Source organism: Streptomyces spectabilis (genome assembly GCF_008704795.1).
GTDB lineage: Bacteria > Actinomycetota > Actinomycetes > Streptomycetales > Streptomycetaceae > Streptomyces > Streptomyces spectabilis.
This window is the reverse complement of sequence record NZ_CP023690.1, coordinates 2,846,306-3,765,796: the sequence shown is the minus strand read 5'-3', so window position 1 is coordinate 3,765,796 and position 919,491 is coordinate 2,846,306. Positions and strand designations below refer to the sequence as shown.

The following is a 919,491-nucleotide window of genomic DNA, read 5'->3' as shown; positions in this document are numbered from 1 at the left end:
CCGGGCCAGCTCCGCCCGGGCACCGGCCAGCTCCTCGTCGGTCACGAGCAGCGCGGCGCCCCGGCTCTCGCGCAGCGCGACCACGCCCCGGTAGCCGCCCACCGGGCAGTCGATGGCGTACGCGGCGGTCTCCCCGACGGGGACGTGCGCGGCGGGCACCCCGTCGCGCACGGCGGCCGCCAGCGGCCCACCGGCGGCGGGCTCGCAGGCGTACAGGCGCGGCACCCGCTCCCCGTACCCGAGCCGCACCAGCTCGGCGAACCCCTTCCAGACGCCGAACAGCATCTCCCCGTACCCCGTCGGCACGAACACCGCGCGCGGGAGGGCGCCGAGTTCGTCGTGGATCTCGTAGGCGATCGTCTTGTAGCCCTCGGGCCCGAACCCGTGCCCGGTGTGCGCGGCGGACGTGAGGTTGCTGACGGGGTGGTAGCCGGTCCGCTCGACGAGGTCGCGCAGCATCGGCCACCGGTCCTCGGCGGGCACGTGCAGCACGGTGGCGCCGTACGCGCGCAGGAACGCGTCGACGGCGGGCGGCGCGTCCGGCGAGGTCAGGACCGTGCACGGAAGGCCGGCCCGGGCGGCGTACGCGGCGGCCGACGCGCCGTGGTTGCCGGAGGAGGCGACGACGACGCCGGGCGCGCCGACGCCGACGGCCGCGCTCACCGTGATCCGGTTGAGCCGGTCCTTGTGGCTCCACGTCGGGTTGCGGGACTCGTCCTTGACCCACACCCCGTCCTCAAGGGGGAGCAGCGGGGTGCCGCCCTCGGCGAGCGAGGGGGCGCGCAGCGGCGGCAGGAGCGGCGCCCAGCGCTCGTGCCCGCGCGGCCGCGCGGCGGCGGCCCCGGGTGCGAAGAAGCCGTCGGGGACCTGGTCGTAGGCGTAGTCGACCTCCACCGGGTACGCGACGTCGTCGGTGCTCGTGACCGGACAGCCCTCCGTCAGCGGCGGCCAGAGCGGGAAGCGGACGGACGGGTCGCCCAGCGAACGCTGGCCGGTGGCAAGGGATGTCATGGGTCAGCAGCGTAGGCGCCCCTGACATCCGGCGCGGGGGCGGGCGCGGGCGCGTACCGCGGCGGACGTACGCGGGCCGCGGGCCGTACTCCCCGGGGAGGCCGCGGGGTTCCGACCGGCGGCTGCATCGGTTGTCGGTGACCGCCCGTACCGTTGACGCATGGATCTACGACTGCCCCGGGCCGGAGCCTGGAAGGCGGCGCTGCGCGCGCCGCGGCGGATGTTCGCCGCCGCGGCCGCCGTCGTGGTGCTCGCGGGCGCGGGTACGTGGACGGCGCTCGCGTCGGACGAGGCACCCGCCGTGCGCCGCACGGACCGGACGCTCGCCATGGGCCGGAGCCAGGGGCAGGAGGTGCGCGTCGACACCTCGTACTTCACCGCGGGCGACCCCGGCACCAAGCGCCCCGCGGTGCTCGTCGGGCACGGCTTCGGCGGCAGCAAGGACGACGTGCGCGAGCAGGCCGAGCGCCTGGCCCGCGACGGGTACGCGGTCCTGACGTGGTCCGCGCGCGGCTTCGGCAAGTCCACGGGCCGCATCGGGCTCAACGACCCCAAGGGCGAGGTCGCCGACGTGTCGCGGCTCGTCGACTGGCTGGCGAAGCGGCCCGAGGTCCGCCTCGACAAGGCAGGCGACCCGCGCGTGGGCGTCACGGGCGCCTCGTACGGGGGAGCGGTCTCGCTGCTCGCGGCCGGGCACGACGACCGGGTCGACGCCATCGCCCCGCTGATGACGTACTGGAACCTGGCGGACGCGCTGTTCCCCAAGGACGTCTTCAAGAAGCAGTGGGCCGGGATGTTCCTGACCGCGGGCGGCGGCTGCGACACGTTCGAGCCGCGCCTGTGCGCGATGTACGAGCGCGTGGCGGTGGCCGGGAAGCCCGACGCGCGGGCGCGCGCGCTGCTCGCCGAGCGCAGCCCGGCCGCCGTCGGCGACCGGATCGAGGTGCCCGCCCTGATCGTGCAGGGCCAGCAGGACTCGCTGTTCCCGCTCGACCAGGCCGACGCGGCGGCCAAGGCGATCCGCGCCAACCACGCGCCCGTGGCGGTCGACTGGGTCGCGGGCGGCCACGACGGCGGCGACCGCGAGACCGACCGGGTCACCGGCCGTGTCACCCGGTGGTTCGACCGCTACCTCAAGGACGACAAGGGCGCCGACACGGGCCCCGCCTTCCGCGTCACCCGCACCGGAGGCATCGACTCCACGGACGGCGCGGCGACGCTGCGCGGCGCGAGCGGCGACCGCTACCCGGGGCTCGCCGGCGCCCCGCGCGAGATCCCGCTCACCGGGCGCCCGCAGACCTTCGACAACCCCGCGGGCGCCGCGCCGCCCGCCGTGTCGGGACTGCCGGGCCTCGGCGCCGCGGGCGGCGGCAGCGGCGGCCTCAGCCGCCTCTCCTCGCTCGGCATCGGCGTCTCCCTCGACTTCCCCGGGCAGCACGCCGCGTTCGAGTCGAAGCCGCTCACCGAGGACCTGAGGATCACCGGCGCCCCCTCCGTGCGGGTGCGCGTGAAGTCCGACAGCGCGGACACGGTGCTCTTCGGGAAGGTCTACGACGTGGGGCCCGGCGGCGATCAGCAGGTGCTGCCCGCACAGCTCGTCGCCCCGGCACGGATCGGCGGCGCCGTCGACGGCAGGACCCTCGACCTGAGACTGCCCGCCGTCGACCACGAGCTGAAGAAGGGCCACCGGCTGCGCCTGGTGTTCGCCGCCACCGACCTCGGCTACGCCTCGCCCGTGGAACCGGCCGCGTACACGGTGGCGTTGAAGAGCGGCCTGAAGGTGCCGACGGCCCCCGGCGTGGACACGGCTGCGGCCCCGCTGCCCGCCTGGGTGTGGTGGCTGCCGCTGACCGGCGCCGCCGTGGCGGCCGCCCTGCTCCTGATCGGCCGCAGGCGCGTCACGGCGCCCGCGCCCGACCCGGCCCTCGCCGACGTGCCGCTCCAGATCACCGGCCTGAGCAAGCGGTACGCGAAGTCCACCGACCGGTACGCGGTGCGCGACCTGTCGTTCCGCGTGGAGAAGGGCCAGGTCCTCGGCCTCCTCGGGCCGAACGGCGCGGGCAAGACCACCACCCTGCGCATGCTGATGGGCCTCATCCGCCCGGACGCGGGCGAGATCCGCGTCTTCGGGCAGGCCATCCGGCCCGGCGCGCCCGTCCTGTCCCGCGTCGGCGCGTTCGTCGAGGGCGCCGGATTCCTGCCCCACCTGTCGGGCCGGGAGAACCTGGAGCTGTACTGGCGCGCCACCGGCCGCCCCGCGGGGGACGCGCACCTGGACGAGGCCCTGGAGATCGCCGGGCTCGGCGACGCCCTCGCCCGCGCCGTGCGGACGTACTCCCAGGGCATGCGGCAGCGCCTCGCCATCGCCCAGGCCATGCTGGGCCTGCCGGACCTGCTGATCCTGGACGAGCCGACGAACGGCCTCGACCCGCCCCAGATCCGCGAGATGCGCGAGGTGATGATCCGGTACGCGGCGGGCGGCCGCACGGTCATCGTCTCCAGCCATCTGCTCGCCGAGGTCGAGCAGTCCTGCACGCACCTGGTCGTCATGGACCGCGGCCGCCTCGTGCAGGCGGGCCCGGTCGACGAGATCGTCGGCGCCGGGGACACGCTCCTCGTCGGCCTCGCGGCGGACGTCTCCGAGCCGCTGGTCGAGAAGGTGGCCTCGCTGCCGGGCGTGGCGTCGGCCGTCCGCACCGAGGGCGGGCTCCTGGTGCGGCTCGACGGCGGCCCGGCGGCCACGGGGGCGGCGCTGCTGCCCGAACTGGTCCGCCTGGAGGTCCCCGTGGAGTCGCTGGGCCCGCACCGGCGCCTGGAAGACGCGTTCTTGACCCTGATCGGAGGAGGTGCGGCGTGACGGCGCCACAGGACACGACGGCGGCCCCTGAAGGGCCGCGGAGCGCGGCGGCGACCGCGGGCCCCCGGGTCCCCGGACCGGTCGTCCCGGACCCGGTCGCGGCCACCGCGCCCGGCTACCGCCCGGGGCGCACGCTGCCGCTGCGCGTCGAGGCCGTCCGTCAGCTCAAGCGGCGGCGCACGCTCGTCATGGGCGGCATCCTCGCCCTGCTGCCCCTCGTGCTGCTGCTCGCCTTCGCGATCGCCGGTTCGCCGGACGGCCGCGACGACCGGGTGACGCTGATGGACACGGCCACGGCGTCGGGGGTGAACTTCGCGGCCACGTGCCTGTTCGTGTCGGCCGGGTTCCTGCTCGTCATCCCCGTCGCGCTGTTCTGCGGGGACACCGTGGCCTCCGAGGCGGGCTGGTCGAGCCTGCGCTATCTGCTCGCCGCGCCCGTGCCCCGGGCCCGGCTGCTGTGGTCCAAGCTGGCGGTGGGCCTCGGCCTGAGCGCCGCCGCGATCGTGCTGCTCCCGGTGGTCGCGCTCGCCGTCGGCACGATGGCGTACGGCTGGGGGCCGCTGGAGATCCCGACCGGCGGCGTGCTGGAGCCGGGCACCGCCGCGCGGCGCCTCGCCGTCGTCGTCGCGTACGTCTTCGCGTCCCAGCTGGTCACCGCGGGCCTCGCCTTCTGGCTCTCCACGAAGACGGACGCGCCCCTGGGCGCGGTCGGCGGCGCGGTCGGCCTGACGATCGCGGGGAACGTCCTGGACGCGGTGACCGCGCTCGGCGACTGGCGCGACTTCCTGCCCGCGCACTGGCAGTTCGCCTGGGCGGACGTCTTCCAGCCCACTCCGGAGTGGGCCGGCATGCTCCAGGGCACGGCCCTGTCGGTGACGTACGCGCTGGTGCTCTTCGCGCTGGCGTTCCGGGGGTTCGCGCGCAAGGACGTGGTGTCCTAGAGCCCGGCCGACGGGCGGGCCCTAGCCGCACAGCTCCCGCTCCGCCCGCACCGGATCGTTCGGGAAGCGGAAGGCCGTGCGCTCCAGGGCGCCCCCGACGTTGCGCAGGAAGCGACCCGCCGTGAGGGGCTCCCGGGTGGCCGCGCGGAGTTCGGCCAGCGGGCCGCAGGCGAGGGCGCGGCGGGCGGCGGCGACCCGCGCCGGGTCCATGCCGGGCGGCAGGTCGCCCGTGCCCCGGTCGGCGACGATCCACTCGTCCGGCAGCCGCTTGTCGTGGCCCACGCGCGCGTGGGCGATGCGCTCGGAGTGGGCGGCCAGCGGGTAGGCGAGCCCGATCGGGTCGAGGGCGGCGCCGTCGAGGGGGATGACGGTCCCGTTGAGCCCCAGGGTGGTGTAGGCGCCGGTCACGGCGGGCGTCGCGCCCTCGACGCGGGTGCGGGCCAGGAACAGCGTGGGCGCCCCGACGTCCGCGGCGTCCCGCACCTCGCGCGCGTACGCGGCGTTGCCCCGGAACCCGGCGAAGGTGTGCCGCAGTGGGTGCGCGGCCGCGTTCTGCCGCACGTACACGCCGCGCTCGTCCGCGACGCCGCGCGGCCCGACCAGACCCTCGTACGGGATGCGCAGCGACGCCGCGCAGACCAGCGCCCACGCCCCGACGCCGACCGTCGTGAGGGTCCACGCGCGCGTGGCGGGCACCACGAACACCGGCAGGACCAGCAGGAGGAGGCCCGGCAGGAACATCCGGGCGTGCATGAAGTCCCCGCCGACCTTGATGACGTACGCCCAGCACAGGACCCCCGCGACGACGGGCGCGAGCGCGGGCACCAACGGCACGGAACGCCCGTGCCGCAGCCCCCCGTACCAGCGGCCGCCGTGCCGCGCGGGCAGCACCGCGGCGAGCACGAACAGGGCGGGCAGCCACAGCAGATACGGCCCGGCGAAGTCCGCGAGATAGGCGGCCCCGCGCCCCCACAGGCTGGACGAGGCCTCCTTGGTGACGCCGGGCAGCGGCATGAGGTGCCCGTAGTAGCCCATGCGGAAGACCTCGTAGGCGACGGGCAGCGCGCCCGCGACGGCCGCCCCGGCGAGCGCGCCGCCGCGCGAGGGGCGCGCGCTCAGCCACTGCGCGCCGAGGAACACGGCGGACACCAGGGCGAGATCGGGCCGTACGAGGGGACCGAGCCCGAGGACGAACGCGGTGCCCAGCGCGCGCGGACGGATCACGAGCAACAGCCAGGCGCCCGCGATCCAGCAGGTGGCGAGCCCCGTCTCCAGGCCGGACGTGGCGAAGTCCCACACGGGCGGCAGCGCCAGCGGCACCAGGGCGCCGAGCGGCAGGAGGGGGCCGCCGGACGCCCCCGTGCGCAGCCGCGCCGCGCCCCACGCGGCGAGCGCGAACCCGGCCGCCGTGAGCAGCAGGCCCCCGTACACGGCGGCCGTCACCACGTCGACCCCCGGAAGGCCCGCGAGGACGAGCAGCCACTGCCACAGCGTCCCCGTCGAGGACTCGGCGCGCTCGCCCACGTTGAACACCGGCCCGTTCCCCGCGAGGACCTGCCGGACGGTCCGGACGTAGATGTGGCCGTCGTCGGACATCCAGCGCCGCTGGTACCCGGCCCAGACGACGGCGAGCGCGGGCAGCAGACACACGACGACCCGAAAGGGCCGCCGGGACCGGACAGGAGGGTGCACGAATGTCATGCACGGTACTTCGGCGCAGGTCAGCGAGGCCTTGAACGAGCCGCTGGAGGGATTGAGGCCGTCCGGCGGCCCCGCGCCCGTGGGGGACCGGCAGCCGCGCCCCTCACACCTTGGGGATGTCGAAGTACCGGGTGAGCCCCGCGGCGAGCGCCACGTCGCCCACGACCTTGAGCTTGCGGGTCATGAACAGCGTGACGGGGTTCGCGTTGCCGGACACCAGCTTGAGGAACTCCGCGTCGCCCATGACGAGCGTGACGCGCGGCTCCGCCTCCGAGCGCCCCGCGCGGACCGCGCACGCGCCCTCGGCGATGTCCGTCTCGTACACCGTGTCCTCGACGCCCTCGCTCCCCGTGACCTGCCACCGGATCAGCGCCTTCAGCGTGCCCGCGGCCTCCGGCCTGAACTGCCGTTCCATGCGGGCGAAGACCTCCCGCAGGACACGGCCGCGCAGCGGGGCGTCCGTGGCGATCGCGCTGATGTCCTTGCCGGAGAGGCCCTTCACGATGCGCGCGAACTCCTCGGGCGTGACACTGGAGAAGTCGAGTCCCGCGATCCCCTCGGCCTTGTCCGTCCCCATCGCAAGCTCCTTACTCCGAGGTCAACTTACTGGGAGGTAAGGTAGGTCCGGATCAAGGAGGCTGACAAGGGTGGGCGATACGCCACAGGCACGCAGACGGCGCGTTCCGCGCAAGGAGCGCGAGCAGCAGATGATCGACGTGGCGGTCCAGGTCTTCGCCAAGCGGGGCTATCACGCCGCGTCGGTCGACGAGATCGCCGAACTCGCCGGGATCTCCAAGCCGATGGTGTACCTCTACCTCGACTCCAAGGAAGGCCTGTTCCTCGCCTGTCTGCGGCGGGAGGCCGATCGCCTGGTGGCGGCGTTCCAGGGGGCGGCCCGCGAGGCCGCGGTGCGGGGCGCCGACGACGGCTCGGGCCGGGGTGCCCCCGAAGTCCGCCTGCACGCCGGGCTCCTGGCCTTCTTCGCCTTCGTCGCCGAGCGCCGCGACAGCTGGGTGGTGCTCCACCGCCAGGCGTCGGAGCTGAGCGAGACCATCGCGGCCGCCGTCGCCGAGGCGCGCCGCGCGGTGATGGCGCAGGTCGCGGAGCTGGTCCGGGCGGGGATCGAGGAGAGCGCGGCGGCCGCGCAACTCACGGAGAGGGACGCCGACTTCGTGGCCCACGCCCTGGTCGGCGCCGCCGACTCGCTCACCGACTGGATGGCCCGCAACCCGGGCCAGTCGCCGGAGGGCGTCGCCCTGCGCCTGATGAACATGGTCTGGGTCGGGATGGGCCGGGTCCTGGAGGGGGAGGTCTGGGTTCCGGCCCGCGGGTGACGCCCGCGATGGCTTCCCGTGGGTGACGCCCGCGATGCCTCCGGGGAGGCCTGCCCCCTCCCGGCGGCTCCCCGGACTTCTGCGCGACCCATTGAATTTCCCCTACGCACGGGTAAGTTGACCGAAAAGTAAGTACGCGCAGCCGCACCTCGCACCCACCGCACGCAGCCGCAGCCGCAGCCGCAGCCGCAGCCGCACCTCGCACAGCCGCACAGCCGCACCGCGCACGCACCCGCCATCCGCACCACGGACACGTACCGGGAGCCGTCATGGGCGTACGCAAGGACTTGAAGAAGGCGCGACGCCACACCGAGCTGGCCGACCGTGCCAAGGTCGAACTCGTCCGGGACGAACACGGCGTGGTGCGCGAGGCCCGCACGCCCGCCCTCGCCGCGGAGGCCACGCACGGCAGCGCCGCCGACATCCCCTTCACCAACGCCGCCGAGGCCCCCGACGCCGTGGTCCTCCGCCGCAAAGAGGCGGGCCACTGGCGGCCCGTCACGGCCGCGGCCTTCGCCCGCGAGGTCACCGCCGCCGCGAAGGGCCTCATCGCGGCCGGGCTCGAACCGGGCGGCAGGGTCGCCCTGATGTCCCGTACGCGCTACGAGTGGGCGGTCCTCGACTTCGCCGTCTGGGCGGCGGGCGGCCAGACGGTGCCCGTCTACGCGACGTCGTCGGCCGCGCAGATCGAGTGGATCGTCCGGGACTCCGGCGCGAGCCTGCTCTTCGCCGAGACCGCGGAGAACGCGACGACCGCGCGGGAGGCGGTCGCGGACCTCGGCGCGCCCCCGTCCGTCCGGACGATCGACGACGGCGCGGTCCTCGAACTCGCCGAGCGGGGGCAGGAGGTGAGCGACGAGGAGGTCGCCAAGCGGCGCGCGGCGCTCACCCCCGACACCATCGCGACCATCTGCTACACATCCGGCACCACGGGGCGCCCCAAGGGCTGCGTCCTCACCCACGGCAACCTGCACGCCGAGGCCGCCAACACCGTCGACCTGCTGTACCCCGTCTTCAAGGCGATCACCGGCCAGCGGGCCGCCACGCTGCTCTTCCTGCCCCTCGCCCACATCCTGGGCCGCAGCATCCAGATCGCCTGCATGCTCGCCCGCATCGAACTCGGTCACTGCCCGAGCATCAAGCCGGACGAGCTGAGGCCCGAACTGCGCGCGTTCCGGCCCACGTTCGTCGTCGGCGTGCCGTACCTCTTCGAGAAGATCCACGACACCGGGCGCGCGACCGCCGAACGGATCGGCCGTGGCGCCTCCTTCGACCGCGCGGAGCGGATCGGCGTGCGCTTCGCCGAGGCGTACCTGCACAAGTTCCTCGGCACCGGACGCGGCCCGTCCGCCGGGCTCTACCTCGCCTGGGGGCTGTACGACCTGCTCGTCTACCGGCGCATCCGCAAGGAGGTCGGCGGCCGCCTGCGCTACGCCATCAGCGGCGGCTCGCCGCTCGACAAGCAGCTCAACCTGTTCTTCTACGCCGCCGGGATCATCATCTACGAGGGCTACGGCCTCACCGAGACCACCGCCGCCGCCACGATCATCCCGCCGCTGCGGCCGCGCCCCGGCACCGTGGGCCTGCCGGTGCCCGGCACGGCGGTGCGCATCGCGGACGACGGCGAGGTGCTCATCAAGGGCGGCATCGTCTTCACCTCGTACTGGAACAACCGGGACGCCACCGACGCCGTCCTCACCGGCGACTGGCTGGCCACCGGCGACCTGGGGGCCCTCGACGAGGAGGGCTACCTCACCATCACCGGCCGCAAGAAGGACATCATCGTCACCAGCGGCGGCAAGAACGTCTCGCCCGCCGTCCTGGAGGACCGCCTGCGCAGCCGCCCCCTCGTCGGCCAGTGCATCGTCGTCGGCGACAATCGCTCGTACGTCGCCGCGCTCATCACCCTCGAACCGGAGGCCGTGGCGCACTGGCTGGCCGTCCGCAAGCGCCCCGCGGACACGCCGCCGGCCGAGCTGTGCCGCGACCCGAAGCTCCTCGCGGACCTCCAGAAGGCCGTGGACCACGCCAACGAGGCCGTGTCGCGCGCCGAGTCCATCCGCCGCTTCGTGGTCGTGGAGGGCGAGTTCAGCGAGGAGAACGGCCTGCTCACGCCGTCCCTGAAGATCAAGCGACGGGCGGTGGAGCAGGCGTACGCGCAGGAGATCGAGGCCCTCTACCGCGGCTGAGCCCCGACCGGACGGGCCCTAGTCGCAGGACTCCTCCAGGTACGTGCGCGCGACGGCGCTCGCGCGCGCGGACCAGGCGGCGATCACGGCGATCTCGTCCGGCGTGAAGTCGTCGAACAGCTCCATGAGGCGTGCGTAGTACGGCTCGTAGATCTCCCGCACCCGCTCGGCGGCGGCCGGTACGGCGACGACGCGCACCCGGCGCCGGTCGGCGGGGTCCGGCTGCCGGGTCACGAACCCACCGCGCTCCAGGCGGTTGAGGATGCCCGTCACCGCGCCCGTCGTCACGTGCGCGCGCGTGGCGAGTTCGCCCGCGGTCACCGCGCCGTCCCCGGCCTGCAGGACGTACGCGAAGCAGATCAGGTCCGTGACGGACAGGCCCAGGTTCCGCGCGAACTCCTGCTGTCCCACGACGCTCGTCGCGACGAGGTCGTCCACCGCGTCGACCACGTCCTGCGCGGACGCGCTGGGGCGGGGCTTGCCCTCCATTGATATCCCTTAGTACGTAAGATAAATTACTTACTCGCTAAGGCATCTTACGTCCGATGCCGGTGGCGCGGCCACGCCGTGCCCTCGGCGGGCACGGGGAGGGCACGACACGTGAGTACGCACGACGACGGCCACACCATCGCGGGCTGGACCGGCTGCGCGGTCGGGACGGTGGGGGCCCTGATCGCGGGAGTGGGCATCACCGGCTGGCGTCCCGGCATCTGGCTGGGGCTCGGCGTGATGGCCCTGGCGGTGCTGGTCACCTGGGTCCTGCACCTGGCGGGCTGGGGCAAGGCCCCGGGGCCGCGGCCGGCGTCCCGGCAGCCGATGAGGCTCCGCGACGGCGCGGCGCGCGAGGGGCACCCGGGCTGCGTCGGCTGCCGCCTGGCGGGCCGCCGCGGACCGGCGAAGGCGCCCGCCCGGCGGGAGGGCGAAGAGCAGGTGGCGCGCTCGGCCGCGTGACCGGGCGCCGACGGGCCCGGCGGCCGTCCCGGTGAGTACGCGTACTCATGTCCGGGCCGGTCCGCCGGGCCACAGTGGGCTCACCCGCCCGGACCGAGCCCCGAGGATCCACGATGTCGAACGCCTCCCGCCCGCGCCTGCGCCACCTGTTCGCGCTCGCCACGGACACCTGGCTCGCGCGTGCCTACCTCGCCGTGGTGGCGGTGGCGCTGGGGTTCTTCCTGGGTGCCTGGTACGTGGGCCCGGAACCCGGGCTCGCCGGGTTCTACCCGTTCCTCGCCACGGCGCCGCTCGGCGCCCTCGCCCTCCTGGTGTCGGTGCCCGCGGAGCACTCCTCGCTCACCTGGCTGAGCCCGACGCTCTTCGCCACCGGCACGGCCCTGGCGGGCCTGTGCAACGCCGCGCTCCTCGGGCGACTCGTGCGCGGGCGGGGGCCGCGTACGGCCTGAGGTGAGCGCGAGCGGCAGCAAAAAGGCCTTCCCGAAGGAAGGCCGGTGAGGTGCGCCCCCGGCAGGACTCGAACCTGCGGCCAAGTGCTTAGAAGGCACCTGCTCTATCCACTGAGCTACGGGGGCCGGGTGGTGGCCGGTGGCCTGGAGCCCGGTGTGGGGCCGGTCCGTGACCTTGCCGGGGACAAGGATAGGGCTCCCGGGTCCTTGTCCCTGGTGCTTCACCTCCGCACCGTGATGTGGAGGTTCGGTGAAGCGGTCCTGATAATCGCAGGCAGGTGCGAATCTCGCAGCGCTTTTGGCGCCTGGCGCCCCGGGTGTTGTGCACTCGTTATGCCTGTGTCCCACTCGTCCCTTCCGTCACGTGTGTCCGATCGGCGCGCAGGCATGCCCATATGCTTCAGAAAGCCATCAAAATTGGGCATTCTTCGCATGTGGTGACCTTGGACGTACGGCCTCAACTGCTTGACGCGCTTTCCACCCTGCGTGAGCGTGTCGCCGCCGCACGCTTTCCGCTCCCCCTGGCGGGGGCGCCACGCGCGCGTGCCAACCGGGACGAGCTTCTCGCCCAGCTCGACGACTATCTGGTGCCCCGGCTCAGGGCCCCCGAAGCGCCGTTGCTCGCCGTCGTCGGCGGGTCCACGGGGGCCGGGAAGTCGACGCTCGTGAACTCCCTGGTGGGGCGTCAGGTCAGCGAGGCGGGCGTGCTGCGGCCCACCACGCGCACACCGGTGCTCGTCTGCCATCCGGAGGACCACCACTGGTTCGCGGGGATGAGGGTGCTGCCGGACCTCACGCGCGTGTGGGTGCCCCTGCCGGAGGGCGACGAGGGCGCGGGCGACGGTGGCCGACTGCTGCGGGTGGAGACCGCCGACACGCTTCCCAGAGGACTCGCCCTCCTGGACGCGCCCGACATCGACTCCCTCGTCGCCGACAACCGCGTCCTGGCCGCCGAACTCGTCTGCGCCGCCGACGTGTGGGTCACCGTCACCACGGCCGCCCGCTACGCCGACGCCGTCCCCTGGCACCTGCTGCGCACCGCCAAGGAGCACGACGCCACCCTCGTCACCGTCCTCGACCGCGTGCCGCACCAGGTCGTCACCGAGGTGTCCCGGCAGTACGAGGCGCTGCTCACCAAGGCGGGCCTGGGCGACGTGCCCCGCTTCACCGTGCCCGAGCTGCCCGAGTCCGCGGGCGGCGGCGGGCTGCTGCCCTCGACCGCCGTGGCGCCGCTCCTCGCCTGGCTCGCCGACCGCGTCCAGGACGCCGCCGCCCGGGACGCGGCGATCGCGCGCACCGCCCATGGAGTGCTCGTTTCACTGAACTCCCGCATGCCCGAACTCGCCGGTGCCGTCGCCGCCCAGCACGCGGCCGCCCTGCGGCTCACCGCCGCCGTCGACGAGGCGTACGAGAGCGAGCACGCGCGCGTACGGGAACGGCTCCAGACCGGCGCCGTGCTCGCTGGAGACGCCCTGAAGCGCTGGCGGGCCTATCCGCTCGACTGCGGCCCGGGAGAGCTCCTGGACGCGGTCTCAGCCGGTCTGGAGACGCTCCTGGTGTGCGCCGTCACCGCCGCCGACGAGCGCGTGGACGAGGCCTGGCGCCGCGAACCCGCCGCCGGACTCCCCAGCCTCGCCCCCCGCCGCGACGACGGCGCGGAACACCGCGTCGGGATGGCCGTACGCCGCTGGCGGCGCGTCCTGGAGGAGTACGTGGAGGACGAGGTCCGCGCGCTCGACCGCATCGACAAGAGCGCCCCGCCCGACCCCGACGTGCTCACCGCGCTGCTCGCCACCGCCCTCCTGGGCGGACGCCGGGCGCGCTCCGCCGGGGAGACCCTCGCCGAACGCGTCGGCGCCCACGGCGCGCTGCGCCTGCGCGACCGCGGCGGCCAGCTGCTCACCGACTACCTGGACAACGTCCTCGGCGCGGAACGGGAGCGGCGCCTCGCCCCCCTCGACGCCCTCGGCGTCCACCCCGAACCCCAGGCCGAACTCATCGCCGCGCTGTCCGTACTGCAGAAGGAGAGGTGACCGCGGTGACCGCCGTCACGGATCACACCGACCAGGCCGACCGGCCCGACGACCCGGCCTCCCGCGCGCGGGAGGCCGACGGCATCTGGGACGACGGCCTCATCGCACGACGGGCCGCGAACGGGGCCCCTGGAGACGACGATTCGGCGGGCACGGGCGCTACGAAGACGGGGGATCGCGGCGCGACGGGGGACGAGGGGCCGTCCGCGTACGAGAAGCCTTCGTCGTACGAGCAGTCGTCCGGCTACGAGAAGCCCTCCGGTCATGGCAAGCCCTCCGGTTACGACAAGGCCTCCGGTTACGACAACGACGGGCCCTACGAGGCTGCCGCTGAGGCGACCGTCCTCTACGAAGGGCCGCTGCGCGCCCGCCTCGACGCGATGCGGGAGCTGATCGGGCTCTCCAGGACGCGGCTCGACAGCGCGACGCTCGCCGAGGCGGGGCGCGTCCTCGACGAGGCCGCGGCCCGGCGGCGGCTGTCCGACCGGCACACCGTCGTGGCCGTCGCCGGGGCCACCGGAAGCGGCAAGTCGACGCTGTTCAACGCGCTCGCGGGCGTGATGATCTCCGAGACCGGCGTCCGCAGGCCGACCACGGCCGCGCCCATCGGGTGCAGCTGGACGGACGGCGCGGCGGGCCTGTTCGACCGGCTCGGCATCCCGGGGCGGCTGCGCAGGAGGCCCCTCCAAGGGGCCGACGCCCAGGCCCTGGAAGGGCTCGTCCTCGTCGACCTGCCCGACCACGACTCGGCGGCCGAGGACCACCGGCGGCACGTGGACCGCATCCTGCGGCTCGTGGACGCCGTCATCTGGGTCGTCGACCCGGAGAAGTACGCCGACGCGGTCCTGCACGAGCGCTATCTGCGGCCCATGGCGGGCCACGCCGAGGTCATGTTCGTCGTGCTCAACCAGACGGACCGACTCCCCGGGGACGCCGCCGACCAGGTGCTCGACGATCTGCGCAGGCTGCTCGACGACGACGGCATCGCGCTCGGCGAGCACGGCGAACCGGGCGCCACGGTGCTCGCCCTGTCCGCGCTGACCGGCGACGGCGTCGGCGACCTGCGGGAGGCGCTCGGACAGTTCACGCGCGAGCGGCGTGCCGCCGCGCGCCGCGTGGAGGCGGACCTGGACGCGGCGGCCGCGCGCCTGCGCCCGGTGTACGCCGCCGACGCGGGTCCCGCCGTGGGGCGGGCGCGGATCGGGCTCAGCGAGGAGGCCCGCGACGAGTTCGCCGACCGGCTCGCGGAGGCGGTGGGCGCCGCGGCCGTGGGCCAGGCCGCCGAACGCGCCTGGCGCAGGCACGCCAACAAGGCGTGCGGCACGCCCTGGCTGCGGCTGTGGCGCTGGTACGAGGCGCGCCGCTCGCCCTTCGGCTCGATCGTCGCGCCCGCGACGCGTGCTCCCGTCGACGAGGAGGCCACGGCACGCGCGCGCGTGGAGCACGCCGTGCGCACGGTCGCCGACGAGGCCGCGACGGGCCTCCCCGCACCCTGGGGGCAGGCCGTCCGGGAGGCGGCGGCACGCGGCGCCGAGGGACTGCCGGAGGCCCTTGACGAGCTGGCCGTGCGGGCCGGGCTGCCGCAGGGGCGCCCGCCCAGGCCGGGCTGGTGGCCGGTCGCGGTGTTCGCGCAGGCGGTGATGACGATGCTCCAAGTCGTCGGCGGGCTCTGGCTGGTGGCACAGATCGTGGGGGTGGCGACGCCGAACCTGGGCGTGCCCGTGCTGCTGATGCTCCTCGGCGTCCTGGGCGGCCCCGGCGTGGAGTGGCTGAGCAGGATGGCGGCGCGGGGCCCCGCGCGCCGGTACGGCTTCGACGCGGAACGCCGGCTGCGGGAGGCGGCGTCGGGGTGCGGCCGGGCACGGGTGCTCGATCCGGTGGCGGCGGAGCTGCTGCGGTACCGGGAGGTGCGGGAGCAGTACGTGCGGGTGGCTCAGCGGGGGTGAGGAGGCCGCGGGGGCGCCGAGAGTGGCTGAAGGGGCGCGGAGGAGCGCCGCGCGGGCCTCGCGGGAAGCTCGCGGGAAGCGGAGGGCCCTCGGGGGAAGCGGAGGGCCTCCGTCGGGTGACGGAGTTGTCCACAACCGGCGGGTAGGGCACAGCGCTCAGCGGGCCGGGATCGATCGGCGCAGTCTGGATCTGCGGTCGTCGCGACCGCCACCGCCGCGGGAGAGACCCGTGCGCGGTGTGCGAGGGAGGGGCCCGACGATGAACGACACGACGATCACGGTGGTGGGACGAGTGGCGACGACGCCGGTGTTCCGGGAGCTGTCGACCGGCCCGGTGACACGCTTCCGGATCGCGGTGACACCACGTCACTTCGACCGCACGCGCAGCGAATGGGTGGACGGACACACCAATTTCTTCACGGTCTGGGCCCGCCGGGCCCTCGGTGTGAATGTGCAGAGCTCGCTGTCCGTCGGCGAACAGGTCATCGTGCAGGGCAGGTTGAAGGTCAAGGACGAGGAGCGCGGCGGCCAGCACTGGCTGTCGGTGGACATCGACGCGCACGCGATCGGCCACGACCTGACACGGGGCACCTCCGCCTTCCGCCGAGGCAGGCCCCCGGCCCAGGCGCCACTGGAGCGGGAACCGGCGTGGGAGTCACCGGTCGAAGGGCCCGGTGAAGAGGCCGACGCGGCGAGCGGCCCGGCAGCGGACGCGGCGACCGACGAGACGGCCGAAGCGGAAGCGACCCTCGCAGCCCCCATGGGCGCACGTCCGGAGCCGGCCGCGGTGGGCTGAAGCGCCACAGGCCCCGCCCAACGCCCGCCGATCCGCCGTGAAGTTGGTGGAACGGAACCATGGATTTATCGATAAGCCCAGCTCAACGGGGGCGTTGCCGATAACGATTCCGATTCGGATCGGTTGTCGGACGGTCGTACTGGGAACGGCGATGCGTCGCGTCCTTAGGATGCCGGGCGTGGCTCCGTGAGGCAGTTGATGCCCGAGTGGAGCGCTCGGCAGGTGACTCTGCTCGGTCGAGTCTGCTGGCGGGACCCGTCCCCCCATGTGAATCGGTCCTGCCCGGAGGGGAATTCTGTGTTTGCTGCGTTGTCCATACGGGGCCGGGGTGCCGTGCGCCTCGCCGCCGCGCTGGTCGCGTCCGGGCTCGTCTCGGCGGGTGCGACGGCCACCGCGTCGGCGGCCGTGGCGACGGACGCACCGCCGTACCGCGGTGGTGCCACCGCCACCCTGGACGGCCTGACGACCTACGGCCAGGCCGTCATCCGCGAGGACGGCGGCAGCCAGAGAGTCCCCGCGGGCCTCTTCGAGATGTCCGTGGACAACGGCGGCACCCTCCAGACGTACTGCGTCGACCTGCACAACCCCACGCAGAAGGACGCGCAGTACAAGGAGACCCCCTGGCGCGGCACGTCGCTGCACGCCAACCGCGACGCGGGCAAGATCCGCTGGATCCTCCAGCACTCCTACCCGCAGGTGAACGACCTCGCGGAGCTGGCCCGCAAGGCGGGAGCGGGCTCGCTCACCGAGGAGACGGCCGCCGCGGGCACCCAGGTGGCGATCTGGCGATACTCGGATAAGGCGGACAAGACTGACAAGGCGGACCGGGCCGCCAAGGCCGAGGTCGAGGCGGTGGACCCGCGGGCCGAGAAGCTCGCGGACTATCTGGAGCGCAGCGCCCGCAGGAGCCCGGAGCCGAAGGCGTCGCTGACCCTGGAGCCGCCCGCCGTCTCCGGGCGCGCGGGGGAGCGGCTCGGCCCGGTGACCGTGCGGACGGACGCGGACAGCGTGACCGTCACACCGCCCGCCGACTCCGCGAGCGGCGTGAAGGTCGTCGGCAAGAACGGCAAGCCGGTGACGTCGGCGTCCGACGGCGGCAAGCTGTACTTCGCCGTCCCCAAGGGCACGCCGGACGGCATGGCCTCGCTGGAGGTGCAGGCGTCGACGACCGTGCCGGTCGGGCGGGCCTTCACCTCCGAGACCAGGAGCCAGACGCAGATCCTCGCGGGCTCCAGCGAATCGACGGTGTCCGCGACGGCGACCGCGCACTGGGCGGCCAAGGGTCCGATACCGGCGCTGTCCGCGGAGAAGAACTGCGCCGAGCGCGGCGTGGACATCACGGCGGCCAACAAGGGCGACGCGCCGTTCACCTTCAGCCTGATGGGCGCCAAGCACACCATCAAGGCCGGTGAGACGCGCACGGTGACCATTCCGCTCCAGGAGGACCAGGCCTACGACTTCGCGATCACCGGGCCCGGTGGCTTCGAGAAGCGCTTCACGGGGGTGCTCGACTGCCGGACCGAGGCCGCCATGGTCGGCGTCGGCGGCAAGGCGCAGCCCGCGCCGCAGCCGAGCCCCGCGTCGGCGGGCGGCACGTCCGGCGGCGGCGACCTCGCGGCGACCGGCGGATCGAACGCCACGCCGCTGATAGCCGGGCTCGCGATCGCCCTGGTCGTGGTCGGCGGCGGCGCGGTGTTCCTGCTGCGCAAGAAGAAGGACCCGGCCGGGACCGGCGAGGCCGCCCCGACCGAGGAGTGAGCTCACCGTGACCACCCGGTCACGGTGCGAGCGACCGGCCCCGGGCCCGCCGCCCCCTTTCCGGCGGCCGGTGCCCACGGGCCGGGCGGGCCGCGCGGCTATCGGTTTTCTCCGAGGGCTAGCCGTACGGCAAGATGGGGTGTATCTGCCCACACACTGATTGCCGGACGGTTTCTCTTGGCTGAGTACATCTACACCATGCGCAAGGCGCGCAAGGCGCACGGCGACAAGGTGATCCTTGACGATGTCACCCTGAACTTCCTGCCTGGCGCGAAGATCGGTGTCGTGGGTCCGAACGGCGCCGGTAAGTCCACGGTGCTGAAGATCATGGCAGGTCTGGAGCAGCCGTCGAACGGCGACGCGTTCCTGTCGCCCGGCTTCACCGTCGGCATGCTCCTGCAGGAGCCGCCGCTCGACGAGTCCAAGACCGTCCTGGAGAACGTGCAGGACGGCGCCGCCGAGATCATGGGCAAGCTCAAGCGGTTCAACGAGGTCGCCGAGCTGATGGCGACCGACTACTCCGACGCGCTGATGGAGGAGATGGGCAAGCTCCAGGAGGACCTCGACCACGCCAACGCGTGGGACCTGGACACCCAGCTGGAGCAGGCCATGGACGCCCTGGGCTGCCCGCCCGGCGACTGGCCGGTCACCAACCTCTCCGGTGGTGAGCGCCGCCGCGTCGCGCTCTGCAAGCTCCTCCTGGAGGCGCCCGACCTGCTGCTCCTCGACGAGCCCACCAACCACCTGGACGCCGAGTCCGTGCAGTGGCTGGAGCAGCACCTCGCGAAGTACCCGGGCACCGTCGTCGCCGTCACCCACGACCGGTACTTCCTGGACAACGTGGCCGAGTGGATCCTGGAGCTCGACCGCGGCCGCGCCCACCCGTACGAGGGCAACTACTCGACGTACCTCGACAAGAAGGCCACCCGCCTCAAGGTCGAGGGCCAGAAGGACGCCAAGCGCGCCAAGCGCCTCAAGGAAGAGCTGGAGTGGGTCCGCTCCAACGCCAAGGGGCGGCAGGCCAAGTCCAAGGCGCGACTCTCCCGCTACGAGGAGATGGCCGCCGAGGCCGACAAGATGCGGAAGCTGGACTTCGAGGAGATCCAGATCCCGCCGGGCCCGCGCCTGGGCAGCATCGTCGTCGAGGTCAACAACCTCTCCAAGGCCTTCGACGAGAAGGTGCTCATCGACGACCTGAGCTTCACGCTGCCGCGCAACGGCATCGTGGGCGTCATCGGTCCGAACGGCGCCGGCAAGACCACGCTGTTCAAGATGATCCAGGGCCTGGAGACCCCGGACTCCGGCACCATCAAGGTCGGCGACACCGTCAAGATCTCCTACGTCGACCAGGGCCGGGCCAACATCGACCCGAAGAAGACGCTGTGGGCCGTCGTCTCCGACGAGCTGGACTACATCAACGTCGGCCAGGTCGAGATGCCCTCGCGCGCCTACGTGTCCGCGTTCGGCTTCAAGGGCCCGGACCAGCAGAAGCCCGCGGGCGTGCTCTCCGGCGGTGAGCGCAACCGCCTCAACCTGGCGCTGACCCTCAAGCAGGGCGGCAACCTGCTGCTCCTCGACGAGCCGACCAACGACCTGGACGTCGAGACCCTCTCGTCCCTGGAGAACGCGCTCCTGGAGTTCCCGGGCTGCGCCGTGGTCGTCTCCCACGACCGCTGGTTCCTGGACCGAGTCGCCACGCACATCCTGGCGTACGAGGGCGAGTCCAAGTGGTTCTGGTTCGAGGGCAACTTCGAGTCCTACGAGAAGAACAAGATCGAGCGCCTCGGCCCGGACGCGGCCCGTCCGCACCGTGCCACGTACAAGAAGCTCACCCGAGGCTGACATGGCCCGTCATCTGTACAGCTGCCCGTTGCGGTGGTCGGACATGGACGCCTTCGGGCACGTCAACAACGCGGTCTTCCTGCGGTACTTGGAAGAGGCGCGCATCGACTTCATGTTCCGGCTCTCGTCGGACGACGGTCCTTCGTTCTCCGGCGGGTCCGTGGTGGCGCGGCACGAGATCGACTATCTGCGGCCGCTGGTGCACCGGCACGAGCCGGTCACCGTCGAGTCGTGGGTGACGAAGATAGGCGCCGCCTCGCTGACGATCTCGTACGAGATCAAGGATCCGGAGACGGTGTACGTGCGGGCGACGACGGTCGTCGTGCCGTTCGACCTGCGCGCGCAGCGGCCCCGGCGGATCACCGCCGAGGAGCGCGCGGTCCTGGAGGAGTACCAGGACGACAGTGCCGGTAGTGCGGAGGCGCTCGTCGCATGACCGTGCGGCTGCACTTCGCGGACCCCGGGGAGGCGGCGGACCTGGCCGCCTTCCTGGCCCGCCTGATCCACTACGACAAGGCGGCCGCGGTGCGGTTGCAGGCGGCGGGGGACACGCTCGCGGTGTTCGGGCGGCCGCCGTCGTTCGAGGTCCTCGCGATCCGGACGGCGCGGCTCGCCAAACCGTACGAGGACGGGCTCGACACCTCGCTCGACGTGACGGTGTCCGCGGGCGAGTTCCTGGAGTCCGTGGGGGAGTCGTCGGAGTCGCTCGGGACGGCGGGCACGGCTGTCGTGCCCGCCGCCGTGACCGGGCCGCCGTGGGCCGGCGTGCTGCCGCCGCGGCGCGGCTGGGAGCGGGTTCCGGGCCTGCCCGGCGCATCCGATGTGCGGGCCCTGGTGCACGGGGCCGTCGCCGAATTCCGGGCCCGGGTGGAGGAGTTGGCGCCGGAGCGCAGGGTGCGGGCGGAGCTCGACCGGGTGGGCCGGGAGATCTGGTCCCGGGCCGTTCCGGGCACGGAGCTGCCCGTGCGGGCCGCGCACGCGGCGCAGTCGCTCGGGTTCCTGCGGGGGGACTCCCTCGACCTGCTGTCGGCGGGGGTCTGGCTGCGGCTCCGTACGCCGTACGGGTCCGTCGCGCTGCGGCGTGCCGGGGTCGGGGCGCTGGCCGTCAGCCCGGTGTGAGCCGCTGCCCGGCGGTGGGCGCGGCCGGGGTCAGCCCGGGGTGTTCACCATCGAAGCCGCCGCGTACGTCAGGTAGTTCCACAGCGTGTGCTCGTGTTCCTCGGAGAGGTCCAGGGAGTCGACCGCGTCGCGCATGTGCTTGAGCCAGGCGTCGTGGGCCGCGCGGTCGACGGTGAAGGGGGCGTGGCGCATGCGGAGCCGGGGATGGCCGCGGTTGTCGCTGTAGGTGCGGGGGCCGCCCCAGTACTGCATCAGGAACAGCACGAGGCGCTCCTCGGCCGGGCCCAGGTCCTCCTCCGGGTACATGGGCCGCAGGAGCGGGTCCTCGGCGACGCCCTCGTAGAACCGGCGCACCAGGCGCCTGAAGGTCTCCTCGCCGCCGACCTGTTCGTAGAAGGTCTGCTCCTGAAGCGTGCCGCGCGGGATCTCATTCACGTCTCCATGGTCTCAGACGCCGCGGCCGAGGACGGAAGGCTTAGGACCGCTCGCATCGGACGCCCGGGGGCAGCACAGTGGGGGTATGGGTGCGCAAGCTCCGCTCAGGGACGAACCCGACCCCGTCGTCGCCGCCGAGGCGCGGGCCGCTCTGGTGCGGGACATCGAGGCGGGCGGTGCCTTCGACGGCGATCCCGGCTGGCGGGAGGCGTTCGTCGCGGTGCCGCGGCACGTGTTCGTGCCCTACTACTACGTGAGCGTGGCCGGGGGCTACGAGCGGCTGTGGGGCGAGGACCCGGACCCGGTGCGGCGGGCCAGATGGCTGCGCGGGGCGTACGCGGACGCGCCGCTCGCCACCCGGGTGCGGGACGGGGACCTGCTCTCCTCCAGCAGCCAGCCCTCGCTCATGGCCAAGATGCTGGTGGAGCTCCAGGTGGACGAGGTCGACGAGGGCGGGCCGTGCGACGTCCTGGAGATCGGGGCGGGCACCGGCTACAACGCGGCGCTGCTCGCGCACCGGCTCGGCGACGGCCACGTCACGACCGTCGACCTGGACCCGGAGATCACCGAGTCCGCGCGGCGTCACCTCGCCGCGGCCGGGTACCGGCCCACCGTCGTCACCGGGGACGGGGCCGCGGGGTGCGCCCGCAGGGCGCCGTACGACCGGATCATCGCGACCTGCACGCTGAACTCGGTGCCGAGGCCCTGGCTGGGGCAGTGCCGCCCCGGAGCCCTTGTGCTCGCGCCCCTCGCGACGGGGCTCATCGCGCTGCGGGTGCGGGACGCCACGCACGCGCAGGGGCGGTTCCTGCACACCCCCGCGTACTTCGTGCCGCTGCGCGGCGGCAGCGGCCGACCGGCGCAGGAGCCGCAGCTCGGGGAACTGCCGCGCCGGGCGTTGCAGAGCGAGCTGTTCCGGTTCCTCCTGGAGCTGACGGCCGGGACCCTGGACCCGTACGAGGCGCTCGCGCTGTGGCAGCGGGAGCGGCGGCCGGTGCGGGAGCGGTTCGGGGTGACGGTCAGCGGGGAGTACGCGTGGGCGTGGCTTGACGACCCCGAAGGGCCGTACGCCTGGCCGCTGTGACGGCGGGCGTACGGCCCTTCGGGGTGCGCGGCGGGGTCAGTCGCGGCGGACGGTGATCGTGGTCCAGGCGCCCACGTGCACCTTGTCGCCGTCCTGGAGCGGGACGGGGACGAACGGCGGGATGGGCTCCTCGCCGCCGTTGACCGTGGTGCCGTTGGTCGAGTTCTGGTCGACGACCGCCCAGCCGCCGTCGGGCTGCTGGACCAGCATCGCGTGCTGGTGCGAGACGCCCGGGTCCTCCGGCGGCACCGACAGGTCGATGGCGGGGGTGTCGCCGGTGGAGTGGCGGCGGCGGCCGATCGTGACCTGGTTGCCGGTCAGCGGGTGGTGCTGCTCGGGGGAGTACGCGGGCAGGTTCAGGCCCGCGGCCTCGGGGCCGCTGCGCTGCATCATCGCCATGAAGTACTCGCGGTCGGGGCCGACGGTCGCGGTCCAGTTCGCCGGGCCCTGCGGCGGTGCCGGGGGCGGGAAGCCCTGTCCGGGCGCCTCGGCCGTGGGCGGCGAGATGACCCAGTCGTCCCCGCCGCCGGTCCCCTGTGGCGGGGGTCCCTGCGGGGCACCGGTCTCGCGCGGGAACGCGGGCGGCGCGGGGGGACCCTGCTGGAACCCCTGCGGCGCACCGCCGCCGGGACCGCCGGGCGGTGTCGTGGATGGGCCGCCGCCGAAGGGCGGGATCGGCTCGGCAGGACGGTTCACCTGCGAGGGCCGGGAGCCCTGGTAGTCGAAGGCGTCGTGGCCGGAGCCCGCGGGCGGGGGGAACTGGGAACCGGGGTTCGGGCCGCCGGGGCCACCCGGGCCGCTGCCCGGACCACCGGGACGACCAGGTGCGCCGGGACCGCCGGGGCCTTCACCGAAGCCGCCGGGACCGCCGGGCGCACCCGGGGCGCCGGGGCCGTCGGGGTTGCCGAAGGGACGGGGCCCGCCGGGACCGCCAGGTCCACCGGGACCGCCCGGGCCGTCGGGGCCGCCGAACGGGCGGGGTCCGCCGGGACCGCCGGGTCCACCGGGCGCACCGGGTCCACCGGGACCCTCACCGAAGGGACGGGCGCCACCGGGCGCACCGGGTCCGCCGGGCCCGCCAGGGCCCTCGGGACCACCGAACGGACCAGGACCGCCGGCCGGACCGGGACCACCCGGACCGCCAGGTCCACCGGGACCGCCGCCGGGCCTGCCAGGACCCTCCGGGCCGCCGAACGCACCGGGTCCACCAGGTCCACCGGGACCGCCAGGGCCGCCGCCAGGTCCACCGGGGCCGCCGAACGGTCCACGGCCGCCGGGCGCACCGGGCCCCCCGGGCTGGCCGAACGGGCCGGGACCACCCGGCGTACGCGCGGGACCACCGGGACCACCGGGGCCGCCAGGCCCACCGGGCCCGTCGAAGCCGGGCCGCGGCGGACCGCCGGGCCCACCGGGCCCCTGAGGGCCACCAGGCGTGGGCATGCCCGCGGACGTGGGCAGCGGCGGGTTCGGCGCAGCCGGGGTGTACGACGTCGCCGTGTTCGTCAGGAAGTTCCAGCGGCACTCCTCGCAGAACGGCGCGTTCGCCTCGCGGGGGGTGCGGCACTGGGGGCAGAGCTGGGGCTCGCGGTCCGGGACCGCGGCCAGGTGCGGGCGGCCGCCACCGGGCGCGGGCGGCGGGCCGGGCTGTCCGGACGCGGGCGGCGGGTAGCCGTACCCGGCGGCCGGGGGCGGCGGGGGAGGCGGCGGTACGGCACCGGCCATGCGGTGACCGCAGACCTCGCACCAGTCGTCGGAACCCGACTGGTGTCCGTTCGGGCAGGTCGGCATGTCGGCGCTTCCCCCTCTCCTTCTCCGGCCCGAGGGCCGTGTGCGGTGCTTGTCGGTACGGGCAGACGTAGCTGTACTGCGCCGTCGTATCACGACGCTCCGTGCCGTCGTATGACGAGGGACACGTCGCTCGCTCGTGCTACTGCTTCCTACTTCTTCACGCGCACGGTCTTCGTCGAGCGCGTCTCGAGCGTCATCTCGTCGGCCTCGGCGACGCGCGCCTTCAATCGAACAGTACCTGTCGTGGCGTCCACGACGTCCACCACCTTCGAAAGCAGTTTCGCGGTGTCCTCGTTGCCGGAGGCGCTGGCGAGCTGAACGGCCCGGCCCAGCTTGGCCGTTGCCCCGTCGAGGTCGCCCAGCTTGCGGGCGTCGAGGCCCTGCTGGATCACCTGGGCCAGCTCGGCCTGGCCGGTGTAGTGCGCGACCTGCGGATTGATGGAGGTGGAGGCCGACAGGTCGTCGGTCCACACCGCCCGCACCAGGCCCTGGGAGAGGGTCTGCGCGGTGCCGTCGGCCTGCGGCACCACCAGGGAGACCCGGGCGGCCAGCATCTCCTGGCCGAGCTCGGCGCCCGGGACGCGGACGCAGACGTGGTAGTCGCGGGACTCGTCGCCCCAGGAGCCGGTCGGGTAGTCGCCCGCGCGCGGTCCGGCCTCGGTGCGCCGGTCGGTCAACTCCTCGACGGTGGGCGCCACTTGCTTCACGAAGACGATCTCGACGCCCATCGGCGTCCACAGGCGCAGACTGACGTCGGCGACCTCCTTGCCCATGGCCGTCTCCATCATGCGCGTGAAGTCGTCGGCGAGCCCGGCGGGGTCGGCGACGATGTCGGCCGTGCCGAGCAGGGCGGAGGCGACGCCTGTGACCTCTTTCACCTCCCAGTCGGTGCCGACGCCGCGGGCGTCGCAGGTGAAGCGGCCCGCGCAGGCGTCGAGGGAGGCGCGCAGAGCGTCGGGCGACTCGTGTTCGTTGCGCCCGTCGGTGAGCAGGATGCCGTGCCGTATCGACACCTCGGCGGAGCCGAGCAGGCGGTCGGCGAGGCGCAGCCAGGTGCCGATGGCGGTGCCGCCGCCCGCGCTGAGCTTGCGCAGGGCCTCCTTGGCCTGGGCGCGGGTCTGCGGGCCGGCGACGGCGAGGCGGCCGCCGCCGGGGTAGACCTCCTTGGCGACGTGGGTGCCGCCGATGACGGCGAAGTGCACGCCGTCGCGCAGCGCGTCGACGGCGGCGGCCGTGGCGTCGCGGGCGCCGCGCATCTTCGTCGGCGGGTAGTCCATGGAGCCCGAGCAGTCGACCATGATGGCCACGGCGGCGTCCGGGCCCTCGCCCGCCCCGTACAGATGGGGCGCGCTGACGGCGGTGCCGATGGTGCCGCCGCCGGTGGAGGTCACCGTGGCGATCGCGTTGACCTCCCGGCCGCCCTCCGGGAGGTACTCGTTCTGATAGACGTCGACGCTGAACTGCGGAACGCTCGACTTGAAGAAATTGGCCATGGTTGCTGTTCCCCCCTGAGACGGTTCCCACGGCGGTCCCACGGTGTGGGCGCACGCATGAAGTGCGGGTGCACGGCGGCCCCTTGAGGCCCCTGCCGTACGAGGATCCCCGGCGCGGGCGACGGCGTCGCGCCCGGACCGCTAGGCCGATCCTGCCCCTCGCGACGCGGCGGGGAACGGCAGGACCGCCACTGTTACGTTGTCGTGGCCGCCGCCGTCGAGGGCGTGGCCGACGAGCACCTGGGCGCTGTGCAGCGGCCGTTCGGCGGCGTCCGCGGGCACGGCGGCGGCCATCTCCTCGGCCGCCTCCGCGTAGTTCCACAGGCCGTCGGTGCACACCACCACTACACCCGGGCGGTCCGGCTTGAAGGAAGCGGTGTGCGGCTCCAGTTCGTACGCGTCGGCGCCGAGCCAGCCGGTGATGGCGTGGGCGCGCTCGTCGGCGTACGCCTCGGCCTCGTTCATCAGGCCCGCGGCGACCATCTGGGCGGCCCAGGAGTCGTCCTCGGTGAGGCGGACGGCGGGGCCCGTGCGGTCGACGGGCACCCAGTAGACGCGGCTGTCGCCGACCCAGCCGACGACGAGCAGGCCGCCGGTGACGACGGCGCCGACGAGGGTGCAGGCGGGCGCGTTCTGGTGCGGGTGGTGCTCGCGGGCGGCGGCGGGCTCGGCGGCGAGGGCGTTGACGGCGTCGGCGGCGGCGACGATCGCGTCGTGCATGGCCTGCTGCGGGTGGATGCCGCGCGGCAGGGCCGCCCGCAGGGACGCGTCGGCGGCGCGGGACGCGGCGGCGGAGGCCTCGTCGGGGCGGGTCGCCGAGGAGACGCCGTCGCAGACGATCGCGACGACGGCGGGGGAGCCGTCGGGCAGGGCGGCCGTGGAGATGGCGAAGGAGTCCTCGTTGCGGTGGTGGCGCAGGCCGCGGTCGCTGACGGCGGCGACGGCGTCCAGCTCCCGCTCCATGTGGTCGCGCTCGCGCGGCTGGGCGTGCCCGCAGTTCTCGCAGTAGCCGTCCGGCGCGACGCTGCCCGTGCGGCAGGCGACGCAGATCTTGGCGTCCCCGGCCGGTGCGGGGTCGGCCGCGGGGGCCGCGGCGGCGGTGGCACGCGGATCGGGGGCGGGCAGCGGGTAGTCGTCGGGCTCGGCCGCCTCGTCGCGCTCCGCGTGCCCGTCCCGGGCGTCGGCGCTCTCCCGTACGCGTACGTCGTCCGCGTCCTGGGTCTCGCTCGCGGCGATGTCGCCCCGGGTGTCGCCCGCGGCCTCGGGGGCCGCGGGCCACGCGTCCGGCTCGGCCGGGGGCTCGGCGGCGGCGCGGGGCAAGCCGTTGATCACCAGCGTGGGGCGGTCGTCCGGTGACACCGGGGCCGCCGAGAGGTTGTAGCCGCACGCGCCGCAGTACAAGTCGCCCGAATCCAGGGGCCACTCGCAGCTGGGACACATCGACAGGGCCGCCGGTTGGTGCATGTCCGACATCCTCACACCCACGTCCGGGGGCGGAAACGGTTTGCCCGCTCCACCAGTTCGATCCTTTCCTCGCCACCCTGGGCGAGCCGGGCGAGCGTCCGGTACGCGCGCTCCAGGCCGAACCGGAGGCCGCGCTCGTCCAGATCACTGCCGAGCAGTACGGTCCGCGTGTGCCGGTCGCCGGAGGCCGTCGACGGGGCGGAAGCGTGACCAGAGTGTCTACCGGAGAGTACCCAGTCCAGCGCCGTGCCGAGCACCTCGGTCGACAGATGTTCCCTGCGCACCGCGTCGAGCCCGAAGCCCGCGAGGGCCTCCACCTGCCCGGCGGCGGCCCTCAGGTCGTCGAGGAACCCCTCGCCGGGGCCCTGTGCCGTGTCGAACGTCATACGTCGTCGCAGCCGCGCGCGCACCGCCGCGACCCGGGCGGCCGTGTAGTGGATCGACGACTCCGGTACGGACTCCAGGGTCCGTACGGCGCCCGCGCGGTCGCCGGTGGCCAGCTGTACGCGGGCCAGGCCGAAGGCGGCGCTGACGTAGCTCGGGTCGGTGGTCCACACGAGGCGGTAGTACTCGGCGGCGTTGTCCAGCTGGCCGAGGACCTCGGCGCACAGGCCGAGGGCGAGCTTGGGCGCGGGCTCGCCGGGGAAGGCGTCGTAGATCGCGTCGAAGGACAGCGCCGCGTTCTCGTGGTCGCCGGTGGCCAGGGAGGCGACGCCCCGGTACCAGACGACGCGCCAGTCGTCCGGGTGGTCCCGCTCCAGATCCTCCAGGGCGCCCGCGGCCAGGACGTGCTCGGCCAGGGTGAGGCGGACGCGCAGCTCGCGCAGGCGGAGCTCGGCCGAGCGGGCGGGCGCCGCCTGGAGGGCGGCGATCAGTTCGCCGCCGCCCGCGGAGTCGACCAGGCCCGCGAGGAAGCCGGCGTTCGGGTCGGCGGGGTCGACGCGCGGGACGGGCAGGGCCAGGGCCGCGGCGGGGGTGTCCAGGGGCTTCACGGGGACGGGGACGCCCGCCGGTGAGCCGTTCTCCTCGGCGGTGGCCCCGGCCGTACGGGCGCGGGGCACCGCGGGAACCGAGGACAGGGCGACGGTGCTGCGCGCCCCGAGGAGCGAGACCTCGCCCTCCACCTCGGCGAACAGTTCCGTGTCCGTGACCTTCAGTTCCGGGCCGAACAGCGTCGAGAGCGCGGGGCGCGGGCGGCCGCTCTGGAGGGCCACCACCTCGCGCAGGACGCCCGTCAGCTGTTCGGACATCTCCTGCGCCGAGGCGAAGCGGCGGGCCGGGTCGGGGTCGGTGGCCCGGACGAGCAGCCGGTAGAAGGACTCGTACCGCCGGAAGACCTCGATGTGGTCGGGGTCGGGCAGCGAGTCCACGAAGACGCTGGTGTAGCCCTGGAAGTCGAAGGTGAGGACCGCGAGCGTGCGCGCCACCGTGTACAGGTCGGACGCCACGGAGGGGCCGACCTCGGCGACCTCCGGCGCCTGGTAGCCCACCGTGCCGTAGATCGCCGACTCGTCGTCGTCCATGCGGCGGACCGCGCCCATGTCGATGAGCTTGAGCTGGTCCTCGGTCTGGATGGCGTTGTCGACCTTGAAGTCGCAGTACAGCAGGTTGCGGCTGTGCAGATGGCCGAGGGCCTCCAGGGCCTCGATGCCGTAGGCGCAGGCCTGCTCGACCGGCAGCGGATCGCGCTTGCCGCCCACCGTGCGGCGGCCGTTGGCGATCTCCTTGAGGGACTTGCCGCCCACGTACTCCATGACGATGTAGCCGTCCATGGAGCCCGTGCGCTGGTCCAGGTGCTCGACGAAGTTGTAGATCCGCACGATGTTGGCGTGCTCGATCTCGGCGAGGAAGCGGCGCTCGGCGATCGCGGCGGCCATGGCGTCCTGGTCGCCCGTGTCGAGCAGGCCCTTGAGGACCACCCAGCGGTCGGACACCGCACGGTCCACCGCCAGGTACACCCAGCCGAGGCCGCCGTGCGCGAGACACCCCACGACCTCGTACTGGCCGTGGACGACGTCGCCCGGGTTCAGCTTGGGCACGAAGGAGTACGGGTGGCCGCACTTGGTGCAGAAGCCCTCCGTGCGCCCCGCCCGGTCGCCGCGCGCGCGGCCCACCGGGGCGCCGCAGTCGGAGCGCGAGCAGAACCGCTTGCGCTCGGGCACCTCGGGGTTGCGCTGCACCGCGCCGCGCGGGTCGGGGCGCGGCACGCCCGGCACGGCGACCAGGCCCATGCCGAGCCGGGCGCGCGCCGACGAGCCGCTGGACGTGCCCGAGCTGCGCACGGAGACCGACCGCGACGACGTACGGCCCGACAGGGAGCGCGAGAGGCGGCCGGAGACCGAGCGGCGCGAGGACTGGGAGCGGGACGAGCGCGAACTGCCGCGCGTGGAGCGGGAACCGGCGGCGGACCGGTCCGAGCCGGCCGAGCCCCTGCCGCCCCCGGTGATGCCGGTCGCGGGCGAGCCCACCATGCCCTGCGGCGAGACGACCGGGGCGAGCCCGCAGGTGTCGCAGTACAGCTCGCCGCCGCCGACGTCCTCGTACGCGCCCGTGCAGCCGGGCCGCTGGCACGGTCGCGGCCCCGTGGTCTGCTCGCTCATGCGTCCCCCCTCCGGTCGGCGGGCCCGCCCGGTTGCGGGACCCGCGGTGCCAGGGCCTCGGCGGCGGCCTGCTGGAAGCGCAGCACCGCCTGCTCGGCGACGCGCAGGTCACAGGGCGCGCTCCAGAGCATCCGGCGCGCGGTGTCGTACCGCTCGATCAGGAGCGGGTCCTCGGCGAGGCCGTGCCGGGCGACCTTCGCCTTGTACGCGTCGAGGCGGCCGCGCAGCTCCGCGCGGACCGCGAGCGGCGCGGTGACGGCGGTCAGCGACTCGCGGGCGCGCAGGAGTTCGTCCTCGGCCTTCCGCTCCAGGGATTCGAGGAGCGGCGAGAGCCGGTGCCACTGGGCGTTGCGGCGGTAGTCGGCGGCCGTCGCGAGCTGCTCCTGGAGGGCCGTCGGCGGCCCGGAGACGGCGGGCACCTCGGACGCGGCGATCTTCGCGAGGACCTCGCCGCGCGCGGAGCGGGCCTCGGCGAGGGTGCGGTCCGCGCGCGAGAGCAGGTCGCGCAGCTTGCCGAGCCGGGCCTCGGCGTCCTGGCGCACGGTGAGCACGGCGTCGATCTCGCGGCGCACGTCCTCCAGGGCGCGGGCCGCGGTGTCGTAGCGGTCGGTGTGCGGGCGGCCGCCGCCGGGGGCCGAACTGCCCGGCGCGGGCTGCCAGAACGCCAGCGGGTCGGACACCACCTGCTCGCGCAGGAGGGTCAGCTCCCGCGTGATGGTCTCCAGGTCGTCGCCCGAGGGGTGTTCGCCGGGGCGTACGCCCACGGAGTGCGCGAGCTGGCGGGTGCGCTGGAGTTCGGCGGCGAGCAGGTCGATGCGGGCGGGCAGCGCCGACCAGACGGCGTCGGCGGCGACGACCGTGTCAAGGGAGTGCGCGTACAGGTCGTTCATGCGCGCGACCAGCTCTTCGAGGCTGAAGCGCTCGGTGAGCCTGGCCGGTCCGGTGATCGAGGGGGCGGCGCCGGAGGCGGGCGCGCCCGCGAGGGTGACGCTCTCGCCGCGGAGCAGCAGCGTCAGCTCCGTCAGGTCGTCGCGGTTCGGCCAGCGCCTGCGCTCGCGCACCTCGCGCGCGGTGCGCAGGGCGCCCGCGTACGCGTCGAAGTACGTCCACAGGAGCGTGATCTGGCGCTCGGCGCCGAGCCACCGCTCCTCGGTGGTGCCGGTGAGCCGGGCGCCTTCGAGCAGACGGCGGCCCGCGTGGTCCTGGAGGGCGAGGAGCGAGGTCTCGATCGCCTCGTGTTCGGCGTCGAGGCGGGCAAGGGCACGGTCCACCTCGTCCCGGTCCATGACGGGGCCGGGGGGTCCCGCGACGCTCATCGATCACCTCTCCGCTCTGCGTTGCTGGCGTTGCGAACTCGTCTGTGCCATCGGGTCGGTCGGCGGGTCAGTTCTTGTACTTGGGCTTCGGCGGGCGCGCCGAGCCGCCCAGGTCGTCGGCGAGCCACTCGTCGTACGACTTCTTCCAGCCGTCCCGGCGGTAGTCCTCCAGGACGTCGTTCACCCGCCGGACCAAATCGTCGGCGCCCTTCTTCATCGCCACGCCGTAGTACTCGGTGGTGAACGGCTCGCCCTTCAGCGTGACCGTCGGGTCCTGGGCGGCCTGGCCCGCGGCGAGCGCGCCGTCGGTGAGCACCGCGTCCACCTGGCCCAGCTGGAGCCGCACCAGGCAGTCGAGTTGGTTCGGCACCGTGGTCTTGATGTCGGCACCGAAGCTCCGCTCCTTGAGGGCGGCCTCCGCCGTGGAGCCCGCCGCCGAGCACACGCGCTTGCCCTTGAGGGTGTCGTTGTAGCCCGTGATGGTGGACTTCCTGGGGGCGAGCACCTGCTGACCGGTCTCGAAGTAGGCCGTGGAGAAGTCGACTTGCTCGACGCGGGCGCAGTTGATGGTCATGGTGCGGACCACCATGTCGACCTGGCCGCTCTGGATGGCGGGGATGCGCTGGTTGGTCGGGATCGCCCGGAACACCACCGCGTCGCGGTCGCCGAGCAGGCGTTCGGCGATCTCGTGGGCGAGGTCGATGTCGAACCCCTCCAGCTCGCCCTTCTCCTTGTTCGGGTCGCGGTAGCCCCAGCGGTAGCTGTTCTGGTCGACGCCCACGATCAGCTTCCTGACCTTGCGCTTCTTGATCGCGTCGAGCACCGGGCCGTCCTTGGGCGACGGCCTCAGGCTGCGCTCGGGCTCCTTGCACTCCTCGTCGGCGCGCGCGGGCGCGGCCTGCGTGAGCCGGTCGGCCGCCCGCGAACCCGCGTGCGCCGCCGCGCTGTTGCCCCGGTCGCCGCCGCCGTCGCTGAGCCGGGGCAGGACCAGGACGAGGGCGGTCGCCAGAAGACAGGCGAGCGCCATCGTGGCCACGCCTCCCCAGCCGCGCAGGCGTGCCACGCCCCCGCCGTCCCACCGGGCCCCGTCACGTCGCGTACGCATCGTCCGCGTGCCTCCCTTCACCGCGTCACCCCTGCCCCGTTCACCGGTACTCCGACAGCCTGCGGCCGATGCCGAGCACCGCGCCCGCGGCGCCGAGGACCGCGAGCACGGCGGCGCCGACGGGCAGGCCCGCCATGGCGCCCTTGCCGTCCTCCGCGGCCCGCTGGAACTCGCGCTGCTCGTGCGCGAGCGCCGTGTCGAGCGCGGCGTCCACATTGTCGAACGACTCGCCCGTCGACCCGGCCTCGCCCTCGGCGCTCTCGGAGCCGATGACCTTGTCGAGCGCGGCCTCGTACTGGCCCGCGTCGTCGCTGGCGCGGGCCGACTTGTGCCGGGCCTTCCACTCGGTCACGTTGTCCGCCGCCGTCGCGACCGGGCGCTGCCCCGCGCCGTCGTCGGCGAGCCGGGCCGCCTGCGCGAGCAGGCCCGAGTCGCCCGCGAGTCGCCGCATCTGCTGCTGGTAGGCGGTGTCGAACGTGTCTTTGCCCTCCGCGGTCGTCTCCGCTCCGCGGCTGACCAGGGTCAGGTTCTCATTGCCCCGGGCCTTCAGGGAGCTGATCCGGGCGTCGTTGAGGACGGTCAGGGACCGTACGCCGTCGTCGTACGACGTGCTGAGGCCGGAGCGGGCCACGGTGTGGCCGACGACGAGCCACAGCAGGACGACGGCGGCGGCCGTGCTGGCGGCGAGCAGGCCCGCGTTGAACACCCGGTTCGTCCGCCGGTAGTTGCGGCGCTGGGTCCACACGAGCGCGGCCAGGGCGAGGGCGCCGAGGGACAGGGCGGCCCACGGGTAGGGCTCGGCGTCGGCGTAGTCGTCGTCCAGGCGCTGGTTCTCGGCCTTGTAGAGCTTCTCAGCGGCGGGGAGCATGCGGGTCTGCATGATGTCGTTCGCGTACCGCAGATACGCGCCGCCCAGGGGCAGGCCCTGGCGGTTGTTGGCGCGGGCCCGCTCGATCAGGGACGTGTACTGGGGCAGCAGCTTGTTGAGCGCGCCGATCGCGGCGGCCGGCGAGCCGTCGCCGCCGGAGCCCGCGTTCGCCGCGGCCGTCGCCAGCTTCTCGCTCGCGCGCTCGATGTCCCGCTGGTAGCGCTCCCTTATGTTCGCGGGCTCCTGGCCGCCGCCCAGGAAGCCGGTCGACGCCGCCGTGTTGGCGTCCGCGAGGGAGCGGTAGATCGCGGCGGCGTCCGCGCTCAGCGGCTGGCTGCGGTGCAGCACGCGGTCCGCGGCGTCCGCGCGCGATGTCGTCTCCCAGGTGGTGACCGCGCCGAACGCCAGGACCAGGGCGGCCAGGAGCGCGCCGATGACGCGGAGCCTGCCCGGCTCGGTGGTGGCCGCCCTGCGCAGGCGCTTGACGCCCTCCGCCCATGCGGGTTCCCGTGCGGGTGCCTTGGGCGGCGGCTCGGGCGGTGCCTTCGGCCGTGCCCTCGGCGGTGCCGCGGGCGGTGCCTCGGGTGCTGCTGGCGGGTGTGTCACCTGGGCCTCGACCTCCCCCTTGGTCATTGGGCGTGGCACCGACCGCGAATTCCTGGCCCCTGGGCCTTGGGCGGGAAGTGGTGCTCGGGCGCAAGTATCTCTGGCGGGGCGGGGATCCGCACGGGGCTTGCCTCGATCTTGTACGGATTGCGGTGGGCCGCACCTTGGAACACGCGCTCGACCCCACCCCGGTTCCCGCCCGGCCCCGGGTCCCTCCGGCCCGCCCTCTCCCACCCACCCGCCCGTACCTGCCCCGGCATCCCGGCCCGGCCCCGACCTGGCGGCTGCCGCCCCGTCGCCCGTCTTTCCCGCCGCTACCGCGGCGGGTTCTCCCACCCACCCACCCGTGACACCCCAGCGACCACCCCCGGCCCCGACCTAGCGGCTTGCACGCCGTCGTTCGACTGAGCCCCGCCCGCCCCCCCCAGGAGGGGGCGGGCGGGTGGGAAAGGGGGGCGGGAGACGCAAGGCACGGTGGGCGGGCGGCGGGCGGCGGTGCTCGGCCGAGACCATCCAGCCCGTCCGGCGTTTGAGGACGAGCGCGTCAGCGCGACAGATCGAGCCCGTCCGGCGATTGAGGACAAGCGCGTTAGCGCGGGGTTTGAGCGGTGGCGTCAGGCGGTGTAGTGGTGGCGGAGGCGGGCGTAGGACGTGGGTGGGGCGGAGGTCGTGTCCAGGGCGAGGAGGGCGGCGCCCAGGACGGGCCGTGCGGTGACCACGCGGGGCACGGCCTTGGGCGCGCGCTCGGCGAGGCGGACCCGGACGCCGTCGTCGAGGCGGCGGTGACGCGCGGCGAGCACACTGCCGCCCAGGAGCACCGGGGCCTCCTCCTCCAGGAGGTCGAGGCGCGCGAGCGCGACCGTCGCCATGGCGACGATTTCGTCCGCCATCCGATCCACAAGCGCTCCGGCGACCGCGTCGCCCGCGGCGGCCGCCGCGAAGAGGACGGGCGTCAGCTCGTGCTGGCGCGCCGCCTCGATGTGTTCCAGGTGCAGCGCCTCGATGAGCGCGTACATGGAGTCCAGCCCGAAGTGCGCGGGCAGGTCCCGCATCAGCGCGGTGGGCCCGCCGCGCCCGTCCTCGGCGCGGGCCGCGTGCCACAGCGCCTCCTGGGCGAGCCCCCCGCCCCCGCCCCAGTCCCCGGAGATCTTGCCGATGGCGGGGAAGCGGGCGGTGCGCCCGTCGGGCAGCATGCCCACGCAGTTGACGCCCGCGCCGCACACCACGGCGACGCCGCGCGGCTCCGCGTCCTCGACGAGGCCCGCCCGCAGCACCGCGAAGGTGTCGTTGCGCACGTCGACGCTCGTGCCCCAGGCGCGGCGGCGCAGGGCGGCCGCCAACTCCCGCTCCTCGACCGGGAGGTCCGCGTTCGCGAGGCAGGCCGAGACATGGCCGACGGACGTCAGGCCCGCTTCGTCCAGGGCCCGGCCCACCGCGTCCGCGAGGACGTCCACGGCCGGCTCGACGCCGACCTGCGGGGGCCGGAATCCGCCGCCGCGGGCCGTGCCGACGACGCTGCCGTCGGCCGCGACCACCGCGACGTCGGTCTTGCTGTTGCCCGCGTCGATGGCGAGCACGGGACTCAGGCCCACGCGAGGTGCTCCCGGTTGTGCGCGACGAGCTTGTCGGTGAGCTGCTCCGCGTACGCGTACTGGCCGATCAGCGGGTGCGCGAGGAGGGCCTTGAAGACGCGGTCGCGGCCGCCGTGCAGGGCCGCGTGCAGCGCCAGGTCCTCGTACGCCGTGACGTTCGCGATCAGGCCGGAGAAGAGCGGGTCGAGGGAGGGTACGGCGAGCGGTGTGGCGCCCTCCTTGCCGACGGACGCCTGGACCTCGATGACCGCGTCGTCGGGGAGGAAGGGGAGCGTGCCGTTGTTGTAGGTGTTGACCACCTGGTACGGGCTGCCCCCGCCGCCCAGGAGGGACGCCGCGAGGTCCACGGCCGCCTCGGAGTAGAAGGCGCCGCCGCGCTTGGCGAGCAGCTCCGGCTTCTCGTCGAGCGCCGGGTCGCCGTACATCGTCAGCAACTGCCGTTCCATTTCCGCCACTTCGGCCGCCCGCGAGGGCTTCGTGGCCAGCTCTCGTACGACCTCGTCGTGCTGGTAGTAGTAGCGCAGGTAGTAGGAGGGGACGACGCCGAGGCGGTCCACCAGGGTCTGCGGCATGCGCAGGTCGGCCGCGATGGCCTCGCCGTGCTCGGCGAGCAGCCCCGGCAGGACGTTCTCGCCCTCGGGGCCGCCGAGCCGGGCGCCCAGCTCCCAGGTCAGGTGGTTCAGGCCCACGTGGTCCAGGTGCACACGGGCCGGGTCCACGCCCAGGTGCGCGGCGAACTTCCGCTGGAAGCCGATCGCCACGTTGCACAGGCCGACGGCCTTGTGCCCGGCCTGGAGCAGCGCGCGGGTGACGATGCCGACGGGGTTGGTGAAGTCGATGATCCAGGCGTCGGGGTTGGTGCGGCGCACGCGCTCGGCGATGTCGAGGACGACGGGGACGGTGCGGAGGGCCTTGGCGAGGCCGCCCGCTCCCGTCGTCTCCTGGCCGACGCAGCCGCACTCCAGGGGCCACGTCTCGTCCTGCTGGCGGGCCGCCTGGCCGCCGACGCGCAGCTGGAGGAGCACGGCGTCGGCGTCGGCCACGCCCGCGTCCACGTCGGACGTGGTGACGATGCGGCCCGGGTGGCCCTGCTTGGCGAAGATGCGCCGGGCGAGGCCGCCGACGAGTTCGAGGCGCTCCGCCGCGGGGTCGACGAGGACCAGCTCCTCGATCGGCAGGGTGTCCCTCAACCGCGCGAATCCGTCGATGAGTTCGGGTGTGTAGGTCGAGCCTCCGCCGACCACTGCGAGCTTCATTGCTGAATCAGCCCTTTACTCCGGTGAGGGTGACGCCTTCCACGAAGGCCTTTTGCGCGAAGAAGAAGATGACGATGACCGGAGCCATGACAAGGAGGGTCGCCGCCATGGTCATGTTCCAGTTCACCATGTGGGCGCTCTTGAACGACTCCAGGCCGTAGGACAGGGTCCACGAGCCCGGGTCCTGCGCCGCGTAGATCTGCGGGCCGAAGTAGTCGTTCCAGCAGTAGAAGAACTGGAAGAGCGCGATCGCCGCGATGCCCGGCTTGGCCATCGGCACGATGATCGTGAGCAGCGTCCTGAACTCGCCGCAGCCGTCGACGCGCGCCGACTCGATGTACTCCTTGGGAATGGTGAGGAGGAACTGCCGGAGCAGGAAGATCGAGTACGCGTCGCCGAACGCCATCGGGATGATCAGCGGCCACAGCGTGCCGGACAGGTGGAACTGCTGCGCCCACACCAGGTACATCGGGATCACGATGACCTGCGGCGGCAGCATCATCGTGGAGATGACGAGCAGCATCGCGGTGCGGCGGCCGCGGAAGCGGAACTTGGCGAGCGCGTACGCCACGGGGATCGCCGAGCACACCGTGAAGAGCGTGCCGAGGCCCGCGTACATCAGGGAGTTGCGCCACCAGGTCAGGAAGCCGTCGGTCTCGAAGACCGCCTTGTAGTTCTCCCAGTGCCAGGAGGACGGCCACAGGTCGCCGCTCATCGCCTGGGAGTCGCTCATCACGGACGTCAGGAAGACGAACACGAAGGGGAGGATGAACAGGAGCGCCACGGCGATCGCCACGCTGTGCACGGCTATCCAGTGCAGGGCACGCTTGCGGCGGGCGCGGGCGGCGGCAGGGCCGCGCCGGCGCGCGGAGGGGTCCGTCGAGGCGGGCGCGGGCGCGCTGAGTGTCGTGGAAGTCATGGTGGGATCAGTCCTCCGCCGAGAGCAGGCCCGAGCGCTTGCGCATGAGCAGCAGGGTCGCGGCCATGGCGATGGCGAAGAGCACGAGCGAGAGCACGCACGCGGCGCCGGTGTTGAAGTTCTGGAAGCCCATCGAGTAGACGAGCTGCGGGACCGTGAGCGTCGAGTGGTCGGGATAGCCGGGCTGGATCACAGAGCCTGGGCCGATGTTGACGCCGGAGGCGATCTTCCCGGCGACCAGGGCCTGCGTGTAGTACTGCATGGTCTGCACGATCCCGGTGACCACGGCGAACATCACGATCGGTGTGATCGAGGGCCAGGTGACGTACCGGAACTTCGCCCAGGAGCCCGCGCCGTCGAGGTCCGCCGCCTCGTACTGCTCCTTGGGCACGTCGAGCAGCGCCGCCATGAAGATCACCATGAGGTCGCCGATGCCCCACAGGGACAGCATCACGAGGGACGGTTTGGCCCAGTTCGGATCGTTGAACCAGGTGGGCGCGTCGATGCCGACCTTGGCGAGGATCTCGTTGACCGGGCCCGTGCCGGGGTTGAGCAGGAAGACGAAGGCGACGGTGGCCGCGACCGGCGGGGCGAGGTAGGGGATGTAGAAGGCGGTGCGGAAGAACCCGACGCCGCTCTTGATCTTCGTCACGAGCAGGCCGAGCGACAGCCCGAAGAGCACGCGCAGGGCCACCATCACCACGACCAGCCACAGCGTGTTCCACAGGGCCGGGCCGAACAGCGGCATCTGCTCGAACACGTACCGCCAGTTCTTCAGGCCCACGAACGTGGGCTCCTTGATCTGGTTGTAGTGCATGAACGAGAAGTAGACGGTGGCGATCAGCGGGTACGCGAAGAAGACGCTGAAGCCGATCAGCCAGGGGGAGAGGAAGCCGAGCACGCGCAGTCTGCGGCGCGTCGGGGGCGAGAGTGTGGCCATGGCGGTGCCCTCCTCAGTTCTCTGCCTGGAGGTTGTCGGCGTCGATCTGGTCGTCGAGTTTCTTCAGGCCCTTGCGCAGGTCCTTCGCGTGGCCCGCCTCGACGGAGTACGCGTAGTCGGCGAACGAGACGACGTAGGAGTTGCCGTTGGTGGTCGGCGGCAGGGCCTGGCTGTGCTTGTTCTCCAGGATCTTGAAGAAGGTGCGGAACCTGGGGTCGGCGTCCAGCTTCGGGGACTTGAGGGCCGCGAAGGTGGAGGGCACGTTGTGGATGGCGTTGGCGAAGTCCACGACCTGGTCGGTGTCGGCCGTCAGGAACCTGACCAGCTCCCAGGCCGCGTTCTGGTGCTTGCTGCTGTGCGCGATGCCCGCGACGGTGCCGGTGATGAAGCCGCGGCCGTAGGTGTCGGCCTGGTCGTCGGGGACCGGGAGGGGCGCCACGCCCCAGTCGAACTTCGCCTTGGCGTCCTTGAGCATCAGACCGCGCCACTCGCCGTCCAGGAGCATGGCGAGCTTCTGGGTGAGGAAGGCGTTCTGGCTGGACATCTCGTCGCCGAAGGTCAAGCGGAACTTCTCCAGGTCGGTGAAGCCGCCCTGCGCGTCGGTCAGGTCGCTCGTGGCCTTGAAGTAGTCGTAGGAGGCGGGTTCCTTCGCGAGCCGGGACTTGCCGTCGGCGTCGAAGTACTTCGGGCCCCACTGTGCGAAGAGGCGGTCCGGGCTGCCCTGGTAGAGGCGGAAGCTGGGCATGTAGCCGACCCGCTCGTACGAGTCCTCGCCGCTGCGCACGGTCAGCTTCTTCGCCGCGGCCTTCAGCTCCGACATGGTGTGCGGCGGGCGCGCGATGCCCGCCTCCGCGAAGGCGTCCTTGTTGTAGTACATGCCGAACGCGTCCGCGAGGAGCGGAAGGGCGCACTGGGTGCCCTGGTAGCTCGTGTAGTCGAGCAGGGTCTTGGGGAACGTCTTCTTCTTGTCGAGCCCGGTCTTCTTCATGAACGGGTCGAGGTCGACCCACATGCCGGAGTCGCAGTACTGGCCGACGTTGTTGGTGGTGAAGGAGACCACCACGTCGGGGGCCTCGCCGCCGCCCGCCCTGAGGGCCTGGTTGATGGTGGCGTCGGTGACGTTGCCGGTCGCCTTCACATCGATGTTCGGGTGCAGCTTCTCGAACCGCTCGATGCTCTCGTTGATCGCCTTGACTTCGCCGGGCGCCGACCAGCCGTGCCAGAACTTCAGCGTCACGGGCTTGGTCGGATCGTCGTCGTCGCTGCCGGTGCTCGGGTTGGCACAGCCGGCCAAGAGCAGTCCGGCCGCGGCGAGCGCGGCGGGCACGCTGCTGCGTATTCGCCATCGCGGCATGGCGGACTTCCTTTGCGGGAGGGGAGGCGGGGAAAGGGGCGGTCCGGCCCGGGGCGGGGCCGGGGTCGGGGGGTCAGGCCGTGTCGAAGAGCGTGTCGCGGGCCTGGGTGAGGGCGGTGCGCAGGGCGCCGGTGAGGATCGGGTCGCCGTCGAGCTCGCTGATGCGCAGGAGCGGGCGCGGCAGGGCGAGGCCCGTCAGCTCCTCCTTGACGCGCAGGCGCAGCTCCTCGCCGCCGGTCTGCGGGACCTGGCCGGAAAGCACGACGAGTTCGGGGTCGACCACCGCCACGACCGCGGCGAGGCCGGTGGCGATGTGGCGGGCGAGCTCGTCGCGCACGGCGGTGTCGGCGAGCGCGTCGGTGAGCGACGCGGCGCCCGCGCGCTTGCGGATCGCGTAGGCGGAGACGAGGCTCTCGAAGCCGCCCCGGTACGACTCGGGCGTCGGCTCGGGGCCGCGCAGCAGCGGGGCGCCGGGGACCGGCATGTAGCCGATCTCGCCCGCGCCGCCGGTCGCGCCGCGAAGCAGCGTGCCGCCGAGCACGATCGCGGCGCCCACGCCCTCGTCGAGCCAGGCGAGCACGAAGTCGTCGTGGTCCTGCGCGGCGCCTTCGTACTGCTCGGCGATGGCGGCGAGGTTCACGTCGTTCTCGATGGTGACCGGGGTGCCGAGCACCTCGGCCAGCTCGGCGCGCAGGGTGCGCGAGTGCCAGCCGGGCAGGTGCGGGGCGTAGCGGAGCTGGCCGGTGTGCGGGTCGATGGCGCCGGGCGTGCCGATGACGGTGGCGCGCAGGTCGTCGTGGCCGAGCCCGGCCTGGGCGAGCGCGCCGTCCACGGCCTCGACGACGAGCTGGGCGGTGCGGTGGCGCACGTCCTCGGCGATGGCGTCGGCCTCGATGCGGAAGCGGCCCACCTCGCGCCCGGTGACGTCGGCGACCAGGGCGGTGAGCCCGGTGGGGTCGGCGGACAGGGCGGCGACGCCGCCGACGGCGGGGTCGATCTCGTACAGGACGGCGTTCGGCCCCGGCCGTCCGCTCTGGCGGCCCGTGGTGCGGACCAGGCCCGCGCTCTCCAGGCGGCTGAGCAGCTGCGAGGTGGTGGGCTTGGACAGGCCGGTGAGCTCGCCGATGCGGGTGCGGGTGAGCGGTCCGTGGGCGGCGAGCAGGTCGAGCGCGGCGCGGTCGTTCATGGCGCGGAGCACGCGGGGCGTGCCCGGAACGCCGGGCGACCCGTTGGACGGGGTGGTTCCGGCCATCGCTGACGACACCTGCCCTTCGGCGATCCGCCTTCCCACGGCACTGTTAGGAAGGCTTCCTATTGGTTGCGAGGAACGTAAGCCGCCGTGAAGAGCCCGTCAAGAGTGGGCGGCGCCGGGGCTATCAAGTCGTTATGTGCGGGTGATCCACAGGGGCGCAGACGCGGCCCCGAGACGCCGAAGGGGGCGCCCGGAAGGTTCCGGGCGCCCCCACGGGCAGGTCAGAAAGGTGTCCGAAAACAGCCCGAGGGCTACTTCGACAGGTTCGGCGGCGGTATCGGCGACGCCGTCATCGACTGCGGGGACGTCGTCGACGCGTACGCGGACGGCGCCGCCATGCCCGCCGTCGGGTCCGCGGCGGGCCCCTCGTCCAGCGGCAGCGGCAGACCGCCCACGATGCGGATGCCCTCCGCGTCGAAGGCCCGCTTGATGCGCCAGCGCAGCTCGCGCTCCACGCCGAGCGACTTGCCCGGCATCGTCTTCGCCGAGACCCGCACCACCATCTGGTCGAGCAGCACGCTGTCCAGGCCGAGCACCTCGACCGGGCCCCACAGCTGCTCGTTCCAGGGCTCGTCCTTGCCGATGCGCTCGCCGACCTCGCCGAGCACCCGCTTGACCTTGTCCAGGTCCTCGTCCGGGCGCACGGTCACGTCGACCCCGGCCGTGGACCAGCCCTGGGAGAGGTTGCCGATGCGCTTGACCTCGCCGTTGCGCACGTACCAGATCTCACCGGCGTCGCCGCGCAGCTTGGTGACGCGCAGGCCCACCTCGACGACCTCGCCGGAGGCCACCCCGGCGTCGATGGAGTCACCCACGCCGTACTGGTCCTCCAGGATCATGAAGACGCCGGAGAGGAAGTCGGTGACCAGGTTGCGCGCGCCGAAGCCGATCGCGACACCCGCCACACCGGCCGAGGCGAGCAACGGCGCGAGGTTGATCTCGAAGGTGCTCAGGACCATCAGCGCGGCCGTGCCCAGGATCAGGAACGACGCCACCGAGCGCAGCACGGACCCGATGGCCTGCGACCGCTGCCGCCGCCGCTCCACATTGACCAGGAGCCCGCCGAGCGCGGTGCCGTCCACGGCCTGCGCCGTGCGGTTCATCCGGTCTATGAACTTGGTGATGGTGCGCCGCACGATCACTCTGAGGACCATCGCGATCACGACGATCAGCAGGATGCGGAGCCCGATGGCGAGCCACGTCGACCAGTTCTCCTCGACCCAGCTCGCGGCGTTCTGAGCGCTCTCGTGCGCGTCGTCGAGCGTCACGGGTTTCGGTGACTTCGTCGGGTCCGGGTCCGTCCCGGCGGCCGAGAGCACGGACAGGAACACGGCGGGTACCTCCAGGCATAGCGGTCTGCCCAGGAGATGCGCCGGGCAGACCCACCACACTAACGGGGCATTGTGTGGGGATCGTTGTCATGTTCGAAGGCCATCGGGTGATCACCCGGTGACCAGCGCCTGGTCACCCCTGGGGAAACGTGTCATCCGTGCTTTCGGCGGGGTGTGGTTGAAAACACGTCAAGGCCGTTACCGGGACATGGTGGCGCTACGACCAGGCATGAGGGGAAACTGGTCCACAGATCGTCCCGGCGCGAGCCACGCGCCGCCGGCGTACAAGGAGGCCTCCGTGCCGCATGTCCTGGTCCTCAACGCGTCGTACGAGCCCCTTGGCGTCGTACCGCTCCGCCGCGCGCTCGTCCTCGTCCTGGAGAACAAGGCACTCTGCCTCGAGGAGTCCGGCGCCTTCATGCACAGCGCGACCCGCACCATCCCCGCACCCAGCGTGGTCCGGCTGAAGCGGTTCGTGCGGGTCCCCTACCGGGGGCCCGTTCCTCTGACGCGACGTGCGCTGTTCGCCCGCGACGGCGGCCGGTGCGTGTACTGCGGTGGCGTCGCAACCAGCGTCGACCACGTCATTCCGCGCAGCCGCGGCGGCCAGCACGTCTGGGACAACGTGGTGGCGTCCTGCCGCCGCTGCAACCACGTGAAGGCCGACCGGCACCTGCCGGAGCTCGGCTGGCGCCTGCGCCACAAGCCCGCCCCGCCGACGGGGCTCGCCTGGCGCATCATCGGCACCGGGCATAGGGATCCGCGCTGGCTGCCGTACCTGCAGCCGTTCGGCGCGGACGACGCGATGGCCCGGATCGACGGCATCTCCGCCTAGGAGAGCGATCGGTCCGGGCCTTCGTCGTCGCCGCGCCCACAGGGCGTCACGGGTGTGGACCGGGGCCCCGGCCCCGGTCCGCCACTTCCCGACCGGCCCCCGCCCCGGCCACGGCGTAGGCCTCCACGGACCACAGCGAGTAGCCGAAGCGCGTCGCCCGCCGGTCGCCCTGCACCCGGACGAAGCGGGTGTCCGGCGCGTCCATGCGCACCGACTCGCGCCCGCCGCGCCCGTCCCGCACGGTCGCGGCCGTCCGCCAGGTCCTGCCGTCGGCCGACGTCTGGATCCGGTACGCGGCCGCGTACGCCTCCTGCCAGCGCAGCACCACCTGGCCGAGCCGCGCGGGGGCGGCCAGCTCCAGCTGCCACCAGGCGCCGTCCTCGGCCGGTGAGGACCAGCGGGTGGCGGCGTCGCCGTCGAGGGCGGCCGCGGCCGGGAAGGCCGCCGTCTCGTCGCCCGACGACGACGCCCGCCCGTGGCGCGCCAGGTCGGGGCCGCCGGTGCGGGGATAGGCCCGCACCGCCACCGTCCGCGTCTCGCCCGCGAAGGACACCGGGATCTCGTACGTCCCCGCGCGCGTGCCCGCGGGGACGCTCACGTCGAGCGGCACCGCCACCTCCGTGCCGCGCGGCAGCGCCGCCGTCTCCGGGACGCGCACCCGCACGGCCCCGGGCGCCCGCGCTTCCAGCCGCCCGTACACGGTGCCGGGGCGGCGCGGGAGCAGCCTCGCCGTCACCCGCGCGGGGGCGCCGCCGATCTCCGCGTCCGCCTCGGCGCGGGCCAGCGTCAGACGGGCCGCGGGCCCGTCGGCGAACCAGGGCGCCAGGTGCTGGACCGTTCCGCCGGACGCGACGACCCGTACGCCGTCCACGGGCGGCTCCCGCTCCGGGCGGACCTCGGTGAACCCGGACGCGGACAGGTCGGCGACGCGGCGCCAGCCCGCGCCCGGCACGTGCGCCTCCACCGTGCCCCGGGTGCCGGGGTCCGTCAGGGCCGTCACGGCGGCCAGCGGCCTGGCCCGCCGCCAGCGGGCGTCAGGGCCGTCGGCCGCGTGCTCGCCGTCGAGCCCCGCCCACCGCCCGTACGCCCGCTCGGCGCGGTCCAGGAACGGGTCGAGGACGCCCTCGCCGACCGTCACGCGGGCGGCCCGCAGCGCGCCGCGAAGGCCGCGCAGCGAGCGGGCCGCGCGCCAGGCGGTGGCACCGTCGCCGCGGGCGGCCGCGCCCAGCATGGCGACGGCCGCCTCGCCCGCCTCGCCGTAGCGCGCCAACTGCTCGGCCCAGGGCGCCACTTCGCGGGCCACGTCCGTCCCGGCGAGGTGGTCGGGCGCCGTGCGCAGCACGCCGAAGGCGGACCGCAGCTCATGGGCCGCTGCCTCGGCGCGGGCCGGCTCCGGCGCCGCGCGGGCCGCCCAGAAGGCCCGCAGCAGGGGCCGCAGATAGGCCGACTCCTCGGCGCCGAGGACCGACGAGGCGTCGTTGCCCGCGAGGGCCCGCAGGGCGCCGCGCGCCCGCGCGTCGCCGCCCGCCAGGTCGTCGATCGCCGCGAGCCAGGACTCGTGGGGCCGGTAACCGCGCGGGTTCCAGGCGTAGTCGGCGGCCGTGAACAGCGGGATGCGGGACGCGGCGGGCTGTTCCATGGCGTTGCCGAGCAGGCCCGCCGAGCCCTGGGCGACGGCGGGCTCGCGGCCCGTGTAGGGGCCGAGGAAGATGCGGTCCCGCGCGAAGTCGTTCACCGGGTAGTTGTCCATCGTGACGAGCGGGTGCGCGCCGAACGCCTCGCGCGCGCCCGCCAGTTCGCGGCCCGTGATGGTGCGCGGCACGACGCCCACACCCGTCCACGCCACCTCCACGCCGCCGTCGAGGCGCCGCGCGAGGGCATCGCGGTACGCGGTCGAGCCGTCCTGGAAGTACTCGGTCGGCATCAGGGACAGCGGCCGCGCCCCCGGGTGCCGGTCGGCGAGGTGCCGGGAGAGGGCGTTGGCGACCCGCGCCTGGGCCCGTGCCGCCGCCCGGGGGCCCGAGCCGAAGGTCTCCGCGTCCTGCTCGCAGTGCCACTCGCTGTAGCTCACGTCCTGGAACTGGAGCTGGAAGGCGCGGAAGCCGAGCGCCCACATGGCGTCCACCTTGCGGGCGAGGTCCCGCACGTCCTGCCCCGACGACAGGCACATGCCCTGGCCGGGGGCGACCGCCCAGGCGAGCGTCACGTGGTTGCGGGCGGCCCGCTCGGCGAGCGCGCGGAACTCGGCGCGCTGCGCCGCCGGGTACGGCTCGCGCCAGCGGGCCTGGCGGTACAGGTCGTCGCCCGGCGCGTACAGATACCGGTTCTGCTTCGTACGGCCCATGAAGTCCAGCTGGTCCAGGCGCTGCCGGCGGGTCCACGGCGTGCCGTAGAAGCCCTCCGTCAGGCCCCGCACCGGGGTCGCGGGCCAGTCGCGGACGACGACGCCGGGGACGAGACGGGTCCGGGGGTCCGTCAGCTGCCGCAGCGTCTGCGCCGCGTGGAAGAGGCCGTCCGCGCCGACGCCGTCGAGGGCCACCGTGTCCCGGCCCGCGACCTCGCCCACCGCGAGGCGGTAGCCGCCCGGCGGCAGGTCGGCGCGCGGCGGGGCGCCGAGCGCCCGCAGCGCCTGGTCCGCGCCGGTGCCTCCGGCGCGGATCACCAGGTGGGTGCCGGGCGGGGGCGGGCTGCCGTCGGGCACCTCGGTGACCTCCCGCGCGCCCGCGTCCCGCAGGAGGCCGCGCAGGGCCTCCAGGGCGTGCGGGTCGGTGTGCCCGGCCTCCCCCGTGACCAGCACGACCGCGTCGCCGACGGTGACCGGGGCGGTGGCCGTGCGCTCCAGGTGGTGGGGGCGGGGCCACACCCGCGGGGGCTCGGGGGTGGTCCGCTCGGTGTCCGTACGCGGGCCGCCCGGGGGCGGCGGGGTGGCCAGGGCGGGTTCCGTGAGGGCGGTGGTGGTGCCCAGGGTGCTCGCGATGACGGCTGCGGCGATGGCGGCCGCGCCCTTTCTGCCCCGCAGTTGCACGGCCCCCTCCTCGTCACTGTGGCCACACGAACGGTCACGCAGAGCACTGAGCCCATCACTGGGGCGGGGCGGGTGTCAACGCCGGACCCGATCCCTCGCGGTGCGCCCCGGGCCCGCCCCTTCCCGACCTGGGGGCTCCGCCCCCAGGCCCCCGCTCCTCAAGCGCCGGAGGGGCTATTTGTAGCCCGTCCGGCGTTTGAGGACGAGGCGCGGAGCGCCGATCAACGGGGGGTACGGGGGGCGGAGCCCCCCGGGGCGGGAAGCGGCGGGTCTGGGGCGCCCCCGCGAGGGCTGGTGTGACCAGTGTCACGTTCGCGGGTCGTTTGCGTCTGCGGTCCGCCGCAGTGGGTATGCCCCCGGGAACCGAAGCCCGCGAAATCCCTCGCGCATCCGCGCCCACCCGCGAAACAAGGAGCGTTCTGTGCCCCCTTCGGCGAATCTTCTCCCGTCCGGCCTCCCCCTTGAGGTCTCGCACCCGGACTCCGGCCTCGACGGCTCCTGCTCCTGCGGCTGCCTGGAACCGCCCCTGACCAGCGAGCCGCCGCTCGCCGACGCCGCGCCGCTGACCAGTGAGCCGCCGCTCACCGACGCCGCGCCCCTCACCAGCGAGCCGACCTCCACGGGCACGGCCGCGGGCCTGGACCCGGCCGGGATCTAGGGCGCCGGGTGACCCTGGCCCGGCTCGCCGCCCTGCACGGCGTGGCCACCTCCTACTCCCCGTCCCCGGGCCGCACGGTCCAGGCGTCCGACGCGGCGGTCGTCGCCGCGCTCGCCGCGCTCGACGTCGACGCGCGTACGCCGGACGCGGTGGACGCCGCCCTCGCGGAGCGCGAACGGGCCCTGCGGGAAAGGCTGTTGCCCCCGACCGTGGTCCTCTGGCGCGCGCCGGAGGAGTTACCGGAGGAGATACCGGATCAGGAGTTGCCGAAGGGGGCGGCCGCCCCGGAGTTCCTCCGCGCGCTGCCCGACCGCACCCGCCTCCACCTCCGCACCGAACAGGGCGACACCCTCGCCTGGGACGCCCCGTCGCCGCCCCCGCCCCTTCCGTTGGGCGCCCACCGGCTGCGCGCCACCACCCCGGACGGGGCCGTCGCCGAAGCCCATCTCCTCGTCGCCCCGAGCCGCGCGCCCGAGCCGCGCGCGCGGGCGTACGGATTCCTCGTCCAGCTCTACTCGCTGCTGAGCCGCCGCTCCTGGGGCATGGGGGACCTGGGGGACCTGGCCGAGCTCGCGGCGTGGGCGGGGCGCTCGGTGGGCGCGGGATTCATCCAGGTGAACCCGTTGCACGCGGCCGTGCCCGCGCCGCCCGGCGGCAGCAGCGACCCCTCGCCGTACCGGCCGTCGTCGCGCCGCTTCCCCGACCCCGTACACGTACGGGTGGAGGACGTCCCGGAGTTCGCGCGCCTGCGCGGCGCGGCCCGGCAGCGGGCGGGCGCGCTGCTCGAACGCGCCGACGGGCTGCGGCGATCGGTGCTGCGGGACGGGCGCCTCATCGACCGCGACGCCGTGTGGGCGGCCAAGGCCGAGGCCCTCGAACTGGCCGCGCGGGTCCCGCTCGGGCCCGGCCGCTGCGCCACGTACAGCGACTTCCTCGCCGAGCGCGGCGAGGCCCTGGAGGCGCACGCCACCTGGTGCGCGCTCGCCGAGCGGCACGGACCCGACTGGCACGCCTGGCCCGCGCCCCTGCGCGACCCGGCGAGCCGCGAAACCGCCCGCGCCCGCGGCGAGTTGATGGACCGCGTCGACTTCCACGAGCGCCTCGCCTGGTACGTCGACGAGCAACTGGCCGCGGCGCAGCGGGCCGCGCGCGACGCGGGCATGGGCATCGGGCTCGTCCACGACCTGGCGGTGGGCGTGCATCCGGACGGCGCCGACGCCTGGGCGCAGCAGCGCCACTTCGCGGCGGGCATGTCGGCGGGCGCGCCCCCGGACGCCTTCAACGCGCACGGCCAGGACTGGAATCTGCCCCCGTGGCGGCCCGACCGGCTCGCCGAGTCCGGGTACGCGCCGTTCCGCGAACTCCTGCGCGCGACGCTGCGGCACGCGGGCGCGGTGCGCATCGACCACGTGATGGGCCTGTTCCGCCTGTGGTGGGTGCCCGCGGGCCGCCCGCCCACGGAGGGCACGTACGTGCGGTACGACGCCGAGGCGATGCTCGCCGCGCTCGTCCTGGAGGCGCACCGCGCGGACGCGCTGGTCATCGGCGAGGACCTCGGCACCGTCGAGCCGGGCGTGCGCGACGCGCTGCGCGAGCGGGGCGTGCTCGGGACGTCGGTGCTCTGGTTCGAGCGGGACTGGGCGGGGGCCGAGGGCGAGGGGACGGGCAAGGTGCTGCCGCCCGGGGAGTGGCGTGCGGACTGCCTCGCCACCGCCACCACCCACGACCTGCCGTCCACGGCCGCCCGCGTCACCGGCGAGCACGTCGCGCTCCGCCACGAACTCGGTCTGCTGACCCGTCCGCCCGCCGCCGAGCGCGCCGAGGCCGCCGCGGAGGTGCGTGAGTGGCTGGCGCTCGCCTCCCGGCTCGGCCTGCTGCGCGGCGGCGCCGGGCACGAGGAGGACGAGGTGCGCGCGGTGCACCGGCTGCTGCTCGCGACCCCGGCCCGGCTCGTCGGGGTCTGGCTGCCGGACACGGTCGGCGACCGCCGCCCGCAGAACCTGCCGGGCACCCTGGACGCGTACCCGAACTGGCGCCTGCCCATCGCGGGCGCCGACGGCCGCCCGGTGTCCCTGGAGGACCTGACGGCGTCGCCGCGGCTGCACGCGCTGCTCGACGTCTTCCGGGAGTTCCGCACCGGGCCGTCCCGCCGGGCCTGCGGGGGTCCGGGCGCCGTCCCCTGATGGCACCCCGGGCGCGCGGCCCGCGGAGCCGTTCGCTAGTTTGGCATCGTGGACAAGAAGAACGCCCTGCGCGCCGGTGCCGTTGCCACCGGTACGACGCTGATGATGCTGCTCATGTCGTCCCCCGCGCTCGCGCTCACCCGCGACGACGGCGACGACCCGGCTCCGAAGCTGAGCGTCGCCGAGACGCTCGGTCTGTATGTCGTGGCGCCGATCGTCCTCTTCCTGGTGATCGCGGGTCTGGTCATGGTGGGTGACAAGTCCCGCAAGCAGCAGAAGCAGGGCTGACCCGCCCCCTTCACCGACGCCGAGGGCGCCCCTCGGCGACGTACACGAAGAGCCGTCTCTTGTGTGTACGCCGCCGAGGGGCGCCCTCGCGCGTGTTCAGGCGGGTGCGGCGCCCGCGAGCAGCTTCCTGAGCAGACCGGCGAGCTGAGCCGTCTCCTTCTCGTCGAGCCCCGAGGCGCCGAGCGCCGCGCGCTGTGCCTCCAGGCCGGCCACGACGGCCCGGTCGACGAGCTCGCGCCCCGCATCGGTCAGCGTGACCTGGAGCCCGCGCCGGTCGTTCGGATCCGGTGAGCGGCGCAGCAGGCCCGCCCGCTCCAGCTTGTCCAGGCGCCCCGTCATGCCGCCGGTGGTCAGCATCAGCGTGGCGGAGAGCTGCCGGGGCGAGAGCGTGTACGGCTCGCCGTGCCGGCGCAGTGTGGCGATGACGTCGAACTCGCCCCGGGTGGTGCCGACTTCGCGGTAGGCCTTCTCCACGCGGTCGCCCACCGCGTGCGCCACGCGGTAGACGCGGCCGTAGATCTCCATGGGTGTCGTCTCCAGTTCGGGCCTGACCGAGGCCCACTGCTCGATGATCGCGTCGACGGCGTCGGGGTGCGGTGTGTCCGGGGAGTGCATGGGGGAAGTATCGGCCCCCGCTTTGGATGCTTGCAAGTAAGCAGATTCGGCCTAAGTGAATTTCCGCTAAGTGGGTTGACGTTAAGTAGCTTGCGGCTAAGCTAATCACCATCAAGCTTCCACTCCGGCCTGTCGGGCCGCCGAGAGAGGTGTGCCATGAACCGCGCCGCCACCATCCTGCTCACCGCCTACGCCCCCGTCACCTGGGGTTCCACCTACGCCGTGACCACGGAGTTCCTGCCGGCGGACCGGCCCCTGTTCACGGCCATGATGCGGGCGCTGCCCGCGGGGCTCCTGCTGTTGCTCCTGGCCAGACGGCTGCCGAAGGGGGTGTGGTGGGGCAAGGCCGCGGTCCTCGGCGCGCTGAACATCGGGGCCTTCTTCCCCCTGCTGTTCCTGTCCGCCTACCGCCTGCCCGGGGGCATGGCCGCCGTGGTCGGCTCCGTCGGGCCGCTGTTCGTCGCCGGGCTCTCGGCCCTCGTCCTGAGCGAACGCCCGACCACCCGCACCCTGCTCACCGGGATCGCGGCCGCGCTCGGCGTCAGCCTCGTCGTCCTCAAGGCCACCGGGAGCCTGGACGCGATCGGCGTGCTCGCGGCCGTGGCGTCCACGGCGTCGATGTCCACCGGCACCGTGCTCACCAAGCGCTGGGGGCGCCCCGACGGCGTGGGTCCGCTGGCCCTGACCAGCTGGCAGCTCACCATGGGCGGTCTGCTCATCGCGCCCGTCGCCTTCCTCGTCGAGGGTGCCCCGCCCGCGCTCGACGGCCGGAACGTCGCGGGCTACGTCTATCTGTCCATCGCCGGTACGGCCGTCGCCTACTGGCTGTGGTTCCGCGGCTTCGGCCGCCTCAGCGCCACCCAGGTCAGCCTGCTCGGACCGCTCTCGCCGCTGACCGCGGCGGTCATCGGCTGGGCTGCGCTCGGCCAGTCGCTGACGGCGGTGCAGGTGGCGGGCATGGCGATCGCCTTCGGCGCCACGCTGTTCGGCCAGCTCAAGCCGCGGGAGAAGGCGGAGCGGGCGGGGACGCGGCCGGTGGCCGGGGCGCCCGCAGCCACCGGATCGTTCAGCTCGGCTTCAAAGAACGGTCGGAAAGATTCGATGGACCTGAGCGGTGCGGCGGTGCGACGGTAGCCGGGCAAGCGAACGCGCCCACCGCCCCGGACCCCGGGGAGAGAGCAGAGGGATACCCGTGACGACCGCCCTGGACCGGACCGTCGAGTCGAGCGCGAAGGGCGCGGGGAGCGTGCGGGAAGCGGCGGCGGCCGCCCGGGTCACCCGGGCGGCCGCCGCCGGTGGTCCGTTCGTCGGGCTCGGCCTCGCGCTGCTCGCCACCGTCGTCTGGTCGGGCAGCTTCGTCACCTCCCGCGCCCTCGCCGACAGCGTGCCGCCCGTCCAGCACGCCTTCTGGCGCTGGCTGATCGCCATCGCGGCGGTCGCGCCCTTCGCGCTCCGCGCGACCTGGCGTCAGCGGGCGGTCCTGCGCCGCCACTTCGGCCACCTCCTCGCCGCCTCCTTCCTCGGCGTCACCCTCTACAACACCCTGGTGAACCAGGCGGGCGTGACCACCACCGCGGGCAACATGGGCATGATCATGGCCGCGTCGCCGGTCCTGATGGCCGGTTACGAACGCCTCGGCGGGGCCCGGCTCGGCGCCCGCCGCACCACCGGCATGCTGATCGCCTGCGCCGGGGTGCTGCTCCTGGTCAGCAAGGGCTCCCTCGCCCTCGACCTCGCCCCCGGCGACCTCTGGGTGATCGGCGGCGCGTTCGCCTTTGGCTCCTACAGCGCGCTGCTGCGGCGCAGGCCCCCGGAGCTCGGCGGACTTCCCTTCCTCTTCGCCACGTTCGTGCTCGGCGCGCTGATGCTGCTGCCCGCGTACGCCGTCAGCCTCACGGTCCAGGGCGGCTTCTCGCCTACGGCCGGTACGGTGACGCCGCTGCTCTACGTGGGCGTCGTCTCCTCGGCCGTCGCCTTCTTCGCCTGGAACAAGGCCATCGCCCTGATCGGCGCGGCCCGCGCCGGAGTCGTCTACTACCTCCAGCCCGTGTGCGTGGCGCTGCTGTCCTTCGCCCTGCTCGGCGAGGGCATGAGCGGGCCGCGGGCAGCGTGCATGGGCCTGATCCTCGGCGGAGTCGTGCTCGGCTCGACAGCGGTCCGCGGCCGGTCGCTCAGCTCCTGAATCGGTCGGCGGTACGTTGGCGGCATGAGTGAGTGGGACATCAAGAAGCTGCGGATCCTGCGCGCGCTGCGGGACCACGGCACGGTGACGGCGGCCGCCGGGGCGCTCAGCATGACGCCCTCCGCCGTGTCCCAGCAGCTCTCCAACCTCGCCAGGCAGCTGGATGTCACCCTGCTCGAAGCGCGGGGGCGGCGGGTGCGGCTCACCGACGCGGCGCACCTCGTGCTGCGGCACGCGGAGGCGGTCTTCGCCCAACTGGAGCGGGCCGACGCGGAGTTGGCCGCCCATGTGCGGGGCGACGCGGGGGAGGTGCGGGTCGGGGCGTTCTCCACGGCGGTGCCCGCGCTCGTGGTGCCCGCCGTACGGGCCCTGCGGGAGGCCAGGCCCGGGGTGTCCGTGCGGGTGCGGGAGGCCGAGGCGGCGCAGGCGTACGAGCTGCTCGCCGCGGGGGACGTGGACCTGGCCCTGTCGCTCGCCGCGCAGGCTCCGGCGCGGCGCGACCCCCGCTTCACGGGGGTCACCCTCTGCGCCGATCCGCTGGACGTCGCCCTGCCCGAAGGGCATCCGCTCGCCCGCAAGCGGGGGCTCGGGCTCGCCGACCTCGCCGACGAACCGTGGATCTTCGGGGGGTCGGGGCCCTGGTCGGACATCACGCGGGCCGCGTGCGAGGCGGCGGGGTTCGTGCCGGAGCAGGCGCACAGTGCCGCGGGGTGGACGGCGATCCTGGCGATGGTGGAGGCGGGGATGGGGGTGGCGTTGGTGCCGCGGATGGCTGGGGCCGCCGGGCGTGGGGGTGTGGTGACGCGGGGGCTCGGGGCGGAGCGGCCGCACCGCCATGTCATCGCGGCGACCCGGCGCGGCGCGGGCCCCGCCGTGGCCCACGTCCTGACCGCCCTCCGCGCGGCGGCCCCGGTCTGAGCCCCGGCCCCGGATGCCCCACTCGCCCTGCGGGACGATTGCCCACAGGGGGGCGGTCCCGCCCACCCGCCCCCACCGAAGCAGGAGCAGGTGGGCAGGATCGGGTCAGGCCTTGTCGGCGGCTTGTGCCCGCAGGGCCCGGTCCACGCCCGCGCGGGACTCCGTGATCAGCCGGCGCAGGGCAGGCGTCGGCTCCGCGGAGGCGAGCCACGCGTCGGTGGCGTCGAGGGTCGCCGCGGACACCTGGACCGACGGGTAGAGGCCCACCGCGACCTGCTGCGCCATCTCGTGCGACCGGGACTCCCACACCGCCTTGACGGCACCGAAGTACTTCTCCGCGTACGGCGCGAGCAGCTCCCGCTGCTCGGTCTGCACGAAGCCGGAGATCACCGCCTCCTGCACGGCGTTGGGCAGCGCGTCGGACTCCACCACGGACGCCCAGGCGGCCGCCTTGGCCTCGGGGGTCGGCCGCGCGGCCCGCGCGGCGGCGGCGTGCCGCTCGCCCGCCGCCGTCCGGTCGCGCTCGGCCTCGGCCGCGATGCCCGCCTCGTCGAGGCGGCCCATGGCCGCGAGCCGCCCCACGAACGACCACCGCAGCTCGGTGTCCACGGCCAGGCCCTCGATGGTCTCGGAGCCGTCGAGCAGCCCTTCGAGCAGCGCGAGGTCGGACTCCGTGCGGGCGGTCGCCGCGAACGCCCGCGCCCAGGCGAGCTGGTGGTCGCCGCCGGGCTCGGCCGCGCGCAGGTGCTCAAGGGCCGCCCCGGTCCACCGCGCGAGCAGCGCGTCGCGCCCGGCCGGGTCCGCGTACAGGTCGAGGGCGAGCTTCACCTGCCGGTGCAGGGACTGCACCACGCCGATGTCGGACTCCTTGGCGATGCCGGAGAGCACGAGCGCCAGGTAGTCGCGCGTCGGCAGCTCCGCGTCGCGCGTCATGTCCCAGGCGGACGCCCAGCACAGGGCGCGCGGCAGCGAGGCCTCGAAGTCGCCGAGGTGCTCGGTGACGAAGGCGAGGGACTCGGTGTCGAGGCGGACCTTCGCATACGACAGGTCGTCGTCGTTGAGCAGGACGACCGCCGGGCGGGCCCGGCCGACCAGGGCCTCCACGGCCGTCAGCTCGCCGTCGACGTCCAGCTCCACGCGGTCGGTGCGCACCAGCTTGCCGGAGTCGTCGTCCAGGTCGTACAGGCCGATGGCGATGCGGTGCGGCCGCAGCGTCGGCTCGCCGGTGGCTCCGGCGGGCAGCGCGGGAGCCTCCTGCTTGACGGCGAAGGAGGTGATGACGCCCGCGGAGTCCACGTCCACGACCGGGCGCAGCACGTTGATGCCGGCGGTCTGGAGCCACTTCCGCGACCAGGTCTGCAGATCGCGGCCGCTGGTCTCCTCCAGGGCGCCGAGCAGGTCGCTGAGGCGGGTGTTGCCGAACGCGTGGCGCTTGAAGTACGCCTGCACGCCCTGGAAGAACTCGTCCATGCCGACGTAGGCCACGAGCTGCTTGAGGACCGAGGCGCCCTTGGCGTAGGTGATGCCGTCGAAGTTGACGAGCACGTCGTCGAGGTCGCGGATGTCCGCCATGATCGGGTGCGTGGACGGCAGCTGGTCCTGCCGGTACGCCCAGGTCTTCATGGAGTTCGCGAACGTCGTCCACGAGTGCGGCCAGCGCGAGTCCGGCGCGTACGCCTGGCAGGCGATGGAGGTGTACGTGGCGAACGACTCGTTCAGCCACAGGTCGTTCCACCACTCCATGGTCACGAGGTCGCCGAACCACATGTGGGCCAGCTCGTGCAGGATGGTCTCGGCGCGCACCTCGTACGCGGCGTCCGTCACCTTGGAGCGGAAGACGTACTGGTCGCGGATCGTCACCGCGCCCGCGTTCTCCATCGCGCCCGCGTTGAACTCCGGCACGAAGAGCTGGTCGTACTTCTTGAAGGGGTACGCGTAGTCGAACTTCTCCTGGAACCAGTCGAAGCCCTGCCGCGTCACCTCGAAGATCGCGTCGGCGTCGAGGAACTCGGCGAGCGAGGGCCGGCAGTAGATGCCGAGCGGCACGCTCTGCCCGTCCTTCTCGTACGAGGAGTGCACCGCGTGGTACGGGCCGACGATCAGGGCCGTGATGTACGTGGAGATGCGCGGGGTCGGCTCGAAGGACCAGACGTCGTCCTTCGGCTCGGGCGTCGGCGAGTTGGAGATCACCGTCCAGCCGCTGGGAGCCGTCACGGTGAACCGGAAGGTGGCCTTCAGGTCCGGCTGCTCGAAGGAGGCGAACACGCGGCGCGCGTCCGGCACCTCGAACTGCGTGTACAGATACGCCTGCTGGTCCACCGGGTCGACGAAGCGGTGCAGGCCCTCGCCGGTGTTCGTGTACTCGCAGTCGGCGACGACGCGCAGCTCGTTGCGCCCCTCGCGCAGGTGCCGCAGGGCGATGCGCGAGTCGCGGAAGACCGCGCCGACCTCCAGGGCGTGGCCGTTGAGGACCACCTCGTGGACGGCCGGGGCGATCAGGTCGATGAACGTCTCGGCGTTCGCCTCGGCGCTGTCGAAGCGCACGGTGGTCACCGACCGGTAGGTGCCGCCCTCCTGCGCTCCGGAGAGGTCGAGATCGATCTCGTACGAGTCAACGGTGAGCAGCTTCGCCCGCTGCTGCGCCTCTTCGCGGGTCAGATTGGTGCCGGGCACGCGGTCATCTCCTCAGTGCGACATGCGAAGTTTCTGTGATGTTTCCGGCCATCCTTCCATGCGGCGCCGCGGGGTGCCCCGGCCCATTGTCCTCGGCCCGCCCTGCGGTTAGCATCCGCGCGTCGGCTCAGGCCCCGCAGGCCTCAGCGGGCCCGAGCGGTGGCGGACACGGGCGGAAGCGGGTGTATATGGCACGGGGAGCACGGGGCCGGTTACGCGGGACGTCACTGCGCGCGGTCCTGGCCCCGGCGGCGGCCCTGGCCCTGCTGCTCGCCACGGCGGGCTGCGGCGACTCCGGCGGCGGCGACGGCGGCGGCGCGGCGGACGGCAAGGGCCTGGAGAAGGCCACGATCACCGTCGGCACGATGCCCGTGGCGGACACCGCTCCGCTCCAGCTCGCGATCGCCAAGGGCTTCTTCAAGGCGGAGGGGCTCACGGTCCGCACGACGACGCTCCAAGGCGGCGCCGAGTCGGTCGGCAGGCTGCGCGCGGGCGCCCTCGACATCTCCTTCGGCAACTACGTCTCGTACTTCCTCGCGCACGCCAACAAGGCCCTGGACGTGCGGATCGTCGCCGACGCCTTCGCCCTGGCGCCCAAGACGCACGCGGTGCTGGTGCGCAAGGATTCGCCGGTCAAGAGCCTGAAGGACCTCGAAGGCAAGAAGATCGGCGTCAACACGAAGCGGAACATCAGCTCCTTGCTCGTCCGGAAGGCGGCCGAGGCCGAGGGCGTCGCGTTCGACGAGGACGCCGACTTCGCCGAGGTCGACATGCCGAACATGGAGACCGCCCTGAAGTCGGGCAGCGTCGACGCCGTGCAGGCCGCGGAGCCGTTCGTCAGCGCGATCGAGGAGTCCGGCACCGGTCGCGTCGTCGCCGACCTCGGCAGGCCGCCGACCGCGGGCTTCCCGATCGCGGGGTACGCGACCACGGCGCGGTTCGCCGAGAGGAACAAGAAGACCGTCGAGGCCTTCCAGCGGGCCATGGCCCGCGCCCAGAAGCAGGCCGCCGACCGCTCGACGGTCGTCCGCACGCTCCCCGACTACACCAGGATCACTCCGGACCAGGCCGCCCAGCTCCACCTCGGCGGCTATCCGGTGGCCCTGGACCCGGCGCGGCTGCGCCGGGTGGTGGACCTGATGCGCGAGTTCGGCTATCTGCGGCGGACGCTCGACGTCGAACCGCTGCTCGTGCGCACGGGGCCCTGAGGGCGCCGCGGTGAAGAGGGCGGCGCGCACGGGTCCGGGGTCAGGCCCCGGCGCGCTCGTCACCCGGCGGTGGGGGCGGGCCCTGCTCGGCGCGCTCGGGACCGGCGCGGTCGTGCTCGTCCTCGAACTCCTCGCCCGGACGGGCGTCTTCGACGACGAGGCGCTGCCGCCCGCCACCTCCGTGCTCGCCCGCGCCGCCGAGATGGCCGTCGACGACGGCTTCCTCGGCCACCTCGGCACCACCGTCTCCGCCTGGCTGGGCGGGCTGGGGCTCGCCGTCGCCCTCGCCGTGCCCGCCGGGCTGCTCCTCGGCTCGCTGCCCCGCCTCGACGCCGCGAGCCTCGCCGTCGTCGAGCTGGCCAGGCCCGTGCCGTCCGTCGCGCTCATCCCGCTGGCCATCCTCGTGTTCGCCGAACCGGTGCGGGTCGAGCGGTCCCTCGTCTGCTACGCCGCGCTGTGGCCCATCCTCCTCAACACCCTGTACGGCCTTCGGGACGTCGACCCCGTCGCCAAGGAGACCCTGCGCTCCTTCGGCTTCGGGCCGCTGTCCGTCCTCTGGAGGGTGTCCCTGCCGAGCGCGGGGCCCTTCGTGCTCACCGGGGTGCGGATCGCCGCGTCCGTGGGGCTGATCGTGGCGATCAGCGCGGAGCTGCGGGCCGGGGGCGACGCGGGGCTCGGGGTGTATCTGCTCCAGACGCAGTCCGGGGGCGGGCGGCCGGACCTGATGCTGGCGGGGGCGGTGTGGGCGGGGGCCCTCGGGGCGGCGGTGAACGGGGTACTCGTGGCTGTTGGGCGGGAGGTCTTTCCCCAAACCCGCCCCTACCCGAGAGCCGGGGGCTCCGGATATCGCGCTGCGCGCTCGTCCTCAAACGCCGGACGGGCTGAATAGTGGCCGGCCGGCGTGTTCGACGAGCGGTGCGTTTCCTTCTGCTGCGGGGCTGGCTGCTCGGCCTCCTCCTCGTGGCCTGGGAAGTGGCCGCCCGGCGGGCACAGGACATCTACTTCCCGCCGCCCAGCCGGATCGTGCGTGTCATGGCGAGCGACCCGGGCCTCGGTGAGCTGGGGCGGAGCCTTGAGCTGCTGGTGCTGGGGTGGGGCATCGCCGGGGCCGTGGGGATCGCCGCGGGGGTGGGGATCGGGCTCTCGCGGGTGGCGCACCACCTGCTCGATCCCGTGCTGCAGTTCGGCCGGGCCGTGCCGCCGCCCACGCTCATCCCGTTCTTCATGGTCGTCTTCGGACTCGGCACGTCCATGCAGCTGGCGACCGTCGTGTCCGGCGTCGTGTGGCCGGTGCTCCTCAACACCGTCGACGGCGTGCGGTCCGTCGAGCCGGTGCAGCTGGACTCGGCCCGCGTCTTCGGCCTCGGCCGGGCCGCGCGGCTGCGGTACGTGGTGCTGCCCGCCGCCGCGCCGAAGGTCTTCGCGGGCCTGCGCGTCGCGCTCGGCTTCGCGCTGATCCTCGTGGTCATCGCCGAGCTGATGGGGTCGGGCGACGGGGTCGGCGCCCGGCTCAACGCGGCCGAGCGGGAGTTCCGCCCCGACCGGATGTGGGCGGTGATCCTCCAGCTCGGCGCCGTCGGCTGCGTACTCAACGGGCTCTTCCTCACGGTCGAGCGGAGAGCACTCGCCTGGCACCGGGGCGCCAGGCGCGGGAACACCTAGGGCGTGGGGGCGCCCGCCGCTCCCCGTGCAACCGGTTCACCCGGCGCGGAGGGAACGACCGAAGCGCGTGAGCACTCAATTCACATAGACCACACGGCAGTTGGCTTCACGGGCACAGGGGGACAGGGGATGCTGGACATCACGGGGCTCAGCCATCGCTACGACGACGGTCATCAGGCGGTCGACGGCGTCGAACTCTTCGTGGACCGGGGCGAACTGGTGAGCATCGTCGGCCCCTCGGGGTGCGGCAAGTCCACGCTGCTGCGGTGCGTGGCGGGGCTCCAGCGGCCGAGCGCGGGCCGGATCACGGTCGGGGGCCGGGCCGTCGAGGGCGCCGTACCGGACGACCTGGCGGTCGTCTTCCAGGACTACACGCGCTCGCTCTTCCCCTGGCTGACCGTCCGCGACAACGTGGCCCTCCCGCTGCGCCGCCGCGGCCTCGACCGCGCGGGCCGCCGCGCCCGCGCCCGGGACGCGCTCGCCCAGGTCGGCCTCGCGGACACGGCGGCCAAGTACCCCTGGCAGCTCTCCGGCGGCATGCAGCAGCGCGTCGCCATCGCCCGCGCCCTGGCGTACCGGCCCGCGCTGCTGCTCATGGACGAGCCGTTCGGCTCGGTGGACGCGCAGACCCGGGAGGACCTGGAGGACCTGCTCCTGGCCGTACGGAGCGGGAGCGCGGCGGACGGCGGCGCGGCGGCGCCGGACCGCATGACCATCCTCCTGGTCACCCACGACATCGACGAGAGCGTGTACGTCGGCGACCGCGTCGTCGTCCTCACCGGCGCCCCGGGCCGCGTCCACAGCGAGCTGCGCGTCGAACTGCCCGCGCCGCGCGAGCAGATCGGCACCCGCGGCCTGCCCGAGTTCGTGAAGCTGCGGGCCGAGGTCGGACGGGCGGTGCGACGGCCATGACCGTGGACGTACTGATCGCGGGCGCGGGCATCGGCGGCCTCACCACCGCGCTGAGCCTGCACGCGGCGGGCATCGGCGTACGCGTCGTCGAACCGGTCGACGTGCTGCGGCCCGTCGGCGTCGGCATCAACCTCCTCCCGCACGCCGTGCGGGAGCTGACCGAGCTGGGCCTCGGCGACATGCTCGCCGCGACCGGCGTGCAGACGGCCGAGATGGTCCACTACGACCGGCACGGCAACCGCATCTGGGGCGAGCCGCGCGGGCTCGCGCTCGGCTACCACTGGCCGCAGTACTCCATCCACCGGGGCGCCCTCCAGATGCTGCTGCTCGACGCGGTGCGGCAGCGGCTCGGCGACCGGGCCGTGGTCACCGGCACGGCGTTCGTCCGCTTCATGGAGGACGGCAACGCGCTGCGGGTCGTGCTCCGCGACGTGGCGCGCGGGCGCGAGCACGCCGTGCGGGTGCGGGCCCTCGTCGGCGCCGACGGCCTCTACTCGACGGTCCGCTCCCGCCTCCACCCCGGCGAGGGCCCGCCGCGCTGGAACGGCGTCCGCATGTGGCGCGGCGTCACGGAGTGGCACCCGGTCCTCGGCGGCCGCACGGTCGCCGTCGCGGGCAGCAACGCCCAGGCGAAGCTGGTGGTCTACCCCATCGCGCGGGAGGCGGAGCTGCGCGGCCGCGCCCTGCTCAACTGGGTGGCGGAGGTCCGCTTCCCGCCGGAGCCGGGCGGCGGACCGGGCTCCGCCGACTGGAACCGGGGCGGCCGCCTCTCCGACGTCCTGCCGCACTACGCGGGCTGGCGCATCGGCGACCTCGACGTCCCCGCCCTCTTCGCCGCGACCCGCCGCATCCTGGAGTACCCCATGGTCGACCGGGAGCCGCTGCCCTGGTGGGGCAAGGGGCCCGTCACCCTCCTCGGCGACGCCGCGCACCCCATGTACCCCGTCGGCTCCAACGGCGGCTCCCAGGCCATCCTGGACGCCCGCGTCCTGGCCCGCTGTCTGGCCCTGACGGACCCCGACCGGGCCGCCGGACTGCGGGCGTACGAGGAGATCCGCCGCGAGGCCACCGCCGCCCTGGTCCTCGCCAACCGCGAGATGCCCGCCGACCGCTTCCTGGCCGCGGTCGCCGAGCGCGCCCCGGACGGCTTCGAGCGGGTGCAGGACGTGCTGACCCCGGCGGAGCTCGGCGAACTGGAGGCCGCGTACCGCTGGACGACGGGCACGGACGTGGCGGAGCTCAACGGGAGGGGGTCCTGGGGCCTCGGCTAGAGCCCATCCGGCGGGGCGGCGCGGCCCTTGAGGTCGCGGAGGAGGTGCGCCAACGCGGCCCGGCCCGTGGTGAGTTCGACGGCGGGGTCGTCGCTCTCCCGGAGCCGGATCGCGCCGGGGGCGGCGGCCACCTCCACGCAGGCGTCGCCGTCACTGCCGTCGGAGAAGCTGGACTTCTGCCAGTGCGTCGTCCCGGTCATGCCGATGCCTCACAGTTCCTTCGCCACGCGGTGGATGAACTCCCGCGACGGCACCGGGGCGAGCGACGCCGTCTCCACCATCCGGAGCAGGGTCCGCAGCCGCCGCAACTGGACGTCGGCGTCGATCTGCCGCTTGTTGACCGGCGCGTCGCGGATCCCGGTGTCGAGCCGGGGCACCGGCCCTCCGCAGTACATCATCGAGGCCCCGGCACCGGCGAAGCCGTCCTGGTCGACGGGGATCACCCGGACGCTGACGCCGGGCAGCTCGGACAGGTCGAGCAGTTGCAGGAGCTGGGCGCGGGCGACCCGGCGATCGGCCACCCGCACGCGCAGGGCGAACTCGTGCACCACGGCCCCGTACGGCGTGGGCGCCGCGCCCTCGATGGCCGCCCGCCGCCGCATCCGGTGCTCCACCCGCGGTTCCAGGGCGCTCACCGGCAGTTCGGGGTTCATGTACGCGAAGACCGCGCGGGCGTAGTCCGGGGTCTGGAACAGGCCCGGCACGTGGGTGATGACGACCTCGCGCAGGAACGTGGCGTGGTGCTCCAGCTCGGCGAGGTCCCCGAACGCCCGCGGCAGTACGCTCTGGTACTCCTCCCACCAGCCCTGGGTCCGGTCCGTGGCCATGGCCACCAGGGCCTCGACCAGGCCGCTGTCCGCGCAGCCGTAGTTGGCCGCGAGCCGGCGGACCCGCTCCTCGCTCACGCCCGCGACCCCGGCCTCGATCTGGCTCATCTGGACGGAGCTGGCCCCCAGCAGGGCCGCCGCCTCGGTCGCCTTGAGCCCGGCCGCGTCCCGCATCCTGCGCAGCTCGACCCCCAGGCGCACCTGCCGCGCGCTGGGGTTCCGCCTCGTCGCCATGGCCGGCTCCTTGGTCCAACTCGCCCTGCGGGCTTCCTCGTTCGGGTGTCAGATTACGTGTACGGCTTGCAAGGTCATAATTTTCAGGCCTACCGTCAGTGATGAGTCGCTCACGCTGCGAGATGGCGGGAGTTCCGGAGGCGAATCGTCCCCTCACGCCACGACGGGGTGATCCGTAGCCGCCCGGCATCCGTTGCGCGATGCAACTCCTCAGACTCTAAAGGGAGTTCATGTATGTCAGAGGACGGCAGCAAACCTGAACCCTTTCCCGGGGTCGAGCCCTGGGAGTACACCCTCCAGATCCCGCGCGAACTCTGCGCGGTCACTGTGTGTCGCCATACGCTCCGTGCGATCCTCTCCGTGCACGGCCTCGGCGGCGTCGTCGACGTGGCGGAACTCCTGGCGACCGAACTGGTCTCCAACGCCGTGCGCCACACCAAGGGCCCCGTCTCCTTCCGCCTCCTGTGGGCCGACGGAGTCCTGCGCATCGGCGCCTGGGACGCCGACCCGACGCCCCCCGCCCCGACCTCCCGCCCGGCCCCCCTCGACCAGGAGGACGGCCGGGGCCTCGACCTGATCCGCTGCTGCTCCGACACCTGGGGCTGGCACCCGCTGCCGAAGGAGGGCGACTCCGGCAAGTACGTGTGGTGCGAACTCGGCGCCGCCGCCTAGCGCGCACCCCGGCCCGCCGTCGCCACCACCCCCAGGGCCAGGGCCGCGAGGCCGCCGCCCAGCCACAGGACGTCCGTCGCGCCCAGGCCGTCGGCGACGCGGCCGCCGAGCAGGGCGCCCAGCGCGATCGCCACGTTGAAGATCCCGGCGAAGAGCGCGGACGCGGCCTCGCGGGCCTGGGGGGCGGCGGCCATGACCCAGTTCTGGGAGGAGACGGAGACGCCGCCGTAGGCGAGGCCCCAGGCGACAAGGAGGGCGACCGTCACCGGCAGGGACGAGCCCGCGGGGACCAGGAGCAGCACCACGGCCGCGAGGGCCGCGGAGATCAGCAGCAGGGCGCGGCGCGGATCGCGGGCCGCGAAGGTGCCGCCCAGGAAGTTCCCCGCGATCCCCGCGACGCCGTAGCTCAGGAGCAGGCCGCTGACCAGGCCCGCGCCCACGTCCGGCACCCGCTCAAGGACCGGACGGACGTAGGTGTACGCGGCGAAGTGGCCGACGACCAGGAGCGCCACCGCGATCAGGCCGACGCGAAGGCGCGGCAGGCGCAACAGGGCGGGGAAGGCGCCGAGGCGCACCGGCTCGCTCGGCGGCAGGGCCGGGAGCACCACGGCCAGCAGCGCGGCCACGCCGAGGCCGAGCGCGGCCACCGCGCCGAACGCCCAGCGCCAGCTGGCGAGCTCCCCGAGGAAGGTGCCGGCGGGCACGCCGAGGACCGACGCCACGGCTATGCCGCTGAAGATCACGGCGGTGGCCCGGCCCACGGACTCGGCCCGCACCAGGCGCACCGCGAGCGAGGCCGCGACGGCCCACACGCCGCCGATGCACAGGCCGACCACGATCCGCGCGGCGAGCAGGACCGCGAAGGACGGCGCCAGGGCCGAAAGCAGGTTCGCCGCGCCGAGCAGGAGCATCAGGCCGCACAGGACGGCCCGGCGGTCCGCGCCGCGCACCGCGACCGGAAGCAGCAGCGCGGCAAGCGCCGCGACGACACCGGGCAGGGTGACGGTCAGGCCCGCCGTGCCGTCGGAGACGCCGAGGCCCGAGGCGAGCGAGGTGAGCAGGCCGACGGGCAGCATCTCCGTCGTCACGACGGAGAAGGTGGCGGCCGCGACGGCGACGACGGACAGCGGAAGGGCTCGCTGCCGCGCGTCCACGTGGGGGGTCTGGGCCGGGGTTTCAGTGGGGGTTTCCACGGGCGTTTCCATGGGCACCAGCCAACGCCCGGCCGGTGACCGGGAACAACGCCGAAGATCTCATCCTTGAATGAGCGGGACTAATCGATCCCGGATCGATCGGGCGTGGGCGGGAGCTGGCGGCAGTGGGCGGAGTGGAGATACGGGAGCTGGAGTGCTTCCTCGTGCTGGCCGACGAGCTGCACTTCGGACGGGCGGGGGCTCGGCTGTATGTCTCACAGGGCCGGGTCAGCCAGCTGCTCGCCGCGCTGGAGCAGCGGATCGGCGCCCGGCTCGTGGAGCGTACTAGCCGCCGGGTGCGGCTGACCCCGCTCGGCGAGCGATTCCGGGCGGAACTGAGTCCCGCCTACGCGGAGTTGGCCGCGGTCGTCGACCGGGCGAAGGAGGCCGCGCGCGGGGTCGAGGGCCGCCTTCGCATCGGCTTCCAGGGCACGGCGGACGCCCGGCTCATGGAGGCCATCACCACCTTCCGGAAGCGGCATCCGGCCTGCGTCACGGAGATCGCGGAGGTGCCCTTCGCGGACCCGTTCGGAGCGGTGCGCCAGGGCGAGGTGGACGCGGCGATCGTGCTCCTGCCGGTGGCCGAGCCGGACCTCGTCCTCGGCCCGCTCTTCTCCCGGCAGCAGCAGACGGTCGCCGTGTCGGTACGGCACCCCTTCGCGGGGCGCGAGCGGCTCGCCGCCGCCGAGCTGGGCGGCATGCCCCTCATCGCGGCCGGTCCGCCCGCCCCCGCCTACTGGCGCGAGGCCCACGCGCCCTCGGCCCTGCCCGCCCCCGCCGTCCGGACCCTCCAGGAGGGCCTCACCCTCGTCGCCGCCGACCAGGGCGCGATGCTGCTGTGCCGGCCCACGGCCGCGTACCACGGCCGTGAGGACGTCGTCTTCGTACCGGTGGACGGGGTGCCCGACTCGGTGCTCGGCATGGTCTGGCACCGGGACGGCGAGACGGAGCGGGTGCGGGCGTTCGCCAGGGCGGTGGCCGCGGCCACCGTCCCGGCGGCCGCGGCGTGACCCCTCCGGTCGGCTACGCGCCCTCGGGGCGGTGCACCACGAACTGCAGGCAGCCGTGCTCCACGGCACGGACGTGCACCTGGGTGACCTCGGGGTCGGCGAACGCCTCCTCGAAGGCCGCGTCGAAGCCCGCGGTCGTGTCCTCGGGGATCTCCAGGAGGCGGCCGCCGACGATGCGGCCGCGGGCGTCGTAGCGGCGCAGCGTCCGCAGCGCCCCGGCGCGCGCGAACGGGTAGAGGTCGGCTTCCACCGGGCCCGCGCACGGGTCCGCGTGGATGAACACGGGGCCCTGCTCGTCGTACGCGCCCGGCTGGGCGCCGGTCCGTGCCGCCCAGCGGCGGAGCGGGGCGTACGCGACCAGGGCGACGCGGTCGCCCGCGGGGATCGGGCGCAGGCAGCAGCGCAGCGGGGAGCCGCCCTCCTCGTCCACGTACGGGACGCAGGGGCGGCCCGCGTCGTCCCGCTCGCGCAGCTGCGCCAGCGCCTTCGGCTCGATGGGGCGCGGTGTGTACTGGGTGCTCATGCCCCCCACCCTCGCCCCCTCGCCCCACCCCACGCTGGCACCTTTCGGACACCGACCTCAGCGCCGAGCCCGTCCGGCGATTGAGGACAAGCGCGCCAGCGCGGGGGTGGTGACGGTCAGGACTCCTGGGCCACGAGCTCGGCGATCTGTACGGCGTTGAGCGCAGCGCCCTTGCGGAGGTTGTCGTCGGAGATGAAGAACGCGAGCCCGTTCTCGACGGTCTCGTCGCGGCGGACGCGGCCGACGAAGGACTCGTCGCGCCCCGCCGCACCCAGCGGCGTGGGAACGTCGGTCACGACGACCCCCTCCGCGCCGGAGAGGATCTCGATGGCGCGCTCGGGGCTGATCGGCCGCTCGAAGCGGGCGTTGACCTGGAGGGAGTGGCCGGTGAAGACGGGCACGCGGACGCAGGTGCCGGAGACCTTGAGGCCGGGGATCTCCAGGATCTTGCGGGACTCGTGGCGGAGCTTCTGCTCCTCGTCGGTCTCGTTCAGACCGTCGTCGACGATGGAGCCCGCCATCGGCAGGACGTTGTACGCGATGGGGGCGACGTACTTGTCGGGCGCGGGGAAGTCCACGGCCGAGCCGTCGTGGGCGAGCTTCGGGGCGTCGGCGCCGACCTTCTCGATCTGCCCGTACAGCTCCTCGACGCCCGCGACCCCGGAGCCGGAGACCGCCTGGTAGGTGGCGACGACCAGCGAGGTGAGCCCGGCCTCCAGGTGCAGCGGCTTGAGGACGGGCATCGCGGCCATGGTGGTGCAGTTCGGGTTGGCGATGATGCCCTTGGGGCGGTCGGCGATCGCGTGCGGGTTCACCTCGGAGACGACGAGCGGCACCTCGGGGTGGCGGCGCCAGGCCGAGGAGTTGTCGATCACGACGGCGCCCTGCGAGGCGACCTTCTCGGCGAGGGCCTTGGAGGTGGTGCCTCCGGCCGAGAACAGCACGATGTCGAGGCCGGTGTAGTCGGCGGTCGAGGCGTCCTCGACGGTCACGCCGTCGACGACGGTCCCGGCAGAGCGGGCCGAGGCGAACAGGCGCAGCTCGTCGACCGGGAACTTCCGCTCGATCAGGATCTTGCGCATGACCGTGCCGACCTGACCGGTGGCTCCGACGATTCCGACCTTCACGGCTACTCCCTAAAAGTTCTGGCACGTGCCTCGGCTGGCTTTCAGCCTTCCCATCATGCGGGGGACACCGGGGCGCCTGTCCAATTCATTGAGGTCTCAATCGTGCGGTGGGGCGGCGCTGACCAGCAGGTGAGACGCCGCCCCCGGCCCCGCCGGGCGCTCAGCCCCGGTGCTCGATGCCCCAGCGGCCGCTCGTCCTGATCTGCAAATAGCCCCCGGGGAGCAGCTGGAGGCCCGCCGCGGTGCTGATCCGCCGCACCGGCGCGAGGCGCTCGTCGAGCTCCCAGACCACCAGGAGGTCGATCAGACCCCGGCCCTCGTGCGTGAGCATCATCTCGGTCTCGGACTCGGTGTGACGTACGACTCCATAGCCCTGCCCGTCGACGCGCCCGCCCTTGCCGAGGGCGGGCGCGCTCGCGGCCGGGGCCGGTTCGATCCGCCACGCCGTGTGGTCGCCCGCGCTGACCAGGACGTACGCGTGGCCCGCGGGGGAGACCCACAGCGGCCCGGTGACGGGCCTGCGGCGCCCCGAGGTGTCGGCGGAGATCACCGTGCGACCGTGCGCCTGGACGGTACGGGTGCTCAGGGGGTCGTCGTCGGAGCCGGTGCGGGCGAGGCCGAGTAGCGCGGGCGGCCCGTCGTAGCGGAACACCGCGCTGCCCGTGCCCTCGGCGGGTCCTGTCAGTGGCGGCGTCTGTTCGACGGGCAGCAGCCGCAGGTTCCAGTCGCCCGTGCCCTCCAGCTTGAGGCGCAGCTGTGCGGCACCGTCGCGGAAGATCAGGGTCCGGCCGTGCTCGCCGTTGTTCTGCCCGCTGAGGAACTGCTCCTCGTCGTCGTACTCGTCGAGCAGTTTCGCCTCGTAGCCGAGGAACGAGTCCTCGCCCGTGATCGCGTAGTCGAGCAGCGCCGGGCGGCCGGGGGTCGGGTTGACCAGCGTGACCGTGGCCCGGCCGCGCCCGCTGTACACGCCGCTCGCCCGCGCGGCCACCTGGTCGACGACCGGGAGCGGGCGCGCGCTGAGCTGCCAGGGCCCTTCGGCCTCCAGGGCGAGCAGCAGCGGGCCGTCGGTGAGCGGCACGGTCTGGCGCAGCCGGTCGGTGTCGTTGACGAGCAGGTCGTAGTCGTCGAGGTCGCGCAGCCTGGTGGCGTCGTAGCTCTTCAGACCGATGTAGCCGCCGCCGTCCTCGTCGCCCGCGAAGTCCACGTCGAGGTCGGCGGCCGTGCCGTGGTGCGCGAGCACGTCGGGGCCGTAGCCCTGGAGCGCGCCGGGGCCGAGCGGGCGCGCCGCCGACAGCGGCAGGACCCGTACGCCCCACTCGCCGTCGGCCTCCACGCGCAGGCGCAGCGGGCGGCCCTGCGGGACCTTGGCGAGCACGCGGCCCCGGAAGTCGTCCAGGGTGCTGTTGAAGAGGTACTCGTCCTCCTTGTTGCGGCGGTCGAGCGTGGTCAGGCCGAAGTAGCCGTCGCCGCGCTGCCACGCCTCGACGAGGACCGCGGCGCCGGGCGGCAGCGGCGCGTCGACGCTGACGACGCCGTTGCCGCGGCCCTGCTGGGCGAAGGGGTGGAACTCGGGGCCCAGGGCCGGGGGCGCGGCGGGCGCGGGTCCGGGCACGGCGGGGCTGTACTGCGGCTGCGGAGCCGGTATCGCAGCCGGAGCGGGAGCCGGAGCCGGGGCCGGGGCCGGGGCCGGCTGGTCCACCGCGATGCCGAAGTCCGTCGCGAGGCCCGCGAGTCCTGACGCGTAGCCCTGCCCGACCGCCCGGAACTTCCAGGCCCCGTCGCGCCGGTAGAACTCGCCGAGCACGAACGCCGTCTCGGTGCTCGCGTCGGTGACGGCGTAGTGCGCGACGACGCCACCGTCACCGGTCATGGCCTGGACGTACAGGCCGGGCACCGCGCCGAACGTGCCGCCGTCGCAGGACCCGGCCACCAGGACCCGCTGGACGTCCGGCTCGATCCGCGACAGGTCGATCTCCAGCCACTCGGCGAGCTGCCCGCCGCCCTCGGCCGTGCCCGCGTGCCGCACCGCGCCCGAGGGGTGCGCGGGCTGGTTGTAGAAGACGAGGTCGGCGTCGCCCCGGACCGTGCCGCGCGCGTCGAGGAGCAGCGCGGAGGCGTCGACGACGGGCGCCCCGGGCACCTGGAGGCGGCAGACCGCGACCCGCAACGGGGCCACCGGGACAGGGGTGTTGGCCCCCTTGGAGATGTGCGTCATGGGGCTCATCGTGTCAGTGGGGATGGTGTGAAGTCGATGAGGAGAAGTGGTGGAGGAGGTTCCGGATGCATCACCCCTGCCAGGCCGTGGACCTGCGGCGACGTGGTCGGCCCCGACAACTCACGCGATGGCCGAGGACGGTCGAACGATTCGGCCCGCTTCCGCGTCGTAGGGGAAACGGAGGAGGGGGAGGGGCATTGCTGCGCGGAAAACCGCGCCGTCAGGCGCGCGACGCGGCCGACCGCCCGGCACAGGGGGCGGATCCGCTCGATCCGGCCCAGGAGGACCGGGTGCGGGCCGTCCTGTCGCTCGGCGGGGTGCCGTACGGCGAACTCCAGGACGGGGTGCAGCAGGTCAGGCTGCGGCTCCTGGAGCGGGCGGCGAAGGGGGACGGGGCCCCGCGCGACGTGTCGGCCTGGGCGGCGGTCGTCGCCTCGAACTGGGCCATGGACTGGCACCGGGCCCGGCGCCGCCAGGAGCGGCTCGGTGAACGGCTCGCCGCGCTGCGCCCGGAGCGGCCCGAGGAGGACGGCGCCGAGTCGCGCGTCCTGTCGCTGGCCGTGGCGCAGGGCCTGGACGAACTGCCGGACGGCCAGCGGCAGGTCGTGGTCCTGCGCTTCTACGCGGACCTGCCGGTGCGGGACATCGCCGCCGAACTCGGCATCCCGGAGGGCACGGTCAAGAGCAGGCTGCACACGGCCGTACGGATGCTGCGCACGCGGCTGCACGAGGAAGAGGTGGTGTGACCGTGGCGCACGGCGAGTACGACGAGCACGAGGGCCGCGACGAGCGCGCCGCGCGGGACGGGGCTCCCGGGGCGCGGCACGACGGCGCCGACGCCCTGATGCTCGCGGTCACGGACGGGCCCGTGCCCGACGCGGCCCGCGCCGACGAGGAGTTCATGGCCGAGCACGCGGCGGCGGTCGCGGACGTGGCGGCGCTGCGGAAGCAGCTGCGGGCCATGGGGGACACCCTGGCGCGCGGCCCGGAGGCGGAGCCGCCGACGGCCCGCCCGGTGCGGGCCCCGGGCCCGGCCGGCCCCGGGTGGCGGCGCGCGCTGCTCGCCCTGGCCGCCACGGCCGCGGCGGGCCTGCTCGGCGGTGTGGTGTGGCTGGGCGCGCGGGCCGACCTCGGCTCCGGGGGCGACGGGGACGCGAAGTCCGCCGACGCGGGCTCGCGGCCCGGAGAGCTGGAGTCGGGCGGCGACACGGCCCAGCGGGACGAGGGCGGCAAACAGTCGGGCGTGGGGTACGTGGCCTGCGCCCGCCTCATCGTCGAGGGCACGGTGCGCAGCGTGGAGACCCTGCCGGGCGGCATCGAGGACCGGATCACCCTCGACGTCGCCCGCGCCTACAAGCCCGTGAAGGCACCGGACGAGGTGACGTTCGTGATGGACGTGAACGTGGACCCGCCCCTGCGGGCGGGCGACCGCGCCCTGATCGGCATTCCCGAGGGCGAGGCCTCGCCGGACATCTGGTCGACGGGCAAGGGCGTCGCCGAGGAGCGCGGGTGGATCGTGGCCGCACTTCCGAAGGCCCGCGCCCTGGAGTCGCGCGGACTGGAGTGCTGAGTTCCGGTGACAGTTGGGTGAAGGCGGTGTTGCGCCCTGCGATAAACCCTTTGAACTGCGCTTTTTCCGGGCTAACTTCCTTCCACCGCGATCACTGATGATCACCCGCGATCACCAAGGATCGTCACTGATCACCGAACCCCCCATGGAAGGACCCCCGTGCGCGCACCCCGCAGCCGGGCGACGGCCGCTCTCGTCTCCGCGGCCGTCGCCGTCCCCGTCCTCTTCGCCGCCGCACCCCAGGCCGGCGCGCAGGGCGACCACAAGCCGCACCCGACCACGCAGGAGCGGCAGGCGAAGAAGCTCGCCAAGAAGCTCGTCGAGAAGTCCTCCGGCAAGAGCGCCTACCGCCACCTGGAGAAGTTCCAGGAGATAGCGGACAAGAACGGCGGCAACCGGGCCGCGGGCACCAAGGGCCACAAGGCGTCCACCACGTACGTGCACGACCGCCTGAAGAAGGCCGGTTACAAGGTCTCGTACCAGGACTTCACGTTCTACGAGTCGAAGACGCTGCGCGAGGGCGCGGCCGTCCTGTCGCCCGAGGCGCGCAAGCTCAACGCCGTGGCCTTCGACTTCAGCAAGGCGACGCCCGAGGGCGGCATCCAGGCGCCGCTCGCGGCCGCCCGCGTCGACGACACCCCCGGCTGCGAGGCCGACGACTACACGTCCAACACCTTCACCGGCAAGATCGCCCTGGTGAAGCGCGGCGCCTGCACCTTCGCCGAGAAGGAGGCCGCCGCGGCCAAGGCGGGCGCCATCGGCCTCATCCTCTACAACCACTCCGGTGACAAGCCCGTCCACGGCAACCTGGAGACCCCGGACAACGCGCACATCCCGGCCGCGGGCATCACCCTGGCCGAGGGCGAGGCGCTCGCCAAGCAGATCGCCCAGGGCGAGGTGAAGGTCTCCCTGGACGTCGCCACCAAGGCCGTCCCGCACAAGACCCGCAACGTCATCGCGGAGACCCGCGGCGGCCGCGCCGACCGCGTCGTCGGGCTCGGCGCCCACCTGGACTCCGTGGCCGAGGGCCCCGGCATCAACGACAACGGCTCCGGCTCTGCCGGTCTGATCGAGGTCGCCGAGAAGCTCGCCAAGGCCACCAACGGCGGCAAGAAGCTCAACAACAAGGTCCGCTTCTCCTGGTGGTCGGCCGAGGAGCTCGGCCTGCTCGGCTCCGACCACTACGTGAAGACGCTGACGGCCAAGCAGAAGAAGAACATCAAGCTGTATCTGAACTTCGACATGATCGGCTCGCCGAACGCGGCCGAACTCGTCTACGACGGCGACAACTCCGACAACGTCGGCTCCGGACCCGGCCCGAAGGGCTCCGCCCAGATCGAGAAGCTCATCAACGGCTTCCTCGACAAGAAGAAGGTCCCGCACTGGGGCACCGACTTCGACGGCCGCTCCGACTACGGCCCCTTCATCGCCGAGGGCATCCCCGCGGGCGGCACCTTCACCGGCGCCGAGGGCCTCAAGACCGCGGAGCAGGCGGCGAAGGCGGGCGGCAAGGCCGGTCAGCCGTACGACCCGAACTACCACGGCAAGGGCGACAACCTGAAGAACATCGACCGCAAGATCTTCGACGTGAACGTCGACGTCATCGCGAACGCGGTCGGCGTCTACGCGCAGGACCTCGGCTCGCTCAAGCGCTGACCCGGCGCGGCACTTCCGCACCCACGGGACACGAGAACGGGGCGGGCACCTGGACCAGGTGCCCGCCCCTTTCGGCTGTCGTCCCGGTTACCCGGTGACCTTCGCGACGGTCACGGTGCCGGTGCCCGCGACGGTGCCGCGCGCGTTCAGGAGGTTCACCTCGCCGAAGAGCACCCGGCCGGAGGCGGCGGGCGCGCCCGCGACCAGCTCCGCGGCGACGGTGGCGGTCTCGCCGTTGGCGAGCTTCACCGGCTTGGCCTCGTCGACCTTGACCTGGCCGAGCGACGCGGAGAAGAACACGTCACGGTAGTCGTACGCGGTCTGGCCGGACGGGATGGAGTAGCCCGCGACCTCGATCGTGTACGTGCCGGCGGCGGGCTTGGCGATGCTCACCGATTCGTCCGAGTCGCCGTCCGCCGACTGACCCACGACCCGGCCGTCCTTGAGGACCGCGAGGTCGAGGTCGGCGCGGGCGTCCGAGGTACCGCCGATCGCGGCGTCCAGACGCTCGGCGCCCTCGGGCACGACGACCGTCGTGGTCTGCTTCTGGCCCTGCTTGACGGTGGGCCGCGCGGTGACGGCCGAGCCGAGCGAGCCGCCCTTCAGCTTGCCGTCCACCGCGGCGTAGTCGTTCGTCGCCTTCCAGGTGACCGGAGTGGCCGCGCCGACCTTGGCCTCGTCCACCTGCTGCGGCGCCGGGGCGAAGGACACGCCGAGCGCGGACACGTTCAGCGTGTACGGGTTGTCGAGCACCGGCGACGTGCGGCGCGACTCGACCTCGATCTCCCAGACGCCCGGCGTCGGGTCCTTGTACGACCGCAGGTCGGGACGGCAGGTGTTGTCCGGGTTCGGGAAGTTCGGGTAGCAGACGAGCGAGGACGTCTCCTCCGCCGGCAGGCCGTAGGGGTGCACGGAGATGAAGCGCGTCTGGCTCTTGTCCGCGAGCCCGCCGAGGGCGACCTCGAGGGTCTTCGCGCCCTTGGGCACCGTCACGAAGTACGACTTGGTGCCGTTGCGCTGCACCGATCCCTTGGCCGTGTACGTGAACTTCGGCTTGGCCAGCTCCTTGGAGACCACCACGGTCGTCATGATCTGGTGGTCGATGCCGCGGGTGCGCTTGTCGTTCACGGTAAGGCGGGCGCTGGAGACGCCCGCCGTCTTCGGCTTCGCCTCGACCTTGACCGTGACCGGCTTGTCGCGGGTCAGCAGGACCTCGGACGGGCCGACGAGCCGGAACGTGCCCTCGTGGTTGTTCGCGAACTTCAGCTCGTGCCGCACGGGCCCGCGCGGACCGGTCGTCCGGGTGACGGTGACCTTGTAGGTCTTCTTCTCGCCCGCCTTCAGGCCGCCCTCACGGTCGTACAGTCCGGTGCCGGGCTTCTTCAGCTCCTGCTCGAGGGCCGTGTCGACGGGGGCCTTCACCGTGTACTCGTGCGCCTTGGCACCGCCCTTGATGGCGTCCCAGGCACCCATGACGTCCATCCGGCCGGTGCCCTGCGCATAGGCCTGGACGCCGGGGATGCGGTCGGCGGTCGAGGTGAGCGCGGTGCGCAGCTTCGCCGGGGTGAGGTCGATCCGCTGCTGCTTGGCGGCGCTGAGCAGCAGGGCGGCGGAGCCCGCCGCCTGCGGCGACGACATCGACGTGCCGTTCAGCATGGAGTAGCCGGCCGGGAGCTTGTAGCCCGCCTCGGCGACCGGGCCGCCGGGCAGCCAGGTCTGCGTGGTGTTGATGGCCGAGCCCGGCGCGGTGATCAGCGGCTGGAAGCCGCCGTCCTCGCGCGGCCCGCGCGAGGAGAAGTTGAACATCGCGTACTTCTTCGCGACCTCGGAGCCGTAGTTGGCGGCCCAGGTCTCCTTGGAGATGGCCGCGCCCACGGAGATGACGTGGTCGGCGAGGCCCGGGTCGCCGATGGTGTTGGCACCGGGGCCCTCGTTGCCCGCCGAGATCACCAGCTGCACGCCGTACGTGTCGATGAGCCGCTTGTACAGCTCGGCACGGGCGTTGTTGCCGTCGTTGAGCGCGGGCAGACCGCCGATGGACATGTTGACGATGTCGACACCGCGCTTGGTGACGAGGTCGATCATGCCCTCGGTCAGTGCCACGTTGGTGCAGCCGCCGGACCAGGTGCAGGCGCGCGAGGAGACGATCTTCGCACCCGGCGCCGCGCCGTTCATCTTGCCGCCGAACAGCTTGTTGGCGGCCGTGATGCCCGCGACGTGCGTGCCGTGCTCGGACTCGATGAGGCCGATGTTCACGAAGTCGGCCTTCTTGCCGACCCAGTCGCCGCCGTACGGGTCCGTCGGGACGTCCTTGCGGATCTCCACGACGAACGGCACGCGCTCGGCGACGTCGGTGGCCGGGTCGTCCTTGCCGAAGTAGGCGACCTGGTGCTTGTCCCCGTAGGGCTTCATCGCCTTGTCGTCGGTGAAGTCCTTGTTGTCGTTCAGGTCGACGCGGACGGTACCGGCGGCGGGGTCGTACAGCACGCCCCAGGTGTCGGTCGTGTCGCCGTCCCGGTTGAGGTCGCCCTTGGCGTCGCCGCCGGTGGTGGCGGCCTCGCGGAACCGGCTGATCTGGAAGGACCCCGAAGGCGCCTTCCACGTGTCCCCGTCCCACGTGAAGGCCGGACCGCTGACCGGGTTCGTCATCCGCCGCCAGGTGCCGTCGCCGTCCACGATCGGGTCGGTGGCCGTCACCCAGTCGGTGATCTTGCGCTCGCCGGTGGTGGTCTTCTGCAGCGCCGGGTGCCCGAGGTCGACGCCCGAGTCGATGACACCGATCGTGATCCCGCGGCCGTCGGCCTTCGGGTGCTTCTTCACGAAGTCCACGGCACCGGTCTCGAAGGACGGGTTGTACGGGTTCTTCGCGGGCGTGTCCTTGCCGGGCGCGGCGGCGGCGCCCGGCGCGGGCCCGGCGCCCTTCGCGCTCTGCGGCTTCGGGTCGTCCAGCTCGATCTCGTGCCGCAGGTCGATGCCGTGCACGGTGCTGAGCTTGCTCGCCGCCTTGATCGCGGCGTCGGCCTTCGCGGTCGGCACGGCGGCGCGGACGTAGCCGAGCTTGTCGTACGTGCGGCCCACCGAGCCGCCCTCGACGGCGTCGAGCTGCTTCGCGACCTGCTCGGTCGAGCCCGGCTCGGTCGCGACCATCATGGTGACGGTCTTGTCGCCGTCGGCCTTCGCGTCCGCGAGCAGCTCCGCGTCGGCGGCGCCGAGCTTGGCGGCGGCGGACTTGGGCGCCGGAGCGGGGGTTTCGTCGGCGAAGGCCAGGGGGAGCGGGGCCGCCGCGGTCAGGGCGGCGGCCACGGCTATCGCGGTGGCGAGGCGGGCGGTGCGTCTCGCGCCCGGTCTGTCCTCGGTGGACTTCTGTGCTTCGCGGGTCATCTACATCCCTGTACGTGAATTCGAAGTGGTCAATTTCGAAGTGGCCAAAGCGGTCCGGAAATCGGGGCCGGATGACCGCTCAGCTTTACGTAAGGGGTGCCTCCTTGGGGAGACCTGCCTGCCGCGCTCTTGCCCCGTGGCGTACTCCCGCCATACGCCACACGGAACAACCCACCCCATACCGTGACTTGCCCGCCCACCCGCGCTACCGCGCTTGTCCTCAATCGCCGGACGGGCTCGATGACCTCGGCCGATCGCCATCGCCGACGACGTGCAAGCCGCCAGGTCGGGGCGGGGCCGGTCGCCGGGGTGATACGGGTGGGTGGGTGGGAGAAAACGGACGACGGCGGGTCAGCCGCCAGGTCGGGGCGCGGCCGGGTCGCCGGGGTGGTACGGGTGGGCGGGTGGGAGGAAACCCGCCGCGGTAGCGGTGGGGAGGGCGGTTCAGGACCCAGGGGTCAGGTGAGGTGGCCGTTGGGCGGCCGCCCCCGCCACAGACCGAGCCCCACGTCGACCAGGCTCACCCGGTCGAGCCCCGGGACGGAGTCCAGCGCGTGCCACGCCGCCAGGTCCGTCGACCCCGACGTCTCGTGGCGCAGATCCCCCCCCACCACCCGCCCCTCGTACACGATCCGCAGCCCGTGGAAGTCGGCGACGGCCCCGAGCCGCCGCGGATACCGCCGCCGCAGCGAGTCGACGCCGAGCAGCGCGACGGGCTCGACGGCGTACCCCGTCTCCTCGTCGACCTCGCGGATCACCGTGTCGTAGGGGTCCTCGCCGTGGTCCATGCCGCCTCCGGGCAGCGTCCAGCGCTTGCTGCCGTCCCCCGCGACCCAGCGGGCGAGCAGCACCGATCCGTCCCGCACGCATACGGCGTAGGCCGCCACCCGGAGCTCCTTGTGCATTCGCTGACGTTAGACCGCGTACACCGGCAAGGCACGGTCCGTTACCCAACTGCCGATCACGGGTTGGCGGGGGAGTACTCGGGCGCGGACCAGGTCCACGGGCTGGCCCCGGAGGTCTCGACGGCCTCGGTGAGGGCGAAGTGGACGGTGCGGGCGCCGCCCGGCCCGTACGCGGTGGTGGCGGTGCCGGTGAGCTGGAGCGCGGTGCCGGTGGTCCAGTCGAGGAAGAGCAGCCCGGCACCGGGGTCCGCGGCGAGGTTGCCGAGGGTGAGGAACATGGCGTTGCCCGCGTAGTCGGGCCAGCTCAGCTCGGTGGGGGACAGGACCCGCACGAAGCCGGGGTTGCCGCCCCGGTGGCTGGCGTCGGCCCCGCCGTCGCGCACGGTGGCGATGAAGAAGGTGTCGGCGGCGGCGACGAACCGCCGCTGCGCCGCGGTCAGTTCGGCGCTGACGCGCGGCTCCGCCGCTGGCCCGCCCGCGCGCCGCCCCGCGAGCAGTTGCCGCTTCTGCAGGTATTTGGGGCAGTTGGAGAACACCCGGTCAGCCTCGATCGCGAGGCCGCGCGGCGTCGGCCGGGCCCGGCCGCCCAGCCGCATCCGGCGCCGGGTGCGCGGGTCGAGCGCGATCGTGCCGACGGGCGTGCCGGGGCGGCCGAGCGCGTCGGCGAGCGGATCGCCCGCCCCGGCCCCGCCCGCCACGGACATCTGGTGCGCCCCCGTGGCCCGGACGAAGCCGGGGTCGCCGGTGAGCGGCGACGCCCACACCCGCCCGCTGGCCGGGTCCCGCGCGCCGATGACCAGCATCGGCTGGAGCTCCAGGAACGCGGCGGCGACGGGGCGGATTCCCGGTCCGATGGACCGGCCGACGTGGTCGGCGAGCGCGCGCACGCCCACGCGGTCCTGCACGGCGCGCGAGCCTTGGTGGTAGGGGTCGTGCCCGGTCACGGCGGCGCCCCCCTCTAGAAGAAGCCGCAGGTCGGCGCCGCGCCCGCCGGGGCCGCGCCGTCCCCGGCGCCGGACCGGGTGCAGATCTCCAGGCGGGTGCCGTCCGGGTCGTGGAAGAAGATCCCGCCGGACGCGGCGCCCTCGCCGTGCGGCACGACGCCGTCGTAGGCGAACTCCACGCCGTACGCCCGCAGGTCGCGCTCGTACTCCCGGACGGCGTCGACGGAGTCCACCTCGAACGACAGGTGGTGCAGGCCCGCGCGCCCCGAGTCGTACGCGCCGCTCGCCTGCTGCCACAGCGTGAGCGCGAGGGTGCCGGCGCGGCCGAGGAAGGCGTAGCGGCGGCCCTCGTGGGCCCCCTCGCCAGTGACCTCGAAGCCGATGACGTCCCGGTAGAAGGCGAGCGAGCGGTCCAGATCGGTGACGTTCAGACCGATGTGCCCGGTGGGCGGTGCGCTGATCGCGGTCATGACTCTCCCCTTTGGTGCTGCTGTCCGGCGGCGCGGGTGGACCGGCGGTCGCCCCGTGCCGGATCGGCTAACCGTTGAAAGTTAGATTAGTGGTTAGTGATCGTGAGCGTCAACCGCTCACGTAACCTTGACCGGTTAGCTCTGAAGGGAGACCCCCATGCCCGCCGCCCACGACCCCCGCCCGCTCACCGGCGAGCCGCTCTCCCTGGACCTGCTCAACACCCGCTGGATGCACGACGGCGCTCGCCAGGACCTGCTCGACGACCCCGAGGGGCTCGCCGTCTGGCTCGCCGCGAACGGCCTCGACGAGCGCTTCACCGCCGACGCGCCCACGCTCCGGAACGTCCTCGCCGCCCGCGACGCGCTCGCCGGACTCGTCGACCTGCCGGGCAAGCCGGGCGGCGAGGCCACCGCGGTCGCCCGCCTCGACGCGGTGCTCACGCACGGCCGGATCCGGGCCCGGCTCACCCCCGAAGGGCCCGCGGAGGAGCCGGAGTTCGCCGAACCGGCCTGGGGGCCCGCCTGGCTCGCCGCGCGCGACTACCTGGACCTGCTGTCCGCCGCGCCCGACCGGATCCGCGGCTGCGCCCACGAGGCGTGCGTCCTGCACTTCTTCGACACCTCGCGCAACGGGACGCGGCGCTGGTGCAGCATGGCCGTCTGCGGCAACCGCGCCAAGGCCTCACGCCACTACGCCCGCACCCGCCCCTGACGGGGCCCCGCTACCCCGGGACATGAACACGGCGTGACCGCCGCGCCTCCACCCGAAGAGATGCGCGTGCACACGCAGGGTGCCTCCCAGATCCACTTACGGTGATCGGCGTCACCCGTTGTGGCGACGTTAACGCGCAGGCCACCCCCGCTGCCAACGATCCAGTACGAGCGGGGAGCACACCGGACGGACACGGTCCGGACCTCCCCGCGACCACTGCCGACGCGTTCGCACTCGGGGAGACGCGCCATGTCGCGCATACGCTCTGTCGCCACCGCCGTCACGACCGCCGCCGTCAACCGCCGCGCGTTCCTCGCCGCGACGGGCGCGGTGTCCCTCTCCGCGGGCGTCGGCTACGCCCTCGGCCCCGGAGCGGGCCACGGGGAGGCGGCCGCCGCCCACCGCGGCCCGGTCGCGGTGTCCCGCCGCGCCCCCGCCGCCCCGCTCGCCCCCTACCGCGCGGGCACGACGCTCGGCACGGTGGCGGCACCGCGCGGCACCTCCGGCTTCCGGCGCCTCGGCGACGGCCCGGCCTGGCCGCGCGTGGTGCGCGCGGACCTGGCCGCGCCCCACCGGGGCCGGGAGGCGCGCCGCACCGCGCTCGCCGCCTTCGTACAGTTCACGGATCTGCACCTGGTCGACGTACAGCACCCGCTGCGGTACGAGTACCTGCGCGCCCAGACGGCGAGCGCCTGGCGGCCGCAGGAGGCCCTGTCCGTGGCGGGCGCGGTCTCGCTCGTCGAGCGGGTCAACGCGCTGCGCGGCGCGCCCGCCACCGGCGCGCCCCTGCACTTCGTGATGACGACCGGCGACAACACGGACAACAACTCCCGCACCGAACTCGACTGGTTCCTCAAGGTGATGAGCGGCGGCCGCGTCACGCCCAACTCCGGGGACCCGCGCCACTACGAAGGCGTGCAGAACAGCGGTCTTGAGCTGTACTGGCACCCCGACGCCGCGCTGCGCGACGCCGACAAGCGCCTCGGCTTCCCGCGGCTGCACGGCTTCCTGGACGCCGCGATCCGGCAGGTCAACAGCCCCGGCCTGAACCTCCCCTGGTACTCCACCGTCGGCAACCACGACGCCCTGCCCGGCGGCTGCTACGCCCCCGGCGACTCGTACTTCGCCGACCTCGCCGTCGGCGGCCGGAAGCTGATGTCCCTGGACGAGGCGCGTGGCGCCGCCCTGTGGAAGGCCGTCAAGAAGGGCCGCGACCCCAAGGGCGCCCACTTCAAGGAGCTGCTGCGGGCCGAGGCGCGCCGCATGCGCCCGGTCACCCCGGACGAGGCCCGCGCCCCCTTCACGCCCACCGAGTACGTCCAGGCCCACCTCGACCCGGCCCACGCGGGCCGCGGCCCCGTCGGCCACGGCTACACCCAGGAGAACCTGGCGAACCGCACGCAGTACTACGCCTTCCGCATCACCGACGACGTCCTCGGCATCAGCCTGGACACCACCGACCCGGGCGGCCACTACGAGGGCTCGCTCGGCACCGCCCAACTGCGCTGGCTGGAGCGGATCCTGAAGGCCGTCGAGCGCGGCGGCGACGCGTCGTACGCCATCGTCTTCAGCCACCACACCAGCCGCAGCATGCGCAATCTGACCACCGACCCGCACCACCCCCGCGAGCAGCGGCACGGCGGCGACGAGGTGCTCGCGCTGCTGCGCCGCCACCGCTCCGTGCTCGCCTGGGTGAACGGCCACAGCCACAAGAACGCCATCACCCCGCACGGCTCGCTCTGGGAGGTGTCCACCGCGTCGCACGTCGACTTCCCGCAGCTCGCGCGCGTGCTGGAGTTGGTCGACAACCACGACGGCACGCTGTCCCTCTTCACCACCCTGATCGAGTCGGCGGCCCCGCACCGCACCGACTTCGCCGATCTCTCCCAGACGGGCCTCGCGGCGCTCTACCGCGAGCTGGCCCTCAACGCCCCGGGCGCCAAACCGGCGCTCGGCGGCGCGCCGGGCGACCGCAACACGGAACTCGTCCTGCGCAAGCGCTGACCCGCCCCGGCCGCCCCGACCGTGACTTCCCGGCCGGGGCGGAGTTCTGCCCTGCGTAACGGCTCCGGAGCGCACGCGCCCACCGGACCGGGCAGACGCACCGAGGAAGGGACAGCGACACATGGCAGTGCCCACACGGCTCACGCCGGTCCGGACGGGGTTCGTGGGAGCGGTCGTCGCGGCCGCGGCGGTGGCGGGGGCCCTGACCGGCCCCGCCGCGGCCGCGCCCCGCACGGACCGGGACCACCACCGGACCCGGGCCGCCATCGAGGCCGCCGTGCGCGCCGGCGTCCCCGGCGTGACCGCCCACGCACACGACCGACGCGGCCCCTGGAGCGCCGCCGCGGGCGTCGGCGACCTGCGCGCGGGGACCCCGCGCGGCGAGCACGACCGCTTCCGCGCGGCCAGTATCACCAAGACGTTCGTGGCGACCGTGGTGCTCCAACTGGAGGCGGAGGGAAGGCTCGACCTCGACGACAAGGTGGGCACCTGGCTGCCCGGCGTGATCGAGGGCAACGGCCACGACGGCGACGAGATCAGCGTCCGCCAGCTCCTCAACCACACCAGCGGCATCTACGACTACAGCGCGGACCCCGACTTCGACCGGCGCCTCGCGACCCCCGAGTTCTACGCCCACCGCTACCGCACCTGGGAGCCCGACGAGCTGGTCGCGATCGCGATGCGCCACGAGCCGGACGCCGCCCCCGGCCGGGACTGGAACTACTCCAACACCAACTACGTCGTCGCCGGAATGATCGTCGAGAAGGTGACGGGCAGGCCGTACGGGGACGAGATCCGCGACCGGATCATCAACCCCCTGCGCCTGCGCGCCACCTCCGTGCCCGGCACCACGCCCACCCTGCCCCGGCCCGCCTCGCGCGCGTACTCCAAACTCTCCGGCTCCAAGCTCTCCGGCGACGCCACGGGCAAGACGTACGACGTGACCGAGCTGAACCCGACCATGGCGGGCGCCGCGGGCGAGATGATCTCCGACGCGGCCGATCTGAACCGCTTCTACGCCGCCCTGCTGCGCGGTGCCCTGCTGCCCGCCCAGCAGCTCGCCGCGATGAAGAAGACGGTCCTCGCCAAGGGCGAGGAGGGCGCGGGCGGCCGCTACGGCCTCGGCCTGCTCCGGCTCGAACTGCCCTGCGGCACCGTCGTCTGGGGCCACGGCGGCGGCATCCACGGCTCCCTCTCCCTGGCCCTGACCACGGCCGACGGCCGCCACGCGCTCGCGCTCAACTACAACGGCGACTGGTCGCGCGGCCAGGACAGGATCCTGAACGCCGAGTTCTGCGGCGCCTGACCGGGGCCCCGCGCACAGGTGCGGGGGCGGAGCCCCGCCGTCCGGAGCTCCGCCCCCGCACTGCCCACCGGGCGCGTGCGGTGCAGCCCGCTATCTGGGCAGGACCACGACGTACGCCGCCGGGTCCCGGTCGGGGGCGGCCATCAGCGCCGTCCGGACGACCGCCGCCTGCTGGTCGGCCGCGTCCCGCAGCTTCTTCGGGGTGATGTGGACGACGGTGATGCCGAGCCGCTCCAAGTGCTCGCGCTTGCGGACGTATTCGGACCACTGCTCGTCGTCCTCGTACTGGTGGCGATCTGTGCGGCCCTGCCGCGGGTGCGGCCTCAGACCGTGCCGGGGGGCCCGGGTGTCCAGCTCCACGGCCACGGCCTGCTCGGGCCAGTACGCGTCGACGCCGCCCAGGTGAGGACCGCCCGGAAGGCGCAGGTCGACGTTCCACAGCGGGTCCGGGAGCCCGTGGTCACGGACCAGGGCGTGCAGCCGGTCCTCGGCGATCGCGCGCCCCTCGGCGAGCAGCGAATCCACGGCGTCCACCACGTGCGGACGGCCGAGCAGCCGCGCCCGGTTCAACTCCTTCACCAGGGCGGCCGGTTCGCAGTGCCCGCCGCGCACCGCCTCGGTGAGCAGCCGCCGCACCGCGCCCGCGTCGGCGAGCTGGGCGACGGCGTCGGCGAGCGCGCGCGGCACCGGCGCCACCGGCACGCCGGTGACCTGTAGCGGTGTGGGCAGGGTGTACGCCCGGACGAGACGGGCGCAGCCGGTGGAGCGCAGCCGCCGGGTGCGCGGGACCAGGACGTCGATCCGGTCCAGGGAGAGCAGCGGCGGCGCGGAGGAGAAGCGGTGCAGGGCGAGGGCCGCGAGCCCGGTGATCATCGCGTCGGCGTAGGCCGCGTGCGGCTCGCCGGGCCGCGGCTGCGCGGGGATCGCCCGGGACTCCTTGGCCGGTGGCCGCCCGGCGTAGAGCAGCACGCCGTGCAGCCGCTCCTCGCTGGTCGGCGGGCCCGGGTGGAGCAGATACACGCCGGGCAGGAACTGCTGCCAGGGGCCGCCGGGGCGGCAGTGCGCGTGGACCTCGGCGGCGCCGACGCCGTGCGTGCGCAGCTGCGCCGTGCTCATGACGCGGCGCTGGACGTCGGTGAGGTGACGCAGGGGGCGGGGGGAGAGCGGGGTGTTGTGGTTCATGCCGTCGCCATTCCCGGTACCGATCCACCCCCTAACCGCTGTTACAGTCCCGTCGACAAAACCGGACAACCCCGTCCTAAAGTACGGGAGTTCGAGGACCGAAAAGGTCCGGTTCGTGGGGCGGCGCGGGTGTCGCGGAGGGGGCGCGCGGTGGGGACGGGGTGCGTCCGCTTCCTCGGGTCACCCCCTTGTGGGCGGGAGACACCGTTGTCATACTCGGCGCGACACTTGGCATGAACGCGACGCAATCCGTCGGTGGTCCATGCCGGAAACCGGTAACTCCCCGGAGCCGCACCCGACTTGGGAGGCTCCATCCCCCCATGGAGGTACTGAGTGACACCCCCACGAGCAATCACGCGGCGCCTCGTCCTGACCGGCATCGGCGTCGCCGCTCTGATCGCGGGCACCCTCACCGCGGCGGCCACCAGCTCGGCGGCTTCGGACCCCACTCCGAAGGCCATCGGCGCCACCGCGGCGGGCAGGCTCGCCGACTCCCTGACCGACGGCTCCCGCGGCGGCACCGCGGGCGCCTACTACGACTCCGCGGCCAAGAAGCTCGTCGTCAACGTCCTCGACGAGGCCGCGGCCGACCGGGTCCGCGCCGCCGGCGCCGAACCGAGGGCGGTCACCCACTCCCAGGCCCAGCTGGACGCGGTCCTGCGGACCCTGGGCGAGCGCGCGGTCCCCGGCACGTCACGCGGCACGGACCCGGTCCTGAACAAGGTGGTCGTCACCGCCGACTCCACGGTCACGGGCGCTGCCCTCGACCGGCTCAAGCAGCGCGTGGCGGCCCAGGGCGGCAAGGCGGTCCTCAAGCGGACGGCGGGCACCTTCCAGCCGCTCATCCGCGGCGGCGACGCCATCTGGAGCTCCAGCGGCCGCTGTTCCCTTGGCTTCAACGTCGTCAAGAACGGCCAGCCCTACTTCCTCACCGCGGGCCACTGCGCCGCCCTCGCGGGCACCAGCTGGTCCGAGACCCAGGGCGGGCCCGTGATCGGCCAGGTCGAGGACTACGGCTTCCCCGGGCGCGACGACGCCATCGTGAAGTACACCGCGAACGTCGCCCACCCGAGCGAGGTCAACCTCTACAACGGCGGCTCCCAGCAGATCACCGGAGCCCGCCAAGCCGTGGTCGGCGAGCAGGTGCAGCGCAGCGGCTCCACCACGCGGCTGCACGGGGGCACCGTGCAGCGGCTCAACGTGTCCGTCACCTACCCCCAGGGCACGGTCAACGGTCTGATCCAGACCAACGTCTGCGCCGAGCCCGGTGACAGCGGCGGCGCGATGTTCGCGGGCAGCAGCGCGCTCGGGCTCACCTCCGGCGGCAGCGGCAACTGCTCCAGCGGCGGCCAGACCTTCTTCGCGCCGGTCGTGGACGCGCTGTCCCGCTACGGGGCACAGATCGGCTGACGCCTGGTCGCCCGTGCCGGGTGGCCCCCGGCGGGCCCGGGCAGCCCCGGGCCGGGGTCGGTCGTCGACTCCGGCCCGGGGCGCGGCCCTAGGCGGCGTCGCACTCCTGGGCGCGCAGGGCCCGGGACAGGTCGTCGCGGGACTCCAGGACGAGGCGGCGCAGGGCCGGCGGGGCCGACTCGTGGGCGGAGAGCCACGCGTCCGCGGCGGCCACCGTCCCGGCGCTGTCCTGGAGGTGCGGGAAGAGGCCCCGCACCACGTCCATGCCGATCTGGATGGAACGCTCCGCCCAGACCCGCTCGATGGCGGCGAAGTACTTCGGCGCGTACTCGGCGACGAGACCCCGCTGCGAGGGCTGGGCGAAGCCCGCGATCGTCGCCTCCACCAGGGCGTTGGACAGGGCGTCCGACTCCACCACGGAGGCCCAGGCCTGCGCCTTCACCGCCGCCGACGGGCGCGCGGCGAGGCAGCGGATCTGGTGGCGCTTGCCGGACGCGGTGTCGTCGCGGGACAGCTCGGCGGCGAGCGCCCGCTCGTCCGCCACGCCGTGCACCGCGAGCGGCAGCTGGAACGCCCAGCGCAGCTCCTGGTCCACCTCCAGGCCGTCGATCTTCGCCGTGCCGTCCAACAGGCCCTGGAGGAGCTGGAGGTCGGCCTCCGACGAGGCCACGGAGGCGAAGAACCGGGCCCACGTCAGCTGGTGCTGGCTGCCGGGCTCGGCGATCCGCAGCTCCCGCAGCGCGCCCTCGGCGAGCAGCCGCCCGCCCTCCTCGCGCCAGCCGGGCGCGGCGTAGTGCGTGTGGGCCGTACCCGCCCAGGCGTGCAGCATCTGGAGCACGCCGATGTCGGTCTCGCGCCCGGCGAACCGCAGCACGAGGCCGATGAAGTCCCGCGCGGGCATGAGCGCGTCCCGCGTGAGGTTCCACAGCGCCGACCAGCACAGGGCGCGGGCGAGGGGGTCGGTGAGGCCCCCGAGGTGCTCGCGCAGGGTGGCGAGGGAGGTCTCGTCGAAGCGGATCTTGCAGTACGTCAGGTCGTCGTCGTTGACCAGGACGAGCTCGGGCGCCTCGGCGCCGACCAGCTCCGCGACCGCGGTGCGCGGGCCCTCGACGTCCACCTCCGCGCGGGCGTACCGCACGAGGTCGCCCGCGTCCGAGCGGCGGTACAGTCCCACGGCCACCCGGTGCGGGCGCAGCGTCGGGTGGCTCTCGGCCGCCTCCTGGACGACGGCCAGCTCCGTGATCCGGCCCTCGGCGCTCAGGGTGACCTGCGGGGTGAGGGAGTTGACGCCCGCCGTCTCCAGCCAGGCCCGCGACCAGGCCGCCAGGTCGCGCCCGCTGGTCTCCTCGAGGACCGAGAGCAGGTCGCCGAGGCGGGTGTTGCCGTACGCGTGCCGCTTGAAGTAGCGCCGGGCGCCCTCCAGGAAGGCGTCGCGGCCCGCGTACGCCACGAGCTGCTTGAGGACCGACGCGCCCTTGGCGTACGTGATCCCGTCGAAGTTCAGCTTGGCGTCCTCCAGGTCGCGGATGTCTGCCGTGACCGGGTGCGTGGAGGGCAGCTGGTCGGCGCGGTACGCCCACGCCTTGCGGTTGTTGGCGAAGGTGATCCAGCCGTTGGTGAACCGGGTCGCCTCGACCATCGAGAAGGAGCCCATGAAGTCGGCGAAGGACTCCTTGAGCCACAGGTCGTCCCACCAGCGCATGGTGACCAGGTCGCCGAACCACATGTGCGCCATCTCGTGCAGGATGACGTTCGCCCGGCGCTCGTACGACGCCTGGGTCACCTTGCCGCGGAAGATGAACTCCTCGCGGAACGTCACACAGCCCGGGTTCTCCATCGCGCCCAGGTTGTACTCCGGCACGAAGGCCTGGTCGTACTTCCCGAAGGGGTAGGGGAAGTCGAAGTGGTCGTGGAAGAAGTCCAGGCCCTGCTTGGTGACCAGGAAGACGTCGTCCGCGTCGAAGTGCTTCGCCAGGCCCTTGCGGCACATCGCGCCGAGCGGGATCTCCAGCCGGGTGCCGTCCTCGAAGACGCGCTCGTAGGAGTCGGTCACGTAGTGGTAGGGCCCGGCGACGACGGCGGTGATGTACGTCGAGATGGGCTTGGTCTCGGCGAACTTCCAGACGCCGTCGGCCTGCTCGCCCGCCCCGTTGCTCCACACCGTCCAGCCCTCGGGGGCCTGTGCGGAGAAGCGGAAGGGGGCCTTCAGGTCGGGCTGCTCGAAGTTGGCGAAGACGCGGCGGGAGTCCGCGGGCTCGTACTGCGTGTAGAGGTAGACCTCGCCGTCCTCGGGGTCGACGAAGCGGTGCATGCCCTCGCCGGTGCGGCTGTAGGCGCACTGGGCGTCCACCACCAGCTCGTTCTCCTCGCGGAGGTCCTCCAGCGCGATGCGGCTGCCGTCGAAGACCTCGGAGGGGTCGAGGTCCTTGCCGTTCAGCGACAGGGCGGTGACGCTCGGGGCGATCAGGTCCGCGAAGCTCGCCGCGCCGGGCTCGGCGCAGCGGAAGCGGATCGTCGTGACGGAGCGGAAGGTGCGCGGCGTGGTGTCGCCTTCCTGGCTGTCGCCGACCGCCGACCGCAGGTCGAGGAAGACCTCGTACCCGTCGACGGACAACAGCGCGGCCCGCTCCTGGGCCTCGTCGCGGGACAGATTCTCACCGGGCACGGGCGGCACTCCCTCGTGGCTCGCATGACTCTCGTTCGAATGCCTCTGATCCTCGCACGTGCCCCGGTCGGCGGACATCCGGGAATGCCCTGCCACACCCCCGACGTTGCCCTGGCCAGGCTCCGAACGCATTCCCTAGGGAGAGACATGTCCGAGACCGCTGTGAAGACCCCCGTCGACTTCTGGTTCGACCCGCTCTGCCCCTGGGCCTGGATGACCTCACGCTGGGTCCTGGAGGTCGAGAAGGTCCGCGACATCGAGGTGAGCTGGCACGTGATGAGCCTTGCCGTGCTCAACGAGGACAAGCTCGACGAGCTGCCCGAGGAGTACCGCGAGATGCTGGCGACCAAGGCGTGGGGCCCGGTGCGCGTGGTCATCGCCGCCCAGCAGGAGCACGGTGCGCAGGTGCTCGGTGACCTCTACACCGCGCTCGGCACCCGCATCCACAACCGGGGCGAGGGCCCCACCAAGGAGGCCGTCGCCGGCGCCCTGAAGGAGGTCGGTCTGCCCGAGTCCCTCCTCGACCACTGGGACGAGACCCCTTACGAGGCCGAGCTGCGCGCCTCCCACAACGAGGGCATCGAGAAGGTGGGCCAGGAGGTCGGCACCCCGGTCATCGCCGTCCCCGGCGCCGACGGCGAGCAGATCGCCTTCTTCGGCCCGGTCGTCACCCCCGCTCCCAAGGGCGAGGCCGCGGCCAGGCTCTGGGACGGCACGCTCCTGGTGGCGAGCACCCCCGGCTTCTACGAGATCAAGCGCACGCGTACGCAGGGCCCCATTTTCGACTGACCCGTCTGCCGCAGGCCCGTCCGCGCCCGGTGGCCCGCGCTCATTCGACGTCCGGCGGTATCCGCAGCGGCTTCTTGCGGAAGCGCCGTTCGGTCATGAAGGTGCGCACGTTCCGGCAGCCGGGCCTGGCGCACATCCAGTAGTGGTCGACGAAGTCCTCGTCGATCTCAGCGCTGAGCCAGGCCTTCTGCGGCTCGGTCAGCGGACGGTGGGGTTCGGTGGTGCCGCACGTCCAGCAGGACATCGGCTGGGGTCGAGGCATACGGCTACTGTGAGCCGGAATCACAGGTACCGAAAGGCCCCCGCGAGTCACGTCCTCGCGGGGGCCTCTCGTCTATCCGCCTGCCGACGCGAAGGTTGAGAAGACGATCACGAGGCAGGACGTATCAGGGGGAATTGGCGTCAGGGAGCCAGCAGCAGGCTGTTTACGCGCTGCTTGGCGGCCTCGTAGCGCTTGGCCACGTCCTGCCAGTTGACGACCTGCCACATGGCCTCGATGAAGTCCACCTTCTGGTTCTTGTACTGCAGGTAGAAGGCGTGCTCCCAGGCGTCGAAGACCAGGATCGGCGTCGAGCCCTGGCCGACGTTGCCCTGGTGGTCGTAGATCTGCTCGACGATCAGGCGGTTGCTGAGCGGCTCGTAGGCGAGCACGCCCCAGCCCGAACCCTGCGTCGTCGCCGAGGCCTTCGTCAGCTGCGCCTTGAACTTGGCGAAGGAGCCGAAGGACTCGGTGATGGCGTCCGCGAGCTCGCCCACGCCGTCGGCGTGCGTGGGCTCACCGCCGCCGCCGTCCTTCGGGCCGTTCATGTTGTGCCAGTAGATGCTGTGCAGGATGTGCCCGGACAGGTGGAAGGCCAGGTTCTTCTCCAGGCCGTTGATCGCGCCCCACGACTCCTTGTCGCGTGCCTCCGCCAGCTGCTCCAGGGTGTCGTTCGCACCCTTCACGTACGCGGCGTGGTGCTTGTCGTGGTGCAGCTCGATGATCTGCGGGTTGATCACCGGCTCGAGCGCCGCGTAGTCGTACGGAAGTTCAGGGAGCGTGTAAATGGCCATCAGTGACCCCTCCGACCGTGCGCCGCGGGGGACCGTGCCGTATCGCCCGGTGCCGCGGTGCACCTCTTATTGCGACCTATGTGCAAGTGCAGGCTAGCAGCAGGTGGGGTCGGAAGTTGATCAGCCCTTGGCCCTAGGTCGCGAGCCCCGGCGCGCCCGGGAGGGAGGGAACGGCCGAGGGCCCGGTCCACGGGTGTGGACCGGGCCCTCGGCCGTCTGCGGGGCGTGTCGGGTCAGGCGCGCGACGCCGTCTCGCGGCCCTCCGCCATCTTCTGCCGTACGAATCCGACGGCCATCAGGAGCAGCGTCAGACCGCCCGTGTAGTAGAGCTGTGTGCGGGTCTCCTCCTCGCGGGCCATCAGGACGAACACCGTGGCCATCCCGGCGAGCGCCACGTACGTCAGCCAGGGGAAGAGCCACATCTTCACGACGAGCGTCTCGGGGGCCTCGCGCTCCAGCTTCTTGCGAAGCCGCAGCTGGGCGGCGGCGATGAAGAACCAGACGACGAGGATGATCGCGCCGATGGTGTTGAGCAGCCACTGGAAGATGTCGTCGGGCCGCCAGTAGCTGAGCAGCACGCACAGGAAGCCGAAGAGCGACGAGGTGAGGACCGCGATCCGCGGCACGCCGTTGGACAGCTGCCCCAGGACCTTGGGGCCCTGGCCGCGCTGCACGAGCGAGTTGGCCATGCGGGAGGCGCCGTAGATGTTGGCGTTCATCGCGGAGAGCAGCGCGACGAGGATGACGACGTTCATGATCTGGCCCGCGCCGTCGATGCCGAGGTGGTCGAGCGTGGCGACGTAGGGCCCCTTGGCGGCGACCTCCTCGGAGGTCCAGGGGAGCAGCGTCACGACGACGGCCATGGAGCCGATGTAGAAGATGGCGATCCGCCACATCGCGGTGCGCACGGCCTTGGCCACGCCCTGGACGGGGTGCTCGGACTCGGCCGCCGCGATGGTGACCGTCTCCAGGCCGCCGTACGCGAAGACGGAGGCGAGCAGGCCCACGATGAGGCCGTCCACGCCGTTGGGCATGAAGCCGCCGTGGCCGGTGAGGTTGGACGTGCCGGGCGCCTCGGTGTCGGGGAGCCAGCCGAGGATGGCGAGCAGGCCGATGCCGAGGAAGAGGACGATCGCGGTGATCTTCAGCGCGGCGAACCAGAACTCGAACTCGCCGAAGTTCTTCACGGCCGCGAGGTTCGTGGCGCAGAACATCAGCATGAACAGGGCGACCCAGGCCCACTCGGGCACGCCGGGCACCCAGCCGTGCACGATCTGCGCGGCGCCGATGCCTTCGAGGCCGACGGCCACGCACAGCAGGAACCAGAAGGACCAGCCCGCCGTGAACCCGGCCCAGGGGCCGAGGGCCCGCTCGGCGTGTACGGAGAAGGAGCCGGACGCGGGGTTGGCCGCCGCCATCTCGCCGAGCATGCGCATGACGAGCATGACCAGGGCGCCGGACAGCGAGTAGGCCAGGATGATCGAGGGCCCCGCGGCGGCGATGGCCTTCCCGGAGCCCACGAAGAGCCCGGCGCCGATGACGCCGCCGAGGGCGATCATCGACAGATGACGCTGCTTGAGGCCGTGCCCGAGCGGCGCGTCGGCCTGGGGTGGTGCGTCTTTCACGGACGTCTGAGACATGGGCGTCCCTGTTCGCTAGCGGGGAGACGGAGGGAAGGAACCACGCGGGAACCACAGGGGGGAAGTGGGCCCACAGTCTGAGCACTGGCACCGCTCACAGGGAACAGTTGACCGGTATACGGACACGACGCTCACACAAGGTGAAGACGTCTTCACGTTTTCGTCATAATCACGTGATCCGCCGGGGGTGTCGGGGCGGTTCCGTCCCACCGGCGTCATGCGCCGTTCGTAGAAGAGTTACGTATGGCGCGTACGTCGCGTGGCCCACTCCCGCAGGAGCGCCACCGCGATCACCACCGCCGTGGCACCCGCCGACCACAGGAGCTGCGGACGCGCGCCGTCGTCGCGCAGCATCAGCGCGATCACCACGCCCATCGCCGCGAGCGCCGCCCACGTCAGCCAGGGGAAGAACCACATCCGCAGGGTGAGCCGCTCCGGTGCCTCGCGCTCGATGCGGCGCCGAAGCCGCAGCTGCGAGACGGCGATGAGCGCCCAGACGAAGAGCAGGGCCGCGCCGACCGAGTTGAGCATGTAGAGGAAGACGGAGTCGGGCCACTTCAGATTGAGCAGCACCGAGACGAAGCCGAAGGCCACCGAGGCGAGGACCGCGCGCCGCGGCACCCCGCCCCGCGAAACGCGCAGCAGGCCCCGGGGCGCCTCGCCGCGCTCGGCGAGGGAGAAGACCATGCGCGAGGCGCCGTACAGATTGGCGTTCAGGGACGACAGGAGCGCCACGAACACCACGATGTTCATCAGGGTCCCGGCCGACGGGACGCCGATCGAGTCGAGCACCTTCACATACGGGCTGAACCCGGGCTGCTGCGCCGTCCACGGCAGCACCGTCACGATGACCAGCATCGAGCCGACGTAGAAGAAGAGGATGCGGTACACGGCGCTGCGCACCGCGCGGGCCACGGAGCGCACCGGGTCGTCGGACTCGGCGGCCGCGATCGTGACGATCTCCAGGCCGCCGAAGGCGAAGAGGACCACGACCACGCCGGAGATCACCCCGTCCCAGCCGAGCGGCAGGAAGCCACCCTCGCCGGTGAGGTGGGTGAGGCCGACCGGGTCGGTGTCCGGCAGCACCCCGAAGACCGCGAGGAGGCCGAGCACCAGGAACGCGACGATCGCGAAGACCTTCAGGGCGGCGAACCAGAACTCGAACTCGCCGAAGTTCTTCACCGCCGACAGGTTGGCGCCGGTGAAGAACACCATGAAGAGGAGCACCCACGCCCACTGCGGGACGCCCGGCGCCCACGCGTGCGCGATCCGCGCCGCGCCGGTCGCCTCCACGGCGAGCACGACGACGAGCAGGAACCAGTACATCCAGCCGACCGAGAACCCGGCCCAGCGGCCGAGGGCCCGCTCGGCGTGCACGGAGAACGCGCCCGACGCGGGCATCGCCGCCGACATCTCGCCGAGCATCCGCATCACGCACATCGCGAGCGCGCCCGCGATCAGATACGACAGGACGATGCCGGGCCCGGCGACCGCGATCCCGGCGCCCGAACCGACGAACAGGCCGGCCCCGATGACACCGCCGAGGCCCAGCATCGTCAGATGGCGCTGCTTGAGGCCGCCGCCGAGGGGCTCGGAGGGGGCGAAGGGGTCCGCGGGAGCCGTCGAGGGCACCCCCGAGTCGGGCCGCTGTTGATCGTGCATCGGGCTCAGCTGACTCTCAGGGTGCTCGGGGCGCTCAGGGTGCTCGGGACAGAGTTGGTGAGAATCTACAGTCTCTCCGGCGCGCACCGGCGAACGCAAAACCCGGCCCCGGCATTCCTGACCTCAGTGACCAGCATCACGCCCTGCCGGGTGTGGGCCGCTCCCTTTGTACGGAGCCCACCAAGCCGGAGCCGCTCCCTTTGTCATCCACGCCCCCTGATGGGGCGCCCGCCCCGGGGTTAGGGTCTCTTCGTCCCACGCATCACCCGCCCCCCGACGCCCCAGAACCGCGGAGTCCCGATGAGCACAGCCGCCGCCACCACCCGTCCGGGCCAGGTCCTGGCCGACCTGATCCCCGCCTCCCGCCTGCGCGACGCGACCCTCGTGATCGGCGGCGCCGCGCTCACCGGCCTGGCCGCCCAGATCTCCGTGCCCGTGCCGGGCTCGCCGGTGCCGGTGACGGGGCAGACCTTCGCCGCGCTCCTGGTCGGCACGGCGCTCGGCGCGCGCCGCGGCTTCCTGTCGCTCGCGCTGTACGCCCTGGTGGGCATGGCGGGCGTGCCGTGGTTCGCCGAGGCGAAGTCCGGCTACGGGATGCCCTCGTTCGGCTACGTCCTCGGCATGATGCTCGCCGCCGCCGCGGTGGGCTCCCTGGCCCGGCGCGGCGCCGACCGGAACGTGCTGCGCACCGCCGGGACGATGGTCCTCGGCTCCGCGATCATCTACGGCGTCGGCGTGCCGTACCTGGCCGCGTCCACCGGCATGTCCCTGACCGAGGCGGTCGCCGCGGGCCTCACCCCGTTCCTCATCGGTGACGCCCTCAAGGCCGCCCTCGCCATGGGCGCGCTGCCGCTGTCGTGGAAGCTGCTCGGCGACAGGGGCTGAGCCGGGCGGCTCAGCCGACGCCGTAGTTCCGCCTGAAGAGGTTCGCCGGGTCGTACGTGGCCTTCAGCCCGGCGAGCCTCTTCTGCGTGTCCGCGTCGTACACGCCGTCGGGGCGGTCGCCGCCCGCGAGCGCGAAGTTCACCGACCGGCCGACGGCGTGCGGCGCCAGCGGGGCGAACGCCCGCGCGTACAGCTCCCGCAGGGCCGCGCGGTCCGTGCCCTCAAGGGGGGACAGGAGCCGCACCGCCCAGGCCGCGGCGCGGTGCGGCACGGCGTTGTCGTGGCCGACGGGGCGGGCGAGCGCGCCGCCCAGGTGGTTGAGCTGGACGACGTGCATGTGGTCCGCGGCGGGCCCGGTGAGCGCGAGCAGCCGCTCGGCGCCCGCCAGGTCGAGCTCGGTCAGCATCAGGTTGTCGCCGTAGTAGGCGTGCGGGAAGTCCGGGTCGTTGTGGATCGTGTGGCTCTCCGCGTACGGCATCTCGCGCAGGCCGTCCGAGACGGTGGGCCCGAGCGCGCGCAGCGGCGCCACCAGGCGCTCGCCGTCCTCGGCCGGGCCGGTGTAGGCGATGCGGACGCTCACCAGATAGCGGCCCCGCAGATGCGGCGGGAGCTGCGGGACGTCCGGGTAGACCAGGGCGGCGACGGACGAGGTCAGCTCGTCGGGCACGGTCTCGGTCCAGGCGGCGTAGCCGCGCAGGAGCGCCGCCGGGTCGACCTCGCGGCCGTCGAAGGCGAGGGCGCCGCCGTACAGGCGCGCCACCGGCACCAGGCCGATCTCCAGGGCGGTCACCACGCCGAGGTTCGCGCCGCCGCCGAGCAGGCCCCAGAACAGCTCGGGCTCGCTCGCCGCGGTCACGTGCCGCAGCTCGCCGTCGGCCGTCACGACGTCCACCGAGCGCACGTGGTCGGCCGCGTAGCCGAACTCCCGCGCCAGGATGCCGACGCCGCCGCCGAGCGTGTACGACACGACGCCGACGCTCGGCGCCGAGCCGTTCAGCGGGGCCAGGCCGTGCTCCGCGGCGGCCGCCACGACGTGGGCCCAGCGCACCCCGGCTCCGACCCGGACCGTGCGGGCCGCCGCGTCGACCTCCACGGAGTCCATCCGGCGGGTGCTGATCAGGACGCCACCCCGGGCCGCGTCCGGCAGCCCGTGCCCGGTGGCCTGCACGCCGACGGGCAGGCCCGCCTCGGCCGCGTACCGCACGGCGGCCACGACGTCGTCGGCGTCCGACGCGGCGACGACGATGTCCGGCTCCTGGGTGAAACCCGTCTGGAATCCCGCGATCTCGTCCTCGTACCCCTCCTGTCCGGGGCGGAAGGTGAGTCGCTGTGCGAGGGGGTCGCTGAGTGCCACGGGGCTGCCTCCGTCGTGCCTGGTGTGCGGCGTTCGTGCTGACGAAGGTCACCCTGCCGCCAAAGCCTGACAGGTACCGACAAGTTTTCCGTGCCTTCGTCAACTCGCCGCCGCGCCGCGTACGACAGACGGCGTGACAGACGGCGGCGGGGTGCCGCCCGGGCCGAACCCGGGCGGCACCCCGCCGCCGTGAATCCCTCGGTACCGCTCGCTGTTACTCGGAGACCCGCTCCCGCGGTGCGACCTTCTCGCGCACCAGGGCGATGCCCAGGACCAGGGCGCCGACGAGCAGCGAGAGCACCATCTGCTTGCGCCCGGCGTCGTCGTACAGCATGTAGACGATCACGAACGAGATCATCCCGATGGTGACCCAGGTCAGATACGGGAACAGCCACATCTTCACGACGAGCTTCTCCGGCTGCTCGCGCAGGATGATGCCGCGCATCCTCAGCTGCGTGAAGCAGATGACGAGCCAGACGAACAGGGCGACGGCGCCGGAGGAGTTCAGCAGGAAGTCGAAGACGGTCTTCGGCCACTGGTAGTTGAACCACACGGCGGCGAAGCCGAAGACGACCGAGCCGAGGATCGCCGTGCGCGGCACGCCCGCCGAGGTGGTGCGGGCGAACGCCTTCGGGGCGTCGCCGCGCTCACCGAGCGAGAAGGCCATGCGGGAGGCGGTGTACAGGCCGGAGTTGAGGCAGGAGAGCACGGCCGTCAGGACGATCACGTTCATGACCTGACCGGCGTGCGGGATGCCGATCGAGTTCAGCGCGGCCACGTAGGAGCCGTCCTTGACGATCGACTTGTCGTTCCACGGCAGGAGCGTGATGACGACGAAGATCGAGCCGAGGTAGAAGACGCCGATGCGCCAGATGACGCTGTTCGTGGCCTTGGTGACGGCGCGCTGAGGGTCCTCCGACTCGCCGGCGGCGAGCGTGACGATCTCGGAGCCCATGAAGGAGAAGACCACCATCAGGACGCCGGTGAGGATCGCGCCCGCGCCGTTGGGCATGAAGCCGCCCGCGTCGGTGAGGTGCTTGAAGCCGTCGCCCGGGTTGTCCGAGCCGGGCAGGACGCCGAACACGGCGAGCATGCCGATGAGGACGAAGCCGCCGATCGCCACGACCTTGATGCCCGCGAACCAGAACTCGAACTCGCCGTAGGAGCCGACCGAGACCAGGTTGGTGGCGGTGAGCACCACCATCACGATGAGCGCCCAGCCCCACTGCGGAACCGCGGGCACCCACTCGTTGAGGATCACGGCACCGGCGGTCGCCTCGACGGCGAGCACCACGACCCAGAAGAACCAGTACAGCCAGCCGATGGTGAAGCCCGCCCAGCGCCCGAGGGCCTGGTCGGCGTAGGCCGAGAAGGAACCGGAGGACGGCCGCGCCGCGGCCATCTCGCCGAGCATCCGCATCACGAGCACGACCATGGTGCCCACGAGCGCGTACGACACCAGGATCGCGGGGCCCGCGGCCTTGATGCCGGAGGCGGACCCGACGAACAGACCCGCTCCGATCACGCCACCGATGGCGATCATGGACAGATGGCGGTTCTTGAGACCGGCCTTGAGGCCGTCACCGTCGCCGTTCCCGCTCCCCGGCTGGGATTTCACGGGCCCGCTGGGGGTGCTGTCTTCCTTCGCAAGGGACGGTTGCGAGGTCATAGGCAGATCCTTTGGTTCACGGGCAAGAGCTTCCGCATTAAAAGCGCATGGGCGTACGGGACGAAAGGCCCGTCTCCGGATCGTTGTATTCAGCGGAATGGAGAGTGAACGATCGGTCACTGACGATGACCGGACACCCGCATTGGCCTGCACCAATCGGCGGCCGAAGAGCCCTGGGCGGGCGCCGAGGACCGGCCCCGCGGCGGCGCACGGCGCCGCGCATGCCACACTCGGTCCCATGCGCGTGTACCTCGGCTCCGATCATGCCGGTTACGAACTCAAGAACCACCTCGTCGAATGGCTCAAGGCCCACGGCCACGAGCCCGTCGACTGCGGGCCCCACCTCTACGACGCCCAGGACGACTACCCGCCCTTCTGCCTCCGCGCCGCGGAGCGGACGGCCGCGGACCCCGAGTCCCTCGGCATCGTCATCGGCGGCTCCGGCAACGGGGAGCAGATCGCCGCGAACAAGGTGAAGGGCGTACGGGCGGCCCTGGCCTGGAGCGAGCAGACGGCGGCGCTCGGGCGCGAGCACAACGACGCGAACGTGATCTCCATCGGCGGGCGGATGCACACCGAGGAGGAGGCGACCAAGTTCGTCGAGATCTTCCTCGCCACGCCGTACTCCGGTGAGGAGCGGCACACCCGCCGCATCAAGATGCTGGCGCGCTACGAGACCTCGGGCGAGCTGCCCCCGATCCCGCCCCACCACCCGCAGGCCTGACCCGTCGCGGGGCGCCCCGGACCCACCCCCGACGTTCCGGGGCGGGTCCGGGGCGCCGCCCGTGAGGGCCCCCGACAGGAGGCGACACCGTGCCGGAAGGGCACACCATCCACCGGCTCGCGGCCGATCACCGGAGCCGGTTCCAGGGGCACCCCGTGCGGGCCACCAGCCCCCAGGGCAAGTTCTCCGACGGCGCCGCCCTCGTGACCGGCCAGCCCCTGGAGACCGCCGAAGCGCACGGCAAGCACCTCTTCCTCGGCTTCGCCGTGACCGGCTGGATCCACATCCACCTGGGCCTGTTCGGCAAGTACGCCTTCGGCGACGCCCCCGCCCCGCCCCCCACCGACACGGTCCGCCTCCGCCTGGCGAACGGCACCCACTACAGCGACCTCCGCGGCCCCACCACCTGCGCGCTGATCACCGACGGCGAGAAGCAGGAGATACACGCCCGCCTCGGCCCGGACCCGCTGCGCCCCCAGGACGGCGAGAACGACCCGGACCGGGCCTGGCGCCGCGTCTCCCGCAGCCGCACCACCATCGCCGCCCTCCTGCTCGACCAGAAGGTCATCGCGGGCGTCGGCAACGTCTACCGGGCCGAGGTCCTCTTCCGCCACGGCATCGACCCGTACACGCCCGGCAAGGACCTCACGCACCGCCAGTGGACGGCGATCTGGGCGGACCTGGTGGACCTGATGCGCGAGGGCGTGCGCAACAACCGCATCGACACCGTGCGGCCCGAGCACACCCCCGAGGCGATGGGCCGCCCGCCGCGCGTGGACGACCACGGCGGCGAGGTGTACGTGTACCGCAGAGCCCGGATGGCCTGCCACATCTGTGGCGGCGAGATCCGCACCGCCGATCTCGCCGCCCGCAACTTGTTCTGGTGCCCGAAGTGCCAGCGCGGGGGCGGCGCGCCGTCCTAGAACGGGTGGGGCAGCCAGGGCGCGGCCCCGGAGCCGAAGGCGAGGCTCGCCTCCGCCAGGGCGCCGGGACGCAGCTCCCGCACCCGGCCCGCCCAGGCCAGCTCCGCGAGGGACACGCCGCCCAGATACGCCGAGCCCAGCTCGCGCACGGACAGGGCGAGGTCGGCGGGCGCGTCGTCGTCGACGCGCTTGCAGGAGGCGCCCTTCGGGTCGCCCGTGAGCCGCCAGCGCCCCTCGTTCCACGGACAGAACGCGTCCGCGACGTCCAGGACCACGTCCACCGGCGTCCGGTACGCGCGCGCCTCCAGGGCCGCGCCGACCTCCACCAGACGCAGGTGCAGCGAGTCCCGCGTCACGAGGCCGCACCGCCGCACGTCCGACACGAGGTGCAGCAGCGGGTCGTCCACCGGGCGGTTGAGCGCCTCGATCCGCGAGGTCAGGTCGATGTCGCAGAGGAAGCGCCACAGCGCCGCGTACGCCGCCGGGTCCAGGGCCTCCACGGCGCGCACCAGGACCACGCCCTGCGGGCCCCGCGCGTCCCAGTCGGGCTTGACCGCGAAGTACGCGTACCCGATGACCTCACCGGCGCGCTCCGCGAGCACGCACTGCAACGGCGAGGCGCCGTCGCGGTCCCGCTCCGGGTCGAGGACCGGAAGGCGCTCCCAGCCCGGCTGCCGCGCCAACATGCCGGGACGGCCGGGCACCACGCGCGCGTACACCGCCTCACAGGCATCGGTGACCTCGGCCGGCACCGCGTACCGCAGCCGCACCTCGTCCGTGCCCTCGGGCACCGTGAGGCGCACCCGCGTCGTGTCGATCGACGCCCGGAGCGACCAGGTCGCCACGCCGTACCCGAAGCGGCCGTAGATCGCGGGCTCGGAGACCGTCAGGACCGCGAGGGCGTCCCCGCGCTCGCGCAGGTCGTCGAGTTGCCGACGCATCATCGAGGTCAGCAGGCCGCGGCGGCGGTGCGTGGCCGCCACGCTCACCATCGTGACGCCCGCCGTGTCCACCAGGGCCCCGCCCGGCACCGTCATGCGGAAGCTGAAGGCCCCGGCCGTGCCGACGCACTCCTCGCCGTCCCAGAGTCCGAGGGAGCGGTCGCACTCCGTCAGCGCGTCCCACAGCTCGCGCTCCTCCGGCGCCTCGTGGAGCCCGCCGAAGGCCCGCTCCAGCGTTCCGTACCAGCGGTCCCAATCGCTCTGGCCCAACTCCCGCAATTCTGCTGTCATATGCCATGCCTACCAGGGCTCCTGGGGCGCGGCGACTCGTTTTCCGCGTACCGGAACGCGCGTGTGGACGCTGGGAGCGGAGATACGGGCGAGGTGCCCCTGAAGGGGGACAAGAGGTACCTCCCGTGCGAAGCGCCTGGCCCGGTGGATAGGGTCCACGAGCAATGGCGGTACGACGAGACAGGCGCGAGCGGCGCACCCCGCGTGAGCGGCGCGCCGCAGCCGAGACGTTCCCGGCCCGGATGAAGAAGCGACTGCACCGGGCCCGCATAGGCCTGCGCAAATCCGGGGTGGACTACTTCCGGGGCGACGGCTCGGACTGGGTGGCGCTCGCCGCGCTGCTCCTGACCGTGCCGGTGATCACCGTCTGCACGATCGTCAACCCGGTGTGGTTCTCGCCCTCCGTCCTCGTCCTGCCGATCGTCGCGGGCGGGCTGCTGCTGAGGCCCTCCAGCCTCCTCGGTCTGTACGCCGCGTCCGCGGCCGCCCTCATCGTGGAGTCCGCCCGGCTCGGGCCCTACACCGAGGGCCCGGCGCGGGTGACTCCCGGCACCGTCCTGACCGTCGCCGCCTGCGGGTTCTTCGGCCTGCTCATCGCCCAGTTCCGCAGCCGGGTCGGCGTGCCGTGGCGCGGCGGCGGAACGATGCTCTTCGACCTGCGCGAGCGCATCCGCGTGCAGAGCAAGCTGCCGAAGCTGCCGCGCGGCTGGCACCGCGAGATGGCCCTGCGCCCCGCGGGCGGGCAGTCCTTCTCCGGCGACTTCGTCGTGGCCGCCCGCACCAACGGCGGCCGCACCCTGGAGGTCGTCCTCACGGACGTCTCAGGCAAGGGCATGGACGCCGGGTCCAGGGCCCTGCTCCTGTCCGGCGCCTTCGGCGGCCTGCTCGGCTCGCTGCCGCCGCACGCCTTCCTGCCCGCCGCCAACGGCTATCTGCTCCGCCAGGACTGGGACGAGGGCTTCGCCACGTCCATCCACCTCGTCCTCGACCTGGAGACCGGCGACTACGAGCTGCTCTCCGCGGGGCACCTGCCCGCGCTCCAGCTCAGCGCGGGGACGGGGCGCTGGGAGGAGAAGGCGGGGGAGGGCCCCCTCCTCGGCGTCTACGACGGCGCCCAGTTCGACCCCGTCAAGGGGTCCTTGCGCCCCGGCGACGTCCTGATGCTGTTCACCGACGGCATCGTCGAGACCGCCGACCGCGACATCGGCGAGGGCATCGACCGCCTCACCGGTGAGGCCGACCGGTACGTGGCCGGGGGCTTCCACGGGGCCGCGTGGCACCTCATCGAGGCCGTGGCCAAGGACGTCAACGACGACAGGGCGCTCCTGCTCCTCTGCCGCGACGCCTGACCTGGCCCCTGGGCCCCGAACCGCCCTCTCTCCCACCCGCCCACCCGTACCTGCCCCAGCGCCCCGGCCCGGCCCCGACCTAGCGGCTTGCACGTTGTCGTTCGGTGCTCGGCCGAGGTGATATTCAGCCCGTCCGGCGTTTGAGGACGAGGCGCGGAGCGCCGAAAAGGCTGGGGCAGGTGGGGGAAACCCCACCCTCTATTCGCCGGTGCACCTCATGGCCCGGCCCACCCCCGGATCCGTAGGTTCGATGCATCGAGCACGGACAGGACTACGGAAGGGCTGGGCAAGCCATGGGGCTGCGCAGGAAGAGGCAGCGGGGCGAGCGGAGCGCACCCCCCGCCCCCGAGCAGAGGGCACCGCACACCGCCCCGGCCGACTGGGCGGTGGAGCTGCGCGGCGTCCGCCGCCAGTACGGCCGCGGCACCCGCGCCGTACACGCCCTGCGCGGCGTGGACCTCGCCCTGCCCCGCGGCAGCTTCACCGCCGTGATGGGCCCCTCGGGCTCCGGCAAGTCCACGTTCCTGCAGTGCGCGGCGGGCCTGGACCGCCCCACCGGCGGCACGGTCCACCTCGGCGGCACCGAGATCACCGGCATGGGCGAGAACAAGCTGACGGCCCTGCGCCGCACCCGCCTGGGCTTCGTGTTCCAGGCCTTCAACCTGCTGCCCTCGCTCACCGTCGAGCAGAACGTCCTCCTGCCGATGCGCCTCGCGGGCCACCGCCCCGACCACCGCAAGGCCGCCGACGTGCTGGCCCGCGTGGGCCTCGGCGACAAGGGCAGGCGCCGCCCCGGCCAGCTCTCCGGCGGCCAGCAGCAGCGCGTCGCGATCGCCCGCGCCCTGGTGACCGAGCCGGACGTGGTGTTCGCCGACGAGCCGACGGGCGCCCTGGACACCACCACGGCCGCGGAGATCCTCGGCCTGCTGCGCTCTGCCGTCGACGGCATGGGCGCCACCGTGGTGATGGTCACCCACGACCCGGCCGCCGCCGCGTACGCGGACCGCACGCTGTTCCTGGCCGACGGCGCGATCGTCGACCGCCTGGAGGGCGCGTCGGCCGCGCTGATCACGGACCGGATGCGCGCGCTCACCGTGCCCGCCGCCGCGCCCACGTACGCGGGAGCGGCGGCGGCATGAGCTTCGTCCCGAACGGCCTGGCCCGCGCGGCCGTCCGTTTCAAACCCGCCGCGTTCGTGGGCACGTTCGTCGCGCTGATGATGGCGTCGCTGATCGTGTCCGCCTGCGGCATCCTCCTGGAGACGGGCCTGCGCGCCTCCGTGCCGCCCGCCCGTTACGCGGACGCGCCCGTCGTGGCCGCCGCCGACCAGCGGGTCCACTACGGCAGCGGCGACAGCGCCTCCACCGAGCCCGTCCCGGACCGCGCCCGCCTGGACGGCTCCCTCCTGGCGAAGGCCGCGGCGGTGCCCGGCGCGCGCACGGCCGTCGCGGACGTCACCTTCCCCGTCGCGCTCGCGGCGAAGGGCGGCGACAAGGCCCTGACCGCGCACGGCTGGGGCGCCACCGCCTTCACCGGCGAGAAGCTCACGGCGGGCCGCGCGCCCGCCGCGGGCGAGGCGGTCCTGGCGGGCACCGGGGCCCGCGTCGGCGACCGCGTGACGCTGACGACGGCGGACGGACCGCGCCACGTGCGCGTGTCCGGCACGGTCGGCGGCGCCGCCGGGCCCACCGTCTGGTTCAGCGACGCCGATGCGGTCCGCGCCTCCGGGCACCCGGGCCGCGTCGACGCGATCGCGGTCCTGCCCAAGGCCGGCGTCACCGACGCGGCGCTGGAGTCGCAGGTCGCCAAGGCCCTCGGGGACAAGGCGAAGGTGTACACGGGCGAGGACCGCGGCGGCGTCGAGGACCCCTCGCTCGTCGGCGCCGAGGAACTGCTCACCGGCCTCGGCGGCTCCTTCGGCGGCATCGCCGCGCTGGTCGCCGTCTTCACCGCGGCGGGCACCGTCGCGCTCTCCGTCGGCCAGCGGGCCCGGGAGTTCGCCCTCCTGCGCGCGATCGGCACGACCCCCCGGCAGGTGCGCCGCACCATCGCCACCGAGACCCTGCTCGTCGCTCCGCTCGCGGGCGTCGTCGGCTGCCTGCCCGGCATCGCCCTGGCGAGCTGGTGGTTCGGCCAGCTCAAGGACCGCGGCGCCGTCCCGGAGGCCGTCGACCTCGCCGTGTCCTGGATCCCGCTCCTCGTCGCGGCGGGCACGGCCGTGCTCACCGCCCTGTTCGCCGGGTACCTGGCCGCGCGCCGCCCCTCCCGCATCAAGCCGGGCCAGGCCCTCAGCGAGGCCTCGGTGGAGCGGTTGCGGCCCGGCTGGATCCGGACGCCGCTCGGCGTCGCCGCGACCGTCGGCGGCATCGTCCTCTCCCGGATCGCCGCCACCGCGACCGGCGACGACGCGGCGAACGCGGCCCTCGGCGTCGTCATGCTGTTCATGCTGGCCGTGGCGCTGCTCGGCCCGCTGGTGGCGCGCGGCTGCGCGGGCCTCTTCGGCCTGCCGCTGCGCGGCGCGGGCGCCTCCGCGTCCCTGGCGGCCGCCAACTCCCGTTCCAACGCCCGCAGGCTGGCCTCCGCCATCACCCCGATCGTGCTCGCCATGGCGTTCGCCTCCACGCTCGTCTTCATGCACACCAGCGAGGACAAGGTGGCGGCGGACCAGCAGCGGGACGGCATCACCGCCGACCACATCGTCACGTCCGACGCGGGCTTCGGCCCCGGCGCCGTGCGCGAGGCGGCCGAGGCCCCCGAAGTGACCTCGGCGGTCGGCCTGTTGAAGACGTCCGTCCTCATCCCCATGGGCTCCGGCGGCGACCGCTGGCTGCAGACCGCGTCCGCCCAGGGCGTCACGGGCTCCGCCGCGGACCTCGCCGAGGTGCAGGACCTGAACGTGAAGAGCGGCGAACTGACCCTCCGCGAGGGCGAGATCGGCCTGGACGCGAACCTCGCGACCTCCGCACACCTGAAGACCGGCGACCGCGTCGAGCTGCGCCTGCCCGACGGCACGAAGATCCGGCCGACGGTGGCGGCGACGTACGAGCGGGGCCTCGGCCTGTCCCAGGTCACGCTGCCCGCGGCCGAGGTGCGCCGGCACGTCACGGCCGCCCTCGACACGGAGATCTGGACGAAGGGCGGCACGACGGCCGCGCTGCGGTCCCTCGGCACGGTCGAGGACCGGGACGGCTACACCGCCGCCCAGTCCCTCGACCGGCAGGTCGGCGCCTGGGCCAACCGCGTCATGGCGGCCGTCCTCGGCGGCTTCGCGGCCGTCGCCGCCGTCAACACGCTGGTGATGACGGTCCTCGACCGCCGCCGCGAGCTCGGCATGCTGCGCCTGATCGGCTCGACCCGCGGCCAGATCATGCGGATGATCCGCTGGGAGGCGCTGCTCGTGACCGGCGCGGGCGTGATCATCGGCACGGCCATCGCGCTGGCCACGCTGGTGCCGATGATGAAGGGCCTCACCGGCGAGTCCCCGTACATCCCGCCGCTGCTGTACGCGTCCTTCGCGGGCTCGGCGGTCCTCCTGGGACTCCTGGCCACGGCCCTCCCGGCCCGGGCGGCGCTGCGGGCCTCGGCCTGACGGAAGGGGCACAGCCCCAGGCTCCGAGCAACTGGTGGCCTGGGGCTGTGCGCTCAGGGGGGCCTAGCGGGCGGACGACCCCGCCCGCTCGCGGGCGACCTCGGTCGCGTCCCGGCGGAACGCCCACTCCATCCGGGGCTCCATCGCGAAGCGGAACACCCGCCGCACCACCGGCGTGCACAGCGCCGTGACCACCGCCGCGGCCACCACGGAGACGAACACCTCACCCACCGGCCGGTGCAGCCACGGGTAGTCCTCGAACCAGCCCCAGAACCGGGAGCCCTTCGCGAGGAACCCGTGCAGCAGATACCCGTACAGGGTGCCGGCGCCGAGGACGGTGAACCACATCTTCCGCCGCGGCACCCACGCGAAGAAGCACGCGGTGAGCACCACGGAGCAGCCGAAGAGCGCCAGCGTCATGACGACGCCGACCCACCACGGCACGCCCAGCTCCTGGGCGCTCTCGCGCCGGTAGAACCACACCGACGTCATCCGCGGCGCCGCCCAGTAGGCGAGCAGGACCGCGCAGGCGAAGACGGGCACCGACAGGATCCGGACCTCGCGCCGCCGCACCAGCTGGAAGTGCTCGGGCTTCAGGAACAGGCCGAGGACGAAGAACGGCATGAACTGCAGGACCCGTTGGAGGTCCAGGTCGTCACCGATGTCGGGGGAGATGACGGCGAGCAGCGCCACGCACAGCGCGAGCGGCACCGGCCAGCGCACGACCTTCCACAGCGGGACCGTCAGGCGCCACACGAACAGGGCGATCAGGAACCAGGTCAGATACCAGGGGTCCAGCAGGCTGATCGGCTGCGTCGGGTCGTCGTCCGCCCACCGCTTGAAGAAGGTGTAGGCGATCTCGAAGACGACGTACGGCACGGCGACGCCGGTCACCAGGCGTGTGAGCCGGTCGGCCCGCATGTCGAAACTGCGGGAGAAATAGCCGGAGATCAGGATGAAGGCCGGCATGTGAAACGTGTACACGGTCATGTACAGCGCCTCGGCGGTACGGCTGTGGTCCGTCAGCGGCTCCCACGCGTGGGCCATCGCGACGAGCACGATCGCCAGGTACTTGGCGTTGTCGAAGAACGCGTCGCGCTGCTTGGCGGGGCCGGTGCCGGAGCGCTGGGCGGGAGCGGCGGGACGGGAAGAGCGGAGGGAGTGGAGAGCGTGGGGAGAAGCGTGTCCGGGGGAGTGCGGGGCGGTGCGGCCGGGAGCCGTGGCGGCCGTCTCCTGTACGGGGGGCAGCGGTGCCCGGTGCCGGCCGTGCGGCTGCACGGAGTTCGTCACAGGCCCTCCCACCCAGAGCTCGGGGGGACGATCCGGGACCGCACTGCGCTTACGGGGGTCATGGCAGCGTGGAACATCTGGCGCACCTTAGCGCCGCGCCGCTCTTCCCGTAAAACTCTCGGTTCATTCATCCGTGCAATGCCCCGCCAATACGCTCGCCGCGATGCGGACAACACCGGCCGGTACGGCTGACCACCGCTCGGCCGGGTTCCCGCAATTAGGCTTCGGGTACCCGGCGCGAAAGACCGAAAACTCACTGATCGCTGTCCGATACGTCACCACTCGTACCGCTTAAATCGTGCATAACGCCTGCGGGTGACTCTGGTGAAATGTCCGGTTGATCGGCCCGTGATGGGTTATGGGAACCCGCCGGATGTGCTTTCGGCCACCATTCGAATTCCTGGTGAACTACTGGTGCGGGCACCGCCGCGCACGGCCGCCGGGCGATGGCTGGCCATGGAAACGATCACGTCGAATTCGCCCTCCGGTGGAGCCGTCGAATTGCCGTACGGATGCGGGTGGCGCCCGTGCGGCACGTGCCCCGCGGCCCTCCGCGGCACGCGCGGGACGGGTGCGTCACTGGTCAACGCGTGGCCGACGATGTGTCACCGGCCGCATAGGGCGGTCCTGTTGGTGGCACGATGGTTCCTGGCGGGGGTGTGCGGGGCCGTACCCCCCGGGCGGGAGAGCGACCGACCTAGGGTGTGATGAGTGTGGCCATTTCGCTGTCAGTGGTACTGCTGTTGGCGATCGTCCTCGTCTTGATGATTCGTCAGGGGAACATCAAGGTATGGCCCGCCATCGTCGCGGCGACTTTCGGCTTCACCCTCGCCTCGACGGGAATGGCAGACGACATCCAGGAGCTACTCAACTCCTTGGCGGAGACCATCGGAGACATACAGTTCTGACGGCTGACGGCCGGCCACGGCGACGCTGGGGGGTCTGGGAGCGGTGGCGCTGCGGGAAACGGATCCCGAGGAGGTCGGCGGCTATCCGGTCGTGGACCGCCTCGGTTCGGGCGGGATGGGTGTCGTCTATCTCGCGCGCTCCGCGTCCGGGCGCCGCCTCGCGGTCAAGGTCGTGCACGCGCAGTACGCCGACGATCCGGAATTCCGCACCCGGTTCCGCCGCGAGGTCGAGGCCGCGCGGCAGGTCAGCGGCGCCTTCACGGCTCCCGTCGTGGACGCCGACGCGGACGCGCCGAGCCCGTGGATGGCCACCCTCTACATCCCCGGCGAGAACCTGGGCGAGCACGTGCGCCGCCACGGCCCGCTGCCCGCGGAGCGCCTCCTGGAACTCGCGGCGGGCCTCGCCGAGGCCCTGCGTGACATCCACCGCGTGGGTGTCGTCCACCGTGATCTGAAACCGGCCAACGTGATGCTGGCCGAAGACGGCCCCCGCGTCATCGACTTCGGCGTCTCCCGCGCCGCCGAGGCCCTCGCGGGCGACCCCCTCACCCAGACCGGCCGCGTCATGGGCACCCCGCCGTACATGTCCCCCGAGCAGCTCACCTCGCCCCGCGACGTGGGCCCCGCGTCCGACGTCTTCTCCCTCGGCTCGGTCCTGGTCCACGCGGCCACGGGGCGCGGCCCCTTCGACGACGTCTCCCCCTACGAGACCGCGACCCGCGTGGTCGAGGGCGACGCCAGACTCGACGACGTACCGGACGACCTGCGCGCCCTGGTCACCCTCTGCCTGGCCAAACACCCCAAGGAACGCCCCACCCCCGACGAACTCCTCGCCGTACTGCGGGGCGACCCCGTGCCGCCGCGGCTGTTCGCGGAGGCGCAGGACCCGCCCGCCGCCGCTCCGCGGCGAAGACGCCGGCTCGTGATCGCCGCGTCGGCGGTGGGCGCCCTGCTCGCCGGCCTCACCACCGGGCTCGTCCTGTGGCTGACGGGCGGCAGCCCGCCCAGCGATCTGCCCGACGGCTGGCGGGCCTGGCAGCACCAGGTCGTCAGCGAGGACGACACCCCGGGCGGCTCCTTCAGCGGCTGCGCCGCGGTGGCTGGCGGGCTCATCTGTGCGGGCGACGACGTCAAGGCCGTACGGCTCTCCCTCGCCACCGGCAAGAAGGAGTGGAGCCTGCCCGTCAACACCAGCGTGAGCCAGGTCTCGAATGCCGAAGGCGCGGTCATCGGCGCCTCGGGCCGTCGTGTCTTCGTCTACGCGAATAACCAGATCACCAGTGGCAAGGACGACAGCGACCCTGACAACAACTACGCCATCCAGGCCGTCGACGCCCGGATCGGCAAGGTCCTGTGGACCCACCCCACCGAGCGCGGCCCCAACGCGCAGCCGCCGGACCCCGATCCGGACGTCAGCGGGCACGCGGCGTACACGGACGACGGCATCCTCACCGTGGACGGCGCCGCGGGAACCTCGTACGCCCTGCTGAGGGAGTCCGACGGCGAGCCGCGCTGGAAGCGCCCCCTGCCGGAGCGCCCGGACGAGGACGCGACCTGTCAGGTGGCCATGGCCGCCGGTGATGGTTATCTGCTCTGCTACGCCGACAGCAAGCGCGGGGACGTCACCCGTGTCCACCGCGTCGCCCCGTCCGACGGCGGGCTGAGCTGGACCGTCACGCTCGACGGACAGCAGGAGCTCGTCGGCCGCAGTGCTGACCGCCTTGTCTTCGTCAGCTCCGACCTGGAGGAGAAGGGCACCGGGATCCTGACCGTCGACGTGGACACCCGTTCTCCGGACCCTCTGCCGCTGCCCCTGGAGCCGCCCGCGAGCGAGGTGACCCTCAGCCGGGGCACCCTCTACTTCACGCGCCAAGGCGGCGGCGTGCGCGCCGTCGACCCGCTGAGGAGTCGCCTGAAGTGGGAGAGCGACTCCGGAGTGGAGTTCCCCGGCCCGCCGCTCGTCTCGGAGGAGTACGTCTTCGTCGCCTCTCCCGGAGGCCGTCTCGCGGCCCTCGACCCCAGGACGGGGGACGTGCGGTGGACCCGCCCCGGCTCCGAGATCGCCGGTGGCGTCCTGGGCGTGGTCTCCGGCGTCCCGCCGACCCTCGTCGGCGACGCCCTCTACGTCCCCTACGGCATCCGCTCCGTCTACAGCGTCGACGTACGCGACCCCTGAGCCCCGCGCGGGCGCGGACGAGGGCATGAAAAAAAGCCTCCGGCCCGGCGCCCAGAAGCGAATCTGGGCGCCGGGCCGGAGGCCATGGAGCGGGCGACGGGAATCGAACCCGCGTAGCTAGTTTGGAAGACTAGGGCTCTACCATTGAGCTACGCCCGCACGGATCGCACAGCGACTCGCAGGTCAGCGAGCGCGGCACGGCATGCATCGTAGCGGGTCGCGGCGCCTCGCCGCACACCCCCCTCGCGCGCCCCCGATAAGCGGGCGCCGCACTGCCTGCGGGCATGTACCCTACGTGTCGCACCGACGGGGTGTGGCGCAGCTTGGTAGCGCGTCCGCTTTGGGAGCGGAAGGCCGTGGGTTCAAATCCCGCCACCCCGACCAGCAGGATCTCTCCAGCTCAGTGGCCGGTTCCCGGGCCGAAGATCCGGATGCGCACGCTCCGCGGGCTGTCTTCGGCCCGTCTTTCAAGATCGCATTGTGGGTCGGCTCCCGCGTGCCGTTACTATGCAAGCTGTGTGCCCGTGTGTCTCTCGACCGGGCAGAAACCCAAGCAGTCAGCCCACAAGGAGACCGAACCGTGAAGAGCGCCGTGGAGACCCTGAACCCGACCCGGGTTCGGCTCACTGTCGAGGTGCCCTTCGAGGAGCTCAAGGACAGCCTCGACGCGGCGTACAAGAAGATCAACCAGCAGGTCACGGTGAAGGGCTTCCGCAAGGGCAAGATCCCGGCCCGCGTCATCGACCAGCGGTTCGGCCGCGGTGCGGTGCTGGAGGAGGCCGTCAACGACGCCCTCCCGAAGTTCTACACCGAGGCGGTCAACGAGGCGGAGCTCAACGTCCTCGGCCAGCCCGAGGTCGACATCACCGAGCTGAAGGACAACGAGACCCTCAGCTTCACCGCTGAGGTCGACGTCCGCCCGACCATCGAGATCCCGGACTACTCCGGCATCGAGGTCGAGGTCGACGCCGTCGAGATCTCCGACGAGGACATCGACAAGGCCGTCGAGGAGCTGCGCGAGCGCTTCGCGTCCACCTCCCCGGTCGAGCGTGCCGCCGAGGACGGCGACGTCGTGACGGTCGACCTGGAGGCCAAGGTCGACGGCGAGGTCCTGGAGGACGGCATCGCCAAGGGCGTCTCGTACACCATCGGCTCCGGCGAGCTCCTCGAGGGCATCGACGACGCCGTGAAGGGCCTGGAGGCCGACGGCGAGGCCACCTTCACCTCCGAGCTCAAGGGCGGCTCCGCGGCGGGCAAGGAGGCCGAGGTCACCGTCAAGGTCACCCAGGTCGCCAAGCGCGAACTGCCGGAGCTCGACGACGACTTCGCGCAGCTGGCGTCGGAGTTCGACACCCTGGACGAGCTGAAGGCCGACAGCCGCAAGCGCCTGGAGACGGCCCGCCAGTTCGACCAGGCCACCCAGGCCCAGGAGCGCGTCCTGGACAAGCTCCTGGAGCTCGTCGAGGTGCCGGTCCCCGAGAAGCTGCTCGAGGACGAGGTCCGCACCCGCAAGCACAACCTGGAGCACCACCAGCTCGGCCAGATGGGCCTCGACCTCGCGAAGTACCTGGAGATCCAGGGCAAGACCGAGGAAGAGTTCGACGCCGAGACCAGCGAGCAGGCGGTCAAGGGCATCAAGACCCAGTTCATCCTCGACGAGCTGGTCAACAAGGAGAAGCTGAACGTGAACCAGGAGGAGCTCACCGAGCACCTCATGCGTCGCGCCCAGTCCTCCGGCATGAGCCCCGACCAGTTCGCCCAGGCCGTCGTCGAGGGCGGCCAGGTCCCGATGCTGGTCGGCGAGGTCGCCCGCGGCAAGGCGCTCGCGGTGGTCGTCGAGGCCGCCACGGTCAAGGACACGAACGGCGAGGTCGTGGACCTCGACGACGACGAGGACGAGACGGCTGCCGCCGAGGGCGAGCAGTCCGAGGCCGCCGCCTCCGACTCCGCCGAGGAGAAGACCGAGGCCTGAGCCGCCTCGCTTCGCTGAACGCATACCGGGCCCCAGGGACGTCAGTCCCTGGGGCCCGGTGTTTAGGGGCGCGGGGAACTGCGCGAGCAACCTACGACGGCCCGCGGAGGCCCTCCGCGCGGGATCGGGCGGACGCGGCTGCCGACCTCGCTTCGTCGGCCGCCGCGGGGCCGCTGTGGCTGGTCGCGCAGTTCCCCGCGCCCCTTGCGGGGCCCGCCCTACCTGCGCTCACAGCGAACAGTTGCCCTTGCGGGATTCCCCGAAGGGAGCCGCGCGTTAGGGTCCATGGATACGGGGGCAGTGGAGTCGTTGCCCTCAGAACGAAGATGCTGAGACGGCCGGTGCCGTCAGAGACGAGCAGGTGGATACGTGACGAATCTGATGCCTTACGCAGCCGGTGAGCCGTCCATCGGTGGTGGCCTCGGCGACCATGTCTACAACCGGCTCCTCGGCGAGCGCATCGTCTTCCTCGGCCAGCAGGTCGACGACGACATCGCGAACAAGATCACGGCGCAGATGCTCCTCCTCGCGGCCGACCCGTCGAAGGACATCTACCTCTACATCAACAGCCCCGGCGGCTCGGTGACGGCCGGCATGGCGATCTACGACACCATGCAGTACATCCCGAACGACGTGGTCACGATCGGCATGGGCATGGCCGCCTCCATGGGCCAGTTCCTGCTGACCGGCGGCACCGCGGGCAAGCGCTTCGCCCTGCCGCACACGGACATCCTGATGCACCAGGGTTCCGCGGGCATCGGCGGTACGGCCTCGGACGTCAAGATCCAGGCGGAGTACCTGTTGCGCACCAAGCAGCGGATGGCCGAGATCACCGCCCGCCACTCGGGCCAGACGGTCGAGGCGATCATCCGCGACGGTGACCGCGACCGCTGGTTCACCACCGAGGAGGCCAAGGAGTACGGCCTCATCGACGAGATCATCAGCGCCGCTTCCGGTGTTCCGGGCGGCGGCGGCACGGGGGCCTGAGAAGGCACCCAGGAGGCCCGGGAAGGCCTCCGACCGGGCGGCCCGCCCCACGGCCCGCCCCAGCCGACCAAGCCCACGCTCATCACCAGGACGGAACACCTCAGATGAACAGCTTCCCCGTCAGCGGCCAGCCCACGGGCCTGCACACCGGCCCCCAGGTGGACAACCGTTACGTGATCCCGCGCTTCGTCGAGCGCACCTCGCAGGGCGTGCGTGAGTACGACCCGTACGCGAAGCTCTTCGAGGAGCGCGTGATCTTCCTCGGCGTCCAGATCGACGACGCCTCGGCCAACGACGTCATGGCGCAGCTCCTGTGCCTGGAGTCGATGGACCCCGACCGGGACATCTCGGTCTACATCAACAGCCCGGGCGGCTCCTTCACCGCCCTGACGGCGATCTACGACACGATGCAGTTCGTGAAGCCGGACATCCAGACGGTCTGCATGGGCCAGGCGTCCTCCGCCGCGGCCGTGCTCCTCGCCGCCGGCACCCCCGGCAAGCGGATGGCCCTGCCGAACGCGCGCGTGCTGATCCACCAGCCGTCCGGCGGCACCGGCCGCGAGCAGCTCTCCGACCTGGAGATCGCGGCCAACGAAATCCTGCGCATGCGCACGCAGCTGGAGGAGATGCTGGCCAAGCACTCCACCACGCCGATCGAGAAGATCCGCGACGACATCGAGCGCGACAAGATCCTCACCGCCGATGACGCGCTGGCCTACGGCCTGATCGACCAGATCATCTCCACACGCAAGATGAACAACGCCGCGGTCGCCTGATACTCGTACGGGGAAACCGCAGCACCAACTGCCCGCTCCTTGGCGCGGTCGCGTCGGTCCGTGTCGATCTGCGACATTTCGTAGTTCTTCGCGGTTCCGCGTCACAGCGAACCGCGCCAAGGGGGGCCCGAACGGGGGGCCAGGCAAGGTACCGTCGGATACAAGGCACCAGGAGCCGCTGGACCAACGGCGTCTCCCAGGCGAAGGGGAAGCACACCGTGGCACGCATCGGTGACGGCGGCGATCTGCTCAAGTGCTCGTTCTGCGGAAAGAGTCAGAAGCAGGTCAAGAAGCTCATCGCAGGCCCGGGCGTGTACATCTGCGATGAGTGCATCGACCTCTGCAACGAGATCATCGAGGAAGAACTCGCCGAGACGAGCGAGGTCCGCTGGGAAGAGCTGCCCAAGCCCCGCGAGATCTACGAGTTCCTCGAGGGGTACGTAGTCGGCCAGGAGCCCGCCAAGAAGGCCCTCTCCGTAGCCGTCTACAACCACTACAAGCGCGTCCAGGCCGGGGAGAACGGCGGCGCGCAGGGCCGCGAGGACGCCATCGAGCTGGCGAAGTCCAACATCCTGCTGCTCGGCCCCACCGGCTCCGGCAAGACCCTGCTCGCCCAGACCCTGGCCCGCATGCTGAACGTCCCCTTCGCCATCGCGGACGCCACCGCGCTCACCGAGGCGGGATACGTGGGCGAGGACGTGGAGAACATCCTCCTCAAGCTCATCCAGGCCGCCGACTACGACGTCAAGAAGGCCGAGACGGGCATCATCTACATCGACGAGATCGACAAGGTCGCCCGGAAGAGCGAGAACCCGTCGATCACGCGTGACGTCTCGGGTGAAGGCGTCCAGCAGGCCCTGCTGAAGATCCTGGAGGGCACGACGGCCTCGGTCCCGCCGCAGGGCGGCCGCAAGCACCCGCACCAGGAGTTCATCCAGATCGACACGACGAACGTGCTGTTCATCGTGGGCGGTGCCTTCGCGGGCCTGGAGAAGATCATCGAGGCGCGGGCCGGCGCGAAGGGCATCGGCTTCGGCGCCACCATCCGCTCCAAGCGGGAGCTGGAGGAGAAGGACCAGTTCGAGGACATCATGCCGGAGGACCTGGTGAAGTTCGGGATGATCCCCGAGTTCATCGGCCGTCTGCCCGTCATCACCTCGGTCCACAACCTCGACCGCGAGGCCCTGCTCCAGATCCTCGTCGAGCCGCGCAACGCGCTGGTGAAGCAGTACCAGCGACTCTTCGAACTCGACGGTGTGGAGCTGGACTTCGAGCGCGAGGCCCTGGAGGCCATCGCGGACCAGGCGATCCTGCGCCAGACCGGCGCGCGCGGCCTGCGCGCCATCATGGAGGAGGTCCTCCAGTCGGTGATGTACGAGGTGCCGTCCCGCAAGGACGTCGCCCGCGTCGTCATCACGGCGGACGTCGTCCACTCGAACGTGAACCCGACCCTCGTGCCCCGCGAGGTCCGCGGCCCGGGCGCCGGAGAGCAGAAGTCGGCCTAGCCCGGCCCTGACGAACGCCCAGGGGCGCCCGACGAGTTGACCTCGCCGGGCGCCCCTTTCGCATGAGCCGCTCAGGCCTTGACGCGGACTTCCGTGCGGAACTTCGCCGTCTTCTCGGCGCCCTCTTCGAGGTCGGCGGACTTGCCGGCCATGACGTTGGCCATGTCCGCCGTGATGCCGACGCCGATGGTGCTCTTGTCACCCCAGATGCACGTCGCCATCGACATCTCCTTGGGGCCCTTGGCGCCGGTCGCCGCCGCGGCGCCGAAGCTGTACTTCATCTCCTGGCACTTCATCGTGGCGCCGTCGAGACCGGCGGGCTTGACCGTCTCGGGGCTGCCGACCAGGGTGACCTTGGCGCTCCCGTTGTCCTTCGCGGCCTTCTCCTCGACCGAGCCGAACATCTTGTCGACGACCGCCTCCGGGTCGTCGATCTCGCCGTAGAGGCCGTTGAACTGGAAGAGCTTCTGCCCCAGCGGGTTGTCGTCGCTGCCGAACTCGTACTGGGCCTCGACGTCCTTGGCGTTCTTGACGCCGTGCTCCTCGGCTTCCTTGGCCTTCTCGGGGGACATGCTGTCGTTCTTGGCGCTGCCCGGCTTCAGCTTGTACGTGCCGTCCAGGACCGTGTCCGGCGTGGTCAGCTTGTGCGGGCCGTCGTCCTTGACCGCGACCGAGCCGCCGCCCTTGCCGGAGCCGCCACCCTTGCTGTCACTGTCGCTGTCGTTGCCCGCGAAGACGAAGTAGCCGCCCACCGCGATCGCCGCCACCACGGCGACCGCGCCGATGATGGCGCCGGTCTTCTTGCCGCCTCCGCTCGGCGGCGGGGGCGGCGGGACCTGCCCGTAGGGGGCCTGCGGCGGCTGCCCGTAAGGCGCCTGGGGCTGGCCGTACGGGGCCTGCGGCTGGCCGTAGGGGGCCTGCTGGGGGTAGCCGGGCTGCTGCGGGGCCTGGGGCGGGTAGCCGTAGCCGGGCTGAGGGGCGGGGGGCTGCTGGCCGTAGCCGGGCTGCTGTGGGGGCTGCTGGCCGTGGGGGCCGGGCTGGCCGCCGCCGTAGGGGCCAGGCTGCTGGGGCTGCTGACCGCCGTACGGGCCGGGCTGCTGCGGCTGCTGGCCGCTGTACGGGCCCGGCTGGTTGTGGCTCATTACTGGGTTTCCCTTCCGGTGCTTAAGTGTTTCGAACATCCTGACGTACGGGCCGCGCACGTAGTGGTGGGGGAGAGGACTGATGCGTAGTTGTTGAGGGGCTGCGCCAGAGTCAGGATGTAGGCGGGCCGGAAGGACACTGCGCGAAGCCTTCCAGCAGTGATGCTGGACGGGCGGCAGGCCGTATGGATCAAGCCAGAAGCAGCGGAGGTCTTGAGTGACTTGCACCTGTCATGGTCAGATTTCTTTGTCTTTGGACTTTTTCTGTGATGGGAGGGGGAGCGTGAAGCGCTCAAAGAGGCGGACGTGTTTGGTTGCGGTAGGCGTGACTCTGGCAGCTGGCGTCATCCCGATGGTGACGGCTGGCTCGGCATCGGCAGCTTCTGGGGCAGGGTGTAGGGCGTACCTGGCCGCGAAGAACTACGATGTCGGGCCCAAGGCGAAGAAGGCATGCTCGTATCCGGCGATCGACCTGGGGCTAACCAAGATAGAAAGCCCGTCTTGCGTCAGAAGATTGGTCGCGATCCGCGTCAAGTATGACGATGCTAAGCAGGCCTGTCTGCGTGCGTAGCGGGCGAGGCGTCTGAGCGGATACGGTGGAGTGCTCTGCAAGGCACTTGCCTGCTCGGCCTGCTGGAGGATTCTGACCCTGGCAGGGTGTAGCACTTCGCCGTAGCTGCTGAGGCGGTGAGACAGCGAGCGCGGGGCGATCACTGGTCGCAGACTGAGCGCATCGGAGGCTCCGGCGGGAGCACATCGATGGGCCTGTAACTGCCGTGGCTCAGAGAACATCGTGTGGTGCGGCGTCTTGCCGAAGGTAGAGCGTTCAGAGCAGGAACCGAGGTCGATCGGCACAGAAGTATCCAGTTTCGGGCTGGCCCCGTGACACCCCTAAACTGGGCCCGTGACCGAGAACGCTCAGCAGCAGCCCCCAGCGACCACCCCCGAGCTCCCGACGCAGTACGCACCGGCCGAGGTAGAGGGGACGCTGTACGAGCGCTGGGTAGAGCGCGGTTACTTCGACGCGGACGCGAAGAGCGACAAGGAGCCCTTCACCGTCGTCATCCCGCCGCCGAACGTCACCGGCAGCCTGCACCTGGGCCACGCCTTCGAGCACACGCTCATCGACGCCCTCACCCGCCGCAAGCGCATGCAGGGCTACGAGGTCCTGTGGCAGCCCGGCATGGACCACGCGGGCATCGCCACGCAGAACGTGGTCGAGCGCGAGCTCGGCAAGGAGGGCAAGTCCCGCCACGACCTCGGCCGCGAGGCCTTCGTCGAGCGCGTCTGGCAGTGGAAGGGCGAGTCCGGCGGCCAGATCTCCGGCCAGATGCGCCGCCTCGGTGACGGCGTCGCCTGGTCCCGCGAGCGCTTCACCATGGACGAGGGCCTCTCCCAGGCCGTCCAGACGATCTTCAAGCGGCTCTACGACGACGAGCTGATCTACCGCGCCGAGCGCATCATCAACTGGTGCCCCCGCTGTCTGACCGCGATCTCCGACATCGAGGTCGAGTACCAGGACGACGACGGCGAGCTGGTGTCGATGACGTACGGAGAGGGCGACGAGACCATCGTCGTCGCCACCACCCGTGCCGAGACGATGCTCGGTGACACGGCCGTCGCCGTGCACCCCGAGGACGAGCGGTACAAGCACCTGGTCGGCAAGCTCATCAAGCTGCCCCTGACCGACCGCTCCATCCCGGTCGTCGCCGACGCGCACGTCGACCCGGAGTTCGGCACCGGCGCCGTCAAGGTGACCCCGGCGCACGACCCGAACGACTTCGAGATCGGCCAGCGCCACGACCTGCCGAACATCTCGGTCATGGACGAGCACGCGATCATCACGGTCCCCGGCCCCTTCCAGGGCCTGGACCGCCTGGAGGCCCGCTCCGCCATCGTCGCCGCGCTGCGCGCCGAGGGCCGCATCGTCGCCGAGAAGCGCCCCTACTCGCACTCGGTCGGCCACTGCTCGCGCTGCAAGACCACCATCGAGCCGCGCCTGTCCATGCAGTGGTGGGTCAAGGTCGGCCCGCTCGCCAAGGCCGCGGGCGACGCGGTCCGCGACGGCCAGGTGAGGATCCATCCGCAGGAGATGGAGAAGCGCTACTTCGACTGGGTCGACAACCTCCACGACTGGTGCATCTCGCGCCAGCTCTGGTGGGGCCACCGCATCCCGGTCTGGTACGGCCCGAACGGCGAGGTCGTCTGCGTCGGCCCCGACGAGGAGGCGCCCACCGGCGAGGGCTGGACGCAGGACACCGACGTCCTCGACACCTGGTTCTCCTCGGGCCTGTGGCCGTTCTCCACGCTCGGCTGGCCGGAGCGGACCGAGAGCCTCGCGAAGTTCTACCCGAACTCCGTCCTGGTCACCGGCTACGACATCCTCTTCTTCTGGGTCGCCCGGATGATGATGTTCGGTCTGTACGCGATGGACGGCACCCCGCCGTTCCACACCATCGCCCTGCACGGCATGGTCCGCGACCAGTTCGGCAAGAAGATGTCGAAGTCCTTCGGGAACGCCGTCAATCCCCTCGACTGGATGGACAAGTACGGCAGCGACGCCCTGCGCTTCACCCTCGCGCGCGGCGCCAACCCGGGTGTCGACGTGCCGATCGGCGAGGACTGGGTCCAGGGCTCCCGCAACTTCGCCAACAAGATCTGGAACGCGACCCGCTTCGCGCTGATGAACGGCGCCACGGTCGAGGGCCCGCTGCCGGACGCCGCCGAGATGTCGGCGACCGACCGCTGGATCCTCTCGCGCCTGAACACCGTGGTCGCCGAGGTCGACGCGTACTACGAGGACTACCAGTTCGCGAAGCTCTCCGACGCCCTCTTCCACTTCGCCTGGGACGAGGTCTTCGACTGGTACGTGGAGCTGTCCAAGACCACGTTCATGGCGGGCGGCCCGGCCGCCGAGGTCAGCAAGCGCGTCCTCGGCGAGGTCCTCGACGTCACGCTGCGCCTGCTGCACCCGGTCGTGCCGTTCGTGACGGAGACCCTGTGGACCACGCTGACCGGCGGCGAGTCCGTCGTGATCGCCGACTGGCCCAAGGACAGTGGCTTCCGGGACGCGGGCGCCGAGAAGGAGATCGCCTCCGTCCAGGACCTGGTCACCGAGGTCCGCCGGTTCCGCGCCGACCAGGGCCTTCAGCCCGGCCAGAAGGTGCCCGCACGGCTCACCCTGGACGGCACGCCGTTCGCGCCGCACGAGGCCGCCGTCCGTCAGCTCCTGCGCCTCCAGCCGGAGGGCGAGAGCTTCGCGGCGACGGCGACGCTGCCGGTCGCGGGCGCCACGGTCGCGCTCGACCTGTCCGGCACGATCGACGTGGCGGCGGAGCGCAAGCGCCTCGCCAAGGACTTGGCCGCCGCCGAGAAGGAGAAGGCCCAGGCCACCGCCAAGCTCGGCAACGAGGCGTTCCTCGCCAAGGCCCCGGACCAGGTGGTCGACAAGATCCGCGGCCGCCTCGCCAAGGCCGAGGAGGACATCACGCGCCTCCAGACCCAGCTGGACAACCTCCCGGCGGCGTAAGGCGGTTCGCCCGCGAGCACGCGAAGGCGCCCGGAACTCCCACGAGTTCCGGGCGCCTTCGCGTGCCCCAGGACCGGTCAGGCCTCCGTCGCCACCGGCCCCGTCCCCACGGCCTCCGCGTTGCGCCGCGTCTTCGCCCACCCGTTGCGCCCGCGCAGCAGCCGCAGGAAGCCGCGCGCCGCCACGATGAACACGTGGTACGCGTACACCCACAGCGCCAGTCCCCACAGCAGACCGGTCAGGCGGGAGCGGTCGGGAGCGTAGTCCCGGCGGTACAGCGGACCCCAGGCCACGAACGGCAGCACCGACAGGGCGGACAGGACCAGGATCAGCGGCCAGGCGCCGAGGAACGCGTCGCGCATCGAGCCGCCGATGACGACGCTGCCGAGCAGCAGCACGCTCAGGACGAGCGTGGCGACGTGCGCGAGGGGCTGCATGAACGTGTACAGGGTCTCCAGGACGCCGCGGCCCGAGTAGTGCCGCGAGGCGACGATGCGCGGCGCGTACCGCACGCACTGGAGGTTGCCCTGCGCCCAGCGGGTGCGCTGGGTGAGGAAGCGGCGCAGGCGCGGCAGGCCCTCCTGGGAGACGTAGGTGTCGGCGATGTGCGCGATCCGGTAACCGCCCAGGATCATGTGCAGGCCCAGCTCGTAGTCCTCCAGGAGCGCGTCGCGCTGCCAGGGGCGGCGCTCGGCGGCGGCGATGTGGTCGAGGGCGGTGAGCCGGGTGAACTGGCCGTTGCCGCCCAGGCCCACGGAGCCGGTGCGGCCGCGCAGGAGCTGCATGCCCGCGTTGGACACGGCGAACTCCATGTCCTGCATGCGCACCAGGAGCCGCGCCACGGCGTTGGCGAGGCGCCCGCGCTCGGGCAGCGGCGGCCGCTCCTCGTCGACGTTCCGCATCCGCACGCTGACCTGTACGCCGCCGACCTCGGGGTCGCCGAACCCGGCCGGGCCGCTGACCCGGGCGAGCGCGTCGGGGGCGAGCCGCCCGTCGGCGTCCACGACGCACACGACGGCCCGGGAGCGGTCGGTGCCCTCGGGCAGGAAGGCGTTCAGCGCCGCGTACGCGGAGTTGAGGGCCGCGCCCTTGCCGATGCGGGCGTCGGGGCGGCGCCGCGACACCAGGTGCACATGGGCGTCGTCCTCGGCGAGCGCGGTGACGACGTCGGCGGTCGCGTCGTCGCTGTCGTCGTCGACGACCCACACGTGCGCGGCCGGGAAGTCGGCCCGCAACTGGGCGACGGTCGTGCCGATGACGGTCTCCTCGTCCCGGCACGGCACGAAGAAGTGCCAGGTGAAGGGGGCGGAGTCGCCTTCAAGGGCCGCGGGGCGGCGCACGTAGGCGTGGCGGGCGCCGGCCCAGTACAGCAGGAAGCAGGCGAGCAGGAAGAACGGCAGGGCGTAGAGCAGGACGTGGGGGGTGAGCATGGGGTCCTCGTGCGGTGGGGGGCGGGGGAGGAGCGGGGTCAGGCGGCGGCGGACAGCTCGCGCTCGGCGCGGCCCGCGGCGAGCGCGCCGAGCAGGACGGCGATGCGCTGCGAGGCGAGGCCGTCGCCGAACGGGGACGGCAGCTCAGCGAGGTGCCGCAGACCGGCCTGGCCGTCCGCGAGGCGGCGGCGCACCGCGCGGCCGATCTCCCGGCCCGGCAGGACCAGCTCCGCGAACCCGGCGTCCATGGCCTCGGGCCGCTCCGTGGACCGGCGTACGACCACCAGGGGGCGGCCGAGGACGGTGGTCTCCTCCTGGATGCCGCCCGAGTCGGACACGATGACGGCGGCGTGCCGGGCGAGGGCGAGGAACTCGCCGTAGCCGAGGGGCGCCAGCTCGGTGAGCGGTTCGAGCAGGTGCGTGAGCCCGGCCGACTCGATCCGGGCGCGGGTGCGCGGGTGCACGGCGAACAGGACCGGCAGCTCCTCGGCGAGCGAGGCCAGCTCGCGCAGGATGGCGGCGAGCGCGGCGGGGTCGTCGGTGTTCTCCGGGCGGTGCGCGGTGGCGAGGACGTAGCGGTCGGCGCTCACGCCGTGCGCGGCGAGCAGCGCGGCACGCTCGTCGGCGGCGGGCAGGTGCTCCTGGACGGCCTCGACGACGGTGTTGCCGGTGACGGTGATCCGCCCCGCGGGGACCGACTCGGCGCGCAGCAGGTCGCGGTTGTCCTCCGTGGCCGCGCAGAGCACGTCCGCGAGCTGGTCGATGACGACGCGGTTGTGCTCCTCGGGCATGGCCCGGTCGTGGCTGCGCAGGCCCGCCTCGACGTGCACCAGCGGGATGCCGCGGGCGTTCGCGGCGAGCGCTCCGGCCAGGGCGGCGTTGGTGTCGCCCTGCACCACCACGGCGAGCGGCTGCTCCTCGGTGAACAGGGCGTCGAGCTGGGCCAGGGCCGCGGAGATCTGCACGGCGCGGGGCTTGCCGCCGATGCCGTCGAGGAGGGTGGGCTCGGGCAGGCCCAGCTCGGTGAGGAAGCGGCCGGAGAGCGCGGCGTCGTAGTGCTGGCCGGTGTGCACCAGGTGGGCCGCCGGGCCGAGGATGCGGACCAGGTGGGCGATCTTCACCAGTTCGGGGCGGGTGCCGATGACGATCGCGACCGAGCGGGGCGGGAGGGCGGGGGCGGGCAACGGGGCTCCTGGCGGGGTGTGTCGTGGCGGAACCAGGAGCTTGTGGGGCGTGGGTTGCGGGGGTGGCTCGCGTTCGGTTGCCCAACGGTTGCGGCGCCTGCGGCCGCACGTGTTCAGGGCCTTGGCCCCGGCCCACAGGTCCCGCCCCCTTGGGACTTAGGTCCCTCGCGCCCCGCTTTTCGGCGCTCCGCGCCTCGTCCTCAGACGCCGGACGGGCTGGATCTTCCAGCCTCCGCGAGGGCAGCGGACCTCAGCCCTCGCCCCGGTAGCGGTAGCCGAGGCCCCGTACGGACTCCAAGGGGTCGCCCCCCTCGCCCACCGCGAGCTTGCGCCGCAGCCGCAGCACCGCGAACTTCACCCGCTCACGGCCGCTCCCGCCGGGGTCGTCCCAGACGAGGTCGAGGAGCTGCTCGGTGGTGACGACCCGGCCCCGGTTGCGGACGAGGACCTCGAGGAGGCGGTACTCGATCGCGCTCAGGCGCGTCTCGTGGCCCTGCCACACCGCCGACCGCCGCTCGGGCACGAGCCGCAGGCCCGCCTCGACGTAGTCGCCCCGCCACTGCTCGGGGTTGGAGCGCCGCAGGAGCGCCTCCACGCGGGCGAGCAGCTCCACGTGGTCGAAGGGCTTGCAGAGGTAGTCGTCGGCGCCGGAGCGCAGGCCGCGGACCCGCTCGGCGGGGCTGGTGCGGCCGGACAGGATGAGGACGGGCAGGTCGGTGAGGTCGCGGGTGCGGTCGAGGACCTCCCAGCCGTCCAGGCCCGGCAGGACCAGGTCGAGCACCATGAGCGCGGGCCGCCGGGCGAAGAGCAGCTTGAGCGCGGACTGCCCGTCGTCCGCGGTGACGACGTCGTACCCGGCGCGGGTGAACAGGACCCGCAGGGCGAGCCCCAGGTCGGGGTCGTCCTCGACGAGCAGCAGGCGGGTCATGCCGGGCCGGTCCCGGGCGGGCCGCCGAGCGGCAGCCACACCTCCACGCCGGTGCCGTGCCCCTCGTCGCTGTGGACGGTGACGGTGCCGGAGTGCAGCCGCACGGCGTCGCGTACGACGCTCAGACCGAGGCCGGTGCCCGGGTAGGGGCCGCGGCGGGCGTTCGGGGCGCGGACGAACTCGGTGAAGACCTCTTCCTGGAACTCCTTGGGGATGCCGATGCCGCTGTCGGCGACGGTGATCCGCAAGCCGGGCGGCTGTTCGCCGTCGCCGGGCCCCTCGTCCGGCCGGGCGGTGACGGTGACGGTGCCGCCGGCGGGGGTGAACTTCACGGCGTTGTCGAGCAGTGCGGTCAGCGCCCGCTCCAGCTGGTCGGCGTCGGCGGTCAGTGGGGGCGGCTCGCCGCCGGGCAGGTCGAGCGCCACGAAGACGCCGTCGCGGGTGGCCCAGGGGGTGATGTCCCCCACCAGGCGGGTCAGCAGGCGGCCCGGGTCGAGGGGGGCGAAGGACGGCGGGGCGCCGCTCGCGGCCTCCGCGTACCGGTGCAGGAGCCCGTCGGCCATGTCCTGCATGCGCGTCGCGGCCCGCCGGATCGTGTCCAGGTACTCCCGCTGCACCTCGCTGAGGGCGCCGGTGGCGGGGTCGGTGAGCAGTTCGCAGAAGGTGAGCACGGTGGCCAGCGGGGTGCGCAGCTCGTGCGAGGTGCGGGCCGCGAACTCGGCGCGGTCGCGGGCCAGTTCGCCGAGCGTGTCGATGTGCCGGTGCAGGTCGGCCTCGTACCGGCGCTGCTCGGTGACGTCCTCGACGAGCCACAGGACGCCCAGGTGCCGCTCGCCCGCGTCGATGGGCTGGCGGCTGCGGCGCAGCGTGCGCCCGTCGCGCAGCCGCAGCTCGGCCTTGCGGACGAACTGGCCGCGCAGCGAGCGCAGCGCGGCGGCGTCGCGCTCCGGGAGCAGGCGCGCCACGGCGTCCGCGATGGGGTCGGCGGGCGCGCCGGTGGAGGTGTCGACGCCGTGCAGCCCGCAGACCTCCGAGAACTGCGGGTTGGCCGCCACGACCCGGCCGTCGTCCCCGACGAGCAGGGCGCCCAGTGGGATGGCCCGCAGCACGGCCGCGGAGAACGGGGCGTGCAGGCTCCGGGGCTCGGTCGGCATGCGGCGGGCCTAACCGGCGGGCTCGGCCACGAGCGGGCCGAGGGGTTCCGGCCCCGGGGCGAGGCCGAGCCGCTCCAGCTCGGCGTCCGCGAGCGCGTCCAGGGTGCGCGGGTCGGCGGTGCGCCAGCCCTCGGCGAGGCTGCCGGGGGTCGCGTCCGGCAGCGCGGCGGCGGTCGCGGCCACCTCGTCGAGGGGGCGCAGGAGCGCGCGCAGGGCGAGCAGCTCGCGCCCGTTGGCGAAGGCCGCGAGTTCGCGGGCGGCGGCGGCCTGCCGCACCCAGCGCACCCGGCGCGGCAGCCAGACGGCGAGGACGAGGCCGATGGGCAGCAGGAACAGGCTCGCGGCGGCCACGGCGAGCGTGGCGCGCAGCGTCACCGGGTCGACGGCGTCGACGAAGCCGACCACCGAGCGCAGCGCCGCGTCCACGTCGTCGCCGACGACGGGCAGACGGGTCGCGGGCGACCACGACGAGGCGACGCCGGAGTCGGGTCCCGGGTGGCTGAGCAGCACGGCGAGCCGGTAGGCGACCAGGGCGGCGGCGGTCCACAGCGCGGTCCACAGCAGGACGGCCGCGTCCCCGGCGAGCTGACGGGTCCTGCGACCCGGATTCTGGGCATACCACATGGTCCGATTGGACCGCCGGTCCGCGCGGGGGCGGGGCCGCCGCGCCGGGGAGTACACCCGTTGTCGTACGAGACGGCGCCCGGCCCCGGCCCGTCCGTGCGGCACGTCACGCCCCCGGAGGGGTGCGCGGGCCGAAAGTCTGATGTGTCGGGTCAAAAGCCTCGGCGATGATGGAGGGGATATGCACGACCGGCCCGCCGCTGTCACGGCGCTCAGCCAGGCGGTGGCCGCGGGCCGTCGCCTCGCTCGGCGTTGCACCCGCGAACCTCGTGCTCTGGATCTCCTCACGGCGCTCGCCTGTCTGGCCCTGATGGCCCTCGACGTGCCGGGCCTGGCCGCGGCCGACAACTCCCTTACCGGGGTCACGGCCGCGCTCGTCCTCACGGCGGGGGCGGCGACACTGCTGCTGAGACGGGCCGCGCCCTGGGTGCCGTACCTGGTGGCGCTCGTGCTGCTCGGCTGGCTGCACGAGCTGACGCTCGCGCAGTTCGCCCTGTACTCGCTGGCCCGCTACCGCGGCCGCCTCGCCGGGTCCCTCGGTGTCATCGGCTATGTCTCCTTCGCGTACGTGATGTTCAATCTGCCCGGCTGGCCGGTGCACAGGGGTGACACGCTCAGCGAGTTCCTCAGCCTGGTCGTGCCGATCGGCGCGCTCGCGGCGGGCGTCGGTGTCGCCGCGAACCGGCAGGACCTCGTCCGCGCGCTCCAGGCCCAGCGGGCCGAGACGGAGACGCTCCAGGCGGTGCAGCGGGAGCGGGCGCGCATCGCGCGCGACGTGCACGACTTCGTCGGCCGCGAGCTCACGCTGCTCAGCGTCCGCTCCCAGGTGCTGGCGCGGCGGGCGGCGGGCGGCCCGCACGCCGACGGCTTCGAGGAGCTGTCCGAGACCGCGCGCTCCGCGCACCGCATGCTGAACGAGATCATCGTCCAGCGCGACGTCGACGGCCGCCCCACGCCCGGCCTGGAGGCCCTGCCCGAACTGGCCCGGCGCAGCGCCCTCGCGGGCAGCCCCGTCGCCCTCCACGTCGACGCCGCCGCCCACCGCCTCTCGCCCCTGCGCCAGGCGGCGGTGCACCGCGTGGTCCAGGAGTGCCTCACGAACGCCGCGAAGCACGCGCCCGGGGAGGCCGTGGAGGTCCACGTCACCGCCCGGGAGGGCCGCCTGCGCGTCCGCGTGACCAACCCGCTGCCCGCAGGGGAGCCCGACGCCCCCGTGGCGCCCGTGTCCGCGGGGACGGGGACGGCGGGGATGGGGGAGCGGGTCTGGACCCTCGGCGGAACGTTCTTCGCGGGCCCGCGCGGGCAGCGGTACGAGGTCGAGGCCGACCTCCCCGCCGACGAACCGGTCTGACCTCGGTCACTGGCGCGGTTCAAGCACCGCGCTACCGCGCTTGTCCTCAAACGCCGGACGGGCTGAATACCCACGGCGCGCGCCGAAGACTTTCAGCCCGTCCGGCGTTTGAGGACGAGGCGCGCAGCGCCGATATCGCCGCACCCCAGCGGAGCTAAGCCGCTGACATCACGCGCTCAAGGCCGTCGAAGTCCTCCACGCACTTGCCGCAGCCCAGCGCCACGCTGTCCAGCGGATCGTCGGCCGCGAAGACGGGGATGCCGGTCGCGGAGGCGAGTCGCAGGTCGAGCCCGGGCAGGAGCGCACCGCCCCCGGTGAGGACGATGCCGTGCTCCATGATGTCGCCGGACAGCTCCGGCGGGCACTCCTCCAGGGTGGCCCGCACCGCCGCGATGATCGCCTCGACGGGCTCGTCGAGAGCGGTCCGCACCTCCCGCACGGTCAGCTCCACCGTCTTCGGCAGGCCGCCCACCTTCTCGCGGCCCCGCACGGTGAACGTGCGCTCCTCGAAGGAGTCCTCGCCGGGCACCGGCCCGGCCGAGCCGATCCCGACCTTGATGTCCTCGGCGGTGCGCTCGCCGATGAGGAGGGCGTGCTCCTTGCGCACGTAGTCGGTGATCGCGGTGTCGAGCCGGTCGCCGCCGACGCGCAGGGACTGGGCGGTCACGATGCCGCCCAGGGAGATCACCGCGACCTCGGTGGTGCCGCCGCCGATGTCGACGACCATGGAGCCGCGCGGCTCCGCCACGGGGAGCCCCGCGCCGATCGCCGCCGCCATCGGCTCCTCGACGAGGTGCACGGCCCGCGCCCCGGCCCGCTGCGCGGCGTGCACGATGGCGCGCCGCTCGACGGGCGTGACGCCGCTGGGGACGCACACCACCATGCGGGTGCGCGGCCGGCGCCCGGGGACGGCCTTGCGCACGAAGTGCCGGATCATCTCCTCGGCCGCCTCGAAGTCGCTGATCACGCCGTCCTTGAGGGGGCGGATGGCCGTGATGGTGCCGGGGGTGCGGCCGATGGTCTCCTTGGCCTCCGTGCCGACGGCGAGCGCGGCCCGCGCGCCTTCCTTGACGGCGACCACGGACGGTTCGTTGAGCACGATGCCCTGACCGCGGACGTACAGAAGCGTGTTGGCGGTGCCGAGGTCGATCCCTATGTCCATGATCGCCAAGTTTGCCGGGCCCGTTCGGGTGACGGAGGGGCCAAAGTCCTGAATCGGACAGGCCTAAAGTCCCGACCCGTGGCGGAGACGGCCCGCGCGGCCTCCGTGGGCAGCCGCCCCGGGCCGATCGGGCTGGGCGGAGCGGGGTCCGGGGCGGGCGGGGCCCCGCCCGCCCGGCCGCTGTCGGTGGGTCTCCGTAGACTGGCGTACGTGAGTGACCTCCCTCCGAACGACAGCCCGCGCGACGACGAGTCCGGCCCGGCCGGCTCGGCCGACCAGTTCGACGACATCGTCGCGGCCGAGACCGACCGTGACCCCGACCTCGCCGTGATCGAGGCGGGCAGCCGCACCCTGCGCACCCAGGCGGGCCCGCCCGAGGCCGACGTCCCGTCCCGCCCCGCCGACCCCGAGGTGGACAGGGCGCTGCGCGAGGTCGAGGGGGAGCTCGCGGCCCGCTGGCCCGAGACCAAGCTGGACCCGTCCCTGCGGCGCATCGCCGCGCTGATGGACGTCCTCGGCGAGCCCCAGCGCGCGTACCCCTCGATCCACATCACGGGGACGAACGGCAAGACGTCCACGGCCCGCATGATCGAGGCCCTCCTCGGCGCCTTCGAGCTGCGCACCGGCCGGTACACATCGCCGCACGTCCAGTCGATCACCGAGCGCATCAGCCTGGACGGCGCCCCCATCGCCCCCGAGCGCTTCATCGAGGCGTATCAGGACATCAAGCCGTACGTGGAGCTGGTCGACGCCAAGGAGGAGCACCGCCTCTCCTTCTTCGAGGTGCTCACGGGCATGGCGTACGCGGCCTTCGCGGACGCCCCGGTCGACGTCGCCGTCGTCGAGGTCGGCATGGGCGGCACCTGGGACGCCACGAACGTGATCGACGGCGCGGTCGCCGTCGTCACCCCCATCGACCTGGACCACACCGACCGGCTCGGCACCACGCCCGCCGAGATCGCCGTGGAGAAGTCCGGGATCGTCAAGCAGGACGCGACGGTCATCCTGGCCCAGCAGCCGGTGGAGGCCGCGCAGGTGCTCCTGAAGAAGGCCGTCGAGGTGGACGCCACGGTCGCGCGCGAGGGCCTGGAGTTCGGCCTGGTCGGCCGTCAGGTCGCCGTCGGCGGACAGCTCCTCTCGCTGCGCGGCCTCGGCGGGGAGTACGAGGAGGTGTTCCTGCCGCTGCACGGCGAGCACCAGGCGCACAACGCCGCGGTGGCGCTCGCCGCCGTCGAGGCGTTCTTCGGCGTCGGCGCCCAGCGCGTGGAGCCCCTGGACATCGAGACGGTCCGCAAGGCCTTCGCCACGGTGTCCTCCCCGGGCCGCCTTGAGGTGGTCCGCCGCTCGCCCACGGTCGTCCTGGACGCCGCGCACAACCCGGCGGGTGCGCGTGCCGCCGCCGCCTCCATCAGCGAGGTCTTCGACTTCAGCCGCCTGATCGGCGTCCTCGGCGTGAGCGACGGGAAGAACGCGCGCGGCATGCTGGAGGCCTTCGAGCCCCTCTTCGCAGAGGTCGTCGTCACGCAGAACTCCAGCGACCGCGCGCTCGGCGCCGACGAGCTCGCGGCCATCGCCGTCGAGATCTTCGGCGACGACCGCGTCCAGGTCGAGCCCCGTCTGGACGACGCCCTGGAGGCGGCGGTCACGCTCGCCGAGGAGGAGGGCGAGTTCGCGGGCGGCGGCGTCCTCGTCACCGGCTCCGTCATCACCGTGGGTGAGGCCCGACTGCTCCTGGGGAGGCGCTGACCGCTGTGCGTACGCTCTGTTCTTCGACCCTGATCGGTGAGTTCTTCGTCATCGGCTTCGCCGGTCTGGTCGCGATGAAGGACCCGGACCTGGAGTCCGGCACGGTCTGGACGGTGTGCGGCGTCGCGATGGCCCTGTGCGTCCTGCTGTGCGGCATGGTCACCCGGCCGGGTGGGGTCCAGCTCGGCTGGGCCCTCCAGGTCGCACTGATCGCGAGCGGCTTCGTCGTGCCGATCATGTTCTTCATGGGGGCGATGTTCGCCGCGCTGTGGTGGGCGTCCGTGCACTTCGGCCAGAAGATCGACGAGGCGAAGGCGAGGTTCGCCGCGCTGGCTGAGCAGGGGGAGGCCTCCGGGGGCTGAACCGGCCTTCGCCCCCCGGGGCCCGGTGCCCTGTGTCGCGCTGCGCGCTCGTCCTCAAACGCCGGACGGGCTTTCTTCGGCCTTCGGCCTCGTCCTCAATCGCCGGACGGGCTCCGTCATCGCGGTCGCTCTCTCACGAATCCGACCTGCCGGAGTGGCCCGATATCGCGCTCACCCGATGGCCACCCTCTGTAGTGCCCCCGGTATCGTGCGGAACCCATCCCATGTGATCGTAAAAACACCGCTTGGAGCCGCACACCATGAGCCAGCGCACGCTCGTTCTTCTCAAGCCCGACGCCGTCCGCCGCGGACTGATCGGGGAGATCATCGGCCGTATCGAGCGCAAGGCGGGCTGGGCCATCTCCGCGCTCGAGCTGCGCAACCTGGACCAGGACACCCTGGAGGCGCACTACGGCGAGCACAAGGGCAAGCCGTTCTACGAGCCGCTGGTCGTCTTCATGGCCTCAGGCCCGGTCGTCGCCCTGGTCGTCGAGGGTGAGCGCGTGATCGAGGGAATGCGCCAGCTCGCGGGCCCGACCGACCCGATCGCCGCCGCGCCCGGCTCCATCCGCGGTGACTTCGGCAGCATCGTCCGCGAGAACCTCGTGCACGCCTCCGACTCCGAGGAGTCCGCCGAGCGCGAGCTGAAGATCTTCTTTCCGGGTCTCGTCTGATACTCCGGGTTCTGACATGTAGTCAGTGCGATCGCTCCACCGACCAGGGACGGCCGAAGGAATTCGGCCGTCTTTTGGCATATGCGCCCCGATTGGGGGAACCCGTGCCTCGGATGGCACGTCTCCAAGAGCGGGGCGGCACATCATCTGCTGACAATGGCGGAGACCCTCGCGCCGTGTGCGTGCGGGCGAGACTACGATGGAAGCCTCCACGCCACACAGCACCCACCTCGCCTACCTAACAAGCCATCACACGCTCCACTAGGGAAGGCCAGACGCATCCTCATGGGGAACAACATGTCGTTCATCGGCCGTGACATGGCTGTCGACCTCGGGACCGCCAACACGCTGGTGTACGTCAGGGGTCGGGGGATCGTACTCAACGAGCCGTCCGTCGTCGCGATCAACACCAACACCGGCGGCATTCTCGCGGTCGGCGCAGAAGCGAAGAAGATGATCGGGCGCACGCCCGGCAACATCGTCGCGGTGCGCCCGCTGAAGGACGGCGTCATCGCCGACTTCGAGATCACCGAGCGGATGCTCCGCTACTTCATCCTGAAGATCCACAAGCGTCGATATCTGGCCCGCCCGCGCGTCGTCGTCTGTGTGCCCTCCGGCATCACCGGGGTCGAGCGCCGCGCCGTCATCGAGGCCTCGTCGCAGGCCGGTGCCCGCCAGGTGCACATCATCGAGGAGCCCATGGCCGCCGCCATCGGCTCCGGCCTGCCGGTCCACGAGGCCACCGGCAACATGGTCGTGGACATCGGCGGCGGCACCACCGAGGTCGCGGTGATCTCCCTCGGCGGAATCGTCACGGCACAGTCCATCCGCGTGGCGGGCGACGAGCTGGACAACGCGATCATCCAGCACATCAAGAAGGAGTACTCCCTCCTCCTCGGTGAGCGCACGGCCGAGCAGATCAAGATCACCATCGGTTCCGCGTACGACATGGACGCCGACGAGCACACCGAGATCCGCGGCCGCGACCTGGTCTCCGGCCTGCCCAAGACCGTGGTGATCTCCGCGGCCGAGGTCCGCAAGGCGATCGAGGAGCCCGTCAACGCCATCGTCGACGCGGTCAAGACCACGCTCGACAAGTGCCCGCCCGAGCTGTCCGGCGACGTCATGGACCGCGGCATCGTCCTGACCGGCGGCGGCGCGCTCCTGCGCGGCCTCGACGAGCGGCTGCGCCGCGAGACGGGCATGCCGATCCACATCGCCGAGGACCCGCTGGACAGCGTGGCGCTCGGCTCCGGCAAGTGCGTCGAGGAGTTCGAGGCGCTGCAGCAGGTGCTCGACGCCCAGCCGCGTCGCTGATCCATAAGGGAAGATGACACGCAGCGCCCGGTCACCGAGGTGGCCGGGCGGCCGCGTCCGCTGACCGGACGTCACGACCCGCACACGACCTGACGTGAAAAGGTCCGCCGTACGAGTGCCTGCCGCCTCGTGCGGCGGATCGTTGATATATAGGCAAGGCATAAGAATTCCGCGGACTTCGGGGCTCCGGGGACCCCGCGGGCTCACATTCCGCAGATTCCTACTTGAGGAAGGCACGGCCGCCGCACGTGAGGGACACACGAGAGAGCCGGCTGCTCCTGGTGCTGCTGATCGCCATCGCGTTCGCACTGATCACGGTGGACATCCGTGGTGGCGAGGATTCACCGGTCGACGGTGCCCGACAGGCCGCCGCCACGGTCTTCGGCCCCGTCGAGGACGGCATGGCGGGCGCCGTGGACCCGATCGGCAACGCCATCGGCGCGGTCCGCGACTCCGGTGACCGCCACGACCGCATCGCGCAACTGGAGCGGGAGAACGCCGCGCTCAAGGCCAGACTCGGCAGCGACGACCGCAACCGCAGCCGGGTCAAACAGCTCGACTCCCTGCTCAAGAAGGCGGGCGCGGGCCAGTACGGCATCAAGGGCGCGGAGGTCATCGGCATAGGAGCGGCCCAGGGCTTCTCCTGGACGGTCACCATCGACGCCGGCGCGAACGACGGCATCAAGCGCGACATGACGGTCCTCAACGGCGAAGGCCTGGTCGGCCGCGTCACCACCGTCGGCCCGTCCACCGCGACGGTCCTGCTCGCCAACGACCCCGACTTCACCGTCGGCACCCGCATGGAGAAGACCGACGAGCTCGGCTTCGCCTCCGGCCAGGGCGACCGCCCGCTGCGCGTCCAGATGCTCAACGGCAAGGCGAAGATCAAGAAGGGCGACCGGCTCGTGACCTTCGGCTCGCAGGCCGACCGGCCGTTCGTGCCCGGCGTCCCGGTCGGCGAGGTCGTCCGCGTCGACCCCTCCGGCGGCGACCTGACCCGCAACGTGTACGTACGGCCGTACGTGGGATTCACCAAGCTGGACGTCGTCGGCGTCGTCGTCGAGGCGCCCCGCAAGGACCCCCGTGACACCGTCCTGCCGCCCAAGCCCGCCAAACCCAGGCCCACCCCGACCGTGACGGTCACCGCGACGCCGTCCGGGCAGGCCCCCGCCGACGGCACCGAGCGATACGAGCAGTAGGAGCACTGACACCATGCGCTTCAACCGGATCCTGCTCTCCAGCGCCCTCGTCGTGGTCGCCCTCGTCGTCCAGGTCAGCGTGCTCGCCCGGCTCCAACTGCCGGGCGCGGTGCCCGACCTGGTGCTGCTCACCGTCCTCGGCCTCGCCTTCGTCTACGGCCATGTCGGCGGCGCCCTGATCGGCTTCGGCGCGGGCCTGCTCACCGACCTGGCCCCGCCCGCCGACCACGCCGCCGGGCGCTACGCCCTCGTGCTGTGCGTCATCGGCTACCTCGCGGGCCTCGCCAAGCCCGAGACCGGACGGCTGCGCTCCGCCAGCGGCCCGCTCTTCGTCGTGGTCGGCGCGGCCGTCGGCTCGACGCTCCTGTACGCGGGCGTGGGCGCCCTCGTCGGCGACGACGCGGCCCGCCACGTCGGCCTCGGCGGACTCCTCTTCACCGCCGCCCTGTACGACCTGCTGCTCGCACCGTTCACCATTCCGCTGATCATCGCGCTCGCCCGCCGCGCCGAGAACGACCCGCTGGGCGAGACCGCCTCGGGCGCCAAGGCCGCCGACGTCTCCTCGGGCTTCCTGTCCTCCGGCACCGGGCTGAGCATCGGCAACCAGCGCGGCGGCGGCCTGCGCACCAAGGCGGCCAAGGTCCGCGCCGCCCGCGCCGGACGCATCAAGGGGGTCAAGCGCCTGTGAGCGCACCGCAGTCGACGTACGGCGAGGCCGCGCACCCGTCGGCGTACGGAACCAGGGGAGGAGCCAACCAGTGACCAACATCCCGGAGACCGGGCGCACCCCGCGCGTCCAGATCCGCCTCGTCGTCATCCAGATCCTCGTCGTCTCGCTGCTCCTCACCCTCGGCGGCCGCCTCTGGTACCTCCAGGTCCGCAACGGCGACGAGTACGCCGAGGAGGCCTCCGGCAACCACGTCCAGCAGGTCGTCCAGCCCGCCGTGCGCGGCGAGATCCTCGACGCCCGCGGCGTGCCCATCGCCGACAACCAGACCCGCCTCGTGGTCTCCGCGTCCCGCACCGAGCTCATGAAGATGAAGGACGACGGCGCGGGCGTCCTCGCCAAGCTCGCCGACGTCCTCGGCATGAGCACCAAGGACGTCTCGGACAAGGTCCGTCTGTGCGACTCCAAGACCCCGCAGCCCTGCTGGAACGGCTCGCCGTACCAGCCCATCCCCATCACCGACGAGGCCACGCCCAAGCAGGCCCTGCAGATCCGTGAGCGCTCCGAGGACTTCCCCGGCATCACCGCCGAGCCCACCGCGGTCCGCCGCTACGCCGCCCCCGGCAAGTCCAACACCGCCCAGGTCCTCGGCTACCTCTCGCCCGTCACCGACGACGAGATCAACAAGGCCGAGGACACCGACTCGCCGTTCCTGCGCTCCGACCAGGTGGGCCGCTCCGGCCTCGAGCGCACGTACGACAAGCAGCTGCGCGGCAAGGCGGGCGTCACCCGCTACGAGGTCGACAACCTCGGCCGTGTCATAGGGAAGGCCAAGTCCGACAAGGCCGAGCCCGGCTCGAACGTCGTGACCAGCATCGACGCCCGCGTCCAGGCGGTGTCCGAGTACTGGCTGAACGACGCGATGAAGAAGGCCCGCGACGAGTTCGACAAGAACACCGGCGAGAACTACAAGGCCGACGCGGGCGCCGTCGTCGTCATGGAGAACAAGACCGGGCGCGTCGTCGCCATGGCCTCCAACCCGACGTACGACCCGAACGCCTGGGTCGGCGGCATCTCCGGCAAGGACTACGCCAAGCTCACCGGCAAGAAGTCCAACTACCCGCTCCTGAACCGCGCCATCCAGGGCCAGGCAGCCCCCGGCTCGATCTTCAAGGTCATCCCGACCACCGCGGCGGTCAACGCGGGCTACGAGTTCAACGGCCGCTACCCCTGCCCCAGCTCGTACTCGATCGGCGGCCAGGTCTTCAAGAACTTCGAGTCCCAGGGCCACGGCAGCATCTCGCTCGGCCAGGCCCTGGAGGTCTCCTGCGACACCGTCTACTACAAGCTGTCGCACGACGAGTGGCGCAAGGACGGCGGCAACAAGCCGGCGAAGGACCCCAAGGACTGGTTCTACAAGACCGCCCACCAGTTCGGCCTCGGCAAGGAGACCGGCGTCGACCTCCCCAACGAGGTCAGCGGCCGCGTCCCCGACCGCCAGTGGAAGAAGGACTACTGGAAGGCCAACAAGGACGCCTGGTGCAAGCAGGGCAAGAAGAGCGGTGACTACGCCGAGCGCATCGCCTACGAGAACTGCCTCGAAGGCATGAAGATGCGCGCCGGTGACTCCGTCAACTACTCCATCGGCCAGGGCGACACGCTCGTCACGCCCATCCAGATGGCCACGATCTACTCCGCCATCGCCAACGGCGGCACCCTCTACGACCCCACCGTCGGCAAGGCGATCATCAGCCCCGACGGCAAGCACGTCGAGGAGATCAAGCCCAAGGCGCACGGCAAGCTGCCCATGGACGCGGCCCTGCGCAAGGACATAGACGGTGCCCTCGCCGACGTCGCCACCAAGGGAACCGCCGCCTGGCGGTTCGGCGGCTGGCCGCAGGAAAAGATCCCGATGCACGCCAAGACCGGCACCGCCGAGGTCTACGGCAAGCAGACGACGTCGTGGTTCGCGACGTACACCAAGGACTACTCGATCGTGATGACGATCTCCCAGGGCGGTACGGGCTCCGGCGCCTCCGGGCCCGCCGTGCGCCAGATCTACAACGCGATCTACGGCCTGGACGACAGCGGCAACCAGGACCTGAAGAAGGCCCTGCTGCCCGAGCCGCAGAAGTCCCTGCCGAAGATCCAGCCCGACGGATCCATCGACGCCCCGAAGGTCAAGCCTTACAAGCCGGGCAAGCCCAAGCCGCCGCAGGAGCCGGGGGACCAGCAACAGCAGCAGGACCCGCAGCAACAGGACCAGGACCAGCAGGACCAGGACCAGGACCAGCAGGAACTCGCGGGCGCGCCCGCGGGCTGGAGGCGCGACTGATGGCCGGCACCAGCGGTTTCTCCGTCTCGGGCTACGGCCCCGAGCGCTCCACCATGGCCCGCCTGTTCGCCCGCGACTCGCTGCTGCGCCGCCTCGACTGGTGGATACTGCTCGCCGCCCTCGCGCTCTCCGTGATCGGCTCGGCGCTCGTCTACTCGGCGACCCGCAACCGCACCGAGCTGGTCGGCGACGACCCGTACGCCTTCGTGATCAAGCACGTCATCAACATCGGCATCGGCCTCGCGCTGATGGCGGGCACGATCTGGCTCGGCCACACCATGCTGCGCACCGCCGTGCCGATCCTCTACGGCATCTCGGTCTTCCTGATCCTGCTGGTCCTGACCCCGCTCGGCGCGACCGTCAACGGCGCCCACGCCTGGATCGTCATCGGCGGCCAGTCGCTCCAGCCCTCCGAGTTCTGCAAGATCACCATCATTCTGGGCATGGCGATGATGCTCGCGGCCCGCGTCGACGCGGGCGACCGCGAGCACCCCGACCACCGCACCGTCGTCCAGGCCCTCGGCCTCGCCGCCGTGCCGATCATGATCATCATGCTGATGCCGGACCTCGGCTCGGTCATGGTGATAGTGATGATCGTCCTCGGCGTCCTGCTCGCCTCCGGCGCCTCCAACCGCTGGGTCTTCGGACTGCTCGGCGCGGGCGCCCTCGGCGGCGTCGCCATATGGCAGCTCGGCGTCCTGGACGACTACCAGATCGCCCGCTTCGCCGCGTTCGCCAACCCCGCGCTCGACCCGGCGGGCGTCGGCTACAACACCAACCAGGCCCGCATCGCCATCGGCTCCGGCGGCCTCACCGGCACCGGGCTCACCAAGGGCTCTCAGACCACCGGCCAGTTCGTGCCCGAGCAGCAGACCGACTTCGTCTTCACCGTCGCCGGCGAGGAACTGGGCTTCATCGGAGCGGGCGCGATCCTGCTCCTCCTGGGCGTCGTCCTGTGGCGCGCCTGCCGCATCGCCCGCGAGACGACCGAGTTGTACGGCACGATCGTCGCCGCCGGAATCATCGCCTGGTTCGCCTTCCAGGCCTTCGAGAACATCGGCATGACCCTCGGCATCATGCCCGTGGCGGGCCTCCCGCTGCCCTTCGTCTCCTACGGCGGAACATCGATGTTCGCCGTCTGGGTGGCCGTCGGCCTCCTCCAGTCGATCAAGGTGCAGCGGCCGCTGTCGGCCTGATCCCGCAACCGGGGCGCCCAAGGACTGCCGGGCGCCCCGGATCGCGTCTAGATTCGGTTCATGGCGGACACGAAGCACGGGACTGCGACGCACCGCGAGATCGAGCGGAAGTACGACGCCGGGGCCGGTGGAGGCCTCCCCGACCTGAGCGGCGTCGCCGGAGTGGCCGACGTCATCGACAAGGGCGTCGCCGATCTCGACGCCGTCTACTACGACACCGCCGACCAACGCCTGGCCGAGGCCGCCATCACCCTGCGCCGCCGCACCGGAGGCTCCGACGCGGGCTGGCATCTGAAGCTCCCCGTCTCGCTCGCGGACGGCGTGCGCGACGAGGTCCACGCCCCCCTGTCGGACGACGTCCCCCGCCCCCTGGCGGGCCTGGTCCGCTCCCGCGTGCGCGACACTCCGCTGGCGCCGGTCGTACGCCTCCGCTCGGCCCGCGCGGTGCGCCACCTCGTGGACGAGTCGGGCACGCTCCTCGCCGAGGTGTCCCTGGACGAGGTCCGCGCCGAACGGCTCTCCGGCGGGGACCGCCGCACCACCGCGTGGAGCGAGATCGAGGTGGAGCTGGCGGACGGGGGTGATCCCCGGCTCCTGGACAGGGTGGAGAAGAAGCTGCGCAAGGCGGGGGTGCGGCGCTCGACGTCGGGCTCGAAGCTGGCGCGGGCGCTGGCGGAAACGGGCGACGCCGCCCCTGCGGGGCGGGACGGGTGGGCGCAGCCCCCGGTGCCCAGCACGGGTGACCCGGCCGGGGCTCACGTCATGGCGTACCTCCGCGAGCAGCGCGACGCCCTGATCGCCATGGACCCCGCCGTCCGCCAGGACCTCCCCGACTCCGTCCACCAGATGCGCGTGGCCACGCGCCGCCTGCGCAGCGCCTTCAAGACGTACCGGAAGATCCTCGACAGGGAGACCACGGACCCGCTCGGCGAGGAGCTGAGGTGGCTGGCCGGCGAGCTGGGCGTGGACCGCGACCGCGAGGTCCTCACCGAACGCCTCACGACGGCCCTCGCGGACGTCCCCCGCACGCTGCGCCTCGGCCCCGTCCGCGCCCGCCTGCGGATCTGGTCGATCGCGGGCCGCGCCGGATCGCGCCGCAAGACCGTCGCCGTCCTCGACTCGTCGCGCTATCTGGCCCTCCTCGACGCCGTCGACGCGCTGCTGGCCGACCCGCCGCTGCGCAAGGCCGCCGGGGCCCCCGCCGACGACGCCCTGCCCAAGGCGATGCTCAAGGACTTCGACCGGCTCGCGGCCCGCGTGGACCACGCCCTGGCCCTCGCCCCCGGCGAGGAGCGCGACACGGCGATGCACGAGGCCCGCAAGGCGGCCAAGCGCGCCCGGTACGCGGGCGAGGCCGCGAAGCCCGCCCTGGGCAAGCCCGCGAAGCGCTTCGCCAAGCGCATGAAGGCCGTGCAGAAGGTCCTCGGAGAGCACCAGGACAGCGTCGTCGCCCGTGAGGCCCTGCGGAACCTGGCGATCCAGGCGCACGCGGCCGGTGAGTCCGCGTACACCTGGGGCCTGCTGTACGGCCGCGAGGAGGCGGCCGCGGCGGCCCAGGAGCGGGAGCTGCCCGAGGTGTGGGACCGGGCGGCGGCATCGAAGGTGCGGGCGGCGCTCGGCGGCTGAGCGCGCGGCGGGGTGCTCCGATCGAGGTACGGGGCCGGGCCCCGGCCACGTTAGGCTTGAGGGTCACCCCTGTCAGCTCACGAAGGTCCAGCGATGCCTGTCGAGTCGGTTTTCCCGCAGCTCGAAGCCCTGCTCCCGCATGTGCAGAAGCCGATCCAGTACGTAGGCGGCGAACTCAACTCCACGGTCAAGGAGTGGGACGCCTGCGACGTCCGCTGGGCGCTCATGTACCCGGACGCGTACGAGGTCGGACTCCCCAACCAGGGCGTCATGATCCTCTACGAGGTCCTGAACGAGCGCGAGGGCGTCCTCGCCGAGCGCACGTACAGCGTGTGGCCGGACCTCGAGGAGCTGATGCGGGAGCACAAGGTCCCGCAGTTCACGGTGGACAGCCACCGCCCGGTGAAGGCCTTCGACGTCTTCGGCCTGAGCTTCTCCACAGAGCTGGGCTACACGAACATGCTGACGGCCCTGGACCTCGCCGGCATCCCGCTGGAGTCCAAGGACCGCACCGTCGACGACCCGATCGTGCTCGCGGGCGGCCACGCGGCCTTCAACCCCGAGCCGATCGCGGACTTCATCGACGCGGCGATCATCGGCGACGGCGAGCAGGCCGTGCTCGACATGACGGAGATCATCCGTCAGTGGAAGGCCGAGGGCCGTCCCGGCGGCCGCGAGGAGGTCCTCTTCCGCCTCGCCAGGACCGGCAGCGTCTACATCCCGGCGTTCTACGACGTCGAGTACCTCCCGGACGGCCGCATCGGCCGCGTCGTGCCGAACAGGTCCGGCGTGCCGTGGCGCGTGTCCAAGCACACCGTCATGGACCTCGACGAGTGGCCGTACCCGAAGCAGCCCCTCGTGCCGCTGGCCGAGACGGTGCACGAGCGCATGTCCGTGGAGATCTTCCGCGGCTGCACGCGCGGCTGCCGCTTCTGCCAGGCCGGCATGATCACGCGCCCGGTGCGCGAGCGCTCGATCACGGGCATCGGCGAGATGGTCGACAAGGGCCTCAAGGCCACGGGTTTCGAGGAAGTGGGCCTGCTCTCCCTCTCCTCCGCGGACCACTCCGAGATCGGCGACATCGCCAAGGGCCTCGCGGACCGCTACACCGAGGACAAGATCGGCCTGTCCCTGCCGTCCACCCGCGTGGACGCCTTCAACGTCGACCTGGCCAACGAGCTGACGCGCAACGGCCGCCGCTCCGGCCTCACGTTCGCCCCCGAGGGCGGCAGCGAGCGCATGCGCAAGGTCATCAACAAGATGGTGTCCGAGGAAGACCTCATCCGCACCGTCGCCACCGCGTACGGCAACGGCTGGCGCCAGGTGAAGCTGTACTTCATGTGCGGCCTGCCCACCGAGACCGACGACGACGTCCTCCAGATCGCCGACATGGCGATGAACGTCATCCAGAAGGGCCGCGAGGTCTCCGGCTCGAACGACATCCGCTGCACGGTGTCCATCGGCGGCTTCGTGCCGAAGCCCCACACCCCGTTCCAGTGGGCGCCGCAGCTCAGCGCCGAGCAGACGGACGAGCGGCTCGCCAAGCTCCGCGACAAGATCCGCGGCGACAAGAAGTACGGCCGCTCCATCGGCTTCCGCTACCACGACGGCAAGCCCGGCATCGTCGAAGGCCTCCTCTCCCGCGGCGACCGCCGCATCGGCGCCGTCATCCGCGCCGTCTACGAGGACGGCGGCCGCTTCGACGGCTGGCGCGAGCACTTCTCCTACGACCGCTGGATGCAGTGCGCCGACAAGACGCTGCCCGAGATGGGCGTCGACGTCGACTGGTACACCACCCGCGAGCGCACGTACGAGGAGGTCCTGCCTTGGGACCACCTGGACTCCGGCCTCGACAAGGACTGGCTCTGGGAGGACTGGCAGGACTCCCTCGACGAGACCGAGGTCGAGGACTGCCGCTGGACCCCGTGCTTCGACTGCGGGGTGTGCCCGCAGATGGACACGGCCATACAAATCGGCCCGACCGGCAAGAAGCTCTTGCCCTTGACGGTCAAGAAGACCCCTGTGACCAGCTGAAACGGCGGCTGAGGAGTGAGTGAGGCGCTGCGGCGGATCACAGAGGCTGTGGCGGAGGTCACAGAGGATGAGGTCGTCGCGGCGCTGAACGCGGCGGGCGCCTCCGGCAAGCGGGAAGCGCCGCCTGCCTTGGTGACCCCGAGAACGCCTCTGCCGCCGCCTGGAGGCTCGCCGGGCATCCGGTCGGAAGTGGAGTGGGTCTGAGGCCCGGGGTCGCCTTCAGGGCGCTCTGAGGCTTGAGATCCTGGATTGCGCGCCGCTGTCGGCCCTCGGCGGTTGCCATCACTCGTTCTGGTTTCGTGGTCAGTTCTGTGCCCCGTACCTCTTCCGAGGTGCGGGGCACAGTACGTCCCGCTGGTCGGCGGCCTGTTACTCACGTTCACTGACGGATCGCGATGGTCGGGATGCGGCGCTTCAGCACCTTCCGGCCGAAGCGCCTTGGCGTGTGGACTGCGACGCTCCGACCGGCCGACGGAAGAAGGTGGCAGACATGGGCCAAACGACGCTGCCTCCGCGCCGGGCCCGCACGGCCGCAGAGCACAAAGATCTCTCTCGGATCATCCTCTTCTACGCCCTGGCCTTGAGCGTGCTCCTGATCGCCATCGCAGCGCTGATCATGGGTATTGCCTGGTCGGATCTCGTTGATAACTCTCGTCGCATCTGACCATGCCGGGCCTCATAGAGGGAGTCTGCCTGGCCGTGCCCCTGTGCCCGGAGCTCTGATGGATTGCTGTGCACTAACTCTCCTGTGTTCAAGCCCGTTTGGTAACTGCTGCTCGCCAAGGTCTGGGCTGAACTCGTCGTTCATGGAGCCGTGGGCAGCTCCGGTGGTGGGAGTTCGGCCAACGGGGCGGTGCGGTGACGCGGCCTCACCTAAGCTGTCTGCCACGTGACAGCGGAGGGGACCGAAGGGGACTCGCAACGTGATGCAAATCCGTATGGATGGCCCAGGCGCTGACGAGGAGTTGCGCTCGCTTCGGTTGTGGCTTCTCGAAATTCCTGAGATTCGTCAGCATGCCAAGATTTCCTGGCTGACCGTGGATCCTCAGCCGGAAGAGATGAGTGCTGGTGCACTCGATGCACTTCAGCTAGTGACCGACAATCTCTGGCAGATGGCCACCTTTTCGCTAGCCTATGCGACATGGCGTAAGACGCGTGTCAGGTCACCTCGGGTAACTGTTGAATATAACGGAAAGATCGTCACTATCGAAGGGGATGATAGTGATGTAGTGGAGCGTGTCATTCGAACGCTCGCCGAGGAGTAGCAGGATCTGTGACTCTTCCTGACCCTCAGAAGTCGCGGGCGGTCCTAGTCGGCGTCAGTGAGTATGTGCATCTTCCTTCGCTGCCTTCAGTGAGGAACAATGTCGACTCCTTGTGGCGAATTCTTACAGGGGAAACCTCGTGGAAGCTGCCGCCTGAGCATTGCAGGGCGATCCATAATCCGAGGACTCCAGAGGATCTCGTAGATCCGATTCTCCGTTACGCAGAGGAAGCCACGGACACTCTGCTTGTGTATTATTCCGGGCATGGCCTAAAGGGGGTCAATAGGGGAGAGTTTCGCCTTAGTCGATCCACCTCTCGGGCCGGTGCTCCACATACTTCGACCGATTACAATGACATCCGTGAAACGCTCCTTGGGTCAGTAGCGAACCGTCGTATTGTAATTCTTGATTGCTGTTACGCTGCAAGCGCCCTTGGCGTCATGGCGGACCCCGCCCACTCTATAGCCGAGGATGCGCTGGTGGAGGGGACGTATCTTATTGCCGCTGCTGGGGAAGCGCTGTCGGCGATGGCAGAGGATGGCAGCGGTTTTACAGTATTCACTGGCGAGTTGCTGCGCTTGCTTCATGGGGGGATCCCAGATATCGGTCAAAAGTTCCTTGATCTGGACACCCTGTTTACCCACCTTCATCAATCTCTACGGGCAAAAGCTCGACCGCTACCTCATAGAAGAGTGCGCAACTCTCCTGGGCGCCTGGCGATTTCCTGGAATAAGCAGTGGGTCGGGTGGGGTGGAAATTCGCGCAACTCAGAGAAGCGGCCTCCAGGAGTCTTCGGTGGGGGTCGAGCTCTGCGGAATTCTCCTTCTACGGAGATAGATTTTCCGGCCGGGCCGTCGGTGGCAATGGCTGGTGGGCTCGACGCGCAGTCTGACGGGAAGGCGTCACCGGTGGCTCACGGCCAGTCAGGCGAGTGGCCGGTGTCTTCGCGTGCGGAGGTGTCAGTTTGGCAGCCAGGCGTCCCTCCGGAGCATCGCAGCGGGCAGTGGCCGACGGTTGTGGAGGCCGGGGCCAAGGTTGTGAACGCAGAGAAGGAGGCGCCTAAGGGGGAGGTCTCCCCGGTGACACCCGCGCAGTGCTCTGCTCCTGGGGCCACTCGTGCCGTATGGCCGGAGGTCAAGCGACCTCCTGAACCTTCGGAAATTGACGAAGAGCTGTGGCCGAAGATCCTGGAAGCGGTTAAGCATCGAAGGCGTTTTGCATGGATCCTGCTCAGTCAGAATGCCAGAATGAAACGCGTTGACGCTCAGACAGTCGAGCTCATATTTGCGGGTAAATCATCCAAGGAGAACTATAAGGCCTCAGGTGTCGATACTGTTCTCGAAAGTGTACTTCGAGAAGATTTTGGACTTTCTTGGAATGTCAAGGTTGTTGATGAGGGTGCTACACATGCCGTAGTTAGAATGCCGCACTTTCCTCATGTGAACCGGCCGGGAGCATGGCCCACAATAGGGAGCCTCGGCGACGGCACCGATGAGCGGTCGCCGACGCCCAGTTCATCGACTGACCGACGTGTGGGTGCGTGGCCCATAGTTGCAATGACTGGCGAGAGCGAGCACAGCGGGGGGAAATGGCCAGGTGAAAGGGAGTCGGGAGTTCATGGTGAGTTCTTGAATGACCCTGTCCTTCGGGATACCTGGCAGAGGGTCCTTGAGGGTGTCAAGGTGCGAAGGCGGTTTGCGTGGCTTGTGCTTAGCCAGAAGGCCAAAGTGGTTGGCTTTGATGGCCGGAATCTGAGACTGGTATTTTCAGATGAACAGAGTCGCGGCGTTTATCGATCCGCCGGATTGGATCAAGTTCTTGAAGAAGTCTTGCAGGAAATATTTGGGGATTCGTGGACTGTTGATGTAGTTGATGAGTGAGGGGTTCGATCCAGTGGTACACGCTACCGAGAAGTGGCGCTATTAGTGGCGATGGCGTCATCTAGAATGGGAGGTCCGCGATGGCCACGTTTCTCTTCATTGCTGAAAGTCGCTCGCTGAATTCTTGAGTTGCGCTTTCCCGAGGGTATCGAGATTTGAGTTCCTTGTTCAGTTCATTGGCGACTAAAAGCAGCGAAGGTAGCGACCTCCGGTTAGCTTCCAGAGCTGCGGCGCCCATGCCTACAGCCTCTTCGATTTCCCCTGAGCGGGCTGCGGTGACCCCGAGCGTGAGGCGGGCCTCTGCCGCGCGCATGGGTGAGATTTCGGTGCCGTCGGGGCCCGTGCTGATGCGGATGACCGAGCGGGCGTGGGTGGCGGCGCGTTCGTCGTCGCCGAGTAGGCGGTACGCGTCCATCTCGTAGAAGTCCCACTTGTCCGGGTCGATTATGAAGTGGTGCTCGGGGTGGTCCGGGCGGGGCAGGCGCTCCAGGCGGGCGCGGCCGGCGTCCAGGGAGTCGCGGACCAGGCGGGCGTCTCCCATGCGGGCTGCGGCGCGGGCCTTGTGGGCGTACAACTGGACGCCGACGGAGTGGGTTTGGTCGGAGGCGTGCCCGGCGTCGACCGCGGTGAGCATGTTGTCCCAGCGGCATTGGGTGAGGGCGAACCAGGCCTCGATCTCCCATGCCCATGCCTTGATCTCGCCGTGCCCAGCCTCCTCGCCGATGCGGAGGGCTGCTGCCTTGCTGAGGTTGGCGGCCTCGCGCTGGCCCCGGTCGTACTGGACGCAGGCGTTCAGGAGGAAGAGCCATCCGGCGTCGACGAGGAGCTCTCGGTGCTGCCGCAGAGTCATGCGGCTCTCAAGCTGCTTGGTGACGTACTGCAAGCCGTTGCGCGTGCGCTGGTGGAGGTAGTCGGCGTCCGCGTAGGGGTACGCGCGGGCCAACTGGTCGATACCTTGCTCGATCGATTCCAGGGCCGCGCTGTTGATGCTGGACATCTCCGTCCGGCGGAGCAGTTCGGCGATGTCCCAGAGGCCTGCGCCGCCCTGGGCCAGCAGAGTGCTCGGGTCGTCCGGCTGGGCGTTGCCCGGTGTTTCTTGTAGTTCCCATGGGCGGGGGGCGAGGCCTGCGAGGTGGCCCGGGATGCGGAGGCCGTCGACCACTTCGAGGATCTTGAAGTGCTGGGTGATCCGGGGGCGGACGCCCGTGCCGTTGGTCTCGGGGCGGGCCATCTTGCCGATGTGCTCGCGCTTGTAGCCGACGGCCTCGGCGATCTTGGCGTAGCTGATGTTGCCGTGGAGCTTGGCGAGCCGGAAGACCTCGCCGAAGTCGTGGTTGGCGATGGCTGCGCGTACGTCGGCGCGTTCCAGAACGTGCGGCGGCAGTGCTGCTGGTGTCGGAGCGACTCCGGCCATCTCACTTCCCCATCGTGATTGACCTGACGTTCTCGTGTGCCCGTTTCGCGAGTGTACCCACGAGGGGGGTCCCCAAGAGGAGGGAGCGACGGCCGGTACAGGTGATGCACGCTCACTGCACCCTGTCGGGAGCGTCCCGGCAGACGCGGCCGGGGACGGTGGACTGTGTCATGAATCCGAGGGGCGTCCGGAAGCGCGGGAACGCTGGTCAGGAGCGAGGTACACAGGGCCCGCAAGGCGCGACGGTGGCCGGGAGCCCTGGGCACTTCAGAGCACTGACGATCTTCGCTGAGTCTGCGGACGCCGTCCGTGCGGCGCGGGACATGGTGGGCGCCTCGCTTCAGGACTGGGGGTTGGGCTCGCTGCGTGACGACGTCCGCTTGGTCGTCTCGGAACTCGTCGGGAACGTCGTGCAGCACGCTGTGCCGGACGGTTGCCTGGCGCGTCCCGGTGCGAGTCGGCGCGTGGACGTGTCCGTCATGACGTGGCCCGGTCTGCTCTGCATTGGCGTGACCGATGAGGACTCCGCGCCGCCGGACCTTCCGGTGGGTGAGTGCGTTTCGCCTGCTCTGGCCGGTGAGTTTCCGGAGGCGTTGTTACCGGACCGGGGGCGCGGACTGTTGATCGTCCAGAGGCTTGCCGACTCGGTGTGGTGGTCGCCCGAGGAGCCGGGTGGCAAGACGGTCTGGTGCCGCTTCGATCTGGATCCCGTCGCCAGTGAACGGGCTCCGTAGAGACTTCCGGCTCGCCGCTGCTCGTACGGCCTCCTGGGTGCTGGGGAGGGGCGAGCGGTGAGTCGGACCGCAGTCGGTTGCCGACCCAGCTCCGGCTGCGAGGGGCGCGGCTCCTGGCCTCTACGGCGGGGGTCGCGCTTCACAACCTCATACCGAGACCGGGCCACCCCGTCTGCCGTGGAAAGCGAAGGGTGGCCCGGCTGGGGACTCAGCGGCCCCCGGTGCCCGATGGTACCGGGGTCGTTGTGCTGCATCTCGACCTTGGTGCAAGTGAGTTGACGATCCGTTACCTCGATCAAGGTGAAGGTGGGCGAAGTGGCTGGCTCGGGTGAGGACTGGCTGAGCGACGGCTTGGGCATCGTAGACGGGGACTTCGGCATGTGGGTTCCCGGTGTCGACTACCTGGCGGGCTGGCGCGAGGCGCGCGAGGTGGCCGACCGGTTGAACCGTGCGTTCCTCGGTGCGGGCTTCGAGCTGTCGGAGGTGCGCTGTGTCGCCTCGACCGATGAGGGCGGGCGGGGGCTCGTGCGGCTGGCGGGTTCCCCGAGTGCGGTGGCCCGGCTCGCCGGGCTCCTGGAGTCGGCCGTGAGCGGTGGTGACGTATGAAGCGCCGTCCCCGTGGGTGCCGCGCGTGGGCACGTCGGCGGGCTGGGGCTTTGGGCTGGAGCTGCTTTGGCGCGAGTGATCATGGCCCCTTACGCTCGCCCGCGGATCGGGCTGGCTCCTGGCCTGCCCGCACGTGCCCGATGTGGGGCCATGATCTTCGAGGCTCGCGCCAAAGTGGCTGCCTAAAGCCTCAGACCGCCGACCCCCGGCCGCGACGGGCCCGGCCCGCGGCTGCTGGTCGACGCGCTCTCTGCTGGTGCGGGTTGAGGTGTGGGGCGCTGGGCGTCCGGCCGGGACCGGCGGGCACGCCGCACGCCCGGCCGGGGCGCGCGGGCGCCCCGGCGCGCCGCAGGCGCGCCCTTGAGGAAGTGAAGGAAGTTTCGACAGGCGGCGGCTTCTACGACCTCCGACCGATGCCCAACACGGCGAGCATGCCAGTCAGTAGGCCACCAAGTGATCCCGCTGTGCTCGCGCTGTCCTGGTTTCCAATTACGACCAGCACCACGTATGCCCCCACAGCGATCGCGATCAGGAGCACGACTACCCACCAGGGGACAGGAGGGCCCGAGGAGGGCGTTCGACGGGTGGCGGGTGAGCCGGATGACGGAGTCGAGGGCATGTATGGGCCTCCTGGTCCTGCTGTGCAGCGTTGCACGCGACCTCTTGGGCAGCATCATCCGCCAGGTAGTCATAAATGACTAGCCCACAATGACTATTGACTTCTGAGGTGGTGGCGGTGCGTCAACTTGCTTTGCATACAGGGGGATTCGAGGATCGGCGGGAGGCGCTGCCCCTAGCTCCGGGCTCCTCGACCCGCGCTCGCCTGGGCGGTGATCTGGTAGGCGAGTTCGGCGCGGTCCGCGCCCACGCGGAGCTCTTCGAGCAGCAGGGGCTGGCCATCGGTGCTGTGGGTGATGCGGGCCAGGTGCAGCAGCGGTGTCGCGTCCGGGAGCTTCAGGGCCGTGCGCTCGTCGGGCAGGGGCATGCGGGCGCGGACGGTCTCGGACCAGGTCAGCTTGTGCCCGGCCTCGGCGAGCAGACCGTAGATCGCCAAGGGCTGCCGGTCCGGACTCTCGGCCAGGTGCGGGATGGCGTCGGCAGTCTCGAACGGGATCGAGGTGCGGTGCATGGCTCGGGTGCCGGTAGCCGGATCGGTGAGCAGTCGGTCGCAGCACAACAGGGCTTCCTCTTCACCGAGGTTGAGGGCCTGGCCGGTCTCCTTCGTGGTGTGCGACCGGTACACGCTCGGCGCCTCGGCCTCACCCCACTCGGTCCCGTCGGGCAGCGTGAAGCCGCCTCCGCGGGCCCGGGTAATGCGGCGCTCCAGGGTCACGGCGGGTTGGCTGTCGGAGCGGACGAAGCTGCCCTTGCCGTGCCGCACGTCGATCAGGCCTTCTGCCCGGAGGGCGGCGATGGCGTTACGGACGGTGGGGCGGGAGACCTGGTAGCGGGCCATGAGCTGGGCCTCAGACGGGAGCGGGCTGTCGGGGGTGAACTCGCCGGACAGGATCGCTTCGCGGATGGCGGCGGCGACCTGCTGGTAGAGCGCTCCGGGGCGTTGGATCTCCGTCATCTGGCCACCTTCGTCATCGGCTTCGTCATCGGCGTCTAGGCCTTCGGCTTCTCGGTCATCGTCACGTCGCACGCGCGACATCACTCGTCAGCATAAGTAGTTGCACCCCGGCCCGGAAGAGCTTCATGCTCGTCACTCGTAAGGACAAGTGACGTCAGGAAGAGTTCCTGGCGCGCTCCAGTGGCCAAGGAGGCCCAAGCAATGCAGTCCATTCCTGTGGACACGGCGCGGCTCGGCGTACTGCGGTGCGCCATCCCGCCCGAAGCGAAGATCAGCAACTCCGAGACCGGAGAGGTCAAGAAGGACCGGGACGGCAACACCGTCTACACCGTGGCCGTCCTGGTCCGCCAGGACGGACGGCGGATCTCGGTGATCGAAATCGCGGTCTCCGGTGAACCCAAAGGTCTGGAGGAAGGGCAGATCGTCAAGGTCACCGGGCTGACGGCGTTCGCCTGGGCGATGGGCGACCGCCACGGGGTGAGCTTCCGCGCGGACACCATCACGCCGATGCCCGGCACCACCGCACCCCAGACGGCCCGGGTGGAGAAGACGGGCGGTGGTGCCTGATGGACGCCGTGCTGCTCGCCCTCGCGTTAGCCGTGCTGGCCTGGCTGCTGGTGATCGGAGATCACCTGCGGCAGCGGTGCCCGCACTGGCACTGGTACGTCACCGGCTACCCCGTCGCCGCGTTGCGGGTGCTGTTCACCTGGCGCCGGGTCGCCATCCTCAACGACCTCGCCGTCTCCAAGCACCCGGCCCGCGGCCTGATCGGGGACCTGATCGTCAAGGGCGATCCGCTGCGGCCGACCGCTCCGCGCATCTCCCTGCCCCGCGCCCATCGCCTGGGCCTGCGGGTGGTGGTGCGCCTGCACGCGGGCCAGACCGCGGCCCCGTACCTGAAGGCGGCGGACGCCTTCGCCCACGCCTGGAAGATGCACGCGGTCCGGGTCACCTACCCCGAGCGGGGTGTGGTGGTGCTGGCGGCCACGGCCAGCGACCCCCTGGAGCGGCCCGGTCTGATCTCCGCCCCTACCGCGCATCTGGCCGCGCTCGTCGGGGTGCTGGAGAGCGGCGGGGCGTGGGTGATGGACCTACGCCTGGTTCCGCACTGGCTGATCGCCGGGGCGACCCGCTCGGGCAAGTCCACCCTCCTGGCCCGGCTGATCACCCAGCTCGCCCCGCAGGACATCGCGCTGGTCGGGATCGACTGCAAGGGCGGCATGGAACTGGGCCTGTTCGCCCGCCGCCTGTCCGCGCTGACGACATGCAGGCGCGAGGCCGTGGCCGTCCTCGGCGCCCTCGCCATCGAAATGCGCGATCGCATGGACGAGTGCCGGACGGCCGGAGTGCGCTCGGTCTGGGAACTGCCCGACAAACTCCGGCCGGTCCCCGTCGTCGTGATCGTCGACGAACTCGCGGAGCTCTACCTCTCCGACGGCACCCGCGAGAGCCGGGCCGAGACCGAGCAGTGCTCGACCCTGCTGCTGCGCCTGGCCCAGCTCGGCGCCGCCCTCGGCATGCACCTGGTCGTCGCCGGGCAGCGCGTCGGCTCCGACCTCGGCTCCGGCGTCACCGCCCTGCGCGCCCAGCTCGGCGGCCGCATCTGCCACCGCGTCCACGACCCCGGCACCGCCGAAATGGCCCTGGGCGACCTCAACAAGGACGCCGTAGCCGTCGCACAGTCCATCACCCCGGACGAGAAGGGCGTGGCCGTCTGCACCGGCCCGGACGGCGGCTGGAGCCGCGCCCGCTCCCACCTCACCACCACCGAGGAAGCCCGCACGACCGCCGACAGACACGCCGGACTGACCCCGCTCCTCCCGGCTCTGGATCACGCGCTGGACGCCCTCCGGGGAGGCACCCCGTGATCAACGAAGGCACTGCCCTCTCCCTCTCGCTGATCTTCGGCGTCATCACCGTCTTCCTCGTCCGCTCCCGGGACATGCGCGTGCACCACGCCATCTGCGCCGTCCTGCTCGGGGTCTACCTCGGCCAGACCCCCGTGGCGTTGAGCGTCCACGAACTCATCACCTGGCTCACCAACGGCTTCTCCCAGCACTGACCGCCACCCCCGAAAGGTGTCCCCCGTCATGCCCATGAGCCGCGTGAAGTGCCCCCACTGCAAGGGCGAAGGCACCCGCCCCACCTGGACCGGCCACCGCCACCGCTGCCGCATCTGCCGGGGCACCGGAACCATCCGCTGACCCAACCGCCACCCCTCACAAGGAGCGAAAGCCCATGGACGACACCGCGCCACCAACCCCCAACCGTGCCGCTGCGGCGGCCCACCCCGGAAGGTCACCACCATCACAGCCGCACTCACCCCGGCTGGCAGGCGCGCCGTCCTCGACCGCGCGGCGCGCCTGCGCCAGCTCCCCGAAGCAGACCGCGACGCCCTGCGCATCGCGCAAGACCCGAAGTTCGCCCGCTGGCTGGACCAGATCACCGCCACCGGCGGCTGCACCCACCCCATCCACCTCTCCGGCACGACCACCACCTACGAGACCGAGACCGGCGCGATCGTCCGCCACTACGACACCCGCGACGAGCCCGGCGAACGCCTCCTGGTCCGCTGCCGCAACCGACGCGCCACCGTCTGCGCCCCCTGCTCCCGCCTCCACGCAGGCGACACCTACCACCTCGTGCGCGCGGGCCTGATCGGCGGCAAGGACATCCCCACCGCGGTCCGGGACCGGCCCCGGCTCTTCGTCACCCTCACCGCCCCCTCCTTCGGCCCCGTCCACCGGGCCGCGGAACGCTGTCGACCCCGACGCGACGGCGACGCATGCGAGCACGGCCGCCCCCTCGGCTGCGCAGCCGTCCACACCCCGGAAGCCTCTCTCGTCGGCCAACCGCTCTGCCCCGACTGCTACGACTACACCGCCCACGTCCTCTGGCACGCCCACGCAGGCATGCTCTGGGACCGCTTCACGCGTGGCGTCCGGCGCAACCTCGCCACGGCGGCAGGCCTCCCACAGTCCCGCTTCCACGAGCACGCGCGCCTGTCCTTCGCCCGCATCGCTGAGTACCAGCAACGCGCCGCCGTCCACCTCCACACCGTCATCCGCCTCGACGGCCCCACCGGACCCGACGACGAACCCCCGCCCTGGGCCACCACAGACCTCCTCACCAACGCCGTACGCACGGCCGCGAGCCGCGTCCTCGTCCACACCCCCTACAGCCCCGCCATCGGCGAACTCGCCCTGCGCTGGGGCACCCAATTCGACGCCCGCCCACTCCACGCCGACGGCCAGGGACCCGACGACGACGCGGTGGCCGCGTACATCGCCAAGTACGTCACCAAGGGCGCCAGCGAGACCGGAGCTGGCATCGACCACACGCTCACCGCCTGGGACGACATCACCACGGCCCCGGTCACCGCTCACGTCCGCACCCTCATGCGCACCTGCTGGCGCCTCGGCAGCCTGCCCGAATACGAGCCCCTGCGGCTGCGCGCCTGGACCCACACCCTCGGCTACCGCGGCCACATCCTCACCAAATCCCGCGCCTACTCCACCACCTACGCCGCCCTACGCGCCGAACGCGCACAGCACCAGGGGGCCACCCGCGACGAGCCGCCCGGCACCACCACCGAAGCGCACTGGCGCTACCTCGACTCCGGCCACACACCCGGCGCCGCCCTCATCGCCGCCGGGATCGCGGACGGCCTTGCACGGACTCGCGAGTGCTACGCGGAGGAGAAGGTGGTTGAAGGACGGCGGTGCTGATGACCGCTGCACCCGAGCGGGCTTCTCCGGCAGCTGACTGGCTCTCCAGGCCGTGCTCTCCCGGAGGCGCGCACAAGCATGAGATCGAGAGCGAGATTGTGATCGTGGACGACGACGGAACAGAGGAGCCGTTCGACCCCTCGTCCTGGTTCGCTGGAAGCCGGTGAGGCCGCCCTCTAGCCGGGGTGGCCTCACTGCCCCTCATCTCACTGTCGAGTGTCAGAAGGCCTCCGCGAAGTCGTCCTCCTTGATGACCAGACGGTCTCGCACGTCCTTCGGGATCATCAGTTTCATGTGGACGTGAGGCGCGCGGACCCCCTTGACCTTGGTTCGTTTGATCTCGCACTTCACGCCGACTCGCAGCAGGTCCGCACTCATGGCCTCCATGCCGCCCTCCTCCCAGCGGGCGCGGAACGTCTTGCCGTCGTGTACGGCCTCCCACCGGTCCTTGGTGCTCTCGGGGTCGATGCTCTCCAACTGTCCGATGAGCTCGTCGAGCGTCCTCTCCGCACGTTCCCTCGTGAACCGGGTCTTCATGAAGCGTCCTTCTGGTTCAAGGCCGGACATGTAGTAGCTGACGGAGTCCTCCAGGCGCTTCTGTTCCTTGCGGGCCTCCGCGCCCTGGCGGTACTCGCGCGTCATCACCGGCTCGTTGCCCAGCACCTTCAGTACGTCTTCGACGAGCTGGCCGTAGACCTCGACCGGGTTCGGCGCCCCATGGCCCCCGCCCTTGCACTTGCCGCACCGCAGATACGCGTAGTCCCTGCCCTTGGTCCTGGTCTTCTGCACGGTCATGTTGGTGGTGCAGTCGTGGCAGACCAGGACGCCGAGGAACTTCGTCGCGCCGCCTAGGCGCCGGGCGGGCTGGTGCTTCCCCTGTCCGTCCAGCACCTTCTGGAGGCTGTAGAACTCGTCCTCGGTGAAGACGGGCGGCGCCACGCGGATGGGCTTGCCCTTGCTGTCCAGCACGATCTTCGAGCGACGTTTGTCTCCGCTCTTGTCCTCTTCTACGCGGTATCCCATGAGCGCCGGGTTCCTGAGCCGACGCAGCAGGGTCGACGGCGTGAGTCCCGGGCCGCAGAGTCCGGAGCGGATGAGGATCCTCACCATGCGGCGGGCGGATGCCGGGGTTGTTCTCATGGCGGCGCCGCGGCACCAGTGGAGTGCCTTGTACGCGTCCTCGTCGTGGACGAGGATCACTTTGTCGTTCTCGTCCCGCGCGGTCTTGTAGCCGTAGGCGGGTTTGCCCACCAGCCACTCGCTCTGCGTCTTGGTGTAGTCCCAGAGGCTGGCGACGCGCGTGCTGGTGTTGGTCGCTTCGATCTCGGCGATGCCGCCGATGATCGTGACCATGATCTTTCCGGCCGTGGTGGTCAGGTCGATGGAGTCATGCTTCGAGACGAGGTTCTTCCCGTACTTCAGGCACCAGTCGATCATGGTGCTCAGGTCCGACAGTCGACGGACGAAGCGGTCCAGCTTCCAGAAGAGGAGTACGTCGAACTCCGGCACCCGGTTGTTGAGCCAGTCGCCCAGCTCCTTGCGCTTCCACGGCGGGACCTTCGTCGCCGAGACATTGAGGTCACTGGCGACCCCCACCACGCGGAGGCCCCGCTCCCTGGCCAACAGGCGTAGATCCAGCTCCTGCCTGACGGGCGACGTCGTGTCCTCGGTGAGCACGGAGAGGCGGACCGAGATCAGCGCCCGTGGAGCGTCGTCCGGTAATAAGGCCTCGGCCTTCCGTAACCCTTCTAGGAGGGCGAGGTCGGCCTCCGACCACTCGGCCTCCACCGCGTACTGCTTCTGCTCGGTCGCCGCGCGCGACCTCCGCGTACGATTCCCCATGTCAAACGACCGTAGGGCGGGTTTTGAGGGCGTGTCCATATGCCCGCAGATGGACACGCAGATCCAGATCGGCCCGACGGGCAAGAAGCTGCTGCCGCTCACGGTCGTCAAGTAGTTCCAGCGGTATCGGTTCGGAAACGGGGGGAAACGAGGCGTCGGTGACGGCGTCTCAGTCGGCATGGATCTGGAAAAGCGGCTTCCTGCGGAGCCCGCGCCCGCGCCCGCGTACGTGAACGAGACCGCCCCCGCGCCCGCCCCGCGGGCCGAGGGGTGTCTCGTGGTGGCGCTGCGGCTGCCCGTGCGGATCGTGGTCCTGGTGCTCGTGGTGCCGGTGCGCATCGTGTGGGACGCCCTGGTGGTGTGCGGGCGGTTCGTGTTCGACCGGGCGCTGCGGCCCCTGGGGCGGGCGCTCGCCTGGCTCGGGCGGGGGATCGGCGCAGTCCTCGGCTTCGTCGGCAAGGCCCTCTTCGTCTGGCCCTGGGTGGCCCTGTGGCGGTTCGTGCTCAAGCCGGTCGGACTCGGGCTCCTCTGGCTGGGGCACGTGCTGCTCGTCGTACCCGCCGTGTGGGTGTACCGGTGGATCCTCACGCCGATCGGGCACGGGCTCGCGTGGCTGGGGCGGGTGCTCGTCGTCGTGCCCGCGCGCTGGCTGTACGCGCGCCTCCTGACGCCCCTCGGGCACGGCATCGCGTGGCTCGCGCGGGGCGTCTGGTGGGTGCTGCGGGGGATCGGCCTGGGGATCTGGTGGGTGCTCCGGGGCATCGGGATCGTCGTCGGCACACTCCTGCGGTGGATCTTCGTGGTGCCCGTCGTCGCCCTGTGGCGGTGGGTGCTCGCGCCGGTCGGCCGGGCCCTCGTCTTCGTCGGCAGGGAGATCGGGGACGCCCTCGGACACGCCTGGCGGATCGCCGGGCACATTTCGAGGGCGGTGTGGGGCTTCCTCGGCCGCCTGCTCAAGTTGATCTTCGTGGAGCCGGTGCGCTGGGTGTACCGGAGCCTGCTCACCCCGGTCGGGCACGCTGTGCGCGACACGCTGTGGCGACCGGTGAGCCGGGGCGCCCGGGCCGTGGGCCACGTCGCCCGGCAGGCGATCGGCTCCGTGCGCGAGAGCGTGCGGGAGGCCCGGGCGGACTTCCGCAGGATGCTGTTCGGCACGTCCCGCGAGAAGGTGCCCGTCACCGGAGGTGCCGGGGCCCGGCGGGAACCGGACACTGTCCGGGGACGTACCCTAGGTAGCGGTACGACCCCACTCACGAAGGACTAGGACACTGGGCAAGCGACAGCCCGAAGGCCCGCCGCCCGCGCCCGTGGCGCAGCGCATCCGTCTGCGTTACACCAAGCGCGGCCGCCTCCGGTTCACCAGCCACCGTGACTTCCAGCGCGCCTTCGAGCGGGCGCTGCGCCGCGCCGAGGTGCCCATGGCGTACTCGGCGGGCTTCACCCCGCACCCGAAGGTGTCGTACGCCAATGCCGCACCCACCGGCACGGGCAGCGAGGCCGAGTATCTGGAGATCGCGCTCACCGAGCCGCGCGACCCGCAGAAGCTGCGGGAGCTGCTCAATGAGTCGCTGCCCGCAGGGCTCGACATCACGGACGCCGTCGAGGCCCGTGTTTCCGGCCTCGCCGACCGGCTGACCGCCTCCGTGTGGGAGCTGCGTCTGGACGGCGTGGAGACCGCCGACGCCGAGCGGGCCGCCGCCGCCTTCAGTGCCGCCGAGACCGTCGAGGTCCAGCGGCGCACGAAGAACGGGATGCGCACGTTCGACGCCCGCGCCGCCGTCGTGAGCCTGGACGCCCTCGGCCCGGAGGCGCTCGCCTCCGTCGCTGATAGGCCGACCGACAAGCCCTGTGCGATACTGCGGCTGGTTGTGCGGCACGTGACACCTGCCGTCCGACCCGACGACGTCCTGTCCGGTCTCCGAGCTGTGGCCGACCTGGCGCCGCCGGTCCCCGCAGCGGTGACCAGGCTGGCGCAGGGGCTTTTCGATGACGAGACCGGCACGGTGACCGACCCGCTCGCGCCCGACCGCGAGGCAGTCACGGCCGCCCCGGCCGATCGGCACCCCGATTCAGGGGCCGCCGCAGCTGCCGCCGCGAAGGCGCCGGTGCCGGAAGGTCCCGCGTAGGGGCGCTCGTCGAGCACACCGCAGCGCCGCCCTTGTTACTCGGGAGCCACCTGGGTCGGGCAGCGCACTGACCAGAAGACTTTCGCCAGGCCGTACGCCAGGAGCGTACGGAACCGGCGAGACAAGACATAGACAGCTCCCGTGCGGCGCCCACGCCCTCGGATGGCGGCCCCCCGCGACAGGCGAGGGCCGCGGGTACGTCCGGTTTACGGCGCGGCGCCCGGGAGCGTGACGGGAGAACCGCCCGCATGCTTGAGCCGAACGACCCCACTGAGGGCTCGCAGAACAGCAGCACCCCCAGCGACACGCTGCCGCCGCGCCGTCGGCGCCGCGCCGCGTCGCGCCCCGCGGGACCGCCCGCGGGCACCGCCACGGACGCCGCGCCGGCCATACCGGCCGCCCCCGCCGCCGTGGACGTGGACACCGAGGAGACGGACGAGACGGCCGCCGAGGCCGTCGCCGCCGAGCAGCCCGAGGCCGCTGAGGCCGTTGAGGCGGCGCCTGCCGCGCGTACGCGTCGTCGTGCGACGCGGAAGGCGACGGCCCCGGCCGGTGCGCCCAAGGCTGCCGCTGAGGCCCCGCAGGAGGCCGCCGCGGAGCAGCCCGAGGCCGCCGCCGAGCAGCCTGAGACCGTTGAGGCGGCGCCTGCCGCGCGTACGCGTCGTCGTGCGACGCGGAAGGCGACGGCCCCGGCCGGTGCGCCCAAGGCCGCCGACGAGGTCCCGCAGGAGGCCGCCGCCGAGGCTGCCGAGCCGGTCGCGGCCGAGCCGCAGCCCGAGACCGAGTCCGCCGCGCCGCGTCGCAGCCGTCGCCGTGCCACCCGTGCCGTCGCCGCGCCCGCCGCCGAGCCGCAGGCCGAGGCCGCGCCGGTCGAGGAGCCCGTGGCCGCGGAGGAGCCCGTGGCCCCCGCCGAGGCCGTCGAGGCCGAGTCCGCCGCGCCGCGTCGCAGCCGTCGCCGTGCCACCCGTGCCGTCGCCGCCCCCGCCGCCGAGCCGCAGGCCGAGGAGACCGCCGACGTGCCGGACACCACCGCCGCCGAGGCCGCTCCGGCCGCCGAGGCCCCCGAGACCGAGGCGCCCCGGCGCGCCCGTCGCCGTGCCACTCGCGCGGCCGCCGCGCCCGCCGCCGAGGCGAAGGCCGTGGAGGCCCCCGAGGCCCCGCAGGCCGCCGACGAGGCCGCCCCGCGTGCCCGTACGCGCCGCCGTGCCACCCGCAAGGCCGCCGCCGGGTTCACCGCGCCGCCCGCGGAGTCGCGTGCGCAGGGTGACGACGAGGGCGGTCAGCGGCCCTCGCGCCCCTCCGTCGCCGTGTTCCAGGCGCCGGTGTTCACCGAGCCGATGTTCCAGACCCCGGAGCGCGCCGCTGCCGCTGCCGCCGCCGAGGCGGCCGAGGCCGAGAGCGCGCCCGCCGCGGAGGAGGAGACGGGCCCGCGCCGTCGCCGTCGTCGCCGCGCCGCCGACGAGCAGCCCGTCGAGGCCCCGCAGCCCGTGGAGTCCGCCGCTGCCGCCCCGGCCGTGGAGGCCCCCGAGGCCGAGGAGCCCCAGGACGCCGAGGCCGAGGCCGACGCCGCCGATGGCGAGGAGGCCGGCGAGCGCCAGGGCCGCCGTCGCCGCCGTGGTGGCCGCCGCCGTCGCCGCGGTGAGTCCGCCGACGGCGCCGACGGCGAGGACGAGGTCGAGACCGCCGTCGCCGCCGAGCAGGCGGAGCAGGACGCCGAGGACGCCGCCGAGCAGGCGGCGGAGGACGCCGAGGAGGCCGACGAGGCCGCCGACGCCGAGGGACCGGCCGGCTCCAGCAGCAGCCGTCGCCGTCGCCGTCGTCGCCGCCGTGCCGGTGACACCGGCGAGAGCGAGCCGGGCGAGGGCGACCCGGAGCGCACGGTCGTGAAGGTGCGCGAGCCGCGCAAGAAGAGCGACGACGCGCCGTCGGACGAGGTGCAGTCCATCAAGGGCTCGACCCGTCTGGAGGCGAAGAAGCAGCGCCGCCGCGAGGGTCGTGAGCAGGGCCGCCGCCGGGTGCCGATCATCACCGAGGCCGAGTTCCTGGCCCGCCGCGAGGCGGTCAACCGCGAGATGATCGTCCGCCAGAACGGCGACCGCACCCAGATCGGCGTCCTTGAGGACAACGTGCTCGTCGAGCACTACGTCAACAAGGAGCAGTCGACGTCGTACGTCGGCAACGTCTACCTGGGCAAGGTGCAGAACGTCCTGCCGTCGATGGAGGCCGCCTTCATCGACATCGGCAAGGGCCGCAACGCCGTCCTGTACGCGGGCGAGGTCAACTTCGAGGCGCTCGGCATGGCCAACGGCCCGCGCCGCATCGAGTCCGCCCTGAAGTCGGGCCAGTCGGTCCTGGTGCAGGTCACCAAGGACCCGATCGGCCACAAGGGCGCCCGTCTGACCAGCCAGGTCTCGCTGCCCGGCCGCTATCTGGTCTACGTGCCCGAGGGCTCGATGACCGGCATCAGCCGCAAGCTGCCCGACACCGAGCGGGCGCGTCTGAAGACCATCCTCAAGAAGATCGTCCCCGAGGACGCGGGCGTGATCGTGCGCACCGCCGCCGAGGGCGCGAGCGAGGACGAGCTGCGCCGCGACGTCGAGCGGCTCCAGGCGCAGTGGGAGGACATCCTCAAGAAGTCGAAGATGACCACCACCAGCTCGCCGAGCCTGTTGTACGGCGAGCCGGACATGACCGTCCGCGTGGTCCGCGACATCTTCAACGAGGACTTCTCCAAGGTCATCATCAGCGGTGACGACGCCTGGCAGACCATCCACGGCTACGTCTCGCACGTCGCGCCCGACCTGGCGGACCGGCTCCAGCGCTGGACGTCCGAGGTCGACGTCTTCGCGACGTACCGGATCGACGAGCAGCTCGCCAAGGCCCTCGACCGCAAGGTCTGGCTGCCGAGCGGTGGCTCGCTGGTGATCGACAAGACCGAAGCCATGGTCGTGATCGACGTCAACACCGGCAAGTTCACCGGTCAGGGCGGCAACCTCGAAGAGACCGTCACCAGGAACAACCTGGAGGCGGCCGAGGAGATCGTGCGCCAGCTGCGCCTGCGCGACCTGGGCGGCATCGTCGTCATCGACTTCATCGACATGGTCCTGGAGTCCAACCGCGACCTGGTCCTGCGGCGGATGCTGGAGTGCCTGGGCCGCGACCGTACGAAGCACCAGGTCGCCGAGGTGACCTCGCTCGGCCTCGTCCAGATGACCCGCAAGCGCGTGGGCCAGGGCCTCCTGGAGTCCTTCTCCGAGACCTGCGTCCACTGCAACGGCCGCGGTGTGATCGTGCACATGGACCAGGCGACGTCCGCCGGTGGCGGCGGCAAGCGCAAGAAGCGCGGCCGCGGCGGTGCCGAGCACACGCACGAGGCCCCGGCGGCCGTCGAGGCCGAGGACACCACCGCCGAGACGGCGGCCGAGGTCGAGGCGGAGACCGCCGCGCCGACGGCCCTGCCCGAGCCCGACTTCGCGCCGGACGAGGAGCTGTACAGCAGCGCCGCGGAGGCCGAGGCGGCCGCGGGTGCCCGGGGCCGTTCGCGGCGCCGTGCCACGCGCCGCGCGTCGGCTCCGGCGGGCGCGCCGCAGTCGGAGCAGGCCCCCGAGGCTCCCGCCGAGACGGTGCGGGCCGAGCAGCCCGAGCGGTCGCCCGAGGCCGAGCGGCCGGAGTCCGGACGGAAGGCCAAGAAGGCCAAGTCCGGCGCGTCGAAGGCCCGGTCCGCGAAGGCCGAGCCCGCGGCGACCGAGCCCGCGCGGGCCGAGGAGCCCGTGCAGGCGGAGCCCGTCGTCGAGGCCGCCCCGGTGGCCGAGGCCCCGGCGCCCGCCGCCGAGGACGACGCCGCGCCCAAGGGGCGTACGCGCCGCCGCGCGACCCGTAAGGCATCGGCCCCGGCCGGTTCGCCGAAGGCCGCGGTCGACGCCGAGGTGATCGTCACGGAGGCCGCCAAGCAGGAGCCGACGGCACCGGCCGAGCCGGAGCCGGTGGCCGCTGCCGCCGAGCCCGTCGTGGAGCCGGTCGCGGAGGCCGCCGCGCCCGTCGCCGAGGCCCCGGCCCGGCCGCGCCGCCGCGCCGTCCGCAAGGCGACCGCGCCGACCGCGTCGGAGGACGCGGCCGTGGTGGTCCTTCCCGCGGCCGACAAGCCGACGGCGAAGGCGGAGCAGGTCGAGACGACGGCGACGGCCGACAAGGCCGGCGAGCCGGAGCAGGCCCCCGTGGCCGACGCCGAGGCCGAGCCCGCCAAGAAGGCGGCCCGTAAGACGGCCAAGAAGGCCACCGCCAAGAAGGCCGCCACGAAGAAGACGGCGGCCAAGAAGACGACGGCGGCCAAGAAGACCGCGGCCAAGAAGACGACCGCGAAGAAGACGACGGCCAAGAAGGCGGCGAAGAAGACCACCGCCAAGAAGGCCGCGGCGGCCGAGCCGTCGTCGCCGTCCGCCGTCCCGGCCGACGCGAGCTGACCCGCGAGGGGACAGCGACCGCGGAGGTCAGGAGCTCAGGGCCCCCGTCCGGCGATTGTGCCGGGCGGGGGCTCCGGCGTTCCCGCGCTCCGCCGTCACCCATCCGTTGTCGATTTCGCCCTTTCGCCCCGCACTTGGTGGCGGAGCCGGATACCTGTAAGACTCACCCGGTCCGTTGAGCAAGGGGAGGGATGGACATGGCGGCAGCACGCCCACGAGGGATACGCCTGAGAGGCACGGGGCGCCACCGGGCGGTACGGCCCGCCAGGGGAGGGCGCCAGGCGGCCGTCCTCGCGACGGTCCTGTCGGCCGCGACACTGCCGGCCGCGGCCACCGCGACGGCCGCCCCCGGCACGACGCCCGCCTGGCCCGAGGGCCCGGTCTTCAACGACCCGCTGGGCACCGTCGACCAGCAGCACGCGATCCGCACCCGGCTCATCGAGCTGACCGACGCGGCCGTGGAGGGCTCGACCATCAAGGTCGCCGTCTACCACGTGTGGGAGGCGCCCATAGTCGAGGCGCTCGTCGGCGCCCACAAGCGCGGGGTCAACGTCCAGATCCTGCTCGACTCGACCAGCAAGACGGACCGCCCGGACAACACCGCGTACGCCACGCTCGTGAACGAGCTGGGTGCCAACCGGGCCAAGCCGTCCTTCGTCACGCTCTGCCCGCCGAACAAGTCGTGCCTCGGCGACCCGAAGTACGGCAAGTCGATCATGCACAACAAGTTCTGGCTGTTCTCCGAGGTCAAGGGGGCCCGGGACGTCGTCGTGCAGACCACGTCGAACTCGACCCCGTCGGCGCACACCAAGTTCTTCAACGACGCGCTGCTGCTGCCGGACAACCCGGCCATGTACGACGCGTTCTCCGAGTACTTCACCGACATGGTCGGCAGGAACTGGGAGGCCTGGGACTACCGCACGGTCAGCAGCGGGCGCTACAAGGCGTACTTCTTCCCGCGCGTCGGCACGGTGAACGAGACCGACACCATGTACTCGGTCCTGAACAACATCTCGTGCACCTACAAGGACGCGGGCGGCGTCAAGCGCAGCACCAAGGTCCGCGCCTCCATCTTCAAGATCACGCGCAAGCAGATCGCCGACAAGCTGGTCTCCCTGCAGAAGGCGGGCTGCGCCGTCGACCTGGTGTACGCCGAGACGGACAGCGCCAAGAGCCAGAACGGCAAGCCCGGCACCTGGGAGGGGCTGCACAAGGCCGGCGGCCCGGCGCTGCGCTGCTTCAACGACGACCGGGACCCGCTCAGGCCCGGCCAGAAGCTCATCACGCCGTTCATCATCCACAGCAAGTACGTGCTGATCGACGGCAAGTACGACGGCAAGATCAACAAGGTGGCCTTCACCGGCTCGCAGAACTACACCGCGCCCGCGCTGCGCGAGAACGACGAGCTGATCGTCAAGGTCGACGACGACTCCGTGCACGACACCTACCTCAAGCACTTCAACCGTGTGAAGAAGGTGGCGTGGCCGGGGACCAAGGACAAGACGGACCTGTGCAGGGGCGTGAAGCCGCTGCCGCCGGACGGTGAGAAGCCGACGCACTAGGGCGCGGGAGCCGGGGCCCGGTTTGACCCGTACGGGCGGGCCCCGTAATCTTGACCGTCGGCGTGTCCATACGTGCGCCCATCCTCGTAAACCTTCTTCCTCCCGGGAATTTCTCAGGAATGACCGGGAGAGGCCGATCGCGCTGTCGCGCCGGACGGCTGGACTGCGGGGATTCCGTTCCGAGCGAGAGAGAGATCCGCGTGTACGCCATCGTGCGCAGCGGTGGTCGCCAGCACAAGGTTGCTGTCGACGACATCGTTGAGGTTGACAAGATTTCCACCGCCAAGGTTGGCGACACGGTCGAGCTCTCGACCCTGCTCGTTGTCGACGGCGACGCTGTGACCAGCGACCCGTGGGTCCTGGCCGGCATCAAGGTCACCGCCGAGGTCGTGGACCACCACAAGGGCCAGAAGATCGACATTCTGCGCTACAAGAACAAGACCGGCTACCGCCGTCGTCAGGGTCACCGTCAGCAGTACACGGCGATCAAGATCACCGGTATCCCCACGGCTGCGAAGTAAGGGACTGAGACAAGATGGCACACAAGAAGGGCGCATCGTCCACCCGGAACGGTCGCGACTCCAATGCTCAGCGGCTCGGCGTGAAGCGCTTCGGCGGTCAGGTCGTCAACGCCGGTGAGATCCTGGTCCGCCAGCGCGGCACCCACTTCCACCCGGGCTCGGGCGTCGGCCGCGGCAAGGACGACACCCTGTTCGCCCTGGACGCCGGCGCGGTGGAGTTCGGTACCCACCGCGGCCGCAAGGTCGTGAACATCGTCCCGGTCGCCTGAACGGCACTCTGACCGGAACTTTCGCGAGGCGGACCTCACTTCCCTGTCGGGAAGCGGGTCCGCCTTTCGCGTGTTTTGAATAGACACAGCAAGCAGTAACAACCCCGTACGTTTCTGGAGGCACCGAACCATGACCACCTTCGTGGACCGCGTCGAGCTGCACGTCGCCGCGGGTAACGGAGGCCACGGCTGTGCCTCCGTCCACCGTGAGAAGTTCAAGCCGCTCGGCGGCCCGGACGGCGGCAACGGCGGCCGTGGCGGCGATGTGATCCTGGTCGTCGACCAGTCGGTCACCACGTTGCTCGACTACCACCACAGCCCGCACCGCAAGGCCACCAACGGCAAGCCCGGCGAGGGCGGCAACCGCTCCGGCAAGGACGGCCAGGACCTGGTCCTGCCGGTGCCGGACGGCACGGTCGTCCTGGACCGCGAGGGCAACGTCCTGGCGGACCTGGTCGGCCACGGCACCTCCTACGTCGCCGCCCAGGGCGGCCGCGGCGGCCTCGGCAACGCGGCGCTCGCCTCCGCCCGGCGCAAGGCGCCCGGCTTCGCGCTGCTCGGCGAGCCCGGCGACGCGGGCGACGTGGTCCTGGAGCTCAAGACCGTCGCCGACGTGGCGCTCGTGGGCTACCCGAGCGCGGGCAAGTCCTCGCTGATCTCGGTCCTGTCCGCCGCCAAGCCGAAGATCGCGGACTACCCGTTCACGACGCTCGTGCCGAACCTCGGCGTCGTCACCGCGGGCTCCACCGTCTACACCATCGCCGACGTGCCCGGCCTCATCCCCGGCGCCAGCCAGGGCAAGGGCCTCGGCCTGGAGTTCCTGCGCCACGTCGAGCGGTGCAGCGTGCTCGTGCACGTCCTGGACACCGCGACCCTGGAGTCGGACCGCGACCCGGTCTCCGACCTGGACGTGATCGAGGCCGAGCTGCGCCAGTACGGCGCGGGCCTGGAGAACCGGCCCCGGCTCGTCGTCCTCAACAAGGTCGACATCCCCGACGGCCAGGACCTCGCCGACATGGTCCGGCCCGACCTGGAGGAGCGCGGCTACCGCGTCTTCGAGGTCTCCGCGGTCGCCCACAAGGGCCTCAAGGAGCTGTCGTACGCGCTCGCCGAGTTCGTCGCCGAGGCGCGGGCCGCCAAGCCCCAGGAGGAGGCCACGCGCATCGTCATCCGGCCCAAGGCCGTCGACGACGCGGGCTTCACCGTGACGCGCGAGGACGACGAGGGGGCGCCCCTGTACCGCGTCCGCGGCGAGAAGCCGGAGCGCTGGGTCCGCCAGACCGACTTCAACAACGACGAGGCCGTCGGCTACCTCGCCGACCGGCTCAACCGCCTCGGCGTCGAGGACAAGCTGATGAAGGCGGGCGCCCGCGCGGGCGACGGCGTCGCCATCGGCCCCGAGGACGACGCCGTCGTCTTCGACTGGGAGCCGTCGATGTCGGCGGGCGCCGAGATGCTCGGCCGCCGCGGCGAGGACCACCGCTTCGAGGCCCCGCGCCCCGCGGCCCAGCGCCGCCGCGACCGCGACGCGGAGCGCGACGAGTCGGAGCGCGAGTTCGACGACTTCAACCCGTTCTAAGCCGTACCCGGCGCCTCCTGGCCGGGCGGTCAGGAGGCGCGGGGCAAGCGAAGGGGCCCGGAGCGATTCACTCGCTCCGGGCCCCTTCGTCGTACCGTCTGCGGCTACGCGGACTCCAGCTCCTCCGCGGCGGCTTCGGCGGCCTCGGCGGCAGCCTCCTCCGCGGCCTCCTCGCGCTGCGCGGGAATCTCCGCCGCGACCCGGGCGGCGGCGCGCACGCGCCGCGCCTCGGACTTGGCGCACAGCTCCACCGCGGCCGCGTTGAAGCGGACGAGGGAGGGCGGGTCGGAAGGACCGAGCAGGTGCTCCTTGAGCTCGGCCCGCGCCTCTGCGTGCACGTCGAGGCGAGGGTCGCGCACGGCGGCCAGGAGCGCGGGCACGCCCTCGGCCTCGGGTGACAGGATGGCCGCGGCCCGCACCGTCGGGAAGCCGGAGCGGAAGTCGGCCTCGCTGAGGCCGGTCGTGTTGGCCACCGCGTACGGCTTCTCGCTGCTCAGCCAGTCGGACACGACCGACGAGACGTCGCTGATGAGCACGTCGGCCTGGTTGAAGCAGGAGAAGATCGCCGGCCGCGACTCGGTGATGATCTGGTGCTCCCACTCCGGCAGGGCCGCCCAGTACGCGGTCTCCCAGGCGAGGGTCGCCTCGATGATCGCGGCGCGGACGTCGCCGTCCGGCTTGCCCTGGAGCATCATGCGCTCCTGTTCGTCCGCGCCCTTGCGGAACTTCTTCGCCGTGAGGAGGTTCAGCTCCTCGGTGCGGCGGACCAGCTCGGCGTCGGCCTCGGGGCCGGGCCGGGCGCCGGAGCGCTGGGCGTTGGCCTCGCGGATCATGGCCTTGATGCGCTCGTTGGCGGCGCCCGCGGCCGGGATCTGGGAGCCGGTCATCGGGTGCGGCTTGTAGATCAGGCGCACGCCGGGGTCGGCGAGCAGGTGCCGGACGATGTTCTCGCCCGCGAGGATGACCGAGGTGTTGCCGGGGTTGCCGTCCCAGCCCTCCCAGGTCGGCGCGTACAGGACGGTCGTGTGCGTCCCGGTGGGCGCGCCCGCGTACGGGCGGATCGGGGACAGCTGCGGACGGCCGACCTCGACGACGTCCTTGTCGTCCACGCCGATGTCGGCGAGCTGGTAGCGCTCGCGCGCGGCGGGACCCGCGACCCACACCTCGTCGTACGCCTTCGCGTACGGGTTGCAGGAGGACAGCTTGTCGCTCTCGCCGTGGTTGATGAAGGCGTGCTTGATCGACGGGATGCGCAGGACCTGCGAGGTCTTCGCGGCGTTCGCCGGGTGCAGGAGCATCTTCAGGGTCGACTGCTCCAGGGAGAACATCGTGGCGACCTTCGGGAAGCAGATGATCGGCACGTCCGTGGAGTCGATCTTCTGGACCATGAAGCGCTCGCGGAGCACGATCAGCGGGTTGCCGTCGAGCTGCGAGAGCGTGGAGAGCCACATGTTGGCCTGGTACGCGGACGTGGTGCCGCCGGAGAAGTACATGCCGACCGTCGGCTGGTACTCGGCCAGCCACTGGTCCAGCCACGCCATGACCGCCTCGGCGTTCTTGGCGCGCTTCTTGGGGAACAGCCAGGTCGCGAGGTAGGCGACGCTGCCGCCCAGGAGCATCAGGGAGATGCCGAGGCCGATGCCGCCCCAGTACGCGTCGGTGGTGGCCGCCGTGAGCAGCAGGCCCAGGGTCGTCGGCACCGAGAACAGGAGCAGGCGGCGTGCGTGCTGGCGGGCAAGGAGGCGCGGCGGCGCGGCGGTGAGGTGCAGCGCGGACGCGTCGATGTTCCGCGTGATCACCGGCAGCTGACGGCTGCGGCGGACCATGACGGCGGTGGCCGTGCAGGTGAAGTGCAGCGCGAAGAAGACGAGCAGCGCGATGGTCAGCGGCGACTGCTCGGCGAGCGGCTCGATGCCGTCGATGCGCAGCAGGCCGACCAGGATCAGCATGTCCCGCAGCAGCTGCCGGACGATGACGTCGAAGCGGACCTTGCCGAGCAGCGAGAGCAGCCCCGGCTGCTTGTACTGCAGGTAGATGTCGAGCGCGAGGTTCGCCGCGGAGGCGGCGATGAACACCGGGACGTACGGGATCAGCGCGGTGGCGAGCTGAGCCGCGAAGAGTGCGAACATCGTCAGCAGCGCGGTGAGCTGCACGATGCGGCGGTTGGCGAGTCCGGCGGAGGGCACGGGCTTGAGCTCCTGGCGGGGGGCGGTCGGACAGGGCGGGGGCGGTACTGGAGTCCGGACGTGCGGGCAGGGCCTGCTACAGACGAGGCTCGTCACTCATCCGGATAAGAGGAAGACCCCTGACCGTATGACGCCGGGTACCTCCGTAGCAATCTTCCGTGACGCTCATCACCGCATATAGGGGCAAAGGTCACAGGGTGCACGGGCCGGAATCCCTCTGTGTGGCCGCTTGCCGACCCCGCGCGGTCCACCGGCCGGGAATGCCGGGGCGCCGGGCCCCGGTCTTCGCGTAGATTCGCAGGGCCAGCAGCACCGGGATCATTTGGGGAAGCGCGTGACTAGGCAGGGCGTGGCAGAGGCTCACCGGGTCGTCGTCAAGGTGGGGTCCTCCTCGCTGACCACCGCTTCGGGGGGCCTCGACGCGGACCGCGTTGACGCGCTCGTCGACGTCTTGGCCAAGCACCGCAGCGGCGGGGAGCGCGAGATCGTGCTCGTGTCCTCCGGTGCCATCGCGGCCGGGCTCGCGCCGCTCGGCCTTCGCCGGCGGCCCAAGGACCTGGCCCGCCAGCAGGCCGCGGCCAGCGTCGGCCAGGGCCTGCTCGTGGCCCGCTACACGGCCTCCTTCGCGCGCTTCGGCATCCGCGTCGGGCAGATCCTGCTCACCACCGACGACACCAGTCGCCGCGCCCACCACCGCAACGCCTCGCGCACCCTCGACAAGCTCCTCGCCATGGGCGCCCTGCCGATCGTCAACGAGAACGACACGGTCGCGACCGACGAGATCCGCTTCGGCGACAACGACCGGCTCGCCGCCCTCGTCGCCCACCTCGTCCGCGCCGACCTGCTCGTGCTGCTCTCGGACGTCGACGGCCTGTACGACGGCGACCCCGCGGCCGAGGGCACGGCGCGCATCGGCGAGGTGCGCGGCCCCGCCGACATCGCGCACGTCAAGATCGGCAGCGCGGGCAAGGCGGGCGTCGGCACCGGCGGCATGGTCACCAAGGTCGAGGCCGCCCGGATCGCCGCGGCCGCGGGCATCCCCGTCGTCCTGACCTCCGCGAGCCACGCGTCCGACGCCCTCGCGGGCCGGGACACGGGCACGTACTTCCACGCCACCGGGCGGCGCTCGGCGGACCGCCTGCTGTGGCTCCAGCACGCCTCCGCGCCCCGGGGCGCCCTCTCGCTCGACGACGGGGCCGTCCGCGCGGTCGTGGAGGCCCGCAAGTCGCTCCTGCCCGCGGGCATCGCGGCCGTCGAGGGCGACTTCATCGCGGGCGACCCGGTGGAGCTGCGGGACCCCGCCGGGCATGCCGTCGCCCGCGGCCTGGTGAACTTCGACGCCAAGGAGCTGCCCCGGCTCCTCGGCCGCTCCACGCGCGAGCTGGCCCGCGAGCTCGGCCCCGCGTACGAGCGCGAAGTGATCCACCGGGACGACCTGGTGGTCCTGCACCCCTGAGACCCCACCGGCACCAGCGGAAAACAGGCCGAAAACAGGCGCGAACGCCTTCCCCGGACCGGCCCGCCCGAGGGGAAACTCCGGAAAATCGCCCCGAGGGACCGCTTGTCCTGCTCAACTTTGTGACAAGGCAGTTCCGCACGACCGTTGCGTAACGACCGTTGCGTATCCGCATGAGGACTGGTTGAAGGAGGCCGTCGTGAGACGAGTGCGCCCAGGGGCGGCGTCCCGCGGGTCGGCTGAGCGCGCCCTGACGAGCGTCGCCGCGGGGGCGACGTACGCCGAGGACGCGGGCGAGGGCCAAGGCCGGGAGCCGGCCGCGCGGCAGCCGGACGAGAGCCCCGGCGACACGGGCGGCGAGCGCGCCGAGGCGCCGCGCCTGTGGCACGTGACCCTCAGCGTCTCCGGTGCCAGGACCCCGCTCCAGGAGGTCAGGCGGGGCCTCGAACAGCTCGCCCACGACCACCCCTTTCTGCTGACCAGCCGGTACGCGCACGACCACGCGGAGATCCGCTACTGGGAAGAGGCCCGCGACCTGCACGACGCCGCGGCGGTCGCGCTGCGCCTGTGGGGCGAGCACCGGCAGACCGCACGGCTTCCCCCCTGGGAGATCGTCGGCCTCGAAGTGATCGACCGCGACACCTATCACCAGCGGATCGCGGAGGGGTACGGGCCGCTGCCCGCGACACCGGTCGGCGTCCACCCCTTCTAGGCGGGGTTACGCCCACTGGTCATTACCGGCCATGTCTCGCGGAGTGGGATACCGGCTGGACGGCCCGGGACGCGCGGTTACCCTGCCCCCATGACCGCGCCGCTCTCGCCGTACGACAACATGACCCCGGTCGCCCAGGCCGCCTACCGCGCCCGGGCCGCCGCCGCGCAGCTCGCGCCGCTGCCGCGGGCCGCGAAGGACGACGCGCTGCTCGCCATCGCCGACGCCCTCGAAGTGCGCACGGCGGAGATCGTCGAGGCCAACGCCGAGGACGTCGAGCGCGCCCGCGCGGCCGGGACCAGCGAGGCGATCGTCGACCGGCTCACGCTCACGCCCGAGCGCGTACGGGCCATCGCCGCCGACGTGCGGGACGTCGTCGCGCTGCCCGACCCCGTTGGCGAGGTCGTGCGCGGCTCCACGCTGCCCAACGGCATCGACCTGCGCCAGGTCCGCGTCCCCCTCGGCGTCGTCGGCATCATCTACGAGGCCCGCCCGAACGTCACCGTGGACGCCGCGACCCTCTGCCTGAAGTCCGGCAACGCGGTGCTGCTGCGCGGTTCGTCCTCCGCGTACGCCTCCAACACCGCGCTGGTGCGCGTGGTGCGCGACGCCGTCGGGGGCGCCGGGCTCCCCGCCGACGCCGTTCAGCTCGTGCCCGGCGAGAGCCGCGAATCCGTCCGCGAGCTGATGCGCGCCCGCGGCCTCGTCGACGTGCTGATCCCGCGCGGCGGCGCCTCGCTGATCAAGACCGTCGTCGAGGAGTCCACCGTCCCCGTCATCGAGACCGGCACCGGCAACTGCCACGTCTACGTGGACAAGGACGCCGACCTCGACACGGCCGTCGAGATCCTGATCAACTCCAAGGCCCAGCGCGTCAGCGTCTGCAACGCCGCCGAGACCCTCCTCGTGCACGCGGACATCGCCGACGCCTTCCTGCCGCGCGCCCTGGACGCCCTGGCCGACGCGGGCGTGACCGTGCACGCCGACGAGCGCGTCCAGGCCCACGCCCCCGGCTCGAAGGCCACCGTCGTACCGGCGACCGCGGAGGACTGGGAGACCGAGTACCTCTCGTACGACATCGCGGCCGCGGTCGTCGACTCCCTGGAGCAGGCCGTGGAGCACATCCGCCTGTGGACCTCCGGGCACACCGAGGCCATCGTCACCACCTCGCAGCAGGCCGCCCGCCGCTTCACCCAGCTCGTGGACTCCACGACGGTCGCCGTGAACGCCTCCACCCGGTTCACCGACGGCGGCCAGTTCGGCTTCGGCGCCGAGATCGGCATCTCCACGCAGAAGCTGCACGCGCGCGGTCCGATGGGCCTTCCGGAACTGACCTCGACGAAGTACATCGTGACCGGCGACGGACACGTGCGCTGAGGCGTCCCCGCGCCCGGCCGACGGGCGGGGGCGTTCGGGGTCACAACCCCTGAATTCCCTTTCCGTCTGCCCAAATCCACCCCCCAGGTCTACGCTGGACGCGTGCCGGAGGACGTGGGGGGCACGCCGCTTCCGGGCGGCGGGGAGCCCGACGACGACCGCGACCACGGGGGTGCGGACGACGAGTTCGCCTCCGTGGTCTTCGACGAGGAGTTCGTGCGGGCCGCGCGGATCCACGAACCCACCGCCGTGGAGCGCCTCCTGGCCGCCGCCCAGGCCCGCGCCGAGGCCGAGGCCCGCCGCGGCCGCGCCCGCCGCTCCGGCGCCGACGGGCGGGAAGCCGCGGACGACGACTTCGACGACCACGCCTACGACGGATACGGCCCGGACGACGGCGCCTTCGGCCCCGGCCGTGACGCCGACGAGTTCGACGAGTTCGACGACCTCGACGAAGCGGAGCTCCTGGAGGACGGCCGCGGGCGCTACGGCCGGCGCGGCGCCAGGGTCCGCTGGCACCGCCCCGTCGCCTGGATGCTCGCCCTCCTGATGGGCATAGGCATGGTGGCCTTCGCCTTCGCCGCGGTGTACCGGGGCGCGTCGTCGGGCCGCCAGGACCGCATACCCCCGCCCGCGACCACCGAGGTCGAGCAGACCAGGGGCGCGGGCGAGACCGGCGGCCCCTCCGCGTCGGCGGAGTTCGGCCAGCCCGCCGTACCGGCGGAGCCGCGCACGCCCTGACACCGTCCCGCGAACCCCCGCGCGAGCTCGGCGAACGCGTTGACGCGGCACGTGAAGAGTTGTCAGAACTTGTCGTGTACCAGGGCGTTTACCGCGCGTCCCGGAGACCTACCCTGAAGGTATGGGCGGGCCAGGAGAACCACCTGCGGGGACACCCGAGGGCGCTCCCGGAGGTGAGGACGAGTACCGATCCGTCGTCTTCGACGAGTCGTTCGTACGCGCTGCGCGATTACAGGAGTTCTCCGCGCGCGAGCGCATGGGCGACCACGCGCGCGCCGTCCGCCGCAGGCCGAACCCCCACCGACGGCTCTCCCGGCAAGTGGTGATCCTCGTCGTCCTCATCGCCGTCGCCTTCGGCACCGCCGTCTACATGGGCGTGCGCCACCCGTACGAGACCCCTGCCGGGCGCCGCCCCGAGCCGCTGCGCATGACCGTCATCCCGCTCGCCCCGCAGGGCCGCGTGCCCGGCACCGAGAAGATCGCCGACCTGTTCGCGAAGAGCCCGGCCGCGCAGTTCGGCGTCGGCGCCAGCGGCATCGCCCTGCCCGCCGCCCGCCGCACCGCGCACTTCTCCGAGGACCAGGTCGTCGCCGCGCTCGCCACCGCCAAGGATTACCTCGTCGAGTCCTCGCTCGACCCGGACGTGCTCAGCGGCCGTGCCGTGCGCTCCGCCCGGGTGCTGCTCGACCCCGCCCAACTCGACCAGTTCGACCGCAGTTTCAGGCACCCCGCCGCCGACGGGCGGCACGCGCCCACCGGCTGGCTGGTGCGGTTCGACCCGGCGCGGGCCGCGCTCGCCGACCCGGGCGTGCGCGTGCACGGCTCGCTGCGCGCCGGCGAGACCGACAAGGAGACCCTCGAAGTGGCCTCCGACCACACCTTCGTCTACGCGCTGCGGCCCGCGGGCGCCGGGAGCCACGCGCGCGCCTCGCTGTTCACCGTCCGCCGCGAGCTGCACTTCCGCTTCGACCGCGACGACCTGCGCATGCACCAGGCCGAGCTGCTCGTGTCGCACGTCCAGGCCGGGCCGCTCAGCTGCGCGGCCGACACCACGCACCGGCTGCGGCCGCTGCTCGCGGGCCAGAAGGCGGGTCCCGGCGGCCCCGCGGGCACCGACCCGTTCGCGACGGGGCAGACGACGGCGCTGTGCGGGTCCCTCGCGGGGGCGGCCGAGCCCAGGCTGTAGCCCCGGGGCTTCGGCGCGCGGCCGGGCCTACTTCCCGCCGGAGCCGTCGGAGGGCCCGCCGGAGGACCCGTTGCCGCTCCCGCTCCCGGTCCCGTCTCCGCCGCCTTCGCGGCCTTCGCCGGAGCGGTCGGATGAGCCGCCGCCCTGCCCGGTGAAGCGGCCGCGCAGCTTCCCGCCGAGGTCGCCCGCGCCGCCCGCGATGTCCGATACCAGCTTCATCAGCGGGTCCTTGCTGTTGCGCACGTTGTCCGCGTACGACGACGCCGACTGCCGGAAGGAGTCGCTGACGGAGGTGTCCTTGTCCTCCTGGCGGCGCGGGTAGTGGCCGTCCATGATGCGCTGGTAGTCGCGGGTCGCGGCCCACTTCTTCAGCTCGGCGGCGCGCACGGTGGTGAAGGGGTGGGAGCGCGGCAGCACGTTCAGGATCTTCAGGACGGAGTCGCGCAGGTCGCCTCCCGCCTCGTACTCCTCGGCCTGCTCCAGGAACGCGTCCACGTTCATCTCGTGCAGGTGGTTGCCGCCCGCGATCTTCATCAGGCCGCGCATGGACGCCTGGATGTCCTGGCCCACGAGCAGGCCCGCGCGGTCCGCGGACAGCTCCGACTTGCGGAACCACTCGCGCAGCGCGGTCACGATCGCCATGATCGCCACATTGCCGAGCGGGATCCACGCGACCTTCAGGGCGAGGTTCGTCAGGAACAGCAGGATCGTGCGGTACACGGAGTGGCCCGACAGGGCGTGGCCCACCTCGTGGCCGACGACCGCGCGCATCTCCTCCTCGTCGAGCAGCTCGACCAGGCCGGTGGTGACCACGATGATCGGCTCGTCGAGGCCGATGCACATCGCGTTCGGCTTCGGGTCCTGCGTGACGTACATCGGCGGGACCTTCTCCAGGTCCAGGATGTAACAGGCGTCCCGCAGCATGTCGTTGAGGTGCGCGAACTGGGCGTCGGACACGCGCACGGAGTCCGAGAGGAACAGCAGCCTCAGGCTGCGCTCCGGGAGCAGCCCGCTGAGCGCCTTGAAGACCGTGTCGAACCCGGTGAGCTTGCGCAGGGCCACCAGGGCCGAGCGGTCCGCCGGGTGCTCGTACGCCCGGGACGAGATGCCGGGGAAGCGCCTGCGCTGTCGGCTGGGCACGCTCTCCTGCCCGCTGTCCCCGTGGTCCGCGCCGTCGTGGTTGCCGTTGGTCATGCCGCATCCCCCATGTCGTGTCCGCCTGTCGTGTCCGCAGTCGTGCCCCCGAGACGCTCCCCAGCCTAGTACTCCAGCCGTAGATCGTGATCTTGCTGGTCGGGGCCGGCCGGGGAAAGCCTCAGCATCCTTACGGGGGGTAACCCCCGACACCACCCTGACGACAGCGCATCGGTACGTCAGGGGGGAAGCCGGATGGGCCGATCCCCCCTCCGCTGGTGGGATGGTCGCCGACCGCCGCATTCGGGGGCGACGCAGTCTCGGGCCACAGCTTGAGCGGTCCCTGAACGCGCGCAACCTGAACACAGAAGGGGTCGCCATGCATGGGTTAAGAAGGCGTCGGCGAGGCCTGCTCGTCCTGACCAGCCTGGCTACAGCCGTCCTCGTCGCATCGACCGCGCCCACGGCGGCGGCGAAGCCGCGGCCGGCCGATCCGCTCAAATGGCAGGTGGAGGCGATCCACCACACCGGGGCCGTCGGTGTGCACGCCGAGGTGGCGTCACCGGACGCACGCGACAGCGCGTACGCCGGGACGGCCGCGATGAACACAGGGAGGCCGATGCCGCGGGACGGCAGGTTCCGGATCGGCAGTGCCACCAAGACCTTAACCGCCACGGTCGTGCTGCAACTCGTCGGCGAGGGGCGAATGTCCCTGGAAGACACCGTCGAGCAGTGGCTGCCGGGAGTGGTCCGGGGCAACGGCAACGACGGCAGCCAAATCACCGTACGGCAGCTGCTGCAGCACACCAGCGGCATCCCTGACGTCAAGCCGGAGATTCCCGCGTTGAACAGCGCAAACGGCTATCGGGCCGAGCGGTATCGCACCTACACCGCCGAGGAGTTGGTGGAGCGGGCGATGCGGAACCGACCCGACTTCCCGCCGGGCCGTGGCTGGTCGTACTCCAACACCAACTACACCATCGCCGCCATGATCATCCATAAGGTCACCGGCCGTAGTTGGGCAACGGAGGTGCACGACCGGATCATCCGTCCACTGAGCCTGACGGACACGACGACGCCCGACACCTTCCCGTTCATCCTGGGTCCCAACGCCCGGGGCTACGCCGCGTTCGGCACCGACAGGAGCATCGACGTCACGACCCTCAATCCGAGTATGGCCGTCGGCTCCGGCTCGATCATCAGCACCGCACACGACCTGAACCGGTTCTATGCCGCGCTGCTCGGCGGCCGTCTGCTGGCTCCGGCGCAGCTCGACGAGATGACGACCACCATGCCCGCGCCCGAGCTGGGCGTGAGGTATGGACTCGGTCTTGCCGAGATTCCGTTGCCCTGTGGCGGCAGCTACTTCGGCCACCGGGGCGAACTCCTCGGCTATGTCACCTGGGGTGGCGCCACCCGAGACGGGACCCGGACCGCCGTGGTGTACGTCACCAGTGACGGCGGCCAGGACACCCAGCAGGCCATGACCACACTCATGGGTCGGGAACTGTGCCGGACCCGCTCCTAGTACTCCAGCCGTGGTACGCGCTCTTGCTGGTGGACAGACTGCGGGAAGGTCGCGGCCACCGCTGATCATCGGTGTGTGAAGACTGAAGATTATGCGGTGGCCGTGGGTCACGGCGTAGACCCTGCCCGCTGGCAGGAGGAGTTCGAGGTCCTGATGGGTCGGATAGCGGGCCGGTTCGCGCGGGTTGAGCCCCGGCGCCGGTTGAGGGCCTTCGTGCAGGGGCTGCTGTCGGAGCTGCCGCGCAAGAACTGCTGGTCGATCGCCGAGTGGGCCGGGGAGCCGAGTCCGGACGGCATGCAGCACCTGCTCGGCCGGGCCAGGTGGGATGCCGACCGCGTGCGTGATGACGTGCGCGAGTACGTGCTGGAGCATCTGCACGACGAGGATGCGGTGCTGGTGGTCGACGAGACCGGCGATGTGAAGAAGGGCACGCACACCGTCGCCGTCCAGCGCCAGTACACCGGCACCGCCGGCAGGATCGAAAACGCCCAGGTCGCCGTCTACCTCGTCTACGCGGGACTGCACGGGCACGCGGCGGTGGACCGTGAGCTGTACATCCCGCGCTCGTGGACGTGCGATCCGGACCGCTGCCGGGCCGCGGGCCTGGGCGAGGACACCGTCTTCGCGACCAAGCCGGAACTGGCCGCCCGCATGATCGGCCGGTTCCTCGACGCCGGGCACCGCGTGGGCTGGGTCGCAGGCGACGAAGTCTACGGCGGCAACCCCAAGCTGCGGTCCACCCTGGAAGAGCGCAAAGTCGGCTACGTGCTCGCCGTCGCCTGCTCAGCCGAAGTGACCACCGGTGCGGGAAAGTTCCGCGCGGACGCCCTGGCCGCGAAGGTCCCGAAGCGGGCCTGGCAGAAGCTGTCGGCAGGCGTCGGCGCCAAGGGGCACCGCTTCTACGACTGGGCCGTCATCGACCTGGCCGAGCCCCGGCCAGGCAGTCACCGGCTGCTGATCCGCCGCAACCGCACCACCGGTGAACACGCTTACTACCGCTGCTTCTCGCCGGCCCCGGTGCCCCTGGCCACACTCGTCCGCGTCGCCGGGTCACGATGGCGGGTGGAAGAGACCTTCCAGGCTGGGAAGGGCCTGGCCGGACTGGACGAGCACCAACTCCGCCGCTTCACCTCGTGGTCTCGCTGGGTCACCCTGGCCATGCTCGCCCATGCCTTCCTCGCCGTCGTGCGCGCCGACGAACACACCCGCCATCCCGCCCCGGACGGGCTGATCCCGCTCACCTGCAACGAGATCCAGCGACTGTTCACGATGCTCGTCGCCCACCATGTGCACGATGTGGCCCACCGGCTCAGCTGGTCAGCCTGGCGACGCCGTCATCAGGCCCGAGCCCGCGCCAGCCATTACCGAAGACAAGCCGCGAATCAGACATGAAGATCACGATCTACGGCTGGAGTACTAGGCGGAGATACCGTGGCGGGGCAGCGCACAGAAGGAGCCATACGCCATGGAGCACATCTCTCCCGCCGACGCCCTCACCCTGGCCGCCCATGCGGCCGACAAGCAGGGCCCGGGCAACCTGCTCCGCGTCGTGCTGATCGTGATGGTCATCGGCTGCGTCCTGGTGGGCTGGCTGCTGCTGCGGGGCTACCGGAAGGACTGAGCCCGTCGGGCGGGGCTCGGGGAGACCCCGGCAGGGCGGCGTGGTCGCGCGCGAGCGCCCCGCATACGATGTGCCCAAGTCTTTACCCCGATCCCACACCGGATAGGTCCTGCTGACGATGAGCCTCCACAGCACCGCCGCCCAGCTGGTCACTCTCGCCTCCGAAGGCGGCGAGCACACCGACGAGCACGCGAGCATCAGCCCCTACGTCACCGGCGGCGGCGCCCTCGTCGTGCTGCTCCTGCTCCTGTGGATCACCACGCGCTTCAACCGCGACCGCTGAGCCGCCGCGGCCCGGGGCCGTACGGCTGAAACCCGGGTCGCCCGGCGGGGCCGGTAGTGTCTGCACGCATGGGAGAGCAGGACATGTCGACCGGCCCGCAGGGCGGACCTGGCACAGGCCCGGCGAGCGCCGCCAAGCGCCGCCTGGGCGTCATGGGTGGAACGTTCGACCCGATCCACCACGGACACCTGGTGGCGGCCAGTGAGGTCGCCGCCCAGTTCCACCTCGACGAGGTCGTGTTCGTACCGACCGGGCAGCCGTGGCAGAAGAGCCACAAGCAGGTCTCGCCCGCCGAGGACCGCTATCTGATGACGGTCATCGCGACCGCCGAGAACCCGCAGTTCTCGGTCAGCCGCATCGACATCGACCGCGGCGGTCCCACCTACACCACGGACACCCTGCGCGATCTGCGCCGCCTCAACCCCGATACGGACCTGTTCTTCATCACGGGCGCCGACGCGCTCGGTCAGATCCTCACCTGGCGGGACACCGAAGAGCTGTTCTCGCTGGCTCACTTCATCGGCGTCACCCGCCCCGGCCACACCCTCGCCGACCCCGGCCTGCCCGAGGGCGGCGTCTCGCTGGTGGAGGTGCCCGCCCTCGCGATCTCCTCCACGGACTGCCGCTCACGGGTCGCCAAGGGGGAGCCCGTCTGGTACCTGGTGCCGGACGGCGTGGTGCGTTATATCGACAAGCGCGAGCTGTACCGCGGCGAGTGAGCCGAGAGGGGCACCGGTGAACGACCGACAGTACGACCCGTACGGCGGCGAGTACGAGGGTGACGCGGCGGCTCAGTACGAGGTCGTCGGGTACGACGAGTACGGGCGGCCGGTCTACCAACTGGTGCCCCGGCAGGCGGCTGCCCCTGCGTACGACACGTACGCCGCGCAGTCCTCCCAGGCCGAGGCCCCGTCGCAACAGACGTACGGGTACGACCCGTACGTCCAGGGGGCGGGGCAGCAGCCCGCCGCTTCCGCGTATCCGCAGGCGTACGACGCGTACGCCACCGGAACTTCGTACGACACCGGTGCCTCCCAGGGCGGCGGTGCCTCCCACGGAGGCGGCGCCGGTTACGGCACGGGGGAGCAGACCGGCTGGATTCCGCAGCAGCAGCAACAACAGCAACAGCCGCCGCAGGTGCCGCAGCAGGCCTATCCCGCCGGGCCGGAGGCGGCGCCGGACGAGCGCGCCGGTGCCGAGGCGCACGACACCGACGAGCCCCGCGAGTACCGCACCGAGCAGTTCTCCTTCATCGAGGAGCCCGACGAGGACTCCGAAGACGTCATCGACTGGCTGAAGTTCACCGAGAGCCGCACCGAGCGGCGCGAGGAGGCCAAGCGGCGCGGCCGCTCACGGGTCGTCGCGCTTGTCGTCGTGCTCGCGCTCGCCCTCGTCGGCGGCGTCGGCTATCTGTGGACCGCGGGCAAGCTGCCCGGCCAGTCGGACGACAAGTCCGGCGGCGCGGCCGCGGCGGGACCGCAGAAGCGCGACGTCGTCGTCGTGCACCTGCACAACACCAAGCGCGGCGGCACCTCCACCGTGCTCCTGGTGAACAACACCACCACCCAGCGCGGCTCCGCCGTCCTGCTGCCCAATTCCCTTGCCCTGACCAGCGACGACGGCACCACGACCACGCTCGGCAAGTCCGTCGACGACGACGGCTCGACCGGCACGCGCGAAGAGCTGGACACGCTGCTCGGCACGAAGGTCGAGGGCACCTGGCGCCTCGACACCCCCTACCTCAACAACCTCGTCGAACTCGTCGGCAACATCGACATCGACACGAACGTCGACGTGCCGGACCCCAAGGCCAAGCGCAAGGGCGAGGCGCCGCTGGTCAAGAAGGGCGAGCAGCAGACCCTGAGCGGGCCGATGGCCGTCGCCTACGCCACCTACCGCGCGCCCGGCGAGGGCGAGAACGCGCAGCTGACGCGGTTCGGCCAGGTCATGCAGGGCGTGCTGCGCAAGCTGTCGTCCGACCCGCAGGCCGCCACGGTCACCGTGCAGTCGCTCGCGCAGATCCTCGACCCGTCCCTGAAGGAGAAGGACCTCGGCAGCTTCCTCGCCAAGCTCGCCGACCGCGCCAAGGGCGGCGACTACGCGACCGCGCTCCTGCCGGTGCGGCAGGACGGCACGCTGACCGAGAAGGCCGGCGCCGGCGTGGTCAAGGACGTGCTCGGCGGCGTCGTGAAGAGCCCGGAGCAGGGCGCGGCGGTCCGCGTCGGCGTGAAGAACGCCACCGGCACCAAGACCGCGACCGAGAGCGCCCGCATCGCCCTCGTCAACGGCGGCTACACCTTCGTCGACGGCGGCACCGGCTCGGCGCCCGCCACGTCGTCCCAGGTCACCTACGGTGACGCGGAGAAGAAGCAGGAGGCGGCGGAGGTCGCCAAGACCCTGGGCCTGCCCGCGAGCGCCGTCCGCAAGGGCGACTCGGGTTCGAACGCGGAGGTGTCCGTGGTGCTGGGCCAGGACTACAAGAGCCGCTGAGGCCGTCCGGCTGTCTGGCTGCCTGGCCGCGCCGGTGTCGCCGGGGCCGCCGCGCCGGTGAGGCCGCCGGCAGGGCCTCCCGGGGAGCCGGCGGCGGCGTCCGTTCCGCCCGGCTCCCAGGGTGATCGAATAATCGTCTGGGGAGCCGTCCGCAGTCCGTGAGACCCTTGACGGGTATTGCCCGTCTGAAGGAAAGCTCTCTAGTGACCGCCACGGACCGCTCCACCGAGCTCATCACCGTCGCCGCCCAGGCGGCCGCCGACAAGCTCGCGCACGACATCATCGCGTACGACGTCAGCGACGTGCTGTCGATCACAGACGCCTTCCTGCTCGCATCGGCGCCCAACGACCGCCAGGTCAAGTCGATCGTCGACGAGATCGAGGAGCGCCTGAACAAGGAGCTCGGCGCCAAGCCGGTGCGCCGCGAGGGCGACCGCGACGCCCGCTGGATCCTCCTCGACTACGTCGACATCGTGGTGCACGTCCAGCACAGCGAGGAGCGCGTGTTCTACGCCCTCGAGCGCCTGTGGAAGGACTGCCCCGAGATCGAGCTGCCCGCCGACGCCAAGGCCACCCGCGGCAAGGCCGCGGAGCACGCCAAGCTCGAGCAGGCCGCGGAGGAGGCCGAGGAGATGCGTCACCTCGGTGGTGAGGTGCGGTGACCGCTCCGGGCTGCCGCATCATCCTGTGGCGGCACGGCCAGACGTCCTGGAACCTGGAGCGCCGCTTCCAGGGCACCACGGACATCGAGCTGACCGAGGCCGGCGCCGCCCAGGCCCGGCGCGCCGCCCGGCTTCTCGCCTCGCTGAAGCCGGACGCGATCATCGCCTCCGACCTCAAGCGGGCCGCCGCGACGGCCGCCGAGCTGGCCGCCGTCACGGGCCTCGACGTCACGCACGACGAGGGCCTGCGCGAGACGTACGCGGGGGAGTGGCAGGGCCTCACCCACGAGGAGATCATCGACCGCTTCGGCGAGCAGTACGCCGCGTGGAAGCGCGGCGAGCCGGTGCGGCGCGGCGGCGGCGAGCTGGAGACCGAGGTCGCCGACCGGGCCGCCCCCATCGTGCTGCGGCACGCCGAGAAGCTGCCGGAGAACGGCACGCTCGTCGTGGCCAGCCACGGCGGCACGATCCGTACGACCATCGGCCGCCTCCTAGGCCTGGAGTCGCACCACTGGGAAAGCCTGGGCGGGCTCTCCAACTGCTGCTGGTCCGTCCTCGGCCGGGGCGCCCGCGGCTGGCGCCTCCTCGAGCACAACGCGGGCACGCTGCCCGAGCCCGTGCTCGGCGACGACGACTAGCCCGCAGGTCACGCCCTTGTGGCGGGCCCGAGCACGGATTTCGCGTTTGGGCAGGTGGCAGGCTAAAGTTCTTCTTGTTCGCACCGCGGAGCGGGAAGAACGCAAGGGGCTATAGCTCAGTTGGTAGAGCGCTTGCATGGCATGCAAGAGGTCAGGAGTTCGATTCTCCTTAGCTCCACAGTCCCGGTCCCGTCCCCGTCAGGGGGCGGGACTTTTTGCTGTCTTCTCCGGCTCCCGGGATGTCGCCTCCTCCTGGTCGGCCTCCGCGCGTCGCAGCTCCCGGAGCCGGGCCACTCCCTGGCGGGTCTCCTCGTCGTCCGGGGTGTAGGCCACGATCCTGCACTCCGGCATGCCGTTGATCGACAGCGATACCGACGTCATCCGCAGCTCACCGACCGCCGTGTGGCGGAACGTCTTCACGCGCGGGCCCGGGGGTATGACGTTCCCGCTCGCCCACAGGTCCGCGAACTCCTGGCTGGCCAGGGAGAGCCCGCGGACGAACTCCTCCCAGGCGGGCTCGCCCACGTGTCGTCCGTACGCGCCGCGCAGCGTCGCCACCATCACCGGCAGCTCCGAGTCCCGGAAGACCAGCGGGCAGTCGCTCCTGGGCACCACGAACAGGGTCCACAGGACGTTCGGCACGCCTATGGCCTCTGTCTCCGGGACCAGGAACAGGTCCCGGTAGGCCGGGTTCGTGGCGAGGATGTCGTACCGCGTGTTGTAGACCACGGCCGGGTGCGGGTCCAGGGCGTCGATGAGGCCCTGGATCTCGGCGCCGACCGCCTCCGCGGCCGCCTCGTGCCGCACCGCGTACGGCACCTCGGCCAGGTGGTACAGGTGCTCGCGCTCCGCCCGGTCCAGGCGCAGGGTGCGGGCGACGGCGTCCAGGACCTGCGCGGAGGCGTTGATGGGGCGGCCCTGCTCCAGCCACGTGTACCAGGTCACGCCGACGCCGGAGAGCTGGGCGACCTCCTCGCGGCGAAGGCCGGGCGTGCGGCGGCGCGGGCCCGGCGGCATGCCCACGTCGGCCGGGGTGACCCGGGCCCTGCGGCCGCGCAGGAAGGCGGCGAGCTCGGGCCGCCGCCGCGCCGCCGCGGTCGGGCTCGCGGGGGCTTTCGGGGAGACGGGGGCGGGCGCGGGAGCGCCCGGGGCGTCCGCCGTGCGGGGCGTCCGACCGGTGGCCGACCCCCGTGCGGCACCGGTCGGACGCCCTGCACCGCGGACGCCGGGGGGCTCCGGTGCGGTGTTCTGCGGCGCGGTGTTCTCCTGTGTGGTGCTCTCCGGCTCGGTGGCCGGGGTCGTGGGGCCGGGCGCGCGGCTCGGGGGCACTCGGCGGGGCGCGGGCCCCGGATGCGCACTGCCCGGCGCCGTGCGCGGTCGTGCCCTGTGCTTCGTGTCCACCGGCTTCGTGTCTACCGGCGTTGTGTCTACCGTCATCGTGTCCACCGGCGTCGGGCCCACCGCCGCCACATCCATCGCTGTCGCGTCCATCGTCACGTCCCCCATCGCCACGTCCCCCATCGTCGACGCCCGGCCCGCCCCGTGCCAGGTGCTGTCAGTACCAGCATCCGCGGGCTCTCACTACCTGTACCGAGCCGTCGCCATGCTCATGCGCATGACGACCACCAGCCCATCGGTACCGAGCCCGGTCTCAACTCCCGCGTCCAGTAAAGCCCCCGGCACTGACAATCGCCCGGGACGCGTCCTCGCGGCCGTGCTCGCGGCCCAGTTCATGGCGCTGCTCGACGTGTTCATCGTCAACGTCGCGGCGCCCACGATCCGTACCGACCTGCATGCTTCCGGGGCCGGTCTTCAGCTCGTGATCGCGGGCTACACCATCACGTACGCCGTCCTGCTGATCACCGGCGCCCGGCTCGGCGAGCGGCTCGGGCACCGGCGCGTCTACCTCGCCGGGCTCGCCCTGTTCACCGTCGCGTCGCTGGCCTGCGGGCTGAGCCAGAGCACCGGGCAGCTGATCGCGTTCCGCCTCGCCCAGGGCGCGGGCTCCGCGCTCCTGATCCCGCAGGTCCTGAGCCTCATCCAGCGCACCTTCACCGGCGAGGCCCGGGTGCGTGCCCTCGGCGCGTACTCGGCGGTGCTCGCCACGGGGGCCGCGGCCGGGCAGGTGCTCGGCGGCGTCCTGGTCAGCGCCGACCTGTTCGGCGCCGGCTGGCGTCCGGTGTTCCTCGTGAACGTGCCCGTCGGGGTGGTCCTGCTGGCCCTCGCGGCCCGCGTCCTGCCGGCCGACAGCGCGCCACCGGCCGGGCGCGCCCGCGGCCTCGACCTGCCGGGCCTCGTCCTGCTCGGCGCCAGCGTCTCGCTCTTCACCGTGCCCCTGGTCCTCGGCGAGCAGAAGGGCTGGCCGCTGTGGACCTGGCTCTGTCTGGCCGCCTGCGCCGTGCTCTTCGCCCTGTTCTGCGGCTACGAGTCCCGCCTGGCAGGGCGTGGCGGTGCGCCGCTGATCTCGCCGCGCCTGCTGCGTGCCCCGGGCATGGGCGGCGCCGTCTTCCGGCTCGCCGCGATCATGGCGGTCAACGCGGGCTTCCTGTTCGTGCTCACGCTCCATATGCAGGGCGGGCTCGGCTACAGCGCGCTGCGCGCGGGGCTGACGTTCGCGCCGACCGCCGTGCTCTTCGGCGTCGTCGGCCTGACCTGGCGGAGGTGGCCTCGGAGCGTCCAACCGGCGCTTGTGCCCGGTGGGTTCGCGCTCACTGCGGTGGCGAGCCTCGCCGTGGGCCTGCTGCTGCGCGACGGCCGCGACGTCGGCGTCTGGCTGTACGTGGCGTTCGTCGCCGCGGGCATCGGGATGTCGCTCGGCTTCAGCCCGGTCCTCACGCGCGCGTTGGCGACGGTCAGGCCCGAGGACGCGGCGGACGCCAGCGGCCTCCTCGCGACCGTCACCCAGCTCGGCCAGGTGACGGGCGTCTCGGTCTTCGGCGCGCTTTTCCTCGGCCGGCTTGAGTCGCAGGGGACTCCAGGGGCGTACTCCTCGGCGGACGCGCTCCTGGTGTGCACCTACGCGCTCGCCGCGGTGGCCGCACTCGGGGCCGTGTCCGGACTGGTACGTATGCGTCGCTGACCGGCTCGCCGTGCTCGTGGCAGAATTCGGGGGGCCGGAAGGGGACTGCACCAGTTGCGCCGACGGTGACCCGACGTGAGGGAGAGCGCGATGCCAGCGAGCATCCTCGAGGAGGCCGGCCGCCTCCCCGAAGTGGCGAAGATACGGTCCGGCGACGCCACGCTCCTCAACTGCCCTTCCTGCGGTTCGTCCCACGTCGCCCAAGTCCTCGGTGACAACGGCGGAGTCAGTTACGTGTGCACGGCCTGCGGCCACAGCTGGAGCTGATCGATGGGTGCACACAGGCGGAAGTGCGACTGGTGCGGCAGCGGTACGCCGATCGTCCGCGACATGGAGCCGGTGAACCCGGACTACCAGTACTGGTGCGAGGAGTGCGCGCGGGCGCTGATCATAAAAGGCGATCCCATCGAGACGTACCGCGAACTCGAAGGGGAGCCGATCTACGGCCGCCTGCTCGACGAGCACTGCACCCTCAAACGCTTCTACTCCTTCGCCACCGCCTGAGCGCGGCCCCGGAGGCGCCTTCCGGGCACTCCGTACGTCCGCGGGGCGCACGCCGCGCGACGGCCGCCGCCACCGCGAGGAAGCCGAAGGCCGCCAGCGGATACACCGCCGACAGCGCCATCTGACCGGCGCTCTGGTCGAGTTCGGGCCGCCCCGGGCGATGCGGCACCCACCACAGGGCGTACGAACAGAACGCCACGACGAGCCCGCCCGCGGCCGCCCGGCGCGCCGGTCCGCCCCGGTGCGCGGCGCGCGTCCACAGGAGCAGCGCCATCGGCACGCACCACACCCAGTGGTGCGACCACGACACGGGGCTGACGAGCAGCGCCGTCGCGGCGCAGGCAGCGGCGCCCCAGGCCCGCTCGCCGCGCACCGCCGCGGCCACCGCGACCCCTAGGCCGCCCGCGCACACCAGCACGGCACCCGCCGTCCACCACGAGCCGGGATCCTCGGTGTGCAGCAACCGGGCGAGCACGCCGCGCAGCGACTGGTTCGCCGTCTGCTCCGGGTGCCCGGCCCGGCCCGCCTCGAAGACCACGCGGGTCCAGAAGCGCCGGGAGTCCTCCGGCAACACCACGGCGGCCGCCAGCGTCGCCGCCAGGAACGCCGCGGTGGCCACGCACGCGTGCCGTACGGCGGGCGTCCGCCCGCCCCGCCGTACCGCCTCCACGACGCCGACGAGCAGCAGGAACACCGCGAACAGCGCGGGCGTGAGCTTGATCGCCGCCGCCACCCCGATGCCCGCCCCCGCCCACCGGTGGCCCGGGCGCCGGGTCAGGTCCCACAGCACCAGGACCGCGAGGAGCAGATTGATCTGCCCGTAGCGCAGTGTCGTCCACACCGGCTCCGACCAGACGGCGATCGCCGACACCCACAAAGCGGTCTCTACGCGCGCGTGCCCTCGCCGTCCGCCCACGGGCGCGTGCCCCTGCCCGTCGATCAGCCGTAGACACAGGCGGACGAAGACGACCAGCAGGAGCAGGTTCCCGGCCGTCGCGAGCCCCCGTAGGTCCGCGACGTCCGGCACGGTCAGCGGCGTGAAGAGCAGCGCGGCGAACGGCGGGTACGTCATGGGCAGGTGCGCCTCGGTCGCGCGCAGTGCGTACAGGTCACCGCCCGCGCGCGCGGTCGCGCCCTCCGCGCGGTAGACCATCAGGTCGATCATCGAGACGTCGGCGCCGCGCTGAGCTGCCCAGAAGGCCACGAAGGAGCACAGGCAGACCCCGGCGGCGAGGGGGACGCGGCGGCGGGCGGCGACGGACACGAGCACGGTCACGACGCCGGACGGTAACGCCCTCGTCTGGCCGGGACGGAAACGATTTGGTGGTCCAGGGGGTCCACCGTGTAATGTTGGCGGAGCCGCCGGGGAAACCGGGCGGAACACAGCAAGGGGCTATAGCTCAGTTGGTAGAGCGCTTGCATGGCATGCAAGAGGTCAGGAGTTCAATTCTCCTTAGCTCCACAGTGAATTGAGAGCGGGCCACCCGGATCGGGTGGCCCGCTTCTCTGCGTCCTGCCGGTGCCCTACTGCCGTCCGCTGCCCAGGGCGCGGCGCCCGCGCCCGCGCGGCAGCAACGGCGGCGTCCGGGGCGCGGCGGGAGCCGCCGGGTCCTCCTCGACGCGCAGGGCGAGCGCGGGACAGCGCCGCACGGCGCGCTGGGCGCGCGCTTCCGCGTAGCGCGGCACCGGGGCCTCCGCGACCGCGGGGAAGCCGTCGGGGCCCAGCTGGATCAGCTCGGGGACGATGTCGGCGCACAGGCCGTGGCCCTGGCACAGCGTCCAGTCGACGGCGAGCTTGCGGCCGCTCGGCGCCTCGCCCTGCGGCGCGTCGTCCTGGAGGGGCAGCACGCCCTCGACCGGGCGCCCGCAGCCGTCCCCGAGGACGTGCGCCGCCAGGTCGTCCGTGAAGGCCGCGATCGTGGACTCCAGGAAGGCCGCCGAGCCGTCGGGGTGCTTGCAGGCGCCGCGCCGCTTCACCGCCCGCGTCACCTCGCGCAGCGCCTCCAGAGCGGTCGGCCCGCCGCCGTCCAGGACGTCCGCGAGACCGCGCGCGGCGGCGGGCAGGCCCAGATAGCAGGGGCCGCACTGGCCCGAGCTCTCGGCCGCCAGCCAGTGCGCCACGCGCAGGGACTCGCCGAGCGGGCAGGTGCCGGGGCCGATCGGCAGCACCGCGCCCGCGCCCAGGGCGCCCCCACAGGCCTCCAGGGCGGCACGGGAGACGACGGCGTCGTGCGCGGCGACCGCGTCCAGCCACTTGCCGTGGTAGCCGCCCGTGAGGACGCCCTGCGGCAGCGGGGGAGCGCCCGCGAGCTGCAGAACGTACCGCAGGGGGACACCTGTTGGGACCTCCACCACCATCGGACGCGTGACGGCCCCGGAGAGGGTCAGCAGGACGGTGCCGGGCTCGTCGCGCAGTCCGGTGCGGCGGTAGCGGTCCGCCCCGGTCCGGGCGGCGACGGCGAGCTGCGCGAACGTCTCCGCGTTCGACAGGAGGGTGGGCGCGCCGCCCACTCCGGAGTCGGCGGTGCGGACCTTGCGCCCCGGCGGCAGCGGCGGACCGCCCTCGGCGGAGCGTACGAGAGCGGAGGACTCGCCGGTCACCATGCGCACGGGGTTGCGCTGCACGCGCGCGCGAAGGCGCGATCCGCGCCGGTCGCCCAGACCCCGCTCGTCCAGCGCGGCGCGCATCGACGCCTCCGTGGAGTCGCGGGTCACCCCGACGACGAGGGTGCGCGCGCCGAGGGCCTCGGCCGCGAGCAGGGCGCCGTCCAGGATGAGATGCGGCGCGCGGTTGATCAGGACGGTGTCCTTGCGGCAGGCGGGCTCGTCCTCGCTCCCGTTGACGACGACCACGGGACGTATGCCGCGGCGGATCGCGGACTCGGCGACGGCCCGCAGCTTCTTGGCGAACGGGAAGCCCGCGCCACCGCGGCCGCGAAGGCCGATCGCCTCCGCGAGCCCGGCGAGCTGCTCGCCCGCGATGGGCCGCAGCGGGCCGTGCACCTTCAGGTGCATGGCGAGGTCGAGCCGCTCGACCAGATCGAACCCCGAGGTCAGTAGCGGGAGCCCGACGACGCGGACTTCGGGGACGTCGGGCAGGGACGCGTTCACTTGCTGCCTCCGGCGGGCGCGCTCCAGGGCTCACCGGTGCTGGGTGCCTGGAACGGGCCTAGTAGGGGTTGCTCGGCAGACCCGTCGCCTTCGCGCGCGGGCTCGCACGGCGGGTCGTACGGCGGGTCGTACGCGGGCGGGTGGTACGCGGGCTGAGGACCGGTGGCAGCACCGAACCGGCTGTCTCCGTAGTCGTGTTGTGTGTCTTGAGGGTCTACGGAGTCGTATCGGGGGTCTACGGAGTCGTACGGGAACGGGGGGCCGGGGGCCTCGGCGGGCGGTGGGGGTGACGGGGTGGGCCAGCGGGGCGCGACGGTGGGCAGGACCTCGGTCGTCGTGAGGTCCGGGGTGAGATCTGCTGGTGGGAGGCCCGGCTCGCCCTCTTCGGAGAGGGTGGCGAGGGCGCGGTAGGCGGCGGCGATGCCGGTGACGGAGGCTGGCTCCGGCGTGACGCCGCGGCGGCCGGGGGCCGTGCCGGGAAGCGGGTCGGTCCCGGTGTCCCGCACGGCCTCCCGGGAGCGGCGGCGCGGGCGGCCGGGCGCTCCCCGGCCGTCGGGTTCGAGGACGGCGAGGATCCGGGCGGCCACCTTGCGCTTGACCGGGCGCGGCGCCGTGCGCAGCGCCATGGCCCCGGCGACCGCGACGAGGCACAGGCAGTACAGGGCGACGACCCACGGCTTCGGCGGGCGGCCCGCGTACAGGCCGTGGATCAGGGCGGCGCACCAGGCGGGGTAGGCGAGCATGTGCAGCGCGCGCCACCGCGAGGCGACCTGGACCGGCGAGGCGAAGGCGCTGCGCAGCGCGCCGGTGACGCTGGTGGTGACCATCAGGAGGCCGGCGAGCGACCCCAGGCCGATCAAGCCGTCGCCGCCGGTCACACCGAGGCCGAAGGGGATGAGCGCGCCCACCGCGGACACGTGGTCGAGCGCGAGCTTGACGGTGCCGTGCAGCAGCAGGAAGCCGACGGAGGCGACCGCGGTGGCCCGGTGCACGGCCTGGGCGAGCAGGCGCTGGCGGGAGCGGAGGAAGAGCCGGTCCGAGGCCACCAGGCCCCAGGCGACGGACGAGGTCAGGGCGACCAGGGACAGGACGCCGGTGGTGTGGTCGAGGGCGGCGCGGAAGCCGTCGCCTCCCGCTAACACGAGCAGGGGTATCAGGAGCAGCGCGGCCGTGGTCAGCAGGCCGCGGGCCGCTCTGTCCGGCCCGCGGAACGAGGGGGAGCCGGTCGACGCGGGGCTCCGGGAGCGTTTGCGGTGGGGGTGCAGGGGGTTCAGAGAGTTCATGGGGGCACTCCGAAATGGTCCGGTCGCCGCATGCTAAGTCGCCCCATACCGACGGGTACGGGGTTTGAGTTATTGCGTTGTTATCAAAGCGCGACTCGATCTTGGTGTTGCCCCGATAGTGGGCGGTACGCGGAGTAATCCTTGGCCAATGGTGAGCCTCCGCTTCCTCGCGGCACCGCGGTCCGGTTCCTCGCGGCACCGCGGTCCGGATCGGGCCGGTGTGGGCCGAAGTGCGTCGCCCCGTCTCGGGGCGCTGCGGTACTCTGACGCCATGCGTGCCGTACGCCTTCTGCTTAGCGGGCCGCGCTGATCAGTCCCGACCGCCCAGTGAGCGCGGTCGGAATCGGCGCGGCGTCCCCTCCTGTGTGAGGGGCATTTTTATTTGGCCGCACGGCCGTTTCCGCAGGCAGAGACGATCGATGGAGCTTTGAGGACCATGAGCGAGACGAATTCCTCCGCCACCGCCGAAGGCGCCGGGGGCGCCCCTTCGGCGGCCGAGGCGGCCGCGCCGCACCGCTACACGGCCGCCCTGGCGGCCGAGATCGAGGCGCGCTGGCAGGACGTCTGGGACGCCGACGGCACGTACGAAGCGCCCAACCCGAGCGGTGACCTGGCCGGCGACCCGGAGCTGGCGGCCCGCCCCAAGAAGTTCATCATGGACATGTTCCCGTACCCCTCGGGCGCGGGTCTGCACGTGGGCCACCCCCTGGGGTACATCGCCACGGACGTCTTCGCGCGCTTCCAGCGCATGACGGGCCACAACGTCCTGCACTCCCTGGGCTTCGACGCCTTCGGCCTGCCCGCCGAGCAGTACGCGGTGCAGACGGGCACGCACCCGCGCGTGTCCACCGAGGCCAACATCGCCAACATGAAGGCGCAGCTGCGCCGCCTGGGCCTGGGTCACGACAAGCGCCGCTCGTTCGCGACGATCGAGCCGGAGTACTACAAGTGGACCCAGTGGATCTTCCTGCAGATCTTCAACTCCTGGTACGACGACGAGCTGCGCAAGGCCCGTCCGATCGCCGACCTGGTCGCCCAGTTCGAGACCGGTGAGCGTGCCGTACCGGACTCCACGCGCGCGTGGAGCGAACTGTCCGCCGCCGAGCGCGCCGACGTCCTGAGCGGCTTCCGCCTGGCCTACGCCTCCGAGGCCCCCGTCAACTGGTGCCCGGGCCTGGGTACGGTCCTGGCGAACGAGGAGGTCACCGCCGACGGCCGCTCCGAGCGCGGCAACTTCCCGGTCTTCAAGTCCAAGCTGCGCCAGTGGAACATGCGCATCACGGCTTACGCCGACCGTCTGCTGGAGGACCTGGACGCGCTGGACTGGCCCGAGGCCATCAAGCTGCAGCAGCGCAACTGGATCGGCCGCTCCGAAGGCGCCCGCGTCGACTTCCCCGTCGGCTCCGGCGACGCGGCGATCACCGTCTTCACCACGCGCCAGGACACCCTGTTCGGCGCCACGTACATGGTCCTGGCGCCCGAGCACGAGCTGGTCGACTCGCTGGTCCCGGCCGCCTGGCCGGAGGGCACCCACGAGGTGTGGACCGGCGGCCACGCGACGCCCGCCGAGGCCGTCGCCAAGTACCGCGCCATCGCCGCCGCCAAGTCCGACGTCGAGCGCCAGGCCGACGCCAAGGAGAAGACCGGCGTCTTCACGGGCGTGTACGCCACGAACCCGGTCAGCGGAGAGCCCGTCCCGGTCTTCATCGCCGACTACGTCCTGATGGGCTACGGCACCGGCGCCATCATGGCCGTCCCGGCGCACGACACCCGCGACTTCGCCTTCGCGCGCGCCTTCGAGCTGCCGATGCGCTGCGTCGTCGAGCCCTCCGACGACCGCGGCACGGACGCGTCCACGTGGGACGACGCGTTCGCCTCGTACGAGGCGAAGATCGTCAACTCGTCGGGCGAGAAGGTCTCCCTGGACGGCCTGTCCGTCGTCGAGGCCAAGGCCCGCGTCACCGAGTGGCTGGAGCGCGAGGGCATCGGCCGCGGCACCGTCAACTTCCGGCTGCGCGACTGGCTGTTCAGCCGCCAGCGCTACTGGGGCGAGCCCTTCCCGATCGTCTACGACGAGGACGGCGTCGCGCACCCGCTGCCCGAGTCGATGCTGCCGCTGCCGCTGCCGGAGGTCGACGACTACTCGCCGCGCACCTTCGACCCAGACGACGCCGACACCCGCCCGGAGACCCCGCTGTCCCGCAACGAGGACTGGGTCAACGTCACGCTGGACCTGGGCGAAGGACCCAAGAAGTACCGCCGCGAGACCAACACCATGCCCAACTGGGCGGGCTCCTGCTGGTACGAGCTGCGCTACCTGGACCCGCACAACGACCAGCAGCTGGTCGCCCCCGACATCGAGCGCTACTGGATGGGCCCGCGCGCGGGTCAGCCCACCGGCGGCGCCGACCTGTACGTCGGCGGCGCCGAGCACGCCGTGCTGCACCTGCTGTACGCGCGCTTCTGGTCGAAGGTCCTGTTCGACCTGGGCCACATCTCGTCGGCCGAGCCGTTCCACAAGCTGTTCAACCAGGGCATGATCCAGGCGTACGTCTACCGCGACAGCCGTGGCTTCCCGGTCCCGGCCACCGAGGTCGAGGAGCGCGACGGGCAGTACTTCTTCGAGGGCGAGCCGGTCAAGCGCGAGCTGGGCAAGATGGGCAAGTCCCTGAAGAACGCGGTCACCCCGGACGAGATCTGCGAGGAGTACGGCGCGGACACGCTGCGTCTGTACGAGATGGCGATGGGCCCGCTGGACGTGTCCCGCCCGTGGGACACGCGCGCGGTCGTCGGCCAGTACCGGTTGCTGCAGCGCCTGTGGCGCCTGATCGTCGACGAGGCCACCGGCGAGGCGACCGTCGTGGACGCGGAGCCCGGCGAGGACGCGCTGCGCGCGCTGCACAAGGCGATCGACGGCGTCCGCCAGGACCTGGAGGGCATGCGGTTCAACACCGCCATCGCCAAGATCACCGAGCTGAACAACCACCTGACCAAGACCGGCGGCGCGGTGCCGCGCTCCGTCGCCGAGCGCCTGGTGCTGCTGGTGGCGCCGCTGGCCCCGCACATCGCCGAGGAGCTGTGGCGCCGTCTGGGCCACACCGACTCGGTCGTCCACCAGGACTTCCCGGTCGCCGACCCCGCGTACGTCGTGGACGAGGCCGTGACCTGCGTCGTGCAGATCAAGGGCAAGGTCAAGGCGCGCCTGGAGGTCTCGCCCGCCATCTCCGACGAGGAGCTGGAGAAGGTCGCCCTGGCCGACGAGCGGGTCGTGGCCGCGCTGGACGGCGCGGGCATCCGCAAGGTCATCGTGCGGGCGCCGAAGCTGGTGAACATCGTTCCCGCCTGACGCCGACGGCAGTTGACCGGCCGGACCCCGAGCGGGGCCCGGCCGGTCAACTGTTCGCGGGGCGGGGTACGTTGCCCGACGCGGGGTGCGGCATCGGACTCGCCGTGGCGCCGCATCGGCCCCGCCGCGGCGCGGCATCGGCCCTCGCGCATCCGGGTAGTCCCCTACGGGCAGGATCGGGGTTCCGCTGGAACCCTCGACCGGCCCGCTGCGTTTACCGTGGAGAGGCGGACGGGCCCGTCCGCCTCCGCCCCTCACCGACCGTCCCGCCCGGCCGAAGGAGAAGCATCGTGGAAGCCGTGATCGCAGTGGTCGCGCTGCTCTTCGTGCTGTTCCTGGCGGTGGGGGCGTATGCGGTGGTCAAAGCCGTGGGCGCCGCCAAGCGCGGCGTGGACCGCACGCTCTCGCAGGCCCGCCGCACGGTCGAGGACACGACGCTGCGCGCGAAGACGTTCGCGCAGCCCGGCGCCGTCGGCGAGCTGGCCCAGCTCCGGCTCAAGCTGCGCACGTCGATGCGGGCCACCCAGGACGCGCTGCACGCGGGCGTCGCCGAGGACTCCTCGCTGCACGAGTCCCTCGCGCTCTTCGAGCGTCTGAGCGCCCACGGCCACGAGCTGGACGACGAGCTGAAGCGCCTGGAGAGCGAGCCGGACCGGATCACCCTGAGCCAGCGCCTGCCCGCCCTGAAGGAGCGCACGGAGCAGATCACGAAGGCCGCGGACTCGCTGCGCTGGGCGGCCCGCGACCGCGCCGACAAGTTCGCGGACGACGAGCTGGACCTGCTGAGGACGCAGATCGACATGGAGACGGGCGCGCTGCGGCACTGGACGACCGAGCCGTCCGACGTCCCCCAGCCCTCGGCGTCCCCCTCGCCTTCCTCTCCCTCCTCTTCCTCGTCCTCGCCGTACTCCGCGCCCGCTTCGTCGTGGCCCGACCCGACGCCGGCGGAGTCGTCACCCCGGCCCGGCACGACGGCCCCCGCGGAGACCTCAGACCGCTCAGCCCAGGAGCCGACGAGACCCGCGATCGCTCCGGCGAGCCCGCGGCCGACGTACTCCTGGGAGAAGCAGACCAAGCCGGAGAGCACCACCTGAGGCCGCGTGATCCGATGCCGATGCCGTCGTGAGGCGTCGGCCTGCCCGGCTGCGCGCGGCCCGTCATGGGGGCCGTCGCCCGGGTGACGGGGTCGGACTGCCGCGGCCGGGTTCCTGCGGGTAATCTCCAGCTCATGTCCCGCCATGTCGCGATCGTCACCGATTCAACGGCCTACCTGCCGCAGCGGACGATGGAGCGGCACGGCATCACCGCGGTGCCGCTGACCGTGGTGCTCGGCAATCAGGCGCTCGAAGAGGGCACCGAGATCTCGGCCCGCTCCCTCGCGCTCGCGCTGCAGAAGCGTCGCCCCGTGACCACGTCGCGGCCCAGCCCCGAAGTCTTCGCGCGGACCTACCGCGAGGTCGCCGAGGCGGGCGCCACGGGCATCGTCTCGCTGCACCTGTCGGCGGAGTTCTCGGGGACGTACGACGCGGCCCTCCTCGCGGCGCGCGAGGCACCGGTGCCGGTGCGCGTCGTCGACACCGGCATGGTCGCGATGGCCCTCGGCTTCTGCGCCCTCGCGGCCGCCGAGACAGCCGAGTCCGGCGGCTCCGTGGACGAGGCGGTGTCCGCCGCCGAGAAGCGGGCCGCGAGCACGTCCGCGTACTTCTACGTCGACACCCTCGACTACCTCCGCCGTGGCGGGCGGATCGGCGCGGCCCAGGCGCTCCTCGGCTCCGCGCTCGCCGTGAAGCCGCTGCTCGAACTGGACGACGGCCGCATCCAGCTCCTGGAGAAGGTGCGCACCGCGTCGAAGGCGATCGCCCGCCTTGAGGAGATCGCGGTCGAGCGGGCCGGTGCGCACGAGGTGGACATCGCGGTCCACCACCTGGCGGCGCCCGAGCGCGCCGAGGCCCTCGCGGAGCGGCTCAGGGAACGGGTGCCGTGCCTCGCGGAGCTGCACGTCAGCGAGGTGGGCGCGGTGATCGGGGCGCACACGGGGCCGGGGCTGTTGGGGGCTGTGGTTTCGCCTCGGTGAGACGAGGCTCGTGTGGGTGACGGAGTTATCCACAACTTCCGGGTAGTCCCCGGGAATTGACCAAGATCAACGTGCTTTCGGCGCGATGTCTAGCGTCGTCGGCATGGCACTTCGATCACCTTCACGGACAGCGGCAGACACGGCGAGCGATGAGCTGAGCCCGGCACCGCCGGTACGAGCGACGACGCATCGCCACGCCCGACGGCGCGCCCGGCGCAGGCGCGCTGCGGCGGAGGCGATGAGGCTGCGTGCGGAGACGCTCTTCGCGGGGGCCGGTGGACCGGACCCCGGTCGGGTGGGGCCTCGCCGGGCGGGGGTGGGTGGGGAGGAGTGGCGCGGTGCGCCATCGCCGCCGCCCTCGACCGAGCCGGAGCAGGTGGGCTCCTCGCCCGAGGGCGGGCGTGACCAGGAGGATGGGTACGACCGTCCCGCGCGGGCGAAGACCTCATGGCGGGCGCGCGCAGGGCTCGCCGTACGGGAGCGGCTTCCGGTCTGGATGCAGCTCAGATGCGGCCTGGAGCGGCGGAGCGTGCTCGCGCTCGGGGTGGTCCTCGTCGTCGCGGCGGGGTTCGCGGCCCAGCACTTCTGGAGCGGCCGGGCCCAGCCGGTCCCGGCGCCGGACGTGGTGGGTGAGGCGGCGGCGCCGGGCCGCGACGCGGGTCCTTCTCCGTCACCGGGAGCGCTGCCGGACGCGGGGCTGCCTCCGGGAGCCGAGGCGGCCGAGGGTTCCGGTGCCGGGGCGACGGGTGAGGCAGGCGCGGCGGGCGGCGGGCTCGTCGTGGACGTCAGCGGCAAGGTCCGCAGCCCCGGTGTTCTGCGCCTTCCGGCCGGCTCCCGGGTCGCCGACGCGCTGCGGGCCGCGGGCGGGGTGCGCCCCGGCACGAAGACCGATGGCCTCAACCGCGCCCGGCTGCTCGTGGACGGTGAGCAACTGCTGGTGGGCGGCGCCACGCCCCCGGCGCCCGGCGTGCCCGCGGGAGGCGCGGCGGCCGCACCGTCCGGTGTCCCCGGAGCGACCACGGGCCCCGTCGCGCTGAACTCCGCCACTCCTGAGCAACTGGACACCCTGCCGGGAGTTGGCCCGGTCCTCGCGCAGCACATCATCGACTACCGCACGGAGCACGGCGGCTTCCGCTCGGTGGACGAGCTTCACGAAGTCAATGGAATCGGCGATCGACGCTTCGCCGACCTGCGGAATCTCGTACGGCCATGAGGAGGCGGGGCGCAAGGCCGACGGGCGCGGGGACGAGGCCTTCGGGGGCGGGGAGCGTGGTCCCCGGCGCTGCCGGGGACCACCGCTCCGGCTCCGCGAACCCCCGTCAAGAAGGCCCGGCGGACCTGCGGCTCGTGCCGCCCGCCCTGGCGGCCTGGGCGAGCGCGGCCCTGGCGCTCGACGCTCCGCCCCGCCTGGTGGTGGGCGCGGTGGTGGTCTGTGTGGTGGTCGCCGGTGCCCTGCTGGTGACGTGGACGGCGTGCGGGCGCGCGCCGAGCGGGACGCGCGGCCGTCCGGGCCGTTGGCGCGACGGAGCCTGGGGGCGGGTCAGCGTGGCCGGCGTCCTGTTGTGCGCTGGAGCGGCGGCGGCCTCCGCGGGGCTGCACGGGGCGGACCTGCACCGTGGTCCGGTCCCCGGGCTCGCCGGGGAGTACGCCACGGTGACGGCGGAGCTGGAAGTGACGTCGGACCCGCGCCGCACCAGACCCCGGGTCACGGGCGACCGCCCGGTGCCACCGGCCGTGGTGCTGGACGCGGACGTCGTGCGGGTCATGGAGACGGACGGCACGACGACCGAGACGCGGACACCGGTGCTGGTCGTCGTGCGGCACGAGGAGAAGGAGGAGGGACACGACACCGGCGCGGGCGCGGGAGGTCCGCACGGCGCACAAGGCGCGGGGGGTGAGCGAGCGGAGGTGAGCGGGGCCGGGCAGCGCCGGGATTCCCCGTGGCTCGGACTGCTGCCGTCCACGCGGCTGCTGGTGCGGGCGGATCTCGCGCCGCCGCTGCCGGACAGCGGAGGGATCGCGGCGGTGCTGCGGGTGACGGGGGACCGGGTGCCGCGTGTCATCGGGAAGCCCTCGCGCGCGCAGCGGTTCGCGGGCGAGCTGCGCGGGGGGCTGCGCGAGGCGACGGACGGGCTGCCCGCCGATGCCCGGGCGCTGCTGCCGGGCCTTGTCATCGGGGACACCTCTCGGGTGCCGCCGGAGTTGGAGCAGGCGTTCCGGGCGACCGACCTCACGCACCTGCTGGCTGTGAGCGGGACCAATCTCACGATCGTCCTCGCGCTGCTCATCGGCCCGCCGGGGACGGCGCACCGGGCCGAGCGGCGCGGCCTTGCCCCGCGGTTGGGAATCCCGTTGCGGGCGACGGCACTGCTCGGGGGCGGGCTGACGCTCGGCTTCGTGCTGGTGTGTCGGCCGGAGCCGAGTGTCGTGCGGGCGGCGGCGTGCGGCCTGGTGGTGCTCCTCGCCATCGCCACGGGCAGACGCAGATCGCTGATCCCGGCCCTCGCCGCCGTGGTCCTCGTGCTCGTTCTCTACGACCCGTGGCTGTCGCGGAGCTATGGCTTCCTGCTCTCCGTGCTCGCCACGGGGGCGCTGCTGACGCTCGCGCCGAGGTGGAGCGCCGGGCTTCGACGGCGCGGGGTGCCGGGGCGGCTCGCCGAGGCGCTGGCGGCCGCCGCGGCGGCGCAGGCGGTGTGCGCGCCGGTGGTGGCCGTCCTCGCGGCGAGGGTGAGCTTGGTGGCGGTGCCGTGCAATCTGCTCGCGGAGTTCGCGGTGGCTCCCGCCACGGTGCTCGGGTTCGCCGCGCTGGCGGTGGCGCCGGTGGCGATGCCGGTGGCCAAGGTTCTGGCATGGGGCGCGAGTTGGCCGACCGGGTGGATCGCGGGCATCGCGCGGACGGGGGCGGCGCTGCCCGGGAACGGGGTGGACTGGCCGGGCAGTTGGCGCGGCGCGCTGCTGCTCGCCGCCGTCACGGTGGTGCTCGTGTTTGTCGGCAGGCGGCTCGTGCGGCACCCGTGGCTGTGCGCGGCGTGCGCGCTGCTGCTGCTCGTCGTGATCGTCCAGCCCCCGCCGCTCACCCGGGTCATCGCGGGCTGGCCGCCGCCGCGGTGGCGGCTGGTGATGTGCGATGTGGGGCAGGGAGACGCGACCGTCCTCGCGGCGGGGCCCGGTGCCGGGGTGGTTGTCGACGCGGGTCCCGACCCGATGCTCGTGGACCGCTGTCTGCGGTCGCTGGGCGTCACGCGGGTGCCTCTGGTGTTGCTCACGCACTTTCACGCGGACCATGTGGCGGGGCTGCCGGGGGTGTTGAGGGGGCGTTCGGTGGGGGCGATCCAGACGACGGGCCTCGGGGAGCCGCCGGGGCAGGCGGCGTTCGTGCGGGCGCAGGCCGCCGCGAGGGGAGTGCCGGTGACGCGGGCCGTGGCCGGGGAGCACCGCCGCACGGGGGAGCTCGACTGGCGGGTGCTCTGGCCCGCGTCGCACCCGGCGCCGGAGCCGGAGGGGCCGAACGGCGCCAGCGTCACGCTCCTGGTGCGCACGCGGGGCCTCACCCTGCTCCTGCTGGGCGACCTCGAACCGCCCGCGCAGCGAGCCCTGTTGCGCAGCCCGGAGGGGGCGGGGCTGCCCCGCGTGGACGTCCTGAAGGTCGCTCACCACGGCTCGGCGTACCAGGACCCGGAGCTCCTCCGGCGGGCCGGGCCGCGCCTGGCGCTGATCTCCTGCGGGGCGGACAACTCCTACGGACACCCCGCACCCCGTACGGTCGCCGCGCTGCGGGGGATGGGGGCGATGGTGTTGCGGACGGACGAGGACGGGGCGGTCGCGGTGATCGGAGGGCGGTCCGACGGCGGGGCCGATGGCGGGTCCCGTGAGACGGCCGGAGGGGCCGCCGGGGGCGCGGGCGGGGGAGGGGAGGCGGAACTGGGAGTGGTCACGCGCCGGCCCTGAGGCGGCGAGGGCCGGCCCCGGCGGCGGTGTGCCGGGAGAGGTTAATTCGGGTCAGCCGGACAGTCGGAGCAGTTCTTATGTTTCTGCAATGTTGCTGCTGAAGTGGGTGCGTTTGCATCGAATGCCGCAACGGTGATCGAATGCCTCTTCTAGGTGTTGTCAAGTCCCGCGGGGGTGTGTCGCAGTGTTCGGCCGTTGGCTGGGAAACCGTTCGAGCCGAGGAGGGCGGTCCGGCCCGCTGTCGGCGGTGACGGTCCCGCCCAGCGCGGGGGTGCTCAGCTGCCGGGTGCTCGACCCCGTGAACGAGCCGGTGCGGCACGCGGAGCTGTCCGTCACCGACACCATGGGGCGCAAGGTCGTCAGCGGTGGGACAGACCCGTTCGGGTCGTTCGTGACGACGGTCCCGGCGGGGGAGTACCGGCTCGCGGTGTCGGCGGAGGGATTCACTCCGTACCGGGCGAACGTGACGGTCGGCGAGGGCGCGCACGCCTCGATGGGCGATGTGACGCTCCAGGTGGCGCAGTTGCCGACACTGCCGGAGTCGGGGGACTGGGACATCGACCCGATGCACTCCACGATCGGGTTCACGGCGCGGCACATCGGGCTCGCGCGTATCCACGGCCGGTTCAACACGTTCGCGGGGGCGATCCGGCTCGCCGAGCGGATGGAGGACTCGGCGATGCACGTGGTGATCGACGCCGCGTCCATCGACACGGCCGTCAAGATGCGCGACGACCACCTGCGGTCCGGTGACTTCCTGGACGTGGAGCGGTTCCCGACGATGGAGTTCTACGGCGACCGGTTCGTGCACAAGGGCGGCAACCGCTGGGCGATCACCGGTGCGCTCTCGCTGCACGGCGTGACGCGGACGGTGACGCTCGACACCGAGTACCTGGGGGTCGGGCAGGGCATCCAGGGCGAGACCCGTGCGGCCTGCCGCGCGACGACCGAGCTGCACCGCGACGACTTCACGATCACCTGGCAGACCATGCTCGCCCGGGGCATCGCCGCGGTCGGCGCCAGCATCACCATCGAGCTGGACATCCAGATCGTGCCGAAGAGCGCCGCCGAGGCCGCCGCGGCATAGCGCTCAGGGGGCCTCGAGCCAGCCCTCGTACTCCGCGGCGAGTTCGTCGAGCGCCGTCGGGTCCAGGCGCCGCTCGGGGTCCTCGACGACGACCAGCCACTGGGCGTCCTCGGCGTCGTCCTCACCGGCGAGCGCGTCGCGTACGAGTTGGGGCTCCTCCGGGACCTCGAAGCGGTCGGGGAGTTCTTCGGCGACTTCTTCCGCCGCGTCGCGGTCGGGCAGCACCAGGACATGTCGTACGTCGGTCACCTGGCCATTCTCGCCCACGGCGGGCCGGGGTCCGGGCGCGGTTCCCGCGGGGCCTCCGGCTGTCGGTGGCGCGTGGGATGCTTGACCGCGATGGCCAGGAAGAACGCACAAGACAATCCGCTCGCCCCCGTCACGGTGGCCGTCGGGCAGGAGGACCTGCTGCTCGACCGTGCCGTGCAGGAGGTCGTCGCCGCGGCCCGCGCCGCGGACGCCGACACCGATGTGCGGGACCTCACCCCTGATCAGCTGGCGCCGGGCACGCTCGCGGAGCTGACCAGCCCGTCGCTGTTCGCCGAGCGCAAGGTCGTGGTCGTGCGCAGTGCGCAGGACCTGTCGGCGGACACGATCAAGGATGTGAAGGCGTACTTCGGCGCGCCTGTGGAGGAGATCACCCTCGTGCTCCTGCACGCGGGCGGCGCCAAGGGCAAGGGGCTGCTCGACGCGGCCCGCAAGGCCGGGGCGCGGGAGGTCGCCTGCCCCAAGATGACCAAGCCCGCGGACCGGCTCGCGTTCGTGCGGGGGGAGTTCCGCACGCTCGGGCGCGCGGCGACGCCGGAGGCCTGTCAGGCCCTGGTGGACGCGATCGGCAGTGATCTGCGCGAGCTGGCCTCCGCCGCGGCGCAGCTGGTCGCGGACGTCGAGGGGACCATCGACGAGGCGGTTGTCGGGCGGTACTACACCGGGCGGGCCGAGGCCTCCAGCTTCACCGTGGCCGACCGGGCCGTGGAGGGGCGGGCCGCCGAGGCGCTGGAGGCGCTGCGCTGGTCGCTCTCCACCGGGGTCGCGCCCGTGATGATCACGAGCGCGCTCGCGCAGGGGGTGCGGGCGATCGGAAAGCTGTCCTCCGCCCGGGGCGGGCGCCCCGCCGACCTGGCGCGGGAGCTGGGGATGCCGCCCTGGAAGATCGATCGGGTGCGGCAGCAGATGCGGGGGTGGTCTCCCGACGGGGTGGCCGTGGCGCTTGCCGCTGTCGCGGAGGCCGACGCGGGAGTGAAGGGTGGGGGGGACGATCCCGAGTACGCCCTGGAGAAGGCGGTCGTCGCCGTCGCCCGGGCCGCCCGAGCCCGCCGGACCTAGCCCACGCCCCGGCCCGCCGGGCCCTGGCCTGCCGGGCCCGCCTCACGCCCCGGCCCCCCGGGCCTGCCGGGCCTGCCGGGCCTGCCGGGCCTAGCCCATGCCCCGGCCGCGCTGGCCTGCACGCCCCGGCCGCCCGGCCTAGGACCACGCTCCGGCCACTCAGCCCGCAAGGCCGCTCCAATCCCGCCCCTTCCCGAAACCGGGGCTCCGCCCCAGACCCCCAGGCAGCAGGCGCCACTCCAGCCCCAGGGAGCACCAGCCCCCCAAACCCAGAAGACCCCGCCCCGCCCCGGGGAAGGGGCGAGGTGCGGGGTCTTCTGGTCACGCTGTGTGGTGAGCTCGCACCCGCGTGGCGAACGCAGGCCGCGTACGAGCTCGGAGTGCCGGTCGGGAGCGGATGAGAGAGGGCCCGCTCTGGGTCCCACCGGCGGTTACATCAGGATTCAGCCCTGGAGGGACGCGACCTTCGAAGCAAGCGCCGACTTCTTGTTGGCGGCCTGGTTCTTGTGGATGACGCCCTTGGAGACGGCCTTGTCCAGGTTGCGGTTGGCGTCGCGCAGCGCGACGGTGGCCTTCTCCACGTCGCCCGCGACGATGGCCTCACGGGTCTTGCGGATCGACGTCTTGAGCGCGGACTTGACCGACTTGTTGCGCAGGCGCGCCTTCTCGTTGGTCTTGTTGCGCTTGATCTGGGACTTGATGTTCGCCACGAAAGAGCCTTTTCAGGTTCAGGTACCGCTGATTTCTCTGACATGCGCCTCGTGCTGAGAGGGCTACGAGACACAGCTGCCCACGGTACCAGCCCCCCTCGGGGCAGCCCAAACCGATGGGTGCGGCCCACCCGTGGGACCATGGAGGCTACGTATCGATCCGACCCGAGGCATAAGGCGCCTCAAGAGACAGGACCCTGCGTGCCCGCGACCCCTAAGAATGTGCCCGAGCCGAGCCGTACCGACCCGGCTCTGATCCGCAATTTCTGCATCATCGCGCACATCGACCACGGCAAGTCCACGCTCGCCGACCGCATGCTCCAGCTGACCGGTGTGGTCGAGCAGCGCCAGATGCGCGCCCAGTACCTCGACCGCATGGACATCGAGCGTGAGCGCGGCATCACGATCAAGTCCCAGGCGGTGCGTCTGCCCTGGGCCCCCACCGAGGGCCCGGACCAGGGCAGGACCCACATCCTCAACATGATCGACACCCCGGGCCACGTGGACTTCACGTACGAGGTCTCGCGTTCGCTCGCCGCGTGCGAGGGGACGGTCCTGCTGGTCGACGCCGCCCAGGGCATCGAGGCGCAGACCCTCGCCAACCTGTATCTGGCGATGGAGAACGACCTCAAGATCGTCCCGGTGCTCAACAAGATCGACCTGCCGGCCGCCCAGCCGGAGAAGTTCTCCGAGGAGCTGGCGAACCTCATCGGCTGCGACCCGGAGGACGTCCTCAAGGTCTCCGCGAAGACCGGGCTCGGCGTCGAGGCGCTGCTCGACCGGGTCGTGGCCGAGGTCCCGGCGCCCGTCGGCGTCGCGGACGCGCCCGCCCGCGCGATGATCTTCGACTCGGTGTACGACTCGTACCGGGGCGTCGTGACGTACGTACGTGTCGTCGACGGCCAGCTCAACAAGCGTGAGCGGATCCGGATGATGTCGACGGGCGCGACGCACGAGCTCCTGGAGATCGGGACGAACTCGCCCGAGATGCTCGCCGCCGACGGGCTCGGCGTGGGTGAGGTGGGCTACCTCATCACGGGCGTGAAGGACGTGCGGCAGTCCAAGGTCGGTGACACGATCACCTCCCTGCACAAGGGCGCCACGGACGCCCTCGGCGGGTACAAGGACCCCAAGCCGATGGTCTTCTCGGGTCTGTATCCGCTGGACGGCTCCGACTACCCGGAGCTGCGCGACGCGCTCGACAAGCTCCAGCTCAACGACGCCGCCCTGGTGTACGAGCCGGAGACCTCCGCCGCGCTCGGCTTCGGCTTCCGCGTGGGCTTCCTCGGCCTGCTTCACCTGGACGTGATCCGCGAGCGCCTGGAGCGGGAGTTCGGGCTCGACCTGATCGCCACCGCGCCGAACGTGGTCTACCGCGTGATCATGGAGGACGGGGCCGAGCACACGGTCACCAATCCGAGTGAGTTCCCCGAGGGGAAGATCGACCAGGTCTTCGAGCCGGTCGTGCGGGCCACCATCCTCGCGCCGTCGGAGTTCATCGGCTCGATCATGGAGCTGTGCCAGAACCGGCGCGGCACGCTGCTCGGCATGGACTACCTGTCCGAGGACCGCGTCGAGATCCGGTACACGCTGCCGCTCGCGGAGATCGTCTTCGACTTCTTCGACCAGCTGAAGTCCAAGACGCGCGGATACGCCTCGCTGGACTACGAGCCCACGGGCGAGCAGTCCTCCAGCCTGGTCAAGGTCGACATCCTGCTGCACGGCGACAAGGTCGACGCGTTCTCGGCGATCACGCACAAGGACGCGGCGTACGCCTACGGCGTGCGGCTCGTCGCCAAGCTGCGCGAGCTCATCCCGCGCCAGGCCTTCGAGGTGCCCATCCAGGCGGCCATCGGCTCGCGGGTCATCGCCCGCGAGACCATCCGCGCCATCCGCAAGGACGTCCTCGCCAAGTGCTACGGCGGTGACATCTCGCGTAAGCGGAAGCTGCTCGAGAAGCAGAAGGAAGGCAAGAAGCGGATGAAGATGGTGGGCTCCGTGGAGGTCCCGCAGGAGGCCTTCATCGCGGTGCTCTCCAGCGACGAGGGCGCGAAGAAGAAGTAGTCGCCCGCCCGGCCACGGCCGGGTTCCCCGCTGTGCGAAAGCGCCCGTCCGACGCCCGGACGGGCGCTTTTCGTCTGCCGGTGAGTGCCGGACGGGGGCCGTACCGTCTGTCGGCGACTGTGAGGTTACCGCCCCGTTCTGTAGAAAGTGACAGGCAGCAGCCCCTTACGTGGCGGGCGTACGGCCTCTACCCTGATCACTGCTCGGAGGTTACTCGCAAGTTAAACAACGTGCCTGGAGTGGCATCGGAGCGCAGCAGCCACACGCAGCCAGCCAGTAGGACGCACCGTCGCGGGCCCGGAGGATGTCGTGAGCGACACACAGACCTTGATCGAGAACCGACCGCCCTCCGTGGCGCACCTCCTGCTGGAGCGGGTCGCGGCGACGCCGGAGGCCGAGGCCTACCGCTACCCGGTCCCCGCGGCCTCGGGCGAGGGCCCGGACGACTGGAAGGCGCTGAGCTGGGCCCAGGCCGCTGAGCGCGTCGACGCCATCGCGGCCGGTCTCATCGATCTGGGGCTGCTGCCCGAGGACCGGGTCGCGCTCGCCTCGGCCACCCGTATCGAGTGGATCCTCGCCGACCTCGGCATCATGTGCGCGGGCGCCGCCACGACGACGGTCTACCCGCAGACCAACGCCGAGGAGTCCGCGTTCATCCTCGCCGACTCCGGCAGCCGGGTCCTGATCGCCGACAACGTCGAGCAGCTGGTCAAGGCGCGCGAGCAGCGGGCGAACCTGCCCGACCTGAAGCACGTCGTCCTCTTCGACACGAAGGGCGTCGAGCCCGCCGCCGACGACCCCGAGGGCTGGGTGCTCAGCCTCGCGGACCTTGAGGCGCGGGGCGCCGCCCATCTGGAGAAGAACCCGGACGCGGTCAAGCAGCGCATCGACGCGATCCGGTCCGACCACCTCGCGACGATCATCTACACCTCGGGCACGACGGGCCGCCCCAAGGGCGTGCGCCTGCCGCACGACAACTGGTCGTACATGGCGAAGGCCATCGCCGCCGTCGGCCTGCTCTCGTCCGAGGACGTGCAGTACCTGTGGCTGCCGCTCGCGCACGTCTTCGGCAAGGTGCTCACCAGCGGGCAGATCGAACTCGGGCACGTCACCGCCGTCGACGGCCGCGTGGACAAGATCATCGAGAATCTGCCGGTGGTCCAGCCGACGTACATGGCGGCCGTGCCGCGCATCTTCGAGAAGGTCTACAACGGTGTCGTGGCCAAGGCACGGGCCGGCGGCAACGCCAAGTACAAGATCTTCCAGTGGTCGGCGGAGGTCGCCCGCGAGTACGCCAGGACCAGCCAGGACAACTTCCGCAGGACCGGGGTGGCCTCGGTGCCGTTCGGCCTCGGAGCCAAGCACAAGGTCGCCGACAAGCTCGTGTACGCGAAGCTGCGCGAGGCGTTCGGCGGGCGGCTGCGGGCCGCGGTGTCCGGTTCGGTGGCGCTCGCCCCCGAGATCGGCTACTTCTTCGCGGGCGCCGGGATCCACATCCTGGAGGGCTACGGGCTCACCGAGTCCTCCGCGGCCTCCTTCGTCAACCCCGGCGAGGCCTACCGCACCGGCACCGTCGGCAAGCCGCTGCCCGGCACCGAGGTACGCATCGCCGACGACGGTGAGATCCTGCTGCGCAGCCCCGGCATCATGGAGGGCTACCACGGGCTGCCCGAGAAGACCGCCGAGGTCCTGGAGGCCGACGGCTGGTTCCACACCGGCGACATCGGGGAGCTGTCCCCCGACGGCTATCTGCGGATCACCGACCGCAAGAAGGACCTGTTCAAGACCTCCGGCGGCAAGTACGTCGCGCCCACCGAGGTCGAGGGCCAGTTCAAGGGCGTGTGCCCGTACGTCTCCAACATCCTGGTGCTCGGCGCCGACCGGAACTTCTGCTCCGCCCTCATCGCCCTGGACGAGGCCGCCATCACGGGCTGGGCCGAGGAGAACGGCCTGGGCGGCAAGAGCTACGCCGAGGTCGTCGCGGCCCCCGCCACCGTCGCCCTCATCGAGGGGTACGTGAAGCAGCTCAACGAGGGCCTCCAGCGCTGGCAGACGATCAAGAAGTTCAAGCTGCTCCCGCGCGACCTCGACGTCGAGCACGGCGAGCTGACGCCGAGCCTGAAGCTCAAGCGCCCCGTGGTGGAGCGGGAGTACAAGGACCTGATCGAGGAGATGTACGCGGGCGCGCGCGAGGCCTGAGTCCCGGCCCGGGACGAGGTCCGGGCCCCCGGTCCCGCGCGGGGCCGGGGGCCGGGGCGGTCAGGCGCCGCGTCTGCGCCGCATCTCCCGCAGGATCTCCTCCATGCGCGTGATCTGGTGGCGCACGTCCTTCATGTCGTCGAACTCCCGGTCCGCGAGCTGTCGCTCGATCGCCGCGAGACGCAGCGACAGCTCGTCGAAGTGCTCCTGCTCGCGCGCCAGCACGTGCTCCAACTGCTGGCTCTTGCGGTGCAGATCCAGGAACACGGTGACCTTCGCGCGCAGCACCCACGGGTCGAAGGGCTTGGTGAGGTAGTCCGCCGCGCCCGTCGCGTAGCCGCGGAAGGCGTAGCCCGCGTCGTTGTCCGTGCCCGTCAGGAAGATGATCGGCACGTCCTTCGTCTGGTCGAGGCGCTTGATGTTGGACGCGGTCTCGAAGCCGTCCATGCCCGGCATCCGCACGTCGAGGAGGACCACGGCGAACCGCTGCCGCAGCAGTGCCTTCATCGCCTCCTCTCCCGAACGGGCGCGTACCAGCGGTTCGTTCAAGGACCCCAGGACGGCCTCCAGCGCCACGAGATTGTCCTCCATGTCGTCGACGAGGAGGATGCTCGCGTGGTCTCCGGTGGTGGCCTCAGTGCTCATGGTGACGGTGCCTCACTCGGTCGTCGGCGGAATCGCGTTCTCCGCTTGAGTGCCGCGCGGTTCCGCGTCGGCGGGTTCTGCGGGCGCCGCCTCGACGGCTTCCAGGGGCTCGGTCGCCTCCGGAGGCCCGACGGTCTCCACAGGCCTGACGGTCTCGGGGGACGTGGACGCCTTCGACTCCGACGGCTCGCCCTCGGGGTCCAGGAGGGCACAGACGACGGTGAGCAGCTGGTCCACGTCCACCGGCTTGGGGACGTAGTCGGTGGCGCCCTGCGAGATGGCCTTCTCGCGGTCACCGGGCATGGCCTTGGCGGTCAGGGCCACGATGGGCAGCCCCGTCCAGCGCGGTGAGCGGCGGATGGCGGCGATGGTCTCGTAGCCGTCCATCTCCGGCATCATGATGTCCATCAGGATCAGGTCGGTGTCGGGGTTGCGCTCCAGGGTCTCGATGCCCTCGCGGCCGTTCTCGGCGTAAAGGACCACCAGGCCGACGCGGCTGAGGACGTGCGTGAGCGCGAAGACGTTGCGGATGTCGTCGTCGACGATGAGCACCCGGCGGCCCGGCAGGACCCGGCCCGCGTGGCCCTCCTTCCACTCCTCCAGCTTGGTCGGCGCGGGCCAGTTGTCGTCCGCCTCCGGCACGGTGTGCGCCGACAGGACCATCTGCTCCCGGGGCTCGGGCGTCGGGACCGTGCGCGAGGACGCGTACGCCACCGCCGCCGCGCCGTGGCCGGGGTGCACCACGGGCACGTACAGGGTGAAGGTGGAGCCCTCGCCGGGGCGGGACTCGGCGGTGATGCGGCCGCCGAGCAGGCCCGCGATCTCGCGGCTGATGGACAGGCCGAGTCCGGTGCCGCCGTACTTGCGGTTGGTGGTGCCGTCGACCTGCTGGAACGCCTCGAAGATCACCGGGAGTTGCTCGGGCGGGATGCCGATGCCGGTGTCCCTCACGGTGAAGCTGATGAGGTCGCCGCGGTCGCTGAGCAGCGGGTCGGGGGAGACCTTGACGTGCTGCACGCTCAGCTCGACGCGGCCGTTCGCGGTGAACTTGACCGCGTTCGACAGCAGGTTGCGCAGGATCTGCTGGAGCCGCTGCTCGTCGGAGAACATCTCGCGCGGCACGTCGTGTCCGACCGTCACGTCGAAGGCGAGCCCGCGGTCGAGCGTGAGCGGGCGGAACGTGGCGTGCACATAGTCCAGGACCTTGATCAGCGGCAGCTTCTTCGGGCGCACGTCCATGCGGCCCGCCTCGATCTTCGAGAGGTCGAGGATGTCGTTGATCAGCTGGAGCAGGTCCGAGCCCGAGCGGTGGATGGTGCTGGCGAACTGCACCTCCTGGTCGGAGAGGTGGCCGTCGGGGTTGTCGGAGAGCAGCCGGGCGAGGATCAGCAGCGAGTTCAGCGGGGTGCGCAGCTCATGCGACATGTTCGCGAGGAACTCCGACTTGTACTGCGACGAGGTGGCGAGCAGCGCCGCCTTCTCCTCCAGCTCCGCGTTCGACCGGCGCAGCTCCGCCTGCTGGCGCTGGAGTTCGTCCGAGCGCTCCTGGAGCTGGGTCGCGAGCCGCTGCGACTCGCTGAGCAGGGACTCCGTACGGGAGTTGGCGATGATCGTGTTGATCGCGACGCCGATGGTGTTCACGAACTGGTCGAAGAACGCCAGGTGGACGTCGGAGAAGCGGGAGAACGTGGCCAGCTCGATCACGCCGAGCAGCTTGTCCTCGAAGAGGATCGGGATGATGACGACACTCGCGGGCGAGGCGTCACCGAGACCCGAATGGATCTTGATGTAGTCGGGCGGCACCTCGTCGAGGAGGATGCGCTTCTTCTCCAGGGCCGCCTGGCGCACCAGGCCGTGCGCGGGCATGCCGGCGGTGTCGACGAGGAAGCCCTGCTCCTCCTCCATGCCGGTGTCCTGCGCGGAGCCGTACCCGGCGATGAAGGCGAGGCCCTTCGCGGGTGACGTCTGCAGCGGGGCGGAGCCGTCGGCATCCGGGTTGGCCAGGAAGAACGCCCCGTACTGGGCGTTCACCAGCGGGGTCAGCTCGCGCAGGATCAGGTCGGCGACCTCCATGAGATCGCGGTGGCCCTGCATCAGGCCCGCGAGCCGGGCGAGGTTGGACTCCAGCCAGTCCTTGGCGCGGGTGGTCTCGCGGAGGTTGGACACCATCAGATTGATGTTGTCCTTGAGCTCGGCGACCTCGCCCCGGGTCTCGACGGTGATGGAGCGGGACATGTCGCCCTGCGCCACGGCGGACGCGACCTCGGCGATGGCGCGGACCTGCGTGGTCAGATTGAGCGCCAGCTCGTTCACGTTCGTGGTCAGGCGCTTCCAGGTGCCGTACACGCCCTCGACGCGGGCCTGGCCGCCGAGCTGACCCTCGGAGCCGACCTCGCGGGCGACGCGTGTCACCTCGGACGAGAAGGACGACAGGGTGTCCACCATCGTGTTGATGGTGGTCTTCAGCTCCAGGATCTCGCCGCGCGCGTCCACGTCGATCTTCTTCGACAGGTCGCCCTGGGCGACGGCGGTCGCGACCTGGGCGATGTTGCGCACCTGGCCCGTCAGGTTGTCCGCCATGTAGTTGACGTTGTCGGTGAGGTCCTTCCAGACCCCGGACACGCCGAGGACCTGGGCGCGGCCGCCGAGGCGGCCGTCGGTGCCGACCTCGCGGGCCACACGCGTCACCTCGTCGGCGAACGCGCGCAACTGCTCCACCATCGTGTTGACGGTGTCCTTGAGCTCCAGGATCTCGCCGCGCGCCGTCACCGTGATCATCTTGGACAGGTCGCCGTTGGCGACGGCGGTGGTGACCTGGGCGATGTTGCGGACCTGGGAGGTGAGGTTGGACGCCATGAAGTTGACGTTGTCGGTCAGTTCCTCCCAGACGCCGCTGACGCCGCGCACCTGGGCCTGACCGCCGAGGTTGCCCTCGGTGCCGACCTCGCGGGCGACGCGGGTGACCTCGTCGGCGAAGGCGGAGAGCTGGTCGACCATCGTGTTGATCGTCGACTTCAGCTCCAGGATCTCGCCCTTGGCCTCGACGGTGATCTTCTTCGACAGATCGCCCTGGGCGACGGCGGTCGACACGAGGGCGATGTTGCGCACCTGCGAAGTGAGGTTGTCCGCCATGAAGTTGACGTTGTCGGTGAGGTCCTTCCACACCCCCGACACGCCGCGTACGTGGGCGCGGCCGCCGAGGTTGCCCTCGGTGCCGACCTCGCGGGCGACGCGGGTGACCTCGTCGGCGAAGGCGGAGAGCTGGTCGACCATCGTGTTGACGGTGTCCTTGAGCTCCAGGATCTCGCCGCGGGCGTCCACGGTGATCTTCTGGCTCAGGTCGCCGTTGGCGACGGCGGTGGTGACCTGGGCGATGTTGCGGACCTGGGAGGTGAGGTTCGACGCCATGAAGTTGACGTTGTCGGTGAGGTCCTTCCACACCCCCGACACCCCGCGCGCCTGGGCGCGGCCGCCGAGCCTGCCCTCGGTGCCGACCTCCCGGGCGACGCGTGTCACCTCGGCGGCGAACGCGGACAGCTGCTCGACCATGGTGTTCACGGTGAGCTTCAGTTCGAGGAGCTCACCGGTGGCCTCCACCGTGACCGTGCGGGTCAGATCGCCCTGCGCCACGGCCGTGGTGACCAGGGCGATGTCGCGGACCTGCGCGGTCAGGCGCGAGGCCATCGTGTTCACGGCCTCGGTCACGTCGCGCCAGCTGCCGGACAGGCCCCTGACCTTGGCGCGGCCGCCGAGCCTGCCCTCGGTGCCGACCTCCCGGGCCACGCGCGTGACTTCCCCCGTGAAGAGGGACAGCTGGTCGACCATCGTGTTGACGGCGCGCCCGAGGCGGCGCAGATCGCCGCGCAGCTCCCGCGACCCGTCGTGCAGGTCGACGCGCTGGGTGAGGTCGCCGCCCGCGACGGCGTTCAGGACCCGGGTGGCGTTCGTGGCGGGTGCGACCAGGGAGTCCAGGAGGGAGTTCACCTCGATGATCCGCGTGGCCCAGCTGCCCTGGCCCGGGCTCGCGGTGAACCGCTCGTCGAGCCGTCCGTGGCGCACCATCTCCCTGCGGATCCGGATCAGCTCGCCGTCGAAGTGCGTGGAGCGGTCCACGAGTTCGTTGAAGACGGTGATCAGCTCGGCCGCCAGGCCCGTGCCGGTCAGCGGCGCCTTGGTGAAGTTCCCGTCCCGTGCGGCCCGCATGGCGGCGAGCAGGGCCCGCAGACCGGCGACCTCGTCCTCCGACAGAGCGGCCGGGGCGGCGACGGCGGACAGCGCCTCCACGCCCGGGGCGTCGGCGGGCGCGGGAAGCTTGGCGCGCGCGGTGGGGGAGCGGCGGGTGGCGGAAGCGGCCGACACTCGCCCGGGCTCCTTGCCCTGACGGGCAGCCTGACGGGCAGTTGGCGGTCGTGTGGGCGGAGCCGACGGCGGAGTACTGGCGGCGGGGCGGGGCGGCGTCTGGCCGGGCGATGCCATGGGAGCGTCCGAGGTGTCCGAGATGTCAGAGGTCCCCCGGGAGTCCGGGGTGTCCGAGCCGTCCCGGGCGACGGTGCGGAAAGGGAGCGGAAGGGGACCGGCTGCCTCCGAGGAGGCGCGGGTCGTGGTCCGGGCGGATATCGGTGTGTCTGCCGATGCCGAAATCTGACCGTGTCCGGGCGCGGGCGTAGCACTGTTCTCACTCATGATGGCCCACTTCGGTAACTCGGCGCTTATGGGCCCAGTCAGTCTGTCACTCTGTCCGTGTCGCCTGAGGCGTAACGTCCGAACTGCTCAGGAGCCGCACTGTGGGGGCCATTCCGATGCAACGGGAGACCGCTGTCCGCGCCTCCGTCGAGCCCGCCGCACGCCTTGGGCCATCGACGGTAGTGCGGACTTCCCTGCCCGGAAACCCGCTCGCGCCCTCCGCCGCGCGCCGGTTCGTCCGCGCGGCGCTCGCCGACTGGGTGGAGCTCGGGGTGCCCGCCGCCACGCGGGTCGGCGACCGGCTCGCGGACGACGCGGTGCTCGTGGTCAGCGAGTTGGTGACGAACGCCGTGGTGCACGCGGGCACGTCCGTCGAGATCCTGTGCCGCCTGGACGAGGCGGTGCCGGGCGACGGCTCCTTCGACGGTCTCGACGGCCTCGACGCCCTGGTCGTGGAGGTCTCCGACCACCACCCGGCGCGCGCCGTGCGCAGCGATCCGCACACCTCCCAGCCCGGCACGCCCGAGTACGGCCGCGGTCTGCAACTCGTCGCCTCCCTCGCCGAGTCCTGGGGCATCACCTACCGCTCCGGCACCAAGACGGTCTGGGCGCGCCTTCCCGTGGACGACGACCGGATGCTCGCCGACCTCACCGGCTTCCCCGACTTCGACGCGTACGCCGGGGACGCGGCGCTCCAGGGCGGGCTCCGCTCCGCCGAGATCCCCGCCCCCGCCCCCAAGCGCGTCGCGTACGACACGGAGTGGATCAACAGGGGCGCGCTCACCTTCCTCGCCGAGGCCTCCGACATGCTCGCGGGGCAGTTCGACGAGAGCCTGGTCGCGGCCCTCGCCGGGCAGCTCCTCGTGCCGCGGCTCGCGGACTGGTGCGCGGTGTGGCTGGACGACGAGGCCGACAGCGCCGGGCGCGCGGCCGGCGACGGCGCCCCCGGCACCCACCTCGCGCGCGTCTGGCACACCAGCGAACAACGGATAGAGGAGCTGCGCCGCGTCCTGGAGAAGGAGCCACCGAGCCTCGGCGAGTCGGCGGGCCCCGGCGCGGTACCGGTGTCCTGGCCCGGCGACGCCTTCGGCGACGACTCCACGGGGGCCGCCGTCGCCTACCGCCTGGTGGCGGGCGGCCGCCATCTCGGCGCCCTCGTCATCGGCCGGGCCGGCCTGCCGCGCTTCCCCGACGAGGTCACCGGCCTCGTCGAGGACTTCAGCCGCCGCGTCGCCCTCGCCATCAGCGCCGCCCGCCGCTACCAGCGCCAGGCCACCATCAGCCGGGTCCTCCAGCGCGGACTGCTGCCGAACGCCGTCGCGGAGATCCCCGGCGTGCAGAGCGGCCTCGTGTACGAGCCGTGCGAGCAGGGCGGTCCCGGCGGCGACTTCTACGACGTGTTCCCCGCGGGCGACGGCCGCTGGTGCTTCGCCCTCGGCGACGTCCAGGGCAAGGGCCCCGAGGCCGCCGTCGTCATCGGCCTCGCCCGCCCCTGGCTGCGGCTGCTTGCCCGCGAGGGCTACCAGGTCGCCGAGGTCCTCGACCGGCTGAACCAGCTCCTCCTCGACGATGCCACGGAGGCCGCGGACGCGGCGGCCGCCGTCATGGCCGTCGCGGGCGGCCAGGGCGTGCCGCCCGAGGGCGCCACCGCGCGCTTCCTGTCCCTCCTGTACGGCGAGCTCGTGCCGTACGACGGCGGGGTGCGCTGCACCGTGGCGTCCGCCGGGCACCCGCTGCCGCTGCTCCTGGGCGCCGACGGCCAGGTGCGGGCCGCCGCCGGGCCGCAGATGCTCCTCGGCGTGGTCGACGACGAGACGTACACGAGCCGGACTTTCGACCTGCTCCCCGGTGAGACGCTGCTGTGCGTCACGGACGGGGTCACCGAGCGCCGCACCGGCGGGCGCCTCTTCGACGACGGCGACGGGCTCGCCACGGCCCTCGCCGACTGCGCGGGCCTCGACGCGGGGCTCGTCGCGGAACGGATCCGCCGCCTCGTCCACGAGTTCTCCAGCCGGCCGCCGGACGACGACCTGGCGCTCCTGGTGCTCCAGGCCCGCTGAGCCCGCGGGGCGCGGAGCGGTAGGAGCGGTCGGAGCGGGCGGAGGAGCCGGGCGGCCCGGGCCCATAAACTGGGAGGTATGCCTTCCGCCCTGCCCGATGGAGAACCCGTGCCCCAGGACGGGGCCCTCCCCCCGTCCGCCCTGGGCGGAACGGCCCCACTCGGCTTCTACCTGCACGTTCCGTACTGCGCCACCCGCTGCGGCTACTGCGACTTCAACACCTACACCGCCCCCGAGCTGCGCGGCACCGGCGGTGTCCTCGCCTCCCGCGACAACTACGCCGAGACCCTCGTCGAAGAGGTCCGCCTGGCCCGCAAGGTCCTCGGGGACGACCCGCGCCCGGTCCGTACGGTCTTCGTCGGGGGCGGCACGCCCACGCTGCTGGCCGCCGACGACCTCGTACGGATGCTGAGCGCCGTCCGCGACGAGTTCGGCATCGCCGACGACGCGGAGATCACCACCGAGGCGAACCCCGAGTCGGTGGACCCGGCCTATCTGAGCACCCTGCGCGAGGGCGGCTTCAACCGCGTCTCCTTCGGCATGCAGAGCGCCAGGCAGCACGTCCTGAAGATCCTCGACCGCACGCACACCCCCGGGCGGCCCGAGGCCTGCGTCGCCGAGGCGCGCGCGGCGGGCTTCGAGCACGTGAACCTCGACCTGATCTACGGCACCCCCGGTGAGAGCGACGACGACTGGCGGGCGTCCCTCGACGCGGCCATCGGCGCCGGACCCGACCACGTGTCCGCGTACGCGCTGATCGTCGAGGAGGGCACCCAGCTCGCCCGCCGCATCCGGCGGGGCGAGGTCCCCATGACGGACGACGACGTGCACGCCGACCGCTATCTGATCGCCGAGGAGGCGCTGTCCGCCGCCGGGTTCCAGTGGTACGAGGTGTCCAACTGGGCGACATCGGACGCGGGCCGCTGTCTGCACAACGAGCTGTACTGGCGGGGCGCCGACTGGTGGGGCGCGGGGCCCGGCGCGCACAGCCACGTGGGGGGCGTGCGCTGGTGGAACGTGAAGCACCCGGGCGCGTACGCCGCCGCGCTCGCGGAGGGGCGGTCGCCCGGAGCGGGCCGTGAGCTCCTCGCGGACGAGGACCGGCGGGTGGAGCGCGTCCTCCTCGAACTGCGGCTTCGGGAGGGCTGCCCGCTGTCGCTCCTGAAGGAAGCGGGCCTGGCCGCCTCGCGCCGCGCCCTGACGGACGGCCTCCTGGCCCCGGGGCCCTACGAGGAGGGCCGGGCGGTGCTCACCCTGCGGGGCCGGTTGCTGGCCGACGCGGTGGTCCGGGACCTGGTCGACTGAGGCCGCCCCCGGGCTACGGGGCCGTCACGAAATCGATCAGTTCCTCCACGCGGCCCAGAAGCGTCGGCTCCAGGTCCTTGTAGCTGCGCACCGAGCCCAGGATCCGCTGCCACGCGGCCCCGGTGTTCTCCGGCCAGCCGAGGGCGCGGCACACCCCGGTCTTCCAGTCCTGGCCGCGCGGGACGCGGGGCCAGGACGCGATGCCCAGGGAGGAGGGCTTCACGGCCTCCCAGACGTCGATGTACGGGTGGCCGACCACCAGCGCGTGCGGGCTGGAGACCTCGGCCGCGATCCGGGACTCCTTCGAGCCGGGGACCAGGTGGTCCACGAGGACGCCGAGGCGCGCGTCGGGGCCGGGCGCGAACTCCGCGACGATCGCCTGGAGGTCGTCGACGCCCTCCAGGTACTCGACGACGACGCCCTCGATGCGCAGGTCGTCGCCCCACACCTTCTCGACGAGCTCCGCGTCGTGGCGCCCCTCCACATAGATGCGCCCGGCGCGCGCCACCCGTGCCCGCGCCCCCGGCACGGCGATCGAGCCGGACGCGGTGCGCGCGGGCCGCGCGGGCGCCGCCGCGGCCTTCGGGCGGACGAGCGTGACGACCTTGCCCTCCAGGAGGAAGCCGCGCGGCACCATCAGGAACACCCGGTGCTTGCCGAAGCGGTCCTCAAGGGTCACCGTCGGGCCCTCGGCGGTCTTCTCGCAGCGGATCACCGCACCGCAGAAGCCGGTCCGGACCTCCTCCACCACCAGGTCGACATCGGCGGGGACTTCGGGGACGGGGGCCGACCTCTTCCACGGCGGGGTGAGGTCCGGGTTGTAGCTGCGCATTCGACAGACGTTATGACATGGGGTGACGTCCCGTCACGGGGACGTGCCCGCACCGCGCACCGCCCCCCGAACCGCGCAGCTCACCGCAGTCCGAACCGCCCCACCAGCTCCTCCCGTTGCGCCCGTACGAACGCCGCGTCGACGACCGCCCCGTGCCCGGGCACGTACCGCGCGTCCGCGCCGCCCAGGGCGAGCAGCCGGTCGAGCGCGGCGGGCCACCGCCCGGGGACCGCGTCGGGACCCGCCTGAGGTGCGCCCGACTCCTCGACGAGGTCGCCGCAGAAGACGACCTCGGGCTCTCCGGGCGCGCTGCCGGGCACCAGGACGGCCAGGTCGTGGCCGGTGTGGCCGGGGCCGACGTTCGCGAGGAGGACCTGGACGCCGCCCAGGTCGAGGGTCCGCTCGCCGCTCACCAGATGGCGCGGGAGGACCAGCAGGTCGGTGGCCTCGGCGGCGGCGCGGGCGTCCAGGCCCTGGGTGACGGCGTCCGTGCGCAGGCCCTCGCGGTCCCGGTCGAGCACCGCGTCGACGCCGACCGTGCCGAACACCTCGACCCCGGCGAACGCCGCCGCGCCGAGCACGTGGTCGAAGTGCGGGTGCGTCAGCGCGAGATGGGTCACACGGCGGCCGCCGCCGAGCAGCCGCTGGGCCTCGGCGCGCAGGAGCGCGCCCTCCCGCAGGCTCGACCCGGCCTCGATCATCAGGGCGGCCTCGTCGCCGACGACGAGGCCGACCGTGCAGTCCCACACGGGGAGCCGCCGCCGTCCCACCCGTGCGGTGAGCCGCTCCCAGCCCGCCTCCCGCCAGTCCGGGGCCGGTGTCACGCGTACGTCCATACGGTGACGCTAGCGCCACCGTCCCCGGTCGGCAGCCGGTGGGCCGGGCCGTGGTACGGGGCGCCGCCGGGCCGGTGGCACGGGCCACACGTGGGCATGACTAAAGGGGTCGGCCCTTGCCGGGGCTGTACCCACCGGCCGTACACTGACTCGACGAAGGTTGGCACTCGCGCGTGGTGAGTGCCAGGGTGGGGCCGCCGCGGGGGGCTCAGGGCGAGGGACGACAGCTGGAGGTGTGCGCGATGCTCAGTGAACGCAGGCTTGAGGTGCTCCGCGCCATCGTCCACGACTACGTAGGCACCCAGGAGCCCGTCGGCTCCAAGGCGCTTACGGAGCGTCATCACTTGGGCGTCTCTCCGGCCACGGTCCGTAACGACATGGCGGCGCTGGAGGAGGAAGGGTTCATCGCCCAGCCCCACACCAGCGCGGGTCGCATCCCCACCGACAAGGGCTACCGGCTGTTCGTGGACAAGCTGGCGGGCGTCAAGCCGATGACCTCCCCCGAGCGCCGTGCGATCCAGCACTTCCTCGACGGCGCCGTCGACCTGGACGACGTCGTGGGCCGTACGGTGCGGCTGCTCGCGCAGCTGACCCGGCAGGTCGCCGTGGTGCAGTACCCGTCCCTGACGCGGTCGACGGTGCGCCACGTGGAACTGCTCTCGCTCGCTCCGGCCCGGGTCATGCTCGTCCTGATCACGGACACCGGGCGGGTCGAGCAGCGCCTGATCGACTGCCCGGTGCCGTTCGGTGAAACGTCACTCGCGGACCTGCGGGCCCGGCTCAACAGCCGGATCGCGGGGCGCCGGTTCACGGACGTGCCGCAGCTCGTCCAGGACCTGCCCGAGTCCTTCGACAAGGAGGACCAGGCCACGGTGGCGACGGTCCTGTCCACCCTCCTCGAAACCCTGGTCGAGGAGAACGAGGAGCGGATGATGATCGGCGGAACCGCCAATCTCACCCGCTTCGGACATGACTTCCCTCTCACGATCCGGCCGGTCCTCGAGGCCCTGGAGGAACAGGTCGTCCTCCTCAAGTTGCTTGGTGAGGCTACGGATTCGGGCATGACCGTGAAGATCGGTCATGAGAACGCCCACGAGGGACTCAGCTCCACGTCCGTGGTCTCCGTCGGCTACGGTTCGGGAGGCGAGGCAGTGGCCAAGCTAGGCGTGGTCGGACCGACCCGCATGGACTATCCGGGAACGATGGGAGCAGTACGCGCAGTGGCACGTTACGTCGGACAGATCCTGGCGGAGTCGTAAGTGGCCACGGACTACTACGCCGTACTCGGCGTGCGCCGCGACGCGTCCCAGGACGAGATCAAGAAGGCCTTCCGGCGGCTCGCACGCGAGCTGCACCCGGACGTCAATCCCGATCCCAAGACGCAAGAGCGCTTCAAAGAGATCAACGCCGCCTACGAGGTCCTCTCGGACCCGCAGAAGAAGCAGGTCTACGACCTCGGCGGCGACCCGCTCTCCCAGTCGGGCGGCGGGGGCGCGGGCGGTTTCGGAGCCGGTGGCTTCGGCAACTTCTCGGACATCATGGACGCGTTCTTCGGTACGGCGTCGCAGCGCGGGCCGCGCTCGCGCACCCGCCGCGGCCAGGACGCCATGATCCGCCTGGAGATCGACCTCGACGAGGCGGCCTTCGGCACGACGAAGGACATCCAGGTCGACACGGCCGTCGTCTGTACGACGTGCTCCGGCGAGGGCGCCGCTCCCGGCACCTCCGCGCAGACCTGTGACATGTGCCGCGGCCGCGGCGAGGTGTCCCAGGTCACCCGGTCCTTCCTCGGCCAGGTCATGACCTCGCGGCCCTGCCCCCAGTGCCAGGGCTTCGGCACCGTGGTGCCCACGCCGTGCCCCGAGTGCGCGGGCGACGGCCGGGTCCGCTCGCGGCGCACCCTCACGGTGAAGATCCCCGCCGGTGTCGACAACGGCACGCGGATCCAGCTCGCGGGGGAGGGCGAGGTCGGCCCGGGCGGTGGCCCGGCGGGCGACCTCTATGTGGAGATCCACGAGCTGCCCCACGCCGTCTTCCAGCGGCGCGGCGACGATCTGCACTGCACCGTCACCATTCCGATGACGGCGGCGTCGCTCGGCACGAAGGTTCCGCTGGAGACGCTTGACGGCGTCGAGGAGGTCGACATCCGGCCCGGCACGCAGTCGGGGCAGTCGATCCCGCTGCACGGGCGCGGCGTCACGCATCTGCGGGGCGGTGGCCGCGGCGATCTGATCGTGCACGTGGAGGTGCTCACCCCCACGAAGCTGGACGCCGAGCAGGAGCGGCTGCTGCGCGAGCTCGCCAAGCTGCGCGGCGAGGAGCGCCCCACGGGCCAGTTCCAGCCGGGCCAGCAGGGGCTGTTCTCCCGCCTGAAGGATGCCTTTAACGGGCGTTAGCGCTTGAACGGGTGGGCCCGGCGTCCCGGTTGCTCGGCACCTGGGGCTGTGCCCACCCGTTCCGCCCCCTGGGCGGACCAGCTGCCCACAGAAGGTACGAGGGGCCCCGGCACGAGGTAGCCCGCCAGACGTGGCACGATGCCGGTATGGTCTCCCCTCTCCTCGCTCTGTGTCGTCATCCGATCGTGCAGGCCCCGATGGCGGGCGGGGCCTCGGCTCCGCAGCTCGTGGCGGCCGTGTCCGAGGCCGGGGGGCTCGGCTCGCTCGCGGCCGGGTACAAGACCGCTGACGGCATGTACCAGGAGATAAAGCAGGTCAGAGGCCTGACCTCGCGCCCCTTCGGGGTGAACCTCTTCATGCCGCAGCCCGCCTGCGCGGACCCCGCGGCCGTCGAGGTGTACCGCAACCAGCTCGCTGGCGAGGCCACCTGGTACGAGACGGAGCTCGGCGACACCGACGCCAAGACCGACGACGGCTACGAGGCGAAGCTGGCGATCCTGCGCGACGACCCGGTGCCGCTGGTGTCGTTCACGTTCGGCTGCCCCACCCGACAGGAGCTCCAGGCCCTCGCGCGGGTCGGCACCACGACCGTCGTCACCGTCACCACGCCCGAGGAGGCCCTGGCCGCGCAGGCCGTGGGCGCCGACGCGGTGTGCGTACAGGGCATCGAGGCGGGCGGCCACCAGGGAACGCACCGGGACAACCCGGAGACGGACGGCGCCGGCATCGGCCTGCTGAGCCTGATCACGCAGGTCAGGGAGGCCGTACAGCTGCCCGTGATCGCCGCGGGCGGCCTGATGCGCGGCGCGCAGATCGCCGCGGTGCTCGCGGCGGGCGCCGACCTCGCACAGCTCGGCACCGCGTTCCTCGTCACCCCGGAGTCCGGCGCGCAGCCGCTGCACAAGCAGGCCATGACCGACCCGCGGTTCGTGCGCACCGAGCTGACCCGGGCGTTCTCGGGGCGCCCCGCGCGCGGGCTCGTCAACCGCTTCGTGCGCGAGCACGGCCCGTACGCGCCCGCCGCCTACCCGCAGATCCACTATCTGACGGCGGACCTGCGCAAGGCCGCGGCCAAGACCGGTGACCCGCAGGCCATGGCCCTGTGGGCGGGCCAGGGCCACCGGCTCGCGAGGCAGCTGCCCGCGGGAGAGCTCGTGGAGGTGCTCGTGGCCGAACTGGACGAGGCGAAGGCCGTGTTCGCCGGTCGTGACGCGGGCGGTGCGGCATGACCGCGCCGGTGTTCGTCGTCGACGACTTCGCGGGCGCCGCGCCAGGACGTACGTACGTACTCGAAGGCCCCGAGGGGCGGCACGCCGTGTCGGTGAAGCGGCTGCGCGCCGGTGAGGACGTGGTGCTCACCGACGGCGCCGGGCGCTGGGCGCAGGGCACCGTCGCCGCCGCCGAGGGCAAGGACCGCCTCCTGGTCGCGCTCGACGACGACGGCGTGCGCGAGGAGGACGCGGAGAGCCCGCGGATCACCGTCGTCCAGGCGCTGCCCAAGGGCGACCGCGGTGAACTCGCCGTGGAGACCATGACGGAGACCGGCGTGGACGCGATCGTGCCCTGGGCCGCCGCCCGCTGCATCACGCAGTGGAAGGGCGAGCGCGGCCTGAAGGCGCTCGGCAAGTGGCGGGCGACGGCGCGCGAGGCGGGCAAGCAGTCGCGGCGGGTCCGCTTCCCCGAGGTCGCGGAGCCGGCCACCGGCAAGCAGGTCGCCGAGCTGCTCGCGGAGGCCGACTTCGCGGGCGTGCTGCACGAGGAGGGCAGCGAGCCGCTGGCCACCGCCCCACTCCCGGCGTCCGGCAGCATCGTGCTCGTCGTCGGGCCCGAGGGCGGCGTGTCACCGGAGGAGCTCGCGGTGTTCGCCCGGGCGGGCGCCAAGCCGTACCGCCTGGGGCGCAGCGTGCTGCGCACGTCGACCGCGGGCACCGCGGCGGCGGCGCTGCTCCTGGGCCGCACGGGCCGCTGGTCCTGACTGGACAGATGGCCGCAACCGGTCTACCGCCGGGCCGCTCGCGGTGGCACGCTGCCATCCATGGGGGCTGTGAGGCGACTACCGCGACCTGTCCGACGCCGGCGGATCCCGGGCCCGGCGAGAGGGCGGCGGATCCTCGTGACCCTCGCGGCCGCGGGGGCCACCGGTCTCGCCCTGGTCGCCTGCGACCCCGTCGAGGGCGACATGAGCACGTCCGCCATCGCGCTCACCACGGACAAGATGGGCACGGCCGAGCTGGAGCGCCAGCACCTCGACGTGGCCTGGTTCAACTGCACGGCCTCGTTCGTGAAGAAGGACGGTGCCGACGAGCGCAAGGCCACCGACGAGCCGCGTGAGGCCGAGGTCGACTGCCAGGGCAAGTCGGAGGACGACAAGGACATCACCTTGAAGGGTCGCGTCAGCGACGTACGCAACGGCAAGTGCGTCCGTGGGAACCTGACCGCGCGGGTCGAGGGCAAGGAGTGGTTCCGCGTCGACGTGCTCGGCGACTGCGAAGGCGGCAACGGGAACGATGACGATCAGGGCGACGACGGCGACAAGGGCGACGGCGACAACGACGGGGGCCGTCACACCCCGCCCGTCGATCACGACCCCGAGCCGGACGAGCCAGGTCCCACCGCCACCGTCACCGTGACCGAGCGGCCGGACCCCACCTGCGACTGCTATCCGGGCAAGTGATCCAAAACGGTGTCCCGCGCGCCGTCGCCTGCTTAGGGTGACGGTGTGACACAGCCTGCCTACCTCCGGTTTCCGCATCCGCACGGCGAGTTGACCGCCTTCACCGCCGAGGACGACGTCTGGATCGCGCCCCTCGATGGCGGCCGCGCCTGGCGGGTCAGCGCCGACAACACGCCCGTGAGCCACCCGCGGATCTCTCCGGACGGCACCACCGTCGCCTGGACGTCGACGCGCGACGGAGCGCCCGAGGTCCACGTCGCGCCCGTCGACGGCGGCCCCTCCAAGCGCCTCACGTACTGGGGGAACACGAAGACGTCCGTGCGCGGCTGGACGCCCGACGGACGGGTCCTCGCGGTCGGCGCGCACGGCCAGGCCTCCTTCCGCCGCACCTGGGCGCACGCCGTGCCGCTCGACGGCGGGCCCGCGGAGAAGCTGCCGTACGGAGTCGTCGGCGACGCGGCGCACGGCCCCGACGGCGAAGTCCTGCTCCTGTCCGCGCCGATGGGGCGCGAGGCCGCCTGGTGGAAGCGGTACCGGGGCGGCACGGCGGGCAAGCTGTGGATCCGCACGCGGCGGCCCGACGACGCCTCCGGCGCCGCCAGCGGCTTCGTCCGCGTCCACGAGGACCTCGACGGCAACATCGAACACCCCCTGTGGGTGGGCGGCCGCATCGCCTTCCTCTCCGACCACGAGGGAGTCGGCGCGCTCTACTCGTCCCTGCCCGACGGCACCGACCTGCGTCGCCACACCCCGGTCGACGGCTTCTACGCCCGGCACGCCGCCACCGACGGCACCCGCGTCGCCTACGCGAGCGCCGGTGAACTCTGGCTCCTGGACGACCTGTCGGACGCCGCGCCGCGCCGTCTGGACATCCGCCTGGGCGGGCAGCGCGTCGACCTCCAGCCGCATCCGGTCAGCGCGGCCCGCTGGTTCGGGGCCGCCGCGCCCGACCACAGCGGCCGCGGCAGCGCGGTGTCGGTGCGCGGCGCCGTGCACTGGGTCACGCACCGCGAGGGGCCCGCCCGCGCGCTGGCCGCCGTGCCCGGCGTCCGGGCCCGGCTGCCGCGCACCTTCCGCGTGGACGGCGAGGAGCACGTGGTGTGGGTGACGGACGCGGAGGGCGACGACGCCCTGGAGTTCGCGCCCGCCACCGGCCTCGCCCCCGGCGCGACCCCGCGCCGCCTGGCCGCGGGACAGCTCGGCCGGGTGCTCGCGCTCGCCGTGGCGCCCGACGGCAGCCGCGCCGCGGTCGCCGCGCACGACGGCCGGGTCCTGCTCGTGGAGCGCGAGAGCGGCGAGGTCCGCGAGGTCGACCGCGCCGAGCACGGCGAGGCCACGGGCCTGGTCTTCTCGCCCGACTGCGCGTGGCTCGCCTGGTCCCACCCCGGGCCGCGCCCGCTGCGCCAGCTCAAGCTCGCCAACACCGCCGACCTGTCGGTGTCGGACGCCACCCAGCTGCGCTTCCGCGACTACAGCCCGGCGTTCACGCTCGACGGCAAGCACCTGGCGTTCCTGTCCGCGCGCGCCTTCGACCCGGTCTACGACGACCACGTCTTCGACCTCGCCTTCGTCGGCGGCTCCCGGCCGCACCTGCTCACCCTCGCGGCCACGACGCCCTCGCCGTTCGGGCCGCAGCGGCACGGCCGCGCCTTCGACTCGTCGGAGGGCCCGCACGCCGAGACCCCCGACAGCGAGGGCTCGCCGGTGACCCGGATAGACCTCGACGGGCTCGCGGACCGCGTCGTGCCCTTCCCCGTCGAGGCCGCCCGCTACAGCACGCTGCGCGCCGCCAAGGACGGCCTGCTGTGGCTGCGGCACCCGGTGCGCGGCGTGCTCGGCGCCTCCCGCGCCACCCCGGCCGACCCCGAGCCCTGCTCCGCCCTGGAGCGCTACGACCTCGCGCAGCACCGGGTCGAGGAACTGGCGGGCGACGCCGACCACTTCGCCGTGACCGGCGACGGCAAGCGGATCCTGCTGTGGGCCGACGGCAAGCTCAAGGTGGTGCCGAGCGACCGGCGGGCCTCCGGCGACGAGGACAGCGACACCAACCTCGCCGTCGACCTCGGCCGGGTCCGCCAGGACGTCGACCCGGCCGCGGAGTGGCGGCAGATGTACGCCGAGGCGGGCCGCCTCATGCGGGACAACTTCTGGCGGCCCGACATGGGCGGCGTCGACTGGGACGGCGTCCTGGAGCGCTACCGGCCCGTGCTCGACCGCGTGGCGACGCACGACGACCTCGTCGACCTGCTGTGGGAGGTCCAGGGCGAACTGGGCACCTCCCACGCCTACGTGGTGCCGCGCGGCGGCTACGGCAGCCGGCAGGGCCTCCTCGGCGCGGACCTCTCGCGCGGCGAGGACGGCCTGTGGCGGGTCGACCGCGTCCTGCCGTCGGAGACCTCCGACCCGGCCGCGCTCTCGCCGCTCGCCGCGCCGGGCGTCGCCGTGCGCGCGGGCGACGCGATCCTCGCCGTCGGCGGGCGGCCCGTCGACTCCCTCACCGGGCCGGGGCCGCTGCTTGTCGGCACCGCGGGCAAGCCCGTCGAGCTGACCGTGTCCCCGGCCGGGGGCGGCGACCCGCGGCACGCCGTCGTGGTCCCCGTGGACGACGAGGAGCCGCTGCGCTACCACGCCTGGGTCGCCGACCGCAGGGCCTACGTCCACGAGCTCTCCGGCGGCCGCCTCGGCTACCTCCACGTCCCCGACATGCAGGCCCCCGGCTGGGCGCAGATCCACCGCGACCTGCGCGTCGAGGTGGCCCGCGAGGGACTGGTCGTGGACGTCCGCGAGAACCGCGGCGGGCACACCTCGCAGCTCGTCGTGGAGAAGCTGGCCCGGCGCATCGTCGGCTGGGACCTGCCGCGCGGCTCCGGGCCGCTCAGCTACCCCGGGGACGCGCCGCGCGGGCCCGTCGTCGCCGTCGCCAACGAGTTCTCCGGCTCCGACGGGGACATCGTGAACGCCGCGATCAAGGCACTCGGCATCGGCCCCGTCGTGGGCACGCGCACCTGGGGCGGCGTCGTCGGCATCGACAGCCGCTACCACCTCGTCGACGGCACGCTCGTCACGCAGCCCAAGTACGCCTTCTGGCTGGAGGGCTACGAGTGGAGCGTGGAGAACTACGGCGTCGACCCGGACGTCGAGGTCGTGATGACCCCCGACGACCACGCCGCCGGACGCGATCCGCAGCTCGACGAGGCCGTCCGCGTCGCCCTGGCCGCGCTCGCCGAGAACCCGGCGCGGACGGCTCCGCGGCTGCCCTGACCGGCCCCGCAGGGGCCCGTACACACGGGCGGATAGCATGCCGACATACGCAATCATGATCAGGAGGCTGGACCATGGCGGGCGAACCACAGGACGACTGCTTGTTCTGCAAGATCGTGGCGAAGGAGGTGCCCGCGACGGTCGTGCGCGAGACGGAGACCACCCTCGCCTTCCGCGACATCAACCCCCAGGCGCCGACGCACGTCCTGGTGATTCCCAAGGTGCACCACCCGGACGCGGCCTCGCTCGCCGCGGCCGAGCCCGCGGCCGCGGCCGACGTGCTGCGCGAGGCGGGCGAGGTGGCCGCCCAGGAGCAGGCGGACAGCTACCGCATCGTCTTCAACACGGGCTCCGGCGCCGGGCAGACCGTCTTCCACGCGCACGCCCACGTCCTGGGCGGCCGCGGCCTCCAGTGGCCTCCCGGATAGCACCTCGTGTCCGTACGTGAACTGGTGGTGCTCGGCACCGCGAGCCAGGTCCCGACCCGGCACCGCAACCACAACGGGTACGTGCTGCTCTGGGACGGCGAGGGCATCCTGTTCGACCCCGGCGAGGGCACGCAGCGGCAGATGCTGCGTGCCTCCGTCGCGGCGCACGACCTCAACCGCATCTGCGTCACGCACTTCCACGGGGACCACTCCCTGGGCCTCGCGGGCGTCATCCAGCGCATCAACCTGGACCGCGTGCCGCACCCCGTCACCGCGCACTACCCGGCCTCCGGGGAGCACTTCTTCGACCGTCTGCGGTACGCGACCGCGTACCGCGAGACGGTGCGGATCGCCCAGGAGCCCGTCGCCGCCGACGGGCTCCTCGCCACCGCGCCGTCGTACCGCCTGGAAGCGGCGAAGCTCTCCCACCCCGTCGAGTCGTACGGCTACCGCGTCGTCGAGCCCGACGGGCGGCGCATGCTGCCGAGGCTGCTCGCCGAGCGCGGCGTCACCGGACCCGACGTGGGCGTCCTCCAGCGCGAGGGCAGCCTGCGCGGGATCACCCTCGACGAGGTGAGCGAGGTGCGCCGCGGACAGCGGTTCGCCTTCGTGATGGACACCCGTCTCTGCGACGGCGTGCACGCCCTGGCCGACGGCTGCGACATGCTCGTCATCGAGTCCACGTTCCTCGACGAGGACCGTCAACTGGCCTCAGACCACGGCCATCTGACGGCTGGTCAGGCCGCCGCCGTGGCCCGTGACGCGGGCGTCAGGCACCTCGTCCTCACCCACTTCAGCCAGCGGTACCCGGACCCGTCCGTCTTCGAACAGCAGGCGCGGGCCGCCGGTTTCGCGGGGGAGCTGACGGTGGCCCGGGACCTGATGCGGGTGCCGCTGCCGAAGCGCAGCCCCTGAACCACCACCGAGAGAAAAGCGCCACCATGCCCCTCCCCAAGGCCGAACTCCACCTGCACATCGAAGGCACCCTGGAGCCCGAGCTCGCCTTCGCCCTCGCCGAGCGCAACGGCGTCACCCTGCCGTACGCCGACACCGAGGCCCTCCGCAAGGCCTACCTCTTCGAGGACCTCCAGTCCTTCCTCGACCTCTACTACGGCCTCATGGCCGTGCTGCGCACGGAGGCCGACTTCGAGGAGCTGGCCGACGCGTACCTCGCCCGTGCCGCCGCCCAGGGCGTGCGCCACGCCGAGATCTTCTTCGACCCCCAGGCCCACGCCGCGCGCGGCGTGGAGATCGGCACCGTCGTCGAGGGCCTGGGCCGCGCCCTCGACCGCAGCCGCGAGCGCCACGGCATCACCACCCGGCTCATCATGTGCTTCCTGCGCGACGAGTCCGCCGAGTCGGCCATGGAGACCCTGGAGGCGGCCAAGCCCCACCTCCACCGCATCACGGGGGTCGGACTCGACTCGGCCGAGGTCGGCCACCCGCCGCGCAAGTTCGCCGCCGTGTACGAGGCCGCGGCCGCGCTCGGGCTCCGCCGGGTCGCCCACGCGGGCGAGGAGGGCCCCGCCGCGTACGTGACCGAGGCCCTGGACGTCCTCGGCGTCGAGCGCGTCGACCACGGCCTGCGCTGCGTCGAGGACCCGGACCTGGTCCGCCGCCTGGTCCGGGAGCGCGTTCCGCTGACCCTCTGCCCCCTCTCCAACGTCCGCCTGCGCGCCGTCGACGTCCTGAAGGACCACCCCCTGCCACAGATGATGGCCGCCGGCCTGCTGTGCACCGTCAACTCCGACGACCCCGCGTACTTCGGCGGCTACGTCGACGACACCTTCCACGCGGTCCGCGAGGCCCTCGGCCTCGGCGAGGACCAGCTCCGTGAGCTGGCCCGCAACTCCTTCGAGGCGGCGTTCCTCGACGGCTCCCCGGAGGAGGAGGCGCTGCGGGCGGCGTACTTGGCGGAGGTGGAGGCCTACCGCTTCGACTGAGACGCCCCGCCCGCTACGGTGGGTCACCCCTTGTGACCCAGTGGAGCGGAGAGGGTGTCGGGCGTGGGCGAGTACACGAGGATCGACGATCTGAGTGTGATCCGTGGGATGGGCGTGGGCCTCGGCCGGATCAAGGACGCCTTCGACGGTCTCGACAGGCTGAGAGGCCAGTACGAGGACGACTTCGGCGACAGTGGCCTGGCCGGTCAGTTCGGCGAGTTCGCGGGCAACTGGGAGCGCCACCGCGAGGAGCTGGCCGACGAGGTCGCACGGCTCGCCGCCATCGCCCGCGCCGCCGCGAAGACGTACGACGGCGTGGACGGTGAACTCGCCCGCGCGCTGCGTGCCGCACGCGCCCCGAAGAACCGCTGATGGGCGCGCGGCCCCGGGACTGGCAGCCCCTCGCGGACAGCGACCCCGTCCCCGGCGACCCGGACCGCATCGAGGAGCTGGGCCGCAAGCTCCGCCGTACGGCGGACGAGCTGGAGCGGCAGCTCCGCCACCTCAAGGCGGCCGCCGAAGTGACCTCCTGGGACAGCGACGCGGGTGCCGAGTTCCGCGGCAAGGCCAAGAAGTGCCGGGGCCGTCTGGAAGCCGCGCACCGGCGCTACCGTACGGCCGCCGATGCCATCGGGGACCGCGTCGTCGACCACGGCGTCGACTACGAGTCCAACGCCACCGCGCCCGCCGGTACGTACGTCACCGACCTCCACCGCGCCCAGAGGATCGCCGACATCGCCCGGCACGAGGCCCGGGACGCGGACGCGCGGGGCGGGGCCGCGCGGCGCGGCCTCTCCGGTGTCGTGGGCGAACGCCGGAAGGCGGAGCTGGAGAAGCAGGAGGAGGAAGCCGGGGACGCCCTGGCCGCGGCCCGCGCCAAGCTCCACGAGGCGCGGCGGATCCGCGACGCCGCGGCCAGGCGGGCCCGCGAGGCCCTCGAGGACGCCGTCTCCGACGACCCCCTCAAGGACGGCTTCCGGGACCGCTTCGCCGACTTCGTGGAACAGGTCGCGGGCGTCACCGAACTCATCGCCAAATGGGCCGGCATCGCCGCCCTCACGGTCGGCTGGATCCCCCTCATCGGCCAGGGCCTGTCCGGCCTCCTCGGCGCGATCTCCATGGTCGCCACCTTGGTCAACCTGGCCTGCACAGCCACCCAGGTGGCCATGGGCGACGCGGCGTGGACAGAACTGGCCTGGTCGGCGACAGGCTTGCTGGCCATGGGCGCAGGCAAGGCCTTTTCGAAGGTGGCCGGGCGGTATGTGGTGGGGACGTTGCGTCGGATGCGCTTGGCCAAGGGCGGCAAGCTGAGCCCTCGAGAGGCCAAGCGCAGTCGCCAGAAGTTCAACCGTGACTCGGGAAAGCCCGCGCGCCTGGAGAAGGGGGACGTCCCCCAGTCCATTCGAGAGCCCATCACCGAGCTGTTCAAGAGCTCTACCTGGAAGGGTGGATTCCAGGGTGGCTACCGCCAGGCGTGGCGTGAGCTGAAGGACCGTGGGGACGGCAATGTGGTGAAAGGCGTCGCCAGATCAGTCTCCCTGGCGGACGCCTCGGTAGCCTCCGACCTGAAGGAAGTGAAGCACTTGAGTAAGAGTCTGGACAGCAGCTACGCCGTCAACCAAGTGTCGCGCACCGCTACGGGACTGACCGTCGCCGGAAGCGGAGTTACCGCTGGTGGCCTCTTCATCGACGAGGTGCACTGATGCAGGAAGACGACGACTACATCGTTGATTTCGACTTCTGCGGCGACTGGTTTGGACTGACCCTGAGGGACGGCACACGCGAAGAGGCCGAGCGGCTGGCTGCCGAATATGTGGCCCAGTTCAATCCGCTGCACCTTCGAGTGAGCAAGGACGCGCTTCAACGTCAGCTCGTGCAGATCGCGCTGAACGCTTTCGAGTCCGGCCCTGTGGTGGTCGCGGTTGCCTATACCGAGGGCGGCACTCTGCTCGCGGACCTCGTGGTGTACGTCTACGGCGAGGACGGTGTGCGAAGGCCGTCACCGCAGGAATACCTGCCCAAGCTGGTCAAGTGGTCCTACGCCGAGGTCAAGGGAGAACCCTTGGTCGCCGAGGTCGAGTTGCCCGTGGGCCCGGCCGTCCGCGTCCAAGCGATGCTCGCGCAGAAACGGCGCTTCGGCTGGGGCAGCAAGCTCAGCGAATCCCTCCGCTACGCCGTCTGGCCGACGGGCCGGGAGGAGATCCTTCTCGTCGAGGTCGACTGGCAGCACTTCGAGCGTACGGACGAGATCGTCGGCCTGGTGGCGGAACTCGTCCCCACGATGCGTCTGGTACCGACGGCACCGGACGTGCAGTCATTGCGGGGTCATCACTGACATGCCCCTCAACATCAACTCGTCCACTCCGCCCGCCGAGTACACCATCCTCGTCCCGGAGGGATGGTTTCAGCTTCCGCTGGACCCCCCGGAAGAGCGTGACCGGGGGATTCTCGTGTTGGCCGAGCGGCAGTTTCGGGGGGTTGATCACGCGCCGTTGCTCAAGGAGCGGTTGATGCGGGATCTGCAGAAGCGGGCCAGGGCGGCGTACCGGGTGGGTGGGGTCGAGCTGTATTTGTCGGTGCTCACGGTGGGCGGGGTGCCGTTGGCTTCCTCGTTGTTGGTGAGCCTCGTGCCCGAGGGGTGGCCCGGCTGCCGGACGGCGTACGACCTGGCCCGGCGTCTCGCGGGCGGCGAGGTCGTGGAGCTGGAGGGCGCGGGCGAGGCCGTGCGGGAGGAGCGTGCCGAGGCGCCGGACCCGGAGCGGCTGATGGGCAGCACCCTCGCCACGACCACCGTGGTCTACAACGTGCCGGTACCGGCGAGCCAGGCCTGGCTGACACTCACCTTCTCCACGCCGATGGAGGCCCTCGCCCCGAAGATGGTCGAGTTGTTCGACACCGTGGCGGGGACCTTGCACTGGCAGTAGGGTGCGTTTTCATACGTGGACAGCGTTCACCCCGCCGGAGGCGCCATGCTCACCGTCACCGATGTGCGGCTCACCCCCGTGCTGGTCGCCGACCCCCCGCTCCTGAACACCCAGGGCCTGCACCAGCCGTACACACCGCGCCTGATCATCGAGGTGGAGACGGAGGACGGCACGGTCGGCGTGGGGGAGACGTACGGGGACGGCAAGTATCTGGAGCTGGCCGGGCCGCTGGCCGCGCGGCTGCGGGGGCGGGGGGTGGGGGACCTCAACGGGTTGTTCACACTCGCGGACGGCGTCGAGGTGGACGGGCGGCGCGTGGACGCGGCCCTGGACGTCGGCGGCCTGCGCGGCGCGCAGACCGCGGACAAGCTGCGCCTCTCCGTCGTGTCGGGGTTCGAGGTGGCGTGCCTGGACGCCCTGGGCAAGGCGCTCGGCCTGCCCGTGCACGCGCTGCTCGGCGGCAAGGTGCGGGACGCCGTGGAGTACAGCGGTTACTTGTTCTACAAGTACGCCGGGCATCCGGACGGCGTGGCCGCCGAGGAGGACGGCTGGGGGGCCGCGCTCGACCCGCGGGGCGTGGTCGCGCAGGCGCGGGCGCTCGCGCGGCGGTACGGGTTCCGGTCGTTCAAGCTGAAGGGGGGAGTGTTTCCGCCGGAGGAGGAGATCGCCGCGGTCAGGGCGCTCGCGGCCGCCTTCCCCGGGGCGCCGCTGCGGCTCGACCCCAACGGCGCCTGGTCCGTGGAGACTTCCGTCAAGGTCGCCGAGGAACTCGCGGACGTCCTGGAGTACCTGGAGGACCCGGCCCTCGGCACCCCCGCCATGGCCGAGGTCGCCGCGCGGACCCCGGTGCCGCTCGCCACCAACATGTGCGTGACCACGTTCGAGGAGATACCCGAGGCCTTCGGGAAGGAAGCCGTGCGCGTGGTGCTCTCCGATCACCACTACTGGGGCGGCCTTCGGCGGACGCGCGAACTGGCCGCCGTGTGCCGGACGTTCGGCGTGGACGTCTCCATGCACTCCAACACCCATCTGGGGATCAGCCTCGCCGCCATGACGCACGTCGCGGCCACCGTGCCGGGCCTTCGGCACGCGTGCGACACGCACTACCCGTGGCAGACGGAGGACGTGCTCACCGAACGCCTGCGCTTCGCGCACGGATGCGTCACGGTGAGTGACGCCCCGGGGCTCGGGGTCGAACTCGACCGCGACCGGCTCGACGCGCTGCACCGGCGGTGGCTGGACGAGGACTTCGCCGCCCTGCGGGAGAGGGACGACGCGGCGGCCATGCGCCGCGCTGAACCGGAGTGGGTGACTCCGGCCGTGCCGCGCTGGTAGCGGACGCGGCCTGTCGGACCCGTCGGTTACGTTGCCTCCATGGCCGTACCACCTGCCGCACCACACGGGACACCCGCGGCACCGGGAAGCACCGGCGCCGAGCCCGACAGCACCGCCGTCGACCCGCTCAAGTCGACGCGGCGCGCGGGCGATCCGCCCTGCGACGTGTATCTCACCGGCACCGTGTTCCTGGACATCGTCTTCACCGGTCTCGACACCGCGCCCGTGCGCGGGACGGAGTCCTGGGCCCGGGGCATGGGATCGAGCCCCGGCGGCGTCGCCAACATGGCGACCGCGCTCGCCCGGCTCGGCCTGCGCACCTCGCTCGCCGCCGCCTTCGGCGACGACCACTACGGGGAGTACTGCTGGGACGCCCTGGAGCAGGGCGAGGGCATCGACCTGTCCTCCTCGCGGACCGTGCCGCACTGGCACTCCCCGGTGACAGTCTCCATGGCGTACGAGGGCGAGCGGACGATGGTCAGCCACGGCCACGAGCCGCCGCCCGACGCCCACGCGCCGGACGGGGGCGCGCCCGCGTGCCCGCCCCGCGCGCGGGCCGCCGTCGCCTCGCTCACGCCCGGTACGCGCGCCCCCTGGATCGAGTCGGCGGCGCGCCGCGGGACGGCGATCTTCGCCGACGTGGGCTGGGACGACACCGGGCGGTGGGACCTGGGGCAGTTGCCCGACCTGCGGCACTGCGAGGCCTTCCTGCCGAACGCGCAGGAGGCGATGCGGTACACCGGCACCTCCTGCCCGCGCGCCGCGGCCCACGCCCTGACCGAGCACGTGCCGGTCGCCGTGGTCACCCTCGGCGCGGAGGGCGCGTACGCGGTGGACGGGCGCACCGGCGAGACCGCGTCCGTGCCCGCCATCGAGGTGGAGGCCCTCGATCCCACCGGCGCGGGCGACGTGTTCGTCGCGGGCTTCGTGACCGGCACCCTGGCGGACTGGCCGCTCGCCGACCGGCTCGCCTTCGCCGGTCTGACGGCCGCCCTGTCGGTGCAGGAGTTCGGGGGCTCACTCTCCGCGCCCGGCTGGGAGGAGATCGGCGCCTGGTGGCGGCGGGTGCGCCAGCTCGACCAGCAGGACCCCGTGGCCCTGGAGCGCTACGGCTTCCTGGAGGCGCTGCTCCCGGACACCGCGCGCCCCTGGCCGCTGCGGCGCGCCGTGCCCACCATCGGCTTCCGGCGCTCCGCGTGAGGAGGCCGGAGCCCATCCGCGGCGGAAAAGCCCTACGGGGTTGTCAGCGCCGAGTCGTACTCTTGGCAGTACGAAGGGCGCCCAGCGGGCGAGCCCCCGCGACGAGGAGGACGTGCAGGCCTTAAGCGCCGGCCCATGACTCAGACACCGACAGCTCAGACCCCTGCGCAGGCACAGGCCCGAGCCCACTTCACGGTCCCGGCCAAGCACCCGATGGTGACCGTCCTCGGCTCTGGAGACACGCTGCTGCGCGTGATCGAGAAGGCCTTCCCGGCGGCCGACATCCATGTCCGGGGCAATGAGATCAGCGCCGTGGGCGACGCGCGTGAAGTCGCCCTCGTGCAGCGCCTGTTCGACGAGATGATGCTGGTGCTCCGCACCGGACAGCCGATGACGGAGGACGCAGTGGAACGCTCGATCGCCATGCTCAGAGCAGGCGAGACCGGCGAAGGACCGGACGAGACCCCGGCCGAGGTGCTCACCCAGAACATCCTCTCGTCGCGCGGCCGCACCATCCGCCCCAAGACGCTCAACCAGAAGCGTTACGTGGACGCGATCGACAAGCACACGATCGTCTTCGGCATCGGCCCCGCGGGCACCGGCAAGACCTATCTGGCCATGGCCAAGGCCGTCCAGGCCCTCCAGTCCAAGCAGGTCAACCGCATCATCCTGACCCGCCCCGCGGTCGAGGCGGGCGAGCGCCTCGGCTTCCTGCCCGGCACGCTGTACGAGAAGATCGACCCCTATCTCCGCCCGCTGTACGACGCGCTGCACGACATGCTGGACCCGGACTCGATCCCCCGCCTGATGGCGGCCGGGACCATCGAGGTCGCCCCGCTGGCGTACATGCGCGGCCGGACGCTGAACGACGCGTTCATCATCCTGGACGAGGCGCAGAACACGAGCCCCGAGCAGATGAAGATGTTCCTCACCCGCCTCGGCTTCGAGTCCAAGATCGTGATCACGGGCGACGTCACCCAGGTCGACCTGCCGAACGGCACGAAGTCGGGCCTGCGCCAGGTCCAGGACATCCTGGAGGGCGTCGAGGACGTGCACTTCTCGCGGCTCACCTCGCACGATGTCGTCCGGCACAAGCTGGTCGGCCGTATCGTCGACGCGTACGAGAAGTACGACAGCGAGAACGGCACGGAGAACGGCTCCCGCAAGGGCCGGTCCAGAGGAAAGTAGAAGACACAGCGCCATGGCGATCGACGTCAACAACGAATCCGGCACCGAGGTCGACGAGCAGGCGATCCTCGACATCGCCCGCTACGCGCTCGCGCGGATGCGGATCCACCCGCTCTCCGAACTCTCGGTGATCGTCGTGGACGCCGACGCCATGGAGCAGCTGCACATCCAGTGGATGGACCTGCCGGGGCCCACGGACGTGATGTCCTTCCCGATGGACGAGCTGCGCCCGCCGATGAAGGATGACGAGGAGCCCCCGCAGGGGCTCCTCGGCGACATCGTGCTGTGCCCGGAGGTCGCCCTCAAGCAGGGCGAGGAGGCCCCCACGGCCCACTCCATGGACGAGGAGCTCCAGCTCCTGACGGTCCACGGCGTGCTGCACCTGCTCGGGTACGACCACGAGGAGCCCGACGAGAAGGCCGAGATGTTCGGTCTGCAGGCCGCCATCGTCGACGGCTGGCGGGCCGAGCGGGGCCTCACCGGGCCCTCCCCGGCGCCGACCGTCTCGTAGGCCCATGTCCATCCAGCTCATCGCGGGCGCCGTCGCCCTGATCGTGGTGGCCTGGCTCGCCGCCTGCGCCGAGGCGGGCATCGCCCGCGTCTCCAGCTTCCGCGCCGAGGAGGCCGTCCGCTCCGGGCGCCGCGGCAGCGCGAAGCTCGCCCAGGTCGCCGCCGACCCGACCCGCTATCTGAACGTGGCGCTTCTGGTCCGCGTCGCCTGCGAGATGGCGGCCGCGGCCCTGGTGACGTACGCCTGTCTGCGCGAGTTCGACGCGACCTGGGAGGCCCTGGCCGTCGCCATCGGCGTCATGGTCCTCGTCTCGTACGTGGCCGTCGGCGTGTCCCCGCGCACCATCGGCCGCCAGCACCCGCTGAACACGGCGACGGCCGCCGCGTACGTGCTGCTTCCGCTCGCCCGCGTCATGGGGCCCGTCCCGCCCCTGCTCATCCTCATCGGCAACGCGCTCACGCCGGGGAAGGGCTTCAGGCGCGGCCCGTTCGCCTCCGAGGCGGAGCTGCGGGCCATGGTCGACCTGGCCGAGAAGGAGTCCCTGATCGAGGACGAGGAGCGCCGCATGGTGCACTCCGTCTTCGAGCTGGGCGACACGCTCGTGCGCGAAGTCATGGTCCCGCGCACCGACTTGATCTCCATCGAGCGGTACAAGACCATCCGCCAGGCGCTCACGCTCGCCCTCCGCTCCGGCTTCTCGCGCATCCCGGTCACCGGCGAGAGCGAGGACGACGTGGTCGGCATCGTCTACCTCAAGGACCTGGCCCGCAAGACGCACATCAACCGCGACGCGGAGAACGACCTGGTGTCGACGGCCATGCGCCCCGCCACGTTCGTGCCCGACACGAAGAACGCGGGCGACCTGCTGCGCGAGATGCAGCAGGAGCGCAACCACGTCGCCGTCGTCATCGACGAGTACGGCGGCACCGCCGGGATCGTCACCATCGAGGACATCCTGGAGGAGATCGTCGGTGAGATCACCGACGAGTACGACCGGGAGCTGCCGCCCGTCGAGGACCTGGGCGGCGGCGCCTACCGCGTCACCGCCCGGCTCGACATCGGCGACCTCGGCGAGCTGTACGGCCTGGAGGCGTACGACGACGAGGACGTGGAGACCGTCGGCGGGCTGCTCGCCAAGCAGCTCGGGCGGGTGCCGATCGCCGGTGCCAAGGCCGTGGTGACGCTGCCGGACGAGCGGGCGCTGCGGCTCACCGCGGAGGCCGCCGCGGGGCGGCGCAACAAGATCGTGACCGTGCTGGTGGAGCCGGTCGCGCCGGGGGGCGCGGAATCCGGCTCCGGGGAGGGGACCGGGCGATGAATCCGCAGGAGCTACGGACGTTCTGCCTGTCGTTCGACGACGTGGTCGAGGACTTTCCGTTCGGCCCCGAGACATCGGTGTTCAAGGTGGCGGGCAAGCTGTTCGCGCTGAGTGCCCTCGACCGGGAGCCGCTGACGGTCAATCTGAAGTGCGACCCCGAGATCGCCCCGCAACTGCGGGCCCAGTACCCGGACATCGTGCCCGGCTGGCACATGAACAAGCGGCACTGGAACACGGTCACGGCCGACGCCGACCTCCCCGACCAGCTCGTGCGCGAGCTGATCGAGGATTCCTACGACCTGGTGGTGGCGGGCCTGCCCCGGGCGGAGCGCCTGCGGCTCGACCGCCCCTAGGGACAGGCCCTAGCGCCGCCGCCCGAGGCCCACCGCCACGAGCGCCGCCGTGAGGAGGACGACCGCCGCGTCCACGGCGAGTACCGTCCGGGTGCCCGTCAGGGTGTCGCCGCCCGTCGTCGCGAGGACGCCCAGTACGGGGATGCCGATGGTGAGGCCCACCTGCTGGGTGGAGGTGACCAGGCCCGTCGCCAGGCCCTGCTCCTCGTCCGGCACGCCCGAGGTGACCGTGACGCCGTAGCTGACGATCGCGCCGAGGTGGAACATGCTGGCCACCGACACGGCCACGGCCGCGAGCCACACCGACCACGCGCCCTCGCCGATCGCGAGGAGCGCCGCCACGAACAGGGCTTGGCCGAGCAGCGAGCCGACGAGCGTGCGGTGCGGCCCGAAGCGGCCGATGACCTTCGGCGCGCGCATGCCCGCGAAGACCGACACCACGCCCTGGACGCCGAAGACCAGGCCGGTCTCGAAGGCGGACAGGTCCAGGACGTCCTGGAAGTAGAGGGTCAGGACGAAGACGACCGTCGACATCATCGCGAAGGTGACGAGGCCGCCGAAGTTGCCCCACGCCACCGTGCGGCGGCGCAGCATCGGCAGGGAGACCAGCGGAGCGGCCGCGCGCGTCTCGACGTAGCCGAAGGCGGCGAGCAGGGCGACGCCCGCGGCCAGGGTGACGAGCACGTCGGTGTCGCCGAAGCCGCGCTCGGCGGCCGTGGACAGGGCGTAGATCAGGGCCAGCAGACCGCCGGTGACCGTGACCGCGCCGGGGAGGTCCAGGCGCGGGCGCTCCGGCGTGCGGGACTCCGGCAGCAGACCGGGCGCCAGCGGCAGCACGATCAGCGCGAAGAGGGTGAGCAGCCCCATCGTGGAGCGCCAGCCGAGGGTGTCGGTGAGGACGCCGCCGAGCACCATGCCGACGGTGAAGCCGAGGGACAGGAGCGTGCCGGAGATGCCGAGCGCCCGGTCGCGCTGCGGGCCCTCCGGGAACGTCGTGGTGAGCAGCGACATGCCGGTCGGCACGATCGCGGCCGCGCCCACGCCCTGCAGCGCGCGCCCGGCGAGGAACGACGCCGGGTCCCAGGCGAAGGTGGCCAGCAGCGAGGCCGCGCCGAACAGCGCGAGCCCGCCGAGGAACAGCCTGCGCCGCCCGAACAGGTCGCCGACGCGGCCGAAGAGCAGCAGGAAGCCGCCGGACGGCAGCGCGAAGGCGGTGACGGCCCACTGGAGCGCGGCGTGGCTCATGCCGAGGTCCTCGCCGAGCACGGGCAGCGCCACGTTCAGGACGGAGAAGTCGAGCGCCACCATGAACTGCGCGGCACACAGCACGAACAGGATGAGCGTGTCGCGGCGGGAGAGCTTCGGGGGCGCCGCGGCGGGACCTGGGGGAGCGGCGGGGGAGGACGGTGCGGCGGGGGAAGGAGCGGAGGTGTCGATCGCCATGGTCACGAGCTTGCGGCGGCCGGAATAGCCCTGGGGAGCGGGAACTTATGCTGGTGGTACGACCACCAGGCGGATCGGCGGGCGGATGACGGGGGGAACGGTGGCCAGTCAGGCCGGGGAGCGGACCGACGGGGCGAAGGCCCGTCGCCGAGTGGAGCTGCGGGACTTCCTGATGAGCAGGCGGGCCCGGGTGAGCCCGGCGGAGGCCGGGCTCCCGGAGGGCGGCCGGCGGCGCACGCCGGGCCTCAGGCGCGAGGAGGTCGCCGTCCTCGCGGGCGTCGGCGCGTCCTGGTACCAGTGGCTTGAGCAGGGCCGCGACATCTCCGTGTCGCCGCAGGTCCTGGACTCCGTGGCACGCGTCCTGAAGCTGTCGGGCACCGAGCGCCGCCATCTGTACGTGCTCGCGGGCCTCAATCCGCCCGCGCCGCAGGCGGAGCGGGACGCCGAGCACATGGACGAGGGCCTGCGGCGGCTCATCGACACCTGGATGCCGTACCCGGCGCACATCATGGACCGCTACTACAACTGCCTCGTCTACAACGACGCGGCCGCCATGGTCCTCGGCATGCGCCCCGAGACCACGCAGAACTGCATCCTCGACTTCTTCACGGACCCGATGTACCGCTCGCGCAGCGTCAGCTGGGCGCGGAACGCGGTGACGCTCGTCGCACAGTTCCGCGCCGCCTGCTCCGAGCACCCGGGCGACGAGGGCTTCCAGGACCTGCTCGCCCGGCTGCACGCCCTGGGCGAGGAGTTCACGGAGCTGTGGGAGCGGCAGGACATCCGGCCCGCGGGCCTGGTCCACAAGGAGATCGACCATCCGCTCGCGGGCATCCTGCACGTGGAGTCGACCGCCCTGAAGGTGCCCGCGCGGCCCGATCTGACGGTCGTCCTGCACACGCCGCTGCCGCTCGCGGACACGGCGGCGAAGCTGGAGTGGCTGGCCACGCCCGAGGCGCGGCGCGGGTCGATGTACCGGGTGGCCGGGTGAGCCGCGGGCCCGGCTCCTTATGCTCGTGCCATGACTGAGCGCACCGACCTCGGCCCCGAGGACCAGAAGATCGTCACCCTCGCGCGTTCGGCGCGGGCCCGCAACGGCGTGCCGGAGGGGGCGGCGGTACGGGACGAGACCGGGCGCACGTACGTCGCCGGGACGGTCTCCCTCGCGTCCCTGGAGCTGTCCGCGCTGCGTACGGCCGTGGCGATGGCCGTAGCGTCCGGGGCGGAGTCCCTGGAGGCGGCGGCCGTCGTCTCCGGGGCGGAGGCCCTCCCGGGCGCCGACCTGGCCGCCGTCCGGGACCTGGGCGGCCCCGGCACCCCGGTCTTCCTGGCGGCCCCGGACGGCACGCTCCACCACACCACCGAGGCCTGACCCCGACCGGCCTTCATCGGCGCTCCGCGCCTCGTCCTCAAACGCCGGACGGGCTGAATGGTGCCGGTGCGGACCGCATGTCGTCCGCGGACCGCGGACCTGTGCGGAGCCGCAGACGAGATCCAGCGCGCACCGGAGACTTTCAGCCCGTCCGGCGTTTGAGGACGAGCGCGTCAGCGCGGTGGAAGGGCGGGCGGGTGGGGGAGCGGCCGCGCCCGAGGCGACCGGGGCGGAAAAGATCAGGGAGAATGGGCGGCATGAGCGTGCGAACCCAGACACCCCAGCCGACCCAGCGGAGCGACCACCGTGCGGGTTTCGCCTGCTTCGTGGGCCGCCCCAACGCCGGCAAGTCCACCCTGACGAACGCTCTGGTCGGCAAGAAGGTGGCCATCACCTCGAACCGCCCGCAGACCACCCGGCACACCGTGCGCGGCATCGTGCACCGGCCCGACGCGCAGCTGATCCTGGTCGACACCCCCGGCCTGCACAAGCCGCGCACGCTGCTCGGCGAGCGGCTCAACGACGTGGTCCGCGCCACGTGGGCCGAGGTCGACGTGATCGGCTTCTGCCTGCCCGCGGACCAGAAGATCGGGCCCGGCGACCGGTTCATCGCCAAGGAGCTGGCGTCGATCAAGAAGGCGCCGAAGGTCGCCATCATCACCAAGACCGACCTGGTCGACAGCAAGGCGCTTGCCGAGCAGCTCATCGCGGTCGACCAGCTCGGCAAGGAGCTGGGCTTCCAGTGGCAGGAGATCGTGCCGGTCTCCGCCGTCGGCGAGAAGCAGGTGGAGCTGCTCGCCGATCTGCTGGTGCCGCTGCTTCCTGAGGGGCCCGCGCTCTACCCCGAGGGCGACCTCACGGACGAGCCCGAGCAGGTCATGGTGGCCGAGCTGATCCGCGAGGCGGCCCTGGAGGGCGTGCGGGACGAGCTGCCGCACTCCATCGCCGTGGTCGTCGAGGAGATGCTGCCCCGCGAGGGCCGCCCCGCCGACAAGCCCCTGCTCGACATCCACGCGAACGTGTTCATCGAGCGGTCCAGCCAGAAGGGCATCATCATCGGCCCCAAGGGCAAGCGGCTCAAGGACGTCGGCATCAAGTCCCGCAAGCAGATCGAGGCGCTGCTCGGCACGCCCGTCTTCCTCGACCTGCACGTGAAGGTGGCGAAGGACTGGCAGCGCGACCCCAAGCAGCTACGGCGCCTGGGCTTCTAGCCCGGCCAGGGCCGACCTGAGCCAGTGGTAGGACGCCTTCGGGGTGCGCCGCTGCGTGGCGTAGTCGACGTGGACGAGGCCGAACCGCTGGCGGTAGCCCTCCGCCCACTCGAAGTTGTCGAGCAGCGACCACACGAAGTAGCCCCGGACGTCGACCCCTGCGGTCCGCGCCCGGTGCAGGGCCCGCAGATGGCCGTCCAGGTACGCGATGCGGTCCTGGTCGTCCAGGCCGTCGTAGGAGCAGCCGTTCTCCGTGATGACGAGGGGCGGAAGGCGGTCGCCGTACCGCTCGCGGAGGGCCAGGAGCAGCTCGGTGAGGGCCTCGGGGACCACCGGCCAGCCGAAGTCGGTCAGCGGGTGCCCGGTGATCTCGCGGGGGGCGAAGGGCAGCTGCGGCGGCAGCGTCACGCCGGAGAACTCCGTGGCGTGCTCGGCGGGGGCACCCACCTTCGTGGGCTGGTAGAAGTTCACGCCGTACCAGTCCAGCGGCTCGGCGATCACCTTCAGGTCCGCCGCCGGGTCCGGCACGGCGGCGGCGAGCAGCTCCGCGACGCCTTCGGGGTAGCGGCCGAGGAGCAGCGGGTCGGAGAACAGGCGGTTGAGGAGGACGTCGTAGAAGTCGGCGGCCTCCCGGTCCGCGGGGGCGTCCGAGGCGGGCCAGGTGGGTCCGTGGGAGTTCGCGACGCCCACGTCCTGAGCGCCGGCCGCGCGCAGCGCCCGCACCGCGAGGCCGTGGCCGAGGAGCTGGTGGTGGGCCACCGGCAGGGCGTCGAAGAGCAGCCGCTTCCCGGGCGCGTGCTGGCCCAGGGCGTGGCCGAGCAGGGTGTGCTCGGCGGGCTCGTTCAGGGTGATCCACTTCGGTACGCGGTCGCCGATGCGGGCCGCGACGACGGCCACGTACTCGGCGAAGCGCTCGGCCGTCGCGCGCGTGAGCCAGCCGCCCGCCTCCTCCACGGCGAGCGGGGTGTCCCAGTGGAAGAGCGTCGGCACGGGGCGCACGTCCGCCGCGCACAGCTCGTCGACGAGCCGGTCGTAGAAGTCCAGGCCCCGCTCGCTGACGGCGCCCGTCCCCTCGGGCAGCACGCGCGGCCAGGACACCGAGAAGCGGTACGCGCCCACCCCCAGGTCACGGACGAGCGCCACGTCCTCGCGGTAGCGGCGCACGTGGTCGCAGGCCACGGCGGCGGTGGTGCCGTCCTTCACGTTCCCCGGCAGGGCCGTGAAGGCGTCCCACACCGACGGGCCGCGCTCGTCGGCGGCGCCCTCGATCTGGTGGGCCGACGTGGCCACGCCCCACAGGAAGTCGCGCGGGAACGGGGGCAGCGGGGCGCGGGGCCCCGGGGGGATGGTCGCCATGCGCGGGATCATCCGCACCGGCCGTGAGGGAAGTCAACGCCCGTGCGCGCACGGGGTGTTGCGGCGGACGTCCGCCGCCTACGAGCCCTCCTTCAGGACCCGGGTGATGAGCTGGCGCTGGTCGTCGGTCAGGCGCGGGTCCGCGCAGTACACGGTCCGCCCGTCGACGGTGATCTGGTAGCTGAAGCCGTCGGGCACGCCGATCGGTGGCTCGCCCCGGCCGTCGGCCACGGCCCGCTCGGCCAGGGCGTGCCACTCGTGGGCGTCGGGGCGCGCGGTGGTGTCCACCTCCGCGTGCCGCTCGATGCCGCCGAACCCTCCGGTGCGCTTCACCTGGATACGCATGGGTCCTGTCTACTCCAGGCTCCGGCGCCCCGCCAGGCGGCCCCGGCGGGCCCGACGGCTTCCGGCCGGATCAGGTCGCCGGTACCTTGACCTGCGCCCACGCGTCGAGGACCGCCTTGAGCTCCTCGCCGTCGCCGTACTTGGCGCGGGCGGCCGCGACCGTCAGCTTGGCGAAGTCCGTGAACGACGCGTCCTGGGCCAGCTCGCCGCCGGTCAGGACGGCGTACCAGATCTGCCCCGCCCGCTCCCAGGCGTGGCCGCCGAGGGTCTGGGCGAGCAGGTAGAAGGCGTGGTTCGGGATGCCGGAGTTGATGTGCACGCCGCCGTTGTCGCGGCCGGTGCGGACGTAGTCGTCCATGGTGGCGGGCTGCGGGTCCTTGCCGAGGACGTCGTCGTCGTACGCGGTGCCCGGGGCCTTCATGGAGCGCAGCGCGGTGCCGGTGACCCGCTCGGCGAGCAGGCCCGCGCCGATCAGCCAGTCGGCGTCGGCGGCGGTCTGGCCGAGCGTGTACTGCTTGATCAGCGAGCCGAAGACGTCCGCCATGGACTCGTTCAGGGCGCCGGGCTGGCCGAAGTAGGTGAGGTTGGCGGTGTACTGGACCACGCCGTGGGTCAGCTCGTGGCCGATCACGTCCACGGGGATGGTGAAGTCGAGGAAGATCTCCCTGTCCCCGTCGCCGAACACCATCTGCTCGCCGTTCCAGAAGGCGTTCCCGTAGTCCTCGCCGTAGTGGACGGTGGCGTTGAGCGGCAGCCCTCCGCCGTCGATCGAGTCGCGCGCGAAGTGCTTGAAGAACACCTCGAAGGTCGCGCCGAGGCCGTCGTACGCGCGGTTGACGGTGGCGTCCTTGCCGGCCTTGTCGCCCTCGCCGCGCACCTTGCGGCCGGGCAGGTCCGTGCGGTGCTTTGCGTCGTGGATGGTGCGGTGCGGCTTGCCCTCCTCGGCGCCCTTGGGCGCGGCGACGGACGGGGCGCCGATGACGGTGGTCAGACGGCGCTGGGTGCGCTCGAAGGCGTCCCGCTGGAGGGTGCGGCGGGCCGGTCCCGCGAGGGCGGGGTCCTGGTTCTGGGCGAGGGTGTCCAGGACGAACGGCGGCACGATGGTGCAGAAGACGGGCTCGAACCTCTCCGGGTTCCCCGTTGGGTTGGCGGTCATGCGTGGCAATGTGGCACTGGGTCATGCCGCTGTCACTAGCTGCCACCATGATTGGTGAAATACCGGGATACGGGGCCTGCGAGGCGGCCTGGACTGCTAACGGCCTCGCTTGGAGTGAATCTGCGGGCCGTCTGGGGCTGGTCGCGCAGTTCCCCGCGCCCCTTCGGGGCGCTTTAACGCCATGCCCCCTCGCCATCCGTCCGCCGGACGGGCTGGAATGTTCCTGGAACATCCGCGGAGCACCGACGCAGGTCCCGCATAGTGATACGGGACGCCGTATCGGCGGATGCTCGGTTAGGCTGCTGAGCATCATGCGTTACGGGCTGCTTCTCCTTAGCCGCCGCGGCGAGGGCCTGTAGTCGAGGCCGACCCCCTCCCCGCGGAGTTCGGTGCTGCGCAAGACCGTCGGCCGTCCTGAAGGACTCACCGAGGAGCCCGTACACCCCATGCCGAACTTTCAACGTCCCTCCGCCATGCCGATCCACAAGTACGGCCAGTACGAGCAGGTGGACCTGCCCGACCGCACCTGGCCGGACCAGCGCATCACCGTGGCGCCCCGGTGGCTGTCCACGGACCTGCGGGACGGCAACCAGGCGCTGATCGACCCGATGTCCCCGGCCCGCAAGCGGGCGATGTTCGACCTGCTGGTCAAGATGGGCTACAAGGAGATCGAGGTCGGGTTCCCCTCCTCCGGGCAGACCGACTTCGATTTCGTGCGGTCGATCATCGAGGACGAGGGCGCCATCCCCGACGACGTGACGATCTCGGTGCTCACCCAGGCCCGCGAGGAGCTGATCGAGCGCACCGTCGCGTCCCTGAAGGGCGCCAACCGCGCCACCGTCCACCTGTACAACGCGACCGCGCCGGTCTGGCGCGACGTCGTCTTCCGCGGCTCGCGCGACCAGGTCAAGCAGATCGCCGTCGACGGCACGCGCCTGGTCATGGAGTACGCCGAGAAGCTGCTGGGTCCGGAGACGGTCTTCGGGTACCAGTACAGCCCGGAGATCTTCACCGACACCGAGCTGGACTTCGCCCTGGAGGTCTGCGAGGGCGTCATGGACACCTGGCAGCCCGACGCCGACCGCGAGATCATCCTGAACCTGCCCGCCACCGTGGAGCGCTCGACGCCCTCCACGCACGCGGACCGTTTCGAGTGGATGAGCCGCCATCTGTCCCGGCGACAGTACGTATGCCTGTCCATCCACCCGCACAACGACCGCGGCACCGCCATCGCCGCCGCCGAGCTGGCCGTGATGGCGGGCGGCGACCGCGTCGAGGGCTGTCTGTTCGGCCAGGGCGAGCGCACCGGCAACGTGGACCTGGTCGCCCTGGGCATGAACCTGTTCAGCCAGGGCATCGACCCGCAGATCGACTTCTCGGACATCGACGAGATCCGCCGGGTGTACGAGTACTGCACGCAGATGGAGGTCCACCCCCGCCACCCGTACGCGGGCGACCTCGTCTACACCGCCTTCTCCGGCTCCCACCAGGACGCCATCAAGAAGGGCTTCGACTCCATGGAGTCCCGCGCGGCCGCCGCGGGCAAGACGGTCGACGACATCGAGTGGGCGGTTCCGTACCTGCCCATCGACCCCAAGGACGTCGGCCGCTCGTACGAGGCCGTGATCCGCGTCAACTCGCAGTCCGGCAAGGGCGGCATCGCGTACGTCCTGAAGAACGACCACAAGCTGGACCTGCCGCGCCGGATGCAGATCGAGTTCTCGAAGATCATCCAGGCGAAGACCGACGCCGAGGGCGGCGAGGTCTCGCCCGACGCGATCTGGAGCGTCTTCCAGGACGAGTACCTGCCCAACCCGGACAACCCCTGGGGCCGCATCCAGCTGCGCGCCAGCCAGACGACCATGGGCGACGACGGCGCCGACACGCTGACCGTCGGGGCGATCGTGGACGGCGAGTCCACGGTCCTCACCGGCACCGGCAACGGCCCGATCTCCGCGTTCTTCGCGGCCCTGCAGTCCGTGGGCATCGACGCCCGCCTGCTGGACTACCAGGAGCACACCATGAGCGCCGAGGCCTCCGCGCAGGCCGCCTCGTACATCGAGTGCGTCGTCGGCGACAAGGTCCTGTGGGGCGTCGGCATCGACGCGAATACGACACGTGCATCGCTGAAGGCTGTCGTGTCGGCCGTCAACCGCGCGGCCCGCTGAGCCTGTTCGACCCCCAGTTCGACCGGTGCTTTCGTGGCCCCGTCCGCCCTTGTGGCGGGCGGGGCCACGGCGCGCCGGGCGGCTGGTCACGGACCTGCTACCGGCCATCTCCCGTCCGGGGTACTGACGCGGCATCATCGATGTGGCTAACATCACGCCAACGCGGCAGGGCGGCCGCGGAGTCGTGGAGGTGCGTGGTGCTGCCAGACCGGGAACGAGACGGCCGGAACTCCCACGACTCCCGCGCCCCGGGCACCCCGCCGGACCGGGGCCGACCGGCGGGCCTGCACCGCGTGCGCCGCCTGATCGGCACCCGCACCGCCTGGACCACCGTCTGCGACGGCGAGTTCTTCTGCCCCGGCTGCGGCGGCGACCGCAACTACCAGCGGCGCAGCGGACGCCGCCGGTTCGTCCTCCTCGGCGTGCCGCTGCTCTCCCGCGGCCGGACCGGGCCCGTCGTCGAATGCGCCGCCTGCCAGGACCACTTCGGGCTCGACGCGCTCGACCACCCCACCACGATCCGGCTCGCCGCCATGCTCCGCGAGGCCGTGCACACCGTCGTCATCGCCGTGCTCACCACCGGCGGCGCCACCTCCCGCACCACGCTCGACGCGGCCGTCGCCACCCTGCGCGGCGCCGGGTTCGACGACTGCACCGAGGAGCGCGTCGTCGCCCTCGTCAACGCGCTCGCCGCCGACACCGGCCGCCCCGGCGCCCCCGACTGCGCGCCGGGGCTCGCCATCGAACTCCACGAGGCGCTCGGCCCCCTCGCCCCGCACCTGGCCCCCGCGGGCCGCGAGGCGCTGCTGCTCAAGGGGGCCCGCATCGCCCTCGCCGACGGTCCCTACACCCCCGCCGAGCGCGATGTGCTCGCCACGGCGGGCTGCGCGCTGACCATCGGCACCGACGACGTGGCCCGTCTGATGGCGGCCGCCCAGCGCACCCCGTCCTGACCGCCCGGCTCCCTGAGGGGAGGCCTCCCGTACTCCCCGCCGTTACTCCCCGGGGAGTAGTCACCGGCCCGTGCCACCCGTGGGCGTAACGCCCAACTCGCCCCCTCGTCCGACGTGTCGGCCCTCCGCCGACGGAACTCTGGAAGGCGTCAGAGACCGTCACGGGAGGGAGGCCCACCGATGGGGGCCGCGACAACCACCAAGCGCCGACGACCACGTGCGGTGCCCTGGGTGCTGCTCGGCATCTGGGTCGCCGTGCTCGCGCTCGCCTGGCCGTTCGCCGGGAAGCTCGGCGACGTCCAGAAGGACCGGGCCGTGGACTACCTGCCCGCGAGCGCCGACTCCACCCAGGTCGCGAAGATCCAGGAGCGGCTGCCCGGCGGCGAGACCACCGAGCTGGTGCTCGTCTACCACCGCGACGGCGGCCTCACCGCGGCCGACCGGAAGACAGCGTCGGCCCAAGTGCGGAGCCTGGACCGGCAGTTCGAGCTCGTCGCGACGCCCACGGGGGTGGCGTCGAAGGACGGGAGCACCCTGATGTACCCGGTCGCGAGCACCGCGCCGGGCATCGACGAGGAGAAGCGGGACGCCTTCGTCAACGACGTGCGGGACGTCGTCAAGGGCGAGGGCGGCCTGGACGCCGACGTCGGCGGGTCCGGCGCGCTCGCCACCGACGCGAGCGAGGTCTACCAGTCCCTCGACGGGCCCCTGCTCTACACCACCGTCGCCGTGGTGGCGGTCCTGCTGATCCTCATCTACCGCAGCCCGTTCCTGTGGCTCGTGCCGCTCGTCGTCGCGGGCGTCGCCAACTTCCTCTCCATGGGCGTCGCCTACGGCCTCAACCAGGCCTTCGGCACCTCCGTCAGCGGCCAGAGCTCCGGCATCATGACGATCCTCGTCTTCGGCGCGGGCACCGACTACGCCCTGCTCATCGTCGCCCGCTACCGCGAGGAACTCCGCCGCATCGAGCGGCCGGACGAGGCCATGGCCGCCGCCCTGCGCGGCTGCGGCCCCGCCGTGCTCGCCTCCTCCGGCACCGTCGCCGCGGGTCTGTTCTGCCTGCTCGCCGCCGACCTCAACTCCAGCCGCGGCATGGGCCCGTTGGGCGCGGTCGGCGTCCTCTCCGCACTGGTCGCCATGCTGACGCTCCTGCCGCCGCTGCTCGTCGTGCTCGGCCGCCGGGTGTTCTGGCCGATCGTGCCCGCCTTCGGCAGCGAGCCCAAGAAGCGGCGCTCGCTGTTCGCGTCCATGGGCTCGTCCGCCGGGCGCAGGCCGCTGGCCGTCCTCGGCGCCGGGGCCGTGCTGCTCGGCGCGCTCGCCCTCGGCGCGTTCAACCTGCCCGGCAACCTCAAGCAGGAGGACTCCTTCACCAGCAAGCCCGACTCCATCGCCGCGATGGAGACCCTCGCCACCGCCTATCCGGAACGCGGCACCCAGCCCATCAACGTCATCGTGCCGACGGCCGATGCCGATCGACTCCTCGACCGCGCCCGGTCCGTGCCCGGGGTCGACAGCGCCGAACGCGGCCGCACCGCCGAGAAGTGGACGGAGCTCTCGGTGGTCGCCAAGGCTCCGCCGCAGACCTCCGCCGAGACCGCGACCATCGAGGCCCTGCGCGACGAGCTCGACCCGCGAGGGGCGTACGTCGGCGGGCCGAGCGCCGAACAGCTCGACCTCAAGGACACCAACGCCCGCGACCGCCTGGTCGTCGTGCCGATCGTCCTCGCCGCCGTGCTCCTCGTCCTCGTCGCACTCCTGCGCAGCCTCGTCGCGCCGCTCCTGCTGCTCCTCGCGGTCGTCGCGGTGTGGGGCGCGTCCCTCGGCATCGGGGGCCTCGTCTTCGAACCGCTCTTCGGCTTCGAGGGCACCGACCCGGGACTCGGCCTGCTCTCCTTCGTCTTCCTCGTCGCCCTCGGCGTCGACTACGGCATCTTCCTCATGCACCGCATGCGCGAGGAGTGCCTGGAGGGGGCGGAGACCGGCGCCGCCGCGCTCACCGCGCTGCGCACCACGGGCGGCGTGATCGCCTCCGCGGGCCTCGTCCTCGCCGCGACCTTCGCGGTCCTGACCAACATGCCGATGGTGCAACTCGTCGAGCTGGGCTTCGTCATCGCCGTCGGCGTGCTCCTGGACACCTTCCTGGTCCGTACGTACCTGGTGACGTCCGCGAGCCTGGCCCTCGGGGACAAGGTGTGGTGGCCGGGACCGCTGTCACGGCGCCCCCGCACCCCCGCCCCGCCGGCGCGGGACGAGCCCGAACTGACCGCCGTCCGCTGAGCCGTACGCACCTCGCGGCGCCCCTCCCTGCCGGAGGGGCGCCGCCTTCCTGGATGATGGGGTCGCACCATGGACACCGCGACAGCCGACCCGTGTCCGCCGGAAGGGGGATCCGCCGACGTGCCGTACCTCCCCTCCGCCTCACGCCCGTGGTGGCCGTTCTCCGGCGCCGCGCCCGGGACGCGGCGCGCGCTGCGGGACGACGCGCTGTTCGCCCTGTTCCTCGCCGTGGGCGACGTGGTCCTCGGCTTCGTGGCGGCCGACGGCAGCCGCTCCCTGGACCTGCTCGGCTGGACGCTGCTCCTGGCCGCGCACGTACCGCTCGTCTGGCGCCGCCGCCACCCCATGCCCGTGCTGCTCGCGACGATCGCCCTCGTCGCGCCGTACCACGCGGTCGACTACCCGCACACCACCGCGATCCCCGTCGGCATGGTCGCCCTCTACACCGTGGCCGTGTCCGGACGCCCGCGCCGGGCCCTCGTCACCGGGCTCGTCGTCGTCGGCATCACCCTCGTGGTGAACGCGAGCATCGGCCCCAAACAGGTCGAGGAGATCCTGCGGATCTCGGGCTGGATCGTCGCCGTGCTGCTCTTCGGTACGTACGTACGCGTCCATCGGCAGTACATCGCCTCCGTCGTCGAGCGCGCCGAGCGGGCCGAGCGCACCCGCGAGGAGGAGGCGCGGCGCCGTGTCGCCGAGGAGCGGCTGCGGGTCGCCCGCGATCTGCACGACCTGCTCGCGCACAGCATCACGCTCGTCGGCGTGCAGACGTCGGTGGCCGCGCACGTGCTCGCCGCCGACCCTGAGCGGCTCGACCGGGCGGCCATCGCCGGTGCCCTCGACGACATCGCCGACACCTGCCGCGCCGCGCGCGGCGAACTCCGCGCGACCCTCGAAGTGCTGCGCTCCGGGCCCGAGTCGGGCGACGCGGCCGACGAGTACCGCGGCCCGCTGCCCGGCATCGACGGCATCGGCGACCTCGCGGGGGCGGCCCGTACCGCGGGCGCCGAGGTCGAGCTCGCCCTCGCGGAGGTGGCCGCGGTGCCGCCCGTGGTCGGGGCGGCGGCCTACCGCATCGTGCAGGAGGCCCTGACCAACGCCGTCCGGCACGGCGGCCCCGGCCTCGCCGTGCGCGTGGCGATGGGGGAGCGCGACGGCACCCTGCGCGTGTCCGTGACCGACGACGGCACCGGGGCGGCCGCACCCCCCGCCGCGCGGGCCGCGCCCGGGTTCGGCATCATCGGGATGCGGGAGCGGGCACGCAGCGTCGGCGGGACGCTGGAGGCCGGTCCGCGCGACGGACGGGGGTTCGAAGTGGTGGCGGAACTACCGCTGGTCACACGGGAGTCGACGGCTGCCGGGGAGGTGGCGGGGCGGTGACGCGGAGGATCCGCGTGCTCCTCGCCGACGACCAGGCCCTCGTGCGCGCCGCGTTCGCGATGCTCGTCGAGTCCGCGCCCGACATGGATGTCGTGGCCCAGGCGGGCACCGGCCGCGAGGCCGTCGAACTGGCCCGCGCCCGGCGCGCGGACCTCGTCGTCATGGACGTCCGCATGCCCGACCTCGACGGGATCGAGGCGACGCGCCTCATCGCCGCCGACGAGGACCTCGCCGGGGTGAAGGTCCTCATGCTCACCACGTACGACACCGACGAGCACGTCGTCGAGGCGCTGCGGGCCGGGGCGTCCGGCTTCCTCGTCAAGGACACCAAGCCGGCCGAGCTCCTGGACGCGATCCGCACGGTGGCGGCGGGCGAGTCCCTGCTGTCCCCGGGCCCGACGGGCCGCCTCATCGCCCGCGTCCTGCGCCAGCCGGAGACCCCCGGCGGCGCGGACCCCGCGCCCCGCTCGCTGGCCGCCCTCTCCGACCGCGAGCGCCAGGTCCTCACCCTGGTCGCCCGAGGCCTGAACAACACGGAGGTGGCGGAGACCCTGGGGCTCAGCCCCCTCACGGCCAAGACCCACGTCAGCCGCATCATGGGCAAGCTCACCGCCCGCGACCGCGCCCAACTGGTCATCACCGCCTACGAGGCGGGCCTCGTCACACCGGGCGGCTGAGGGCGCCTACAGCAGCCCCGCCGTCGCCAGGTGCTTGCCCACGCGCTCCACGTCCTCCGGGGAGAGGGGGATCTGGGGCACCGCCGTGGTGGGGTGGGCGATGACGCCGCGGAGGTGGAGGGCGGCCTTGAAGGCGCCGAGACTGGAGGAGCTGCGGCCCATGCGGGCCGGGGAGCCGGTCTCGGTCATGCCGAACAGGGCGCACAGGCGCTCCTGTTCGGCGCGGGCGCCGTCCCGGTCCCCGGCGCGGGCCGCGCGGTAGAGGCGGACGTAGCCGTCGGGGTCGACGTTGCCGAGGCCGGGGACCACGCCGTGCGCGCCCATCGCCAGGGCGGAGTCGACCGTCAGTTCCGAGCCGGTCAGGACGCTGAAGGCGGGCGGCGCGCCGAGGATCACGCGGCGCAGGCCGCCGTCGTCGCCGCTGGAGTCCTTGAGGCCGGCCAGGGTGCCGTCGGCTGCGAGGTCGAGGACGAGGTCGGCGTCCAGCTTGGTGTGCACCGAGACGGGCAGGTCGTACGCGAAGACGGGCAGGCCGCCGCGCTCGGCGACGAGCCGGTAGTGCCGGGCGATCTCGGCGGGGTGGGTGCGGGTGTAGAAGGGCGCGGTCACGACGACGCCGTCGGCACCCGCGTCGGCCGCGTCCCGCACGTGGTCCAGGACGCGCAGCGTCGTCATGTCGATGGCCCCGGCGAGGACGGGCAGCTGACCGCCCGCGTGGCGCACGACCGTGGACACGACGGTCCTGCGGTGGCCGTCCGGGAGGTACGCCGCCTCCGACGACGAGCCGAGGACGAACAGGGCGTCCACGCCCGCGCCGACCAGGTGGTCCACCAGGCGTTCGAGCGAGGCGACGTCCACCTCGTTGTCCGGCGTCAGAGGGGTGCAGACGGGCGGGACGACACCGGTCAACAGGGTGGGGAGTGCGGTCATGGAGCCTCCTTGGACGTGGCCGTGGCGGCGGCCGTCGCGGTGGATGCCGGCTGCGAGGCCTCGGTCGACTGGCTGACCAGGTCGCGCGTGGTCTCGCCCGCCGGCACGGGGTGGTGGCACCGGAAGCGGTGCGCCGACCCCTCCTCCGTAGTGTCCGGCATGGCGGCCGCGCACGCGTCGTCCGCCTTCCAGCAGCGTGTCCGGAAGGGGCACCCGCTGGGCGGCCGGGTGGCCGAGGGGACGGGGCCGACGAGCGGGATGGGGTCGATGGGGTCCAGGAGGCCGGGCGTGGCGGAGAACAGGGCGCGGGTGTAGGGGTGCCGGGCCTGGTCGAGGATGTCGGCGGCGGGCGCCTCCTCGACGATCCGCCCCAGATACATGGTGATCACCCGGTCGCTCATCCGGCGGACGGTCTGGATGTCGTGGGAGACGAACACCAGGGCCAGGCCGAGGCGTTCCTTCAGGTCGAGCAGGAGGTTGAGGATCTGGGCGCGGACGGAGACGTCCAGGGCGCTGGTGGGCTCGTCGGCCACGACGAGCTCGGGTTCGAGGGCCAACGCCCGGGCGATCGCGACGCGTTGGCGCTGGCCGCCCGAGAGCTGGCCCGGCAGGCCGTCCGCGAGCGCCGTCGGCAGGCCGACCAGGCTCATCAACTCCCTTACGCGCTCTTCCCGTTGGGCCGGTTTGCCGCGTCGGTGGACGTCGAGCGGGTCGCGCAGGATCTGGCGCACGGGCAGGCGCCGGTTCAGGGCCGTCGAGGGGTCCTGGAAGATCATGGCGGTGTCGCTGCCGATGGTGGTGCGGCGCTCCGGAGGCGTCATCCGCCACAGGTCCCGGCCGCGGTACTCGACGGTGCCCGCCGTGGGGCGCTGGATGCCGACGAGCACCTGGGCGAGGGTCGACTTGCCGCAGCCGGACTCGCCGACGACGCCGACGGTTTCGCCGGGGGCGATGGTCAGGTCGGCGCCGGTGAGCGCGTACACCTTGTCGCGGGAGAAGACTCCGCCGGTGCGGGCCTTGTGCACGACGTGCGCGTCGCGCAGCGCGACGAGTTCTGGCGGCGGCGCCTCAGCGGGCGTCATGGGCGATTCCTTCCCGTGTTCCGGGCGGCTGCGGGCCGTCTGTGGCTGGTCGCGCAGTTCCCCGCGCCCCTTCGGGGCGCTCCCGTGCCGCGGGCTCGTGGGGGGCCAGGGCCGGGTGGTGGCAGGCCGTCCTGTGGTCGGGCACGCCCAGGAGTTCCGGTGCCGTCGTGCGGCACAGTTCGTCCGCGAGCGGGCAGCGGTCGGCGAAGCGGCACCCGGCGGGGAAGTCGGCGGGCGAGGGGACCACGCCCTTGATCTGGGTGAGGCGTTCGGCGGCGGACTCCAGGGAGAGCACGGAGCCGAGCAGGCCGCGCGTGTAGTGGTGGGTGGGGTACTCCACCAGGTCCGCGGTGACGCCGGTCTCGACGATCTGGCCGCCGTACATCACCGCGACGCGGTCGGTCACGTCCGCGACCAGCGCCAGGTCGTGGGAGACCAGGATCAGCGCGAAGCCCAGCTCGGCGCGGAGCCGCAGGAGGAGCTGGATGACCTGCGCCTGCACGGTGACGTCCAGGGCGGTGGTGGGCTCGTCCGCGACGATCAGCTTCGGGTCGCGGGACAGGGCCATCGCGATGAGCACGCGCTGGCGCTGGCCGCCGGACAGCTCGTGCGGATAGCTGCGCAGCGTGCGGTCCGGGTCGAGGCCCACGAGGGCGAGCAGCTCGGCGGGGCTGCGGTGGCCGCCGCGCCGCACGACCTGCTTGAGCTGGGCGCGTACGGTCATCGCCGGGTTCAGGGATGACAGGGCGTCCTGGTAGATCATCGCCATGTCGTGGCCGAGGAGCCGGCGCCGGGCCCGCATGGGCAGACCGATCAGTTCCTGGCCGTCGAAGGTGACGTGGCCGCGGACGCGGGCGCCCTTGGGCATCAGGCCCATGACGGTCAGGGCGGTGAGGGACTTGCCGCAGCCGGACTCGCCGACGAGGCCGAGGACTTCGCCGGGCCGCACCTGGAAGCTGATGCCGTCGACGATGTCGACGCCCGCGTGCCGGGCCTCGAAGCCGATGGCCAGGTCCCGCACGTTCAGGACGGGCGGGCCCTCGGGCAGCGGCCGGGCGCGGGCGCGCAGGCGGGCGGCGGCGTCGCCGAGCCCCGGCAGTTCGAGGACCTCGCCGCTGCCGGGCTCGGGGGTCTCGACCCTGTCCTTGGCGCGGCCCTGGTCGACCTCGCGGCCCGAGGGCGCGGCCCAGGCGTCGGACACGCCTTCGGACAGGACGTTCAGGGACAGGACGGTCAGGAGCATCAGGAGGCCGGGGAAGACCGTCGCCCACCAGCCGCCGATGAGCACCATGTTCTTACCGTCGGCGATGACGCTGCCCCAGGACGGGTCGGGGGGCCGGACGCCCGCGCCGATGAAGGAGAGCGAGGCCTCGAAGACGACGGCCTCGGCGACCTGCACGGTGCAGAAGACGAGGACGGGCGCGGCGCAGTTGATGGCGACGTGCTTGATGAGGATGTGCGGGGTGCGGGCGCCGACGACGCGCTCGGCGGTGACGTAGTCCTCGCTGTACTGGTCCAGGACGTTGGCGCGTACGACACGGGCGATGGGCGGGGTGAACAGGAACGCGATCGCGCAGATGAGGACGGTGAGGCCGCCGCCGAACACGGCGACGAGGACGGCGGCGAGCGCGATGCCGGGGAACGCCATGACGACGTCGAGGACCCGCATGAGCGTTTCGTCCACGGCCTTGCGGGAGGTTGCCGCGACCGCCCCGATGACGGCGCCGACGGTGAGGGCGAGCACGGTCGCGCCGAGCCCGATGGCGAGCGACCAGCGGGCGCCGTACATGAGCCGGCTGAGGATGTCGCGGCCGAGGCTGTCCTGGCCCATCCAGTGGTCGGCGGAGGGGGCTCCGGTGCCGCCCACGAGGGACTCCTGTGCGAGCGGGTCGTGCGGGGCGAGCAGCGGCGCGAACAGGGCGACGAGGACGACGACGGCGAGGACGCCGACCGCGATCCGCGACAGGACGGGCAGCTTGCGCAGCGACTTCAGGCGAAGGCCCGGCCGGGCGAGCTTCTCGGTCAGCGCCTTGCGCGAGGCGAACAGCATCAGGAGGTTCCCCTCAGGCGCGGGTTGACCAGGAGGTAGAGGATGTCGATGACGAGGTTCACCACGACGAAGCCGACGGCGGTGGTGATGACGACGCCCTGCACGACGGCGGGGTCGCCGTTCTTCACGGCGTCGATCATCAGCTTGCCCATGCCGGGCAGGGAGAAGATCGTCTCGATGACGACGGCGCCGCCGAGCAGATAGCCGACGCGCAGTCCGAGCACGGTGAGCGGGTTGATGAGGGCGTTGCGCAGGACGTTGCGGCCGACGACCACGACGGGCGGCAGGCCGCTGCCGATGGCGGTGCGGACGTAGTCCTTGTCGAGCTCCTCGACGACGGCGGTGCGGATGATGCGGGTCATCTGCGCGGCCACCGGCAGGGACAGGGCGAGCGCGGGCAGCGTCATCGTCTTGAGCCAGCCGGTGAAGGAGTCGTTGGGGTTGATGTAGCCGCCGGTCGGGAACCAGCCCAGGTCCACGGCCAGGTACTGGATCATCAGCAGGGCCAGCCAGAAGCCGGGCGCGGCGACGCCGGTCAGGGAGACCACGCGGACGATCTGGTCGGGCAGCCGGTCGCGGTAGATCGCGGCGGTCACGCCGAGCAGCAGCGAGACGACGACGGCGATGCCGAGGCCGAGGAAGGTGAGCTGCATCGTCAGGGGCAGGGCCGTGGTGACCTGGTCGACGACCTCGGAGCGGGTCAGGACGCTGATGCCCATGTCGCCGTGGAGCAGATCGCCGACGAAGTCGACGTACCGCACCGGCAACGGGTCGAGCAGGCCGTTCTCCTCGCGGAACTGGTGCAGTTGCTCGGGGGTCGGGTTGGCGCCCTGGAAGAACGCCGACGCCGGGTCGACGTCCGAGAACCGCATGACGAGGAAGACGAACAGGACGATGCCGAGCAGCAGCGGGACGAGCAGGGCGATGCGGCGGAGCAGGATGCGCAGGATCGCGGTCACGTGGTACGGCTCCTCAGGTCGGCTCGCGGTTCGCGCCCGTCAGACCCACTGGGCCTGGAGGACGTTGATGCCCGGGTAGGGCTGCGGCCTTATGCCGCTGAGCCGCTTGGGGTTCCACGCCGTCATCAGCTCGTTGTGGACGACGGGGTAGAGCACGGCCTCCTCGGCGACGAGGTCGATGTAGTCCTGGACCATGGTCTTCTTGCGGGTGGCGTCGGACTCGCGCGTCGCCTTGTCCATGAGCCGGAACAGCTCCTTGGCGCGGGCGCTGCGCGCCCAGCGGGCGTAGCCCATCCAGATGTTCTCGGGGCCGTAGTTGTAGTGCATGATCAGGTCGGCCTCGATGCCGAACTGGTTGGGGTTCGAGGCGGCCGCGACGACCTGGTAGTCCTTCTTCTGGTCCAGCTTGGTGAAGACGGCCGTGGTCTCCTGCGGATCGAGCGTGGTCCTGACGCCGATGGCGTCCCAGGAGGCCTTGATGGTGGGCAGGCAGTCGGTGATCCAGCTGACGTTGACGGCCATGAGGTTGACCCGCAGGCCCGAGACCCCGGCCTCCTTCAGCAGCTCCTTGGCCTTCTTGGGGTCGTACCCGTACACGGTCCTGGCGGGGCGGTAGCTGGGGTTGCCCTCGTTGAGGAAGGACGTGGCGGCCTTGCCGTGCCCCTTCAGGGCGACGTCGATCATCTTCGCGCGGTCGATGGCGTAGTGCAGCGCCTGGCGGACGCGGACGTCGTCGAAGGGCTTGTGCTCGGTGTTGAACATCAGGAAGAGGTTGTTCATCCCGGCGCCGCCCTCGACGGTCATGCCGCCGCCCTTGAGCTGCTCGATGTTGGCGTACGGGATGTTGTCGGAGATCTGCGCGTCCGCGCTGCCGCCGGAGATCTTGGCGACGCGCGGGGCGGCCTCCACGATCGTCAGCCAGTTCATCTTCTTGAAGGCGGCCCTGCGGGGCCCGTTGTAGTCGTCGTACGCCTCGAACGTCGTGTTCGACTTCGGGTGGTGCGAGGCCTGCCGGTACGGGCCCGAGCCGATGGCCTTGCCCTTGGTGGCGTCCTCCCACGCGCCCGCCCGGGAGTACACGTGCTTCGGCATGATCTTGGCGAGGGTGAGCCGCGCGGCGCCGTCGGGGAAGGGGAACTTGAGCACGAGCTCCACGTTCCGCGCGTCGACCTTGCGCACCTCCTTGAGCCAGCCCGCGAAGAAGCCCTTGGCCAGGGTCTGCGTTTCGGGGTCCAGGATGCGGTCGAAGACGAACACCACGTCGTCGGCGGTGACCGGCTTCCCGTCGTGCCACTTGGCGCCCGCCCGCAGCTCGAACTTCCAGGTCGTCGCCTTCAGGTCGCTCGGCACGGCGGTGGCGAGCTGCGGGTACGGCTCGCGGCTGATCGGGTCGGTGCCGAGCAGCGCCTCGTAGATGTGTTCGTTACCCGCCATGGCGAACGCGGACGCCGTCTGCGTGGGGTCCCAACTGCCGTCGTTGCCGTATCCGATGACGGCGGTCAGGGTCCCGCCCCCGCCGCCGGTCTCGTTGGTGGACTCGGGCCCGCCGCACGCCACGAGCCCGCCGCCGAGGCCCGCGGCCGCGCCCACGGCGCCGGAGTACCTCAGGAAGGACCGCCGACCGGGTCCGTCGCCGTCACGTGTCACGGGGATGGGGTCGCTCACGAGTGCCTCCCTGAAGGAGTGAGGAGAGAGCTCCCCACGTACCGGTGCGGATCGGGTCGGGGGATGAGTGCGCGGATCGCGGTGCGGCCGCGGGTCCGGGCGGGCCCCGCGGGAGTACGCTGCGGCGGAAAGGTCCGACGTCCTACGTCGTGCTGGCGCAGCGACCATAGGAGCGGGCCAGGGCCTGGTCAAGGTGTCGGACGGGGGTGTTTCGGGACGTGGGCGAGGAGAGCGGGCGGCTCCGGTGGTGGCGCGGACCGCTGGGATCCGTGGGCTTCGGCGGGGACTACAACCCCGAGCAGTGGGGCCCGGACGTGCACGCCGAGGACGTCGAGCTGATGCGGGAGGCGCGGGTCGGCCTCGTCACGCTCGGGATCTTCGCATGGGCGCGCACCGAACCGACGCCCGGCGGCTACGACTTCACCTGGCTGGACGACCACATGGACCGGCTCGCCGCCGCGGGCGTGCGGGTCTGCCTGGCGACGATGACGGCGTCGCCGCCGCCGTGGCTGGCCCGGCTGCACCCCGAGACACTGCCCGTCCTGGAGGACGGCACCCGGCTCTACCCGGGCTCGCGCCAGCACTGGTGCCCGTCGAGTCCCGTCTTCCGGCGGTACGCGGTGCGCCTGGTGGAGCGGCTCGCCGGGCGGTACGCGGACCACCCCGCGCTCGCCCTGTGGCACATCGGCAACGAGTACGGCTGCCACGTCTCGCGGCACTGCCACTGCCCGGTGTCCGCGGCCGCGTTCCGCGACTGGCTGCGCGCCCGCTACGCGACCCTGGACGCCCTCAACGACGCCTGGTCCACCACTTTCTGGTCGCAGCACTACGCCGCCTGGGAGGAGATCCACACCCCGCGCACCGCGCCGTCCTTCCGCAATCCGGCCCAGCTCGCCGACTACTGGCGCTTCTCATCCGATGAATTGCTCGACTGCTATCTGGCGGAGAAGGCCGTGCTCGCCCGCCTCGCGCCCGGTGTGCCCGTCACCACCAACTTCGTGCCCGTGGCAAGGACCCTGGACCTCTTCCGCTGGGCGCCGCACCTCGACGTCGTCTCGTACGACTCCTATCCCGACCCGCACGACCCGGACGCCGCCCGGCGCGCGGCCTTCTCGTACGACGTGATGCGCGGCTTGAAGGGCGGGCGGCCCTGGCTGCTGCTCGAACAGGCGCCGTCGGCGGTCAACTGGCGGCCCCACAACGGCCGCAAGCCGCCCGGCCGGATGCGCCTGGACAGCTGGCAGGCGGTGGCGCACGGCGCGGACGCGGTCCTGTTCTTCCAGTGGCGCCAGTCGCGCGGCGGCGCGGAGAAGTTCCACTCGGCGATGGTGCCGCACGCGGGCCCCGACACCCGGATCTTCCGCGAGGCCGCCGAGCTGGGCGCCGAGCTCGCCGGGCGGCCCGAACTGCTCGGGGCGGTGCCGGAGCGGGCGGACGCGGCGCTCCTGCTCGACTGGCCCGCCTGGTGGGCGCTGGAGACGGGCGCCCACCCGAGCGAGGTGGACTATCTGGAGGGCGCGCTCGCGTACCACCGGCCCCTCTACGACGCCTCTGTAGCGTGCGACGTGGTGCCGCTCGACGGGGATCTGACGGCCTATCGGCTGCTCCTCGTGCCGCACCTGTACTCCGTGTCGCGGGAGGCGGCCGCACGTCTGGTGGCGTACGTGGAAGGCGGCGGCACCCTCGTGATGTCGTACTTCTCCGGGATCACCGACGAGCACGACCGGGTGTACCTGGGCGGCTATCCGGGGCCGTTCCGGGAGGTCCTCGGCCTGACGGTGGAGGAGTTCGCGCCGCGCGCGGACGGGGGCTGGGCGGAGGTGCTCCGCCTGGAGGGCGCCGAGGCCGTGCCGGGCCCGGGCGGCGCGGACGGAGCCGAGGGCCCCGCCGTGACCCGGCACGCCTACGGGCGGGGCACCGCCTGGTACGTGGCGTGCGACCCCGGCCCGAAGGCGCTGCGGGAACTGCTCGACCGGGTGCGCGCCGAGTGCGGGGTGCGCCCGGCCGTGGCGGGGCTCCCCGAGGGCGTGCAGGTGCGCACCCGGGTCACGGCGGCGGGGGAGCGGCTGCGGGTGCGCCTCGACTACCGCGACGGGGCGGTGGCCGTGGAGCGCGACGACGCGTAGGGCGACGACGCGTGGTGCTCCGCGTACATCTCCGCGAAGGACCGCGGCGCCGCGCCCGTGACGCGCTCGACGGTGTCGGTGACCCGGTCCTGCGCGCCACCGCTGATCCCGTCGTCGAGCGCGGCGAGCAGCCGGGCGAAGGCGGCGGGCATGCCGAGCCCGGTGAGGCGGGCCGCGAGCGCGTCCGGGGACACGGCCCGGTGGCGCACGGCGCGCCCGGTGACGCGGGTGACGACCGCCGCCACCTCGGCGTACGTCAGTGCCTCCGGTCCGGTGACGACGAGGTCGGGCCCCGGTGCGACCGGGTCCGTGAGGGCGCGGGCGGCCACGGCGGCGATGTCGTCGGCGTCGACGAAGCCGACACGCCCGTCGCCGGTGGCGGTGGTGAGCACGCCCTCGTCCCGGATGCCGGTGGCGTGCAGATGGTCCCCGGTGAAGTTCTGCATGAACCACGAGGGGCGGAGCACGGCCCACTGATCGAAGGGGCCGTCGTCGGCGAGGAGCTGGTGCACCCGGCCGACCCCGGGGCCGCCCGCCTCGATGGCCGACGAGCCGAGCAGGACCACGCGCGTCACGCCCGCCGCGCGGGCCCGCTCCAGGAAGGGCCCCATGACGGCGGCCGGTTCGGGCTCGGCGACGGGCGGGACCAGATAGACGCGGTCGGCGCCGCGCAGGGCCTCCGCGTGCGTGCCCGGGTCGTACCAGTCGAACCCGACGCGGCCGGGGCCCGCTCCGGCGCGCCGGCTCGCGGCGCGCACGGTGTGGCCGAGGCCGGAGAGCCGGGCGGCGACACGGCTGCCGGTGGTGCCGGTCGCCCCCGTGACCAGGACCGTCAGCGGCTCAGTCATGGACGGCCGCCGTCAGGGACGCGGGCAGGGCGAGCGGGTTCCAGTAGTCGCGATAGCGGACGATAAGGCCGTCCCCGACCGTGACGATCACGACGTAGGCCATCGCGAAGGGGCCGCCGGTCGCGAGCACGCGGCCCTCGGCGCGCATCTCCACCACGATCGTGCCCGGCTCGCCGGTCTCGTGGATCTCCACGTACGGGAACGCGTCGTACGCGATGTGGTCGCCGAGGCCGCGCAGATACGCGGCGAGGGCGGCGCGCCCGTCGAGCCGCCGGGGGTAGCCCTCGGGCGCGAAGGGGAACTCGGCGACGGCGTCCTCGGCGAAGAGGGCCGTCCAGCCCTCCATGTCGCCGTGGAGCAGGAGGTCGAGGCCGTGCCGGAAGAGGTCGGCGGGGCTGGGGGAAGAGGGTAGGGAAGTGGGCATGGGGGAGTACCGTCCCTTACGATTCGGACTGCTGGTCCGCTTCGACGATACGGACCGTCAGTCCGCTTTGTAAAGGTGAGCCCATGCCCGAGACGCCCGCGCGCAAGGCCCGTGCCGACGCGACCCGCAACCGCGAGGCGGTCCTCGCCGCGGCCGACGCCCTCTTCGCCCGCAGCGAGAGCCCGCGCGGCGTGTCCATGGACCAGGTCGCGGCGGCGGCCGGGGTCGGCAAGGGCACGCTGTTCCGGCGGTTCGGGGACCGGGACGGGCTGATCCGCGCCGTGTTCGAGGCGCGCAGCGGCGCGCTGCGCGAGGCGGTGGAGTCGGGGCCCGCGCCGCTCGGCCCCGGCACCCCCGCGCGCGAGCGCGTCCCCGCGCTCCTGGACGCGCTCCTCGGCTTCAAGCTCGACCACCGCCATCTCGCGCTCGCCCTGGAGGAGTCGGGCGGCGGTAGCCCCTACCGGGCCGAGCACTACGGCTGGTGGCACGGCGTCCTGCGGGACGCCCTCGCCGCGGCCGGGGGCGTGCCGGACGCGGAGTACGCGGCGCACGCGCTGCTCGCCGCGGTGCGGGCGGACCTGGTGGAGCATCTGGTCGCGGTGGAGGGCATGGCGCCGCGGGAGGTGCGGGACCGGCTCGCCGCGTACGTGGCGAGGGTTCTCGGCTGAGCGGCCGGGGAATTCGCTTCGGCGGAGTGTCGCCGATTTCGATTTCCCGGTGCCGCCCCTGTCTTGTCGACTGTCTTGTCGACCAGACAGCAGGCGCGTTCCGGATATCCGGACGACCTCAATCCCCTTTGTAGGAGGGCGAGTTGAGGGGCGTGGGGGAAAGAGAGTGGTCTCCTTGATGAACGCTCTCTGATCTTTTGCTCGCACGAGCGCGAGAGTTAAGGTCCGGCAAAGGATCCGGGCGCGGCGAGGGGATGGAGGTATCGCCGAATTCTCCGCCCGGTCGTGGTGCCGCAAGGGTGGCGCCCCCGTTTTTCACTACCGGTGACCAGCCGTCGCGCGCCCCTTCCCGGGGTCCCCTTCCTCGCGCCGGCTTCTCTCCTGCTTCACGCCCGGTCTGGGTCCGGGCTGCCCTCATGTTCGGCAACGATTCCGGAATTTTTAGCTCCGGAACTCTGAGCTAGGGAGTTTTTGTGACCCACACGCATGGTACGACCGCCGGCGGAGCGAAGGCCTCCGGCACCGATGTCGCCACGGCCTTCGAGGAACTGGCGACCGTGTCCCCGGACGCACGCGCCGTGGTCGGCGCCGACAGCACGTTCTTGACGTACGGACAGCTCGACGAGCGGGCCGACCGCCTGGCGCGCGTGCTGCGCGCGCGGGGCGTGGCCCCGGAGTCGGTGGTCGCTGTGGCCCTCGACCGCTCCATCGAGTACGTGGTGACGGTCCTCGCGGTGCTCAAGGCGGGCGGCGCCTATATGCCGCTCGACTCCGCCTACCCCGCGCAGCGGCTCGCGTTCATGCTGGCGGACGCCGCGCCCGTCGTCGTGGTGACCGACGCGGCCACCGCCGCGAAGCTGCCCGACAGCGATCACCCCCGCCTCCTCCTGGACGCCCCGGACACGGCTGCCGCGCTCGCCTCGGCCCCGTCCGGGCCCCCGCCGCGGGCCGGTGACAGGCCCGGCCAACTCGCCCACGTGATCTACACATCCGGCTCCACCGGCACCCCCAAGGGCGTGGCCCTCACCCACCAGGACATCCTGGCGCTCGGCGACGACCCACGCCTCTCGGGCACCGCGCACGCCGCCTTCCTCCTGCACGCCCCGTTGGCCTTCGACGGCTCGACCTTCGAGATGTGGCTGCCCCTGCTGCACGGCGGCAGCGTCGTGGTGGCCCCGCCCGGCGTCCTGGACGGGGACGGGATGGCGAGCCTCGTCGCCCGGCACGGCGTGACCGGTCTCTTCCTGTCCGCGGGCCTGTTCCGGGTGCTGGCCGACGAGCGGCCGGACGCCTTCACCGGGGTGCGCGAGATCTGGAGCGGAGGCGACGTCCTGACCCCGGAAACGGTGCGCCGCGTGCTGCGCGCCTGCCCCGGCCTCACGGTCCACAACGCCTACGGGCCCACCGAGACCACCTGCATGATCAGCAGTCACCCGGTCACCTCGGCCGACGAGGTGGCCGAGTCCGTCCCCATCGGCACACCGCTGACCGGGATGCGCGTCTACGTCCTGGACGCCGGGCTGCGCCCGGTGGCGCCGGGCGTCGCCGGTGAGCTGTACGTGTCCGGGGCGGGCCTGACCCGCGGCTATCTGGGCCGCCCCGGTCTGACCTCCGGGCGGTTCGTGGCCTGCCCCTTCGACGGGCACGGCGCGCGCATGTACCGCACGGGCGACATCGCGGCGTGGAACGAGGACGGCGACCTGGAGTTCCGGGAGCGCGCCGACGACCAGGTGAAGATCCGGGGCTTCCGCATCGAGCCCGGCGAGATCGAGGCCGCCCTGGAGTCCCACCGCCAAGTGGCCCACGCGGTGGTCGTCCCGCGCGAGCTGACCGGTGGCCGGGGCAGGCAACTGGTGGCGTACACCGTGCGCGCCACCGACGAGACGTTCACGGCCGGGCGGGGCGGCGGCACGGGGCACTTCACCCTCGACTCCGGGGACGGGCCCGGGGAGCTGCGGGCCCACCTCGCGCAGCGGCTGCCCGCGTACATGATCCCCGCCGCGTTCGTGGTGCTCGACGAGCTGCCGCTGACGGGCAGCGGCAAGGTGGACCGGGCGAGCCTGCCCGACCCCGAGTTCCACGGCGCGGACTACCAGGCCCCGCGCGACGCCCGCGAGGAGTGCGTCGCCGCGCTCTTCGCCGAGGTCCTCGGCACGGAACGGGTGGGCGTCCACGACGACTTCTTCGTCATCGGCGGCGACAGCATCCAGTCCATCCAGGTCGCGACGCGCGCCCGGGCCAGGGGCCTGGCCGTCAGCGCCCGCGACGTGTTCGAACACCGCACCGTCGCGGCCCTGGCTGAGGCCGTGACCACGGCGGGCACCGCGCCCGTGCTCGACGAACTCGACGGCGGCGGCGTCGGCTTCCTGCCGCACCTGCCCGTCACCCGGTGGGTACGGGGCTGGGGCCCGGGCTTCGGCCGGTTCTCCCAGGCCATGGTCCTCGAACTGCCGCAGGGCATCGACCGTGAGGGCCTCGCGGCGACGCTCGGCGCGGTCGTCGACCACCACGACCTGCTGCGCGCCCGCCTGGTCGAGGCGGGTGACGCGGCGGGCGCCGAAGGCCCCGGCCTGGTGGTCGCGCCCGCGGGCACGGTGGACGCGGACGCGCTGATCCGCCGGGTCGGCTACGCAGGGCCCTGGGACGACGGGGCACAGGGCGAGGCCGCCGAGGCCTGGCGGGAGCTGCTCCTGGCCGAACTGGACGCGGCGGCGGGGCGCTTGGACCCCGCGGGCGGAGTGATGGCGCAGTTCGTGTGGATCGACGCAGGCTCGGGGCGGGCCGGGCGTCTTCTCGCGGTACTGCACCACGTCGTCGTGGACGGCGTCTCGTGGCGGATCCTGATGCCGGACCTGGCCAGGGCCTGGCAGCGGCTGAGCCGGGGCGAGGCCCCCGACCTCGCCCCGGTGGGCACCTCGGTGCGCCGCTGGGCCCACGCCCTGGTGGCGGAGGCCCGGCGCCCGGAGCGGGCCGCCGAGCTTGAGCTGTGGCGCGGGATCGTGACCGGCCCCGACCCGGACCTCGGCGCGCGGCGCCTCGACCCGGCGGTGGACACGGTCGCCACCCAGTCCAAGGTCCGCGTCCGGCTCCCGGCCCACGTCACCGAGACCCTCCTGACGACGCTGCCCGCCGCCTTCCGCGGCGGTGTCAACGACGGCCTCCTGACCGGCCTCGCGATGGCGGTGGCCAAGTGGCGGGCGGCGCGCGGCGTCTCCGAGCCGTCCGCCCTGGTCCGCCTGGAGGGCCACGGCCGCGAGGAGGCGGCCGCTCCCGGCGCCGACCTGTCCCGGACCGTGGGCTGGTTCACCAGCTTCTTCCCGGTCCGCCTGGACGTGTCCGGGGCCGATCTGGAGGAGGCGTTCGCGGGCGGTCCGGCCGCGGGCGCCCTCGTCAAGGCGGTCAAGGAGCAGCTCCTCGCCCTGCCCGACAAGGGCATCGGCTACGGCCTGCTGCGCTGCCTCAACCCCGAGACGGCCGCCGTCCTGGAGCCGTACTCCGTGGGGCAGATCGGCTTCAACTACCTGGGCCGCTTCTCCGCGGACGCCGACATGCCCGCCGAGCTGCGCGGCCTCGGCTTCACCCAGGTCCCCGGCGTGGCCGAGCTGGCCGAGCTGGACGCGGGGCAGGACCCGGCGATGCCCGCCCCGGCCGAGCTGGACATCAACGCCCACGTGACCGACACCTGCGAGGGCCCGGTCCTCGCCGCCCTGTTCACCGCGCCGCGGGGCGTCCTGCCCGCGGCCGACGTACGGGAGCTCGCCGACCTGTGGTGCCGGGCCCTGGAAGGCCTGGCCCGGCATGCGGAGCGGCCGGGCGCGGGCGGCCCGACCCCCTCCGACGTGCCCCTGGTCACGGTCGGCCAGGCCGACATCGACGCCTGGCGGGAGCACTACCCGGGCCTGAGCGACGTCTGGCCGCTGTCGCCGCTCCAGCGGGGCCTGCTGTTCCACTCGACGATGGCGCGCGAGTCGGGGGCCGGCTTCGACGCCTACCTGTGCCAGTACGCGCTGCACCTGTCCGGTCCGGTGGACGCCGAGCGGCTGCGCGCCGCGGCGCAGGCGCTCCTCGACCGCCACCCCGCGCTGCACACCGCGTTCGTGCCGGGGCCCGGCGGCGACCTCGTCCAGCTCGTCGTGGACGGCGTCGAGCTGCCCTGGACGCGCCGGGACCTCGGCGGACTCGACGAGGCGGCGCAGCGGGAGGCCCTTGAGGAGTTCCTGGCGCACGACCTCACCGTGTTCTTCGACCCGGCCGCCCCGCCCATGCTGCGCATGGCCCTGCTCACGCTGGCCCCCGACCGTCACGAACTGGTCCTGACGGCCCATCACGCGCTGCTCGACGGCTGGTCCCTGCCGCTGCTCATGCAGGATCTGCTGCGCCTGTACGCCGCCGACGGGGACGGGGCCGCGCTGCCCCGGGCCCGCGGCTACCGCGACTACCTGGCCTGGCTGGTCCGGCAGGACGCGGCGGCGTCGGCCCGGGTGTGGGAGCGGGAGCTCGCCGGTGTCGAGGAGCCCACGCTGCTGTTCCCCGACGCGGAGCCCGATGCCGCCGGCACCGGCATCGGCCTGTCCGACGTTCCCCTGCCCGCGGCGCGGGCGCGGGAGCTGGCCCGCCGTGCCACCGAGCTGGGTGTCACCCTCAACACCCTGGTGCAGGGCGCCTGGGGCGTCCTCGTCGGGTGCCTGACGGGCCGCCAGGACGTGGTCTTCGCGGCCCCCGCGTCGGGGCGGCCACCGGCGCTCCCCGGGGTGGAGTCGATCGTCGGGCTCTTCCTCAACGCCCCGCCGGTACGCGTCCGGTATGCGCCCGGCGACACCGTGGCCCAGGTGCTCAGGAACCTCCAGCAGCGGCAGGCCGGGCTGCTCGACCACCATCACCACAGCCTTGCCGACATCCAGCGCGGCACCGGGCTCCCGACGCTGTTCGACACGGCCCTGGCCTTCGAGTCCTTCCCCATGGACCGTGCGGCCGTCGCCGGGGCGAGCGCGGCCGCCGGGTTCACCGTGACCGGTCTGCGCGCGTTCACCGCCAGCCACTATCCGGTGACGGTGGTCGTCTACCCCGACGGCCCGCACCTGCGCGTCACCGTGCACTACCAGCGCCACGTCCTCGACCAGGCCGCGGCCGACGAGCTGGCCGCCCGGTTCGCGTACGTGCTCGGCCGGTTCGCCGGGGACCCGCACGTGCGGGTGAGCGAGATCGGTGCGCTCGGTGCCACGGAACGGGCGCGTGTCCTGCGGGCGTTCAACGACACCGCCCGCGAGCGGCCCGACGAGACCGTCACGCAAGCGTTCGCCCGGCGCGTCGCCGCGACGCCCGACGCCACGGCGCTCACCGACGCCGACGGCACCACCCTGACGTACCGGCAGCTCGACGCCCGAGCCAATCGTCTCGCCCGGCTGCTGCGCGAGCGCGGCGTGGGCCAGGACACGGTCGTCGCCGTGTCCCTGCCCCGCTCCGCCGATTACGTGGTCTCCGTCCTCGCGGCCCTCAAGGCGGGCGGCGCTTATCTGCCGCTCGACCCGGGGTATCCCGCCGCGCGCCTGGAGTTCATGCTGCGCGACGCCGCGCCCGCCGCGCTGGTGACCGACGTGCGGACGGCGGCCGCGCTGCCCGCGGCCGACTGCCCCCGCCTGGTCCTGGGCGACCCCGGCACGGTGGCGGCGCTCGCGGCCGCCGGGGACGGGGCGCTGCCGCCGTCCTGGCACGGGCACCCGGACCGCCTCGCCTACGTCATCTACACCTCCGGTTCGACCGGTACGCCCAAGGGGGTCAGCGTCACGCACCGCGCCGTGACCACGCTCGCCGCGGACCGCTGCTACGAGGGCGACGCGCACGAGCGGGTCCTGATGCAGTCGGCGCAGGCCTTCGACGCCGCCACCTACGAACTGTGGGTGCCCCTGCTCAACGGCGGGGCCATCGTCGTCGCCCCGCCCGGACGTCTCGACGTCGCCACCCTCGCCGCGATCGTGGAGGAGCACCGGCCGACCGGGGCGCTGTTCGCGACGGGCCTGTTCCGGGTGGTGGCCGACGAGCAGCCCGAGGTCTTCGCGGGCTTCCGCGAGGTGTGGTCGGGCGGGGACGTGCTGCCCCCGGCCACGGCGGAGCGGGTCCTCGCCGCCTGCCCCGGCACCAAGGTCGTCAACCTCTACGGCCCCACCGAGACGACCGTGGGCGTCACCACCCACCGCATGGCGGGGCCCGAGGAGGTCGGCGCGGTGGTGCCCATCGGCCGTCCCATGGACAACACACGGCTCTACGTCCTCGACGGGGCGCTGCGGCCGGTGCCGCCCGGGACGCCCGGCGAGCTGTACGTCGCCGGGGACCACCTGGCCCGGGGCTACCACGGCCGGTACGCCCTGACCGCCGAGCGGTTCCCGGCCGATCCGTTCGGCGCGGCCGGTGAGCGCATGTACCGCACGGGTGACGTGGTCGTCTGGACGCCCGAGGGCCGCCTTGAGTTCCGGGCCCGCGCCGACGCCCAGGTCAAGATCCGCGGCTTCCGCATCGAGCCGGGCGAGGTGCAGGCCGTCCTGGAGCGGCACGAGGGGGTGTCCCAGGCGGTGGTCGTGCCCCGCGATGACGCGTCGGGGCAGGGCAAACGCCTCGTGGCGTACGTGGTCCCGGAGCGGCTCGGCGGCTCCGGCGCGGCCCCTTCGGTTCCGGGGCTGCGTGCCTTCGTGTCGGAGCGGCTGCCCGAGCACATGGTCCCGGCCGTCTTCATGCTCCTCGACGCGCTGCCGCTGACCAGCAACGGCAAGTTCGACGTGGGCGCGCTGCCCGCGCCCGAGGTCGGTGCGGCCGCCTATGTCCCGCCGTCCACCCCGCAGCAGCGGAAGTTGTGCGGGCTGATCGAGGAGGTGCTCTCCGTCGAGCGGGTCGGGATGAGCGACAACTTCTTCGAGCTGGGCGGCGACTCCCTGTTCGCGACGCAGCTCACCAGCAGGATCAGCAAGGAGATGGGGGTGCGGGTGCCCATCCGGGCCGTGTTCGAGTCCGGCGACATCGCCGGGCTCGCGCGCACGGTGGCCGCGGCGCCGGTGGACGCCGCGCCCAGGCTGCGCCGCTTCAGCGAGGCCGCGCCGTCGTGACCTGCGGCTCCGCTGGGGCTGGTCGCGCAGTTCCCCGCGCCCCTTTGGGGGTGCCCCCTAGCGGGCTACCTCGCGGATGAAGGCCCTCCAGGCGGCCGCGCCTATCACCAGGGCGCGGCCGCCCTGGACTTTGCTGTCCCGGACCGGCACCACCCCATCCACACCGGTGGCGACTTCGACGCAGTTCTCACCGCCGTCGCCGCTGCTGTAGCTGCTCTTGTGCCACTGGGCGGTGCTCAGGTCGGCCTCGCGCATCGTCTGTGGTCCTCCGCCGCCGTCCGGATCAGGGCCAGGGACGCCTCCGGCGACAACGCGGCGGCCCTGAGTAGATCGTAGGAGCCCTGTACACGCTTCACCACCGCTGGTTCGTCCAGCAGATTGCCCGAATGCACGCCTTCCGTATAGACAGTTGGCGGCGCGTCCTCGAAGTCCATCAGCTTCATCATCTTGCCCATCCTTGGATGGGCCCCAGCTACGAACGGGAGTACCTGTACCAACACCTTGTGCTCCCGCACCATCGCCGCGAGGCGGTCCAACTGCGCAGCCATGGTGGCCGCGCCGCCAACCGGCACCCGTAGGGCGGTCTCGTGCAGAATCGCCCAGTACACCGGGCGTGTAGCGTCCTTCAGGATCAGGGCCCGGTCCATGCGAGCCCTGATCTGCTCCTCGATGTACTCCTCTGCGGCGAACGGATTGCTTGCCACGTAGAGCGCTCGTGCGTACTCGGGGGTCTGGAGGAGGCCAGGAACCAGCGCTGGCTCGAACTCGCAGATCTTTGTGGCCAGCCGCTCCAGCTCCGCGACGTGGGCGAAGTACTCCTCGTACGGTTGATCCTGAATGAGCTTGCGCCACAGCCGGTCGAAAAAACCATCGGTTTGCAGGACGTCATCGATCCGCTGGGCCACATCCAACTGCGGCTTGCGAATGGCCTGTTCGAATTGGCCGATGTAGCCGCCGGACACAAAAACGCGGGCCCCCAAGTCCACTTGGGTGAGGCCCGCGTTCTCGCGCCGTCGCTTTAACTCCGTTCCGAAGAACTCCCAGGCCGCCTGGCGTGACCCATGGGCACCTTTGGCCATGGATAACTCCCCTCCTCTGCGCCGACGTTGTAGAGCACAGACTCCTGCCAACTCTAGACGCACTGCGTCACCGTGGAGACACGAAGCGTGAAATTCGACGGCTAAGGGGAGCCACGTGACGGCGAATGGCGCCGCCGGCGAGTCGCACTCGGCGGCATGTGTGGAAGAGGCGGAGGACACGGTGAAAGAATTGCGCGCTGCCCTGGAGAGGGCGGGAATTTCGTTGCCGTCGCTGCGGGTGGACCCGGCGACCTTCGCGCGGCTTCCGGCCGAGGGGGCGCACCCATGAGGCTCCCCATCGGGACGTACGCGGTGGACACCCGGTCCGGCAGGGTCGGCAGGGTGATGGGCCACGAGGGGCCGTACGTACAGCTGCGCCCGTACGGAGGCGGGCGGGAGTGGGACTGCGCCCCGGAGAAACTGCGGACGGCGACGTCGGCGGAGCGCCTGCGCGCGGCGACGGCGTACGCGAACGCACGCAGCCGGGGGGAGGTGCCTTGAGGCAGGGCCCCGCCGTCAGCCGGACCAGGTGATGTGGCAGACGTAGACACACTCGTGGCGGGGGACGGCGAGGAAGCTGATGAAGCCGCGCCCGGCGAGGAAGTCGAACTCGCGAAGGCCGCCTTCGCGGTCGACCGGCCTGCCGACCCGCACGCTGTCCGGGCCGAGGGCGGCGAGCTCGGTGGCCAGGCGTTCGACTTCGGCGACCACGCCGGGCGGCAGCCCTTCGGTGAGGTACTCCTCGCTCGGGTTCCAGTCCCAGGTCCGGTCGCTCACCGGAGTCCGGCCTCGGCTTCCGCGGCTTCCCAGATCTCGCGGATCTCCGTCACGGCGTTCATGGGGTCGCCTTCGCCGGTGCTGACGAAGCGCTCAAGCTCTCGCAGCCGGGCGGCGCGTTGCGGGTGCCGCTCGATTGCCACGAAGACGGCCCAGGAGTGGATGAACGAGCGCAGCGGGGCGAGGCTCTGGACCTGCTGCGCGTTCGTCGTCGCCTCGAAGAGGTGCTGGGTGAGCGCGGGAACCCGGCTGGGCGCGATCTTGGCCACGGCGGCGCGCAGCGCGTCGGGGGTCAGCTCGGGCATCGGGATCAGCGGGCCGTAGGGGCCGTCGGGCTGCGCGCTCATGAAGCCTCCGGTCTGCGGGACTGGTCCTCGTACGCTACCGGGTGGCAGGCGGAGGTACGCGGCGAAGCAGGGGGGGGCGACGGCCCCGGGCCGTCGGGGCCGTGGGGTGCGGGACAATGGGCCCATGAGCCTGTTCCGTGACGACGGTGTCGTGCTGCGCACCCAGAAGCTGGGTGAGGCGGACCGCATCATCACGCTGCTCACGCGCGGGCACGGACGCGTGCGGGCCGTGGCCCGGGGCGTGCGCAGGACGAAGTCGAAGTTCGGGGCGCGCCTGGAGCCGTTCTCGCACGTGGACGTGCAGTTCTTCGCGCGGGGCAGCGAGCTGATCGGGCGCGGCCTGCCGCTGTGCACACAGAGCGAGCTGATCGCTCCGTACGGTGGCGGCATCGTGGCCGACTACGCCCGGTACACCGCGGGCACGGCCATGCTGGAGACGGCGGAGCGGTTCACCGACCACGAGGGCGAGCCCGCGGTGCAGCAGTATCTGCTGCTGGTCGGCGGCTTGCGGACGCTCGCGCGCGGCGAGCACGAGCCGCACCTCGTCCTCGACGCCTTCCTGCTGCGCTCCCTCGCCGTGAACGGCTACGCGCCCAGCTTCACCGACTGTGCCAAATGCGGCATGCCGGGCCCCAACCGCTTCTTCTCGGTCGCCGCGGGCGGCTCGATTTGCGTGGACTGCCGGGTGCCGGGCAGCGTCGTACCGTCGGCGGAGACCCTCGCGCACCTCGCGGCGCTCCTGACGGGAGACTGGCGGACGGCGGACGCCTGCGAGGCCCGGCACGCGCGCGAGGGCAGCGGACTCGTATCGGCTTATCTGCACTGGCACTTGGAGCGCGGCCTGCGCTCGCTGCGGTACGTCGAGAAGTAGCAGGCGTAGCGGAGCGGCGCGCGGACCGCGCGGATCGCGAAGAACTGGGAGTAGGTCCTTATGGCACGACGCGGAATCCTCGGACGGTCCCGCCGTGAGTACACGTCGCCCGAGCCCCACCCCTCGGGCGCGCGGCCGCCGAAGATCCCCGGCGAGCTCGTCCCGCGGCACGTCGCCGTCGTCATGGACGGCAACGGCCGGTGGGCCAAGGAGCGCGGCCTGCCGCGCACCGAGGGGCACAAGGTCGGCGCCGAGCGCGTCCTGGACGTCCTCCAGGGCGCGATCGAGATGGGCGTCGGGAGCATCTCCCTGTACGCGTTCTCGACGGAGAACTGGAAGCGGTCGCCCGACGAGGTGCGCTTCCTCATGAACTTCAACCGGGACTTCATCCGCAAGAGCCGCGACCAGCTCGACGAACTCGGCGTGCGCGTGCGCTGGGTGGGCCGCATGCCCAAGCTGTGGAAGTCCGTGGCCAACGAGCTCCTGGTGGCCCAGGAGCAGACCAAGGACAACGACAGGCTGACGCTGTACTTCTGCATGAACTACGGCGGCCGCGCCGAGATCGCCGACGCCGCGAAGGCCCTCGCGGAGGACGTGCGCGCCGGGCGGCTCGACCCGTCCAAGGTCAGCGAGAAGACCCTCGCGAAGTACCTGTACTACCCGGACATGCCGGACGTGGACCTGTTCCTGCGCCCGAGCGGCGAGCAGCGCACCTCCAACTACCTGATCTGGCAGAGCGCGTACGCCGAGATGGTCTTCCAGGACGTCCTGTGGCCGGACTTCGACCGGCGCGACCTGTGGCGGGCGTGCCTGGAGTACGCCTCGCGCGACCGCCGCTTCGGCGGCGCGATCCCGAACGAGGACCAGCTCAAGAAGAGCTAGGCGCCCCACGGCAAAGGGCCCGCACCGTCAGCGACGGTGCGGGCCCTCCTGCGTACCGCTACTTCTTGGCGCACTCCGCACAGGTGCCGAAGATCTCGACCGTGTGCGCCACGTTCACATACCCGTGCTCCGCGGCGATGGCCTCCGCCCACTTCTCCACCGCCGGGCCCTCGACCTCCACGGCCTTGCCGCACATGCGGCACACCAGGTGGTGGTGGTGCTCGCCGGTCGAGCAGCGGCGGTAGACCGACTCGCCGTCGTTCGTCCGCAGGACGTCCACCTCGCCCGCGTCCGCGAGGGACTGGAGCGTGCGGTAGACCGTCGTCAGGCCGACCGAGTCGCCGCGGTGCTTGAGCATGTCGTGGAGCTCCTGCGCGCTGCGGAACTCGTCCACCTCGTCGAGAGCCGCTGCCACCGCGGCTCGTTGCCGTGTGGCCCGGCCTCGCACGGGGGGTCCCGCCGTCGTCACAGATGCCTCCTCAGCGCTCTTCCGCACAGCTGTCACAGGTCGTCTCTCGCCCCGCCATTGTGCCAGGTCGATACACGGCCGTGACCAGAGTGCTCTCGGACAGTGATCCGGCGCGGTCTGGACCACGCCTCTTCGATCACTGCCCCGCCGAGGGCCGCCTCAGACCTTGATCCCGTCCGCGGTGCCTCGCGCGCCCGGCACGTCCGCCGTGCACGCCGCGTCGCCCCTGGCCTGGGACCGCGCTCTCCGGCGGGCGAGCGGTGCGGCCAGGATCGTCAGGGCGATGAACACCCCGATCGTCAGGAGCACGATCGTCGCTCCGGGCGGCACGTCCTGGTAGTACGAGGTGACGGTGCCGCCGATGGTCACGGAGACGCCGATCGCCACCGCGATCGCGAACGTCGCCGCGAAGCTCCGGGTGAGCTGCTGCGCCGCCGCCACCGGGACCACCATCAGGGCCGACACGAGGAGCAGGCCCACCACGCGCATGGCCACGGTGACGGTGACCGCCGCGGTGACCGCGACGAGGAGGTTGAGCACCCGCACCGGCAGGCCCGTGACCCGCGCGAACTCCTCGTCCTGGCTCACCGCGAACAGCTGGCGGCGCAGGCCGACGGTGACGAGCACCACGAACGCGGCGAGCAGACAGATCGCCGTCACGTCGTCCTCGGAGACGGTGGAGAGCGAGCCGAACAGATACGAGCTGAGGTTCGCGTTCGAACCGCCCGGCGCGAGGTTGATGAACATCACGCCGCCCGCCATGCCGCCGTAGAACAGCATCGCGAGCGCGATGTCGCCGCGCGTGCGGCCGTACCAGCGGATCAGCTCCATGACCACGGCGCCGACGACGGCGACGGCCGTCGCCATCCACACCGGGGACGTGGACAGCAGGAAGCCGAGGCCGACGCCCGTCATCGCCACATGGCCGATTCCGTCGCCCATCAGGGCCTGGCGGCGCTGCACCAGATAGATGCCGACGGCCGGGGCGGTGATGCCGACGAGGACGGCCGCGAGCAGCGCCCGCTGCATGAACGCGTAGTTCAGGATTTCCATCGCCGGGTCCTCAGGTCAGCAGGCCGGTGCGGACGGGGGCCGCGTCGGCGTCGTGCGGATGTACGTGGTCGTGGCCGGGCAGCGCGTGCTGGCCCACGGCCTTCGGCGGCGGCCCGTCGTGCAGCACGCAGCCGTCGCGCAGCACCACCGCGCGGTCGATCAGCGGCTCCAAGGGGCCCAGCTCGTGCAGCACGAGCAGGACGGACGTGCCGCGCTCCACCTGGCGGCGCAGGGTGGCGGCCAGGACCTCCTGGCTCGCGAGGTCCACGCCCGCCATCGGCTCGTCCATGATCAGCAGATCGGGCTCGGACACCAGGGCGCGGGCGATGAGCACCCGCTGGTGCTGGCCGCCGGAGAGGGCGTTCACGGAGTCCTTCGCCCGGTCCGCCATGCCGACCTGCTCCAGGGCGTCCCGCACGGCGTCCCGGTCGGACCTGCGCAGCACGCCGAAGCGGGCGCGCGAGAGCCGGCCCGACGCCACCACCTCGGTGATCGTGGCGGGCACGCCGCCCGCGGCCGTGGTGCGCTGCGGTACGTAGCCCACGCGGGCCCAGTCGCGGAAGCGGCGGCGCGGCGTACCGAAGATCTCGATCTCGCCGCCCGTCACCGGCACCTGGCCGATGACCGTGCGCACCGCGGTGGACTTGCCCGAGCCGTTCGCGCCGAGCAGCGCGACGACCTCGCCGGCGCCGACCGTGAGGTCGATGCCGCGCAGGACCGGGCGCGCGCCGAGCTCGGCGGTCACCCGGCGCAGGGATATGACGGGCTCACCACTCCTGGCTTCGTCCATGTCGTGCCCCTTTCCGGAGGGCGTCCGCCCTCGGCCGGTGGTCACTTGGCGCCGAGCGCCGTGCGCAGGGACTTCAGGTTCGACCGCATCACCTGGACGTAGTCGTCACCCCGGGACTTCTCCGTGATGCCCTCGATCGGGTCGAGTACGTCCGTCTTCAGCTTCGCGTCGTCCGCGAGGGTCCTGGCGGTCTTGTCGCTCACGAGCGTCTCGTAGAACACCGTCGTCACGCCGTCGGCCTTCGCCATCTTCTGGAGCTCACGGACGCGGTTCGCGCTCGGCTCGCCCTCCGGGTCGAGCCCGGTGATGGCCTCCTCGGTGAGGCCGTAGCGCTCGGCGAGGTAGCCGAAGGCCGCGTGGGTGGTGATGAAGACCTTGGACTTGGTGTCCTTCAGGCCGTTCTCGAACTCCGTGTCGAGGCCCTTGAGCTTCTTCACCAGGGCCTCGGTGTTCTTCTCGTACGTGGCCCTGTGCTTAGGGTCGGCCTTCGCGAAAGCCTTGCCGACGCCCTCGGCGACCTCGGCGTACCTGACCGGATCCAGCCAGATATGGGGGTCCTTGCCGCCGTGGTCGTGCCCGTGGTCGTGGCCCTCGTGCCCGCCGTGCTCGTCCTCGGCGTGCTCGTCGTGCTCCTCGGCGTGGCCGCCCACCTCGGTGCCGTGCTTCTCCAGGCTCGTGAGGGACGCCGCGTCGATCTTCGTCTTGATGCCGGACTGGCTGATCGCCTCGTCCACGTTCGGCTGGAGGCCCTTGAGGTAGAGGGCCGCGTCGGACTCCTCCAGCTGGGCGCGCTGCTTGGCGCTGATCTCCAGGTCGTGCGGCTCCTGGCCGGGCTCGGTGAGGCCGGTGACCTCGACGTGCTTCCCGCCGATCCGCTCCGCGAGGTACTGCATGGGGTAGAACGACGCCACCACGTCGAGCTTGCCCTTGTTGTTCGTGGCCGCGGCGTCGTCGGAGGCGCACGCCGAGAGGGTGGCGAGGCCGAGGACCGCCGTGGCGGCGAGGGCGGTGCGGGGTATGAGGTGGCGTCGTACGTTCATGACAGTCATTTTCAACAATTATGGAAACGATTGTCAACAAACGGCCCCCTCCTGTGCCCGGCCTCACGCGGAGCGCCCCTGGTCCCGGCCCACCCACCCCCGCACCGGACGACGGCGGACGGCCGCCAGGTCGGGGCCCGGCCGGGGCACCGGGGTGGGAACGGGTGGGCGGGTGGGAGAGAACCCGCCGCGGCAGCGGCGGGCACGCGAAGGGCGGCGGGCGGCCGCTCGGGGAATGGGGCGAAGGCGGAGGAGATGGGGCGGGTGGGCGGGAGGGAACCGGCCGGGGGGCGAACCGATTTGATCCGGGGGGTGCGGGCGCCGGTAACCTGAGGCATTCGCTCCTGGAGCCGCCCCGGCAGGGGCACCGCTTCGTCGTCGTCGTAATGAAGAGAGCACCGTGGCCGCCGACAAGATCGACACCATCGTCAGCCTGAGCAAGCGCCGAGGCTTCGTCTTCCCCTGCAGCGAGATCTACGGCGGCCAGCGCGCCGCCTGGGACTACGGACCGCTGGGCGTCGAGCTGAAGGAGAACATCAAGCGCCAGTGGTGGCGCTACATGGTCACCTCGCGTGAAGACGTCGTCGGCATCGACTCGTCCGTGATCCTGGCCACCGAGGTCTGGCAGGCCTCCGGCCACGTCGCCACCTTCACGGACCCGCTGACCGAGTGCACCTCCTGTCACAAGCGCTACCGCGCCGACCACCTGGAGGAGGCGTACGAGGAGAAGAAGGGCCGCGCGCCCGAGAGCCTCGCGGACATCAACTGCCCGAACTGCGGTACCAAGGGCCAGTTCACCGAGCCCAAGCAGTTCTCCGGCCTCCTCTCCACGCACCTCGGCCCGACCCAGGACTCCGGCTCGGTCGCCTATCTGCGCCCCGAGACCGCGCAGGGCATCTTCACCAACTTCTCCCAGGTGCAGACGACGTCGCGGCGCAAGCCGCCGTTCGGCATCGCCCAGATGGGCAAGTCCTTCCGCAACGAGATCACGCCCGGCAACTTCATCTTCCGCACCCGCGAGTTCGAGCAGATGGAGATGGAGTTCTTCGTCAAGCCGGGCGAGGACGAGAAGTGGCAGGAGTACTGGATGGAGCAGCGCTGGAACTGGTACACCGGTCTCGGCCTGCGCGAGGAGAACATGCGGTGGTTCGAGCACCCGAAGGAGAAGCTCTCCCACTACTCCAAGCGCACCGCTGACATCGAGTACCGCTTCCAGTTCGGCGGCAGCGAGTGGGGCGAGCTGGAGGGCGTCGCCAACCGCACCGACTACGACCTGTCCGCGCACGCCAAGGCCTCCGGCCAGGACCTGTCGTACTTCGACCAGGAGGCCGGCGAGCGCTGGACTCCGTACGTCATCGAGCCCGCCGCCGGTGTCGGCCGCACCATGCTGGCCTTCCTGCTCGACTCGTACGTCGAGGACGAGGCGCCCAACGCCAAGGGCAAGCTGGAGAAGCGCACGGTCATGCGCTTCGACCCGCGCATCGCCCCGGTGAAGGCCGCGGTCCTGCCGCTGTCCCGCAACCCGGAGCTGTCGCCGAAGGCCAAGGGCCTCGCCGCCGCGCTCCGGCAGAACTGGAACATCGAGTTCGACGACGCGGGCGCCATCGGCCGCCGCTACCGCCGCCAGGACGAGATCGGCACGCCGTTCTGCGTCACCGTCGACTTCGACACCCTCGAGGACAACGCGGTGACCGTGCGCGAGCGCGACACCATGAAGCAGGAGCGCGTCTCCCTCGACCAGATCGAGGGCTACCTCGCCACGCGTCTCGTCGGCTGCTGACGCGACCGAGATCTGCCACCGAGCCCCCGGTTCCAGGAACGGAACCGGGGGCTCCGGTGCACACTGAGGGCCATGCAGCCGAGGGCCACGAGCAAGGTCAGCAGATGGGACCAGCACGGGCGCGCGTACGTCGTACGCCTCCTGCGGGCGGGGGTGCGGCGGCAGCTCGTCTGCGACACGTGCGGCTGGCGCGCGAGGGCGCGCTTCCTGCCCTGGCTCAAGGCCGCGGAACACCTGGAGCGCACCCACCAGGCGACGGTGAACCCGGCGGGCAGGCCCTAGCCTCCGGACCGGACCAGGTCCGCCGCCTTCTCGCCGATCACCAGGGCCGCCGCGTTCGTGTTCACGGACACGATCGAGGGCATCACCGACGCGTCCGCCACGCGCAGGCCGCTCAGGCCCCGCACCCGCAGCTCCGGATCGACCACCGCGTCCGATCCCGTGCCCATCGCGCAGCTGCCCGCCAGATGGAAGTACGGTCCCGTCGCCGCGGTCAGGAACGCGCGTGAGCGCGCCTGGCCCGGCAGCACCTCCCGGGCTCCCCAGTCGGCGAGGGGACCGGCCGCCGCGACCTCCCGCGCCACCTCGATGCCGTGCAGCATGCGCCGTACGTCGTCCTCGTCGGCCAGATAGCCCGGGTCGATCAGCGGGGGCGTGTCCGGGTCCGCGTCCGCGATCCGCACCGCGCCCCGGGCGCGCGGCACCGTGGCCACGCCCAGCGTGAAGCAGTTCTCGGGCGCCGCGAGCGTCGGCGGGTGATACGGGACGTGGACGCACAGGAGCTGCATGTCCGGGCCCGGCAGCGACGCCTCGCTGCGCCAGTGCAACGAGGCCTCCGAGAGGTTCGCCCTGCCCGCCGGGATCGGGCGGTCCGCCTCGAACACCACCCCGCACAGCGGATGGTCCTGAAGGCCGCGGCCCACGCCCGGCAGCTCGTGCCGGACGGGGACGCCCGCCGCGCGCAGCTCGTCGGCGGGGCCGATGCCCGAGAGCAGCAGCAGGCGGGGCGAGTCGACGGCTCCCGCGCACACGATCACCTCGGCGCGGGCGCGCGCGGTGACCCGGGCGCCCCCGCGGATGAACTCCACGCCCGTGCACCGCTCGCCTTCGCCGTCGCTCTCGAAGAGGAGGCGGCGCGCACGGGAGTCGGCGGACACCGTGAGGTTCGGCCGGGTGCCGTCGAGCGGCCGCAGATAGGCGTCGGCCGCGCTCTGCCGCACCCCGTCGGCGATCGTCAGGTCCGGCCAGCCGACGCCTTCCTGTGCCGCGCCGTTGAAGTCGTCGGTGCGCGCGTGGCCCGCCGCGACGGCGGCCTCGACGAAGGCCGCGGACAGCGGGTTGGCGTCCTCGGGCCGCGCGGGCGCGACCCGCAGCGGCCCGGCGTCCCCGCGGTACGCCCGGTCGCCGCCGGGCACCGACTCCATCCGCATGAAGTGGGGGAGCAGCTCTTCGAAGCCCCAGCCCGCGCAGCCCGCCGCCGCCCAGCGGTCGTAGTCCGCGCGGTGCCCGCGCAGGAACACCATGCCGTTGATGGCGCTCGACCCGCCGAGCGCCCGCCCCCTCGGGCACGGCAGCGAGATTCCGCCGACGCCCGGCTGCGGCACGGTCCGGTAGCCGTGGTCGGCCTCGCCGCCCATGAGCGACGGCCACGCGTACGGCGTCGCGAGATCCGCCTTGGTGCGCTCGGGGCCCGCTTCGAGGAGCAGCACGGTGCGGTCCCGCTCCTCGCTGAGCCGGGCCGCGACGACGCATCCGGCGGATCCCGCTCCCACGACGACGTAGTCGTACTCCGCCTCCGTCACCGTCTGCGTGTCCGTCGCCAACTCCCTTGCCCCTAAAGCCACTTGGCCCCTCCTGTCTGCCTGAGTGATGGGTGGGGCCAGGCAATCAGGAGGGGCGGGCGGGGCGCAGCGAAACGCCGAAACCGCCGGGAACTCAGGGCCGGAGGGCGGCGAGCGTCAGCTCGACCACCGCCGTGAAGGCCTCGTCGATGCCCGGCTTGAACCACTCGCGGGAGTAACAGGGGTCGTGGAACCGGCCGGTGGCGTCGAAGACCGCGCGCGCCGTGAGCTCCGGGTCCGCGACGGGGGCGACCAACTCGCCCCGCGCGACGCCCTCTTCGACGATCAGGCGCAGATGCCCGACGAGGTCGGCGATGTGCTCCTCCACCACGTCGCTGTTCTCGCCGAGCAGGACCTCGTACGTCGCGAACAGCTCCGGGTCGTCGCCCGCCTTCTTGCGCTTGGCCGCGAACAGGGCCGTGAACCAGCCGCGCAGCCGTTCGTCCGCCGGTATCGACCGGTCCTCGACGACCAGCTTCAGCTCGGCCGTCGTCCGGTCCAGCCAGCGCTTGGTGACCGCCTCCCGCAGCGCCGCCTTCGTACGGAAGTGGCGGTAGACGGCGGCGTGGCTGACGCCGAGCGCGCGGGCCACGTCCACCACGGTCGCCTTGGCGGCGCCGTGGCGGCGCAGCACGTCCTCGGTCGTGGCGAGGATGCGCTCGGCGGTCAGGGTTTCGGTCGGAGCCATGGTCAAGACGGTACCCGCCGCCGTCGGAGCCCCGGTCAGCGCTCGCTGTCGAGGTGCGCCATCTGCGCCTCGGGGTAGCGGTCGCCCGCGGCCGCGCCCGCGGGCACGGCCTCCTCGACGGCGGCCAGGTCCCCGGCGTCGAGCCGGACGTCCAGGGCGCCGAGGGCCTCGGCGAGGCGGTCCCGGCGGCGGGCGCCGACCAGCGGCACGATGCTCGCGCCGAACCGCGGACCCTGCGCGAGCACCCAGGCGATCGCGATCTGTGCGACGCTCACGCCCTTCGCGTCGGCGATCTTGCGCAGGGCGTCGACCAGGTCGAGGTTGCGCTGGAGGTTCTCGCCCTGGAAGCGGGGGCTGACGCCGCGGAAGTCGTTCGCGGCGAGCTTGCGGTCGCGCTCGAAGTGCCCGGAGATCAGGCCGCGCGAGAGCACGCCGTACGCGGTCACGCCGATGCCGAGCTCGGCGGCGGTGGGCAGGATCTCGTCCTCGATGCCGCGCGAGATCAGGGAGTACTCGATCTGGAGGTCCGAGATCGGCGCGACGGCGGCGGCCCGGCGCAGGGTCTCCGCGCTCACTTCCGAAAGGCCGATGTGCCGCACGTGCCCCTTCTCGACCAGCTCGGCGATGGCGCCGACGGTCTCCTCGATCGGCACGGTCTCGTCGACGCGGGCGATGCGGTACACGTCGATGTGGTCGACGCCGAGGCGCTGCAGCGAGTACGCGGCGAAGTTCTTCACCGCGGCCGGGCGGCCGTCGTACCCGGCCCAGCCGCCGTCCGGGTCCCGGAGGGCGCCGAACTTCACGCTGGTCAGCGCCTTCTCGCGGTGCGCGGCGGGCGCGCTCCGCAGGGCTTCGCCGATGAGCAGCTCGTTGTGTCCCATGGCGTAGAAGTCGCCGGTGTCGAGCAGGGTCACCCCCGCGTCGAGAGCGGCGTGGATCGTGGCGATCGACTCGTCCCGGTCCGCCTCGCCGTACAACGCGGACATGCCCATGCAGCCGAGCCCGAGAGCGGACGAAACGGGACCGGCGGCGCCGAGCTTCAGGGTGCGCATGAGGGCTCCTGGGGGTGTGCTGGATCAGGGTGGCGCGATGCGCCTCCCCGGGGGAGCACCGCACCGCCCCTCCAGCATGCACCCCCCGGTTACAGATTTCAAGTTCTGAAATCTGTAACTTGTAACCCGGCACGGCGACGCCCGTCGGCCCCGCCCGCGGGAACCTCCACGCACCCCCCCAAGGCCCCCCGCGACGCCATCGCCCGCGACCTGCGCCTCGAGCTGCCGCCGGAGGTCATGCCGCGCGCCTGGTGATGATCGAGTACACCGACGCCTTGTCCGCGGCGAGGGCGGCGGAGAAGCTGACGGCCATCTCCCGTAGCTCCTCGATGGGGCCGGTGACGCCGCCGGGGAAGTGGTGCTCGATGTTGAGCCGGACCTTGCCGAACCAGTGGATGACCTCGGCGTTGGACGGTGTGATCCGCATGTCCTCCAGGATCAGGCCGTGCTCTTCCAGGACCCGGGCGAAGTAGGCGGGCGACTTGCGGTTGCCGCAGGCCAGACGGTCGACGGTGTCGGGTATGGCGGGCCGGTAGGTGGACAGGTCGGTCTTGTAGAGGGTGTCGGAGACCACCAGCAGACCGCCGGGGCGCAGCCGTTTGGCGACCGCGCCGACCGATGCGTCGAAGACGGCGTGGAGGAAGTGCGTGTAGACCCCCCGCACCACGACCAGGTCGTACGAGACCTTGGGGGCGGGCAGCAGGTCCACGTCCTGTCCGTCGCACAGGAACAGGCGTACCCGGTCGGCGAGGTCCGGCTCCGTGGCGAGTTTCCCGGCGCAGTGGTCCAGTTGCCGTGCGCTGATGTTGACCGCGTCGACGTGTACGGCTTCGGGGAAGCGGCGTGCCAGGTAGCGGGAGAGGAATCCCCAGCCGCAGCCCAGGTCCAGAATCCGGTGCAAGCGGGGCCGGTCCGGGCCGGCCAGGCCGGCGATCTCCAGCTGCTTCTCGAAGTGCCGCACCTCGGACGGACCGACCGAGCCGCGCACTGGCCCCGCGGCGAGTTCCTCCGGGGGGAAGAGGCCGAACTGGAAGAGCAGGTTGTCCGGCCCCAGCGCCTTCTCCCACATCCAGGGCGGGTCGTCGTAGGTGTACTCGACCTTCTCCCGGTACGGATCGGTACGGCGGCTGTCGATCACGTGAACGGTCGGTTGGGCCGACCGCGGGCTAGGGGACACGGGGTTTCTCCCTCGGTCGGTGGTGGGCGGGTGCGGTCACCCGGGTCCGGGGGTGTGCTGCCATCGCCAGGACACGGATGGGTGGGGCAGCGGCTCGGGCACCTGGTCGCAGGGAGAGTCGGCCCAGCCGCCGGGGCGGAAGGCCGGGGCCGCGCCATCGCTGTTCGGCCGGGTGCTCAGGCTCCAGTCGATCGCGCCCCGGATGCACACTCCCAGGTCGTCCATGTACCGGACGAGCGGGGGGGGGAGGGAGGCGGTGCGGGTCAGTCCGTCAGGAATGGTCAGGAAACCTCCCTGCGGTCGCGTTCCTTGCTCCAGGAGGTGATGTCGGTAGTCAGGGGCGGACGGCGGTCACCAGTGCGTAGCCGATGCAGTCCAGGGTGCCGAACCGTTCGACCGAGGCCGCCGCGCCGTCCAGCTGGACGGCGAGTTCACCGCCGATGCTCTCGCCCGCTTGGCACATGGTGCGGGCGACGACGGCGTAGGTCCGGCGGACGTGCGGGGCGATGTCGGAGAACTCCTCGACTTTGAAGCCCGCCTCTTCCAGGAGAGTGCGGTACTCGTCGGGGGAGGCGATCGAGGAGACCTGGAACACCTGGGAGGCGGCGGCCACGTCGTCCGCGTCCGCACCGTGCGGCACGGTGCTCAGACACAGGTCCGCCACCACGAGCCGTCCTCCGGGCCGCAGGACGCGGGCCAGGTGGGCCAGGGCGGTGCGCTGGTCGGACATGTGCAGCAGGGACTCGATGGCGTACGCGGCGTCGAACGAGGCGTCGGGGAAGGGCAGCCGCATGGCGTCGGCCTGCCGGAACTCCAGCATGCCGTCGGGGGCCGACGCCTCGGGCCGGGCCCGGGCCAGGCTCAGCTGGTGCCCGCTGACGGTTATGCCGGTGACCCGGGAGCCCGAGGCCGCGGCTATCCGGACGGCGGGACGGCCGCTGCCGCAGCCGACATCGAGGACGTGCTGCCCGGCTCCGGTCCGCAGCCGCTGTCCCACCAGCCCGGTGAGGCGGTCCGCGGCTTGCGCCACGTTGCTCGTGTCCTGGGCGTCCTGCCAGTAGCCGGCGTGGATGTTGTCGCCGAGGGCCTGGGACAGCAGGTCGGTGAGGGCGTCGTACATGGCGCCGACGTCTTTGGGGGTGGGGGGTGCGGACATGGTGGCCGCCCTTCGTCGCTGGGGCCGGGGACAGGCAAGGCGGAGCAGGCTGAGGCTGGCTTTGACACGGGTCGGAACCACCGTCCGAACCGGAGCCATGGGCACGCAACGGCGCACCGCGGCATGAACGGGCGTACGAATGGGGCGGACTGTGCGCCTACCGTGCGTCCGAGTGTTTCCGGCTGGGCATGTACGGCCGTCGGGAACGGGGTAAGGGCGGATCTGGAGCGGCCAAGCTCGCGCACCTTCCCCAACCGGGTCTTCCCGCGGACGCCTGCGGACGACCGAGGCGGAGGATCATGTGAACACCACCGTGCCCGTGCCCAGGTCACCCGGCGCGCTGCCCCTCGTCGGGCACCTCCTCTCCCTGGCCCGAGATCCGATGGGGTTCATCGGCGCCCAGCGCCGTCACGGCCCGCTCGTGCGGATCTCTCTCGGCCGCAGACCGGCTTACGTGATCACCGCCCCGGCCCTGGCCCGGCAGGTCCAACTGGACGGCAGCGGAGAGCACTTCGACATGGGAGGCCCTGTCCTCGACCTGTTCATCCGCCTGGTCGGCGACAGCCTGCCCACCTGCCCGGCCGCCGCCCACCGCCGCCAGCGCCCCATCCTCCAGCAGGCGTTCCACCACTCCCGCATGCCCGGCTACGCCGAGACCTTCCGCGACGTCGCCCTCGCCCGGGCCGCCCGGTGGACCAACGGCACCGTCATCGACGCTGCCGAGGAGATGACCGCACTGTCGATGGACGCCCTGGCCCGCACGCTCTTCCTGGGGCCCGGTTCGGCCGAGGCCGCCAAGGTGTTCCAGCGCCACTTCCCCGTGGTCATCTCCGGGCTGGCCACCCAGATGCTGGCGCCCGCGGCCGGACGGCTGCCCACCTCCGGCAACCGGCGCTTCCGGCACTCCATCGACACGATCCACCAGGCCATCACCGACATGATCGCGATGCGCCGCACCGACGCGACCGACCACCCCGACCTCCTGTCACTCCTGCTTTCCCCGGAGGGCCGCACCCATCTCGCCCCGGACGACACCGCCCTGCGCGACCAGCTCTTCGGCTTCCTGATCGGCGGCATCGAGACGACCGGATCGGTGATGGGCTGGGCGCTCCACCTCCTCGCCACCCACCCGGGGACAGCAGCCCGCGCGCACAACGAGATCGACGACGTACTCGGCGGCAAACCGCCCATCCACGACGACCTGGCACGACTGCCGCTGCTGAAGCGGATCGTCAGCGAAGTACTGCGCCTCTACCCTCCGGTCTGGCTGGTCAGCCGGACCACCCGCGCCGAGGCGCCGCTCGGCGAGCACTTGCTGCCCGCCGGCTCCGACGTCTTCCTCAGCGCCTACGTCCTGCACCGGGATCCCGAAACATTCCCCGACCCCGACCGCTTCGACCCCGACCGCTGGACCGAGAACCGCACCGGCCGCCCGCAGCGCGACGCCTACATGCCGTTCGGCGTCGGCGCCCGCAAGTGCATCGGGGACGTCTACGGCCTCACCCAGACCGGCATCGTGCTGGCCACACTCCTGCAACGCTCGCAGATCCATCCGGCCTCCGGACGGGCGGTCAGGCCCCATGTGCGCATCACACAGAGGCCCGGGAACGCCCGCATCCGCCTGGTGGCGAGAGCCCGAGCGACGTAAAAGCCCGCGCACCGGCAGTTCGAGTCCCAACGGCATGGGGCCGGCCCTGCGCGTGCTGTTCTTACGGAGGTGAGACCCGCTCATGGCTGAGGAGAACAGGCTTCCCTCTCGGTCCCGTCCGGGGCCGGGTGCGTCAGCGGTGCGCCCGGCCGGTGCGGGGTTGCCCGCCGGACCGCGCCTGACGTCCGGCGAGCTGAGCCGTATGGAGAGCGAACGGCAGCTCGTCGCCTGGGAGGAGTACGCCCGCGTCTTCGGACCGGTGTTCACCCTGCGGGCCGAGGGCGAGCCGCCACGGGTCTATGTCAGTGACCCCGGTGCGGTCCGGGCGCTGTTCATCGGCGACCGCACATCGTGGGACGCGCGGGGCACGCTCTACTTCCGTCCGGTGATCGGTGCTCAGGCGTTGCCCTATCTCACCGGGGAGGAGCACCGGGCGGTCCGGCTGCTGTTGGCGCCCCCGCTGCACGGGGTGCCGCTGCGGGCGCTGGGTCCCGCCGTCGACGAGATCGTCGACGGCGCGATGGCCCGGTTGCGCGGGCGCGCCCGCCCGGTGATCCGGCTCGCTCACGAGATCACCCTGCGTCTGATCGTCCGGGTGTGCTTCGGCCCGCTGTCCGAGGCCCGTCGCGAGGAGTGTGCGGGCCTGCTCATCGACGTCATGGACCTGATGTACGAGCCGGCCACCGCACCGGACGCCGACCGGGGGCAGCTGCTCGGCCGGATGGCCCCGCTGCTGGCCCGGCTCCAGCGGATCGTCACGGAGGAGACCGCGTCAGCGCGGGCCGTCCCCGATCCCTCCCGCACCGATCTGCTGTTCCAGCTGGCCACCGCTGAGCCCGCACCACCCGACGAACAGATCCGCGGCCACATCATGACCTTGCTCATCGCGGGCCATGACACCACCGCGAGCGCCCTGGCCTGGGCCCTGTACCAGCTCGAACTCCACCCTCGCATCCGGCGGCGGCTGGTGCGGGCGATCGACTCCCTGGGGGCCGCCCCTGTTCACGCGGACATCGCCCGCCTCCCCTACCTCGGCGCGGTGTGCGCCGAAACCCTGCGGCACGGTTCCGTCGTCCCCGCCGGTCTGGCGCGCGTCGTCCCCGAGGACTTCGATTGGGACGGCCACCACATCCCGGCCGGCACCGAACTCGTTCCCGCCATCCACCTGGTGCACCACCGGCCGGACCTCTACCCGGCCCCGGAGCGCTTTGATCCCGGCCGTTTCCTGTGCCACAAACCCAGTGGCAGCCGCTACCTCCCTTTCGGCACCGGAACCCGCCGCTGCCCCGGGGCCGAACTCGCCGACTTCGAACTCCGCATCGCCCTGGCCCGCCTGCTGCGCACCCCCGGTCTCCGGCTGCTCGGTGCGGACCGGGGCCTTCGGCGTGTCAAGAACGGTCCGACCATGACGATCCCGGCCAGTCTGCGGATCACCGTCGACAGCTCGCCACCGCCCACCGTCGCTGAGGAGGGCGAGTCCGCATGACCCGTACCGGAGACGTCGGCGCCTACTACGACCTGCTCACCCCCCTCCTTCAGCAACTGTGGGGCGGAAACTTCCACATCGGCCTCTGGCCCGACCGGGCAACGCCCTCTGAGGACGCCGATCGTGAGGGCCGACTCGCCGAGACCGACACGGCCAGCGACCGCCTCACCGACCTCCTCGTGGAAGAACTCGCGCTCGCCCCGGGCCAACGGCTCCTCGACGTCGGCTGCGGAGTCGGACGGCCCGCCCTGCGTCTGGCCCGTTCCACGGGAGCCCGGGTCACCGGCATCACCATCAGCAGCAGCCAGGTCCGCCTCGCGACCGACCACGCCCGCGCGGCCGGCTTGGACCGCCTCGTCGGCTTCCAGCTCGCCGACGCCGCCGCTCTGCCCCTCCCCGACGGGTCCTACGACGCCGCCTGGGCCATCGAATCCCTCCTGCACATCCCCGACACCCGCCGGGCCCTGACCGAGATCCACCGCGTCCTGGCGCCCGGCGGTCCGTTCGTCATCAGCGACATGATCCTGCGAGCCCCCGATCCGGAACCCCACGCCCATTCCTCGGTCGAACCGCTCGAAACCCTGCTGTCCCTGCTGGAGGAAACCGGCTTCGAGGTGACCGGACACACCGGTCTCGACGACCACCTCCTGCGCTCGCTCCAACGTCTGAGCACCGATCTCGAGCACCATCGCAAGCACCTCGCCGACGCGGACGGGCCGGCGACCGACGCGCTCGCCCGCATCCTGGGAAAGACGATCCCGGCCGTCGGCACCGTCTACGGCTACACCGTGATCACCACGTCCGCCACGAGGACCACGAGGTGACCTTGTCGCGGGAAGCATCCGACACTCCCGGCAGAGAGCAGGTCAGCCAGCGTGTCCGGGCGCGGGCGTGATGCGGATGAAGGAGCGCCAGGCCGGAACGACCGGAAGCGCCCCGGGAGGAGGCACCAGAACGGTCTGCTCGGGGTGGAGGACGAACTCCCCGCAGGCATAACCGCTCCAGCGGTAGCCGAGGCCGTGGTAGCGGGGCGACATCAGCTGGTACTCGATGCTCCCGGGAACCATCCACCACATCTGCTCCAGATACCGGCGCACGTCCCCTCGCCGCCCGAGTGAGCTGTGCAGAATTCGCTCCCGGACTCGCAGGAAATCGTCCTCGGCCTCCTCCGCACAGGCCCACAGACGGTCCACTGCCTGCTGAAGGGAAAGCCCCTCGGTGTCCTGTAGCACTGCCAGGGTGTTGTCCCGCTGTCCTGCGAGCAGTTCCTTGCGGTAGGACAACAGGTCGTTGTGGAGGAGGTGCTGGTGCACCACCGTCCGCTCCACGCGCTGCAACGCCTCGCTTCGTCGCAGCACTTCGGTCATGTCGATGCCGAGCGCGTGCTCGTGCAGGACGTACAGATAGCGGGCGCCGATGGAGTGCTCCCGTACCGAGCGGTACTCCTCGAAACTCCGGTACTCCCGCGAGCTGGTCCGGGTGTACTGGGGAAAATGGTCGAAGTCGGGATGGGAGCCTTGCGGCCGCGGGGCTACCTCGGCCGCCGCGCCGCCGATGAACGCGTTCAGGCAGTCGGCGAACCGCTCACGCAACGGCTCGCGCATCCCGCGGGTCAGCCGCTGCCACAGCCGCTGGAAGACACCCGCGAACGGCACTGACGGATCGGCGGCACCCCCGTGCATGATCGCCGCGAGGTGGTCGGCGACACTCCACGACGCCTTGGCGTCACCACGGAAACTGAGCCCCTCGTCGCCGTGCGCGGACCCAGGGACATCGCCACCGTGCTTGTCGTCCAGGACGAGGAAGAGAAAGGTGAGCTCGCATGTCGCCTCGATGACATCGGGGTCCCCCACCGGAACCGTCAGATACGTCCACAAGTCGACGTGGTGCTCGAGGAACTGGTTGAAAGAAACCTGGTCAGAGAAGAACGCACGTAGCTCCGACCTGCACCACTCGTGCACCGCCTCATGCATCCGCGCCGCATCAGGGTGCAGCCGCCCCGGCAGCAGACGCGTCATGTCCGGCAGACGAAAGGCAGGATGCACCGGCACGTCCCCAGGAACAGCACTCACCCTTGAGCCGCCTTCCCCCTCGTCGAAGCCCTCTGTCATACCGGTTCCCCGCACGCGATCGGAACACGCGGGAACACCGAGGCCCCACGACGCATCTGCCCGCGCACGAGCGGCTTCCCCGCACCACGCTCGTCGCCAACGACCTGAAGGGCAAGGAACGCGCGGCTCCCGGGCCGATGGAGGGGTCGATCAGGGCGCGGGTCGTCACGAGGCGGGTCTGGTCGTCTGTGGGGCTCCCTCGGTGTCCGGCGTCAGGCGGGCCGCCGTGCGTTGGGCCGTGGCGCGGGCCCATCTGCCGCTTGTCAGGGTGCCTACGCACAGGACCGTCGCGCCGCAGGCTGTGATGATCCACCAGGCCGGGCGGCTCGCCGGGGTGAAGTCGGTGGCGTAGGACGTGGTGACGCCGGAGGCGAGGACCGCGCCGATGACGGCCACGCCGAGGGTCTGGCCGATCTGGCGGCTGGTGGAGGCGACGGCGGCGGCGACGCCTGCCTGGGCGCGGGGCATCCCGGCCACGGCGGTGTTGGTGATGGGGGCGTTGACCACGCCGAAGCCGATGCCGAAGAGGACGTAGGCGAGGAAGCGGGTGGCACTGGAGTCCTCCGCTTCGAAGGCGGCGAAGAGGGTGCCGGACGTCGTCATCGCCACGCCCGCGATGAGCAGCGGGAGGCGGGGGCCGCGGGCGCCGACCAGGCGGCCGGAGAGCGGGGCGCACACCAGGGTCATCGCGGCCATGGGCAGCATCCACAGGCCCGCGTGCAGCGCGTCCAGGCCGCGTACGTCCTGGAGGTAGAGGGTGGACAGGAACAGGAAGCCGCCCAGGGCGGCGAACGCGCTGATCGCGATGACCGTGGCCCCGCTGAACGGAGCCGAGCGGAAGAACCGCAGGTCGATGAGGGGCTCCGCGCGGCGCGGCTCGTAGAGGAGGAGGCCCGCGAGCGCCGCGACGGCGGTGGCAGCGAACAGCAGGATCAGCGGCGAGGTCCAGCCCGCCGTGGGCGCCTCGATGATCGCGTACGTGAGGGCGCCGAGCAGCAGGACGACCAGGAGCTGGCCGACCGGGTCGGCGCGGCGCGGCTTCGGCGCGCGGGACTCAGGGACGTACCGCCGCGTCAGATACAGCGCGGCGAGGCCCACGGGCAGATTCACCCAGAAGATCGCGCGCCAGCCGACCGCGTCCACGAGCAGGCCGCCCACCAGCGGGCCCGCCGCCATGGAGATGCCGACGACACCGCCCCACACCCCGATGGCACGGGCCCGCTCGCGCGGCTCGGTGAAGGTGTTCGTGATGATCGACATGGCGACGGGGTTGAGCATGGAGCCGCCCACCGCCTGGATCATGCGGAAGGCGACGAGCGACTCCAGGTTCGGGGCGAGGGAGCACAGGACCGAGCCGAGCGTGAAGACGGCCAGGCCCGCCTGGAACACCCGGCGGCGGCCGACGCGGTCGGCGGTGGAGCCCGCCAGCATCAGCAGGGAGGCGAGCACGAGGGTGTACGCGTCGATCGTCCACTGCATGCCCGAGATGCTGGTGTCGAACTCCCTGGCCATGGTCGGCAGGGCGACGTTCAGGATGGTGTTGTCCAGGCTCACGATCAGCAGGCTCATGCAGCAGATCGCGAGCACCAGTTGACGGTGCCGGGGGCTCAGATCGTCGTACGCGGGCATACAGCCGACGGTATCCCCGGGGTGAGAGCCGCGCCCCGGCTCAGCCCAGCGCGCGCGGCAGCCGGAGGCTCAGGACGGCGAGCGCCAGCAGCCCCACCAGCTGCACGCCGAGCACGAGCGCGAACGCGTCGCGCATGCCCGCCCCGGGCTCCAGGGCCAGGAACAGCGAGCCGAGCGTGGCGACGCCGACGGCGATGCCCGACTGCTGGACGGTCTGTCCGAGCCCGCTGCCCGCCCCGGCGCGCTCGGCGGGGATCGACGACAGCAGGATCCGGTAGTACAGCGGCAGCTGGATGCCCTGGCCGAAGCCGCACAGGAGCAGACCGGGGGCGAGCGTCAGCGGGGTGAGCGCGGACCACGGGGCCCACAGGACGGTGGCGGCGAGCACGACCAGGCCCGCGCCGTGCACGAGGGCGCACAGGGTGAGCGCGCGGCTGCCGAGCCGGTTCATGACCCGGGGCAGCAGCATCGAGGCCGTGAACTGCGCGACGCCCATGGGGATCAGGGTCAGGCCCGCCTTCAGGGCGCTGTAGCCGAGCCCCTCCTGGAGCGTCACGGCGCTGACGAACATGAAGCCGCTGAAGCCGATGAAGATCGGCACGCCGATCAGCAGGCCCCGCGCGACCCCGGGCTCGCGCAGCAGCGACAGGGGCAGCAGCGGGCTGCCCCCGGTGCGTTCCGCGCGCCGCTCCACGAGGGCGAACGCCCAGATCAGCAGGGGCGAGGCCAGGAGGGCGAGGACCGCCCACAGCGGCCAGCCCGCCGCGCGGCCCTCGGTCAGCGGAAGCAGCAGCGCGATCAGCGCGGCGGCAAGCAGCACCGTGCCGCCGACGTCACCGCGCTTGGGCTGCTCGGCGCGGCTGTCCGGCACCGACCGCAGCGCGAGCGGCCACGCGAGCACGACGACCGGCACATTGATCAGGAACGCCATGCGCCAGCCGGTGCCCGCGATGTCCGCGGACACCAGGACCCCGCCGAGCACCTGCCCGAGCACCATCGCGAGCCCGCTCACCGCCCCGTACAGGGCGACGGCCCGCGCCCGCCGCTCGCCGCGCGTCGTCGCGTGGACGGTCGCGAGCACCTGCGGCAGCATCAGCGCGGACGTGGCGCCCTGCGCGGCCCTGAACGCCACGAGCGACCAGGCGTCTGGGGCGACGCCGCAGGCCAGGGAGGTGATCCCGAAACCGGCGACGCCCCACAGGAACAGTCGGCGGCGCCCGTACGCGTCCCCGAGCCGGCCGCCGAGCACAAGGAGCACGGCGTACGCGACGGCGTACCCGGCGGCGACCATCTCCAGGGCGGCGGGCGAGGCGTCCAGGTCGTGCTCGATGGCGGGCAGGGCGACGTTGACGATGAAGAAGTCGGTGCTCGGCAGGGACGTGCCGAGCAGGAGGGCGAACAGGCCAAGAGCGCTGAGCGCGGGGGCCGCGGCCAGGGCCGTGGCGGCCCTGGCCGCAGGCGTCGTGCGGGTCGTCGGAGGAGTCGTTGTACGAGTCACGGATACGACGATGGGCGGTCGCCGAGACGGGTACCAGAGTGTCTTTATCCTGGTAGTAGACGCACCTGGCAACGGGACGCGGGCTGCGCGACGCTGGGAGCGTGACCATGACCGCAGAGCCGCTGACGCCCACGGGCCCCGCCACGGACACGGGCCCCGCCACGGACGACGCCACCCGCAGACAAGAGCTCGCCGCCTTCCTGCGCAGCCGCCGCGAGCGGATCACGCCCGAGCAGGCGGGCCTGCCGCGCGGCCCCCGGCGGCGCACGCCGGGACTGCGCCGCGAGGAGGTCGCGCACCTCTCCGCGGTGGGCGTCACCTGGTACACGTGGCTGGAGCAGGGGCGGCCCATCCGCGTCTCCGCCCAGGTCCTCGACGCCATCGCCCGCGCGCTGCTCATGGACCAGACCGAGCGGGTCCACCTCTTCGCGCTCGCGGGTGCCGTCGACCCGCGCCCCGAGACCGAGTGCCCCATCGTCACGGGCACCGCCCTGCGCCTGATGCACCGCATCGCCCCGTACCCGGCGACCCTCCAGAACGCCCGCTACGACGTCCTCGCGCACAACCGCCCCTTCGCGCAGGTCTTCGGCGACCTCGCCGAGCTGCCGCAGCGGGAGCGCAACTGCCTGTGGCTGCTCATCACCAGCAGGCGCTGGCGGGAGATCTGCCTCGACCGCGAAGAGACGCTGCGCGACCTGATCGCGAAGTTCCGCGCGGGCATGGCCGAGCACGTGGCCGAGCCCGCCTGGAAGGAGCGGCTCGACGGGCTGCTCAAGGAGTCGGCGGAGTTCCGCGAGCTGTGGCGTCGGCACGAGCTCGGCACGACGTCGCCGCACGTCAAGCGCTATGCGCACCCGGAGGTGGGGCTGCTCAGCCTGGAGCACCGCACCATGTGGCTGACCCCGGAGTCACAGGCGTACCGCCTCGTCGCGTACGTGCCCGCCGACGACGCGACCGAGGAGCGCCTTGAGCGGCTCGCGGAGCTGGCGGACGGGCCGGGCGCGGGCTGAGGGGCGGCCCGGAGGCGGGCCCGGGACCGGCCGGTCGCGGCCTGAGGGACAATGGATGCTTGCCCGCTCCTCATCGAGAGTCCCGTACGTTTCCGGAGAGCCGCCCGATGTCCCAGCCGCAGCCCTCGCCGTCGACGCTGTCGATCGGTCCCCACGTGGTGCAGCCGCCCGTCGTGCTCGCGCCCATGGCGGGGATCACGAACGCGCCGTTCCGGACGCTGTGCCGGGAGTTCAGCGGCGGCAAGGGCCTCTTCGTCAGCGAGATGATCACCACGCGCGCGCTGGTCGAGCGCAACGAGAAGACCATGCAGCTGATCCACTTCGACGCGAGCGAGAAGCCGCGCTCGATCCAGCTGTACGGCGTCGACCCGGCCACCGTCGGCAAGGCCGTCCGCATGATCGCGGAGGAGGACCTCGCCGACCACATCGACCTGAACTTCGGCTGCCCGGTCCCCAAGGTCACGCGCAAGGGCGGCGGCTCCGCGCTGCCGTACAAGCGCCACCTGCTGCGCGCGATCCTGAAGGAGGCCGTGAGCGGGGCGGGCGACCTGCCGGTCACGATGAAGATGCGCAAGGGCATCGACGACGACCACATCACGTACCTGGACGCCGGGCGCATCGCCGTCGAGGAGGGCGTCACCGCGATCGCCCTGCACGGGCGGACGGCCGCGCAGCACTACGGCGGCACCGCGGACTGGTCCGCGATCGCCCGCCTCAAGGAGCACGTCCCGGAGATCCCCGTCCTCGGCAACGGCGACATCTGGTCCGCGGCGGACGCCGTGCGGATGATGTCCGAGACCGGGTGCGACGGCGTCGTCGTCGGGCGCGGCTGCCTCGGGCGGCCGTGGCTGTTCGGCGACCTGGTGGCGGCCTTCGAAGGCCGTACGGAGGACCTGGCCCGGCCCACGCTGCGGACCGTCGCCGACGTCATGGTCCGGCACGCCGCGCTCCTCGGCGAGTGGATCGGGGACGAGGCGCGGGGCGTCATCGACTTCCGCAAGCACGTGGCCTGGTACCTGAAGGGCTTCTCGGTCGGCTCCGAGATGCGCAAGCGGCTCGCCGTCACGTCGTCCCTCGCCGAGCTGCGGGGCGGGCTGGACGAGCTGGACCTGGACCAGGGGTGGCCGGACGGGGCGGACGGGCCGCGCGGGCGGACCTCCGGCAACAACCGGGTGGTCCTGCCGGACGGATGGCTCCGCGACCCCTACGACTGCGCGGGCGTCTCCGAGGACGCCGAACTGGACACCTCGGGCGGCTGACACCCGCGGGCCTAGCCGCCCGTCACCGCGGTCAGCAGGGCCAACGGGGCCGCCGCCGAGCGGGACTCCTGGACGCAGGCGTGGGGGTAGGGGACCGGCTCCGGGTACGCGGCGCGTTCGTAGCCGGCCAGGACCTCGGGCAGCCGCCCACCGGCCGTGCTCGCCGCGTCCACAAGCGCGTGGGCCACGGCCCGGGCCTCGTCGTGGAGCCCGTAGCGGGAGAGCCCGAGCGTGATGAGCGCGTTGTCGTGGGGCCACACCGAGCCCCGGTGGTAGGAGAGCGGGTGGTACGCCCCCTGCCCGGAGGCCAGCGTGCGCACGCCCCAGCCGGAGAAGAAGTCGGGTTCGAGGAGGCGCCGCCCCACCGCCTCGCCGTACTCCTTGTCGAGGAGCCCGGACCACAGCAGGTGCCCCGCGTCGGACGCGAGGGCGTCCACCTGCCGCCCCTCGCCGTCGAGGGCGAGCGCGGGGAAGCCGCGCCCGGCCATCCAGAAGTCCCGCTGGAAGCGGTCCCGCAGGTCGGCGGCGGCCTGGGTGAGCAGGTCCGCGTAGACGGCGTCGCCCCAGACGGCCCGGGCGAGCCACGCCGTCCGCCGCAGCGCGTCGTACGCGTAGCCCTGGGCCCCCGCGGCCATGACGGGCCCGGTCGGCCGGTCCCCGTCGGCGCCGCAGATCGCGCCGGGGGAGTCCTTCCAGTTCTGGTTGGCGAGCCCGCCCTCGTCGGCGCGGTAGACGAGGTAGCCGCGCGCGGTGAGCCCGCCGTGGTCGAGCATCCAGCCGACGGCGGCGCGCGCGTGTCCCGCCATGCGACGGGCGAGAGCGGTGTCACCGGTCCGCTCGGTGTACGCGCCGAGCAGCACGAGGAAGAGCGGCGTCGCGTCCACGGAGCCGTAGTAGCGCGCGTACGGGACCTGGTCGAAGTGCGCCAGCTCGCCGTGGCGCACCTCGTGCACGATCTTGCCGGGCTGCGCGGCCCGTCCGTCGGCGGCCGCGGTGGCCTGTGTCGCGGCGAGCGCGGGCAGCGTCGCGGCGGCGAGCCGCGGCAGGTACGGCAGCGCGAAGAGCGAGGTCAACAGCGCGTCACGGCCGAGCAGGGTGAGGAACCAGGGAACCCCGGCGCCGGGAACGCGCAGCTCCTCGCCGTCGGGGCCGCGCGCGGGCACCTGGAGCGCGGCGAGGTCGCAAAGACCGCGCGTGCACGCCGCGGCCAGCTCGGGCCAGGCGGGCGGCAGCGGCACATCGGCGGTGAACTCCCGCTGAGTGGCCGAGAGTTGGGTGATGGCGGCGCCCGGCGACGCGGGCGGGGGCGGCAGCGGCGGCGCGCCGTGCGGTGCCGCCGCGACGGTCAGGGCCAGCTCGGCGGAGGCGTGCGCGGCCAGTTCGAGCGCCCAGACGAGCCGGCGCGCCCCGGTGCCCGTCTCCTCGACGGCGTCAGGGGCGGGCTCGGCGGTCACGGTGGTGCGGGCCAGCCAGTCCCCGCGGCGGTAGGCGAACTCGATGCCGCCGGGGCCCCGTTCGTCCTCGCCGCCAGTCGGCTCCAGGACCCGCCGGGACCGGACCGCGCCCGGCTTCGCGTACGTACGGTGGTCCGCGCGCAGCTCGAACTGGTCGGTGAAGTCGGCGTCGGCGGTCAGGGCGAGCCGCAGCGTCGTCGGCACCGGGCGGTTGCTGGTGATCCGCACCGCCTCGACCAGCGTGCCGTCGGTGACGGCCTGTTCGCGGAAGAGCGTGTACGCGGGCGGCTCCTGACGGCCGCCGCGCGGCACGAGCACACAGCGCGCCACGTCCCCGCCCCCGGCGGGGCTCAGGACCTCGGGCACCGCGCCGTCCACGGTCAGCTGCCAGCGGCTCAGATGCCGCGCGTCGCGCACGAAGAGGCCGTCGGGGGAGCCGCCGCCCGGGACGCCGCGGATGTCGCCGCCGGGGCCCACGGCCGCGAACGTCGTACCGCGTACGAGCAGGTGGTGCTGGTGCCGGTCAGTCATGTCGAGCCCTCTCGCTCCCGCAAGACCCCGCTGTGTGGTGTGCCGACGCGTGGTCCGCGTCCAGGTGCAGATCGAGTGCCAGTGCCGCGCTCCAGCTGAAGCCGCGGGTGCCGAAGCCGCGCCCCGTGTACGGATCCACGTACTCGGAGAAGCCGGAGGCGCTCGCCACGTCGAGCAGCGCCGTGCGCAGGGCGTCGGCCCGCGCCCGCTCGCCGTGCAGCCGCAGGCCGCGCTCGAACAGCCAGTTGGTGTTGATCCAGGCGGGCCCGCGCCAGTAGCGGCGGGCGTCGAAGGCCGGGCTCAGCAGGTCGTGGCTGGGCACGAGCCGGGTCCGGCCGCCGAGTTCGAAGTGCGGGCCGCACGCGGTGCGCACCAGGGCGGCGACGACGTCGCCCGGCAGGCCCGGCAGCAGCAGCGGGACGAGCCCGGTGATCCCCCGCTCGGCCACGGGAGCCCCTTCCGCGGGCCCGGCCCGCAGGTCGCGGCACCGGAAGATGCCGGACGCCGGGTCCCACAGCCGCTCCACAAGCACCCGGGTGAGCCGCTCCGCGCGCTCGTGCCGGGCCGTCGCGGCGACGCCGAGCTCGCCGGTGATCCGGGCGAGGGCGTGCTCGGACGCGATCAGGAGGGCGTTGAAGGCCGGGTCCTCGACGGCGAAGTCGCCGCGGTGCTCGTGGGGTCCGCGGTCGGCGGCGCCGTAGCCCCGGTCGCGGTAGTCCGTGGCGAGCCGTACGTACCGGCCGTAGTCGAGGTCCGTCGGCCGGTCGCGCGGGCAGCCGTGGTCCAGGTCGGCGCGGCGGAAGGTGCGCGGCCGCGCGGGCGGGACGCGGCTCAGCGGGACGTCCCAGCAGGGGCTGTTGTCCATGCCCTGCTCCCAGGGGTGGACGACGGCGGCGAGCCCCGCGCCGCCGAGGTCGCGCCGGTGCAGCAGGAAGCGGTGCCAGGCCGCGAGGCGCGGATGGACGCGGGCGAGGAAGGAGCGGGCCCGGGAAAGACCGGGGTCGGCGAGGTGCACCAGCCAGGCGGCGAGGGCGTGCACCGGCGGCTGCACGATGCCGGAGGTCTGCACGCCGCCCGGCGCGCCCGCCGCGCGCCCCGCGGTGGCGGAGCGCCAGAAGTCGGGGCTGGGGAAGTACGCGTCCAGCGGTACGGAGGGGTTGAACACGATGTGCGGGACGCGGCCGTCGGCCCACTGCGCGCGCAGCAGCGTCTCCAGCTCCACCTGGGCGCGCAGCGGCGAAAGATGGCGCAGGCCGATCGCGATGAACGCGGAGTCCCAGGACCACTGGTGGGGGTAGAGGCCGCGGGACGGGACGGTCGAGGCGCCGGTCCAGTTGGTGTGCAGGACCCGGGCGGCGGCCGTGCGTAAGGGGTCCGGGTCGCCCCTGGCGCCCGCGTCGGCGGTGGTCTTCGGCGCCGGCGCGCCGGTCGTCGCCCGGTCGGCCCGGCCAGCGGCCGCCGGGGAGACCTGCGCCGTCACCGCGGCGCCCGTGGTGGTGCGGTCCACGCGTCTCTCCCTCAGCCCGGAGTCGGCGCACGCCGTGCCCACAGGCTGTCAGTTCGGCTGTTTCCACCCTAGGGTTACGTCTACTTAACACGCAAAACCCAATATGTAACGTCGAGTTGACGCGCGCAAGGGCGGACATGGGTAGACGGGGAGCAGGAGACGAGGAGTGGCCATGAGGAACGGGACCCCGGTGCGCGGGGCCGCCCAGGCGAGCGCGGGCGACCTGCTGCACCTCGTGCGCAGCGGCCGCGCCACCACGCGCGGCGCCCTCCAGCAGGTCACGGGCCTCTCCCGGGCCACGGTCGGCCAGCGCCTCGACCGCCTCTTCCGCGCGGGCTGGCTGCGCGAGGGCACCGCCGCCCCGGTGGGCTCCCCGCTCGGCGGCCGCCCCGCCGCCCGCCTGGAGTTCGACGACGCGCACGCCGTGGTCCTCGCCGCGGGCCTGGAGACCCGGCACGCCCGCACGGCCCTGCTCACCCTCACCGGGGACGTCCTCGCCGAGCACACCGGGCCCCTGCGGGTGGACGAGGGCCCGGAGCGGGTCCTGGACGAGCTGGGCGTCCGGTTCGCCGCGCTGCTGCGCGAGGGCGACGGCGCCGCGCGCTCGGTCTGCGGCATCGGCCTCGCCGTGCCGGGCCCGGTGGACAGCGAGACGGGCCGCGTGGTGCAGCCGCCGATCATGCCCGGCTGGGACGGCTACGACATAAGAGCCCGGCTTGGCCGCTCCTTCGCCGCGCGCACGGGCGGCTCCGCCCGGGTGCCGGTCCTCGTCGACAACGACGCCAACCTCATGGCGTACGGGGAGCAGCGCGCCGCCTACCCCGACTGCTCGGCCTTCGCCCTGGTCAAGGTCTCCACCGGGATCGGCGCGGGCGTCGTCGTGGACGGCTCCGTGTACCGGGGCGTGGACGGCGGCGCGGGCGACATCGGGCACATACGGGTGCCGTGGGTGCCCGGAAGCGAATCCGCCCTGTGCCGGTGCGGCTCGTACGGCTGTCTGGCCGCGGTGGCCAGCGGGCGCGCGCTCGCCGGGCGGCTCGCGGCGGCGGGCGTGCCCGCGCCCTCCGGCGCGGCGGTGACCTCCGGCTCCGACGTGGCGGAGCTGCTCGCGGCCGGGCACCCGGAGGCGGTGCGGCTCGCCCGCGAGGCGGGGCAGCGGGTCGGCGAGGTGCTCGCCACGGTCGTGACGCTCCTCAACCCCGGCGTTCTGATGATCGCGGGAGATCTGGCCGGAACGCCCTTCCTGACAGGCGTGCGGGAACTGCTCTACCAGCGGGCCCTGCCCCGCTCCACCGCCCATCTGGAGATCGTCACCTCGCGGCTCGGCGAGCGGGCGGCCGTGACCGGGGCGGGGGCCCTGGTGGTGGAGCACCTCTACGCGCCGCAGCGGGCGGAGGAGCGGCTCGCGGCCCTCGGCTTCTGAGCCGGGCACGGGGTGCCCCGACCCTCTCCGTCACGCTCTCCGTTTTGCTCCCCGTTTCGCTCTCGGGTGAGCCGAGGGCCGCTCAGATGCCAAAACTTTGGCATGTGAGGGCGTGATTCTCGCCACCCCTGATAGGCCTTGCGCTCAGATGAGCGGATCTTGCCCCGCTGCACCTTTCCAAGGGGTGGCACTGAGTGCCACGCGTTGACACTTCAAACGATCGATCAAATTGCCACGCCGCGTAGTCAAGGCGAGGGGCTGACGTCACGCTGCGCACTTATGACTTCAAGAGGTGAACTCACTCCCGTCAAGATCATTACTCGCGCGTTACTTTCGATCTGCTGGCACACGGGTGGTTGCGACCGCATGACCCACAAGTGGACGTACCCAGACGCCTTCGATCTGGGTATGTTCCTCGCCGTCAGGGCAGCCGCGTCCTCGAGGAGTCGAGACCCGTGTCGGAAAACAAAGATCCCCACGTAGCTCAGGGCGTGAAGTTCGTTTACGACTTCACCGAGGGCAACAAGGACCTCAAGGACCTCCTCGGTGGCAAGGGTGCGAACCTCGCCGAGATGACCAACCTGGGTCTTCCCGTCCCTCCGGGCTTCACCATCACCACCGAGGCCTGCAAGGTCTACCTCGACAGCGGCGAGGAGCCCGTGGCGCTGCGCGACGAGGTGAGCGCGCACCTGGACGCCCTCGAGAAGAAGATGGGCAAGCAGCTCGGCCAGGCCGACGACCCGCTGCTCGTCTCGGTCCGCTCGGGCGCCAAGTTCTCCATGCCCGGCATGATGGACACGGTCCTCAACATCGGGCTCTCCGACAAGTCCGTACAGGGCCTCGCCAAGCAGGCGGGCGACGAGCGCTTCGCCTGGGACTCCTACCGCCGGCTCATCCAGATGTTCGGCAAGACCGTCCTCGGCGTCGAGGGCGACCTCTTCGAGGACGCCCTGGAGAAGGCCAAGGAGGCCAAGAAGGTCACGGTCGACACCGATCTGGAGGCGGCCGACCTCAAGAAGCTCGTCACCAAGTTCAAGAAGCTCGTCAAGACCGAGGCGGGCCGCGACTTCCCGCAGGACCCGCGCGAGCAGATGGACCTCGCCATCAAGGCGGTCTTCGACTCCTGGAACGGCGACCGGGCCAAGCTCTACCGCCGCCAGGAGCGCATCCCGCACGACCTGGGCACCGCCGTCAACGTCTGCTCCATGGTCTTCGGCAACCTCGGCCCGGACTCGGGCACGGGCGTGGCCTTCACCCGCGACCCCGCGAGCGGCCACCAGGGCGTCTACGGCGACTACCTCCAGAACGCGCAGGGCGAGGACGTCGTCGCGGGCATCCGCAACACCGTCCCGCTCGCCGATCTGGAGCAGATCGACAAGAAGTCGTACGACCAGCTCATGCAGATCATGGAGACCTTGGAGACCCACTACAAGGACCTCTGCGACATCGAGTTCACCATCGAGCGCGGGCAGCTGTGGATGCTCCAGACCCGCGTCGGCAAGCGCACCGCGGGCGCGGCCTTCCGCATCGCGACCCAGCTCGTCGACCAGGGCCTGATCACCGAGGCCGAGGCGCTCCAGCGCGTCACCGGCGCGCAGCTCGCGCAGCTGATGTTCCCGCGCTTCGACGACGAGGCCAAGGTCGAGCAGCTCGGCCGGGGCATCGCCGCCTCGCCCGGCGCCGCCGTCGGCAAGGCCGTCTTCGACTCCTACACCGCCATCAAGTGGTCGCGCTCCGGCGAGAAGGTCATCCTGATCCGCCGCGAGACCAACCCCGACGACCTGGACGGCATGATCGCCGCCGAGGGCATCCTGACCTCGCGCGGCGGCAAGACCTCGCACGCCGCCGTCGTCGCGCGCGGCATGGGCAAGACCTGTGTCTGCGGCGCCGAGGACCTGGAGGTCGACACCAAGCGCCGCCGCCTCACGGTCGGCGACACCGTCGTCGAGGAGGGCGACGTCGTCTCCATCGACGGCTCCACGGGCAAGGTCTACCTGGGCGAGGTCCCGGTCGTGCCGTCCCCGGTCGTCGAGTACTTCGAGGGCCGCATGCACGCCGGTGCCGACGACGCCGACGAACTGGTCCAGGCCGTGCACCGCATCATGGCCTTCGCCGACGGCAAGCGCCGTCTGCGGGTGCGCGCCAACGCCGACAACGCCGAGGACGCGCTGCGCGCCCGCCGCTTCGGCGCGCAGGGCATCGGCCTGTGCCGCACCGAGCACATGTTCCTCGGCGAGCGCCGCGAGATGGTCGAGAAGCTGATCCTCGCCGACACCGACGAGGAGCGCGAGGAGGCCCTGAAGGCCCTGCTCCCGCAGCAGAAGCAGGACTTCGTCGAGCTCTTCGAGGCGATGGACGGCCTGCCCGTCACCGTCCGCCTGCTCGACCCGCCGCTGCACGAGTTCCTGCCCGACATCACCGAGCTGTCGGTCCGCGTCGCGCTCGCCGAGTCCCGCAAGGACGCCAACGAGAACGACCTGCGGCTGCTCCAGGCCGTGCACCGCCTGCACGAGCAGAACCCGATGCTGGGCCTGCGCGGCGTCCGCCTCGGCCTGGTCATCCCCGGCCTGTTCACCATGCAGGTCCGGGCGATCGCGGAGGCCGCCGCCGAGCGCAAGAACGCCAAGGGCGACCCGCGCGTCGAGATCATGATCCCGCTGGTCGGCACCGTCCAGGAGCTGGAGATCGTCCGCGAGGACGCCGAGAAGGTCATCACCGAGGTCGAGGCCGCCACCGGCGTCCACCTCAAGCTGGCGCTCGGCACGATGATCGAGCTGCCCCGCGCCGCCGTGACCGCCGGTCAGATCGCCGAGGCCGCGGAGTTCTTCTCCTTCGGTACGAACGACCTCACCCAGACGGTGTGGGGCTTCAGCCGCGACGACGTGGAGGCCTCGTTCTTCACGGCGTACCTGGAGAAGGGCATCTTCGGCGTCAGCCCCTTCGAGACCATCGACAAGGACGGCGTCGGCTCCCTCGTGCGCAGCGCCGTCGAGGCGGGCCGGGCCACGCGCCCCGACATCAAGCTCGGCGTCTGCGGCGAGCACGGCGGCGACCCGGAGTCGGTGCACTTCTTCCACGAGGTCGGCCTCGACTACGTGTCCTGCTCGCCCTTCCGCATCCCGGTCGCGCGCCTCGAAGCGGGCCGCGCCGCTTCCCAGGCCCAGGGCAGCGACCACCGGTAGAGCCCCGGGTCCGTCGCCGTGTCCCCGACCCTCAACCGATGCGGCGGCGGCCCCGGTCCACGATGAAGGGGCGGCACCTTGTGCGGGGTGCCGCCCCTTCGCTGCCCGGGACTGGGGGGTGTCCGGGCAGGTCTCAGAAGTCGTACGGCTTGGCCGTGTTCCAGTTGGTGACGTCGGCGCTGGACCAGGTGAACTTCGACGGGGCGCCCTTGGCGTCGAAGGCCTGCTGGTCGGTGCCGGGGCCGGTGTCGCCGGTGCGGTCGCGCAGCGCGAGGGAGAGGTCCGCCGAGGTCTGGCTCCGGCCTCCGCCGGTGAAGAGGTTCACGGCGGAGTAGACCTTGCCGCCGGGCTTGACCGTGATGCGGTCGGTGCCGCCCGGGGCGTCCTTGGACGCGTGGGGAAGGACGTTCGCGCTCTTCCCGAGCATCACCGAGGGGTACGAGGCCACCCAGCACGGCTTGGCGTCGGCGTTCGTCGCGGTGATCAGCAGGTGCTCGCCGCGCTGCTTGGCGAAGCGGTGCAGGACGGAGTACGACATCTCGGTGCCGTCGCACTGCCGGACGCTCGTGGAGCGCGTGGCCTCGACGGTGGTGCCGGAGGCGCCGGAGCCCTGCGCGGCCGAGCCCGAAGCGGAGCGGGACGGCCCGGCCTGGTCCGATCCGTTCGACCCGTCCGAGCCGTCCGACGTGCCCGGCTTCTCCGTGGTCTTGTCGGCCGTGGCCTTGCCGACCGTGCTGACCTCGGTCTTCCCGGCGCCGTTGTCGTCCGAGCTGCCGCAGGCCGTCAGGGACACGGCGAGGGCGGCGGTGGCCGCGGCGGCCAGGGCGGTGGTGCGGATGCGCGACGTACGCATGGTGGTTCCCCCAGTGCGGTGGTGCCGGTCTGTGTGGTCCCCGGGGAGTCACCCCCGGTGTGGACACCACTCTTGCCGCCCCCGCTGGCGTTCCGCTTGCGCCCGGCTTACGTCCCGCTGACGCGCCGCCGCGGCCCTGCGACCGCTGCTCAGGACCGGGCCGTGAGCCGCATGACCGCCGTGTCGTAGCGGGCCCGCAGGCCCACGTCCGCCGAGAAGCGCAGCAGCGCGCCGAGCGCCCCGACCGCGCCCTCGTCGAAGCCGGACGCTTCCGCTTCCCGCGCCGCGGTGTCGAGGCGCCGGACACCCTCCGCTTCCTCGCCCAGGCCGATCAGGGCCTCCCCCGCCGCGGTGAGGAGCAGCACCCGCGACGCCGCCGAGGCCTGCGCGGGGATGTCGACGGCGAGGGCGGCGGTGGCCGTGTCGAGGGCCGGTCCCCACTGCTTGAGGACCAAGAGGTGGCGGGCCAGGTGGTGCAGGGCCAGGCGCTCGGTGTGCCGGTCCCCGACTTCGCGCGCGAGGCCGGCCGCCCGCAGACAGCCCTCCGCCGCCTCCTCCGGGTCGCCGAGGGCTGCCTGGACGAGCGACAGGTTGACCAGGGCCGTCGCCTCGCCCGGCACGTCCTTCGCCCGCGCGGCCAGCTCGGTGGCGGCCTCCAGATGGACCAGGGCGTCGCCGGTGCGGCCCTCCTCGGCGAGGACCCAGCCGAGCAGGGCCCGCACCCGCGCCTCGGCCCGGGCGTCGGCGTCGGCCCGCGCGGCCTCAAGGGCCGTCTGGAGGAGCGGCGCCCAGCCGTCCCGGTGCCGCCACACGATGTGCGGCCACAGCGCGAGCACGAGCCGCCAGGTCCTGCCGTGCAGCCCGGCGGCGCGCGCCGCGGCCACCGCGAGGGTGAGGTCCTCGCGCTCGGCCGCGTACCAGGCCATGGCCTCCTCGCGGCCGCCGAACTCCCGTACGGCGGGCGGCCGGTGGAAGTCCGCGGGCAGGTCGAAGCAGGCCTCCTCGCCGGGCTCGGCCGCGGCGACCGCGGCGAGGGCGGTGGCCACGTGGTGGTCGAGCACCCGGGGGACCGCGTCGGGCCCGGCGTCCAGGCCGCGCGCGTAGAGCCGTACGAGATCGTGCAGCGACCAGCGCCCCGGCGCGGAGCGGGTGACGAGATGGGCCGCGGCCAGGCGCTCCAGGGCGGCCTCGGCCGCCTGCGGATCGGTGCCCGCGAGGGCGGCGGCCGCGAACCGGTCGACGTGCGTGCCCGGGTGGCGGCCCAGATGGGCGAAGTGGTGCGCCACGTCCTCGGGGAGGCGGCGCACGGTGAGGCGCAGCGCCGCCCGTACGCCGGTGTCCTCCACGTCGAGCAGGCCCAGGCGGCGCGACTCGTCGGACAGTTCGGCGCTCATCGCGCCCAGGGACCAGTCCGGCTGGTCCGCGAGCCGGGCGGCGGCCACCCGCAGCGCGAGCGGGAGCCCGCCGCACAGCTCGGCCAGGCGCCGGGCGGCCACCGCCTCCGCGCGCACCCGCTCCTCGCCGAGGACGGCGGCGAGCAGGGCCGTGCCGTCGTCCGGTCCGAGGACGCCCACCGGCACAGGCCGGGCCGCGTCCGAGGCGATCAGGCCGCGCAGCCGGTACCGGCTCGTGACCACCGTGACGCAGCGGGCGCCACCCGGCAGCAACTCCCTGACCTGCGCGGAGTCGCGCGCGTTGTCGAGGACGACGAGGAGCTGGCGGTCGGCGGCGAGCGAGCGGTACAGGGCGGAGGCGCCCCCGGCCGACTCCGGTATCCGGCGCGGCGCGACGCCGAGCGCGAGGAGGAACTCGCGCAGCACTTCGAGGTGGTCGGGCTCGCCCGCGTCGCTGAAGCCGCGCAGATCGGCGTAGAGCAGACCGCCGGGGAAAGCGGCGCGCTCGCGGTGCGCCCAGTGCACGGCGAGCGCCGTCTTGCCCACGCCCGCGGGCCCGGTCACCAGACACACGGGCGCCTCGCCCGCGGCGGCGCGGGACAGCGCGGTGAGTTCGGCGGCGCGCCCGTGGAAGCCGCGCGGGACCCGGGGCAGCAGGTCGACGAGCGGGGCGGCGGCAGGCGGCGGGGAAGGGACGGCCGGGGGCGCGGGCGGGGCGGTGCGCGCGCCGCCGTCACCGGTGCCGTCGCTCTCGTCCGCCCCGCGCAGCGCCGCCCCGTAGGCGTCCGCGAGCTCGCGGCCCGGGTCCACGCCCAGCTCGTCCGCGAGCAGCCGCCGGGTGCGGTGGAACCAGTCGAGCGCCTCCGAGCGGCGCCCCGCCCGCTGGAGCGCCCGCATCAGCGCGGCCGAGAGCGACTCGCGCAGCGGATGGTCCTCGGCCTCCGCGCGCAGCACGGCCGCCGCCCGCTGGTGCTCGCCCCGGCGCGCGTAGGCCGCGGCGAGCAGCTCCACGGAGGCGAGCCGGAGCTCTTCGAGTGCGTGCGCCGCGGCGAGCAGCGGCGGGCTCGGGTAGGCGCCGGTCAGCGCGGGCCCCTGCCACAGCGACAGGGCCTCCTCGTACATGGCCACGGCGTCGCCCGGCGCGCGCTGCTCGCGGGCCAGCGTCACCAGCTCCTCGAAGCGGTGCGCGTCGAGCAGTGACTCCGGCATCCGCAGGACGTAGGCCGCGCCCCGTGTGACCAGCTCGACCCCGAACACCTCGGCGCCCGCGTCGGCCAGCAGGCTCCGCAGCCGCGACACATGGCCCTGGATGACGCTGCGGGCGCGCGGCGGCGGCTCGTCCTCCCACAGGGTGGCGGTCAGCTGCTCCACCGGAACAGGGCGGTTGGGCCGCAGGAGCAGGGCGGCGAGCAGGCTGCGCCGCTTGGCGGGACCGAGGTGCAGCTCACCGGCCTCGGTGCCGACGGACACCGCTCCGAGCAGCCGGAACTCCACGTGCGCACCCTTCCAGACCGTCCAGGGGAAAGCGGTCAGTTTATCGAAGGGGCCGCCGCCGCTCCGCTTGCGCCGGTTGGCCGCGTTCAGGCCACCTTTGACGCGTTCTCCGCGCTGCGGGCGGAGGCGATGTGCCCGTGTTCGCGTCCCACAGTGCGGTACGTCCACACGAACGAAGGGAGCTCTACGTGGCTCACTCCGCATCGCGACGTCTCGTCGTGCCGCTGCTCGCGCTCGGCCTGACGGCGACCCTCGCACCCTCGCTGGCGGCGGGCCCGGCGGTGGCCGCGCCCGGCACCCCCGAGGCGCGCGACCTCTCGCGGTTCACCCAACAGAAGCTCACCTGGAAGAGATGCGCGGCCGACAAGCCCGCGAAGTTCCAGTGCGCGACGCTCAAGGTGCCGCTCGACTACAGCGCGCCGAAGGGCAGGACCCTCAAGGTCGCGGTCTCCCGGGTGCAGACGAGCAAGCCCGGCAAGCGCCACGGCGTCCTGACCTTCAACCCGGGCGGGCCCGGCGGCCCGGGGCTCGACCTGCCCCTGGAGGCGTCCGAGGGGCTGCCCGAGGCCGTCCTCGAAAAGTACGACCTGCTCGGCTTCGACCCGCGCGGGGTCGGCAAGAGCTCGCCGCTGAGCTGTGGGCTCACCGGCGCCGAGCAGCGCTTCCCGCGTCCCACCCGCTCGCGCGCCGAGTTCGACCGGAACGTGAAGTGGGCCAGGACGGTCGCGGACAAGTGCGAGACGAAGAACCGCGGCGTGCTGCCGTACATCAACACCCGCAACACCGCGCGGGACATGGACATCATGCGCGCGGCCGTGGGCGAGAAGAAGCTCTCCTACTACGGCGTCTCCTACGGCACCGCGCTCGGCGCCGTCTACACCCAGCTGTTCCCGAAGCGCGCGGACCGCGTGCTCCTCGACAGCGCCGTCGACCCGGAGCGGATGTGGCGGGGGATGTTCCGCATCTGGTCGGAGGAGGTCGGAGCGGCCTTCGAGCGCTGGTCGAAGTGGACCGCCGAGCGCGACGCGACGTACCACCTCGGCACCTCCCCGGCGCAGGTCCAGCGGACCTTCTGGAAGATCGTGGAGCGGGCCGACCGCGAGCCGATCGTGGTCGACGGCGAGAAGCTCGACGGCGCCGGGGTGCGGAACCTCGCCCGGCCCGAGTTCTTCGGCGTCCGCGGCGGGGCCGAGCTGGTGCGGGCGCTGAAGCGCGCCGCCGGGGGCGCCACCGTGTCCGGCCCGGCCGCCGAGCCGGTGACGGACAACGAACTCGCCGCCCAGTTCGCCGTGGTGTGCTCCGACGCGCCCTGGCCGCGCGACCCGGAGACGTACTACCGCGACTCCGTGCGCGACGCCGTCCGCTACCCGCTGTACGGGGACTTCACGTCCGGCATCGTGCCGTGCGCGTTCTGGCCGAAGGGCGCCGAGCCCGCGACCAAGGTCGGCAACGACGTCCCGCTGCTCCTCGTACAGAACGAGTGGGACTCGCAGACCCCGCTCTCGGGCGCGCGGAACATGCACCGGCTCCTCAAGGGCTCGAAGATGATCACCGTCGACGAGGGTGAGGGCCACGGCGTCCTCTTCGGCGAGCACCGCTACCCGTGCGCGGAGAACCCGTCCATGCGCTACCTGGCCACCGGCAAGCTCCCGGCCAAGGACGTGACGTGCCGCGTCACGCCCGGGCAGCGCCGCGCCGGGGCCGCGCCGAACGCCTTCTAGCGCGCCGCGGGGGTGGGCCGGTCAGTCGTCGATGCCCGACCGCTCCACCCCCGCCACGATCCACCGCTGGAAGAACAGGAACACCACGAGCAGCGGCAGGATCGACACCGCGGCCGCGACGAACAGCTCGTGCAGCCGGATCACCTGCGAGGTGCTGAAGGAGGAGAGCGCCACCTGGACCGTCCACGCCTCGCGGTCCTGGCCGATCACCAGCGGCCACAGGAAGGAGTTCCAGGCGCCGATGAAGACGATGGTGCCGACGGCCGCGAACACCGGTCGCGTGTTCGGCACCACCACGCGCCAGTACGTGCGCCAGTAGCCGAGCCCGTCCACGCGCGCCGCGTCCTCCAGCTCCCGGGGAAAGCCCAGGAAGTACTGGCGGAAGACGAAGCAGGCGAACGCCGAGAACAGGGTCGGCACGATCAGGCCGCGCAGCGTCGAGACCCAGCCGAGCGACGACACGAGCACGAAGCTCGGTACGAAGGTGACGGCGGCCGGGACCATCAGCGTGGCGAGGATCGCGTAGAAGACGTGGTTGGCGTAGCGGTAGGGGATGCGGGCCAGGCCGTAGCCCGCGAGCGAGGCGATCAGGAGCGTGCCGAGGGTCGTCAGGACCGCGATCAGCGCCGAGTTGAGCAGGGAGCGGGCCATGGGCACCGTCGAGTCCCGGAACAGCTCGGTGACGTTCGAGAAGCGCAGGGTGGACGGGAAGAACGTCCAGTCCGGCGAGGTGATGTCCTCCTCGGAGGCGAGCCCGTTGCGCACCAGGAGGTAGAACGGCACCAGGAAGAGCAGGGCGAGGGCGATCAGCAGGACCAGGCGCAGGGCCCGGCCCACGCGCACCCAGGCGTCGTGCATGTCTCAGGCTCCCTTCTCGTCGCCGCGGCCGAGCCCGAACCAGCGGGCCTGCCCCACCGTCACCACCGCGATGATCAGGGCGAGGAGCACCGCGCCCGCGCTGCCGAGGCCGAGGTTCTGCCCCTGGCCGAGCGCCGTGTAGTAGAGGTAGACCAGCGGCGGCCGGGCGTACGGTGGGTAGCCGCGGGCGTCGGAGAGCAGGTTGTAGAACTCGTCGAAGGCCTGGAAGGCGTTGATGACCAGGAGCAGCGCCACGGCGACGGACGTGGCGCGCAGCTGCGGCAGCGTGATGTGGCGGAGCACCTGCCAGCCGGGCCGGGCGCCGTCCACGGCGGCCGCCTCGTACAGGGTGGGCGAGATCCGCTGGAGCCCGGCCAGGAACAGGACCATGTAGAACCCCGCCTGGAGCCACAGGCGTACGGTGACGATCACCAGCCAGTACCAGGGCGGGTCCGTGGTCGACAGCCATGCCGTCTGGTCGGCGCCGAACCAGCCGAGCACGGTGTTCGCGAGCCCGAACCGCACCCCGTTGAAGATCGACATCTTCCAGATCAGAGCGGCCACGACATAGCTGCACGCCGCCGGCAGGAAGAACACCGACCGGAAGAACGCCTGCGCACGGCGCAAGCGGTTCACCATCAACGCGAGCGACAGGGACAGGACGAACGTCGTCGGCACGATGAAGGCCGTGAACACGGCGAACGTCCACAGGCTGTCGGTGAACGCGTCGTTCTTCAGCATCGACGTGTAGTTGTCGAAGCCGACGAAATCCGTGGGCGAGACGGTGTTGTGGGCGTCGAAGAAGCTGAGGTAGACGCTCCAGCCGAGCGGGACGTACGTGAAGACGAGCAGGCCGAGCGCGAAGGGGCCGACGAACACCCAGAACCACAGGTTGCGGTTCTGCGGCCCGGCGAGCCGCCGCGCCAGGCCCGGGCCTCGGCCGCTCACGCGGACTTCTTCCGCACGCGGTCCAGCTCCGCCGACACCTTGCGCACCACGGACCGCAGCTCGCTCTCCGGGTTCGCGCCGGACTTGATGATCCGGCTGAGCGCGTCCTGGTAGGCGACGCGGCTGGCGGGCGTCCACAGCAGCGGCTCGGCGTGGCCGTTCTCGGTGGAGAAGCGTACGGCGTCGGCGGCCGGACCCTCGGCGAGCGCGTCGGCCTTCTTCGCAAGGGAGAGCCGGGCGGGGATGTGGAAGCCGTAACTGAGCGCGAAGTCCCGCTGGTACGCGGTCTTGTCGACCCACAGCCACTTCAGATAGTCCTTGGCGGCGTCCTTGTGCTTGCTGCGGGCGCTGACGGCCGCGCCGTACGCGCCCACCGGCACGGCGGGCTTCCCGGCCGCGCCGTCCGCCGGGAACGCGAGCACCCCGAAGTCGTCCCCGAGCGCCTTCCGCACGGCGGGCAGCGCCCACAGGCCCGACCACTGCATGGCCGTGAGTCCCTGCACGAACGCCGACGGATCGGACCAGTCCGACGGCGCCCCGAGCAGCAGTGCCTTCGCCGCGTACAGCTCGCGCACCTTGGCGAGCGCGCGGGCGGCGGCCGGGTCGTCGAAGCCGACCTTGCCGTCGTCGGTCACCAGGCTCAGGCCCGCCGCGTACAGGGGGGTGCCGCCGAGGACGCCCGCGCCGCCGTCGTTGCCGAGGAAGAGCCCCTTGGTCTTCTTGGTGGTCAGCTTCCGCGCCGCGTCGACGAGCGCGTCGAGCGTGCGCGGCGGCTCGACGCCCGCGTCGTCCAGGAGGCTCTTGCGGTAGTACAGCAGCTGCGCGTCGACGACCTGCGGGACCGCCCAGATCCGGCCGTCGTGGGTCTTGGGCGCGAGCACCACCGGGTTGAAGTCGTCCCGCACCCCGTCGAACAGGTCCGTCAGATCCACGACCTGGCCGCCCCGGATCTGGTCCAGGCTCGGCCCGTTGACCTCGAACACGTCCGGGCCCGACGTGGTCAGGAGCGCGGCGGCGGTCTGCTCGTCGTAGTTCCCCGGACGCCACTGGACCGCGACGTCCGCCTCGCGGTACGCGGCCGCGTACCGCTTGACCGCCTGCTCGGCGCCCGCCTCCCCGTACTGGTGGTACCAGTGCGAGAGCCGCGGCCCCTTGCCACCCGAACCGCCGCCGTCTCGCCCGGTGTTGGACCCGCACGCGGTGAGCAGGCCGAGCCCCGCGCCCGCGCCGAGCAGTGTCCTGCGACTGATGGTCATGACGTGTCCCCCTGCGTGGATCGACGGGTACGTGTCCGGCCCAACGATCAACCATGCAGGGGGATTACGACAGGCGTATTGCGGCCGTGTGTTTGCCTTGGGCGCAGGCGCGGGAAAGCCCGTCCGGCGCCCGGTCAGCGCCTTGCGGCCAGGCGGAAGCGGAGGCGGCAGATGACCGCGTCCGTGTCGCGGCGGACCGCGTGGGCGAGGACGGCGCCGCGCTGGTTCTGGAGCAGCCGCTGCCACAGGTGCGCGGGCTCGACCTCGGGGATGAGGACGGTGACCCGGGTGCCGGGGTGGTACTGGTACACCTTGCGGACGTACTCGGCGACGGGCCGGCCGACCGTGCGCGCGGCCGAGGGGAGTTCCACCAGGTCGACGCCGGGGTTCCACAGCTCCCAGTCGCGCCGCAGGGACGCGGTGGCCGCGCGGTCCTCGGGGTCGTCGTGCGTGACGGTGACGGCGCGGACCTCGTCGCCCAGGGACACGGCGGCGTTGAGCGCCTCGCAGGTGAGCCGGGAGAGGCCGGACACCGGCACGACCACCAGGGAGTGGTCGCGGTGCGGCGCCTCGGGGACGCGGCCGAGGCCGAGGTCCTCGCCGATGCGCCCGTACGCCCGGTGCACGACCTCGAAGCCGCACACGATCGCGGGCAGCGCGAGCACGATCAGCCAGGCGCCCTCGGTGAACTTGGTGGCCGTGACAACGATCGCGGAGACGCCGGTGAGGACCGCGCCGAAGCCGTTCAGGAAGGCCTTCGCGGGTTTGCCCGCCGCGCGCCAGTGGAGCACCATGCCGGTCTGGCAGAGCGTGAAGCCGACGAAGACGCCGATCGCGAAGAGCGGCACCAGGGTGTTGGTGTCGCCGCCGGAGAAGACCAGCAGGGCCGCGCCCGCGACGGCGAGCGCGAGCACGCCGTGGCGGTGGACCTGCCGGTCGGCCTTGAGGGCGAACACGTGCGGCAGGTAGTTGTCCCGGGCCAGCAGGCTCATCAGGACGGGCAGCCCGCCGAAGGAGGTGTTCGCGGACAGGGCGAGCAGGACCATCGTGGCGAACTGCACCACGTAGAAGGCCCAGTTGTGGCCGAGCGAGGCGTCCGTGAGCTGGGCGAGCACGGTGACGCCCTCGACGGGCTGGAGCCCGAAGCGGGAGATCAGGACGGACAGGCCGATCAGCATCACGCCGAGCAGCGCGCCGAGCGCCACCTCCGCGTGCTGGGCCCGCTTGACGCGCGGAGCGCGGAAGGACGGCACGGCGTTGGCGATCGCCTCCACGCCGGTGAGGGCCGAGCAGCCGGAGGCGAAGGCCTTCAGGAGGAGCAGCGCGCCGACCGTGGTGGCGTTGTCGGCGAGGGCGGAGGCGTGCCCGGAGGCGGCCTCGGTGGAGACGGGCCCGTCGCGGAACAGGCCGACGGCGACCATGGTGAGGACGGCGCCCACGAACACGGCGGTCGGCACGATGAACACCCGCGCCGAGTCGACGATGCCGCGCAGGTTCACCGCGGTGATCAGGACCAGGACGCCCAGGCAGAGCCACAGCCTGTCGCCGTACAGCTCGGGGAAGGCGGAGGTCAGGGCGGCCACACCGGCGGTCACGGCGACGGCCACGTTCAGGACGTAGTCGAGGACGAGGGACGCGGCCGCGACCAGGCCGGAGCGGCGGCCCAGGTGCGCCTTCGCGGCCGCGTAGGAGCCGCCTCCGTCGGGGAAGGCGGCGATGACCTGGCGGTAGGAGGCGACCAGGACGGCCAGGAGACCGGCGATCGCGAGGGTCACCGGCAGGGTGAAGCCGAGGCCGTAGCCGCCGGCGGCGGCGAGGACGAGCACGATGGCCTCGGGCCCGTAGGCGACGGAGGCCATGGCGTCCAGGGAGAGGGCGGCGAGCCCCTGGAGCGCGGTGAGGCGGTGACGGTCGCCCGGGTCCGTGACGCCGGAACCGGTATCGGGGGGCTCCTCGATGGCCGGGGCGCCGGGGCGCTCGGAGACGGTCGTCATGGTGTGTGCCTTTCGAACGGGATGGCCAATGCGCGGCTGACCTCAGCGTCAGCGCGCCGGGCGGGTCCGGCGGCACTTCTTGGCGGCTCCTTGGCGGGGGCGAGCGGCTTCTTGACGAGTTGTTAAGGAGGGCTGTCAGCCCTGCGTCAAGGTGTGGCATGAATGTGTATGCGGTACGTCAACAGCGCGTCCGGGCCCGCGGGGCCGCTCTACGGTGCGGCCCATGGGACTTGACTGGAGGACGCGGGCCTCGGCGCACCGCGCCGCGGTCCGTGGGGGGACGCGCGGGCACCGGATGCCGACGCGGGACGAGGTGGTGAGCGACCGCCGCTGGGGGGCCGACCTGCGGGCCGCCGTCTTCTGTTCCCTCGCCCTGCTCGTCCTGATCATCCTCGTCGACCTGGGCGCGGGCACGCTGAGCGCGCTCCGCGCCGGTGTGTGGGCGGCGCTCGCGGCGCTCCTGTACGTGATCCTGCACCCGGTGCGGGTCACGGCGGGCCCCGGCTGGCTCGCGGTGCGCGGCCCGCTGCGGCGGCGGCACGTGTGCACGAACCTGCTGACCAGCGTCCACGTCAGTGAGACCGTCGCCGCCCGGCTCGTCCTGTGCGACTCGCTCGGCCACCGGGTGGAGTTCGACCCGAGGGTCCTGGCCGAGAACCCGCTGCTGCTGCACCGCCTGGACGCGGGAGCCCGCGTCGCCAGGGCGTCAGGGCTGCTGCGCTGCGGGGTGACGGAGCTGGCCCGGCTCACGGCCCGGGTGGACGGCAAGCGCGCGAAGGCGGTCTTCGAGGCGTCGGGCCTGCGCTGACACGGCGGTGCGTCAGGCCTTGAGGGCCTCGTACCGCACGCCGGTCAGTTCCTCCGACGCCTTCCACAGCCGTACGGCGGCCCGGTCGTCGCGGGTCCACTTCGCGCGCAGGGACGGGGCGGGGGCGCCGCGCCAGTTGAGGAAGCGGGGCCCGGTGAAGGAGTCCGGGCGGACGCCGGGCGCCGTGGCCGCGTACAGGGTGGGGAGCGCCCCGGCCTCCGCGGACTGGGCGATCAGGCGGTTGCCGAGCGCGGCCGCCGCCTCCGCCGCCTTGCGGCCCTCCATCTTGGCCCCGGCCGCCTGGAGGTTCGTCGAGGCGTAGCCGGGGTGCGCGGCGGCCGCGACGACGTCCGCCCCCGTGGCCGCGACGCGGCGCGCCAGCTCGTGTGTGAACAGCAGGTTCGCGGACTTGGAGCGTCCGTAGACGAGCCAGCGGCGGTAGCGGCGCTCGCTGTTGAGGTCGCGCATGTCCACGTTCGACAGCAGGTGGAACATGCTGGACACGGTGATGACGCGGGCGCCGGGCGTCCGCAGCAGCCGCGGCAGGAGCAGCCCGGTGAGCGCGAAGTGGCCGAGGTGGTTCACGCCGAACTGCGTCTCGAACCCGTCGGCGGTGCGGCGGTGGGGCAGGGCCATCACGCCCGCGTTGTTGACGAGCAGGTCGAGCCGCCCGCCGCGCTCGCGGTCGGCGCGCTCCGCGAACTCCCGTACGGAGCCGAGGTCTCCGAGGTCGAGCGGGTGCACCACCGCGTCGGCGGACGGCACTTCGGAGATCAGCCGGTCGAGGGCCTCGGCGCCGCGCGTCTCGCTGCGGCAGGCGAGCACCACCCGCGCGCCCCGCCGGGCCAGCTCCCGCGCGGTGCAGTAGCCGAGCCCGCTGTTGGCCCCGGTGACCACGGCTTCGCGTCCGGTCAGATCGGGTATGTCGGCGGCGGTCCATCCCATGCGGCCGAGCGTACGCCGGAACGGGTACGAGGGGTATCAAGCCCGTCCGGCGTTTGAGGACGAGGCCGCAGGCCGATTGCCCGCGAGACGCCCCCGTCAGGAAGAGGCGCCACCGTCGACGACCAGGTCGGTGCCCACCACCGACGCCGCGTCGTCCGAGGCCAGGTACAGCACCGCGGCCGCGATCTCCGCCGCGTCCACGACCCGGCCGAGCGGCGACTCGTTCCGCATGCGCGCGGCGCGCTCCGCCTCGCTCTCGCCGGGCCGCAGCGACATGGAGGTGGCGGACGCGCCGGGGGACACGGCGTTGATGCGCACGCCGTCCTGGATGTGGTCCAGGGCGGCCGCGCGCGTCAGGGCGGACACCGCGGCCTTGGAGGCGACGTATCCGGCGATGCCCGGACGGCGCTTGTGGGCGCCCAGGTTGGAGGCGATGTTCACGATGGCGCCGCCGCCCGGCTGCTCGCGCATCTGGCGCACCTGGGCCTGGAGGGCGAACAGCACGCCGCTGACGTTGACGTCGAGCAGTGTGCGCCAGTCGTCCTCGGAGAGGTCGGCGACGGGCGCGCCGCCCTTGAAGACGCCCGCGTTGTTCACCGCCACGTCGAGCGAGCCGAAGCGGTCGACGGCGGCCCGCACCAGGGCCTGGACCTCGGCGGCGCTCGTGACGTCGGCGGCGTGCGCGAGCCCCGTGCCGCCCGCCTCCTCGATCAGGGCGACGGTCTCCTTGAGCGGGGCCTGCGAGCGCCCCGCGGCGACCACGTTCGCGCCCTCGGCGGCGAGGGCGAGCGCGACGGCGCGGCCGAGGCCCGAGCCGCCGCCGGTGACGAGGGCGGTGCGGCCGGCGAAGCGGTTGCGGGGGGCGACGGGCATGGCGGACTCCTCTGGGGCGGGCGCGGCGGGGCCCGGCCCCATTTTGGACCGAGCGATCCAATACTAGGCCCCGAGCCGTGCCGCGTACACCCCCACCCGCACCTCGTCGTCGTCCAGGCACTGCCCCGTCACCAGGTCGAAGCGCTGCTTCAGCAGGGGCGAGGCCACGAAGACGCGGCCGTCCGCCGAGCCGAGCAGGCCGCGCGAGAGCACGGTCGCGCCGGAGAACGGGTCGCGGTTGTCGATCGCGTACAGGCGCCGTGCCCGGTCGAGGAACAGCGCCGCCTGCCGCCGTCCGTCGGGGAGCAGCACGGCCACCCCGCGCCCGGGCGTGAGCCGGGACGCGGCGCACACGGTCAGCCACCCCTCGTCGAGCCGCAGCTGCACGCTCGTATCGGTTGCCGTCGTCACGCGGAGGTTCCTTCCAGGTCGGCGGCCCGGCGGGAGCCGATGGCCAGCAGGGGCAGGTCGGGCTTGATCTGCTCGCGCTCCGGCACGAAGGCCACCGTCGGGTCGGGGGCGCCGGGCGCGTTCACGAACGACACGAAGCGCGCGAGGCGTTCGGGGTCGTCGAGGGTGGCCGCCCACTCGTCGCGGTAGTGCGTCACGTGCTCGGCCATCAGCGCCTCCAGTTCCGCGCCGAGGCCAAGGGAGTCGTGGACGACGACGTCCCGCACGTGCTCGACGCCGCCGTCGATGCGCTCCAGCCACGTCGAGGTGCGCTCCAGGCGGTCCGCCGTACGGATGTAGAACATCAGGAACCGGTCGATCAGACGCACCAGTTCGGCGTCGTCCAGGTCCTGTGCGAGGAGGTCGCCGTGGCGCGGGGTCGCGCCGCCGTTCCCGCCGACGTACAGGTTCCAGCCGCCCGACGTGGCGATGACGCCGAAGTCCTTCGACCGGGCCTCCGCGCACTCCCGCGCGCAGCCCGACACGGCCGACTTCAGCTTGTGCGGCGCGCGCAGGCCCCGGTAGCGCAGCTCCAGGTCGATGGCCATGCGCACCGAGTCCTGCACGCCGTAGCGGCACCAGGTCCAGCCGACGCAGGACTTCACCGTGCGCAGCGCCTTGCCGTACGCGTGCCCGGACTCGAAGCCCGCGTCCACGAGCCGCGCCCAGATCAGCGGGAGCTGCTCGACCCGCGCCCCGAACATATCGATGCGCTGCCCGCCCGTGATCTTCGTGTAGAGCCCGAAGTCCCGTGCCACCTCGCCGATCACGATGAGCTTCTCCGGCGTGATCTCGCCGCCGGGCACGCGCGGCACGACCGAATAGGAGCCGTTCTTCTGGAGGTTGGCGAGGAAGTGGTCGTTGGTGTCCTGGAGTGCGGCCTGTTCGCCGTCGAGGACGTAGCCGTCCACGCCGATCGCGGGCGCGAGCGAGGCGATGATCGAGCCGACGGCGGGCTTGCACGTCTCGCAGCCCTCGCCGCCGCGCGCGCCCTCCCGGCCGTGGGTGTCGAGCAGCCGCGCGTACGAGGTGACGCGGCGGACCCGGACGATCTCGTACAGCTCGGCGCGGGTGTGCGGGAAGCAGCCGCACAGCCCCCGGTCGCCGGAGTCCGGCAGGAGCTGCCCGACGAGCTTCACGCAACTGCCGCAGCCCGTACCGGCCTTGGTGCACTTCCTCACCTCGGGCAGCGTCGCGCAGGCCTGGATCGCGGCCTTCGTGACGTTGTGGCAGGTGCAGATCACCGCGTCGCCCGGCAGCGCCTCGGGGCCGAGCGCCTTCGACTCGCCCGCGCCCGCGGGAAGGACCAGCTGCTCGGCGGGGACCGGCGGCACCTGCCCCGTCAGGGCGCGCAGCGTGCCGTAGGACTCCGCGTCGCCGACGAGGACGCCGCCGAGCAGTTCCCCGCCCGCGCCGACGACCAGCTTCTTGTACGTGCCCGAGCGCGAGTCGGAGTAGACGACGTCGAGGCAGCCGTCGGCGGCCCCGTGCGCGTCGCCGAACGACGCGACGTCCACGCCGAGCAGCTTCAGCTTCGTGGACAGATCGGCGCCGGTGAAGGCCTGCCCCGTGCCGGACGCGATGGCGTCCGCGGCCGTGCGCGCCATCTCGTACCCGGGGGCGACCAGGCCGTACACGCGCCCGTCGGCGGCCTGCGCGCACTCGCCGATGGCGTAGACCGCAGGGTCGCCGGTGCGGCACTGGCCGTCGACGGTGATCCCGCCGCGCTCGCCCACCGGCAGGCCGCAGTCGCGGGCCAGCTGGTCGCGGGGGCGGACACCGGCGGAGAACACCACCATCTCGGTGGCGAGCTCCGAGCCGTCGGACAGGCGCATCGCCGCCACGGTGCCCTCGTCCGACGCGACGATCTCCTGTGTGCCGACGCCCGTGTGCACGCTCAGCCCCCGCCCGGTCAGGGTGCGCAGCAGGGCGGCGCCGCCGCCCTCGTCCACCTGCGCGGGCATGAGCCGTGGCGCGAACTCCACGATGTGCGTGGTCAGTCCGAGGCCCTGGAGCGCGCCCGCCGCCTCCAGGCCGAGCAGTCCGCCGCCGACCACCGCGCCCGTCGTGGCGTGCTTCGTCGCGTACTCCTCGATGGCGAGGACGTCCTCGATGGTGCGGTAGACGAAGCAGCCCGGGGTGTCCCTGCCGGGCACCGGCGGCACGAAGGGGTACGAGCCGGTGGCGAGCACGAGCGTGTCGTACGCCACCGTGAAGCCGGAGCGCGCGGTGACCGTGCGGGCCCGCCGGTCCACGTGCTCGACCGGGTCGTCGACGCGCAGCTCGATGCCGTGCCGGGTGAGGAACTCCGGGTCCGTGAGGGAGAGTTCGTCCGGGGTGCGGCCCGCGAAGTACGAGGTGAGCTGGACGCGGTCGTAGGCGGGGCGCGGTTCCTCGCACAGGACCACCACGCGGTGCGTGGCGGTGACCCCGCGCTCGGCCAGCTCTTCGAGGAAGCGCTGGCCGACCATGCCGTGGCCGACGAGGACGAGGGTGGGCGGCATGTCAGTGACCTCCGTCGTGGGTGAGCAGATGCAGCGGCGGGGCGCCGTCGTCGGGCAGCGGCTCGTCCGCCTCCCAGGCGCGGGCGAGCGCGCCGACCGCCGCGAGATCGCCGAGCAGGACGCCGCCGACGAGCCGGTCGCCGCGCACCACGACCTTGCGGTACGTGCCGCGCGTGGCGTCCGCGAGCCGCAGCACGTCGTCGTCGGGGCGGGCGTCGGGCTCCCCGAACGCGGCGACGTCCAGGGGACGTTCGGCGTGCGGGAGGGTGAGGCGGGTGAGCGAGCGGGTGCCCGCGTACGGGCGTGCGGACTCCGGCGCGGTGAGCGCCGCGGCGAGGGCGTCGGCCTGGTCGAGCGCGGGCGCGGCCAGACAGGGGGTGCGGCTCGCGTGCTCGGCGCAGTCGCCGATGGCGTGGACGCGGGGGTCGCCGGTCCGCAGGGCGTCGTCCACGACGACGCCCCGGCGCACGTCGAGGCCCGCGGCGCGGGCGAGCCCGACGCGGGGGCGGACGCCGCAGGCGAGCACGGTCAGCTCGGTGTCGAGCACGAAGCCGTCCGCCAGCTCGACGGCCGTCACGGCGCCGTCGTGCTGTCGCAGGCCCCGCACCCGGCACTCGGTGTGCACCTCCACGCCGAGCCGCGTCAGGTGCTCGCGCACCAGGGCTGAAGCCGCCGGGTCGAGCTGGCGCTCCATCAGCCGGTCGCCCTGCTGGGCGAGCACGACCCGGGCGCCCCGGTCGGCGAGCGCGCGGGCCGCGCAGACGCCGAGCAGGCCGCCGCCGATGACCACGGCGCGGCAGCCGGGCGTCACGGCGGCCGAGAGCGCCAGGCAGTCGTCCAGGGTCCGGAACGCGTGCACACCGCCGGGCAGCTCGGTGGCGCCCGGCGGGAACAGGCCGCGCAGCGGGGGCAGGACCGGGTTCGCGCCGGTGGCGAGCACCAGCGTCCCGTACGGCACGCGGGAGCCGTCCGCGCACTCGACCACCCGCTCCGCGCGGTCGATGCGCTCCGCGCGGGTGCGCAGGTGCGCGGCCGGGGCGGGCAGGGCGATCACCTCGGGGGCGAGGCGGCCCGCGAGCACGTCCGTGAGCAGGACGCGGTTGTACGGGGCGTACGGTTCCTCCCCGATCAGCAGCGCGTCCGCCCCGAGCCGGGCGGCGAGCCGGGCTCCGGCGAGCCCGGCCCCCACCACGACGACCCGCGGCGCCGGGCCCTTCCCGCAGTGACTGGTCATGCTCCGCAGCCTGCGGGCCGGGTGTTACCCGACGGCCACCACGGTGTTTCCCCCGGGGAACGGTGCCCTCCGGCCCCGGCGGTGCCCACTGTGAGGCGAAGCCGCGCCGCGCGGCGGGGCCCGGCGGGGCGGTCCCACCCACCCGCCCTTGCCCGGGCTTGCGGGGCCGGGGGCATGGGCGGTGTTCCCCCGGGGAACGGTGGCCTCCGGCGCCGCAGGGTGGTCCCACCCGCCCGCCCCCACCCGGGTCTACGGTGCCGGGTGTCATGCACGGTGTCCCCCGGGAACCGGGGCTTCCGGCGCCGCGGGGTGGTCCCGCCCACCCGCCCCCACCCGGGCCAACGAAGCCACGTGTCACGGGTGGGCGGGTGGGAGAGGCCGCCGCGGTAGCGGCGGGACCGCCCTCCCGGCCGCAGCGCTCCGCGTCGGGGCCGGGCCGACGAAGCCGGGGAGTCATGGGCGGGCGGGTGGGAGAGAGCCCCGGTGGAGGCGCCCGCGCTAGGGGCGCGTGCCCGTCAGGTGGGCGAAGACCACCACGTTGCCCTGGTAGCCCGTGCGCTTCGAGTACGCCCCGCCGCAGGTGATCACCCGCAGCTCGGCCCGCGCGGCCGCCCCGTACACCTTCTCGTCGGGGAAGGCCTTCGCGTCGTAGACCTCGACGGCGTCCACCGCGAAGAGCGCGACCGTGCCGTCGCGCCGCTCCACCTCGATGACCTGCCCCTTCTTGAGCGCGCCGAGGCGGTAGAAGACGGCGGGCCCGTCCGCGTTGTCGACGTGCCCGGCGACGATCGCCGTACCGCGTTCGCCGGGCGTGGTGCCCGCCTCGTACCACCCGGCGAGGTTGTCGTGGTGCGGCGGCGGCACGTCGAGGCTGCCCTGGCGGGTCAGGCCGAGCCCCGTCAGCGGCGCGTCCACGCCGATGGCGGGCGCCCGGACGCGGTCGGGCGGCGAGGGTGGCAGCGGCGCCGCGGCGGGCGCCGACCGCGCCTCCGGCGAGGAGGCCTGCGCGGCCGACGGCTGCGGCGGCGGACGCTCCGCCGTGCCGCTGTGCAACAGCCACGCGCCGGAGCACAGGGCGAGCGCGGTGACGGTCCCTATGAGCGCGGTCCCGGCCTTGCCGCGGGCCGCGCGCGGGCTCCCTGCCATGGCGTCCCCTCGGGGTTCGGGCCCCTCCCCGCCGCCGCGGCCGCGAGGGACACGGCGGTCCGGCGGCGGGGAGGGGACGGTGGTACCTGCGGACTGCGGAGGGCGTCCGTCAGATCCTGTCGCCTCTCGCCCGGCGATGCAGGAGCCAGGTACCGCCCGCGGCGGCGACGGCGAGAGCCGCCACGCCCGCCGCGGTCTGTACGGGATCGGGACCGAGCGCGCCGCCGACCCCCGTCTTCACGTGCCCCCTGGGATGGACGGGCGGCTGCTCGCGCGCGGCCGCCGTGGAGGTGAGCGTCACCGTCAGATCGCCCGCGACCTGGCGGCCCCGGGCGGCGGACCCCGAGCAGCGGGCCACGATCTCGTACGTCCCGGGCTGCGCCGACGGCGGCACCTCGAACCGCCCGGACGCCTCGGCCGCGCCCGCGGCGGAGGCGAGGGCGAAGGTGCCCGCGCCCACCGCGCTCGCGTCGCCCGCGGCGGTGCCGTCCGCGCCGCACGCCGCCGTGCGCACCGTGACCGTGGTGCCGGGCGTCACCGGCGACGGCGAGATGTCGAGGCCGCCCGCGCCCGCCGCGGACGCGGGGCCCGCGAGCAGGACCGCCGAGGTGGCGGCGAGCGCGGCGGTGGTCGTCAGCTGGCGGGCGGTGCGCATGGGGCGTGCTCCTGTCGGGCCGCGTACGGGACACACCTGAGAGGTAACGTGCACTGCGGCCCGCACGCCTGCTGAAGCCCCATCAGAAAGGCCGCGCCGGTCCGTGCCCCGACCCTGCGACGGCCGCGTTCCAGCAGGTCACCGGCGTACGGGCGGAAAGGCCGCGAAGGCGTGGCGCGGCACCTGTGAATGGGTGACCCGGCCTCAGATCACATCCAGGGGCGCGTCCTCGTACAGGCCGGCCACCGTGGCCATGAGCTTCTCGTCGAGGGGGAAGTCCCGGTCGTCGACGCGCCGGACGGGGGAGACGCCCCAGGAGTTCGTGACGAAGGCGGCCCGGTACGCGGGCAGGTCCCGCAGGAACACCGGACCCCGGCGCGTGGGAAGCCCGGCCTCCGCGAGCAGCGGTTCGAGAAGGCGCATGGTGATGCCCGCCAGGTGCGGGGCCTCGGGCCAGACGACCTCGCGCCCGTCGAAGAAGGCCACGTTCGTCACCGCGCCCTCGCTGATCGCGCCGTCGGGCCCGGTGAGCAGGGCCTCGTCGTAGCCGAGCCGCTCCGCCTCGCGCCGGTGGTACGTCTGCCCGAAGCCGCCCAGGTGCTTGAGGTGCGCGACGGGGCGCACGTACGGGACGGACTTCAGGGACTGGGCCCGTCCGGCCATGGTCGCGGGCAGCTCGACGGGCGCGCGGACGGTGACCATCAGGGACGGCTCGCCGTCGGGGGCGTGCACGTAGACGCGCACGGCGGCGTCCCGGAGCTCCGCGCGCCCGGTGCCGTCCCCGGCGAGCGCGTGCCGGATCGCCGCGCGGACCCGGTCGCCGTCCAGGCCCTGGTCGAAGAGCTCGCGGGTCGCCGCGTCGAGCCGGTCCAGATGGAGCCCGAGCCCGCGCACGGCGCCGCCCCTGACCTGCATCGCGGTGAAGTGCCCGAAGCCGTCGAGAGCGCGTGCGCGCAGCTGCTCCGCGGTGGCGGGGGCGCCGTCGATCTCAAGGCGCTCGGGGGCGGCGGGGTTCGATGTCGTCATGGGGACCACCGTACGTACGTGATCACCGGCCAGGACGGGCGGTGCGCGGTCAGTCCTCGATCAGGCGGCGCGGCCCCGGGCCGTGCGCGGCCAGCTCGTCCCACGGGTTCGACAGGGCGCACTTGTCGAGCGAGAGGCAGCCGCAGCCGATGCAGTCGGTGAGGTTGTCGCGCAGGCGCTGGAGGGTGCGGATGCGCCCGTCGAGGTCGGCCCGCCAGCACTCGGAGATCCGGGCCCAGTCCTCGCGGTTCGGCGTGCGGTCCTCCGGGAGCAGGGCGAGCACCTCGCGGATCGTGGCCAGCGGGATGCCGAGCCGCTGCGAAGTGCGGATGAAGGCCACGCGGCGCAGTGTGTCCCGGCTGTAGCGGCGCTGGTTGCCGGTGGTGCGGCGGCTGGTGATGAGCCCTTCCCGCTCGTAGAAGCGCAAGGCGGAAGGTGCCACTCCGCTGCGCTCGGCGAGCTCGCCGACGGTGGCTTCCTTGGCGTCCGGTGCGAGGTGCGAGGTCATGCCGACACATTAGTCACCGAAGCCGCTTGACCTGAACCATGGTTTAACTAAGAGGCTTGCCGCATGAACACCACCACGGATGTCTCCCCGTCCCCCGCCGCCGCCCTGTCCGCCACGGCCGCGAAGCCCGTGAAGCTCGCCGTGATCGTCGGCAGCAACCGCGAGGGCCGCTTCGGCCCGGTCGTCGCCGAGTGGCTGCTGCGCCGCGTGCGCGAGCAGCAGGGCTTCGAGATCGACGTCGTCGACCTGGCCGACGTCGACCTGCCCACGTCCCTCTCGCACCGGCCCGACGCCGCGACCCGCGCCGAACTCGCCAAGGTCTCGCCGAAGCTGGCCGCCGCCGACGCGTTCGTCGTCCTCACCCCCGAGTACAACCACTCCTACCCCGCCTCCCTGAAGAGCCTGATCGACTGGCACCACCCCGAGTGGCAGGCCAAGCCGATCGCGTTCGTCTCCTACGGCGGGCTCTCCGGCGGCCTCCGCTCGGTCGAGCACCTGCGCCCGGTCTTCGCCGAACTGCACGCCGTCACCATCCGCGAGACCGTCTCCTTCCACAACGCGGGCGCCCTCTTCGACGACGAGGGCAACCACAAGGAGCCCGCGGCCGCCGACGCCGCCGCGAAGGCCATGCTGGACCAGCTCGCGTGGTGGGCGTGGGCGCTGCGCGCCGCCAAGGAGGTCCGGCCGTACGGGAGTTGATCCCGTGTGCCCCGCGCGCCGGGGCTCAGGCCTCCGGCAGGCGGACGACCGCGACCGCGCCGCCGTCCGGCGCGTTGGCCAGCTCCACGCGGGCGCCGACCACCGCCGCCTGGCCGAGCGCGATGGTCAGACCGAGCCCGGTGCCCTGGCCGCGCTCGCGGGCGCCGGTCTTGAACCGCTGCGGGCCCTCGCGCAGCAGGTGCTCGGGGAAGCCGGGCCCGTGGTCGCGCACGGTCACCACGGCCCCGTCGACGCTCAGCTCGACGGGGTCGCCGCCGTGCCGGCGCGCGTTGCCGACGAGGTTCGCCAGGATCCGCTCGAGGCGGCGCGCGTCCGTCCGTACGAGACGCTCGCCGACGCCCTCGAACCGTACGCCGCGGTCCGTGGGCTGCCCCGCGAAGAGCCCCCGTTGGACCATGGAGTCGACCAGGGCGGCGAGCGGGTGCACTTCCAGGTCGGGCCGCTCGACGTCCGCGTCGAGCCGCGCCACCTCCAGCAGGTCCTCGGTGAGCGCCCGCAGCGCGCACACGCGGTCGCGCACCAGCTCCGTGGGACGGCTCGGCGGAAGCAGCTCGGCGGCGGTGTGCAGGCCGGTCAGCGGGGTGCGCAGCTCGTGCGCCACGTCCGCGGTGAACCGCTGCTCGGCCTCCAGGCGGCGCTGGAGCGAGGCGGCCATCGTGTCGACGGCCGTCGCCAGGTCGGCGACCTCGTCGCGGCCGTGCCGGAAGCCGGGCGGCAGCGGGTGGTCGATGCGGGCGTCCAGGTCGCCCTGGCTGATGCGGCGGGCGATGGTCGCGGCGGCCCGCAGGTCCCGGCTGAGCCGGCTGGCGAGGCCCGCGCCCCCGAGCGCGGCGAGCGCCACGACGACGGCTCCCGACACCAGGAGCTGCTGGTCGAACTCGGCCATCTCGTCGGCCTGTTCGCGCAGCGGGAGCCGTACGGACAGGACCCGGTCGCCGACCGGGCGCGCCGCCCACACCGCCGGATCGGCGGAATCCATGTCCAGATACGTGCTGCGCCGCCCGGCGAGCGCGGCCTCGCGCAGCGGCTCCGGCAGACCGGGCGCGTCGATGGCCGCCCGCGTGCCGTCCCGGGTGCTGTCGTGGTCGACCTGCCCCGTCAGCTCGTACAGCTGCCGCACCCGCACCAGCTGCCCGGACGCCCCGGAGCGCGCGCTCGCGCCCACCTGGTCGAGCCGCGCCTGGTGGACGAGGAGGCCGATCGCCACCGCCACGACCGCGCAGCCCGCGGCGAGCAGCGCGGCGATCTTCCAGCGCAGGCCGAGCGTGTTGAGCGCGGCGAGCAGGCGGCGCGGCTTGAGGGGGCGGCCGTTCACGCCGTCGATCTGTCCGGGCGTCACGAGCCGGTTCCCGGGCGGCCCGAAGGCGTGGGCGAGGCGGACGGCGTGGGCGACGCGGGACCGTCGCCGTGGTCGTCGGGGCCGGGGGAGCGGTCCGGCTTCTTGTAGTTCTTGGTGTCGCTGACCGTGGACATCCGCTTGCCGTCCCAGTGGTACCGCACGGCCTGCTCGCCACCGTCGGCGCAGGGGCTGCGCACCAGCAGATCGGTGCCGATCACCTCGACCGAGATCCGTCTGCCCGCGGTGAAGAGCACCGGGTAGACCTTGCCGCCGCGCTCGGCGTAGACGACGACCGCGCTGCGCCCGCTCTCCAGGTCGATCGCGAGCAGCAGCTCGGGCCTGCCGTCCCCGGAGAGGTCGACGAGCAGCGGCGGGCGGATGCCGGAGCGCCCCGGCTTCTTGATCATCGGCCGGTCGGCGAGCGTCTTCAGACGCGGGTCCGCGCGCAGCAGCTCGCGCACGTCGAGCTTCGCGAGCCCGCCGGAGCCGAGTGCGCCGATGCCGTCGAGCGGCTCGGGCGGCGGCAGCTTCGTCGCGGTCTCGGCACCGGGCGCCGACGGTGTCGTGCCCGACCAGTCGGGCCACAGCGGCTTGGGGCTCGGCTGCACCGACACCGGCGGCGCGGGCTCACCGGCGTCGAGGCCGTCCGTTGCCCCGCAGGCGGAGAGCACGACGACGGCCAGGACGGCCAGGGGCGCGCCCAGGAAGAGGCGGAGTCGCAGAGTCATGGCGGGACCGGTGGAGGACGGAGGGGCTTGGCGGTGGCAGGGCCGAGGAAAGCACCGGGACGCGGCACAGGACCGGCCACCTGGGGTCGACGGTAGGAAGGACGCATCACAGGAACCAGGAGGTTGTGTAACAGTCGTCACCAAAGCCGCGAAAACCCCCAGCTCGGGACCTTCGGCCAGGCCGGTAGCCTCACGGTGCGCAGGACTTTCCCGTACGAGAGGAACACGTGCCGTGACGGAACCGAGCACCCCCGCCTTCCTGATGGTCCTGACCACCACGGACACCGCCGACAAGGCCGACACCCTGGCGCGCGGCGCCATCGAGGCCCGCCTCGCGGCCTGCGCCCAGATCAACGGCCCGGTCACCTCCGTCTACCGCTGGGAAGGCGCCCTGGAGACGGCCCGCGAGTGGCAGCTCCTCCTGAAGACGACGGACGAGCGGTACGCCGCCCTGGAGTCCTGGCTGGTCCAGGCCCACGACTACGAGACGCCGGAGATCATCGCCACCCCCGTGACCCGGGGCAGCGCGGCCTACCTCGGCTGGGTCGCGGCGGAGACCGCCGAGTGACCGAGCGGCTGCCGTTCTTCGTGTACGGAACGCTGCGCCCGGGCGGGCGCAACCACGCCTTCCTGTACGGGCGCGTCCTGACGTGCGTGCCCGCCCGCCTCCCGGACGCCGTCCTCTACGACGGGCCCGGCTACCCGTACGCGGTCCGGGCCCCCGGCGCGGGCCCCGTCCACGGCGACCTGGTGACCGCCCGCCCCGAGACGTACCGGCGGCTGCTCGCCGACCTGGACCACCTGGAGGAGTACGTCCCCGGCGACCCCCGCAGCCTCTATCTGCGCGTGGCCCGCGACGTCGTCCGCGAGGACGGCACGACGACGCCGGCCTGGGTGTACGTGGCGGCCCCGCCCCTGGCGGCGCGGCTGCGGGCCACGGCGACACCGCTGCGGAGCGGTGCCTGGCTCACCCCGGCGCCTCCAGGCGCACCGCGCACACCTTGAACTCCGGCATCCGCGACACCGGGTCGAGCGCGGGATGGGTCAGCACGTTGGCCCGCCCCTCGCCGGGCCAGTGGAACGGCATGAACACGGTGTCGGGCCGGATGCCCGCCGTGACCCGGGCGGGCACGGTGGCCCGGCCGCGCCGCGACACCACGGCGACCGGGTCCCCGTCGGCCACCCCGACCCGGGCCGCGAGCCGTGGATGGAGCTCCACGAAGGGCCCCGGCGCGGCGGCGTTCAACTCGGCCACGCGCCGCGTCTGCGCCCCCGACTGGTACTGGGCGAGCACCCGCCCGGTGGTGAGCAGGACGGGGTACTCCGCGTCGGGCTCCTCGGCGGCGCCCCGGTGCGCCACCGCCACGAACCGCGCCCGCCCGTCATCCGTGGCGAACCGCTCCAGAAAGAGCCGCGGCGTCCCGGCGTGCGGAACACCGGCCGCACCGGCCGTCTCCGTCCCCTCCGTCCCCTCCGTCCCCTCCGGGCAAGGCCAGAACACCCCCTCGCCGTTCCCCGCCGCGAGGCGTTCGTACGTGATGCCCGCGTAGTCCGCGATCCCGCCCGCGCTGGCCCGGCGCAGTTCGTCGAAGACCTCCTCCGGCTCGGTCGGGAAGCCCTTCCCGTGGCCGAGCCGGTCCGCGAGGCCGTGCAGGACGTCGAGGTCGCTGCGCACCCCGGGCGGGGGGTCCACCGCCTTGCGGCGGAGCAGCACCCTGCCCTCCAGGTTCGTCACCGTGCCGGTCTCCTCGGCCCACTGCGTGACCGGCAGGACCACGTCGGCGAGCGCGGCGGTCTCCGAGAGCACCACGTCCGCGACCGCCAGGAAGTCCAGGGACCTGATCCGCTGCTCCACGTGCGCGGCCCGGGGCGCCGACACCACCGGGTTGGAGCCCATGAGCAGCAGCGCCCGCACGTCCCCGCCGAGCGCGTCGAGCAGCTCGTATGCCGAACGCCCGGGCCCCGGAAGCGATTCCGGGTCCACGCCCCACACCGCCGCCACGTGCGCCCGCGCCCCGGGGTCCGTCAACTTGCGGTAGCCCGGCAGCTGGTCGGCCTTCTGGCCGTGCTCACGGCCGCCCTGCCCGTTGCCCTGGCCGGTCAGGCAGCCGTACCCGGACAGCGGCCGCCCCGGCCTGCCCGTCGCCAGGCACAGGTTGATCCACGCGCCCACCGTGTCCGTGCCCTTCGCCTGCTGCTCGGGGCCGCGCGCGGTCAGCACCATGGCGTGCTCGGCCGCGCCGAACCGCCGTACCGTCTCCCGCAGTTGGGGCACCGGCACGCCCGTGATCCGCTCGACGTGCTCCGGCCAGTGCGCCATCGCCGCCGCCCGCGCCTCCTCCCAGCCGCTGGTGCGCGCGGCGACGTACTCCTCGTCCACGTGCCCCTCGGCCACCACCAGGTGCAGCAGGCCCAGGGCGAGCGCCAGGTCCGTGCCGGGGCGCGGCGCCAGATGCAGATCGGCCTGCTCGGCGGTGCGGGTGCGCCGCGGGTCCACGACGATCAGCGAGCCGCCGTTGTCCTTCATCTCCGTGAGGTAGCGCAGCGCGGGCGGCATCGTCTCCGCCAGGTTCGAGCCGACGAGGATCACGCACCCGGTGCGGGCGACGTCCGCCAGCGGGAACGGCAGGCCCCGGTCGACCCCGAACGCCCGCTGCCCCGCCGCCGCGGCGGACGACATGCAGAACCGCCCGTTGTAGTCGATCTGCGAGGTCCCGAGCACCACCCGCGCGAACTTGCCGAGCGCGTACGCCTTCTCGTTCGTGAGCCCGCCCCCGCCGAACACCCCGCACGCGTCCGCGCCGTACGCCGCCCGCGTGCGGGCCAGGCCCTCGGCCACGCGGTCCAGGGCCTCCTCCCAGGTGGCCGGCACGAGCCCGCCCGTGGCGTGGGATCGGACGAGGGGCTCGGTCAGGCGCACCCGGGAGGAGAGCACCGCGGGTGCCGTACGGCCCTTGCCGCACAGCGCGCCCCCGTTGACGGGGAACGCGGGCCGCTCCACAACCTTCACGCCTTCGCCCGCGCGCGCAAGCCCCATGCCGCACTGGAGCGCGCAGTACGGACAGTGGGTCGGCGTGACCGTGCCGGGGGCGGCGGCCTGAACGGGGCGGGAGGGCTGCATGCCCGCCACCCTCCACCGCGCGTGTTTCCCGCCCCGCCCCGGCGGGTTACGCCCGCGGTACGCGGACCTCCACGAGACCCGGCGCCTCCTGTGAGGCGAAAGGCGCCCACGCCGGAAACCGCCCCGCAACAGCGAGGCAACGCGCCCCCGCCACCCTCACCCCATGGAAACGCCCCACCCCGCCACGGCCCCGGCCCTGGTAGCGGTAGCGCACGGCAGCCGCGACCCCCGCGCCCTGGCCACAGCCACCGCGCTCCTGCGAGCGACCCGCGAACGCCGCCCCGGCCTCGACGTCCGCCTGGCCCACATAGAGCTCACCCGGCCCCTCCTGAGCGAGACCCTCGACGCCCTGGGCGCCCGGCCCGCCGTCCTCGTACCGCTCCTCCTCGGCCGCGGTCACCACGCCCGGCACGACATCCCCGCGACGGCCGCCGCGCACCCGTGGACGGCCCCGCGCGTCGCCGCCCCGCTCGGCCCGCACCCGCTGCTCGCCGAGGCCCTGCACGCCCGCCTCACCGAAGCGGGCTGGCCCGCCGCGCCCGCAGCCACCGGCGGCCACGGCGTCGTCCTCGCCGCCGCGGGCTCCCGCGACCCCGCGTACGCCGCCGACACCCGCCGCGCCGCCGCCCTGCTCGCCCGCCGCCTCGGCGTCCCCGTCACCCCCGGTTACGCCGCGCCCACCGCCGCGACGCCCACCTCCGTGCCCGCCGCGGCGCGCGCCCTCGCCGCCGCCGGGGCCCGCCGCGTCGCCGTCGCCTCCTACTTCACCGCGCCCGGCCGGTTCGCCGCCGAGGCCGCCGCCGCCACGCCGTGGCCGGCCGCCGCCCCGCTCGGCGCGCACCCGGCTCTCGCCGCGCTCCTGCTGCACCGCTACGACCAGGCGTGTTCCGCCGCGCCCGCCCCGGCGCCGCCGCTGCGTCCGACGCCCGCCTGACGGGGCCGCGGCGCACCCCGCCTGCGCCTGCGTCTACTGTCGGTGCATGGCAGGCACCGCACCGCACGCGCAGACCGAGCACCCGGCGTACTCCTCTCCCTACGACGCCGCCGCCGTCGAGCGCTGGGCCGCGGAGCCGGACAAACGGCCGGGGCGCACCGCCTTCCAGCGGGACCGCGCCCGCGTCCTGCACTCCGCCGCGCTGCGCCGCCTCGCGGGCAAGACCCAGGTCGTCACGCCCGGCACCAAGAGCCAAGCCTGGGACGCCAGCGCGCGCACCCGCCTCACCCACTCCCTGGAGTGCGCCCAGGTCGGCCGCGAGCTGGGCGCCGCCCTCGGCTGCGACCCCGACCTGGTGGAGACGGCCTGCCTCTCCCACGACCTCGGCCACCCGCCCTTCGGGCACAACGGCGAACAGGCGCTGAACGACCTCGCCCAGGACTGCGGCGGCTTCGAGGGCAACGCCCAGTCCCTGCGCCTGCTCACCCGCATCGAGCCCAAGCGCTTCGTACGGAGCGCGGACACCGACGACCTGGTCAGCGTGGGCCTGAACCTCACCAGGGCCGCCCTGGACGCCGCCACCAAGTACCCCTGGCCGCGCGGCGCCCACCCCACCGACCCGGACTCCGTGAAGTTCGGTGTCTACGAGGACGACCGGCCCGTCTTCGACTGGGTCCGCGAGGGCGCCCCCGGCCACCGCACCTGCTTCGAGGCGCAGATCATGGACTGGTCGGACGACGTCGCGTACTCGGTGCACGACGTGGAGGACGGCCTGCACGCGGGCCACATCGATCCGAACGTGCTGCACGCCGAACCCGAGCGCCAGGACGTGTACGCGGTCGCCATCGGCCGCTACGTCCCCGCGGACACCGACCCCGAGGAACTCGCCGCGGCCCTCGACCGCCTCCAGGACCAGGAGTGGTGGCCGCACGGCTACAACGGGTCCGCCGTCGCCCAGGCCCGCCTGAAGGACGCCACCAGCCAGCTCATCGGCCGCTTCTGCCTCGCCGCCGAGACCGCGACCCGCGCGCGGTACGGCACGGGCCCGCTCACGCGCTACGCCGCCGAGCTGGTCGTCCCGCGCGAGACGCGCCTGGAGTGCGCCGTCCTCAAGGCCGTCGCCGACCGCTACGTCATGCAGCGCCCCGCCCAGACCCGGCTCCGCGCCGACCAGCGCGTCTGCGTCGCCGAGCTGGCCGACGCGCTCACCCGGCGCGCGCCCGAGGGGCTCGACCCGCAGTTCCGCGCCCTGTACGACGCGGCGCCCGACGACCGCGCCGCCAAGCGCGTCGTCATCGACCAGATCGCGTCCCTCACGGACGCCGCCGCCCGTTCCCTGCACGCACGGCTCACCTCCCCGCACCGGAATGCCCACAGCGGTGAGTGACCATGGAGGTGAGCACGGGATGTGACGGAAAGTGGCCGGATTGGGGTACAGCCCCTTCCGCCATCACGCTGCGTGCGGGACTCTCCCAGTGGACTTAAAGGTTTCGAGGAGGCATCAAGTGGTCGACGCGGATCAGACGTTCGTCATCGTCGGAGGAGGTCTCGCGGGTGCGAAAGCGGCGGAGACGCTGCGCGCCGAGGGCTTCACCGGCCGGGTGATCCTCATCGGTGACGAGCGCGACCACCCGTATGAACGCCCGCCGCTCTCCAAGGGGTACCTCCTCGGCAAGGAGGACCGCGACAGCGTCTTCGTCCACGAGCCCGCGTGGTACGCGCAGGCGGACGTCGAACTGCACCTGGGCCAGACCGTCGTCGCCATAGACCGCGCCGCGCACACCGTCCGGCTCGGCGACGGCACCGTCATCCGCTACGACAAGCTGCTGCTCGCCACCGGCGCCGAGCCCCGCCGCCTGGACGTGCCCGGCACCGGACTCGCGGGCGTGCACCACCTGCGCCGCCTCGCCCACGCCGACCGCCTGCGCCACGTCCTGGCCGCGCTCGGCCGCGACAACGGCCACCTGGTGATCGCGGGCGCCGGCTGGATCGGCCTCGAAGTCGCCGCGGCAGCCCGGGAGTACGGCGCGGAGGTCACGGTCGTCGAGCCCGAGCCGACCCCGCTGCACTCCGTGCTCGGCCCCGAGGTCGGCCAGATGTTCGCCGACCTGCACGCCGAGCACGGCGTCCGCTTCCACTTCGGGGCCCGCCTCACCGAGATCATCGGCCAGGACGGCATGGTCCTCGCCGCCCGCACGGACGACGGCGAGGAGCACCCGGCGCACGACGTGCTCGCTGCCATCGGCGCCGCCCCGCGCACCGCCCTCGCGGAGTCCGCGGGCCTCGCCCTCGTCGACCGCGCGGACGGCGGCGGCATCGCCGTGGACATCAGCCTGCGCACCTCCGACCCCGACATCTACGCCGCCGGGGACGTGGCCGCCGTCCGGCACCCGCTCTTCGACACCCGCCTGCGCGTCGAGCACTGGGCCAACGCCCTGAACGGCGGCCCGGCCGCCGCCCGCGCCATGCTCGGCGAGGAGGTCACCTACGACCGCGTCCCGTACTTCTTCTCCGACCAGTACGACGTCGGCCTGGAGTACTCGGGCTGGGCGCCCCCGGGCACGTACGACCAGGTGGTGATCCGCGGCGACGCGGGCAAGCGCGAGTTCATCGCCTTCTGGCTGCGCGAGGGCCAGGTCCTGGCCGGGATGAACGTGAATGTGTGGGACGTCACGGAGGTCATCCAGAAGCTCGTCCGCGCGGGCGCCCGGCCCGACCCGGACGCCCTGGCCGACCCGTCCCGGCCGCTGACGTCGCTCCTGGGCTGATCACCGCGGGACGGGCCGCGCACCCGCGGTCCGTCCCGCGGTCCGTCCCCCGGTCCGCTCCGGCGCCCGCTCCCGGGGCCGTAGAATTCCTGCGTGGCTGGGCGGATCAATGACGAGGATGTGAAGGCGGTTCGGGACGCGGTCCCGATCGACGCCGTGGTGTCCGAGTACCTCCAGCTGCGCAACGCGGGCGGCGGAAACCTCAAGGGCCTGTGCCCCTTCCACGACGAGAAGTCCCCGTCGTTCCAGGTCAGCCCCAGCAAGGGCCTCTTCCACTGCTTCGGCTGCCAGGAGGGCGGCGACACCCTCACCTTCGTGATGAAGGTCGACCACCTCACCTTCTCCGAGGCGGTGGAGCGCCTCGCCGCCAAGGCGGGCATCACCCTGCGCTACGAGGAGGGCGGGTACAACCCCTCCCACCAGCGCGGCGAGCGCATCCGCCTGGTCGAGGCGCACAAGGCGGCCGCCGAGTTCTACACGGCCCAGCTGGAGTCCGCCGAGGCCGAGATCGGCCGCAAGTTCCTCGCCGAGCGCGGCTTCGACCAGGCCGCGGCCGCGCACTTCGGCGTCGGCTACAGCCCGGCGGGCTGGGACCACCTGACCCGCTTCCTGCGCGGCAAGGGCTTCACCGACAAGGAGCTGACCCTCTCCGGCCTCTCCCAGGAGGGCAGGCGCGGCCCCATCGACCGCTTCCGGGGCCGCCTCATGTGGCCGATCCGGGACATCGGCGGCGAGGTCGTCGGCTTCGGCGCCCGCAAGCTCCGCGACGACGACAACGGCCCGAAGTACCTGAACACGCCCGAGACCCCGATCTACAAGAAGTCCCAGGTCCTGTACGGCATCGACCTCGCCAAGAAGGAGATCGCCAAGTCCAGCAGGGCCGTCGTCGTCGAGGGCTACACCGACGTCATGGCCTGCCACCTCGCCGGGGTGCCCACGGCCATCGCGACCTGCGGCACCGCCTTCGGCGGCGACCACATCAAGATCCTCCGACGCCTTCTGATGGACAACGGCTCGGCGCGGGTGATCTTCACGTTCGACGGTGACGCGGCGGGCCAGAAGGCGGCCCTGCGCGCCTTCGAGGACGACCAGAAGTTCGCCGCCGAGACGTACATCGCCATCGCGCCCGACGGCATGGACCCCTGCGACCTGCGCCTGGCCAAGGGCGACTCCGCGGTCACCGACCTCGTCGAACCCCGCACGCCGCTCTTCGAGTTCGCGCTCCGCCAGATCGTCGCCCGCTACGACCTGGAGACCCCGGCGGGCCGCGCCGCCGCCCTCGACGAGGCCGCGCCCGTCGTCGCCCGGATCAAGAACACCGGCGCGCAGCATGAGGTCGCCGTGCAGCTCGCGGGCATGCTCGGCATCCTCGACACGCAGTTCGTCGTCAAGCGCGTCGCCCAGCTCGCCCGCTGGGCGCGGGAGCGCGGCGGCAAGGGCCCCGCGCCGCAGCGCGGCCCCCAGACGGTCGCCCAGGCCGCGCCCACGGGCCCCTCGGGACCCGCCCTGAACCTCCGCAACCCCGTCTACGCCACCGAGCGCGAGCTCCTCAAGCTCGCCCTCCAGCGCCCGGAGCTCGTCTCCCCGGCCTTCGACGCGTACGGCGTGGACGAGTTCACGGCCGCGCCGTACGCGGCCGTGCGCCAGGCCGTCCTGGAGGCGGGCGGCGCCGAGTTCGGCATCCAGGACCCGCAGGAGTACCTCGTCCGCGTGCGCGACGCCGCGCCCGACGACGTGGTCCGCGCCATGGTCACGGAGCTGGCCGTGGAGGCGATCATGCGCCGCACGGTCGACGAGGCGTACGCGGGGGAGCAGCTGGTCACCGTGCGGCTGCGGGCCGTCGACCGGCGCATCCGCGACGTCCAGGGCACCTTCACCCGCCTTAGCGGCAGCCACGGCGACCCCGAACAACTCACCGCGGTCCAGAACGAGTTGTGGATCCTCCAGCAGTACGCCCGCGCCCTGCGCGAACGGGGCGCGGCGGCCCTCTGAGGGGCTGTTCGTAGCCCGTCCGGCGTTTGAGGACGAGGCGCGGAGCGCCGATTGGCGGGGGTCCAAGGGGGGCGGAGCCCCCTTGTTCGGGAAGCCCCGATGCTCGTTAGTAGGAGTTCTGAGGGTAGTGCCTGGTCAGAGCATGGAGAAGCCCCGTCCGGACCTTGGCCGAACGGGGCTGATCTCTGTCCTGATCAGTTGCAGAACGACGACCTAATGGCGGTCACGACCTGTCCGGCTTGCTCGTCGGTCAGGCTCGGTACGGTGCCCCCCTCGTACCGAAGCTTCACGTTCGCTCGCACCGTGGCGGTGCCCTTGTCCGCCTTGATGTCCGAGCACACGTTGCGGGCCCGGTCCACCGCGCGGTCTTCCTTAGCGACTAGGCCGGGCTCAATGGTCCGCAGAGCGCATATCAGCCTCGCTGTCTGCGCGGGGTCCGGCGAGGGGATGCCACCGCCCGCAGCGGGCTTAGACGGCTTCTCCTCGGGCTTGCTCTCCTTCTTCACGGACTCCGTGACGGACGGCTTGGGCTTGGCTTCCGCCTCGCCGCTGTCGTCGTCCTGAAACAGCGACCCCACAGCACCGATGACGAACAGCGCTGCACCGCCGATCACCCAGTTACGCGTCTTTCGCTTCATGATCCCTCCCCTGATCTCAAGCAAGATCACTCATGCCTATCACGTGGCCTACACACTGTGAGCGCACTTCAGACACAAGACGGGCCCCGCCCGACAGAGCAGCCGAGCGGGGCCGAGTCCTGCGGCTAGGGGTGCCTAGCGCCGAGTCGTCCAGCGCATCGCGGGCAGCTCGTCCCACTGCGCGAGCGGCCCGTACAGGTGCACGCAGTCGGGGCACACGTAGTGGGTGTGCCAGCCTCCGCCACTCGCACGCGGAATCTCACCCACAGGGACGGGGGCTGTGGTCCAGTGCTCGCAGATGCCGAGCACGGGCCGTGTGGGGGTGGTGGGCTCGTTTGTGACTCCGTCGGGGGTCATGTGGTCACCCGCCGGACGGGAGTGATGTTGGTGGTGGGGTGGTCGTAGTCCAAGCCGAGTTCTGCGAATGCTGCCGCGCGCCACCGCTCGCGTTGCAGGTAGGGCAGATCGGGGCGTTGTTCGAAGATCTTCCGGACCGTCTCGGCGCTCGGTGCCCGCCAGGGTGTACGCCAGGCAGCAGCGGAAGCGGACTCGGGTGCGGGCTGCCGCAGGGGGGCAGGGGTCGGCTGCAACGGTGGGGTGGGCTGCCTGTCGGAGCCTCGCCGACGGAGAAGGAATTTGGCGGTGTGGCGTCCCGGCTTGGCGCGGCGGGCTCGGGGCAGTAAGGCGAGCACCCAAGACAGGGTGCGGGCGATAGCATCACGCACGGTCGTTTCAGCTCCTCGAAAGCTGTCTCGGCAAGCCCCGATGGACCGGGCCTAATCGGTCTGTCGGGGCGCTTCTGGTTTTCGGGGCGACGCTAGACGCAACTCGTCTAACTCGTCTACCTGTCTAACAGGGCTACCCGTCTAAGTCGCCTGAGATTGGCCTGGTGTCTACGCTCTCCCCATGCCTGAACGCCCGAGCGATCCTCACGCGCCGTACGCCCCGTACATGCGGGTGCTTGATGCCCCGAGCGCGGACATTCGGGATGGGCGGATCAAGCATGGTGAGCGCATCCCATCCGAGTCCGAACTATGTGAGCGGTTCAAGGTCGCGCGCGAAACGGCCCGCCGAGCGGTGCGCGTTCTGCGGGAACGCGGGATCGTCCGGACCGAGTGGGGCAAGGGGACGTTCGTGGTCGATCCTGCGGAGCCCGCCCGCGAGGACGGGCACCAGGACAGCGAGTAGCTAGCTGACCAGCCTTACGGGCTGGTTTCTTCCAGGGTCTTGCACACCTCGGACATGGTTGGCCTGTCGCGCGAGTCGGGGCGAAGCATGTCGTTGACGAGCCACCCCAGCATGCCCGCGATGTTCACCGGGCGGTGTGTCCTCTCCACGATGTATCGCCGCTGTTCTGCGCGGGGGGCTGTGTCTGGGTACTCGACATGTCGCCACCCTGTGGCCGCCATGAGCAGCGATGCACCGAATCCGTACACGTCCGCTTCCTGCGTCGGTTCCGCCTCGCCGCGTTCGAGCACGCTGCGGGAGATCTCTGGTGCCTCGTAGTGGACGAGACACCCGGGGTACGGAAAGTCGAACCGCTGCGGCACGGTGGCGCCGCGCACCAGGGCCAAGTCAATGAGAGTGGCGCTCGCCGGCTCCTCGCCGAGGATGAAATGCATGGGCTGCACGTCCCCGTGAATGCACCCTCTGTCGTGCAGCTCGGCGAGGGCACGCGCCGACGCGAGTGCGTCACGCACCGGGGGGCGCGACATGCCGTGTCGGGTGCGATGTGGCTTCCACAATGCGTACAGGTCGCTGCCCGTGTGCCACGGCTGCACGTTCCACGTGCCTTGCTCCCACACCCCGTAGTGCGCCGCCGCGCTCCCAAGGTGCTGTAGCACCGCGCCTTCCCGAGCGGGGGCGCGAGCCGTCCATTCCGCGGCAGGCCAGTCGGCGGTTGCTTCGATGGGGTAACCGAGCTTCACGGCGTACTCGGCGTCCTGCGTGCGAACGTGCCACACGGTGGAGCCGCGCCGGTCCACGACGACCCGTGACTCAGAGGGGTCCAGCATTGCGGAGACCGGGGCGGGAATCTGGCGGGGTTCGGGGGCTGACACTCACAGTCCTTTCAACAGGGCAGAGCCGACCCGCGGAATCCCCCCGGATCGGCTCTGCCACATGTGATGGGCCGGACGCTACTCCGGCGGTCTGATCACTTGCCGTACGGGCGTCCGCAGTCCGCATCGCACTGCGCGGCACTCTCGCTGTTTACGGTCCACAGTTCATCCCGGATCGCGAAACCAGCGGCCTTCATGGCGTGCACGGAAGCGGTGACCGCTTCGAGCGTTCGACCGCCCGCACCGGGGGCGGGGTTGTGGTGCAGGAAGCGCCCTGCGTGCCTGTCGCAGAACTCGGCGTACGCCTCGGTGTGCAAGATGAACGCGTGCAAGCCGAGGTCCACGTCATCGGACGGGACCATGTTCACGGTCGTTGTCGCCGCGGTGAAGACGAACGCCAACGCCTGGTCGACGATGTGCTCCGCTCGCCCCATCGGCTGTCCGCTGTGGACGTGCACAAAGTGCGCGACGCTGCTGAAGAGGTCGTCGTCGACGAGCGCGCGGCCGGTCCGCAGATCAATCGTTGTTGCGGTCATTGCGTGTGCCTCCTTGTTGGAGTGGTGCACGGCGCTTGCTGTTCCATCCGGCCGTGGTTGCGCATGAGCACAGCCGGATGGGGTCGTGGGCCCCGACTAGCGCCCCACACGAACAGCGCTAGCCGGGGCGCGCCCGTCCCTGCCGGTCCCTGAAGGCAGGTCGGGCGGCAGCCCACGCGCTCCCTTGCCCTTGGTCATGGGCGGCGTGCTGTGGGAGAGCGGGGCGGGTCTGCCGCACAGCGGCCTCCGACAGAGCTGTACTCGCACGGGGGGTCGGGGGCCGCTGCTGACCCGACAGCCACGCTCACCAGGGCCGTACGGTCGGGTCATGGCGCACTCGTACAGCTGCATGAAAAAACGAGTGCGGCGGGTCTTGTGGGCTCCGCTCCCTGCGGCAGCCCCGGCGCGGGGTCTGGGCAGTAGGGGCTAGCCGCTGAGAGCGGAGCCGGACCGTTCGGGTACACCTCACCGACGGAGCGCACCCGAACGGAGCTTTGCGTCTAAGCGGATGCAGCCTCGCCGAGCCGGTACAGCGGCAGCCGCATTCCGAACTCAGCGGCGCGCACGGCGTTGCGGACGCGGGCCACCTGATAGGGGAACGCCAACTCGTCCAGCTCGCCCATGGCGACCCATCGCACCTCGGAGAGTTCCGCCCTTGCGCTCTCCGGCACGGTCACGGTTACGGCTTGCTCGTGCAGCACTGTGCCCCCATCGCACACAAGGTTCACCCCCTCGGCGCTCGAACCGTCTTCGCTCGCAGGCACCTGATCGATACAGACCGCGTGAGAGACCTTGACCGTAAGCCCGGTCTCCTCCTTCACCTCACGGACAGCCGCCGCAGCGATGCCCTCGCCCTGATGCGCGCCGCCTCCGGGGAGTTGCCACCCTTGCTTGCTGTCGGCGTGCTTGTACGTGGGCTTGACCATGAGCACATCTCCGGACCGGTTCCGGATCAAGACCACGCATCCGATACGCCGTGCAGGCGGGTTGGCCTGGTCAACGTCGGCGTGTGCCATCAGGCACCTCCAAATTCGATGGTTCATAGGGGAGTTGGGCACACAGCAAACTCCCGGAGGCGTATCGGGGGTAGCGTCTTAGGGGGTGGTAAACCTTGGCACTTCCAACCGGGGCCAGATGATCGGAGTGCAGCCATGACCGCGCCGAACGACAAACTCCGGGACATGCTCCTGACCGCTGGCATGAGCCAAGCGGAGTTAGCACGGCGAGTGAAGCGTCGTGCCCACGAGATTGGGCATGCCCAGGTCAGCCCGGATGCAAGCAGCGTTCGCCGATGGATGGAGGGCATGACCCCGCGCGCTCCGCTACCAGTGATCATCGCTGACGTGTTCTCCGGACACTGCGACCGACGAGTCACGACGTACGACATCGGCCTCGGCGATCAACCTGACCTTGACCGCTCGCTGAAGTACAACCCATCGTGGAAAGAGACGGTGGAGGCAGTGACCGAACTCGGGAGAGCGGACATGGATCGAAGGCACGTCTTGGCAGCACTGCCGTTCACAGTTGCGGCGGGTGTCGGACCGTCCCGCGACTGGCTCCTTAGCACGCTCGATCAAGAACCGAAGCCGGCGAGCGGCCAACGGTTGCGCGTGGAGGATGTGACCCATGTGCGCAACATGTTCGGTTCGTTCCAAGAGATTGACGTTATGCAGGGGGGCGGTGCAGGCCGGAAACTGCTCAAGGAGTACATGAATGAGCATGTCTACCCGCTGCTTCGCCGCACCTACTCGAAAGAGGTCTATCGCGCCCTCACCGCTGCAATCTGCGAGCAGACGTACTTGCTTGGTTGGATGGCGTTCGACAACGGCGAGCATGCCGCGGCACAGCGATATCTGATTCAGAGTCTCCGCATGGCGGAGGAGTCGCAGGATGCGGCTCTAGGGGCGCACGTGCTTGCCGGGATGGCGGATCAGGCAACACTCAGGGGCAACCCTGCCGAAGGGCGGAGGCTAGCGCAGACAGGGCGACACGGTCTCGCGCGTGTGGATGCACCGTCATGCCTCGCAGACCTGTGGGTACTCGAAGCGCGGGCCCTTGCTGCGCTCGGCGACAAGACGGGCACCGCTAGGGCCGTGGCAGCGTCTGAGCGGGCATTCGACCGTGCCGACTCCGAGCGCGATAGGCCAACGTGGGCAAAGTTCATCGATGGCGCCTACCTTCATGGCGAGATGGCTAACGCCTTCAGGGATTTGAAGCAACCCGATCTCGCTGCCGTACACGCGTCCCGTTCCATTGAGCATGCACGTAAGCAGAACCGTGCACGGCGCGGCGCAATGTCCCAGGCTGCATTGGCGGTCACTCATCTACAAAAAGGGGACCTTGACGCTGCTCACTCTGCGGCAGTCAAGACCATCGATCTGGCTCGTCGCGTGAAATCTTCGCGTGCAGTGGAGGCACTGCAAGACGTCCGAAAGCGAATGACACCCTTCGGGACGCATCCGCTCGTTGCAGACTTCAACGAGCGAGCCCGCACGCTCCTCGCCGCATAGTCCATCATCACCAGACGCCCCGCCACTTCTGCGAAGGAAACGGCGGGGCTCTCTGCTGTCAGGCAGCAACACCAAACGCGAGGACCACGCCACGCGCCCACCCATCAGGCGGACCCAACTCGGGCGTCCGGTCGGTCAGGTAGACCCCCCACGAGCTTGATCCTGGGACTCGGTGAGCGCTGACCCCGTAACGGCGCGTCATGCCCGAGCGGCGGAGCACCGCGGCAAGTCGGTGCATCTCGGCGGATGCGCTCGCCCGGTCCTCACGGCCGAGGACGAACGTGCGGGCGCTCATGCGGCGAGCACGGTCGTGGGGCGGTGCTGCCCGTAGGCGCACAGGGTCACGGGTTCATCCCACTGGACCCACAGCCCGGAGTCTCCGCGGACCCACTCAACGGAGCCGGCGAGGGTGTGCGACTTACGGTCACGCGCGAGCAGTCGAAACGCGGTGTGCCCGCCGATGGTCCGGAACAGGCGCGCGACGATGCCGCCTTGGCTCTCAACGATCCTGTGTAGGTCGGCACATGACCGCACGGCCTCTTCGCTGAGCACGTCGGGCAGCTCGCGGCAAGCCCCCCATGCGCCGTCTGTATCCCCAGGAACGGGCACGATGACGGTTGTTTGAACCCGAAACTCCTTGCTGTGCGTGATCATGCCGTCACGCTAGTACATGCATTCGATTTGCGGAAGCATCTTTCTTGGCCATTCAACGTAACACTTCAATAACGTCAAGTCAGCCCTTGCGTCCCACTGGCCAGCCAACACCCGATATGTCCACGGCGAGTTGTGGCCATGGCGTGAAGGGTGGAGTTGACGCGCCCGCGGCAACTCGTTTGCCATCGAGCAAATCGCAATGACCCTTCGTAAGCGGGCTAGGCGTCCACTCGGTGTCTGATTCCGGCCCGTCGCCCCTCGCACTGCGACTACTGAGAGTCGTGCGGTGCGAGGGTCGGCAAAGCAACTGCCGTTCGCTGGCGTGCAGTTGGCGCCACGATCTTGTTCGGGCACCCGAGTTGGTGGACTACTGCACTCGCGCACCGGCCTGGTACAGCTCGCAGAATCGTTTCTGCCCCTTGGCGCGAGCTTCCTTGACCTGCTTCGGGGTGGCGCCCATGTCCGCGGCGAGTTCGACGTCTGGACGTTCGCTGTAGTCGGCCACCGGGGCTATGCCGTGGCTTGCCTTGAGAACGTGCCGCTGCCGCTCGCCCAACATCCCTAGGGTGCGGTGGACTTGCTCGCGCACAACCGTGCGTCTCGTGGTCTCGTAGTCGCGTGAGTCGAGCAGATCGGCGGGAACCTCGGCCACCGCAGCCACCACATCTCCGAGGGTGATGTCCGGGCCGTATTTCTGTTCATTCGCGGGACGGTCCAGTGAATCAATGCCGAGCCACGCGAGCAGAGCCGCGTACGCGTACCCCGGGCTCATCTTCCGCACTCCCATGTCGTCAGTGCTTGCGATGCGTGCCGCCGAGTACGGGTCCCCGCCTGCTAGCGTTAGGGCGGTCTCAAAATCCTTTGCCGCTGCGGCAGTTACTCCGGGGCGCTTGATTTCGTGGCGTTGCTCGGTCATAGCCGAGTGCAACGCCTTGTCTATGTAGGCCATGAGCTTACGCGGAGACTCCCCCTCGAACTTGGCGAGGGATTCCCACAGCCGGATGCGGCCCGCTTGCGCGAGGTCATCGGCCAAGTCACGGTCAACGGAGCCGCCGGCTCGGGTGGCGTAGTCGTGGGCTCGTTTCACGATCAGAGATTCGGTCTCAGTGATCACGGCGGTAATTGCCGAAAGGTCGTTCCCCTTCGCGGCAGAAATCATTTCGGCAGTAAAGTGCGTCATTGAGCATCGCTCCGTGTCCGGGTGGCTTTGCTCTCTGTGGAGAGCAGGGGTTGCCCGGAACGGGGCGTGTGAGGTCACCAAATGGCTTGGCGGCCGTTATGCAATGCGCTTCAAAAAGGGCATGAAAATGCCCCGTCCCGGGTTAGCAGGACGGGGCTTGCGCATTGCCATATCGCTGCGTGGCAATGAATTTAGGAATATGCCAGCGGCATAACAATGCGCATAGATCTGCACTTAACGGCGCAAAGTTGCACTAAGGTGCGAGATTGACGGCATGGCCGCAATCTTTCGTGACGTTTGGTCAGATCGTTACCTTGTTTATCTACGGAGAGCGAGCAAAGTGTGAAGAAATCATGGAAATCGTGACCTTGCCGTTATCAATGCTGCTCAACTACTCATTGCGTTGCCAGGTCTTCAAAAGAAGGGTCTTTGCGCTACGCAGCGTGCATCGGTTTCCGTGGGTTACCGCGCTCCGTAATCAGTAGTCCGCGCCGTATAGCGAGCCCCACGAGCGCCCGCCTATCTCCGCCTCAGCCACGATGGGGACCCCGTACAGGCTCATGGTCATGCAGCGTTCGAACTCGCGGGCTACGTCCGCCGCGTCCTCGCGCGGAGCCGATGCCAGGATTTCGTCATGGATCGGGAGTCGCATGTATTCGAGCAGTCCCGCGCCTTCCATTTCGATCATGGCTTGCCCGAGGACATCTCTCGCCGCAGATTGGCACGCGTAATTCGTTACGGCGTAGGTGCGGTCCCGGTCAAGCGGAAGTCGGCGACCGGTCGCCGAGACGAACACCATGCCGTTTTGGAAAGCTTGACGCTGCCACCGCTTTCCCGCGCGCTTGATCTCCGGAAATACTCGGTCGTACGCGGTGACCGCTTGGGAAATCTCTGCCTCGCTCGCGCCGGTCTGCCTAGCGAGCGTGGTGATTCCTCCGCCGTAGACCTTTCCGAACCCGGCACCCTTGAATAGCTTCCGGTCGCGCTTCGTGGCGCCCTCGCCTCGGATCAACTTGGCCGTGTACATGTGGATGTCGAATGCGTCGCCGCCCCTGGTGAACCCCTCTTTCATACGGCGCACATCGGCGAGGGCAGCGAGGACCCGCATTTCAATCGCTTGAAAGTCGGTGGAGATCTTGACGTGTCCGGGCTCGGCGAGGATCGCGCGGCGCACGATGTGATCGGAACTCGGAAGCTGGTGCAGTCCGTCCGTCACGGACATACGCCCTGTCCGCGCCGCGAGGGGCGTGATCACGGGGTGGATGCGCCCTGCGTCGTCGAGCTTGTTCATGAACCCCGCGGCGTAGGTCTCACCCCACTTCGCGGCGCGCTTCGCCCGTAGCACGGCATCGGCGAGCCGGTTCGGCTCACGGGCCCCGATCCTCTGCCAGTCCCGGTCAAGGTCGGCGAGGGGCAAGAGAACAGCCTTGTCCGTCTTGAGGGCGCCCGCGTCGGTGCGCTCGGTCAGCGTCTCGCCCATGCCCACGAGTGCCGCCGCAACCTGGTCGCCCGACCCCACCTTGATCACGCCGTACCGGGCTGCGACCGCGCGGTACCGCTCGGCTTCCGCGGCGAGCCGGCGAGCGAGGGGGCCCGCGTAGTCCTGGTCCACGAGCAACCCGCGCCGCTGCATCACGGCGCAGATGCGGGCTAGCTCGTGCTCGTACGCCACCAGCTCGTTGCGCACGCCGAGCCGGGCCAGCTCGCGGCGGAGTGCCGGGAACAGGCGGGCGGTCAGGATGACGTCGAGTCCCGCGTACAGGAGGTACGTCGGGTGGTCCAGCGGGATGCCCGCCCATCCGGTCTCTTTCGTCAGCCCGAGCGAGCGGAACACCGCGGTGAGCCCGCTCTGTGTGTCCGGGGCCGCGGGGTCCACCCACCGGGCCGATAGCGGTTTGAGGGCGGTCCCTATCCCGCCCTCGGACGGTTGGCGCGGGTCGCAGAGCGCCGCAAGGGTGCGGGTATCGGTCGTCCACGGTGCGAGGTCTTCCAACGGAATGCCCGCGCACCGGTCGAGTACGAGCCAGTCATAGGCAGCGTTGTGAATGAGAACGCGTTGTGTGCGCTGGACTGCCTCGCGCGCATAGGATTCGAAGTACCCGCCCCGCTCGTACTGGATCACCCATGCGTCGCGCTGGTCGCCGAATTGCACGGTGCGGAGCCGAAACGACGGGTTGAAGACGTTCAAGCCCGTGGTCTCGGTATCGAGTGCGATAGGACCCCGCTCGCGTGCCTCATACAGCCACCGCCAGAACTCGTTAAGGTCTTCCGTGGTCTCAGGCACGTGCACTGTGATCAGTTCACCGGCTATCTCGTGCCGGAATTCCTTCACTGTCTCCCCCTATAGCAAAAGCGGGCCGCCCGCCCCGAGTTGGGGAGGACGACCCGCTTACGTGGTCTGCTAGTTGCCGAAGATTCCGGGGCCGACCGCATCGGGGCTTTCGTCGGCGAGGCGGAGCCCGGCGAGGGAAATCCCCTTGTTGGTCTTCTTGCGGACGGCTCCGCGTTCCTCCATGGCGTCATAGAAGGCGCGGCGGGTCCACCGTTCCTTTGCGGGAAGGTTCTCGGCCTCACACCATTCCAAGTAGCTGTTGAACGCGTCGTTTCCGTTGATCACAACGGATTCGTCCGCGTAGTCGAGTACGCCCGGCAGGAAGCCGGCGAGGGGGTCCGAGGTCTCGCGGTACTCCTGACTCGCACCTGTGATGGCCTGCGGGTCTTGCAGTCCGCCCCGGTACCACTCGACCGCTCCGCGCACGGCCCATGCGGCTATGCCCTCGGCTTCGGCGAGTAGTTTCCGGTCTAGGTCCGGGTCCCTCTCCTCGGGTGCGAACCACCGCTTGAAAGGCAGCAATTTGACGCGCCGCCAAAGCCCTTCGTCCTGTGAACGGAACTTGGGCTTATGGTTCGTGGCCAACAGCAGCAAAAAGGACGGCTTGAACTCGAAGAACTCTTGCCGCAGGAACCTTGCCGAGATCATGTCCTTGCCGGTCACGCGCTTGAGGATGGATTCCGACATGGACTTGCCGGACTCACCCTCGGACGCCATGACCAGGCGAGCCCCGCGCAACGCGGCGATGTCATTCGGAATGCCGCCGCTCTTGCGCTCCTCAAACGTGGCAAATGGCGTCGTCCGGGAAATAGATCGGAACACCGTTGTCAGAGTGTCCACCAGCACGCTTTTTCCGTTGGCGCCCTTGCCCCACAGCACCCCGAAAGACTGTTCCGTGGTGTGTCCTGTGATGCCGTAGCCGACGAGCCGTTGAATGTAGGCGGGCATCTCTGGCATGCCGGGGAAGATCTCGGCGAGGAATGATTCCCACCGTGGGCTCTGTGCATCGGGGTTGTAGTCGATATCGAGTGCGTACGTCAGTAGGTCGGCCTGGTCGTGCGGGCGGAGTCGGCCTGTACGCAAATCCACCGTGCCGTTGCGGAAGTTGAGCAAGTCGGGCCGGTCGTCAAAGTCCGTCGCCGCAATGCTGACGTTGGGCACGGAACACAGCTCGGTCAGCAACGCGTCAATCCGCGAGGTCATCGTGAACCCGCGCGCTAGCTGGTTCTGTCCGGCGAGGACGAGCGCGGCGCCCATGCGGTGGATTTCCTGCCGTACCCGCATGTCCGAGCGGACCCACGTACGGCCGTTCCACGTGTAGAACCCGAGCCCTGCCGCGTAGCGGATGCGGCCCCCGGACCAGGCGACCAGTGCGTGAGCGTTCATCGCGTCGGACTCGCCGTACTGCGACACGAGCTTGGCGAGGATGTCCGCCGCTTCGGCGCCCTGGTCGCGGGACACCACGTCCGCGCCGGTCCTGTTCGCCAACTCTGCCGTCCGGGCGTCCGCTTCCACCTCGGCAGAAGGGCGGACCGGACGAGCTGCCTTGACCGCACGGTGAAGCTCGGCCGCGAACCGCTCAGGTGCCGACTCGCGCCAGTCGGTCACATCCCCCGAAGTGTCCGGGAGGTCGAGGCAGAACGCGTCTATCCCGTGCTCGGCGAGCCCCCCGGCGAGGCGGGTCGTGAACCCGTTGCCCGCCTGGTCGTTGTCCCCGGCGAGAATCACGAGCTGCCCGCGTAATCCCTCGGCGAGTTCGGCAACCAGCTCGGGCGAGCCGGCGAGGGACGCACCGCGCACGGCCACAGCGTCATAGCCGCACGCAACCGCTGTGAGTGCGTCTCCGGGCCCCTCCGTGATCAGGACCGTGCCGTACCCGCCCCCGCCCCGGAACACGCCGTACGGCGCCCACCGGAGACCCTTCGGGTTGACCAGGGACAGCCACCGTGCAGGGCACTGCCCGCCGAGGTCTCGCCCCTGTAGGCCACGGGGCGTCCCATCGAACCCGTTCAGGGGCACGGTCAGCCGAGGGTGTTCGCGGTAGAGCCGCGAGAGGTAGGCGAACCCCTCGCCCTGGTCGCCCTGGTCCACGCCGAGCCCGAGTTCCGCGGCGGTCTCCAGGTCGAGCCCGAACCGGTCGGCGAGGTACGTCCGGGCCCGCTCGGACCACTCGGCCCCGTAGTCGCCGAGGGCGAGCGAGGTCCGGTCCACGTACGCGGCGAGCGCGGCAGTCTGCGCGACGGGCACCAGCTCGGGGCGCTCGGCGGACACGGTGGCCCCGGGGCCGCTCACGTCGAACAGGTCCGACCAGGACAGCCGCGCCGCTGCGATCACGTCCGCGGTGGCACAGCCCGTACGGCATGTGAGCCGTACTTTCAGGTCCTCGCCCCTCCATATGCGCAGCGAGGGGCGCGAGTCCGGATGTGAGGGGCACGCGGCGAGGTACCCGCCGTCCGCCTGGTCCGTCACCTGATCGAACCGGGCGAGCAGATCAGACAGCAGCATGCCCGCTCACCCCCGCCACGGTGCTGCGGTAGTCGGCGAGTAGGCGCCCGAGATCCCACACGGTGGTGGTCATGTACCAGCGCGACGTGTCGAGCCCGCGCAGCGAGGTAGTCCAGCCGTACGCCGCGGCGAACTCCACGGCGGGCATGCCGAGGGCAAGCCGAACCCGGGTCCACGTCCGCACCGACATGTGCACGCGCCCGTTCCACACCGCCGCCCGCCGCACCTTGTGGACGACCACGCCGTACGGGAAACCCGCGTGCCGTGCCTCAACGTCGGCTTGTCGTAGCCACGTTGGGACCGCGGGAGACTTCACGTCCTTTGCTTCGATGATGAACGGGGCCGCGTGGATGTCGCCGACATCCTTCGCGCCCTCTTGTGCGGCTCGGCGGATGTTCTCGCCCGAGAGCGGGTTACGGAATGCTCCGGTCTCGTCCACCAGGCCGAGGTACCAATTCAGGTAGTCGCGTATTGCGCTTTCCCATGCCGTCCCGCGTCGCTTGTTCGGGTTAGCCATCGGCTTCCCCCTGCCGGATCACGCACCCGCGCCCCATCGCGTGTGCCGCAGCGGCGAGATAGCGAAGCCAGTCCGGACGGGTCTTCCACCCGGGCATTAGCCACAGTTCGTCACCCGCACTGAGTTCACGCACGTCCCCGATGGGCGGCGCGTAGTCGGCACTCAACTCGTAAATCACTGTCCCCCCAAACGAAAGGACCGGACCCCCTCATAGGGAAGTCCGGTCCTCTCTGGTCGTGCGTGTTACTGGTCTCGCTCGCCCGTCACATCAGGGATGATCAAGCGGACATGTTCCGACGTGATCCACTCCTTCCGGAGAGACCGGCGCTTAGCGAAACCCGATTCAGTGCCGGTAGGGCGGATGCGCAGCATCGGCCTAAGTCGCCCGTCCACAAGGCGAGTTGTCACCCGGTCCACGATGGCGTCAGCCATACGCACCCGGTTTCCCTGCCGTGCCGCGTACGCGACCAAATCCCCCCGGTACAGCTCCTCGCCCCCGTAGTCGGTGACGACCCCCCGCTTACCCATCGTTGGCCTCTTCCTTGTAGTTGAGCAGATGCAGATACGCCGCGAATGCCTGTTGGGACACGACCCCGTTTCCGGCTGCCTTGAGCTGACGCGACCGGTTGAGCCCGGGAATGTGAGTGATCCACCCCCGGGGCAGTCCCATTAGCCACTCGGCGAACACGGACGCGAGGCGCCGCCCGCCGCGGGGGCCGAACTCCACCGGGACCGGAGCCGGCGAGCCCATCAGGGTTTCCCAACGGTGCACAGCGGGCCCGTAATCGGCCCACCATTCCGGCGGGCTGTGGAAGGCTCCCGGGGTCTCCTCGGCAACGTCCGGGTCCACGGGCAACAGGAACGAAACCTCGTCATCGAGTGTCGGCCCGTGCCCGCCCGCACGCCGTTTGTCGGGATGCTGCGGGGCGCCATTGCTGCCCAAATTCGCCGTCGGCGTCTTGAACAGCTTGTGCGCACGTTCCTTGTCGAAGAGCCGCGCCACTGCGGTAACGAGATCCTGTCCGCCGCTTCCCTGCCGGTCGTCTCGCGCGAAGTCCGGGCCCTTAGTCGCGTCGGATGCGAGAGGAGTCGGCAGCAGAGGCGGCAACGAGGAACCATCTATCTCTGTGGTGGGCGGCTCCAACTGCGGACGCCCGATGGCAACACCACCGCGTGTCATACCGTGTCTCGGCCAGTCCCGCGAGTACGTGCGCGAGGCCCCTGTTTCGGATGGCGGATACGTTCTCCAGGAAAACGAACCGTGGTCGAAGAACGCGAACGGCCCCGAGAACGCTTTCCCAGATACCCGACCTCTCACCATGAATCCCCGCCCGTTTCCCCGCGTTCGAAATGTCTTGACACGGGAACCCTGCCGTAACGATGTCCACCTCTCCCGCAATGGTGGACCAGTCAAATTTGGTTATGTCTCCGATGTTGCGCGCATGCGGATATCGGGTGGCGAGGATCAGCGACGCGTACGGATCGATCTCCGCCACGATCTTTATTCTGTCCCCGGTCAGAGCCTCAACAGCCCTGCCGATACCCCCGTATCCGGCGCACAGTTCCAGAATCGGAATGTGAGTACCCCCAGAAGAAAGGGGCCCGAGCATGCACCCGGGCCCCTCGCCGGCTAGAACGTCGGCGCGTCGCTCACCGCGTCGTTCCACGACTTCAGTACGCGAATGACCGGCTTGCGGTACGACACGTCCCGGCCCTTCTTCGTGGTGTACTCGACCAGCTCTAGCGACAGTTCGGCGAGGGCTTCCCCGCCGATACGGTCCAGCGCGTTGCCGATCTCGTGCAGCGTCTCGGCCAACTTCCACGAACCGGTCTGGAACCGGAAAAGGCCAAGGTCGTAATCCTCAGCGAGGCGGAACGTTACTGCGATGCTCGGCGCGGGGCCGCGCTTGCTCTTCGCGGCTGCCTTACGGTCCTCCATCAGAGCGGGGCAACCGCACGCCTTACCCCGGTCCTCGTCCGGAGACAGGTACTCGACGCCATCGCAGTGGTGGATAAGATTCGATGCGTTCCACAGCTTCATATCCGAGGTCACCGCGTCAGCACCGGAAAGCACAATCTTGACCTTGCTCTGAGCGGTCAGAACCTCAATGAAGTTCTCGGAAGTGGAGTCGGTCTCTTCCGGCTGCCCGCCCATGAGCTGAGCAATAGCAGCGGCAACCTCCGGGTCACCAGTCGTCACACGCCACTCACTGAGCTGTTCCGGAAGCCCGTTGACCAGTCGGCCCGCGTGAAAGCGCCCCACCGTGTCATCACTGAACGAGTTCTTCGGCATAGCGTCCGGGTCGGTCTCGAAAATTCGGAGTCCCATACTGTCAATCCCCCTGGTTTTGGGCATGAAAAAAGGGACAGCGCTCGTGCGCGTCCCTGGTCTGCGGATGTGGAGTTCTACGCGGCTCGGCGCTGCGTTCCCGTGATGAGCCGACGGACGCTCTCAGCGATCGGGCGCCCGAACACGGTCTTGGAAATCTCGCGGTCCCACTGGAACACGTGACGCAGCGTCAGAAAGACGTTGAAGATTTCCTCATCGATACGGACGGGCTTGAACACCCAGCCTTCCGGGGTGATATGCAGAACGGCCGCGCCGTCCACCTGCGGCATGGGCTCGGACGTCCCGTCCGGGGCAATGATCCGGTCCGCGTGCGCATACGCCGAGAGCTGTAGCGCAACGTCCGGGTACGCGCTCTTACTGGTCTTCCAGTCCACCAACAGCGTGTGCCACTCGCCGTTCTCGTGGTCGGGCTTTCCGTCCTCGCCGAGCCGCACGCGCACCAGGGCGTCAAACGACCCTGCGTAACCGTGCTCGTCGGACCAACACACGTCCTCGGCCCGGACGAGCTGCGGACGCACAGCGGTAAGGAACTCGGCGAACCCGAGCCGGTACGGCTCCAAGTCCGGGTGTACGCGGCCGATTTCCTCAAGCCGCATCATGCGTTCAAACAGGTCGTGGGCATCGCTGCCCACCTTGGCTCGGAGTTTGGTGTACCGGGTGTGCGCGTTGCGCAGGAAGTCCACGGCGCCCGCGGGGTCGCGCTCTGCGATTGCCCGCACGGCGTCCATGTTCTCGACTGCCGTTTCCGCGGTCATGCGGGCCGCCCAGAAGGTGAGGAACGGTTTGGGCAGCATGCTCACGATAGACGTAACACCCGGGACCTTCTCGGCGGTCTCAGGGCTGATGTAGAAGCGCGAGCCACCGCGCTTGATAGTCCGGATGGCTCCGGGCATGGCTTCCCCCTCGGGGTTGCTGGGGTGGGGTAGAGGGGTGGCGGAGTGACGGTTCTACCTGTCTTTTTTGAAGAACAAGAAAAACCAAGAAAGAAGAGGGTTCGGGGTCACTTCCGCCACCGCGTCACGCTGTCGTCAGCGTGGAACCGCGAGCCCGTCCGCCGCCTGGTACAGCTCGGCGAGCGTCCCGCCATTGGTCAGCACCGCATCCGCGGGGTACTCGTCCAGCGCGGTCTCGCTGACGTGCTCGCGCTCGGCTCGGCTCGCGGGCCCGTGGGCACCAGGGCGCACAACGCGGACGAGCGCGAACCCCCGCGTGCGGAGTGCGTCAGCCTCGTTGACGTGCCGCACATCCGTGATCACTACGGGGATGTTCCAGCGGTCTGCGGTGTCCACCTTGGCGAGGGCGAGACGTAGCCAGTGCTCGGGGTCGTGCTCGCGCACCGCTTCCCCGAGCCGCTGCAAGGTCCGTCGTACCTCGGGGAAGATCTTCGCTGCGTCCCATCCGTGGCGGCGTACCACGTCCGACAGACGGATGGGGAGCGCTCCGAGCCCGGTCGGTTCGGTACCCACGATGGGGTCAAGGTCCAGCGCCGTTGTCCGCAGCGGGTCCGCGAACGCGACACGCGTGAACTGGTGGCGCAGGACGAGCCGGGACGCTGCGGTGTCCTTGCCGCTGCGCGCCCGACCCATGAGGGCGACGTGCCGGTACGTCACGCGGTCCCGCCGTCCGCCTGGTCCTCGTCCTCGCCGGCTGCCGTGGTCCCGGCGGTCTTGGCGTTCTCGGCGCGCTGGACAGCCTCACCGGTACCGAGCACCGCGGCGACGAGGCCGAGGACGAGCGCGCTCGGCAGCTCGGGGACGTAGTGCGCCACCAGGGCGAGAGCGGCCACCGCCACGGCGTAGATGCGGGCCGGATGGGTGCGAATGAACGTGATCAAGGGTCCCCCTTGTCGGTGACTGTGTGTAGATCGAATGAGCAGCTGCACGACCGGGTGATACGCGGGCATGGCGGACACCCGGTCGGCACGCTGAGTAATGGGTGTGGGCTCGTCGGCCCCGAGCTGGTCCCGGCAAATCGGACCAGGACTACGGGCCGTGGTCAGCCGCGCGGAACCTTGAGGGCGTCCCACGTCGTGCGACCGGGCCACCCGTCCGCGTCGGCCCCGCTGAACCCGCGCTTGCGCTGCCACGCGGCGTACGACTTGCGGTCTGCGTCGGTCCACTGCGGCCCCGGGCCCTCGGCGTACCGCCCGCATCCCTCGGCGACCAGGCGCCGCCCCATGGCAGTGATCAGCGGCGAGCGGGGCGAGGACTTGAAGAACTCGGCACCGGGGAACTCGGCGTACGGCGACGGCTTGGGCGGCTTGCCCCCGGCAGCCTTGACGATCCCGGGGAACACCAGCTCCCGGAACTGCCGCTGTCGTGCGTCACCCGGGCACGCGGTCCCACCGTTCGACCATGCCGCGAACATCCGGTGTGTTCCGAAACCGGGGTCGGTCGCACTGCGGCAGATGCGCAGCGGCACCCCATGCGTGCGGTGCATCCATGCCCCGAGCTTGATAAGCGCGGAGATCTGCGAACTCGTCCACGGGTCGGTGTGCTTCAGGTTGGACGCGGTCTCGACGGACACCGCGCCCGTTCCGTCCCCGCGCTGGTTGGCGTGCATGTTGGCGTCCGCTCGGGTCTGCGTCCCGATGTACTGGAACACGCCTCCGCCGAACTCAACAAAGAAGTGGCACTCAAGGTTGGTGGAGTCCCGCCAGTACTCGTACGTGCGGCGACCGGTCCACGGCGCGGCAATGCTGTGAAAGATCAACTGAGTTGGGCGGATGGCGGGTTGTGCGTTCCCCTCGGGCTGCACTTCCATCCGCTTGGCATTCGCGTACCAGGCCATGAATTCCCCCTGTGTCTGGGCATGAAAAAGCCCCGCCCGGTTGAGCCCGGACGGGGCTGTGTGTGCTGTGGTGGCTACTCGGCGAGCGTCAGCCGGCTACCTTCGCCACGGTGAGACCCGCCGCAACTACGGTCGCCACAGCGGTAATCAGAGCGACGGGCAAGACAAACTTGCCGCGCTCGCCCTCAAGGCTCCGTATGCGCGTCTCGTGATCCTCTAGCGTCTCGTCCACGCTTTCCCCTTGCTGCCCGAGCGACCGCACGTCCTCGCGGAGCCCAACAACTTCGTCGTAGATCTCGCGGGCCCCGATTCGCACGCCTAGCGTCTCGCCCTGGTCGTGCATCCCGTCGCCCTCGCTCACCATGGCGTCAAGGTCGGATCGGTCGGCCTATCCGGGGTAAGCCCCGCATCTTTCGGAGGACCGTTAGCGGTCGTTCCGCGGAGTGTGAGGGTCTGCCGTATCTCTCCATTCTCCGCCGAGAGTTTGATGCCGATAACCCAGGCGAGAGTGTCGAGTTGGGCGCCCGTTGAGTCGACTACGCGCACGGCGTCGCCGAGTTCAATGCGTGGGTCCGGCAGGATCTCGACATCCCCGAGCAGCGGAATGGGGTAGGCGCCCGCGGATTTCAGGATCTCGGCTATACGCTGTGCGGGCTCTTCCTGCTGAATCCACCCCTGCGCGTCGTGCTCGTATTGCTGCACGCCGTAGTAACGCTGACTCGTAGAGTCCTGCGAGACCTCCCAATGTTCCGTTGGCGAGGCGCCGCTATCCATGGTCGGAGTCACCAGCGACAGGGACAAGCCGTTCAGCGCGTTGCCCCGTAGCCACACCGTTTCGCTACTGCGGTTGCGCATGGACAGGACGAGCTTCCCGTCCTCACGGTGCGTCCCTACTTCAACTGCCCCGTGCACGACGGGAGTTCTGCCGATCTGCGCCGAGCCGAACCGGATGGTGTCGGGTACCACGGTCTCCGCTGTTGCCGGGGGCGTGGTGTCGAGTTCATCGTTCCCGACCGTCCACGCAATGCTTCTCGTCTGCCCCGGGTTGATCTGAATGACGTTAATGGCCTCTTTGACGTTGGCCATGTTGGCCTTGACCCGATACCAGCTCGCCCACCGGACAGAGCAGTGATTCCGGCAAGCGTCAATCTCCTCCGTCAGCGTGAGCGACGCTAGTTCTCGCTCGGACGTCACGGTAAGGTCTGGCTTTTCCGGGGGTGTCTGCCACCTCTCCGGGCCGCGCCACCGGAAGACCCCCGCGCTATCAAATTCAGCAGTCGATAGAGTGGCGCGTGCTATCTGCGTGATCGCATCCCAAGCGCTTCCCGAAACCGCGGGCAGCATTCGGACGGGGATCTTGGGCTCATCAAGCGTCGCAGACTTGTCCCACATGCCTTCCTGCATTCGGGCGGCAACGGAACTCGGCTTGGCGGCAAGCTGTGAGAGTTGCAGCCCCTCCACCTGAATCGAGCTGATATCGATAGTCAGATCTGCCATAGCGCCAGGCGGAACGTCCATCGTCGGTATCGTCTTGCGACTGATCTCAATGAGCGGGTCGCGCGGGGAAACCAGGTGCCCCGTAATGGCTGCCGTTCCGCCTGAGGAGACCGTGAGCCAAAATCCAAGATGCCAACGGCCGAAATCACTTTTGAGAGCGTCAACATAGGTCTCAACGGGACCGTATTCCTGCGGAGGGTTAAGCTGCCGCCCCGAGTAGGTGACCGCCCCTTCCCGGAAGTCAACCTTAATGTCCACGGTGTGCATGACACCTTTACCCGCGTCCCAGGACAACGAGAACTTGATAGATGAGTCCACCGTGGCCGGAACCCGGGAAGTGTTCTTCGCCCATATTTCGAGCCACAGCCCATCCGAGTGGTTCCGGTTGACCGGGCGCATTTGAGGGATGTACTTGGCCCACGTGCCACCCATGCGGTTTCCGCTCGCCGAGCATTCCCACGGTGCATCCTTCTTGGACCACTTTTCCCAGTTGCCGCTCAGCGTCTTGAGGTAGCCGACGTTGGCGGCAGCCCCGCCGTGCATGGACGCGTACAGGATGCAGCCGGCCCGCGGGGGCGGCGCGGTGTGCACCCCGCTTCCCATCAACAGGTGGTCCACGCACCACACATCCGACGCAACCCAATTCGTCGCGTCCCCATAGGGGGTCGCGGGGTCAATACCGCCCGCAGGACGGGGGAGCTGTGCGGGCATCCGTAGACGCTCGGCGCCATCGAGCGCGGACAGCCTGACCGTGTCCTCTCCTGACTGTGCCGAGCGAGACCGCACCGTTCCCCTGAACGTGGGGAGCGTCCCCATTGCATGCGTGCCAAGCCCCCAGGAGTGGACGACCGACTGACGTGGTCGAGCCACGTCCCCGCTCGCGCGCGGGGCCCACGGTCCGTACAGCGCAGGGGCCGACGCACCCCCCTTGCCGCTCAGTGCGATGTCCGCTTGGGCACTGGCCGAGCCGCTGAATGCGCGCATGGCGTCCGGTAGATCCGTGCTGTACGCGCGGTCCAGCGCCCACGACTGCACCTGAGTGGACATGTCCTGTCCCCCGAGCCGGATCACGTGCGCGGCTATCCGCTCGCGTGCGGCGAGAGCTGCGGTCAGCGTCGCGTTGCCGGGCTTCATCAGGTCACCTCCACCAGGTCCAGGCTGATATCCCGGAACGCTCCGTCTCCGGCCGTAGCCGCGTGGCTGTAGCCCGTGATGCTGTAGGCGGGGGTCCCCTCGCCATGCGGGCGCTCCCCAGCGACCAGGGCCGCGGACACGTCGCCGAGACACAGCATGGATTCCCCCATCGCCCATTCACCGAGCCTGGTTCCGTCGAACCGAATAGCAGGGCGCACGTACGCCGATTTCTCGGGAGCCGTGCGAACAATCGGGACCGTCACGTTCGGTGTTGACGATGTGAAGAATAGCTTCCCTGCCGCGTCGTACCACTCCATCCGCCATTGCACGACCGGGGCCCCTGAGGCCAACAGACCAGGTGCCCACCAGGTGAGTTCCATTCCGGCTGTTGCCGGATAGCCCACCCAGGTGGGGTGTTGCCAATAGAGTTCGGCGGGCTTTTCGCTGGCATTCATGATGCCCACTCGATTTTCGGCGTAGGGGTCCCAGATGCCATTGAAGAGTGTGACTACATCCTTGGTATAGGCCCATTTATCCGGGGCGCCGAGCCCGAGAGCTTGAGACGTCGACAGCAAATTCTGTGCCAGAGGATCAATGAACGCCACTGGCCCCGCCGCGTCGATACGGCGGGCGAGGCGGTCAAGGTGGGCCACATCGCCTCGCTGCATAGCCGACCACTCCACCCTGAGCCGGCGAGGGCGGACCGGGGGTATCCACGTGGTGACACCCCCACTGAGCGCCCGGAACTCCGAGACACCGAGATCAGGCGACCGGTCGAACTTCACAGCACCGTCCGTGACTTCGCGGAGCGCTCCGGGGCGTCCGATCCATAGCCCCACGTCCTCACCTCCTAGCTAGCTGACGCTGTCCGTACGCCACCGCGCGGGCAATCTCGGTCTCTCCGATGCGTACGACGATGTCCCGCCCCCGTTCGCGCTCCAGAGAGCGCAACAGTGCATTGATGGCGCCCTCCCACGAGCCCGTTGGTTGCGACTGCACTCCAGCAGCGGAGGCACGCACAGCCCTCATTTCAGGCACACGGACCATGGCCCGTAGGCGCGTGTCCAAGGTGCGCTGTTCGGCGTCGATACCTTCCACGACACCCGCGGGAATCCACCGGCCGATCTCATCGCGCATGAGCCGCGAAGGGCTGTTGATCCCGAGGGCTTTAGCAATGGGACCGGGAATGATCTTCTTCGCCCACCCGGTGAGCTTGTCCTTAAGCCATCCTCCCAATTCGCGCACGCCATCCCAAATCCCGCGGACTAGGTCTCTTCCCTTGCCCACGAGCAGTTCTCGGAAGTCGCCGAGCTTCCGCCGGATACTGCGAGGAAGTCCCCCCATCCAATCGACGAAATCGCCCACGCGCCGTTTGGAAGAACTCGCGAACTCGCCGACACCACGGATGGCGCCGACGAAAGCTTGAGCAAGCTTGCCGACAATCCAGATCACGTCACCGATACCGGAGAGGACGACCCCGAGAGCCCACACGAGACCGGAGAAAACAGGTCCCGCTAGCCGTACGATTACGGGTATGGCAGCACCTAGGATCTCCGCCGCAAGTCGACCGACCCATCCCGCCACGGTCGACACAGCTTGAATCAGCGGCTGCGCCTTCTGGACTACCTCTTGAAATTTGGCGCCAAAACTGCGTACAGCGGGGACGACGTGCGCGGATATGAAGTCGGCTACAGACGAAAGAATAGGTTGCACGTTCTCGTACAGGGCGGTGTACACCGATATTGCCGCTGGCACCACGGTGCCCGTGAAGATCTGTGCCAGACCAGTGAAAGCCGGACCCACCGCCCCGGAAACTGCCGAGAACAGCCCGCGCACCGAAGGGGCAAGCTGCGTGGATATAACCGCCCAGACACCACGGGCAGCCGGAAGGAAAGAAGTCGTGAAACGCTCGGACAGAGCGCCCACACTGGGGGACAGTTCATCTCGCGCGGAACTCGCGAGCCCCCGCACTTCCTGGCCAATGCCAGAAATCACCCCTCGGACCCCGCCCGAGGAGAAAGAACCGAAGAACCCCCCGACAACCCCCTTGGCCCGGTTGAACGCGGGCGCTACTACATCCGCGGCGGCAGAACCGAGAGACAGCATCGGGGGAAGAACCTGATTCCCGATGAAGTTCGTCAGCTTGACTTCGGCGGTGCGTTTGAATTGCTCAATCCGCGCCCCGGCACCGCTGTGCAGTGCCTTGCCCATCTTGTCGGCAGCACCCGCAGTTTTCCCCAATGCCTTAACGGCATTCGACGGGTCCATGGCGTAAAGGGCTTTGCCTAGGTCCTCGCTCTGCGTACCGAAAAGATTTACTGCCGCCTGGTTCTGCTCAACCGGGTCTTTCATTGCCCGGAGCCGGTCAATGGTCAGATCCAGCGCCCCGGCGGCAGTCTCTCCACCCTTGCCGAAACGGGCAGCCATGTCCTCAGCGTTGAGGCCGATAGCTTTGAAACCGTCCGCAGTGGTCTTGGAACCGTCCACCACACGGATGGAGAATTCCTTGAGCGCATCGGCCGCAACGTCCGAGTCACGGGCACCCGCTTGGACCATCTGCGAAATAAGCCCAAGCGATGTCTTTCCGTCCAGCCCCAGTTTCCTGAATTGAGTGGAGTACTCATTCATCGTGTCCAACAGGTCGTCAGCCTTGTTGGAACCGTTCTGGAAACCGCGGGTCAGAACGTCAAAAGCCTCGTCCGCGGACTTGGCCATGCCGGTGCGGAGCATCTGCGAGACAGCCCGCGTGACCCCGCCTACGTCCTGGTCAAAGACCTTCGCCAGGTTCCCGGCTTTTGAGGCAATGCTCTCAAGCTGGTGGTTCGTGGCGTCCGGCGGGGCGATTCCGGATTCCAGGACCGACCGGATGACGTTAGCCGCATCCTGCACGTTGTCCGTGACCCCGTGCGCATAAAGCTGTCCGGCGACATCGCCATAGCGCTTGGCGTCCTTCGGCGTGCTGCCGAGCTGTGCCTGAATCCGGTTGTTGATGGACTGCTGATCTAGCGCATTCTGGAACCCCTTGACGAGCACCGCACCAGCGGCCACACCGATACCGGCGATTCCGGCCTTAAGGACTCCGCCCATCTTGGACTTGAAGCCCTCGCCGGCTGCCCCGCCCGCACCCTGCCCCGCCGCATCCGCGGGGCCGGTGACTTCCTGCTGTAGGCGCTGCCCGAACCCCTGAACTTCCGGGACCACGGACACATAGCCCACGCCGACCTCAACGGCCATCGGTCACCCCCTCGCGGGTCGACTGAAACCGCGCGAGATAGGCGGCAACGTGCTCGGGGCTCCGATCGGTCCGCCCGATCCGGTCGGCCCGGAAACCCGGGCGAGGAATCGGCGAGGGACGTCGGCTCGGCGTCTTTGAACCCGCGTTACCGCGCTGCCAATTCGCCTCGCTCAGACGGTCATGCACCGCGGCAAGCAACTGCGTTTGAAGGGTCCAAACGGCGTCCTCGCCACCCATCGACCGGTGCAGTGCAGATTCCGCGGGCAACCCCATGATCAGAGCCCGCAACCGGCGCCACGTCAGCCCCGCACCGGGCCTGAAAAGGTCCCGAATATCGAGACCGTAAAAACGCTGTAGGTCTGCCTCTATGGCCTCCCCGTGCTCACTCAGGAGCCGGAAGAGGCCCCGGATTCCCCCACCGGAGCACCCTCGTGCTTCTGCCACTGACGGAACAGCTCACCGAGAGCAGCAAGCGGAACCGGTATTTCATCAAAGAGAGTCCACTGGTCGCCGAGCCCGGACCTGAGCAGTGCCTCAATGTCCCGGGCGCTCGGATTGTCAACGTTGACCGCGTTAAGAATCGACTTGTCCAGCTCACCCGCAGCGGGCATCGTGAAAATGTTGCCCGCGAGCGTGAACTTAAAAGGCTCCCGACGGGCTTCCTTCACCCAAACATCAAGATCAAAAGGTGCACTCATAGCAATACCTCAATCAAAGAAGGAACGTTCCTGCAAAAGGATCAAGCGGCAGGCGCTACCCCCCATGCCGGGTCATCGGAGTACTTGTAGGCCACCGTTCCGTCAGCACCGGGATAAGCGGTAATGGTCAGCTCGTAGGCAATGGCCTCGTCGCCCTTATACGTGATATCGCCGGTCTCGGTCACCTCGCCGTCCGGCACAACAATGCGGATATGAGAGTTACCGTCGATGACGTCGAAACCGAAACTGCGGCGATCCGGCCCGGGTGCCTTGATGGCGAGGACACTCTTGCCGCTGGCCGTCGCGACCTTCGAGCCCTTGTGGTACAGCTCAAGGACCGTCTTGTTGGTCTCAATGGCCGTGAACTGGAACGTCATTTCGCTAGACGAAATGACCTTGCGGACGGTCTGCCCGCCCTGCCATCCCTTGATCTCACTCGCGTCCGTCGAGTTCGCTTCGGTAATCCCGTCATCCGAGATCCAGCCGATATCAACAAAGGCGGCATCCCAACCACTCGTGGAATCAGTCGGAAGCTTGGACTTAGGTGGAGCCACGTACGCGGCGCCGGTAATAGCGACGCGCACGGCATTGGCGTTTAGAGGCATGAGACCCCCATCTTTTGGTTAGTAAATGTGCTGCGGCAGGCGCATGGATGTAGAATTTCCGCTCATGGACGCAGGATTAGCAGCCGCACTTGGCGCATTTGCAGTAGCCACAGGCACCGGCGTGGCAGCGCTCACAGCTGCATGGGCACAAATGCACTCCGCGCGGACAGCAGCCCGCGCGGAGCATTTGAGGCAACGTCGTGAGCCGCGAGAAAGAATCTATGGAGAAATGATCTCGGCTACTTCAAGCTTCCTTGAGGCATACCGGGGCCCCGGTGTTGTCAACTTCAGCGATGATCTCTATATGCGCCTGATAGAGAAGCAATCAGAAGTGCAGAAAGCCTGGCAGGCTGTCGCTCTTGCTGGCCCCGAACCAGTGGCCCAAGCCGCATCAGAGATTCATGCTGCCGTCTCCTCCGTCGTGTACAGCTACGGCGTTGCTCACACAGGGATGCTTGTTTTCATCCGACGCAACTCCGAAGGCAGGTCGGTGGAGAACGCGCGCCGTGACGTGAGCCAATCAGTGAGGCAGCTTCGGTGTTCATTCGACGCCGCTCATGGATCTTTGGAGATATTCATCAAGCAAGCCAGAGCGGCACTCGATGAATATGGCGCTGAGTGATAGCACCTATAAGGAAAATGGCCGCCCGCGCATGTGCACCTCGGCCGCGAACGCGTAGCGTGGTTGCGAACTCTGGTCATCGGGGAGCCACTGCGGGCCCCCCACCTCGGTCACGCTGTAGACCGTGACCCCGCCGCGGACTCCGGGAATCGCGCCGAGCAGACCTCGCACCAGCGCGCACAAGTCGTGCGCCTGGTCCTCGCGCGTCGCCCACGCGTGGAAGTCGAGTCGGGCCCGGTCTGTGACCGGAGTCGGCGAAGACCCCCCGATCCGTTCGACGCGAACGAACCGGTGGGGGCGTGGAGTTGGGATGCGGGAGACAACCGGGACGGGTTCGCCGGCTGCCGCGAGGGCGGACCGGAGATAGCCCGTCACCACGGCCACCGCATCGGGCATGACGATGGCGGGACGGTTCCTCATTCACCACCGCCGAGCCCGCGCAACAGGTCCCGCCGCGAGCCCGCCGCACCCCCGGATTTCGACCAGTTGTAGTTACCGATCACAGCTGCTCGCCATCGACGGGCGCCCAACGCTGCGTCGGTGCGAAAGTCGCCCTCGGCGCCCGCGGCAGCCGACGCGATGCGCTCGGCAATGCGGCGGACCTCGGCGCCTGTCTCGGGGGTTTTCATCAGGGAGTTGATCCCTTGCCTGTTGGGCTGGAACCTCACCCGCTCACCTCCTTTAGGCGGGCTTCCGTGTGGTGGTGTCGGCCCCCGAGCGTCCAGCGGGCAACGTCCCCGTCGACGTCGAGCACCCGCCCGAGCGCAACCACGCGGTCCCCGGGCGCTAGGTCTAGGTCGACCCCGGTACGCGTGACCAGGCGCCACCCGGTGACGACAACGGGACGGTCCCCGGTGTCCTCGGCGGACGTGTCGGGCTGCACGGACACGCGGCGGACCGTGGTCCTGGTGGACCGGTCCCAATCCCGGTCCGACGTGGTGTTGCCGTACCGGTCCGTGATGAACGGAGCCCGCAGGAGCACGACCGTCTGTGTGTAGTGGAGCGTCACAGCAGACCCACCACCGCCACACGTCGCCGGTACCGGGCGAGTAGGTCCCGGTCCGCAGGGGCGAGGCTCGCCCCGATGGTCTCGGCGGAGTAGGTGACGGACACGCTGCCCACGGACTCTTGCCGAAGATCGGACGGGTTCGTGAGCACCCGGGATGCGAGGGTCAGCACCACGGCGAGCACGTCCGCGGGGACGCTCGCGTATCCGTGGGTGTAGGTGACGGTCACGGCCTGGTCGCCGCCGAGGACGCGCACCCGGTCCCGGACGAGCTGCCAGCGGTCCGGGGGGACGAGCTGCCCGCCGCGCCGAACCTCCTGCACGGAGATCACGGGACGCTGCGGCAGCGCCGCCCACCCCTCGCGGGGGTAGAGCGTCGCCGAGCTGGTGCCCCGCGTGAAGTTCTGCCGAGCTTCCGTCCGTACGATGCGGGACGCCACATCGAGGACCAGGGCAGCGCCCTCGGGCAGCTCGTCCCGCTCGCGCTGCATCCATGCGGCGAGCTGGTCCGTGGTGGCCAATGCGGGGAGAGCCATTACGTGCCCTCCCGCTATTTCACTGTCTGAGCGCCGCACGCCAGACACCGCGTCACCGTGCGCGAGGTCCCGTCCGAGTCGAGAACCGGGAAGCTCTCGATTCGGTCCGGAACCGTGCACGCATCGGTGTGCGGCACCTTCGGGGAGGACGCTGCACGCTTACGCGGCGGCAATTCCGTGCCCCTCTCGGCTACTTGGCGAGGACACCGTTAAGGCGCGCGGCAGCCTTGCCGCCGAACACAGCGAGTCCGGTGTAGAACTCGATGCGCGTGCGGTACGCGGGCTTGGACTCCATCTCGCCGAGGTCCGTTACCTGAATGCCGCCGTTGGTCAGACCCGTCACGGCCCGGTCGTCCTCGGACTGCCCGAACTTCACGGCGTAGACGGAACTCGCGTCCGTGGCCGTGCCCTGCGTCTCGGTCTGCGGAAGGATGTCCGCGCCCGCGGCAGTCTGGCCCGGGTCCAGCAGCGGAACCCCGTTGTAGGTCGAGACGAGCTTTCCGGTAATGGCCTCGCGGACCATCTCAAAACCGCCGATCCGGCGCGCGGCGCTGCGAATCTTCGCAATGACCTGACGGTTGGCGTAGATCGCGCCGTTCGTGCTGTTCAGCCCCGGGACCTGCGCAACGAGCTGGTCCAGGAGGTCAAAGAACTTGTGCGAGTCCTCGGCACCAGCACCCACGATCGGAGCGCCATCCTTGCCCGCCGAAATGACCTGCGAGCCCGTCAGGCGCTTCCGCAGACCATCAAAGGACTTGGGGTCGGTAGCCACGTCGCCGTTGAAGAACGTCTCCGCGAACTTGTACGACGCTGCCTTGACCTTCATGCGCGTCTGAATCGCACGCTGATCATTGAGGTTGCCGCGGGTCTGGACAATGAACCGGTCCACGTCAGCGTCACCGCCGAGAATCGTCAGAGTCTCGCTCTTCTGGTTCACGGTGCCCGTGGACTCCGGGTACGCCTCATTGACCGAACGGAAAGCCACACCCGGAAGCGTCGCCTCTTCGTTGTAGGCGTACGCGTTGCCCTCAATCGTCAGCAACGGAATCCGGTCCAGAATGCTGGACTCCTGAACGAACGTCTCCACAACACCCCGCTGAAGCTCGGTCGTGGAAAGCTTTGCCGCCTCGGGCAGAGTAAGAGCCATTGAGAAAATCCCCCTGATTTGGGCATGAAAAAAGGGACGACCCTCGGCGGGTGCGTCCCTCAGAAAGGAAAGAGAAGAAAGGTTTCTACATATAGGTGGTCAGCTCGTGCCGTACGCGCGCCGTAGCCGCTCGTGCGGAGTGGCGGGCTCGGGCTCGCCCGGGTCCTCGCGCTGCCCGCTGCCCACGTCGCCCCACGGGGCCGGGGTGGTCGTGCCCGCACTCGACTCCGCGGCGAGGTACGGCTTTGCCTTCAACAGTTCGTCCACAGCCTTGTTGATGGCCGCGGTGTCTACGTCGCCCCCGTCGCCGGCTAGAGCGGCAACGTCCACCAGGGCGAGCGCGTCCGCAGGGTCACGGAGCCGACCAGCGGCAGCCGCGCGGACCTCGGCGCGCACGAGCTGTGCCGTGAACTCGCCCCGAATCTCCGTCCGCAGAGCGTCAAGGTCCGTGCCTCGCTGCGCTGCATTCGCGCGGCGGAGCCGAGCCGCTTCCTTCTCGGCAGCCGCACGCGCCTTGCGCTCCGCGGACAGTTCGTCGCCCTGGTCCTGGTGCTCGTCCTCGCCCCGGTCCTGGTCGCCGCTCGCCCCCGCGGGCTTGCCGCCGTCGCCCTGGTCCTGGTGCTCGTGCTTGGCCTCGCCCTGGTCGCCCTCGGGCTCGCTGCCCGGGGTGTTCTCCGGGTCGTCTGCCATGTGTCCCCCTACGTGATGTAGCCGTGCTTCTTGAGCATCGCTATTTGGTGCTCGCGGGAGTCCCCTGCGAGGTCGAAGATGGTTTCCGGCATAAGCCGCGACTCTTTCGAGCGCTCGTATCGGCTGCCGGGGTTCTTCTGGAAACCGGCGTTCAGTGCCTTGCCGCCGATTCCGCGTTTGGTGGTGCCCTCGGTCGTGACCTTTACCGGCCCCCGCCCCGTGGCAGCCGTAGCCAGTCCACGGCGGGCATTGACGAGCTGCCCAAGGTCCGCCCCCGCCTCAAGTGCCTTGAGCGCTGCGGGCCCGAGACGCTTCCGCTGTTCCTCGGGGCTCATCTGACGGAACAGGTCCTCGGGCGTCTTGGTCTGCCGCCACTCGGAATCCGTCATCGGCTGCATTCCACAGTCACAGCGCGGATGACGCTTGAACCCGGTCGAGTACGAATACTGACGACCGGACAGGATGATGCAGCGGGCACACGCGGGCAACCGCACCACCCGGACGTACGAGACACAGCGGGGCTCGGCAGCCATGGCGACCGACGTAGCCGCACGCGCGGTGTCCGTAATCTGCGTGCCCACCAACATGGACAGTTGGTTCAGCCCCGCGAGCGAGGCAGCTTCCGCGGACTGTCCCACCGCGAGAGCTTGCGCGGTACGAATCGCCGGAAGGTACAGCAGCGAGGCAAGCGGACGCGCGTCCGACGCGAGCCCCACGAATGCCGCAGGGTCCACCATGCCGAGCGGCCCAAATCCCGCGCCCGCAGCGAGAATTGAAGCGCTGACGAAAGCCTGTGCACCCGCGGCGGCAGACATCTGACCCGCCATGACAGCAGCGAGGATCTGCCGCCCGGTCTCACCCTGCATCGCGGACAGAATCCGGTCCGGACTCACGTCCCGCCACAAAGCTTGCACCGCTTCAACAACGCTTCGGGAAATACCCTGAACGTCGGCATAGCGGGCTTGCGCGAGCGTCCCGGGCTCCGCCATCAGGCAGCCTCTGCAAGCTCGTCTGCGGGCTCGTCGGGCTCGCTCTCGGGCTTAGGGCCGAACAGCTCGGCCACGTTCCCGCCGAGGATCGCGCTCGCCTGGTCGTTGCGCATGGACTTCCACCGGGCTATCTCGTCCGGGGTCACGCCCGGGATGCGCTCCCAGAGTGCTTCGTCCGGTACGCCGATGCTCTTCAACTTCACGAGTGCGTCCGAGTACTGCGCATCCGAGCGGAACTGTGGATCTCTCCACACCACAGAGCCGAGGGTGAGGGATTCCGCCCGAGCACGCTCGCCGGCTGCCAGTGCCTCAAGTCGCATGACTTCCCGCAGTGCGGCCCCGAAGTGGCGTTGCTTCTCCGTCACCTTGGCGACTAGACCCGCTTCCGATGCGGCGACGCCATCGGGGCTCACATTGACGAGCTGCCCCGCCAGATAGCTAGGCGGGGTGCGGGTCTGCGCGGCGATGTGCTGTACCGCCACCTCAATCACCTTGAGGTAGTTCCCGAGGTCACCCGCGGAGAACTCAGCAATGCGCGCGGACTCCTTCTCCAGCCACAGCAGACGGTCCGAGCGGAACCGGTCAAGGGGCAAGTCCTCTTCGCCGACGACTTCCCCCGAATCGGGGTCCACGATTTCCCGAACGGGCCGGTCCATGCCGAGCACCGCACGCGCCGGAAGCGCGAGATAGTCAGAACCCGTCATGAGGTGAGCCCAAAGGGTGTTCACCGCATCCTGTAGCGGCAGCACCGTTGCAAGCTCACTGCGCGGACTCCCGTGCAGACGTGACCGGTTGGGCAACTCCACCAGCGGCACCACGCCGAGGGGGTTGGGAATGTGGCTCGGCTCGCCGCGGGAAAGGCCCGCCGTACGCCCGGTCCACGCCCCGCCGTTCCGAGTCGGACGCTGCCACCGGTACACCATGTCCGGGGTAAACAGCGTCGCAAACTCAACCCCCGAGTCCCGCCACACCATGAGCCCCGCCTTACGGAGCCGTCGACGACCAGGCACGTACTCCACCACGGCATTGGACGCGTGCTGAAACGTGATCTCGGTATTGATCCCGTCGGGCTTCCAAACCAGCGCGTACGAGCGGCCCGTGATCAGAGCCTCTAGCAGAGCGAGGCCAATCTCTACGTCACACTCGCTCTTGCGCCACGCTCGCCCCGCCGCCTGATCAATGCTTCCGTCCTCAAGCCGGAAACCGATCGGCATAAGCCGCTCAACCGTCGCATCCGGAACCGTGGCACACCAGTTGTCCGAGAAATCGGCGAACAGGTCACCGGTCTGCGTGCTGAACTCAGGGCTTGCAAACATCAGGGGCCGTTCCCCCTCGTACGCATCCGACCAGCGCTTAGCCCGCGCCTTGCGTTGTTCGATCTTGGCCCGTAGACGGACCGTCATCTGTAGCGGAGTCTCCGCCATGCTCCCCCCTCCGGGCATGGAAAAGCCCCGGTCGGCAGGAACCCGAACGGGGCGGTCTAAGCACTCGCAGCGCGAGCACGTTTCAGCGGGCGCCGCACATATCCGTCAAGCGCCATCACTGCCGCGGCAATCCCGTCGATACGAGCGGACGACTTGTCCCGGTCCGGTTTCACCGGGCGCATGTTGTCGTTGCCATCCCGGTAGACCTCCACAACAGAGGCATGCCACCGCAACACCGGATTGCCGCCGTGCCGTATCCGCCCCTCGCGCAACAGCCGCTCAAGTTCCTTGCTGCCGGGACTCATCCCTAGATAGGTCTGCGCGACCGGAACCACATCAACCCCACGCGTCTTAGCGTCGATTCGCTGGACGAGCTGCCCGGCAAACATCCGGTCGTACGAAATCCGCTGCACGTCCAGTCGGCGACAGTCCGCCACTATCTGACGCTCGATGGCGTCATAGTCGATGGCGTCGCCCTCGGTCAGCGTCAGCAGACCATCCCGAGCCCATTGCCTAAGCGGCACCTGTAGCTGTTGCTCTAGCTCGTCCACCCGTTCTTCTGGCAGCCAAAACCGCGAGATCAGTTCCAACTCGACACCGGGCACCCGGGATTCAACCGCAAGGACCCACGCCGAGAGGTCAGACACCGCGGAGAGGTCCACCCCACCCCACGCGCGCCGGTACCGGAACCGCTTCTCGTCCACCGTGCCGTTGTTCTCGTCCCACAGCGGAAGCGGCAGCCACCGCGAGGACGAGCGCATACGACGGTTGAGGGACAAGCGACAGAACGTAGGGAAGTAGGAAGGCGTGGACTTGGCCTTTGCCGCCTCGCGCCGCATGTACGCAAGCGAGGGCGATACTCCGAGCCCCGGATTCGCCTTACGCCACGTGGACTCGGCGAAAGGGTCGTCGGCTTCCTCGGCCGCCCAAATCACGCCGTAATGCCCGGGGTCATCGACGATGCCGTCCGCACAGCGGCGCGTGTACGTGTGTTTCTCGTCGTAGATGCTGCCCTCTTGCCCCTCGTCGGCAGTCGTAATGAACACGACTAGGGGTTGATCACGGGCACCGGTACCGGTCTCAATAGCGTCAATGAGGTCACGGCGCTTGTGCACGTGGACTTCATCCACGATGGCGCCGGACACGTTCAACCCGTGGGCAGTCTCAGCGATTTTCGAGAGCGCCCGGAACACACCGCCCGTACGCGGGACCCGGATAAGGCCCCGTAGAACCTCTACGCGACCCCGTGCGGCCCGTGAAGTCAGCGCCATGCGCTTAGCGTCATCAAAGACGCGTTCGGCTTGCGGAAGCGATCCGGCAGCCGCGTACACTTCGGCGCCAATCTCACGGTCGGCAAGCAACAGCACCAGGCCGATACCGCTGGACAGTGTGGATTTGCCAGCCTTACGGGGAACCTCAATCCACACCGTACGAGCCACCCGCACGGCACGGCCCAACTCCGGGTCACGCCACAGCCACCCGAAGATAGGCGCGATGATCCACACCTTTTGCCACGGCGCGAGCTTGAGCGGAGTCCCGCCCCAACGGCCTTTCGTGTGCCGCATGGACTCGATAGCCGCAATGGCTCGGCGAGCGGCTGGCACATCGAAATAGGAACCCTCACGCTTCGGCGCCTGGTGGGCGAGGACGAGCGGACGGGACTCGGCCGCTTCGGCTATCTCGTCCTCGGTAAGCCCGAGTTCGTACAGCGCGTCCAGCGGTACGGGCAGCTCGTCAGTCGAATATGTCCCCATCATCGTCCCCGCTCTCAGGCGGGGTGATCCGGGTTGCAGACGCAGGGCTTAGCCCCAACTCACCGACCAACGACCGGAAATGGCTCCGATACTGGTGGGCAATCGTCACCCATGGACTCTTGACGTTCCCGCGCTCTGTCTCGACAACCAGACCGGTCCGAGATAGCTCCCGCTCTGCCTGCCAAAGGCGAGCGACTGTCACGCAATACTCAATAGCGGTTTCCCTCTGCGGGTCGGTCAAGCCTGCCGACACCACGAGGGCGGGAATCGTCCGCGCCCACACGTCAGCAGCCTTGTCCCGCACGTCCTCGGCGGAGTCGCCCGGCAGTAGCTCGGACCAATCCGGCTCGGCGGGGATCTCGGGGGCGAACCGCGCCCCCTCGGAATTCCGGTCGGGACGGAACGTCCCCTCACGGACAGCCTGAATGTGCGGCTTCGGTTTCTGGCCCGGAACGGCCACGGCTCATCACCTCCATAGGAACGCTCAAATGAGCCATGCGAGTTTTTTACCTCCCTGCCGATCAATCTCGGCGGGGCGAGGGAGTACCCCCCTGGTCGCCGAGTCAGAGCCGGCGAGGCTTCACGCGCTCGGCAGCCCAACCGCCCGGTTGATGCTTCGCGGTCTCACGGTTGTGGCACGACGTGCACAGCGGACGTAGACGCGACCACGCATCCGGATCGGCCACGCCCCGGGCCACCAGCGAGCGGCGCGACTCCGGGAAGTGATCCGCCACCGTCGCGATGCGCGAGCACAGCACGCACCACGGATGCGCGTACAAGTACCGGCGCCGTACCCGCTGCCAGCGGGTGTCATAGCCACGCTCGGCCGTCGTGCCTCGCTGCTGTTGCGCCTCGCGCTCGTGCGTCGGGCAGCGTCCCCCGTCCGTCAGCTCGGGACACCCGGGGACCGTGCAGGGGGTACGGGGCTTACGGGGCACGTGGATCACCTCCCGATGGGTGCTGGTCAGGGGTGCTAGGTGAGTGGGGAGTTCCTGACAACCGCAGGCTGGAGGCACGAGGTGACGTTCCACGCGTGCAGGCGGCGTCTGGCTTACGTGTGGGCGGGTTGGATCAGGCGCCCGCTGCTCCACGCTCATCACGAGGCAGTCCCCGCCCGCCGGTTCGGATGATGCGCGTGATGTCCAGGTAGCCCCCTCCTGGACCCTTTCAGGTGGTTTATATGCGCAGTAGCTGTATGGCCGAAGAATCCGTGCTGCTCTGAATGCAGCACTCGTGAGATTCATCGCAGAAATCACCGGAAAGAGGCTCACATGTACAGGCACAAACGACTGGCGAGGCTGTCACTCGTCGCGGGTTCGGCGGTCATGCTGGTGACCGGAGTATCGACCAGCGCACAGGCAGCTACGGGCACGTTCACGTACAACCGGGCCGATACGGGATTCCTGCGGACCATGCTGAACCCGCCGGACGAGGAATGCATCGTCATGCCCGGTGGCGGAGGCGTCGTCAACAACATCACAGACACCGTCGCGACGGTCTTCCGGGACGAGGGCTGCTCCGTCCCGCAGGACACGCTCTATCCGGGCAACTCGGGAGCCTACGGCGGCGCAGACGTCCCGCACTCGGTGTACTTCGGCCAGTTGTAGGGCCACACGCGGCACACGTTGAGGGCGCTTCAGGGCGGCCTCAACGTGTCGGCGTCTCAACGGTCACCCTGAGCACTGCACCGTGGGCACGGGGAGTTCTACCTGACGTCGGCCCCGAACGAACCGGGGTCGGCCAGAAGGATGGAGCAGGGCGGCGTCTCTACGCGGCGACCCTCGCGGCCCCGAACTCCGTGCTCGTCTTGAGCCCGTGGCACCCGCGGCACAGCACTTGCACGTTGCCCGCCGTGTCCGTCCCGCCCATGGCGAGGGGCCGCACATGGTCCACGTCCACCGCATCCGCGGGGAAGTCGCCCAAGCACCAGTCACACCACGCGTGACCGCGCTCCCGTATCCGTGCGCGGAGCCGCGCCGCCGCATCATGGCGTCTCGCTCGGCGCCTACCGCGTGCACGTCGGGTACGAACCGAGGGACGCGCCTGGTGCTGTGTGTCGTGAACGTCGCAGCGTCCTCGGCGAGTTGCCGTGTCGGGGCACTCAATGCATGGGGTCATGGGTCACCGCCTGGTCGTCGTTGTGGTGGAGTGCCCGCCCCCGGACTCGAACCGGGGAACTCTGCGGGTTGCTTCCGGGTCTCCCCGAGGGGGCCGGTACCGCGCACCTCTAGCCGTTGGGTCAGCGGGCATGGTCGTCCTCGCCGGCGAGGACCGGTCCGGACGTGGTGGGGGCCGTACGGGCTTCCAACCCCGTTCGGCGCACTCGCGGACGAGTGGGTTACTGATGGGCGGTACGACCCCCGCACGCTGCCACACGACCCCCGCGGCCACCCCGAGTAACGCGGGGTGCGTGGTGCATGAACAGCGCTTGTCGCCGAGAGCGGACACTCAGTCCGCCGTGTGTCCCCCTGTAGGGCGGGTGCGCGGTAATCCCGCTCTCGGCAAGTAGTGGAGAGCAAGGGTTGCCCGCCTCCGTTGGACGAGCGAACCGGCTTCTCTCTCGGACCTATGTGGAGAGCAAGGGTTGCCCGCGCTCGGGGCGACCGAACCTGTCCCTCTTCCGGACCTATGTGGAGAGCAAGGGTTGCCCGCGCCCGTTGGGGGCGAACCGGCTTCTCTCCCGGTCCTATGTGGAGAGCAAGGGTTGCCCGAGGGCTGACCGGTGGTGGAGTGCCGTTTGAGGTACCGGGCTCTCTTTTCTTGGATTTTTTCTATGCGTTCCAAAAAAGTGGTGTAAACCGTCACTCCACCACCACCCTTCACCTCCCGCTGTCGAGCCGCCCCCGGAGCAGCCGAGGGCGGGCAGCGGAAAGCCCCGGGCAGTCACGGGGACCGACCGGGGCTCTCGCGGCTAGCTGTACTGCACCGCATACAACCGGATACCTAGCCGCTCAGGGACTGTACCGGGGCAGCCGAGAGCCCCGGCAGTCGGCAGGGACCGCCGGGACAGTCCCGGACCTACGGCGCGTCTACGCGGCGACCAGTTCCCGCGCGGGCTCGGCAGGGGCAGGCTCGGGCTCGGGGCGCTCACGCACGGGGCTCGTGGCGGGCTCGGCATGGGCGTGCTCGGGCCCGGGCTCGGCGAGCCGTGCCGCGCTGCCCGGAGCCGGGGGAGCGTCGTTGCGTGCTTCGGCTTCCGCGTCTCTGGTGACGGTCGCAAGCTCGGCAATAGCGGGGTCCAGTTCCCCGGTGATGGTGAACTCCACCCGTCGTAGGTCGAGCCGTCGCCATCCGCCCTTACCGCCGGGCTTGATCATCAGGCGTGCTCCCGCGGCTATGAGCATGGCGCGGCGTGCTGCGGTGTCGCCCTGGTGCCAGTCGTCGGCGTACGCGCGCCCGGTGGGGACGACTTCTCGGCGGGGCTCGCGCTTCTCCCGGGATTCCAGCTCTGCAAGCCTCGCGTCAAGGGCGTCCGCACGGCGCTGCCACTCGGCTTTCGCGGTCTTGGACTTCTGGCGCCCCTTGTCCTGCTGGTGCTCGGCGAACTCTGCCGCTGTCGCGTCTATCTCGGTCTGCGGGTCGTAGCCCGGTATCTCGATGACGCGGTTGATCTGGATCTGTCCGGCAGCCTTGAGGAACTGTTCGGTCACGTAGTCGTCGACCCACGGAGCGCGCACGGTGCACGGGGCGGGGCAGTGTGTCCCGTACTTGTACGACGAGCACCGGTAGGTGCCCGAGGACCGGTTCAGGTACATCCGCTCACCGCACCCGTTGCAGTGGGCGACCCGCAGCAACAGCGCGGTGGAGTCCTTGCGCTCGGGCGCCTTCTCCGTGATCGGCTTCGGTGCGAGCAGTGCGCCGACCTGGTCGAACTCTTCGCGGCTGAAGATCGGGGATGTGGTGGCCATGACGGGGTTGCCCGCGTCGTCGCGCACGGGCTTGCCGCGGTGCATCTTCCAGCCCATGAGCGCTTCGTTGGTCAGCATCTTCTCGATGGTCTGTGCACGCCACTGTGCGGGCTTCTTGACGGGCTGGTCCGTGGCCACGGCGGTGCGCTTCTTGGTGCGCGCCTGGTAGGCAGTCCAGTGCGCGGAGGGGGACAGCACGCCGTCCGCGTTGAGAGCGCGCGCGATGCTGTGCAGTCCGCGGCCGTCCATCAGCTCGGCAATGATCCGCTCAATGATCTTCACCGCGTCCGGGTCCGGAACCAGGGTCCAGCCCACTCCGCCGTGCTCGGCGGGCATCGCAGCGGGCAGGTAGCCGTATGCGGGCTTGCCGCCACCGCGCCACCGCAGCGGCATCTTCCGCATGGCTGCCTGTGCCCCGGCGACGCGTTCCTTGATGCTCTGCGACTCGACCTGAGCAGCAAAGGCCAACATCAACATCATGAGCTGACCCATGGGGTCCATGGGGTTGCGGAAGTCGAACACGAGCCGACCCCCGCCGATGCCCTCGGCAAAGACGATCATCTTGCGGTGGCTGCGTGCCCACTTGGCAAGCTCGTGCATGTCGTCCATGTCCCGGATGGCGCGGTCGAAGCGCCAGAACACCAGGGCGTCAAAGTCCTCGGGGCGCTTGAGCCATCCGCCGAGCTGCGGACGGTCGAAGGGGCCGACCAGGGACGCGGATACGTCCAGGTCGACCGCTTCACGCAGGGCGGCGCCCTCGCCGAAGGTGATGCCGAGGGCTGCCGCCGCTGCGTCGTCGGCCTCGCGCTGCCGCTCCGGGCTGGTGGTCTCGTCGGTGCGGACGGACAGCCGGATGCAGCGGACACCGCGCAGGGTTTCGGTAGGCAGATCCTTTACAGGTGTGGTGTCGTTCTCCATGGCCCCCGTGGAGAGCAACGGTTGCCGCGCGTCCCTGACCTGCGTAGATACCGCCATGACCCGATCACTCCAGAAGTGTCACTCTGGAACATCGGGAAGGGGCGGGTCTGGGGCGCCCCGCGAGGGGTAACCGGTCGGTTACGGACCGGACTCAAAAAGTCACCGCACGCCCCTCGTGGCGGCCGTGTGTCGTACTCCACACTGGGGTGCGGTGCCTGAGTCCTCGGAGCGCGGCCGGACCGCAGACAGCGAGTGCGGGTCCGACTATTCCGCGGTTCCACACATCGTGTTCGGGACGGACAGCGGCGAGGCCGTCAACGCCGGTCCCGTTGTACCGCTGCCCCACGCCTCAGCAGCGATCACCCTGGAGGTCGCCCCCGTGCAGACCCAGACCCTCACCCAGACCGACACCGCGCCGAGCGCGGACGTGGAGGCGGAAGCCGACGTCATCGCGACCGTGCCGCAGCAGGGCCGTGGCACCCGGCACCCGGAGCTCGCGCCGGAGACGGAGCCCGCCGGGGCCGCCGAGCCGGCCGATACCGCCGACGCCACCGAGGCCACCGAGGCCACCGAGGCCACCGAGGCCACGGTCGAGGCGATCGAGCTGCCGAGCCCGCGCGGCCGGGCCGATACCGGCGGCCCCTCCTCCGACCTGTTCCGCCAGTACCTGCGCGAGATCGGCCGCATACCCCTGCTCACCGCCGCCGAGGAGGTCGAGCTCGCGCGCGCCGTCGAGGCCGGGCTCTTCGCCGAGGAGAAGCTGGCCGGCACCCCCGACCTGGACTCCCAGCTGGCCCTCGACCTGGACAAGCTCGTCGTCGTGGGCCGCATGGCCAAGCGCCGCCTCATCGAGGCGAACCTCCGCCTCGTGGTGTCCGTGGCGAAGCGGTACGTGGGGCGCGGCCTGACGATGCTCGACCTCGTCCAGGAGGGCAACCTGGGCCTCATCCGGGCGGTCGAGAAGTTCGACTACGCGCGCGGCTACAAGTTCTCCACGTACGCGACCTGGTGGATCCGCCAGGCCATGTCCCGGGCGCTCGCCGACCAGGCCCGCACCATCCGCGTGCCGGTGCACGTCGTCGAGCTGATCAACCGGGTCGTCCGCGTGCAGCGCCGCATGCTCCAGGAGCGCGGGTACGAGCCGACGCCCGAGGAGGTCGCCGCCCACCTCGACCTGCCGCACGAGCGCGTCAGCGAGGTGCTCAGGCTCGCGCAGGAGCCGGTGTCGCTGCACGCGCCCGTGGGCGAGGAGGACGACGTGGCGCTCGGCGACCTCATCGAGGACGGCGACGCGGCGAGCCCCGTGGAGTCGGCCGCCTTCCTGCTCCTGCGCGAGCACCTGGAGGCCGTGCTCTCCACGCTCGGCGAGCGCGAGCGCAAGGTCGTCCAGCTCCGCTACGGCCTCGCGGACGGCAGGCCCCGCACCCTGGAGGAGATCGGCCGGATCTTCGGCGTGACGCGCGAACGCATCCGCCAGATCGAGTCCAAGACCCTCAACAAGCTGCGGGACCACGCCTTCGCGGACCAGCTGCGCGGCTATCTGGACTGAGGTCAGCCGACCTCCGCCACCGCCTCGGCGAACTGAGCGGCGTACAGGCGGGAATACGCCCCGCCTGCGGCCAGCAGCGCGTCGTGCGTGCCCTGTTCCACGATCGCCCCGTCCTCCATCACCAGGATGGTGTCGGCGTCGCGGATGGTGGACAGGCGGTGCGCGATCACGAACGACGTGCGCCCGTGCGCGAGCCGCGCCATGGCCTTCTGGATGAGGACCTCGGTGCGGGTGTCGACCGAGCTGGTCGCCTCGTCGAGGACGAGGATCACCGGGTCCGACAGGAACGCCCGCGCGATGGTGATGAGCTGCTTCTCGCCCGCGCTGACGCCCGTGCCCTCGTCGTCGATGACGGTGTCGTACCCGTCGGGCAGGGTGCGGACGAACCGGTCGGCGTGGGCGGCCCGCGCGGCCTCCTCCACCTGCTCGCGCGTGACCTCACCCGCGGCGCCGTACGCGATGTTGTCCGCGATGCTGCCGCCGAACAGCCAGGTGTCCTGGAGCACCATGCCGATGGAGCCGCGCAGTTCGTCCCGCGTCATCTTCGTGACGTCCGTGCCGTCCAGCGTGATGCGGCCGCCCGTGACCTCGTAGAACCGCATGAGCAGGTTCACGAGCGTGGTCTTGCCCGCGCCGGTGGGACCGACGATGGCGACCGTGTGGCCCGGCTTCACGACGAGCGAGAGGTCCTCGATGAGCGGCTTGTCCTCGGCGTAGCGGAAGGACACGTGCTCCATCTCCACGCGGCCGCGCAGCTCGGCGGGGCGCTCGCCGGGGGCGGGGTCCGCCTCCTGCTCCTCGGCGTCGAGGAGCTCGAAGACGCGCTCGGCCGACGCCACGCCCGACTGCACGAGGTTCGCCATCGACGCGACCTGCGTGAGCGGCATCGAGAACTGCCGCGAGTACTGGATGAAGGCCTGGACGTCACCGATCGAGAGCGCCCCGGAGGCCACCCGCAGACCGCCGACCACGGCCACCAGGACGTAGTTGACGTTCGACATGAAGAACAGCAGCGGCTGCATGAGCCCGCTGTTGAACTGTGCCTTGTACGAGGCCTCGTACAGCGCGTCGTTGTGCGCGGCGAACGCCTTCGCGGACTCCTCCTGGCGGCCGAAGACCTTCACCAGGGTGTGCCCGGTGTACATCTCCTCCACGTGCGCGTTCAGCGAGCCGGTGGACTTCCACTGCTGCACGAACTGCGGCTGCGAGCGCTTGCCGACCTTCGTCGCCACGACGAACGACAGCGGCACCGTCACCAGGGCGACGAGCGCGAGCAGCGGCGAGATCCAGAACATCATGACCAGGACGCCGACGATCGTGAGCAGCGAGCTGATGAGCTGGCCGAGCGTCTGCTGGAGCGTCTGGTTGATGTTGTCGATGTCGTTCGTGGCCCGGCTGAGCACCTCACCGCGCTGGCGCTTGTCGAAGTACGACAGCGGCAGGCGCGACATCTTCGCCTGGACGTCGCCCCGCAGCCGGAACACGGTGCGGTTGATGGCGCGGTTCGCGAGGCGCGTGCCCACGGTCATCATCAGGCCCGCCACCGCGAACACGGCCGTGGCGAGCAGCAGCACCTCGCCGACCGCGCCGAAGTCGATACCCCGGCCCGGTGTGAAGTCGAGCCCGGTGAGCATGTCGGCCATGCCGCCGTCGCCGTGCTCGCGCAGCCGCTCGATCGCCTCGGCCTTGGACTCGCCCTCGGGCATGGTCCGCCCGACGATGCCCGCGAACACCAGGTCGGTGGCGTGCCCGAGGATCTTCGGCCCCAGCACGGACATCGCGACGCTCAGGACGACCGCGGCGAGCATCCCGTACATCGTGGCCCGCTCCGGCCGGAACTGCGCGAGCAGCCGCTTGCCCGAGCCCTTGAAGTCCATGGACCGGGAGTCGGGGCCCATCATGGGTCCACCCATGCCACCAGGGGGCATTACGCGGCCTCCGCTTCCGTCAGCTGGGAGAGGACGATCTCCCGGTACGTCTCGTTGTCATCCATCAGCTCGTGGTGGCGGCCGACGCCCACGACCCGGCCCTCGTCCAGGACGACGATCCGGTCGGCGTCGCGGATCGTCGACACGCGCTGGGCGACGATCACGACCGTGGCCTCGCGGGTCTCCCGGGCGAGCGCGGACCGCAGCGCCGCGTCGGTGGCGTAGTCGAGCGCCGAGAACGAGTCGTCGAACAGATAGATCTCCGGGCGCTGCACCAGCGTGCGGGCGATCGAGAGCCGCTGCCGCTGCCCGCCGGACACATTCGTGCCGCCCTGCGCGATGGGCGCGTCGAGCCCCTCCTCCAGGGACTCCACGAAGCCCTTGGCCTGCGCCACCTCCAGGGCGTGCCACAGCTCGTCGTCGGTGGCGTCCGGGTTGCCGTACCGCAGATTGCTCGCCACGGTCCCGGCGAACAGATACGGCTTCTGCGGTACGAGCCCCACGGTCCGGGCGAGCAGCGCGGGCTCCACGGCGCTCACCGCGACGCCGTTGACGAGCACCTCGCCCTCGGTGACGTCCATCAGACGCGGTACGAGGCTCAGGAGCGTCGACTTGCCGCTGCCGGTGGAGCCGATCACGGCGGTCGTCTCGCCGGGCCGCGCGGTCAGGTCGATGCCCTTGAGCACCGGTTCCTCGGCGCCCGGGTAGCGGAATCCGGCGTCGCGCAGCTCCAGGTGGCCGTGGCCGCGCAGCTCCCGGACGGGCTCGGCGGGCGGCACGACGCTCGCCTCGGTGTCCAGGACCTCCTGGATGCGCTCGGCGCACACCTCGGCCCGCGGGATCATCATGAACATGAACGTGGCCATCATCACGGCCATGACGATCTGCAGCAGATACGCCAGGAACGCGGTCAGCGCGCCGATCTCCATGTCCCCGCTGTCGATGCGGTGCGCGCCGAACCAGACGACGGCGATCGACGACAGGTTCACCACCGTCATGACCACCGGGAACATCAGCGCGAGCAGCTTGCCGCTGGCGAGCGAGACCTCGGTCAGCTCGCCGTTGGCACCGCGGAAGCGCTCCTTCTCGTAGCCGTCGCGCACGAAGGCGCGGATCACGCGGTTGCCGGTGATCTGCTCGCGCAGTACGCGGTTCACCGTGTCGAGCCGCTCCTGCATGGTGCGGAACAGCGGCCGCAGCCGGCGCACGATCAGGCTGACGCTGATGCCGAGCACCGGCACGACGGCGAGCAGCACGCCGGAGAGCGGCACGTCCTGGCCGAGCGCCATGACGATGCCGCCGACGCACATGATCGGCGCCGACACCATCAGGGTGAACGCCATCAGGACGAGCGTCTGCACCTGCTGCACGTCGTTGGTGGTCCGCGTGATCAGGGTGGGCGCGCCGAACTGGCCCATCTCGCGCGCGGAGAAGGACTGCACGCGGTCGAAGACGGCGGACCGCAGGTCACGGCCGACCTCGGCGGAGGTGCGCGCGCCGTACAGGACCGCGCCGATGTTGCACGCCATCTGGACCACGGTGACGGCCAGCATGACGGCGCCGAACGACAGGATGTAGCCGGTGTCGCCCTTCACGACGCCCTTGTCGATGATGTCGGCGTTCAGGGTGGGCAGATAGAGAGAGGCGCAGGTCTGCAGGAACTGCAGGAGCACCAGCAGGGCGATGGGCTTCTTGTACGGACCCAGGTGGGTCCGCAGGAGTCGTATGAGCACGCTCGTCTCTCGGCAGAGTCTCGGCAGTGGGGCGGCGTCCCCGGGGGCCGGGCGAAAGCCGCCCACCATCCTGCGTCACCGACCCCGGCCGTGGGCAAGCGATTAACCCATGACCCGGTCAAAAATCAGCCCTGGTCAAGTTCTGGGCACACTGAACGCTTTGTTTCCCTCACGGAACGTGGCGGAATGCCACATTCCGGGCTCGGGGCGCAGAGGCTCTGGGGGTGTCTGGCTCGGGGCGCGAACGCCCCGAGGGTGTCCCGCTCAGGGCGCGAACGCTCCCGGGTGCGCCTGCTCGCGCACCGCTGCGTACTGCTGGCGCACCGCCTGCCCCACCGCGAGCTCCTCGCCCGGCTCGAAGACCTGCGCCACCGCGCCCTGCCACTGCGGCAGCTGCCCGGTCAGCGCCCACGTCGCCTGGCGCGCGGCGCCGATCGCGGCGTAGTCGGCCGGCTGGACCACCACGACCTGCGTGCCGAAGAGCATCGGCGCGGCGGCCCGCACGGCGGGCAGGTCCGCCGCGGACCCGAGCAGGAACACCCGCCGCACCTCCACGCCCCGCCCGCGCAGCACGTCGAGCGCGTCGCCGAGCCCGCAGAGCATGCCCTCGAAGGCGGCCCGCGCCAGGTGCTCCGGCTTCATGGACTCCCGGCGCAGCCCGGTCAGGGTGCCCGCCGCGTGCGGCAGGTTCGGCGTCTTCTCGCCCTCCAGATAGGGCAGCAGGACGAGGCCGTGGGCGCCGGGGGTCGACTTGAGCGCCAGGTCGGAGAGGGTCTCCAGGTCCGGGACGCCCAGCATCTCGGCGGTGCCGCGCAGCGCGCGCACCGCGTTCGACGTGTGGACCACGGGCAGGTGCATGCCGGTGGCGTCGGCGAGCGAGGTGATCGTGCCGCTCGGGTCGACCAGGGCCTCGTGGTGGACGGCCATCACGGACCCGGAGGCGCCGAGCGACACCACCGCGTCGCCCCGCATCACGCCGAGCCCGAACGCCGCCGCCATGGTCGCGCCCGTGCCCGCCGATATCAGCAGCCCCTCGGGCGTCGTGCCCGCGGCGTCCGCGGGCCCGATGACCTCGGGCAGCATCGCCTGGTGCCCGAGCGCGAGCTCCACCAGGTCGGGCCGGTAGGCGCCGGTCGCCGCCGACCAGTAGCCGGTGCCGGACGCGCCGCCCCGGTCCGTCGTGCGCCGCGTGGGCCGCCCCAGGAGCTGCCACACCAGCCAGTCGGGGGCCTGCATGAGCAGGCTCGTGCGGAGCGCCGCCTCCGGCTCGTGCCTGGCCAGCCAGCGCAGCTTCGCCACCGGCTGCGCGGCCTGCGGGACGGAGCCCACGGCCTGGGCCCAGGCCTGGCGGCTGCCGAGCCCGTCGACGAGGTCGGCGGCGGCCACCTGGGCGCGCGGGTTGTTGCCGACGAGCGCGGGACGCACCGTCGCGCCCTGCGCGTCGAGGGGCACGAGGGCGTGTTCCTGCGCGCACACGCCGATCGCCTGGACGCCTTCGAGGAGCCCGCCGCCCGCCGCCTCGCCGAGGGAGAGCAACCAGGCCTGCGGATCGACGTCGGTCGGTCGCGCGCCGTCGGGGCCCTCCAGTGGATGCGGGGCGTACCCCTGCCTGAGTACGGCTCCCGTGTCGGTGTCACAGACCACGATGCGTGTGAAATCGGGCGAACTGTCCAACCCCGCGACTATCCCCATGCCGAGGATTCTGCCGCACCCGGGGGGATGCCCCGCACATACGTCCGGGAAGGCCCCGGGAACGCGTCCGCCCCGGGCGGAGGCTCCGGTCCCGGGGCGGTGCGGTTGTCGTTGCGGTGCGGTTGTCGGTGCGGTCGGGCGGATGCGGCGGCCGGACCCGCCCGACGGCCCCTCTAGGTGTTGCTGGTGCCCCAGTCGTCCTCGGTGGCATCGCCCTGCCCGCGCTCGCGCAGCGACCGCACCCGCTCCGCCACGGAGTCGGGCATGCGGTCGCCCACCTTCTCCGAGACGGTGTGGAAGGCCTTGCCCGCCACGTCGCGGCCCTGCTGGGCGGCGGACTCGACGGTGTTGCGCACGGCGGGGTTCTGGGACACCTCACGGAAGGACTTCTTCAGCTGCTCGTAACGCTCGCGCCCGGCGCGCGTCCCGAGCACGTACCCCAGAGCCAGTCCTGCCACGAACGTGAGCCGGTAGCGCATGACGGCCACCCTTTCCCTTGCCTCGACTGCCGACGTCGGTCGCCTGGGGATACCGATTGGCGGAGCACCCCCCTGCTTGCGCTAATGTATGTGTCGCAGCGAGCGCACGCCGCCCGGGAATCCCCAGGCAAGTGACATTGTTGCAGTGACTCCGTCACCAAGAGTCATTCCCCTGTAGCTCAATTGGCAGAGCAGCCGGCTGTTAACCGGCAGGTTACTGGTTCGAGTCCAGTCGGGGGAGCTCGGTCTCCTGTAGCTCAATTGGCAGAGCAGCCGGCTGTTAACCGGCAGGTTACTGGTTCGAGTCCAGTCGGGAGAGCTGTACGACGAGGACCCCTGAGGCACCACCACGGCGCCCAGGGGTCCTCGCGCGTGCCGGAGCCGCCCCCTGTGCCGCTCCCCAACGCCCCCTCGGCCGGGCCCTCCAGGCCCGCCCGCGCGAACTCACTCCACCCCTGGTGGAACCGCGCGGGCCGCGGCGGGGTCCTCATGGTCGTGCGATGCCGACCAGCCGAAGCAGGAGATCGTATGAGCGGCTATGCTGCGGCAGACGGCGCGCACAAATGTGCGCGACGCGCCGTTAGGGGCGGTAGCTCAGCCGGTTAGAGCAGCGGACTCATAATCCGTCGGCCGTGGGTTCGAGTCCCACCCGCCCCACTCAGGTGCCCGAGAAGCAGGAACGATTCCACCTGCGTCAACACTGCACCGCGTTGCCGGATCCTCGTTGTGAGGATCCGGCCGGTGATCGTTAGCTCAGCCGACGCTCAACCGAAGTGCAATCGATCAAGACGCGCCGCAGCCCCGGCCGGGAGACATGCACTGGCCGGGGCTGCTGTACCCGCTCGCCGCCGTGACCTGGGGGGTGCAGGGCGGGCGGGGCCTACGGGGCGTTCGTCGGGCACCTGCGGGCGTGGACGTAGGAGTACACCGGGCCGCTCAGGCCCTGCCACAGGTGCGGGCGGGCCTCGAAGCCGGGCTCGATGGTGGTCCGGCAGTGCACGCACCACAGCGGCGGCTTCCCGGCCCGCTGCCGCGCGTCAAGGTGCCCCTCCCGCAAGACGCGTGCCTGCTCGCAGGGCCCGAGGGGGCAGCGCAGGCAGTCGATGCCGTGGTCGTACCAGTCGAGGTATGTCCGCAGGGCGCGGCTCTGCAAAAGGTGGCAGGCGGAGCAGGCGCGTAGCCGTGAGGTGCCGATGGTGCCGAGGTCGACGCCCTCGCCGGGCGGGAGCGCCCGCGGGCACCACACGCACACGGCACCGGCCCGCTGCTCCGGGGCGAGGGAGCTCAGCGGGGGTACGACGAACAGGCGCAGGGGTTCGGTCACGTCACGCATGAACGCGTACTCCCCGGAAGTGCTCGATGGTTCCGGCGGCTCCGTAGCCGGGCCAGTCCTCGTTCAGCCAGGCGGCGGCGAGGCGGGCGCCTTCGACGCAGTTCGCAAGGAGGCCGGTGTGGATACCGGGGCAGGTGTCGAGGTGCTCGCGGTAGGGCCTGTACAGGTCCGGGAACTCATAGTCGTCCACGTAGTCGTTGTGGTCGGCGGTCATCATTGGCCCACCGTCCTGATCGGAGTGGCCGTGGCCAGCAGCGTCTGGACGTGCCGGGTGTCGCACAGGGCACCCGGGTGCGAGGGCAGGACGACCCAGCGGGAGAGCATCGTCGAGTGGCCAGGGCGGGGAACGCCGAGGTACGTGTCGGTGGTGAGGCGCTCGTCGGGGCCATCCCAGTCGGCCCCAGTCGAGATGAGCACGTAGTACGGGCCCATACTGCTGCGGAAGTCCCGGAACACCGGGCCATCGATCCAGGCGTGCAGGACGGTGGCGACGACCTCTGGTTTGTCGCTGTCCGCCGCGGCGTGGATGCGCTCGGCGGGGACGCGGATCGCGTCGAAGCGGCGGCCGAGCGGGAGCAGCGCTATGCCGTGCTTCTCCCACTCCGCCCACACTTTGCCCGGTCGAGGGTCGGCCTCGGCCAGCCACTGCGATACGGCTCTCTGTAGGTTGGCGTCCACAACGGACTCCCCAGTCGATGGGCGGTGGTGCCGCCCCGACCTTGGCGGGGGTAAGGGGCGGCACCATGTGACGGGTGTCACGCTATGAATGCGTGCCGTCACAGCCCAGTGACAGAAGCCACCAGTCGCGGCGTCAATTTTCCCTGAACTAGGACGCGTTGTCCTACCGGCTCACAAGGTGGGGTCGACGCCGAGCCGAGCAGCGAGTCCACGCAGCTCGGTGTTCCGGCGCCGCTCCGCCTCTAGCATCTCCCGCACCGTCGCGGCTGCGAGCGTCTGGTATCGGATCCACTGCGGCTGGTCCTCCTCAATGTCCAGCAGATCCACCAGGGCGCCGTCAGCGTCCCCGGTCTGGTAGCGGGCATGGGCCACGTCAAGGCGGTGAGAGGCGGCGTGTACGGGCCGTTCGATCGCGGCCAGGTCGACGCTGCCTGCCAGGGTGAGAGCCTCATCGGGTTCGCTGTTCCGGCCCGCGAGGGCGATGTTCACCTGCTGCGTCTTCACATCCATGACGGAGAACGCGGACCCATAGGCACGCACAGGGCCAGAGCGGGTGGCCGAGACCTCGGCCAGGTTCAGCAGGTTCCTCGCCTCGCTTCTGCGGTCCCGCCGGGCGGCCGGTGTGGCGGCGGCGAGCAGCAAGTTGCCATGCACCGCGAGTTCCGCCGGCCGGGCCCGGCGCATGGACCGGGGCTCCAGCGCGTCTGCCTTCTGCTCGGCCACACTCTGCGCATGCTCCCAGCGGCCCTGCCGCAGCAGGACCCACGACAAGGTGGAAACGCCCATCCCCTCCAGGAGGGGGTCGCTGGCCTTCTGCGCGGCCGCCAGCTGCTTCTCGACGGCGGCGAACGCCCAGTCCGGATGGCCGCTCTGCGTGGCCAGAGATGCCGCCAGTTGGTAGGCCAAGCCGAGCTGCCGCCACACGCGTTCAGCGATCGAGCCTTGGGCTTCACGGGCCACCGCCCGGCCGTCGCGCAGCAGAAGCGGCGTCACGCTGGAGAGTTCCGCGTAGTTCCCCTCCCAGTACAGGGACGTCGCGGCCTTCACCTCCTCCATCCACGCATCGGGCGCGGGCGGGTCCTCTACGTCCTGCTCGACGAGAACGCCCGGTAGGGCGCCGACGTCTTGGATCGCGTCGCGCAGTGCAAGAAGGCCACCGTCGTCTGACGAAAGTTGCTGCGTCACGGTGGGTTGTCCTAGCAGGCGTTCGAGTTCCACGTCGAGAGCGCGCGCGAGTGCGCGGAGGGTGTCGATGCGCGCCGACTGCCTCCGGTTCTGCTCCAACTTGCGGATCGTGTCGACGCTGACATGAGCGTGTGAGGCGAGTTCTTCCTGGGTGATGTCGCGGAACTCCCGCAGGTGCCTGATGCGGTCGCCGATGGTTGCGTTCATGCGTACCCCCGCCAGAAGGTCATGTGCGTCCACGGTACTGCTGTCAGGCGGCGTGGGCATGGGGGCGCGGATCGCCCACTCTCGTGCATGACGAAGCGCCCCGGCCCCCGCCACGAAGGCGGGGGCCGGGGCGCGTTCACGCGTACTGGCGTCGGGTGGGGTCGAGCGCGGCGGCCTGCGGGCCGCGCCGCTCGGGGGTAGGTGCGGGACTCGGTGCGCCGTCGCGTCGGCACACGAGGGCGTCGGGGTCGTCGGGCGGTGGCTGGAGGCTGTATCCGTCCGGGCAGACCTGCCCGTCCCGGCCGGGCTCGCCGGGTGGCCCTGGCTCGCCGCGCGCGCCAGCTGGCCCCGGTTCGCCCTGCGGCCCGGGCGGGCCTGCGGCGCCGTCGGCCCCGGGCGCTCCCGGGGCGCCGCTCGGGCCCGGTCCTCCGGCGGCACCGTCCTCGCCGTCCCGGCCCGTGGCGCCCGCCTTGCCGTCCTTGCCCGCGCTCCCCGGCTGCCCGGACGGGCCCGCCTCGCCGGGCTCGCCCGCCGGACCGCTGGGGCCGCGCGGCCCGGTCACGCTCCGGCCCGGCTCACCGCGGCTCCCGGGCGGCCCAGCCACCGGCTTCTCACCCAGGCCCTGTACCTGCCGCGCGAGGGCGTCCCGTGCGGCATTGGCGGTGCGCAGGTCCCGGGACAACTCGGCGGTCTGCCACCAGATGTACGCCACGAGCGCGGCCAGGAGCAGGCCGAGGATGAGCGCCACGGGGTCGCGGCGGGGCACCTTGTGCATCACGCCCCCCGGTTGGCGTTGTACAGCTGGATCGCCAGCAGCAGCACGGGCACGACAAGGGAGAAGAAGATCAGGCGCCGGTCGGCGATGCGCTGACGTTCCCTCTCCGCGGCCTGCTGCTCCAGCTTGGCGACGCGGTCGACGAGGGCGGTGTGCCGCTCGTCTTGGGCCTGCTGGCCGAGGCGCAAGATCTCTCCGTCGACCTTCTGGTTGACGAGCGCGACGACTCCGTGGATGTCCTCCTTCAGGTCCTGGCGGACGTCCTCCAGGCGGCGGACGACTTCCCCGATCGTCGGCTCGTCAGCCACGCCGGCCCTCCCACGGTCAGATCGAGGTCGGCCTGCGCGGGGTGTCCGCGGTGGCCACGGTCTCCGTCAGCCCGGGCCCGACCGGGCCGCCGCTGGTGACGATCCCGGTGAGCACCGCGGCGATCGCCGCCAGGCCCCCGATGCTGGCGGCCTGGCCCCAGTCGACGTCGAGGACGCCGAGGCCGTCACCGGTGATGAGCGCGAGCACGGACTGCGCGAAGGTACGCGCGGCCCGCTCGGCGGTGGCCTTCCAGAAAGCGCCAGTTCCCATGGTCAGTTCCTCTCCAGCGCGTTGACGCGCTTCTCCAGAGCGGTCAGCCGCTCCTCGACAGTGGGCGGCTTCGGGGTCGGCGTGGTCGTGCCGGGCGACCACGAGGCGGGGTGGCGGAGGCGTTCGGCGACGCGGGCCCGGACGGCGGCCATGGTGATGCCGGGGCCGCGCGGATCCTGCTTGCCGGGCTGCCACTCGGCATGTCCGATCACGGAGGTGGGCCCGTCGGTGCCCCAGCCGTGCGCGCGGCAGAGCGCGGCCGAGGCGCGGACGACCGCCTCCACCTGCGCGGCAGGCCACGGGTCCTCGCCGTCGCCGAAGTTCTCGCACTCGAATCCGTAGAAGTGCCGGTTGCCGTCCGTGTTGGCCTCGTTGTCGGCGGGCAGCGTGCGCTCAGCGATGACGGCCTGGAGCACGTCGTCGTCGCCGAGCCCGGCGTGATTCGCTCGGCCGTAGCCGACGAGGTGCACGCGGCCGTCCTTGGTGATGACGCCGTGGCACAGCGGGCCCGGCAGGCCCGCGTATCCGTCGCGGCAGATCCGGACCGTGGTGGCGGACCCCTTGGTCACGGTGTGGTGGATCATCACGCCGTGCACCGGACCCCACGGGCCCTTCGAATTGCGGTTGTGCGTACGCCAGTCGCCGACCTCGACGACGCGCACACCCTCAGCGCGCAGCGCGTCGAGGAGGCGGGAAGCGGACAGGGGTGCGGCCATGGGGCCTCCAGGCACAGGAATGCCCCGGCCGTTCGGGCGCGGGGCGGCGGGTCAAGTGAGGTCGGTGGCCGACGTGTTCGGCGTGACGGACAGGTCCTGCATCTGGCCGGCCGCGTAGGTGCCGCGCCAGTCGTTGCCGAAGCGGGACAGCGTGGTCACGGTGTTCGTGGCGGCGAACGCGTAGGCGGCTTCGTTGCCCGAGCCGTGCGGGCGGACCTTGTTGCCGGACATGTTGATGCTGTCCGCGTTGGTGGACAGGCGGATGCCGTAGTACGTGTTGTTGGTGGCCCGGCCGGGCGATCGGATGAAGTTCTCCCGCAGGTGCACGAAGGTGCTGGACTGCACGAGGATGCCGTTGTTGCCGGGCTCGCGGACCTGGTTGCCGACGACGTTGGAGTTGCTGTTGTCGATGATCGTGATGCCGTGACCGGCGCAGTTGTAGATGTTGTTGCCGGTGATCGTCAGCGTGTTGCAGTCCTCCGTGCTGATGCCGCTGCCGTTGATGTTGTTGATCGAGTTGTCGCCGACCGTGATGCGGCTGCACTCCTGGAGGCGGATGCCGTTCTGCCCGGACGTCGAGCCGTCGATGACGTTGCCGCAGATCGACACGTTCAGGACGGTGCCGGTGGTCTCGCCGAGGGCCACGATCGGCTCGTCGTAGCCCTGCCCGTCGCGGAAGGTGTTGCCGACGACGGTGAGGTTGCGCATGTTCTGGCTGCCGCCGGTCGGCGTGCCGGACGGGTCCTTGGTGTCCTCGGGGTCGGAGGCGATGACGGTGCGCAGCCGCACCCCGGAGCCGCAGGTTACGAACGTGTTGGCGGTGACGGTGACGTCTTCCCAGTTGTACGCGGACACGGCGTACTGGAGGAGGCCCTCGAAGCTGCACCCGAGGATGCGGATGCGCCGGTGGAACTTCGTGATCGTCGCGCTGTGGCTGCCCACGCCGCGCGGCCAGGCGGTCGTGCCCGCGGTGCCGGAGGCGCCGACGTGGCAGCCCATGACCAGCACGTCCTCGCACGGCGTGTGGTCGTAGGGCCCGAAGCCGCCGAAGACCCCAACGCTCTTGGCCAAGTCAATCTGGACGGCCTCGCTGAAGTCCCGGCCGCCAGGGTCGATGTAGCCCCGGAACTTGCAGTTCCTGATCACACCGTGGCTGGTGCTGTTCAGCTCGACGGCGTGGAAGCCCGGCACGTCCCGGATCTCCAGGTCCTGGATGACGATGTCGGTGGCGTGGCCGATGGAGATGCACATGGCGCTGCCGGTGAGCCCGACGGTCGTGCCCCTCATGTTCCACAGGCCGCCCTCGATGGTGATCCGGGAATGGCCGGTGTAGCCGCCGAAGGCCTGCCCGGCGTCCCCGTTGATGATCATCGTTCCGGCGAAGTTCCGCCGAAACTCGGCCCCGGCCATGAGCGTCAACCGAGTGTTGTTGTAGATCCGCAGGGTGGCGCCGATCAGGTACACCCCAGGTGGCACGTACACCTGCGCGCCGCCGAGGTCGCGCGCCAGATCCAGGGCGATCTGGATACCCGGCGCCGCGTTCGTGCTGCCGGAGGAGTCCGCCCCGAAGTTGGTGACCATGAACGACGAGCGCTGGTTCATGGACTCCAGGCGGCCCGCGGTCACGTCCATGCCCGGCAGCCACTGCTCGACAGGTGTCGCCACGAGGACCTCCTCCTACAGGGACGCGATCGCGGGATGGGCCAGCCGCACGGCGGTGCCGACGGCGTGCGCCTTCACGACGCGGTTGACGGAACGGGTGACGGTCAGGCGCTGACCGCCGACCACCTCGAAGGCGTCGAAGCGCACGAGGGGCGAGGTGTTCGTGTTGCCCGCGAACCCGGAGCAGGACAGGCCCACGGCGCCTTCCGCGATCGTGTTCGAGGTGATCGTCACGTCGTGCTGCCACTCACTCGGCTCGGCGGCGCCCACCTTCCACGCGCGCATCAGGATCCGGTGGCCCTCCAGGCGCACACGCAGCTCGAACTCATCGGACGGCGTGTACGTGACGCCGGACAGCTGCGGGGTGCCGCCGACCTGCGTGGTGTCGCGGGTGACAGACAGGAAAACTTCGCCGCCCACGGCGAAGTGCAGCCGGGCCCGGTAGTACGTCGAGGTGTTGACGTAGCGGAGCAGGACCGCGGGGACGATGCTCGCGCCGGTCGACACCTGCCCGGCCTGCATCCGGCACCGCACCTCGCAGTCCTGCACCCCGGGCACGAGGTGCTGGAAGCGGATGCTGCTCACGGAGCTGGGCAGGGTGACGACGCCGCGGGCGCCGTCCACGGACCGCTCGGAGGCGGCGCCGCCGGCGGTGGCCCACACCAGGCCGCTGGACGCGGTGCCCCAGCCGTTCGACACGGTGCGCGTGTAGCTGTCGGCGAGCGGCGCCACTGCGGTCGTCTCCACGACCTCGCCGCCCAGGCGCAGCAGGATCGGCATCTCGACCGGGTCCTCGGTCCAGGGCAGGCCCGCGCTGACCACGTCCAGCTCGGTCGCCGTCGACGTCGCCGCGGCGAGCAGCTCGCAGCCGTCCGTGTCGGCCTTGCCGTACACCGCGTGGTCGGCGACGGCGGTGTTCCAGGGGCCCCCGGGCGAGCAGTTGAACGTGATGTCCCACTTGTGCAGGTCGATCACTTCGTGCCAGCCCTGCACGATCAGGTCGACGTCGTCGTAGGACACCCACGGCGGGAGCCCGGTCAGACGGATCACGTCGCCCTCGCGCAGCGCGAGAACGGCCGGGATGAGGGCCGGGGCCTTGTGGAGCATGACGGACACCGCGGGGAAGCGGGCGCCGTCGTAGGTGCCCAGGTGCAGCTGCCAGAAGGCGTGCATCTCGGGCTGCACGTCGTCATCCAGCGCGAGCGTCTGCGCGTCGTCGTACAGGCCGATGCCGTCCGGCGGGTCCTGCACGGACAGGCGGCCCTCTTCCAGGACGGCGCGCGCGGAGGATCCGCCTTCGCGGGTGATGGTGCGGTCGTTGCGGGTGGCCTCGTCGTCGTCGACGGGCTCGAGCGGGTAGGCCAGGCCGGGCTCGTCGTAGGCGAGGGTGAGCGCGGGGTCCTGGGTGTAGAGGGTGGAGCGGTCGCGGTAGACGAGGCCGACGCGGGCGCGGTCCTCGAGGAGGAGGCCGCCGTCGACCTCGGCCGCGGCCTCCAGCAGGGACAGCAGCGTCTCGGGGCGCTGCGGGCCCACGCGTTCGGGCGTGAGCGGGCCCGCACTCCGGCCGAGAGGAATGCCCTCTTCGTTGGCCAGGCGCAGCATCCGCTGCCATGCGGTCTCCCCCGCGTACCCGTTGTCGCTGCCGGTGTAGAGCCCGTTGGCGGCGGTCGGCAGGACGGACAGGTGCCCGAGTGCCCAGCCCTCGGTGAGGGCGCCCCAGGTGGCGGTGACGGCGGTGACGCGGCCCGGCGTAGCGGCGGCGAGGGTGTCGCCGAGGCCGCCCGCGTCGCCGCCGACGTCCTGGAAGTCCAGGCGCCAGTCGACGGCGCTGCCGTTGGCCCTGGCCCAGAAACGCATGCGCACCCAGCCATGGAAAACGTCACTTCCGAGGCCGACGCTGCGGAAGATGACGTCAGTGCCGGACGCGTCGAAGCCGTAGATGCGGGCGGCACCCGCGCGCATGCCGATCACCCAGCGGCGCACGGTGCCGGTGGTGGAAACGCCGATGACCTCGGCCCAGTCCCCGGCGCCCGGCGGGGCCTTGTCGTCGGCGTTGTAGACGAATTCGACCTGCCACTGGCCAGGGTCGGCGTGGGTGGGCACGATCGCGGACAGGGTGGCGGCCGCGGACAGCCGGGGCAGCGCGCGCGAACTGGGCAGCGTGTCGACCGCGCCGAACTCCACGCCGGTCAGGGCCGCCGCACTCACGCCCTTGATGGGCGAGTAGGCACGGGTGGCCTCCCGCTCCTCCTCCATCGGCCAGTACGCGATCGGGGCCCCGGACGGGATCCGGCGCCGCAGCGTCGAGTCGAGGGGCTTGGCGCCCTGGCCGTAGCGGCGCAGGATGCCCGCGGCTTCGACGGTGGTCCACACGTCGGAGCCGTCGGGCTGCCACTTTGTAGGCCATGAGGCGATCTCGCCGACGAAGCGCGGCTCGCGGTCGGTGATGGCTGCGGCCGCGGTGAGCGTCCATGCGCGGCCGGCGCCGTCGGTGAAGCCGGTCGCGCCGACCGTCTGCGCGCTGAAATCCGGGTTCGCCACGGCGCTGCCGCCGATGCCCGAGCGGACCTCGGCTCCGTACACGCGGCCCTCGAGGGGCCGCCGGGGCGTGGACGCGGTGAGGTCGGTCGGGGCGACGGTGAGCGGCGCCGTCCCGGAGAACACGGTGATGGTGCCGGTGAGCGTGGAGGTGGTGCCGAACGGCGTCCACGGCCCGGCCAGGGAGGGAGCCCAGTAGAAGAGGACGGTGCGGCCCCCGGTGCCGTTGTCGACGTCGAGGGTGGCGCGCAGGGCCGCGCGGCGGGGCAGGGTGGGCAGGGGGCGGAAGTGGGCGAAGGCCTGCGCCGCGGTGCCGTCCGTCGAGTAGCTGAGGTACAGCTGGCCGTCCTGGATCCGCATCAGGTACGACCGCTGGTCGCCGGTGGTCTCCCACTTGCCGATCAGGGTGCGGGCGCCCGCCGCGTACCAGGACGCTTCCCCTTCCCAGCGCACGTCGAGGTCGCCGGTGATGTCCAGCGGCGCCGCGTCGGGGGTGGAGGCGTAGGAGTCGGAGGCGCCGGTGAGGTCGAGGTAGCGGACGGTGCCGGGCACGGACACGCGCACGCGGCTGTTGCGGCCGATCAGCCCGTACAGCGGGCTGACGGGGTTCCTCGGCGAGTACTTGCCGCCCGCGTTGTTGATGGTCAGGGACAGGCTGCCGGGGTCGGTGCGCGTGCCCTGGTCCCGGCGGCCCACGTCGATGATCTTCGGGTCGCGCACGTAGACGTCGCCCGAGATGTTGGTCCACACACCGGCCAGCTGGAGGTCGGTGCGGATGTCCAGCGGGGTGCTGGGGAACGCCACGCGGCGCCTCCTTACTTGCCGAAGGCTGTCTGGACGGAGCCGCGGCCGTCGGCGGCGACGATGGAGCGGATGAGGCGCTTGACGGCCTCGGGCCCGTCGACGGTGATGCGGACGTCGACGGCCTGGCGGGCGGCTCCAGCGGCGCCGGGCCGGGACACGGTGGTGAGGCCGGGCACGTCGACGAGCCCGGCCAGGGACTTGTTCATGGCGGGGGCGGCGGCCTCGGCGCCCATGGCGATGCCGGGCGGGATCCACCGGCCGATCTCGTCGGCCATGAGCCGCGACGGCGAGCCGATGTTCAGGGCCTTGGCGATCGGCCCCGGGATGATCGACTTGGCGAAAGACATCAGGCTCGACTTGAGCCAGCCGCCCATCGAGCGCACGCCAGCCATCAGGCCGCGCACCAGGTCCTTGCCCTTGCCCATGAGGAGGCTCTTCAGAGAGCCGATCGCGGAGGAGATGCGGCCGGGCAGGCCGCGGATCCAGCCGAGGAACGAGGACACCCGCGCGGCCGCGGCGGCGCGGAAGGCGTTGAAACCAGCTGTGGCTGCCGAGCGCAGAACACCGAGGAGACCCGCGATCGCGGAGCGGACGCGGCCGGGAAGCCCGGCCAGCCAGGCGACGAGCGCGACCATGGCGGCGATCGCGAAGTCCTTGGCGCTGGTGAACCAGCCCAGGATCATGCCGGGCACCTGGCCGAGCCAGGCGACGGCGGCCAGGACACCCTGAACGGCGGCGGCAACAGCCGTGCGCACGGCCGTCCAGGCAACGAGCGTCCAGGCCTTGACCTTGTCCCAGTTGGCGATGACCAGCGCAACGAGGGCGATCACAGCGGCGATCACCCAGCCGATCGGACCCATGGCGATCAGCCACTGCGCGGCCATGACCGCAGCCCACGCGATGGCGCGCGCCGCCATCATGGCGAAGCGGGCGATGGTCAACGCGGCCACGCGGATGATCGTGACCAGCCACGTCGCCGTCGCCCGCGCTGCCGCCATCGCCCACGCGGCCGCGGTGCGGGCCGCGGTGACGACGGCGCGCGCGGCGATGCGGCCCTGCGCGGCGACGCTGGTGGCCGCCGTGCGCACCCAGCCGCGCGCGAGCTGGCCGAGGCGGGAGTTCATCAGGTCGTTGGCCGCATCCACCGTGGAGGAGACGGCCTTGTACGCCTTGAACGCGACGACGGCGGTCAGGATGGCTCCGGCCAGCGCCGAGATCACCGAGGGCGGGAGAGCTTCGATGATGCTCGAAAGCCCCATGGCGATGGCCGCCGTGACACCGATGAGCGGCGCGAGCGCGATGAGCAGGCGCACCGCGGCCTGGGCAAGGACGCTGAGGGTCTGTGCTCCCTGGCGGACCATCGTCATGAAATCGGCGAAGCCCTGCGACTGGCCGAGGCCCTGCCCCCACTTGGCGAACGCGGCCGTGGATTCCTCGAAGCCGCCGCTCATCTCGTCGGAGAGGGGGATGAACGCCTTGATCACTCCGGCGATGCCGACCGCGATGTTCTTCAGCCCGGTCAGCAGGCTCTTGAGGTTGCGTCCGGCGATCTTCGCGAGGGACGCGGCGACCGTCTCCAGGCCCTTGCCGCGGGTGCCGCGGTCGATCTCGTCGACGAACTCCCCGAAGGCCTTGGACGCTTCCTTGACGAAGGGGGTGAGCAGCGGCAGCAGGCGCCGGGCGACCTGGAGGCCCTTGGTGAACACCGGCATGGTGCTCGAGGAGAGGCTGTCGGACCAGGCCGAGTAGTCCTTCTTGAGGCCGATGAACTCCTTGGCCATCGCGCGCGTGTGCGGGGGCATGGCCGCGAGGGCGTCGGTGTAGGCCTTCTGTTTCTCGGCGGCGTCCTCCGCCCCGGCGGCGGCCGCCTTCTCGGCTTCCTCGGCGAGCGTGGCGGCCTCGGCCACGGCCTCCATCTGCGGGCCCACAGCCAGCTGAAAGGCCTTGGCCGCGATGCCCGCAGTGGCGAACGCGGCAGCCATGCCGCCTACCCCCGCGACGATCGCGGCCGCGGCGGGGGCACCGGCCAGGCCGCCGACGGCCTTGCCGATATTGGTCAGGACCTTCTTGGCCTTCTCGGCGTCGGCGCTCAGCGCGTCGGTGTCGATGCCGAGACGGACGGTCATCGAGGCGAGGGTGGCCACCGGCCATCACCCCCTCGCCGTTGTTCAGTTGTGGGTGATCACCTGCCCGCCGAGGGCGGTGTTCGCGGCCATGGCCTTCTGGAACAGCTCCTCGGGCGTCTTGCGGATCCTCGTGCGGTCCCAGCGGGGGATGAAGTCCCCCAGCGGCGGGGCCTTCTGGTTCTTGCCGCGGTTCACCGCGACGATCGCGGCGGCGACCACAGCCGCGTTGTAGTCGCCGCGGGCTCCGCCGAGAGGGCCGCTGATCTCCTCATACGCGCGCCACTCGGCGAGCTCGGCCGCCCCGATGTCGGCGAGCATGTGGCGCACGGAGCGGGCGCCGAGGTGCGCGGCCAAGCGGAAGTAGAAGGCCCGCTGTGGCCGCGCCCTCAGTTTCCCGCGAGCTCCTTGACGTCGGCCTCGCTCATCTTCGACAGCCGCATCGCGGCGTCGCATACCCGCTGGAGGGCGGCCGCGTTCTTCTCGCCGAGCCGCTTCACTTCGGCCGCCGAGCGGAACATCTGCTTACCGTGCTCGTCGACGATCGTCGCGGCGGCGAGCCGGGCCCGGAACCCCTCCAGGCCCTCCATGCGCACCGAGGCGCCGTCCTTGCCGACGAAGTGGGACTCGAACTTGTCGCGCTCGGTGCCGGGCATCTCCCGCACCCGCACCGTGCCGCCCCACTCCGGCACTTCGACGTCCTCATACGCGAGGTCGTCGGCGCCGAGGATCTGTTCTGCGGACAGGTATCCCATGCTCAGGCCCCCGTGGTGATGGCCGGCTTGCCGGACACCTTGAACGTCAGGGACGCGGCGAGCTTGTCGTCGTGCGGCGCCTCCGGCTCGAAGTTCGTCAGGATCGCCGCGAACGCCCACGAGCCGAGCGTGCCCGGCCAGACGACCTTGTAGGAGCGGGGCAGCGCGTCGGAGAAGTCGGCGAACAGGCTGTCGTGCTCGCGCGGGTCGTAGTTCACTTCGATCTCGACCTCGCCGCCGTCCTTCAGGCCGCCGATGAACTCCCGCCACGCCTCCGGGGAATCGTGGGCAGTGACGTCGTAGGTTTCCCGCTCGACGCCGGGCGGGGTGATGTCGGTGACGTTCGCGATCGGCGAGAACGTCTCGGTCGGGGTGGCGCCGTCGCCGCGCTGAAGCTGCGTCCCGAACGCGTCGAGTCCAGCCATGGCTTCCTCCTGTCAGATCTTGGTGAGCCAGACCCGGTACGACACGTTGATGTGCCTGATCTGGGGGTCAGGGTCGCGCAACTGCTGGTGCTGGTCGTGCGCGATGGACACGTCCCGGTAGCCGGAGACGGTCAGCGGCTGCCGGTCCAGCGCGGCATCGAGGGCGGCGAGGATGGCCGCGGCCTCGCGGAAGCCGCGGTACTTCGACCACACGTGCAGCACCACGGCAGCCTCCAGACCGCGCTGATTGTGGGCGTCGTCGACGCTCTCCGTGATCGAGCCGAGCGACACGTAGGGGTGCGCGGCCTGCTCGGGCACCTCGTCGTACACGCCCGACACGAGGGCCATGAGCGGGACGTGGCCGGTCAGCTTGGCGTACACGGCCGTCTGGAGCGGCCACAGCGCGGACGTCACCCGCTCTGTCCCTCGTCCGCTGGCCGGTCAGCGATCAGGCGCTGGATCTCGTCTGCGACGGCGCGCAGGAGATCAACTTGGCCGAGCTGCATGCCGGTCGCCGAGTCTGCGGTGATGGTGCCCGCCTGCACCTCTGCTCCGTCGCCGACGCGGATGAAGACGGGCAAGGACACTGTCACAGGGGCAGCCATGATCACTCGCCTCCCAGGCGTCGGCGGACGGCGGCCCGGTAGGTGCGCACCACTTGGCGGCGGTGTTCGTTGAACGCGGGAACCAGGTAGGGCTGATCGGTCATGGAGCTGGTGCCCTTCTCCACGTAGTACGCGTACTCGAGCTGGTCGGGCTCCCACACGCCGACCTCGGCCCGCCCGTACTGCTCGGAGACGCGGTGGTCCAGGGACTGCCACAGGTTGCCAGTGCGGCGCGGAACACGGTCCTCGGCGGTGTCCTGCACGTTCTCCGCCCACTCGTGCAGCGTCTCGGTGCGGGCCTCGCGCATCGCTTCGGGCACGCGCGCGATAGCGGCGAGCGCGCGGCCAAGGCCCTCCAGGCGTGCGCGGCGGGCCATCAGGGCAGCTGCAGGACGGCCACGGTGACGGACGTGGCGGCGCTGTAGGTGATGGAGGCCCGCCCGGTCGCCGGGTCCCGGTACGTCGGCTTCAGCGGGATGAACGCGTCCCCGCCCGCCGGAATGGTCTGCGCGGCGTCCGCGATGGCCAGGCCGCCGACCGTGCCCGGGGTGGTGAGCGTGACGGTCTTGGAGGAGGCGTCGTCGTTGCGGACGTGCAGGACCAGCTTCTCGCCGGTGGGCGCCTGGTCGCCGCCGCCCGCGGCGTTGGCGTAGGTGGGCTGCAGGCCGCCGAGGGCGACGGACTGCGCGGACAGGACGGCCATGAGGAACTCCTCTATTCGTGCTGGCGGGCGGTGCAGTCCGCCCTCAGATAGGTGCCGGGCGCCGACGGCTCGAAGACAGCCGTCACCTCCAGCACGACGGCCGCCGTCGTGCGGAGTTCGTCGCCGCGGCGCACGTCCGCGCCCGGCGTCAGGTAGACGATGTGCGTCAGGTCGGCCTCGGCCTGGTCGGCGGCCTGGCGCTCGCGCGCCGAGGGCTGCGCCAGGCGGGCCCGCAGCGTGGCCTGGAGGACCCAGGTGGTGTCCTGCCCGCCGCCCCCGTCGTCGGCGGTGACCGGCCGCCACACTTCCACGCGGCCGTTCAGCAGGTGCCCGACGCGGCTCACCGGGACCTCACCAGCGTGGCCCCGCCGCCGAAGCGGGCGGCGAGCTGCTCGCGCAGGTAGTCGGGCAGCTCGATGTCGGTGATGCGGCCGCTGTCGCCGTAGGTCACGGAGTAGTCCCCGATCCGCTCAGACCTGATGTCCTTCGCTGCGAGGCCCTCGCCGTCGGGCTGCGCCCGCTGGTGGACCAGGACCGCGGCAGCGATCCGGCACACCAGGCCGACGAGGTCCGCCGGCACGGTGGGCAGGCCGTGGGTCTGCACCACCTCGACGTCGGACGGCTCGCAGCCGGTGCGCCAGCCGTTCGCACGCCACAGCTTGTGCGCGGTCAGCTTCCAGTCGGTGACCGTCTGCCCGTCGATCGCGACCGACGCCACCGCCTGGATCGGGGGTCCGGGCAGGTGCAGCCACTGCGAGTCGTCCGGGCCCTCCAGGGTGAGCGTCGACGTCGTCTGGCTGATGGGCACCCCGGCGGCCTCCCGGACGGCGGCCGAGGCCTCCTCGAGGTAGACACCGACGACGGCGACCTCTTCAGCTGCGATGGCCAGGCCGCGGGCCTCCAGGTCGGCCACCGTCGCCAGCGGGGCGAGTGCCACGGCGGCCTCCCCTCAGCTCGCATCCGCGAGGTCGATCAGGTCGGCCTTGGTCAGGTTCGCGGCGTCGTCGAAGGACAGCTGCCCCTGGGCGACGATGTAGGAGATCCAGTCCGCCTTGGGCGCGTTGACCGGCGGCCGCCCGGACGGGGCGGCGGGGTCGGCGTCCGGGGTGCTGTCGTCCGCCGGGCCTGCGGGCGCCTGTTCGGCGGCCAGCGGGCTGCCGTCGGCGTTGACGCGGCGCAGCTGCCCGCGCTCCAGGCGCTGCTGAATCGACTCGTGCAGGGGCAGATCCATGGCGTGGATGCCGCCGCCTTCGCCGCGCAGATAGATCGTCTCTGCCATGTCAGGTGTTCCTCGGGACGCGCAGCGCGGTGATCGTTCCGGCGTGGGAGGCCTCGATGTCGATCTCCATCGTGCCGTTGGCCTGGAGGAAACGGCCGGACTCGAAGGGGCCGATCAGCTGCACGCCGGTCGTCGCGGCGACGGACACGGTCAGGTCGCCCTGCCCGGCCGCGAGCGCGGGCGGGTTGTCCCCGGCCTTGACCGTCACGGTGTGCGGCGAGCCGTCCGTGTTGGTCACCCGCAGCACCGTGAGCTCGGGCACCGCGTTGTTGATGACGTGGTCGTTGGTGGCGTCCAGGGCGGTGCCCGCGGGCTGCGCCAGGTTGCCGTTCGGAACGAGGTTGCTGTACGGGACAGCGGTACGTGCCATGGTGGCGGGCTCCTATCAGGTCTTCGACGCGAGCAGCGTGACGAGGTGGGTGGGGCGGATCACCTTGGCCCCGTACAGGTGCAGGCCCTTGATGGCGTCCGAGAAGCTCGACTCGGGCCGGTAGGCCTCGGTCTTGTTGATCTGCTCGGCGTAGGAGATCGCTTCCGGCACCCCGGCCTGGACGACGAAGTCGTCTCCGGTGGGGTTGGGGGCCTGGTTGGACTGCGCCAGGTTGAAGCCGAGGGTGCGGCCGATGAAGCCGTTGCGCAGCGGCTCGGTGGTCCCGGACGCGGAGGCGTCCAGGAACTTGGGAGACTCCAGCAGCAGGGAGAAGAACCACGGCGGGCCGACGACGTAGCGGCCCTCTTCGGGGATGTCCGCCTCGTCCATCTTCAGCTTCAGCAGGCGCAGCTGCGTGTACGCCAGGTCCGCCGTGGTGACGGCCACCGTGCCGAGCTGGTTGCCGACCGCGGTCTGCGTGTACAGGTTCGCCACGTAGGAGTCGGCGACGCGGGCCAGCTGGTAGGCGGAGCGGTTCATGGCCTCGGGCATGACGGTGCCCTTGGCCTGCCGCTTGTCGACGTCGTCGACCTTGAACGAGAAGTACTTCGACTGGTCGATCAGCAGCGTGCGCTGCGCGTCGGTGAGCTCTTCGGGCGTGATGACCGTCGAGTTCGGGGTGTACGTGCCGATCGTCGGGTCCGAGATCGATGTGATGCGCACGGTGTCGCCGGACTCGGCGATCTCGCCCTCGTAGTCGCGGTTGACGACGCCGGGCTGCGCGTAGACGAGCCGGGTCCGGGTGGCGACGAGCAGTCGCGCCGACCAGACCTCCGGCCTGAAGCGGGTGATGGCCACGGGGCCCTCCTTGGGTTATCCGGCGCCGAGGTAGTCGTCGAGCTGGCCCGCGTCCTGGGCCTTGACGATGTCGTCGGCGCTCATGTTCTTGAGGTCTTTCTCGCCGAGCTGCTTCGGACGGCCCGCCTTGCGCGCTGCTCCGCCATCACCGGTGCCCTGGAACCGGCGGCCGCTCTGAGCGGCCAGATAGGGCTTCTTCTTCAGGAGGGTCTCGATCGCCTCGGCGATCTCGTCCTCGTCGATCGCGCCGTCCTCGTCGACCTCGAACTGCTCGAGGTCGAGGAAGGTGAGCGCGTCCTTGGGGTCGGCCAGGCGGCCCTTGGCGGCGGCGCGGACCTCGGCCTTGAGGATCCGCGTGTTGGCTGCGGCCGTTGCGGCCGCGGTCGCCTTGGTGACCGCGTCGTCGTCCTGGCCCTGCTCGGCCATGCGGGTCTCGAGCGCGCGGCGCTTGTCGCGCTCGGACTTCCACTTGCCCTTCATCGCGGCCAGGGCCCGCTTGCCGCGGTCGCCGAGCTGGTCGGCGCCCTCGGGGTCCGCGTCGTCCTGGTCGCCTCCGTCCGCCGTGTCGTCGTCCTGGCCACCGTCGTCGTCGGCGCCCTCGTCCGTGTCGTCGTCCGTGTCGTCGTCCTGGCCGTCCTCGTCCTCGGCGCCGCCGAGGATCGGCCAGACCGGATACAGGGCGTCGTCGTCCTCGCCAGGGCGGGCCTTGCGCCAGCCCAGCGCGCGGGCGCCGGTACGCGGGTGCGTGGGCAGGGGTGCGTGCATGCTGATCTCCCGTTGCGGGTGCGGTGTGGACCGGGCGTTGCGCCAGGTCAGAAGAGGTAGCCGTTGCGGCGCAGCAGGCGGATCGCGTGCGCACGGTCGCCGTCGGCCAGCCGGTAGATCTCCTCCGGCATCAGCCGCGGCGTGCTCGCGCGCGCGTACCGGGCGCCGGGGACCTTCTCGAACTTCGACCTCCGCGACCCGTACAGGCCCCGGCGGGTGGTGCCTTCGGTGGTGGCCTGCACGGTGCGCCGGTAGCGGGTGGCCGTGGTCATGCCGCGCCGCGCGTTGACGACCTGCGCGACGTCCGCGCCGTCGGCGATGGCCTGCGCGCCGGCCTCGCCGAACGCGCGCCGCATCTGGCCCTCGGTCATCTGCGCGGCCAGGTCCTCAGGAAGCAGCGGCACCCAGCTGTCGCCGGGCCGCTTCGGCGCCATGGTGCAGTCGCACCGCGGATGCCGCAGGAACCCTTCGCTGAGGCTGTATTCGCGTCCGGCGAGGATGATGCAGCGCGCGCACGCGGGCAGGTGCACGACGCGGACGTAGGACACGACGCGCGGCCGGGCGATCATTCCGGCCATGTCCGCGATGCGGCCCGCGTCCGCGATCAGGCTGCGGGTCACCATCTCCAGAAACGCCGCCCCCGACAGGATCGACAACGCCGTGGAGAAGCCGCGGGCGATCCGGTTGAAAGCGATCAGCAGCGGATACAGCAGCGGCAGCGTCAGGTCCCCGGTCGCCGCCACCGCGGCCTCCGCGTCCACGGTGCCCTCGCCCTCGCCGACCTCGGCGGCCAGCCAGGGCTCGGCCGACGAGGCCGCAGCGAGCTGCCCGGTGCGAATGAGCTCGGCGGCCAGCGGCGCCCGCGCCAGCCACGACGCCTCCAGCCGCTCCTCGTCAACGCCCGTCCAGATCGCGCGCACCGCGGCCGCCGCCGTCGCCGCCTGCACGGCCCGCTGCTCCTGGTGCTGCTGAGCGGATACCGGCGGCGTCACGACGCCGCCTCATCGGGAACCGGGTCCTCGCCCGGTTCCGTCTCGGTGTCCGGGACGGGACGCTGGGCAAGCAGCTGCGCGGCCGCGCCCACCGGGTCCATCTCCATCTCCCGCTCCCGCATCGCGACCACGTCCGCGACCTCGGTGGGGGTAAGCCCGTAGCGCAGGGCCAGCCACTCGAAGGGGAACCCGATGTCCTTCAGCTTCACGAGCGCGTCCGCGAGCTGGGAGTGCGAGCGGGACTCGGAGTCCGCCCACAGCACCGCGCCCGCGCGCATCGCCCGCGCCCGCTCGTCCTCGCCGCGCGCAAGGTAGATCAGACGGGTGACCTCCCGCAGGGACTGCCCGAACCACAGCTTCTTCTCGTCCACCCGCTTGACCAGCCCGGTCTCAGCGGCCAGCAGCGCGTCACCGGACAGGTTGGCCATTTTGCCGACCAGGTAGTGCTGCGGGGTGCGGGTCTGCGCGGCGAGGTGCCCGACAGCAACCTCGATGATCGACGAGTACGCTCCCAGGTTGGCGGCCTGCCACTCCGCGATCTTCGCGTCCTTGCCCGTGATCCACGCAACCCGGTCGACCGCGAACTTCGACAGGTCGACGGGCTGCTTGCCGACGATCTCGCCCGCCGCATTCAGCTTCGGGATCATCGGCCGCTCGGCGCCGAGCACGACGCGCTGCGGGAACGACGCGTAATCAGAGGCGGTGAACAGCTGCGCCCACAGCAGGTTGATCGCATCCTGCATCGCCACCACGCCGGACACGTCCGAGATCGGGTCCTCCACCAACATCGGCTTGTTCGGCAGCTCCACGAGCGGCACCGCCAGCATCGGGTTGGGCTGCGGGTTCGGCTCATCCGCCATCTCCCGCGGCTCCCACGTCCGCAGCTGCTCATCGACGTCGGCCATCTGCGGGCTCTTGTCCTGCCGGGCCAACGGCCGGGAGAACTTCCACACCTCGGTGGGCAGATACAGCGTCGCAAAGTCGCGGTTGCCGTCCTGCCAGCGCTTCAGCCCTGCCCGCCGCATCCGCCGGGATCCGGGCTCGTAGGCCACGATGCACTGCCCCGCGTCCTCGAAGGTGACCACAGGCATGTCGGGGTCGTCCGGGTCGCCCCACACCAGCACGAAGCTGCGCGCGCTGGTGACCGCGCCGAGGAACCCCAACTGCGAGTCAGCGTCCAGGCCGTTGACCTGCCACACCTCCCACAGGTCCTTGTCGGCCCGCTCCTGCCCGGAGGCCTGGAACCCGGTGACCGTCAGCCGCTCCACTGGGCTGTCGGCGACGACCTGCGTCCAGTTATCGGAGAAGTCCCGGTATCGGTCGCCGTGGTACTTCGCGAAGTCGTCCGAGGCGAACTTCAGCGGGTGCTTGCCGCGGTAGTAGTCGCCGTTCCGGTCGATCTCCGACCGGCGGCGGATCAACTCCGACTCCAGGAGCGACACCAGTTGGAGGGCCTGCGCCAGCGTGGCCATGCGACCCCCTCACGCCGAGTAGTAGAAGGACTCTTCTCGCTCGGCCAGGCCCGCCGCGATGACGTCGCCGAGCGCCTCGTGCGCGAGCACCGACGCCACCGAACTGTCGATCTTCTGGGCAGGGCTCGCCTTGCGCAGCACGTACAGCCCGGAGGGGCGCTCGGCCATGCGCGTGTTCTCGATGTGCGACTGCGTCAGCGGGCACCCGTCGTGCGTGAACGCGGCCGCCCGCGCCCCCTCGGTGTTCCGCTTGACTACGTCCGTCTTCAGCCGCTCGGCCGCCGCATGCATCTGGACCATGCGGCGCGTGTACCAGCGGATCACCCGCTCCTCGCCGTACAGGTCCACCCACTCATCGACCTCGGTGTCCCAGTACGGCGGATCCGCGTACAGGCGCACCACGTCGTAACGGTTCATCAACTGGTCCATTGCCGCGCGGACCTCCGCGCGCGGGACCTGCCCACCGTGGTCGGCCGGGTTCCAGATCGTCGGCTCGTCGTTCGCGCCGAACACCGGCGTGAACTGGTAGCCGTCCATCGTCTCCGCGCGGATCGCCGTCCAGTCGTCCATGTCCGAGCCGTCGAAGCCGAGCACGATCCGCGTGTACGCGCGCACCCGCCGCGGCTTCGCCTTCGCCGCCCACTTCGAGCCGTCCAGCCACCCGGCGCTGCCTGCGACGCAGCGGTTGCCGAAGAACCGCTCGGCCTGCGCCGGGTCCTTCTCCATCAACTCGACGGCCTCGGCCTCGATCGCGTCCAGGTCCACGTGCGTCGACCCCGCGTACACCACCGCGTGGATCTTCCGGCGCTCCCGCTTGTTGCTGTAGGACAGCGTCCTGGGTGCCTGCGGGTGGTACTTGAAGATGTCGCGGGCCTTGGCCTCGCTGGTGCGCTGCGCCACCGAGTCCTCGGACGGGTCCCACGAGTTCGTGGTCTCCAGCGCCCGGCCGCCCATCCCGGCCAGGCCGCGCCGCTGCGTCTCCGCGACCCGGCGCAGCTTGTTCGCCTCGGTCCACGTGCCCGTCTCGTCCTGCACGGCTGCCGTGATCGGGTTGCCGAGCCGGGACAGGGCCGAGGACGTGACGACGTCGATGCGGCCGCGCTCGCCGATGCGCACGAACTCCTCGCCCACCCGCATCAGGTCGCCGAGCGGGCCCTGCTTCACCATGCTCTGCAGCGGCCGGTAGACGTTGGCCACCTGGTCCTCGGACGTCGCCGTCAGCTGGATCAACGGACTCGGCCACGGCATGCCCATGGGCTCGCCCGCCTCGTACTCGTACCACCAGCCGCACGAGCAGCCGTGATCCGCGCACCGGAAGCGTTCGCCGCCGCGGGCCCACCCGTTGAACACGACCGGGCCCACGGCTTCGGCCAAGACGATGGTCGCCGACCACGGGCCCTTGCCGGTCTTCTGCGGCGCCACCACCTGCGAGCGCCGGTAGTGGAACGCAGGCGCCAGCTGCCCGCGCGTCGCCGTCGCCTTGATGCGGTAGTGGTTGACCGTGCACCACAGTTGCCACGGATACAGCTCGAGGGACTCGCCCGCGCGGAACCCGTCCGGCACCGGGCAGTGCGCTTCGATCCAGTCCGGGACGATCCACAGGGTGGGGAAATCGACGACGAACCCGTGGTCAGGCGCCTTCGTCACGGGGCACGACCTTGAGCCGGTCCCGCGCGCTCGCCCGTCGCCGCGGCGCCGCCTCCGGCGCCAGCGCGGGCTCGTCGGCCTCGGTGGCGGGGCCGATCTTCCACCGGTTGCGCAGCATCCCCTGCACGGACAGGCCGAGCGAATCCAGGTAGCTGCGGATGATGCGCTGCACGTCCACGCGGGCGTTGGGCTTCTCGGCCTGCGCGAGCGTGCGCACGAACAGCGCGACCTCGTAGGTCTGCTCCAGGGCCTCCCACGCGACGGCTTGCGGCCGGGACCAGAGGTCCACCCACAGCTCGTCCTCGCGCGGCGTCATCATCTCCAGCGGGAACACCGGCGCGACGCCGGCGCGGCCCTCGGCCGGGAGCGTCGTCCATCCCGCCTTGTCCGACGGGCGATTCCGGCGCAGCGCGTTGGGGTCCGGCGGCGGACCGGACACGACACGGGCACCACCACGGGGCATAGCGATCACTCCTCGCCGCTGCGTTGCGCAGCACCGACGTCCGTCACCTTGCGTGACGATCAAGGTCTTCTGAACCTGGCGGACTTCCCGGAGCCCTCCCCGGCGTTCCGGGACCCCTAGACCGAAGGGGTCCACCCCCACCCCTCTGAGCTGCGGTTTTGCCCCACATGGGTATCTCGGCAGGCCTCTGACCTGCACTGATGCCTGTGAGTCACTGATCGCGATCGTTCCAGCCTCCGGGCTGGTGCTTCGCTGTCTCGCGTGAGTGGTGGGCCTTGGTCATGGCCTGGAGGTTCGTCCAGTCATGGCCCCTTGGTCCCCTTGGTCCGAGTCCGTCTCGGTGGTTGACCTCGGTGGCTCGTGACCTGAGCAGCGGGGGCAGCGCCTCGCACTCGTCGCACTCGCAGTAGGGGTGTGCTCGCAGGTAGGCCGAGCTGGTGCGGGCCCATCTGGCGTCGTAGCCCTTGGATGTGGCGCTCGCGCGCGTGCGTGTGGCGCGCGCCTGGCAGGTCTCGCAGCGGCCTGTCGTGGTGAGGGTGGGGCATCCGGGGGTGGGGCAGACCTGGAGGGCTTTGCGGGGCATGGGCTAGGCCACGTCCATGGTCTCTTCGAACACCATGACGGCGCGGGCTCCGCTCTTCTCGGCAAGTTTCGTCAGGTGACCGTGCAGGGGCGATGTCCACTGGTCGACGACGAGAACGAACGGCGTCGTCACGTCGTCTCCGTGGCGCTCGGCGGGCAGTTCGAGGATCTGGATGCGCGGCATGGAGTCCCCCCGAAGTACGACGAAGCCCCGGCCGGGGATGCGGGCCGGGGCTTCGTCGTGTGTCTGCGGCGTCCGTTTGAGGACACAGTTGTACACCGGGATCGTGACACGGCGCTGACCTGCGGTCAAGCGGCGTCGCGTGTGCGCCGCTTGGTGTCGAGGGCCTGGACGTCGGCGAGTGCGTACCAGGGCTGGCGGGGGGTGCCGCCGGAGCGGGTGAGGTGGCCGCGGCGGACGAGCTGGCGGACGCCGTCGAGGGTGATGCCGAGGACGGTCGCGGTCTGGTGGGCGGTGAGGTGGCCGGGCCGGATCATCTGCGACTCCATGCCCCCATGATGCCGCGACCTAATCAGGTGGTGAGGTCTCGTGGCGCCTTGCCAGCCTCGTAGGCAGGGAGGTCAGGGCGCAGCTGGTGCAGGTCGTCTTGCGTGTATTCCTGGCGTTTGGTGGAGATGGCGACGAAGCGGGCGCCGCACGGCTTGTCGCGCGGGTCGGGGGTCCCCCATCCGGTCGCGATTCGGTCGTGGCGGATGTCCTTGGTGAAGGCGCCGTTGCGGCACTTGCTGCACGTCGTGGTGTAGCTGTCGACCAGCAGGACGGCGGTGCGTTCCTCGGGCATGGGGTCATCCTCTCGTGGCGGCCGGTGGTCTCGTGGCTGTATGCGGATGCTCACTGGGAGGGGCCTAGTCGATGGTGTCGAAGGCTGTCGTGTCGAGCGGGTCGTGGCGGTAGTCGGCGGAGGCGTCGGCGATGCCCTCCTGTTCGATCTGCCCGCAGTTGCAGGTGCCGCCTTCGGGCCAGAGGATCATCGGGCATGAGGCGGCGTGGGTGTGTGCGTGGTCGATGGGGTCGTTGCTCACGATGGCTCCTCAGGGTCGTCGGGTGGTGGGCTAGCCGTCGCCGTGGATGGGTGCTGCGCCGTGGATGTACCGGACGCCTGCCTCGCGCAGGGCTGTGTGGGCGTCCCGGCTCCGCTCCCGTCCGGCGGCGAGTGCGGCCTCGACGGTGGTGCTGAACTGTCCACCGGTGACCGCGCTGAGTTCGATGTCGGCCAGCTCGATGGCCGACCATGCGGCCTCTGCGGCGACGGCGAGCAGGGCTGAATCGGCAGCAGTGAGCGCGAGGCGGTCGAAGGCGTTCGTCGTGACTGTGCGGGCGCGGAACAGGGCTGCCACGTCTTCGCTGGTCCGAGGCACGCCATTGCGCAGGTTGGCGATCTGAAACCAGTAGACCTCCCGGTACGCCAGCACAGCGGCGAGGAGCTGCCCGGTGGCGTCGAGGACCCGCTGGCGGTGTTCGGCTGCGCGGGCGCTGCGGTCTGTCCAGTGCGCGGTGAGGCTGGCCAAGGCGGCACCAGCGAGCGTGCCAAGCACGGCGATCAAGGTCGGCCACATGGGTCCCCCTCTGGGCGGCGGCGTGTTCGCGGTGGGTGCATCCTGCCGTGTCGTAGGGAGGGAGGCGCCGGAGGGGAGCCCGGGCCTCATGCTCGCGGCCTCCGGGCCTGGTCTTCCCTTGCCTCCCTCGCCTCCCTGACTGGCCATTTGCGCAGGTCATGTACAGGGAGGCGGGTGAGGGAGGCGGGTGGGGAGAACTCCCTCAGATTTCGTCGCCTCCCTCGTCGCCGGTGTCCTCAGCGAGCCGGGTGAGGATGGCTTCGTGGACGCGGTCGCGGGAGATGACCATGCGTCCGGCGGACTTGTACTGCTCGGCGCCGTAGGGTTCCAGGGCCTTCTTGAGATCGGTCGGCCCCCAGTCTCGGTAGGCGCCCGGGGTGCGCTCGGCGAGCCGGTGCAGGACCTCCTGGACGAGCATGCGGAGTTCGTCGCCGAGGACGGCGGCGACGTCGGCGAGGTGGTCGACGGGCTGTGTGCCGGGGACCTCCCACACGCCGTCGTCGTTCTCGTAGGCCTTGAGGGCGCGCTCGACGACCGGCGTCACCTCATCGATGCCCTTCTCCGGATCGCGGGCGACGTAGTGGGACCGGATGATCTCGAACGGCTTTGACGTGAAGCCGTAGGTGACGGCGGTGCCTACGTCCTGGCCGGGGACGAGCTCGGTGGCGCGGATCCCGGCCTTGTACTTGCCGGAGCCGAGGAGGCCGTCGTTGGCGACCTGGTCGCCGACCGCGAACGCCACGCGATGGCTGGTGTTGCGGGTGACGTCACGCGGGATGCTGTCGGCAGTCGGGGAGACGGTGACCCAGATGAGAGTGATGCCGACCTTGCGGGCCTTCTTCATGACGCGGATGGCCAGTTCACTGGCCTCTTTGCCGTAGTCCTTGCTCATGAACAGCTCGTGGCACTCGTCGAAGACGACGACCTTGGGCCGCATCCGCGGGTCCTTCAGGGCCAGTTCGCGGGTGAGCTTGGTCGACTCGCCGCCGAGGTCCTCCAGAAGCTTGCCGCGCTCGGTGACCTCGTTGGACAGGGCCCGCAGGGCGTCGAGAGCGGCGCGCAGCTGCTCGGGGTCGTCGCCCTTGACGAGGGTACGCAGGCGGGGCTTGAGCGGGTCGTAGTCGACGTTGGTGGCCATCACGTAGACCTCGGCGATGACCAGCGGGTCGAGGATGGCACCGAGGAGCAGCGCGACCACGATGGACGTCTTGCCGGAGCCCATGATGCCGCCGACGATCCAGTTGGCGGCCATGAGCTTGCCGATGATGGGTTCGCCCCGCTGGGACACGGCGACCGGGACGCCCTTGAAGTAGTCGGTGACGCCTTCGGTCAGCAGTGGCCACGGCGGCACCACGCCGTTGAGGGAGCCTTGGTCGGCGACCCACAGGTCGAGGACGCCGGGCATGTTGGGCGGCTCGGTGGGCCAGGTCTCGACGGGCTTGCGCATCAGGTTGTGTGCGAGGACGTTCTTCTTGGCGTTGACCATCTCGACGGTGACGCCCATCGGCAGCTGCAGCTGGGTGTGGTAGCCGTTGCCGAGGCGGGTCGTGGGCTGCACCCAGCGCGGCGTCCACCCTTCCTTGATAGCCGCGTTGAGCTGGGGAATCGACAGCTTGCCCAGGGCCCGCATGATGGCGTTCTCGTCGGGCAGCACGTCCAGCTCGCCGGTGTCCGCGGGCAGCGCCCATGAGGGCGCGGTCTTCCGGTTGCGGCCGACGGCCCACACCCCGGCCAGGGCCAGGAGCGGCAGGGAGTAGAGCATGGGCTCCCAGACGATGCCGCCGATGAACGCCACCCAGCCCACGAAGGAGACGACGGTGTTGAGCGGCGTGAGGACGTCGTTGAGGTCGTCGGTGGCGGCGGCCAGCATGCAGCCGAGCAGCAGGAGGGTGCCCGCGCCGGCCGCTGAGGCGGTGGCGATGGCCTTGGGCGCGTTGATGGCCATCTGGAGGAGTTCGACGCGGCGCCGGTGGCGGGCGAACCTGAACGCGTAGGCGCGCTGTTCCCACTTCTGTACGAGCTCTTCGTTGCCGCCTGCTTCGGCGATGCGCATCATGCGCTCGTGGCGGGCGGTGGTGCGGGAGTCCCAGGCGCGGCGGGAAAGGACGCGGGCGCCGCCGGTGAGGTAGGCGCTGTGGCGGACGGTGAAGCGGTAGGCGGTGTGCTGGCGGGCCTCGACGATCACGCGACGCAGGTGGTCGATACGGACACGGCGCCGGGGTCCTGCCTCGGCGGGCGCGGGGGCCGGAGAGCTGCCGGGCTCGGATGTCAGGGCGGGTGTGGGTGCGTCCGGCGTCTCGGTGTTGGCCGGTGCGTGAAGATCGGTCATGCTGGCCTTCCGGTCGTTCTGTTGGGCGGTCCGGGGCCCGGGGGCGGCTCTACTTCTTGGTCGTGGTGCGCCGCCCCCGGGGCAGAGCTACGTGCGGTTGGCGCGGCGGCGGGCCTTGCCCTCGATGCGCTTGAGCGCGCGGCGCCGTTCGATGTGGGCGTCCCAGCCGAGGGCAGCGGAGTCCTTGAGGCCGCGGGCCTCGATGGCGGCGATCTGCATCCGCTCCCAGGCGGTGTACTTGATCTCAGCCACGGCGGATCTCCTCGTCGGTGTAGCCAGCGGCGCGGGCCTGGCGAACGGCGTCGAGGGCGGACTCCATCGCGCCGAGGGCCTCTGGGGAGTCGGGGCCGTAGTCGTTGATGGCTTGCGCGGTGACCTTGGCCGCGTCGACAGCGTGCTGCGGGTCAGGCATAGCGGGGTTCCCTTCCGGGTCGATTCGTCGGGCCGGGCTGTCCGGCCCCACCGCACGGCGGGCCGGTCAGCGGCGGGGGTAGCCGTGGCCGGGCGGCGGGTACGGGGCTTCGGGGTCGCGGGCGACGGCGTGGAGGACGGTCTCCTCGAACTCGTCGAGGTCGGGGCTGGCCGCGCCGCCGACGTGGCCGGTGCGGGCGGTGTACGCCTGATCGACGCCGTTGAGCAGTCGGTCGGTGCGCGCCTCGTCGGCGGCCGCGTTCTCTTTGCGGCGGAAGATGCCCATGTCAGCGCCCCTTCCGGTGCCCGCGCCAGATGGAGCGGAGGATGAGCAGGCAGGCGGTCGCGCAGGTGCCGCCGATAGCGACGGCGATGGCCGCGATGGCGAACGCCAGGGCGAGGGCGCAGACGACGCAGCCGCCCACGCAGGCGAGGCCGCCGATGGTGAGCCACTTCTTGGCGTCGAACTGCTGCTGTGGCGTGTGCTGGCATCCCTGGTGCTGCGGCTGCTGGGCGGCCTTGGCGAGTTCGACGGCGGCGAGCGCCAGCTGCACGGCGGCGGTGTTGCTCTCCGCCTCGGTCACGGCGGCCTCGGCTTTAGCGAGGGGCTCGTTCACTTTGTCCACCCCTTCGGCATGTGGAGGTGCGGGCGGGCGACGGCGCCGAGCACGAAGGCGATCACGAGTGGCTGGGAGATGAGCCAGCCGAGGATGGCGGCGGTGGCGGCGGGGAGGGGCGGCCACAGGATGTAGAGCACGCCGAGGGTGATGCCGATGATGATGCGCATCATGCGTATCCGCCCTCCATCGGCTTGGCCGGGGCCTGGCCCTGCTGGCGCTTGGCTTCGCGGGAGAGTGCGGTGCGGATGTACGGTTCGGCGACGACGAGGCGCCGGTGGCGAGCGAGATGCTCGGAGATCTGGCGGGCCTTGGCGTCCGGGCCGAGGAAGGATGCAGCTTCGACGACGGCGCCCTCGACGGTGACGAGCGGCAGACCGCTGACCAGCGGCGCATCAGGTGCATCCTGTCGATACACGGTGTGCTGCTCGGGCCGCTGGTCGAGGATGACAGCGACCTGTACGGGAGTGACGTGCACACCGTGGTCGTTGCAGATCTCCACGAGTTCGGCCAGTGGCGCATCCGGGTGCGCATCACGCACGAGGCGCACCGCATCCTCGGCGCCCATCGTGGCGAGCTTCCGGCGCAGGACTTCCTCGGCTGTTTCCTGCCGGGCGGGGCCGACCTGCTTCGGGGCGGGCGCCGCGGTGAGCATGCCCGCCAAGGCCCCGTCGGCTCCCTGCCTCAGGCGCTCGCGCTGTACTGCGACGAGGCCCTCGGCCAGCTCGGGGTCGTCGCGGCCGATGTCCTGGGCGAGCTTCCAGGACTTGCGCAGCGCGGCCTCGCGCTTGTCCTCGTCGGGGTGCCGCTCGGCCACGGCCTGCTCGTAGGCCAAGCGCTGCACGGTGTCGGCGATGCGGCGGCGTGCTTCGGCGTCGATGCCGGTGGTGTAGATGACGATGCGGCGGGCAATCAGGCCGAGGCCCTCGGCGGCGCCGCTCATGGCGAGCGGGGTGGCGGCGTAGACGACGGCCTCGGTGACGGTGTCGGCGATGGAGATGCCGACACCGGAGGCGGCGACCGGGGCCAGCCACAGGCCGATGTGGACAGGGCGGGGCGTGGCCTGCCCGAGGAGGGTCAGGGCCAGCATGGTGAGCGCCAGGACGAGGGTGAGGCCCTCGCCGGCGGCGACGACGCCCATGGCGGTCGCGGCACGGTGGAACTCGGTGACGACGTTGGTGTAGGTGCCCCAGGCGCCGAAGCCGCCGACGGCGAGCATCGGGACGGCGGCGGCCGCCAGCATGCCCTTCTGGGGGCGGGTGAGTTCGCGGGTGCTCACTGGGCACCCCCGGGGAGCGGGTATCCGCGCTCGACGAGGACAGCGTTGAGGTAGTCGCGGGCCTCGTCCTCGTCGATGTGCAGAGCGAGGCGGCCAAACGCGAGAGCGACCATCTCGGCGGGAGTGGCGTCGCTGCCGGACTGCCCCTCGAGGATGTGGCGGCGGACGACTCGCTCGGCGGTGTCGAGCAGCTGGCGGTGGCGCACAGCGGCGGCGCGCCGGGCTCGTGTCTTCTTGAGCATTACCGAGGGCCTCCGTCCTCGAGCTGAGCGAGTAGGGCTTGCTGACCGCGCAGGTGAGCGGCCATCTCTTCGAGGGCGTCGGCGGCCCGCGCGACGTGCGTGTCGCACGTCATCGACCAGCTGCCCGAAACCTCCGCATGGAGCTCCGGCTGCGGCTGGGATGAGAGGGGGCTCTGCGCCGCACTCAGGGCGACATAGGCCGGGCCCATGGGGGTGTGGAACCGCGTGTGCTGGGTGGCGCCCATATGGTGGACGTCGACGCGGTACTCGCCGCCGCGGTGCTCGCCGATGCACCACCGGGGCTCGCGCAGCGTGATGCGTCCGGCGTCGCGCGTGTGCACGTTCACGGTGCCGTCGCCGTAGCGGGGGCCGGTGTCCGGCTCCTCGGCGGGAGGCGGCGGATACGCGCGGACCAGGGCGGCGGCAAGCGCATCCATCACGGCCTGCTGCTTGGGCGGGTACGCGGTCAGCTGCCCCTGGATCACATAGCGCTCAAGCTCGATGATCCCCTGCGCGGCCAGCCAGCCCTCGACCTCCCGCCGCACCTCGTCGACCGTCAGGTCCTCAGGCGCGCGGTCCGGGTCCAGCTCCGTGAAGCCGATCGACAGGGCCGCCAGCAGCTGCTCACGGTCCAAGGCGTAGGCGACACGCACGACGACGTCGGGCCTGGCGTCCTCGTCGGCGTGGGCTTCGGTGGGCCCGTAGGCAGGCAGGTGTGGGTACCTCATGCGTTCTCACCCGCCTCGACGGCGCGGAGCAGGATGCGCAGGGATTCGCGGAGGGCGCCGTAGGCCTCGGCGTAGTCGAAGCCGTCGCGGCTGCTGCTGCCGTAGGCGCCGAGCATCTGCTGCGCGACGTGGACCGCGGTGGTGAGGGTGCTGGGCGGGGTTGGGTTATCCACAGGGTGGATGGCCGTGTGGGTCACCGGGTCACCGCCTTGCGGATGATGCCGGTGACGCCCGCCGGGGTGGCGCGCACTGTGAGGGTGCGGCCCGGGGTGCGGCGGATGATGCCCGCAGCGACGAGACGCCGGGACGGTAGGGAACTTGCGGGCACGGAACGGCCCGCGACATGATCGGTCATGCCGACTCCTGGTCTAGTCAGGATGTTCGGTAGAGGGTCGGGCGGTGCGCGCGCCTCGGGTGCTCCAACACCTGAGAGCTGCTGTCCGGCCCTCGTCTATTCGGTTGTGGGGGCGTCTGTGGTGGACGCCTTCTTGCTCTCGTACTTTTTGATCGCCTTGTCGACGGCGGTCCAGCTCTTGCCGAGGTCGCGGGCGACGTCGGCGATCGTGCCGAGTTCGTCCACGCCGTCGAGCAGCGCTTGAGCGCGGCGGTCGGCGGCCTGGGAGGCGAGTTGGTTGAGCTGCTCCAACAGCTTGTCCTCGTCGCGTATCCGCTCCCGCCAGGGTTGCGGTTCCATCCCCAGTAAGGTATCCAACCCGGGGGTTTGACGCAAGGATTTCACGCTACTTCTTCCGGCTGAAAATGCTGAAGGCGCATCCAGTCCTGCGCGGTCTCGTAGGTGTAGCCGCACCACCGGCACCGGAGCCGGGTCTGCCCCGGCATGCGCTTGATGACGGCCCCGCACACGACGCCCCCGGTGTCGACCGCCACGCACGTGCCGAGCCGCTGCGGCCGCGGCGCCGGATCGCCGACGATCGAGCGGGCGTCGCGCTCCAGGTCGCTCACCTCGCGCGCCAGGTCCCCGGCGGCCACGTACTCGGCGGCGATCCAGTTGAGTTCCATCGCCAGCCACCGGCAGTCCGCGGCCAGCCCGGCGGGCGGTGGCTCCCCGTGCGAGGGCCAGCGCACCCGCTGTACGTCCACCCGCCACAGGTGCACGACGGCCGCCATGTGCCCGCTGTTCATCTCGTCGAGGACGTCCTCGTCGAGCGGGGACCGCGGGCCCGCCGCGCCCCTGGTGGCGACGATGTCACCGAAGCCGTACCGGCGCGGCACCAGACACTCGACCAGCTCGTCGTGCAGGACCGGCAGTTGGTCGAGGCTCTCGGCCAGGCCGCGGGCGCAGCCGGGGCACAGGTAGCTGTGCTCCGACGGCCGTTCGCAAAGTCCGCACGCGTTCACGGTGTCTCCTCGCCGGGGCAGCGTTGATCAAAAAGGGGGCTCATCGGAGTACCCCGCACTCTGCCCGGCCGGCTGCTGCTGGCCGTTCGCGGGCCGGGCGCTCGCCCACGGGTCAGGTGACCCATTTGGGTCAGCTGCCGGGTGCCCGCCACCGGCCGGGTTCTTGGTGACTTTCGCGGTGGCGCGGGCCAGGGACGGGCCGACGTCGTCGACGTCGAGCTCGTAGACGGTGCGCTTCACGCCTTCCCGGTCCTCGTAGGAGCGCTGCTTGAGGCGGCCCTGCACGATGACGCGCATCCCGCGGGTGAGGGACTCGGCGGCGTTCTCGGCGGCCTGCCGCCACACCGAGCAGGTGAGGAACAGGGCGTCGCCGTCTTCCCAAGCGTTCGTCGTCTTGTTGAAGCGGCGCGGGGTGGATGCGATACGGAACTTGGCGACGGCGGCGCCGGCCGGGGTGAAGCGCAGCTCGGGATCATCGACCAGATTGCCGACGACCGTGATCACTGTCTCGCCAGACATGGCGGACTCCTTCGGTGGAGAGGTGTTCCATCTGGAGCACCTGGGGTGCTGGGTGGGAGGCCGGGCCCGGTTGCGTCGGGGCAGGCCGGTGTCGTGCGGGTCAGGCGTCGTCCTCGCCCGTGCCGTTGGCCCCGTTGAGGTCTTCGACGATGGCCAGGTCGAGCGCGGCGGCGGTGTCGCCGAGTGCCAGGAATGTGGTCTCGTTGAACTTGTCGCCGAGAACGCTGGCGGCTCGGCTGAGGGCGGCAGCAGCGTAGGGGCGCCCGGCTGCGGCGAGCGCGGCGTACAGGGCTTCCTCGCGGGCGGTGGCCTCGGGCTGCTCTTCGTGGTGGCGAGCTTGGTGGTACCGGATCTCGTATGCCTCCATGGCCGCGCCGAAGGTGCGGTGGAAAGCGAGCAGGCGGTGCGGGTCGTTGTCGCCGTGGGAGGTGGTGAGGACGAACTGGGAGACGGGCTCAAGGGCCCGGGTCGTCAGGTCGATGTCGGTCACTGGTTCTCCTCGGTGCTGTTTGCGGGGGTCGGAGTGACCCCCGCAGTTCCGTTGGCCGCGCGGGCGCCGGCCTGGTTGCGGAGCTTGGCGGCGTGCCGGATGGCGAGGCCGCGCTGACGGGAGGCGTTGAGGGCGGCGCGGCGCTTCTTGGCCGCTTCGATGCGGCGGCGGGCTGCGGCTATCCGCTCGGCTATGACGTCGTCGACGTTCACGTTCGCCCGCCATGGTGCTGGGGCCGCAGGATGGGCAGCAACTGGGCGCGCAGTCGCTCGATAGCCGGTGTGACTCGCCCGTCTCCGATGGCAAGCCGTTGGGCGTCTGAAGACCGCCTCATCTGTCCCCACACCTCGCTCAGGGGGATGTTCGTGACGGCGATCAGGTAGCCGGTCTCTTCGTAGGGCCCGGGAGTGCCGGTGGCGCAGTGCGGGGACCGGTGGAGGACGTCGCCAGGTTGGTTAGTTCGGTCGCCGTGCCGGTGCCAGTTGGCGCACCAAGGGCACCAGGCGAAGACCTGCTGGGCGGTTTCGGGCTCGCCGGCCCGTCGGCCGATGAAGCCATACAGGGTCGGGGCTGCCAGGCGGGCCCGAGTGCGGCATTCCGGACAGGAGCATTCGCCGGGATGATGTTGCCCCATGATCGTCCGTCTCCCTTACACACAATTTTGATTGATGAGATTGGTGAGAATGGATCTGACCTGCTGTTTTGCGGTGACGAGAATGGTGACGAGATTGGGGATCGGGGTGACGAGAATGGTGAGAATGGGCTCCTCAATCTCGTCACCAATCTCACCAATCTCGTCAGTGACAGGTGCGCAAGAAACCGCAGGTCGGAGCCAATCTCACCAATCTCGTCATGTTCGTCAGGCTGTACGGGGGAGGTCGGCGTGGCCCGCCTTCGCCCACGCCTCGGGCAGGTACCAGTGGGCGGTCCGCTCGCGCCCGAAGCCCTGCTGCTTCGACTGAATGCTCAACTTCTTCTTGGCGCGGTCGACGGCGGAGTCGCTGTAGCCCTCCTTACGCGCGGCCTTCTTGATCGCGCGCGCCTCGTCGGATCCGCCGACGTCGGTGAGCCAGCCCTGTAGCCACTCGGCTACCTCGCTGGACAGGCTGCCCGTGTCTCCGTTCGTCTCGGCTCGCATGACGTCGCGGACCGACGTCGTCGATTCGGGGCCGAGTACGAAGCGGGAGACGTAGGTCGGGCCCTCGTCGGTGTCGACGGTCACGGACTGAATCTCGTAGGTGTGCGAGGGCAGTCCGAGGCGGCCGAGGTTGTTCTTCTCCAGGCTCATGACGAATTCGTCCACGCCGTCCTCTCCTTCCTGTTTGGCGAACGCGATGAGGCTGCGGATGAGCTGGCCGAACGCGCCGGATCCCGCGATGCGGCTGAGAGGGTCGGAGCCGCCCGCCTTGGTGAAGTGGGCCAAGCCCAGGATGGTGAAGCAGTGCCGGTCGGCGGCTGCGACCAACGGCTCCAGGGCGGCGCGGACTTCGGCAGCCCGGTAGTCGTTGATGCTGGCGTCGATCATCGAGAGCAGTGGGTCGGCGACGAGCAGACCGACGCTGTACGCCTCTGCGGCTTTGCCCATGAGGGAGATGTCCTTGGGCAGGGTGAGCCGGGCGTGTAGCTCCTCGTCGTCGCGGACGTCGACACGGAATACCAGGTCCATGTCGGCCCCGGCCGCGATGAGGCGCGGGGCGATCGTGTATGTCCACGAGTCCTCGGTGGCCGCGTAGATGACGCCACGGGGTTTCCCCCACAACTCGCCAGGCAGGGTGCCGGTGGTAATTCGGGCCGTGAGCCAGACAGAGAACTGCGACTTGCCCAAGCCTGGTCCGCCTGCAGCGATGGCCAGGGAGTTGAGCGGGATGCGGCCGTGCGAGGTGGGCGGAGCCCCTTCGGGGGTGGTGTCCCACAGCCAGCGGACCGGACGGATCCGGATGGTCGACGCTGGGGTAAGGACGAGGCGCCGAGGCGCCTCGTCCTCCTTGTCAGAGTCGACGTTGGGCTGCCAGCTCGGGGTGTCGTTCACGCAGCCACCGCCGGGTCGCTGGGGTGGGGGACGGGCGCCCACACCTGTACGAACTGGGCGTCCTTGTGTCCGGCGGCGAAGTGGTCGGCGGCGTCCTTGCCGGTGCGGGCCTGGACGACGTACACGGAACGGGCCAGGCCGCGCAGCGTTTCGACGACGACGGTGGCGTGCTCGCGCCCCTTGGCGTCGCGGTCGGCGACGATGGTGACGTCGGCGCCTTCGAGGTGCCGGGCGTGCTCGGCCGTCCACTTGCCCGAGCCGCCCGCGTTACAGGTGGCGGGCAGGCCGTGGTCGCCGAGGGCGTGGACGTCCTTCTCGCCCTCGGCGATCCAGATGACCCGGTCGGCCTCCTTCGCCTTGAGGAGTTCGGGGAGCCGGTAGGGCACGGTGCGGACGAGCCGGTTGCCCTCCTTGTCGTTGAGGCTCCAGCGTCGGCCGGTCTTCGTCTCGTGCGACGGCCGCCACTGGGCGAAGCATTTGTGGTCGCAGCGGGTGACGCCGTGGACGACGGCGCTGTTCTCGTCGCGGTACACGTACTGGGCGACCCTCTTATGGTCGCGGTCTCGGCAGGGGATCCACGTGTCGTCGGCGGGCCGGTCGCGCTGCCGCTCGAGGGGCGTGTCGAACAGGTCGGTCTCGCTCCAGCCGATGGCGGCCAGGAAGCCCGCGTTGCCGCCGCACTTGTGGCAGTGGATCACGACGCTGCCGTTGTTGCCGGGCCGGATGGCGACGGTGCCCGGGGCGTCGCCGTCGTGGCAGAGACCTCGGGTGCGAAGAGCGCCGCCCTGGTACCGCGTGGGTTCGCCCATGTCGCGCAGGAGGTCCGCGAGTCTGTTGTAGGCGATGGTGTCGTTCACGAACGTGCTCTCTTCTGCGAGCTGGAGTAGGTGGTTCGTGGGGGTGCGGGCCGGGCGCGGCGGGGGGGATGGCGTTGCCCGGCCCGCGGCTCATGCGGTGCGGCGCTTGGTGCGGGCGATCTCGTCGGCGGTGGCGGTGATGCGTTCGCACCAGTGGCGGGCCGCGCTGAGGACGGACAGCGTGCTGGGCTGCTGCTGGAGGTCGTGGCGGATGGAGTCCATGACCATCTCGTGCAGGGCCCTTTCGGCAGCGCGCTGCATGTACAGCTCGTCCTCACCGGGGGTACTCGTCAGCGAGTACCCCTTCTCGATCTTGTCGAGGTTGGCGGGCTGCTCGACCGGCCACTGGCCGGGGCGGCGATCGGTCACGATAGGCCTTCCTCGTCGTCGAGGGCGGGGCCGCGGCGGGCCCGGCGGAGCGCTTCGTCCTTCGGGAGTTGCGGTTCGAACAGGTCGTAGGCGTTGCTGCCGGTGGGCTGTCCGTCGGGGCCGATGACCGGGGACTGCTTCAGCTTGTCGCCGAAGATCTCGCGGGCGGCGTGCCGGAACGCGTCCATGGAGTTGTCCATGAACTCCTTGCCCCAGGGGCTGGAGGCGAGCAGGTCCGGGATGCGGTCGGTGGAGATCAGCCAGTCCCCGGAGTCGGACCAGCGGCGGCCGCCCGCGTCGGGCTTGGCCTGCGGGTCGTCGACGCACAGGTGCAGCTCGAGGTCGACGTGGCCCGTCAGGCATTCCCAGCCGAGGCGGCCGTCTCCGCGTTCCTCGTCGATGCGGCGCTGCTCCTGTACGGCCCAGGCGAACCGCTTCTCGGCCCACTTGCAGGCGCGGGGGTGGAACCAGCCGAGCTGTTCGCTGGCGTCGGAGAGCAGGAAGTAGGAGTCGTTGCCGGAGGCGTACTGCGCGGGAACCTTGCCGAAGCCGGCGAGGTCGATGTCGGTGCCGATGGCGGGTGTCAGGTCGACGATTCGGTTGAGCCGTTGCAGGGCGGCGACGACGCGGTCGGCCTGCTTGTCGGGCCCGTAGTCGAGAAGGTGATCGTCGTGGCGAGCGACGACCTGCTCGGCGAGCTTGCGGAACGTGGCAGTCACGTCGCCTCCTGGCGGTGGATGGGCCAGCCGGGGCCGGGCTGAGGTTCGGGGCGTGAGGCGAGGGCGGCGGGGGTGTGGGCGGGGCAGCGCGGGCCGGTGAGGTACTGGCGGACGCCGTCACCCTCGCGGCAGTGGCGGTGCTCCGTGCCGATCCAGTGGGTGCAGTCGGGGCGGGGTTTGTCGTCGTTCACGCCGCCCTCCGTTCGGTGGGCTGGTGGAACGCGGTGCGGATGATCGCGCGCTGTGCGTCGGTGAGGGGCGGGGCGGCGTCGACGATGCGCGTGCTGCGCTGCCAGTACGCGGTGTTGCGCGCGGGGTCCTCGAAGCGGACCGGGCGAGCCGACGGGGCGCTCATGCGCGGCCCTCGTTGACGGCCCGGATGTGCCGGTCCATGGCTTCCTGGTCGAGGCGGGTGATCTCGGGGTCTCCCTCGAAGTCGCCCTTGGCGATCTCGTCGGCGAGGTCGAGCAAGGCCTCGTACCGGTCGGCGAACTCCCTCATGGCCGCCAGCGCCTCGCGGCCCTGCACCGGGAGCATCTCTGTCACGGCGGCGCCGTAGGCCAGCCACACGTTGGTCGTGCGTCCGTATGCCTGCGGCTTGTCGTCGAGCACGACGATCTCGGCGGAGAGCCACGGCAGATCGGCGTGTTCCGACTCGCAGTCGATGTCCCGCAGTGCGGTCTCGATCGGGGTAGTGCGGTGCGCGGCGAGCCCGGTGTCGAGGGTGAGCGTGCGCTGTGCTGCGGTGAGCGGACTGTCCTCGTTGAGGAAGTTGGTCACGCTCATGACGCGCTCGGGAATCTGGGTGTTGTCGCTCACGCCTGCGCCTCCTTCTGCGGCTGGTGCTCGGCGCGGGCGGTGACGAGTTCGGCGTGCCGGATGCGGAGGGCGGCGACTCGCTGCTCGAACAGGCCGATGAGGGCCTGGAGTCCGTCGGGGTCGAGGGCGCCGGTGAAGTGGTCCTGGACGATCTCGACGATGGCGTGCGGGGCGCGGCGGGCCGGGTCGGGGTCGAAGTGGTCGACCTCGATGAGGGCGCTCATCACGTAGACGTCTTCTGCGTCGTGTCCGCAGGCGACAGGCAGTGCGGCGGTGTTGGCCCGGTCGTAGGAGATGCAGGAGATCTCTGACGGCAGGCAGGGGTGCGCGATGTCCGAGGCGTGGCTGATGTTGCACCAGGGCGTGCAGGTGATGGTGCGGGTCTGGCCGGTGTCGACGTCGGTGAATTCCCAGGTGCGAGGCCTGGTGTTGTCCATGACGGTCATGACCGCACCGCCTGTCGGGCGTGGGTGAGGGCGAGGCGGGCCATGCGGTCGATCTCGGCGCGGGCCTGGTGGGCGAGGGCGAGGAACTCGTCGGGGGTGACTTCGTGGATGTCGCCTTCGTTGGCGTCGGTGCTGGCGAGGAGCATGGGGCGGCCGGTGTCGAGGTCGATCATGATCTCGACGGCGAGGGTGATGCGGATGCTCTGCTCGGGCAGGGTCGACGGCGCCGTTGCCGTCTCGGATACTGTGCTCATGAGCGTGTTCCGTTCTCTTACTTTGCGGTAGGTGCGGATTGCTCGATTGGCGCCCCGGGCTCGACTCCCGGGGCGTCGTCGTTTTCTTCGGTGCCTGTTGCCGACTCGACCTCGGCGGCGGACTCCTTGATTCCGAGGAAGTTCAGGAGGTCGCTTCTGCGGACCTTGAGGCAGCGGCCGACGCGGATCACCGGGACGGGGGTTTGGTTGCTGGAGATCAGCGAGTACCAGGTGGTGCGGGAGATGCCGCCGCAGGCGCCTGCGCCGTCCGGCCAGGCGTTGGGCATGGCGGGGAGGGCGAGGACTTCGTCGACCGTTAGGGCCCGGGTCATGCCGCGCCCTCCTCGCTCTGGTCGTCGGCACCCTGGTCGATGAGGTCGTCGATGCTGAGCCCGTAGGCGGCGGCGAGGATAAGCAGCGTTTCGGTCGCTGGCCTCGCCACACCGCGGCGCAACCGCGAGAGCGTGGACTCCGCGATACCTGTCCGCTTCGAAATGGCGTAGCAGCTCCGGTCGCCGCGCGCTGAAGCGGCTTTGAGGAGCGAGTCGCTTCGTAGCTGGTAGCTGGACATGAACTCTCCTTGCTCGGCAGGTAGTGCCTGCCGATGCAGGAAACATACGCCCCATACTGCCTCTACTGCAAGTATCTGGCTGTTGCGGCAGCAACGGGGGGCTTGCTGCCGGGGTAGGCGGATACTTACTTGCGCGCTAGCATGTAAGGCATGCCTGACCATGACGAACGGACGGAGCAGTTCGCTGCATATGTCCGCGAAGCCGCTCGCCGAGCTGGCTACGACATCGATTCGCCTCGCGGGGGAGGTAAGACCGCCCTCGCCCGCGACACCGGCATGTCCCCGTCATCGGTGGGGCGCATGCTGGCAGGCAAGGCCGTGCCGGATCCGGCATATCTGGAGCCTCTCGCGAGGGCTGTGAGAGTGCCGCTGCCTGAGCTGCTAGTGCTGTCCGGCTTGATCTCGCGCGACGCTTTCGCGGCGGAAGAGCAACCCCCTCGCGCGGTGTCGCCGCGGGAGGCAGCCGCCGACTTGGGGATCAAGGACCCTGCGAAGGTTGAGCTGTTCGAGACGATGGTGCGAGCGCTTCTGACCGATCAGAACATTGCTTCAGGGGGACGTGCCGACGAAGGCGAGGTCGCGTGAGCATAGGACGTCATAGAGGCCGCGCGTCCTGGGGGCTCTTCCCTCCAACAGGTAGGAGTTGGGCGCAGCTTCCTGCAGACCTTGCCATCATTTCGGTTCGTTGCTTCCTCGCCGGTGTTTTCGCTGTAGCGTGCGCTGTCCTGGCCTTGTCGACCGGAAGCACCCACGCGTTCTGGAGTGCTGTGTCTACAGGGGTGGCGCTCTTCATCGTGGGGTGCGGACTGCTGAGCTACGGCGATACGGCTCTTCCGCATATCAAAGCGAAGCAGGCTGACGAGTGGATGCACGTGGTGCACGCGCACCGGATCGCACGTCTCATGAAGCGCGAAGAGGTGTTGATCGAAGGTATCGCCGAACTCAGTGAGCGGTTCGAACGGGAGAAGAAGGCGCTGCGAGAAATCCGAGAGGAGCGCATGGCCGAGGAGAGGATGATGGGGTTCCTGGAGGGGATCCAGAAGTACCCCACACTTCACGCGCACCACTCCAACCCTCGTAACCGGCTACGTGTGGTGCCAGGCCCGGACGATAGTTCTGCTGAACCCGAGAAGGCAGGGTAGAGGGCCGATTCGAGGCAGTCGCAGCACTTCATTACTGGGGAGGCTAAGAACATGCCCGGTACGCGCCGTGCTGGCGGTATCAGTAAGCGGTGTGAATGCCGCGGCCCGGACGGTAAACGGCTCGGCGTGGCCTGCCCGCAGCTGACCAAGCGGTCCCATGGACGGCCCCGGGTGTCCCAGGAACTCCCGCCGGACGCCGACGGGAACCGCAGACGGTTCCAACGCACCGGCTACGCCGAACTCAAGGACGCGCAGAAGGATCTCGACCGCATCCGCGCGATCCTCGACCTGCCCGGCGACGACGAGGACGGGCAGCGCCGCGTCGGCGACCTCCTCGCCGAACTGCAGACCACCCGCGGTGACATACCCGAGCCCGCCGCGGTGTCCCGCAAGCTCGGCGTCGGCGTACCCCTCGACGGCAAGACGACCGTGGGGGAGTGGCTGGAGACGTGGGTGGCGTCGAAGAAGACGAAGACGACCACCACGAACGGCTACCGTTCCCACATTCGTGTGCACCTCAAGCCTGGTGTCGGGCACTACCGTCTCGACCGCTTCAACGTTGGCCACGCGCAGGAGTTCTTCGACGCGATCGACGAACGCAACGAGGTCGTCGCGGCGGAGAACCAGGCCCGGCGTGAGCAGGAGGCCCGCTGTAAGTGGGGGAAGAACTCCCGCCCGCCGGCCGCGGAGTCGGCGCGCCTGGCGGTGGAGCGGGAGAAGCTGGCGGCGATGCCCCCATACCGGGAGATCACGGGACCGGCGACGAAGCAGCGGATCCGATCGACGCTCCGCACCGCGCTGAACGCGGCGATCAAGCGGCAGCTCATCACCTTCAACCCGGCCTCCCACGTCGAGCTCGCTTCGGGCAAGCGCCCGAAGGCAGTGCTGTGGACCGACCGGCACGTTGAGCACTGGCGCAGGACGGGCGAGAAGCCGTCGCCGGTCATGGTGTGGACGCCTGCCCAGATCGGCGCGTTCCTCGATGAGGCGGAGTCGTCGCGCCTGTATGCGCTCTTCCACCTGATCGCCTTCCGGGGGCTGCGCCGTGGCGAGGGGGTCGGGCAGGACGAGGCGAACGTCGACCTCGACGGGCAAGAGATCACGATCGCCAAGGAGATCGTGGTCGACGGGTGGGTGCCGTTCGAGGACGAGCCGAAGACGGATGGCTCGGCCGGGACGATCGGGCTCGACTCGCTGAACGTGGCCGTGATCCGTGAGCACCGCGTCCGCAAGGCGGCGGAGAGGGCGGCGTGGAATGAGAAGGCGGCGAGGGAGCGGTCTGAGGGCAAGGACACGCCGGACTGGGCGGAGACGGGAAAGGAGTTCGTTGACGTCGACGGGGCGTGGCTGCATCCGGAGAAGGTGTCGGATGAGTTCCGGCGTATCTCCGAGCGGGCGGACCTGCCTCCGATCAATCTCCGGGATCTCCGGCACTGCGCGGCGACGCTCATCCATGCCGGCGGAGGGGACCTTCACGCGATCAAGGAGACGCTGCGGCACTCCACCATCAAGCTCGCGTCCGACACGTACACCTCCTTGCTGAAGGAGGTCGACCTGGAGATCGCCGAGAAGGCGGCGGCGCTGGTGCCCCGAGCCCGGCGGGCGCAAGCGGAGGCTGCCCCTGCGGAGACGTGAGCGGTATCCTGGACGTGGTGTTGAAAGGGCTCCTGACCTGCGGGTCGGGAGCCCTTCTTGCTCAGCCGGTGCTCAACCGAACGCCCCGGAACGGGGCGATATGAAGCGGCATAGGACGGCATGGCAAGGGGTGGGCGCTGGTACCCACCCTTGCGATGACCAGCACTTATCGGAGTTGCCCGACACGGGGAGGCATCGCCCGGCACTAGACGTATCAAGGCACTCGGAGACTCATAATCCGTCGGCCGTGGGTTCGAGTCCCACCCGCCCCACTGCGCGCTCTGCGCGCAAAATCGTTCTGACCTGCGCAAACGCTGATCAGAGGGATGTTCTGTGTGAGGCGGTTGCCTCCACTCGGTGAGGCAACCGCGCGCCCTTGTGGCCACGGCGGGCCTTCAGCCTCCTCCTGGCCTGGGGCGTTAGGGATGGCGCCTGCGGGACCCGTGGTTGACGGTCCCACGGCTCCTCCGGCTGACTTCACTCGCACGGAATGTCCGCGCCTTCGGTCGTTCCAGGAGGCGTCCGGGATGTACGCGCCTGACTGCTGGCCATCTATCTGGTCATGGCCGCGTGCGCCGGCAGGGGCTCACTGACTGAGCGCTCGTCGCTGGCCCTGGCTGGCAGACCGCCTCCCCTGATGAGTCGGCCGAGCGAGTCGTCACTGGCGCCTTCGACCGGGCTGACGCCGGCGCCCCGGGTCGTCACATGGCCGCGCTCGTAGCTGGGGTGCGCCACCAACTCGACCCGTTCTAGTGGGAAGCCATCCGCCGCCGGGGCCCACACGCGCGGGGGTCATAGGCTGCGACCTGTGGCTCTATGTTGTCGGCAGGGGCTTTCCCCTTACTTCTTGAGATACCTGCATTCCATCTAAATACGCATAAACCGCATCCATGCGCCACCAACCCTCCCTGCTCACAACGTGTCGGAGGCGGACTCGCCCTGGGGTCACGTGTGTGGAGACGCGTCGGCGTGAGCCTTGGTTGGGCGTCATCGGTCGGGCTGGGCGTGCCCCGTATCGCGGATGGTTCCCCCTCGGGGACGTTTTCGTCGCCATCACGCCATATTGGGCGCTGCCGCGTGAAGCAGGCCACGACGTTCCTGTCGGGCGGCGACTCTTCGTAGTCGCAAGTGGGCTGAGTTCAGCAGCTGTTGCGGTTGAGTCTTGGAGCGCGGCTAGGTGTTCGACCGAGGGGGACTTGGCGGGATCGAATCGGGTGGACATGTCCGGCTCCCTGGCAAAGTCGCAGGTGAGATGCGTCACCGATTTAGTTTCGAGTCCGACCCGCCCCACTGCGTGGCGCAGGTGCAGAAACGTGACACCTGGCCTGGCGGCGGGCGATCGCACGGTGGCCCCGGTGGACTCGGTCCGGTGGGGCCGTCGTCGCATGTGGCGGCCTGACCGCATCCTGATGGGGACATTCCCGCCTGGGGGCGTCGCTCACGGCTCCCCTTGCCGCGCCTGCCGATGCTGGGCGAGGACGTCGGCAACCGCCGATACGGCCTCGGGGGCGGTCCGGGCGAGGACCGGTAAGGCCTCGTACCAGCCGCTGGTGCTGAGGACATCGCGGAGCACGTCCCTCACCGTGGTGTCGTCGCCCGCGTGGCCCGGCACCGCTTGGCGCGCGAGAACGCGCAGCAACGAGATTGCCCAGGCGTCGCCGGTCGTGGCGGCCACGTCTAGGTGGGCTGGGACGCCCGCCAAGTGCGCGGCCACCGTGGTCAGAGCCGTGGCCCGCTCCACCGGATCCGTCAGGCGCGCCGCCGCGCGTAGCGCGCGGTCCGGGGCGCCGAGCACGGTGTGGAGCAGCGCGAGGCCTGTGCTGAGCAGCGGCTCCGTGGCGCCGCGTGCGCGTGCCTCATCCTCCAGCGCGACGAGGTCGGCTTCCGCCCGCTTTCCGGCGGCGATCCGGAGTACGGCGTGAGCGAGCCGCGTGCAGTAGCCGCTCTTCAGGCCGGGGCGTTCGACGCCGGGGACGATGGCCTCCGGGGCGAGGCCCACCTCGACGGCCAGGGCCACACGCCGGTCGTGGCGTCGCGCCCGGCCGGAGCGCCTGCCCGCGTCCGGCGCGGACCACCGCGCCGCCTGCTGGGCCTGACCGGCGTGGGCGAAGGCCTGGGCGACCAGTCCCCGTACGAGGGGCGCCCTCGGGTCCGTGAAGTCCACGTCCCCTACAACGTCCTCCGCCTCTTCCGCGTACCGCAACGCCTGACCGGAACGTCCCGCGTCGGCGTGCGCCAGGGACGCCGACGTCAGGATCCGAACGGGAAGGGAGAGACAGGGGTCCGAGGCTCGGGCCAGGAGCGTGTGGGCCTCAGTGAGCCAGGGGGTGCCGTGGTGCGCGAGCGCCCCGGCGAGGAGCGGCAGCCAGGGAATTGGGTTCGCGCCGGCGGCTGTGCCTCCGGCCTGTCGCGTGGCCTGGGCCAGGACGAGCCGCGCGCGGGGGCCGTCGCCGATGTCCGCCAGATGCCGCATCCTCGCCAGCAACTCGTTCGGTTCGTCGGGCTCGTCGGCGAGCGTCATGCGTGCCCTGGCCGTGGCCTCTGGAGGAGCTCCGTCCAGCAAGGCCCGTGCCCGGTCTGGCTTGCCATCGACGTCGAGCAGAGCCCGGACCAGCCGGGCCAGCGTCTCGCGAGCCCTGTCTCCCGCCGGGGCGTTCAGGAGGCCGTCCATCCTGCGGAGCGCGGCGTCGACCAGGGCGCGGGCGTCGTCCGGCCGGGTCTTCGCGAGTACGGAGGCGGCCTGGGCGGGACAGTCGACGGCGGCCAGCCCCGCCGACGTCACGTCCAGCCAGCGGCCGAACTCCGCCATCCTGTGGTGGACCGGGTCGGTCCGCCCGGGGTCGGCGGCGGCTACGGCGGCCCACATCTCCACCGCGACGGCGCTGCCTTCGTCCGCCTCGTAGGCCAAGTGGTCCGCCTCGTCGCACAGTTCGTCGAGGAGCCGGGTAGCGAAGGCGGGGTGGGAGTCGAGCAGTCGGCCAGCGGCGTCGGACGTGGACGCGAAGTTCCCGGGACTACAGACGTCGATCGTGTCGAGGAGTCGGATCGCCTCGTCCGGTGCCCCCGCCGAGGCGAGCACGACGGTGACCTGGGCCACGATTCCTTCCGTGTCGGGTTCCTCGGCCGGGGCCAAGAGCGCGTCCTGGTACCGGGCCCGTTGCGCCCAGTTGGCGGCTTCCCGGGCGATGTCCGTCGCCCCCGGACGTGCCGTCTCCACGAGGGCCTGCGTCACCGCGATGAGCCGGGTCGCTTTGGATGCGGGGTCCCGGGGGGACAGGGCGAGGGACCGTGCCCACGCGGTGTCCCCGGCCCGGGCCAAGGCTCGGAGGACGTCACGGGGTACCGGACGGCGCTCCCGTTCCAGGAAGAATCGGGAGGCGGCCGCTGAGGCCAAGGCGTCCAGCCCCTGGCTCATGCGCGTGACGTGGTCGAGCGAGGCCAGTGCGAGGTCAGTGCGCGCGTGGTCGGCCAGGCGCAGCAGGCGGCGGTGGTCGAGTGCGAAGGTGGTGAAGCGGGCGGTGTCGCCGGTGCCGCGGAGGAGTTCCGGGTAGCCGTTGAGCAGGTAAAGGGGGGTTGTTGGCGGCCACTGTTTGTTGCGGTAGTCGTCGGCCCAGTGGTGCAGCCGTTGGGTGAGATCGGTAGTGGTACGCCCTTCCAGGAGCTGGGTGGCTGTGCGGTACAGCTCCTCGTGCGCGAGGACGTACGTGTCCGGTTCCAGATCTTCCGGTGCCACTCCTCGACCTGCCACGTTGCGCAGCATGCGCTCCAAGTCGACCGGGGCTGGCGGCTTGGCGCGCTCACCTAGCTCCATCAGTTCGATCAGGCTCCGGTAGCTCAATCCGCCGCGGGCTAGGGCGAGAAGGCCGATGACCTCCCTGCCGTCAGGGCATTCGAGCAGGGCTCTGAGGTCCTCGGAGGCGGCGCCGCGCAAGCTGTGACCGATGGGGGAAGGGCGGAATCCAGGGATGATCGCTGCGCTCTGTAGCGGGTGGTCCCCGTCCAGGTTCGCGGGCAAGGGCGGGTGCCAGCGACTGCTGACCAGCACCCGTAGCCCCGGGGGCGGCCTTTTGGGCAGCAGGGAGGCGATGCTCTGCTGGCCGGGCTGGGCTGCGGCGTCTTCGTCGAGCCCGTCGACGACCAGAAGCAGGCTCCGGCCACGTTCGGAACTCGTCTGCACAGCCTGTTCGTACAGCGCGAACAGGCTGGCCTCGTCGCCCGGAACCGATCTTTTGTTGCCGACGAGCAGGTCGAGTTGGGCCACCATCGTCTGGAGGAACTTCTGCGCTTCGTTCGTGCTGGAACTCCACTGGACGAAGTAGCTGATGACATCCACTTCGGATGGCACGTGTCCTGTGACGAAGGCGGCGAGCAACGCGGTCTTGCCTGCCCAAGGGGGCCCGTACAGAGCGGAGTAGCTCGGCCCTCTCCGGCTCAACTCGGCCAGCGCATCGAGTTCCGCGTCCCTTCCGATGAGGTCGCGAGCGACGCGCTGGGGGGCGGTGTGAGGGTAGCGGAAGGGACGTACGGCAGGGGGTCCGGAGCGGGGCGGGCGTTTGCCCTGGTTGCGGACGCCTTCGTCCTGAGCCTTCTTGATCGCCCTGCGCCAGACGCCCGGAGGTAGCGGCTTGTCGGGTGACTTGCTCTCCAAATAGGCCACTACAGCGAGGTACTTCGTAACCAGTTCGCCGTCCGGCGGATAGCGGCCCGTCATCCATGCACCGACCGCCGACCGAGAGATCCCGAACCGCTCGGCGAGCATCACGTACGTGACGTTGCGATGATCCGTACGGACTGCCTGGTACAGCTCCTTCAGTTGTGTCCCGAGCTTCTTGGTCGCCTCCCTGGACACCGTGTCGCCCCCTTGCCCGGACATCCCGGAAAGTCTTCCGGGCTTCTGTGACCAGCGTAAACGCGGCTCTCCTGGCTTACTCAACATCGCCGGAACTCCCTAGAAGAGCGAGTGTCACAGCTACCGCCCCGGCACCAAGGTCCGCTGGGCGGCTCTATCGGGAGGAACCCACCATGCTCTTGCTGCCCGACCTGCTGACGGCCTCCGCCGCACTGGGCGTCGCCACTGGCGCCACCTATGCCACGACCTTGTTGACCGTCGTGCTCGTCTCGGTCGTGTCCCGCAACCCAACCCGCCGCCGCGACGCCCGCGCCACGCTCACCATCCTCGTACGGCGTCGGCCGCCTCGCTGAGCCGAAGGACGGTGAAGCGGATAACTGAGAAGTGTCTGCTACAGAGATGCACCGAAACGCCGCCTCGCAGAGCTTCCTCGTGGCAGACTGCCTCTCGCCAGAGACCAGCTCGCCTCCCGCCGCTCCATGCCCTGAACGCCACTGCAGGGCAAGGTGCGCAGGAGGGGAGCGACCTTGCACGATGGTCCGTGGAACTGGTTGAAAAGCTGCCTTGCCGATGCGAGGAGGTGGTTATGGGGACACAGAGACGATGCGGCACGGCTGGTGATCGAAGTCGTCGCCTCGGCAGTGGTGTCCCACGTTGTGACGTTCCTTTAGGGAGGCCGCTCCCGACACTGGACTTGTCGGGAGCGGCCACCTGATGCCATGCCCTGAATCTTGCCTTCGACCATGGAGGCGTGACGGCAAGGGGCACGGCAGTCCGTGAGCCAATGCTGGTGACGATACCTGACGTCAACTGGCCACGGACTGGTGAACCCTGCGCTAGCAGGGATGCATCGTGAGACGTGCCTGCTACGGCGTTTGACGCTTGGTTTTCCCCGCGTGAGCGGGGACCCCTCCATGTGGACTATCCGCGAGACACCGAGGTCGCCCCCCATGCGCGTGCCTGACTTATCTCAGCCCAACGGCAAGTGTCCACGGCCCCGTTGGGACCCCCGCCACCACCCCTGCGTGCGCGCCCTGTCGCTGGACGGTGAGGCCGTCGAGCAAAATCTCCTCCAGCTCCTCACTCGTGCGGAGGAGTTGACGGGCATCGGGGGGATGACTCCCGGGGAGAAGGTCGCCCTCATCGAGTACCTGCTCGCCATCTGCTACGCCTCGGGCGCGTATCCGTCCTCGACGGAGGACTGGACGCGGTGGGTTCTGGAGTCCCAGTCGCTGAGGAAGGCGGCAGCGTGGCTGGCTGTGCAATCCGATGAAGACTGGGACCTGTTCCATCCCGCTCGGCCCCTCGGGCAGAACGTCCGCCTCGCGGACTTCATGGGGCGGTACGGGACGGGACCTGCCCAGCTCGTCATCGAACGCGCCGGGGACTACGCGCAGTTCGCCGACCACCACCATCTGGAGGATCCCGAGGCGCTGCCCGCGGCCGACGCGTTCAGGGCCATGCTGACCCAGCACACCTTCGGGCTCGCCGGGCGTGCTCGCGTGTCCGGGAAGGGGACGCTGGGCCCCGCCCTCACCAACCTGGCCGCCGGACGGCTCAGCGGCCGCATCCGGGTCCTCGCGCTCGGGCCCACGCTCGGCGACACCCTGCGCCTCAACCTCGCCCCGACCGCCGACGGCCCCGGGGCGCTCAACCTGACCTGGACCGAAGGGCCGATCGAGCGGCGGGGGTTCACGGCCAGGCCGCGGGGCCGTGCGGTCACGGGGTTCGCGGATCTGCACAGTTATCTGGGGCGGTCCGTCTTGATGCGGCCGGTGCCGGGAGCGTACGGCGAAAGCGCCGCTGTCGACCGGGTGTTGGTTGGGGCCGGTGAACTCCTGGAGCTGGACCCGGAGCTGCACCTCCAGGACGCCGTCATGTCCGCCACGCGCACCGGCGAGCGCAAGCCGCTGTGGCCGTCCGCGACCCGCGACCTGTGGCGCGAGGCCCACGCGCTGTACGCCGCCGTAGAGGAGGAGGCCGGTGGGTTCTACACGCGCCTCGGCAAGCTACCCAAGGCGCGGCAGCTCGGCGGCCACCCCTTCGCACTGCACGGGCGTCACCCATTCGACCTGTTGGCCGTCGGGCTCGTCTCGAACAAGTCCACGCCCGTCACCTGGGTCACCAGCGTCTTTCCCTTCGCCCCGGGCCTCGCACCTGTGCTGCACCAGGCGTCGTCGCGTGGTTCCCAGGTGGCGGAACACATAGCCAGGAGCCTCGACAAGGCGGCGTACTCGGCCTGGGAGATCGCCTATCCCAACCCCAGGCCGACCGACAAGAAGGCGCAGCTCGCCCGCTTCGACGCGCGCGGCGAGCACTGGAAGGCAACGGAGGAACCCTTCCACACCCTGCTCCAGGACGTCGCCGACGGGGAGCTGGTGACGGACTGCATGGCCGAGTACGTGGAATGGCTCGTCCCGATGGCGCGCCGCGCCCTGGAGAAGCGCCTCGACTCGCTGCCCGGCAACACGCGGGGCATGCGCGCCCGCGCCGCCGCCTTGCGGCGCTTCGACGCCGAAGTCACCGGCTTCCGCGCACCGGACGACCTCAAGGGGCTCAACGGACTCAAGGGAGGGGAAGGGTGAGCAGCGGGATCGAGCGTGATGCCGCGGCGGCGAGCACGGATCAGTCGGGCGGCGCCCAGCTCACGGCCTGGCTCACCGCACTGGTGCGCAACCGTGAATACGGCGAGTTGGCCAACCTCCGGCGCGGCCGCGTCAGGACCAACGCCCACATCAGGGCCGGCTGGTACGCCCCGGAGCAGGTGGAAGAGAGGGAGATCTACGAACAGGTCGCCTTCCTGTTCGCGGTGTACCACCGGGGCGTGAGCAAGCCCGCCCCCGGCGTCGGCAGCCTCGGCACGGCCGTACGCCGGATCGGCGGGTCGTTCGGCCGCGGGCCGAACGACCCCGGGGCCGCCCGCCTCGTCGACCGCATCGTGACCAGCCGCCGCGTCCCCTGGCGGCACCTCCAGCACGCGATCGCCCGGCTGCGGGCCTGCGAGCAGCCGCCGCCGTCCTGGTCCCGGCTCGTCGACGACCTCCAGCGGTGGCACGACCGGAAGGCCCGCGTCGCCTACGGCTGGGCGGTCGACTTCCACGAGCCTGAGCCGCACGACACCGGTAGGAACACCACCCAGAAGGGCCCCAGCACGTGACCGATGCCTCCGCGCCTCGCGGCCAGTTCCTCTCGCTCCACCTATTGGAGACCCTCGTCGCGGTCCTGCCGGTGCGCGACGAGAACGGCTCGCCCAAGACCCTGGTGTACGGCGGTGTCGAACGCCACCTGATCACCAGCCAGGCCCGGCGCCGGGCCGAACGCGTCCATGCCCGCAACCGAGCCAACGACGGGGTCGGCCCGCTGGCCGGGCGCACCACCGGCCTCCGTACCCGAGAGTGGGCCCTCATCACCGCGTGGGCGCTGGAGTCCGCCCACGGCTGGGACAGGGACGAGGCCGTCGCCATGGCGCGGGCCGTGCTGGAGGCGACCGGGCTGAAGTTCGGGGACCCCGCCAAGAAGACCGTCGCCAACCTCACCAAGGTGCTGGTGTTCGCCCCGGCCGACACCGGTGACCGGATCGCCGCGCACATCGCTGCCCACGCCGGGGAGCTGTGCGGGTGGCGGGACGCATACCTCGGCGCGCAGGCGGCCGCGGCGAAGCCGAGGCGCGGCGGGCGCAAGACGGCGGAGGAACCCGAGGGGGATGACGGCACGGCCGCCGACAGCGCCGCCGACGGCAAGGTCCCGCCGCTGCCCAAGGCGTCGCGCGACGCGGTGCTCACCGCCCTCGCTCCCCGTGACGCCATCGACATCGCCCTGTACGGCCGGTTCCTCGCGGAGATCGCCGAGTCGCCCAACGTGGACGGCGCCGTGCAGAGTGCGCACGCCTTCACCATCCACGAGGCCGAGCAGGTCGACGACTTCTACGCCGCTGCGGACGACGCCAAGCTGGAGCGGAAGAAGAACGCCCTCGACTTCCTGGACGCGGCGGACGACGCGGGCGCGGGCATGACGGGCTACCAGTCCCTGATCTCCGGCACGTTCTATCGGCACTCCGTGCTCGACCGCCGCCAGCTGAGGGCCAACCTCCAGGCCGCGGGCATGACCGAGGAGGAAGCGGCGGACGCCGCCGTGGGCGCCGAGCGGGAGTTCGTCACCGCCTTCGTCGAGGCGTTCCCCGAGGCGAAGAAGAACTCCACTGCCTCTACCGGTTCGTTGCCCGCCCTGGTGCTCGCCTTCGAAGGGGAACGTCCCTATAGCTACGCGGCGGCCTTCCAACGGCCCGTCGACGAGAACGCGGTGGACAAGGAGGAGGGTGGCCCGGCCGGGCTCGCCGGTGTGCGGCGGCTGCTGCGCCACCACGTTTTCGTCAGCGAGCGCCGCCCCGACCTGCGTACGGCCCGACTGCTCACCTACGACCCGCAGATCGACGCTCTCATCGACGAGCTCGAAGCGCGGCACGCCGTGGGCGGAGTCCGCGTGGAGACCATCGACGGGCTGACACCATGACGCACGTCCTGCTCATCAGGCTGGCCGCGCCCCTGCAGTCCTGGGGCACGATCTCCCGCTTCGCCGCGCGCCGCGACTCGCACAGCCGCCCCACCAAGTCGGCCGTGATCGGACTGTGCGCCGCGGCCCTGGGGCTGCCGCGGGACGAGGACCTGGGGGAGCTGGCGCAGACCGTCTTCGGGGTGCGCGCCGACCATCCCGGAACTCCCGTCCGCGACTACCACACCGTCGGCGCGGGCCGGTACCCGCTGCGCCCCCGCGACCTGATCACTGACCACCGGCGCGCCGCCGCGGCCTCCACGAGCCTCGACGCGGCCACCGGCGACCGCTTCGGCCACCACCGGCTTGCCGACTGGTACGGCGCACCCAAGAAGATTGCCTCGGACCCCGTCTCCGGCGTCCTCGTCTCCGGCGAGCTGGCCCGCACGGCGCTCATCACCGAGCGCTGGTACCTCGCCGATGCCACGTTCCTCGTGGGACTCCAGCACCAGGACTTGGCCCTCCTGGAGGGCGTGGCCAAGGCGTTGGAGCGGCCGCGACGGCTGCTGTGGCTGGGCCGCAAGTCCTGTCCTCCGTCGGGGACCCTCACCGCCGGTATCGAGGGCGGTGACCTGGAGGAGGCCTTCCGTGCCAAGCAACTGCTGCCCGGGCCCGACGGAACCGCCGACCCGGCGAGGCGGCCCTGGGCGTGGTTCCAGGTCCCCGCCTCCACCCGAGGCGCCACCCCCGTACAGGACCAGCCGGTTAGCTTCGACGCGTCACGTCCGGAGCACACCACCCGCTGGGAGATTCGCCGACGCGTCACGATCGCCCCGAACGCCACCGGATGGGACGTCATTCCGTGAACGACTCCTCGCGAGCCACCATCACCCCGGGCCGGTTCGTCGCCAGCCACTCCGTCCTGACCCTGGACGCTCGGCATCCCTACGTCGCGAAGTCCCTCGTCGACGCCCAGGACATGCACCGCACGGTGATGAGCGGCTTCCAGGGGTGGGGGGTGGCGGAGGGCAGCCGTGACGCCCGCGCGCAAATGGGCGTCCTCTCGACCTGGACCCTCGACCTCAAGGAGGCCGCTCTCGTCCTGGTCGTGCAGTCCCGGGTGCCCGCGGACTGGGGGCACGTGCCGAGGGCCGCGCTGCGGGACGAGCCGTACCTCATCACCGTCGACCGCACCTTCCGGGTAGGCGACGCCGTCGTGTTCCGCACCGTCGTCAACCCCACCTACAACAAGCCGCAGGACGGCCCGGACGGCCGGATGGTCCGGGGAAAGCGGGTGGCCCACACCAAGCCCGACGGGGTCAGGAAGTGGCTCAGGCGTCACTTCGGCGACGGTCGGGAGCCCGGCCGCGTCGGCGTCACCACGGACCCCGACGACGTCGCGGTGCACATGCTGCCCCCGGTCTCCAGCCCGTCCCCCCACAAGAGGCTGAGGATCGCCCGGGCCGAGCTGCGCGGATCGCTGACCGTCACCAACCCTGGAGCGTTTGTCACTGCACTCTCCGACGGCATCGGTCACGCCCGCGCCTACAGTTGCGGACTCCTCCTGACACGATGAACACGAAGTAGCCAGTCCGCTGAGGCAGGTTTCCGTCGTATGGGTATGTGGGCGGAGGCCAGGCATAGCTCTTCAGCGGGAATCTGCAGGGCCGAGAGAGCGCCATCGCCTACGCGCAAGCTGTTGCTCGGTCTCTTGCCGCCCTGCCTTGTAGCGCTACTGCGGGCTGGACGCGGTGGCCATGACCATGGTGAACGGCATAGTGGGATCACCCCCGCACGCGCGGGGACCACAGGCCGCGACCTGCAGCTCTACGCGGCGGACACTGGGTTTCCCCTTACTTTCAGAGGAACTTCCATTCCGCCCCATTAGCCATCAAGCACTACTAACCATCGCAAAGACCCAATCAGTGGCAGCAGCTGAAGTCCAGGCCGACGGCGTAACCCTATGCCCGCTGCGGACGCAGCCCCGTGGTCAACTCGTACTCGACCTGCTCCTGCAGAAGCGCAGGCCCTTGTCCTCGCCGGCTGTGGGGCGGGCGCGGCTGTCAGGAGGAAGCGTGGGCGCGAGCCAGGAGGGTGCCGACCGGCTCGTCGGCGGGGGCGGGTAGGACCGTGGCGTCCACGTCGGTGAAGCCGTGCCGTTTGAGCAGGTCCGTCCAGGCTTCGGGGCCGTACTGCCAGCGCAGCACGGTGAGTTCGCGCTCGCGGCCCTCCAGCCACTTGCCGCGCATGCGTTGGGGCCCGTACGTCTCGCCGGTCGGCTCGGCGTGGGCGAAGGCCAGGACGCCGCCGGGGGCGAGACAGCGGGCGATGAGGGGCAGGAGTTGGTCGGGGTCGGTGAACCAGACGGCTCCCCACACGCTATAGACCGCGTCGAACGTCGTTGAGGTGGTGGTGAGGTAGTTCACGGCGTCGGCGTGCACGAAGTCGAGCCGAGGGGTGTCCTGCCACCAGGTGCGGGCGCGCTCGACCTGGACGGCAGACAGGTCCACGCCGGTCACCTCCACACCCTGCCGGGCGAGGTGCGCGGCTTCCGCGCCTTCCGCGGGGCCCAGGTCGAGGGCGCGTCGGGGCAGGGGGGTGCCCAGGAATTCGGCGCCTGGCCCATGGCCGGGGTACTGCGTCCACTCGAACACCGCCGCGTCCGGCCGCAGCGCTGGGCCCTCGTCGCGGTGGGGTTTGTAGGTGTCCCAGTACTCGGCCGGGGTCTGCGGCGCGCGGGGCATGAGGCTCCTTGAGGGGGCGGCGGGGCCGGTGGAGTGGGTCACCGTACCGATCCGTCCGTCCCCGCGCAGGGAGATGACGCAGCCGGCTCGAGGAGCAGCGGGAACGGGCCCGGAAGCGCGCCGCGCGCTTCCGGGCCCGTTCGGGGGGTGCCGGTTCTCAGTGGCAGTTCGACCCCGGACGGCAGGGGCCGCACTTGGCGAAGTCGGCCTCCCACAGCTTCCGGTCCACCTCGAAGCCGTTGTCGGCGATGATGCGCGCGGTGCGCTCGACCGAGCCGTCGTACTTGAAGGCGATCTCAGGGATGTGCTCCAGGAAGCGGCCATCGAAGTGCTCGGCGCAGAACTCGCGGTAGTTCTGCGTGTCCAGGATGAACACGTGCACTGCGATGTCCACGATGCGCCCGCAGCACATCTCCAGACCCTGATCCCACTTCTCCATCGCGGTGATCAGATAGCTGACGGCCGCGTGGAAGAGGCGGGTGGCCATCACCTCGTCGAAGGGATGGTCCCGCATCAGGAGCTGCACCTCGCGCTCCCACACCTCCGGCTTCACATACGTACGCGGATCGCGTACCAGAGTCTTGACTGCTGTGACCATGCTGACCTCCCGGTGTGCCGGTGTCGCCGACCGCCCGTCCGGGGCGACATGCCTCCACGAAAGCGCCGTTGAGAGCGCGAGGGCAGCCAACTCTCTTTCGGTGTAAGTCGTTTGCAGGTCGTGCACATGCGGTCGACGGCGCACGCCTGGGCCTCTACCGTGGACGTTCCTGCCCCGCGAGCGGAGGTGGGCATGGCTGCCACCGGTACCGACCCGCTGTGGAACAGCGCACTCGTCCGCACGCTCGTCGCCCGCTGCGACCCGGGCGGGCTGATCCGGCTCGGCCGCGCGCACCGCGGCTGGCGCCAGAGTGACCTCGGCGCGCGCATCGGCTGCTCGGCCTCCACCGTCTCTCGAATCGAACAGCGAGGCAGACGCACCGACCTCACTGTCCTGCGGCGTGCCGCCCGCGAGGTGGGCATACCGACACACGTGCTGGCTGCGTCGCTCGGGCTCAGCGCCTCTCCAGCCACTAGGGTGGCCCGCGACAGGCCACGCTGCGCCGAGGAGGCCGATCCCATGCGCCGTCGTACGCTTCTCGCCGCCGCAGGGTTCGTCGGCCCTGCCGCGCTGCTGAGCTCGCTGGACGACGCGCTGGCCGTCACGCCCGACCCGACCGGGTCACCGGTCCCTCTCGACGCCCGGCTGGCCGCGGCCCGCGCCACCTTTGACGCCGGCCGCCACACGGCATTCCTCCAGAGCCTGCCCGGACTCCTCGGAGACCTGCACCAAGACGTTCGTACGCGCGGCACCGACCATGCCCACGCCCGTTTGTCCGCCTGCTACGGCTTGGCCACCGCCGCCCTGATCAAGATCGGCCGCTACCCGCAGGCCCGCCTGACCGCCGACCGCGCCATTTCTCACGCCGAACTGTCCGGATCTCCGTTGGCTGCTGCGGCCGCCGCCCGCGAGCTGAGCATCGTCCTGCGCCACCAGGACCAGTCCCCGGCCGCGCAGCGGCTGGTCCACCAGGCCCTCCGGGGCGTCGAGCGGACCGGGCTCAGGACTGACGCCCAGACCTCGGCGTACGCCCAGATGTTCTGCACCACCGCGTACACCGCGGCCCGCGCCGACGACCGCGACCAGGCCCTCGTCATGATCACAGAGGCCCGCCGCGCCGCCCGCAGCCTCCCCGACGAGTCTCCGGCCGAGCGACTGTTCCCCCTTACGCCGGCCGCCGTCGACCTGTACGCGGTCGGCGTGCACTGGGCACTCGGCGACGCGGGTACGGCTCTCGACGTGGGTCGTGGCCTGCACCCCGGCCACTTCAGGACGCCCGAGCGCAAAGCCAGGCTGCACACCGACCTCGGCCGCGCGTGGTGGCAGTGGGGCAAGCCTGAACAGACGGCGACGGAGCTACTCTCGGCCGCCCGGGTCTCGCCGGGCGAGGTACGCGACCGCCTCGCGATCCGGACCATCATCTCCGACCTGCGGACCAAACACCCACGGACACCGGGCGTACGCGAACTGGCCGCGGCCGCAGGGCTGACTGCCACGTGACACCTGGCGCTCGCCTTGGCCGCCGCTCCACGGGTGAGGAGTGAAGGCAGCGGCCGCGCAGAGCCTCCCCAGAGCCTCGATGAGCTCTGCGCACCCTCGCACGCGCGGGGCCACGCGGCGATCATCTTCGTGAAGGTGAAGGTGAAGGGGCTGGGACCACCCCCGCACGCGCGGGGACCACAGCACGGTGTCCACGCTCTGCTGCCCCTTCGAGGGACCACCCCCGCACGCGCGGGGACCACGGAGCGCGAGGCGAAGCGGGCCGCGGATGTCCGGGACCACCCCCGCACGCGCGGGGACCACTCCGACTTCGTTCCGGGGGTCGGAGTTCCGGCGGGACCACCCCCGCACGCGCGGGGACCACTTCGAGATGGTCCCGGATTCACCGTGGGACCAGGGACCACCCCCGCACGCGCGGGGACCACAGGCCGCGACCTGCGGCTCTACGCGCTCGACAGTGGATTTTCCCTTACTTCTTGAGAAAGCGGCATTCCATCCTGATGCGAACAAATCACCTTCATGTAGCGCAATTCCCTCTCCAATTACAACATCCAGGCGACGAACTCGCGCTGGAGCCCCGACTGTAGAGACGCGTCCGCGTGAGCCTTGGTTGGGGCGGCATCGGCAGGGCTGGGAGTGTCCCCGTGTCGCAGATGGTTCCCCCTCGGCGCGTTTCTGTCGCCACCGCGTCAAGCAGCTCACGACGTTCCTTCTGGGTGGCTACTCTTCGTAGTCGCAACTGGGTCGAGTTCAGCAGCTGTTGCGGTTACCCTCTGGGATACCGAAGCAGAATCGATCTGGCCTGCGGAAACGTCACTCCGCGGGCCTTTTCGCTGGGCTGGAGCGCCCCACCGCCCCGCGCGCAAGCCCGCCGGGCCCTTCACGCCCACATCCAGCCACACGCGCGCCGACCAGCGGCACTTCAGTGGCCCCGGGGCCCGCTCATGCCGAATCAAGTGAACAAGATCACTGACAGGCGCGAGAGCGGTACGGCGGTGAACTCGTACCCGGGTTGGGGCCGCAGGGGCCGCGCAGGGACTGGGGGCCGTACGTCTCGCCGGTGGGTTCGGCATGGGCGAAGGCCAGGACGCCGCCGGGCGCGAGGCGGCGGGCGATGAGGGGGAGGAGCCGGTCGGGGTCGGTGAACCAGACGGCCCCCCCCACACGCTGTAGATCGCGTCGAACACCATCGCGGTGTCGGCGAGGTACTCCACAGCGTCAGTGTGTACGAAGTCGAGCCGAGGGGCGTCCTGCCACCAGGCGCGGGCGCGTTCGGTCTGGGTGGCGGACAGGTCCACGGCGGTCATTTCCACGCCCCGCCGGGCGAGGCGGGCTGCTTCCACGCCTCCCGCCGGGCCCAGGAGTGCCCAGGAATCCGGCGCCGGGCCCGTGGCCGGGGTACTGCGTCCACTCGAACACTTCTGCGTCCGGGCGCGGTGCGGGGCCGTCGCCGCGGTTCGGCTTGTAGGTGCCCCAGTACTCGGCCGGGGCCTGCGGCGCGCGGGGCATGAAGCTCCTTGAGGGGGCGCAATCGACTCAAAGGAGTGCGAAGGCGGGCCCGGAAGCGCGCGGCGCGCTTCCGGGCCCGCTCGGGCGAGGCCGGTCCTCAGTGGCCGTTCGACGTCGGCCCGTCCGTGGCCTGCCCGGCGAGGCCCCCGCGGAGCGGCTGTTTCCCCTCACTCCGGCTGCCGTCGACCTGCACGCGGTCGGCGTGCACTGGGCGCTCGGCGACGCGGGCAGTGGCCTGCACGCCGACCAGTTCAAGACGCCCGAGCGCAAGGCCAGGCTGTACACCGACCTTCATCTCCGACCTGCGGGCCAAACACCCACAAGCGGGATGGGAAACCCTATGAGGTTCTGGTCAAAGGTCCTGCCGTCGTCCTATCCAATGGGCGATGTCGCGACGGTGTGCCACCTGTACCAGTGCGTCGATGCTGACGCCGGACTCCGTCTCGATGGACAGGACCTTTCCCTGGCGAAGGGTGACTTGCTCGGCCAGGTGCAACGCCCCTCTCGGGCGCCCGGTGAACGTGGAGCGCGACTGGATGAGCAGGCGCTGGTCGGTCAACGCCAGGGCGAACTCGTCGCTGAGCAGGGGGAAGGGCAGTTTCCCGACCCTGCGGCGTACCGCCACCACGATTCTCACCTGTTCGCCTTGAGGCACTTGCTTACGGATGTCCCATCGGGCAGCGGTTCGGGACAGCGAGAGATTCACGGCGTAGACAAGGGCGACGAAGGACGCGTCCCAGATGACGGACGTGGAGAGAGCCCAACCGGCGACCCATGGGGTGGAGATGACGGCGATGGCCGCAACGAGCATGGACAGGCGGGCGGAGCCGATCGCTATGCCTTTGACGGCGGGGTTCATTCCGTTCCCTCGGGTCGGCTGCGCGGACCGGTGCGCTGTGCCTCCCTGAACTCGGGGAGGCACAGCACGGAGTGGCTCAGTTTACGTAGTAGATCGGACGGAGGCCGGGCGCCCACGGCCCGAGTAGGCCGCCGGTGATGCCGCCGGACAGACCTTCGACGGTGTTCTGGCCCGTGGCCTTGGCCATCCCGGCACCCGCCGCGCCACCCCAGAGGGCTCCGGTGACGGCGCCGGCGAAGAGACAAGCGGCTCCCGCGGTCGCGCCGCAGGCGGCTCCGACGGCAACGGTCGCGGCGGCGCCGACGGCGACGCCCACCGCGGTGCTGACTGCTGCCTTGGCCCAGCCGGGCATGCCCCACAAGCCGTTCGGGTCGATCATGTTGGTGGGGTCGCCCGAGGCGTAGAGGTACGGGTTGGTTTCGAGCCCGGCCGGGTCGGGCTGGGTGAAGCGGCCGGTGCGTGGGTCCATGTAGCGGGCCTCGTTGTGGTAGAGGCCGGTCGGGTCCTGGTAGCCGCCGGCGAAGCGGTACGGCTGGGGGACCTTCTCGCTGATATTCCGGGTGACTCCGCGCGGGCTGTAGTCGTACGTGTTGACCTTCGCACCTTGGTCGTTGACGACGGCCCTGGTGGAGCCGATGGCGTCGGTGAGGTAGTAGTACGTGCTCTGCGTCCTCGACGTGGCCTCAGTGCGCAGGGAGTTGAGGTTCCCGCTCGGCTCGCGGACGAAGCTCATGTCCACCCCGGCGGCGGTCTTGGAGGACAGACCGACGGGGCCGTTGTGGAAGGTGGTGCCGCCGAACTGTGTGCGCTCCGACTGGTCGGTGGAGGCGTAACGCCCCTTGAAGTCCTGTCCGCCCTGAGTGAGGGAGGTGAGCTGGGAGAAGTCGTTCCACTGGCCGCCGGTGCGGGCCGACTCCGAGGTCGGGGCGGCCGCGGTCTCGTTCCCGGCCTTGTCATAGGACCAGCCGCTGGTGTCACCGTTCCTGCCGGTGATCTGGGAGGCGTCGTTGTAGGTGTAGGTGGTGCCGCCGGGGCAGCCCGCCTTGGTGCCCTGGGAGGTGAGGTTGCCCGCCTTGTCGTAGCAGTACAGCCAACTGTCGTTGACCGTGGTCCCCTTGGTCTCGACGGTGAAGGTGAGGCGCCCGGCGGAGTCGTAGGTGTAGGCGCGCTTGAGCCCGGCGACGGTGTCGGTCTCGGTGCGGATCCGCATGCCGTCCTTGGTGGTGCCGCCGCTGGTGTACGCGTAGTCGTAGGCGAGGTCGACCAGAGTGCCGGACGGCGAGGTCGCCTTGATGCGCTGCGCGCGGTTGGCCTTGTCCGGAGTGATGGTCTCCACGGTGCCGCCGGGGAAGCTCGTCCTGGTGCGGAAGTCGTTCGCGTCGTACTCGTAGCCGGTCTTCTTGCCCTGTGCGTCGGTGAGGGATTCGAGTTTGTTGACCTTGCTGTAGGTGTACTTCACCGTGCCGGACGGGTCCGTGTACGACTCGACGTTGCCCTCGGCGTAATAGGTCAGGACGGTCTGTGAGCCGTCCTGCAGGGTGCGGATCGTCTCCCGGCTCAGCGGGTCGAAGTCGTACTTGGTGATCCCGGTGGCGTCGGAGCGCTGCTTGAGGTTGCCGTCACCGTCGTAGTCGTAGGTGACGGTCATGTTGGTGCTGGAGACCTTCTTGATGCGGTCGCGGTTGTCGTACACGTAGACGGTCTTGATGCCGCGCCCGTCCACACTGGTCTCCGCACGGCCCAGACTGTCGTAGGTGTAGGTGCTCACACCCAGGGGGCTCGGCGGGGTGACCTTGGACAGATTGCCCTTGGCGTCGTAAGTGACCTTGGTGGTCTTGCCGTTGGCGTCGGTGACCTCGCACCGCTGCCCCTTGAAGCCGCCACAGGTGGGGTCGGCGGGGTTGTAGGTGAAGGAGCGGGTGCCGCCCTGCGCTCCGGCGACGGTTTCCTTGGTGGTGTTGCCCGCGTCGTCGTAGTCGTACGTGACGGCCACGCCGTCGGCGGATGTGATCCTGCCGGGGACGTCCGCGCCGGCGATGGTCTTGTAGCCGGTGAGTGTCGAGGTGGCACCGGTGGGCAGCTTGGCGGAGGTGGGGTTGGAGCGGGTGTCCCAGCCGTAGGCGGTGACGTTGCCCGGGGTGCTGCCCACACCCATCGCGTCCACGGCCGTCTCGACGTTGAGGTTGGCGTCGTAGGTGCGCTCGCGGCTGCGGCCCAGCGCGTCGGTGACCTTCGTGATCTCGCCGTCGGCGGCGTGCGCGTAGGTCGTGGTGTTCCCGGCCGGGTCGGTGACCTTGGTGGTTCCTGCCCTGCCCTCGCCTGCGGTGTAGCCGTAGGTGTATGTCGGTCCGGTCTCGCCGGAGCCGTCGAAGTGAGTGGCCCGCTTCATGGAGGTGACGCGGTTGTCGCCGTCGTAGGTGAAGACCGTCACCCGCCCCTCCGGGGTGGTGATCTTCGTCAGGCGGCGGCTCGTGTCGTAGCCGAACTGCGTGGCCTTGCCCTCGGTGTCGGTGGTCTTGGCCAGGTCGCCCGCGGCGTTGAGGTCGAACACGGCGGTGCGGCCGGAGTTGTCCTTGGCCTGCCACTGCGAGGCGTCGGTCTTGACCAGGTCGACGAAGCGGCCCGAGCGGGACTCGGTGAGCTTGAAGCCCTTGTGCTCACTGCCCTGGTCGTGCTGTTCGACGAGGATGTGGCCGCCGTTGCGGTCGGTCACCTTCACCAGCGTGCCGGAGGCACTGTAGGTGTCCTTGCCGCCGGAGCCGCGTTCGGTCACCGTGTACTCGCCGTTCGAGGATTTCTTCAGGTCCAGGCGGTAGCCCTTGGGGGTGCTGTAGGTGCCGTCCGTCCTCTTGGTGAAGGTGACGGCCCCGCCGGTGGCGTCGTACAGCACCACCTGGCTGTCCTCGATCTGGAGGTAGCGTTCGTAGTTCTGCCACCAGCGCTGCGACACCTTCCCCCACGGGGCGTCCAGGGAGTTGTACGTGCGGGTCAGCTGCAGGGACTGGCCGGCCCCCGCGACCTCGAAGTCGGTCCCGGCGAGCATCAGGTTGCCGGTGGAGTAATTGATGCGGGCCACCAGGGAGTCGGTGACTCGGACGTCGGAGATCTGGTGCCAGGGCACGTCCCCCTGCCCCTTGGGCACCACCGCGGCCACGGCCTTCGCGCCGCGCTCCCGCTTCCCCGTCGCAGTCCGGGCACGCTCCTTCTGCGCCGCCCGCCACGCTGCCACCTCGGGTGACGGCTCACGCTCACGGACCGAGTCCGGAGCCTTCGTCTCGCCGACCTTCACCGGCGGCATCGATGCTTTGGCGCTGCGCTTGCCCCAGGCCGGGGACTCGCCGTCCGGCTCGCCCTGGGCGAAGGCGGCCGGCACGACTCCGGCCAGGAGCGCCACGGCGGCCGAAACCGCCACGACGGTGTGTCTCGCGCGAATCTGCCTACGTCTGCTCAGTGTTCCTGTGGTGCGTGAAGACATGCTTCTCCTCAGGAAGACAGGGCCCGGCGACCCTCGCGGTCGCGGAGCCTTTGCACATTTGCAGTACCTCAGGGAACTCGCACGGACCCGCACCTTGGTTGCCTGCTATTTCAGCCCTGGTATATGCCGTGAAGGGGGCAAGTCGCCCAGGGGCCGACGTGCGTACGCGCGTGGTCGCTCCCCGACCAGCAATGGTTGCTCATGGGAAGCATTGGCTCGAAATCTGCACCCTGTTAAGGCCGCCACCTGGCAGTCCGAGAGGTGCCGGTGGTGGCGTTGACAGTGGGGGTGGGGCGGCGCATCGTCGGTAGCGGTGGATTGTCGGGTTTCGAGCGGTCCTTCGGGGCGTCCCGGTGGTTCGGGGGCGTCGTGTTTCTTCTGGCGGTCCACGTCTCTGTCGCCGTTCCCGTGGGGAGACGGACATGAGTGGACCTTCCGAGCGCCCGGCGGTGCGGTTCGACGCCACGGTGCATCCCGGAGCGGCGAACCGGGATCTCCGTGGGGTCGCCGATCTGGATCTGGACCGGATTCCCGGTCCGGAGGGTGCGGTCCGGGTGCTCGTCTCCGCGGACGACTGCCGGCGGTTGCTGGAGAGCGGCTACGAGGTCCGTCTGCGTGCCCTGGTGCCCGTGCGGCCGCTGGACAGTGAGCTGGTGGAAGGGGACGACGCGGTCAGGGCCTGGTTGGCGGAGCGGCTTCAGGGGGGTGCCTGATGTATCGGACGGTCGCCCAGCTCGATCTCGTGGGCTCGCAGCTCGCCACGTCGTTCCCACAGGTGTGCGCGAGGACCCAGTTGCCCGAACTCTCCCTCCAGGGGCGCCCCGTGTTCGCGCTGCGGCTGCGCGGCGGGCCGGGCGGGAACCGCCGCGGCGTCCTCCTGGTGGGCGGCACGCACGCGCGGGAACTCATGAACCCCGACGCGCTGGTGGAGCTCGCCGTCGACCTCGTCACGAGCTATGTCAACGGCACCGCCGTCGTGTACGGCGGGCGGACCTGGACCGCCCTGGACGTCAAGCTCATTCTGGAGAGCCTCGACGTGTGGATCGTGCCCTGCGTCAATCCCGACGGGCGCCACCGGGTGATGACCGTCGACAACATGTGGCGCGGCAACCTCCGCGACAACCCCGGGACCCCGTGCGACGGGGTCGATCTCAATCGCAACGCGGCGTTCGTGTGGGGTGTGACGGAGGGGCAGACCTCTTGCAGCCCTTGCAGTGGGGTCTTCGTCGGGTCCGGCGCGTTCTCCGAACCGGAGACCCGCAACGTCAAGCATCTGCTCGACACGCGGCACATCCACAGCTTCGCGGACGTGCATTCGTTCTCTGAGCTCGTCCTGTATCCGTGGGGGCACGCCCACAGCCAGACCGACGACCCGGGGCAGCGGTTCACGAGCCTGCCCACCGGCACCTGCGCGCCCATCGGCGTCCCGGGCTACCGGGAGTACATCACCCCCCGCGACCTGCTCCGCTTCACGACGGTCGCGGGGCGGGTCGTCGAGGCGATCGCTGCGGTACGAGGGCGTGCGTACACCCCGCAGACCGGCCGGGCGCTGTACGCCACCACCGGCACGCAGAGCGACTACGCCTACAGCCGACACATCGCGGACCCCGCGCTGCACAAGACGTACGGCTTCACCATCGAGACCGGGCCGCGGGTCGAGACCGTGGAGGACTCCTTCCATCCGCGCGATCCCACCCTCATCAAGCGCGACGCCAAGGCGGGGGTGCTCGCCCTCGCCCAGCAGAGCGTCTGCGCCTTCGACCTGATCGGGGTGCGGCTGCTCGGGCGCCAGACCGAGGTGGACGCGCTGCGCCGGGTCCGCGACGAACAGCTCGCGACCACCGGGGCCGGGCGGGAGTGGATCGCCCTCGTCGAGAGGGTCGAACTGCCGGTCGCCTCCCTGGTGTTGGACGACGAGCGGCTCGCGGGGCGGGCCGCCGCGCTGATCGAGCGCGCGGGGAAACTCGTCGCGGACGCGAAGCTCGTGGTGAGCGACCAGGACGTCGACCAGGGCCTCGCCCTGCTGAGCGAACTCGCCGAGCGGGCCGGGGCAGACGACGAGCAGGTGCGCGTCGACCTCAAGGCGGTCGGCGTGGCCCTCGACCGTGCGCGCGGCGTCTCGGCGGCCGAGGTGGTGAGGGATCTGATGAGCCGGGGGCCGCTGGAGAAGTGACCGGTGAGCAGGGGCTGTTGTGCGGTCCCGGGGCGAGGAGTGGGTTGCTGGGCTGTTGTCGGCCGGTGAGTTGATGCTGTGTCAGGGGCTGGTGCGGCTACCGGAGAGGGTGGTCGTGTCCGCGCCGCGCGCCCAGCGACGTTCGCGCCCGCCGTGCCCTCCGGCGCCCCCGCCGCCCGCCCGACTGTGCCCCAACGCCAAATCCCTGCAAGGGTCTTGGTGGCTCGTCCCAACATGGGCTTCCGCGGGCTCCATATACTTTCGATATATCGAGGAGTCGGCTAGTCGAGGAGTCGGTTATGGTTGCCCCGTTCGACGCGAAGGAGTTTCGGCGGGCCCTCGGCTATCTGCCGACCGGGGTTACGGTCATCACCACCACCGGGGAGTTCGGCGAGCCGGTGGGGATGGCGTGCAATTCCTTCATGTCGGTGTCGTTGAATCCCCCGCTGGTCATGATCTGCGCCGGGAACGAGTCGGCGACGCTCGTCGACCTCCGGCGGAGCGGCGGATTCTGCGTCAATATCCTCGGCAGCGATCAGGGAGACCTGTGCCGGCAGTTCGCGATGAAGGACATCGACCGGTTCGCCGGTGTTCCGTGGACCGACTCGGCCGCCGGTCCTGAATTGAGCGAGGCCATCGCCTGGATGTCGTGTTCCATCGAGGTCGAGCACAACGCCGGGGACCACGTCATCATCATCGCCGAGGTGACCGCGCTGCGGGTCAATCCGGACGAGCCCACGCCGCTGGTGTTCCACCGCGGGAAGTTCGGGTCGTTCCGCGAGGCCGTGGAGCCGCTCGCCGCGCCGGCCGCACGGCCCCGGCAGGCGGTCGGCGGCGGCCACCGCGCAGCACCGGTAGCGCCGGGCGCATACGGATACGCGCGGGGATACGCGTACGGATACGCGCACAGATAAGGGGCGCAAGCCGTCCGTGGCCCGTACCGCGAGTGCGCTCATGAGACGGAACAGGGGTATGCGCTGTCCAGATTCTGGACCGCCGATAAATATCGCCCCCGGAATTCATAGGTCCGGATAGCCGTGCCCTGTCAGGGCCCGGTGCGGTCGTCCGTCGTGCGGGCGGGAGCGCCCGCTGTCCGGGCCTGGCCCCGCGTGATCATCGAATTCATCGCCTTCCCGCAGGTCAGTGCGGGGTGGGTGAAATAGCGGAATCAGGCGTTCGGCGTTCTTGGCCGCGCCCTCTCTGCCGCTTTGGTTGCCGGGGCGAAGGCGCGAAGAGCGCTGCGGAAACGATTCTTCTTTTCGCATGTCACCCATCGGTACAGAGAAGTGAATAAACCAGACTTACGTCGGCAACTCCGACTCATGGCACCTGGCTCATCGGGGGTGAGTCCTATACATTGGCGCATTGGTAGAAACATCGAACACCGCTCAGGCAGACCATCCCCTCCTGGGGGAATTGGAGGGGATACTTAGTGAACTTGGAGCGCCTTTGTTTCCCAAGCCGGTCGCTGGGGTTTTTGAAGTTTATGAATGGAGTTTAGACAGGGACGGCTTCGCCGTCGACGACATCGCACACGAGCTGGGCTTCCATCCTGCCCAAAGTGAGGAGATCGTCGCCAAGCTCCTGGAGCTCCAGCTCGTCCAGCCGTCCCGGGACCGGGACGCCTGGTTCATTCCGACGGATCCGGGCATCGCCTCTTCGCAGCTCCTGAACCAGGGCGAACTCGATCTGCTCGAACGCAAGCTGGCGGTGGGCCAGCTCAGAAACGATCTGGCGCGACTCTCGCTCCTCTTCCGGTCGAGCAAGTTCGGCAGCCAATATACAAACTCGTTCGACATTGTGAAAGTGCCAGAGACGGTCAGATTGCTGCTGTCGGAGGCGGCGGCGAACAGTTCCCAGGAAGTCGTCTGCATGCAGCCGGGCAGCGGATGGCCCGCCGACGATCTGGTCGAGGCACAGACCCAGGACTTCCAGATGCTCCAGCGGGGGGTGCGTCTGCGAGTCCTTTACCAGCACGCCGCCCGGTTCGACACGCCCACCCGCGAGCACGCGGGAAAGCTGATCGAATCCGGCGCCGAGATCCGCACGGCGGGTGCGCTCTTCGGGAAGATCGTCATCTTCGACCGCACGGCCGCCTACATACCGGCGAGCGGTGAGGACGGCGGTGCCGTCGTCGTGCAGGAGCGCTCGCTCATCGACTTCCTGCACTCCTGCTTCGAGCACGTCTGGGCCACCGCGAAGGAGTTCGACACCCGGCGCGCGGAAATCGATGTCATCGGCGGCGACATGAAAAAGGAGATCGTCAAGATGCTGATCTCCGGGGCCAAGGACGAAGCCATCGCCCGGCGTCTTGGCGTGTCGGTCCGCACCTGCCGTAAACACATTGGTCAGGTCATGCAGATGTTCGGCGCGACGAGCCGATTCCAGTTCGGCTATCTGGTGAAGGAGGCGAACCTCGAAGAGGACGTCTGACGCGCGCCCCGCTGACAGCTGACGCGCAACCCGACGACGCCGCGCGGCGTCTGGCTTTACGCAACACGGCCGGACGTCGCGCGGTCGCGCGCCGCCCCGGGGCCCCGGCCCGCCCCCGCCGCAACGGCCGCCCTGCCCCGAGCCTTCCATGTGCCCAGGTGGAACGGGGTTCGGGGGAGGTTCCTCAAGTGGAAGTGCAGCTTGATGAGCGGGCTGCGGGGTGGAGCCGCCGAGCGTTCTGTCAGACACTGTGGGCCGTTGCAACAGCGCAACCGCGGAGTTGTTCACTGAACACCAAGGGGGCCGCGTTCATCCATGCATTCCTCGTTTCGCAGGTCGGTCGGTAGCCGTACATGTGGTGCTTCCGGCGTCGCCGCGACGGGGTAATCTGCGCGCAGGGCGATGCCCACGAGTTTCGTGGGACTTAACCCGTGCGACTCGATTGTTTAATACTTCTTGGTTATTGCTTTGGATCGAGTGCCGTAAAGTCCTTGCGGCAGAGTGCTCTATAGTCGGCGCTGCGAAATGTGCGGCCCTGCCGACCTGACGATCCATTTCCCTGTTCGCCTGCATCAAGCGCGATTCTCTGAATTCGGACATTTTCTTCCGGAAAATCCTTGTCGGACGTAAAGCTGAGGTGTGCTCAATGAGCGGGTCTGTCGTGTGTGCCGCCGGTCGGGGGCCGGGAAAGCCCCCGGCCGCTCGGGGACGGACGGGCGTGATCGCCCGATGACCGGGAACGGGGGAGAGCAGCGGCTCGCGGTCTTCGGCGCGGGCGTGATGGGCATCGGCATCGCGACGCTCGCGATCGGCCGCGGCGTGCCGGTCACGCTGGTGGACGTGGACCAGGCGCGCCTGGGCACGGCCCGCCGCAGGATCCGCGACGAGCTCCGGCTCGCCCAGATGATGGGCGCCCTGCCGAGGAGCGGCCCCACCGGCGAGCTCCAGTTCGCCGAATCCGTGGCCGCCGCGGCGGACGCGACCTGGGTGATCGAGGCCATCACCGAGGTCGCCGAGCTGAAGACCAAGGTGCACCGGGAGATCGCCGCCGCGGTGGCCCCCGGCACGCTGCGGGTCACCAACACCTCGTCCATCCCGGTCGACGAGCTGGCAGGGCAGGTCCCCGCCCCCGAGGAGCTCGCCGGCATCCACTTCATGAACCCGCCGTACCTGATCGGCACGCTGGAGGTCGTCCGCGGGCCGCGTACGTCGGAGCGGACGATGACGGCCGTCCAGGAGCTGCTCGCCGTCCTGGGCCGCAAGGGCATCGTCGTCGGCGACGGCCCCGGCTTCGTCACCAGCCGGGTGCTGCACCGCATGATCAACGACGCGGCGAACGTCGTCGAGGAGGGCCGGGCCACCGCCGAGGACGTCGACGCCCTGATGGAGGGCTGCCTCGGACACCCGACGGGCCCGCTGCGGACCGCCGACCTGATCGGCATCGACAACCTCGTCGACTCCCTGTGGGTGCTGCACGAGCGCACCGGGGACGAGGGCTGCCGCCCCAGCGAGCTGCTCCTGCGCAAGGTCGCCGAAGGCAACCACGGCCGCAAGACCGGGCGTGGCTTCTACGAGTACGAGGTCCGCTGATGGCCGGTCAGGTACAGCTCGACGAGGGTGTCCTCGACTATGTGCGCTCGGTGTCGCTGCGCGACGACGAGATCCTGCGCGACCTGGTGAACGAGACGGCGTTCATGCCGTCCCTGAACGCCATGGTGACCATGCCCGAGGAGGGGCAGCTGCTCGCCCTCCTCGTCGGTCTCACCGGTGCCTCCCGGGTCCTGGAGATCGGCACGTTCACCGGCTACAGCACGCTGTGCATGGCGCGGGCGCTGCCGCCCGGCGGGCGGATCGTCACCTGCGACATCAGCGAGCGCTGGACGAAGATCGCACGGCGGTACTGGGAGCGCGCCGGGGTCGGCGACCGGATCGAGCTGCGGCTCGGCGACGGCGCCGAGACCATGGCGGCGCTGCTCGCCGAGCACGGCCCCGAGACCTTCGACCTGGTCTTCGTCGACGCCGACAAGACCGGCTACGCCCGCTACTACGAAGAGGCGCTGACGCAGCTGCGGCCCGGCGGCCTCGTCGTGCTCGACAACACCCTCTACTTCGGCCGGGTCGCGGACCCCGAGGCGCACGACGCCGACACCGAGGCCATCCGCGCGCTCAACGCCGCACTCCACGTCGACAGCCGGGTGGAGCTCTCGCTGCTCCCGATGGCGGACGGCATCACATTGGCACGCAAGAACAAGGCGCAGTGAGAAAGGGACTTCCCATGACGGACTCGACAACGGAACTGCCCGTCGCCGCCATCGAGCAGCAGATCGGCGCGTTCCTTGAGGCCAAGACCAAGATGACCTGGGAGCCGGAGGTGGACCTGTTCGCCTCGGGAGCGGTCTCCTCGCTCTTCGCGATGGAGCTCGTGGTGTTCGTGGAGAGCACCTTCGACGTCGAGGTGGAGGGCCCGGACCTCGCCCTGGACAACTTCCGCACCCTGCGCACCATGAGCGCGCTCGTGACCCGGCTGCGCGTCGGGGGCACCGGTGCTTGACACGCTGACGGCGCTGGTGACCGAGACGGTCGGCGACGCCGCGGGCGAGTGGGACGTGACGGGCGAGATCCCCCTCGGCGTGCTGCGCGGCCTCGCCGCCAAGGGCGTGCTGTGCGCGGAGGCGAAGCCGGAGTTCGGCGGCCTCGGCCTGTCCGGCCTGGACAACGCCGAACTCACCGCGCACACCGGGGCGCTGTGCAGTTCGCTGCGGTCCGTGATGACCTCGCAGGGCATGGCCGCCTGGACGCTCCAGCGGTTCGGCGACAAGGCGCAGCGCGCTCAGTACATCGGCCGCCTCACCGGCGGCGACCTGGCCGCCGTGGCGTTCAGCGAGCCGGGCGCCGGCAGCGATCTCGCCGCGATGAGCACCGAGATCCGCCGCGACGGCGATGACATCGTCGTCAACGGCACCAAGACGTGGATCACGGTCGCCGGATACGCCGATCTGATCCTGGTGTTCGGCCGTCACGAGGGCGGCGGCGCCGTCGCCGTGGTGCCCACGACGGCGCCCGGCGTCCAGGTCACCCGGGTGCCCGAACCCCTCGGCTGCCGCGCCGCGGGACACGCCACCGTCCAGCTCGACGACGTACGGCTGCCCGCCGGTCATCTGCTCGCGGTGGCGGGCCAGCCGGTCGTCATGCTGACCACCATCGCGCTCACCTACGGCCGGCTCTCGGTGGCCTGGGGCTGCGTCGGGATCCTGCGCGCCTGCCTCACGGCCGTCGCCCGGCACGTCACGACGCGCGAGCAGTTCGGCAAGCCCCTGCTCCAGCACCAGCTCGTCGCCCGGCACCTGGCCGAGCTCTACGCCGCCGAGCGGACGGCGACGCTCGCCTGCGAGCGGGCGAGCGCCGCCTGGGACAGCGGTTCGCCGGAGCAGGTGCCCGCGTCGGTCCTCGCCAAGCACGTCGCGGCCCAGAACGCGGCCCGCGGCGCGGCCGCCGCGGTGCAGGTGCTCGCCTCCGCGGGCGCGGTGGGCGGCCACGTGGTGGAACGGGCCTTCCGGGACGCCAAGTTGATGGAAGTCATCGAGGGCAGCAACGAGATCTGCCAGCTGATACTCGCCGAGCACGCCGCCGCGGCGGCGGCCTGAGCGGTCCCACGGAACGGGGGAGCGAACATGTCAGAAGCACAACCGATCGTGAAGTGCCTGGTCTGGGATCTCGACAACACCCTGTGGCAGGGCACACTCGTCGAGGACGGCCACGTGGAGGTCGACGACACCCTCCGCAAGGTCGTGACGGAGCTCGACGCCCGCGGCGTACTGCAGGCCGTGTCGAGCCGCAACGACCACGACGAGGCGTGGGCGAAGCTGGAGGAGCTCGGCCTCGCCGAGTACTTCGTCCTTCCGCACATCGGCTGGGGCCCGAAGTCGGATTCGGTGCGCAGCATCGCCGAGCGCCTCAACTTCTCGCTGAAGACGATCGCGTTCATCGACGACCTGCCCACCGAGCGCGCCGAGGTCGCCTACCACCTGCCCGAGGTGCGGTGCTACCCGGCCGAGCAGGCGGGCCAGCTGCTCGGTCTGCCCGAGTTCAGCCCGCCGGTGGTCACCGTCGACGCGCGCAGACGCCGCGAGATGTACCAGGCCGGGTTCCAGCGGGACCTCCAGCGCGAGGAGTACCAGGGCGCCGACGAGGAGTTCCTGCGCTCGCTCGACCTGGTGATGCGCATCGGCAAGGCCAGGGACGAGGAGATCACCCGGGTCGAGGAACTGACCCTGCGGACCAGCCAGATGAACGCGACCGGCGTGCACTACTCGGACGCCGCGCTGCGCTCCCTGCTCACCGACGAGGACCACGAGGTGCTCGTGGTCTCCATGGCCGACCGCTTCGGACCGCACGGCGCCGTCGGGGTCATGCTGATCGAGAAGACGCCGGGCGCCTGGCGCATCAAGCTGCTCGCCACCTCGTGCCGGGTCGTCTCCTTCGGCGCGGGCGCGGTGCTGCTGCGCTGGCTCACCGACGCCGCCGCGCGCGCCGGGGTGCACCTCGTCGCCGACTTCAGGCGTACCGAACGCAACCGGATGATGGAGGTCGCGTACCGGTTCGCGGGGTTCACCGCCGCCGCGTGCGACTGCCTGGCCCCGTTCGCTCCGCCCGAGGGAACCGAGTGCCTGCATCTGGAGCCGGTCCGCCAGGACCCGCCGACGACCCTGCGCGTCCTCGCCCCCGCCCCGCTCGTCGGCGGGCGCGAGGCGGAGTGGCGGTAGGCGGGGACAGCACGCACGGCTGACGTGAACAAGCACGATCTACGGGGGACGTCTTGCAGTTCTTGGTTCTTGGCCCGTTGCAATTGATGGACAACGAGAAGCCGATCGCGCTCGGCGGCGACCGCCGGCGGGCGACGCTCGGCCTGCTGCTGCTCAACGCCAACCGGGAGGTGGCGACCAGCAAGCTCCTCGACGGGCTGTGGGGCACCGACGACACGCCCGTCACGGCGCGCAAGGTCCTGCAGAACGCCGTGCGCGGCCTGCGCGTCACGTTCGCCGAGCACGCGCGGGGCGACGCCCGCCCGCCTGCCCTGCTGACGTGCGCGCACGGCTACCAGCTGCAAGTCGACCCCGAGCAGGTCGACATGTTCCGCTTCCACCGCCTCGCGCAGGCGGGGCGCGCGGACCTCGCGGCCGCACGGCCCGGCGCCGCGGCCCGCACCCTGCGCGAGGCGCTCGCCCTGTGGCGCGGGCGGGCCCTCGCCGACCTCGTCGAGTCCGGGCACTCCTGGGCGGAGCTCACCGCCCTGGAGAACGCGCGCCTCGACGTGATGGAGGACTACTACGAGGCCGAGCTGGCGAACGGCCGCCACCAGGCCGTCCTCAGCGACCTGGAGGCCATGGTCGAGGCCGAGCCGCTGCGGGAGCGGGCGTGCCACCAGCTCATGCTCGCGCTGTACCGCGGCGGCCGGCAGGCCGACGCCCTCGCCGCCTACCGGCGGGTGCGGGTGCGGCTCGCCGAGCAGTTCGGGCTCGAACCCGGCCGGGAGCTGCGCCTGTTGCAGCACGCGATCCTGGTGCACGACCCGGCCATCGCGGCGCCCGCCGCACCCGCGCGCCCGGTGGTGATCGCGGGGCTCGGGCAGGAGAGCGAGCCGCGCGAGCACCCTGCCGCCCGGCCGGTCCAGCTCATCCCGGCGCAGCGCACCATCGGCCGGAGCAGCGTCAGCACCGTGCTGATCCGCGCCGACTACGCCACCGGAAGCCGGGTCGGCGACGTCGGCAGGGCCCTGGAGCGCACCGCGCGGATCGTGCACGAGGAGGTGGGGCGGCTCGGCGGCGTGGTCGCCGGGTCGACCGGCTCCGTCACCCTCGCCCTCTTCAGGTCCGCGCCGCCGCGCGACGAGGGCTCCGACCAGGCGGCCGAGCGCGCGGTCCGGGCCGCCATGGCGCTGCGGCAGCGCATCTGCTTCGACGTACCGGACGGCGAACGGCCCGCCCTGCGCGTCGCGGTGGCGACGGGCGAGATGCGGATGCGCCCCGGCGGCCCCGTACGGGAGCCGCTGCCCGTCAACGGCGCGCTGCTCGTCGACAGCGAGTCCCTGCTCCAGGCCGCCGAGGACACGGAGATCGTGGTGTGCGGCCGCACCAGGAGACTGACCGGATCGGCGATCGCGTACGGCCGCGAGGGCGGTCCCCGGCCCCGCTGGGCGGTCAAGGGGCGCTACCGCGACTCCTTCGGCCGGGCGGAGGTCCTCGACCGCGAGCCCGAACTCGGCGTCCTCAACAGCCTCCTGGAGCGGGTCCGCCGCCGCTCCCGGCCGCATCTCGTGCTGGTGCTCGGCGCCCCGGGCATCGGGAAGTCACCGCTGCTCGCGGCGTTCGAGCGGCGGGTGGAGAACGCGGCGACCGTACGGCTCTCCACCGTCGGGCCCGCGAGCCTGCCGCACGTGGCGCGGCTCGCCGGGCACGGCCCCCTCGTGGTGTTCGCCGACGATCTGCACCGGGCCGACCACGCGATCCTGGAGTTCGTCGAGGGCCTCCTCGACGCGCCGCAGCCGCTGCCGGTGCTCGTGGTCGCCGCGGCCCGCCCCGAGCTGTTCCGCAGGCGCCCCGACTGGGGCGCGGGCCAGCGGCACGCCACCCGGCTGACCCTCGAACCGGTGGCGGCCGAACCGCGCGTCGAGGCGGCCCGGGCCCGTCAGCTGGCGAGGCTCTGCCATGTCGCCAGTTGAGAACGCGCCCGCCCATTGGTCCCGGGGGCCAAATTCGCCGCCCGGTCCGGTGTTCTCGAACCCGGCTGCACACCACCCCCGCAAGGTTGACTGGCCGAGCTTCAGTACCCGGCCGGAGGAGTGACGAGACGATGGAGAACGAGGGCAGGCTGCGGAACTACCTCAAGCAGGCCGTCGGGGAGCTGCAGGACACGCGCGAGCGCCTGGCGGACCTGGAGCGGGCGGCCAGCGAGCCGATCGCGATCGTCGGCATGGCCTGCCGCTTCCCGGGCGGCGTCAGCTCGCCGGACGGCCTGTGGGACCTGGTGGCCGAAGGCCGGGACGCCATCGGCGCCTTCCCCGCCGACCGCGGCTGGGACGTCGAAGGACGCTACGACCCGAACCCCGGCGTGCCGGGCACCTACTACGCCCGCGGCGGCGGATTCCTGTACGAGGCGGCCGAGTTCGACGCCGAGTTCTTCGGGATATCCCCCAGGGAAGCCCTCGCGATGGACCCCCAGCAGCGGCTGCTCCTGGAGACGTCGTGGGAGGCCCTGGAGCGGACCGGTGTCGACCCGCAGACGCTGCGGGGCAGCGACACCGGCGTGTTCGTGGGCCTGATGGGCCACGGCGGCCAGCGCTACGGGCTCGGCGCGGAGGAGTCCGGGCAGGGCGGCGACGGCTTCGGCGGGACCGGCAGCGCGGCCAGCGTCGCCTCCGGCCGGATCGCCTATCTGCTCGGCCTCGAAGGGCCCGCGCTCACGGTCGACACGGCGTGCTCCTCGTCGCTCGTGACGATGCACCTGGCCAGTCGCGCGCTGCGCGGCGGCGAGTGCTCGCTCGCGCTCGCCGGGGGAGCGGCGGTGATGGCGACCCTGGACACCTTCGTGGAGTTCAGCAGGCAGCGCGGCCTCGCCGAGGACGGCCGCTGCAAGGCGTTCTCCGCCGCCGCTGACGGCACGGGCTGGTCCGAGGGCGCGGGCATGGTGGTCCTGGAGCGGCTCTCCGACGCCCAGCGGCTCGGGCACCGGGTGCTCGCGGTGATCCGGGGCAGCGCGGTGAACTCCGACGGCGCCTCCAACGGCCTGACCGCGCCCAACGGCCCCGCGCAGCAGCGCGTCATCCGCCAGGCCCTCGCCGACGCGGGCCTCACCGCCGCCGACGTGGACGCCGTGGACGCGCACGGCACCGGCACCCGCCTCGGCGACCCGATCGAGGCGCAGGCCCTGCTCGCCACGTACGGCCAGGAGCGCCCGGAGGGGCAGCCGCTGTGGCTCGGCTCCCTGAAGTCCAACATCGGGCACACCCAGGCCGCCGCCGGAGTCGGCGGCGTCATCAAGATGACCCTCGCGCTGCGGCACGGCGTCCTGCCGAGGACGCTGCACGCGGAGGAGCCCTCGCCCGCCGTGGACTGGGAGTCGGGCGCGGTGGAGCTGCTCACCGAGGCGCGCGACTGGCCCGCGAGCGACCGGCCGCGGCGCGCCGCGGTGTCGGCGTTCGGCATCAGCGGCACCAACGCCCACCTGATCATCGAGCAGGCGCCGGAGCCGGAGGCCCCGACGGACCCCGCGCCCGCGCCGCGGCCCGACGCCGCCGCCCTGCCGCTGCTCCTGTCCGCCTCCTCCACGGCCGCGCTCGCGGCCAGGGCGGAGCAACTGCACGCCCTCGTCGCCGCGGAGCCCGGCGCGCCCGTGGCCGCCGCGCTCGCCACGCGCGCGCCGCTGCTGGCCCAGCGCGCGGCCGTGACCGGCGCCGACGCCCCGGCGGGCCTGCTGGCCCTGGCCGAGGGACGGCCGTCGCGGGACGTCCTGACCGGTGCCGCGCGCCCGCGCGGCAAGACGGTGTTCGTCTTCCCGGGACAGGGCTCGCAGTGGTCGGGCATGGCGCTCGACCTGTACCGCGATGCGGACGTCTTCCGCGCCCAACTGGACGACTGCGCCGCCGCCTTGAAGCCGTACGTCGACTGGGACCTCCTCGACGCGCTCGCCGGGCCCCTCGACCGCGTCGACGTGGTCCAGCCCGCCCTGTGGGCCGTGATGATCTCGGTCACCGCGCTGTGGCGCCACCACGGCGTGCGCCCCGACGCGGTCATCGGCCACTCCCAGGGTGAGATCGCCGCCGCGTACGTCGCCGGAGCGCTCTCCCTGGAGGACTCCGCGGCCGTCGTCGCCCTGCGCAGCAAGGCCATCACCCGGCTCGCGGGCACCGGCGGCATGGCGTCCGTCCAGCTCCCGCAGGCGCAGACGGAGCGGCGGATCGAGGCGTACGGCGGCTCCGTGGAGGTCGCCGCGGTCAACGGGCCCGGCAGCACGGTCGTCTCGGGCACGCCCGAGGACCTGGCCGACCTCGTCGCCTCCTGCGAGGCCGACGGGGTACGCGCCCGCCTCATCCCGGTGGACTACGCCTCGCACTCGGCCCACGTCGAAGCCCTGCGCGAGGAGATCCTCACCGCGCTCTCCGGCATCACCCCCGTCCCTGCCCGGGTTCCGTTCCACTCCACCGTCACCGACGAGGTCGTGGCCGGTCCCGAGCTCGACGCCGCGTACTGGTACGGCAATCTGCGCAGGACCGTCGGCTTCGCCCAGGGCACGCGCGCCCTGCTCGACCAGGGACACGGCGTGTTCGTCGAGGTCAGCGCGCACCCCGTACTCGTGAACTCCATCGCGGAGACCGTCGAGGAGGCGGCTGCCGCCGACGCGGTCGTCCTGGAGTCGCTGCGCCGCGACGACGGCGGCACGGCCCGCTTCCACACCGCCCTCGCCAAGGCGTACGTCCACGGCGTCGACGTCGACTGGCGGATCGCGCCCGCCACGCCCGCCGTCGCGGAGCTGCCCACCTACCCCTTCCAGCGCAGCCGCTACTGGCTCCAGGAGCCCACCGCCGTCGGCGACACCTCGGCCCTCGGTCTGCGCCCCGCGGACCACCCGCTGCTCGGCGCCGCCCTGCGCCCGGCCGACGCGGACACGCTCGTCCTCACCGGTCGGCTCTCCCGCGGCGCGCAGCCGTGGCTGACGGAGCACGGGCTCGGCACGTCCGTGCTCCTTCCGGGCACGGCCCTGGTCGAACTGGCCCTGCACGCCGGGGACCGGGTCGGCCTCGGACACCTGGCCGAGCTGACCCTGCACGCGCCGGTCGTCCTCGACGCCGACCTCGACCTCCAGGTGCTCATCGGCGCGGACACCGGCGACGGGCGGCCCGTGAGCCTGCACACCAGCCCCGGCGGGGCGGACGACTGGACCCGGCACGCCACGGGCCTGCTGACCGACGAGGGCCCCGCCGCGCCCGGGGAGCTGACGGCCTGGCCGCCGCCCGGCGCCACCGCCGTACCCCTCGACGGGTTCTACGAGTCCCTCGCCGAGCGCGGCTACGCCTACGGCCCCGCCTTCCGCGGCGTGCGCGCCGCGTGGCGGGACGGCGACGTGCTGTACGCCTCCGTGGCGCTGCCCGACGAGCAGGACGTGACCGGCTTCGGCCTGCACCCCGCGCTGCTCGACGCCGCGCTGCACGTGGCGGGCCTCGCCGGGACCGAAGGCGTCAGGATCCCCTTCAGCTGGAGCGAAGTGCGCCTGCACGCCACCGGCGCCCGGACCGTGCGGGTCCGTCTCACCCCGGAAGGGGCCGACGCGGTCGCCGTCCTGGTCACCGACGAGGCCGGGCAGGCCGTGGCCTCGGTCGGCGAACTGGCGCTGCGCCCGGTGGACGTGGCCGCGCTCGGGCACAAGCGCGCGGACACCTCGGCCCTGTTCGGCCTGGACCTGGTGCCCGTCGAGCTGCCGGAGCCGCCCGCCGGGCCGACCTGGGTCACGCTCGCCGCCGACGGCGGGGGCCGCCCGGCCGCGCCGGTGTCGGCGACGGCCGCGCTGTGGACGTGCCCCGACGGCGACCTGGAGGACGTCGTCGACCGGACGCTGCACGTCGTACGGGAGTGGCTCGCCGAGCCGCACCTCACCGACGTCCCGCTCGTCGTCCTCACCCGTGCCGACGCGCTCGCCCACCGCGCGGTGACCGGGCTTCTGCGCACCGCGCGCAGCGAACACCCGGGCCGCCTGCGCCACATCGACATCGACGACCACCCCCTCGCGCGGGCCGCGCTGCCCGCGGCGATGGCCGCCGACCACCCGGAGCTGACCCTGCGCGGCGCGTCCGCCGCCGTGCCCCGGCTCACCCGCGCCGCCGCGTCCCCGGCCCTCGCGGAGCCGGACGAGCGGCCGTGGCGCCTGGGCCTGACCTACCGCGGCGACCTCGACAGCCTGTCGCTCACGCCGTGCCCCGAGGTGCTGCGCCCGCTGCAGCCGGGCGAGGTCCGGGTCGCGGTGCGCGCGGGCGGCCTGAACTTCAAGGCCGTGCTCCTCGAACTCGGCATGGTGGCCCGGGACGAGTGGTCGTCCCTCGGCGAGGGCGCGGGCATCGTCCTGGAGACCGGCGCCGACGTCACCGGGCTCATCCCCGGCGACCGGGTGATGGGCCTGTTCACCGGCGGCCTGGGCACGGTCACCGTCACCGACCGCAGGCTGGTCGCCCCGATGCCGAAGCGCCTGACGTTCGCGCAGGCCGCCGGTGTGCCGGTGGTGTACCTGACGGCGTACTACGGCCTCGCGGACCTGGCCGGGCTCACGGCGGGCGAGTCGCTGCTGCTGCACGCGGCGACCGGCGGCATGGGCTTCGCCTCCCTCCAGCTCGCCCGGCACTGGGGCGCCGAGGTCTACGGCACCGCCAGCGCCGGCAAGCGGGACGTGCTGCGCGCCTGGGGCTTCGACGACGACCACCTCGCCGACTCCCGCAGCCTCGGCTACGCCGAGCACTTCGGGAAGGCCACCGGCGGCCGGGGCGTCGACGTGGTGCTCAACTCGCTGGCGCACGAGCACGTCGAGGAGTCCCTCGCCCTGCTGCCGCGCGGCGGCCGGTTCGTGGAGATGGGCAAGACCGACATCCGCGACGCCGACGAGATCGCGGCGGCACACCCCGGCGTGCGGTACCGGGCGTTCGACGTGATGGAGGCCGGGTTCGACCGCATCGCCGAGATCCTTGAGGAGATCCGCGTCCTGTTCGACGCGGGCGCGCTGCGGCCGATGCCGCTCACCACGTACCCCGTCCACCGCGCCCCCGAGGCGTTCCGGTACCTGAGCCAGGCACGGCACGTCGGCAAGATCGTCCTCACCCTTCCCGCGCCGGCAGACCCCGAGGGCACGGTCCTCGTCACCGGCGGCACCGGAGTGCTCGGCGGCCTCGTCGCCCGGCACCTGGTCGCCGAACACGGCGTACGGAGGCTGCTGTTGACGAGCAGGCGCGGTCCGGCGGCCGACGGCGTGGACGCCCTGGTCGCGGACCTGCGGGCCGCGGGCGCCGAGGTGGACGTGGTGGCGTGCGACGTCTCCGACCGGGATTCCGTAGCGGACCTCGTGCGCTCCGCGCACCGGCTCACCGGCGTGGTGCACGCGGCGGGCGTCCTGTCCGACGGCGTCCTGGAGGCCCTGACGCGGGACGACCTCGACGCCGTGCTGCGGACGAAGGCGCGCTCCGCGTGGTACCTGCACGAGCTGACGCAGGATCACGACCTGTCCCTGTTCGTACTCTTCTCCTCCGTCGCCGGAGTGCTCGGCAGCGCGGGCCAGGGCGGCTACGCCGCGGCCAACGCCTATCTCGACGGCCTCGTGGAGCACCGCCGCGGCCTCGGCCTGCCGGGCACGTCGATCGCGTGGGGCCTGTGGGCGCGGGAGAGCGCCATGACCGGCCATCTGAGCGAGGGCGACAAGGAACGCCTGGCCCGGATGGGCCTCGGCGCGATCGACGACGAGCAGGGCCTCGCCCTGTTCGACGCGGCGCTCGGCCTGCACCGCCCGCTGGCGGTCGCGGTGCCCGTGGACGTGGCCCGGCTGCGGGAGAGCGGACAGCCGGTGCCGGAGCTCCTCACGGGCCTCGACCCGGCCACGCAGGTCCGGCGGCGCGTCGTGGCGTCGACGGCGGCCGCCACCCAGGCGGACCGGCTCGTCGAGCTGCCCGAGCGGCAGCGGCGCAAGGAACTCCTGGACCTCGTACGGGAGTCCGCGGCGGTCGTGCTCGGCCACGGCACGGCCGACGCGGTCGACGAGGACAGCGCGTTCAAGGAGCTGGGCTTCGACTCGCTCACGGCGGTGGAGCTGCGCAACCGCCTCGGCAACGCCACGGCGCTGCGGCTGCCGCCGACGGTCGTCTTCGACCATCCGACACCGGCCGGGCTCGCCGCGTTCCTCGACGGACTGCTCGTGCCCGCCGCGGAGACGACCGTGGGGTCGCTGGTGACCGAACTCGACCGGCTCGCCGTGGCCGACCTCGACGAGGACGAGCGGGGACTGCTCACCAAGGGACTGCAGGAGGTCCTGCGCCGCCTCGCGGCGCCGACCGAAGCAGGCGGGGAGGAACGGGACTTCACCGAGGCCTCCGACGACGAAATCTTCGACTTCATCGACGGCGAACTCGACATCGCGTGATCTCGCCCGTTCCGAACGAAAGGGGGCTGCCCGGGATGTCCGACTCCACCGAGCAGAAGCTTCGAGAGTATCTGCGGCGGGTCACGACGGACCTGCAGCGAGCGCGGCGGGAGCTGCACGACGTGCGGGCGGCCGCCCGCGAGCCGATCGCGATCGTCGGCATGGCCAGCCGCTTCCCGGGCGGCGCCCGCACCCCCGACGAGCTGTGGGAACTGCTCCGCGACGGCGGTGACGCGCTCACCGAGTTCCCCGCCGACCGCGGCTGGGACCTCGACCGGCTCGCCGACCCCGACCCGGAGACGCCCGGCACCACGTACCTCACCAAGGGCGGCTTCCTGGCCGACGCGGCCGGGTTCGACGCCGAGTTCTTCGGGATCTCCCCGCGCGAGGCGCAGGCGATGGACCCGCAGCAGCGCGTCCTGCTCGAAGCGTCGTGGGAGGCCCTGGAGAGCGCCCGCATCGACCCGGCGTCGCTGCGCGGCAGCTCGGGCGGCGTGTTCGTCGGCGTGATCCCGCAGGAGTACATGCCGCGCGCCGGGGAGACGCCCGAGGAGCTGGAGGGCTTCGTGCTCACCGGCGGCACCACGAGCGTCGCCTCGGGCCGGATCTCCTACGTGCTGGGCCTCCTTGGCCCGACGGTGACCCTGGACACGGCCTGCTCGTCGTCGCTGGTGTCGATGCACCTGGCGGAGCAGGCGCTGCGCGCCGGTGAGTGCGACATCGCCCTCGCGGGCGGCGCCACCGTGATGTCGGGCCCCAGCGTGTTCGTGGAGTTCTCGCGCCAGCGCGGCCTCGCGCCCGACGGCCGCTGCAAGGCGTTCGCGGCCGCCGCGGACGGCACCGGCTTCTCCGAGGGCGTCGGCGTCCTCGTTCTCGCGCGTCTGTCGGTGGCCCGGGAGCGCGGCCTGCCCGTGCTCGCCCTGGTCCGGGGCAGCGCGGTGAACTCCGACGGCGCCTCCAACGGCCTGACCGCGCCCAACGGCCCCTCGCAGCAGCGCGTCATCCGCCAGGCCCTCGCCGACGCCGACCTGTCGCCCGCCGAGGTCGACGTGGTCGAGGCGCACGGCACCGGCACGAAGCTGGGCGACCCGATCGAGGCCCAGGCCCTGCTCGCCACGTACGGGCGGGCGCGCACGGCCGACGCGGACGACCGGCCGCTGCTGCTCGGCTCGTTGAAGTCGAACATCGGCCACACGCAGGCCGCCGCGGGCGTCGCGGGCGTGATCAAGATGGTCATGGCCATGCGCCACGGCATCGTGCCCAGGACCCTCCACGTCGACGAGCCGACCTCGGCGGTGGACTGGTCCTCGGGCACGGTCGAGCTGGTCACCGAGGAGCGCCCCTGGCCGGAGACGGGGCGGCCGCGCCGCGCGGCGGTGTCCTCGTTCGGGATCAGCGGCACGAACGCGCACATCATCCTTGAGCAGGCTCCGGTGGAGGAGCCGGTGGAGGAGTCGGCGAGCGGTTTGCTGCCGGTGGTGCCGGTGGTGGTGTCGGCGCGTTCGGCGGGGGCGTTGCGGGCGCAGGCCGAGCGGTTGGCCGCTGTGGTGGGTGCGGGTGCCGCGCCGTTGGATGTGGGGTTGTCGTCGGCCGGTTCGCGGTCGGTGTCGTTCGAGCATCGTGCGGTGGTGCTGGCGGCCGACAGCAGTGAACTGGTCGCTGGGGTGGAGGCGTTGGCTGCTGGTGAGTCGGTGGCGGGTGTGGTGTCGGGGGTGGCGGGTGAGGGGCGCACGGCGTTCCTGTTCACCGGGCAGGGGGCGCAGCAGGCGGGGATGGGGCGGGAGTTGTATGACACCTTCCCGGTGTTCGCCGCGGCTTTCGACGAGATCTGTGCCGGGTTCGAGGGGTTGCTGCCGGGGTCGTTGAAGGAGGTGGTGTTCGGCGGTGGCGGGCTGGATGAGACGGGGTGGACGCAGCCCGCTCTGTTCGCCTTTGAGGTGGCGTTGTTCCGGTGGGTGGAGTCCTTGGGTGTGGTGCCGGACTGTGTGACCGGGCATTCGGTCGGTGAGCTGGCGGCGGCGCATGTGGCGGGGGTCCTGTCGCTGGAGGACGCGTGCCGGGTGGTGGCCGCGCGGGGCCGTCTGATGCAGGCCCTGCCTGCGGGCGGGGCGATGGTGGCGGTGCAGGCGCAGGAGGCCGAGGTCCTCCAGCTCCTGGAGGGCCATGAAGCCCAGGCGGGGATCGCGGCGGTCAACGGGCCGACGTCGGTGGTGATTTCCGGGGCCGAGGACGTGGTCACGCGGATCGCGGAGGTGCTCAGGGAGCGGGGTCGTAAGACGAACCGGCTCGCCGTCAGTCATGCCTTCCACTCCCCGCTGATGGAGCCGGTGCTGGAGGAGTTCCGGGCGGTCGTGGAAGGGGTGACCTTCGCGGAGCCGGTCATCCCCATGGCCGCGGATGCCGCGCTGGTGTGTTCGCCCGGGTACTGGGTGGAGCACATCCGGGGCGCGGTGCGTTTCGCCGATCACGTCGTCAGGTTGCGGGAGCGGGGCGTGACCCGGTTCCTGGAGATCGGCCCGGACGGGGTGCTGACGGCGATGGGCGCGCAGAGTGTGGAGGCGTCGTTCTTCGCGTTGCAGCGCCGGGAGCAGCCGCAGGTGCGGGCCGCGCTGGCCGGTCTGGCCCGGCTGTATGCGGCCGGACACACCGTGGAGTGGACGCGGCTGTTCACCGGCACCCCGGCGGCCCTGGTCGACCTGCCGACCTACCCCTTCCAACACCAGAACTACTGGATGGCGGGCCCGGCGTCCGGCGATGTCGTCTCGGCGGGGCAGGTGGCGGCCGACCACCCGATGCTCGACGCGGTGGTGCGCGTGGCCGGTGCCGACGAGGTCGTGTTCACCGGGCGCCTCTCGGCGCGGACGCACGCCTGGGTGGCCGAGCACGAACTGGGCGGCCGCGCCCTGGTGCCGGGCACCGCGCTGATCGACATGGCCATGGCGGCGGGTGACGAGGTCGGCTGCGCCGGTGTGGACGAGATGGTGGTCACCGCGCCGCTGCGCGTCCCCGAGTCGGGCGGCGTACGGGTCCAGCTCGTGGCGGACGAGCCGCGGGACTCCGGGCACCGGCCGTTCGCGATCTACTCCTGCCCGGAGACCGGCCAGGAGGCCGGGGAGGAGGAGTGGACCTGCCACGCCACCGGCGTCCTTGCCCCCGAGGCTCCGGAGCCCGCGTTCGAACTCACCCAGTGGCCGCCCGCGGGCGCCGATGCCGTGGCGACCGAAGGGTTCTACGACCGGCTCGCGGAGAGCGGCTACGTCTACGGACCGCTGTTCCGCGGCCTGCACTCCCTGTGGCGCCGCGACGGCGCCGCGGGCACCGAGCTGTTCGCCGAGGTCGCGCTGCCGGACGGCGCGGACACCGCGCGGTTCGGCATCCACCCGGCCCTGTTCGACGCGGCCATCCACCCGCGCGTCGTCGCCGCGATCGCCGACGCGGGCGAGGACTTCACGCTCCAACTGCCGTTCGTGTGGAACGAGATCTACCTCTACGCCACCGGCGCGCGGGCCCTGCGCGTGCGCGTGGTCGTCGACGCCGAGACCGACGGCAAGACGTCCTGCCGGGTGCAGCTCGCCGACGAGGCGGGGCAGCCGGTCGCCGAGGTGCGTTCGGTGGAGGCCCGCCCGGTGTCGGCCGATCAGCCCGCGGGCCGTGACGAGACGGCCGGTTCGCTCTTCGGCGTGGACTGGACCGCCGTCGAGGTGGATCCGGCCGAACCGGCCGGTCGCTGGGCCCTGCTCGGCACCCCCGCGGCGCCGGTCGGAGAGGCTCTGGCGGTCGAGCGCTGCCCGACCCTGGACGACGCGGCCGGGGCCGACGTGCTCCTGTCCTTCCCCGTCGGAGAGCCGCGCGGCGACGTCGTGACCTCCGTGCACGACTCGGCCGCCGCGACCCTGGACCTGGTGCGGGAGTGGCTGACCGACGAGCGGTTCCTGTCGGGCCGCCTCGTCGTGGTGACCCGCGGCGCGGTCACGACCGGCCGGGACGGCACCGCGCCGGACCTGGCGGGCGCCGCCGTGTGGGGCCTGCTGCGGTCCGCGCAGGCGGAGCACCCCGAACGGATCGTGCTCGTGGACGTCGACGACGACCCGGCCTCGCTCACGGCCCTGCCCGTGGTGCTCGCGGCGGGCCACGACCAGGTCGCGGTGCGCGCCGGCGCGGTGTCCGTGCCGCGCCTGGTCCCGCAGGCCGCGACGGACGCCGCCACACCGGAGTTGGCGCCGGGCGGCACGGTTCTGATCACGGGTGGTACCGGGGCGCTGGGTGCCTTGTTCGCCCGGCACCTGATCACCTCGTACGGTGTCGAGCACCTGGTCCTCACCAGTCGCAGAGGTGAAGAGGCGCCCGGCGCGGCGGAGTTGGCCGACGAACTGACCCGGCTCGGGGCGCGGGTGCGGATCGTCGCCTGTGACGCATCGGACCGCGAGGCCCTCAGGGCCGTCCTCGACGCCGTGCCCGCCGACCACCCCCTCACCGGCGTCGTCCACACCGCCGGCGTCATCGACGACGGCATCATCACCGCCCTCACCCCGGAGCGCGTCTCGGCCGTCCTGCGGCCCAAGGTCGACGCCGCCTGGCACCTCCACGAACTCACCCACGACCAACCCCTCACCCTCTTCGCCCTCTTCTCCTCCCTCGCGGGCACGCTGGGCAACGCGGGGCAGGCCGGTTACACGGCGGCCAACCACGTCCTCGACGCGCTCGCGCAGCGGCGCAGGGCCGATGGTCTGCCCGCCGTGTCGCTCGGCTGGGGCCTGTGGGCCACCGAGGGCGGCATGCAGGCCGGGGCCGCAGAGCAGCTGAAGCGGACGGGCCTGCGGCCCATCGCGCCGGAGGGCGGGGCGGCCCTGTTCGACCGGGCGCTCGCGCTCGACAGCGCGGTGACCCTGCCCGCCCGGCTCGACCTGCGGACGCTGCGGTCCGGCTCCGTGCCGGTCCCGGCGATGCTGCGCGGCCTCGTCGGGCGCACGTCGCGCCGGGTGGTCCGGCAGGGCGCGGGCGACCAGCGGGCGCTGGCCGGACGGCTCGCCGCGCTGCCCGAGCAGGACCGGCACGAGCACGTCACCGACCTGGTGCGGACCGAGGTGGCCGCGGTGCTCCAGTTCGGCGCGGGCGAGCGGATCAGCGAGACCGCGCCGTTCCGGGACCTGGGCTTCGACTCCCTCACGGCCGTCGAGCTGCGCAACCGCCTCACCGCGGTCACCGGACTGCGCCTGTCGCCCGGCGTGGTGTTCGACTACCCGACGACCTCGGCGCTCGCCGCGTACGTCCTGGCCGAGCTGAGCGGCGACCTCGCGGCCCCGGCCGCGGCCGTCGCGGCGGCGGTGCCGGGCTCGGGCGGCGCCAACGAGCCCATCGCGATCGTCGGGATGGCCTGCCGCTTCCCCGGCGGCGCGCGGACGCCCGAGGACCTGTGGCGGCTCGTCGCCGACGGCGTGGACGCGATCGGGGACATGCCGGACGACCGCGGCTGGGACATCGAGCGGCTGTGGGACCCGGACCCCGACAAGCCGGGCACCTTCTACACGCGCGAAGGCGGATTCATCCACGACGCCGCCGAGTTCGACGCGGGCTTCTTCGGCATCTCGCCGCGCGAGGCCCTCGCGATGGACCCGCAGCAGCGGCTGCTCCTGGAGACCTCCTGGGAGGCCCTGGAGAGCGGCGGCATCGACCCGCAGTCGCTGCGCGGCAGCGACACCGGCGTCTACACAGGCCTGACCGCGCAGGAGTACGGAGCGGGCGCGGGCGCGGCCGAAGGGGGCGCAGAGGGCTACCTCCTGACGGGCTCCACGACGTCCTTCGGCTCCGGCCGGATCTCCTACGTCCTCGGCCTCGAAGGCCCGACGATGTCCATCGACACGGCCTGCTCGTCGGTCCTCGTGTCGCTGCACCTCGCCTCGAACGCGCTGCGCAGCGGCGAGTGCGGCCTCGCGCTCGCGGGCGGCGCGACCGTCATGGCGCAGCCCATCGGGTTCGTCGAGTTCTCCCGGCAGCGCACCCTCGCGCCCGACGGCAGGTCCAAGGCGTTCGACGAGTCCGCCGACGGCACCGGCTGGTCCGAGGGAGTCGGCCTGTTCGTCCTGGAGCGGCTCTCCGACGCCCGGCGCAACGGGCACACCGTGTTCGCGGTGGTCCGGGGCAGCGCGGTGAACTCCGACGGCGCCTCCAACGGCATGACCGCGCCCAACGGCCCCTCGCAACAGCGCGTCATCCGCCAGGCCCTCGCCAACGCCGGTGTCGCACCGGCCGACGTGGACCTCATCGAGGCGCACGGCACCGGCACCCAGCTCGGCGACCCCATCGAGGCCGAGGCCCTGATGGCGACGTACGGTCGGGAGCGGCCCGCGGACCGGCCGGCCTGGCTCGGCTCGGTGAAGTCGAACATCGGGCACGCCCAGCACGCCGCCGGAGCCGGCGGCCTGATCAAGGCGGTCATGGCCCTGCGGCACGGCGTGCTGCCCAAGACCCTGCACATCGACAAGCCGACCTCGGCGGTCGACTGGTCGGCGGGCACGGTGGAGCTGCTCACCGAGGCCCGCCCGTGGCCGGAGCTCGACCGGCCGCGCCGGGCCGCGGTGTCCGCGTTCGCGCTCAGCGGCACCAACGCGCACGTCATCCTGGAGCAGGCCCCCGACACCTCGGCCGGGCCCCCGGCCGAGGTGTCCCTGCCGGTGGTGCCGTGGGTGCTCTCGGCCAAGTCGCCGCTCGCCCTGCGCGCGCAGGCCGAGCGGCTGCTCGCCCTCCTGGAGTCCGGCACAGGGCCGGAGGCGCTCGACGTCGGGTTCTCGCTCGCGCAGCGCTCCGCGTTCGACCACCGCGCGGTGCTCGTCACCGGTGGCGGCGCCGAGGCCCTGGCGGGCCTGCGGGCGATCGCCGACGCCGACGCGCCCGCCGCCGGGGACGGCCGGACCGCGTTCCTGTTCACCGGGGCCGCCGACGGACCGGAGCGCGCGCTGTACGAGACGCTGCCCGCGTACGCGAAGGCGTACGACGAGATCCTGGCCGGACTCGGCGAACAGGGCGCGAAGGCGGCCGGGTTCGCCGCGGAGGTGGCACTGTTCCGCCTGGTCAAGGCCTGGGGCGTCGGCGTCGGCTGCGTCGCGGGCACCGGCGTCGGCGAGATCGCCGCCGCGCACGTCGCCGGGGCGCTCTCCCTGGCCGACGCGGGCCGCCTCCTGACGGCCGGGGACCCGGCCGACGTGACGTACGACGAACCCCGGATCCCCGTGGTGTCGCTGCGCACCGGCCGCCCGCTCACCGCCGGGGAACCGCTGGGTCTCGACGGGACCGAGGGCAGTGCGGCCGCCGGGCGGTGGCTCGCCGAGCACGGCGTGACCCGGTGCGCCGAGTCCGGAGCCCAGCGGGTGCTCGACGGCTCGGTGGCGCTGCGCGCCGAGGGGCGCCCGGCCGTGCACACCGTGCTCGGCGGCCTTGGCGAGCTGTTCGTCGCCGGGGCGTCCGTCGACTGGGCGGCCGTGTTCGCGGGCACCGGAGCGGGCCGCACGGCCCTGCCCACCTATCCGTTCGAGCGCCGCAGGTACTGGGCCGCCGAGTCCGGCGCCACCGGCGACGGCGAGGGCGCCGACGCCGCCGGGCACGCCCTGCTCGGCGCGGCCGTCGCCGTGGCGGGCCGGGACGAGACGGTGTTCACGAGCCGTCTGTCGCTCGCCGCCCGGCCGTGGCTGGCCGACCACGTCGTCGCCGGGGTGCCGGTGCTTCCCGCGGCGGCCCTGGTGGACCTGGCGATCGGGGCCGGGGACGCCACCGGCTGCCCGGACCTCGCCGAACTCACCGTCACCGAACCGCTCGTGCTGCCCGCCGAAGCCGCCGTCCGCGTACAGGTCGTGACCGGGGCGCCCGACGGGGCCGGGCGGCGGACCGTGGGGATCTACTCCCGGCCCGCCGAGGGCCCCGGCGCGGACGGGGACGGCACCGCGCCGGACTGGACCCGCCACGCCACCGGCGTGCTCGCCCCCGCCGCGGAGCGGGCCGACGCCGAACCGGCCGCCTGGCCCCCGTCCGGGGCCACGGCGGTGGACTGGGCCTACGAGGACCTCGCCGACGCCGGTCACCGGTACGGCGAGGCATTCCAGGGCCTCACGTCGGTGCTGCGCCGGGGCGAGGAGCTGTTCGCCGAAGTCCGCCTGCCCGAAGGGGCGGCGCAGGACGTCGACGGCTTCGGGATCCACCCGGCCCTCCTGGAGGCCGCCGTGCAGCCGCTGCTGATCGGCGGATCCGGGGCGGGCCCGGACGGCTCCGCGCTCCTCCCGCTCGCCTGGGAGGGCGTCTCCCTGCACGCCGCCGAGGCGACGGCCGTGCGCGTGCGCCTGGCCCCCGCCGGTCCCGACGCGTTCCGTCTGGAGGCCGTCGACGAGGCCGGACTTCCCGTACTCGAAGCCGCGTCCGTGCGCCTGGCCCCGGCGGCCCTGACGCCCCGGGACGGCGGCGCGGCCCCGGTGTCCGCCGCCGCGGCCCGGCTGTTCGCACCGGAGTGGACACCGGTCGCACCGGTGCCCGACGACGAGCCGGAGAGCCTGCTCGCCCTGCTCGGCGACACCACAGACGACCTCGCCGGAGACCTGGCGGCCATCGCGCCGCTGCGCTTCGGCGACCCCGCCGAGGCGGCGGCGTCCTTCACCCCCTGGGACGTGCTCCTGGTCGAGCCGTCGCGGCCGGACCCCGCCGGGGGCCCGGTGGCCGCCGCACACCGGGCCGTGGCGCGGGCGCTGGAGGCGGCCCAGTCCTGGCTGGCCCAGGAGGACCTGCCGGACAACCGCCTCGTCGTGGTGACCCGGGGCGCGACGGCCGTCGACGCGCAGGACGGCGTACGGGACCCGGCCGGTGCCGCCGTGTGGGGCCTGCTGCGCTCGGCGCAGGCGGAGCACCCCGACCGGATCGTGCTCGTCGACCTGGACGACGACCCGGCCTCCGTCGACCAGCTGCCCCTGGTGGCCCAGGCGGGCGAGCCCCAACTCGCCGTACGTGCCGGTCAGTTGTTCGCGCCGCGACTCGTGCCCGCGGCCGTGCCGGACGCGGCGCCGCCCGCCCTCGTGGACGGCGGCACCGTGCTCGTCACCGGCGCCGACGGGGAGCTGGGCGCGCTGTTCGCCCGGCACCTGGTCACCGCGTACGGCGTGCGGCACCTGGTGCTCGCCACCACGCGCGGCCCCGGCTCGCCCGCCGAGCGGCTGCGGGACGACCTCGCGGCGCTGGGCGCGACGGCCGCCGTGGCGGTCTGCGACCTGGCCGACCGCGAGGCCGTGCGCGCGCTGCTCGCGGACCTCCCGGCCGAGCACCCGCTGACCGGAGTGGTGCACACCGAGAACGTCCTGGACGACGGGGTGTTCACCGCCCTCACCCCCGAGCGCGTCGCGGCCGTGCTCCGGCCCAAGGTGGACGCGGCCCGGCACCTGCACGAGCTGACCGCCGACGCCCCGCCCGCCCTCTTCGCGCTGTTCTCCTCGGTGGTCGCCGCGCTCGGCAGCCCCGGGCAGGCCAACTTCGCCTCGGCGAACGCCTACTTGGACGCCCTCGCCGCGCATCGCAGGGCGAGCGGCCTGCCCGCCGTGTCCCTCGCCTGGGGCCGGATGGTCGAGGGCGGGCAGCCGGGCTTGCGGGTGATCGCCGCGGACGAGGCGTGCGAGCTGTTCGACGACGCCCTCGCCACCGGGCTCGCCGTGGTCGCGCCCGCGCCGCTCGACCTGCCGGCGCTGCGCCGCGACGCCGCACAGGTGCCGGTGGTGCTGCGCGGACTCGTGCCGCGCGGCGAGCGCCGCAAGGCCGGCGCGGACCGGGCGGGCGACCGGTTCGCGCGGATGGGCCGGGCCGAGGCGGAGACCCGTCTGCGCGACCTCGTACGTGCCGAGGCGGCCGCCGTGCTCGGCCACGCGGCGCCGGACCACCTCCAGTGGGAGGTGTCCTTCCGGGACTCCGGCTTCGACTCCCTGTCCGCCGTGCAGTTCCGCAACCGGCTCGGCGAGCAGACCGGTCTCTCCCTGCCGACGACGCTGGTCTTCGACTACGCCTCGCCCGGGGTGCTCGTCGACCACCTGCTGGAACGGCTCGCCCTCACCGACGGCGTCAGCAAGCGCTCGGCCCTGGCCGAACTGGACAAGCTGGAGGCCGTCCTGATGGCCGTCCCGGTCGACGTGGCGGCCGACGGGGAGTCCGGCCGCACGGAGATCGCCGCCCGCCTCGACGCCATCCTCACCCGCTGGAACAAGGCCTGGACCGACGCGCGGCCCGACGCGGTCCCCGGCACCGGCGAGACGGACCTGGCCGCCGCGATCGAAACCGCGACGGAGAACGAGGTCTTCGACTTCATCGACCGGGAACTCGGCCGCGCTTCCGCCCAACCGAACCGCTGACCACCAGGAGACACGGTGAACTCACCCACCCGATACGCCGAAGCCCTACTGACCGGCATGCTCGGCACCTTCGGCCTGAACATCGAGTACGTCCGGGCGGAGCGGAACTCCCTGTACTACCTGGACGAGACCGGCGCCGAGGTGCCGGTGCTCGACCTGGTCGGCGGCTGGGGCTCGCTCATGCTCGGCCACAACCACCCGGAGATCGTGGCGCACGCCAAGAAGCTCCTCGACACGGGCTCGCCCGTGCACTCGCAGTTCTCCGAGCACCCCGTCGCCGACCGCGTCGGCGAGGTCCTCAACGGGATCATCGGCCGGGAGTTCCCCGGCGCCGAGCCCTACCCGGTGATCTTCGCCAACAGCGGCGCGGAGGCCGTCGAAGCGGCGGTCAAGCACTGCGAGTTCGACCGCGCGCTGCGCCTGAAGAGCCTGTTCGAGCAGATCGAGTGGAACGTCGACGTGGCCGTGAAGGCGGTCGCCGACGGCTCCGCGCGGCTGCCGGACGACACCTCCCTGCTGCCCGGCGACGTGCCGGTGCCGACCACCGCCGAGGAGTTCGGCGCGCTGCTCGGCGCGGTGGCCACGCACAACGTCGGCCTCGTGGGCACGAGCCCGGTGTTCTTCGCCCTGGAGCGGGCGTTCCACGGAAAGCTCCTCGGCAGCACCCAGTTCACCTTCAACCCGACGTTCCGCGCCGCGTTCACCTCGCTCGGCCTGCCGGTGACCTTCGTACCGCCGAACGACGCGGCGGCGCTGGAGAGCGCCCTCGCCGAGCACCGTCCGGCCGCGCTCGACGTCGAGGTCGTGGACGGCCGGGTCACCCTCGTCGAGCGGCCCTTCCCCGTCATCGGCGGGCTGATCGTCGAGCCCATCCAGGGCGAGGGCGGCATCCACGCGCTGACGCCCGAGTACGCCGCCCGCGTCCGGAAGATCTGCGACGCGGCCGGGTGCCCGGTCATCGTCGACGAGATCCAGACTGGCATGGGCCGCACCGGGAAGTTCTTCGCCAGCGCCCACATCGGGCTGCTCGCCGACTACTACCTCCTCGGCAAGTCCCTCGGCGGCGGCATCGGCAAGACCTCCGCCATGCTGGTCCGGCAGTCGCGCTACCGCCCCGAGTTCGAGCTGGTGCACAGCTCGACCTTCGCCAAGGACGGCTTCACCACGTCCGTCGCCCTGCGCACCCTCGAACTCCTCGAAGCCGAGGACGGGGCCGCCTACGACCTGGCCGCGGAGCGCGGCGAGCGCGTCCTCGGGGTGCTGCGCGACCTTGCCGCGGAGTACCCCGACGTGGTGCTCGACGTCCGCGGCAAGGGCCTGCTCATCGGCCTGGAGTTCGCCGACCAGAGCCAGGCTTCGTCCCCGGTCATCCGCGAGAAGGCGGCCGCGGGCCTGCTGGTCTTCCTGATCGGCAGCTACCTCCAGCTCGTCCACCGCATCCGTACGGGACCGACGGCCAGCGTGCCCAACATGCTGCGGATCGAGCCCTCGATCCACCTCACCGACGAGGAGATCGAGCAGCTGCGCACCGGTCTCACCGACGTCTGCCGGATCCTGCGCCACCAGGACGCGCTGCCGCTGATCCACCCGCTGACCGGCGCCGCCGACCAGCCGCGCACCGAGATCCAGGACTTCAGGACCGAAGCGGCCGACGCGGGCCCGGCGGCCGAGCCCGCCACCCACAAGGTCGGGCTCGTCAGCTACCCGCCCACCCCGGACGCGCTGCGGCAGCTCGACCCGTCGCTCGCCGACCTGGACGACGCGGCGCTGCTCGCCTACGTCCAGCGGTCCGAGCTGCTCAAGGACCTGCCCGCGACGGCCCCGGTCCGCTACACCTCGCCGCAGGGCGCTTCGGTCGACCTCACCGTCTACCCGCTCCTGGTGTCGCAGCAGCAGCTGCGCGCGTACCGGACCACCGGGCAGACCTTCCTGATCGGCCTCGACCTCGACCGCCGGGTGCGCGCGGCCAAGGCGGACGGCTGCGAGACCGTCGGCATCGGCTTCGGCCTCGGCACGGTCGGCGACCACGGCGGCGCGCTGCGGGTGCCCGGGGTCACGGTGACCGCGGGCAGCACCCTCGCGGTCGGCGCGACCCTGGCCGCCCTCGAGCAGCCCGCGCTCGAACGCTTCGGCGACCTGGGCGGGTTGACGGTCGCGGTCGTCGGCGGCGGCGGCCGCGTCGGCTCGGCCCTCGGCGCGCTCAGCGCCGAGTACGTCGCGAAGATCGTCCTGGTGGGCAGCGGCCGGGAGGGCTCGGCCGAGCGCCTGCGCGCCACGGAGCACCGGATCTACCAGGACGCGTGGGCGCGGATCGCCGCCGGGGGAGAGCTGACCGGCATCGCGGCGGCGCTCGCCGCCGAGCCGCTCGTCACCAAGTGGCTCGCCGACGGGCGCTCCGGTGACGAGCCGAGCGCCGAGGCCATCGCCGCGCATCTCGCCGATTCCTACGACGAGAATCCGTTCGTCCTCACGACCGACGACCTCTCCGCCCTGCGGAATGCGCACGCGGTGATAGCGGCGCATTCGAGTCCGGTTCCGGTACTCGTGGAGAAGCATCTCGCCCAGGGCGCGGTCATCGCCGATCTGTCCTTCTTCGGCACCGGTGCGGAATCAGCCATTGTCGCCGGGCGGGACGATTTGCTTTACCTTCGGGGTGGTGTCCTCTCGGTACCGGAGGATACTATTCTGCCGCGTGGTTTCAATGGTCCATTGAACACGGGTGAATTGCTGGCGGGGACCGCGGAAGCAATCGTCCTCGCACTGTCGGGCGCCGGCGGAACGCTGAGCCAGGGCGCCATTACCCAGGAACGGGTGCACGCAATCATCGACCTCGCCCGGCAGCACGGGTTCGAGGCGATTTCCGCCTGACGGCTGCCAGGAATTCAGCTCGCCGGACCATCGGCCGATGGTCCGGCCTGATCGACAAAGGGTAAGTGAATGTCAGAGTCAGCAGAATCCGGAGTGAAAGTGGCGGTGGATCCCACAGCGGATCCGCACTACGCCAAGCGCTGGTTAATCCTCGCGGTCATCGGTGTCGCCCAGTTCACGATCTTCCTGGACACCACGGTCGTCAACATCGCGCTGCCGTCGGCCCAGGCCGACCTCGGGTTCGGTGACGGCGACCGGCAGTGGGTCGTCACGGCGTACGCCCTCGCCTTCGGCAGCCTCCTGCTGCTCGGCGGCCGGGTCGTCGACCTGATCGGCGCCAAGCGGTCGCTGATGATCTCGATCGTCGGCTTCGGCATCATGTCGGTGCTCGGCGGCGCGGCCAACGGCTTCGCCATGCTGGTGACGGCGCGCGCGCTGCAGGGCGCCTTCGCCGCCCTGGTCGCACCGGCCGCGCTGTCGTTCCTGCTGACCGTGTTCACCGACCCCAAGGAACGGGTCAAGGCGTTCGGCGTCTACGGCGCGCTCGGCAGCGGCGGGCTCGCGCTCGGCCTGCTGCTGGGCGGCGCCCTCACCGACTGGCTCGACTGGCGCTGGTGCCTGTACGTCAACGTCTTCTTCACGGCGGCGGTGTTCGTCGGCGCCATGCTGACCATGCAGAACCGGCAGGCGGAGCACCGTCCGGACAAACTCGACCTGCCCGGCACGGTGACGGCGTCCGTCGGTCTGTTCTGCCTGGCCTACGGCCTGTCCAACGCCGACGACGGCGAGTGGGGCAGCGCCGACGTGTGGGGCCTGCTCGTCGCGGGCGGCGTCCTGCTCGTCGCGTTCGTCCTGTTCGAACTCCGCATCCGCACTCCGCTGCTGCCCATGCGGATCGTGCTGCACCGCAACCGCGGCAGCGCGTATCTGGGCATGTTCCTGCTGGGCATCGGCCTGTTCGTGCAGTTCCTGTTCCTGACCTACTACCTCCAGCTGATCCTGGACTTCTCGGCGATCGAGAGCGGTCTGGCGTTCCTGCCGATGATCGTCGGCATCGCGATCGGCGCGACCACCATCCCGCCGGTGCTCGAACCGAAGCTCGGCTCGCGCGTGCTGATCCCGGGCGGGCTCGTCCTCGCCGCCGTGGGCTCGTTCTGGCTCGGCCAGCTCAGCGTCGACAGCTCGTACGCCGGCGGCATCCTCGCGCCGATCTTCATCGCCGGGGTCGGCTTCGGGCTCGTGGTGTCCCTGGGTGCCGCGGTCGCCACGGTCGGGGTCGAGCCGCAGGACGCCGGCGCCGCCTCCGCCCTGGTCAACACGGTCCAGCAGGTGGGCGGTTCGATCGGCACCGCGCTGCTCAGCACCCTGGCGATCACCGCGGCGGACAACTTCGTCGAGGGCAAGCCGCCCACGCCGCAGCTGGCCGCCGAGGCCTCCGTGGAGAGCTACACCACGGCGTTCTTCTGGGGCGCGGTGGTCTTCCTGGCCGGGGCGGTCATCTGCGGCCTGCTCTTCGACCGCCACGTGACGGCGCAGCCCGACGCTGAACTGGGGGAGGCGGCCCCGGTCCCCGGCATGTGAGTCGACCTTCGTCCGCGGGTGCGTGGGGGCTGGTCGCGCAGTTCCCCCCGCCCCTTGGGGTAGTGCCCGTTCGGGAGCGCCCCGAAGGGGCGCGGGGAACTGCGCGCTCAGCCACGACGCACCCGCAGCCGATGTACGACGGCCGCCTCGCTGGTACTTGGTCTCAAGTACCAGCGAGGCGGCCGCATTTGGTGTCCGGGGGCCCTGGGGCCAGGCGGCCCCACTGGATTGACTGGGCCGCACGGAGTGATGTGACCTACCGAGGAGGACTTCGTGACAGCAGTGGCCGGTGAGCGGGCGGACGTGACGACCGGATCGGCGGTGGACGCGGCGGAGCTGTTGCGGCGCGCCCGCGAGCTCGCTCCGCTGATCCGCGAGCACGCGGTGAAGACCGAGCAGGACCGCAGGCTCGCGGAGGAGGTCGTGGTCGCGCTGCGGGACGCCGGGCTCTTCCGGCTCACGACGCCGGCCCGGTTCGGCGGCTACGAGCTGCGGATGCCGGACCTCCTGTCGATCGTCGTCGAGGTCGGCAAGGCCTGCGGCTCGGCGGGCTGGAACCTGTCGATCGACACCGCGTCGACCCGCTTCGCCCTGAACGCGCTGCCGGAGACGGCACTCGAGGACGTGTTCGCGGGCAACCCCGACGCGTACGTGATCTCCACGGCCCATCTGACCACGACGAAGGCGTGGCGCACCGAGGGCGGGTTCAAGGTGTCCGGCACCTTCCCGTGGAGCTCGGGCTGTGAGATCGCGGACTGGGCGTACATCCCGGTCGTGCACGTCTACGACGGCGACGAGCAGACCACGGACCTCGTGGGCGTCGTGGTGCCGATGAGCGACCTGCGGATCGAGCGGACCTGGCACTCCGCGGGCCTGTCCGGCTCCGGCACCCACACCGTCGTGGCCGAGGACGTGTTCATCCCGGAGCGCCGGGCGACCCCGTTCAGCCTCACGGACCTCGTGGGCGAGGACCACCGGGACAGCATGCTCATCCAGGGCAGCGCGCAGTCGCTCGCCGCGATCGTGGGCGCGGCGCAGGGCGCCCTGGAGGTCACCAAGGCGCACCTGGACAAGGGCCGTCCGATCACGTACGCGAACTTCGAGCGGGCCGCGGACGCGCCGTCGGTGCAGATGTGGTTCGGCGAGGCCGCGCACCTCATCGAGACCGCCCGGATGCATCTGACGGAGGTCGGCCGGGCGCTCGACGGCATTCCGGAGACCCAGCAGATGCCGTGGGCGGACCGGGCGCGGATCCGCATGCACGAGAAGTCCGCCCAGGAGAAGTCGCGGGCGGGTGTGGAGAAGCTGCTCGACGCGGTCGGCGGCAGTGCCTTCGCCCTCTCGAACCCGCTGCAGCGCCTGTGGCGCGACATCGCGGTGATGAGCCGGCACAACGCGCTCAACGCACCGCTCATCCTGGAGGACTACAGCCGTGCGGTCCTCGACGTCCACCCGGCGGTGACCCTGCTGTACTGAGGTCTTTGCCCCGGCCCCTTGAAAGGGCGGCCGGAGCAATTCTTCGCCCGTGCGTCGGTATGACCCGGTGGCCGAAAGAAATCGGTGTCCGGGCCATACCGGCGCGCCTTTTTGTTTGTCGCGCGTTGCTCTCGGCCACCAGATTCCGCATCGTGTTTTGGGCCCCGGCGACAAGCCAGTACTTGCGCGCGCATTGTTGACTGCACGGCATGAGACAGATCGCCGTGGTCGGATTGGCTTGTCGGTTCCCTGGGGCCAGCGACGGCCACGAGTTCTGGCAACTGCTGCGAAGCGGTACCGACGCGATTCGCGAGGCCCCCGACGACCGCTGGCGCGGCGCCGAACTGCCGCACCGCCTGGGCGGGTTCGTCGACGGCATCGACCGGTTCGACGCGGGCTTCTTCGGCGTCTCGCCGCGCGAGGCCGCCGCGATGGACCCCCAGCAGCGCCTGATGCTCGAACTGTCCTGGGAGGCCCTGGAGGACGCGCGGATCGTCCCCGCCGCCCTCGGCGGCGGCGACACCGGCGTGTTCGTCGGCGTCATGTACGACGACTACGCGGCGCTCCAGGACCGCCTCGGCGAGGCCGGGATCGGCCGCCACACGATGACCGGCACCCGGCGCGGCATCATCGCCAACCGCGTCTCGCACCACCTCGGCCTGCGCGGCCCGAGCCTCGCCGTCGACACCGCGCAGTCCTCCTCGCTCGTGGCCGTCCACATGGCCTGCGAGAGCCTGCGCCGCGGCGAGTGCGGCGTCGCCATCGCCGGCGGCGTGAACCTCAACATCCTGGCCGAGACGACGCTCGGCGCGGCGCGGTTCGGCGGCCTGTCGCCCGACGGCCGCTGCTTCACCTTCGACCGGCGGGCCAACGGCTTCGTCCGGGGCGAGGGCGGCGGCGCCCTGGTGCTCAAGCCGCTGGCCGCCGCGCTCGCCGACGGCGACGACGTCTACGCCGTCCTCAACGGCGGCGCCATGAACAACGACGGCGCGGGGGAGGGCGAGCACGCGGGCCTGACCGTGCCCAGCGGAGCCGCGCAGGAGGAGGTCGTCCGGCAGGCGTACCGGCGCGCCGGTGTGGCCCTTCGCGGCGTGCAGTACGTGGAGCTGCACGGCAGCGGCACCCGGGTGGGCGACCCGATCGAGGCCGCGGCGCTCGGCGCCGCCCTGGGGCACGCCCGGCAGCAGGACGCGCCGCTCGCGGTCGGTTCGGTCAAGTCCAACATCGGGCACCTGGAGGGCGCGGGCGGCATCGCCGGGCTGCTCAAGGTGGTCCTCAGCATCCGGCACCGGCAGCTGCCGCCGAGCCTGCACTTCACCGCGCCGCCCCCGGACATCCCCCTCGACGACCTCCGCCTGCGGGTGCAGACCGAGCTGACGCCGTGGCCCGAGCCGGAGAAGCCGCTGGTGGCCGGGGTGAGTTCGTTCGGCATGGGCGGCACGAACTGCCACCTGGTGGTGAGCGAACCCCCGGCGGCCACGCCCGCGCCCGAGGCCGACGGGCGCCCGGCCCCCGGCGCCCTCGCCTGGCCGATCTCCGGCCGCACCCCCGAAGCGCTGCGCGCCCAGGCCGCCGAGGTCCTCGCCTTCGTCGACGGGCAGGCCGTGGACCCCGCGGACGTCGGCCTCTCCCTCGGCGCCACCCGGACCGCCTTCCGCCACCGCGCCGTCGTGGTCGGCGCCGACCGGGCCGAACTCCGCCGCCGCCTGGCCGGGTTCGCGGGCGGCGCGGCCGTCGCGGGCGTGGTCGAGGGCCAGGCCACCGCGGACGGCAGGACGGTCTTCGTCTTCCCCGGGCAGGGCTCGCAGTGGGCGGGCATGGCGGTTGGACTCCTGGATTCCGTACCGGAGTTCGCCGCGTCGATGCGCGCCTGCGAGGAGGCCTTCGCGCCCTACGTCGACTGGTCCCTGCACGAGGTGCTGAGCGACGCCGCGGCCCTTGAGCGGGTGGACGTCGTCCAGCCCGCCCTGTTCGCCGTGATGGTGTCCCTGGCCGCCGCGTGGCGCTCCTGCGGGGTCGAGCCCGCGGCGGTCGTCGGGCACAGCCAGGGCGAGATCGCCGCCGCGTGCGTGGCGGGCGCCCTGTCCCTGGAGGACGCCGCGCGCGTGGTGACGCTGCGCAGCCAGGCCATCCTCGCGCTCTCCGGGCACGGCGGCATGGTGTCGGTCCTGCGCTCCGCCGCCGAGGTGCGCGAGCGGCTCGCCGAGTGGGACGGCGCGGTGTCGGTCGCCGCGGCCAACGGCCCCTCGTCGGTGGTGCTCTCCGGCGACGCCGACGCCCTGGACCGGCTCGTCGAGCGGTGGACCGCGGACGGCGTCGAGACCCGCAGGATCGCCGTCGACTACGCGTCCCACTCGGCCCACGTGGAGCGGATCGAGGAGCGGCTGCGCGCCGCCCTCGACGGAATCCGGCCGCGGACCTCGGCGGTGCCGTTCTACTCCACGGTGACCGGCGGCCTCCTGGACACCGCCGCGCTCGACGCGGCGTACTGGTACCGGAACCTGCGGCAGACCGTGGAGCTGGAGCGGACGGTCGAGGCGCTGGTGCGGGACGGGCACGGGGTGTTCGTCGAGTGCAGCCCGCACCCGGTGCTCGTACCGCCGCTGCGGGAGACCGTCGAGCGCGCCGGGGTCGCCTCCGGCGTCGTCACCGGCTCGCTGCGCCGGGGCGAGGGCGGACCCGAGCGGTTCCTCACCTCGCTCGCCGAACTGCACGCGCGCGGCGCCGACGTGGACTGGTCGCGCGTGTTCGCCCTGCGCGGCGCCCGGACGCTGCGCCTGCCCACGTACGCCTTCCAGCGCGAGCGGTACTGGCTGGCCGAGGCCACCGCGCGGGCGGCGGCTCCCGCCGTCCCCGAGCCCTCGGGCGCCGAGGCCCCGGCGGCCGTGACGGCACCCGCCGTCCCCGCGGGGCCCGGACTGCTCGCTCTCGTACGGTCGACCGTCGCGGTGGTGCTCGGGCACGCGGACGGCGGCGCGGTGGACCCGGGCACGACCTTCAAGGAGCTCGGCTTCGACTCGCTGTCCCTGGTGGAGCTGCGGGACCGGCTGAGCACGGCGACCGGTGTCGCGCTGCCGTCCGGGACGCTGTTCGGCCACCCGACCCCGTCCCGACTGGCGGCACACCTGCGGACGTTGGTGCCGGGAGCCGCCGCCGAGCAGGCCGCCGACGAGGGGGCCGCCGCCGTCGCCGCGGCGGCCGACGAGCCGATCGCGATCGTCGGGATGGCCTGCCGCCTGCCCGGCGGCGTCGCCTCGCCTGAGGACCTGTGGCGCCTCGTCCTGGACGGCACCGACGCGATCTCGGAGTTCCCCGCCAACCGCGGCTGGGACCTCGACCGGCTCTACGACGCGGACCCGGACCGGGCGGGCACGACCTACGCCCGGCACGGCGGATTCCTGCACGACGCCGACCGGTTCGACCCCGAGTTCTTCGGCATCTCGCCGCGGGAAGCCCTCGCGATGGACCCGCAGCAGCGGCTGCTCCTGGAGACGTCGTGGGAGGCCCTGGAGCGGGCCGGGCTCGACCCCGCCGGGCAGCGCGGCGCGTCCGTGGGCGTCTTCGTCGGAGCCATGGCGCAGGACTACGGCCCCCGGCTGCACGCCGCGCACGCCGAGTCCGACGGCTACCGCCTGACCGGCAGCACCATCAGCGTGGCCTCCGGCCGCATCGCCTACACGCTCGGCCTCCAGGGCCCCGCCGTCACCGTGGACACCGCGTGCTCCTCGTCACTCGTGGCGCTGCACCTCGCGGCCCAGGCCCTGCGCGCGGGGGAGTGCTCGCTCGCCCTCGCCGGGGGCGTCGCGGTGATGTCGACGCCCGGCATGTTCGTGGAGTTCAGCAGGCAGCGCGGCCTCTCCGGCGACGGCCGGTGCAAGGCGTTCGCCGCCGCGGCCGACGGCACCGGCTGGGCCGAGGGCGCGGGCACCGTCGTCCTGGAACGGCTCTCGGACGCGCGGCGCAACGGGCACCGCGTCCTCGCCGTGGTGCGCGGCAGCGCGGTCAACCAGGACGGCGCCTCCAACGGCCTGACCGCGCCGAACGGCGTCGCCCAGGAGCGGGTGATCCGGCAGGCGCTCGGCGGCGCGGGGATGTCCCCCGCCGACGTCGACGTGGTCGAGGCGCACGGCACCGGCACGACGCTCGGCGACCCCATCGAGGCCGAGGCGCTCGCCGCCACGTACGGCCGCGGCCGGACGGCGGACCGCCCGCTCCTGCTCGGCTCCCTGAAGTCCAACATCGGCCACGCCCAGGCCGCCGCCGGGGTGGCCGGGGTGATCAAGACGGTGCAGGCCCTGCGGCACGGCACGGTGCCGATGACCCTGCACGTCGACGAGCCGACCCCGCACGTGGACTGGGCCGCCGGGGGGCTCGACCTGGTGACCGAGGCGCGCCCCTGGCCACGGACCGGCCGCCCGCGCCGGGCCGGGGTGTCCTCGTTCGGCATCAGCGGCACCAACGCCCACGTGATCATCGAGCAGGCCCCGGACGAGGTCGCCCCGGACGAGCAGGCCCCGGACGAGCGGGAGCCGGAGTCCGCGCGGGCGGCCGGGGCCCGCCCGGTGCAGGGACCCGTGCTGCCCTGGGTGCTCTCCGCCGCCGCCGAGGACGCCGTCGCGGACCAGGCCGCCGCCCTCCTCGCCTTCCTGGACACGCACCCCGGCCTCGACCCGGTGGACGCCGGGTTCTCCCTCGCCGCCTCCCGCGCGGGCCTGCCGCACCGGGCCGCCGTCGTCGCGGCGGACCTGCCCGCGCGGCGCCGGGGCCTCGCGGCGCTCGCCGAGGGGACCGACGCCCCCGGCGTGGTGCGCGGCACCGCGCGCGAGCCGGGCGGGGTGGTGTTCGTCTTCCCCGGCCAGGGCTCGCAGTGGGCCGGGATGGCCGTGCGACTGATCGACACGGCCCCGGTGTTCGCCGCGTCCATGCGGGCGTGCGCCGAGGCCCTCGCGCCGCACGTCGACTGGGACCTGTTCGAGGTCATCGGCGACGCCGCGGCCCTTGAGCGGGTGGACGTCGTCCAGCCCGCCCTGTTCGCCGTGATGGTGTCGCTCGCCGCGCTGTGGCGGTCCCACGGCGTGGAGCCCGACGCCGTGGTGGGCCACTCCCAGGGCGAGATCGCGGCCGCGTGCGTGGCCGGGGCGCTCGACCTGGCGGACGCGGCGAAGGTCGTCGCCCTGCGCAGCAAGGCCATCCTGGCGCTCTCCGGCACCGGCGGCATGGTCTCCGTCGCCCTGTCCGAGGACGCGGCCGCCGCCCGCCTTCGCCCGTGGGAGGGCCGGATCTCGGTGGCCGTCGTCAACGGCCCGGGGGCGGTCGTCGTCGCCGGTGCCCTGGACGCCCTCGACGAGCTCGTCGCCGCGTGCGAGGCCGACGGCGTGCGGGTCAAGCGGCTCCCGGTGGACTACGCGTCGCACTCGGCGCCGGTGGAGCGGATCGCCGACGACCTCGCCGGGCTCCTGACCGGCCTCGCGCCGCGCCCCGCGGCGATCCCGTTCTACTCGACGGTGACCGCCGACGTCCTGGACACCACCGCTCTGGACGGCGCGTACTGGTACCGCAATCTGCGCCGGCAGGTGCGCTTCGCGGAGACGGTCGGCGTGCTCGCCGAGCGCGGGCACTCGGTGTTCATCGAGGTCAGCCCGCATCCGGCGCTGACCACCGCGGTCGAGGACCTGGTGGAACACGCGGTCGCCGTCGGCTCCCTGCGCCGCGACGACGGCGGCCCCGAGCGCTTCGTGACCTCGCTCGCCGAGGCGTACGCGCGCGGCGTGCGCCCCGACTGGCGGGCCGTCTTCCCCGGCGCCCGGCCCGTCACCGTCCCCACCTCCGCGTTCCGGCGGCGGCGCTACTGGCTGGAGCAGGCGCGGACCGACGCGTCGGCGGACGTCGAGGCGGCGGGCCTCGCCGCGGCGGACCACCCGCTGCTCGGCGCCGTGGTGGACCTGCCGGACTCCGGCGGCGTCGTGCTCACCGGACAGCTCTCCCTGCGGGCCCAGCCGTGGCTGGGCGACCACGGGCTCGGCGCCACCGCAGTCCTGCCCGGCGCGGCCTTCGCCGAACTGGCGATCCGCGCGGGCGACGAGGTGGGCTGCGACCAGGTGGCGGACCTGACCTGCGAGGTGCCGCTGGTCCTGCCGCCGCAGACGGCGGTCGCCGTCCGGGTCACGGTCGGCGACGAGGACGAGTACGGCCGTCGCGAACTGGCCGTCCACGCCCGCCCCGCGGACGGCTCCGGCGGCTGGACCCGGCACGCGAGCGGCCTGCTCGCCTCCGGCCCCGCCGAGGAGTTCGACCTGACCGCGTGGCCGCCGCCGGGCGCCGTCGCCGTGGACTGGGACGGCGGCTACGACCGCTGGACCGCGCTCGGCTACCACTACGGCCCGGCGTTCCAGGGCCTGCGCTCCTGGTGGCGCCGGGGTACGGAGATCTTCGCCGAGGTCGCGCTGCCCGAGGAACTCGCCGCGGACGCGGGCCGGTTCGGGCTGCACCCGGCGCTGCTCGACGCCGCGCTGCACGCCGCCGTCGCCGAAGGGCCCGACTGCCGGCTGCCGTTCTCCTGGCAGGGCCTGTCGCTGCGGGCCACCGGCGCCGCCGCGCTGCGCGTGTGGATCACGCCGGACGGCACGGACACCCTCACGCTGCGGCTCGCCGACGGCACCGGGGCGCCCGTGGCGTCGGTGGAGGCCCTCGCCCTGCGGCCGATGCCCGCGGGCGAGCCGGCCGCAGGGCCGCCCGACGCCCTGTTCCGCGTGGACTGGACCGAGGCACGTGTACCGGAGGCCCCCGGCGCGCCCCCGTCGTGGGCGGTCGTCGGCACGGACGACCTCGCGACCGGCGCGCCCCTCCACGCCGACCTCGACGCGCTCGCCGCCGCGGGACCGGTCCCCGGGACCGTCCTCGCCCCGCTCACCGCGGCTCCCACCGCGACCGGCACCCACGCCGTGGCGGGCCGCGCCCTGAGCCTGATCCAGAAGTGGCTGGCGGACGACAGATTCGCCACCTCAAAGCTGGTCTTCATAACCCGCGACGCGGCACCCGGGCCCCGAAGGGGCGCGGGGAACTGCGCGACCAGCCACGACGAATCCGCAGAGAACCACTCCGGCGTCGCAGGGGCCGCAGTATGGGGCCTGCTCCGCACAGCGCAGCGCGAGCACCCCGACCGCTTCGCGGTCATAGACCTGGACACCCACAAGGCGTCCGCCGCCGCACTGCCCGGCGCCCTGGCCACCGCCGAACCCCAGCTGGCGCTCCGCGAGGGGCGCCCGTACGCGCCCAGGCTCGCCCGCGCCACCGGGCTTCCGGCCGCGCGCCCCGACCTGGCGAAGGGCACGGTCCTCGTCACCGGCGCCACCGGCACCCTCGGCGGACTCTTCGCCCGGCACCTGGTGACCCGGTACGGGGCGGAGCACCTGCTGCTGACCAGCAGGCGCGGCCCCGACGCCCCCGGAGCGGCCGAACTCGCCGCGCAGCTCACCGAGTTGGGCGCCGAGGTCACCGTGTCCGCCTGCGACGTCGCCGACCGGGACGCGCTCGCCGCGCTGCTCGCGGCGGTCCCCGCCGAGCGGCCGCTGACCGGCGTGGTGCACGCCGCCGGACTGCTCGACGACAGCGTGCTCGAAGCGATGACGCCGGAGCAGCTGGGCCGGGTCCTCAGGCCCAAGGTCGACGCCGCCCTCAACCTGCACGAGCTGACCCTCGGGCTCGATCTGTCGATGTTCGTGCTCTTCTCCTCGGTCGCCGGGATCCTCGGCCTGTCGGGACAGGCCAACTACGCCGCCGCCAACGCCTTCCTGGACACCCTCGCCGAGCACCGCGCCGCGCGGGGCCTGCCGGGCGTGTCGCTCGCCTGGGGCCTGTGGGCCGAGGCCAGCGGCATGACCGGCCACCTCGCGGACGCCGACCTGGGCCGGATGCGCCGCGCCGGGCTCGCCCCGCTGACGTCGGCGGAGGGCCTGGCCCTCTTCGACGCCGCGGTCGCCTCGGGCTCGGCCCTGCTCGTCCCGGCCAGGATCGACCGGGCCGCCGTACGGGCGCACGGATCGGTGCCCGCGCTGCTGCGCGGCGTGGTCCGCGAGCGGGTCCGCCGCGCGGAGGCCGCGGCGGGCGGGCCCGCCGGTGGCGTCCCGCTCGGCGAGCGCCTGGCCGCCCTGTCCGCGCCCGAGCGCGCGGAGGCCCTGCTCGCCCTGGTGCGCGAGCACACCGCCACCGTCCTCGCCCACGGCACGCCGGACGGCGTCGACCCGGTCCGCACCTTCAAGGAACTGGGCTTCGACTCCCTGACGGCCGTGGACCTGCGCAACCGCCTGGGCACGGCGACCGGGCTCCGGCTGCGGGCGACCCTGGTGTTCGACTACCCGACGCCGTCCGCGCTCGCCGCCCACATCGGCACCGCGCTCGGCCCGGCCGCACCCGCCGTACCCGAACCGGCCGCACCCGCCGCGGCGGCCGCGGAGCCCGCGCCGCCGGACGACGGGCTCGACGGCCTGGAGCTCGACGAGCTCTTCGATCTCATCGATGGCGAACTTGGCACGTCCTGAACGGGGGTCTTGTGAACAACGAAGAGAAGCTGGTCGACTACCTCAAGCGGGTCACGGCCGAACTCAAGCAGACCAAGCAGCGGTTGTCGGACGCCGAGCGGGCGAGTCGGGAGCCGATCGCCGTCGTCGGCATGGGCTGCCGCTTCCCCGGTGACGTCGGCTCGCCGGAGGAGCTGTGGCGGCTGCTCGACGCGGGCGGCGACGCGATCACCGTGTTCCCCTCCGACCGGGGCTGGGACGGCGAGGCGCTGTACGACCCGGACCCCGACACCCCCGGTCGTACGTACACCCGGCGCGGCGGATTCCTGCGCGGGGCCACGGACTTCGACCCGGAGTTCTTCGGCATCTCGCCGCGCGAGGCGGTGGCGATGGACCCGCAGCAGCGGCTGCTCCTGGAGACCTCGTGGGAGGCCCTGGAGCGGGCCGGGGTGCGCCCGGCCTCGCTGCGCGGCGCCCGGGTCGGGGTGTTCGCGGGCGCCATGGCACCGGACTACGGGCCCCGCCTGCACCAGGCCGTCGGCGGCGCCGAGGCGCATCTGCTGACCGGCACCACCAACAGCGTGGCCTCCGGGCGGATCGCGTACACCTTCGGCTTCGAAGGGCCCGCGGTCACCGTCGACACGGCGTGCTCGTCGTCGCTCGTCGCGCTGCACCTCGCGGTCCAGTCGCTGCGCCGGGGCGAGTGCACGATGGCGCTCGCGGGCGGCGCCACGGTGATGTCGACGCCCGGCATGCTCGTCGCCTTCAGCAGGCAGCGCGGTCTGTCCCCCGACGGGCGCTGCAAGTCCTTCGCCGACGCGGCCGACGGCACCGGCTGGGCCGAGGGCGCCGGGATGCTCCTGGTGGAACGGCTCTCCGACGCCCGGCGGCTCGGGCACCCGGTCCTCGCCGTGGTGCGCGGCAGCGCGGTCAACCAGGACGGCGCGTCGAACGGCCTGACCGCGCCGAACGGCCCGGCGCAGCAGCGGGTGATCCGGCAGGCCCTGGAGGACGCGGGCCTGACCGCCGCGGACGTGGACGCCGTCGAGGCGCACGGCACCGGCACCAGCCTCGGCGACCCCATCGAGGCGCAGGCCGTCCTGGACACCTACGGAGTCGAGCGCGACCGCCCCCTGTGGCTCGGCTCGCTCAAGTCCAACATCGGGCACACCCAGGCCGCGGCCGGGGTCGGCGGCGTCATCAAGATGGTCCTCGCGCTCCAGCACGGCGTACTGCCGCGGACCCTGCACGTGGACGCCCCGTCGTCGCACGTGGACTGGTCGGCGGGGATGGTGAACCTGCTGACCGAGCGGCGCGAGTGGCCGGTGACGGGCGAGCCGCGCCGGGCCGCGGTGTCGTCGTTCGGGATCAGCGGCACCAACGCGCACCTCGTCCTGGAGCAGGCACCCGCGGCCGACGAGGCCGACGCGGAGGACCGAGTGCCGCTGCCCGCCGTGCCGTTGGTGCTGTCCGGCAGGACCGCGGAGGCCCTCGCCGCCCAGGCCCGGCAGCTGCTCGCCGCGGTGGACTCCCTGGACCCGCTCGACGCCGCGTACTCCCTCGCGACCACCCGGACGGCGTTCGAGCAGCGGGCCGCCGTGGTGGCGAAGGACGAGGAGGGGCTGCTCGCGGGCCTGCGGGCGATCGCGGGCGGCGGCGCGGGCTCCGGCGTGGTGCGCGGCGTCGCGCAAGGGGGCCGCACGGCCTTCGTGTTCGCCGGGCAGGGCACCCAGCGCCTGGGCATGGGCCGCGAGTTGTACGCGGCGTTCCCGGTGTTCGCGGCGGCCCTCGACGAGGTGTGCGCGGGGTTCGACGGGCTGCTCGAACGGCCCCTGCGCGAGGTGCTGTTCGCGGAACCGGGAACGGAGCAGGGAGCGGAGCCGGACGCGGCGGAGGCGCTCGACAGGACCGGGTGGGCCCAGCCCGCCCTGTTCGCGGTCGAGGTGGCCCTGGCGCGGTTGCTCGGCTCGTGGGGCGTGCGCCCCGAGGTCCTCGCCGGACACTCGATCGGCGAGCTGTCGGCGGCGTTCGTCGCGGGCCTGTGGACGCTGCCGGACGCCTGCCGCGTGGTGGCGGCCCGCGGCAGCCTGATGGAGCGCCTTCCCGAGGGCGGCGCGATGGTGTCGGTGCAGGCCACCGAGGAGGAGGTCGCCGAGGTCCTCGCGCGCGCCCCCGGCGACGCGGTCGGCGTCGCCGCCGTCAACGGGCCCCGGTCCGTGGTCGTCTCGGGCGCCGAGGAGGCGGTCCTGGCGGTCGCCGGGCACTTCGCTGCGCTCGGCCGCCGCACCAAGCGGCTGCGGGTGAGCCACGCGTTCCACTCGCCCCTGATGGACCCGATGCTTGAGCCCTACCGCGAGGTGCTCGCCGGGGTGGCGTTCCACGAGCCGGTCCTTCCGATCGTGTCGACGGTCACCGGCGAGCCGCTGACGGCTCAGACGGTGTGCTCGCCGGAGTACTGGGTGCGCCAGGTCCGCGAGCCGGTGCGGTTCGCCGCCGCGGTGCGCCGCCTCCAGGACGACGGGGCCACCCGGTTCGTCGGCGCGGGCCCCGACGCCGCGGTGACCACGATGGCCGAGGGCTGCCTCACGGAGCGGGACGGGGTGCCCGCGCCGGTCGCCGTGCCGGTCCTGCGGGCCGACCGCCCGGAGGCGGTGACGGCCCTTACCGCGCTCGCCGCGGCGCACGCGCACGGCGTGGAGGCGGACTGGCAGCAGGTGTTCGCGGGGACCGGCGCGCGGCTCGTGGAGGTGCCGACCTACGCCTTCCAGCGCGACCGCTACTGGATGGACGCGACGGCGGCGGCCGGGGACCTGCGGGCCGCGGGCCTGAGCGCGGGGGAGCACCCGCTGCTCGGCGCGGTGCTCGCGCTGCCGGAGTCCGGCGCGACGGTGATGACCGGCCGCCTCTCCCTGGAGACCCAGCCGTGGCTGGCCGACCACGCGGTGTTCGGCCGCGCGGTGGTGCCCGGCGCGGTGTTCGTGGAGATGGTCCTGCGCGCGGGCCGCGAGGTCGGCTGCGGCCTGCTCGACGAACTGACCCTGCACGCCCCGCTGGTCCTCGGCGAGCGCGGCGGCGCCCGGGTCCAGGTCGTCGTCGAGGACGCCGACGAGTCGGGCCACCGGGCGGTGTCCGTGCACGCCCAACCGGAGGGCGGGGACTGGGTCCGGCACGCCGAGGGCTCGCTCACCGACTGGGCCCAGCCCGCGGGCTTCGAGGCCGCGGTGTGGCCGCCGGAGGGCGCGCGGGCGGTCGACCTCGGCGACGCGTACGCCGACCTGGCCGCGCGCGGCTACGACTACGGCCCGGTGTTCCAGGGCCTCTCGGCGCTGTGGCGGCGCGGCGACGAGGTGTTCGCGGAGGTCGCCCTGCCCGCGGAGGCCGCGGCCGACGCGGACCGGTTCGGCCTGCACCCGGCGCTGCTCGACGCGGCCCTGCACACCATCTGGCACGGCTCCTTCCTCGATGCGGCGGACGGCGCGGTGCTGCCGTTCGCCTGGTCGGGGGTGTCCCTGTCGGCGACCGGCGCGTCCGCGCTGCGGGTGCGGATGGCGCCCGCCGGGACGGACGCGGTGTCGGTGCGGCTCACGGACACCGCCGGGGTGCCGGTGGCGTCGGTGGACGCGCTGCGGGTGCGGCAGCTGCCCGCCGAGGGGCCCGGCGCGCCCGCGGACTCGATGTTCCGGGTGGACTGGTCGGACGCGCCCGCCGAGTCGGCCGCCCCCGCCCGGTGGACGCTCGTACGGGACCTCGCGGAGGTTCCCGCGGAGCCGGGCGTGGTGTTCCTGCGCTGCCCGGCGGGTCCCGACGCCCGGCGGGTCACCGCCGAGGTGCTCGCCGTCATGCAGGAGTGGCTCGCCGACGCGCGGTTCGCCTCCGGCACGCTCGCCCTGGTCACCGAGGGAGCGGTCGGCGCCGCCCCGGGGGAGCCGGTCGACGGGCTCGCCCAGGCGGGCGTGTGGGGCCTGGTGCGGTCGGCGCAGACCGAGAGCCCGGGCCGGTTCGCCCTGGTGGACGTGGACATGGCCGCCACGGACGGCACGGCCGCCGCGGCCGGGCCCGTGGCGTGGGACGCGCTCGCCGCGCTCGTCGACCAGGAGCCGCAGCTCGCGGTCCGGCAGGGCCGGGTGCTCGTGCCCCGGCTCGTCCGGGCCGAGGCGGGCGGCGCCGCCGCGCCGGCGGCGGCCTTCGGGGCCGGTACGGTGCTCGTCACCGGCGGCACCGGCACGCTCGGCGGGGTCGTGGCCCGGCACCTGGTGGGCGCGCACGGCGTGCGACGGCTCGTGCTCGTCAGCCGCGCGGGCGCGGACTCGCCGCGCGGCGCGGAGCTTGCGGCCGAGCTGACGGAGCTGGGGGCCGAGGTCGTCCTCGCCGCCTGCGACACCTCCGACCGGGCCGCGCTCGCCCGCGTGCTCGCGGACGTCCCCGCCGAGGCCCCGCTGACGGGGGTCGTGCACGCAGCCGGTGTCGTCGACGACGGGGTGCTCACCGAGCTGAGCCCGGAGCGGCTCGACGCGGTCCTCAGCCCCAAGATGGTCGCCGCGTGGAACCTGCACGAGCTGACCCGCGGCCTCGACCTGTCGGCGTTCGTCCTCTTCTCCTCGATGTCGGGCCTGATCGGCCCGGCGGGCCAGGCCAACTACGCGGCGGGCAACGCCTATCTGGACGCCCTCGCGCAGCACCGGCGGGCCCGGGGCCTTCCCGGCGTCTCCCTGGCCTGGGGCATGTGGGCCGAGCGCAGCACGATGACCGAGCACCTGACGGACACGGACCTGGCGCGCCTCGCCCGCTTCGGCGTGACCCTGTCCTCGTCGGAGCAGGGCGTCGCGCTGCTCGACGCCGCGCTCGGCCTCGACGAGCCGGTCCTGGTCCCGGTGGCGCTCGACCTGACGTCGATGCGCGCCCAGGCGGACGTGCCGCCGATCCTGCGGCGGCTCGCGGGCCGGGGCGCCGCGCCACGGCCGGCGCGTCCGGCGCGGGTGAGCGCGGGCTCCGTCCTGGACCGGCTCGCCGGGCTCTCCGAGGAAGGCCGCCACGAGGTCCTTCTCGACCTGGTGTGCACGGAGATGGCCCGCGTCCTGGACTACCCGGCGGGCCGGACGGTCGCCCCCGACCGGGCGTTCTCCGAACTCGGCGTCGACTCGGTGGCCGCCGTGGAGTTCCGCAACCGGCTCGGCGCCGAGACCGGCATGCGGCTGCCGCAGACGCTGGTGTTCGACCACCCGACGGCCGTCGCCGTCACCCGTGAGCTGGTCCGCGAACTCGCGGACCGGGCGCCGCGCCCGGCGACGGGTTCGGTGCTCACGGAGCTCGACCGGGTCGAGGCGGCCCTGACGGAGTCCTCGGCGACCGGGCCCGACGGGGAGGAGATCGCACAGCGGATCGAGGGCCTGCTGGTGAGGTTGCGCGCGCTCAGGGACGCCGAGCGGACCGGGCCGAGGATCGACGTCACGGACGCGACGGACGAGGAGCTCTTCCAGTTCCTGGACGGCAGTTGAGCGCGGAGCCCGCCGTGACCGCGCGCTGAGGAGGTGCGGGCGGCGGGCCCGGAAAGCCGCGGAGGGTCCGCTCGGGGCATCGGCCGATGTTCCGAACGGACCCTCCGCTTCCGCGCGTTCCCTTCCGGGTGCCGTGAATTCCCCCTGGCAGGCGCCGTGCTGCCCATCGCACGGTAATTCCGTGCGGCCCGCGCCGTTACCACGACATGACCGCGCGCAGGGAAAAGCGTGCCAGTCTTCCGCTACCCAACCACTTGCGATTCCGGCACGGAGGCCACCCATGTCAGGCTACCGGAAAGCGCGGGCCATTCCTGCGCGATCACAAAGTAATTCCCTATGTTTCCAGCCGAGTTCGCGGATGTTTCCGGCTTCCCGGGCGCTCGCATGCTGACGCGCCTTCCCTCGCTCACGGGCCTGCGCTTCGTGGCGGCCCTCATGGTGTTCGCCACGCACGTCGTCTGGTACACCGGGTTCATTCCGGGCGACACGGGCGCGGACCTCCGGGACGCGTTCGCCCTGTCCGGCTCCTACGGCGTCGGCTTCTTCTTCATCCTGAGCGGCTTCGTGCTCGCCTGGACCGCGCGCCCGAGCGACACGACGCCCTCGTTCTGGCGCCGCCGCCTGGTGAAGATCGGGCCCATGCACTGGGTCACCTTCGGCCTCGCGGCCCTGTTCGTGCTCAGCACGGACCGGCCCACGCGCACCGTCGACTGGCTCGCGTCCCTGACCATGCAGCAGGCGTGGTTCCCGGACATCCGGACGAGTTCCGCCGTCAATGGCGTGAGCTGGTCGCTGGCGTGTGAATTCTTTTTCTATCTGGCCTTTCCGGTGCTTTTCCCCGTGGTGCGCCGCCTGCGCGAGCAATGGCTGTGGCCCGCGCTCGCCGCGGTGCTCGCGCTGATCGTGGGGGCTTTCCTCGTCGCCACGTACGCGGTGAGCGACCAGCCGGGGCTCATCGGCTTCGGCCTGACCGGCGAGGTCTCCTTCGACCAGGTGTGGTTCGTGTACTTCTTCCCACCGGTCCGCGCCCTCGAATTCGTCCTCGGCATGGTCCTGGCCAGGATCGTGGCGGCGGGCCGGTGGCCGCGCATCGGTCTGGTGCCCGCCTTCGCGCTCGCCGTCGCCGGCTATGTGCTGGCCCTGAAGCTGCCGTATCTGGCGGGCACGGCCGGGGTGTCGACGGTGTGGACGGCGCCGCTCATCGCCGCCGCCGCGGTCGCGGACCGGCAGCAGTCCGCTTCGGTGTTCCGCAGACCCACGATGGTGTTCCTCGGCGAGATCTCCTTCGCCTTCTACATGGTCCACTGGATCCTCATCGTGACGGTGGCCGAGTGGATAGGACCCACGCGCACCTTCTCCCTCGCGACGGGCTCGCTCCTGGTGCTCGCCCTGCTCGCGGCGGCCGTGGCGTCCGCCACGGTCCTGTACTGGTGCGTGGAGCGGCCGCTGATGCGACGCTTCGGCCGCCACCGCCCGGTCGCCGCCCCGCCCGCGCGACCCGCGCCGCCCGTGCGGGCCGAGGGCGAGCGCGTACTGGACTGACGAAGGGCACGCACGCCGGAGGGCCGGACGCGTTCCGTGGACGCGTCCGGCCCTCCTTCTTGCGGCGGACGGTACGGCTAGCCGGCCCGCAGCGGTGCCGGGAAGTAGCCCGCTTCCGCGAAGAACTCCGTGTACGTGGCGAACAGTTCGGCGTCGATCTCCGGGCAGTCGATGCCCGTCCCGGCCAGGGCGGACTCCGTCCCGCTGACGTCCACCCGCATGTACAGGGCCTCGCCCGCGGTCATGTAGGCGCGGAAGATGTCGATCGTGGGGAAGAGCGCGTTGTCCCGGTCGTCGCGGACCGTGGCGACGAAGTCGTCCCAGGACACCTCGTCCAGGACGTATCCGGAGGCGCGGAGCCGCGTCACCATGTCGGCGAAGCTGACCGCCACCGGGTTGAACAGGTGGAAGGTCCGGCTCTCCGCCGTACGGGACAGCTCCAGGACGGCCGCGCTGACGTAGTCCACCGGCACCATCGGGAACAGCGCGTTCGCGCCCGTCGGCACCTTGCGCGCCTGGAGGCTGCCCTTGAGGCTCAGCCAGACGAAATCGCGGGTCTGGCAGGCGCCGTTGGTCTGCGCCCCGGAGATGACGTCGGCGCGGTAGACGGACACGGGCAGGCCGCGCTCCTGGGCGAGCCCGATGATCTTCTCGGCGACGTACTTGCTCTGCCGGTAGCCGTTGGTCAGCTCCTCCGGCGGCCCGGTCGGGTCGTCGGGGGTCAGACCGGCGCCGCCGGGCGCGGCCTTGGCGAAGACGCCGGTGCTCGACACGTAGTGCAGCGGCACCGTCCGGTGCAGCGCGGCGAGCCGGAGCGCCTCCTCGGTGCCGGTCACGTTGGCTGCCTTCAACGACTGGTACGGGTGCAGCCAGTTGACGGTGGCGCCCGCGTGGTACACCGCGTCGACCTCGCGGGCGAGCCGGTCGAACCGCTCGGCGCCGAGGCCGAAGCGGGGCTCGGAGAGGTCGCCGGGGAGCACCCTGAGGCGGTCGGGGTCGATCTCGTCCCAGATGCCGTACCAGGTCAGACCGGTGCGGAGCCGGTCGAGCGCGGCCGCCTCGTCGGCGCCCCTGACCAGGCAGTGCACGGTGGCCCGCGTCGACCGCATCAGATCCCTGAGCAGGAAGCCGCCGACGAAGCCGGTCGCCCCGGTGAGGAACACATGCCCGGGGTCCGCGACCACCCGGACGACCTCGTCGGCCGGGACCACGTCGTCGGCGAGCCGCACCTCGGCCGCGAAGTCCACCGCGGACCGGGCGGGCGCCTCCGTGCGGCTGGCCAGCTCCGCGCGCAGGTGGTCGATCAGCGCGTCGGGCGTGTTGTGGTCGAACAGCAGGGTCGGCGGCAGGCGCAGACCCGTCTCGCTCTCCAGCCGGTTGCGCAGCTCGACCGCCGTGAGCGAGTCGAAGCCGAGGTCGGTGAAGACGGTGGTGGGGGTGATGCCGTCGGACCTGCCGTGGCCGAGGATCACCGCCACCGACTCCCGCACCAGGTCGAGCAGGAGCGCACGGCGGCCGGACTCGTCGAGCTCGGCGAGGCGCTCCGCGAGCTGCCCGCTGTGTGCGGCCGCCGCGGTCACCACGCGCCGCTCCGGCCTGCGGACCAGGCTCCGCAGCACCGGGAAGAGCGGGCCCGGCTGCCGTTCGAGCAGGGTGACGTCGAGGTGCATCGGCACCGTCATCGGGTACGCGGAGGCGAGCGCCGCGTCGAACAACTCGGGGCCCTCCTCCGGCGCGATGGGCCGCAGACCCGACTGCGTGGCCCGGTTCCGGTCGACCTCGGAGAGCCGCGACGCCATGCCGTGCTCCTGCGCCCACGCCGCCCAGGCGAGCGAGTCGGCCGGGAGGCCGTTCGCCCTGCGGTGCTGCGCGAGCGCGTCGAGGAACAGATTGGCGGCCGAGTAGTTGGCCTGCCCCGGCGACCCGATGACACCCGCGACCGAGGAGAAGAGGGCGAAGAGGGTGAGGGGTTGGTCGTGGGTGAGTTCGTGGAGGTGCCAGGCGGCGTCGACCTTGGGCCGCAGGACGGTGGTGAGGCGTTCTGGGGTGAGGGCGGTGATGATGCCGTCGTCGATGACGCCGGCGGTGTGGACGACGCCGGTGAGGGGGTGGTCGGCGGGCACGGCGTCGAGGACGGCCCTGAGGGCCTCGCGGTCCGATGCGTCACAGGCTGCGATCCGCACCCGCGCGCCGAGCCGGGTCAGTTCGTCGGCCAACTCCGCCGCGCCGGGCGCCTCTTCACCTCTGCGGCTGGTGAGGACCAGGTGCTCGACACCGTACGAGGTGATCAGGTGCCGGGCGAACAAGGCACCCAGCGCCCCGGTACCACCCGTGATCAGCACCGTGCCGCCCGGCGCCAACTCCGGCTGCGGCGCGGCCGGGGCGGCCGGGCGCACCCGGGCAAGGCGGGGGGTGCTCGCGCGGCCCGCGCGGAGTGCCACCTGCTCGTGTCCCGAGGCGATCGCGGCGGCGAGGCGTCCGGTGCTCGCCGGGTCGCCGTCGAGGTCGACAAGCGTGATGCGGCCGGGGTTCTCGACCTGGGCCGACCGGACCAGACCCCACACCGGGGCCGAGCCGAGGTCGACGTCCTCGCCGTCGTGGGTGGCGACGGCGTTCCTCGTGACCAGGACGAGCCGGGACGTCTCCAGGGCGAGACCGTCCTGGACCAGTTCGAGCGCCCGCAGGGTGCTCCGGTGCGCGGCCGCCACCGTGTCGTCCCCCGACGGCACGTCGAGTACGGCCACGAGGACGTCCCCCGCGGCGTCCGCGACGCTCTCGACGCGGCGCCCGACGCCGTCCAGCGGTGTGTCGCTGAGCACGGCCAGGCGGGTGGGCGTGAGGTCCTCCGGGTCGGGCAGGGCGACCGGCGACCAGACCACGTGGAACAGCGAGTCGCCGGCCGCCCCGCCGAGCCGCTCGGCGGGCGCCACCGGACCCGGCCGCAGCGCGCGGGCCTCGGCGACCGGTTCGCCCGAGTCGTCGGCCAGCCAAAGCCGGAAGGCGTCCTCGCCCTTGGACCTGAGCCAGACCCGCAGCGTGCGCGGCCCGGAGGCGTACAGGTTGAAGCCGTGCCAGGACAGGCCCGTGGTGTCGCGCCCCGCGGCGAGCAGCGGGTGCAGCGCGGCGTCGAGCAGCGCGGGGTGCAGGCCGAAGGCGTCCAGGTCCGCGTCGTCGGGCAGCCCCACCTCGGCGAACAGGTCGTCGTCCCGCTGCCACAGCGCCCGCAGCCCCTGGAACACCGGCCCGTGCGCGTACCCCTTCTCTTCGAGCCGCTGGTAGAAGCCGTCGAGCGCGGCCGGGGTCGCGCCCGGCGGCGGCCAGGCCTCCAGGGAGACAAGGGGTGCGGGCTGCGCCTCGGTGAGCAGGCCGGTGGCGTGCGTCCGCCACGGCGCGGCCGGGTCGTCCCGGTCGGGCCGTGAGCTGATGGTGACCCTCCGGTACGCGTCCTCGCCCGCCGCGCCGATGGCCACCTGCACTTGGACGCCACCGCTCTCGGGGACGGTCAGCGGGGCGTCGACCGTCAGCTCGGCGACGCCGGAGCAGCCGGTCTCGTCACCGGCGCGGACCGCGAGCTCGACCAGGGCGGCCGAGGGCAGCGTCGCGGTCCCTCCGACGCGGTGGCCGTCGAGCCAGGGGTGGGCGTGCAGCGAGAGCCGCCCGGTGAACACCGCGCCCTCACCACCGGCGAGTTCGATGGCCGTGGTGAGGAACGGATGCCCCGGCGCGGCCAGGCCGAGCCCGGTCGTGTGCCGCGCGGCCGCCGAGGTGCTGTCGAGCCAGTAGTCCTGGTGTTGGAAGGGGTAGGTCGGCAGGTCCACCAGAGCCGCCGGGGTGTGCGCGAACACCCGCGCCCACTCCACCCCCTGCCCCGCCGCGTACACCTGCGCGAGCCCGGTCAGCGCGGTCCGCACCTGAGGCTGATCCCGGCGCTGCAACGCCGTGAACGACGCCTCCACGCTCTGCGCCCCCATCGCCGTCAACACCCCGTCCGGACCGATCTCCAGGAACCGGGACACCCCCCGCTCCCGCAGCCGTACGACATGATCGGCGAAACGGACCGCCTGACGGATGTGATCCACCCAGTACCCGGCCGAACACACCAGCGTGGTATCAGCGGCCATGGGGATCGTCGGCTCCGCGAAAGTCACCCCCTTCACGACGGCCGCGAACTCCTCCAGGACCGGCTCCATCAGCGGGGAGTGGAAGGCATGACTGACCGTGAGCCGGTTCGTCTTACGACCCCGCTCCCGCAACACCTCCGCAATCCGCGTGACGACATCCTCGGCCCCGGAAACCACCAGGGAGGTCGGTCCGTTGACCGCCGCGATCCCGGCCTGGGCTTCGTGGCCTTCCAGCAGCTCAAGGACCTCGGCCTCAGCCGCCTGCACCGCGATCATCGCCCCGCCCACCGGGAGGGCCTGCATCAGACGGCCCCGCGCGGCCACCACCGTGCACGCATCCTCCAGGCTGAGAACACCCGCCACATGCGCCGCCGCCAGCTCACCGATGGAGTGCCCGGTCACGAAGTCCGGCACCACCCCGAAGGACTCCACAAGGCGGAACAACGCCACCTCGAAGGCGAACAGCGCGGGCTGTGTCCACCCCGTCTCATCCAGCCCCTCGCCGCTGAAGACCACCTCCTTCAACGACCCCGGCAGCAACCCCTCGAACCCGGCACAGATCTCATCGAAGGCAGCGGCGAACACCGGGAAGGTGTCGTACAACTCCCGCCCCATCCCCGGACGTTGAGCCCCCTGCCCCGTGAACAAGAACGCCGTACGCCCCTCACCCGCGACCCCCGACACCACACCCGGCACCGACCCACCAGCCGCCAGCACCCCCAACCCGGACACCAACTCCTCACCATCGCCCGCCAAAACCACCGCCCGGTGCTCGAACGACACCGACCGCGACCCCGCCGACGACAACCCCACATCCAACGGCGCGGCCCCCGCGCCCACCACGGCGGCCAACCGCTCGGCCTGCGCCCGCAACGCCTCCGGCGAACGCGCCGACACCACCACAGGCACCACCGGCAGCGAACCGGCCGACTCCTCCGCCGACGGCTCCTCCACCGGAGCCTGCTCGACGATCAGGTGGGCGTTGGTGCCGCTGACGCCGAACGAGGAGACGGCGGCGCGGCGCGGGCGGCCGGTCGTCGGCCAGGGGCGCTCCTCGGTGACCAGCTCGATCGAACCGGCGGTCCAGTCGACGGCCGGTGTGGGCTCGTCGATGTGGAGGGTGCGCGGTACGACCCCGTGGCGCATGGCCATGACCATCTTGATCACGCCTGCGACGCCCGCGGCGGCCTGCGTGTGGCCGATGTTCGACTTCAACGAGCCGAGCAGCAGCGGCTGGTCGTCGGGCCGGGACTGGCCGTACGTGGCGAGCAGGGCCTGGGCCTCGATCGGGTCGCCGAGCATCGTGCCGGTGCCGTGCGCGTCGACGACGTCCACCTCGGCGGGGGAGAGCCCGGCGTTGGCGAGGGCCGCGCGGATGACGCGCTGCTGGGACGGGCCGCTCGGCGCGGTCAGGCCGTTGGAGGCGCCGTCGGAGTTCACGGCGGTGCCCCGGATCACCGCGAGGACCGGAAGGCCCCGCCGCCGGGCCTCGGAGAGCCGCGCGAGGGCCAGGACGCCGACGCCCTCGGAGAAGCCCGTGCCGTCCGCGGCGGCCGCGAACGCCTTGCAGCGGCCGTCGGGAGACAGACCGCGCTGGCGCGAGAACTCCACGAAGGGGTCGGGCACCGGCAGGACCATCGCCCCGCCCGCGAGGGCCAGCGAGCACTCGCCGCCGCGCAGCGCCGTCACGGCCTGGTGGATCGACACCAGCGACGACGAGCAGGCCGTCTCCACGGTGACCGTCGGACCCTCCAGGCCGAGGAGGTAGGAGATCCGGCCGGAGGCGACGCTGGTCAGCATCCCGGTCATCATGTAGCCCTCGGTGCCCGCGGCCGAGGCGTCGACCTCGGACGCGTAGCCCGTGTACATCACGCCGACGAAGACGCCGGTGTCGCTGCCGCGCAGCGAGCGCGGGTCGATGCGGGCCCGCTCGACGGCCTCCCACGTGGTCTCCAGGAGCAGCCGCTGCTGCGGGTCCATCGCGAGGGCCTCGCGCGGGGATATCCCGAAGAACGCCGCGTCGAAGCCCTTCACGTCGCTGAGGAACCCGCCCTCGCGTGCGGAGACCTTGCCGACGGCGTCGGGGTCCGGGTCGTACAGGCCGTCCACGTCCCAGCCGCGGTCGGCGGGGAAGCCGGAGATGGCGTCGACGCCGTCGGCGGCCACGCGCCACAGCTCGTCGGGCGTCGACACGTCGCCGGGGTAGCGGCAGCCCATGCCGACGATGGCGATGGGCTCGGAGCGGCCCGCCTCCAACTCCTCGACCCGGGCCCGGGCCTTGTGCAGGTCGGCGGTGACCCACTTGAGGTAGTCGAGGAGCTTCTCGTCCTTGTTCATCTGCTGACCGCTCATTTGGCTACCGCCCGAATCGAGTTCTCAAGGCCTGACGCGGGATCGTGGTCGGCGAGCACCGAGGTGCCGAGCCGTCCCGCCAGGTACAGCGCGAGGTGCAAGCGGAGGCGGTCCTCGCGCAGGGACCGCCCGAGGAGTTGCTCCGCCTTCTTCACCCGGTAGACCACGGTGTTCTTCGCGATGTGCAGGTGTTTGGCGGTGATGGCGACGCCGCGCTCGTTGTCGAGGAGGCAGCGCACGGTCTCGCGCAGCGCGGCCATGGACCTGTTGTCGGCGGCGAGCGGGCCGAGTTCGCGGCGTACGAAGTCGGCGGCGGCCTCGGCGTCGTTGCCGAGCAGGATCACCGGCTCCAGGTCGCCGTAGTCGCAGAGTCCGAACGGTCCTGGCTCGATGATGCCGCCGACCCGCTCCGCGGTGACGGCCTGCTCGTGGGAGCGCTGGAAGCCGGCCACGCCGTCGCCCGGGAGCCCGGAGGCGACGTGGATGTGCGGGGGCAGGTCCACGGGCTTGTCGGAGCGCCGCAGTTCGGCCGGCCGGTCGGTGGCGCGGCCGCCCCACGCCCACAGGCGCCCGGGACCGGCGGGCAGCATCAGCATCGAGGAGCAGCCGACCTGGTCGAGCAGGCGCAGCGCCGTGGCCTCCAGGTCGCGGCTGCTGTCCGGGCTGATCTCGTCCTGCCACAGGACGAGCGCGACGTGGTGCAGCGTCAGGTCGTACCCGAGCTGGCGCAGCGCCCTCATGGTGTCGACCGGCTTGCCCTTCAGTATCGAGGACACCAGCTCAAGGCGCTCGCCCACGGACCCGGCGAACCAGCGGTCGCGCTCGGCGGCGAACTTCTCGGCGACCGTGGCGGACAGGGTCTCCATTCCCTCGAACAGATCGGAGGAAATGGACCGCATCATCGCCGCCTGGTCCTCGGCGGGGATCACCGCGTCGCGGAACTCGAACAGCTCACGGGTGAAACTCGCGTGCGCGGCCCGGACATAGCGCAGGACGTGGTCGACCGTCGTGTTGTCCGAGATGCGTTCCCGAATGGTGTGGGTGAGCTCCGCGGACAGCACGCCGGTGATGGATCTGATGCCGCTGAGCCGCAGGACCACCCAGAGCGCTATCGCTTCGACGAGCCGGGTTTCGCTGCGGGATTTCTGGTCGAAACGGGCGAACGGCTCTCCGGAGAGTTCGGCAAGCAGCAGGCGGCTGTTCTCGATCGCCCAGCCGGTCGCACCCGAACCGACACGGGCGACTACCTCCTCGACCAGCAGTGGATTCGTCGCCGGTAAATGGAGTACGGAGTCGTCCGCGGGGCGCAGTAGATGCAGCAGGGAACTGGTGGACGTGATCTGGGGACGCGCAGGAATAGTGGCCTGCGAAGTCGGGCAGCCTGACAACGAGTAGCCTCCCTAACGGAAAGCGGACGCGACTGGGTGCGGGCAGCCTATACGCGCTTTCGGCCACGGCGGGTAACTGCCTGGTAACCGCCTCTGACCGGCGGAATTACCGCGCGGTGGGCGGCAGTTCCGGGGGTGCGGGATATCGTGCGCCGCACGGTCCACCGATTGGCAGCGATCAGGCGCTGCGCGGTCCCCGATTGGCAGCGACGAGGAGTGCTCGTGACCAAGCCCGCCACACCAGACCTTCGCATCGGCGCAGTGACCGGCACGGTGCCATGGGTGCTGTCCGGGCGCAGCGCGGCGGGCCTTCGCGCCCAGGCGGCGCGCCTCCTCGCCCGGCTCGAATCGGGCCCTGCGGCGGACGCCGCCCCGCTCGCCGAGGTGGGCCGGTCGCTGGTGGCGGCCGGGGCCGCGGGCGAGCACCGGGCCGTGGTCATCGGGCGCGACCGCGCCGAGCTGCTCGACGGGGTGCGCGCGCTCGCCGATGAGCGGCCCGCGCCGCACGTGATCACCGGCCAGGCGCCCCGGCGGGCCCGAGGGGGCACCCGGCCGGTGTTCGTGTTCCCCGGCCAGGGCACCCAGTGGGCCGGCATGGCGGTGGCGCTGCTCGACGCCTCGCCCGTGTTCGCCGAGGCGGTCCGGGACTGCGAGAAGGCCCTCTCGCCGTATCTGAACTGGTCGTTGGAGGACGTGCTGCGCGGCGTGCCCGGCACCCCGCCGCTTGACCAGGTGGACGTCGTGCAGCCCGTGCTGTTCTCGATGATGGTGTCCCTGGCGCGGCTGTGGCGCCGCTTCGGCGTGGAGCCGGGCGCGGCGGTCGGCCACTCGCAGGGCGAGATCGCGGCCGCGCACGTCGCGGGCGCCCTGTCCCTCGACGACGCCGCGCGGATCGTCGCGCTGCGCAGCCAGGCCCTGACGAAGATCCGCGGCCGGGGCGAGATGCTGACCGTGCTCGCCCCGGGCGACCAGGTGCGCGCGCTGCTCGCCGACTGGGAGGGCACCCTCTCGGTGGCCGCGGTGAACGGCCCCGCCACCCTCACGGTGTCGGGCGACGTGGCCGCGATGGCCGACTTCGGCGCCGCGCTGCGGGCGGCCCGGATGATGCGCTGGCGGGTGCCGGGCGTGGACTTCGCCGCGCACTCGCCGCACGTGGAGGACCTGCGGGAGACCCTCCTCGACCTGGCGGCGAGCGTACGGCCGCAGCCGGGCGGGGTGCCGTTCTACTCCACGGTGACCGGGCGGCGCCTCGACACCGAAGGGCTCGACGCGGAGTACTGGTACCGGAACCTGCGGCAGACGGTCCGGTTCGACGACGCCGTCCGTTCGCTGGTCGCCGACGGCCACGAGGTCTTCGTGGAGTGCAGCGCCCAGCCGGTGCTCACGGTCGGCATGCAGGACATCGTGGAGGAGCTCGGGCGCCCGGCGGCCCTGATGGCGACGCTGCGCAACGAGGACGGCGGCGGCGCCCGGTTCCTCGCCGCGCTCGCGGAGGCGTATGTGCACGGCGTCGCCGTGGACTGGACGGCGGCCTTCGCGTGACGGACCCCCCACGGGCCTGAAGGCCCTGACCGGCGTTTCGGTCAGGGCCTTCCCGTGCGGCGGTCGGCGTCGTGCCTCAGTCGACGTCGATTCCGAGATTGCGGAGCTTCGGTTCTATGACCGCGCGACAGTACGGCTGGAATCGGTTCTTGTTGTAGAAATCCTGTTGATCGGGGTCGGCCTCGAAGAACTGCTGGTAGGGCCGGAGATCGGTCACGATGCTCTGCCCCAGTTCCTGCCGCACCCGCTGCATGACCTTTTCGGAACGCACGCGCTGGTCTTCGTCGGCGTAGAAGATCGTCGAGTGGTAAACGGTTCCGCGATCCGCGCCGCTCTGGTTCGGAGTGGTCGGATCGTGGCTCTGGAAGAACAGGGTGAGTACGTCCTCGAAGGAGATCTTGTCCGGCTGGAACGTCAGTTTTACTGCCTCTACGAACTTCTGCGGATTGAGCCCGTGACGTTCGTAGTCCTCGTAGTTGGGCGGGGGTCCGTGATCTCCCGCGAAACCCGCGACACTTGATGTGACACCGGGGGTCCGGCGCATCACCGCGTCGAAGGACCAGAAGCAGCCGGGACCGAGTGTCGCGGTCTCGGCATTCTCGGCTGCGGGTATTTCATCGGCCATCGGAGTCCTCCCCAGACTCTGGTCCGAATTTTCGCTGGATTGTAGCAGGAATAACAATTCCGGTGGGTGTGCAAAGGCGCCTCGCGGAGGGCGACTTCGGGGGTTTCACGGGCCGCGCGGAGCGGTCGCCCCGTGCCCGCGCCGAGGTGCCGGGAACCCGGCGGGCCACCGGCGCGACTCCTGGGCTGCCGGTGCGCGAGGCCCGGCCTCGAAACGGGTCCAGGAGACAAGAGATGCGTACGCGTACGGGGTGGGGTGCGGCGGCCGTGGTGTGCGGCCTGCTGGTCTCGGGCTGCGGCGGTGGCGGTGACGGCGCGGACGGCTCCGCCGGGGACGGCGCGGCCGCGGGGTTCCCGGTGCGGGTCACCGACTGCGAGGGGAACGCGACCAGCTTCGCCGCCGCGCCCAAGAAGATCGTGACCAGCAACGCGGCCGCCCTGGAGCTGCTGCTCAGGCTCGGCGCCGGGGACCGCGTCGCGGGTACGGGCTTCCCGCCCGGCAAGGGCACGCTGCCCGGGGCGCTCGGGAAGCGTGCGGACGACGTGAAGGTGCTCAGCCGGTCCGTGATCCCCAAGGAGAAGCTGCTCGGCTCGGGCGCCGATCTGTACATCGACAGCTTCGCCTCCATGGGCGGCATGGGCGGCGGCATGGGCGACGCCCCGACCCCCGAGGAGTACAAGGCGGTCGGCATGAAGCACATCTACCTGAAGTCCACCGCCTGCGCGCAGGACCGCGAGGGCCCCGTGACCGACCTGTCCGCCGTCGAGCGGGACATCACCGCGCTCGGCGCCGTCACCGGCAACCGGAGCACGGCCGCGGAACTCGTCGACGGCATGCGGACGAAGCTGGCCTCCGTGCGCACGGCGGTGCGCGGCGTCCCCGAGCGGAAGCGGCCCACCTACTTCTTCTTCGACTACGACGCCGGGACCAAGGCGCCCACCGCCGTCTGCAACCGCCAGATCGCCCACGCGGTGATCACCCTCGCGGGCGCCCGGAACGTCTTCGCGTCCTGCGACGGCGCGTTCAAGCAGGTCGGCTGGGAGGACGTGGTCTCCAAGAACCCGGACTGGATCCAGCTCGGCGTCCGCAACCGGGGCAGCGCCGCGGCCAACGAGAAGGCCTTCGACGAGGCCAGGAAGTGGCTGGAGAGCAACCCGGCCACCAAGGGCCTGCGCGCGGTGAAGAAGGGCAGGTTCCTGCGCATCGGGTCCGAGGCCACCACCATCGCGGGCGTCTCCAACGCCGACACCGTGGTGCGCATCGCCAAGGCCCTCCACCCCGGCAAGGTCCGCTAGCCGTGGCCTCACCGCGCACGGCGAGCAAGCGCGCGGGCCCCGCCGACGGCGACGCGCGGGTCCTGCCCGCGTGGCCCGTCGCCGCGGGCCTCGCCCTGCTCCTCCTCGCGGCGCTCACGGCGGCCGTCTCCTGGGGCTCCACGTCGCTGCCGCCGGGCGAGGTGTGGGGCGTCGTCGCGCGCAGGCTGACCGGCGCCGCGCCCAGGCCGGGCACCAGCGACCTGATCGTGTGGCAGCTGCGGGTGCCGCGCGCCCTGCTCGCCGCCCTCGTCGGCGCCGGGCTCGGCCTGGTCGGCACCGCCGTGCAGGCCCTCGTACGCAACCCGCTGGCCGACCCGTACCTCCTCGGGGTCTCCAATGGCGCGTCCCTCGGGGCCGTCGCCGCGATCGTCCTCGGGGCGGGCGCGGGCAGCGCGCTCGGGCTCTCCGGGGCGGCGTTCGCGGGCGCCCTCGTGACCTTCGCCCTGGTGTGGGCCGTGGCCCGGCGCGGCGGCGGCTTCGCACCGCTGCGGCTCGTGCTCGCCGGGGTCGCGATCGGCCAGTTCCTGTCCGGGTTCACCAGCTATCTGGTGCTCCAGGCCGGGGACGAACAGCAGACGCACAGCGTGCTCTTCTGGCTCATGGGCAGCCTCAGCGGGGCCACGTGGCAGCTGATCGCCGTGCCCGCGGTGACCGTTCCGGCCGCCCTGGTGCTGCTCCAGGCGCGGGCCCGCGGCCTCAACGCCCTCCTGATGGGCGACGAGACGGCGGCCGGGCTCGGCGTCGACGTGGGGCGCCTGCGCCGCGAGCTGTTCGTGGTGACGAGCGTCCTGACCGGCTCCCTGGTGGCGGTGTCCGGGGCGATCGCCTTCGTCGCCCTGATGGTGCCGCACACCTGCCGCCTCCTCGTGGGCGACGACCACCGCAGGCTGCTGCCGCTGTCCGCGCTCGGCGGCGCGGTCCTCATGGTCGTCGTCGACATCGTGTGCCGGACGGCCATGGACGCGCAGGAGCTGCCCGTCGGCGTCGTCACCTCGCTGATCGGCGCTCCGGCGCTGCTGTTCCTGCTCGACCGGCGCCTGAAGGAAGGGAGTTGAGACCCCATGCGCGTTGACATCGAGGACCTGTCCGTCGCCTACGCCGGGCGCACCGTCGTCGCGGGCGCGCACCTCGTCGCCGCCGAGGGGCAGATCACCGGGCTCGTCGGCCCGAACGGCAGCGGCAAGTCCACGCTCCTGCGCACCGTCTACCGCCATCTGCGGCCCGCCGCGGGCCGGGTGCTCCTGTCCGGCACCGATCTGCGCGAGCTGACCCCCGCCCGGTCGGCCCGGCACGTCGCCGCGCTGCCGCAGGAGCGGGGCGCGGACGTCGAGCTGACCGTGCGCGAGGTCGTCGCGATGGGCCGCACCCCCTACAAGCGGGCGTTCGCCGGGGACGACGCGGCCGACCGGGACACCGTCGCGCGCGCCCTCGCCGAGGTCGGCATGGACGGCGCGGCCGGGCGCCGCTTCGCGGCCCTGTCCGGCGGCGAGCGGCAACGCGTCCTGCTGGCCCGCGCGTTCGCCCAGGAGCCCGACGTCCTCGTGCTCGACGAGCCGACCAACCACCTCGACGTGCGCCACCAGGTGGAGCTGCTCGCGCTGCTGCGCGGCAAGGGGCGCACCACCCTGGTGTCCCTGCACGACCTCAACGCGGCCGCCTCCGTCTGCGACCGCCTGCACGTGCTGCACGGCGGCCGCGTCGTCGCCTCCGGGCCGCCGCGCGAGGTGCTCACGCCAGTGCTGCTCGCCGAGGTGTTCGGCGTCCGGGCGGCCGTCGTGGACCATCCGCTGACCGGCGATCCGCTGATCGCCTTCGACCACCGGGAGCGCCCCTGAAAGGGGCACGGGGGACCGCGCCGCACGCACTGCGCGGACATCCGGTGAAGGCCCTGTGGCATGCCCTGCGCGCGCAGTAGGTTCGGGGAGCGCGTGGCCGCCCACGGCCGCCCGCGGGGTCCGGACCACGGCTGAGGGGAGCGGGTGTGCGCCGGGGCACGACGGTCGGCGGGCGCTACCGACTGGTGCGCGGCCCCCTCCACGGGGGCATGGGCGAGGTGTGGATCGCCCGCGACCAGCGGCTGCCCCGCCAGGTCATCCTCAAGCGGCTGCGGCGGCGCGACCGGCGCGGCACCCGGTCCGACCGCCGGGAGTTCGACCGCATCGAGGCGGAGGCGCGCGCCCTCGCGCGGTTCAGCCACCCCCACGTCGTCACCCTGCACGACGTGCTCACGCTGCCCGAGGGCCGTTGCTCCCTGCCGCGCCGCAGGACCGCGTCCTGGCTGGTCATGGAGTACGTGTCCGGGGGCAGCCTCGCCGACCGGCCGCCGCTCGCGCCGCGGCGGGCCGCGCGCGTCGGCGCCCAGGTCGCGGCCGCGCTCGCCGCGCTGCACGCCGAGGGGATCGTGCACGGCGACGTGAAGCCCGGCAACGTCGTCACCACGCCCGAAGGCCTCGCCAAGCTCGCGGACTTCGGCGCCGCCTACCGGGTCGGCGGGCAGGAGACCATCACCTCGCCCGGCGCGCTCAGCTACACGCCCGACTACGCCGCCCCCGAGGTCGTCAGGGGCCGCCCCGAACCGGCGTCGGACGTCTTCTCCCTCGCCGCCCTGCTGCACACCCTGGTTACCGGCCGCCCGCCGCGCCCGCTGACCGGCGGCGACGTCGACCCGTTCGTCGCCGAGCGGCAGGCCGAGCGCGGCGAGGTCGCCCTCGGCCCCGGCCTCGGGCCGCTCGGCGAGCTGCTTCCCGCGATGCTCGACCCCGCGCCGAAGAACCGCCCCGCCGCGGCCGAGGCGGGCCGGCTGCTCGCCGGGATCGCGGGCCCCCAGGAGCCGCTGCCGCGCGGGGACATGGACGGCGACGGCGAGGGGGTCGGCCAGGACAGCGAGAGTTCCGGCCGGATCGCCCTGCCCGGCAGATCACGGCAGTTCGTGATCGTGGCGGCCGTGGCCGTGGTGACGCTCGCCGCCGCCGTGTGGCTGCCGCGGCTGTGGCCGGACGACGGGGACGACGGGCCCGACAGGAAGCGGACGGCCCCGGTCCTGGGCGACCACCGCACCGTCGACCCGTGCGCCCTCGCGGACCCGGCCGCCCTCAAGCGCTTCGGCGAGGCCGAACTCGACCGCGACTACGGCAACTTCGACCGCTGCGACATCCTCGTCGACACCGGCGGCGACGACCCCGTGGACGTCCAGTTCCACTTCGACACCGGCGGCGGCTCCGGACTCCCGCGGCCCCACCGCACCGAGGGCAGCGTGGCCGTGGTCAAGGAGGCGGCCGACAGCGACAGTTGCGTCCGTACGATGCTTCCGGCCACCGACCGCGACGCGCACGTCACCGTCGTCGCGCAGAACGACGGCTCCGACGACAGCGTGGCGCGGCTGTGCGCCATGGCCGACGCCGCCACCCGCGTGGCCGTGCGGCGGCTCAACGACGGGCCGCTCGCCCGCCGCCCCGAGGCCGCGCCCGGCTCCCTCGTCCACGAGGACGCCTGCGCGCTCCTGGACGCGCGGGCCCTCGAAGCCATCCCCGGCGTCGACGCCCGCGACCCCGACGTCGGCTTCGGTAACTGGGACTGCGAGTGGGCGAGCACCACCGGTGACCTCTGGCTGGAACTCCGCTTCGACCAGGGGCCGTCGCCGGACGCGGGCGACGGTGCGCTCACCCGCGTCGGTGGGCGCCGCGCCGTCGTGGAGCCGGGGGCGGAGGGGCCGCGCACGTGTCGCGTCCGCGTGGTGCACCGTGCCTACGGCGACGGCGGCCGGGCCGTCGAGACCCTCAATGTCACCGTCGGTGGCGACCCTTCCGAGGACCGGCTGCGCCGCCTCGCGCTGCGCTTGGCCGGGGATGCGGTGGCAGGCATTCGCTGAGTACTTCGCCTGCGGGCTGTGTGTGGCTGGTCGCGCCCGCGCGGCGGAGCCGCATATCGGCACAGCCCCGCGCCCCTTACGGGGCGCTCCCGGGACGGGTCCCGTAAGGGGCGGGCCACACTGGCGGACATGAACGGTTCCGCGAGCCTTGCGCGCGGTGTGGCGCCCGCGCCGGTGGGCACCTTGCACGCGCGCACCGTCACCGGCGATCTCCGGGCCCCGCCGCGCCCCGGTCTGACCGTGCGGTTCGGGCGCGGCGACGGGCCCGAGGTCGACCTCGGCGTCGGCGAGCACGACCTGATGGTGAGCCGCCACCACGGCGAACTGACGTACCGCGACCGCACCTGGTGGCTGCGCAACACGGGGCGGCAGCTGCTGCGCCTGCCGCGCGGCCGGATGATGCACACCAGCACCGAGCCGGTGCCGCTCGCGCCGGGCTACACCCCGCTGTTCGTGCGCGGCTCCGGCTACCGCGAGCACCTGGTCGAGCTGTACGTCACGGGCCACGACGACCTGGGCCCGGTCTCACGGCGCCGCGCCGACACCGTGCCGCCCAAGCGGTGGCCGCTGTCCGACGAGGAGCGGCTGCTGCTCGTCGTCCTCGGCCAGGAGTACCTGCTGTACGAGGAGAGCCCGCGCCCGCTGACGTACCTCAGGGCGGCCAAGCAGCTCGCCTTTCTGCGCCCCGACGAGCTCTGGGGGGAGCGCAGGATCGAGTACCGGATCGAGGCCGTGCGGCGCAGGCTGCACGACAGCGGCTTTCCGTACCCGCTCCTGCACGACACGTCGATGGGCCGCCCGTCCGACAACAGCCTGCTGCACAACCTGCTCAGAGGCCTGGTGGAGTCCACCACGCTCGTGCCGCCCGACCTCGGCCTCATGGACGACGAGCCGGACCGGTAGCGGGCAGTGACTCCAGGAGGAACACGGCGGCGTCCCGCAGGGACGGGGGCGCGGCGCCGGGCTCCCGCAGGCGGTGCGCGATCCGCCCGAGGACCTCCGTGGTGCGCGCGGAGCCGATGCCCCGGGCGCGCGGCGCGAGGTCCGTGACGAGCCGCTCCGCGTCCCGCCAGGCCCCGGCCCGGACGAGGGCCGCGAGCAGCTGGGCGGTGAACAGATGCCGGTAGGAGGGGCCGGGCGCGCTGGCGGCGCGGTGCAGCGCGGGCACGGCCCGTTCGGTGTCGCCGAGCCGGGCGAGGATCCAGCCGCGGTGGCCGAGCAGCTCCCACTCGTCGAGCCACCAGGCCCACGGCGGGTCGTGCCGCGAGACGCCGTCGAGGAACAGGCTCCCGGCCCTCGCGAGGAGCGCGTGCGGCTCCCGCCGGGCGCCGAGCAGCGCGGTCGCGTGCGCCTCCCGGATCAGGACGAGGCTCGCCACGCGCGGCGGCAGCGGCCGCGGCCCCCGCGCGCGGGCGGCGGCGGCCAGCGCGGCGCGGGGGCGGCCGGTGTGGGTCAGGAGCATGCTGTCGTTCAGGAGCGTGAGACGGGCCGTCCAGCGGTCGCCGCACCGCTCCGCGAGGGCGAGCGCGCGGGCGTTGAGCCGGTGCGCCCGCCGGTGGTGGCCCGCGTCGAAGAGGATCCACCCGGCGACCTCGTACAGCTCGGCGAGGGCGGCGAGCCGGTCGCTGTCCGCGCGCCCCGCCCCGGCGGGCAGCTCTCGCAGGGCCGCGCGCACCAGCGGCACGGCGGCCCGCGCGCCGTGTGCCGCGTCCACGGCGACGAGCCGCCGCACCGCGTCCACGGCGTACGCGGTGACGTCGCCCGCCTCGTCCTCCACCACGCCCCCCGGCCCCGGAACGATCTCTGTCTAGGTCCGCTGCAACGACGCCCGCGCGGACTCTGTTCCCGCGGCGGCCGGGGCCGCCGCGCCGGACCACTCCATCCGCGCCCAGGGCAGCGCGAGCTCGTCGGGGGACGTGACGGTGCGCGGCGCGAGGGACTCCAGCGGGGCCGCCTCCGCGTGCCGGGCGAAGACGGTGTCCACGTAGCGGTGGCCGGTGTCGGCGGCGACGAACACCGTGGTGCGGCCGGGGGCGTGGGCGTGCTCCCAGCGCGCCGCCGCGTATCCGGCGCCGGTGGACAGGCCCGCGAAGAGCGCGTGCCGCCGCAGCAGGTCCACGCTTCCGGCGAGCGCGGTGTCGAAGGACAGCCAGTGCACGGTGTCGTACGCCTTGTGGGAGACGTTGGCGAACGGGATGGAGCTGCCGATCCCGGCGATGATGATCTCCGGGTCGGCGACGTGCTCGCTGCCGAAGGTGACGCTGCCGAAGGGCTGCACGCCCACGAGCCGCACATCGGGGCGGCGGGCCCGGCAGTAGCGGGCCAGGGCGCCGGTCGAGGCGCCGGAGCCGACGCCGCCGACGAGGGTGAGGCCGCCGTCGGCGCCGGTCTCCTCGCAGACGCGGTCCGCGATCGCCTCGTAGCCGAGGTAGTGGATGTCGTCGTGGTACTGGCGCATCCAGAAGTACTCGGGGTGCTCGCGCAGGATCTCGTGGACGCGGGCCACGCGCCGCTTCTGGTCCAGCTTCAGGTCGTCGCTCGGCGGCATCTGCTCGACGTGGGCGCCGAGCACGGCCAGTTGGGTGCGCAGGGTGCGGTCGACGGTGGTGGAGCCGACGATGTGACAGCGCATGCCGTAGCGGTGACAGGCGAGCGCGAGCGCGTAGGCGTAGATGCCGCTCGAACTGTCGAGCAGCGTGTCGCCGCGGCGGACCGCGCCGGTGTCCAGGAGGTGGCGCACGGCCGCGAGGGCCGAGACCACCTTCATGGTCTCAAAGCGCAGGCAGACGAACCCGTCGGCTACGCGTATCAGGTCGGGGCGGCCGATCGCTTCCGCGATGTGCTCGTCCATGCGGGGGCTCCTCGCTCGGGGTCGCAGGCGTGGGGGCGGTGGTGTGGAAGGTGTGGGTGGTGGGGATGCCCGCGGCCGCCAGGGCCCGGCGGCAGCCGCGCACCCGGCCGCGCAGGTCCGGCGCCGCGGGGTCGAAGAGCAGGCCCGCCACGCTGCCGCTGTGCGCGATCTGCACACCGACCGCGCCGACGCGGCCCGCGACGGCGGTCAGCTCGCCGAACTCCGCGTGCGGCAGGACGCGTTGGCGCAGGCGCGCGCTCTCGGTGGCGACGTGGCCGAGCAGCACGGGGTCGGCGGCGGCGACGGCGTGGCGCAGCAGGGCCCGCAGCCGCTCGTAGCCGGGGACGTCGGCGGCGTCCGCGTCGGCGGGGGCGGGCAGCGCGAGCGTGTCCACCGGCCTGCCGCCGCCGAGCGCGCAGCCGACGACGACCGCCGGGGGCAGGGCCGCGCCGAGGTCCTCCAGGACGCGGCCCTCGCGCTGGGCGAACAGCAGGGCGCGGCCTTCCAGCATCAGCGGGTCCGACGCGCGCTCGGCGCGCACCGCGAGCCGCGCGACCGCCTCCGGCGCGAGACGCACGCCGAACGCGTCGGCGACCGCGCGCACGGCCGCGATCACGTCGCTGCTGGACGAACCCATGCCGAGACCGACCGGTATGTCCCCGTGGAGCCGCAACTCACCGCCGCACAGCGGGACTTGGCACTGTGTCGCGCACTCGGCGAGGGCGTACGTGGCGGCACGGAGGGCCTTGGTCCGGTCGGCCGGGACCACCGTCACGTCCTCGGTGTCCCGGCGGCGGGTGAACTCCGCGCGGGTGCCGAGCCCGGCGAGCGGCAGCGTGACCAGGCCCGCGACGCGCCGCCCGCGCTCGTCGAGGAACACGCCCTGGAGGATCTCGCCGTGGTGGCAGGCGGCACGCCCCGTGCCGCGGGCCCTCACGCCCCGCCCTTGTCGCCCGGCGCGGCCCGGTACCGGTACAGGACCGTCGGCTCGGCGCTGAACTGCGAGAACGGGAAGGGCTCCGCGGACAGCGCGGTCACCCCCGCGCCCAGGAAGGCCCGCGCGACCGCGCTGCCGGACTGCGCGTAGACGACCAGCGGGATGCCCCGCTCGCGGCAGCGCGCGAGGATCGTGTCGAAGCTGCCGTTGGACAGCGTCATGCCGGTGGCGACGACGGCGTCGGCGGCGTCCAGGACCTCGTGCATGTCGCGGCTCACCGGGTCGCCCCACTGCGTCGTGCGCAGGTTGAAGTCGCAGGGCAGCGGGTCGCCGCCGCGCTCGCGGATCGCCGCGACGAGCGGGTTGACGACGCCGATCAGGGCCACCTTGGCGCCCCGCCTGATGTCGAGCAGGCCCGCGACGGCCGCGTCCCGGGCCACGGCGCGTACCTCGGGCGGCCCCGCGGGCAGCGTCACGGGCTCGGCGTCCGGCGCCTCCCGGTGCGGTGCCACGGCGCCCAGATAGGCGTCCAGGGCGGCCGTGCGCAGCGGCGTCGGCGCGTCCTTGAGGAGCGCGGCGAGCGAACTGCCCGACGCCTCGCGGCAGATCGCCGGGTCGATCTCGCCCGCCTCGAAGGCGCAGCCGCCGAAGGCCCCGCCGACGCGGACGAGGACGTACTGGTTGAGGTAGGTGACATCGCCCCCGGCCAGGCGCGTGCCGTGATGGACCCAGAACACGCTGGTGGCCGTCAACTCCGCCGGGTCCGGCCCCAGTTCGCCCGCGAGGGCGGCGTCGAGCAGCTCGGTGACGTTCTCGGGGCGCTTCATGCCCGGCCTCCACGGGTGAACGCGAACAGGAAGGTGAGGACGCCGTCGCGCCAGTCGCGCACGGAGACGACCCGCGGCGTGAAGCCGTGGTCCTGGGCGTCCTGGACGATGCGGCGCAGATCGGCGGTGTTCGACGCGATCACGTACGCCACGCCGTCCGGCGCGAGCAGCTCCCGCTCGGCGAGTTGCCCGAAGAACCGCGCGAGCAGCGGCGCGCCGACGCACGTGTTGCGTACGACGTCGGGGTCCTCGCTCACCACCTGGCTGACGGCGGGCGGGTTGAAGGTGACGACGTCGAGCCGCGTGCCGGGCGGCAGGCCGTCGAAGAGGTCGCCCGCGGCGGGCAGGAACGCGGTGCCGTCCCGGGGCCCGACCAGCCGGGCGTAGTGCCGGGCCGCGGTGGCGACGCTGGTGGTGTGCACGTCCATGGCGTAGATCTCGCGCGCCCCGCGCACCCCCGCGGCGACGGCCTCGACGCCGAGCCCGGCACCCATGGCGCCGTAGCGCAGACCGCGGGTCTCTATGCGGCCGTCGAGGATCCGCTCGTGGATCATCCGGCTGGTCGCGCCGGGCAGGAAGACGCCGGGCGGCACGTCGAAGGTCAGGCCGTTCCACTCGTACGCGCGCGTGGTGTGCAGATCGCCCTTCGGCTGGTTGAGCGCGACGATCCGTTCGGCGGGCAGGGGCGGCGGCAGCTGCCGCAGCAGGTCGGGTCCGGTGGCCTGGGTGTCCATCAACTGTCCTTTTCCGTAGGGGTGTCGAAGTCCGCGAGGGGGTGGGGGAGGGGGCCGCGGTAGCTGACCGCGAGGTGGCCGAGGGCGTCGGGGCCCGTCTCGGCGTCGACCTCGAAGACCTCCGCGAGCAGCTCGGGCGTCAGGACGTCCTTCGGCGGCCCGGCGGCGACCAGGCGCCCGCCGCGCAGCAGGAGCAGCCGGTCGCAGTGGCGGGCGGCGAGCGACAGGTCGTGCAGCGCGACGAGGACGGTCTGGTCGGTGCCCGCGAGGAGGGCGAGCAGCTCCAACTGGTGCTTGACGTCCAGGTGGTTGGTCGGCTCGTCGAGCAGGATCGCGTACGGCTGCTGGGCGAGTGCGCGGGCGATGTGGGCGCGCTGCCGCTCGCCGCCGGACAGGGCCTTCCAGGCGCGCTCGCGCAGGCCCGTCAGGCCGAGCCGTGCCAGGGCGGCGTCCACGACGGCCCGGTCGCGCGCGTCGAAGCCGCGCCACCGGTCGCCGAACGGCGTCCGGCCCAGGCCCACCACGTCCACGACCCGCAGCTCGCTGTCGGTGTCGGCGGCCTGCTCCACGAAGGCGACGCGCCGGGCCACGCGCCGGGCGCTCCAGGCGTGGATCGGCTCCCGGTCGTAGCGGACGACGCCCGCGGTGGGCGCCCGGAGCCCGGCCAGGCACCGCAGCAGGGAGGACTTCCCTGACCCGTTGGGCCCGATCAGGCCCACGGTCTCGCCCGGCGCCACGTCCAGGGACACGCCGTCGACGATCGTCCTGCCCGCGACCGCCCAGCTCACGTTCTCGGCGGTGATCCTCACAGCTCCCCCCGCCCGCGCAGGACGAGCAGGAACAGCGGCACGCCGAGCAGCGCGGTGAACACGCCGACGGGCACCTCCTGCGGCGTGAACGCGACCCGCGCGAGGGCGTCCGTCCACACCAGGAACACGGCGCCCACCAGCGCCGACAGCGGGACCAGCACCCGGTGTCCGGGCCCGACGAGGAACCGTACGCCGTGCGGCACGATCAGGCCGACGAACCCGATCGCGCCCACCGACGCGACGGCCACCGACGTCATCAGCGACGTCACGACGAGGAGCAGCCGGCGCGTCGTCGTGACGTCCACGCCCAGCGACGAGGCGGTGTCGGCGCCGAACGAGAAGCCGTCCAGGGCGGCCGAGTTGAGCCACAGGACGAGCAGCCCCACCGCCGTCACGGCGGCCGTCACGGCCACCGCGTCCCAGCGCGCGGGCGCCATCGAGCCGAGCAGCCACTGGGTGATCGCCCGGATCATCTCCGCGTCGCCGGACGCCATCAGGACGAGCGAGGTGAGCGCCGTGAACAGCTGCGACACCACGACCCCGGTCAGCACGATCCGCACCGAGTCGAGTCCGCCGCGCCGCAGCAGCAGCATCAGGAGCGCGAAGGACACCAGGGCGCCCACGAACGCGCCGCCCGTCACACCGAGCGAGGCGGACCCGAAGCCGAGCACCACGACGGCGACCGCCCCGGTCGAGGCGCCCGACGAGATCCCGAGGAGATAGGGGTCGGCGAGCGCGTTGCGCGTGACCGCCTGGAGCGCGGCCCCGCACACCGCGAGCGAGGCGCCGACCAGGGCCGCCATCAGGACGCGCGGCACCCGCAGCTCCCAGATCAGCGAGTCCAGGAGCGGCGCGGCGGGCTCGGTGCCGAGGCCCAGATGGAATCCGGCGCTGCGGGCGATGTCCCCGTACGAGACGTCCATGGTGCCGATGCGCACGGACACGGCGGCGGACCCGACGAGGGCGAGCGCGGCGAGCAGGAAGAGCCCGGCGCGCGCGCCCGTCCCCCGCAGGGCGGTGCGGGGCAGCGCGCGGGAGGCGGCGGGGGCGGGAACCGCCGCCCCGCGCGCCGAGGGGTGCAGCAGATCCGTCGCCCCGCCTCCTCCCGGCGGCGCCGGGAGGCCGACCGCGCCCGCCGGCCGCGGCCTAGCGGACATACCCGAGGTCCTCCATCCCCGTCACGAGCCGCGGCAGGGCGCTGACGGTGCGGACCGAGGGGTCCATCTCCGTGCCGGGGATCTCGATGAAGCGCTTCTTCCGCACGGCGGGCAGCTTCGCCATCACCGGGTTGGCGCGGACCGCCTTCAGCTTGTCCTCGGCGCTGTCGCCCGGCTTGCCGCGCTCCGACAGATCGCCGAGCACGATGAAGTCCGGCTTGCGCTTGGCGACTTCCTCCCAGCTGACCTGCGGCCAGTCCTCGTCCACGTCGTCGAAGGCGTTCCGCGCGCCGACGACGCGGCTCATCTCGCTGGGCATCGCCGACCTGCCCGCCACATACGGCGTGTCGCCGTACACCGAGTACAGCCACACCACGCTGGGCTCGCCCTTGACCCGCTTCTTGGTCTTCGCGGCCCCGGCGAGCGTGGCGCGCTGCTCCTTGACGAGCTTCTCCGCGCGCTTCTCGACGCCGAAGGCCTTCCCGAGGTCGGCGTAGTCCTTGAAGAGCAGCTCGAAGGGCGTCCGGGCCCTGCCGTCCACGGTGTTCCGCTTCGGGCAGTCCACGGCGCTCACGAACGACGGGAGCCCGAGCTCCGCCAGCTCCTCGCGGGTGCCGACGCGGTCCTTGGTGAAGTAGTCCGCGAAGCCGCCGACGGCGAGGTCGGGGGCCGCGGCGCGCAGCTGCTCACTCGTGAGGATCTTGGGGCTGAGCACCTTCACGCCGTCGTACGCGGCCCGGTACTCCGGCGCGATCTTCGTCTTGAGGTTGGACGTGCCGGCCATGCGGTCCTGGAGCCCGAGCGCGAGCAGCACCTCGGTGGAGGACTGGTCGAGGGCGACGGCGCGCTTCGGCGGACCGTCGAAGCCCAGCTTCTTCCCGCAGCTCGTGACGGTCGTCTTCCGGGCCGCGGCCGCCTCGCCGTCCGACGAGCCGCTGCCGCCGGACGCGCAGCCGACGGCCGTGAGGGACAGGACCAGGGCGGCCGTGCCGAGGCGGGCGGGGTGACGCAGACGCATGGGACCTCCGGTGTGGGTGGGGACGCGAACAAGGGTACTGTAATGGCAATCATTTTCATTAACGGGTCTCGGGGCGGGCACGGCCGAAGGGTCGCCGCCCGCGAGCTGACCTCAAAGTCCTTGCTCTGTCAGGGACTTGGGCGCTCCGGCGAGGCCGCATAACGATTTCGAGACCGCGCGGTCCGCGCGGACGACAGCAGAGGAGTACGTCACGTGGCGACCACGCCAACGCACACGGCCGAGCCCGCCGAGGGGAGCGCGGCCCCCGCGCGGAGCGTCCTGCGGGACCCCGCCTTCCTGCGGCTCTGGTCGGGCACCACCGCGTCCGGGCTCGCCACCTGGGCGCTGCCCTTCGTCCTCGGGCTCGCCGTCCTCGACCGCACCATAGGTGCGGCCGCCCTCGGCCTGCTGCTCGCCGCCCGCACCGCGGGCTTCCTCGTCGCGGTCGCCGTCGGCGGCGTCCTCGCCGACCGGTACTCGCGGCGCGGCGTCGTGCTCTGGGCGGGCCTCGCCGCCGCGGCCGCGACGCCCCTCCTCGCGCTCGGGCTCGGCCGCTCGCTGGCCCTGATGGTCGTCGCGGCCGTGGTCGCGGGCGCCGGGCAGGGCGCGTGCCGCCCCGCCTTCCAGGCGCTGACCGCCGAGGTCGTCGACGAGGACCGGCGCCAGGCCGCCAACGCCGCGATGACCCTGTCCGTACGCGCCACCACGCTCGCCGGGCCCTCCCTCACCGCGCTGCTCGCCGTCCTCCTCGACACCTGGGCGCTGCTGCTCGGGATCGGGCTGCTGTGGCTGGTGGCGGCACTGGTGCCGGGCCCGGGCCGGGCGGGCGGGACGGCCGCGGCCGCCGCCGGTGACCGCCCCTCCTTCCGCGCGGAGTTCGGCGAGGGGCTGCGGGAGGCGCGGCGCCACCCCTGGTTCCTGGCCGGGCTCGGGGCGCTGACCACCGTCATCGCCACCGGCTACTCGGCGACCGGGGTGGCCCTGCCGCTGGTCAGCCGCGACAAGTACGACACCGGGGTGGTGCTCGCCGCCGCCATGACCGCGTACACGCTCGGGGCGCTCGGCGGCGCCCTCGTCGTCGCCCGCTGGCGGCCGCGCGCCCAGGGCTGGACCGCCCTCGCGGGCCTCGGCCTCTACGGCTTCGCACCGCTCAGCCTGCTCCTGCCGGTGCACTGGGCGGTCGTGGTGGCCGCGTACGCGGTGGCCGGGGTCGGGATCGAGCTGTTCAACGTGCCGTGGTTCACCGCCACGCAGCGGGAGGTCGCGCCCGACAAGCTCGCGCGGGTCTCCTCCCTCGACTTCATGCTGTCCTACGGCCTCGCGCCCGCGGGCCTCGCGCTGATCGCCCCGGCCATCGAGACCTTCGGCCCCCGCCCCGTCCTCGCGGTCTGCGCAGCCCTCTGCTTCACGGCCCCCGCCCTGGCGGCCCTGACCCCCACCACCCGCGACTTCACCGGAGTTCAAGCCCGTCCGGCGATCGAGGACAAGCGCGACAGCGCGACAGATCAAGCCCGTCCGGCGATCGAGGACAAGCGCGACAGCGCGACAGATCAAGCCCGTCCGGCGATTGAGGACAAGCGCGACAGCGCGGTGGGTTGAGCCGAGCCGACGAGGACGGGGGGCGGGGGGAGCTGCGGGGGTCCGGCTACAGCGGGGCCTGCCAGGTGACCGTGGTGCCCTCGCCGGAGGCGTCCGTCTCCCCGTCGTCGAAGACGACGAGCCGCACCCCCGCCCGCCCGTCCGGCAGGAACCCCGCCTCCACCGTCACCTCCACCCGCGCCACCCCGGGCCGCCGCGACGCCGCGGCGAGCGCCCGGCGCAGCGCGGCGAGGAGCCGCCCCGCCGCGGGCTCCGTGACCCGCGCGTCCACCGCCCCGGTGAAGTGCACCGACGGCTGCACCCCGAGCACCGCGCCCGCCCCGGCCGTCTCCTTGAGCACCTTGCCCCGGAACGTGGTCGGCGCGTCGGCGGGCGGCTGCTGAAGGGCGAAGATCGCCGTCCGCACTTCCTGGATGGTGGACTCCAGCTCGTCCACGGCCTGGTCGAGCGCCGACTGCTCGGGCCCCGAGGCGGCCCTGCGGCGCGTCGACTCCAGCATCATGCCGGTCGCGAAGAGCCGTTGGACGACGAGGTCGTGCAGGTCGCGGGCGATGCGGTCGCGGTCCTCGAACACGGCGAGCCGCTGCCGGGACTGCTGCGCGTCGGCGAGCACGAGGGCGAGCGCGGCCTGCGAGGCGAACTGGGTGGCGAGCAGCCGCTCCACCGCCGTGTACGGGAGGTCGCCGCGGCGGCGCGGCAGCGCGAGCGTACCGATGAGACGGCCGCCCGCCTGCAGCGGCAGCATCATGCTCGGCCCGAACCGGGACCGCACCCGGGTCGTCATCCGCGGGTCGGTCGCGGAGTCCTCGATGAACACCGGCTGCCCGCCGAGGAGTTGTTCGAGGACCGCGCTGCCGGGCTCGATGGTGGTCCCCATGAGGTCGTTCTGCGCGGCCGCTGCGGGGTGGCGCCGGTAGCCCGGCCCGGCGTCGCCGGAGGTCGCCGCCGCGACGATCCGCATGCCGCCCTCGTCCGTCGGCTGGAGGACGACGCCCGCCGCCGCGCCCGCCAGGAGCCGGGCCTGCTGAGCCACCGTCATCAGGGCGTCGGGCGCGGCCTCCCCGGTGAGGAGGGCCGTGGTGACGGCCGCCGCGCCCTCGATCCAGCGCTCGCGCTGGCGGGCGGTCTCGTAAAGGCGCGCGTTGCCGATCGCGATGCCCGCCTGGCTCGCGAGGACCCGCAGCATGCCCCGGTCCTCGTCCGTGAAGACGCCGCCCGGCAGGTGCGTGAGGTGGAGCCGGCCGAACTCCTCGTCCTGGACGTGGATGGGCATGCTCAGGGCGGCGTCCCCGTCGCCCGCGGCCGAGGGCTCCGCGCCCGCCGTGAAGCACTCCGGCCGCCCGCCCGCCGCCGCCGAGACCCGCAGGGCGACGTGCCGGGCCCCGGTCAGCGCGGCGGCGCTGTCCACGATGTGCTGGAGCGTGGGCCGCAGGGACAGCTCCGTGCCGACGCCGAGGACCGCGTCCAGGAGCAGCGGCAGGGGCAGCGGTGCTCCGCTGACGACGTCCTCGGTCATGGCGGCGGCGTACTCCCGTACGAGGTGGGCGGGGCCCTCGTCAGCCTGTCAGCGGGGCGAGGACCAGCGGCTGGATCTTGCCCTCCAGCATGGCACCGAGGCCGAGCACCGCGCACACGTCGGGTCGTTCCGCGATGTGCACCGGCATGCCCGTGGCGTTCCGCAGCATCTGGTCGAGGCCGGGGAGCAGCGCGCTGCCGCCGACCATCATGATGCCCCGGTCGGCGAGGTCGGCCACGAGGTCCGGCGGGCAGTCGCGCAGCACCTTGCCGATGCCGTCGAGCACGGCGGTGAGCGGGGTGTGGATGGCGTCGCGGACGGCGGCCGTGTCGACCTGGACGGAGCGGGCCAGGCCCGTCGCCACGTCCCTGCCGTGGATCTCGGTGGACTCGGGGCCGTGCGGGGTCAGGCCGTTGCCGCTGAGGGCGAGTTGCAGGGGGCGTACCGACTGCGAGGGCAGCATCAGCTCGTGCTGGTGGCGCAGGTGCTGCACGATCGCGTGGTCGATGGCCTCGCCGCCCACCGGGATCCGCTCGGCCGTCACGATGGAGCCGAGGGAGAGGACCGCGACCTGCGTGGTCGCGGCGCCGCACACCATGATCATGGTCGCTTCCGCGCGTTCCACCGGAAGGCCGCAGCCCACCGCCGCCGCGATGAGCGTGTCCACCAGCTCCACGCGCCGCGCGCCCAGGCCCACGAGGGTCTCGACGGTGGCGCGCTGCGCCAGCGGGTCCGCGTCGTGCGGGGTGCAGGCGGCCGCGCGCAGGCGGGGCTTGCGGCGCAGGGTGCGGCGCAGCTTCTCGCCGAGCAGGCTGCGCAGCATGCGCTGGGCCATCTGGATGTCGACGACCGTGCCGCCGGACACGGGGCGTACGACGCGGATGTAGGCGGGGGTGCGTCCCGTCATCTGCTCCGCGAACTGGCCGACCGCGATGAGCGCGCCCGTCCGCGTGTTCACGGCGGCCACGCTCGGCTCGTCCACGACGAGCCCGGCCCCCTTCACGAACACGCGCGTGCGGGCCGCTCCCAGGTCGACGCCGATATGACAGCGGCGCAGCTGTTCCAGACTGACGGTCACGGCGGATCCTCCCGAGAGCACGCGTGGGCCCACCGGCTGGTGGGCCTTGCTCCTCGCATCCTGTGGGGGCCCCGGGCGTGTCGCACGCCGGGGTGGGCCGGGCGGGGTGCGGCCGCGCGGGTGGTCCTGCCGCCGGGACAGCCGGCCGCCGCCCCGCGAAAAAACGCTTCCTCACTGCCGGAGGGGGCCGGTTACCATCCCGTGTGACACGAGCGAAGACGGACGACGCGACTGACGGCGAGGGCTCCGGCATACCCGGGCCGAGGCCCGGCGCACCCGCCACGGAGCGGCCTCAGCGGCCGGAACAGCCCGCGGCCCCGCCGCCCAAGCGCCGCATCCTCGCCGATCTGACCCCGCTGCGGACCTCCGCCGACTACCGGCGCCTGTGGGTGGGCAACACCGTCTCCTGGATCGGCCAGGCGATGACCGCCCTCGCGGTCTCCCTCCAGGTGTACGACATCACCGGCTCCAGCTTCTCGGTCGGCCTCGTCGGCCTCTGCTCGCTCGTCCCGCTCGTCGTCTTCGGCCTGTACGGGGGCGCGATCGCGGACACCGTGGACCGCCGCAAGCTCGGCCTGTACTCGGCCGCGGGCCTGTGCGGCCTGTCGGTGGTCCTCGCGGCGGCGGCGTTCGCGGGCTTCCACCACGTGTGGTTCCTGTACACCGTGGTCGCGCTCCAGGCGACGTGCGGCGCCCTCAACTCGCCCGCCCGCACCGCGATGATCCCCCGGCTGCTCCCGCCCGAGCAGCTGCCCGCCGCCAACGCCCTCACCTCCCTCACCACCACGTCCGGCACGACCGTCGGCCCCATGCTGGGCGGCCTCATCGTCGGCCTGTGGGGCTACCAGGCGGCGTACGCCATCGACGCCGTCGCCTTCACGGCCGCGCTGTACGCGATGTGGCGGCTGCCGTCGATGCTCCCCGGCGACGGCGGCACCGACCGTGCCGCGGGCGGCGGCGCGGCGGCGGACGGCGGCAAGCGGCGCCGGGCCTCCGTCGCCGACGGCCTGCGGTTCCTCGCCACCCGCCCCAATCTGCGCATGACGTTCTTCACCGACATGTGCGCGATGGTGCTCGCCCACCCCCGCGCGCTGTTCCCCGCCATCGCCGTCGTCTGGTACGGCGGCGACGCCAGGACGGCGGGCCTGCTCGCGGCGGCGCCCGCCGTGGGCGCGCTGCTCGGCAGCGTGTTCTCCGGCTGGCTCGGCCGCGTCCACCACCACGGGTTCGCGATCGCGCTCTCGGTGGCGGCCTGGGGCACGGCCGTCGCCGTCTTCGGCCTCACCCGCGACCTCTGGCTCGGGGTCGTCTTCCTCGCCCTCGCGGGCGCCGCCGACACCATCTCCATGGTGTTCCGCAGCACCATGCTCCAGGCGGCCACGCCCGACGAGATGAGGGGGCGGCTGCAGGGCGTGTTCATCGTGGTGGTGGCGGGCGGCCCCCGCCTCGGCGACTTCCTGGCGGGCACGATCGGCGACCTGACGTCGCCCCGGGTGGCGATCGTCGGCGGCGGCGCGGCGTGCGTCCTCGCGGTAGGCCTCCTGGTCCTGCGCTGGCGCGCCTTCCTCCACTACGACGCCCGCGCCCCGCAGGCCTGACCACTCAACGGCCGCGCACGGCGTCCAGGTCCTCGCCGTGCGGGAAGGCCGAGGCGGCCGGCGCCCTGAGGCTGTGCCGTACGACGTACGGGCGGGTCAGGACGCGCTGCTCATGAGGTGTCGGCGGAGTCCCCCGCGTGCGGGCGGTCCTTCTCCGGTGACCAGGAGAGCCGGACCAGCAAGTGCCCCTCGGCGGAGCCCTTCACGAGCACGGCCCCGGCCTCGGCCGTCATCCGCACCCCGAACTCGATCTCCACCGTGTCCGGCCTCAGCGTGCCGTCGCGGAACACCCGGAGCGCCGACTCGGCGGCCGCACGCGCGCTGTCCAGGGTGGCCTCGAAGGTGCGGGCGGCCCGGGCGGGCCCGTCGCCGCGCGAGACGAGCCGGACGCCGTCCAGGTCGTCGGGGTCGAGGGCCACGACCACGCGCGCGCCGCTGTCCGTCGTGTACTCGACCAGACCGCCGTCCATGCCGCCCCCGTCGTCACACGGGCCCGCCGCGGCCCGCCGTTCCGTCCGTGAGCCCACATTCTGACCGACGGCCCCGCTGGCGGAAAGCCGCCCTGGCAGCTTCCCGCCAGTACCGCGCAACTCTCCCGCAACACAAGCGGACTGACACTTGCCGCAGCGTCCGCGGGCCCCGTGCCCCGGGCGTCACCCGCCCGTGGTGCCGACGAAGAGAGGCCGCCTTGACACCGAGACCCCGGCAAGCCCGTCGCCCCCGATACGCCCGCCGCAGACTCCTGCCCGCCGGGCTCGCCCTCACCCTGCTGCCCGTGGGGCTCACCGCGACGGCCGCGCCAGGACCCGAGACCCGTACGTCCCAACAGGCCGCGCACACACGGCAGTCCACCGCCACCGTCACCCTCGTCACCGGCGACAAGGTGACCGTCACCCGGCTCGGCGGCGGCAAGCAGACCGTCGCCGTGGACCGCCCGCGCGGCGCGAACGGCACCGTGCGCACGAGCGTCGTCGACGGCCGCGTCACCGTCGTACCGGACGAGGCCCTCCCGTACCTGCGCGCCGGCGTCCTGGACGAGCGCCTCTTCGACGTGACGGAGCTGCTGCGCCAAGGCGCCGGTGTCCGCCGCGACGCGAAGGGCGAGCGGGGCGGGCGCGACGCCCTCCCGCTCATCGTCACGTACAAGAACGCCCGCGCGGCCCGCGAGGCGCCCCGCGGCACCCGTGAGGTCCGCCCGCTGCCCAGCATCCGGGGCGCGGCCGTCGAGGCGGCCCCGGGCACGGCCTTCTGGCGGAGCGTCACCGGCAGTGCCGCGAAGGCCCCGCGCGGCCTCGGCGGCGGCCTCGCGAAGGTGTGGCTCGACGGCCGCGTCGAGGCGGACATGGAGGCCAGCAACGCCCAGATCGGCACGCCCGAGGCCTGGCAGGCCGGACTGACCGGCAAGGGCGTGAAGGTCGCCGTCCTCGACACCGGCGTCGACGCCACGCACCCCGACCTCAAGGGCCGCGTGGGCGCGACGAAGAGCTTCGTCCCGGGCCAGGAGGTCGCCGACCGCGGCGGCCACGGCACCCACGTCACCTCCACGGTCGGCGGCAGCGGCGCCGCGTTCGACGGCAAGGAGAAGGGTGTCGCGCCCGGCGCGGAACTCGCCGTCGGCAAGGTGCTCAGCGACGAGGGCTTCGGCAGCGAGTCGGGGATCGTCGCCGGGATGGAGTGGGCCGCCAAGGACGTGGACGCCAAGATCGTGTCCATGAGCCTCGGTTCGAGCGAGCCGAGCGACGGCACCGACCCGATGGCCGCCGCCGTCAACGCGCTCACCGAGGAGACCGGCGCCCTCTTCGTGGTCGCCGCGGGCAACACCGGCGCGCCCTCCTCGATCGGCTCGCCCGCCGCCGCCGACTCCGCGCTCACCGTCGGCGCCGTCGACTCCGCCGACGAGGCCGCGTACTTCACCAGCCAGGGCCCCCGGCACGGCGACCGCGCCCTCAAGCCGGACCTGTCCGCGCCGGGCGTGGACATCCTCGCCGCCCGCTCCCGACTGACCCCCGGGCAGGGCGACTACACCGCCATGAGCGGTACGTCGATGGCGACCCCGCACGTCACGGGCGTCGCCGCGCTGCTCGCCGAGCGCCACCCCGACTGGACCGCGCAGCAGCTCAAGGACGCCCTGATGTCCACGTCGCACGAGCTCGACGCGTCCGCGTACACGCTCGGCGCGGGCCGTGTGGACGTGCCGTCCGCGATCGGCGCGAAGGTGACCGCGACCGGCGCCGCCGACCTCGGCTTCCACGCATGGCCGTACGACGACAACAAGCCGGTGCGCAGGACGGTGACGTACGCCAACACCTCCGACGCACCCGTGGAGTTGAGCCTCGCCGCGGAGGGAGCCGCCGAGGGCGTCGTCACGCTCGCCGACAAGAAGCTCACCGTGCCCGCGCACGGCACCGCCGCCACCACCGTCACCGGCGACGGCGCGCACGCGCCCGTCGGCAACACCAGCGGCCGGATCGTCGCGACCGCCGGCGGCAAGCGCGTCGCGCACACCGCGTTCGGCCTGGTCAAGGAGGAGGAGCGGTACACGCTCACGCTGCGGGTCAAGGACCGCGACGGCGCCCCCACCGGCGCCGACGTCGTGGTGCACCCGCTGGCCGAGGGCGAGGACCCCTACCCGGCGGCGGTCGGGGACTCCGGCGAGCTGAAGCTGCGGCTCAAGCCCGGCGCGTACTCCCTGTCCTCCTTCCTCGACGTGCGCGGCGCCCACGGCGCCGACTCGCTCGGCCTCGGCTTCCTCGCCGCGCCCGAGGTCGCCCTCGACCGGGACCGGACCATCACCCTCGACGCGCGGAAGCTGCGGGAGGTCACCGCGCAGGTCCCGCGCCGCAGCGAGACCCGGCAACTGCTCATGGAGGTCAGCCGCACCGCGAACGGCTCGACCTACCAGGGCGCCGCGCAGGTGCCCGTCAAGTACGACAGCGTCTTCGCGGCCCCGACCTCCAAGGTCCGCCGGGGCACCTTCGAGTACCGCACCGTCTGGCGCCTCGGCAAACCCGTCCTCGACGTCGAGGGCGTCGGCGCGGCCGTCGCCCAGCCCGGTGGCACGGTCACCGAGGGCCGCGCCCGGCTGAAGCTCGTGGACGCCGGGGACGGCACCCCGGACGCGTACGCGGGCAAGGACGTGCGCGGCAAGGCCGTCGTCGTGCGCCGCACCGGCGCGGCAGGGCAGCCCACGCCCGCCGCGCTCGCGCAGGCCGCGCAGGCCGCGGGCGCGAAGGCGCTGTTCGTCACCGACGGCGTGCCCGGCCGCCTCAACGCCTGGTTCGGCACGGACGACAACGCGGACCGGCCCCTGACGATCGCCACGGTCGGCGCCGCCGACGGGGCGCGGCTGCTCGCCGCCGCGCGCGAGGGCCGCACGGTGGCCGTGACCGGCACCCCCTACACGCCCTACGTCTACGACCTGGAGGACGGCTTCACCGGCGCGGTCCCCGACCGCCCGCTGACCTACGCGCCGGGCAAGCGCGAACTCGCCGTCGTGCAGGCCGAGTTCCACGCGCCCGCGCGCAAGGCCACACCCGGCGGGGAGTTCCGCTACTCCCTCACCGACACCTTCCCCGTCGGCATCGGCTTCCTGGAGAAGATCGCGTACCCCGCCGAGCGCACCGACTACGTCGCCTCCGGCAGGGGCCGCCTGTGGCACGAGACCGCGCACGCCGGGCCCACCGCCCTGGAGCAGCGCGGCGGGCTCGTCGGCTACCGGGGCGGCGAGCGCACCGGGCTCGACTGGTTCAAGCCCGTCTGGCACCCCTGGCTCGGCACCGGCCTCGGCTGGGGCCAGGAGCGCACCGGCGACGACCTGGCCTTCAACGTGCCCGGCTGGGGCGACTCCGGGCCCGACCACACCGGCTTCGGCGACGTCTGGAACGACGACTCCATGACGCAGGTCACCGCCGTCTACGCCGACGGCGAGCTGGTCGACCGGAAGCAGAGCTCCGGCGTGTACGTCTGGGACGCCGCGCCCGAGGAGCGCACGTACAAGGTCGTGACCGACACCACGCTCTCCGCCGACCGCTGGCGGCTCGCCACCAAGGGCCACTCCGAGTGGACCGTCCGCTCGGCCCGCACCCCCGCCGACCGCAAGACCGTCCTGCCCGTGCTCAACCTCGGCTTCGACGTCGACACCGACCTGTACGGGGACGTGCGGGCCGGGCGCACCGTGCCGGTGGGCCTGACGGCCTCGTACGTCCGGGGCGCGACCGCCCCGGGGACGATCCGCTCCGCGCGCCTCGAAGTGTCGTACGACGACGGCGCGTCGTGGACGGCTGTCCCGCTGCGGCGCGAGGGTTCCTCGTGGAACGGGGAGCTGCGGGTGCCGCGGGGCGCCTCCGGGGTGTCCCTGCGGGGGTCCGCGGCGGACGACCGGGGCGGGTCGGTCTCCCAGGAGGTCCTGAGGGCGGTGGGCATCCGCTAACCCCGCCCGGCCCCTGTGGTGCGGCTCACCCCACCGCGCTGTCGCGCTTGTCCTCAAACGCCGGACGGGCTGGATCGGCTCAGTCGCCGTCGCCTGCTGACAGGGATCGCTTGAGGATCTTGCCCATGTCGTTGCGCGGCAGGGCGTCGAGGACGCGCAGGGTCCGGGGGCGCTTGTGGGGGGCGAGGCGTGTGGCGACGTGGGAGGCGAGCTCGTCCAGGGACGGCACGTGGTCGGGGTCCGCGGGGACGATCCACGCGACGACCCGCTCGCCCAGATCGGGATCGGGCTCGCCCGTGACCGCGGCCTCCCGCACCCCGTCGTGTTCGAGGAGCGCGTTCTCGATCTCCCCGGCCCCGATCTTGTACCCGCCGCTCTTGATGAGGTCGGTCGCCTTGCGGCCGACGATGCGGACGTACCCGTCGGGCTCCCGCACGGCCATGTCCCCGGTCCTGAACCACCCGCCGTCGGCGAACGCGGCCGCCGTGGCGTCGGGCCGGTTGAGGTACTCGGTGAAGAGGTTGGGCCCGCGCACCTGGATCTCCCCGACGCCGTCGGGCCCGGCCGGGACCTCCTGGTCCGCCTCGTCGACGAGGCGGAGCTCGACGCCGGGCAGCGGCACGCCCACGGTGCCCGCGCGGGCCGCGCCGTCCGCGCGGACGCTGGTGTTCATGAGCGTCTCGGTCATCCCGTACCGCTCGATGACGCGCCGCCCCGTGGCGGACGCGATGCGCTCGTGGTCGTGCACGGGCAGCGCGGCCGAGCCCGACACCAGGAGGCGCGCGCCCGCGAGGGCCTTGACCAGCTCGGGCTCGTCGGGCAGCGCCTCGGCGACGCGGTGGTACATCGTGGGCACGCCGAAGAGCATCGTGGCCCCGGAAGCCAGCTCCCGCGCCACCCCGGCCGTGCTGAACCGGCCCAGGTGGCGCATCGATCCGCCACGGCGCAGCGGCCCGAGGACACCGAGGATCAGGCCGTGCACGTGGAACAGCGGCAGCCCGTGCACCAGGACGTCGTCGCCGGTCCACTGCCAGGCGTCGGCGAGCGCGTCCAGGGTGGCGGCGAGCGCGCCGCGGGGCAGGACCACGCCCTTGGGCGGACCCGTCGTGCCGGAGGTGTAGACGACGAGGGCGGGGGCGGCGGGGGACACCTCGCGGGGCGCGGCGGGCGCGGGGCCCTCCGGCACCGGGCGCACGTCCACCCGGCCGAGTCCCGCGAGCGCCGCGGGGAGTTCGTCGCCCGGGCCCGCGAGCACCAGGGACGGCGCGCTGTCCCCGACGATGTGCCCCAGTTCCCCCTCGCCCGACCTGGGGTTGAGCGGCACCGCGGGCACCCCGGCGAGCAGCGCGGCCACCACGCCGACCGCGGTCTCCAGGGTGGGGGTCGCCCAGACGGCCACGCGGGCCGCGCCCGCGTCGGTGAGGCGGGCGGCCAGCGCGCCCGCCGCGGCGGCGAGTTCGGCGTAGGTGAGGCCCCGGTCGCCGAACCGCAGGGCCGGGGAGTCGCCCGGCGCCGTCAGGGCGGGGATGAGGGGTTCGGATTCCACGAGTCGTCCTCCGTATGCGCTCGGCGTGTGCGCGGCGGCTCGACGAGAGCGTCACGCCGCCGAAGGCGTGGTGTCACGGCAGGCCGACCGACATCACGATCAGTTCCCCCGCAAACCTATCCACCTCCCCCTCGCCGCAAGCCCCCGGCCGCGTGCTCGCGACAGCGGCCCCCGGCGCCGCGTCGCGGGAAATCCGCTTTCCCCGCGTGCGGGGGCCGCGTTAGCCTGCGGCCGTCCCGCCGTCCGGTTCCCCCGTGCCCTCTCCCGGGCCGCCCGCACCCGAGGAGAGCGCCCCGTGGCCCTCGCCGTCGCCCTCGCCACCTTCCGTCCCCAGGACCACATCGACGCCGTCGACCGCGATCTGCCGGACCTCGTGCGCGCCGTCACCGCGGCGGGCGCCACCGCGCGGGCCGCGCACTGGGACGACCCGGACGTCGACTGGAGCGCGTACGACCTCGTCCTCATACGCTCGACGTGGGACTACATCGAGCACGTCGCCGAGTTCACGGCCTGGGCCGAGCGCGTCGCCGCGCTGACGCGGCTCGCCAACCCGGCGGGCGTCGTGCGCTGGAACACCGACAAGCGGTACCTGGGCGAGCTGGCGGCGGCCGGGGTGGCGACCGTGCCGACGGCGTACGCGGCCCCCGGACCGGCCGACGGACTCGACCTGCCCGCGGGGGAGTTCGTCATCAAGCCCACCGTCGGCGGCGGCTCCCACCTCGCGGGCCGCTACCGCCCCGACGAGCACGCGGCCGCCCGCGCCCACGTCGCCCGGCTGCACGCCGAGGGCCTCACCGCGCTGGTGCAGCCCTATATGCACCGGATCGACACCACCGGCGAGCGCGCCCTGATCTTCTTCGGCGGCCACTACCGGCACGCCATCCGCAAGGGCGCCGTCCTCGCCCCGGGCACCGCGTACGACGCCGCCAAGACCTCGCACCCCGACGTCCGCGCCTGGCAGCCGACCGAGGCCGAACTCGCCCTCGCCGAGCGCGCCCTGGCCGCCGTGCCCGGCGCCCCCGAGCTGCTCTACGCGCGCGTGGACCTGGTCGACGGCGACGACGGGGCGCCGCGCGTGATGGAGCTGGAGCTGATCGAGCCGAATCTGTTCCTCGGCGTCCACCCGGAGTCCCTGCCGGTGGTCGCGGAGCTGATCGTGAAGGCAGCCGGTTAGCGCCCCGGCCCGTCGCCTTCGGCGTACGACACCCGCTGCAACAGGCCCCAGGTGAACTCCGCCACGCACGCCCGCCGTCCGCCCTCCCCGTCCGGGCCGTCGAACGCGAGCCGCCACCGCGTCGGCGCCGTGCCCTCCATCGGCCGCGCGGGAGCGAAGGCGCGGGCGGCCTCGTCGACCGTGCAGGACCAGGGCGTGAGGTCGGCGAGCGTGCGCAGCGCGGGGGCCGCGGCGCCGGGGGCCCGGACCAGCCACTCGTTCCAGACGGCGTTGCGCGGCCCGAGCAGCACCTCGAAGCGCAGGTCAGGCCAGAGCGGCACCGGCCAGAGGAGGGCCTCGCACTCCAGGTCACCGATGGTGCGGCGCACGGTGGAAGCGGGCTCGCCGAGCACCGAGCGGTAGCGGGAGACGGCCGCGCGCGACCTGGGGGAGCGCACCATCGCCTGCCAGCGCCGGTTGGCCTCGCGCATCTCGCCGATGGAGACGCCGAGGGCGTGCCGGGCGTCCTCGACGAGGTCCGGGTTGTGGTCGGCCATGCGGCGCAGCAGGACCAGCTGGAAGTCGAGCGGCGTGAAGGGCGCGGAGGGGCTTGAGGGCATGGATCCATCGTGGCCCATCACCCGGCCGGGGGTGGACGGCCCCTCCGCGCCCCCGCTCAGGGCGCGGCCTGCCGCAGCAGCCGCTCGTGCTCCTCTTCGGTGACCTGCTCGCCGGAGGACGGAAGGAGCTGCGGAATGCCGTCGACGATGGGGTAGCGGCGGCGAAGCCGCGGGTTGTACAGGGTCTGGTCCACCCCCGCCGCGGCGTCCCGCTCGGGCGCCACGAGCACCAGCGGCCCCTTGTCCAGCGGACAGGCGAGGATCTTCAGGAGGGGGTCGTCGGGGTTCATCCGGAGGTCAGCTCCTTGGGAGGGGTGGGGGTCTGGGCGGCGGGCGGCGCGTCGTGCTTGGGCATGACGAGCAGAACCGTCACGGCCAGGGCCGTGCCCGCGACGCGCAGCGCCAGGCGCACCGGGTCGTGTGGCAGCGCCTCGCCGAACGCGAGCGTGCCGAGCACCGCGGTGAACAGCGACGTCACCGTCGTGCACACCGGCACGATCAGCGAGGCCCGGCACCGCTGGAGCGCCGCCTGCGACATGATCAGGCCGAACGCGCCGGTGAAGAGCAGCAGATAGGGGTAGGGCGAGCGCAGCAGGTCGAGCAGCGCGCCGCCGATGTCGTGCGTGGTGAGCGAGCTGGACACGCCCTTGATGGCCAGCGAGCTGACGCCGTACAGGAGGCCGACGGCGACGCCGTACTCCACACCCGTCGTCGGCTGCCGGTGGCGCTGTCCGGCGCGGCGCTCGCCGTTGGCGTACAGCCACACGCCGAGCGCGAGCGAGGGCAGGCTGACCAGGAGGACCAGCGGCACCGGGGCGTCCTCGCCGACGGTGTCGGCGCCCTCGTCGAGCGAGAGCACCACCATGAGGAGGGCGACCAGGATCGCGCCGACGGCGATCCGTTCGCGCCCCGACGTCCGCTCGCCGAGCAGCCGCGACGACAGCAGGAGCAGCAGCACGAGGCCGGAGACGAAGATGCCCTGGGCGGCGGCGATCGGCAGCGTCCGGTAGACGGCGAGCTGCGCGCCGAAGCCCGCCGCGAGCGCGAGCGAGCCGCCGAGCCACAGGGGGCTGGAGACGACCTGTCCGAGCAGCCGCAGCGGCGCCCGCACGCTCACCGACGGCATCGCGGACAGGGCCCGCTTCTCCAGGACGAAACCGGTGCTGTAGAGGACGTTCGCGAGCAGCGCCGCGACGACACCCACCCACATGGGCCTCAGGCCTTCCGGGCGTGCAGGAGCAGGATCGAGGCCGCGCCCGGCACGGCGCAGGCGAGCCGGTCGAGGCCCCGCAGCGGCCGGGGCACGCCGTGGAAGGGCGCGCCCGCGAGCCGGACCACGTCGAAGCCGGAGGCCGCGACGAACTCCCGCAGCGCCCGCGCGGTGTACAGGCGCAGATGGCCGACGACCTCGCGCCCCGGGCGGCCGTGGATGGCGCGCAGGCTCACCTCGGAGAACACCGGCTGTACCCCGGCGAGCAGCAGCCCGCGGTTGTACCAGGCGGCGAGGTTCGGCGTGGACAGCATCAGATGGCCGCCGGGGCGCAGCACGCGGCGCAGCTCGTCGAGGGCCGAGTCGGGATCGACGAGGTGCTCGACGACCTCGCTGAAGAGCACCGCGTCGACCGACCCGGACGCGAACGGAAGGCCCCCGTCGGTGAGTTCGCCGCGGACGACGTACGGCAGGTGGCCGCTCGCGCGGCGCAGCGCGTCCTGGGACCAGTCGACGCCGATGACGCGGTGCCCGGCGAGCAGCGGCGCGGCGACCCGGGCGGCGGAGCCGTCGCCGCAGCCCACGTCGAGGACCACGCGGGCGCCGCGCGTGGCGGGGCCGAGCGCGGCGGCGAGCATCCGCGCCTGCCGCAGGCTGCGGGCGTCCCCGGAGGCGACGGGGACGCCCGGGTCCTCGTAGAAGTCCCTGAGGCCGCGCGGGCGTCCGGGCGCGGCGCGCCCGCCCGTGTCGGGGGTTCCGGTCGTGCCGGTCGTGCCTGTCGTCGTCATGAGCCGGGTTCCTCCTCGGTGGCGTGGAGGTAGTGCTCGAAGAGGTCGCGGAGGCGGGCGCCGTCGCCGTGCCCGAGCAGCGTCCGGGACCAGCGCAGGGCCAGGTGCAGCCGGCCCGCCGTGGACGCGGTGGTCACGGTCAGGCCGCGCGGCATGCGGGCGGGCGCCGAGAACCACACCGCGGACGCCGCCCCGGCGTCCCCGAAGTCGAGGGCGTACGGGATCCGGCCGATGTTGCTGAGCAGCGTCGTGGACGTCCAGGGCGCGGCGGCCCTGCGCAGGCCCCGGGTGACGGCGGCCCGCACGCCCACCGGCAGGACCGGCGCGGTCAGGAGCGTCGCGCCGTGGCCGAGCTGCGGCCGGGACAGGGCCTTGAGGGCCCGCGTGCGGTCGGAGGTGCGGCGCAGGAGCGTACGGACGTCCTCGGGGCGCGGCTCGGCATCGAGGAGCGAGGTCAGCTCGTCGGCGCCGAAGGGCACTTCGACGAGCCGCGTGCCGTTGCCGATGGGCATCGACATGTCGCGGGGGCGGTCGTCGACGGGCATGGTGATGCGCAACGGCCTCGGCTTCGCCCCGTGTTCGCGGTTCCAGTGGGCGATCATCAGCGCGGTCGTGACCATCAGCTGGTCGTTGACGGTGAACGGCGAGCCCTTGGGGCGGCGCGGCACCGGCAGCTCCGCCACCAGCATGCCGTTGCCGGGCCTGGGCTCCGGCGCGCCGTGGGCGACGCGGGCGGGCGGGACCCACGGTGAGGGCAGGTCGGGCGCGTCCGCCGCCGGGGCGGTGGCGGGCGCGCGCGTCGGGGGCGCGGCGGGCGCGTTGTCCCGGCCCCCGTACAGCTCGGCGGCCGTGGCGAGGACGCGCAGACACGCGGGCCCGTCCAGGGCCGTGTGGTTGATCGTGAGGAACAGGGCGCTGGCGGCGCCGCCCCGCTCCGGGGCGGCGACGACCTCCAGGCGCACCGGCGGGGACGCGGTCAGCGGCGGCGCGTCGCACAGGGCCCGCTCCCGGGCGCGCTTGAGGCCGTCGGCCCGCGCGCCCGGGAAGGTGACGACCTCCACGTCCGGGCCCTCGGTCAGCTCCCACTCGTAGCGGCGCCGGTACCAGGGGCCGCGCGCCTCCCGCATGAGGATGCGCGGGTGGCGGCGCAGGGCCTCGGTGAACGCGGCCCGCAGCCGGTCCGGGTCCGGGGTGCCCGGCAGGTGCACCTCGATGTGGACGGTCTCCGGCTCCTCCTCCTGGAGGCAGTGCCGGGCGACCTCGTCGACGACGGGGAACGGCACGCGGCGCGGCGGACGGCCGGAGCCGTCCGCGCGCCGGGCCGGGTGGTGCAGCGCGGTCATGGCCGGTGGTCCTCCCCTTGTCGCTGTTCCGTGCCGTCGCCGGGCTCCGGGTGCCGCTGGGGCAGCGGCGGCGCCCCGCGCTTGGCCAGCGGGTCGTCGGCCGCGGGCGCCGCCGGTGGCGCGGCGGGCGAGGGCCCGGCCGGCTGCGGCGGCCCGGCGGGCGGCACGCCCTGACCGGGCACGGGCGGCCCACCGGGCGCTGCGCCCGGACCCGCGGCCCCGGCAGGGACACCGGCCGCCCCCGCGGGGGCGGCCTCCCGCGCCGACACCAGGGCCGCGAACAGGCCGATGAACGCCATGATCTGAGCCGCGTGCCCGAAGGCCCCCTCGTCCGCGGCGATCGTCTCCCCGGCACCGGTCGCGGCGGCGATCCCCGCCCCGGCGAGCGCGACGAACGCGAGCGGCGCGAGCAGCGCGTGCCGTCGCCAGGCGAGCACCGCGAGGGCGGGCACGAGCAGCGCGAACCAGCCCGCGACGACCACGGCCACCAGGGTCAGGGCCACCGTGCCGAGGACGATGCCGGGCGCGGGCGGCGCCACGTCCGGGCCGTCCGGGTTGGCGTCCTTGCGGCGCACGAACACGAGCACCACGAGCGCGAGCACGCCCACGCCGCCACCGATGAGCCCGGCCTCGTACGCCGTCGACGGCTCGTAGCTGAGCTTGATGGTGCCGCCCTCGCCCGCCGGGATCAGCCAGCCCTGCTGCCAGCCGTCGAGCCGCACCTCGCGCAGCTCCTTGCCGTTCAGGGTGGCCTTCCAGCCGTCGTTCACGTTCTCGTACGTGGTGAGGTACGAGGCCGCGCCGTCCCCGACGGCGAGCTGGCGCCGGTCGCCCAGCCAGTCCTTGACGGTCAGTTCGCGCGCGTTGGTGTCGAGGTTGCCGGGCGTGCCGCGCGTCAGCGTGACGTCGGTGAGCGCGAGCGGGCCCGCGTCACCGGCCTCCACGCGGTGCTCGCCCGCGCCGAGGCTCACCTCGTCCTGGGGCTTCGGCCGCCGCTCGCCGCGCTCGCACAGCGTGACCTCGACGGGCCGCCGCTGCACGAGGTCGCGCACGGTGCCCTTGACGGAGGTCGGGTACAGCTTGCCGTCGATGGCCACCTCGGGCCCCTGGCCACAGGCCAGTTCGAAGGTGCGCCCGGCCCGCGGCTGCTTGGTGCGGTACTGGTCGAGCGCCGGGACGTAGGCCTCGGTGACGCCCACGGGAAGCTGGAGCTTCTCGTCGGCGACCGGGTTGTGCAGGGTCAGCGGCGCGGTCTTGGTGATGGTGATGGTGAGGCGGTCGGTGGTGATCGGCGCGAAGCGCGCCATGCCGTTCTCGTCGACCCCGGCGACCGCCGCGCCGTCCGGCGAGCTGATCTCGATCTTCTCGGCCCGCGTCGACAGACCGCCCGCGGGCGGCAGGACGATCTCACCGACGGGGACCTTGTCGGGCCAGCGCAGATGGATCACGGGGCGGTCCCCGGCGATCCACGCGGTGGTCAGGTCGCCGTCCGTCAGATTGCGCGCGGACAGGCCCGTGCCCATGTCGGACGTGGAGTCGGCGCTCGCCCGGATCTGCCGGCGCTGTTCGGGCGCCACGTCGTAGAGCAGCTCGTCGAGCTTCGACCCGGGCACGGCGACGGCGCTCATCCGCACGTCGTACGTGTCCTGCCCCTCGGTCGTGAACCGGCGGTGCAGACCGGCTTCCGAGGTCACGGGCGAAAGACCGCTGGGGTCGGCCGAGCGGTGCATGGAGTACGTCGTCGCGTCGGCGTCGGCGCCCTCCGTGCCCTTCACGTCGTCGGGCATCCGAAGGAGCTTGGTCACCTGCACGCCGGGGATGCTGATCTCCGCGAACCCGGCCCCGGTCAGGCCGCGCGTCGCGACCTGGGAGTCCAGGATGGTGATCTTGATCCAGTCGGAGTCGCCGGGCACGGCGGCGACGCGCTGCGTCGTGCCGTCGGCCTTCAGGAACGAGTCCTTCCGGCCCCGCTCGGTCTCGACCCGCACCCGCGTCGGGGCCGCCCGCACCCCGTCCTGGGGCAGCGGCGTCACCTTGAAGGACTTCGGGACGGCGGTCTTCTTCCGGAACTCCGCCTTGATCCACTCGCCGTCGGGGCTGCCCGGGTTGCCCTCGGTCCAGGCGGTGCCCGGGTTGCCGTCGAAGGCGTTCACGGGGTCGTACTGCGGCAGGTGGAAGAGCCAGTTGCCGTACGAGGAGGCCTTCACGGCCTTCGCGCCGCGCAGCTCCGCCGTCGTCTGGTGCTCGATGCCCTTGGTCGGCAGGATCTGGTGCGGCTTCTTGCCCGGGTCCTGGAGCGCGTCCGGCGCGTTCTTCTCGTCGCGCGTGTACGTGTACGAGGTGTTGGTGTTGACCAGGCCGAACCGCGTGTCCGCGCGCCGCAGGCCGTCACCGACCGCCTGCAGGCCCGGAGCGGACCCGAGGCCGGGGTGGTTGTCCCCGGTCAGGACCACCGGGCGGTCGCGCAGCTGGGGATCGGCGGACAGCGGGAGCAGCGCCTCGGGACCGCCGCTGACGACGGCCGTGTTGGACACCGGCTTCACACCGGCCTGGCCGGGGCGCGGCGTGTCCTTGCCCGGCGAGTAGATCTCCACCGCGCGCTGGCGCGGGTAGAGGCCCTCGACCTGCACGGGCGTGTCCTCGGCGATGCGGCCGCCGGTCTGGGTCGGGCCGAAGCCGGTCACCCGGGTGTAGCCGGACTGCTCCAGGGTGCGCTTGACCGTGGCCGTCGGGACGTGGCCGACCTGGTCCGGGTCGAGGTCGTTGCGCACGACCACGTAGTACAGGCCCGCACGCGTCAAGTAGTCCTTGAGGCCCGGGACCTGACTGCCCGTCATCAGTGCCTGCTCGACGGCGTCCATGGCGCGCCGGTTGCCGGGCGTGCCGAACGGCACGTAGTCGCGCTGGGCCCAGCGCGACTCGGCGAGCACGTCGAGGGGCTGGTCGATCGAGGAGCCCCAGCCGTAGATGCCGTGCGCCGTCGCGGGCACCACCAGGGCGCGCGAGTCCGGCGAGTACTTGTCCAGCCAGTCGGCCGTCGCCTGCCAGTGGTTCGGCAGCTTCTTGAACGAACCGGGCTGCAGGATCGAGCCGTTGAGGTACGGCCACAGCAGGCCGGGGAGCACCAGGACGGCGGCGATCAGCGGCGCGTACCGGCGGCCGGGCAGGGCCCGCGCGCCGCGCGCCCGGCCCACCGCGCCCGCCAGGTGCGCGAGGCCGAGGGCGAGGGCGAGCGCGACGCCCGTCTGGAACTTGTAGATGTTGCGGAACGGCACCAGCCAGCCGTTCAGCCAGTCCTGCACCGTGCCGTGGAAGAGCGCCCCGGAGGCGCCGCCGTACCCGGCCAGCATGATGAGGATCGCCGCGAGGACCGTCAGGGTCAGCCAGCGCCGCTCCGGCAGGTCGCGGCGGGCGAGCCCGGCGAGCCCGAGCCCGGCCGCGAGCGCCGAGCAGACGATGGTGACCACGGAGGCCGCGACCGTCCAGCCCGCGGGCAGCCAGGCCTCGCCGAAGTGCAGGTACGCCACCCAGTTCCCGGCGCCGCGCAGCGCCTCGGTGGCCGACATGGTGCCGGTCGTGGTGGCCGCGTTCTCCACGTACGGAAGGAAGTTCTCGCCGTAGAAGCCGAGCAGAAGGAGCGGCACCACCCACCACGCGGTGGCCAGGACGACGCCCGGCACCCACCAGGTGATGAGCTTGCGCTTGCGCGGCCCGTTCGGGCGCGAGAGCAGGTACAGGGCGACGGGAAGCAGCGAGGCCAGCGTGGACGCCGCGTTGACGCCGCCCATGAACGGAATGAAGAGGGCCGAGCGGAACGCCGCGATCCGCGCGGTCACGCGGTCGTTGGTGAGCGGAAGCAGCACCCACGGCAGGAAGGCGCCGGGCAGCGCCGCCGCCGACGTCGAGCCGATCACCACGGTGAACGTGGGCCACAGCGCGTACACCGCGGCGCCGAGCAGCCGCGAGCCGCGGCTGCCGATGCCGAGCCGCTCGGCGAGCCGCAGCGCGCCCCAGAACGCGGCCGTCACGATGAGCGAGAACCACAGCCGCTCCGCGATCCACACCGGCACCTGGAGCAGGTCGGTGAGCGCGTAGTACGGCAACATCGGGAAGGCGTACCCGATGTACTGGTCCTGGAGGCCCCCGAAGCCGCCCCGGTCGTGCCACAGCTGACCGAGGTCGGAGAGGAACTGCCATGGATCGACGGCGACACCGAGTTTGGTGTCGAACGTCATCCGCCCCGGCTTCACCGCGAGGAAGCACACGAGCGTGACGGCCCAGAACCCGGCGATCCAGCGCCGAGGGCGCGGGCCGTGCTCGGGTTCGGGCCGGCGCGCCGTCGGCCGCGTCGCGGCCGGGGGAGGGGCCTGGACCGTTGTGGTCATGGACACCGCCTGAGGATGAGGAGAAGGTTCCAGGTCGTGAACTCACGCACGCCCGGAACCTTCGCCACGGACTCGGCGAGGAACGGCCAGTAGCGCGAGCGCGCGGAGACGACGGTGACGTCCTCGCGGGCCCGCACGTGTCTGAGCGTGGGTCCTATGTGGTGCTTGTAGAGGTTGACGCCGAGCGTGTGCTTGGCGGGTGTGCCGGTGCGCCGCTCGTAGCGGGCGCGGGCGCGTTCGGCGCCCAGGTAGTGCCAGGGCGCCCACTCGTGGCCGCCCCAGGGGGACAGCCAGTTGGTGAACGCGACGTAGATGAGGCCGCCGGGCCGGGTGACCCGGACCAGCTCGCTGAGGAAGGTCTGCGGGTCGGCCACGTGCTCCAGGACGTTGGAGGAGAACGTGACGTCGGCCGAGCCGGTCGCCACGGGCAGCAGATAGCCGTCCGCGACCACCGCGCCCTCGGGCGGCTTGGCGCCGTGCGCGCCCCGCGCGCCCAGCTCCCTGAGGTCGGGCTCGAAGAGGAACGCCTGCGCGCCGCGCCTGCGGAACTCCTCGGTGAAGTAGCCCGCGCCGCCGCCGACGTCCACGACCACCTTGCCGTTCACGGGCAGATGGCGCTCGACCTGGTCGGCGGCGTCCCGGGCGAGCAGCGCGTAGCACCGCTCCGGTTCCTGCCGCTCCCTGAGGAAGGCCCGGAACAGGGTCACGGAGCGGCGCAGCGAAGGATCCTTCACCCGGACCCCTCAGGACGTGACGTGGGTGGCGGCTCGTGCGCGGCGACCGCCTCGGCGGCCACCGCGGCGAACTGCCGGACGGTGTTGGCCCAGCGGAACTGCGCGGCGCGCTCGGCGGCGGCCTTGCCGAAGGCCCGGCGCCGCTCGGTGGAGAGCGCCAGCGTGCACCAGGCGGCGGCGAAGGAGCTCTCGCCGCCCGCGAGCAGACCGGTCACCCCGTCCTCGACGGAGTCCCGTACGCCGGGCACGTCGAAGCCGATCGCGGGCGTCCCGCGCGCCGCGGCCTCGGTGATGACCAGGCCCCAGCCCTCCACGGCGGAGGGGTGCAGCAGGAGCCAGGCCGCGCACAGCAGCCGGTGCTTCTCGGCCTCGGAGACGTGCCCGGTGAAGTGCACGTCCGGTCCCGCCATCCGTTCGAGGCGGGCCCGCTCGGGCCCCTCGCCGACGATGACGAGCCGCCCTCCGGTGACCGGGCGGACCCGCTCCCACAGGCGCAGGAGCAGATCGACGCGCTTGTACTCGACGAGCCGGCCCATGGCGAGGAAGAGCGGTTCGTCGGAGCGCTCGTGCAGCGGCCCCGGCTCCTCCACGCCGTTGTGCACGACCCGGATGCGGTCGCGGTCGACGCCCAGGTCGCGCAGGGCGGTGGCCGTCGACGGGGAGACGGCGACCAGGAGGTTGCCGCGCTGGGCGCCCGAGAGCGCCCAGTGTTCGAGCCTGCGCCCGAGCCGGGCGGCCGGGGCGAGGGGGCCCTGGAAGCGCATCGCCCACAGCTCGGTGTGGACGTGGTTGACCAGGCAGAGAGTGGGGCCGCGGTGCCACAGCGGCGCCAGGTACGGCATGCCGTTGCACACCTCGACCAGGAGGTCGCTGCCGCCGATCTGGCGGCGGTAGGCCGAGCGGGCGCGCAGGTAGTGCCCCAGGTCGCCGCCCGCCGACACCACGCGGTAGTCGCGGTACGCGGCGGGTCCGCCGCACAGCAGCGTGACCTGGTGACCCCCGCGGGTCAGCCCGTCGGCCAGGCGGTCGACGAGGAGTTCGGAGCCGCCTGCCGCGGGATTGCCGAGATCGCGGCGGGCGAGGAAGGCGATCCGGCGCGGTTGCGGGGGGAGCGCCGGAAGGAGCCGCGCGGGCCGCTGGGCGACGGGGCTCAGCGACGACGGCACGTGCTGGGGCATGGGGTGCTCCAACTCGTCTCAGGGTGCGGAACTGTGGGGGGATCGGACGGTGGTGCGGGCGCTCTCTCGCAGCGGTGGTGGCGGACGGGTCGGGCTCGGCGGGGTTCCGGGTGGTGCGGTGGGGGCGGAACCCCGCGGGTCGGTCGGGGATGCGGGGTGCGTCGGGGACGCGGGGTGCTTCGGGGGGTGGTGCGGGCCGGTGCGTAGGTGGGGTGGATAGTTTTCGCCGCACCGAACGGTGCGGCTACTCACCGGCGTGACAATTTCGGGCCTTCTTAGAGCTGACGTCTCATCACATCGTGGTGGGTTGCAGGGCACTTGGTGAGGTATCGGAATGTGGACCTTCCGCATCCGGATTCCCGCCGCGCCCGTTCGGGCCGTTTGCTCCCGAATTGCGACCCCGGATGACCAGGGCGCCGCCGAGCAGCGTGAGCGCACCGCCCAGGACCACGCAGAGCAGCGGCAGCGTCTCGCCGACCAGCTTCAGACGCGAGCTGTCGTCGTCGGCGAGCTTCACCTGGGCCCGCTGCGTCTTCTCGGTGAACGCGATCCGCCGGCTGTCCAGGAGCACCGTGCGGTCCTTCTTGCCGCCCGGCGCCCGCAGCGTCTTGCGCGGTCCGATGGCGGCGTAGATGATCCGGCCGGTGCGCTTGTCGGCGACCAGCTCGATCCCGTGGTTGGCGTACCACTCCTCGGCCATGACCTGCCCGCGCTCGGGCAGGCCGACCAGGCGCCCGGGGACCTGCCGCGTGCCGGTCTTGGTGGCGGCCACCCTGCCGGTGAAGCGGTAGCCCTCGTACCCCTGGATCTTCTTCTCGCCGCGGAACGTCAGCGGCACGGTGCCACCGAGGGTGGGGTCCCACCACAGGTGGTCACGTTCCTGCACGTCAAACGGGAACTTCAGATACGCGTCGCCCTCGAAGCGCGGCTTCTCGCCGCAGCAGTGGACGGGCTTGTTCGTCTTGCGGTCGGTCACCCAGCGCTCCTGGGTCCACTGGAGCGCGTCGTGCGGGTCGGCCGCGGGCAGCGTCTTGTCGGGGTCGATGGAGGTCACCACGTCCCAGATCGCGCGGCCCGACTTCTCGCTGTCGGCGACGTCGCCGCGCACCTGCCGGGTGACGGTGAGGCGCTGGTCGGCGACGGTCTTGATCTTCTCGGTATCGAAATAGCTGCCCTTTCCCTCGAAGACGGTGATCTGGTCGACGTCGATCGGCGTGCGTTTCGCCCGCGGCTCGACGTACCAGGCCAGCATCGGGGCCAGGACCAGCAGAAAGACGCCGAGACCGAGCAGGACCAGGGACAAGGGCGAGGCTGTACGGCGCGTCATCCGGCGCTCCTGCCGTGAGGTGAACAGGGGGACGGTCGAATACAGAGCTGTGGAGCACAGAGCTGTCGATCACGGTTCGGTCACACGCTCGTCGGCCGCTCAACTGTGAGGCATGACGGACGTGTTGCGCAGGTGCTTCGGTCCTGTTGCCGATGAGTTGCCCGAATCGCTGCGGCGGTGTCACCGCGGTGTTACCGACCCGTATGAGCCGCGAACGCTAGGCGGACCCTTGACGCAGTGTCAATGGTTGTCGACACTGGGCACCTGCCGGACGGGGCCGGCAACGGGCCGGTTATCGACTCTGCGCGACCTGACAGCTCAGGGCCAGGGTGGGGTACGACCTCCAGCAGAGAGGCTGACCCTCGCATGCACAGAACGCTCGCCGCGGCACTGACCGCCGCCGTCGCCGCGGCCCTCGCCGTGGGCGCCGGGCTCGGCATCGTCGCGCTCCTGAACGCCACTCCCGACCAGCCCAACCGGCCGCTCGTGCACTACGAGTCACCGGACCGCGACCAGCGGGACCAGTGATCCGGCCATGCCCGCCGTCCCCGACCTCTCCGAGAGCGAGCGCCCGACCATGACTCGCTCGGCCTGGCGCGACGTGCCGCCCCTGAAGGTCAGACGCTTCGCCGCGCTGGCTCTCGAAGAGGTGCCCGTGCTCGCCCAGGACATCCTGCGCGAGATCCGCGCGGAGTACCCGGGCCTGCCCGTCGTCCTCGACGACTCCGGCGAGCCCATGGCGCTCGTCGGCATCCGCCGCGCCCTCGAAGGCTTCGTCCAGCAGCTCGCCGCCGCCGACCGGCCGCGCTACCACCCCGAGGTCTTCCAGGAATTCGGCCGCGGCGAGGGCCTGGAGGGCCGCAGCCTGGACTCGCTCCAGGCGATCTACCGCCTCGGGGTCCGGCTCGCCTGGCGCCGCCTCGCCGAGATCGGCCAGCAGACCGAGATACCGCCCCCGGCCATGTACGAGCTCGCCGAGTCCGGCTTCGAGTACCTGGACGGCCTGGTCGACCAGTCGGTGCGCGGCTACGCGGAGGCCGCGGCCCGCCAGGCCGGGGAGCGGCTGCGGCTGCAACGCAAGCTGATGGAGTCCCTGCTCTCCGAGCGCCGCCCGGAGCCGCAGCCCAGCTCCGTGCTCGGCGCCGACGGCGGTCTGGACGAGCGGGCCGCCCGGGCCGGCTGGGCCCTGCCCGAGCGCGTCGCCGTCGGCGTGCTGCTCCGCCCGGCGCGCGAGGCGGTCGCCCCGGCCGTCGGCGAGGGCGTGCTGCTCGACATGGAGGCGGAGCAGCCCCGCATGGTCGTGCCCGACCCGGACGCCGCGGGCCGCCCCGAACTGCTGCGCCGCGCCATGACCGGCTGGTCCGGCGCCATCGGCCCGCCCGTCGCGCTCGCCGACGCCGCGAAGTCGCTGCGCTGGGCACAGGCCGCGATCGGTCTGATGCAGCGCGGACTGCTGCCCGCGGGCGAGGTGCTGCACTGCACCGAGCACACCGAGGCCCTGGTCCTGCTCCAGCCCGAGGAGCTGATCGAGGACCTCACCCGGCGCTGCCTCGCCCCCCTCGAACACTGCGGCCCCGCCCACGGCCGCCGTCTCGCCCAGACCCTCCTCGCCTGGCTGGAGACCCGGGGCGGCGCCCCCGAAGTCGCCGCCCGGCTCGGTGTGCATCCGCAAACCGTGCGCTATCGCCTGCGACAGATCCGAGAGCTGTGGGGCGACGAGATCGACGACCCGGACCGCCGCTTCGAGCTGGAGCTGGTGTTGCGGGCGCGGCGGCTGCGGGGCGAACTCGGGCGGCCCTGAGGGGCCGGACGCGCACCGCCCCCGGACGGTTCAGTTCCGCACACAACCTTCACAGCTTCGGCTTCCTCCGGCACCGCGCTGGACCTAGCCTCCATGCCTCATGGGCCCCATGGATGACCGCCACGCGTACGAGGCTGCCAGTGCGAGCGAGGAGTACGAGGAGCTGCCCCAGGAGCAGGGGCGTCGGGGCGCTCGCAATCGCCGAGCGGCCCAGCACCGCCGCAGGCGCCGCCGGGTCCTGCTCGCCACCGCGGGCCTCGTCCTGGCCGTGGGCGGCCTGAGCTTCGCCGAACTCGGCACCGAGTCGTCGTCCGAGCGCCCCGACACGGCCTCGTCGGCCGAGGACGAGCCGCGCCGTGACACCGCCGAACGCCCCGAAGGCGCGGCGGACGCGAACACCTCCGCCGAGCCGGTGACTGCCTCGGTGCCCCCGTCGGAGAACGCGACGACGGTCACCCCGGAGGAGGAGAAGCGGGAGAAGACGCCGGAGACGGTACGGAACGAGACCACACCGGACGACACGGCCTCCTCGGCGGACGCCCCGCCCGCGTCCACCCCCGCCCCGAGCCCACTTCTCCGACCCCCAAGCCCACGCAGGCCAAGCCGACCCCGACCCCAACCCCGTCGGAGACATGCGACCGCTTCCTCTGGTGGTGCACCTAAGGGAGCGCCCCGAAGGGGCGCGGGGAACGGCGCGCCCAGCCCCAGACGACCCGCAGACGAAGGGGAGCAGGGGGGAGGGCGAGGGCGCCAGCCCTAGCCCAACATGCGCTGCAAAAGCCCCCGCAGGGACTCGCGTTCGTCGCGGGAAAGCTGCGCCAGCGGCTCCCGCGCGAAGTCCAGGGACTCGCGCAGGTTCCGGGCCGTCCGCAGCCCCTCCTCGGTCGGCGCCGCCAGCTTCACGCGCCGGTCGGCCGGGTCGGGCCGCCGCTCGACGAGGCCGCGGGCCTCCAGGCGGTCCACGATCCCGGTCACGTTCGACGGCTCGCACTTCAGCTTCTGGGCGATGCGCCGCATCGGCATCGGCTCCAGGGAGAGCAGCCCGAGGACGCGCGCCTGCGCCCCGGTCAGGGCGTGCTTGCCCGCCGCCACCTCGTACTCCTCGTGGTAGCGCGCCACGACCGTGCCGATCAGCTCGACGACCTCGAGCGTCAGCGGGTCGATCCGGGGGGCGGGGGAGTTCTGGGTGACCATGTCTCTCAGCGTACCCATTTACTTGACAATCTAAAATATCGAAGCGCATGCTTATTTCAGAACCTGAAGCATTAGGCCTCGAAGCCTCGCATCCCGAAGGTGCCGGGGCCTGACGTCCGAAGAAGTCTGAGGAGGGCACCCCCCATGTCCGTCACCCCCGAGCAGCTCCCCGCCACCGGCCGCGCCTGGCACCTCGTGCGGCGCCCGCACGGCTGGCCGGTCCCGGAGGACTTCGCGCTGCGGGAGGCCCCCGTCGAGGCCCCGGCGGAAGGCCGCGTCCTGGTCCGGAACCTGCACTTCTCCGTCGACCCGTACATGCGCGGCCGGATGAACGACGTGAAGTCGTACATCCCGCCCTTCGGGCTCGACCAGCCCATGGACGGCGGCGCGGTCGGCGTGGTCGTGGCCTCGAACGCGGACGGCTTCGCGGTGGGCGACCACGTGCTGCACTTCGCGGGCTGGCGGGAGTACGCCTCGGTGCCCGCGCAGCACGCGACCAAGGTGGACGCGGACGCGGCCCCGCTCTCGGCGTATCTGGGCGTGCTCGGCATGACGGGCCTGACGGCGTACGCGGGCCTCCTTGAGGTCGCCTCCTTCAAGGAGGGGGACGCCGTCTTCGTCTCCGGCGCGGCGGGCGCGGTCGGCAGCCAGGTCGGCCAGATCGCCCGGCTCAAGGGCGCCTCGCGCGTCGTGGGCTCGGCGGGCTCGGACGACAAGGTCAAGCTCCTGGTCGAGGAGTACGGCTTCGACGCGGCCTTCAATTACAAGGACGAGAAGCCCGTCGTCGACCAGCTCAAGGAGGTGGCCCCCGACGGCGTCGACGTCTACTTCGACAACGTGGGCGGCGAGCACCTGGAGGCCGCCATCAGCCGTATGAACGTGGGCGGCCGCGCCACCATCTGCGGCATGATCGCGGGCTACAACGACACCGAGCCGACCCCGGGGCCGCGCAACATGGCCATGATCATCGGTAAGCGCCTGCGGCTCCAGGGCATGCTCGTGCAGGACCACCAGGACCTCCAGGCGCAGTTCGTGCGCGAGGTCGCCGCGTGGGTGCGCTCCGGCGAGCTGAAGTACGCCGAGACGTTCGCGCACGGCATCGAGAGCGGCGCGGACGCGTTCCTCGGCATGCTGCGCGGTGAGAACACCGGCAAGATGATCGTCTCTCTCGACGCCTGAGAACTTCCGCTACTCGGTAAGGTAATTCCACATTGCCGGGCCGACGGGCGCGCGGAACGGCACACACCAGGAGGATCCGACACTCATGTCCATCCAGAACATCGACGTCAAGTACACCGCCGTGGCCACCGCGGAGAACGGCCGCGACGGGCGCGTCGCCTCCGACGACGGCAAGCTCGACGTCGTCGTGAACCCGCCGAAGGAGCTGGGCGGCAGCGGCGCGGGCACCAACCCCGAGCAGCTCTTCGCCGCCGGGTACAGCGCCTGCTTCCAGGGCGCCCTCGGCGTCGTCGCCCGCCGCGCGAAGGCCGACATCTCCGGCTCCACGGTCACCGCCAAGGTCGGCATAGGCCAGAACGAGTCCGGCGGCTTCGGCCTGGAGGTCGAGCTCGTGACCTCCATCCCGAACGTGGACGAGGCCACCGCCAAGTCCCTGATCGAGCAGGCCCACCAGGTGTGCCCCTACTCGAACGCGACGCGCGGCAACATCAAGGTCGACATCAAGCTGGCGTGATCTGGCGTGGGCGCCCCGCGCGGCTCTGACTCGCGCTGCGCGCTCGCTTTCCCCCCCACCCGCCCCCATCCGGGGGCGGGTGGGCGGTCATGTCAGCCCGTCCGGCGTTTGAGGACGAGCGCGAAGCGCGATGAAGCGGGGTCCAGGGGGCGCAGCCCCATGGTTTCGGGAAAGGGGCGGGCCTGGGGCGCCCCGCGAGGGTCGCCTACCGCGCGGCGAACAGTGCCCGGGCCACCTCCGGGTACAGCCCCTTCGGGTGCGCCCGGAACAGGGGCTCGGTGCCGAAGAGGGCGACCTGTGAGCCCCGGGCGGAGCCGCTCACCACGGCGGCCTGCCCGGCGGCGTCCGCAGGCCCGCCCCGCCCGCCGTCCGCAGGACGCCAGTGCCCGGACACCAGCGGATTCCCGGCGCCGTAGGACTGCTCGACCCGCACGCCGTCCCCGAGCCCCGTGAACCACACCGGGGCGTAGACGAAGCTGAACCCGGCCGCCCCGCGGGCGTCGCGCACGCGCACCACGCCGTTGGCGTCGCCGTTGCCCTCGACGGCGGTGACGGGCAGCAGCCCCGCCGCGGCGTTCAGCGCGGCACCCTCGGCCCCGCGCCCCACCAGGCCGCCCCCGCGCGCGAAGAAGGCGCCGAGGCGGGCCTTCGCCCCGCCGTCCAGCTTCCGGTGGTCCAGACCCGCCGAGACGAACAGCACGTCCGTCCTGCCCCAGTCGAAGCCGGAGTTGAGGGCCTTCGTCGACACGGGCGTCACGTCGAAGCCCATCTCCCGCAGCGCGAACAGCTCGCCCGGCGTCACCGCGGCCGCGACCCGCGTGCGCCGCAGGACCTCGCCGCCGCGCTCCTTCGTCGCGAAGAAGGCGACGTCGTGCTCGGCGGCGACCTCCCGCGCGATCCGCCGCGCGGACCCGGGCACGACCACGGCGCCGTCCCCGGCGTCGCGCACCGCGATCCCGTCCCCGAGCAGCGAGTTGAGCGCCGCCACCGCCCGCGGGTCGTCGAGCCGCAGCCGCAGGTCGCCGCGCGGGGCGACGTACGCGACCCGCGGCGAGGCGTGCACGCGCCGCGCGGGCACCCGCGCCGGGTCGCCATCGGCCGCCGACCTCACGGAGGCGCCCCACAGCCGCCCGAGGCTCCAGCCCGAGATGTCGTACATGGCCGACACCTTGGCGCTGATGTCCCGGCCGTCGGCCAGGATCACGTTCGCGAGCCCCCGCTTGGGCTGCCGCATGTCGACGACGTACGAGCCCTTCGCGTACGCGCGCCCGCCGAGCCGGAAGCCCTCGGTGGCGCGCCGCACGCGCACGTCGTTGGCGAGCAGGTGGTCCACGAGCCGGGACGCGGCCGCCGCCGAGCGCTGGTCACGGCCCGCCGGGATGACGTACGCACGCGGGAACCGCGTCGTGTACACGTCCTCCGGGCCGATGCCGGGCACCCCGGGCACCGTCTCCTTCGACACCGGCACCTGCTTCGCGCCCGCCGCGCCGCGCCGGAACACCTCGATCTGGTCCGCGATCAGCGACTGCCGCCTGCGGTCGGCGAAGTCGAGGGTCGCCCTCATCGCCGCGCCCGCGATGTCCACGTTGACGGCGGAGCGGCGGCGCAGCTCGGCGACCGGCTGCGACTCGTACTCCTCGTTGTTGACCTGCATCGGGAACTCGATGGTGTGCGCCGCGACCGCGCCGTGGAACGGCATGTACTGCGGGGTGAAGATCGGCGGCCAGTCGTCCCAGCCCTCCTTCTGGTCCCGGAAGGGGATGATCGCCGGCTTCACGCCGTCCTTCGCCTCGGTGTAGCCGAGGCCGTTGACGGCCTTCTCCATGCCGAGGGCGTTGGCGTAGGTGTTCTTCAGGAACAGGTCGTACTCGTAGTTCTCGCCGTGCGGCGGCGTGGTCGGCTCGATCAGGGTGCCGTTGACGTACCCGTGCAGGTCGATCATCACGGCGGGCTGCTTGGTGACGGCGATGCGCCGCACCGCGCGCGTCTCGGGCTGCGAGGCGGTGATGAAGTCGCGGTTGAGGTCGAAGCCGCCCGCGTTCGCCCGGGTGCCCGCGATCCGGCCGTCGGGGTTCATGGTGACGTTGAAGTACAGACGGTTGCGGCCGAGGAGCTTCCGCGTCCCCGGATCCTTCGCCTTCGCCAGCTTCCTGATCAGCTTGAGGGCGGCGTCCGTGCCCTCCCACTCGTTGCCGTGGATGTTGTTGTTGACGAAGACGGGCGTCTTGTACGAGGACTTGATCGCCTTGCTCCCGGCGGCGGCCTTGGGCGCGTTCGCGATGAGGCGGCGCATCCGCTCCTGCCGGGCGGCCTCGCGCGCCGACTCGGGCGCGGTGACCGTGACCAGGTACAGCTCGTGGCCGCCCGCCGAACGCCCGGCGATCTCCACGCTGACCCGGTCGCCGAGCCGCTGGATCTCGTTCAGCTCGGGCGCGATGGCGTGGTACGGGGTCAGGCCCAGCTTGATGGACTTGTCGGCCGGGTTCGGCGGTTCCGGGGCGAGCCTGCGCTCGCGCGGATAGCCGCGGACCGCGCCGGCGGCGAGCGGCACATCGGCGCCGTCGAGGGCCCGCTCGGCCGCGGCCTCGGGCGCCTTCGCCGCCTTGTCGGGCGAGTCGAGCGGTGTCCCGTCGCGGACGACGGGGCGCGGCGCGGGCCGGGGATCGGCGCTTGCGCCGCCCGGCGCGAGCACGGTGAACAGAAGCGTGCCCGCGGCGGCCGACGCGGTGAGCAGTACCGGTCTGGATGGCCGGGATGTCCCCATCCGTACCTCCCTTGAGAGAACCTGAGCGACCCTGAGAGATCAGGTAGAGGAGGTCTACAGGGTGAACTCGGCCGCAACAAGAGGGTTTTCGCCAACCGGATAAGGTGTGCCGCATGCGTGATCTAGGTCAGGGCTTCGGCTATCTGGTGAAGGGGCAGCGCTGGGTCGCCCAGCACCGCAAGCAGTACGGCTGGGGGCTGCTGCCCGGCCTCATCACCCTCGTGCTGTACGCGGCCGCGCTCGTCGCGCTCGCGCTGTGGGGCACCGACCTCGTGTCCTGGGCGACGCCGTTCGCCGACGACTGGGGCTCCCCGTGGCAGGGCGCGTTCCGCGGCTTCCTCACCGCCCTGCTCTTCTCCCTCGCCCTGCTCCTGTCCGTGGTGAGCTTCACCGCCGTGACGCTCCTCATCGGGGAGCCGTTCTACGAGTCCCTGTCGGAGCAGGTCGACGTCTCGGTGGCCGGTTTCGCCCCCGAGTCGGGCCTGCCGCTCTGGCGCGACCTGCTCATCTCCGCGCGCGACAGCCTGCGCATCGTGGTGCGGGCGCTGCTGTGGAGCGTGCTGCTCTTCGGGCTCGGCTTCCTGCCCGTGGTGGGCCAGACCGTGATCCCCGTCCTCGGCTTCCTCGTCACCGGCTTCTTCCTGGCGGAGGAGCTGACGGCGGTCGCGCTCCAGCGCCGGGGCGTCCAGCTGCGCGAGCGCCTCGCCCTGCTGCGCGCCCGCAAGACCCTCGCCTGGGGCTTCGGCGCCCCGCTCGCGGTGGCGTTCCTCGTGCCGTTCGTCGCCGTCTTCCTGATGCCGGGAGCGGTCGCGGGCGCGACTCTGATGGCCCGCGACCTGCTCGACGAGGACGATGACGCCGCCGCCGATGGCGACGGTACCGCCGCCACCGACCCACCCCGCACGCCCACCACGGCGTAGGCCCCGCAGGCCGTGCCGCCGGCTTTCCCCACCCGCCCGCCCATCGCGCTGACGCGCTCGTCCTCAAACGCCGGACGGGCTGGATCTTCCAGCCTCTCCGGCGTTTGAGGAGCGGGGGTCTGGGGGCGGAGCCCCCAGGAAGCGGGAAGGGGCGGGCCTGGGGCGCCCCGCGAGGGACACCTAGGGGCGAGCCCCGGCCGACACCGCTGCCACGACGATCCGCCGCGTCTGCTTGACGATGTCGGTCCGGTTGCGCACGAACTCGGGGTCGGTGACCGCCCCGCCCGCCGGGTCGGTGTTCCCCGCCCCGAACTGGAGCACCGGCGTGTGCACATGGCCGCCCGGCAGCCGGTCGCGCAGGCCGAGCCGGTCGCGCAGCAGCGTCGCGCGGTAGGCGATCTCGTTCGACAGGTAGTCACCGCCGCCGCCCTGGCGGGCCGTAGAGCCGGGCGTCGGCCCGCCGGGCCGGTTCACGGGCGTGCTGCCGCCCGCCGGGATCTCGGTCACCGCCGTGTTGTCGTACACCGGGAAGCGGCCCGTGGAGGCGGCGACGATGTCCTTGTACGGCAGCGTCGTCGTGGTCCACTGCGGCTGCGAGGCGGGATCGGCGACCGGCACGGTGCCGGTGCTCGACAGGTTCTCGTTGTCGCCGAAGCCGCCGCGCCAGGCGCCGTTGGTCCGCTCGATGTCGAACTTGCCGACCCGGCCCTGGCTGACGGTCGTGAACAGGTCCACGCGCGGCAGCTGCCGCCGCAGCGCCCGCTCCACGGCCCCGTCCGCGAAGTCCGTCCAGCGCACCGGGAACGTGACCGTCTCGATCCGGACGGGGCCCGCCGCGGTCCGTACGACCGTGCCGTCGAGGGCGAGCGCCGTCGCGCCTGACGGATTGCTGATGCGGACGTCCCGGTCGAGCGTGAACGGGTCGAAGCCGGTGAGCAGCACCCGCTTCATCCGCTTGCCGTGCCCCGCGGGGTAGCGGACCGCGTCCTGGCCCCGGGACGACACCTCCAGCTTCCGCAGCAGCCGCGCGCGCCGCTGCGCGTCGAGCCCGCCGCCCTTCGGCTCCCACGCGCGCAGCTCGCGCGTCATCCCGAGCCGCGCCCAGTACAGCGGCCGGTCGTCATCCCGGCTCAGGTCCCCGCCCCGCGGCCCACGGCCCTGCACCCGGTCCACGGCGCGCTTCCACAGGGCCTGCCCGTGGCGTACGACGATCCGCTCGGCCTGCCCGTACGAGTGCGCGCGGTCCAGGGCCCGCGCGAAGGCGGGCGCCACGGCGTCGAAGCCGCTGCGGCGCAGGATCTCCTGGGGCACCGCCCGCTCCAGGCGCTGCTCCTCGACGGTGGGCGCGGCCACGCCCCGGTCGGTGGGGCCGGCCAGGGCGGGCGTGGCCGAGAGCCCGAGGAGCAGGGCGGAGCCGAGGGCCACGAGCCGGGGCCCGACTATGTGAGACGAAGCCACGAGAGTCCTTCCGTTGCAGGTGAGGTGGCCGAAGTATCGCGGGCCGCGGGAGTCGCGCGCTACGGGTACGCGATCTTTGCCCGGCCGCGGCGGTCCGCCCCGGGGCGGACCGTCCTCCCCCGCGCGGCGGAGGCGGACCCGCCTCGGTGCCGACGCCCCGGCGGGGGCCGCGCACCAGCATGGACCGTATGCCGAGAGTCAACTCCCTGCCCGGCGTACCCCGCTGGGCCGCGCTCGCCGCGCACGCCGTGCCCTGGGTCGTCCTGCCGTCGAGCCTGTGGCGCGTCGCCCTCGTCCTGCGCCTGCCCGTGTCCGACTACGGACCGGGGTTCGGCGAATCGCTGTACGTCCTCGCGCTCAGCGCCGTCTCGGAGGGCCTGGCCCTGCTGACGCTCGGCCTGGTGCGGCCGTGGGGCGAGGTCGTACCCCGTTGGATACCCCTGATCGGCGGGCGCCCGGTGCGCCCGCTCGCCGCCGTCGTCCCGGCCGCGCTCGGCGCCGTCGCGCTCGCCGTGATCTGGGCCTACGCCTTCCGCAACGTGGGCGGCGGCCTGGACTCGGGCACCGGTCCCGGCGGCATGGGCTCGCCCGCGCAGGACGCGTTCCTGGTCCTCTGCTACGCCCCGCTGCTGCTGTGGGCGCCGCTGCTCATGGCCGTGACGGTGGCCTACTACCACCGCCGTACGGTCCGTCCCTCAGCCGGTGAGCAGCCGCCCGGACTCCCGCAGGGCCGCCAGGAACGGCTCCGCGCTCGGTACCGGTGACCGCCCTCGTGCCGTCGCCGCGTACACCGCGCGGGCGGGCGTGCCCTCGTCGTGGACCGGGACGAGCGCGACGTCCTGCCGTACGCCCTGGGCCGCGAGCGCCGGGATCAGGGCGACGCCGAGCCCGGCGGCGACGTAGCCCTGCTTGGCGGTCCACTCGCCGACCACATGGGCGACGCGCGGCCTGAAGCCGTGCCGCAGGGCGGCGTCGAGCAGGGTGCCCGCGGGCTCCGCGCTGCCGGAGATCCAGTCCTCGTCGGCGAGGTGGGCGAGCCCCACGGACGGCTCGCCCGCCAGCGGGTGGGCCGCGGGCAGGGCCACGTACAGCCGCTCGTCCAGGAGGTGGTGCAGCTCGCACACGTCCTCCGGGAGCGGCCCGCCCGTCGTCGACACCACGGCCAGGTCGAGGTCGCCGTCCGCGAGCCGGGTCAGCAGCGGCCCGGTGAAGCCCTCCTCGCGCGTGAGCGTCACCCCGGGGTGCCGCGCCCGGAACGCGGCGATGGCGCGCGGCACGAGCGCCACGTCCGCCGTCGCGAACGCCCCGAACCGCAGCAGGCCGCGCGCGGCGCCCTCCAGGTCCGTCAACTCCTGGCGCAGCCGTGACAGTTGACCGGCGACGGCCTGGGCGTGCGGCAGCACGGCCCGCCCGTGCGCGGTGAGCCGCACGCCGCGCGGCAGCCGGTCGAAGAGCGGGGCCCCGCCGAGCGCATCCTCCAGGGACGCGATCTGGCGGGACACCGCGGACTGCGTCAGGGAGAGCCGCCGCGCCGCCACCGTGAACGAGCCCTCCCGCGCCACCTCCAGGAAGGCCCGCAGCCAGAAGGTGGAGAGATCGGAGGCTCCGCCATGCGCAGTATGCATGGCGGCCATGCTAGACATTCGCTTGTCGCATCACATCTCCGGGCCTAGCGTCGTCCCCATGGAACAGCGCACACAGCCCACGGAACGCGTCGCCTTCCTGGGACTCGGCCACATGGGCGCCCCCATGGCCCGTCAACTGCTCGCCGCCGGACATCCGTTGACCGTCTGGAACCGCACCGCCGCGAAGGCGGAACCCCTCGTCGCGGAGGGTGCGCGCCTCGCGTCCACGCCCGCCGACGCCGTGCGGGACGCCGACGTCGTGATCACGATGCTCGCGGGGCCCGACGCGGTGCGCTCGGTGGCCGACGCGATCCTGCCGGCGCTCCGCGAGGGCGCGTACTGGGTGGAGATGTCGACCGTCGGCCCCGACGTCGTCAGGGAGCTGGGGGAGCGGGTCGCGGGCCGCGTCACGCTCGTCGACGCGCCCGTCGCGGGCAGCACGGACAAGGCCGCGGCCGGGCAGCTCGGCATCCTCGCGGGCGGCGACGTCGACGGGGTCGCGCACGTGCTCGCCCGGCTCGGCACCGTGACCCGCACCGGACCCGCCGGTTCCGGGGCCGCGCTCAAGCTCGTCGTCAACACCGCGCTGCTCGGCGGCGTCGCCCTGGTCGCCGAGACGCTGGCCCTCGCCGACGCGCTCGGCCTCGACGGGGACGCCGCGCGCACCGCCCTCGCCCACGGGCCGCTCGGCGGCGCCGTCGCCCGCGCCTTCGCCCAGGACGTGCACTTCGGCGCGGACCTCGCCGCGAAGGACACCGCCCTGGCCGCGCGGGTCGCGGAACTGCCCGTCATCAAGGCGGTGGCCACCCACTTCCGGACCGCCGCCGCCACCCCGGAGACCGCCCAGGCGGACATCTCCCACACCGTGAGCCACATCCGCGCCCACGCCACCACCTGACCCATCCGCACCCACCGAGACCGGAGCCCGCGCCCATGCACGTCACCCTGGCCAACCCCGTCGACGCGCCCCAGCCCCTCGGCCCCTACTCCCAGGTCGCCCGTGTTCCGCTCGCCGGCGGTCACGCGCTGCTGTACGTCTCCGGCCAGATCGCCGAGGGGGACGGGATAGCCGAGCAGAGCCGGGGAGTCTTCGAGACGCTCACCGCCCTTCTCGCCGCGTACGGCGCGACCCTCGACGACATCATCAACATCCGTACGTTCCTGACCGACATGGACGACCTGCCCGGCTACGCGGCCGTGCGCCGCTCGTACCTCACCGGTACGCCGCCCACCAGCACCACGGTGGAGGTGGCACGCCTCTTCCGGCCGGAGGCGCGCATCGAGGTGGAGGTGGTGGCGGCCTCCTCCGCGTCGCGGACAGAAGCATCGAAGGCAGAAGCGTCGAAGGCAGAAGCATCGCGGACAGAAGGTGACCGCAAGCCCTTCTAGCGTCGTCCCCATGACGAACACCACCGCTGCTGAGACCCACCCCGTCCACCTCGTCTCCGGAGCCACCGGCACCGTGGGCCGCGAGGTCGTCCGCGAACTCCTGGAGCGCGGCCAGCGCGTCCGCGCGCTGACCCGCGACCCGGCGAAGGCAGCCTTCCCCGAGGGCGTCGAGGTCGTCCGCGGCGACCTCACCGACCCGGCGAGCCTCAAGGACGCCCTCACTGGTGTCACCGGACTGCACCTGATCACCTTCGGCGGGGCCGCCTTCCAGCCCCTGGAGACCGGCCCCGAGATCGTCCGCACGGCCCGGGACGCCGGGGTGCGGCGCGTCACCGTCCTCAACGGCGGCGGCCCGACGCCGCTGGAGGACGCGGTGCGCGCCGGAGGCCTGGACTGGACCGTGCTCATGCCCGTCGAGTTCATGGCGAACGCCCTGGAGTGGGCGGAGGAGGCGCGCACCCGGGACACCGTCCGCGCGCCCTTCGTGGACCGGCTGAGCGCGCTGGTCCACGAGGGCGACATCGGCGCGGTCGCCGCGGTCGCGCTCACCGAGGAGGGGCACGCGGGGAAGGAGTACCTGATCACCGGACCGCAGGCGCTGACGGTCCGGGAGAAGGTGGCGGCCATCGCCGGGGCGCGCGGCCGGGACATCGAGCTGGTCGAGCTCAGCGAGGAGGAGGCGGCCGAGCGGATGCGGGCCGAGGGGCAGGACGAGTACACGATCGCGTGGCTCCTGGACGTCTACAAGAACACGCCCCCGGAGGGACGCACCGTCGTCGACACCGTCCAGCGCGTCACGGGCCGTCCCGCCCGCCCCTTCGCCGCGTGGGCCGAGGCCCACGCCCCGGCCTTCCGCTGACTCCTCAGGGGCGGCGCGACGTGATCGTGCGGTAGGCCATCTCGGCAAGGCGGGCCTGCCCGCTCTTGCTGGGGTGGAACCAGTCCCAGTGGCTCAGGTGATCCGTGCCGAAGCGGAAGTCGAACACCGCCCCGCCGTCGTACCGGCACCGCAGGTCCTTCGCGCAGACCTCCTTGAGTACCTCGTTGTACGCCACGACCCGCTCCTGCACCGACTGCCTGCGCTGCGTGGCCGCCGCGTCCATCGCGTCCGCGTCCTGGAGCATCGACTTGCAGATGCCGAGCTTCCACACCTGCTTGCCGAGCACGTTCTCCCGGCCCTCGGACCACAGCCGCTTGAGGTCCGGCACGCTCGCCACGAACACCTGCGCCTTGGGCCGCTCCCGGCGCAGCGCGGCGAGCGCGTCCTCGAAGTCCGCCTTGAACACCGGGACCGGCGTCATCTCGGCGACCGAGGACCGGCAGGCGTCGTTGGCGCCCGCCATCACGGTCACCAGGTCGGGGCGCCGGGCGGCGGCCCGCTCCATCTGCCCCGGCAGATCGGACATGCGGGCGCCGGTCTTGGCGTAGTTCCAACTGTGCGTGGCCGCGCGCTGCTTGCCGAGCAGCCGCTGCGCGAGGCTGCGCACCTCGCTGTCGCTGCCCGTCGCCCAGGACGCCTCCGGGCAGTCGGAGAGCACCGAGCAGGCGTCGAAGCCGCGGGTGATGGAGTCGCCGACGGCGGCGAGGGAGCGGGGGCTCGCGTCCCACTCGGGGACCGCCTTGCGGCCCGCTCTGTCCTGTGCCGAGGGGCCGTTCGGCGCCGCGTCGTCGCCGCCGGTCGCGTCACACGCGGTGAGCGTGGCGATGCCGGTCAGGGCCGCCGCCGCGACGGCGACTGCGGCCCGGGAGCGGCGCCGTGAATTCCGCATACTCGTCCCCTCTGTCCCGTCGTCGTCCAACGGGACGTCGTACGGGCTCTTCAGGTTGCGTACCACCGCATGGTGAGATGTCCCGGCGACGGCCGTCGGACACCCGGCCGGGGGGCAACGGGCCTCCCAGCGAGTGAAACATCCGTGTTACCCGGCATGCGGACCGACGGTACGTCACAATCCTTGCCTCACATCACGGTAGCCTCGCCACCCAGTGGCAACCGATTCTTTTCGGTTCCGCTAAATTACATCACGTCACATCTGTCCCGTTTTCAGACTTTCCTTAGTTTCCCCGGTTCCGGGGAACGGCTGGAATACCGCTCGGCACGGGCCCGAGGCCGCCGGGAACGGCGCGCCTCGTCCCACACTGGAGGTCCCGGTGACGACACGTGGAGTTCTGTACGTGCACTCCGCACCGCGCGCGCTGTGCCCGCACGTCGAGTGGGCGGTCGCCGGTGTGCTCGGCGCCCGCGTCAGCCTCGACTGGATCAGGCAGCCCGCGGCGCCCGGTACGTGGAGATCCGAGTTCTCCTGGCGCGGCGCGGCCGGGACCGCCTCCAAGCTGGCCTCCGCGCTGCGCGGCTGGCAGCTGCTGCGCTTCGAGGTCACCGCGGAGCCGTCCGCCACGGCCGAGGGCGAGCGCTACAGCGCCACGCCCGAACTCGGCATCTTCCACGCCGTCACCGGCATCCACGGCGACATCCTGATCCCCGAGGACCGGCTGCGCGCCGCCCTCGCCCGCTCCAAGGGCGGCGAGAGCGATCTGGAGGCCGAGGTCGCCAAGCTCCTCGGCAAGCCCTGGGACGACGAGCTGGAGCCGTTCCGGTACGCGGGCGAGGGCGCGCCGGTGCGCTGGCTGCACCAGGTCGTCTGACACCGCGTCCGAGCGCGCAACGCGAAGGGCCCCCACCGGATGGTGGGGGCCCTTCACGTCGTATGACGGCGTATCAGACCGTCCGGAAGGCGAGCACCACGTTGTGGCCGCCGAAGCCGAACGAGTCGTTCAGGGCCGCGATCGTGCCCTCGGGCAGCGGGCGGGCCTCGCCGCGGATGATGTCCGCGTCGACCTCGGGGTCGAGGTTCTCGATGTTGATGGTCGGCGGGGCCATGCGGTGCTTGAGCGCGAGGACCGTGGCCACGGTCTCCACGCCGCCCGCGCCACCGAGGAGGTGACCGGTCATCGACTTCGTCGACGCGATCGCCATGTGGTCCACGTCGTCGCCGAACGCCTTGCGCAGCGCCTTGATCTCACCGATGTCGCCCTGCGGCGTCGAGGTGGCGTGCGCGTTGATGTGCGCGATCTCGGACGGCTTGAGGTCGTTGTTCTCGACCAGGTGGCGCAGCGCCTGCGCGATGCCGCTGCCGGACGGCTCCGGCTGCGTGATGTGGTGCGCGTCGGCCGAGATGCCCTGGCCCACCGCCTCCACGTAGATCTTGGCGCCGCGGGCCTTGGCGTGCTCCTCGGACTCGAGCACGACCACGCCCGCGCCCTCGCCGAGCACGAAGCCGTTGCGGTCGACGTCCCAGGGGCGGGACGCGCCCTGCGGGTCGTCGTTGTTCTTCGACATCGCCATCATGTTGCCGAACGCGGCGATCGGCAGCGGGTGGACCGCCGCCTCCGTGCCGCCCGCGACGACGACGTCGGCGCGGCCGGTGCGGATCATCTCGATCGCGTAGCCGATGGCCTCCGCGCCCGAGGCGCAGGCCGAGACCGGGGTGTGCACCCCGGCGCGGGCGCCGAGGGCGATGCCGACGTTCGCCGCGGGCGAGTTGGGCATCAGCATCGGCACGGTGTGCGGGGAGACGCGGCGTACGCCCTTCTCCTTGAGCACGTCGTACTGGTCGAGCAGGGTCGTCACGCCGCCGATGCCGGAGGCGATGACCGCCCCGAGCCGGTCGGGGTCGACGCCCGGGTCCTCACCGGCCTTCGCGGTGAAGCCCGCGTCCTGCCAGGCCTCCTGGGCCGCGATCAGCGCGAACTGCGCTGAGCGGTCCATCTTGCGGGCCTGCGGGCGCGGGATGATCTCAGTCGGTTCGACGGCGATCTGGCCCGCGATGCGGACGGGCAGCTCCGCGGCCCAGTCCTGCTCCAGGAGGCTGACCCCGGAGCGTCCGGCGAGCAGGCCCTCCCAGGTCGAGGCCGCGTCGCCACCCAGCGGTGTGGTTGCGCCGATACCGGTGACGACCACGGTGCGATTGGTCGAGTTCACTGGATTTCTCTCTCCACGATTGGTTCAGATGCGGATGCGGCGGCGCCACCGCCGGGTGGCGGCTGGCCAGGGCCTGCTGGCCGCCAGGCTCAGGCCTGGTGCTCGAGGATGTACTTGGTGGCGTCGCCGACCGTCTTGAGGTTCTTGACGTCGTCGTCGGGGATCTTCACGTCGAAGCGCTCCTCGGCGGCGACGACGACCTCGACCATGGACAGCGAGTCGACGTCCAGGTCGTCGGTGAAGGACTTGTCCAGCTGGACGTCCTCGACCGGAATGCCGGCGATTTCGTTGACGATCTCCGCGAGACCGTCGACGATCTCCTTCTCAGTGGCGGCCATGAGGCGCTCCTTCTTATGTATCCAGAGGGTGTGACGGCATCCGCGTGGATCCGAAGATCCGTAACGGGTGCCTAGGGGAGGGTAACGACCGTGGCGGCGTACACGAGACCCGCCCCGAAGCCGATGACGAGAGCGGTGTCACCGCTCTTCGCCTCGCCGGTCGCCAGAAGCCGCTCCATCGCGAGCGGAATCGAGGCGGCCGACGTGTTGCCGGTGGTCTCCACGTCACGGGCGACCGTGACGTGCTCCGGCAGTTTCAAAGTCTTCACCATCGAGTCGATGATCCGCATGTTGGCCTGGTGCGGGATGAAGACGTCCAGGTCGTCCGCGCTGATCCCGGCCGCGTCCAGGGCCTCCTTGGCGACCTTCGCCATCTCGAAGACGGCCCAGCGGAACACCGCCTGGCCCTCCTGCGTGATGGCGGGGAACTTGACCTCGCCGTCGGCGTCGACGGGCAGCTGGGTGACGTCGCCGATGCGGAACTCGTCCCAGGCCACGGTCTGCTTGATGGTCTCGGACTTGTCGCCCTCCGAGCCCCAGACCGTCGGGCCGATCGCGGGCTCCTTGGCGGGGCCGACGACGACCGCGCCCGCGCCGTCACCGAACAGGAAGGCCGTCTTGCGGTCCTCAAGGTCGGTCAGATCGCTCAGCCGCTCCACGCCGATGACCAGGGCGTACTCCGCGGAGCCGTCGATGATCATGCCCTTGGCGAGGGTCAGGCCGTAGCCGAAGCCCGCGCAGCCCGCGGAGATGTCGAACGCGGCGGGCTTGCCGGTGCCGAGCTTGTCCGCGATCTCCGTGGCGATGGCCGGGGTCTGCTTGAAGTGCGAGACGGTGGAGACGATCACCGCGCCGATCTGCTCGGGCCGGATGCCCGCGTCCGCGATCGCCTTGCCCGCGGCCTCGACGGACATCGCGGCCACGGTCTCCTCGGGGGAGGCCCAGTGGCGCGTCGCGATGCCCGAGCGGGAGCGAATCCATTCGTCGGAGGAGTCGATCTTCTCCAGGATGACCTCGTTGGGCACCACCCGGACCGGGCGGTAGCCGCCGACTCCCATGATGCGCGCGTACGGGGCGCCCTGACTGGGCTTGATCTTCGTCATGCTCCAGGCTCCTTCTCAGGCACCCGCCGCGTCGGCGGCGGTCTCGGCGATGAGTTCACGCGCGGCGTCGAGATCGTCCGGCGTCTTCACGGCCAGGTTCTTGACCCCCTTGAGCGCGCGCTTGGCGAGACCGGTCAGCGTGCCACCGGGGCACACCTCGATCAGGGCCGTGACGCCGAGCTCCTGGAACGTGTCCATGCACAGGTCCCAGCGGACCGGGTTCGCGACCTGGCCCACGAGGCGGGAGACCACCTCGGCGCCGCTCGCGACGGCCTTGCCGTCCCGGTTCGAGATGTACGTGAGCCGCGGGTCGGCGATCTGGAGGCCCTGGGCGGCCTCCTCGAGCACGGCGACCGCGGGAGCCATGTGGTGGGTGTGGAACGCGCCCGCGACCTTCAGCGGCACGACCTTGCGGACGCCCTCGGGCTTGTCCTCGGCGAGCGCGGCCAGCTGCTCGGCGGTGCCGGCGGCCACGATCTGGCCCGCGCCGTTCACGTTCGCCGGGGTCAGGCCGAGCTTCTCCAGGTGCGGGACGGTGACCTCGGGGTCGCCGCCGAGCAGCGCGGCCATGCCGGTCTGCGTCACGGCGGCGGCGTCGGCCATGGCCAGGCCCCGCTTGCGGACGAAGCCGAGCGCGGCGTCCTCCGACAGCACACCCGCGTACGCGGCCGCGGTGATCTCACCCACGCTGTGCCCGGCGACGGCGCCCGGCGTGATGTCACCCAGTGCCTGCGCGGACAGCAGACCGGCCGCGACGAGCAGCGGCTGCGCCACGGCGGTGTCACGGATCGCGTCGGCGTCCGCCTGCGTACCGTAGTGGACGAGGTCGAGCCCGATGGCGTCCGACCAGGCGGCGAGGCGGTCCGCGGCGCCGGGAAGGTCGAGCCAGGGGTTCAGGAAGCCGGGCGTCTGAGCGCCTTGGCCGGGAGCGACGAGTACGAGCACTCTCACACTCTCTCTTGTGGACAGGATGAACCGCCCGTGGGGACAGGGACGAAGAACCGCTAGGGGAATTGTAGGGGTCCGACAAACCCCTAGGCCTTGTGATCGCTGGCGGCCAGGCGCCCCAAGATCAACGCGATCCGCAGTGTGAAGGCGGAGCGTACATCTGAAGGAGACCATCCGGTGACGTCGGTCACACGTCGAAGCCGGTAGCGCACGGTGTTGGGATGCACAAAGAGCATCCGGGCGGCGCCTTCGAGACTGCTCGCCTGTTCCAGGTAGACGCTGAGGGTCTCCAGGAGTGCCGAGCCCGCCTCCTCCAGTGGTCTGTAGATCTCCTCCACCAGCTGTTCCCGCGCGGCGGGATCGCCCGCCATCGCCCGCTCGGGCAGCAAATCGTCCGCGAGCACCGGACGGGGCGCGTCCTGCCAGGCGCCGCAGGCCTTGAGCCCCGCGGCGGCGGCCTGGGCCGAGCGGGTCGCGGCGAGCAGGTCGGGCACGATGGGGCCGGCCACCACGGGCCCGGCCGCGTACGGCCCGATCAGGGCCTTGGCCACGGCGAGCGGGTTGTCGTTGCCGCCCGCGATGACGACCAGACGGGCGCCGAGCACCCCGGTGAGGACCTGGAGCTTCGCGTGCCGGGCGGCCCTGCGGATGGCCTCGACGGTCAGCTCGCTGTCGCCGTCCGGCGCGGTGCCGAGGACCACGCACACGTGGTCGGGCGAGTTCCAGCCGAGCGCGGCGGCCCGGGACACGGCGCCCTCGTCGGCCTCGCCGGACAGCACGGCGTTCACCACGAGGGACTCCAGGCGGGCGTCCCAGGCACCGCGTGCCTCGGCGGCCTGGGCGTACACCTGAGCGGTGGCGAAGGCGATCTCGCGCGCGTAGACGAGCAGCGCCTCGCGCAGCACCGACTCGTCGCCGGGCGCCGCCACCTCGTCGATGGCGGACTCCATGACCTCGATGGTCGTCCGCACCATCTCCACGGTCTGGCGCAGCGTGATGGCGCGGGTCAGCTCGCGCGGCGCGGTCCCGAAGACGTCCGTCGAGATCGCCTGCGGGGCGTCCGGGTGCCGGAACCACTCGGTGAACGCGGCGATGCCGGCCTGGGCGACCAGACCGATCCACGAGCGGTTCTCCGGTGGCATCGCCCGGTACCAGGACAGCGTCTCGTCCATCCGCGCGATGGCCTGCGCGGCGAGGCTGCCGGACGACTTCTCCAGACGCCTCAGGGTCGCGGCGTGCGCGTGGGCACGGCCGGTGCGGGCCGGACCCGGGGCCGCGGCACCTGTGTCCTGATGGATTTCGTTCGCTGAGGGTTCGGGCACGGGGACAAGACTGCCTTATCGGGGCGGCGGCGTGCGGGGCCGGGTCTAACGTGGGGTTCGTGATTGATGTGCGGCGCTCCGGCGAGCGGTACCCCGGCGGCGACCCCGGGGCGGGGATCGACTCCTACCACGCGTTCTCCTTCGGGCCCTACTACGAGCCCGACAACCTCCGCTTCGGCGCGATACTCGCCTGCAACGAGGAGCGCCTCGCCCCCGGCGCGGGCTTCGACGAGCACCCCCACAGCCACACCGAGATCGTCACGTGGGTGGTCGAGGGCGAGCTCACCCACCGCGACTCCACGGGCCACGAGTCGCTGATCCGGCCCGGTGACGTCCAGCACCTCAGTGCGGGCGCGGGCGTCCGCCACGTGGAGCGCAACGCGGGCCCCGCGCCCCTGACCTTCCTCCAGATGTGGCTCGCCCCCATGGAGCCCGGCGGCACGCCCGAGTACGGGGTCGTCCCCGGCATCGCCGACTCCACCCCCTACGCCCTCCCCGCAGCGGGCGCCCTCCTGCACGTGCGCCGCCTCGCCGCGGGCGAGCGCGCGGAACTCCCGCCCGCGCCGCACGTGTACGTCCACGTGGTGCGGGGCGAAGTGGCCCTGGGCCAGGAGGAACTGGGCCCGGGCGACTCGGCGCGCGTCACGGAGGAGCAGGGCCTGGAGGCGTCGGCGTACCTGGACGGCACGGAGCTGTTGGTGTGGGAGATGGCGTAGACCGCCGCCGTGCGCCCGGCGCTCAGAGCTCGGCGAGCACCGCGTCCGTGAGCGCGGGCCACACCTCGACCGCCCACGGCCCGAAGGCCCGGTCGGTCAGGGCCACGCACGCGGCCCCCGCGTCGGGGTCGATCCACAGGAACGTTCCGGCCTGCCCGAAGTGCCCGAAGGTCCGGGGCGAGGACGAGGCGCCCGTCCAGTGCGGGGCCTTCCCGTCCCGGATCTCGAAGCCGAGCCCCCAGTCGTTGGGGTTCTGGTGCCCGTATCCCGGGAGCACCCCCTTGAGCCCCGGATGCGTCACCGACATGGCCATCGCCACGGTCCGCGGATCGAGCAGCCGCGGCGCCTGCACCTCGGCGGCGAACCGTACGAGGTCGTCGACGGTGGACACCCCGTCCTTGGCGGGCGACCCGCCGCCCGCGAGCGCCGTGGACGTCATCCCGAGCGGTTCGAGCACGGCCTGCCGCAGATAGTCGGCGAAGGGGATGTCCGTCGCCTTGGCGATGTGGTCCCCGAGCACCTCGAACCCGGCGTTGGAGTACAGCCGCCGCGTGCCCGGAGCGGCCATCACCTGGTGCTCGTCGAAGGCGAGCCCGCTGGTGTGCGCGAGCAGGTGCCGCACGGTCGAGCCCTCGGGCCCGGCCGGTTCGTCCAGCTCGACGGCGCCCTCCTCGTAGGCGACGAGCGCCGCGTACGCCGCGAGCGGTTTGGTGACCGAGGCCAGGGCGAAGCGGTGCGCGGTGGGCCCGCGGGTCCCGGCCACGGTGCCGTCCGCGCGGACGACGGCGGCGGCAGCGGTGGGGACCGGCCAGTTCTCGATCAGCTCCAGGCTCTGCATGCGTACGAGCGTAAGCGGCGCGGGGAAGCGGCGGCGGCCAGGGGTCGGGCGGCCGGAGCGGAACGGAATCCGCTTGCTTCGAGTGCACTCGAAGGCCATAGCGTGGGGGCCATGATGACGGTGATGGAGACGCGGACCGCACCCGCCGAGGGCCACTACACGATCAGCGAGGTGGCCACGGCGACCGGTCTGACCGCGCACACCCTGCGCTGGTACGAGCGCATCGGCCTGATGCCCCACATCGACCGCTCCCACACCGGCCAGCGCCGCTACCGCGACCGCGATCTGCGCTGGCTGACCTTCCTCGGAAAGCTGCGCACCACCGGCATGCCGGTGGCGGACATGGTGCGCTACGCGGAGTGGGTGCGCGCGGGCGACCACACCTTCGCCGAGCGTCAGGAGCTCCTGGAGCAGACCCGGCAGGACGTCCGCGCGCGGATCGCGGAGCTGCAGGACACCCTCGCCGTGCTCGACCACAAGATCGGTTCGTACGTGGTGGCCCGGAACGAGGCCGCCGTCAGCGCGGACGTGGCCGCCGGGCCGCGCGCGACCTGAGCGGCCGCGGGGCCCGGCCGCTCACAGCTCGGCCAGCAGCTCGGCCTTCTTCGCCGTGAACTCGTCGTCCGTGAGCAGGCCCGCCTGGTGCAGCTCGCCCAGGTGCCGGATGCGCTCGGCGATGTCGGCCGGGTCGCGCCGGACGGCCGGCGCGGGCGCCGCGCCCTGCGTCGCCGGGGCCGCTCCCGACGCCCTGACGGCCGCGAGCACCGACGCCGCGAACGGCAGTGACTCGTGCACGGGGCCGTAGCCGAGCCCGAAGACGACGGCCGCCGGGTCCTGGTCGGCCTGGGCGGGCTGGGCCACCGGCGTCTCCCGGCGCAGCAGTCGCAGATGTCCCTCGAAGACCTCCGGCGAGCGCCACTCGACCCCGCTGAGGTCGGTCACCAGGAAGCTCTGGTCCCCGGCCTTCCACTTCGCCGACGAGGCCCCGGTCCAGAACCAGCGGAAGGCCACCGACTTGCCGTCGAAGGACGCCTTCCCGTCGTACGCCTTGAACTGCAGCGGCGCCTCGGGAGCGGCCACGAGATAGCGGTCCGCCTCTCCCGGGTCCTCGGCCGGCAGCAGGGCGCGCAGCTCGTCCGCGTAGTACTCGGCGAGCGTCTCCCGCTCCGCGGGCAGCACCAAGCGGTACGGGTCGGCTCCGTCCTTGAGCTGTCCCGCCGCGGCCTCCATCAGTGGATCGGCACCTGGTCTCGGGACCAGGCGCAGAACCGTCGTCCCCCGTTTGCCCGGTGTGAGCGTGACCCCCGCGATCGCCTCAAGGGGGATGCGGCGCTCGCCGAGAGCCTGGAACAGCTTCGGCGTGCGGATCCCCCGTTCGAAGCGGATGAGCACGGAGTCGGACTCGAACTCCCAGGCGGCGTGAAATCCGGCCAGTACATCACCCATGCGGCTCATCGTATGCGGCACGCGCTCCTCCGTCTCTCCTGCGGCGGGCCGCTGTTTCGCCGATTTCTACGCGCGTCAGGCCGCCGTCGTACCGGAAATTCCGTCGTGGCAGCCCGCGTCCCCGTCAGCGCAGCGCACGGCGTCGTACGCGCCGACGCCGATCCGGGCGAAGTTGCTGAGGCTGTCCGTGCCCGGCTCGAAATAGCCGGTGTGGCCCCGGGCGCGGTCGGCGGACACCACGCGGGCGCCGAAGCCGCCCGACACCGGGTCGGCGCCGTGGCCGAGCCCGCCGACTTCCATGTGCGGCACATCCTGGATCCAGTCGTCGCTGTCCCGTGCGGCCCACACCCGCGCGCTCGTGCCGAGCCCTGACACGTTGTCGGCGCGCATCCCGGGGCTGCCCGCGACCGCGATGTCCGTGACCCGGTCGGGCAGTCGCCGGGCGGCGACCCCGCACACCACCGAGCCGTAGCTGTGGCAGTACAGCGCCACGCCGGTGCGCCCCGGCAGGGCGCGCACCAGGGAGTCGAGACGGACGGCGCCGTCGTCGGCCCGCATGGAGGTGGCGGCGTCCACACCGAGCCCGACGGGCGTGGTGTAGTCGGCCCACGCGATCACGGCGGTCCGCGCGCGGGGGTCGGCCCTGCGCTCGGCGCCGTGGAGGGCACGGGCCATGCCGACCGGCGCCGCGTACTTGCGCTGGGTCCGCTCGAAGGTGAGGACGTCGGTGTCCACGCCCGGCACGATGACCGACACGCGGCGCGCCCTGTCGAGGTCTCCGAGGACCTCGGCCATGCGGCCCGAGCCCATGGGATCGAAGGCGAGGACCTGGCGGCCGGGGCGCATCATCACGCCGAACCGCTTCATCCTGCGCTCCGCCTCCTGTTTGCCGACCGGCGAGAGCCGGTCGTCGTGCATGCGCCGCCGCTCGATCGCGCGGGCCTGCTTCAGGGCGACGCGGTTCGCGTGGTAGCGCAGCCGGACCGGGGCGCCGTTCATATTGCCCACCGCGAGCGGGTAGCGGGCGGCGAGCCGGTCGCGCTGGTAGCCGGTGAGCGAGGCGAAGAACCGCGCGAGCCGGTCGGCGGGCGCACCGGCGTCCGGCAGCGGGCGCCCGTCGATGTGTCCCCGCTCCCAGGCGGCGAGGCTGGCTTCGAGCGGCGACGTGGCGCCTCTGTGCTGGCGCACCGCGGTCCACCCGGTGGTCGCCAGCATGACGAACACGACGGTGAGCGCGAGCAGCGCGCGCCAGATGCTGAGTTGGGGGGATGAGTCGAAGGAAGTCACTGCGGAACACCCTAGGAGAAGGCTGAAGCCCGCCGTGCGCGGGGTGAGGCAGATCACGTTTCTTGCTGGGCATTTGCGGCAAAGCGGGCGCACCGCGTATCGGATCGTCACGCTCCGTCGAAGGGGCGCGCGGGTGGCGCGCGTGGGGCGCGTGGGGGAGCGGGGTCTGGATGTACTACGAAGCGTCAAGCTTCGCTACTCAACGTAGTGATCGGCGGGGGGCGTTGACCGGCCGAACTCGGCGTCGCCCCGTCGCGTCTGTGACCGGCCGGTCACCGGCGAGGGGGACACGTCAGGGGTCGCGGTGCCAGTCCTCCGCGAGGGCGCCCAGATGATCGAGGTACTCCTCCGTCGTCGCGCGGATCGACGCGACGCTGGCGTCCTCGCCGGTGGCCCACAGCCGCCCCGCCGCCCGCATGACGCCGCCGAACGCGGCGGTCGCCACGCGCGGCCGCGGGTCGTCGGGGTCGAGGCCCTCCCGCTCGGCGAGCACGCGCGCGGCCCGCGCCTCCAGTTCGGTGGAGCGGTGCAGATGGACGGCGACCAGTGAGGGCGTCGACTCGATCATCTGGTACGTACGGATGTGGAGTTCGACCGGGATCAGCTCGGCCATGGCCTCGTTCATGGCCTCCCAGGAGTCGAGCACGGCACCGCGAAGCGCCACGAACGGCGGCTCGCCCGGGGGGCGTTCGCGCAGGGCGCGCATGAAGCGGGCCTCCACCATCTCCGGGACGGCGAAGGCGGTCTCCTGCTTGCCCGCGAAGTGCCGGAAGAACGTGCGCTGGGAGACGTCGACGGCCTCGACGATCTCGTCGACCGTCGTCTCCTCGAACCCCTTCGTGGTGAACAGTTCGAGCGCCGTGCGCAGCAGCGCGTCACGGGTGCGCCGCTTCTTGAGTTCGCGCAGTCCGGGCCTGGTCACGCCGCTCTCTTTCCTCCGGGGTCCGGCTCACCCTACCCGCGGCCTCCGGGGCGCGAGAGTCCTGATGTCAGTGGCTGTCTTATAGAACTCTTTGTCAAGTGTCAGCGACTGACCCTAACCTCGGTCCATGACGACTCAGACTCCGATCGGCGCGGCCGACAAGCCGCCGGACCCGACGTCAACCTCCGGCTGGGGCAAGGGACTTCGTGGCCATCCCTGGCTGACCCTGGTCTCCGTCGGGATCGGCGTGATGATGGTGGCCCTCGACGGCACGATCGTCGCGGTCGCCAACCCGGCCATCACCAAGGACCTGGACGCCACGCTCGCGGACGTCCAATGGATCACCAACGGCTATCTGCTCGCGCTCGCCGTCGCCCTCATCACGGCGGGCAAGCTCGGTGACCGCTTCGGCCACCGCCAGACCTATCTCATCGGCGTCGTGGGCTTCGCCGCCGCCTCCGGCGCCATCGGCCTGTCCGACACCGTCTCCCTCGTCATCGCCTTCCGCGTGCTCCAGGGGCTGTTCGGCGCGCTCCTCATGCCGGCCGCGCTCGGCCTGTTACGGGCGTCCTTCCCGGCCGAGAGGCTGAACATGGCCATCGGCGTCTGGGGCATGATCATCGGCGCTTCCACCGCGGGCGGCCCCATCGTCGGCGGCCTGCTCGTCGAGCACGTCAGCTGGCAGTCGGTCTTCTACATCAACGTGCCCGTCGGCGCCCTCGCGCTCGTCCTCGGCCTGGTGATCCTCAAGAACCACCGCGCGGAGAAGGCGCCCCGGTCCTTCGACCTCCCCGGCATCGCGCTGCTCTCGGCCGCGATGTTCGCCCTGGTCTGGGGGCTCATCAAGGCGGGCGACCCGTGGGGCTGGGGCAGCGGCAGGACCTGGGCGTTCCTCGGCGGCTCCGTCGTCTGCTTCGTCCTGTTCGCCTTCTGGGAGACCCGGGTCAAGGAGCCGCTGATCCCGCTCGGCCTGTTCCGCTCGGTGGCGCTCTCCGCGGGCGTGGCCCTGATGGTCCTGATGGCCTTCGCCTTCCTCGGCGGCCTGTTCTTCGTGACCTTCTACCTGCAGAACGTGCACGGCATGAGCCCCGTCGACAGCGGCCTGCACCTGCTGCCGCTGACGGCCATGATGATCGTCTCCTCGCCGGTCGCGGGCGCCCTGATCACCCGGATGGGGCCGCGCGTCCCGCTGACGGCGGGCATGGTCTGCACCGCCGTCGCGATGTTCGGCATGACGAGCCTGACCGAGAACACCGGCACCCTCGCGATGTCCCTGTGGTTCGCCCTGCTCGGCCTCGGCCTCGCGCCGGTCCTGGTCGGCGCCACCGAAGTCATCGTGGGCAACGCCCCGTTGGAGCTGTCCGGCGTCGCGGGCGGCCTCCAGCAGGCGGGCATGCAGGTCGGCGGCAGCCTCGGCACGGCCGTCCTGGGCGCGGTGATGTCCACCACCGTGGACTCCGACCTGAAGGGCAACTGGCGGGACGCCGGACTGCCCGGCGCCCCGCCGCCCGGCCTGGAGAAGGCGGCCTCCACCGGATCGGTCCCCGAGGAGATGGCCAAGGCCCCCGGCATGAACGAGACCACCTTCGCCCGCATCACGGACGTGGTCCACGACACCTTCATGTCGGGCCTGGGCCTGGCGTTCGCCGTCGCAGGCGTGGTCGGCGCCCTGGCGGCCCTGGTGGCCCTCCTGACCAAACGCGGCACGAACGCGGAGCCGGGCACCGGCGGAGCAGGCCACATCTAGACAGCACCCCAAAGGGGCGCGGGGAACTGCGCGACCAGCCCCCTGCGGCCCGCAGTCGAAATCGAAGGGAGGGGCCCCGGACCCCCGGGGCCCCGGGGGGTTTTCGCCTATCCGGGTGAGCCAACCCGGAACCCCTTCCAGCTAACGCCGCCCGAGGCGGAGGGTGGTCGACAAGTGATCGATACGACACGGGGGTTGATGCACATGCGTACGACCATGCCTGCCGCCGCCTTCACGGCCCTCACCGCGGCCGCGCTCGCCGCGGCGGTCCTCACACCCGCGCACGCGGGCACCACAGCACCGGCACGGGCCGGTGCCGCGCCCCCGGGCAAGCTCGGCGCGTGCGGGCCCGGGGAGCTCTGCCTCTGGGAGAAGGCGGGCTTCAAGGGCACGCGGCACGTGTTCGAGCTGGCCGGGGTCGACATCGAGAGCTGTGTCGCGCTGCCGGAGGGGGGCAGCGCGCAGGCCCTCGCCAACCGCACCGGCCGCCCGGTCACCGCCTATCAGGACCGGGAGTGCGCCGAGACGGCCGAGTTCAACACCTATCCCGGGGGCGGCACCTGGGCCCCCGAATCGCCCTATCGCGTCAGGGCGTTCAAGGTCTGGGAGCGCTGAGGCCGAAGCCCCGCGGGCGCCGGGCCCGCCGGGAGGCGGGTTCAGGGCCTGCGGGGCCGGGGCACGGGCGGGGCGGCGGCCTCCTCGTCGGCCACCGGGGGCGCCACCGGGCGCGGCGCCGGACGGGACGCCGGCCCCGCGGACAGCGCGGCGACCTGCGCCCGCAGCGCCATCACCTCCGTGGTGAGGGCCTCGATCGCCGCGGTCTGGCGCCGCTCCTCGACGTTGTCCTTCTCGAAGCGGGCGATGAACCACGCCGCGATATTGGCGGTGACCACACCGAGCAGCGCGATGCCCGACAGCATCAGGCCCACCGCGAGGACCCGGCCCAGCCCGGTCGTCGGGGCGTGATCGCCGTAGCCCACGGTCGTCATCGTGGTGAAGGACCACCACACGGCGTCCCCCAGGGTCTTGATGTTGCCGTCCGGCGACTCCCGCTCCACGGAGAGCACCGCGAGCGAGCCGAACATCAGCAGGCCGATCACGGACCCCACCACATAGGTGGTCAGACGTATCTGTGACGCCATCCGGGCCCGCCGCCCCACCAGGAGCAGCGTCGCGACCAGGCGAAGGAGTCGCAGCGGCTGGATCATCGGCAGGACCACGGCACACAGGTCGAGCCAGTGCGTGCGCACGAAGCGCGCACGGTGCCCGGTGAGGGAGAGCCGCACCAGATAGTCGGCGGCGAACGCGCCCCAGACGAACCACTCCACCGCGGTGCAGGCGCTCGTCAGGGACGCGCTCGCCTCGGGTCTGACTATCGGTACGGCGTAGGCGACGGCGAAGGCCACGGCCAGGGCGAGCAGCGGACGTTGCGTGCGGCGCTCCCAGCGGACCTGTGCCGACGACTGCTGTGCGGCCTTTTCCTCCATGGGCGCATCGTAGGAAAGGCCCGAAGGGCGACGGACCTCAGGTCCGTCGCCCTTCGCACTGATGAGGTGTTCGCGTGGGGTGAGGGGTGGTGGTCGGGCGCTGCGCGTTACGCGTCGCCCCCGGCGGCGCCCGGGTCGGCCGCCGTCACGTCCAGGAGCTGGTAGCGGTCGATCGCCTGCTTCAGGGCGGAGCGGTCGACCTTGCCCTCGCGGGCCAGCTCGGTGAGGACCGCGACCACGATCGACTGCGCGTCGATGTGGAAGTAGCGGCGGGCCGCGCCCCGGGTGTCGGCGAAGCCGAACCCGTCGGCGCCGAGCGACTGGTAGGTGCCCGGGACCCAGCGGGAGATCTGGTCCGGGACGCTGCGCATCCAGTCGGAGACCGCCACGAACGGACCCTCGGACCCCGACAGCTTGCGCGTCACGTACGGCACGCGCTGTTCCTCCTCGGGGTGCAGCAGATTGTGCCGCTCCACCTCGACGGCCTCGCGGCGCAGCTCGTTCCAGGAGGTCGCGGACCAGACGTCCGCCTTCACGTTCCACTCCTCGGCGAGGATGCGCTGGGCCTCCAGGGCCCACGGCACCGCGACGCCGGAGGCGAGGATCTGCGCCGGAATGGCGCCCCGCTCACCGGTCTTGAAGCGGTGGACGCCCTTCAGGATGCCGTCCACGTCCACGTCCGCGGGCTCGGCCGGGTGCTGGATCGGCTCGTTGTAGACCGTCAGGTAGTAGAAGACGTCCTCGCCGGGCCTGCCGTCGGCCGTCTCGCCGTACATCCGGCGCAGACCGTCCTTGACGATGTGCGCGATCTCGAAGCCGAACGCCGGGTCGTACGCCACACAGCCCGGGTTGGTCGAGGCGAGCAGCTGCGAGTGGCCGTCCGCGTGCTGGAGGCCCTCGCCGGTCAGCGTCGTGCGCCCGGCGGTCGCGCCGAGCACGAAACCGCGCGCCAGCTGGTCGGCCATCTGCCAGAACTGGTCGCCGGTCCGCTGGAAACCGAACATCGAGTAGAAGACGTACACCGGGATCAGCGGCTCGCCGTGCGTCGCGTACGCGGAGCCCGCGGCGATGAGCGACGCCGTGCAGCCCGCCTCCGAGATGCCGTCGTGCAGCATCTGGCCGGTCGGCGACTCCTTGTACGCGAGCAGCAGCTCGCGGTCCACGGCCTCGTACTGCTGGCCGAGCGGGTTGTAGATCTTCGCGCTCGGGAAGAAGGAGTCCATGCCGAAGGTGCGGTACTCGTCCGGCGCGATCAGCACGAAGCGCTTGCCGATCTCCTTGTCCCGCATCAGATCCTTGAGCAGCCGTACGAACGCCATGGTGGTGGCGATGGACTGCTGGCCGGAGCCCTTCTTCACGGACGCGTACGTCTTGTCTTCCGGCAGCTGCAGCGGCTTGGCGCGCACGACGCGGGTCGGGACGTAGCCGCCCAGGCCCTTGCGGCGGTCGTGCATGTACTGGATCTCTTCGGAGTCGCGGCCCGGGTGGTAGTAGGGCGGCGCGCCGTCCTCCAGCTGCTTGTCCGTGATCGGCAGGTGCAGCCGATCCCGGAAGCGCTTCAGGTCGTCCACGGTCAGCTTCTTCATCTGATGCGTGGCGTTGCGGCCCTCGAAGTTCGGGCCGAGCGTCCAGCCCTTGATCGTCTTGGCCAGGATCACCGTCGGCTGGCCCTTGTGCGCCTTGGCCGCGGAGAACGCCGCGAAGATCTTCCGGTGGTCGTGACCGCCGCGGCCCAGGTGCAGGACCTGGTCGTCGGTCATGTTCTCGACCATGGCGCGCAGCCGCTGGTCCTCGCCGAAGAAGTGCTCGCGGATGTATCCGCCGGTCTCCGTGGCGTAGGTCTGGAACTGCCCGTCCGGGGTCGTGTTCATCTTGTTGACCAGGACGCCGTCGCGGTCCTGCGCGAGCAGCGGGTCCCAACTGCGGTCCCACACCAGCTTGATGACGTTCCAGCCCGCGCCCCGGAAGATCGACTCCAGCTCCTGGATGATCTTGCCGTTGCCGCGCACGGGGCCGTCGAGCCGCTGCAGATTGCAGTTCACGACGAACGTGAGGTTGTCCAGGCCCTCGCGCGCGGCCAGGGAGAGCTGGCCGAGCGACTCCGGCTCGTCCATCTCGCCGTCACCGAGGAAGGCCCAGACGTGCGACTTCGTCGTGTCGGCGATGTCGCGCGCCTCCATATAACGATTCATACGGGCCTGGAAGATCGCGCCGAGCGGCCCCAGACCCATCGAAACCGTCGGGAACTCCCAGAAGTCCGGCATGAGGCGCGGATGCGGATAGGAGGAGAGGCCGTACGGCTCCTTGGACTTCTCCTGCCGGAAGGCGTCGAGCTGCTGCTCGCTCAGCCGGTCGAGCAGGAAGGCACGGGCGTAGATGCCGGGGGAGGCGTGCCCCTGGAAGAAGATCTGGTCGCCGCCGTCGCCCTCGTCCTTGCCGCGGAAGAAGTGGTTGAAGCCCACGTCGTAGAGCGAGGCGGAGGAGGCGAAGGTGGCGATGTGGCCGCCCACGCCGATGCCGGGGCGCTGGGCGCGCGAGACCATCACCGCGGCGTTCCAGCGGGTCGCGTTCAGGATCTTCCGCTCGATCTCCTCGTTGCCGGGGAAGAACGGCTCGTCCTTGGTGGCGATGGTGTTGACGTAGTCCGTGCTGCGCATCTCGGGCACGGCGACGCGCTTCTCACGTGCGCGTTCGATCAGCCGGAGCATCAGATAGCGGGCCCGCTCGCGGCCGCGCTCGTCGACGGCCGCGTCGAGGGAGTCGAGCCATTCCTGGGTCTCTTCGGGATCGAAGTCCGGGACCTGGCTGGGGAGACCGCCAATGATGATCGGGTTGCGATCGGATCCGGAAGCCACGCTGTTCCTTCGCTGTGTTGTCGCGCGTGCACGCGATCGGATTCGTGCTCTGCCTTGACTCTGCTCTGGACTCTGTTTTGCGCTGTACGTGTGCTGTACCGGTACGTTACGACGTTCACCATCGTGTACCCCGGTGGTGGATACGTCATCTCTACCGGGGGGTAACCGGGATCCTGACTGGTGACCCTGGGGTAGGCTCGGTCAAATCGCAACGATACGCCCATCCTGCCTAAGGGCCCTGCGGGCCGTCCGGGCCCGACGGATGTGGCGGGAGTTGCGGTGACACGGCCGGGAACGTCACCGTTTCGGCGGTCTCGACGGCCGGGTACTTGCGCGATCCGTCCCGCCCGTGTGGACTACGGCCAATGCCCCGCGCACGCGCGTGGCTGAAGGCATTCCCAAAAACATGATCAGGAGGCAATCCGTGAGCGCGACCGCGGACCACGCGGAGACGAACCTTGCCGTAAGGCTGGGTTTCCAGCCCGACATGGTGGTCCAGGAGATCGGCTACGACGACGACGTCGACCAGGAGCTCCGCGAGGCCATCGAGCAGGCTACCGGCACGGAGCTCGTCGACGAGGAATACGACGACGTGGCTGATGCAGTGGTGCTCTGGTTCCGTGAGGACGACGGGGACCTGACTGATGCGCTGGTGGATGCCATCGCGTACATGGAGGAGGGCGGCTCGATCCTGCTCCTCACACCGAAGACGGGCCGGGACGGATACGTCGAGCCCAGCGAGATCGGTGAGGCATCCACCACGGCGGGTCTGTCCCAGACCAAGAGCATCAACGCGGGCAAGGACTGGAACGGCAGTCGGCTCAGCACGCCCAAGGGCGCTGCCAAGAAGCGATAGCCGGCCGTAGGCCCTCCGCACCGCCCTTCGTGAGGCCCCCGGCACACCGCTGGGGGCCTCACGCACACCCTGACGCCCGTGGCTCGGAGCCCCGCCGTACGCTGGGGACGCCCCCATGGCGTACCTGAAGGGAAGTGGGTCCTCGTGACGGTTGCGGTCGGTGAGACGGCTCCGGAGTTCGAGCTCAAGGACAATCACGGGCGGACCGTGCGGCTCGCGGACTTCCGGGGACGGAAGAACGTCGTACTGCTGTTCTATCCGTTCGCCTTCACCGGCGTGTGCACCGGCGAGCTGTGCGCGCTGCGGGACGAGCTGCCCAAGTTCGTCAACGACGACACCCAGCTGCTCGCCGTCTCCAACGACTCGATCCACACCCTGCGGGTCTTCGCCGAGCAGGAGGGTCTCGAGTACCCGCTGCTCTCCGACTTCTGGCCGCACGGCGAGGTGTCCCGGGCCTACGGCGTCCTCGACGAGGACAAGGGCTGCGCGGTGCGCGGCACCTTCATCATCGACAAGGACGGCGTGGTGCGCTGGACCGTCGTGAACGGCCTGCCTGACGCCCGCGACCTCAACGAGTACGTCAAGGCCCTCCAGGAGCTGGGCGGCCGCTGAGGCGACGGATGGCCCCGGGGGCGACACCCTGGGATTCTTCGGGTGCGGAGCCTGTGACGGGCGGGAACCGCTCACTAGGATCCACACGTTGATCCGATGGCAAGCACAACTGGGGCTCCCCGCCCCTGGACACTATTTGGGAGGACTCGTGGGAGTCAGCCTCAGCAAGGGCGGCAACGTATCTCTGAGCAAGGAGGCGCCGGGTCTGACCGCAGTTCTGATCGGCCTCGGCTGGGACGTCCGCACCACCACCGGCACGGACTTCGACCTGGACGCCAGCGCCATTCTGACGAACGCCGACGGCAAGGTCAGCAGTGACGCCAACTTCGTGTTCTTCAACAACCTGAAGAGCCCGGACGGCTCCGTCGAGCACACCGGTGACAACACCACCGGTGAGGGCGAGGGCGACGACGAGGCGATCAAGGTCAACCTCGCCGGGGTGCCGGCCGACATCGAGAAGATCGTTTTCCCGGTCTCGATCTACGACGCCGAGAACCGCCAGCAGTCGTTCGGCCAGGTCCGCAACGCGTTCATTCGCGTCGTGAACCAGGCGGGCGGCGCGGAGATCGCCCGCTACGACCTCTCCGAGGACGCCTCCACGGAGACGGCCATGGTCTTCGGCGAGCTCTACCGCCACGGCGCGGAGTGGAAGTTCCGCGCCGTCGGCCAGGGCTACGCCTCGGGCCTGCGCGGCATCGCGCAGGACTTCGGCGTCAACGTCTAGAGTCAGGCCCTTGACCTGGGCAAACGCCGTGTAGAGGGGTGCTGAGTCAGCACGGAATCAGCACGGTACTAGCCTGGTCAGCACGAAGACCCCCCGACTTACCTTCGGGGGGTCTTCTTCATGTGCGGCTCAGGTGCGGACTACGCGGCCTGTGCGACCTCTTCCGGCCCGTTGGGCGCTCCGCCCTTGATGGCCTTCATCTGTGGCCGCATGGCGTCTTCCATGGCCTTGCGGCCCCGGTTCCAGGAGTCGGGCACGAGGTGGCCGTACGTGTCGGCTGTGACCCTGATGGACCTGTGTCCGAGCCAGCGGCTGACCTCCAGCAGGGACACGCCTGCGGCGAGCATGGTGGAGGCGAAGAAGTGGCGTAGGTCGTGCGGCTTGTACTTCAGGCCGAGCTTCTTCATGACCTGACGCCAGTGGTAGTAGAAGCCCTCGTGCGTCAGCAGCTCCCCGGCCTTGGTGACGAAGAACAGCCCGGAGGCCCCCAGGAGCGCGTGGACGCCGTGCCGGGCGGTGTGGCGGGTGATCTCCCCGGCCAGCCACCGGGCCAACGGCACTTCCCGGTAGTCACCCGCCGCGCGGTGCTTGAGCGGCACGAGACCCTTGCGGTTGCCCTTGCCGTCACCCTTCTCGGTGGTCTGCCGGTACACCCGGTACACGTCGCCCCGGCAGCAGTCTTCGGAGGCGGCGAATGCCTCGGAGGGGCGCACGCCCACCCCGGAGATCAGCCACACGTTCAGCCGGTACTCCGCTGGCATCTCGGCGGCGATCCGGACGACTTCCGGAAGCGTGGGGATCTCGTCCAGGTCCACAGCCTTGGAGGAGACACGGGGCAGCTTGAGTCCCCGGCACGGGTCCTTGGCGATGCGGTCGTTATCCACGGCGGCCTTGAACATGGCCTTCATGGGGATCACACGAGTGCCGATGGTGGATGCCATGAGACCGGCCTCTTCCATGGCCTTGACGACGCGCTGAGCATCGTTCGGGGTCACCCCGGCGACTGTCTTCCGCCCCAGCGTCGGTATCAGATAGTTGCCCGCGAACCCTGTGTAATCCCGCAGGGTGTTGGGGGCGAGGATCTGAGCCGACAGCCACTCGTCCCACCACGCCGCAACGGTGATCTTGCCTCGGTCGGGGTCGAGATAGACGCCCTGGAGCTTGTCCGCCTCCATCTGGTTGCCGTGCGCTTCGGCCTGCTTCTTGCTGGGGAACGTCTTCTCCCGCTGGCGGCCGGAGCGCCCTCCCGGCTCGCGGTAGCGGACGGTCCACGGGTGCCCGCATCGGCCCTTGGTGCAGGGTTCGGCCTTGTCCTTCTTGCACTTCTGAAACGTGGTCGCCACTGAGGGTTCCGCTTCTTTCTTCGAGAGTGCCGACCGGCCGGGGCCGTGTCGGGCCGGGCGTGATCGCTCCGGCCCTTTCAGTTTGATCACGAGCCACCATCTACTGTCAACTGTCGGTGGACCACCGTGCGTGGTACGGTTTGGAGTATGACGGCATACGAGAGTGGGTTCGAGTTCACCCAGCACCAGGGCGCATGGGACATCCGCATGTGGTGGCCGAGCGGTCCGGTGACGGGCGGCCCGCAGCGCATCACCATCGAGAAGGCGGAAGATGCACCGGCACGCGACGTGGCGCGCGGGATCTCCACCACCGTGCTCCGCAGGCTCGATCTCCCGGCAGCGGTCAAAGCGGCCGAGGAAGCGGGCCCCAGCCTCGAAGAAGGGGCGCGGGAGATCACGCAGATGGTCGAGGAGGCAGGGGCAACAGCCAAACGGCTCCTTGAACTTGAGGGCGTCTCGGCGCCCTACCTGGTGATGTTGTCAGCCGTCTACGTCCAGATGGCCACCATCGGGGCGCGTCGCCCGATTGACTGGCTGGCCCGGTTGATTGAGCGGCGTCCGGAGACGGTCCGCGACCATCTGAAGAAGGCCCGTCGGGACGGGTTGTTGAGTTCGATGGCTGGAAAGGCTGGCGGCGAGCTGACCGAGAAGGCTCAAGCCGTCCTGGATTCCACTTCCGGGTAGCCGCAGTTTGCCAATTTCATATCCCACAAGCCCCCGAGGCCCCTCGGGGGTTTCTCTTTGCCGGGAGGGTTAGTTGACCAAGCTGATGACCGTTAACGATGTTGCTGATTTTCTGGGCGTTCCGAAGTCGTGGGTGTACGACAACTGGAAGCGTGAGGCGATTCCTTTCAAGCGGGTAGGGAAATCGCTTCGCTGCCGCCCAAATGACCTCAATCGCTGGCTGGATGAGCAGGGGGCCCGATGATCGCCCCGGACGCGGACCCGTTCTCCGAGCACTCGCCCTGGGACAGGGCTGAGCCGATGGCGCTGGCCGCCCCGCGCCGAGATTCACGTTCTGCCGAACGGATCATGAAGGGGAGTGTCGAGCCAGGGTTGATTAGTTCGGCACCCAAGCCCAGGTCTGCTATCCGCTACGAGTGGGAACGGGCCCTGTGGAACTGCCCTGACGTGGCGGGCAAGTACAAGCACGTCTTGGCGGCGGCGTCGTTCTTCGCCACCTTCGACACCGGCCGGGACCTTCGCGCTCCGCAGGAACTCATAGCCGAGGCTTCCGGGGCGTCGCTGAGCACGGTGGGCCGCGCCATCAAGTACGGCCGAGAGAACGGCTGGCTGTGGGTGGAACACAAGTCGAAGGGGAAGGGTGACTGCGACGTGCACTGGCTGACGATTCCCCGGCACGAGCACGGGCATAGCTTCACGGACATGAAGGCCAGGGCCAGGGAGTACGACCACACGTCACGCTGACCTACTACCTAGTGATGTTCACCTAGTGCTCTTCAACAAGGGAGTTTCACCAAGGGACTTCTACCGAGGGTTGTTGACCGAGTGATCCTGGGCTGGTTGAGCCTGAGTCTCTGAGTTGGCCAGCCTTTGAGGCTGGCCTTTCTCAGGGTTCAAGTATGACCTTCTACCAGCCAAGGCAGATCATGGATTCCGTTCCTCCCCGCTGCGGCGGGTGATCTCGACAACACTTCTCTGATTCCCTGTTACCAGTCGTCCGTAGTGACACCTACGTACCAGGTAGGGAAAACTTCCCTTCCGTTTCGTGTCCCTTCGGTGCATAGGGGACACCGACATTAATAGTGAGGGGACAAGCCGCCCCACGGCGTGACCTGTGTCCCACATTCGTGACTCGCCGAGAGTTTCGCCAGATGTCTCACCGACGCACAGGGAGAGGCGTTTCCTCGCAGTGTCTCCAGCCCCGGCCACCCTCTGGTGGCCGGGGTCTTCCTTTTGCTCACAGATTCGCGTTTCAGCAACCAACCGCAAGGATTTCCCTATGTTCGATCGTCACGCATTCGCTGCCCGTCGCATCACTCTCGACCTGTCCGTTGAGGAACTGGCCGACGAAATGGTTGTGGCTCCCTCCACCATCTACCGGTGGGAGTCCGGAGAGACCACCCCCAGCCTTCGGATGCTCGTGCAGGCATCCCGCCACCTCTGCGCGCCACTGCTCTCGCTGATGACCGGCGACGACACCGAACAGCGCCGTAAGGCCACCGCCGTTGACGCCTTGATCCGCGAGGATGCCCCGGCGTCCTAAGACCCGATCGATTAGTTAGGAGACATCAATGAGCGACCACCAGACCGATTCCCATTCCGCGGCCCCGGTGCCAGCCGACGGTTCCGAGTCCGTTCGGGCCGAGGTGCGGCGCGAGTACGCGGCCAAGCTCGCACAGGCCGAACTCAAGGCCCATGCCGCCCAGGCGGGCATCAAGCTCGCTGAGGGCTTCACCGATTACCTGGACTCTTCCAAGCTTCTGGGAGAGGACGGCTCTCCGTCAGCCGAGGCCATCGCGAAGGCCCTTGAGCCGCTGAAGCCTGCTGAGCCTGAGTTCCCGCAGATCCAGGGCATGGGCTATTACCCGGGTCCGCCGTTCCGGCCTACCCCCGGCGTTTCTCTCGACATCCGCAACCGATAACCCCGGAGTACCCCTATGACCTTTGCCTACCAGAACCCCGCCACTCATACGTTCGTTCCGGAGCTGTGGGATGCCGAACTCCTCACCCAGTTTGACCCGCTGCTGGTGTGGGCGGCCCCGTTCGTGGCGAACAACGACTACGAGGGCACCATTCAGAAGATGGGCGATGTCGTCCACATCAACTCGCTCATGCGCCCCACGGTCGGGGACTACACCATTGCCGAAGGCATGACCGCGCAGCGGCCGGAGACCGTGGATCAGAGGCTTCCGATCACGGAGGCTAAGTATCTTCAGGTCCTCATTGAGACCGTTGAGCAGTACCAGGCGGCCGGGGGCATGAACTCCCCGATCAATCAGCAGATGATCCGTGCCCTGGCCCGGGAGGCCGACACGTTCATGGGCAATGTGATCTCCAAGGGCGCCACGGAGCTGCCGAAGATCAAGGCGACGGCCGGGAATGCCCCTGCTGCCATGTACGGCGCGATCCTGGACATGATGCTGGCCCTGGACGAGAACGACGTTCCCGCAGGCCGGTTCGTGGTCGTCTCGCCGCGCGTGAAGCGCTACCTCGTGGAGCATCCGGCCGTTGCCAATGCCGCCGCCTATGGTGAGGGTGGTGTGACCGCAAACGGCGTCGTAGCGCGCCTGGGCGGGTTCACCGTGGCCTCTACCACCGCCATGCCCAAGGGCGTGGACATCGTGGCCGGACACAAGGCATTCGCCACCTTCGCCTCCCAGTTCACCGGTTTCCGTGAGGGCCAGTCGGAGAAGTTCCGGGCCGACTACATCGACACCCTCCACCTGTACGGCGGGAAGATCGTGCGCTATCCGGAGCTGGACGCCAAGAAGGCCGACAATACCTTTGATGAGTCCAAGCCGACCAAGGGAATCGTCAAGGCCGCCGTGGAATGGGCCACCGCGGCCTAACTCTGGATTAGTTCGGGCCCCTGCCGACGAGGTGGGGGCCCGTTCCCGTTCACCCTCCGCAGTGCCGGCCATCGGCTCACCGTGATGGAATTCGCCCCACTTCAGGGCCGCTAGGTGTCATCTTGCATTTCCGTGACGCCAGACCCGAAAAGAGTGATGGACCTCACTCACATTCCACCCATCAGGGCCCAAAATGCCCCGCACTGCACCGCCGAACCCGCCCGGCAGGGGCGAGCCAGAGGAAATGTATCGAGCCTGGAAAATTTGATACCCGTACACGATGGAAGGAAGGCACCCCCGGTGGGTTCTATTGTTTATCTAACGTCCATTACCCCCACCCTTGAATTGAAATGAAAATGCACGATTGTGATATAGGTCACGCATAATTGGGCTTGCTTCGGGGTTGCTGTGGGGCAGGATGGAATCAGTTCCGCAAGATCGACTGCGGAGGCCGTTAGAGACTCACTCCGGCCACTTCTGAGACTTCCCCATTCCGCCCTATCTAAGGATTCGTGCGTCATGCGTAAGACCGTTCTCGTGCCCGTCCTCAAGACCGTGTGCGATGCCCACATAGCGCGGGATGGAAGCGAGCAAGAGGCCACGGACACGCTGACCCTGGGAGCCCGTGCGTGGGACCTGTGCACGGAACACGCGGCTACGTTCGGCCGGTACCTGGTAGATGCCCTGGGGGCTGGTCTGCCGGACGCTGACGAGTCGGAGCCTGAGTCTGACTCTGTGATCGTGGCTCCCGAACCTGAGCCCGTGCCCGTGGCTGATCCGTCACCCGTTGCCGAGTCGGAGCGCGATGCGGAGGACGTGAGCGAGGAAGCGAACGAGCCTGACCCTGTGCGATCCGTGATGCTGGCGGGTGAAGTGCCGGGGTACGACTGGGAGTCGGCCCGTGACGCGGTGCGCCACGCTGGCTATGAGGTGGTGGGCCGTGCCGATGACTCCACTGTGTTGCTCATCCTGGGTGAGGGTGGGGAGCGCAACGGCCACAAGCTGCGGGACGCGTCCGAGCGTGGCATCCCGTGCATGGACGTGCGGAAGCCGGGCCGCTTCAAGTCGGCCGTTCTCTCCGGTGAGTTCGTAGGTGGTGACCCGCTCCCTGAGCCTGCCAAAGTCGATCGGTCGGGCATGAGCGATCGGGAGCGTAACCGTGTGATCCGGGCATGGGCCCGCGAGAACGGGTGGCCCAACCTCCCCGTGCAGGGACGTGTCCCGATGCAGGTACGTCACGCCTACGAACTGGCCCACCAGGACGCAGCGGAGGGAAAAGCGGTAGCGGCCTGAGCGCCGCGCCCACGGTGACGGCCGCCAGGCGTGGCCATCACCCCCGGCCCACTGACTCAGCCCTGTGGAAGAGCGCCAAGGGCTACGGGGCCGGAGCGAAACCGAGCAAGCGCGACTACGCGCCGGGAAGCTGGGTCACGTGGACTACCCCCAGGGGCAAGAGCCGTACGGGGATCGTGACCACCGATCCCGTGACCGTGGCTCAGGTCAAGCGCACTGCGGAGGTAGGCGGAGCCAGGGACGCCCGGACCCGGGCCGCCGTGATCCCGTCCGATGGTGGAGACACCGTTCCCCTGTGCCTGCCGAACAGCAACAACCCAGACGCCCAGGTCAAGGACAACGGCCGTTGGCGCAACGCCACCCCGGCCCACAACCAATCAACTCACGAGGAAGCACAGGCAGCATGAACACCCCCGTTCTGTACGGTCCCATCGGCCGCGCCGTCCGCAAGATCTCCCCGTTCCTGGAAGCGGACGCCCTGGGGGTGTACGTGGCCGCCCTATCGATGTGGTCGGCCGCCATCGGAGGCACGGTCAAGGTGTCGTCCCGTGGCTCCGCCCGGCCCGTACTCCTGTGGAGTGCGTTGGTCGCCGGAACGGGCAGGGGGAAAGGCTCCGCGCTGCGGGCCGCGCTTCACGTCCTGGACAAGAGCTTGGGTCGCTTCCTGGCGACGCATACGACTTCCGGGATCACGTCCGGGGCCAGTCTGGTCAACCACTTGTGGGAGCAACAGGAGGCCACGGAGGAGACCGAACACGGGCGTGATGTGAGGGCGTTCGTATGTGAGGAGGAGTGGAGCGAAACGCTTCGCAGGGTGAAACGGGATGCGTCCTACACAGGCAAGCTCCGGTCCTGCTTCGATGGGGCGCCGCTTCGCAACACCACCAAGGAAGAGGCTCAGGTAGTCGAGTCCCCGGCCCTGGTGATGCACTGCCACATCACGCCCACGGAATGGGTCAAGTACATCGGTGCGTCTGACGCGGCCGGAGGCTCCTACAACCGCATCCTGCCGTTCCTGCTCGGATCGGTTCCGATGCTCGATGACGACCGCGTGAGCCTGCCGAAGGTGGACGGCTCCGAACTGTCCGACGCTTACGGGTGGGCCACCGCCCGCCCCCGCGTGATCACGCTCTCCGAGGACGCCCGGCCGCTGTGGCGGACCGTCCGCCGGTACGCCCGCATCTTGGGCGAGACTCTGCCGGAAGCTCAGGCCGTTTTCATCGAACGCACCGCAGAGCAGACGCTCAGGGTGGCCGCCTGCCTCGCGGCCTCCGAATGCTCTGAGATCATCACGGACGAAATGCTGTCGGCCGCGTTCTCGCTCGTGCGCCGCTCCGTCCAGGACGCCGTACGGATCACCAAGGGAACCGACGCTCCGAAGGTGAAGCGGCAGCCGCTCAGCCTCGCTGACAAGGTCCGCGCCCGGATCGAACTGCACGGCGGTCGGGCTACCTCTTCCCAGGTGCTCCCGTACGTGGGAGCCACGGCCGAAGAGGTCAAGGCACTCCCCGGAATCGTCGTGACCGTGGAACGGGAAGGGAAGACCGGTCGCCCGAAAACGGTCCTGACGCTCCGCGGTGACGATTCCGGTCACTCAAAGGCTCAGCCGGCCAGCGCGGAGCGTGACCTGAACGGTGACGATTCCCGTCGCTCTGTGTCGCGGCCGGCCAACTCTCAGCGTGAGCAGAACCGCGCCACGGTGGTCCGCATGGACGCCTACCGCTCGACTCCCAGGCAGGCCCCGGAGCCCGCGCCCGAACCGAAGCGCCCGGAACCGCTCGACGCCAACCCCTTCCGAGCACTCCTCTAACCAACCAAAGAAACGCCCCGGCCAGGATGGCCGGGGCGTTCTTGCTTTGCTTCGGCTCAGCTCAGCACAGCACGACCAATCAAGGTCCCGATGTGGTCAGGCTCAGGGGCGTCGAGAACCCACACTTCCGCCTTCTCGAACCCGGCCCGCAGAAGCAGGCTCTCCCACTTCCGTGGGGTGTAGCTGTAGCGGTAGGTGAACAGCGCCTTCCCCGCAAACCCACCCTTGTACATGCCTTGCGGCCCGTAGGCGCCTGGGATGGCGGGGGGCTGCGAGAACGCGAAGACTCCGCCGGGAGTGAGCCGCTGCGCCACCAAGGGGAAGAGGCGCGCGGGGTCGGCGAACCAGGCCGCCCCAAAGATCGAATAGATCGCCTCGTACGTCTCCGGGTTCTCGCGCAGGTGCTCCAGCACCTCCGCGCAGACGAACCGAGCACCGAGCGAGCCCCACCGCTGGGTGACGTTGTCCACCATGACGGGTGAGAGATCAACACCTGTGACTTTCACGCCTTGTTCCGCGAGGAACGCGGCGGCCCGTCCGGTGCCGCATCCGATCTCAAGAGCGGTTGTTGGCTGCCCCAGCACTTCCGGCCCCGGCCCATGCCCCTGGTACTGCGTCCAGCAGAAGACCGGGGGCGAGTCGTTGACTGAGCCTTGCACGCTCTTGCTGTTGGCGTACTGGTCCCAGAGTTCGCGTTCGTTGTCGATGTTGTGCTGAGCAGCCAACAGAGCTTCCTTTGCGCCTAGTTGAGGTTGGGCCCCTGCCCCATTGTGCGGGGCAGGGGACTCTAGCGGGGGTCAGTGACTGTCGGGCACCTTGTCGTCGCACGGCGAGCAGTCAGGGTCATCCATGGCCCACAGCTCCTCATCCACGGCGAACCCGTTCTCTCGGATGACTTCGGCAGTGCGGCCCACAAGCCCGTCCCTGCGGCGTTCGATCAGTGGCGCGTGGTGCTTGTACTTGCCGCCGTTGTAGACCTCGCAGAGCGCGAAGTAGACGGGCGTGTCGAGGATGAGCTGATGGACGCCGATGTCCACCGTCTTGCCCACGCCTATGTGCACGTCTCGGCGCTCCATGGCCGTGAGGGTGTACGCGATCGCTTGCCCGAGGATGCGTTCCGCCATGTCACGCACCATGACGTTGTCCCGCATCAGAAGCTTGATTTCGCGCTCCCAGATGGTGACGCCTACCGATCCGGGGCTCTCCAGCACGTTGTACGTGTACTCCCTGATGTGCGGGCGTACCGCGTTGAGGAGCGTCTCCGGGTCGCGGAGCAGTGTCCGCGTGGGGCTGTCCAGTACGACAGTCATGCGCTTCCCTTCCCTTGGTGGTGGAGGCAGCTAGGCCGAATGGCCGGGCCGTACCGCACTTGCTGACCCGACCGGCCGACTCCGCTTCACGGTGGCGTGCGACCGGCCGGGCGTTGTGCCCCGCTCTCCGCTGGGGAGCCTCACCTAGCCAGCGGGGAGTGGGAACTCATGGTTGTGTTGGGGTGAGCTTCCCGGCAGCGGCCATGACCAGGAGCGCAACGACGGTTCCCCACGTCAGCAGGGCCAGGACCCCGCCCCAGAAGGCCCCGTCGTGGGTGACCCTCCAGCCCCGTAACCGGCTCATCGCCTGCCGCCGATGGTGGCGAGGCCGCGCACGTTGCGGTTATGCCTGGCCAGTGCTTTAAGTTGAAGCTTCTCCCTGTCACTCGCCGCGCGGACGGCAACGGCGCGAGTCTCCCAGCGAAGCCCGGATGGTCGTTTCAAGGTCACTTTCGACCCTTGCTGCTTGGCGACAACGCCAACCAGTTGACTGCCCTTATCGAACACCGGGGTGCCGGGCTCCCACTCCGTTGCCTGTCTCATCGCTTCCGCCTTGTCGCATCGTCGGTGACTGGCATCTACACACAGTCAACGCCCCTGCACGGAACGGAACTTGCACAGAGTTTGCACATCGGGTGTGCGGGGACCCGTACCACCTGTGACGATGGCTGACAGGACCCATTTCCGCGAGGAAGACTGAGCCCATGAGCACTGATCTCCCCCCCGGCGCCAATCTGGCGGCGCTCCGAAAGGAACGCGGCTGGTCACAGGCCCTGCTCGCTAAGAAAGCAAGTATCTCGGTCTCTCTTCTCTCCAAGATCGAAGTCGGGGACCGCACGCTTACGCCTGCGGTAGCGGCTGCGGTCGGCAAACCCATGGGACTGTCCATGGCCGAGGTAATGGGAACGTCATCGGTTGCACGACGTGCGAAGCAGCCACTGGAAGACCTGCGAGCGGCCATCAGGGACTACGACCTGCCCGACCGTGGGGCGGTCGAGGAAAGCAGGTTGAGCGCCGCCATGGGTGCGGCGGACAGGTACCGCAAGAAGGTCGATGTCGCCAAGCTCCTTCCTATGCTTCCCCAGCTATTGAGGGACGCCACGACGCACGCACACGCCGCGAACACTCCCGAAGCCTGGATGGTGCTCGCGGACGTCTACAGCACCGTCTATTGGCTCGCCGCGCGGCATCGCTGGATGGACATGGCAGAGCTGGCCGTGACTCGGCAGCGATGGGCCGTCGAACAGCAACCAAACCCGCTGGGTGAAGCTGTAGCGGCCCGGGACCGTGCAGGCACGTACCTGAACTTCGGAGACGTTGAACGCGGGCTCAGCCTCGTGGACAGGGCCATTGCCAAGGCCCAGGGAGCACTCGACAGCACCGACCGCGACATCGCCGTATGCATCCTCAACCTTCGCGGCATGACCCTGGCAGGCAGGCTCAAGGACAAGAAGGAAGCGAAGCGGGAAGCAGAGCGACACATCAGGTCGGCTCTGGCTACCGCCCAAGGGATGAGCCGCGAACTGGACGTACACGGCCTGACGGTCGGCCCGCAGAACGTGTTCACGCACCGATTGGCCACCTGTGTGGACCTCGGCAGGCCACATGAAGCCCTGGCCCTGACTGATGACCTCGCCTCCGCTCTGGCGGGGATGCCTGCTACCCGAGTGGCGCCGACGTACATCAACGCGGCACGGGCGCAGCTCGACACAGGGGACCGTGACGGCGCCCTGGAGAATCTGTCGATCGCATGGAATGTCGCCCCACAGTTCGCCCGCATCCATCCGATGGGGCGGGAGGTGTTCCGCGTGCTGTCGTCCCTGCACCGCAGGAGCAACGCGGACCTGTTGAGGCTGTCGAAGCTGTCAGGGATCAAGGTCTAGTGCCTGGCATGAGGAGTCAGCACCAAGTCAGCACGGTGCCCACAAAGCAACGGAAACAGACCGGAACGCCCCGAAGAGTAGTTGGGGCATGTAGGCTCTGACCTGGCCGTTTGGCTCTATTGATCAGGGGTGCTATAAGCCCTGATCAGGTAGGGTACGGACTTCGGCGTCAACGTCTGAGCCGAGCAGTCCGCAAGTCCAAGCCGTCCGGCGCCGCACACCCGTGTGCGGCGCCGGACGCGCTCGGCACCGCAAGACCCGCCGTCACGCCCGGGCCGCCGGCCCGGGCGCGGCGGCAGCCCAACGGCAGGCACCACCCCGGGGAGGACACGATCATGGGCGTCACACTCGCCAAGGGAGGGAACGTCTCCCTGTCCAAGGCCGCACCCGACCTCACCCAGGTGATGGTCGGACTCGGCTGGGACGCTCGCTCGACCACCGGAGCCCCCTTCGACCTCGACGCCAGCGCCCTGCTGTGCCAGTCGGGCCGGGTCCTGGGCGACGAGTGGTTCGTCTTCTACAACAATCTGAAGAGCCCGGACGAGTCCGTCGAGCACACCGGTGACAACCTCACGGGCGAGGGCGACGGCGACGACGAGTCGCTCCTCGTGGACCTGTCCAAGGTCCCGGCCCACTGCGACAAGATCGTCTTCCCCGTCTCGATCCACGAGGCGGACAACCGGGGACAGACATTCGGCCAAGTCAGCAACGCGTTCATCCGCGTGGTCAACCAGGCGGACGGCCAGGAGCTCGCCCGCTACGACCTCAGCGAGGACGCCTCCACGGAGACCGCGATGATCTTCGGCGAGGTGTACCGGTACGGCGGCGAATGGAAGTTCCGCGCCGTCGGCCAGGGGTACGCGTCCGGTCTCCGGGGCATCGCTCTAGACTTCGGAGTCAATGTTTCCTAAAGGACTCTGCCCAGGTTCCCCAAACGGCTGACGTGGTCGGCCCGCCGGGGTTCCCGGGATGCCCCCGGGCGGCGCAAGCGGCCGGGGACGGCGCGGGGGAGCCCGTACACACACGATTGGGTAGCCAGTGGTACTGAAAACCTTCGGCTGGTCGTTCGCAGTCACTGCGCTCGGCCTGGTCGCAGCGGTGCTCTTCGGGGGGTGGACCGCGTTCGGGATCGTGGCGATCCTGTCCGTCCTCGAGATCTCGCTGTCCTTCGACAACGCGGTGGTCAACGCCGGAATCCTGAAGAAGATGAATGCCTTCTGGCAGAAGATCTTCCTCACGATCGGCATCCTCATCGCCGTGTTCGGCATGCGCCTCGTCTTCCCGGTCGTGATCGTCGCGGTCAGCGCGAGTATGGGCCCGATCGAGGCGGTCAAGCTCGCGCTCAACGACAAGGACCAGTACCAGCAGCTGGTCACGGACGCGCATCCGTCCATCGCCGCCTTCGGTGGCATGTTCCTGCTGATGATCTTCCTCGACTTCGTCTTCGAGGACCGCGACATCAAGTGGCTCGGCTGGCTGGAGCGCCCGCTGGCCAAGCTCGGCAAGGTCGACATGCTGTCGGTGTGCATCGCGCTCATCGTGCTGCTCGTCTCCTCGATGACCTTCGCCAAGCACGCGCACCAGCACGGCGGCACCCACGCCGACAAGGCGGAGACCGTCCTGATCTCCGGCGTGGCGGGTCTCATCACCTACCTCATCGTGGGCGGCCTCTCCAGCTACTTCGAGAACAAGCTGGAGGAAGAGGAGGAGCGCGAGCACGAGGCCGAGGAGGAGGCCAGGGCCAAGGGCAAGCAGGTCTCCGTGATCCAGCTCTCCGGCAAGGCCGCGTTCTTCATGTTCCTCTACCTGGAGGTCCTGGACGCGTCGTTCTCCTTCGACGGCGTCATCGGCGCCTTCGCGGTCACCAACGACATCGTCCTGATGGCGCTCGGCCTCGGCATCGGCGCGATGTACGTCCGGTCGCTCACCGTCTACCTGGTCCGCCAGGGCACCCTCGACGACTACGTGTACCTGGAGCACGGCGCGCACTACGCCATCGGCGCCCTCGCCGTGGTGCTGCTCGTCACCATCCAGTACGAGATCCACGAGCTCATCACCGGCTCCATCGGCGTCATCCTCATCGGCGCCTCCTTCTGGTCCTCCGTGCGCCGCAACAGGGCGCTGGCGGCGGCCGAGGGAAAGGGCTCGGGCTCGGACGAGAAGGCTGAGCTCTCCTCGGGCGTCTGACCGGCCCCGGGCCCCGGCCCGGACCACGAGCACCGCACTGGCGGCGTCCCCGGCGCACGGGGGCGCCGCCAGTGGCGTGCGTGCGCTCCCGTACGGTGAGATCCGGATCACTGAAAGAGACGTGTGACACCGCCTCCGGTGAGGAACTCTCTTGTGCGGGGCGGCTGTTGGGGTGCGAATCCCCGGTCGCCCCGGGGGCGCGGGCGGATGGTCACCGGGGCATCGAGTGGGGGGTAGGCATGGGCTTCTTCGACGGTCTGCGGCCCGGGCGGGCGATGGACTTCGCGGCGGGCGCGGCCGCGACGAACGCCATCGAGCTGACCAAGCGGCATCCGATGGTCTCGCTCACCAAACAGGGCGCGGCCACGGGGAACCTCCGCGTCAACCTGTCCTGGCAGATGCGGACCTCCGACCTCATCGGCAAGAAGCGCGGCGGCGGCGGACTGCTGCGCCACCCCTTCAAGCTGTTCCAGCCCGAAGAGGTCCAGGCGCACACCCAGAGCATGGTCAATGTGGACCTCGACCTCGGCTGTCTGTACGAGCTGGCGGACGGCACCAAGGGCGTGGTGCAGCCGCTCGGCAACTTCTTCGGGAGCCTGAACTCGCCGCCCTATGTGAAGGGCAGCGGCGACGATCGGTTCGGTTCCGGGACCGGCGAGACGCTGTACGTCAACCTCGACCACCGCGAGTCCATCAAGCGGCTCCTGGTGTTCGTCTACATCTACGACCAGACCCCGGCCTTCGACCGCACGCACGCCAAGATCACGCTCTACCCCAGCAACGGGCCGCGGATCGAGATCGACCTGGACGAGCGCCAGCCGCAGGCCCGCTCCTGCGCGGTGGTCCTCCTGGAGAACGTCAAGGACGAGCTGCTCGTGCGCCGCGAGGTGAAGTTCGTCTACGGCTTCCAGGCCGAGCTCGACCGGCTCTACGGCTGGGGCCTCCAGTGGGGCCGCGGCTACAAGTCCAAGGTCGGCTGAGCGGCCGCCCCCGCCCCGCTCAGCGCGCCAGGAACTGCGGCCCCTGCGGCGGCATCCGGAAGTTCGGGTCGGGCACGGGCACGGGCGCGACCGGATGCGGATAGCCGTACGCCGGCTGGGGCGCCACCGGCGGCTGGGTGACGTGCGCGGCCGCGGGCTGCGGATAGCCGTAGGCGGGCTGCGGCGCGGGGTGGCGCGGCGGCTCGGGCGGGTAGCCGTACGCAGGCTGGGGAGCGACGGCGGGCGCGGGCGGCGCGACCGGGTAGGAGGCGGACGGCTGCGGCTGTGCCGGGGGCAGCGGCCGCGCGGGGTGGGCGGCCGGGGGTCCCGCGGCGGCGCCGGGCCCGCGCGGCAGCGAGGCGTCCGGGGTCGGCTCGGGCACGGCCTCCGACTCGTCCACGGAGATGCCGAAGTCGGTGGCGAGGCCCACCAGGCCGTTGGAGTACCCCTCGCCGAGGGCGCGGAACTTCCAGCCCTCGCCGCGGCGGTAGAGCTCACCGCAGATCAGCGCGGTCTCGGCGCCGGTCTGCGGAGTGATGTCGAAGTACGCGAGCGGCTCGGCGGCTCCAGTGGCGCCGGGCGCGGCGTCGTACAGCAGGATCCGCAGCTCCCGCACCTGCTCGAAGGGCACGTCGTCGGCGGAGGCGACGACGAGCACGCGGTCGACGGCCGGGTCGAGGCCCGCGAGGTCCGCCTGGACGGTGTCGGTCAGATGGACGGCGGTGCCCTCGGTGACGCGCTTCTGGCCCAGGCGCCAGACCTTCCCCGAGGGGTGGCGCGGCTGGTTGTAGAAGACGAAGTCCTCGTCGGAGCGCACCCGGCCGTCGGTGCCGAGCAGCAGCGCCGACGCGTCGACGACGGGGGAGCCCTGGCTCAGCGTCCAGCGCAGGACCGCGCGGACCGCGGTGGCTTCCAGCGGGACGTTCGACCCCTTCAACATCGCGTGCGTCATGCCGTCATCCTGCCTTCCTCGTCCGGGCCGGGACAACGTGGGGCCCGGGGGCCGTCCCGGACTCGGGCCTTCCCCGGACCACCGGCCCGCAGACCTCTCCCACCGACCGCTTCTTTTCGGACACTCGTGCGTCTTGAATCTCCGTTGATTGCCCCTTGACGCCGTCTTGGGATCCCTTGTCCTATGACATCCGACTGTGCCGGTGTGGTGCCGAGGTGTACGACATGGCCGGGTTACCTGGATTTCATGCCCGAGGGGAACCCTGGACACTCGCCCTTACGTACTATTACCGGCCACATCTTCGGATCGCATACGCGATGCGGGCGAAATCAGGAGAATCCCAGGGGAACCCCATGCGTCACTTCGGGCACATAGCCCCAGAGGTGCGAGAGCGCCTCTTTCACAGGGAGCCGTATGCCTTCACCGCGGACTCCCCGCCGCAGCTCATCGCCGCCGCCCTCGGCGCGACGCTGTACAGCCCGGCCACGCGGCCGCAGCTGGCCGACGACATCCTCAAGCAGGCAGGGCGTGGCGTGATCTCGATGGTCATCTGTCTGGAGGACTCCATCGACGACGCCGAGGTCGTGGGCGCCGAGGAGAATCTGGTCCGGCACTTCCGGGATCTCGCCGCCCGCCCGGACGCCGAGCCTCCGCTGCTCTTCATCCGTGTCCGCGCCCCGGAGCAGATCCTCGATCTGACCCACAGGCTCGGCCCCGCGATCCGGCTCCTGTCCGGATTCGTACTGCCGAAGTTCACCGAGGAACGGGGCGTTCCGTTCCTGGAGTCGCTCGCCGCCGCCGAGGCGGCGAGCGGGCGGCGCCTGTTCGCGATGCCGGTCCTCGAATCGCCGCAGCTGCTCCATCTGGAGAGCCGCGCGGAGACGATCACCGGGATCGCCCGCACCGTCGACAAGTACCGCGACCGGGTGCTCGCGCTGCGGCTCGGCGTCACCGACTTCTGCTCGGCCTACGGCCTGCGCAGGCCCCCGCACATGACCGCGTACGACGTGCAGATCGTCGCCTCCGTCATCGCCGACGTGGTGAACCACCTCGGCCGCGCCGACGGCACCGGCTTCATCGTGACCGGGCCCGTGTGGGAGTACTTCCGCGTCCAGGAGCGGATGTTCAAGCCGCAGCTCCGCCAGAGCCCGTTCCTGGAGGTCCGCGCCGAGGAACTGCGCCAGGCCCTGATCGAGCACGACCTCGACGGCCTGCTCCGCGAGATCGAGCTGGACCGGGCCAACGGCCTGCTCGGCAAGACCTGCATCCACCCCTCGCACGTCATGCCCGTGCACGCCCTGTCCGTGGTCAGCCACGAGGAGTACAGCGACGCCCGGGACATCCTGCGCCCCGAGCGGGACGGCGGCGGAGTCATGCGCTCCGCGTACACGAACAAGATGAACGAGGTGAAGCCGCACCGCGCCTGGGCCGAGCGGACCCTGCGCCGCGCCGAGGTCTTCGGCGTCGCGCGCGAGGACGTCGGCTTCGTGGAGCTGCTCAGCGCGGGGCTGCCCTCGTGACGGACATAGACATAGACGTAGACGTAAGGAAGACGGAAGACGTGGTGTGGTCGGGTACGTGGGTCGCCGAGCGGCTCGGGGTCGAGCTGGACGGTGACGGACGGCTGAAGGAACTGCTCGGGCTCGCCCTGCGCCGCAACCCCAAGCGGGCGCATCTGTTGGTGTCGAACGTCCTCGGCAAGCACGTGCCGCAGCTGCCGTCGGTGGTCCGGCGGTCCGGGTACGAGCTCGGCCTGCGGGTGCGCGAGCTGCTCGGCCCCGAGGAGTGCGCGCGCGCCGTCGTCCTCGGCTACGCGGAGACGGCGACGGGCCTCGGCCACTGCGTCGCCGACGGCGTCGGCGACGCCCCCTATCTGCACTCGACGCGCCGCCCCGTCGCGGGCGCGGCGCGCGCGGGCGGCTTCGAGGAGTCCCACTCGCACGCCACCTCGCACCTGCTGCTCCCCGAGGACCCGCGGCTGCTCGCGGGCGCGGGCGCCCTGGTCCTCGTCGACGACGAGTTCTCCACCGGCAACACCGTCCTCAACACCGTCCGCGCCCTGCACGCGCGCTTCCCGCGCGAGCGGTACGTCATCGTGGCCCTGGTCGACATGCGCGCCCCCGCCGACCGGGACCGCCTCGACGCCTTCGCCGCGGAGATCGGCGCCCGCGTCGACCTGGTGGCCCTCGCGTCCGGCACGGTGCGGCTGCCGGAGGGGGTCCTGGAGAAGGGGCAGGCCCTCGTCGAGGAGCACGAGGGCGCGGCGGACGCCCTGCCCGCGCCGCGCGCCGAGCGCGCCCCCGTCACCCGCGCCCCCCTGGCCTGGCCCGACGGCGTCCCTGACGGGGGGCGCCACGGCTTCACGCCCGCGCACCGGGCGCGCCTGGCCGCCGCCCTTCCCGGCATGGCGGAGCGGCTCGCGCGGGCGCTGCCCGAGGGCGCCCGGCGCGTCCTCGTCCTCGGCTTCGAGGAGCTGATGTACGCGCCGCTCGCGCTCGGCGCCGCCCTGGAGGGGTACCTCGGCGACCGGGCGGAGGTCCGCTACTCCACCACCACCCGCTCGCCCGTCCTCGCCGTCGACGACCCCGGCTACGCCATCCGCACCCGGCTCGTCTTCCCCGCCCACGACGACCCGGCCGACGGGCCCGGCGACCGCTACGCCTACAACGTGGCGGGCGGCGGCTTCGACGCGGTCGTCGCCGTCGTCGACTCCACCGCCGACACGCCCGCCCTGCACGCCCCCGACGGGCTGCTCGCCCGGCTCTCCGCGCACACCGGGCACGTGCTGCTCGCCGTCGTGCCCTCGTACGCACCCGAAAGGTCCCCGTCCGTGCTGCCAGCACCCCTCCGTGGCCCCGCCTTCTCCTCGTACGCGCCCGACGACGTCGGCTGGCTGCTCCAGGACCTGTCGGAGGTCACGCTCGAAGCGCCCACCGAGGAGCGCGAGGAGGCCATCCAGAGCGGCGGCGCGCACTACGCCGAGTCGCTGCCCGTCGAGTACCAGCCGAGCGCCCAGTACCAGGAGCTGTTCCGGGCCGCGCTCGACACCTCCGCCGCCCGGATCGCGGGGGCCGTCGGCACGGTCACCGAGACGGTCATCGCCGAGCGCTCGCCCCGCCCCGTCCTCGTCTCCCTGGCCCGCGCGGGCACCCCGGTCGGCGTCCTGATGCGCCGCTGGGCGCGGCATCGCCACGGCCTCGACCTGCCGCACTACGCGGTGTCCATCGTGCGCGGCCGCGGCATCGACGCCAACGCCCTGCGCTGGCTCGCCGCGCACCACGACCCGGCCGACGTCGTCTTCGTCGACGGCTGGACCGGCAAGGGCGCCATCACCCGTGAACTCGCCGCCGCGATACGGGAGTTCGAAGCGGCCGAGGGCGTCACCGGCTTCAGTCCGGAGATGGCCGTGCTCGCCGACCCGGGCTCCTGCGTGCGCACGTACGGCACCCGTGAGGACTACCTCATCCCCTCCGCCTGCCTCAACTCGACGGTCTCCGGCCTCGTCTCGCGCACCGTGCTGCGCGCCGACCTGGTCGGCGCGCACGACTTCCACGGCGCGAAGTTCTACCGCGAGCTCGCGGCCGCCGACGTCTCCGTCGACTTCGTGGACGCGATCGCCGCCCGCTTCGACGAGGTGGGCGACGCCGTGGACACGCGGGTCAAGGAGGTCCTCGCCGCCGACCGCACCCCCACCTGGGAGGGCTGGGCCGCCGTGGAGCGGATCAGCGAGGAGTACGGCATCCATGACGTGAACCTCGTCAAGCCCGGCGTCGGCGAGACCACGCGCGTGCTGCTCCGCCGGGTGCCGTGGAAGATCCTCGCCAGGGCCGGGGCGGGCGCCGACCTCGACCACGTCCGGCTGCTCGCCGCCCAGCGCGGCGTGCCCGTCGAGGAGGTGGACGGACTCCCGTACACCTGCGTGGGCCTCATCCACCCCCAGTACACGCGCGGGGCGACCGGCGCCGACGGCAAGGCGGTGACCGGAGCGTGAGCGCCACGTCCGTCCGTCTCGTCGCCAGCGACCTCGACCGGACCCTCATCTACTCCGCAGCCGCGCTCGGCCTGCGCATGCCCGACGCCGAGGCGCCGCGCCTGCTGTGCGTCGAGGTGTACGAGGGCAAGCCGCTGTCGTACGTCACGGAGACCGCCGCCGGGCTGCTCGCGGAGCTGGGCAGGGCCGCCGTGTTCGTGCCCACGACCACGCGGACGCGCGAGCAGTACGCGCGCATCCACCTGCCCGGGCCCGCGCCCGCGTACGCGATCTGCGCCAACGGCGGCCACCTGCTCGTCGACGGGGTCCCCGACCCCGACTGGCGCGCGGCCGTCGACCGGCGCATCGCCGCGGACTGCGCCCCCCTGGAGGAGGTCCGCGCCCATCTGCTGCGCACCGCGGACCCGGCCTGGCTGCTCAAGGAGCGCGTCGCCGAGGACCTCTTCGCCTATCTGGTCGTCGAGCGCGCCCTGCTGCCGGACGGCTGGGTCAAGGAACTCGGCGAGTGGGCGGCGATGCGCGGCTGGACCGTCTCGCTCCAGGGGCGCAAGGTGTACGCCGTGCCGCGGCCGCTCACCAAGAGCGCGGCGATGCGCGAGGTCGCGCGGCGGGTCGGGGCCGACGAGACGCTGGCTGCGGGGGACTCGCTGCTCGACGCGGATTTGCTGGCCGCGGCGGACCGGTCCTTCCGGCCCTCGCACGGGGAGCTGGCCGACATCGGCTGGACCGCGCCGGGGCTCGTGGTGGTGCCGGAGGCCGGGGTCGCGGCGGGGGAGTCGATCGCGCGGCGCTTCCTGTCGGAGTGACCCGGACTTGACCGGCCTTCGGCCTCGTCCTCAAACGCCGGACGGGCTGGATGGTTGCCGGTGCGGACCGGATTTCGTCTGCGGCCTGCAGACGAGATGCGGAGCCCCCTTGTTCGGGAGGGGGCGGGTCAGGGGCGCGGCGCGGCGTAATCTTGGGGCATGCCCCGTTACGAGTACCGCTGCCGGCCCTGTGGTGACACCTTCGAGCTGAGCCGCCCCATGGCGGAGTCCGCGGCTCCGGCCGTGTGCCCGGCCGGACACGAGGACACCGTGAAGCTCCTGTCGACCGTGGCGGTCGGCGGCGCCGCCCCCGCCCCGGCCGGAGGGGGAGGCGGCGGCGGTTGCTGCGGCGGCGGCTGCTGCGGCTAGCGCAGCACGTCGGCCGCGCCGAGCAGGCCCAACTCCGCCCGCGTAGGGGCGCCTTCCCAGTCCCCGCGCGAGGCGACCGCGAAGGCCCCGGTGGTCACGGCCCGTTCGAGCCGCCCCGGCACGTCCGCCCCGTCGAGCAGCGCGGACAGATACCCGGCGACGAAGGCGTCCCCGGCGCCCACGGTGTCGACGACGCGCACCGGCACCGCCGGGCGGTGCCACGACGCGCCCCCCTCCACGTGAGCCGTGGCGCCGTCCGCGCCCAGCTTCACGACGACCTCCGGGACGCCGAGCCGCAGCAGCCGCTCGGCCGCCGCTCGCGCGTCGCCCGGTTCGCCCTCGGGCGGCAGGCACACCGGCAGCTCGTCGGCGGAGGCCACGAGCACGTCGACGTACGGCACCCAGGGGCGCAGGAAGGCGGCCGCGTCGCCCGTACTCCACAGCCGGGAGCGGTGGTTGACGTCCAGGCAGACGGGCACGGCGTGCTCGCGCGCCAGGCGCAGCACGCGCTCCCAGGCGGCGCGGGCCGCCTCGCCGAGGGCCGGGGTGACACCGGTCAGATGCAGCAGCCGGGGCGGCGTCGCGGCGAAGGCCCGCGCGACGGCCTCCGCGTCGACCCGTGAACCGGCGGACCCGGAGCGGTAGTAGTGGACCCGCGTCACCTCCGGGAGGCGCGGCTCGAAGAGGATCAGGCCGGTGGGCGCGTGCGGGTCGCGGCGGGCGCCCGTGACGTCCACGCCTTCGGCCCGCAGCGTCCGCAGGACCAGTTCACCGGCCTCGTCGTCGCCGACGGCGCCCGCCCAGGACGCGTCGTGCCCGAGCCGGGCCAGGCCGACGGCCACGTTCGACTCGGCCCCCGCGACGGACACGGTCAGGACGCCGCCCAGCTTCAGCGGCCCCTCGCCGCGCAGGGCGGCCATGGTCTCCCCGAAGGTGAACACGTCCGGGCCGGTGCCCGCGCCCGCGCGCACCCCGCTCACGCGCACACCTCCACGAACCGCCGCGCGCGCCGCCGCAGCGCGTCCAGGTCACCGCCGTCCGCCGCGTCCCCGACGAGCGGCGAGCCGACGCCCACCGCCGCGGCACCGTGCTCCAGATAGGCCTCGGCAGCGGCCGCGTCCACGCCGCCCACCGGTACGAACGGCAGGTCGGGGAAGGGGCCGCGGAGCGCCTTCAGATAGTCGGGGCCGCCCGTCGCCGACGCCGGGAAGACCTTCAGGGCGCTCGCGCCCGCCGCGCTCGCGGCGATCACGTCGGTCGGGGTCAGGACGCCCGCGAGCACGGGCAGGCCGAGGCCGATGCCGGTGTCGACGCCCGCGCCGAGGCCCGGGGTCACGATCAGGTTCGCGCCCGCCGCGGCCGCGCCCTCGGCGTCGTCCGCCGTCAGGACCGTGCCCGCGCCGAGCCACGCGTCCGGGCCGAGCTCGGCCCGCGCCCGGCGCAGCACGCCGAGCGCGCCGGAGCCACTCAGCGAGACCTCCACGAGCGGCACTCCGGACTCGACGAGCGCGAGGACGGTACGCAACGACGCCTCCGGGTCGCGGCCGCGCACGATGGCGAGCAGCCGCCGGGCCCGCAGCGCGGCGAGGAACCCGGCCGCGCCCGTGGCCGAACCGCCGGTCGAACTCTTGGTCACACCCTCGGTCATGCCCTCAGGCTCGCACAGCCCCCGGGGCGGTCCGACGCGGGGCACCGGGCCCGGGGTTCAGACGGCGCCCTGCCCCCGCTCCTCGCGGATCCGCGCGACCACCCGCGCCGCCGTCGCGCGTACGGCCTCCGTCTCGGTCAGGAACTGCCAGTAGTCGGGGTGGCGGCCCTCCAGGGCGGCCACCGCGCGGTCCAGGCGGGCCACCGCCTCGTCCAGCGGCCGTGCGTGCTGCGGGTCGGGGCGCTGGCGGCCCGCCATCGCCAGGCGCTGGGCGTCACGGACCGCGAACCGGGTGCGCTCGATCTCCGCCTGCGGGTCCTTGGAGACCTCGTTGAGGCGGCGCAGCCGGTCACCGGCCGCGGACACGGCCTCGTCGGTGGAGTTGAGCAGGGCCCGCACGGTCGACAGGCGCGCCGTCGCGTCCGGCCACCGCTGCTCCTCGCGGGCCCGCTGGGCCTCCTTCAGCTTGGTCTCCGCCTGCCGCACGCTCTCGGCTGCCTGCTCCGGGACGCGCTGGAGGTCCTGCCAGCAGGCCGCGGTGAAGCGGCGGCGCAGCTCGCTGAGGACCGGCTCGACCTGCTCGCTGCGGGTGGTCAGGGCCTGGGCGCGGGTGCGGAGCGAGACCAGGCGGCGGTCGATCTCGCGGGCCCGCTCGGGCAGCCGCTCGGCCTCCGCGCGGACGGCCTCCGCGTCGCGTACGACACGGTCGGCGCGCTGCAGCGTGTCGGGGACGCCGTGCTGCCCCGCGCCCTGGTTGAGCTTGGTCAGTTCGGGCGCGAGCGCGGCGAGCCGTCCCGCCAGGTCGTCGGCCTTCAGGCCCGCGCCGCGCACCGCGTCCAGGGCGTTGCTCGCGGCGAGGAGCGTCTGGCGGGCCCGCTCCACGGCGGGGGCGAGCCGGGCCAGCTGCGTCTCCGCCTTGTCGAGCAGCGGCCCGAGCCCCTGCGAGAAGCGGTCGAGGTCCTGCTTGGTCCTGTCGAGCGCGTCCTTGGCCGCCGTCAGCTCGGTGCGCGCCCGGGCGGCGGCGGACGTCTCCAGGTCGTCCCGGTCCAGGTCGTGCGCGTCGACGGCGCCGATGTACTGGTGGCTGACCTCGTCGATGCGCTGCCCGAACGCCTCGAAGTCCGTCGCGGCCCGCCGCGCGGCGGGCGAGGAGTCCACCGCGACGATCGTCTCGATCGAGATCCGCAAGTCCCGCTGCGCCGAGTCCAGCTCGTAGAACGCGGCGGCCGCCGCGTCCTTCGCCGCCTGCGCGTCAGCCCGCACACTCTCGCCGCGCCCCCCGAACCACCGCCGGGTCCCCCCTCCGGCGAAGGAGGCGGACGCCACGGCGACGAGCAGGGGAAGCAGGGCGAGCGTCAGCGACCCTGGAAGGAGCGCGGGGCGGGACGCCGTGCGGCTCCGCCGCGTGGGCGCGCCCAGCCCCCGACGCCCCGCAGAAGAGAACACCGGCGGAGAGGCAGAGGAGGCCGTGCCGCACCTGTGCGGCTGCGATGGTGTCGCCGTCACTGTCCCTCTCCCGTGCTGTCATCCGCCCTGCCCGGCCGGTGTCACATTCTCCCACCGGTAGAGGACGAACACACGGGGTGGTCAGTTCGCCGCGCGCACCGTGATGTTGCCGTCGACGCTGCGTACCGACACCTGGTGCGGGCTGTCGTCGGCGCGCGGCACGGACACGTCGACGCCGCCGTCCACGCTCTTGGTGTCCACGCGGTACCGGGCGTCGGGCAGGGCGACGGTCACGGACCCGTCCTTGCTCCGCGCCCGCACCCGGTCCGGTACGGCGTCGAGTTCGAGCCGCACGGAACCGTCCTGGGAGTCGGCGCTGACCCGCTTCGAGGTGACGTTGTCGGTGCGGACGGAGCCGTCGGTGCTGTGCAGCTCCAGCGGCCCGCTGGTGTTGCGCACGGTCACGCTGCCGTCGGCCGAGCGCACCTTCAGGGGGTCGCGGAAGCCGCTGGCGGTCACCTGGCCGTCGTGGTTCAGGATGGTCACGGCGACGCCGCGCGGCACGACGACGCGGTGCTTGGCGGAGCAGTTGCTGATCACACCGCTGCACTTCACCCGGAACGTGAGCTTGTCGCCATCGGCGCTCTGCTTCCAGGTGACCTTGGGACTCCCGCCGAGCACGGTCCGCCCGTCGAACCAGCGCGTGACCCGTACGTCCTTCACGCGGTCCGAGGCGACGACGTCCAGCGCGGAGTCGTCGGAGTCGAGGGTCAGCGTCCGCCCGGGCAGGCTGAACGTCCGCCGCTCCGGCGTCTTGTCGTCGTCGGCGCTGGCCCCGCACGCGGTGACGAGCCCGAGCACGGCCGCCGTGGTGCCGACACCGGCGATGACGCGCAGGCTCCGCGGACCGAGCGGACCCGGGCGACGGCTGTGGGCGGTGGTCATGATCGTCTTCTCCCCTGGAAACCCCCTCGCGGCTGCTGCCGCGAGCACACTCCGAACAGTAGGAAGCGGAGCGCGCCCGGGGGATCCGGGCCGCTACCGGATCCGAGGTGGGGATATCCCCCCTGCCGGTCGGGGGGCGTCTACGGGGGTGCGGGGAACTGCCACCGGCAAGGTAGGCTGTCCACTCGTCCCGGGCGCGTAGCTCAGGGGTAGAGCGTCGCCCTTACAAGGCGAATGTCGGCGGTTCGAAACCGTCCGCGCCCACCGGGTCTGACCTGCAGCGGAGCCCCGTACCAAGATCGGTACGGGGCTCTTTGTAGATCATTTAGGAGATCATCCTCTCGGGCCCTCACGTCCCGGCCCGGCGCGCCACCCGCTGCCCGAGCCGCCACCGGGCCTCCAGGCTATCCAGACGGTGCCTGCGCATCTCCGGCGTCACATGCTCGTACGTGCTTTCAATGTCCTTCGTGCCGGATGGGCGCCTCCGTGGCGCACGGCCCCCTTCGCCTTCGGGTGCAAGGGGGTTTCGTCGTGTCTGCGGGTCACCGGCCGAGGCGTATCTCGTCAGAGGGTGATTTCGCTGCGTAGGGAGCCGACCTGCAGCTCCTCCCGGATGGCGTTGCGCAGTACCTGGAGGTGAAGGTTGTAGGTCGCCAGGTCGGCCTCGTACTCAGGGGAGCCCATGCCCTGGCCTTGAGCGATGCGGACGCGTAGGACGCGCAGACTTTGGAATGCAGCGTCTGCTGCCTGGACGACTGTCTCTGGGGCGGTGAGCACAAGATGCTCCCGGGTTTCAACCAGCTCCGCATCGCGCATGGCCGCCCTGGCGGCCAGATGTCGCGGGACATCTTCCGAGTGGTCGCCCAGTGAGACTGCGCGCAGGGACTGGCTAGCCCGATGTAAAGCGCTCAGGTAGGCAACGTAGATCTCCCTCTGCGCGCTGAGCCGCCGGTCATTGTGTTCCCTCTTCCAGCGCAGGCTCTCCGACAGCAGAGCCGAGCCCAGACCAACCATGGCTCCCACAACGGTAGACAGCAGTGCGACCCATGTCATGAGCGGAGGTGATACCCCAGCAGCCGCGACTCAGCGGCGTCCGGAGACAGGCCGAGTGCCTGCCCCAGTGTCTCGCCTGAAAGGCCGTCGCCTTCCGCACGCCTGGCGGAGTCGCGGGCAACCCGCTTGGTCAAGCCCTCCAGGACGATGACCGCCTTCAGGGCAGCCAGCGGTGCGTCCTGAACCAGGCGCGTCAGCTGGCCGTCGATCTGCTCGATCAGATCTGCCAGCTCGGTGGGGAGAGGGACGGTCCGGGCCGCTACGTCGTTGATGTGCCGCTCCCAGTCCAAGAGCGGCTCGGGCGAGGGGAAGTCTTCCGTGTAGGCATCGACCTGGTCCCAGTCGATGGGGTACTCGGTTTCCCCGCGCCATCCGCAGGAGCAGGCGCCGCGGGCCCGCGTGGCTCGCGGGCGGCCCAGGGTGCCGCTGTAGGCCCACCACTCGCGTGTCTCGTGGAAGCTGGGACCGCTGCCAGGGTCGATGCGTGCCTTCTTGGGCTCGGAGCCGTCCGCGAGCACGGCTCCGGCCCAGCCCTCGTGGCTCGTGCCGTACTCCTCCGTGGTCCACATGGCTGCTCCTCTCCGCGTAGGGATCGGGGTCCACCATGCCGAACTCGGGCCGGGCGCGGGGCTGTTCCAAGGAGCCTGACCTTGCTGGGCGTGGGGTTCAGGCCGCGGCCCGGGGGCTGGGGTTGGGGGACATGCCTGCCAGCGTAGGCGGCAGCGCTGGCAAAGGGCTACGCCGTCGACTCGGTCTGGCCAGTACCGAGACCACGGCTGTTCGTCAGGCGATGGCGGCGAGCACAGCGTCCGTGTCCTCCAGGCTTTCCAGTACGGCATCGGCACCGAAGCCACGGAGTTGGGCTGCTGAGGTGCAGCCCGTGGCGACGGCGACCGTCCGAACCCCGACGTCCAGCCCGCCCTCAACGTCTGCAGGCGTGTCGCCCAGGAACACTGCGTCCTCAGGCCGAACGGTGGATCGGTTCAGGGCAGCACGCAGCAACTCCGTTCGCTCCTCCCCGTCCTCGGCGTACGCGCCGTCCTCAAGAAGCAGGTACGCGTCGAGGCCGAAGACGGCCAGCTTGACCTCTGCGGCCGCGCGGACGTTGCCTGTCACCACGGTCTGACGTACCCCCTGGTTCGCGAGGCGGGCGAGGACAGCGGCGGCTCCAGGCAACGCGTGGCCGTGCTCGCGCAGGTCTGCGGCCCGTTGGACGTGCACTGCCCCCAGAGCCGAGGCGAACGGCTCGAACAGCTCGTCGCTGTAGGAGAGATCGTGCAGGCGCGCGGTCTCCCGCAGGATGACGCGCTCTGTCGAACCGGTGACGGAGGCCTGCTCCCGCAGCTCGACTCCCGTGGCCTTGTGGAAGGCCTGCGCCCACAGCTCACGTCCGAGGCCTCGCGTGGCCATCAGCGTATGGTCGATGTCCCACAGCACCAGCTCTGGCACGGCGTCCCCTCTCTCAGTGGATTCCCGTGTCCCCACGTAGCGGGCACCCTACGCTCGGGAGCAGTGAGCGAGGAGTGGGCAGATGGTGGCACCGGACCTCCCCATCGGGGACCGAATCAGGCACTACCGAGGACGGCGTCGCCAGGACGCCGTCGCAGGGCTGGTCGGAATCTCTCCGGACTATCTGTCCCAGATCGAGCGGGGCCTCAAGGTGCCATCGCTGCCTGTCTTGTACGCCCTCGCACAGGAGCTGGGTGTTCCTGCCGTCGCCCTGCTCTCCGACCGGCCGCCGCCCGATGAGGAGTCGGCCGAGAGCGCTGAGGCTGCCGTAGGGCGTGCGCTCCTCGGCTACGGGCCCGCGCGCAGCACCGAGCCCGTGACGGCGGACGTGCTGAGGGACCGGGTGGAGACCGCGTGGCACACCTGGCAGACCAGCGGCGACCGGTTCAGCACCGCCGCCACGACGCTGCCTGAACTGGTCGCCGACGTCGAGCACGCCACCCGCGCGGCACGCGCGGGCTCCGATGCCGACGAACGGCGCGCTGTCTTGCGCACCGCCGCCGATCTGTACTGCTTGCTCCGCTCGTATCTGCGTCGAACCGGGCGGGTCGACCTCGCGACCCTCGCGGCAGACCGCGCGATGCGGGCCGCAGAGGACGCCGACGACCCGCTGCGCATCGCCACGGCACAGTGGAACTTGGGCCACGTACTCCTCGCTGCCAACCAGCCTGCCGAAGCGGAGGAACTGGCGCTGCGCGCGGCCGAGCGCGTCGCTGCCGCCCCGGTGCCGCAGGAGAAGCGCCAGGCGATGGAAGGCGCGCTACAACTGGTGGCCGTGGTCGGGGCGGCCCGTCGGCGCCGCTGGGATGAGGCGCGAAAGCGGCTGCTCGAACACGCCGTGCCGGCGGCGCGCGCAGTGCCTGACGGCAGCAACGTCGGTTGGACCGTGTTCGGGCCGACGAATGTCGCACTGCACGCCCTGTCCATCGACATGGAAGCAGGCGAGACCAGCGAGGCACTGCACACAGCGGACGCCATCGACACGAGTCCGCTGGTCTCGTTGGAGCGAGAGTTCACCTTCGGCCTGGAAGTAGCGGCCTGCCACAGCCAGCGCCGGGATGACGCTGCCGCTCTTCTCTCCCTGCTCGGCCTGGAAGCCGTCGCACCGGAAGACCTGGCCCGGAACCCGCTTGCACGGCAGATAGTGCTGACGGTGATCCGCCGGGGCCGGGCGATGCACGCACGGCAGGCTGAGCAGCTCGCTGTACGGATGGGCCTCGTGTAGCTGGCGAGCCTGTGGTTCACCCGAGCTGTCAGTTCGGGTGAACCCGGCAGAGACTGCCTACGGTCGCAGAAGTGATTCAGATCACCCGCGACTGTGAGGGCTCCGATGACCACGCTTGAGGACAGGCGACTGTCGCTCGCCACGGCACAGTGGCTGGCGGAGACCGACCCTCGACCGGCCAACGCCTGGGCGGAGTGGGAGAGGCACGGCATAGCGCTGCTCCCGCTCGGCCGCCGCTTCGACGCGATCCGCGTGTCGGCCGAGCGCGTCTATGCCGCGGCGGCCAGCGACGAGCCGGGCGTCGTGGCGACGGCCCTGCGGGCCTGGCTCGACGGCCCGGTCATCCGCGACCTGCGCAGCAGGATGAGCCCGTACTACGTGCTCGTCGCACCCGACGCCGACTGGGACGGCCCCGACGAGCGCCTCACCACCGGCACCTATCTCGGCGTCCCCCGCCCCGGCCACTCGACGGTGCTCTCCCGCTGGGTGGTGCTGCCCCCGCACCCCGGAGCCCTGTGCGACACCCGACACCTGCGCACCCTGCTCGCCACGGCGAGCCCGCTCAGGACGGTGGGCGGATGACGAGCGCCGATCCGCACCCGCTGGAGGCCGTCGCCGAGCGCGCGTACGTCGCGTATCTGGATCACCTGTGGAGCTGCCCTCGCTGCGGCATGAGCTGGAGGGGGAAGCCGTGCGGGGCGGGCAAGTACCTGCGGGGGAACCTGCGCGCCTGGCGCACAGCGGTTCGGCGGCTCTGCCCGCCGAGGGCCGGGTGAGCGCCCCCAGCGTCGCGCCTGCTGAACGTCCTCGTGGCCCAAGGGCATGCCCTGAGCGTGCAGCAGGTCCAGGGCAACGCCCGCGTCTGGTGCCCCCGCACACTCCGGCACGGCGACCGCGTCGACCTCGGCGGCTCCGACGGCTGGTGGCCGCAGGCCTGCCGCCCCTGCTACGCCGCCCACAGCCAGGTGGTTTCCACGTACGTGGCCTGGAACGACCACCTCCTGGCCTGCGCGGCCTGCGCGGTTGGGCAGTGCGACACCGACGCCACCCTCCGCACCGCGCGCGTCGGCGGTTCGAAACCGGCCGTGCCCACCGGGTTCTGCACCGCACCGACGGCCTCTAGGGGAGATCCTCAGGACCCCCGGGGGGCCGTCGGTGGGTTCCGGGTCAGGACGGTCTCCGCGTTCTTCAGGGCGCGGGTGCGGAGTTGGCGCCACTGGGCCAGTTCCGCGCGGTGGCTCGCGCGGACTTCGGCGAGCGGCCGGTCGGCGTGTGCGGCCTCCGGTTTGAGGTTGTTCACCACCGTCGACACCTGGAACCAGCGCTTCTGGTCGCCGTACAACGCGCGCTGGGCGGCGGCCAGGCAGCCGTCGGTGTGCGCGCCCACCGAGTGGCCCGTCGGAAGGGTCAGGGACAGCTCGGTGCGGCCGGTGCCGAACAGGGCGCGGGCCACGCGCTCCCGCTCGGCGGTGGCCGGCCGGCGGTCGCCCGGCCGGGGCGGGGTGAGGCCCCTGCGGCTCAGACAGCCGTCGGTGAGCCGCTGCTGCGCCGCCTTGATGACGTCGTCGGGGGACGGCGCGGGCGGGCGCGGCGCCGGGGACGCGCACCCCGCCGCGAGGGCGCCCGCCAGGACGGCGGACAGCGGTACGGAGACGAGGGCGCGCAGGCGCATGGGGGCTCCCCGGGGTGGGCTCGGCACGGTGCGTGCGCAGACTCCCCGGTGGCGGCGCGGCTAAGCGTCGCTTCACCCGCGACGGTGAGTAGTCCTACCGGTTCCGGTGACGCGGGCTACTTGCGGCGGTGCTGCGCCGACGGGTGCGTACGGCGGTACCTGCGGTCCCAGCGCTCCTGGCGGGACCGGCGGATGCGGTAGTCGCGGTACGAGGCGGGCGTGCTCATGCCGCCGCCCGCGCCACCGCCGCCGCTCCTGGCTCCGCTCATGCCGCCCTTGACCGCGGCGCGGTCGTGGCGGCGGATCAGGAAGTAGGCGATTCCCGCCGCGACCAGCCACAGCAGGGGCTGGTCGAAGCCGAGGGCGATCAGGGCCAGGAGCAGGGCGATCGTCAGGACAATCATGGATGTACCTCCGCACGCTGGACGCGGGGGCCGGGCGTGACCTTCAGGGACAGGGACGGGCCCGCGCAGCGCGAAGCGGGGGCGGCTCCGGAGCGCGAACCGCGGATCGCGGGGTCGGACATGGGCTCAGCGGGCCTTCGTACGGGCGAGTCAACGCCCGCCGCCGGTGCCTGTCAATGCTCCGTGGGCACGCTTGGGCCTCACCCGGGTATCCACCGCCTCGGGCCCCGAAACCCGCTCCCCGAAGCGGTGGCACCCTGGAGGCATGTGCCGCAGCATCAAGACCCTTCGCCCGCCCGCGCTCGCCGAGGAGGCCACCGAGGACGAGATCCGGGCGGCCGCGCTTCAGTACGTACGCAAGGTGTCCGGGTTCCGGGCGCCCGCCGCGCACAACCAGGAGGTGTTCGACCGGGCCGTGGCCGCCGTCGCCGCAGCCACGGCCGAGCTGCTCGGGGGCCTGGAGGTACGCGGCGCCAAGGCCGGATAGCCCCCGCCCGGCCTTTTCGGCGCTCCGCGCCTCGTCCTCAAACGCCGGACGGGCTGAATACCCACGGCTCGCGCCGGGGACTTCCAGCCCGTCCGGCGTTTGAGGACGAGCGCGTCAGCGCGATGGAAGGGCGGGTGGGTGGGGAGGGAAAAGCCCTTACGCGGGGCGGCGCACCACATAGGCCGCGCCCGCGCCCGCGGCGAAGAGGGCCAGGACCGAGACCCCCGTGGCCAGCCAGGTCGCGCCGAGCCACTGGCCGCCGAAGTAGCCGAGCCCCACGCTGTAGCCGGCCCAGGCCACGCCCGCGAGGGCCGACCAGGGCAGGAAGTCGCGCTTGCGGCGGTGGGCCGCGCCCGCTCCGAGGGAGACGATCGAGCGCCCGGCGGGGGCGAAGCGCGCGATGACGACGAGGACGCCGCCGCCCCGCGAGAGGGCCGTGCCGAGCCGCTCCTGCGCGCTGGTCAGGCGCCGGGAGCGGGCGATGGCCCGGTCCAGGCGCTCCCCGCCGCGCCAGGCGACGCGGTAGGCGACGAGGTCGCCGAGCACGGACGCGGTCGCGGCGCACAGCATCAGGAGCAGGATGTCCGGTACGTCCTGCGGCACCCGGCCCGTGCCGGAGCTGGCCGCCGCCGCGGCCGTGGCCGCGGTGATGACGAGGACGCCGCTGGGCAGCAGCGGCAGGAACACGTCGAACAGGACGGAGAGGGCCACGACCGCGTAGATCCACGGACTGGCGGTCAGCGCCCCCACACTCTCAAACACCCGAATCTCCCCGTAGCTCCCCGGTCGGCAACTCATCGCCGCGATATGCGGGGAGCGGCGGGTGGCGGCCTGATGACAGCTGTACAGCGTACGCCGCGGGATCGCCCAGAGATCCACTGGGGGCTCAGGTGTTCGCTACGTCACGTTCACCGGGCGGTCGGTCGTTCACGCGGCGGGCTTCGCGGCCCAGGCGTACGGTGGTGGGCGGCCCGTACGAACAGTGACAGAGCGCCCCAAAGGGGCCTGACCTGGCGATACGAGGAGCTTGGCCATGGTGGCAGGAGTGCTGACATCGGCTGTCGCGGCGGCTGTTCTCGCCGCGGCCGGAACGGTCGCAGGCACCGCACACACCGGAAGTGGCGCATCGGAGCACACCGGAACCGGCGCGTCGGACAGCGTGGAGGTCCGCGCGGAGGGGCGGTTCGCACCGCCGACGGCCTTCGTGCCGTCCTCCGCGATCACGTACGACCAGCGGCTCGTGCCCGCTGCCTCGTGGATCGAGGTGACGCAGCGCAGCGATCAGCGCGGCACGCGCGTCTCCCTGCGCGTGAAGGGTCTGGAGCCGGGCTACGCCTACGGCGTGCACGTGCACCAGAAGCCGTGCGGCGCGGACCCGGCGGCGGCCGGCCCGCACTATCAGAACGAACCGGGCCCCATGAACCCGGAGAACGAGGTCTGGCTGGACTTCACCGCGGGCAAGAGCGGTTCCGGCAAGGCGTCCGCCCTCCACGACTGGGGCTTCCGGCGCGGTGAGGCCGCGGCGGTCGTGCTCCACCGCGAGCAGGGCGGCGCGGGAGACCGGCTCGCGTGCTTCAGCGTGCCGTTCGCTCCGCCCCCGGTGGGATAGCGGCCCGTCCGTCCTGTCCGCGCGCGACGGTGCCCCCGTACCGGTTCACGGGTACGGGGGCACCGTCATGCGCGTGTGCGGGGGCGCGCTCAGGCCGCGATGGGGGTGCGGTCGGAGTCCGCCGCGGTCTTCTGCTCGCCGCGGGCCGCCGCGATGACGCGGTCGAGGCCGAACGCCCCGGAGCCGGTGAAGACCAGGAGCAGCAGGGCCCAGCAGAACATCGCCGAGGCCTCTCCGGCGTTCTCTATCGGCCACAGGGCCTCCGGCTGGTGCACCTTGAAGTAGGCGTACGCCATCGAGCCGGACGAGAGGAACGCCGCCGCGCGGGTGCCGAGGCCCAGCGCGACGAGGGCGCCGCCGACGAGCTGGATGACGGCCGCGTACCAGCCGGGCCAGGTGCCCGCGTCGATGGTGGCTCCGTTGCCGTCGGTGCCGCCGAAGGCACCGAAGAGCGAGGCGGCGCCGTGGCAGAAGAAGAGCAGGCCGACGACGATGCGGAAGAGGCCGAGGGCATAGGGCTGGGCGCTGTTCAGACGCTCAGTCATGGTGGGGGACTCCTTCGGTCTTGTTCGGTTTGGGGACGTGAACCGATCGCGAAGCCTCAAGATTAGGTGGGCCTAAGTAGTACTTGCAACTTCAACATCTGAGTCTTTCATGAGAATGCTGAAGACGCTTTGGTCTGTACCAAGTCGGGGGTCTGGACCAAGTTTGGAGCCTGGGGAGCGTCGGAGGCCAGGGGTGTGCCGGGGAAAGCTGCCGCGGCCCGCAGCGCGGCACGTGCCACCGCGTCCGCGTCCGAGAGGGTCACCGAGTCGACGCCGGGGCGCGCCCCGGCCGCCGTCACCCAGTGCACGCCCTCCGTGGGCACCCCGAACGCGAACCGCCGTGGATGCGGCCGCCCCTGACGGTCAATCAGGTGGTAGGGGCGCACGGTCACGTCGAGGCCGCCCGTCTCGTGGCCGTCGGCGGTGTGCGGGCGGCACTGCCCGGACCGCAGCAGACCCGCGAGCAGCGCGTCCCCGGTGCGCCGCACGTCGGGTTCCGGGAGCCGTGCCTCCACCAGGGTCGTCACCCGGGCCCCGGAGCCCGGTACGTCCGGCGAGCGCGCGACGAACGCCCCGTCCTCCGTCCGCACTTCGAGGCGCGGCCCGATGACCTCGACCACGCCCGCCTCGATCAGCGCCGTCAGCTCCTCCACGCGGCGCCGGGGCGGGCCGATCGACAGAAAGGCGTTCAGCGGGGTGTACCAGGCGTCCAGGTGGTCGCGGCGCGAGCGGCCCGTGATGCCGCCGTGGTCCACGGTGAGCCGCAGCTCGTTGCGCAGGTCGCGCAGGACGTCGAGGGCCGACTTCAGCGGGCCCGCGACATTGCCGAGCGCGGCCTGGGCCGCGTCCGCGCGCAAATGGCCGAGCAGCCAGGCCCGGAACTCGCCCGGCGAACCGAAGGCCCGCCCCGCGCACGGGCGCGCGAGCCGCTCCCAGGACCAGCGGTCGGCCTCCGGTATCCCGAACGCGTCCAGGAGCAGGGGCTCTTCGGGGCCTCGGTGGGGGACGTCGAGGAAGCGGTCGCGGAAGGACCGCGCCCGCCCCGGTGTGCCACGGGCGCTCAGCAGCGCCCCGTAGTAGACCGTCTCCACCTCCTTCGCCACCAGCGGCCAGACCTCGCCGCGGAAGTCCGGCGCGTCCCCGCTGTCCGCGCGCTTGCGGAAACGGGCGATCACATCGGCGGTGAGCACGGCGGGCTCGTGCCGTCCGTAGGGGCCCTTCGCGTTGTCCCCGCGCGCCTGGTACGGCACGCCGCGCCGCGAACCCGCGTACAGGCGCGGCTCGTTGCCCGACGGCAGGTAGCGCGGCGGGCGGCCCGGCGCGCGGACGAAGCGGCCGCCGCGGCCCTCGGTCAGGAGCGTCACGTGGTCGAAGAAGTTCAGGCCGAGCCCGCGCAGGAGGACCGGCTCGCCCGGGGCGAGGGGGGAGAGGTCGACGTCGGCCGGGTTGGCGGGCGGAACGTGCCGCAGGCCGTGGCGGGCGGCGTGCTCCGACAGGCTCCTCAGCGGGTCGCCGGGGGCGGCGGGAGCCGCGGGCAGATGGCCCTGGGCGAGCACGACGGCCGACAGGCCGGGCAGGGCGCGGGAGTCGTCGAGCACGAGGGTCTGGAGGCCGTCGGCCGTCTCGGACAGCCGGGTCGCGCGGGCCAGGTGGGCGACGACGCGCACGGCGTCCGGGGCCGCGCGCAGCGTCCGGGCGAACACCCACTCCAGATAGCGGCCGTAGGCGGCGCGCGTCGGATAGTCGTCCGGGCCGAGCCCGGGTATGTGCCCGTCCGCCGCCCACTCGTACAGGCTCGGCCCCGGTCTGACCGGCCCCGCGCAGTCGACGCTCGCGTCGGTGAACAGGGTCACCTGGGAGGCGACGGTGTTCATCAGGAGCTCGGGCGCCTGGCCGGTGCGCCAGACCCGGCCGGGGCCCGGGGGCGCCGGGTCGACGACGTGGACGGTGATCCGCGAACCGGGGGCGAGCAGTTCGGCGGCCGAGGCACAGAGGCGTTCCAGGACGCTGGTGCCGCGGGGACCCGCGCCGACGATGGCTACGGCAGGCAAGCGTGACTCCCTTGACGGATGAGGTGCAGGAAGCGGACGGTCCGCATCATGCCTCGCGGGGACGCCCCGGACCCGTGCCTTCCCGAAACCAAGGGGCTTCGCCCCCGGACCCCCGGTTTGTCGCGCTTGCGTGCCCGCCCCCGAACGCCGGACGGGGTCGCGTCAGATCTTCCGGGAGGCGGTGGTCGTCAGGCCTCGGCCGCGCCGGGCCTGCTCCAGACGGAGCTCCGCGTCGCGGCCCCGCATCGTCAGGGTCATCAGCTGGTTGCCGAACCAGGGGCCGCCCGTCCTGCGCCAGCGCACCCCGGCCGGGGCGAGGCGGCCGTGGCGGGCGAAGAGCCGGCCGAGGGCGCGCCCCGCGCGGCTCCAGCCGAAGCGGAAGCCGACGCGTATCGAGGCGGGGATGGAGTTGTGCACCGGCGAGCAGGTGAGCTGGAGGACCCGGGCATCGGGTGCCGGGCCCTCGGGCCAGGCGGGCTCTGCCACATAGGCGTGGTGGACGTCGCCGGACAGGACGAGGACGGTCGCGGGGGCGTCCGCGCCCGAGCCCGCCTCGGCGATCAGCTCGGTGAGCGCGGTGAAGGAGGCGGGGAACGCCGCCCAGTGCTCCAGGTCCGCGCGCCGCCGCAGGTCCTCGCCGAAGCGGGCCCAGCGGGCGCCGCGCTCGCCCCGGCACAGCGCGGCGTTCCACCCCTCGGCGTCGTGGATGAGGTGCGGGAGCAGCCAGGGCAGCGAGGTGCCGATCAGGAGGTGGTCGTACGCGCCGTCCAGGGCCTGCTCGCGCAGCCAGCGCGCCTCGTCGGGGTCGAGCATGGCGCGCCGGTCCTCCGCCAGGACGCGGGCGGCGCGCGTGTCGATCATGAGCAGGCGCACCCGGCCGAAGTCGCGGCGGTAGCTCCACCGGACCGCCGCCGGGTCGGTGTCGGCGCGGGCGGCGAAGGCGCGCAGCTCCTCCGTGCCGTCGGGGGTCGCGCGCACCGCCGCGTACAGCTCGTCGCGCTCAAGGTCTGCGGGCGGCAGATTGCCCAGGTGCTGGTAGACCCAGTACGACATCAGTCCGCTGCGGACGCGCTCGCCCCACCACGGCGTGGCCCGCATCTCGGCGAGCCAGGAGGCGCTGGTGTTCCAGTCGTCGATGACGTCGTGGTCGTCGAAGACCATGCAGCTCGGCACCGTGGAGAGCAGCCAGCGCACCTCGGGGTCGAGCCAGGACTCGTAGTAGAGGTGGGTGTACTCCTCATAGTCCGCGACCTCGTCGCCCGGGGGCTCCGACAGGTCGCGCCGTGCGGCGAGCCAGCGGCGCGTGGCCTTGGAGACCTCGTCCGCGTACACCTGGTCCCCGAGCAGCAGCAGGACGTCCGGGCGCTCGGCGGCAGGGTCGGCGGCCATGCGCGCGGCGAGGGCGTCGAGCGCGTCCGGGCCCACGGGGTCGTGCTCCCCGGCGGGCGGCGCGGCCCAGCGGCAGGAGCCGAAGGTGACGCGGACGTCCTCCCGGTCGTCCGGCGGCGTGCGCAGCGTGCTCGGCGGGAAGGGGCTGCCGGGCAGCGGCCAGACGGTGCCCCCGTCGAGCGTCACCTCGTACGCCGTCTCCGTGCCCGGGCTCAGTCCGGTCACCGGGACGAGCGCGTAGTGGTGCCCGGCGACCTGGAAGGTGCGGGCCGAGCCGCCCGCGCCGTCCGCGCACCGCACCTCGGCGGTGCAGGGCCGGTCGGCCTCGACCCACACGGTCGCGGTCCGCCCGTCGACGTATCTCAGCAGGGGGCCCAGACGCAGCCGTGCCACAGTGATCACTCTCCTCCGTCGCCCCGTACGGTACGGAACGACGGAGGCGGGTGGGACGGTTCCGGCGAGGCGGCCGTCAGCAGCCGTTCAGGATCGAGGCGAGCTTGCTCTTCTCGGCCGGGTCGACGGTGAGGTTGTAGTGCTGCTTCACGTCCACCCACATGCGCGCGTAGTAGCAGTGGTACGAGGAGACCGGCGGCAGCCACTCGGCGGGGTCCTTGTCGCCCTTGGCCTGGTTGACGTTGTCCGTGACCGCGATGAGCTGGGGCTGGCCCAGGTCGTTGGCGAAGGCCTGGCGCTGGGACTGGGTCCAGGAGTTGGCGCCGGACTTCCAGGCCTCGGACAGCGCCACGACGTGGTCGATGTCGAGGTCGGACGCCTGGGTCCAGGTGGCGTTGTCGTACGCGGACTTCCAGGTGCCGGAGACGGCGGCGCAGCTGCCGTCCTGCTGGACGTTCTCGCCGTCGCGCTTGAGGACGACCTCACGGGTGTTGCAGGCGCCGGACTGGGTGCTCCAGTGCGGGAACTTGTCCCGGCTGTAGCCGTCGGACGAGCCCTCGGCGCGCACGGTGAGCTGGCCGAGGTAGGTGCGGGCGGTGTCGGCGCCGACCGGCGCGGGCGGCGCGGCCTGGGCGGGGGAGCCGGACAGGAGGGTGGCGGCACAGGCGAGGGCGGCGGCGCCGGCCAGGGCCGTGAGGCGGCGACGCGCGTAGATTCCGGGCATGCGAACTCCCTTGAGGTGGGGGGACGTTGACCACTCGGGCGTGGACAGGCTGGCGGTGTGGGGTTGCCAGCAGGTGTGCGCGCGGTGACAGGGTCGCGTCAAAAGGGTGGCCGGGGCAAGGGCTTCGGCGGTATGTCACGGCTTGTCATGTGTACACGGCGCGGCGGGAGTTGCTCCGAAGTGACCCGGCTCACCCCGCGCGGCGTCCCGGATCGGACCAAAGTCCCTGTTCGCGGGCCCGGGGGGATCACGTACGATGGCCGGAGCAGAAGGGGAGTAGCTCTTCGCCGGACCGTCGACATACTGCTCAGCGCAAGCTGGGCCGGCGCCCGGAGGCGGCCCGCGGGGCGGGCGGCCAGCGAGACCTTCGGCAAGCAGTGCCCGCGCACACATCCGTGTGCGCCCGTGTGCGCTGCCGTGCCGAGGTGTCGTACGCGAAGGGTGCTGCGAGCTCTCGGTGGGGTGGCCCGACCGATTGAGGAACCTTGATCAGCTTGAGTGTGACGGCGCTCGTCTTCGGCGTCGTCTTCCTTGCCGAACTGCCCGACAAGACCGCGCTCGCCGGGCTCGTGCTCGGCACCCGCTACCGCGCGAGCTACGTCTTCGCGGGCGTGGCCGCCGCGTTCGCGGTGCACGTCGTGCTCGCCGTGGCCGCGGGCAGCGTCCTGACGCTCGCGCCGCAGCGCCTGGTGCACGCGATCACCGGCGTGCTGTTCCTCGGCGGCGCCGCGATGCTGCTCATGAAGAAGGGCGACGACGATGACGAGGTCAAGGCGCCCAGGGACCAGAGCTTCTGGCGGGTCTCGGGGGCGGGCTTCATGCTCATCCTGGTCGCGGAGTTCGGCGATCTGACGCAGATCATGACGGCGAACCTGGCCGCCCGCTACGACGACCCCCTGTCGGTCGGCATCGGCGCGGTGCTCGCGCTCTGGGCGGTCGCCGGACTCGGCATCGTCGGCGGCAAGGCGCTGATGAAGCGGGTGCCGCTGGGCCTCATCACGAGGATCGCGGCACTCCTGATGCTGGCACTCGGGCTGTGGAGCCTCTATGAGGCGGTGGCCTGAGGCGGGGCTGATGGGGCCGGTGGGGCTGGTAGGGCGAGTAGGGCTGGTGGGGTTCATACCCCCTGATGGGGCCGCTGATAGGGGTCTGACCTGCGTTGTTGCCGCTTGTGGGACTTGTTTTGTACCGTGAAGAAACAAAGTGGCTCCGCCCGTACTCCCTGACCGGCGGGCGGGGCCGCCTTGTTCTCTCGACGCGTGTGCGGGTCCCCTTCGCCTTTGGAGTACGCCGATGACGGCCGTGACCGAACTGACCGCCCGAGCCCTCCTCCTGGACATGGACGGGACCCTCGTCAACTCCGACGCCGTCGTCGAGCGCTGCTGGCGCGACTGGGCGGCGCGGCACGGGCTCGACCCGGACGAGGTCATGAAGGTCGTGCACGGCCGCCAGGGGCACGCCTCCATGGCGCTGCTGCTGCCCGACCGGCCCGTGGAGCAGAACCACGCGGAGAACCGCGAGATGCTCGCCCGCGAGACCGCCGACCTGGACGGCGTCGTGCCGGTGCCCGGCGCCCCCGCCTTCATGGCCTCGCTCGCCGGGCTCCCGCACGCCCTGGTGACCTCCGCCGACGTCGCCCTGTCCACAGGGCGCATGGGCGCCGCGCGCCTTCCGATGCCCGCGATACGGATCACCGCCGAGAGCGTGGGCGCCAGCAAGCCGGACCCCGAGGGCTTCCTCAAGGGCGCGGCCGAACTCGGGGTCGACCCCGAGGACTGCGTCGTCTTCGAGGACTCGGGGGCGGGGATCGCGGCGGGGCGCTCCGCGGGTATGCGGGTCGTCGGGGTCGGCCCTCGGGCGGCCGAGTACGGGCCCACCGTGTGCGTCGACGACCTCACCCAGGTCCGGGTCGCCGCCGGGGCGGATGGGGTGCTTCGGCTGTCTTTCGGCTCCCTGTGAGTCTGTGGCTGGGCGCGCAGTTCCCCGCGCCCCTTCGGGGCGCTACGCCTCGGTCTCCGCTTCCAAGGATCTGCGGGTTGCCTTGCCGTAGGCGCCGGGTGGGTCCTGTGTGATGCCTCGGGTCCATTGGTAGCGGGCCACCGCCTGGGCCAGTGAGGGGGTGTAGGCGCCGTCCGCGGGGCCCGCGTACAGCTGTAACTGGCGCAGGCGGTGCTGGAGTTCGGTGACCTCCGGGCCGCGGTCGCCCAGGCGCAGGACGGGCGGCGGGGACGGCGGGAAGGACACGGTGCCGGTGGCGCGGGCCGTCGTGCGCGTCGGGGACGTGGCGGGCGCGTGCAGCGGCCGGGGGGAGTGCGAGGCCGACGGCGTCGGGGACGCCGAGGGCGAGGGCAGCGCGCGGCTCGGCGTCGGGCGGGGCGGCGGACTGTGCACGGGCTCGGCCGACACGCGCGCGGCCGGTTCCTCCGGCGGCGGGTCGTCGTCGGTGCTCGCCGTGGTGTCCGGAAGGGCCCGGTCGGAGCCGCCCCCGTCACCCTCGGAGAGCATGCCGGTGGCGAACACGGCCGCCGAGGCGAAGAGCGCCCCCGCCCCCGCGAGAAGGGTCGTACGGCCCCGGCGGGCCCGTCTGCGGGAGGTCCGCACGGCGCCCCGCTCCCCGGCGGCCCGCGCCGGGTCCCGCCGGGCGGCCGGTGGCGGCGGAGCCGACGACAGGGCCGGAAGCGGCACCTGGGGCTCCGGCAGCGTCACGTACGGCCGGATGCGCAGCGGATCGAAGTCCTCGGCGGCCGCCGCCTGTGCGGAACGGGTCTCGCGCACCGCCTCCGCGGTCTCGCGCGCACATCCGCACGCGGGCGCACCACCCGGCGCACGCGATCTGCCGCAGCGGGGGCAACACGCCCCCACAGGCGTCTCACAGGCCCCTAAGACCGGCTCCTCGGGCCCCATGGGCCTCCCGTGCTGCTCGCTCACTGGGTGCTCCCCTCCCTCGGCGGCCCCGTAGAGCTCCCCAGGAGTATGCAGCCGTACGGCTCAACAGGCCATAACGGGTGACTCGGCCCACGATGGAGAGGAGGAGCACCCGGGGAGGTGTCCATGACGCAGGACGTGAGCGCCCGTCCGTCCGGGCCGGAGCACGGGGCGGGGCCCGGCGAACACGTGTCCGGCAACGTACTGGTCTCCATCGGCGCGCTGCTGCTCGGCATGCTGCTCGCCGCCCTCGACCAGACCATCGTCTCGACCGCTCTGCCGACGATCGTCAGCGACCTCGGCGGCATGGAGCACCTGTCGTGGGTCGTCACGGCGTATCTGCTCGCCGCCACGGCGGCCACCCCGCTGTGGGGCAAGCTCGGCGACCAGTACGGCCGCAAGAAGCTCTTCCAGCTCGCGATCGTGATCTTCCTGGCGGGTTCGGCGCTGTGCGGCGCCGCCCAGAACATGTCCGAGCTGATCGCCTTCCGCGCCCTCCAGGGCCTCGGCGGCGGCGGGCTCATGGTCCTGTCGATGGCGATCGTCGGGGACATCGTGTCGCCGCGCGACCGCGGCAAGTACCAGGGCCTGTTCGGCGCGGTCTTCGGCGCCACCAGCGTGCTCGGGCCGCTGCTCGGCGGCCTGTTCACCCAGCACCTGAGCTGGCGCTGGGTCTTCTACGTCAACCTGCCCGTCGGCGTGGTCGCGCTCGTCGTGATCGCCACCGCGCTGCGCATCCCGGCCCGCTCGGCCCGGCACACCATCGACTACCTCGGCACCTTCCTCATCGCCTCCGTCGCCACCTGCCTGGTGCTCGTCGCCTCGCTCGGCGGCACCACCTGGGGCTGGGGCTCCCCGCAGATCATCGGGCTCGCGGTGCTCGGCGTGGCGCTCGGCGCGTGCTTCGTCGTGGTCGAGCGCGGGGCGGCGGAGCCGGTGCTCCCGCTGAAGCTCTTCCGGGTGCGCACCTTCACCCTCTCCGCCGTCATCAGCTTCGTCGTCGGCTTCGCGATGTTCGGGGCCATGACGTACCTGCCGACGTTCCTCCAGGTCGTGCAGGGCGTGTCGCCCACGATGTCGGGCGTGCACATGCTGCCGATGGTCGTCGGCATGCTGATCTCGTCGACCGCGTCCGGCCAGATCGTCAGCCGCACCGGCCGCTGGAAGGTGTTCCCCGTCGTGGGCACCGGCGTCACCGCGCTCGGCCTGCTGCTCCTGCACCAGCTGAAACCGGACAGCCCGACCTTCGAGATGAGCGCGTACTTCTTCGTCTTCGGCTTCGGGCTCGGCCTCGTCATGCAGGTGCTCGTGCTGATCGTGCAGAACGCCGTCGGCTACGAGGACCTGGGCGTCGCCACCTCCGGCGCGACCTTCTTCCGGTCCATCGGCGCCTCCTTCGGCGTCGCGGTCTTCGGCACGGTGTTCACCAGCAGGCTCGGCGACAAGCTCGGCGCGGCCCTCGCCGGGCAGCAGCTGCCGCCCGGCGTCAGCGCCGACTCGCTCCAGGCGGACCCGCGCGGCATCGCGGAGCTGCCGCCCGGGCTGCGGCCCGGCGCCGTCGACGCGTACGCGAGCTCGATCACCGACGTCTTCCTGTACGCGGCCCCCGTCGCGCTCGTCGCCTTCGTGCTCGCCTGGTTCCTGCGCGAGGACAAGCTGCGCGGCGCGGTCACCGCGCCCGACCCCACCCAGACGCTCGCCAGCAACCCCGTCCAGCGGTCCTCGTACGACGAGGTGGCGCGGGCCCTGTCCGTCCTCGGCTCGCGGGAGGGGCGGCGCGCGGTCTACGAGGACATCACCCGCCGTGCCGGGTACGACCTGCTGCCCGCCGCGAGCTGGCTGCTGCTGCGCATCAGCCGCCACGGGCACGTGGAGCCCGCGACGCTCACCGAGCGCAGCATGGTGCCGCTGACCGTCATCACCCAGGCCGCGCGCCAGCTGGAGGAGCGCCGCCTCGCGGTGCGCGAGGGCCTCGGCCTGCGGCTCGCCCCCGAGGGCCGGGAGGTCGCCGCCCGCCTCGCCGAGGCCCGCGAGGAGTCCCTCGCGGAGCTGCTCGGCGACTGGTGGGGCCCGGGCCGGCCGACGGACCTGCGGCAGCTCGTGGAGGAGTTGGGCGCGGAGATGTGCGGCTCGAACGCCGAGCGCCCGCGGGGCCCGGTGCGTGTCTCACGGCCCTGACGTAGGGCCGTGCCGCCTGCGCGCCTCTCCGTGCCGGGCCGTCGGCCGACTGCGGGTTCGTTGTGGCTGGTCGCGCAGTTCCCCGCGCCCCTTACGGGGCGCTCCAGGTCCGCGCCCTATACGGGGTGCTCTAGGCCTGCTTCGGGGACGCCTGCTGGACGACCTCGAAGGACCAGACCTGGTTGCCCGTCGCGGCGGGCTTCGGGCGGTCGCCGCCGCCCTGGTGGGCCGCCTTCATCGGGCCCTCCATCCACGCCTGGAAGGCCGCCTCGTCGCGCCAGCGGGTGTAGACCAGGTAGTCGTCCGTGCCTTCGACCGGGCGGAGCAGCTCGAACCACTCGAAGCCGTCCGAGTTCTCGACGGTGCCCGCGCGGGACGCGAAGCGCTTCTCCAGGACCTCGCGCTGCTCGGCGGGCACGTTCAGGACGTTGATCTTCACGATACTCATGCGGCCATCCTCGCCTACGGCCTCGTCAGCGCGGCGTGAGGCCCCCGGCACGGGTCAGCCGGCGTGCCGATCGCGCCACTCGCGCGCCACCTCGTCCACGTCGTACGGGCGCAGCCCGAGCGGCGGCCCCGGCGGGGGCCTGCGCAGCGCCTCGCTGATCTTCTCGTTCAGCTCGGTCACCAGGCGGCGTGCCACGCGCTCGGAGGGAGCGTCGGCCGCGGCCGCGAGGACGTCCTCCGCCTCCTTGCGCAGGGCCAGCGTCGGCGACAGGACGGACATGCCCTCGCGGGCCAACTTCCGCTTGACCCACCACAGTTCGTCGTAGGCCGCGTTCGCGTCGTCGGGCAGGGGCTGGCCGCGCCCCGGCAGCGCGGCGAAGTCCCCGCGCTCCTCCGCCTCGCGGATCTGCCGGTCGATCCAGGACTCGAAACTCACACCGGGTGGTTTCCGCTCCGTCATGGGTCCATTGTCCCGAAGGCGCTCGGGGGCGGCGAGGCTAGGATGCGCGCGAGTGTCCGAAACCATGGGGGTGCGGAGATGCTGGAGCTCACGATGGCCACGGTGTCGGGTGCGGACGCGGGCGCGACCGCGGGCATGACGATGGCGGAGGCCCCCAGCGAGCCGGGCGCGGTGCTGCTGGTCGGCCGCGACGGCAGCGTGTGCGGCCTCGTGCCGCCGCAGGACTGGCTGTTCGTCTCCCGTACGCACCTGGAGTTCCGCTGCGGCCCCGACGGCACCTGGACCGTCACCTGGCTGCGCGGCTCCCAGCCGAACCCGGCGTCCGAGGTCCGTCTCCTGGCCCACGGGGCGGCGACGCCGCTCGCCTACGGAGGGGCGGCGCCGCTGCCGCGGGGCGGCTCCGGCGAGATCGTCGTACAGGACCGGTCGGGGCCGCGGAGCGTGAACGTGGGCTTCTACCACGAGGGTTGAGCCCCGCCCCGGCGCAGGCTCAGGACCGCACCCGGGCCAGGGCGAAGCCGTCGTAGCCCTTGGCGCCCACCGTCTGCACGGCCGTGCCGTCGAGGTCCGGGTGGCTCGCCATCAGCTCCAGGGCCTCGCGGGTGCCGCGGATCGCCGGGTCGTCCGACGCGGCGTCGGCGACCCCGCCGCCCCGGACCACGTTGTCCAGGACGATCAGGCCGCCCGGCCGGGTCAGCTTCAGGGCCCACTCCAGATAGCGGGCGTTGTTGGCCTTGTCCGCGTCGATGAAGACGAGGTCGAAGGGGGCGGCGCCCTCGGCGTGCAGCGCGGCCAGGGAGTCGAGGGCGGGGCCCGTGCGCACCTCGGTGACCTTGTCCAGGCCCGCGTGGGAGAGGTTGGCGCGGGCCACGTCGGCGTGGGCCGGCGCGAACTCCAGGGTGATGAGGCGGCCGTCCGCGGGCAGGGCCCGGGCCAGCCAGATGGTGCTGTAGGCGGCGAGGGTGCCGATCTCCAGGATGCGCCTGGCCGGGGTGAGCCGGGCCAGCAGGTGCAGGAGCTTGCCCTGAGTGGGGGTGACGCTGATCGGGGGCAGGCCCGCGCTCTCGCCTGCGCGCAGGGCATGGGTGAGGGCCTCGTCCTCGGGGACGAGGAGGTCCGCGAAGTAGGTGTCCACGGTGGTCCAGGCGGGGTGGGCGGTCACAGGGGGCTCCTCGGTGCGGGGGTGGCGTGGGGCGGTGTGCCCTGCCGGTGGGCTCCCCCGTCCGGCACCACCCCAAAACCAGCGGCACCGCCCCGCGCGGCCGCGCGGGGTCAGGCCCCCGGCTCGATCGCGGGCGGGGAGCCCGGCAGCGGGCGGCCCGCGGACTCCGTCATGCGCCAGACGGCGAAGCCGCCCACGACGGCCGCGGCCATCATGTAGTACGCGGGCATCATGACGTCCCCGGTGGCCCCGATGAGCGCCGTGACCACCAGCGGAGTCGTACCGCCGAAGACGGACACGGAGATGTTGAAGCCGATGGACAGCGAGCCGTAGCGGACCTTCGTCGGGAAGAGGGCCGGGAGGGCCGACGGCATGGAGGCCGTGAAGCAGACCAGGAGCAGGCCGAGCGCCGCCATGCCGAGGCCGATGGCCCACAGGGAGCCGTCGCGGATCAGGAGCAGGGCGGGGACGGACAGGACGAAGAAGCCGGCGCAGCCCGCCGCGATGACGGGACGGCGGCCGACGCGGTCGGTGAGCGCGCCGACGAACGGCTGGGCGCACATCATCAGGGCCATCACGGCGAGCACCACGAGCAGCCCGTGCGTCTCGTCGTACTTCAGCTCGCTGGTCAGATACGTCGGCATGTACGAAAGGAGCATGTAGTCGGTGACGTTGAAGACCAGGACGAGGCCCACGCACAGGAGCAGGGTGCGCCACTGACCGGTCACCATCTCGCGCAGGCCCACCTTGCCGCGGGTGCGCTCGTCGGCGTGCGCCCGCTCCAGCTGGGCCGCGAACGCCGGGGTCTCCTCCAGGCGCATGCGCAGATAGAGGCCGATGAGGCCCATCGGGCCCGCGATCAGGAACGGGATGCGCCAGCCCCAGGACAGCAGGTCGTCGGTCGACAGGAGCGCGGTCATCAGCGTGACCAGGCCCGCGCCGCCGATGTAGCCCGCGAGCGTGCCGAACTCCAGCCAGCTGCCGAGGAAGCCGCGCCGCTTGTCGGGGGCGTACTCGGCGATGAAGGTGGAGGCGCCCGCGTACTCGCCGCCGGTGGAGAAGCCCTGCACGAGGCGGGCGAGCAGGAGCAGGACGGGCGCCCAGACGCCGATCGTGGCGTACGAGGGGATCAGGCCGATCGCGAACGTGCCGGCCGCCATCATGATCATGGTGAGGGCCAGCACCTTCTGGCGGCCCACGCGGTCGCCGAGGGGCCCGAACACCATGCCGCCGAGCGGCCGGATCAGGAAGGCCGCGGCGAAGGCGCCGAAGGTGGAGAGGAGCTGCGCGGTCGGATTGCCGGACGGGAAGAAGACCTTGCCGAGGGTGACCGCGATGTAGCTGTAGACGCCGAAGTCGAACCACTCCATCGCGTTGCCGAGTGCGGCCGCCTTCACGGCGCGCTTGACCAGCGCCGGGTCGGTGACGGTGGGCTCGGGGGCCCGCGCGGCGCCGGGTCCCGCGGGGGACGGCGCCGACTGCTTGCTCACAGCGACGGTGGTGGCGTTCGGCAAGGGCTCGCTCGCCTGCCTTTCGATCGACGACAAGGACACAAGTCGACGACCATAGGTGTAAGCACCATCATTACGGAGAGTGGTTATCTCGTGTCATAGAGATGTAAAAGTGGGTGTACGCAGCTCAAACGGATCAAGATGGTCCAGTGCGGACATGGCGGCTTTGTGATCTATGTCGCCTCCTGGGCCGGGAACCGAACCTCAGGGGGCGAAGAGTCCTGTGAAAGATGGGGTGTCCCTTGTCGCGCCCGGCGCGGGCCCCGTACGGGCCGGCGCCGCGGACCCCGACCCGGTTGGGCACCGCGGCCGGAAAGCCGGTAGAAAGCGGTGTGGCTGCCAGGTGAAGTGGGGGTTGCGCGCGTCTCCCCCAGGGGCGTGCGAGCCTCTTCGGGTGAGAGCACGGATCACCGGGCACGGTGACCGAGGATGACGGATGGGGCGGGAGGGCCGACAGGGCGTGGCGAATGTTGAGCACAGGGGACCGGGAAGCGCCATGGGCGCGGGGACGTCCGGCTCGCCCAAGGCGCGCGTCGAGGCGATCCGCGTCGCCCTCTGGCTGATCGCCGCCGTCCTCGCGGTCCGGCAGGCCGCCGTGGTCCTGCGCACCCCCAAGGGCGAGCGCCTGACCGACCTGGAGACCTGGATCGGGCCGAACGGCGTGCTGCACGTGAAGGGCTCGCTGTACGACGCGGACAAGTTCACCGGCACCCCGTTCGCCGGGCTCGTCCTCAAGCCCTTCGCCAGCTCCGCCGAGCAGGCGCTCGGCTGGGCCTGGACCTTCGGCACCCTCGGGCTCGTCGTCGCGCTCGGGCTCGTCGCCGCCCGCGCCCTGCCGCAGCCCGTCTCCCGGCGCACCTCACTGCTCGCGGCGCCCGTCGCCATCTGTCTGCTCATGCTGTCCCTGCCCGTGCGCAACACGCTGCACCTGGGGCAGACCAGCATCATCCCGGTCCTGCTCGTGCTGCTCGGGTGCTTCGCCGTCCGGGGCGAGCGGGCCAGCGGCATCCTGATCGGTGTCGCCGCCGCCCTGCAGCCCGCCGTGCTGCTCTTCGCGCCGCTGCTGTGGTTCACCGGCCGCAGGAAGGCCACCGCGTCCCTGGGCCTCACCTTCGCCGGTCTGACCGGGGTCGCCTGGGCGGCCCTGCCGCACGACTCGACGACGTACTGGGCGCACCACCTGGCGGGCGCGGGCCTCGGCGCGAACCCGGACGCCAACGCCAACCAGTCGCTGCACGGCGCGCTGCTCCGCTTCGGCCTCGAAGGGCCGCTGGAGATCGGGCTCTTCCTGGCCCTCGGCGCCGCCGTCGCCTTCGTCGGCCTGCGCCGCGCCGTGAAGTACGCGAAGGACGGGCAGCTGCTGCTCGCCGTCGCGCTCACCGGCTGCGTGGCCGTCGCCGTGTCCCCGACGAGCTGGCAGCACCAGCTCCTGTGGCTGCTGCTCGCGGTCGTCGGCCGCGTCGGCAGGCGCGCGTCCGACCGGTACGTGTGGCCGATCGCCATCGTCCTGGTGATGACGCTGCCGTCGAAGATGATGCTGCCGAACATGTCGGCCCTCGATCCGCTGCGCGACAACGTCGTCCTGCTCGCCGCGCTCGCCTCCGCCCTGATCGTGCCGTTCCTGTCCCGGACGGCGCCGGAGTACCAGAAGCCGATCCCCACCTCGTACGCCGATCCCGTACCGGCGCGGTGGAAGTGGGTGCCGCTGTTCCCGTTCTGGCGGCGCGTGCTCACCCGGCCGAACCTGCTGCTCGAACTGCTCCTGATCCGCGTCGGCTACTCCGCCTACCAGCAGACCCGCCTCGCCGCGACCGGCGGCACCATCTCCGGCGGCCGCGAGCGGGCCGAGGCGCACGGCGAGCAGATCCACTCCATCGAGCAGTTCCTGCACATCGACATCGAGCACTGGTTCAACCATCTGACGGCGCGCACGCCCTGGATGGAGAGCTTCTTCAACTTCTACTACACGTCGTTCCACTTCGTGGTGCCGCTGAGCGTCCTCGCGATCCTGTACCTGCGGCGCCCCGCCCAGTACCGCTGGGCGCGCTCCGCCCTCGGCTTCGCCACGCTGCTCGCGCTCGTCGGCTTCTGGGGCTACCCGCTCGCGCCGCCGCGGCTGATGGAGGACCTGGGCTTCATCGACACCATCCACGGCCCGCAGGACTTCTCGCAGCCGGACTACGGCACGCTGACGAAGCTCACCAACCAGTACGCGGCAATGCCCTCGCTGCACTTCGGCTGGTCCCTGTGGTGCGGTCTGACCATCGCGATCCTCGCGCCCAAGTGGTGGATGAAGGCCCTCGGCCTGCTGCACCCGTTCTTCACGGTGTGCGCGATCGTCGGCACCGGCAACCACTGGGTGCTCGACGCGGTGGGCGGCGCGGCGGTCGTCGGCGCGGGCTTCGGCCTGACGTACCTGCTCCAGGGGCCGCGGGTGAAGGAGGTCCTGAAGCTCGGGTCGCTGACACCCGGGGCCGGAGCCCCGCAGCTCGCGACGGCGGGCCCGCCCGCGCAGGCCACGGCGCCGGACCGGATGAGCAAGGCCGCGCCCGGGTCCGGGAGCGGCACGGCGGGGAGCGGGGACGGGCCCGAGCCGCCGGGCGGATCGGAACCCGTCAGCAGTTCGCGGGACGCGCCGGGCGACCGTACCCCGAGCTGATCGTGTAGGTGCCGGGCGCGGGCACGGTGAGCCGGGTGAAGTCGCCCTCCTTCGCCAGACACGCGCCCTCGGCCCGCAGCCACGGCGAGTACACGACGCGCACCGTCACAGGCCCCCGCTCCGGGACCCGCACCACCACCTCCGTACTGGAGGAGCGGACCACGGAGGCGGGGGCCGACGCCATCGGGACGGCGTTCTTCACCCGGAAGACCTGCCAGTGCTTGCCCTTCCACGCCGGCTCCAGCCACTCCGGGCGGCTCCTGACGAGGGCGGCCTCGTCCACGGCAGGGCCGTCCGGGCGCCCGGAGGGCAGGACCACGAAGCCGACCGCCCACTTGTCGAGCCAGGCCCGGTAGGTGGTGGCGGAGAACGAGCCGTCGTAGAAGAGGCGGCCGCGCTCGATGTCGAGCTGGCGGTTCCAGCCGCGCGCCATGTTCACGTACGGGGCGAGCGCGGTGGCCTCGCGGTGGTTGCGGGCCGGGACCACCTCGACGCGGCCCCGGTCGGCGCCGAGCCGCTCCAGGGCGCTCACCACGCCGTGCGTGTCGGTGGCCCACGCCGGGACGACCGTCGACACCTCCAGGTCGTCGGCGGTCTTCTGCGCCACCCACGCCGTCGACAGGACGAGCGCCGTGACCAGCGCGAGACGGCGCATCGCCGAAAGGGCCGGGGTCAGCAGGGCGGCGAGCAGCAGGGCGGGCGCGACCAGCTCGGCGAGCCGCTCCACGTTCGTGCCGATCGGGGAGGGGATGAGGTACGTCAGGACGGTCCCGGCCGCGTACACGCCCGCGGCCCGGCGCAGCACCCGCCACTCGCGCGGCCCCGCGACGATCAGGACGAGGCTGAAGAAGACCGGTGGGAACACCCGGTCCGCCCACATCAGGTGCTCGCCCTTGAAGGGGAAGAGCACGGTCGTGACGCCGACGACCACCACGGGCGGCACGAGCAGCGCCAGGGCCCGGCCCCAGTCCCGTACGAAGAAATGGCCCGCGCCCGCCACGAGCAGGAACAGGCCCGCCACCGGGGACGCCATGGTGGCGAGCGCCGAGCACAGGACCGCGACGGCCGTGCGCCGGGTGCCGCACAGGGCGAGCACGGCGCCGAGCCCGAAGGCGAGGCCGAGCGCGAACGTGGTGCGCCCGGAGGCGACGTTGCACCACACGGCGAGCGAGGCGAGCACGGCGGGGGCGAGCGGGCGGCGCACCCCGGCGCGCTCGATGAGCCGCGCGACCAGCCAGGCACCGGCGACGCCGGAGAGCACGGTGACGGTCTTCACGCCGAGCGCGGCCATCAAGTACGGCGAGATCACGCTGTAGTTGGCGGTGTGCATGCCGCCGTACCAGAACAGGCTGTACGCGGCCGTGCCGTGGTCGTCCGCGAAGCGGGCCCAGGCCTGCTGCGCGGCGAGGTCGCCGCCGCCGGTGGCGAGGAACGCGGCCCAGACCGCGTACAGCGGAAGCGTGGGCGCGGTGGCGAGGACGGGGACGCGGTGGCGCCGGTAGAAGGAACGGAAGGCTCGGAAGGGATCCTTCCGGTCGGTGGGTGCGCTGCTGCCGGTGGGAACGATCGAGAGGTCGGCAGAGACCACGGTCACCGTTTCCGTTCGAAGTCTTGAGGCTCTTGAAGGGCGGCGTACACCTCCCAAGACGCTGTACATGACGAAAACGTTGGCGCGTTCTGCCGATCACGTGAACATATGGCGGAATTCCACGGACGGTTCGGGGTGGGTTCGGGGCGGTACGGCCAGGGGAGGCAGGGGCGGAGCGTAGGGGATGGGCCCCTGCCTCCCGTGGGGCCCGGTCAGCGGGTGCTGACCTGGAGCTCCTTGACCCCGTTGAGCCAGGCCGAGCGGAGGCGGCGCGGGTCGCCGGCGAGCCTCAGGTTCGGCATCGCCTCGGCGACGGCGTTGAAGATGAGGTCGATCTCCAGGACCGCGAGGGACTTGCCGAGGCAGAAGTGCGGGCCGCCGCCGCCGAAGCCGAGGTGGGGGTTCGGGTCCCGGGTGATGTCGAACGCGCCGGGGTCCTCGAAGACCTCGGGGTCGTGGTTGGCCGAGGAGTAGAAGATGCCGACGCGGTCGCCCCGCTTGATCCGGGCGCCGCCCAGCTCGGTGTCCTCGGTGGCCGTGCGCTGGAAGGAGACCACGGGCGTGGCCCAGCGCACGATCTCCTCGGCGGTGGTCCGGGGCCGCTCCCGCTTGAACAGCTCCCACTGGTCGGGGTGGGTGAGGAAGGCGTGCATGCCGTGGGTGATGGCGTTGCGGGTGGTCTCGTTGCCCGCGACGGCGAGCAGGATCACGAAGAACCCGAACTCGTCGGAGGAGAGGTTCCCCTCGTCCTCCGCCGCGACGAGCCGGCTCACGATGTCCTCGGCCGGGCACTCCTTGCGGGCGACGGCGAGGTTCATCGCGTACGAGACGATCTCCATGGCGGCCTCGGTGCCGACCTCCTCGGTGATCGCGTACTCCGGATCGTCGTACGCCGCCATCTTGTTGGACCAGTCGAAGATCTTGGAGCGGTCCTCCTGGGGGACGCCGATCAGCTCGGCGATGGCCTGGAGGGGCAGCTCGCACGCGACGCCGGTGACGAAGTCGAACCCGCCGTCGGGCCGCGCGCCCTCCAGGGCGGTGCGGGCGATCCCGTGGGCGCGCGTGCGCAGGGCGTCCTCCAGGGACCGGATGGCACGGGGCGTGAAGCCGCGCTGCACGATCTGGCGGACCCGGGTGTGCTCGGGCGGGTCCATGTTGAGCATGATCAGCTTCTGGGCCTCGATCTGGTCGCGGCTGATCGTCTCGTTGAAGCGGATGATCGCGGTGTTGAGGTTCGAGGAGAACAGCTCGGGGTGCGTGGAGACGTGCTTGACGTCGGCGTGCCGGGTCACGGCCCAGTAGCCCGTGTCGTCGTAGCCGGATATCCCGCGCCGCTGCGCCACCCAGCGCACCGGCTCCACCTGCCGAAGGCGCGCGAACTCCGGGAAGGGCACGCGGTCTTGGAGGACGTCCGGGTCGGTGAAGTCGAACCCGTCGGGCAGCGCGGGGCAGGGCATCGGGAGCTCCAGGCGGTCGGCACGGGGGTGTGCGGCTGCGCTTGAACTGGTGGTGCGGCGTGGTCTGGGAGTGCGGGGGGCCGGTGGTGCTGTCCGGGGGTGCGGTCTGACGGGGCATCAGGAGATGGCTCGACCGTAGTAACCGGTTCTACAAGTGGCAAGGCTCGCGGGGGAGTTCGTTGTGTGCGCGGTGGGCCGGGTTGTGTGCACACCCCTTGCGGGACGGGGGTGGGGCTCAGCAGACTGCTGACCGGAACTAGAACGCGTACTAGTTCTCGCGTGCGACGCGGGCGGGGCGCCGGGACGCCCTGCCGCATCCGGAGGAGAGGACGAGATCGTGGCCGCCGAACCTGTCATCGTCGAAGCCGTACGCACCCCGATCGGCAAGCGCGGAGGAGCCCTCGCCAACCTCCATCCGGCCTACCTCCTCGGCGAGACGTACCGCGAGCTGCTCGGGCGGACCGGCATCCACGCCGACTGCGTCGAGCAGATCGTCGGCGGCACCGTCACGCACGCGGGCGAGCAGTCCATGAACCCGGCGCGCACCGCCTGGCTCACCATGGGCCTGCCCTACGAGACGGCCGCGACGACCGTCGACTGCCAGTGCGGTTCGTCGCAGCAGGCGAGCCACATGGTCGCGAACATGGTCGCGGCGGGCGTCATCGACATCGGCATCAGCTGCGGCGTCGAGTCCATGTCGCGGGTGCCGCTGGGCTCCGGCAGCAAGCACGGTCCGGGCAAGCCCTTCCCCGACGAGTGGAACGTCGACCTGCCGAACCAGTTCGAGGCCGCCGAGCGGATCGCGCGCAAGCGCGGCCTCACCCGGCGGGACGTGGACGCGCTGGGGCTCCTCTCCCAGGAGCGGGCGGCCGCCGCGTGGGCCGAGGAGCGCTTCAAGCGGGAGACCTTCGCGGTCCAGGTGCCGACCACCGAGGAGGAGCAGGCCGCGGGGCAGGGCATGTGGCGGCTCGTGCACCGGGACGAGGGGCTGCGCGACACCTCGCCGGAGGCCCTCGCCGGGCTCAAGCCGGTCATGCCGACCGCCGTGCACACGGCGGGCAACTCCTCCCAGATCTCCGACGGGGCCGCGGCCCTGCTGTGGGCCTCCAAGCGGATGGCGCGGGCCCTGAAGCTCAGGCCGCGCGCACGGATCGTCGCGCAGGCCCTCGTGGGGGCCGATCCGCACTTCCACCTCGACGGGCCGGTCGACGCGACGCGGGCCGTGCTCGGCAAGGCCGGGATGTCCCTGCGGGACATCGACCTCGTTGAGATCAACGAGGCCTTCGCCTCGGTCGTGCTCAGCTGGGCGCAGGTGTTCGAGCAGGACCTGGAGAAGGTGAACGTGAACGGCGGCGCGATCGCGCTCGGGCATCCCGTGGGCGCGACCGGGGCGCGGTTGCTGACCACGGCGTTGCATGAGCTGGAGCGGCGTGACAAGGAGTTCGCCCTGGTGACGATGTGTGCGGGGGGTGCGGTGGCCACGGCCACGATCGTGCAGCGGCTGTAGCCCGGCCTTCATCGGCGCTCCGCGCCTCGTCCTCAAACGCCGGACGGGCTGAATGGTGCCGGTGCGGACCGCATGTCGTCCGCGGACCGCGGACCTGTGCGGAGCCGCAGACGAGATCCAGCGTGCACCGGAGACTTTCAGCCCGTCCGGCGTTTGAGGACGAGCGCGCAGCGCGATGAAGGGGCGGGTGGGCGGGGAAGAGCCGCGCAACGCGAAAAGGCGGCCACCCCCGCCGAGGGGGTGACCGCCTTCGCTGCTCGAGGCCCAGGGGCCAGGCTCAGTACCAGCCGTTGGCCTGCCAGTGGCTCCACGCGCCACAGGGGCTGCCGTAGCGCTCCTTCATGTACGAGTGGCCCCACTTGATCTGGGTCTCGGCGTTGGTCTTCCAGTCGGCGCCGGCCGAGGCCATCTTCGAGCCGGGCAGGGCCTGGACCAGGCCGTAGGCGCCGGACGAGGAGTTCGTGGCGGTGACGTTCCAGCCGCTCTCGTGGGAGACGATCTTGTCGAAGCACTGGAACTGGCCGGCGTCGCTGATCACTCGCTGCGCCACGGCCTTGGCCGAGTCGGACGCCGGTGCGGCCTGAGCGGGGGCCGCGGCGAAGACCATGCCAGTGGTGGCGGCGGCGAGGACACCGCCGACGAGGGCCTTCTTGGGCGTGATGCGGCGGAGGAGCGTGACGGACACAGAGGACCTTCCGGTCGGGTACAGGACGGTCGCGGGCGCTTGCCGCGCCGGCTCCGTGGGAGCGGGGGCAATGCGTCGGCGCCGAGGCCGTGAGTGGCCGGTCGGCGCCGTGCGACTCATCCAGAGAAGCAGGGCTGTTACGCCGCCGCAATGACCCCTCTTACTAGTGGCACTCGCACCGAGGACGAAGGGCCCCGGTGTGATCTGGCTCTCAATCCGCAGGTCAGCGCGTAGATTGGCGTGTACGTGACAGGGGATCGCGGCTACGGGGGCCGGTAGTAGAGGACCAAAGTCCTGTGGGGCGGCTCACCGCCCACCCCCCTGTTTCATCACAGAACGCACAAGGCCGTTCACGGCCGCGGGGCCTCGAATGTGACCGGCGCCTCGAACGCGGCCCGCCGCGTGGCCCGGCGCAGCGCCTTCAGGACGGCCGGGCCGAGCGCCAGGCTCAGCACGACGGTGAGCACCGCCCGCGGCAGGTCCCAGCCCAGGGAGGTGGCCAGGCAGTACGCGAGGAAGCGGGTCAGGTTGTCGCCCACCGCGTCGCCGGGGACGAAGGAGACGCCGGTGGCGAGCCCGGAGAGGTAGGGCCAGCCGTGGAGGTTCATCACGGTCCCGTACAGGACGGAGGCCATCGCCCCGTACGCGCCGAGCAGCCACAGCTCACGGCGGCCGCGCAGGGAGTCGGCGCCCGGAAGCAGCCCCGCGCCCATGCACACCCACCCCATGGAGAGCATCTGGAACGGCATCCAGGGGCCGACGCCCCCGGTGAGCAGCGCCGAGGCGAACATCGACACGGCACCGAGCACGAACCCGAAGCCGGGCCCGAGCACGCGCCCGCTCAACACCATCAGGAAGAACATCGGCTCGATACCCGCCGTGCCCGCCCCGAGCGGCCGCAGCGCGGCCCCGGCGGCGGCGAGCACCCCCAGCATCGCGATGGCCTTCGCGTCCAGGCCGACGTCCGAGATCGTTGCCACGACGATGCCTACCAGCAGGGGGAGCAGGGCCGCGAACAGCCATGGCGCGTCCTGCGCGTGGGCGCTCAGCTCCGACTCGGGTCCTGCGAGCAGGGGCCAGCCGAAGGCCGCCACGCCGATGGCGCTCACCAGGGTCAGGGCGGCCACGGAGCGGGGGCCAAGCCTTATGGGGCGTACCTGGGCGTTTTGTTCTCCGCGGGTCGTCGGGGGCTGGTCGCGCAGTTCCCCGCGCCCCTCAGGGGCGCTCCTTCCCTCACCCATCCAAATCCTCCAGGGCATCTCGTACCTGGGCCACAGTGAGCCAACGCTGCGGTGCGAGCACCTTGGTGACCTGGGGAGCGAAGGCCGGGGACGACACGACGACCTCCGCGGTGGGGCCGTCGGCGACGACCTCGCCGTCGGCGAGGATCACCACCCGGTGCGCCAGCTCGGCCGCCAGCTCCACGTCGTGCGTGGCGAGGACGATCGCGTGGCCCTCGGCGGCGAGCCCGCGCAGGATCGTGACCAGGCGGGCCTTGGCCGCGTAGTCCAGGCCGCGGGTCGGCTCGTCGAGGAGCAGCAGCGGCGGGCGGGCCGTGAGGACGATCGCGAGGGCGAGGGCCAGGCGCTGGCCCTCCGACAGGTCCCTCGGGTGGGTGTCGTCGGCGATGCCCGGGAGCAGCTCCGCCACCAGGTCGCGGCAGCTGCCCGCGGGCGCCTCGGCGTCGTGGTCGGCGGCGGCGCACTCGGCCGCGACCGTGTCCGCGTACAGCAGGTCGCGCGGCTCCTGCGGGACGAGGCCGACGCGGCGGATCAGCTCGCGCGGTGCGGTGCGGTGCGGGGCCGCGCCGCCGACGCGGACCGTTCCCGCCGTCGGCGGCAGCAGGCCCACCAGGGTGGACAGGAGCGTGGACTTGCCCGCGCCGTTGCGGCCCATCAGCGCGATGGTCTCGCCCGGCGCCACGCTCAGGTCGACGCGCCGCAGCGCCTCGACGCGCCCCCGGCGCACCGCGAGCCCCTGGACCCGCGCGCCGGTCGCGGCCGCGCCCTGGTGCGCGGGCTCCTTCCGCCCCCGCCGCCACCACCGCCCCGCGGGGGCCGCGTCCCGCTCCTCGGGGGCGGCGGGCGCCGCGCCCCGCTCCGGCGGGGTGACGCCGTCGAGCCGCTCGCGCAGGCCGGCCGCCTTGCGGCGGGCGTCCCGCACGGTCAGCGGCAGCGGGGTGAGCCCGGCGAGGCGGCCGAGGGCCACGACGGGCGGGTACACCGGCGAGACGGCCATCAGCTCGGCCGGGTCGCCCAGGACGGGCGCCGCGCCGGGCGAGGGCAGGAGCAGCACCTGGTCGGCGTACTGCACGACCCGCTCCAGACGGTGCTCGGCCATCAGGACCGTGGTGCCCAGGTCGTGGACCAGGCGCTGGAGGACGGCCAGGACCTCCTCGGCCGCCGCCGGGTCGAGCGCGGACGTCGGCTCGTCGAGGACCAGGACCTTCGGGTGCGGGGTGAGGACGGAGCCGATGGCGACGCGCTGCTGCTGGCCGCCGGACAGGGTGGTGATGGGCCGGTCCCGCAGGTCGGCGAGGCCGAGCAGGTCCAGGGTCTCCTCGACGCGGCGGCGCATCACGTCCGGCGCGAGGCCGAGCGACTCCATGCCGTACGCCAGCTCGTCCTCCACCGTGTCCGTCACGAAGTGGGCCAGGGGGTCCTGGCCCACCGTGCCGACCACGTCGGCCAGCTCGCGCGGCTTGTGGGTGCGGGTGTCGCGGCCCGCCACGGTCACCCGGCCGCGCAGCGTGCCGCCGGTGAAGTGCGGCACGAGCCCGCTGACGGTGCCGAGCAGCGTGGACTTGCCGACCCCGGAGGAGCCGACCACCAGGACCAGCTCGCCCTCGGGGACGGCCAGGTCCACGTGGTCGACGGTGGGGCGTGCCGTGCCCTCGTACCGTACGGAGACGTCCTCGAACCGGATCATGGTCATGGGCTCTGCTCCTCGGCGGCGGCGCCCCGGGACGGGCGGGGGACGGGGGCCTGCGCGGGCGGCGGCACCGGCGCGACGAGCGCCGGGAGCAGGCCGATCAGGATCGCCGCGGCGGGCCACAGCGGCAGCTCGGGCGCGACCAGCGGGACCACGCCGGGGTGCAGCTCGCTCGCCCCGGACGAACTCGCGGCGATCATCAGGGCCGCGACGGCGGCCCCCGACCCGGCGACGAGCCAGGCGCGCAGGCCCCACACGTCGGGCCGGTAGCGGGTGCGCACCGCGCGCCGGCCGCCGAGCCACAGACCGCCGAGCGCGGCGGCGAGCCCGGCGCCGAGCACCGGCAGTCCGTACGTCCCGCCGTCCGCGGTGAGCAGTCCGTACGTCCCCGCGCACACGCCGATCAGGCCGCCGAGCGTCAGGGCCGCCGTGGTCCTGCGCACCCGCGCGGGCACGGCGGCGGTGCGCCCGAAGCCGCGCGCGTCCATCGCGGCGGCAAGGGCCACGGACCGTTCGAGGGCGCCCTCCAGGACGGGCAGGCCGACCTGGAGGAGGCCGCGCACCCCGCGGTCCGGGCGCCCGCGCAGCCGGCGGGCGGCGCGCAGCCGCTGGACGTCGGCGATCAGGTTCGGCGCGAACGTCATCGCGACGACCACGGCGACGCCCGCCTCGTACAGGGCGCCGGGCAGGGACTTGAGGAGCCGGGCCGGGCTTGCCAGGGCGTTCGCGGCGCCCACGCAGATCAGCAGGCCCGCGAGGCGCACCCCGTCGTACAGTGCGAACACCACGCCCTCCGCGGTGACGCGGCCGCCGATCCGCACCCCCTGGGCCCAGTCCGGAAGCGGCACCTCCGGCAGCGTCACGATGAGGTGGGTGCCCGGGATCGGCGAGCCGAGGAACACGGCGAAGACCAGGCGGATGCCGATGACGAACAGGGCGATCTTCACGAACGCCCCGTACGCGCGCGCCCACGGCGCGGAGGTGCGCCGGGCCGCGACGACGTATCCGGCGACCCCGATGAGCAACCCGATGAGCAGCGGGTTCGTGGTGCGGGACGCGGCCGTGGCGAGCCCGAGGGCCCACAGCCACCAGGCGCCCGGGTGCAGGGCGTTGGAGCGGCCGGCCTCGGGGGCGAGGCGGCGGCGCCGGGCCGCCCGCACAGCGCGTGGGCTAGTCATCGCGGCGGGCCCGGCTCACCCGCGCCGGCGGCGGGCCTGCCAGACGCCCGCGGCGCCGAGCACGACCACGGCGGCGACACCGGCGAGCAGGCCGACGGACGGGCCGCCGTCGCCCTCGTCGGCGCCGCTCCGCTCGCCGCCGTCGCCGGACACCTGCTCGCCGCAGCCGGTCTTCGGGTAGTCGGAGATGGCGCACAGCAGCGCGTTGTTGTCGTAGCGCAGGGGCTTGGCGACGGCCGCGAGCGCGTCGGCGCTCGATCCGCCGTCGTCGATGCGGGCGCACGCGGTACGCGGCTTCGGCGGCGTCTTCCCGCCCGGCGCGTCGGCGGCGGTGCCGAAGTCGATGACGACCGCGATCCGCTTCTTCCCGGCCGCGGCCTTCGTGTCCGCGCAGACCGTGTCGAAGTCGGCGGTGCCGCGCGGCTTCTTCGCCGTCTTGGCGTCGGCGGCCACGGCGAAGCGGAACCCGTCCACGTCCCCGTCGTCCGGCCGTGCGATCGACGGGCCCTGGGTGGCGTACACCCACGCGCCGCCCTCGCCGCGCTGCCAGAACGACCAGTAGCGGTAGTCGGCGGCGTGGGCGGGGGCGGCCGCGCACAGCGCGAGCAGGGCGGCGAAGAGCACGGCCACCGCGCGGCGGCGGCCGTGCCCGCGACGGCGGTGCGTCACAGCTGGTTCTTCTTGCGGCCGCTCAGCAGGAAGCCGATGCCCGCGCCCGCGGCCAGGCCGACGCCGACGATCCACCAGACGCTCATGCCGCTGCCGTCGTCGTCCTTGTCCTTCTCCTCGTCGGACGCCTGCGCGCGCGGGGCCGGACCGGTCGCGTTGAGCTGCTTGACCAGGTCGGCGCCGCCGAAGTCGCGCGGGTCCAGGCCCGCGGCGTGGGCGGCGAAGACCAGCTGGGCGTAGGCGGCGGGGCCGCCCTGCTTGGCCCAGTCGGCGGAGTTGCCGGCGAGCCACTCGGCGGACTTCTTCGCCTGCTCGCCCCGGCCCGCGGCGGCGAGCGCGACGACCGCGTCGGCGGTGTTGCCGACGTCCGGCTTGTCCGTGGAGCCGGGCAGGGACGAGGTGAGGTGGCCGGACTTGCCGAGGGCGTCGACGAGGTAGCCGGTGCCGTTGGCTGCGGCCTGCTCGGCCGAGTCGGCCTCGGCGCACTTCGGCGCGGCGGCCTCCTTCTTCGGCGCGGTCACGACCAGGCCCTTGCCGAGGCCGCCGAGGACACCGGCCGCCGTGGCGTCGGCGTTCGGCGCGAGCTTGCCGGTCTTGGCGTCGGCGAGGCCGAAGGCGCCGCCGTCCTTGCCGCAGTCCAGGGCGAGCTTCGTCAGCGCGTCGTACGGCGACTTGCCCTTCTGCGACGTCACGGCCGCGGGCTTCTCGCCGGTGGCGGCGAGCGCGCCGATCACGATGCCGGTGGAGTTGGCGTCGCTCGGCAGGCCCGGGGTGTAGCCCCAGCCGCCGTCCTGGTTCTGCACGGACTTCAGCCAGGCGACGCCCTTGTCGACGGCCTTCTTCTCGCCGCCGAGCGCGGCGAGGGCCTGCACGGCCGCGGCCGTCGAGTTGCTGTCGACCTGGGCCTTGGAGTCGCAGGCCACGTCCGTGTCGGCGCGGTAGGCGGCGAAGCCGCCGCTGCCGCACTGCTGGCCGGTCAGCCAGTCCACGGCCTTCGTCGCGGGCGTGACACCGGTCGCGTCCTGCGCGAGCAGGGCGTACGACTGCCGGAACACGCCGTCGAACTTCGGGTCCGTCTTGCCGTACAGACCGGAGGGGAGCGCGCCGGAGGGCGAGGGGGACGCCCCGTCGGCGAGGGCGGCCGGGGCCGCGGCCGTGCCGAGGGCGGCGACGGCGGCCAGGGCAGCTGCGCTGCGGCGAACGTTCATGATGCGGCGGGTGCCTCTCCCTGCGGGGAGCCGGGCGGCACGGCACGACAGGGGCACCGGGCGGCTCCGGCTCCGTGTGCCTCGACGGTGCCGGCCATCGGTACGGTCCCGATGACACGAGCCGGTCACGCGCCGCACGAGGTGCTCCGGCTCGCCGCGGGCGGGTGGTGCCACGACGGCTTCTCCCGGGCCGGGCGAAGCCGAGACCTTGGGGACGGGCCGGTGCGGCTTCCCCTCGTACGTACGTGATGACGACCCGCACACTCTACCGGCCCGTACGCCGCCCCTCCCGGCCAGGCGCGGCCGGTGACCGCGCTCCGGCGCGGCCGGTGACCACGGTTCCGCGCGGCCGGTGATCGCGGTCTGGTGCGGCCCGCGCGGCGGGCGTAGCGTGGCGCAAGCCCCAGGCCGCGGCAGTTGAGGGGAGCGCGACCGTGACGGACCCGAGCCGTACGCAGCCGGACCGCATCGACGAGCAGACCGCCCGCACCTATCTGATCACCGGTGCCGCGTCGGGCATCGGCAGGGCCACCGCCCGCCAGTTGTCCGCGCGCGGACACCGGGTCATCGGCGCGGACCTCAAGGACACCGACATCAGCGCCGACCTCGGCACCGGGGAGGGCCGCGCCCTGCTCGCCGAGGCGGCGGCCGACCTCGGGGGCGGCCGGCTCGACGCCGTGATCGCCTGCGCCGGGGTCGCCGACCACGACCCCGTGACCGTGCGCGTGAACGCCTTCGGGGCGATCGCCACGCTCACCGGACTGCGTCCGCTGCTCGCCGCGGGCCGCCATCCGCGCGCGGCCGTCGTGGCGTCGGTGGCCGCCCTGCACCCCACCGACCCGGCGATCGTCGACGCCGTGCTCGCCGACGACGAGGCCGCGGCCGTCGCCGCCGCGCGCGCGGCGATCGACCGCGGCGAGCCGCAGCGGGTGTACACCTCCGCCAAGCACGCCCTCGTGCGCTGGGTGCGCCGCGCCGCCGTGAGCGACGCGTGGGCGGGCGCGGGCATCCCGCTGAACGCGATCGGGCCGGGCATCATCCGCACCCCCATGAGCCGCCCGATGATCGGGGACCCGGAGATCCGCGCGGTCGCCGACGCCGCCGTCCCCATGCCGCTGAACGGCTACGGAGAGGCGGAGCAGGTCGCCCCGCTGCTCGACTTCCTCACCTCGCCGGAGAACACGCACGTGACCGGCCAGGTGGTCTTCATCGACGGCGGCGCGGACGCGGTGCTGCGGGGCGAGGAGGGCTGGTGACGAGGCGGGCCCCGGGGCGCCGGGGCCTCGGGAGTCCCTGGGGCCTCGGGGGCCCGTGAGGCCTCACACCGCCACGTACGCCACCGGGTCGCTGCCCGGCACCGCCTGGGCCCGGCCCTGCTTCACGAGCCTGCGCAGATGCGCCTCGGCCTCGGAGACGGCGATGGTGCGCGAGCCGGAGGGGATGTCGGCCCAGGGCCGATTCCACTCCATGCGCTCGGCGAGCTGCCAGGGGGTGCGCTCCTCGGCGAGCAGCGCGAGCAGGCCCGCGAGCCGCTCCTCGTGGTGGGCGAGCAACTTCCGCACCCGGCCGTGCGCGTGGGCGAAGGCGTGCTGGTGCGCGGGCAGGACCTCCGCGACGCCGAGCCGCCCGACCCGCTCCAGGGAGTCCAGATAGTCCCCGAGGGGGTCGGTCACCGTCCTGTCGTCCGGATCCTCGTACAGGCCGATGTGCGGAGTGATGCCCGGCAGCAGGTGGTCCCCGCTGAACAGGCGCCCGCGGCCCGGCAGTCGAGCCGGGTGCTCCTCCTCCAGGTGCAGACAGACGTGGCCGGGGGTGTGGCCCGGAGTCCAGATCGCGCGCAGGCGGCGGCCGGGCAGATCGAGGAGTTCGCCGGGCGGGATCGGGCGGTCGGGCAGGGCGGGCAGCCGGGCGGCGAGCCCCGGGACGCGCCCCGCGTCGCGGGCGGCGGCCAGCGGCGCCACGTGCTCCGCGGGCGCGCCCGCGGCGGTCAGCTTGTCCACCAGGTACCCGAACCACCGCTCCATCGGATACTCCCGGGTGCGCCGCACCACGTGCGCGTCGGCCTCGTGCATCGCGAGCCACGCCCCGGAGGCGGCCCGCACCCGCGCGGAGAGGCCGTGGTGGTCGGGGTGGTGGTGGGTGAGCAGCACCCCGTGCACGGCGGCGACCTCGGTCCCGCACGCGGCGAGCCCCGCGACGAGCACGTCCCACCCCGCCGGGTCGTCCCAGCCGGTGTCGACCAGGACGGGGCCGCGGTCGGTGTCGAGCACGTACACCAGCGTGTGGCCCAGCGGGTTGTCCGGGATCGGCACGGCGACGCTCCACACGCCACCGCCGTGGTCGGTCGCACCCGTGCCCGTCACCCGCTGTGTCATCCGCCGCCCCGTCCCTGCCGCCGGAGCTGTCGGCCGCACGGCCGTTGCTCACTATAACTAGAACTGATATCAGTTCTGAAACAGCGTCAGGAAGCGTCCCGCAGGAGGCGGTCGGTCATGACGGAACTCGTGGAGCACGGACAGCTGTTCATCGGCGGGGAGTTGACCGATCCGGTCGGCAAGGACGTCATCGAGGTCGTCTCGCCGCACACCGGCGAGGTCTTCGCGCGGGTGCCGCACGCCGCGCCCGCCGACGTCGACCGGGCCGTCGCCCTCGCGCGTAAGGCGTTCGACGAAGGGCCCTGGCCGCGGATGGGCCTCGACGAGCGGATCGAGGCCGTCACGAAGATCAAGGACGGTCTCGCCGCGCGCCACGAGGAGCTGGCCCGGGTGATCAGCTCGGAGAACGGCACCCCGATCACCGCGTCCGTGATGGTGCAGGCCCTGGCCGCGATGATGGTCTGGGACGCGGCGATCACCACGGCGCGGGACTTCACGTACGAGGAGGCGCGCGACGGCGTGCTCGGCGGGATCCTGGTGCGGCGCGAGCCGATGGGCGTCGTCGCGGCCGTCGTGCCGTGGAACGTCCCGCAGTTCACCGCGGCGGCCAAGGTCGCGCCCGCGCTGCTCGCGGGCTGTCCGGTGATCCTCAAGACCTCGCCCGAGACGCCGCTCGACGCCTATGTCCTGGCCGAGATCGTCGCGGAGGCGGGCCTGCCGGAGGGCGTGCTCTCCATCGTCTCCGCGGGGCGGGAGGTCAGCGAGTACCTGGTCGGGCACCCCGGTGTCGACAAGGTGTCCTTCACCGGGTCCGTCGCCGCGGGCAAGCGCGTGATGGAGGTCTGCTCCCGCCATCTCACCCGCGTCACCCTGGAGTTGGGCGGCAAGTCGGCCGCCGTCATCCTGCCGGACGCCGACGCGGCGAGCGCGGTGGCGGGCATCGCGCCCTTCGCCTGGATGATCAACGGCCAGGCGTGCGTGGCCCAGACCCGCATCCTCGTGCCGCGCTCCCGCGCGGGCGAGTTCGCCGAGGCCTTCGCCGCCGCCGCGTCGGCGCTCAAGGTCGGCGACCCGATGGACCCGGCGACCGAACTCGGGCCGCTGGTCGCCGAGCGGCAGCAGCGGCGCTCGCTCGACTACATCCGCATCGGCCAGGAGGAGGGCGCCAAGATCCTCGCGGGCGGCGGCCGCCCCGCCGGGTTCGACCGCGGCTGGTACGTCGAGCCGACGCTGCTCGGCGGCGTCGACAACTCCATGCGGGTCGCCCGCGAGGAGATCTTCGGGCCCGTCATCTGCCTCATCGAGTACGGCGACGAGGAGGAGGCCGTGCGGATCGCCAACGACTCCGAGTACGGCCTCAGCGGCACCGTGTGGACCGCCGACGTCGAGCGCGGCCTGGACGTCGCCCGCCGCGTGCGCACCGGCACGTACTCCGTGAACACCTTCAGCCTGGACATGTCCGGCCCCTTCGGCGGCTACAAGAACTCCGGCATCGGCCGGGAGTTCGGACCCGAGGGGTACGGCGAGTACTTCGAGCACAAGATGATCCATCTGCCCGCCGGATACGCGCCCGAGGGGACCGGGGCCTGATGGGCGACCGCTGGCACGTCGAGGTCGACCGGTCCGTGTGCATCGGCTCCGGGATGTGCGCGGGTCTGGCGCCGGACGGCTTCGCCCTGGACTCCGCGCGCCAGTCGCACCCCAGGCGGGCCGAGACGGACGCGGCCGAGCAGATCCTGGAGGCCGCCGAGGGCTGCCCGGTCGAGGCCATCACGATCACCCTGCTCGGCAGCGGCGAGGTGGTGTTCCCGCCGGAGGAGTAGGCCTGCCCGCAGGGCCTCGGGCGGCAGGGCCTACGTCTCCGACGCCGTCAGGTCGATCAGTCGGCACACCATCTCGATGTCGATCTTCACCTGGGCGATGGAGGCCCGCCCGGAGAGCCAGGTGATCAGCGCCGAGTGCCAGGTGTGCTCGATCACCCGCACCGCGGAGAGCTGCGCCGCGGTCGGCTGTCCGTCCAGGCCCATGGCGTCCAGGACGATCGCGGTCGTGAGCCGCGAGACCGTGTCCACCTCGGGGCTCACGGAGCGGTCGGCGAAGGTCAGGGCGCGCACCATCGCGTCCGCGAGGTGCGGCTCGCGCTGGAGCGCGCGGAAGGCCCGCATCAGCGTCTCCGCGACCCGCTCGGCGGGCGTCTCGCCGGCGGGCGGCCGCTTGCGCAGCGTGGTGTGCATCTGCTGGAGCTGGTCCTGCATCGTCGCGACGAGCAGGTGCACCTTCGAGGGGAAGTAGCGGTAGAGCGTGCCGAGGGCGACCCCGGCGGCCTCCGCGACCTCGCGCATCTGGACCGCGTCGAAGCCGCCGCGGCTGGCCAGTTGGGCGCTGGCGTGCAGGATGCGGCGGCGGCGCGCCTCCTGGCGCTCGGTGAGCGGCGACGCCGTCGCCCGCGCCCCGGCCGTCTTCGCGTCAGCTGTCATCGTCCCGTCGCCCCGTCAGTCCCGTCGGCCGTCCCTGGGGTCCCGGGAGTCCCGAGCCCGTACCGCTCATCCGCAAAAGATCCCACAGTTCCGCCCCGCGGTCCCGTCCCGCGGGCCGCGGGACCGCACAGCATGGCAGGGCGTTCGCCGTGGTGCGAATCACCTGATCCGGGCCTTCCGGCCTGGCTACCTGCCGGTAGATTCAAGCGCGTCCGGCGATCACGGGCGGTCGCGATGGGAACAAACTCTGAAACTTGTTCTACATTACCGTCCCGGCGTAGTCTCGCGGGCAACTGAAGGAAGAAGGGGGCCGACAGTGACCGCTGAGGCCAGAGAGGCGGGCCCCCCGCCGGGGTCGGCGATGGACGGCGGCCGCGCGCTGCGCATCGCACTCCTGACCTACAAAGGGAACCCGTTCTGCGGCGGCCAGGGCGTGTACGTGCGCCACCTCTCCCGTGAGCTCGTCCGGCTCGGCCACCGCGTCGAGGTCATCGGCGCCCAGCCCTATCCGGTGCTCGACGAGGGCGAGGACCTCGAAGGCCTCCGCCTGACCGAGCTGCCGAGCCTGGACCTCTACCGCCAGCCCGACCCCTTCCGCACGCCCAAGCGCGACGAGTACCGCGACTGGGTCGACGCCCTCGAAGTCGCCACGATGTGGACCGGCGGCTTCCCGGAGCCGGTCACCTTCAGCCTGCGGGCCCGGCGCCATCTGCGCGCCCGGCGCGGGGCGTTCGACGTCATCCACGACAACCAGACGCTCGGCTACGGCCTGCTCGGCGACCTCGGCGCCCCGCTGGTCACGACCATCCACCACCCGATCACCGTCGACCGGCAGCTCGAACTCGACGCGGCCGCCGACTGGAAGCGCCGCGCGTCCGTGCGCCGCTGGTACGCGTTCACGCGCATGCAGAAGCGTGTCGCGCGCCGCCTGCCGTCGATCGTCACGGTCTCCGGCACCTCGCGCCAGGAGATCGTCGACCACCTCGGCGTGCGCCCGCAGCGGATCAACGTCGTCCACATCGGCGCCGACACCGACCTCTTCTCACCCGACCCCGCCGTGCCGGAGGTGCCGGGCAGGATCGTGACGACGTCCAGCGCGGACGTCCCGCTCAAGGGCCTGATCCATCTCGTCGAGGCGCTCGCGAAGGCCCGTACGGAGCACCCCGACGCGCACCTCGTCGTGGTCGGCAAGCGCCCCGAGGAGGGCCCGGTCGCCGCCGCCGTCGAGCGGTACGGCCTCGAAGGGGCCATCGAGTTCGTCAAGGGCATCTCGGACGCGGAACTCGTCGACCTGGTGCGCTCGGCGCAGGTGGCCTGCGTGCCCTCCCTGTACGAGGGCTTCTCGCTGCCCGCGGCCGAGGCGATGGCCACGGGGACGCCGCTGCTCGCCACGACCGGCGGGGCCATCCCGGAGGTCGCGGGGGCCGACGGGGAGACGTGCCTCGCGGTGCCGCCCGGCGACCCGGGCGCCCTCGCCGCGGGCCTCGGACGCCTCCTGGGCGACGCGGAGCTGCGGGCGCGGCTCGGCGCGGCCGGGCGCGCCCGGGTCCTCGACAGGTTCACCTGGGCGCGGGCCGCACAGGGCACGGTGGAGCGCTACCGCGCGGCCATGGACTGCTCCCCGGGCCCGGTCCCGGTCCGCGCCGCGGCCCCGCGGGAGGCCGCTCCCGCGGCCGCCCTCCCCGAAGTTGCTGGCTCCCACCACGAAAGCAGGACCCCGTGCTGACCGTCGACTTCACCCGCTTCCCGCTCGCGCCGGGGGACCGCGTCCTCGACCTCGGCTGCGGGGCCGGACGGCACGCCTTCGAGTGCTACCGGCGCGGCGCCCAGGTGGTGGCGCTCGACCGGAACGGCGAGGAGATCCGCGAGGTCGCCAAGTGGTTCGCGGCGATGAAGGAGGCGGGCGAGGCCCCCGCGGGCGCCACCGCGACCGCGATGGAGGGCGACGCGCTCAACCTGCCCTTCCCCGACGAGTCGTTCGACGTCGTGATCATCTCCGAGGTGATGGAGCACATCCCCGACGACAAGGGCGTCCTCGCGGAGATGGTCCGGGTCCTCAAGCCCGGCGGCCGCATAGCGGTCACCGTGCCGCGCTACGGCCCGGAGAAGGTCTGCTGGACGCTCAGCGACGCGTACCACGAGGTCGAGGGCGGCCACATCCGCATCTACAAGGCGGACGAACTCCTCGCGAAGATGCGCGAGTCGGGCCTCAAGCCCTACGGCACCCACCACGCGCACGGCCTGCACTCCCCGTACTGGTGGCTCAAGTGCGCGTTCGGCGTCGACAACGACAAGGCGCTGCCCGTCCGCGCGTACCACAAGCTCCTGGTCTGGGACATCATGAAGAAGCCGCTGGCGACGAAGCTCGCCGAGCAGGCCCTGAACCCGCTGATCGGCAAGAGCTTCGTGGCGTACGCGACCAAGCCGCACCTGCCGCGCGCCGCCGCCGCTCCCGCCACCGCTCCCGTCGACGCGAAGGCCGGGGCGTGACGAGTCCCGAGCGCACCGAACACCTGGTCCTGCCCGGCGTTCTGACGGCACATCAGGCGGCGGACACGGTCCGCGGCATCCTCGCCGCACAGCGCCCGGACGGCGCCATACCGTGGTTCCGCGGCCACCACCTGGACCCGTGGGACCACACCGAGGCGGCCATGGCCCTGGACGCGGCCGGCGAGCACGCGGCCGCCGCCCGCGCCTACGACTGGCTCGCCCGGCACCAGAACGCGGACGGCTCCTGGTACGCGGCGTACGCCGACGGCGACCCGGACGCCGTCACGGACCGCGGCCGCGAGACCAACTTCTGCGCGTACGTGGCCGTCGGCGTCTGGCACCACTATCTGACCACCGGCGACGAGGTGTTCCTCGACCGCATGTGGCCGGTGGTCGTGGCCGCCGTCGAGTTCGTGCTCGCGCTGCAGCAGCCGGGCGGCCAGATCGGCTGGAAGCGGGAGCCGGACGGCACCCCGGTCGCCGACGCGCTCCTGACCGGCTCCTCCTCCATCCACCAGGCGCTGCGCTGCGCCCTCGCCGTCGCCGAGACGCGCGAGGACCCGCAGCCCGACTGGGAGCTGGCGGCGGGTGCACTGGCCCACGCGATCCGGCGGCACCCCGAGCGGTTCCTCGACAAGGACCGCTACTCGATGGACTGGTACTACCCCGTCCTCGGCGGCGCGCTCACCGGGGCCGAGGCCAAGGCCCGCATCGAGGAGGGCTGGGACCGCTTCGTGGTGCCGGGGCTCGGCGTGCGCTGCGTGGTGCCCAACCCGTGGGTGACCGGCGGCGAGAGCGCCGAACTCGCCCTCGCCCTGTGGGCCCTCGGCGAGTCCGACCGCGCCGTGGACGTCCTGAAGTCCATCCAGCACCTGCGCGACGACGCGACCGGCCTGTACTGGACGGGCTACGTGTACGACGACGCGGCGGTCTGGCCCGTCGAGCAGACCACCTGGACGGCGGGCTCCCTGCTGCTCGCGGTGGCGGCGCTCGGCGGCGACGAGGCCACCTGCCGGGTCTTCTCGGGCACGGACCTGCCGGAGGGCCTGGACCCGGACTGCTGCTAGCCGTCGCCCGGCGTCAGTGTCGCCGGAGCCGCCCGGCCACGAGGTGGCCGACCACGAGGTACACGGCGGCGGCCAGGCCGTAGCCCGCCACGACCCGCGCCCACCGCTCGTCGAAGGTGAACAGGTCGTGCGACCAGCTCGCCAGCCACCGGGCGACGTCGCGCACGACCTGCACCAGGTCGTTGCCCCGGTTGGCCTCAAGGAGGTCCATCAGGATCCACAGGACGATGACGACGGCCGCCACGTCCGCGATGACGACGATGACCTTCGCGGCGTCGGCGCCGCCTCGGGTGCTCTTGGTGAATCGGGGGGACATGAGGGGCGAGTACCGGCCCCGCGGCCGTTGAAACCCGAAGGGGCCGGGGCCCGCCCCGGCGCCGGGGGCCTCCAACGGACCCGCCCGCCTTGCGGGGCCGCCCGGGCGGGGCGAGGCTGCTGGCCGGGGGAGCCGTCCGCACCTCCGGGAGGTCACCCGTGTTCCGCTCCGCACCGGCCGCAGCGGTACGCCGCGCGCTCGTCCCCCTCCTGCTGTGCTGCGCCCTCCTCGCCGGGGCCACCGGCTGCGGCGGTGACGACGGCGACTCGGCGACCCCGAGCGGCACCAGCTCCGCCGACCGGCAGAAGTTCGCGAAGACCCGCTTCGTCACCAACGCCGGGCTCGCCGCCGGGGCGACGTACCGGTGGATCGTGAAGCCGTACCGGGACGGCCGCTTCAAGTCCGGTGCGGAGGGGCGGAGGTTCGCCCTCGTCAAGGCCGGGCTCGCCGGGGCCTTCACGTACAACCGGCTGCGGGCGGCCCTGCGCAACGCCCAGGGCGATCCGACCCTCGCCAAGGCCGTGGCCCCCCTGACGGCGGGGGTCGAGGCCCTCAAGGACCTCCCGTCCAAGCTCCGCAAGGGGGACTCCACGGAGGCGGTGGTCGGGTCCTTCGACGACACGATCAACTCCGTCAAGGACGCGGGCCGCTCCGCCGGAGCGGAGGTCACGGATCAGGTTCCTTCGGCTGGGCAACTGGCCAAGGGCTGAGCCCCTGGGCCCCCGGCTCGATCGGCCTTCGGCCTCGTCCTCAAACGCCGGACGGGCTGAAAGTTCTCCGGTGCGGGCCGGAGGTCCCCGCGCGGGCGCGTAGAAGAGATGGTGCGGGCCGCGGACGAGATCCGGTCCGCATCGGCGCCCACTCAGCCCGTCCGGCGTTTGAGGACGAGCGCGCAGCGCGACACGGCAAGGTGGGCCGCGCAACCTGATAGGCCGTCATTCACCTTAGGTTCAGGCGGTATTGGCGCCTCCAAGGCACCTCGTTCGCGCCGGAGGCGCATGCTCCTGCCCCCGCCCACGGCAGGAGAGCGCGGTGCCCGAGAGAGCCGGTACGTCCAGTAGAGAAGAGCCCCGCCTGGCCACCCGCCGCCCGGCGGCCCGGCGGCGCCGCCGCTTGCCGCGGCACGTGGTCGCCGCCATGCCCCTCGCCCTCGCGGGCCTCCTCGCCCTGCTCGTCTCGGGCAACGCCCTGCGCCCCTTCGAGCGGATCACGACGATCGACGGCAAGATGGCGTCGAAGTCGGACTACTTCAAGGACCCCGAGGTCAGGCGCCTGCTCCTGAAGCACGGCATCCGCGTGGACATCCACCGCCTGGGCTCGCGCGGCATCGCCACTCAGCCGCTCGCGGGCATGGACGTCGTGTTCCCCTCGGGCCAGCCCGCCGCACGGCTGATCATGCGGGGGCAGCAGCGCTCCGTGCGCACGGCCCGCCCGTTCGTGACGCCGCTGGCGCTCGGCACGTTCCGCGAGTACGCGCAGACGCTGGTGGCGGCGGGCGTGGCCCGCCCGCAGCGGGCGCCGGGCGGCGGCGACACGCTGTACTACGACCTCGACATGGCGGGTTTCCTGCGCCTCATCGAGCGCGACAGGACCTGGGACGGCATCGGCTACCGCGCCCACTCCAGGCGCAGCAACAGCGGCCGCGTCCTGGTGCGCACCTCCAGCGTCTGCGAGTCCAACGCCGCCGGTACGTATCTGAGCATCCTCGCCTTCGTGAAGAACGGGAACCGGCCGCCCGGCACCGAGCGCAAGCGCGGCGACGCGCCCGGCGGCGACCCCGTGCTCGACGTCGCCGCCAAGGTCAAGCCGCTGATCAACCTCCAGGGCATGGCCGCGGACGAGCAGGCCGACAGCTACTTCTCCGACGAGGGCGAGTCGATCGCACCGGTGTCCCTGATATACGAGCACCAGTTCCTCGCCCACCAGGTCGGCTTCCAGAAGCGGCACCAGCGGGCCGACACCCGCCGCGTGCTGCTCTACCCCTCGCCGCAGGCCCTCACCGAGCCGCAGCTCATCTCCCTCAACGGGCAGGGCGACCGGCTCACCGACCTGATGGAGTCCGACCCCGGCCTTCGCCAGCGGGCCATCGAGCTGGGCTTCCGGGTGCGGTTCTCCGGCGAGGACAGTACCAGCGAGCAGCTGAACGCCTATCTGCGCGAGCACGGCGTGCAGGTGCCCACCCCCAACCCCGACCAGACGAAGGCCGACGCGCCCGACCTGGACGCCCTGGAGCGGATCATCAACCACGTCGGCAACTGCCCGCCGGCCGGCGGCACCTCGTGAGGCGGCGCGCCCTCGCCGTCTGTCTGGCGCTCCTCGCCGCCACCCTCACCGGCTGCACCCGGGGCGGCGACACCACCACCCTGAGGGTGCTCGCAAGCCCCGAACTCGCCGATGTGGAACCGCTGTTGGACGAGCTGAAGGACGACACCGGGGTCGAGCTCGACCTCGACTTCAAGGCCACCGCCGACCTCTCGGGACCGCTCGGCTCCTACGACCTGGCCTGGCCCGCGTCCGACCGCTCGTATCTGCTGCGGCTGCGGGAGCGCGGGCGGCCGACCGCGCCGCCCGAGTCCACCGCGATCATGCGCTCGCCGGTCGTCGTCGGCCTCACCCGCGCCACCGCGGAGCGCGTCCGCGCCGCGGCCCGGGGCTCCCGGGTCACCTGGGCCGACATCGCGGACGCCGCAGCCGACGGCACCGTGCGCTTCGGCATGGCCGACCCGCGGCGCAGCGACACGGGGCGGGCGGCGCTCGTCGGCGTGGCCACCGCCGCCGCGGGCACCGGCGGGGTGCTGCGCGAGCGGGACGTGTCCTGCGACCGGCTGCGCGGCTTCCGCTCCGGGCAGACGCTGACGGCCGCCAGCTCCCGCGCCCTGATCGACGCCTACGTACGCAGTCCCGACAAGGCCAACGCGCTCATCGCGCACGAGGCGGAACTCCTCTCCCTGAACGCGGCGGGGACCCCGCGCGGCCCCCTGGAGATCGTGCACCCGGCGGACGGCATGGTCCTGTCGGACTTCCCGCTGATGCTGCTCGACGCCAAGGAGCACAAGGCGTACCGCAAGGTCGTCGACTGGCTGCGGCGCGACGACGTACAGAAGAAGCTGGTGGAGCGCACCTGGCGGCGGCCCGTCGGCGCGGACGTGCCCCGGCCGCCGCAGCTGCGGTCCGCCATCGGCAACGCGCTCTCGTACCCCGACCAGCTCTCCGTCATCCGCCGACTGATGGACGACTACGGCGACCCGGCCCGGCGCACCGGCGACCACGTGGTGTTCCTGCTCGACTTCTCCACGTCGATGCGCGGCGGGCGGATGGCCGACCTGCGCGCGGCGTTCGCCGGGCTGAGCGGGGCGGATCCGACGGCCGCGGGCAAGTTCGCCCGCTTCTACCGGGGCGAGCGCCTGACCGTGGCCCGGTTCGCGGGCCGCGTCCTGGAGGAACGTACGGTGACGGTGCGCGGCGACGGCGATCTGCGCAGGCTCAACTCCTTCGTCGCGGACGGCCGCTTCGGCGACGCGACGGCCGTGTGGTCGGCCCTCGACCGCGGCTACGACCGGGCCGAGGCCAGCGCCGAGGACGACCCGGGCCGCCGCGTCTCGATCGTCCTGATGACCGACGGCGAGAGCAACTCGGGCCTGTCGTACGGCCAGTTCGCCCGCCGCCACTCCGAACGGGGCGCCGCCGCGCGGTCGGTGCCCACCTTCCCCGTCCACTTAGGAGAGGCCGACGCGAAGGCGCTGCGGCGCGCCGCCGAGGCGACCGGCGGCCGCGTCGTGGACGCCGGGTCCTCCTCCCTCTCCCAGGCGTTCAAGGAGATCCGTGGGTGTCGTTGACAGCGCGTGGTGGGACCTGTGGTGGCCGTGGCTGGTCGTCTGGTTCCTGACGGCGGTGTGCGTGGGCGTGCTCCTGCGGCACGCCCTGGTGCGCCTCGGCTGGCTCCGGCGCGGCCGACGGCGCGCCTCGCGGGGCCGCAGGACCTTTCACGGCATGTGCTTCTACCTGCACGAACAGCGGGTGATGGACCTCTATCAGACCGGCGGCTTCTCGGCCGCCCTAGAGCAGGAGGTCGCCGACCGCACGAACGTGACGGGGGGCTTCAGCCTGTGGGCGAGGTTCCGCGGCGCGGGCGGCACGGCGGGCCGTGACGTCACCAAGGAGCGGTTCACCTCCTACGTCCAGCAGAACACCCCCATCACGGTCATAGGGCTGCTGATGGACACGATGCGCAGGGAGGACGCGGTCGTCCACGCCGACCTCACCACCGGCCTCCTCGTCCCCAACCGGGCGCTCGCCGACACCCTGCGCGACGGCGACGACGACCGCGTCGCGCTGAGCGCGGTGATGTCCGAGTTCGTCTCGGTCACCGGGCGCTTCACCGCGCGCGGCCTGCCCGGCGGCGACGTCGTCCTGCGCGCCCGCTACGGCGAAGGGCGTCCGGCCGCCCACGTCAAGATCACCTGCGCCGAGGACGGCATCCGCGAGGAGTTCCACGAGGAGGACTACTTCAGCGGCGAGTTCCAGGCCCGCTGCCTGGGCAAGGTCCGCACCTGGAACCGCGACGCGGGCGAACTGACCCTGGACCCGGTGGCGATCTTCCGCTGAGCCGCCGCGCCTAGCCGTTGAGTTCGGCCAGGGCGCGCAGCGTGTCCCGGTCCCGGGCGAGGACGAGGAGGTCGGTGACCGGGCCCTTGCGCCACAGGTCAAGGCGTTCGGCGATCCGCTCGCGCGGGCCGACCAGGGAGATCTCGTCGGCGAAGGCGTCCGGCACGGCGAGCACGGCCTCTTCGCGGCGCCCGGCGAGGAACAGCTCCCGCACCCGCCGCGCCTCCCGCGCGTATCCCATCCGGGCCATCAGGTCGGCGTGGAAGTTCCGTGCGGCGTGGCCCATGCCGCCGATGTAGAAGCCGAGCATGGCCTTCACCGGGAGGAGGCCCTCGCGGACGTCGGCGCACACGGTCGCGCGGACGAGCGGGGCCACCACGAAGCCGTCCCGCAGGCCGGTCAGCGAGGCCTCGTACACGTCCGTGCGCGTCGGCGACCAGTACAGGGGCAGCCAGCCGTCCGCGATCCGGACCGTCTGCGCGACGTTCTTCGGGCCCTCGGCGCCGAGCAGCACGGGCAGGTCGCCGCGGAGCGGGTGCGTGATGGACTTCAGCGGCTTGCCGAGCCCGGACCCGTCGTCCCCCGGGTACGGCAGCGGGTGGAAGCGGCCGTCGAGCACCACCGGGGACTCGCGCCGCAGCACCTGGCGTACGACGTCCACGTACTCCCGCGTCGCGGTCAGCGGTGACCTGGGGAACGGCCTGCCGTACCAGCCCTCCACCACCTGCGGGCCCGAGAGCCCGAGCCCGAGGAGCACGCGGCCGCCGGAGAGGTGGTCGAGGGTGAGGGCGTGCATGGCCGTGGCGGTGGGGGAGCGGGCGGCCATCTGCGCCACCGCCGTGCCGAGCCGGATCCGCGAGGTGTGCGCCGCGATCCAGGTCAGCGTGGTGAACGCGTCCGAGCCCCAGGCCTCGGCGGTCCACACCGAGTCGTACCCGAGCCGCTCGGCCTCCTGGACGAGCGCGAGCTGCCCCGGTTCGGGGCCGCGGCCCCAGTACCCGAGCGCGAGCCCAAGCCGCATGGTCCCTCCCGGCAGTTGCATCTGACGGGTCGTCAGCTGTCTGTCACGCCCGGGACTGTACGCCAACGGCCCCCCGCCCGGAAGGGCGAGGGGCCGCTGAAGGCCTGCGGGGGCGGGGTCAGCCGCGCTGGATCCCGGTGGTGTCCTGGAGCACACCACGACGACCGTCCTGCGTCTGCGCCACCAGGCTCTGGCCGCGCTGCTCGACGGCCAAGTACCAGGTGCCCGGCGCCAGTTCGGCGATCGGGGTCGGCGAGCCGTCCTCCGGGTACAGCGGACGCGGCACCGGCACGGCGAACCAGAACGGCGAGAAGTCCGCCGACGCGGGCTGCGCCTGCGCGGCGGCCGGCGGCGGAGTGGCGCCGCCACCCTGCGGCTGCCCGCCGAACGACGGCTGCTGCGGCTGCCCCGGCTGCGCGCCGTACGGCTGCGACTGGGCACCCGGGTAGCCGTACCCACCCTGCGGCTGACCACCGTAGGGCTGCGGGGCGACCGGGCTCGGGGCTCCCATGAGCGGGGCCTTGAGCGCGGGCACGATGTTCGTGGCGACCGCGGCGGCGACGAGGACGAGAGCGGCGATCAGGCCGAGGATGAGGCCCACACCGGCGTCGGGGCTCTCGGCACCGCCGCCGCTGCCGCCGAACCTGGCGTTGAGTACCTCGAAGACCTTGTCGTAGGACTGGCCGGTGTCGAAGATGGCGCCGAGCGAGCTCCAGGCGGAGGCGAAGGTGAGGCCGATGCCGAACGTGCCGAGGTCGAGACCGGCGACCTTGCGCTGCGCGCCCGTCGCGCGGCCCACGACGATGAGCGCCGCGCCGATGATCCCGGCGAGGTAGACGCTCATCAGCAGGTTGCCGTTGTCCCACGCGGTGGGGGCGTCGTCGCCGTCAAAGGTATCGAGGAACGAGGCGATGAAGAGCAACACCGCTGCTCCGATCACCACGCCGTCGCCTCGAGTGAGGGAGCGGAAATTCACTTCAGGTCCTTCGTCAGTCGTCTCGTCGTTAGAGGCGTCGCTGTCGCCTGGTCGCGGATGCTCGCGGGCGTGAAGCGCGGGGGTGGCCCCTCATCGTACGGAGGACCTTATCGCTCGCCCCGCCGGGGTGTCTGCTTCAGATAAAGATCGTCACTCAGTGAAGATCTCCCGGTTGCCGTCCCGTGACGAGGCGGCAACGGGCACATCAAGACTGCCCGCTCTCAGCGGGCGAGGAAGCTCCCGATTCCGTCAGAAATGCCGCGGGCCGCCTTCTGGCGCCAGTCCGGGTTCGTGAGCAACGCCTCGTCCTGCGGGTCGCGCATGTTGCCGCACTCGATGAAGACCTTGGGGACCTTGGAGAGGTTGAGGCCGCCCAGGTCGCGGCGGACGTCGAGGCCCGTGCCGTCGCCGACGTAGTTGGAGGGGGCGCTCTTGGTGGTGGACAGGAACTTGCCCGCGATGCGTTCGCCGAGGTCGCGGGAGGGGCCGACGATGGCGGTGGTGTCGGCGGCGCCGCCGCGGACCTTCGCGGGCAGGATGACGTGGAAGCCGCGGTTGCCGACGGCCGAGCCGTCGGCGTGCAGGGAGACGACGGCGTCGGCGCGGGCCGCGTTGCCGATGCGGGCGCGCTCGTCGACGCACGGGCCCCAGGCGCGGTCGCCGTCCTGGGTGAGGCGGACCGTGGCGCCCTGGCGGTGCAGCTGGTCGCGCAGGCGGTGGGCGAGGTCCAGGGTGAACCGGGCCTCCGTGTAACCCCTGTTGGTGGAGGTGCCGGTGGTGTCGCACTCCTTGGAGTGGGTGCCGATGTTCACCGGGCGGTTGATCTCCGCGGTGTGCCGGAAGTTGCCCGGGTTGTGGCCCGGGTCGATCACCACGACCTTGCCCTTGAGGGGGCCCGACGCCGCGGGGCGGCCCCCCGACGGGGCCTTCCCCGACGGCTTGTCGTCGCCCTTGCCGTCTTCCTTGGGGTCGGGCTCGTCCTCCGGCTTCTCGGACCTGTCCGCGGCGGGGGACTTCGCGGGGCCGTCGGCGGTCGGCTTCGAGGGCGCGTTCTGGTCCGAGCGGCTGGCCGACGGCAGCGTTCTCGGCGACTTCGCGTCTCCGTCTCCGTCTCCGCTCGTCGCACCGTGGATGAGATAGCCCGCGAGCGTGGCGGGGGCGAGCACGGCGAGGGTGACCGCGAGCGTGCGGCCGCCGCCGAAGCGGCGGGGCGGGCGCGGTGGCTGACTGTCCGGACCTACGTACGACACGACAGGGAGCCTAGCCGCGGCCGGAGCCGGCCGCGCCGGTTCGGCGCAGGACGCGGAGGGAGTCGGTGACCGAGGTCTCTGTGAACATCCCGGACTCCAGGGCCCGGAGGTAGACGCGGTACGGGGCCTGCCCGGTCCACTCGTCCACCGGGTCGGGGAACACGTCGTGGATGACGAGCAGGCCGCCCTCCGCCACGTGCGGCGCCCACCCCTCGTAGTCCGCGCTCGCGTGCTCGTCGGTGTGCCCGCCGTCGATGAAGACCAGGCCGAGCGGGGCCCGCCAGATCCGCGCCACCTGCGGGGAGCGGCCGACGACCGCGATCACGTGGTCCTCCAGGCCCGCCTTGTGCAGCGTGCGCCGGAAGGTCGGCAGCGTGTCCATGCGGCCCACCTCCGGATCCACGGTCTGCGGGTCGTGGTAGTCCCAGCCGGGCTGCTGCTCCTCGCTGCCCCGGTGGTGGTCGACCGTGATCACACTCACACCGGCCGCGCGGGCCGCGTCCGCGAGCAGGATGGTGGAGCGGCCGCAGTACGTGCCGACTTCGAGCAGGGGAAGCCCGAGGGCCGCCGCCTCGCGCGCGGCCGCGTACAGGGCGAGCCCTTCGTGGACGGGCATGAAGCCCTTGGCCGCCTCGAAGGCGCCGAGGACCTCCGGTGCCGGGGCCTGAGCCTGAGTGGCAGCCATCGTCGTTCCTTCCGGTACACGTACGGGCGCCCATGGTGCACCACACCCCCGGCACCGGGGTGACGGGGGTGCGGGGCCGCGCGGACGGCTCAGGCCAGGATCTCGCTGTCGCCCGGCAGCGCCAGGTCGACCTCGACGGGCCGCTCCTCGCCGCGGTGGACGGCCGAGACGGCGCCCGGCGCGTGCCCGGCGGCGGTGGCCGCGAGCACGTACGCGCCGTCGGCCGGGACCGCGAGGGCGTACCGCCCGTCGTCGTCCGAGAGCGCGGCGCCCGCCCGGCGGCCGTGCGGGTCGATCAGCGTGACCTGCGCGCGGGCCACCGGCGCGCCCGCGGGGGAGAGGACACGCCCCTGGAACCCGCCGGTGAGCGCCTCGGTGGCCCGGGCGAGCGCGGCGTCCTCCTCGCTGCTGGCCCGCAGCTGCGTGTGCTGCCCGGCCGCGGCCCGGGGCCTGCCGGGCAGGAACAGCGCGAACACGAGGCCGATCGCGACGGCGCCGGTGGCGATGAGGAAGGAGGCGCGGAAGCCCTCCATGGTGGGCACCTCGACGGGGCCCGCCGTGTGGGCGGTGTTGGCGAGCACCATGCCGATGACGGCGCTGGACACCGAGGTGCCGATGGACCGCATCAGGGTGTTGAGGCCGTTGGCCGCGCCCGTCTCGGAGGGGTCGACGGCGCCGATGATGAGCGCGGGCAGTGAGGAGTAGGCGAGGCCGATGCCCGCGCCGACGACGACCGAGATGACGATGGTCTGCCAGGCGGCGCTCATCAGGCCGAGGCCCGCGCCGTAGCCGATGGCGATGACGAGCATGCCGAGGATCAGGGTGACCTTCGGTCCGTACGTGGCCGAGAGCCGCGCGTAGAGGGGCGCCGTGAACATCATCGTGATGCCGAGCGGCGCCACGCACAGGCCCGCGACGACCATCGACTGGCCGAGGCCGTAGCCGGTGGCGGCGGGCAGCTGGAGGAGCTGGGGGAGCACAAGGGAGATGGCGTAGAAGGCGACGCCGACCATGATCGAGGCGAGGTTGGTGAGCAGCACCTCGCGCCGGGCCGTGGTGCGCAGGTCGACAAGCGGCGCCTTGACGCGCAGCTCCATCACGCCCCATAGGACGAGCACCGCGGCCGAGGCCGCGAACAGACCGAGGGTCAGGCCCGAACCCCAGCCCCAGTCGCTGCCCTTGGTGATGGGCAGGAGGAAGAGGACCAGGCCCGCCGAGAGGCCGAGCGCGCCGAGGACGTCGAAGGTGCCCTCGGCCCGCAGCGGGCTCTCCGGCACCAGGAACACGATCAGCGCCATGGCGAGCACGCCGAGGCCCGCGGCCCCGAAGAACAGGGCGTGCCAGTCGGCGTGCTGCGCCACCAGGGCGGCCGCGGGCATGGCGAGCCCGCCGCCGACGCCTATGGAGGAGCTCATCAGGGCCATCGCCGAGCCGAGCTTCTCGCGCGGCAGCTCGTCGCGCATCAGGCCGATGCCCAGCGGGATGGCGCCCATCGCGACGCCTTGCAGGGCACGCCCGGCGATCATGACGACGAGGTCGTCGGTGAGGGCGCACACCAGCGAGCCGACGACCATGACCGCGAGGCTCGTGAGCAGCATCCGGCGCTTGCCGAAGAGGTCGCCGAGCCTGCCCATGATCGGGGTGGAGACGGCGCCCGCGAGGAGCGTCGACGTCATGACCCAGGTGGCGTTGGACGGCGACGTGCGGAGCAGGGCCGGCAGGTCCTTGATGACGGGGACGAGCAGCGTCTGCATGACGGCGACGACGATGCCGGAGAAGGCGAGGACGGGGACGACGCCGCGGTCAGCGCGGGGGTGGGCCGTCGCGTGCGACATAGGGCTGGGGCCTCCGGGGCGAAGGGTGACGGGGCAGGTCGGGTGTGACAGGTGAGGCGTACGGGACGCCCGCGGTTACATGCACGATGAACCTGTTTCCCGGGGCGACTATTCCGGCGGACGTCGAACCAAAGGAACTCTTGACCCTCCATTGACCGCGCCTTGTGGGCGGATCCGCCACCCTGCCGCGCATCTGACCTTCCGTCAGAATGGAACGTGTTCTATTCTGCCGCCGTCCCGCCGGGCACAGCCAGGGAGGCACGGATGAAGGCGTACGTCGTCGGCGTCGGAATGACGAAGTTCGAGAAGCCCGAGAGCCGGGACTGGCAGTACTGGGACATGGTGCGGGAGGCGGGTGCCGGGGCCCTGGCGGATGCCGGGATTCCGTACGCGGCGGTGGAGCAGGCGGCCGTTGGACACTGCTTCCAGGCCTCGACGGCGGGCCAGCGCGCGGTGTACGAACTCGGCCTGACCGGGCTGCCCGTCTACAACGTCAACAACAACTGCGCGACCGGCTCGACCGCCCTGATGCTCGCCCGCCAGCTCGTGACGGGCGGCGTCGGCGACTGCGTCCTGGCCGTCGGCTTCGAACGGATGAAGCGGGGCTCCCTGGGCACGGGCGGCGACGGCGACCTCGCCGCGTCGCCGGTGGCCCGCCACTACGGCGTCATGGCCGCACGGCACGGCTTCGCGGCCACCCCGCCCACCGCCCAGATCTTCGGCAACGCGGCCCGCGAGCACATGGAGCGGTACGGCACGACGCCCGCGCAGCTCGCCGCGGTGGCCGCGAAGAACCACCGGCACTCCGCGCACAACCCCCTCGCCCAGTTCCAGGACGCGTACACCGTGGACGAGGTCCTCGCCGCCGAGGTCGTGCACGCCCCGCTCACCAAGCTCCAGTGCTCGCCCACCTCCGACGGCGCGGCGGCGGCGCTGGTCGCCTCCGAACGCTTCGTGGAGCGGCACGGGCTCGCGGACCGTGCGGTCGAGATCCTCGCCCAGGCCATGACGACGGACACCGAGGAGTCCTTCGCCTCCGGCTCCTGCCTGGACGTGGTGGGCCGCCCGATGAGCCGCGAGGCCGCGCGCCGCGTCTACGAACGCTCGGGCCTGACCGCCGACGACCTCGACGTCATCGAGCTGCACGACTGCTTCTCGATCAACGAACTCCTCACGTACGAGAGCCTCGGCCTGTGCGCGGAGGGCGAGTCAGGCAAGCTCGTCGAGTCCGGCGCGACCACGTACGGCGGGCGCTGGGTGGTGAACCCCTCCGGCGGCCTGATCTCCAAGGGGCACCCCCTGGGGGCGACGGGCATCGCCCAAGTCGCCGAACTGGCCTGGCAGGTGCGGGGCGAGGCGGGGACGCGGCAGGTGCCGGGGGCGCGGGTCGGGCTCGCGCACAACATCGGGCTCGGCGGGGCGGCGGTGGTGACGCTGCTGCGGAGGACGGAGTGAGCGCAGTGCGCGGAGGGAGCGGGAGGGCGGAGTGCGGCGGCGGGGGACTGCGACTTCCGGCCTAGGTCCGGCGCCCCACGCCGTACCCCGCCATTTTCCGATGTACGGGGCACGTGTCGGCTGTCAGCATGGAGCCCATGCTTGAGACCCCTGTCGACACCCCGATATCCCGGCGCGCCGCCGCGCCCCTGTGGCTCGTCGTGGCCGCCGCCTGCGCCGGGCAGTTCCTCGTCGTCCTCGACGTGTCCGTCGTGAACGTGGCGCTGCCGTCCATGCGGGCCGACCTCGGCCTCAGCGCCACGGGCCTGCAGTGGGTCGTCAACGCCTACTCCATCGCCTTCGCGGGGTTCATGCTGCTCGGCGGGCGCGCGGGGGATTTGTTCGGGCGCAAGCGGATGTTCCTGGTGGGGCTCGGCCTGTTCACCCTCGCCTCGCTCGGCGGGGGGCTCGCGCAGGAGGGGTGGCAACTGCTCGCCGCGCGGGCGGTGCAGGGGCTCGGCGCCGCCGTCCTCGCGCCCTCCACCCTGACCATCCTCACCTCGGCCGTGCCGGAGGGGGCCGCGCGGGTGCGGGCCATCGCCACCTGGTCGGCCGTCGGGGCGGGGGGCGGCGCCGCGGGCGGCCTTGTCGGCGGCGTCCTCACCGACGGGCTCTCCTGGCGGTGGGTGCTGCTCGTGAACGTGCCCGTCGGGGTCCTGGTGTTCGCCGCCGCCCTGCGCTGGATCAGCGAGAGCCGGGCGAGCGGCGCCCGGCGGCTCGACGTGCCCGGGGCCGTCCTCGTCACCGGCGGCATCGCCACGCTCGCGTACGGCATCGTGCAGACCGAGGTGGAGGGCTGGACCGCTGCGGCGACCCTCGTGCCGCTCGCGGCCGGGCTCGCCCTGATCGCCGCGTTCCTCGGCGTCGAGGCGCGCTCCAAGGCGCCGCTCATGCCCCTGAAGCTGTTCCGGGTGCGGTCCGTCTCGGCGGCCAACGCGACCATGTTCGTCTGCGGCATGGGCCTGTTCGCCATGTGGTTCTTCATGACCCTGTACGCGCAGAACGTCCTCGGCTACACGCCCCTGGAGGCCGGGCTCGCGCTCATCCCCAGCTCCGTCAGCGTCGTCGTGGGGTCCAAGGTCGCGCCCCGGCTCATGCGGGTCCTGGGGGCGCGGACGGTCACCGTCATCGGCGTCCTGACCGCGGCGGCCGGATTCGCCTGGCAGTGGCGGATGCTCGCCGGGGACGGGGCGCACGGCGCGTACGTCACCTCGATCATGCTGCCGGGCATCCTCATGATGCTGGGCGCGGGACTCGCGGGCACGCCCCTCGCGTCGCTCGCCACCAGCGGGGCCGAGCCGGGGGACGCGGGGCTCGTCGCCGGGCTCATCAACACCTCGCGCACCATGGGCGGTTCGCTGGGCCTCGCGGTCCTCTCCACGGTCGCCACGGCCCGTACGGCGGGACGGCCCGGGGCACAGGCGGTCGCGGAGGGCTACGCCCTCGCCTTCCTCTGGGGCGCGGTGTTCCTCGTCCTGGCCGCGCTCGTCGTGCTCGTGTGGATGCCGCGCGCGGCCCGCGACTGACCCGGGCGGCCGGGGCGCCGGGCTACAGCCACCCCTGCCGGCGGGCCTCCCGCGCGGCCTCCATGCGGTTGCGCGTGCCCGTCTTGCCGATGGCGGCCGACAGGTAGTTCCGCACGGTCGACTCCGACAGGTGCAGGGCCGCGGCGATGTCGGCGATCGTCGCCCCGTCGGCCGAGGCCCGCAGCGCGTCCGCCTCGCGCGGCGTGAGCGGGTTCGGCCCCGCGCTCAGCGCGGCCGCGGCCAGGGCCGGGTCGATGACGGTCTCGCCGCGCAGCACCTGGCGGATCGCCTCCGCGAGGTCCTCCACGGGGCCGTCCTTGACGAGGAAGCCCGCCGCTCCCGCCTCCATGGCCCGGCGCAGGTACCCGGGGCGCCCGAAGGTGGTGAGGATGAGGACCCGGCAGTCCGGGCATTCCTCGCGCAGCTCCGCCGCCGCGTCCAGGCCGCTGCGGCCGGGCAGTTCGATGTCGAGCAGCGCCACGTCGGGGCGTGCCGTGAGCGCGGTGCGCACGATCTCGTCGCCCGCCCCGACCTGCGCGACGACCTCGATGTCCGGCTCCATGCCGAGCAGCAGCGCGAGCGCGCCGCGCATCATGCCCTGGTCCTCGGCGAGGAGGACCCTCACACACTTCGCGGGCCGACGGCTCTCGGGCATCTCGTCCATGGCGTCAGGCTAAGCCAGAACGCCAGGCCGGGCGGTGTGGGCGGTGCCCGGCCGGCCGGACCCCCGGGGGCCTTTCGGGTCCGGCCGACCAGCCCCCGTCCGGGGCTTCGGGCGAGCCCCGGAGCGTCAGCCCCTGATGTTGATGTCGACGCAGGCGTAGAACGCGTTGGCGGTGTCGTAGATGTTCCAGACCGCGAGCATCTTGTGCCGGCCCGTGATGCCGCCGAAGTCGACGGTGTGCGTCACGGTCGTGGGCGGCTGGCGGCCGCCGTCGTTGATCTCCGTGACCTTGCGGCCGTCGACGAAGTACTGCCAGGTGCTGGTGCGGTGAGGCGCCGTGAGGCGCCAGGTGAACTGCTGCGAGGAGTTGACGTCGGAGACCTTCCAGCCCTTGCTGTCGTTGTCGAGCTCGGCGAACCGGGCGTTGCCGCCGCTGCAGCTGCGCAGGCCCTTGGGGCCCTCGACGCTCTGCGGCTCCCACTTGATCTCGCCGCACGGGACGGTGTTGGCCGCGCACTGGGCCTGACGGCTCGGCGGCGAGCTGATGTAGCCGTGGGTGCTGGCCGGGGTGACGGAGGCGAAGACGAGGAGGGGGGCACACGCCGCGCCGAGGCCCATGGCCAGCTTCCGTTTGCTGTTCATCGTTGCTCCCTCGGAGGTGGGGGATGAGGGGCGAACCGGCCCGGCGCCAGGGCCGGTCCATTGGCCTAGACCTTACGGGTTGACTGGACTCCGTCAAGAGTTGCGGCACGTTCTGCCACACGGCGCTTTCCGACCCGCGGCGCGCGCCCCCGGCCGCCGGTCACGCCCGCGCGGCTTCGGCCCCCGCCTCCGCGTGCTCCCCCTCGGCGGTCGGCAGCACCGCCGTGACCCGGAAGCCGGAGCGCGGCGCCGGGCCCGACTCCAGGGAGCCGCCCGCCGCGGCGAGGCGTTCGGCCAGGCCCTTGAGTCCGCTGCCGGGCGGGGTCGCGCCCGTGCCGCGGCCGTCGTCGGTGATCACCAGGCGGGTCCGGCCCCCGGCGCCCGCCACCTCGATCTCGCACCGGGTCGCCCGGGCGTGCCGCACGACGTTGGTGGCCGCCTCGCGCACCACCCAGCCGAGCAGCGCCGCCGAGCGCGGGTCGAGGGGCGGCCCCGACTGCCGTACGACCGTCTCGACCCCGGCGGCGTCCAGCAGGTCGCGCACCCGGTCCAGCTCCGTGCTGAGCGAGGCCTCGCGATAGCCGGTGACGGCCTCGCGGATCTCCGTGAGCGCCTGCCTGCCGACGGACTCGATGTCCGCGACCTGGCCGAGCGCCGCGTCCACGTCGCGCGGGGCGAGACGGCGCGCGGCCTCCGACTTCACCACGATCACCGACAGGGTGTGGCCGAGCAGGTCGTGCAGGTCGCGGGAGAAGCGCAGGCGCTCCTCCGCCACCGCCCGCCGCGCCAGCTCCTCGCGGGCCGCGCGCAGATCGCGTACCGCCTCGGAGAGGGACAGGATCGCCGCCGTCACCATCGTCGACAGGAACGTGCCGTACGCGATGTTGACGCCGTCCCAGCCCTCCCTGAGCCCGGCGACCGCGCCCGCGAGGGCGCTCAGGGCCAGGCCGACCGGGCCGAGGCGGCGCCCCCGGACCACCGCGCCGACGGCGAGGCCGAACAGCGGGAAGAACATCAGCCAGTTCCCGCCGTACCCCGCGGCGAGCCCGGCGGTCAGCAGGCCCATCGCCAGGAGCGCGCCCCTCGTGCCGCGCGACTCCCGCTTGGCCTTGTCGAAGGCCCGGAAGGTGACCGAGATGTACAGCGAGTTGAAGACCAGCAGGCCGACCCCCGCGATCCACGGGTTCGGGGTCCTGCCCTGGAGCAGATGGGAGAACGCGCCCATGCCCATGAGGAGCCAGGGGAGCAGCGCGAAGCCGTTCGGCGGGCCGGGGGGCTCGTCGCGGTCGCCGCGCGCCGCGCGCACCTCGTGCAGTCGGCAGCTGACGCCGCGCATCCAGGACATGCCGTGCTCCCCCGTTCCGTTCCGTGCTGTGCGTGGCTCTCGACAGTACGGAAGGCGGCGGGGGGCTGCGAAGGCCCCTTCGTACGGTCCTGGCCAGGACAAATGTCACGGGTGCCGACGGCGGCGCGGGACCGGCCGAACGGATCTGACGCTACGTCAGAACGCGCTGCCGGGTCCCTTCCCAACTCCCGGGCGCTGGGCTATACATGGGAGCGCCGGAATGGAACGCGTTCTAGAACGGGCTCCACCGGCCCCGTCGCGACCTCGGTGCGGCCGACGGTGCGGACGGTCGCACCGAGGTCTCACGACCACCAAGGAGCCGCCCCCCATGCCCATCGATGCCGCCAAGGCCCTGGCCGCCGAGGCCCGCAGCGCCGCGATCAGCTGGGACCACAAGGACGTGCAGCTCTACCACCTGGGTGTCGGCGCCGCCGCCAACCCCGACAAGGACCGCCCCGCCACCGACCCGGACGAGCTGCGCTACACGCTGGAGTCCCGGCTGCACGTGCTGCCCAGCTTCGCCACCGTCGCGGGCGCGGGCATGGGCGCCATGGGCGGGCTCTCCGCCCCCGGCATCGACGTGAACCTCGCCGCCGTCCTGCACGGCGGCCAGGCCATCGAGCTGCACCGCCCCATCCCGGTGAGCGGCACGGCCACCCTGACGTCCCGCGTCGCGGCCGTCCACGACAAGGGCAAGGCCGCCGTGATCGTCCTGCGCGCCGAGGCGGCCGACGGCGACGGGCCGCTGTGGGCGAGCGAGGCACAGCTCTTCGTCCGCGGCGAGGGCGGCTTCGGCGGCGAGCGCGGCCCGTCGGCGCGGCTCGACGTGCCGGAGCGGCCCTTCGACCGGACCGCCGACCGTCCCGTCCGGCAGGACCAGGCGCTGCTCTACCGCCTGTCCGGCGACTGGAACCCGCTGCACGCCGACCCCGAGTTCGCCAAGCTCGCGGGCTTCGACCGGCCGATCCTGCACGGCCTGTGCTCGTACGGGATGACGCTCAAGGCCGTCGTGGACACCGTGCTCGGCGGCGACGTGTCGCGGGTGCGCGGCTACCGCACCCGCTTCGCCGGGGTCGTCTTCCCCGGCGAGACCCTGCGCATCGGCATGTGGGAGTCGGCGGGGCGGGTCCAGGCGGTCGTCACGGCCCTGGAGCGGGACGGGGCGCCGGTGCTCGCCGACACCGTCGTGGAGCACGCCTGAGACCACCGGTCCACGTACCCCAGAGGTGAGAGGAGCCCCACCGTCATGCGCGCAGCCGTACTGCACGAGACAGGCCAGGACAAGCTCGACGTGCTCGACGACGTCGAGGCGGTGGGCTTCGGCCCCGGGAAGGCGCGCGTCCGCGTCCGGGCCACGGGCCTGTGCCACTCCGACGTGTCCGCGATGAACGGGGTGCTGCCGCAGCCCGCCCCGTTCGTCCCGGGACACGAGGGCGCGGGCGAGGTCCTCGACGTCGGCGACGGCGTCACGAACGTCAAGCGGGGCGACCGCGTCCTGGTGTGCTGGCTCCCCGCCTGCGGCCGCTGCCCGGCCTGCAGGCGCGGGCAGACCGAGCTGTGCCTCGCCGGGTTCATGAACGCGGGCACGCCCAACTTCAAGCGCCCCCAGGGCGACGTCTTCGGCTTCGCGGGCACCGGCACGTTCGCCGAGGAGGTCGTGGTCGACGCGGCCTGCGCGGTGCCGATCCCGGACGACGTGCCCTTCGACATCGCGGCGCTCATCGGCTGCGGCGTCACCACCGGGCTCGGCGCGGCCCTCAACACCGCCGACGTGGCCGCCGGTTCGTCCGTCGCCGTCATCGGCTGCGGCGGCGTCGGCGTCTCGGTGATCCAGGGCGCGCGCCTCAAGGGCGCGGCCCACATCGTCGCCGTCGACCCCGTGGCGGCCCGGCGCGACCTTGCGCTGCGGTTCGGCGCGAGCGAGGCGGTGGCGCCCGACGCCCTCGGCGACGCCAAGCAGCGGGCGACGGCGGGCGAGGGCTTCGACTACGTCTTCGAGGTCGTCGGCAAGTCCGCGACGGCCCGCGCCGCGTACGAGGCGACCCGGCGCGGCGGCACCCTGTGCGTGGTCGGCGCGGGCGCCATGGACGACCAGGTCCAGTTCAACATGTTCGAGCTGTTCTTCGACGAGAAGCGCATCCTGCCGTCCCTGTACGGCGGCGGGGACGTGCTGCGGTCGTACGAGCGGGCCATCGCCCTGTGGCGCGCCGGGCGCGTCGACCTGGAAGGCATGATCACGCACCGGGTGCAGCTCGCGGAGATCAACGAGGCCCTGGAGCAGATGCGCACGGGCGCCGCCCTGCGGACCTGCATAGAGATCTGAGGGAGGTTCCGTGGTGCAGCCGCTCGAGGGCCTGTCGGCCGTCGTCACCGGGGCGGGCCGCGGGCTCGGCCGGGCCGAGGCCGTCGAACTCGCCCGGCTCGGGGCGAGCGTCGTCGTCAACGACTACGGGCAGCCGGGCCGCGACGGCACCGGCGCGGCGTCCGCCGGGCCCGCGGAGGAGGTCGCCGCCGAGATCCGCGAGGCGGGCGGCAAGGCCGTCGCCCACTCCGGGGACGTGGCGGACCACGCGCAGGCCCGCGCCCTGGTGGACCTCGCCGTCAACACCTACGGCAAGCTCGACGTCCTGGTCAACAACGCGGGCATCCTGCGGGACCGGATGATCTTCTCGATGTCCGAGGACGAGTGGGACTCAGTCGTCCGCGTGCACCTCAAGGGGCACTTCAACACGGTCCGGTTCGCCTCCGCGCACTGGCGCGAGCGCTCCAAGGCCGCGGGCGGCCCGGTCTACGGCCGGATCGTGAACACCTCGTCGGAGGCGTTCCTCGCGGGCTCCGCCGGGCAGCCCAACTACGCCGCGGCCAAGGGCGGGATCGTCGGCCTGACCACGTCCACGGCGCTCGCCCTCGCCAAGTACGGCGTGACCGCCAACGTCATCTGCCCGCGGGCGCGTACGCGGATGACCTCCGACGTGTTCGCGGGCTTCGCCGAGCCGGCCGACGGCGAGCTCGACCCGCTGGCGCCCGAGCACGTGGCCCCGCTGGTCGGCTATCTCGCCTCACCCGCGGCCGGGCGGGTCAACGGCCAACTCCTCGTCGTGCACGGCGGCGTCGTGGCCGTGATGGAGCGCCCCAGGATCGCCGCCACGTTCCGCGCCGCCGCCGGGGCGTTCAGCGCGGCGGAGCTGGACGGGGCGCTGACGCCGTACTTCGCGGGGCGGCCCCCGGGGGAGACCTTCGCGGCGCCGGAGGTGCTCGGACTGAAGCGGGATTGATCCCCCCACGCCGGACGGGCTGAAACGCTGCCGCGAGCGGCACTGTCCAGCCCGTCCGGCGTTTGAGGACGAGCGCGAAGCGCGATGAGGCGGTGCCCCCGGGCGTCAGCCCTCCGTGCCCTGCCGGCGGTGCCGGCCGCTGGGCGCGGTTTCCTCGTCATGCGCGGCCCCGGGCCCCCGGTGGCGGCCGTGCCCCGCCTCCTCGCCGCCCTCGGCGTAGCGCGGATCGGTCATCGTGTCCGTCGTGGTGTCGGTCGTCATGAAACTCACCCCGTAGTAAAGATCGTTCGTACCGGCGGGCGAGTCTAACCGCCCGCCGCGCGCCCCCCGAGGGGCGCCTGTTGCAGGGGCACGGGCCGGGTGGCCCGGGGGGCGTTTCCGGTCTCGCCCCGGGCGGGCGGAGCGGCCGGGGCTCGCGGCACCTCGATCCGGGCCACCCCGCAGGGCCCCGCGCCGGTGGCGTACGGCAGGCGCAGCACGCCCTCCGGCGTCCAGTGGCCGGCGCCGGGCAACCAGCCGTCGGGCGGCGTGAGTTGATGGACCTTCCGGTCGGCGGCGCGCCAGGCGCACAGCGCGGGCCGCGCGTCGGCGCCGGTGTCGACGCGCAGGGCGACCGCGCAGGCCTCCGGGGTGAGGACCTGGCCGGGCTGGATCGCGAACGGCGTCGCCCCGCGGCCGGGCAGGCGCAGGCACTCGGGGAACCGCACCGGGTGCGTGCTGCCCAACACGCCCCAGCCCAGGCGGGGTTCGCCCGGCGCGTCCGAGCGGATGAGCAGCAGCCCGCTGTCGGCGTCGGCGAGCAGCAGCCGGTCGTCGCTGTCGGCCGCGATCTGGAGCAGCGGCGACACCTCGCCGCCGCGCTCCAGGTCCACCGCCACCGTCTTGGTCAGGCCGTCGAGCTCGCGGTCGAGCGCCAGGATGCGGTTGGCGCGGTCGAGCCAGACGCCGCCCGTGCAGCGGCCGGGGACCTCGGCGAGGTGCTCGGGCCCGAACGAGCCGCCCGCGACCAGCCACACCGCCGTGGAGCGCTCGCCCGCCGCCAGGGCGTAGGCGTACCCGCCGCGCGGCGCGGGCGGCAGCAGGGTCAGCTCCGCGCCCTCGCAGGCGACGCCGCCGAGCGCCACCTCGCCGGTGCCGGGCCCGGTGGGGTACAGGAGCGCGAAGACGTGGCGGCCCGCCGCCCGCCGGTGCACCAGGACGCGGCCGTCGGCCATCGGGAGCACCGCGGTGCCGGGCTCCTCGGGCTGGTGCCCGGGCAGCGGCACGGCGTACGGCTCGGGGGAGTCGAGGGTCCAGCGCTCGGGGTACCAGCAGCCGCCGGTGTGCGTGAGCCGGGCGGCGTACGCCCCGTCGGCGGTGAGGACGACGGGCGGGGCGGCGCGCGGGGCGACGGCGGGCGCCGCGGGGGCCGGCACGAGGACCGCCCCGCCGCCCGGCACCTCGACGCGCCGCGTCGTGCGCGCGGTGTCCGGCGGGGCCGGGGGCGGCGACGGTGCCGGGGGAGTGGGCGGCGAGGGCGGTGATGGCTCGGCCACAGGCGCTGTCATGGGGGGTCACCTCCGCTCGCGACGCTAGTTTTCGCACGTACTGGCGTGGCATCCGAGGCCGGTCGCTTCACGCGTACGTGTGGTGATGTCCCGAATCGCCTGAGAAGGCGGTGGCGAGTGTGCTCGATGGGGAGCGGTTATGGTGAGGCAACCCTAAGTTGCGTGGCGGCCCGGCCCCGGGACCCCGCACGCCCTGCACCTCCCCCTGGAGCACCGATGTCCGTACGACGCCGTCGACCCGCCCGCACCGCCGCAGCCGTCGCCCTCGCCGCGGCCGGGGCGCTCGCCCTCGCGGCCTGCGGCTCGGGCGGCGACGGCAAGAGCGACAACGGCAGCGGCAGCAAGGCCGTCGCCCAGGGCGGCGAGGACTTCGCCAAGGCGGCCGAGAAGACCGCGCGGATGGGCACCACGGCCAAGCCCGGCCAGTTCCCGCGCACCCTCACGCACGCCCTGGGCAAGACGGAGCTGAAGCAGCGCCCGCAGCGCGTGGTGGTCCTGGACGTCGGCGAGCTCGACAACGTGGTGTCGCTCGGGGTCAAGCCCGTCGGCTACGCCCCCACCGAGGGCGACGACGGCGTCCCCGGCTATCTGAAGAAGCGGGCGGGCAGCCCCAAGAACATCGGCACGATCAACTCCCTCAACCTGGAGGCGATCGCGAACCTCAAGCCCGATCTGATCCTGGGCAGCGAGCTGCGCGCCGCCAAGCTCTACCCGCAGCTCTCCAAGATCGCCCCCACCGTGTTCTCCGTGCGCCCCGGCTTCACCTGGAAGCAGAACTACCTCCTCAACGCCGCCGCGCTCGACCGGACCGCCGCGGCGAAGGCCGCGCTCGGCGCGTACGAGAAGAAGGCGAAGGCGCTCGGCGAGGAGATCGGCCCGAAGAAGCCGACCGTCACCATGCTGCGCTACATGCCCGACCGCGTCCGGCTGTACGCGAAGGCGTCGTTCATCGGCACCGTTCTGACGGACGTCGGCCTGCCCCGGCCCAAGAACCAGCAGGTCAACGATCTCGCCACGGAGATCAGCCCGGAGCGGATCGACGAGGCGGACGCCGACTGGATCTTCACCGGCGTCTACGGCGACCCGAAGAAGACCGGCCGCGCGGGCGCCGAGAACAACCCGCTGTGGAAGAAGCTCGACGCCGTGAAGGAGGGCCGGGCGAAGAACGTCCCGGACGAGACCTGGTACCTGGGCCTCGGCGTGACGGCCGCCGACCTGGTCCTGGACGACCTCCGGAACCACCTGGTCAAGTAGGGCCTGTGGCGTAGCTCACGGAACGTGCCGATCGGGTCGCCGGGACGGCGGTCGGCCGCCCGCGCGAGAGCGGCGCCGGTTCAGGCGCGCAGGACCTACAGGTAGCCTTTCGTACGTGCCCCGTCTGTCTGAAGTCATCGCCGCGCTCGACGCCCTGTGGCCCGCGGAGCGGGCCGAGCAGTGGGACGCGGTCGGCACGGTCTGCGGTGACCCGGACCAGGAGGTCTCCCGGGTCCTGTTCGCCGTCGACCCCGTCCAGGACATCGCCGACGAGGCGGTCCGGCTCGGCGCCGACCTGCTCGTCACCCACCACCCGCTCTATCTGCGCGGTACGACGACGGTGGCCGCCTCGACGTTCAAGGGCCGGGTCGTCCACGACCTGATCAAGAACGACATCGCGCTGCACGTCGCCCACACCAACGCCGACACCGCGGACCCGGGCGTCTCCGACGCCCTCGCGGGCGCCCTCGGCCTGCGCGTCCTGCGCCCCCTGGTGCCGGACCCGGCCGACGAGCACGGGCGGCGCGGGCTCGGCCGCATCTGCGAGCTGGAACACCCGCTGACCCTCACCGAGTTCGCCGAGCTCGCCGCGCGGCGGCTGCCCGCCACCGCGCAGGGCGTCCGCGCCGCGGGCGACCCGGAGCAGCCGATCCGTACCGTCGCGGTCAGCGGCGGCTCGGGCGACAGCCTCTTCGGCGCCGTGCGCGCCGCGGGGGTCGACGCCTTCCTCACCGCCGACCTGCGCCACCACCCGGTGTCGGAGGCCCGCGCCGAGGCACCGCTCGCGCTGCTCGACGCCGCGCACTGGGCCACCGAGTGGCCCTGGTGCGAGCTGGCGGCCGCTCAGCTCGACGAGATCTCCGACCGGCACGGATGGGGGCTTCGCGTCCACGTCTCGAAGACGGTCACCGACCCCTGGACCGCCCACGCCGCGTCGTCCCCCGCAGGGAGCGCCTCGCGCGCCCCTTCTGATTCCTTTGGAGCCCCCAACTGAACGCCGCGCCCGCCGACCAGATCCGCCTCCTCGACGTCCAGGACCTGGACGTACGCCTCGCGCAGCTCGCGCACAAGCGCAAGTCGCTGCCCGAGCACGCCGAGATCGAGTCGCTGACGAAGGACTTCACGCAACTGCGCGACCTGCTCGTGGCCGCGCAGACCGAGGACAGCGACTGCGCCCGCGAGCAGACCAAGGCCGAGCAGGACGTGGACCAGGTGCGCCAGCGCGCCGCCCGCGACCAGCAGCGCCTGGACTCCGGCGCGGTCACCTCGCCCAAGGACCTGGAGAACCTCCAGAAGGAGATCACCTCCCTCGCCAGGCGCCAGGGTGACCTGGAGGACGTCGTCCTGGAGGTCATGGAGCGCCGCGAGTCCGCGCAGGAGCGCGTCGCCGAGCTCACCGAGCGGGTCGCCTCCGTGCAGTCGAAGCTCGACGACGCGACGGGCCGCAGGGACGCCGCGCAGGCGGAGCTCGACCGCGAGGCCGCCTCGGTCACCAAGGACCGCGAGGTCGTCGCCGCCGCCGTCCCCGCGGACCTGCTCGGGCTCTACGACAGGCTGCGCGTGAAGCAGGGCGGCATCGGCGCGGCCAAGCTCCACCAGCGGCGCTGCGAGGGCTGCCGCCTGGAGCTGGACATCACCGAGGTGAACGAGATCAAGGCGGCCTCGCCCGACAAGGTCGTGCGCTGCGAGAACTGCAGCCGCATCCTGGTGCGCACCTCCGAGTCCGGCCTGTAAGGGGCGGGCGTGGCGCAGGAGTTCATCGTCGAGGCCGACGGCGGCTCCCGGGGCAACCCGGGGCCCGCGGGCTACGGCGCGGTCGTCATCGACGCCGTCACCGGTGAGACGCTGGCGGAGACCGCCGAGTACGTCGGCGTCGCCACGAACAACGTGGCCGAGTACAAGGGCCTGGTAGCGGGCCTGAAGGCGGCCCGCGAGCTGGACCCCGACGCGACGATCCGGGTCCGCATGGACTCCAAGCTGGTCGTCGAGCAGATGTCGGGCCGCTGGAAGATCAAGCACCCCGACATGAAGCCGCTGGCCGCCGAGGCGGCCGCGGTCGCCTCCGGCGCGCAGGTCACCTACCAGTGGATCCCGCGCGAGAAGAACAAGCACGCGGACCGCCTGGCGAACGAGGCCATGGACGCGGGCAAGCGCGGCGAGCAGTGGTCGGCGGCGGCGTCGACGGCGGACCTGCGCGCCGCGTCCCGCGCCGCCGCGGAGCCCGCGGGCCCGCCCGGCGACGCGGCCGCGGGCGCGGCCAGGGCGCGCGCGGCCCTCGCCGGGGCGACCGGCAAGGCCTCCGCCGCGGCGCGGCCGGGTGCCGATGCCGTCACGGCCGACGCCAGGGCGGCACGCTCCGTCGCGGCCGACGGGTCCGGTGCCTCCGGCGAGCCGTCCGGCACCGGCACGGCCACCGCGGCCCCGCCCGTCGGCTGGGGCGCGGCCGACCTCGGTGCCCCCGCGACCTTCGTCCTCCTGCGCCACGGCGAGACCCCGCTGACGCCCGAGAAGCGCTTCTCCGGCAGCGGCGGGAGCGACCCCTCCCTGTCCGACGCCGGCCGTGAGCAGGCCGTCCGCGTCGCCGCCGCGCTCGCCGCGCGCGGCACCGTGCAGGCCGTCGTCTCCTCCCCGCTGCTGCGCTGCCAGGAGACCGCCCGCACCGTCGCGGCGCGCCTCGGCCTGGACGTCGAGCTGGAACCGGGCCTGCGCGAGACGGACTTCGGCGCCTGGGAGGGGCTCACCTTCGCCGAGGCGCGCGAGCGCTACCCCGACGAGCTGACGGCGTGGCTCGCCTCGCCGAACGTCGCGCCGCCGGGCGGCGAGTCCTTCGCCGAGGTCACCAGCCGGGTCTCGGTGGCCCGCGACAAGCTCCAGGCCGCGTACGCGGGCCGCACCGTGCTGCTCGTCACGCACGTCACGCCCATCAAGACGCTCGTGCGGCTCGCCCTCGGCGCGCCGCCGGAGTCCCTGTTCCGCATGGAGCTGTCGGCGGCCTCGCTGTCCGCGGTGGCGTACTACGCGGACGGCAACGCCAGCGTCCGGCTCCTGAACGACACGGGGCACCTGCGGTGAGCGTGCGCCGTCCAAGCGCCTAGCCGGGTTGCCGCACCATGCCGTCGGGCGGCAGCGGGTCCGTCGTGGCTGGTCGCGCCCACGCGGCGGAGCCGCATATCGACACAGCCCCGCGCCCCTACGGGGCGCTCTCGCAATGGAGCGCCGCTGCCTCGCGGGCCAGGGACTCGATCCGGCCCCAGTCCCCGGCCGCCACGGCCTCCGCGGGCAGCATCCAGCTGCCGCCCACGCACCCGACGTTCGCGAGCTCCAGGTACGACGGCGCGGACGCCGCGGAGACGCCGCCGGTCGGGCAGAAGCGGGCCCCCGGGAGCGGGCCCGCGAGGGACTTCAGATAGGCGGTGCCCCCGGCCGCCTCCGCGGGGAAGAACTTCATCTCGCGCACGCCGCGTTCGAGCAGCGCCACGACCTCCGAGGTCGTCGACACGCCCGGCAGGAACGGGACGCCGGACCCCTTCAGCGCCTCCAGGAGGGTCTCCGTCCACCCCGGGCTGACCAGGAACCGGGCCCCCGCGTCCACCGCGCCCTTGACGTGGTCGGGCGAGATGACCGTGCCCGCGCCCACCACCGCGTCCGGGACCTCGGCGGCGATCGCCCGGATCGCGTCGAGGGCCACCGGCGTCCGCAGCGTGACCTCGATGGCGGGCAGGCCCCCCGCGACGAGCGCCCGCGCGAGCGGCACGGCGGCGTCGACGGTGTCCACCACGACTACGGGGATGACGGGGGCGAGGTCCAGCACGGAGGCCTGGGCGGCGGGGGAGTCCATGGGGGCATCGTGCCCCGCCCTCACCACCCTCCGCAAAGCCCGTTGCGCGCTCTGCAACGAGTGGCGTGCCCCGCCGCCGAAGACCCGCCCGGCTCAGTGGATGTCCCGCACCACCACGTCGAGGGCCCACGCGGCGGTCGGCTTCGCGGGCGGTTCCGCTTCCACCGTGTGCCCGAGGTCCCGCAGCGCCTCCACCAGCTCGGCGGGGGACGCGGGCGCGGCCCCCGCGGTCAGGAGCGAGCGCACGATGCGGCCCTTCGTGGCCTTGTTGAAGTGGGAGACGACGGAGCGCCGCTCCACCCCGTCCACCACGCGCGCGTGCAGCACCCGTACCGTCGCGGTCCGCCCCGCGACCTCCCCCTTGGGCTTCCACGCGGCCGCGTACGCCGCCGAGCGCAGGTCCAGGACGAGCCCGTCCCCGGCGGCCTCAGGGAGCACGGACGCCATCGGGCCGCGCCAGTGCGCGGCGAGCGCGCCGAGGCCCGGCAGCTTCACGCCCATCGAGCAGCGGTAGGAGGGGATGCGGTCGGCGACGGAGACCGCGCCCCACAGGCCGGAGAAGACCAGCAGGGAGCGCGCGGCGCGCCGCTTCGCCGCCGTGTCGAGCGTGGCCAGGTCGAGCGCGTCGTACAGGACGCCGGTGTAGATCTCACCGGCCGGGCGGGCCCCGGCGGTGCGCAGCTCGGCGTTCTTGGCGACCTCGCCGCGCAGCCCCTCGCTGAGGCCGAGGACCTCCCGCGCCTTCTCCTCGTCGGCGGCGCACAGCTCCACGAGCTCGTCGAGCACCGCGGCGCGGGCCCCGGCGAGCCCCGGCAGCGACAGGCCCTCGGGCTTGAGCGGCGCCCCGCGCCCGGAGGCGGCCTTCCCCTCGGACGGCGGCAGCAGGACGAGCAAGGCTTTCTCCTTTGGCGGTTATGGGAAGTGGCCCGCCCCAGCGTACGGGGTGGTGCGCCCCCCTTAGGGGCGCGGGGAACTGCGCGCCGAGCCACGACGAGACCCGCAGCCGAAAGGACACCGGATGCCACCCGGGAGAGGCGGGCCTACGCTCGGGTTATGCCCCGCCGCCACCTCCGTGTGACCGGCGCAGCCGAGGCCCCGCTGCGGGCAGCGCTGCGCGACCTGCGAGCAAGGCTGGACGTACCCGAGAAGTTCCCGGCGGAGGCCCTCAGGGACGCGGAGCGCGCGGCAGCGGCCCCGCGGCTGCCGGACGAGGACGCGACGGGCATCCCCTTCTTCACGATCGACCCGCCGACGTCCGTCGACCTGGACCAGGCCATGCACCTGTCGCGCCGCGCGGGCGGCGGCTACCGGGTGCGGTACGCGATCGCCGACGTGGCCGCGTACGTCACCCCGAAGGGCCCGCTCGACACCGAGGCCCACCGGCGCGTCACCACCCTGTACTTCCCGGACGAGAAGGTGCCGCTGCACCCGACGGCCCTCAGCGAGGGCGCGGCCAGTCTGCTGCCGGACCAGACCTGCCCGGCCCTGGTGTGGAGCGTCGACCTCGACGCGGACGGCCGCACCGAGTCCGCCGACGTGCGCCGCGCCCTGGTCCGCAGCCGCGCCAAGCTCGACTACGACGGCGTGCAGCGGGACATCGACGCGGGGACGGCCGAGGAGCCGCTCGCGCTGCTCGCGGACATCGGCCGGCTGCGCGAGCGCCTGGAGGTCGAGCGCGGCGGCATCTCCCTCGACGTCCCGGAGCAGGAGATCGTCGAGGGCCCCGGCGGCGACACGTACGAACTCGTCTACCGCGCGCCCCTGCCCGCCGACGGCTGGAACGCCCAGATCTCCCTGCTCACGGGCATGGCCGCCGCCCAGCTCATGATCGATTCCGGTACGGGTGTGCTGCGGACGCTGCCGACCGCCCCGGACGGCGCGGTCGGCCGGCTGCGCAGGACCGCGAGGGCCCTGGACATCGACTGGCCGCACCACGTCCCGTACGCCGCGCTCGTGCGCTCCCTCGACCCGCGCCGGCCCCACCACGCCGCGTTCCTCCAGGAGTGCACGACGCTGCTGCGCGGCGCCGGGTACACGGCGTTCAGCGGCGGTGAGGTCCCCGACCTGACGACGCACGCCGCGGTGGCCGCGCCGTACGCGCACTGCACGGCGCCGCTGCGCCGTCTCGTCGACCGCTACGCGTCCGAGCTGTGCCTGGCCGCGTGCGCGGACGCCGCGCCGCCGGAGTGGGTGCTCGCGGCCCTGCCCGCGCTGCCCAAGGAGATGGCGGAGGGCACCCGGCGCGGCAACGCCGTGGAGCGCGCGTGCGTCGACATCGTCGAGGCGGCCCTGCTCAAGGACCGCGTGGGCGAGGTCTTCGACGCGGTGGTCGTGGACGTGAAGGAGGCGGAACCGGCCGTCGGCACCGTCCAGTTGACCGCCCCCGCCGTCGTCGCCCGGATCGAGGCCGGTACGCCCCTGCCCCTGGGCGAACGCCTGCGCGTCCGCCTCGCCCGGGCGGAGCCGGGCGAGGCGACGGTGCTGTTCACTCCCGCGTGACGAGGTCGCGCGCGTCCGGCGTGACCGTCGCCGGACGGCCCGCGCCCGGCGCCCCGCCGGGCCCGCGCGTCTCCCGGACGATCACGCGCGGGCGCCGCAGCGCCTCGACGAGGCCCTGCGGGTCGTCGGCGTGCAGCCGCACCGTGCGGGCGTACGCCGTCCGCCCCAGCGGGCGGACGAACGCGACGGGTTCGGCGAGCTCGACGGTGACCGTCGTCTGGTTGCCGACACATACGTCGACCGTGCCGTCGTCGCCGATCCGCAGCACCCGCCCCTCGGGGTAGCGGCGCTCCACGCGGACGCCGCTGATGAGCGCGGCCGGGATCCGCAGGTCGAGGAGTTGCCCGTAGCGCACCCGCAACGAGCCGTCCGCGCCCGCCACATGGGGCCGCGTCACGCACGCGGCGTGCAGGGCGACGATCTGCACCACCGTGTACGCGTCGACGAACAGCAGCGCGGCGTGCGCCAGCGGCCACGGCACGACGAGGGCGAGCGCGACCGTCTCGACCACCGCGAGGAAGGCGAAGGCGAAGAGCGTCGAGGTCTGCGGCCCGGTGTACGCCGCCGCGCGGTCGTGGGCGCCGACCCCGTGGCGCCGCCGCGCCACCCACAGGCCGAGGCTCCGAAGGCCTCGCAGCTCGTGCGCGAGCAGCCGTCGCGCCACCCGTACCGGCCCGGTCACGGCGACCACTGAGTCGTCCCGGTGAGCAGCTTCAGCATGTGCCGCACGGCCGCCGCCTGGGCGGGCGCGAAGTCGTCGAGGAAGGCGTCCCCGAAGGCGGTGCCGAGGCGGGCCCCGCCCTTCGCCGCGGGCCCGGTGCGGGCCTCCTCGCGGTCCTCGCCCCCGTCCACGAGGACCGCGAGGATGTTGTCGGGGACGAGACCGGCGAGCTCCTCGCCCAGCGGGGCGACCCGGGGGTCGTCGACGGGCGCGTCGGCCAGCTCGTCCAGGCGCGCGTACACCTGCCGCAGACGGGCGGTGAGGCCGGGGTCGTCGGCGACCTCGCGCAGCGTCTCGTAGAGGCGCTCGCGCAGCCCCGCCTCGGCGACGGCGTCGAACAGGGCGAGGTGTTCGAGGTCCTTCGCGGCGGTCGCCGAGTCGGCCGGGCACAGCCGCGTGAGCAGCTCGGCGAGCCCCGGCGAGACGGGACCGTCGCCGGGCAGCAGCCCCTCCCTGGACATCTGAAGGAGCTCGGCGAGCCGGGTGCGCCGCTCCCGGATGGCCTCCTCCTGCCGGGCCAGGTCCTCGTCCAGCTCGGCGAGGACCTCGGTCAGCTCGCGCCCGGCGTCGTCCGCGAGCACGTCCCGCACCTCGTCGAGGCCGAGGCCCAGCTCGGTGAGGCGCTTGATCCGCGCGAGCACGATGGCCTCGCGCAGGCCGTACGAGCGGTAGCCGTTGGGGCGCCGCACCGGCTCGGGCAGCAGCCCGAGGTGGTGGTAGTGCCTGATGGCGCGCGTCGTCAGACCGACGGCCGCCGCGATCTCTCCGATCCGCATGGCACCAGTAGAAACGTTGACGCTGCGGCAAGGTCAAGCCTCCGGCTAACGGCGTTAGCCGCACTCTGAGGGGGCGCCCCGACGCGACCGCGGCCCTGCGCGGCTGGCTCGCCCACATCTCGTACGATCGCGCCTTCGGCTGTGGACCGCGTACGAAGGAGGGGTTCCGGCGTGGCTGAGCAGCGACTGACCGCCCGCGCCCTGGTCGAGGAGGCGGGCCCCGAGGCGCTCACCACGCGCTCCCTCGCGGACCGGCTCGGCATCAAGGCGCCGTCGCTGTACAAGCACTTTTCCGACAAGGCCGCGGTCGAGCTGATCGCCCAGCACCTCGCCGCGCTCGCCGACGCCTACCGGGCCCGCGCCGTATGGGCCTTCGCCCACGGCATGGTCATCCTGGAGATCCACGGCCGCTTTCCCGGGGGCGTGGGCCTCGGGGAGGCATGGGAGACGGGCGTGAGGGCGTTCGCCCCGTAAGGGGCGCGGGGCTGTGTCGATATGCGGCTCCGCCGCGTGGGCGCGACCAGCCACGACGGACTCGCAGACACGCGGACAGCACAGGCAGGGGAGGGCGACGGGGGATGAGCGGTACAGAAAGCCCACGCGGCGAGAGCGAACGCGGCGAGAGCGAACGCGCGATCTGGACCAGAGCGCCACTGGGCGGCGGCACCACCCTGGACCTGCTGACCGCCCGCTTCGACAGGCACCGCTACGCCCCGCACACCCACGAGGACTTCACCGTAGGTGTCTGCGTGGCGGGCAGCGAGATCATCGACTACCGGGGCGGCCGCCTCGACATAGGCCCCGGCGCCGTGGTCGTCCTCGCCCCCGGCGAACCCCACACCGGCCGCCCCGCCCTCGGCGACGGCTACGCGTACCGCGCGATGTACCCGGCCCCGCACCTGCTGGCCGACCCGACCGGGGACCTGCCGCACTTCAAGGACGCGGTCGTGGACGACAGGCAGCTGGCGGAGGCCCTGTACGCGGCCCACACCGACCTGAGCGGAGACGGCGCCACCGACCCCCTGACCGCGTTCGCCGCTGAGTCCCGGATCGCCTGGCTGCTCTCCACGCTGGCCCGCCGCCACGGCAGCGCGCGCCCGGCGCCCGACGCGGTCCCGGGCGCGGCCGCCGTCGCCCTCGCGGTCCGCGACCGGCTGGCGGACGACCTGGAGGCGCCGCCCGCGCTCGCCGACCTCGCGGCCGAAACCGGTCTGTCCCGCTACCAGTTGCTGCGCGCCTTCCGTACGACGATGGGGATGCCGCCCTACGCCTGGCTGGCCCAGCACCGGGTCGCCAGGGCCCGCGCGCTCCTGGAGGCGGGGCGCAGGCCCGCGGAGGTGGCGGCCCTGGTGGGCTTCGCCGACCAGGCACATCTCACGCGCTGGTTCAGAAGGGTGCTGGGGGTGACACCGGCGGCGTACCGCGACAGCGTGCGCGCGGGCGCCGCGTACGCGCGGCGAGCCGCACCCTCGGCCTGAGCCCGGGAGCCGCTCGTACCTCCGGGCCCGCAACAACGTTCAAGACACCGCCCGTCCGCCCTCCGCACACTGCGGGCATGACGGCACGTGGCTGGTTCCTCTTCTCCCTCATGGGTGTCCTGTGGGGCATCCCGTACTTGATGATCAAGGTGGCGGTCGACAGCGATCTGACACCGTCGATGGTGGTGTTCACGCGCTGCGCGCTCGGCGCCGCGCTGCTGCTGCCCTTCGCGATACGCCAGGGCGGGCTCCCCCGCATGGTGAAGGCCCACTGGCGCCCGATGCTGGCCTTCGCGGCCGTGGAGATCCTCGGCCCCTGGTGGACCCTGACCGACGCCGAACGGCACCTGTCCAGCTCCACCGCGGGCCTCCTGATCGCCGCGGTGCCGATCATCGGCGCCGCCCTCGCCCGCTTCTTCGGCGACACCGAACGCCTCGGCGGCCGCCGCCTCACCGGCCTCGGGCTCGGCTTCGCGGGGGTCGCCGTCCTGACCGTGCCGCAGCTGGCGGGCGGCGACGCCTGGTCCCTGACCGAGGTCCTGATCACGGCGCTCGGCTACGCCACGGCCCCGCTGATCGTGGCCCGCCACCTCAGGCAGGTGCCCACGCTCCAGCTGATCGCCCCGTGCCTGGCCCTCGCGGCACTCGTGTACGCCCCCGCGGCGGCGGCGACCTGGCCGGACGAGGTCCCGGACGCCAGGACCCTCGCGGCCCTGGCGGGCCTGGGCGTCATCTGCACGGCCCTGGCCTTCGTGGTCTTCCTGGAACTCATCCACGAGGCGGGCCCGACCCGGGCCGTCGTCTTCACGTACGTCAACCCGGCGGTGGCGGCGATCGCGGGCGTCGCCTTCCTCTCCGAACACCTCACCCCCTCCTTCTGGGCCGCCTTCACCCTGATCCTGGCGGGCTCGTTCCTGGCCACGGCGGCCACGGCGCCGCGGGGCCCCGCACGGCGGGTACCATGGTCGACACGGCAGACGAGCCGGGCGGACGGCCGCGTGAAGACCCCTTCGGGGGCCCTTCCCGAGGAACGTCCGGGCTCCACAGGGCAAGGTGGTGGCTAACGGCCACCCGGGGTGACCCGCGGGACAGTGCCACAGAAAGCAGACCGCCCAGCTTGCTGGGTAAGGGTGAAACGGTGGTGTAAGAGACCACCAGCGCCTGAGGTGACTCAGGCGGCTAGGTAAACCCCACCTGGAGCAAGGTCAAGAGGAAGCACCCCGGTGCTTCTGCGCGGACGACCGAGGGCTGCCCGCCCGAGTCCGCGGGTAGACCGCACGAGGCCGGCGGCAACGCCGGCCCTAGATGGATGGCCGTCTCCCCGGCCGCCGCGAGGCGCCCGGGCGACAGAACCCGGCGTACAGCCCGACTCGTCTGCCCCTTAGCTGGGGGCGCCTGACCTGGTGCCCGCGGAATCACGTGTCATGGCCCATCCTCTTGGCCATGACGGCGTACAGGGGCGAGTCATCGAAAGGTCTGGATTCAGCGACTTTGGTGTACCCCCACCTCTCGTAGAGCGCAACCACCTTCGGGTGTGCCGTATCGACGAAGAGGGATACCCAGTCGGCATGCTGGGCCTGTAGTAGTGCGTCATGAATCTTGACTGAGAACCCAGATCCGCGCCCTTCTGGTACGACCATCAGCTCCGAGAGGGCGAAGACTCTTGTTTCTGGAGTCAGCCAGTCGGGGGCGTCGACGCCCCGCCACCACCCACCAGGGCTGAAAGTGGCCCCGTAGGCGTAGCCGATGGGCTTGCCGTTCTCGAATCCGATCAGGCAAGCCCAAGTGTCTTTGGCGGACCAGGCGTCGACAAAATCGGCGAACCTCTCCCGGGAGTGAAACCCTCCTTTCTCGTTTTCGTAGCACTCGTCATGGATGTCCAATAGCAAGGTACGGATATCCCGGGCGTCAGCATGTGCATAGTGCTTCAGGTCCATTGGTGAGACCTCTCAATCCATTCGGTAACCTCTGGGGACTTCGATCCGGACGAGATGAGGGAAAGCCTCACCTTGCTCAACATGTCTGTGGCCCGCTTCGAGCCGTACGCAGGCGGCAGCATTTCGTATGCTGTCTGACCTGTGAAACAGGCCAGCTCCAGCTCTCCTTGGCATGCCTGGGCGAGCGCCAAGTGTGTCATGTACAGGGCTCGATTGCGGATCATCTCAGGGCGAATCTCGCTGAGTGTTTGATGGAAGAAGTACTCCGCTCGCTCATACTGGCCCAGCGCGAACCAGATGCTTGCCGCGAGCCCACACACTTCACTTTGATCGTAGAAGGCAATCCAGGTTGGACGCTCTGTTTCTCTGGCCCTGTGGAAAGACTTCTCGGCAGCCTTTAGAGAGCGGAGAGTGTCACTCGGTTGGTTCATCTTGGCTAGGGCCCGAGCGTTGCGCATGTGACCGAGCGAGGTGTAGATCGGGTCACGTCTCGCGATGGCCAATGAACGCATCACATCCGCGGCTGCGGCACCTTCTGAGAAGTCCCCTCGCTGACAGGCCGTCATGGCGAGATGGTTCCACACGTGGTACTGAGTCTCACTGTCGCCTGAAAGGCCAGCGAAGGTGACGGCCTTCTCAAGATGCACTCGGGCGCGTTGATGCGACTTGGCGTCGATCGCTGCGAAGGCCGCTGAGCTCATGGCATCCGAGGCGAGACGGTGAAGCCTCTTGCGTACCTGACTTGAAGTGGTCCCTGCAGTCAGGGCGGAGCGGATGCGGAGAGCCAACTCCACCGCTTGGTTCTCGACCTTCTGGCCGCCCCCTACGCGCCAGTCATCCTCAAGGATGCAGATGTACTGACGCTGGAAAAGGTCAACATCACTCAGGCTGAGCTGCTTTTTAGATGCTGCTACCGCCAGAGCTGTGCCGCCCGTGGCGGTGAGGAATGTACGACGGTGCACGTCGTCCTCCTCGCTCTTCTTACTTCTGGGGGTGAAGCCCAGGTCTACGGCTGAAGCTTGAAGAACCCTCTCAACGCCAAGCCGGATGCGATCCTGTGGCCACTTCGTTTTCCCTCTCAACCATCTACGAATGTCAGCGTCGTCGAGAGCGCCAGGGCGGCCGGTCAACTTTTCGATCTCAGCATTGACGAGCCTTGCTAACTCAGCTTGGCCAAGGCCGAGTTTGACCATGCGTGCCTCTAGCTTGGCGTTCGCGTACATCCCATGACGGTAGCGCCCTGCCAGCGACGGGCGACAGGCCGAAGGTAAAAATCACCGGGGTGCTGCGACGGAGAGCCCAACGGTTTCACCTGTTGCAGGGCCCGCATCGGCCATTGACTGTCTGTCAGGAGTCGTCTATCCCCGAGGGCGGTCCAGAACATGCAGATCACCGGTGCAGGAGAAGCAGGCAGATGCGCCAGGCCTCAGGCCGGTCACCCGGAGGGACATGCGCAGGACGAGATCGTTCGCGCTGTGCCCGTCATGGGCCCGGGGGACGTCGATGAGCTGACGGCACTCATAGGGGCGGGTGGAGTCTGGGGGCAGGGGCCGCCCTGGTTCCACCGCGGCCCCTGCACAGAGCCCACGCCGAACATCTTGAAGGCCGCCGAACGCGGGCTCAGGAGGCTGCTGTGAGGCCCGAACTGCACAGCACTGTCTTCGACACGACGATGAAGCGCACCGGTGAAGTCATGGGCTTCGAAGGGCCGTACGTCCAGCTTCGGCCCTTGCGAGGCGGATGTGAGTGGGACGCGAAACCCGAGAATCTGAGCCCGGCCATGTCGGTCAACGAGCTCGGCGAAGCCCATCAGGTCGATCCCATCGGGTTTGAACTGGATGGCCCGCATGGTGACTGAGTCGCGCAGCTCTGAGCCGGGCTGCTGTGGAGTCACGGCGGTCATCGCCGGGGTGTGCTGCCTCGCCGGCGCCCTCGGGCTCTTGGCGCTCGCCTACGTCCTGTCTCTCTAACTCCGCCTCGGCACACCGAAATAGGAGAAGTCATGCACGGCGATATGGATCCGACTGAGCAGCCCGCGAGGCGACTCGGGTGCGTTGCCTTCATCCGTAACCAAGAGGGCGACGTGCTGATGGTAAAGCCAAAGTGCAAGCACGCTGACAAGCGTCTCGGGTGGCAGCTCCCAGGAGGGAACGCGCACAAGGGTGAACACATTGCTGACGCTGCGGTGCGTGAGGTGAAGGAAGAGACCGGCCTCACGCTGCCCATCACGCATTACCTCTGCGTGGATCAAGTGCCCGAAAGTGAGGACGGCACCAGCGCCGAAGGAATCAACTTCGTCTGCGATGGAGGACAGTTGTCGGCCGAGGAGGCCGCAGACGTCACCCTGCCGGACGCAGCCAGGAGCGAGCTGGCAGCCGTCGCCTGGGTGCCTATGAGTCGGCTGGACTACTTCGCCCACGCCTATCAGGTGCGGCGCATCCACAACGCTGCGCAAGCCCTCGCCTGGGGCAAGAGGCTGCCGCTCTACGTACTTGGCGAGCCTGCCACGGCGTAGCCATAAGCCCCGTTCGGTTGCGCCGGACGGTACGGCCCCGCTCACCGTGACGCGCTCCTCCAACCACCCCGCTACGGGCCCAGCACGGTGAGCGGGCCACTAAGCCCGTGTGCGACTGGCTCTGCGCCCTCTCCTCTGCACGACATCAGTATCTGTCCGGTACGAGAAAGGGAGGTTCGATGCACCAGTTGATCGCTAGTCCGCAAGGGGCGAAGTTCATCGTCGTGAGACCCGGTGCACGAGGGGGTATGAAGATCCCCAAGGCGAAGTACGACGAGCTGTCTCAGGCGGTGTATGACGGTTGTCCTGTGCCGCGGTGGCTGTCCGACAACGCACTGAAGGTCTGGGGGATCGACCTTGCCCGGTGCCCGGCTGAGGACACCGTGGTGGTCCGTCCCCTGACCCGGCTCAACTACAGCCGGGCAACCTGGGAAATCAACAAGGGGTGCAACTTCAACTGTGAGCACTGCTACTTGGCGGATCGTCGCTTTGCCGGTCTCCCCAGAGAAGAGAAGGGCAAGCTGATTCAGCTTCTCTGCGACGCCGGGGTTCTCTGGCTCCAGATCACGGGGGGAGAGCCGACTATCGACAGGGATTTCACGTACTCGTATCGGAAAGGCTATGAGAGTGGGATGCTGATCGAGATTCTGACCAACGGGTCTCGACTATGCCAACCGCGGCTCGTTGACCTGCTTACGGCGATGCCGCCGCAGAAGGTGACGGTTTCGCTCTACGGGGCCACGCCTGAAAGCTTCGACTCCCTGACTCGGAAGCCGGGCTCCTTTCGGCTGCTCATGAAGGGCCTCGAAGCGGCCCGTGGTGCGGGGCTCCCACTCGAACTTGCCTTGATCATCACCAAGCACAACGTGCATGAGCGGAAGGCCATGCAGTCGATCGCCGAAGAGTTCGGGACGGGGTACAGCGAGTGCACGAACATCTCTCCCACCTACGACGGCAACCCCGAGCCGCTTGCCGCTCAAGCTCCGGGCTTCCTGGACAAGACCGCGATCTTCGAGGGCTGCTCGGCAGGGAAGGCGTTCTTCCATGTTGACCCTCATGGGCTCGCAACCATGTGCAAGGTGGGCCGGGAGAACCCGATCGACCTCATGGGCGAAGGACTGAAAGGCCTCGTGCGTCTGCCTGCCGTCGCAGACGCCCAGATGCTTCGCGTCGGCGGCTGTAGCGGCTGTGTGTTCTCGGACCAGTGCCGTGTGTGCCGACCAGTCGCGAGGGCTCGCCAGTTGGCGAAGGCACCACTGGAGAGTTACTGCCAGCACGGCTGGAGAGTTACTGCCAGCACGGACAGAGGGAGACAGCATGACCGCTGTACCAATCGAGATCACCCTGCCCCCGGCGACACCGAAGGAGCCGGACGATGTCGTCCTTGTGGACGACATCGAGGCCCTAGCCGCGGACAGCGCGCCCGCCTGCAACGACGACAACCCGTATCGCTGAGCGTCAACCCCGCGCGAGTCTCGTGGCGTTCACACGTCGCGGAGCCCGCGCGGGCCGTCTGCGTGAGAGTCTGAGGAGCTGTGACAACGCGGACTTCATTCGACGACCTCCCCTCCGCCGTGCGCGCCGCTGTCGAGAGCCGCACAGGGCCGATCATCAAGGCTGAGAACGTCAGCAGCGGATTCAACAGCGCGATCGCTGCCCGCGTGCACACCGCTGGCGGCACTCGCTTCATCAAGGGCCTGCCTGCTGACCACAAGCGGGTATGGACGCAGCAACGCGAAGCCGATGTGAACCCCGCCTTGAGCGGCATCGCTCCGCAACTGCTCTGGCGTCTTCACGAATCCGGTTGGGTGATCCTGTGCTTCGAGCACCTGGAGGGCCATCACGCGGACTACACGCCCGGATCCCAGGACCTTCCCCGGGTGGCCGAGCTGCTGACTCGGCTCGGAGAGGTCGCCTGCCCCGACAGTGGCTTGAAGTTCGTCGAGCAGCGGCTATCGAACTATGTGGCCGAGCCCGATGACGTGCTGTACTTCGCCGGGGCCTCCTTGGTCCATACGGACCTGAACAACGAGAACGTGATCGTTGCAGACGGGCGTGCATACCTCGTCGACTGGGCGTGGGCGTCCCGCGGAGCGGCCTGGTTGGATGCCGCCTACTGGGTTGTCTGGCTGATCGCTGCCGGAGGCCACGCCCCCGTGTCCGCTGAGAGATGCGCATCGAGAGTTCCGGCGTGGGCTACCGCTCCTGAGGCCGGGGTTACGGCCTTCGCCAGGGCCACAGCCAACATGTGGCAGCAGATTGCTGGAGCAGACCCTGACCCGTGGACAGCAAGGAACCTGAAGGCAGCCCAAGCATGGGCCGAGTACCGTCAAGACCTCACCAACTGACCAGGACCTCTGCTCCTCCTGGAGCGCTTACGCCCTCCACGCCGTCCAGTGCCCCCAAACGTGTACGGAGCGCCTGGGGGCCGATGAGCAGGTCGAGACGTCTAGCAGGCGGGTACCGAGACCCATGGGGCCTGATGGACCGCCATCTTCCCGGGCCTGAGTTCTGGCACTTGATCGAGCCGTTCACCGGAAAGGTGCGAAGTGCTCGGTCACCCACTCGCGGATTCAGTTCAGACGTCCTTCTGGCAGTCGACTGCGCCGAGGGGCCCTTCCTCATCAAAGCGATGAAGAACCGGACCGGGGGGCGACGGACCTCCATCCTGCGCGAGCGGGCGATCAGCGGGCACCTGCAGGGCCTCTCTCCAGCCTTGCGGTGGGTGGCGGAGAACGAGGCATGGATCGTGTTGGGTTTCGCGCTGGCCGAAGGCCGTCGAGCCGACTTCAGCCCTGAATCAGCGGACCTGGAGACGGTCACGGCTCTTCTGGTCAGGATCGGTGAACTGTCTCTGCCGGACGTCGCCCACGACTGGGCCGACAAGCGCTGGGATCGCTACACCACAGGCGAGGAAGAGGCGGAGATGTTCAGGGGAAACACTCTCCTGCACACCGACATCAACCCCAGCAACATCCTGATCGGCGAGAATGCCGCCTGGGTGGTCGACTGGGCGTGGCCTGGGCGCGGGGCTGCCTTCATCGACCCGGCTCTACTCGTGGTTCAGCTCATCGCCGCCGGGCACGTGCCGGCTGCCGCGGAATCCTGGGCTGCTCGATGTCCGGGCTGGGAAGCCGCAGACCCGAAGGCGATTGATGCCTTCGCAAGTGCCACACAGCGCATGTACCACCAATGCGCTCTCAACTCTGAGGCCGAATGGCTTCGAGCGATGGAGACCGCAGCCCAATCGTGGCTGACGTATCGGCTGGGGAGACCACCCTCAGGCCCGCCGCCTCCCGCTGGTACCGACAACTGCTCCACAGCGCACGGCGCGTGAGTACATTGCTCGCATGCGGTTGCCGTTCCGGGTGGCCGGTCGCGTTCGCTCAGCCCGAGGAGCCCCGTGCGCGAGCTCGTGTACCTGTCCGATCGCAAGTTGCGGCAGTTCATGCCCGAGCGGCGGCGGTCGCTGGGACGGCGTGGGTGGCAGGTCACCACGCCCGTGGGAGGGGTGGGGATCGAGGCGGGTGCGCCGGACGCCGAGCGGGAGCGGGAGAAGCGGCTGCGGCGGATCGTGGATCATGTGTCCGTCAGCGCGCGCTGGTTCACGGAGCCGGAGGTTCGCGCCGGGGCCTGGGTGGAGTTCGAGGCACCCCTGAACTACCGGGCGCTCAACGGCGCCGCCCCGGGCATGGTCCTCTTCTTCGACCCGGCGACGGCTGTGGAGGGGTACGAGAGCGGGGGTGCCTTGCGGCTCGTGCTGCACGGGTCTGTCGCGCATCTGGCGGGCGATCTGGAGCCCACCGTGGCCGAGCCGCCCGCTCTGGCCGAACGCGGGTGGGACGGTGGTATCAGCAGTTGCGGCCCTTCTTGGGTGCAGCTCGCCACCCACGCGGCGACGCTCCTCGGCGCTCTGGCCGTGCAGCCCAGTGCCGCCAGTGAGCCCGGCCACGCTCCGGACAGCCCGCTGACCCTCGCCGAAGGCACCCGACAGGTCCTCGCCGCCCTCGACGGCCAGCTCCCCGCCGAGACCGCCGCCTGGATGCACGGCCACGCCCGGGTCACGGCGGCCGTGCCCGCACCCGGTGGCGAGCGCGTGCGGTACCTCGTGGCCACGCCGCTCTATGTGGAGTACGTCACTCCGTAACGGTCGGCGTCCCGAAATGGGTGTCGTCACGGATGGATCCCGTCCCCGCGCTCGGACAAGCTGGACCGGTTCGGCGGGGTACGTCGGGTTGCGTCCGGTCCGGGAGGATAGGGGTGCTGTTGGCAGGAGAGAGGGAGTGCGGGCGGTGTCGTTGTTCTGGCGGATCTTCTTGATGAACGCCGTCGTGCTGGTGCTCGCCGCGCTGCTGCTCCTGAGCCCCATGGTGACCGTCTCCAGCCCGGTGCTGCTCGGTGAGGCGCTCGTCGTGCTCGGCGGGGTCGTGGCGATGCTGGTGGCCAACGCCGTGCTGCTGCGGGTGGGGCTCGCCCCGCTCAAGCGGCTGAGCCGGGCCATGGCCGCCGCCGATCTGCTGCGGCCCGGGGCCCGGCCCGTTGCCGCGGGGCACGGCGAGGTGGCCCAGCTCATCGGGACCTACAACGCCATGCTCGACCGCCTGGAGAGCGAGCGCGCCACCAGCAGCGCCCGCGCCCTGTCCGCCCAGGAGGCCGAGCGCCGCCGGGTCGCGCGGGAGCTCCACGACGAGGTGGGGCAGACCCTCACCGCCGTCCTGTTGCAGGTCAAGCGCGCCGCCGACCGGGCACCCGAGCCGCTGCGCGAGGAGCTGAGCGCCGCGCAGGAGACCACCCGGTCCAGCCTCGACGAGATCCGGCGCATCGCGCGACGGCTGCGGCCGGGCGTGCTCGAGGACCTCGGCCTGGTGAGCGGCCTGAGGTCCCTCGCGGGGGAGTTCAGCGAGTCGGGGCTCACCGTGCGGCACCGGTTCGACGCCGGGCTCCCGCGCCTCGCGGGCGACACCGAGCTGGTCGTCTACCGCGTGGCCCAGGAAGCGCTCACCAACACCGCCCGGCACGCCGGTACCAGCCGCGCCGACCTCGAACTGCTCGCCGTGCCCGGCGGGGTGGAGCTCGCCGTCCGCGACGCCGGCGGCGGCCTCGGCGGCGCCCCCGAGGGCGCGGGCCTGCGCGGCATGCGCGAGCGCGCCCTGCTCATCGGCGCCCGCCTCTCCGTGACGGCGGGCCCGGCGGGCCGGGGCACCGAGGTGCGCCTCCACGTGCCCGCCCCGGCCACGGCACCCCTCCAGGGAGCCGCCGCGTGACCGCGGCCCCCGCGAGGATCCTCCTCGCCGACGACCACGCCCTCGTCCGCCGCGGCGTACGGCTCATCCTCGACGGCGAGCCCGACCTCACCGTCGTCGCGGAGGCGGGCGACGGCGCCGAGACCGTGGCCCTGGCGCGGAGCGAACGCGTGGACCTGGCCGTCGTCGACATCGCCATGCCGCGCCTCACCGGCATCCAGGCCGCCCGCGAGCTGTCCCGGCTCCCGGATCCGCCGCGCATCCTCATGCTGACCATGTACGACAACGAGCAGTACTTCTTCGAGGCCCTCAGGGCCGGGGCGTGCGGGTACGTGCTCAAGTCCGTCGCCGACCGCGACCTCGTCGCCGCCTGCCGGGCCGCGATGCGCAACGAGCCGTTCATCTACCCGGGCGCGGAGAGCACCCTCATCCGCAAGTACCTCGACCTGCTGCGGCAGGGCCGGGCGCTGCCCCGCAAGGCGATCACCGACCGGGAGGAACAGATCCTGAAGCTCGTCGCCGAGGGACACACCTCGAAGGAGATCGGCGACCTGCTGACCATCAGCGCCAAGACCGTGGAGCGGCACCGCGCGAACCTGCTCCACAAGCTCGGCCTGCGCGACCGGCTCGCCCTGACCCGGTACGCCATCAGGGCAGGCCTGATCGAGCCCTAGCCCGTCCCTTCGCCGGACCCCGCCGACGGCCCCGTACGACCGCCGCTCGGTCATGCCGTGCTGCCCGCGTACCCGTCGCGCCTCCAGACCCCCCACCCCCCCACCCCCCCACCCCCCCACCCCCCCACCCCCGCACCCCCGCACCCCCGCACCCCCACACCCCACACCCCCCACAGCCACCATCACCGCACCCAGCAAGGGGAGACCGTGCACCACCGCAGTGAACACGCGCCCGCACCCGAGGACACCGGGTACCGAAGACGGCCCGGCCCGAAGCCGCTCGCCACCGGCCTCGCGCTGCTCATGGCCGTGTCGTGTCTGTACGGCGCCGAGGCCGCGACGGCGGCGCCCGCGCAGCCCGCGGCGGACTCGGCGGACACGGCGCGGAAGGCCACCGCCACGACCGCCGCCGACATCGCGTCGGCCCGGGTCACCGCCCGCCTCCACGGCAAGCGGATCGAGGCCCTGTCGGAGCGCACGGAGACGTCGACGACCTGGGCCAATCCGAACGGCAGCCTCACCACCGAACTCGCCGCGGGGCCGGTCAGGTTCGAGGACGACGACACCGGGAAGTGGCGGGACGTCGACCTCGACCTGGTGAAGAACGACGACGGGTCCGTGGAGCCGAAGGCCCACCCGCGGGGCCTGGAGCTCGGGGCGCCCGGCGGCAAGCGCGCGGCCCGCATGGACCAGGGCGGCGCCGCCCGCGACCTGGTCACCCTCGGCGAGGGCGACCGGCGCATCACGCTCCAGTGGCAGGGCGGCCTGCCCGCGCCGAAGCTGGACGGCACCCGCGCCACGTACGAGAACGCCGTGCCCGGCGCCGACGTGGTGGTCGAGGCGACCCGCACCGGCTTCGAGCAGTTCGTGGACATCAAGCGCAAGCCCGCCGAGCGGGACTACGGCTACACGCTGCCCCTGCGCGCGAAGGGCCTCAAGGTCCGGCAGCACAAGGACGGCAGCCTCACGTTCACCGAGCGCCGCGGCAAGAAGGACGAGCGGCGGGCGGTCATGCCCGCGCCCGTGATGTGGGACGCCACCGTCGACCCCGTCTCCGGCGAGCACACCCGCCGCGCCCCGGTGAAGATGAAGGCCGTCCAGGTGAAGGGCGGCGTCGACCTCGTCGTCACCCCCGACGCGAAGTTCCTCGCCGATCCGAGGACCAAGTACCCCGTCACCGTCGACCCGTCCACCTCGGCCCTGGCAGCCGTCTTCGACACGTACGTCCAGCAGGGCGAGACCCGGGACTGGTCCACCGACACCGAGCTGGACTTCGGCAACCCGGGGACGAAGAACGCCAACGGCACGCCGCGCACGGCGCGTTCCTTCATCTCGTGGGACACCCGGCCGCTCCAGGACGCGCTCGTCATGGACGCGAAGCTGTCGCTGTGGAACTTCCACTCCGCCAACGAGAAGGACTGCAAGGCCCAGCCGTGGGAGGTGTGGTCCGCGGGAGCCGCGTCCACGTCCTCGCGCTGGACCGCGCAGCCGGCCTGGACCGCGAAGAAGGCGACGTCGAGCGAGACCCGCGGCAACCCGGCGTGCACCGCCGCGCCCGACGGCTGGATCAACGCCGATGTCACGGGCCTCGTGCAGGAGTGGGCCTCGGCGAAGGCCGCCCGCGGGCACATGGGCCTGCGCGCGGCGAACGAGACCGCGGTCGCCCAGTGGAAGCGGGTCAACTCCGCGAACGCCGCGACCCGCCCGCCCAAGCTGAGCGTCACCTACAACTACCGGCCGCGCACCGGCACCAAGCAGGAGGCGGGCCCGCCGTACTTCTCCTACGGCGGCGCCTACGTGGTGAACAGCCTCACCCCGACGCTGCGCGACACGTTCACCGACGCGGACGGCGACAAGGTCAACGGCACCTTCCAGATCTTCGACACCGCCACCGACAAGCAGGTCGGGAACGTCCTGGTGTCGAAGTGGGTGCCGTCCGGGCAGGTCGCGTCGGTGACCGTGCCGTCGGGCGTCCTCGCGCACGGCAGGACGTACAAGTTCCGCACCTCGCCGTACGACAACGCGCACTACAACACCGGCTGGTCGGCGTGGAAGACCTTCACGGTCGACACCTCCGCGCCGTCCGCGCCCACGAAGGTCACGTCCACGGACTACCCGAAGGACGCCTGGGTGAAGGGCGCGGGCAGGCCCGGCACGTTCACCGTCACGCCGCCCGGCTCCGACCACAACTGGCTGGAGTGGTCCCTGGACGGCGTGACCTGGACGAAGGAGCCCACCGGCGGCGCGGGCGCGGCGAAGAACATCTCCGTGACGCCGCCCAAGGACGGCACGCACACCTTCCAGGTACGCGCCGTCGACAAGGCCGACAACAAGTCCGAGGCCGTCGAGTACACCTTCCACGCCGGCCCCGGCGGCTTCGTCCAGCCGTCCGACGGCGAACGCACCGCGCGGCGCCTGCCGCTGCTCGCCGAGGCCGACGGCGACACGTTCGACAAGGTGTCCTTCTCCTGGCGCCGCGCCGAGGCCGACGACTGGGTGCGGATCCCCGCCGAGGACGTGCGGGCGGGCGGCAGCGCGCTCGACGCCTGGCCCGTCGCCCTGACGAAGGGCCGCAGCGACAAGCTGGTGTGGAACGCCACCGACACCGTCGACCCCGACGGCAGCGTCCAGATCAAGGCCGACTTCACCGGGCCGAAGGGCGCCACGGGCAGCACCGCGCCGCTCACCGTCGTCGTCGACCGGAACGCCAGCGACGCCGCGACCGCCGAGACGGGCCCCGGCTCGGTGAACCTGCTCACCGGTGACCACACCCTGTCCGCCACGGACGCCTCCGCGTTCGACCTCTCGGTGAGCCGCACCGCCTCGTCGCGGACCCCCGACAAGGGGGCCAGGCAGGAGAACCAGGCGCCGATCTTCGGCAAGGAGTGGGTGGCGGGCACCGCCGCCGAGCTGACCGACTCGGACTTCTCGCACCTGCGGAAGATCTCCGCGACGGCCGTGGCCGTCGTCGACGCCGAGGGCGAGGAGACCCACTTCACCGCGAACGCGGCCAAGAGCGCCTGGATCCCGGAGCCCGGCTCCGAGGACCTCACCCTCAAGGGCGGCGTCACCGGGTCGTTCACCCTCACCGACACCGAGGGCACCGTCACCGAGTTCACCCGCACCGACGCGGCCGCCACCACCTGGCAGGTGTCCAGCACCCTCCTCGACGGGCTCGCCAACTCGACGACGACCATCGTGTCCGAGTCCGTGACCGTCGACGGCAAGAAGCTGGCCCGGCCCCGGCGCGTGGTCGCGCCGACGTCGGCCGCGTCCGCCGCCAGCTGCACCGCCACCCCGGCCACCAAGGGCTGCCGCGTCCTGGAGTTCGTGTACGCGGACCGCACGACCGCGTCCGGCGACACCCTCGGCGACCACGAGGGCCGGGTCAGGGAGCTGCGCCTGTGGGCCACCGCCCCCGGCGCCGGCGAGGCCACCGCCAAGTCCGTCCAGAAGTACGCGTACGACAGCGGCGGCAGGCTCCGCCAGGCGTGGAACCCGCAGATCAGCCCGGCCCTCAAGTCCGCCTACGACTACGACGGCGCGGGCCGGGTCACCCGGTACACCCCGCCCGGCGAACTGCCGTGGACGTTCACGTACGGCAAGGCGGGCGCCGCCGCCACCGCCGGTGACGGCATGCTCCTGAAGGCGTCCCGCTCCGGTCTGAAGCCGGGCACCACCGGCACGCAGGAGGGCACCGCGAGCACCTCCGTCGTCTACGACGTGCCGCTGACCGGTGCCAAGGCCCCGTACGCGATGGGCGCGTCCGACGTGAAGGCGTGGGGCCAGCTCGACGCCCCGACGGACGCGGCGGCGGTCCTGCCCGCCGACGCCGTGCCGTCCGCGCACTCCGGCGAGGAGCTGACCGCGGCCGCCTACCGGCGGGCCGACGTGCACTACCTGGGCGCCTCCGGCCGCGAGGTCAACACGGCGACGCCCGGCGGGCACCTCACCACCACCGAGTCCGACCGCTTCGGCAACACCGTGCGCGAGCTGAGCGCCGCCAACCGCGCGGTCGCCCTCGGCCTGACCGCCGCCGACAGGACCGTCCAGGCCGACCTCGGCCTGGGCAGGCTCACCCCGGCGGAGCGCGCCGACCTGCTCGCCACCCGCTCGCTGTACAACGACAACGGCACCCGCAAGCTGGAGGAGCTCGGCCCGCTGCGGCGCGTCGACCTGACGGCCGACCTGAAGTCGGGCGCCACCACGCTGGTCCCGGCGGGCACCTCGGTGGCCGCGCGCGCCAGGACGGTCAACGAGTACGACGCCGGGCGTCCCTCGGACGGCACGGCCAAGGTCAAGGACCAGGTCACCAAGGTCACGACGGGCGCCGAGGTCCGCGAGCACCCGGGCGTCATGGGCGAGAGCCGCGTGACGCAGACGGTGTTCGACTGGGCCAAGGGCCAGCCCGCGAAGACGATCCAGGACCCGGGCGGGCTCGCGCTCACCACGACCACCGAGTACGACGCGCAGGGCCGGGTCGTCAAGCAGCTCCTGCCGGGCGCGAACGGCTCGGACGCCGGGACGCGCGTGACCAGCTACTGGTCGGCGACGGGCAGCGGCCGGTGCGCCGGGCGCCCCGAGTGGGCCGACCTGGTCTGCGAGGTCGCGCCGGGCGGCGACGTCACCGGCGGCGGCAGCAACCCCAAGGAGCTGCCGACCTCGGTCACCGAGTACGACTGGTGGGGCAGCCCCGCGAAGGTCACCGAGACCGCGAACGGTGTGACCCGCACGACCACGACCGCGTACGACGACGCGGGCCGCCAGACCAGGGTGGCCGTGACCGGCGGCACCGGCGAGAAGGTCCCGGAGTCCACGACCGAGTACGACCCGGCCACCGGACAGGCGGTGCGGACGACGTCGCCCACGGGCGGCAGCCTCACCAAGACGTTCGACAAGCTGGGCCGCCAGGTCGCGTACGCGGACGCCGACGGCGGCACCACGACCACCGAGTACGACCTGCTCGGCCGGCCCGTGAAGGTGACCGACACGGCGCCGTCCACGGTCACGTACACCTACGACACCGCGGCCGAGCCCCGCGGTCTGGCCACGAAGACCGTCGACTCCGTCGCGGGCACGTTCCAGGCCGCGTACGACGCCGACGGCTCCGTGGAGAGCGAGAAGCTGCCCGGCGGCTACACCCTCACGCAGACCGAGGACACCTCGGGCGCGGTCACGGACCGCACCTACACGCGGGACGGCGACGGCACCACCGTCTACTCCGACACCGTGACCAAGTCGGTCCACGGCCAGGTCACCGAGCACGCGGGCTGGTCGGGGCAGAGCTACCGCTACGACGCCACGGGCCGGCTGACCACCGTCGAGGACACCGCGGAGACGGTGTGCACGCGCCGCGCCTACGGCTTCGACGCGCGCGCCAACCGCACCTCCCTGACCACCGCGACCGCCACGCCGGGCGCCGACTGCCCCGCATCGGGAGGCACCACCGCCAAGCACACCTACGACAGCGCCGACCGGCTCGTCGACGCCGGGTACGCCTACGACGCCTTCGGCCGCACCACCACGGCGCCCGGCACCGGCTCGCTCGGCCACTACGCCAACGACCTGGTGCACCGGCAGACGGAGGGCGGCAAGCGGCAGACCTGGCAGCTGGACGCCGCCCTGCGGTTCCGCTCCTGGACGGTCGAGTCCGGCTCCGGCACCACCTGGACCAAGGAGCGGTCCAAGGTCAACCACTACGACAGCGACGGCGACAACCCCCGCTGGATCGTGGAGGACACCGCCACCGGCGCCCTGACCCGCATGGTGGACTCCGCCTCCGGCGACCTGGCCGCGACCACGGAGAACAGCGGCGGCACGGTCCTCCAGCTCACCACCGTCCACGGCGACGTGGCGCTCCAGCTGCCCCTCGACAAGAGCCGGGCGCCCGTCGCGCTCGACTCCGACGAGTACGGCAACCCGCGCGCCGGACAGGCGCCGACCCGCTACAACTGGCTGGGCGGCAAGCAGCGTTCGGCCGAGACCCTCACCGGTCTCACGCTGATGGGCGTGCGCCTGTACAACCCGGCCACCGGCCGCTTCCTGTCCGTCGACCCGGTCTACGGCGGCGGCAACAACGCCTACGAGTACGTGGGCGGCGACCCCGTCAACCGCTTCGACCTCGACGGCAAGTGGTGGAAGAAGGTCAAGCGCGGCCTGAAGCGGGTGGGCCGCAACGTCCGCAAGAACTGGCGGACGTACGCCGGGTACGGCGCGACGGCGGCGTGCATCGTCGCCTCGGCGGGCACCTGCGCGATCGCCAGTGTCGCCGTGTTCGCCGCCACGTCGGCGGCCGACGGCCGCGGCGGCAAGTGGCGGACGAAGAAGTACTGGAGGTCGACGGCCAAGTCGGCGGCCTGGACCGCGGTCGGCGTCGGCGCGGGCCGCTTCGCCGCCGGATCGTGGTGGAAGTCCAGCAAGGGCTTCGCCCGGGGCGGCAAGCACGCCGCGGGCCGCGGCCGCCACGCCAAGCGGTTCTCGTACCGCAGGACGGCGTGGTCCTACGCGGGCAACGCGTGGACCGGCACGCTCACCTGCGGGATGAGCTGGAAGATGCGGTACTGCTAGAGGCAGTCCGCCCGGTCAGGGGGTGCCGTGCCACGCGCGCGGCGCCCCCGCCGGGCGGCCCGGAGTGTGAGGCGTACAAGCACATGCACTACACCAACAGGCCCGTACGGCGGGCCTCGTGGGCGATCGTGGCCATGATGGCGGTGGTCGCCGTCCAGTTCCTCTTCGGGGGCGGCGAGGGGCCGCGCGACGTCTGGGACGTCTCCCTGGCCCTCGCCCTGCCGGCCGGGGTGACCTGGGTCCTGGTCCGCACCGGGCTCACGCCGTCCGTGGAGTGGGACGAGAAGCGGCTCGTGATCCGCAATCCGTTCTTCGTGTACGAGGCGTGCCTGGCCGACGTGCGGCTGCTCGGCCGGGCGGGGCGGGGCGGGGCGCTGCACGTGGAGGGCGTCGGCACAGTGCTGCCGTGGGCGATGACGCGCTCGGTGTTCGACGGGCGCCGGGCCGAGGCCGCCCGGAGGGAGCTGCGGCACGCGGTGCGGCAGGCCGATGCCGTGGCGTCGGCGCCCGTGCGGCGCCGCTTCCGGGTGGAGTGGACCGACGTCCTGGTCCTGCCGATCCTCGCGGCGTTCGTCTGGGCGTTCCTGCCGTAGCCGGGGCGGCGCGGGCCTCTCTCCGGGACGGGTCGGCCGAGCGGCGGTCAGATGAGGGGCGGGCGTCCCAGCCTCGTCATCAGCCACACCGTGCGCCAGCTCATCGGCCGCCGCTCGCCGCACGGCGTGCGCACGCCCTCGACGAAGCCGCCCGCCCAGGCGCGCAGGCCGCCGAGGGACCGGGTGCGCGCCAGCGTGAGCAGGGTCCACACCGCCAGGTAGAGGGGGACGAGGAGCAGTGGGAGGCGGCGCCGGGCGAGCCAGACGCGGTTGCGGGCCGTCATCCGGTAGTAGACGGCGTGCCGGGCGGGGGACGTCTTGGGGTGCTGGAGCAGCAGCGCCGGTTCGTACAGGACCTTCCAGCCGTCGTCGAGCGCGCGCCAGGCGAGGTCGGTCTCCTCGTGGGTGAAGAAGAAGTCGGCGGGCCAGTCGCCGGTGCGCTCCAGCATCTCCATGGAGAAGGCGTGGCCGCCGCCGAGGAAGGACGTGACCAAACCCCGGCGCATCGGGTCCTTGGCGCGCAGGCGCGGCACGTGGCGGCGCTGGGTCTCGCCGTGCTCGTCGGCGATCCGGAAGCCGACGACGCCGAGGCGCGGGTCCTCGGCGAACAGGCGCCGGACGGTCCGGAACACGTCGGGGTCGACGAGCAGCCCGTCGTCGTCGAGCTCGACCGCCACGTCCACGTCGCCGAACTCGCGCAGGCGGCGCAGGGCGACGTTGCGCCCGCCGGGGCAGCCCAGGTTCTCGTCGAGGGCGATCGCGGTGACCTCGCCGGGGTAGGCGGGGAAGTCCGGCAGCTCGGTGCCGTTGCCCACGATGACGACCCGGGTGGGCGGGACGTCCTGCTTGGCGACGGACTCCAGGAGGGCGTCGACGTCCTTGGGGCGGTTGCCCATGGTCACGATGGCCACACCCAGGCGCGGTTCGGACACGGGGAGCCCTCCAGGTCGGGTCGTAGGGGGTCGGTTCCGGCGATGGTAGCCGTTCACCGGTGTGTTCATCGCACGACGGGGCGCGTTCACGGCTTTCGCTCCGGTGCGTGCGCCAGGTGGCGGAGTGCCGAGCGCGGGCGGCTCGGCCGGTTTTGGTCGTGACATGTCAAAAATCAAGAGAGTGTCCCTTGCCACCTCTGGGGGCGCATGCCTCAATGCCCCCAACCCAAATCGCTGACACACCGTCAGCCGCCATGGTGCGGGGGCGTGTTCGGCGAGGCGGCACCCCACACTCCCCCCATTGAAGGCAGGCCATTCCATGAGGCACGGCAGACTCGTCCTCTGTTCGGCACTCGGCACCGGCGCGCTCACGCTCGGCGCCCTCGTCCTCGCCCCCACCTCGGCCGCCGTGGACCCGCAGACGGCGACCCTCGACTTCGAGTGCGGCTCGTTCGGCGCGGGCGCGGCCACCCTCAAGGCCACGCAGAACGGCACCAGCGCCACCATCGAGCTCTCCACGTCCGCGATCACCGCGCCGATCGCCATCGGCGCGGGCGCGGTCAACTCCACCCTCACCCTCACCAAGAACGGCACCGGCACCACCACCTTCACCGGCAACGCCAACCCGGCCATACCGGCGGGCAGCCCCATCTCCAGCGGCCCGCTCAACGGCACCGTCGCCCCCGGCGACAGCCTCGCGGCCAAGTCCCTCAAGGTCGTGGTCTTCGGCGCCACAGTGACGTGCAACGCGACGTCGGAGCAGAAGCCGGGGCCGTTCGTCTTCTGACCGCCCCGCAGGGGCGCCGCCGTCCGGACGGCGGGCGGCGGCGCCCTCGCGCGAAATCCCGTTGCCGCCGCGCCCGCGCCCGCCTACCTTGCCGATCATGCTGCCCCCCGTACGTACCGACGAGGAGTGGGACGCGATCGTCCCGGACGAGGCCGTGATGCGGCCCGGCGCGGCGGACCTGTGCGCCCGGCTCGGCGTCGCCGGGGCGCCGCTGACCCGCTTCCGCGAAGGCTCCCAGCCCGTCTACGCCGTCGGCGACGACCTCGTGCTCAAGCTCTTCCCCGCCGCGTCGGCCGACGACGGCGTCGCCGAGGCCCGCGTCCTCACCCACGTGCACGGCCGCCTGCCCGTCGCGACCCCGCGGGTCCACTCCTTCGGCGCGTACGAGAACGGCTGGCGCTACGTCCTGATGTCCCGGCTCCCCGGCGAGGGCCTGCACCACGCCTGGCCGCGCGTGCCCCCGGCCGACCGGGAGCGGCTCGCCGAGCGGGCCGGGGAGACGCTCGCCGCGCTGCACGCCCTCGACCACGCGCCGCTCGCGGACGTCCTCGGGCCCGGCGACTGGGACGCGTTCCTGGCCCGGCAGCGGGCGGGCGCGGTCGAGCGGCAGCGCGCCCGGCACCTCCCCGAGCACTGGCTGGAGCAGATTCCGGACTTCCTCGACGCGGTCGGGGAGCCCGCGGCCGGGGCCCGCCGGGCCCTGCTGCACACCGAGTTCATGCGTGAGCACCTGCTCGCCGCGCCCGCGCCGGACGGCTGGCGGCTCACCGGGCTCTTCGACTTCGAGCCCGCGATGATCGGCGACCCGGCGTACGACTTCGTGGCCGTCGGCCTCTTCGTCACCCGCGCGGACCCCCGCCTCATGACCCGCCTCACGGCGGCGTACGGCCGCGCCTTCGAGCCCCGCGAGCTGCTCGCCCTCACGCTGCTGCACGTCTACAGCAACCTGCCCTGGTACCTGCGCGAACTGCCCGCCCCGCCCGAGCCGACGCTCGACGCGCTGGCCGAGCACTGGTTCGGGCGGGGCTAGCGGCGGCTCAGCCGACGGGGACGAGCGTCAGATAGGCGGTGCCGAGCACGCTGCGGTAGCCGCGCAGCCAGGCCGCGCGGTGCCGGTCCGCGCGCTCGCGCGCCGCTGCCGCCCGCGGATGCGCGGCGTTCGCCGCGAGCCACACCTCGACGTCCGCCAGATACGCGGACTCGAACTCCTCCCACTCCTCGGCGCTCGCCGTCTCCACCCACATCGGCCGGAAGCCCGCGGCGACCGCCGCGTCCACCAGGCCGCCCAGGTGCAGGTGCTCGTCGGCGCGGGCGTCCGGCCACATCCCGGCCAGCTCCGCCGCCGTCGGCGTGCGCTGCCAGAACCCCTCGCCGAGGACGACGCGCCCGCCGGGCCGCACCAGGCGGCGCAGGGCGCGCAGCGCGTCGGCGGCGTACGGGGGCTCGGCGCCGGCCGGGAGCAGGGCGTGGGCGGAGCTGAGGCACAGCACGACGTCGGCCGGGCCGCGCGCGGTGTCCGTCGCCGACTCGGCCACGAACTCCACGCGGTCCGCGAGCCCCCGGGCCCGTGCCAGGGCCCGGCCCCGCGCCAGGTCCTCCTCGTGCAGATCGACCCCGACGGCGGTGGCCCCGGGCACCGCCTCCAGGAGCCGCAGCGTCAGCTCGCCCCAGCCGCAGCCGAGGTCGAGCACGGTGGGCCGCTCCGCGGCCGTCAGCGACTCGGCCGCCCGCGCCACGATCCGGGCGGCCCGCGCCTCGGACAGGGGCCCGTGGAAGGCGAGACGGGTGAGGCGGGGCGGGGCGTCCGTGGAGGTCATGGGGCCCGACGCTAACCGGGACGGGCGGGGGCCGCACCCCCGTTTATCGGCGCTCCGCGCCTCGTCCTCAAACGCCGGACGGGCTGAATACCCACGGCCCGCACCGGAGATCTTTCAGCCCGTCCGGCGTTTGAGGACGAGGCCGCAGGCCGATCAACCCGGTCCGAGGTCAGCCCTCCGCGTCCCGCAGGGCCCGCCTCCGCGTGGCGATGAGCGCGGCCGTCGCAACGCCCGTGGCGAGGAGTGCCGCCGGTGCCATCCAGGCCCGGTTGAGGACGTCCCCGAGCGCGTGGTCGGCGGACAGGCGCCCCGGCCCCGTGACCGCGAGCGCCGCCGAGACGAGGCCGAGGACCGCCGGGTACTCGAAGCCGCCGCTCTGGTTGAAGAAGCCGTTGGGCGCGTGCACGGGCGCCGCCCCGGCCATGGCCCCGGCGGCCGCGGCCCCGGCCGCGGGCGTGGCGAGGCCGAGCGCGAGGAGCGTGCCCCCGCCCGCCTCCGCGAGCCCCGCGAGCACGGCGTTGACCTTGCCCGGCCGGTAGCCGACGGACTCGAAGTACGCGCCGGTGCCCTCGATCCCGCCGCCCCCGAACCAGCCGAGCAGCTTCTGCGAGCCGTGCGCGGCGAGCACCGCGCCGGTGCCGGTGCGGAGCAGCAGCAGGCCGATGTCGCGCCGGTCGGGGCGGGCGCACGGGTGGGAACGGCGACAGGTCACGGCGGGCTCCAGGGCGGGCTCGGGACGAGGGGACGCCCCGCGCGGGGCGCTCTCCTCCACCGTCCACCGGGACGGCCCCGCCCACGCGGTGCGGCCCGCCGTCCGGGTGAGCCGCCGCCGGAGCCGGACGCGGGGCCGCGGTGGCGGGACCGGCGCCCCGGTGTGACCGTGGACGCATGACGATTCCGGTGAACCAGCTCAGCGACCCGACGGTGAGGGCCTTCGTCACCGCCCTGAACGCGGGCGACAAGTCCGCCCTGACGGACCTGCTCACGCCCGACGCGACCATGTCCGACGACGGCTCCGACCGGAACCTCCAGGAGTGGCTGGAGCGCGAGGCCTTCTCCTCCAACGGCCACATGGACGTCGAGTCGGAGGCGGACGACGGCCGCGCCCTCGTGGCCGACTACCGCAACGACACCTGGGGCGCGATGCGCACCAAGTGGCAGTTCACGGTGGACGGCGGGAAGGTGTCCCGCTTCGAGACCGGTCAGGCCTGAACCACGGCCGGAGGTCAGCCCGGGATGCGGACCGCCGCGCCCGACACGCGCACCCGGGCGTCCCCTTCGCGCAGCGTCACCGTGAGCACCCCGGGACGCCCCATGTCCACACCCTGGTGGAGGGTCAGCTCCGTCGCTGCGGGCACCAGGCCGAGCTCGCGCGCGTAGGCGCCGAACGCCGCCGCTGCCGCGCCGGTCGCCGGGTCCTCGACGACGCCGCCGACGGGGAACGGGTCCCGCACGTGGTAGACGGACGGGGTCTCCCGCCAGACCAGCTGGACCGTCACCACGTCGAGCCGCAGCATCAGGGACCTCAGCCGCTCGAAGTCGTAGTCCAGGTCGGCGAGCCGCTCGCGCGTGGCCGCCGCGAGGATCAGATGCCGGGCGCCCGCGTAGGAGACGCGCGGCTCCAGCGCCGGGTCGAGGTCGTCCGCCGCCCAGCCGAGGGCGGCGAGCGCCTCGGTGACGTCGGCCGCGGGGGCCTCGCTCACCTTCGGCTCGACGCTGGTGAGGGTGGCGCGCAGCGTCCCGCCGTCCTTCGCGACGGTGACCGGCACGGTGCCGGCCAGGGTCGCGAACGCGAAGTCGCCGGGCCCGTCGCGCTCGGCGAGGGCGACCGCCGTGGCCACGGTGGCGTGGCCGCAGAAGGGGACCTCAACCTGCGGGCTGAAGTACCGCACGGTGAAGGCGCGGCCCTCGGGCCCGAGTCCGGCGGGCCCGGGCGTCACGAACGCCGTCTCGCTGTAGCCGAGGTCCGCGGCGATCGCGAGCATCCGCGCGTCGTCGAGCCCGGCGGCGTCGAGGACGACACCGGCGGGGTTGCCGCCGGCGGGGTCGGTGGCGAAGGCGGTGTAGCGCAGTACGTCGATGGCCTGGGCGTGCTGGTCCGATGTGCTCATGCCGGACGACAACCGCCGCGCGGCCGGAGGCATTCCCGGCCGCGCGGCGGCGTGCGCGCGGGCCCCGTGCGGGCTCAGCGGGCTCAGTGGCAGTTCTTGGAGCCCTGGTCGCGGGTGGTCCAGGAGCAGGAGTCGAGCTGCGAGCCGTTCGGCTTGATCAGCCGGGCCTTGTCGGTGGTGTTGTTCCACACGTGCCAGCCGCGGCCCCAGTAGCGCACGCCGGAGGCGTTGGTGCCCTTGCCGGTGCGGACCTTCACGGTCTTGCCCGCGCCTATCTTGTAGCTGCCGAAGGTGTAGGTGTAGTTGGTGTTGTCCTTCAGCTTGTAGCCCTTGAGCTGGATCGGGCTGCCGGAGCTGTTGTGGATGTTCACCCACTCGCCGTTGACCGAGGCGCGGGCGGAGGTGTCCCGGCCCGGGCTGTCGTACTGGATGAAGCCGAGGTGCAGACCCCCCTGGTGGCGCGGGGCCGCGGACGCGGGGGCCGCCGCGAGCAGCGGGGCCGTGAGTGCGGTGGCTGCGAGGACGGCCGTGGCGGCGGAACGAATGCGCAAGGTGTGCTCCAAGTGTGAAGTTTCCGTGGAGAGCTGCCGAGCCTAGCGGGGCGGTCGTGGCCCCGGAGGTGGAATCCGGCGTGTGGCCGGAACTTGGTACCCGGCTCGTACGAAATCCGTAGGAGCGTCATCCGCCCTTCGGCACAAGGGAGTTCTCTGTCCACCGCGTCCGGCGTAGGGCGGTCAGCCGCGCCCGATGTACGGCATCGCCGTGGCGAGCACCGTGGCGAACTGCACGTTCGCCTCAAGGGGCAGCTCCGCCATGTGCCGCACCGTGCGCGCCACGTCGGCCACGTCCATCACCGGCTCGACCGCGACGTCCCCGTCGGCCTGGAGGATTCCGGAGCGCATGCGCGCGGTCATGTCCGTCGCCGCGTTGCCGATGTCGATCTGGCCGACGGCGATGCGGTACGGGCGTCCGTCCAGGGACAGGGACTTGGTCAGGCCCGTGAGGGCGTGCTTGGTGGCGGTGTACGCGACGGAGTGCGGGCGCGGCGCGTGCGCGGAGACCGAGCCGTTGTTGATGATCCGGCCACCCCGCGGCTCCTGCTCCTTCATCTGCCGGAACGCGGCCTGCGCGCACAGGAAGGCGCCGTTGAGGTTCGTGTCGACGACGTGGCGCCAGGCGTCGTACGGCAGCTCCTCGACGGGCACGCCGCCGGGCCCGAACGTACCGGCGTTGTTGAAGAGCAGGCCGAGCCGTCCGAACCGCTCGCGCGCGGCGGCGAAGAGCGCGGTGACGTCGTCGGGCTCGGAGACGTCGGTCCGCACGCACAGCGCCCGCTCGCGGACGGCGTCCCCGAGCTCGGCCGCGGCCAAGTCGACCGTCTCGCGCAGCGTGGTGTCCCGGCGGCCCGCGAGCGCCACCGACCAGCCCGCGCGGAGCAGTTCCAGGGCGACGGACCGGCCGATTCCGGACCCTGCCCCCGTGACCACGGCCGTCCTCGCGGCGGCCCCCGAATCTGTCTCCGGAGCCGTCTCGCGGGCGGCCTCCGGGGCCTCCTGAGGGTCCGTCCGCTGGTCCTGAAGGTCCGTCCGACGGGCGTTGGGGGATGCCGTTCGCTCAGCGTTCATGGCCCCGCAGCGTACGGGAGGGTCCGCAACTCGGACATCATCTGCTCGACATATGGCTGTTGTGTACGCGACAGTCCATCGTCGTCCCTCGGCACTCCAATGCACCGTACAGCCATTGTCCGGGAGGGGCACATGTCAGCTTCAGGTCAGCACGCACCCGAACTCCGCGCGGCAGCACGCCACTTGGGTCGGCGTCGCTTCCTGACGGGCACCGGCGCGGCCGCCGCGCTCGCCTTCGCCACCAACCTGCCCACGGCGGGTGTCGCGGGCGCCGCCGAACTCGACGCCGCACGCATCTCCGACGACCCGTTCACCCTGGGCGTCGCGTCCGGCGACCCGCAGCACGACTCCGTCCTGCTGTGGACCCGGCTCGCGCCGCAGCCGTTCGAGGAGAACGGCGGCCTGCCCGCCGAACGCGTCACCGTTCACTGGGAGCTCTCCCGCGACGAACGCTTCCGCCGCGGCGTCAGACGCGGCACGGCGACCGCGCACCCCGAGTTCAACCACTCCGTGCACGTCCAGGTCGACCACCTCGACTCCGACCGCGCGTACTACTTCCGCTTCCGCACCGGCAAGTGGACCTCCGGCACCGGCCGCACCCGCACCGCGCCGCGCCCGCACGGCCGCACCGGCGCCCTCACCCTCGCCGCCGTGTCCTGCCAGGCGTACCACGACGGCTACTTCACCGCGTACAAGCACCTCGCCGACGAGGACGTCGACGTCGTCTTCCACCTCGGGGACTACCTCTACGAGTACGCCGTGAACTCCGTCGGCGGCGCCCGCAAGTACACCGACCGCGTCCTGCCCGACGTCTTCAACCGCGAGACGCAGACCCTCGACGACTACCGCCGCCGGTACGCGCTCTACAAGACCGACCCCGACCTGCGGGCCGCGCACGCCGCGCACCCCTTCGTCGTCACCTGGGACGACCACGAGGTCGAGAACAACTACGCCGACGACATCGACGAGAACGGCAACCCGCCCGAGGAGTTCCTCCTGCGCCGCGCCTCCGCGTACCGCGCGTACTGGGAGAACCAGCCGCTGCGCCGCCCGCAGCGGCCCGCCGGGCCCGACATGCAGCTCTACCGCCGCCTCCAGTGGGGCCGCCTCGCCCAGTTCGACATCCTCGACACCCGGCAGTACCGCTCCGACCAGGCGTACGGCGACGGGGCGCACGTCCCCGGGCCCGAGTCGCTCGACCCCAGGCGGACCATCACCGGGGCCGGTCAGGAGCGCTGGCTCGTCGACGGCTGGCGCCGCTCGCGCGCCCTGTGGAACGTCGTCCCGCAGCAGGTCACCTTCTCCCAGCGCAAGCTCGACCTGAACCCCGTCGCCAAGGTCAGCATGGACGCGTGGGACGGCTACGCCGCCTCGCGGCAGCGGGTCCTCGCCGGGGCGAAGGCCGCCGGCGTCGAGAACCTCATGGTCCTCACCGGCGACGTGCACGTCGGCTACGCCTTCGACATCCTCGACGACTTCGACAAGCCGTCGTCGAAGGTCGTCGGCACGGAGATCGTGGCCACGTCCATCGCCAGCGGCAAGGACGGCTCCGAGCGGCCCGCCAACTGGGAGACGTACATGAAGGCCAACCCGCACCTGAAGTTCTACAACGGCCGTCGCGGCTACGTGACCGTCGGCCTGGACCGCGACGAGGCCCGCGCCGACTTCAAGACCGTGTCCGCCGTGACGACCCCCGGCGCCCCGCTGACGACGGCGGCGTCCTTCGTCACCGAGGCGGGCAACCCGGGCCTGCACCCGGCCTGACCCTCCGCTCCTCGAACGCCGGGGGGCTGGAAGGTCCAGCCCGTCCGGCGTTCGAGGACGAGGCGCGGAGCGCCGAAAATGCAGGGGTGCGGGGGCGGTGGCCCCCGGTTCGGAAAGGGGCGGATCTGGGGCGTCCCGCGAGGGCACTCCCCGGCGCCTGCGACGATAGGGGGACGTGACAACTACCGGGAGGGGCGCGATGGCCGAGCGCGGGCAGGGGACGGGCACACAGTCCGAAGGGCACATAGGCGGCGGGGGCGCCGCGGCCCGGGAGGGCGCCGCCGAGTCCGCGGGCCCCGCGAACCGCGGGGCCCTGCGCGTGGCGACCGGAGCCCTCGTCACCCTCATCCTCGGCGGCCTCACGGCCATGCCCCCGCTCTCCATGGACATGTACCTCCCGGCCCTGCCGGAGGTCACCGACGCCCTGCACGCCCCGGCCGCCACCATCCAGCTCACCCTCACCGCCTGCCTCATGGGCATGGCCCTCGGCCAGCTGGTCGTGGGGCCGATGAGCGACAAGTGGGGCAGGCGCCGCCCCCTCCTGGCCGGCCTGTTCGTCTACGTCTTCGCGACGGCGATCTGCGCGCTCGCCCCCACCGCCGAGCTGCTCATCGCCTTCCGGCTGCTCCAGGGCCTCGCGGGCGCCGCCGCGATCGTGATCGCGCGGGCCGTGGTGCGCGACCTGTACGACGGCGTGGAGATGGCCCGCTTCTTCTCCACCCTGATGCTGATCTCCGGCGTCGCCCCGGTCGTCGCACCGCTCATCGGCGGCCAGGTCCTGCGCCTGACGGACTGGCGCGGCATCTTCGTCGTCCTGACGGTCGTCGGCATCGCCCTGACCCTGCTCGTGTGGCGGAGCCTGCCGGAGACCCTCGCGCCCGAGGACCGGCACGGCGGCGGCACCGCCGAGGCCCTGCGCACCATGCGCGGACTGCTCGCGGACCGCGTCTTCACCGGCTACATGGTCGCGGGCGGCTTCGCCTTCGCCGCCCTGTTCGCGTACATCTCCGCCTCCCCGTTCGTCATCCAGGAGATCTACGGAGCCTCGCCGCAGACCTTCAGCCTCCTGTTCGGCGTGAACTCCATCGGCCTGATCGCCGTCGGCCAGATCAACGGCAAGCTGCTCGTGGGCCGGGTCAGCCTCGACAAGGCGCTCGGGTTCGGGCTCGTCGTCATCACGCTCGCCGCGACCGCGCTGCTCCTGATGACGAGCGGCGTCTTCGGCGACGTCGGCCTCGGCGCGGTGGCCGCCGGGCTCTTCGTCCTGATGTCGGCGATGGGCCTGGCCATGCCCAACACCAACGCCCTCGCCCTGATGCGCACCAAGCACGCCGCCGGTTCCGCCTCCGCGCTGCTCGGCACCTCCTCCTTCCTGATCGGCGCCATCGCCTCGCCGCTGGTCGGCATCGCGGGCGAGAAGACCGCCGTACCGATGGCCGTCGTCCAGCTGGCCTGCGCACTGGCGGCCGTCGGCTGCTTCGTGGGACTGTGCCGCCCGTGGCAGCGGAACACCAGTACCCATCAGGAGCCGGAGGGGGCGGACCGCTGACGCCGCCCCGGGTGCTGCGCCCGGGCACCGCGGACCGCGCCGGTCTCGACCCCGAGGCCCTCGCCCGCCTCGTCCACGACGTACGGGAGCTGACGCGCGGGCCCCGGCCCTGGTGCGCGGGCGCCGTGGTCCTCGCCGGGCGCGGCCCGGTGATCGCGGTGGCCGAGGCGGCGGGCTGGGCGGTGCGGTACGCCGCGTACGACGAGCACGCCGACGCCGGTGTCGAGCTGCCGCCCGAGCGGCGCGCGGCGATGACCGTGGACACCCCCTTCGACCTGGCCTCGCTCACCAAGCTGTTCACGACCGTGGCGGTCGTGCAGCAGCTGGAGCGCGGCACCATCGGGCTCGACGAGCCGGTCGGGGGGTACGTCCCCGAGTTCACGGGCGCCGCCGCGCACGGCGTCACCGTGCGCCAGCTCCTCACCCACACGTCAGGACTCCGGCCCGAGCTGCCGCTGTACGAGCACCCCGACCGGGCCGCGCGGCTGCGGGCGCTGCGGGTCGAGGCGCCCTCCGGTCCGCCCGGCGCCTACCTCTACTCCGACCTGAACCTGCTGCTCCTCCAGCACCTCCTGCACCGCGTCACCGGGCGCCCGCTCGACGTCCTCGTCCGCGACGGCATCACCCGGCCGCTCGGCATGACCGCCACCGGCTTCGGCCCGTGCCCCGGGGCGGCCGCCACCGAGGACCAGCGCAGGCCCTGGGCGAAGGCCGACCGGGGGATGCTGCGCGGCGAGGTCCACGACGAGAACGCCTGGGCGCTCGGGGGCGTGGCGGGCCACGCCGGGCTCTTCTCCACCGCGCGGGACCTCGCCGTGTTCTGCCGGGCGCTGCTGTGCGGGGGCGCGTACGGGACCGCGCGCGTCCTGGGGTCCGCCCACGTCGATCTGATGCTGGCGCCGCCCGGGCTCGGCTTCGCCGTCGACCAGGGGTGGTTCATGGGGGAGCTCGCGGGGCGCGGGGCCGCGGGGCACACCGGGTTCACGGGTACGTCGCTCGTCCTCGACCGGGCTTCGGACACGTTCCTGATCCTCCTGGCCAACACGGTCCACCCCCGCCGGCGCCCCCCGGCCAACGCCCCCCGGGCCCACGCGGCCACCACCCTCGCCCGAGCCCTCCGCTGACCCCGGCCTCCGGCCCGGGGCGTGCGGTGCGGGGCGGGGAGGGGAGGGGCAGGGAGGGGAGGGGCCTAAAATCGACAGGTGCACGACCACCTTTCCCCCGCCGAGACCCTCCGCACCGCCCTCGCAGAGCTCCTGGAGGACCTCCCTCCGCGCGCCGCCGCCCAGGCCGTGGACCGGCTGATCGCGAACTACCGGGGCACCACCCCGACCGAGGCGCCCGTCCTGCGGGACCGCGCCGACGTGACGGCGTACGCGGCGTACCGGATGCCCGCCACCTTCGAGGCCGTGCACTGCGCCCTGCGGGCGTTCGCCGCCGCGGCCCCCGAGGACTGGGCCCCGGCCGGGCACACCGACATCGGCGGCGGCACGGGCGCCGCCACCTGGGCGGTCAGCGCCACCTGGCCGGGGGAGCGGCCCGTCACCGTCCTGGACTGGGCCGAACCCGCCCTGGACCTCGGCCGCGAACTGGCCGCCGCGCACCCGGACCTGGCCGCGGCCCAGTGGCAGCGCGCCCGCATCGGCGCGTCGCTCACCGTGGCGCCCACCGCCCTCGTCACCATCTCGTACGTCCTCGGCGAGCTGACCGGCGACGACCGGGCCTGGGTCGTCGACGTGGCCGCCCGGGCCGCCACCGACGCCGTGGTCGTGGTGGAGCCCGGCACCCCGGACGGCTACGCCCGCGTCCTTCAGGCCCGCGACCGGCTCGTCGCGGCCGGGTTCCGCGTGGCCGCGCCGTGCCCGCACAGCGGCGCCTGCCCGATCGTGCCGGGCAGCGACTGGTGCCACTTCTCCGCCCGGGTCAGCCGCTCCTCCCTGCACCGCAAGGTCAAGGGCGGCTCCTTGGCGTACGAGGACGAGAAGTTCGCCTACGTCGCCGCGGTCCGCGGCGACGGGCCCGCCGCGGCAGGCCTCGCGCCCGCGCCCCGCCGCGTGGTCCGCAAGCCGCAGATCCGCAAGGGCCAGGTCCTCCTCGACCTGTGCGAGGCGGAGGGCGCGCTGCGCCGGGAGACCGTGACGAAGCGGCACGGGGCCCTCTACCGGGACGCACGGGACGCCGCCTGGGGCGACGCCTGGCCCGAGGCGTAGACGGGTCTGCGACCGGGGGCCGGGAGGGACTTCTTAGGAAGTCCTTAAGACCGGTGACTATCCACGTCACCATGTCCATCAAGATCACAGCCCTCGGGCTCGCCCTGGCCCTCGCCGCCGGGAGCGCCCCCGCCGCGGCCGCCCCGGAGCGGGCCTCCGGCACCCGGGTCGAACTGGCCGTCCGCGGCGGCACCGCCGTCGTGGACACCGCCACGCTCGCCGTGCGCGCCCGCACCCGGGGCGGCCACGACCGGCTCCTGTCGGCCGCCGCCGCGACACCGCTCGGCGCGCCGGGACCCGTACGGCGGCTCAACGGCGGCCGGGTCCGCTGGAGTTACCCCGAGCGCGGCCTCGACGTCACCGCCCGGGCCGACCACGGCCGCCTCGCCCTGAGCTTCGCCGCCCGCCGCGACACCACGCTGCGCTGGCCCGTGACGGGCGTCGGCGCCCCGGCCGCCGCGAGCCTGCAACTCCCGCGCGGCGAAGGGCTCGACATCCCCGTGGCCGACCCCTTCTGGACCTCGGGGGACGGCCGCCTCGCGGGCACGAGCGTCGACGTGGGCGCCGACCTCACGCTGCCGCTGTGGGGGTACTCCGCGGGGCGGCACGGCGTCAGCTACCTCACCCCGACCGACATCGGCACCTCGCTGGCCTTCACGAAGGACCGCGGGCGGCTGCGCACCACCGCCCGGCACGCGTTCCGCCGCGCCGATGGCACCCGCGCGTACACCGTCACGCTCGCCCTGACCGACGGTAACCCGGTCGCCCCCGCCGCCGACTACCGCGCCTACCTCGCCGAACGCGGCCGACTCGGCAGCCTGCGCGCGAAGTTCCGGCAGAACCCCGCGGTCCGGAAGCTCCTCGGCGCCTTCCACGCCTATCTGTGGGGCGAGGCCCGCACCGCCGCCGGGGTGCGGCGGCTGCGCGCGCTGGGCGTCGACCGCATGTGGCTCGGGTACGACGCGGGGCCCGGCCCCATGGACGAGAAGGCGGTCGCCGCGGCGAAGGACGCCGGCTACCTCGTGGGCCCGTACGACACCTTCGCCAACGGGCAGGACCCGAAGACCGCCGACAGCCCCACCTCCGTCTGGCCCGGCCGGATCTACCCGGACTTCTGCGTCCGCGACGCCGACGGCACCCCGCACACCGGATTCGGCGGCCGGGGCTGCTACTTGAGCTCCGCCGCCTTCGAGCGTGCCGAGCCCGCCCGCCACTACCTGGCCGACCGCACCCGCGCGATGGTCCGCAACGGCGCCGACAGCTACTTCCTCGACGTGGACGCCACCGGCGAGCTGTTCCGCGACCACTCCGCGGACCATCCGATGACCAAGGCCCAGGACCGCGCCCACCGCCTCGCGCGCATGCGCCGCATCACCGCCTCCGGCCTCGTCCTCGGCTCCGAGACCGCCCAGGCCTGGGCCAACCGGGCCCTCGCCTTCGACCACGGCAGCGCGACCCCCGTCGCCGACGGCCTGTGGACACTCCAGAAGGACCGGGAGGAATGGGGCGGCTACTACCCGGAGAACGCCCCGAAGGCGTTCTTCAAGCCGGTGCGCCTGCCCGCGGGCCTCTCCACTGCCATGTACGCGCCGCGCTACCGCGTCCCGTTGTACGGGACAGCCCTGCACGACGCGACCGTCAGCGCCGAGCGCTGGGAGCTGTCGTACGAGAAGCTGCCCGCCGAGAAGACGCGGCGCGCGCTGCTCGCGATGCTGTACGACCGGCCGCTCAACTACGTGCTCGACGGGCCCGCGCTGACCCGGCACGGAAAGGAACTGGCCGCGCTCCAGCGCTACTTCGCACCCCTGCACCAGGCGGCCGGGGCCGAGCCGCTCACGTCGTTCCGGTGGCTGACCGGCGACCGCGCCGTCCAGCGCACGGTCTTCGGCGACGGCACCCTGACCGTCACCGCCAACTTCGGCACGAAGGCCCGCGCCGGGCTCCCGGGCGGCTGCGTCGACGCGAAGCTGCGCACCGACGACCGACCGCGCCGCCTGTGCCCGGCGGACCTGGGTTCCTGAACGGAGGAGTGCGGGCGGCTCCGGCCGCCCGCACGGGTACGGGCGCTCAGCGCGTCCGCAGCTCCTGGGTGCAGCACTTCACGCTGCCGCCGCCCTTGAGCAGTTCGCCGAGGTCCATGCCGATCGGCTCGTAGCCACGGTCGCGCAGCGGCTGGAAGAGCCCGGTCGCCGCCTGCGGCAGCAGCACGTGCAGGCCGTCGGAGACGGCGTTGAGGCCGAGCGCCTCGGCGTCCGCCTCCTCGGCGATCAGTGCGTCGGGGAACAGCCGCTTCAGCACGGCCTGGCTGCCCGGCGAGAACGCGCCCGGGTAGTACATGACGTCGTCCGTCGTGTCGTCCAGGACCGCGAGTGCGGTGTCCAGGTGGTAGTAGCGCGGATCGATCAGGTCCAGGCCGATCACCGGGCGGCCGAAGACCTCCTGGGCCTCGCCGTGCGACAGCGGGCTGGCGCGGAAGCCGCGGCCCGCGAGGACGTACGAGGACGTGACGGCGAAGTCGCCCTCGCCCTCGTTGATGTGGGTCGGCTCGTGCACGTGCTCGAAGCCGTGCGCACGGAACCATTCCAGATGGGCCGCCGCCTCCGCCTGCCGCTCGGGGTAGGCGAAGCTGGCGCCCAGGACCCGGCCGTCGACGACGGTGGCGCCGTTGGCCGCGAAGACCATGTCCGGCAGGTCGGGGCGGGGTTCGAGCTCCTCGACGGTGTGGCCGAGCGCGCGGTAGCGGTCGCGCAGGTCCTCCCACTGGGCGATGGCCAGCGGGACGTCGACGGGTTTGGCGGGGTCCATCCACGGATTGATGGAGTACGTGACCTTGAAGTGCGCCGGTGGGCACATCAGGTAGCGCCGGGGTGTGGCGCGCCGGGCAGCTTGACGCAACGAAGGCTCCTCACGAACCGCAGGGGCTATTGCTGCCCATGGTGCGGTCTGAGAAGCCTTCGCGCAGTGATCTGGGTGGCTCGAACTGTGGTGTGGACGGGAAATTGCTCATGAACCGGAGGTTCCGGGGGTCAGGAGCCTTTCGTTCGCGGGGGCATCCGGCGTCATGAGCCGTTGTTCGCCGCCCGGCCCTCCTGGAGCTTCCGCAGCAGCTCACGCTTCTGCTCCTGGGGGCTGAGCCCGCCGCCGACACGGCCCGCGCCCCTGCCGCCGCGCAGCGCCTTGCGCGACAGATTGCTGCGGGTGCCGCCGACGCCGAGCATTCCGGATCCGCTTCGCGTCATGGTCGTACCTCCGTGAGTCCTCGAAGTGGTCGTTGCCGATGTCACACCGGCAATCCGCGAGACGTTGCGTCTCGCCATACGTCGACAGTAGACGAGACGCTCCGTCTTGTCGAGGGGATTTACGGTGTCGCCGCCACTGGTGAGACGCGGCGTCTCGCGGCGCTGCTACATTCGACGGCATGGCCCAGAAGACCGCACCAGACTCCACGCGCCGCAGCGAGCGTTCGCGCCGCGCGATCTACGACGCCGCTCTCGCCCTGGTCGGCGAGGTCGGCTACGGCAAGATGACCATCGAGGCGATCGCCGCCCGCGCGGGCGTCGGCAAGCAGACCATCTACCGCTGGTGGCCCTCCAAGAGCGCCGTCCTGCTCGACGCCTTCCTCGACCTCGCCGAGCAGGCCAACGCCCAGCTCAGCGAGGAGGCCGGGCTCGCGGAGCCCGCCACCGACATCCCGGACACCGGTGATCTGGAAGCCGACCTCAAGTACGTGCTGCGGGCCACCGTCGACGAGATGACCGACCCCAAGTTCGACGCCCCGGCCCGCGCGCTCGCCGCCGAGGGCGTCGTCAACCAGGAGCTCGGCACCGAGTTCGTCGAGAGGCTCCTCGAACCCCAGCTCCAGCACTACGTGAAGCGCCTGCGCCGGAGCCAGGACCGCGGCGAGATCGCCGCGCACGTCGACCCGCGCATCGCCCTCGAACTGTGGACGGGCCCGCTCGCCCAGCGCTGGATGCAGCGCACGGGACCGCTCACCCACGCGTACGCCGACACGCTCGTCGAGTACGCCCTGTACGGCATCGCGCCCCGCTGACCCGCCGCGGGGCGGCGCGGATCACCGCCGGTTGAGCGGCCCCAGCGGGCGCCGCGCGGCCTTCTTGCCGCCCTTGACCGGCGTCCGCGTCAGCAGGCCAGGGGCGTCCGTGATCACGCCGTTGCAGCCGAGCCGGAGCACCCGGTCGCGCTGCGCGGGCGTGGTCACCGTGTGCGCCCACACCCGCCGGACGCCGGAGTTCACCGCCCGCCGCAGATCCTCGTCGCGCGCCTTGTAGTCCACGTCGAGGACGTCGACGAACGACGACCAGCGCTCCGGGCGGTCCGTGCGCATCTGCTGCTTCGACCGCCACAGCTGCGCGAGCAGGCCCAGGTGGTGCGCGCGCCGGGCCACCCAGGGCTTGTTGGAGTTCACGAACACCGAGCGGGCGAGGCCGCGCGCGTGGATCAGCGCGCTCAGCCGGTTCAGGCTCTCCGGGTCCTTCGCCTCCAGCATCAGCATGACCCGTCCGCCGAACCGGTCGAGGACCTCCGCCACCGTCGGCGGCCGCTCGATCCGCCAGAAGCCCGGCACGTGCCGCTGCGGCCGCAGCAGCACGTGCTGCCACTCGCGGGCGGTCAGCAGGTTCACCGGACCCGTCGCGTACGTCGTGCGGTCCAGGGTCGCGTCGTGCAGGACCACGAGGGTGCCGTCGGCCAGCATCCGCGTATCGGCGTCGATGACCTGCGCCGTGCCCCGCTCGAACGCCGTCATCAGGCCCGACATGCTGTTCTCCGGCACCTCCAGGGCGCCGCCCCGGTGCGCGGTGTAGACGAACGGCGGCAGCGCGTCGACCGTGAGCGGGCCGCCGCCCCACTCCAGCGGGGCCAGGAAGGCGGTGGGCCCGGTGAGGGCGAGGGCGGTGACGCCCGAAAGTGACAGCACAGTCCGTGTGACCATGGCGACCACCGTAGGAGTGGAAATCGCTCCTTAGCCCGTAATGACGCGCTATGTCACCCCCCGCCTTGCATCACCCCAGCTACCCCGGATGTGGGCTACGGCCACCCGAGGAGCAGGATGGTGGGACCATAGGTCATGCTGTTCCGCACGACGGCGAGGTGAGGGGATAGATGGGCGCAGAGTTCGGCCGGACGTCCGGCGCGCAGGGCAGGATCTCCCAATGGCTCCGCCGACGGGCACGTGCGGGCGCGGACGGCGACGCCGAGGCCGCGCGCCGTGAGGACCTGCTGCTCGCCGTCGCCGCCGCGGGACTGCCGCTCGCCCCGGCCGCGCACCCCGCCGGCTACCGCTGTTCCTGCGACCGCATCGGCTGTCCCACGCCCGCCCGGCACCCCGTCTCCTTCGCCTGGCAGACCCAGTCCACCACCGACCGCGCACAGATCGAGCGCTGGGCGCGGCACCAGCCGGGGGCCAACTTCATCACCGCGACCGGCATGGTGCACGACGTACTCGACGTGCCCCTTGACGCCGGGCACGCCGCCCTCGCGCGGCTGCTCGCCGACGGGATCGACGTCGGGCCCGTCGCCGAGTCCGAGGGCGCGCACGGACAGGGCCGGCTGCTCTTCTTCACCGCGACGCGGGGGACACCGGAGGACGAGGACGAGTGGTGGCCCTGCGAGCTGGACTGCCATCCGGAGACGATGGACGAGCATCCGGGGCTGCGGTGGCACTGCCGCGGGTCCTATGTGCTCGTGCCGCCCGCGCGGCTGCCCGGTGACCTCGCGGTCACCTGGGTGCGGGGGCCGGAGTTCCCGCTGCCCGACCCGCTGACCCTGCTGGAGACCCTCACCGACGAATGCGCCCGGTACGCGGGGGAGCCGCAGGGCGACGTGGCCGCCTGGCCCCTGCGGGGCTGAGCCGCCGAGGGCTATTCGCCCTTCGCGCCCACCAGGCCCTGCATGCGGCCCAGTATCGAGATCTCGCCCTTGGCCCTGGGGGTCAGGGAGACCTGGTTCGAGACGCGTTCCAGGGTGACGGACTGCTTGGCCTCGCCCTTCATCAGGGCCTTGACGTCCGGTTCGACGTCGACCGTGCGGCCCGTGGACGCGGTCTGCTTCTCGTAGTGGTGGGTGGAGAAGAAGACGAGCGCGCCCCCGTCGCGGGTGCGCAGGCCCACGGGGGCGAACGCGCCGGCGTCGCGGGGCTCGTCCAGGTACTGCACGGCGAGGCCCAGGCGCTTGGCGTTCCTGTCGCGGGCGGCCTTCCACTGCGTGGTGTGCGGGCCCGCGGCGAACGCGTCGCCGCCCGACTTGAGGAACGCCGTGTACCGCGCGCCGAGGCGCCGCGGCGCGAGGGCGAGACCGGCCTGGTCGACGGCGACCGGCTCCGCGAACCCGTCCTCGTCCTTCTTCAGGTCCGGGATCCGGTCGGGCCGGACCAGGTTCAGATACGTGGCCTGCCAGAGCCGGTCCCCGCCCGCGCGGGTGAAGACGATCAGCCAGCGGTAGCCGTGCGGCTTGCGGTTGCTGAGGGCGTTGACGACGAAGAACCGGGGCCAGCCCGCCTTCTTCGGGACGGCGTACTCGACGTCGGTGAACCTGAGCGGCACGTGCCGGGCGTTGCCGTCCGGGTTCTGCGCGCGCCGCGCCTTCAGGCCCGCCTGGTTGATGGCGCCGAGCGGGCCGGTGACGCGGGCGGCGTCCAGGGCGGGGTCGTAGGCCTTGTCGGCCTTGTTGTACGCGCGCAGGAACTCCTTGAGGGCGCGGGCGGCCTCGGCCTTCGTCGCCGTGGGGACGACCTCGCGCTCCCCGTGCACCGTCACGCATCCGCCCGCCGCCATCGCCAGGGCGAGTGCCACTGCCGCCGAGGCACCGCACCGCCCGAGCCTGCGCACCCTGATCATGGGCCCCCTTCGCCTACCCGTTCCCGGGCCCGAACCCTACCGGGGCCCCGCCGGGCCAGGACGCGGGGGCGCCGTCAGGAACAGCGCGAGGGCCGGCACCAGGTACAGCGACCAGACGACGGCCTGCAGGACCGTCGGCTGCGGCGGCAGGACGAAGGCGCCCTCCAGAAGGGCGCCGTACCAACTGTCCGGCGGAACCGTCGCGCTGGCGTCGAACGCCTTGTCCTCCAGGCCGCCGAGGAACCCCGCCGTCTGGAAGGCGCGAACGCCGTGCGCGAGGACGCCCGCCGCCACCACGAGGAGCAGCGCCCCGGTCCCGGCGAAGAACGCGGCGCGGCCGACGCGCAGGAGACCGCGGCAGCAGAGCAGCCCGAGCACGGCCGCGGTGAGCAGGCCGAGGCCCACGGCGAGCAGCGGCTCGTGCGTGCCGTCGTCCGCCGCGCGGACGGAGGCCCAGACGAGCAGGGCCGTCTCCAGACCCTCGCGGCCCACGGCCAGGAACGCCGTCGCGGCCAGTGCGGCCGTGCTCATCCGCTGGGCGGCGCCGGGCTGTTCGCGCCCCGCCCGCGCCTGCCGGGCGGTGTGCCGCAGCCGGAGGACCAGCCACGTCACGAGCGCCGCCGTGAGGACCGAGAGGGAGCCGCCGAGGACCTCCCGCGCCTCGGGCGTCAGCTCCCGCGAGCCGAAGGTGAGGGCGCAGCCGAAGCCGAGGAAGAGCGCGGCCGCGGCGCCGGCGCCGGTCCACACCGGGGCGAGCGCGTCGCGGCGCCCCGCCCGCACCGGCCAGGCGAGGAGGACGCCCACCACGAGCGCGGCCGCCAGGCCCGCCCGCAGGCCGATCAGATAGGTGCCGAACACCGCTCACGCCCTTCCGGTGGCCGGCGCGCGGCCCACCAGTCGCCCTCGTCCCGCCCCCGGACGGGATGACGTAGACCGTCGAACGCGCGCGGGGGATGTACGGGAGGGGCGGCCGGGAGTCGGCGGCGCCCGTGAGCGGCGGCGACCGTCCGGGCGGACGCCGTCAGTCGACCCCGCGCACCGGCGTGACCAGCGGCTTGCCGGTGCGCGGGTGCGGGAACACCTCGATGGGCTGGCGGTACACGTCGGACAGCAGCGCCGCGTCGAACACGTCGCGGGGGGCGCCGTCCGCCGCCACGGTTCCGCTCCGAAGCACCACCGCCCGGTCCGCGTACGCCGCCGCGAGGCCCAGGTCGTGCAGGACGACGACCACCGCGTCCCCGGCGGCGGCGCGCTCCCGGCAGATCCGCAGGACCAGCTCCTGGTGGCGCAGGTCGAGCGCGGCGGTCGGCTCGTCGAGCAGCAGCAGCGGCGCCCGCTGGGCGAGCACGCGGGCGAGCGCGACCCGGGCCCGCTCGCCGCCGCTGAGCGCGGAGAACGGCCGGGCCGCGAACGCGGTGACCTCGGTGGCGGCCATCGCCTCGCGCACCACCTTGTCGTCGTCGTCCTCCAGGCGGGTCCCGGCCCAGGGCGCGCGCCCCATCCGCACGACGTCCTCCACGGGGAAGGGGAACGACAGCGTCGCCGACTGCGGCAGCACCGCGCGGCGCAGCGCCAGTTCGCGAGCGGGCCAGTCCCCGGCCGCCCGGCCGCAGACCCGGACGGCGCCGGAGGCGAGCGTCAGATCGGCGGCGAGCGCGGCCAGGAGGGTGGACTTCCCCGCGCCGTTGGGGCCGACGAGGGCGAGCACCTCGCCCGCGCGGGCCGCCACCGACACGCCCGCCAGGACCTCGCGGCCGCCGAGCGCGAGGCGCGCGTCCACGGCCTCGGCGAGGACGTCGCCCGGCGCCACGGGCCCGGGCAGCGCGCGCTCGCGCACGCCGAAGAGCCGCCCGATCATGCCCAACCCCCTTGCTTGCGACGGGTCCTGCGCAGCAGCCAGAAGAAGAACGGGCTGCCGAAGAGCGCGGTGAGGACGCCGAGCGGCAGCTCGGCGGGGGCGGCCACGGTACGGGCCGCGAGGTCGGCGCCGACGAGCACCACTGCCCCGCCGAGCGCGCTGCCCGGCACCAGGAAGCGGTGCCCGGGCCCCGCCGCCATCCGCAGCAGATGCGGCACGAGCAGCCCCACGAACGTGATGATCCCGGCCACCGCCACGGCCGCCGCGGTCAGCAGCGCCACCACGAGCACCAGGACGATCCGCAGCCGCTCCACGTCCACGCCCAGGTGCCGCGCGGGCCGTTCGCCGAGCGCGAGCAGGTCCAGCTTGCGGGCGTAACACGGCGCGACCAGCAGCCCGGCCGCCGCGCACGGCAGGACGGCGAGCACCTTCGGCCAGGTGGCCTGGGCGAGCGAGCCGAGCTGCCAGAACGTGATCTGCGAGACCTGGGCGTTGTCGGCGAAGAAGATGCACAGGCCGATCAGCGCGCCCGCGAAGGCGTTCACGGCGATGCCGGTGAGGATCAGCGTCACCACTTCGCTGCGGCCGCCCTCGCGCGAGAGGGCGTACACGAGCAGCACGGTGGCGAGCCCGGCGACGAACGCGCAGACCGTGACGGTCCAGTTGCCGAAGAAGCTCAGGCCGAGCGCGATCGAGGCGACCGCGCCCACGGCCGCGCCGGAGGAGATCCCGATGACGCCCGGCTCGGCCAGCGGATTGCCGAACACGCCCTGCATCAGCGCGCCCGCGCAGCCGAGCGACGCGCCGACGAGCAGCGCGAGCGTCACGCGCGGAAGGCGTACGTTCCACAGCACGCTCTCCGGCACCCGGTCGAGCGCGTGCCCGCCGAGGCCGACGCGGTGCCGGACGGAGGCGAGGACGTCGCCGAGCGGGATGTCGTACGCGCCGAGCCCCGCGGACAGCAGGCACAGCACGGCGAGGGCGGCCGCGAGGGCGGCGGTGAGCAGCGCGGGCGTCCCGCGCCGCCCGCGCCGGGCGGTGGCCGTCTCCCGCGTGGGCGCCGCGGCGGACGGCTTGGTCACGAGGGTCACTCGGCGTCCCCGTACAGCTGGTCCACGAGGGAGGCGAGCACCCGGTCCGTGCGCGGGCCGTAGTTGAGGAGCACGCCGTCCTCGACGGAGACGACGCGACGGTCCATGCCCGCCGGGGTCTCGGCGACGCCGGGGATCTTCACCAGGCCGTCGACGCCGCCGACCGATGCGAGTCCCTTGGACATCACCAGGATCGCGTCCGGCGCGGCCTTCGCGAGGGCCTCGCTGGTGATCGCCGTGAAGTCCTTCCTCAGGCCCGACTCCTTGCCCGCGTCGACCGCGCCCGCCGCCTCAAGCAGCGAGGAAGCGCCCGAATCGCGGCCGCCGAGCAGATAGACCGAGGCCGAGCCGCGCAGATAGAGGAAGGCCACGCGCGGCTTCTTCCCCTTGTCCGGAACGGACTCGCGCACCTTGTCGAGCCGCGCTTCCGTGCGGGAGGTGAGGGCCGTGCCCGCCTTCGGCACGCCGAGCGCCTTCGCGACCGCCTTGATGCGCGGGCCGACGTCGTCCAGGCCCTTGGCCGGGTCGAGCACGACGAGCGGGATGCCCGCGTCCCGGATCTGGTCGACGGCCTCCGCGGGACCCGTCGTGCTCTCGGCGAGGACGACCGTCGGCTTCAGGGAGAGCACGCTCTCCGCCGACACGTCGTGGGCCCGTGTCACCACGGGCAGCTTCCCGGCCTGGTCGAAGGTGGCGGTGATGTCGCGCGCCACGACGCTCTTGCCGAGGCCGAGGGTGAACACGATCTCGCTCAGGCTGCCGCTGAGCGGCACGATGCGGCTTGTGTCCTCGACCGTGACCTTCTTGCCGTCGGCGGAGTCGACGGTCACCGGGAGCTTCGGCTCCGGCACGTCCTCGAGCGGTTCCACGCGGTCGGCGTGGGCGGCCTTCGCCTTCGTGCTCCCGCCCGCTGAGCCGCCGTCACCCGTGGATCCGCATCCGGCGAGGGTGAGGGCGAGCACGGCCGCCAAGGCGCCGGCCATCCGGAGTGAGCGCGGCTTACGCACCGAAGTCCACCGTCCTGTCGTGTGGTTCCCTGATGACGAGATCTTAGTTTAGGTTAGCCTTACCTAACGATCTAGGCCCTGCTTGCCTCCGCTTGCTTGCCGCCGCTTGTCACCGTTCGTCTTGGAGGGGTCCCATGCCGTCGTCCAGACCGCCGCGAGCGCCCCGCGGCCACGGCGCCCGCGCCCTCGTCGCGGCCGTCCTGGCCGGGCTCGTCACCGCGCTGCTCCCGGCCGCCGCCGCCCACGCCGAGGAGCGCACCGTGCGCGGCGGCAGGCTCGACTGGGGCATCAAGTCCTCCTTCCAGAGCTATGTCACCGGGCCCATCGCGCACGGCAGTTGGAACCTCAAGGGCGGCGCCGCCACCGTCGGCGGCAGCCAGTTCCGCTTCCACTCCGCCACGGGGGCCTACGATCCGGCGAGCGGCGCCTTCAGCGCCGGGTTCTCCGGCGGGGTGCACTTCACCGGCCACAAGAAGGGCTCCTCGTACCAGCTCGACCTGACGATCAGCCGCCCCACCGTCAAGGTCTCCGGCGGCTCCGGCACGCTCTACGCCGACATGGTCAGCAAGGCCAAGGGCACCGGCAATGTCACCTCGACCGCACAGGTGCCGCTCGCGTCGCTGAACCTGTCGGGCATCGACATGAAGGGCGGCTCGGGCCCGATCGCCCTCACCAACATCCCCGCCACGCTCACCGCGCAGGGCGCGAAGGCCTTCGCCGGGTACTACACGGCGGGCACGCGGCTCGACCCGGTGAGCCTCTCGACGGACCTCGCCGCGGCCACCGGCACGAAGCCGTCCGACAAGCCGAAGAAGCCCGCCGAGAAGGCCGAAGGCAAGAAGGACGGCAAGAAGGACGGGAAGGGCGCCGCGAAGGACCGGAAGGCGAAGGACGCCGGGCGCATCGAGGACGCCGCCGTCGACTGGGGCGTGCGCCGCACCTTCCGCGAGTACGTCTCCGGATCCATCGCCAAGGGCAAGTGGTCCCTGAGCTCCGGTGCCCAGGACGGCGGCGCGCTGTTCCGCTTCCCGCGCGGCGAGGGCTCGTACGACGGGAAGAAGCGCACCCTCGACGCCGACTTCACCGGTGCCGTCCGCTTCACCGGCAAGCACGGGCTCGACATCGGCCTGAGCCGGGTCGCGGTCGGCGTCGAGGACGGCAAGGGCACGCTCTACGCCGACGTCGACAGCGGGGACTTCACCAAGAAGAAGGCGCCGCTCGTCACCTTCACCGGCGCGGGCCTCGCGGACCTCAAGCCCAGGGACGGCCTCATCGCCGTCACCGAGGCGCCCGCGAAGCTCACCGCCGACGGGGCCAAGGCGTTCGGCTCCATGTACAAGGCGGGCACCGCGATGGACCCCGTCTCGCTGGCCGTCGCCGTCGACGAGAAGGCGGAGCTGCCCGCGCTCCCCGATCTCGGCTCGGCCGCGGCGCCCAAGGCGGCGAAGTCCGCGGACGCCGCCGGGCCGAAGACCGGGAAGGCCGCCGGGTCCGCCGACGACATGTCGGATTCCTCCGCCGCCCTGCCGATCACCGTCGGCGCCGTCGCCGCCCTGCTCGTCGCGGCAGCGGTCGCCTTCGGCCTCACCCGCAAGCGGCGCGCCGCCCGCGCGGACGGCACCGCCGACGACTCCGCCGGCACCCCCTGAACCACCCCGTCCTCTCTTTCCCCTCCCCTTCCTCCACCCAAGGAGCACACTGACCATGGCTGCCCCCCGCCGCCCCATAGTCCGTGCGGCCGCCGTCGCGACGGCCGCCGCGCTCGGCGCGAGCGCGCTCACCCTGCCGGCGTTCGCCGCCGACGAGCCCGCCGCCGGGTCCCCGCAGGCGCCGCCGGTGTACAGCGTCGTGGACGGCACCCTGGACTGGGGTCTGAAGGAGTCCTTCCGGAACTACGTGGTCAACGGCGCCGCAGGCAAGATCACCACCAGCGGCGGCGCCCAGCAGGCCCCGCGCAACGGCGTGTTCACCTTCGGCGGCGCCAAAGGCACGTACGACCTGGGCAACCACGCCCTGAAGACCGCCTTCAAGGGCGGCGTCCGCTTCACCTCCACCGTGCACCGCTTCGACATCACCATCGCGGACGTGAAGGTGCACACCAAGGGCAAGACCGGCGCCATCCGGGCGGACGTCACCCTCAACGGGGCCAAGCAGAACGACATCGACTTCGCCACGCTCGACCTCGACGGCATCCGGCCGGGCCACGGCGAGGGCGGCGCGGTGACGTACAAGGACGTCCCGGCGAAACTGACCGCCAAGGGCGCGGAGGCCTTCAACGGCATGTACCGCAAGGGCGAGGTGCTCGACCCGGCCACCCTCACGGTGAAGCCCGGCGCGCCCGTTCCCGGCCCGGACCCCGACCCCAAGCCGTCGCCGAGCACCACGCCCAAGCCGACCCCGTCGACCCCCACGAAGCCCGAGCCCAAGCCGACCCCGACCGCCACCCAGCCGAAGAAGGTCGTCGGCGGCAAGATGTCGTGGGGCATGAAGGAGAGCTTCCGCCGCTACATCTCCGCCGGCGGCAAGGTGACGACGGCCGGCGGCGCCAAGAAGAAGGCGAGCGGCTATGACTTCCCCTACGCCAAGGCCAAGTGGAGCGCGAGCGCCAAGACGGTGGACGCCTCCTTCGGCGGCAGCGTGCGGTTCCGGTACCAGGCGCACGGCATCGACATGACGTTCAGTGACCTCAGGGTCAAGGCGAGCGGGAAGAAGGGCACGCTGTACGCCGACGTGAAGGCGCAGGGCCGCACCCGTGACAACGTGAAGTTCGCGACGCTCGACCTGTCCCGCGTCTCGTACGCCGCCAAGAACGACGTGGTGCTCCTCGACAAGGTCCCCGCGAAGTTCACGGCGGCGGGCGCGCGGCAGTTCGCCAACGGCGCGGTGGGCTCCATCTACAAGCCGGGCGACCCGATCGACCCGGTGACCGTCGCGCTCACCCTGTCCAAGCGGGCGAGCATCCCGCCCGCCGCGGGCTCCTCCGGCTCCTCCGGCTCGACGGGGTCCGCCGGCTCCGGCGCGTCCGGCATGGGCGGTGACACCGGGCCCGCCGGGTCCGTGGGTGGCGGCGGTTCCGTCGGCGGCGACACCGGGGCCCTCGCGGAGACCGGCTCCGAGACGCCGTCGGGCGCGCTCCTCGGGATCGCGGGCGCGGTGGTCGCGGCCGGCGCGGGCGCCGTGTACGCGGCACGGCGGCGCGGTCCCGGCCACGGCGCGCGGGCGTGACGCCACCGGCGTGACCCGGGCCGGGGTGTGACGACCCCAACTCCTCGTCCGGCGCCGCACGTACGTGCGGCGCCGGATGCTTGAATGCCCAAGTGACCGAAGAACAGGGGCCGGGCACACCCGGCGCTGGCGGCGGGGCCGACGTGCCCGCCGGGGCCGACGTGCACGCCGGAGTCGACGTCCTGCGGGTCTTCTGCGGACCCGACGGCCGGTACGGCAACGAACTCGGAGTCGTCAGGGACGGCGGCCGCATGCCCGCGCGCGAGGCGCGACAGGAGCTCGCCGGGAAGCTCGGCTTCAGCGAGACGGTGTTCGTCGACGACCCCGAGCGCGGGCACATCGACATCTACACGCCCACCACGCGCCTGCCCTTCGCCGGATATCCCTGCCTCGGCGCCGCCTGGCTGCTTGACGTGCCCGAGCTCGTCACCCCCGCGGGGGTCGTCGAGGCGCATCAGGACGGGGAGTTCACCTGGATCGCGGCGCGGGCGGAGTGGGCGCCGCCGCGGACGCTGCGCGCGTACGGTTCGGCGGCCGAGGTGGAGGCGCTCGCGGTGCCGCCCGCCGGGGAGTGGATCTACGCCTGGGCCTGGGAGGACGAGGCCGCGGGGCGGGTGCGGGCGCGGGGCTTCCCCGGGCGGAACGACGGCATCAGTGAGGACGAGGCCACCGGTGCGGCGGCCCTCCTCCTCACCCATCGGCTGGGCCGCGCCCTCAACATCACGCAGGGGCGCGGCTCCCAGATCATCACGGCGCCGGGCCCCGGGGACCTCATCGAGGTGGGCGGCCGCGTGGCGCTGCCTTCGCACGCCACCTGGGGCCCCTGACCCGGGCGGGGGCCCGGGTCACGCCGCGTGCGGGAACTCGGTGGCGAGGTCCTGGAAGACGGCCGTGTTCAGGGCGAACGCCCGCTTGCACTCGTCGACGATCCGGTGCCGTTCGAGCTGGTCGGGAACGGTGACCTCGATCCGGTCGAGCAGCTCGCGGTACCCGCGCTTGAACGCGGCCGGGTTGGAGATCCCCTCGAAGACGTAGAACCGCACGCCGTCGCCCTTGCGGGCGAACCCCCACGCCTTCTCCGCCCGGCCCCGGATGATCTGCCCGCCGGAGAGGTCGCCGAGGTAGCGGGTGTAGTGGTGGGCGACGTATCCGCCCGGCCACGTCCGGGCGCACTCCTCGACCCGTGCCGCGTAGGCGGCCGTCGCGGGCAGCGCGGTGGCGCGCTCGCGCCAGTCCGCGCCCCGCAGATGCGCGAGGTCCCGCTCCAGTTCGGCGACGCGCAGCAGCTCGGTCTTGATGAACGGCCCGGCGACGGGGTCCTCGCGCAGGGCCTCGGCGCCGTCCTCCAGGGCGCGGTAGACGAACCACAGCTGTTCCGTGTAGCGCGCGTACGCGTCCACGCCCAGGCGGCCGCCCAGGAGGTCGCTCATGAACGTCGACGTCTCCGCCTCCGTGTGCTGTTCGTGGGACGCGGTGCGGATGAGCGTCGAGAACGAGAGCGGTGCGGTGGGCTGAGGGATCGCCGAGTCCATGCGGGACCTCCGGATGCCGAGAAGGGCGGGAAACCAGTGTGGCCAGCACCGATCATCCAAGTTAGGCTTACCTAAGTCAACTGGTTCCCGACGCCCTGTCGGTAAAAACGTTACGCGCCCCTCCGGCTTGCGGCAGGGTGAGGAAATTTACGGCAGGGTCAGGATCTCCGCCCCGGTGTCCGTCACCACCAGCGTGTGCTCGAACTGCGCGGTGCGCTTGCGGTCCTTGGTCACGACCGTCCAGCCGTCGTCCCACATGTCGTACTCGTGCGTCCCGAGGGTCAGCATCGGCTCGATCGTGAACGTCATGCCGGGCTGGATGACCGTGGTCGCGTGCGGGCTGTCGTAGTGCGGGACGATCAGGCCGGAGTGGAACGACGTGTTGATGCCGTGGCCGGTGAAGTCGCGGACCACGCCGTACCCGAAGCGCTTCGCGTACGACTCGATGACGCGGCCGATGATGTTGATCTGCCGGCCGGGCCTGACGGCCTTGATGGCGCGGTTGAGGGACTCGCGGGTGCGCTCGACCAGGAGCCTCGACTCCTCGTCCACGTCGCCCACCAGGTAGGTCGCGTTGTTGTCGCCGTGCACGCCGCCGATGTACGCGGTGACGTCGAGGTTCACGATGTCGCCGTCGCGCAGCACGGTGGAGTCCGGGATGCCGTGGCAGATGACCTCGTTGACGGACGCGCACAGGGACTTCGGGAAGCCGCGGTAGCCGAGCGTCGAGGGGTAGGCGCCGTGGTCGCACATGTACGCGTGCGCGATGCGGTCGAGCTCGTCGGTGGTCACGCCCGGAGCGATGGCCTTGGCGGCCTCCTCCATCGCGCGCGCGGCGATGCGGCCCGCCGTGCGCATCAGCTCGACGGTCTCCGGGGTCTGCACCTCCGGCCCGGTGTACGGCGTCGGGGCGGGCTTGCCGACGTACTCCGGGCGCCGGATGTTCCCGGGCACGGAACGGGTGGGAGAGAGCTCCCCTGGTACGAGCAGTGACTGGCCAGACATGCCAGCGAGTCTAACGAGCGCGGATGGGGCAGCATGGCGGGAGAGAGCGGGAGAGAGGGGAGCTGGTCATGGCGCTGTTCAAGAAGCGGACCGCCGGGAAACCGGGGGAGTGGTACTACTGCCTGGAGCACAAGAAGGTCGAGGAGGGCCCGGACTGCCCCGGCAAGGACCGGTTCGGCCCCTACGCCTCCCGCGAGGAGGCCACCCACGCGATGCAGACCGCCTCCGAGCGAAACCTGGAATGGGACACGGACCCTCGCTGGCACGATGCCCAGGGCCCCGACCAGCCCGGCCCCTGAGCGGGAGGCCCCGCCGTTCGGGCTAAGCGGTGGCGGACTCGCGGCGGCGGGTGGCGTCCTTGTCCGTGGCCGAGTCGTAGGAGAGCAGCGACGGCAGCACCGCGCACAGCGCGGCCACCGCGCCCACGCAGACGAGCCCGCCGGACCAGATGGCGGGCCGCGTCCCCGACCACCCGGCCGCCGCCCCCGCCCGGACCTGCCCGAGCTGCGGGCCGACGCTGTAGGAGAGGACCTCGATCCCGGCGAGCCGTCCCCGCAGCTCGTCGGGGATCGTCTGGTTCCAGATGGTGCTGCGGGCGAGCCCGCTGAGCATGTCGCCCGCCCCGGCGACGGCGAGGGCGACCAGGACGAGCCAGACGTCGGACAGGAGCCCCGCCGCCGTGATGGCGAGCCCCCACCCGGCCGCCCCGCACACCACGAGCACCCCGTGCCGCCGCACCCGCGACGTCCAGCCACTGGTGAGGCTGAGCAGCAGCGACCCGACGGCCCCCGCCGCGTACATCAGGCCGAGCGACCACTCGGCGTCCAGGTCGTCCGCGAGGAACGGGAAGATCGTGTTGGGGAAGGCGAAGACCATGGCCGCCCCGTCGATGGCGTAGGTGCCGAGGAGCACGGGGCGCGACCACGCGTACCGCGCCCCCTCCGCGAGCCCCCGCAGCGACGGCTTCTGGGCGCCGTGCGCGGCGGGCGCGGGCGAGAGCCGGGTGCACAGCGCCACGGAGACGGCGAAGCCGACCACCGTGACCGCGTACGCGCTGGCGTGCCCGGCGTAGGCCACGACGACGCCCGCGAGGGCGGGCCCGGCGATCGCGCCGACGTTCCACCGCAGCGAGTTGAGCGCGGCGGCGGCCGTGAGCTGGTCGTGCGGCACGATCCGGGCGAGGAGCGAGTCGAGCGCCGGGCGCTGGATCCCGGCGAGCCCGGAGACCCCCGCCGCCACCACGTACAGGGGCCACAGGAGCGGCTGCGGCAGCAGCGCGTTGACGAACAGGACGAGGGCGAGGACGCCGAGCGCGGCCTCCGTCAGGAGGATCACCTTGCGCCGGTCCACCGCGTCGGCGAGCGCCCCGCCGTACAGACCGCAGACGATCAGCGGGAGCAGCTCGACCGCGCCCATCGCGCCGACCGCGAGCGGCGAGTCGGTGAGGTCCTTGATCTGGAGCGGCAGGGCGATCAGCGCCATGAAGCTGCCGAAGTAGGTGACCAGGCCCTGGACCCAGAGGAGCCGGAAGTCCCGGCTCGAGCGCCAGGGGGAGAGGTCGGGCAGTATCGCGGCGATTCGTTTCACAAGGGGACATGCTCAGTGGCGCGGATATTCTCGCGCAAACGATTTCCCGAACGCCCGCCGCCCTTCCCGGGGCCCCGTCACCACCGGGTGGGCGGCGGCGCCGTCAACTGGTCCGCGAGGCGCGAGAGGCGGTCGCGCACCCGGCGGCGCCCCCGCGGCGCGGGCAGGCTGTTCTCGCCCGTCGCCGCGCTCACCAGGTGCTGGACCGTGTCCAGGTCGAGGTCGCCGTCGCGCGGCACGGTGAGCGCCTCGTGGGCGAGCGCCCCGAGCTCGTCCGCGGGGCCGGTGTCCGCGCCGAGCGCGAAGACCGTCGCGCCCGCGCGCCGCGCGTCGTGGACGCGGGACAGCAGCCCCGGCGCGGGCGTGCCGGGCGCCACCACGAGCAGCGTCTCGCCGCGCCCGGCGGCCTCGACGCGGCCGAGCCCCACCGACAGGTGCGCGGGCGCCCCTGCCCGCGGCCGGTGGCGCACGAGCGTGGGCGTCAGCTCGGGCGTGCCGGACCAGGCGGCCTCGTCGGTGAGGTGCGCGGCCAGGTGCCACGGCTCGTACTCGCGCGTGCCCACCAGGAGCAGGCCGCCGCCGTGCGGCTCCACGCTGGCGCGCAGCGCCCCGGCGAAGCGGCGCGTGGCGCCCGGCCATTCGGTGCCGTTCAGAACTTCGCGCAACAGCGCGACCCGTACCGCGTCCATGGAGGCGCATACTGCCTCAACGAGTCGTTCGTACAGCCGGAGTTCACTCCGAATTCCCCCGAGATGGGGAAGGGGCGGGGATGGCAGTGGAGACAGTTGAGGTGTCCGTCCCGTTCCGGGCGGGCCGCGAAGGGTACGCCAGCTTCCGCATCCCGGCGGTCGTCGTCACGCACGACGGCTCCGTCCTGGCCTTCTGCGAGGGCCGCGTGGGGTCACAGGAGGACTTCGGGAACATCGACGTCGTACTGAAACGGTCCACCGACGGCGGCCGCACCTGGGGACCGCTCCAGGTCGTCGGCGCCAACGGCACCGACCTCGCGGGGAATCCGGCGCCCGTGGTCCTCGACACCGGGCGGGTCCTGCTCGTCCAGGTCAGGAACGCGGCCGCGGCGACCGAGGACGCGATCCGGCGCGGCCAGGTGGCGGCCGCGGACGGCCGCAGGGTCTGGGTGCAGCACAGCGACGACGACGGGCTCACCTGGTCGACGCCCCGGGAGATCACCAAGCAGGTGAAGCGGGCGAACTGGCGCTGGTACGCGACCACGCCGGGACACGCCATCCAGCTCGACGGCGGCCGGATCGTCGTCCCCGCCAACCACTCGCTGCCGCCCACCGGCACGGACATCGGCACCGAGGGCAAGTACAACGGCGGGCACTGTCTGCTGAGCGACAACCTCGGCCAGACCTGGCGCATCGGTTACGTCGACGACAACACCAACGGCTACATCAACGTCAACGAGACCACCGCCGCCGAACTCCCCGACGGCCGCGTCTACTTCAACACCCGCAACGACTCCCCGGCCCCCGGCAACCGCGCCGACGCCCACTCCCGCGACGGCGGCACCAGCCTCGTCAAGCCGTTCCGGCCGCAGTCCTGTCTGCCAGGACCCGTCGTCGAGTGCAGCGTGCTCCAGGTGCGCGACCCCGACGCGCTGCTCTTCTCCGGGCCCGCAGAGCCCGGCTTCCGCGCCCGGATGACCCTCCACCGGAGCGACGACTGCGGCACCACCTGGCAGCCGGTGCACACCGTCGACGGGCTGCCCGCCGCGTACTCCGACCTCGTCCGCGTCGACGACGGAACCGTCGGACTCCTGTACGAGACCGGGGACTTCAGCGCCTACGAGACGATCACCTTCCGCAGGGTGCCGCTCGACCGGCTCACCTGAACACGGCCGTCGCGCGCGCGGACGTAGGGTCTGACCATGACTTCCACGGAAAGTGTGCAGAAGGCGCCCGCCAAGGACCCCTGGGACCTGCCCGACGTGTCCGGGCTCGTCGTCGGGGTCCTCGGCGGCACCGGTGACCAGGGGCGCGGCCTCGCCTACCGCCTCGCCCGCGCGGGCCAGAAGGTGATCATCGGCTCCCGCGCGGCCGAGCGTGCCGAGGCCGCGGCCGCCGACCTCGGCCTCGGCGTCGAGGGCGCGGACAACGCCGAGTGCGCGCGGCGCAGCGACATCGTGATCGTCGCCGTGCCGTGGGACGGCCACGCCAAGACCCTCGAAGCGCTGCGCGAGCCGCTCGCGGGCAAGCTCGTCGTCGACTGCGTGAACCCGCTCGGCTTCGACAAGAAGGGCGCCTACGCCCTCAAGCCCGAGGAGGGCAGCGCCGCCGAGCAGGCCGCCGCGCTGCTCCCCGGATCCCGGGTGACGGCCGCCTTCCACCACCTGTCGGCCGTGCTGCTCCAGGACGAGTCGATCGAGGAGATCGACACCGACGTGATGGTGCTCGGCGAGAGCCGCGCCGACACCGACCAGGTGCAGGCGCTCGCCGCCCGCATCCCCGGCATGCGGGGCGTCTTCGCCGGGCGCTTGCGCAACGCCCACCAGGTGGAGTCGCTCGTCGCCAACCTGATCTCCGTCAACCGGCGCTACAAGGCGCACGCGGGGCTCCGGCTCACCGACGTCTAGGCCCCGGGGCCGTGCGGGCGGGGCATGGGGGACACTGGTGCGGTACGTCCGTCCGGAATGCCGCGTTGCTGTGATCAGGAGCCGAACCCCATGCCCCGCCTAGCGCTCTACACCCTCCTCGTCTGCGTCCTGGCCGTCGCCGCCGCGGTGGTCTCCTTCGCCCAGGGCAGCTTCCTCGGCATCGTGTGGGTGTTGCTCGCGGGCCTGTCGTCCAACATGACCTGGTACTACTACCGGCGCGCCAAGCTGGAGCGCGCGGCGCGGGCCACCGCCGCTAGCCAGTGATCTCCGGGATGTCCGGGGTGCCCTGCCAGAAGCGGTAGAGCCGCTGGCCCCAGTACGTGTCCCACTCCTCGACGCCGAGGCCGCGCAGGATCGCGTCCACCGCGTCGAAGAAGGCGTGGTTGACCTCCGGGATCCACAGGATGCCGAACACCGCGAGCAGGCCGAACGGCGCGAACGGCTCCACCTGGCGGCGCACCGAGTACGACAGCCACGGCTCGATGACGCCGTACCCGTCCAGGCCGGGGATCGGCAGGAAGTTCAGGATCGCCGCAGTCACCTGGAGCAGCGCGAGGAACGCCAGGGCGTACCGGAACGTGTCCGGTACGCCGTCGAGCGCGTCCAGCCAGAACGGGGCCGTGCACACGATCGCGAACAGCACGTTCGTCAGCGGGCCCGCCGCCGAGATCAGGCTGTGCCGCCAGCGGCCCCGGATCCGCCCGCGCTCGATGAACACGGCGCCGCCGGGCAGGCCGATGCCGCCCATGATCACGAAGAGGACGGGCAGCACGATGCTGAGCAGCGCGTGCGTGTACTTCAGCGGGTTCAGGGTCAGATAGCCCTTCGCCCCGACGGAGATGTCGCCGCCGTGCAGGGCGGTGCGCGCGTGCGCGTACTCGTGCAGGCACAGGGAGACCACCCAGGCCGCCGTCACGAACAGGAAGACGGCGAAGCCGGGGTTGTCCGCGAAGCCGGTCCAGGCCGCCCAGCCGCTCACCGCGGTGACGGCCGCGATGCCGAGGAAGACGGGGCTGACCCGGCGGTCGCCGTGGGAGTGGCCGGTCATGGTGCGGGGCTCCTGGGGTTCGTGCGGTCGCCGTACGCCCACAGCGGGCGTGCGGCAGGCGTGCGGCCTGGCGCGGCGTGCCCGACCGTACAGCAGGAGTACGTGAACGTCCGGCGACGGCGGGGTGGTTCCACGGGGCCCGCCCGGGGCCCGCCCGGAGCCCGGACCCGGGCCCGGAGCGCCAACGGCGACAATGGGGGCGTGCGATATCGCGTTCTAGGCGTCACCCGGGCCCTGCGCCCCGACGGCACCCTCGCCGCCGTCGGTGGTGCCCGACTGCGTGCCCTGCTCGCGGCGCTCGCGCTGCGGCCGGGGCGGACCGTCCCGGTGGCCGTCCTGGTCGAGGAGGTGTGGGGCGGTCAGGGCCCGGCCGACGCGGCCGGCGCGCTGCAGGCCCTGGTGGGCCGGTTGCGCCGGGCGCTCGGCGCGGAGGCCGTCGCCTCCGTGGACGGCGGCTACCAACTGCGGGCGGCGCCGGACGACGTGGACGCGCACCGCTTCGAGCGCCTGGTCGGCGAGGGCACGCGCGCCCTCGCCGACGGCGACCCGGCCAAGGCGGCAGGCGTCCTCGACGACGCGCTCGCGCTGTGGCACGGGGACGCCTTCGCCGATCTGCCGGACCACACCGCGGAGGCGTCCCGCTGGACGGCCCGGCGCCTGGAGGCCCGGCGCGCCCGCCTCGCGGCGGCCGTCGCCCTCGGCCGGGCCGAAGGGGCCCTGCCGGAGATCACCGCCCTGTGCGACACGCATCCGCTGGACGAGCCGCTCCAGGCGCTGCGCCTGCGCGCCCTGCGCGCCGCGGGCCGCGGCGCGGAGGCCCTCGCCGCCTACGACGACGTCCGCCGCCTCCTCGCGGACCGCCTCGGCACCGACCCCGGGCCCGAACTGCGCTCCCTGCACGAGGAACTGCTGCGCCCCGCCGCGGCCGACGCCGGGACCGCCGCCGCGCGGGAGCCCGCGGGCCGGGAGCCGAAGGCCGCCCCCGGCAACCTGCGTGCCCGGCTCACCTCCTTCGTCGGGCGCGCCGCCGACATCGACGCCATCCGGGACGACCTGAGCCGGGCCCGGCTCGTCACCCTGGTCGGCCCCGGCGGGGCCGGGAAGACCCGGCTCTCCCAGGAGGCCGCCGAGGAGATCGACGCGCCGGACGGCGTGTGGCTCGCCGAACTCGCGCCCGTGGACGACCCGGAGGGCGTGCCGGAGGCCGTGCTCACCGCGCTCGGCGCCCGCCAGACCGTGCTGCGCGGCGCGGGCGCGGAGGAGCTGCGCGCGGCGGCGGAGCGGCTCGGCGACGACCCGGTCCGCAGGCTCACCGAGTACTGCGCGCCGCGCCGGATGCTGCTCATCCTCGACAACTGCGAGCACGTCGTCGACGCCGCCGCCCGCCTCGCGGACCGGCTCCTCGCGGCCTGCCCGGGCCTGACCGTCCTCGCCACCAGCCGCGAACCCCTCGGCGTGCCGGGCGAGGCGCTGCGCCCCGTCGGCCCGCTGCCGGAGCCCTTCGCCCTGCGGCTGCTCGCCGACCGGGGGCAGGCCGCGCGCCCGGGCTTCCGGGTGACGGACGCCCCGGAGGCCGCCGCCGAGATCTGCGCGCGGCTCGACGGGCTCCCGCTGGCCATCGAACTGGCCGCGGCCCGCCTGCGGATGCTCACCCCGCGCCAGATCGCCGACCGCCTCGACGACCGCTTCCGGCTCCTGACGAGCGGTGCCCGCACCGTGCTGCCGCGCCAGCAGACCCTGCGCGCCGTCGTCGACTGGTCCTGGGACCTCCTCGACGAGCCCGAGCGGGCCGTCCTGCGCCGCCTCGCGGTGTGCGCGGGCGGCTGCGACCTCGCCGCCGCCGAGGCGGTGTGCGCCGCCCCCGGGGCCGCGGACGTCGAAGTCGACCCGCGCGACGTGCCCGACCTGCTCGGCTCCCTCGTCGACAAGTCCCTGGTCGTGGCCGCCCCTTCGGCGGCGGGCGGCGGGATGCGCTTCCGGCTCCTGGAGACCGTCTACGAGTACGCCGCCGAGCGGCTCGACGAGTCGGGGGAGCGGGCCGCCACCGAGCGCGCGCACCTCACGTACTTCCGGGAGCTGGCCCGGCACACCGACCCCGAACTGCGGGGCCACGGGCAGCGCGCGGCCATGTCGGTCCTGGAGAACGAGTACGAGAACCTGCGCACCGCGCTGCGCCGCGCCGTCGCCGCCCGCGACGAGCACGAGGCGCTGTGCCTGGTGCACGCCCTGTCGTGGTTCTGGCTGATGCGGGACCTGCGCACCGAGGTCCGGCACTGGACGCGCGAGGTGGCGGCGCTCGGGCCCGACCCGTTCGCGCCGCCGGTCGCCCCGGCGGAGCCGCTGCACGGGCGCTGCACGGACACCCCGCCGCCGATGCGGCCCGAGGTGCTCCAGGAGGCCCGGCGCGGCGTGCACCTGATGCAGATGTCCTGCATGGACATGGACCCCGACGCCTGGCAGACCCCGCGGGCCGAGGAGAAGCTGCGCGCCATCCGCGGGGCCTACCGGCCGGGCCTGCCGCAGACCTGCCGGAATCCGGGAAGCCTGTGGTTCTACGCCGTCCTGCTGAGCGGGGACGTCGCCCGGGTCCGGGAGATCGTCGACAGGACCGTCGCCGCGTGCCGCGACTTCGGCTACACCTGGGAGCTGGCCGGAGCCCTGCAGTGGCGCGCCAACCTGCTGGCCAACCGCGTCGACTGGGCGGGCGACGCGTGGCGTGACGCCGACGAGGCCCTGGAGATCTTCACCCGGCTCGGCGACACCTGGGGCATGGCCGAGGCGCTGGCCTCGCGCGCCGAGGCCCACGAGCGGCGCGGCGCCTTCCCGCGCGCGGCCGAGGACTTCGCGGCCGCCATGGCGTACGCGGAGGAGCTGGGCGCCAAGGCCCAGGTGTCGCTCCTGACGGCCCGGCTCGGCGCGGTCCACGTGGAGCTGGGCGAGCCCGAGCGCGGCGAGCGGCTGCTGCGGAGCGTCGTGGACAACGGCGCGGGCCGTCTGGACGGGGCGCTGCCCGCCGCCCGCATCTTCCTCGTCGGACTGCTCGGCATGAACGGCAGGATCCGCGAGGCGCGGGAGCAACTGGCGCTGCTGCGCACGGAGTTCAAGGCCATCGGCTTCGCCGTCTTCGACGGCACGGTGCTCGCCGTCAGCGCCTGGCTCGACACCATCGAGGGCGACCACGAGGGCGTGCTCGCGGGCGCCCGCGCGATCCTGGAGAAGGCCGCCGACCCGCTGTCGCTGATCGTGGCCCCGCAGCTGCTCGCCGTCCATCTGGGGACGGTGGCCCGCGCCCTGGCCGGCAGCGACCCGGGGCGCGCCGCTGCCGCCGCGCGTCTGATCGGGGTGGCCGACAGACGCCTTCCGGCCGGCCATGTGCGGACCGTCTTCGAGCGGGAGATCCGCGAGGCCGCGGAGGCGGCGGCCCGCGCGGCCCTCGGCGACGCGGCCTATGCCGCCGCGTACGCCGAGGGCTCCGGCCTCAGCTGGGAGGAGGCCGTCGCCGCGGCGGGGCTGTGACGCCCCTGCCGGGCGCGCGCCGCTGACGTCACGTCTTCGTACGGAACTTGTGGATCGCGATCGGGGCCATGACCGCCGTCAGGCCCACCGACCAGATCAGCGTCACCCAGATGTCGTGGGCCACCGGCAGGCCGCCGTTCATCAGGCCGCGCGCGGCGTCCGCGAGGGACGACAGCGGGTTGTAGTCCGTGAAGGCCTGGAGCCAGCCGGGCATCGAGTCGGTCGGCGCGAAGATCGACGAGCCGAACTGCAGCGGCAGCAGCACCAGGAATCCCATTCCCTGAATGGCCTGGGCGCTCTTCATGACCACGCCCATGGTGAGGAAGATCCACATCAGCCCGATCCCGAACACCATGGCGAGGCCGACGGCCGCCAGCAGGCCGGGGACGCTCTCCACCGAGAAGCCGATGCACAGGGCGACGACGAACAGGATCGTGGTGGCGACGAGCATGCGCATGAGCTCGACCACGATCTTGGCGATCATGACCGAGGAGCGCCCGATCGGCAGCGACCGGAAGCGGTCCATCACACCGGTCTGGAAGTCCTGGTTGAAGCCGGTGCCCACACCCATGGCCATGTTCATCCCCATCATGGCCATCAGGCCGGGGATCACGTACTGGATGTACTCCTCGCGGCCGCCGCCGAGCGCCTGGCCGACGGAGCCGCCGAAGACGTACACGAACAGGAGCGTGAAGACGATCGGCATCAGGACCGCGTCGAACATCGACTCCACGTCCTGCTTGATCCACAGCAGGTTCCGGCGCACCAGGGCGCCGGTGTGCCGCACGTGCGCGCGCAGGCCGATGCGGGTGTCGGCCTGGTCCGTGAGCGGGACGGCCTGACTCGGGGGCGCGGGGGGCGCCTTGACTGCGGTCGCGCTCATGCGGCGACCTCCTCGTACTCGGTGACCGCGGCGTCCTCCGGGATGCCGGCCTTGTGGCCGGTCAGGGACAGGAACACCTCGTCCAGGCTGGGCAGTTCGGTGGCTATGTCGGCGAGCGTGATGCCGCGTGCGCTGAGCACGCCGACGACCGCCGTGAGCTGTTCGTCGCTGAGGATCGGCACGAGGACCGTGCCGCTCTCGCTGTCCACGGTCGTGGTGGCGAGGCCGGTCAGGCCCGCCTCGTCGAGCGCGGCGGCCGTGGGGCGCAGCTGCAGCGGGTCGGCCGGGCGGATCCGCAGGGTGCGGCCGCCGACCTTCGCCTTCAGCTCGCCGATGCTGCCGCCCGCGACGACCCGGCCGCGGTCGATGACCGTGAGCTCGCTGGCGAGCTGCTCGGCCTCCTCCATGTATTGGGTGGTCAGGAGCACGGTGACGCCGTCCTCGCGGACCATGCGCCTGACCTCGTCCCAGACCTCGTTGCGCGTGCGCGGGTCGAGGCCCGTGGTGGGCTCGTCCAGATACAGCACGGCCGGGCTGCCGATCATCGACGCCGCGAGGTCGAGACGGCGGCGCATGCCGCCGGAGTACGTCCGCGCCGGGCGCTTGGCGGCCTCCGTGAGCGAGAAGCGCTCCAGGAGGGAGTCGGCCCGGGTGCGGGCCTCCTTGCGCGGCAGGTCGAGCAGGCGCCCGATCATGTACAGGTTGTCGTAGCCCGAGAGCTTCTCGTCCACCGACGCGTACTGGCCGGTGAGGCCGATGACGCGGCGGAGCTGGCGCGGCTGGCGCAGCACGTCGTAGCCCGCGACGACGGCGCTGCCGGAGTCGGGGGTGATCAGGGTGGAGAGGCAGCGTACGAGCGTGGTCTTGCCGGCGCCGTTCGGCCCCAGGACGCCGAGGACCGTGCCCTCGCGGACGTCCAGGTCGACGCCGTCCAGCGCCTTGGTCTCGCCGTAGTGCTTGACCAGCCCCCGTACCGAGACGGCACTCGCTTCGCCGCTCGCTCCCCGTTGGGGGGTGTTCTCGATGCGTGTCATGCCTTACATGAGAGCAGCCGCCACCGACAACGTGCCGACAGATTTCCTACAGGCGAACGACAGCGGCGCCTCCAAGGGGGAGCGGCAGCCCGCCGACGGGGGACGATCGACGGGCTGCCGCTGGTGCCGCAGTGGCTTGAACGAGACGCTCCGCTCCGGCACGCCGTGCCGAGGGTCCCGTGCCGGGCGCCTAGTGGACGGAGTGCTCCGCGGCCGGGAACGCGCCGCCGACGACGTCCTCGGCGAACGCCTTCGCGGCGTCGCCCAGCACGCCGCGCAGATCGGCGTACTGCTTCACGAACCGCGGCATCCTGCCGCCGGTGAGGCCCAGCATGTCGGTCCACACCAGGACCTGGGCGTCGCAGCCCGCGCCCGCGCCGATGCCGACGGTCGGGATGTGCAGCGAGCGCGTGACCTCGGCGGCGAGCTCGGCCGGTACGAGTTCGAGCACCACCGCGAAGGCGCCCGCGGCCTCGGCGGCCTTGGCGTCGCGCACCAGCTGGTGCGCGGCCTCCTCGCTGCGGCCCTGGACGCGGTAGCCCATGGTGTGCACGGACTGCGGCGTGAGGCCCAGATGGGACATGACCGGGATGCCGGACTGCACGAGCAGCTCGGTCTGGGCCAGGGAGCGCTCGCCGCCCTCCAGCTTGACCGCGCCGACGCCCGCCTCCTTGACCAGGCGCGTGGCGGACCGCAGGGCCTGGACGGGCCCTTCCTGGTACGAGCCGAACGGCAGGTCGGCGACGACCAGGGCGCGGCTCGTGCCCCGTACGACGGCCGCCGAGAGCATGGTGATCTCGTCGAGGGTGACGGGCACGGTGGTCTCGTACCCCAGGTGGCAGTTGCCCGCCGAGTCGCCGACGAGCATGACCGGGATCCCGGCCTCGTCGAAGACGGACGCGGTCATCGCGTCGTACGCGGTGAGCATGGGCCACTTCTCGCCGCGCTCCTTGGCGGCGGTGATGTCGCGGACCGTGATGCGGCGTGTGCCCTTGCCGCCGTACAGCGTCTTGCTGCTGTCGGTCTTCTGCCCCTTCGGGGCAGGGCTCTGGGCAGCCGAAAGCTGCGTCATCGCAACGGCTCCTTCTGTCGTCTCGAGGCGCCCTGACGGCGTCCCCGGATCACGTCCATGGTGGCATCGCGTGCCGCCCGGGCGCTAGAGGGGTTCTTTTCAGACGTTTTGGAGGTGTATGGCGGATGGGGGTGTTCCCCGGTGTTCTTCCGGGAAAGGCCTGGCAAAACCTTTCCAATACGAGACGGTCTCGTATCGAAAAGTGTCTAGGCTCGTCGGCATGACCACACCTGCCGTCCCCGGCACCCCCCGGATACCGGAGGCCGTCCACCGGCGCCGCTGGGCGATCCTCGGCGTCCTGATGCTCAGCCTGCTGATCGTCGTCCTGGACAACTCCATCCTGAACGTCGCGATCAAGACCATCTCCACGCCCGAACCCACCGGACTCGGCGCCACCCAGGGCGAGCTGGAGTGGGCCATCAACTCCTACACGCTCGTCTTCGCCGGTCTGCTCTTCACCGCGGGCCTGCTCGGCGACCGCTTCGGCCGCAAGCGGATGCTGCTCGCCGGGCTCGCGGTGTTCGGCATCGGCTCCGCGCTCGCCGCGCAGTCCGGCTCGCCCGGCGAGCTCATCGCCTTCCGCGGGGTGATGGGACTCGGCGCCGCCTTCGTCATGCCCGCCACGCTCGCGATCCTCATGAACGTCTTCGAGCGCGAGGAGCAGCCCAAGGCCATCGGCATCTGGGCGGCCGGCGTCGGCCTCGCCGTCGCCATCGGCCCCATCACCGGCGGAGTCCTGCTCGACCACTTCTGGTGGGGCTCGGTCTTCCTCATCAACGTGCCGATCGTGATCGTCGCGGTGATCCTGATGGTCGTCCTCGTACCGGACTCCAAGGACCCCAAGCCCGGCCGGATCGACCTGGTCGGCGTGGCCCTGTCCGTCATCGGCCTGGTGCTGCTCGTCTACGGCATCATCAAGGGCGGCCAGCTGGCCGACTTCACCGACCCGGCCGTGCTCGCGACCGTCCTCGCCGGGCTCGCGGTGCTCGTCGGCTTCGTCTGGTACGAGAAGCGCGCGGAGCACCCGTCCATCGACATCTCGTACTTCAAGAACCGGGTCTTCTCGGCGGCGATCACCGCGATCGCGCTCGTCTTCTTCGCGCTGATGGGCGTCACGTTCTTCTCGGTCTTCTACACGCAGAGCGTGCGCGGCTACACGCCGCTGCAGACCGGACTGCTGATGCTGCCGCTCGCCGCCGCGCAGCTGATCTTCGCGCCGCGGGCGCGGCTCGTCGTCGACCGGTTCGGGGTGCGCGCCACCTGCGTGGGCGGGCTCTCCGTCATCGCCGTGACCCTCGCCGCCTTCACGATCTTCGACTCGGACACGCCGATCTGGGTCCTGGAGGTCGTCTTCTTCCTCATGGGCACCGGGATGGCGCACATCATGACGCCCACCAGCGTCGTCATCATGCAGGCCCTGCCGCGCGAGAAGGCGGGCTCCGCGTCCGCGCTCAGCAACACCTTCCGCCAGGTCGGCGGCGCGCTCGGCATCGCGGTGCTCGGGTCCGTCCTGTCCACGGCGTACCGGGGCGGCGTGGAGGACGAGATGCGGCTCCTGCCGGAGGGGATGCGGCACACGGCGGGCGAGTCCATCGAGGCGACGCTCGGCGCGGCGGCGCGGCTCGGGCCGCGCGGCGACGGCCTGGTCTCCGCCGCCAACGACTCCTTCCTGCACGCGATGCACGTCACCGCCCTGTGCGGTGCGGGGGTCGCCCTGGTGGGCGTCCTGGTCGTGGCCCTGTTCCTGCCGGGCAAGCCCCCGGCCGCCGCCGCGTCCGCCCCTGCCGAACCCCTGGACCGGGAGCCGGCCCCCGCGGGCCGCTAGCGCACCGCGCGGAGCGCTGCCCCGGCGACAGCGGTACAGCGGTACGGGGCGGGTGGGCACAGCCCCGGCTGGGAGGGGGCGCGCCGGACCGCCGGGCCAGGGGAAAATGGGCCAGCCGCTCAACCGCAGAGGAGTCGACACCGTGGAGCAGAGCCCCACCGCGCGAGCCACCCGCGGCCGCCCCCGCAGCGAGGCCGTGGAGCGGTCGATCCTCGACGGCGTCATCCGGCTCATCGAGGAGGGCACCCCCTCGCCGAGCTGTCCGTCGAGCGCATCGCCCGCACCGCGGGCGTCGGCAAGGCCACCATCTACCGCCGCTGGAGCGGCAAGGAGGAGATCTTCGTCGACGTCCTGCGCACCCTGGAGGCCCCGCCCGCCGTCCTGCCCGGCACCTCCATGCGCGACGACCTCGTCGTCCTCCTCGAACAGATCCGCCGCCGCGGTCTGAACCTGCGCGCGTCGGCGATCCTGCACAACGTGTTCGCGCAAATGAAGACCCTGCCCAAGCTCTGGGACGCGTACCACTCGACGGTGATCGAGCCGCAGCGCCGCCGCGCCCAGGACGTCCTGCGCCGGGGGCAGGAGAACGGCGAGCTGCGCGCGGACGTCGACATCGCGCTCGCCCACGAGCTGTTCGTCGGACCCATGCTGGTACGTACCGTCATGCGCTCCGACGCCCCCCTCGACGAGGGCCTGTCGGAGCGCGTGGTCGACTTGGTCCTCGGCGGACTGCGGCCCTCCGAGTGAGCCCCTGACAGGGGTGCGGGATGTTAGCGTGGCGCCCCCCAAGTGGCCCCGAACTCGCGGGCAATATGCGCGTTTCGTCACAGAGTGTGGACCCTGGGGGCGCATGCGGAACCTGTCGTGCGCCCCCGCTCGTCCTCGGGTCCGTACGGCCGTCCGCGGACGGCAGGGACGACACCCGATCATCGCCTAGGGTTCAGGGGCGGGGGACGGTGTGCACGGCAGTCAGTGAGGCGACGAGAGTATGGCGCAGGCGTACAAGGCGGAGACGGACAGCGGCAGCTCGCGGCCCGAGCGCCAGGGCTCCCCGCTGCGGCGTTTCGTCGACGGTTGGCGGGGCGACCGCGGCATCTGGCGGCGCGGTCTCGTCACGGCCGGATTCGCGGTCGTGATCGGTCTGGTGATGCTCGTGCACGCCCAGATCCCGAACGGCGTCGGCAACCTCGGCAGCCTCACCGAGACGTTCCTGCCCTGGCTCGGCCTCTTCGTGCCGGTGCTGCTCGTCATCGCCGTCGTCCGCAAGTCCGCGACGGCCCTGATCGCCCTGCTGCTCCCGGTGATCGTCTGGCTGGACGCCTTCGGCGGGCTCGTCACCGACAAGTCGGGCAGCGGCGGCGACCTCACCGTGGCCACGCACAACGTCAACGCGGACAACCCCGACCCGGCCGCGACCGCCCGCGACGTCGCCGCCTCCGGAGCGGACGTCATCGCCCTGGAGGAGCTCACGTCCGCCGCCGTGCCCACGTACGAGAAGGCCCTGGCGGGCACGTATAAGTACCACTCGGTGCAGGGCACCGTCGGGCTGTGGAGCAAGTACCCGCTGACCGGCACCAAGCCCGTCGACATCAAGCTGGGCTGGACCCGCGCCATGCGGACGACCGTGACGACGCCGAAGGGCGAGGTCGCGTTCTACGTCGCCCACCTGCCGTCGGTGCGGGTCAAGCTCGACGCGGGCTTCACCGCCGGGCAGCGCGACGACAGCGCCGACGCGCTCGGCGAGGCCATCGCCCACGAGAAGATCGGCAAGGTCGTCCTGCTCGGCGACCTGAACGGCACGATGAACGACCGCGCCCTGAACGCCGTCACCTCCCAGATGCGCTCCACGCAGGGCGCCGCGGGTGACGGCTTCGGCTTCAGCTGGCCCGCGTCGTTCCCGATGGCCCGCATCGACCAGATCATGGTCAAGGGCGTCGAGCCGGTGTCGTCCTGGACGCTGCCGAGGACGGACAGCGACCACCTGCCGGTGGCGGCGAGCGTCGACCTCTGACGGTCACGCGCCCGTAACCTCGCGGAACGCTCGGGCGGAATACTGGGTGCGGGCTCCTTTGTTCCGTACGTAAACTTAACGATTCCCCTGATCGCTCCCTGCCCTCGTACGGGCTGTCTCCCGTACGGGGCTGTCCGGAAGGTAGTACGTCTCCATGCCCCTGGCCCTGCTCGCCCTCGCCGTGGGCGCCTTCGGCATCGGCACGACCGAGTTCGTGATGATGGGCCTGCTGCCCAACGTCGCCGACGACCTGCACATATCCATACCCACCGCCGGACACCTCGTGTCCGCGTACGCGCTCGGCGTCGTCATCGGCGCCCCGCTGCTCGCCGCCGTCACCGCGCGGCTGCCCCGGCGCCGCGTCCTGATCGGCCTCATGGTCCTCTTCGTCGTCGGCAACGCGCTCTCGGCCGCGGCCTCGGACTACCACCTGCTCCTCGCCGCCCGCTTCCTCAGCGGTCTGCCGCACGGGGCGTTCTTCGGCGTCGGCGCGGTCGTCGCCACCGGGCTCGTCGCGCCCGAGCGCAAGGCGCGGTCGGTGTCCCTGATGTTCCTCGGGCTCACCGTCGCCAACGTCGTCGGCGTGCCCGTCGCCACGCTCATGGGGCAGCAGCTCGGCTGGCGCGCCACCTTCCTCGCCGTGAGCGCGATCGGGCTCGCCGCCATCGCCGCGCTCGCCCTGCTCGTCCCCGCCGACCACGGGCACGGCCAGAGCGTGGGCCTGCGCGGCGAGCTGCGGGCCCTCGGCTCGCTGCCCGTGTGGCTCGCGCTCGGTACGACGGTCGCGGGCTTCGGGGCGCTCTTCGCCGCGTACAGCTACGTCACGCCGATGCTCACCGACTCCGCGGGGTTCGCCGAGGCCAGTGTGACGCTGCTGCTGGCGCTCTTCGGCGTCGGCGCCACCGCGGGCAACCTGCTCGGCGGGCGGCTCGCCGACCACGCCCTGCGCGGCACCCTCTTCGGCGGCCTGGCCTCCCTGGCCCTCGTGCTCCTCCTCTTCCCGCTCTTCATGAAGGCCGAGTGGAGCGCCGCCGTCGGCGTCACCCTCCTCGGCATGGCCGCCTTCACGACCGGCTCGCCCCTCCAGCTGATGGTCATGGAGAAGGCGGCCGCGGCGCCCTCGCTCGCCTCCTCCGCCAACCAGGCCGCCTTCAACCTCGCCAACGCCGGTGGCGCCTGGATCGGCGGCCTCGCCCTCGCGGCGGGCTTCGGCGTCACGTCCCCCGCCCTGGCCGGCGCGGCCCTCGCCGTCCTCGGCCTCGGCGTCGCCGCGATCGCCTACGCCGAAGACCTCCGCCGCGCCCCGGCGACCTCCCCGGCCCGGGTCATCACCCCCACCCCCGAGCCCACCCGAGAGCGGACCCACCACTAGCAGCGGTGCCGGGCGCCCCCCCGGGCCCCCGGCGAAACCGCGCTACGCGACTGGCCCCGGCCCCACCTTGGCCGTGCGCCACGGGGCAGCCCTGCCCACCCACCCCCACCGGACGCCGAGGCCCGGCCGTGTACCGCCGGGGCGGTCCCGCCCACCCGCCCCCACCCGTCATCGGCAGCCGCAGCGCTCCGCGTCGGGGCCCGGCTGCGTCCCGCCGGGGCAGTCCCGCCCACCCGCCCCCACCCGGCGACGGCACCCGGAGCGCCGCGCGCCGAAGCTCAGCCGACGAAGCCAGGGAGTTTCGGGCGGGTGGGTGGGAAACCACCGCCGCGGTAGCGGCGGCGCCGCCCACCTCGCGGCAGCGCGGAGCGTCGGGGTCCGGCCTCGCAAGGCCGGGGAGTTTCGGGCGGGTGGGTGGGAGAGACCGCCGCGGTAGCGGCGGCACCGCCCACCCGCAGGCAGCGCGAAGCACCGGACCCCAGCCCCCCCCAAGGCCAGGCCGGGGACCCCGCCGCGGTAGCGGTGGGGGGAGAGCGGCGGCCCGCCGGAGGCTAGAGGCGTTCGCGCCACGCGCTGGTGATCGGCAGCCGCCGGTCCTTCCCGAACCCCTTCGGCGAGATCTTGGTCCCGGGCGGATACTGCCGCCGCTTGTACTCGGCGGTGTCCACCATCCGCAGCGTCCGCACCACGAGCTCCGCGTCGAAGCCCGCCGCGGCGACCGCGTCGGCGCCCTCGTCCCGGTCGACGTACCGTTCGAGGATCGCGTCGAGGACGGGATAGTCCGGCAGCGAGTCCGTGTCCACCTGGTCGGGGCGCAGCTCCGCGCTGGGCGGCTTGCTGATGGAGTTCTCGGGGATCGGCGGGGTCCCGCCGCGCTCGGCGGCGGCCCGGTTGCGCCACTCGGCGAGCCGGAAGACCGAGGTCTTGTAGACGTCCTTGATGGGCCCGTACGCGCCGACGGAGTCGCCGTACAGCGTCGAGTACCCCACCGCGAGCTCGGACTTGTTGCCCGGCGCGAGCACGATGTGGCCCTCTTGGTTGGAGATCGCCATCAGCATCGTGCCGCGCAGCCGCGACTGGAGGTTCTCCTCGGCGAGCCCGGTGAGCCCGAGGGACTCCATGTACGCGTCGAACATCGGCGCGATCGGCACGGTGCGGAGGTGGAGGCCGGTGCGCCGCGCCAGCTCCTCGGCGTCGGCGAGCGAGTGCTCGGAGGAGTACCGGGACGGCATCGCGACCCCGTACACGTTCTCCGCGCCGAGCGCGTCACAGGCGATCGCGGCCGTGAGCGCCGAGTCGATGCCTCCGGAGAGCCCGATGAGCACGGAGCGGAAGTCGTTCTTGTGGACGTAGGCGCGCAGGCCGACGACGAGGGCCGAGTAGACCTCCTCGTCGTCGTCGAGGCGCTCCGTGTACGTGCCGGTGTGCTCGGCCTCGTACGGCGCGAGCGGCTCGGCGGAGAGGGTGACGTGCTCGATGCGCAGGCCGTCGTCGACGACGCCCGACGGCGGTTGCTCGGCGGCCGCGGGGAGCTCCAGGTCGAGGACCACGCAGCCCTCGGCGAACTGCGGGGCCCGCGCGACGGCCTCGCCGTCCTTGTCGACGACGATCGAGTCGCCGTCGAAGACCAGCTCGTCCTGACCGCCCGTCATCGCGAGGTACGCGGTGGTGCAGCCCGCCTCCTGGGCCCGCTTGCGGACCAGTTCGAGCCGCTGGTCGTCCTTGTTCTGCTCGTACGGGGACGCGTTGATGGACAGCAGGAGTCCGGCCCCGGCCGTGCGGGCCGCCGGGACGCGGCCGCCGTCCTGCCACAGGTCCTCGCAGATCGCGAGCGCCACGTCGACGCCGTGGACGCGGACGACCGGGAGCGTCTCGCCCGGGACGAAGTAGCGGAACTCGTCGAAGACGCCGTAGTTGGGCAGGTGGTGCTTGGAGAAGGTGAGCGCCACCTCGCCGCGGTGCAGCACCGCCGCCGCGTTGCGCGGAGCCCCCGCGGGCTGGCCGTAGCGCGGCTTGGCCTCGTCGCTGCGGTCCAGATAGCCGACGACGACGGGCAGTTCGCCGAAGCCCTCGTCGCGGATGCGGACCGCGAGCGCGCGCAGGGCCTGACGGGACGCCTCCACGAAGGAGGAACGCAGGGCGAGGTCCTCCACCGGATATCCGGTGAGTGCCATCTCCGGGAACGCGACGAGGTGCGCGCCCTGTTCGGCGGAGTGCCGGGTCCAGCGGAGGACCGCGTCCGCGTTCTTGGTGAGGTCGCCGACGGTGGAGTCGATCTGATTCAGCGCAAGGCGTAGTTGAGGCACGGCCCCAGTGTAATCGTCAACCCGACGCGATGCCCCCGGGACGGCCCCCGGAGGGCCGCCCGGGAGCCGCGCGTCATGGCGGTGACCTGGGTCAGGAGCGGTAGCCGAGGACCGTCATCATTCCTGCTTCCGCGTGGTACACGTTGTGACAGTGGATCATCCACAGGCCCGGGTTGTCGGCCTCGAAGTCCACCGTCAGGCGGCCGTTCGGCAGCACGATCGCGGTGTCCTTGCGGGGGCGGCCGGGGGCGCTCGCCACGGCGAAGGTGTGGCCGTGCAGATGGAGGGGGTGCCACATCGACGTGGAGTTGCTGAACTCCAGGCGCACGCGCTCACCGGTGCGCACCGGGTGACGCCGGTTCGGTGCGTACGGCTTCTTGTCGAAGGCCCAGTCGTATTTCTCCATGCCTCCCGTCAGCTGGATCTTGATGGTGCGGTCGGGGTCGGCTGGTTCGAGGGCCACCGAGTCGTCGGCCGTGAGCCGCTCGGCGAGCACGACGCGGCCCTCCAGCTCCTTGGGCCGGACCGACGGTGACGGCGCCCGGCCGCCGCCCGTGCGGAGCACCGCCTGGGCCGCCGCCTTCTTGCCCTCGGCCACGGCGGTCAGCGGGAAGACGCCGTCCTTGGCGGTGACCAGGACGTCGTACCGCTCGCCCATGCCGATCAGCAGGGCGTCGCCCTTCCGGTGCCGCACCGGGAAGCCGTCCGTGTGCGTGACCGTCAGCTCGTGGCCGCCGAGCGCCACCCGGAAGGCGGTGTCACCGCCCGCGTTGATCAGACGGAGCCGGATGCGGTCGCCGGGGCGGGCGCGGAAGGAGGCCGGGGCCTTGGCGGTGCGGCCATTGATCAAATAGTGCGGATACGCCACGTCGCCCGCGTCCCGGCCGAGGATGTCGCTGGTGGACCCCATGAGCATCCGGGACGGACCGGTGGGATCCGTGGGCGTGGGCTCGGGGGAGGCCTTCCCGGAGCCGGTCAGCGCGGTGCGGGACATCTGCCCCTCGTGCCCCGGACCACCGGAGCCGCCGTGGTCCATACCGCCCCCGTGGTCCATGCCCGTGCCCATGTCCATGCCGCCGCGCAGCTCGGCGAGGACCGCGTCGGGCGTGGAGCCGTCCACGCCGTCGACCCAGTCGTCGAGGACGACCACCCACTCCTTGTCGTACGCCAGGGGCTCCCTGGGGTCGTCGATGATCAAGGGTGCGTACAGCCCCCGGTCCTGCTGGGTGCCGGAGTGCGGGTGGAACCAGTACGTCCCCGGGTGCGGGACCTTGAAGCGGTACGTGAAGTCGGCGCCGGGCTTGATGTCCCGCTGGGTGAGGGCGGGGACGCCGTCCATGTCGTTGCGCAGGGCCAGGCCGTGCCAGTGCAGGCTGGTGGGGAGCGGGAGGTGGTTGGCGAGGGTGAGCGACAGCGTGTCGCCCGCCGTCGCGCGGATCTCCTTGCCGGGCAGCGCGTCGCCGTACGCCCAGGACTTGACCGTGGGGCCGCCCAGGTCGAGCGTCGTCGGCATGGCCATGAGCCTCAGCTCGCGGAGGCGGCCGCCGCCCGGGCGCTTCTTCTCGGCGGCGGCGACCTCGGGGCCGGTGGGCGTCACATAGCCCTTCGAACCGGCCGAAGGGCCGCCCGCGCCGCCGTGGCCGGAGTGCGAGCCGCCGCCGGAGCCGCTGGAGCAGGCCGCGACGAGCCCCGTCCCGGCGGTGGCGAGTGCGGCGCCGAGCAGGGCGCGGCGCGATGTGCGCGGGGTGCGCTTGGTGTGGGTGCGCATGACTGAAGACACCTCGTCCGTACTGAGTGGTGCGTGCAGAAGGTCGCGTCTGCTGCTTCTGGTACACCGCTGCGGCCCCGGAGGTTCCCACCGCGGCGCGGGCAGCGCGAAGCAGCCGGTGCGGCGGCCTAGATCCGCAGTACGGAGAGACGGGCGAGGAGCGCGCGGGGCGGAGGAGGGTTCGGCCACGGGGCGGCCCGGAGCCCGGCGGGCAGCCGGACGGGCGCGGCCAGCGGCGGCCGCGCCGCCACCGCGCCGAACAGCGCGAGCACGAGGGCGCCGCCCAGGACGGCCAGGCACACGGACATCGGGTCCATGCCGGTGTCGTGGGAAGGGGATTCGGGCGGGGACACCGTACGCGCGTCGGCCGCGGGCCCGGCCCCCGCGTGACCCTCCCCGTGCCGCGCGGCGGCGTCCGTCACGCGCGTGTGGTCCGAGCCGTGCCGCGCGGCGGCGTCCGTCACGCGCGTGTGGTCCGAGGGCGCCGACGCCACGCGCGCGTGGCCGGCGGGCGCCGAGCCGCCCCCGTGCTCCTGGGGATGCCCCAACGTGTGCATCGTCACGATGCCGAACAGCAGCGCCACGAGGAGCAGGAATCCGCTCGCACTCGTCGGCTGCCGCTTCGGGGTCATGGGCGGGAGCCTACCCCTCCCCGGTATGGGGCGATGTGCGGGGGCCGTGAGAAACATTGATCATGAACCCATGACGACTACGGACAAGCCCGGACAGAGCGCGGGCGAGACGACGGCGGCCGAGGAGGCCGCGGCGGCCATGAAGGCCAGTGAGGCCGGAGGTGCGGAGTTCGGGGAGGACACCGGGACCTCGCGGCAGTTCATCTCCTGGGTGACGCTCGCCCTGATGACCACCGCCTCCGTGGCGAGCCTGCGGCCCTCCCCGGCCATGGCCATCTACGGCCTCGCCGCCGTCTTCCTGTACCTCCTGCCCGCCGTGGTCTTCCTGCTGCCCACGGCCCTCGTCGGCGCGGAGCTGGCCTCCGGGTGGACGGGCGGCATCTACCGATGGGTGAGCGAGGCGCTCGGCAAGCCGCTCGGATTCGTCGCGGTGTGGTGCCAGTTCGCGATGACGATCGCGTACTACCCGAGCCTGCTCGCGTACGTGGCCTCGACGTTCGCGTACGTCGTCCATCCGAGCCTCGCCGAGGACGGCCTCTACGTGGCCATCGTCATCGTCGTCATCTACTGGACCGGCGTGTGGATCACCTCGCGCGGCACCAAGACCGTCGCGGGCCTCTCCTCCCTGGGGCTCGTGATCGGCACGCTGGTCCCGGGCGTCGTGCTCGTCGCCCTCGGCATCGTCTTCCTGGGGCAGGGCAACGAGCCCGCCGCGCCGATGACCACCGACCACTTGCTGCCGCCGTGGACGGGCCTCGCCAGCCTCGTGCTCATCGTCAACAACTTCCTGTCGTACGCCGGCATGGAGATGAACGGCGTCCACGTGTCGTCGCTGCGGCACCCGCGCGCGGAGTACCCGCGCTCGATCTTCCTGGCCACCGGCCTCGTCCTGCTGATCTTCATCGTTCCGGCCCTGGCCATCAGCTGGGTCATGCCGTCCGAGGAACTCAGCCTCACCGCCGGGCTCATGCAGGCCTTCCAGGCGTTCTTCGACCACTTCCACGTCGGCTGGATGACGAAGGTCGTCGGCATCATGCTCGTCATGGCCGCGCTCGGCGGCATGCTGACGTGGCTCGCGGGACCCGCGAAGGGCCTGGTGACGCTCGCCCGGCAGGAGGGCTATCTGCCGCCGTTCCTGCAGCGCTTCAACAAGCACGGCGTGCCCCTGAACATCATGATCGCGCAGGGTGTGATCACCACCCTGATCGGTGTCCTGTACGCGTTCAGCGACGACGTCTCCAGCGCGTACTGGATGTTCTCCGTGATCACCGTGCAGATCTACCTCATCGCGTACCTGCTGATGTTCGTGGCCGTGGTGCGGCTGCGCCGCACCCAGCCGCACGTCGAGCGCGGCTTCGTCGTGCCCGCCGTCACGCTCGTCGCCGGCGTCGGCTTCGTCGCCTCCGTGTGCGCGCTGTGCATCGGCTTCGTACCGCCGGACCAGTTCGGCGACGCGCCGCTGTGGCGCTATCTGCTGATCGTCGGCGGCGGGCTCCTCGTGATCGGCGTGGCCGCGCCGGTCGCCTTCCTCAAGCTCCGCAAACCGGAGTGGGTCCACCCCGACCACCAGGGCGCGCATGCCGTCAACTAGCGTCAAGACGCATATGTCCCCCACGCCCCGAGACGCCGACGCGCCCCGCGCCGTCCGCGCGGCCGTGGCCGCGCTCCTGGTGCTCGGCGCCGCCGCGTACACCTCGTGGGCCCTGGAGGCGGTCCTGCCGACCGGTCTCTCGCCGCTGCGGACGTACGTGAGCGAACTCGCCGCCGAGGACCAGCCGTACGGGGCCTTCTACCGGGCGGTGGACTTCGCCGCGGGCGTGCTGGTGTGCGCGGGGGCCGCGGTCGGCCTGGTGCGGCTGCGCTGCCGGACCGCCGTGCCCCGTGTGCGCGCCCTGTCCGCCCTCGGCTGGGCCGGGCTCGTCGTCTTCGGCGCCGCCACGGCCGCCGACGCGCGCCTGCCGCTGAGCTGCGCGCCCACCGTGGACGCGGCGTGCCTCGCGCGCGAGCGGGCCGGGCTCGTGCCCGCCACGCACACCGCGCACGCGGTCAGCAGCGCCGTGGCGGTGACCGGGGCGCTGGTGGGGATGGTGCTCCTGACGGCGGCCCTGCGCCGCGCGGGAGCGGGCGGGGCGCGGCAGCGGACCGTGCTCACGGTGCTCGTGGCCGTCGAACTCGCCGCCACCGTCTGGACCCTCGCGGCCGTCTTCGCCTTCGACGCCGGGCACGGCACGTGGGGGCTCGGCATCGGCCAGCGGCTCCAGGTGCTCATGATCGCTGTGTGGCTGGTGTGCCTGGCGTGGCTCGTGCTCGTACGACGGCGGAGGTGACCGGGGGGTGTTCGTACGGATCGACGGGGTGGCGCACCACGTGGACGTGACCGGGCAGGGTCCGGTGTGCGTGCTCAGCGCGGGGCTCGGGCTCGCGTGGTTCGAATGGGACCCGGTGGTCGAGCTGCTCGCCCCCGCCCGCACCGTCGTCCGCTTCGACCGGCCGGGGCTCGGCCGCAGCGGGCCCGCGCGCGAGGCGCCGACCCTTGCGGGGGAGGCGGAGCGCGTCGCCCGCGTCCTCGCGGCCGTGGGCCTGGGCGAGCGGGCCGTGACGGTTGTCGGGCACTCGCTCGCCGGGTTCCACGCGGAGGCGTTCGCGCGGCGGTACCCGGAGCGGGTGGCCGGGCTCGTCCTCGTCGACTCCAGCGTGGAGGAGCGGACGCGGGCGCTGCCCGCGCGCGGGGCGCGGGTCGCGGGGGCGCGCGCGTGCGGGGCGGTGCTCGGCGCGGCGGGGGTGCCGCGGGCGGTCGGGCCGCTGCTGCGGGGCGGGGGCGTGCCGCGGCGGCTGCGGGCGGTGTACGGGGTGAGCCGGGTGTGGCGGGCCGGGCTCGTCGAGTACGTGACGTACGGCGACGTGGCGCATGAACTCGCCCTGCTCAGGCGGGTGGCCGCGCTGCCGGGGGCGCCGGTGGCGGTCCTCGCGGCGGGCCCTGCGGGCGCGAGCCGCTGGGTGTCGCGCCAGCGGGCCCTCGCGGACACCCTGGGGGCGTCCTTCCGGGCCCTGCGCCCCGCGGGCCACCTCCTGATGCGCGACCGCCCCCACGAGGTCGCCGAGGCGATCCTGACAGCGGGGCCTCGGCCGTCCGGCTGAGCGGCACCTGGCGCTGTGCCCACCCTTCCCCAAGCCTGCCCTGCGAAGCTCGGGAGTTTCGGGCGGGCGGGTGGGAGAGGCCCAGGGCAGCGGCGGCAGCGGTCGTGGGGGCCGATGTCAGACCCTCGTGGTGCCATGGAGGGCATGACTCAGAACCTGAAGTTGCGGGTGGTGGGGCGGGAGCTGCCGGGCGCGGAGTGCGGCGGGTTCCGGGACGTGCACGTGGGGGTGCAGCGGGGCAAGGAGCCCGACGGCCTGGTCCGCGCGGACGCGCCGGAGGCCGTGTGGGAGTTCGAGGTGACGACGGCGCCCGCGCCCGACGGCACGCCGGACTTCAAGGGCCCGTACGCGCAGGGCAGGAGAGGCGAGCGGTTCTTCTACCTGACGTGGGGCGAGCTGCCGCCCGGCGGCGGCTTCGCGATGTTCCGCCGCGCCAAGCTGTTCTTCGCGGACCTCCCCGATGAGGTGCTCGCGGCCGGGTCGGGCGTCGCCGAGCTGGGGCTCACGGACCCGGCGGGGCTGCCGCTGTGCGCGGCGGTGCGCCCGCCGCGCGTGACCTGGCGGGCGGGGACGGGATGACACCGGGCCCTCACCGGGGCCCGGCCCCTCCCCGGGACGGGGCTACGGCTTCGCGCCCCGCGCCTTCAGCAGGTCCGCCATCAGCTTGACCTCCGACTCCTGGGACTCCACCATCCCCTGCGCGAGCCGTCGCTCGACCGGCACCCCGCAGCGCTCCACGCACCCCTGCGCCATGTGGATGCCGCCGTTGTGGTGGGCGGTCATCAGGCGCAGGTAGGAGATCTCCGCCTTGCGGCCGCTCAGCTCGCCGAGGCGCTTCATCTGCGCCTTCGTCGCCATGCCCGGCATCAGCGCGCCGTCCTCACCGGACGGGGCGTCGCCCATGCCCATCCACTTCATGGGCGGGTCCACGGACACCTTCGGCAGGTCCCACAGGTCGAGCCAGCCGAGCATCATGCCGCGCTGGTTGGCCTGGGTCTGCGCGATGTCGTAGGCGAGCCTGCGGATCTCCTCGTTCTTCGTGCGGTCGCGGATGATGTACGACATCTCCACGGCCTGCTGGTGGTGCACGGACATGTCGCGGGCGAACCCCGCGTCGGCGGAGGTGCTCGACGGCACGCCGTCGGCGCCGGAGCCCGAGCCGGAGGGCCCGTCGTCGGCGGCCACGGCGGCCGTGATGCCGCCCGCCGCGAGCACCGCGCCCAGGACGGCGCCGATCAGCCAGTCGGTGCGCTTCATCACTGCCCCATCCCCGTCCTCACGGACGTGTCACTGCCCCTTGCCGTTGGTGCAGGCGGCACCCGGCTCGGGGGTCTGCTTGCCCTGGACGAACGTGGAGAAGAACGTGTTGACCTTGGGGTCGTCCGCCCCCGTCACCGCCCGCTGATGGCCCCAGGCCGTGAGCAGCAGCGGCTCCTTCTGCTTCTTGACCGGGCTCATCAGCGAGTACGGCGTCTTCTTCACCTTCGCTTCGAGCTTCTTCAGGTCGGCGGGCTTCGCGGCGTCGTTGTACGTCACCCACACCGAGCCGTGTTCGAGGGAGTGCACGGCGTGCTCGTTCGGGATCTCGTTCTTGTAGACGTCGCCGTTGCAGTTCATCCACACCTGGTTGTGGTTGCCGCCCACCGGCGGCGTCACCGGGTACGTCACCTTGCCCTCGACGTGGGTGCGGCCCAGCTTCTTGGCGTCCCAGACCTTCTCGCCGTCCTTGGTCCTGGTGAACTTCGCCACGGCCGCCGCGTCGCCCGCCTTCGCCGACTCATCGTCGTCGTCGGCCTGCGAGACCAGGAAGTAGCCACCGATGCCGAGGGCCGCGACGATGACCGCGCTCAAGGTGATGGTGAGGGCGCGGGCGCGGCGCTCGCGGGCGGCTTCGGCGCGCCGCATCTCCGCTATTCGGGCCTTGCGTTCGGCGCTGCTCGTCTTCTTGGCGGAACCCATGGTGTGTCCTTCTGCGGAAAGGGACGGATCGGATGGGTCGAACATCTGAGTCGAACATGTGAGGGGTCGAACAGGGGGCGTTGCGAGTGCGTTGATCGTAGCCCGCGCGCCGCCGAGCGGAAGGGGCGCTCTTCCAATCTCCCAAATCCAGCACGCGCGGCGGCCCTTGACCGTCGCCATCCGGCCGTCGGGCCCCGAGGACGGGCCCGGCCCCGCGCCGGTCGCGCCCGCCGTCCGGCCCGGGCCGCTCCCGATCGCGCGCCGGGACCGCCTCGGCCACCCCCGAAGGCACGGCAGGTACCCGCCGCCCGGCTGCGCCCCGCAGGCCCGCCGCCGTGCTGCGCCCGCCCGGCCGCCCCATAGGCCCGCGGCCCGGCCGCGCCCGCAGACCCGCCGCCCGTCCGGCTCGAAAATTTGAACCCCCCATGCGCATTCCCTACGCTGCGCGGCATGCGGCTCCTGCACTCCACCGACCTCGCGCTGCGCATGCTCATGCGCCTCGCCGTCGCGGACGCGCCGGGCCGCGGCGGCCCGCCCGCGACCGGCTCCGCGCCCACCACCCGTCAGGTGGCCGAGGACATGGCCGTCCCCTACACGCACGCCGCCAAGGTCGCGGCGCGCCTGACGCACCTCGGCCTCGTCGAGGCCCGCCGCGGCCGGGGCGGCGGGCTCGTCCTCACCGAGGCGGGGCGCACCGCGTCCGTCGGCGCGCTGGTGCGCGAGTTCGAGGGCGAGGGGGACGTCGTGGAGTGCGAGGGAGCGACGCCCTGCCCGCTGAACTCGGGGTGCCGCCTGCGCGGCGCCCTCCGCCGCGCGCAGGAGGCGTTCTACGCCGCCCTCGACCCCGTGACCGTCGAGGACATCGTGGCCTCCCCGACGGGACCGCTGCTGCTCGGGCTCGCGAGCCACAGGTCGGGGCCGAAGACCTCGTAGTGGACGGCGGCGGGCGCGACCCCCTGGGCGAGGAGCTGGGCGCGTACGCCCTTCATGAAGGGCAGCGGCCCGCACAGGTACGCGTGCGTGCCGGGCGCCACCGGCAGCGCGGCCAGGTCCACGCGGCCCGTGCGGTCCGCGGGGTGGCCCGGCTCCGGGCGCTCGTACCAGAAGTGGACGTCGGCGTCCGGCAGCGCGGCGGCGTACGCGCGGTGCTCGGCGCGCAGCGCGTGGTCCGCGGGGGAGCGGTCGGCGTGCACGACGGTGACCGGGCCCCGGTGCCCGGTGGCCGCGAGCTGTTCGAGCATCGCGACCATGGGCGTGACGCCGATGCCCGCGGAGGCGAGCAGGAGCGGCGCGGGCGTCCGGTCGTCCAGGACGCGCTCGTCGAGGACGAGGTCGCCGTACGGGGCGGAGACCCGCAGCAGGTCGCCCACGCGCGCGTGCGCGTGGAGGTGGGCGGAGACCTCGCCGTCGGGCCCGGCCCCGCCCCGGACCCGCTTCACGCTGATCTGCCGCAGATCCGCGCCCGGCAGCCCTGACAGGCTGTACTGGCGTATCTGGCGTGCCCCGTCCGCGAGCTCGACCTGCACGGACACGTACTGGCCCGCGCGGAAGGCGGGCGGGGGCGTCCCGTCGGCCGGGCGCAGCCGGAACGTGGCGACGTCCGCGGTCTCCTCGATCCGCTCCACCACCTCCCACGCGCGCAGCGCGTCCGGGCCCGCCGTGATGCCCCGCTCGGCGTAAAGGCGCGCCTCGATCGCGACGAGGGCGTTCGCCATCAGCCAGTACACCTCGTCCCAGGCCGCCGCCACCGCGGGCGTGACGGCGTCGCCGAGCACCTCGGCGATGGCGGCGAAGAGGTGCCGGTGGACCGTCTCGTACTGGGCGGGCGCGATGCCCAGGGACGCGTGCTTGTGCGCGATGCGGGCCAGCATCGCGTCGGGCCGCTCGTCCGGGCGGTCCACGAGGTGCGCGGCGAAGGCGGCGATGGACCCGGCGAGGGCCCGGCGCTGGGTCCCGGCGGCCTGGTTGCCCCGGTTGAAGAGGTCCCGGAGCAGCTCCGGGTGGGCGGCGAAGAGCCCGTCGTAGAAGCGGGCGGTGATGTTCTCGATGGCGGCCCCGACGGCGGGCAGCGTGGCGCGGACGGTGGCGGCGGACCGGTCGGACAGCAAGGTGCCTCCTCTGGCGGGGCGGGCGCCCCGCGTAAAACTTGCATCTGAGATACCACTTTAAGTCGATGGTCCGACGCGGCTGTCACCGCCTCCGGGGAACCGTGCAGTATGGGCGATGAGCGGCCGCAACGCGCGTGAAACCGTGTGGTGGGATGCTCATGTGCCGGGGCGACGTCCCATGGCTTGGGAGCAGCCGGTTCCGACCAGCAAGGATGGGTGGAAGTCGAGATGGACAAGCAGCAGGAGTTCGTGCTCCGCACTCTGGAGGAGCGCGACATCCGGTTCGTGCGCCTGTGGTTCACGGACGTACTCGGCTTCCTGAAGTCGGTCGCGGTCGCCCCCGCCGAGCTGGAGCAGGCCTTCGACGAGGGCATCGGCTTCGACGGCTCGGCGATCGAGGGCTTCGCCCGCGTGTACGAGTCCGACATGATCGCCAAGCCGGACCCGAGCACCTTCCAGGTGCTGCCCTGGCGCGCCGAGGCACCCGGCACGGCCCGCATGTTCTGCGACATCCTGATGCCGGACGGCTCCCCGTCCTTCGCGGACCCGCGCTACGTCCTCAAGCGCGCCCTCGCGAAGACGTCCGACCTCGGTTTCACCTTCTACACGCACCCCGAGATCGAGTTCTTCCTCCTGAAGGACCGGCCCCTGGACGGCTCACGGCCCACGCCCGCCGACACCAGCGGCTACTTCGACCACACCCCGCAGAACGTGGGCATGGACTTCCGCCGCCAGGCCATCACGATGCTCGAATCCATGGGCATCTCGGTCGAGTTCAGCCACCACGAGGGCGGCCCCGGCCAGCAGGAGATCGACCTCCGGTACGCGGACGCGCTCTCCACGGCGGACAACATCATGACGTTCCGCCTGGTCATGAAGCAGGTCGCGCTGGAGCAGGGCGTCCAGGCCACCTTCATGCCCAAGCCCTTCTCGGAGCACCCCGGTTCGGGCATGCACACGCACCTCTCGCTCTTCGAGGGCGACCGCAACGCGTTCTACGAGTCCGGCGCCGAGTACCAGCTCTCCAAGGTGGGCCGCTCCTTCATCGCGGGCCTGCTGCGGCACGCCGCGGAGATCTCCGCGGTCACCAACCAGTGGGTGAACTCCTACAAGCGCATCTGGGGTGGCTCCGAGCGCACCGCGGGCGCGGGCGGCGAGGCCCCCTCGTACATCTGCTGGGGCCACAACAACCGCTCGGCCCTCATCCGCGTGCCCATGTACAAGCCCGGCAAGACCGGCTCGGCCCGCGTCGAGGTCCGCTCCCTCGACTCCGGCGCCAACCCCTACCTCGCCTACGCGGTCCTGCTCGCCGCGGGCCTCAAGGGCATCGAGGAGGGCTACGAACTGCCGCCGGGCGCCGACGACGACGTCTGGGCCCTCCGCGACGCCGAACGCCGCGCCCTCGGCATCGAGCCCCTGCCCCAGAACCTGGGCGAGGCCATCCACCTCATGGAGCGCTCCGAACTGGTCGCGGAGACCCTCGGCGAGCACGTCTACGATTTCTTCCTCCGCAACAAGAAGCAGGAGTGGGAGGAGTACCGCTCCGAGGTCACGGCCTTCGAACTGCGGAAGAACCTGCCGGTGCTGTAGGAGCAGGTCAGGCATCGTTATACGGCGACACACAGGTTGAGTCTCGCGCAAACGGACTGTCGGGCCTCCGCGCCGTGAACGCCGCCAGGGCCGTCTCTGTGCCGTGACTCCTGGGCGCCTATGCGCCCGGCCCCCAGGTGTTGGCTCGGCGTTGGGCCGGATGTGCCTGCATGGTGAGAGCCTCCCGGAAGGGTGACGATCTCGTAAAGTCGGGTGCTGCGCTCTCTGATCCCCCTAACAATGAATGCGTGGCAGACCTAGGTGGCGGTAGCCGCGCTGTGATGGGTTCCTATAAGGCGGCCAGGTTCGGTGCAAGGACTTGGACGCAACGTCAATGGTTTAAGTATCTCCTCTATAAGTCGGTACTCCTCGCGTTGATGATGGAGCGACCGGAGGTCGAGAATCAGCGAGTTCGAGAAGCTGCGCAAAAGATGTGCAGACTTCTCAGGAAGACACCTGTGCCGATGGAGCGTGATGGCTTCACCGCAGGTGTTGGGCGCTTCTTTAGGAAGTTTTTGACGTGGGGAATAAGGTATCCCGATTATCGGGGCCCACTTCGGGATTCCTATCAGCAGCGGCTGCATGATTGGGCGAAGTTAGCGGCCCAGAGTGGTCCGGGCTTGAGTGCGCTAGAGTACGCGCAGTTCTCTGGCGGAACGGATCCAGCGGAGACATTTGCCAGGAGATTCCAGGAGGCAACTGGACGTATCCTTCATGACGCCTCCGGGCCGGCATCGGATGCGCAGAACTATGCGCGTGACACAATGCTGCATCATATTGATGTTGGTCTGACTGAAGCTCAGATTCAAGCCAAGCTGCACAATAGGAACGCGGCACTTCGCAGTGCTGCTACGGGCGCTGCGAGTGCGACCTTGAGCGCTTTGGGGTTTCATAACGACTGGTACGAGACCGTCGGTCTGGCGGCAGCCGGTTCCGGTGCTTCCCTGACGCTTGACTATGGCGTGGCTGCAGCTCGACATAATACGCGAAAAATGATCGCAGCACGTCGGCAGGCCCTCACCTTTCTGCTGTGGATGCTCAGGCTATTGACAGGGATGAGAGGGGTGACCTTTCCAGAAAGGGAGATAGAGGAAGACTGGGGTGAATATCTCGTCAGGGGCCTTCACGGTTTGGTTCGTGAAGATAGTGATCACTTGACTGTGATGCTTCGAGAGTTTGACGTCGAAGCCCGCCTAAGCAGATTGATTGAGACGGCTGAAAGGGCGAATGACGAAGATCTCGATAGCCTCTTGACCGACTTTCAGACAGCTCTCGACTATCCTGATATGGGAGATCTTCCAAATGCTGTTCGTAACTTACTCTTCCTCCTTAGGGGTGTGTCTCTAAGGAGTGGGAACTTTTCTCAGCCGGAGATCGGTTCGAGTGGAGATCCGCTGATTCTCCCGCCGAATCCTGATGGCCCCTGATTTGATCTTCTGCTTTCCGTGCCGAGGGAGTCGGCAGATGCTCTCTCGACACGGAATCCTCTAAAGGGTCGATGCAGAAGTCTCGTTAGCTCCGAAACAGGGCATCTATAGCCCTCCGTGTTCGTCCGTCGGTACTCGGCATAAGGTGCGTATAGATGCGAAGGGTGAAGCCTGGGTCGATATACCTCAAATAGACACTCAGGGCTTTAATGTTTTCCCCGGCGTCAAGCAGAGCCGATGCGTAGAAGTGCCGCAGCGCGTGCATGCCGTGCTCGCGTGCGGCCTGGTGGCGTTCGCCGGGCTGGGGTTCGGGTATGACCCCGGCTTCCACGAGAGCGTTCTTCCAAAAGCGCGTGTTGAAGTCCGTGCGCCGGACGGCGCCGTTTCCGTCGGGCCGCACGAACAGGAGTTGTTTCGTGACCGGCCGCCCGTCGGGCGCTGCCACGGAAGCGTCACCTTCACGGGCGGATGGGCGTTCATGTGCTCCTTGAGCACGTGCGCCACGGAGTCCGCGAGCGGCACGTCCCTTTCCTTCTCGCGCTTCGGAGGGGCGAATACGAGCTTCCCGCCGGACACCTTCACCTGGTTGCAGACATGCAGCCAACCCGTATCGAACCCGATCTCGTCGACCGGCAGACCGAAAATCTCGCCCTGCCGAAGACCACACCCGGCGCCGAGGTCGACAGCGGCGCGGTACTGCTCCGGGAGCCCGGCGCGTACGGCGAACGTGCGCTCCGCGGTCCATGGGACCACACGATGGTTGTTCGGGCCGGGCGCGCGGACACTCCTTGACTTGCACGGATTCCGGTGCAGGTGATCGTCTTCCACGGCCGCCGTGAACACGGCGGAGACGCTCGCGAAGATGACACGGCGGTACGAGGACGCGGGGATCGCGCGCTCCAACTCGGCGAGCCAGTCGCGGATGTGCTCGGGCTTGAACGAGCCGAGCGGCCGCGACCCCAGGTACGGGATGGCGTGCCGACGGATCTGAACGCCGACGGGCTCTCTCGTCGTGGCGTCCGGTGGTCTGAGTCTTGAGCCACTTCTCGGCGTACTGGCGGAAGGTGGTGCGACCGGCCTTCGGATCGACGTAGCGGCCGCTGTCCATGTCGGCATTGATCCTGTCCAGCCACTGCTCGGCCCTGCGCTTCTGCCCATTGGGGAAGCTCGCGGACTGCTCGGTGCCGTCGGGGCCGACGTAGCGGGCGCGGTAGCGCTTGCCGGTCCCGTAGCGGTCGGTCCTGGTGCGGACGGTCTTGCCGTCGGGGGTGGTTTCGGTCTTGAACCAGCGGTCCTGGACGTGGCCTGCCATGTAGTGGTTGTGCCTCCTCAGACAGATGGGAGGGCCACGAGGTGGCCCTCCCATAGCAGGGTTTCGCCCTTGGCCTGTGCGACGGTGAACAGGCGCGCGATGTGGGCGTCGGTGAGGCAGCCGCACCGGCCGTGGGCGGAGAGCACGGCGACGATGCGCTGCTCGGCCATGGTGATGCCGCGCTCCAGATACGCCGGTGTGCGGTGGGGGCATGCCCCGTTCGCGGCCGGCGCGGGCCCGGTGATGACCTGCGGTGCGGGGTGCGCTGTGGCGGGTTTGCGTGCGGCTAGCGCGCGAGCGGCGTCCGGCAGGACGGTCATGGTGCCGGTGCCGGGGCCGAGCCAGCGGGCGTAGGCCATGCGGGACTTGATGTCGACGCCGGGGCGTACTCCGTGCGAGGAGGGCATGGTGCCCACGTAGAGCCAGTGCTGGCCGCGTGTGGTGGGCAGGGTGCGGGTGGGAGGCAGGTGGGCTTGGGCCCAGGCGATGGCGTCGGCGTGGTCGAGGTCGACGACGGTGAGGCGATTGCCGCCGGGGTGGTAGGCGATGGCGGTTGCCTGCCGCCATGCGGCCCTCCAGGCCGCGGAGGTGAGCAAGCAGCGCCGCCTGCACTCCGCCATCACCACCGCACTCGGCTCCGCGAGGACTACCGCCAGTTGACCCCGCTCCTGAGCCCGCCCGCCGACGGCGAGCCCCCGACCCTGGCGAACCTTCGAGCCGACGTCGGCGAGGTGTGGGACGCCTACCAGGCATCGCGCTTCGGCTTCGCCACGCGGCAGCTGCCGCTCCTCCTGGCCGACGCCCTCCTGGCTGCCCGTACGTACACGGGGGCGGAGCGCGAGGAAGCCAACGCCCTGCTGGCGCTGACGTACCAGGGCGCGGCGATGGTGCTCGGCAAGCTCGGGGAGAACGAACTCGCGTGGATGGCCGCCGACCGCGGACTGGCCGCAGCCCAGCAGAGCGGCAACAACGTGATCACGGGGTCGCTCTTCCGCTCCGTGACTCACTGCCTGCTGTCGACCGGGCGATACGAGACCGCCGTACAGCTCGTGGGCGACGCGGCCGGATTCCTGGAGCCCGGACTCAGCGAGGCCACGCCCTCGTTCCTGTCTGTCTACGGAACCTTGTTCTTGGCTGGGTCGATGGCGGCCGCCCGTGCGGAGGACCGCGCGACGACGCAGGCCTTCCTGCGCGAGGCGGAAGCGACGGCAACGCGGCTCAGCTCCGACGCCAACCACATGTGGACCGCCTTTGGCCCGACCAACGTCGCCATCCACAAGGTAGCCACGGCCGGGGAACTCGGGGCCTTCCAGGTCGCTTCCGACCTCGGACCGCAGATCGACACGAGCGGCCTGCCTGTCGAGCGCCGGTACGTCACGACCTCGAAGTGGCGCACGCACTCACTGCCCGAAACCGCACCGACGAAGCCCTCACCGTCGTCCTCGAAGCCGAACAGCTCGCACCCGAGCAAGTCAGGCACCACTACATGAGCCGCGAGCTCGTACTCGGCTGGGTCCGCGGCACCCGAGGCCGCCCGAGCAGCTCCGTGGCCGACCTGGCCGACAGGCTCCGAGTCGTCTGAGGTGGTTAGGCTCGGTCACGTGAGCGAGACCGAGAACGAATACGAAGCGAAGATGGCGCGCCCGCGCATGGCCGCGGGCGCGCTGTTCTTTGACGAGCAAGGCCGCGTCATGCTCCTTGAGCCGACGTGCAAGGAGTACCGAGATATCCCTGGCGGGTACGTCGACGCTGGCGAGTCCCCGCTGCAGGCATGTGTGCGGGAGGTCCGCGAGGAGCTGGGCATCACGCCAGGCATCGGTCGTCTGCTGGCCGTTGACTGGGCCCCCAGCCCTTGTTGAAGGTGACAAGGTGCTGTACCCCTCTTCGACGGTGGGGCTCTACCGGCGCAGCTTCAGGAACAGATCCAGTTGCAGCGCTCCGAGATCAAGGCGTACGCCTTCCACAGCCTCGACGACGTCGACTCCCTGACGATTCCGCGCCTAGCACGCCGGCTCCGGGCTGCCGTGATCGCTCGTAGTGAGGGCCAAGTGGCCTACTTGGAGCACGGTCAGCATCCAGAGCGATAGGGGCCGCAGTCAGGCCTTGGATATCCGCAGACTGCCCCTAGTTCACGGGGTGCCCGCATCCGAAACGCTCTGCGCGAGGTCACTCACGGTACGCAGGATGCCCTGGCCGAAGTCGGTGGGAGCGATCAGCACCCCGAACGTCACCGCTACGGTGAGGACCATCGTTTGGTCGACCCGGCTTCTGGCCTGTACGCGTCGACGTACGAGCACGACGAGGATGACAGCGAGCAGAACTGCCAAGTTGATCGTCAGCTTCACTGGTCGGCCCTTCCCCCAGGCAGGAACGTCCCAACTTTCCTGTGTAGCCAGGGCCGTGCGGCTAGGCGACTGAGATACCAGCGGCTGGCGGCAAACCGCTCATCTGAGGCTGGATCAGCTCGCTGTTGACACCCTGGGGATCTTCGGCGCGTACTCCTCGAAAGGAGCGCGGCACGCCTCGTCGAGGCGTTGACCTGAGCGGTGATCGCGTGCGTCAGTCAGACGCCTTCGGGAGCCTCAAGGACCGCTGTTGCAGGTACTCCTCAGCCCAAGCGCGATGGTCCTGGGTTCCTTGCGTTCTTGCCAACTCGAAGATCGTGAGCATGTTGAGGTTGAGGAGGCCAGCAATGACTTGCGCCGGATCTGAGGGAGTGTCTCCGTGGAGTACCTCAGCGATGTGGACTGCGGCAGCTTGCCGGTCTTCGCTCATCCACAGCATGAGGAACTCGATAGCGACCCGGGTCGCATCTTCCTTGTGCTCCTGATCTGCCATAAACACAAAGCTAACGAGGTTTTCCGCCCCTCACCAGGCCCTCTGAAACACTGATTGGGACCGCCCAGCCAGGCCGTGCCCCAGTCGTGCCCGATAGAGCGGAAACTAACGGGAAACAGCGGTCGCCCCCGGGTCGTGTCCCCCTTCGTGGTGTAGCCGATCATGTGCTGTGTGCCCCGGCGCATAGCGTGTGTCGGCCTCTTCGGCAGGTGTGGTCGGGAGAGTTCCCCGCTCGACGTCGGGGGGTCCAGTCCCGGGGCGCTGGACGCGGCGTGACCTGGGAGCTCCGCTCTCTTGATCGGCTACACCACTCGACGGGACACCACCCGCCCCCGGGCGGTACGCAACGAAGCGGCCCCTGATCCAAGTGCTGATCAGGGGCCGCTCTCACTGCTCACCACACGGTGGGTGTGGGATTTGAACCCACGGTGGTGTAAACCACGACGGTCTTCAAAGCCGCCAACCAGTCACCTGATACATCTGGTGAGGCGCTCTCTTGAGAACATGGGGATCGTGGAACAAGATGCCCCGAGGTTCGTACCGCGTAGGGGTGATCGGCGCCACAGCCGCAGCGGGAACTGCGGAAGATACTGCGGCATCAGCTCACATGGGTCATTCAGGAGCCTCAGTCAGAAGACGGCCGGACAAAAGATCTGCAACGAACGACTCAAGACTTCCTGCGAGAGAATTGACTTCACGGTGGCTTGGGCGAGGCACGTATCCGTGGGTAAGTGCACTGCGCATCTTGTAGCAACGAGTGAAGAAGTCTGCTGGTTTTCTACCACCATACTTACGCGGCTCCAACGTCCGAGCTAGCCGCCGCCCGGCTTGACCGATCGACTCGTTATGCAGCCAGTCCAGCGTCTCCAATAGTGAGTTGCGCTCTGCATGAGTGAGGCCCGCGTTGACTTTCGTAGCCTCGATCATGGCAGTCACGTGCGCCTGAGCGGCGGTCGAGCGAGGCTGGAGGTTAAGCAGGGTCTCAACCGCCATCGTCAACATCAGGAGTCGTGCGGCCGCCGATGCCTGGAAGAAGGAACCACTGTACAGATCGAAGGCTAGCCTCTCGGCCACCGCCAAGGGTTCGTGGAGCTGCGCGGCATGAAGGAATACAGAACGGCATTTCTCTTCCGAGGGCCGCACACAACCGAATAGATCACCCGCAGTGACGAGGAGGAGGTCTGGCTGATCCTGGAAGACCGTGACACCCGCCACGCCCTCCATTATGTGACGTCCCAAGTGCTCCGAGAAAACCGGCTCTGCGGTCATTGTGGAGCTGCTCGAAGGGTCCTGATCACCGAAATCAGCGGCGAGATGCATCCGGGCGAAGGAACGACTGATCACGTCCCTCCATCGCTCACCCCCTAGGGCAGCTTCATCACGAGTGGCGAAGCCCTCGCCCCTGACTACAAAGTTGGCAGCGTCGCGCAGGGACTGGCCCTTCTCAGAAGACTCGAGCCAGATCCGTCGCTCTCTCTCCTCATGGATCAAGAGCTCCGCTGTGGCCAACCCAAGCCGTGTCGTGCTCGGCATCGTGAAAGGGAGACGAAAGCAGTACATGGGTAACCCCCGAGGACGTAGCCGACTCTTGAAGAGCCTAGTGTTCCGGCGCAAGGTAGTGCGGAGAGTTACAAGAAAGCCGGATGATCGGTGCCCTGACCGGTTCCACCACATTTCTTGCCACGCCGCTTGAGGACGCGGCCGTGCCAGACCCGTGCCAGATGTTGCAGAAACCACGGCGAACAGCGGGGAGCAGGTCGACGGCGATTCAGGCTCCGACCCGGCGTCGCTTCAGGTCAGCGCGGCAACCACTCGCGAATGTCCTTAACTTCCCAAGCTGAGGTTCCACCGGTGTCGTGGCTCGTCAGTCCAGCCAGATGAGCACCGCGTCGTCGGCCCTGGCAACAGCCTCGAAGAACTGTGTGAGGCCGTCGTACCAGGGACGCCCCCGCTCCAGCGAGCCGGGCTCACTCCCTCCGAGTGGATACGCCTCGGCGCTGGTCAGTTCGGCAGGATCGACGCCACTGATGAGCTTGGCATAGCTGGTCTCCCGCAGAGCTTCGGCGGTCAGTCGGACCCGCTCGGGCCGCAGGTACCGCGGAGGCCCGTAGCCCCAGTCCTCGGCGAACGGCTCCTCACCGTGGATGACATTCACGGGGAACTCGGCGCGCGCCAGTAGGAAGCGGAGTAGGTCCCATGACTTATACGTGCTGAAGTGGCGCGCATCGGCTGACGCAAGCTCCGTCTCCTCCTCGGCATCCTGGACCTCTTCAGCGAAGCCCAAAGCCCAGTCGGGGTCTTGGATCGCCTGCTCAAGCTCGGCAGCCGTGACACGCAGGTACTCGCCGATCATGCTCATGGCCGGACACTAGACGAAGCCGCTGACAACGGCCGTCGGACGGACCGTCTCAGTTTCCTTCTCATTCAGCCCGGTTCACCGGCGTTCAGCCGAGCTCCGGATCTGCTCCCGGCCTGGTGGCGAGCCGCCAATGAACGCAGGTAGACGCCCCTGAACACAGCACAGGAGCCCACCAACACAGTTGGAAAGAGTGTTGGTGGTTGGGACGCGGGTTGTGTGTCGGCCAGACAGCCGCATCAGCCCTGCTGCAGCGCCGCAGTCCGTGCAGTCACGACGTCACTGTGAGGGATACACAGTCGTGGCCACCAGTGTCTGTGTTGGGACGTGCTCCCCGGCCCGTAGGCGTAGCAACAGGTCGACGGCAGCGTCCGCGATACGCCGGGGATCCTGCACGATCGTCGCCCGGAAGGGCGTGGCACCTGACTTGATGGTTGCCAGCGCGTCCGGTGTCCCGTCTACGCCGAGGATGAACAATCCGGCATGCTGGTAGCCCCGCGCCTCCAGCTCCTTAACCGCATCCACAGCTCCCAGGGCCATTTCGTCGTTGGTGCAGTAGATGGTGTCCAGCGATTCCCCGCGTCGGAGAAGGTAGCGCAGATGCTGGTCAACGATGTCGCGAGCGCTCTCCCGGGAGAAGTGCCCCTGTAGGTTGATGTCCAGTCGTGAGGGCGACACCATGTCGCGAATCTTGGCCGCGAAGACGAGGTGCCGGCCAACCTGTGCCTCACCTGCCACGACGAGGATGGAGGGCCGGTTCTTCCCTGCTTCCCGCAGCTCGTGACCAACCCACTGTGCTGCGCGCTCACCGATCTCGTCCGCGTCACAGCCGACGAACACGGTGTTGGGAGGATAGTCCTGCACCTGCGGGAAGGGCCTGATGTCGACGAACACGATCGGCAGACCGGTCATGGTGCCGGTATCAGCCAGTTCTCGCCGGATGGTCTCCGGACGGGAGCAGACAATGAGGCCACCAACAAATGACCGCCTCTTCTTCCGAATGGCGTTCAGCTCCCGCACCTGGCTCTGACCGCTGTAATCGTGCCGCGGCAGTTTGACGACGAGGTCCATGTCGTGGTGGCCAAGGGAGCGGACTGCGGAGTCCAAAAATGCGGCGAGCCAGCGGGTCTGCGCAAACGCTGAGATCAGGATGAAGACTTGAGGGCCAGGTCGGGTGAGACGACGCGTCAGCAGGAAGGCGGCCGGAAAGGCCATCGCGGCAGTTGCCACGAACAACCAAGTAGGAATGGAAGCACCGGCACACGAGCGGGTCAGCGCTGCGACCGCGCCTCCGCCAGCCGCCAGGACGATGCCGCTAGCCAACGAGACTGCCAGATCGGAGAGCACTTCCCGTTGTATGCCTCGTCTTTCGCTCAAGTGCTGCCCTTCTGATCTTGCTCCTGCGCCAGCAGCCAAGCACTGCGGCCGACGGACGTGACGCACGTGTCCGGTAGTACCGCACGCAGGCCCTGCCTGGCGAGGGCGCACGAGGGGAGTGCAGAGGATGCAGAGATGGCATAGAGGAGCGAACCTCTAGCGACCGCCCTCAAGCGACCGACAGCTCAGCTTGACCACCGACCCACCTGCGGTACCGCAGCGAAGTGCAGCAACCCCACCAACCGGCAGCGCCCATCACCGGCCCTCATTGGCCTCCCGGCAGCCTGTATGACCGCCAATGGCCGTTTTCTGTAGAGTTACGGATCAGATGTACCCCGTGCCTTAGTCCTGCCAGAACGAGTGGGGAGGCACGGGGAGCGGCAGACGCTGGCCGCCTGCAGGCGATCTCGGCCGACTACGCCTGGCCCGGACACGCCGTGGACCACCAGGCCGGTAACGCTGTGCCCCCTCCTCTGGTGATGTACGTCCTTTGCGCAGCGTCCGAATGGGCTCGACCTGGCGACAACGTATTGCAGATACGCGGAACTTGGAGAACGACGGAATCGCCGACGGGCCATCGAGATGATGCCGGGGCCACCCCGGCACGTGTCCCCGCGCTGTGACGTGTGTGAGGAGCGAGTGGATCTCCTGGGTGTGGCGGACGCGGCTGGCCGGGCCGCAGGTCAGGGGCCTTCTGGGCTGTCTGATCTACACGGCCTCCGGAGCCGTGTGCGCACCCAATCGCGAGAGACGGCGCCTCCGGTGCCGGGCCGTCTGTGGGCCGTGCGAGGCTGGCCTCCAGCGACTGGCAACGACCAACGACAGCCGTTGGAACGCTGGTCAGCCCTGAGTCAGGGGTGACCGTGCCAGGTCGCTCACGAGCCCCGCCACTTCCTGCGCAACAAGAAGCAGGAGTGGGAGGAGTACCGCTCCGAGGTCACGGCCTTCGAACTGCGGAAGAACCTGCCGGTGCTGTAGGGGCGGATCAGGCGCCGACGGGCCCCTCGCGGGCCTCGGCCTGCCGAAGGATGACAGCGAGCAGAACCGCCAAGTTGATCGTCAGTTTCACCGGCCGGCCCTTCCCGGTTGGCGGCAAAGTGCTCAACTGGGACTGGTTCCACTCGTCAGCGACGCCTCGGAGATCTTGAAGCCTGATGCCTGCGGGCCGCCTGTCGTTCCTGGAGCACAAGACCCGGAATGTGATTTGCGCTACTCAAGTGGCGGGAACCGGCGGTGAGTTCGGAACGTACCGGCGAAGTGCACGGCGGCTTAGGGCAGTTCTGGCCACGGACGATGCGACAGCGTGCCGCATTTGTGGGGCCCCTTTGGCACGGAGTGCCTGGTTTCACCTTCAACGGTGCGGAATTGACTGGCCCGCATGTGAGCGGCTCTTGGGTAGGGTGCCGCTATCAATCCGCCCCGGGCTCAAGCGCTCCTTGTGCACCCCCCGGGAGTCCACGATGGTCGTGGGCCCAGGAAGGGGTGGATCCCAATGGCCAAACAGCCGGAGGGGCACTGCCGTTGCGGCAAGCGGGACAAGTCCGATCGGGCGGCTCGCTGGCTGGGGCCGGTCTACGCGCTCTACCGGATCGTGCGAGACCACTGGCCCTTTTGACGCGAAAGCCCCGACCTAGCGGTCGGGGCCACGCTGCAAACGGAAGGTGCTGATCGAAGGCCCTGCCTTGAGCTTCGCGGGCGACAGGCAGGGCCTTCTCTGTGTCCGAATGCGGATTACCGCCGCGTATGCAAGCCCTGCGCCCATCATGTGATGGCCATCACAAGCCCCCGCGGCAATGCCCCCATCTTGCCTTGTGTCGCGGGCCGTGTGTACCGGGAGTTCGCATGTCGACCCATGGTGCCACCTTGGGGGAACTGGCAAGGCTCCAGCTCAGTGGGGTTAGTCACTCTGGATACGTGACACACATCACCCTCTAAGGGTGACCTAATGCACAGGCGCTCGCGCGTCATTTTGTAGTCATTTGCCTAGGGTTTGCGCTTACTGCAACACCGGAATGTTCAGTTCCGAAAGCGAGCGGAGGTACTTTACCCACCGCCACCGACAGCAGGTCTCGTTCGCGCGGCAAAGCCTCCGATCGGAGTGCGGGGCAGGACGGCGCCGTGCCCCGCGCCCGGAGCGGTGTCCGGGGGCGGGGCACGTGTGCTGAGGGGTCAGCTCTCGGAGGCGTACGTGATGAACTCGGCCCATGCGGGCCGGGCGAACGTCACGTGGGGCTCCGAGGTGTTCTTGGAGTCGCGGACGTGGATGGTGCCGGGCGTGGTGGCGACTTCGACGCAGTCTTCGGGGTTGCTGCTGTCGCTGTAGCTGCTCTTGAACCAGTCCAGCTCGCGGATCATGTCTCTCCTGGCTGAGGGGTCAGCTTTCGGAGGTGTGAGTGATGAAGTTGGCCCACGTGGACGGGGCAAATATGAGGCGGGGGCCGGTGGCGTTCTTGGAGTCGCGGACGTGGATCGTGCCGGGCGCAAGGGCGACTTCGACGCAGTCGTTGGGGTCACTGCTGCTGCTGTAGCTGCTCTTGAACCAGGCCAGCTCGGACGGGTTCCCAGTGGAGGGCTTCTCGGTCATGTCTCTCCCAGCACTTGCTCGATGAAGGCCAGCGACTCCCCTGGCGGGAGAGCCTGAGCCCGGATGATGCCATAGCGCAACTCAAGGACCCGAAGCTGCCGTGGGCTGGAGACCGGGCGGCTGGCGAAGGCCCCTTCGGAGCGGCCGATCGCCGTGCCGTCCCCGAACTTCAGTACTTCGATCAGTCCCGCCGTTCCGGGGTGGTTCCCTCGGAGTGTCGGCATCACCTGTAGCTCGACGTTCGACAACTGCCCCACCTCCAAGAGGCGTTCGAGCTGTCGGCGCAGCACCATTGTGTCGCCGATGGGGCGCCGTAGCGTCACCTCTTCTTGGACGAAGCTCAGCTCCGGCGCAGGCGACCGTTCGAACACGGACTGCCGTGCCACGCGCGCGGCGACCGCCCGCTCCAGCTCGCTCTTGGACAGGGCGGGCCGCCACGTCGACAGCAGCGCCCACGCGAACTCCTCCGTCTGCAACAACCCATGGATGTTGTGGTTGCTGTAGAGCGAGAGCTCGACCGCCCGCTCCTCCAGTTTCGCCAGCTCCCGTACCTTCTTCGGGTACCGCGCCTTGGCCATCTGCTCCTTCATCGCCGAGATGAAGCCATTCGCCCCCAGGACTTCGTCCGCCCTGTCCAGGTACTCCGGTCGCGGGATGCGCGCCCCGCGCTCGACCTTGCGTACCTGGTCCTCTCCGTAGCCCATGGCCGTCGCGAACTCGGCCACTCCCAGCCCGGCGGCCTCCCGCCACCGCTTCTGCTGGTGCCCGAGTGCCTCGACCACTGACGCGATCTCGTCGTCCGGGTCCACGTCCCAGCCCGGCTCGTCCACGCCGCCCGTCGCCGTCGTCGTCTCCATGCGCGTCCCACCTCCGCCATGTCGTCCATGCCCAACGCGCACCCGTACCCGGGGGTCACCCGGACAGCCGGGACAGGATCGGACAGGCGCGGGACAGCTTCCGGCGGGTAGCTTCGGCCCATGGATGAAAGGGAGTTGCTGGAGAGGTCCGGCGGGCCCGTCACCCGGGGGCGGCTGGTCCGTGACCTGCGGGCGCTCGGTCTCGGGGGCGGTGACGTCGTCATGTTCCACACGCAGATGTCCGCCATCGGGTACGTCGCGGGTGGGCCGCAGGCGCTCATCGGGGCGCTCGGGGATGTCGTGGGGGAGCGCGGCACGCTGATGGTGACGTGCGGGTGGAACGACGCGCCGCCGTACGAGTGGAGCACCGACTGGCCCCAGGCGTGGCAGGACGCCCTGCGCGCGGAGCATCCGGCGTACGACCCGGAGCTGAGCGAGGCCGACCACGCCAACGGGCGGCTGCCCGAGGCGCTGCGGCGGTGGCCGGGTGCCGTGCGCAGCCGCCATCCCGACGCCAGCTTCGCAGCGCTCGGCGCCGACGCCCAGGCGCTGATGGCCGACCACCCGTGGGACGATCCGCACGGCCCTGACAGCCCCCTCGCCCGGCTCGTGGCGAAGGGCGGCCGGGTGCTGCTGCTCGGCGCGCCGCTCGACGCGCTCACGCTGCTGCACCACGCCGAGGCCCTCGCCGACGCCCCCGGCAAGCGCTTCGTGGACTACGAACAGCCCGTCCTGGAGGGCGGCGAGCGCGTCTGGCGGCGCTTCCACGACATCGACTCGTCGGACGGGGCCTTCGACTACTCCTCGGTGGTGCCCGACGGCGTCTGGCCCTTCGAGGTCATCGGCCGTGGGCTGCTGGCCGCCGGAAAGGGCGTGCGGGGGCTCGTCGGCGCCGCCGAGAGCCACCTCTTCGAGGCCCGGGACGTCGTGGAGTTCGGCGTGGCCTGGATGGAGGAGAAGTTCAGATGACCTCCCGCAGCGGCCGCGCCGCCCGGACCTTGTACTCCTGGATGGACCAGCCGTTGCCGTCCGGGTCTGTGAAGTACATGAACGTGGCGCCGTCCGCGTCCGCGTACGAGACCGGCTCGGACAGTTCGAGGCCGCGGGCGGTCAGCTCCTCGCGGGCCTGCTTCAGATCGGACACGCACAGCTGGAGGCCCTGGTACGAGCCGGGCTCCGGCGTAGGGCCCGGCGTCGACTCCCAGACGGTGTCCCCGAGCACGACGGAACAGCCGGAGCCGGGCGGCGTGAGCTGGACCAGGCGGACGCCGGGCACGACCTCCTGGTCGATGTCGACGTGGAAGCCGCACTTGGTCTCGTAGAACTCCTTGGCCCGGTCAAGGTCGCTGACGGGCAGGGGGATGACTTCGAGCGTGTAGTCCATGGTCGTCTCCTCACGGTCGGGGCGCCTGTCTGATCGGAACGCCCTCGTGGTCGGGGCGTCAGCGGGCCGAGAGCGGCGCCGGAGCCTCCTGCACCGTCCAGCCGTTGCCGTCCGGGTCCTTGAAGAAGCAGAAGGAGCTCCACTCCGCCTCGCCCTTGCCGTCCTCCCAGCCCCGCGCGCCGAGCGTCCGCACCGGCGTGACGTCCACGCCGCGCCCCGCGAGCTCGGCGCGCGCCGCCTCGATGTCGGTCACGCACACCTGGAGACCGTGGAGCGAGCCGGGCGCCATCGCCTCCTGGCCGGGGGCCAGGGGCAGGCCGGTCACCATCGCGAAGGAGCAGCGCGAGCCGGGCGGGGTGAACTGGATGACGCGCACCCCGGGGGCGACCTCGCTGTCCAGGTCCGCCTTGAAGCCGCACTTGGTCTCGTAGAACTCCTTGGCCCGGTCGAGGTCCGACACCGGCAGCGTCACGACTTCGAGCGTCCACTCCATGGCTTGCTCCTCTTGGTAGTGCCCCGGGGATCGGTAGTGCCCCGGGGATTCAGTAGTGCCCCCAGGGGGTTTCCTCAGGTCCTCTTCATCGTATGGACATGTGTTCGAAAATGTGAGGTGTTCGGCAGACTCCGCCGGGCGCGGCGGCTCCAGGCCGTGGCGGCCTCCTGTCCGTATCCATGCTTGCGTCCCGGGGCGGCCCCCGCACGCGCGGAGAACTCATCGGACCGCACCCGGTCACCGCTCGGTAGGCTCTGGCCAGGACAGGCGAGCGAAAGGCGTGCACATGACGCTGCCGCAAGGGCGCAGGAGCAGCACGTTCACGCGGCTGCTGCGGCACGGATTCACCGACCCGTCGGCCGCCGAGCGGCTGCTCGCCGCGCCCGGCCTCGACGCCGTCCGCGCCGACCCGGTGCTCCTCGACGCGCTCGGCACCGCCGCCGACCCCGATCTGGCGCTGCTCGGCCTGGTCCGCCTGGTGGAGGCGCAGGACGACGACACCGACCGGCGCGAACTCCTCGACACCCTCGTCAGCTCCAAGCCGCTGCGCGACCGGCTGCTCGGCGTCCTCGGCGCCTCCGAGGCGCTCGCCGACCACCTGGCCCGGCATCCGCGCGACTGGCGCGCCCTGGTCACGTACGAGGCCGCCGATCTGCACCCCGGCGTCGAGGAGTTCGAGCGCGGCCTCGCCGGGGCCACCGACCCCGTGTCGCTGCGCGTCGCCTACCGCCGCTGTCTGCTCGCCATCGCCGCCCGCGACGTGTGCGGCACCACGGACGTCGCCCAGACCGCCGCCGAACTCGCCGACCTCGCCACCGCCACGCTGCGCGCCGCGCTCGCCATGGCCCGCGCGGCCGCGCCCGCCGACGCCGCGCAGTGCCGCCTCGCGGTGATCGCCATGGGCAAGTGCGGCGGCCACGAGCTGAACTACGTCTCCGACGTCGACGTCATCTTCGTCGGGGAGGCCGCCGACGGGGCCGACGAGGACAAGGCGCTGCGCGCGGCGACCCGGCTCGCCTCGCACCTGATGCGGATCTGCTCCGAGACGACGGTCGAGGGCACCATCTGGCCCGTCGACGCCAATCTGCGCCCCGAGGGCCGCAACGGCCCGCTGGTGCGCACCCTCTCCTCGCACCTCGCCTACTACCAGCGCTGGGCCAAGACGTGGGAGTTCCAGGCGCTGCTCAAGGCCCGGCCCGTCGCCGGTGACGCCGAGCTCGGCGAGGAGTACGCCGCTGCCGTCGCGCCCCTGGTCTGGCAGGCCGCCGAGCGCGAGAACTTCGTCGCCGACGTGCAGAAGATGCGCCGCCGCGTGGTGGCGAACATCCCGGCGGGCGAGGTGGAGCGCGAGCTGAAGCTCGGCCCCGGCGGTCTGCGCGACGTCGAATTCGCCGTGCAGCTCCTGCAGTTGGTGCACGGACGCGCGGACGCGTCGCTGCGCAGCGGCACGACGCTCGACGCCCTGGCCGCGCTCGCCGCCGGCGGCTACGTCGGCCGCGTCGACGCCACCCAGCTCGACGACGCGTACCGCTTCCTGCGCTCCCTGGAGCACCGCATCCAGCTGTACCGGCTGCGCCGCACCCACCTCGTCCCCGAGGACGACGCCGACCTGCGCCGCATCGGCCGCTCCCTCGGCATGCGCACCGAGCCCCTGACCGACCTCGGCCGGGCCTGGAAGCGGCACACGACCGTCGTGCGCCGTCTGCACGAGAAGCTCTTCTACCGCCCGCTGCTCGACGCCGTCGCCCAACTCGCCCCCGGCGAGACCCGGCTGAGCACCGAGGCCGCCCGCGAGCGGCTCGTCGCGCTCGGGTACGCCGACCCGGCCGCGGCCCTGCGCCACCTGGAGGCCCTCGCCTCCGGCGTCACCCGCAAGGCCGCCATCCAGCGCACGCTCCTGCCGGTGCTGCTCGGCTGGTTCGCGGACTCGGCCGACCCCGACGCGGGCCTGCTCGGCTTCCGCAAGGTGTCCGACGCGCTCGGCAAGACCCCCTGGTACCTGCGCCTGCTGCGCGACGAGGGCGCGGCCGCGGAGAACCTCGCCCGGGTCCTCTCCGCCGGGCGGCTCGCCCCCGACCTGCTCCTTCGCGCCCCCGAGGCGGTCGCCCTGCTCGGCGACGAACGCGGCCTCGAACCGCGCGGCCGCGCCCTGCTCGAACAGGAGGTCCTGGCCGCCGTGCGCCGCGCCGAAGGGCCCGAGCAGGCGGTCACCGCCGCCCGCGGGGTGCGGCGGCGCGAGCTGTTCCGCACCACCGCGGCCGACCTCATCGCCTCGTACGGCAGCGCGGGCACCGCCGGCGCGGGCGCGCTCGTGGACCGCGTGGGGACCGCCGTGTCCGACCTGACCGCCGCCACCATCGCGGGCGCCCTGCGCGCCGTGGTCCGCGACGGCTGGGGCGACGAGCTGCCCACCCGCTTCGCCGTCATCGGCATGGGCCGCTTCGGCGGGCGCGAGCTGGGTTACGGATCCGACGCCGACGTCCTGTTCGTGCACGAGCCCCGCGAGGGCGTCGACGACCAGGAGGCGGCCAAGGCCGCGAACCAGGTCGTCGCCGAGATGCGGCGCCTGCTCCAGCTGCCCTCCGCCGATCCGCCGCTCCTCATCGACGCCGACCTGCGCCCCGAGGGCAAGAGCGGCCCGCTGGTCCGCACCCTGAAGTCGTACGCCGCCTACTACCGGCGCTGGTCCCTCGTCTGGGAGTCCCAGGCGCTGCTCCGCGCCGAGCCGGTGGCGGGCGACGCGGGCCTCGGCGCGGCCTTCATCGAGCTTGTCGACCCGCTGCGCTACCCCGCCGAGGGGCTCGGCGACGAGGCGGTCCGTGAGATCCGCCGCCTCAAGGCCCGCATGGAGGCCGAGCGCCTTCCGCGCGGGGCCGACCCCACGCTGCACACCAAGCTGGGCCGCGGCGGCCTCTCCGACGTCGAGTGGACCGTCCAGCTCCTCCAGCTCGGCCACGGCTGGGCCGAGCCGGGCCTGCGCACCACCCGCACCCGGGAGGCCCTCGCCGCGGCCTGCGCGGCCGGGCTCGTCCCCGGGGAGGAGGCGGAGATCCTCGACGAGGCGTGGGTGCTCGCCACGCGGGTGCGCAACGCGGTGATGCTGGTGCGGGGCCGGGCCGGCGACACGTTCCCGTCCGACGGCCGCGAGCTGGCGGCCGTCGCCCGTTACCTCGGGTACGAGACCGGCCACGTCGGGGACATGCTGGACGACTACCGCCGCACCACGCGCCGGGCCCGCGCCGTCATGGAGGCCCGCTTCTACGGGGCCTAGCCCTGGCGCGGCCCATCGCGCCGGCGCGCTCGTCCTCAAACGCCGGACGGGCTGGAAGAAACCTCTGCCGGGCGCCCCGAGGGGCTCAGGGCCTCAGGGGCGGGATCTGCTGAGGCAGTGCGTGGGGCAGGGCCCCGTACCAGAGGCGGACGACCGTGTAGCCGAAGGCCAGGCAGATCATGCCGCCCACCGCGTCCAGCCAGAAGTGGTTGGCGGTGGCGACGATGACCACAAGCGTCGCCACGGGGTACAGCAGGCCGAGGACCTTCGCCCAGGGCACCGAGGCGAGGGCGAAGATGGTCAGGCCGCACCACAGCGACCAGCCGATGTGCATGGACGGCATCGCGGCGTACTGGTTCGACATGCTCTTGAGGTCGCCGGACGCCATCGAGCCCCACGTGTTGTGCACGACGACGGTGTCGATGAAGTCGCCGCCGGGCACCAGGCGGGGCGGCGCCAGCGGATACAGGTAGTAACCGAGCAGGGCCACCGCGGTCGTCGCGAAGAGGACCAGGCGCGCGGCCGCGTACCGGCCGGGATGCCAGCGGTACAGCCACACGAGGACACCGAGCGTGACGACGAAGTGCAGCGTCGCGTAGTAGTAGTTCATGCCGACGATGAGCCATGTCACGGAATCCACGGCGTGGTTGACGGACCGCTCCACGGCGATGCCGAGGGTGTTCTCCACGTCCCAGATCCAGTCGGCGTTGCGCAGCGCCTCCGACTTCTGCTCCGGCACCGCGTTGCGGATCAGTGAGTACGTCCAGTAACTCACCGCGATCAGCAGGATCTCGAACCACAGGCGTGGTCGCCGGGGCGTACGCAAACGGCGCAGGACTTTCCGCCCAAAGCGGTCATTCTGCTCGCCCGCGATGGGTGATGTGGTGGGCCGCCGGCGGCCTTCCAGTGTCGTCACAGTCATCTCACCCATAGGCGTAGAGTCTGCCAGATACCCACCTCACCTCAGATCATCCCCCCGATGGGTTCCGGGCGCACTCCCTACGCCTCAGGTACGAGGTGCTTCAGGCCGACTTCCCGGGGGGTGCTCCGGGCACATCGCCGTGGAGCCGCGCACGACCAGCTCCGGCATGAAGACGAACTCGCTGTGCGGCGCGGGCGTCCCCCCGATCTCCTCCAGGAGGGTGCGCACCGCGGCCTGGCCCATCGCGGGCACGGGCTTGCGGATCGTCGTCAGGGGCGGATCCGTGAAGGCGATCAGGACCGAGTCGTCGAAGCCGACGACGGAGACGTCGTCCGGCACCTCCAGACCCCGGTCCCGCACGGCCCGCACCGCGCCGAGCGCCATCATGTCGCTGGCGCAGACGACGGCCGTGCAGCCGCGGTCGAGGAGCGCGGACGTCGCCGCCTGACCGCCTTCGAGCGTGTACAGGGAGTGTTCGACGAGGTCCGTCTCGACGGTGTCCGGCGAGAGCTGGAAGCGCTCCCGCATGGTGCGCGTGAAGCCCTCTATCTTCCGCTGCACCGGCACGAAGCGGCGCGGGCCGAGGGCGAGGCCGATGCGGGTGTGCCCGAGCGACGACAGGTGCGTGACCGCGAGGCGCATGGCCGCGCGGTCGTCGGGCGAGATGAAGGGCGCCCGCACCGCCGGGGAGAAGCCGTCGACGAGCACGAACGGCACGCCCTGTGCCCGCAGCCGCTCGTAGCGCTCCGTGTCCGCGGTGGTGTCCGCGTGCAGGCCCGAGACGAAGATGATGCCCGCGACGCCCCGGTCCACCAGCATCTCGGTGAGCTCGTCCTCGGTGGAGCCGCCGGGGGTCTGCGTGGCGAGGACGGGGGTGTACCCCTGCCGGGTGAGGGCCTGCCCGATCACCTGGGCGAGCGCGGGGAATATCGGGTTCTCCAGCTCGGGCGTGATCAGGCCGACGAGGCCCGCGCTGCGCCTGCGCAGCCGTACGGGCCTCTCGTAGCCGAGGACGTCGAGCGCGGCGAGCACGGACTGGCGGGTGGCCGCAGCGACGCCCGGCCTGCCGTTCAGGACCCGGCTCACGGTCGCCTCGCTGACCCCCGCCTGGGCTGCGATGTCGGCCAGTCGCGCGGTCACAGGATTGGACTGTACCGGGCGTATCTCACGCTGCCCACCAGACCGTCGTGTCCGGCGGTACGACGGCGCCCGCGGCGGCGCCGTCGAACTTGGCTCCCGAGGGTTCCGAGTTGGCGCTGCTCAGGAGCGACTGACCGGGAACGGGGAGCGTCACCGGACGGTCCGTGAGGTTCACGGCGACGACGACGGCGCCGCCGGACCCCGCCGCCGCGCGCCTGCGGAACACGAGCACGCCGTCCGGTGATTCCAGCCACTCCACGGCGTCGCCCGCCCCGAGCGCCGGATGCGCGCGGCGCGCGGCGAGCGCCGCGCGGTACAGCGAGAGCGTCGAGCCCGGGTCCGCCTCCTGCGCCTCGACGGTGAGGTCCTTCCAGGCGGCGGGCTGCGGCAGCCAGCTCGGGCCGCCCTCGACGGGCCCGAAGCCGAACGGCGGCCGGGTCCCCGACCACGGCAGCGGCACCCGGCAGCCGTCACGGGTGCCCTCCTGCCCCGCCCCGTCGCGGCCGGAGCCGCGGAAGAACGCCGGGTCCTGGCGCACCTCGTCGGGCAGGTCCGCGACCTCGGGCAGGCCCAGCTCCTCGCCCTGGTAGAGGTACGCCGAGCCGGGCAGCGCCAGCATGAGCAGCGTCGCGGCGCGCGCCCGGCGAAGGCCGCGCGCCGGGTCGTCGGCGGCCAGGCGGGTGGCGTGCCGGACCACGTCGTGGTTGGAGAGCACCCAGGTCGCCGGGGCGCCGACCGCGTTCACGGCGGCCAGCGAGCGGTCGATCACGGAGCGCAGCGCCGCCGCGTCCCACTCCGTCGTCAGATAGGCGAAGTTGAAGGCCTGGTGCAGCTCGCCCGGGCGCAGGTACCGGGCGCTGCGCTCCACCGTCGGCGTCCAGGCCTCGGCGACGGCCACGCGCTCGCCGTCGTACGAGTCGAGGACGGCGCGCCAGTCGCGGTAGACCTCGTGCACGCCGTCCTGGTCGAAGTACGGCGTGGGCCGCACGCCGAGCAGCTTGACCTGTTCGCCGTGGCCGACGTCCGGCAGGCCCGGCGCCTTGATCAGACCGTGCGCCACGTCGACGCGGAAGCCGTCGACGCCGAGGTCGAGCCAGAACCGCAGCACGGAGCGGAACTCCTCGCGCACCGCCGGGTGCTCCCAGTTGAAGTCGGGCTGCTCGGGCGCGAAGAGGTGCAGGTACCACGCGCCGTCCGCGGTCCGGGTCCAGGCGGGGCCGCCGAACACCGACTCCCAGTCGTTCGGCGGCAGTTCGCCGTCCGCGCCCTTGCCGGGGCGGAAGTGGAACCGCTCCCGCAGCGGCGATCCGGGACCTTCGGCGAGCGCCTGCCGGAACCACTCGTGCCGGTCCGAGCAGTGGTTCGGCACGATGTCGACGATCACGCGCAGACCGAGTGCGTGGGCCGCGCGCACCAGGTCGTCGGCGTCGGCGAGGGTGCCGAACACCGGGTCGACCGCGCGGTAGTCCGCGACGTCGTACCCGGCGTCGGCCTGCGGCGACGCGTAGAACGGCGAGAGCCACACGGCGTCGACGCCGAGCCGCCGCAGATGGGGGAGGCGGGCGGTGACGCCCGGCAGGTCGCCCATGCCGTCGCCGTTGGAGTCGGCGAAGCTGCGCGGGTACACCTGGTAGATGACCGCGTCGCGCCACCAGCCGGTGCGCGCGGCTGCGGTGGTGCGGTCGGCGTCGTCGGCCGTTGCGTCCGTGATGTGCTGGGTCATGACGTCCCTTGCCGGTGCGGGAATCGACTGCGGTGCCCCCGGCGTCGCACCGGGGGAGCCGGACGCCTTGGTGAACGTCCGGCGGGAGGCGAAGGTCACGAGCGCGCTGGCGCGGCACGGACCGCGCGACCGGCGCCGACCGGGGGCGCACGGGTGCCATGCGCTCCCCAGGAGCGTGCGGGAGCGCTAGCGTGGACGGGCGATCCGGGCGTGCCGAGGGGCCCGCCGCCGTCGATCGCTCCGGGGGGCCGTCCACTTGGGCGTCATGGAGAACGTCATGGGCCACGAAGAGGCGACCAGATCCGGTGGTGTCACCACGGTCCTGGTCGTCGACGACGTGCCCGCGAGCCGGTACGCGCTCGGCGCGGTCCTGCGCCGGGCCGGTCACCGCGTCCTGCTCGCGGGGAGCGCGGGCGAGGCCCTGCTCGCGCTCGACGCCCGGCTGCGCGCGGGCGACCTGCCCGACGTGGCACTCGTCGACGTAGGACTGCCCGACATGAGCGGCTACGACCTGTGCCGCCGCATGAAGGAGTCGCCGACGACCGCGGCCCTGCCCGTCGTGCACTTCTCCGCCGTCGCGCACGGCTCCCTCGACCGCTGCCGGGGCCTCGACGCGGGCGCCGAGGCCTATCTGACCGTGCCCGCCGAACCGGAGGAGATCCAGGCGGTGGTGCGCGCCGCCGCCCGCGGGGCCCGCCGCCGCAGCGCGGCCACCACCCGTGCGGGCCGGCTCACCCTGCTCGCCGAGGCCGTCCTCGACATCCAGTCCGCGGGCTCCCCGGGCGAGCTCGCCGAGACCGCCGCCGTCCAGGCGGCCCGGCTCAGCGGCACGCCCGCGGCGGCCTTCGTGCTCGACGACGAGGGCGAGATGCACCGCGGCCTCTCCCGCCGCCGGGCCGCGACCGCGCTGCCCGACCGGGGCGCCCACGACGCCGTGGCCCGGCTGCTGCGCAGCCTGATGTCCGGCAGGACCGGCTCCCACAGCACGGTGATCCCCGCGCCGGTCTGGCCCTCCGGGTTCTTCGGGACGAGCTCCTTCGAGCCGGTCCCGGACGTCCTGGAGCCGTACCCGGACGCCCGCGCGGGCAACGGCCACGGGCCCGACGGCGGCCGCCGCCACGACGACACCCTCCTCGTCCCGCCCGACGGCGCGCTGCTCGCCCTCGCGCGCACGCGCGACGATCACGCCCCGGTGTGCCTGGCCACCCCCGCCCACGCGCGTGAGCACGCCACCGAGCTCACCCGCCTCGCCCACGCCACCGCACGCGTCGCGGAGCAGCTGTTCATGTACGAGAAGGAGCGCCACGTCGCCCTCACCCTCCAGCGCAGCTTCCTGCCGGCCCGGCTGCCGCGCACCCCGGGCGCGGAGGTCGTGGTCCGCTACGAACCGGCCTCGCGGGAGGCGGAGATCGGCGGCGACTTCTACGCCGCGCTGCCCACGCCCGCGGGTGTGCTCACCGGCATCGGCGACGTCGTGGGCCACTCGCTCGACGCGGCCACGGTGATGGTGGAGCTGCGCCACGCGCTGCGCGCCTACTGCGTGGAGGACCCGGACCCCGGCGCGCTCACCGAGCGCCTGGACCGCATGCTTCAGCGCTACCACCCGGACGTCACGGCCACCCTGTGCCTGGCGCTCGTCGACCCGGCCTCGGGCCGGGCCCGCATCGCCAACGCCGGTCACATCCCGCCCCTCGTCGTCCGCGACGCCGGCACGGCCGACTACGTCCGGGCCCGGGGCCCGCTGCTCGGCCTCGGCCTGCCGCGCCCGGGGACCGTCGACGTGCGCCTCACGCCCGCGGACCGGCTCCTGATGGTCACCGACGGCCTGATCGAGACGCGCGGCACGGACCTCGCCGTGTCGATGGAGCACCTGCGCGTCGCGGCCGCGGGCGCACCGCACGGCGTGGCGGCCCTGTGCGACACGCTCTTCGAGTGCTTCGGCCGCGAACGGGACGACGACATCGCGCTGTTGGCGCTGCGCCTGACCGGCGAGGAAGGACCCGCCGGACAGACCTAGGAGGGCAGCACGACGGGCGGCGCGAGCGCGGCGAGGCGGGACAGCAGGTCCGCGAACGGCCCGTCGGCCGGCTCCTCGGCGAGGACCTGGCCGAGCAGCTCTGCCATCTCCTGGTCGTACGCCGCGCTGACCGCGGCCAACGCCGCGAAGTCGTGCACGAGTTGCAGTTCGAGCTCGGCGCGCGGAATGCGGCGGCCGTCCAGCCAGATCAGGGCGGTGGACTCGGCGAGCGAGATCCAGGAGCGCACGACGAGCTCCAGGCGCGCGGGCGGCGCGGCGATGCCCAGGTGCGCCACGATCTGGTCGTAGGCGGCCTGCCGCACCGAGTCGATGAGGGCGTTCGTCGTGGAGGAGCCGACGGCGGGGCCGCCGCGCATCAGTGCGTAGAAGCCCGGCCCGTGCTCGTCCACGAAGCCGAAGAACCGGCCCGTCACCCGCAGCAGCCGCGCGCCGAGCGGCCCTTCGCGCGGCTCCACGAACCGCTCGGCCAGCTCGTCGGCGGCGCGCTTGAGAGCGGCCTCGTACAGGCTGAGCTTGCCGGGGAAGTAGTGGTACACGAGCGGGCGCGAGATGCCGGCGGCCGAGGCTATCTCGTCGATGGAGACGTCCTCGGGCGAGCGGTGGCTGAACAGTTCGAGCGCGACCCCGATCAACTGCTGCCGCCGCTCCTCCACACCCATCCTGCGCCGCGTCCCCGTAGTCATGCGAACACTCTACCGATCCGGCCGGGCCATGAACGGAGGCCCCCGCTCCGCCCGTTCGCCGCCGGGGCGCGCGGTCACAGGTCCAGGACGATCCGCCCGCCGCGCGCCCGGGACACGCAGATCAGCATCGAGTCGCCCCGCTCGCCGTCGGTGAGCAGCTCGTCGCGGTGGTCGATCTCGCCCTCCAGGACCCGCTGTTGGCAGGTGCCGCAGAAGCCCTGCTCGCAGGAGTACGGCGTGCTCGGCAGCTCCGCGCGGACGGCGGCCAGCACCGTGGTGTCCTCGCCGACGGTCACCGTACGGCCGCTGCGCCGCAGTTCGACCTCGAAGGCGCCGCTCCCGCCCGCGAGGGCGCGGGGCGCGAACCGCTCCAGGTGCGGCGGGCGGTCCTCGGGCAGGGCGGCGGCGACGGCGTCCATGAGTCCTTCGGGCCCGCACACGTACACGGCGGCGCCCCGGTCCGCGGCACCGGCGAGGAACCCGGCGACGTCCGGCCGCCCGTCCTCGTCCTCGGCGACGACGGTGACCCGCTCCCCGCCCGCCTTCTCCACCTCGTCCAGGAAGGGCATGGAGGCCCGGCTCCGCCCGCAGTACAGCAGCCGCCAGTCGGCGCCCGCGGCCTCGACGGCCCGGACCATGGGCAGGGCCGGGGTGATCCCGATGCCGCCCGCGACGAACACGTACGCGGGGGCGTCCGCGACCAGCGGGAAGCGGTTGCGCACCCCGCGCACCTCGACCTCCGCGCCCTCGCGCAGCTCCTCGTGCACCTCGCGCGATCCGCCCCTGCCGCCCTCGTCCGCGCCGATCCTGCGGGTGGCGATCGTGTACGCGGACGGGTCGGCGGGGTCGCCGCACAGCGAGTACTGCCGTACGAGGCCCGACGGCAGCACGAGGTCCAGATGGGCGCCCGGCTCCCAGTCGGGCAACGCCTGCCCCTCCAGGCGCAGTTGGACGACGCCGTCGGCGACCGCCTCGTGGCGGGCGACGCGCAGCCTGAGCGCCCGCGAGCGCGGCTGCCCCGAGACGGGCGTCTCCAGGGCGGGCAGCGGCCACAGCGGAGAGCCGTCGATGCGGCGGCGCAGGGCGCGCCTGGTCCGCCCGGCGAGCAGGGCGGCCCCGGTGACGAGCAGGGCGGCGCGGACGGTGCGGGGCAGCGGCATGGTCACGCGGCTCCGTTCGCGCGGGCCTCGGCGGCGGTGGCGGCGGGGGACGAGGCGAGGTAGGCCACGGCCTGCGCGGTGCTGCCCTCCTGGGAGGGGTGGTAGGAGCGGCTCAGATAGCGGGGGATGGAGCGGACCATGGCCCCCGTGGTGGGCAGCGTGCCCGCGCGCCCGCTCCGGTGGAAGTCCCTGAAGGTCGCCCTGGCCGCCTTGCCGTCGAGCGTCGGGTCGTTCTCCATGAAGAAGCGGGTGCCGCGCTGCCACAGGAACACGAGCGCGGTGAAGGCGGTGGCCCAGGTGCGTGCCCGGCGCCGGTAGCAGCCGTCGACGTGCAGGAACAGGTCGAAGGCGACGGAGCGGTGCTCGACCTCCTCGGCGCCGTGCCAGCGCAGCAGGTCCAGCATCGTGGGGTCGGCGCCGCGCCGGTCCAGCTCCCGCGCGTTCAGGACCCAGTCGCCGAGGAAGGCGGTGTAGTGCTCGATCGCCGCGATCATCGCGACCCGTTCGAGCAGCCACCAGCGGCGGGCCCGGCCCGGCGGCAGGGTGCGGTCGCCGAGCAGCTTCTCGAAGAGCCAGTCGACCTGCGCGGTGTACGGGGTGGGGTCGAGGCCCTGCTCCCGCAGGTGCGGGAGGACCGCGTCGTGGGCCTGGGAGTGCATGGCCTCCTGGCCGATGAACCCGATGACGTCCGCGCGCAGTCGCTCGTCGCGGATGAGGGGGAGCACCTGCTTGTACACGTGCACGAACCAGCGCTCGCCCGCGGGCAGCAGGAGGTGCAGGACGTTGATCGTGTGGGTGGTGAAGGGGTCGCCCGGGAGCCAGTGGAGGGGCGTCTTCTCCCAGGAGAAGGAGACGTTGCGGGCCTTGAGCGGTATGTGCTCGGAGGCGACGGGCTGGGGGAGCCGGGCCTTCGTATTAGACATGGCGTCAATGTACGGCCGGGTAACCCCGTGGGTACACCCCTCGACAGGGCTTTTCCCGGCAGTGCCCCGAAGGGGCGCGGGGAACTGCGCGCCCAGCCACGACGGTCCGCAGGCGGCCGACGGCCCGTCGTGGCATTCCGGCGCCGCGCTCAGTGCAGGACGTTGAGCTTGGCGCCGTCTGTGAGGCGGCCGGTCAGCTGGAGGCGTTCCCCCTGCTTCGCGGGGAGCGCGGCCAGGTTGCCGGGGACGCGGTCGCGCCCCGAGACCGCCACCGAGGCCACGTTCTCGCTGCCCGCGGCCAGGACGTACCAACTTCCCGTACGGGCCTTCCACAGCACGCCCGCGAGCACGCGCGGCTCCCGCTCGCCGCAGGCGGGCGAGTTCTCCGCCTTGGCGGCGACCGCGCCCGCCGGGGCGCCGGGCGTCACGACCTGGGCGAGGGCCTGGCTCCCGCCGCCCCGCCACGTCTCCGCGCGGGTGCACACCCACCGTGCCCGGCCGCTGCCGTCGGGCAGGTCCTGGCGGGCGTAACCCCAGGCGTTGACGGACCGGACGCCGTGCGAGCGCGCGGCGGCGAGCGAGCACGCGGTCCGCTCCCAGTCGGCGGCGCGGGCGTCGCGGGGCGCGGCGGGCCGGCCCGCGGTGAGGCGGGCGGGGATGAGCTCGCCGAGGTCGGTGGAGAGCCGCGTGGCACCGTCCGCCCCGCGCAGCTGGAGCGCGTTCCAGGACCGGCAGTCGCCCGCGACCGCGGGGCTCGCGAAGGGCGCGGTGGCGCCGTCGGCGCCGCGCCGCAGCCCGGTTGCGGAGCCGGTCGGCCTGAGCAGGTCGCGGACGGCGGCGGAGCGCACCCAGGGGGCCGTCAGATAGCGGACGTTGCCGTCGGAGCGGCCGAGCACGACCGCGCCGGATTCGGCGGCGGTGGCACCGTCGACCCGCGCGAAGTCGAGCGCGGCGCCGCTGGTGCCGTCCTTGGGCTCGGCGTACCGCACGACGCGCAGACCGTCGTACAGGAGGACGACGTGCGCGGCGTCGACCTCGCCCGCGAAGAGGAGCTGCGCGGGCCCGGGCGGTGCGCCCGCCGCCGTGCCGGGCGTCGCCGACACGCGGACCGACGCGCCGGGCCGTGCCCACACCGCGAGGGCGCGGCGCAACAGGGCGGTGTCGCCGGAGAGTTCGCCGCGCGCGGGCCACGCCGTGAAGTCGGTGCGCGGGGACCGCTTCCAGGCGGTGGGCGCGACCCTCGTCAGCTTGGCGGGGTCGAGCGCGGCCTCGGCGGCCGGGTTCTTCGCGTACGGGGGCGCGGCGGCGCCGTCCGGGCCCCAGCCGTCGCCCGGCATGCCGAGCAGCGCCCCGCAGACCAGGGCGGCCGCGGCGGCGACGGCCGCGGCCCGCAGGTGCTGCCTGCGCCGCATCAGGTCGGTGGGCCTGGCCTGGAGGGAGCAGGGGTCGAACTCGGGTGACTCCAGGAGCGCGTACAGGGCTTCGACGCCGTCGGCCTCGGTGAGCGCGCTGTCCGCGTCGGCGACTCCGGCGGCGTCGAGGGCGCGGCGCACCTCGTCGTCCCCGAGCCGTTCGAGACCGCGCAGGACGTAGGCCGCGCGGGCGGGGCCCGACAGGGCGGAGAGCCGCTGGTCCAGGGCGAGTTCGTCGGCGCCGCCGGAGCGCGGGAACAGTCGCAGGCCCCACACCTGCGGCAGCAGGGGCGGCAGCTGGGACCGCTTGGGCCAGGCCCGGCGCCGGAGCGGAAGGCCCGCTTCGAGTGCGGCGCGCAGCACTTGGCGGCGTACGTAGGCGTAGCCGGGGTCGGCGCCCCGGCCGGGGCCGCGCTGGTCCGGCACCACCGCGGTCTGCGTGCGGCCGCGGGGCAGCGCCCGCTGGACGAGCGCGTGCGCGGTCAGGACCCGGCGGTTGCGGCCGAGGCCCGGCGGCAGGACCAGGTACGCGAGGCGGACCAGGCGGGGGTAGTGCTCGACGAGGGCGGCTTCGGCCTGCTCGACGTCGACGACGGACCTGCCGGAGCCGGTCTCCCCGGCCCCTCCGGTCGGCGCTGCGGCTTTCGTGGACTGCGATGACGACACGTTCAGCAGAACGAGCGAACGGACCGACGGTCACTTCACGCTGGTGGAGCGACCCGCGCGGGCGCCCATCGGCGCTTCGCGCCTCGTCCTCAAACGCCGGACGGGCTGAAAGATCCAGCCTCTCCGGCGTTTGAGGAGCGGGGGTCTGGGGGCGGAGCCCCCAGGAAGCGGGAAGGCGCCCCGCGCGGGATCAGGCCAGGTGCCACGCGCTGAAGTGAACGGGGCCCCGGGCCTCCGTGCCGGCGTTGGCCGCGGTCATGAAGAGGCCGACGTCCTGGGCCGCGGCCACCCCCGGCACGGGCACCGTGGCGACGGCCCGCCAGGAGGCCCCGTCGTCCGTGGACAGCTCCCCCGTGAAGGAGCCCCCGGCCCGGGTCAGGCGCAGCAGCACCGGTGCCTTCACGCCGGTGATCCGCCGGTAGGTGTCCAAGGTGCCGTCCCCGTTCGCGTCGTAGGAGAGGACGACTCCGTTGGCGGGCGTGACGGCCAGGTTGAGGAAGCCGGGGGAGCCGGGCGTGGCCAGGGAGTTGCGGACGATGACGCCTGCACGGGCCCAGGGCCCCGTCGCGGCCTGGGAGTCGACCCGCACGGTCACGACGCCCCCGTCCCGCAGGGCCCCCGGCCGGAAGAGCGTGCCGAACTCCGCGGTGCCGCGCCACAGATCGGCCCCGCCCCCGTCGATGGCGTACCGGCCGTCCAGCTCGCCGAAGACGGCGGAGTTGTTGGTGTAGGTCCGCCACTGGGGGCTGAGGGGCCCGGCTTCGAAGAGGGTGCCGTCGTGGACCGCGCGTACCCGCCGCTCGCCCTGCGGGCCGTACTCCACGGTGATCGTGTAGGGGAGGGGCCGGAGCGGCTGGTCGAGGGGCGTGCCGGGGGCGTCGGCGCGCCAGGCGACGGTGCCGGAGCCCCCGGCGGGCACGCGGGGCAGCGACGTCGGCCCGTCGGGCTCGGCGTCGATGCCGGTGAGGGCGAAGTCGACGCGGCCGGTGGCGCGAAGGCCGTTGACGTTGCGGAAGCGGGCCTCGACGCGCGCGCTGCCGCCGGGCGGGAACGCGGGCGGCTCGGCGGTGACCTCCAGGGAGCCCTGGTAGGGCGCGCGGGCCAGCGCGTCCCGCACCAGTGACGCCGTACGGTGCGCGTCCGTGACGGGCCGCAGCGGATGGTCGTCGCGGCGGCGCGTCCACGGCTCCTCGACCGCGCCGAACCAGTCGACCGCCTTGGGCGGGCGCCCGGCCGCGAGCGCGTCGGCCAGCTCGTCCAGCCACAGCTGCCAGCGCGGCGTGTAGAAGTCGCGCAGCAGGCCGTGCCACTCGCGGTTGCCGTACTCGTGCAGATTGCCGGGGTCGGCGGTGGCGCGGTCGCCCCACACGGTGATGAGGACCCGCGCGGTGCGCTCGAACTCGGCGCGCTCGGTGTCGTTCGTGGCGAGCCGCCGCGCGTCGTCGAGCCACGGCCCGAGCAGGAACGCCTCGTGCCCGCCGGTCACGTCGTCCGCGAGGCGCATCAGGCGCAGCCACAGCGTGGAAAGGGCGCGGAAGGTGTCCTGGTCCTTGCGCCGGTACGCCGCCCTGAGCTGCGGCAGGAGCTGGCGGCTGCGGTGGGCGAGGGCTTGGCGTGCCACGTCCACGAGGTCGTACTTGTACGCGGCGCTGCCGCGCAGGCGCGGCGCGACGCCGAGCAGGCCCGCGAGCGCCGCGTCGAAGCGGGCGGGGTCGTAGGTGAGGGCGCGCGGCGCGTACTCGGCGGCGCGGTTCGCGGCCAGGTCGGGGCGGGCCGCGAACAGCGAGTCGTGCGGATCGCTGCGCTCCACCGCCGTGTGCTGGTACGCGGTCTCGTGCAGGGCGCGCCAGGCGGACCGCGCGGCCCGGTCGTGGCCGCCGTAGCGGAAGTCGGCGTAGGAGGAGAACCACGCGGCGCGGTCCACCTCGTCGTCCCGCCAGGCCAGTTCGGAGAACAGCTCGAAGGCGGCCGGGTCGCGGTCGGTGGCCTCCGGCAGATAGGCCGTGCCGGCGAGGGCGCTGCCCGGCTTGTCGCGCCAGGCGAAGAACTTCTCCTGCCACAGGTGCGTCCGGGCGCCGATGGTGGTGCGCCCGCCGAAGTTCGGGATGGTGCCGAAGCAGTAGGGCGTGCCGCCCCAGTCCTTCTCGCGGTCGGTGACGCCGCGGTAGCGGTCGGAGACGCCGTCGACGATGAGCATCTTCTTCTTGTCGATGGCGTCGAGCAGTTCGGGCAGCGGGTTCTCCTGCCAGCCGAGGATCACCCAGGTCGCGCCCGGGTGCGCGGTGCGCAGGGCCTTCTCCACGCCGCGCGCGGCGTCGGGGACGGGCACGTCGCCCGCGGTGCCGCCCTCGTGCAGCAGGTCCATCTTGAAGTGCCCGGCCGCGCCGAACAGCTCGCGCTGGTGGCGGTAGAAGGACGCGGCGACCCGGGCGAAGGCGTCGGTGCGCGGGTCGAGCCAGTCGGGGCGCGCGAAGCCGTGCCAGGTGCCCTGCGGGACGACGCGGGCGTCGCCGCCGTTGCGGGCGACGAAGCCGTCGGGGACGTGCCCGTAGTAGCCGGGCAGGACCGGCGCCATGCCCAGGTCGCGCAGCCGGTCCACGATCCGCCGGCCGAGGTCCGCGCGGCGCGCGATGAGCTCGGGCGAGAGCGGACCGCCGTAGCCGGACAGGTTCTGCAGGAGCCACCAGGGCTGGTGCGACGGCGCGGGCAGCCAGGCGCGGGACTCGGCGTCGGTGTACTGGAAGTCCCGCAGGACCCGGTGGTAGACGGCCTCGGTGCCCGCGATGACGAAGACCTCGTTGCAGCCGTGCAGGGCGAGCAGGTCGATCATGCGCTCCCAGTACGGCCAGTCGGCGTAGGGGGCGGTGTAGCCGTCGTTGGTGTCGTTGAGCGCGAACCGGTGGGGGAGCGCGGTGGACCGGGTGAGCGGACGCGCGGGCGCGGGCAGGCGGCGCGGCAGGTTCAACTGGCCGCCGTTCCAGGCGAGGTGCGCGCCGCACACGTACTTCAGGTACCAGTGGACCCCGGCGAGGAGCACGGCGGGAGTGGTGCCGTACACCTCGACGCGCCCGGAGGTCCCGGTCACGCGGAAGCGGTCCCGGCCGCCGTGCGCCGGGACGAGTCTGAGCCGGAACTGGTCCGCGTGGTGCGGGAGTCGACGATTGAGCACGGCGCGCGCCGCGTCCGTATCGAAGGCGGGGTCCTTCGCGGGCCCGTCGGCCGCGCGGGCCGGGTGGGCGGTGCCGAGGGCGGCGCCCAGGCCGGTGAGGCCGAGGGCGCCCGCGCTGCCGAGGACCGAGCGTCGCGATGGTTCGTACATGTGTACCCCCTGCGTCGATGGCTGCGGCGCACGGTATCCGGGCGGCCCGCGGGGCGCGACGGAACGCACGGACACGGCGCGTTCACATCACCTGATGAGACGGGAGCGACGGATGAGGAGCATGGTGTGGGCGGCCGGGGCCGTTTCGGCCACCGCGATCGGCCTGGTGATCGCGGCCGGGCTCGCGGGCGGCGACGGCGGCTCCGGGGCCGGGCCCGCGCGCCCCGCGACGGCGACCGGCACCCTGGAGCAGCTCGCGGCGAAGGCCGAGTGCGCGCCGGACGTCCAGACGGACGCGGCGGAGCTGCGCCAGGCGAACTGCCAGAACGGGGCGGGCCGCTTCGTGCTCGCCACCTTCGCCACCGACCGCGGCGAGCGCGAGTGGCTCAACCAGGCCAAGGACTACGGCGGCACGTACCTCGTGGGCCGCAAGTGGGTGGCGGTGGGCGAGCCCGGCGTGCTCAGGGCGCTGCGCGGCCACCTCGGCGGGACGGTGGAGCGGTCCTCGCACCACGCGTCGGAGAGTGACGGTGGTTAGGGGGGACGAGGACACTGGCCCTGGGCACGTAGGGCGCTCCGGTCACCGCGCGAGCTGACCGCGCAGCAGTCTGGGGGCTAGGCGCAGCGGCGGTTGTCGTTGATGCACGCCGCCACGCGCTGCATCAGCTTCCGGTCGAACACGTTGATGAAGTCACCGTGGTCGGTGACGGGCTTGTGGAGCTGCTCGGGGAAGGAGTCCACGGCGAAGCCGGGGCCCGGCGGCACGTCGTACACGATGCGTTGCACGAGCTGCGGGACGGCGCGGAAGCCTTGGGGGCAGCGGCCGCTGCGCGGGTCGGCGAAGGCGACGTGCGTGCGGTGGTTGGCGCTGTCGGTGTTGCGGCCGTCCCAGCAGCTCTGGAAATTGAAGGTGCGGACCACTTTGCTGCCCTCGGGGCAGATCGGGTACTTGTCCTTCAGCTGCCGGTTCTCGAATCCGGTGCAGCTCCAGGAGGCATTGGCATTCGCGTCGCCATTGGTGAACGCCTTGGCGTCGCCGGTGATGACGCGCAGGAACCGCGGCATCGCGGTGACCTTGCCGACGGGACTTCCGACGAATTTCAAGGTGACCTGGTCCGGCGTCTGGATCTCGCCGAAGTTCTTGTCCCGGCCGCCGCCGTCCGCGTCGGAGTCGTCCTCGTCGTTTCCGTTCTGCAGGCGGAGCACGGGCCAGTAGTAGGTGGACTTGTCGCCCTGATTGCGGCAGCTGGTGCGGCCGCCGGCGAGTTCCTGGTCGCTGGAGAAGGCGTCGGTCTCCTGGTTTCCGACGTAGTCGTGCATGTGGTGCGCGCCGTTGCTCACGCCGGGCGCCACGATGACGTTGTCCGGGTTGAACTTCCCGTTCTCGTTCGTGCCGCAGCGCGTGGTGAAGGTGCCGCGTGAGGCGCCGCGCTGGTTGCGGGGCTTTTGGACGTTGGGCCGTACGGAGGTGATGTCGACGAAGTCCCCGGCCTCGGGACCGTTGCCCGCCTGGCCCTGGTCCTCGCCCGGTTCCTGACCTGGTTCCTGGTCCTGGCCCGGCTCTTGGCCCTGGCCCGGTTCCTGGTCCTGGCCCGTGCCGTCCTGCGGCGGGCCGTCGTCGTCGGCGCGCAGGGTGCACGGCGCCATGCCGTCCAGGTTCTCGGGGGCCGTGCCGCTGCGGTCGATCGCCGTCCGGATGGAGTCGATGGCCGGTCGCCGCTGCTCCTCCAGCGGCCCGAGGACCGCGCTCCGGTCCTCGGGGTTCTCGGCCTCGGCGAACCGTGCGTACGCCTGGGTGATCTGACTGTCCAGTTCCGCGAGTCGCCGGTCGACCTCGGCCCGGGCGTCCTGGGGGACTTCGGGCAGCTGGTTTCCCACATCGGGGCAGCTGATGGTGGTCGCCTGCGACCCCTCGCCCTGAATCTGGTTCCGGCTCCCGACGTCCGACGACGGACTCTCTTCGGCGTTCGCGTAGACATTCACCGCGAGAAGTCCGCCGCCGCCCAGGATTAACGCCGCCGACGCGGCGATCGCCCGCCCGGCCAGCTTTGATCGTTTTCGTGACGTGCGTCGTGTGGTGCGTCCCATGAGGCTACGTACGCAGCACAGGACCACGGCGTTCAAAGCCGTGCCGGATTTCCCCGGGAAATCCCTTGAAGCGCAGGGGAATTGATCAGCGGCCCTGGTCGAGAAAGGCGAGAACCGCGAGGACACGGCGGTTGTCGTCGTCGGAGACCGGGAGACCGAGTTTCGCGAAGATGTTGGAGGTGTGTTTGGCGATGGCCCGCTCCGTCACCACGAGCTGCGCGGCGATCGCGGCGTTGGACCTGCCCTGCGCCATCAGCTCCAGGACCTCCCGCTCGCGCGGGGTCAGCGCGCCGAGGGGTTCGTTCGCGGACCGGCGCGACAGGAGCTGCTGGATGACCGTGGGGTCCATCGCGGTGCCGCCCGCCGCGACCCGGCGCACCGCGTCGACGAACTGCTCGGCGTCGAACACCCGGTCCTTCAGGAGGTACCCGACGCCGCCGTTGCCGTCGGCGAGCAGCTCGCGCGCGTACAGCTGCTCCACGTGCTGGGAGAGCACGAGCACCGGCAGGCCCGGGCGCGCGCGGCGGGCGGCGAGGGCGCACTGGAGCCCTTCGTCGGTGTGCGACGGCGGCAGCCGGACGTCGACGACGGCGACGTCCGGCTGGAGCTCGGCGAGGGCCTTGGCCAGTTCGGGGCCGGTCTCCACGGCAGCCGCGATCTCGAAGTCGAACGCCTCCAGCATCCGCACCAGGCCGTCGCGCAGCAGGAAGAGATCTTCGGCTAGGACAACTCGCAAGGGATCTCCATGGTCACCATGGTCGGGCCGCCAACGGGACTGCTGACGGCGAGTATGCCGTCGAATGTACCGAGCCGCCGTTCGATCCCGCTCAGACCCGAGCCCGAGCCGATGCTCGCCCCGCCCCTGCCGTTGTCGGTGACCGCGATGCGGAGCATGCCGTCCGCGTGGTGGACGTCCACCCAGATCCGGTCCGCCTGCGCGTACTTGACCGCGTTCGTCAGGATCTCGCTCACCGCGAAGTACGCCGCCGACTCCACCGGGGCCTCCGCCCGGCCCGCCACGTCCACGTCCACGTCCGTCGCCACCGGCAGGCGCAGCGCGAGCGCCCGCACCGCGTCACCGAGGCCGCGCTCGGCCAGGACCGGCGGGTGGATGCCGCGCACCAGGTCGCGCAGTTCGGTGAGCGCCTCGCCGGAGTTCTGCCGCGCCTTGGCGATCATCTCCTTGGCCTTGGCGGGGTCCTTCTCCACGATCGCCTCGATGGTGCCGAGGTCCATGCCCATGGCGACGAGGCGGGCCTGGGCGCCGTCGTGCAGATCGCGCTCGATGCGGCGCAGCTCGGCGGCGGAGCTGTCGACGGCGTCGTGCCGGGTCTCCTCAAGACGGTCGACGCGCAACGCCAGCTCCCGCTCCCGCATGGTGGCCGTCGGGGCGAGCAGGGTGCGCGACAGCTGGAAGTGGGCGCGCAGCAGCAGCGGATTGACGTACAGGCTCAGGGCGAAGAAGGCGGAGCCGAGCGCTGCGGCGGCGAACGCGGTGGACTGCGAGGTGACGTGGATGAACGCGAACCACTCGCCGCCGCCCGCGTCGTAGATCGGCTTCCAGACGCCGCAGGCGAGGACCCAGCCGTACGCCATGTACAGGATCAGCGCGGGCGGGAGGATCGCGAGGATCGCGCCGAAGGTCATGTTCACCAGGAGCCACTCCAGGTCCCGCCAGGTCGCCGGGTCCTTGAGCATCCGCGTGCAGCGCTCCACCTGCCCGGCCGGGCCGCGCGCCGGCCGCGCGGGATCCTGCCGGTACGGGACCGGAATGCGTACGTCCGCCCACTCCCCGGCGTGCAGCCGGTGCAGCGTCGCGTACTTGCGTACGGCGGTCAGGACCACCGGGGTCGTGAACACGCCGATCCCGATCACGATGAGCGCGATCGACACGACCGAGAGCACGAAGAGCGTGATCGACCCGACCAGCGAGATCACCGTCATGTACAGGCCGCGCGCTCCCGCGAGCAGGCTCTCGCGCACCCTCGACGTCTTCATGGTGTCCCTCTCCTCGACTGGCCCTGTCCGGCCGTGCCCACGAGCACCCGGCACCAGGACAGTTTCCCTGGTCGGGGCGGTCCGGGTCATTCGGCTCCGCCCCCAGAACGGGGGTGTACCTGACGACACCCCCCGACCTCGCCCTGTGCTTCACCGAGAGGGGTGCTCGGCGGCTGGGTCCCGGCGCCGCCGATTCCTAGCGTGATCCACGTCAACTCGCTTAACTCACGCTTACCAATGGGGGCGAAGGTCATGAGCGCCAAGAGGCTGAACCTCGCGGCACGACTCGGGGTGTGGAGCGCGCACCACCGCAAGAAGGCGATCCTCGGCTGGCTGCTGTTCGTGGTGCTCGCCACCGTCGTCGGCGGGGCCACCGGCACCGTCACCGCGGACGACGACGAGATGGGCACCGGCGACTCGGCGCGGGCCGCGAAGATCCTCAAGGACGCGGGCATCGACGAACCGGCCTCCGAACTCGTCATGGTCAGCGCGCGCACCGCCGACGGCTGGCGGGAGGCGGCCGCGGACCTCGCCGCCGCGATCGAGAAGACCGGCGAGACGACGAAGGTGCAGCCGCCCCTGCCCTCGAAGGACCGCACGGACGCGTTGCTCCGCTTCCAGCTCAAGGGCGAGTCGGACACGGCCGCCGACCGCGTCGACCCGGTGCTCGAAGCCGTCGACAGGGCCAGGGACGAGGGGAAGGCGCACGGCGTCGCCGTCCACCAGTTCGGCGACGCCAGCTCCGAGAAGTTCCTCAAGGACCTGCTCGCCGACGACCTGCAGAAGGCCGAGTTCATGGCCGTGCCGCTGGCGCTCGCCATCCTCCTGGTCGCCTTCGGCGCGGTCGTCGCCGCGCTGCTCCCCGTCGGGCTCGCGCTGACCGCCTGCGTCGCCGCCTTCGGGCTGCTCGGCCTCGCCAGCCACGCGGTGAACATGGCCGAGACGACGTACTCCGTGATGTTCCTGATGGGCCTCGCCGTCGGCGTCGACTACTGCCTGTTCTATCTGCGGCGCGAGCGCGACGAGCGGGCCGCAGGACACGACGCCGAGACCGCCCTGCGGATCGCCGCCGCCACCAGCGGGCGCGCGGTCCTGGTCTCGGGCCTCACCGTGATGGTGGCCATGGCGGGCATGTTCCTGTCCGGGCTGCTCCTCTTCAAGGGCTTCGCCGTCGCCACGATCCTGGTGGTGTGCGTGGCCATGCTCGGCTCCGTGACCGTCCTGCCCGCCCTCCTCGCCTGGCTCGGCGACCGCATCGACGCCGGGCGCATCCCGTTCCTCAACCGCCGCTCCAAGAAGGGCGTCCACGCCAGCGGCACCCTCGCCGGATCCCTGGTGAAGCCGGTGCTCGCCAGGCCCAAGTTCTTCGCCGTCGCTTCCGCGGGCCTGCTGCTCGCCCTGGCCGCGCCCGCGCTCGGCATGAAGACCGAACAGCTCGGCCTGGAGAAGCAGTTCGGCTCCGACGCGCGCCTCTCCGTCGCGTACCGGGAGATCACCGGCGAGTTCCCCGGCGGCCCCGCGCCCGCCCGCGTCGTCGTGCACGCCGACGACATCGGGGCCGCGCCGGTCCGCGACGGCCTGCGCTCGCTCACCGCGAAGGCGGGCAAGGGCGCCGAGCTGACGGTGCACGAAGCCGGGGGCGTGGCCGAGATCGAGGTGCCGCTGCCCGGCACCGGCAGTGACGCGGCCGCCAAGAAGGCCCTGGACGACCTCAAGTCGGACGTACGGGACTTCCGCGCCGACACCCGCGCCGACGGTCTGGAGGCCTACGTCGGCGGCGACCTCGCCGGGTCGCAGGACTTCACCGACCAGCTCGGCAAGGGCATCGTGCCGGTCTTCCTCTTCATCGCCGCCGTCACCTTCCTGCTGATGCTCCTCAGCTTCCGCTCGGTGGTCATCGCGGTGACCTCGATCGCCCTGAACCTGCTGTCCGTGGGCGCGGCCTACGGCGTGATGACAGCCGTCTTCCAGCACGGCTGGGGCGCGTCCCTCATCGGCTCCGAGAAGGCAGGCGCCATCGAGAGCTGGATGCCGCTGTTCGTCCTCGTCGTCCTCTTCGGCCTCTCCATGGACTACCACGTGTTCGTGGTCTCCCGGATCCGCGAGGCGCGCGACCAGGGGCTCGACAACCGGGCCGCGATCCGTGAGGGCATCTCGCGGACCGCGGGGGCGGTGACCGGGGCCGCGGTGATCATGGTGGCCGTGTTCGCGGTGTTCGGCATGCTGTCCATGCAGGACATGCAGCAGATGGGCGTGGGGCTGGGGGTCGCGGTCCTCCTCGACGCCACGGTGGTCCGTATGGTCCTGTTGCCCTCCGTCATGACGCTGCTCGGTGAGCGGAACTGGCGTACGCCGCGGGGCCTCGGCTGGCTCCCCGAGGTCTCCCACGCCGAGCCCTCCGCGCCGGCCCCGCCCCGGGCCAAGGCCCTGGCCTGACCCCCCACGGGCCGGGGTGCCCCCCACCCCGGCCCCTCCCACGGCGGGCTTCCCCACCTCCCCGCCACCCGGCTCCGGGCCCCGCCCCACCGCACCGCGAGCGGCACCCCACACCCCCGCCACTGCCCTGGCGGGGGCTTTCCCACCCTCCCGCCCGGATCTCCCCGGCTTTGCGGGGCCGGGGCCTGGCGGGTGGCGTTGGGGTCGGTGCCTCGCGTTCCCCGGCGTTGTGGTGGTGGGGGCTTTCTCACCCTCCCGCTCGGGTCTCCCCGGCTTTGCGGGGCTGGGGCCTGGCGGGTGGCGTTGGGGTCGGTGCCTCGCGTTCCCCGGCGTTGTGGTGGTGGGGGCTTTCTCACCCTCCCGCTCGGGTCTCCTTGGCTTTGCGGGGTCGGGGCCCGACGCGAAGCGCTTGCGGGCGGCGCCTCACGCCGTCGCCGCTGTCGTGACGGGGCTTTCCGCCCCGACGCGTGGTGCTGCGGGCGGCACCCCAAGTCCTCCTCCGCTGCACCCGAATTTTCCCGGCTTGGCCAGGCTCAGCCCTGACGCGGAACGCTTGCGGGTGGCGTCCATTCGCGCCCGCCCCGGGGTGGGGGCGGGTGGGTGGGACTATCCCCGAGCGGCACGCAGCGTGGCCCCGGCCTGGAGCGCGTGTGGGTGGTGCCTTGCGAACTTGCGGCCTTGGGTGGGTGGGCCCGTTCCTGGGCGGGCCGCATTCAGGCCCCGGTGCCCTGCGATTCCGTGGCCAGGTGGAGGTGGGCCCGCTTTCCTGGGGAGGGCCGCAGTCGAGCCCCGGGGTGGGGGCTTGCGTAGGTGGTGCCCCGCGACCCTGTGGCCTCAGACGGGGGCGGGTGGGTGGGACCGTCCTCGGGGGGTGTAGCCAGGGTCCGGCGCGGCGTGCCTGTGGGTGGTGCCCTGCGATCCCGTGGCCTCGCGTGGGTGGGCCCGTTCTTGGGGGAGGCCCGTAGCCGGGCCTCGGTGTGGAGCGCGCACAGGTGGCGCCCTGTGATTCCGTGGCCAGCTGGGTGGGCCGGTTCCTAGAGAGGGCCGATGTCGAGCCCTGGAGTGAGCTTGCGTGGGTGGTGCCCCGCGACCCTGTGGCCTCGGGTGGGGGCGGGTGGGTGGGACCGTCCCGGGGGTGCACAGCCTGGGCCCGATGCGGGGTTCGCGTGGGTGGGGCCCCGCGGTCCCGTGCCCTCGGGCGGGTAAGGCCGTCCCGGGGGCGCGCAGCCGGGCCCGGCGCCGCGTGCTCGTGGACGGCGCCTCGCGCCCCAGTGACCCCGCGCCCCAGCGGCCCCGCGCCCCCGCAGCCCCGGCGGGCGAGCCCCCAGCCATGGCCGCCGCCAGGCCCCGGGGCAGGCGGGTGGGGGACCACCCCAGCGGTGCGTTCAGCCCTCCGCCCCCGGAGCACGCGGCGAGCGCTAGGCCAGGGCCGCCGCCTCCTTGGCCGGAGGCAGGCCGACCTCCGGGCGGTCGGGGCGGCGGGGGGCCACCCCGCCGAGGGTCTGGAGCCAGGCCCAGGTGTCGGCCACGGTCGAGGACACGGGCCGGCACCGCGGCGCGGCCTTCGCCGCGCTCGTGTCGTGCATCGTGTCGTACAGCTCCCCCGGCGGCAGCCACACCGGCAGCTCCGACCACGGCTCGATCCCCGCCCCGAGCACGGCGTCCGGCGCCGTCCAGCGCAGCTCGGCACCGGGCCCACCGGCCACGGCCACGCAGGAGGCGAGCAGGTCCCCCATCGTGGCGTGGCCCTGGGGGCACACGAGGTTGTAGGGCCCGTGCAGCCCGGCCGCCACCGCGTCGAGCGTCCACTGGGCGAGGTCCCGTACGTCGATGTACTGGATGCCCGCGTCGCGCGGCCCGGGCGCGAGCACGGGACCGCCCCGCGCGACCCGGTTCAGCCACCACGGAAGCCGCCCGATGTTCTCGTACGGGCCGAGGATGAGCCCGGCCCGCACGAGCAGCGTCCGCTCGGGCCCGAAGGCGGCACCGGCGGCCAGCTCACCGCCCCGCTTGTCCTCCGCGTACGCCACCGCGTCCGCGTCCGGATCGCCGTCCACGACGGGGAACGACTCGTCCGATCCGGCTTCGCCGGGGTAGCGGTACACCGAGGCGCTGGACACGTACACGTACCGTCCGGCGCGCCCCGCGAGCAGCCGCGCGGCGTCCCGCACGACTCGCGGCGCCCCGGACCAGGTGTCGACGACGGCGTCCCAGGTGCCGCCGTCGGCGGCGAGTGCGGCGAGGCCGTCGGGAGCCGTACGGTCGACGTGGACGGACCGCGTGCCCGCGGGGGCCGGGTGCCGCCCGCGGTGGCAGACCGTCACCTCCCAGCCGCGCGCGAGCGCGGCCTCCGTGACGGCCCGCCCCACGAATTCCGTACCACCGAGCATCAGAAGTCTCATGATCCGACTCTGCACGCAGGGACCGCCGTACGGGAACAGGATTCCGCCAGCAGGAGAACGGGCCGCGGCGCCGGGGGCGTCAGCCCGCGGTCGGCGGCGCGTACTTGTAGCCCACGCGCCGCACCGTCTGGATCGTCCTGCGGTGCTCGGCCCCGAGCTTGCGCCGCAGACGGGCGATGTGGACGTCGACGGTCCGCCCGTCGCCCACGTGGCCGTAGCCCCACACCGTCGTCACGAGCTGGTCGCGCGTGTGCACCCGGTGCGGGTGCGCGACGAGGTGCGCGAGCAGCTCGAACTCCAGGTACGTCAGGTCGAGCTGGCGCCCGTCGACGTGGGCGGAGCGCCGCGCGGTGTCGATCCGCAGGGGCCCCTCGGCGCCGGCCTCCGGCGCCTGCCCGGGGTCGGGCGTGACGGCCCCGAGGTGCTCCTGACCCGCGGGGAGCAGGACCAGATAGCCGATCATCGGCGGCTGGCCCGGCAGTGTGGGCAGGGTGTGCTGCGGCGCGGGCAGGAGCGTCGCGCCGGGCGGCAGGAAGCCCGAGAAGTCGGTGAGGTCGGCGATCTGGGCCACCTCGTCGGGCGCGACGGCGCGCAGCCGCCCGCGGCCCGAGGGGGCGGCGACGCGGGGGGCGGTCCGGACGGATGCGGCCGTGGCGGTACCGGCGGCGGCCTTGGCAGCGGTGAAGGAACGGGAGTTCGCCATGAGTCAGCTCTTTCGCGCTTGGGAGTCGTCGAGGACGTACGTCGTGCGCGTCAGGCCGGAGGCCGGGTGAACGGCTTTAGAGGGCCCGCGCGTTCAGCGCGCGGCAACACACCCGGTCGAAGTCGTGATGCTGCCGGGAAGGCCAGAAGGGCTCGAGGTCATGATGACCCGTCGCGGTGTTCTGGAAGCTGCCCATGGCCCCATTGAAGCAGATGGGAGCGGGTCCGGAGGATCCCTCTCGCTCCTTGATACGCGGTCTTGGCATATGGATGGCGTGAAGTGGCGCCCCTGACAAGGGGCGTTGAGCAGCGGAAAAGGGGCGCCCACCGCGGTGGCGGGCGCCCCTCGTCAAAACCGGCACAACGTGCGGAACGGGTCAGACCTGACCGGCCTTCTCCAGGGCCGCGCAGCAGGTGTCGACGAGCAGCCGCGTCACCACGTAAGGGTCGACGTTCGCGTTCGGGCGGCGGTCCTCGATGTAGCCCTTGCCGTCCTTCTCGACCTGCCACGGGATGCGGACCGAGGCGCCGCGGTCGGAGACGCCGTAGGAGTACTCGTTCCACGGAGCGGTCTCGTGCAGGCCGGTGAGGCGGTCGTCGATGCCCGCGCCGTAGTTCTTGACGTGGTCCATCGGCTTGGAGCCCTCGCCGAGGGACTCGCACGCGGTGATGATCGCGGGGTAGCCCTCGCGCATGGCCCGGGTGGAGAAGTTCGTGTGCGCGCCCGCGCCGTTCCAGTCGCCCTTGACCGGCTTGGGGTCGAGGGTGGCGGAGACCTTGAAGTCCTCGGCCGTGCGGTAGAGCAGCCAGCGGGCCACCCACAGCTGGTCGGAGACCTCCAGGGGGGAGAGGGGGCCGACCTGGAACTCCCACTGGCCCGGCATGACCTCGGCGTTGATGCCGGAGATGCCGAGGCCCGCCTTGAGGCAGTTGTCCAGGTGCGCCTCGACGACGTCGCGGCCGTGGATCTCGTCCGCGCCGACGCCGCAGTAGTAGCCGCCCTGCGGGGCCGGGAAGCCGCCGGCCGGGAAGCCGAGCGGGCGGTCGCCCTCGAAGAAGGTGTACTCCTGCTCGATGCCGAAGATCGGCTCCTGCGCCGCGAACCGCTCCGCGACCTCGACGAGCTGGGCCCGCGTGTTGGAGGAGTGCGGCGTCATGTCCGTGTTCAGGACCTCGCACAGGACCAGGATGTCGGCGCCGCCGCGGATCGGGTCCGGGCAGGAGTAGACCGGCTTCAGGACGCGGTCGGACGCGTGCCCCTTCGCCTGGTTGGTGGACGAGCCGTCGAAGCCCCAGAGGGGGAGCTCGGCGCCCTGTGCGTCATCGGTGAGGATCTTGGTCTTGGAACGGAGCTTGGCGGTCGGCTCGGTGCCGTCGATCCAGATGTACTCAGCCTTGAAGGTCACGGGCCTCATCCTTAGAACACTTGGTACGGCGCAGTCGTGCGGGTGCTGCGGGCCGTGGCGATGACGGCAGCCTGTCAACGCGCGATTTCCCGTCCGTTGCCCATATGTGAACCCCGTGTTACCTGGGGCGGGAGTGGCCGGGATCACCTCGCGGGACCGTTTCCGGCCGCGCGGCGCGCTACTTGATCACCGCGTTGGCCGCCGCGATCAGCAGCCCGATCGCGGCGTCGGCGAGGCCGATGAGCACCGCCGAGCGTCTGCGGTAGCCGGAGCGCAGCGCGGCGAAGGTGCCCCAGCCGAAGAGCAGCGCCGCGTTCAGGGTGAGTCCCGCGTACGTGACGCTCTTCTCCGGCCAGCCCATGATCCCGGCGAGGACGAGGAGCGCGACGGTCGGCCAGCAGGCGATGACCACCGGCCACTCGTCGGCCAGCGCCCAGCCGAGCTGGCGCCAGCGGTGGCTGCCGCTGCCCGGCCTGTGCGTGGCCATGTGGTGGGCGTAGCCGTGCGCGAGCGCCGCCGTGCCCGCGGTGACCATGACCCAGGCGGCGTCGTAGTACGGCGTGAAGCGCTCGCCCTCGGACTGGAGGGCGGCGAGCAGCGCGCTCGCCAGCACCGTGCCGTAGACGCCTCCGGCCAGCCAGCTCCGCACGGCGCGCTCCCTTCACTCGTCCCGTGCCGCCGGTCCGGCTCCGGGTGGAGCGCTCCACCCTACGTACCGATGCGCAGGTGTTTGTAAAGGTTTGCCCGCTTTCGTCGCACGGTCGCCCATCGCCTCGTCTCGCCTCGTCCCGCCTCTCCGGGGCGCGGGGCGCGGGGCGTGGGCGTCAGCGCCCCAGCGCGTCCCGCACCGCCTCCTCCGTGCGGGCCACCACCGCCGTGCCGTCGTCCGCCGTGATGATCGGCCGCTGGATGAGCTTGGGGTGCGCGGCGAGCGCCGCGATCCACGCCTCGCGGCCGGAGTCGTCGCGGGGCCAGCGGGCGCGGTCCTTCAGGTCGAGCTCCTTGGCGTCGGCCTCCTGGGTGCGGGTGATGTCCCAGGGTTCGAGGCCGAGCCTGCCGAGCACGTCGCGGATCTCGTCGGCGGTGGGCACGTCCTCCAGATAGCGGCGCACCGTGTACGCGGCGCCCTCCGCGTCGAGCAGCGTCAGCGCGCTGCGGCACTTCGAACAGGCGGGATTGATCCAGATCTCCATGCCCACACGCTACCTGTGAACCATCCGCCCCACGCCCCCTCAAACCCCCTCTGGCCAGGGAGGATTGCGATTCCGGACACGGGCCGTTGTCAGTGCCGACACGTAGAATGGAAGCAATGTTCGAAGGGGCCCGCGAGGGTTCCCGAACCGCGACAGGAGGATGTCCGTGCCCGCTGCCGCCATTCCGTCCGTGCCCGCCAAGCCCGCCGCCCGCTCCCGCAACCGCCCCTCGTCCCGAGCCTCCCGCACCCCGTGCCCGGCTCAGCAGCCGCTGCTCGACGTGCCGTACGTCCCCCTGGAGAAGCACCCCCTGCCGCCCGGCCGCCCCCGCGAGTGGTACATCACGCACAACCGCCGCCTCAAGGCCATGCGCCTGGCCATCGCCCTGCTCGACACGGGCGTGTACGTGCCGAACCAGGCGAGCAACGTACGGATACGCACGATGGCGGAGACGGTGGGCATCCACCCCCCGTCCGACACCACGTGCCACATGGTGCGCGCCTTCATGCGCTACAACCGCTGACCCCGGACGGCCGCTGACCCCCGCGGTGCGTCCCGCCCCCTGGGGGCGGGACGGGGCGCACCGCCGGGGCCCGGTCATACTGACCCCCATGACCCAGCCGCCCAGCCTCGTCAACGGGCCCCGCTCCGAAGGGGAGTTGCCGCCCCTGACCACGGTCGGCCTGCCGGACGGCACCCGCTTCGCGGTGCGCGGCCTGCGCGCCGCCCCCACCGCCCCCGCGGTCCTCGTGGTGCCCGCCATGGGCACCCCCGCCCGCTTCTACCGCCACTTCGCCCGCGAACTGCACCGGGCGGGACTCACCGCCCTGACCGTCGACCTGCGCGGCCAGGGCGAGAGCACCCCGCACGTCAGGGACGCCGCCGCGCGCGACCACGGCTACCGCGTGATCCTGGAGGAGGACCTCGGCGCGGTCGTGGACGCCGTGCGCGCCGAACTCGGCCCCGAGCCGCCGCTGTTCCTGCTCGGCCACAGCCTCGGCGGCCAGCTCGCCCTGCTGCACGCCGCCGCCCGGCCCGGCCCGGTCGACGGCGTCGCCCTCGTCGCCTCCGGCACGGTCTGGTACCGCGCCTACGGCACCCTGCGCGCGCCCCTGCTGCTCCTGGCCACCACCCTCATCGCGGCCACCGCGACGCTCCTGGGCCGCTGGCCCGGCGCCCGGCTCGGCTTCGGCGGCGACCAGACCACGGGCGTCATGCGGGACTGGGCGCGCCAGGGCCGCACCGGCCGCTACCGCCCGGGGGGCTCCGCCCGCGACTACGAATCCGCGCTGCGCGCCCTGGACGTCCCGGTGCTCGCGGTCAGCGTCGAGAACGACACCTACGCTCCGGCGTCCGCCGTGGACCACCTGGTCGGCAAGGCCGCCGGAGCCCGCGTCACCCGATGGCGCTACACGGAGCGCGAGGCGGGCGCCCGCCTCGACCACTTCGCGTGGACCCGCGCGGCCGGGCCCCTCGCCCGGCGGATCGCCCGCTGGGCCACGGCACAGGGCACGCCCTGACGCGCCCCGGCGGCGTCACCCGCTCGGCCCACCCGGACATGCGCGGCCCCGCGCTTCGGCATTGGCTGCTCTTGGCCCATCAAGCCCGTCCGGCGATTGAGGACGGGCGCGAAGCGCGCTAGACGGAGGTCGAGGGTTTACGGGAAAGGGGTGGACCAGGGGTGCCCCGAGGCCCCGCCCGCCCCGTCGAAAGGGGACCGCTCATGACGACCGCGGCCGAGCGTGCGGAGCGGGGCAAGGCCGCCCGCAAACGGGCCTCCCGGTCCTCGCACGGGGCCTGGATCCCCTCGGCGGACCGGGCCGACCCGGTGGCCGTCCTGGAGCGGCAGTCCGCCGACCGCGTGCAGGACCTGCTGCCGATCCGCTACGGCCGCATGGCCGCGTCCCCGTTCGCGTTCCTGCGCGGGGCCGCCGCCGTCATGGCGGGCGACCTCGCCGCCCAGCGCCACACCGGTCTGACCGTCCAGCTCTGCGGCGACGCGCACCTGCTGAACTTCGGCGTGTTCGCCTCGCCCGAGCGCCGTCTGCTGTTCGACCTCAACGACTTCGACGAGACGTACCCCGGCCCCTTCGAATGGGACGTCAAACGCCTCGCCGCCAGCGTCGCCGTGGCCGCCCGCGAGACGGGCCGGGGCGAGGACCGGGCCCACGACGCGGCCCTCGCCGCCGTCACCGCCTACCGCACCGGCATCCGGCGCCTGGCGCGCAAGGGCGAGCTGGACGTCTGGTACGCGAGCGTCGACACCGACGACCTGCTGCGCCTCATCGACTCCGCGCGCCGCCGCGAGCGCGCCGCGGCCCGCCTCGCGCACGCTCGCCGCCACACCAGCCTCCAGGCCCTCGGCAAGCTCACCGAGGTCGTCGACGACCGCCGCCGCATCATCCACGACCCACCCCTGCTCGAACCGGCGGGCGCCCCCGACATGGCGGCCCTGCGCAAGATCTTCGGTGACTACCGCTCGACGCTCGCCGAGGAGCGCCGCCTGCTGCTCGACCGCTACCGCTTCGTCGACGCCGCCCGCAAGGTCGTCGGCGTCGGCAGCGTCGGCACCCGCTGCTTCGTCGTGCTGCTCACCGGCCGCGACACCGACGACCCGCTGTTCCTCCAGATCAAGGAGGCCGTGCGGTCCGTCCTGGAGGAGCACCTGCCGACCGGCCCCTATCTGCACCCCGGCCACCGCGTGGTCGCGGGCCAGCGGCTGCTGCAGGCCGCGGGCGACATCTTCCTCGGCTGGATGACGGGCCCGCAGGGCCGCGCCTACTACTGGCGCCAACTGCGCGACATGAAGGGCTCCGTGGACATCGCCGAGCTCGAACCCGCCGAACTCCTCGCCTACGCCCGCCTCTGCGGCACCGCCCTCGCCCGCGCCCACGCCCGCTCCGGCGACCGCATAGCCATCGCCGCCTATCTGGGCTCCGCCGACACCTTCGACCGTGCCGTCGCGGCCTTCGCCGTGCGCTACGTCTCCCAGAACGCGACCGACCACAAGGCGCTGACCGGCGCGATCGACGCCGGAGTCCTCACGGCGGCGACGACGTACTGAACGGCCCGGCAGGACCGGCCCCGGCGTGTGACGCGCGCGACCACGCTCTCTGGTTTCGGGCCGGTGCGGGCCCGGGGAGAGCCTCCGGCATGACCACAACCGTCAGCGTCTTCACCCTCGGCGGCACCATCTCCGCCCACTCCGGCGGCGGCTCCGCGCGCCTCACCGGCTCCCAGACCCTCGCCACCGTTCCCGTACCGGACGACGTCAAGACGGAACTGCACGACTTCCGCAGGCTCCCGGGCTCCTCCCTGACCCTGGAGGACCTGGCCGCCCTCGCGGAGCGCGTGGACGAGGCCACCGCCGCGGGCCACGGCGTCGTGGTCGTCCAGGGCACCGACACCCTGGAGGAGACGGCCTTCCTGCTCGACGTGGTGTGCGCGCCCCGCACCCCGATCGTGGTCACCGGCGCCATGCGCCGCCCGGACCTGCCGGGCGCGGACGGCCCCGCCAACCTCGCCGCCGCGCTCGCGGTCGCCGCCGACCCGCGCTGCCGGGGCCTCGGCGTCCTCGTGGTCCTCGCCGACGAGATCCACGCGGCGCGGCACGCGCGCAAGGCGCACACGACGTCGCTCACCACCTTCGCCTCGCCCGGCGCGGGCCCGCTCGGCCGCGTGGTGGAGGGCGTGCCGCGGATCCTGCTGCGCCCCCAGGAGCCCACCGTGGAGCGCCCGTTGCGGCTGCGGAACGCGGCCCGCGTGGCCCTGTTGACCCTCGCCATCGGCGACGGCGGAGAGCTGCTCGAAGCGGTGGACGACGGCTTCGACGGCCTGGTCGTGGCGGCCTTCGGCGCGGGCCACGCCCCCCAGTGGCTGGTCGAACCGCTCGCGGCCCGCGCCGCCCGGATGCCCGTCGTCCTCGCCTCGCGCACCGGCGCGGGCCCGCTCCTCAGCGAGACCTACCGCGGCCCCGGCTCGGAGGCCGACCTGCTGTCCCGCGGCCTGATCTCCGCGGGCTCCCTCGACGCCCCCAAGGCCCGCCTCCTGCTGCACGCCCTCCTGGCGGACGGCGCGGACCGCCGTGCCGTCGAGGCGGCGTTCCACCGCCTGGACGGGAGCGGCGCCTAGCCGAGCTGCTCCGGCGTCACCGTCAGCCACCCCTTGTCCGCCGTCACGGGCTGCCCCAACTCCTTCTGCCGCGCCGCGTTCTTCCGCTTCATGGCATCGAGCTGCTTCATGTAGCTGTCCTTGCGGTTGACCCACACGCGCACGCCCCCATGCCGTACGTCCGCCGAGTGGAAGAGCATCGGCCCGTCGCTCACCGGCGTGTCCCCGGCCACGAGGACGGGCTTCTTCCACTCGTCGATGTACGTGGAGATCGCCGCGGGCTTGCCCTGGTACCAGGTCAGCGGCGCCCACAGGTTCGGCGTCAGCTCGTAACGGGCGAGCCGCGCGCGGTCCTTCGGCCCGAAACGGCCCTCGGCGATCTCCTTGCGGGCGCTGGTGACGCGGCCGGTCCTCGGGTCCTTCAACTGGAGGCCGACGCCGATGACGTTCTGCGGCTTCACCCCGTACCCGTACTTCGGGTCGGCGAGCACCATCCGCACCAGGTCCTCGCTCGCGGCGCTCACGACGTACACCTCGATCCCGTGCGCGCGCAGCGACTTGTACAGCTCCCGCATGCCGGGGGAGAACTCGGGGCGGTGGACCTCGGTCCGCGTCACCTTCCCGTCCTCGTAGTACGTCGCCGGGATCGGCTTGTCGTACGCGAGCAGCTCGTCGACGTACCCCTTGAGGGTCTTCAGGGTGAAGCCGGAGAAGATCTGCGCGGCCCACGGGTAGCAGACCTGGTCGTCGACCTCGCACAGGCGGTTGTAGTAGCTGTAGAGGCTCTCCTTGTGCGTGGCCGTGTCCTTGAAGGGGATGACCTTCAGCGAGGGGTCCATCGACTTCCGGGTCAGGACGCCCTTCATCTCCAGGAACGGAAGCAGCGCCTCCTCCAGGTCGTTGCGGTACGTCGTGTTGTCCGCGTCGAAGACGGCGTACGCGCCCTTGTGCTCGTTCGCGGCGATGACCTTGCCGAGCCGCGCGGCCACCGGCTCGGGCCAGTGCTCGAGCCCGGCGGCGGCGCGGCCCCCCGCGCCCGCCTGGCTCGCGTCGGCCGTGCCCGCCCCCGGCCACAGCGCGCCGCCCGCGAACACCGCCGCCGCGACCGCTCCCGCGAGGCCGAAGGCCGCCCGCCTGCCCCTGCCCCGTGCTCCGCCTCGTGCTCGTCCAGCCATGGTGGTCCGTTCCTCGGAAGTGATGCGCCGCCCGGTGCGGAGCGGCGGGCCATGCTACGAGCGCGCGCGGGCGATTCCCATGATCGATGTCACCGTGCGTGGCGGGCATGGGACACGGGGGAGCGGGTAGCCGCAGGGGCACGCGCGGGGCGTGCCCGGTCCCGCACCCGGTCCCGTGCCCGACCCCGCACCCGGTCCCGTACGCGGTCACAATGGACGCATGGACACCGCCCTCCGCGAGTTCGTCCGCGCCCCGCTCCCGCCGGAGCAGGGCGGCAAGGTCGTGTCCGCCGTGGGCTACCGCACGAGCGGCGAGCGGCCGGGCCTGCACCGCGGCCTGCCGTCCCCGTATCTGACGCTGATCTTCTCGCTCGACGGGCCCGTCGTCAGCGGCCGCACCGCGGAGCAGGCCACCGGGCCCGACGCCGTGCGCACCGACATCGTCGTGGGCGGCCTGCACCAGAGCCCGGCGTACGTCGTGCAGCCCGAGCACCAGGCGGGCATCCAGCTCGCCGTGCACCCCCTCGCGGCCCGCTCGCTCCTCGGCCTGCCGGCCGCCGAACTGACCGGCGTGCTCGTCACCGACGGCACGGACGTCCTCGGCCGGATCGCCGCCGACGTCCGCGAGCGGCTGTGCGCGGCCGACGGCTGGGACGAGCGGTTCGCCTGCCTCAACGCCTATCTGGCGGGCCGCGCCGCCGACGCCGGGCGCCTCGGCCCGGTGCGCCCCGAGGTCGCCGAGGCCTGGGCCTGGCTCGCCCGGCACCGGGGCGCGGGCACCCTGCGGGGCCTGGCCGCGCACGTCGCGCTCAGCGAGCGCCGCCTCTCGGCCCTGTTCCGCGCCGAGACCGGGGTGACGCCCAAGCAGGCCGCCCGCCTGATGCGGTTCCAGCACGCGAAGGCGCGGATGGTGCGCGCGGTCGTCGCGGGCGCGCCCGCCGACCTCGCCCGCGTCGCCGCCGACTGCGGCTACTACGACCACTCCCACCTGGTGCGCGACTTCCGCCAGTACACGGGAGCGAGCCCGAGCGCCTGGCTGGCCGAGGAGTGCCGGAATATCCAAGCCGGGGGACACCGCGACGGCCAAGACTGAGAGGCATGAACACCACCGAAGCGGTACAGAGCACCCAGACCACCCCGAACCTCCGCGCCCCCGACGTCTGGCCCACCTTCCAGGCCCACGACGCCCCCGCGCTCATCGACTTCCTCGTCACCACCGTCGGCTTCCTGCGCACCGCCGTCTACGAGGACGGCGGCCGCGTCGCCCACGCCCAGCTCGACTGGCCCGAGGGCGGCGCCGTCATGCTCGGCTCGTACGACCCGGAGTCGGCCGCGTGGTGCCTGCAGCCGGGCACGTTCGGCGCGTACGTCGTCACGGACCACGTCGACGCCCTCCACCGCCGCCTCAAGGAGGCGGGCGTGAAGATCATCCGCGAGATCGAGGACCAGCCGTACGGCAGCCGCGAGTTCGCCGTGGAGGATCCGGAGGGCAACAAGTGGTCCTTCGGTACGTACCGTGGCGAACCGCGCCCCGAGCAGGGGTGGGATCCGGCCGGGTGATAGCTTGCGCACGCCAGTCGCGCCCGCACCCGGGCCAGGGAATCCGGTGGGAAACCGGAACTGACGCGCAGCGGTGAGGGGGACGGGCGGGACCAGCGGCCACTGGATGTCACGGACATCCGGGAAGGCGGCCCCGCCCGGACGAACCCGAGTCCGAAGACCTGCTGGCACCGCCGACCGCGCGCCGGGCGGCGGGGTTTCGCAGACCAGGCTCCGCGCATGAGCCATGAGACCCGGGAAGAACCTGTGCCCCCTCTTGCCCCTCTTGCCCCTCTTGCCCCTCGCGCTCTCCGCGCGGCCGCCCGTCCCCGCACCGCCGCCCGCGGTGCCCGCACCGCTCCCGGGGCGCGCCTGACCGCGCTGCTCGCGGCGGGCGGCCTCCTCCTGCTCACCGCCTGCGGCGGCGGCTCGGCCGAGCGGCGGGACGCGGGGGCCAAGGCCGCGGGCTACCCGGTGACGGTCACGTCCTGCGGCAAGAAGGCCGAGGTCACGGCCCCGCCCGAGCGGGCGGTCTCCCTCGACCAGGGCTCCACGGAGATCCTGCTCTCCCTCGGCCTCGCCGACCGCATGGTCGGCACCGGCACCTGGACCGACCCGATCCTGCCCGGACTGGAGAAGCAGAACGCGAAGGTCGAGCGCCTCGCCGACCGCTACCCGTCCCTGGAGAAGGTCCTCTCCAAGGAGCCGGACTTCGTCAGCGCCTCGTTCCTCTACACCGTCGGCAAGGGCGGCGTCGCCGACCGCGCCAAGTTCACCGAGCTGGGCGTCCCCGTCTACGTCTCGCCCAGCGACTGCGCGGGCAAGGACAACGGCGGCGACGGCGACGGCACCCGCACCAAGACGCTCACCATGGACACCGTCTACGGCGAGATCCGCGACCTGGCCCGGGTCTTCCACGTGGAGCGGCGCGGCGAGCGCCTCGTCGCGGACCTCAAGTCCCGCGTCACGAAGGCCAAGCGCACCCTCAAGTCGTCCGACGCGTCCGTCCTGTACTGGTTCTCCGACTCCAAGGCGCCCTACATCGCGGGCTGCTGCGGCGCGCCCGGCGTCATCACCCGCACGCTCGGCGTCCGCAACGCCTTCGCCGACACGCGCGCCGAGTGGCCCCAGGTCAACTGGGAGACCGTGGCCGACCGCGACCCGGACGTCCTCGTCATCGGCGACCTCACCCGCAAGGCCCAGTCGGCCGAGAGCGCCCGGGAGAAGATCAAGTTCCTGGAGTCCAACCCGGTCACCAAGAACCTCACGGCCGTGAAGAAGAAGCGGTACGTACTGCTCAGCGGCCAGGCCCTGAACCCCACGATCCGCACGGTCGACGGCATCGAACAAGTCGCGGCGGGGCTGCGCGAGTTCGGCCTGGCCCGGTGAGCACGGCCGCGCGCGAGCGGGCCCGCGGCGGGTGGCGCCCGGCGCGCGGTGCCTGGCGCACGGCGCTGCTGTGGGCGGCGGGCCTGGTGGCGCTTCCGCTCTCGGTGGCCGTCGCCGTCACCATCGGCCCGGCCGACATCTCCGTACCGGACGTCTGGGCCGCGGTGGCCGCCCACCTCGGCTGGGGCGGGGCCGAACTCACCCCGCTGCGCGACGGCATCGTCTGGAACCTGCGCATGCCGCGCACCCTGCTCGCGGGCGTGTGCGGGGCGGGCCTCGCGGTGTGCGGCGCGGTCCTCCAGTCGCTCCTGCGCAATCCGCTGGCCGACCCGTTCGTCCTCGGCGTGTCCTCCGGGGCGTCCACGGGCGCGGTGGCGGTGGTGGTCCTCGGGGTCGGCGGGGGAGCGCTTTCGGTCTCGGGCGGGGCCTTCGTCGGCGCCCTGTGCGCGTTCGGCCTCGTGCTGCTCCTCAGCCAGGCCCTGGGCGCCACGACGGACCGCGTGGTCCTGTCCGGCGTCGCGGCCATGCAGCTCTTCTCGTCCCTCACCTCCTTCGTCATCCTGACGGCGGCGGACGCGGAGACGACCCGTGGCGTCCTGTTCTGGCTGCTCGGCTCGTTGAGCGGCGCGGACTGGACGGACGTGGCGGTCTGCGCGACGGTCCTGGCCGTTGCCCTGGCGGTCTGTCTGTCCCAGGCGCACACGCTCGACGCGTTCGCCTTCGGCCAGGACGCGGCGGCGGCCCTGGGCGTGCACGTCATCCGGGTCCGGCTGCTCCTGCTGTGCACCACGGCCCTGCTCACGGCGGCCCTGGTCAGCGCCGCGGGGGCGATCGGCTTCGTCGGCCTGACCCTGCCCCACGCGGCCCGCCTGCTCGTCGGCCCGCGCCACGCCCGGCTCCTGCCGGTGACCGCCCTGACCGGCGCGGTCTTCCTCATCTGGGTGGACACCCTGGCCCGTACGCTCCTGGACCCCCAGGAGGTCCCGGTCGGCGTGGTCACGTCCCTGATCGGCGTGCCCGCGTTCGTGGCGGTCCTGTACCGCACGAGGAGGGCCGGATGAGCGCGACGGGGCTTCCAGCCGGGCCTTGGGCGGGTGCGGGCCGGGCCTTCGGCGCGACGGGCGCCGAACGGGTCTCCCGGGCCACGGGCGGCCGTCTCCTCGCCCCGCGCGCCGGTCTCCCGGGCCTTGATGGCTCCGGCAGGTTCACGCTCCCGGGTCTTCTGGCGGGCGTGTCGTTTCGGGTCAGGGGGGTCGGGTGACGGGGGCGGCGGAGGTTTCGGGTGTGGCGGTGGGTGTGGGTCTGAGTGCGGAGCGGGTGTCGCGGGTTGCGGGTGGTCGTCTCATCGTGGACGGTGTCACGCTCGCCCCGCGTCCGGGCGCGGTGGTCGGTCTGCTGGGGCCCAACGGCTCCGGCAAGTCCACGCTCCTGCGCCTCCTGGCGGGCGTCCTGGCCCCGGCCTCCGGCGTCGTCACCCTCGACGGCGAGCCGCTGCGCGACCTGGGCCGCCGCGCGGTGGCCCGCCGCCTCGCCCTGGTGGAGCAGCAGGCGGACACCCAGGTCGACCTGACGGTGCGGGACGTCGTGCGCCTGGGCCGCGTCCCGCACCGCCGCGCCTGGGTGCCGTCGACGGCCGACGACGAGCGGGTCGTCACCGAGGCCCTGGCCCGCACGGGCCTGTCCGACCGCGCGGACCAGCCCTGGCACACCCTCTCCGGCGGCGAACGCCAGCGCTCCCACATCGCCAGGGCCCTGGCCCAGTCCCCGCGTGAACTCCTCCTCGACGAGCCCACCAACCACCTGGACATCCACCACCAGTTGGACCTCCTCACCCTGGTGGCGACCCTCCCCGTCACCACGGTGATCGCCCTGCACGACCTCAACCTCGCGGCGATGTTCTGCGACGAGATCCTGGTCCTGAAGGAGGGCAGGGCGCACGCGCACGGCACCCCGGCGCAGGTCATCACCGAGCCCCTCATCGCGGAGGTCTACGGCGTCCGGGCCCGGGTGACCCCGCCCGCCACCCCGCTCGACCACCCGACCGTCACCTTCCTGCGGCCGTCGGACCCGCGGCCCGCACTCCCCGGATGACCAGGCCACCCGACGACGAGGTCCCCCTCGACACGCTCATGCGCCTCCGCGCGATCTGCGGCCGCCTCCCCGACGCGTACGAGGAGCGGGCCTGGACCGGCACCCGCTGGCGCGTACGGGCCCGCACCTTCGCCCACGTCTACGTCACCGACCCCGCGCGCCCCGCCGCCACCCACGCCCACGCGGCCGCGCCCACCACGACCCTCACCTTCCGGGCCCGGGGCGAGGAGTTCGAGGCCCTGACGCACGCGGGCCCGCCCTTCTTCCGGATGGGCTGGGGCGCGAACGTCGTCGGCATGCACCTGGACGAGGCCGCCACGGACTGGACGGAGGTCGCCGAACTCCTCGTGGAGAGCTACCGCGCCCTGGCCCCCAAGAAGCTCGCGGCACTCCTCGACGATGACGAACAGGGCTGGACAGCCACGCCCCTGTCGTAACAGAATCAGTTTCGACAGAAGAGCCGAACGGCGGGAGGGCCCATGAGCGCCAACAGCCGCATGACCGTGGCCACGCACGCGCTGACGTGGATGGCCCTGGTCTGCCCCAAGCGGCCGGACGGCATCGTGACGTCCGACCAGATCGCCGACAGCGTCAACACCAACCCCGTCGTCATCCGCCGCACGCTCGGCAGCCTGCGCGACGCGGGCCTGGTGGTGTCGCAGCGCGGCCAGGGCGCGGGCTGGCGCCTCGCCCGCGAGCCCGGGGCGATCACCCTCCGGGACGTCTACCTCGCGGTCGAGCCCGACCCGCTCCTCGCCCTCCACCCTTCGACTCCCAACCAGAAGTGCCCGGTGGGCCGCGGCATCCCGCCGGTCCTGCGCGGCGCGTACGACCGCGCGGAGGAGGCGATGAAGGCCGAACTGGCCGAGGTCACCGTCGCCGACGTCCTCAAGGAGACGGTCGCCTGACCCACCCGCCGCCGAACGGGCCGGTCCGAGCGGACCGGCCTTTCTCGCGCCCCATGTCGTAACAATTTCTGTTACGTCATCTGGTGGGTGACCGCCCCGAAACCAGGCGCCGCAGACCGGCGGAGCGCTCGCCCCGACCACCTGCCCGATCCACCTGCCCGATCCACCGCACCCACAGGAGGCCCGCCCCCGTGTACCGCCCACTCCTCGTCCTGGCCGCAGGCATGTTCGCCATCGGCACCGACAGCTTCGTCATCGCCGGCATCCTGCCGGACGCGGCCGACTCGCTCGGCGTGTCCGTCGGCACCGCGGGATGGCTGCTCACCGCCTACGCCTTCACGTACGCCGTCCTCGGCCCGGTCATGGCCGCCCTCACCGCGCGCAGGTCCCGGCGCCCGCTGTTCCTCGCCGGATTCGCCGTCTTCACCGCGGGCAACCTCCTGACGGCCTTCGTCCCCGACTTCGGCGTGGCCCTGGCCGGACGGGCGCTCGCCGGGTTCGGCGGGGCGATGATCACCCCGGCCGCCGTCGCCGCGGCCGCGGCCCTCGCCCCGCCCGAGCGGCGCGGCCGTGCCATCGCCACCGTGATGACGGGCCTCAGCGCGGCCACCGCGCTCGGCTCGCCCCTCGGCACGGCGATCGGCAGCGTGACCGGCGACTGGCGCCTGACCATGGTGTTCGTATCGGCGGTCGGGGTGCTCGCCGCCGCGGCCATCGCCCTGTTGCTGCCCACGATCCCCACGCCGCCCGCGGTCCCGCTGCGCACGCGCCTCGCCCCGCTGGCGGACCGCCGCATCGGCCTCACCCTGCTCACCACGCTCCTCGTCTACACCGGCCTCTACACGGTCTACTCCTTCATCGGCGAGAGCCTCGACCGCGCGACGGGCGGCAGCGGCACCACCTTGGCCGTGCTGCTCTTCGTCTGGGGCCTGGCCGCCACGGCCGGCACGCTCGGATCGGGCGGCCTGACCGACCGCTTCGGCGGCCGCCGCGTCATCAACGTCGCGATCGCCGTGGCGGCGGTCGACTTCGCCCTGCTGCCGTGGACCAGCGCCCATCTCCCGTCCACCGTCGTGGCGTTGCTCGTCTGGGGCGTCTGCGGCTGGGGCCTCCTGGCGCCGCAGACGCACCGCCTGATCGGCGCCCTGCCGAGCGCGGCGCCCCTCCTCACGGGCCTGGCCTCGGCGATGGTCTACGTAGGCGTCTCGGCGGCCCCGCTGGTCGGTCAGGCGGGCATGGCCTGGGCGGGCCCGCACTGGCTGGGCCCCATCGGCGCGGCCTTCATCGTCCTGGGCCTCGTCGCGGCGGAGACGGCCCACGCCACCATCCGCTCACGGCGGGCCGAGGGGCTCACCACGTCTCGGACGCCCCGGCCGCGGGGGAGGAAGGACCGGCCCGGCGCCCGCCGAGCGCCTTGAGCGCGAGCAGCGGGAAGGCGAGGACGGAGAGCATGGCCGCGCCGACCAGGGCGGCGGCCTCGCCGGAGGCCAGGACGCCGTCGTCGGTGCCGATGGTGGTGATGGCGACGACGAGCGGCAGACAGGTGGAGGAGTACAGGGTGAGCGCGGTGCGTTCGCGCCGGGACAGGTCGCGCGGGGCGAGCAGCCACGTGGGTCCCCCGCGCACCAGCAGGAACAGCAGGAGGAAGACCGGCAGGAGGGCGAGCGGGCGGCCGCCGTCGAGCAGGGCCGAGAGGTCGAAGCCGATGCCGGTGACGATGAAGAAGACGGGGACCAGGAAGCCGAAGCCCATGGCCTCGATCCGGCCGAGGACCTCGGCGCCCGCCTCGGGGCCGGCGCCCCGCAGAACGAGCCGGGTGAGCAGCCCGGCGGCGAACGCGCCGAGGAGGGTGTCGAGGCCGAACGCGGCGGACAGACCGAGCATCGAGGCGAGCAGCAGCATCACGTACCGCACGGCGAACTGGCCGCTGGAGTGCAGGGTCTTGGCGACGACGCCCGCGAACCACGGGGGGCGCGGGCGCAGCGCCCAGAAGACGGCGACGGCCGTGACGGCGGCGAACGCGACGAGCAGCGCGGTCGCGACGCCGGGGGCCCGGCCGCTGAGCAGCAGCGAGATCGCGATGACCGGCCCGAACTCGCCGACCGCCCCGAACGCCATCACCACGGTGCCGAACCGGCCGCGCAGCAGGTCCGCGTCGCGCAGCAGCGGCAGGACGGCGCCGAGCGCGGTGCTGGTCAGGGCGGTGCCGATGACGAAGCTCTTGGTGGCCTGCGCACCGGTCAGGGCGAACGCGATCGCGAGGGCCACCGCGAGGGCCACGGCCCAGGCCCCGACCGCGCGCCGCAGCGTGTCCCCGCGCACGGCGGCGAACTCGATCTCGTACCCGGCCAGGAAGATCAACATCGAGAGCCCCAGGCTGGACAGCGTGTCGATGACGGTGTCGGGCCGTGCCCAGCCCAGCACGTCCGGACCGATCACGACCCCCAGGACGATCTCGAACACGGCCACGGGAACGGTCAGCCGACGCCCGACCGCATACGCGAGCAGCGGCGCAAGCACCGCCATGGCCATGATCAGGATCAGCGTCCCGGGATGCGACATGGGTACTGACTAGCACAAATAGGGGCAAAGCAATGGGAGCGGCCGATCCGGGAGGCCCCGCCGACGGCGGGCGGCTGATACCTGGATGACACACATTCGCGGGCCACTGGACGCACGACCCTGACCGGTTGGATGCGGTCTCCGCCAAACCTTGGTGACGTGCGGGGATCACCGCACGTGCCGGTCGTGGAGAGGTGCTTGCGGTGAGGGGTCGTCGGGTGCGGGGCGTCGGGGCTGTGTGCGGAGGCACCGCGCTGCTGGCCGTCGTCGGTGTCGGAGGGTGGTTCGGGTTCGCCCGGGGCGAGGGCGGCGAGGCCCCGCGGCCGGGCGAGGCCGCCGCGGTCGCCGGGCGGCTCGACCTGCCGTGGCCCGGGGAAGGGCAGACGAGCATCGCGGTGGAGGGCCTCGGCAGCCTCGGCCGCGAGGGCGGGCGCCAGCCGGTGCCGATCGCGAGCGTCGCCAAGGTCATGACCGCGTACGTGATCCTCAAGGAGCACCCCCTCGCGGGCGGGCAGCAAGGGCCGAGGATCAGGGTCGACGCGGCCGCCGCCGAGGAGTCCCACTCGCTCAGCGAGTCGACGGCCCCGCTCCGCGAAGGGCGGCGGCCCACCCAGCGCCAGCTCCTGGAACTGTTGCTGCTGCCCTCCGGCAACAACGTCGCCAGGCTGCTCGCCCGCTGGGACGCCGGGAGCGAGAAGGCGTTCGTCGTGAAGATGAACCGCGCCGCCGCGCGGCTCGGCATGGACCGTACGACGTACACCGGCGCCAGCGGATTCGAGGCCAGCACCAGGAGCACCGCCGACGACCAGCTCAAGCTCGCCCGGCAGGCGATGAAGGAGCCCGTGCTGCGGGCCGTGGTGGCGCTGCGCAGCACGACGGTGCCGGGCGTTCCCGGCACCGTCACCAACACCAACCGGCTCCTCGACGAGCCCGGGGTGATCGGGCTCAAGACCGGTTCGAGCACGCCCGCGGGCGGCAACCTCATGTGGGCCGCGGAGGTGACGTCCGGTGCGAAGCGACACCTCGTGCTCGGCGTCGTCCTCGGGCAGCGCGCCCGCACCACTCCCACGGAGGGCCTGGACGCCGCCCTGGAGAAGAGCGGTGCGCTGATCGAGGCCGTGCGGACGGGCCTGCCCGCCGCGCTGCGTGCCGGCGAGCCGGTGCGGACATGACCCTGTCGCCCGAACGCGCCGACGGCCGGGCCGAGTCGCCCGAGCGCACCGGATCCCAGGCCGGAGGCGGTCGTTCCCACCGGTCCGGGTGGCTCGTCGCCACGCTCGCCGTACTCGTCGCGCTGCTCATGCTCGGCCACTCGCTCGTGCCCAACGCCCTCGGGAACTCCGGCAGCCTCCTTGAGACCTTCCTGCCCTGGCTCGGGGCCAGCGTGCCCGTCCTGTTGGGGGCGGCCCTGCTGCGACGGTCCGCCGTCGCCTGCGCCGCCGTCGCGCTCACGGCCGTCGTCTGGTGCTCGCTGTTCGCCGGCACGCTCCTCGACAAGAGCTCCCCGGGCGGGGACCTGTCCGTGGTCAGCCACAACGTCCACGACGGCAACCCCGACCCGGGGCGCACCGCCCGCGACCTCGCCGCCTCGGGCGCCGACGTCATCGCCCTGCAGGAGCTGACCGCGCGCACCGCCCCGGTGTACGAGCGGACATTGGCCGCCACTTATCCGCACCACGCGGTACGGGAGTCCGTCGGCCTGTGGAGCAAGCGTCCGATCCGGGACGTGGAGCCCCTCGCCATCATGCCGTGGACCCGCGCCCTGCGGGCCACCGTCGACACCCCCAAGGGGCCGCTCGCCGTGTACGTCGCCCACCTCGCGTCCATCCGCGTGCACCCGAGCAGCGGATTCGCCACCGAGAAGCGCAACGAGGCGGCCGCGCGGCTCGCCGGTTTCGTACGCGAGGAGAAGCTGCCCCGGGTCGTCGTGGCGGGAGACCTCAACGGCACCGTCGACGACCGCGCGCTGCGCCCGCTGACCTCGCGGCTGCGGTCGGCGCAGGAGGAGGCGGGGCAGGGCTTCGGGTTCAGCTGGCCCGCCTCGTTCCCGGTGGTCCGGCTCGACCAGATCCTCTCGCGCGGCGTCACGCCGGTCTCGGCCCGGACCCTGCCGCGCACCGGAAGCGACCACCTGCCCGTCGCGGCCGCCTTCCGCCTGTGACGGCCGTGACGGCTATGACGGGCGGAGGACGCGTTGGCGCCGCACCCGCGTACGACCAGCCGATCGCCATCGAACATCGAACATCGAACATCGCGAACAGGATCTAGGGTGAGCTGATGGGACAGAACCGTGGCGGCGGCTCCGCCAGTGTCCGCGTCCTGCTGGTCGAGGACGACGACGCGATCCGCAGGTCCGTCGGCATGGCCCTGGAGCGCTACGGCTATGAGGTGTCCGCGGCGCCGGACGGGCTGACGGGCCTGGAGATGTTCCGCGACGGGCAGCACGACCTGCTGCTCCTCGACATCATGCTGCCGTTCCTCGACGGGATCGGGCTGTGCCGCAGGATCCGTGAGACGAGCCAGGCCCCGATCCTGATGATGTCCGCCAGGGGCGACGCCCTGGACGTCGTGGCGGGCCTTGAGGCCGGTGCGGATGACTACGTCATCAAGCCGGTCGACACCACGGTCCTGGTGGCGCGCATCCGCACGCTGCTGCGGCGGGCCACCTTCTCCGCGACCACGCCCGGGACGGCCGACGACGACGCGGTGCTCACTTTCCGGAACCTCACCGTCGACACCCGCGGCCTGGAGGTGCGCACCGACGGACACCCCGTCGCGCTCACCCCCACCGAGCTGCGCCTCCTCCTCGAATTCGTGGCCGCGCCCGGGATCGTCCTGGAACGGCAGCGGCTGCTGCGCACCGTGTGGGACTACGGCTGGGAGGGCGACAGCCGGGTCGTCGACCTGGCGGTGCAGCGGCTGCGCAAGAAGATCGGCGCCGATCACATCGAGACAGCGCGCGGCTTCGGCTACAAGTTCCGGCGCTGACGTGGCACGTGACACGGTCCGAGACCGTCGCTCGCTGCTGCGCTTCGTCGACCCCCGCTCGCTGCGCTGGAAGATCGCCGCCGGTGTCGCCGCCGCTGCCTGCGCGATGGCCGTCGGCATCGGCGTGCTCGTGCACCAGCGCACCGAGGAGCGCGGTCTTGGCATCGGTCGTGCCGCGGCGCTGCGCGAACTCGACCTGGCCAAGGCGGAGTTCCGCGGCGAGCAGCCCACGCGCCGCGACCCCGGGGAACGCTCGAACTACGTCGTCGGCGACGAGGTACCCACCCCCTTGCGAGACCGGCTGGCCTCCGCCACCTCCTCCACCGTGACCTGGCGCGACACCAGCAAGCCGCTCCAAGGGCCCAGCATGTGGGCAGCCACGCGGGTCGACGGAACCGTGATCGCCGTCAGCGTCAGCATGCTCGGCGAGCAGCTCAGCCTCGAAGCCCTCGACCGCCACATCCGGTACGCGGCCATCGCCATGCTGGCCGTCGTCGTCCCCCTCACGCTGCTCGCCGCCGAACTGGTCCTACGACGCCTGCGGCGCGTCGCGGGGACGGCCCGCCGCATCCGCCACGGCGACCTCGACGCGCGCACCGAAGGCCGCGGCCACGACGAGATCAGCGAGATCTCCTCGGCCGTCGACCACATGGCGGACGCGCTCCAGGAGCGGCTGCGCGGCGAACAGCGCTTCACCGCGGACGTCGCCCACGAGCTGCGCACCCCGCTGACCGGCCTCGTCACCTCGGCCTCGCTGCTGCCCGAGAGCGAGGCCACCGAGCTGGTCCGCGACCGGGTGCGGGTGCTGCGGGGCCTGGTGGACGACCTCCTGGAGATCTCGCGCCTCGACGCGGGCGCGGAGCGGGCCGACACCCAGCCGGTACCGCTCGGGGAGCTGGTGGCGGAGTCCGTGCGCAGGGTGGGCCTGGAGGAGCACGTCACCGTCACCGTCGTCGGGCGCCCCGTGGCCGAGACCGATCCGCGCCGGCTCGACCGCATCGTCACCAACCTGGTCCTCAACGCCCACCGCCACGGCGGGGCACCGGTGGAGGTCACCGTCGACGCCGCGACGGTCGTCGTACGCGACCACGGCCCCGGCTTCCCCGAGGACCTGCTCCGCCACGGCCCCCAGCGCTTCCACACAGCCACCCCCGAACGCGGCCACGGCCACGGCCTCGGCCTGACCATCGCCCTGGGCCAGTCCCACGTGATCGCCGCCACCCTCACCCTGACCAACGCAACCCCGCACGGAGCAGTCGCCACCCTGACGCTCCCCTCGCCGGCCTGAGCAACGTCCCACCGACGCCGAAGGCCGCCACCCAGTAGGCGACGGCCTTCACCGAATCAAGCAGGGACCCGCGGCTTAGATGTCGAAGTACAGCTCGAACTCGTGCGGGTGCGGGCGCAGCTGGATCGGGGCGATTTCGTTGGTGCGCTTGTAGTCGATCCAGGTCTCGATGAGGTCGGAGGTGAAGACGCCGCCGGCCTGGAGGTACTCGTTGTCCGCCTCGAGGGCGTCGAGGACCGCGGGGAGGGAGGTGGGGACCTGGGGGACGCCCGCGTGCTCCTCGGGGGCCAGCTCGTAGAGGTCCTTGTCGATCGGCTCGGCCGGCTCGATCTTGTTCTTGACGCCGTCGAGGCCCGCGAGGAGCAGGGCCGAGAAGGCGAGGTAGGGGTTCGAGGACGGGTCCGGGGCGCGGAACTCGACGCGCTTGGCCTTCGGGTTGGAGCCCGTGATCGGGATGCGCATCGCGGCGGAGCGGTTGCGCTGCGAGTAGACCAGGTTGACCGGGGCCTCGAAGCCGGGGACCAGGCGGTGGTAGGAGTTCACCGTCGGGTTGGTGAAGGCCAGGAGCGAGGGGGCGTGCTTGAGGATGCCGCCGATGTAGTAGCGGGCGGTGTCCGAGAGGCCCGCGTAGCCCTGCTCGTCGTAGAAGAGGGGCTCGCCGCCGGTCCACAGGGACTGGTGGACGTGCATGCCCGAGCCGTTGTCGCCGAAGATCGGCTTCGGCATGAAGGTCGCGGTCTTGCCGTTGCGCCAGGCGACGTTCTTCACGATGTACTTGAAGAGCATCAGGTCGTCGGCCGCGGCGAGCAGCGTGTTGAACTTGTAGTTGATCTCGGCCTGGCCCGCCGTGCCCACCTCGTGGTGCTGGCGCTCGACCTTCAGGCCCTGCTTGTCCAGCTCGAGGGAGATCTCGGCGCGCAGGTCGGCGAAGTGGTCGACCGGCGGGGCCGGGAAGTAGCCGCCCTTGTAGCGGACCTTGTAGCCGCGGTTGTTCTCGACCGCGCCGGTGTTCCAGGCGCCCGCCTCGGAGTCGATCTCGTAGATCGAGCGGTTGGCGGAGGTCTCGAAGCGGACCGAGTCGAAGACGTAGAACTCGGCCTCGGGGCCGAAGTACGCGGTGTCCGCGATGCCGGTGGAGGCGAGGTAGGCCTCGGCCTTCTTGGCGACGTTGCGCGGGTCGCGGGAGTACTGCTCGCCCGTGATCGGGTCGTGGATGAAGAAGTTGACGTTGAGGGTCTTGTCCCGGCGGAAGGGGTCGACGCGGGCCGTCGACAGGTCCGCGCGCAGCGCCATGTCGGACTCGTGGATGGCCTGGAAGCCGCGGATGGACGAGCCGTCGAAGGCCAGCTCCTCCGTGGGGTCGAACGCCTCGGCCGGCACCGTGAAGTGCTGCATCACACCCGGCAGGTCGCAGAAGCGGACGTCTACGAACTTCACGTCCTCATCCGCGAGGAACTTCTTGGCGTCGTCGGCGTTCTGGAACATCCAGCTCCTCCTACTCCCGCCCAAGGAGGAGCGGGGTTGCAGCTCGGTCGTGCGGCCAGTGCGGTGGCACACGCTGGACCCGACCATAGGGAGGGGGCATTTCTCAAGCGTGACCCGTTTGTTTCGCCGAAGTTAACCGGGCGGGGGTGCCGCCCCCGTTCCCGGCACCTGTCAGCAGGACCCCGGCGAGGCCCGTACGCGATCGGGCGCAGTACCGTGGACGGGTGGACAACAGGCAAGCAATCGGATCGTGGCTCTCCGGCCCCCGCGCGGCGGCGGAGGACGCGGGCGTCGACTTCGGATACCGGGGAGAGCGGCTCGGCCTGCCCGAGGAGGGCCCGGGTTCCATCGCGCGTCCGGGCCGCAGGCTCGGGGCGATCGCCGTCGACTGGGCCCTGGTCATGGTGATCGCGTACGGCCTGTTCGCGCGGGACAACGCGCAGGCGGCGGGCAACTGGGCGCTCGGTCTGCTCTTCGTGATGAGCGTCCTGACCGTCGGCACGGTCGGCTGCACGCCGGGCAAGCGGCTCTTCGGTCTGCGCGTCATCGCCGAGGACGGCGGCCGTCTCGGCATCGGCCGCGTGGCGGTGCGCAGCGTGCTGCTCTGCCTCGGTGTCCCCGCCATCATCTGGGACCGCGACGGCCGCGGCCTCCACGACCGCCTGGCCCGCGCGGTGCAGGTGCGCGGCTAGCTTCCCCGGGGCGCCCGGAAGAGGCCTTCAGGCATAACCGGAAGAGGCCTTCAGGCATAAGAGGCCTTCGGACATACGTCGATGGGGCGGCCGGAACCTTCGAGGTTCCGGCCGCCCCATCGACGTATACGCGTACGACGCGCTGGCTACCGCGCCTTCGGACCGCGCGGCATGCGCACGTTCTTCGGCATCGGCCCCTTCGGCAGGGGCATGTTGCTCATGAGGTCGCCCATGGCCTTCAGGCGGTCGTTGGTCGCCGTCACCTGGGGGCCCTGGAGGACGCGGGGGAGCTTCAGGAGCGTGGTGCGCAGCTTCTTCAGCTCGACCTGGCCCTCGCCGGTGCCGACGATGACGTCGTGCACGGGGACGTCCGCGACGATGCGGGCCATCTTCTTCTTCTCGGCGGCCAGCAGCGGCTTCACGCGGTTCGGGTTGCCCTCGGCGACGAGGACGATGCCCGCCTTGCCGACGGTGCGGTGCACCACGTCCTGGCTGCGGTTCATCGCGACCGCGGGGGTCGTCGTCCAGCCGCGACCGATCTTGTCGAGCACCGCGGCCGCCGCGCCGGGCTGGCCTTCCATCTGCCCGAAGGCCGCCCGCTCGGCGCGGCGTCCGAAGACGATCGCCATCGCGAGGAAGGCGAGCACGAAGCCCAGGATGCCGAGATAAACGGGGTGGTCGATCCAGAGGCCGATCGCGAGGAAGACACCGAAGGTGACGATTCCCACAGCTGCGATGACGAGACCGATCTTGGAGTCGGTCCGCCGGGTCATCTTGTACGTGAGAGCGATCTGCTTGAGTCGCCCCGGGTTCGCCGCGGCGTCCGCCGCGGTGGTTTCCTTCCTCGCCATGCCCTGAGTCTACGTGTCCCCGCGGGCTGCTACGACGTGCGGGTGGTGCCCGCCTCTTCCAGTACCCGCTGGGCCTCGACGCGGTCCTTCGCGCGGCGCCGGTCCTCGAGCACGGACGTCCAGGCATTGCGGCGCGCGGTGCGCTGGCCGCTGCGCAGGAGCAGCGACTCGACGGCGCGCAGCGCGTCGGTGACGGACGGAATGGCGGTGGCGCGTACGGGCGCGGCCTGCATGATGATGCCCTCCGAGATCCGAGAAGCGATGGTGAACGGGGGAACGCTACGAGTGGCTCTCGCTGGCACTGCGTCGTGCGGTGGGGGCCAGTGGCTGGGGCTGCCGCCAGGCCTCTGGTCAAGGCCCTACGTGCGGTAGTTCCAGCGTCACTGATTGGTGTTACCAGGGCGTGACCGAGCGGTCAAACGTCGATGAAGCCTTGACGCGGAGGGGCCGAACGCTGACGTGGCCCATACGGTCGCCCCTACCTGCGGAGACCGTATGGGCCACGACTTCTCGGACACTACTGATCGGTAGCCACTTGTGCGGGGATTCACACGCGCCGGGGCCGGGCCGTCAGTGGGTCGGCTCGTCAGACCGCCTGCGAGGCGACGTACGCGCCGCGGCGCTCGATGGCCATCTGGTAGAGCCGCCCCGCGCGGTACGAGGAGCGGACCAGCGGGCCCGACATGACGCCGGAGAAGCCGATCTCCTCGGCCTCCTCCTTGAGCTCGACGAACTCCTGCGGCTTGACCCAGCGCTCCACCGGGTGGTGGCGCACCGACGGGCGCAGGTACTGGGTGATCGTGATGAGCTCGCAGCCCGCGTCGTGCAGCTGCTGGAGCGCCTCGCTGACCTCCTCGCGGGTCTCGCCCATGCCGAGGATCAGGTTCGACTTGGTGACCAGGCCCGCCGCGCGGGCCTCGGTGATGACCTTCAGGGAGCGCTCGTAGCGGAAGCCGGGGCGGATGCGCTTGAAGATGCGCGGCACCGTCTCCACGTTGTGGGCGAGCACCTCGGGGCGGGACGAGAAGACCTCGGCGAGCTGGTCCGGCTCCGCGTTGAAGTCGGGGATCAGCAGCTCGACCTTGGTGTGCCCGGCCTCGCGCGCCGCGGTCATGGTGTGGATCTGGCGCACGGTCTCCGCGTACAGCCAGGCGCCGCCGTCCTCCAGGTCGTCGCGCGCGACGCCGGTGATCGTGGCGTAGTTCAGGTCCATCGTGACGACGGACTCACCGACGCGACGCGGCTCGTCGCGGTCGAGGGCCTGCGGCTTGCCGGTGTCGATCTGGCAGAAGTCGCAGCGCCGCGTGCACTGGTCACCGCCGATGAGGAACGTCGCCTCGCGGTCCTCCCAGCACTCGTAGATGTTGGGACAGCCCGCCTCCTGGCAGACCGTGTGCAGGCCCTCGCTCTTCACGAGCTTCTGCATCTGCGTGTACTCGGGGCCCATTTTCGCCCGGGTCTTGATCCACTCGGGCTTGCGCTCGATGGGGGTCTGGGCGTTCCGGACCTCCAGGCGCAGCATCTTGCGTCCGTCGGGTGCGACTGCGGACACATCGGCTCCCTGCTAGCTGGCGTAACTTCGATTCGTCGGCGCACCCCAGGGTACGCCCGTTGTCTCATGGGGCTTACTTGCGGCCAACCTCTGGCCAAGGGGGTGCATTCCCGAACGCGCCCCCGGAGTCGCGCGGCGGCTAGGAGAGGGCCGTCTCGGGGACCCGCTCGGCGGGCTTCGGCTCGATGACCCGCGGCCGCAGGTCCGCGTTCTCCAGGATCTCCGCGAGGTGCTTCTCCACCACCGGCAGGACGTCGGCGATCGTGAGGTCGCGCCCCAGCTCGTTCGCGATCGACGTCACGCCCGCGTCGCGGATGCCGCACGGGACGATCCTGTCGAACCAGGTGTTGTCCGGGTTCACGTTCAGCGCGAAGCCGTGCATGGTGACGCCCTTGGCGACGCGGATGCCGATCGCGGCGACCTTGCGGTCCTCGCGGCGCTGGCCCGCGTTGGAGGGCGCGTACTCCGGGCCGTTGAGGCGGGGGTCGAACTCGTCGTCCGTGAGGCGCGGGTCGAAGTCCAGGTCGAGGCCGCCGAGGGCCGGGCGCCGCTCCACCGGGTCGCCGAGGACCCAGACGCCGCTGCGGCCCTCGATCCGCGTGGTGGCCAGGCCGAACTCGGCACACGTTCGGATAAGCGCCTCTTCCAGACGCCGTACATGTGCTACGACGTCCACCGGGCGGGGCAGCTTCTGGATCGGGTAGCCGACGAGCTGGCCCGGGCCGTGCCAGGTGATCTTGCCGCCGCGGTCCACGTCCACGACGGGGGTGCCGTCCAGCGGGCGCTCGCTCTCGGCCGTGCGGCGGCCCGCGGTGTAGACCGGCGGGTGCTCCAGGAGCAGGCAGGTGTCCGGCACCTCGTCCGTGAACCGGGCCGCGTGCACGCGGCGCTGCTCGTCCCAGGCCTCCTGGTACTCGACGTACTCCGGGCCGAAGCCCAGCCGGATGAATCGCAACTCGCCCACGGCGCGTGCCTCCCTAACCTCACCGTGCACCGAAACCTCACCGCACACGGAAACCTTCACCGTGCACGGATCGCGCCCCAGCCACTGTACGACCGGCGCCCGGTCGTCAGCCCTCCGGCCAATCCTCACACGATCGGATGAATGCGGCTTGAAGGTCGCGATGCGGGCTGTGCAGGCCGTTACATTCACGCCGTTCACGAGGCCAAATGGGCTGCTCAAGGCAGGCCCAAAGGGCAGGAGACCGCACAGCTGATGACGGAACGACCCCCGCAGCGCACCCCCAACCGCCAGCTCGCCGCACTCATCGCGGAAGCCGGATTCTCCAATGCGGGCCTGGCCCGTCGCGTCGATCAGCTAGGGCTCGAACACGGGCTCGACCTCAGGTACGACAAAACATCGGTGACACGCTGGCTGCGCGGCCAGCAGCCGCGCGGTACGACGCCCGCGCTGATCGCCGAGGTCTTCACCCGCCGCCTCGGCCGCCGGCTCTCCGCGCAGGACCTCGGGCTCGACGCCTGCGCGCCCGTCTACGCGGGCCTGGAGTTCGCGGCGTCGCCCGAGGAGGCCATCGACATCGTCGGCGGCCTGTGGCGCAAGGACTCCGGCAGCCATGCCGAGCTGCGCAAGATCGCCTTCACCCCGGCCGGGCTCGTCGTGCCGAGCAGGGACTGGCTCATCGGCCGCGCCGACGAGCGCGTCGCCCGCGGCGGCGAGCCGCCGCAGAACCCGCGGGTGCCCCCGCAGGGCCGCCCCGGGGTGCCGCGCCAGCGCCGCGACACCGACCGCGGCCCCGGACACCGGGTGTCCGGCGGCGACATCGCGGCGCTGCGCTCCGTCGGCGAGCTGTTCCGCGCGCTCGACCACGCCTACGGCGGCGGCCACGCCCGCCAGGCCCTCGTGCGCTATCTGGAGCACGAGGCCGAGCCGATGCTCCGCGGCACCTACAACGAGCAGGCCGGGCGCCGCCTCTTCGCGGCCGCCGCCGACCTCACCCGGCTCGCGGGCTGGACGTCGTACGACATCGCGGCGCACGGCCTCGCCCAGCGGTACTTCGTGCAGGCCCTGCGCCTGTCCCAGGCGGCGGGCGACCGCGCGTACGGCTCCTACGTCCTGGTCACGATGAGCCGCCAGGCCGTCTATCTGGGCCACGGGCGCGAGGCCGTGCAGCTGGCCCGGGTCGCGCAGCAGGGCGTGGGTTCCTCCGCGCCGCCGGTGGTGCAGGCCCTGTTGCACGCCGTGGAGGCGCGCGGCCACGGCGTGCTCGGCGAGGTGCGGGCGTGCACGGCCTCCATGGTGCGCGCCGAGCGCGCCCTGGAAGCCGCCCGGCCGGGTGACGAGGTGCCGTACTGGGCGCGCTTCTTCGACGAGGCACAGCTCGCCGACGAGTTCGCGCACTGCAACCGCGATCTCCAGCAGTACCGCGCGGCCGCCCAGCACGCCGAGCGCTCCCTCCAGCTGCGGGCGCCCGGGTACGCCCGCTCCCGGCTCTTCTGCCGCGTCGTCCTGGCCACCTCGCGCCTGGGCCTCGGCGAGCTGGAGCAGGCCTGCCAGCTGGGCGCGGAGGCGGCCCAGGCGGCGGGCGAGATGCGCTCGGTGCGCGCGGTGGAGTACGTGCGCGACTTCGAGCGCCGCCTGGAGCCGTACCGGGACGCGGCTCCGGTACGCGGGTACCGCGACAAGGTCGCGGCGCTCGGCTGACCACGGGGGCGCCTCCGGCGGGGCGCCCCCCTTCCCCTGCGGGGCGCTGCCTCCTACGCGGCGGTCGGGAGGCGGGCCTCGGTGTGCGTGGGAGTGATGCCGAGGTCGGTCAGGACGGCGTGGGCCGCGCGTCGGCCCGAGTGCAGGGCGCCCTGCACCGTGCTGGTGTCGCGGTGGTCGCCGCACACGTACAGGCCCGACAGGAGCCGCACCGGGCGGCGCAGGTCGTGCGGCGGCGGCATCGCGGGCACCGCCTCGCGGGTGTGGTGCACCGCGAGCGGCTCCCACCGGTCCGTCGGCGTGCCGTACAGCTCGGCGAGATGGGCGAGCACGGTGCGGTCGAGGTCGTCCGGCGGCGGGCCGAGGACGGTCGACGAGACGAGGAAGCGGCCCGCGGGCGCGCGCGTGGGATCGACGTGGCTGACGACGGCCGTGTGCGCGACCGGACCCCGCCGGTCGGCGTCCAGGAGCAGCGCGGGCTCGGCGAGCGGCGGCTCCGGGGCCGCGTGGTGCACGACGGTCACCGGGTGGAAGGACGGCACGCGAAGGCCCGGAAGCAGCTCGGCGGCGGCGCGGGCGTCGGTGGCGAGCAGGACGCCGCGGCAGGTCAGCTCGCCGTGCTCGGCGGTCGTGACGCGGTTGGCGGCCACCGCGGTGACGCGGACGCCGGTGCGCACCGTTCCCGGCGGCAGCGCGGCCGCGAGCAGCTCGGGCAGGACGTCGGCGCCGCCCTCGGGCAGACACAGACGGCCCCGCGCGAAGGCGTGCAGGGCGAGGTCGGCGCACCGGCTGGACGTCGTCAGGTCGGGGTCGCAGAGCAGCGCGGACAGCAGCGGGCGCAGGAAGCCCTCGATGGTGCGGGCGGGCAGGCCGCGGGCGGACAGGGCCCGCGCGGCCGGGAGTTCGGGGCGCGCGAGCAGCCGCCGCACGGGGGTCGCGGCGAGCCGGGCCAGGGCGGCGCCGAGCCGGGCCTGGTCGAGCGCGCTCCCCAGCGGAGTGCTGCGTGCGGGCGGCCGTGACGTCCGCAGGGGCGTGCGCGCGGCCGTGCGGACCGGACGCGGCACGCGGGGGGCGCTCGCGAGGGCGCGCGCCGCATGGAGTGCGCCCCGTGCGCGCCGGGGGCTCTGGCTGCCGAGGAACTCGGCGGTGCGGTGGTGCTGCCCCTCACTGTGGACGAGAAGGCCGGGTGCGAACGGGCGTAGGGCGAGCGCGTCGAGCCCCGGAGTGTGACGTAGTTCCGGATACGACGTGCTGAGCAGCTGCCCGATCCTGTCGAGCCGGAATCCGTCCACCTTCTCGGTCGACATGCGGCCCCCGACGTAAGGGGCGGCCTCCAGGATGACGGTCGTTACCCCGGCCCTGTTCAGCTGGTGTGCGGCCGACAGTCCCGAGACCCCGGCTCCCACGATGACGACATCCGCATGGTGCGCAGGCTCTGGCACGTGCTCCTCCCGGAGGTTGCGCGGCTGCTGGGGACGCTTATGCCCTTCACCGGGCGGTGGAATCCCCGAGTTCCGCTTGAGGGTAGGAGCCCCGTGGGCCGCTGCCAGTCGCGCATGGACCGGGCATGGTCGCACGACGGTCGCACGCGGACGGCGAAACGATTGCGTGTGGGCACGCGGGGGCGCCGCGAACGCCAGGGCACGGCCGCCCCCTCGCCTCCGTGGCCCCTTGCCTGTTTGTCCGTCGGGTGCGGGTGGGTGGGGGCTGGGCGCGCAGTTCCCCGCGCCCCTATGGGGCGCAGCCCTATTTCAGTGCCGCTCGGATCGCGGCGGCGATCGTCGGGTGCGTGAAGGTGAAGCCGGACTCCAACAGCCGTGCGGGCAGCACCCGTTGGCTGCCGAGGACGTCCCCGGCCATCTCCCCGAGCACCAGGCGCAGGGCGGGGGCAGGGGCCGGGAACAGCGTCGGCCGGTGCAGCGCCCGGCCCATCGCGGCCGTCACCTCGCGGTTGGTCACCGGCGTCGGCGCCGTCAGGTTGAAGGGGCCCGACAGGTCGTCGCGGGCAAGGAGATGCCGTAGGGCGGCGACCTCGTCGCGCAGCGCGATGAAGCTCCAGTACTGCCGCCCGTTCCCGAGCCGCCCGCCGAGGCCGGCCTTGAACAGCGGGAACATCCGCCCCCACGCGCCGCCCGAGCGCGCGACGACCAGGCCGCTGCGCGCGAAGGCCGTGCGGATGCCCGCGTCCTGGGCGGGCCGGGCCGCCGCCTCCCAGTCCACGCACATCGACGGCAGGAAGCCCTCGCCCGCGGGGGCGCTCTCGTCCACCGCGCGGTCACCGGTGTCCCCGTAGTAGCCGATCGCGCTGCCGTTCACGAACACCCGGGGCGGCTCGTCGAGCGAGGCCACGGCGGTGGCCAGCGTCTTCGTGCCGAGCACCCTGCTGTCGTACAGCTCCCGCTTGTAGGCGTCCGTCCAGCGCCGGTCGCCGATCCCGGCGCCCGCCAGATTGACCACGGCGGTGCAGCCCGCGAGCCCCGCCCTGTCCACGCGGCCCGCGGCGGGGTCCCAGCGCACTTCCTCCGCCGTGCGCGGGGCGCGCCGGACGAGCCGCACCACCTCGTGTCCGTCGGCGGCCAGGGAGCGCGTCAGGGCCGATCCGATGAGCCCGGAGGCACCGGCGACGGCGACGCGGGAGGGCTGTTCCGAAGAGTCCGAGGGCTGCGGACGCGTAGGCTCCATGGGCCCATCCTGCCGCGAAAAGGGCGGGTGGGGCGTCGTATCCGCGCCGTACAGTGACGCTCATGCAGCAGACGTACATACGCGCGGCCCGCGCGGGCGACGACGACGTGCTGGCCCGCCTGGACCGCGAGAACTGGTCCACCGTGCACTCCGTGCAGCCCCGCCCCGCACCTCCGCACGAGCCGTTCTTCTCCGAACGCTTCGGCCCCCGCGACCACTTGGTCGCCGAGGTGGAAGGGCGGATCGTCGGCTACATCCGGCTCGGCTTCCCCACCCCGCTCGCCGTCAACGCGCACGTGCGCCAGATCCTCGGCTTCGTCGTCGCCGAGGAGACACGCGGCAAGGGCGTGGGCCGGGAGCTGATCAGGGCGGTCGTGGCCGAGGCCCGCCGCCAGGGCGCGCGCCGCCTCACCCTGCGGGTGCTCGGCCACAACACGCCCGCCCGCACGCTGTACGAGTCCGAGGGCTTCGTGACCGAGGGCGTGCTTCCGGGGGAGTTCCTCCTGGACGGGCAGTACGTGGACGACGTGCTGATGGGCCGCACTCTGTGACCTTCCCGGCCGTCGGACGGCCCCTCGTGACCTCCACGGGCGGCCGCGGGCGCCCCGAGCGACACCCGACCTGACCGGCCCGGCGTGCGGGCGTCCCGCGCTCGTAGGAGCGTGAGGACGACCCCCGTCGCCGGGAAGGAGCACGCATGCCCAGGCCCGCGGTAGGGCGGCGGAGCGCGCGCGACCCCGACTGGCCGAGCCGCGCTCCCACCCCGCCCTGGATGCGCTGGCCCGCGCCCGTGCTCCTGGTCCTGACCGTGGTCATCCAGGTCCTCACGCCCAAGACCCTCGACCTGAGCTTCCTGCTCGCGGCCGTCCCGCCGCTCGCCGCCCTCGCCTACGGGCCCGCCGCCACCGCGCTCATCGGCGGCCTCGTGCTCCTGCTGCTCAACCTGCCGCGCTACGACCTCGGCCACCCCGGCGAGAGCGACACCGCGACCGTGGCCTTCGTGGCCGTGCTCAGCGTGCTCTTCGCCGCCGTCCGCAGCCGCAGGGACGCCCAGCTCATCACCGTCCGCACCGTCGCCGAGGCCGCGCAGTTCGCGGTGCTTCCGCCGCTGCCGGAGCGGGTGGGCCCGGTGCGCTGCGCGGGCCTGTACCGGGCGGCGCAGCGCGGCACCCTGGTCGGCGGCGACCTCTTCGACGTCCGCCGGTGGCCGGGCGGCGTGCGGGCCATGGTCGGCGACGTACAGGGCCACGGCCTCGCGGCCGTCGGGACGGTGGCCGCGCTGATCGGCGCCTTCCGTGAGGCCGCCCTCGACGAGCCCGACCTGGAGGGCGTCGCCGCCCGGCTCGACCGGCGCCTGGTCACCGACGCCGAGGAGGCCGGGGCCGCCGGGGGCGCGGCGGGCGGCGAGCCCGGCGAACTCTTCGCCACCGCCGTGCTCCTGGAGTTCGGGGGCGAGGCCGACGAGCTGCGCCTGGTCTCCTGCGGCCATCCGCCGCCGCTGCTCCTGCGCGACGGCACCGTCGCCGAGCTCCAGGTGTCCCCGGGCCCGCCGCTCGGCCTCGGCATCGCCGGGGTCGCGCCGCCTCGCGAGACCGTGGTGGGGCTGCGCCCCGGCGACTGGCTCCTGACCGTGACGGACGGCGTGACGGAGGCACGGGACGCCTCCGGGGCCTTCTATCCGCTGGCGGCGCGCCTTCCCGCGCTCTTCGAGGCCGAGCAGGACGACCCGGCGGCCCTGACGGACGCGATCTGGCGGGATCTGGTGCGGTTCTCCGGCGGCGTACGGGACGACGTGGCGCTCCTGGTGTTCGCCTGGGAGCGCTGACCGGGCGGGGAGGGGCAGGACGGAAAGGGGCGGGGCCGCGCGGCTCAGGGGGCCGCGAACCGCTCCCACAGCTTGGGGTACCGCTGCGCGAGCACCGCGTCGTCCTCGAAGTCGATCGGGGTGCCCTCCGGCTCCGGCGGGGCGGGGGCGATGCCCAGGTCGGGCGCCACGACCCCGGTGAGCTGCTCGTACGCCTCGTCGGCGGCGTAGCCGAGCTCCTCGCCGTCGCCGTCGAGCTCCTCGTCGAAGCCGTCGAGGAGGTCGGCGAGGGAGTCCGGGTCGTGCAGGGCGCCCTCGAAGACCTCGCGGCCCTGCCCGATGAGCCAGCACCGGAAGTAGTCGAAGGCGTCGTCGCTCACGCCGTCGAGCAGCACCCACGCGGCGCCCCACAGGTCCCAGCGGTAGGCGCGGTTGTAGCGGGCCTCGAAGTGCCGCGCGAAGTCGAGCACGGCGTCCGGGTCGGCCCGCAGCAACCGCTCGACCAGCAGCTCGGCGTGGTCCTCCGGGTCGCCGTCCGCGGCCTCCCGGGTGCTGTCCACGATCTCCCAGAACTCCGTCTCGTCCATCACGGGACAAGCATCTGCCCTGCCGGGTAGGGGCGCACGCGGAGTGCGCCGGAATGCGGCTGTGTCGTTATGTGTGCACATGCCCCTGGAAAGCCCGACAGGAGATGTCGGCATTCGGTGGAAGGCTCCTCGCATGGAGAACGCACAGACCACCCCGGGACCCCTGTCCGGAAAGATCGCCCTCGTCGCCGGGGCCACGCGCGGGGCCGGGCGCGCCATGGCCGTGGAGCTCGGCCGGGCCGGAGCCACCGTGTACGTGACCGGACGCACGACCCGCGCGCACGTCAGCGAGGTCGGCCGCAGCAGCGAGACCATCGAGGAGACGGCGGACCTTGTGACGGAGGCCGGGGGCCACGGCATCGCGGTCCCCACCGACCACCTCGACCCCGAGCAGGTCCGCGCGCTCGTGGACCGGATCGACGCGGAGCAGCACCGCCTCGACATCCTCGTCAACGACATCTGGGGCGGTGACGTCCACGTCGAGTGGGACAAGAAGATGTGGGAGCACGACCTCGACAAGGGCCTGCGCATCCTGCGCCTCGGCGTCGAGACCCACATCGTGACCAGCCGCTTCGCGCTGCCGCTGCTCATTCGCAACGAGGGCGGCCTGGTCGTCGAGGTCACCGACGGCACCGAGGAGTACAACAAGCGCTACCGCAAGCCCTACTACTACGACCTCGCCAAGGCGGCCCCGCTGCGGATGGCCCGCGCGCTCGCCGAGGAGCTCAAGGAGTACGGCTGCACGGCGGTCTGTCTGAGCCCGGGCTGGCTGCGCTCGGAGGCCATGCTCGACACGTACTTCAAGGTCACCGAGGAGCACTGGCTCGACGGCACCGAGCAGAACCCGCACTTCGCCATCTCCGAGACCCCCACGTACGTGGGCCGTGCCCTGGCCGCGCTCGCCGCCGACCCCGACGTGGCGCGGTGGAACGGCGCGTCGCTGTCCAGCGGCGGACTCGCCAAGGAGTACGGCTTCACGGACGTGGACGGCTCCGCGCCGGACGCCTGGCGGTACATCACGGAGGTCGACCAGGAGAGCCCGACCGCGGACGTGACCGGCTACCGGTAGAGCTCGGCCATCCGGGACGCCGTGGCCGCGAGCCGCTCGCGCAGCTCCGGCGGCTCCAGGACCTCCACATCGGGCCCCAGGGCGAGCAGTTGGGTGTACGCGACGGCGGGGGACTCGACGGGCAGGGTGACGGTCACCCGGCCCCGCTCGTCGGGTTCGGCGCCGTCCAGGGCCTCCCGTGCGGCCGTGCGGTCCGTGACGTACGGCAGTTGCCGGGCCCCGTCGGGGGACAGCCTGAGCACGGCCTCGTCCCGCAGGATGGCCCGCGCGAACTGCGCCGCCCGCTCCTCCCAGAAGCCCGGCAGGTCGAACTTCTCGTCCCGTACGAAGCGGCCGTCGTCGCAGACCGCGGAGGAGACCGCGGTGAAGCGGTCGATGCGGTACACCCGGAACGAGCCGGTGTCCGGGACGCGGGCGCACAGGTACCAGACGCCCGCCTTCAGGACGAGACCGTACGGTTCGAGCTCCCGCTCCACCTCGGTGTCCTGGCGGCGGTAGCGGGCGACGACGCGGCGGTCGTCCCAGACCGCGTCGGCCACGGCGGGCAGCAGCTCGGGGGCCGGGGTCTCCTTGAACCAGCCCGGGGCGTCGAGGTGGAAGCGCTGGGAAGCGTTCTGCGAGGCGTCGCTCAGGGAGGGCAGGAGCGCGGCCGACACCTTGAGGCGGGCCGCGGACGCGGCGTCCTCCAGGCCCATCTCGCGCAGCGCGCCCGGCACGCCCGACAGGAACAGGGCCTCCGCCTCGCTGCGGGCCAGGCCGGTGAGCCGGGTCCGGTAGCCGCCGATGAGCCGGTAGCCCCCCGCACGCCCACGGTCCGCATACACCGGAACGCCCGCCTCCGACAGCGCCTGCGCGTCCCGCGTGATGGTCCGCTCCGACACTTCCAGCTCGGCCGCGAGCTCGCTCGCGGTCATCGAGGCCCGTGCCTGCAGCAGCAACACCATCTTGATAAGCCGGGCAGCACGCATGCCCCCATCATGCCGCGCGAAAAGGGGTGCGGGGGCCCTGCCCACCCCGGGCAGGGCCCCCGCACCCCTCGTACCGAGCCGAAGGCCTACAGGCCGTACTTGGCCCGGGCCTCCTTCACCGCGGCCGCGGGCACGGCACCACGCCGGGCCAGCTGCGCGAGCGCCGCGACGACGATCGACTCGGCGTCGACGCCGAAGTGGCGGCGGGCCGCGTCACGCGTGTCGGAGAGGCCGAAGCCGTCCGCGCCGAGCGAGGAGTAGTCCTGCTCGACCCACTGGGCGATCTGGTCGGGCACCTGGCGCATGTAGTCGGACACCGCGAGCACGGGGCCCTCCGCGCCGGCGAGCGCCTGGCGCACGTACGGCACCCGCTCCTCGCCGCGCAGCAGCGCCTCGTCCGCCTCCAGGGCGTCCCGGCGCAGCTCCGTCCAGGAGGTCGCGGACCACACGTCGGCGGCCACGCCCCACTCCTCGGCGAGCAGCCGCTGGGCCTTGAGGGTCCAGTGGATGGCCGTGCCCGAGCCGATGAGCTGGATCCGCGCGGCGTTGGCCGCGGGGGACAGGCCCGCGGTCTCGGCCGTGTTGAAGCGGTACAGGCCCTTGATGATGCCCTCGTCCACACCCGCGGGCTTCGCGGGCTGCGGCATCGGCTCGTTGTAGACCGTCAGGTAGTAGAAGACGTCCTGGTCCTCGCCCGGCTTGGCCTCGCCGTACATGCGGCGCAGACCCTCCTTGACGATGGCACCGATCTCGTAGGCGAACGCCGGGTCGTAGCTCAGTGCCGCCGGGTTGGTGGAGGCGATGAGCGGCGAGTGGCCGTCCGCGTGCTGCAGACCCTCACCCGTCAGCGTCGTACGACCGGCGGTGGCGCCGATGAGGAAGCCGCGGCCGAGCTGGTCGCCGAGCTGCCACATCTGGTCGGCGGTGCGCTGCCAGCCGAACATCGAGTAGAAGATGTAGAAGGGGATCATCGCTTCGCCGTGCGTGGCGTACGCGGACGACGCGGCGATGAAGTCCGCCATCGAGCCGGCCTCGGTGATGCCCTCGTTGAGGATCTGGCCGTTCTTGGCTTCCTTGTAGTACATCAGCTGGTCGCGGTCGACCGGCTCGTACGTCTGGCCCTTGGGCGAGTAGATGCCGAGCGACGGGAACAGCGACTCCATGCCGAAGGTGCGCGCCTCGTCCGGGACGATCGGCACCCAGCGCTTGCCGGTCTCCTTGTCGCGGACCAGGTCCTTCAGGAGCCGGACGAGCGCCATGGTGCTCGCCACGTTCTGCGAGCCGGAGCCCTTGTCGAAGGCCGCGAAGGCCTTGTCGGCGGGCGCGGGCAGCGGGGCGAGCGCGTGCGTGCGGCGGGCCGGGGCCGGGCCGCCGAGGGCCGCGCGGCGCTCCTGGAGGTAGCGGACCTCGGGCGAGTCGGCGCCGGGGTGGCCGTAGGGCACCTGACCGTCGACGAACTGGCTGTCGGAGATCGGCAGCTCAAGAAGGTCACGCATGTTCTTGAACTCGTCCGTCGTCAGCTTCTTCATCTGGTGGTTCGCGTTCTTGGACGCGAAGCCCTCACCGAGGGTGAAGCCCTTGACGGTCTGCGCCAGGATGACGGTGGGCGCGCCCTTGTGCGCGAGGGCCGCCTTGTACGCGGCGTACACCTTGCGCGGCTCGTGGCCACCGCGGGACAGGTGGAAGCACTCGAGGATCTTGTCGTCGCTCAGCAGCTTCGCCATCTCGACGAGCGCCGGGTCCTTGCCGAAGAAGTCCTGGCGGATGTAGGCGGCGTCGCGCGTCTGGTACGTCTGCACCTGCGCGTCCGGGACCTCGCGCAGACGGCGGACGAGGGCGCCGGTGGTGTCGAGCGCGAACAGCTCGTCCCAGGCGCCGCCCCACAGGGACTTGACGACGTTCCAGCCCGCGCCGCGGAACTGGGCCTCCAGCTCCTGCACGATCTTGAAGTTGGCGCGCACCGGGCCGTCGAGGCGCTGCAGGTTGCAGTTGATGACGAAGGTGAGGTTGTCGAGGCCCTCACGGGCCGCGAGCGCGAGGGCCGCCGTCGACTCCGGCTCGTCCATCTCGCCGTCGCCGAGGAACGCCCACACGTGCGAGGCGGAGACGTCCTTGATGGCGCGGTTCGTCAGATAGCGGTTGAAGCGGGCCTGGTAGATCGCCGACAGCGGGCCGAGGCCCATGGACACCGTCGGGAACTCCCACAGCCAGGGCAGGCGGCGCGGGTGCGGGTACGACGGCAGGCCGTTGCCGCCCGACTCCTGGCGGAAGTTGTCGAGCTGCGCCTCGTTCAGACGGCCGTCGAGGAAGGCGCGGGCGTAGATGCCGGGCGAGGCGTGGCCCTGGATGTAGAGCTGGTCGCCCGAGCCGTCGCCCTCCTTGCCGTGGAAGAAGTGGTTGAAGCCGGTCTCGTACAGCCAGGCGGCCGAGGCGAAGGTGGCGATGTGGCCGCCGACGCCGTGCTTGGCGCCACGGGTGACCATCGCGGCCGCGTTCCACCGGTTCCACGCGGTGATGCGGGACTCCATCGCCTCGTCGCCGTCGATGACGGGCTCGGCGGCGGTGGGGATGGTGTTGACGTAGTCCGTCTCAAGAAGCTTGGGCAGCGCCAGGCCCGCGCCCTCGGCGCGCTCCAGCGTGCGGCGCATCAGATACGCGGCACGGTGCGGCCCGGCCGCCTTGGTCACGGCGTCCAGAGAGGCCTGCCATTCGGCGGTCTCCTCGGGGTCGCGGTCCGGGAGCTGGTCGAGCTCGCTCGGCTGGATGCGGGAGGGGTCGGTCATTACGCCGCCTTCCTGAGTCGGAGGGGTTCCCGTGCCTGGTCAGGCGGGGGCCCTTAACGGAAAGGGTCGGGGGTGCCCTAGGTCTTTGGCAGGACAGGGCGTGGGGCTCCGGTGAGAGCCCGTCGACGACTGTAAGCCAGCGATCGATGATCGATCAAAGCGTTGAGCGGAAAACTTCCCTCTTGGGGCAAAAGTAGGCACAGGGTGCCACGGCGCAGGGCACCGGGTGCCTTTGATTCGCAGGATCTACGCAGGTGGGGCGACGTGTGAGCGCGGCTCACTCGGGATGAGCGTCGCCGTCAGGCCGGGGCGCGCAGCCGAGGACATGGGCCTTCACGAGCTCCGCGATCCGGGGGTCACGGCGCTGGAACGCCTGGACGAGGGCCTCGTGCTCCTCCGCGTACGACTGCTGGACGGTGCCGAGCCAGCGGATGGAGAGCGCCGTGAAGACCTCGATGCCGAGCCCTTCCCAGGTGTGCAGGAGCACCGAATTGCCCGCGGCGCGCACCATCTCGCGGTGGAAGGCGACCGTGTGCCGCACCTGAGCGGTGCCGTCCTTGGCCCGGTCCGCCTCGTACAGGGCGGCGACGTGCGGCTCAAGGGCCGAGCAGTCCGCCGCGAGCCCGTCGGCGGCGAGCTCGGCCGCGATGGCCTCCAGGCCCGCCCGGACGGGGTAGCTCTCCTCCAGATCGGCCGCGGAGAGGTTGCGCACGCGCACGCCCTTGTTGGGCGCGGACTCGATCAGGCGCAGGGACTCCAGCTCCCGCAGGGCCTCGCGCACCGGCGTCTGGCTGACCTCCAGCTCGACGGCGATGCGCCGCTCCACGATCCGCTCGCCCGGCTTCCAGCGACCGCTGACGATGCCTTCCACAATGTGCTCGCGAATCTGTTCGCGCAGCGAGTGAATGACGGGCGCGGTCATGGGGGGCTCCACGGGCAGAGGCGGCGGGCGACCTCTAGACAATACGGCTGCGCCCCCGTCCGGAAACCTCCGGACGGGGGCGCAGCCACCGATGAGACGAGTCTTACAGTCCGTCTCCAGAGCCTTACAGGCCGAGCTCGACCTCGAACTCGCCGGCCTCCAGGATGGCCTTGACCGTGGTCAGGTAGCGGGCGGCGTCCGCGCCGTCCACCAGGCGGTGGTCGTAGGACAGCGTCACGTAGGTCATGTCGCGCACAGCGATGGTCTCGCCGAGGTCCGGGTGGTTGATGACCACCGGGCGCTTGACCGTGGCACCGATGCCCAGGATGCCGACCTGGTTCGGCGGCACGATGATCGTGTCGAACAGCGCGCCGCGCGAGCCGGTGTTGGAGATGGTGAAGGTCGCGCCCGACATCTCGTCCGGGCTGATCTTGCTGGTGCGGACCTTGTTGGCCAGGTCGGCGGTCGCCTTGGCGATGCCGGCCAGGTTGAGGTCACCGGCACCCTTGATGACCGGGGTCATCAGGCCCTTCTCGGAGTCCACGGCGATGCCGATGTTCTCCGAGTCGAAGTAGGTGATGGTGCCCTCGTCCTCGTTGATGCGGGCGTTGACGACCGGGTGGGCCTTCAGCGCCTGCGCGGCGGCCTTCACGAAGAACGGCATCGGGGACAGCTTGACGCCCTCGCGGGCGGCGAAGGAGTCCTTGGCCTTGGCGCGCAGCTTCATCAGCTTGGTGATGTCGACCTCGACCACGCTGGAGAGCTGGGCCTGGCCGTGCAGCGCCTTCATCATGTTGTCGCCGATGACCTTGCGCATGCGGGTCATCTTGACCGTCTGGCCGCGCAGCGGGGACACCTCGATGGCCGGAGCCTTCGAAGCGGCCGGGGCAGCGGCGGCAGCGGCCGGGGCGGCGGCCGGAGCCGGGGCGGACTTCGCGGCCTCGGCGGCGGCGAGCACGTCCTGCTTGCGGATGCGGCCACCGACACCGGAGCCCTTGACCGCGCCCAGGTTCACGCCGTTCTCGGCGGCGAGCTTGCGCACCAGCGGGGTGACGTACGCGCCGTCGTCGGCCGGGGTGACCGGCGCCGGGGCGGCCGGGGCGGCGGGCTTGGCCGGAGCGGCCGGAGCCGGAGCGGCGGGCGCCTCGGCCTTGGCCGGGGCCGGGGCGGCGGTAGCGGGCTGCGCCGGAGCCGCGGGGGCGGCCGGAGCCGGGGCGGCCGGGGCCGGAGCGGCGGCCGGGGCCTCGGCGGGGGCGGCCGGAGCGGCCGCGGGGGCGGCACCGGCGGCGCCGATGACGGCGAGCTTGGCGCCGACCTCGGCGGTCTCGTCCTCACCGACGGTGATCTCCAGGAGCACGCCGGAGACCGGCGCGGGGATCTCGGTGTCGACCTTGTCGGTGGAGACCTCGAGGAGGGGCTCGTCGGCCGAGACCTCCTCGCCGACCTCCTTCAGCCAGCGGGTGACGGTGCCCTCGGTGACGGACTCACCGAGCGCGGGCAGCGTGACGTCGGTGCCCTCGGCGGCACCACCGGCCGGGGCGGCGGGCGCCTCGGCGGGGGCGGGCGCCTCGGCCGGAGCGGCCGGGGCCTCTGCGGCGGGCGCCGGGGCGGGCTCGGCGGCCGGGGCGGGCTCGGCCGCGGGGGCCGGGGCCTCGGCCGGGGCGCCGGAGCCGTCGTCGATGACGGCCAGCTCGGCGCCGACCTCGACGGTCTCGTCCTCAGCGACCTTGATGGAGGCCAGGATGCCGGAGGCGGGCGAGGGGATCTCGGTGTCGACCTTGTCGGTCGACACCTCGAGCAGCGGCTCGTCGGCCTCGACGCGCTCGCCTTCGGCCTTCAGCCAACGGGTGACAGTGCCCTCGGTGACGCTCTCGCCGAGCGCCGGAAGGGATACGGAAACCGCCATGGTTTCGGTTGCTCCTTACGAATTACGAAGTCTGTGGTCGGTCGCGCCCGTGGACTGAGGGTCAGTCGTGGGAGTGCAGGGGCTTGCCGGCGAGGGCGAGGTGGGCCTCGCCGAGCGCCTCGTTCTGCGTCGGGTGGGCGTGGATGAGCTGCGCCACCTCGGCGGGCAGAGCCTCCCAGTTGTAGACCAGCTGGGCCTCGCCCACCTGCTCACCCATGCGGTCGCCGACCATGTGGACGCCGACCACGGCACCGTCCTTGACCTGGACGAGCTTGATCTCGCCCGCGGTCTTGAGGATCTTGCTCTTGCCGTTGCCCGCCAGGTTGTACTTGAGGGCGACGACCTTGTCCGCGCCGTAGATCTCCTTGGCCTTCGCCTCGGAGATGCCGACCGACGCGACCTCGGGGTGGCAGTACGTCACCCGCGGCACGCCGTCGTAGTCGATCGGCACGGTCTTCAGACCGGCCAGGCGCTCCGCCACCAGGATGCCCTCGGCGAAGCCGACGTGCGCGAGCTGGAGCGTCGGGACCAGGTCGCCGACGGCCGAGATCGTCGGGACGTTCGTGCGCATGTACTCGTCGACCAGGACGTAGCCGCGGTCCATGGCGACGCCCTGCTCCTCGTACCCGAGGCCCTGGGAGACCGGGCCGCGGCCGATGGCGACGAGCAGCACCTCGGCCTCGAAGGTCTTGCCGTCGGCGAGGGTGACCCGCACGCCGTTCTCGGTGTACTCGGCCTTCTCGAAGAAGGTGCCCAGGTTGAACTTGATCCCGCGCTTGCGGAAGGCGCGCTCGAGGAGCTTGGAGCTGTTCTCGTCCTCGGCGGGCACGAGGTGCTTCAGGCCCTCGATGACCGTGACGTCGGTGCCGAAGGACTTCCACGCCGAGGCGAACTCGACGCCGATGACGCCGCCGCCCAGGATGATCGCGGACTGCGGCACGCGGTCCAGGGTCAGCGCGTGGTCCGAGGAGATGACGCGGTTGCCGTCGATCTCCAGGCCCGGCAGGGACTTCGGCACGGAGCCGGTCGCCAGGAGGAGGTGGCGACCCTGGATCCGCTGGCCGTTCACGTCCACGGAGGTGGGGGAGGACACGCGGCCCTCGCCCTCGATGTACGTCACCTTGCGGGAGGCGACAAGGCCCTGCAGGCCCTTGTAGAGGCCCGCGATGACGTCGTCCTTGTACTTGTGGACGGCGTTGATGTCGATGCCGTCGAAGGTGGCCTTGACACCGAACTGCTCGGCCTCGCGCGCCGAGTCGGCGACCTCGCCGGCGTGCAGCAGGGCCTTGGTCGGGATGCAGCCGTTGTGCAGGCAGGTGCCGCCGAGCTTGTTCTTCTCGATCAGTGCGACGTCGAGACCCAGCTGCGACGCGCGCAGGGCCGCGGCGTAACCGCCGCTACCGCCGCCGAGGATCACTAGGTCGAAAACGGTGCTGGCGTCGTTCGCCACGTCACGTCCTCCATGCATGTGCGCCGTGCGCCGGACCCCTCTTGCCGGGGGACGACCGGTCGGTCGGCTGGTATACGGCCGCTCTTCTTCGGCCCTGTGGTGGGGGCCCTGTCCTGCCGAGAACCCATCTTCGCACTTGTCGGCGGCAGGCGGGACGCCGGGCCGGGCCGATCGCCCGTAGCGAGAGGTCAGAAGCGCGTACAAACATACGGATTTCATCGACAGCGAAATCGTCGTACGGGATGACCGCTGCGGGACGGCCGCACGGATGAGCGCGGATGGGGGGCGGGCGAGGGCGGATGAGTACGGCCCCGCGGGCGAGGGCGCCCCGGGGCCGTACGTCAGTCGGTCAGGCTCAGCCGAGGTCGCCCGCGGCGGTGCGCTCCGCGAGGCGCACCAGGGTGCGGACGGCGGAGCCGGTGCCGCCCTTGGGGGTGTAGCCGTACGGGGCGCCCTCGTGGAAGGCGGGGCCCGCGATGTCCAGGTGGGCCCAGGTGATGCCCTCGCCCACGAACTCCCGCAGGAACAGTCCGGCGACCAGGCCGCCGCCCATGCGCTCGCCCATGTTGGCGATGTCGGCGGTGGGGGAGTCCATGCCCTTGCGCAGGTGCTCGGGCATCGGCATCGGCCAGGACGGCTCGCCGACCTCGTCGGCGATCTCGTGGATCGAGGTCCGGAAGGCGTCGTCGTTGGCCATGATGCCGAAGGTGCGGTCGCCCAGGGCCAGGACCATGGCGCCGGTCAGCGTCGCCACGTCGATGATCGCGTCGGGCTTGTCCTCGGAGGCCTTGGTGAGCGCGTCGGCGAGGACGAGGCGGCCCTCGGCGTCGGTGTTCAGGACCTCCACCGTCTTGCCGCTGTACATGCGCAGGACGTCGCCCGGGCGGGTGGCCGAGCCGGACGGCATGTTCTCGGCGAGGGCCAGCCAGCCGGTGACGTTGACCTCGAGGCCGAGGCGCGCGGCGGCGACCACGGCCGCGAACACGGCGGCGGCGCCGCTCATGTCGCACTTCATGGTCTCGTTGTGACCCGCGGGCTTGAGCGAGATGCCGCCCGAGTCGTACGTGATGCCCTTGCCGACGAAGGCCAGGTGCTTCTTCGCCTTGGACGAGGTGTACGACAGCTTCACCAGGCGCGGCGGGGCGGCCGAGCCCGCGCCGACGCCGAGGATGCCGCCGTAGCCGCCCTTGGCGAGCGCCTTCTCGTCGAGCACCTGCACCTTGATGCCGTGCTCCTTGCCGGCGGCCTGGGCGACCGCGGCGAACGCCTCGGGGTAGAGGTCGTTCGGCGGGGTGTTGATCAGGTCGCGGGCGCGGTTGAGCTCCTCGGCGACGGCCAGGGCGCGCTCGACGGCGGCCTTGTAGGCCTTGTCGCGCGGCTTGCCACCGAGCAGGGCGGCCTCGGCGAGCGGGCCCTTGGTGTCCTTGGCGCCCTTCTTGGCCTTGGCGTCCTTGGCGCTGTCGGCGATGTCCTTGTAGGCGTCGAAGGAGTACGCGCCGAGGACCGCGCCCTCGGCGATCGCGCCCGCGTCGGCGGCGGACTCCAGGGGCAGCGCGAACGCGGCCTTCTTCGAACCGGCCAGAGCGCGCGCGGCGACACCGGCGGCCCGGCGCAGCACCTCCGCGTCGTAGGCCTGGTCCTTCTCGGGGACCGCGCCGAGGCCGACTGCCAGGATCACCGGCGCCTTGAAGCCGGACGGCGCGGGCAGCTTCGTCGCCTCACCCTCGCCGCCCGAGGCGCCGAGGGTCTCCAGGACGGACGCGAGCTTGCCGTCGTACGCCTTGTCCACGGACTCGGCGCCAGGGGCCACGACCGGGCCCTTGGCGCCCTTCGCGACACCGACGACGATCGCGTCGGCACGCAGGCCGGACGCGGCGGCGGTGCTGAGAGTCAGAGCAGTCACGGTGCTGAAGTCCCTCTTTCATAGGAGGTTTTCATTGAGTTCTTGCGGGCTTTGGGGTGGTAAGCCCGTCGCGAGCCTACGCCCGTAAGCAATGCGGTGCGCCTCACTGTGCGTGCTGGCCGAGGGCGAGCACAAGCAGGCCTGCCGTGGCGGCGGTCTCGGCGAGTCCTCCGAAGACGTCGCCGGTGACGCCGCCGAAGCGGCGCACGCAGTGCCGCAGCAGGCCCTCGGCGGCGGCACAGGCCAGCAGCACGGCCGCCGCGTTCCGGAGGGCCGACACCACGGTGTCGGAGCCCGTGGCCGCGCCCGCGGCGGCGGCCGCGGCGGTGGTCACCACGAGCACGGCGAGGGCCGCGCGCACGGGCACCGTGCCCGCGACGGCCGCGCCGAGACCCTCGGGCCGGGCGGGCGGCACGGCGGCGCGGGCGGCGAGGGTGAGCGCGAGCCGGGCGGCCGTGGCGGCCACGGCGGCGCCGCAGGCACCCCGCGCCCAGCTCTCGTCGTACAGCTCGGCGAGGGCCGCGACCTGCGCGAACAGGGCCAGGACCAGCGTGATCACGCCGAACGGGCCGATGTCGGACTGCTTCATGATCCGCAGCGCGTCGGCGGCGGGCTTGCCGCTGCCGAGGCCGTCGGCGGTGTCGGCGAGACCGTCGAGGTGCAGCCCCCGGGTGCCCGCGGCGGGCACGGCGACCGCGGCCACCGCGGCCAGCAGCGGGCTCGCGCCGAGGGCGAGCAAGGCCGCCCCGAGGCCCCCCGCGAGCAGGCCGAGCACGAGCCCCGCGACCGGCGCGCACAGCATGCCCGCACGGGCGGCCTCGCGGTCCCACCGGCGCACGCGCACGGGCAGCGCGGTGAGCGTCCCGAAGGCGAAGCGGAGGCCGTCGGCGGGGGTGGGTCTGGGCATTGGGCGAGGTTACCCGGCAGGTCGGGGCGGTCCGCCGCCGCCCCGCTCGGCCGGGCATCCCGGCCTGCGCGCGACGGCGGCGAACCGCAAGATGGGCCCATGGACGGCTGGTGGTACCGGAACGTCGTGGAGCCGGGGAAGCTGCCCCTGCTGCTCGCGCTCGTCTCGTTCGTGGGCTGCTTCCTCGTCACGCGCACCATCACCCGCCTCATCCGCGCCGGGAAGGGCCCGTTCCGGAACATTACGACGGGTGACGTGCACATCCACCACGTCGTCCCGGGCATCTTCCTGATGCTGGTGGGCGGCTTCTGGGCGGTGGCCACCGGACGGCACAGCTTCGGCTCGATGTGCGCGGCCGTGATCTTCGGCGTCGGCGCGGGCCTGGTCCTCGACGAGTTCGCGCTGATCCTGCACCTGGACGACGTGTACTGGAGCGAGCAGGGCCGCAAGAGCGTGGAGGTGGTGATCCTCACCGCGGCCCTGGTGGTCCTGATCCTCACCGGATTCACGCCGTTCGGCGTGAACGAGCTCTCCGTGACCGAGCGGCACAACCGCTTCGCCTTCGCCCTGAACATCGCCGTGAACTGCGGCTTCGCGCTCATCGCGATGCTCAAGGGCAAGCTGCGCACGGCTCTGATCGGCATGGTGGTGCCGTTCGTGGCGCTCGTCGGGGCGATCCGTCTCGCCCGGCCGGGCTCGGCCTGGGCACGGCGGTTCTACCGCGACCGGCCGCGCGTCCGGGCCCGGGCGGGCCTGCGCGCCTTCCGCCACGACCGCCGCTGGACGGCCAAGCGCCGCTGGCTTCAGGACGTCATCGGCGGCAGGCCGGACCCGGAGCCGCGTCCGGCGCCGCGGCGCCGGACGTGACGTACCGCCGTGGCCGCCGCGCACACGACCAGGACGCCCGCGATGGCCGCCAGGTGCTCCTTGCCCGCGAGGTTGTTCTTGACCAGGACCTCGACCACCATCAGGACGATCACCAGGGCGCCGGTCGCGTACGCCCGGTAGCGCCAGCACACGAACACCGCGAGCCCGACGACCGCCGCCGACGGGCCGGTGTCGATGACGTGCGCGTCGGACGCGGGCAGGCCGAACCAGCTGTCGGGGCCGACGGCGATGCCCACGCGCGCGTAGAGGGTGCCCGCGAGCGTCGCCGCGTACCCGATGAGCAGCGTGCGCCACCAGCCGACGCAGATCTCGGCGATGCCGAACACCAGCAGGATCTGCGCGAGCGCGCCCCACACCGGCAGGTCGAGCGCGGGGACGAAGAGCGAGAGCGGGGTGCGGATCAGCGCGAGCCACAGCGGGTCCTCGGCCCGCACGGAGCCGATGTTCTGCACGAACTGGTAGCCCCAGGGCTGGTTCTGCACGTACTGGAAGGCCCCGGTCAGACAGACGGCGCCGAGCGTCATCGGGATCGCGAGCCAGCGCCGGGCGACGAGCCCGCCGCGCACGGTGGAGTACAGGTCGCCCCACTCGGCACGGGTCAGCCGGGACAGGGTGCTCATCTTCGGGACTCCAAGTGTGTGCGGTGCAGCCATTTCGGCAGGCCCGGAGCCTCCAGGAAGCCTTCGGCGCGGGCGGACGCGACACCGATGCGCGGCAGGTCCGCGCTCTTCTCGAAGAGCAGGAAACGCGGCTCCCAGATGGGCCGGTACTTGGCGTTGGCGCGGTACAGCGACTCGATCTGCCACCACCGGGAGAAGAAGCTGAGCAGGGAGCGCCACAGCCGGAGCACCGGGCCCGCACCGAGCCGCGAGCCACGCTCGAAGACTGATCTGAACATCGCGAAGTTCAGCGACACCTGCGTGATCTGGATCTCCGCCGCGCGCTGGAGCAGCTCGATGACCATGTACTCCATCAGGCCGTTGTCGGAGTCCCGGTCACGGCGCATCAGGTCGAGCGAGAGCCCGTGCGGCCCCCAGGGGACGAAGGAGAGCACCGCCCGCAGGTCGCCCTTGTCGTCGGTGCACTCCAGCATCACGCACTGGCCGTCGGCCGGGTCGCCGAGGCGGCCGAGCGCCATGGAGAAGCCGCGCTCGGTGGCGCCGTCGCGCCAGTCGTCGGCGCGTTCGAGGAGGTGGGCCAGCTCCTCCTCGGGGATGTCCGCGTGGCGCCGGACGCGCACCTCGTACCCGGCGCGCTTGACCCGGTTGTAGGCCTGGCGGACCGTGCGCATGGCCCGGCCCTCCAGGGTGAAGTCGGCGATCTCGACGATGGCCTCGTCGCCGAGCTCCAGGGCGTCGAGGCCGTGCCGGGCGTAGACCGTGCCCGCCTCCTCGCTCGCGCCCATCACCGCCGGGGTCCAGCCGTGCTCGCGCGCCTCGGCGAGCCACGGCTCGATGGCCCCCGGCCAGGCCTCGGGGTCGCCGATCGGGTCGCCGGAGGCCAGCGAGACGCCGCCGACCACCCGGTAGGTGACCGCTGCCTTGCCGCTCGGCGACCAGACGGCGCTCTTCTCGCGGCGCAGCGCGAAGTAGCCGAGCGAGTCGCGCTCGCCGTGCTTGTCGAGCAGGGCGCGCAGGCGTGCCTCGTCGTCCTCGCTGAGCGGGTCGACGGCCCGCCGCGAGCGGAAGGCCGCGTACAGGACGGCGATGAGCAGCAGCGTGCTCAGGACGTTGATGGTGACGTTGACCCAGCCGGGCGTCGAGATGCCCGCGAACCGGGAGTCGTCGGCGGCGAGCGACACCAGGCGCATCGTGCCGTAGCGCCAGCGGTCGAGGAACGTCGAGCGGTAGTCGTCGTGGGCGTGGTTGGTGACGGTCACCAGGAGCGCGGCGAGCAGCGAGGCCGCGAGCAGCCCGCCGACGGCGACGGCGGCCGCCAGCTTGGGGTTCGACCGGTCGCCCTTGGCGTAGAACTCGCGGCGGCCGACGAGCAGCGCGACGACGAAGCCCGCGGTGAGGACGAGCGAGATCCAGTTCTGCGCGTACTGCCGGATCTCGGGGAAGAACATCGCCACCGCGAAGAGCAGCAGGAACAGGCCGCTCAGCACGGAGTTGAGGATCCAGGAGGCCCGTTTGCGGCGGCGCATCGTGACCGCCAGGAACGCGGTGAACACACCGGAGGCGAACCCCGCGGTGAGCATGTACGGGGTGAAGTAGTTCTCCGTGTTGTGCCGTCTGAGGTCCTGCCCCAGGGAGACCCAGACGGCACTGAGGAAGTTGACGAACGCGACGGCCCGCAGATACCAGACGGCGCCCGCCGCGGCTCTCCGGGAGGCCGGGGTGGATGTCCTGCGCTGCTCTTCCTTCGGCCGTTCATCTCCCATGAAAAGGGATCTTATGGGGCGGTGTGATGTGATATGCCGTCACGGGCCGCGCCCAGGGGGCCCACGCGCCGAGGCGGGCCGCGGCTACTCGGCCACGGGAAGCTCCGCCGCGAGTGCCGCGGCCGACCGCAGCAGCGGCACCGCGAGCAGCGCCCCCACGCCTTCGCCGACCTTCACCCCGTGGCTGAGCAGCGGCTCGAGGGCCATTCGGTCGAGCGCCTTGGCCTGCGCGGGCTCCCCGCTGTCGTGCCCGGCCAGCCACCAGTCCGGCGCCCGGAAGGCGACCCGCTGGGCCACCAGGGCCGCCGCGGCGGCCACCACGCCGTCCAGGACCACGGGCGTGCGCCGCACCGCGGACTGGAGCAGGAACCCGGTCATGGCCGCGACGTCGGCCCCGCCCACCGCCGCGAGCAGCTCCAGCTGGTCGCCGAGCACCGGCCGCGCGCGCCGCAGGGAGTCCCGGACCGCCGCGCACTTGCGCATCCACGCCAGGTCGTCGATCGGCTGCCCGCCGCGGCCGGTCACCACCGACGCGTCGGTGCCGCAGAGGGCCGCGATCAGCGTCGCCGCGGGTGTCGTACCGCCGACGCTGACGTCGCCGAGCACGACCAGGTCGGTGCCCGAGTCGGCCTCCTCGTCGGCGAGCGCGATGCCCGCGCGCACCGCGCGCTCGGCCTCGTCCGCGGTCAGCGCGTCCTCGATGTCGATGCGGCCCGAGCCGCGCCGCACCCGGTGGCCCGCGACCTCGGCGGGCAGCTCGTCCGGGTCGCAGTCCAGGGCCAGGTCGACCACCCGCACGGGCACGTCGAGGCGCCGCGCGAGCACGGCCGCCGGCGCCGCCCCGGACAGGACGGACCGCACGAGGTCCGCGGCGCCGCCCGGGGGCCGGGCCGACACGCCGAGCTCGGCGACGCCGTGGTCACCGGCGAAGAGCAGCGCCCGCGGCCGGTCGATCGGCTTGACCGGCACGGACCCCTGCGCCGCCGACAGCCACTCGGCGAGCTCGTCCAGGCGGCCGAGGGAGCCGGGCGGCACGCTCTGCCGCTCCCTGCGCTCCTCGGCGTCGCGGCGCACCCCGCCGTCGGGCCGCTCGATCAGGTCGGTGAAGTCGTCGAGAATCAGCGAGCTCATTCGGCGAACAGTACCGGCGGGCGGTGACAGGCGCGCGAACGGCCCCGGGCCGGTCCGCCACCGGTGACACCGGCCCCCCGACGTCGTTGCCCCGCCACCACAGATCCCTTACGTTCCGTTTGTGTCGAATCGCCCTGTCTCGTACGTCCGTCAGCAGGCCACCGACGACCCCGTCGAGCGCGTCCTGCGCGCCCGGCACTCCACCCGGCGCCACCACGCCACGGCCCACGCCCTCGCCCGGCACCTCGAACCCGAGAGCTGGCTCGACGTCGGCACCGGACACGGCCGCCTCCCGGCCGCCGCCAAGGACGTCCTGCCGTACACCGCGTACGACGGCACGGACACCGGTGACGCCGTCGAGGAAGCCCGCGACGCCGGGCACATCGAGGAGGCCCACCAAGGGCTCCTGCCGGACCTCGCGGACCGCCTCGCGGACCGGTACGACGCGGTGAGCATGGTCCACCACCTGGAGTGCGTCCCCGACCCGGAGGCGGAGCTCGCCGCCGCCCGCACCGTCCTGCGCCCCGGCGGACACCTGGTGATCGAGGCGGCCGACCCCGAGTCCCGCTCCGCCCGGATCCTCGGCCCGTGGTGGCCCGCCCACGCACGCGCACCGCGGGAGCGCCTGCTGCCCATCGGCCGGCTGCGCCGCACCCTGGACGAGCTCGGCTTCACCCTCGTCGACGTCGAACGCCGCGCCCCGCACCTGCCGCTCGACCTGACCGGCGCCGCCGTCCTCGCCGCCGACCGCTGGCTGCCGAGGGCCGCCGGGCCGCGCCGGGCGTGCGGATGGGCGACGGCACCCCTGATCGTGCTCGCCTACGCCCTCGACCAGCTGCTCGCGCCCCTGCTCACCCGCACCGGCTTCGGCAACACCTACCGCGTCATCGCCCGCCGCGACAGCGACGTCTGAGCCCGCCTCAGCCGCGCAGCGGCAGCGCCTGCCCCGCCACCACGAGCAGCACGTGCTCGCACTCGGCGGCGAACGCGGCGTTCAGGCGGCCCAGTTCGTCGCGGTAGCGGCGCCCCGACGCGGTCGCCGGGACGATGCCGGAGCCGACCTCGTTCGACACCGTGACCACCGTGCGCCGCGCGGCCCGCACCGCGTCCGTGAGCTCCGTGACCCGCTTGCGCAGCGCCCGCTCGCCGCCGCCCGCCCACTCGGCGTCGTCCCACGCGTTCACGTCGTCCATCGCCTGCGTCAGCCACAGCGAAAGACAGTCGATGAGCAGCGGCGGCCCGGACTCGGCGAGCAGCGGCACGAGGTCGCAGGTCTCCGTGGTGCGCCAGGACCCCGGCCGCCGCTCGCGGTGCGTGCGCACCCGATCCGCCCACTCCGCGTCCCCGCCGCGCAACCCGCCGGTGGCCACGTACAGCACGTCGGGGAAGGCCTCGAGACGCCGCTCGGCCTCCACCGACTTGCCGGAGCGGGCGCCGCCGAGGACCAGGGTGCGCCGCGGCACGTCCGGCACGTCCTCGTACGCGCCGACCTCCAGGGTCGTGCCGTCCGGCACCGCCCGCGCCCCGGCCGCCGCGAGCCGACGGGCCAGCTCGGGGCCCGGCGGCACGTCGTGGCCGATGTGCACGGCGATCACGTCCGTGGTCGGGCCCGCCGCCCCGGCCGCCCGCAGCCGCGCGAGCCCGTCCGGGCGGGCCACCACGTCGGCCACGACCATGTCGTAGACGGCCTGCCCGCCGCCGTTCTCGGGACCCACCCCCGCGGGCGCGCAGCCGGGCGGCAGAAACAGCAGCCGCTCGCCGTCCGGCCCCGTCACCTCGTAGCCGGTGCCGGGGGCGTCCATCGCGACGGCCCGCACCCGGTGCCCGGTGAGCAAAGCCAGCTCCCGGCCGTCCGGCACCCGGCCCGGCTGCGGAAGCCCGGCCGGCACCTCCACGGCGGGGCCGTCGTGCGGATGCGAGAGCAGCACCTGGCGCACCCCGCCGAGCGAGTGCCCGGCGCGGGCCGCGGCGAACGCGGCGCCCGGGGTCAGGTCGAGCAGCAGCACACCGTCCACGAGCAGCGCCGTGGCCGCCCGCGCCTGGTCGCCGAGCGCGGTCGCGCACGCGGCGCAGGGACAGCCGGGGCGGGGCAGCCCCTCGGGGGCTCCGGTGCCGAGCAGAGTCAGTTCCACAGGAAGATCCTCCCGCGTCGCCCCGCGCGCCGCGCGCCCGGCTAGGCTTCAAGCGGCTTCGGGACACCACTGGACCTCGGGAGGCTGACATGGCGGCATGGACGTGGCGGTTCGAGAAGGCGGACGGGACGGAGGTCCAGCCCGCCGTGCAGCCGGAGGAGTTCACCACTCAGGGAGACGCGGAGACCTGGATCGGCGAACACTGGAAGGACCTCGCCGAGGGCGGCGCGGACCAGGTGACGCTCTTCGAGGACACCTCGGAGATCTACGGCCCGATGAGTCTGCACGCGCAGGACGCGGCGCCGCAGGGCTGACGCACGCGGATCCCACGCGACACACGGGGAGGCGGGGCCACGGCCCCGCCTCCCTTTTGCTCTCGTTTTCGCTCTCGTTCCGCGCTTGTTCCTCTCACATCTCCCCGAGGGTGACCTCGGCGGTCCGCTCGTCGCCGTCCCGTACGTACGTCACCCGCTCCTTGTCGCCCGGCTCGGCCTCGGCGAGCGCCTCCGAGAGGGAGGTGACCGTGGTGATCCGGTCGTCCCCGAGCCCGGTGATGATGTCGCCGGGCCCGATGCCCGCCTTGTCGGCGCCGCCGCCACTCTTCACCTCGGCCACCGCCACGCCCGCGGGCCGGTAGTCGTCCCCGAGGACCGTGCGCCCGCTGATGCCGAGCGCGGCCCGGCCCGAGTCGGTGACCTTGCCGCTCTTCACGATCTGGTCGGCCACCGTGCGCACCATCGACGCGGGGATCGCGAAGCCGATGCCGGGCGCCGCGCCGTCGCCCATCTCCGGATCGGTCGCGGCGAGCGTCGGAATGCCGATGACGTCGCCGTCGAGGTTCACCAGGGCGCCGCCGCTGTTGCCCGGATTGATCGCGGCGGACGTCTGCACCATGTTCCCGATGGTGGCGCCGGTGCCGCCGCCGGAGCGGCCCTCGCTGACCGTGCGGCCGGTCGCCGACACGATGCCCTGCGTGACGCTCGACGACAGGCCGAGCGGTGAGCCCATCGCGAGCACGATCTGGCCGACCTCCACCTTCCCGGAGTCGCCGAAGTCCGCGGCCTTCAGGCCGCGCGGCACCTTGTCGAGCTTGATGACGGCGAGGTCCTGCTCCGGGTACGCCGACACGAGCGTGGCCGCGAGGGGCTGCTCGCCGGTGGCCGTGGTCACCTTGAACGTCTTCTCCCGGCCCACCACGTGGGCGTTGGTGACGATGTGTCCCTTGTCGTCGTAGACCACGCCGGAGCCGAGGCTGTCGGAGGCGTCGATCTGTACGACGGAGGGGAGCGCGTCCTTGATGACCTTCAGGTAGTCGTCCTGGAGGTCGCCCGCCGCGGCGGGGGCGGCCGCCTGAGTCGTCGACTCCTTGCCCCGGGAGGCCCCGTCGTCTCCCGCGCACCCGGCCACGAGACCGGCCGCGACCAAGGCCCCCATCACCACGAACCCACGCGAAGCTCTCATGCCCCCCGAGTCTGGCCCCCGCCCCCTCCACCGACCTCCTGAACGGGTCCGAACAGGGGGCACGTGCCCCGACGCGGGGCCCTCCCTGGGTTTTGCCGCTACCGCGGCGGTGGCCTCCCACGATGGCTTCGCCGGTGGGGCCCCGGGTCCCCGCCGCTACCGCGGCGGTGGTTTCCCACCCGCCCACCCGTAACGCCGCGGCTTCGCGGGCGGGGCCCTGACGCGGTGCGCTGCGGCTGGCACCCCCGGGTCCCCGCCGCTACCGCGGCGGTGGTTTCCCACCCACCCGCCCGTAGCGCCTTGGCTTTGAGGGTGCGGCCCCGACGCGGAGCGCTGCGCCTGGCGCCTCCGAGTTCCCGCCGCTACCGCGACGGTCTTCCCCCCCGCCCGCCCGTGGCGCTGTGGCTTCGTGGGTGGGGCCCCTGCGCGGTGCGCTGCGGCTGGCACCCCGAGTTACCTCGGCGGTCGTCTCCCACCCACCCGCGCCACCTTGGCTTCGCTGATCGGGGCCAGACGCGGGGCGCTGCGGCTGATGCCCCGCAGCGCCGCCGTTACCGCGGCGGTGGTCTCGCCCCCCGAAACGCCCCCGGCCAGTGCCCTGACGCACTGTCCCAGTCATGGTGGGGGCGGGTGGGCCCGCCCTGGCGGGGCGAGGTGGGGTCCGGCGGGGGACGTAGGCACAGGTGCCCGATGGTGGGGGCGGGTGGGTGGGACTGTCCCGGCGGGGAGGCGCCGCTTCGGTCCAGGGGCCGTTGCCCGGGGTGTGTACCGGGGCTCAGCCGTGCTCGGGCCGGGCCCCTGCCCCGTCGAGCGGGGGCATGCGGCGCGGCTTCGACCAAGGGGCCGCATCCGGGGCCTGCGCCGGGGCTCCGTCGTGCCCGGGCCCCTGCCCCGTCGAGCGGGGGCATGCGGCGCGGCTTCGACCAAGGGGCCGCATCCGGGGCCTGCGCCGGGGCTCCGTCGTGCCCGGGCCCCTGACCGGTCGACCGAGGACACGTGGCGCGGCTTCGGCCAGGGTGCCTGAGCCGGGGCTTGCACCCGGGCTCAGTCGTGCCCGGGCCGGGCATGCGGTGCGGCTTCGGCCAAGGGGATCACGTCCGGGCCTGAGCCGGGGCCGGTCCGGCCGGAGCCGTGGGGGTAGGGCGCGGCTTCGGCCAGGGAGGGGCCGTGTTCAGGGCCCGGTCGGTCGAGCCATGTGGCGGACCGTGCCCGGAGGGCTCAGGCAGGGGCACGCCGGAGCGTGGCCCGAGGCTCAGTCGCGGGTGCCGCAGACGTGGAGCAGGGAGGCGACCGCCCGGTAGGGATCGGTTCGCCCGGCCCGCTCCTCGGCGGCGAGAAGCCCGTCGAGCGCCGCCCCGGCGTCAGGCACCGCCGAGGAGAAGACCCGCACCCCGTACCAGGCCCGCAGGGGCGCGGCGATCCCCGCGAGCGCCCCGGAGACCGCGTCGAGCCGATGGGCCCGCGCCCGCCCCCCGGAGGGGTCCTCGTACGTGTCGGCCCCGAAGGCGGCGAGCGCCCCGCCCCAGTCACCCCGCAGCGCAGGCGCCATGGCCATCGCGTCCGCGTTCCGTACCACCAGGGAGAGCAGCCCGCCGGGCGCGAGGACCCGGCCGAGCCCGGCAAGCAGGGCGTCGGGCTCGTCGACGTACATCAGGACGCCGTGACACAGCACGACGTCGAAGCTCCCGGGCAGGAAGTGCACCCCCGTGTCCCGCCCGTCGCCCTCGACGATCCGCATCCGCGACCGGATGCCCTCCGGCTCGGCCGCCGCCGCGGCCCGCGCGGCGGCGAGGCCGTCGGCTTCCCGCTCGACGCCCGTCACCTGGTGTCCGGCACGGGCGAGCCGGAGCGCCTGCGCCCCGCGCCCCATGCCGACGTCGAGCACCCGCAGCCGCCGTCCCACCGGGAACCGCGCCGCGATCTGCTCGTCCAGTTGCCGTGCCACCAGTTCCTGGCACACGGCCGTACGCTCTCCAGGGCCTGCGCCCTGGATCTCGCTCAGGGTCGCTCCCCGCGCTTGACCTGCGGCTTCGGCAGCCGCAGCCGACGCATCTGGAGCGAACGCATCAGGGCGTACGCGACGGCGCCCTTCTTGTGCTCGTCGGGGAAGCGCTCGTTGAGGCGCTTCTTCAGACGGAAGGCCGTGACGACGGAGTCGAGCACGATCAGGACGATCACGACGAGCCACAGCAGCAGCGCGATGTTCTGCAGCTGCGCGACGCGGACCAGGCTCAGCACGAGGATGAGCACGGCCATCGGCAGGAAGAACTCCGCGACGCAGAACCGCGAGTCCACGAAGTCGCGGGCGTACTTGCGCACCGGACCCTTGTCCCGCGGCGGCAGATACCGCTCGTCGCCGCTGGCCAGCGCCTGGCGCTGCTTCTCCATGTTCGCGCGGCGCTCCTCGCGCGACCGCTTGGCTGCCTCCTTGCGCGACGTCGGCGTGTTCATCACGCTGCGGCGCTGCGACTGGGCCGCGGCACGCTTGGGGGTGGGGCGGCCCTTGGGGGCCTCGGGGTCACGGGGCGAGGACTGGGAAGACGCGCTCTCGGCTACCGGCGCCTTGGCGGCCGGGGCCTTCTCGTCCTTGGATCGGCTACGGAACACAAAAGCCAAGGGTACGGGGTAAGCGGGAGGCGCGGGGCCGGAGGACCCTCTTTCCCGGGGCGCACCGGCGGGAGACCGGCGGGCGCATGGACGTCCGCTCCCCGGGGAACGATCCCGCAACACCGGCCGTCTTGCAGATGTGGCAGAGCGACGGAGGGGCCGTCCCGGGCTGTTCCCGGGGGCGCACCTACTCCTTGCGCCGGAGAGGCGGGCGGTGCAGTCGTCCTTGGGGATGAGCGCATCCACCCGCGAACAGTGCGGTAATGGATACAGACCCCGTACCGTGGGTTCTGTTGCAGCAGCTGGAGCTGGAGTCCGTCAGAAGGGGGCGCGCGAAGCCCATGAGCGGTGTCATGAAGCGTATGGGGATGATCTTCCGCGCGAAGGCGAACAAGGCCCTTGACCGGGCCGAGGACCCGCGCGAAACCCTCGATTACTCGTACCAGAAGCAGCTGGAGCTGCTGCAGAAGGTCCGCCGCGGCGTCGCCGACGTGGCGACCTCCCGCAAGCGTCTCGAACTGCAGCTCAACCAGCTCCAGAAGCAGTCCTCCACCCTTGAGGACCAGGGCCGCAAGGCGCTCGCGCTCGGCCGCGAGGACCTGGCCCGCGAGGCGCTCTCGCGCCGCGCGGCGCTCCAGCAGCAGGTCAGCGACCTGGAGACGCAGCACCAGACCCTGCAGGGCGAGGAGGAGAAGCTCACCCTCGCGGCCCAGCGCCTGCAGGCCAAGGTCGACGCGTTCCGCACGCGCAAGGAGACCATCAAGGCCACGTACACCGCGGCCGAGGCCCAGACCCGCATCGGCGAGGCCTTCTCCGGCATCTCCGAGGAGATGGGCGACGTCGGCATGGCGATCCAGCGCGCCGAGGACAAGACGGCCCAGCTCCAGGCCCGCGCCGGCGCGATCGACGAGCTCCTCGCCTCGGGCGCCCTCGACGACTCCTCCGGCCTCGCCAAGGACGACATCCAGTCCGAGCTGGACCGGCTCTCCGGTGGTACAGATGTAGAGCTGGAGCTGCAGCGCATGAAGGCCGAGCTGGCCGGCGGCTCCAGCACGTCGAAGCCGGCCATCGAGGGCGGCCAGGGCCAGTCCCAGGCGCAGTCGAAGGACGTCACCCGCTTCGACAAGCAGTAGCCACCGCTCACGTCCGAGGAGGGCGTCATGATCGTAAGGATCATGGGGGAGGGGCAGGTGAAGCTGGCCGACAGCCACTTCACCGAGCTGAACAAGCTGGACGACGAACTGCTCGAGGAGATGGAGGGCGGCGACGAGCCCGGCTTCCGCCGCACGCTGCACGCCCTCCTGGACAAGGTCCGCGAGCTGGGGGACCCCCTCCCCGACGACGCCCTCGAACCTTCGGAGCTCATCCTCCCCGCCCCGGACGCCACCCTCGCGGAGGTCCGCGCCATGCTCTCGGACGACGGCCTCATCCCCGGCTGACGCCCGCGCGGGACCGGGGGTGACGTCAACCCCCGCCCCCCGAACCCGCTTTCCGTTCCCCCCGCCGGGAGGCGCCCCGTACCGTTTAGCCGTGACCAACTTTGAACGGTGCCGCGGCTGGGCCAGAACGCACCCGCTGGCCGTGGACGCGGCCCTCGCCGCCGCCGCCCTCGTCTTCATGGTCATCGGCTCCTTCGCCGAGCCTTACGGGGAGCAGGGCTCCACGTGGAACGTGCACGCCCCGGGTGCCATGAGCCTCACACTCATGGGCGCGGGCGCGGCCATGCTCGTCTTCCGGCGCCGCGCCCCGTGGACGGTGCTCGCCACCACCTCCGCGTTCTCCATCGTGGAGCTCGTGTCGACCGGCCCCCGCGCACCCGTCGTGATGTGCGCCGTCGTCGCCCTGTACACCGTGGCCGCCCGCACCAACCGCCCCACCACCTGGCGCGTCGGCCTGGTCACGATGGCGGGGCTCACCGGCGTCGCCATGGTCGCGGGGCCCCTGCCCTGGTACGGCCAGGAGAACCTCGGCATCTTCGCCTGGACCGGCATGGCCGCCGCCGCGGGCGACGCGGTGCGCAGCCGCCGTGCCTTCGTCGACGCCATAAGGGAGCGCGCCGAGCGGGCCGAACGCACCCGTGAGGAAGAGGCCAGGCGCCGGGTCGCCGAGGAGCGGCTGCGCATCGCCCGCGACCTGCACGACGTCGTCGCCCACCACATCGCCCTGGTCAACGTCCAGGCGGGGGTCGCGGCACACGTCATGGACAAGCGGCCCGACCAGGCCAAGGAGGCCCTCGCGCACGTCCGGGAGGCCAGCAGGTCCGCGCTCGGCGAGCTGCGCGCCACCGTCGGCCTGCTGCGGCAGAACGGCGACCCCGAGGCGCCCACGGAGCCCGCGCCGGGCCTCGCACGGCTCGACGACCTCGTGGACACGTTCCGGCACGCGGGCCTGCCCGTGGAGGTGGCCCGCGGCGACAGCGGCCAGCCGCCGCCCGCCGCCGTGGACCTGGCGGCGTACCGCATCATCCAGGAGGCGCTGACGAACGTGCAGAAGCACGCGGGCGAGCGGGCCAAGGCGGAGGTCAGCGTGGTGCGCGTGGGGCCGAACCTGGAGATCACGGTCCTCGACGACGGGGCGGGCGACGACGCGCAGCCCGTCGACGACCCCGACCGCGGCGGCGGGCACGGCCTCATCGGCATGCGCGAGCGCGTCAGCGCGCTCGGCGGGCGGTGCAGTGTCGGCCCCCGCTACGGAGGCGGCTTCCGCGTCCATGCGATCCTGCCGGTCACGACCGTGAAACAGGGCGGCCGGGAGCACAGCCCGGCCAGGGGAGGGACCGCGTGACGATCCGGGTGCTGCTCGCCGACGACCAGGCGCTGCTGCGCAGCGCGTTCAAGGTCCTCGTCGACTCCGAACCCGACATGGAGGTCGTCGGCGAGGCCTCCGACGGCGCCCAGGCCGTGCGCCTCGCGAAGGCCGAGGCGGCGGACGTCGTCCTGATGGACATCCGCATGCCGGGCACGGACGGCCTCGCCGCCACCCGGATGATCAGCGAGGACCCGGCCCTTTCCCACGTACGTGTGGTCATGCTGACGACCTTCGAGGTCGACGAGTACGTGGTGCAGTCGCTGCGGGCGGGGGCGTCCGGGTTCCTCGGCAAGGGCGCCGAGCCCGACGAACTCCTCGGCGCCATCCGCATCGCGGCCGCGGGCGAGGCGCTCCTGTCGCCCACGGCGACGAAGGGGCTCATCGCCAAGTTCCTCGCGCAGAGCGACGGTTCGAACAGTGACGCGCCCGGCCGCGGCGAGCGCCTCGACGCGCTCACCGGGCGCGAGCGCGAGGTCCTCGTCCAGGTCGCGGGGGGCCTTTCGAACGACGAGATCGCCGAGCGCCTCGAGGTCAGCCCGCTGACGGTGAAGACCCATGTGAACCGGGCCATGGCGAAACTGGGCGCCCGCGACCGGGCCCAACTCGTCGTGATCGCCTACGAGTCGGGCCTCGTCCGGCCGCGGGCCGACTGACGCCGTACCGGCTACGGCAGCGCCAGCATCCGCTCCAGGGCCAGCTTCGCGAACTGCTCGGTCTCGCGGTCGACCTCGATGCGGTTGACGAGCTTGCCGTCGGCCAGGGACTCCAGGGCCCAGACCAGGTGCGGCAGGTCGATGCGGTTCATGGTGGAGCAGAAGCACACCGTCTTGTCGAGGAAGACGATCTCCTTGCCCTCGGGCGCGAAGCGGTTGGCCAGGCGGCGCACCAGGTTCAGCTCGGTGCCGATGGCCCACTTGGAGCCCGCGGGGGCCGCCTCCAGGGTCTTGATGATGTGCTCGGTCGAGCCGACGTGGTCCGCCGCCGCCACGACCTCGTGCTTGCACTCTGGGTGGACCAGGACGTTCACGCCGGGTATGCGGGCCCGGACGTCCTCGACCGACTCCAGCGAGAAGCGGCCGTGCACGGAGCAGTGGCCGCGCCACAGGATCATCTTCGCGGCGCGCAGCTGCTCGGCGGTCAGGCCGCCGTTCGGCTTGTGCGGGTTGTAGACCACGCAGTCGTCCAGGGACATGCCCATGTCGCGGACGGCGGTGTTGCGGCCCAGGTGCTGGTCCGGCAGGAAGAGGACCTTCTCGCCCTGCTCGAAGGCCCACTCCAGGGCCCGCTCGGCGTTCGACGACGTGCAGATGGTGCCGCCGTGCTTGCCCGTGAACGCCTTGATGTCGGCGGAGGAGTTCATGTACGAGACGGGCACCACCTGCTCGGCGATCCCGGCCTCGGTCAGCACGTCCCAGCACTCGGCGACCTGCTCGGCCGTGGCCATGTCGGCCATCGAGCAGCCCGCGGCCAGGTCGGGGAGCACGACCTTCTGGTCGTCGGTGGTCAGGATGTCCGCGGACTCGGCCATGAAGTGCACGCCGCAGAAGACGATGTACTCGGCGTCCGGCCGGGCTGCCGCGTCCTTGGCCAGCTTGAACGAGTCGCCGGTGACGTCGGCGAACTGGATGACCTCGTCGCGCTGGTAGTGGTGGCCGAGCACGAACACCTTGTCGCCGAGCCTCTCCTTGGCGGCGCGGGCGCGCTCCACCAGGTCGGGGTCCGACGGAGAGGGCAGGTCTCCCGGGCACTCCACGCCGCGCTCGCTCCTCGGGTCGGCCTCGCGGCCGAGCAGCAGGAGGGCGAGCGGGGTCGGCTCAACGCCGAGGTCACCGAGGTCCACGGGGGCCGCGGGGGATTGGGCGGTGGTCACGTCACGCACCCTTTCTGTTCTGCAGACGAGCCTTTTCGTCTAATTGACGTTATCTATCATAACCGCTTCACGTCAGTTTGACGATGGCCATAGTGTCGATGTGACGCATCCCCCGTGGGGCGCCGTGTGCGAGCATGGGAATGAATTCGCGGCCACACCGGTTGGAACCGGTCGGCAAGCAGTCTCCGTACTACCCGGGAGCGATGTAGATGTCCGTATCGGACGAGACCACCACCGTCACCGACGGCATCATCCTGACCGACGCCGCCGCGGCCAAGGTCAAGGCCCTGCTCGACCAGGAAGGCCGTGAGGACCTGGCCCTGCGTGTCGCCGTTCAGCCCGGTGGCTGCTCGGGCCTGCGCTACCAGCTCTTCTTCGACGAGCGCTCGCTCGACGGCGATGTCGTCAAGGAGTTCGGCAGTGTGAAGGTCGTCACCGACCGCATGAGCGCTCCGTACCTGGGCGGCGCCTCCATCGACTTCGTCGACACGATCGAGAAGCAGGGCTTCACGATCGACAACCCGAACGCCACGGGTTCCTGCGCCTGCGGCGACTCCTTCAGCTAAGCCGTACGTACGAAGGCGGTGGCTCCCCCTCCTCGGGGGGAGCCACCGCCTTCGTACGTCCAGGGCGCCGCGGGCTACGACCGCGGCGCGGGCTCGGCCTTGACCTCGCCCTTGTCGCGCGGCACCGCCGTGCCGCCGGGCGTGACGACCTTCCGGTCACCGAGCGGCTTCTCCAAGGTCACGGGCAGTGTGTAGAACTTCGCGAGCGCGATGCACACCTTGCCCCTCTCCTCGGTCGCGGTGACCCGCACGCTGACCCGTCCGCCGCTCTCGCGCGCCGACGCCTCGTACGTGCTGCACACCCCGCCCGTGAAGTGCACCGTCAGCGTGCGGCCCGACGTGCTGTACCCCTCGACCTTGACGTCGCTGGTGTAGGTGTCGCCCTTGTCGGGCTTCGGCTTCGGCTCGGCGTCACCCGGCGCTCCGGGCGCCTTCAGATACGCCGGCTCCACCGCCGGGTGCGACACCGTGTGGGCGTCCCGCGCGCCCTGCGGCCGCACCTCGAACAGCCACGACGGTACGAGCGTCTGCCGCCCGGCCACGAAGTGCGCGGCCAGGCCGAAGGCGGCGCCCTCCACGGCGATCGGCTCCTGCTTCGGCGGCACGGTCGGCGTGCAGCGCACCTCGTCGCGCCTGCTCGGCCCGTCGCCCTTGTGCGGCACCGGGGTCGCACAGCCGCCGATGCCCACGCCGCCGCCCTTGCCCGACGCGTTCAGCAGGGCGAGGGCCTCGTCCGCGCTCACCACCGGGTACCTCGCGCCCTTGTGCGGCTTGCTCAGCCGGCCGCTGCCGCCCACCACTTCGCCGTCCGGGCCCACCTGGACGCCCGTCGACCAGCCGTACGTCGGCAGTCCGTCCACCTCGGGGTCGGCGTTGACCACCCGTACGGAACCCATGAGCTGGCGCGCGTCCAGCTTGGCGCCGTCCTGGCCGAGGGCCTTCAGGACGGGCGCGGCGGCGGCCTTCGCGGCCCGCTCGCCGACCGGAGTGCCGCCGTCCAGCTCCGGGGACGTCCGGGGCGGGCAGGGCTTGCCCTTCAGGCAGTTGTCGCCGCCGCCGGGCCCGGACCGGGTGAACGACCAGGTGCCGGGGGCCTTGCGGGCCACCTGGAGCGAGGCGCCCGAGCCGTCGTTGGCCGGGCCGAGCCGCCAGGAGTCGCCCTGCGTGGTCGGCGTGCCGGACAGGCCGAGCGCCTTGGCGAGGCGGACCACCTGGTCCTTGGTGACCTCGCCGCGCGGCTCGTACACGGCGGCCGCGTCGGGCCCTTCGGGCAGCTCGCCCGAGGCCCGGTAGGTCACGCCGGAGGGGTCGGGCTCGCCCGGGGCGATGCCCTCCGGCGGCGGGGTGGAGCCTCCGCCGTTCGTGCCGTCCGCACGGTCCGCACGGTCCGTACCGGAATCGGAGTGTCCGCCCGATCCGTCCGCGTACCCGTCCAGGGCGAGCGGAGGGGGAGTCCCGCCGTCGCCCGCCGGAGTGCCGTCCTCGCCGGCCGGGTCCACGGCGAGGTAGGCCCCGCCGCCCGCCAGCAGGACCGCGGCCGCCACCGACGCGACCACCAGCGAGGGCCGTCGCCGCCGTCCGTCCTGTGCCTGATCGGTGCTCACCGCATCGCTCCTTCGCGTGCCGGGCCGTCTTCATGAGCCTGCACGGCGATCCGCCACGGTGCACGCGCGCCGCGGCGTCCCGTCGTACAAGACATCCCCCCGACGGGGGACGGCGATGGGACGCGGTGGGGGAGCGACTGGTTCCCTCGGCCGGTTTCAGTCCCCGTACTCGGACATCCCGTCGAGGAGGCGCGCGGACGCCGCCGGGACCGTGACGCCGTGGATCCGGGACGGCGGCACCGGCGTGCCCGCGGGGACCGAGGGCACCGCCCAGTGCGGGACCATGCGCGTGCAAGCACCACGCAATGTCTCCCAGGTCTCGACTCCCTGTTCGGAAGCCTGCCGCGCCGCGCTGTCCTGCGGAAAGAGGGTCATACCGGAACCGTATGCACCGCTGGGCGCAAGGAGAAAGACCTACTATCGGGTATTTTCAGCCGTTCATCGTTTCGGGCCCGACCGGATAGCGTTAACCGTCAACCGCCCACGCGACGTCCGTCACCGCCTTGACCACGAGGGCGGTACGCCGCCGCTACACGCCGCAGGAGCTTCCAGCCGTGCGTATCGCAGTCACCGGCTCCATCGCCACCGACCACCTGATGACCTTTCCCGGCCGCTTCGCCGACCAACTGGTCGCCGACCAACTGCACACGGTCTCCCTCTCGTTCCTCGTCGACGCCCTCGATGTCCGCCGCGGTGGCGTCGGTGCCAACATCTGCTTCGGCATGGGCCAGCTCGGCACCCGGCCCGTCCTGGTCGGTGCCGCGGGCCCCGACTTCGACGAGTACCGCGCCTGGCTCGACCGGCACAACGTGGACACCGAGTCGGTGCGCATCTCCGAGACGCTGCACACCGCCCGCTTCGTCTGCACCACGGACGCCGACCACAACCAGATCGGCTCCTTCTACACCGGCGCCATGAGCGAGGCCCGTCTCATCGAGCTCAAGACCGTCGCCGACCGCGTGGGCGGCCTCGACCTCGTCCTGATCGGCGCCGACGACCCCGAGGCGATGCTGCGCCACACCGAGGAGTGCCGCAGCCGGGGCATCCCCTTCGCCGCGGACTTCTCCCAGCAGATCGCCCGCATGAACGGCGACGAGATCCGCACCCTCATGGACGGCGCGACGTACCTCTTCTCCAACGAGTACGAGAAGGGGCTCATCGAGTCCAAGACCGGCTGGTCCGACGCGGAGATCCTGGGCAAGGTCGGCCACCGCGTGACCACCCTCGGTGCGAAGGGCGTCCGCATCGAGACCGCCGGGCAGGACCCGATCGAGGTCGGCGTGCCGCAGGAGGAGGCCAAGGTCGAGCCCACGGGCGTGGGCGACGCCTTCCGCGCCGGGTTCCTCTCCGGGCTCATCTGGGGCGTGTCGCACGAGCGGGCGGCGCAGGTGGGCTGCATGCTCGCGACGCTGGTCATCGAGACGACCGGCACGCAGGAGTACGAGCTGCGGCGCAGCCAGTTCATGGACCGCTTCGCCGTGGCCTACGGCGAAGCCGCCGCCACCGAGGTCCGAGCCCACCTGTCCTGACCCCCGGGGTGTGCCCCGCCGCCGCTGCGGCGGGGTTCTCCCATCTGCCCACCCGTTCCGGCCCGGCCGAGGCCATCCAGCCCGTCCGGCGTTTGAGGACGAGGCGCGGAGCGCCGATGGGAGGGCGGGCGGGTGGGGGGAGAGCCTCAGGCGCGGCGGCGGACCACGTAGGCCGTGCCGAGCCCCCGCGGCTCGGCGCCCACGTACTCCTGCCCCTGCGTCCAGCACCACGCGGGAATGTCCACCGCGGCCACCTCGTCATCCGCAAGCACGGTCACCGTCCCCCCGACCCGCACCCGCGGCAGCGCCTTCGCCAGCTCGATGACGGGGTGCGGGCACCGCTCGCCCAGGGCGTCGACCGTGAGCTCGTCGAGCGCCCCGTCCGCCGCGGCGGCGGACGGCGGCGCGCCCAGCTTCGCGCGGACCCGGGCGACAGCGTCCGGCAGCACCTCCAGGAAGCGCTCGACGTCCGCGTCGGCCGTGCCGAGGGGGAGCGACACCCGGACGTTGCCCTCGCTGAGCACCCCCATCGCCTTGAGGACATGGCTCGGGGTCAGCGTGCTGCTGGTGCAGGAGGAGCCGGAGGAGACGGAGAACCCGGCCAGGTCCAGCTCGTGCAGGAGCGACTCCCCGTCGACGTAGAGACAGGAGAAGGTGACCAGGTGCGGAAGGCGCCGCACGGGGTCGCCGACGACCTGCACGTCCGGCACGAGCGCGGGCACCCGGGCCCGGATCCGCTCGGTCAGCTCCCGCAGCCGGACCTCCTCGGCCGCCGCCTCGGCCCGTACGGCCCGCAGCGCCGCGGCCGCCGCCACGATCGCCGGGATGTTCTCGAACCCGGCCGCCCGGCCCGACTCCCGCTCGTCGACCGGTCCTTGGGGCGCGAACCGCACGCCTTTGCGGACCACGAGGAATCCGACGCCGGCCGGGCCGCCCCATTTGTGGGCGCTCGCCGCGAGGAGCGACCAGTCGCCCGCCACCGGGCCCCACGCCAGTGACTGTGCCGCGTCCACGAGCAGCGGCACCCCGGCGGCCCGGCACGCCGCCGCGACCTCGGCCACCGGCTGACGGGTGCCGACCTCGTGGTTGGCGGACTGCAGACAGGCGAGCGCGGTGTCGTCCCGGAGCGCGGCCGCGTACGCCGGGACGTCCACCGCCCCGCCCCGGTCCACGCCCACCTCGGTCACCGTGCCGCCCGCCCGCTCGTGTGCCGCGGCCGAATGGAGTACGGCGGAGTGCTCCACCGCGGACACCACCAGATGCCGCCCCGCCCGGCGCCGCCCGGCGAGGGCACCCGCGACGCCGTCGTACAGCGCCCGCGTCCCGGACGTGGTGAACACCAGCTCGTCCGGGCGGCACCCCACGGCCTCGGCCGCCGCCTCCCGCGCCGCGTCAAGCAGGAGCCGCGCGCGCCGTCCTTCCCGGTACAACCGGGAGGGATCCGCCCACCCCTCGTCCAGCGCGGCCTGCAGGCCCTGGCGGGCGACGGGATGGAGGGGAGCGGACGAGGCCGCGTCGAAGTAGGACACGCGGCAACGCTAAGACCTCCGCTCGGGCGACGGTGTCCCGAGGCCCCGTCAGAACGCGGCCCCGGAGGGGCAACCGCCCCCCTTCGGAGTGACCCGCGGCGCGTTAGGCACCCTCCCCGCGCGACCCCAAATAGCGTCCAGTAGGGTTTGGTCCGCATAAACATCCAAACCCCTGCCCGACGCAGGGCGGCGACCGACCAGCGAGAAGGCCGCAGCCGAACAGCGCGGGCGAGACTCTCGGGAAGGCGCTACGTGAGTCCCAACGGCTCCGACCGCTCGCCGCGGCGCCCGATGCGGCGGAAGCTGCTGCAGGCACTGACTGCGGGCCTGGTCCTGGTAACCGCCACCGGTTGCACATACAAGGACTTTCCCCGCCTGGGTATGCCGACCCCGGTCACGGAGGAGGCTCCGCGGATCCTCTCCCTCTGGCAGGGCTCGTGGGCGGCTGCGCTCGCCACGGGCGTGCTGGTCTGGGGCCTGATCCTGTGGAGCGTCATCTTCCACCGGCGCAGTCGCACCAAGGTGGAGGTACCTCCGCAGACCCGCTACAACATGCCCATCGAGGCGCTGTACACGGTCGTCCCCCTCATCATCGTCTCGGTGCTGTTCTACTTCACCGCCCGTGACGAGTCCAAGCTCCTCGCGCTCGACGACAAGCCGGCCCACACCATCAACGTGGTCGGCTACCAGTGGAGCTGGGGCTTCAACTACATCGAGGACGTTCCGGGCTCCGACAAGGGCGACGCCAAGACGTCCAAGGACCTCGACGCCATTCCGGACCGCTTCCGCAAGGACTTCCCGGCGAACGCCGGCGGTGTCTACGAGGTCGGTACGCCGGGCGAGCGGAACCCCCAGAACGGCAACCCCGGTCCGACCCTCTGGCTCCCCAAGGGCGAGAAGGTCCGCTTCGTCCTGACTTCGCGTGACGTCATCCACTCCTTCTGGGTGGTGCCGTTCCTCATGAAGCAGGACGTCATTCCGGGCCACACCAACGCGTTCGAGGTGACTCCCAACAAGGAGGGCACCTTCATGGGCAAGTGCGCCGAGCTGTGCGGCGTCGACCACTCCCGGATGCTCTTCAACGTCAAGGTCGTCTCCCCCGAGCGCTACAAGAAGCACCTCGAAGACCTCGCGAAGAAGAACCAGACCGGTTACATCCCGGCCGGCATCGAGCAGACGGACCGCGAGAAGAACCGGGAGACGAACCAACTGTGAGCATCCTCAACGAACCTCAGGGTGCCGCGGCAGCAGACGACTCGTACGAGAATGAGCTGCCGGTACGGCGCAAGCAGCCGGGCAATGTCGTCATCAAGTGGTTGACCACCACTGACCACAAGACGATCGGCACGCTCTATCTGGTCACGTCGTTCGCGTTCTTCTGCATCGGCGGCGTCATGGCGCTCTTCATGCGCGCCGAGCTCGCCCGTCCCGGCACGCAGATCATGTCGAACGAGCAGTTCAACCAGGCGTTCACGATGCACGGCACGATCATGCTGCTGATGTTCGCGACGCCGCTGTTCGCGGGCTTCGCGAACTGGATCATGCCGCTCCAGATCGGCGCACCCGACGTCGCCTTCCCGCGGCTGAACATGTTCGCCTACTGGCTGTACCTGTTCGGCTCGCTCATCGCGGTCGGCGGCTTCCTCACGCCGAACGGCGCGGCCGACTTCGGCTGGTTCGCCTACAGCCCGCTGTCGGACGCGGTCCGCTCCCCGGGCATCGGCGCCGACATGTGGATCATGGGTCTGGCCTTCTCCGGCTTCGGCACGATCCTCGGCTCGGTCAACTTCATCACCACGATCATCTGCATGCGCGCCCCCGGCATGACGATGTTCCGCATGCCGATCTTCACCTGGAACGTGCTCCTGACCGGTGTTCTGGTCCTGCTCGCCTTCCCGGTCCTGGCGGCCGCGCTGTTCGCCCTGGAGGCGGACCGCAAGTTCGGTGCCCAGATCTTTGATCCGGCCAATGGCGGAGCCTTGCTCTGGCAACACCTCTTCTGGTTCTTCGGCCATCCAGAGGTGTACATCATCGCCCTGCCATTCTTCGGAATCATTTCCGAGGTCATTCCGGTCTTCTCGCGCAAGCCGATGTTCGGCTACATGGGTCTGGTCGGCGCGACCATCGCGATCGCCGGTCTGTCCGTGACGGTGTGGGCGCACCACATGTACGTCACCGGTGGCGTACTGCTCCCGTTCTTCTCCTTCATGACGTTCCTCATCGCCGTGCCAACCGGCGTGAAGTTCTTCAACTGGATCGGAACGATGTGGAAGGGGTCCTTGAGTTTCGAGACCCCGATGCTGTGGGCCGTCGGCTTCCTGATCACCTTCACCTTCGGTGGTCTGACCGGCGTCATCCTGGCCTCGCCGCCGATGGACTTCCACGTCTCCGACTCGTACTTCGTGGTCGCGCACTTCCACTACGTCATCTTCGGCACCGTGGTGTTCGCGATGTTCTCCGGCTTCCACTTCTGGTGGCCGAAGTTCACCGGCAAGATGCTCGACGAGCGGCTCGGCAAGATCACCTTCTGGACGCTCTTCATCGGCTTCCACGGCACGTTCCTCGTCCAGCACTGGCTGGGTGCCGAGGGCATGCCGCGCCGCTATGCGGACTACCTGGACGCCGACGGCTTCACCGCCCTGAACACGATCTCGACGATCGCCTCGTTCCTGCTCGGCCTGTCGATCCTGCCGTTCTTCTACAACGTCTGGAAGACCGCCAAGTACGGCAAGAAGGTCGAGGTCGACGACCCGTGGGGCTACGGCCGCTCGCTCGAGTGGGCGACGTCCTGCCCGCCGCCGCGGCACAACTTCCTCACGCTGCCGCGCATCCGTAGCGAATCCCCGGCGTTCGACCTGCACCACCCGGAGATCGCCGCACTCGACCAGCTCGAGAACGCCGGTCACGGCGAGAAGGCGCTCGCTGGCAACAAGGAGGCCGGCAAGTGAAGATCCAGGGCAAGATGTTCATCTGGCTGAGCGTCTTCGTACTGGCCATGGCGATCGTCTATGGCTGGTGGTCGAAGGAGCCCGCCGGTACCACCGCGCTCTTCCTGGCCTTCGGCCTGTGCATCATGATCGGCTACTACCTGGCCTTCACGGCCCGGCGAGTCGACGCCGCCGCACAGGACAACAAGGAAGCGGACGTCGCGGACGAGGCCGGCGAGGTGGGCTTCTTCAGCCCGCACAGCTGGCAGCCGCTGTCCCTGGCCGTCGGTGGCGCGCTCGCCTTCATGGGCGTCGTCTTCGGCTGGTGGCTGCTGTACTTCTCGGCCCCGATCATCCTGATCGGCCTGTGGGGCTGGGTCTTCGAGTACTACCGCGGCGAGAACCAGAACCAGTAGGGATCTCCCGTCGCGCCCCAGGGGCCCGGACACTCCGTCAGGAGCGTCCGGGCCCCTGGCCTTTCCCGCCGCCCTCCCGCGTCCGCCTTCCGGGTGAACCCTCGTACGGGTCACTCACCGCGCACGGCGTGTCGAACCTTCATACCGTGTGGTCATGAGCCACTCTCCGCGAACCCGCACGGTACTGAGCTGCACCCTCCTTGTGGTCGCCGTCGGCACGGTCACCACGGCCTGCGGGGCCGGCGGCCATCCGCTCTCGGCGAAGCCGTACGACGCGGCGAGCCAGATCGCCTTCAACGGCCCCGCGGGCAGCAGCGGGAAGGCCGACCCGGACAAGCCCCTCGAAGTCACCGCACAGGGCGAGGACGGGCGCATCACGGATGTCACGGCCACCGACCAGCAGGGCCGTTACGTGGCGGGTGAACTCTCCGCCGACGGCGCCCGCTGGCACAGCACCGTGCCCCTCGCGGCGGGCGCGCACTACACCGTCCGGGTGAGCACGGAGGACGACGAGGGCTCGCCCGGCCGCAAGGTCCTGGCCTTCGACACCGCCGCGGCCGCCAAGAAGCGGCAGCTGAAGGTCACCTTCGGCCCGGAGGCGGGCAAGTACGGCGTCGGCCAGCCGGTCACCGCGAAGCTCAGCGCCCCCGTCAAGGCCAAGGCGGCCAGGGCCGTCGTCGAGCGGGCGCTCAAGGTCCGCTCGCAGCCCGCGACGGAGGGCTCCTGGCACTGGGTGGACAGCAGGACGCTGCACTACCGCCCCAAGGAGTTCTGGCCCACCCACGCCACCATCCAGGCGCACAGCAACCTGGAGGGCGTGAAGGTCACCGACAAGCTGTGGGGCGCCGAGTCCAAGCCCCTGAAGCTCACCACCGGCGACAAGGTCGTGGCCGTCACGGACGCCGGCTCCCACTGGATGACGGTCTACCGCAACGGCGAGGAGATCAACTCCATCCCGGTGACCACCGGCAAGCCCGGCTACTCCACGCGCAACGGCATCAAGGTGGTGCTCGGCAAGGAGTACGTCGTACGGATGACCAGCGCCAGCATCGGCGCCTCGGACTTCTACGACAAAATGGTCTATTACGCGACGAGGGTGACGGACAGCGGCGAATATGTGCACGCCGCCCCCTGGTCGGTGGGCTCCCAGGGCTACGCCAACACCAGCCACGGCTGCACCGGCATGAGCACGGGCAACGCCGCCTGGTTCTACGAGACGGTCCGTCAGGGTGACATCGTCGAGGTCGTCAACAGCTACGGCGCCGACATGGACCACTTCGGCAACGGCTACGGCGACTGGAACGTCCCCTGGAAGACCTGGCGCAAGGGCAGCGCCCTCCTGGCGGACACCAAGGCGGGCCGCGCGGCGGTGGAGGCGACCCGCCTGCGCCCCCAGTCGGCCTAGGGGCACGCAGGGCGGGGGCGCGGCTCCTAGGCGCTCAGAGCGGCCCGGGAACGCAGCAGAGAGGCCAGGGCGGCGGCGAACTCCACCGGGTCGACCGGCAGGGTCACCGCCGCCTCGGCGCGGCTCCAGGTGGCCAGCCAGGCGTCCTGCGGGCGCCCCATGAGCAGCAGCACCGGCGGGGCCTGGAAGACCTCGTCCTTGATCTGGCGGCAGACGCCCATGCCGCCCGCGGGTGCGGCCTCGCCGTCGAGCACGCACACGTCGATGCCGCCGTGGTCGAGCTCCTTGAGGACCGCGGGCAGCGTCGCGCATTCGACGAAGCGGACCTCGGGGACGTCACTTGCGGGCCTGCGCCCGGCCGCGAGGCGGACCTGTTCGCGCGTGCTCGCGTCATCGCTGTAGATCAACACCGTGGCGGTCGGCTGCATGGTTCCTCCGCGTCGTCGAGGGATCTCGCGCGGATGCTACTCCTCCCGACACCCCGTCAACACCGGTTCGGACAGTGCCGCGATGGGCCATCCGGGCAGGACACACGCCGCAGACACTCCGAACGGCACCCCCCGGGGTGAGGGCGGGATAAGCGACCGACATAATGTCGGTCGTGGCGACAGCAACGACAGTAGACACCGGGCACGCGCACCCGCCGGTCAATCGACCGAACCTCACCAGCGTCGGAACCATCATCTGGCTGAGTTCCGAGCTGATGTTCTTCGCGGCCCTCTTCGCGATGTACTTCACCCTGCGATCGGTGACCGGTCCCGACCACTGGAAGGAAATGGCCGATGCCCTGAACTTCCCGTTCTCGGCGACCAACACCACGATCCTGGTGCTTTCCTCCCTCACCTGTCAGCTCGGCGTGTTCGCCGCCGAGCGCGGTGACGTGAAGAAGCTCCGGATGTGGTTCATCGTCACCTTCATCATGGGTGCGATCTTCATCGGCGGCCAGGTCTTCGAGTACACCGAGCTGGTCAAGCACGAGGGCCTTTCGCTCTCGTCGGACCCCTACGGCTCGGTCTTCTACCTGACCACCGGCTTCCACGGACTGCATGTGACGGGCGGTCTCATCGCCTTCCTGCTGGTCCTCGGCCGTACGTACGCGGCCAGGAGGTTCACCCACGAGCAGGCGACCGCCGCCATCGTCGTGTCCTACTACTGGCACTTCGTCGATGTCGTCTGGATCGGCCTCTTCGCCACGATCTACATGATCAAGTAGTCGGCGCCGGGAGCACGGCGGCCCAGTGCCGTCCGACGCGCCCGACGTACCGACACATTCCAGAAGCATCGACGCAGAAGATCCTGACACCGGGGTAATCCGTGAAAAAGCTCTCCGCACGACGACGCCATCCGCTGGCGGCGGTCGTCGTCCTACTCCTCGCGCTGGCGGCCACCGGGGGGCTGTACGCCGCGTTCGCCCCGGCGGACAAGGCGCAGGCCGACGAAACCGCTCAGTCCCTCGCCATTGACGAGGGCAAGAAGCTCTATGCCGTGGGCTGCTCCAGCTGCCACGGAACCGGCGGTCAGGGCGGCTCCGACGGCCCGAGCCTGGTCGGCGTCGGCGCCGCGGCTGTCGACTTCCAGGTCGGCACCGGCCGGATGCCGCTGCAGCAGCAGGGCGCCCAGGCGCCGAAGAAGAAGGTCATCTACAGCCAGGCCGAGATCGACCAGCTGGCCGCGTACGTGGCCTCGCTCGGTGCCGGCCCCTCCGTCCCGACCGAGAAGCAGGTCGACCCGAAGGGCGCCGACATCGCCAAGGGCGGCGAGCTGTTCCGCACCAACTGTGCCCAGTGCCACAACTTCACCGGTGAGGGTGGCGCGCTGACCCACGGCAAGTTCGCGCCGAGCCTCGAAGGCGTCAGCAAGAAGCACATCTACGAGGCCATGCAGACCGGCCCGCAGAACATGCCTTCCTTCCCCGACACGACGATGCCGGAGAAGAACAAGAAGGAAATCATCGCGTACATCGACGCGGTCAACAGCGAGAAGACCGAGAGCCCGGGCGGCCTCAAGCTGGGCGGTCTCGGACCGGTCAGCGAGGGTCTGTTCGCCTGGATCTTCGGCCTCGGCGCGCTGATCGCGGTCGCCGTGTGGGTCGCCGCCCGGACCGCAAAGGCCAAGAAGTCATGAGTAGCCAAGAAACCCCAGAAGAGAACCTGCCGAGCGAGCAGGAGTCCGCGCACGGCGCGGTGGCCGTAGCCGAGGACCCGTTCGCGGACCCGGGCCTGCCGCCGCACGAGCACCGCGTCCAGGACATCGACGAGAAGGCCGCCCGGCGCTCCGAGCGCACGGTCGCGATGCTCTTCACCATCTCGATGCTGGCGACCGTCGGCTTCATCGCCTCGTACGTGGCGTTCCCGGTCGACAAGAACGTCTACATCTGGCCGATCGGGCACATCAGCGCGCTGAACTTCGCGCTCGGCATGACCCTCGGCGTGGCGCTGTTCTGCATCGGCGCGGGCGCGGTCCACTGGGCCCGCACCCTGATGTCCGACGAAGAGGTCGCCGACGAGCGGCACGCGATCGAGGCCGAGCCGGACGTCAAGGCCAAGGTCATGGCGGACTTCGCGCAGGGCGCGAAGGAGTCCCAGCTCGGCCGGCGCAAGCTGATCCGCAACACCATGTTCGGCGCGCTGACCCTGGTTCCGCTGTCCGGCGTCGTCCTGCTGCGTGACCTCGGTCCGCTGCCGGAGGACAAGCTGCGGCACACCCTGTGGTCCAAGGGCAAGCTGCTCGTGAACATGAACACGAACGAGCCGCTGCGTCCCTCGGACGTGGCCGTCGGTTCGCTGACCTTCGCCAAGCCGGAAGGCCTGGAGGAGCACGACCACGACTTCCAGACCCAGATCGCCAAGGCCGCCCTGATGATCGTCCGGCTCCAGCCGGCCGACATCAAGGACAAGCGCGAGCTGGCGTGGTCGCACGAGGGCATCGTCGCGTACTCCAAGATCTGCACCCACGTGGGCTGCCCGATCTCCCTGTACGAGCAGCAGACGCACCACGTCCTCTGCCCGTGCCACCAGTCCACCTTCGACCTCTCCGACGGCGCCCGAGTCATCTTCGGCCCCGCCGGTCACGCCCTTCCGCAGCTGAAGATCGGCGTGAACGAGGAGGGCTACCTCGAGGCGCACGGCGACTTCGAAGAGCCCGTCGGTCCTGCCTTCTGGGAGCGCGGATGAGCACCGAGAACACCACGGCGACGGCCGCCCCCGCGGCCGACTCACGCAAGAAAGCACCCGCCGGCGAGCGGGTCGCGGACTGGGCCGACGGCCGCCTGGGGATCTACTCCCTGGCCAAGGCCAACATGCGCAAGATCTTCCCGGACCACTGGTCCTTCATGCTCGGTGAGATCTGCCTCTACAGCTTCATCATCATCATCCTCACGGGTGTGTATCTGACGCTGTTCTTCCACCCGTCGATGAACGAGGTGGAGTACCACGGCAGCTACGTGCCCCTGCAGGGCCAGCTGATGTCCGAGGCGTTCAACTCGACCATGCACATCTCCTTCGATGTGCGCGGTGGTCTGCTCATCCGGCAGATCCACCACTGGGCGGCGCTGATCTTCCTCGCCGGCATGTTCGTGCACATGATGCGCGTGTTCTTCACCGGCGCCTTCCGCAAGCCGCGTGAGGTCAACTGGCTGTTCGGCTTCCTGCTGTTCGTCCTCGGCATGTTCACCGGCTTCACCGGTTACTCGCTCCCCGACGACCTGCTCTCCGGCACCGGTGTCCGCTTCATGCAGGGCGCGGTCCTGTCCGTGCCGATCGTCGGTACGTACCTGTCGATGTTCCTGTTCGGCGGCGAGTTCCCCGGCGGCGACTTCGTGGCCCGCTTCTACTCGGTCCACATCCTGCTGCTGCCGGGCATCATGCTCGGCCTCGTGGTGGCGCACCTGATCCTGGTCTTCTACCACAAGCACACGCAGTTCGCGGGTCCCGGCAAGACCAACAAGAACGTCGTCGGCATGCCGCTGCTCCCGGTCTACATGGCCAAGGCCGGAGGCTTCTTCTTCCTGGTCTTCGGTGTCATCGCGGCCGTCGCGGCGATCGCCTCGATCAACCCGATCTGGGCGATCGGCCCGTACCGACCGGACCAGGTGTCCACCGGCGCCCAGCCCGACTGGTACATGGGCTTCGCCGAGGGTCTGATCCGTGTCATGCCGGGCTGGGAGATCAACCTCTGGGGCCACACGCTGGTCCTGGGCGTGTTCATCCCGCTGGTGATCTTCCCGCTGGTCCTCGCGGCCATCGCCGTCTACCCGTTCATCGAGTCCTGGGTCACCGGCGACAAGCGCGAGCACCACATCCTGGACCGCCCGCGCAACGCCCCGACGCGGACCGCGTTCGGCGTCGCCTGGATCACCGCGTACATGATCATGCTGGTCGGTGGTGGAAACGACCTGTGGGCCACGCACTTCCACCTGTCGATCAACTCGATCACCTGGTTCGTCCGGATCTTCTTCTTCGTCGGACCGGTCATCGCGTTCGTCGTCACCAAGCGGATCTGCCTGGGCCTCCAGCGCCGCGACAAGGACAAGGTGCTGCACGGACGCGAGTCCGGCATCATCAAGCGCCTGCCGCACGGTGAGTTCATCGAGGTGCACGAGCCGCTCGACCAGGACCAGCTGCACACCCTCACCGCGCACGAGCAGTACAAGCCGCTCGAGATCGGCGCGACGGTCGACGAGAACGGCGTCGAGCGCAAGGTGACGGGCTCGCAGAAGCTGCGGGCGAAGCTGTCCAAGGGCATGTACGGCGAGGACGGCCAGATCCCGAAGCCGACGGTCGACGAGTACAAGGAGATCACGAGCGGCCACGGTCACCACTGATCCCTTAGGTTCCGGACCGTTACGGTCGCCACGGCAAGAGCCCCGTCCAGCACCTGGACGGGGCTCTTCGCCGTCCGCGGGCTGGATAGGGTGGGGTCACCCCCAGAGGTGGGGACGGATCCCTCGATGAACTCAGGAGCGGCCATGAGCGCTGTGACCCCCGCAGGAGGCGACACCGCGGCGGCCCGTTCCTGGCCCGACGTGCTGAACGGCCTGCTCGACGGCCGCGACCAGAGCGCCGACGACACGGCCTGGGCGATGGACCGCATCATGCGCGGCGAGGCGACCGACGCGCAGATCGCGGGCTTCGCCGTCGCGCTGCGCGCCAAGGGGGAGACCGTCGAGGAGATCTCCGGTCTCGTCCGCGCCATGTACGCGCACGCGCACGTCATCGACGTGCCGGGCCCGAGCGTCGACATCGTCGGCACCGGCGGCGACGGCGCCAAGACCGTCAACATCTCCACCATGTCCGCGATCGTGGTCGCCGGGACGGGCGCGAAGGTCGTCAAGCACGGCAACCGGGCGGCGTCCAGCGCGTCCGGCGCCTCCGACGTCCTGGAGAAGCTCGGCGTCAATCTGGAGCTGACGCCGCAGCGGGTGCGCGAGGTCGCGGAGGAGGCCGGGATCACCTTCTGCTTCGCGGTGAAGTTCCACCCGGCGCTGCGGCACGTGGCGCCCGCGCGGCGCGAGCTGGGCATCCGCACCACGTTCAACTTCCTCGGCCCGCTGACCAACCCGGCGAAGGTCCGGGCCCAGGCCACCGGGGTCGCGGACGCGCGGATGGCGCCGATCCTCGCGGGCGTGCTCGCCGAGCGCGGTTCCTCCGCCCTGGTCTTCCGCGGCGACGACGGCCTGGACGAGCTCACCACCACGGCCACGTCCCGGGTGTGGGTGGTCCGCGACGGCGGCGTCCGCGAGGAGGCCTTCGACCCGCGCGACGTCGGCATCGACGTGGTGCCCGTCGAGGCGCTCCGGGGCGCCGACGCCTCGTACAACGCGGAGGTCGCGCGGCGGCTCCTGGACGGCGAGAGAGGCCCCGTGCGGGACGCGGTGCTGCTGAACGCGGCGGCCGCGCTCGTCGCCCTGGAGCCCGGCGAGGGCCCGCTCGCGGAGCGGATCCGCGCGGGCATGGCGAAGGCGGCCGACTCGATCGACTCGGGCGCCGCGCGGGCCGCCCTCGCGCGCTGGGTGACGGCCAGCAACCGCTGACCGCGAGCAGGGTGTGGCGCACACCGCAGTCCGGATCCTGGACTGCGGTGTTGCGCGTTGAAGATCGTGTGGCAAGATGCTGCGCAGGTCATGAGTGACAGCGACTACGGCCCCGGCCCGCTGTCCGGCAACCCTCCGTCCGTGGCGGGGTGCCCCGGGTGAAGACCAGGCGGTGAACAGCAAGGTTCACCGCAAGCGCGGACCCCTCGCGTCACCAGGGGTCCTGGTCGTCGAGGGAGCAGTCTCGTGAGCCAGCGAATGCGATAGGGCCGAAGGCCCCTCATCTCCTATCTCCTCATCACTTCTCCTGTGCCGTTGACCGGTCGCGTCGACCGCTGTCCGCACAGTGATCTCGCCTGCCTCTTACGGGAGTTCGCCATGCCTGCCTCCACCGCTGCCACCGCCACCGCCGCCGCTGCCGCCGAGTCCGCCGACCCCTGCTGCGCCGAGCCGCTGCCCGTGCTCGGCCGTGACGTGACCGTGCCCCTCGTCACCGGCGGCGAGGTGACGTACGCGGCGCTCGACTACGCGGCGAGCGCCCCGGCGCTGCAGCGGGTGTGGGACGACGTGGCCGCGTACGCGCCGTACTACGGCAGCGTGCACCGCGGCGCCGGATACCTGTCCCAGCTCTCGACCGACCTGTTCGAGAACGCCCGCAGGACGGTGGCCGAGTTCCTCGGGTGCCGCGAGGGCGATCAGGTGGTCTTCACCCGGTCCACCACGGACTCGCTGAACCTGCTCGCCGCCGCCCTGCCCGCCGACTGCCAGGTCTTCGTCTTCGAGACCGAGCACCACGCCTCGCTGCTTCCGTGGCGCGACGCGCGCGTCACGTACCTCAACGCCCCCCGTACGCCCGGCGACGCGGTGCGGAACCTGGAGCGCGCGCTCGCCGACCGGGACCCCTACGGGCCCGCCCTGGTGTGCGTGACCGGCGCCTCGAACGTCACCGGTGAGCTGTGGCCGGTGCGGGAGCTGGCCGCCGCCGCGCACGCGCACGGCGCCCGGATCGTCCTCGACGCCGCGCAGCTCGCGCCCCACCACCCCCTGGACATCGCGGAGTTGGACGTCGACTGGGTCGCCTTCTCCGGGCACAAGCTGTACGCGCCCTTCGGCTCCGGGGTGCTCGCGGGGCGAGCCGACTGGCTGCGTGCCGCCGAGCCCTACCTCGCCGGCGGCGGCGCCTCGCGCACGGTGACGCGGCGCACCGACGGGGGAGTGGACGTCGAGTGGCACGACACCGCCGCCCGGCACGAGGCCGGCTCGCCGAACGTGATCGGGGCCTACTCCATCGCCGCCGCCTGCAAGGCCCTGACCGAGGCCGGGTTCGACGCCCTGGTCGCGCGCGAGCGGCAGCTGATCCGGACGGTGCGCGAGGGGCTCGCCGAGGTCCCCGAGGTGCGGGTGCTCTCGCTGTTCGGCGACGACGCGCCCCGCGTCGGGGTCATCTCCTTCGTGGTCGACGGCTGGAACAGCTCGCACTTCGCCGCCGCGCTCTCCGCCGAGTACGGCATCGGTGTGCGCGACGGCCTGTTCTGCGCGCACCCGCTGGTGCGCACGCTCCTCGGCAGCGCGCCCGACGAGCCCGGCGAGTGCGGCGCCCCGGAGGCCGCGCCCGGCGAGCGGTCGCTGAACGCGATCCGCGTGAGCTTCGGCGCGGGCACCCCGGACGAGCACGTCGAGCGGTTCGTACGGGCCGTCAAGGAGCTGGTGAGCGACGGCGCGCGGTGGAGCTACCGCACCGAGGACGGGCGCTGCGTGCCCGACACCGACAGCGAGGCGACGGCCGCCTGACCCGGAAGGCGTGAGCCGAGCACGATCATCCGCAGGGCCCGCTCGGTGGCGTCGGTGAGGAACTCGGCCCCCCGGCCGAGCGCCTCCGTGAGCGTCACCGGGGCGGGCAGGATCGAGCTGTAGGCGTCCACGCCCGCGGCCCGCACCAGGTGCGCCCCGTCGCCGATGGTGCCCGCGAGGGCGAGCACCGGGCGGTCGAACAGCTTGGCGCGGCGGGCCACTTCGGCCGGGACCTTGCCGCGCGGCGTCTGCCGGTCGAGGGCGCCCTCCGCGGTGACGACGAGGTCGGCGCGGGCCAGGCGGGCGTCCAGGTCGAGGTGGTCGAGCAGGACGTCGAAGCGGGGAAGCAGCCGGGCGCCGAGCGCGGCGAGACCCGCGCCGAGGCCGCCGGAGGCGCCGGTGCCGGGGCCGTGGAACAGGTCGGTGGTCACCTTCAGATCGCGGGTGAGGACGTACGCCCAGCGCTCCAGGCCCGCGGCGAGCTCCTCGACCTGGGCCGGGGTCGCGCCCTTCTGCGGGCCGAAGACGCGGGCCACGCCCTGCTCGCCGCACAGGACGTTGTGCTGGTTGCAGGCGACGAGCAGCTCGGCCTCCGCGAGCCGCGGGTCGGCGCGGGAGGCGTCGACGTGGTGCAGGCGCGGCAGCTCCCGGCCGCCGCGCGGCAGTTCCCAGCCGTCCGCGTCCAGGAGGCGGACGCCGAGGGCCTGGAGCGCGCCCGCGCCGCCGTCCGACGTGCCCGAGTCGCCGCAGCCCACCAGGATGCGCCGGGCACCGGTGTCGAGCGCGGCGCGGATCAGCTCGCCCACGCCGTACGTCGTGGTGGCGCCGGGGTCGCGCAGCTCGCGCGGCACCAGGCGCAGGCCCGCGGCCGCCGCCATCTCCACCACGGCGGTGCCCGAGTCGAGGAGGGCGAAGTGGGTGCCGATGCGCTCGCCGACCGGGCCGGTGGCGGGCAGGGCGACGAGCCGCCCGCCGGTGGCCGCGGCGAGGCCCTGCGCGGTGCCCTCGCCGCCGTCCACGAGCGGGATCAGATCGACCTCGGCGGCGGGCAGGACGCGCCGGACGCCCTGCGCGATGGCCTCGGCGGCGGACTGGGCGGACAGGGATTCCTTGAAGCCGCTGGGGGCGACGGCGACACGGCGGATCGAGGACGGCGCGGGGGACGTGGTCGGCATGGGGCGTACTCCTTGAGGGCGGGGGGCGGGCTCAGCGGCTGACGGGCACGCCGAGCAGCGGCCACACCGCGAGGGCGAACAGCAGGACGAGCGCGGCCGTGAGCGGGGCCAGGACGGCGGAGAGCCGCAGCAGGTCACGCGGGGTGTAGGTGGGGGTGCCGGGGATGTCGGCGAACAGGGTCACCGGCTTCGCCGAGGCGGGCAGGGTGTGGCAGAAGCCCGCGGCGGCCGTGGACGCGAGGGCCGCGGCGACCGGGTTCACACCCGCGCCCACGGCGGCGGCCACGACCAGCGGCACGAGCACCGACGAACGGGCCGAGCGGGACTGCAGGACCAGATGGGCCGCCGTGCTGACCGTGATGACGACGGCGAGGAAGAGCCAGGGCGGCACGTCGACGGGAAGGCCCGTCACCAGCCACTTCGCGGCGCCCGACTCGGCGAGCGCCACGCCCATCGCCATCGTCGCCGCCATGAAGAGCAGCAGCGACCACGGCACGGTCTTCAGGGCGTCCTTGAGCCGGACGGTGCCGAGCGCGGGCGAGGCCGCGACGACCGCGCCGATCAGCGCGACCACGGCGGGCGGGACGCGGTGCAGCGGCTCGCTGCACCACAGCGCGACGACCGTGCCGAGCAGCAGCGCGCAGCGCGTCTCGGCGGCCTCCCAGGGGCCGGTCACGGGCTGTTCGGTGTGCTCCTGTATCTGCTCCGCTGTGATGGCGACAGGACCTTCGCGGTCCGCGCGGCGCGTGGTCGTCAGGAGCACGGCCTCGGCGGCGAGGTGGGACGAGGCGATCGCCAGCGGCAGGCCGAGCAGCAGCCACTTCGTGAAGCCGATCTCCTGTCCGGTGCTCTCCCACAGGACGGACACCGTGATCAGATGCGCTCCGGCGCCGATCAGGGTCGCGACCGCCGACAGCAGGATGACGGTCGGGAAGAGCAGCGCCAGCATCACCGCCAGTCGTCTGCGGTCGGCCAGGACCTTGGAGAGGGCGAGGAAGACGGGCAGCGCGAGCGCGGCCCGGCCCGACGTGGCGGGCACCGCGAACGCCGTGACCACGAGCGCGGCGGTCGTCAGGTGCGTCAGCTGCCGGACGCTGCGCGCCCCGCTGACCAGGAAGGCCGCCGCACGCCCCGCGAGGCCGCTGCGCGCCACCGCGGCCGCGAGGACGAACGCGCAGATCAGCAGCCACACCGTCTCGTCCCCGAGGGTGCCGAAGAGGGTGTCGCTGCTGATCACGCCGGTGGCGGTGAGGGCGAGCCCCGCGCCGAGCGCGATGTACGTGTCGTCGATGGGCGTGCCGATCCAGGCACAGGTCGCGAGCGCGAACACGGCGAGCGTGAGCCGGGCGTCGCCGCCGAGGCCGGGGAAGTTGCCGGGGACGGCGAGGAGCGCGCACAGGCTCAGGGCCAGGCACAGGAGGATCAGTTGCCGCGGTGTCGCTGTCACGCGCCCAGCGTCGCGGGGCGCGGTGAGCCCTCAATGAGCCCCACATGAAGGAAACTTCACCGAGCGCGCCCGCCTCGGCGAGGGGGCCGGAGCACGGCTCGGGCCACGGCTCAGGCGGGCAGCCGGTACCCCATCCCGCGCACCGTCTCCAGGCGTTCCGCGCCCAGCTTCTTGCGCAGCGCCCGTACGTAGACGTCCACGATGTTGGACCCGGGGTCGAAGTCGTACCCCCACACGTGGGACAGGATCTGTTCGCGGGCGAGCACCTGCCCCGGGTGTCTCAGGAACAGCTCCAGGAGCACGAACTCACGGGCCGTCAGGTCCACCGTCCGCTCCCCGGAGCGGGCCCTGCGGGTGCGCAGGTCCAGCGAGAGCGAGCCCGACTTGAGGACCGTCACCTCCGGCGCCCGCGCCGCCGTGCGCAGCCGCAGGCGCACCCGGGCGAGGAGTTCCTCGAAGCGGAACGGCTTGGTCATCCAGTCGTCGGCGCCGCCCTCGAGACCGGCCACCGTGTCCCGCACGGAGTCCCGGGCGGTCAGCACGATCACCGGCACCGTCACCCGGGCCTCGCGCAGTTCGCGCAGCACGGTGAAGCCGTCGCGGCCGGGCAGGCCGATGTCCAGGACGACCAGGTCGAAGCCGCCGGTGACGGCGTAGGCGAAGGCGGCGTCGCCGTCGCCGACCACGGTGGTGGTGAAGCCGTTGGCGCGCAGGCCCTTCTCGACGAAGGAGGCGATGCGTTCCTCGTCCTCGACGATGAGGATGCGGTTCACGTGCGTACCTCTTCCAGGGGGCGGACGAGTTCCAGGGTGAGGGCGAAGGTGGCGCCGCCGCCCTCGGTGGCGTCGAGGCCCACCCGGCCGCCGTGGGCCTCGGCGATCGCGCGGACGATGGCGAGCCCCAGGCCCGCGCCGCTGGTGCGGGCGCCGCGCCGGGACGTGCCGCGCCGGAAGCGCTCGAAGATGACCTCGGCGTCCTGGGCCTGGACGCCGGGCCCGCTGTCGGCCACGTACAGCTCGATGCGCCGGCCCGCGACGCGGGAGCCCACGCGGATGCGCTCGCCGCGGGTGGTGTGCTGCACGGCGTTCTGGGCGAGCTGGACCATGGCCTGGGTGATGCGCTGCGGATCGAGGACGGCCTCGCGGTCGGCGACCTCGGCCAGCTCCCAGCGGCGCTCGCCGAGCGTGCGGACCTTGACGAAGACGTCGGCGGTGAGCTCGGCGAGCCGCACCGGCTCCGGGGTGATGAAGTCCGGGCGCTCGGCCTTGGCGAGGAGGAGCAGGTCCTCCACGATGCGGCTCATCCGGTCCAGCTCGTCGGTGACCAGGCGCACGGTCTCCTCGCGCTCGGCCGGGTCGTCGCCCATCAGCTCCAGGTGGCCGCGGACGATGGTGATCGGGGTGCGCAGCTCGTGCCCGGCGTCGTCGACGAACTCGCGCTGCGCGGCGAAGGCCCGCTCCAGGCGGTCCAGCATGCCGTTGAACGTCCCGGCGAGCGCGGCGACGTCGTCGTGCCCGCGCACCGGGATGCGCCGGGTCAGGTCCTGCTCGGTGAGCTGGGCGGCGGCGGTGCGCACCAGGCGGACCGGCTTGAGGATGCGCCCGGCGACCACCCAGCCGATGCCGGTCGTGAGCAGCAGCGCCACGCCGGAGATGGCCAGGAGGATGCGGAACACGTCGTCCGCCTTGGCCTGTTCGCCGCCCGGGTGGAAGGCGACGACGAAGGCCGCCTCCGGCTCGCCGCCGTGCGGGGCCACCTCGACCTTGGCCCAGCGCAGCTCGCCGGAGGGCCGCTCGAGGGTGCCGGTGGAGCCCTCGGCCGCGAAGATCTGGCGGCGGGCCGCGGGGTCGCGGTGCAGCGGGTGCGCCACGGACAGCTCACGGGCCTGGGTGAGCTGGGCGGGGCCCTGCCCGGGGCGGCGGACGAGGCCGATCAGCTCCTCGCCCGGGTCGGCGTACTGCCGCTCAAGGAAGACCTTGAGGAGGCGGCGCGGGTCGGTGAAGGGATCGCCGGTCACCGGGTCGACGCCCCGGTCCTCGAAGTGGGTGAACTCCCCGGTCTCCTGGGTGAGCAGCCGGTTCACCCGGTGGTCGACGTCGCGCAGCAGGATCGAGCGGGTGGTCGCGGCGACCGCGGCGAACGCGACCGCCATCACCACGAGCAGCCACAGCAGGATGCGCACGCGCGCGGAGATGCGGCGGCGCACGGCTCCCCGGGAGCCGGGGGGCTCGGGGGAGTCCGGGGGGCCGGGGGAGCCGTGGGGGTCAGCCGTCGTCGCCCGGTCCGTCGTCGGCGTCGTCGTCCGCGTCGTCTCCCGGCTTCCCGGGGGTGCCGGATCCGGAGCCCCGGTCGTCGTCATCGTCATCCGCGTTCCCCGTGCCGCCCTTGCCGTTCCCGCTCTCCTCGGAGCTCTCGCTGACCGGAGGCCGGTCGACGACCTGGTCGCTCGGGGTGGGCTCCGGCGCCGCCGGCGTGCCCGACGGGGAGCCGCTCTCCAGCTCCACCTTGGGCGGGACCTTGGGCTCCGCGGGGGAGTCCGTCAGGGCGTAGCTGGTCGCGGCGATGCCGAGGGGGATCGCCACGACGGCCGCGAGGGCTGCCATGCGGTGGGAGAAGACCATGGCAGCGAGCGTGCGGGGCGTACCGCGTCATCAGGATGAGCCGGGGATGAAGAAACCCTCATCCGGCGGCGCCCGCCGTCAGGAGTCGAGGCCGATCGCGAACGCGGCCTCCAGGTCGTGCTGTGAGTACGTACGGAACGCGACGTGCGTGTCCGTCCCCTCGACGCCCGGGATCTTGCTGATCCGGCCGGGGATGACGTCCGCCAGGTCGTCGTGGCGGGCCACCCGGACCATGGCGATCAGGTCGTACGTGCCCGTGACGGAGAAGACCTCGCTGACGCAGTCGAGGGCGGCGATCGACTCGGCGATCTCCGGGATCCGGTCCACGCTGGTCTTGATGAGCACGATCGCGGTGATCACGGCTGGCTGTCTCCCTCGGTGGCCGGTCCTGAGGCTTTCACTCTATCCGCCCGCCGACAGCGCACCCAGGCGTAGACAAACCCGAGCGAAAAGCCCACCAGGTGCGCCAGATAGGCCACGCCGGGCCCCTGCCGCTGCTGCCCCGCCGCCACCCACTGGAGCGCCACCCAGAACGGCAGCACCACCCAGGCCGGAAACCGCAGGGGCAGGAAGAACAGGAACGGGAAGAGGCTGGTGACGCGCGCCTTCGGGAAGAGATAGAGAAAGGCGCCGAGCACGGCGGAGATCGCCCCGGAGGCGCCGACGAGCGTCTGGCCCGACCCGGCGTGCGCGACGGCGTAGCCGAACAGGGCGAGACAACCGCAGCCCACGGTGAAGAGCGCGTACTGGAGGTGGCCCATGCGTTCCTCGACCATGACCCCGAACACGTACAAGAACAGCATGTTGCCCAGGAGGTGGAGCCAGCTGCCGTGCACGAACAGGGCCGTCAGAGGGGTGAGGGCGGCGCGCGGCTTGCCGCTGAGGAGTTCGACGGGTACCACCCCCCAGCGTTCGAAGTAGGCCTGCTGGGCGGCGACGATCCGGTCGCCCGTGCCGTACGAGGGGTTGAGCCCGGACAGCGGCGACAGGACGAAGACGACGCAGCAGACGGCGATCAGCGCGTACGTCACCGGGGCGGTCGGGTGCCTGAGCGCACGGCCCGTCGCCGCGCCCCACGTGTTGATCATGCGCAGAGCATGGCGTAAGCGAGCCAAACGGTACAGACCGCCTCGCCCGGGTGGACCCGTGCGCCGGAGGGGCACCCTCCAGAGGTGCGCACGGTGGTCCTTACGCAGGCCTTAGGGTTACGGGAAATACGCATCACGGCCTCCCGAAGGAAAGCGAACGTCACGATGACGGTTCCCCTGCCGACCGACACCACCCGATGGCGCTGCACGCTCTGCGGCAACCTCACGCGGTTCGACGTGACCCGCTCCTCGAAGGTCGTCGAATACGTGCACCTCGACCTGGCCGGAGAGCCGAACGTCGAGGAACGCGAGGTGGTCAGTGAGACCATCGAGTCGGTCCGCTGCCGCTGGTGCAACGCGGTGGACCAGGTGGAACTCGTGGACAGGCCCGGGGCCGGCTCCTGACGGGAGCGGGCCCCGCACAGCTAGTGGGGTGACCGATGGTGGAGAGCGCGGGCGAAGCGCCGGAGGACGGCGCCGCCGAGGTGCTCGACCGTCCGCTGCCCGACGGCGTGCGGCGGGCGGTCGTACAGATCGTGTCGGACGGCTTCGGCGGGCTCACGGTGGGCGAACTGCCGCCGCAGCTGCGGCAGTACGCGCGCTTCACGCCCACCAGGCGCGTGAAGTTCGCGGGCAACGCCATGGCCGCGGCCCTGGAGAACGACCCGGTGTTCCGCCAGCGCATCGGCGAACGCCTGCGGGAGGCCCAGCCCGAGCTGACCGGCGCCCTGGACGCGGGCACCCCGCCGCCCGCCGCCGACCCCCTTGACGTGGCGGCCGCCGCCTATGTGCTGCGCCCCACCGGCTGGGTGAAGCTCGTCACCGCCGCGGGCGAGGAGGCCCAGCGGGCGGACGCCGAGCGCGCCGACGAGGAGACCCGGGCCGAGCTGGAGCGCCTGCGCGCGGAGCTCGCCGCCGCCCGCGCCCACACCAAGGCCGAGACCGAGCGCCTGCGCGCGGAGCTGGACGCGGCGAAGAAGGAAGCCGAATCGATGCACCGCAAGCTGCGCGGGGCACTCAGCGACGTCAAACGCGGCGAGGCGGCCCTGCGCAAGGCCGCCGCCGACGCCGAGGCGGCGCGCGCCGAGGACCAGACGCAGCTCTCGGCGGCCGACAGCGAGACCCGGCGCCTCAAGTCCCGCCTCAGCGAGGCCGAGGCGGCCCTTGAGGCCGCCCGCAGGGCCGCGCGCGAGGGCCGCAGCGTCGAGGACATGCGGCTGCGCCTGCTGCTCGACACGGTGCTCGACGCGGCCCAGGGGCTGCGCCGCGAACTCGCGCTTCCGCCGGTTTCGGTGCGCCCGGCCGAGACCGTGGACGCCGTCGAGCCGGGCCGGATGACGCCCAAGGACATCGCGGCCCGCGCCCTGTCCGAGAACGACCCGGCGATCCTGGACCAGTTGCTCGCGCTGCCGCAGGCGCACCTGGTCGTCGACGGCTACAACGTCACCAAGACCGGCTATCCCACGATGCCCCTGGACAAGCAGCGGCTTCGCCTGCTCGGCTCGCTCTCGCAGCTCGCGCTGCAGACCGGGGCCGAGGTCACCTGCGTCTTCGACGGCGCCGAGCTGGCCGCGCCGGTGCTGCTCGCGCCGCCGCGCGGGGTCCGGGTGCTGTTCTCGAAGCCGGGCGTCACGGCGGACGAGCTGATCCGCCAGCTCGTGCGCGCCGAGCCGCCCGGGCGGCCGGTGATCGTCGCCTCGACCGACCGCGAGGTGGCCGACGGCATCGCCAAGGCCGGGGCGCGGCCCGTGGCGTCCGCGGTGCTCCTGAAGCGGCTTACGCGCGGCTAGCCGGGATCCGCAACTGGCGTTCCCTATGCCCGAATTGGACCGCTGTCGCATGCGACGGAGCGTCAAGTGACCGCTACCGTCCGTCGATCAACTGTAAAGAAAACGCTCGTTGACCGAATTTATCGCGGTCAGGATTTGATCTGATCACAACGGGGTCACTAGGGTCGCGGCCAGACCTCCGCTCTGTTGATCACTCATCGAAGGAGCCGCCTTCGTGGCTTCCCACCGTCGTCTCAAGCAGCCGGGCCGCGCCCGCGTGACCGTGCTCACCGCGACCGCCGCCGCTGCCGTGGCGCTCACCTCGCAGGCCGCCAACGCCGCGCCGAGCGAGAAGCCGAGCAAGGACGAGGTGAAGTCCAAGGTCGACAAGCTCTACGAAGAGGCGGAGAAGGCGACCGAGAAGTTCAACGGCGCCAAGGAGAAGCAGCAGAAGCTGGAGAAGCAGGTCGACCGCCTCCAGGACAAGGTCGCCCGCGGCCAGGACGACCTCAACGACATGCGCAGCGGCCTCGGTTCGCTCGCCAGCGCGCAGTACCGCTCCGGCGGCATCGACCCCTCGCTCCAGCTGTTCCTCTCCTCGGACCCGGACAGCTATCTGGACAAGGCCTCCGCGCTCGACCAGCTGAGCACCAAGCAGGCCGAGGCCCTCAAGAAGATCCAGGCGAAGCAGCGCACCCTCGCGCAGCAGCGCAAGGAGGCCTCCGACAAGCTCGCCGACCTCGCCACCACGCGCGAGGAGCTCGGCAAGAAGAAGCGCGAGGTCCAGGGCAAGCTCGGCGAGGCGCAGCGCCTGCTCAACTCGCTGTCCGCCAAGGAGCGCGCGGCCCTCAAGGCCAAGGAGGACCGCGCCAGCCGCGACGCCGAGCGCAAGGCGTCGGACGCGGCCGACGCGCCCAAGACGGACGCGCCCAAGGGCGGCGTCAAGGGCTCCAGCCGCACCATGGCGGCGTACGCCGCGGCGCAGAGCAAGATCGGTTCGCCGTACGTCTACGGCGCCAGCGGCCCCAGCTCCTTCGACTGCTCCGGCCTGACCTCCTGGGCCTACGCCCAGGCCGACGTCTCCATACCCCGGACCTCGCAGGCCCAGGCCAACTTCGGCACCCGCATCGCGTCGCAGAGCGACCTCAAGGTCGGCGACCTGGTCATCTTCTACGGCGACCTGCACCACGTCGGCTTCTACGCGGGCAACGGCCAGGTGCTGCACGCCCCGCGCACCGGCGCCGTGGTGCGCTACGAGTCGATCAACAACATGCCGTTCCAGTTCGGCGTCCGGATCTGACCCCGACGGCCGTAGCGGCACCGCCCGATCGGGCGAATTCCGCCACCTTCCAGTGACCCCGCGCCCCGCCGATGACCTGCGTCTGAGGCGGGGCGTCACCGTGCGTAGGCACCGAGGGTCTTTGGCCGCGACCTGATCGCGCGGCTACTGTCGCGCGCGTTCCCCGACAACCGGGGTGCGGCTTCCGCTTCCGCGGGGGTCCGTCCAGCGGAAGGGAGAGCGGCTACCCGTGGGGTCCCATCGCCGTCCCGCCATCACCGGCCTCGACCGGAGCGCGCGCACCGCCACCGTCACCGTGCTGTCCGCCGCCACCGCGGCCGCGGCCCTCGCGGTCCCCGCGAGCGCCGCCCCCGCCGACACACCGGCTGCGACAAAGGCCAGGGTGGACCGGCTCTACGAGCAGGCAGAGCAGGCGACGGAGGCGTACAACAAGGCGGACGAGCGCGCGGACACGCTGCGCCGCCAGGTCGAGCGGTCCAAGGACAAGGTCGCCCGCGGCCAGGAGCGCATCAACGAGATGCGCGGCACGATCGGCACGCTCGCCGAGGCCCAGTACCGCTCGGGCGGCATCGACCCCTCGCTCGCCCTCATGCTCTCCTCCGACCCGGACGCCTATCTCGACAAGGCCTCGGCCCTCGACCGCATCAGCTCCCGGCAGACCGGCCACCTCACCAAGCTCCAGCGCGCCCAGCGGGCCCTCGCCCAGGAGCGCGCCGAGGCGGGACGCAAACTGGCCGAACTGGAGTCGAGCCGCAAGACCGTCGCCCGCCACAAGCGCTCCGTCGAGGACAAGCTGGCCAAGGCCCGGCGGCTGCTCAACTCCCTCTCGGCGGCACAGCGCGAGGAGTACGACAGGTCCTCGCGCTCCGCGGGCGGCGGCGAGTCAAGGCCCGACCTCTCCGGCGCCGGGGCCCCGGCGTCCTCGCGCGCGGCCGCCGCCATCGCCGCGGCCCGCTCGGCGGTCGGCAAGCCCTATGTGTGGGGCGCCAACGGCCCCTCCGGCTTCGACTGTTCGGGCCTCACCCAGTGGTCGTACGCACAGGCGGGCGTCGGCCTGCCGCGCACCTCGCAGGCGCAGCGGTACGCCGGGACGCAGGTCCCGCTCGCCCAGGCGCAACCCGGTGACCTGGTCACCTATCGCGACGACGCCAGCCACGTCGGGATGTACGTGGGCAACGGCCAGGTGGTGCACGCGCCCTATCCGGGCGCCGCGGTGCGCTACGACCCGGTGGGCATGATGCCGGTGTCGTCCGTGACACGCGTCTGAGTGACGCGATTGCGCGGGTGGGCCGCCGTCGGCCGCGGGCGGCGCGCCCGGCCCCCGTACGATCGACAACGTGGCTGGTCGACGACGTGGGCGTGGCGTGCGGGCGGCGGGACTCGGGCTCGCGGTGCTCGCCCCCTTCGCGTTCGCGGGCTGCGGCGGCCCCGAGTCGGCGGACGCCGTGCCCGACGGGGTGCGCCACCTCCTCGACCGGCGGGCCGCGGCGGTGCTCGACCGCGACGAGCGGGCCTACCGGGCCACGGGCGGCCCGTTCACCGCGTTCGACAACGTGCGCGAGCTGCCGCTGCGGTCGTGGTCGTACCGCCTGAAGGACTTCGACCGCGACGGGGCACGGGCCACCGCCACCGCCGAACTGCGCTACCGCGTCGCGGGCTACGACCGGGCGCCGCTCACCGTGGACCGCGCGCTGGCCCTGCGCCAGCGCGACGGCCGGTGGTACGTCAGCTCCGAGCGGCCCGCGCGCAAGGCCGCCGAGCAGCTCTGGGACCAGGGCCGCGTCGAGTCCGTGCGCGGCACCCACAGCCTGGTCCTAGGCGTCGGCAGGGAGCGCGCGGACCTCAGACGGTACGCGCGGCTCGCCGACGACGCGGTGCCCGACGTGAGCGCCGCCTGGCCGCGCCCGTGGGCGGGCCGGGTCGTGGTGCTCGTCCCGAGGTCCCTGGACGGCATGGCCGACCTGCTCGGCGCGCCCGCCTCCGGCTACCAGGGCATCGCCGCGGTGACCACGGGCGAGGCGGGCGGCTCGGGCACGGCCCCCGCCGACCGGATCATCATCAACCCCGACGCGTACGGCGTCCTCGGCGACCTCGGCAAGCAGGTCGTCCTCACGCACGAGGCCACGCACGTCGCCACCCGCGCCGACACCTCGCGGGCCACCCCGCTGTGGCTCTCCGAGGGCTTCGCGGACTGGGTCGGCTACCGGGGGACGGGCCGCGACCCCGAGCAGGCCGCCCCGGAGCTGCGCCGCGCGGTCGTGGACGGCTCGCTGCCCGCCGCGCTCCCCGACGACGCGGACTTCGGCTTCAGCGGCGACGCGAGCCGCCTCTCCCGGGCGTACGAAGGGTCCTGGCTGGCCTGCCGGATGATCGCCGAGCAGTGGGGCGAGCGGAAGCTCGTGGAGTTCTACGCGGCCGTCGGCGCCCACGACGAGCGCGCGGGCGCGGTGGCCGAGGAACTGCGGGACGTCCTGGACATCGGCCCCGAGGACTTCACCGCGCGCTGGCGGGACTATCTGCGGCGGGAACTGGGCTGACCTCCGGGGCGGCCCCGGCGACCGTCTGCCGCCACAGCGTCCGGCAGGCCAGGAACGCCGCCGCCACCAGCAGGCCGTTGCGGACGACGAGCAGCGTCACGCCGAGCGGATCGCTCGCCACCACGTGCGAGAACCAGACGGGGAACTCCAGGAACGTCACGAGCGTGGCGGCGAGCACGAGCCGGGCGGGCACGGCCATGCGGCTGTCCCGGTACACCAGGCACACCGCCGCGACGCCGACCAGCCACACCAGGTACTGCGGGCTGATCACCCGGCTCGTCGTGGTGAAGAGCAGCACCGCGGCGAAGGCCGCGTCCGCGGGCGTGGTCACCGACCAGGCGCGGGCCCGCGCCCGCCACAGGAGCAGCCAGCCGAGGGCCGCCACCGAGAGGACCTGCGCCGCCGTGCTCACCGCCGGGACGTAGGGGCCGAGGAACTCCACCGAGCCGTAGTTGAGCTGCACGGTGCCCTGCCAGCCCAGGTGGCGCGCCACGTGGAAGACGAGCGCGCCGAGCGACTCCACCTCCGTGCCCCGGTCGCGCTGGAAGGCCAGGAAGGCGAGGGCGCCCGGCATCGCCGCGGCGAACACCACCGTGACCGCGGCCGCCGTGGCCGCCGCCGCGCCCCAGGAGCGCCGCGTCGCCCGGCCGCGCGGGGCGCCCACGAGCAGCAGCACCGGCCACACCTTCACCAGCGCGCCGAAGCCGGCGAGGGCCCCCGCCGCGCGGGCCCGGCGCGCCCCCGCGAGCAGGGCGGCGACCGCGAGGGCCGTCACCATGAGGTCGTACCGGGCGTAGGCGGTCGGGCCGAGCAGCGCCACGCCCGCCGTCCACACCCACACCCCGCGCAGCGTGCGGCCCGGCCGTCCGCCCGCGTACAGCAACAGGCCCGTCACCACCGCGTCCGCCACGAACGAGAGCAGGAAGAACGCGGCGGGGTAGCTGAGGAACGGCAGAAGGCCGGGCCCGAGCACCGCGAGCGCCGCGGCGGGCGGGTACTGCCAGGTGACGTCGTCGAGCGGGAACGTGCCGGTGCGCAGGACCTCGAACCAGCCCTGGTAGATGAAGGTGACGTCGCTGGTGACGTCGGGTCCTGGCGTGACGATCACGCGGAAGACGCACAGCAGCAGCACGGCCCTGGTCAGGGTCCAGACGGCCAGGAGACGCAGCTCGTGGGCGCCGGTCCGGGGCGCGGGGGCCGGGGCCGCGGTCGTGTCCGCGTCAGCGTTCGTGCTCGCGTTCGTGCTCGTGCCCGCCATGCGCACCTCGCCCGTTTTCTGATACTTCATTCCTATTCGTTCGTCATCATGCCCGGGCCGGGGGCGGGCCCGTGTGAGGCGGGGCCGTGCGGCGCGCGGGGGCGCCCGGCCGGTACTGTCAGCCGCGATGCACAAGACCCTGATCGTCACGAACGACTTCCCGCCCAGGCCCGGTGGCATCCAGGCGTTCCTGCACAACATGGCGCTGCGCCTGGACCCGGCCGAGCTCGTCGTCTACGCCTCCACCTGGAAGCGCGGCCGCGAGGGCGCCGAGGCCACCGCCGCCTTCGACGCCGAGCAGCCCTTCACGGTCGTCCGCGACCGGACGACGATGCTGCTGCCCACGCCCCGCGTGACCGGCCGCGCCGTCTCGCTCCTGCGCGAACACGGCTGTACGTCGGTGTGGTTCGGCGCGGCGGCGCCGCTCGGCCTGATGGCGCCCGCGCTGCGCAAGGCCGGGGCGCGGCGCCTGGTGGCGACGACGCACGGGCACGAGGCGGGCTGGGCCCAGCTGCCCGCGTCCCGTCAGCTCCTCGGCCGCATCGGCGAGTCCACGGACACCCTCACCTACCTCGGCGAGTACACGCGCTCGCGCATCGCCGCCGCGCTGACGCCCGCCGCGGCCGGGCGCATGGTCCAACTCCCGCCCGGGGTCGACGAGAAGACCTTCCACCCCGGCTCCGGCGGCGACGCGGTGCGGGCACGCCTCGGCCTCACCGACCGCCCCGTCGTGGTCTGCGTGTCCCGGCTCGTCCCCCGCAAGGGCCAGGACACCCTGATCCTCGCCATGCCCCGGATACTCGCCGCCGAGCCGGACGCGGTGCTGCTGATCGTGGGCGGCGGGCCGTACGAGAAGGAGCTGCGCAAGCTCGCCGCCGAGACGCGGGTCGCGGACTCCGTGGTGTTCACCGGGGCCGTGCCGTGGGCCGAGCTGCCCGCCCACTACGGCGCGGGGGACGTCTTCGCCATGCCCTGCAGGACCCGCCGCGGCGGGCTCGACGTCGAGGGCCTCGGCATCGTCTATCTGGAGGCCTCCGCCACCGGCCTGCCCGTCGTCGCCGGGGACTCCGGCGGGGCACCCGACGCCGTCCTCGACGGGGAGACCGGCTGGGTCGTCCGGGGCGGGTCCCCCGAGGACGCGGCCGAGCGGATCGTCGCGCTGCTCGCCGACGCGGAGCTGCGCCGGCGGATGGGGGAGCGGGGCCGCGCCTGGGTCGAGGAGCGCTGGCGCTGGGACCTCCTGGCGGAGAGGCTGCGCGACTTGCTGTAGCCCCGCCCTCATCGGCCTGCGGCCTCGTCCTCAAACGCCGGACGGGCTGAAAGATCTCCGGTGCGGGCCGCAGACGAGATCCGGTCCGCACCGGCAACCATCCAGCCCGTCCGGCGTTTGAGGACGAGGCGCGGAGCGCCGATCAAGCCGCGCGGGCTACCCCCGGTACAGGGCCTCGACCTCGTCCGCGTAGTCCTTGGCGACTACATTGCGCTTCAGCTTCAGGGACGGCGTCAGGTGCCCGGAGTCCTCCGTGAACTGCGCGGACAGGACCCGGAACTTGCGTACGGACTCGGCCTTGGACACCGCCGCGTTCCCGTCGTCCACGGCGCGCTGCACCGCGGCGAGCAGCTCGGGGTCCTCCCGCAGCGAGGCCGCCGTGGCCCCGGCGGGCTTCCCGTGCTCCTGGGCCCACCGGCCGAGGAACTCCTCGTCGAGCGTGACGAGCGCGGCCACGAAGGGGCGCCCGTCCCCGACGACCATGCACTCGGCGACGAGGGCGTGCGCGCGGATGCGGTCCTCGATGACGGCGGGCGCGACGTTCTTGCCGCCCGCCGTCACGATGATCTCCTTCTTGCGGCCGGTGATCCGCAGATAGCCGTCCTCGTCGAGCGTGCCGATGTCCCCGGTGTGGAACCAGCCGTCGGCGAGGGCCTCCTCGGTGGCGCCCTCGTTGTTCCAGTACTCCTTGAACAGGTGCTCGCCGTGCAGCAGCACCTCGCCGTCGTCGGCGATGCGCACGACCGAGCCGGGCAGCGGCTGCCCGACCGTGCCGATCTTCTGCCGGTCCCAGGGGTTGAAGGCGGTGGCCGCGCAGGACTCGGTGAGGCCGTAGCCCTCCAGGACGGTGAAGCCGATGCCGCGGAAGAAGTGGCCGAGGCGCTCGCCCAGCGGGGCGCCGCCGGAGATGGCGTACTCGCCGCGCCCGCCGAGGACGGCCCGCAGCTTGCTGAAGACGAGCTTGTCGAAGAGCTTGTGCTTCAGGCGCAGGCCCAGGGAAGGGCCGCCCGGCGCGTCGAGCGCGCGGCTGTACGCGATCGCCGTGTCCGCGGCCTTGTCGAAGATCTTGAGCTTGCCGTCGGCCTGGGCCTTGGCGCGCGCCCCGTTGTAGACCTTCTCGAAGACGCGCGGCACCCCCAGGATCAACGTCGGCCGGAACGCGGCCAGTTCGTCCGTGAGGTGTTTGATGTCGGGGGCGTGGCCCAGCTTGATGGGGGCCATCAGGGCGGCCACCTCCACCAGGCGGCCGAAGACGTGCGCGACGGGAAGGAAGAGGAGCACCGAGCACTCGCCCGTGCGGAACAGCGGATTGAGCCGCTCCACCACGTTGCCGCACTCCGCGAAGAAGCTGCGGTGGGTCAGGACGCAGCCCTTGGGGCGCCCCGTGGTGCCCGAGGTGTAGACGATGGTCGCCGGGTCGTCGGCGCCCGCGACCGCGCTGCGCTCGTCGACGGTCTCGTCGGAGACCTCCGCGCCCGTCCGGTTCAGCTCCGCCACGGCGTCCCGGTCGATCTGCCACACGTGCGCGAGGGCCGGCAGGCGGTCGCGCACGGACTCCACGGCCTCCGCGTGCGCGTCCGACTCGACGACGCAGGCCACGGCGCCCGAGTCGCCGAGGATCCACTGGATCTGCTCGGCCGAGCTGGTCTCGTACACCGGCACGGTGACCGCGCCCGCGCTCCAGATCGCGAAGTCGAACAGCGTCCACTCGTAGCGCGTGCGGGACATCAGGCCCACCCGGTCGCCCGGCCCGACGCCCGCCGCGATCAGCCCCTTGGCGGCGGCCCGCACCTCGGCGAGGAAGGCCGTCGCCGAGACGTCCTCCCAACGTCCGTTCACCTTGCGACCGATGACGGCGACATCCGGATGCTGCGCGGCGTTGCGGCGGACGATGTCGGTCAGATTGCCGTCCGCGGGGACCTCGTACAGGGCCGGAAGGCTGAACTCGCGCAAGACTGCTGCTCCTACATAGGGCGCCGACGCCACGACGTTGTGCGATGCGACGGTGCGGTCCAAGGTCGGGCAGGCGCTCAGCCGAGGGGGCTTACGGGGGGTTCGTCGAGGGAGCCGAGCGCTACTGGACTGCCCGGACGTTACCCACCGGTATGGCTGGTTCGGTAGGGGGGCCGGGCCAGATGTTCCGTGCGTCACACGACGTTGTGGTCTGAACCGCACAGTACGCCACGCACTTCCTGACTCGGAAGTAACCGCAGGTCCCCCCGCCGCGCCCGGCCCCACACCCCGCCCTGTCCCGCCCCGCACCGCGCGGCTTAGGGTGACCGGCATGCCAGGTTTCCGGGTCCATGTGGTCAGTGACGTGCACGGCAACGCCAAGGATCTGGCCCGCGCGGGCGACGGCGCCGACGCCGTCGTCTGCCTGGGCGATCTCGTGCTCTTCCTCGACTACGCGGATCACGCGCGCGGCATCTTCCCGGACCTGTTCGGCAAGGAGAACGCCACCCGCCTGGTCGAGCTGCGCACCGCGCGCCGCTTCGAGGAGGCCCGCACGTTCGGCGCCTCCCTGTGGGCGGGCATCGACCGCGGCCCCGCCGTGGAGAGCGCGGTCCGCAGGCAGTACGCGGAACTGTTCGCGGCCTTTCCCGCCCCGACGTACGCCACGTACGGCAATGTCGACATCCCACGTCTCTGGCCTGAATACGCCGGGCCCGGCACCACCGTCCTCGACGGCGAGCGGGTGGAGATCGGCGGCCGCGTCTTCGGCTTCGTCGGCGGCGGCCTGCGCACCCCCATGCGCACGCCCTACGAGATCAGCGACGAGGAGTACGCCGCCAAGATCGAGGCGGTCGGCGAGGTGGACGTGCTGTGCACGCACATCCCGCCGGAGGTCCCCGAGCTCGTCTACGACACCGTGGCCCGCCGCTTCGAGCGCGGCAGCCGCGCCCTGCTCGACGCCATCCGCAGGACCCGGCCGCGCTACTCGCTCTTCGGCCACGTCCACCAGCCGCTCGTCCGGAGGATGCGGATCGGGTCGACGGAGTGCGTCAACGTCGGGCACTTCGCGAGCGCCGGGCGGCCCTGGGCCCTGGAGTGGTGACGTACGCCCGCGACGCCCGAGGTAGCCTTCACGCGGCAGACACATCAGCCTGTACCGGACCGCATCTGGAGGAGCCACGGCGATGGCGGAACACACCAGCTCGAGCATCACGATCGAGGCGGCACCGGCCGACGTCATGGGCGTGATCGCCGACTTCGCGCGCTATCCGGAATGGACCGGGGAGGTCAAGCAGGCCGAGGTCCTCGCGACGGACGACGCGGGCCGCGCCGAGCAGGTCCGCCTCGTCATGGACGCGGGCGCGATCAAGGACGACCAGACCCTGGCCTACACCTGGGCCGGCGAGCACGAGGTCTCCTGGACCCTCGTCAAGTCCCAGATGCTGCGCTCCCTGGAGGGCTCCTACCTCCTCAGGGCGGCCGGCACGGGCACCGAGGTCACCTACCGGCTCACCGTCGACGTCAAGATCCCCATGCTCGGGATGATCAAGCGCAAGGCGGAGAAGGTCATCATCGACCGCGCCCTGGCGGGCCTGAAGCAGCGGGTGGAGACGGAGTAATCCCGCCCCTGTAGGGGCGCGGGGAACTGCGCGACCAGCCACGACGAGGCCGCGGACAGGAACGTACACAACGCATGCGCACCCTCCTCATCACCGGCCCCGGCGGCGCCGGGCGGACCACCCTCGCGGCGGCCACCGCCCTCGCCGCCGCCCGCGCGGGCCACCGCGCCCTGGTGCTCTCCGCCGACCCCCAGGACACCCTCGGCACGGCCCTCGGCACCCCCACGGGCCCCCGCCCGAGCGCCGTCACCGACGGCCTGACGGCGCTGCGCCCGGACCCGGACGGCTCCTTCCGCGACGACCTGCTCGCCCTGCAGGAGCACGCCGGGTCCGCCCTCGACCTCCTCGGCGCCGACCGCCTCGACGGCGAAGAGCTGACCCCGCTGCCGGGGGCCGAGGAACTGGCCCTGCTGCGCACCCTGCGCGCCGTCGGCGAGGGCGCGCACGGCACCTACGACACCGTCGTCGTCGACCTGCCCGCCGCGCCCCGCGCCCTCGCCCTGCTCGCCCTGCCCGAACAGCTGCGCCGCTATCTGCGCCGCCTGCTGCCCCCGGAGCGGCAGGCGGCCCGCGCCCTCCGCCCGGTCCTCGGCCGCCTCGCGGGCGTCCCCGTGCCCGCCGCTTCCCTGTACGAGAACGCGGCCCGCTGGGACGCCCGGCTCGCCGCCGCGCGGAGCCTGCTCGACGCCCCGGGCACCAGCGTGCGCCTCGTCGTCGAACCGGGCCCCGCAGCCGTGGAGGCCGTGGCCCGCACCGTGCTCGGCCTCGCCCTGCACGGACTGCGCCTGGACGGCGTCGTCGCCAACCGCGTGCTGCCCGAGGGCGGCGACGCCCCCTGGCTCGCCGCGCTCCGCGCCCAGCAGCACAAGGCCCTGGCCGAGTGGGACGCCGCCCACCCCACGCACCGCGTCCCGCACCTGGGTCAGGACCCGCGCGGCCTCGACGACCTGGTGGCGCTGCGCCCGGCGGCCCCGGGGCCCGCGCCCGCGCCCCTCGACTGGCCCGTCACCGACGCGCGCGCCGAGGAGTCCCGGCTGATCTGGACCATCCCGCTGCCCGGAGCCGTCCGCGACGACCTCGGCCTGGTGCGGCGCGGCGACGAACTCGTGGTGACCGCGGGCCCCTTCCGCCGGATCGTTTCGCTGCCGTCCGCGCTTCGCCGCTGCACCGTCAGCGGAGCGGGCCTGCGCGACGGCGGTCTGCACGTCCGCTTCACCCCGGACCCGGACCTGTGGCCCCGGACCCGGTGAACGTCGTACCGCCGTTCGGGTAACGTCGAGAGTACGAAATCGTCGGCCCTGCGCAGGAGTCAGCCCGCCATGAGCGATGCCACTGAGCGTGACGCGCACGACGCGTCCGAGCCGGAGCGTCCGCGGGACGCCGCCCCCCAGGGGCCCGGGCCCCATGAGGACGCCGCCCCCGACGACGACGCCTGGGCGACCGCGTGCGCCGAGGACCTCGCGGCGGAGAAGGCCCGCCGCCGCGCGCAGTACGGACCCCCGCCCGGGTCCGCCGCCGAAGAGCTGCGCAAGCTCGTCGACGCCGTATCGGAGAAGCTGTCCGGCCTCCAGGCCCCGCTGCTCGGCGCGGTCGCCCAGGGCGCCGTGCAGGAGACGGTGCAGCAGGTCGTCCGGCAGGCCAAGGCCGCGGTCGAGCCCGTCATCGAACGGAACCCCGACGTCTTCGACCACCTCGCCGCCGCGGGCTCCGAGCTCCTCGCCGCCTACCGCAGCGCGGTCACGGGCCAGGAGGGCCGCTGGACCCGCGACGAGGGGGGCCGCACCGCCGCCCCGGACGGCTCCGGGCGTCCCGAAGACGGCCCCGGACCCGGGGAACACATCGATCTGGACTGACCCCCCTCCGGTACGGTGGGCCGTAGCGGGGCTCGATCGAACTGAGGGATACATGGGACTCACCATCGGCGTCGACATCGGCGGCACGAAGATCGCGGCCGGAGTGGTCGACGAGGACGGTCACATCCTGTCGACGTTCAAGGTGCCCACTCCGGGCACCCCCGAGGCCATCGTCGACGCGATCGCCTCCGCCGTGGAAGGCGCGCGAGCCGGGCACGAGATCGTCGGCGTGGGCATCGGCGCCGCCGGATACGTCAACCGCCAGCGGTCCACGGTCTACTTCGCGCCGAACATCGACTGGCGCCAGGAACCGCTCAAGGACAAGGTCGAAGACCGCGTCGGCCTGCCGGTGGTGGTCGAGAACGACGCCAACGCGGCCGCCTGGGGCGAGTACAAGTTCGGCGGCGGCAAGGGCCACCGCAACGCCATCTGCATCACGCTCGGCACCGGCCTCGGCGGCGGCATCATCATCGGCAACAAGCTGCGCCGCGGCCACTTCGGCGTCGCCGCCGAGTTCGGCCACATCCGCATGGTGCCGGACGGTCTGCTGTGCGGCTGCGGCAGCCAGGGCTGCTGGGAGCAGTACGCCTCGGGCCGCGCCCTCGTGCGGTACGCGAAGCAGCGTGCCAACGCCGCCCCGGAGAACGCCGAGTACCTCCTCTCGCTGGGCGACGGCACCCCCGACGGCATCGAGGGCAAGCACATCTCCATGGCCGCGCGCCAGGGCGACCTGGTCGCCGTGGACTCCTACCGCGAGCTGGCCCGCTGGGTCGGCGCGGGCCTCGCGGACCTCGCCTCGCTCTTCGACCCGTCGGCGTTCATCATCGGCGGCGGCCTCTCGGACGAGGGCGAGCTGGTGCTCGACCCGATCCGCAGGTCCTTCAAGCGCTGGCTCGTCGGTGCGCAGTGGCGCCCCGAGGCCAAGGTGATCGCCGCCCAGCTCGGCAACAAGGCGGGCCTGGTCGGCGCGGCCGACCTCGCCAGGGAGCCCGACCCGGTGATGTGAGCCGCGTGCGGCGGGGCTCAGCACACCGCCTTGGGAACGCCGGGTGGGCCGGATGACTCCGGCCCACCCGGCGTTCCCGTATCTTGATCGCCATGCCCACGAGCCCGACGCGTACGCTGCCCAACTCCCGCACCGAAGCCGATGGTTCGGCCGTCATCCGGGTGCTCAGCTACAACATCCGTTCGATGCGCGACGACACCGACGCGCTCGCCCGCGTCGTCGCCGCGTGCGAGCCCGACCTGGTCCTCGTCCAGGAGGCGCCCCGGTTCTTCCGCTGGCGCAAGAAGCTCGCGCGGCTCGCCCGCGCCAGCGATCTGGTGATGCTCTCCGGCGGCGGCACCGCGGCGGGCCCCGCGCTGCTCTGCTCGCTGCGGGCCACCGTCGAGCGGACCGAGGACGTGCTGCTCCCGCTGACGCCGGGCCTGCACCGGCGCGGCTTCGCGACGGCCGTCGTCCGCTTCGGCGGCGCCCGGCTCGGCGTCCTGAGCTGCCATCTGAGCCTGCAGGGCGAGGAGCGCTACGCACAGGGCGGCATGCTCCTCGACCGGCTCGCCGGGATGGGCGTACCGCACGCGGTGGCGGGCGGCGACCTCAACGACCGCCCCGGCGGGCGCACCTTCCGCAGGCTCGCCGACGGCCTCCAGGACTGCTGGGCGACCGCTCCCTGGGGCGGGGAACAGACCTCGACGCCGGCCGACCCGCACCAGCGCATCGACGCGGTCTTCGCCACGCCGGGCATCCAAGTCCTCGGCTGCGGCGTCCCGTTGGGCCACCCCGGCGTACGCGACGAGGATCTGAGGGCGGCCACGGACCACCTGCCGGTGCTTGCGGCGCTCAGGGTGCCCGCCGCGAGCCAGGAGCCGACGGGCTAGACCACCGCTCCGCGGCCCGGGTCGTCGTTCTCCTCGTCGTCGCCGCTCTTCATGCGGGCCACCAGCGTCGCGAAGCCGCCGAGGAAGCCGCCGATGCCGATCGTGGTCAGCCACCACGTCATCTGCCAGCCGAGCAGCACGGCGAGCAGGAGCAGCAGCGGACCGCCGATCACCGCGAGCCAGGCGAACTTGGCGGTGACGTCCGCGTCCGGCAGGGGCGGCGGCTCGGGCGGCACGAAGTGGCCCTCGTCGCCCTCGTCGAAGTCGTCGTCCGAGGGCTCGGCCCCGGTGTAGTCCCGCGGGCCCGCGCCGCCGACTCCGGGGGCGAAGGAGACGGAGCTGCCGAGCGGGCGGGCCGCGTCGCCGCCGCTCTTGTCACCGGGCTTGCCACCGGTCTTGTCGCCGGTGTCCTTGGACAGGTCGGGGCGCGGCTCGTCGTCCGGCGTGCCGTTGGCCTCCGTCTCCAGGAGGGCCAGGTCCTCCACGGACTTGAACGGCTTGGCGCCGGGCGGGTCCGCGGGCTCCTCTCCGTACCCCGCGACGATGGCCCGCCAGGCGGCGTCCTCGTCCAGGGGCACCGCGCGCTCCTCGCCCGGGGGTGCGGCCCGCTCGTCGGGCTCGCGGCTCTCGTCGCGGTCCTGCTGCTCAGCCACCGGTGGCCGTCCCTTCCTTGCCTGCGCTGGGGGCGAGCCGGCCGATGAATCCGTAGCTCTCCTCGAAGATCCGGTCCGCATCGTGGTCCAACGTCGCGACGTGGTAGCTCTGTTCCAGCAGGATCTCCGTGACGTCCGTGGACGAGACGCGGCTGAGGATCCGGGCGGAGTCGGCGGGCGGCACCACGTGGTCGTTCGGGCTGTGCAGGAGCAGCAACGGCTGGGTGACCTGGGGCAGTTCGCCATCCACGAGGCGGAAGAAGCGGCGCATCGAGTGCGCGGCGTGCAGCGGCACCCGGTCGTACCCGATCTCCTCCGAGCCGTCCTTGGCGATGTCGCTCGCGATGCCCTTGGTGGTGGGCAGCAGGAAGCGGGCGACGGGCAGGGCGTGCGCCGCCAGGCCGTGCACCTTGTTCGCCGGGTTGACGAGGACGACGCCGCGCACCGCGTCGCCGTGCTTGGCCGCGAGCCGCAGCGACAGGGCGCCGCCCATGGAGAGCCCGAAGACGAACACCTCCGTGCAGCGCTCGAGGAGCAGGCGCAGCTCGCGGTCCACCTCCGCGTACCAGTCCTGCCAGCCCGTGACCTGCATGTCCTGCCAGCGGGTGCCGTGTCCTGGCAGCAGCGGCAGGGACACGGTCAGGCCGCGCTCCGCCAGATACTCCGCCCAGGGGCGCAGCGACTGGGGGGATCCGGTGAAACCGTGACACAGCAGGACGCCGACCTCGCCGCCCTCGTGGCGGTACGGCTCGGCTCCGGGGAGGACCGGCACCTTCGGTCTCCTTCGTGAGAGATGAGGCTCTGGGGGTGGGGCACGTCGCGTTCGGGGAGTACCTCACCGTACGCGACCGGACTGACACCGACCAGGTCCGTCGGGCCCCGCTCCGGGCGCCGGACGGGGCCCGGCGGCCCCGCTCCGGGGGGAGCGGGAGCCCCGCTCGGGTTATGGTCTGATCCACAGACACAGGAGGCACTCGGTTTGATCTACGGCGCAATGAAGTTTTCCATCGGAGGGCCCCTGAAGCTCGCCTTCAGGCCCTGGGTGGAAGGCCTCGAGAACATTCCCGCCGAGGGCCCCGCCATCCTGGCCAGCAACCACCTGTCGTTCTCGGACTCCTTCTTCCTGCCCGCGGTCCTGGACCGCAAGGTCACCTTCATCGCGAAGGCCGAGTACTTCACCACCCCCGGCATCAAGGGCCGGATGACGGCCGCCTTCTTCAAGGGCGTCGGCCAGCTCCCGGTGGACCGCTCCGGCGCGCGCGGCGCGGGCGAGGCCGCGATCAAGAGCGGCATCGAGGTCCTGGAGCGCGGCGAGCTGTTCGGCATCTACCCGGAGGGCACCCGCTCGCCCGACGGCCGCCTCTACCGCGGCAAGCCCGGCGGCCTCGCGCGCGTGGCCCTCGCCACCGGCGCGCCCGTCATCCCCGTGGCGATGATCGACACGGAGAAGATCCAGCCGCCCGGCAAGGTCGTGCCCAAGCTGATGCGCCCCGGCATCCGCATCGGCGAGCCGCTGGACTTCAGCCGCTACCAGGGCATGGAGGGCGACCGCTTCGTCCTGCGCGCGGTCACCGACGAGGTCATGTACGAGATCATGAAGCTCTCCGGCCAGGAGTACGTCGACGTGTACGCCACCGCCGCGAAGCGTCAGATCCAGGAGGCGGCCAAGGCGGAGAAGGAAGCCGCCAAGGACCTCGCGCGCGCCCAGAAGGCCGAAGCCCAGAAGGCCGAGGCCGAGAAGGCGGAGGCCGAGAAGGCCGCAGCGGAGAAGCTCGAAGCCGAGTAGTTCCGGGCGGACGCGGGGGGAGCGGAACGGTCCGGCCCCTCGCGGCGTCGGTGCAAGAGGGACGCACCGGGCGTCCCGTGGGGTGGGGGGCATGGCCAAGCGCGAGAGAGTCATGAGGATGTCGGTCGAGCAGCCGCTGTGGCGCGCGCTGACCGGGTACCGGGTCCTGACGATGCTGTACGCCATCGCCCTGTTCGTCGCCGCGCACGACGACTTCGCCCGGCCCTGGGTCGCCTTCGCCTACTTCGCGGTGCTCGCCGTCTGGACCCTCGCCACGCTGCCGAAGGTCGCGAACGCCGCGAGCTGCACCAAGCGCTTCCTCGCCGTCGACCTCGCGGTCGCCCTCACCGGCATCCTGCTGACCCGGGCCGCCGACGCGGCCGAGCGGATCTCCGACGGCGGCCCGACGCTGCCCTCCATATGGACCGCGGGCGCCGTACTCGCCTTCGCGATCAAGGGCGGCTGGCGCTGGGCGGCCTTCGCCTCGCTGCTCGTCGGCGTCGCGAACGTCGTGCAGCGCGGCGCGTTCAGCCGCGACACCGTCCACAACGTCCTGCTCGTCTGCATCGCCTCCATCGCCATCGGCTACGTGGTGGAGGTGGCACGCGCCTCCGAGCGGACCCTCGCCCGGGCCCTGGAGATCGAGGCCGCGACCCGCGAGCGCGAGCGCCTCGCCCGCGACATCCACGACAGCGTCCTCCAGGTCCTCGCCATGGTGCAGCGCCGGGGCACGGCGATCGGCGGCGAGGCGGCCGAGCTCGGCCGGATGGCGGGCGAGCAGGAGGTCGCCCTGCGCTCGCTGGTCGCGGGCGGCCTGGTACCGGCCTCGCGCGTCTGCGAGGACGCCACGCTCGGGGCCGTCGTCCGCGTCGTCGACGAGCCGGACGAGGCGTCGGCCGAGGACGGACCGCGCGACCTGCGGACGCTCCTGACGCCGTACGCCGGGTCGAAGGTCACCCTGTCGGAGCCCGGCGCCCCGGTGCCGCTCGCCCCGCACGCGGCCCGGGAGCTCGCGGCGGCCGTCGGCGCCGCCCTGGACAATGTGCGCAGGCACGCGGGGACCGGAGCCCGGGCCTGGATCCTGGTCGAGGACGAACCGGACGCCGTGATCGTCACCGTCCGGGACGACGGACCCGGCATCCCGGAGGGGCGGCTCGCACAGGCCGAGGGGGAGGGGCGGCTCGGCGTCGCCCTGTCGATCCGCGGCCGGCTGCGGGACATCGGCGGCACGGCCGAGCTGATCTCGGTACCGGGCCAGGGAACGGAAGTGGAACTACGCGTCCCGAAGGGCGCGCGGGGGAAGGCGGAAGCACGGACATGAGCGAACAGCACAAGGAACCGACGGAGCGGGACGCCACGGACCCGGTCAAGGTCATGGTCGTCGACGACCACCCGATGTGGCGCGACGCCGTCGCCCGCGACCTCGGCGAGTCCGGCTTCGACGTGGTGGCCACCGCGGGCGACGGCGAGCAGGCGGTGCGCCGCGCCCGCGCCGCCGCCCCCGACGTCCTCGTCCTCGATCTGAACCTGCCCCTGAAGCCCGGCGTCCAGGTGTGCAAGGAACTCGTCGGCGCCAACCCGGCCCTGCGCGTCCTCGTCCTGTCCGCGAGCGGCGAGCACGCCGACGTCCTGGAGGCGGTCAAGTCCGGCGCCACCGGCTATCTGCTGAAGTCCGCGTCCACCGACGAGCTGATCGACGCGGTCCGCCGCACGGCCGTCGGCGACGCCGTCTTCACCCCCGGCCTCGCGGGCCTGGTCCTCGGCGAGTACCGCCGCCTCGCCTCCGAGCCCGCGTCCGCGGCCGCCGACGAGCCGGGCGCCCCGCGCCTGACCGACCGCGAGACCGAGGTCCTCCGCCTGGTCGCCAAGGGCCTGAGCTACAAGCAGATCGCCGAGCGCCTCGTCATCTCCCACCGCACGGTCCAGAACCACGTGCAGAACACCCTCGGCAAGCTCCAGCTCCACAACCGGGTGGAGCTCGTGCGGTACGCGATCGAGCGCGGCCTCGACACGGACGACGCGTGACCCCGGGGTGCGCCCGGGGCGGGACCCCGGGCGTGCCTCCTTCGGGTGAACCGCAACGATCGCCTCATCGGCAACTCCCGCCCCACACAAGGGAATTCACCGTTCGCCCCATCCCGGAGTGACGCGGATCACCATTAGCGTGGCCCGCGTCAGCGCAACTGCGGCGAAGGGACATTTCCATGCGGGTCGGAGTTCTGACCGGAGGCGGCGACTGCCCCGGACTCAATGCCGTCATCCGGGGCGTCGTCCGCAAGGGCGTGCAGGCGTACGACTACGAGTTCGTCGGCTTCCGCGACGGCTGGCGCGGCCCCCTGGAGGGCGACACCGTCCAGCTCGACATCCCGGCCGTCCGCGGCATCCTGCCCCGCGGCGGCACCATCCTCGGCTCCTCACGCACCAACCCCCTGAAGGCCGAGAACGGCATCCGGCGGATCAAGGAGAACCTCGCCAAACTGGAGGTCGAGGCGCTCATCGCGATCGGCGGCGAGGACACCCTCGGCGTCGCCGCGCGCCTCACCGACGAGTACGGCGTGCCCGTCGTCGCCGTGCCCAAGACCATCGACAACGACCTGTCCGCCACGGACTACACCTTCGGCTTCGACACCGCCGTCGGCATCGCCACCGAGGCCATCGACCGGCTGCACACCACCGCCGAGTCGCACATGCGCGTCCTGGTCGTCGAGGTGATGGGGCGCCACGCGGGCTGGATCGCGCTGCACTCCGGGCTCGCGGGCGGCGCCAACGTCATCCTCATCCCCGAGCAGCGCTTCGACGTCGACCAGGTCTGCGCGTGGGTGACCTCCCGGTTCAAGGCCTCGTACGCGCCGATCGTGGTCGTCGCCGAGGGCGCCATGCCGAGGGACGGCGACATGGTCCTCAAGGACGAGTCCCTCGACTCCTTCGGGCACGTGCGGCTCTCCGGCGTGGGGGAGTGGCTGGCCAAGCAGATCGAGAAGCGCACCGGCAAGGAGGCCCGCACGACGGTCCTCGGCCACGTCCAGCGCGGCGGCACGCCCAGCGCCTTCGACCGCTGGCTGGCCACGCGCTTCGGCCTGCACGCGATCGACGCCGTCCGGGACGGCGACTTCGGCAAGATGGTCGCGCTGCGCGGCACGGACATCGTCCGCGTCCCCATCGCGGAGGCCACCGCCAAACTGAAGACGGTCGACCCGGCCCTCTACCAGGAGGTGGGAGTCTTCTTCGGCTGAGCTTCCACGGCGCCCCGCGCCCTGCGGGGGGCCAAAACGTATATTCGCCCCGTACAGGACCTGCACCCCTGAACGGGAGTGAAACCGTGGAGATTCTCGCCTTCGGCGTCCAGGCAGACGAGCGCCCCCTCATCGAGAAGGCCTTCGCCCCGCACCACGACATCCGCTGCCTGGACGTCTTCCTCACCGAGGACACCGCCCCCATCGCCGCCGGCTACGAGGTGATCTCCACCAGCGTCAACGCGATCCTCGACAACCGCGTCCTGCAGACCCTCGCCGCCGGCGGCACCCAGATGATCGCCCAGCGCTCGACCGGCTTCAACAACATCGACCTCCAGGTCGCCGAGCGCCTGGGCCTCACCGTCGCCCGGGTCTCGTCCTACTCCCCGTACTCCGTGGCGGAGTTCGCCTGGACCCTGGCGATGGCCGTGAACCGCCGCATCGTCCGCGCCAGCAACCGCACCCGGGACTTCGACTTCCGCCTCGACGGCCTGATGGGCCGGGACCTGCGCGGCCGCACCGTCGGCGTCCTCGGCACCGGCAAGATCGGCGAGGCCTTCACCCGGATCGCGCACGGCTTCGGCATGAACCTGCTCGGCTGGGACGTCGCCGAGAACCCCGCCTGCGTCCAGCTCGGCATGAAGTACGTCGACAAGGACCAGCTCCTCGCCGAGTCCGACCTGATCAGCCTGCACGTACCGCTGTTGCCCGCGACCCGGCACCTGATCGGCGCCGCCGCCCTGCGCGCCATGAAGGACGACGCGATCCTCGTGAACTCCAGCCGCGGCGGCCTCATCGACACCGAGGCCCTCGTCGCCGAGCTGCGCGCGGGCCGCTTCACCGGCGTCGGCCTCGACGTCTACGAGGCCGAGGCCGGGCTCTTCTTCCTGGACAAGTCCCTGGAGGTGGTCGAGGACGACACCCTGGCCCGCCTCGTCACCTTCCCGAACGTGGTGGTCACCTCGCACCAGGCGTACTACACCGAGGACGCCGTCGGACAGATCATCGAGGCCACGCTCGCCAACGTCCTGGACTACGTCGCGGGCCGCCGCTCCGAGAACGTGCTGGTGCCCGCGGGCCCGGCGGCCTGACCGAGCAGCTCGCGCACCACCGCGGCCCCCCGAAGGGACAGCACCGACTCCGGGTGGAACTGGAGCGAGGCGAAGCCGGGCCCCCGGAGCGCGTGCACCTCGCCCGTCGTCCGGTCCCGGCTCACCTCGATGCCGTGCGCGGCCAGCTCCAGCTCCGCGTCGTCGTCGCAGCGCGCCGCGAAGCTGTTGTAGAAGCCGACGGTCTCGGCCCGCCCGAACAGGTCGATCGTCGTCTGCGCGCCCTGGTACGGGACGTCCTTGCGGACGATGTCCAGGCCCAGCTCCGCCGCGATCAGCTCATGGCCCAGGCACACGCCGAGCACCGGGCCGCGCCGCTCCCGGAGCAGTTCGGCCGTGAGCCCGCGCAGCAGCCGCATCTTCGGGTCCGCCGCGTCGGACGGGTCGCCGGGGCCGGGGCCGAGGACCACGGGCCCGGCGTGGCCGAGCACCGCGGCGCGCAGGCCCGCCTCGTCGTAGCGCCGCACGGTCACGCCGAGGCCCGCCGACCGCAGCACGTGCGCGAGCATCGCCGTGAACGTGTCCTCGCCGTCCACCACCAGGGCGTGCCCCGACAGCTCCCGCGCCGCCTCCTGCATCCGCAGCCAGAACGGCGCGAGCCCCGCCCGCCGCCCGTCGAGCGCCGCCCGCACCCGGGGGTCGTCGGCGAGCGCGGGCCGCGTGCCCTGTGCCCGCGGCCGCCCGGGGCGCACCCCGAGGGCCGCGAGCACCCCCGCCGCCTTCGCATGGGTCTCGGCCACCTCACCGGCCGGGTCCGAGCCGCGCACCAGGGTGGCGCCGACCGGCACCCGAAGCCGGCCGTCCGCGGCGATGTCGGCGGTGCGGATCAGGATCGGCGAGTCCAGGGTCTGCGCCCCGCCCGCGTCCCGGCCGACGAGCGCCAGGGCACCGGCGTAGTAGCCGCGCCCCCCGGCCTCGTGGCGCTCGATCACCCGGCAGGCGTTCTGCACCGGCGAACCGGTCACCGTCGCCGCGAACATCGTCTCGCGCAGCACCTCCCGCACGTCCAGCGACGAGCGGCCGCGCAGCTCGTACTCCGTGTGCGCCAGATGCGCCATCTCCTTCAGGCGCGGCCCCACCACCACGCCGCCCATGTCGCCGACCGTGCACATCATCTTGAGCTCCTCGTCGACGACCATCGACAGCTCCTCGGTCTCCTTGGCGTCGTCGAGGAAGCGCAGCAGGCCTTCGACCGACGGCCCCTCGGCCGGGTAGCGGTAGGTCCCGCTGATCGGGTTCATCACGACGGTCCCGCCGGACATCCGCACGTGCACCTCCGGGCTCGCCCCGACCAGCGCCCGGTCCCCGGTGTGCACGACGAACGTCCAGTACGCGCCCCGCTCGCCCTCCAGGAGCCTGCGGAACAGCGCGAGGGCGTCCGCCCGCCCGAAGCCGGGGATCTCGCCCTCGTACGTACGCCGGATCACGAAGTTGGCGCCCTCGCCGCCCCCGATCTCCTCGCGGAGCACCCGGCCGACGATCTCCGCGTACGCGTCGTCGCTCACGTCGAAGCCGTGCCCCGTGACCCGCACGTCGTGCCCGGGAAGCTCCGTCAGGGCCTGTTCAAGAGGGAGTTCGTACGTCTCGTCGGGGGTGAGCACGGCCAGCGGCGTGCCGTCGTCCGTGACGTCGAAGCCGCGCTCCCTGATCTGCCGGAACGGCACGAGCGCGAGCCCCTCCGGGAGGTCGGCGAGCCGCTCGTACGTGGTCACGGGGCCGCGGAGCACCTCCACCACGGCGTGGTCGCGGCCCGGGGTGCGGCGCCGCAGGAGGGCGAAGGGACGGTCGTCGGTCAGGAGGTCGGAGAGGTGCATCGGAGCTGTTCCTTCTCTGGGAGTCAGAGGAACGGCCGGTCCCGGACACCGTCCGGGAAGCACGGAAGGCCGCCCCTCGGGCGGCCTTCGCGATGTCTGCTGGGTACGCGCAGTCAGTGGGCCGCCGGAAGAGCGGGCCACCACCAGAAGCGGGTCGACTGCGCGAACATGCCCGCACCCTAGCGCACCATCAGCACGTCGAGCGCCTCGTCCAAGTACGCACCGAAGTCACTCTCGCCGGGCAGCACCGAGGGCACCGCGTGCCCGAGCTGGGCGTGGCCCAGATAGACGGTGTACGCGAGCAGGCCCCGGCGGCGCGCCTCCGGGCCCGGGAAGCCGAGCTGGGCGAAGAGCCCGGCGACGTACGCGACGCGGCGCTCGGTCACCCGCCGCAGGGCCGCCGTGACCCGCGGGTCCGACGCGGTCGCGAGCAGCGCCACCTCCAGCGGGTCGGCGGCGGCCGAGCCGATGGCCTCGGCGAACAGCAGCCGGATGCGCCGCCGCACGTCCGGCTCCGCCTCGACCTCGCTGATGGTGTCCTCGGTGTGGCGCTCCGCCCAGCGGTCGAGGGCGGCCTCGATGAGCGCGTCGCGGTTGGCGAAGTGCCAGTAGAAGCTGCCCTTCGTGGTGCCGAGGCGGACCGCGAGGGGCTCCACGGCGACGGCCGCGAGCCCGCCCTCGCCGATCGCGACGAGCGCCGCGTCCGCCCAGTCCCGCGCGGTGAGCCGGGGCTTCGCCGGGGTCGTTCTCCGCTGCCGTTGCGCCATGTCCATACGGTACCGTATGGTTTCTGTACGCCAGCGTATGGAGGTGCGTCGTGAGTGTCACGGGTGTCGTACGCAATGAGCACGAGCGGATCGTCGAGGCTCCGGCCGGTGCGGTGGGGGCCCTGCTCGACCGCCTTTCCGCGCCGGACGACCCGGTCTTCCCCACCCCCGCCTGGCCCGCGATGACCTTCGACGGCCCGCTCGCCGTCGGCGCCGTCGGCGGCCACGGCCCGGTCCGCTACCGCGTGGCGGCGTACGAGCCCGGTCGCCGGGTCCGCTTCGACTTCACCGACCCGTCGGGCGGATTCCACGAACTGACCGTCGAGCCGCTGGGGGAGCGCCGCTGCCGCGTGCGGCACGTCCTGGAGACCCGCCCGAAGGGCCTGGAGCGGATCCTGTGGCCCACGGTGATCCGGCCGGTGCACGACACCCTGGTCGAGGAGCTCCTGGACAACGTGGAGCGCGCCACGACGGGCACCTGCCCCCGCCCCGCCCGCTGGACGCCCCGCGTCCGACTGTTCAACCGGCTCACCTGGCCCCGCGCGGAAACCGTCGACTGGCCCGAGGGCGCCCGCCTGATCCGCACCGCCGTCGACCGCCCCGGGTACCGGGACGCGTACCGCATGCCCCTCCTCCCCGGCCTGCCCCGCGACCCCGACGCCTGGACCGGCGTCCTGCGCGGCTTCCCGGTCCTGGCCCGCGAGGGCGGAGAGGTGCTCATGGACGTCCAGGTCAAGGGGCTGACCGCCTGGGGTTCGATCCTGGTCGACGAGCAGTACGTCACCCTGAGTACAGCCGTGCGGACCGATACCGTGCGCGGACGCCTCTACTGGAGCGTGGTCCGCCTCGGACACCCCTTCCTGGCCCGGCTGACACTGCGGCGCACGCACCGGGCGCTCGCGCTGGCCGCTCCGAGCGCGGCGGAGCGCGCGGTGTCTGTCCCGTCTCACTTTGTGAGCGGGTGAATGGACGGGCCGGGTGACCCCTTAGTGTTGACGGCGTGACCGTGAACGCTAAGACCAGCGCGAGCGCTGGCAACACCTGGCGCAACCTGCCCGCGGCGCAGCAGCCCGAGTACCCCGATGCCGAGGCTCTGCGCGATGTGATCGCGGACCTCGAGTCGTATCCCCCGCTCGTCTTCGCGGGCGAGTGCGATCAGCTGCGCGCCCGGCTGGGAGCCGTCGCCAAGGGCGAGGCGTTCCTGCTCCAGGGCGGCGACTGCGCCGAGGCCTTCGACGCGGTGTCCGCCGACCACATCCGCAACAAGCTCAAGACCCTCCTCCAGATGGGCGCCGTGCTCACCTACGCGGCCTCCGTGCCGGTGGTGAAGGTCGGCCGGATCGCCGGTCAGTACTCCAAGCCGCGCTCCAAGCCCACCGAGACCCGCGACGGCGTGACGCTGCCGACCTACCGCGGCGACTCGGTGAACGGCTTCGCCTTCACCGAGGAGGCCCGCGTCCCGGACCCCGAGCGCCTGAAGCGGATGTACAACGCCTCCGCGTCGACGCTCAACCTGGTCCGCGCCTTCACCACCGGCGGCTACGCCGACCTGCGCCAGGTGCACGCCTGGAACCAGGACTTCGTGAAGTCCTCCCCCTCCGGCCAGCGCTACGAGCAGCTCGCCCGCGAGATCGACAACGCGCTGAACTTCATGCGGGCCTGCGGCACGGACCCGGAGGAGTTCAAGACGGTCGAGTTCTTCGCCTCCCACGAGGCGCTGCTGCTCGACTACGAGTCGGCGCTGACCCGCGTCGACTCCCGCACCGGCGATCTGTACGACGTCTCCGGCCACATGGTGTGGATCGGTGAGCGCACCCGCCAGCTCGACGGCGCGCACATCGAGTTCGCCTCCAAGATCCGCAACCCGATCGGGATCAAGCTCGGCCCGACGACCACGGCCGAGGAGGCGCTCCAGTACATCGAGCGCCTCGACCCCGAGCGCGAGCCCGGGCGTCTGACCTTCATCGCCCGCATGGGCGCGGACAAGGTCCGCGACAAGCTTCCCGAGCTGGTCGAGAAGGTCACCGCGTCCGGCGCGACGGTCGCCTGGATCACCGACCCGATGCACGGCAACACCTACGAGGCGGCCTCCGGCCACAAGACCCGCCGCTTCGACGACGTGCTCGACGAGGTCAAGGGCTTCTTCGAGGTCCACAAGGCCCTCGGCACCCACCCCGGCGGCATCCACGTGGAGCTGACCGGCGACGACGTCACGGAGTGCGTGGGCGGCGGCGACGAGATCTTCGTCGACGACCTGCACCAGCGCTACGAGACGGCCTGCGACCCGCGTCTGAACCGCAGCCAGTCCCTGGACCTGGCCTTCCTGGTCGCGGAGATGTACCGGGACCAGTAGCTCTCGCGATGACGCCGGTGGGGCACGGATCCGTGTGATCCGTGCCCCACCGGCGTATCCGGGGCTTTTGTGTACCCGACGTCGCGGGTAAGGTTAGGTTAGCCTCACCGATCAATCGGGACGGCGTTACCGATGAGTCCTGTCCGGGAGGTGAACCGCGTGTACGTCTGCAACTGTTTCGGGGTCACCGAAGCGCAGGTGAGGAAGCACGCGGCGGACGGCGCCTGCACCCCCCGCCAGATAGCGTCGGCCTGCAAGGCGGGCACGGACTGCGGTTCGTGCGTACGACGCATCCAGGCGCTGCTCGGCCGGGGCGCGTGCCCACGCCGTGAGCTCGTGGACCAGGGGGAGCCGGTGCTCTCCGGCCTGGACGAGGCGGCCTAGCCCTCCGGCTGCTCGATGAGCTGCGCGATGTACAGCGGCTCGCCGAGCTTCTCGACCAGCTCCAGCTGGGTGTCGAGATAGTCGATGTGGTGCTCCTCGTCCTCGAGGATCGACTCGAAGATGTTCGCGGACGTGATGTCGCCCTTGGCGCGCATCACCTCGATCCCGCGCTTGAGGCGGTCGATCGCCTCCGCCTCGATCTGGCGGTCCGCCTGGAACATCTCGGTGACGGACTGGCCGATGCGTACGTGGAACAGCCGCTGGTAGTTGGGCAGGCCGTCGAGGAACAGGATCCGGTCGGTGAGCACCTCGGCGTGCTTCATCTCGTCGATCGACTCGGACCGGGTGTACTTGGCGAGCTTCGTCCAGCCGTTGTTCTCCTGCATCTTGGCGTGCAGGAAGTACTGGTTGATCGCCGTGAGCTCGGCGGTCAGCTGCTCGTTGAGGAATTCGATGACCTCGGGGTCGCCCTGCATCGCAGAGGCTCCTTCCAAGCGGGGGACTGGCAGGTAGCGCGCATCCTTGCACTGGCGTCCGAGGGGCGTCCAGTAAGTGCACGCTTAGTAGGAGTTGCCCGAATCCGCGTATACCTGGTCACGTCCACTGCTTCCGGTCTGTCAGGATGGAGCCATGGGTCAGCCGGTGGGTCGCACATCTCGAGACGTAGTGGAGCCGGACCTTCCGCCGGGGCAGCGACTGCAGCGCGGCTGGCCGGTCACGCACTACGGCCCGGTCCCCAAGTTCCGCCCGGAGCGCTGGGACTTCAGGGTCTTCGGCGCCACCGCCGACGGCGAGAAGCACTCCTGGACGCACGAGGAGTTCTCGGCCCTTCCGTACACGACGGTGGTCGCCGATCTGCACTGCGTCACGAAGTTCAGCATGCTCGGCGCCGAATGGGGCGGCGTGCTCGCCCGTGATCTGACCGCCCTCGCGCCGCCCGCGCCGACCGCGACCCACGTGATGGTCTGGGCCGAGTACGGCTTCAGCTCGAACCTGCGCCTCGCGGACTTCCTCAGCGACCGCACGATCTTCGCCACGCACAAGGGCGGCGAGCTGCTGACCGCCGAGCACGGCTTCCCGCTGCGCCTCGTGGTGCCCCACCTGTACGCCTGGAAGGGCCCCAAGTGGGTCCGGGGCATCGAGTACATGACCGCCGACCGCCGCGGCTTCTGGGAGGAGCGCGGCTACCACAACATCGGCGACCCCTGGCGCGAGCAGCGCTACTCGTACCAGGAAGAGCCCGGGGACGGCCCCGAGCTCTGAGGCGCGGGGTCAGCAGTCGCGGAGCTCCTTGAGCCGGGCCACGTCCGCCGCGTGCCCCTCCTTGCCGCCGGGCGTCTCGATGATCAGCGGTACGCCGTCCGTCGCCGGGTGGGCCATCAGCTCGCGGAACGCCTCGGCGCCGATGTGGCCGGTGCCGATGTTCTCGTGCCGGTCCTTGTGCGCGCCGACGACGTCCTTGGAGTCATTGGCGTGCACCAGCTTCAGACGGCCCTCGCCGACGGTGTCGACGAGCAGGTCGAGCGTCTGCTTCACCCCGCCGGGACCGGCCAGGTCGTGCCCGGCCGCGAAGACGTGGCAGGTGTCCAGGCAGACGCCGAGCTTAGGGTGGGCGTCCAGGGCCTCGAAGTACGGGCCGAAGTCCCAGGTGCGGGAGCACAGCGACGCGCCCTGGCCCGCGGTCGACTCCAGGAGCAGGAACGGGTCGTCGTCGTGCGTCAGTTCGTCGAGCAGCGGCAGCATGTGCTCGCGCACCTGCCGCAGCGCCACCTCGCGGTGGCGGCCGCCGGTGGCCGAGCCGGTGTGCACGACCACGCCGAGCGCGCCGATCTCGCGCCCGCGGCGCAGCGAGTGCCGCAGCGACTCCACGGACTTCTCGACCGTGGCCTCGGTGTGCGAGCCGAAGTTGATGAGGTACGGGGCGTGGACGTACGCCGGGATCCCCTCGGCGGCACAGGCCGCGCGGAACGCCTCGTCCTGCTCGGGGTTGCCCGCGGGCGTCGCCCAGCCGCGCGGGTTGGCGACGAAGACCTGGACGGCCTCCGCGGCGAGGTCGCGGGCGTAGGCGAGGCCGATGCGGGCCAGGCCGCCGGCGACGGGGACGTGGCTGCCGATGAGGGACTTCTTGCTGCTCATTCGATCCAGGGTGGCACGCCGCCGGGGGTGCTCCCGACCGGGGGCGCCCCTTGCGACACGGTTCCAGCCCCTCCGGCGTGCGGAGCGGGCGTCCGGGGGCGGTGCCCCCGGACGGTCAGCGGATCTTGATGGTGATCGTCGACCCCTTGGGGGCCTCGTCGCCCGGGTCCACCGACTGGTCCTTGACCGTGTCGCCGAAGATCCCGAGCAGGCCCCGGTCCTTTTCGACGTCGAACCCCGCGGCCTCCAGCTTGTCCGTGGCCTCGTCGACGCTCATCCCCTCGACGTCGGGGACCTCCACCATCTCGGGCCCCTTGGACAGGGTCAGCGTCACCGTGTCGCCCCCGGCGAGCCGCTCGTCCGGCTCGGGGGACTGCTTGGCCACGGCCCCCTTGTCCTCGTCGGAGAAGACCCGCGTCGGCGCGATCTTCACCTTGAGGCCCGCCTCCTCCAGCTCCTCGCGCGCGTCGCTCTCCGAGTCGCCGGTGACGTCCGGCACCTCGATGGGGGTGCCCTTGCTCACGAGCAGGGCGACGGCGGTGCCCGTCCTGCGGACCGTGCCGGGCTTCGGCTCCGTGCTGATCACGGAGCCCCTGGCCACGTCCTCGCTGAAGGTCCTGGTGACCATTCCGGCGCCGAGCCCGGCGTCGTCGAGCTTGTCCTTCGCCTCGGAGAGCGGCGTGCCCTCCAGGTCGGGGACCTTCACGGTCTGCGGGCCCAGCGAGACGGTGAGCGTCACCTTGCCGTTCTGGCGGATGCGGTCGCCCACGTCGGGGTCGGTGGCGATGACCGTGCCGCGCTTGTCGGTGTCGCTGTACTTGCCCTGGACCTTGCGCACGTCGAGCCCGACGTCGTCGAGCCGCGCGCGGGCCTCCTTCTCGGTCTTGGCGAGCACCGCGGGGACCGTCGTGAACTGGCCGGAGTTGATGTACCAGACGCCCGCGCCGACGCCCAGGACGAGCAGCGCGGCCGCTATCGCCAGGGTTATCCCGCGCCGGGCGAGCAGCCGCCGCCGGATGCGCTCCTTGAGGGAGGCGGGGCGGGCGGCCGGTGCCCCGGCGGGGCGCGGCGGGGGCTGCGGGGTGCGCAGCACACTGGTGCGGTTGAGCCCGTCCTGCCCGTTCTGCCCGACCCGCCCCGGGTTTCCGACGTCCCGGGTGGCGGGCAGCGGCAGTTGCACCGCACCCCCCGCGCGCGGGATGACGCTCGTACGGTCCTCGGAAGCGTCGTGCGCGGCGTGCTCCGACGTGCGGGCCAGCGGCGGCACCGTGTCCAACTGCTCGGCGGTGAGCGCGAAGCGCGCCTCCCGCAGCAGCGCGAGCAGCGCCACCGCGTCGTACGGGCGCAGATCGGGGTTGCGGGCGGTGGCCGTCGCGACCAGCTCGTCCAGTTCGTAGGCGAGGCCCGGCACGGCGGCGGACGGCGGCGGCACGTCCTCGTTCAGGTGCTGGTACAGGACCTGTGCGGGGGAGTCGCCGGAGTGCGGCTTGGCGCCGGTCAGCATCTCGTACAGGACGACCCCGGACGCGTACACGTCCACGCGGGTGTCCGCCGTGCCGTGCTCGATCTGCTCGGGGGCCAGGTACGACACCGTGCCGAGGACGGTGCCCGTGGTGTTCGTGACCGAGTCCACCGCGCGGACGAGGCCGAAGTCGGCGACCTTGACCCGGCCGTCGTCCCCTATGAGGACGTTCTCGGGCTTCATGTCGCGGTGCACGAATCCGGCGCGGTGCGCGGCGCCGAGGGCGGCGAGGACCGGCTCCAGGATGTCGAGGGCGGCCCGCGGCCGCAGCGCGCCGCGCTCGCGGAGCACGTCGCGCAGGGTGCAGCCCTCGACGTACTCCATCGCCAGGTACACGTACGGGCCGTCGGTGCCCTGGTCGAAGACCCCGACCACGTTCGGGTGGGCGAGCCGGGCGACGGACTTGGCCTCGCGGATGAAGCGCTCGACGAACGAGGCGTCGGCGGCCAGCGTCGGGTGCATCACCTTGAGCGCGAGCACGCGGTCGAGGCGGGTGTCCACGGCCCGGTAGACCGTGGCCATCCCGCCGACCGCGATCCGCCCGTCCACGCGATACCGCCCGTCGAGCACCTGCCCGACGAGGGGGTCCTTAAGGGTCGTGTCCACGCAGGGAGTCTACGAGCCGCCACTGACGCCGAGGCCGCCCCGGGCCCCGCCCGGGGCAGACTGCAGCGGAGCTGTGACCGAGCCCACGGCCTCAGAAGGCGGGCCGCTCCGGGTCAAGGGCCGCGAGGCCCGTCGCGGGGGACGACGCCTCGGCGAAGTGCCGCCGGGGGATCCGCCCGGCCCGCCGGGCCAGGTGACCGGCGACGACCGCGTGGCTCATGGCCTCCGCCATGAGGACCGGCTCCCGTGCCCGGGTGACCGCGGAGGCCAGCATCACCCCGGCGCACCCCAGCTCCATCGCGAGCGCCACGTCGGACGCCGTACCGGCGCCCGCGTCCAGGATCACCGGCACGCGCGCGTGCTCCACGATGAGCTGGAAGTTGTGCGGGTTGCGGATGCCGAGCCCGGAGCCGATGGGGGAGCCGAGCGGCATGACGGCCGCGCAGCCGGCGTCCTCCAGCTTCCGGGCAAGGACGGGGTCGTCGTTCGTGTAGGGAAGGACGGTGAAGCCGTCGTCGACGAGGGTCTCCGCGGCGTCGAGCAGCTCCACGGGGTCGGGCAGGAGCGTGCGCTCGTCGGCGATCACTTCCAGTTTCACCAGGTCGGTGCCGAGCGCCTCGCGCGCGAGACGGGCGGTGAGCACGGCCTCGCCCGCGGTGAAGCAGCCCGCCGTGTTGGGCAGGACGCGGATGCCGAGGCGCTCCAGGACGGACAGGACGGAGCCGTGCGTACCCGGGTCGACGCGCCGCATCGCGACGGTGGTCAGCTCCGTCCCCGAGGCCACCAGGGACCGTTCGAGGACGTCGAGGCTCGGCGCTCCGCCCGTGCCCATGATCAGCCGGGACGACAGCGTGAGGCCGCCGATGACGAGGGAGTCGTCCGCCATGTCGTCAGCCTCCTTGGACGGCGGTGAGGACTTCGACGCGGTCGCCGTCCCGGAGCGCGGTGGTGGCCCACTGCGCGCGCGGGACGACGGTCTCGTTGAGGGCCGCGGCGACGCCGGACGGGGCGGCGGTCAGCTCGGCGACGACGACGTCGAGCGTGGTGCCCGCGGCGACGTCGTGGGCCTCGCCATTGACCGAAATGGCGGAGACGGCGGGGGGCGTGGTCATACGGGCAGCTCCGAGAGGTGCTGGGAAGCGGCGGGGGCGGTCGCGGCGAAGCGTCGCGGCGTGAACGGCCGGGCCTCGTCGGGCAGTTCGCCGGTGGTCAGGACGTGTGCCATGACGTCGCCCGTGACGGGGGTCAGGAGGACGCCGTTGCGGTAGTGGCCGGTGGCCAGGTGCAGGCCCGGCAGGGCGGTGGGCCCGAGCAGCGGCGCGTTGTCGGGCGAGCCGGGGCGCAGTCCGGCCCGGGTCTCCACCAGCGGCAGCTCCGTGATGCCGGGGACCAGCTCGTGGGCGTCGCGCAGCAGCTCGTACACGCCGCCCGCGGTGACCGTGGTGTCCCAGCCGAGCTCCTCGCTGGTCGCGCCCACGACGAGTTCGCCGCTCAGCCGGGGCACCAGGTAGACGTGGCTGCCGCGGACGACGGCGCGCACGGTGCGGTTCAGGAACGGCGCGTACCGCTCGGGCACGGTGAGCCTGAGGACCTGGCCCTTGACTGGCCGCACCGGCGGCAGCACGTGCTCGGGGACCCCGGCGATGCGCCCGCTGAGGCTGCCCGCCGCGAGGACGGTCTGCCCGGCGTCGAGCGCGGTGCCGTCGGTGAGGACGACACCGGTGGCGCGGTCCCGTACGACGACGAGTTCCCGCACCCACGCGCGCGTGAAGGCCACGGAGGCCCGCTCGCACGCCACGAGGAGGGCCGCGGTGAGCCTGCGCGGGTCGACCTGGTGGTCGCCGTCGACGCGCAGGCCGCCGCGCACCCCGGGGGCGAGCATCGGTTCGAGGCGGCGGCACTCGCGGCCGCTCAGCCACTCCGACCGCAGCCCCGACCGCTGCTGGAGGAGGTGCAGTTCGCGCAGGTGGGCCCGGTCGTCGGCGTCGAGCGCGACGGCCAGCGTGCCGCACGCGCGGTAGCCGATGTCCTCGCCGGACGCCTCCGTCAGCTCGGCGGCGAAGTCCGGGTAGCGCCGGGCGGAGGCCAGATTCAGGCCGAGCAGCGTCTGCTCGCCGTGGTGCAGCTCGGTGACGGCGGCCAGCATGCCCGCGGCGACCTGCGCGGCGCCGCCGCCGGGTTCGGGGTCGACGACGGTGACGGACAGGCCGCGCCGCGCGGCCCGCCAGGCCGTGACGAGCCCGATGACGCCGCCGCCGACGACCAGGACGTCCGCGGTGCGACCGGTCGGTGGTGGCGGCGACGGCGACGGCGGTGGTGACGTACGAGAAGGTGACGTACGGGAATCGGACGCGTTCGGTGGTTTCGTACGGGAACGCATGGGCGTCCAGCCCCTCCCTTCGCCGGCATGACCCGGATCAGGTTCGTACGGTCGGAGGCCGTCCCAGCCTCCCTCTCAGCCCGGTCGTCCGGGCTCCCGCGAGTGCTCTGCACCGGCCACCCTAGCCCGTCGCCCGCCGGGCCGGTAAGCCCGTCGTGTTCAGGCGCCGGGGGGCCGTCCTACAGTTGATCGGGTGAGCGAAGAGCGGAAGCGGGCGGGACAGCGGGTCGTCATCGTGGGCGCGGGCATGGCCGGGGTGCAGACGGCCGTGGCGCTGCGCGAGCGGGGGTTCACCGGCACGGTCACCGTGCTCGGCGCGGAGCCGCACCAGCCGTACGACAGGCCGCCGCTGTCCAAGGCGGTGCTGCTGGGCAACGCCGAGGGCTCCGCCTTCGACATCGACTTCGAGGCCCTGGGCATCGAGCTGCGGCTCGGCGTCGAGGTCACCGGCGTCCGCCCCGCGGACCACGAGCTCGACACGGCGGCGGGCCCGGTCGGCTACGACAGCCTGGTGCTGGCCACCGGTGCCGAACCGATGCGTCTGCCCGGCTCCGACGGCGTGCCCGGGGTCCATCTGCTGCGCACGCTCGACGACGCCGAGCGGCTGCGGCCCGTGCTCGCCGAGCGGCACGACGTCGTGGTCGTCGGGGCGGGCTGGATCGGCGCGGAGTTCGCCACGGCCGCGCGGGACGCGGGCTGCGCCGTGACGGTCGTGGAGGCCTCCGGACGCCCGCTGGCGGGCGCGCTGCCCGCCGAGGTCGCGGCCCCGATGGCGGCCTGGTACGCCGAGGCGGGCGCCGAACTGCGCACCCACGCACGCGTGGCACGCGTCGAGCCGGGCGCGGTCTTCCTCGACGACGGCAGCAGGCTGCCCGCGGACGCCGTCGTCGTCGGCATCGGCGCCCGGCCCGCGACGGCCTGGCTCGCGGGCTCCGGCATCGAGCTCGGCGTCCACCGCGAGGTCGTGACCGACGACCGGCTGCGCACCTCCGCGCCCGACGTGTACGCGGTCGGCGACTGCGCGTCCTTCCCGTCGGGCCGGTACGGCGAGCGGCTCCTCGTCCACCATTGGGACAACGCCGTGCAGGGGCCGCGCACGGTGGCCGCCGCCCTCGTCGGCGAGGCGCCGGAGGCGTACGACCCGGTGCCGTACTTCTGGTCCGAGCAGTTCGGCCGCTTCGTCCAGTACGCGGGCCACCACGCGGCCGCCGACGAGCTGGTCTGGCGCGGCGACCCCGCGACCCCGTCCTGGACGGTCTGCTGGCTCCGCGACGGCGCCCTCGTGGCCGTGCTCGCGGTGGGCCGCCCCCGGGACCTGGCCCAGTCCAGGAAGCTGATCGACGCCGCCACCCCGATGGACCCGGCGTTGGTCACGGACCCGGCGGTGCCGCTGAAGAAGGCGGTCCGCGCCTAGGACGCCCTGCGCGGGGCGGGCCGTGCCGGAGCGCGACAGCACATGGGGCACGGGGCGAAGCCACGGCCCCCCGCTACCGGCACCCGGCCGGAGGTGGCACGCTTGATCCGTGACCGAGATTGACGCAAAGACCGATGCTCTCGTCCCCGCCTGGCTCCACCTCCCCGACATCGCAGAGATGCTCGACGTCGAGGTGACGCGCGTGCGGCAGCTGGTCAAGGAGGGCCAGCTGATCGCCGTGCGCCGCGGTGAGAACAGGACGCTTCAGGTACCGGCGGCCTTCATCGACGGCGACAAAGTCGTCAAGGGCCTGTCCGGAACGCTGACGCTCCTGCGGGACGACGGTTTCACCGACGAAGAGGCGCTCGAGTGGCTCTTCACCCCCGACCCGACCCTGCCCGGCACCCCCGCGCAGGCCCTGAGCGAGAATCGCGGCACGGAGGTGAAGCGCCGCGCGCAGGCGCTCGCCGTCTGACCTGACCACCATCCGGCGTACGGGCGCGGGCAGCCGCCCGGCCCGTACGCCACCGACATCCGGGGGGAACGTTCCATGGCCACCGACACGGCGGGCGGTTCCGCACGCGCCCGGCTCGCGGACGCACGGCTCTATCTGTGCGTGGACGCGCGCAAGCGCCAGGGGGACCTCCCGCAGTTCCTGGACGCCGTCCTCGCGGGCGGCGTCGACGTCGTGCAGCTGCGCGACAAGGGCATGGAGGCCGCGGAGGAGCTGGAGCACCTCCAGGTCTTCGCCGACGCCTGCCGCCGCCACGGCAAGCTCCTCGCGGTCAACGACCGCGCGGACGTCGCGCACGCCATCGGCTCCGACGTGCTGCACCTGGGCCAGGGCGACCTGCCGGTGCCGGCGGCCCGCGCGATCCTCGGCGCGGACGTCCTCGTCGGCCGCTCCACGCACGCCGAGGACGAGGCCGCCGCGGCCGCCGTCCAGGAGGGCGTGGACTACTTCTGCACCGGCCCGTGCTGGCCGACGCCCACGAAGCCGGGCAGACACGCTCCGGGCCTCGACCTCGTCCGCCACACGGCCGGGCTCGGCACGGACCGCCCCTGGTTCGCGATCGGCGGTATCGATGCGGGCAATCTGGACGAAGTGCTCGAAGCGGGCGCCCGTCGGGTGGTCGTCGTCCGTGCGATCGCGGAGGCGGACGACCCCGCCGCCGCGGCGGCGGACTTCGCGAAGCGGCTCCGTACGGTCTGACAGGACGGCGCGGTGCCCGCGCGCGGTATCGGCATACGACGGCGGCATGCGTCGGCGGCCTGCGCCTGAGGGGTACGCCGATCGCATCAATATGTACGTACACCTGTCTGATCAATAGCTTGTGAGTGTCCGAGGGGCGGACAACAGGCTGACTAAATGGACATATCACCTGCCTTTGGTTGGGTGACCGGCGCGGCCTGGCTAACCTGCCGGTATGGCCCTAGGCACTGCTTCCACCAGGACGGACCGCGCACGCACCGTGCGCGACATGCTCGCGACCGGCAAGACCACGTACTCCTTCGAGTTCTCTGCGCCGAAGACCCCCAAGGGCGAGCGGAACCTGTGGAACTCGCTGCGCAGGGTCGAGGCGGTCGCGCCGAGCTTCGTGTCCGTGACGTACGGAGCCGGTGGCTCCACGCGCGCGGGCACGGTCAAGGAGACCGAGCAGATCGTCGCCGACTCGACGCTCACCCCGGTCGCCCACCTCACCGCCGTCGACCACTCGGTCGCCGAGCTGCGCAACATCATCGGGCAGTACGCGGACGCCGGGATCCGCAACATGCTCGCGCTCCGCGGCGACCCGCCCGGCGACCCGATGGGCGAATGGGTCAAACACCCCGAAGGTCTGGCATACGCCGCCGAACTGGTCCAGCTCATCAAGGAGTCCGGCGACTTCTGCGTCGGCGTCGCGGCCTTCCCCGCGATGCACCCGCGCTCGGCCGACTGGGACTCCGACGTCCGGCACTTCGTCGACAAGTGCCGCGCGGGCGCGGACTACGCGATCACGCAGATGTTCTTCCACCCCGAGGAATACCTGCGGCTGCGCGACCGCGTGGCCGCGGCGGGCTGCGAGACACCGATCATCCCCGAGATCATGCCGGTCACGAACGTGCGCCAGCTGGAGCGACTTCCGCAGCTCAGCAACGCGGACTTCCCGCCCGCCCTCAAAGAGCGGATCCTCTCGGCACAGGACGATCCCGCCGCTGTACGCTCCATTGGTATCGAGTTCGCGACGGAGTTCTGCGCGCGGCTCCTCGCCGAGGGCGTCCCGGGGCTGCACTTCATCACGCTGAACAACTCCACGGCGACACTGGAGATCTACGAGAACCTGGGCCTGCACCAGCAGCAGGCCTGACCGGTCGTACCCGCGCGGCGGCCGCAGGGGAGAGGGGCGTACATGGGCTTGGCGGTCCTCTACTTCGCGTTCGGCGTGGTCGCGCTGTGGCTGCTCGGCGAGGTGCTGTTGCAGTACAAGGCGCGGCTGCGCTGGCGGCTCCTCGCGTTCGGCGGCTTCCTCGGCGTGGTCGTCGGCGTGCTGCTGCCGTCCGTGCTCGTGATCGCGGCGGGCGCCGTCGCCTTCGCCGTCGGGCAGACCTATGTGACGCTATCGTTCCGCCGCGGCTTCGCCAGTGGCTGGGCGGTCGGCGGGAAGCCCGGCGCCAGCAAGCGCCGCAAGGCGGGCCCCGGCGCGGCCGCCCCGCAGCCGACGCTCCAGGTCTCGGAGCTCGAGTACGAGGCGGACGCCGCCGGTCCCGGGGCGTCCGCCGAGCCCGACGCCCTTGAGTCGACGGCCATGATGGAGGTGCAGACCGCAGGACCCGGCGCGTACGCACCCGAGCCGATGCCCGACGACACCGGCCAGTACGGCGTCTATCCCGACGCCCCGCAGACCCCGCCCGCCACCGGTGAGGGCTACGCCTTCGACACCTACGCCCCCTACGACCAGCAGGGCGCACCGGCCCAGCAGGACCCCCTGCACTTCGCCTACGGCGACACGGGCGAGCAGCGGTACGCCGCCTACTCCGACCCGTACATCGGCCCGCAGACCTACGGCGCCCAGCCGAGCTACGACGCGTACGCCGACAAGGCCGCCTACGCGCCCTACGGCGGGGACACCTACGGCACCGGCTACCAGGACACCCCGCCCGGCGGCGTCTGGGTGCCGCACCAGCGCACCGGCGAAGCCGCGCCCTACGGCGCCGAACCGCCGCCCGACCAGCCCCCGTACCCGCCGTTCGACCCCGTCGACGGCGAGCCGGGGCAGGGGAACGTCTTCGGCTACGAGCCGGGGTACAACGGCGAGCAGCAGTACCGCTACTGACCTGCTGACCTCACGGACGGCTCACTGGGAGCCGCGGAACTCCGGCCCCTCGACGATCAGCCCGGCGACCAGGGTGCCGGACATGCCCGCGTGCGGAAGGCCGCCGCCGGGGTGCGCCCAGCCTCCGGCCGCGAACAGGCCCGCGACAGCCGTGCTGTTGGCGGGGTGCAGAAGGCGTCCGCCGGCCGCCGCGAGAGCGGGGGCCGGCACCGCGCCGCCGACGGCGCCGGTGGCCTCCTCGACATCGGCAGGGGTGCGCACCTCGTGCCACAGGAGGCGGTCGCGTAGATCCGGGACGGCGGACTCGGCGCGCTCGACGAGCCCTCGTACGTCCGCGTCCGTGACGGTGGCGCCCGCGGGGACCGTGGCGGTCAGGGTCACGGCCTCGTGGTCCGCGTCCGGCCTGCTCGCCGCGTCGTCCGGGCGCAGCACGGCGAGGGTCGGCGCCGCGGGGAGCCCGGGGCGCGGCCCGAAGACCCGGTCGAGCTCGTCCGCGCGGTCCGGCGTGTGCAGCACCGTGCGGTGCGGGGTGCCGTCGGGGCGGGCTCCCCGCAGGGCCAGCAGGACGGTGAGACGGCTGGGGAGGCCCGACTGCGCGGGGACGCCGCCGGGGGCGCGGACCGGTGCCGGTGTGCCCGTGCCCGGACCGGTGGCGTCGGACAGCATGGACTCAAGGGCGCGCGGCGGGACGCCCGCCACCACGAAGTCGGCGTCGACCACGGTGCCGTCCGCCAGCTCGACGCCCGCCGTGCGGCCGTCCTTGACGACGATCCGCGACACCGCCGAGCCGAAGGCGAACTCGACCCTGCGGGCCAGGCAGCGCTCGTACACCGCGTCGGCCAGCGCGCGCAGTCCGCCGCGCACCGACCAGGAGCCGAAGGTCTGCTCCAGATAGGGCAGCACGGCCGCGCTCGCGGGCGCCGTCCGCGGGTCGAGGCCGTGGGCGAGGGCGAAGTGTTCGAGGAGCGCGCACAGCCGGGGCTCGCCATCCAGCTCGAAGGCGCCGATCTCGGCGAGCGTGGCCGCGCGCCGCTCCTTGCGCAGCAGCCGGCGGCGGGCGACCGAGGGGTAGGGCTCGCGGTCGGCGAGCACCTGCCAGTTCGGCCACAGGGGCTCTTCCAGGAGGGGGCGGCGGGTGCGGTCCCAGGCCTCCCGCGCGCGGTTCATGAACGCCGACCACAGGGCGCCCGCGCCGGAGCCGAGGGCCGCGTCCAGGGCGTCGCTGACGCCCGCCCGCGACGCGTTCGGCAGGTCCGTCGTCGTGCCGTCCGCGAAGACGTGCCGGACCGCGGGCTCGACCTGCGACAGCTCGACGAGGTCCTCCAGGGGCTGCTTGCCCGTCTTCACGAACAGGTCGCGGTAGACCGCTGGCAGGTGCAGCAGGGCCGGGCCCGTGTCGAAGCCGAAGCCGTCGCGCTCCACGCGGCCGACCGCGCCGCCGTACGTGTGCGAGCGCTCGTGCACCACCACCCGGTGGCCCGCGACGGCCAGCCGGGCGGCGGCCGTCATCGCGCCCATCCCGGCGCCGATCACCACAATCCGTGCCATGCCAGGGACTTTATCCGCCGCCACTGACAACGCCGTCGGCCGCCCGCCGCTACGGCCCCCGGTCCGCCGCGGCCGCCAGGTGGCGCTCCTCGCGGCGCTGCGCCCTGCGCCGCAGGAACCGGCGGATGCGCGAGGCGAGGAAGGCGAGCAGCAGTACGCCGAGGAGCAGCAGTACGCCCGCGATGACCGCCGCGGCCTCGGGGTGGAACATCGCGAAGGTGACCACCCCGCCGACGCCGAGGTCCTCCGCGGTGCTCAGGATCGCGTTGCTGAAGGGCTCCGGCGAGGTGTTGACCGCCATCCGCGTCCCGGCCTTCACGGCGTGGCTCGCAAGGGCCGTGGAGCCGCCGATCGCGCCCGCCGCCACGTCCGGGAGCGAGCCGCTCTGCCCGGCGAGGAGCGCGCCCACCCAGGCGCCGGACAGCGGCCTGATGACCGTGTGCACGGCGTCCCACACCGAGTCCACGTACGGGATCTTGTCGGCGACGGCCTCGCAGGCGAAGAGCACGCCCGCGGCGATCAGCACCCCCGGGCTCTGCAGCGACTCGGGCACGTCGTCGGAGAGCCCCGTGGCGCCGAACACGCCGAGCAGCAGGACCACCGCGTAGGCGTTGATCCCGCTGGCCCAGCCGCTGGTGAACACCAGGGGAAGTACGGACACGGACGTGATCGTAACTAGCAAGCGACGTTCCGGCCTGCGCTTGAGCGCCCGGGCCTGAGTATCCGTACCTAGGGACGGAGATGAGTACGCGCGCGGATGGGGTCCGACGTGCGCGGACGGGAGAGTGATGACACGGAGAAGGGCGCGGCACCGGCACCGCCGACACGGGGCGGCGGAACGGGGCGGCGCCCTTGGCCGCTCCTCCCCCCTTCGCAGGGCGGGAGCGAGGTGACGGGGGCGACCGGGGGAACGACCACGGGGGTCGCTGGGGGGACCGAGTGGGCGCCGGTCCGGTGTGCCTGTGCCAGGCCGCACCGGACCGGCGCCGTGCGACGGGGGACGCGTACGAACGGGTGAACCGGAGGCCGTGGGCCACCGGTGGACCGCCGGGGTCAGCGGCTGCCGCTCACCCGCCCCTGGAGCAGCCGGGACAGCGCCGCGTGCACGTCGTCGAGCGAGCGCTCCGGCTGGAAGGACTGCCAGTCGAGCGCGGCAACCAGGACCATGCCGACGAGCGCCGCCGCCGTCAGGGGGATGTCGATCTCCTCGCTGAGCTCGCCGTTCGCGACGCCCGCGCGCAGGACGTCCTCGACCACGGCGACGGCCTGCTGGCGGACGACCATCAGGGTGGACTGCCAGGCCCGGTTCGTGCGCCACAGCTCGGCGACGTACAGCTGGGTGAAGGCCGGGTAGCGGTCGATGAACAGGAGGCCCGCGCGGATCATCGCGTCCAGCGCGTCGACCTTGCTGCCGCCCTCCAGGACGGTCCGCTCGGCGGCGTCCTTCAGGGAGGCGGTGAGCAGGCCGACGCCGTGCCGCAGCAGCTCTTCGAAGAGGACGGACTTGCTGGCGAAGTTGTAGTAGACCGTGCCTTTCGCGACGCCCGCCCGTTCGGCGATCTCGTCAACTGTCGTGGCGGAGAACCCTTGTTCCGCGATGAGGGTGACGGCGGCCTCGTACAACTTCTGCCTGGTGGCCTCACGCCGCGTGCTGCTCGCGCTGCTTTCCATGTGCCTGATTTTCACAGGTCCCGTCCCGTTCACAGGCTCAGCTCCGGATGCAGCCGGTCGAGTGTCCACACCTGTTTGCGGCGCGCGGTGACGGCGGTGAGCGCGAGGGCGCCCGCGGTGAAGGCCGCGAGGACCGCGCACGCCTGCCAGACCGGGCCGAGACCGCCGCCCGTGATGAGCCTCCTGAGGGCGTCGACGACGTAACTCATCGGCAAGTAGGGGTGGATCGCGCGGAAGAAGCCCGGGCTCGTCTGCACGGGGTACGTGCCGCCCGCCGATGTCAGCTGGAGCATCAGGACCGCGAGCACGAGGATGCGCCCCGCCGCCCCGAAGCGGGCGTTCAGCCACTGCACGATCGCCGCGAAGCAGGCCGTCACCAGGGCCAGGAAGCCGATGGTCCCGGCCGCCCGCGTCATCTGGAGGCCGAGGCCCCAGTGCAGCACGGACATCAGGGCGGCCACTTGCAGCACCCCGAGGGCCGCGACCGGCAGCCAGCCCGCGAGCGCGACGCGCCACGCGGACGCGCCCGCGGCGAGCGCGCGCCGGTTGAGCGGCTGGATCAGCATGTACGCCACCATCGCGCCGACCCACAGGGACAGCGGGATGAAGTAGGGGGCGAAGCCGGTGCCGTAGTTGGGCGCCTTGTGCAGGGACCGGGAGGCGAGCTGCACCGGGTCGGCCATGACGTCGGTGCGCTGGTCGCGGTCCTTCTTGTCGTAGTCGGGGATCTTCTTGACGCCGTCGTGCAGGCCGCCCGCCAGCTTCTGGGAGCCGTCGGCCAGTTTGAACATGCCGCCTTCGAGGTCGCTCGCGCCCGTCTCCAGCTTGCCGACGCCCGTGTCCAGGTCCGTGGCTCCGGTCTTGGCGGTGCCGAGGCCCGTGTGCAGCTTCTTGGCGCCCTTGGCGACGTCCCCGGCACCCTTGTTGAGCGTGTTGACGTCCCGGACGGTTTTCTCCAGCTTCTCGTCCAGGTGCGGTGCGCGGTCGGCGAGGCCCTGGGCCTTCTTCTGGAGCGTGGCGAGGCTCGTGTCGAGTTGCTTCAGATCGCCGTTCTGGTCCTTGACCAGCGTGTCGACGTCCCCGGCGATGGTCGAGACGTCGGCCGCGACCTCCTTGGCCTTCTTCAGCTTCGGGCACCAGGAAGGGGCCTCGGGAGCCTGTCGGCACTGCTCTTCGTAGAGGCTGTCCAGGGCGGCCGACGCCTCCTTGGCGTCGGTGGCCGCCTTGGGGGCCCTCTCGACCAGGGTGCTCAGGTTGTGGCGGACCGCCTTGGAGGAGTCGGCGACGAGCTGTGCGCTGTCGCCGAGGGTCTTGCCGTTGTCCTTCAGGTACGGCCGTACCTTGGCCGCCTCGCCGTTGACGCGGTCGGCCAGCTTCCGCGTGCCGTCCGCGACGCGGCGTGAGCCGTCCTCCAGGTCACCCGCGCCGGTGTGCAGCTTCCTGATGCCCGAGGCGAGGTCCCCGCTGCCGCCCTTGGCCTTCTTCAGGCCGTCGACGAGGTCCTTGGAGCCCTTCTTCGCCTTTCCGATGCCGCCTTCGAGCTTGTCGGCGCCCTTGGCCGCCTTCTCCGTCGCCCCGTGGATGTCGGAGAACGAGATGAAGATCTTGTCGAGGAAGCCGCGCGAGGCCTTCGTGGAGGCCGCCGTGCGGACCTCCGAGAACACCGTGCGGGAGATCTGCCCGACGATGTAGTTGTTCGCGTCGTTCGTGCGGACCCGGAGGGCCCCCGTCTCCGGAGAGGCGCCCGAGCTCGACGCGACGCGCTTGCTGAAGTCGGACGGCATGGTCAGCGAGAGGTAGTACGTGCCGTCCTCGACGCCCTCGCGGGCCTCGGCGGCGCTCACCTCGCGCCAGTCGAAGGTTTCGCTGTCCCGCAGCTTCTTGACGATGCCGTCGCCCGCCGCGAGCTTCTTGCCGTCGACCTTGGCGCCCTTGTCGTCGTTCACGAGGGCCACGGGGATCCGGTCGAGGTGGCCGTACGGATCCCAGAACGAGCACAGGTACAGCGCGCCGTACAGCAGGGGGAGCAGCAGGAGCGCGACGAGTGCCGCGCGCGGGAGCCTGCCCCTGCCGAAGCGCTTGAGCTCAAGCGCGGCGAGCTTCGGGGAACGCATCCGCCGTCTCCTTGTCGTCGTCGGTCGGGTCGGCGGCGCCCTCGCCTTCGGCGGGGGAGGGCGGGGTGCTGGACGAGCCCGCCGCGGTCGAAACGACGACCGCGCCCTCGGGGGCCTCACTGCACACGGCCACGACCGTCGTCCCGCGCGCGGCGACGGACCGCAGGAGGTCCCAGGCGGCGTCCCGTTCGGCGTCCGACAGCTTGAGGTCGGTGTCGTCGACGCCGAGCAGCCGGGGGCGCCCGATGAGCGCGAGCGCCACCGAGAGCCGCAGCGCGTCGAGGCGCTCCAGGTCCCGCACCGGCGTCCGCGAGCCCTTGGGGAGCGCGCCGACGTCGAGCCCGGCGTCCCTGAGCGCGATGTCGATCCGCAGCCGGGACTCGGTCGCCCGCTCCGCGCGCGGGCGCAGCAGCACGCGCAGCGAGCCCGTGTACCGCCGCTCCAGGAGCGCGCGCTCCCGCAGGTGCTCGGCGACGGTCAGTGCGGGGTCGAGGTCGTTGACGCCGGGGACCGGGCCGAGCGCGCTGGTCCGGCGCACCGCGGCGAGCTGACCGGGCAGCCGGGCGCGGCCCACGGACGCCGTGCCCTCGGTGGTCCGCATGCGCCCCGTGAGCGCGAGCAGCAGAGAGGTGCGGCCGGACCCGGAGGGGCCTTCGACGGCGATGAGCGCGCCCGGCTCCGCGGTGAAGCCGATGCCGCGGAACGCCCAGCCCCGTGGCCCCTGGAGTCCGAAGTCCGCCGCGCTGACGGCGGCGCCGTGCGAACCGTTCACGGTCTTCCTCGCCTTTCCACGTCGTCCGAAGCGTGCGAGCCGAAAAGTCGGCAAGCCGAATGCCTGGGGGTGCCCGCGGGCCGGGGCCCGCGAGTCGGCCCCGCGAGTCGGCCCCGTGGGCCGGTGCTCGTGAGCCGAAGTCGTTGCGTGAAGTTTTTGAACTGACCAGTCAGTACAAAAGGTAGCCCGAACCTCCGATCGAGGCAAAGGGCCAGGTCAGCGCGGATTGTCAGTGGCGTACCCCACGATGGGCACATACGGCCACTGCGCCGTCACACAGACGACAGGAGGTTCGTCATGGCCCGTTCGCACGCAGCGGCCGCCGCACCCCGGCGCCGCGCCGCAGGCCCTGCCCCCTCACTGACCGGCCCGGCGAGCGACGTGCACCCCGTCCTGCGCCGCGCCACGGCCCCGCCCGCCGCCCTCGAACTGCTCGCCCAGGCCCGCGCCGGACTCGACGAGGCCGCCCGCCTGGACCCTCCGAACGAGCGCTATGCCACGGCCCACCTGGCCGCC

Annotated in this window: 790 protein-coding genes, 9 tRNA genes, 1 other RNA gene, 10 pseudogenes, 1 CRISPR repeat array and 3 riboswitches (2 of these 814 only partly in view); of the genes and pseudogenes, 388 read left to right on the top strand and 422 right to left on the bottom strand. The window is 72.2% G+C overall.

The window, feature by feature from the left end:
- A protein-coding gene (locus CP982_RS16270; RefSeq protein ID WP_150511205.1) for a threonine synthase crosses the window boundary here: on the bottom strand, positions 1-1,011 show its 5' portion. 135 nt of this gene lie to the left of the window's left edge; the window shows 1,011 of its 1,146 coding nt (coding positions 1-1,011); the start codon lies at positions 1,009-1,011; its stop codon lies off the left edge, out of view.
- A gap of 160 nt (positions 1,012-1,171) precedes the next feature.
- Here CP982_RS16270 and CP982_RS16265 point away from each other — a divergent pair, with 160 nt between their 5' ends.
- Both CP982_RS16265 and CP982_RS16260 read left to right on the top strand, forming a co-directional pair.
- Positions 1,172-3,868: an alpha/beta fold hydrolase gene (locus CP982_RS16265; RefSeq protein ID WP_170316440.1), complete on the top strand. Its 2,697-nt coding sequence runs from the start codon at positions 1,172-1,174 to the stop codon at positions 3,866-3,868.
- Positions 3,865-4,809 carry an ABC transporter permease gene (locus CP982_RS16260; RefSeq protein ID WP_372503366.1) on the top strand — a complete coding sequence of 315 codons (945 nt, stop codon included), beginning with the start codon at positions 3,865-3,867 and terminating at the stop codon, positions 4,807-4,809. Before CP982_RS16265 ends, CP982_RS16260 begins: the two co-directional genes overlap by 4 nt.
- A 21-nt stretch (positions 4,810-4,830) precedes the next feature.
- Here CP982_RS16260 and CP982_RS16255 read toward each other — a convergent pair whose 3' ends face one another.
- Both CP982_RS16255 and CP982_RS16250 read right to left on the bottom strand, forming a co-directional pair.
- Positions 4,831-6,510 (bottom strand): arabinofuranosyltransferase AftB family protein, encoded by a 1,680-nt coding sequence (locus CP982_RS16255; RefSeq protein ID WP_150511204.1) that lies wholly within the window; start codon positions 6,508-6,510, stop codon positions 4,831-4,833.
- 103 nt (positions 6,511-6,613) lie between these two features.
- Positions 6,614-7,087 carry an SCP2 sterol-binding domain-containing protein gene (locus tag CP982_RS16250; RefSeq protein ID WP_150511203.1) on the bottom strand — a complete coding sequence of 158 codons (474 nt, stop codon included), beginning with the start codon at positions 7,085-7,087 and terminating at the stop codon, positions 6,614-6,616.
- Positions 7,088-7,217: 130 nt separating this feature from the next.
- On the opposite strand from CP982_RS16250, the gene CP982_RS16245 reads away from it, so the two are divergent.
- Positions 7,218-7,844, top strand: coding sequence for a TetR/AcrR family transcriptional regulator (locus tag CP982_RS16245; RefSeq protein ID WP_150515512.1), 627 nt, complete (start codon positions 7,218-7,220; stop codon positions 7,842-7,844).
- 269 nt (positions 7,845-8,113) lie between these two features.
- Positions 8,114-10,033 (top strand): AMP-dependent synthetase/ligase, encoded by a 1,920-nt coding sequence (locus CP982_RS16240; protein ID WP_150511202.1) that lies wholly within the window; start codon positions 8,114-8,116, stop codon positions 10,031-10,033.
- Positions 10,034-10,051: 18 nt separating this feature from the next.
- Here CP982_RS16240 and CP982_RS16235 read toward each other — a convergent pair whose 3' ends face one another.
- The gene (locus CP982_RS16235) at positions 10,052-10,522 is read right to left on the bottom strand and encodes a MarR family winged helix-turn-helix transcriptional regulator (protein WP_150511201.1); all 471 of its coding nucleotides are present in this window, start codon (positions 10,520-10,522) and stop codon (positions 10,052-10,054) included.
- Between the two features lie 111 nt (positions 10,523-10,633).
- Here CP982_RS16235 and CP982_RS16230 point away from each other — a divergent pair, with 111 nt between their 5' ends.
- Both CP982_RS16230 and CP982_RS16225 read left to right on the top strand, forming a co-directional pair.
- A complete protein-coding gene (locus CP982_RS16230) occupies positions 10,634-10,984 on the top strand; it encodes an HGxxPAAW family protein (RefSeq protein WP_150511200.1) in 351 nt (116 codons plus the stop codon).
- A gap of 113 nt (positions 10,985-11,097) precedes the next feature.
- Entirely contained in the window at positions 11,098-11,433 is a 336-nt protein-coding gene (locus CP982_RS16225) for an SCO4225 family membrane protein (RefSeq protein WP_150511199.1), read from the top strand.
- A gap of 53 nt (positions 11,434-11,486) precedes the next feature.
- Here the strand turns inward: CP982_RS16225 and CP982_RS16220 are convergent.
- Positions 11,487-11,559, bottom strand: a tRNA-Arg gene (locus tag CP982_RS16220).
- A gap of 308 nt (positions 11,560-11,867) precedes the next feature.
- On the opposite strand from CP982_RS16220, the gene CP982_RS16215 reads away from it, so the two are divergent.
- From CP982_RS16215 to CP982_RS16185, 7 genes are all read left to right on the top strand, one after another.
- Entirely contained in the window at positions 11,868-13,466 is a 1,599-nt protein-coding gene (locus CP982_RS16215; protein WP_150511198.1) for a dynamin family protein, read from the top strand.
- Positions 13,463-15,412, top strand: coding sequence for a YfjP family GTPase (locus tag CP982_RS16210; RefSeq protein WP_372503365.1), 1,950 nt, complete (start codon positions 13,463-13,465; stop codon positions 15,410-15,412). Before CP982_RS16215 ends, CP982_RS16210 begins: the two co-directional genes overlap by 4 nt.
- Before the next feature lie 259 nt (positions 15,413-15,671).
- Positions 15,672-16,208: a single-stranded DNA-binding protein gene (locus CP982_RS16205; RefSeq protein ID WP_150511197.1), complete on the top strand. Its 537-nt coding sequence runs from the start codon at positions 15,672-15,674 to the stop codon at positions 16,206-16,208.
- A 297-nt stretch (positions 16,209-16,505) separates the two neighbouring features.
- A complete protein-coding gene (locus CP982_RS16200; RefSeq protein ID WP_229879463.1) occupies positions 16,506-17,966 on the top strand; it encodes a Cys-Gln thioester bond-forming surface protein in 1,461 nt (486 codons plus the stop codon).
- 177 nt (positions 17,967-18,143) lie between these two features.
- Complete coding sequence (gene ettA, locus CP982_RS16195) at positions 18,144-19,808, top strand: energy-dependent translational throttle protein EttA (protein WP_150511195.1); 1,665 nt, start codon at positions 18,144-18,146, stop codon at positions 19,806-19,808.
- A gap of 1 nt (position 19,809) precedes the next feature.
- Positions 19,810-20,244 carry an acyl-CoA thioesterase gene (locus CP982_RS16190; protein WP_150511194.1) on the top strand — a complete coding sequence of 145 codons (435 nt, stop codon included), beginning with the start codon at positions 19,810-19,812 and terminating at the stop codon, positions 20,242-20,244.
- On the top strand, positions 20,241-20,927 hold the full coding sequence (locus CP982_RS16185; protein ID WP_150511193.1) for a DUF8010 domain-containing protein: 687 nt from the start codon (positions 20,241-20,243) through the stop codon (positions 20,925-20,927). Before CP982_RS16190 ends, CP982_RS16185 begins: the two co-directional genes overlap by 4 nt.
- A 30-nt stretch (positions 20,928-20,957) precedes the next feature.
- On the opposite strand, the gene CP982_RS16180 is transcribed toward CP982_RS16185, so the two are convergent.
- Positions 20,958-21,362: a globin gene (locus tag CP982_RS16180; RefSeq protein WP_144003512.1), complete on the bottom strand. Its 405-nt coding sequence runs from the start codon at positions 21,360-21,362 to the stop codon at positions 20,958-20,960.
- Between the two features lie 85 nt (positions 21,363-21,447).
- Here CP982_RS16180 and CP982_RS16175 point away from each other — a divergent pair, with 85 nt between their 5' ends.
- On the top strand, positions 21,448-22,446 hold the full coding sequence (locus tag CP982_RS16175) for a methyltransferase domain-containing protein (RefSeq protein ID WP_150511192.1): 999 nt from the start codon (positions 21,448-21,450) through the stop codon (positions 22,444-22,446).
- 36 nt (positions 22,447-22,482) lie between these two features.
- On the opposite strand, the gene CP982_RS16170 is transcribed toward CP982_RS16175, so the two are convergent.
- The gene (locus tag CP982_RS16170) at positions 22,483-23,904 is read right to left on the bottom strand and encodes an FHA domain-containing protein (protein WP_483409931.1); all 1,422 of its coding nucleotides are present in this window, start codon (positions 23,902-23,904) and stop codon (positions 22,483-22,485) included.
- Here CP982_RS16170 and CP982_RS43335 point away from each other — a divergent pair.
- The gene (locus CP982_RS43335) at positions 23,885-24,115 is read left to right on the top strand and encodes a hypothetical protein (RefSeq protein WP_483409935.1); all 231 of its coding nucleotides are present in this window, start codon (positions 23,885-23,887) and stop codon (positions 24,113-24,115) included. The genes CP982_RS16170 and CP982_RS43335 overlap by 20 nt on opposite strands.
- 268 nt (positions 24,116-24,383) lie before the next feature.
- Here CP982_RS43335 and CP982_RS16165 read toward each other — a convergent pair whose 3' ends face one another.
- The 13 genes from CP982_RS16165 to CP982_RS16105 form a co-directional block, all read right to left on the bottom strand.
- Complete coding sequence (locus tag CP982_RS16165) at positions 24,384-25,727, bottom strand: vWA domain-containing protein (protein WP_150511190.1); 1,344 nt, start codon at positions 25,725-25,727, stop codon at positions 24,384-24,386.
- A gap of 141 nt (positions 25,728-25,868) precedes the next feature.
- The gene (locus CP982_RS16160; RefSeq protein WP_184925458.1) at positions 25,869-27,200 is read right to left on the bottom strand and encodes a protein phosphatase 2C domain-containing protein; all 1,332 of its coding nucleotides are present in this window, start codon (positions 27,198-27,200) and stop codon (positions 25,869-25,871) included.
- Between the two features lie 2 nt (positions 27,201-27,202).
- Positions 27,203-29,791 carry a serine/threonine-protein kinase gene (locus tag CP982_RS16155; RefSeq protein WP_150511188.1) on the bottom strand — a complete coding sequence of 863 codons (2,589 nt, stop codon included), beginning with the start codon at positions 29,789-29,791 and terminating at the stop codon, positions 27,203-27,205.
- Entirely contained in the window at positions 29,788-31,107 is a 1,320-nt protein-coding gene (locus CP982_RS16150) for a hypothetical protein (RefSeq protein WP_150511187.1), read from the bottom strand. Before CP982_RS16150 ends, CP982_RS16155 begins: the two co-directional genes overlap by 4 nt.
- A 67-nt stretch (positions 31,108-31,174) precedes the next feature.
- Complete coding sequence (locus CP982_RS16145) at positions 31,175-32,212, bottom strand: glutamate ABC transporter substrate-binding protein (RefSeq protein ID WP_150511186.1); 1,038 nt, start codon at positions 32,210-32,212, stop codon at positions 31,175-31,177.
- A 40-nt stretch (positions 32,213-32,252) separates the two neighbouring features.
- Complete coding sequence (locus tag CP982_RS16140) at positions 32,253-33,713, bottom strand: hypothetical protein (protein ID WP_170316439.1); 1,461 nt, start codon at positions 33,711-33,713, stop codon at positions 32,253-32,255.
- Between the two features lie 587 nt (positions 33,714-34,300).
- Positions 34,301-35,278: an N-acetylglucosamine kinase gene (locus tag CP982_RS16135; RefSeq protein ID WP_150511185.1), complete on the bottom strand. Its 978-nt coding sequence runs from the start codon at positions 35,276-35,278 to the stop codon at positions 34,301-34,303.
- On the bottom strand, positions 35,269-36,534 hold the full coding sequence (locus CP982_RS16130) for a 6-phospho-beta-glucosidase (protein ID WP_150511184.1): 1,266 nt from the start codon (positions 36,532-36,534) through the stop codon (positions 35,269-35,271). Before CP982_RS16130 ends, CP982_RS16135 begins: the two co-directional genes overlap by 10 nt.
- 7 nt (positions 36,535-36,541) lie before the next feature.
- Positions 36,542-37,453, bottom strand: coding sequence for a carbohydrate ABC transporter permease (locus CP982_RS16125; protein ID WP_150511183.1), 912 nt, complete (start codon positions 37,451-37,453; stop codon positions 36,542-36,544).
- 7 nt (positions 37,454-37,460) lie between these two features.
- Positions 37,461-38,393, bottom strand: coding sequence for a carbohydrate ABC transporter permease (locus CP982_RS16120; RefSeq protein ID WP_150511182.1), 933 nt, complete (start codon positions 38,391-38,393; stop codon positions 37,461-37,463).
- Positions 38,394-38,406: 13 nt separating this feature from the next.
- Entirely contained in the window at positions 38,407-39,747 is a 1,341-nt protein-coding gene (locus tag CP982_RS16115; RefSeq protein ID WP_150511181.1) for an ABC transporter substrate-binding protein, read from the bottom strand.
- Positions 39,748-39,820: 73 nt separating this feature from the next.
- On the bottom strand, positions 39,821-40,999 hold the full coding sequence (locus tag CP982_RS16110) for an ROK family transcriptional regulator (protein WP_150511180.1): 1,179 nt from the start codon (positions 40,997-40,999) through the stop codon (positions 39,821-39,823).
- Between the two features lie 251 nt (positions 41,000-41,250).
- Positions 41,251-42,330, bottom strand: a complete 1,080-nt coding sequence (locus tag CP982_RS16105) for a mechanosensitive ion channel family protein (protein ID WP_150511179.1) — start codon at positions 42,328-42,330, stop codon at positions 41,251-41,253.
- A 298-nt stretch (positions 42,331-42,628) separates the two neighbouring features.
- Here CP982_RS16105 and CP982_RS16100 point away from each other — a divergent pair, with 298 nt between their 5' ends.
- The gene (locus CP982_RS16100) at positions 42,629-43,165 is read left to right on the top strand and encodes an HNH endonuclease (RefSeq protein ID WP_150511178.1); all 537 of its coding nucleotides are present in this window, start codon (positions 42,629-42,631) and stop codon (positions 43,163-43,165) included.
- Positions 43,166-43,211: 46 nt separating this feature from the next.
- Here the strand turns inward: CP982_RS16100 and CP982_RS16095 are convergent, their stop codons facing one another.
- Positions 43,212-46,190 (bottom strand): glycoside hydrolase family 84 protein, encoded by a 2,979-nt coding sequence (locus CP982_RS16095; protein ID WP_150511177.1) that lies wholly within the window; start codon positions 46,188-46,190, stop codon positions 43,212-43,214.
- A gap of 421 nt (positions 46,191-46,611) precedes the next feature.
- On the opposite strand from CP982_RS16095, the gene CP982_RS16090 reads away from it, so the two are divergent.
- The 3 genes from CP982_RS16090 to CP982_RS16080 are packed head-to-tail and all read left to right on the top strand — an operon-like array spanning position 46,612 to position 49,319.
- Positions 46,612-46,848 (top strand): hypothetical protein, encoded by a 237-nt coding sequence (locus CP982_RS16090; protein WP_150511176.1) that lies wholly within the window; start codon positions 46,612-46,614, stop codon positions 46,846-46,848.
- An 8-nt stretch (positions 46,849-46,856) separates the two neighbouring features.
- The gene (malQ, locus tag CP982_RS16085; protein ID WP_150511175.1) at positions 46,857-49,031 is read left to right on the top strand and encodes a 4-alpha-glucanotransferase; all 2,175 of its coding nucleotides are present in this window, start codon (positions 46,857-46,859) and stop codon (positions 49,029-49,031) included.
- A gap of 48 nt (positions 49,032-49,079) precedes the next feature.
- The gene (locus CP982_RS16080; protein ID WP_150511174.1) at positions 49,080-49,319 is read left to right on the top strand and encodes a hypothetical protein; all 240 of its coding nucleotides are present in this window, start codon (positions 49,080-49,082) and stop codon (positions 49,317-49,319) included.
- 96 nt (positions 49,320-49,415) lie between these two features.
- On the opposite strand, the gene CP982_RS16075 is transcribed toward CP982_RS16080, so the two are convergent.
- Positions 49,416-49,934: a MarR family winged helix-turn-helix transcriptional regulator gene (locus tag CP982_RS16075; protein ID WP_150511173.1), complete on the bottom strand. Its 519-nt coding sequence runs from the start codon at positions 49,932-49,934 to the stop codon at positions 49,416-49,418.
- A 156-nt stretch (positions 49,935-50,090) separates the two neighbouring features.
- Between CP982_RS16075 and CP982_RS16070 the strand changes: the two genes are divergently transcribed.
- The 3 genes from CP982_RS16070 to CP982_RS16060 are packed head-to-tail and all read left to right on the top strand — an operon-like array spanning position 50,091 to position 53,034.
- The gene (locus tag CP982_RS16070; RefSeq protein ID WP_150511172.1) at positions 50,091-51,068 is read left to right on the top strand and encodes an EamA family transporter; all 978 of its coding nucleotides are present in this window, start codon (positions 50,091-50,093) and stop codon (positions 51,066-51,068) included.
- Positions 51,069-51,126: 58 nt separating this feature from the next.
- Positions 51,127-52,116 (top strand): DMT family transporter, encoded by a 990-nt coding sequence (locus CP982_RS16065; RefSeq protein ID WP_372503364.1) that lies wholly within the window; start codon positions 51,127-51,129, stop codon positions 52,114-52,116.
- 24 nt (positions 52,117-52,140) lie between these two features.
- Positions 52,141-53,034, top strand: coding sequence for a LysR family transcriptional regulator (locus CP982_RS16060; RefSeq protein ID WP_150511171.1), 894 nt, complete (start codon positions 52,141-52,143; stop codon positions 53,032-53,034).
- Positions 53,035-53,139: 105 nt separating this feature from the next.
- Here CP982_RS16060 and pepN (CP982_RS16055) read toward each other — a convergent pair whose 3' ends face one another.
- Positions 53,140-55,707: an aminopeptidase N gene (gene pepN / locus CP982_RS16055; protein ID WP_150511170.1), complete on the bottom strand. Its 2,568-nt coding sequence runs from the start codon at positions 55,705-55,707 to the stop codon at positions 53,140-53,142.
- 188 nt (positions 55,708-55,895) lie between these two features.
- Here pepN (CP982_RS16055) and CP982_RS16050 point away from each other — a divergent pair, with 188 nt between their 5' ends.
- The 5 genes from CP982_RS16050 to CP982_RS16030 all read left to right on the top strand — a co-directional run bounded on the left by CP982_RS16050 (position 55,896) and on the right by CP982_RS16030 (position 60,760).
- Positions 55,896-56,915 (top strand): ABC transporter substrate-binding protein, encoded by a 1,020-nt coding sequence (locus CP982_RS16050; RefSeq protein WP_170316438.1) that lies wholly within the window; start codon positions 55,896-55,898, stop codon positions 56,913-56,915.
- A 10-nt stretch (positions 56,916-56,925) separates the two neighbouring features.
- Positions 56,926-57,804: an ABC transporter permease gene (locus CP982_RS16045; RefSeq protein ID WP_212669188.1), complete on the top strand. Its 879-nt coding sequence runs from the start codon at positions 56,926-56,928 to the stop codon at positions 57,802-57,804.
- Positions 57,805-57,830: 26 nt separating this feature from the next.
- Entirely contained in the window at positions 57,831-58,577 is a 747-nt protein-coding gene (locus tag CP982_RS16040) for an ABC transporter permease (RefSeq protein WP_150511168.1), read from the top strand.
- A gap of 129 nt (positions 58,578-58,706) precedes the next feature.
- Positions 58,707-59,489: an ABC transporter ATP-binding protein gene (locus tag CP982_RS16035; RefSeq protein ID WP_150511167.1), complete on the top strand. Its 783-nt coding sequence runs from the start codon at positions 58,707-58,709 to the stop codon at positions 59,487-59,489.
- The gene (locus tag CP982_RS16030) at positions 59,486-60,760 is read left to right on the top strand and encodes a flavin-dependent oxidoreductase (protein WP_150511166.1); all 1,275 of its coding nucleotides are present in this window, start codon (positions 59,486-59,488) and stop codon (positions 60,758-60,760) included. Before CP982_RS16035 ends, CP982_RS16030 begins: the two co-directional genes overlap by 4 nt.
- Here the strand turns inward: CP982_RS16030 and CP982_RS16025 are convergent.
- Entirely contained in the window at positions 60,757-60,960 is a 204-nt protein-coding gene (locus CP982_RS16025) for a DUF397 domain-containing protein (protein WP_150511165.1), read from the bottom strand. The genes CP982_RS16030 and CP982_RS16025 overlap by 4 nt on opposite strands.
- Before the next feature lie 9 nt (positions 60,961-60,969).
- Complete coding sequence (locus CP982_RS16020; protein WP_150511164.1) at positions 60,970-61,821, bottom strand: helix-turn-helix domain-containing protein; 852 nt, start codon at positions 61,819-61,821, stop codon at positions 60,970-60,972.
- 234 nt (positions 61,822-62,055) lie between these two features.
- Here CP982_RS16020 and CP982_RS16015 point away from each other — a divergent pair, with 234 nt between their 5' ends.
- Positions 62,056-62,493: an ATP-binding protein gene (locus CP982_RS16015; protein ID WP_150511163.1), complete on the top strand. Its 438-nt coding sequence runs from the start codon at positions 62,056-62,058 to the stop codon at positions 62,491-62,493.
- On the opposite strand, the gene CP982_RS16010 is transcribed toward CP982_RS16015, so the two are convergent.
- Entirely contained in the window at positions 62,490-63,698 is a 1,209-nt protein-coding gene (locus CP982_RS16010; protein WP_150511162.1) for an MFS transporter, read from the bottom strand. The two genes, CP982_RS16015 and CP982_RS16010, sit on opposite strands and share 4 nt — an antisense overlap.
- 113 nt (positions 63,699-63,811) lie before the next feature.
- Between CP982_RS16010 and CP982_RS16005 the strand changes: the two genes are divergently transcribed.
- Positions 63,812-64,696 (top strand): LysR family transcriptional regulator, encoded by an 885-nt coding sequence (locus tag CP982_RS16005; RefSeq protein WP_150511161.1) that lies wholly within the window; start codon positions 63,812-63,814, stop codon positions 64,694-64,696.
- 13 nt (positions 64,697-64,709) lie between these two features.
- Here CP982_RS16005 and CP982_RS16000 read toward each other — a convergent pair whose 3' ends face one another.
- The 3 genes from CP982_RS16000 to CP982_RS42960 all read right to left on the bottom strand — a co-directional run bounded on the left by CP982_RS16000 (position 64,710) and on the right by CP982_RS42960 (position 68,561).
- Complete coding sequence (locus CP982_RS16000; protein WP_150511160.1) at positions 64,710-65,219, bottom strand: DUF1203 domain-containing protein; 510 nt, start codon at positions 65,217-65,219, stop codon at positions 64,710-64,712.
- A gap of 116 nt (positions 65,220-65,335) precedes the next feature.
- Positions 65,336-66,346, bottom strand: a complete 1,011-nt coding sequence (locus CP982_RS15995) for an aspartate-semialdehyde dehydrogenase (protein WP_150511159.1) — start codon at positions 66,344-66,346, stop codon at positions 65,336-65,338.
- 160 nt (positions 66,347-66,506) lie between these two features.
- Entirely contained in the window at positions 66,507-68,561 is a 2,055-nt protein-coding gene (locus CP982_RS42960) for a TerD family protein (protein ID WP_268255512.1), read from the bottom strand.
- A 197-nt stretch (positions 68,562-68,758) separates the two neighbouring features.
- Here CP982_RS42960 and CP982_RS15985 point away from each other — a divergent pair, with 197 nt between their 5' ends.
- The 3 genes from CP982_RS15985 to CP982_RS15975 all read left to right on the top strand — a co-directional run bounded on the left by CP982_RS15985 (position 68,759) and on the right by CP982_RS15975 (position 71,787).
- Complete coding sequence (locus tag CP982_RS15985; protein ID WP_372503363.1) at positions 68,759-69,307, top strand: RNA polymerase sigma factor; 549 nt, start codon at positions 68,759-68,761, stop codon at positions 69,305-69,307.
- Positions 69,304-70,131, top strand: coding sequence for a hypothetical protein (locus tag CP982_RS15980; protein WP_229879458.1), 828 nt, complete (start codon positions 69,304-69,306; stop codon positions 70,129-70,131). The genes CP982_RS15985 and CP982_RS15980 overlap by 4 nt, the downstream gene beginning before the upstream one ends.
- 159 nt (positions 70,132-70,290) lie before the next feature.
- Positions 70,291-71,787: a M28 family metallopeptidase gene (locus tag CP982_RS15975; protein ID WP_150511158.1), complete on the top strand. Its 1,497-nt coding sequence runs from the start codon at positions 70,291-70,293 to the stop codon at positions 71,785-71,787.
- An 87-nt stretch (positions 71,788-71,874) separates the two neighbouring features.
- Here the strand turns inward: CP982_RS15975 and CP982_RS15970 are convergent, their stop codons facing one another.
- From CP982_RS15970 to CP982_RS15955, 4 genes are all read right to left on the bottom strand, one after another.
- Complete coding sequence (locus CP982_RS15970; RefSeq protein ID WP_150511157.1) at positions 71,875-75,168, bottom strand: S8 family serine peptidase; 3,294 nt, start codon at positions 75,166-75,168, stop codon at positions 71,875-71,877.
- 458 nt (positions 75,169-75,626) lie between these two features.
- Complete coding sequence (locus tag CP982_RS15965; protein ID WP_150511156.1) at positions 75,627-76,073, bottom strand: NUDIX hydrolase; 447 nt, start codon at positions 76,071-76,073, stop codon at positions 75,627-75,629.
- A gap of 56 nt (positions 76,074-76,129) precedes the next feature.
- Positions 76,130-77,017 (bottom strand): pyridoxamine 5'-phosphate oxidase family protein, encoded by an 888-nt coding sequence (locus CP982_RS15960; RefSeq protein ID WP_150511155.1) that lies wholly within the window; start codon positions 77,015-77,017, stop codon positions 76,130-76,132.
- Between the two features lie 14 nt (positions 77,018-77,031).
- Positions 77,032-77,487: a VOC family protein gene (locus tag CP982_RS15955; RefSeq protein WP_150511154.1), complete on the bottom strand. Its 456-nt coding sequence runs from the start codon at positions 77,485-77,487 to the stop codon at positions 77,032-77,034.
- A 157-nt stretch (positions 77,488-77,644) separates the two neighbouring features.
- Between CP982_RS15955 and CP982_RS15950 the strand changes: the two genes are divergently transcribed.
- The 3 genes from CP982_RS15950 (at position 77,645) to CP982_RS15940 (ending at position 81,509) form a co-directional block, all read left to right on the top strand.
- Complete coding sequence (locus CP982_RS15950; protein WP_150511153.1) at positions 77,645-78,199, top strand: CGNR zinc finger domain-containing protein; 555 nt, start codon at positions 77,645-77,647, stop codon at positions 78,197-78,199.
- A gap of 249 nt (positions 78,200-78,448) precedes the next feature.
- Complete coding sequence (locus CP982_RS15945) at positions 78,449-80,203, top strand: TIGR03767 family metallophosphoesterase (RefSeq protein WP_150511152.1); 1,755 nt, start codon at positions 78,449-78,451, stop codon at positions 80,201-80,203.
- Between the two features lie 121 nt (positions 80,204-80,324).
- Complete coding sequence (locus CP982_RS15940) at positions 80,325-81,509, top strand: serine hydrolase domain-containing protein (RefSeq protein ID WP_150511151.1); 1,185 nt, start codon at positions 80,325-80,327, stop codon at positions 81,507-81,509.
- A gap of 90 nt (positions 81,510-81,599) precedes the next feature.
- Here CP982_RS15940 and CP982_RS15935 read toward each other — a convergent pair whose 3' ends face one another.
- Positions 81,600-82,691 (bottom strand): hypothetical protein, encoded by a 1,092-nt coding sequence (locus CP982_RS15935; protein WP_150511150.1) that lies wholly within the window; start codon positions 82,689-82,691, stop codon positions 81,600-81,602.
- 333 nt (positions 82,692-83,024) lie between these two features.
- Here CP982_RS15935 and CP982_RS15930 point away from each other — a divergent pair, with 333 nt between their 5' ends.
- Positions 83,025-84,101: a S1 family peptidase gene (locus CP982_RS15930; RefSeq protein WP_150511149.1), complete on the top strand. Its 1,077-nt coding sequence runs from the start codon at positions 83,025-83,027 to the stop codon at positions 84,099-84,101.
- Positions 84,102-84,189: 88 nt separating this feature from the next.
- On the opposite strand, the gene pepN (CP982_RS15925) is transcribed toward CP982_RS15930, so the two are convergent.
- Complete coding sequence (pepN, locus tag CP982_RS15925) at positions 84,190-86,766, bottom strand: aminopeptidase N (protein ID WP_150511148.1); 2,577 nt, start codon at positions 86,764-86,766, stop codon at positions 84,190-84,192.
- 147 nt (positions 86,767-86,913) lie between these two features.
- Here pepN (CP982_RS15925) and CP982_RS15920 point away from each other — a divergent pair, with 147 nt between their 5' ends.
- Positions 86,914-87,555, top strand: coding sequence for a mycothiol-dependent nitroreductase Rv2466c family protein (locus CP982_RS15920; protein WP_150511147.1), 642 nt, complete (start codon positions 86,914-86,916; stop codon positions 87,553-87,555).
- A gap of 40 nt (positions 87,556-87,595) precedes the next feature.
- On the opposite strand, the gene CP982_RS15915 is transcribed toward CP982_RS15920, so the two are convergent.
- The 4 genes from CP982_RS15915 to CP982_RS15900 form a co-directional block, all read right to left on the bottom strand.
- Entirely contained in the window at positions 87,596-87,817 is a 222-nt protein-coding gene (locus tag CP982_RS15915) for a hypothetical protein (protein WP_150511146.1), read from the bottom strand.
- A 140-nt stretch (positions 87,818-87,957) separates the two neighbouring features.
- Positions 87,958-88,608 carry a superoxide dismutase gene (locus tag CP982_RS15910; protein WP_144003463.1) on the bottom strand — a complete coding sequence of 217 codons (651 nt, stop codon included), beginning with the start codon at positions 88,606-88,608 and terminating at the stop codon, positions 87,958-87,960.
- Positions 88,609-88,841: 233 nt separating this feature from the next.
- The gene (locus CP982_RS15905; protein WP_150511145.1) at positions 88,842-90,248 is read right to left on the bottom strand and encodes an amino acid permease; all 1,407 of its coding nucleotides are present in this window, start codon (positions 90,246-90,248) and stop codon (positions 88,842-88,844) included.
- Between the two features lie 237 nt (positions 90,249-90,485).
- Positions 90,486-91,910: an amino acid permease gene (locus CP982_RS15900; RefSeq protein WP_150511144.1), complete on the bottom strand. Its 1,425-nt coding sequence runs from the start codon at positions 91,908-91,910 to the stop codon at positions 90,486-90,488.
- A 300-nt stretch (positions 91,911-92,210) separates the two neighbouring features.
- Between CP982_RS15900 and CP982_RS15895 the strand changes: the two genes are divergently transcribed.
- Positions 92,211-92,795, top strand: a complete 585-nt coding sequence (locus tag CP982_RS15895; protein WP_150511143.1) for a biotin transporter BioY — start codon at positions 92,211-92,213, stop codon at positions 92,793-92,795.
- A 10-nt stretch (positions 92,796-92,805) separates the two neighbouring features.
- Here the strand turns inward: CP982_RS15895 and CP982_RS15890 are convergent, their stop codons facing one another.
- Together CP982_RS15890 and CP982_RS15885 are read right to left on the bottom strand one after the other, a co-directional pair.
- On the bottom strand, positions 92,806-94,149 hold the full coding sequence (locus tag CP982_RS15890; protein WP_229879456.1) for an FAD-binding oxidoreductase: 1,344 nt from the start codon (positions 94,147-94,149) through the stop codon (positions 92,806-92,808).
- A 214-nt stretch (positions 94,150-94,363) separates the two neighbouring features.
- Positions 94,364-95,818: an amino acid permease gene (locus CP982_RS15885; RefSeq protein ID WP_150511142.1), complete on the bottom strand. Its 1,455-nt coding sequence runs from the start codon at positions 95,816-95,818 to the stop codon at positions 94,364-94,366.
- A 238-nt stretch (positions 95,819-96,056) separates the two neighbouring features.
- Here CP982_RS15885 and CP982_RS15880 point away from each other — a divergent pair, with 238 nt between their 5' ends.
- Positions 96,057-96,542: a ribose-5-phosphate isomerase gene (locus CP982_RS15880; RefSeq protein ID WP_150511141.1), complete on the top strand. Its 486-nt coding sequence runs from the start codon at positions 96,057-96,059 to the stop codon at positions 96,540-96,542.
- A gap of 89 nt (positions 96,543-96,631) precedes the next feature.
- Positions 96,632-97,465, top strand: coding sequence for an Fpg/Nei family DNA glycosylase (locus tag CP982_RS15875; protein ID WP_150511140.1), 834 nt, complete (start codon positions 96,632-96,634; stop codon positions 97,463-97,465).
- Here CP982_RS15875 and CP982_RS15870 read toward each other — a convergent pair.
- Positions 97,462-98,697 carry a GNAT family N-acetyltransferase gene (locus CP982_RS15870; protein WP_150511139.1) on the bottom strand — a complete coding sequence of 412 codons (1,236 nt, stop codon included), beginning with the start codon at positions 98,695-98,697 and terminating at the stop codon, positions 97,462-97,464. The genes CP982_RS15875 and CP982_RS15870 overlap by 4 nt on opposite strands.
- Positions 98,698-98,861: 164 nt before the next feature.
- Between CP982_RS15870 and CP982_RS15865 the strand changes: the two genes are divergently transcribed.
- From CP982_RS15865 to CP982_RS15855, 3 genes are all read left to right on the top strand, one after another.
- Entirely contained in the window at positions 98,862-100,046 is a 1,185-nt protein-coding gene (locus tag CP982_RS15865) for a PP2C family protein-serine/threonine phosphatase (RefSeq protein ID WP_150511138.1), read from the top strand.
- A gap of 293 nt (positions 100,047-100,339) precedes the next feature.
- Positions 100,340-101,185 carry an ABC transporter ATP-binding protein gene (locus CP982_RS15860; protein ID WP_150511137.1) on the top strand — a complete coding sequence of 282 codons (846 nt, stop codon included), beginning with the start codon at positions 100,340-100,342 and terminating at the stop codon, positions 101,183-101,185.
- Positions 101,182-103,635: an ABC transporter permease gene (locus tag CP982_RS15855; protein WP_150511136.1), complete on the top strand. Its 2,454-nt coding sequence runs from the start codon at positions 101,182-101,184 to the stop codon at positions 103,633-103,635. Before CP982_RS15860 ends, CP982_RS15855 begins: the two co-directional genes overlap by 4 nt.
- A 63-nt stretch (positions 103,636-103,698) precedes the next feature.
- On the opposite strand, the gene CP982_RS15850 is transcribed toward CP982_RS15855, so the two are convergent.
- The gene (locus tag CP982_RS15850) at positions 103,699-104,925 is read right to left on the bottom strand and encodes an acyltransferase family protein (protein ID WP_150511135.1); all 1,227 of its coding nucleotides are present in this window, start codon (positions 104,923-104,925) and stop codon (positions 103,699-103,701) included.
- A 713-nt stretch (positions 104,926-105,638) separates the two neighbouring features.
- On the opposite strand from CP982_RS15850, the gene CP982_RS15845 reads away from it, so the two are divergent.
- Positions 105,639-105,833 (top strand): hypothetical protein, encoded by a 195-nt coding sequence (locus tag CP982_RS15845; protein ID WP_030673834.1) that lies wholly within the window; start codon positions 105,639-105,641, stop codon positions 105,831-105,833.
- A 43-nt stretch (positions 105,834-105,876) separates the two neighbouring features.
- Positions 105,877-108,009, top strand: coding sequence for a protein kinase domain-containing protein (locus tag CP982_RS15840; protein WP_150511134.1), 2,133 nt, complete (start codon positions 105,877-105,879; stop codon positions 108,007-108,009).
- Between the two features lie 85 nt (positions 108,010-108,094).
- Here the strand turns inward: CP982_RS15840 and CP982_RS15835 are convergent.
- A tRNA-Gly gene (locus CP982_RS15835) sits at positions 108,095-108,168 on the bottom strand.
- 148 nt (positions 108,169-108,316) lie between these two features.
- Between CP982_RS15835 and CP982_RS15830 the strand changes: the two genes are divergently transcribed.
- From CP982_RS15830 to clpX, 5 genes are all read left to right on the top strand, one after another.
- Positions 108,317-108,393 (top strand) — tRNA-Pro (locus tag CP982_RS15830).
- Positions 108,394-108,589: 196 nt separating this feature from the next.
- On the top strand, positions 108,590-109,981 hold the full coding sequence (gene tig, locus CP982_RS15825) for a trigger factor (RefSeq protein ID WP_170316437.1): 1,392 nt from the start codon (positions 108,590-108,592) through the stop codon (positions 109,979-109,981).
- Between the two features lie 381 nt (positions 109,982-110,362).
- The gene (locus tag CP982_RS15820) at positions 110,363-110,968 is read left to right on the top strand and encodes an ATP-dependent Clp protease proteolytic subunit (protein WP_030362534.1); all 606 of its coding nucleotides are present in this window, start codon (positions 110,363-110,365) and stop codon (positions 110,966-110,968) included.
- A 104-nt stretch (positions 110,969-111,072) separates the two neighbouring features.
- Positions 111,073-111,744 (top strand): ATP-dependent Clp protease proteolytic subunit, encoded by a 672-nt coding sequence (locus CP982_RS15815; RefSeq protein WP_144003450.1) that lies wholly within the window; start codon positions 111,073-111,075, stop codon positions 111,742-111,744.
- 218 nt (positions 111,745-111,962) lie between these two features.
- Positions 111,963-113,249 (top strand): ATP-dependent Clp protease ATP-binding subunit ClpX, encoded by a 1,287-nt coding sequence (gene clpX, locus CP982_RS15810; RefSeq protein ID WP_030673850.1) that lies wholly within the window; start codon positions 111,963-111,965, stop codon positions 113,247-113,249.
- Between the two features lie 71 nt (positions 113,250-113,320).
- Here clpX and CP982_RS15805 read toward each other — a convergent pair whose 3' ends face one another.
- Complete coding sequence (locus tag CP982_RS15805; protein ID WP_150511133.1) at positions 113,321-114,391, bottom strand: hypothetical protein; 1,071 nt, start codon at positions 114,389-114,391, stop codon at positions 113,321-113,323.
- A 904-nt stretch (positions 114,392-115,295) separates the two neighbouring features.
- Here CP982_RS15805 and CP982_RS15800 point away from each other — a divergent pair.
- Complete coding sequence (locus CP982_RS15800) at positions 115,296-117,920, top strand: valine--tRNA ligase (protein WP_150511132.1); 2,625 nt, start codon at positions 115,296-115,298, stop codon at positions 117,918-117,920.
- 77 nt (positions 117,921-117,997) lie between these two features.
- Here CP982_RS15800 and CP982_RS15795 read toward each other — a convergent pair whose 3' ends face one another.
- From CP982_RS15795 to CP982_RS15775, 5 genes are all read right to left on the bottom strand, one after another.
- The gene (locus tag CP982_RS15795; RefSeq protein ID WP_150511131.1) at positions 117,998-119,350 is read right to left on the bottom strand and encodes an XrtP-associated glycosyltransferase; all 1,353 of its coding nucleotides are present in this window, start codon (positions 119,348-119,350) and stop codon (positions 117,998-118,000) included.
- A 38-nt stretch (positions 119,351-119,388) separates the two neighbouring features.
- Positions 119,389-120,534 carry a non-hydrolyzing UDP-N-acetylglucosamine 2-epimerase gene (wecB, locus tag CP982_RS15790; RefSeq protein WP_150511130.1) on the bottom strand — a complete coding sequence of 382 codons (1,146 nt, stop codon included), beginning with the start codon at positions 120,532-120,534 and terminating at the stop codon, positions 119,389-119,391.
- 250 nt (positions 120,535-120,784) lie between these two features.
- Complete coding sequence (locus CP982_RS15785) at positions 120,785-121,462, bottom strand: response regulator transcription factor (protein WP_150511129.1); 678 nt, start codon at positions 121,460-121,462, stop codon at positions 120,785-120,787.
- Positions 121,459-122,616, bottom strand: a complete 1,158-nt coding sequence (locus tag CP982_RS15780) for a PAS domain-containing sensor histidine kinase (protein WP_150511128.1) — start codon at positions 122,614-122,616, stop codon at positions 121,459-121,461. Before CP982_RS15780 ends, CP982_RS15785 begins: the two co-directional genes overlap by 4 nt.
- 9 nt (positions 122,617-122,625) lie before the next feature.
- Positions 122,626-123,240, bottom strand: a complete 615-nt coding sequence (locus tag CP982_RS15775) for a hypothetical protein (RefSeq protein WP_150511127.1) — start codon at positions 123,238-123,240, stop codon at positions 122,626-122,628.
- Positions 123,241-123,421: 181 nt separating this feature from the next.
- On the opposite strand from CP982_RS15775, the gene CP982_RS15770 reads away from it, so the two are divergent.
- Positions 123,422-124,591 carry a sensor histidine kinase gene (locus CP982_RS15770; RefSeq protein ID WP_150511126.1) on the top strand — a complete coding sequence of 390 codons (1,170 nt, stop codon included), beginning with the start codon at positions 123,422-123,424 and terminating at the stop codon, positions 124,589-124,591.
- A gap of 154 nt (positions 124,592-124,745) precedes the next feature.
- Here the strand turns inward: CP982_RS15770 and CP982_RS15765 are convergent, their stop codons facing one another.
- On the bottom strand, positions 124,746-125,753 hold the full coding sequence (locus CP982_RS15765; RefSeq protein ID WP_170316436.1) for a rod shape-determining protein: 1,008 nt from the start codon (positions 125,751-125,753) through the stop codon (positions 124,746-124,748).
- Between the two features lie 210 nt (positions 125,754-125,963).
- Here CP982_RS15765 and folC point away from each other — a divergent pair, with 210 nt between their 5' ends.
- The 14 genes and pseudogenes from folC to CP982_RS42500 all read left to right on the top strand — a co-directional run bounded on the left by folC (position 125,964) and on the right by CP982_RS42500 (position 142,054).
- A complete protein-coding gene (folC, locus tag CP982_RS15760; RefSeq protein ID WP_150511124.1) occupies positions 125,964-127,499 on the top strand; it encodes a bifunctional tetrahydrofolate synthase/dihydrofolate synthase in 1,536 nt (511 codons plus the stop codon).
- Positions 127,500-127,504: 5 nt separating this feature from the next.
- A complete protein-coding gene (locus tag CP982_RS15755) occupies positions 127,505-127,861 on the top strand; it encodes a DUF4233 domain-containing protein (RefSeq protein ID WP_150511123.1) in 357 nt (118 codons plus the stop codon).
- Between the two features lie 260 nt (positions 127,862-128,121).
- Positions 128,122-128,535 (top strand): nucleoside-diphosphate kinase, encoded by a 414-nt coding sequence (gene ndk, locus CP982_RS15750; protein ID WP_150511122.1) that lies wholly within the window; start codon positions 128,122-128,124, stop codon positions 128,533-128,535.
- 297 nt (positions 128,536-128,832) lie between these two features.
- Positions 128,833-129,852 carry a rod shape-determining protein gene (locus tag CP982_RS15745; protein ID WP_030362602.1) on the top strand — a complete coding sequence of 340 codons (1,020 nt, stop codon included), beginning with the start codon at positions 128,833-128,835 and terminating at the stop codon, positions 129,850-129,852.
- A 248-nt stretch (positions 129,853-130,100) separates the two neighbouring features.
- The gene (mreC, locus tag CP982_RS15740; RefSeq protein WP_150511121.1) at positions 130,101-131,051 is read left to right on the top strand and encodes a rod shape-determining protein MreC; all 951 of its coding nucleotides are present in this window, start codon (positions 130,101-130,103) and stop codon (positions 131,049-131,051) included.
- A gap of 13 nt (positions 131,052-131,064) precedes the next feature.
- Positions 131,065-131,739 (top strand): rod shape-determining protein MreD, encoded by a 675-nt coding sequence (gene mreD / locus CP982_RS15735; RefSeq protein ID WP_144003435.1) that lies wholly within the window; start codon positions 131,065-131,067, stop codon positions 131,737-131,739.
- A 70-nt stretch (positions 131,740-131,809) separates the two neighbouring features.
- Positions 131,810-134,053: a penicillin-binding protein 2 gene (gene mrdA, locus CP982_RS15730; RefSeq protein WP_150511120.1), complete on the top strand. Its 2,244-nt coding sequence runs from the start codon at positions 131,810-131,812 to the stop codon at positions 134,051-134,053.
- Positions 134,053-135,249: a rod shape-determining protein RodA gene (gene rodA, locus CP982_RS15725; protein WP_150511119.1), complete on the top strand. Its 1,197-nt coding sequence runs from the start codon at positions 134,053-134,055 to the stop codon at positions 135,247-135,249. The genes mrdA and rodA overlap by 1 nt, the downstream gene beginning before the upstream one ends.
- A gap of 60 nt (positions 135,250-135,309) precedes the next feature.
- Complete coding sequence (locus CP982_RS15720; RefSeq protein WP_150511118.1) at positions 135,310-136,875, top strand: CYTH and CHAD domain-containing protein; 1,566 nt, start codon at positions 135,310-135,312, stop codon at positions 136,873-136,875.
- 93 nt (positions 136,876-136,968) lie between these two features.
- Complete coding sequence (locus CP982_RS15715) at positions 136,969-138,909, top strand: TIGR03960 family B12-binding radical SAM protein (RefSeq protein ID WP_150511117.1); 1,941 nt, start codon at positions 136,969-136,971, stop codon at positions 138,907-138,909.
- Positions 138,910-139,399: 490 nt separating this feature from the next.
- Positions 139,400-139,573, top strand: a complete 174-nt coding sequence (locus CP982_RS41745; protein WP_170316435.1) for a hypothetical protein — start codon at positions 139,400-139,402, stop codon at positions 139,571-139,573.
- Between the two features lie 262 nt (positions 139,574-139,835).
- The gene (locus CP982_RS15705) at positions 139,836-140,174 is read left to right on the top strand and encodes an effector-associated constant component EACC1 (protein WP_229879465.1); all 339 of its coding nucleotides are present in this window, start codon (positions 139,836-139,838) and stop codon (positions 140,172-140,174) included.
- An 8-nt stretch (positions 140,175-140,182) separates the two neighbouring features.
- A pseudogene (locus CP982_RS43230) lies at positions 140,183-140,782 on the top strand (caspase family protein); the annotation flags it as partial.
- Between the two features lie 639 nt (positions 140,783-141,421).
- Positions 141,422-142,054 (top strand): hypothetical protein, encoded by a 633-nt coding sequence (locus CP982_RS42500; protein WP_229879452.1) that lies wholly within the window; start codon positions 141,422-141,424, stop codon positions 142,052-142,054.
- 61 nt (positions 142,055-142,115) lie between these two features.
- Here CP982_RS42500 and CP982_RS15695 read toward each other — a convergent pair whose 3' ends face one another.
- Positions 142,116-143,468: an NsdA family TPR-like regulatory protein gene (locus CP982_RS15695; RefSeq protein WP_150511113.1), complete on the bottom strand. Its 1,353-nt coding sequence runs from the start codon at positions 143,466-143,468 to the stop codon at positions 142,116-142,118.
- Positions 143,469-143,638: 170 nt separating this feature from the next.
- Here CP982_RS15695 and CP982_RS15690 point away from each other — a divergent pair, with 170 nt between their 5' ends.
- Together CP982_RS15690 and CP982_RS15685 are read left to right on the top strand one after the other, a co-directional pair.
- Positions 143,639-144,202, top strand: a complete 564-nt coding sequence (locus CP982_RS15690; protein ID WP_150511112.1) for an ATP-binding protein — start codon at positions 143,639-143,641, stop codon at positions 144,200-144,202.
- Between the two features lie 315 nt (positions 144,203-144,517).
- Positions 144,518-144,808: a hypothetical protein gene (locus CP982_RS15685; protein WP_150511111.1), complete on the top strand. Its 291-nt coding sequence runs from the start codon at positions 144,518-144,520 to the stop codon at positions 144,806-144,808.
- A gap of 793 nt (positions 144,809-145,601) precedes the next feature.
- Here the strand turns inward: CP982_RS15685 and CP982_RS15680 are convergent.
- Entirely contained in the window at positions 145,602-146,381 is a 780-nt protein-coding gene (locus tag CP982_RS15680) for a GntR family transcriptional regulator (RefSeq protein WP_150511110.1), read from the bottom strand.
- Positions 146,382-146,582: 201 nt separating this feature from the next.
- On the opposite strand from CP982_RS15680, the gene CP982_RS15675 reads away from it, so the two are divergent.
- From CP982_RS15675 to CP982_RS15660, 4 genes are all read left to right on the top strand, one after another.
- Positions 146,583-146,948: an SCO3933 family regulatory protein gene (locus CP982_RS15675; RefSeq protein ID WP_150511109.1), complete on the top strand. Its 366-nt coding sequence runs from the start codon at positions 146,583-146,585 to the stop codon at positions 146,946-146,948.
- A complete protein-coding gene (locus CP982_RS15670; protein ID WP_150511108.1) occupies positions 146,948-148,249 on the top strand; it encodes an FtsK/SpoIIIE domain-containing protein in 1,302 nt (433 codons plus the stop codon). The genes CP982_RS15675 and CP982_RS15670 overlap by 1 nt, the downstream gene beginning before the upstream one ends.
- Complete coding sequence (locus CP982_RS15665) at positions 148,246-148,443, top strand: hypothetical protein (RefSeq protein ID WP_150511107.1); 198 nt, start codon at positions 148,246-148,248, stop codon at positions 148,441-148,443. The genes CP982_RS15670 and CP982_RS15665 overlap by 4 nt, the downstream gene beginning before the upstream one ends.
- A gap of 301 nt (positions 148,444-148,744) precedes the next feature.
- Positions 148,745-150,109 carry a replication initiator gene (locus CP982_RS15660; protein WP_150511106.1) on the top strand — a complete coding sequence of 455 codons (1,365 nt, stop codon included), beginning with the start codon at positions 148,745-148,747 and terminating at the stop codon, positions 150,107-150,109.
- Between the two features lie 219 nt (positions 150,110-150,328).
- On the opposite strand, the gene CP982_RS15655 is transcribed toward CP982_RS15660, so the two are convergent.
- Positions 150,329-151,951 carry a recombinase family protein gene (locus CP982_RS15655; RefSeq protein WP_150511105.1) on the bottom strand — a complete coding sequence of 541 codons (1,623 nt, stop codon included), beginning with the start codon at positions 151,949-151,951 and terminating at the stop codon, positions 150,329-150,331.
- A gap of 178 nt (positions 151,952-152,129) precedes the next feature.
- Here CP982_RS15655 and CP982_RS15650 point away from each other — a divergent pair, with 178 nt between their 5' ends.
- From CP982_RS15650 to obgE, 7 genes are all read left to right on the top strand, one after another.
- The gene (locus CP982_RS15650) at positions 152,130-153,215 is read left to right on the top strand and encodes a phage tail tape measure protein (RefSeq protein WP_150511104.1); all 1,086 of its coding nucleotides are present in this window, start codon (positions 152,130-152,132) and stop codon (positions 153,213-153,215) included.
- Between the two features lie 43 nt (positions 153,216-153,258).
- Positions 153,259-154,077, top strand: a complete 819-nt coding sequence (locus tag CP982_RS15645) for a TIGR03936 family radical SAM-associated protein (protein WP_372503362.1) — start codon at positions 153,259-153,261, stop codon at positions 154,075-154,077.
- Positions 154,078-154,325: 248 nt separating this feature from the next.
- On the top strand, positions 154,326-158,537 hold the full coding sequence (locus CP982_RS15640) for an Rne/Rng family ribonuclease (protein ID WP_150511102.1): 4,212 nt from the start codon (positions 154,326-154,328) through the stop codon (positions 158,535-158,537).
- A 197-nt stretch (positions 158,538-158,734) separates the two neighbouring features.
- Positions 158,735-160,099 (top strand): phospholipase D-like domain-containing protein, encoded by a 1,365-nt coding sequence (locus CP982_RS15635; RefSeq protein ID WP_150511101.1) that lies wholly within the window; start codon positions 158,735-158,737, stop codon positions 160,097-160,099.
- 200 nt (positions 160,100-160,299) lie between these two features.
- Positions 160,300-160,620 carry a 50S ribosomal protein L21 gene (rplU, locus tag CP982_RS15630; protein ID WP_144003427.1) on the top strand — a complete coding sequence of 107 codons (321 nt, stop codon included), beginning with the start codon at positions 160,300-160,302 and terminating at the stop codon, positions 160,618-160,620.
- 14 nt (positions 160,621-160,634) lie between these two features.
- Positions 160,635-160,889 (top strand): 50S ribosomal protein L27, encoded by a 255-nt coding sequence (rpmA, locus tag CP982_RS15625; RefSeq protein ID WP_010986870.1) that lies wholly within the window; start codon positions 160,635-160,637, stop codon positions 160,887-160,889.
- A gap of 130 nt (positions 160,890-161,019) precedes the next feature.
- Positions 161,020-162,468 carry a GTPase ObgE gene (gene obgE, locus CP982_RS15620; protein WP_150511100.1) on the top strand — a complete coding sequence of 483 codons (1,449 nt, stop codon included), beginning with the start codon at positions 161,020-161,022 and terminating at the stop codon, positions 162,466-162,468.
- 104 nt (positions 162,469-162,572) lie between these two features.
- On the opposite strand, the gene CP982_RS15615 is transcribed toward obgE, so the two are convergent.
- Positions 162,573-164,654 carry a hypothetical protein gene (locus CP982_RS15615; RefSeq protein WP_150511099.1) on the bottom strand — a complete coding sequence of 694 codons (2,082 nt, stop codon included), beginning with the start codon at positions 164,652-164,654 and terminating at the stop codon, positions 162,573-162,575.
- A 349-nt stretch (positions 164,655-165,003) separates the two neighbouring features.
- Here CP982_RS15615 and proB point away from each other — a divergent pair, with 349 nt between their 5' ends.
- The 5 genes from proB to CP982_RS15590 all read left to right on the top strand — a co-directional run bounded on the left by proB (position 165,004) and on the right by CP982_RS15590 (position 170,123).
- Entirely contained in the window at positions 165,004-166,110 is a 1,107-nt protein-coding gene (gene proB / locus CP982_RS15610) for a glutamate 5-kinase (RefSeq protein ID WP_150511098.1), read from the top strand.
- 199 nt (positions 166,111-166,309) lie between these two features.
- A complete protein-coding gene (locus tag CP982_RS15605) occupies positions 166,310-166,822 on the top strand; it encodes a hypothetical protein (protein WP_150511097.1) in 513 nt (170 codons plus the stop codon).
- 90 nt (positions 166,823-166,912) lie between these two features.
- Entirely contained in the window at positions 166,913-168,199 is a 1,287-nt protein-coding gene (locus CP982_RS15600) for a glutamate-5-semialdehyde dehydrogenase (RefSeq protein ID WP_150511096.1), read from the top strand.
- Positions 168,200-168,301: 102 nt separating this feature from the next.
- Positions 168,302-168,937 (top strand): SCO2584 family spore wall biosynthesis protein, encoded by a 636-nt coding sequence (locus CP982_RS15595; protein WP_150511095.1) that lies wholly within the window; start codon positions 168,302-168,304, stop codon positions 168,935-168,937.
- 121 nt (positions 168,938-169,058) lie between these two features.
- A complete protein-coding gene (locus CP982_RS15590) occupies positions 169,059-170,123 on the top strand; it encodes an SCO2583 family membrane protein (RefSeq protein WP_150511094.1) in 1,065 nt (354 codons plus the stop codon).
- A 27-nt stretch (positions 170,124-170,150) separates the two neighbouring features.
- Here the strand turns inward: CP982_RS15590 and CP982_RS15585 are convergent, their stop codons facing one another.
- Positions 170,151-171,317, bottom strand: a complete 1,167-nt coding sequence (locus CP982_RS15585; RefSeq protein WP_150511093.1) for a M48 family metallopeptidase — start codon at positions 171,315-171,317, stop codon at positions 170,151-170,153.
- 319 nt (positions 171,318-171,636) lie between these two features.
- On the opposite strand from CP982_RS15585, the gene CP982_RS15580 reads away from it, so the two are divergent.
- The 9 genes from CP982_RS15580 (at position 171,637) to CP982_RS15550 (ending at position 178,657) form a co-directional block, all read left to right on the top strand.
- Positions 171,637-172,785 carry a serine hydrolase domain-containing protein gene (locus tag CP982_RS15580; RefSeq protein ID WP_150515249.1) on the top strand — a complete coding sequence of 383 codons (1,149 nt, stop codon included), beginning with the start codon at positions 171,637-171,639 and terminating at the stop codon, positions 172,783-172,785.
- Between the two features lie 153 nt (positions 172,786-172,938).
- Entirely contained in the window at positions 172,939-174,177 is a 1,239-nt protein-coding gene (locus CP982_RS15575; RefSeq protein WP_150515250.1) for an IS701 family transposase, read from the top strand.
- A 73-nt stretch (positions 174,178-174,250) separates the two neighbouring features.
- Positions 174,251-174,406 carry a hypothetical protein gene (locus CP982_RS41740; RefSeq protein WP_170316433.1) on the top strand — a complete coding sequence of 52 codons (156 nt, stop codon included), beginning with the start codon at positions 174,251-174,253 and terminating at the stop codon, positions 174,404-174,406.
- A gap of 118 nt (positions 174,407-174,524) precedes the next feature.
- Entirely contained in the window at positions 174,525-174,689 is a 165-nt protein-coding gene (locus CP982_RS41735) for a hypothetical protein (RefSeq protein WP_030362624.1), read from the top strand.
- A gap of 68 nt (positions 174,690-174,757) precedes the next feature.
- Positions 174,758-175,408: a nicotinate-nucleotide adenylyltransferase gene (gene nadD / locus CP982_RS15570; protein ID WP_150511092.1), complete on the top strand. Its 651-nt coding sequence runs from the start codon at positions 174,758-174,760 to the stop codon at positions 175,406-175,408.
- Positions 175,409-175,424: 16 nt separating this feature from the next.
- Positions 175,425-177,179, top strand: a complete 1,755-nt coding sequence (locus CP982_RS15565) for an LCP family protein (RefSeq protein WP_150511091.1) — start codon at positions 175,425-175,427, stop codon at positions 177,177-177,179.
- Positions 177,180-177,382: 203 nt separating this feature from the next.
- A complete protein-coding gene (gene rsfS, locus CP982_RS15560) occupies positions 177,383-177,841 on the top strand; it encodes a ribosome silencing factor (protein WP_030673956.1) in 459 nt (152 codons plus the stop codon).
- Entirely contained in the window at positions 177,838-178,479 is a 642-nt protein-coding gene (locus tag CP982_RS15555; RefSeq protein ID WP_150511090.1) for a histidine phosphatase family protein, read from the top strand. Before rsfS ends, CP982_RS15555 begins: the two co-directional genes overlap by 4 nt.
- 105 nt (positions 178,480-178,584) lie before the next feature.
- A tRNA-Ala gene (locus CP982_RS15550) sits at positions 178,585-178,657 on the top strand.
- Positions 178,658-178,677: 20 nt separating this feature from the next.
- Here the strand turns inward: CP982_RS15550 and CP982_RS15545 are convergent.
- A pseudogene (locus tag CP982_RS15545) lies at positions 178,678-179,565 on the bottom strand (helix-turn-helix transcriptional regulator); the annotation flags it as partial.
- Positions 179,566-180,094: 529 nt separating this feature from the next.
- On the opposite strand from CP982_RS15545, the gene CP982_RS15540 reads away from it, so the two are divergent.
- The 3 genes from CP982_RS15540 (at position 180,095) to CP982_RS15535 (ending at position 182,062) form a co-directional block, all read left to right on the top strand.
- Positions 180,095-181,558 (top strand): MFS transporter, encoded by a 1,464-nt coding sequence (locus CP982_RS15540; RefSeq protein ID WP_150511089.1) that lies wholly within the window; start codon positions 180,095-180,097, stop codon positions 181,556-181,558.
- Positions 181,559-181,648: 90 nt separating this feature from the next.
- Complete coding sequence (locus tag CP982_RS41730; RefSeq protein ID WP_170316432.1) at positions 181,649-181,825, top strand: hypothetical protein; 177 nt, start codon at positions 181,649-181,651, stop codon at positions 181,823-181,825.
- A 3-nt stretch (positions 181,826-181,828) separates the two neighbouring features.
- The gene (locus CP982_RS15535; protein ID WP_016643127.1) at positions 181,829-182,062 is read left to right on the top strand and encodes a hypothetical protein; all 234 of its coding nucleotides are present in this window, start codon (positions 181,829-181,831) and stop codon (positions 182,060-182,062) included.
- Here the strand turns inward: CP982_RS15535 and CP982_RS15530 are convergent.
- Entirely contained in the window at positions 182,031-183,338 is a 1,308-nt protein-coding gene (locus CP982_RS15530; protein ID WP_150511088.1) for a glycosyltransferase 87 family protein, read from the bottom strand. The genes CP982_RS15535 and CP982_RS15530 overlap by 32 nt on opposite strands.
- Positions 183,339-183,451: 113 nt before the next feature.
- Between CP982_RS15530 and CP982_RS15525 the strand changes: the two genes are divergently transcribed.
- Positions 183,452-183,524: transfer RNA gene (locus CP982_RS15525), tRNA-Ala, on the top strand.
- Positions 183,525-183,586: 62 nt separating this feature from the next.
- On the opposite strand, the gene CP982_RS15520 is transcribed toward CP982_RS15525, so the two are convergent.
- Both CP982_RS15520 and CP982_RS15515 read right to left on the bottom strand, forming a co-directional pair.
- Entirely contained in the window at positions 183,587-185,173 is a 1,587-nt protein-coding gene (locus CP982_RS15520; RefSeq protein WP_150511087.1) for an NADH-quinone oxidoreductase subunit NuoF family protein, read from the bottom strand.
- On the bottom strand, positions 185,170-186,456 hold the full coding sequence (locus CP982_RS15515) for a ferric reductase-like transmembrane domain-containing protein (protein WP_229879559.1): 1,287 nt from the start codon (positions 186,454-186,456) through the stop codon (positions 185,170-185,172). The genes CP982_RS15520 and CP982_RS15515 overlap by 4 nt, the downstream gene beginning before the upstream one ends.
- A gap of 436 nt (positions 186,457-186,892) precedes the next feature.
- Between CP982_RS15515 and leuS the strand changes: the two genes are divergently transcribed.
- The 6 genes from leuS (at position 186,893) to CP982_RS15480 (ending at position 196,911) form a co-directional block, all read left to right on the top strand.
- A complete protein-coding gene (leuS, locus tag CP982_RS15505) occupies positions 186,893-189,802 on the top strand; it encodes a leucine--tRNA ligase (RefSeq protein WP_150511086.1) in 2,910 nt (969 codons plus the stop codon).
- A 290-nt stretch (positions 189,803-190,092) separates the two neighbouring features.
- The gene (locus CP982_RS15500) at positions 190,093-190,896 is read left to right on the top strand and encodes a hypothetical protein (protein ID WP_150511085.1); all 804 of its coding nucleotides are present in this window, start codon (positions 190,093-190,095) and stop codon (positions 190,894-190,896) included.
- Positions 190,897-191,030: 134 nt separating this feature from the next.
- The gene (locus CP982_RS15495) at positions 191,031-191,876 is read left to right on the top strand and encodes a DegV family protein (RefSeq protein WP_150511084.1); all 846 of its coding nucleotides are present in this window, start codon (positions 191,031-191,033) and stop codon (positions 191,874-191,876) included.
- Positions 191,877-192,252: 376 nt separating this feature from the next.
- The gene (locus CP982_RS15490) at positions 192,253-193,089 is read left to right on the top strand and encodes a ComEA family DNA-binding protein (RefSeq protein ID WP_372503361.1); all 837 of its coding nucleotides are present in this window, start codon (positions 192,253-192,255) and stop codon (positions 193,087-193,089) included.
- Positions 193,086-195,824 carry a ComEC/Rec2 family competence protein gene (locus CP982_RS15485; RefSeq protein WP_150511082.1) on the top strand — a complete coding sequence of 913 codons (2,739 nt, stop codon included), beginning with the start codon at positions 193,086-193,088 and terminating at the stop codon, positions 195,822-195,824. Before CP982_RS15490 ends, CP982_RS15485 begins: the two co-directional genes overlap by 4 nt.
- A gap of 184 nt (positions 195,825-196,008) precedes the next feature.
- Positions 196,009-196,911 carry a YceI family protein gene (locus CP982_RS15480; RefSeq protein WP_150511081.1) on the top strand — a complete coding sequence of 301 codons (903 nt, stop codon included), beginning with the start codon at positions 196,009-196,011 and terminating at the stop codon, positions 196,909-196,911.
- Between the two features lie 3 nt (positions 196,912-196,914).
- Here CP982_RS15480 and CP982_RS15475 read toward each other — a convergent pair whose 3' ends face one another.
- A complete protein-coding gene (locus CP982_RS15475; RefSeq protein ID WP_150511080.1) occupies positions 196,915-197,160 on the bottom strand; it encodes a hypothetical protein in 246 nt (81 codons plus the stop codon).
- A 90-nt stretch (positions 197,161-197,250) separates the two neighbouring features.
- Between CP982_RS15475 and holA the strand changes: the two genes are divergently transcribed.
- Positions 197,251-198,237: a DNA polymerase III subunit delta gene (gene holA / locus CP982_RS15470; RefSeq protein WP_150511079.1), complete on the top strand. Its 987-nt coding sequence runs from the start codon at positions 197,251-197,253 to the stop codon at positions 198,235-198,237.
- 443 nt (positions 198,238-198,680) lie between these two features.
- Here the strand turns inward: holA and rpsT are convergent, their stop codons facing one another.
- A complete protein-coding gene (gene rpsT, locus CP982_RS15465) occupies positions 198,681-198,947 on the bottom strand; it encodes a 30S ribosomal protein S20 (protein WP_030674013.1) in 267 nt (88 codons plus the stop codon).
- A 201-nt stretch (positions 198,948-199,148) separates the two neighbouring features.
- Here rpsT and lepA point away from each other — a divergent pair, with 201 nt between their 5' ends.
- Together lepA and CP982_RS15455 are read left to right on the top strand one after the other, a co-directional pair.
- Positions 199,149-201,011, top strand: a complete 1,863-nt coding sequence (lepA, locus tag CP982_RS15460) for a translation elongation factor 4 (RefSeq protein ID WP_150511078.1) — start codon at positions 199,149-199,151, stop codon at positions 201,009-201,011.
- 309 nt (positions 201,012-201,320) lie between these two features.
- Entirely contained in the window at positions 201,321-203,210 is a 1,890-nt protein-coding gene (locus CP982_RS15455) for an AMP-dependent synthetase/ligase (protein WP_150511077.1), read from the top strand.
- Positions 203,211-203,270: 60 nt separating this feature from the next.
- On the opposite strand, the gene CP982_RS15450 is transcribed toward CP982_RS15455, so the two are convergent.
- Both CP982_RS15450 and CP982_RS15445 read right to left on the bottom strand, forming a co-directional pair.
- Positions 203,271-203,855 carry a response regulator gene (locus CP982_RS15450; RefSeq protein WP_150511076.1) on the bottom strand — a complete coding sequence of 195 codons (585 nt, stop codon included), beginning with the start codon at positions 203,853-203,855 and terminating at the stop codon, positions 203,271-203,273.
- 12 nt (positions 203,856-203,867) lie between these two features.
- Entirely contained in the window at positions 203,868-208,058 is a 4,191-nt protein-coding gene (locus tag CP982_RS15445) for a HAMP domain-containing protein (RefSeq protein WP_150515501.1), read from the bottom strand.
- A 596-nt stretch (positions 208,059-208,654) separates the two neighbouring features.
- Between CP982_RS15445 and CP982_RS15440 the strand changes: the two genes are divergently transcribed.
- Together CP982_RS15440 and hemW are read left to right on the top strand one after the other, a co-directional pair.
- Positions 208,655-210,598, top strand: a complete 1,944-nt coding sequence (locus CP982_RS15440; RefSeq protein ID WP_150511075.1) for a SpoIIE family protein phosphatase — start codon at positions 208,655-208,657, stop codon at positions 210,596-210,598.
- Between the two features lie 78 nt (positions 210,599-210,676).
- Complete coding sequence (hemW, locus tag CP982_RS15435) at positions 210,677-211,903, top strand: radical SAM family heme chaperone HemW (RefSeq protein WP_150511074.1); 1,227 nt, start codon at positions 210,677-210,679, stop codon at positions 211,901-211,903.
- Positions 211,904-211,916: 13 nt separating this feature from the next.
- Here the strand turns inward: hemW and CP982_RS15430 are convergent, their stop codons facing one another.
- Together CP982_RS15430 and CP982_RS15425 are read right to left on the bottom strand one after the other, a co-directional pair.
- Positions 211,917-212,735: a DUF3097 domain-containing protein gene (locus CP982_RS15430; protein WP_150511073.1), complete on the bottom strand. Its 819-nt coding sequence runs from the start codon at positions 212,733-212,735 to the stop codon at positions 211,917-211,919.
- Positions 212,736-212,815: 80 nt separating this feature from the next.
- Positions 212,816-213,571, bottom strand: coding sequence for an MBL fold metallo-hydrolase (locus CP982_RS15425; protein ID WP_150511072.1), 756 nt, complete (start codon positions 213,569-213,571; stop codon positions 212,816-212,818).
- A gap of 242 nt (positions 213,572-213,813) precedes the next feature.
- On the opposite strand from CP982_RS15425, the gene hrcA reads away from it, so the two are divergent.
- The 19 genes from hrcA (at position 213,814) to CP982_RS15330 (ending at position 233,102) form a co-directional block, all read left to right on the top strand.
- Entirely contained in the window at positions 213,814-214,830 is a 1,017-nt protein-coding gene (gene hrcA / locus CP982_RS15420) for a heat-inducible transcriptional repressor HrcA (RefSeq protein WP_150511071.1), read from the top strand.
- Positions 214,831-215,967, top strand: coding sequence for a molecular chaperone DnaJ (gene dnaJ, locus CP982_RS15415; protein ID WP_030674058.1), 1,137 nt, complete (start codon positions 214,831-214,833; stop codon positions 215,965-215,967). It begins immediately after the preceding gene.
- A 146-nt stretch (positions 215,968-216,113) separates the two neighbouring features.
- The gene (locus CP982_RS15410) at positions 216,114-217,196 is read left to right on the top strand and encodes a nitronate monooxygenase (protein ID WP_150511070.1); all 1,083 of its coding nucleotides are present in this window, start codon (positions 216,114-216,116) and stop codon (positions 217,194-217,196) included.
- Positions 217,193-217,942: a 16S rRNA (uracil(1498)-N(3))-methyltransferase gene (locus CP982_RS15405; protein ID WP_150511069.1), complete on the top strand. Its 750-nt coding sequence runs from the start codon at positions 217,193-217,195 to the stop codon at positions 217,940-217,942. Before CP982_RS15410 ends, CP982_RS15405 begins: the two co-directional genes overlap by 4 nt.
- A 138-nt stretch (positions 217,943-218,080) precedes the next feature.
- Positions 218,081-218,641: a hypothetical protein gene (locus CP982_RS15400; RefSeq protein ID WP_150511068.1), complete on the top strand. Its 561-nt coding sequence runs from the start codon at positions 218,081-218,083 to the stop codon at positions 218,639-218,641.
- Between the two features lie 45 nt (positions 218,642-218,686).
- Positions 218,687-221,902 (top strand): S41 family peptidase, encoded by a 3,216-nt coding sequence (locus CP982_RS15395; protein WP_150511067.1) that lies wholly within the window; start codon positions 218,687-218,689, stop codon positions 221,900-221,902.
- Between the two features lie 74 nt (positions 221,903-221,976).
- Positions 221,977-222,330 carry a histidine triad nucleotide-binding protein gene (locus CP982_RS15390; protein WP_150511066.1) on the top strand — a complete coding sequence of 118 codons (354 nt, stop codon included), beginning with the start codon at positions 221,977-221,979 and terminating at the stop codon, positions 222,328-222,330.
- Positions 222,331-222,336: 6 nt separating this feature from the next.
- Positions 222,337-223,245 carry a ribonuclease Z gene (locus tag CP982_RS15385; protein ID WP_150511065.1) on the top strand — a complete coding sequence of 303 codons (909 nt, stop codon included), beginning with the start codon at positions 222,337-222,339 and terminating at the stop codon, positions 223,243-223,245.
- Between the two features lie 26 nt (positions 223,246-223,271).
- A complete protein-coding gene (locus tag CP982_RS15380) occupies positions 223,272-224,273 on the top strand; it encodes an adenosine deaminase (RefSeq protein WP_150511064.1) in 1,002 nt (333 codons plus the stop codon).
- Positions 224,274-224,336: 63 nt separating this feature from the next.
- Positions 224,337-224,645 (top strand): hypothetical protein, encoded by a 309-nt coding sequence (locus CP982_RS15375; protein ID WP_150511063.1) that lies wholly within the window; start codon positions 224,337-224,339, stop codon positions 224,643-224,645.
- Complete coding sequence (locus CP982_RS15370; protein ID WP_150511062.1) at positions 224,645-225,976, top strand: hypothetical protein; 1,332 nt, start codon at positions 224,645-224,647, stop codon at positions 225,974-225,976. The genes CP982_RS15375 and CP982_RS15370 overlap by 1 nt, the downstream gene beginning before the upstream one ends.
- Positions 225,976-226,608: a hypothetical protein gene (locus tag CP982_RS15365; protein ID WP_150511061.1), complete on the top strand. Its 633-nt coding sequence runs from the start codon at positions 225,976-225,978 to the stop codon at positions 226,606-226,608. The genes CP982_RS15370 and CP982_RS15365 overlap by 1 nt, the downstream gene beginning before the upstream one ends.
- Positions 226,609-226,783: 175 nt before the next feature.
- A complete protein-coding gene (locus CP982_RS15360; protein WP_229879555.1) occupies positions 226,784-227,197 on the top strand; it encodes a hypothetical protein in 414 nt (137 codons plus the stop codon).
- Positions 227,198-227,242: 45 nt separating this feature from the next.
- A complete protein-coding gene (locus tag CP982_RS15355; protein WP_150515500.1) occupies positions 227,243-228,532 on the top strand; it encodes a glucarate dehydratase family protein in 1,290 nt (429 codons plus the stop codon).
- A 39-nt stretch (positions 228,533-228,571) separates the two neighbouring features.
- Positions 228,572-229,732, top strand: coding sequence for a carbohydrate kinase family protein (locus CP982_RS15350; RefSeq protein ID WP_150511059.1), 1,161 nt, complete (start codon positions 228,572-228,574; stop codon positions 229,730-229,732).
- Positions 229,733-229,867: 135 nt separating this feature from the next.
- Positions 229,868-230,920, top strand: coding sequence for a PhoH family protein (locus tag CP982_RS15345; protein WP_150511058.1), 1,053 nt, complete (start codon positions 229,868-229,870; stop codon positions 230,918-230,920).
- Between the two features lie 13 nt (positions 230,921-230,933).
- The gene (ybeY, locus tag CP982_RS15340) at positions 230,934-231,431 is read left to right on the top strand and encodes an rRNA maturation RNase YbeY (RefSeq protein WP_150511057.1); all 498 of its coding nucleotides are present in this window, start codon (positions 230,934-230,936) and stop codon (positions 231,429-231,431) included.
- A gap of 4 nt (positions 231,432-231,435) precedes the next feature.
- Positions 231,436-232,749 (top strand): hemolysin family protein, encoded by a 1,314-nt coding sequence (locus CP982_RS15335; RefSeq protein ID WP_150511056.1) that lies wholly within the window; start codon positions 231,436-231,438, stop codon positions 232,747-232,749.
- Entirely contained in the window at positions 232,746-233,102 is a 357-nt protein-coding gene (locus tag CP982_RS15330) for an MmcQ/YjbR family DNA-binding protein (RefSeq protein WP_150511055.1), read from the top strand. The genes CP982_RS15335 and CP982_RS15330 overlap by 4 nt, the downstream gene beginning before the upstream one ends.
- Before the next feature lie 9 nt (positions 233,103-233,111).
- Here CP982_RS15330 and CP982_RS15325 read toward each other — a convergent pair whose 3' ends face one another.
- Entirely contained in the window at positions 233,112-234,545 is a 1,434-nt protein-coding gene (locus tag CP982_RS15325) for an MFS transporter (RefSeq protein ID WP_150511054.1), read from the bottom strand.
- A gap of 85 nt (positions 234,546-234,630) precedes the next feature.
- Between CP982_RS15325 and CP982_RS15320 the strand changes: the two genes are divergently transcribed.
- The 3 genes from CP982_RS15320 (at position 234,631) to era (ending at position 237,128) form a co-directional block, all read left to right on the top strand.
- Positions 234,631-235,536, top strand: a complete 906-nt coding sequence (locus tag CP982_RS15320; protein WP_150511053.1) for a helix-turn-helix transcriptional regulator — start codon at positions 234,631-234,633, stop codon at positions 235,534-235,536.
- Positions 235,537-235,566: 30 nt separating this feature from the next.
- A complete protein-coding gene (locus CP982_RS15315) occupies positions 235,567-235,917 on the top strand; it encodes a cytidine/deoxycytidylate deaminase family protein (RefSeq protein ID WP_150511052.1) in 351 nt (116 codons plus the stop codon).
- A 248-nt stretch (positions 235,918-236,165) separates the two neighbouring features.
- The gene (gene era / locus CP982_RS15310; protein WP_150511051.1) at positions 236,166-237,128 is read left to right on the top strand and encodes a GTPase Era; all 963 of its coding nucleotides are present in this window, start codon (positions 236,166-236,168) and stop codon (positions 237,126-237,128) included.
- Here era and CP982_RS15305 read toward each other — a convergent pair.
- The 3 genes from CP982_RS15305 to CP982_RS15295 all read right to left on the bottom strand — a co-directional run bounded on the left by CP982_RS15305 (position 237,108) and on the right by CP982_RS15295 (position 239,985).
- On the bottom strand, positions 237,108-238,484 hold the full coding sequence (locus CP982_RS15305) for a GH1 family beta-glucosidase (RefSeq protein WP_150511050.1): 1,377 nt from the start codon (positions 238,482-238,484) through the stop codon (positions 237,108-237,110). The genes era and CP982_RS15305 overlap by 21 nt on opposite strands.
- A gap of 78 nt (positions 238,485-238,562) precedes the next feature.
- Positions 238,563-238,829: a protealysin inhibitor emfourin gene (locus tag CP982_RS15300; RefSeq protein WP_150511049.1), complete on the bottom strand. Its 267-nt coding sequence runs from the start codon at positions 238,827-238,829 to the stop codon at positions 238,563-238,565.
- Between the two features lie 70 nt (positions 238,830-238,899).
- Positions 238,900-239,985: a M4 family metallopeptidase gene (locus CP982_RS15295; RefSeq protein ID WP_150511048.1), complete on the bottom strand. Its 1,086-nt coding sequence runs from the start codon at positions 239,983-239,985 to the stop codon at positions 238,900-238,902.
- 446 nt (positions 239,986-240,431) lie between these two features.
- Between CP982_RS15295 and leuA the strand changes: the two genes are divergently transcribed.
- The 5 genes from leuA (at position 240,432) to CP982_RS15270 (ending at position 247,440) form a co-directional block, all read left to right on the top strand.
- Positions 240,432-242,153, top strand: a complete 1,722-nt coding sequence (leuA, locus tag CP982_RS15290; RefSeq protein ID WP_144003375.1) for a 2-isopropylmalate synthase — start codon at positions 240,432-240,434, stop codon at positions 242,151-242,153.
- Between the two features lie 284 nt (positions 242,154-242,437).
- A complete protein-coding gene (locus tag CP982_RS15285) occupies positions 242,438-243,106 on the top strand; it encodes a TerB family tellurite resistance protein (RefSeq protein ID WP_229879563.1) in 669 nt (222 codons plus the stop codon).
- 180 nt (positions 243,107-243,286) lie between these two features.
- Complete coding sequence (locus tag CP982_RS15280; protein WP_150511046.1) at positions 243,287-245,383, top strand: MMPL family transporter; 2,097 nt, start codon at positions 243,287-243,289, stop codon at positions 245,381-245,383.
- Between the two features lie 69 nt (positions 245,384-245,452).
- Positions 245,453-246,763: a sensor histidine kinase gene (locus tag CP982_RS15275; RefSeq protein ID WP_150511045.1), complete on the top strand. Its 1,311-nt coding sequence runs from the start codon at positions 245,453-245,455 to the stop codon at positions 246,761-246,763.
- Positions 246,760-247,440: a response regulator gene (locus CP982_RS15270; RefSeq protein ID WP_268255513.1), complete on the top strand. Its 681-nt coding sequence runs from the start codon at positions 246,760-246,762 to the stop codon at positions 247,438-247,440. The genes CP982_RS15275 and CP982_RS15270 overlap by 4 nt, the downstream gene beginning before the upstream one ends.
- A 6-nt stretch (positions 247,441-247,446) precedes the next feature.
- Here CP982_RS15270 and CP982_RS15265 read toward each other — a convergent pair whose 3' ends face one another.
- Genes CP982_RS15265 through CP982_RS15245 form a run of 5 tightly spaced genes read right to left on the bottom strand, consistent with a single transcriptional unit; the run spans position 247,447 to position 254,126 of the window.
- Positions 247,447-248,370: a dihydrodipicolinate synthase family protein gene (locus CP982_RS15265; protein WP_150511044.1), complete on the bottom strand. Its 924-nt coding sequence runs from the start codon at positions 248,368-248,370 to the stop codon at positions 247,447-247,449.
- Complete coding sequence (locus tag CP982_RS15260; RefSeq protein ID WP_150511043.1) at positions 248,367-249,452, bottom strand: oligopeptide/dipeptide ABC transporter ATP-binding protein; 1,086 nt, start codon at positions 249,450-249,452, stop codon at positions 248,367-248,369. The genes CP982_RS15265 and CP982_RS15260 overlap by 4 nt, the downstream gene beginning before the upstream one ends.
- Entirely contained in the window at positions 249,439-251,502 is a 2,064-nt protein-coding gene (locus CP982_RS15255) for a dipeptide/oligopeptide/nickel ABC transporter permease/ATP-binding protein (RefSeq protein WP_229879554.1), read from the bottom strand. The genes CP982_RS15260 and CP982_RS15255 overlap by 14 nt, the downstream gene beginning before the upstream one ends.
- Positions 251,502-252,461, bottom strand: coding sequence for an ABC transporter permease (locus CP982_RS15250; protein ID WP_150511042.1), 960 nt, complete (start codon positions 252,459-252,461; stop codon positions 251,502-251,504). Before CP982_RS15250 ends, CP982_RS15255 begins: the two co-directional genes overlap by 1 nt.
- A gap of 39 nt (positions 252,462-252,500) precedes the next feature.
- Entirely contained in the window at positions 252,501-254,126 is a 1,626-nt protein-coding gene (locus CP982_RS15245; RefSeq protein ID WP_184925015.1) for an ABC transporter substrate-binding protein, read from the bottom strand.
- Positions 254,127-254,344: 218 nt separating this feature from the next.
- Between CP982_RS15245 and CP982_RS15240 the strand changes: the two genes are divergently transcribed.
- Positions 254,345-256,252 carry a beta-galactosidase gene (locus tag CP982_RS15240; RefSeq protein ID WP_150515497.1) on the top strand — a complete coding sequence of 636 codons (1,908 nt, stop codon included), beginning with the start codon at positions 254,345-254,347 and terminating at the stop codon, positions 256,250-256,252.
- On the opposite strand, the gene CP982_RS15235 is transcribed toward CP982_RS15240, so the two are convergent.
- Both CP982_RS15235 and CP982_RS15230 read right to left on the bottom strand, forming a co-directional pair.
- The gene (locus CP982_RS15235) at positions 256,210-257,100 is read right to left on the bottom strand and encodes an NAD-dependent epimerase/dehydratase family protein (RefSeq protein ID WP_150511041.1); all 891 of its coding nucleotides are present in this window, start codon (positions 257,098-257,100) and stop codon (positions 256,210-256,212) included. The genes CP982_RS15240 and CP982_RS15235 overlap by 43 nt on opposite strands.
- Positions 257,093-257,524 carry a nuclear transport factor 2 family protein gene (locus CP982_RS15230; RefSeq protein ID WP_150511040.1) on the bottom strand — a complete coding sequence of 144 codons (432 nt, stop codon included), beginning with the start codon at positions 257,522-257,524 and terminating at the stop codon, positions 257,093-257,095. The genes CP982_RS15235 and CP982_RS15230 overlap by 8 nt, the downstream gene beginning before the upstream one ends.
- Positions 257,525-257,607: 83 nt before the next feature.
- Here CP982_RS15230 and CP982_RS15225 point away from each other — a divergent pair, with 83 nt between their 5' ends.
- Both CP982_RS15225 and CP982_RS15220 read left to right on the top strand, forming a co-directional pair.
- A complete protein-coding gene (locus CP982_RS15225; RefSeq protein ID WP_150511039.1) occupies positions 257,608-258,192 on the top strand; it encodes a TetR/AcrR family transcriptional regulator in 585 nt (194 codons plus the stop codon).
- A gap of 473 nt (positions 258,193-258,665) precedes the next feature.
- Positions 258,666-265,286, top strand: coding sequence for a non-ribosomal peptide synthetase (locus CP982_RS15220; RefSeq protein ID WP_150511038.1), 6,621 nt, complete (start codon positions 258,666-258,668; stop codon positions 265,284-265,286).
- Between the two features lie 57 nt (positions 265,287-265,343).
- Here CP982_RS15220 and CP982_RS15215 read toward each other — a convergent pair whose 3' ends face one another.
- Together CP982_RS15215 and CP982_RS15210 are read right to left on the bottom strand one after the other, a co-directional pair.
- Positions 265,344-265,541 carry a DUF397 domain-containing protein gene (locus CP982_RS15215; RefSeq protein WP_150511037.1) on the bottom strand — a complete coding sequence of 66 codons (198 nt, stop codon included), beginning with the start codon at positions 265,539-265,541 and terminating at the stop codon, positions 265,344-265,346.
- Positions 265,523-266,365, bottom strand: coding sequence for a helix-turn-helix domain-containing protein (locus CP982_RS15210; RefSeq protein ID WP_150511036.1), 843 nt, complete (start codon positions 266,363-266,365; stop codon positions 265,523-265,525). The genes CP982_RS15215 and CP982_RS15210 overlap by 19 nt, the downstream gene beginning before the upstream one ends.
- A 285-nt stretch (positions 266,366-266,650) precedes the next feature.
- Between CP982_RS15210 and CP982_RS15205 the strand changes: the two genes are divergently transcribed.
- On the top strand, positions 266,651-266,866 hold the full coding sequence (locus CP982_RS15205) for a hypothetical protein (protein WP_144003360.1): 216 nt from the start codon (positions 266,651-266,653) through the stop codon (positions 266,864-266,866).
- A 15-nt stretch (positions 266,867-266,881) separates the two neighbouring features.
- Here the strand turns inward: CP982_RS15205 and CP982_RS15200 are convergent, their stop codons facing one another.
- The gene (locus CP982_RS15200; protein WP_150511035.1) at positions 266,882-267,142 is read right to left on the bottom strand and encodes a hypothetical protein; all 261 of its coding nucleotides are present in this window, start codon (positions 267,140-267,142) and stop codon (positions 266,882-266,884) included.
- Positions 267,139-267,489, bottom strand: coding sequence for a hypothetical protein (locus CP982_RS15195; RefSeq protein ID WP_150511034.1), 351 nt, complete (start codon positions 267,487-267,489; stop codon positions 267,139-267,141). The genes CP982_RS15200 and CP982_RS15195 overlap by 4 nt, the downstream gene beginning before the upstream one ends.
- A 124-nt stretch (positions 267,490-267,613) precedes the next feature.
- Between CP982_RS15195 and recO the strand changes: the two genes are divergently transcribed.
- Entirely contained in the window at positions 267,614-268,360 is a 747-nt protein-coding gene (gene recO / locus CP982_RS15190) for a DNA repair protein RecO (protein WP_144003359.1), read from the top strand.
- Between the two features lie 60 nt (positions 268,361-268,420).
- Entirely contained in the window at positions 268,421-269,242 is an 822-nt protein-coding gene (locus CP982_RS15185; RefSeq protein WP_150511033.1) for an isoprenyl transferase, read from the top strand.
- Positions 269,243-269,300: 58 nt separating this feature from the next.
- Here CP982_RS15185 and CP982_RS15180 read toward each other — a convergent pair whose 3' ends face one another.
- The 4 genes from CP982_RS15180 to CP982_RS15165 form a co-directional block, all read right to left on the bottom strand.
- The gene (locus CP982_RS15180) at positions 269,301-269,711 is read right to left on the bottom strand and encodes a Fur family transcriptional regulator (protein WP_150511032.1); all 411 of its coding nucleotides are present in this window, start codon (positions 269,709-269,711) and stop codon (positions 269,301-269,303) included.
- Positions 269,712-269,870: 159 nt separating this feature from the next.
- Positions 269,871-270,764, bottom strand: coding sequence for a metal ABC transporter permease (locus CP982_RS15175; RefSeq protein WP_150511031.1), 894 nt, complete (start codon positions 270,762-270,764; stop codon positions 269,871-269,873).
- 10 nt (positions 270,765-270,774) lie between these two features.
- Positions 270,775-271,554, bottom strand: a complete 780-nt coding sequence (locus CP982_RS15170) for a metal ABC transporter ATP-binding protein (protein ID WP_150511030.1) — start codon at positions 271,552-271,554, stop codon at positions 270,775-270,777.
- A gap of 41 nt (positions 271,555-271,595) precedes the next feature.
- Positions 271,596-272,594, bottom strand: coding sequence for a metal ABC transporter substrate-binding protein (locus CP982_RS15165; protein WP_150511029.1), 999 nt, complete (start codon positions 272,592-272,594; stop codon positions 271,596-271,598).
- A 400-nt stretch (positions 272,595-272,994) separates the two neighbouring features.
- Between CP982_RS15165 and CP982_RS15160 the strand changes: the two genes are divergently transcribed.
- Positions 272,995-274,374, top strand: coding sequence for a glycine--tRNA ligase (locus CP982_RS15160; RefSeq protein ID WP_144003353.1), 1,380 nt, complete (start codon positions 272,995-272,997; stop codon positions 274,372-274,374).
- Positions 274,375-274,446: 72 nt separating this feature from the next.
- On the top strand, positions 274,447-274,656 hold the full coding sequence (locus tag CP982_RS15155; protein WP_150511028.1) for a hypothetical protein: 210 nt from the start codon (positions 274,447-274,449) through the stop codon (positions 274,654-274,656).
- On the opposite strand, the gene CP982_RS15150 is transcribed toward CP982_RS15155, so the two are convergent.
- The 6 genes from CP982_RS15150 to CP982_RS15125 form a co-directional block, all read right to left on the bottom strand.
- On the bottom strand, positions 274,653-276,218 hold the full coding sequence (locus CP982_RS15150; protein WP_229879553.1) for a GMC family oxidoreductase: 1,566 nt from the start codon (positions 276,216-276,218) through the stop codon (positions 274,653-274,655). The genes CP982_RS15155 and CP982_RS15150 overlap by 4 nt on opposite strands.
- Before the next feature lie 91 nt (positions 276,219-276,309).
- Positions 276,310-276,903: a TetR/AcrR family transcriptional regulator gene (locus CP982_RS15145; protein WP_150511027.1), complete on the bottom strand. Its 594-nt coding sequence runs from the start codon at positions 276,901-276,903 to the stop codon at positions 276,310-276,312.
- A 35-nt stretch (positions 276,904-276,938) separates the two neighbouring features.
- Positions 276,939-277,955, bottom strand: coding sequence for an aldo/keto reductase (locus CP982_RS15140; RefSeq protein WP_150511026.1), 1,017 nt, complete (start codon positions 277,953-277,955; stop codon positions 276,939-276,941).
- Positions 277,956-278,190: 235 nt separating this feature from the next.
- Positions 278,191-279,093 (bottom strand): SAM-dependent methyltransferase, encoded by a 903-nt coding sequence (locus CP982_RS15135; protein ID WP_229879551.1) that lies wholly within the window; start codon positions 279,091-279,093, stop codon positions 278,191-278,193.
- Positions 279,094-279,168: 75 nt separating this feature from the next.
- Entirely contained in the window at positions 279,169-279,357 is a 189-nt protein-coding gene (locus tag CP982_RS15130; RefSeq protein ID WP_150511024.1) for a hypothetical protein, read from the bottom strand.
- Positions 279,358-279,466: 109 nt separating this feature from the next.
- Positions 279,467-280,288, bottom strand: a complete 822-nt coding sequence (locus CP982_RS15125) for an SAM-dependent methyltransferase (protein WP_170316431.1) — start codon at positions 280,286-280,288, stop codon at positions 279,467-279,469.
- 301 nt (positions 280,289-280,589) lie between these two features.
- Here CP982_RS15125 and CP982_RS15120 point away from each other — a divergent pair, with 301 nt between their 5' ends.
- The 3 genes from CP982_RS15120 (at position 280,590) to CP982_RS15110 (ending at position 284,246) form a co-directional block, all read left to right on the top strand.
- Entirely contained in the window at positions 280,590-281,936 is a 1,347-nt protein-coding gene (locus CP982_RS15120; RefSeq protein WP_170316430.1) for a cytochrome P450, read from the top strand.
- A gap of 202 nt (positions 281,937-282,138) precedes the next feature.
- Entirely contained in the window at positions 282,139-283,422 is a 1,284-nt protein-coding gene (locus CP982_RS15115; protein ID WP_170316429.1) for a cytochrome P450, read from the top strand.
- On the top strand, positions 283,419-284,246 hold the full coding sequence (locus CP982_RS15110; protein WP_150511020.1) for an SAM-dependent methyltransferase: 828 nt from the start codon (positions 283,419-283,421) through the stop codon (positions 284,244-284,246). The genes CP982_RS15115 and CP982_RS15110 overlap by 4 nt, the downstream gene beginning before the upstream one ends.
- 42 nt (positions 284,247-284,288) lie before the next feature.
- Here CP982_RS15110 and CP982_RS15105 read toward each other — a convergent pair whose 3' ends face one another.
- From CP982_RS15105 to CP982_RS15095, 3 genes are all read right to left on the bottom strand, one after another.
- Positions 284,289-285,533 carry a terpene synthase family protein gene (locus CP982_RS15105; protein ID WP_150511019.1) on the bottom strand — a complete coding sequence of 415 codons (1,245 nt, stop codon included), beginning with the start codon at positions 285,531-285,533 and terminating at the stop codon, positions 284,289-284,291.
- Positions 285,534-285,698: 165 nt separating this feature from the next.
- Entirely contained in the window at positions 285,699-287,162 is a 1,464-nt protein-coding gene (locus CP982_RS15100; RefSeq protein WP_150511018.1) for an MFS transporter, read from the bottom strand.
- Between the two features lie 40 nt (positions 287,163-287,202).
- The gene (locus tag CP982_RS15095) at positions 287,203-288,660 is read right to left on the bottom strand and encodes an MFS transporter (protein WP_229879549.1); all 1,458 of its coding nucleotides are present in this window, start codon (positions 288,658-288,660) and stop codon (positions 287,203-287,205) included.
- 107 nt (positions 288,661-288,767) lie between these two features.
- Between CP982_RS15095 and CP982_RS15090 the strand changes: the two genes are divergently transcribed.
- Complete coding sequence (locus CP982_RS15090) at positions 288,768-289,670, top strand: helix-turn-helix transcriptional regulator (RefSeq protein ID WP_150515495.1); 903 nt, start codon at positions 288,768-288,770, stop codon at positions 289,668-289,670.
- Positions 289,671-289,777: 107 nt separating this feature from the next.
- Positions 289,778-290,929: a tRNA dihydrouridine synthase DusB gene (gene dusB / locus CP982_RS15085; RefSeq protein ID WP_150511016.1), complete on the top strand. Its 1,152-nt coding sequence runs from the start codon at positions 289,778-289,780 to the stop codon at positions 290,927-290,929.
- A gap of 11 nt (positions 290,930-290,940) precedes the next feature.
- Here the strand turns inward: dusB and CP982_RS15080 are convergent, their stop codons facing one another.
- Complete coding sequence (locus CP982_RS15080) at positions 290,941-292,914, bottom strand: amylo-alpha-1,6-glucosidase (protein ID WP_150511015.1); 1,974 nt, start codon at positions 292,912-292,914, stop codon at positions 290,941-290,943.
- Positions 292,907-294,421, bottom strand: a complete 1,515-nt coding sequence (locus CP982_RS15075; RefSeq protein ID WP_308294304.1) for an MGH1-like glycoside hydrolase domain-containing protein — start codon at positions 294,419-294,421, stop codon at positions 292,907-292,909. Before CP982_RS15075 ends, CP982_RS15080 begins: the two co-directional genes overlap by 8 nt.
- A 172-nt stretch (positions 294,422-294,593) precedes the next feature.
- Here CP982_RS15075 and CP982_RS15070 point away from each other — a divergent pair, with 172 nt between their 5' ends.
- Both CP982_RS15070 and ppdK read left to right on the top strand, forming a co-directional pair.
- A complete protein-coding gene (locus CP982_RS15070) occupies positions 294,594-295,844 on the top strand; it encodes an ROK family transcriptional regulator (protein WP_150511014.1) in 1,251 nt (416 codons plus the stop codon).
- A gap of 455 nt (positions 295,845-296,299) precedes the next feature.
- Positions 296,300-299,026: a pyruvate, phosphate dikinase gene (gene ppdK / locus CP982_RS15060; protein WP_150511012.1), complete on the top strand. Its 2,727-nt coding sequence runs from the start codon at positions 296,300-296,302 to the stop codon at positions 299,024-299,026.
- A gap of 133 nt (positions 299,027-299,159) precedes the next feature.
- On the opposite strand, the gene CP982_RS15055 is transcribed toward ppdK, so the two are convergent.
- Positions 299,160-299,879, bottom strand: a complete 720-nt coding sequence (locus CP982_RS15055; RefSeq protein WP_150511011.1) for a DUF4232 domain-containing protein — start codon at positions 299,877-299,879, stop codon at positions 299,160-299,162.
- 149 nt (positions 299,880-300,028) lie between these two features.
- The gene (locus CP982_RS15050) at positions 300,029-302,767 is read right to left on the bottom strand and encodes an AfsR/SARP family transcriptional regulator (protein WP_150511010.1); all 2,739 of its coding nucleotides are present in this window, start codon (positions 302,765-302,767) and stop codon (positions 300,029-300,031) included.
- 188 nt (positions 302,768-302,955) lie between these two features.
- Between CP982_RS15050 and CP982_RS15045 the strand changes: the two genes are divergently transcribed.
- Positions 302,956-304,488 carry an alpha/beta hydrolase gene (locus CP982_RS15045; RefSeq protein ID WP_229879547.1) on the top strand — a complete coding sequence of 511 codons (1,533 nt, stop codon included), beginning with the start codon at positions 302,956-302,958 and terminating at the stop codon, positions 304,486-304,488.
- Between the two features lie 21 nt (positions 304,489-304,509).
- Here CP982_RS15045 and CP982_RS15040 read toward each other — a convergent pair whose 3' ends face one another.
- From CP982_RS15040 to CP982_RS15025, 4 genes are all read right to left on the bottom strand, one after another.
- Positions 304,510-305,346 (bottom strand): carbohydrate ABC transporter permease, encoded by an 837-nt coding sequence (locus CP982_RS15040; RefSeq protein WP_150511009.1) that lies wholly within the window; start codon positions 305,344-305,346, stop codon positions 304,510-304,512.
- A 3-nt stretch (positions 305,347-305,349) separates the two neighbouring features.
- A complete protein-coding gene (locus tag CP982_RS15035; RefSeq protein ID WP_229879545.1) occupies positions 305,350-306,294 on the bottom strand; it encodes a carbohydrate ABC transporter permease in 945 nt (314 codons plus the stop codon).
- On the bottom strand, positions 306,291-307,550 hold the full coding sequence (locus CP982_RS15030) for an ABC transporter substrate-binding protein (protein WP_184925011.1): 1,260 nt from the start codon (positions 307,548-307,550) through the stop codon (positions 306,291-306,293). The genes CP982_RS15035 and CP982_RS15030 overlap by 4 nt, the downstream gene beginning before the upstream one ends.
- 134 nt (positions 307,551-307,684) lie before the next feature.
- The gene (locus CP982_RS15025) at positions 307,685-309,544 is read right to left on the bottom strand and encodes an APC family permease (protein WP_150511008.1); all 1,860 of its coding nucleotides are present in this window, start codon (positions 309,542-309,544) and stop codon (positions 307,685-307,687) included.
- A gap of 223 nt (positions 309,545-309,767) precedes the next feature.
- Between CP982_RS15025 and CP982_RS15020 the strand changes: the two genes are divergently transcribed.
- Positions 309,768-310,352: a hypothetical protein gene (locus tag CP982_RS15020; RefSeq protein ID WP_229879544.1), complete on the top strand. Its 585-nt coding sequence runs from the start codon at positions 309,768-309,770 to the stop codon at positions 310,350-310,352.
- Between the two features lie 12 nt (positions 310,353-310,364).
- Here the strand turns inward: CP982_RS15020 and CP982_RS15015 are convergent, their stop codons facing one another.
- The 9 genes from CP982_RS15015 to soxR all read right to left on the bottom strand — a co-directional run bounded on the left by CP982_RS15015 (position 310,365) and on the right by soxR (position 319,693).
- Complete coding sequence (locus CP982_RS15015) at positions 310,365-311,297, bottom strand: oxidoreductase (protein ID WP_150511007.1); 933 nt, start codon at positions 311,295-311,297, stop codon at positions 310,365-310,367.
- A gap of 96 nt (positions 311,298-311,393) precedes the next feature.
- Positions 311,394-312,170 (bottom strand): SDR family NAD(P)-dependent oxidoreductase, encoded by a 777-nt coding sequence (locus tag CP982_RS15010; protein WP_150511006.1) that lies wholly within the window; start codon positions 312,168-312,170, stop codon positions 311,394-311,396.
- Positions 312,171-312,233: 63 nt separating this feature from the next.
- Positions 312,234-312,581 carry a nitrite reductase small subunit NirD gene (gene nirD, locus CP982_RS15005; protein WP_150511005.1) on the bottom strand — a complete coding sequence of 116 codons (348 nt, stop codon included), beginning with the start codon at positions 312,579-312,581 and terminating at the stop codon, positions 312,234-312,236.
- Positions 312,578-315,124, bottom strand: a complete 2,547-nt coding sequence (gene nirB, locus CP982_RS15000; protein WP_150511004.1) for a nitrite reductase large subunit NirB — start codon at positions 315,122-315,124, stop codon at positions 312,578-312,580. Before nirB ends, nirD begins: the two co-directional genes overlap by 4 nt.
- Before the next feature lies 1 nt (position 315,125).
- The gene (locus CP982_RS14995; RefSeq protein ID WP_150511003.1) at positions 315,126-316,358 is read right to left on the bottom strand and encodes an NAD(P)/FAD-dependent oxidoreductase; all 1,233 of its coding nucleotides are present in this window, start codon (positions 316,356-316,358) and stop codon (positions 315,126-315,128) included.
- A 498-nt stretch (positions 316,359-316,856) separates the two neighbouring features.
- Positions 316,857-317,504, bottom strand: a complete 648-nt coding sequence (locus CP982_RS14990) for a class F sortase (RefSeq protein WP_150511002.1) — start codon at positions 317,502-317,504, stop codon at positions 316,857-316,859.
- Between the two features lie 109 nt (positions 317,505-317,613).
- Positions 317,614-318,159 (bottom strand): hypothetical protein, encoded by a 546-nt coding sequence (locus tag CP982_RS14985; protein WP_150511001.1) that lies wholly within the window; start codon positions 318,157-318,159, stop codon positions 317,614-317,616.
- A 204-nt stretch (positions 318,160-318,363) separates the two neighbouring features.
- Entirely contained in the window at positions 318,364-319,185 is an 822-nt protein-coding gene (locus CP982_RS14980; RefSeq protein ID WP_150511000.1) for an aminotransferase class IV, read from the bottom strand.
- Between the two features lie 49 nt (positions 319,186-319,234).
- On the bottom strand, positions 319,235-319,693 hold the full coding sequence (gene soxR / locus CP982_RS14975; RefSeq protein WP_150510999.1) for a redox-sensitive transcriptional activator SoxR: 459 nt from the start codon (positions 319,691-319,693) through the stop codon (positions 319,235-319,237).
- A gap of 63 nt (positions 319,694-319,756) precedes the next feature.
- Between soxR and CP982_RS14970 the strand changes: the two genes are divergently transcribed.
- A complete protein-coding gene (locus tag CP982_RS14970) occupies positions 319,757-320,392 on the top strand; it encodes an NADPH-dependent FMN reductase (protein ID WP_150510998.1) in 636 nt (211 codons plus the stop codon).
- A gap of 25 nt (positions 320,393-320,417) precedes the next feature.
- Here CP982_RS14970 and CP982_RS14965 read toward each other — a convergent pair whose 3' ends face one another.
- Complete coding sequence (locus CP982_RS14965) at positions 320,418-321,752, bottom strand: sensor histidine kinase (RefSeq protein WP_229879541.1); 1,335 nt, start codon at positions 321,750-321,752, stop codon at positions 320,418-320,420.
- On the bottom strand, positions 321,749-322,480 hold the full coding sequence (locus tag CP982_RS14960; protein WP_150510997.1) for a hypothetical protein: 732 nt from the start codon (positions 322,478-322,480) through the stop codon (positions 321,749-321,751). The genes CP982_RS14965 and CP982_RS14960 overlap by 4 nt, the downstream gene beginning before the upstream one ends.
- Positions 322,481-322,742: 262 nt before the next feature.
- On the opposite strand from CP982_RS14960, the gene cutA reads away from it, so the two are divergent.
- Entirely contained in the window at positions 322,743-323,048 is a 306-nt protein-coding gene (gene cutA / locus CP982_RS14955) for a divalent-cation tolerance protein CutA (protein ID WP_150515489.1), read from the top strand.
- Positions 323,045-323,485, top strand: a complete 441-nt coding sequence (locus tag CP982_RS14950; RefSeq protein ID WP_150510996.1) for a gamma-glutamylcyclotransferase family protein — start codon at positions 323,045-323,047, stop codon at positions 323,483-323,485. The genes cutA and CP982_RS14950 overlap by 4 nt, the downstream gene beginning before the upstream one ends.
- On the opposite strand, the gene CP982_RS14945 is transcribed toward CP982_RS14950, so the two are convergent.
- Positions 323,448-325,601, bottom strand: coding sequence for a molybdopterin oxidoreductase family protein (locus CP982_RS14945; RefSeq protein ID WP_150510995.1), 2,154 nt, complete (start codon positions 325,599-325,601; stop codon positions 323,448-323,450). The genes CP982_RS14950 and CP982_RS14945 overlap by 38 nt on opposite strands.
- Before the next feature lie 163 nt (positions 325,602-325,764).
- Between CP982_RS14945 and CP982_RS14940 the strand changes: the two genes are divergently transcribed.
- The 4 genes from CP982_RS14940 (at position 325,765) to dnaG (ending at position 331,295) form a co-directional block, all read left to right on the top strand.
- Positions 325,765-326,535 (top strand): sirohydrochlorin chelatase, encoded by a 771-nt coding sequence (locus CP982_RS14940; RefSeq protein WP_150510994.1) that lies wholly within the window; start codon positions 325,765-325,767, stop codon positions 326,533-326,535.
- A gap of 46 nt (positions 326,536-326,581) precedes the next feature.
- Complete coding sequence (locus CP982_RS14935) at positions 326,582-327,922, top strand: deoxyguanosinetriphosphate triphosphohydrolase (protein WP_150510993.1); 1,341 nt, start codon at positions 326,582-326,584, stop codon at positions 327,920-327,922.
- A 118-nt stretch (positions 327,923-328,040) separates the two neighbouring features.
- On the top strand, positions 328,041-329,303 hold the full coding sequence (locus CP982_RS14930; RefSeq protein WP_150510992.1) for an NAD(P)/FAD-dependent oxidoreductase: 1,263 nt from the start codon (positions 328,041-328,043) through the stop codon (positions 329,301-329,303).
- Between the two features lie 93 nt (positions 329,304-329,396).
- Positions 329,397-331,295 carry a DNA primase gene (gene dnaG / locus CP982_RS14925; RefSeq protein ID WP_150510991.1) on the top strand — a complete coding sequence of 633 codons (1,899 nt, stop codon included), beginning with the start codon at positions 329,397-329,399 and terminating at the stop codon, positions 331,293-331,295.
- Positions 331,296-331,489: 194 nt separating this feature from the next.
- Here the strand turns inward: dnaG and CP982_RS14920 are convergent, their stop codons facing one another.
- Positions 331,490-331,933, bottom strand: coding sequence for a DUF732 domain-containing protein (locus CP982_RS14920; RefSeq protein ID WP_150510990.1), 444 nt, complete (start codon positions 331,931-331,933; stop codon positions 331,490-331,492).
- Positions 331,934-332,068: 135 nt separating this feature from the next.
- Positions 332,069-332,290, bottom strand: coding sequence for a hypothetical protein (locus tag CP982_RS14915; protein ID WP_150510989.1), 222 nt, complete (start codon positions 332,288-332,290; stop codon positions 332,069-332,071).
- A gap of 549 nt (positions 332,291-332,839) precedes the next feature.
- On the opposite strand from CP982_RS14915, the gene CP982_RS14905 reads away from it, so the two are divergent.
- A complete protein-coding gene (locus tag CP982_RS14905; protein ID WP_150510987.1) occupies positions 332,840-333,121 on the top strand; it encodes a GntR family transcriptional regulator in 282 nt (93 codons plus the stop codon).
- Positions 333,122-333,135: 14 nt separating this feature from the next.
- Here CP982_RS14905 and CP982_RS14900 read toward each other — a convergent pair whose 3' ends face one another.
- The 3 genes from CP982_RS14900 to CP982_RS14890 all read right to left on the bottom strand — a co-directional run bounded on the left by CP982_RS14900 (position 333,136) and on the right by CP982_RS14890 (position 335,545).
- Positions 333,136-333,993: a protein kinase family protein gene (locus tag CP982_RS14900; protein ID WP_372503360.1), complete on the bottom strand. Its 858-nt coding sequence runs from the start codon at positions 333,991-333,993 to the stop codon at positions 333,136-333,138.
- 95 nt (positions 333,994-334,088) lie between these two features.
- Positions 334,089-334,529 (bottom strand): glycine-rich domain-containing protein, encoded by a 441-nt coding sequence (locus CP982_RS14895; RefSeq protein ID WP_150515487.1) that lies wholly within the window; start codon positions 334,527-334,529, stop codon positions 334,089-334,091.
- Positions 334,530-335,029: 500 nt separating this feature from the next.
- Positions 335,030-335,545: an NUDIX domain-containing protein gene (locus CP982_RS14890; protein ID WP_170316428.1), complete on the bottom strand. Its 516-nt coding sequence runs from the start codon at positions 335,543-335,545 to the stop codon at positions 335,030-335,032.
- A 135-nt stretch (positions 335,546-335,680) separates the two neighbouring features.
- Here CP982_RS14890 and CP982_RS14885 point away from each other — a divergent pair, with 135 nt between their 5' ends.
- On the top strand, positions 335,681-337,039 hold the full coding sequence (locus CP982_RS14885) for an NsdA family TPR-like regulatory protein (RefSeq protein WP_150510985.1): 1,359 nt from the start codon (positions 335,681-335,683) through the stop codon (positions 337,037-337,039).
- Between the two features lie 291 nt (positions 337,040-337,330).
- Here CP982_RS14885 and CP982_RS14880 read toward each other — a convergent pair whose 3' ends face one another.
- From CP982_RS14880 to CP982_RS14785, 18 genes are all read right to left on the bottom strand, one after another.
- Positions 337,331-337,693 carry a hypothetical protein gene (locus tag CP982_RS14880; RefSeq protein WP_150510984.1) on the bottom strand — a complete coding sequence of 121 codons (363 nt, stop codon included), beginning with the start codon at positions 337,691-337,693 and terminating at the stop codon, positions 337,331-337,333.
- 367 nt (positions 337,694-338,060) lie between these two features.
- The gene (locus tag CP982_RS14875) at positions 338,061-338,873 is read right to left on the bottom strand and encodes a sigma-70 family RNA polymerase sigma factor (protein WP_150510983.1); all 813 of its coding nucleotides are present in this window, start codon (positions 338,871-338,873) and stop codon (positions 338,061-338,063) included.
- 478 nt (positions 338,874-339,351) lie between these two features.
- A complete protein-coding gene (locus CP982_RS14870; RefSeq protein ID WP_150510982.1) occupies positions 339,352-341,205 on the bottom strand; it encodes a DNA polymerase in 1,854 nt (617 codons plus the stop codon).
- A 69-nt stretch (positions 341,206-341,274) separates the two neighbouring features.
- Positions 341,275-343,710, bottom strand: coding sequence for a phage/plasmid primase, P4 family (locus tag CP982_RS14865; RefSeq protein WP_150510981.1), 2,436 nt, complete (start codon positions 343,708-343,710; stop codon positions 341,275-341,277).
- On the bottom strand, positions 343,697-344,227 hold the full coding sequence (locus CP982_RS42135; RefSeq protein ID WP_184925005.1) for a hypothetical protein: 531 nt from the start codon (positions 344,225-344,227) through the stop codon (positions 343,697-343,699). Before CP982_RS42135 ends, CP982_RS14865 begins: the two co-directional genes overlap by 14 nt.
- Before the next feature lie 520 nt (positions 344,228-344,747).
- Positions 344,748-345,230: a DNA (cytosine-5-)-methyltransferase gene (locus CP982_RS14850; protein ID WP_150510980.1), complete on the bottom strand. Its 483-nt coding sequence runs from the start codon at positions 345,228-345,230 to the stop codon at positions 344,748-344,750.
- A 61-nt stretch (positions 345,231-345,291) separates the two neighbouring features.
- The gene (locus CP982_RS14845) at positions 345,292-345,837 is read right to left on the bottom strand and encodes a DNA cytosine methyltransferase (RefSeq protein ID WP_150510979.1); all 546 of its coding nucleotides are present in this window, start codon (positions 345,835-345,837) and stop codon (positions 345,292-345,294) included.
- Positions 345,838-345,857: 20 nt separating this feature from the next.
- Positions 345,858-346,556 (bottom strand): recombination directionality factor, encoded by a 699-nt coding sequence (locus tag CP982_RS14840; protein WP_150510978.1) that lies wholly within the window; start codon positions 346,554-346,556, stop codon positions 345,858-345,860.
- Positions 346,557-346,633: 77 nt separating this feature from the next.
- Complete coding sequence (locus CP982_RS14835) at positions 346,634-347,470, bottom strand: hypothetical protein (RefSeq protein WP_150510977.1); 837 nt, start codon at positions 347,468-347,470, stop codon at positions 346,634-346,636.
- A 135-nt stretch (positions 347,471-347,605) separates the two neighbouring features.
- Positions 347,606-348,187 (bottom strand): deoxynucleotide monophosphate kinase family protein, encoded by a 582-nt coding sequence (locus CP982_RS14830; protein WP_212669187.1) that lies wholly within the window; start codon positions 348,185-348,187, stop codon positions 347,606-347,608.
- Positions 348,184-348,411: a hypothetical protein gene (locus CP982_RS14825; RefSeq protein WP_150510976.1), complete on the bottom strand. Its 228-nt coding sequence runs from the start codon at positions 348,409-348,411 to the stop codon at positions 348,184-348,186. The genes CP982_RS14830 and CP982_RS14825 overlap by 4 nt, the downstream gene beginning before the upstream one ends.
- Before the next feature lie 161 nt (positions 348,412-348,572).
- Positions 348,573-349,367, bottom strand: coding sequence for a peptidoglycan-binding protein (locus CP982_RS14820; RefSeq protein WP_150510975.1), 795 nt, complete (start codon positions 349,365-349,367; stop codon positions 348,573-348,575).
- An 88-nt stretch (positions 349,368-349,455) separates the two neighbouring features.
- Positions 349,456-349,731: a hypothetical protein gene (locus CP982_RS14815; protein ID WP_229879795.1), complete on the bottom strand. Its 276-nt coding sequence runs from the start codon at positions 349,729-349,731 to the stop codon at positions 349,456-349,458.
- On the bottom strand, positions 349,725-351,998 hold the full coding sequence (locus CP982_RS14810; protein WP_150510974.1) for a hypothetical protein: 2,274 nt from the start codon (positions 351,996-351,998) through the stop codon (positions 349,725-349,727). The genes CP982_RS14815 and CP982_RS14810 overlap by 7 nt, the downstream gene beginning before the upstream one ends.
- Complete coding sequence (locus CP982_RS14805) at positions 351,998-352,666, bottom strand: hypothetical protein (RefSeq protein WP_150510973.1); 669 nt, start codon at positions 352,664-352,666, stop codon at positions 351,998-352,000. Before CP982_RS14805 ends, CP982_RS14810 begins: the two co-directional genes overlap by 1 nt.
- Positions 352,667-352,841: 175 nt before the next feature.
- A complete protein-coding gene (locus tag CP982_RS14800) occupies positions 352,842-355,232 on the bottom strand; it encodes a phage tail tape measure protein (protein ID WP_150510972.1) in 2,391 nt (796 codons plus the stop codon).
- Positions 355,233-355,619: 387 nt separating this feature from the next.
- On the bottom strand, positions 355,620-355,931 hold the full coding sequence (locus CP982_RS14790) for a hypothetical protein (protein ID WP_150510971.1): 312 nt from the start codon (positions 355,929-355,931) through the stop codon (positions 355,620-355,622).
- A 41-nt stretch (positions 355,932-355,972) separates the two neighbouring features.
- Entirely contained in the window at positions 355,973-356,536 is a 564-nt protein-coding gene (locus CP982_RS14785) for a phage tail tube protein (protein WP_150510970.1), read from the bottom strand.
- A 64-nt stretch (positions 356,537-356,600) separates the two neighbouring features.
- On the opposite strand from CP982_RS14785, the gene CP982_RS14780 reads away from it, so the two are divergent.
- A complete protein-coding gene (locus CP982_RS14780) occupies positions 356,601-357,158 on the top strand; it encodes a hypothetical protein (protein WP_150510969.1) in 558 nt (185 codons plus the stop codon).
- A 416-nt stretch (positions 357,159-357,574) separates the two neighbouring features.
- On the opposite strand, the gene CP982_RS14770 is transcribed toward CP982_RS14780, so the two are convergent.
- The 9 genes from CP982_RS14770 to CP982_RS14730 form a co-directional block, all read right to left on the bottom strand.
- Complete coding sequence (locus tag CP982_RS14770) at positions 357,575-357,826, bottom strand: hypothetical protein (protein ID WP_150510968.1); 252 nt, start codon at positions 357,824-357,826, stop codon at positions 357,575-357,577.
- A complete protein-coding gene (locus CP982_RS14765) occupies positions 357,823-358,167 on the bottom strand; it encodes a hypothetical protein (protein WP_150510967.1) in 345 nt (114 codons plus the stop codon). The genes CP982_RS14770 and CP982_RS14765 overlap by 4 nt, the downstream gene beginning before the upstream one ends.
- Positions 358,164-358,700: a hypothetical protein gene (locus CP982_RS14760; RefSeq protein ID WP_150510966.1), complete on the bottom strand. Its 537-nt coding sequence runs from the start codon at positions 358,698-358,700 to the stop codon at positions 358,164-358,166. The genes CP982_RS14765 and CP982_RS14760 overlap by 4 nt, the downstream gene beginning before the upstream one ends.
- A 190-nt stretch (positions 358,701-358,890) precedes the next feature.
- Complete coding sequence (locus CP982_RS14755; RefSeq protein ID WP_150510965.1) at positions 358,891-359,847, bottom strand: major capsid protein; 957 nt, start codon at positions 359,845-359,847, stop codon at positions 358,891-358,893.
- A gap of 99 nt (positions 359,848-359,946) precedes the next feature.
- On the bottom strand, positions 359,947-360,537 hold the full coding sequence (locus tag CP982_RS14750) for a hypothetical protein (RefSeq protein ID WP_150510964.1): 591 nt from the start codon (positions 360,535-360,537) through the stop codon (positions 359,947-359,949).
- 8 nt (positions 360,538-360,545) lie between these two features.
- Positions 360,546-361,526 (bottom strand): VG15 protein, encoded by a 981-nt coding sequence (locus CP982_RS14745; protein ID WP_229879784.1) that lies wholly within the window; start codon positions 361,524-361,526, stop codon positions 360,546-360,548.
- Positions 361,526-362,950 carry a phage portal protein gene (locus CP982_RS14740; RefSeq protein WP_170316427.1) on the bottom strand — a complete coding sequence of 475 codons (1,425 nt, stop codon included), beginning with the start codon at positions 362,948-362,950 and terminating at the stop codon, positions 361,526-361,528. Before CP982_RS14740 ends, CP982_RS14745 begins: the two co-directional genes overlap by 1 nt.
- A 56-nt stretch (positions 362,951-363,006) precedes the next feature.
- Positions 363,007-364,707 carry a terminase large subunit gene (locus tag CP982_RS14735; RefSeq protein ID WP_229879783.1) on the bottom strand — a complete coding sequence of 567 codons (1,701 nt, stop codon included), beginning with the start codon at positions 364,705-364,707 and terminating at the stop codon, positions 363,007-363,009.
- Positions 364,685-365,164, bottom strand: coding sequence for a P27 family phage terminase small subunit (locus tag CP982_RS14730; protein WP_150510962.1), 480 nt, complete (start codon positions 365,162-365,164; stop codon positions 364,685-364,687). Before CP982_RS14730 ends, CP982_RS14735 begins: the two co-directional genes overlap by 23 nt.
- 811 nt (positions 365,165-365,975) lie before the next feature.
- Here CP982_RS14730 and CP982_RS14720 point away from each other — a divergent pair.
- Positions 365,976-366,311 (top strand): hypothetical protein, encoded by a 336-nt coding sequence (locus CP982_RS14720; RefSeq protein WP_150510960.1) that lies wholly within the window; start codon positions 365,976-365,978, stop codon positions 366,309-366,311.
- Positions 366,312-366,471: 160 nt separating this feature from the next.
- On the opposite strand, the gene CP982_RS14715 is transcribed toward CP982_RS14720, so the two are convergent.
- Positions 366,472-366,822, bottom strand: a complete 351-nt coding sequence (locus tag CP982_RS14715; protein ID WP_150510959.1) for an HNH endonuclease — start codon at positions 366,820-366,822, stop codon at positions 366,472-366,474.
- A 911-nt stretch (positions 366,823-367,733) separates the two neighbouring features.
- On the bottom strand, positions 367,734-369,587 hold the full coding sequence (locus tag CP982_RS14710; RefSeq protein WP_308294303.1) for a recombinase family protein: 1,854 nt from the start codon (positions 369,585-369,587) through the stop codon (positions 367,734-367,736).
- A gap of 154 nt (positions 369,588-369,741) precedes the next feature.
- Here CP982_RS14710 and CP982_RS14700 point away from each other — a divergent pair, with 154 nt between their 5' ends.
- Complete coding sequence (locus CP982_RS14700) at positions 369,742-371,079, top strand: RNA polymerase sigma factor (RefSeq protein ID WP_150510956.1); 1,338 nt, start codon at positions 369,742-369,744, stop codon at positions 371,077-371,079.
- Between the two features lie 2 nt (positions 371,080-371,081).
- Here the strand turns inward: CP982_RS14700 and CP982_RS14695 are convergent, their stop codons facing one another.
- The 4 genes from CP982_RS14695 to CP982_RS14680 form a co-directional block, all read right to left on the bottom strand.
- Positions 371,082-372,992, bottom strand: a complete 1,911-nt coding sequence (locus tag CP982_RS14695) for an ABC transporter ATP-binding protein (protein WP_150510955.1) — start codon at positions 372,990-372,992, stop codon at positions 371,082-371,084.
- A 14-nt stretch (positions 372,993-373,006) separates the two neighbouring features.
- Positions 373,007-374,740, bottom strand: a complete 1,734-nt coding sequence (locus CP982_RS14690; RefSeq protein ID WP_150510954.1) for an ABC transporter ATP-binding protein — start codon at positions 374,738-374,740, stop codon at positions 373,007-373,009.
- A 264-nt stretch (positions 374,741-375,004) separates the two neighbouring features.
- Positions 375,005-376,432 (bottom strand): FGGY family carbohydrate kinase, encoded by a 1,428-nt coding sequence (locus tag CP982_RS14685; RefSeq protein WP_150510953.1) that lies wholly within the window; start codon positions 376,430-376,432, stop codon positions 375,005-375,007.
- A gap of 173 nt (positions 376,433-376,605) precedes the next feature.
- On the bottom strand, positions 376,606-376,911 hold the full coding sequence (locus CP982_RS14680) for a YtxH domain-containing protein (protein WP_144003313.1): 306 nt from the start codon (positions 376,909-376,911) through the stop codon (positions 376,606-376,608).
- Positions 376,912-377,079: 168 nt separating this feature from the next.
- Here CP982_RS14680 and CP982_RS14675 point away from each other — a divergent pair.
- From CP982_RS14675 to CP982_RS14665, 3 genes are all read left to right on the top strand, one after another.
- Positions 377,080-377,152, top strand: a tRNA-Asn gene (locus CP982_RS14675).
- A 5-nt stretch (positions 377,153-377,157) separates the two neighbouring features.
- Positions 377,158-377,230, top strand: a tRNA-Asn gene (locus CP982_RS14670).
- 264 nt (positions 377,231-377,494) lie between these two features.
- A tRNA-Ile gene (locus tag CP982_RS14665) sits at positions 377,495-377,568 on the top strand.
- 223 nt (positions 377,569-377,791) lie between these two features.
- On the opposite strand, the gene CP982_RS14660 is transcribed toward CP982_RS14665, so the two are convergent.
- From CP982_RS14660 to CP982_RS41685, 60 genes and pseudogenes are all read right to left on the bottom strand, one after another.
- Complete coding sequence (locus CP982_RS14660) at positions 377,792-378,244, bottom strand: hypothetical protein (RefSeq protein WP_150510952.1); 453 nt, start codon at positions 378,242-378,244, stop codon at positions 377,792-377,794.
- Positions 378,237-378,461, bottom strand: coding sequence for a hypothetical protein (locus CP982_RS14655; RefSeq protein WP_150510951.1), 225 nt, complete (start codon positions 378,459-378,461; stop codon positions 378,237-378,239). The genes CP982_RS14660 and CP982_RS14655 overlap by 8 nt, the downstream gene beginning before the upstream one ends.
- Positions 378,458-378,922 carry a hypothetical protein gene (locus CP982_RS14650; protein ID WP_150510950.1) on the bottom strand — a complete coding sequence of 155 codons (465 nt, stop codon included), beginning with the start codon at positions 378,920-378,922 and terminating at the stop codon, positions 378,458-378,460. Before CP982_RS14650 ends, CP982_RS14655 begins: the two co-directional genes overlap by 4 nt.
- A 171-nt stretch (positions 378,923-379,093) precedes the next feature.
- A complete protein-coding gene (locus CP982_RS14645) occupies positions 379,094-380,314 on the bottom strand; it encodes a helix-turn-helix domain-containing protein (RefSeq protein ID WP_150510949.1) in 1,221 nt (406 codons plus the stop codon).
- Between the two features lie 136 nt (positions 380,315-380,450).
- Complete coding sequence (locus tag CP982_RS14640) at positions 380,451-381,089, bottom strand: collagen-like protein (protein ID WP_150510948.1); 639 nt, start codon at positions 381,087-381,089, stop codon at positions 380,451-380,453.
- A complete protein-coding gene (locus tag CP982_RS14635; protein WP_150510947.1) occupies positions 381,089-381,397 on the bottom strand; it encodes a hypothetical protein in 309 nt (102 codons plus the stop codon). The genes CP982_RS14640 and CP982_RS14635 overlap by 1 nt, the downstream gene beginning before the upstream one ends.
- A 16-nt stretch (positions 381,398-381,413) precedes the next feature.
- On the bottom strand, positions 381,414-381,668 hold the full coding sequence (locus tag CP982_RS14630; protein ID WP_150510946.1) for a holin: 255 nt from the start codon (positions 381,666-381,668) through the stop codon (positions 381,414-381,416).
- A gap of 113 nt (positions 381,669-381,781) precedes the next feature.
- Positions 381,782-382,384, bottom strand: a pseudogene (locus CP982_RS14625) (N-acetylmuramoyl-L-alanine amidase); the annotation flags it as partial.
- Positions 382,385-382,435: 51 nt separating this feature from the next.
- Positions 382,436-384,049 carry a right-handed parallel beta-helix repeat-containing protein gene (locus tag CP982_RS14620; protein ID WP_150510944.1) on the bottom strand — a complete coding sequence of 538 codons (1,614 nt, stop codon included), beginning with the start codon at positions 384,047-384,049 and terminating at the stop codon, positions 382,436-382,438.
- A 12-nt stretch (positions 384,050-384,061) separates the two neighbouring features.
- Entirely contained in the window at positions 384,062-387,388 is a 3,327-nt protein-coding gene (locus CP982_RS14615) for a hypothetical protein (protein ID WP_150510943.1), read from the bottom strand.
- 11 nt (positions 387,389-387,399) lie between these two features.
- Positions 387,400-389,514: a hypothetical protein gene (locus CP982_RS14610; RefSeq protein ID WP_150510942.1), complete on the bottom strand. Its 2,115-nt coding sequence runs from the start codon at positions 389,512-389,514 to the stop codon at positions 387,400-387,402.
- Between the two features lie 42 nt (positions 389,515-389,556).
- Positions 389,557-389,868, bottom strand: a complete 312-nt coding sequence (locus CP982_RS14605; protein WP_170316426.1) for a phage tail assembly protein T — start codon at positions 389,866-389,868, stop codon at positions 389,557-389,559.
- Positions 389,869-389,900: 32 nt separating this feature from the next.
- Positions 389,901-390,266: a hypothetical protein gene (locus tag CP982_RS14600; RefSeq protein ID WP_150510940.1), complete on the bottom strand. Its 366-nt coding sequence runs from the start codon at positions 390,264-390,266 to the stop codon at positions 389,901-389,903.
- 2 nt (positions 390,267-390,268) lie between these two features.
- Positions 390,269-390,691, bottom strand: coding sequence for a phage tail tube protein (locus tag CP982_RS14595; RefSeq protein ID WP_150510939.1), 423 nt, complete (start codon positions 390,689-390,691; stop codon positions 390,269-390,271).
- A 12-nt stretch (positions 390,692-390,703) separates the two neighbouring features.
- Complete coding sequence (locus CP982_RS14590) at positions 390,704-391,105, bottom strand: DUF3168 domain-containing protein (RefSeq protein ID WP_150510938.1); 402 nt, start codon at positions 391,103-391,105, stop codon at positions 390,704-390,706.
- Complete coding sequence (locus CP982_RS41725) at positions 391,102-391,284, bottom strand: hypothetical protein (protein WP_170316425.1); 183 nt, start codon at positions 391,282-391,284, stop codon at positions 391,102-391,104. The genes CP982_RS14590 and CP982_RS41725 overlap by 4 nt, the downstream gene beginning before the upstream one ends.
- 14 nt (positions 391,285-391,298) lie before the next feature.
- On the bottom strand, positions 391,299-391,673 hold the full coding sequence (locus tag CP982_RS14585) for an HK97-gp10 family putative phage morphogenesis protein (protein ID WP_150510937.1): 375 nt from the start codon (positions 391,671-391,673) through the stop codon (positions 391,299-391,301).
- Positions 391,673-391,999, bottom strand: a complete 327-nt coding sequence (locus CP982_RS14580; protein WP_150510936.1) for a hypothetical protein — start codon at positions 391,997-391,999, stop codon at positions 391,673-391,675. Before CP982_RS14580 ends, CP982_RS14585 begins: the two co-directional genes overlap by 1 nt.
- Positions 392,000-392,010: 11 nt before the next feature.
- Positions 392,011-392,343 carry a head-tail adaptor protein gene (locus CP982_RS14575; protein WP_150510935.1) on the bottom strand — a complete coding sequence of 111 codons (333 nt, stop codon included), beginning with the start codon at positions 392,341-392,343 and terminating at the stop codon, positions 392,011-392,013.
- Positions 392,340-392,936: a head-tail connector protein gene (locus CP982_RS14570; RefSeq protein WP_150510934.1), complete on the bottom strand. Its 597-nt coding sequence runs from the start codon at positions 392,934-392,936 to the stop codon at positions 392,340-392,342. The genes CP982_RS14575 and CP982_RS14570 overlap by 4 nt, the downstream gene beginning before the upstream one ends.
- Positions 392,937-392,948: 12 nt before the next feature.
- Entirely contained in the window at positions 392,949-393,278 is a 330-nt protein-coding gene (locus CP982_RS14565; RefSeq protein WP_150510933.1) for a hypothetical protein, read from the bottom strand.
- A gap of 1 nt (position 393,279) precedes the next feature.
- Entirely contained in the window at positions 393,280-393,648 is a 369-nt protein-coding gene (locus CP982_RS14560) for a hypothetical protein (protein ID WP_150510932.1), read from the bottom strand.
- 15 nt (positions 393,649-393,663) lie between these two features.
- The gene (locus CP982_RS14555; RefSeq protein ID WP_150510931.1) at positions 393,664-394,506 is read right to left on the bottom strand and encodes a phage major capsid protein; all 843 of its coding nucleotides are present in this window, start codon (positions 394,504-394,506) and stop codon (positions 393,664-393,666) included.
- A 15-nt stretch (positions 394,507-394,521) separates the two neighbouring features.
- Positions 394,522-395,271, bottom strand: coding sequence for a hypothetical protein (locus tag CP982_RS14550; RefSeq protein WP_150510930.1), 750 nt, complete (start codon positions 395,269-395,271; stop codon positions 394,522-394,524).
- 47 nt (positions 395,272-395,318) lie between these two features.
- Positions 395,319-396,263 carry a DEAD/DEAH box helicase family protein gene (locus CP982_RS14545; protein ID WP_150510929.1) on the bottom strand — a complete coding sequence of 315 codons (945 nt, stop codon included), beginning with the start codon at positions 396,261-396,263 and terminating at the stop codon, positions 395,319-395,321.
- Positions 396,260-397,735, bottom strand: coding sequence for a phage portal protein (locus CP982_RS14540; protein ID WP_150510928.1), 1,476 nt, complete (start codon positions 397,733-397,735; stop codon positions 396,260-396,262). Before CP982_RS14540 ends, CP982_RS14545 begins: the two co-directional genes overlap by 4 nt.
- Before the next feature lie 9 nt (positions 397,736-397,744).
- The gene (locus CP982_RS14535) at positions 397,745-399,382 is read right to left on the bottom strand and encodes a hypothetical protein (RefSeq protein ID WP_150510927.1); all 1,638 of its coding nucleotides are present in this window, start codon (positions 399,380-399,382) and stop codon (positions 397,745-397,747) included.
- A complete protein-coding gene (locus CP982_RS14530; RefSeq protein WP_229878889.1) occupies positions 399,366-399,845 on the bottom strand; it encodes a phage terminase small subunit in 480 nt (159 codons plus the stop codon). The genes CP982_RS14535 and CP982_RS14530 overlap by 17 nt, the downstream gene beginning before the upstream one ends.
- A gap of 586 nt (positions 399,846-400,431) precedes the next feature.
- Positions 400,432-400,611 (bottom strand): hypothetical protein, encoded by a 180-nt coding sequence (locus CP982_RS14525; protein ID WP_150510926.1) that lies wholly within the window; start codon positions 400,609-400,611, stop codon positions 400,432-400,434.
- Positions 400,612-400,736: 125 nt separating this feature from the next.
- Positions 400,737-400,937: a hypothetical protein gene (locus CP982_RS14520; RefSeq protein ID WP_150510925.1), complete on the bottom strand. Its 201-nt coding sequence runs from the start codon at positions 400,935-400,937 to the stop codon at positions 400,737-400,739.
- A gap of 23 nt (positions 400,938-400,960) precedes the next feature.
- On the bottom strand, positions 400,961-401,230 hold the full coding sequence (locus CP982_RS14515) for a hypothetical protein (protein ID WP_150510924.1): 270 nt from the start codon (positions 401,228-401,230) through the stop codon (positions 400,961-400,963).
- Positions 401,231-401,294: 64 nt separating this feature from the next.
- On the bottom strand, positions 401,295-401,471 hold the full coding sequence (locus CP982_RS41720; RefSeq protein WP_170316424.1) for a hypothetical protein: 177 nt from the start codon (positions 401,469-401,471) through the stop codon (positions 401,295-401,297).
- Positions 401,472-401,501: 30 nt separating this feature from the next.
- A complete protein-coding gene (locus tag CP982_RS14510; protein WP_150510923.1) occupies positions 401,502-402,005 on the bottom strand; it encodes a hypothetical protein in 504 nt (167 codons plus the stop codon).
- A gap of 202 nt (positions 402,006-402,207) precedes the next feature.
- Positions 402,208-404,334, bottom strand: a complete 2,127-nt coding sequence (locus tag CP982_RS14505) for a zonular occludens toxin domain-containing protein (protein ID WP_150510922.1) — start codon at positions 404,332-404,334, stop codon at positions 402,208-402,210.
- A gap of 87 nt (positions 404,335-404,421) precedes the next feature.
- The gene (locus tag CP982_RS41715) at positions 404,422-404,586 is read right to left on the bottom strand and encodes a hypothetical protein (RefSeq protein ID WP_170316423.1); all 165 of its coding nucleotides are present in this window, start codon (positions 404,584-404,586) and stop codon (positions 404,422-404,424) included.
- The gene (locus CP982_RS41710; protein ID WP_170316422.1) at positions 404,579-404,746 is read right to left on the bottom strand and encodes a hypothetical protein; all 168 of its coding nucleotides are present in this window, start codon (positions 404,744-404,746) and stop codon (positions 404,579-404,581) included. The genes CP982_RS41715 and CP982_RS41710 overlap by 8 nt, the downstream gene beginning before the upstream one ends.
- A gap of 66 nt (positions 404,747-404,812) precedes the next feature.
- Positions 404,813-405,031, bottom strand: a complete 219-nt coding sequence (locus CP982_RS14500; protein ID WP_150510921.1) for a hypothetical protein — start codon at positions 405,029-405,031, stop codon at positions 404,813-404,815.
- 1 nt (position 405,032) lies between these two features.
- Complete coding sequence (locus tag CP982_RS14495; protein ID WP_150510920.1) at positions 405,033-405,362, bottom strand: hypothetical protein; 330 nt, start codon at positions 405,360-405,362, stop codon at positions 405,033-405,035.
- Entirely contained in the window at positions 405,359-405,535 is a 177-nt protein-coding gene (locus tag CP982_RS41705) for a hypothetical protein (protein ID WP_170316421.1), read from the bottom strand. Before CP982_RS41705 ends, CP982_RS14495 begins: the two co-directional genes overlap by 4 nt.
- On the bottom strand, positions 405,532-406,641 hold the full coding sequence (locus CP982_RS14490; RefSeq protein WP_150510919.1) for a hypothetical protein: 1,110 nt from the start codon (positions 406,639-406,641) through the stop codon (positions 405,532-405,534). The genes CP982_RS41705 and CP982_RS14490 overlap by 4 nt, the downstream gene beginning before the upstream one ends.
- Positions 406,638-406,883: a hypothetical protein gene (locus CP982_RS14485; protein WP_150510918.1), complete on the bottom strand. Its 246-nt coding sequence runs from the start codon at positions 406,881-406,883 to the stop codon at positions 406,638-406,640. The genes CP982_RS14490 and CP982_RS14485 overlap by 4 nt, the downstream gene beginning before the upstream one ends.
- Positions 406,883-407,611, bottom strand: coding sequence for a DUF6907 domain-containing protein (locus CP982_RS14480; protein WP_150510917.1), 729 nt, complete (start codon positions 407,609-407,611; stop codon positions 406,883-406,885). The genes CP982_RS14485 and CP982_RS14480 overlap by 1 nt, the downstream gene beginning before the upstream one ends.
- On the bottom strand, positions 407,608-407,784 hold the full coding sequence (locus CP982_RS41700) for a hypothetical protein (protein ID WP_170316420.1): 177 nt from the start codon (positions 407,782-407,784) through the stop codon (positions 407,608-407,610). The genes CP982_RS14480 and CP982_RS41700 overlap by 4 nt, the downstream gene beginning before the upstream one ends.
- Positions 407,785-407,804: 20 nt before the next feature.
- On the bottom strand, positions 407,805-407,966 hold the full coding sequence (locus CP982_RS41695) for a hypothetical protein (protein WP_170316419.1): 162 nt from the start codon (positions 407,964-407,966) through the stop codon (positions 407,805-407,807).
- Positions 407,967-408,062: 96 nt separating this feature from the next.
- Complete coding sequence (locus tag CP982_RS14475) at positions 408,063-408,305, bottom strand: hypothetical protein (RefSeq protein WP_150510916.1); 243 nt, start codon at positions 408,303-408,305, stop codon at positions 408,063-408,065.
- 41 nt (positions 408,306-408,346) lie between these two features.
- A complete protein-coding gene (locus CP982_RS14470; protein WP_150510915.1) occupies positions 408,347-408,970 on the bottom strand; it encodes a hypothetical protein in 624 nt (207 codons plus the stop codon).
- 27 nt (positions 408,971-408,997) lie between these two features.
- On the bottom strand, positions 408,998-409,489 hold the full coding sequence (locus CP982_RS14465) for a single-stranded DNA-binding protein (protein ID WP_150510914.1): 492 nt from the start codon (positions 409,487-409,489) through the stop codon (positions 408,998-409,000).
- Positions 409,490-409,589: 100 nt separating this feature from the next.
- The gene (locus tag CP982_RS14460; RefSeq protein WP_150510913.1) at positions 409,590-409,979 is read right to left on the bottom strand and encodes a hypothetical protein; all 390 of its coding nucleotides are present in this window, start codon (positions 409,977-409,979) and stop codon (positions 409,590-409,592) included.
- Positions 409,976-410,191 carry a hypothetical protein gene (locus CP982_RS14455; RefSeq protein ID WP_150510912.1) on the bottom strand — a complete coding sequence of 72 codons (216 nt, stop codon included), beginning with the start codon at positions 410,189-410,191 and terminating at the stop codon, positions 409,976-409,978. Before CP982_RS14455 ends, CP982_RS14460 begins: the two co-directional genes overlap by 4 nt.
- A 647-nt stretch (positions 410,192-410,838) precedes the next feature.
- Positions 410,839-412,008 (bottom strand): AAA family ATPase, encoded by a 1,170-nt coding sequence (locus tag CP982_RS14450; RefSeq protein WP_170316418.1) that lies wholly within the window; start codon positions 412,006-412,008, stop codon positions 410,839-410,841.
- Entirely contained in the window at positions 412,005-412,865 is an 861-nt protein-coding gene (locus CP982_RS14445) for a hypothetical protein (RefSeq protein ID WP_150510910.1), read from the bottom strand. Before CP982_RS14445 ends, CP982_RS14450 begins: the two co-directional genes overlap by 4 nt.
- A gap of 90 nt (positions 412,866-412,955) precedes the next feature.
- Positions 412,956-413,234: a hypothetical protein gene (locus CP982_RS14440; protein WP_150510909.1), complete on the bottom strand. Its 279-nt coding sequence runs from the start codon at positions 413,232-413,234 to the stop codon at positions 412,956-412,958.
- The gene (locus CP982_RS14435) at positions 413,231-413,953 is read right to left on the bottom strand and encodes a hypothetical protein (protein ID WP_150510908.1); all 723 of its coding nucleotides are present in this window, start codon (positions 413,951-413,953) and stop codon (positions 413,231-413,233) included. The genes CP982_RS14440 and CP982_RS14435 overlap by 4 nt, the downstream gene beginning before the upstream one ends.
- Positions 413,950-414,144 (bottom strand): hypothetical protein, encoded by a 195-nt coding sequence (locus CP982_RS14430; protein WP_150510907.1) that lies wholly within the window; start codon positions 414,142-414,144, stop codon positions 413,950-413,952. Before CP982_RS14430 ends, CP982_RS14435 begins: the two co-directional genes overlap by 4 nt.
- Complete coding sequence (locus tag CP982_RS41690) at positions 414,141-414,308, bottom strand: hypothetical protein (RefSeq protein WP_170316417.1); 168 nt, start codon at positions 414,306-414,308, stop codon at positions 414,141-414,143. Before CP982_RS41690 ends, CP982_RS14430 begins: the two co-directional genes overlap by 4 nt.
- A complete protein-coding gene (locus CP982_RS14425) occupies positions 414,305-414,772 on the bottom strand; it encodes a hypothetical protein (RefSeq protein WP_150510906.1) in 468 nt (155 codons plus the stop codon). Before CP982_RS14425 ends, CP982_RS41690 begins: the two co-directional genes overlap by 4 nt.
- On the bottom strand, positions 414,769-415,218 hold the full coding sequence (locus CP982_RS14420) for a DUF6907 domain-containing protein (protein WP_150510905.1): 450 nt from the start codon (positions 415,216-415,218) through the stop codon (positions 414,769-414,771). Before CP982_RS14420 ends, CP982_RS14425 begins: the two co-directional genes overlap by 4 nt.
- Positions 415,215-415,472, bottom strand: a complete 258-nt coding sequence (locus CP982_RS14415; protein ID WP_150510904.1) for a hypothetical protein — start codon at positions 415,470-415,472, stop codon at positions 415,215-415,217. The genes CP982_RS14420 and CP982_RS14415 overlap by 4 nt, the downstream gene beginning before the upstream one ends.
- Before the next feature lie 17 nt (positions 415,473-415,489).
- The gene (locus CP982_RS14410; protein WP_150510903.1) at positions 415,490-415,804 is read right to left on the bottom strand and encodes a helix-turn-helix domain-containing protein; all 315 of its coding nucleotides are present in this window, start codon (positions 415,802-415,804) and stop codon (positions 415,490-415,492) included.
- Complete coding sequence (locus tag CP982_RS41685) at positions 415,801-416,043, bottom strand: helix-turn-helix domain-containing protein (protein ID WP_170316416.1); 243 nt, start codon at positions 416,041-416,043, stop codon at positions 415,801-415,803. Before CP982_RS41685 ends, CP982_RS14410 begins: the two co-directional genes overlap by 4 nt.
- Before the next feature lie 150 nt (positions 416,044-416,193).
- Between CP982_RS41685 and CP982_RS14400 the strand changes: the two genes are divergently transcribed.
- The 3 genes from CP982_RS14400 to CP982_RS14390 all read left to right on the top strand — a co-directional run bounded on the left by CP982_RS14400 (position 416,194) and on the right by CP982_RS14390 (position 418,820).
- Complete coding sequence (locus CP982_RS14400) at positions 416,194-416,628, top strand: helix-turn-helix domain-containing protein (RefSeq protein ID WP_150510901.1); 435 nt, start codon at positions 416,194-416,196, stop codon at positions 416,626-416,628.
- 194 nt (positions 416,629-416,822) lie between these two features.
- Entirely contained in the window at positions 416,823-417,185 is a 363-nt protein-coding gene (locus CP982_RS14395; protein ID WP_150510900.1) for a hypothetical protein, read from the top strand.
- Positions 417,186-417,236: 51 nt separating this feature from the next.
- Positions 417,237-418,820: a site-specific integrase gene (locus CP982_RS14390; RefSeq protein WP_150510899.1), complete on the top strand. Its 1,584-nt coding sequence runs from the start codon at positions 417,237-417,239 to the stop codon at positions 418,818-418,820.
- Positions 418,821-420,258: 1,438 nt separating this feature from the next.
- Here the strand turns inward: CP982_RS14390 and CP982_RS14385 are convergent.
- Positions 420,259-423,693: a P-loop domain-containing protein gene (locus CP982_RS14385; RefSeq protein WP_150510898.1), complete on the bottom strand. Its 3,435-nt coding sequence runs from the start codon at positions 423,691-423,693 to the stop codon at positions 420,259-420,261.
- Positions 423,694-423,842: 149 nt separating this feature from the next.
- On the opposite strand from CP982_RS14385, the gene CP982_RS14380 reads away from it, so the two are divergent.
- The 6 genes from CP982_RS14380 (at position 423,843) to CP982_RS14355 (ending at position 429,733) form a co-directional block, all read left to right on the top strand.
- Entirely contained in the window at positions 423,843-424,022 is a 180-nt protein-coding gene (locus CP982_RS14380; RefSeq protein WP_150510897.1) for a hypothetical protein, read from the top strand.
- A 672-nt stretch (positions 424,023-424,694) separates the two neighbouring features.
- On the top strand, positions 424,695-426,254 hold the full coding sequence (locus CP982_RS14375; protein ID WP_229878890.1) for a type I-E CRISPR-associated protein Cse1/CasA: 1,560 nt from the start codon (positions 424,695-424,697) through the stop codon (positions 426,252-426,254).
- Complete coding sequence (gene casB, locus CP982_RS14370; RefSeq protein ID WP_229878891.1) at positions 426,251-426,826, top strand: type I-E CRISPR-associated protein Cse2/CasB; 576 nt, start codon at positions 426,251-426,253, stop codon at positions 426,824-426,826. The genes CP982_RS14375 and casB overlap by 4 nt, the downstream gene beginning before the upstream one ends.
- Complete coding sequence (locus CP982_RS14365; RefSeq protein WP_150510895.1) at positions 426,823-428,178, top strand: type I-E CRISPR-associated protein Cas7/Cse4/CasC; 1,356 nt, start codon at positions 426,823-426,825, stop codon at positions 428,176-428,178. Before casB ends, CP982_RS14365 begins: the two co-directional genes overlap by 4 nt.
- Positions 428,175-429,023 carry a type I-E CRISPR-associated protein Cas5/CasD gene (gene cas5e / locus CP982_RS14360; RefSeq protein ID WP_150510894.1) on the top strand — a complete coding sequence of 283 codons (849 nt, stop codon included), beginning with the start codon at positions 428,175-428,177 and terminating at the stop codon, positions 429,021-429,023. The genes CP982_RS14365 and cas5e overlap by 4 nt, the downstream gene beginning before the upstream one ends.
- The gene (locus CP982_RS14355; RefSeq protein ID WP_229878892.1) at positions 429,020-429,733 is read left to right on the top strand and encodes a type I-E CRISPR-associated protein Cas6/Cse3/CasE; all 714 of its coding nucleotides are present in this window, start codon (positions 429,020-429,022) and stop codon (positions 429,731-429,733) included. The genes cas5e and CP982_RS14355 overlap by 4 nt, the downstream gene beginning before the upstream one ends.
- 487 nt (positions 429,734-430,220) lie before the next feature.
- On the opposite strand, the gene CP982_RS14350 is transcribed toward CP982_RS14355, so the two are convergent.
- Together CP982_RS14350 and CP982_RS14345 are read right to left on the bottom strand one after the other, a co-directional pair.
- On the bottom strand, positions 430,221-430,901 hold the full coding sequence (locus tag CP982_RS14350; protein ID WP_150510892.1) for a class I SAM-dependent methyltransferase: 681 nt from the start codon (positions 430,899-430,901) through the stop codon (positions 430,221-430,223).
- Between the two features lie 157 nt (positions 430,902-431,058).
- A complete protein-coding gene (locus CP982_RS14345) occupies positions 431,059-431,499 on the bottom strand; it encodes a glycine-rich domain-containing protein (protein WP_150510891.1) in 441 nt (146 codons plus the stop codon).
- Between the two features lie 192 nt (positions 431,500-431,691).
- Between CP982_RS14345 and CP982_RS14340 the strand changes: the two genes are divergently transcribed.
- Positions 431,692-432,999 carry a helix-turn-helix domain-containing protein gene (locus CP982_RS14340; RefSeq protein WP_150510890.1) on the top strand — a complete coding sequence of 436 codons (1,308 nt, stop codon included), beginning with the start codon at positions 431,692-431,694 and terminating at the stop codon, positions 432,997-432,999.
- A 152-nt stretch (positions 433,000-433,151) separates the two neighbouring features.
- A CRISPR array of direct repeats spans positions 433,152-433,424; the repeat unit is 29 nt; unit sequence GGGACCACCCCCGCACGCGCGGGGACCAC.
- A gap of 541 nt (positions 433,425-433,965) precedes the next feature.
- On the opposite strand, the gene CP982_RS14335 is transcribed toward CP982_RS14340, so the two are convergent.
- The 5 genes and pseudogenes from CP982_RS14335 to CP982_RS14325 all read right to left on the bottom strand — a co-directional run bounded on the left by CP982_RS14335 (position 433,966) and on the right by CP982_RS14325 (position 438,665).
- Positions 433,966-434,163 carry a class I SAM-dependent methyltransferase gene (locus CP982_RS14335; protein ID WP_150510889.1) on the bottom strand — a complete coding sequence of 66 codons (198 nt, stop codon included), beginning with the start codon at positions 434,161-434,163 and terminating at the stop codon, positions 433,966-433,968.
- Positions 434,164-434,222: 59 nt separating this feature from the next.
- A pseudogene (locus tag CP982_RS43110) lies at positions 434,223-434,306 on the bottom strand (class I SAM-dependent methyltransferase); the annotation flags it as partial.
- A 299-nt stretch (positions 434,307-434,605) separates the two neighbouring features.
- On the bottom strand, positions 434,606-434,749 hold the full coding sequence (locus CP982_RS43225) for a hypothetical protein (RefSeq protein ID WP_184924996.1): 144 nt from the start codon (positions 434,747-434,749) through the stop codon (positions 434,606-434,608).
- A 111-nt stretch (positions 434,750-434,860) separates the two neighbouring features.
- Positions 434,861-435,367: a hypothetical protein gene (locus tag CP982_RS41680; RefSeq protein WP_170316296.1), complete on the bottom strand. Its 507-nt coding sequence runs from the start codon at positions 435,365-435,367 to the stop codon at positions 434,861-434,863.
- Between the two features lie 76 nt (positions 435,368-435,443).
- Positions 435,444-438,665, bottom strand: a complete 3,222-nt coding sequence (locus CP982_RS14325) for an RHS repeat-associated core domain-containing protein (RefSeq protein WP_150515478.1) — start codon at positions 438,663-438,665, stop codon at positions 435,444-435,446.
- A 599-nt stretch (positions 438,666-439,264) separates the two neighbouring features.
- On the opposite strand from CP982_RS14325, the gene CP982_RS14320 reads away from it, so the two are divergent.
- From CP982_RS14320 to CP982_RS14235, 18 genes and pseudogenes are all read left to right on the top strand, one after another.
- Complete coding sequence (locus tag CP982_RS14320; RefSeq protein ID WP_150510888.1) at positions 439,265-439,555, top strand: hypothetical protein; 291 nt, start codon at positions 439,265-439,267, stop codon at positions 439,553-439,555.
- Positions 439,555-441,015, top strand: coding sequence for a M14 family zinc carboxypeptidase (locus CP982_RS14315; protein WP_150510887.1), 1,461 nt, complete (start codon positions 439,555-439,557; stop codon positions 441,013-441,015). Before CP982_RS14320 ends, CP982_RS14315 begins: the two co-directional genes overlap by 1 nt.
- A gap of 299 nt (positions 441,016-441,314) precedes the next feature.
- Entirely contained in the window at positions 441,315-441,929 is a 615-nt protein-coding gene (locus CP982_RS14310) for a flavin reductase family protein (RefSeq protein WP_150510886.1), read from the top strand.
- 535 nt (positions 441,930-442,464) lie between these two features.
- A complete protein-coding gene (locus CP982_RS14305) occupies positions 442,465-443,448 on the top strand; it encodes a helix-turn-helix domain-containing protein (protein ID WP_150510885.1) in 984 nt (327 codons plus the stop codon).
- Between the two features lie 729 nt (positions 443,449-444,177).
- Positions 444,178-445,038, top strand: a complete 861-nt coding sequence (locus CP982_RS14300) for a 3-hydroxyacyl-CoA dehydrogenase family protein (RefSeq protein ID WP_150510884.1) — start codon at positions 444,178-444,180, stop codon at positions 445,036-445,038.
- Complete coding sequence (locus tag CP982_RS14295; RefSeq protein WP_150510883.1) at positions 445,038-445,709, top strand: O-methyltransferase; 672 nt, start codon at positions 445,038-445,040, stop codon at positions 445,707-445,709. The genes CP982_RS14300 and CP982_RS14295 overlap by 1 nt, the downstream gene beginning before the upstream one ends.
- Positions 445,710-445,723: 14 nt before the next feature.
- A complete protein-coding gene (locus CP982_RS14290) occupies positions 445,724-445,999 on the top strand; it encodes an acyl carrier protein (RefSeq protein WP_030680036.1) in 276 nt (91 codons plus the stop codon).
- On the top strand, positions 445,992-447,092 hold the full coding sequence (locus tag CP982_RS14285; RefSeq protein WP_150510882.1) for an acyl-CoA dehydrogenase family protein: 1,101 nt from the start codon (positions 445,992-445,994) through the stop codon (positions 447,090-447,092). The genes CP982_RS14290 and CP982_RS14285 overlap by 8 nt, the downstream gene beginning before the upstream one ends.
- Before the next feature lie 27 nt (positions 447,093-447,119).
- Entirely contained in the window at positions 447,120-448,211 is a 1,092-nt protein-coding gene (locus tag CP982_RS14280; RefSeq protein ID WP_150510881.1) for an HAD-IIIC family phosphatase, read from the top strand.
- Between the two features lie 86 nt (positions 448,212-448,297).
- Positions 448,298-450,166, top strand: coding sequence for a BTAD domain-containing putative transcriptional regulator (locus tag CP982_RS14275; protein WP_150510880.1), 1,869 nt, complete (start codon positions 448,298-448,300; stop codon positions 450,164-450,166).
- A gap of 158 nt (positions 450,167-450,324) precedes the next feature.
- A pseudogene (locus CP982_RS14270) lies at positions 450,325-456,612 on the top strand (type I polyketide synthase); the annotation flags it as partial.
- A gap of 35 nt (positions 456,613-456,647) precedes the next feature.
- Positions 456,648-466,979, top strand: coding sequence for a type I polyketide synthase (locus CP982_RS14265; protein WP_150510878.1), 10,332 nt, complete (start codon positions 456,648-456,650; stop codon positions 466,977-466,979).
- Between the two features lie 15 nt (positions 466,980-466,994).
- Positions 466,995-469,847, top strand: a complete 2,853-nt coding sequence (locus CP982_RS14260) for an aminotransferase class III-fold pyridoxal phosphate-dependent enzyme (RefSeq protein WP_229878893.1) — start codon at positions 466,995-466,997, stop codon at positions 469,845-469,847.
- Positions 469,848-469,916: 69 nt separating this feature from the next.
- The gene (locus CP982_RS14255) at positions 469,917-471,428 is read left to right on the top strand and encodes an MFS transporter (RefSeq protein WP_170316415.1); all 1,512 of its coding nucleotides are present in this window, start codon (positions 469,917-469,919) and stop codon (positions 471,426-471,428) included.
- A 273-nt stretch (positions 471,429-471,701) separates the two neighbouring features.
- Positions 471,702-472,904 carry an acyl-CoA dehydrogenase family protein gene (locus tag CP982_RS14250; protein WP_150510876.1) on the top strand — a complete coding sequence of 401 codons (1,203 nt, stop codon included), beginning with the start codon at positions 471,702-471,704 and terminating at the stop codon, positions 472,902-472,904.
- A 209-nt stretch (positions 472,905-473,113) separates the two neighbouring features.
- On the top strand, positions 473,114-481,441 hold the full coding sequence (locus tag CP982_RS14245; protein ID WP_150510875.1) for a type I polyketide synthase: 8,328 nt from the start codon (positions 473,114-473,116) through the stop codon (positions 481,439-481,441).
- Positions 481,442-481,479: 38 nt separating this feature from the next.
- A pseudogene (locus CP982_RS14240) lies at positions 481,480-486,915 on the top strand (type I polyketide synthase); the annotation flags it as partial.
- A 336-nt stretch (positions 486,916-487,251) separates the two neighbouring features.
- Entirely contained in the window at positions 487,252-488,457 is a 1,206-nt protein-coding gene (locus CP982_RS14235) for an acyltransferase family protein (protein WP_150510873.1), read from the top strand.
- 77 nt (positions 488,458-488,534) lie between these two features.
- Here the strand turns inward: CP982_RS14235 and CP982_RS14230 are convergent, their stop codons facing one another.
- Together CP982_RS14230 and CP982_RS14225 are read right to left on the bottom strand one after the other, a co-directional pair.
- Positions 488,535-494,930 carry a type I polyketide synthase gene (locus CP982_RS14230; protein ID WP_229878895.1) on the bottom strand — a complete coding sequence of 2,132 codons (6,396 nt, stop codon included), beginning with the start codon at positions 494,928-494,930 and terminating at the stop codon, positions 488,535-488,537.
- Positions 494,927-496,318: a PucR family transcriptional regulator gene (locus CP982_RS14225; protein ID WP_150510872.1), complete on the bottom strand. Its 1,392-nt coding sequence runs from the start codon at positions 496,316-496,318 to the stop codon at positions 494,927-494,929. The genes CP982_RS14230 and CP982_RS14225 overlap by 4 nt, the downstream gene beginning before the upstream one ends.
- Before the next feature lie 222 nt (positions 496,319-496,540).
- Here CP982_RS14225 and CP982_RS14220 point away from each other — a divergent pair, with 222 nt between their 5' ends.
- Positions 496,541-497,860 (top strand): acyltransferase domain-containing protein, encoded by a 1,320-nt coding sequence (locus tag CP982_RS14220; protein ID WP_150510871.1) that lies wholly within the window; start codon positions 496,541-496,543, stop codon positions 497,858-497,860.
- A gap of 76 nt (positions 497,861-497,936) precedes the next feature.
- Here the strand turns inward: CP982_RS14220 and msrA are convergent, their stop codons facing one another.
- The gene (gene msrA / locus CP982_RS14215; RefSeq protein WP_150510870.1) at positions 497,937-498,485 is read right to left on the bottom strand and encodes a peptide-methionine (S)-S-oxide reductase MsrA; all 549 of its coding nucleotides are present in this window, start codon (positions 498,483-498,485) and stop codon (positions 497,937-497,939) included.
- A gap of 233 nt (positions 498,486-498,718) precedes the next feature.
- Here msrA and CP982_RS14210 point away from each other — a divergent pair, with 233 nt between their 5' ends.
- The 5 genes from CP982_RS14210 to CP982_RS14190 all read left to right on the top strand — a co-directional run bounded on the left by CP982_RS14210 (position 498,719) and on the right by CP982_RS14190 (position 504,572).
- Complete coding sequence (locus CP982_RS14210; protein WP_184924994.1) at positions 498,719-499,780, top strand: ABC transporter substrate-binding protein; 1,062 nt, start codon at positions 498,719-498,721, stop codon at positions 499,778-499,780.
- A gap of 2 nt (positions 499,781-499,782) precedes the next feature.
- Positions 499,783-500,856, top strand: a complete 1,074-nt coding sequence (locus CP982_RS14205) for a FecCD family ABC transporter permease (RefSeq protein WP_150510869.1) — start codon at positions 499,783-499,785, stop codon at positions 500,854-500,856.
- A gap of 6 nt (positions 500,857-500,862) precedes the next feature.
- Positions 500,863-501,636, top strand: a complete 774-nt coding sequence (locus CP982_RS14200) for an ABC transporter ATP-binding protein (RefSeq protein ID WP_150510868.1) — start codon at positions 500,863-500,865, stop codon at positions 501,634-501,636.
- A 146-nt stretch (positions 501,637-501,782) separates the two neighbouring features.
- Positions 501,783-503,669, top strand: coding sequence for a serine/threonine-protein kinase (locus CP982_RS14195; RefSeq protein ID WP_229878896.1), 1,887 nt, complete (start codon positions 501,783-501,785; stop codon positions 503,667-503,669).
- A 129-nt stretch (positions 503,670-503,798) separates the two neighbouring features.
- A complete protein-coding gene (locus CP982_RS14190) occupies positions 503,799-504,572 on the top strand; it encodes an FHA domain-containing protein (RefSeq protein WP_150510867.1) in 774 nt (257 codons plus the stop codon).
- Here CP982_RS14190 and CP982_RS14185 read toward each other — a convergent pair.
- Genes CP982_RS14185 through CP982_RS14150 form a run of 8 tightly spaced genes read right to left on the bottom strand, consistent with a single transcriptional unit; the run spans position 504,547 to position 512,002 of the window.
- Positions 504,547-505,449, bottom strand: coding sequence for an NsdA family TPR-like regulatory protein (locus CP982_RS14185; RefSeq protein WP_150510866.1), 903 nt, complete (start codon positions 505,447-505,449; stop codon positions 504,547-504,549). The two genes, CP982_RS14190 and CP982_RS14185, sit on opposite strands and share 26 nt — an antisense overlap.
- A gap of 27 nt (positions 505,450-505,476) precedes the next feature.
- On the bottom strand, positions 505,477-506,520 hold the full coding sequence (locus CP982_RS14180; protein WP_150510865.1) for a pyridoxal-phosphate dependent enzyme: 1,044 nt from the start codon (positions 506,518-506,520) through the stop codon (positions 505,477-505,479).
- Complete coding sequence (locus tag CP982_RS14175) at positions 506,441-507,457, bottom strand: GHMP family kinase ATP-binding protein (RefSeq protein WP_150510864.1); 1,017 nt, start codon at positions 507,455-507,457, stop codon at positions 506,441-506,443. The genes CP982_RS14180 and CP982_RS14175 overlap by 80 nt, the downstream gene beginning before the upstream one ends.
- Positions 507,454-508,284, bottom strand: a complete 831-nt coding sequence (locus CP982_RS14170; protein ID WP_150510863.1) for a Rossmann-like domain-containing protein — start codon at positions 508,282-508,284, stop codon at positions 507,454-507,456. Before CP982_RS14170 ends, CP982_RS14175 begins: the two co-directional genes overlap by 4 nt.
- Entirely contained in the window at positions 508,281-509,018 is a 738-nt protein-coding gene (locus tag CP982_RS14165; protein ID WP_150510862.1) for a class I SAM-dependent methyltransferase, read from the bottom strand. Before CP982_RS14165 ends, CP982_RS14170 begins: the two co-directional genes overlap by 4 nt.
- Positions 509,018-509,827 carry an ABC transporter ATP-binding protein gene (locus CP982_RS14160; RefSeq protein ID WP_150510861.1) on the bottom strand — a complete coding sequence of 270 codons (810 nt, stop codon included), beginning with the start codon at positions 509,825-509,827 and terminating at the stop codon, positions 509,018-509,020. The genes CP982_RS14165 and CP982_RS14160 overlap by 1 nt, the downstream gene beginning before the upstream one ends.
- Positions 509,824-510,984 carry a FecCD family ABC transporter permease gene (locus tag CP982_RS14155; protein ID WP_150510860.1) on the bottom strand — a complete coding sequence of 387 codons (1,161 nt, stop codon included), beginning with the start codon at positions 510,982-510,984 and terminating at the stop codon, positions 509,824-509,826. Before CP982_RS14155 ends, CP982_RS14160 begins: the two co-directional genes overlap by 4 nt.
- On the bottom strand, positions 510,974-512,002 hold the full coding sequence (locus tag CP982_RS14150; protein ID WP_150510859.1) for an ABC transporter substrate-binding protein: 1,029 nt from the start codon (positions 512,000-512,002) through the stop codon (positions 510,974-510,976). Before CP982_RS14150 ends, CP982_RS14155 begins: the two co-directional genes overlap by 11 nt.
- Before the next feature lie 297 nt (positions 512,003-512,299).
- Here CP982_RS14150 and CP982_RS14145 point away from each other — a divergent pair, with 297 nt between their 5' ends.
- On the top strand, positions 512,300-513,601 hold the full coding sequence (locus CP982_RS14145) for an MFS transporter (protein WP_229878930.1): 1,302 nt from the start codon (positions 512,300-512,302) through the stop codon (positions 513,599-513,601).
- A gap of 46 nt (positions 513,602-513,647) precedes the next feature.
- On the opposite strand, the gene CP982_RS14140 is transcribed toward CP982_RS14145, so the two are convergent.
- The gene (locus CP982_RS14140) at positions 513,648-515,117 is read right to left on the bottom strand and encodes a GAF domain-containing protein (protein WP_150510858.1); all 1,470 of its coding nucleotides are present in this window, start codon (positions 515,115-515,117) and stop codon (positions 513,648-513,650) included.
- Between the two features lie 40 nt (positions 515,118-515,157).
- Positions 515,158-516,195 carry a rod shape-determining protein gene (gene mreB / locus CP982_RS14135; RefSeq protein WP_030684833.1) on the bottom strand — a complete coding sequence of 346 codons (1,038 nt, stop codon included), beginning with the start codon at positions 516,193-516,195 and terminating at the stop codon, positions 515,158-515,160.
- A 251-nt stretch (positions 516,196-516,446) separates the two neighbouring features.
- Between mreB and CP982_RS14130 the strand changes: the two genes are divergently transcribed.
- Positions 516,447-517,793 carry an MFS transporter gene (locus CP982_RS14130; RefSeq protein WP_150515473.1) on the top strand — a complete coding sequence of 449 codons (1,347 nt, stop codon included), beginning with the start codon at positions 516,447-516,449 and terminating at the stop codon, positions 517,791-517,793.
- A gap of 110 nt (positions 517,794-517,903) precedes the next feature.
- Here CP982_RS14130 and CP982_RS14125 read toward each other — a convergent pair whose 3' ends face one another.
- Positions 517,904-518,263 (bottom strand): CU044_2847 family protein, encoded by a 360-nt coding sequence (locus tag CP982_RS14125; protein WP_150510857.1) that lies wholly within the window; start codon positions 518,261-518,263, stop codon positions 517,904-517,906.
- A gap of 218 nt (positions 518,264-518,481) precedes the next feature.
- On the opposite strand from CP982_RS14125, the gene CP982_RS14120 reads away from it, so the two are divergent.
- The gene (locus CP982_RS14120) at positions 518,482-522,222 is read left to right on the top strand and encodes a S8 family serine peptidase (RefSeq protein WP_150510856.1); all 3,741 of its coding nucleotides are present in this window, start codon (positions 518,482-518,484) and stop codon (positions 522,220-522,222) included.
- Between the two features lie 79 nt (positions 522,223-522,301).
- On the opposite strand, the gene CP982_RS14115 is transcribed toward CP982_RS14120, so the two are convergent.
- The gene (locus CP982_RS14115) at positions 522,302-523,768 is read right to left on the bottom strand and encodes an acyl-CoA synthetase (protein ID WP_150510855.1); all 1,467 of its coding nucleotides are present in this window, start codon (positions 523,766-523,768) and stop codon (positions 522,302-522,304) included.
- Between the two features lie 295 nt (positions 523,769-524,063).
- Here CP982_RS14115 and CP982_RS14110 point away from each other — a divergent pair, with 295 nt between their 5' ends.
- The gene (locus tag CP982_RS14110; protein WP_150510854.1) at positions 524,064-524,942 is read left to right on the top strand and encodes an ATP-grasp domain-containing protein; all 879 of its coding nucleotides are present in this window, start codon (positions 524,064-524,066) and stop codon (positions 524,940-524,942) included.
- Here CP982_RS14110 and CP982_RS14105 read toward each other — a convergent pair.
- The 9 genes from CP982_RS14105 to pgfA all read right to left on the bottom strand — a co-directional run bounded on the left by CP982_RS14105 (position 524,939) and on the right by pgfA (position 536,506).
- Positions 524,939-525,541: a hypothetical protein gene (locus CP982_RS14105; protein WP_229878897.1), complete on the bottom strand. Its 603-nt coding sequence runs from the start codon at positions 525,539-525,541 to the stop codon at positions 524,939-524,941. The two genes, CP982_RS14110 and CP982_RS14105, sit on opposite strands and share 4 nt — an antisense overlap.
- Before the next feature lie 56 nt (positions 525,542-525,597).
- On the bottom strand, positions 525,598-525,831 hold the full coding sequence (locus CP982_RS14100; RefSeq protein WP_150510853.1) for a Trm112 family protein: 234 nt from the start codon (positions 525,829-525,831) through the stop codon (positions 525,598-525,600).
- Entirely contained in the window at positions 525,828-526,751 is a 924-nt protein-coding gene (locus CP982_RS14095) for a DMT family transporter (protein ID WP_150510852.1), read from the bottom strand. The genes CP982_RS14100 and CP982_RS14095 overlap by 4 nt, the downstream gene beginning before the upstream one ends.
- 5 nt (positions 526,752-526,756) lie before the next feature.
- Positions 526,757-527,539 (bottom strand): class I SAM-dependent methyltransferase, encoded by a 783-nt coding sequence (locus tag CP982_RS14090; RefSeq protein WP_150510851.1) that lies wholly within the window; start codon positions 527,537-527,539, stop codon positions 526,757-526,759.
- Entirely contained in the window at positions 527,536-528,882 is a 1,347-nt protein-coding gene (locus CP982_RS14085) for a condensation protein (RefSeq protein ID WP_150510850.1), read from the bottom strand. The genes CP982_RS14090 and CP982_RS14085 overlap by 4 nt, the downstream gene beginning before the upstream one ends.
- Positions 528,879-533,267, bottom strand: a complete 4,389-nt coding sequence (locus CP982_RS14080) for a DUF3367 domain-containing protein (protein ID WP_229878898.1) — start codon at positions 533,265-533,267, stop codon at positions 528,879-528,881. Before CP982_RS14080 ends, CP982_RS14085 begins: the two co-directional genes overlap by 4 nt.
- The gene (locus CP982_RS14075) at positions 533,264-534,001 is read right to left on the bottom strand and encodes a class I SAM-dependent methyltransferase (RefSeq protein ID WP_150510849.1); all 738 of its coding nucleotides are present in this window, start codon (positions 533,999-534,001) and stop codon (positions 533,264-533,266) included. Before CP982_RS14075 ends, CP982_RS14080 begins: the two co-directional genes overlap by 4 nt.
- Positions 533,998-535,179, bottom strand: coding sequence for a glycosyltransferase family 4 protein (locus CP982_RS14070; RefSeq protein WP_150510848.1), 1,182 nt, complete (start codon positions 535,177-535,179; stop codon positions 533,998-534,000). Before CP982_RS14070 ends, CP982_RS14075 begins: the two co-directional genes overlap by 4 nt.
- Before the next feature lie 292 nt (positions 535,180-535,471).
- Positions 535,472-536,506, bottom strand: a complete 1,035-nt coding sequence (pgfA, locus tag CP982_RS14065) for a cell envelope lipid trafficking protein PgfA (RefSeq protein ID WP_150510847.1) — start codon at positions 536,504-536,506, stop codon at positions 535,472-535,474.
- A gap of 366 nt (positions 536,507-536,872) precedes the next feature.
- Between pgfA and CP982_RS41675 the strand changes: the two genes are divergently transcribed.
- Positions 536,873-537,034, top strand: coding sequence for a hypothetical protein (locus tag CP982_RS41675; RefSeq protein ID WP_170316414.1), 162 nt, complete (start codon positions 536,873-536,875; stop codon positions 537,032-537,034).
- Between the two features lie 7 nt (positions 537,035-537,041).
- A complete protein-coding gene (locus CP982_RS14060; RefSeq protein WP_150510846.1) occupies positions 537,042-538,307 on the top strand; it encodes a PucR-like N-terminal domain-containing protein in 1,266 nt (421 codons plus the stop codon).
- Positions 538,308-538,391: 84 nt separating this feature from the next.
- Here CP982_RS14060 and CP982_RS14055 read toward each other — a convergent pair whose 3' ends face one another.
- Both CP982_RS14055 and CP982_RS14050 read right to left on the bottom strand, forming a co-directional pair.
- On the bottom strand, positions 538,392-538,862 hold the full coding sequence (locus tag CP982_RS14055; protein WP_150510845.1) for a hypothetical protein: 471 nt from the start codon (positions 538,860-538,862) through the stop codon (positions 538,392-538,394).
- Between the two features lie 201 nt (positions 538,863-539,063).
- Positions 539,064-539,519, bottom strand: a complete 456-nt coding sequence (locus tag CP982_RS14050) for a MarR family winged helix-turn-helix transcriptional regulator (RefSeq protein ID WP_372503358.1) — start codon at positions 539,517-539,519, stop codon at positions 539,064-539,066.
- A gap of 126 nt (positions 539,520-539,645) precedes the next feature.
- On the opposite strand from CP982_RS14050, the gene CP982_RS14045 reads away from it, so the two are divergent.
- Both CP982_RS14045 and CP982_RS14040 read left to right on the top strand, forming a co-directional pair.
- Positions 539,646-540,680, top strand: a complete 1,035-nt coding sequence (locus CP982_RS14045) for an NADP-dependent oxidoreductase (protein WP_150510843.1) — start codon at positions 539,646-539,648, stop codon at positions 540,678-540,680.
- An 85-nt stretch (positions 540,681-540,765) separates the two neighbouring features.
- Positions 540,766-541,194, top strand: coding sequence for an organic hydroperoxide resistance protein (locus CP982_RS14040; protein ID WP_150510842.1), 429 nt, complete (start codon positions 540,766-540,768; stop codon positions 541,192-541,194).
- Between the two features lie 205 nt (positions 541,195-541,399).
- Here the strand turns inward: CP982_RS14040 and CP982_RS14035 are convergent, their stop codons facing one another.
- Entirely contained in the window at positions 541,400-543,958 is a 2,559-nt protein-coding gene (locus CP982_RS14035) for a M14 family zinc carboxypeptidase (protein ID WP_150510841.1), read from the bottom strand.
- Positions 543,959-544,071: 113 nt separating this feature from the next.
- Between CP982_RS14035 and CP982_RS14030 the strand changes: the two genes are divergently transcribed.
- The gene (locus CP982_RS14030; RefSeq protein WP_150510840.1) at positions 544,072-544,878 is read left to right on the top strand and encodes an EI24 domain-containing protein; all 807 of its coding nucleotides are present in this window, start codon (positions 544,072-544,074) and stop codon (positions 544,876-544,878) included.
- Between the two features lie 180 nt (positions 544,879-545,058).
- Here CP982_RS14030 and CP982_RS14025 read toward each other — a convergent pair whose 3' ends face one another.
- Positions 545,059-546,336 (bottom strand): pyroglutamyl-peptidase I, encoded by a 1,278-nt coding sequence (locus CP982_RS14025; protein ID WP_150510839.1) that lies wholly within the window; start codon positions 546,334-546,336, stop codon positions 545,059-545,061.
- A gap of 188 nt (positions 546,337-546,524) precedes the next feature.
- Between CP982_RS14025 and CP982_RS14020 the strand changes: the two genes are divergently transcribed.
- The gene (locus tag CP982_RS14020) at positions 546,525-547,100 is read left to right on the top strand and encodes a hypothetical protein (protein WP_150510838.1); all 576 of its coding nucleotides are present in this window, start codon (positions 546,525-546,527) and stop codon (positions 547,098-547,100) included.
- Here the strand turns inward: CP982_RS14020 and CP982_RS14015 are convergent.
- The gene (locus CP982_RS14015; RefSeq protein WP_372503357.1) at positions 547,032-547,970 is read right to left on the bottom strand and encodes a LysR family transcriptional regulator; all 939 of its coding nucleotides are present in this window, start codon (positions 547,968-547,970) and stop codon (positions 547,032-547,034) included. The two genes, CP982_RS14020 and CP982_RS14015, sit on opposite strands and share 69 nt — an antisense overlap.
- Positions 547,971-548,019: 49 nt before the next feature.
- Here CP982_RS14015 and CP982_RS14010 point away from each other — a divergent pair, with 49 nt between their 5' ends.
- From CP982_RS14010 to CP982_RS14000, 3 genes are read left to right on the top strand one after another with little or no spacing between them, the layout of a single operon-like run.
- On the top strand, positions 548,020-548,859 hold the full coding sequence (locus CP982_RS14010) for an NAD(P)-dependent oxidoreductase (protein WP_150510836.1): 840 nt from the start codon (positions 548,020-548,022) through the stop codon (positions 548,857-548,859).
- 35 nt (positions 548,860-548,894) lie between these two features.
- Positions 548,895-549,350: a RidA family protein gene (locus CP982_RS14005; RefSeq protein WP_150510835.1), complete on the top strand. Its 456-nt coding sequence runs from the start codon at positions 548,895-548,897 to the stop codon at positions 549,348-549,350.
- A 10-nt stretch (positions 549,351-549,360) separates the two neighbouring features.
- Positions 549,361-550,209, top strand: a complete 849-nt coding sequence (locus CP982_RS14000; protein WP_150510834.1) for an NmrA family NAD(P)-binding protein — start codon at positions 549,361-549,363, stop codon at positions 550,207-550,209.
- Positions 550,210-550,213: 4 nt separating this feature from the next.
- Here the strand turns inward: CP982_RS14000 and CP982_RS13995 are convergent, their stop codons facing one another.
- Positions 550,214-551,119, bottom strand: a complete 906-nt coding sequence (locus CP982_RS13995) for an SGNH/GDSL hydrolase family protein (protein WP_150510833.1) — start codon at positions 551,117-551,119, stop codon at positions 550,214-550,216.
- A 379-nt stretch (positions 551,120-551,498) separates the two neighbouring features.
- On the opposite strand from CP982_RS13995, the gene CP982_RS13990 reads away from it, so the two are divergent.
- Positions 551,499-551,993, top strand: a complete 495-nt coding sequence (locus CP982_RS13990) for a DUF3145 domain-containing protein (RefSeq protein ID WP_144003254.1) — start codon at positions 551,499-551,501, stop codon at positions 551,991-551,993.
- Between the two features lie 73 nt (positions 551,994-552,066).
- Here the strand turns inward: CP982_RS13990 and fabF are convergent, their stop codons facing one another.
- From fabF to CP982_RS13965, 5 genes are all read right to left on the bottom strand, one after another.
- The gene (fabF, locus tag CP982_RS13985) at positions 552,067-553,329 is read right to left on the bottom strand and encodes a beta-ketoacyl-ACP synthase II (protein ID WP_150510832.1); all 1,263 of its coding nucleotides are present in this window, start codon (positions 553,327-553,329) and stop codon (positions 552,067-552,069) included.
- Positions 553,330-553,418: 89 nt separating this feature from the next.
- A complete protein-coding gene (locus CP982_RS13980) occupies positions 553,419-553,667 on the bottom strand; it encodes an acyl carrier protein (protein ID WP_030358543.1) in 249 nt (82 codons plus the stop codon).
- A gap of 71 nt (positions 553,668-553,738) precedes the next feature.
- Positions 553,739-554,770: a ketoacyl-ACP synthase III gene (locus tag CP982_RS13975; RefSeq protein WP_150510831.1), complete on the bottom strand. Its 1,032-nt coding sequence runs from the start codon at positions 554,768-554,770 to the stop codon at positions 553,739-553,741.
- Positions 554,771-554,785: 15 nt separating this feature from the next.
- Complete coding sequence (locus CP982_RS13970; RefSeq protein ID WP_150510830.1) at positions 554,786-555,715, bottom strand: ACP S-malonyltransferase; 930 nt, start codon at positions 555,713-555,715, stop codon at positions 554,786-554,788.
- A gap of 89 nt (positions 555,716-555,804) precedes the next feature.
- Positions 555,805-557,040 (bottom strand): PucR family transcriptional regulator, encoded by a 1,236-nt coding sequence (locus CP982_RS13965; RefSeq protein WP_372503356.1) that lies wholly within the window; start codon positions 557,038-557,040, stop codon positions 555,805-555,807.
- A 59-nt stretch (positions 557,041-557,099) separates the two neighbouring features.
- Between CP982_RS13965 and CP982_RS13960 the strand changes: the two genes are divergently transcribed.
- Entirely contained in the window at positions 557,100-557,756 is a 657-nt protein-coding gene (locus CP982_RS13960) for a pirin family protein (protein WP_150510829.1), read from the top strand.
- A gap of 22 nt (positions 557,757-557,778) precedes the next feature.
- Here the strand turns inward: CP982_RS13960 and CP982_RS13955 are convergent, their stop codons facing one another.
- Positions 557,779-558,594 (bottom strand): serine hydrolase domain-containing protein, encoded by an 816-nt coding sequence (locus tag CP982_RS13955; RefSeq protein WP_150510828.1) that lies wholly within the window; start codon positions 558,592-558,594, stop codon positions 557,779-557,781.
- A 114-nt stretch (positions 558,595-558,708) separates the two neighbouring features.
- Between CP982_RS13955 and CP982_RS13950 the strand changes: the two genes are divergently transcribed.
- The gene (locus CP982_RS13950) at positions 558,709-559,149 is read left to right on the top strand and encodes a MerR family transcriptional regulator (RefSeq protein ID WP_150515471.1); all 441 of its coding nucleotides are present in this window, start codon (positions 558,709-558,711) and stop codon (positions 559,147-559,149) included.
- Between the two features lie 21 nt (positions 559,150-559,170).
- Here the strand turns inward: CP982_RS13950 and CP982_RS13945 are convergent, their stop codons facing one another.
- From CP982_RS13945 to CP982_RS13935, 3 genes are all read right to left on the bottom strand, one after another.
- Positions 559,171-560,049, bottom strand: a complete 879-nt coding sequence (locus CP982_RS13945; RefSeq protein ID WP_150515470.1) for a DUF4429 domain-containing protein — start codon at positions 560,047-560,049, stop codon at positions 559,171-559,173.
- 66 nt (positions 560,050-560,115) lie between these two features.
- The gene (locus CP982_RS13940) at positions 560,116-561,327 is read right to left on the bottom strand and encodes an alpha/beta hydrolase (RefSeq protein WP_150510827.1); all 1,212 of its coding nucleotides are present in this window, start codon (positions 561,325-561,327) and stop codon (positions 560,116-560,118) included.
- A gap of 292 nt (positions 561,328-561,619) precedes the next feature.
- Positions 561,620-562,249, bottom strand: a complete 630-nt coding sequence (locus CP982_RS13935; protein WP_170316413.1) for a TetR/AcrR family transcriptional regulator — start codon at positions 562,247-562,249, stop codon at positions 561,620-561,622.
- Positions 562,250-562,376: 127 nt separating this feature from the next.
- On the opposite strand from CP982_RS13935, the gene CP982_RS13930 reads away from it, so the two are divergent.
- Positions 562,377-563,996 carry an MFS transporter gene (locus tag CP982_RS13930; protein ID WP_150510826.1) on the top strand — a complete coding sequence of 540 codons (1,620 nt, stop codon included), beginning with the start codon at positions 562,377-562,379 and terminating at the stop codon, positions 563,994-563,996.
- 204 nt (positions 563,997-564,200) lie between these two features.
- Positions 564,201-564,611, top strand: a complete 411-nt coding sequence (locus CP982_RS13925) for a peptidase inhibitor family I36 protein (protein WP_150510825.1) — start codon at positions 564,201-564,203, stop codon at positions 564,609-564,611.
- A 41-nt stretch (positions 564,612-564,652) separates the two neighbouring features.
- Here CP982_RS13925 and CP982_RS13920 read toward each other — a convergent pair whose 3' ends face one another.
- Both CP982_RS13920 and aceE (CP982_RS13915) read right to left on the bottom strand, forming a co-directional pair.
- Positions 564,653-565,483, bottom strand: a complete 831-nt coding sequence (locus CP982_RS13920; RefSeq protein ID WP_150510824.1) for a potassium channel family protein — start codon at positions 565,481-565,483, stop codon at positions 564,653-564,655.
- Between the two features lie 107 nt (positions 565,484-565,590).
- Positions 565,591-568,338 carry a pyruvate dehydrogenase (acetyl-transferring), homodimeric type gene (aceE, locus tag CP982_RS13915; protein ID WP_150510823.1) on the bottom strand — a complete coding sequence of 916 codons (2,748 nt, stop codon included), beginning with the start codon at positions 568,336-568,338 and terminating at the stop codon, positions 565,591-565,593.
- A 424-nt stretch (positions 568,339-568,762) separates the two neighbouring features.
- On the opposite strand from aceE (CP982_RS13915), the gene CP982_RS13910 reads away from it, so the two are divergent.
- The 3 genes from CP982_RS13910 to CP982_RS13900 all read left to right on the top strand — a co-directional run bounded on the left by CP982_RS13910 (position 568,763) and on the right by CP982_RS13900 (position 570,530).
- On the top strand, positions 568,763-569,194 hold the full coding sequence (locus CP982_RS13910) for a DUF3052 domain-containing protein (RefSeq protein WP_058845858.1): 432 nt from the start codon (positions 568,763-568,765) through the stop codon (positions 569,192-569,194).
- A 144-nt stretch (positions 569,195-569,338) separates the two neighbouring features.
- Positions 569,339-569,806, top strand: a complete 468-nt coding sequence (locus CP982_RS13905) for a peroxiredoxin (protein ID WP_150510822.1) — start codon at positions 569,339-569,341, stop codon at positions 569,804-569,806.
- A 148-nt stretch (positions 569,807-569,954) separates the two neighbouring features.
- On the top strand, positions 569,955-570,530 hold the full coding sequence (locus CP982_RS13900) for a TerD family protein (protein WP_144003241.1): 576 nt from the start codon (positions 569,955-569,957) through the stop codon (positions 570,528-570,530).
- 140 nt (positions 570,531-570,670) lie between these two features.
- Here CP982_RS13900 and CP982_RS13895 read toward each other — a convergent pair whose 3' ends face one another.
- Positions 570,671-571,873, bottom strand: a complete 1,203-nt coding sequence (locus CP982_RS13895; RefSeq protein WP_150510821.1) for a tyrosine-type recombinase/integrase — start codon at positions 571,871-571,873, stop codon at positions 570,671-570,673.
- 147 nt (positions 571,874-572,020) lie between these two features.
- On the opposite strand from CP982_RS13895, the gene CP982_RS13890 reads away from it, so the two are divergent.
- From CP982_RS13890 to CP982_RS13855, 8 genes are all read left to right on the top strand, one after another.
- On the top strand, positions 572,021-572,557 hold the full coding sequence (locus CP982_RS13890; RefSeq protein WP_150510820.1) for a hypothetical protein: 537 nt from the start codon (positions 572,021-572,023) through the stop codon (positions 572,555-572,557).
- 73 nt (positions 572,558-572,630) lie between these two features.
- A complete protein-coding gene (locus CP982_RS13885; RefSeq protein WP_229878900.1) occupies positions 572,631-572,801 on the top strand; it encodes a helix-turn-helix domain-containing protein in 171 nt (56 codons plus the stop codon).
- Entirely contained in the window at positions 572,798-573,301 is a 504-nt protein-coding gene (locus CP982_RS13880; protein WP_150510819.1) for a hypothetical protein, read from the top strand. Before CP982_RS13885 ends, CP982_RS13880 begins: the two co-directional genes overlap by 4 nt.
- Before the next feature lie 535 nt (positions 573,302-573,836).
- On the top strand, positions 573,837-574,100 hold the full coding sequence (locus CP982_RS13875; protein ID WP_150510818.1) for a helix-turn-helix domain-containing protein: 264 nt from the start codon (positions 573,837-573,839) through the stop codon (positions 574,098-574,100).
- 28 nt (positions 574,101-574,128) lie between these two features.
- The gene (locus CP982_RS13870) at positions 574,129-574,479 is read left to right on the top strand and encodes a hypothetical protein (protein ID WP_150510817.1); all 351 of its coding nucleotides are present in this window, start codon (positions 574,129-574,131) and stop codon (positions 574,477-574,479) included.
- Positions 574,480-574,494: 15 nt separating this feature from the next.
- The gene (locus CP982_RS13865; RefSeq protein WP_150510816.1) at positions 574,495-575,406 is read left to right on the top strand and encodes a hypothetical protein; all 912 of its coding nucleotides are present in this window, start codon (positions 574,495-574,497) and stop codon (positions 575,404-575,406) included.
- Between the two features lie 519 nt (positions 575,407-575,925).
- On the top strand, positions 575,926-576,699 hold the full coding sequence (locus tag CP982_RS13860; protein ID WP_150510815.1) for an Lsr2 family DNA-binding protein: 774 nt from the start codon (positions 575,926-575,928) through the stop codon (positions 576,697-576,699).
- 403 nt (positions 576,700-577,102) lie between these two features.
- The gene (locus tag CP982_RS13855; RefSeq protein ID WP_150510814.1) at positions 577,103-578,509 is read left to right on the top strand and encodes a DUF3987 domain-containing protein; all 1,407 of its coding nucleotides are present in this window, start codon (positions 577,103-577,105) and stop codon (positions 578,507-578,509) included.
- 56 nt (positions 578,510-578,565) lie between these two features.
- Here CP982_RS13855 and CP982_RS13850 read toward each other — a convergent pair whose 3' ends face one another.
- From CP982_RS13850 to CP982_RS13840, 3 genes are all read right to left on the bottom strand, one after another.
- On the bottom strand, positions 578,566-579,234 hold the full coding sequence (locus CP982_RS13850; protein ID WP_150510813.1) for a class I SAM-dependent DNA methyltransferase: 669 nt from the start codon (positions 579,232-579,234) through the stop codon (positions 578,566-578,568).
- Positions 579,235-579,306: 72 nt separating this feature from the next.
- Positions 579,307-579,819: a hypothetical protein gene (locus CP982_RS13845; RefSeq protein ID WP_150510812.1), complete on the bottom strand. Its 513-nt coding sequence runs from the start codon at positions 579,817-579,819 to the stop codon at positions 579,307-579,309.
- Positions 579,820-580,119: 300 nt separating this feature from the next.
- Positions 580,120-580,362 carry a hypothetical protein gene (locus CP982_RS13840; protein WP_150510811.1) on the bottom strand — a complete coding sequence of 81 codons (243 nt, stop codon included), beginning with the start codon at positions 580,360-580,362 and terminating at the stop codon, positions 580,120-580,122.
- Between the two features lie 161 nt (positions 580,363-580,523).
- On the opposite strand from CP982_RS13840, the gene CP982_RS13835 reads away from it, so the two are divergent.
- The 4 genes from CP982_RS13835 to CP982_RS13820 all read left to right on the top strand — a co-directional run bounded on the left by CP982_RS13835 (position 580,524) and on the right by CP982_RS13820 (position 584,869).
- Positions 580,524-581,702 (top strand): helix-turn-helix domain-containing protein, encoded by a 1,179-nt coding sequence (locus CP982_RS13835; RefSeq protein WP_150510810.1) that lies wholly within the window; start codon positions 580,524-580,526, stop codon positions 581,700-581,702.
- Between the two features lie 335 nt (positions 581,703-582,037).
- Positions 582,038-582,613 carry a TerD family protein gene (locus CP982_RS13830; protein ID WP_150510809.1) on the top strand — a complete coding sequence of 192 codons (576 nt, stop codon included), beginning with the start codon at positions 582,038-582,040 and terminating at the stop codon, positions 582,611-582,613.
- A 127-nt stretch (positions 582,614-582,740) separates the two neighbouring features.
- The gene (locus CP982_RS13825) at positions 582,741-583,889 is read left to right on the top strand and encodes a DUF475 domain-containing protein (protein ID WP_150510808.1); all 1,149 of its coding nucleotides are present in this window, start codon (positions 582,741-582,743) and stop codon (positions 583,887-583,889) included.
- Between the two features lie 239 nt (positions 583,890-584,128).
- A complete protein-coding gene (locus CP982_RS13820; RefSeq protein WP_150510807.1) occupies positions 584,129-584,869 on the top strand; it encodes a TerD family protein in 741 nt (246 codons plus the stop codon).
- 19 nt (positions 584,870-584,888) lie between these two features.
- Here CP982_RS13820 and CP982_RS13815 read toward each other — a convergent pair whose 3' ends face one another.
- Entirely contained in the window at positions 584,889-585,821 is a 933-nt protein-coding gene (locus CP982_RS13815; protein WP_150510806.1) for a TerD family protein, read from the bottom strand.
- A 353-nt stretch (positions 585,822-586,174) separates the two neighbouring features.
- On the opposite strand from CP982_RS13815, the gene CP982_RS13810 reads away from it, so the two are divergent.
- The 4 genes from CP982_RS13810 (at position 586,175) to CP982_RS13795 (ending at position 590,987) form a co-directional block, all read left to right on the top strand.
- Positions 586,175-587,341, top strand: a complete 1,167-nt coding sequence (locus CP982_RS13810) for an HpcH/HpaI aldolase/citrate lyase family protein (protein WP_150510805.1) — start codon at positions 586,175-586,177, stop codon at positions 587,339-587,341.
- Positions 587,342-587,382: 41 nt separating this feature from the next.
- Positions 587,383-589,812, top strand: coding sequence for a phosphoribosyltransferase (locus CP982_RS13805; protein ID WP_229878901.1), 2,430 nt, complete (start codon positions 587,383-587,385; stop codon positions 589,810-589,812).
- A 77-nt stretch (positions 589,813-589,889) separates the two neighbouring features.
- The gene (locus CP982_RS13800) at positions 589,890-590,618 is read left to right on the top strand and encodes an HAD family hydrolase (RefSeq protein ID WP_221514951.1); all 729 of its coding nucleotides are present in this window, start codon (positions 589,890-589,892) and stop codon (positions 590,616-590,618) included.
- 159 nt (positions 590,619-590,777) lie between these two features.
- Positions 590,778-590,987: an FmdB family zinc ribbon protein gene (locus tag CP982_RS13795; RefSeq protein WP_150510802.1), complete on the top strand. Its 210-nt coding sequence runs from the start codon at positions 590,778-590,780 to the stop codon at positions 590,985-590,987.
- Here the strand turns inward: CP982_RS13795 and CP982_RS13790 are convergent.
- The 4 genes from CP982_RS13790 to CP982_RS13775 all read right to left on the bottom strand — a co-directional run bounded on the left by CP982_RS13790 (position 590,984) and on the right by CP982_RS13775 (position 595,026).
- Positions 590,984-591,967, bottom strand: a complete 984-nt coding sequence (locus tag CP982_RS13790) for a sugar kinase (RefSeq protein ID WP_268255467.1) — start codon at positions 591,965-591,967, stop codon at positions 590,984-590,986. The genes CP982_RS13795 and CP982_RS13790 overlap by 4 nt on opposite strands.
- Positions 591,964-592,635: a bifunctional 4-hydroxy-2-oxoglutarate aldolase/2-dehydro-3-deoxy-phosphogluconate aldolase gene (locus CP982_RS13785; protein WP_150510801.1), complete on the bottom strand. Its 672-nt coding sequence runs from the start codon at positions 592,633-592,635 to the stop codon at positions 591,964-591,966. Before CP982_RS13785 ends, CP982_RS13790 begins: the two co-directional genes overlap by 4 nt.
- Positions 592,636-592,692: 57 nt before the next feature.
- Positions 592,693-594,141, bottom strand: coding sequence for a coiled-coil domain-containing protein (locus CP982_RS13780; protein WP_372503355.1), 1,449 nt, complete (start codon positions 594,139-594,141; stop codon positions 592,693-592,695).
- 81 nt (positions 594,142-594,222) lie between these two features.
- The gene (locus tag CP982_RS13775; RefSeq protein ID WP_150510800.1) at positions 594,223-595,026 is read right to left on the bottom strand and encodes a DUF4097 family beta strand repeat-containing protein; all 804 of its coding nucleotides are present in this window, start codon (positions 595,024-595,026) and stop codon (positions 594,223-594,225) included.
- A 192-nt stretch (positions 595,027-595,218) separates the two neighbouring features.
- Between CP982_RS13775 and CP982_RS13770 the strand changes: the two genes are divergently transcribed.
- Positions 595,219-595,290, top strand: a tRNA-Val gene (locus CP982_RS13770).
- A 300-nt stretch (positions 595,291-595,590) separates the two neighbouring features.
- Here CP982_RS13770 and CP982_RS13765 read toward each other — a convergent pair.
- The 3 genes from CP982_RS13765 to CP982_RS13755 form a co-directional block, all read right to left on the bottom strand.
- Positions 595,591-596,079, bottom strand: coding sequence for a hypothetical protein (locus tag CP982_RS13765; protein WP_150510799.1), 489 nt, complete (start codon positions 596,077-596,079; stop codon positions 595,591-595,593).
- Positions 596,076-596,648 carry a hypothetical protein gene (locus tag CP982_RS13760; RefSeq protein WP_150510798.1) on the bottom strand — a complete coding sequence of 191 codons (573 nt, stop codon included), beginning with the start codon at positions 596,646-596,648 and terminating at the stop codon, positions 596,076-596,078. Before CP982_RS13760 ends, CP982_RS13765 begins: the two co-directional genes overlap by 4 nt.
- Positions 596,649-596,862: 214 nt before the next feature.
- On the bottom strand, positions 596,863-597,528 hold the full coding sequence (locus CP982_RS13755; protein ID WP_150510797.1) for an HAD family hydrolase: 666 nt from the start codon (positions 597,526-597,528) through the stop codon (positions 596,863-596,865).
- A gap of 82 nt (positions 597,529-597,610) precedes the next feature.
- On the opposite strand from CP982_RS13755, the gene CP982_RS13750 reads away from it, so the two are divergent.
- From CP982_RS13750 to CP982_RS13740, 3 genes are all read left to right on the top strand, one after another.
- Positions 597,611-598,813 carry a helix-turn-helix domain-containing protein gene (locus tag CP982_RS13750; protein ID WP_150510796.1) on the top strand — a complete coding sequence of 401 codons (1,203 nt, stop codon included), beginning with the start codon at positions 597,611-597,613 and terminating at the stop codon, positions 598,811-598,813.
- Positions 598,814-598,918: 105 nt separating this feature from the next.
- Complete coding sequence (locus tag CP982_RS13745) at positions 598,919-599,395, top strand: hypothetical protein (protein ID WP_150510795.1); 477 nt, start codon at positions 598,919-598,921, stop codon at positions 599,393-599,395.
- A complete protein-coding gene (locus tag CP982_RS13740) occupies positions 599,392-599,589 on the top strand; it encodes a hypothetical protein (RefSeq protein WP_150510794.1) in 198 nt (65 codons plus the stop codon). The genes CP982_RS13745 and CP982_RS13740 overlap by 4 nt, the downstream gene beginning before the upstream one ends.
- 356 nt (positions 599,590-599,945) lie before the next feature.
- Here the strand turns inward: CP982_RS13740 and CP982_RS13735 are convergent, their stop codons facing one another.
- On the bottom strand, positions 599,946-600,485 hold the full coding sequence (locus CP982_RS13735; RefSeq protein ID WP_150510793.1) for a hypothetical protein: 540 nt from the start codon (positions 600,483-600,485) through the stop codon (positions 599,946-599,948).
- A gap of 116 nt (positions 600,486-600,601) precedes the next feature.
- A complete protein-coding gene (locus CP982_RS13730) occupies positions 600,602-600,889 on the bottom strand; it encodes a hypothetical protein (RefSeq protein ID WP_150510792.1) in 288 nt (95 codons plus the stop codon).
- Positions 600,890-601,154: 265 nt separating this feature from the next.
- Between CP982_RS13730 and CP982_RS13725 the strand changes: the two genes are divergently transcribed.
- Positions 601,155-601,376, top strand: a complete 222-nt coding sequence (locus CP982_RS13725; RefSeq protein ID WP_150510791.1) for a DUF2277 domain-containing protein — start codon at positions 601,155-601,157, stop codon at positions 601,374-601,376.
- Between the two features lie 156 nt (positions 601,377-601,532).
- Here CP982_RS13725 and CP982_RS13720 read toward each other — a convergent pair whose 3' ends face one another.
- Entirely contained in the window at positions 601,533-602,138 is a 606-nt protein-coding gene (locus tag CP982_RS13720) for a DedA family protein (protein ID WP_150510790.1), read from the bottom strand.
- A 271-nt stretch (positions 602,139-602,409) separates the two neighbouring features.
- On the opposite strand from CP982_RS13720, the gene CP982_RS13715 reads away from it, so the two are divergent.
- On the top strand, positions 602,410-602,985 hold the full coding sequence (locus CP982_RS13715; RefSeq protein WP_150510789.1) for a superoxide dismutase family protein: 576 nt from the start codon (positions 602,410-602,412) through the stop codon (positions 602,983-602,985).
- A gap of 89 nt (positions 602,986-603,074) precedes the next feature.
- On the opposite strand, the gene CP982_RS13710 is transcribed toward CP982_RS13715, so the two are convergent.
- The 4 genes from CP982_RS13710 to CP982_RS13695 form a co-directional block, all read right to left on the bottom strand.
- Positions 603,075-603,530, bottom strand: coding sequence for a DoxX family protein (locus CP982_RS13710; protein WP_150510788.1), 456 nt, complete (start codon positions 603,528-603,530; stop codon positions 603,075-603,077).
- A gap of 107 nt (positions 603,531-603,637) precedes the next feature.
- Positions 603,638-605,581, bottom strand: a complete 1,944-nt coding sequence (locus tag CP982_RS13705) for an FAD/NAD(P)-binding protein (protein ID WP_150510787.1) — start codon at positions 605,579-605,581, stop codon at positions 603,638-603,640.
- Between the two features lie 162 nt (positions 605,582-605,743).
- Positions 605,744-607,363, bottom strand: coding sequence for an alkaline phosphatase D family protein (locus tag CP982_RS13700; RefSeq protein ID WP_150515465.1), 1,620 nt, complete (start codon positions 607,361-607,363; stop codon positions 605,744-605,746).
- A 76-nt stretch (positions 607,364-607,439) separates the two neighbouring features.
- Positions 607,440-608,087, bottom strand: coding sequence for an HNH endonuclease family protein (locus CP982_RS13695; protein ID WP_150510785.1), 648 nt, complete (start codon positions 608,085-608,087; stop codon positions 607,440-607,442).
- A 485-nt stretch (positions 608,088-608,572) separates the two neighbouring features.
- Between CP982_RS13695 and CP982_RS13690 the strand changes: the two genes are divergently transcribed.
- On the top strand, positions 608,573-609,151 hold the full coding sequence (locus CP982_RS13690; RefSeq protein WP_150510784.1) for a TMEM165/GDT1 family protein: 579 nt from the start codon (positions 608,573-608,575) through the stop codon (positions 609,149-609,151).
- A gap of 229 nt (positions 609,152-609,380) precedes the next feature.
- Positions 609,381-610,046 carry an HAD family hydrolase gene (locus CP982_RS13685; RefSeq protein ID WP_150510783.1) on the top strand — a complete coding sequence of 222 codons (666 nt, stop codon included), beginning with the start codon at positions 609,381-609,383 and terminating at the stop codon, positions 610,044-610,046.
- Positions 610,047-610,088: 42 nt separating this feature from the next.
- Here CP982_RS13685 and CP982_RS13680 read toward each other — a convergent pair whose 3' ends face one another.
- The gene (locus tag CP982_RS13680; RefSeq protein WP_229878902.1) at positions 610,089-610,862 is read right to left on the bottom strand and encodes a peptidoglycan-binding domain-containing protein; all 774 of its coding nucleotides are present in this window, start codon (positions 610,860-610,862) and stop codon (positions 610,089-610,091) included.
- A 276-nt stretch (positions 610,863-611,138) separates the two neighbouring features.
- Between CP982_RS13680 and CP982_RS13675 the strand changes: the two genes are divergently transcribed.
- Entirely contained in the window at positions 611,139-613,190 is a 2,052-nt protein-coding gene (locus CP982_RS13675; protein ID WP_150510782.1) for an MFS transporter, read from the top strand.
- Positions 613,191-613,320: 130 nt separating this feature from the next.
- Here CP982_RS13675 and CP982_RS13670 read toward each other — a convergent pair whose 3' ends face one another.
- Positions 613,321-613,638: an antibiotic biosynthesis monooxygenase family protein gene (locus tag CP982_RS13670; RefSeq protein ID WP_150510781.1), complete on the bottom strand. Its 318-nt coding sequence runs from the start codon at positions 613,636-613,638 to the stop codon at positions 613,321-613,323.
- Between the two features lie 54 nt (positions 613,639-613,692).
- A complete protein-coding gene (locus tag CP982_RS13665) occupies positions 613,693-614,097 on the bottom strand; it encodes a DnaJ family domain-containing protein (RefSeq protein ID WP_150510780.1) in 405 nt (134 codons plus the stop codon).
- Positions 614,098-614,175: 78 nt separating this feature from the next.
- Between CP982_RS13665 and CP982_RS13660 the strand changes: the two genes are divergently transcribed.
- Positions 614,176-614,568 (top strand): hypothetical protein, encoded by a 393-nt coding sequence (locus tag CP982_RS13660; protein WP_030678808.1) that lies wholly within the window; start codon positions 614,176-614,178, stop codon positions 614,566-614,568.
- A 19-nt stretch (positions 614,569-614,587) separates the two neighbouring features.
- On the opposite strand, the gene CP982_RS13655 is transcribed toward CP982_RS13660, so the two are convergent.
- On the bottom strand, positions 614,588-615,259 hold the full coding sequence (locus tag CP982_RS13655) for an O-methyltransferase (RefSeq protein ID WP_150510779.1): 672 nt from the start codon (positions 615,257-615,259) through the stop codon (positions 614,588-614,590).
- Positions 615,260-615,369: 110 nt separating this feature from the next.
- Complete coding sequence (proP, locus tag CP982_RS13650; protein WP_184925050.1) at positions 615,370-616,749, bottom strand: glycine betaine/L-proline transporter ProP; 1,380 nt, start codon at positions 616,747-616,749, stop codon at positions 615,370-615,372.
- A 481-nt stretch (positions 616,750-617,230) separates the two neighbouring features.
- Between proP and CP982_RS13645 the strand changes: the two genes are divergently transcribed.
- Positions 617,231-619,429, top strand: coding sequence for a bifunctional glycosyltransferase 87/phosphatase PAP2 family protein (locus CP982_RS13645; RefSeq protein WP_372503354.1), 2,199 nt, complete (start codon positions 617,231-617,233; stop codon positions 619,427-619,429).
- On the opposite strand, the gene CP982_RS13640 is transcribed toward CP982_RS13645, so the two are convergent.
- Together CP982_RS13640 and CP982_RS13635 are read right to left on the bottom strand one after the other, a co-directional pair.
- Positions 619,386-621,023 (bottom strand): MFS transporter, encoded by a 1,638-nt coding sequence (locus CP982_RS13640; protein WP_150510777.1) that lies wholly within the window; start codon positions 621,021-621,023, stop codon positions 619,386-619,388. The genes CP982_RS13645 and CP982_RS13640 overlap by 44 nt on opposite strands.
- A gap of 206 nt (positions 621,024-621,229) precedes the next feature.
- Complete coding sequence (locus CP982_RS13635; RefSeq protein ID WP_150510776.1) at positions 621,230-622,474, bottom strand: cytochrome P450; 1,245 nt, start codon at positions 622,472-622,474, stop codon at positions 621,230-621,232.
- Between the two features lie 337 nt (positions 622,475-622,811).
- Between CP982_RS13635 and CP982_RS13630 the strand changes: the two genes are divergently transcribed.
- Positions 622,812-623,981, top strand: coding sequence for a steroid 3-ketoacyl-CoA thiolase (locus CP982_RS13630; protein ID WP_150510775.1), 1,170 nt, complete (start codon positions 622,812-622,814; stop codon positions 623,979-623,981).
- Between the two features lie 277 nt (positions 623,982-624,258).
- Here CP982_RS13630 and CP982_RS13625 read toward each other — a convergent pair whose 3' ends face one another.
- From CP982_RS13625 to CP982_RS13600, 6 genes are all read right to left on the bottom strand, one after another.
- Complete coding sequence (locus tag CP982_RS13625; protein WP_229878904.1) at positions 624,259-624,666, bottom strand: aggregation-promoting factor C-terminal-like domain-containing protein; 408 nt, start codon at positions 624,664-624,666, stop codon at positions 624,259-624,261.
- Positions 624,667-625,016: 350 nt separating this feature from the next.
- Complete coding sequence (locus CP982_RS13620) at positions 625,017-625,907, bottom strand: ECF transporter S component (RefSeq protein ID WP_184924988.1); 891 nt, start codon at positions 625,905-625,907, stop codon at positions 625,017-625,019.
- Positions 625,900-627,594, bottom strand: a complete 1,695-nt coding sequence (locus CP982_RS13615; RefSeq protein ID WP_150515462.1) for an ABC transporter ATP-binding protein — start codon at positions 627,592-627,594, stop codon at positions 625,900-625,902. Before CP982_RS13615 ends, CP982_RS13620 begins: the two co-directional genes overlap by 8 nt.
- A 2-nt stretch (positions 627,595-627,596) precedes the next feature.
- Positions 627,597-628,775 (bottom strand): energy-coupling factor transporter transmembrane component T, encoded by a 1,179-nt coding sequence (locus CP982_RS13610; protein WP_150510772.1) that lies wholly within the window; start codon positions 628,773-628,775, stop codon positions 627,597-627,599.
- Positions 628,776-628,790: 15 nt separating this feature from the next.
- Positions 628,791-629,444, bottom strand: coding sequence for an SCO2322 family protein (locus CP982_RS13605; protein ID WP_150510771.1), 654 nt, complete (start codon positions 629,442-629,444; stop codon positions 628,791-628,793).
- A complete protein-coding gene (locus CP982_RS13600; protein ID WP_150510770.1) occupies positions 629,441-630,652 on the bottom strand; it encodes an SCO2321 family membrane protein in 1,212 nt (403 codons plus the stop codon). The genes CP982_RS13605 and CP982_RS13600 overlap by 4 nt, the downstream gene beginning before the upstream one ends.
- A 434-nt stretch (positions 630,653-631,086) precedes the next feature.
- On the opposite strand from CP982_RS13600, the gene CP982_RS13595 reads away from it, so the two are divergent.
- Positions 631,087-631,908, top strand: a complete 822-nt coding sequence (locus tag CP982_RS13595) for an SDR family oxidoreductase (protein ID WP_229878905.1) — start codon at positions 631,087-631,089, stop codon at positions 631,906-631,908.
- A 63-nt stretch (positions 631,909-631,971) separates the two neighbouring features.
- On the opposite strand, the gene CP982_RS13590 is transcribed toward CP982_RS13595, so the two are convergent.
- Positions 631,972-633,027, bottom strand: coding sequence for a Strvi_7410 family MBL fold metallo-hydrolase (locus CP982_RS13590; RefSeq protein WP_150510769.1), 1,056 nt, complete (start codon positions 633,025-633,027; stop codon positions 631,972-631,974).
- 117 nt (positions 633,028-633,144) lie between these two features.
- Here CP982_RS13590 and CP982_RS13585 point away from each other — a divergent pair, with 117 nt between their 5' ends.
- Entirely contained in the window at positions 633,145-634,617 is a 1,473-nt protein-coding gene (locus tag CP982_RS13585) for an aldehyde dehydrogenase (RefSeq protein ID WP_150510768.1), read from the top strand.
- Complete coding sequence (locus CP982_RS13580) at positions 634,617-634,850, top strand: ferredoxin (protein WP_150510767.1); 234 nt, start codon at positions 634,617-634,619, stop codon at positions 634,848-634,850. Before CP982_RS13585 ends, CP982_RS13580 begins: the two co-directional genes overlap by 1 nt.
- A gap of 30 nt (positions 634,851-634,880) precedes the next feature.
- Here CP982_RS13580 and CP982_RS13575 read toward each other — a convergent pair whose 3' ends face one another.
- Positions 634,881-635,504 (bottom strand): TetR family transcriptional regulator, encoded by a 624-nt coding sequence (locus CP982_RS13575; RefSeq protein WP_150510766.1) that lies wholly within the window; start codon positions 635,502-635,504, stop codon positions 634,881-634,883.
- 316 nt (positions 635,505-635,820) lie between these two features.
- Between CP982_RS13575 and CP982_RS13570 the strand changes: the two genes are divergently transcribed.
- From CP982_RS13570 to CP982_RS13560, 3 genes are read left to right on the top strand one after another with little or no spacing between them, the layout of a single operon-like run.
- Positions 635,821-637,230, top strand: coding sequence for a glycosyltransferase family 4 protein (locus CP982_RS13570; protein WP_150510765.1), 1,410 nt, complete (start codon positions 635,821-635,823; stop codon positions 637,228-637,230).
- Complete coding sequence (locus CP982_RS13565) at positions 637,224-637,994, top strand: class I SAM-dependent methyltransferase (protein WP_150510764.1); 771 nt, start codon at positions 637,224-637,226, stop codon at positions 637,992-637,994. The genes CP982_RS13570 and CP982_RS13565 overlap by 7 nt, the downstream gene beginning before the upstream one ends.
- Positions 637,991-639,061: a prenyltransferase/squalene oxidase repeat-containing protein gene (locus tag CP982_RS13560; protein WP_150510763.1), complete on the top strand. Its 1,071-nt coding sequence runs from the start codon at positions 637,991-637,993 to the stop codon at positions 639,059-639,061. The genes CP982_RS13565 and CP982_RS13560 overlap by 4 nt, the downstream gene beginning before the upstream one ends.
- A gap of 13 nt (positions 639,062-639,074) precedes the next feature.
- Here CP982_RS13560 and CP982_RS13555 read toward each other — a convergent pair whose 3' ends face one another.
- Positions 639,075-639,377: a hypothetical protein gene (locus CP982_RS13555; RefSeq protein ID WP_150510762.1), complete on the bottom strand. Its 303-nt coding sequence runs from the start codon at positions 639,375-639,377 to the stop codon at positions 639,075-639,077.
- A 158-nt stretch (positions 639,378-639,535) separates the two neighbouring features.
- On the opposite strand from CP982_RS13555, the gene CP982_RS13550 reads away from it, so the two are divergent.
- The 4 genes from CP982_RS13550 to CP982_RS13535 all read left to right on the top strand — a co-directional run bounded on the left by CP982_RS13550 (position 639,536) and on the right by CP982_RS13535 (position 643,982).
- Positions 639,536-640,087, top strand: a complete 552-nt coding sequence (locus tag CP982_RS13550) for a hypothetical protein (protein WP_150510761.1) — start codon at positions 639,536-639,538, stop codon at positions 640,085-640,087.
- A 427-nt stretch (positions 640,088-640,514) separates the two neighbouring features.
- On the top strand, positions 640,515-641,660 hold the full coding sequence (locus CP982_RS13545; protein ID WP_150510760.1) for a hypothetical protein: 1,146 nt from the start codon (positions 640,515-640,517) through the stop codon (positions 641,658-641,660).
- Positions 641,657-643,213: a substrate-binding domain-containing protein gene (locus tag CP982_RS13540; RefSeq protein WP_150510759.1), complete on the top strand. Its 1,557-nt coding sequence runs from the start codon at positions 641,657-641,659 to the stop codon at positions 643,211-643,213. The genes CP982_RS13545 and CP982_RS13540 overlap by 4 nt, the downstream gene beginning before the upstream one ends.
- Entirely contained in the window at positions 643,200-643,982 is a 783-nt protein-coding gene (locus CP982_RS13535) for a hypothetical protein (RefSeq protein WP_150510758.1), read from the top strand. The genes CP982_RS13540 and CP982_RS13535 overlap by 14 nt, the downstream gene beginning before the upstream one ends.
- Positions 643,983-643,992: 10 nt before the next feature.
- On the opposite strand, the gene CP982_RS13530 is transcribed toward CP982_RS13535, so the two are convergent.
- The 5 genes from CP982_RS13530 to CP982_RS13510 all read right to left on the bottom strand — a co-directional run bounded on the left by CP982_RS13530 (position 643,993) and on the right by CP982_RS13510 (position 649,749).
- Positions 643,993-645,003, bottom strand: a complete 1,011-nt coding sequence (locus CP982_RS13530) for an LLM class F420-dependent oxidoreductase (RefSeq protein WP_150510757.1) — start codon at positions 645,001-645,003, stop codon at positions 643,993-643,995.
- A gap of 118 nt (positions 645,004-645,121) precedes the next feature.
- Complete coding sequence (locus CP982_RS13525; protein ID WP_150510756.1) at positions 645,122-645,979, bottom strand: hypothetical protein; 858 nt, start codon at positions 645,977-645,979, stop codon at positions 645,122-645,124.
- Positions 645,980-646,200: 221 nt separating this feature from the next.
- On the bottom strand, positions 646,201-647,229 hold the full coding sequence (locus tag CP982_RS13520) for an N-acetylmuramoyl-L-alanine amidase (RefSeq protein WP_150510755.1): 1,029 nt from the start codon (positions 647,227-647,229) through the stop codon (positions 646,201-646,203).
- Positions 647,230-647,239: 10 nt separating this feature from the next.
- Positions 647,240-647,914, bottom strand: a complete 675-nt coding sequence (locus CP982_RS13515; protein ID WP_150510754.1) for a class I SAM-dependent methyltransferase — start codon at positions 647,912-647,914, stop codon at positions 647,240-647,242.
- 89 nt (positions 647,915-648,003) lie between these two features.
- A complete protein-coding gene (locus CP982_RS13510; protein WP_150510753.1) occupies positions 648,004-649,749 on the bottom strand; it encodes an MFS transporter in 1,746 nt (581 codons plus the stop codon).
- A gap of 216 nt (positions 649,750-649,965) precedes the next feature.
- Here CP982_RS13510 and CP982_RS13505 point away from each other — a divergent pair, with 216 nt between their 5' ends.
- On the top strand, positions 649,966-651,204 hold the full coding sequence (locus CP982_RS13505) for a lipid-transfer protein (RefSeq protein ID WP_150510752.1): 1,239 nt from the start codon (positions 649,966-649,968) through the stop codon (positions 651,202-651,204).
- 137 nt (positions 651,205-651,341) lie between these two features.
- Positions 651,342-652,769 carry an MFS transporter gene (locus tag CP982_RS13500; protein ID WP_150510751.1) on the top strand — a complete coding sequence of 476 codons (1,428 nt, stop codon included), beginning with the start codon at positions 651,342-651,344 and terminating at the stop codon, positions 652,767-652,769.
- A 22-nt stretch (positions 652,770-652,791) separates the two neighbouring features.
- On the opposite strand, the gene CP982_RS13495 is transcribed toward CP982_RS13500, so the two are convergent.
- The 3 genes from CP982_RS13495 to CP982_RS13485 all read right to left on the bottom strand — a co-directional run bounded on the left by CP982_RS13495 (position 652,792) and on the right by CP982_RS13485 (position 655,420).
- Complete coding sequence (locus tag CP982_RS13495; RefSeq protein WP_150510750.1) at positions 652,792-653,433, bottom strand: response regulator transcription factor; 642 nt, start codon at positions 653,431-653,433, stop codon at positions 652,792-652,794.
- Between the two features lie 126 nt (positions 653,434-653,559).
- Positions 653,560-654,075 carry a lytic polysaccharide monooxygenase auxiliary activity family 9 protein gene (locus tag CP982_RS13490; RefSeq protein WP_150510749.1) on the bottom strand — a complete coding sequence of 172 codons (516 nt, stop codon included), beginning with the start codon at positions 654,073-654,075 and terminating at the stop codon, positions 653,560-653,562.
- Between the two features lie 160 nt (positions 654,076-654,235).
- Entirely contained in the window at positions 654,236-655,420 is a 1,185-nt protein-coding gene (locus CP982_RS13485; protein ID WP_150510748.1) for a sensor histidine kinase, read from the bottom strand.
- Positions 655,421-655,748: 328 nt separating this feature from the next.
- Between CP982_RS13485 and CP982_RS13480 the strand changes: the two genes are divergently transcribed.
- From CP982_RS13480 to CP982_RS13470, 3 genes are read left to right on the top strand one after another with little or no spacing between them, the layout of a single operon-like run.
- The gene (locus tag CP982_RS13480; RefSeq protein ID WP_150510747.1) at positions 655,749-656,621 is read left to right on the top strand and encodes a MaoC/PaaZ C-terminal domain-containing protein; all 873 of its coding nucleotides are present in this window, start codon (positions 655,749-655,751) and stop codon (positions 656,619-656,621) included.
- A 45-nt stretch (positions 656,622-656,666) separates the two neighbouring features.
- The gene (locus CP982_RS13475) at positions 656,667-657,743 is read left to right on the top strand and encodes a Zn-dependent alcohol dehydrogenase (RefSeq protein ID WP_150510746.1); all 1,077 of its coding nucleotides are present in this window, start codon (positions 656,667-656,669) and stop codon (positions 657,741-657,743) included.
- Positions 657,744-657,753: 10 nt separating this feature from the next.
- Positions 657,754-658,695, top strand: a complete 942-nt coding sequence (locus CP982_RS13470) for a 3-oxoacyl-ACP reductase (protein ID WP_150510745.1) — start codon at positions 657,754-657,756, stop codon at positions 658,693-658,695.
- A gap of 105 nt (positions 658,696-658,800) precedes the next feature.
- Here the strand turns inward: CP982_RS13470 and CP982_RS41670 are convergent, their stop codons facing one another.
- Together CP982_RS41670 and CP982_RS13465 are read right to left on the bottom strand one after the other, a co-directional pair.
- Positions 658,801-658,956: a hypothetical protein gene (locus tag CP982_RS41670; RefSeq protein WP_170316411.1), complete on the bottom strand. Its 156-nt coding sequence runs from the start codon at positions 658,954-658,956 to the stop codon at positions 658,801-658,803.
- A 44-nt stretch (positions 658,957-659,000) separates the two neighbouring features.
- Positions 659,001-660,242, bottom strand: a complete 1,242-nt coding sequence (locus CP982_RS13465; protein ID WP_150510744.1) for a hypothetical protein — start codon at positions 660,240-660,242, stop codon at positions 659,001-659,003.
- A gap of 216 nt (positions 660,243-660,458) precedes the next feature.
- On the opposite strand from CP982_RS13465, the gene CP982_RS13460 reads away from it, so the two are divergent.
- The 4 genes from CP982_RS13460 to CP982_RS13445 all read left to right on the top strand — a co-directional run bounded on the left by CP982_RS13460 (position 660,459) and on the right by CP982_RS13445 (position 664,568).
- Complete coding sequence (locus CP982_RS13460) at positions 660,459-661,496, top strand: ABC transporter substrate-binding protein (protein WP_150510743.1); 1,038 nt, start codon at positions 660,459-660,461, stop codon at positions 661,494-661,496.
- Positions 661,497-661,611: 115 nt separating this feature from the next.
- A complete protein-coding gene (locus CP982_RS13455) occupies positions 661,612-662,490 on the top strand; it encodes a Nif3-like dinuclear metal center hexameric protein (RefSeq protein ID WP_150510742.1) in 879 nt (292 codons plus the stop codon).
- Positions 662,487-663,230, top strand: a complete 744-nt coding sequence (locus CP982_RS13450) for a zinc ribbon domain-containing protein (RefSeq protein WP_144003168.1) — start codon at positions 662,487-662,489, stop codon at positions 663,228-663,230. Before CP982_RS13455 ends, CP982_RS13450 begins: the two co-directional genes overlap by 4 nt.
- A 9-nt stretch (positions 663,231-663,239) precedes the next feature.
- Positions 663,240-664,568 (top strand): bifunctional RNase H/acid phosphatase, encoded by a 1,329-nt coding sequence (locus tag CP982_RS13445; RefSeq protein ID WP_150510741.1) that lies wholly within the window; start codon positions 663,240-663,242, stop codon positions 664,566-664,568.
- Positions 664,569-664,686: 118 nt separating this feature from the next.
- On the opposite strand, the gene eda is transcribed toward CP982_RS13445, so the two are convergent.
- Together eda and yaaA are read right to left on the bottom strand one after the other, a co-directional pair.
- Positions 664,687-665,334, bottom strand: coding sequence for a bifunctional 4-hydroxy-2-oxoglutarate aldolase/2-dehydro-3-deoxy-phosphogluconate aldolase (gene eda / locus CP982_RS13440; RefSeq protein ID WP_150510740.1), 648 nt, complete (start codon positions 665,332-665,334; stop codon positions 664,687-664,689).
- Between the two features lie 93 nt (positions 665,335-665,427).
- Complete coding sequence (yaaA, locus tag CP982_RS13435) at positions 665,428-666,228, bottom strand: peroxide stress protein YaaA (RefSeq protein ID WP_150510739.1); 801 nt, start codon at positions 666,226-666,228, stop codon at positions 665,428-665,430.
- Between the two features lie 159 nt (positions 666,229-666,387).
- Between yaaA and CP982_RS13430 the strand changes: the two genes are divergently transcribed.
- Positions 666,388-667,833, top strand: a complete 1,446-nt coding sequence (locus tag CP982_RS13430; protein ID WP_150510738.1) for an RNB domain-containing ribonuclease — start codon at positions 666,388-666,390, stop codon at positions 667,831-667,833.
- Here the strand turns inward: CP982_RS13430 and CP982_RS13425 are convergent.
- Positions 667,820-668,515 (bottom strand): hypothetical protein, encoded by a 696-nt coding sequence (locus tag CP982_RS13425; RefSeq protein ID WP_150510737.1) that lies wholly within the window; start codon positions 668,513-668,515, stop codon positions 667,820-667,822. The two genes, CP982_RS13430 and CP982_RS13425, sit on opposite strands and share 14 nt — an antisense overlap.
- Positions 668,512-669,330, bottom strand: a complete 819-nt coding sequence (locus CP982_RS13420) for a MerR family transcriptional regulator (RefSeq protein WP_150510736.1) — start codon at positions 669,328-669,330, stop codon at positions 668,512-668,514. Before CP982_RS13420 ends, CP982_RS13425 begins: the two co-directional genes overlap by 4 nt.
- Before the next feature lie 171 nt (positions 669,331-669,501).
- Here CP982_RS13420 and CP982_RS13415 point away from each other — a divergent pair, with 171 nt between their 5' ends.
- The 4 genes and pseudogenes from CP982_RS13415 (at position 669,502) to rnpB (ending at position 672,185) form a co-directional block, all read left to right on the top strand.
- Positions 669,502-669,804, top strand: a complete 303-nt coding sequence (locus tag CP982_RS13415; protein WP_184924984.1) for a TetR/AcrR family transcriptional regulator — start codon at positions 669,502-669,504, stop codon at positions 669,802-669,804.
- 104 nt (positions 669,805-669,908) lie between these two features.
- The gene (locus tag CP982_RS13410) at positions 669,909-670,808 is read left to right on the top strand and encodes an AraC family transcriptional regulator (RefSeq protein WP_150510734.1); all 900 of its coding nucleotides are present in this window, start codon (positions 669,909-669,911) and stop codon (positions 670,806-670,808) included.
- A 77-nt stretch (positions 670,809-670,885) separates the two neighbouring features.
- A pseudogene (locus CP982_RS43220) lies at positions 670,886-671,668 on the top strand (DMT family transporter); the annotation flags it as partial.
- Positions 671,669-671,786: 118 nt separating this feature from the next.
- Positions 671,787-672,185: RNase P RNA component class A (gene rnpB / locus CP982_RS13400), an RNA gene on the top strand.
- A 38-nt stretch (positions 672,186-672,223) separates the two neighbouring features.
- Here rnpB and CP982_RS13395 read toward each other — a convergent pair.
- Both CP982_RS13395 and CP982_RS42485 read right to left on the bottom strand, forming a co-directional pair.
- Positions 672,224-672,745 (bottom strand): GNAT family N-acetyltransferase, encoded by a 522-nt coding sequence (locus CP982_RS13395; protein ID WP_150510733.1) that lies wholly within the window; start codon positions 672,743-672,745, stop codon positions 672,224-672,226.
- Positions 672,736-673,968, bottom strand: coding sequence for an NsdA family TPR-like regulatory protein (locus CP982_RS42485; RefSeq protein ID WP_229878907.1), 1,233 nt, complete (start codon positions 673,966-673,968; stop codon positions 672,736-672,738). Before CP982_RS42485 ends, CP982_RS13395 begins: the two co-directional genes overlap by 10 nt.
- Before the next feature lie 410 nt (positions 673,969-674,378).
- Between CP982_RS42485 and CP982_RS13385 the strand changes: the two genes are divergently transcribed.
- The 10 genes from CP982_RS13385 to CP982_RS13335 all read left to right on the top strand — a co-directional run bounded on the left by CP982_RS13385 (position 674,379) and on the right by CP982_RS13335 (position 688,337).
- On the top strand, positions 674,379-674,603 hold the full coding sequence (locus tag CP982_RS13385; protein WP_150510732.1) for a hypothetical protein: 225 nt from the start codon (positions 674,379-674,381) through the stop codon (positions 674,601-674,603).
- A gap of 144 nt (positions 674,604-674,747) precedes the next feature.
- Complete coding sequence (locus CP982_RS13380; RefSeq protein ID WP_150510731.1) at positions 674,748-675,260, top strand: NUDIX domain-containing protein; 513 nt, start codon at positions 674,748-674,750, stop codon at positions 675,258-675,260.
- Between the two features lie 248 nt (positions 675,261-675,508).
- Positions 675,509-676,789, top strand: coding sequence for a radical SAM protein (locus CP982_RS13375; RefSeq protein WP_229878908.1), 1,281 nt, complete (start codon positions 675,509-675,511; stop codon positions 676,787-676,789).
- Positions 676,790-676,795: 6 nt separating this feature from the next.
- On the top strand, positions 676,796-677,608 hold the full coding sequence (locus CP982_RS13370) for a protein kinase family protein (protein ID WP_150510730.1): 813 nt from the start codon (positions 676,796-676,798) through the stop codon (positions 677,606-677,608).
- A gap of 284 nt (positions 677,609-677,892) precedes the next feature.
- A complete protein-coding gene (locus tag CP982_RS13365; RefSeq protein ID WP_184924980.1) occupies positions 677,893-678,597 on the top strand; it encodes a protein kinase family protein in 705 nt (234 codons plus the stop codon).
- 66 nt (positions 678,598-678,663) lie between these two features.
- Positions 678,664-679,407 carry an SAVMC3_10250 family protein gene (locus tag CP982_RS13360; protein ID WP_150510729.1) on the top strand — a complete coding sequence of 248 codons (744 nt, stop codon included), beginning with the start codon at positions 678,664-678,666 and terminating at the stop codon, positions 679,405-679,407.
- A 145-nt stretch (positions 679,408-679,552) separates the two neighbouring features.
- Entirely contained in the window at positions 679,553-680,524 is a 972-nt protein-coding gene (locus CP982_RS13355; protein ID WP_150510728.1) for a sensor histidine kinase, read from the top strand.
- A complete protein-coding gene (locus tag CP982_RS13350) occupies positions 680,521-681,177 on the top strand; it encodes a response regulator transcription factor (RefSeq protein ID WP_150510727.1) in 657 nt (218 codons plus the stop codon). Before CP982_RS13355 ends, CP982_RS13350 begins: the two co-directional genes overlap by 4 nt.
- A gap of 303 nt (positions 681,178-681,480) precedes the next feature.
- Positions 681,481-687,744, top strand: a complete 6,264-nt coding sequence (locus CP982_RS13340) for a DNRLRE domain-containing protein (RefSeq protein ID WP_150515459.1) — start codon at positions 681,481-681,483, stop codon at positions 687,742-687,744.
- Positions 687,745-687,827: 83 nt separating this feature from the next.
- The gene (locus CP982_RS13335; RefSeq protein WP_150510725.1) at positions 687,828-688,337 is read left to right on the top strand and encodes a hypothetical protein; all 510 of its coding nucleotides are present in this window, start codon (positions 687,828-687,830) and stop codon (positions 688,335-688,337) included.
- Between the two features lie 47 nt (positions 688,338-688,384).
- Here CP982_RS13335 and CP982_RS13330 read toward each other — a convergent pair whose 3' ends face one another.
- On the bottom strand, positions 688,385-689,269 hold the full coding sequence (locus tag CP982_RS13330; protein WP_150510724.1) for a glycosyltransferase: 885 nt from the start codon (positions 689,267-689,269) through the stop codon (positions 688,385-688,387).
- A gap of 319 nt (positions 689,270-689,588) precedes the next feature.
- On the opposite strand from CP982_RS13330, the gene CP982_RS13325 reads away from it, so the two are divergent.
- The gene (locus tag CP982_RS13325) at positions 689,589-690,056 is read left to right on the top strand and encodes a hypothetical protein (protein WP_150510723.1); all 468 of its coding nucleotides are present in this window, start codon (positions 689,589-689,591) and stop codon (positions 690,054-690,056) included.
- A 97-nt stretch (positions 690,057-690,153) separates the two neighbouring features.
- Positions 690,154-691,086, top strand: a complete 933-nt coding sequence (locus CP982_RS13320; protein ID WP_170316409.1) for a phosphotransferase family protein — start codon at positions 690,154-690,156, stop codon at positions 691,084-691,086.
- A gap of 7 nt (positions 691,087-691,093) precedes the next feature.
- Here the strand turns inward: CP982_RS13320 and CP982_RS13315 are convergent, their stop codons facing one another.
- Positions 691,094-691,873, bottom strand: a complete 780-nt coding sequence (locus tag CP982_RS13315; RefSeq protein WP_150510722.1) for an SAM-dependent methyltransferase — start codon at positions 691,871-691,873, stop codon at positions 691,094-691,096.
- A 169-nt stretch (positions 691,874-692,042) separates the two neighbouring features.
- A complete protein-coding gene (locus tag CP982_RS13310; protein WP_150510721.1) occupies positions 692,043-692,585 on the bottom strand; it encodes a DoxX family protein in 543 nt (180 codons plus the stop codon).
- Between the two features lie 176 nt (positions 692,586-692,761).
- Here CP982_RS13310 and CP982_RS13305 point away from each other — a divergent pair, with 176 nt between their 5' ends.
- Positions 692,762-693,085, top strand: a complete 324-nt coding sequence (locus CP982_RS13305) for a nuclear transport factor 2 family protein (RefSeq protein ID WP_150510720.1) — start codon at positions 692,762-692,764, stop codon at positions 693,083-693,085.
- Between the two features lie 14 nt (positions 693,086-693,099).
- On the opposite strand, the gene CP982_RS13300 is transcribed toward CP982_RS13305, so the two are convergent.
- The 3 genes from CP982_RS13300 to CP982_RS13290 all read right to left on the bottom strand — a co-directional run bounded on the left by CP982_RS13300 (position 693,100) and on the right by CP982_RS13290 (position 695,609).
- On the bottom strand, positions 693,100-693,984 hold the full coding sequence (locus tag CP982_RS13300) for a PhzF family phenazine biosynthesis protein (RefSeq protein WP_150510719.1): 885 nt from the start codon (positions 693,982-693,984) through the stop codon (positions 693,100-693,102).
- 83 nt (positions 693,985-694,067) lie between these two features.
- Positions 694,068-694,535 carry a lamin tail domain-containing protein gene (locus CP982_RS13295; protein ID WP_150510718.1) on the bottom strand — a complete coding sequence of 156 codons (468 nt, stop codon included), beginning with the start codon at positions 694,533-694,535 and terminating at the stop codon, positions 694,068-694,070.
- 183 nt (positions 694,536-694,718) lie between these two features.
- A complete protein-coding gene (locus tag CP982_RS13290) occupies positions 694,719-695,609 on the bottom strand; it encodes an SDR family oxidoreductase (RefSeq protein WP_150510717.1) in 891 nt (296 codons plus the stop codon).
- A gap of 132 nt (positions 695,610-695,741) precedes the next feature.
- Here CP982_RS13290 and CP982_RS13285 point away from each other — a divergent pair, with 132 nt between their 5' ends.
- The 5 genes from CP982_RS13285 to CP982_RS13265 all read left to right on the top strand — a co-directional run bounded on the left by CP982_RS13285 (position 695,742) and on the right by CP982_RS13265 (position 703,153).
- Positions 695,742-697,373 (top strand): alkaline phosphatase D family protein, encoded by a 1,632-nt coding sequence (locus CP982_RS13285; protein ID WP_150510716.1) that lies wholly within the window; start codon positions 695,742-695,744, stop codon positions 697,371-697,373.
- A 199-nt stretch (positions 697,374-697,572) separates the two neighbouring features.
- Positions 697,573-698,922 carry a multidrug effflux MFS transporter gene (locus CP982_RS13280; RefSeq protein WP_184925041.1) on the top strand — a complete coding sequence of 450 codons (1,350 nt, stop codon included), beginning with the start codon at positions 697,573-697,575 and terminating at the stop codon, positions 698,920-698,922.
- A complete protein-coding gene (locus CP982_RS13275) occupies positions 698,871-700,046 on the top strand; it encodes a serine hydrolase domain-containing protein (RefSeq protein ID WP_150510715.1) in 1,176 nt (391 codons plus the stop codon). Before CP982_RS13280 ends, CP982_RS13275 begins: the two co-directional genes overlap by 52 nt.
- Before the next feature lie 78 nt (positions 700,047-700,124).
- Positions 700,125-701,132 (top strand): small ribosomal subunit Rsm22 family protein, encoded by a 1,008-nt coding sequence (locus CP982_RS13270; RefSeq protein ID WP_150510714.1) that lies wholly within the window; start codon positions 700,125-700,127, stop codon positions 701,130-701,132.
- 71 nt (positions 701,133-701,203) lie between these two features.
- On the top strand, positions 701,204-703,153 hold the full coding sequence (locus tag CP982_RS13265) for a glycoside hydrolase (protein ID WP_150510713.1): 1,950 nt from the start codon (positions 701,204-701,206) through the stop codon (positions 703,151-703,153).
- Between the two features lie 46 nt (positions 703,154-703,199).
- Here the strand turns inward: CP982_RS13265 and ddaH are convergent, their stop codons facing one another.
- Positions 703,200-704,027 carry a dimethylargininase gene (gene ddaH / locus CP982_RS13260; RefSeq protein ID WP_342355623.1) on the bottom strand — a complete coding sequence of 276 codons (828 nt, stop codon included), beginning with the start codon at positions 704,025-704,027 and terminating at the stop codon, positions 703,200-703,202.
- 164 nt (positions 704,028-704,191) lie between these two features.
- The gene (locus CP982_RS13255; RefSeq protein WP_150510712.1) at positions 704,192-704,371 is read right to left on the bottom strand and encodes a DUF6243 family protein; all 180 of its coding nucleotides are present in this window, start codon (positions 704,369-704,371) and stop codon (positions 704,192-704,194) included.
- 179 nt (positions 704,372-704,550) lie between these two features.
- Between CP982_RS13255 and CP982_RS13250 the strand changes: the two genes are divergently transcribed.
- Complete coding sequence (locus tag CP982_RS13250) at positions 704,551-705,183, top strand: TetR/AcrR family transcriptional regulator (RefSeq protein ID WP_150510711.1); 633 nt, start codon at positions 704,551-704,553, stop codon at positions 705,181-705,183.
- Between the two features lie 21 nt (positions 705,184-705,204).
- Here the strand turns inward: CP982_RS13250 and CP982_RS13245 are convergent, their stop codons facing one another.
- Positions 705,205-706,083, bottom strand: coding sequence for a glycerophosphodiester phosphodiesterase (locus CP982_RS13245; protein WP_150510710.1), 879 nt, complete (start codon positions 706,081-706,083; stop codon positions 705,205-705,207).
- Between the two features lie 170 nt (positions 706,084-706,253).
- Here CP982_RS13245 and CP982_RS13240 point away from each other — a divergent pair, with 170 nt between their 5' ends.
- Positions 706,254-707,000, top strand: a complete 747-nt coding sequence (locus CP982_RS13240) for a bifunctional DNA primase/polymerase (protein ID WP_150510709.1) — start codon at positions 706,254-706,256, stop codon at positions 706,998-707,000.
- An 11-nt stretch (positions 707,001-707,011) separates the two neighbouring features.
- Here CP982_RS13240 and CP982_RS13235 read toward each other — a convergent pair whose 3' ends face one another.
- The 5 genes from CP982_RS13235 to CP982_RS13215 form a co-directional block, all read right to left on the bottom strand.
- Positions 707,012-707,986: an SCO2278 family lipoprotein gene (locus CP982_RS13235; RefSeq protein WP_150510708.1), complete on the bottom strand. Its 975-nt coding sequence runs from the start codon at positions 707,984-707,986 to the stop codon at positions 707,012-707,014.
- Positions 707,987-708,022: 36 nt separating this feature from the next.
- Positions 708,023-708,844, bottom strand: coding sequence for an iron uptake transporter permease EfeU (gene efeU / locus CP982_RS13230; protein WP_150510707.1), 822 nt, complete (start codon positions 708,842-708,844; stop codon positions 708,023-708,025).
- Positions 708,845-709,007: 163 nt separating this feature from the next.
- On the bottom strand, positions 709,008-709,844 hold the full coding sequence (locus tag CP982_RS13225; RefSeq protein ID WP_150510706.1) for a heme ABC transporter ATP-binding protein: 837 nt from the start codon (positions 709,842-709,844) through the stop codon (positions 709,008-709,010).
- A complete protein-coding gene (locus tag CP982_RS13220) occupies positions 709,841-710,851 on the bottom strand; it encodes a FecCD family ABC transporter permease (protein ID WP_221514928.1) in 1,011 nt (336 codons plus the stop codon). Before CP982_RS13220 ends, CP982_RS13225 begins: the two co-directional genes overlap by 4 nt.
- A gap of 80 nt (positions 710,852-710,931) precedes the next feature.
- Positions 710,932-711,918 carry a heme/hemin ABC transporter substrate-binding protein gene (locus CP982_RS13215; RefSeq protein ID WP_150510704.1) on the bottom strand — a complete coding sequence of 329 codons (987 nt, stop codon included), beginning with the start codon at positions 711,916-711,918 and terminating at the stop codon, positions 710,932-710,934.
- A gap of 158 nt (positions 711,919-712,076) precedes the next feature.
- Here CP982_RS13215 and CP982_RS13210 point away from each other — a divergent pair, with 158 nt between their 5' ends.
- From CP982_RS13210 to CP982_RS13200, 3 genes are all read left to right on the top strand, one after another.
- On the top strand, positions 712,077-713,591 hold the full coding sequence (locus tag CP982_RS13210) for an HtaA domain-containing protein (protein WP_150510703.1): 1,515 nt from the start codon (positions 712,077-712,079) through the stop codon (positions 713,589-713,591).
- Positions 713,592-713,646: 55 nt separating this feature from the next.
- Positions 713,647-715,167 (top strand): HtaA domain-containing protein, encoded by a 1,521-nt coding sequence (locus CP982_RS13205; RefSeq protein WP_150510702.1) that lies wholly within the window; start codon positions 713,647-713,649, stop codon positions 715,165-715,167.
- 161 nt (positions 715,168-715,328) lie between these two features.
- Complete coding sequence (locus CP982_RS13200; protein ID WP_150515455.1) at positions 715,329-715,994, top strand: PhzF family phenazine biosynthesis protein; 666 nt, start codon at positions 715,329-715,331, stop codon at positions 715,992-715,994.
- Positions 715,995-716,012: 18 nt separating this feature from the next.
- Here the strand turns inward: CP982_RS13200 and CP982_RS13195 are convergent, their stop codons facing one another.
- Both CP982_RS13195 and map read right to left on the bottom strand, forming a co-directional pair.
- Positions 716,013-716,699 carry a biliverdin-producing heme oxygenase gene (locus CP982_RS13195; protein ID WP_150510701.1) on the bottom strand — a complete coding sequence of 229 codons (687 nt, stop codon included), beginning with the start codon at positions 716,697-716,699 and terminating at the stop codon, positions 716,013-716,015.
- 147 nt (positions 716,700-716,846) lie between these two features.
- Complete coding sequence (gene map / locus CP982_RS13190) at positions 716,847-717,704, bottom strand: type I methionyl aminopeptidase (protein WP_150510700.1); 858 nt, start codon at positions 717,702-717,704, stop codon at positions 716,847-716,849.
- A gap of 68 nt (positions 717,705-717,772) precedes the next feature.
- On the opposite strand from map, the gene CP982_RS13185 reads away from it, so the two are divergent.
- Positions 717,773-718,003 (top strand): hypothetical protein, encoded by a 231-nt coding sequence (locus CP982_RS13185; protein WP_150510699.1) that lies wholly within the window; start codon positions 717,773-717,775, stop codon positions 718,001-718,003.
- Between the two features lie 22 nt (positions 718,004-718,025).
- Here the strand turns inward: CP982_RS13185 and CP982_RS13180 are convergent, their stop codons facing one another.
- Together CP982_RS13180 and CP982_RS13175 are read right to left on the bottom strand one after the other, a co-directional pair.
- On the bottom strand, positions 718,026-719,282 hold the full coding sequence (locus CP982_RS13180) for an MFS transporter (protein ID WP_184925038.1): 1,257 nt from the start codon (positions 719,280-719,282) through the stop codon (positions 718,026-718,028).
- Positions 719,283-719,368: 86 nt separating this feature from the next.
- The gene (locus CP982_RS13175) at positions 719,369-719,980 is read right to left on the bottom strand and encodes a hypothetical protein (protein WP_150510697.1); all 612 of its coding nucleotides are present in this window, start codon (positions 719,978-719,980) and stop codon (positions 719,369-719,371) included.
- A gap of 80 nt (positions 719,981-720,060) precedes the next feature.
- Here CP982_RS13175 and CP982_RS13170 point away from each other — a divergent pair, with 80 nt between their 5' ends.
- From CP982_RS13170 to CP982_RS13160, 3 genes are read left to right on the top strand one after another with little or no spacing between them, the layout of a single operon-like run.
- Complete coding sequence (locus tag CP982_RS13170; protein WP_150510696.1) at positions 720,061-721,146, top strand: sialidase family protein; 1,086 nt, start codon at positions 720,061-720,063, stop codon at positions 721,144-721,146.
- 36 nt (positions 721,147-721,182) lie between these two features.
- Complete coding sequence (gene npdG / locus CP982_RS13165) at positions 721,183-721,887, top strand: NADPH-dependent F420 reductase (RefSeq protein ID WP_150510695.1); 705 nt, start codon at positions 721,183-721,185, stop codon at positions 721,885-721,887.
- A gap of 24 nt (positions 721,888-721,911) precedes the next feature.
- Positions 721,912-722,172: a hypothetical protein gene (locus CP982_RS13160; protein WP_150510694.1), complete on the top strand. Its 261-nt coding sequence runs from the start codon at positions 721,912-721,914 to the stop codon at positions 722,170-722,172.
- Here CP982_RS13160 and CP982_RS13155 read toward each other — a convergent pair.
- The gene (locus CP982_RS13155; RefSeq protein WP_150510693.1) at positions 722,162-722,956 is read right to left on the bottom strand and encodes a site-2 protease family protein; all 795 of its coding nucleotides are present in this window, start codon (positions 722,954-722,956) and stop codon (positions 722,162-722,164) included. The two genes, CP982_RS13160 and CP982_RS13155, sit on opposite strands and share 11 nt — an antisense overlap.
- A gap of 201 nt (positions 722,957-723,157) precedes the next feature.
- Here CP982_RS13155 and CP982_RS13150 point away from each other — a divergent pair, with 201 nt between their 5' ends.
- Positions 723,158-726,472, top strand: coding sequence for an ATP-binding protein (locus CP982_RS13150; protein WP_150510692.1), 3,315 nt, complete (start codon positions 723,158-723,160; stop codon positions 726,470-726,472).
- 28 nt (positions 726,473-726,500) lie between these two features.
- On the opposite strand, the gene CP982_RS13145 is transcribed toward CP982_RS13150, so the two are convergent.
- From CP982_RS13145 to panB, 3 genes are all read right to left on the bottom strand, one after another.
- The gene (locus CP982_RS13145; protein ID WP_150510691.1) at positions 726,501-727,355 is read right to left on the bottom strand and encodes an ABC transporter permease; all 855 of its coding nucleotides are present in this window, start codon (positions 727,353-727,355) and stop codon (positions 726,501-726,503) included.
- The gene (locus CP982_RS13140) at positions 727,352-728,389 is read right to left on the bottom strand and encodes an ATP-binding cassette domain-containing protein (protein WP_150510690.1); all 1,038 of its coding nucleotides are present in this window, start codon (positions 728,387-728,389) and stop codon (positions 727,352-727,354) included. The genes CP982_RS13145 and CP982_RS13140 overlap by 4 nt, the downstream gene beginning before the upstream one ends.
- A 190-nt stretch (positions 728,390-728,579) precedes the next feature.
- Entirely contained in the window at positions 728,580-729,461 is an 882-nt protein-coding gene (panB, locus tag CP982_RS13135; protein ID WP_150510689.1) for a 3-methyl-2-oxobutanoate hydroxymethyltransferase, read from the bottom strand.
- Positions 729,462-729,681: 220 nt separating this feature from the next.
- Here panB and CP982_RS13130 point away from each other — a divergent pair, with 220 nt between their 5' ends.
- The 4 genes and pseudogenes from CP982_RS13130 to CP982_RS13115 all read left to right on the top strand — a co-directional run bounded on the left by CP982_RS13130 (position 729,682) and on the right by CP982_RS13115 (position 734,669).
- A complete protein-coding gene (locus tag CP982_RS13130; protein ID WP_150510688.1) occupies positions 729,682-731,286 on the top strand; it encodes a DHA2 family efflux MFS transporter permease subunit in 1,605 nt (534 codons plus the stop codon).
- A 196-nt stretch (positions 731,287-731,482) separates the two neighbouring features.
- A pseudogene (locus CP982_RS13125) lies at positions 731,483-732,033 on the top strand (TetR/AcrR family transcriptional regulator).
- Between the two features lie 241 nt (positions 732,034-732,274).
- Positions 732,275-733,297 carry an endonuclease/exonuclease/phosphatase family protein gene (locus tag CP982_RS13120; RefSeq protein ID WP_150510687.1) on the top strand — a complete coding sequence of 341 codons (1,023 nt, stop codon included), beginning with the start codon at positions 732,275-732,277 and terminating at the stop codon, positions 733,295-733,297.
- Positions 733,298-733,451: 154 nt separating this feature from the next.
- A complete protein-coding gene (locus tag CP982_RS13115) occupies positions 733,452-734,669 on the top strand; it encodes an MFS transporter (RefSeq protein ID WP_150510686.1) in 1,218 nt (405 codons plus the stop codon).
- A 551-nt stretch (positions 734,670-735,220) separates the two neighbouring features.
- Here CP982_RS13115 and CP982_RS13110 read toward each other — a convergent pair.
- The 3 genes from CP982_RS13110 to CP982_RS13100 all read right to left on the bottom strand — a co-directional run bounded on the left by CP982_RS13110 (position 735,221) and on the right by CP982_RS13100 (position 739,375).
- The gene (locus CP982_RS13110; protein WP_150510685.1) at positions 735,221-736,975 is read right to left on the bottom strand and encodes an NAD+ synthase; all 1,755 of its coding nucleotides are present in this window, start codon (positions 736,973-736,975) and stop codon (positions 735,221-735,223) included.
- Between the two features lie 91 nt (positions 736,976-737,066).
- Complete coding sequence (locus CP982_RS13105) at positions 737,067-738,743, bottom strand: multicopper oxidase family protein (RefSeq protein ID WP_150510684.1); 1,677 nt, start codon at positions 738,741-738,743, stop codon at positions 737,067-737,069.
- 128 nt (positions 738,744-738,871) lie between these two features.
- Entirely contained in the window at positions 738,872-739,375 is a 504-nt protein-coding gene (locus tag CP982_RS13100; protein WP_150510683.1) for a hypothetical protein, read from the bottom strand.
- A gap of 139 nt (positions 739,376-739,514) precedes the next feature.
- Here CP982_RS13100 and gadC point away from each other — a divergent pair, with 139 nt between their 5' ends.
- The 4 genes from gadC (at position 739,515) to CP982_RS13080 (ending at position 743,092) form a co-directional block, all read left to right on the top strand.
- Positions 739,515-740,966: a glutamate/gamma-aminobutyrate antiporter GadC gene (gadC, locus tag CP982_RS13095; protein WP_372503514.1), complete on the top strand. Its 1,452-nt coding sequence runs from the start codon at positions 739,515-739,517 to the stop codon at positions 740,964-740,966.
- A gap of 13 nt (positions 740,967-740,979) precedes the next feature.
- Entirely contained in the window at positions 740,980-741,702 is a 723-nt protein-coding gene (locus CP982_RS13090; RefSeq protein ID WP_150510681.1) for a DUF998 domain-containing protein, read from the top strand.
- 7 nt (positions 741,703-741,709) lie between these two features.
- Positions 741,710-742,513: an alpha/beta fold hydrolase gene (locus tag CP982_RS13085; protein ID WP_229878910.1), complete on the top strand. Its 804-nt coding sequence runs from the start codon at positions 741,710-741,712 to the stop codon at positions 742,511-742,513.
- A 144-nt stretch (positions 742,514-742,657) separates the two neighbouring features.
- Entirely contained in the window at positions 742,658-743,092 is a 435-nt protein-coding gene (locus tag CP982_RS13080) for a DUF5990 family protein (protein WP_229878911.1), read from the top strand.
- 42 nt (positions 743,093-743,134) lie between these two features.
- Here CP982_RS13080 and CP982_RS13075 read toward each other — a convergent pair whose 3' ends face one another.
- Both CP982_RS13075 and CP982_RS13070 read right to left on the bottom strand, forming a co-directional pair.
- A complete protein-coding gene (locus CP982_RS13075) occupies positions 743,135-743,770 on the bottom strand; it encodes a DUF305 domain-containing protein (RefSeq protein ID WP_150510680.1) in 636 nt (211 codons plus the stop codon).
- A gap of 30 nt (positions 743,771-743,800) precedes the next feature.
- Positions 743,801-744,472 carry a thioredoxin-like domain-containing protein gene (locus tag CP982_RS13070; protein WP_150510679.1) on the bottom strand — a complete coding sequence of 224 codons (672 nt, stop codon included), beginning with the start codon at positions 744,470-744,472 and terminating at the stop codon, positions 743,801-743,803.
- Between the two features lie 450 nt (positions 744,473-744,922).
- On the opposite strand from CP982_RS13070, the gene CP982_RS13065 reads away from it, so the two are divergent.
- Positions 744,923-745,405, top strand: a complete 483-nt coding sequence (locus CP982_RS13065) for an Rrf2 family transcriptional regulator (protein ID WP_150510678.1) — start codon at positions 744,923-744,925, stop codon at positions 745,403-745,405.
- Here the strand turns inward: CP982_RS13065 and CP982_RS13060 are convergent.
- Entirely contained in the window at positions 745,300-746,580 is a 1,281-nt protein-coding gene (locus CP982_RS13060; protein WP_150510677.1) for a globin domain-containing protein, read from the bottom strand. The genes CP982_RS13065 and CP982_RS13060 overlap by 106 nt on opposite strands.
- A 228-nt stretch (positions 746,581-746,808) precedes the next feature.
- On the opposite strand from CP982_RS13060, the gene glnA (CP982_RS13055) reads away from it, so the two are divergent.
- Both glnA (CP982_RS13055) and CP982_RS13050 read left to right on the top strand, forming a co-directional pair.
- Complete coding sequence (glnA, locus tag CP982_RS13055; RefSeq protein ID WP_030687256.1) at positions 746,809-748,170, top strand: type I glutamate--ammonia ligase; 1,362 nt, start codon at positions 746,809-746,811, stop codon at positions 748,168-748,170.
- Positions 748,171-748,418: 248 nt separating this feature from the next.
- On the top strand, positions 748,419-749,597 hold the full coding sequence (locus CP982_RS13050; RefSeq protein WP_150510676.1) for a hypothetical protein: 1,179 nt from the start codon (positions 748,419-748,421) through the stop codon (positions 749,595-749,597).
- An 85-nt stretch (positions 749,598-749,682) separates the two neighbouring features.
- Here CP982_RS13050 and CP982_RS13045 read toward each other — a convergent pair.
- Both CP982_RS13045 and CP982_RS13040 read right to left on the bottom strand, forming a co-directional pair.
- A pseudogene (locus tag CP982_RS13045) lies at positions 749,683-750,909 on the bottom strand (site-specific integrase).
- 17 nt (positions 750,910-750,926) lie between these two features.
- A complete protein-coding gene (locus CP982_RS13040) occupies positions 750,927-751,658 on the bottom strand; it encodes a bifunctional DNA primase/polymerase (RefSeq protein WP_372503513.1) in 732 nt (243 codons plus the stop codon).
- On the opposite strand from CP982_RS13040, the gene CP982_RS13035 reads away from it, so the two are divergent.
- Both CP982_RS13035 and CP982_RS43105 read left to right on the top strand, forming a co-directional pair.
- Positions 751,566-752,399, top strand: a complete 834-nt coding sequence (locus tag CP982_RS13035; RefSeq protein WP_229878912.1) for an XRE family transcriptional regulator — start codon at positions 751,566-751,568, stop codon at positions 752,397-752,399. The genes CP982_RS13040 and CP982_RS13035 overlap by 93 nt on opposite strands.
- A gap of 111 nt (positions 752,400-752,510) precedes the next feature.
- Positions 752,511-752,768, top strand: coding sequence for an NUDIX domain-containing protein (locus CP982_RS43105; RefSeq protein WP_308294301.1), 258 nt, complete (start codon positions 752,511-752,513; stop codon positions 752,766-752,768).
- A 270-nt stretch (positions 752,769-753,038) separates the two neighbouring features.
- On the opposite strand, the gene CP982_RS13025 is transcribed toward CP982_RS43105, so the two are convergent.
- The 5 genes from CP982_RS13025 to CP982_RS13005 all read right to left on the bottom strand — a co-directional run bounded on the left by CP982_RS13025 (position 753,039) and on the right by CP982_RS13005 (position 757,480).
- A complete protein-coding gene (locus tag CP982_RS13025; RefSeq protein ID WP_150510675.1) occupies positions 753,039-753,254 on the bottom strand; it encodes a hypothetical protein in 216 nt (71 codons plus the stop codon).
- Positions 753,255-753,468: 214 nt separating this feature from the next.
- Complete coding sequence (locus tag CP982_RS13020) at positions 753,469-753,747, bottom strand: hypothetical protein (RefSeq protein WP_150510674.1); 279 nt, start codon at positions 753,745-753,747, stop codon at positions 753,469-753,471.
- A gap of 612 nt (positions 753,748-754,359) precedes the next feature.
- Positions 754,360-755,091 carry a hypothetical protein gene (locus tag CP982_RS13015; RefSeq protein ID WP_150510673.1) on the bottom strand — a complete coding sequence of 244 codons (732 nt, stop codon included), beginning with the start codon at positions 755,089-755,091 and terminating at the stop codon, positions 754,360-754,362.
- A 520-nt stretch (positions 755,092-755,611) separates the two neighbouring features.
- Positions 755,612-756,106 carry a YfbM family protein gene (locus CP982_RS13010; protein WP_212669185.1) on the bottom strand — a complete coding sequence of 165 codons (495 nt, stop codon included), beginning with the start codon at positions 756,104-756,106 and terminating at the stop codon, positions 755,612-755,614.
- 276 nt (positions 756,107-756,382) lie between these two features.
- Positions 756,383-757,480, bottom strand: coding sequence for a sugar ABC transporter substrate-binding protein (locus tag CP982_RS13005; RefSeq protein ID WP_150510672.1), 1,098 nt, complete (start codon positions 757,478-757,480; stop codon positions 756,383-756,385).
- Between the two features lie 891 nt (positions 757,481-758,371).
- Here CP982_RS13005 and CP982_RS43215 point away from each other — a divergent pair.
- Positions 758,372-758,458 (top strand): annotated as a pseudogene (locus tag CP982_RS43215) (glutamine synthetase); the annotation flags it as partial.
- Positions 758,459-759,649: 1,191 nt separating this feature from the next.
- Here the strand turns inward: CP982_RS43215 and CP982_RS12995 are convergent.
- Genes CP982_RS12995 through CP982_RS12985 form a run of 3 tightly spaced genes read right to left on the bottom strand, consistent with a single transcriptional unit; the run spans position 759,650 to position 760,921 of the window.
- Positions 759,650-759,835, bottom strand: coding sequence for a DUF397 domain-containing protein (locus tag CP982_RS12995; RefSeq protein ID WP_150510671.1), 186 nt, complete (start codon positions 759,833-759,835; stop codon positions 759,650-759,652).
- Between the two features lie 19 nt (positions 759,836-759,854).
- The gene (locus tag CP982_RS12990; protein WP_150510670.1) at positions 759,855-760,064 is read right to left on the bottom strand and encodes a DUF397 domain-containing protein; all 210 of its coding nucleotides are present in this window, start codon (positions 760,062-760,064) and stop codon (positions 759,855-759,857) included.
- Positions 760,061-760,921, bottom strand: coding sequence for a helix-turn-helix domain-containing protein (locus CP982_RS12985; protein ID WP_150510669.1), 861 nt, complete (start codon positions 760,919-760,921; stop codon positions 760,061-760,063). Before CP982_RS12985 ends, CP982_RS12990 begins: the two co-directional genes overlap by 4 nt.
- Positions 760,922-761,041: 120 nt before the next feature.
- Here CP982_RS12985 and aac(3) point away from each other — a divergent pair, with 120 nt between their 5' ends.
- On the top strand, positions 761,042-761,890 hold the full coding sequence (gene aac(3) / locus CP982_RS12980; protein WP_150510668.1) for an aminoglycoside 3-N-acetyltransferase: 849 nt from the start codon (positions 761,042-761,044) through the stop codon (positions 761,888-761,890).
- Here aac(3) and CP982_RS12975 read toward each other — a convergent pair.
- Together CP982_RS12975 and CP982_RS12970 are read right to left on the bottom strand one after the other, a co-directional pair.
- Entirely contained in the window at positions 761,883-762,305 is a 423-nt protein-coding gene (locus CP982_RS12975; protein WP_150510667.1) for a VOC family protein, read from the bottom strand. The genes aac(3) and CP982_RS12975 overlap by 8 nt on opposite strands.
- Positions 762,306-762,363: 58 nt before the next feature.
- A complete protein-coding gene (locus tag CP982_RS12970) occupies positions 762,364-762,798 on the bottom strand; it encodes a VOC family protein (RefSeq protein ID WP_150510666.1) in 435 nt (144 codons plus the stop codon).
- A gap of 286 nt (positions 762,799-763,084) precedes the next feature.
- Here CP982_RS12970 and CP982_RS12965 point away from each other — a divergent pair, with 286 nt between their 5' ends.
- Positions 763,085-766,069, top strand: coding sequence for a bifunctional [glutamine synthetase] adenylyltransferase/[glutamine synthetase]-adenylyl-L-tyrosine phosphorylase (locus CP982_RS12965; protein ID WP_150510665.1), 2,985 nt, complete (start codon positions 763,085-763,087; stop codon positions 766,067-766,069).
- An 85-nt stretch (positions 766,070-766,154) separates the two neighbouring features.
- Here CP982_RS12965 and CP982_RS12960 read toward each other — a convergent pair whose 3' ends face one another.
- The 3 genes from CP982_RS12960 to CP982_RS12950 form a co-directional block, all read right to left on the bottom strand.
- The gene (locus tag CP982_RS12960; RefSeq protein WP_150510664.1) at positions 766,155-767,000 is read right to left on the bottom strand and encodes a phosphatase PAP2 family protein; all 846 of its coding nucleotides are present in this window, start codon (positions 766,998-767,000) and stop codon (positions 766,155-766,157) included.
- A 75-nt stretch (positions 767,001-767,075) separates the two neighbouring features.
- A complete protein-coding gene (locus CP982_RS12955; RefSeq protein ID WP_229878913.1) occupies positions 767,076-768,131 on the bottom strand; it encodes a LacI family DNA-binding transcriptional regulator in 1,056 nt (351 codons plus the stop codon).
- A 25-nt stretch (positions 768,132-768,156) separates the two neighbouring features.
- Positions 768,157-769,854 (bottom strand): glycoside hydrolase family 13 protein, encoded by a 1,698-nt coding sequence (locus tag CP982_RS12950; RefSeq protein ID WP_150510662.1) that lies wholly within the window; start codon positions 769,852-769,854, stop codon positions 768,157-768,159.
- Positions 769,855-770,131: 277 nt separating this feature from the next.
- Here CP982_RS12950 and CP982_RS12945 point away from each other — a divergent pair, with 277 nt between their 5' ends.
- Positions 770,132-771,871: a fused response regulator/phosphatase gene (locus CP982_RS12945; protein ID WP_150510661.1), complete on the top strand. Its 1,740-nt coding sequence runs from the start codon at positions 770,132-770,134 to the stop codon at positions 771,869-771,871.
- Here CP982_RS12945 and CP982_RS12940 read toward each other — a convergent pair.
- From CP982_RS12940 to CP982_RS12920, 5 genes are all read right to left on the bottom strand, one after another.
- Positions 771,868-772,575 carry a TetR/AcrR family transcriptional regulator gene (locus tag CP982_RS12940; RefSeq protein WP_150510660.1) on the bottom strand — a complete coding sequence of 236 codons (708 nt, stop codon included), beginning with the start codon at positions 772,573-772,575 and terminating at the stop codon, positions 771,868-771,870. The genes CP982_RS12945 and CP982_RS12940 overlap by 4 nt on opposite strands.
- Before the next feature lie 74 nt (positions 772,576-772,649).
- A complete protein-coding gene (locus tag CP982_RS12935; RefSeq protein WP_150515451.1) occupies positions 772,650-773,735 on the bottom strand; it encodes a PDR/VanB family oxidoreductase in 1,086 nt (361 codons plus the stop codon).
- Between the two features lie 2 nt (positions 773,736-773,737).
- Positions 773,738-774,658 carry a metal-dependent hydrolase gene (locus CP982_RS12930; protein WP_150510659.1) on the bottom strand — a complete coding sequence of 307 codons (921 nt, stop codon included), beginning with the start codon at positions 774,656-774,658 and terminating at the stop codon, positions 773,738-773,740.
- A 149-nt stretch (positions 774,659-774,807) separates the two neighbouring features.
- Positions 774,808-776,745 (bottom strand): hypothetical protein, encoded by a 1,938-nt coding sequence (locus CP982_RS12925; protein WP_372503512.1) that lies wholly within the window; start codon positions 776,743-776,745, stop codon positions 774,808-774,810.
- Positions 776,746-776,926: 181 nt separating this feature from the next.
- Entirely contained in the window at positions 776,927-780,055 is a 3,129-nt protein-coding gene (locus CP982_RS12920; RefSeq protein ID WP_150510657.1) for an alpha-N-acetylglucosaminidase, read from the bottom strand.
- A 112-nt stretch (positions 780,056-780,167) separates the two neighbouring features.
- On the opposite strand from CP982_RS12920, the gene CP982_RS12915 reads away from it, so the two are divergent.
- A complete protein-coding gene (locus CP982_RS12915) occupies positions 780,168-780,593 on the top strand; it encodes a hypothetical protein (RefSeq protein WP_150510656.1) in 426 nt (141 codons plus the stop codon).
- A gap of 77 nt (positions 780,594-780,670) precedes the next feature.
- Here CP982_RS12915 and CP982_RS12910 read toward each other — a convergent pair whose 3' ends face one another.
- The 3 genes from CP982_RS12910 to CP982_RS12900 form a co-directional block, all read right to left on the bottom strand.
- Positions 780,671-782,143: a DUF1996 domain-containing protein gene (locus tag CP982_RS12910; RefSeq protein ID WP_150510655.1), complete on the bottom strand. Its 1,473-nt coding sequence runs from the start codon at positions 782,141-782,143 to the stop codon at positions 780,671-780,673.
- A gap of 85 nt (positions 782,144-782,228) precedes the next feature.
- Positions 782,229-782,879 (bottom strand): LuxR C-terminal-related transcriptional regulator, encoded by a 651-nt coding sequence (locus tag CP982_RS12905; RefSeq protein ID WP_150510654.1) that lies wholly within the window; start codon positions 782,877-782,879, stop codon positions 782,229-782,231.
- Positions 782,864-784,141: a sensor histidine kinase gene (locus CP982_RS12900; protein WP_150510653.1), complete on the bottom strand. Its 1,278-nt coding sequence runs from the start codon at positions 784,139-784,141 to the stop codon at positions 782,864-782,866. Before CP982_RS12900 ends, CP982_RS12905 begins: the two co-directional genes overlap by 16 nt.
- A gap of 252 nt (positions 784,142-784,393) precedes the next feature.
- Between CP982_RS12900 and CP982_RS12895 the strand changes: the two genes are divergently transcribed.
- Entirely contained in the window at positions 784,394-786,577 is a 2,184-nt protein-coding gene (locus CP982_RS12895) for an MMPL family transporter (protein ID WP_184924974.1), read from the top strand.
- 1,418 nt (positions 786,578-787,995) lie between these two features.
- Here the strand turns inward: CP982_RS12895 and CP982_RS12890 are convergent.
- The 5 genes from CP982_RS12890 to CP982_RS12865 all read right to left on the bottom strand — a co-directional run bounded on the left by CP982_RS12890 (position 787,996) and on the right by CP982_RS12865 (position 792,280).
- Complete coding sequence (locus tag CP982_RS12890; RefSeq protein ID WP_150510652.1) at positions 787,996-788,979, bottom strand: NAD-dependent epimerase/dehydratase family protein; 984 nt, start codon at positions 788,977-788,979, stop codon at positions 787,996-787,998.
- A gap of 79 nt (positions 788,980-789,058) precedes the next feature.
- On the bottom strand, positions 789,059-789,682 hold the full coding sequence (locus tag CP982_RS12885; protein WP_150510651.1) for a winged helix-turn-helix domain-containing protein: 624 nt from the start codon (positions 789,680-789,682) through the stop codon (positions 789,059-789,061).
- A 376-nt stretch (positions 789,683-790,058) separates the two neighbouring features.
- A complete protein-coding gene (gene glnII, locus CP982_RS12875; protein ID WP_150510649.1) occupies positions 790,059-791,087 on the bottom strand; it encodes a glutamine synthetase in 1,029 nt (342 codons plus the stop codon).
- A gap of 178 nt (positions 791,088-791,265) precedes the next feature.
- Positions 791,266-791,736: a hypothetical protein gene (locus tag CP982_RS12870; RefSeq protein ID WP_150510648.1), complete on the bottom strand. Its 471-nt coding sequence runs from the start codon at positions 791,734-791,736 to the stop codon at positions 791,266-791,268.
- 175 nt (positions 791,737-791,911) lie between these two features.
- Complete coding sequence (locus tag CP982_RS12865; RefSeq protein WP_150510647.1) at positions 791,912-792,280, bottom strand: arsenate reductase family protein; 369 nt, start codon at positions 792,278-792,280, stop codon at positions 791,912-791,914.
- A 160-nt stretch (positions 792,281-792,440) separates the two neighbouring features.
- On the opposite strand from CP982_RS12865, the gene CP982_RS12860 reads away from it, so the two are divergent.
- The 4 genes from CP982_RS12860 (at position 792,441) to CP982_RS12845 (ending at position 796,411) form a co-directional block, all read left to right on the top strand.
- Entirely contained in the window at positions 792,441-792,803 is a 363-nt protein-coding gene (locus CP982_RS12860) for a hypothetical protein (RefSeq protein WP_229878914.1), read from the top strand.
- An 88-nt stretch (positions 792,804-792,891) separates the two neighbouring features.
- Positions 792,892-793,800, top strand: a complete 909-nt coding sequence (locus CP982_RS12855; RefSeq protein WP_150510646.1) for an alpha/beta hydrolase family protein — start codon at positions 792,892-792,894, stop codon at positions 793,798-793,800.
- Between the two features lie 203 nt (positions 793,801-794,003).
- Positions 794,004-795,344: a DUF2252 domain-containing protein gene (locus tag CP982_RS12850; RefSeq protein WP_150510645.1), complete on the top strand. Its 1,341-nt coding sequence runs from the start codon at positions 794,004-794,006 to the stop codon at positions 795,342-795,344.
- Positions 795,345-795,433: 89 nt separating this feature from the next.
- The gene (locus CP982_RS12845) at positions 795,434-796,411 is read left to right on the top strand and encodes an asparaginase (RefSeq protein ID WP_150510644.1); all 978 of its coding nucleotides are present in this window, start codon (positions 795,434-795,436) and stop codon (positions 796,409-796,411) included.
- Here CP982_RS12845 and CP982_RS12840 read toward each other — a convergent pair.
- Positions 796,408-797,565, bottom strand: a complete 1,158-nt coding sequence (locus tag CP982_RS12840; protein WP_229878915.1) for a haloacid dehalogenase-like hydrolase — start codon at positions 797,563-797,565, stop codon at positions 796,408-796,410. The genes CP982_RS12845 and CP982_RS12840 overlap by 4 nt on opposite strands.
- Before the next feature lie 220 nt (positions 797,566-797,785).
- Here CP982_RS12840 and CP982_RS12835 point away from each other — a divergent pair, with 220 nt between their 5' ends.
- From CP982_RS12835 to CP982_RS12800, 8 genes are all read left to right on the top strand, one after another.
- Complete coding sequence (locus CP982_RS12835) at positions 797,786-798,658, top strand: AraC family transcriptional regulator (protein WP_150510643.1); 873 nt, start codon at positions 797,786-797,788, stop codon at positions 798,656-798,658.
- 5 nt (positions 798,659-798,663) lie between these two features.
- Positions 798,664-799,125, top strand: a complete 462-nt coding sequence (locus CP982_RS12830) for a VOC family protein (protein WP_150510642.1) — start codon at positions 798,664-798,666, stop codon at positions 799,123-799,125.
- A riboswitch (cobalamin riboswitch) is annotated at positions 799,123-799,308 on the top strand. It overlaps the preceding gene by 3 nt.
- Before the next feature lie 36 nt (positions 799,309-799,344).
- Complete coding sequence (locus tag CP982_RS12825; protein ID WP_150510641.1) at positions 799,345-800,493, top strand: ABC transporter substrate-binding protein; 1,149 nt, start codon at positions 799,345-799,347, stop codon at positions 800,491-800,493.
- On the top strand, positions 800,490-801,554 hold the full coding sequence (locus CP982_RS12820) for a FecCD family ABC transporter permease (protein WP_150510640.1): 1,065 nt from the start codon (positions 800,490-800,492) through the stop codon (positions 801,552-801,554). Before CP982_RS12825 ends, CP982_RS12820 begins: the two co-directional genes overlap by 4 nt.
- Positions 801,555-801,777: 223 nt before the next feature.
- Positions 801,778-802,584, top strand: a complete 807-nt coding sequence (locus CP982_RS12815; protein WP_150510639.1) for an ABC transporter ATP-binding protein — start codon at positions 801,778-801,780, stop codon at positions 802,582-802,584.
- Positions 802,581-803,021: an MmcQ/YjbR family DNA-binding protein gene (locus CP982_RS12810; RefSeq protein WP_150510638.1), complete on the top strand. Its 441-nt coding sequence runs from the start codon at positions 802,581-802,583 to the stop codon at positions 803,019-803,021. Before CP982_RS12815 ends, CP982_RS12810 begins: the two co-directional genes overlap by 4 nt.
- Positions 803,022-803,063: 42 nt before the next feature.
- The gene (locus CP982_RS12805) at positions 803,064-803,492 is read left to right on the top strand and encodes an Rrf2 family transcriptional regulator (protein ID WP_150510637.1); all 429 of its coding nucleotides are present in this window, start codon (positions 803,064-803,066) and stop codon (positions 803,490-803,492) included.
- 191 nt (positions 803,493-803,683) lie between these two features.
- Positions 803,684-804,910 (top strand): MFS transporter, encoded by a 1,227-nt coding sequence (locus tag CP982_RS12800; RefSeq protein ID WP_150510636.1) that lies wholly within the window; start codon positions 803,684-803,686, stop codon positions 804,908-804,910.
- Here CP982_RS12800 and CP982_RS12795 read toward each other — a convergent pair.
- Positions 804,843-806,054: a cation:proton antiporter gene (locus CP982_RS12795; RefSeq protein ID WP_150510635.1), complete on the bottom strand. Its 1,212-nt coding sequence runs from the start codon at positions 806,052-806,054 to the stop codon at positions 804,843-804,845. The genes CP982_RS12800 and CP982_RS12795 overlap by 68 nt on opposite strands.
- A 203-nt stretch (positions 806,055-806,257) precedes the next feature.
- Between CP982_RS12795 and CP982_RS12790 the strand changes: the two genes are divergently transcribed.
- The 4 genes from CP982_RS12790 to CP982_RS12775 all read left to right on the top strand — a co-directional run bounded on the left by CP982_RS12790 (position 806,258) and on the right by CP982_RS12775 (position 810,330).
- Positions 806,258-807,226, top strand: a complete 969-nt coding sequence (locus tag CP982_RS12790) for a D-alanyl-D-alanine carboxypeptidase family protein (protein ID WP_229878916.1) — start codon at positions 806,258-806,260, stop codon at positions 807,224-807,226.
- The gene (locus CP982_RS12785; protein WP_150510633.1) at positions 807,223-808,215 is read left to right on the top strand and encodes an endonuclease/exonuclease/phosphatase family protein; all 993 of its coding nucleotides are present in this window, start codon (positions 807,223-807,225) and stop codon (positions 808,213-808,215) included. Before CP982_RS12790 ends, CP982_RS12785 begins: the two co-directional genes overlap by 4 nt.
- Before the next feature lie 116 nt (positions 808,216-808,331).
- Positions 808,332-809,042: a two-component system response regulator CseB gene (cseB, locus tag CP982_RS12780; protein ID WP_150510632.1), complete on the top strand. Its 711-nt coding sequence runs from the start codon at positions 808,332-808,334 to the stop codon at positions 809,040-809,042.
- Position 809,043: 1 nt separating this feature from the next.
- Positions 809,044-810,330: a sensor histidine kinase gene (locus CP982_RS12775; RefSeq protein ID WP_229878917.1), complete on the top strand. Its 1,287-nt coding sequence runs from the start codon at positions 809,044-809,046 to the stop codon at positions 810,328-810,330.
- A 75-nt stretch (positions 810,331-810,405) separates the two neighbouring features.
- On the opposite strand, the gene glnA (CP982_RS12770) is transcribed toward CP982_RS12775, so the two are convergent.
- Complete coding sequence (gene glnA, locus CP982_RS12770) at positions 810,406-811,815, bottom strand: type I glutamate--ammonia ligase (protein ID WP_150510631.1); 1,410 nt, start codon at positions 811,813-811,815, stop codon at positions 810,406-810,408.
- A 224-nt stretch (positions 811,816-812,039) separates the two neighbouring features.
- On the opposite strand from glnA (CP982_RS12770), the gene CP982_RS12765 reads away from it, so the two are divergent.
- A complete protein-coding gene (locus CP982_RS12765) occupies positions 812,040-812,507 on the top strand; it encodes an RDD family protein (RefSeq protein WP_150510630.1) in 468 nt (155 codons plus the stop codon).
- A gap of 146 nt (positions 812,508-812,653) precedes the next feature.
- Here CP982_RS12765 and CP982_RS12760 read toward each other — a convergent pair whose 3' ends face one another.
- The 4 genes from CP982_RS12760 to lipB all read right to left on the bottom strand — a co-directional run bounded on the left by CP982_RS12760 (position 812,654) and on the right by lipB (position 815,874).
- Positions 812,654-813,358 carry a DUF4191 domain-containing protein gene (locus tag CP982_RS12760; protein ID WP_138959334.1) on the bottom strand — a complete coding sequence of 235 codons (705 nt, stop codon included), beginning with the start codon at positions 813,356-813,358 and terminating at the stop codon, positions 812,654-812,656.
- Between the two features lie 29 nt (positions 813,359-813,387).
- Complete coding sequence (locus tag CP982_RS12755; protein WP_150510629.1) at positions 813,388-813,591, bottom strand: SCO2195 family GlnR-regulated protein; 204 nt, start codon at positions 813,589-813,591, stop codon at positions 813,388-813,390.
- A 353-nt stretch (positions 813,592-813,944) separates the two neighbouring features.
- Complete coding sequence (gene lipA, locus CP982_RS12750) at positions 813,945-814,910, bottom strand: lipoyl synthase (RefSeq protein WP_150510628.1); 966 nt, start codon at positions 814,908-814,910, stop codon at positions 813,945-813,947.
- A 139-nt stretch (positions 814,911-815,049) separates the two neighbouring features.
- Positions 815,050-815,874, bottom strand: a complete 825-nt coding sequence (gene lipB, locus CP982_RS12745) for a lipoyl(octanoyl) transferase LipB (protein ID WP_150510627.1) — start codon at positions 815,872-815,874, stop codon at positions 815,050-815,052.
- Between the two features lie 252 nt (positions 815,875-816,126).
- Here lipB and CP982_RS12740 point away from each other — a divergent pair, with 252 nt between their 5' ends.
- Positions 816,127-817,572 (top strand): NsdA family TPR-like regulatory protein, encoded by a 1,446-nt coding sequence (locus tag CP982_RS12740; protein ID WP_144003042.1) that lies wholly within the window; start codon positions 816,127-816,129, stop codon positions 817,570-817,572.
- Positions 817,573-817,625: 53 nt separating this feature from the next.
- Here CP982_RS12740 and CP982_RS12735 read toward each other — a convergent pair whose 3' ends face one another.
- Together CP982_RS12735 and CP982_RS12730 are read right to left on the bottom strand one after the other, a co-directional pair.
- Positions 817,626-819,014, bottom strand: coding sequence for an NAD(P)/FAD-dependent oxidoreductase (locus tag CP982_RS12735; protein WP_150510626.1), 1,389 nt, complete (start codon positions 819,012-819,014; stop codon positions 817,626-817,628).
- A 304-nt stretch (positions 819,015-819,318) separates the two neighbouring features.
- A complete protein-coding gene (locus CP982_RS12730; RefSeq protein WP_150510625.1) occupies positions 819,319-820,254 on the bottom strand; it encodes a TIGR01777 family oxidoreductase in 936 nt (311 codons plus the stop codon).
- A gap of 62 nt (positions 820,255-820,316) precedes the next feature.
- On the opposite strand from CP982_RS12730, the gene CP982_RS12725 reads away from it, so the two are divergent.
- Complete coding sequence (locus tag CP982_RS12725) at positions 820,317-820,805, top strand: GNAT family N-acetyltransferase (RefSeq protein WP_150510624.1); 489 nt, start codon at positions 820,317-820,319, stop codon at positions 820,803-820,805.
- Positions 820,806-820,951: 146 nt separating this feature from the next.
- Positions 820,952-822,079 carry a PP2C family protein-serine/threonine phosphatase gene (locus CP982_RS12720; protein WP_150510623.1) on the top strand — a complete coding sequence of 376 codons (1,128 nt, stop codon included), beginning with the start codon at positions 820,952-820,954 and terminating at the stop codon, positions 822,077-822,079.
- Between the two features lie 44 nt (positions 822,080-822,123).
- Here the strand turns inward: CP982_RS12720 and CP982_RS12715 are convergent, their stop codons facing one another.
- A complete protein-coding gene (locus CP982_RS12715; protein ID WP_170316637.1) occupies positions 822,124-822,645 on the bottom strand; it encodes a DUF4240 domain-containing protein in 522 nt (173 codons plus the stop codon).
- Positions 822,646-822,778: 133 nt separating this feature from the next.
- Here CP982_RS12715 and CP982_RS12710 point away from each other — a divergent pair, with 133 nt between their 5' ends.
- Complete coding sequence (locus CP982_RS12710; protein WP_150510621.1) at positions 822,779-823,714, top strand: SDR family oxidoreductase; 936 nt, start codon at positions 822,779-822,781, stop codon at positions 823,712-823,714.
- On the opposite strand, the gene CP982_RS12705 is transcribed toward CP982_RS12710, so the two are convergent.
- From CP982_RS12705 to CP982_RS12675, 7 genes are all read right to left on the bottom strand, one after another.
- On the bottom strand, positions 823,705-824,682 hold the full coding sequence (locus CP982_RS12705; RefSeq protein WP_150510620.1) for a helix-turn-helix transcriptional regulator: 978 nt from the start codon (positions 824,680-824,682) through the stop codon (positions 823,705-823,707). The two genes, CP982_RS12710 and CP982_RS12705, sit on opposite strands and share 10 nt — an antisense overlap.
- An 86-nt stretch (positions 824,683-824,768) precedes the next feature.
- Positions 824,769-827,465, bottom strand: coding sequence for a pyruvate dehydrogenase (acetyl-transferring), homodimeric type (gene aceE, locus CP982_RS12700; RefSeq protein WP_150510619.1), 2,697 nt, complete (start codon positions 827,463-827,465; stop codon positions 824,769-824,771).
- Between the two features lie 277 nt (positions 827,466-827,742).
- Positions 827,743-828,387, bottom strand: a complete 645-nt coding sequence (locus CP982_RS12695; RefSeq protein ID WP_150510618.1) for a GntR family transcriptional regulator — start codon at positions 828,385-828,387, stop codon at positions 827,743-827,745.
- Between the two features lie 124 nt (positions 828,388-828,511).
- Positions 828,512-830,293 (bottom strand): 2-oxoglutarate dehydrogenase, E2 component, dihydrolipoamide succinyltransferase, encoded by a 1,782-nt coding sequence (sucB, locus tag CP982_RS12690; protein WP_150510617.1) that lies wholly within the window; start codon positions 830,291-830,293, stop codon positions 828,512-828,514.
- A gap of 61 nt (positions 830,294-830,354) precedes the next feature.
- Positions 830,355-831,743 carry a dihydrolipoyl dehydrogenase gene (gene lpdA, locus CP982_RS12685; protein ID WP_150510616.1) on the bottom strand — a complete coding sequence of 463 codons (1,389 nt, stop codon included), beginning with the start codon at positions 831,741-831,743 and terminating at the stop codon, positions 830,355-830,357.
- A 355-nt stretch (positions 831,744-832,098) separates the two neighbouring features.
- On the bottom strand, positions 832,099-833,646 hold the full coding sequence (locus tag CP982_RS12680; protein ID WP_150510615.1) for a leucyl aminopeptidase: 1,548 nt from the start codon (positions 833,644-833,646) through the stop codon (positions 832,099-832,101).
- Positions 833,647-833,749: 103 nt separating this feature from the next.
- Positions 833,750-834,553 carry an adenosylcobinamide-GDP ribazoletransferase gene (locus CP982_RS12675; RefSeq protein WP_150510614.1) on the bottom strand — a complete coding sequence of 268 codons (804 nt, stop codon included), beginning with the start codon at positions 834,551-834,553 and terminating at the stop codon, positions 833,750-833,752.
- Between the two features lie 99 nt (positions 834,554-834,652).
- On the opposite strand from CP982_RS12675, the gene CP982_RS12670 reads away from it, so the two are divergent.
- Positions 834,653-835,420: a hypothetical protein gene (locus tag CP982_RS12670; RefSeq protein ID WP_150510613.1), complete on the top strand. Its 768-nt coding sequence runs from the start codon at positions 834,653-834,655 to the stop codon at positions 835,418-835,420.
- Here CP982_RS12670 and CP982_RS42125 read toward each other — a convergent pair.
- The 3 genes from CP982_RS42125 to cobT all read right to left on the bottom strand — a co-directional run bounded on the left by CP982_RS42125 (position 835,357) and on the right by cobT (position 838,955).
- The gene (locus tag CP982_RS42125) at positions 835,357-836,061 is read right to left on the bottom strand and encodes a hypothetical protein (RefSeq protein ID WP_184924970.1); all 705 of its coding nucleotides are present in this window, start codon (positions 836,059-836,061) and stop codon (positions 835,357-835,359) included. The two genes, CP982_RS12670 and CP982_RS42125, sit on opposite strands and share 64 nt — an antisense overlap.
- Complete coding sequence (locus CP982_RS12660) at positions 836,058-837,824, bottom strand: phosphatidylglycerol lysyltransferase domain-containing protein (RefSeq protein ID WP_150510612.1); 1,767 nt, start codon at positions 837,822-837,824, stop codon at positions 836,058-836,060. Before CP982_RS12660 ends, CP982_RS42125 begins: the two co-directional genes overlap by 4 nt.
- A gap of 84 nt (positions 837,825-837,908) precedes the next feature.
- Positions 837,909-838,955 carry a nicotinate-nucleotide--dimethylbenzimidazole phosphoribosyltransferase gene (gene cobT, locus CP982_RS12655; RefSeq protein WP_150510611.1) on the bottom strand — a complete coding sequence of 349 codons (1,047 nt, stop codon included), beginning with the start codon at positions 838,953-838,955 and terminating at the stop codon, positions 837,909-837,911.
- 121 nt (positions 838,956-839,076) lie between these two features.
- Between cobT and CP982_RS12650 the strand changes: the two genes are divergently transcribed.
- Positions 839,077-839,868, top strand: coding sequence for a class I SAM-dependent methyltransferase (locus CP982_RS12650; RefSeq protein ID WP_229878918.1), 792 nt, complete (start codon positions 839,077-839,079; stop codon positions 839,866-839,868).
- A gap of 7 nt (positions 839,869-839,875) precedes the next feature.
- Here the strand turns inward: CP982_RS12650 and CP982_RS12645 are convergent, their stop codons facing one another.
- Complete coding sequence (locus CP982_RS12645; protein WP_150510609.1) at positions 839,876-841,087, bottom strand: bifunctional adenosylcobinamide kinase/adenosylcobinamide-phosphate guanylyltransferase; 1,212 nt, start codon at positions 841,085-841,087, stop codon at positions 839,876-839,878.
- 89 nt (positions 841,088-841,176) lie between these two features.
- On the opposite strand from CP982_RS12645, the gene CP982_RS12640 reads away from it, so the two are divergent.
- Positions 841,177-841,401 carry a hypothetical protein gene (locus CP982_RS12640; protein WP_144003023.1) on the top strand — a complete coding sequence of 75 codons (225 nt, stop codon included), beginning with the start codon at positions 841,177-841,179 and terminating at the stop codon, positions 841,399-841,401.
- A gap of 94 nt (positions 841,402-841,495) precedes the next feature.
- On the opposite strand, the gene CP982_RS12635 is transcribed toward CP982_RS12640, so the two are convergent.
- The 3 genes from CP982_RS12635 to CP982_RS12625 form a co-directional block, all read right to left on the bottom strand.
- Positions 841,496-842,548, bottom strand: coding sequence for a S1C family serine protease (locus CP982_RS12635; protein ID WP_150510608.1), 1,053 nt, complete (start codon positions 842,546-842,548; stop codon positions 841,496-841,498).
- 1,252 nt (positions 842,549-843,800) lie between these two features.
- Positions 843,801-844,493, bottom strand: coding sequence for a class I SAM-dependent methyltransferase (locus CP982_RS12630; RefSeq protein ID WP_150515446.1), 693 nt, complete (start codon positions 844,491-844,493; stop codon positions 843,801-843,803).
- A 53-nt stretch (positions 844,494-844,546) separates the two neighbouring features.
- Complete coding sequence (locus CP982_RS12625) at positions 844,547-845,155, bottom strand: DUF3043 domain-containing protein (protein WP_170316408.1); 609 nt, start codon at positions 845,153-845,155, stop codon at positions 844,547-844,549.
- 341 nt (positions 845,156-845,496) lie between these two features.
- On the opposite strand from CP982_RS12625, the gene CP982_RS12620 reads away from it, so the two are divergent.
- The 4 genes from CP982_RS12620 (at position 845,497) to CP982_RS12605 (ending at position 848,616) form a co-directional block, all read left to right on the top strand.
- Positions 845,497-846,288, top strand: a complete 792-nt coding sequence (locus CP982_RS12620) for a PspA/IM30 family protein (protein WP_150510606.1) — start codon at positions 845,497-845,499, stop codon at positions 846,286-846,288.
- A gap of 27 nt (positions 846,289-846,315) precedes the next feature.
- Positions 846,316-846,594, top strand: coding sequence for a PspA-associated protein PspAA (gene pspAA / locus CP982_RS12615; protein WP_150510605.1), 279 nt, complete (start codon positions 846,316-846,318; stop codon positions 846,592-846,594).
- Between the two features lie 91 nt (positions 846,595-846,685).
- Complete coding sequence (locus CP982_RS12610) at positions 846,686-847,939, top strand: sensor histidine kinase (RefSeq protein ID WP_229878920.1); 1,254 nt, start codon at positions 846,686-846,688, stop codon at positions 847,937-847,939.
- Positions 847,936-848,616: a response regulator gene (locus tag CP982_RS12605; protein WP_150510604.1), complete on the top strand. Its 681-nt coding sequence runs from the start codon at positions 847,936-847,938 to the stop codon at positions 848,614-848,616. Before CP982_RS12610 ends, CP982_RS12605 begins: the two co-directional genes overlap by 4 nt.
- A gap of 11 nt (positions 848,617-848,627) precedes the next feature.
- Here the strand turns inward: CP982_RS12605 and nadA are convergent, their stop codons facing one another.
- A complete protein-coding gene (gene nadA / locus CP982_RS12600; protein WP_372503353.1) occupies positions 848,628-849,842 on the bottom strand; it encodes a quinolinate synthase NadA in 1,215 nt (404 codons plus the stop codon).
- Positions 849,843-850,042: 200 nt separating this feature from the next.
- Here nadA and erpA point away from each other — a divergent pair, with 200 nt between their 5' ends.
- A complete protein-coding gene (erpA, locus tag CP982_RS12595; protein WP_144003018.1) occupies positions 850,043-850,399 on the top strand; it encodes an iron-sulfur cluster insertion protein ErpA in 357 nt (118 codons plus the stop codon).
- Between the two features lie 74 nt (positions 850,400-850,473).
- On the opposite strand, the gene CP982_RS12590 is transcribed toward erpA, so the two are convergent.
- A complete protein-coding gene (locus CP982_RS12590) occupies positions 850,474-852,003 on the bottom strand; it encodes a hypothetical protein (RefSeq protein ID WP_150510603.1) in 1,530 nt (509 codons plus the stop codon).
- A gap of 156 nt (positions 852,004-852,159) precedes the next feature.
- The gene (locus CP982_RS12585) at positions 852,160-852,378 is read right to left on the bottom strand and encodes a hypothetical protein (protein ID WP_150510602.1); all 219 of its coding nucleotides are present in this window, start codon (positions 852,376-852,378) and stop codon (positions 852,160-852,162) included.
- 179 nt (positions 852,379-852,557) lie between these two features.
- Here CP982_RS12585 and CP982_RS12580 point away from each other — a divergent pair, with 179 nt between their 5' ends.
- Complete coding sequence (locus tag CP982_RS12580) at positions 852,558-853,532, top strand: carbohydrate kinase family protein (protein ID WP_150510601.1); 975 nt, start codon at positions 852,558-852,560, stop codon at positions 853,530-853,532.
- A 146-nt stretch (positions 853,533-853,678) separates the two neighbouring features.
- Here the strand turns inward: CP982_RS12580 and CP982_RS12575 are convergent, their stop codons facing one another.
- The gene (locus tag CP982_RS12575; RefSeq protein ID WP_150510600.1) at positions 853,679-855,061 is read right to left on the bottom strand and encodes a cysteine desulfurase/sulfurtransferase TusA family protein; all 1,383 of its coding nucleotides are present in this window, start codon (positions 855,059-855,061) and stop codon (positions 853,679-853,681) included.
- A 252-nt stretch (positions 855,062-855,313) separates the two neighbouring features.
- Here CP982_RS12575 and ctaC point away from each other — a divergent pair, with 252 nt between their 5' ends.
- The 4 genes from ctaC to CP982_RS12555 all read left to right on the top strand — a co-directional run bounded on the left by ctaC (position 855,314) and on the right by CP982_RS12555 (position 859,809).
- The gene (gene ctaC, locus CP982_RS12570; RefSeq protein WP_150510599.1) at positions 855,314-856,276 is read left to right on the top strand and encodes an aa3-type cytochrome oxidase subunit II; all 963 of its coding nucleotides are present in this window, start codon (positions 855,314-855,316) and stop codon (positions 856,274-856,276) included.
- Positions 856,273-858,009 carry an aa3-type cytochrome oxidase subunit I gene (ctaD, locus tag CP982_RS12565; RefSeq protein ID WP_144003013.1) on the top strand — a complete coding sequence of 579 codons (1,737 nt, stop codon included), beginning with the start codon at positions 856,273-856,275 and terminating at the stop codon, positions 858,007-858,009. The genes ctaC and ctaD overlap by 4 nt, the downstream gene beginning before the upstream one ends.
- Positions 858,006-858,404, top strand: a complete 399-nt coding sequence (locus CP982_RS12560) for a cytochrome c oxidase subunit 4 (protein ID WP_030679536.1) — start codon at positions 858,006-858,008, stop codon at positions 858,402-858,404. Before ctaD ends, CP982_RS12560 begins: the two co-directional genes overlap by 4 nt.
- Before the next feature lie 154 nt (positions 858,405-858,558).
- Positions 858,559-859,809: a L,D-transpeptidase gene (locus CP982_RS12555; protein WP_150510598.1), complete on the top strand. Its 1,251-nt coding sequence runs from the start codon at positions 858,559-858,561 to the stop codon at positions 859,807-859,809.
- Between the two features lie 26 nt (positions 859,810-859,835).
- Here CP982_RS12555 and CP982_RS12550 read toward each other — a convergent pair whose 3' ends face one another.
- The gene (locus CP982_RS12550; RefSeq protein WP_030679529.1) at positions 859,836-860,237 is read right to left on the bottom strand and encodes a DNA-binding transcriptional response regulator; all 402 of its coding nucleotides are present in this window, start codon (positions 860,235-860,237) and stop codon (positions 859,836-859,838) included.
- 164 nt (positions 860,238-860,401) lie between these two features.
- On the opposite strand from CP982_RS12550, the gene ctaE reads away from it, so the two are divergent.
- From ctaE to CP982_RS12520, 6 genes are all read left to right on the top strand, one after another.
- Entirely contained in the window at positions 860,402-861,022 is a 621-nt protein-coding gene (gene ctaE / locus CP982_RS12545) for an aa3-type cytochrome oxidase subunit III (protein WP_138959294.1), read from the top strand.
- A 101-nt stretch (positions 861,023-861,123) separates the two neighbouring features.
- Positions 861,124-861,933 carry a cytochrome bc1 complex diheme cytochrome c subunit gene (qcrC, locus tag CP982_RS12540; protein ID WP_150510597.1) on the top strand — a complete coding sequence of 270 codons (810 nt, stop codon included), beginning with the start codon at positions 861,124-861,126 and terminating at the stop codon, positions 861,931-861,933.
- Positions 861,930-862,982: a cytochrome bc1 complex Rieske iron-sulfur subunit gene (gene qcrA, locus CP982_RS12535; RefSeq protein WP_144003010.1), complete on the top strand. Its 1,053-nt coding sequence runs from the start codon at positions 861,930-861,932 to the stop codon at positions 862,980-862,982. The genes qcrC and qcrA overlap by 4 nt, the downstream gene beginning before the upstream one ends.
- Positions 862,979-864,631: a cytochrome bc1 complex cytochrome b subunit gene (gene qcrB / locus CP982_RS12530; protein WP_150510596.1), complete on the top strand. Its 1,653-nt coding sequence runs from the start codon at positions 862,979-862,981 to the stop codon at positions 864,629-864,631. Before qcrA ends, qcrB begins: the two co-directional genes overlap by 4 nt.
- A 144-nt stretch (positions 864,632-864,775) precedes the next feature.
- Complete coding sequence (gene trpD / locus CP982_RS12525) at positions 864,776-865,840, top strand: anthranilate phosphoribosyltransferase (RefSeq protein WP_150510595.1); 1,065 nt, start codon at positions 864,776-864,778, stop codon at positions 865,838-865,840.
- A gap of 86 nt (positions 865,841-865,926) precedes the next feature.
- A riboswitch (SAM riboswitch) is annotated at positions 865,927-866,044 on the top strand.
- Between the two features lie 174 nt (positions 866,045-866,218).
- Positions 866,219-867,631, top strand: a complete 1,413-nt coding sequence (locus tag CP982_RS12520) for an aminotransferase class V-fold PLP-dependent enzyme (RefSeq protein ID WP_229878921.1) — start codon at positions 866,219-866,221, stop codon at positions 867,629-867,631.
- Here the strand turns inward: CP982_RS12520 and CP982_RS12515 are convergent.
- The 7 genes from CP982_RS12515 to CP982_RS12485 all read right to left on the bottom strand — a co-directional run bounded on the left by CP982_RS12515 (position 867,571) and on the right by CP982_RS12485 (position 873,962).
- On the bottom strand, positions 867,571-868,806 hold the full coding sequence (locus tag CP982_RS12515; RefSeq protein ID WP_150510594.1) for a glycerate kinase family protein: 1,236 nt from the start codon (positions 868,804-868,806) through the stop codon (positions 867,571-867,573). The two genes, CP982_RS12520 and CP982_RS12515, sit on opposite strands and share 61 nt — an antisense overlap.
- Before the next feature lie 31 nt (positions 868,807-868,837).
- The gene (locus tag CP982_RS12510) at positions 868,838-870,253 is read right to left on the bottom strand and encodes an SLC13 family permease (RefSeq protein ID WP_150510593.1); all 1,416 of its coding nucleotides are present in this window, start codon (positions 870,251-870,253) and stop codon (positions 868,838-868,840) included.
- 110 nt (positions 870,254-870,363) lie between these two features.
- Positions 870,364-871,026: a response regulator transcription factor gene (locus CP982_RS12505; protein ID WP_150510592.1), complete on the bottom strand. Its 663-nt coding sequence runs from the start codon at positions 871,024-871,026 to the stop codon at positions 870,364-870,366.
- Entirely contained in the window at positions 871,023-872,405 is a 1,383-nt protein-coding gene (locus CP982_RS12500) for a sensor histidine kinase (RefSeq protein ID WP_150515442.1), read from the bottom strand. Before CP982_RS12500 ends, CP982_RS12505 begins: the two co-directional genes overlap by 4 nt.
- 112 nt (positions 872,406-872,517) lie before the next feature.
- On the bottom strand, positions 872,518-872,874 hold the full coding sequence (locus CP982_RS12495; protein WP_150510591.1) for a small secreted hydrophilic protein: 357 nt from the start codon (positions 872,872-872,874) through the stop codon (positions 872,518-872,520).
- Between the two features lie 78 nt (positions 872,875-872,952).
- Positions 872,953-873,234 (bottom strand): Lrp/AsnC family transcriptional regulator, encoded by a 282-nt coding sequence (locus CP982_RS12490; protein ID WP_055550052.1) that lies wholly within the window; start codon positions 873,232-873,234, stop codon positions 872,953-872,955.
- Positions 873,231-873,962, bottom strand: a complete 732-nt coding sequence (locus tag CP982_RS12485) for a rhomboid family intramembrane serine protease (RefSeq protein ID WP_150510590.1) — start codon at positions 873,960-873,962, stop codon at positions 873,231-873,233. The genes CP982_RS12490 and CP982_RS12485 overlap by 4 nt, the downstream gene beginning before the upstream one ends.
- A 165-nt stretch (positions 873,963-874,127) precedes the next feature.
- Between CP982_RS12485 and CP982_RS12480 the strand changes: the two genes are divergently transcribed.
- From CP982_RS12480 to CP982_RS12460, 5 genes are all read left to right on the top strand, one after another.
- Positions 874,128-874,367, top strand: coding sequence for a hypothetical protein (locus CP982_RS12480; protein WP_138959284.1), 240 nt, complete (start codon positions 874,128-874,130; stop codon positions 874,365-874,367).
- A gap of 35 nt (positions 874,368-874,402) precedes the next feature.
- A complete protein-coding gene (locus tag CP982_RS12475) occupies positions 874,403-875,752 on the top strand; it encodes an NYN domain-containing protein (protein WP_150510589.1) in 1,350 nt (449 codons plus the stop codon).
- Between the two features lie 214 nt (positions 875,753-875,966).
- Positions 875,967-877,031, top strand: a complete 1,065-nt coding sequence (locus tag CP982_RS12470; RefSeq protein ID WP_150510588.1) for a C40 family peptidase — start codon at positions 875,967-875,969, stop codon at positions 877,029-877,031.
- A 229-nt stretch (positions 877,032-877,260) separates the two neighbouring features.
- The gene (locus CP982_RS12465; protein ID WP_150510587.1) at positions 877,261-878,298 is read left to right on the top strand and encodes a C40 family peptidase; all 1,038 of its coding nucleotides are present in this window, start codon (positions 877,261-877,263) and stop codon (positions 878,296-878,298) included.
- 70 nt (positions 878,299-878,368) lie between these two features.
- Positions 878,369-879,568 (top strand): hypothetical protein, encoded by a 1,200-nt coding sequence (locus CP982_RS12460; RefSeq protein WP_229878922.1) that lies wholly within the window; start codon positions 878,369-878,371, stop codon positions 879,566-879,568.
- Here CP982_RS12460 and CP982_RS12455 read toward each other — a convergent pair.
- On the bottom strand, positions 879,525-880,856 hold the full coding sequence (locus tag CP982_RS12455; RefSeq protein ID WP_229878923.1) for a glycosyltransferase 87 family protein: 1,332 nt from the start codon (positions 880,854-880,856) through the stop codon (positions 879,525-879,527). The genes CP982_RS12460 and CP982_RS12455 overlap by 44 nt on opposite strands.
- A gap of 97 nt (positions 880,857-880,953) precedes the next feature.
- On the opposite strand from CP982_RS12455, the gene CP982_RS12450 reads away from it, so the two are divergent.
- Positions 880,954-882,096: a glycosyltransferase family 4 protein gene (locus CP982_RS12450; RefSeq protein WP_150510586.1), complete on the top strand. Its 1,143-nt coding sequence runs from the start codon at positions 880,954-880,956 to the stop codon at positions 882,094-882,096.
- Between the two features lie 156 nt (positions 882,097-882,252).
- Here the strand turns inward: CP982_RS12450 and CP982_RS12445 are convergent, their stop codons facing one another.
- On the bottom strand, positions 882,253-884,049 hold the full coding sequence (locus CP982_RS12445; RefSeq protein ID WP_150510585.1) for an AMP-dependent synthetase/ligase: 1,797 nt from the start codon (positions 884,047-884,049) through the stop codon (positions 882,253-882,255).
- A gap of 331 nt (positions 884,050-884,380) precedes the next feature.
- Between CP982_RS12445 and CP982_RS12440 the strand changes: the two genes are divergently transcribed.
- The 6 genes from CP982_RS12440 to CP982_RS12415 all read left to right on the top strand — a co-directional run bounded on the left by CP982_RS12440 (position 884,381) and on the right by CP982_RS12415 (position 889,399).
- Positions 884,381-885,151 (top strand): metallophosphoesterase family protein, encoded by a 771-nt coding sequence (locus CP982_RS12440; RefSeq protein ID WP_150510584.1) that lies wholly within the window; start codon positions 884,381-884,383, stop codon positions 885,149-885,151.
- Positions 885,152-885,233: 82 nt separating this feature from the next.
- Positions 885,234-885,668: an SRPBCC family protein gene (locus CP982_RS12435; protein WP_150510583.1), complete on the top strand. Its 435-nt coding sequence runs from the start codon at positions 885,234-885,236 to the stop codon at positions 885,666-885,668.
- 74 nt (positions 885,669-885,742) lie between these two features.
- The gene (locus CP982_RS12430; protein WP_150510582.1) at positions 885,743-886,918 is read left to right on the top strand and encodes an ArsA family ATPase; all 1,176 of its coding nucleotides are present in this window, start codon (positions 885,743-885,745) and stop codon (positions 886,916-886,918) included.
- Between the two features lie 69 nt (positions 886,919-886,987).
- The gene (locus tag CP982_RS12425) at positions 886,988-887,521 is read left to right on the top strand and encodes a DUF5304 domain-containing protein (protein ID WP_150510581.1); all 534 of its coding nucleotides are present in this window, start codon (positions 886,988-886,990) and stop codon (positions 887,519-887,521) included.
- A gap of 52 nt (positions 887,522-887,573) precedes the next feature.
- Positions 887,574-888,527 carry an ROK family glucokinase gene (locus tag CP982_RS12420; protein WP_150510580.1) on the top strand — a complete coding sequence of 318 codons (954 nt, stop codon included), beginning with the start codon at positions 887,574-887,576 and terminating at the stop codon, positions 888,525-888,527.
- Positions 888,528-888,619: 92 nt separating this feature from the next.
- Positions 888,620-889,399 carry an endonuclease/exonuclease/phosphatase family protein gene (locus CP982_RS12415; protein ID WP_150510579.1) on the top strand — a complete coding sequence of 260 codons (780 nt, stop codon included), beginning with the start codon at positions 888,620-888,622 and terminating at the stop codon, positions 889,397-889,399.
- Here the strand turns inward: CP982_RS12415 and CP982_RS12410 are convergent.
- A complete protein-coding gene (locus CP982_RS12410) occupies positions 889,396-890,052 on the bottom strand; it encodes a hypothetical protein (RefSeq protein WP_372503352.1) in 657 nt (218 codons plus the stop codon). The two genes, CP982_RS12415 and CP982_RS12410, sit on opposite strands and share 4 nt — an antisense overlap.
- Positions 890,045-890,824, bottom strand: coding sequence for an alpha/beta hydrolase (locus tag CP982_RS12405; protein WP_150510577.1), 780 nt, complete (start codon positions 890,822-890,824; stop codon positions 890,045-890,047). Before CP982_RS12405 ends, CP982_RS12410 begins: the two co-directional genes overlap by 8 nt.
- 222 nt (positions 890,825-891,046) lie before the next feature.
- Between CP982_RS12405 and CP982_RS12400 the strand changes: the two genes are divergently transcribed.
- The 5 genes from CP982_RS12400 to CP982_RS12380 all read left to right on the top strand — a co-directional run bounded on the left by CP982_RS12400 (position 891,047) and on the right by CP982_RS12380 (position 896,162).
- A complete protein-coding gene (locus CP982_RS12400) occupies positions 891,047-891,838 on the top strand; it encodes a lysophospholipid acyltransferase family protein (protein ID WP_150510576.1) in 792 nt (263 codons plus the stop codon).
- A 91-nt stretch (positions 891,839-891,929) separates the two neighbouring features.
- Complete coding sequence (macS, locus tag CP982_RS12395) at positions 891,930-893,159, top strand: MacS family sensor histidine kinase (protein ID WP_150510575.1); 1,230 nt, start codon at positions 891,930-891,932, stop codon at positions 893,157-893,159.
- Entirely contained in the window at positions 893,156-893,863 is a 708-nt protein-coding gene (locus tag CP982_RS12390) for a response regulator (protein ID WP_184924964.1), read from the top strand. Before macS ends, CP982_RS12390 begins: the two co-directional genes overlap by 4 nt.
- Positions 893,864-894,042: 179 nt before the next feature.
- Positions 894,043-895,071: a 6-phosphofructokinase gene (locus CP982_RS12385; RefSeq protein ID WP_150510574.1), complete on the top strand. Its 1,029-nt coding sequence runs from the start codon at positions 894,043-894,045 to the stop codon at positions 895,069-895,071.
- A gap of 86 nt (positions 895,072-895,157) precedes the next feature.
- Positions 895,158-896,162, top strand: coding sequence for a 2-hydroxyacid dehydrogenase (locus CP982_RS12380; protein WP_150510573.1), 1,005 nt, complete (start codon positions 895,158-895,160; stop codon positions 896,160-896,162).
- Here CP982_RS12380 and CP982_RS12375 read toward each other — a convergent pair.
- The 3 genes from CP982_RS12375 to CP982_RS12365 all read right to left on the bottom strand — a co-directional run bounded on the left by CP982_RS12375 (position 896,105) and on the right by CP982_RS12365 (position 898,767).
- The gene (locus CP982_RS12375) at positions 896,105-897,994 is read right to left on the bottom strand and encodes an anthranilate synthase family protein (RefSeq protein ID WP_150510572.1); all 1,890 of its coding nucleotides are present in this window, start codon (positions 897,992-897,994) and stop codon (positions 896,105-896,107) included. The genes CP982_RS12380 and CP982_RS12375 overlap by 58 nt on opposite strands.
- Positions 897,995-898,107: 113 nt before the next feature.
- Positions 898,108-898,164 carry a trp operon leader peptide gene (locus tag CP982_RS43210; RefSeq protein WP_150515438.1) on the bottom strand — a complete coding sequence of 19 codons (57 nt, stop codon included), beginning with the start codon at positions 898,162-898,164 and terminating at the stop codon, positions 898,108-898,110.
- A 9-nt stretch (positions 898,165-898,173) separates the two neighbouring features.
- Entirely contained in the window at positions 898,174-898,767 is a 594-nt protein-coding gene (locus CP982_RS12365; RefSeq protein ID WP_170316406.1) for a TetR/AcrR family transcriptional regulator, read from the bottom strand.
- A 44-nt stretch (positions 898,768-898,811) separates the two neighbouring features.
- Here CP982_RS12365 and CP982_RS12360 point away from each other — a divergent pair, with 44 nt between their 5' ends.
- From CP982_RS12360 to CP982_RS12350, 3 genes are all read left to right on the top strand, one after another.
- Entirely contained in the window at positions 898,812-899,726 is a 915-nt protein-coding gene (locus CP982_RS12360; protein WP_150510570.1) for an SRPBCC family protein, read from the top strand.
- A 35-nt stretch (positions 899,727-899,761) separates the two neighbouring features.
- Positions 899,762-901,114: a class II 3-deoxy-7-phosphoheptulonate synthase gene (locus CP982_RS12355; RefSeq protein ID WP_150510569.1), complete on the top strand. Its 1,353-nt coding sequence runs from the start codon at positions 899,762-899,764 to the stop codon at positions 901,112-901,114.
- Between the two features lie 132 nt (positions 901,115-901,246).
- The gene (locus CP982_RS12350) at positions 901,247-901,498 is read left to right on the top strand and encodes a (2Fe-2S)-binding protein (RefSeq protein WP_150510568.1); all 252 of its coding nucleotides are present in this window, start codon (positions 901,247-901,249) and stop codon (positions 901,496-901,498) included.
- Here CP982_RS12350 and bfr read toward each other — a convergent pair.
- Positions 901,495-901,974 carry a bacterioferritin gene (gene bfr, locus CP982_RS12345; protein WP_150510567.1) on the bottom strand — a complete coding sequence of 160 codons (480 nt, stop codon included), beginning with the start codon at positions 901,972-901,974 and terminating at the stop codon, positions 901,495-901,497. The genes CP982_RS12350 and bfr overlap by 4 nt on opposite strands.
- A 154-nt stretch (positions 901,975-902,128) precedes the next feature.
- On the opposite strand from bfr, the gene CP982_RS12340 reads away from it, so the two are divergent.
- Positions 902,129-902,761 (top strand): sulfite oxidase-like oxidoreductase, encoded by a 633-nt coding sequence (locus CP982_RS12340; RefSeq protein WP_144002981.1) that lies wholly within the window; start codon positions 902,129-902,131, stop codon positions 902,759-902,761.
- A 9-nt stretch (positions 902,762-902,770) separates the two neighbouring features.
- Here CP982_RS12340 and CP982_RS12335 read toward each other — a convergent pair whose 3' ends face one another.
- The 5 genes from CP982_RS12335 to thiO form a co-directional block, all read right to left on the bottom strand.
- A complete protein-coding gene (locus CP982_RS12335; protein WP_150510566.1) occupies positions 902,771-903,634 on the bottom strand; it encodes a deoxyribonuclease IV in 864 nt (287 codons plus the stop codon).
- 115 nt (positions 903,635-903,749) lie between these two features.
- The gene (gene pknB / locus CP982_RS12330; protein WP_150510565.1) at positions 903,750-905,762 is read right to left on the bottom strand and encodes a Stk1 family PASTA domain-containing Ser/Thr kinase; all 2,013 of its coding nucleotides are present in this window, start codon (positions 905,760-905,762) and stop codon (positions 903,750-903,752) included.
- A 91-nt stretch (positions 905,763-905,853) separates the two neighbouring features.
- The gene (locus tag CP982_RS12325) at positions 905,854-906,648 is read right to left on the bottom strand and encodes a thiazole synthase (RefSeq protein WP_150510564.1); all 795 of its coding nucleotides are present in this window, start codon (positions 906,646-906,648) and stop codon (positions 905,854-905,856) included.
- A 4-nt stretch (positions 906,649-906,652) separates the two neighbouring features.
- Positions 906,653-906,874 (bottom strand): sulfur carrier protein ThiS, encoded by a 222-nt coding sequence (thiS, locus tag CP982_RS12320; protein WP_150510563.1) that lies wholly within the window; start codon positions 906,872-906,874, stop codon positions 906,653-906,655.
- Entirely contained in the window at positions 906,871-908,142 is a 1,272-nt protein-coding gene (thiO, locus tag CP982_RS12315) for a glycine oxidase ThiO (RefSeq protein WP_150510562.1), read from the bottom strand. Before thiO ends, thiS begins: the two co-directional genes overlap by 4 nt.
- A riboswitch (TPP riboswitch) is annotated at positions 908,140-908,252 on the bottom strand. It overlaps the preceding gene by 3 nt.
- 83 nt (positions 908,253-908,335) lie before the next feature.
- Between thiO and CP982_RS12310 the strand changes: the two genes are divergently transcribed.
- The 5 genes from CP982_RS12310 (at position 908,336) to CP982_RS12290 (ending at position 912,870) form a co-directional block, all read left to right on the top strand.
- A complete protein-coding gene (locus tag CP982_RS12310; protein ID WP_150510561.1) occupies positions 908,336-909,556 on the top strand; it encodes an NAD(P)/FAD-dependent oxidoreductase in 1,221 nt (406 codons plus the stop codon).
- A gap of 109 nt (positions 909,557-909,665) precedes the next feature.
- Positions 909,666-910,031, top strand: a complete 366-nt coding sequence (locus CP982_RS12305; RefSeq protein ID WP_144002974.1) for an Rv2175c family DNA-binding protein — start codon at positions 909,666-909,668, stop codon at positions 910,029-910,031.
- A gap of 75 nt (positions 910,032-910,106) precedes the next feature.
- Positions 910,107-910,769 carry a thiamine phosphate synthase gene (gene thiE / locus CP982_RS12300; protein ID WP_150510560.1) on the top strand — a complete coding sequence of 221 codons (663 nt, stop codon included), beginning with the start codon at positions 910,107-910,109 and terminating at the stop codon, positions 910,767-910,769.
- A gap of 214 nt (positions 910,770-910,983) precedes the next feature.
- Positions 910,984-911,904: a methylenetetrahydrofolate reductase [NAD(P)H] gene (gene metF / locus CP982_RS12295; protein ID WP_150510559.1), complete on the top strand. Its 921-nt coding sequence runs from the start codon at positions 910,984-910,986 to the stop codon at positions 911,902-911,904.
- A gap of 42 nt (positions 911,905-911,946) precedes the next feature.
- Positions 911,947-912,870, top strand: coding sequence for a hypothetical protein (locus CP982_RS12290; RefSeq protein WP_150510558.1), 924 nt, complete (start codon positions 911,947-911,949; stop codon positions 912,868-912,870).
- Between the two features lie 21 nt (positions 912,871-912,891).
- Here the strand turns inward: CP982_RS12290 and CP982_RS12285 are convergent, their stop codons facing one another.
- The 5 genes from CP982_RS12285 to CP982_RS12265 all read right to left on the bottom strand — a co-directional run bounded on the left by CP982_RS12285 (position 912,892) and on the right by CP982_RS12265 (position 918,975).
- On the bottom strand, positions 912,892-914,418 hold the full coding sequence (locus tag CP982_RS12285; protein WP_150510557.1) for a phytoene desaturase family protein: 1,527 nt from the start codon (positions 914,416-914,418) through the stop codon (positions 912,892-912,894).
- A gap of 49 nt (positions 914,419-914,467) precedes the next feature.
- Positions 914,468-915,079 carry a DUF4126 domain-containing protein gene (locus CP982_RS12280; protein WP_150510556.1) on the bottom strand — a complete coding sequence of 204 codons (612 nt, stop codon included), beginning with the start codon at positions 915,077-915,079 and terminating at the stop codon, positions 914,468-914,470.
- Between the two features lie 392 nt (positions 915,080-915,471).
- Complete coding sequence (locus CP982_RS12275; RefSeq protein ID WP_030679400.1) at positions 915,472-916,089, bottom strand: TetR/AcrR family transcriptional regulator; 618 nt, start codon at positions 916,087-916,089, stop codon at positions 915,472-915,474.
- A 29-nt stretch (positions 916,090-916,118) separates the two neighbouring features.
- Positions 916,119-918,203 (bottom strand): YhgE/Pip family protein, encoded by a 2,085-nt coding sequence (locus CP982_RS12270; RefSeq protein ID WP_150510555.1) that lies wholly within the window; start codon positions 918,201-918,203, stop codon positions 916,119-916,121.
- A complete protein-coding gene (locus tag CP982_RS12265) occupies positions 918,175-918,975 on the bottom strand; it encodes an ATP-binding cassette domain-containing protein (protein ID WP_150510554.1) in 801 nt (266 codons plus the stop codon). The genes CP982_RS12270 and CP982_RS12265 overlap by 29 nt, the downstream gene beginning before the upstream one ends.
- A 297-nt stretch (positions 918,976-919,272) precedes the next feature.
- Here CP982_RS12265 and CP982_RS12260 point away from each other — a divergent pair, with 297 nt between their 5' ends.
- A protein-coding gene (locus tag CP982_RS12260) for an SAV_6107 family HEPN domain-containing protein (RefSeq protein WP_150510553.1) crosses the window boundary here: on the top strand, positions 919,273-919,491 show its 5' portion. The gene runs 312 nt beyond the window's last position; 219 of the gene's 531 nt are visible here — the first part of the coding sequence; its start codon is at positions 919,273-919,275; its stop codon lies off the right edge, out of view.

Bases quoted from the DNA above. Each gene is read 5' to 3' on its own strand.
- CP982_RS16265 (WP_170316440.1), top strand. From the start codon at position 1,172: ATGGATCTACGACTGCCCCGGGCCGGAGCCTGGAAGGCGGCGCTGCGC.
- CP982_RS16255 (WP_150511204.1), bottom strand. From the start codon at position 6,510: ATGACATTCGTGCACCCTCCTGTCCGGTCCCGGCGGCCCTTTCGGGTC.
- CP982_RS16250 (WP_150511203.1), bottom strand. From the start codon at position 7,087: ATGGGGACGGACAAGGCCGAGGGGATCGCGGGACTCGACTTCTCCAGT.
- CP982_RS16245 (WP_150515512.1), top strand. From the start codon at position 7,218: ATGATCGACGTGGCGGTCCAGGTCTTCGCCAAGCGGGGCTATCACGCC.
- CP982_RS16240 (WP_150511202.1), top strand. From the start codon at position 8,114: ATGGGCGTACGCAAGGACTTGAAGAAGGCGCGACGCCACACCGAGCTG.
- CP982_RS16235 (WP_150511201.1), bottom strand. From the start codon at position 10,522: ATGGAGGGCAAGCCCCGCCCCAGCGCGTCCGCGCAGGACGTGGTCGAC.
- CP982_RS16225 (WP_150511199.1), top strand. From the start codon at position 11,098: ATGTCGAACGCCTCCCGCCCGCGCCTGCGCCACCTGTTCGCGCTCGCC.
- CP982_RS16205 (WP_150511197.1), top strand. From the start codon at position 15,672: ATGAACGACACGACGATCACGGTGGTGGGACGAGTGGCGACGACGCCG.
- CP982_RS16190 (WP_150511194.1), top strand. From the start codon at position 19,810: ATGGCCCGTCATCTGTACAGCTGCCCGTTGCGGTGGTCGGACATGGAC.
- CP982_RS16185 (WP_150511193.1), top strand. From the start codon at position 20,241: ATGACCGTGCGGCTGCACTTCGCGGACCCCGGGGAGGCGGCGGACCTG.
- CP982_RS16175 (WP_150511192.1), top strand. From the start codon at position 21,448: ATGGGTGCGCAAGCTCCGCTCAGGGACGAACCCGACCCCGTCGTCGCC.
- CP982_RS43335 (WP_483409935.1), top strand. From the start codon at position 23,885: ATGCCCGCGGACGTGGGCAGCGGCGGGTTCGGCGCAGCCGGGGTGTAC.
- CP982_RS16165 (WP_150511190.1), bottom strand. From the start codon at position 25,727: ATGGCCAATTTCTTCAAGTCGAGCGTTCCGCAGTTCAGCGTCGACGTC.
- CP982_RS16160 (WP_184925458.1), bottom strand. From the start codon at position 27,200: ATGTCGGACATGCACCAACCGGCGGCCCTGTCGATGTGTCCCAGCTGC.
- CP982_RS16155 (WP_150511188.1), bottom strand. From the start codon at position 29,791: ATGAGCGAGCAGACCACGGGGCCGCGACCGTGCCAGCGGCCCGGCTGC.
- CP982_RS16150 (WP_150511187.1), bottom strand. From the start codon at position 31,107: ATGAGCGTCGCGGGACCCCCCGGCCCCGTCATGGACCGGGACGAGGTG.
- CP982_RS16145 (WP_150511186.1), bottom strand. From the start codon at position 32,212: ATGCGTACGCGACGTGACGGGGCCCGGTGGGACGGCGGGGGCGTGGCA.
- CP982_RS16140 (WP_170316439.1), bottom strand. From the start codon at position 33,713: ATGACCAAGGGGGAGGTCGAGGCCCAGGTGACACACCCGCCAGCAGCA.
- CP982_RS16130 (WP_150511184.1), bottom strand. From the start codon at position 36,534: ATGAAGCTCGCAGTGGTCGGCGGAGGCTCGACCTACACACCCGAACTC.
- CP982_RS16125 (WP_150511183.1), bottom strand. From the start codon at position 37,453: ATGACTTCCACGACACTCAGCGCGCCCGCGCCCGCCTCGACGGACCCC.
- CP982_RS16120 (WP_150511182.1), bottom strand. From the start codon at position 38,393: ATGGCCACACTCTCGCCCCCGACGCGCCGCAGACTGCGCGTGCTCGGC.
- CP982_RS16115 (WP_150511181.1), bottom strand. From the start codon at position 39,747: ATGCCGCGATGGCGAATACGCAGCAGCGTGCCCGCCGCGCTCGCCGCG.
- CP982_RS16110 (WP_150511180.1), bottom strand. From the start codon at position 40,999: ATGGCCGGAACCACCCCGTCCAACGGGTCGCCCGGCGTTCCGGGCACG.
- CP982_RS16075 (WP_150511173.1), bottom strand. From the start codon at position 49,934: ATGCACTCCCCGGACACACCGCACCCCGACGCCGTCGACGCGATCATC.
- CP982_RS16070 (WP_150511172.1), top strand. From the start codon at position 50,091: ATGAACCGCGCCGCCACCATCCTGCTCACCGCCTACGCCCCCGTCACC.
- CP982_RS16060 (WP_150511171.1), top strand. From the start codon at position 52,141: ATGAGTGAGTGGGACATCAAGAAGCTGCGGATCCTGCGCGCGCTGCGG.
- CP982_RS16050 (WP_170316438.1), top strand. From the start codon at position 55,896: ATGGCACGGGGAGCACGGGGCCGGTTACGCGGGACGTCACTGCGCGCG.
- CP982_RS16035 (WP_150511167.1), top strand. From the start codon at position 58,707: ATGCTGGACATCACGGGGCTCAGCCATCGCTACGACGACGGTCATCAG.
- CP982_RS16030 (WP_150511166.1), top strand. From the start codon at position 59,486: ATGACCGTGGACGTACTGATCGCGGGCGCGGGCATCGGCGGCCTCACC.
- CP982_RS16025 (WP_150511165.1), bottom strand. From the start codon at position 60,960: ATGACCGGGACGACGCACTGGCAGAAGTCCAGCTTCTCCGACGGCAGT.
- CP982_RS16020 (WP_150511164.1), bottom strand. From the start codon at position 61,821: ATGGCGACGAGGCGGAACCCCAGCGCGCGGCAGGTGCGCCTGGGGGTC.
- CP982_RS16015 (WP_150511163.1), top strand. From the start codon at position 62,056: ATGTCAGAGGACGGCAGCAAACCTGAACCCTTTCCCGGGGTCGAGCCC.
- CP982_RS16010 (WP_150511162.1), bottom strand. From the start codon at position 63,698: ATGGAAACGCCCGTGGAAACCCCCACTGAAACCCCGGCCCAGACCCCC.
- CP982_RS16000 (WP_150511160.1), bottom strand. From the start codon at position 65,219: ATGAGCACCCAGTACACACCGCGCCCCATCGAGCCGAAGGCGCTGGCG.
- CP982_RS42960 (WP_268255512.1), bottom strand. From the start codon at position 68,561: ATGACGCACATCTCCAAGGGGGCCAACACCCCTGTCCCGGTGGCCCCG.
- CP982_RS15970 (WP_150511157.1), bottom strand. From the start codon at position 75,168: ATGACCCGCGAAGCACAGAAGTCCACCGAGGACAGACCGGGCGCGAGA.
- CP982_RS15965 (WP_150511156.1), bottom strand. From the start codon at position 76,073: ATGCACAAGGAGCTCCGGGTGGCGGCCTACGCCGTATGCGTGCGGGAC.
- CP982_RS15955 (WP_150511154.1), bottom strand. From the start codon at position 77,487: ATGACCGCGATCAGCGCACCGCCCACCGGGCACATCGGTCTGAACGTC.
- CP982_RS15950 (WP_150511153.1), top strand. From the start codon at position 77,645: ATGCCCGCCGCCCACGACCCCCGCCCGCTCACCGGCGAGCCGCTCTCC.
- CP982_RS15945 (WP_150511152.1), top strand. From the start codon at position 78,449: ATGTCGCGCATACGCTCTGTCGCCACCGCCGTCACGACCGCCGCCGTC.
- CP982_RS15940 (WP_150511151.1), top strand. From the start codon at position 80,325: ATGGCAGTGCCCACACGGCTCACGCCGGTCCGGACGGGGTTCGTGGGA.
- CP982_RS15935 (WP_150511150.1), bottom strand. From the start codon at position 82,691: ATGAACCACAACACCCCGCTCTCCCCCCGCCCCCTGCGTCACCTCACC.
- CP982_RS15920 (WP_150511147.1), top strand. From the start codon at position 86,914: ATGTCCGAGACCGCTGTGAAGACCCCCGTCGACTTCTGGTTCGACCCG.
- CP982_RS15915 (WP_150511146.1), bottom strand. From the start codon at position 87,817: ATGCCTCGACCCCAGCCGATGTCCTGCTGGACGTGCGGCACCACCGAA.
- CP982_RS15910 (WP_144003463.1), bottom strand. From the start codon at position 88,608: ATGGCCATTTACACGCTCCCTGAACTTCCGTACGACTACGCGGCGCTC.
- CP982_RS15905 (WP_150511145.1), bottom strand. From the start codon at position 90,248: ATGTCTCAGACGTCCGTGAAAGACGCACCACCCCAGGCCGACGCGCCG.
- CP982_RS15900 (WP_150511144.1), bottom strand. From the start codon at position 91,910: ATGCACGATCAACAGCGGCCCGACTCGGGGGTGCCCTCGACGGCTCCC.
- CP982_RS15895 (WP_150511143.1), top strand. From the start codon at position 92,211: ATGAGCACAGCCGCCGCCACCACCCGTCCGGGCCAGGTCCTGGCCGAC.
- CP982_RS15885 (WP_150511142.1), bottom strand. From the start codon at position 95,818: ATGACCTCGCAACCGTCCCTTGCGAAGGAAGACAGCACCCCCAGCGGG.
- CP982_RS15880 (WP_150511141.1), top strand. From the start codon at position 96,057: ATGCGCGTGTACCTCGGCTCCGATCATGCCGGTTACGAACTCAAGAAC.
- CP982_RS15870 (WP_150511139.1), bottom strand. From the start codon at position 98,697: ATGACAGCAGAATTGCGGGAGTTGGGCCAGAGCGATTGGGACCGCTGG.
- CP982_RS15865 (WP_150511138.1), top strand. From the start codon at position 98,862: ATGGCGGTACGACGAGACAGGCGCGAGCGGCGCACCCCGCGTGAGCGG.
- CP982_RS15860 (WP_150511137.1), top strand. From the start codon at position 100,340: ATGGGGCTGCGCAGGAAGAGGCAGCGGGGCGAGCGGAGCGCACCCCCC.
- CP982_RS15855 (WP_150511136.1), top strand. From the start codon at position 101,182: ATGAGCTTCGTCCCGAACGGCCTGGCCCGCGCGGCCGTCCGTTTCAAA.
- CP982_RS15820 (WP_030362534.1), top strand. From the start codon at position 110,363: ATGCCTTACGCAGCCGGTGAGCCGTCCATCGGTGGTGGCCTCGGCGAC.
- CP982_RS15815 (WP_144003450.1), top strand. From the start codon at position 111,073: ATGAACAGCTTCCCCGTCAGCGGCCAGCCCACGGGCCTGCACACCGGC.
- CP982_RS15805 (WP_150511133.1), bottom strand. From the start codon at position 114,391: ATGAGCCACAACCAGCCGGGCCCGTACAGCGGCCAGCAGCCGCAGCAG.
- CP982_RS15795 (WP_150511131.1), bottom strand. From the start codon at position 119,350: ATGCTCACCCCCCACGTCCTGCTCTACGCCCTGCCGTTCTTCCTGCTC.
- CP982_RS15785 (WP_150511129.1), bottom strand. From the start codon at position 121,462: ATGACCCGCCTGCTGCTCGTCGAGGACGACCCCGACCTGGGGCTCGCC.
- CP982_RS15780 (WP_150511128.1), bottom strand. From the start codon at position 122,616: ATGCCGACCGAGCCCCGGAGCCTGCACGCCCCGTTCTCCGCGGCCGTG.
- CP982_RS15775 (WP_150511127.1), bottom strand. From the start codon at position 123,240: ATGTGGTATGCCCAGAATCCGGGTCGCAGGACCCGTCAGCTCGCCGGG.
- CP982_RS15770 (WP_150511126.1), top strand. From the start codon at position 123,422: ATGCACGACCGGCCCGCCGCTGTCACGGCGCTCAGCCAGGCGGTGGCC.
- CP982_RS15765 (WP_170316436.1), bottom strand. From the start codon at position 125,753: ATGGACATAGGGATCGACCTCGGCACCGCCAACACGCTTCTGTACGTC.
- ndk (WP_150511122.1), top strand. From the start codon at position 128,122: ATGAGCCAGCGCACGCTCGTTCTTCTCAAGCCCGACGCCGTCCGCCGC.
- CP982_RS15745 (WP_030362602.1), top strand. From the start codon at position 128,833: ATGTCGTTCATCGGCCGTGACATGGCTGTCGACCTCGGGACCGCCAAC.
- mreD (WP_144003435.1), top strand. From the start codon at position 131,065: ATGCGCTTCAACCGGATCCTGCTCTCCAGCGCCCTCGTCGTGGTCGCC.
- rodA (WP_150511119.1), top strand. From the start codon at position 134,053: ATGGCCGGCACCAGCGGTTTCTCCGTCTCGGGCTACGGCCCCGAGCGC.
- CP982_RS15720 (WP_150511118.1), top strand. From the start codon at position 135,310: ATGGCGGACACGAAGCACGGGACTGCGACGCACCGCGAGATCGAGCGG.
- CP982_RS15715 (WP_150511117.1), top strand. From the start codon at position 136,969: ATGCCTGTCGAGTCGGTTTTCCCGCAGCTCGAAGCCCTGCTCCCGCAT.
- CP982_RS41745 (WP_170316435.1), top strand. From the start codon at position 139,400: ATGGGCCAAACGACGCTGCCTCCGCGCCGGGCCCGCACGGCCGCAGAG.
- CP982_RS15705 (WP_229879465.1), top strand. From the start codon at position 139,836: ATGCAAATCCGTATGGATGGCCCAGGCGCTGACGAGGAGTTGCGCTCG.
- CP982_RS42500 (WP_229879452.1), top strand. From the start codon at position 141,422: ATGAAACGCGTTGACGCTCAGACAGTCGAGCTCATATTTGCGGGTAAA.
- CP982_RS15695 (WP_150511113.1), bottom strand. From the start codon at position 143,468: ATGGCCGGAGTCGCTCCGACACCAGCAGCACTGCCGCCGCACGTTCTG.
- CP982_RS15690 (WP_150511112.1), top strand. From the start codon at position 143,639: ATGAATCCGAGGGGCGTCCGGAAGCGCGGGAACGCTGGTCAGGAGCGA.
- CP982_RS15680 (WP_150511110.1), bottom strand. From the start codon at position 146,381: ATGACGGAGATCCAACGCCCCGGAGCGCTCTACCAGCAGGTCGCCGCC.
- CP982_RS15675 (WP_150511109.1), top strand. From the start codon at position 146,583: ATGCAGTCCATTCCTGTGGACACGGCGCGGCTCGGCGTACTGCGGTGC.
- CP982_RS15670 (WP_150511108.1), top strand. From the start codon at position 146,948: ATGGACGCCGTGCTGCTCGCCCTCGCGTTAGCCGTGCTGGCCTGGCTG.
- CP982_RS15655 (WP_150511105.1), bottom strand. From the start codon at position 151,951: ATGGGGAATCGTACGCGGAGGTCGCGCGCGGCGACCGAGCAGAAGCAG.
- CP982_RS15650 (WP_150511104.1), top strand. From the start codon at position 152,130: ATGGATCTGGAAAAGCGGCTTCCTGCGGAGCCCGCGCCCGCGCCCGCG.
- CP982_RS15640 (WP_150511102.1), top strand. From the start codon at position 154,326: ATGCTTGAGCCGAACGACCCCACTGAGGGCTCGCAGAACAGCAGCACC.
- CP982_RS15635 (WP_150511101.1), top strand. From the start codon at position 158,735: ATGGCGGCAGCACGCCCACGAGGGATACGCCTGAGAGGCACGGGGCGC.
- rpmA (WP_010986870.1), top strand. From the start codon at position 160,635: ATGGCACACAAGAAGGGCGCATCGTCCACCCGGAACGGTCGCGACTCC.
- obgE (WP_150511100.1), top strand. From the start codon at position 161,020: ATGACCACCTTCGTGGACCGCGTCGAGCTGCACGTCGCCGCGGGTAAC.
- CP982_RS15600 (WP_150511096.1), top strand. From the start codon at position 166,913: ATGACCGCGCCGCTCTCGCCGTACGACAACATGACCCCGGTCGCCCAG.
- CP982_RS15590 (WP_150511094.1), top strand. From the start codon at position 169,059: ATGGGCGGGCCAGGAGAACCACCTGCGGGGACACCCGAGGGCGCTCCC.
- CP982_RS15585 (WP_150511093.1), bottom strand. From the start codon at position 171,317: ATGACCAACGGCAACCACGACGGCGCGGACCACGGGGACAGCGGGCAG.
- CP982_RS15580 (WP_150515249.1), top strand. From the start codon at position 171,637: ATGCATGGGTTAAGAAGGCGTCGGCGAGGCCTGCTCGTCCTGACCAGC.
- CP982_RS15575 (WP_150515250.1), top strand. From the start codon at position 172,939: ATGGGTCGGATAGCGGGCCGGTTCGCGCGGGTTGAGCCCCGGCGCCGG.
- CP982_RS41740 (WP_170316433.1), top strand. From the start codon at position 174,251: ATGGAGCACATCTCTCCCGCCGACGCCCTCACCCTGGCCGCCCATGCG.
- CP982_RS41735 (WP_030362624.1), top strand. From the start codon at position 174,525: ATGAGCCTCCACAGCACCGCCGCCCAGCTGGTCACTCTCGCCTCCGAA.
- nadD (WP_150511092.1), top strand. From the start codon at position 174,758: ATGGGAGAGCAGGACATGTCGACCGGCCCGCAGGGCGGACCTGGCACA.
- CP982_RS15540 (WP_150511089.1), top strand. From the start codon at position 180,095: ATGACGACCACCAGCCCATCGGTACCGAGCCCGGTCTCAACTCCCGCG.
- CP982_RS41730 (WP_170316432.1), top strand. From the start codon at position 181,649: ATGCCAGCGAGCATCCTCGAGGAGGCCGGCCGCCTCCCCGAAGTGGCG.
- CP982_RS15535 (WP_016643127.1), top strand. From the start codon at position 181,829: ATGGGTGCACACAGGCGGAAGTGCGACTGGTGCGGCAGCGGTACGCCG.
- CP982_RS15515 (WP_229879559.1), bottom strand. From the start codon at position 186,456: ATGAACTCTCTGAACCCCCTGCACCCCCACCGCAAACGCTCCCGGAGC.
- leuS (WP_150511086.1), top strand. From the start codon at position 186,893: ATGAGCGAGACGAATTCCTCCGCCACCGCCGAAGGCGCCGGGGGCGCC.
- CP982_RS15495 (WP_150511084.1), top strand. From the start codon at position 191,031: ATGTCCCGCCATGTCGCGATCGTCACCGATTCAACGGCCTACCTGCCG.
- CP982_RS15485 (WP_150511082.1), top strand. From the start codon at position 193,086: ATGAGGAGGCGGGGCGCAAGGCCGACGGGCGCGGGGACGAGGCCTTCG.
- holA (WP_150511079.1), top strand. From the start codon at position 197,251: ATGGCCAGGAAGAACGCACAAGACAATCCGCTCGCCCCCGTCACGGTG.
- CP982_RS15450 (WP_150511076.1), bottom strand. From the start codon at position 203,855: ATGAGCACTGAGGCCACCACCGGAGACCACGCGAGCATCCTCCTCGTC.
- CP982_RS15445 (WP_150515501.1), bottom strand. From the start codon at position 208,058: ATGCGGGCCGCACGGGACGGGAACTTCACCAAGGCGCCGCTGACCGGC.
- CP982_RS15440 (WP_150511075.1), top strand. From the start codon at position 208,655: ATGCAACGGGAGACCGCTGTCCGCGCCTCCGTCGAGCCCGCCGCACGC.
- hemW (WP_150511074.1), top strand. From the start codon at position 210,677: ATGCCTTCCGCCCTGCCCGATGGAGAACCCGTGCCCCAGGACGGGGCC.
- CP982_RS15430 (WP_150511073.1), bottom strand. From the start codon at position 212,735: ATGCGCAGCTACAACCCGGACCTCACCCCGCCGTGGAAGAGGTCGGCC.
- CP982_RS15425 (WP_150511072.1), bottom strand. From the start codon at position 213,571: ATGGACGTACGCGTGACACCGGCCCCGGACTGGCGGGAGGCGGGCTGG.
- hrcA (WP_150511071.1), top strand. From the start codon at position 213,814: ATGCTCAGTGAACGCAGGCTTGAGGTGCTCCGCGCCATCGTCCACGAC.
- CP982_RS15410 (WP_150511070.1), top strand. From the start codon at position 216,114: ATGGTCTCCCCTCTCCTCGCTCTGTGTCGTCATCCGATCGTGCAGGCC.
- CP982_RS15405 (WP_150511069.1), top strand. From the start codon at position 217,193: ATGACCGCGCCGGTGTTCGTCGTCGACGACTTCGCGGGCGCCGCGCCA.
- CP982_RS15390 (WP_150511066.1), top strand. From the start codon at position 221,977: ATGGCGGGCGAACCACAGGACGACTGCTTGTTCTGCAAGATCGTGGCG.
- CP982_RS15380 (WP_150511064.1), top strand. From the start codon at position 223,272: ATGCCCCTCCCCAAGGCCGAACTCCACCTGCACATCGAAGGCACCCTG.
- CP982_RS15370 (WP_150511062.1), top strand. From the start codon at position 224,645: ATGGGCGCGCGGCCCCGGGACTGGCAGCCCCTCGCGGACAGCGACCCC.
- CP982_RS15365 (WP_150511061.1), top strand. From the start codon at position 225,976: ATGCAGGAAGACGACGACTACATCGTTGATTTCGACTTCTGCGGCGAC.
- CP982_RS15360 (WP_229879555.1), top strand. From the start codon at position 226,784: ATGCGGGATCTGCAGAAGCGGGCCAGGGCGGCGTACCGGGTGGGTGGG.
- CP982_RS15355 (WP_150515500.1), top strand. From the start codon at position 227,243: ATGCTCACCGTCACCGATGTGCGGCTCACCCCCGTGCTGGTCGCCGAC.
- CP982_RS15350 (WP_150511059.1), top strand. From the start codon at position 228,572: ATGGCCGTACCACCTGCCGCACCACACGGGACACCCGCGGCACCGGGA.
- CP982_RS15345 (WP_150511058.1), top strand. From the start codon at position 229,868: ATGACTCAGACACCGACAGCTCAGACCCCTGCGCAGGCACAGGCCCGA.
- ybeY (WP_150511057.1), top strand. From the start codon at position 230,934: ATGGCGATCGACGTCAACAACGAATCCGGCACCGAGGTCGACGAGCAG.
- CP982_RS15335 (WP_150511056.1), top strand. From the start codon at position 231,436: ATGTCCATCCAGCTCATCGCGGGCGCCGTCGCCCTGATCGTGGTGGCC.
- CP982_RS15330 (WP_150511055.1), top strand. From the start codon at position 232,746: ATGAATCCGCAGGAGCTACGGACGTTCTGCCTGTCGTTCGACGACGTG.
- CP982_RS15325 (WP_150511054.1), bottom strand. From the start codon at position 234,545: ATGGCGATCGACACCTCCGCTCCTTCCCCCGCCGCACCGTCCTCCCCC.
- CP982_RS15320 (WP_150511053.1), top strand. From the start codon at position 234,631: ATGACGGGGGGAACGGTGGCCAGTCAGGCCGGGGAGCGGACCGACGGG.
- CP982_RS15315 (WP_150511052.1), top strand. From the start codon at position 235,567: ATGACTGAGCGCACCGACCTCGGCCCCGAGGACCAGAAGATCGTCACC.
- era (WP_150511051.1), top strand. From the start codon at position 236,166: ATGGGCGGCATGAGCGTGCGAACCCAGACACCCCAGCCGACCCAGCGG.
- CP982_RS15305 (WP_150511050.1), bottom strand. From the start codon at position 238,484: ATGGCGACCATCCCCCCGGGGCCCCGCGCCCCGCTGCCCCCGTTCCCG.
- CP982_RS15300 (WP_150511049.1), bottom strand. From the start codon at position 238,829: ATGCGTATCCAGGTGAAGCGCACCGGAGGGTTCGGCGGCATCGAGCGG.
- CP982_RS15295 (WP_150511048.1), bottom strand. From the start codon at position 239,985: ATGACCGCCAACCCAACGGGGAACCCGGAGAGGTTCGAGCCCGTCTTC.
- leuA (WP_144003375.1), top strand. From the start codon at position 240,432: ATGCCGAACTTTCAACGTCCCTCCGCCATGCCGATCCACAAGTACGGC.
- CP982_RS15280 (WP_150511046.1), top strand. From the start codon at position 243,287: ATGGGGGCCGCGACAACCACCAAGCGCCGACGACCACGTGCGGTGCCC.
- CP982_RS15275 (WP_150511045.1), top strand. From the start codon at position 245,453: ATGGACACCGCGACAGCCGACCCGTGTCCGCCGGAAGGGGGATCCGCC.
- CP982_RS15265 (WP_150511044.1), bottom strand. From the start codon at position 248,370: ATGACCGCACTCCCCACCCTGTTGACCGGTGTCGTCCCGCCCGTCTGC.
- CP982_RS15260 (WP_150511043.1), bottom strand. From the start codon at position 249,452: ATGACGCCCGCTGAGGCGCCGCCGCCAGAACTCGTCGCGCTGCGCGAC.
- CP982_RS15255 (WP_229879554.1), bottom strand. From the start codon at position 251,502: ATGCTGTTCGCCTCGCGCAAGGCGCTGACCGAGAAGCTCGCCCGGCCG.
- CP982_RS15235 (WP_150511041.1), bottom strand. From the start codon at position 257,100: ATGACTGAGCCGCTGACGGTCCTGGTCACGGGGGCGACCGGCACCACC.
- CP982_RS15230 (WP_150511040.1), bottom strand. From the start codon at position 257,524: ATGCCCACTTCCCTACCCTCTTCCCCCAGCCCCGCCGACCTCTTCCGG.
- CP982_RS15225 (WP_150511039.1), top strand. From the start codon at position 257,608: ATGCCCGAGACGCCCGCGCGCAAGGCCCGTGCCGACGCGACCCGCAAC.
- CP982_RS15215 (WP_150511037.1), bottom strand. From the start codon at position 265,541: ATGCGCGAGGCCGACCTGAGCACCGCCCAGTGGCACAAGAGCAGCTAC.
- CP982_RS15210 (WP_150511036.1), bottom strand. From the start codon at position 266,365: ATGGCCAAAGGTGCCCATGGGTCACGCCAGGCGGCCTGGGAGTTCTTC.
- CP982_RS15205 (WP_144003360.1), top strand. From the start codon at position 266,651: ATGAGGCTCCCCATCGGGACGTACGCGGTGGACACCCGGTCCGGCAGG.
- CP982_RS15195 (WP_150511034.1), bottom strand. From the start codon at position 267,489: ATGAGCGCGCAGCCCGACGGCCCCTACGGCCCGCTGATCCCGATGCCC.
- recO (WP_144003359.1), top strand. From the start codon at position 267,614: ATGAGCCTGTTCCGTGACGACGGTGTCGTGCTGCGCACCCAGAAGCTG.
- CP982_RS15185 (WP_150511033.1), top strand. From the start codon at position 268,421: ATGGCACGACGCGGAATCCTCGGACGGTCCCGCCGTGAGTACACGTCG.
- CP982_RS15175 (WP_150511031.1), bottom strand. From the start codon at position 270,764: ATGGAAATCCTGAACTACGCGTTCATGCAGCGGGCGCTGCTCGCGGCC.
- CP982_RS15170 (WP_150511030.1), bottom strand. From the start codon at position 271,554: ATGGACGAAGCCAGGAGTGGTGAGCCCGTCATATCCCTGCGCCGGGTG.
- CP982_RS15165 (WP_150511029.1), bottom strand. From the start codon at position 272,594: ATGAACGTACGACGCCACCTCATACCCCGCACCGCCCTCGCCGCCACG.
- CP982_RS15155 (WP_150511028.1), top strand. From the start codon at position 274,447: ATGCAGCCGAGGGCCACGAGCAAGGTCAGCAGATGGGACCAGCACGGG.
- CP982_RS15145 (WP_150511027.1), bottom strand. From the start codon at position 276,903: ATGGCTCCGACCGAAACCCTGACCGCCGAGCGCATCCTCGCCACGACC.
- CP982_RS15140 (WP_150511026.1), bottom strand. From the start codon at position 277,955: ATGCGCACCCTGAAGCTCGGCGCCGCCGGTCCCGTTTCGTCCGCTCTC.
- CP982_RS15130 (WP_150511024.1), bottom strand. From the start codon at position 279,357: ATGGACGACCTGGGAGTGTGCATCCGGGGCGCGATCGACTGGAGCCTG.
- CP982_RS15125 (WP_170316431.1), bottom strand. From the start codon at position 280,288: ATGTCCGCACCCCCCACCCCCAAAGACGTCGGCGCCATGTACGACGCC.
- CP982_RS15115 (WP_170316429.1), top strand. From the start codon at position 282,139: ATGGAGAGCGAACGGCAGCTCGTCGCCTGGGAGGAGTACGCCCGCGTC.
- CP982_RS15110 (WP_150511020.1), top strand. From the start codon at position 283,419: ATGACCCGTACCGGAGACGTCGGCGCCTACTACGACCTGCTCACCCCC.
- CP982_RS15105 (WP_150511019.1), bottom strand. From the start codon at position 285,533: ATGACAGAGGGCTTCGACGAGGGGGAAGGCGGCTCAAGGGTGAGTGCT.
- CP982_RS15100 (WP_150511018.1), bottom strand. From the start codon at position 287,162: ATGCCCGCGTACGACGATCTGAGCCCCCGGCACCGTCAACTGGTGCTC.
- CP982_RS15090 (WP_150515495.1), top strand. From the start codon at position 288,768: ATGACCGCAGAGCCGCTGACGCCCACGGGCCCCGCCACGGACACGGGC.
- dusB (WP_150511016.1), top strand. From the start codon at position 289,778: ATGTCCCAGCCGCAGCCCTCGCCGTCGACGCTGTCGATCGGTCCCCAC.
- CP982_RS15080 (WP_150511015.1), bottom strand. From the start codon at position 292,914: ATGACTGACCGGCACCAGCACCACCTGCTCGTACGCGGTACGACGTTC.
- CP982_RS15070 (WP_150511014.1), top strand. From the start codon at position 294,594: ATGAGGAACGGGACCCCGGTGCGCGGGGCCGCCCAGGCGAGCGCGGGC.
- CP982_RS15055 (WP_150511011.1), bottom strand. From the start codon at position 299,879: ATGCGTACGTCGCGCATCCGCACCACCGCCCTGGCCGCCGCGGCCACC.
- CP982_RS15040 (WP_150511009.1), bottom strand. From the start codon at position 305,346: ATGCACGACGCCTGGGTGCGCGTGGGCCGGGCCCTGCGCCTGGTCCTG.
- CP982_RS15030 (WP_184925011.1), bottom strand. From the start codon at position 307,550: ATGACCATCAGTCGCAGGACACTGCTCGGCGCGGGCGCGGGGCTCGGC.
- CP982_RS15025 (WP_150511008.1), bottom strand. From the start codon at position 309,544: ATGACGACCGTCTCCGAGCGCCCCGGCGCCCCGGCCATCGAGGAGCCC.
- CP982_RS15020 (WP_229879544.1), top strand. From the start codon at position 309,768: ATGGGACTTGACTGGAGGACGCGGGCCTCGGCGCACCGCGCCGCGGTC.
- CP982_RS15015 (WP_150511007.1), bottom strand. From the start codon at position 311,297: ATGGGATGGACCGCCGCCGACATACCCGATCTGACCGGACGCGAAGCC.
- CP982_RS15010 (WP_150511006.1), bottom strand. From the start codon at position 312,170: ATGCCCGTCGCCCCCCGCAACCGCTTCGCCGGCCGCACCGCCCTCGTC.
- nirB (WP_150511004.1), bottom strand. From the start codon at position 315,124: ATGCCGCCCACCCTCGTCCTCGTCGGCCACGGCATGGTCGGCCAGCGC.
- CP982_RS14995 (WP_150511003.1), bottom strand. From the start codon at position 316,358: ATGACCAGTCACTGCGGGAAGGGCCCGGCGCCGCGGGTCGTCGTGGTG.
- CP982_RS14990 (WP_150511002.1), bottom strand. From the start codon at position 317,504: ATGGCAGGGAGCCCGCGCGCGGCCCGCGGCAAGGCCGGGACCGCGCTC.
- CP982_RS14985 (WP_150511001.1), bottom strand. From the start codon at position 318,159: ATGCGCACCGCCCGCCAGCTGACGACCACCGCCGCGCTCGCCGCCACC.
- CP982_RS14980 (WP_150511000.1), bottom strand. From the start codon at position 319,185: ATGACGACATCGAACCCCGCCGCCCCCGAGCGCCTTGAGATCGACGGC.
- soxR (WP_150510999.1), bottom strand. From the start codon at position 319,693: ATGACCTCGCACCTCGCACCGGACGCCAAGGAAGCCACCGTCGGCGAG.
- CP982_RS14970 (WP_150510998.1), top strand. From the start codon at position 319,757: ATGAACACCACCACGGATGTCTCCCCGTCCCCCGCCGCCGCCCTGTCC.
- CP982_RS14960 (WP_150510997.1), bottom strand. From the start codon at position 322,480: ATGACTCTGCGACTCCGCCTCTTCCTGGGCGCGCCCCTGGCCGTCCTG.
- cutA (WP_150515489.1), top strand. From the start codon at position 322,743: ATGGTCCTGACCACCACGGACACCGCCGACAAGGCCGACACCCTGGCG.
- CP982_RS14945 (WP_150510995.1), bottom strand. From the start codon at position 325,601: ATGCAGCCCTCCCGCCCCGTTCAGGCCGCCGCCCCCGGCACGGTCACG.
- CP982_RS14940 (WP_150510994.1), top strand. From the start codon at position 325,765: ATGGAAACGCCCCACCCCGCCACGGCCCCGGCCCTGGTAGCGGTAGCG.
- CP982_RS14935 (WP_150510993.1), top strand. From the start codon at position 326,582: ATGGCAGGCACCGCACCGCACGCGCAGACCGAGCACCCGGCGTACTCC.
- CP982_RS14920 (WP_150510990.1), bottom strand. From the start codon at position 331,933: ATGAAGCGAAAGACGCGTAACTGGGTGATCGGCGGTGCAGCGCTGTTC.
- CP982_RS14915 (WP_150510989.1), bottom strand. From the start codon at position 332,290: ATGACCCCCGACGGAGTCACAAACGAGCCCACCACCCCCACACGGCCC.
- CP982_RS14905 (WP_150510987.1), top strand. From the start codon at position 332,840: ATGCCTGAACGCCCGAGCGATCCTCACGCGCCGTACGCCCCGTACATG.
- CP982_RS14895 (WP_150515487.1), bottom strand. From the start codon at position 334,529: ATGACCGCAACAACGATTGATCTGCGGACCGGCCGCGCGCTCGTCGAC.
- CP982_RS14890 (WP_170316428.1), bottom strand. From the start codon at position 335,545: ATGGCACACGCCGACGTTGACCAGGCCAACCCGCCTGCACGGCGTATC.
- CP982_RS14885 (WP_150510985.1), top strand. From the start codon at position 335,681: ATGACCGCGCCGAACGACAAACTCCGGGACATGCTCCTGACCGCTGGC.
- CP982_RS14880 (WP_150510984.1), bottom strand. From the start codon at position 337,693: ATGATCACGCACAGCAAGGAGTTTCGGGTTCAAACAACCGTCATCGTG.
- CP982_RS14875 (WP_150510983.1), bottom strand. From the start codon at position 338,873: ATGACGCACTTTACTGCCGAAATGATTTCTGCCGCGAAGGGGAACGAC.
- CP982_RS14865 (WP_150510981.1), bottom strand. From the start codon at position 343,710: ATGCTGCTGTCTGATCTGCTCGCCCGGTTCGATCAGGTGACGGACCAG.
- CP982_RS42135 (WP_184925005.1), bottom strand. From the start codon at position 344,227: ATGGCTAACCCGAACAAGCGACGCGGGACGGCATGGGAAAGCGCAATA.
- CP982_RS14845 (WP_150510979.1), bottom strand. From the start codon at position 345,837: ATGCTCGGGCCCCTTTCTTCTGGGGGTACTCACATTCCGATTCTGGAA.
- CP982_RS14840 (WP_150510978.1), bottom strand. From the start codon at position 346,556: ATGGGACTCCGAATTTTCGAGACCGACCCGGACGCTATGCCGAAGAAC.
- CP982_RS14835 (WP_150510977.1), bottom strand. From the start codon at position 347,470: ATGCCCGGAGCCATCCGGACTATCAAGCGCGGTGGCTCGCGCTTCTAC.
- CP982_RS14820 (WP_150510975.1), bottom strand. From the start codon at position 349,367: ATGGCCTGGTACGCGAATGCCAAGCGGATGGAAGTGCAGCCCGAGGGG.
- CP982_RS14815 (WP_229879795.1), bottom strand. From the start codon at position 349,731: ATGGTGAGCGAGGGCGACGGGATGCACGACCAGGGCGAGACGCTAGGC.
- CP982_RS14810 (WP_150510974.1), bottom strand. From the start codon at position 351,998: ATGAAGCCCGGCAACGCGACGCTGACCGCAGCTCTCGCCGCACGCGAG.
- CP982_RS14805 (WP_150510973.1), bottom strand. From the start codon at position 352,666: ATGCAGCGAGGCGATGTGGCCCACCTTGACCGCCTCGCCCGCCGTATC.
- CP982_RS14800 (WP_150510972.1), bottom strand. From the start codon at position 355,232: ATGGCCGTTGAGGTCGGCGTGGGCTATGTGTCCGTGGTCCCGGAAGTT.
- CP982_RS14790 (WP_150510971.1), bottom strand. From the start codon at position 355,931: ATGAGTGCACCTTTTGATCTTGATGTTTGGGTGAAGGAAGCCCGTCGG.
- CP982_RS14785 (WP_150510970.1), bottom strand. From the start codon at position 356,536: ATGCCTCTAAACGCCAATGCCGTGCGCGTCGCTATTACCGGCGCCGCG.
- CP982_RS14780 (WP_150510969.1), top strand. From the start codon at position 356,601: ATGGACGCAGGATTAGCAGCCGCACTTGGCGCATTTGCAGTAGCCACA.
- CP982_RS14760 (WP_150510966.1), bottom strand. From the start codon at position 358,700: ATGGCTCTCCCCGCATTGGCCACCACGGACCAGCTCGCCGCATGGATG.
- CP982_RS14755 (WP_150510965.1), bottom strand. From the start codon at position 359,847: ATGGCTCTTACTCTGCCCGAGGCGGCAAAGCTTTCCACGACCGAGCTT.
- CP982_RS14750 (WP_150510964.1), bottom strand. From the start codon at position 360,537: ATGGCAGACGACCCGGAGAACACCCCGGGCAGCGAGCCCGAGGGCGAC.
- CP982_RS14745 (WP_229879784.1), bottom strand. From the start codon at position 361,526: ATGGCGGAGCCCGGGACGCTCGCGCAAGCCCGCTATGCCGACGTTCAG.
- CP982_RS14740 (WP_170316427.1), bottom strand. From the start codon at position 362,950: ATGGCGGAGACTCCGCTACAGATGACGGTCCGTCTACGGGCCAAGATC.
- CP982_RS14735 (WP_229879783.1), bottom strand. From the start codon at position 364,707: ATGATGGGGACATATTCGACTGACGAGCTGCCCGTACCGCTGGACGCG.
- CP982_RS14720 (WP_150510960.1), top strand. From the start codon at position 365,976: ATGTACAGGCACAAACGACTGGCGAGGCTGTCACTCGTCGCGGGTTCG.
- CP982_RS14715 (WP_150510959.1), bottom strand. From the start codon at position 366,822: ATGACCCCATGCATTGAGTGCCCCGACACGGCAACTCGCCGAGGACGC.
- CP982_RS14710 (WP_308294303.1), bottom strand. From the start codon at position 369,587: ATGGCGGTATCTACGCAGGTCAGGGACGCGCGGCAACCGTTGCTCTCC.
- CP982_RS14695 (WP_150510955.1), bottom strand. From the start codon at position 372,992: ATGGGTGGACCCATGATGGGCCCCGACTCCCGGTCCATGGACTTCAAG.
- CP982_RS14685 (WP_150510953.1), bottom strand. From the start codon at position 376,432: ATGGGGATAGTCGCGGGGTTGGACAGTTCGCCCGATTTCACACGCATC.
- CP982_RS14680 (WP_144003313.1), bottom strand. From the start codon at position 376,911: ATGCGCTACCGGCTCACGTTCGTGGCAGGACTGGCTCTGGGGTACGTG.
- CP982_RS14660 (WP_150510952.1), bottom strand. From the start codon at position 378,244: ATGCGTGACGTGACCGAACCCCTGCGCCTGTTCGTCGTACCCCCGCTG.
- CP982_RS14655 (WP_150510951.1), bottom strand. From the start codon at position 378,461: ATGATGACCGCCGACCACAACGACTACGTGGACGACTATGAGTTCCCG.
- CP982_RS14645 (WP_150510949.1), bottom strand. From the start codon at position 380,314: ATGAACGCAACCATCGGCGACCGCATCAGGCACCTGCGGGAGTTCCGC.
- CP982_RS14640 (WP_150510948.1), bottom strand. From the start codon at position 381,089: ATGCACAAGGTGCCCCGCCGCGACCCCGTGGCGCTCATCCTCGGCCTG.
- CP982_RS14630 (WP_150510946.1), bottom strand. From the start codon at position 381,668: ATGGGAACTGGCGCTTTCTGGAAGGCCACCGCCGAGCGGGCCGCGCGT.
- CP982_RS14610 (WP_150510942.1), bottom strand. From the start codon at position 389,514: ATGACCGTCCGTCTCGGCATCGACACCGACGCGCTGAGCGCCGACGCC.
- CP982_RS14600 (WP_150510940.1), bottom strand. From the start codon at position 390,266: ATGGGATACCTGTCCGCAGAACAGATCCTCGGCGCCGACGACCTCGCG.
- CP982_RS14595 (WP_150510939.1), bottom strand. From the start codon at position 390,691: ATGGCTGGACTCGACGCGTTCGGGACGCAGCTTCAGCGCGGCGACGGC.
- CP982_RS14585 (WP_150510937.1), bottom strand. From the start codon at position 391,673: ATGGCCCGCCGCGCACGCCTGGAGGGCCTTGGCCGCGCGCTCGCCGCT.
- CP982_RS14580 (WP_150510936.1), bottom strand. From the start codon at position 391,999: ATGGCCGTCCTGTCCGCGCAGTCCGTCGCCCTCGGCGGCCTGCAGCCC.
- CP982_RS14565 (WP_150510933.1), bottom strand. From the start codon at position 393,278: ATGGCAGAGACGATCTATCTGCGCGGCGAAGGCGGCGGCATCCACGCC.
- CP982_RS14560 (WP_150510932.1), bottom strand. From the start codon at position 393,648: ATGGCACGTACCGCTGTCCCGTACAGCAACCTCGTTCCGAACGGCAAC.
- CP982_RS14550 (WP_150510930.1), bottom strand. From the start codon at position 395,271: ATGCACGCACCCCTGCCCACGCACCCGCGTACCGGCGCCCGCGCGCTG.
- CP982_RS14540 (WP_150510928.1), bottom strand. From the start codon at position 397,735: ATGGCCACGCTGGCGCAGGCCCTCCAACTGGTGTCGCTCCTGGAGTCG.
- CP982_RS14530 (WP_229878889.1), bottom strand. From the start codon at position 399,845: ATGCCCCGTGGTGGTGCCCGTGTCGTGTCCGGTCCGCCGCCGGACCCC.
- CP982_RS14525 (WP_150510926.1), bottom strand. From the start codon at position 400,611: ATGCCGCGCATCCAGATCCTCGAACTGCCCGCCGAGCGCCACGGAGAC.
- CP982_RS14520 (WP_150510925.1), bottom strand. From the start codon at position 400,937: ATGGAGTCGCAGATGATCCGGCCCGGCCACCTCACCGCCCACCAGACC.
- CP982_RS14515 (WP_150510924.1), bottom strand. From the start codon at position 401,230: ATGCCCGAGGAACGCACCGCCGTCCTGCTGGTCGACAGCTACACCACG.
- CP982_RS14510 (WP_150510923.1), bottom strand. From the start codon at position 402,005: ATGTGGCCGACCTTGATCGCCGTGCTTGGCACGCTCGCTGGTGCCGCC.
- CP982_RS14505 (WP_150510922.1), bottom strand. From the start codon at position 404,334: ATGACCGATCTTCACGCACCGGCCAACACCGAGACGCCGGACGCACCC.
- CP982_RS41710 (WP_170316422.1), bottom strand. From the start codon at position 404,746: ATGCCTGACCCGCAGCACGCTGTCGACGCGGCCAAGGTCACCGCGCAA.
- CP982_RS14500 (WP_150510921.1), bottom strand. From the start codon at position 405,031: ATGGGCATCTTCCGCCGCAAAGAGAACGCGGCCGCCGACGAGGCGCGC.
- CP982_RS41705 (WP_170316421.1), bottom strand. From the start codon at position 405,535: ATGATGCGCATCATCATCGGCATCACCCTCGGCGTGCTCTACATCCTG.
- CP982_RS14485 (WP_150510918.1), bottom strand. From the start codon at position 406,883: ATGCTCAAGAAGACACGAGCCCGGCGCGCCGCCGCTGTGCGCCACCGC.
- CP982_RS14480 (WP_150510917.1), bottom strand. From the start codon at position 407,611: ATGAGGTACCCACACCTGCCTGCCTACGGGCCCACCGAAGCCCACGCC.
- CP982_RS41695 (WP_170316419.1), bottom strand. From the start codon at position 407,966: ATGACCGATCATGTCGCGGGCCGTTCCGTGCCCGCAAGTTCCCTACCG.
- CP982_RS14475 (WP_150510916.1), bottom strand. From the start codon at position 408,305: ATGGAACCGCAACCCTGGCGGGAGCGGATACGCGACGAGGACAAGCTG.
- CP982_RS14465 (WP_150510914.1), bottom strand. From the start codon at position 409,489: ATGTCTGGCGAGACAGTGATCACGGTCGTCGGCAATCTGGTCGATGAT.
- CP982_RS41690 (WP_170316417.1), bottom strand. From the start codon at position 414,308: ATGAGCGCCCCGTCGGCTCGCCCGGTCCGCTTCGAGGACCCCGCGCGC.
- CP982_RS14420 (WP_150510905.1), bottom strand. From the start codon at position 415,218: ATGACCGTCATGGACAACACCAGGCCTCGCACCTGGGAATTCACCGAC.
- CP982_RS14415 (WP_150510904.1), bottom strand. From the start codon at position 415,472: ATGAGCACAGTATCCGAGACGGCAACGGCGCCGTCGACCCTGCCCGAG.
- CP982_RS14410 (WP_150510903.1), bottom strand. From the start codon at position 415,804: ATGACCCGGGCCCTAACGGTCGACGAAGTCCTCGCCCTCCCCGCCATG.
- CP982_RS41685 (WP_170316416.1), bottom strand. From the start codon at position 416,043: ATGTCCAGCTACCAGCTACGAAGCGACTCGCTCCTCAAAGCCGCTTCA.
- CP982_RS14400 (WP_150510901.1), top strand. From the start codon at position 416,194: ATGCCTGACCATGACGAACGGACGGAGCAGTTCGCTGCATATGTCCGC.
- CP982_RS14390 (WP_150510899.1), top strand. From the start codon at position 417,237: ATGCCCGGTACGCGCCGTGCTGGCGGTATCAGTAAGCGGTGTGAATGC.
- CP982_RS14385 (WP_150510898.1), bottom strand. From the start codon at position 423,693: ATGTCCGGGCAAGGGGGCGACACGGTGTCCAGGGAGGCGACCAAGAAG.
- CP982_RS14380 (WP_150510897.1), top strand. From the start codon at position 423,843: ATGCTCTTGCTGCCCGACCTGCTGACGGCCTCCGCCGCACTGGGCGTC.
- cas5e (WP_150510894.1), top strand. From the start codon at position 428,175: ATGACGCACGTCCTGCTCATCAGGCTGGCCGCGCCCCTGCAGTCCTGG.
- CP982_RS14350 (WP_150510892.1), bottom strand. From the start codon at position 430,901: ATGCCCCGCGCGCCGCAGACCCCGGCCGAGTACTGGGACACCTACAAA.
- CP982_RS14345 (WP_150510891.1), bottom strand. From the start codon at position 431,499: ATGGTCACAGCAGTCAAGACTCTGGTACGCGATCCGCGTACGTATGTG.
- CP982_RS14340 (WP_150510890.1), top strand. From the start codon at position 431,692: ATGGCTGCCACCGGTACCGACCCGCTGTGGAACAGCGCACTCGTCCGC.
- CP982_RS41680 (WP_170316296.1), bottom strand. From the start codon at position 435,367: ATGAACCCCGCCGTCAAAGGCATAGCGATCGGCTCCGCCCGCCTGTCC.
- CP982_RS14325 (WP_150515478.1), bottom strand. From the start codon at position 438,665: ATGCCGCCGGTGAAGGTCGGCGAGACGAAGGCTCCGGACTCGGTCCGT.
- CP982_RS14320 (WP_150510888.1), top strand. From the start codon at position 439,265: ATGAGTGGACCTTCCGAGCGCCCGGCGGTGCGGTTCGACGCCACGGTG.
- CP982_RS14315 (WP_150510887.1), top strand. From the start codon at position 439,555: ATGTATCGGACGGTCGCCCAGCTCGATCTCGTGGGCTCGCAGCTCGCC.
- CP982_RS14310 (WP_150510886.1), top strand. From the start codon at position 441,315: ATGGTTGCCCCGTTCGACGCGAAGGAGTTTCGGCGGGCCCTCGGCTAT.
- CP982_RS14300 (WP_150510884.1), top strand. From the start codon at position 444,178: ATGACCGGGAACGGGGGAGAGCAGCGGCTCGCGGTCTTCGGCGCGGGC.
- CP982_RS14295 (WP_150510883.1), top strand. From the start codon at position 445,038: ATGGCCGGTCAGGTACAGCTCGACGAGGGTGTCCTCGACTATGTGCGC.
- CP982_RS14290 (WP_030680036.1), top strand. From the start codon at position 445,724: ATGACGGACTCGACAACGGAACTGCCCGTCGCCGCCATCGAGCAGCAG.
- CP982_RS14280 (WP_150510881.1), top strand. From the start codon at position 447,120: ATGTCAGAAGCACAACCGATCGTGAAGTGCCTGGTCTGGGATCTCGAC.
- CP982_RS14275 (WP_150510880.1), top strand. From the start codon at position 448,298: ATGGACAACGAGAAGCCGATCGCGCTCGGCGGCGACCGCCGGCGGGCG.
- CP982_RS14265 (WP_150510878.1), top strand. From the start codon at position 456,648: ATGTCCGACTCCACCGAGCAGAAGCTTCGAGAGTATCTGCGGCGGGTC.
- CP982_RS14255 (WP_170316415.1), top strand. From the start codon at position 469,917: ATGTCAGAGTCAGCAGAATCCGGAGTGAAAGTGGCGGTGGATCCCACA.
- CP982_RS14245 (WP_150510875.1), top strand. From the start codon at position 473,114: ATGAGACAGATCGCCGTGGTCGGATTGGCTTGTCGGTTCCCTGGGGCC.
- CP982_RS14235 (WP_150510873.1), top strand. From the start codon at position 487,252: ATGTTTCCAGCCGAGTTCGCGGATGTTTCCGGCTTCCCGGGCGCTCGC.
- CP982_RS14230 (WP_229878895.1), bottom strand. From the start codon at position 494,930: ATGAGCGGTCAGCAGATGAACAAGGACGAGAAGCTCCTCGACTACCTC.
- msrA (WP_150510870.1), bottom strand. From the start codon at position 498,485: ATGGCCGATGAAATACCCGCAGCCGAGAATGCCGAGACCGCGACACTC.
- CP982_RS14210 (WP_184924994.1), top strand. From the start codon at position 498,719: ATGCGTACGCGTACGGGGTGGGGTGCGGCGGCCGTGGTGTGCGGCCTG.
- CP982_RS14200 (WP_150510868.1), top strand. From the start codon at position 500,863: ATGCGCGTTGACATCGAGGACCTGTCCGTCGCCTACGCCGGGCGCACC.
- CP982_RS14190 (WP_150510867.1), top strand. From the start codon at position 503,799: ATGAACGGTTCCGCGAGCCTTGCGCGCGGTGTGGCGCCCGCGCCGGTG.
- CP982_RS14180 (WP_150510865.1), bottom strand. From the start codon at position 506,520: ATGGACGAGCACATCGCGGAAGCGATCGGCCGCCCCGACCTGATACGC.
- CP982_RS14170 (WP_150510863.1), bottom strand. From the start codon at position 508,284: ATGAAGCGCCCCGAGAACGTCACCGAGCTGCTCGACGCCGCCCTCGCG.
- CP982_RS14165 (WP_150510862.1), bottom strand. From the start codon at position 509,018: ATGGACACCCAGGCCACCGGACCCGACCTGCTGCGGCAGCTGCCGCCG.
- CP982_RS14155 (WP_150510860.1), bottom strand. From the start codon at position 510,984: ATGTCCGCTAGGCCGCGGCCGGCGGGCGCGGTCGGCCTCCCGGCGCCG.
- CP982_RS14150 (WP_150510859.1), bottom strand. From the start codon at position 512,002: ATGCGTCTGCGTCACCCCGCCCGCCTCGGCACGGCCGCCCTGGTCCTG.
- CP982_RS14140 (WP_150510858.1), bottom strand. From the start codon at position 515,117: ATGACCGAGGACGTCGTCAGCGGAGCACCGCTGCCCCTGCCGCTGCTC.
- CP982_RS14125 (WP_150510857.1), bottom strand. From the start codon at position 518,263: ATGGACGGCGGTCTGGTCGAGTACACGACGGACAGCGGCGCGCGCGTG.
- CP982_RS14105 (WP_229878897.1), bottom strand. From the start codon at position 525,541: ATGCCCTCAAGCCCCTCCGCGCCCTTCACGCCGCTCGACTTCCAGCTG.
- CP982_RS14100 (WP_150510853.1), bottom strand. From the start codon at position 525,831: ATGAACCCCGACGACCCCCTCCTGAAGATCCTCGCCTGTCCGCTGGAC.
- CP982_RS14095 (WP_150510852.1), bottom strand. From the start codon at position 526,751: ATGTGGGTGGGTGTCGTCGCGGCGCTGCTCGCGAACGTCCTCTACAGC.
- CP982_RS14090 (WP_150510851.1), bottom strand. From the start codon at position 527,539: ATGACGACGACAGGCACGACCGGCACGACCGGAACCCCCGACACGGGC.
- CP982_RS14085 (WP_150510850.1), bottom strand. From the start codon at position 528,882: ATGACCGCGCTGCACCACCCGGCCCGGCGCGCGGACGGCTCCGGCCGT.
- CP982_RS14080 (WP_229878898.1), bottom strand. From the start codon at position 533,267: ATGACCACAACGGTCCAGGCCCCTCCCCCGGCCGCGACGCGGCCGACG.
- CP982_RS14070 (WP_150510848.1), bottom strand. From the start codon at position 535,179: ATGCCCCAGCACGTGCCGTCGTCGCTGAGCCCCGTCGCCCAGCGGCCC.
- pgfA (WP_150510847.1), bottom strand. From the start codon at position 536,506: ATGACGCGCCGTACAGCCTCGCCCTTGTCCCTGGTCCTGCTCGGTCTC.
- CP982_RS41675 (WP_170316414.1), top strand. From the start codon at position 536,873: ATGCACAGAACGCTCGCCGCGGCACTGACCGCCGCCGTCGCCGCGGCC.
- CP982_RS14060 (WP_150510846.1), top strand. From the start codon at position 537,042: ATGCCCGCCGTCCCCGACCTCTCCGAGAGCGAGCGCCCGACCATGACT.
- CP982_RS14050 (WP_372503358.1), bottom strand. From the start codon at position 539,519: ATGGGTACGCTGAGAGACATGGTCACCCAGAACTCCCCCGCCCCCCGG.
- CP982_RS14045 (WP_150510843.1), top strand. From the start codon at position 539,646: ATGTCCGTCACCCCCGAGCAGCTCCCCGCCACCGGCCGCGCCTGGCAC.
- CP982_RS14040 (WP_150510842.1), top strand. From the start codon at position 540,766: ATGTCCATCCAGAACATCGACGTCAAGTACACCGCCGTGGCCACCGCG.
- CP982_RS14035 (WP_150510841.1), bottom strand. From the start codon at position 543,958: ATGGGGACATCCCGGCCATCCAGACCGGTACTGCTCACCGCGTCGGCC.
- CP982_RS14030 (WP_150510840.1), top strand. From the start codon at position 544,072: ATGCGTGATCTAGGTCAGGGCTTCGGCTATCTGGTGAAGGGGCAGCGC.
- CP982_RS14020 (WP_150510838.1), top strand. From the start codon at position 546,525: ATGCCGAGAGTCAACTCCCTGCCCGGCGTACCCCGCTGGGCCGCGCTC.
- CP982_RS14015 (WP_372503357.1), bottom strand. From the start codon at position 547,970: ATGGCCGCCATGCATACTGCGCATGGCGGAGCCTCCGATCTCTCCACC.
- CP982_RS14010 (WP_150510836.1), top strand. From the start codon at position 548,020: ATGGAACAGCGCACACAGCCCACGGAACGCGTCGCCTTCCTGGGACTC.
- CP982_RS14005 (WP_150510835.1), top strand. From the start codon at position 548,895: ATGCACGTCACCCTGGCCAACCCCGTCGACGCGCCCCAGCCCCTCGGC.
- CP982_RS14000 (WP_150510834.1), top strand. From the start codon at position 549,361: ATGACGAACACCACCGCTGCTGAGACCCACCCCGTCCACCTCGTCTCC.
- CP982_RS13995 (WP_150510833.1), bottom strand. From the start codon at position 551,119: ATGCGGAATTCACGGCGCCGCTCCCGGGCCGCAGTCGCCGTCGCGGCG.
- CP982_RS13980 (WP_030358543.1), bottom strand. From the start codon at position 553,667: ATGGCCGCCACTGAGAAGGAGATCGTCGACGGTCTCGCGGAGATCGTC.
- CP982_RS13975 (WP_150510831.1), bottom strand. From the start codon at position 554,770: ATGACGAAGATCAAGCCCAGTCAGGGCGCCCCGTACGCGCGCATCATG.
- CP982_RS13955 (WP_150510828.1), bottom strand. From the start codon at position 558,594: ATGCAGAGCCTGGAGCTGATCGAGAACTGGCCGGTCCCCACCGCTGCC.
- CP982_RS13950 (WP_150515471.1), top strand. From the start codon at position 558,709: ATGACGGTGATGGAGACGCGGACCGCACCCGCCGAGGGCCACTACACG.
- CP982_RS13945 (WP_150515470.1), bottom strand. From the start codon at position 560,049: ATGAGCCGCATGGGTGATGTACTGGCCGGATTTCACGCCGCCTGGGAG.
- CP982_RS13930 (WP_150510826.1), top strand. From the start codon at position 562,377: ATGACGACTCAGACTCCGATCGGCGCGGCCGACAAGCCGCCGGACCCG.
- CP982_RS13925 (WP_150510825.1), top strand. From the start codon at position 564,201: ATGCGTACGACCATGCCTGCCGCCGCCTTCACGGCCCTCACCGCGGCC.
- CP982_RS13920 (WP_150510824.1), bottom strand. From the start codon at position 565,483: ATGGAGGAAAAGGCCGCACAGCAGTCGTCGGCACAGGTCCGCTGGGAG.
- CP982_RS13890 (WP_150510820.1), top strand. From the start codon at position 572,021: ATGACGGCATACGAGAGTGGGTTCGAGTTCACCCAGCACCAGGGCGCA.
- CP982_RS13880 (WP_150510819.1), top strand. From the start codon at position 572,798: ATGATCGCCCCGGACGCGGACCCGTTCTCCGAGCACTCGCCCTGGGAC.
- CP982_RS13875 (WP_150510818.1), top strand. From the start codon at position 573,837: ATGTTCGATCGTCACGCATTCGCTGCCCGTCGCATCACTCTCGACCTG.
- CP982_RS13870 (WP_150510817.1), top strand. From the start codon at position 574,129: ATGAGCGACCACCAGACCGATTCCCATTCCGCGGCCCCGGTGCCAGCC.
- CP982_RS13865 (WP_150510816.1), top strand. From the start codon at position 574,495: ATGACCTTTGCCTACCAGAACCCCGCCACTCATACGTTCGTTCCGGAG.
- CP982_RS13860 (WP_150510815.1), top strand. From the start codon at position 575,926: ATGCGTAAGACCGTTCTCGTGCCCGTCCTCAAGACCGTGTGCGATGCC.
- CP982_RS13855 (WP_150510814.1), top strand. From the start codon at position 577,103: ATGAACACCCCCGTTCTGTACGGTCCCATCGGCCGCGCCGTCCGCAAG.
- CP982_RS13845 (WP_150510812.1), bottom strand. From the start codon at position 579,819: ATGACTGTCGTACTGGACAGCCCCACGCGGACACTGCTCCGCGACCCG.
- CP982_RS13840 (WP_150510811.1), bottom strand. From the start codon at position 580,362: ATGAGACAGGCAACGGAGTGGGAGCCCGGCACCCCGGTGTTCGATAAG.
- CP982_RS13835 (WP_150510810.1), top strand. From the start codon at position 580,524: ATGAGCACTGATCTCCCCCCCGGCGCCAATCTGGCGGCGCTCCGAAAG.
- CP982_RS13830 (WP_150510809.1), top strand. From the start codon at position 582,038: ATGGGCGTCACACTCGCCAAGGGAGGGAACGTCTCCCTGTCCAAGGCC.
- CP982_RS13820 (WP_150510807.1), top strand. From the start codon at position 584,129: ATGGGCTTCTTCGACGGTCTGCGGCCCGGGCGGGCGATGGACTTCGCG.
- CP982_RS13815 (WP_150510806.1), bottom strand. From the start codon at position 585,821: ATGACGCACGCGATGTTGAAGGGGTCGAACGTCCCGCTGGAAGCCACC.
- CP982_RS13810 (WP_150510805.1), top strand. From the start codon at position 586,175: ATGCGTCACTTCGGGCACATAGCCCCAGAGGTGCGAGAGCGCCTCTTT.
- CP982_RS13800 (WP_221514951.1), top strand. From the start codon at position 589,890: ATGCCCGACGCCGAGGCGCCGCGCCTGCTGTGCGTCGAGGTGTACGAG.
- CP982_RS13795 (WP_150510802.1), top strand. From the start codon at position 590,778: ATGCCCCGTTACGAGTACCGCTGCCGGCCCTGTGGTGACACCTTCGAG.
- CP982_RS13785 (WP_150510801.1), bottom strand. From the start codon at position 592,635: ATGACCGAGGGTGTGACCAAGAGTTCGACCGGCGGTTCGGCCACGGGC.
- CP982_RS13775 (WP_150510800.1), bottom strand. From the start codon at position 595,026: ATGACCACCGCCCACAGCCGTCGCCCGGGTCCGCTCGGTCCGCGGAGC.
- CP982_RS13765 (WP_150510799.1), bottom strand. From the start codon at position 596,079: ATGACATGGGTCGCACTGCTGTCTACCGTTGTGGGAGCCATGGTTGGT.
- CP982_RS13760 (WP_150510798.1), bottom strand. From the start codon at position 596,648: ATGTGGACCACGGAGGAGTACGGCACGAGCCACGAGGGCTGGGCCGGA.
- CP982_RS13750 (WP_150510796.1), top strand. From the start codon at position 597,611: ATGGTGGCACCGGACCTCCCCATCGGGGACCGAATCAGGCACTACCGA.
- CP982_RS13745 (WP_150510795.1), top strand. From the start codon at position 598,919: ATGACCACGCTTGAGGACAGGCGACTGTCGCTCGCCACGGCACAGTGG.
- CP982_RS13740 (WP_150510794.1), top strand. From the start codon at position 599,392: ATGACGAGCGCCGATCCGCACCCGCTGGAGGCCGTCGCCGAGCGCGCG.
- CP982_RS13735 (WP_150510793.1), bottom strand. From the start codon at position 600,485: ATGCGCCTGCGCGCCCTCGTCTCCGTACCGCTGTCCGCCGTCCTGGCG.
- CP982_RS13730 (WP_150510792.1), bottom strand. From the start codon at position 600,889: ATGATTGTCCTGACGATCGCCCTGCTCCTGGCCCTGATCGCCCTCGGC.
- CP982_RS13725 (WP_150510791.1), top strand. From the start codon at position 601,155: ATGTGCCGCAGCATCAAGACCCTTCGCCCGCCCGCGCTCGCCGAGGAG.
- CP982_RS13715 (WP_150510789.1), top strand. From the start codon at position 602,410: ATGGTGGCAGGAGTGCTGACATCGGCTGTCGCGGCGGCTGTTCTCGCC.
- CP982_RS13710 (WP_150510788.1), bottom strand. From the start codon at position 603,530: ATGACTGAGCGTCTGAACAGCGCCCAGCCCTATGCCCTCGGCCTCTTC.
- CP982_RS13695 (WP_150510785.1), bottom strand. From the start codon at position 608,087: ATGCCCGGAATCTACGCGCGTCGCCGCCTCACGGCCCTGGCCGGCGCC.
- CP982_RS13685 (WP_150510783.1), top strand. From the start codon at position 609,381: ATGACGGCCGTGACCGAACTGACCGCCCGAGCCCTCCTCCTGGACATG.
- CP982_RS13675 (WP_150510782.1), top strand. From the start codon at position 611,139: ATGACGCAGGACGTGAGCGCCCGTCCGTCCGGGCCGGAGCACGGGGCG.
- CP982_RS13670 (WP_150510781.1), bottom strand. From the start codon at position 613,638: ATGAGTATCGTGAAGATCAACGTCCTGAACGTGCCCGCCGAGCAGCGC.
- CP982_RS13665 (WP_150510780.1), bottom strand. From the start codon at position 614,097: ATGACGGAGCGGAAACCACCCGGTGTGAGTTTCGAGTCCTGGATCGAC.
- CP982_RS13660 (WP_030678808.1), top strand. From the start codon at position 614,176: ATGCTGGAGCTCACGATGGCCACGGTGTCGGGTGCGGACGCGGGCGCG.
- CP982_RS13635 (WP_150510776.1), bottom strand. From the start codon at position 622,474: ATGCCCTGCCCCGCGCTGCCCGACGGGTTCGACTTCACCGACCCGGAC.
- CP982_RS13620 (WP_184924988.1), bottom strand. From the start codon at position 625,907: ATGGGTGAGGGAAGGAGCGCCCCTGAGGGGCGCGGGGAACTGCGCGAC.
- CP982_RS13615 (WP_150515462.1), bottom strand. From the start codon at position 627,594: ATGATCCGGTTCGAGGACGTCTCCGTACGGTACGAGGGCACGGCACGC.
- CP982_RS13610 (WP_150510772.1), bottom strand. From the start codon at position 628,775: ATGACTAGCCCACGCGCTGTGCGGGCGGCCCGGCGCCGCCGCCTCGCC.
- CP982_RS13600 (WP_150510770.1), bottom strand. From the start codon at position 630,652: ATGAACGTTCGCCGCAGCGCAGCTGCCCTGGCCGCCGTCGCCGCCCTC.
- CP982_RS13590 (WP_150510769.1), bottom strand. From the start codon at position 633,027: ATGACACAGCGGGTGACGGGCACGGGTGCGACCGACCACGGCGGTGGC.
- CP982_RS13585 (WP_150510768.1), top strand. From the start codon at position 633,145: ATGACGGAACTCGTGGAGCACGGACAGCTGTTCATCGGCGGGGAGTTG.
- CP982_RS13580 (WP_150510767.1), top strand. From the start codon at position 634,617: ATGGGCGACCGCTGGCACGTCGAGGTCGACCGGTCCGTGTGCATCGGC.
- CP982_RS13575 (WP_150510766.1), bottom strand. From the start codon at position 635,504: ATGACAGCTGACGCGAAGACGGCCGGGGCGCGGGCGACGGCGTCGCCG.
- CP982_RS13555 (WP_150510762.1), bottom strand. From the start codon at position 639,377: ATGTCCCCCCGATTCACCAAGAGCACCCGAGGCGGCGCCGACGCCGCG.
- CP982_RS13545 (WP_150510760.1), top strand. From the start codon at position 640,515: ATGCCCCTCGCCCTCGCGGGCCTCCTCGCCCTGCTCGTCTCGGGCAAC.
- CP982_RS13530 (WP_150510757.1), bottom strand. From the start codon at position 645,003: ATGCGGCTTGGGCTCGCGCTCGGGTACTGGGGCCGCGGCCCCGAACCG.
- CP982_RS13515 (WP_150510754.1), bottom strand. From the start codon at position 647,914: ATGGCTGCCACTCAGGCTCAGGCCCCGGCACCGGAGGTCCTCGGCGCC.
- CP982_RS13510 (WP_150510753.1), bottom strand. From the start codon at position 649,749: ATGTCGCACGCGACGGCCCACCCCCGCGCTGACCGCGGCGTCGTCCCC.
- CP982_RS13500 (WP_150510751.1), top strand. From the start codon at position 651,342: ATGCTTGAGACCCCTGTCGACACCCCGATATCCCGGCGCGCCGCCGCG.
- CP982_RS13495 (WP_150510750.1), bottom strand. From the start codon at position 653,433: ATGGACGAGATGCCCGAGAGCCGTCGGCCCGCGAAGTGTGTGAGGGTC.
- CP982_RS13490 (WP_150510749.1), bottom strand. From the start codon at position 654,075: ATGAACAGCAAACGGAAGCTGGCCATGGGCCTCGGCGCGGCGTGTGCC.
- CP982_RS13485 (WP_150510748.1), bottom strand. From the start codon at position 655,420: ATGTCCTGGATGCGCGGCGTCAGCTGCCGACTGCACGAGGTGCGCGCG.
- CP982_RS13480 (WP_150510747.1), top strand. From the start codon at position 655,749: ATGCCCATCGATGCCGCCAAGGCCCTGGCCGCCGAGGCCCGCAGCGCC.
- CP982_RS13475 (WP_150510746.1), top strand. From the start codon at position 656,667: ATGCGCGCAGCCGTACTGCACGAGACAGGCCAGGACAAGCTCGACGTG.
- CP982_RS41670 (WP_170316411.1), bottom strand. From the start codon at position 658,956: ATGACGACCGACACCACGACGGACACGATGACCGATCCGCGCTACGCC.
- CP982_RS13465 (WP_150510744.1), bottom strand. From the start codon at position 660,242: ATGACAGCGCCTGTGGCCGAGCCATCACCGCCCTCGCCGCCCACTCCC.
- CP982_RS13460 (WP_150510743.1), top strand. From the start codon at position 660,459: ATGTCCGTACGACGCCGTCGACCCGCCCGCACCGCCGCAGCCGTCGCC.
- eda (WP_150510740.1), bottom strand. From the start codon at position 665,334: ATGGACTCCCCCGCCGCCCAGGCCTCCGTGCTGGACCTCGCCCCCGTC.
- CP982_RS13430 (WP_150510738.1), top strand. From the start codon at position 666,388: ATGCCCCGCCGCCACCTCCGTGTGACCGGCGCAGCCGAGGCCCCGCTG.
- CP982_RS13420 (WP_150510736.1), bottom strand. From the start codon at position 669,330: ATGCGGATCGGAGAGATCGCGGCGGCCGTCGGTCTGACGACGCGCGCC.
- CP982_RS13410 (WP_150510734.1), top strand. From the start codon at position 669,909: ATGAGCGGTACAGAAAGCCCACGCGGCGAGAGCGAACGCGGCGAGAGC.
- CP982_RS13395 (WP_150510733.1), bottom strand. From the start codon at position 672,745: ATGGACCTGAAGCACTATGCACATGCTGACGCCCGGGATATCCGTACC.
- CP982_RS42485 (WP_229878907.1), bottom strand. From the start codon at position 673,968: ATGTACGCGAACGCCAAGCTAGAGGCACGCATGGTCAAACTCGGCCTT.
- CP982_RS13380 (WP_150510731.1), top strand. From the start codon at position 674,748: ATGCACGGCGATATGGATCCGACTGAGCAGCCCGCGAGGCGACTCGGG.
- CP982_RS13375 (WP_229878908.1), top strand. From the start codon at position 675,509: ATGAAGATCCCCAAGGCGAAGTACGACGAGCTGTCTCAGGCGGTGTAT.
- CP982_RS13365 (WP_184924980.1), top strand. From the start codon at position 677,893: ATGAAGAACCGGACCGGGGGGCGACGGACCTCCATCCTGCGCGAGCGG.
- CP982_RS13340 (WP_150515459.1), top strand. From the start codon at position 681,481: ATGGCCGTGTCGTGTCTGTACGGCGCCGAGGCCGCGACGGCGGCGCCC.
- CP982_RS13335 (WP_150510725.1), top strand. From the start codon at position 687,828: ATGCACTACACCAACAGGCCCGTACGGCGGGCCTCGTGGGCGATCGTG.
- CP982_RS13325 (WP_150510723.1), top strand. From the start codon at position 689,589: ATGAGGCACGGCAGACTCGTCCTCTGTTCGGCACTCGGCACCGGCGCG.
- CP982_RS13320 (WP_170316409.1), top strand. From the start codon at position 690,154: ATGCTGCCCCCCGTACGTACCGACGAGGAGTGGGACGCGATCGTCCCG.
- CP982_RS13315 (WP_150510722.1), bottom strand. From the start codon at position 691,873: ATGACCTCCACGGACGCCCCGCCCCGCCTCACCCGTCTCGCCTTCCAC.
- CP982_RS13305 (WP_150510720.1), top strand. From the start codon at position 692,762: ATGACGATTCCGGTGAACCAGCTCAGCGACCCGACGGTGAGGGCCTTC.
- CP982_RS13300 (WP_150510719.1), bottom strand. From the start codon at position 693,984: ATGAGCACATCGGACCAGCACGCCCAGGCCATCGACGTACTGCGCTAC.
- CP982_RS13290 (WP_150510717.1), bottom strand. From the start codon at position 695,609: ATGAACGCTGAGCGAACGGCATCCCCCAACGCCCGTCGGACGGACCTT.
- CP982_RS13285 (WP_150510716.1), top strand. From the start codon at position 695,742: ATGTCAGCTTCAGGTCAGCACGCACCCGAACTCCGCGCGGCAGCACGC.
- CP982_RS13280 (WP_184925041.1), top strand. From the start codon at position 697,573: ATGGCCGAGCGCGGGCAGGGGACGGGCACACAGTCCGAAGGGCACATA.
- CP982_RS13265 (WP_150510713.1), top strand. From the start codon at position 701,204: ATGTCCATCAAGATCACAGCCCTCGGGCTCGCCCTGGCCCTCGCCGCC.
- CP982_RS13255 (WP_150510712.1), bottom strand. From the start codon at position 704,371: ATGACGCGAAGCGGATCCGGAATGCTCGGCGTCGGCGGCACCCGCAGC.
- CP982_RS13250 (WP_150510711.1), top strand. From the start codon at position 704,551: ATGGCCCAGAAGACCGCACCAGACTCCACGCGCCGCAGCGAGCGTTCG.
- CP982_RS13245 (WP_150510710.1), bottom strand. From the start codon at position 706,083: ATGGTCACACGGACTGTGCTGTCACTTTCGGGCGTCACCGCCCTCGCC.
- CP982_RS13240 (WP_150510709.1), top strand. From the start codon at position 706,254: ATGGGCGCAGAGTTCGGCCGGACGTCCGGCGCGCAGGGCAGGATCTCC.
- CP982_RS13235 (WP_150510708.1), bottom strand. From the start codon at position 707,986: ATGATCAGGGTGCGCAGGCTCGGGCGGTGCGGTGCCTCGGCGGCAGTG.
- CP982_RS13225 (WP_150510706.1), bottom strand. From the start codon at position 709,844: ATGATCGGGCGGCTCTTCGGCGTGCGCGAGCGCGCGCTGCCCGGGCCC.
- CP982_RS13215 (WP_150510704.1), bottom strand. From the start codon at position 711,918: ATGGCCGGCGCCTTGGCGGCCGTGCTCGCCCTCACCCTCGCCGGATGC.
- CP982_RS13210 (WP_150510703.1), top strand. From the start codon at position 712,077: ATGCCGTCGTCCAGACCGCCGCGAGCGCCCCGCGGCCACGGCGCCCGC.
- CP982_RS13205 (WP_150510702.1), top strand. From the start codon at position 713,647: ATGGCTGCCCCCCGCCGCCCCATAGTCCGTGCGGCCGCCGTCGCGACG.
- CP982_RS13195 (WP_150510701.1), bottom strand. From the start codon at position 716,699: ATGGACTCGGCGATCCCTCAGCCCACCGCACCGCTCTCGTTCTCGACG.
- map (WP_150510700.1), bottom strand. From the start codon at position 717,704: ATGTCTGGCCAGTCACTGCTCGTACCAGGGGAGCTCTCTCCCACCCGT.
- CP982_RS13185 (WP_150510699.1), top strand. From the start codon at position 717,773: ATGGCGCTGTTCAAGAAGCGGACCGCCGGGAAACCGGGGGAGTGGTAC.
- CP982_RS13175 (WP_150510697.1), bottom strand. From the start codon at position 719,980: ATGGACGCGGTACGGGTCGCGCTGTTGCGCGAAGTTCTGAACGGCACC.
- CP982_RS13170 (WP_150510696.1), top strand. From the start codon at position 720,061: ATGGCAGTGGAGACAGTTGAGGTGTCCGTCCCGTTCCGGGCGGGCCGC.
- npdG (WP_150510695.1), top strand. From the start codon at position 721,183: ATGACTTCCACGGAAAGTGTGCAGAAGGCGCCCGCCAAGGACCCCTGG.
- CP982_RS13160 (WP_150510694.1), top strand. From the start codon at position 721,912: ATGGGGGACACTGGTGCGGTACGTCCGTCCGGAATGCCGCGTTGCTGT.
- CP982_RS13155 (WP_150510693.1), bottom strand. From the start codon at position 722,956: ATGACCGGCCACTCCCACGGCGACCGCCGGGTCAGCCCCGTCTTCCTC.
- CP982_RS13145 (WP_150510691.1), bottom strand. From the start codon at position 727,355: ATGAGCGCGACCGCAGTCAAGGCGCCCCCCGCGCCCCCGAGTCAGGCC.
- CP982_RS13140 (WP_150510690.1), bottom strand. From the start codon at position 728,389: ATGACACGCATCGAGAACACCCCCCAACGGGGAGCGAGCGGCGAAGCG.
- panB (WP_150510689.1), bottom strand. From the start codon at position 729,461: ATGACGCAGCTTTCGGCTGCCCAGAGCCCTGCCCCGAAGGGGCAGAAG.
- CP982_RS13130 (WP_150510688.1), top strand. From the start codon at position 729,682: ATGACCACACCTGCCGTCCCCGGCACCCCCCGGATACCGGAGGCCGTC.
- CP982_RS13120 (WP_150510687.1), top strand. From the start codon at position 732,275: ATGGCGCAGGCGTACAAGGCGGAGACGGACAGCGGCAGCTCGCGGCCC.
- CP982_RS13115 (WP_150510686.1), top strand. From the start codon at position 733,452: ATGCCCCTGGCCCTGCTCGCCCTCGCCGTGGGCGCCTTCGGCATCGGC.
- CP982_RS13105 (WP_150510684.1), bottom strand. From the start codon at position 738,743: ATGCGCACCCACACCAAGCGCACCCCGCGCACATCGCGCCGCGCCCTG.
- CP982_RS13100 (WP_150510683.1), bottom strand. From the start codon at position 739,375: ATGACCCCGAAGCGGCAGCCGACGAGTGCGAGCGGATTCCTGCTCCTC.
- gadC (WP_372503514.1), top strand. From the start codon at position 739,515: ATGAAGGCCAGTGAGGCCGGAGGTGCGGAGTTCGGGGAGGACACCGGG.
- CP982_RS13090 (WP_150510681.1), top strand. From the start codon at position 740,980: ATGTCCCCCACGCCCCGAGACGCCGACGCGCCCCGCGCCGTCCGCGCG.
- CP982_RS13080 (WP_229878911.1), top strand. From the start codon at position 742,658: ATGACTCAGAACCTGAAGTTGCGGGTGGTGGGGCGGGAGCTGCCGGGC.
- CP982_RS13075 (WP_150510680.1), bottom strand. From the start codon at position 743,770: ATGAAGCGCACCGACTGGCTGATCGGCGCCGTCCTGGGCGCGGTGCTC.
- CP982_RS13070 (WP_150510679.1), bottom strand. From the start codon at position 744,472: ATGGGTTCCGCCAAGAAGACGAGCAGCGCCGAACGCAAGGCCCGAATA.
- CP982_RS13065 (WP_150510678.1), top strand. From the start codon at position 744,923: ATGCGGCTCCTGCACTCCACCGACCTCGCGCTGCGCATGCTCATGCGC.
- glnA (WP_030687256.1), top strand. From the start codon at position 746,809: ATGGACAAGCAGCAGGAGTTCGTGCTCCGCACTCTGGAGGAGCGCGAC.
- CP982_RS13020 (WP_150510674.1), bottom strand. From the start codon at position 753,747: ATGGCAGATCAGGAGCACAAGGAAGATGCGACCCGGGTCGCTATCGAG.
- CP982_RS13010 (WP_212669185.1), bottom strand. From the start codon at position 756,106: ATGAGCATGATCGGCGAGTACCTGCGTGTCACGGCTGCCGAGCTTGAG.
- CP982_RS12995 (WP_150510671.1), bottom strand. From the start codon at position 759,835: ATGATCCGCGAGCTGGACTGGTTCAAGAGCAGCTACAGCGACAGCAGC.
- CP982_RS12990 (WP_150510670.1), bottom strand. From the start codon at position 760,064: ATGACCGAGAAGCCCTCCACTGGGAACCCGTCCGAGCTGGCCTGGTTC.
- CP982_RS12985 (WP_150510669.1), bottom strand. From the start codon at position 760,921: ATGGAGACGACGACGGCGACGGGCGGCGTGGACGAGCCGGGCTGGGAC.
- CP982_RS12975 (WP_150510667.1), bottom strand. From the start codon at position 762,305: ATGGACTACACGCTCGAAGTCATCCCCCTGCCCGTCAGCGACCTTGAC.
- CP982_RS12970 (WP_150510666.1), bottom strand. From the start codon at position 762,798: ATGGAGTGGACGCTCGAAGTCGTGACGCTGCCGGTGTCGGACCTCGAC.
- CP982_RS12965 (WP_150510665.1), top strand. From the start codon at position 763,085: ATGACGCTGCCGCAAGGGCGCAGGAGCAGCACGTTCACGCGGCTGCTG.
- CP982_RS12960 (WP_150510664.1), bottom strand. From the start codon at position 767,000: ATGGGTGAGATGACTGTGACGACACTGGAAGGCCGCCGGCGGCCCACC.
- CP982_RS12950 (WP_150510662.1), bottom strand. From the start codon at position 769,854: ATGACCCAGCACATCACGGACGCAACGGCCGACGACGCCGACCGCACC.
- CP982_RS12945 (WP_150510661.1), top strand. From the start codon at position 770,132: ATGGGCCACGAAGAGGCGACCAGATCCGGTGGTGTCACCACGGTCCTG.
- CP982_RS12940 (WP_150510660.1), bottom strand. From the start codon at position 772,575: ATGACTACGGGGACGCGGCGCAGGATGGGTGTGGAGGAGCGGCGGCAG.
- CP982_RS12935 (WP_150515451.1), bottom strand. From the start codon at position 773,735: ATGCCGCTGCCCCGCACCGTCCGCGCCGCCCTGCTCGTCACCGGGGCC.
- CP982_RS12930 (WP_150510659.1), bottom strand. From the start codon at position 774,658: ATGTCTAATACGAAGGCCCGGCTCCCCCAGCCCGTCGCCTCCGAGCAC.
- CP982_RS12920 (WP_150510657.1), bottom strand. From the start codon at position 780,055: ATGTACGAACCATCGCGACGCTCGGTCCTCGGCAGCGCGGGCGCCCTC.
- CP982_RS12915 (WP_150510656.1), top strand. From the start codon at position 780,168: ATGAGGAGCATGGTGTGGGCGGCCGGGGCCGTTTCGGCCACCGCGATC.
- CP982_RS12910 (WP_150510655.1), bottom strand. From the start codon at position 782,143: ATGGGACGCACCACACGACGCACGTCACGAAAACGATCAAAGCTGGCC.
- CP982_RS12900 (WP_150510653.1), bottom strand. From the start codon at position 784,141: ATGAAGACGTCGAGGGTGCGCGAGAGCCTGCTCGCGGGAGCGCGCGGC.
- CP982_RS12895 (WP_184924974.1), top strand. From the start codon at position 784,394: ATGAGCGCCAAGAGGCTGAACCTCGCGGCACGACTCGGGGTGTGGAGC.
- CP982_RS12890 (WP_150510652.1), bottom strand. From the start codon at position 788,979: ATGAGACTTCTGATGCTCGGTGGTACGGAATTCGTGGGGCGGGCCGTC.
- CP982_RS12885 (WP_150510651.1), bottom strand. From the start codon at position 789,682: ATGGCGAACTCCCGTTCCTTCACCGCTGCCAAGGCCGCCGCCGGTACC.
- CP982_RS12865 (WP_150510647.1), bottom strand. From the start codon at position 792,280: ATGGAGATCTGGATCAATCCCGCCTGTTCGAAGTGCCGCAGCGCGCTG.
- CP982_RS12860 (WP_229878914.1), top strand. From the start codon at position 792,441: ATGTCCGTGCCCGCTGCCGCCATTCCGTCCGTGCCCGCCAAGCCCGCC.
- CP982_RS12855 (WP_150510646.1), top strand. From the start codon at position 792,892: ATGACCCAGCCGCCCAGCCTCGTCAACGGGCCCCGCTCCGAAGGGGAG.
- CP982_RS12850 (WP_150510645.1), top strand. From the start codon at position 794,004: ATGACGACCGCGGCCGAGCGTGCGGAGCGGGGCAAGGCCGCCCGCAAA.
- CP982_RS12845 (WP_150510644.1), top strand. From the start codon at position 795,434: ATGACCACAACCGTCAGCGTCTTCACCCTCGGCGGCACCATCTCCGCC.
- CP982_RS12840 (WP_229878915.1), bottom strand. From the start codon at position 797,565: ATGGCTGGACGAGCACGAGGCGGAGCACGGGGCAGGGGCAGGCGGGCG.
- CP982_RS12835 (WP_150510643.1), top strand. From the start codon at position 797,786: ATGGACACCGCCCTCCGCGAGTTCGTCCGCGCCCCGCTCCCGCCGGAG.
- CP982_RS12830 (WP_150510642.1), top strand. From the start codon at position 798,664: ATGAACACCACCGAAGCGGTACAGAGCACCCAGACCACCCCGAACCTC.
- CP982_RS12825 (WP_150510641.1), top strand. From the start codon at position 799,345: ATGAGCCATGAGACCCGGGAAGAACCTGTGCCCCCTCTTGCCCCTCTT.
- CP982_RS12810 (WP_150510638.1), top strand. From the start codon at position 802,581: ATGACCAGGCCACCCGACGACGAGGTCCCCCTCGACACGCTCATGCGC.
- CP982_RS12805 (WP_150510637.1), top strand. From the start codon at position 803,064: ATGAGCGCCAACAGCCGCATGACCGTGGCCACGCACGCGCTGACGTGG.
- CP982_RS12795 (WP_150510635.1), bottom strand. From the start codon at position 806,054: ATGTCGCATCCCGGGACGCTGATCCTGATCATGGCCATGGCGGTGCTT.
- CP982_RS12785 (WP_150510633.1), top strand. From the start codon at position 807,223: ATGACCCTGTCGCCCGAACGCGCCGACGGCCGGGCCGAGTCGCCCGAG.
- cseB (WP_150510632.1), top strand. From the start codon at position 808,332: ATGGGACAGAACCGTGGCGGCGGCTCCGCCAGTGTCCGCGTCCTGCTG.
- glnA (WP_150510631.1), bottom strand. From the start codon at position 811,815: ATGTTCCAGAACGCCGACGACGCCAAGAAGTTCCTCGCGGATGAGGAC.
- CP982_RS12760 (WP_138959334.1), bottom strand. From the start codon at position 813,358: ATGGCGAGGAAGGAAACCACCGCGGCGGACGCCGCGGCGAACCCGGGG.
- CP982_RS12755 (WP_150510629.1), bottom strand. From the start codon at position 813,591: ATGCAGGCCGCGCCCGTACGCGCCACCGCCATTCCGTCCGTCACCGAC.
- CP982_RS12740 (WP_144003042.1), top strand. From the start codon at position 816,127: ATGACGGAACGACCCCCGCAGCGCACCCCCAACCGCCAGCTCGCCGCA.
- CP982_RS12730 (WP_150510625.1), bottom strand. From the start codon at position 820,254: ATGGAGCCTACGCGTCCGCAGCCCTCGGACTCTTCGGAACAGCCCTCC.
- CP982_RS12725 (WP_150510624.1), top strand. From the start codon at position 820,317: ATGCAGCAGACGTACATACGCGCGGCCCGCGCGGGCGACGACGACGTG.
- CP982_RS12720 (WP_150510623.1), top strand. From the start codon at position 820,952: ATGCCCAGGCCCGCGGTAGGGCGGCGGAGCGCGCGCGACCCCGACTGG.
- CP982_RS12715 (WP_170316637.1), bottom strand. From the start codon at position 822,645: ATGGACGAGACGGAGTTCTGGGAGATCGTGGACAGCACCCGGGAGGCC.
- CP982_RS12710 (WP_150510621.1), top strand. From the start codon at position 822,779: ATGGAGAACGCACAGACCACCCCGGGACCCCTGTCCGGAAAGATCGCC.
- CP982_RS12705 (WP_150510620.1), bottom strand. From the start codon at position 824,682: ATGCGTGCTGCCCGGCTTATCAAGATGGTGTTGCTGCTGCAGGCACGG.
- aceE (WP_150510619.1), bottom strand. From the start codon at position 827,465: ATGACCGACCCCTCCCGCATCCAGCCGAGCGAGCTCGACCAGCTCCCG.
- CP982_RS12695 (WP_150510618.1), bottom strand. From the start codon at position 828,387: ATGACCGCGCCCGTCATTCACTCGCTGCGCGAACAGATTCGCGAGCAC.
- sucB (WP_150510617.1), bottom strand. From the start codon at position 830,293: ATGGCGGTTTCCGTATCCCTTCCGGCGCTCGGCGAGAGCGTCACCGAG.
- CP982_RS12675 (WP_150510614.1), bottom strand. From the start codon at position 834,553: ATGCCCAGACCCACCCCCGCCGACGGCCTCCGCTTCGCCTTCGGGACG.
- CP982_RS12670 (WP_150510613.1), top strand. From the start codon at position 834,653: ATGGACGGCTGGTGGTACCGGAACGTCGTGGAGCCGGGGAAGCTGCCC.
- CP982_RS42125 (WP_184924970.1), bottom strand. From the start codon at position 836,061: ATGAGCACCCTGTCCCGGCTGACCCGTGCCGAGTGGGGCGACCTGTAC.
- CP982_RS12660 (WP_150510612.1), bottom strand. From the start codon at position 837,824: ATGGGAGATGAACGGCCGAAGGAAGAGCAGCGCAGGACATCCACCCCG.
- cobT (WP_150510611.1), bottom strand. From the start codon at position 838,955: ATGAGCTCGCTGATTCTCGACGACTTCACCGACCTGATCGAGCGGCCC.
- CP982_RS12640 (WP_144003023.1), top strand. From the start codon at position 841,177: ATGGCGGCATGGACGTGGCGGTTCGAGAAGGCGGACGGGACGGAGGTC.
- CP982_RS12635 (WP_150510608.1), bottom strand. From the start codon at position 842,548: ATGAGAGCTTCGCGTGGGTTCGTGGTGATGGGGGCCTTGGTCGCGGCC.
- CP982_RS12620 (WP_150510606.1), top strand. From the start codon at position 845,497: ATGAGCGGTGTCATGAAGCGTATGGGGATGATCTTCCGCGCGAAGGCG.
- pspAA (WP_150510605.1), top strand. From the start codon at position 846,316: ATGATCGTAAGGATCATGGGGGAGGGGCAGGTGAAGCTGGCCGACAGC.
- erpA (WP_144003018.1), top strand. From the start codon at position 850,043: ATGTCCGTATCGGACGAGACCACCACCGTCACCGACGGCATCATCCTG.
- CP982_RS12585 (WP_150510602.1), bottom strand. From the start codon at position 852,378: ATGACCCTCTTTCCGCAGGACAGCGCGGCGCGGCAGGCTTCCGAACAG.
- CP982_RS12555 (WP_150510598.1), top strand. From the start codon at position 858,559: ATGAGCCACTCTCCGCGAACCCGCACGGTACTGAGCTGCACCCTCCTT.
- CP982_RS12550 (WP_030679529.1), bottom strand. From the start codon at position 860,237: ATGCAGCCGACCGCCACGGTGTTGATCTACAGCGATGACGCGAGCACG.
- ctaE (WP_138959294.1), top strand. From the start codon at position 860,402: ATGTCGGTCGTGGCGACAGCAACGACAGTAGACACCGGGCACGCGCAC.
- qcrA (WP_144003010.1), top strand. From the start codon at position 861,930: ATGAGTAGCCAAGAAACCCCAGAAGAGAACCTGCCGAGCGAGCAGGAG.
- qcrB (WP_150510596.1), top strand. From the start codon at position 862,979: ATGAGCACCGAGAACACCACGGCGACGGCCGCCCCCGCGGCCGACTCA.
- trpD (WP_150510595.1), top strand. From the start codon at position 864,776: ATGAGCGCTGTGACCCCCGCAGGAGGCGACACCGCGGCGGCCCGTTCC.
- CP982_RS12520 (WP_229878921.1), top strand. From the start codon at position 866,219: ATGCCTGCCTCCACCGCTGCCACCGCCACCGCCGCCGCTGCCGCCGAG.
- CP982_RS12515 (WP_150510594.1), bottom strand. From the start codon at position 868,806: ATGCCGACCACGTCCCCCGCGCCGTCCTCGATCCGCCGTGTCGCCGTC.
- CP982_RS12500 (WP_150515442.1), bottom strand. From the start codon at position 872,405: ATGGCGGTCGCGTTCGCCGCGGTCGCCGCGACCACCCGCTCGATCCTG.
- CP982_RS12495 (WP_150510591.1), bottom strand. From the start codon at position 872,874: ATGGTCTTCTCCCACCGCATGGCAGCCCTCGCGGCCGTCGTGGCGATC.
- CP982_RS12485 (WP_150510590.1), bottom strand. From the start codon at position 873,962: ATGATCAACACGTGGGGCGCGGCGACGGGCCGTGCGCTCAGGCACCCG.
- CP982_RS12480 (WP_138959284.1), top strand. From the start codon at position 874,128: ATGACGGTTCCCCTGCCGACCGACACCACCCGATGGCGCTGCACGCTC.
- CP982_RS12475 (WP_150510589.1), top strand. From the start codon at position 874,403: ATGGTGGAGAGCGCGGGCGAAGCGCCGGAGGACGGCGCCGCCGAGGTG.
- CP982_RS12455 (WP_229878923.1), bottom strand. From the start codon at position 880,856: ATGAAGTATCAGAAAACGGGCGAGGTGCGCATGGCGGGCACGAGCACG.
- CP982_RS12450 (WP_150510586.1), top strand. From the start codon at position 880,954: ATGCACAAGACCCTGATCGTCACGAACGACTTCCCGCCCAGGCCCGGT.
- CP982_RS12440 (WP_150510584.1), top strand. From the start codon at position 884,381: ATGCCAGGTTTCCGGGTCCATGTGGTCAGTGACGTGCACGGCAACGCC.
- CP982_RS12435 (WP_150510583.1), top strand. From the start codon at position 885,234: ATGGCGGAACACACCAGCTCGAGCATCACGATCGAGGCGGCACCGGCC.
- CP982_RS12430 (WP_150510582.1), top strand. From the start codon at position 885,743: ATGCGCACCCTCCTCATCACCGGCCCCGGCGGCGCCGGGCGGACCACC.
- CP982_RS12425 (WP_150510581.1), top strand. From the start codon at position 886,988: ATGAGCGATGCCACTGAGCGTGACGCGCACGACGCGTCCGAGCCGGAG.
- CP982_RS12420 (WP_150510580.1), top strand. From the start codon at position 887,574: ATGGGACTCACCATCGGCGTCGACATCGGCGGCACGAAGATCGCGGCC.
- CP982_RS12415 (WP_150510579.1), top strand. From the start codon at position 888,620: ATGCCCACGAGCCCGACGCGTACGCTGCCCAACTCCCGCACCGAAGCC.
- CP982_RS12400 (WP_150510576.1), top strand. From the start codon at position 891,047: ATGAAGTTTTCCATCGGAGGGCCCCTGAAGCTCGCCTTCAGGCCCTGG.
- macS (WP_150510575.1), top strand. From the start codon at position 891,930: ATGGCCAAGCGCGAGAGAGTCATGAGGATGTCGGTCGAGCAGCCGCTG.
- CP982_RS12390 (WP_184924964.1), top strand. From the start codon at position 893,156: ATGAGCGAACAGCACAAGGAACCGACGGAGCGGGACGCCACGGACCCG.
- CP982_RS12385 (WP_150510574.1), top strand. From the start codon at position 894,043: ATGCGGGTCGGAGTTCTGACCGGAGGCGGCGACTGCCCCGGACTCAAT.
- CP982_RS12375 (WP_150510572.1), bottom strand. From the start codon at position 897,994: ATGCACCTCTCCGACCTCCTGACCGACGACCGTCCCTTCGCCCTCCTG.
- CP982_RS12365 (WP_170316406.1), bottom strand. From the start codon at position 898,767: ATGGACATGGCGCAACGGCAGCGGAGAACGACCCCGGCGAAGCCCCGG.
- CP982_RS12350 (WP_150510568.1), top strand. From the start codon at position 901,247: ATGAGTCCTGTCCGGGAGGTGAACCGCGTGTACGTCTGCAACTGTTTC.
- bfr (WP_150510567.1), bottom strand. From the start codon at position 901,974: ATGCAGGGCGACCCCGAGGTCATCGAATTCCTCAACGAGCAGCTGACC.
- CP982_RS12340 (WP_144002981.1), top strand. From the start codon at position 902,129: ATGGGTCAGCCGGTGGGTCGCACATCTCGAGACGTAGTGGAGCCGGAC.
- CP982_RS12335 (WP_150510566.1), bottom strand. From the start codon at position 903,634: ATGAGCAGCAAGAAGTCCCTCATCGGCAGCCACGTCCCCGTCGCCGGC.
- CP982_RS12325 (WP_150510564.1), bottom strand. From the start codon at position 906,648: ATGGCGGACGACTCCCTCGTCATCGGCGGCCTCACGCTGTCGTCCCGG.
- thiS (WP_150510563.1), bottom strand. From the start codon at position 906,874: ATGACCACGCCCCCCGCCGTCTCCGCCATTTCGGTCAATGGCGAGGCC.
- thiO (WP_150510562.1), bottom strand. From the start codon at position 908,142: ATGCGTTCCCGTACGAAACCACCGAACGCGTCCGATTCCCGTACGTCA.
- thiE (WP_150510560.1), top strand. From the start codon at position 910,107: ATGGCCACCGACACGGCGGGCGGTTCCGCACGCGCCCGGCTCGCGGAC.
- metF (WP_150510559.1), top strand. From the start codon at position 910,984: ATGGCCCTAGGCACTGCTTCCACCAGGACGGACCGCGCACGCACCGTG.
- CP982_RS12290 (WP_150510558.1), top strand. From the start codon at position 911,947: ATGGGCTTGGCGGTCCTCTACTTCGCGTTCGGCGTGGTCGCGCTGTGG.
- CP982_RS12285 (WP_150510557.1), bottom strand. From the start codon at position 914,418: ATGGCACGGATTGTGGTGATCGGCGCCGGGATGGGCGCGATGACGGCC.
- CP982_RS12275 (WP_030679400.1), bottom strand. From the start codon at position 916,089: ATGGAAAGCAGCGCGAGCAGCACGCGGCGTGAGGCCACCAGGCAGAAG.
- CP982_RS12270 (WP_150510555.1), bottom strand. From the start codon at position 918,203: ATGCGTTCCCCGAAGCTCGCCGCGCTTGAGCTCAAGCGCTTCGGCAGG.